General features: G+C 70.9%; 523 protein-coding genes, 1 tRNA gene, 8 pseudogenes and 1 riboswitch. Of the genes and pseudogenes, 247 read left to right on the top strand and 285 right to left on the bottom strand.

The window, feature by feature from the left end:
- The 5 genes from AQJ46_RS19900 to AQJ46_RS19920 all read right to left on the bottom strand — a co-directional run.
- Positions 1-1,265, bottom strand: a 1,265-nt coding sequence (locus tag AQJ46_RS19900; protein WP_225887363.1) for a condensation domain-containing protein, incomplete at its 3' end; no start/stop codon positions are given.
- Between the two features lie 116 nt (positions 1,266-1,381).
- The gene (locus AQJ46_RS19905; protein ID WP_059206886.1) at positions 1,382-1,654 is read right to left on the bottom strand and encodes an acyl carrier protein; all 273 of its coding nucleotides are present in this window, start codon (positions 1,652-1,654) and stop codon (positions 1,382-1,384) included.
- 55 nt (positions 1,655-1,709) lie between these two features.
- A complete protein-coding gene (locus AQJ46_RS19910) occupies positions 1,710-2,609 on the bottom strand; it encodes an acyl-CoA dehydrogenase family protein (RefSeq protein ID WP_059206887.1) in 900 nt (299 codons plus the stop codon).
- Positions 2,606-4,390, bottom strand: a complete 1,785-nt coding sequence (locus AQJ46_RS19915) for an acyl-CoA dehydrogenase family protein (protein ID WP_059206888.1) — start codon at positions 4,388-4,390, stop codon at positions 2,606-2,608. Before AQJ46_RS19915 ends, AQJ46_RS19910 begins: the two co-directional genes overlap by 4 nt.
- The gene (locus AQJ46_RS19920; RefSeq protein ID WP_079072360.1) at positions 4,387-6,168 is read right to left on the bottom strand and encodes a fatty acyl-AMP ligase; all 1,782 of its coding nucleotides are present in this window, start codon (positions 6,166-6,168) and stop codon (positions 4,387-4,389) included. The genes AQJ46_RS19915 and AQJ46_RS19920 overlap by 4 nt, the downstream gene beginning before the upstream one ends.
- Before the next feature lie 353 nt (positions 6,169-6,521).
- On the opposite strand from AQJ46_RS19920, the gene AQJ46_RS55480 reads away from it, so the two are divergent.
- Genes AQJ46_RS55480 through AQJ46_RS19940 form a run of 4 tightly spaced genes read left to right on the top strand, consistent with a single transcriptional unit; the run spans position 6,522 to position 10,026 of the window.
- Positions 6,522-6,950: a cobalamin B12-binding domain-containing protein gene (locus AQJ46_RS55480; protein ID WP_059206890.1), complete on the top strand. Its 429-nt coding sequence runs from the start codon at positions 6,522-6,524 to the stop codon at positions 6,948-6,950.
- On the top strand, positions 6,947-8,200 hold the full coding sequence (locus tag AQJ46_RS19930; RefSeq protein WP_059206891.1) for a methylaspartate mutase: 1,254 nt from the start codon (positions 6,947-6,949) through the stop codon (positions 8,198-8,200). Before AQJ46_RS55480 ends, AQJ46_RS19930 begins: the two co-directional genes overlap by 4 nt.
- Positions 8,197-9,036 (top strand): ABC transporter permease, encoded by an 840-nt coding sequence (locus AQJ46_RS19935; RefSeq protein WP_059206892.1) that lies wholly within the window; start codon positions 8,197-8,199, stop codon positions 9,034-9,036. The genes AQJ46_RS19930 and AQJ46_RS19935 overlap by 4 nt, the downstream gene beginning before the upstream one ends.
- Positions 9,037-9,081: 45 nt before the next feature.
- Complete coding sequence (locus AQJ46_RS19940; RefSeq protein WP_059206893.1) at positions 9,082-10,026, top strand: TauD/TfdA family dioxygenase; 945 nt, start codon at positions 9,082-9,084, stop codon at positions 10,024-10,026.
- A 67-nt stretch (positions 10,027-10,093) separates the two neighbouring features.
- Here the strand turns inward: AQJ46_RS19940 and AQJ46_RS19945 are convergent, their stop codons facing one another.
- The 8 genes from AQJ46_RS19945 to AQJ46_RS19980 all read right to left on the bottom strand — a co-directional run bounded on the left by AQJ46_RS19945 (position 10,094) and on the right by AQJ46_RS19980 (position 21,345).
- Complete coding sequence (locus AQJ46_RS19945; RefSeq protein ID WP_059207291.1) at positions 10,094-10,999, bottom strand: GHMP family kinase ATP-binding protein; 906 nt, start codon at positions 10,997-10,999, stop codon at positions 10,094-10,096.
- Between the two features lie 19 nt (positions 11,000-11,018).
- Entirely contained in the window at positions 11,019-14,273 is a 3,255-nt protein-coding gene (locus tag AQJ46_RS19950) for a non-ribosomal peptide synthetase (protein WP_059206894.1), read from the bottom strand.
- Entirely contained in the window at positions 14,270-15,544 is a 1,275-nt protein-coding gene (locus AQJ46_RS19955; protein ID WP_059206895.1) for an ATP-grasp domain-containing protein, read from the bottom strand. Before AQJ46_RS19955 ends, AQJ46_RS19950 begins: the two co-directional genes overlap by 4 nt.
- A complete protein-coding gene (argH, locus tag AQJ46_RS19960) occupies positions 15,541-17,013 on the bottom strand; it encodes an argininosuccinate lyase (protein WP_059206896.1) in 1,473 nt (490 codons plus the stop codon). Before argH ends, AQJ46_RS19955 begins: the two co-directional genes overlap by 4 nt.
- Positions 17,010-18,083 carry a cysteine synthase family protein gene (locus tag AQJ46_RS19965; RefSeq protein ID WP_079072362.1) on the bottom strand — a complete coding sequence of 358 codons (1,074 nt, stop codon included), beginning with the start codon at positions 18,081-18,083 and terminating at the stop codon, positions 17,010-17,012. Before AQJ46_RS19965 ends, argH begins: the two co-directional genes overlap by 4 nt.
- Positions 18,084-18,301: 218 nt before the next feature.
- Positions 18,302-19,255, bottom strand: a complete 954-nt coding sequence (locus tag AQJ46_RS19970) for an ATP-binding cassette domain-containing protein (RefSeq protein ID WP_059206897.1) — start codon at positions 19,253-19,255, stop codon at positions 18,302-18,304.
- A gap of 162 nt (positions 19,256-19,417) precedes the next feature.
- Complete coding sequence (locus AQJ46_RS19975) at positions 19,418-20,164, bottom strand: helix-turn-helix transcriptional regulator (protein WP_059206898.1); 747 nt, start codon at positions 20,162-20,164, stop codon at positions 19,418-19,420.
- A 542-nt stretch (positions 20,165-20,706) separates the two neighbouring features.
- Complete coding sequence (locus AQJ46_RS19980) at positions 20,707-21,345, bottom strand: HAD family acid phosphatase (protein WP_059206899.1); 639 nt, start codon at positions 21,343-21,345, stop codon at positions 20,707-20,709.
- A 595-nt stretch (positions 21,346-21,940) separates the two neighbouring features.
- Here AQJ46_RS19980 and AQJ46_RS19985 point away from each other — a divergent pair.
- Together AQJ46_RS19985 and AQJ46_RS52305 are read left to right on the top strand one after the other, a co-directional pair.
- Positions 21,941-22,375, top strand: coding sequence for a hypothetical protein (locus AQJ46_RS19985; protein ID WP_059206900.1), 435 nt, complete (start codon positions 21,941-21,943; stop codon positions 22,373-22,375).
- Positions 22,375-22,566 (top strand): annotated as a pseudogene (locus AQJ46_RS52305) (CorA family divalent cation transporter); the annotation flags it as partial. The gene AQJ46_RS19985 and the pseudogene AQJ46_RS52305, both read left to right, overlap by 1 nt.
- A gap of 791 nt (positions 22,567-23,357) precedes the next feature.
- On the opposite strand, the gene AQJ46_RS19995 reads toward AQJ46_RS52305, so the two are convergent.
- The 4 genes from AQJ46_RS19995 to AQJ46_RS20010 are packed head-to-tail and all read right to left on the bottom strand — an operon-like array spanning position 23,358 to position 34,555.
- A complete protein-coding gene (locus AQJ46_RS19995; RefSeq protein ID WP_159064041.1) occupies positions 23,358-23,885 on the bottom strand; it encodes a hypothetical protein in 528 nt (175 codons plus the stop codon).
- Positions 23,886-23,914: 29 nt separating this feature from the next.
- Positions 23,915-24,448 carry an SMI1/KNR4 family protein gene (locus AQJ46_RS20000; RefSeq protein WP_225887365.1) on the bottom strand — a complete coding sequence of 178 codons (534 nt, stop codon included), beginning with the start codon at positions 24,446-24,448 and terminating at the stop codon, positions 23,915-23,917.
- On the bottom strand, positions 24,435-24,983 hold the full coding sequence (locus AQJ46_RS55485) for a hypothetical protein (RefSeq protein ID WP_059206904.1): 549 nt from the start codon (positions 24,981-24,983) through the stop codon (positions 24,435-24,437). Before AQJ46_RS55485 ends, AQJ46_RS20000 begins: the two co-directional genes overlap by 14 nt.
- Positions 24,980-34,555 carry a LamG-like jellyroll fold domain-containing protein gene (locus AQJ46_RS20010; protein WP_159064042.1) on the bottom strand — a complete coding sequence of 3,192 codons (9,576 nt, stop codon included), beginning with the start codon at positions 34,553-34,555 and terminating at the stop codon, positions 24,980-24,982. The genes AQJ46_RS55485 and AQJ46_RS20010 overlap by 4 nt, the downstream gene beginning before the upstream one ends.
- Before the next feature lie 241 nt (positions 34,556-34,796).
- Between AQJ46_RS20010 and AQJ46_RS20015 the strand changes: the two genes are divergently transcribed.
- The 8 genes from AQJ46_RS20015 to meaB all read left to right on the top strand — a co-directional run bounded on the left by AQJ46_RS20015 (position 34,797) and on the right by meaB (position 48,252).
- Complete coding sequence (locus tag AQJ46_RS20015; RefSeq protein WP_349239204.1) at positions 34,797-35,363, top strand: ANTAR domain-containing protein; 567 nt, start codon at positions 34,797-34,799, stop codon at positions 35,361-35,363.
- Positions 35,364-35,559: 196 nt separating this feature from the next.
- A complete protein-coding gene (locus AQJ46_RS20020; protein ID WP_059206907.1) occupies positions 35,560-36,369 on the top strand; it encodes an alpha/beta hydrolase in 810 nt (269 codons plus the stop codon).
- Positions 36,366-37,187, top strand: a complete 822-nt coding sequence (locus AQJ46_RS20025; RefSeq protein ID WP_059206908.1) for an SDR family NAD(P)-dependent oxidoreductase — start codon at positions 36,366-36,368, stop codon at positions 37,185-37,187. The genes AQJ46_RS20020 and AQJ46_RS20025 overlap by 4 nt, the downstream gene beginning before the upstream one ends.
- Positions 37,188-37,623: 436 nt before the next feature.
- Positions 37,624-40,338, top strand: coding sequence for an AAA family ATPase (locus AQJ46_RS20030; protein WP_059206909.1), 2,715 nt, complete (start codon positions 37,624-37,626; stop codon positions 40,336-40,338).
- Positions 40,339-40,424: 86 nt separating this feature from the next.
- Positions 40,425-43,274 (top strand): ATP-binding protein, encoded by a 2,850-nt coding sequence (locus tag AQJ46_RS20035; RefSeq protein ID WP_063803828.1) that lies wholly within the window; start codon positions 40,425-40,427, stop codon positions 43,272-43,274.
- A gap of 9 nt (positions 43,275-43,283) precedes the next feature.
- Positions 43,284-45,092: a methylmalonyl-CoA mutase subunit beta gene (locus AQJ46_RS20040; protein WP_059206910.1), complete on the top strand. Its 1,809-nt coding sequence runs from the start codon at positions 43,284-43,286 to the stop codon at positions 45,090-45,092.
- Positions 45,092-47,266, top strand: coding sequence for a methylmalonyl-CoA mutase (gene scpA / locus AQJ46_RS20045; RefSeq protein WP_057617292.1), 2,175 nt, complete (start codon positions 45,092-45,094; stop codon positions 47,264-47,266). Before AQJ46_RS20040 ends, scpA begins: the two co-directional genes overlap by 1 nt.
- The gene (meaB, locus tag AQJ46_RS20050; RefSeq protein ID WP_059206911.1) at positions 47,263-48,252 is read left to right on the top strand and encodes a methylmalonyl Co-A mutase-associated GTPase MeaB; all 990 of its coding nucleotides are present in this window, start codon (positions 47,263-47,265) and stop codon (positions 48,250-48,252) included. Before scpA ends, meaB begins: the two co-directional genes overlap by 4 nt.
- Before the next feature lie 96 nt (positions 48,253-48,348).
- Here the strand turns inward: meaB and AQJ46_RS20055 are convergent, their stop codons facing one another.
- Positions 48,349-49,128 (bottom strand): ANTAR domain-containing protein, encoded by a 780-nt coding sequence (locus AQJ46_RS20055; RefSeq protein WP_059206912.1) that lies wholly within the window; start codon positions 49,126-49,128, stop codon positions 48,349-48,351.
- A 131-nt stretch (positions 49,129-49,259) separates the two neighbouring features.
- Between AQJ46_RS20055 and AQJ46_RS20060 the strand changes: the two genes are divergently transcribed.
- Positions 49,260-49,604 (top strand): helix-turn-helix transcriptional regulator, encoded by a 345-nt coding sequence (locus AQJ46_RS20060; protein ID WP_059206913.1) that lies wholly within the window; start codon positions 49,260-49,262, stop codon positions 49,602-49,604.
- 286 nt (positions 49,605-49,890) lie between these two features.
- Positions 49,891-51,537 carry a purine-cytosine permease family protein gene (locus AQJ46_RS20065; RefSeq protein ID WP_059206914.1) on the top strand — a complete coding sequence of 549 codons (1,647 nt, stop codon included), beginning with the start codon at positions 49,891-49,893 and terminating at the stop codon, positions 51,535-51,537.
- 58 nt (positions 51,538-51,595) lie between these two features.
- On the opposite strand, the gene rox is transcribed toward AQJ46_RS20065, so the two are convergent.
- The 3 genes from rox to AQJ46_RS20080 all read right to left on the bottom strand — a co-directional run bounded on the left by rox (position 51,596) and on the right by AQJ46_RS20080 (position 55,563).
- Positions 51,596-53,026 carry a rifampin monooxygenase gene (rox, locus tag AQJ46_RS20070; RefSeq protein WP_059206915.1) on the bottom strand — a complete coding sequence of 477 codons (1,431 nt, stop codon included), beginning with the start codon at positions 53,024-53,026 and terminating at the stop codon, positions 51,596-51,598.
- Positions 53,027-53,218: 192 nt separating this feature from the next.
- Positions 53,219-54,241: a hemolysin family protein gene (locus AQJ46_RS20075; protein WP_059206916.1), complete on the bottom strand. Its 1,023-nt coding sequence runs from the start codon at positions 54,239-54,241 to the stop codon at positions 53,219-53,221.
- Complete coding sequence (locus AQJ46_RS20080; protein ID WP_059206917.1) at positions 54,238-55,563, bottom strand: hemolysin family protein; 1,326 nt, start codon at positions 55,561-55,563, stop codon at positions 54,238-54,240. Before AQJ46_RS20080 ends, AQJ46_RS20075 begins: the two co-directional genes overlap by 4 nt.
- 257 nt (positions 55,564-55,820) lie before the next feature.
- Here AQJ46_RS20080 and AQJ46_RS20085 point away from each other — a divergent pair, with 257 nt between their 5' ends.
- From AQJ46_RS20085 to AQJ46_RS20100, 4 genes are all read left to right on the top strand, one after another.
- Positions 55,821-56,045: a twin-arginine translocase TatA/TatE family subunit gene (locus AQJ46_RS20085; protein ID WP_059206918.1), complete on the top strand. Its 225-nt coding sequence runs from the start codon at positions 55,821-55,823 to the stop codon at positions 56,043-56,045.
- Between the two features lie 68 nt (positions 56,046-56,113).
- Positions 56,114-56,740: a hypothetical protein gene (locus AQJ46_RS20090; protein WP_059206919.1), complete on the top strand. Its 627-nt coding sequence runs from the start codon at positions 56,114-56,116 to the stop codon at positions 56,738-56,740.
- 72 nt (positions 56,741-56,812) lie between these two features.
- A complete protein-coding gene (locus AQJ46_RS20095; protein WP_059206920.1) occupies positions 56,813-57,508 on the top strand; it encodes a DUF1775 domain-containing protein in 696 nt (231 codons plus the stop codon).
- Positions 57,509-57,601: 93 nt separating this feature from the next.
- Positions 57,602-58,252 (top strand): hypothetical protein, encoded by a 651-nt coding sequence (locus AQJ46_RS20100; RefSeq protein WP_059206921.1) that lies wholly within the window; start codon positions 57,602-57,604, stop codon positions 58,250-58,252.
- Here the strand turns inward: AQJ46_RS20100 and AQJ46_RS20105 are convergent.
- Positions 58,227-59,078, bottom strand: coding sequence for an isocitrate lyase/PEP mutase family protein (locus tag AQJ46_RS20105; RefSeq protein ID WP_059207293.1), 852 nt, complete (start codon positions 59,076-59,078; stop codon positions 58,227-58,229). The genes AQJ46_RS20100 and AQJ46_RS20105 overlap by 26 nt on opposite strands.
- 191 nt (positions 59,079-59,269) lie before the next feature.
- Here AQJ46_RS20105 and AQJ46_RS20110 point away from each other — a divergent pair, with 191 nt between their 5' ends.
- From AQJ46_RS20110 to AQJ46_RS20120, 3 genes are all read left to right on the top strand, one after another.
- A complete protein-coding gene (locus tag AQJ46_RS20110) occupies positions 59,270-59,659 on the top strand; it encodes a DUF6153 family protein (RefSeq protein ID WP_059206922.1) in 390 nt (129 codons plus the stop codon).
- Between the two features lie 53 nt (positions 59,660-59,712).
- Positions 59,713-60,336, top strand: a complete 624-nt coding sequence (locus tag AQJ46_RS20115) for a DUF305 domain-containing protein (protein WP_059206923.1) — start codon at positions 59,713-59,715, stop codon at positions 60,334-60,336.
- Positions 60,337-60,479: 143 nt separating this feature from the next.
- On the top strand, positions 60,480-60,788 hold the full coding sequence (locus tag AQJ46_RS20120) for a DUF3040 domain-containing protein (protein ID WP_059206924.1): 309 nt from the start codon (positions 60,480-60,482) through the stop codon (positions 60,786-60,788).
- 3 nt (positions 60,789-60,791) lie between these two features.
- On the opposite strand, the gene AQJ46_RS20125 is transcribed toward AQJ46_RS20120, so the two are convergent.
- Positions 60,792-61,376, bottom strand: a complete 585-nt coding sequence (locus tag AQJ46_RS20125; protein WP_059206925.1) for an HAD-IIIA family hydrolase — start codon at positions 61,374-61,376, stop codon at positions 60,792-60,794.
- An 82-nt stretch (positions 61,377-61,458) separates the two neighbouring features.
- On the bottom strand, positions 61,459-62,673 hold the full coding sequence (locus AQJ46_RS20130) for a cytochrome P450 (protein ID WP_059206926.1): 1,215 nt from the start codon (positions 62,671-62,673) through the stop codon (positions 61,459-61,461).
- Between the two features lie 214 nt (positions 62,674-62,887).
- On the opposite strand from AQJ46_RS20130, the gene AQJ46_RS20135 reads away from it, so the two are divergent.
- Together AQJ46_RS20135 and AQJ46_RS20140 are read left to right on the top strand one after the other, a co-directional pair.
- Positions 62,888-63,328 (top strand): SRPBCC family protein, encoded by a 441-nt coding sequence (locus tag AQJ46_RS20135; protein ID WP_059206927.1) that lies wholly within the window; start codon positions 62,888-62,890, stop codon positions 63,326-63,328.
- A gap of 22 nt (positions 63,329-63,350) precedes the next feature.
- A complete protein-coding gene (locus AQJ46_RS20140) occupies positions 63,351-64,664 on the top strand; it encodes a lanthionine synthetase LanC family protein (RefSeq protein WP_059206928.1) in 1,314 nt (437 codons plus the stop codon).
- Here the strand turns inward: AQJ46_RS20140 and AQJ46_RS20145 are convergent.
- The 5 genes from AQJ46_RS20145 to AQJ46_RS20165 all read right to left on the bottom strand — a co-directional run bounded on the left by AQJ46_RS20145 (position 64,616) and on the right by AQJ46_RS20165 (position 71,249).
- Positions 64,616-65,770 carry an XdhC family protein gene (locus AQJ46_RS20145; protein ID WP_059206929.1) on the bottom strand — a complete coding sequence of 385 codons (1,155 nt, stop codon included), beginning with the start codon at positions 65,768-65,770 and terminating at the stop codon, positions 64,616-64,618. The genes AQJ46_RS20140 and AQJ46_RS20145 overlap by 49 nt on opposite strands.
- A gap of 62 nt (positions 65,771-65,832) precedes the next feature.
- A complete protein-coding gene (locus AQJ46_RS20150) occupies positions 65,833-67,290 on the bottom strand; it encodes an NCS2 family permease (protein WP_059206930.1) in 1,458 nt (485 codons plus the stop codon).
- A 143-nt stretch (positions 67,291-67,433) separates the two neighbouring features.
- The gene (locus tag AQJ46_RS20155) at positions 67,434-69,821 is read right to left on the bottom strand and encodes a xanthine dehydrogenase family protein molybdopterin-binding subunit (protein ID WP_059206931.1); all 2,388 of its coding nucleotides are present in this window, start codon (positions 69,819-69,821) and stop codon (positions 67,434-67,436) included.
- Position 69,822: 1 nt separating this feature from the next.
- Positions 69,823-70,359, bottom strand: a complete 537-nt coding sequence (locus AQJ46_RS20160) for a (2Fe-2S)-binding protein (RefSeq protein ID WP_059206932.1) — start codon at positions 70,357-70,359, stop codon at positions 69,823-69,825.
- Positions 70,359-71,249 (bottom strand): FAD binding domain-containing protein, encoded by an 891-nt coding sequence (locus tag AQJ46_RS20165; RefSeq protein ID WP_059206933.1) that lies wholly within the window; start codon positions 71,247-71,249, stop codon positions 70,359-70,361. Before AQJ46_RS20165 ends, AQJ46_RS20160 begins: the two co-directional genes overlap by 1 nt.
- 342 nt (positions 71,250-71,591) lie before the next feature.
- Between AQJ46_RS20165 and AQJ46_RS20170 the strand changes: the two genes are divergently transcribed.
- Both AQJ46_RS20170 and AQJ46_RS20175 read left to right on the top strand, forming a co-directional pair.
- A complete protein-coding gene (locus tag AQJ46_RS20170; protein WP_059206934.1) occupies positions 71,592-73,265 on the top strand; it encodes a PucR family transcriptional regulator in 1,674 nt (557 codons plus the stop codon).
- 127 nt (positions 73,266-73,392) lie between these two features.
- Complete coding sequence (locus AQJ46_RS20175) at positions 73,393-74,166, top strand: hypothetical protein (protein WP_059206935.1); 774 nt, start codon at positions 73,393-73,395, stop codon at positions 74,164-74,166.
- 470 nt (positions 74,167-74,636) lie between these two features.
- On the opposite strand, the gene AQJ46_RS20180 is transcribed toward AQJ46_RS20175, so the two are convergent.
- A complete protein-coding gene (locus AQJ46_RS20180; protein ID WP_059206936.1) occupies positions 74,637-75,443 on the bottom strand; it encodes a GntR family transcriptional regulator in 807 nt (268 codons plus the stop codon).
- 169 nt (positions 75,444-75,612) lie between these two features.
- Here AQJ46_RS20180 and AQJ46_RS20185 point away from each other — a divergent pair, with 169 nt between their 5' ends.
- Both AQJ46_RS20185 and AQJ46_RS20190 read left to right on the top strand, forming a co-directional pair.
- Positions 75,613-76,482, top strand: a complete 870-nt coding sequence (locus AQJ46_RS20185; protein WP_059206937.1) for a (2Fe-2S)-binding protein — start codon at positions 75,613-75,615, stop codon at positions 76,480-76,482.
- 314 nt (positions 76,483-76,796) lie between these two features.
- Positions 76,797-77,837 (top strand): DUF2637 domain-containing protein, encoded by a 1,041-nt coding sequence (locus AQJ46_RS20190; protein ID WP_057617353.1) that lies wholly within the window; start codon positions 76,797-76,799, stop codon positions 77,835-77,837.
- Positions 77,838-77,947: 110 nt separating this feature from the next.
- Here the strand turns inward: AQJ46_RS20190 and AQJ46_RS20195 are convergent, their stop codons facing one another.
- The 3 genes from AQJ46_RS20195 to AQJ46_RS20205 form a co-directional block, all read right to left on the bottom strand.
- Positions 77,948-78,430: an ATP-binding protein gene (locus AQJ46_RS20195; protein ID WP_225887366.1), complete on the bottom strand. Its 483-nt coding sequence runs from the start codon at positions 78,428-78,430 to the stop codon at positions 77,948-77,950.
- Positions 78,431-79,174: 744 nt separating this feature from the next.
- Entirely contained in the window at positions 79,175-79,639 is a 465-nt protein-coding gene (locus AQJ46_RS20200) for a hypothetical protein (protein ID WP_059206938.1), read from the bottom strand.
- Between the two features lie 106 nt (positions 79,640-79,745).
- Entirely contained in the window at positions 79,746-80,357 is a 612-nt protein-coding gene (locus tag AQJ46_RS20205) for a hypothetical protein (RefSeq protein WP_059206939.1), read from the bottom strand.
- 211 nt (positions 80,358-80,568) lie between these two features.
- Here AQJ46_RS20205 and AQJ46_RS20210 point away from each other — a divergent pair, with 211 nt between their 5' ends.
- Positions 80,569-82,254 carry a helix-turn-helix domain-containing protein gene (locus tag AQJ46_RS20210; RefSeq protein WP_059206940.1) on the top strand — a complete coding sequence of 562 codons (1,686 nt, stop codon included), beginning with the start codon at positions 80,569-80,571 and terminating at the stop codon, positions 82,252-82,254.
- Here the strand turns inward: AQJ46_RS20210 and AQJ46_RS20215 are convergent.
- From AQJ46_RS20215 to AQJ46_RS20225, 3 genes are read right to left on the bottom strand one after another with little or no spacing between them, the layout of a single operon-like run.
- Positions 82,251-82,619 carry a bleomycin resistance protein gene (locus AQJ46_RS20215; RefSeq protein WP_059206941.1) on the bottom strand — a complete coding sequence of 123 codons (369 nt, stop codon included), beginning with the start codon at positions 82,617-82,619 and terminating at the stop codon, positions 82,251-82,253. The genes AQJ46_RS20210 and AQJ46_RS20215 overlap by 4 nt on opposite strands.
- 28 nt (positions 82,620-82,647) lie before the next feature.
- Entirely contained in the window at positions 82,648-84,390 is a 1,743-nt protein-coding gene (locus AQJ46_RS20220; protein WP_059206942.1) for a pyruvate dehydrogenase, read from the bottom strand.
- 54 nt (positions 84,391-84,444) lie between these two features.
- A complete protein-coding gene (locus AQJ46_RS20225) occupies positions 84,445-85,431 on the bottom strand; it encodes a protein phosphatase 2C domain-containing protein (protein ID WP_059206943.1) in 987 nt (328 codons plus the stop codon).
- Positions 85,432-85,599: 168 nt separating this feature from the next.
- Here AQJ46_RS20225 and AQJ46_RS56245 point away from each other — a divergent pair, with 168 nt between their 5' ends.
- The 3 genes from AQJ46_RS56245 to AQJ46_RS20245 all read left to right on the top strand — a co-directional run bounded on the left by AQJ46_RS56245 (position 85,600) and on the right by AQJ46_RS20245 (position 88,357).
- Positions 85,600-86,112, top strand: coding sequence for a hypothetical protein (locus tag AQJ46_RS56245; protein ID WP_059206944.1), 513 nt, complete (start codon positions 85,600-85,602; stop codon positions 86,110-86,112).
- 1,310 nt (positions 86,113-87,422) lie between these two features.
- Complete coding sequence (locus AQJ46_RS20240) at positions 87,423-87,908, top strand: DUF456 domain-containing protein (protein ID WP_059206946.1); 486 nt, start codon at positions 87,423-87,425, stop codon at positions 87,906-87,908.
- A 77-nt stretch (positions 87,909-87,985) separates the two neighbouring features.
- Complete coding sequence (locus AQJ46_RS20245; protein WP_057610970.1) at positions 87,986-88,357, top strand: PPOX class F420-dependent oxidoreductase; 372 nt, start codon at positions 87,986-87,988, stop codon at positions 88,355-88,357.
- Here AQJ46_RS20245 and AQJ46_RS20250 read toward each other — a convergent pair.
- The 3 genes from AQJ46_RS20250 to rsgA all read right to left on the bottom strand — a co-directional run bounded on the left by AQJ46_RS20250 (position 88,354) and on the right by rsgA (position 91,471).
- Positions 88,354-88,836 (bottom strand): methylated-DNA--[protein]-cysteine S-methyltransferase, encoded by a 483-nt coding sequence (locus tag AQJ46_RS20250; RefSeq protein ID WP_059206947.1) that lies wholly within the window; start codon positions 88,834-88,836, stop codon positions 88,354-88,356. The genes AQJ46_RS20245 and AQJ46_RS20250 overlap by 4 nt on opposite strands.
- A 2-nt stretch (positions 88,837-88,838) precedes the next feature.
- Positions 88,839-90,218, bottom strand: a complete 1,380-nt coding sequence (locus tag AQJ46_RS20255) for a bifunctional transcriptional activator/DNA repair enzyme AdaA (protein WP_059206948.1) — start codon at positions 90,216-90,218, stop codon at positions 88,839-88,841.
- Between the two features lie 152 nt (positions 90,219-90,370).
- Positions 90,371-91,471, bottom strand: a complete 1,101-nt coding sequence (rsgA, locus tag AQJ46_RS20260; protein ID WP_059206949.1) for a ribosome small subunit-dependent GTPase A — start codon at positions 91,469-91,471, stop codon at positions 90,371-90,373.
- A gap of 327 nt (positions 91,472-91,798) precedes the next feature.
- Between rsgA and AQJ46_RS20265 the strand changes: the two genes are divergently transcribed.
- The 7 genes from AQJ46_RS20265 to AQJ46_RS20295 all read left to right on the top strand — a co-directional run bounded on the left by AQJ46_RS20265 (position 91,799) and on the right by AQJ46_RS20295 (position 98,269).
- A complete protein-coding gene (locus tag AQJ46_RS20265) occupies positions 91,799-92,623 on the top strand; it encodes a hypothetical protein (RefSeq protein WP_059206950.1) in 825 nt (274 codons plus the stop codon).
- Between the two features lie 87 nt (positions 92,624-92,710).
- Complete coding sequence (locus tag AQJ46_RS20270) at positions 92,711-93,895, top strand: NAD(P)/FAD-dependent oxidoreductase (RefSeq protein ID WP_059206951.1); 1,185 nt, start codon at positions 92,711-92,713, stop codon at positions 93,893-93,895.
- Positions 93,892-94,191 carry a (2Fe-2S)-binding protein gene (locus tag AQJ46_RS20275; RefSeq protein ID WP_059206952.1) on the top strand — a complete coding sequence of 100 codons (300 nt, stop codon included), beginning with the start codon at positions 93,892-93,894 and terminating at the stop codon, positions 94,189-94,191. Before AQJ46_RS20270 ends, AQJ46_RS20275 begins: the two co-directional genes overlap by 4 nt.
- Positions 94,184-95,581, top strand: a complete 1,398-nt coding sequence (locus AQJ46_RS20280) for an FAD/NAD(P)-dependent oxidoreductase (protein ID WP_059206953.1) — start codon at positions 94,184-94,186, stop codon at positions 95,579-95,581. The genes AQJ46_RS20275 and AQJ46_RS20280 overlap by 8 nt, the downstream gene beginning before the upstream one ends.
- Positions 95,582-95,611: 30 nt before the next feature.
- A complete protein-coding gene (locus tag AQJ46_RS20285; protein ID WP_059206954.1) occupies positions 95,612-96,505 on the top strand; it encodes a dihydrodipicolinate synthase family protein in 894 nt (297 codons plus the stop codon).
- Positions 96,506-96,525: 20 nt separating this feature from the next.
- Positions 96,526-97,527 (top strand): proline racemase family protein, encoded by a 1,002-nt coding sequence (locus AQJ46_RS20290; protein WP_059206955.1) that lies wholly within the window; start codon positions 96,526-96,528, stop codon positions 97,525-97,527.
- A gap of 64 nt (positions 97,528-97,591) precedes the next feature.
- On the top strand, positions 97,592-98,269 hold the full coding sequence (locus AQJ46_RS20295; protein WP_057610980.1) for a GntR family transcriptional regulator: 678 nt from the start codon (positions 97,592-97,594) through the stop codon (positions 98,267-98,269).
- A 30-nt stretch (positions 98,270-98,299) separates the two neighbouring features.
- Here the strand turns inward: AQJ46_RS20295 and AQJ46_RS20300 are convergent, their stop codons facing one another.
- From AQJ46_RS20300 to AQJ46_RS20315, 4 genes are all read right to left on the bottom strand, one after another.
- Entirely contained in the window at positions 98,300-99,778 is a 1,479-nt protein-coding gene (locus AQJ46_RS20300; protein ID WP_059206956.1) for a cellulose-binding domain-containing protein, read from the bottom strand.
- A 355-nt stretch (positions 99,779-100,133) separates the two neighbouring features.
- Positions 100,134-101,453 (bottom strand): radical SAM protein, encoded by a 1,320-nt coding sequence (locus AQJ46_RS20305; RefSeq protein ID WP_059206957.1) that lies wholly within the window; start codon positions 101,451-101,453, stop codon positions 100,134-100,136.
- Between the two features lie 62 nt (positions 101,454-101,515).
- Positions 101,516-102,214, bottom strand: a complete 699-nt coding sequence (locus AQJ46_RS20310) for a pyridoxamine 5'-phosphate oxidase family protein (RefSeq protein ID WP_059206958.1) — start codon at positions 102,212-102,214, stop codon at positions 101,516-101,518.
- Between the two features lie 58 nt (positions 102,215-102,272).
- Positions 102,273-103,280 (bottom strand): hydroxyacid dehydrogenase, encoded by a 1,008-nt coding sequence (locus AQJ46_RS20315; RefSeq protein ID WP_059206959.1) that lies wholly within the window; start codon positions 103,278-103,280, stop codon positions 102,273-102,275.
- A gap of 108 nt (positions 103,281-103,388) precedes the next feature.
- Here AQJ46_RS20315 and AQJ46_RS20320 point away from each other — a divergent pair, with 108 nt between their 5' ends.
- The 10 genes from AQJ46_RS20320 to AQJ46_RS20365 all read left to right on the top strand — a co-directional run bounded on the left by AQJ46_RS20320 (position 103,389) and on the right by AQJ46_RS20365 (position 116,894).
- A complete protein-coding gene (locus tag AQJ46_RS20320) occupies positions 103,389-104,642 on the top strand; it encodes a D-arabinono-1,4-lactone oxidase (protein WP_059206960.1) in 1,254 nt (417 codons plus the stop codon).
- A gap of 115 nt (positions 104,643-104,757) precedes the next feature.
- Positions 104,758-106,002, top strand: a complete 1,245-nt coding sequence (locus tag AQJ46_RS20325; RefSeq protein WP_059206961.1) for an ROK family transcriptional regulator — start codon at positions 104,758-104,760, stop codon at positions 106,000-106,002.
- Positions 106,003-106,038: 36 nt separating this feature from the next.
- A complete protein-coding gene (locus tag AQJ46_RS20330) occupies positions 106,039-107,883 on the top strand; it encodes a glycoside hydrolase (RefSeq protein ID WP_079072365.1) in 1,845 nt (614 codons plus the stop codon).
- 230 nt (positions 107,884-108,113) lie between these two features.
- On the top strand, positions 108,114-109,376 hold the full coding sequence (locus AQJ46_RS20335; protein WP_059206963.1) for an ABC transporter substrate-binding protein: 1,263 nt from the start codon (positions 108,114-108,116) through the stop codon (positions 109,374-109,376).
- 20 nt (positions 109,377-109,396) lie between these two features.
- A complete protein-coding gene (locus tag AQJ46_RS20340) occupies positions 109,397-110,365 on the top strand; it encodes a carbohydrate ABC transporter permease (RefSeq protein WP_059206964.1) in 969 nt (322 codons plus the stop codon).
- Positions 110,362-111,228, top strand: a complete 867-nt coding sequence (locus tag AQJ46_RS20345; protein WP_059206965.1) for a carbohydrate ABC transporter permease — start codon at positions 110,362-110,364, stop codon at positions 111,226-111,228. Before AQJ46_RS20340 ends, AQJ46_RS20345 begins: the two co-directional genes overlap by 4 nt.
- Positions 111,229-111,251: 23 nt before the next feature.
- Positions 111,252-114,116, top strand: coding sequence for a glycoside hydrolase family 2 TIM barrel-domain containing protein (locus tag AQJ46_RS20350; protein ID WP_059206966.1), 2,865 nt, complete (start codon positions 111,252-111,254; stop codon positions 114,114-114,116).
- A gap of 150 nt (positions 114,117-114,266) precedes the next feature.
- A complete protein-coding gene (locus AQJ46_RS20355) occupies positions 114,267-115,283 on the top strand; it encodes an ABC transporter ATP-binding protein (RefSeq protein ID WP_059206967.1) in 1,017 nt (338 codons plus the stop codon).
- Position 115,284: 1 nt separating this feature from the next.
- On the top strand, positions 115,285-116,088 hold the full coding sequence (locus AQJ46_RS20360; protein WP_059206968.1) for an ABC transporter permease: 804 nt from the start codon (positions 115,285-115,287) through the stop codon (positions 116,086-116,088).
- A 5-nt stretch (positions 116,089-116,093) separates the two neighbouring features.
- Positions 116,094-116,894 carry an ABC transporter permease gene (locus AQJ46_RS20365; protein WP_057610994.1) on the top strand — a complete coding sequence of 267 codons (801 nt, stop codon included), beginning with the start codon at positions 116,094-116,096 and terminating at the stop codon, positions 116,892-116,894.
- A 28-nt stretch (positions 116,895-116,922) separates the two neighbouring features.
- Here the strand turns inward: AQJ46_RS20365 and AQJ46_RS20370 are convergent, their stop codons facing one another.
- The 3 genes from AQJ46_RS20370 to AQJ46_RS20380 form a co-directional block, all read right to left on the bottom strand.
- Positions 116,923-118,185, bottom strand: coding sequence for an MFS transporter (locus tag AQJ46_RS20370; protein ID WP_059206969.1), 1,263 nt, complete (start codon positions 118,183-118,185; stop codon positions 116,923-116,925).
- 124 nt (positions 118,186-118,309) lie between these two features.
- Entirely contained in the window at positions 118,310-119,644 is a 1,335-nt protein-coding gene (locus tag AQJ46_RS20375) for an MFS transporter (RefSeq protein ID WP_059206970.1), read from the bottom strand.
- Positions 119,641-120,249, bottom strand: coding sequence for an ArsR/SmtB family transcription factor (locus AQJ46_RS20380; RefSeq protein ID WP_059206971.1), 609 nt, complete (start codon positions 120,247-120,249; stop codon positions 119,641-119,643). Before AQJ46_RS20380 ends, AQJ46_RS20375 begins: the two co-directional genes overlap by 4 nt.
- 235 nt (positions 120,250-120,484) lie before the next feature.
- Here AQJ46_RS20380 and AQJ46_RS52315 point away from each other — a divergent pair.
- A pseudogene (locus tag AQJ46_RS52315) lies at positions 120,485-120,600 on the top strand (IS200/IS605 family transposase); the annotation flags it as partial.
- Positions 120,597-120,764 (top strand): hypothetical protein, encoded by a 168-nt coding sequence (locus tag AQJ46_RS55490; protein ID WP_159064043.1) that lies wholly within the window; start codon positions 120,597-120,599, stop codon positions 120,762-120,764. The pseudogene AQJ46_RS52315 and the gene AQJ46_RS55490, both read left to right, overlap by 4 nt.
- A gap of 339 nt (positions 120,765-121,103) precedes the next feature.
- Here AQJ46_RS55490 and AQJ46_RS20385 read toward each other — a convergent pair whose 3' ends face one another.
- Positions 121,104-121,559 carry a MarR family winged helix-turn-helix transcriptional regulator gene (locus AQJ46_RS20385; protein WP_208616957.1) on the bottom strand — a complete coding sequence of 152 codons (456 nt, stop codon included), beginning with the start codon at positions 121,557-121,559 and terminating at the stop codon, positions 121,104-121,106.
- A gap of 172 nt (positions 121,560-121,731) precedes the next feature.
- Here AQJ46_RS20385 and AQJ46_RS20390 point away from each other — a divergent pair, with 172 nt between their 5' ends.
- From AQJ46_RS20390 to AQJ46_RS20400, 3 genes are all read left to right on the top strand, one after another.
- Positions 121,732-122,697, top strand: a complete 966-nt coding sequence (locus AQJ46_RS20390) for an alpha/beta hydrolase (RefSeq protein ID WP_059206972.1) — start codon at positions 121,732-121,734, stop codon at positions 122,695-122,697.
- 122 nt (positions 122,698-122,819) lie between these two features.
- Positions 122,820-123,407, top strand: a complete 588-nt coding sequence (locus tag AQJ46_RS20395) for a TetR/AcrR family transcriptional regulator (protein WP_059206973.1) — start codon at positions 122,820-122,822, stop codon at positions 123,405-123,407.
- The gene (locus AQJ46_RS20400) at positions 123,400-124,191 is read left to right on the top strand and encodes an alpha/beta fold hydrolase (protein WP_059206974.1); all 792 of its coding nucleotides are present in this window, start codon (positions 123,400-123,402) and stop codon (positions 124,189-124,191) included. Before AQJ46_RS20395 ends, AQJ46_RS20400 begins: the two co-directional genes overlap by 8 nt.
- On the opposite strand, the gene AQJ46_RS20405 is transcribed toward AQJ46_RS20400, so the two are convergent.
- Both AQJ46_RS20405 and AQJ46_RS55495 read right to left on the bottom strand, forming a co-directional pair.
- Positions 124,186-124,644 carry a hypothetical protein gene (locus tag AQJ46_RS20405; protein WP_059206975.1) on the bottom strand — a complete coding sequence of 153 codons (459 nt, stop codon included), beginning with the start codon at positions 124,642-124,644 and terminating at the stop codon, positions 124,186-124,188. The genes AQJ46_RS20400 and AQJ46_RS20405 overlap by 6 nt on opposite strands.
- 74 nt (positions 124,645-124,718) lie before the next feature.
- Complete coding sequence (locus tag AQJ46_RS55495; RefSeq protein ID WP_057611326.1) at positions 124,719-125,087, bottom strand: VOC family protein; 369 nt, start codon at positions 125,085-125,087, stop codon at positions 124,719-124,721.
- 77 nt (positions 125,088-125,164) lie between these two features.
- On the opposite strand from AQJ46_RS55495, the gene AQJ46_RS20415 reads away from it, so the two are divergent.
- Positions 125,165-126,607 (top strand): hypothetical protein, encoded by a 1,443-nt coding sequence (locus AQJ46_RS20415; protein ID WP_225887368.1) that lies wholly within the window; start codon positions 125,165-125,167, stop codon positions 126,605-126,607.
- Here the strand turns inward: AQJ46_RS20415 and AQJ46_RS20420 are convergent.
- From AQJ46_RS20420 to AQJ46_RS20430, 3 genes are all read right to left on the bottom strand, one after another.
- Complete coding sequence (locus AQJ46_RS20420) at positions 126,597-128,573, bottom strand: hypothetical protein (RefSeq protein ID WP_059207297.1); 1,977 nt, start codon at positions 128,571-128,573, stop codon at positions 126,597-126,599. The two genes, AQJ46_RS20415 and AQJ46_RS20420, sit on opposite strands and share 11 nt — an antisense overlap.
- Before the next feature lie 24 nt (positions 128,574-128,597).
- Positions 128,598-130,289 carry a DUF2264 domain-containing protein gene (locus AQJ46_RS20425; RefSeq protein WP_059206976.1) on the bottom strand — a complete coding sequence of 564 codons (1,692 nt, stop codon included), beginning with the start codon at positions 130,287-130,289 and terminating at the stop codon, positions 128,598-128,600.
- Between the two features lie 69 nt (positions 130,290-130,358).
- Complete coding sequence (locus AQJ46_RS20430; protein WP_059206977.1) at positions 130,359-131,399, bottom strand: rhamnogalacturonan acetylesterase; 1,041 nt, start codon at positions 131,397-131,399, stop codon at positions 130,359-130,361.
- Between the two features lie 195 nt (positions 131,400-131,594).
- Between AQJ46_RS20430 and AQJ46_RS20435 the strand changes: the two genes are divergently transcribed.
- Positions 131,595-133,277: a rhamnogalacturonan lyase B N-terminal domain-containing protein gene (locus AQJ46_RS20435; RefSeq protein WP_059206978.1), complete on the top strand. Its 1,683-nt coding sequence runs from the start codon at positions 131,595-131,597 to the stop codon at positions 133,275-133,277.
- A gap of 2 nt (positions 133,278-133,279) precedes the next feature.
- Here the strand turns inward: AQJ46_RS20435 and AQJ46_RS20440 are convergent, their stop codons facing one another.
- A complete protein-coding gene (locus tag AQJ46_RS20440; RefSeq protein ID WP_059206979.1) occupies positions 133,280-134,689 on the bottom strand; it encodes an RICIN domain-containing protein in 1,410 nt (469 codons plus the stop codon).
- A complete protein-coding gene (locus AQJ46_RS20445) occupies positions 134,686-135,762 on the bottom strand; it encodes a glycoside hydrolase family 43 protein (RefSeq protein ID WP_059206980.1) in 1,077 nt (358 codons plus the stop codon). The genes AQJ46_RS20440 and AQJ46_RS20445 overlap by 4 nt, the downstream gene beginning before the upstream one ends.
- A gap of 189 nt (positions 135,763-135,951) precedes the next feature.
- On the opposite strand from AQJ46_RS20445, the gene AQJ46_RS20450 reads away from it, so the two are divergent.
- From AQJ46_RS20450 to AQJ46_RS20460, 3 genes are all read left to right on the top strand, one after another.
- A complete protein-coding gene (locus tag AQJ46_RS20450) occupies positions 135,952-138,045 on the top strand; it encodes a hypothetical protein (RefSeq protein ID WP_059206981.1) in 2,094 nt (697 codons plus the stop codon).
- A 108-nt stretch (positions 138,046-138,153) separates the two neighbouring features.
- Positions 138,154-139,095 carry a homocysteine S-methyltransferase gene (mmuM, locus tag AQJ46_RS20455; protein ID WP_059206982.1) on the top strand — a complete coding sequence of 314 codons (942 nt, stop codon included), beginning with the start codon at positions 138,154-138,156 and terminating at the stop codon, positions 139,093-139,095.
- A 219-nt stretch (positions 139,096-139,314) separates the two neighbouring features.
- Positions 139,315-140,370, top strand: a complete 1,056-nt coding sequence (locus AQJ46_RS20460) for a LacI family DNA-binding transcriptional regulator (RefSeq protein WP_059206983.1) — start codon at positions 139,315-139,317, stop codon at positions 140,368-140,370.
- A gap of 19 nt (positions 140,371-140,389) precedes the next feature.
- On the opposite strand, the gene AQJ46_RS20465 is transcribed toward AQJ46_RS20460, so the two are convergent.
- From AQJ46_RS20465 to AQJ46_RS20495, 7 genes are all read right to left on the bottom strand, one after another.
- Positions 140,390-141,970, bottom strand: coding sequence for a carboxylesterase/lipase family protein (locus AQJ46_RS20465; RefSeq protein WP_059206984.1), 1,581 nt, complete (start codon positions 141,968-141,970; stop codon positions 140,390-140,392).
- Between the two features lie 91 nt (positions 141,971-142,061).
- Positions 142,062-143,324, bottom strand: coding sequence for an alginate lyase family protein (locus tag AQJ46_RS20470; RefSeq protein WP_059207298.1), 1,263 nt, complete (start codon positions 143,322-143,324; stop codon positions 142,062-142,064).
- Positions 143,325-143,352: 28 nt separating this feature from the next.
- Complete coding sequence (locus AQJ46_RS20475; protein ID WP_059206985.1) at positions 143,353-146,703, bottom strand: alginate lyase family protein; 3,351 nt, start codon at positions 146,701-146,703, stop codon at positions 143,353-143,355.
- Positions 146,700-148,229, bottom strand: coding sequence for a glycosyl hydrolase family 28 protein (locus tag AQJ46_RS20480; protein WP_059206986.1), 1,530 nt, complete (start codon positions 148,227-148,229; stop codon positions 146,700-146,702). The genes AQJ46_RS20475 and AQJ46_RS20480 overlap by 4 nt, the downstream gene beginning before the upstream one ends.
- A 34-nt stretch (positions 148,230-148,263) precedes the next feature.
- Entirely contained in the window at positions 148,264-149,121 is an 858-nt protein-coding gene (locus AQJ46_RS20485; protein WP_059206987.1) for a carbohydrate ABC transporter permease, read from the bottom strand.
- Positions 149,118-150,110, bottom strand: coding sequence for a carbohydrate ABC transporter permease (locus AQJ46_RS20490; protein ID WP_059206988.1), 993 nt, complete (start codon positions 150,108-150,110; stop codon positions 149,118-149,120). Before AQJ46_RS20490 ends, AQJ46_RS20485 begins: the two co-directional genes overlap by 4 nt.
- On the bottom strand, positions 150,107-151,456 hold the full coding sequence (locus AQJ46_RS20495) for an extracellular solute-binding protein (protein ID WP_059206989.1): 1,350 nt from the start codon (positions 151,454-151,456) through the stop codon (positions 150,107-150,109). The genes AQJ46_RS20490 and AQJ46_RS20495 overlap by 4 nt, the downstream gene beginning before the upstream one ends.
- Before the next feature lie 281 nt (positions 151,457-151,737).
- Here AQJ46_RS20495 and AQJ46_RS20500 point away from each other — a divergent pair, with 281 nt between their 5' ends.
- From AQJ46_RS20500 to AQJ46_RS20540, 8 genes are all read left to right on the top strand, one after another.
- On the top strand, positions 151,738-152,751 hold the full coding sequence (locus AQJ46_RS20500; RefSeq protein ID WP_208616958.1) for a hydroxyacid dehydrogenase: 1,014 nt from the start codon (positions 151,738-151,740) through the stop codon (positions 152,749-152,751).
- A 361-nt stretch (positions 152,752-153,112) separates the two neighbouring features.
- On the top strand, positions 153,113-154,201 hold the full coding sequence (locus AQJ46_RS20505) for a LacI family DNA-binding transcriptional regulator (protein ID WP_059206991.1): 1,089 nt from the start codon (positions 153,113-153,115) through the stop codon (positions 154,199-154,201).
- 385 nt (positions 154,202-154,586) lie between these two features.
- Positions 154,587-155,921, top strand: a complete 1,335-nt coding sequence (locus AQJ46_RS20510; protein ID WP_059206992.1) for an ABC transporter substrate-binding protein — start codon at positions 154,587-154,589, stop codon at positions 155,919-155,921.
- Positions 155,922-155,940: 19 nt separating this feature from the next.
- Positions 155,941-156,825, top strand: coding sequence for a carbohydrate ABC transporter permease (locus AQJ46_RS20515; protein ID WP_057611021.1), 885 nt, complete (start codon positions 155,941-155,943; stop codon positions 156,823-156,825).
- Positions 156,825-157,730, top strand: a complete 906-nt coding sequence (locus AQJ46_RS20520; RefSeq protein WP_059206993.1) for a carbohydrate ABC transporter permease — start codon at positions 156,825-156,827, stop codon at positions 157,728-157,730. The genes AQJ46_RS20515 and AQJ46_RS20520 overlap by 1 nt, the downstream gene beginning before the upstream one ends.
- Positions 157,727-159,748, top strand: a complete 2,022-nt coding sequence (locus AQJ46_RS57265; protein WP_225887369.1) for a family 43 glycosylhydrolase — start codon at positions 157,727-157,729, stop codon at positions 159,746-159,748. Before AQJ46_RS20520 ends, AQJ46_RS57265 begins: the two co-directional genes overlap by 4 nt.
- A 155-nt stretch (positions 159,749-159,903) precedes the next feature.
- Entirely contained in the window at positions 159,904-160,947 is a 1,044-nt protein-coding gene (locus AQJ46_RS20535) for a LacI family DNA-binding transcriptional regulator (RefSeq protein ID WP_059206994.1), read from the top strand.
- A gap of 213 nt (positions 160,948-161,160) precedes the next feature.
- Entirely contained in the window at positions 161,161-161,583 is a 423-nt protein-coding gene (locus AQJ46_RS20540) for a helix-turn-helix domain-containing protein (RefSeq protein WP_059206995.1), read from the top strand.
- A gap of 33 nt (positions 161,584-161,616) precedes the next feature.
- Here the strand turns inward: AQJ46_RS20540 and AQJ46_RS20545 are convergent, their stop codons facing one another.
- Positions 161,617-162,156, bottom strand: coding sequence for a peptidoglycan-binding domain-containing protein (locus AQJ46_RS20545; RefSeq protein ID WP_059206996.1), 540 nt, complete (start codon positions 162,154-162,156; stop codon positions 161,617-161,619).
- Between the two features lie 571 nt (positions 162,157-162,727).
- Between AQJ46_RS20545 and AQJ46_RS20550 the strand changes: the two genes are divergently transcribed.
- Together AQJ46_RS20550 and AQJ46_RS20555 are read left to right on the top strand one after the other, a co-directional pair.
- Positions 162,728-163,360: a VOC family protein gene (locus tag AQJ46_RS20550; RefSeq protein WP_059207299.1), complete on the top strand. Its 633-nt coding sequence runs from the start codon at positions 162,728-162,730 to the stop codon at positions 163,358-163,360.
- A gap of 52 nt (positions 163,361-163,412) precedes the next feature.
- A complete protein-coding gene (locus tag AQJ46_RS20555; protein ID WP_057611028.1) occupies positions 163,413-163,814 on the top strand; it encodes a VOC family protein in 402 nt (133 codons plus the stop codon).
- Here the strand turns inward: AQJ46_RS20555 and AQJ46_RS20560 are convergent.
- Positions 163,797-164,462: a helix-turn-helix domain-containing protein gene (locus AQJ46_RS20560; protein ID WP_059206998.1), complete on the bottom strand. Its 666-nt coding sequence runs from the start codon at positions 164,460-164,462 to the stop codon at positions 163,797-163,799. The genes AQJ46_RS20555 and AQJ46_RS20560 overlap by 18 nt on opposite strands.
- A gap of 15 nt (positions 164,463-164,477) precedes the next feature.
- Positions 164,478-165,419, bottom strand: a complete 942-nt coding sequence (locus AQJ46_RS20565) for an AraC family transcriptional regulator (protein WP_057611030.1) — start codon at positions 165,417-165,419, stop codon at positions 164,478-164,480.
- A gap of 81 nt (positions 165,420-165,500) precedes the next feature.
- On the opposite strand from AQJ46_RS20565, the gene AQJ46_RS20570 reads away from it, so the two are divergent.
- Entirely contained in the window at positions 165,501-166,337 is an 837-nt protein-coding gene (locus AQJ46_RS20570; RefSeq protein ID WP_059206999.1) for an SDR family oxidoreductase, read from the top strand.
- 37 nt (positions 166,338-166,374) lie between these two features.
- Here AQJ46_RS20570 and AQJ46_RS20575 read toward each other — a convergent pair whose 3' ends face one another.
- The gene (locus tag AQJ46_RS20575) at positions 166,375-167,517 is read right to left on the bottom strand and encodes a YihY/virulence factor BrkB family protein (RefSeq protein WP_059207000.1); all 1,143 of its coding nucleotides are present in this window, start codon (positions 167,515-167,517) and stop codon (positions 166,375-166,377) included.
- A gap of 615 nt (positions 167,518-168,132) precedes the next feature.
- Here AQJ46_RS20575 and AQJ46_RS20580 point away from each other — a divergent pair.
- The 21 genes from AQJ46_RS20580 to AQJ46_RS20680 all read left to right on the top strand — a co-directional run bounded on the left by AQJ46_RS20580 (position 168,133) and on the right by AQJ46_RS20680 (position 192,367).
- On the top strand, positions 168,133-169,311 hold the full coding sequence (locus tag AQJ46_RS20580) for a heparan-alpha-glucosaminide N-acetyltransferase domain-containing protein (RefSeq protein ID WP_225887370.1): 1,179 nt from the start codon (positions 168,133-168,135) through the stop codon (positions 169,309-169,311).
- 35 nt (positions 169,312-169,346) lie between these two features.
- A complete protein-coding gene (locus AQJ46_RS20585) occupies positions 169,347-171,815 on the top strand; it encodes a Pls/PosA family non-ribosomal peptide synthetase (RefSeq protein WP_079072366.1) in 2,469 nt (822 codons plus the stop codon).
- A gap of 35 nt (positions 171,816-171,850) precedes the next feature.
- Complete coding sequence (locus tag AQJ46_RS20590) at positions 171,851-173,938, top strand: non-ribosomal peptide synthetase (protein WP_059207002.1); 2,088 nt, start codon at positions 171,851-171,853, stop codon at positions 173,936-173,938.
- A 13-nt stretch (positions 173,939-173,951) separates the two neighbouring features.
- A complete protein-coding gene (locus tag AQJ46_RS20595; protein WP_059207003.1) occupies positions 173,952-174,938 on the top strand; it encodes a TauD/TfdA family dioxygenase in 987 nt (328 codons plus the stop codon).
- Positions 174,935-175,966: a 2,3-diaminopropionate biosynthesis protein SbnB gene (gene sbnB / locus AQJ46_RS20600; RefSeq protein WP_059207004.1), complete on the top strand. Its 1,032-nt coding sequence runs from the start codon at positions 174,935-174,937 to the stop codon at positions 175,964-175,966. The genes AQJ46_RS20595 and sbnB overlap by 4 nt, the downstream gene beginning before the upstream one ends.
- A gap of 31 nt (positions 175,967-175,997) precedes the next feature.
- Positions 175,998-176,981, top strand: a complete 984-nt coding sequence (gene sbnA / locus AQJ46_RS20605; RefSeq protein ID WP_059207005.1) for a 2,3-diaminopropionate biosynthesis protein SbnA — start codon at positions 175,998-176,000, stop codon at positions 176,979-176,981.
- Positions 176,982-177,659: 678 nt separating this feature from the next.
- Positions 177,660-179,294 carry an acyl-CoA dehydrogenase family protein gene (locus AQJ46_RS20610; RefSeq protein ID WP_059207006.1) on the top strand — a complete coding sequence of 545 codons (1,635 nt, stop codon included), beginning with the start codon at positions 177,660-177,662 and terminating at the stop codon, positions 179,292-179,294.
- 219 nt (positions 179,295-179,513) lie between these two features.
- The gene (locus AQJ46_RS20615) at positions 179,514-180,827 is read left to right on the top strand and encodes a GAF domain-containing protein (RefSeq protein WP_059207007.1); all 1,314 of its coding nucleotides are present in this window, start codon (positions 179,514-179,516) and stop codon (positions 180,825-180,827) included.
- Positions 180,828-180,980: 153 nt separating this feature from the next.
- The gene (locus AQJ46_RS20620; RefSeq protein WP_059207008.1) at positions 180,981-182,276 is read left to right on the top strand and encodes a hypothetical protein; all 1,296 of its coding nucleotides are present in this window, start codon (positions 180,981-180,983) and stop codon (positions 182,274-182,276) included.
- Between the two features lie 17 nt (positions 182,277-182,293).
- On the top strand, positions 182,294-182,866 hold the full coding sequence (locus tag AQJ46_RS20625) for a GNAT family N-acetyltransferase (RefSeq protein WP_059207009.1): 573 nt from the start codon (positions 182,294-182,296) through the stop codon (positions 182,864-182,866).
- A 127-nt stretch (positions 182,867-182,993) separates the two neighbouring features.
- On the top strand, positions 182,994-183,077 hold the full coding sequence (locus AQJ46_RS59055; protein ID WP_349817346.1) for a putative leader peptide: 84 nt from the start codon (positions 182,994-182,996) through the stop codon (positions 183,075-183,077).
- A gap of 125 nt (positions 183,078-183,202) precedes the next feature.
- Complete coding sequence (locus AQJ46_RS20630) at positions 183,203-184,900, top strand: nitrite/sulfite reductase (RefSeq protein WP_059207010.1); 1,698 nt, start codon at positions 183,203-183,205, stop codon at positions 184,898-184,900.
- Positions 184,897-185,076, top strand: coding sequence for a hypothetical protein (locus tag AQJ46_RS20635; RefSeq protein ID WP_057611043.1), 180 nt, complete (start codon positions 184,897-184,899; stop codon positions 185,074-185,076). The genes AQJ46_RS20630 and AQJ46_RS20635 overlap by 4 nt, the downstream gene beginning before the upstream one ends.
- Positions 185,073-185,783, top strand: a complete 711-nt coding sequence (locus tag AQJ46_RS20640; protein WP_059207011.1) for a phosphoadenylyl-sulfate reductase — start codon at positions 185,073-185,075, stop codon at positions 185,781-185,783. The genes AQJ46_RS20635 and AQJ46_RS20640 overlap by 4 nt, the downstream gene beginning before the upstream one ends.
- Positions 185,780-186,343, top strand: coding sequence for an adenylyl-sulfate kinase (cysC, locus tag AQJ46_RS20645; RefSeq protein ID WP_263972876.1), 564 nt, complete (start codon positions 185,780-185,782; stop codon positions 186,341-186,343). Before AQJ46_RS20640 ends, cysC begins: the two co-directional genes overlap by 4 nt.
- Complete coding sequence (cysD, locus tag AQJ46_RS20650) at positions 186,340-187,278, top strand: sulfate adenylyltransferase subunit CysD (protein WP_057611046.1); 939 nt, start codon at positions 186,340-186,342, stop codon at positions 187,276-187,278. The genes cysC and cysD overlap by 4 nt, the downstream gene beginning before the upstream one ends.
- A 2-nt stretch (positions 187,279-187,280) precedes the next feature.
- Positions 187,281-188,609 (top strand): sulfate adenylyltransferase subunit 1, encoded by a 1,329-nt coding sequence (locus AQJ46_RS20655; protein ID WP_057611047.1) that lies wholly within the window; start codon positions 187,281-187,283, stop codon positions 188,607-188,609.
- Positions 188,610-188,831: 222 nt separating this feature from the next.
- Positions 188,832-189,935, top strand: a complete 1,104-nt coding sequence (locus AQJ46_RS20665; protein ID WP_059207012.1) for an aliphatic sulfonate ABC transporter substrate-binding protein — start codon at positions 188,832-188,834, stop codon at positions 189,933-189,935.
- Between the two features lie 36 nt (positions 189,936-189,971).
- Positions 189,972-190,757, top strand: a complete 786-nt coding sequence (locus tag AQJ46_RS20670) for an ABC transporter ATP-binding protein (protein WP_057611332.1) — start codon at positions 189,972-189,974, stop codon at positions 190,755-190,757.
- The gene (locus AQJ46_RS20675) at positions 190,744-191,622 is read left to right on the top strand and encodes an ABC transporter permease (RefSeq protein ID WP_059207013.1); all 879 of its coding nucleotides are present in this window, start codon (positions 190,744-190,746) and stop codon (positions 191,620-191,622) included. Before AQJ46_RS20670 ends, AQJ46_RS20675 begins: the two co-directional genes overlap by 14 nt.
- Before the next feature lie 4 nt (positions 191,623-191,626).
- Positions 191,627-192,367, top strand: a complete 741-nt coding sequence (locus AQJ46_RS20680; protein WP_057611050.1) for a sirohydrochlorin chelatase — start codon at positions 191,627-191,629, stop codon at positions 192,365-192,367.
- A 3-nt stretch (positions 192,368-192,370) separates the two neighbouring features.
- On the opposite strand, the gene AQJ46_RS20685 is transcribed toward AQJ46_RS20680, so the two are convergent.
- From AQJ46_RS20685 to AQJ46_RS20695, 3 genes are read right to left on the bottom strand one after another with little or no spacing between them, the layout of a single operon-like run.
- A complete protein-coding gene (locus AQJ46_RS20685; protein WP_059207014.1) occupies positions 192,371-193,390 on the bottom strand; it encodes a ketopantoate reductase family protein in 1,020 nt (339 codons plus the stop codon).
- A 46-nt stretch (positions 193,391-193,436) separates the two neighbouring features.
- The gene (locus tag AQJ46_RS20690) at positions 193,437-193,802 is read right to left on the bottom strand and encodes a nuclear transport factor 2 family protein (RefSeq protein WP_059207015.1); all 366 of its coding nucleotides are present in this window, start codon (positions 193,800-193,802) and stop codon (positions 193,437-193,439) included.
- On the bottom strand, positions 193,795-194,343 hold the full coding sequence (locus AQJ46_RS20695) for a DUF1697 domain-containing protein (protein ID WP_059207016.1): 549 nt from the start codon (positions 194,341-194,343) through the stop codon (positions 193,795-193,797). Before AQJ46_RS20695 ends, AQJ46_RS20690 begins: the two co-directional genes overlap by 8 nt.
- A 234-nt stretch (positions 194,344-194,577) precedes the next feature.
- Between AQJ46_RS20695 and AQJ46_RS20700 the strand changes: the two genes are divergently transcribed.
- Entirely contained in the window at positions 194,578-196,842 is a 2,265-nt protein-coding gene (locus tag AQJ46_RS20700; protein ID WP_059207017.1) for an MMPL family transporter, read from the top strand.
- 73 nt (positions 196,843-196,915) lie between these two features.
- Here the strand turns inward: AQJ46_RS20700 and mgt are convergent.
- The 5 genes and pseudogenes from mgt to AQJ46_RS20725 all read right to left on the bottom strand — a co-directional run bounded on the left by mgt (position 196,916) and on the right by AQJ46_RS20725 (position 202,233).
- Positions 196,916-198,146 (bottom strand): annotated as a pseudogene (gene mgt / locus AQJ46_RS20705) (macrolide-inactivating glycosyltransferase).
- Positions 198,147-198,158: 12 nt separating this feature from the next.
- Positions 198,159-198,932 (bottom strand): ErmE/ErmH/ErmO/ErmR family 23S rRNA (adenine(2058)-N(6))-methyltransferase, encoded by a 774-nt coding sequence (gene erm, locus AQJ46_RS20710; RefSeq protein WP_059207019.1) that lies wholly within the window; start codon positions 198,930-198,932, stop codon positions 198,159-198,161.
- Positions 198,933-199,184: 252 nt separating this feature from the next.
- Complete coding sequence (locus AQJ46_RS20715) at positions 199,185-200,459, bottom strand: ABC transporter substrate-binding protein (RefSeq protein ID WP_059207020.1); 1,275 nt, start codon at positions 200,457-200,459, stop codon at positions 199,185-199,187.
- Entirely contained in the window at positions 200,459-201,292 is an 834-nt protein-coding gene (locus AQJ46_RS20720; RefSeq protein WP_059207021.1) for a carbohydrate ABC transporter permease, read from the bottom strand. The genes AQJ46_RS20715 and AQJ46_RS20720 overlap by 1 nt, the downstream gene beginning before the upstream one ends.
- Positions 201,289-202,233, bottom strand: coding sequence for a carbohydrate ABC transporter permease (locus tag AQJ46_RS20725; RefSeq protein WP_059207022.1), 945 nt, complete (start codon positions 202,231-202,233; stop codon positions 201,289-201,291). Before AQJ46_RS20725 ends, AQJ46_RS20720 begins: the two co-directional genes overlap by 4 nt.
- Positions 202,234-202,448: 215 nt before the next feature.
- Between AQJ46_RS20725 and AQJ46_RS20730 the strand changes: the two genes are divergently transcribed.
- Complete coding sequence (locus AQJ46_RS20730; protein WP_059207023.1) at positions 202,449-203,300, top strand: phosphotransferase enzyme family protein; 852 nt, start codon at positions 202,449-202,451, stop codon at positions 203,298-203,300.
- Positions 203,301-203,357: 57 nt separating this feature from the next.
- Here the strand turns inward: AQJ46_RS20730 and AQJ46_RS20735 are convergent, their stop codons facing one another.
- Positions 203,358-204,263: a LysR family transcriptional regulator gene (locus AQJ46_RS20735; RefSeq protein ID WP_059207024.1), complete on the bottom strand. Its 906-nt coding sequence runs from the start codon at positions 204,261-204,263 to the stop codon at positions 203,358-203,360.
- 80 nt (positions 204,264-204,343) lie between these two features.
- On the opposite strand from AQJ46_RS20735, the gene AQJ46_RS20740 reads away from it, so the two are divergent.
- Positions 204,344-205,309 carry a DMT family transporter gene (locus AQJ46_RS20740; protein ID WP_059207301.1) on the top strand — a complete coding sequence of 322 codons (966 nt, stop codon included), beginning with the start codon at positions 204,344-204,346 and terminating at the stop codon, positions 205,307-205,309.
- The gene (locus AQJ46_RS20745) at positions 205,270-205,776 is read left to right on the top strand and encodes a YbaK/EbsC family protein (RefSeq protein ID WP_059207025.1); all 507 of its coding nucleotides are present in this window, start codon (positions 205,270-205,272) and stop codon (positions 205,774-205,776) included. The genes AQJ46_RS20740 and AQJ46_RS20745 overlap by 40 nt, the downstream gene beginning before the upstream one ends.
- A 7-nt stretch (positions 205,777-205,783) precedes the next feature.
- On the opposite strand, the gene AQJ46_RS20750 is transcribed toward AQJ46_RS20745, so the two are convergent.
- From AQJ46_RS20750 to AQJ46_RS20765, 4 genes are all read right to left on the bottom strand, one after another.
- Entirely contained in the window at positions 205,784-206,506 is a 723-nt protein-coding gene (locus AQJ46_RS20750) for a 3'-5' exonuclease (protein WP_059207026.1), read from the bottom strand.
- Between the two features lie 138 nt (positions 206,507-206,644).
- Positions 206,645-207,919, bottom strand: coding sequence for an SAV2148 family HEPN domain-containing protein (locus AQJ46_RS20755; protein WP_208612803.1), 1,275 nt, complete (start codon positions 207,917-207,919; stop codon positions 206,645-206,647).
- A 72-nt stretch (positions 207,920-207,991) separates the two neighbouring features.
- Positions 207,992-209,311, bottom strand: a complete 1,320-nt coding sequence (locus AQJ46_RS20760) for a copper amine oxidase (protein ID WP_059207027.1) — start codon at positions 209,309-209,311, stop codon at positions 207,992-207,994.
- Between the two features lie 58 nt (positions 209,312-209,369).
- Complete coding sequence (locus AQJ46_RS20765; RefSeq protein ID WP_057611068.1) at positions 209,370-210,188, bottom strand: hypothetical protein; 819 nt, start codon at positions 210,186-210,188, stop codon at positions 209,370-209,372.
- A gap of 196 nt (positions 210,189-210,384) precedes the next feature.
- On the opposite strand from AQJ46_RS20765, the gene glgX reads away from it, so the two are divergent.
- The 3 genes from glgX (at position 210,385) to AQJ46_RS20780 (ending at position 216,996) form a co-directional block, all read left to right on the top strand.
- A complete protein-coding gene (gene glgX, locus AQJ46_RS20770) occupies positions 210,385-212,511 on the top strand; it encodes a glycogen debranching protein GlgX (RefSeq protein ID WP_059207028.1) in 2,127 nt (708 codons plus the stop codon).
- Between the two features lie 337 nt (positions 212,512-212,848).
- Positions 212,849-215,203: a malto-oligosyltrehalose synthase gene (treY, locus tag AQJ46_RS20775; protein WP_059207029.1), complete on the top strand. Its 2,355-nt coding sequence runs from the start codon at positions 212,849-212,851 to the stop codon at positions 215,201-215,203.
- Positions 215,204-215,745: 542 nt separating this feature from the next.
- On the top strand, positions 215,746-216,996 hold the full coding sequence (locus AQJ46_RS20780) for a M14 family zinc carboxypeptidase (protein ID WP_059207030.1): 1,251 nt from the start codon (positions 215,746-215,748) through the stop codon (positions 216,994-216,996).
- Positions 216,997-217,045: 49 nt separating this feature from the next.
- Here AQJ46_RS20780 and AQJ46_RS20785 read toward each other — a convergent pair whose 3' ends face one another.
- From AQJ46_RS20785 to AQJ46_RS20795, 3 genes are all read right to left on the bottom strand, one after another.
- Positions 217,046-217,468, bottom strand: a complete 423-nt coding sequence (locus tag AQJ46_RS20785; RefSeq protein WP_059207031.1) for an SSI family serine proteinase inhibitor — start codon at positions 217,466-217,468, stop codon at positions 217,046-217,048.
- The gene (locus AQJ46_RS20790) at positions 217,465-218,829 is read right to left on the bottom strand and encodes a M14 family zinc carboxypeptidase (RefSeq protein WP_059207032.1); all 1,365 of its coding nucleotides are present in this window, start codon (positions 218,827-218,829) and stop codon (positions 217,465-217,467) included. The genes AQJ46_RS20785 and AQJ46_RS20790 overlap by 4 nt, the downstream gene beginning before the upstream one ends.
- A 138-nt stretch (positions 218,830-218,967) precedes the next feature.
- Positions 218,968-219,519, bottom strand: a complete 552-nt coding sequence (locus AQJ46_RS20795; RefSeq protein WP_059207033.1) for a DUF1707 and FHA domain-containing protein — start codon at positions 219,517-219,519, stop codon at positions 218,968-218,970.
- A 173-nt stretch (positions 219,520-219,692) separates the two neighbouring features.
- Here AQJ46_RS20795 and treZ point away from each other — a divergent pair, with 173 nt between their 5' ends.
- Positions 219,693-221,435 (top strand): malto-oligosyltrehalose trehalohydrolase, encoded by a 1,743-nt coding sequence (gene treZ, locus AQJ46_RS20800; protein WP_059207034.1) that lies wholly within the window; start codon positions 219,693-219,695, stop codon positions 221,433-221,435.
- Between the two features lie 2 nt (positions 221,436-221,437).
- On the opposite strand, the gene AQJ46_RS20805 is transcribed toward treZ, so the two are convergent.
- From AQJ46_RS20805 to AQJ46_RS20820, 4 genes are all read right to left on the bottom strand, one after another.
- Positions 221,438-221,992 carry a hypothetical protein gene (locus AQJ46_RS20805; protein ID WP_059207035.1) on the bottom strand — a complete coding sequence of 185 codons (555 nt, stop codon included), beginning with the start codon at positions 221,990-221,992 and terminating at the stop codon, positions 221,438-221,440.
- 95 nt (positions 221,993-222,087) lie between these two features.
- The gene (locus AQJ46_RS20810) at positions 222,088-223,044 is read right to left on the bottom strand and encodes an aminoglycoside phosphotransferase family protein (RefSeq protein ID WP_059207036.1); all 957 of its coding nucleotides are present in this window, start codon (positions 223,042-223,044) and stop codon (positions 222,088-222,090) included.
- 47 nt (positions 223,045-223,091) lie between these two features.
- The gene (locus tag AQJ46_RS20815; RefSeq protein WP_059207037.1) at positions 223,092-224,216 is read right to left on the bottom strand and encodes an aminopeptidase P family protein; all 1,125 of its coding nucleotides are present in this window, start codon (positions 224,214-224,216) and stop codon (positions 223,092-223,094) included.
- Positions 224,217-224,344: 128 nt separating this feature from the next.
- Complete coding sequence (locus AQJ46_RS20820) at positions 224,345-224,968, bottom strand: LysE family translocator (RefSeq protein WP_059207038.1); 624 nt, start codon at positions 224,966-224,968, stop codon at positions 224,345-224,347.
- Positions 224,969-225,095: 127 nt separating this feature from the next.
- Between AQJ46_RS20820 and AQJ46_RS20825 the strand changes: the two genes are divergently transcribed.
- A complete protein-coding gene (locus AQJ46_RS20825; RefSeq protein WP_107117303.1) occupies positions 225,096-225,851 on the top strand; it encodes a metallophosphoesterase in 756 nt (251 codons plus the stop codon).
- A 37-nt stretch (positions 225,852-225,888) separates the two neighbouring features.
- Here the strand turns inward: AQJ46_RS20825 and AQJ46_RS20830 are convergent, their stop codons facing one another.
- Positions 225,889-226,527 (bottom strand): PDZ domain-containing protein, encoded by a 639-nt coding sequence (locus tag AQJ46_RS20830; RefSeq protein WP_059207040.1) that lies wholly within the window; start codon positions 226,525-226,527, stop codon positions 225,889-225,891.
- Between the two features lie 164 nt (positions 226,528-226,691).
- On the opposite strand from AQJ46_RS20830, the gene AQJ46_RS20835 reads away from it, so the two are divergent.
- Positions 226,692-227,438, top strand: a complete 747-nt coding sequence (locus AQJ46_RS20835; protein ID WP_059207041.1) for a hypothetical protein — start codon at positions 226,692-226,694, stop codon at positions 227,436-227,438.
- Positions 227,439-227,680: 242 nt separating this feature from the next.
- On the opposite strand, the gene cyc2 is transcribed toward AQJ46_RS20835, so the two are convergent.
- From cyc2 to AQJ46_RS20865, 6 genes are all read right to left on the bottom strand, one after another.
- Positions 227,681-229,840, bottom strand: a complete 2,160-nt coding sequence (gene cyc2, locus AQJ46_RS20840) for a germacradienol/geosmin synthase Cyc2 (RefSeq protein ID WP_059207042.1) — start codon at positions 229,838-229,840, stop codon at positions 227,681-227,683.
- 139 nt (positions 229,841-229,979) lie between these two features.
- Complete coding sequence (locus tag AQJ46_RS20845; RefSeq protein ID WP_059207302.1) at positions 229,980-230,738, bottom strand: ABC transporter ATP-binding protein; 759 nt, start codon at positions 230,736-230,738, stop codon at positions 229,980-229,982.
- Positions 230,739-230,776: 38 nt separating this feature from the next.
- The gene (locus AQJ46_RS20850) at positions 230,777-231,625 is read right to left on the bottom strand and encodes an ABC transporter permease (RefSeq protein WP_079072368.1); all 849 of its coding nucleotides are present in this window, start codon (positions 231,623-231,625) and stop codon (positions 230,777-230,779) included.
- Positions 231,622-232,431 (bottom strand): ABC transporter permease, encoded by an 810-nt coding sequence (locus tag AQJ46_RS20855; protein WP_225887372.1) that lies wholly within the window; start codon positions 232,429-232,431, stop codon positions 231,622-231,624. Before AQJ46_RS20855 ends, AQJ46_RS20850 begins: the two co-directional genes overlap by 4 nt.
- A 59-nt stretch (positions 232,432-232,490) precedes the next feature.
- Positions 232,491-233,474: an ABC transporter substrate-binding protein gene (locus AQJ46_RS20860; RefSeq protein WP_059207043.1), complete on the bottom strand. Its 984-nt coding sequence runs from the start codon at positions 233,472-233,474 to the stop codon at positions 232,491-232,493.
- Between the two features lie 56 nt (positions 233,475-233,530).
- Positions 233,531-234,397, bottom strand: a complete 867-nt coding sequence (locus AQJ46_RS20865) for a TIGR03619 family F420-dependent LLM class oxidoreductase (RefSeq protein WP_059207044.1) — start codon at positions 234,395-234,397, stop codon at positions 233,531-233,533.
- Positions 234,398-234,507: 110 nt separating this feature from the next.
- Here AQJ46_RS20865 and AQJ46_RS20870 point away from each other — a divergent pair, with 110 nt between their 5' ends.
- Positions 234,508-235,764, top strand: a complete 1,257-nt coding sequence (locus tag AQJ46_RS20870; protein WP_059207045.1) for a cytochrome P450 — start codon at positions 234,508-234,510, stop codon at positions 235,762-235,764.
- A gap of 126 nt (positions 235,765-235,890) precedes the next feature.
- The gene (locus AQJ46_RS20875; protein WP_159064044.1) at positions 235,891-239,100 is read left to right on the top strand and encodes a tetratricopeptide repeat protein; all 3,210 of its coding nucleotides are present in this window, start codon (positions 235,891-235,893) and stop codon (positions 239,098-239,100) included.
- Here AQJ46_RS20875 and AQJ46_RS20880 read toward each other — a convergent pair.
- The 4 genes from AQJ46_RS20880 to AQJ46_RS20895 form a co-directional block, all read right to left on the bottom strand.
- Entirely contained in the window at positions 239,058-239,810 is a 753-nt protein-coding gene (locus AQJ46_RS20880; protein WP_059207047.1) for a class I SAM-dependent methyltransferase, read from the bottom strand. The genes AQJ46_RS20875 and AQJ46_RS20880 overlap by 43 nt on opposite strands.
- A gap of 71 nt (positions 239,811-239,881) precedes the next feature.
- Positions 239,882-241,033, bottom strand: coding sequence for a damage-control phosphatase ARMT1 family protein (locus AQJ46_RS20885; protein WP_059207048.1), 1,152 nt, complete (start codon positions 241,031-241,033; stop codon positions 239,882-239,884).
- Between the two features lie 66 nt (positions 241,034-241,099).
- Positions 241,100-241,747 (bottom strand): ScbR family autoregulator-binding transcription factor, encoded by a 648-nt coding sequence (locus AQJ46_RS20890; protein WP_059207049.1) that lies wholly within the window; start codon positions 241,745-241,747, stop codon positions 241,100-241,102.
- 70 nt (positions 241,748-241,817) lie between these two features.
- Positions 241,818-242,744, bottom strand: coding sequence for a ScbA/BarX family gamma-butyrolactone biosynthesis protein (locus AQJ46_RS20895; RefSeq protein ID WP_059207050.1), 927 nt, complete (start codon positions 242,742-242,744; stop codon positions 241,818-241,820).
- Positions 242,745-242,890: 146 nt separating this feature from the next.
- On the opposite strand from AQJ46_RS20895, the gene AQJ46_RS20900 reads away from it, so the two are divergent.
- Positions 242,891-243,553, top strand: coding sequence for a ScbR family autoregulator-binding transcription factor (locus tag AQJ46_RS20900; protein WP_059207051.1), 663 nt, complete (start codon positions 242,891-242,893; stop codon positions 243,551-243,553).
- Between the two features lie 101 nt (positions 243,554-243,654).
- On the opposite strand, the gene AQJ46_RS20905 is transcribed toward AQJ46_RS20900, so the two are convergent.
- The gene (locus AQJ46_RS20905; RefSeq protein WP_057611096.1) at positions 243,655-245,439 is read right to left on the bottom strand and encodes a S8 family peptidase; all 1,785 of its coding nucleotides are present in this window, start codon (positions 245,437-245,439) and stop codon (positions 243,655-243,657) included.
- A gap of 367 nt (positions 245,440-245,806) precedes the next feature.
- Here AQJ46_RS20905 and AQJ46_RS20910 point away from each other — a divergent pair, with 367 nt between their 5' ends.
- Positions 245,807-246,742, top strand: coding sequence for a lytic polysaccharide monooxygenase (locus AQJ46_RS20910; protein WP_059207052.1), 936 nt, complete (start codon positions 245,807-245,809; stop codon positions 246,740-246,742).
- Between the two features lie 18 nt (positions 246,743-246,760).
- On the opposite strand, the gene AQJ46_RS20915 is transcribed toward AQJ46_RS20910, so the two are convergent.
- Positions 246,761-247,423, bottom strand: a complete 663-nt coding sequence (locus AQJ46_RS20915) for a hypothetical protein (RefSeq protein WP_059207053.1) — start codon at positions 247,421-247,423, stop codon at positions 246,761-246,763.
- Positions 247,424-248,087: 664 nt separating this feature from the next.
- Between AQJ46_RS20915 and AQJ46_RS20920 the strand changes: the two genes are divergently transcribed.
- Complete coding sequence (locus AQJ46_RS20920) at positions 248,088-248,753, top strand: DUF6230 family protein (protein ID WP_059207054.1); 666 nt, start codon at positions 248,088-248,090, stop codon at positions 248,751-248,753.
- Positions 248,753-249,298: a DUF6114 domain-containing protein gene (locus tag AQJ46_RS20925; RefSeq protein ID WP_318656721.1), complete on the top strand. Its 546-nt coding sequence runs from the start codon at positions 248,753-248,755 to the stop codon at positions 249,296-249,298. Before AQJ46_RS20920 ends, AQJ46_RS20925 begins: the two co-directional genes overlap by 1 nt.
- A 95-nt stretch (positions 249,299-249,393) precedes the next feature.
- Here the strand turns inward: AQJ46_RS20925 and AQJ46_RS20930 are convergent, their stop codons facing one another.
- Positions 249,394-250,125 carry a Type 1 glutamine amidotransferase-like domain-containing protein gene (locus AQJ46_RS20930; RefSeq protein WP_059207056.1) on the bottom strand — a complete coding sequence of 244 codons (732 nt, stop codon included), beginning with the start codon at positions 250,123-250,125 and terminating at the stop codon, positions 249,394-249,396.
- Positions 250,126-250,540: 415 nt separating this feature from the next.
- Between AQJ46_RS20930 and AQJ46_RS20935 the strand changes: the two genes are divergently transcribed.
- From AQJ46_RS20935 to AQJ46_RS20960, 6 genes and pseudogenes are all read left to right on the top strand, one after another.
- A complete protein-coding gene (locus AQJ46_RS20935) occupies positions 250,541-251,338 on the top strand; it encodes an SAM-dependent methyltransferase (protein WP_059207057.1) in 798 nt (265 codons plus the stop codon).
- A 253-nt stretch (positions 251,339-251,591) separates the two neighbouring features.
- Positions 251,592-252,602 carry a substrate-binding domain-containing protein gene (locus AQJ46_RS20940; protein ID WP_059207058.1) on the top strand — a complete coding sequence of 337 codons (1,011 nt, stop codon included), beginning with the start codon at positions 251,592-251,594 and terminating at the stop codon, positions 252,600-252,602.
- Positions 252,603-252,671: 69 nt separating this feature from the next.
- A pseudogene (locus tag AQJ46_RS59060) lies at positions 252,672-254,657 on the top strand (nitrate- and nitrite sensing domain-containing protein); the annotation flags it as partial.
- 1,291 nt (positions 254,658-255,948) lie between these two features.
- A complete protein-coding gene (locus AQJ46_RS20950) occupies positions 255,949-256,371 on the top strand; it encodes a roadblock/LC7 domain-containing protein (protein WP_030313681.1) in 423 nt (140 codons plus the stop codon).
- A 1-nt stretch (position 256,372) separates the two neighbouring features.
- Entirely contained in the window at positions 256,373-256,732 is a 360-nt protein-coding gene (locus AQJ46_RS20955; RefSeq protein WP_057611102.1) for a DUF742 domain-containing protein, read from the top strand.
- The gene (locus AQJ46_RS20960; RefSeq protein WP_059207059.1) at positions 256,719-257,312 is read left to right on the top strand and encodes a GTP-binding protein; all 594 of its coding nucleotides are present in this window, start codon (positions 256,719-256,721) and stop codon (positions 257,310-257,312) included. The genes AQJ46_RS20955 and AQJ46_RS20960 overlap by 14 nt, the downstream gene beginning before the upstream one ends.
- A 7-nt stretch (positions 257,313-257,319) precedes the next feature.
- On the opposite strand, the gene AQJ46_RS20965 is transcribed toward AQJ46_RS20960, so the two are convergent.
- Positions 257,320-258,828, bottom strand: coding sequence for a M81 family metallopeptidase (locus tag AQJ46_RS20965; RefSeq protein WP_059207060.1), 1,509 nt, complete (start codon positions 258,826-258,828; stop codon positions 257,320-257,322).
- 89 nt (positions 258,829-258,917) lie between these two features.
- A complete protein-coding gene (locus AQJ46_RS20970; RefSeq protein WP_059207061.1) occupies positions 258,918-260,111 on the bottom strand; it encodes an ROK family transcriptional regulator in 1,194 nt (397 codons plus the stop codon).
- Positions 260,112-260,291: 180 nt separating this feature from the next.
- Here AQJ46_RS20970 and AQJ46_RS20975 point away from each other — a divergent pair, with 180 nt between their 5' ends.
- From AQJ46_RS20975 to AQJ46_RS20995, 5 genes are read left to right on the top strand one after another with little or no spacing between them, the layout of a single operon-like run.
- Positions 260,292-262,037: a peptide ABC transporter substrate-binding protein gene (locus AQJ46_RS20975; protein ID WP_059207062.1), complete on the top strand. Its 1,746-nt coding sequence runs from the start codon at positions 260,292-260,294 to the stop codon at positions 262,035-262,037.
- Positions 262,037-262,996, top strand: a complete 960-nt coding sequence (locus AQJ46_RS20980; RefSeq protein ID WP_059207063.1) for an ABC transporter permease — start codon at positions 262,037-262,039, stop codon at positions 262,994-262,996. The genes AQJ46_RS20975 and AQJ46_RS20980 overlap by 1 nt, the downstream gene beginning before the upstream one ends.
- Before the next feature lie 26 nt (positions 262,997-263,022).
- Positions 263,023-263,895, top strand: a complete 873-nt coding sequence (locus AQJ46_RS20985; protein WP_059207064.1) for an ABC transporter permease — start codon at positions 263,023-263,025, stop codon at positions 263,893-263,895.
- Positions 263,892-265,511, top strand: coding sequence for a dipeptide ABC transporter ATP-binding protein (locus tag AQJ46_RS20990; protein WP_059207065.1), 1,620 nt, complete (start codon positions 263,892-263,894; stop codon positions 265,509-265,511). The genes AQJ46_RS20985 and AQJ46_RS20990 overlap by 4 nt, the downstream gene beginning before the upstream one ends.
- Positions 265,508-266,407 carry an ROK family protein gene (locus AQJ46_RS20995; protein WP_059207066.1) on the top strand — a complete coding sequence of 300 codons (900 nt, stop codon included), beginning with the start codon at positions 265,508-265,510 and terminating at the stop codon, positions 266,405-266,407. The genes AQJ46_RS20990 and AQJ46_RS20995 overlap by 4 nt, the downstream gene beginning before the upstream one ends.
- Before the next feature lie 174 nt (positions 266,408-266,581).
- Here AQJ46_RS20995 and AQJ46_RS21000 read toward each other — a convergent pair whose 3' ends face one another.
- Positions 266,582-267,547, bottom strand: a complete 966-nt coding sequence (locus AQJ46_RS21000; RefSeq protein WP_057611111.1) for an ABC transporter substrate-binding protein — start codon at positions 267,545-267,547, stop codon at positions 266,582-266,584.
- Between the two features lie 369 nt (positions 267,548-267,916).
- Between AQJ46_RS21000 and AQJ46_RS21005 the strand changes: the two genes are divergently transcribed.
- From AQJ46_RS21005 to AQJ46_RS21020, 4 genes are read left to right on the top strand one after another with little or no spacing between them, the layout of a single operon-like run.
- Positions 267,917-270,577, top strand: a complete 2,661-nt coding sequence (locus AQJ46_RS21005; protein ID WP_059207067.1) for an ATP-binding protein — start codon at positions 267,917-267,919, stop codon at positions 270,575-270,577.
- Positions 270,574-271,050, top strand: coding sequence for a roadblock/LC7 domain-containing protein (locus AQJ46_RS21010; RefSeq protein ID WP_057611113.1), 477 nt, complete (start codon positions 270,574-270,576; stop codon positions 271,048-271,050). The genes AQJ46_RS21005 and AQJ46_RS21010 overlap by 4 nt, the downstream gene beginning before the upstream one ends.
- A gap of 19 nt (positions 271,051-271,069) precedes the next feature.
- Positions 271,070-271,486 carry a DUF742 domain-containing protein gene (locus AQJ46_RS21015; protein ID WP_059207068.1) on the top strand — a complete coding sequence of 139 codons (417 nt, stop codon included), beginning with the start codon at positions 271,070-271,072 and terminating at the stop codon, positions 271,484-271,486.
- The gene (locus tag AQJ46_RS21020) at positions 271,473-272,075 is read left to right on the top strand and encodes a GTP-binding protein (protein ID WP_059207069.1); all 603 of its coding nucleotides are present in this window, start codon (positions 271,473-271,475) and stop codon (positions 272,073-272,075) included. Before AQJ46_RS21015 ends, AQJ46_RS21020 begins: the two co-directional genes overlap by 14 nt.
- 37 nt (positions 272,076-272,112) lie before the next feature.
- Here the strand turns inward: AQJ46_RS21020 and AQJ46_RS21025 are convergent, their stop codons facing one another.
- The 5 genes from AQJ46_RS21025 to AQJ46_RS21045 form a co-directional block, all read right to left on the bottom strand.
- On the bottom strand, positions 272,113-272,781 hold the full coding sequence (locus tag AQJ46_RS21025; RefSeq protein ID WP_059207070.1) for an ABC transporter permease: 669 nt from the start codon (positions 272,779-272,781) through the stop codon (positions 272,113-272,115).
- Positions 272,778-273,467, bottom strand: a complete 690-nt coding sequence (locus AQJ46_RS21030; RefSeq protein WP_057611117.1) for an ABC transporter permease — start codon at positions 273,465-273,467, stop codon at positions 272,778-272,780. Before AQJ46_RS21030 ends, AQJ46_RS21025 begins: the two co-directional genes overlap by 4 nt.
- A complete protein-coding gene (locus AQJ46_RS21035; RefSeq protein ID WP_079072370.1) occupies positions 273,467-274,609 on the bottom strand; it encodes an ABC transporter ATP-binding protein in 1,143 nt (380 codons plus the stop codon). The genes AQJ46_RS21030 and AQJ46_RS21035 overlap by 1 nt, the downstream gene beginning before the upstream one ends.
- Positions 274,610-274,681: 72 nt before the next feature.
- Positions 274,682-275,872, bottom strand: coding sequence for an RES family NAD+ phosphorylase (locus tag AQJ46_RS21040; protein ID WP_059207072.1), 1,191 nt, complete (start codon positions 275,870-275,872; stop codon positions 274,682-274,684).
- 57 nt (positions 275,873-275,929) lie between these two features.
- Entirely contained in the window at positions 275,930-277,387 is a 1,458-nt protein-coding gene (locus AQJ46_RS21045; protein ID WP_059207073.1) for an alpha/beta fold hydrolase, read from the bottom strand.
- Positions 277,388-277,619: 232 nt separating this feature from the next.
- On the opposite strand from AQJ46_RS21045, the gene AQJ46_RS21050 reads away from it, so the two are divergent.
- Positions 277,620-279,668 (top strand): ArnT family glycosyltransferase, encoded by a 2,049-nt coding sequence (locus AQJ46_RS21050; RefSeq protein WP_059207074.1) that lies wholly within the window; start codon positions 277,620-277,622, stop codon positions 279,666-279,668.
- A 71-nt stretch (positions 279,669-279,739) separates the two neighbouring features.
- On the opposite strand, the gene AQJ46_RS21055 is transcribed toward AQJ46_RS21050, so the two are convergent.
- The 3 genes from AQJ46_RS21055 to AQJ46_RS21065 are packed head-to-tail and all read right to left on the bottom strand — an operon-like array spanning position 279,740 to position 282,534.
- Positions 279,740-280,465, bottom strand: a complete 726-nt coding sequence (locus tag AQJ46_RS21055; protein ID WP_059207075.1) for an FAD:protein FMN transferase — start codon at positions 280,463-280,465, stop codon at positions 279,740-279,742.
- A gap of 10 nt (positions 280,466-280,475) precedes the next feature.
- The gene (locus tag AQJ46_RS21060) at positions 280,476-281,183 is read right to left on the bottom strand and encodes an FMN-binding protein (protein WP_059207076.1); all 708 of its coding nucleotides are present in this window, start codon (positions 281,181-281,183) and stop codon (positions 280,476-280,478) included.
- Positions 281,184-281,193: 10 nt separating this feature from the next.
- On the bottom strand, positions 281,194-282,534 hold the full coding sequence (locus tag AQJ46_RS21065; RefSeq protein WP_079072371.1) for a ferredoxin reductase family protein: 1,341 nt from the start codon (positions 282,532-282,534) through the stop codon (positions 281,194-281,196).
- A 153-nt stretch (positions 282,535-282,687) separates the two neighbouring features.
- On the opposite strand from AQJ46_RS21065, the gene AQJ46_RS21070 reads away from it, so the two are divergent.
- From AQJ46_RS21070 to AQJ46_RS21080, 3 genes are all read left to right on the top strand, one after another.
- A complete protein-coding gene (locus AQJ46_RS21070; protein WP_167368218.1) occupies positions 282,688-283,377 on the top strand; it encodes a response regulator transcription factor in 690 nt (229 codons plus the stop codon).
- Entirely contained in the window at positions 283,374-284,831 is a 1,458-nt protein-coding gene (locus AQJ46_RS21075; RefSeq protein ID WP_059207078.1) for a sensor histidine kinase, read from the top strand. The genes AQJ46_RS21070 and AQJ46_RS21075 overlap by 4 nt, the downstream gene beginning before the upstream one ends.
- 70 nt (positions 284,832-284,901) lie before the next feature.
- A complete protein-coding gene (locus tag AQJ46_RS21080; RefSeq protein WP_059207079.1) occupies positions 284,902-285,903 on the top strand; it encodes an NAD-dependent epimerase/dehydratase family protein in 1,002 nt (333 codons plus the stop codon).
- A gap of 78 nt (positions 285,904-285,981) precedes the next feature.
- On the opposite strand, the gene AQJ46_RS21085 is transcribed toward AQJ46_RS21080, so the two are convergent.
- The gene (locus AQJ46_RS21085; RefSeq protein ID WP_059207080.1) at positions 285,982-287,094 is read right to left on the bottom strand and encodes a sensor histidine kinase; all 1,113 of its coding nucleotides are present in this window, start codon (positions 287,092-287,094) and stop codon (positions 285,982-285,984) included.
- Between the two features lie 3 nt (positions 287,095-287,097).
- Positions 287,098-287,811, bottom strand: coding sequence for a response regulator transcription factor (locus tag AQJ46_RS21090; RefSeq protein WP_059207081.1), 714 nt, complete (start codon positions 287,809-287,811; stop codon positions 287,098-287,100).
- A 103-nt stretch (positions 287,812-287,914) separates the two neighbouring features.
- On the opposite strand from AQJ46_RS21090, the gene AQJ46_RS21095 reads away from it, so the two are divergent.
- From AQJ46_RS21095 to AQJ46_RS59065, 3 genes and pseudogenes are all read left to right on the top strand, one after another.
- Positions 287,915-288,625 carry a glycosyltransferase family 2 protein gene (locus tag AQJ46_RS21095; protein WP_079072372.1) on the top strand — a complete coding sequence of 237 codons (711 nt, stop codon included), beginning with the start codon at positions 287,915-287,917 and terminating at the stop codon, positions 288,623-288,625.
- Positions 288,622-289,230, top strand: a complete 609-nt coding sequence (locus AQJ46_RS21100) for a TIGR04282 family arsenosugar biosynthesis glycosyltransferase (protein WP_059207082.1) — start codon at positions 288,622-288,624, stop codon at positions 289,228-289,230. Before AQJ46_RS21095 ends, AQJ46_RS21100 begins: the two co-directional genes overlap by 4 nt.
- Before the next feature lie 377 nt (positions 289,231-289,607).
- Positions 289,608-290,390, top strand: a pseudogene (locus AQJ46_RS59065) (class I SAM-dependent methyltransferase); the annotation flags it as partial.
- Here the strand turns inward: AQJ46_RS59065 and AQJ46_RS56550 are convergent.
- Positions 290,291-290,728: a hypothetical protein gene (locus tag AQJ46_RS56550; RefSeq protein ID WP_225887373.1), complete on the bottom strand. Its 438-nt coding sequence runs from the start codon at positions 290,726-290,728 to the stop codon at positions 290,291-290,293. The pseudogene AQJ46_RS59065 and the gene AQJ46_RS56550 overlap by 100 nt on opposite strands.
- Positions 290,728-291,951 (bottom strand): molybdopterin-dependent oxidoreductase, encoded by a 1,224-nt coding sequence (locus AQJ46_RS21110; RefSeq protein ID WP_059207306.1) that lies wholly within the window; start codon positions 291,949-291,951, stop codon positions 290,728-290,730. The genes AQJ46_RS56550 and AQJ46_RS21110 overlap by 1 nt, the downstream gene beginning before the upstream one ends.
- 114 nt (positions 291,952-292,065) lie before the next feature.
- Here AQJ46_RS21110 and AQJ46_RS21115 point away from each other — a divergent pair, with 114 nt between their 5' ends.
- The gene (locus tag AQJ46_RS21115; protein WP_107117304.1) at positions 292,066-293,388 is read left to right on the top strand and encodes a hypothetical protein; all 1,323 of its coding nucleotides are present in this window, start codon (positions 292,066-292,068) and stop codon (positions 293,386-293,388) included.
- Here AQJ46_RS21115 and AQJ46_RS21120 read toward each other — a convergent pair.
- From AQJ46_RS21120 to AQJ46_RS21140, 5 genes are all read right to left on the bottom strand, one after another.
- Positions 293,375-296,272 carry a SpoIIE family protein phosphatase gene (locus AQJ46_RS21120; RefSeq protein WP_455770091.1) on the bottom strand — a complete coding sequence of 966 codons (2,898 nt, stop codon included), beginning with the start codon at positions 296,270-296,272 and terminating at the stop codon, positions 293,375-293,377. The two genes, AQJ46_RS21115 and AQJ46_RS21120, sit on opposite strands and share 14 nt — an antisense overlap.
- 149 nt (positions 296,273-296,421) lie before the next feature.
- On the bottom strand, positions 296,422-297,558 hold the full coding sequence (locus tag AQJ46_RS21125) for a C40 family peptidase (RefSeq protein WP_059207084.1): 1,137 nt from the start codon (positions 297,556-297,558) through the stop codon (positions 296,422-296,424).
- Between the two features lie 108 nt (positions 297,559-297,666).
- Positions 297,667-298,218 carry an RNA polymerase sigma factor gene (locus AQJ46_RS21130; RefSeq protein WP_057611134.1) on the bottom strand — a complete coding sequence of 184 codons (552 nt, stop codon included), beginning with the start codon at positions 298,216-298,218 and terminating at the stop codon, positions 297,667-297,669.
- A gap of 48 nt (positions 298,219-298,266) precedes the next feature.
- Positions 298,267-298,932, bottom strand: coding sequence for a M15 family metallopeptidase (locus AQJ46_RS21135; RefSeq protein WP_059207085.1), 666 nt, complete (start codon positions 298,930-298,932; stop codon positions 298,267-298,269).
- Positions 298,933-299,026: 94 nt separating this feature from the next.
- Positions 299,027-302,224 (bottom strand): AfsR/SARP family transcriptional regulator, encoded by a 3,198-nt coding sequence (locus AQJ46_RS21140; RefSeq protein WP_059207086.1) that lies wholly within the window; start codon positions 302,222-302,224, stop codon positions 299,027-299,029.
- 493 nt (positions 302,225-302,717) lie between these two features.
- On the opposite strand from AQJ46_RS21140, the gene AQJ46_RS21145 reads away from it, so the two are divergent.
- The 4 genes from AQJ46_RS21145 to AQJ46_RS21160 all read left to right on the top strand — a co-directional run bounded on the left by AQJ46_RS21145 (position 302,718) and on the right by AQJ46_RS21160 (position 308,707).
- Positions 302,718-303,707: a hypothetical protein gene (locus tag AQJ46_RS21145; RefSeq protein WP_059207087.1), complete on the top strand. Its 990-nt coding sequence runs from the start codon at positions 302,718-302,720 to the stop codon at positions 303,705-303,707.
- A 130-nt stretch (positions 303,708-303,837) separates the two neighbouring features.
- A complete protein-coding gene (locus AQJ46_RS21150; RefSeq protein WP_059207088.1) occupies positions 303,838-304,305 on the top strand; it encodes a hypothetical protein in 468 nt (155 codons plus the stop codon).
- A 240-nt stretch (positions 304,306-304,545) separates the two neighbouring features.
- Complete coding sequence (locus tag AQJ46_RS21155) at positions 304,546-305,586, top strand: lysylphosphatidylglycerol synthase transmembrane domain-containing protein (RefSeq protein ID WP_059207089.1); 1,041 nt, start codon at positions 304,546-304,548, stop codon at positions 305,584-305,586.
- Between the two features lie 49 nt (positions 305,587-305,635).
- The gene (locus AQJ46_RS21160; RefSeq protein WP_059207090.1) at positions 305,636-308,707 is read left to right on the top strand and encodes a beta-N-acetylglucosaminidase domain-containing protein; all 3,072 of its coding nucleotides are present in this window, start codon (positions 305,636-305,638) and stop codon (positions 308,705-308,707) included.
- 81 nt (positions 308,708-308,788) lie between these two features.
- Here the strand turns inward: AQJ46_RS21160 and AQJ46_RS21165 are convergent, their stop codons facing one another.
- Positions 308,789-309,553 carry a sugar isomerase domain-containing protein gene (locus AQJ46_RS21165; RefSeq protein ID WP_059207091.1) on the bottom strand — a complete coding sequence of 255 codons (765 nt, stop codon included), beginning with the start codon at positions 309,551-309,553 and terminating at the stop codon, positions 308,789-308,791.
- A 119-nt stretch (positions 309,554-309,672) separates the two neighbouring features.
- Here AQJ46_RS21165 and AQJ46_RS21170 point away from each other — a divergent pair, with 119 nt between their 5' ends.
- From AQJ46_RS21170 to AQJ46_RS21195, 6 genes are all read left to right on the top strand, one after another.
- A complete protein-coding gene (locus AQJ46_RS21170) occupies positions 309,673-310,557 on the top strand; it encodes a MurR/RpiR family transcriptional regulator (protein ID WP_059207092.1) in 885 nt (294 codons plus the stop codon).
- Between the two features lie 110 nt (positions 310,558-310,667).
- A complete protein-coding gene (locus tag AQJ46_RS21175) occupies positions 310,668-314,882 on the top strand; it encodes a glycoside hydrolase family 38 N-terminal domain-containing protein (protein ID WP_059207093.1) in 4,215 nt (1,404 codons plus the stop codon).
- A complete protein-coding gene (locus tag AQJ46_RS21180) occupies positions 314,828-315,541 on the top strand; it encodes a hypothetical protein (protein WP_059207094.1) in 714 nt (237 codons plus the stop codon). The genes AQJ46_RS21175 and AQJ46_RS21180 overlap by 55 nt, the downstream gene beginning before the upstream one ends.
- Before the next feature lie 118 nt (positions 315,542-315,659).
- Positions 315,660-317,033, top strand: a complete 1,374-nt coding sequence (locus tag AQJ46_RS21185) for an extracellular solute-binding protein (RefSeq protein ID WP_059207095.1) — start codon at positions 315,660-315,662, stop codon at positions 317,031-317,033.
- Positions 317,033-318,055 (top strand): carbohydrate ABC transporter permease, encoded by a 1,023-nt coding sequence (locus AQJ46_RS21190; protein WP_059207096.1) that lies wholly within the window; start codon positions 317,033-317,035, stop codon positions 318,053-318,055. The genes AQJ46_RS21185 and AQJ46_RS21190 overlap by 1 nt, the downstream gene beginning before the upstream one ends.
- Entirely contained in the window at positions 318,052-318,933 is an 882-nt protein-coding gene (locus tag AQJ46_RS21195) for a carbohydrate ABC transporter permease (protein WP_059207097.1), read from the top strand. Before AQJ46_RS21190 ends, AQJ46_RS21195 begins: the two co-directional genes overlap by 4 nt.
- On the opposite strand, the gene AQJ46_RS21200 is transcribed toward AQJ46_RS21195, so the two are convergent.
- A complete protein-coding gene (locus AQJ46_RS21200) occupies positions 318,897-321,125 on the bottom strand; it encodes a glycoside hydrolase family 3 N-terminal domain-containing protein (protein ID WP_059207098.1) in 2,229 nt (742 codons plus the stop codon). The two genes, AQJ46_RS21195 and AQJ46_RS21200, sit on opposite strands and share 37 nt — an antisense overlap.
- A complete protein-coding gene (locus AQJ46_RS21205; RefSeq protein WP_059207099.1) occupies positions 321,122-322,180 on the bottom strand; it encodes an N-acetylglucosamine kinase in 1,059 nt (352 codons plus the stop codon). The genes AQJ46_RS21200 and AQJ46_RS21205 overlap by 4 nt, the downstream gene beginning before the upstream one ends.
- A gap of 15 nt (positions 322,181-322,195) precedes the next feature.
- On the opposite strand from AQJ46_RS21205, the gene AQJ46_RS21210 reads away from it, so the two are divergent.
- Entirely contained in the window at positions 322,196-323,458 is a 1,263-nt protein-coding gene (locus AQJ46_RS21210; RefSeq protein WP_107117305.1) for a glycoside hydrolase 5 family protein, read from the top strand.
- A gap of 82 nt (positions 323,459-323,540) precedes the next feature.
- Here the strand turns inward: AQJ46_RS21210 and AQJ46_RS21215 are convergent, their stop codons facing one another.
- The 7 genes from AQJ46_RS21215 to AQJ46_RS21245 form a co-directional block, all read right to left on the bottom strand.
- On the bottom strand, positions 323,541-325,019 hold the full coding sequence (locus AQJ46_RS21215) for a glycoside hydrolase family 3 protein (RefSeq protein WP_059207100.1): 1,479 nt from the start codon (positions 325,017-325,019) through the stop codon (positions 323,541-323,543).
- A gap of 52 nt (positions 325,020-325,071) precedes the next feature.
- Positions 325,072-326,574, bottom strand: a complete 1,503-nt coding sequence (locus AQJ46_RS21220) for a tryptophan 7-halogenase (RefSeq protein WP_059207101.1) — start codon at positions 326,572-326,574, stop codon at positions 325,072-325,074.
- A gap of 44 nt (positions 326,575-326,618) precedes the next feature.
- The gene (locus tag AQJ46_RS21225) at positions 326,619-334,448 is read right to left on the bottom strand and encodes a type I polyketide synthase (RefSeq protein ID WP_063803829.1); all 7,830 of its coding nucleotides are present in this window, start codon (positions 334,446-334,448) and stop codon (positions 326,619-326,621) included.
- 131 nt (positions 334,449-334,579) lie between these two features.
- Complete coding sequence (msrB, locus tag AQJ46_RS21230; protein ID WP_059207102.1) at positions 334,580-334,987, bottom strand: peptide-methionine (R)-S-oxide reductase MsrB; 408 nt, start codon at positions 334,985-334,987, stop codon at positions 334,580-334,582.
- A 13-nt stretch (positions 334,988-335,000) separates the two neighbouring features.
- Positions 335,001-336,392, bottom strand: a complete 1,392-nt coding sequence (gene murC, locus AQJ46_RS21235) for a UDP-N-acetylmuramate--L-alanine ligase (protein WP_059207103.1) — start codon at positions 336,390-336,392, stop codon at positions 335,001-335,003.
- Positions 336,393-336,463: 71 nt separating this feature from the next.
- Complete coding sequence (locus AQJ46_RS21240; RefSeq protein WP_176742660.1) at positions 336,464-336,937, bottom strand: indole-3-glycerol phosphate synthase; 474 nt, start codon at positions 336,935-336,937, stop codon at positions 336,464-336,466.
- A gap of 114 nt (positions 336,938-337,051) precedes the next feature.
- The gene (locus AQJ46_RS21245) at positions 337,052-337,846 is read right to left on the bottom strand and encodes a pyrimidine reductase family protein (protein WP_059207104.1); all 795 of its coding nucleotides are present in this window, start codon (positions 337,844-337,846) and stop codon (positions 337,052-337,054) included.
- Positions 337,847-337,883: 37 nt separating this feature from the next.
- On the opposite strand from AQJ46_RS21245, the gene zapE reads away from it, so the two are divergent.
- The 18 genes from zapE (at position 337,884) to AQJ46_RS21335 (ending at position 355,484) form a co-directional block, all read left to right on the top strand.
- The gene (gene zapE, locus AQJ46_RS21250; RefSeq protein ID WP_059207105.1) at positions 337,884-339,002 is read left to right on the top strand and encodes a cell division protein ZapE; all 1,119 of its coding nucleotides are present in this window, start codon (positions 337,884-337,886) and stop codon (positions 339,000-339,002) included.
- 193 nt (positions 339,003-339,195) lie between these two features.
- Entirely contained in the window at positions 339,196-339,588 is a 393-nt protein-coding gene (locus AQJ46_RS21255; RefSeq protein WP_059207106.1) for a hypothetical protein, read from the top strand.
- 114 nt (positions 339,589-339,702) lie between these two features.
- On the top strand, positions 339,703-340,281 hold the full coding sequence (locus tag AQJ46_RS21260) for a carbonic anhydrase (RefSeq protein ID WP_057611157.1): 579 nt from the start codon (positions 339,703-339,705) through the stop codon (positions 340,279-340,281).
- A gap of 5 nt (positions 340,282-340,286) precedes the next feature.
- On the top strand, positions 340,287-341,768 hold the full coding sequence (locus tag AQJ46_RS21265; protein ID WP_059207310.1) for a SulP family inorganic anion transporter: 1,482 nt from the start codon (positions 340,287-340,289) through the stop codon (positions 341,766-341,768).
- 100 nt (positions 341,769-341,868) lie between these two features.
- Positions 341,869-342,645, top strand: a complete 777-nt coding sequence (locus AQJ46_RS21270) for a slipin family protein (protein ID WP_057611158.1) — start codon at positions 341,869-341,871, stop codon at positions 342,643-342,645.
- Positions 342,646-342,745: 100 nt separating this feature from the next.
- The gene (locus AQJ46_RS21275; RefSeq protein ID WP_059207107.1) at positions 342,746-344,113 is read left to right on the top strand and encodes a PhoX family protein; all 1,368 of its coding nucleotides are present in this window, start codon (positions 342,746-342,748) and stop codon (positions 344,111-344,113) included.
- 80 nt (positions 344,114-344,193) lie between these two features.
- Entirely contained in the window at positions 344,194-345,093 is a 900-nt protein-coding gene (locus tag AQJ46_RS21280; RefSeq protein WP_059207108.1) for a PPK2 family polyphosphate kinase, read from the top strand.
- A 21-nt stretch (positions 345,094-345,114) separates the two neighbouring features.
- The gene (locus AQJ46_RS21285; RefSeq protein ID WP_059207109.1) at positions 345,115-346,632 is read left to right on the top strand and encodes an FAD-dependent oxidoreductase; all 1,518 of its coding nucleotides are present in this window, start codon (positions 345,115-345,117) and stop codon (positions 346,630-346,632) included.
- A 60-nt stretch (positions 346,633-346,692) separates the two neighbouring features.
- Entirely contained in the window at positions 346,693-347,514 is an 822-nt protein-coding gene (locus tag AQJ46_RS21290; RefSeq protein ID WP_059207110.1) for a polysaccharide deacetylase family protein, read from the top strand.
- A gap of 9 nt (positions 347,515-347,523) precedes the next feature.
- Positions 347,524-347,703 carry a hypothetical protein gene (locus AQJ46_RS21295; RefSeq protein WP_057611163.1) on the top strand — a complete coding sequence of 60 codons (180 nt, stop codon included), beginning with the start codon at positions 347,524-347,526 and terminating at the stop codon, positions 347,701-347,703.
- Between the two features lie 16 nt (positions 347,704-347,719).
- Positions 347,720-348,436: a peptidyl-tRNA hydrolase gene (locus tag AQJ46_RS21300; RefSeq protein WP_059207111.1), complete on the top strand. Its 717-nt coding sequence runs from the start codon at positions 347,720-347,722 to the stop codon at positions 348,434-348,436.
- Positions 348,433-349,035 carry a TetR/AcrR family transcriptional regulator gene (locus tag AQJ46_RS21305; protein WP_059207112.1) on the top strand — a complete coding sequence of 201 codons (603 nt, stop codon included), beginning with the start codon at positions 348,433-348,435 and terminating at the stop codon, positions 349,033-349,035. The genes AQJ46_RS21300 and AQJ46_RS21305 overlap by 4 nt, the downstream gene beginning before the upstream one ends.
- Positions 349,036-349,115: 80 nt before the next feature.
- Positions 349,116-349,523 (top strand): hypothetical protein, encoded by a 408-nt coding sequence (locus AQJ46_RS21310; protein ID WP_057611166.1) that lies wholly within the window; start codon positions 349,116-349,118, stop codon positions 349,521-349,523.
- Complete coding sequence (locus AQJ46_RS21315; protein WP_059207114.1) at positions 349,523-350,128, top strand: TIGR03086 family metal-binding protein; 606 nt, start codon at positions 349,523-349,525, stop codon at positions 350,126-350,128. The genes AQJ46_RS21310 and AQJ46_RS21315 overlap by 1 nt, the downstream gene beginning before the upstream one ends.
- Before the next feature lie 331 nt (positions 350,129-350,459).
- The gene (locus AQJ46_RS21320; RefSeq protein WP_059207115.1) at positions 350,460-351,764 is read left to right on the top strand and encodes a DUF692 domain-containing protein; all 1,305 of its coding nucleotides are present in this window, start codon (positions 350,460-350,462) and stop codon (positions 351,762-351,764) included.
- Positions 351,765-352,067: 303 nt separating this feature from the next.
- Complete coding sequence (locus AQJ46_RS21325) at positions 352,068-352,856, top strand: DUF4142 domain-containing protein (protein ID WP_059207116.1); 789 nt, start codon at positions 352,068-352,070, stop codon at positions 352,854-352,856.
- A 100-nt stretch (positions 352,857-352,956) separates the two neighbouring features.
- Positions 352,957-353,739, top strand: coding sequence for a TIGR04222 domain-containing membrane protein (locus tag AQJ46_RS21330; RefSeq protein WP_059207117.1), 783 nt, complete (start codon positions 352,957-352,959; stop codon positions 353,737-353,739).
- 116 nt (positions 353,740-353,855) lie between these two features.
- On the top strand, positions 353,856-355,484 hold the full coding sequence (locus AQJ46_RS21335) for an alpha/beta hydrolase (RefSeq protein WP_059207118.1): 1,629 nt from the start codon (positions 353,856-353,858) through the stop codon (positions 355,482-355,484).
- Here the strand turns inward: AQJ46_RS21335 and hemQ are convergent, their stop codons facing one another.
- Both hemQ and hemG read right to left on the bottom strand, forming a co-directional pair.
- Positions 355,485-356,216 carry a hydrogen peroxide-dependent heme synthase gene (gene hemQ / locus AQJ46_RS21340; RefSeq protein WP_057611171.1) on the bottom strand — a complete coding sequence of 244 codons (732 nt, stop codon included), beginning with the start codon at positions 356,214-356,216 and terminating at the stop codon, positions 355,485-355,487.
- Between the two features lie 5 nt (positions 356,217-356,221).
- Positions 356,222-357,661, bottom strand: a complete 1,440-nt coding sequence (gene hemG / locus AQJ46_RS21345; protein ID WP_059207119.1) for a protoporphyrinogen oxidase — start codon at positions 357,659-357,661, stop codon at positions 356,222-356,224.
- 159 nt (positions 357,662-357,820) lie between these two features.
- On the opposite strand from hemG, the gene AQJ46_RS21350 reads away from it, so the two are divergent.
- Entirely contained in the window at positions 357,821-358,807 is a 987-nt protein-coding gene (locus tag AQJ46_RS21350) for a DUF4349 domain-containing protein (RefSeq protein WP_059207120.1), read from the top strand.
- Positions 358,808-358,834: 27 nt separating this feature from the next.
- Positions 358,835-360,229, top strand: a complete 1,395-nt coding sequence (locus AQJ46_RS21355) for an FAD-dependent oxidoreductase (RefSeq protein WP_059207121.1) — start codon at positions 358,835-358,837, stop codon at positions 360,227-360,229.
- A 3-nt stretch (positions 360,230-360,232) separates the two neighbouring features.
- On the opposite strand, the gene AQJ46_RS21360 is transcribed toward AQJ46_RS21355, so the two are convergent.
- Positions 360,233-360,559: a hypothetical protein gene (locus tag AQJ46_RS21360; RefSeq protein ID WP_199873728.1), complete on the bottom strand. Its 327-nt coding sequence runs from the start codon at positions 360,557-360,559 to the stop codon at positions 360,233-360,235.
- Positions 360,560-360,695: 136 nt separating this feature from the next.
- Here AQJ46_RS21360 and AQJ46_RS21365 point away from each other — a divergent pair, with 136 nt between their 5' ends.
- Complete coding sequence (locus AQJ46_RS21365; RefSeq protein ID WP_059207311.1) at positions 360,696-361,523, top strand: rhomboid family intramembrane serine protease; 828 nt, start codon at positions 360,696-360,698, stop codon at positions 361,521-361,523.
- Position 361,524: 1 nt separating this feature from the next.
- Here AQJ46_RS21365 and hemE read toward each other — a convergent pair whose 3' ends face one another.
- On the bottom strand, positions 361,525-362,580 hold the full coding sequence (hemE, locus tag AQJ46_RS21370; protein WP_057611176.1) for a uroporphyrinogen decarboxylase: 1,056 nt from the start codon (positions 362,578-362,580) through the stop codon (positions 361,525-361,527).
- Positions 362,581-362,696: 116 nt separating this feature from the next.
- Between hemE and AQJ46_RS21375 the strand changes: the two genes are divergently transcribed.
- The 3 genes from AQJ46_RS21375 (at position 362,697) to AQJ46_RS21385 (ending at position 365,653) form a co-directional block, all read left to right on the top strand.
- Positions 362,697-363,365: a DUF3000 domain-containing protein gene (locus AQJ46_RS21375; protein ID WP_079072374.1), complete on the top strand. Its 669-nt coding sequence runs from the start codon at positions 362,697-362,699 to the stop codon at positions 363,363-363,365.
- A gap of 211 nt (positions 363,366-363,576) precedes the next feature.
- A complete protein-coding gene (locus AQJ46_RS21380; protein WP_057611178.1) occupies positions 363,577-364,239 on the top strand; it encodes a helix-turn-helix transcriptional regulator in 663 nt (220 codons plus the stop codon).
- A gap of 133 nt (positions 364,240-364,372) precedes the next feature.
- A complete protein-coding gene (locus AQJ46_RS21385) occupies positions 364,373-365,653 on the top strand; it encodes a ribonuclease D (protein ID WP_079072375.1) in 1,281 nt (426 codons plus the stop codon).
- A 19-nt stretch (positions 365,654-365,672) separates the two neighbouring features.
- On the opposite strand, the gene AQJ46_RS21390 is transcribed toward AQJ46_RS21385, so the two are convergent.
- The 3 genes from AQJ46_RS21390 to AQJ46_RS21400 are packed head-to-tail and all read right to left on the bottom strand — an operon-like array spanning position 365,673 to position 368,754.
- Positions 365,673-366,503, bottom strand: a complete 831-nt coding sequence (locus AQJ46_RS21390) for a carbohydrate ABC transporter permease (RefSeq protein ID WP_059207123.1) — start codon at positions 366,501-366,503, stop codon at positions 365,673-365,675.
- Positions 366,500-367,441 carry a carbohydrate ABC transporter permease gene (locus AQJ46_RS21395; RefSeq protein WP_059207124.1) on the bottom strand — a complete coding sequence of 314 codons (942 nt, stop codon included), beginning with the start codon at positions 367,439-367,441 and terminating at the stop codon, positions 366,500-366,502. The genes AQJ46_RS21390 and AQJ46_RS21395 overlap by 4 nt, the downstream gene beginning before the upstream one ends.
- Positions 367,441-368,754: an ABC transporter substrate-binding protein gene (locus tag AQJ46_RS21400; protein ID WP_063803836.1), complete on the bottom strand. Its 1,314-nt coding sequence runs from the start codon at positions 368,752-368,754 to the stop codon at positions 367,441-367,443. Before AQJ46_RS21400 ends, AQJ46_RS21395 begins: the two co-directional genes overlap by 1 nt.
- Before the next feature lie 150 nt (positions 368,755-368,904).
- Here AQJ46_RS21400 and AQJ46_RS21405 point away from each other — a divergent pair, with 150 nt between their 5' ends.
- The 4 genes from AQJ46_RS21405 to AQJ46_RS21420 all read left to right on the top strand — a co-directional run bounded on the left by AQJ46_RS21405 (position 368,905) and on the right by AQJ46_RS21420 (position 375,982).
- Entirely contained in the window at positions 368,905-371,481 is a 2,577-nt protein-coding gene (locus AQJ46_RS21405; RefSeq protein WP_059207126.1) for a glycoside hydrolase family 2 protein, read from the top strand.
- Positions 371,478-372,515 (top strand): LacI family DNA-binding transcriptional regulator, encoded by a 1,038-nt coding sequence (locus AQJ46_RS21410; RefSeq protein ID WP_059207127.1) that lies wholly within the window; start codon positions 371,478-371,480, stop codon positions 372,513-372,515. The genes AQJ46_RS21405 and AQJ46_RS21410 overlap by 4 nt, the downstream gene beginning before the upstream one ends.
- Positions 372,516-372,632: 117 nt before the next feature.
- Positions 372,633-373,859, top strand: coding sequence for a thiolase family protein (locus AQJ46_RS21415; protein ID WP_059207128.1), 1,227 nt, complete (start codon positions 372,633-372,635; stop codon positions 373,857-373,859).
- Positions 373,856-375,982: a 3-hydroxyacyl-CoA dehydrogenase NAD-binding domain-containing protein gene (locus tag AQJ46_RS21420; RefSeq protein ID WP_059207129.1), complete on the top strand. Its 2,127-nt coding sequence runs from the start codon at positions 373,856-373,858 to the stop codon at positions 375,980-375,982. The genes AQJ46_RS21415 and AQJ46_RS21420 overlap by 4 nt, the downstream gene beginning before the upstream one ends.
- Positions 375,983-376,089: 107 nt before the next feature.
- On the opposite strand, the gene AQJ46_RS21425 is transcribed toward AQJ46_RS21420, so the two are convergent.
- Positions 376,090-377,118: a hypothetical protein gene (locus tag AQJ46_RS21425; protein ID WP_079072376.1), complete on the bottom strand. Its 1,029-nt coding sequence runs from the start codon at positions 377,116-377,118 to the stop codon at positions 376,090-376,092.
- Between the two features lie 70 nt (positions 377,119-377,188).
- Between AQJ46_RS21425 and AQJ46_RS21430 the strand changes: the two genes are divergently transcribed.
- Positions 377,189-377,554 (top strand): PIN domain-containing protein, encoded by a 366-nt coding sequence (locus AQJ46_RS21430; RefSeq protein WP_059207131.1) that lies wholly within the window; start codon positions 377,189-377,191, stop codon positions 377,552-377,554.
- Positions 377,555-377,716: 162 nt separating this feature from the next.
- Here the strand turns inward: AQJ46_RS21430 and AQJ46_RS21435 are convergent, their stop codons facing one another.
- From AQJ46_RS21435 to ngcE, 10 genes are all read right to left on the bottom strand, one after another.
- Complete coding sequence (locus tag AQJ46_RS21435; RefSeq protein ID WP_059207132.1) at positions 377,717-379,147, bottom strand: ArnT family glycosyltransferase; 1,431 nt, start codon at positions 379,145-379,147, stop codon at positions 377,717-377,719.
- Between the two features lie 74 nt (positions 379,148-379,221).
- The gene (locus tag AQJ46_RS21440; protein WP_059207133.1) at positions 379,222-380,721 is read right to left on the bottom strand and encodes an amino acid permease; all 1,500 of its coding nucleotides are present in this window, start codon (positions 380,719-380,721) and stop codon (positions 379,222-379,224) included.
- Positions 380,722-380,857: 136 nt separating this feature from the next.
- On the bottom strand, positions 380,858-382,777 hold the full coding sequence (gene dxs / locus AQJ46_RS21445; RefSeq protein WP_059207134.1) for a 1-deoxy-D-xylulose-5-phosphate synthase: 1,920 nt from the start codon (positions 382,775-382,777) through the stop codon (positions 380,858-380,860).
- Between the two features lie 133 nt (positions 382,778-382,910).
- A complete protein-coding gene (locus AQJ46_RS21450) occupies positions 382,911-384,236 on the bottom strand; it encodes a sugar ABC transporter permease (RefSeq protein ID WP_059207135.1) in 1,326 nt (441 codons plus the stop codon).
- The gene (locus tag AQJ46_RS21455) at positions 384,233-385,024 is read right to left on the bottom strand and encodes an ATP-binding cassette domain-containing protein (protein ID WP_059207136.1); all 792 of its coding nucleotides are present in this window, start codon (positions 385,022-385,024) and stop codon (positions 384,233-384,235) included. The genes AQJ46_RS21450 and AQJ46_RS21455 overlap by 4 nt, the downstream gene beginning before the upstream one ends.
- Positions 385,025-385,299: 275 nt before the next feature.
- On the bottom strand, positions 385,300-386,391 hold the full coding sequence (locus AQJ46_RS21460) for a sugar ABC transporter substrate-binding protein (protein WP_059207313.1): 1,092 nt from the start codon (positions 386,389-386,391) through the stop codon (positions 385,300-385,302).
- Positions 386,392-386,524: 133 nt separating this feature from the next.
- Positions 386,525-387,724 carry an ROK family transcriptional regulator gene (locus AQJ46_RS21465; RefSeq protein WP_057611194.1) on the bottom strand — a complete coding sequence of 400 codons (1,200 nt, stop codon included), beginning with the start codon at positions 387,722-387,724 and terminating at the stop codon, positions 386,525-386,527.
- Between the two features lie 193 nt (positions 387,725-387,917).
- Complete coding sequence (locus AQJ46_RS21470; protein WP_059207137.1) at positions 387,918-388,841, bottom strand: carbohydrate ABC transporter permease; 924 nt, start codon at positions 388,839-388,841, stop codon at positions 387,918-387,920.
- A 4-nt stretch (positions 388,842-388,845) separates the two neighbouring features.
- Entirely contained in the window at positions 388,846-389,772 is a 927-nt protein-coding gene (locus AQJ46_RS21475) for a carbohydrate ABC transporter permease (RefSeq protein ID WP_059207138.1), read from the bottom strand.
- 16 nt (positions 389,773-389,788) lie between these two features.
- Complete coding sequence (gene ngcE / locus AQJ46_RS21480) at positions 389,789-391,249, bottom strand: N-acetylglucosamine/diacetylchitobiose ABC transporter substrate-binding protein (protein ID WP_059207139.1); 1,461 nt, start codon at positions 391,247-391,249, stop codon at positions 389,789-389,791.
- Between the two features lie 408 nt (positions 391,250-391,657).
- Between ngcE and AQJ46_RS21485 the strand changes: the two genes are divergently transcribed.
- Both AQJ46_RS21485 and AQJ46_RS21490 read left to right on the top strand, forming a co-directional pair.
- Positions 391,658-395,386: a GH92 family glycosyl hydrolase gene (locus tag AQJ46_RS21485; protein WP_059207314.1), complete on the top strand. Its 3,729-nt coding sequence runs from the start codon at positions 391,658-391,660 to the stop codon at positions 395,384-395,386.
- A gap of 20 nt (positions 395,387-395,406) precedes the next feature.
- Complete coding sequence (locus tag AQJ46_RS21490) at positions 395,407-397,356, top strand: alpha-glucuronidase (RefSeq protein WP_059207140.1); 1,950 nt, start codon at positions 395,407-395,409, stop codon at positions 397,354-397,356.
- Here the strand turns inward: AQJ46_RS21490 and AQJ46_RS21495 are convergent.
- The 6 genes from AQJ46_RS21495 to AQJ46_RS21520 all read right to left on the bottom strand — a co-directional run bounded on the left by AQJ46_RS21495 (position 397,350) and on the right by AQJ46_RS21520 (position 405,496).
- On the bottom strand, positions 397,350-399,359 hold the full coding sequence (locus AQJ46_RS21495; protein ID WP_059207141.1) for a beta-galactosidase: 2,010 nt from the start codon (positions 399,357-399,359) through the stop codon (positions 397,350-397,352). The two genes, AQJ46_RS21490 and AQJ46_RS21495, sit on opposite strands and share 7 nt — an antisense overlap.
- The gene (locus tag AQJ46_RS21500; RefSeq protein WP_059207315.1) at positions 399,356-400,066 is read right to left on the bottom strand and encodes a DUF624 domain-containing protein; all 711 of its coding nucleotides are present in this window, start codon (positions 400,064-400,066) and stop codon (positions 399,356-399,358) included. Before AQJ46_RS21500 ends, AQJ46_RS21495 begins: the two co-directional genes overlap by 4 nt.
- Positions 400,067-400,293: 227 nt before the next feature.
- Complete coding sequence (locus AQJ46_RS21505; protein ID WP_059207316.1) at positions 400,294-401,805, bottom strand: GH39 family glycosyl hydrolase; 1,512 nt, start codon at positions 401,803-401,805, stop codon at positions 400,294-400,296.
- A complete protein-coding gene (locus AQJ46_RS21510) occupies positions 401,805-403,460 on the bottom strand; it encodes an ABC transporter substrate-binding protein (protein WP_059207142.1) in 1,656 nt (551 codons plus the stop codon). Before AQJ46_RS21510 ends, AQJ46_RS21505 begins: the two co-directional genes overlap by 1 nt.
- A 189-nt stretch (positions 403,461-403,649) precedes the next feature.
- Complete coding sequence (locus AQJ46_RS21515) at positions 403,650-404,522, bottom strand: carbohydrate ABC transporter permease (RefSeq protein ID WP_057611201.1); 873 nt, start codon at positions 404,520-404,522, stop codon at positions 403,650-403,652.
- On the bottom strand, positions 404,516-405,496 hold the full coding sequence (locus AQJ46_RS21520; protein WP_059207143.1) for an ABC transporter permease: 981 nt from the start codon (positions 405,494-405,496) through the stop codon (positions 404,516-404,518). The genes AQJ46_RS21515 and AQJ46_RS21520 overlap by 7 nt, the downstream gene beginning before the upstream one ends.
- Before the next feature lie 203 nt (positions 405,497-405,699).
- Between AQJ46_RS21520 and AQJ46_RS21525 the strand changes: the two genes are divergently transcribed.
- On the top strand, positions 405,700-406,713 hold the full coding sequence (locus tag AQJ46_RS21525) for an acetylxylan esterase (RefSeq protein ID WP_059207144.1): 1,014 nt from the start codon (positions 405,700-405,702) through the stop codon (positions 406,711-406,713).
- Here the strand turns inward: AQJ46_RS21525 and AQJ46_RS21530 are convergent.
- Together AQJ46_RS21530 and AQJ46_RS21535 are read right to left on the bottom strand one after the other, a co-directional pair.
- Positions 406,694-409,954 carry a GH92 family glycosyl hydrolase gene (locus AQJ46_RS21530; protein ID WP_059207145.1) on the bottom strand — a complete coding sequence of 1,087 codons (3,261 nt, stop codon included), beginning with the start codon at positions 409,952-409,954 and terminating at the stop codon, positions 406,694-406,696. The two genes, AQJ46_RS21525 and AQJ46_RS21530, sit on opposite strands and share 20 nt — an antisense overlap.
- Positions 409,955-410,308: 354 nt before the next feature.
- Positions 410,309-411,373, bottom strand: coding sequence for a lytic polysaccharide monooxygenase auxiliary activity family 9 protein (locus AQJ46_RS21535; RefSeq protein ID WP_208616959.1), 1,065 nt, complete (start codon positions 411,371-411,373; stop codon positions 410,309-410,311).
- A gap of 233 nt (positions 411,374-411,606) precedes the next feature.
- Here AQJ46_RS21535 and AQJ46_RS21540 point away from each other — a divergent pair, with 233 nt between their 5' ends.
- On the top strand, positions 411,607-412,188 hold the full coding sequence (locus AQJ46_RS21540) for a Uma2 family endonuclease (protein ID WP_225887374.1): 582 nt from the start codon (positions 411,607-411,609) through the stop codon (positions 412,186-412,188).
- A 19-nt stretch (positions 412,189-412,207) separates the two neighbouring features.
- Here the strand turns inward: AQJ46_RS21540 and AQJ46_RS21545 are convergent, their stop codons facing one another.
- From AQJ46_RS21545 to acnA, 5 genes are all read right to left on the bottom strand, one after another.
- The gene (locus AQJ46_RS21545) at positions 412,208-412,789 is read right to left on the bottom strand and encodes an HD domain-containing protein (protein WP_059207147.1); all 582 of its coding nucleotides are present in this window, start codon (positions 412,787-412,789) and stop codon (positions 412,208-412,210) included.
- 447 nt (positions 412,790-413,236) lie between these two features.
- On the bottom strand, positions 413,237-415,426 hold the full coding sequence (locus tag AQJ46_RS21550) for a serine/threonine-protein kinase (RefSeq protein ID WP_059207148.1): 2,190 nt from the start codon (positions 415,424-415,426) through the stop codon (positions 413,237-413,239).
- Between the two features lie 130 nt (positions 415,427-415,556).
- Positions 415,557-417,062 carry a sensor histidine kinase gene (locus AQJ46_RS21555; protein ID WP_059207149.1) on the bottom strand — a complete coding sequence of 502 codons (1,506 nt, stop codon included), beginning with the start codon at positions 417,060-417,062 and terminating at the stop codon, positions 415,557-415,559.
- Positions 417,059-417,784 carry a response regulator transcription factor gene (locus AQJ46_RS21560; RefSeq protein ID WP_059207150.1) on the bottom strand — a complete coding sequence of 242 codons (726 nt, stop codon included), beginning with the start codon at positions 417,782-417,784 and terminating at the stop codon, positions 417,059-417,061. Before AQJ46_RS21560 ends, AQJ46_RS21555 begins: the two co-directional genes overlap by 4 nt.
- 135 nt (positions 417,785-417,919) lie before the next feature.
- Positions 417,920-420,637 (bottom strand): aconitate hydratase AcnA, encoded by a 2,718-nt coding sequence (gene acnA, locus AQJ46_RS21565; protein WP_059207318.1) that lies wholly within the window; start codon positions 420,635-420,637, stop codon positions 417,920-417,922.
- 313 nt (positions 420,638-420,950) lie between these two features.
- On the opposite strand from acnA, the gene AQJ46_RS21570 reads away from it, so the two are divergent.
- Both AQJ46_RS21570 and AQJ46_RS21575 read left to right on the top strand, forming a co-directional pair.
- Entirely contained in the window at positions 420,951-421,151 is a 201-nt protein-coding gene (locus AQJ46_RS21570) for a DUF4236 domain-containing protein (protein WP_057611210.1), read from the top strand.
- Between the two features lie 83 nt (positions 421,152-421,234).
- Positions 421,235-422,764, top strand: a complete 1,530-nt coding sequence (locus AQJ46_RS21575) for a helix-turn-helix domain-containing protein (protein ID WP_059207151.1) — start codon at positions 421,235-421,237, stop codon at positions 422,762-422,764.
- Between the two features lie 13 nt (positions 422,765-422,777).
- On the opposite strand, the gene AQJ46_RS21580 is transcribed toward AQJ46_RS21575, so the two are convergent.
- Complete coding sequence (locus AQJ46_RS21580) at positions 422,778-423,173, bottom strand: hypothetical protein (protein ID WP_059207152.1); 396 nt, start codon at positions 423,171-423,173, stop codon at positions 422,778-422,780.
- Positions 423,174-423,989: 816 nt separating this feature from the next.
- Entirely contained in the window at positions 423,990-424,574 is a 585-nt protein-coding gene (locus AQJ46_RS21585) for a DUF6114 domain-containing protein (protein ID WP_208616961.1), read from the bottom strand.
- A 193-nt stretch (positions 424,575-424,767) separates the two neighbouring features.
- On the opposite strand from AQJ46_RS21585, the gene AQJ46_RS21590 reads away from it, so the two are divergent.
- From AQJ46_RS21590 to AQJ46_RS21600, 3 genes are all read left to right on the top strand, one after another.
- Positions 424,768-426,267 (top strand): MFS transporter, encoded by a 1,500-nt coding sequence (locus AQJ46_RS21590; protein ID WP_059207153.1) that lies wholly within the window; start codon positions 424,768-424,770, stop codon positions 426,265-426,267.
- A 119-nt stretch (positions 426,268-426,386) separates the two neighbouring features.
- A complete protein-coding gene (locus AQJ46_RS21595; RefSeq protein ID WP_059207154.1) occupies positions 426,387-426,956 on the top strand; it encodes a TetR/AcrR family transcriptional regulator in 570 nt (189 codons plus the stop codon).
- Between the two features lie 450 nt (positions 426,957-427,406).
- Positions 427,407-430,067, top strand: a complete 2,661-nt coding sequence (locus tag AQJ46_RS21600) for a WD40/YVTN/BNR-like repeat-containing protein (protein WP_059207319.1) — start codon at positions 427,407-427,409, stop codon at positions 430,065-430,067.
- Between the two features lie 35 nt (positions 430,068-430,102).
- Here AQJ46_RS21600 and AQJ46_RS21605 read toward each other — a convergent pair whose 3' ends face one another.
- Positions 430,103-430,435: a hypothetical protein gene (locus tag AQJ46_RS21605; protein ID WP_059207155.1), complete on the bottom strand. Its 333-nt coding sequence runs from the start codon at positions 430,433-430,435 to the stop codon at positions 430,103-430,105.
- Positions 430,436-430,877: 442 nt separating this feature from the next.
- On the opposite strand from AQJ46_RS21605, the gene AQJ46_RS21610 reads away from it, so the two are divergent.
- Positions 430,878-431,270, top strand: a complete 393-nt coding sequence (locus AQJ46_RS21610) for a TOBE domain-containing protein (protein WP_057611218.1) — start codon at positions 430,878-430,880, stop codon at positions 431,268-431,270.
- Positions 431,271-431,287: 17 nt separating this feature from the next.
- Here AQJ46_RS21610 and AQJ46_RS21615 read toward each other — a convergent pair whose 3' ends face one another.
- A complete protein-coding gene (locus AQJ46_RS21615; RefSeq protein WP_059207320.1) occupies positions 431,288-431,977 on the bottom strand; it encodes a M24 family metallopeptidase in 690 nt (229 codons plus the stop codon).
- 212 nt (positions 431,978-432,189) lie between these two features.
- Here AQJ46_RS21615 and modA point away from each other — a divergent pair, with 212 nt between their 5' ends.
- From modA to AQJ46_RS57275, 4 genes are all read left to right on the top strand, one after another.
- Positions 432,190-433,014, top strand: coding sequence for a molybdate ABC transporter substrate-binding protein (gene modA / locus AQJ46_RS21620; protein ID WP_059207156.1), 825 nt, complete (start codon positions 432,190-432,192; stop codon positions 433,012-433,014).
- On the top strand, positions 433,011-433,874 hold the full coding sequence (locus tag AQJ46_RS21625) for an ABC transporter permease (protein WP_059207157.1): 864 nt from the start codon (positions 433,011-433,013) through the stop codon (positions 433,872-433,874). The genes modA and AQJ46_RS21625 overlap by 4 nt, the downstream gene beginning before the upstream one ends.
- Positions 433,875-434,049: 175 nt before the next feature.
- Complete coding sequence (locus AQJ46_RS21630) at positions 434,050-435,141, top strand: ABC transporter ATP-binding protein (protein ID WP_059207158.1); 1,092 nt, start codon at positions 434,050-434,052, stop codon at positions 435,139-435,141.
- Positions 435,142-435,224: 83 nt separating this feature from the next.
- Positions 435,225-435,524, top strand: a complete 300-nt coding sequence (locus tag AQJ46_RS57275) for a hypothetical protein (RefSeq protein ID WP_225887375.1) — start codon at positions 435,225-435,227, stop codon at positions 435,522-435,524.
- Between the two features lie 45 nt (positions 435,525-435,569).
- Here the strand turns inward: AQJ46_RS57275 and AQJ46_RS21635 are convergent, their stop codons facing one another.
- Positions 435,570-436,013 carry a DUF6299 family protein gene (locus tag AQJ46_RS21635; RefSeq protein WP_079072378.1) on the bottom strand — a complete coding sequence of 148 codons (444 nt, stop codon included), beginning with the start codon at positions 436,011-436,013 and terminating at the stop codon, positions 435,570-435,572.
- A gap of 241 nt (positions 436,014-436,254) precedes the next feature.
- Here AQJ46_RS21635 and AQJ46_RS21640 point away from each other — a divergent pair, with 241 nt between their 5' ends.
- Positions 436,255-436,449: a DUF5999 family protein gene (locus tag AQJ46_RS21640; protein ID WP_057611223.1), complete on the top strand. Its 195-nt coding sequence runs from the start codon at positions 436,255-436,257 to the stop codon at positions 436,447-436,449.
- 210 nt (positions 436,450-436,659) lie between these two features.
- On the opposite strand, the gene AQJ46_RS21645 is transcribed toward AQJ46_RS21640, so the two are convergent.
- Both AQJ46_RS21645 and AQJ46_RS21650 read right to left on the bottom strand, forming a co-directional pair.
- Entirely contained in the window at positions 436,660-437,058 is a 399-nt protein-coding gene (locus AQJ46_RS21645; RefSeq protein ID WP_059207159.1) for a RidA family protein, read from the bottom strand.
- Positions 437,059-437,074: 16 nt separating this feature from the next.
- Positions 437,075-438,226 (bottom strand): acyl-CoA dehydrogenase family protein, encoded by a 1,152-nt coding sequence (locus tag AQJ46_RS21650; RefSeq protein WP_059207160.1) that lies wholly within the window; start codon positions 438,224-438,226, stop codon positions 437,075-437,077.
- Positions 438,227-438,361: 135 nt separating this feature from the next.
- Between AQJ46_RS21650 and AQJ46_RS21655 the strand changes: the two genes are divergently transcribed.
- Positions 438,362-439,954 carry an AMP-binding protein gene (locus AQJ46_RS21655; RefSeq protein ID WP_059207161.1) on the top strand — a complete coding sequence of 531 codons (1,593 nt, stop codon included), beginning with the start codon at positions 438,362-438,364 and terminating at the stop codon, positions 439,952-439,954.
- 15 nt (positions 439,955-439,969) lie between these two features.
- Positions 439,970-440,782, top strand: coding sequence for a PaaX family transcriptional regulator (locus AQJ46_RS21660; RefSeq protein ID WP_059207162.1), 813 nt, complete (start codon positions 439,970-439,972; stop codon positions 440,780-440,782).
- A gap of 8 nt (positions 440,783-440,790) precedes the next feature.
- Here AQJ46_RS21660 and AQJ46_RS21665 read toward each other — a convergent pair whose 3' ends face one another.
- Both AQJ46_RS21665 and AQJ46_RS21670 read right to left on the bottom strand, forming a co-directional pair.
- Entirely contained in the window at positions 440,791-443,067 is a 2,277-nt protein-coding gene (locus AQJ46_RS21665; protein WP_059207322.1) for a bifunctional salicylyl-CoA 5-hydroxylase/oxidoreductase, read from the bottom strand.
- Positions 443,068-443,069: 2 nt separating this feature from the next.
- Positions 443,070-443,897 carry an enoyl-CoA hydratase family protein gene (locus AQJ46_RS21670; RefSeq protein WP_059207163.1) on the bottom strand — a complete coding sequence of 276 codons (828 nt, stop codon included), beginning with the start codon at positions 443,895-443,897 and terminating at the stop codon, positions 443,070-443,072.
- Positions 443,898-444,219: 322 nt separating this feature from the next.
- Between AQJ46_RS21670 and AQJ46_RS21675 the strand changes: the two genes are divergently transcribed.
- On the top strand, positions 444,220-444,672 hold the full coding sequence (locus tag AQJ46_RS21675) for an ATP-binding protein (RefSeq protein ID WP_059207164.1): 453 nt from the start codon (positions 444,220-444,222) through the stop codon (positions 444,670-444,672).
- Between the two features lie 3 nt (positions 444,673-444,675).
- Here the strand turns inward: AQJ46_RS21675 and argF are convergent, their stop codons facing one another.
- Positions 444,676-445,683 (bottom strand): ornithine carbamoyltransferase, encoded by a 1,008-nt coding sequence (argF, locus tag AQJ46_RS21680; RefSeq protein ID WP_059207165.1) that lies wholly within the window; start codon positions 445,681-445,683, stop codon positions 444,676-444,678.
- 116 nt (positions 445,684-445,799) lie between these two features.
- Positions 445,800-447,023, bottom strand: a complete 1,224-nt coding sequence (locus tag AQJ46_RS21685) for an arginine deiminase (RefSeq protein ID WP_059207166.1) — start codon at positions 447,021-447,023, stop codon at positions 445,800-445,802.
- A gap of 123 nt (positions 447,024-447,146) precedes the next feature.
- Between AQJ46_RS21685 and AQJ46_RS21690 the strand changes: the two genes are divergently transcribed.
- A complete protein-coding gene (locus tag AQJ46_RS21690) occupies positions 447,147-448,151 on the top strand; it encodes an SPFH domain-containing protein (RefSeq protein ID WP_057611233.1) in 1,005 nt (334 codons plus the stop codon).
- Positions 448,148-449,041: an NAD(+)/NADH kinase gene (locus AQJ46_RS21695; protein WP_059207167.1), complete on the top strand. Its 894-nt coding sequence runs from the start codon at positions 448,148-448,150 to the stop codon at positions 449,039-449,041. Before AQJ46_RS21690 ends, AQJ46_RS21695 begins: the two co-directional genes overlap by 4 nt.
- A gap of 39 nt (positions 449,042-449,080) precedes the next feature.
- Here the strand turns inward: AQJ46_RS21695 and AQJ46_RS21700 are convergent, their stop codons facing one another.
- The 7 genes from AQJ46_RS21700 to AQJ46_RS21730 all read right to left on the bottom strand — a co-directional run bounded on the left by AQJ46_RS21700 (position 449,081) and on the right by AQJ46_RS21730 (position 456,946).
- Positions 449,081-451,660, bottom strand: coding sequence for a polynucleotide kinase-phosphatase (locus tag AQJ46_RS21700; RefSeq protein ID WP_059207168.1), 2,580 nt, complete (start codon positions 451,658-451,660; stop codon positions 449,081-449,083).
- Entirely contained in the window at positions 451,657-453,135 is a 1,479-nt protein-coding gene (locus tag AQJ46_RS21705; RefSeq protein WP_059207169.1) for a 3' terminal RNA ribose 2'-O-methyltransferase Hen1, read from the bottom strand. Before AQJ46_RS21705 ends, AQJ46_RS21700 begins: the two co-directional genes overlap by 4 nt.
- Before the next feature lie 154 nt (positions 453,136-453,289).
- Positions 453,290-454,213, bottom strand: coding sequence for an LLM class F420-dependent oxidoreductase (locus AQJ46_RS21710; RefSeq protein ID WP_059207170.1), 924 nt, complete (start codon positions 454,211-454,213; stop codon positions 453,290-453,292).
- A gap of 99 nt (positions 454,214-454,312) precedes the next feature.
- Complete coding sequence (locus AQJ46_RS21715; RefSeq protein WP_059207171.1) at positions 454,313-454,777, bottom strand: DUF6099 family protein; 465 nt, start codon at positions 454,775-454,777, stop codon at positions 454,313-454,315.
- A 178-nt stretch (positions 454,778-454,955) separates the two neighbouring features.
- Positions 454,956-455,282 (bottom strand): nucleotide pyrophosphohydrolase, encoded by a 327-nt coding sequence (locus tag AQJ46_RS21720; protein ID WP_059207172.1) that lies wholly within the window; start codon positions 455,280-455,282, stop codon positions 454,956-454,958.
- The gene (locus AQJ46_RS21725) at positions 455,279-456,475 is read right to left on the bottom strand and encodes an AAA family ATPase (protein ID WP_059207323.1); all 1,197 of its coding nucleotides are present in this window, start codon (positions 456,473-456,475) and stop codon (positions 455,279-455,281) included. The genes AQJ46_RS21720 and AQJ46_RS21725 overlap by 4 nt, the downstream gene beginning before the upstream one ends.
- An 81-nt stretch (positions 456,476-456,556) precedes the next feature.
- Positions 456,557-456,946, bottom strand: coding sequence for a cell division protein SepF (locus tag AQJ46_RS21730; protein ID WP_208612785.1), 390 nt, complete (start codon positions 456,944-456,946; stop codon positions 456,557-456,559).
- A gap of 203 nt (positions 456,947-457,149) precedes the next feature.
- On the opposite strand from AQJ46_RS21730, the pseudogene AQJ46_RS52335 reads away from it, so the two are divergent.
- Both AQJ46_RS52335 and AQJ46_RS21735 read left to right on the top strand, forming a co-directional pair.
- Positions 457,150-457,848, top strand: a pseudogene (locus tag AQJ46_RS52335) (IS200/IS605 family accessory protein TnpB-related protein); the annotation flags it as partial.
- Complete coding sequence (locus tag AQJ46_RS21735) at positions 457,763-459,433, top strand: hypothetical protein (protein ID WP_107117308.1); 1,671 nt, start codon at positions 457,763-457,765, stop codon at positions 459,431-459,433. The pseudogene AQJ46_RS52335 and the gene AQJ46_RS21735, both read left to right, overlap by 86 nt.
- Here the strand turns inward: AQJ46_RS21735 and AQJ46_RS21740 are convergent.
- Positions 459,414-459,929 (bottom strand): YceI family protein, encoded by a 516-nt coding sequence (locus tag AQJ46_RS21740; RefSeq protein ID WP_059207173.1) that lies wholly within the window; start codon positions 459,927-459,929, stop codon positions 459,414-459,416. The two genes, AQJ46_RS21735 and AQJ46_RS21740, sit on opposite strands and share 20 nt — an antisense overlap.
- 83 nt (positions 459,930-460,012) lie before the next feature.
- On the opposite strand from AQJ46_RS21740, the gene AQJ46_RS21745 reads away from it, so the two are divergent.
- Both AQJ46_RS21745 and AQJ46_RS51310 read left to right on the top strand, forming a co-directional pair.
- Complete coding sequence (locus AQJ46_RS21745) at positions 460,013-460,492, top strand: MarR family winged helix-turn-helix transcriptional regulator (RefSeq protein ID WP_057611241.1); 480 nt, start codon at positions 460,013-460,015, stop codon at positions 460,490-460,492.
- A gap of 60 nt (positions 460,493-460,552) precedes the next feature.
- Positions 460,553-462,251: pseudogene (locus tag AQJ46_RS51310) on the top strand (FAD-binding and (Fe-S)-binding domain-containing protein).
- A gap of 56 nt (positions 462,252-462,307) precedes the next feature.
- Here AQJ46_RS51310 and AQJ46_RS21765 read toward each other — a convergent pair.
- From AQJ46_RS21765 to AQJ46_RS21785, 5 genes are all read right to left on the bottom strand, one after another.
- Positions 462,308-462,892, bottom strand: a complete 585-nt coding sequence (locus AQJ46_RS21765; protein ID WP_059207177.1) for a sigma-70 family RNA polymerase sigma factor — start codon at positions 462,890-462,892, stop codon at positions 462,308-462,310.
- A 200-nt stretch (positions 462,893-463,092) separates the two neighbouring features.
- The gene (locus tag AQJ46_RS21770) at positions 463,093-463,734 is read right to left on the bottom strand and encodes a hypothetical protein (protein ID WP_059207178.1); all 642 of its coding nucleotides are present in this window, start codon (positions 463,732-463,734) and stop codon (positions 463,093-463,095) included.
- Between the two features lie 66 nt (positions 463,735-463,800).
- A complete protein-coding gene (locus AQJ46_RS21775) occupies positions 463,801-464,514 on the bottom strand; it encodes a YcnI family protein (RefSeq protein ID WP_059207179.1) in 714 nt (237 codons plus the stop codon).
- A 40-nt stretch (positions 464,515-464,554) separates the two neighbouring features.
- On the bottom strand, positions 464,555-465,187 hold the full coding sequence (locus tag AQJ46_RS21780; RefSeq protein ID WP_059207180.1) for a hypothetical protein: 633 nt from the start codon (positions 465,185-465,187) through the stop codon (positions 464,555-464,557).
- 48 nt (positions 465,188-465,235) lie between these two features.
- On the bottom strand, positions 465,236-469,363 hold the full coding sequence (locus AQJ46_RS21785; protein ID WP_059207326.1) for a molybdopterin-dependent oxidoreductase: 4,128 nt from the start codon (positions 469,361-469,363) through the stop codon (positions 465,236-465,238).
- A gap of 226 nt (positions 469,364-469,589) precedes the next feature.
- Between AQJ46_RS21785 and AQJ46_RS21790 the strand changes: the two genes are divergently transcribed.
- Both AQJ46_RS21790 and katG read left to right on the top strand, forming a co-directional pair.
- A complete protein-coding gene (locus AQJ46_RS21790; RefSeq protein ID WP_059207181.1) occupies positions 469,590-470,036 on the top strand; it encodes a Fur family transcriptional regulator in 447 nt (148 codons plus the stop codon).
- Positions 470,037-470,060: 24 nt separating this feature from the next.
- Positions 470,061-472,277 (top strand): catalase/peroxidase HPI, encoded by a 2,217-nt coding sequence (gene katG / locus AQJ46_RS21795; protein WP_059207182.1) that lies wholly within the window; start codon positions 470,061-470,063, stop codon positions 472,275-472,277.
- A 67-nt stretch (positions 472,278-472,344) separates the two neighbouring features.
- Here the strand turns inward: katG and AQJ46_RS21800 are convergent, their stop codons facing one another.
- Together AQJ46_RS21800 and AQJ46_RS21805 are read right to left on the bottom strand one after the other, a co-directional pair.
- A complete protein-coding gene (locus AQJ46_RS21800) occupies positions 472,345-473,520 on the bottom strand; it encodes a pyridoxal phosphate-dependent aminotransferase (protein ID WP_107117309.1) in 1,176 nt (391 codons plus the stop codon).
- Positions 473,521-473,564: 44 nt separating this feature from the next.
- On the bottom strand, positions 473,565-474,992 hold the full coding sequence (locus tag AQJ46_RS21805) for an amino acid permease (RefSeq protein ID WP_059207183.1): 1,428 nt from the start codon (positions 474,990-474,992) through the stop codon (positions 473,565-473,567).
- Between the two features lie 138 nt (positions 474,993-475,130).
- Here AQJ46_RS21805 and AQJ46_RS21810 point away from each other — a divergent pair, with 138 nt between their 5' ends.
- Positions 475,131-475,853 carry a FadR/GntR family transcriptional regulator gene (locus AQJ46_RS21810; protein WP_059207184.1) on the top strand — a complete coding sequence of 241 codons (723 nt, stop codon included), beginning with the start codon at positions 475,131-475,133 and terminating at the stop codon, positions 475,851-475,853.
- A 53-nt stretch (positions 475,854-475,906) separates the two neighbouring features.
- Positions 475,907-477,379 (top strand): APC family permease, encoded by a 1,473-nt coding sequence (locus AQJ46_RS21815; protein ID WP_059207185.1) that lies wholly within the window; start codon positions 475,907-475,909, stop codon positions 477,377-477,379.
- Positions 477,380-477,386: 7 nt separating this feature from the next.
- Here the strand turns inward: AQJ46_RS21815 and AQJ46_RS21820 are convergent, their stop codons facing one another.
- From AQJ46_RS21820 to AQJ46_RS21865, 10 genes are all read right to left on the bottom strand, one after another.
- Positions 477,387-478,538, bottom strand: coding sequence for an XdhC family protein (locus AQJ46_RS21820; RefSeq protein WP_059207186.1), 1,152 nt, complete (start codon positions 478,536-478,538; stop codon positions 477,387-477,389).
- Positions 478,539-478,700: 162 nt separating this feature from the next.
- Positions 478,701-480,896: a xanthine dehydrogenase family protein molybdopterin-binding subunit gene (locus tag AQJ46_RS21825; protein WP_059207187.1), complete on the bottom strand. Its 2,196-nt coding sequence runs from the start codon at positions 480,894-480,896 to the stop codon at positions 478,701-478,703.
- Positions 480,893-481,873, bottom strand: coding sequence for an FAD binding domain-containing protein (locus AQJ46_RS21830; RefSeq protein WP_059207188.1), 981 nt, complete (start codon positions 481,871-481,873; stop codon positions 480,893-480,895). The genes AQJ46_RS21825 and AQJ46_RS21830 overlap by 4 nt, the downstream gene beginning before the upstream one ends.
- Positions 481,874-481,885: 12 nt before the next feature.
- Positions 481,886-482,536 carry a (2Fe-2S)-binding protein gene (locus AQJ46_RS21835; RefSeq protein WP_059207189.1) on the bottom strand — a complete coding sequence of 217 codons (651 nt, stop codon included), beginning with the start codon at positions 482,534-482,536 and terminating at the stop codon, positions 481,886-481,888.
- Between the two features lie 228 nt (positions 482,537-482,764).
- On the bottom strand, positions 482,765-483,178 hold the full coding sequence (locus AQJ46_RS21840; RefSeq protein WP_057611255.1) for a (R)-mandelonitrile lyase: 414 nt from the start codon (positions 483,176-483,178) through the stop codon (positions 482,765-482,767).
- A 32-nt stretch (positions 483,179-483,210) separates the two neighbouring features.
- Positions 483,211-483,978: a glucose 1-dehydrogenase gene (locus AQJ46_RS21845; protein ID WP_059207190.1), complete on the bottom strand. Its 768-nt coding sequence runs from the start codon at positions 483,976-483,978 to the stop codon at positions 483,211-483,213.
- A 91-nt stretch (positions 483,979-484,069) separates the two neighbouring features.
- Entirely contained in the window at positions 484,070-485,320 is a 1,251-nt protein-coding gene (locus AQJ46_RS21850) for an MFS transporter (protein ID WP_059207191.1), read from the bottom strand.
- A gap of 66 nt (positions 485,321-485,386) precedes the next feature.
- On the bottom strand, positions 485,387-485,899 hold the full coding sequence (locus AQJ46_RS21855) for a cyclophilin-like fold protein (protein ID WP_225887376.1): 513 nt from the start codon (positions 485,897-485,899) through the stop codon (positions 485,387-485,389).
- A gap of 20 nt (positions 485,900-485,919) precedes the next feature.
- Entirely contained in the window at positions 485,920-486,603 is a 684-nt protein-coding gene (locus AQJ46_RS21860; RefSeq protein WP_059207192.1) for an SDR family NAD(P)-dependent oxidoreductase, read from the bottom strand.
- 86 nt (positions 486,604-486,689) lie between these two features.
- Positions 486,690-487,706 (bottom strand): zinc-dependent alcohol dehydrogenase family protein, encoded by a 1,017-nt coding sequence (locus tag AQJ46_RS21865; protein WP_059207193.1) that lies wholly within the window; start codon positions 487,704-487,706, stop codon positions 486,690-486,692.
- A 186-nt stretch (positions 487,707-487,892) separates the two neighbouring features.
- On the opposite strand from AQJ46_RS21865, the gene AQJ46_RS21870 reads away from it, so the two are divergent.
- Positions 487,893-488,774, top strand: a complete 882-nt coding sequence (locus AQJ46_RS21870) for a helix-turn-helix domain-containing protein (RefSeq protein ID WP_079072379.1) — start codon at positions 487,893-487,895, stop codon at positions 488,772-488,774.
- A 142-nt stretch (positions 488,775-488,916) separates the two neighbouring features.
- Here AQJ46_RS21870 and AQJ46_RS21875 read toward each other — a convergent pair whose 3' ends face one another.
- Together AQJ46_RS21875 and AQJ46_RS21880 are read right to left on the bottom strand one after the other, a co-directional pair.
- A complete protein-coding gene (locus AQJ46_RS21875; protein ID WP_059207194.1) occupies positions 488,917-490,245 on the bottom strand; it encodes a class I SAM-dependent RNA methyltransferase in 1,329 nt (442 codons plus the stop codon).
- Between the two features lie 114 nt (positions 490,246-490,359).
- Entirely contained in the window at positions 490,360-492,408 is a 2,049-nt protein-coding gene (locus tag AQJ46_RS21880) for an APC family permease (RefSeq protein WP_059207195.1), read from the bottom strand.
- Between the two features lie 381 nt (positions 492,409-492,789).
- On the opposite strand from AQJ46_RS21880, the gene AQJ46_RS21885 reads away from it, so the two are divergent.
- Both AQJ46_RS21885 and AQJ46_RS21890 read left to right on the top strand, forming a co-directional pair.
- Positions 492,790-493,461, top strand: a complete 672-nt coding sequence (locus tag AQJ46_RS21885) for a potassium channel family protein (protein WP_057611263.1) — start codon at positions 492,790-492,792, stop codon at positions 493,459-493,461.
- Positions 493,461-494,138, top strand: a complete 678-nt coding sequence (locus AQJ46_RS21890) for a potassium channel family protein (RefSeq protein WP_057611264.1) — start codon at positions 493,461-493,463, stop codon at positions 494,136-494,138. Before AQJ46_RS21885 ends, AQJ46_RS21890 begins: the two co-directional genes overlap by 1 nt.
- Before the next feature lie 79 nt (positions 494,139-494,217).
- Here the strand turns inward: AQJ46_RS21890 and AQJ46_RS21895 are convergent, their stop codons facing one another.
- The 9 genes and pseudogenes from AQJ46_RS21895 to AQJ46_RS21935 form a co-directional block, all read right to left on the bottom strand.
- The gene (locus AQJ46_RS21895; protein WP_057611265.1) at positions 494,218-494,982 is read right to left on the bottom strand and encodes a DUF3159 domain-containing protein; all 765 of its coding nucleotides are present in this window, start codon (positions 494,980-494,982) and stop codon (positions 494,218-494,220) included.
- Between the two features lie 3 nt (positions 494,983-494,985).
- The gene (locus AQJ46_RS21900; RefSeq protein WP_059207196.1) at positions 494,986-495,384 is read right to left on the bottom strand and encodes an OB-fold nucleic acid binding domain-containing protein; all 399 of its coding nucleotides are present in this window, start codon (positions 495,382-495,384) and stop codon (positions 494,986-494,988) included.
- A gap of 46 nt (positions 495,385-495,430) precedes the next feature.
- Positions 495,431-496,114: a response regulator gene (locus AQJ46_RS21905; RefSeq protein WP_057611266.1), complete on the bottom strand. Its 684-nt coding sequence runs from the start codon at positions 496,112-496,114 to the stop codon at positions 495,431-495,433.
- Complete coding sequence (locus AQJ46_RS21910; RefSeq protein WP_059207197.1) at positions 496,111-498,672, bottom strand: sensor histidine kinase; 2,562 nt, start codon at positions 498,670-498,672, stop codon at positions 496,111-496,113. Before AQJ46_RS21910 ends, AQJ46_RS21905 begins: the two co-directional genes overlap by 4 nt.
- 730 nt (positions 498,673-499,402) lie before the next feature.
- Positions 499,403-500,095 carry an ABC transporter ATP-binding protein gene (locus tag AQJ46_RS21915; protein ID WP_059207198.1) on the bottom strand — a complete coding sequence of 231 codons (693 nt, stop codon included), beginning with the start codon at positions 500,093-500,095 and terminating at the stop codon, positions 499,403-499,405.
- 95 nt (positions 500,096-500,190) lie between these two features.
- Positions 500,191-500,976: pseudogene (locus AQJ46_RS21920) on the bottom strand (alginate lyase family protein); the annotation flags it as partial.
- A 526-nt stretch (positions 500,977-501,502) separates the two neighbouring features.
- Complete coding sequence (locus AQJ46_RS21925) at positions 501,503-502,261, bottom strand: DUF3710 domain-containing protein (protein ID WP_037710874.1); 759 nt, start codon at positions 502,259-502,261, stop codon at positions 501,503-501,505.
- Position 502,262: 1 nt separating this feature from the next.
- Entirely contained in the window at positions 502,263-502,814 is a 552-nt protein-coding gene (dut, locus tag AQJ46_RS21930; RefSeq protein ID WP_057611271.1) for a dUTP diphosphatase, read from the bottom strand.
- Positions 502,811-503,395, bottom strand: coding sequence for a PaaI family thioesterase (locus tag AQJ46_RS21935; RefSeq protein WP_057611272.1), 585 nt, complete (start codon positions 503,393-503,395; stop codon positions 502,811-502,813). Before AQJ46_RS21935 ends, dut begins: the two co-directional genes overlap by 4 nt.
- Before the next feature lie 58 nt (positions 503,396-503,453).
- Here AQJ46_RS21935 and AQJ46_RS21940 point away from each other — a divergent pair, with 58 nt between their 5' ends.
- Positions 503,454-503,918, top strand: coding sequence for a DUF3093 domain-containing protein (locus AQJ46_RS21940; protein ID WP_059207199.1), 465 nt, complete (start codon positions 503,454-503,456; stop codon positions 503,916-503,918).
- 68 nt (positions 503,919-503,986) lie between these two features.
- On the opposite strand, the gene AQJ46_RS21945 is transcribed toward AQJ46_RS21940, so the two are convergent.
- From AQJ46_RS21945 to AQJ46_RS21960, 4 genes are all read right to left on the bottom strand, one after another.
- Complete coding sequence (locus AQJ46_RS21945) at positions 503,987-504,883, bottom strand: hypothetical protein (RefSeq protein WP_079072380.1); 897 nt, start codon at positions 504,881-504,883, stop codon at positions 503,987-503,989.
- 13 nt (positions 504,884-504,896) lie between these two features.
- Positions 504,897-505,193 (bottom strand): DUF4193 domain-containing protein, encoded by a 297-nt coding sequence (locus AQJ46_RS21950; protein ID WP_005481602.1) that lies wholly within the window; start codon positions 505,191-505,193, stop codon positions 504,897-504,899.
- Positions 505,194-505,596: 403 nt separating this feature from the next.
- Complete coding sequence (locus AQJ46_RS21955; protein ID WP_059207201.1) at positions 505,597-506,835, bottom strand: sensor histidine kinase; 1,239 nt, start codon at positions 506,833-506,835, stop codon at positions 505,597-505,599.
- Between the two features lie 6 nt (positions 506,836-506,841).
- The gene (locus AQJ46_RS21960; protein ID WP_030605557.1) at positions 506,842-507,495 is read right to left on the bottom strand and encodes a response regulator transcription factor; all 654 of its coding nucleotides are present in this window, start codon (positions 507,493-507,495) and stop codon (positions 506,842-506,844) included.
- A gap of 413 nt (positions 507,496-507,908) precedes the next feature.
- Between AQJ46_RS21960 and AQJ46_RS56250 the strand changes: the two genes are divergently transcribed.
- Positions 507,909-508,073: a hypothetical protein gene (locus AQJ46_RS56250; RefSeq protein ID WP_167368219.1), complete on the top strand. Its 165-nt coding sequence runs from the start codon at positions 507,909-507,911 to the stop codon at positions 508,071-508,073.
- A gap of 111 nt (positions 508,074-508,184) precedes the next feature.
- Here AQJ46_RS56250 and AQJ46_RS21965 read toward each other — a convergent pair whose 3' ends face one another.
- Both AQJ46_RS21965 and AQJ46_RS21970 read right to left on the bottom strand, forming a co-directional pair.
- The gene (locus AQJ46_RS21965) at positions 508,185-509,000 is read right to left on the bottom strand and encodes an inositol monophosphatase family protein (RefSeq protein ID WP_059207202.1); all 816 of its coding nucleotides are present in this window, start codon (positions 508,998-509,000) and stop codon (positions 508,185-508,187) included.
- A gap of 8 nt (positions 509,001-509,008) precedes the next feature.
- Positions 509,009-510,136, bottom strand: a complete 1,128-nt coding sequence (locus tag AQJ46_RS21970; protein WP_059207203.1) for a ferrochelatase — start codon at positions 510,134-510,136, stop codon at positions 509,009-509,011.
- A 172-nt stretch (positions 510,137-510,308) separates the two neighbouring features.
- Here AQJ46_RS21970 and AQJ46_RS21975 point away from each other — a divergent pair, with 172 nt between their 5' ends.
- The 3 genes from AQJ46_RS21975 to sepH all read left to right on the top strand — a co-directional run bounded on the left by AQJ46_RS21975 (position 510,309) and on the right by sepH (position 514,250).
- Entirely contained in the window at positions 510,309-511,547 is a 1,239-nt protein-coding gene (locus AQJ46_RS21975) for an MFS transporter (protein WP_059207204.1), read from the top strand.
- On the top strand, positions 511,507-512,826 hold the full coding sequence (locus tag AQJ46_RS21980) for a D-arabinono-1,4-lactone oxidase (RefSeq protein ID WP_059207205.1): 1,320 nt from the start codon (positions 511,507-511,509) through the stop codon (positions 512,824-512,826). Before AQJ46_RS21975 ends, AQJ46_RS21980 begins: the two co-directional genes overlap by 41 nt.
- Before the next feature lie 395 nt (positions 512,827-513,221).
- Complete coding sequence (gene sepH / locus AQJ46_RS21985; RefSeq protein ID WP_057611280.1) at positions 513,222-514,250, top strand: septation protein SepH; 1,029 nt, start codon at positions 513,222-513,224, stop codon at positions 514,248-514,250.
- A gap of 73 nt (positions 514,251-514,323) precedes the next feature.
- Here the strand turns inward: sepH and AQJ46_RS21990 are convergent, their stop codons facing one another.
- Positions 514,324-515,181, bottom strand: coding sequence for a sulfurtransferase (locus AQJ46_RS21990; RefSeq protein ID WP_107117310.1), 858 nt, complete (start codon positions 515,179-515,181; stop codon positions 514,324-514,326).
- 297 nt (positions 515,182-515,478) lie between these two features.
- On the opposite strand from AQJ46_RS21990, the gene AQJ46_RS21995 reads away from it, so the two are divergent.
- Positions 515,479-516,270: a VOC family protein gene (locus AQJ46_RS21995; protein WP_059207206.1), complete on the top strand. Its 792-nt coding sequence runs from the start codon at positions 515,479-515,481 to the stop codon at positions 516,268-516,270.
- Positions 516,271-516,488: 218 nt separating this feature from the next.
- Here the strand turns inward: AQJ46_RS21995 and AQJ46_RS22005 are convergent, their stop codons facing one another.
- The 4 genes from AQJ46_RS22005 to AQJ46_RS22020 are packed head-to-tail and all read right to left on the bottom strand — an operon-like array spanning position 516,489 to position 521,876.
- Positions 516,489-517,148: a thymidine kinase gene (locus AQJ46_RS22005; protein ID WP_057611284.1), complete on the bottom strand. Its 660-nt coding sequence runs from the start codon at positions 517,146-517,148 to the stop codon at positions 516,489-516,491.
- A gap of 49 nt (positions 517,149-517,197) precedes the next feature.
- Positions 517,198-518,394, bottom strand: a complete 1,197-nt coding sequence (locus tag AQJ46_RS22010) for an alkaline phosphatase family protein (RefSeq protein WP_059207208.1) — start codon at positions 518,392-518,394, stop codon at positions 517,198-517,200.
- Entirely contained in the window at positions 518,394-518,990 is a 597-nt protein-coding gene (locus tag AQJ46_RS22015; RefSeq protein WP_057611286.1) for a DUF5998 family protein, read from the bottom strand. The genes AQJ46_RS22010 and AQJ46_RS22015 overlap by 1 nt, the downstream gene beginning before the upstream one ends.
- Before the next feature lie 42 nt (positions 518,991-519,032).
- A complete protein-coding gene (locus AQJ46_RS22020; protein WP_059207209.1) occupies positions 519,033-521,876 on the bottom strand; it encodes a bifunctional acetate--CoA ligase family protein/GNAT family N-acetyltransferase in 2,844 nt (947 codons plus the stop codon).
- Positions 521,877-522,072: 196 nt separating this feature from the next.
- On the opposite strand from AQJ46_RS22020, the gene AQJ46_RS22025 reads away from it, so the two are divergent.
- Positions 522,073-522,354 (top strand): HPr family phosphocarrier protein, encoded by a 282-nt coding sequence (locus tag AQJ46_RS22025; protein ID WP_059207210.1) that lies wholly within the window; start codon positions 522,073-522,075, stop codon positions 522,352-522,354.
- Between the two features lie 126 nt (positions 522,355-522,480).
- Here AQJ46_RS22025 and AQJ46_RS22030 read toward each other — a convergent pair whose 3' ends face one another.
- The 4 genes from AQJ46_RS22030 to AQJ46_RS22045 form a co-directional block, all read right to left on the bottom strand.
- Complete coding sequence (locus AQJ46_RS22030) at positions 522,481-523,176, bottom strand: GntR family transcriptional regulator (RefSeq protein WP_059207211.1); 696 nt, start codon at positions 523,174-523,176, stop codon at positions 522,481-522,483.
- A 189-nt stretch (positions 523,177-523,365) separates the two neighbouring features.
- Positions 523,366-524,118: a M23 family metallopeptidase gene (locus tag AQJ46_RS22035; protein WP_059207212.1), complete on the bottom strand. Its 753-nt coding sequence runs from the start codon at positions 524,116-524,118 to the stop codon at positions 523,366-523,368.
- Positions 524,119-524,131: 13 nt separating this feature from the next.
- Positions 524,132-524,298, bottom strand: a riboswitch (cyclic di-AMP (ydaO/yuaA leader).
- Positions 524,299-524,490: 192 nt separating this feature from the next.
- On the bottom strand, positions 524,491-525,879 hold the full coding sequence (locus tag AQJ46_RS22040) for a M16 family metallopeptidase (protein WP_059207213.1): 1,389 nt from the start codon (positions 525,877-525,879) through the stop codon (positions 524,491-524,493).
- A complete protein-coding gene (locus AQJ46_RS22045; protein WP_079072382.1) occupies positions 525,876-527,276 on the bottom strand; it encodes a M16 family metallopeptidase in 1,401 nt (466 codons plus the stop codon). Before AQJ46_RS22045 ends, AQJ46_RS22040 begins: the two co-directional genes overlap by 4 nt.
- A gap of 324 nt (positions 527,277-527,600) precedes the next feature.
- On the opposite strand from AQJ46_RS22045, the gene AQJ46_RS22050 reads away from it, so the two are divergent.
- On the top strand, positions 527,601-530,060 hold the full coding sequence (locus AQJ46_RS22050; protein WP_059207214.1) for a DNA gyrase/topoisomerase IV subunit A: 2,460 nt from the start codon (positions 527,601-527,603) through the stop codon (positions 530,058-530,060).
- Here the strand turns inward: AQJ46_RS22050 and AQJ46_RS22055 are convergent.
- Entirely contained in the window at positions 530,057-531,142 is a 1,086-nt protein-coding gene (locus AQJ46_RS22055; RefSeq protein WP_059207215.1) for a CobW family GTP-binding protein, read from the bottom strand. The two genes, AQJ46_RS22050 and AQJ46_RS22055, sit on opposite strands and share 4 nt — an antisense overlap.
- Positions 531,143-531,464: 322 nt before the next feature.
- Here AQJ46_RS22055 and AQJ46_RS22060 point away from each other — a divergent pair, with 322 nt between their 5' ends.
- Both AQJ46_RS22060 and AQJ46_RS22065 read left to right on the top strand, forming a co-directional pair.
- Positions 531,465-532,019, top strand: a complete 555-nt coding sequence (locus tag AQJ46_RS22060; protein ID WP_059207216.1) for a DUF6082 family protein — start codon at positions 531,465-531,467, stop codon at positions 532,017-532,019.
- 247 nt (positions 532,020-532,266) lie between these two features.
- Positions 532,267-532,506 carry a hypothetical protein gene (locus AQJ46_RS22065; RefSeq protein WP_059207217.1) on the top strand — a complete coding sequence of 80 codons (240 nt, stop codon included), beginning with the start codon at positions 532,267-532,269 and terminating at the stop codon, positions 532,504-532,506.
- 292 nt (positions 532,507-532,798) lie between these two features.
- Here the strand turns inward: AQJ46_RS22065 and AQJ46_RS22070 are convergent, their stop codons facing one another.
- Positions 532,799-533,962 (bottom strand): citrate synthase/methylcitrate synthase, encoded by a 1,164-nt coding sequence (locus tag AQJ46_RS22070; RefSeq protein WP_059207218.1) that lies wholly within the window; start codon positions 533,960-533,962, stop codon positions 532,799-532,801.
- A 113-nt stretch (positions 533,963-534,075) separates the two neighbouring features.
- On the opposite strand from AQJ46_RS22070, the gene AQJ46_RS22075 reads away from it, so the two are divergent.
- From AQJ46_RS22075 to AQJ46_RS22090, 4 genes are all read left to right on the top strand, one after another.
- Positions 534,076-535,338 (top strand): citrate synthase, encoded by a 1,263-nt coding sequence (locus AQJ46_RS22075; protein ID WP_059207219.1) that lies wholly within the window; start codon positions 534,076-534,078, stop codon positions 535,336-535,338.
- Between the two features lie 52 nt (positions 535,339-535,390).
- Positions 535,391-536,335, top strand: coding sequence for a sucrase ferredoxin (locus tag AQJ46_RS22080; RefSeq protein ID WP_057611298.1), 945 nt, complete (start codon positions 535,391-535,393; stop codon positions 536,333-536,335).
- Positions 536,336-536,425: 90 nt separating this feature from the next.
- Positions 536,426-538,093: an ATP-binding protein gene (locus AQJ46_RS22085; protein ID WP_059207220.1), complete on the top strand. Its 1,668-nt coding sequence runs from the start codon at positions 536,426-536,428 to the stop codon at positions 538,091-538,093.
- Complete coding sequence (locus AQJ46_RS22090; RefSeq protein WP_057611300.1) at positions 538,093-538,773, top strand: response regulator; 681 nt, start codon at positions 538,093-538,095, stop codon at positions 538,771-538,773. Before AQJ46_RS22085 ends, AQJ46_RS22090 begins: the two co-directional genes overlap by 1 nt.
- A 6-nt stretch (positions 538,774-538,779) precedes the next feature.
- Here the strand turns inward: AQJ46_RS22090 and AQJ46_RS22095 are convergent, their stop codons facing one another.
- The 3 genes from AQJ46_RS22095 to AQJ46_RS22105 form a co-directional block, all read right to left on the bottom strand.
- On the bottom strand, positions 538,780-539,850 hold the full coding sequence (locus AQJ46_RS22095) for an ABC transporter substrate-binding protein (protein WP_059207221.1): 1,071 nt from the start codon (positions 539,848-539,850) through the stop codon (positions 538,780-538,782).
- Positions 539,851-539,941: 91 nt separating this feature from the next.
- The gene (locus AQJ46_RS22100; RefSeq protein ID WP_059207222.1) at positions 539,942-540,820 is read right to left on the bottom strand and encodes an ABC transporter permease; all 879 of its coding nucleotides are present in this window, start codon (positions 540,818-540,820) and stop codon (positions 539,942-539,944) included.
- Positions 540,810-541,625, bottom strand: coding sequence for an ABC transporter ATP-binding protein (locus AQJ46_RS22105; RefSeq protein ID WP_057611303.1), 816 nt, complete (start codon positions 541,623-541,625; stop codon positions 540,810-540,812). The genes AQJ46_RS22100 and AQJ46_RS22105 overlap by 11 nt, the downstream gene beginning before the upstream one ends.
- A 161-nt stretch (positions 541,626-541,786) precedes the next feature.
- Between AQJ46_RS22105 and AQJ46_RS22110 the strand changes: the two genes are divergently transcribed.
- On the top strand, positions 541,787-542,479 hold the full coding sequence (locus AQJ46_RS22110; protein ID WP_059207223.1) for a response regulator: 693 nt from the start codon (positions 541,787-541,789) through the stop codon (positions 542,477-542,479).
- A gap of 113 nt (positions 542,480-542,592) precedes the next feature.
- Here the strand turns inward: AQJ46_RS22110 and AQJ46_RS22115 are convergent, their stop codons facing one another.
- The 6 genes from AQJ46_RS22115 to AQJ46_RS22140 all read right to left on the bottom strand — a co-directional run bounded on the left by AQJ46_RS22115 (position 542,593) and on the right by AQJ46_RS22140 (position 549,654).
- Positions 542,593-544,185, bottom strand: coding sequence for a solute symporter family protein (locus tag AQJ46_RS22115; RefSeq protein ID WP_059207224.1), 1,593 nt, complete (start codon positions 544,183-544,185; stop codon positions 542,593-542,595).
- The gene (locus tag AQJ46_RS22120; protein WP_063803830.1) at positions 544,182-544,745 is read right to left on the bottom strand and encodes a DUF485 domain-containing protein; all 564 of its coding nucleotides are present in this window, start codon (positions 544,743-544,745) and stop codon (positions 544,182-544,184) included. Before AQJ46_RS22120 ends, AQJ46_RS22115 begins: the two co-directional genes overlap by 4 nt.
- A 60-nt stretch (positions 544,746-544,805) precedes the next feature.
- Entirely contained in the window at positions 544,806-545,498 is a 693-nt protein-coding gene (locus AQJ46_RS22125; protein ID WP_059207225.1) for a response regulator transcription factor, read from the bottom strand.
- Positions 545,495-546,646: a sensor histidine kinase gene (locus AQJ46_RS22130; RefSeq protein ID WP_059207226.1), complete on the bottom strand. Its 1,152-nt coding sequence runs from the start codon at positions 546,644-546,646 to the stop codon at positions 545,495-545,497. Before AQJ46_RS22130 ends, AQJ46_RS22125 begins: the two co-directional genes overlap by 4 nt.
- Positions 546,643-547,167: a DUF1453 family protein gene (locus AQJ46_RS22135; protein ID WP_059207227.1), complete on the bottom strand. Its 525-nt coding sequence runs from the start codon at positions 547,165-547,167 to the stop codon at positions 546,643-546,645. Before AQJ46_RS22135 ends, AQJ46_RS22130 begins: the two co-directional genes overlap by 4 nt.
- A 363-nt stretch (positions 547,168-547,530) precedes the next feature.
- A complete protein-coding gene (locus AQJ46_RS22140) occupies positions 547,531-549,654 on the bottom strand; it encodes a DNA gyrase/topoisomerase IV subunit B (RefSeq protein ID WP_057611312.1) in 2,124 nt (707 codons plus the stop codon).
- A gap of 442 nt (positions 549,655-550,096) precedes the next feature.
- Between AQJ46_RS22140 and AQJ46_RS22145 the strand changes: the two genes are divergently transcribed.
- The gene (locus tag AQJ46_RS22145) at positions 550,097-550,327 is read left to right on the top strand and encodes a DUF7455 domain-containing protein (RefSeq protein WP_057611313.1); all 231 of its coding nucleotides are present in this window, start codon (positions 550,097-550,099) and stop codon (positions 550,325-550,327) included.
- A 123-nt stretch (positions 550,328-550,450) separates the two neighbouring features.
- On the opposite strand, the gene AQJ46_RS22150 is transcribed toward AQJ46_RS22145, so the two are convergent.
- The 8 genes from AQJ46_RS22150 to AQJ46_RS22180 form a co-directional block, all read right to left on the bottom strand.
- Entirely contained in the window at positions 550,451-551,314 is an 864-nt protein-coding gene (locus tag AQJ46_RS22150; protein WP_059207228.1) for a serine protease, read from the bottom strand.
- 121 nt (positions 551,315-551,435) lie between these two features.
- Complete coding sequence (locus tag AQJ46_RS22155; protein WP_059207331.1) at positions 551,436-552,971, bottom strand: RNA polymerase sigma factor; 1,536 nt, start codon at positions 552,969-552,971, stop codon at positions 551,436-551,438.
- A 428-nt stretch (positions 552,972-553,399) separates the two neighbouring features.
- Positions 553,400-554,287, bottom strand: coding sequence for a FadR/GntR family transcriptional regulator (locus AQJ46_RS22160; protein WP_079072383.1), 888 nt, complete (start codon positions 554,285-554,287; stop codon positions 553,400-553,402).
- Positions 554,288-554,449: 162 nt separating this feature from the next.
- A complete protein-coding gene (locus AQJ46_RS22165; protein ID WP_059207229.1) occupies positions 554,450-556,453 on the bottom strand; it encodes an ABC transporter ATP-binding protein in 2,004 nt (667 codons plus the stop codon).
- A 40-nt stretch (positions 556,454-556,493) separates the two neighbouring features.
- Positions 556,494-557,252 (bottom strand): NUDIX hydrolase, encoded by a 759-nt coding sequence (locus AQJ46_RS22170; protein WP_059207230.1) that lies wholly within the window; start codon positions 557,250-557,252, stop codon positions 556,494-556,496.
- A 130-nt stretch (positions 557,253-557,382) separates the two neighbouring features.
- Entirely contained in the window at positions 557,383-559,293 is a 1,911-nt protein-coding gene (locus tag AQJ46_RS22175; RefSeq protein ID WP_225887377.1) for a glycogen debranching N-terminal domain-containing protein, read from the bottom strand.
- A 31-nt stretch (positions 559,294-559,324) separates the two neighbouring features.
- Positions 559,325-559,456, bottom strand: coding sequence for a hypothetical protein (locus AQJ46_RS58470; RefSeq protein WP_263972877.1), 132 nt, complete (start codon positions 559,454-559,456; stop codon positions 559,325-559,327).
- Between the two features lie 499 nt (positions 559,457-559,955).
- Positions 559,956-561,659 (bottom strand): DUF4192 domain-containing protein, encoded by a 1,704-nt coding sequence (locus AQJ46_RS22180; protein WP_059207232.1) that lies wholly within the window; start codon positions 561,657-561,659, stop codon positions 559,956-559,958.
- A gap of 140 nt (positions 561,660-561,799) precedes the next feature.
- Here AQJ46_RS22180 and AQJ46_RS22185 point away from each other — a divergent pair, with 140 nt between their 5' ends.
- Positions 561,800-563,971 (top strand): RecQ family ATP-dependent DNA helicase, encoded by a 2,172-nt coding sequence (locus tag AQJ46_RS22185; RefSeq protein WP_059207233.1) that lies wholly within the window; start codon positions 561,800-561,802, stop codon positions 563,969-563,971.
- 291 nt (positions 563,972-564,262) lie between these two features.
- Positions 564,263-564,895, top strand: a complete 633-nt coding sequence (locus AQJ46_RS22190; protein WP_059207234.1) for a hypothetical protein — start codon at positions 564,263-564,265, stop codon at positions 564,893-564,895.
- Positions 564,896-565,121: 226 nt separating this feature from the next.
- Here AQJ46_RS22190 and AQJ46_RS22195 read toward each other — a convergent pair whose 3' ends face one another.
- From AQJ46_RS22195 to AQJ46_RS22205, 3 genes are all read right to left on the bottom strand, one after another.
- On the bottom strand, positions 565,122-565,781 hold the full coding sequence (locus AQJ46_RS22195; protein WP_079072384.1) for a hypothetical protein: 660 nt from the start codon (positions 565,779-565,781) through the stop codon (positions 565,122-565,124).
- Positions 565,782-565,849: 68 nt separating this feature from the next.
- Entirely contained in the window at positions 565,850-566,551 is a 702-nt protein-coding gene (locus AQJ46_RS22200) for a ribonuclease HII (RefSeq protein WP_059207236.1), read from the bottom strand.
- 81 nt (positions 566,552-566,632) lie between these two features.
- Positions 566,633-567,256 carry a TetR/AcrR family transcriptional regulator gene (locus AQJ46_RS22205; RefSeq protein ID WP_059207237.1) on the bottom strand — a complete coding sequence of 208 codons (624 nt, stop codon included), beginning with the start codon at positions 567,254-567,256 and terminating at the stop codon, positions 566,633-566,635.
- Positions 567,257-567,443: 187 nt separating this feature from the next.
- On the opposite strand from AQJ46_RS22205, the gene AQJ46_RS22210 reads away from it, so the two are divergent.
- Complete coding sequence (locus tag AQJ46_RS22210; protein ID WP_057613266.1) at positions 567,444-568,991, top strand: MFS transporter; 1,548 nt, start codon at positions 567,444-567,446, stop codon at positions 568,989-568,991.
- Positions 568,992-569,271: 280 nt separating this feature from the next.
- On the opposite strand, the gene AQJ46_RS22215 is transcribed toward AQJ46_RS22210, so the two are convergent.
- The 3 genes from AQJ46_RS22215 to AQJ46_RS22225 all read right to left on the bottom strand — a co-directional run bounded on the left by AQJ46_RS22215 (position 569,272) and on the right by AQJ46_RS22225 (position 571,574).
- A complete protein-coding gene (locus AQJ46_RS22215) occupies positions 569,272-570,177 on the bottom strand; it encodes an ADP-ribosylglycohydrolase family protein (protein ID WP_059207238.1) in 906 nt (301 codons plus the stop codon).
- 12 nt (positions 570,178-570,189) lie between these two features.
- Entirely contained in the window at positions 570,190-570,849 is a 660-nt protein-coding gene (locus AQJ46_RS22220; RefSeq protein WP_037710795.1) for a histidine phosphatase family protein, read from the bottom strand.
- Between the two features lie 119 nt (positions 570,850-570,968).
- Positions 570,969-571,574 carry a YdbC family protein gene (locus tag AQJ46_RS22225; protein ID WP_059207239.1) on the bottom strand — a complete coding sequence of 202 codons (606 nt, stop codon included), beginning with the start codon at positions 571,572-571,574 and terminating at the stop codon, positions 570,969-570,971.
- A gap of 148 nt (positions 571,575-571,722) precedes the next feature.
- On the opposite strand from AQJ46_RS22225, the gene AQJ46_RS22230 reads away from it, so the two are divergent.
- Positions 571,723-572,247: a TerD family protein gene (locus AQJ46_RS22230; protein ID WP_059207240.1), complete on the top strand. Its 525-nt coding sequence runs from the start codon at positions 571,723-571,725 to the stop codon at positions 572,245-572,247.
- Positions 572,248-572,251: 4 nt separating this feature from the next.
- On the opposite strand, the gene AQJ46_RS22235 is transcribed toward AQJ46_RS22230, so the two are convergent.
- The 3 genes from AQJ46_RS22235 to nrdR form a co-directional block, all read right to left on the bottom strand.
- On the bottom strand, positions 572,252-572,959 hold the full coding sequence (locus AQJ46_RS22235) for a DUF6215 domain-containing protein (protein WP_059207241.1): 708 nt from the start codon (positions 572,957-572,959) through the stop codon (positions 572,252-572,254).
- A 137-nt stretch (positions 572,960-573,096) separates the two neighbouring features.
- Positions 573,097-575,997, bottom strand: coding sequence for a vitamin B12-dependent ribonucleotide reductase (locus AQJ46_RS22240; protein ID WP_059207242.1), 2,901 nt, complete (start codon positions 575,995-575,997; stop codon positions 573,097-573,099).
- Positions 575,998-576,157: 160 nt separating this feature from the next.
- Entirely contained in the window at positions 576,158-576,733 is a 576-nt protein-coding gene (nrdR, locus tag AQJ46_RS22245) for a transcriptional regulator NrdR (protein WP_057613272.1), read from the bottom strand.
- Positions 576,734-577,295: 562 nt separating this feature from the next.
- On the opposite strand from nrdR, the gene lexA reads away from it, so the two are divergent.
- Positions 577,296-578,075 (top strand): transcriptional repressor LexA, encoded by a 780-nt coding sequence (lexA, locus tag AQJ46_RS22250; RefSeq protein ID WP_057613273.1) that lies wholly within the window; start codon positions 577,296-577,298, stop codon positions 578,073-578,075.
- Positions 578,076-578,217: 142 nt separating this feature from the next.
- Here lexA and AQJ46_RS22255 read toward each other — a convergent pair whose 3' ends face one another.
- From AQJ46_RS22255 to AQJ46_RS22270, 4 genes are all read right to left on the bottom strand, one after another.
- Complete coding sequence (locus AQJ46_RS22255) at positions 578,218-580,236, bottom strand: ATP-dependent DNA helicase (protein WP_059207243.1); 2,019 nt, start codon at positions 580,234-580,236, stop codon at positions 578,218-578,220.
- A 317-nt stretch (positions 580,237-580,553) separates the two neighbouring features.
- Positions 580,554-581,408 (bottom strand): GNAT family N-acetyltransferase, encoded by an 855-nt coding sequence (locus tag AQJ46_RS22260; protein ID WP_059207244.1) that lies wholly within the window; start codon positions 581,406-581,408, stop codon positions 580,554-580,556.
- Positions 581,409-581,445: 37 nt separating this feature from the next.
- Positions 581,446-583,389 (bottom strand): IucA/IucC family protein, encoded by a 1,944-nt coding sequence (locus AQJ46_RS22265; protein WP_063803831.1) that lies wholly within the window; start codon positions 583,387-583,389, stop codon positions 581,446-581,448.
- Positions 583,390-583,858: 469 nt separating this feature from the next.
- Complete coding sequence (locus AQJ46_RS22270) at positions 583,859-585,400, bottom strand: diaminobutyrate--2-oxoglutarate transaminase family protein (protein ID WP_107117316.1); 1,542 nt, start codon at positions 585,398-585,400, stop codon at positions 583,859-583,861.
- A gap of 427 nt (positions 585,401-585,827) precedes the next feature.
- Here AQJ46_RS22270 and AQJ46_RS22275 point away from each other — a divergent pair, with 427 nt between their 5' ends.
- A complete protein-coding gene (locus AQJ46_RS22275) occupies positions 585,828-587,060 on the top strand; it encodes a trypsin-like serine peptidase (protein ID WP_059207246.1) in 1,233 nt (410 codons plus the stop codon).
- Positions 587,061-587,132: 72 nt separating this feature from the next.
- Here AQJ46_RS22275 and hflX read toward each other — a convergent pair whose 3' ends face one another.
- The 6 genes from hflX to miaA form a co-directional block, all read right to left on the bottom strand.
- The gene (gene hflX, locus AQJ46_RS22280) at positions 587,133-588,629 is read right to left on the bottom strand and encodes a GTPase HflX (RefSeq protein WP_059207247.1); all 1,497 of its coding nucleotides are present in this window, start codon (positions 588,627-588,629) and stop codon (positions 587,133-587,135) included.
- A 126-nt stretch (positions 588,630-588,755) separates the two neighbouring features.
- Complete coding sequence (locus tag AQJ46_RS22285) at positions 588,756-590,288, bottom strand: M1 family metallopeptidase (protein WP_059207248.1); 1,533 nt, start codon at positions 590,286-590,288, stop codon at positions 588,756-588,758.
- Positions 590,289-590,689: 401 nt separating this feature from the next.
- Positions 590,690-592,942 (bottom strand): RelA/SpoT family protein, encoded by a 2,253-nt coding sequence (locus AQJ46_RS22290; RefSeq protein ID WP_059207249.1) that lies wholly within the window; start codon positions 592,940-592,942, stop codon positions 590,690-590,692.
- Between the two features lie 284 nt (positions 592,943-593,226).
- Positions 593,227-594,096: a diaminopimelate epimerase gene (gene dapF / locus AQJ46_RS22295; RefSeq protein ID WP_059207250.1), complete on the bottom strand. Its 870-nt coding sequence runs from the start codon at positions 594,094-594,096 to the stop codon at positions 593,227-593,229.
- 90 nt (positions 594,097-594,186) lie between these two features.
- Positions 594,187-594,690 carry a hypothetical protein gene (locus tag AQJ46_RS22300; RefSeq protein WP_057613282.1) on the bottom strand — a complete coding sequence of 168 codons (504 nt, stop codon included), beginning with the start codon at positions 594,688-594,690 and terminating at the stop codon, positions 594,187-594,189.
- Positions 594,691-594,798: 108 nt separating this feature from the next.
- Positions 594,799-595,737 (bottom strand): tRNA (adenosine(37)-N6)-dimethylallyltransferase MiaA, encoded by a 939-nt coding sequence (gene miaA / locus AQJ46_RS22305; protein WP_059207251.1) that lies wholly within the window; start codon positions 595,735-595,737, stop codon positions 594,799-594,801.
- A gap of 183 nt (positions 595,738-595,920) precedes the next feature.
- Between miaA and AQJ46_RS22310 the strand changes: the two genes are divergently transcribed.
- Entirely contained in the window at positions 595,921-596,268 is a 348-nt protein-coding gene (locus AQJ46_RS22310) for a hypothetical protein (RefSeq protein ID WP_059207252.1), read from the top strand.
- 24 nt (positions 596,269-596,292) lie between these two features.
- Positions 596,293-596,565 (top strand): antitoxin, encoded by a 273-nt coding sequence (locus tag AQJ46_RS22315; protein WP_059207253.1) that lies wholly within the window; start codon positions 596,293-596,295, stop codon positions 596,563-596,565.
- Positions 596,566-596,668: 103 nt separating this feature from the next.
- On the opposite strand, the gene AQJ46_RS22320 is transcribed toward AQJ46_RS22315, so the two are convergent.
- Genes AQJ46_RS22320 through miaB form a run of 3 tightly spaced genes read right to left on the bottom strand, consistent with a single transcriptional unit; the run spans position 596,669 to position 599,249 of the window.
- Complete coding sequence (locus AQJ46_RS22320; protein ID WP_059207254.1) at positions 596,669-597,376, bottom strand: class III extradiol dioxygenase subunit B-like domain-containing protein; 708 nt, start codon at positions 597,374-597,376, stop codon at positions 596,669-596,671.
- Between the two features lie 10 nt (positions 597,377-597,386).
- A complete protein-coding gene (locus tag AQJ46_RS22325; protein WP_057613286.1) occupies positions 597,387-597,683 on the bottom strand; it encodes a hypothetical protein in 297 nt (98 codons plus the stop codon).
- Positions 597,684-597,722: 39 nt separating this feature from the next.
- A complete protein-coding gene (gene miaB / locus AQJ46_RS22330; RefSeq protein ID WP_079072385.1) occupies positions 597,723-599,249 on the bottom strand; it encodes a tRNA (N6-isopentenyl adenosine(37)-C2)-methylthiotransferase MiaB in 1,527 nt (508 codons plus the stop codon).
- A gap of 608 nt (positions 599,250-599,857) precedes the next feature.
- Between miaB and argG the strand changes: the two genes are divergently transcribed.
- Positions 599,858-601,312 carry an argininosuccinate synthase gene (gene argG / locus AQJ46_RS22335; RefSeq protein ID WP_057613288.1) on the top strand — a complete coding sequence of 485 codons (1,455 nt, stop codon included), beginning with the start codon at positions 599,858-599,860 and terminating at the stop codon, positions 601,310-601,312.
- A 44-nt stretch (positions 601,313-601,356) separates the two neighbouring features.
- Here the strand turns inward: argG and rutA are convergent, their stop codons facing one another.
- The gene (rutA, locus tag AQJ46_RS22340; protein ID WP_059207256.1) at positions 601,357-602,430 is read right to left on the bottom strand and encodes a pyrimidine utilization protein A; all 1,074 of its coding nucleotides are present in this window, start codon (positions 602,428-602,430) and stop codon (positions 601,357-601,359) included.
- A 169-nt stretch (positions 602,431-602,599) separates the two neighbouring features.
- Between rutA and AQJ46_RS22345 the strand changes: the two genes are divergently transcribed.
- Positions 602,600-605,488, top strand: a complete 2,889-nt coding sequence (locus AQJ46_RS22345) for a SpoIIE family protein phosphatase (protein ID WP_059207257.1) — start codon at positions 602,600-602,602, stop codon at positions 605,486-605,488.
- 101 nt (positions 605,489-605,589) lie between these two features.
- On the top strand, positions 605,590-606,042 hold the full coding sequence (locus AQJ46_RS22350) for a hypothetical protein (protein WP_059207258.1): 453 nt from the start codon (positions 605,590-605,592) through the stop codon (positions 606,040-606,042).
- Here AQJ46_RS22350 and AQJ46_RS22355 read toward each other — a convergent pair.
- A complete protein-coding gene (locus AQJ46_RS22355; protein WP_059207259.1) occupies positions 606,029-606,682 on the bottom strand; it encodes a response regulator in 654 nt (217 codons plus the stop codon). The two genes, AQJ46_RS22350 and AQJ46_RS22355, sit on opposite strands and share 14 nt — an antisense overlap.
- Complete coding sequence (locus AQJ46_RS22360) at positions 606,682-607,629, bottom strand: HAMP domain-containing sensor histidine kinase (protein WP_208616963.1); 948 nt, start codon at positions 607,627-607,629, stop codon at positions 606,682-606,684. The genes AQJ46_RS22355 and AQJ46_RS22360 overlap by 1 nt, the downstream gene beginning before the upstream one ends.
- Positions 607,630-607,790: 161 nt before the next feature.
- Between AQJ46_RS22360 and AQJ46_RS22365 the strand changes: the two genes are divergently transcribed.
- From AQJ46_RS22365 to AQJ46_RS22375, 3 genes are all read left to right on the top strand, one after another.
- Complete coding sequence (locus AQJ46_RS22365; RefSeq protein ID WP_059207261.1) at positions 607,791-608,276, top strand: cation:proton antiporter regulatory subunit; 486 nt, start codon at positions 607,791-607,793, stop codon at positions 608,274-608,276.
- Between the two features lie 4 nt (positions 608,277-608,280).
- Positions 608,281-609,504 (top strand): cation:proton antiporter, encoded by a 1,224-nt coding sequence (locus AQJ46_RS22370; RefSeq protein WP_059207262.1) that lies wholly within the window; start codon positions 608,281-608,283, stop codon positions 609,502-609,504.
- 390 nt (positions 609,505-609,894) lie between these two features.
- Positions 609,895-610,890: a TAXI family TRAP transporter solute-binding subunit gene (locus tag AQJ46_RS22375; protein ID WP_059207263.1), complete on the top strand. Its 996-nt coding sequence runs from the start codon at positions 609,895-609,897 to the stop codon at positions 610,888-610,890.
- Here the strand turns inward: AQJ46_RS22375 and AQJ46_RS22380 are convergent.
- On the bottom strand, positions 610,880-612,262 hold the full coding sequence (locus AQJ46_RS22380; RefSeq protein WP_059207264.1) for a sensor histidine kinase: 1,383 nt from the start codon (positions 612,260-612,262) through the stop codon (positions 610,880-610,882). The genes AQJ46_RS22375 and AQJ46_RS22380 overlap by 11 nt on opposite strands.
- 1,169 nt (positions 612,263-613,431) lie before the next feature.
- Entirely contained in the window at positions 613,432-614,118 is a 687-nt protein-coding gene (locus AQJ46_RS22385; protein ID WP_057613298.1) for a response regulator transcription factor, read from the bottom strand.
- Between the two features lie 301 nt (positions 614,119-614,419).
- Between AQJ46_RS22385 and AQJ46_RS22390 the strand changes: the two genes are divergently transcribed.
- The 8 genes from AQJ46_RS22390 to AQJ46_RS22420 all read left to right on the top strand — a co-directional run bounded on the left by AQJ46_RS22390 (position 614,420) and on the right by AQJ46_RS22420 (position 620,859).
- Positions 614,420-615,196 (top strand): amino acid ABC transporter ATP-binding protein, encoded by a 777-nt coding sequence (locus AQJ46_RS22390; protein ID WP_057613299.1) that lies wholly within the window; start codon positions 614,420-614,422, stop codon positions 615,194-615,196.
- 61 nt (positions 615,197-615,257) lie between these two features.
- The gene (locus AQJ46_RS22395; RefSeq protein ID WP_059207333.1) at positions 615,258-616,103 is read left to right on the top strand and encodes a glutamate ABC transporter substrate-binding protein; all 846 of its coding nucleotides are present in this window, start codon (positions 615,258-615,260) and stop codon (positions 616,101-616,103) included.
- Positions 616,104-616,209: 106 nt separating this feature from the next.
- Positions 616,210-616,878 (top strand): amino acid ABC transporter permease, encoded by a 669-nt coding sequence (locus AQJ46_RS22400; protein WP_059207265.1) that lies wholly within the window; start codon positions 616,210-616,212, stop codon positions 616,876-616,878.
- The gene (locus AQJ46_RS22405) at positions 616,875-617,816 is read left to right on the top strand and encodes an amino acid ABC transporter permease (RefSeq protein WP_059207266.1); all 942 of its coding nucleotides are present in this window, start codon (positions 616,875-616,877) and stop codon (positions 617,814-617,816) included. The genes AQJ46_RS22400 and AQJ46_RS22405 overlap by 4 nt, the downstream gene beginning before the upstream one ends.
- A gap of 192 nt (positions 617,817-618,008) precedes the next feature.
- On the top strand, positions 618,009-619,613 hold the full coding sequence (locus tag AQJ46_RS22410; protein ID WP_059207267.1) for an FAD-dependent monooxygenase: 1,605 nt from the start codon (positions 618,009-618,011) through the stop codon (positions 619,611-619,613).
- A 116-nt stretch (positions 619,614-619,729) separates the two neighbouring features.
- Positions 619,730-619,777: a hypothetical protein gene (locus AQJ46_RS59070; protein WP_309506048.1), complete on the top strand. Its 48-nt coding sequence runs from the start codon at positions 619,730-619,732 to the stop codon at positions 619,775-619,777.
- 75 nt (positions 619,778-619,852) lie between these two features.
- On the top strand, positions 619,853-620,386 hold the full coding sequence (locus AQJ46_RS22415) for a cupin domain-containing protein (protein ID WP_059207268.1): 534 nt from the start codon (positions 619,853-619,855) through the stop codon (positions 620,384-620,386).
- Positions 620,383-620,859, top strand: a complete 477-nt coding sequence (locus tag AQJ46_RS22420; RefSeq protein WP_059207269.1) for a rhodanese-like domain-containing protein — start codon at positions 620,383-620,385, stop codon at positions 620,857-620,859. Before AQJ46_RS22415 ends, AQJ46_RS22420 begins: the two co-directional genes overlap by 4 nt.
- A gap of 101 nt (positions 620,860-620,960) precedes the next feature.
- Here the strand turns inward: AQJ46_RS22420 and recX are convergent, their stop codons facing one another.
- Both recX and recA read right to left on the bottom strand, forming a co-directional pair.
- Positions 620,961-621,848, bottom strand: coding sequence for a recombination regulator RecX (gene recX / locus AQJ46_RS51315; protein WP_063803832.1), 888 nt, complete (start codon positions 621,846-621,848; stop codon positions 620,961-620,963).
- 4 nt (positions 621,849-621,852) lie between these two features.
- Positions 621,853-622,977 carry a recombinase RecA gene (gene recA / locus AQJ46_RS22430; RefSeq protein ID WP_059207271.1) on the bottom strand — a complete coding sequence of 375 codons (1,125 nt, stop codon included), beginning with the start codon at positions 622,975-622,977 and terminating at the stop codon, positions 621,853-621,855.
- Positions 622,978-623,309: 332 nt separating this feature from the next.
- On the opposite strand from recA, the gene AQJ46_RS22435 reads away from it, so the two are divergent.
- Complete coding sequence (locus tag AQJ46_RS22435; protein ID WP_059207272.1) at positions 623,310-623,714, top strand: hypothetical protein; 405 nt, start codon at positions 623,310-623,312, stop codon at positions 623,712-623,714.
- Positions 623,714-624,514 (top strand): hypothetical protein, encoded by an 801-nt coding sequence (locus AQJ46_RS22440; RefSeq protein ID WP_059207273.1) that lies wholly within the window; start codon positions 623,714-623,716, stop codon positions 624,512-624,514. The genes AQJ46_RS22435 and AQJ46_RS22440 overlap by 1 nt, the downstream gene beginning before the upstream one ends.
- An 11-nt stretch (positions 624,515-624,525) precedes the next feature.
- On the opposite strand, the gene AQJ46_RS22445 is transcribed toward AQJ46_RS22440, so the two are convergent.
- Both AQJ46_RS22445 and AQJ46_RS22450 read right to left on the bottom strand, forming a co-directional pair.
- Positions 624,526-625,785 (bottom strand): AI-2E family transporter, encoded by a 1,260-nt coding sequence (locus tag AQJ46_RS22445; protein ID WP_079072386.1) that lies wholly within the window; start codon positions 625,783-625,785, stop codon positions 624,526-624,528.
- Positions 625,786-625,910: 125 nt separating this feature from the next.
- Positions 625,911-626,105 carry a DUF3046 domain-containing protein gene (locus AQJ46_RS22450; RefSeq protein WP_059207275.1) on the bottom strand — a complete coding sequence of 65 codons (195 nt, stop codon included), beginning with the start codon at positions 626,103-626,105 and terminating at the stop codon, positions 625,911-625,913.
- A 79-nt stretch (positions 626,106-626,184) separates the two neighbouring features.
- Between AQJ46_RS22450 and AQJ46_RS22455 the strand changes: the two genes are divergently transcribed.
- Positions 626,185-627,129, top strand: coding sequence for a hypothetical protein (locus AQJ46_RS22455; protein ID WP_079072387.1), 945 nt, complete (start codon positions 626,185-626,187; stop codon positions 627,127-627,129).
- Positions 627,130-627,731: 602 nt separating this feature from the next.
- On the opposite strand, the gene AQJ46_RS22460 is transcribed toward AQJ46_RS22455, so the two are convergent.
- From AQJ46_RS22460 to AQJ46_RS22470, 3 genes are read right to left on the bottom strand one after another with little or no spacing between them, the layout of a single operon-like run.
- Positions 627,732-628,040, bottom strand: coding sequence for an AzlD domain-containing protein (locus AQJ46_RS22460; RefSeq protein WP_059207277.1), 309 nt, complete (start codon positions 628,038-628,040; stop codon positions 627,732-627,734).
- Entirely contained in the window at positions 628,037-628,774 is a 738-nt protein-coding gene (locus AQJ46_RS22465) for an AzlC family ABC transporter permease (protein WP_059207278.1), read from the bottom strand. Before AQJ46_RS22465 ends, AQJ46_RS22460 begins: the two co-directional genes overlap by 4 nt.
- A 10-nt stretch (positions 628,775-628,784) precedes the next feature.
- Positions 628,785-629,636 carry an AraC family transcriptional regulator gene (locus AQJ46_RS22470; RefSeq protein WP_059207279.1) on the bottom strand — a complete coding sequence of 284 codons (852 nt, stop codon included), beginning with the start codon at positions 629,634-629,636 and terminating at the stop codon, positions 628,785-628,787.
- Between the two features lie 138 nt (positions 629,637-629,774).
- Between AQJ46_RS22470 and AQJ46_RS22475 the strand changes: the two genes are divergently transcribed.
- The 3 genes from AQJ46_RS22475 to AQJ46_RS22485 all read left to right on the top strand — a co-directional run bounded on the left by AQJ46_RS22475 (position 629,775) and on the right by AQJ46_RS22485 (position 636,701).
- Positions 629,775-634,715: an ATP-dependent helicase gene (locus AQJ46_RS22475; protein ID WP_059207280.1), complete on the top strand. Its 4,941-nt coding sequence runs from the start codon at positions 629,775-629,777 to the stop codon at positions 634,713-634,715.
- A 334-nt stretch (positions 634,716-635,049) separates the two neighbouring features.
- A complete protein-coding gene (locus AQJ46_RS22480) occupies positions 635,050-635,904 on the top strand; it encodes an Fpg/Nei family DNA glycosylase (RefSeq protein ID WP_059207281.1) in 855 nt (284 codons plus the stop codon).
- 32 nt (positions 635,905-635,936) lie between these two features.
- Positions 635,937-636,701 (top strand): SDR family NAD(P)-dependent oxidoreductase, encoded by a 765-nt coding sequence (locus tag AQJ46_RS22485; protein ID WP_059207282.1) that lies wholly within the window; start codon positions 635,937-635,939, stop codon positions 636,699-636,701.
- A gap of 444 nt (positions 636,702-637,145) precedes the next feature.
- Here AQJ46_RS22485 and AQJ46_RS22490 read toward each other — a convergent pair whose 3' ends face one another.
- The 8 genes from AQJ46_RS22490 to AQJ46_RS22525 form a co-directional block, all read right to left on the bottom strand.
- Entirely contained in the window at positions 637,146-637,526 is a 381-nt protein-coding gene (locus AQJ46_RS22490; protein WP_057613316.1) for a helix-turn-helix domain-containing protein, read from the bottom strand.
- A 109-nt stretch (positions 637,527-637,635) separates the two neighbouring features.
- Complete coding sequence (locus tag AQJ46_RS22495; protein ID WP_059207283.1) at positions 637,636-638,181, bottom strand: CinA family protein; 546 nt, start codon at positions 638,179-638,181, stop codon at positions 637,636-637,638.
- Entirely contained in the window at positions 638,178-639,017 is an 840-nt protein-coding gene (pgsA, locus tag AQJ46_RS22500; protein WP_059207284.1) for a CDP-diacylglycerol--glycerol-3-phosphate 3-phosphatidyltransferase, read from the bottom strand. Before pgsA ends, AQJ46_RS22495 begins: the two co-directional genes overlap by 4 nt.
- A complete protein-coding gene (gene rimO / locus AQJ46_RS22505; RefSeq protein ID WP_059207285.1) occupies positions 639,014-640,510 on the bottom strand; it encodes a 30S ribosomal protein S12 methylthiotransferase RimO in 1,497 nt (498 codons plus the stop codon). Before rimO ends, pgsA begins: the two co-directional genes overlap by 4 nt.
- Before the next feature lie 90 nt (positions 640,511-640,600).
- Positions 640,601-641,443 (bottom strand): helix-turn-helix domain-containing protein, encoded by an 843-nt coding sequence (locus AQJ46_RS22510; RefSeq protein ID WP_059207286.1) that lies wholly within the window; start codon positions 641,441-641,443, stop codon positions 640,601-640,603.
- Positions 641,444-641,689: 246 nt separating this feature from the next.
- The gene (locus AQJ46_RS22515) at positions 641,690-644,413 is read right to left on the bottom strand and encodes a DNA translocase FtsK (protein WP_225887378.1); all 2,724 of its coding nucleotides are present in this window, start codon (positions 644,411-644,413) and stop codon (positions 641,690-641,692) included.
- 118 nt (positions 644,414-644,531) lie between these two features.
- Positions 644,532-645,215 (bottom strand): response regulator, encoded by a 684-nt coding sequence (locus AQJ46_RS22520; RefSeq protein ID WP_057613322.1) that lies wholly within the window; start codon positions 645,213-645,215, stop codon positions 644,532-644,534.
- Between the two features lie 244 nt (positions 645,216-645,459).
- Positions 645,460-650,931 (bottom strand): HAMP domain-containing protein, encoded by a 5,472-nt coding sequence (locus AQJ46_RS22525; protein ID WP_107117312.1) that lies wholly within the window; start codon positions 650,929-650,931, stop codon positions 645,460-645,462.
- A 394-nt stretch (positions 650,932-651,325) separates the two neighbouring features.
- Between AQJ46_RS22525 and AQJ46_RS22530 the strand changes: the two genes are divergently transcribed.
- On the top strand, positions 651,326-654,079 hold the full coding sequence (locus tag AQJ46_RS22530) for a SpoIIE family protein phosphatase (RefSeq protein WP_059207289.1): 2,754 nt from the start codon (positions 651,326-651,328) through the stop codon (positions 654,077-654,079).
- A 46-nt stretch (positions 654,080-654,125) separates the two neighbouring features.
- Here AQJ46_RS22530 and AQJ46_RS22535 read toward each other — a convergent pair.
- Positions 654,126-654,201, bottom strand: a tRNA-Thr gene (locus AQJ46_RS22535).
- 73 nt (positions 654,202-654,274) lie between these two features.
- On the bottom strand, positions 654,275-654,937 hold the full coding sequence (locus AQJ46_RS22540) for a DegT/DnrJ/EryC1/StrS family aminotransferase (RefSeq protein WP_059207290.1): 663 nt from the start codon (positions 654,935-654,937) through the stop codon (positions 654,275-654,277).
- Positions 654,938-655,051 lie beyond the last annotated feature (114 nt).

Genomic DNA, 655,051 nt, shown 5'->3' on the forward strand with positions numbered 1-655,051 from the left:
CTCATGTGCGAGGCGAGTTCGGGCTCCGAGTACAGGTCGGGGTGGGCGTCGAACTCGATCCGGACGCCTGCGCGGGAGTCGGCCGTGCCGTAGAAGTTGATCTTCACGTCATTGACGGGGCCGGTGGACAGCGGGTGGGCGACGGACGGAGTGGGGCCGAAGTGAGGCTCGTTGGCGAAGGCCATGATGTTGACGGTCGGGCCGAGGCGGGTCTGTCCGGCGCCGGAGAGGCCCAGTTCGTGGATGAGCTCCTCGCCGCGGAAGCGCTGGTGGCGGATCACGTCCGCGAGGGACCGAGACACCTGGGAGGCGAGGTCCGCGAAGGGAGTGTCCGGCGTGGTCGTCACGCGCAGCGGCAGAACGTTGACCATGGCGCTCGGGGTGGTCAGGGACGTGCGTCCGGTGCGGCCCGCGAGCGGCAGCGAGAACGTGAAGTCGGTGCGGCCGGTCATCCGGTGGAAGAAGGCCGCGGTGGCGGCGAGCGCCAGGGCCGGCCACTGCACCCCGAGGCGGGCGGCCGTATCGGCGAGCCCTCGGGCAAGCGGGGCCGGCAGGGTGTGGACGTGACGGCGCACGCTGTGGGTGCCGGTGGCCGGGCGGCCGGCGAGGGACACCGGGTCGGGCAGGTCGGTGAAGACCCCCCGCCAGTACGCGCGGTCCTGGGCGTGGCGACGCGAGCCGGTGTAGGCCGCCTCGTCCGCGACGACCCGGTCCAGGGGTGCGAAGCCCGTGCGCGCGGGGTCCTCGCCGGCGAGCAGAGCCGTGTAGAGGGCGGCGACGCGGGCGGCGTAGACGGAGTGGCCGAAGCCGTCGAGGACGGCATGGTGGTAGCCGTGGAAGTACCAGTGCCGTTCGTCGGCCAGGGTGATCAGGGCCTGTTCGCTCAGGGGGCCGCGGTCCAGGTCGAAGGGCCTGGCCATGCGATCGTTCATCCATCGGTGTGCGGCGGCCTCCGGATCGGCGGTCGCCCGCAGGTCGAGGAGCCGCAGGGGGTCCGGTCCGGTGGGCTCGACCAGTTGGTGGAGGGACACCTCCCGGCCCGAGCTGGTGTCCTGTTCGTCCTGGACGAAGTGCGAACGCAGGGCCTCGGTCTCCTCGACGCCCCGCCGTACGGCCTCGGCGAGGACCGCGGTGTCGAGCGGTCCGGAGATCTCGTAGTAGCCGCCGCAGTTGTAGAGGGGGCTGTCCGCGTGCAGGTGCTGGGCGACCCAGATGCCGGACTGGGCGGCCGAGACGGGTCGACGGAGCAGATGGGCTTCGGACATGGAGGTGCGGTCCTCTCGGTTCTGCGGAGGTGGTGGACTGCGGGGGGCCTGCGAGCGCGGACGGACCGGTGGGGCGGAAGCAGCGGGCGGGAGGCGGGGCGGGGCGGCAGGAACCGTCAGCCGTTGAGGGCCAGTTCCTCGGCCAGGGCCTTGCTCAGGGCGTCGATCGTGGGGTTGTCCCACATGACCGCCGGGTCGAGGGAGACGTCGAGGTGGTCCTCGAGTTCGGCGATGACCGACAGGGCGTACACCGAGTCGAGCCCGTAGTCGGAGAGCGGTACGGCGGAGTCGATCGTGTCGGCGGGCCGCGACAGGTGCACGGCCACGCACTCGGTGAGCCAGCGGCCGAGGCTCTGTGCGGTGTGGATCTCGACGTCGGACTCGGGCATGGGACCGTCCTTTTCGATAGGTCGTTCGGGAGTGCGGTGCGCGTGGAGGGGCTGCTCAGGGACGGTCCGGAAGCGGGCGTTCGGTCAGGTCGAAGGAGAGCCGGGTGTCGTAGCGGCGTTCCAGGTCGGCGTACAGCCGCTCCTGGACGGCACCGGAGGGCTGCCGTACGCGTCGGGCGTGGGTCGCGAGGATGCGGCCGGGGGCGGCCGTCAGGAACTCGGGGGCGGCAAGCGCGGCGGCCGGTGCGGCGGTGACCAGTTCGGCGAACGGCAGGGGGTGCGGGGCGGGGCGCGGCCGTGGGGCGGGGGCGAACAGCTGCCGCTGGGTCTCGTGCAACAGCAGCTGGAAGACGGCGTGTTCGCCCTCCCTGATGTAGAAGCGCGACCCCATCACGACCGACAGCCGGTCCAGCGCGCCCTGGATCACCCGCGGAACCAGCTGCCGTACGGCCTGCTCGTGGGCGTCCGGACGGGTGGGCAGCAGGTCCTCGCCCCGGACCGCGAGGGTCGTCAGGACGTCGCACAGCAGCAGGTCGGCGTGGACCCCCGACAGCACCTCGCGCAGGTGGGGGATGTCGATGGCGGCGGCTCCGTAGAGGCGGCGGCCGCGCAGGTGGCGCAGAGTGAGGCGAAGTGCCGAGTCGAGGGCGCCGACGGCCGCTCCGATGCGCACGGCCGCGGCCTGCGGCCCGTCGTCGGGACGGTCCCGCTGGAGAGCGCGGGCGAGGTGGGGCGAGCGGCGGTACAGGGCGCGCAGGGCGTGCAGCCGGGCCTCGGGAGTGGGGTTGCCGCTGCTCGCGAGGGCAGCGGGGAGCGGTTCCGCGGCGGCGGGCCGGCCCGCTTCGCGCGCGGCGAGGATCGCCCGGAACCCGGTGGGGTTGGTGGTGTCGTACGGGTCGCCGAGTTGCTGTTCGACCGCTTGGGCCAAGGCGGTGGGGGCAGTGACCGTGGTCATGGGGTCGTGCCCTCCAGGGAGTCGATGAGTGAGGGGACCGCGCCGGGGCGTGCCGTCAGCAGGGCGTCCGCGAGGGTGTCGAGGTCCTCGCGTTCGGTGTCCCCGACCGGCTCGCCGAGTTCGGTGAGCACCAGGACGAGGCAAGCCCTCAGCCACGCCTCGTCGACGCGGTCGGGGCGGCGCAGCCACAGGTGGAGTGCGGCGGCCGCGGCGAAGCACAGTTCGTACCGTTCGGCGAGCTCGAAGGCGTGGCCGGGCACGGCACGCGGGGCGAAGCGCACGGCCGCCATCTCCTCGTGGAGCCGGTCGGCGGCCTGCCGCAGACGTCCGGCGAGGGAGGCCAGCCGGTCGGAGGCGGCCTCCGACGCAGCGAGGTCGTGCACGCGGTCCACGGCGGCCGGCAGTCCGGCGACGACGGAGGCGCCGATCCCGGAGAGCAGGCTGAGCGCCTGGGGGCGAAAGGGCCGGAGCGGGACCCCCGGGTCGGTCGCCTCGACGAGGCCCTGCTCGTCCCGGCGGCCCTTGCGGTAGCCGCGGGACAGCCGGGGGAACTGGTCGACGAGGGCGTTGCGGTTGACCAGGCTGCTGCCGTCGAAGATGCCGATGATGCGGTGGTCCCGCTCCAGCTTCGCGAAGCTCCCGTGTCCGTCGGCGTCCAGCAGGCCGTACGGGCCGAGAGTGTGGAGCAGCCGGGCCACGAGGTCGTCGACCTGGGCGGGCACGTAGGCCTTGGCGACGGCGGAGACGACGCTCATCTCTCCGGTCAGGGCGTGCACGGCGCGCACCGCGACCAGCCCGGTGGCCTCCGCGAGCAGCAGACCGGCCACCGCTGCCCCCAACTCGCGTCGGACGTGCGGGAGTTCGGCGAGCGGTGTGCCGCCGTCGGTGGTGGCGGTGGTGAACCGGGCGGCCAGGTCCAGGGCGTGGTCGCCGGCGCCGAGGGACATGGCCACACAGCCGGTGCGGGTGATGTGCAGGGCCTTGAGGATGATCTCGACGCCGTGGCCGGCCTCGCCGATGAGTGCGTCGGACGGCACGAGCGCGTCGTGGAACTCCATGCCGCTGATGTCCGCGCCGCGGATCCCGTAGGTGGGCACCTTGGGCAGCGGGGTCAGTGCGCCGGGGGCGAGCCGACTCTTGTCGACGAGGAAGAGACTGAAGCCGCGTGGGCCGCCGGCCGGGGAGGTGCGGGCCAGGACGGTGACCAGGTCGGCCCTGGTGATGTTGTTGATCAGCCACTTCTCGCCGGTGATGTGCCAGCCCGCACCCCCCTCGGCCTCTCGGGCCGTGACCTCTCCGGCCAGCAGGTCGCTGCCGTGGTGACGCTCCGTCAGCGCGCAGGACACCACGGCGCCTTCGCCGATACGACGGCCCAGTCGCGCCGCACGGTCCGGGTCGCCGGCGATCCATGTGGAGACGGCCCCGAGGTAGGTTTTGCCGTGAGCGGCCGCCACCGTCAGGTCCACTCGTGAGACCGCCCGCAGCAGCCGCATGACGGTGCTGAAGTCGTCGAGCGATCCTCCGTGTTCGACGGGCACGTAGTAGCGGGGCAGTCCGAACTCGTCGAGTGCCCGGCACGCCTGCGCGGGAAAGGCCTCTCGCGTGTCGAGCGCGGCGAGCGCCGCCCCGGAGAACGGCCCTTCGTCCCCTGTCAGTTCGTCCAGCAGCCGTACCAGTTCCGGGACGGCGTCGTAGCCGCCCGGGGGCGCGGCCGGCACCGCGGACGTCCCGGGGGCGGCCGCGTCGGTCGCGCCCGGGGAGCGCGGTGTCGTGGTGGTCATGCCCGGGCCCCGTCTTCGGCCGGCATGGCGGGGAGCAGGTGGGGCTGGTACTCGGCGTAGGTGGGCTGGAGGGCCCCGGCCCGGAAGAGCTCACGCATGGCCGACCGCTGGACCTTGCCGCTGGTGGTGCGGCGCACTCCGCCGGGCCGCAACAGCAGCACGGCTCCGACGGGGGCGCCGAACTCGCGGGCGACGGTGAGCCGCATGCCCGTGGCGAGTTCCCTGAGCCGCTCCTCGTCCTTGATGCCACGGACCTCGTGGGTGACGACCAGGACGTCGTCCGGGCCCTGGCCGTCCGTCCCGGGCACCGAGAAGCAGGCTCCGGCGAGGTTTCCCAACTCCGGTCGCTGGACGCGCAGTTCGTGCTCGATGTCCTGGGGGTAGAGGTTGCGGCCCCTCAGGTTGAGCACGTCCTTGATGCGGCCGGTGACGTAGACCTCGCCCTCGTGCAGGGCGCCGAGGTCGCCGGTGCGCAGATATCCGGTGTCGCCCTCGGCCGTGGTGGCCCGGAAGTCGGCCTCGTTGGTCGCCTCACGTCCCCAGTAGCCGTGTCCGACGACCGGGCCGCGCAGCCAGAGCTCCCCGACACCGCCCTCGGGCAGGGTGCGCAGGGTCTCGGGGTCGACGACCCGGACCTCCGCACCGCGCGGCGGCCCGCAGCTGACCACGTCACGGCCCGTCTCGGCGGCGTCGGCCGTGGGCCGGAACTCGTTGCGTTCGAGCCGGTCGGCGCTGACCTTGAGGCTGCTCGGCGGGCCGTCGATCGCTCCGGAGACGAAGAGGGTGGCCTCCGCCATCCCGTAGCAGGGGGCGAGCGCGTCGGCACGCAGTCCGTGGTGCGCGAACTGCTGGTGGAACCGGTCGAGCACAGCGGCCCGCACGGGTTCCGAGCCGTCGACGGCATGCCGCCAGCGGGAGAGGTCGAGCCCCTCCGCCTGGGCTTCGGTGATCCGCCGGCTGCACACCTCGTAGGCGAAGTCGGGTGCGGCGGAGTAGTGGATGTCGAACCGGTCGATCATGTGCAGCCACAGGTGAGGCCGTTTCAGAAAGGTGCTGGGGCTCATCAGCACGGTGGCGGAGCCGGTCATCAGCGGCGGCAGCATCAGGCCCATCAGGCCCATGTCGTGGAAGTGGGGGATCCAGCCGCCGCCGCGTGTGGTCCCGTCCAGCTTCAGGACGTCGGCGATGCGGGCGCTGTTGTGCAGCAGGTTGCCGTGGCTGATCATCACGCCCTTGGGGTCTCCGGTGGAGCCGGAGGTGTACTGGAGCACGGCGAGCGTCGCGTGCCGGGTTGGCGGCATCGTCCAGGCGTCGGGGGCGGGCCCTTCCTCGTCGGTGGCCATCAGGGGAAGCCCGCCGAGCCCCTCCTCGGTGAGCCATTCCTCGACCTCGCCCCGGGTCGGGGTGTCGGTGAGGATCGCCGCCGCGCCCGCGTCGTCCGCGATGCGCCGGACCCGGTGCCGCTCGTGGCGGTAACGGCCGGGAAGCGAGGAGGGGACGGCGACGACTCCGGCGTACAGGCAGCCGAGGAAGGCGGTCACGAAGTCGAGCCCGGCGGGGTGGAGCAGGACGGCGCGATCACCGGGCTGCAGGCCGCTGTGCCGCAGCCGCACGGCCAGGCTCCGGGCCCTGGCGTCCAGTTCGGCGTACGTCAGCCACTGTGCCCCGTCCTCACGAACGGGATCCGTCACAAATGCCGCCGCCTCTTTTTCCGGCTGGTTTTCCGCATACTGTCGGAGCACTGCGGTGACACTGGGGGCGGTGACGATTCCCGCCATATTCGTGGCCCTGCCCTTCGCGGTCGAGAACGGGGATTTCCGCGCGCCGGTTCGGCACTGCCGTGACTTTCTACCGGCTGCCTGTGGGCCGGGGAAGGCGACTGACAGCAAACTGCACGCGACGCCCGGTCACCCCCCAGCAACTGGGATAAATCTGCCGTAACGGCGGACAGTTGGAGGGGTGACGAGGCCAGTACTGGCCAGGCACACCCCGGTCACGGCCCCCTTGGCGACAGTAGAGTCAGGGCTCGACCGCATTTCGAAGAACCTTTCAGCCGCCGAGTGTGCAGCGTTTCCGGATGTCCTGCCGGAGACTCCCGGCACTCCCCGACTCCGGGATTCCGATGAATTCCATGCCTGGCATCCACCTTCCTTCCGTGCTGGTCACCGGCACATCTTCCGACGCCCACACCTGGAATCTCGTATTTCTCCAACTGCTGCTGGAGGAATGGGGCCACGACGTCATCAACCTGGGGCCCTGCGCACCCGACGAACTGGTCCTGCGCTCGGCCCTGGAGTACCGGCCCGAACTGCTCGTCGTCAGCAGCGTGAACGGCCACGGCCACCGGGACGGTCTGCGGCTCGTGCGGACCCTGCGCGCCCACCCGGAGCTCGCCGGCACCACGATGGTGATCGGCGGCAAGCTCGGCACCGAGGGACTGCGCGACCTGGGGCAGCTGCGCCGGCTCCTCGAAGCGGGCTACGACCGGGTCTTCGACGACGGGAACGTGGCCGCGTTCCACGACCTGGTGTCCCGGTTGCCGGTCCGAGCGGTGTCGTGACGCGGGTGCCCTTCGGCGACTTCGTGGCCGGGGCCCGGGCCCACGGCACGCTCGTCGTCCAGCCCCGGATGGGCTTCGGCGACCCCCGTCGGATGCGCGAGGGCCTGGCCCGTACCCGGGCCGCCGACGCGGTCACGGTGGGGACGCTGACCCTGGACAGCTACACCAGGGTGCGCGACCTCACGGCCGCCCGCCAGGCTCTGGACGAGGGTGTCCCGCTCAACGGCTACCCGATCTGCACCCACCCCCTGGAAACCTCACGGGCCGTCCTGGACGGCATCCACGACGCCTCCTTCCCCGTCCAGGTGAGACACGGTTCCGCGCGGCCCGAGCACATCGTCTCGGCGCTGCTCGCCCTCGGCCTGGACGCCACCGAGGGCGGGCCGGTCTCGTACTGCCTGCCCTACGGCCGCACCCCGCTGCGGGAGGCGGTGGCGAGCTGGCGCAGGTCCTGCGAGACGCTCGCCCGGCACACCGGGGACGGCCGGGTGCCGCATGTGGAGAGTTTCGGCGGCTGCATGCTCGGACAGCTGTGCCCGCCGGCCGTTCTGGTCGCGGTGAGTGTCCTCGAGGGCATGTTCTTCGCCCGGCACGGCCTGCGCAGCGTCTCGCTGAGCTATGCCCAGCAGACCAGTCCGCAGCAGGACCTGGAGGCGGTGGCCGCGCTGCGGCTGCTCGCCGGTGAACTCCTCGGGCACGTCGACTGGCATGTGGTGCTCTACGCCTACATGGGCGTGTATCCCCTCTCGCGCGACGGCGCGCTGACCCTCCTGGAGGCGGCGGCACGGCTCGCGGTCACCTCGGGGGCCTCCCGGCTGATCGTGAAGACCGCCGCGGAGGCGCACCGCATCCCGACCGTCGCGGACAACGTGGAGGCCCTGGAGACCGCCGCGCGCGCCGCGGCCGGCGCCCCCGCGGCGGACCCCGGTCCGCCCGACGCCAACTCCGAGGTGTACGCGGAGGCCCGCACCCTCGTGCACACCGTCCTGGGGCTGCACGACGACGTGGGCACCGCCCTGCTGACGGCCTTCCGGCGCGGCCTGCTCGACATCCCCTACTGCCTGCATCCCGACAACGCGGGCCGGGCCAGGAGTTTCATCGACCGTGACGGGCGGCTCCGCTGGGCGGACACCGGCGCGCTCCCCCTCCCCGGCGCCGCCGTGTCCACCGCCCGCAAGGTGACGAGCGCCGAGCTGCTTTCGGCGCTGTCGCACGTCCAACGGGCCTACGACTACGGAGGAACCCCATGACCAGCACTTCTGCGCTGCCCACCGCCCCCCGCACGGCCGGTCCGGAGCCGATGTGGCGGGGCAGCAGCCCCACGGCGCAGCTGCTCATCCTCACCGGCCGGTCGGTCAGGGCGAACTTCACGCACGTCAAGGTCGTGGTGCTCAGCATGTTGCAGCCGGTGTTCATGCTGCTTCTGCTCAGCCAGGTCTTCGGCGCCATCGTGGACCGCGGGCATCTGCCGGACGGCGTGGCCTATCTGGACTTCCTGCTCCCCGCCCTCCTGGTGACCACCGGCATCGGTCCCGCGGTGGCCTCGGGCATCGGTCTCGTCCGTGACATGGACAACGGCGCTGTGGCACGGCTGCGCACCCTGCCGATCCACGCCCCGCTGCTGCTGTTCGCCCGCAGCATCGCCGATCTGCTGCGCACCGCGGCCCAGTTGGTGATCCTCGTCGTGGTGGCAATGCTGTTCCTGGACGCCGACCCGGCCGGCGGACTGCCCGGCTTGCTGGCGGCGGTCCTGGTGACCTGCGCCGTCGTCTGGGCCATGACGTGGATCTTCCTCGCGCTGGGGGCCTGGCTGCGCAACGCGGAGGCCATGCAGAGCGCCGGCTATCTGGTCACGTTCCCCCTGATGTTCGCCTCCAGCGCCTTCGTCCCCAAGGACCGGCTGCCGGACTGGCTCCAGGTCGTGGCGACGGTCAACCCGCTGTCGTACGCGATGGACGCCAACCGGGCGCTCGCCCTCGACCAGCCGCTGGGCACCCATGTGTGGTCGGCGCTCGGCGCCAGTGTCCTGGTCGCCGTCGCCGGATCCGCCGCCGCCGTGCACGCCTTCCGGCGGCCGCCGGCCTGACCGCGTTCCCGTCGCCCCTCCGAGAGACGAAAGAGGCACCCCACCATGCCCGGAACCGAAACCGGACCGCTCGTCCGGCTCGACGCCACGCGGGGGCCGTCCGGCGCCGCCGTGGACTGGCTCACCGAACACCGCCCGCGGATCAGGGAGGCGGTCGCCCGCAACGGAGCCGTTCTGGTGCGCGGACTGCGCCTGGACGACCGGGCGACCGCCGTCGCGGCCCTGGGCCGGGTCATCGGGGACCCGCTGATCGAACGTGAGGGGTTCGCGCCGCGCGACGTCTACGGACAGGGCGTGTACTCCTCCTCGCACTGGCCGGCCGACCAGCCCATGTGCATGCACCACGAGCTCAGTTACGCGCCCTCGGCCCCGCGGCTGATGGCCTTCGCCTGTCTCACCCCGCCGGCCGAGGGCGGGATCACCGCGACGGCGGACAGCCGTGCGATGCTGCGCGATCTGCCGCCGGACCTCGTCGCCCGCTTCGAGCGCCACGGCTGGCGCCTCACCCGCCACTACAACCCGTTCGTCGGCATCACCTGGCAGGACGCCTTCGGCACCGACGACCCCGCGGTGGTGGACCGTTATTGCGCCGAGCACGACATCGAGGCGCGCTGGGACGCGGACGGCGCGCTGCGCACCGCGCAGACCCGACCGGCCGTCGTACGGCACCCGCAGACGGGTGAGCGCTGCTGGTTCAACCAGATCGCCTTCCTCAACGAGTGGACGATGGCGCCCGAGGTCCGCGAGTTCCTGACGGCCGAGTTCGGCCCGGAGGGCCTGCCCTTCAACACGTTCTGCGGTGACGGCACCCCTCTGGACCGCGCGACCGTCGACCTCGTCAACGAGGTGTACGAGCGGCACACCGTGCGCGAGCCGTGGCAGCGCGGCGACCTCCTGGTGATCGACAACGTGCGCACGGCGCACAGCCGTGAACCCCACCGGGGTGAGCGAGAGATCGTCGTGGGCCTCGGCGAACCCTTCCGGCCGTAGCCGCGGCACCACCCCGAAGGGGGCCGCACCCGGGATCCGGGTGCGGCCCCCTTCCGTGGCTCCGGGCTCAGTGGAAGCTGAGCGTGCGGTAGACCGTCACGTTTCCGACGAGTTCCTGGCAGGCCTGAGCGGCGGTGGTGAGCCGGCTGTGGAAATGCGGCGCCGAGGTGTCCAGCAGGATCCCCAGCGTGGTGCCGCTGTGTCCGACGACGACGCCCAGGCCGCCCACCTCGCGGCAGATACCGATCATCGCCTCCAGCGACCACTTGTGCCGCAGCACCTGGTTCATCCGGGCGCTCGCCGTCGCCACCGCGCCGACCTCGGCCAGGTCCTGGCGGGCCACGGCGCCGCCGATCCGGTCCAGCAGCCGCACGTACTCCCGCTCGTCCGCGGCCGTGAACGGCTTGGGGATGCTGTTGAAGTCGACCGTGTCCACGGCGCCGCCCTCGTCGACGCTGACCACCGCCATCGAGGGCAGGGAGCCGAGCCGGGCGCGCAGCCGCACGCTGCGGTGGTGGAAGGCGACCACCGACGGATACAGCACGCCGTCGGTCGGTTCGATCCTCGCGAGGTACGACTCGATGCGCCGTGGCGGCATCGGCTCCTCCAGGGCGTTGGCCACGGCACGCGCCGTCGCCACCAGGTCCGCCGAGGAACTGGCCAGCCCCTTGCCCTCGGGGAGCGTGCTGTCGATGCGCAGCACACCGCCCGCGGGCCGCCGGGCGTCGGCCATGATCATCGAAGTGAGCTTGAGCGCCTTCCTCTTGTGCGGGGGCCACACCTGAAGCTCGTCGGTGTGCGGGTCCACCTCGAATCGGGCCACGGCCCACCGGGCGACGGGCAGGGTGACCAGGAAGTCCCCGTCCGTCTCCGGCAGGACGCCCTGCAGGAGCTCCCCGAACGTGCCGAAGGCCGAGCTCACCCCGGTGGCGGCAACCCGGCGGTAGTCCGCGTGGAGCGTGGTCGTGTCGATCGTCGTCACCCTGGTCCTCCTAGTTCCGGTGCGCGGGCCTGGGGCAGCCGGCCCGCACCAGTGCGGCGGTGTCCGCCGGTCGTGTGCTGACGAAGTAGTGGCCGCCCTGGTCCAGTTCGTGGAGGGTCACCCGGTCGGAGACCGCCTTCCAGTCCCCGTGCCCCTCGGCGTACCGTGCCGTGGAGGCGTCGTCGCGGGCGACGACGACCTCGACCGGGGCGTCGATGCGGTGCCGCTCTGAGTCCTCACGGATCCGGATGAGATGGCTGTTCGCGCTGAGGACGTCGTGCCGGTAGGCCCGCCCCACCACGTCCGCCCGCTCCGGCTTGAGCTCGTCGAGTTCGACGTAGGCGTTGTCGGCGCGCAGCCGGGAGAGCAGAGTCCGGTTGTCCGCGTCGGAGACGTCCGCCATCTCCGCGCCCAGCGCCTCGGTGTCCTCCAGCAGCAGGGCGCCCACGAAGACGCGCTCGGCGGGGTGGCCCGCCTCCTGGAGCAGCCGGGCCGTCTCCAGAGCGGCGGCCGCTCCGGCGCAGTGGCCCCACAGCAGTACGGGCGTGGTGACCCGCTCGGCGATCTCGTCCCGGACTCGCCGGGCGATCTCCGTGACGTCCGCCATCGGCTCCTCGGCACCCGCGAAGTCGTGGCCGGGCAGTTCGACTCCGAGCACGGCGATGCCGTCGCGCTCCAACTCGGCGGCCAGAGAGCGGAAGTTGACGGCGTTGCCGCCGGCGTAGGGGAAGCACACCAGGGTCCGGTGGGGGTGCCGGGCGGCCGCCAGCGGCTGCAACAGGCCGTCCGCGGAAGCCCGTTCACCGCCTCGGTCGCGGTCCGTGAGCACCGTCCCGAGGTCGGCGAGCACGGGGTGGGCCACCAGGTCCTTCAGCGACAGAGCCCGGTCCAGCTGGACCAGCAGCCGTACCGCGGCCAGCGAGGTGCCGCCGAGTTCGAAGAAGTTGTCGTCCCGCCCGATGCGCTCCAGCGGGACGCCCAGCACCTGGGCCCACAGCATCGCCAGCCGCTGTTCGGCGGGGGTGCGGGGTGCCGCGTACGTCGCGCCGCCGTGGCCGAGGGTGCCGGCGAGCCGGACCAGGGCCTTCTTGTCGATCTTGCCGTTCTCGGTGAGCGGCAGCCGTTCCAGCTGGTGGAAGTAGGTGGGGACCATGTACGCGGGCAGCAGCCCGGCGAGGAAGTCCCGGGCTCGCTCGGTGGCGGGCTCGGCGCCGCCGTGCCCGCCGCTGAAGAACGCGACGAGATTGCGGGGTCCGTCCCCGGAGCCCTCGATGACGACCGCGGCCTCGCGGATGCCCGCCATGCCCAGCAACTTGTTCTCGATCTCGCCGATCTCGATCCGGAAGCCCCGGATCTTCACCTGCTCGTCGCGCCGCCCCAGGTACTCGATGCGGCCCTCGGGCAGCCAGCGCCCGAAGTCCCCGGTGCGGTACATCCGGGTGCCGGGGCGGAAGGGGTCGGCGACGAAGGCCTCCCGGGTGCGTTCCTCGTCGTTGATGTATCCCCGGCCCACGCACACCCCGGAGAACGCGATCTCACCGGGCGAACCGAGCGGGACCAGCGAGAGGTTCTCGTCGAGCACATAGGTGTTGACGTTGCGCAGGGACCGGCCGACGGTCACGAAGTCGCGGTCCGGCACCCGGTCCAGCACCTCGTGCATGGTGTCGTCGGACACCTCGGTGGCGCCGTAGGCGTTGACCAGTTTGATGTCCGGGTACAGGGCGAACCACCGCTGCACCAGTTCGTACTTGAGGGCTTCCCCGGTCACCGACACCGTGCGCAGGGCCCCGAGCGGACGGGGGTGCTGTTCGAGGTGGGTGAGGAGCACCTCCAGGTAGCTGGGGACGATCTGTGTGACGGTCACCCGGCCCGTGACGAGCTCGTCGACGAAGCCGGCGACGTCGAGCAGGACGTCCGTGTCGACAACGCGCACGCTGCCGCCGACCAGCAGGGGCGCGGCGAACTGCCACAGGGAGATGTCGAAGCACTGCGAGGCGGTCTGGGTGACGACCTCCGCGCTGCCGTTCGTCATCTCCATGTCGTCGATCTTCATGCGGAGGTGGTTGAGCATGCCGATGTGCTCGCACAGGGCGCCCTTGGGAGCGCCGGTGGACCCGGAGGTGAAGTAGATGTACGCGGCCTGCGCGGGGGCGATCGGGAGTCCGGGGGCGTCGGTGGTGATGCCGGAGGCCTGGATCTCCGGTACGGCCAGGACGTGCGGCGCCCGTTCGGCGAGTGCACCGGCGCGGGCCACCAGGTCCGCCCCGGCGGGCTCGGTGAGTACGAAGGCACAGTCGCTGCGCCGGAGTTGGGCGGCGATCCGGTCGGCGGGGAAGTCGGGGCGTACCGGGAGGTAGACGCCACCGGCCTTGAACACGCCGAGCGCCGCGGCGATCCAGTCGAGGGTGCGGTCCATGACCACCGCGACGACGTCCTCGGCGCGTGCCCCCGCCGCGAGCAGGGCATTGGCGACCCGGTTGGCCCTGATGTCGAGTTCCCGGTAGGTCAGGCGGCTGTCCGCGTGGACGGCGGCCACCGCGTCCGGCGTCCGGCGCACCTGCTGCTCGAAGTGGTCCACGAAGGTCCGGTCGGAGAGGTCGGCGCGGGGGCCCGCGAGGCCGTACACCTGGGTGTCGACCTCCTCGTCCGACAGCAGACTCTGCCGGTGGTGGAGTCCGCCCGGCTGCGCCGCGAGCAGCCGCAGCGCGCGCAGGTGGTATCCCGCCAGGCGGCGGGCGTACTCCTCGTCGAGGTGAGCACGGTCGTACACCAGGCGCAGCGACAGACCGGCGCTGTCCCGGGCGACGGCCGCTCTCAGGACCACTCCGTCGTCGAGGCCGCCGTCCGGGCGGTCCGCCGTGCCGTCGGTGTCGGACGTCCGGGGGTCCGAGGCCGTGAGGCCCGACAGGTCGAACACCACCTCGGGTCGGACCTCCGCGCGATGTGCGCCGGCCAGTGCGGTGCCGGCCCTGGCGGTCAGCTCCGTCCACGTGGAGTCCGCGACCGTCAGGCGCAGCGGCACCTCGGCACGGCCGGCGTCCGGGACCAGACCGATGAGCAGGTCGGGCTCGGAGGCCACGGTCGCCAGGACCCGGGCGTGCGCGGCGAGCAGCACGGCGGGCAGTGCGGCACCCGTGCCGACGGCGTGCTCCTCCAGCGCCCGGGTGAGCGCCGAGGGCAGCTCCTCGCGGTGCTCCGCCACGCCCCGCTCCTCGTCGAGCGGCATGGTCCATCTGGGGATTCTGGTGTACGTGCGCTCGTTCATCGGCCCCCGTTCCCTTCTTCCGGCGTCTCCGGCTCGTCCAGCTCGATCCTGATCAGTCGTGCGGCGGACTCCGCGCGGAAGCCCGCCTGCGCGGTGTCCGCGCCCGTGGCGACCACACAGCCCAGGCGGTCCTGGAACGAGTGCGTGATCCGCACCTGCCGGCCGGTGGCGGTGCCGGGCGCGGCCACCAGGACCCCGGGGGCCGCTGCCGCGTCCTCGACGCCGGTGACGGAACCGACCCGTCCCTCGGCCGCCGCCATCACGAAGCGCACGGCGGCGTGACCGGCGGCCCGCGGGCCTGGGGCCCCGGTCGGCACCGTGTCCTGACCCGCGGCACGGGCGACGACGGCGTCCACCAGGTCGGTTCCGGTCGCGGCCTGGACGGCGACGGGAATCATGCCGCCCGCGAGCCTCGGGTTGACCTCGATGACCACCGGCCCCTCGGCCGAGCGGCGGATCTCGGTGTGGGCGGCCCCCCAGCCGAGTCCGAGGGCCTTCAGGGCCCGCAGCGCGGTGTCCCCGAGTTCGGCGACGGTCCCGGGGTCCACGGGGGCGGGGATGTCGTGGCCCGTCTCCACGAAGTACGGCGCGGGGCCGGTGTGCTTGCCGACGACGGTGACCACGTCGCCGTCGAAGGTCTCCACCGAGAACTCCGGTCCGTCGACGGCGGCCTCCACCAGGATGCGGGAGGGCACGGTGTTGCCCCGCTCGTCCGTCGCCCGGTCGAGGAGCCGGCGGGCCCAGTCCTCGGTCTCCGCACGGTCGCGGCACAGACGTACGCCGTTCGAGCCGGAGCCGCTGACCGGTTTGAGCACCACCGGGTGGCCGATGTCCTGCGCCGCCCGAACCGCCGCTGCCACGTCGCCGACCACCGTCCAGCCCGGTACGGGCACTCCCTGGGCGGAGAGGGTCGCGCGCTGGAGGTCCTTGGCCCGGCAGCGGGCGATGGCGTCACCGTCGGCTGCGGGCAGTCCGAGCCTGGCCGCGGCCCGGGCGGCGTCCGCCACGAAGTACTCGGAGCTGGAGGCGATCCCGGCCAGACCGGCGCCCTCGGCCAGAGCGCCGCAGGCCTCCACCACGGCCGCCAGGTCCGCCGTGTCCAGCACCAGGGTGTCGACGGCGTCCTCGGCGGCGTACGGGTAGCGGTCCGGGTCCCGGGTCAGCAGCACCGGCCGCATCCCCCGGGCGCGGGCGGCCGCGCAGAACTGGCGTCCGGTACCGGTCGTGTTGCTCTCCAGGAAGGCGAACCACCTGGCCGTCGTGCTGTTCATCCCGTCTCTCCCGTGTCGCATCCGGCCACCAGGGCCGCCACCGCTTGGTCGAGGGCCGTGCTCGCCCGTGCCCGGCGCGCCCGGCGCTGCGCGAGCGCTTCGGCGTGCTCGGCGAGCCGCCCGCGCAACTCGTGCACGACGGCCTCGCAGGCGCCTGGGCCACCGCCCCGGTCGTGCGCGGCGACGAGTTCGGGCAGCGGCGGGATCTCCGCGCTCACCTCGGCGCGCAGGCCGTCCGGCAGCGTGATCTTCGTCAGCTCGGACTCGCCGGCCTCGACCGCCTCGCGTACGGCGGCGCCCACCACGTGGTGCGCGGTACGGAACGGAACGCCCTGCCGTACCAGTCGGTTGGCGATCACGGTGGCCGTCACGAAGCCCTCCCGGGCCCGCTGTTCCATCCGCCGGCGGTCCGGACGGGCGCCGCTCACCAGCACCTGGGACAGCAGCACGCTGTCGCGGACGGTGGCCAGCGCGGACCAGGCGCCGCCGACCGCCTCGGTGCCGACCTCGATGGAGTTGGTGAACGGCGTCGACTTCATGGCGGCGGCCGACGCGGTCCACGCGCCCACGGCGGCGGCCGACTTGGCCTTCACATGCTCCAGCAGGAACGCGTTGCGCTTCTGCGGCATGGCCGAACTGCCGCCCACGAGCCGCTCGGGGAACTCCACGAAGGCGAACTCCTGGGTGCTCCACAGCTGGAGGTCGGTCGCGAGCCGGCTCAGCGTGAGGCCCGCGCCGGCCGCCGTCGCGAGGGCGCGCAGCAACGTGTCCCGGGTGGCCACCGCGTCGACGGCGTGCCGCGGGGGTCCGTCGAAGCCGAGCAGTTCGGCCGTGCGGGAGGGGTCGATGGGCAGGTCCGTGCCGGAGACGGCGCCCGCGCCGAGGGGGCAGCGGCTCTGCTCGTCGGCGACGTGCCGGAGCGCGGCGATGTCACGGTCCAGCGCCGTCGCGATCCCGGCGAGGTAGTAGCCGTAGGTCACGGGCATGGCGGGCTGGAAGTGGGTGTAGACGGGCATGACCACGTCCAGGTGGGCCCGCGCCCGGGAGAGCAGCACGGCCTGCAGGCGCAGCAGTTCGCCGAGCAGGTCCGTCAGGACCTCCCGCAGCCGCATGGCGGTGATGGTCGCCTTGATGTCGTTGCGGGAGCGTCCGGTGTGCAGCTTGCCACCGACGTCCGCACCGAGCCGCTCGATCAGTTGGCTCTCGTACATGAGGTACAGGCCGCGCGGTGCCGGGTGGTCGTACAGCTCGCGGAAGCCGTCGGCGCGCAGCCCGGCGATGGTGCGCAGGAGCGTGGCGGCCGCGGTCCGGGGCAGCAGCCCGCACTCGGTGAGCATCACCACGTGCGCGAGGTCGATGGTCGAGGTGGGGCCCAGCTCCTGGCGGATGTCGTCGGGGCCCGGTTCGCCGTACACGACGCGGGAGGTGCGGGCGCCGAGGGTGCGGGTGAGCCGGCCCGTGCCGGTCATGACAGCACCGGGTCCGGGAGGGACCCGCCGGAGCGCGGCACGGTGCCGTGCACGTCCTCGTAGCTGCGCCTGCCCCAGCGCATCCGGGTCCAGGTGTCACCGGCGTCGGCGGGCGAGTCGACGAGGAGCGGTTCGGCGGGCGGTCGGGGCAGGGTGTGGCCGTTCTCGGCGAGCCAGGCGTCGTTGTAGACGGTGGCCATGTAGCGGTAGCCCTCGTCGGGGAGCATCACGACGCACAGTCCGTCGGGGTTGCGCGCGGCCCACCACTGGGCGACCTGGTAGGCGGCGCCGCTGGTGGGCCCCTGGAACAGGGCGTGGGTGGCGTGCAGTTGGCGGGTGTACGTGTAGGCCTCGGGCGCCGAGCACCAGTGCACCTCGTCGAAGGTGGAGTGGTCGAGGTTGGCCGGCCACAGGCTGTTGCCGAGTCCGCGCAGGGCCCTGGGGCCGTCGGGCTGCCCGAACAGCACACTGCGGTGGCTGTCGACGCCGATGGCCCGGGTGTGCGGGGTCAGTTCGCGCAGCCCGGCGGTGGTGCCGCACATGGAGCCGCCCGAGCCGACGGGCCCGACGAGGCAGTCCACCGTGCCGAGCGAGCGGGCGATCTGCTCCGCGACCACCCCGTAGGAGCGGGGGTTGTCGGGGTTGCTGTACTGCTCGGGGCAGAAGGTCGAGGGGAGTTCGGCGCGGATCTCGGCGAGCCGGCGCAGCCGGGTCTCCTGGTAGCCGCCGACGGGTGCCGGTTCCCGGCAGATCTCCACCTTGGCGCCGAGGTCGCTCAGTCTTCGGTACAGGTTGGCGTCGATGGCCGGGTCGCTGACCAGGATCAGCTCGCGTTCCATGAGGGCGGACTGCATCGCCAGCGCGAGGCCGAAGGTTCCCGACGTGGTCTCGACGATGACCGTCTCGGCGTCCAGCTCACCGCGGCTGTGGGCGTGTCGCAGGATGTAGCGGGCGGGCAGCAGCTTCATGAGGGAGAAGACCGCGCCGTACAGATTGGGGCCGAGGCGGACGAGACGCGGCATCATCGTCGCCTCGGTGATCGAGTGGTACGTCGGCGTGATCGCCGTCATGAAGGGCTCCCTGGAAGTTCAAGGCCGTCGGTGGTGGGGCGTGGTGGGGTCGCTGCGCGCCGTGCGGGGCCTTCGGATCCAGCGCCGGATCCAGGTGCGCCGGGGCGCTTGTGCTCGGGGTTCGCGTGCCGCGACGACGGGGGCCGGGCAGGCGTCGGTCAACCGGCGGATGGTCCACAGATTCATGGGGGCGGCTCGGGTGTTCGGGGGCGGCGGCCTCAGGACGGGACCGGAACGCCGGTCCGCTGTTCCGCGAGGGCCAGATAGACGTCGTCCAGCGTGGGTTCGGACAGCGAGATGCCCGTGATCTCCACTCCCGCGGAGTCGAAGGCCCGGACGGCCGCGGCCAGTCCGATGGATCCCTCGACCGCGGCGGTGACCGTCCCCATGGGTTCGCCCGGGCTGGGGTCGAGTCCCGCCGTGCGCAGGGCGGTCAGCGCGGCCGCGGTGGCTCCGGGGTCGGCGAGGGTGGCCCGGACCGTGCTGCCGCCCAGTTGTTCCTTGAGCTGGGCGACCGAGCCGTCCGCGACACAGCGGCCCCGGGAGAGCACCATGACCCGGTCGGCCAGCTGCTCGGCCTCCTCCAGGTACTGGGTGGTCAGCAGCACGGTGGTGCCCTCGCCCACCATGGTGCGGACGAGGTCCCACAGAGCGTTGCGGCTGACCGGGTCGAGTCCCGTCGTGGGCTCGTCCAGGAAGAGGACCTGGGGCCGGCCCACGAAGCTGCTGGCGAGGTCGAGCCGTCGGCGCATGCCTCCCGAGTACGTGCCCGCCACGCGGTCGGCCGCCTCGGTCAGCGCGAACATGTCCAGCAGCTGCTCGGCGCGCGCCGCCGCCTCCTTCTTGCCGGCGCCGAGCAGGCGCGCCACGAGCTGGAGGTTGGCACGGCCGGTGAGACTCTGGTCCACCGCGGCGAACTGGCCTGTCAGTCCGATGTGGCGGCGGACGTCCCGTGCTCTGCGGACCACGTCGAATCCGGCGATCAGCGCCGTCCCATTCGTGGGGGGCAGCACGGTGGCGAGAATACTCACCAGCGTACTTTTACCCGCTCCGTTATGACCGAGCAGACAGAGCACTCGCCCTTTTTCCATTCGGAAGCTGATGTCGTCGAGTGCCCGGGTGGCACCGAACGTTCTGCCCAGCTCCCTCGCTTCGATCATCACGTCACTCATCGATGCCGTTCCTCGCAGATAGCGGCTGGGACGCCTTTTGTGGAGGCAGGAAGATCCTGCAATCCCCGCTGTCAGCACCACAAGGAGAACTACAGCAAGCTGCCAGGGACCTGAGGCTTTCTTCCTTGTCAAAGGTCGGGCCGAGGTCAGGCTGACCAGTTCTTACCCCGCCAGCTGGCCGGTGCCGGAAGGCAGCACATCGGTCGACGGGGACAGCAGCCCGAGCTCGACGGCACGGGCTCCGGCCTGGAATCTGGAGTTCGCTCCCAGTTCACGCGTTATTTCGGCGACGTTGCGTCTGTAGGTGCGCACCGACACGCCGAGCTCGCGGGCCGCGGCCTCGTCCGTGCGGCCGGAACTGAGGGCCTGGAGGATGCGCCGGCCAAGCGCGCTGCGGGAGCGTTCGCTCAGGCGCCGGTGGTCGGAGAGCGCCGCGCTGCTCGACCAGGAGACGGTGAACAGGGTGCGCAGATTGCGCAGCACGGCCGGGGCCCGGACGACCACCGCCTCCCGCACGGCCACGCCGTTGCGGATCCACACCGCGCCGACAACGCTGTCAGCGAGGACCATTTCCTGCAAGGGCGCCCCGACCAGGCGGGTGTCCACGCCCGGGGCGTACTTGTCCAGGTGTTCCAGGAAGCGGCGGTCCCGCAGCAGACCGACCCGGCCGAGGAGCTTGACGTTCACTCCGCGCGTCACGGCCCGGCCCAGTTGGTCGACGAGCTGGTGGGTCTCGTCCTCGCCCTCTCCGGAGAGGACGACGGCCAGATGATGCCGGGCGGAGGCGATCATCTCCTCCGCGGCGACCCCCACGGAGGTCTCGTCGGGTTCCAGCGAGGCGACCAGCCGCTCCACGTTCCGGTGGCGGTCGACAGCGATTTCCACGAGTTTCCGGGCCTGCAGCAGCATGCCTTCGATTTCGTCACTGGAAGGCCTGGATTCAGAACGGCCTGCCCCTGTCGCGAAATCGGCGGCTATCTCGGAATTGACTGACGTACTGGGCACAGCTCCCCCTGAAGCTTGACCAATAGGAGTCCCCGTCAACCCGAGCGCCCTTGCACACCAAAGGCCCCCGGCACAGGGTGCTACTCATGCGAACAGCCTGAGAGAAACCTAGCGAGGAGCCGGACAGAGCCCATGGACAGGTATGCGAGCCGCACCTGTTACGTAGCGGACATTCCGCATTTCGACCTTCACCCCCGCTAAATAGACACAGGTGACAAACTGGACATCGTCTCGCGAGTCCGTCCGCAACTGCCTGTGCCATTCCCGTTGTTCCGACCGTACCCAGGACAGGTTCGTAACGTCAAATACCCCTGTCTGAAACAATTACGGGAAACCTCATTGCGATGACGAGGCCTTTCCTCATGACCCCATCAAGATCAATCAGTGCGAGCACCTCCGGCCCGTGCCGCACAACGGCCGGACCGGAGGTGGCAGCGGTTTCCGATTCAGTCCAGGGCGCCGTCGTAGTCGGGCAGTTTGAAGGTCCGCTCCGCGTGGCCTCCCACGAGATCCGTCGTGTTGTTCCCGATGTTGGCGATGATCGTGTATCCCCGGCCCTCGATCTCGGCGCGCTTCGCCGTCTTGAACTCGGCGGTGTCGCCGAAGAGATCACCGAGGCCCCGCTGGTACAGGCCCGCCACCGGATACCCGACCGACTGCAGGTTCGCCTTGGTGACGAACTCGATCAGGTCGGGACGCGCGGTGACGAAGAATATCGCCGCCCCCTTGCTGTGGGCGTACTGGGCCAGTTCCAGAGTCGGCTTGACCGCGGGGGTCGGGGGGAACAGCTGGAAGTGCGTCTCCAGCGAGGTGTTGTCGATGTCGAGGACGATCGCCGGCCTCTGCCCCGCGCTGTTGGCGAGCCGCTGCTGGACGTAGGGGCGGGCTTCGTCGATCACCTTGCGCACATCGCTCTGCCAGGTGTCGTAGTCCACCTCCGCCGCCGCGGCGCTCTGGGCCCGCACCGCGGCCGACCGGTCCTGGTCCGCCGGGGCCGCGTGTGCCTGCGTCGCCCCCGCCGCCCCCAGAACGAGCGTCGCCACAACGGTCGCCGCGGCTCTGCCCCTCGACGCGATCCTGGTCATTCGTCACTCCCTGGTGTCCGGTGCGCGACGGCCGGCCGGCCGTCGCGCAGCCGAACCTAAGAGGCCGGGAGGACCCTGGTGGCGGGTGTGACCGCAACCGGTGCCGAAAGCAACCCCCCACGCCGTCCGCACTCGCGAACTCATGCGTCTTTGCGCCACACAGGCCGAATCACTGGCAGGAAGCTGCCAGCCGGCGAACCCGAACAGTGTGTTCCCCGCCCCAGTCCCATCACCCTCGTCACCAACCGCATCACCCGGCGGACTGGGCGCGACAAGACATACAGGAAGAAGTGCATCCGCGAACGAGGTAAAGCCCGGGGGCCGGGGACTGGTCGGCACGGACAGCTTCCCTCTCGGGAGCCTGGACGAACGGCTCCGCGACGAGGCATGGCCCCCAGGCATCCACCCACCGGCCGACGACGCCAAGGGGACGCCCCTGGAACCCGGTGTTCACGTCACCCCTGAACGTCCCGGATGGTTCCAGCAAGTCCTCGCGCGCACCTCCGCCGCAGGGCTCACCGCCTTCGCCGGCGACGGAAACTCCACCGCTCCGTACCTCACCACGCGCCAGGGAAGCCGACGCTTCTCCGCCGGCATGGCCCATGCAGCCACCGACAGCGTCCAGGACGCCGCGTGCACACTGCTCGGCATCCCGTTCATTGGCACCGACCATGTCTTCCGACTCAACAGAACACGCGTGGAGGCATTCTCCGGAGCCCACGCCGACCTCTTCACCCACCTGAGCCGCGGCCGCCTGCAGCAGTACCGCAGCGATGTCCACGCTCTGCGCCCCAAGTCGCCTGCGGACACCTGGGATGAGGAATGGAACGGCCCCGTATCGAAACACCAGGACGGCTCGGTCCTAGCCATGCATCTGTTGGAGAATCCGGGGAGTGCGGGCGGCGTTGGGGAGAGCCTGGGGAGAATCGACTGCGTAGCCGCGCAGCAATCTGAAAGTTCCAGAAAGATGGATCAGACCAGGTCAGCCACGGTTTCAGCGACATCACTGCAGGTCAACGCCACCCGATAGACAACTTCAAGAAGATCTCGTCGTGAGCGGCGATTCTGTTCGCTCCGACGCTGGTCGGGACGGTCTACGGCATGAACTTCGAGCACATGCCGGAGTTGAGCCGGAGGTTCGGGTACCCCTTCACCATCGGGCTGATGGGGATTGTATGTACCAGTTTGTACGTCATCTTCAAGCGGCGGGATTGGCTCTGATCCCTCTCTTGTCGAGCTCAGTTCTTATGCGGCCTTTGCTCTCGCACCGGTCACGGATCGGGCCAGAACCGGCTCTGGGGAGTCCCTGGGGAGACGTGATGCGGGTGATCTCCTCTCCCTGCTCCTACTAGTTCTCTGGCCTGGGGTTTTGATACCCGTCGGGCGCTGGGGAGTATCTGGGGAGAATCGGCTGACTTGCACCGCGCCTACCGGCAGCGCACCGGGCCGCGGTAGGCGCCCGCCTTGCTACTTCCACATAGCGGGACAGCGTCGGGAGGTATCGCAGACAGTGACATCAGTGCGAGGTGGATCAGGCACTTCTCGGCGCCGCTGGTCCCCTCGCGGAACTGCCGGCGCTCGGCTGACAGACCGCCTCCCTGCGCATCCTCATCACAGACGGCGTACCGCGGCGCCGACTGAGCGAACTTCGGGACTGGTCGGAACCGCTGCCTGTCGCCAGGGACAACGACCAGGCACGGCTGGAATCCCGCGTGCTGCATGTTTTCGGCGAGGGACAAGGCCGCCCCCCTTTGGGCATCAGTGAAGTCCGCGGTCGCCAAGAGCGACAACACCTGTAGGCCATCTCCAAGACGCTCGGCGGCGGATTCGGCCGTGGCGGCCGGCTCGGGTCGTCCCAGCTGCCCATACGCGGAGAGCGCCAGTGAGTCCCTGCGGTAAAGGGGCACGAATTGGACCCACGTCTGCTCGCACTGCCTGGAGGCGGGAGCACCAGCCGCAGCCGGGTCACCGTGGGAGGGGACCGGGCCGGTTCCCCTCCGGGAAGCCGCACGTCATGGTCGCTCCCGCCGACCGATCAGCCCGGCCAGGGCCTGCGCACTCACCGAACCCGGGTCCACCCGCGTCGCCCCCGCCACCGGACGATCGGCAACGACCGCGAAGCGGACGCCCCGCGGATGTCCGGCGGCGAGCGTGGTCGCCACGGCTGCGCGCGCCCCGGCCCCGGTGGAGACGATCGTCGAACAGCGCAGTTGCACCAGGGTGTTGACGTAGGTCGCGCCGTCCGCTTCGTCCGGGAGATGGTAGCGCTGCACGACCACGCTCGACGTACCGCCCGCGGCCAACTGTCGCATCGCCGCCCACGTCCTCGCGACGCCCGGATCCGAGTCGGTGGACGTCAACAGACAAGCCCGGGTGGCGGTGTCGACATGGGAGACCGGCCGAGGTGGGCGGGCAGCCGCGGGGTCGGAGCCGAGCAGCCACACCAGAACCCCGATCACACCCGCCACAGCGGCGGCAGCAGCACCGAGCAAGGTCCACAGCCGAGTCCGGGAGAGATGAGGTGCGGTCGTCGCGGTCACGTGTTTCCTCTGCTCCACGAGTGCCGAGTTCAGTTCAGGGATTCGAAGAACGGGCGGTCGGGCGCGTGGTTGCGGGACCACACCGTCACGTCCTCGCCCCTGAGGTAGGCGAGCAACCACTCGCCGAACGTCATCTCGTGCAGAGTCCAGGCCGGGCTGTCGAGCTCCACCACCACGACCCGCCAAGGCGACGAGGGGGTGTCCGGAACGCGCAGGAAAACCCACTCCCCCGTCTTGGCCGAGGCCACCGGCATCAGCTCACCGGGGTTCGCGCCTGCCGGACTCGGCAGGTACTCCACCATGTCTTCCTCACGGAAGAGTTCGAGATCTCCCCTGATGGATTCTCCGAGGTTGTGCAGAAGGTGACCGGCGGGGTGCTCCAAGTAGAGCTGACCGTTGATTTCGACCGAACCGTAGGCATCCACGACCTCACGAAAGTCCGCCGGGAACTCGATGCCGAATTCCCGCTCCACTTCGATCCACGGCGCCGGGTCCGTCCAGTTGAATTCGTGCGGCCCCAACAAGGCCCGAATCTCTGCTGTCACCCGGTCAAAAACCCTCAAGGTCGCCGTCCTCGTCGAGCAGACGCGTTTCTTCTTCCCGCCATGACACGAACGTGGCCGGAAACTCCAGTTCGGCACCGAGCGGAGGACGGATCTCCCGCCGCACCAGGCGGAGCAGAAACTCCGCCATTCCCATGTCGTACTGGTGCTCCCCACGGCGGTTCCGGGGCCGGAAGACCACTCGCCACTCATCGGGCTCCCCCACGCACGTCCACAGGAAGTCGTCACCGGCTTCGTTCGACGCCCAGGTCAGCGTCCCGTCCTCCGGCGGCCACTCGGTTCCGTGGAGCAGATGGTCCTCGTAGGGGTAGCCGCCGAAGGCGGGGGTGAGAATGCCGATCGAGTCGCCGATGGCGCCCAGCCCGTACACCGCCACGAAGTCGCGGTAGTCGACCGGCAGTTCCCAGCCCGTCTCGGCGCGCAACGCCTCCCAGTCGACGGTGTCGCCGCCACCGGCGGGCGGCCGCATGACGCGGCCCAGTTCTTCGACAGCCCAGTGCATGGTGTCCTCGGGTCGATCGGGATCGTCGGTCATGAGGTGGGGACATCCCGGCCGGTGCGGGGGTCCACCACCGTGCCGAGGTTGCGCCAGCCCCGTGGCGTGTTCATCAGGTTGGGCACATCGCGCGTGGCGGTTCCAACCATGTTTCCTTCTTTGTCCCACGCCGTGGCCGTCATCACGTACGACTCCGGCGTGACTCGATTGCCCACGTATGTCGGGTGCACCGAGTACAGGACGGTCTCGCCTGCCTCCACCTGCTCCTGGACCTGGTTCTCGAATTGAACCATGTTGTCCATGGCTCCCAGGCCACCCCGCTTCGGGTAGGCGTTGGCGTCACGGCCACAGGTGGACAGGTTCCTCAGGTCTGTTCCGGAACCGGAGAGCTGGCTGCCCAGCAGGTGGCAGTTGTTCACCGACACCCTGGGCACGGCACCGAGGTGCCGGGCGTACCGCTGGGCCCATTTGTAGCCGGGCGGACGAACGTCCTTGGTCGTTTCCGATCCCGGATGGTCCTCCAGATACCGCTGGGTCAGGCACGCCGTGACGCCTTGGGCCCGGTTGCCGTGCGAGGCGTCGGTGTCCTCGGGGTCGACCCACCCCGCACCGTTCCTCGCGCACGTCGACGACTCGTCGTCGCGGGGAGCGCAGGCGCCCGTGACCATGCAGACGGCGGCGGTCGTGAGCCCTGCCGCGACTGCCGAGACCGCGTTGCGGACCGAATTGTCGATGTTGATACGGACCGTGGGTGGTTGTGCCGCGGACGAGATCGAGTGCACCTTCAGATGCGCCTTGCCGATCGACGCCGTGATCTTGATGGCGTGGGCGCGGATCGCCGCGCGGCGAGCGGCCTCCGCGGCGGCGGCCGCAGCTGCGGCTGCCCGGGCGGCGGCCGCGGCCTCGGCCGCGCTGACACCGGTACCGCCGCCTCCGCCGCAGTAACCGCAGTAGCCGCTGCCGCCGCCCCCACCTCCGCCACCGCCACCGCCCCCGGAGGACCGGCTGCCACTGCTGGTGCGGGTGCGGTTGTAGTGCTGCTGACAGGACATCGACCAGACCTCGGCGCACATGCCGTAGCTGCTCGTCGCGGCGCTGGAGTGGCTCGCGGTGGACGAGGAGGCGTGGCTGTGGGACGAGGAACTGGACGAACCCCAGGAGGACAGCGAACTCAAGCCGTCGGAGATGCTCTGGGACAGCGCCGAGCAGTACTTGATGCAGGTGCCGATCAGGGCCGAGCCCAGCAGATAGGCCCCGTAGCCCTCGCCGATGCAGAGGTCCTCCAGGCAGTGCCCGCTCGGATCCGTCCCGGTCAGGGGCTCGTCGTTCGCGTACGCGTAGTCGTTCGCGTTGACACTCTGCCCCACCGCCGAGTTGTCGACCGTGTCCGCGGAGTCGAAGCTCCCCGTCCCCGGCGCGTACCAGCGGGCGTGCATGTTCACGTCGCCGGTGCTCGCGTCCGTGAACTCGCTCTGGTAGCCGACGGTCCCGGTGAGCGTGGTGGAGAGAGTCGTGCCCCAGGGGTCGTAGCTCGCGGAACCGGTCAGCGCGGTGCCGGTGGCGGTGAACTGGCCGATGAGGTCGTCGTGCAGGTCGGTCAGGGCCAGGGTGGCCCCGCTCGCCGAGGACTCGCCGGTGAGGGCGCCGGAGGGGTCCCGGCTGTAGGCCGTGGTGTCGTCGGAGGCGAGGAGGTTGCCGGTGCCCGAGTAGGAGAGGTGCGCCGAGCCGACCGTGACGGCGCGGCCCAGCGCGTCGTAGGTGTAGGACGTGGATCCGGCGGTGACCTGCTGGCCGTAGGCGTCGAAGGTGTACGCCGTCGAGTCCCTCGACGCGAGCGTGCCCCGGGCCGTGTAGGCGTAGGTGTGCGTCCCGTCCGAGGTCAGCTGGTCGCGCGCGTTGTAGGTGTACGTCGTCGAACCCGCCGTCAGCCGGTTGCCGTCGGCGTCGTAGGTGTAGCCGGTGGTCGTGGAGCCGGTGGTCCAGGAGGTGAGGCGGTTCGCGTAGTCGTAGGCGTACGTATGGGTGGAGGCGCCCTGTACTCCGGTCGTGGTCTTGCCGGTGAGGTTGCTGTTGTCGTCCCAGTCGTAGGCGACCGAGGCGACGGTGGCGCCGGAGGCGGTGGCGAGTGTGTCGGTCTTCTCGCGGTGCAGGGCGTCGTAGCCGAAGGTGCGCACGTCGCCCGAGCCGCCGTAGGTGACCGTCCTGGGCTGGGACAGGCTGTTGTAGCCGTACGTCAGTGTCGTGCCGGTCGCCGCGTCCGTGTCGGTGCTGAGCCGGCCGTCGCTGTCGTAGGTGTAGGTGCTGGTGCCGGAGGCGTCGGTGCGGGTGAGCGGGGACTCGTCGGCGTTGTAGGTGAAGGACGAGCTGCCGGCCTGGCCGGAGGTGCTCAGGATGTCTCCGAGGGAGTTGGTGTCGTAGTACTCCCAGGTGTCGCCGACGGCCGACGCCACCAGGTCCCCCGTGAGGGAGTACTGGAAGGTGCGGGTGGCGGTGGGGGCGTCGGCTCCCGTGGCGCTCTGCGAGGTGAGGTCGTCGAGGGCGTCGTAGGTGTTGGTCGTCGTGACGCCGCCGGGGTCGGTCTGCGTCACGAGGCGTCCGCGCTCGTCGTAGGTGTAGCCGGTGGTCCGGTCGGCGTCGGCGGTGTAGCCGGAGACGGCCGGGACCTCCTTGCTCGCGGGCAGGCCGAGCGCGTTGTACGTGTAGTAGGTGGTGTCGCCGTTGCCGTCGGTGTAGGCGGTCCGGTGTCCGGCGGCGTCGTAGCCGTACCGGGTGGTGATGGAGGCGCTGTCGCCGACCGGCTCGGTCTGCCGGGTGAGGTCGCCGAGGGCGTCGTACGCGTAACTCGTCGTGTGGTGACGGGCGTCGGTGACGGTCTTCAGAAGACCGTTGTCCGTGTACGTCGCCGAGGTCGACGTCAGCGCGGTGCCGGCGGAGTCCAGGTTCGCGGTGGCGGTCCTGCGGCCGGCCGCGTCGTACCCGGCCGTCTGCGCGGTCTGGTCCGGCAGGAGCGTCTTGGTGAGGTCGCCGCGCAGGTCGTAGGTGTACGTGGTGGTGTCGCCGGTGGTGTCGGCGGCCGTGTGGGTGCGGCCCAGGGCGTCGTAGGTGTACTTCGCGGTGACCCCGCTGACGGAGGCGGTCTGCGCGACCAGCCCGGCGCTGTTGTACGTGCTGTCGGTCTCCTGCTTCGTCTGGGCGCCGGCCGAGGTGTACACGTACGCCCAGGTGCTGTTCGCACGGCCGAGGTCGTCGTAGGTGTGGTGGGTGACGGCGCCGTACGGGGAGGTCTCGGTGAGGCGGTTGCCCACGAGGTCGTAGGAGGAGGTGACGGTGCCGCGGGTGGCGGTGCCGGAGACCGTGATCGCCGGGTCGGTCTGCTTGACCAGGTCGCCCAGCTGGTCGTAGGCGTAGTCGGTCTCGCCCTTGGCGTCGGTCTCGCTGAGGACGTCGCCCTCGGCGTCGTAGGTCCAGGCGGTGGTGGGCGAAGTGCCGTTGTACGACGGCAGGGTGGTGCCCGTCCTGCGGCCGTCGCGGTCGTAGGCGGTGGCGGTGATACGGCCCTTGGGGTCCTCGGCCTCGGTGCGGTCGCCGAAGGTGTCGTAGCCGTCGTGGGTCATCGGGTAGACGGCGGCGGTGGTGCCCGTGCCGGGTGTGGTCTCGGTGATCGCGGGGCTGGTGGTCGTGGTGGGGCGGCCGGCCTCGTCGTTGGCGTAGGAGGTGACCTGGTTCTGCGCGTCGGTCGAGGTGACCCTCAGGCCGCGGTCGTCGTAGGTCGCCTTCGTGGTGAGGGTGAGGGAGCTGTCGACGTACTGGGCGGCGGACAGCGGGTCACCCGCCGCGTCATAGGTGTACGTCCACTTCTGGGCGGGGTTCCCGGCCGCGTCGGTCTGCGCGGACGTCAGGACGCGGGAGTCCGGGTCGAAGGTGTACGCGGTGCTCTGGGCCAGGCTGCCCGGGTCGGCCGTGGTGACGGTGGTGCGGTCGGCGGCGTCCACCGTGTACGTCGTGGTGAGGGTGCCGTTGGCCGTCGTCCTGGCGGTGAGGTTGCCCGCGTCGTCGTAGGTGTCCTGCTCGTCGACGTAGGCGGTGCCGGCGGAGCCGGTGCGGGTCGACTGCTCGACCAGGCCGTTGTCGTAGTAGGCGTAGGTGGTGGTCACCCCGATCGCGTCGGTGACCGTGTACAGCCGCCCGCCCTCGTCGTACGTCCGCGTCTCCAGCGGCTTGGCGGCCGGGGCGTCGGCGGTGTCGTCCGAGCCGGTGTAGTTGGTCAACGTGGTGGTCAGCGGGCTGCCGTTGGCGTCGTACGTGTACGCGTACACCTGGCCGTCGGGATCGGTCTCACCCGTCTTGTTGCCGTAACCGTCGTAGGTGTACGAGGTCCTGTACTGCTCGGGGTCGGTGACGGTCTTCAGCTGTCCGAAGTCGTCGTACGTACGCGATGTCGTCCGGGTGGCGTCCCCGCCGGTGGTGTCGGAGACGGCCGTGCTCAGCGTGTTGCCGTCCGCGTCATAGGAGTTGGTCGTCAGGGCGGTGTGGACGACCAACTGGTTCACGGCGTTCGTGGTGCCGGGATCCAGCTCGGTGAGCGTCCTGCCGAGGGCGTCGTAGGAGTAGCGGGTGACCAGGCCCCCGGGGTAGGTGTCGGAGACCTCGGTCTTCGTGAGCGCCCGACCGAGGGAGTCGTAGGTGAAACGGGTGATCAGGCCGAGCGGTGAAGTCTCCTGCGCCAGATCGCCGTTCGCGTAGTAGAGGTACGACGTCACCGCGCCGCCCGGCGTGGTCGTGGACGCGAGCAGACCCGTCGGCGCGACGGTCCCGGAGACATAACCGGCCGTACTGGAGTTCGTGTAGGTCTTCTTCGTCGCCAGCCCGGCGCTGTGGCCGGTGACTGCCGGAGTGGTCGAGGTCAGCAGATTGCCGTTGGTGTCATAGGTGTTGACGGTCCGGTAGGTGGAGTCCGTCGAGCTCGACGACCGTCCGCCGGACGAGGTGAGCATCTGGTCGTTGCGCGGGTCCGTGTCGGAGTCGGCGTTCAGGTAGTAACTGAAGTACGACGTCGAGCACTTGGAGGACGACTGGTCCTGGCAGGTGGTGCGGGAGACCACGTCACCACGGGAGTTGTGGCCGGTGGTGGTCACGTCCCCGTTGCCGTCGGTCGTCGTGTAGAGGAAGCCCGAGGTGTCGTAGCCGTAGGAGGTGGTGCCCCCCGTGCCGTCCGTGTCGGTCAGCATCCGGCCGCCGTTGGACAGGTCATAGGTGCTGGTCAGCGTCTTCTGCCCCGGGTCCGTCACCGCCACGGACTCCGTGGCGACAGTGCCCGTGGACTGCTTGTAGGCGTTCCACTGGCTCGCGACCTGAGCGGACGTCAGATTGTGGTCGTAGAAGGCAACTTCCGCGAGCGATCCCTTGAAGTGGCTGACCTCGCCCGGGGAGTCGAGCCAGCTCTTGGCGAAGCCCGCGCCGATGTAGGTGTACGCGTTGGACTGGTCGGCCGGCGTGCCGGAGAAGGTGTCCTGCTTGGTGCCGTCGAGGAACAGCGCCTGGCTGTCGTTGTCGCAGCTGAGCACCGCGTAGTGCCAGGCGTTGTCGGTGACCGTCCCCGTGGAGCCGAAGTCGGCGCTGCCGGAACCGCTCACGCTCCACCAGTGACCGTGGAGCTTGCCGTCCGAACCCACGTACAGCACCGGCGTCCAGGTGCCGGAGGCCGCTGTGGCGCCGTCGATCGCCACCGACTGGTCGCCGATCAGCACACCGGAGGTGGAGGTCTTGAACCAGATGCCCACCGAACGCTTGGTGCCGGAGTGCAACAGCTCGGGCGGGACGGCGACATAGGAGTCGGTGCCGTCGAAGGAGGCCGCGGTGCTCGCGGTGCTGTCCTTCGCGCTGAACGGACCGCTGACGCCGAGGGTGACGTTGTTGTACGTGCCGTCGCCGCCGTTGACCTCGTCGGCCGCGTAGGTCGCGGACCCGTCGTCGTCGGCGTCGCCGAGCTGCCAGTACCCGGCGGGGTCGGCGCCGAGCACGGTGCCGCGGAAGACGGCGCTGGAGCCGGCCACCGTCGGGGTACCGAGGTGCCAGGTGCCGCCGTGCTCGTCGGTGACGTCGGTCAGCCGGTCGGCCGCGGTGTCGTACGAGACCGTCGCGACGGTACGTCCCGCCGGGCTCGCGGCCTTGGTCAGCAGGGCCGCGCTCGCGGTGCCGCTCGCGTAGAGGTCGCCGGCCTGCGAGGCGGTGATCGGGTGGCTGTAGAAGGAGACGTCGGCGAGGGAACCGGTGAAGTAGCTGACGTCGCCCGGGGAGTCGATCCAGGAGGCGGCGAATCCGGCGCCGATGTAGGTGTAGACGTTGTCCTGGTCGTCGGGGGTGCCGGAGAAGGTGTCCTGCTTGACGCCGTCCAGGTAGAGGGTCTGCGTGGCGCCGTCGGAGCTGAGCACCGCGTGGTGCCAGGTGTTGTCGGTGACAGTGCCGGTGGAGCCGAAGTCGGAGCTGCCGGAACCGCTCACGCTCCACCAGTGGCCGCGCAGCTTGCCGTCCGAACCCACGTACAGCACCGGCGTCCAGGTGCCCGAGGCCGCCGTGCCGCCGACCGCCTTGGACTGGTCGCCGATCAGGACGCCCTTCTTGGACGTCTTGAACCACAGGGAGACCGCGCGGGTGGTGCTGGCGTGCAGCACCCCGGCCGGGACCTTGACGTAGCCGGTGCCGGCGAGGGTCGTGGCGGTGGCCGAGGACCCGGTGAGCGGGCCGGCCGTGGAGCCGAGCGTGGCGTTCTTGTAACTGCCCGCGTCCGTCTGCTCGTTGGCCAGTACGGAGGAGGCGGCTGTGGTGCTGCCGGAGTCCTCGCCCAGACGCCAGTAGCCGCTGGGGTCGGCGTCCAGGGCGGCGGAGGGGTAGTTGGAGCCGTTGACGTAGGTGTAGGCGTAGCAGGAGGCCGACGCGGTGGCCGGGCTCGTGGCCGCCGGCGGGCAGACCGAGGTGAGCCGGTCGCCGGTGTAGCCGTAGGTCCACCGGGCCGCCGTGGAGGTGTCGCCGCTGGTGGCCGCGTCCGTGGTGACGGTCTGCACGTGGTAGTGGGCGGCGCTCGACGGCTTGGCCCAGGTGAGGAACAGGGTGCGCCCGGAGACGTCGTTCTTGACGGTGCTCAGCCGGTGCGAGGAGTCGTAGGTGAACGTCTCGGTCAGGCCCGCGTGCGTCTTGATCTGCGACAACAGCCAGATGTTCGTGCCGCCCGAGGTGCCGAAGGTGTACGTCGTTCCGGTCGTCTCGGTCAGCGAGTACCCGGCGGACAGTGCCTTGAAGGTGCTGTACGTGCCGATCGGCGGGGTGTATCCGGAGGAGGACCAGCCCCAGCGCTGCTGCGTGCCGCCGTCGTCGGTGACGACCACGCTCTTGGAACCGTCGTCGTCCATGACCGCGCGCATGTCCGCGAGCGCCGACCACCCCGCGCCGAAGGCCCCGGAGGTGCTGGTGTCCAGGGAGTTGTAGGAGCGGGTCACATCCAGGGACGGGCCGACGGTGGAGACGGAGGCGTCGGTGGCGGCCGTGGTGAAGTTCCCGGCCTCCTCGTCGTAGCCGTGCCCGCCGTTCTGCGCGAGCCGGGAGGCGATCAGGGGCTGTGCCACCAGGGTGGACAGGGACTGGGTGGCGCTGGTCGTGGTGGACCAGCCGTCGTTCGCGGAGACCGTCCAGTAGTACGACTTCGACCAGTCCAAGTCACCCGACGGCACTGTCCACTTGGTGGAGGTCTGCCAGCCGGAGGTGTCGATCTGCGTACCGGAGGAGGAGTAGACCGCGAAGTCGTACTTGAGCGGGGTGGTGGGCCAGGAGTCCGGGTCGACCGCCTTCACCTGGAGCTGCGGACGCAGCGAGGGGGAGGTGAAGTTCACCTTGGGATAGGTGTGTTCGATGTCTGGGGCGGAGTTCTTGCTGTACGTCACCGTGATGTAGGGCGCGTGGCTGTCGACCTGGGAGGAGTCGAACTTCTTCCACTGGTTCGAGCTGGTCCCCGAGGAGAACACCGACAGGCCGTAGTTGCTGGTCTGGCCGAGGGCGATCTTCTGGAACCAGTCGGTGTCCAGGTCGGTGGTCTGCCACTGGCCGGTGCCCGTGGACACGGACGTGTTGCCGCACACCGTGCCGGAGACCGTGCCCGACCAGGTGCCTATCGAGGAGGACGTGGCGGGCCGGTCCGACCAGGACTTCTGGCCGGTCACCCACCACTGCTCGGTGATCGGCAAGACGTTGTACGAGGTGGACGAACTGCACGTGTACGCCCACACGTTGAACAGATGCAGGTCGGCGTCGGTGATGTGGTAGCCGTCGGTGTCCGGCAGTCCTAGGAACTTCATGAACGCCTGGCCGATGTACGAGCCGCCGTCCGGGGTGCCGACGCGCAGGATCGTGTCCGAGGAGTAGTCGGCGGTGTTCGGGTAGTAGACGTACGTCGTGAGGGTCTGCCCGGCGGTGGTCACCGACATCGTCGGGTCCACGGTGACCGGGAAGGCGATGTCGGAACCGGCGAGCCACGAGGGGTCCAGCGTCATCTTCACGGCGGGGGTGCCGTCGACCTCGGTGACGCTGTAGGTCATGGCCCAGTTGTCGTGGGACTCACCGGTCGTGGGGTCGACGTGGGAGTCGCGGGCGAAGGGCTGCGGGAGAGTGGCCATTACCGCGCCGTCGCCGTCGACGAGTTCCACCGTGCCGTCGGAGGCGGTGGTCAGCTTCAGCCCCTTCAGGGTCATCGGGAAGGCCCAACTGGTCGGCGCGTTCGCCGAGTTCAGGACGAGGGACTCCTTGACGCCGTCGGCGGTGGGGGTGAGCACGAGGTCGGTGTCGGGGAGTACGCCGTCGTACGTGACGGAGGAGCCCGAGGCGGTGCCGGTGACCGCGTCGGCGCCGGCCAGCGACCAGGACACCGACTCGCTGTCGGAGAGGGTCAGGGTGGCCAGGTCGCCCTGGGCGGAGGTGCCGGAGGTGACGGTCGGGCTGGGGCTCGGGGTGTCGTCCGCTGCCGTCTGCCAGGTGAAGGCAGCCGGTTCGACGGATCCGCCGGTCTCCACCGTGCCGGTGGCGGGCGCGAAGGACACTCCGAGGGAGTTGGACCTCTCGTGCCAGCGGCCGTCGGAGCGCTTGGCCACGTCGGTGTCGATGGACTGCCAAGTGCCGGACTTGTCCTGGTAGTTCATCCGGTTCTCGGACATCTTGCGGGTGAAGGACCCGTCGGCGTTCTGGAAGTAGTCGAACTTGGCCCCCGACTTGGCGGCGACCCGCTTGCTGGTCCTCGTGTCGAAGCCGACGGGCACCTTGCCGGACAGCGTCCGCTTCGCCGCGGTGCCGCTGGGCGCCCGGTCGGCGGCGAGTTGCCCCTTGCCCTTGCCCGGCGCCCGCCCGGCGGGGTGCCCCTCGGCGGCCTGCGCCGCGCGGACGTCGGAGGCCGAGCCGGTCTTCGAGCGCGGGCCCGAACCGTCCTTGCCCGCCAGCCACTCCCACAGGTGGCCGAGCCCCGAGCCCACCGACACGGACGGCTTCGTGGCCGCGTAGGCGGCGCCGCCCTCCTGCGCCCAGAAGCCCAGCAGCAACGACATCACGACGATCCACGCACGCCAGCGCGCCACCGGACGCATCGCCCCCCCGTTCTTCGATCACGCGTTCTTTCAGCTGCAAGTTGTAAGAGCCACGTGAAGACGGGATCAAGATCCTTTAATGAGTGCGGGGAGAACACACACCGGAACAAGGGGAAACGCACAGCTTGCGATCCGCCGTTCACCTCGGTTCGACCTACGGTCCACCTGAGACGTCGTCTCATTTGGCCCTAAGAAGGGCCGGAAGTCAGGTGTCTCGGGTGGTAGGCACCTGGTGCAGGGCTCGGCAGTTGGCAGACTTACGGGGTGTTTCCTCAGCGCCCGTTCGCCCTGTCTGGTCCACGCATTCGCCTGGAACCGCTGTCCATTGAGCACGCTGAGGGGTTATGGGCCGCGGCGGACGACGAGGTCTTCGCCAAGTTGCCGTACGACCGCCCGCGGCTACGACTGCCTGCAGGCGATCCCGATGCGGCTGCAGGAGCGACCGCTGGGAGCACTCACGCTGCTACGGCGACACCCCGGCCGCCTGAGCGACGACGACGTCCACCTGGCGCAGGCCCTCGCGGACTCCGCGGCGCTGGCCCTGATGCACTGGTCCACCGAGCCCGCCCGGGCCGACGACGTCATCACCCGCGTGCAGAGCGTCATCGCCTCCAAGGCCACCATGGAGATCGCCAAGGGCATGATCGCCCAGTACGCGGACACCACCATCACCGAAGCCTCGCACCTGCTCACCGCCTACGCGCGGCAGCGGCGAATCCGCCTCAGCGAGACCGTCCAAGCTCTGGTCAACCGCGACATGCATCCGGCCGCCGTCGCCGAGGCAAAGCCCCGGACGTGACGCGCACCCGTGTCGACCGCCGCGGTTGACCGTGCAGCGGCGTGCGCGGCGGTGTGGAACTGGACGAGGGCAAACCTGGGGCCGCTCGGCGTCCGGCCGTGGAGGACTGGGGTGTCACCCCGGTTCGAGCGCGCCGGAACTCGGGTTGTGTGAGTCACTGCCGGAACGGCACGTCGCCACCCAGGAGGACCGAGACATGACCATGCCGATCCCCGTCTGCTTCATCCACGGGCTGTGGCTGCACAGCGCCTCCTGGCAGCCGTGGATCGACCTGTTCCGCAAGGAGGGCTACGACCCGTCCGCCCCGGGCTGGCCGGGCGACCCCGACAGCGTCGCCGAGGCCCGGGCGAACCCGGAGAGCATCGCCGACCACGGCATCGACGATGTCGTGGAGCACTATGCGGCACTGATCGCCGAGTTGCCGGTGCCGCCCGTGCTGATCGGTCACTCCTTCGGCGGCATGATCGCGCAGAAGCTGCTCGGTCAGGACCGCGCCGCCGCGGCCGTAGCGATCGACGCCGCGCAGATCAAGGGCGTCCTGCCGCTGCCGCTGTCGGCGCTCAGGGCCACTCTCCCGGTGTTCAGGAACCCCGCGAACAAGCGCCGCGCGGTGTCCCTGACCGCTGAGCAGTTCCGCTTCGCCTTCGGCAACGCGGTCTCCGAGGAGGAGTCCGCGGCGCTGTACGAACGCTGGACCATCCCCGCCCCCGGCAAGCCGCTCTACGAAGCGGCCTCCGCCAACTTCAACCCGCACTCCGCGGCGAAGGTCGCCACCGGGAACGACGGACGGGGCCCGCTGCTGCTGATCTCGGGCGGCAAGGACCACACCGTTCCCGAGACCGTCACCCGCGCGACCCTCAAGCAGTACCGGCACTCCGACGCCGTCACCGACATCGTCGGCTTCCCCGACCGCGGGCACTCCCTGACCATCGACAGTGGCTGGCGCGAGGTCGCCGAGACGGTCCTGGCCTGGCTGGGCCGGCAGAACCTGGGGAACGCGCGATGACGTCGAGCACCTTCGGGCCCGCCGCCTTCGACCTCGGTCTGACCGGGCGGAGTGCCGTGGTCACCGGGGCCGGGCGCGGGATCGGTCTGGCGATCGTCGAGGCACTTCTCGGCGCCGGCGCCCGCGTCGTCGCGGGTTCGAGACGACGTACCGATGCCCTCGACGCCCTGGTCAAGGGCGGCGCCGAACTCACCGTCGTGGAACTGGACCTGACCGAGCCCGGCGCCCCGGCCGCGCTGGTGGCGGAGGCGGTCGCCGGGTACGGCGGCGTCGACGTGCTGGTGAACAACGTCGGCGCGGTGCGTCCGCGCGTGGACGGTTTCCAGGCCGTGTCCGACGCCGACTGGGACTGGTCCTTCACGATCAACTTCATGGCCGCCGTGCGGGCCACCCGTGCCGCGCTGCCTCACCTGATCGCGAGCGGCGACGGGCGGATCGTCACCGTCTCCTCGGTCAACGCCCGACTGCCCGATCCGCTGGTCATCGACTACAGCGCCGCCAAAGCAGCGCTGACGAACTTCTGCAAGGCCCTGTCCAAGCAGGTCGGGCCGGACGGCGTCCGCGTCAACACGGTGAGTCCCGGGCCGGTCGAGACCGCGCTGTGGAAGGGCGCGGGCGGTGTCGCCGACACCGTCGGGCAGTCGCTGGGCGTCGATCCGGGCGAGGTCGCCCGCAACGCCGCCGGGGCGGCGGCCACCGGGCGCTTCAGCACCCCGGCCGAGGTCGCCGACCTCGTGCTCTACCTGGCGAGCCGGCGCTCGGGGAACATCACCGGCGCGGACTTCCTGATCGACGGCGGCATGATCGACGCCCTCTGACGGACTCCTTCCCTGACACCGGGCCCGGCCTCCGCACGGACCGTGCGGAGGCCGGCGACCTGGGCGCGGTGATCGCCTCGACCGACGCGTTCAAGCGCGGACGACCGGGCCCGCCACCGACTTCGTGACGGAGAAGGGGGTGCGAGGACGCCGGATGCCTCAACTCTGCCGTGCGGGCGACCCGAATGCCGGCAGCCCTCCGGCGTCACCGGGTGGCCTCCTTGGCACAGCCGGCCGCCCCGGCCCGCCGGCGCGTCGGTCGGCGGACCGCCGCTGCAACAGGCCGACGCGGACGTGCCGTTGTGGGCAGCCGCCGGGCTTCTGGCCGACCGCGCCCAGGGGCGGTTCCGAAGCGCCGTACGGACACCGCCTTTTTCGGGGCAGTACTCTGACCTTCCAGACAGACCGAGTCCGGGGACCGGCTGATGGGGGGAACGTGGAGCTCATCGGCCGGGGCGACCAGCTGGATCTGTTGCGCCGATTGCTCGCCGATCCGCGGAGCCACGGGAGCTCGCTGCTGGTCCGTGGGGCGCCCGGAATCGGGAAGACGGCGTTGCTCGCCGAGACGGCCGCTCTCGCCGAGGGGCTCGGCTACCGGATTCTGCGCACCAGCGGCGTCGAGGCCGAGAGCGACATCCCCTACGCCGGTCTGCAACTCGTTCTCCGCCCGTTGGCCGCGGGAGCCGCCGAGCTCGCCGCGCCGCACCGGCAGGCCCTGGACACCGCCCTGGGGCACGCCGAGACCGCTGTCCCGGACGTCTTCCTGGTCGGTCTGGCGGTTCTCAACCTCCTCGCCGACGCTGCCGCGGCCGCTCCGGTGCTGGTCCTGGCCGACGACGTCCAGTGGCTCGACGACGCCACCGCCGGCGTCCTGGCCTTCGTGGCGCGCAGGATCGGCACGGAGCCGGTGGTCATGGTGGGAGCCGCCCGCGACGGCTACCGGTCCCGGCTGGGCCCCGACGAACTCACCTCCGTGACCCTGGCCCCGCTCACCGACGGCCAGGCCGCGGAACTCCTGGCGGACCACGCTCCGGACCTGCGTCCGACGGCGCACCGCCGACTGCTGGCCGAGGCGGCCGGGAACCCCTTGGCCCTGACGGAGCTGTCGCGCACCCTCGGCGCGTCGGCCGATCCGCACGTCTCCCAACTGCCCCTAACCGAGCGGCTCGAGCGGGCCTTCACCGACCGCCTGGAGACCCTGCCGGACATCACCCGGGCCCTGCTGCGAATCGCGGCTCTCGACGACAGTCCCTCGCTTCCCGAGATCTACACCGCGACCCGGCAGCTGACCGGCGCGACGGTCTCGGCCGCGGAGCTCGACCCGGCCGTGCGTGCCCGGCTCGTCCACGTCGTCGGCACCGAGCTGCGCTTCGGGCATCCGCTGATGCGGTCGGCGATCCAGCAGACCATGCCCGGCGGCGTCCGCCGCGCCGCGCACGCCGCCCTCTCCGCCGTACTCGATCAAGAGCCGGACCGACAGCTGCGTCACCGGGCCGCCGCGGCCGACAGTCCTGCGGAGGCGGTTGCCGCCGCGTTGGAGGACGCCGCTCACCGGGCGGCGCGCCGTGGCGGCATCGCGGCGGCCGTCACGGCCCTCGAACAGGCCGCCGCCCTCAGCGAGGACGTCGGCCACCGAGCGGAACGGCTGTTGCGGGCGGCCGACTTCGCCGTCGAGCTCGGCCGGCCCGAGACGGTGACCCGGCTGCTGGACCAGGCGCTCACCGGCCCGCTGTCGCGGCGGCAGCACGCCACGGTCGTCTGGCTTCGCGGTAGCTTCGACGAGGGACTGCACGGCCACTCGTCCGGCGCCGTCTCCCTGACGGCCCTCGCCGAGGAGATGGCCGCGGAGGACCGCCCGCTGGCGCTGCGGATCCTGTGGAGCGCCGCGCAACTGTGCTTCTGGTCCGAACCGGGGGCGGAGGGACGCCGTGGGGTCCTTCAGGCCGTGGAGCGGATGGAGCTGGACGAACTCGATCCGTGGCGGCTGGCCATCAGTGCCTACGCCGCGCCGGTCGATCGCGGCGCCTTCGTCCTGGACCGTGCCCGGCACGTCGCGCTGAAAGAGGGTGACGACGGCCGCGCCTACCGCATGCTCAGCACCGCCTCGCTGCTGGTCGGCGGCTACGACCTGGCCCGGGTGTTCTCGACGGCGGGCGGTGCGCCGCTGCGTGTCCAGGGACGGCTGGGACTCCTGGCCCGTACGGTCGGTGCGGACGCGTGGAGCGCCCTGGTGGTGGGCGACCTCGGTGCGGCGATCGCCGCGACCGAGGAATCACGACGGCTGGCGCGCGAGACCAGCCAGACCATGATGTACGCGTTGATGACCGCCACCGCGGCCAAGCTGGCCGCGCTGCGCGGTGAGGTGGACTCCGCCCTGCGGCTGGCCGAGGAGGCGGAGGGGATCGGGCTTCCGGCCGGGGCGCGTCCGGTGCTGGCCACCGCGACGACGGCGCGCGGGCTGGCCGCGTTGGGCACCGGGCGCTTCGAGGAGGCCTTCGGTCATTTCCGCCGGCTCCACGATCCGGCGGACCCCGCCTTCCAGGTCGCCCTGCGGCTGACGACCGTGGGCGACCTCGTGGACGCGGCGACGCACTGCGGGCGGCCGGCAGCCGTGCTCCCGTTCGTGACGGAGCTGGAAGAGGTCGCCGAGGTGACCCCCGCGCCGGTGCTGCACGCCGACCTGCGTCTGGCCCGGGCCCTGCTGGCCGCCGACGAGGACGCCGACCCGCTCTTCACGGCCGCGTTGGGCGCCGATCTCAGCGCGTGGCCCCTGATCAGGGCCCGGACCCACCTGGCCTATGGCGAGTGGCTGCGGCGCCGCCGGCGCAGTGTCGAGTCCCGCGACCACCTCCGGGCGGCCCGCGACATGTTCGACGCGCTCGGCGCGATCCCCTGGGGGGAGAAGGCCCGCCGGGAACTGCGGGCCGCGGGTGAGACCAGCCGCCGCCGGGCCCCGGACGCCCGGGACCAGCTGACCGCCCACGAGTTGCAGATCGTCCAGCTCGCCGCCGACGGGCTGACCAACCGCGAGATAGGCCAGCGGCTGTACCTGTCGCACCGCACCGTCAGCTCGCATCTGCACCGGATCTTCCCCAAGCTGGGCGTGGTCTCGCGTGCCGAGCTGCGGTCGGTCGTCAGCGCCCTGTCCTGACCACCGTCACATGACGCTCGCTGCCGACCGCACGGCGCTCCTAGCGTTCCCCTCACAGGGTGTCGACGAGTGGGGGGAGCGGTCCCATGGTGTGGAACGGCGTCCGGCAGGCATCCGGGCGGTCCCCGGCCCTGGTCGGCCGACACGCGGAACGGGAGGCCATAGGACGGCTCCTCGACGCCGTACGCGACGGTCTGAGCGGAGCCCTGGTCCTGACCGGCGAACCCGGAATCGGCAAGACCCGGCTGCTGGATCACGCCGCGGCCCGGGCCGAGGAACTGCGCGTGGTCCGGCTGACCGCGGTCGAGCAGGAGACCGGTCTCGGCTTCGGCGCGCTGCACCGGCTGCTGCGGCCGTTCCTGAACAGGGCGGCCCGGCTGCCCGAGCCGCAGGGGGCCGCACTGAACGCGGCTCTGGGCCTGGCGAAGGGGTCGTCCGCGGACCGCTACCTGGTCGGGCTTGCGACGCTGACCCTGTTGTCCGAGGTCGCCGCCGATCAGCCCCTGCTCCTCCTGGTGGACGACGCGCAGTGGCTGGACCGGGAGTCGGCCGAGGTGCTCGCGTTCGCCGCTCGCCGGCTGCATGCCGACTCCCTGGGCCTGATCATCGCCGTCCGCGATGCGCTCGGTGGCGCGGGCCTGTTCGACGCGCTGGACGCGCACGCCGTGACCGGTCTGCCCGAGTCCGAGGCCAGGGTCCTGCTCTCCTTCGGCACCCGTCGGGTGGACCCGGCCGTGGCCGACCGGATCGTCGCCGGCACCGGCGGCAATCCGCTCGCCCTGCTGGAACTGACCGACGCCCTCGCTGCCGAGCAGCTGTCCGGTATCGCCCCGCTGCCCGATCCACTGCCGGTGGGCCGCCTGCTGAAGGACCATTTCCAGCGCCTCGTCCGAGCCCTGCCGCCGGAGACCGAAGCCCTGTTGCTGCTGCTCGCGGCGGCTCCCGCGGGAGACACGGGGATGATGTGGCGGGCGGCCGGGAGGCTGGGCCTGTCGGCCCGCGCCGTCGAGCCGGCGGTCCTCGCGGGCATTGTCGGCCGGGGCATGCCGATGGCCTTCCGCCATCCTCTGATCCGTTCCACGGTGTACGCCGCAGCCGAACCCGCCGAGCGCCGCCGGACCCATGCGGCACTGGCCGCCGCCTGCGACGCCGTACGGGACACCGACCGCCGTGCCTGGCACCGGGCCGAAGCCACCCGCGGGGGCGTGGACGACGAGGTCGCCGACGATCTGGAGGCCGCCTCCGAGCGAGCCCGCTCCCGCGGCGGTCACTCCCAGCAGGCGCTGTTCCTGTCGCGTGCCGCCGACTTCACGGGTGACCCGGACAAACGGGCCGAGCGGCTGCTCGGCGCGGCGCAGGCCCATCTGGTCTCGGGCGACGCGTCGGCGGCACGGACCGCGCTGGACCGCGCCGACATCCGTGGCCCGGTGATGCGCACGCGCGAGCTGCGGATACGGGCGACCGCACAGATGTTCGGGATCGTCGTCGCCGATGTCCCCGCGATGCTGATGGACGCGGTGGCCGGGCTCGGTCCGCAGGACCCGCGGCTGACCTGGGAGCTGCTCTGCGAGGCGCTGCACGCCGCGCTGGTCGCCCATGGCTGTACCCAGGGCACGTCGTTGACCGAGGTCGCGGTGGCCGTTGCCGCCGCCCGGCATCGTTCGGACACCGTCGCGCACGGCCGCGACCTGCTGATGGAGGGTCTGGCCCGGCGCGTGGCCGGGGGCTACGGAGACGGCGCGCCCGTGCTGCGCACCGCCCTCGCCAGGCTGCGGAACGCCGGCGAGATCGGGGACGCGACCAGCCCGTTCGCGGTGATGCTCTCCATGGCCTGCGACGATCTGTGGGACGTCCAGGCCGAGCGCGACATCACCGGCCGCCTGGCGGCGGCGGACCGCGACGCCGGCGCGCTGTACGCGCTGGGCATGACGCTGCTCGTCGAGGCGCGCTGCGACCTGTGGGACGGACGGTTCGCGGAGGCGGAGGTCCGCTACGCCGAGTTCGAGGACATAGCGGCCGACACCGGCTTCCGCGGCGGCGGAGACATCAACCGGCTCCACCTCTTCGCGCTGACCGGCACGGAGGCGGAGTTGCGGGCGGCGGTGCGCCGGACGACGGAGATGAGGGGCATCGGCCACGGCCTGCTCCAGCTCCTGGCACAGCACGCTCTGACCCTGTTCGAGCTGGGCCGGGGCCGCTACCGGCAGGCGCTGGAGCACGCGCGGGCGGTCTTCGAGGACGACCCCTTGGCCTGCGGCAGTCTCGTTCTCCCGCTGCTCGTGGAGGCCGCTGTGCGCACCGGCGACCGAGCCGGTGCCGACGAGGCCATGGCCCGGCTGGAGGAACGCGCCCCGCTCGCCGGTACGCCGTGGGCACTGGGCACCCTGGCCCTCGGCCGGGCACTGACAGCCGACGGCGACGAAGCCGAGAAGTTCTACGAGGAGTCGGTGGAACTGCTGGGCCAGGCTCCGGTGGCGCTGGAGCGGGCCCGGGCCCGGCTGCTGTTCGGTGAGTGGCTGCGGCGGGGCAAGCGGCGTTCCGATGCCAGGACACAGCTGCGTGCCGCGTACGAGAGCTTCGACGCCTTCGGCGCGCTGCCGTACGCCGAACGGGCCCGGATCGAGTTGCTGGCCACCGGCGAGACGGCCCGCAGGCGGACGGAGGCGACCAGGTTCGATCTCACGCCCCGGGAACGGCAGGTGGCCTCCATGGCCGTTTCGGGGCTGACGAACGCGGAGATCGCGACCCGGTTGTTCGTGACCACGTCGACCGTGGAGTTCCATATGAACAAGGTGTTCCGCAAGCTCGGCGTCACCTCTCGCAAGCAGATACCCCCCGCGATCGGCGCACCGGAGCCCGCGAGACCGGGGTCACATTCTCGTTGCGGGCAAGGTCACAGCCGTTCCCCCTCCTGCTCCTTTGGGGGTCTGGCCTAGCATCCGAGCATGACGGTCCTGCCTGACGACGGGCTCTCGCTGGCCGCCGAGTTCCCTGACGCGAACCTTGAACAGTGGCACGGCCTGGTGGCGGGTGTCCTGCGCAAGTCGGGCAAGGAAGTCTCCGGCACGGCAGCTGAGGACGCCCTGTCCACCGCGCTCGAGGACGGGCTGCGCACCCGCCCCCTGTACACCGCGCACGATGCCGCACCCGACCCCGGCTTCCCCGGCTTCGCACCCTTCGTGCGCGGCGCCCGCGCCGAGGGGAACACCACCGGCGGCTGGGACGTACGGCAGCGGCACGCGGTCGCCGACAACACCGCGGTGCTCACGGATCTGGAGAACGGCGTCACCTCGCTGTGGCTGGTCGCGGGCGAGGGCGGCGTCCCGGTCGCCTCGCTCGGCAAGGTCCTCGACGGCGTCTACCTCGACCTCGCGCCGGTCGCCCTGGACGCGGGTGGCCAATTCGCCTCCGCCGCACAGGAGTTGCTGCGGCTCTACGACGAGCGCGGCATCGACGGCACGGCCGCGCGCGGCAGTCTCGGCGCCGACCCGCTGGGCCACCAGGCGCGTACGGGCGAGGCCCCGGACTTCGCGCCGGTCGTCCCGCTCGCCCGCCGGTGCGCCGAGGAGTATCCCGGGCTGCGGGCGCTGACCGTGGACGCGCTTGCCTACCACGAGGCCGGCGGCTCGGCCGCGCAGGAGCTGGGCGCCTCGATCGCCACCGGGGTCGCCTATCTGCGTGAGCTGACCGAGGCCGGACTGAGTGTGGAACAGGCCTGCGCCCAGCTGGAGTTCCGGTACGCGGCGACGGCCGACCAGTTCCTGACGATCGCCAAGCTGCGGGCCGCGCGCCGGCTGTGGGCGCGGGTCGCCGAGGTGTGCGGGGCGCCCGGTGCAGGTGCTCAGGCGCAGCACGCCGTGGTCTCGCCGGTGATGATGACCCGCCGCGACCCGTGGGTGAACATGCTGCGCGCGACGATCGCCACCCTGGCCGCCGGGGTCGGCGGGGCCGACGCCGTCACCGTGCTGCCCTTCGACCACGCGCTCGGTCTGCCGGACGCGTTCGCCCGGCGGATCGCCCGCAACACCTCGACGATCCTGGTCGAGGAGTCGCATCTGTCCCGGGTGACCGACCCGGCGGGCGGCTCCTGGTACGTGGAGCGGCTCACCGACGAACTCGCCGAGGCCGCCTGGCGGTTCTTCCGGACGATCGAGCGCGACGGCGGCCAGGCGGCCGTCCTGCGCTCCGGCCGCCTGCGCACGGACCTGGCGACGACATGGGCGCAGCGCTCCAAGAAGCTCGCGACGCGCCGCGAACCCGTCACGGGCGTCAGCGAGTTCCCGTTCCTGTCCGAGAAGCCGGTCGTGCGGGACCCCGCCCCCGAGCAGCCTGCGGGCGGGCTGCCGCGCGTCCGGCGCGACGAGGCGTACGAGGAACTGCGCGCCCGCTCCGACGCCCACCTCGCGGCGACCGGGTCCCGGCCGCGGGTCTACCTGGCCGCGATCGGCCCCGCCGCCGCCCACACCGCCCGTACGACCTTCGCCGCCAACCTCTTCCAGGCCGGCGGCATCGAGCCCGTCACCGAGGGCACCTTCGAGGCGAGCGGCGCCACCGAGGTCTGCCTGTGCTCCAGCGACGCGCTGTACGAGGAACGGGCCGAGGACGCCGCAGGGACCCTGAAGGCGGAAGGCGCGCGGCACGTGTTCCTCGCCGGGCGGCCCGGGCAGTACTCCGGCGTGGACTCCTACGTCTTCGCGGGCTGCGACGCCGTCGCCGTGCTCACCGCCACCCTCGACCGCATGGGAGTGTCCTGATGGGAATCCCCGACTTCACCGGCATCGAGCTGGGGACCCCGACCACCGCCGGCGGCGCCGACGAGTGGCGTACGGCCGTCAAGAACGCCACCGAGGGCGCCGAGCCGGTCTGGGAGACACCGGAGGGCATCGAGGTCAAGCCGCTCTACACCGGCGCCGACCTGGAGGGGCTGGACTTCCTGGAGACGTACCCGGGTGTGGCCCCGTATCTGCGCGGGCCGTATCCGACGATGTACGTCAACCAGCCCTGGACGATCCGCCAGTACGCGGGCTTCTCCACCGCCGAGGAGTCCAACGCCTTCTACCGGCGCAACCTCGCGGCCGGCCAGAAGGGCCTGTCGGTCGCCTTCGACCTGCCCACGCACCGCGGTTACGACAGCGACCACCCGCGCGTGACCGGTGACGTCGGCATGGCGGGTGTCGCCATCGACTCGATCCTCGACATGCGGCAGCTCTTCGACGGCATCCCGCTGGACAAGATGTCCGTGTCGATGACGATGAACGGCGCCGTGCTGCCGGTGCTGGCGCTGTACATCGTCGCCGCGGAGGAACAGGGCGTACCGCCCGAGAAGCTGGCCGGGACCATCCAGAACGACATCCTCAAGGAGTTCATGGTCCGCAACACCTACATCTATCCGCCGAAGCCGTCGATGCGGATCATCTCCGACATCTTCGCCTACACCTCGCAGCGGATGCCCCGCTACAACTCCATCTCCATCTCCGGGTATCACATCCAGGAGGCGGGTGCGACGGCCGACCTGGAGCTGGCGTACACCCTCGCGGACGGCGTGGAGTACCTCCGGGCGGGCCGTGAAGTCGGCCTGGACGTGGACGCGTTCGCGCCCCGGCTGTCCTTCTTCTGGGCGATCGGCATGAACTTCTTCATGGAGATCGCCAAGCTGCGCGCGGCCCGCCTGCTGTGGGCCAAGCTGGTCCGGCAGTTCGACCCGCAGAACCCCAAGTCCCTTTCCCTGCGCACCCATTCACAGACCTCCGGCTGGTCGCTGACCGCGCAGGACGTGTTCAACAACGTGACGCGCACGTGTGTCGAGGCGATGGCGGCGACGCAGGGCCACACCCAGTCGCTGCACACCAACGCCCTCGACGAGGCACTGGCGCTGCCCACCGACTTCTCCGCACGCATCGCCCGCAACACCCAGCTGCTGATCCAGCAGGAGTCCGGCACCACCCGGGTCATCGACCCGTGGGGCGGCAGCGCGTACGTGGAGAGGCTGACGTACGACCTCGCCCGCAAGGCCTGGCAGCACATCCAGGAGGTGGAGGCGGCGGGCGGCATGGCCAAGGCGATCGACGCCGGCATCCCCAAGCTGCGTATCGAGGAGGCCGCGGCCCGCACCCAGGCCCGTATCGACTCCGGGCGCCAGCCGGTGATCGGCGTCAACAAGTACCGGGTCGAGACGGACGAGGCGATCGACGTCCTCAAGGTCGACAACTCCTCGGTGCGGACCCAGCAGATCGAGAAGCTGCGGCGGCTGCGCGCCGAGCGGGACGAGACCGCGTGCCGGGACGCGCTGGACGCACTGACCCGGGCCGCCGACGGCGACGGCAACCTGCTGGAGCTGGCCGTGCACGCGGCCCGCGCGAAGGCCACCGTCGGCGAGATCTCCGACGCCCTGGAGAAGGTGTACGGCCGGCACGCGAGCCAGATCCGTACGATCTCCGGCGTGTACCGCAACGAAGCAGGGGAGTCCCCGTCCGTGGACAGGACCCGCGCGCTGGTGGACGCCTTCGACGAGGCCGAGGGCCGCCGTCCGCGCATCCTGGTCGCCAAGATGGGCCAGGACGGCCACGACCGCGGCCAGAAGGTGATCGCCACCGCCTTCGCCGACCTCGGCTTCGACGTCGACGTCGGCCCGCTGTTCCAGACCCCTGGCGAGGTGGCCCGGCAGGCCGTGGAGGCGGACGTGCACATCGTCGGCGTCTCGTCGCTGGCCGCGGGGCACCTCACCCTCGTACCGGCACTGCGCGAGGCGCTCGCCGAGGAGGGCCGGGAGGACATCATGATCGTGGTGGGCGGGGTCATTCCGCCGCAGGACGTGCCGACCCTCCTGGAGATGGGCGCGGCGGCCGTGTTCCCGCCGGGGACGGTGATCCCGGACGCGGCGTACGACCTGGTCGAGCGTCTGTCGGCCGACCTCGGGCACGGGCAGTGATCGATCTCGACGCCTATGTGAAGGGAGTGCTCGACGGGAAGCGGGCGATCGTGGCCCGCGCCATCACCCTCGTCGAGTCCACCCACCCCCGACACCGTTCGCAGGCACAGGAGTTGCTCACCGAGCTGCTCCCGCACAGCGGCCGGGCGCGGCGGATCGGGGTGAGCGGGGTGCCGGGCGTGGGCAAGTCGACGTTCATCGACGCGTTCGGCACGATGCTGACCTCGCTCGGGCATCGGGTGGCGGTGCTCGCGGTGGACCCCTCCTCCAGCCGTACCGGCGGCTCGATCCTCGGCGACAAGACCCGGATGGAGCGCCTGGCCGTCGACCCGGCGGCCTTCGTAAGGCCCTCCCCCAGCGCGGGCACGCTCGGCGGAGTGGCGAAGGCGACCCGCGAGTCGATGGTCGTGATGGAGGCCGCCGGCTACGACGTGATCCTGGTCGAGACCGTCGGCGTCGGGCAGTCGGAGACCGCGGTCGCCGACATGGTCGACTCCTTCCTGCTGCTGAGCCTGGCCCGCACCGGCGACCAGCTCCAGGGCATCAAGAAGGGCGTCCTGGAACTCGCCGACGTGATCGCGGTCAACAAGGCGGACGGCCCGCACGAGCGCGACGCCCGCTCGGCCGCACGTGAACTGGCGGGCGCACTGCGGCTCATGCACGGCAAGGACGCCTTCTGGACTCCCCCGGTGCTGAGTTGCAGTGCCCGCGAGTCGACCGGCCTGGACGTGGTGTGGGAGCGGCTCGAGCAGCACCGGACGCTCCTCGACTCCACCGGGCGGCTCACCGCCAAGCGGCGGGACCAGCAGGTCGGCTGGGCCTGGGCGATGGTGCGGGACGAACTCCTCGGCCGCCTGCACGCCGACCCGGCTGTACGGTCCCTCGCCCCGGACCTCGAACAGCAGGTCAGGGACGGGCAGTTGACGGCGACGCTGGCCGCCGAGCGGATCCTCGAGGCGTTCGGTCAGGACACCGAGCGCAGGTAGGTGGCCGGCCGGGCGATCGCCGACGGGTTGCGGGGGCTCCCGCTTGACGGGGCCAGGAGCGAGCGGTCAAGTCGGTCGGGCCGGGGCAGGCGGGACTCACGCGGCCGGTCGGGGCGGAGAGCCCTGGGACTCCGGCTCCGCCTCCCCCACCGCCACGTCGTCGGACGGGATCGCCGAGGCCTCCCGCACCTTGGCAACGGCCCCCGCCATCTGCTGCCGCAGCTCCTTCGGCACCTGGTCGCCGTGGACGGCGCCCATCAGGTCCTGTGCGAGGTGGTGCAGCTTGGTGTTGGTGTTCTGGGAGACGGCGACGAGCACCGTCCAGGCGTCCTCGGCGCTCAGCCCGAAGGTGGCCATGACGATCCCGCGGGCCACGTCGATGGTCGGCCGGGTCCGCATCGCCCGGCGCAGCTGGTCGACCTCCAGGCGCAGATCCTGGTCGACCTCCGTGGGCCGGGACCGCTCCTCGGGGACGGGCGCGTGCTCGGCCGCCGGGGCGTCGGAGTTTCCGGAGTCCTCGGTCACGAACAGCTCCCGGGCACCTGTCAGGTCGAGAAGGCGTCCGACGGACGGGCTGTACTGCTGGACGGTGACCGTCTTGCCCTGGGCGAGGGCCTCCCGGCGCAGGTCCAGCAGGAGGTTGAGGCCGCCGCAGTCGCAGAACACGACTCCGTCCAGATCCAGGTCCACCCCGGTGGCCGAACGGTCCAGGACGGCGTACAGCTCGGACTGGAGCGCCTGGGCTCCGATGTCGAACTCACCGCGGCAGGTGACGTCCGCCCGTTCCCCGGCCACCACGGCCTCGATCGTGGCCAGACACGGCGGACGCGCGTCCAGCGCGGTGAGGCGCTGCGCCGAGTGCGCAGGTTCCGGCATGGCCCTCTCCCTCATGTGCTCGGCTGCCTCCGCCTCTCAGATTCCCTCCCCCCACCCACGCACGTCAACCAATACATGAAATTAAGTTCAGGTTTTTGAATGCGTGAACATAGGGTCGCTAGACTGCTGCCATGGATGGAGTGCCCGAATCTCACACCGGATGGACGTTCGTCACCAACCACGCACGCGTGCTGGCCGTGATCGCCGACAATCACAGCGCCCGGATCCGCGACATCGCGGCGCACTGCCGCCTCACCGAACGCGCCGTCCAGAAGATCATTTCCGATCTGGAGCAGGACGGATACCTCTCGCACGTACGGGAGGGTCGCACCAACACCTATCGCATCGAGCCCGGCAAGGTGCTGCGCCATCCCGCCGAGGCCGGGCTGACGGTGGCGTCACTGCTCTCCCTGCTCGTCCAGGACGAGGTGGACCGCAGCCCGTTCCCCGAGAGCCGGCGGCACTCTCCGGCCTGACACGACACGCGGGCCCCACCCGCCCCGGCAGGTGACCCGTACAGCGGGAACACGTCCCGGCGCGACCGCGATCAGCACGGGTGAGATTCCGGAAACGCCGCGTTCATGACAACCAGGCCCTTCGGTAACAACCGCTTTCTAGCGTGACAGGCCGTGGGATCCGAGTCGTATACAGGGTCATGAACCGCTCACGACGGCCCGTCGACCTCCCGGCCTGCCGACGACGCCAAGGCGGGGCTCCCACGCATCCCCCACCGCCCGCACGAGCAGCACCGGGAGGCGTGACATGAGCACCACAGAGTCACGGCCGGCAACGGCAGACCCGTCGAAATCCGCCGATCAGGCAGTCAAGGAGACCCTGGAGGACTACACCCTCCGGTTCGCGCCCCGCAGCTACCGCCGCTGGACCCCCATGGTCGTGGCCACCACGGCACTCGGCGGCATCGCCTACATGGCCGACTTCTCCATCGGCGCCGGCATCGGCCTGGCCCACGGCACCGGCAACGCGCTCGTGGCCATCGCGGTCGCCGCCGTCGTCATCTTCGTCACCGGTTTCCCCCTCGCCTACTACGGCGCCCGCTACAACATCGACCTCGACCTGATCACCCGCGGCTCCGGCTTCGGCTACTACGGCTCGGTGCTCACCAGCGTCATCTTCGCCAGCTTCACCTTCATCTTCTTCGCCCTCGAAGGCTCGATCATGGCCCAGGGCCTCAAGCTCGGCCTCGGACTGCCCTTGTGGCTGGGCTACCTGGTCTCCACGCTGATGGTGATCCCGCTGGTCATCTACGGCATGAAGGCGCTCAGCAAACTCCAGGTCTGGACGACCCCGGTCTGGCTGCTGCTGATGGTCGGCCCGCTCGTCTACCTCGTCTCCACCGACCCGGGCACCGTCGACCGCTTCCTCGCCTACGCGGGCACCGACGGCGACGGCGGGGTCAACACCGCCTCCGTGCTGCTGGGCGCGGGTGTGTGCCTCTCGCTCATCGCGCAGATCGGTGAGCAGATCGACTATCTGCGCTTCATGCCGCCCAAGACCGAGGCGAACAAGCGCACTTGGTGGACCGCGGTGGTCATGGCCGGACCCGGCTGGGTGGTGCTCGGCGCGCTCAAGCAGGCCATCGGTGTCTTCCTCGCCGTCTACATCCTGGCCAAGGTCGGACCGGACGTCGCGCCCGAGCCGATCCAGCAGTTCAAGGGCGCCTTCGACGCGATGATGCCGTCCTGGCTGGTGCTCCCGCTGGCCGTGGCCCTCGTCGTGATCAGCCAGATCAAGATCAACGTGACGAACGCCTACTCCGGGTCGCTCGCCTGGACCAACTCCTTCACCCGGCTCACCCGGCACTACCCCGGCCGCATGGTCTTCGTCCTGGTCAACCTGGGCTTCGCGCTGGTCCTGATGGAGGCCGACATGTTCAGCTTCCTCAACGACATCCTGGGCTTCTACTCCAACTGCGCGATCGCCTGGGTCGTCACCGTCGCCACCGACATCGGCATCAACAAGTACCTGCTCAAACTCTCCCCGCACGCCCCCGAGTTCCGCCGCGGCATGCTCTACGCGGTCAACCCCGTGGGGGTGGTGGCCTTCGTGGCCGCGTCCGCCCTGTCCATCGCCATGTACTTCCACGGCCTGGGCGACACCCTCCAGCCGTACTCCCCCGTCGCCGCCGCCGTCATCGCCTTCGTCCTCACCCCGCTGATGGCGATCGTCACCAAGGGCAAGTACTACCTGCGCCGCGCCGACGACGGCATCGACGAGCCCCTGCTCGACGCGGAGGGCAACCCCAGCGCGGTCACCTACGACTGCCACGTCTGCCACCAGCCCTACGAGCGCCCGGACCTGGCCGCCTGCGCCACCCACGACGCGGTGGTCTGCTCCCTGTGCCTGAGCACGGACAAGACCGGCGACCACGTCCTGCCCGCCACCGTCTGACACCACCCGGTACGCCCTCCCGTCCGGGGGCGTACCGGGCCCGCCCCCTTGGTCTGCCTCACTCGCGGACAGCCGCGCCGAACCACCTGGGCAGCCGGTCGAGCAGTTCCCGCTGGTCCTCGCCGACCCACGCCACATGGCCGTCCGGCCGCAGCAGTACCGCGGGCACGTCCAGTTCCTCGCTGACATCGACGACGTGGTCGACCCGGTCCGACCAGCCCGCCACCGAGAGCCGGCCGGTCCGGTCGAGCAGCAGTCCGCGGCCGGCGTGCATCAGCCCGTAGAGGTGGCCGCGCCTCAGCGTGAGGTCCCGCAGACGCCGGCCGACGAGTTCATGACCCGCACCGAAGTCGTAGCGGACACCGATCGCGGTGATCTTCTCGATCAGGTACCGGTTCACCTCGTCGAAGTCCATCAGCTGCGCCAGCAGCCGACGCACCGCCTGCGGTCCCGGCTCGGTGGACAGCAGCTCCATCTGGGCACGGGTGTTGTTCAGCACGTCGGCGGCCACCGGGTGCCGTTCGGCGTGGTAGCTGTCCAGCAGGTCCTGCGGTGCCCAGCCGGTCACCTCGGCGGCCAGCTTCCAGCCCAGGTTGAACGCGTCCTGGATACCGAGGTTGAGGCCCTGCCCGCCCACCGGCGGGTGGACGTGCGCCGCGTCGCCGGCCAGCAGCACCCGGCCGACCCGGTAGCGCTCGGCCTGCCGGGTGGCGTCGCCGAAGCGGGAGAGCCAGCGTGGTGAGTGCACGCCGAAGTCCGTGCCGGCGACCGCCCTGAGCTGCCGCTTGAACTCCTCCAGGGTCGGCGCGACCGAGCGGTCGCCGGTCACCGCCTCGGCGGGCACGACGACGCGGTACAGCCCGTCCCCGACGGGTCCGAGGCCGAACAGCTTCTGGGTTTGCCGGACTTGGCTCACCACGGCGGCCACCGTCTCCGGCGGCACGCCCACCTCCATCGCGCCCAGCAGGATCTCGACCTCGGCGGGCGCGCCGGGGAAAGCGACACCGAGCAGCTTGCGCACCGTGCTGCGGCCGCCGTCGCAGCCGACGAGATACCGCGCGCGCAGCCGCGTGCCGTCGGCGAGTTCGGCGTTCACCCCGTCGGCGTCCTGGCTCAGCCCGACCAGCTCGCAGCCGCGCCGGAGCTCGGTGCCGAGCTCGACGGCGTGCTCGGCCAGCAGGCGATCGGTGACCGTCTGCGGGATGCCGAGGACATAGGCGTGCGCGCTGTCCAGCCGGGCAGGCCAGGGCTTGTCGATGGCGGCGAAGAAACCGCCGGTCTCGAACCGCTTTCCGTGCGCGAGGAACCGCTCCAGCAGCCCTCGCTGGTCCATCACCTCGATGCTGCGCACGTGCAGGCCGAGCGAGCGGACGATCTCGGTCGGCTCCGCCGCCTTCTCCAGCACGACCACCCGCACACCGTGCAACCGCAACTCGGCGGCCAGCATCAGACCGGTCGGTCCGCCACCGGCGATGATCACGTCGAACACTGGATCCCCCGTTTCCGCAGGTTCTGGCCTCGGACGGGGATTGTGCGGCACCACCGGGGCCTTGCCGCAAGGTCCCCCGTGGGTTATACGTTGAAGAGGGCAAGGAGGTGTGACCTCCTTGCCTTTGCTCATGTGCCCGTGCGGACCGCGGATCAGGGCGAGCCGGTCCGCCGAATCGGGGCCGCCCGGCGGTCAGGCGGTGGCCGGTGCCGGTCCGACCAGTTCGGACAGGACGTCCTCCATGGTCACGAATCCGAGGACGGCCCCCGTCTCCCCCGTCACCGCCGCCAGATGACTCCCGTCGGCGCGCAGCGCGGTGAGGGTGTCGTCCAGCGGTGTGTCGATGCGGACCCGGGTGACCGGGTGCAGGGTGGCGCGGGGGAAGGGCCGGTCGCGGTCGGTGACGCCGAGGGTGTCCTTGATGTGCAGATAGCCCAGCAGGGTGCCGTCCGGGCCGGTGACCGGGAAGCGGGAGTAGCCCGCCTCGGCGGCGACCCGCTCGAGCCGCGCCGGGGTGACCGAGACGTCCACGGTCCGCATCTTCTGGGTGGGGACGAGGATCTCGCCGACCGGCCGGGTGCCCAGCTCCAGCGCGTCCCGCAGCCGCTCGCCGTCCGCGGGCGAGAGCAGTCCCGCCTCACTGGCGTCGACGACCATGCGGGCGAGCTGGTCGTCGGTGAACACCGACTCGACCTCGTCCTTGGGCTCCACGCGCAGCAGCTTCAGCAGAGTGTTGGCGAAGGCGTTGATGCCGAACACGAAAGGCTTCAACGCGCGCGTGAGGGCCACGAGAGGCGGTCCCAGCAGCAGGGCGGTCGGCACGGGGGCCGCGAGCGCGATGTTCTTCGGGACCATCTCGCCGATCAGCATGTGCAGATACGTGGCCAGCGACAGCGCGATGACGAACGCGATCGGGTGCACGAGTCCCTGCGGGATGTGGGCTGCCTGGAAGGCGGGCTCCAGCAGGTGCGCGATGGCCGGTTCGGCGACCGCGCCGAGCACCAGCGAGGAGACGGTGATGCCGAGTTGGGCGGTGGCCATCATCGCGGAGAGGTGTTCGAGACCCCACAGGGTCATCCGGGCCCGCTTGTGGCCGGCACGCGCGCTTGGCTCGATCTGGCTGCGGCGCACGGAGATCAGGGCGAACTCGCCGCCCACGAAGAAGGCGTTGGTCAGCAGCGTCAGCGCGCCGACGAGCAGCTGGACGGTGGTCATCGGGTCTCCTCCCCGGCCTGGACCAGATCCCGGGCGGGCTCCGGCGCGGTGATGCGGACGCGGTCGGCGCGATGGTGGCCGACGTCCAGGACCTCCAGGCGCCAGCCGTCCAGGTCGACGTCGTCGCCCTTCGCGGGGATGCGTGCGAGGCGGGTGGCGACCAGTCCGGCCACCGTCTCGTACGGCCCCTCGGGAGCCGTGAGCCCTATCTCGCCGAGCCGGTCCACGCGGACCGAGCCCTCCGCCTCCCAGGCCCGCACACCGGCGGGCCGCAGGTCGGGTATCTCCACTGGGTCGTGCTCGTCGCGGACCTCTCCGACGACCTCCTCCACGATGTCCTCGACCGTCGCCACGCCCGCCGTGCCGCCGTACTCGTCGATGACGACGGCCATGGTGCGCATCGCCCGCATCCGCTCCAGCAATCGGTCCGCGGTGAGGCTGTCGGGAACCAGCAAGGGATCGGTGGCCAGTTCGGTGACCGGGGTGACGGACCGCTTCTCCGGCTCCAGGGCGAGCACGTCACGGATGTGCACGGTGCCGATGACCTCGTCCAGGCTGTCCCGGTAGACGGGGAAGCGGGACAGGCCGGTGGCGTGGGTGAGGTTCGCGGCGTCGGCGGCGGTGGCGTGGGCTTCGAGGGCCTTGACGTCGACGCGCGGTGTCATGACGTTCTCGGCGGTCAGCTCGCCCAGGTGCAGGGTGCGCACGAACAGTTCGGCGGAGTCGGCCTCCAGGGCGCCCTCGGCGGCGGAGTGCTCGGCGAGTGCGACCAGTTCCTCGGGGCTGCGGGCGGAGGCCAGCTCCTCGGCGGGCTCCAGGCCGAAGCGTCGTACGAATCGGTTCGCGGTGTTGTTGAGATGGCGGATGAAGGGGCCGAAGAGAGCGGTGAAGGCGCTCTGCGGTCCGGCCACCACCTTGGCGACGGCCAGCGGGCGGGAGATCGCCCAGTTCTTCGGCACCAGCTCGCCCACCACCATCAGCACGACGGTGGACAGGGCCACGCCCAGCGCGGTCGCCACCGGCGCGGCGGCTCCGCCGAGGCCGACGGCCTCCAGCGGGCCTCTGAGGAGCACCGCGAGGGAGGGTTCGGCGAGCATGCCGATCACCAGCGAGGTGACCGTGATGCCGAGCTGGGCGCCGGAGAGCTGGAGGGTCAGCCGGCGTACGGCCCTGAGCGCGCCCTCGGCGCCGCGCTCACCGGCCTCGGCGGCCCGCTCCAGGTCACCGCGCTCGACGGTGGTCAGGGAGAACTCGGCCGCGACGAACACGGCACAGGCCAGGGTGAGGAGCAGGGCCAGCACCAGCAACAGGATCTCGGTCACCGGTCCACCCCCGCCCGTCCGTGAGGGGGGAATGCGGCGCGGCCGGTACTGGGAGGCTCACCCATTGCGGAACTGTGGCTCCTTCTTGGAGGGGCAGGTTGCACCCAATGGTAAAGGATGGGCAAAGCAACCTGGGGCTACGCCCACGTCGGCTGCATCACTTGGCCTTCCCCTTCGCCCCCGGCCTGCGGGTACGCTGCCGGTCCGGCGGGCATCTCGTCCGACCCAGGTGCCAACCTCTGACGGAGGCTTCCCCCATGTTCGGACTGAGTGAGCTCGCGATCGTCCTGCTCGTCGTCATAGCGGTCATCGCCGTCAAGAAGGGTCCGGAACTGACCCGCACCGCGGGCAAGTCGGCACGCATCCTCAAGGCGGAGGCGCGTGCGGCGAAGGACGGCGGCCCGGAACCCCAGGTCATCCAGGGGGAGGTCGTCCGGCCCGGGACCGGCGCGGGAACCGAGCAGAGCCACGGCACACGCTGAGAAGCGCGACGCCGGGAGTACGGGTTTCCCCTGCCGGCCGGCCCCCGATGCCCCATGATGAGCGGGCCATGTACCTGCCGCCCACCACGACTCGCGCGCCTCTGCCCGTTCTGCGGGCCGCGGTGTTCGCCGTCGTCGGTACGGTGCTCGGGATCAGCGCCCACCATCTGCTCGCCGAGGGCCCGGTGCCCTGGAGACAGGGTGCCGCCGCGACAGCCGTGCTCTTCGCGGTGGGTCTCATCGGTGTGCAGCGGCCCCGAAGCCTGGCGACGGTAGCCGCCTGCAGTGTCGCGGGACAGTCCGGGCTTCATCTCTGGCTGACGCTCAACGCGGCCGGGCATCACCATGGCGGACACGTGCGTGACGCCCACTCGGCGTGGCACGAACAGCTCTACGGCTCCCTGGCCATGACGGCGGCCCACTCGCTGGTCGCCGCGCTCGTCGCCGTCCTGCTGCACCGCGCGGACGCGGCCTGCTGGACGGTGGCCCGCGGGGTGACGGCGGCGCTCGACGCGGTCCGGGACCGACTGGCCGCCGCCCGGCTGCTGTTCACCCGGCCCGCGTCACCCGCGCCCGCGGCCGCACTGGCCGTCGTACCGACGTACGACGAACGGCCGCTCACGGAACGGCCGTTGCTGGCGCACACGGTGGTACGGCGGGGTCCTCCGGCGGCGAGCGCAACTCTCGCCCACTGACCTCACCGGGAAGCGCCGGTCCGGCCCCCGCCGGACGGCCGTCCCGCCGTACCGCCCTGCCTGGAGACCTGCATGTCCCGTATCACCCTGCCCCGCCTGTGCGTCGCTGCCGCCGGAGCCGCGACCGCCGTACTGCTGACCGCCGTTCCGGCCGCCGCCCACACCGAGGTCGAGGCCGACAAGGCGCAGGCCCTCGCCGAGAACGTCACCGTCTCCTTCCACGCCGAGGCCGAGTCCGACACCTCCGGCATCAAGGAGGTGCGCGTGGTCCTGCCCGAGGGGATCACGCCGGCCGACGTGACGTTCGGCGAGGGGCCCAAGGGCTGGAGGTTCAGCGCGACCGACGACGGCTACACCGTCAAGGGCGCGGAACTGAAGACCGGCGAAGGTGCCGAGTACTCCGTCGTCGTGCGCCAGTTGCCCGACGCCGAGGAGGTGCCCTTCAAGACCCTCCAGACCTACGGCGACGGGCACGTCGACCGCTGGATCGAACTCGACGAGAACGGCGACAACCCGGCGCCGACGCTGAAGCTGAAGGCCGCGGCACCGGGAGCGAAGCCGATCAGCCCCTCCCCCAGCGCGTCGGCGTCACCGTCGCCGACCCCCGAGGAGACGACCCCCGCGGCCTCCCCGCAGGCCGCCGACACCGGGAAGGACGACGAGGGCGGGCTGTCCGCGGGTGCCTGGACCGGGATCGGCGCGGGGATCCTCGTCGCGGCGGCGGCCGTGGTCCTCGCCGTACGGCGGCGGGGCGGCGCCGGGGAGTAGGCGCACCGCGTGCGGGGTTTTCCCACCCTTCCTGGATGAATCAGCCGCCTCCGGGTAGGCCAGCCACACGGCGTACCCGGGAGATGGAGTGCCATGACCTGTGCGAACCTCCCTGCACGGCACGGGACCTGGGCGGTGGCCCTGGCGGTCACCGCCCTCGTCCTCACCGGAGCCTGTGACGACAACGACGGCGGTGGTGACGGCGGGGCCTCCCGGACGGCCCGGCCCTCCGCCGCCGGGTCGCCGGGCGCGACCACGGCCGGCGGCTCCCCGTCGCTCTCCGCCTCCCCGGCTCCGACCGCCACCGCGCCCTCGGATCCACGACAGGCCGAGCAGGAGATCCGGGAGGCGTGGACGGTCCTCTTCGACCCGAAGTCCTCCCTGGACCAGCGCAGTGACGTCGTCGAGGACGGCGACGAGAACGCCCTGATGATCGACAACCTGTTCCGCGACCCGAGCGGCAGCAAGCTGCGCGCCGAGGTGACGTCCGTGACGTACACCTCGGACGTGCACGCCGAGGTGGCCTACGACCTCACGCGCGAGGACCGCCGGCTGGACCCCGGCGGTCCGGGGTCGGCCGTACTGCAGGACGGCGGCTGGAAGGTGGCCCTGCGTACGGTCTGCGCGCTGACCCGGCACGCCGAGGACGCGCCCGAGGCCCCGAGCTGCGTGGTGCCGCCCTCCAGCCCCCTCCCCGGCTCCGCCACCGGCTCTGTTTCTAGCCCTGCCGGAACAGGTCGTTGAGCTCCGTCTGGGAGAGCTGGTCGGCGGCGTACGAGAACGTGCCGCTGTCGGCCAGCTCCCGTGCGGCGTCGAGCAGATGGCGGTACATCGCGCGGGCGATGCTGCCGCCGACCGTGACCCGGCGGACGCCGAGTTCGCGCAGGTCGTCGAGGGAGAGCGCGTTGCCGGTCAGGCCCATCACCACGTTGAGCGGGCCGCCGAGTTCGCGGACGAGCGTGCCGATGGTCCTGGCATCGGCGGCGCCGGGGACGAACGCGCAGTCGGCGCCGGCCTCCAGATAGGCGTTCGCGCGCCGTACGGCCTCGTCGAGCGGGCCGCCGACCAGCAGCACGTCGGTGCGGCCGACCAGGACGAAGGGCTCGCCGTCGGCCGCAAGGGTCTCGCGGGCGGCGCGGATGCGGTCGGCGGAGAGCTTCTCGTCGTAGAGCGGGCGGGCGCGGTCGCCGGTGAAGTCCTCGATGTTGCCGCCGGCGGCTCCGGCGGCGAGGGTCCTCGCGAGGGTGGTGGCGACGGTCTCGGGCGCCTCGCCGTATCCGTCCTCCAGGTCCGCGCTCAGCGGTACGGAGATGCCGGCCGCGATCTCGTGGACCCGGCGCAGCATGGTCTCGCGGTCGACGCGGTCCTCGGCCGGCTGTTCGGCGAAGAAGTCGTGGTCGGTCCGTCCGAGGGAGAAGGCGACGCCCGCGCTCGTGGTCGCCACGGCCGGGAACCCGGCGGCCTCCAGAATCCGGGCGCTGCCCACGTCCCACGCGTTGGGGAGCAGGAAGCACCCCTCCCGGTGCAGATCGGCGAAGCGCTGCGCCTTGGCTCGACTGTCGGTGTCCACACGGTCCTTCCCGGCCCGCCGCCCCTCGACGGGCTCCCGGAGAACGTACGCCCGCGGGCCGGGCGAGGCGGACTCGTTTTCGACGGCGACCCGCCCCGGAGGGAGGCTCTGAACACAGAGCGGTGCGGGGACGTACCGTACGCCGACGGCCTCGGTGCACAGCCTTGGCACAACTCTCCAGGATGAGCCCGATGACCAGGCCCGCGCACCTTCCGGCACGACCGCCCCTGTGGCGGGCGTTGCTCGTGCTCGGGATGCTGGTCGGGGTGCTGGCCATGCACGGGCTGGCTCCCGGGGGCGGGCTTCACGGCCACGAGGGCTCGCGCTCCACGCACATGACGACCGTCGCGGTCAGCGTCGACGCGACCTGTCACGACGGTTGCGGATCCGGGCACCTTCACCACGCCGACGCGACCTGCGTCTCGGGGGCCGTGAGCGGTGGGCCGGTGCTGCCCGCGCTCGCTCCCGATCCCGCCGCCACGGCCGTGTCCGATGACAGCCTGTGCCCCGCGGCGGTCCCGTCTCAGGACGGCGCCCGCGCACCGCCCTCCCTCGCGGAACTCCAGCTCCTGCGGATCTAGACACGGCGTGCTCCGTCACGTCCAGATCCCTTTCGCACAACAGGAGTTCCAGCATGCGTACCACCCGTTTCGCGGCGCTGACCGTGAGTGCCGTGTTCGCCCTCGCCGCCTGTGGGGGCGGCGACGACAGCGGCTCGGCCGCCTCGTCGCCCTCGGTGTCCGCCGAGACCTCGGCCGACGCCCACAACGCCCAGGACGTCTCCTTCGCCCAGGGCATGATCCCGCACCACCAGCAGGCCATCGAGATGGCGGAGCTCGCCGCCGGCCGGGCCGCCTCCACCCAGGTCAAGGACCTCGCCGCCCGCGTCGAGAAGGCGCAGGGGCCGGAGATCTCGACCATGACGGGCTGGTTGAAGTCCTGGGACGAGAAGGTCCCCGAGTCGATGCCCGGCATGGATCACTCCGGCATGGACGGCATGGACGGCATGGACGGGATGGACGGCATGGCCGGGATGATGGACAGCGCCGACATGGGCAAGCTGAAGAAGGCCTCCGGCAAGGACTTCGACTCCATGTTCCTGACCATGATGGTCGAACACCACGAGGGTGCCGTGGAGATGGCCACGACCGAGAAGGCCAAGGGCGAATACAAGGCCGCCACGGCCATGGCCGGTGACATCGTCACCGCGCAGAACGCCGAGATCAGCGAGATGAAGAAGCTCCTCGGCGAGAACTGACCCGTCCGCGGGTCGCCGCGGTGCCCGCGCCGAGCGGCGCGGGCACCGCGGCCTGTCGGCCTTCCTCCCTTGGTGACCGGACGGTTCACGGGTCCTTCTGCGGGCACCCGGAGAAGGACTCTCCGGATCCGCGAGGAGCGACAGTGACGACAGGGCGACTCCCCGATCACGAACAGCGCATTCTGGACGAGGTGGAACGTGCCCTGCGCCGCGACCGCCGTCTGGACCGCCGACTGCGCACCGGGCGGCTGCGCCGACGCCCAGACCTGTCCCGGGTGACGCACTACCGGCCGCACGTCCTGACCGTGGGCCTGCTGCTCGCGGTGTCGATCGCGCTGCTGGTCACCGGAATCGTCACCTCGCGAACCGCGGTGATCTGGACCTTCGCGGCCGTCTGGCCACTGACCCTGTTCGCGGTGTTCCGGCTGGTGTGCCGGTGGACGGAACGCTGACCGTCAGCCCTCCCCCGGTTCGAAGCCCGGTTCGAAGGCCGACTCGATCGGCCGCTCGTCGACCAGGACCCGCCCCTGCGGCGGCCCGGTGAGCAGCGCGCGTACGGCGGTCAGGACGTCCGGCGCCACATGATCGGCCCGCGCCGTCTCCTCCGGCCGGGTCCGCTCGTCCGGTACGAGGATCCCGTGGGCGCCCACCCGGGCCGCGGCCTCGGCGTCCGCGGCCGTGCCGACGACCGCGCAGTCCGCCGGTGCGGTGCACACCCGGCCCGCCGCCCAGAGGATCAGGCCCGGTTCGGGCGGACGGCAGTGACAGCCGTCGTCGGGCGCGTGCGGACACACGCCCCAGATGTCGAAGGGGCCGAGGAGTTCGTCGACACGGTGGTTGACGGCCCGTACGTCGGCGTCGCTGAGTCGCCCGTGCCCGCTACCCGGTCGCAGGGCGACGAACCCGGTACGGACGCCGTGCAAGCGCAGCATGCCGAGCGCCTCACGGGCACCGGGCGCCGGCCGCACCCCGTCGGGGCCGGACGGGTCTTCGGCGAGGATGCTGGCCCGGTCGAACAGCACCGTCCGCACGCGCGTCATGCGTCCACCTCCCGGCTCTCGCGTGCACTTCTTCCTCTGCGCGAGTAACCGCGCGGGGCCGGTCCATGCGGCGGGCCGCGATCTACCAGGTCAGGTGGAGGCGCTGGGGCGAGCGGTGGATCATCGTCGGCCGCATGGCGACCGGCTGCCCGTCCGCGAGCCGAAGCCCCGGAAGCCGGCTGGTGAGCTCCTGGAGTGTGAGGGTGAGCTGTTCACGGGCCAGTTGCGAGCCGGGGCAGCTGTGCACGCCGTGTCCGAAGGCGAGGTGGCGGACGGGCGGGCGGGTGATGTCGAACGTGTCGGGACGCGGGTGCCGGGCGCCGTCCCGGTTGGCGCCGCCGAATGCCACGAACACCGTTGACCCGGTGGGGAGTTCGGTGCCCGCCAGGGTGACGGGACGGGTGCTGACCCGGCGGAAGCCCTGCAGCGCGCTGTCGTAGCGGGCGGCCTCCTCGACGGCCGCCGGTATGCGCTCGGGTTCGGCGCACAGCAGCTCCCACTGGTCCCGGTGGCGCAGCAGGTGCAGGACGGTCGTGCCGATGAGCGCGGTGGTGGTCAGATGCCCGGCGATCAGCAGGTTCTGGAGGTGGGCGACGAGCTCGTGCCGGTGGTCGAGGGTCAACTCGCCCGGCCCGGTGAGGGACGCGACGAGTTCGCCGCACAGGTCCTCGCGCGGCTCGGCGTGCCGCTCGCGTACGAGCCGGTCGAGGATGTGCTGCATCGCCACCACGTCCTCGGCGGCGGCGACCTGCTCGCTCTGTGCCAGCGGCCGGAACAGCAGTTCCTCGGCGCGGTGGCCGCCGTGCACCACGGCCGGGACGTCTGCGGGGTCGAGGCCGACGATCCGCCCGATGACGTCGCCGGGCAGCTTCCGCGCGTACGCCGACATCAGCTCGACCCGGCCGTCCTTCACGAACCCGTCGACGAGGGCGGCGGCGCGCTCGGCGGCGTACGGAAGGACCGCGGCGACCCGCGACGGCGAGAGGCCGCGCACGATCGGCGCGCGCAGCCGCTGGTGCAGGTCGCCGTCCGCGGTGACGACGACCGGGCGCCCGCCGAATCCGCCGCCGAGGACGGCGAGCGCGGCCGGCGACGGCATGACGTCGGGCACGAGGGCGTTCGCCGACGAGAAGTCCTCGGGGCGGCGCAGCACTTCGCGTACGTCCGCGTCCCGGGCGACCAGCCAGGCGTCCAATTCATCGACGCGCGCCAGCCCTTCGGAGTCCCGGGCCCGCTCGTAGTGCGGGTACGGATCACTCTGCAACGCGTCGAGCCTGCCGTGCGGTTCGCTGTCCACGAGACGTCCCCCTGCGGCCGGTGGTGCGGTCGCGCTCATGGTGCCGCACGGATTCGGTGGTGTACATGCACACGTCGGCAGGGGTTGGGCCGGGGACCCTGTCCAGGGGCGTGTTCGCCCGCGGTACGTCAGCGGGCCCTCGCCCCGCTGAGGCAAGTATGTGAGACCCCCATGAAATCCCCGCTGAGCAGGACTGATTCCCTAAGATCAGCCCGTGGTCACCTTCCTCCTCGAACGCACGGCGCCGCTCTCCCCGGACGAGGCCTGGCGCCGCCTCACCGAGTGGCCCCGACACGGCGAGGTCGTTCCCCTGACGCGCGTCACCGTCGTGCCGCCGGGCCCGACGTCCGAGGGCACGCTCGTCGTCGCCCGTTCGGGGATCGGCCCGCTCGCCTTCGCCGACCCCATGGAGGTCACGGTCTGGCGCCCGCCCGCGGAGGGCGTCTCCGGCCTGTGCCGCCTGGAGAAGCGCGGCCGGGTGGTGCGGGGCTGGGCCGAACTGGAGGTGCACCCGGGTCCGGGCGGCCGGGCCCGCGTGATCTGGCGCGAGTCGCTCCGGGTCCGTTTCCTGCCCGGCCTGTTCGCCCCTGTGCTGCGGGTGTCGGCCCGGTCGGTCTTCGGGCGGGCCCTGAACCGGCTGCTGCGGGGGACCTGAAGGACGTGCAACAGTGGGCGCCATGACGGCAGTTGACGGTACGACCGTGCAGGTGGACGAGATCGAGGAGCTCGCGGTGGACGGGCTGCGGTGGCTGGTGGCCGCCGCGCGGGAGACTGCGGACGGCGGACTCGCCTGGCCGACCGCGCCCTCGCAGGAGAGGACCGACCCGACCCTTTACACCGGCACGGCGGGGATCGTTTCCGTGCTTCTGGAGGCGTGGCGGCACCTGGGCGACGACTCCTACGCCGACCTCGCACTCCGCGCGGGCCGGGGTCTGGCCACCGCCGTCGACGGCCACGAGGACGACTCCCTGTACTTCGGCCGGTCCGGCATGGCCCTGGTCCTGCACACCCTGCACGACGAGCTCGGCGACGCCGCCTGCGGCACGGCGGCCGATCACACGTTGGCTCTCGTGCGCTCGCACTTCGACGGGGAGCGCTGGGGCGAGCTGTTCGAGCTGATGGGCGGCAACGGCGGCAACGGCTTGGCCGCTCTGGCGGTCGGCGATCCCGAGTTCGCCGTCCTCGCGGTGGAGCCCTATCTGCGGGCCGCGGAGAGGACGCCGTGGGGTGTCACCTGGCCGCACCGTCCGGGCCCGGAAGCACGCATGCACCACATGTCGCACGGCACGCTGGGCATCGCCTACGCCCTCGTCCGGATCGGCCACACGACGGGCCGCGCCGACCTGGTCGACCTGGGGCTGGCGGGCGTCGCGGACGTCGTGGCCCGCGACGAGGGCGGCCCGGACGGCTTCCTGGTCCGGCACTCCACCCCGCAGTACCTGCCGGACCTGATCGAGCCGGTCAGCTACGGCTGGTGCCACGGCCCGGCGGGGGACGCCCAGTTGTTCCGGCTGCTGCGTGACACCCAGGGCGACCCGGCCTGGGCCGCGCTCGCCGACCGCTGCTGGCACACGGTCGTCCACTCCGGTCTCCCCCGGCGCCTGCGGCCGGGGTTCTGGGACAACAACGGCCGGTGCTGCGGCACGGCGGGCGTCCTCGCCCTGGCCGGCGACCGGATCGCCGAAGGAGCCGGAGGGCGACAGGCGTACGACTTCGCGCGGATCCTCGTCGCCGACCTCGCCGCCCGCGCGGTCCGGGACACCGACGGCGCCCGCTGGTCCAACGTCGAGCACCGAGCGACCCCGAGCGACCTCGAACCCGGCACCGGCTGGGCGCAGGGCGGTGCGGGCATCGTGCGTGAACTGCTGCGCTTCGTCCGGCTGAGCCGGGGTGGCGATCCGAGATACGCGTTCACGTGGCCGGACCAGCCCCAGGTGTCCGCTCAGGCCACCGACCCGATCCGGCGGACCGGTTCCGAGGTCACGTCGTGATGGATCGGCGTGTGCGCGCCGGTGAGGGAGACCCCGCTGCCGCCCCGCCGGCTCGCCACGATCTCCGCGGCGATCGACAGGGCCGTCTCCTCGGGCGTCCGCGCACCGAGGTCCAGGCCGATGGGTGACCGCAGCCGCGCCAACTCCAGCTCGGTCACGCCGACTTCGCGCAGGCGCTCGTTGCGGTCGAGGTGGGTGCGGCGGGAGCCCATGGCGCCCACGTAGGCGACCGGGAGGCGCAACGCCAGCTGGAGCAGGGGGACATCGAACTTCGCGTCGTGGGTCAGCACGCACAGGACCGTCCGGGCGTCGACCTCCGTGCGCTCCAGATACCGGTGCGGCCACTCGACCACGATCTCGTCGGCCTCCGGGAAGCGCGCCCCGGTCGCGAAGACGGGGCGTGCGTCGCACACGGTGACCCGGTAGCCGAGGAACGTGCCGATCCGCACCAGGGCCGACGCGAAGTCGATCGCGCCGAAGACGATCATGCGGGGCGGCGGCACGGACGACTCGACGAGCACGGTGAGCGGGGCGCCGCAGCGCGAGCCCTGTTCGCCGATCTCCAGGGTGCCGGTGCGGCCCGCCTCCAGGAAGGCGCCGGCCTCGGCGGCGATCGTGCGGTCCAGTTCGGGATGGGCGCCGAAACCGCCGTACCCGGAGAGGTCCTCGGGGCGTACGACGAGCGCGCGGCCGACGAGTTCCCGCGGTCCGGAGACGATCCGCGCCAGCGCCGCCGCCCGGCCCCGCGCCGCGGCTTCCACCGCGGCCGCGACCACGGTACGGACCGGGTCCCCCGCCCGGACCGGGGTGACGAGGATGTCGATGACGCCGCCGCAGGTCAGGCCGACGGCGAAGGCGTCCTCGTCGCTGTAGCCGAAGCGTTCGAGGACGGACTCCCCGTCCTCCAGCGCCTGTTGGCACAGTGCGTAGACCGCGCCCTCCACACAACCGCCGGAGACCGAGCCGATCGCCGTGCCGTCGGCGTCCACCGCGAGGGCGGCGCCGGGCCGGCGGGGCGCGCTGCCGCCCACGGCCACCACGGTGGCCACGGCGAAGTCACGTCCCTGCTCGACCCACCGGTGCAGCTCTTCGGCGATGTCCAGCATGTCTCGGTCTCCTTCACAGCGGTTGCGTACAACAGCGGTTGCGTACGGGTGCCTTCGAGCGGCTAGTGCACGCCCATCCAGCTCTCGATCGGGCTGAGGGCGTAGTACACCAGGAAGATCGCCGTCAGTCCCCACATGAAGGCGCCGATCTCCCGCGCCTTGCTCTGCGCGACCTTGATCGCGACGTACGAGATGACGCCGGCGGCGACGCCCGCGGTGATCGAGTAGGTGAACGGCATGATCACGACGGTCAGGAAGACCGGGATGGCGGTGGCGCGGTCGGCCCAGTCGACATGGCGGGCGTTCGTCATCATCATCGCGCCGATCACCACCAGGGCGGCGGCCGCGACCTCGCCCGGCACGATCGCCGTGAGCGGGGTGAAGAACAGACAGGCCGCGAAGAACAGGCCCGTGACGACGGAGGACAGTCCAGTGCGAGCACCCTCGCCCACTCCCGTCGCCGACTCGACGAACACAGTCTGGCCGGAGGCGCCGGCCACTCCGCCGATCGCACCGCCCGCGCCGTCGATGAACAATGCCTTGGACAGGCCCGGCATCCGGCCCTGCGCGTCGGCGAGTTTGGCCTCGGTGCCGACGCCGATGATGGTGGCCATCGCGTCGAAGAACCCGGCGAGCACCAGCGTGAACACGATCATGCCGACCGTCATCGCGCCGACCTCGCCCCAGCCGCCGAACTCGACCTTCCCGAAGATCGAGAAGTCGGGCATGGAGACCGCACTGCCGTGCAGTTCGGGGGCTCCGCTCGCCCACTGCCTGGGGTCGACCGCCCCGGCCGCGTTGAGGAACACGGCGAGTACGGTCCCGCCGACGATGCCGATCAGGATCGCGCCGGGGACGCCTCGCGCCTGGAGCATGAAGATCGCGAGGAGGGTGAGGGCGAACAACAGGACGGGCCAGCCCGCGAGTTCACCGGTGGGACCGAGGGTCACCGGGGTGGCCTTGCCCTGGTGGACGAAACCGGCCTTGTAGAAGCCGATCAGTGCCACCAACAGGCCGATGCCCATGGTGATCGCGTGCTTGAGGGCCAACGGGATCGCGTTCATGATCATCTCGCGCAGGCCGGTGACGACCAGCAGCATGATGACCACGCCGTACATCACGCACATGCCCATGGCCTGCGGCCAGGTCATCGCGGGGGCGACCTGCGAGGACAGGACGCCGGAGACGGACAGGCCGGCGGCCAGCGCCAGCGGCACCTTGCCGAAGAAGCCCATCAGCAGCGTGGTGAAGGCGGCCGCGAACGCGGTCGCGGTGATGAGTGCCTTCTGGCCGAGCGTGTCCCCCGCCGCGTCCTTGCCGGACAGGATCAGGGGGTTGAGCAGGAGGATGTACGCCATCGCCATGAAGGTGGTGACGCCGCCGCGCAGTTCACGCGCGACCGTGGATCCTCGCCGGGATATGTGGAAGTACCGGTCGAGCCAGGACCTGCCGGCCGGGACGCGGGTGCCTTCTCCCGCGTCGTCGGCCGTGGTCCTGGGTTCCAGGGACTGCTGGGTCATGGTGCCGTCTCCCAAGGTTCACAGGGACACCCGCGCAACCGCCTTTTCGGGCACGGGATTTGGGATGTGCACGACCCGGGGGACGGCCCAGGACGGACAGTTGGGACCCCGGGGGACCAGGCCCCCGGGGAATCACCGGTTCATCACGTGCCGGTCAGGTGCTCCGGCCGTACCGGTGTCCTGTTGAGCTCCAGCCCGGTCGCGTTGCGGATCGCCGCGAGCACGGCCGGGGTCGAGGACAGGGTGGGCGCCTCGCCGACGCCGCGCAGCCCGTACGGGGCGTGGTCGTCGGCGAGTTCGAGCATGTCGACGGGGATGGTCGGCGTGTCGAGGATCGTGGGGATCAGGTAGTCCGTGAAGGAGGGGTTCCTGACCTTCGCCGTCTTCGGGTCGACGATGATCTCCTCCATCACCGCGACGCCCAGGCCCTGGGTCGTACCGCCCTGGATCTGGCCGATGACGGACAGCGGGTTCAGCGCCTTGCCGACGTCCTGCGCACAGGCCAGCTCGATCACCTTGACCAGCCCGAGCTCGGTGTCGACCTCGACGACCGCGCGGTGGGCGGCGAAGGAGTACTGGACGTGTCCGAAGCCCTGCCCGGTCCGCAGGTCGAAGGGCTCGGTCGGCCGGTGCCGCCACTCCGCCTCGACCTCGACGCTCTCGCCCTCGAGCACGTCGACCAGGTCCGCGAGGACCTCACCTCCGTCGGTGACGACCTTGCCGCCCTCCAGGAGCAGCTCGGCGGTGGCCCAAGCCGGGTGGTACGAGCCGAACTTGCGGCGCCCGAGCTCCAGCACCTTCTCCCGGACGAGCTCGCAGGAGTTCTTGACGGCGCCGCCGGTGACGTACGTCTGACGGGAGGCCGAGGTCGAACCGGCCGAGCCCACCTGGGTGTCCGCGGGACGGATGGTCACCTGCGCGACCCCCAGCTCGGTGCGGGCGATCTGGGCGTGGACGGTGACCCCGCCCTGGCCGACCTCCGCCATGGCCGTGTGCACGGTGGCGACGGGCTCGCCGCCGACGACCTCCATGCGGACCTTCGCCGTGGAGTAGTCGTCGAAGCCCTCGGAGAAGCCGACGTTCTTGATGCCGACCGCGTAGCCGACCCCCCGCACGACGCCTTCGCCGTGGGTGGTGTTGGACAGGCCGCCCGGCAGCTGCCGTACGTCGGCCTCCTCGCCGGCCGCGAGCCACTGCTGCTCCGGGGGAAGCGGCATCGCCTTGACGCGGCGCAGGAGTTCGGCGACGGGCGCCGGGGAGTCGACGGGCTGGCCGGTGGGCATGATCGTGCCCTGTTCCATGGCGTTCAGCTGCCGGAACTCCACCCGGTCCATGCCCACCGCGTCGGCGAGCTTGTCCATCTGCGCCTCGTAGGCGAAGCACGCCTGGACCGCGCCGAAGCCGCGCATCGCGCCGCAGGGCGGGTTGTTGGTGTAGAGGGCGAGGGCCTCGATCTCGACGTCGTCGACGACGTACGGCCCGATGCCGAGCGAGGCGGCGTTGCCGACGACGGCAGGCGAGGCGGAGGCGTATGCGCCGCCGTCGAGGACGATCCGGCACTTGACGTGGGTCAGCTTGCCCTCGCGCGTGGCCCCGTGCTCGTAGTACAGCTTGGCCGGGTGGCGGTGGACGTGCCCGAAGAAGGACTCGAACCGGTTGTAGACGATCTTGACCGGCTTGCCGGTGCGCAGCGCGAGCAGGCAGGCGTGGATCTGCATCGACAGGTCCTCGCGGCCGCCGAAGGCCCCACCGACGCCGGACAGCGTCATGCGCACCTTGCGCTCGGGCAGGCCGAGGACGGGCGCGATCTGCCGCAGGTCGGAGTGCAGCCACTGGGTGGCGATGTAGAGGTGGACGCCACCGTCCTCGTCCGGCACGGCGAGACCCGACTCGGGGCCGAGGAAGGCCTGGTCCTGCATGCCGAACGTGTACTCGCCCTTGATGACGAAGTCGGCCTTCTTCGAGGCCTCCTGGACGTCACCGCGGATGATCGGCTGCCGGTGCACGATGTTCGGGTGCGGGACATGCCCGACGTGGTGGTCGTCGCGGCCCTCGTGGACGAGGATCGCGTCGGGGGCGGTCGCGGAGGCCTCGTCGGTGATCACGGGCAGCTCGCGGTACTCGACCTTGATCTTGGCGGCGGCGCGGCGGGCCGTCTCGGGGTGGTCGGCGGCGACGATCGCGACCGGCTCGCCGTGGTGCCGGACCTTGCCGTGGGCGAGGACCGGGGTGTCCTGGATCTCCAGACCGTAGTTCTTCACCGCGGTCGGCAGGTCGTCGTACGTCATGACGGCGTAGACGCCCGGCAGGGCGAGGGCCTCGCTCGTGTCGATGGACACGATCTCGGCGTGGGCAACCGGCGAGCGGAGGATCTGCCCCCAGAGCATGTCCTCGTGCCACATGTCGGACGAGTACGCGAACTCGCCGGTGACCTTGAGGGTGCCGTCGGGGCGGAGCGTGGACTCGCCGATGCCGCCCTTGGTCTTCGAACCCTGGGTGATCTTGGTGGGAGTGCCGTTGGGACTGGACACGTCAGACCGCCTCTCCCTGCCGGGCGGCCGCGAGGCGGACCGCGTCCATGATCTTCTCGTAGCCGGTGCAGCGGCACAGGTTGCCCGACAGCGCCTCGCGGATGTCCGCGTCGCTCGGGTTGGGGTTGCGCTCCAGCATCTCGTCGGCGGCGACCAGCAGCCCCGGCGTGCAGAAGCCGCACTGGACGGCGCCGGCGTCGATGAACGCCTGCTGGACGGGCGAGAGTTCGGTGCCCTCGCCGGTGTGGGAGTCGTGCCCCTCCGGCGCCTGGTGACCGCACGAACGCTGCTTGGCGTAGTCCGCGAGCCCCTCGACGGTCACGACCTCGCGCCCCTCGACCTGCCCGGCGGCGACGAGGCACGAACACACCGGAACGCCGTCCAGCCGGACCGTGCAGGACCCGCACTCACCCTGCTCGCAGGCGTTCTTCGAGCCGGGCAGCCCGAGCCGTTCGCGCAGCACGTACAGCAGGGACTCGCCCTCCCACACGTCGTCGGCTTCCTGCGGACGTCCGTTGACAGTGAAGTTGACGCGCATTACGCAGCTCCCTCCGTGGTGGCGGCGGTGCCGCGGTACGACTCCCAGGTCCAGGTCAGCGTGCGGCGGGCCATGATGCCGACCGCATGGCGGCGGTAGCTCGCCGTGCCCCGGACGTCGTCGATCGGGTTGCAGGCGGCGGCGCAGAGGTCCGCGAACTGCTTGGCGACCGAAGGGGTGATGATCTTGCCGTTGTCCCAGAACCCACCCTCTTCCAGAGCGGCGTTCAGAAACTCCTCGGCGGTCTTGGCCCGAACGGGTGTGGGAGCGGCCGAACCGATCCCCGTCCGCACGGTCCGCGTCTCGGGATGCAGGGCGAGCCCGAACGCGCACACGGCGATGACCATGGCGTTCCTCGTCCCCACCTTGCTGAACTGCTGGGGCCCGTCGGCCTTCTTGATGTGCACGGCGCGAATGAGCTCGTCGGCCGCCAGCGCGTTGCGCTTCACGCCGGTGTAGAACGCGTCGATCGGGATGAGCCGCGATCCGCGCACCGACTCGACCTCGACCTCGGCGCCGGCCGCGAGGAGGGCGGGGTGGGCGTCACCGGCCGGGGAGGCGGTCCCGAGGTTGCCGCCGACGCCGCCGCGGTTGCGGATCTGCGGAGAGGCCACGGTGTGCGAGGCGAGGGCCAGGCCCGGGAGCTCGCCGCGCAGGTCCTCCATGATCCGGGTGTACGGCACGGAGGCGCCGAGCCGCACGGTGTCCTCGCCGACCTCCCACTCGGTGAGGTCGCCGACGCGGTTCAGGTCGAGCAGGTACTCGGGCCGCCGATGGTCGAAGTTGATCTCGACCATCACGTCGGTGCCGCCCGCGATGGGCACAGCGGTGGGGTGCTCGGCCTTGGCGGCGAGCGCCTCCTCCCAGCTGGCGGGGCGAAGGAAGTCCATGACCGGCTCTCTTCTTCGTCTTGGGGGTCGTACGGATCGAGCCAGATCGTGTGCGGCGGGCCCGGCTCGTTCATGTGCTGTTCACGTGGAGTGGAGCCAGTACACAGCGGCTACTCCGACGGGGTCAGTCACGGAAACCATGAAGGAGTTGGCTGGTCGGGGCCGCCATCTTGTAGATTCATATGAACGGAGGCCCTCAGTAACCTCCATGTTTTCCTGCGGAAACGTGCGGCACAGCCCACGTGACCTGGGACACAGCCCCGGAGACGGCACAGGCCGCTCCGCACTCACCTGACCCTTCCCCCATCGTAGATTTCGAGACAAAGAACGGCGGCGACGAGAATGCGGCTGCGCGCACTGCTGGACACCGACGCGCTGGGCCTGCGGCTGCTCGGCGGCGAGGACGAACTGGATCGCACCGTGCGCGGGGTGATGACCACGGACCTGCGCGACCCGAGCCGCTACCTCTCGGGCGGGGAACTGGTCCTGACGGGCCTCGCCTGGCGCCGGGACGCCGCCGACTCGGAGCCTTTCGTACGACTGCTCGTACAGGCCGGAGTGGCCGGGCTGGCGGCCGGTGAGGCGGAACTGGGCAATGTCCCGGAGGATCTGGTCGTCGCCTGCGTCCGCCACCGCCTCCCGCTGTTCGCGGTGCACGAGTCGGTGGCCTTCGCGACGATCACCGAGCATGTCGTACGGCAGGTCTCGGGGGAGCGGGCCGGCGACCTGGCGGCAGTGGTGGACCGCCACCGCCGCATGATGACCTCGGGCCCGGCGGGCGGCGGCCCGGACGTGGTCCTCGACCTCCTCGGCTCCGACCTGGACCTGCGCGCCTGGGTCCTGTCCCCCACCGGCCGCCTGATCGCGGGCCCGAAGGTGGCGGGCCCCGGTCTCCCGGCGGACACCTGCGCCAAGCTCGCGGCGGAACACCTGACGGCGGCCCGCACCGGGCGCCGGGGGCCCCACCGTGTCACGCTCGGCTCGTCGACGTACTCCCTCTTCGCGGTCCGCAGCTCCGGCCGCTCCCCCCAGGCCTCCCGGGACGTACGCGAGACCGTCCTGTCGGACTGGCTGCTGGCGGTGGAGGCGGATGCCGGCGACTGGCCGGAGGAACGCCTGGACCTCCTGCGCGGCGTCACCCAGCTGATCGCGGTCGAGCGGGACCGCAGGGACGCGGCCCGAACGGTCCGCCGCCGCCTGGCTCAGGAGGTCCTGGAACTGGTCCAGACGGGAGCGGCACCGGCCGAGATCGCCGCCCGCCTCAGGGTGGCCGCCCCGGTCCTCCTCCCCGGCCTGGGAGCGGCCCCTCACTGGCAGGTGGTGGTGGCCAGGGTCGAATGGCAGGACGGCGACCTGGAGGGCGGTCCCGTGGCCCAGTCGCTCCTGGAGGAGATCCTGGTGGACCCGTCGGCCACGGGCCCCGAGCCCTCCGACCGCATCGCGGTGGCCCACACCGGTGACGAGGCGATCGCCCTGGTCCCCCTCCCGGCGGTCTCCACCGAGCACGACGGCTCCGAGGCCGGCATCCTGGCGGACGCCCTCCTGGAATCCGTACGGGACCCCCTCGCGGCCGGACTGGACGACGACGGCCGGGTCACCCTGGGCGTCAGCGCGTCGGTGCACTCGGCGGAGGGCCTCAGAGGCGCCCTGGAGGAGGCCCGCCACGCCCGCAGGGTGGCGGCGGCCCGCGCCGGCCGGGTCTGCGCGGCAGGCCACCAGGAGCTGGCCTCGCACGTCCTGCTGCTGCCCTTCGTGCCCGACGACGTCCGCCGGGCCTTCACGGCCCGCCTCCTCGACCCGCTCCGCGACTACGACCGCCGTCACCGGGCCGAGCTGATCCCCACCCTGGAGGCCTTCCTGGACTGCGACGGCTCCTGGACCCGCTGCGCGACCCGTCTCCACCTGCACGTCAACACGCTGCGCTACCGCGTCGGGCGGATCGAGCAGTTGACGAGCCGGGACCTCTCACGCCTCGAGGACAAGCTGGATTTCTTCCTGGCACTGCGGATGAGCTGAAACCTGTGAGGCCCCGGACTCCCACGACTTTGTGAATTCCTTCACCCACCCCCTTGGCCGGGCCCGTCGTTTCGTGCTGAGATGCCGCCACCACTCATAGCTCGACGGCGCGCTCGGGGAGGGCAACGTGGCGTATACCGCCATGTCTGGTAACGGAACGACCGCCGGTGACGATCCACTCCAGACCGCGGTATGGCGGCTGCGCTCGCGGGCCTGCTGGGCCGACGCGGCCGCCCTGCTCCAACCGGTCACCGCGCAGGCGGCGCTGCAGCGAGCGGCACTTCTGGTGGAACGCTGCCTGTACACGGAGCAGGGCTGGGCGGAGGCGGAGGACGCACTGCGCACCGCCGAGGCCCTGGCCCACAGCGACGGCGAACGGGGAGCGGCCGCTTGTGAACGAGGGCAACTTGCGTACGCCTCGACGCTCCACGGGGTCCGTGACCGCGCGGACGAGGCGAGGGCGGCGCTGGGCCGTGCGGCGGCGCTGATCCCTCCGGGGGTGGAGGCCAGGGCACTGCTGGACTTCCGCCGGGGGCTGCTGGCGGAGAACCTGGCCCACGCTCCCCAGGCGGCCCGAGCGGCCTACCGCCGCGCCCACGCGGGCGCCACAGCCCACTCCGACCCCCTGCTGCTGTCCTTCACCTGGCGCCACCTCGCCGGACTCGCCCTGCGGGACGGCGAGTTGGCCGAGGCGCGGCACGGCTTCGCCGAATCACTCCGGATCCGGGAGGAGTTGGGCTACCTGGTGGGAACGGCACCGGCCCTCGCTTCCCTCGCGGACGCGGAGGTGGAACCGGAGGCGTCCCGGCTCCGCGAGGAGGCGAGGCGGTTGTACCGGTTGCTGGGCGGCGTACCCACGTGGCTGTCCCGACAGTTGACTCCACCGGCGGCCACGGCGTGATGTGACCGGGGGCGCCTATGGAGGCGCCGGGTCAGGTTGTCGGGCGGGTGCGGGTGCGTTGCGGCTGGTCGCGCAGTTCCCCGCGGGCAGCTGCGCTGGGCTTGGCGGGGCGCCTACGGGGGTGCCGGGTCGGGTTGTCGGGCGGGTGCCGGTGAGTGGGGGCTGGTCGCGCAGTTCCCCGCGGGCAGCTGCGCTGGGCTTGGGCGGGGCGCCCTACGGGGGTGCCGGGTCGGGTAGTCGGGCGGGTGCGGGCCGGTGGGGGCTGGTCGCGCAGTTCCCCGCGCCCCCGGGGAGTTGCAGCCACCGGCGCCACGACGGACCGTTCACCGGACGTACCGCACACCCCGCGCCACGACGGGCCGGTGGCCGCGTACGGCGGGAAGGGACCGCCGCAGGCACTCAGGGGCGCGGGGAACTGCGCACAACGCCCGCCCCCACCGAACCCGCACAGGCCGCCGCAGGCAACCGCCTCACGACCTCCCGGCGAAATGCCCGCCCACAAGCCCCCGCACCACATCCAGATCCCGCGCGATCAACGCGTCCAACAGCGCCGTGTGCTCCGCCGCGTCCGCGATCAGATCCGCCCGGCCGCGCGCCGCGGACGCACCCACCAGCGGCCACTGGGACCGCCGGTGCAAGTCCGACGCGATCTGCACCAGTTGCTCGTTCCCCGACAGCGACAGCACCGCGCGGTGGAACGTCCGATCGGCCTCCGCGTACGTCGCCCGGCACCCCGACGACGCCGCCCGCACGCTCGCCTCCGCCACCGGCCGCAGCTCCGCCCACCGCTCCACCGGCACGCTCCGCGCCAGCCGCAACACCACCGGCACCTCGATCAGCGCCCGCACCTCGGCCAACTCGGCCAGCTCACGGGCCCCCCGCTCGACCACCCGGAAGCCACGGTTGGGAACAACCTCGACGGCCCCCTCCAGCGCGAGCTGCTGCATGGCCTCCCGCACCGGCGTGGCGGACACCCCGAAGCGCTCCCCCAGCGCGGGCGCCGAGTACACCTCGCCAGGAAGCAACTCTCCCGTGACCAACGCCGTACGCAGGGCGTCGAGGATCTGCCCCCGCACGGAGGCCCGCTGGACGACAGGCCGCGGGATCGGCACCTCACTGTGCGTGTGCTCACCCCGGACCCCGGAACCCGCTTCGGCCCGGACCCGCGCCGCATCGGAGGCCCGCATCTGCGGCGGCACCCGAACCGCGCCCACGGCCAGGTCCACGTCCCGCTCCACACCCCCCGTCCCGGCGGAGCCCTGCGCACCCTGCTTCACGGGTCCTCCTCCGGACGTGTCGGTACTTGGGGTCATTAACGAGGGCTTGTTACTCACCCGTCAAGCACCTTAGGCGCAGAACGCTCCAGTTCAAATCCGAAGATCCCGGGTAAGGTAAGCCTTACCTTTAGCTGACCGCTCAAGACGACTGCGAATCGGTGCTCCCCGCATGCCCATACCGCTGCCCCGCCACCAGCGCGCCCCCCGCTCCGCCGTCACAGCCGCCTACGCGCGCGTGACCGAGGCCCTCCCGGTGCTGACGGTCACGGAGCTGCCCGCGGACACCCCCCTCCCGGCCGGTGACGGCTGGGTCACCGCCGCGGCCCTCGCGGGGAACGGCACCGCCCTGGACACCTTCCTCGCCTGGGACGACGAACAGGTCCTCAGGGACAACGCCAGGAAGGGCCGCCCGGACGTGATCGCCGGCTTCGGCCTGCACCGCTACGCCTGGCCGGCCTGTCTCCTCTTCACGGCACCGTGGTTCCTGCACCGCAGGGTCCCCCGCTACCCGGTGACCGAGGTCTCCTACGACCGCACCCGGGGCCCGATGGCCCTCGCCGTCCACCCGGGCCCGTTCGCCTGCCTCCCGGACGACCCGGCCGCCGCGCTCCCCGGCGCGTACACGGTCCCCGACGAGGAGTCCCTGCGCGCGGAACTGAGGGACGCGATCGCCGAGCACATGGAGCCGCTCCTCGCCGCCTTCGGCCCGCGCATGCGCCGCCGCGGCAGGGCCCTGTGGGGCATGGTGACCGACGAGATCGTCGAGGGGATCTGGTACGTCGCCGAACTGCTCGGCGAGCACGAGAAGCGCCGGGCCGAACACGCCCTGGAACTCCTGCTGCCCGGGACGACGAAGCCGTACGCCGGCTCCCCGGCCTTCCGCATGCTCACCGGCCCCGACGGCGGGCCCCTGGCCACCCGGGACCGGATCAGCTGCTGCATGTACTACACACTGGATCCGGCCGACACCTGCGTGACCTGCCCGCGCACCTGCGACAAGGACCGGATCACCAAGCTCACGGCGGCCGCTGCCAGTTGAGGTCCCGTCAGAGGGGACCCCGCCGCAGACCACCCTCCCGCGTGCCGTAAGATCACGCCGACTGGGACGCCCGTTCGGTTACAGCCAATTCACAACTTCCTCACTTGTCGCAGGAACTTTCCGGGGAACCACCCGTACGGGTAGTCTTATTCGAACTCAACTCCCGCCCCTCAAGCGGCAGTTCGAGCAGAACGCCGCCCTGGGCAACCCCTTGCACTTCCTTGGCGGCCTCTTGCCCCGAAAACGCCTGAGGGCCGTTGGGATTGGGCCACTATGGCGGGCGATACGCCCTATCCCAATGCAAGGGACCCCAGATGAGACTGACCGACATATCGCTGAACTGGTTGCTTCCGGGCGCCGTACTGCTCCTGGGCATGCTGGCGGCGGTAGCGGTGCTCGCGCGGAGCAAGCGGTCCGGCGGGGAGCACGCGAAAGACGACTCGTGGGAGCGGAGCGAGGAGCGCCGCAGGCGCAAGGAGGCCATATATGGCACCGCCTCCTATGTCCTTCTGTTCTGCTGTGCGGCGGTCGCCGCCGCCCTCTCCTTCCACGGTCTGGTGGGCTTCGGCCAGCAGAACCTGAACCTGTCCGGCGGCTGGGAGTACCTCGTCCCGTTCGGCCTGGACGGCGCGGCGATGTTCTGTTCCGTGCTCGCGGTGCGCGAGGCCAGCCACGGTGACGCGGCCCTCGGCTCCCGGATACTCGTGTGGACGTTCGCCGGCGCGGCGGCCTGGTTCAACTGGGTGCACGCGCCCAGGGGGTTCGGCCACGACGGCGCACCTCAGTTCTTCTCCGGCATGTCCCTCTCGGCCGCCGTCCTCTTCGACCGCGCGCTGAAGCAGACCCGCAAGGCCGCTCTGCGCGAGCAGGGTCTGGTGCCGCGTCCGCTTCCCCAGATCCGCATCGTCCGCTGGGTGAGGGCGCCGCGTGAGACGTACAAGGCCTGGTCGCTGATGCTGCTGGAGAACGTGCGCAGCCTCGACGAGGCGGTCGACGAGGTCCGCGAGGACAAGCGCGAGAAGGAAGCGGCCCGACTGCGTCGGCGCGGCGAGCAGCGCGTGGAGCGCGCCCAGCTCAAGGCGATCAGCCGGGGACACCGCGGCTTCGCCGGCCGGGGCGGCGGGCGCGAGTTGGAGTCCCAGGCGGCGGCCCCGGCTCTGGAGCGAGCCTCCGCGGAGCCTGCCATACCCAACCCGGAGCCGCTGCCCGTACGCCAGCGTCCCTCTCTCCAGCCCGTCCGCGGCGCGTCCGAGTCGCACTCCGTCGACCTCACCGCGGAGGACGACACAATGGCCCTGCCGCGTCTCGACTCGCTGGAGCGCAAACTCAAGGATCTTGAGCAGCAGTTCGGCTGAGGCGAAAGCCGAGCCCAGGGCCAGAGCCAAGGCCTGAAGGGCGCGGCCGCGAGGCCGGAGCACCACGGGAAGGGGGCGTGACCGACGCGGTCACGCCCCCTTCCCGTGGTTCACGCCGTTCCGGCGTCGAGTTCGAACCAGACGGCCTTGCCCACGCCGTGTGCCCGTACACCCCAGGCATCCGCGAGGGACTGCACCAGGACCAGGCCCCTGCCATGTGTACCGTCATCGGCCTTCGGTACGCGCATCCGGGGTCTGCGGGCGACGAAGTCCCGCACCTCGACCCTCAGCGCCCGGGGTCCCACCGTGGCCGTGACGACCGCGTCGTGGTCGGTGTGCACGAGTGCGTTGGTGACGAGTTCACTGGTGAGCAGTTCGGCTATCTCGGATCGTCCGGGCCTCCCCCAATGTCGTAACAGCTCGCGCAAGGCCCTGCGTGTCTCAGGTACGGCCCCCAGGTCCGCCTGCTCCAGTCTGCGCCGGAGCTGAGGCGACTGCGCCTGCTCCAGGGCGCTGTCGGCCTTCTCCTCCACGGTCTTTGCCGAGAAGGCCCCTACTGCCGTGGGACCGCCTCCTCGTGCCTGCCTCTTCATGACCCCCGCCCGCGTGCCGATGTCGGTTTCCCTCCTGCTCGAACACGTTCACGGGGATCCATGCCCCATAGTTCATGCGGCAGTCATGTCGAATCGTCAACGACCAGGTGTTCGGCCACGTTTGCGGTGGCGACCACGGCCACGTCGGCAGAGCGGACGAATCCCGGACCAACCCCTGCGGACCACAGCGCACGCCGGCGCGGCTTCGACGGGCCGGCGCCCCGCGGCGGTCCGTACGGCCCGCCCGACCCGCGGCGCGTGTGCCGCCGGCCCCCTCCGTGCGGCATGTGCCCTGCGAACCGGTGCCGGGGTACCGGACACCATGGGCGCCGCGCGAGCCCTTCACCCCGGGAAAACGCGGGAAATCACCTGGTCGGCAAGGGGGTGCCGAGGGCCGCGAGGAGCGGGCGGACCTGGGCATCCGCGCGGGGTCCGGCCCCGGATGCCCACGTACCGGCGCGGCCCTCGAGGCGAGGAGCCTGCCGTACGACGACCCGCGCGCCCTTGAAACGGCGTGCACCCCCGCCGTCGGCACCCGACGACCGGGCACGGCGAGCGGAGGTGAGCCGGTGCATCCGTTCCCGGAGGCGGCAGCCGACCCCGCAGTGCCGCAGGGCTGCTGAGCCACATGGCTCCGGGACACCGGGACCACCGGGCATGGGCCGATCTGCCGACCCCGCGCTGCCGACCTCGCCGTACCCGACGAAGAGGTGTGGCAGGCGGGAAACTGGCCGGAATCCGCCGCTACTTGCCAGCGACGCCCTTGGTGCCGATGTGGAAGATCTTGTGGCTGCCGCGGGTCATGTCGACGACGAGGGTGCTGGTCTGGCCGGCACTCCAGGTGAGGGTGACGACTGCCTCCGTGTGGTCGGCGGTGCCGTTGTCGGTGACCTTCCAGGCGAGGGGCACGTTCTGGGCACGCAGGACGCCGTCGGCGTGCTCCTTGTCCTCCCAGGCGTTCAGTTCCTTCTGGAACGCCTGGGTGAGGTAGTGCGCGCGGAGCGCGTCCTGGAGATCGCCGCCGCCCTCGTCGGTGACCGCGTCGACGTAGGCGCCGTAGAAGTCGGCGATGCGGGTGATGTTGTCGGACGGCTTCCCGCTGACGCTGCGCGGTGCTCCGGCGGAGGCCTGGGCGGTGATGCCGAGGCCGAGGGCCAGGGCGAGGCCGACGGCCAGGGTGGTGCGGCGGGTCGCCTTGGTCGTGTTCATCTGTGTTCCCCGTTTTCCTTCTGAGTCTTTCTGAGACTTGCCGATGGTGATGCGGTCCAGGCGGGGCCGCCCGCCCGACCCCCGTGCGGGAGGGCGGCCCCTGCTCTCAGTGGAGCTTGTTCACCGCGGTGGCGGTCGTCTTCTTGAAGGCCTTCACCGGGGCACCGGAGAAGTCGCCCATCTGGGACCACTCCACGACGGTGACGGTCCGGTCGTCCCGGCCGACGGACAGCAGGCGGATGTCGGTGGCGCCGTACGAGTACTCCGTGTGCAGGCCGTGGACCCGGGCGCCCTCCTCGACCGCGACCTTGCCGTAGTCCTTGTACGTCGCCTCGAGCTCCGGGTCACCCTGCTCGAGGCGGTCCGCGCAGGTGCGGATCTCCTTGTTCATGCGGGTGGCGAGGGCCGCGGCCTTGGTCTTGGTGCCGACCTCGATCGTCAGCTGGCGGGCGCTGGTCTCCAGTTCGGTGCGGAAGTCGCGGTACCGGGAGTCGTAGCCCGGCAGGGCGTCCTCGAGGCAGAGCAGCAGTTCGTCCGGGACGCCGTCGGTCACCTTGCCCGCCGTCCAGGCGGACGAGGGGTGCGGCGGGAGGTCGGCGGCCGAGAGGAACCTGGGCGCGGCCGGCGCGGCACCGGCCTGCACGGCGAGTGTGACGCCGAGCACGAGGCCGGTGAGAGAGAGTACGGTGAGCGCGCCTGCTCGGGTGCGCTTGGGCATGGGTGTCCCCCGTGAGATACGTGCATGAGTGTGGGATGCCGCGCCGACGGCGGATGGTCGGTCCGGCCAGGTCGGTGCGACACCAAGAGCATCAGCGGTCACACGGGGCGGATGCAACACGGGACACGGGATCCGTCTGCATGGAACCATCCCAGGCCGTCTGACGTGCAGCTATAGGGAGTGCCTGGGATACGGGATCAGGGGGGAATCGTTGTCGGCACGGGAATTACAGGACGATGTCGAGGAGTTCGCGGCCCTGCTGCGGCGACTGAAGGAACGCACGGACCGCAGCTACGGTTCGCTGGCCCGGCGGCTGAACATGAACACCTCGACCCTGCACCGGTACTGCGCGGGCGACGCGGTACCGGTCGACTTCGCACCGGCGGAACGGTTCGCGGCGCTGTGCGGGGCGTCGGCCGAGGAGCGGTTGGATCTGCACCGGCTGTGGCTCTCGGCGGTGGCGGCACGACAGCGGCCACGGGCCGGGGAGGCGGCGGACGCAGCGGCGGGGACGGCCGCCGCTACGGCAACGGAAGCGGCAGTCGGCGGGGGAAGCGGAGCGGGGGCGACTGACGACGCGACGGCGACGGCGACGGCCGATCTGGCGCCGGCGGCGGATGGCGGTACGTCAGCGACAGCCGACGAGGTGAACGCGGCGACCGCGGCGGCGGGCAGCAGCGCGTTGGGCGACGACGCGACAGGCGAGCTGAGCACGGCGACAGACAGCCACGCGATGGCCGGCGGCGCGGCGAACAGCAGCATGGCCGGCGCGGCAGCGGGCGACGACGCGGCAGGCGAGCTCAGCGCGGCAGACGGCCACGCAGTGGGCGGCGGCGCGGCAGGCGACGTGCGCGCAGCGAGAGGCGTCGGTGTGGGCGGTGATGTGAGCGCGAGCGCCGAGGGTGAGGGGGACGCCTTGCTCGCGGGGCGCGGTGCTGCTCCGCCCCGGCCCTGGTACCGCCGTCGGCGCGTCGTCATGACCGCGGCCGCCGCGGTGGCGCTTCTCGCCACGCTGGGCAGCTTGTCGGCGCTGCCCTCGGGGCGTTCCGCGTCGGATGAGGTCGCCCAGGCCCCGGACCAGTCGTCCCGTACGACTACGACGGCATCGGGCTCGCCCCGCCACTCCCCGTCCAAGTCGCCGAGCCCCTCCGCCACCTCCGGCTCCCCGTCGCCCAAGGGCACCCGCAACAGCCCCTCCGCGTCGGCGACGGACGGCGGCGCCGCCACGAAGGGCACCGGCAGGTCCGGACAGCAGGGAGCCGCCACCGGCACCCCGCTCACCTGGACGGTCAACTCCCATGTCTGGAACGCGGGCTGCGGCCACGACTACGTCATCGACAAGCCGCCCGCCCAGGTCCCGCCGCCCCCGACGGCCCAGGACGCCGCGAACTGGGCGGGCACGCTGGGCGCGATCCACGGCCGGCAGACCATGGTGCAGATCTCGGTGCAGGGCCGGAACTCCACGGCTGTCGTCCTGGAGGACCTCCGGGTCCGGGTCGTCTCGCGCGGGACCCCGGCCAAGGGCAACTCGTACGCCATGGACCAGGGGTGCGGAGGCGCGCTCACCCCCCGCTACTTCTCCGTCGACCTGGACAAGGACCGGCCGATCGCCCACTCGCAGTCCGGCAACGACGGCGAGAACGTCATCCCGGCCGTGAGGATGCCCTACCGCGTCTCCTCCGAGGACCCTGAGGTGCTGCTGGTCACGGCGGAGACCGAGGGCTGTGACTGCAGTTGGTACCTGGAACTGGACTGGTCCTCCCAGGGCCGCACCGGCACGGCCCGCGTCGACGACGACGGCCGCCCGTTCCGCACGTCCGCCATCAAGGGCCTGCCCCGCTACTGGTACGGCACGAACACCGCAGGTGAGCGGGCCTGGGTGGACTACGACAGCTAGGAGCCGACCGCGGACCCCACACGGTGAGCCGTGCCGTCGGGGTCCACGTAGGCGAACTCCCGTAGTCCGTAAGGCGTGTCGGCCGGCTCGACGAAGCGACCCTCGACGCCGGAGGCCACCCACTCGGCATGGACGGCGTCGGCGTCGCTCACGTACAGGTAGACGACGGCTCCGGTGCGCAGAGGGTCGTGCTCGGACCACTCGCTGAGGTGCATCGAGACCGAACCCCGCTCGACGAAGCCGTACCGCTCGGGGCCGTCGTAGGCACGCGCGGCGAAGCCCAGCCGACGGTATCGCTCCAGGGCCGCGGCGAGGTTCCGGACCGGGACGACGGGCGCGACTTCGGTGAAGGCGATTTCTGGCATGCGGCCAGTCTTGCACCCACGGGGTTCCTCAGGGCCGGGGCACGTTCCGGAGGTTGGAGCGGGCCATCTGGAGCATGCGGCCCACTCCTCCGTCGAGGACGATCTTCGAGGCGGACAGGGCGAAGCCGGTGACCATCTCGGTGCTGATCTTCGGCGGGATGGAGAGGGCGTTGGGGTCCGTGACGATGTCGACGAGGGCGGGGCCCTTGTGCTTGAACGCGGACTTCAGGGCCCCTGCGAGGTCCTTGGGCTTCTCCACGCGCACGCCATGGGCACCGCAGGCGCGGGCCACGGCCGCGAAGTCGGGGTTCTTGTTGGTGGTGCCGTAGGAAGGGAGTCCGGCGACCAGCATCTCCAACTCGACCATGCCGAGCGAGGAGTTGTTGAAGAGGACGACCTTCACGGGCAGGTCGTACTGGACGAGGGTCAGGAAGTCGCCCATCAGCATGGAGAATCCGCCGTCGCCGGACATCGACACGACCTGCCGCCCGGGGTCGGTGAACTGCGCCCCGATCGCCATGGGCAGCGCGTTCGCCATCGAGCCGTGCGAGAAGGAACCGATCACCCGGCGGCGGCCGTTGGGCGAGATGTAGCGGGCGGCCCACACATTGCACATGCCGGTGTCGACGGTGAACACCGCGTCGTCGTCGGCGAGTTCGTCGAGTACGGAGGCCACGTACTCGGGGTGGATCGGGACGTGCTTGTCGACCTTGCGGGTGTACGCCTTCACGACCCCTTCGAGTGCGTCGGCGTGCTTCTTGAGCATCTTGTCGAGGAAACGCCGGTTCGTCTTGGTCTTCACCCGGGGCGTGAGACACCGCAGGGTCTCCTTCACGTCACCCCAGACGGCGAGGTCGAGCTTGGATCGGCGGCCCAGGTGCTCCGGACGCACGTCGACTTGGGCGATCTTGACGTCGTCGGGGAGGAAGGCGTTGTACGGGAAGTCGGTGCCGAGCAGGATCAGCAGGTCGCACTCGTGGGTGGCCTCGTAGGCGGCGCCGTAGCCGAGCAGACCACTCATGCCGACGTCGAAGGGGTTGTCGTACTGGATCCACTCCTTGCCCCTGAGGGCGTGCCCCACCGGTGACTTGACCTTCTCCGCGAACTCCATGACCTCGGCGTGCGCGCCCGCCGTGCCGCTGCCGCAGAACAGGGTGACCCTGTCGGCCTTGTCGATCATCTCGACGAGTTTGTCGATCTCGGCGTCGCCGGGGCGGACGCTGGGCCGGGAGGTGACGAGGGCGGTCTCGGCGGCCTTGTCGGGGGCGGGCTGGTCGGCGATGTCGCCGGGGAGGGTGACGACGCTGACGCCGGAGCGGCCGACGGCGTTCTGGATGGCGGTCTGCAGCAGCCTCGGCATCTGCTTCGGGTTGGAGATCATCTCGCTGTAGTGGCTGCACTCGCGGAACAGCTGGTCCGGGTGGGTCTCCTGGAAGTAGCCGAGGCCGATCTCGCTGGAGGGGATGTGCGAGGCGAGGGCGAGCACGGGGGCCATCGAGCGGTGGGCGTCGTAGAGCCCGTTGATGAGGTGCAGATTGCCGGGTCCGCAGGAACCGGCGCAGGCCGCGAGTGTGCCGGTGATCTGGGCCTCCGCGCCCGCGGCGAAGGCGGCGGTCTCCTCGTGCCGTACGTGCACCCAGTCGATGGCGGAGTTGCGGCGGACGGCGTCCACGACGGGGTTGAGGCTGTCGCCGACGACGCCGTAGAGGCGTTTCACCCCGGCCTTGACGAGGATGTCAACGAACTGTTCGGCGACGTTCTGCTTGGCCATGGATCCATGCACCCCTTCGGTCTCCTTGGGTCCATCAATCCACAATGGCCGCGATCACGCCTCCCAAACAGCGGCGGCTGTACGGTCGTCGGCGTATCCCTTGACCCGGACTTGGGAGTCGGCGAGGAACGTGGCGAGGCCGGGCGGGGGTCCTGACCACCTTCCCGTGAGGTACTCGCACAGGTCGGGCTCGCCGCGCAGGGGGTCGGCGAGGCCTCCGGTGCACATCAGGAGGGTGTCACCCGGGCGGGCGACGGAGGCGCGGAAGAGGAAGGGTTCGCGGGGCGGCTCCGGGGCGGGTTCGTAGGGGCTCGAGGGTGTGGGGATGCCGAGGTCCATGGTGAGGCGGTCGCCCTCGGGGGTCTCGGTCGGCAGCGAGCCGAAGCCGACGACCGGTTCGCCGGTGACGTCGGTGAGGCGGGGTTCGATGTCGTGCCACTCGCCGTCGCGGAGGCGGAAGAGGCCGCCCGTGCCGACGCCGAAGAAGACGCGGATCCGGCAGTCGGGGTCGGCGGGCAGGAGCAGACAGCGCAGGGTGGCGGCGTACTCCTCCGGGTCGATGCCCTGCTCGACGGCGCTGGCGCGCAGCTTTCCGAGGCTGCGGTCGGTGAGCCGGTGCAGCCCGGACTTGAGGTCACCGCGGCGGGCGGCGCTGATGTCCTGCGCGAGCCGGGCGTGACTGCGCCCTATGGCCCGCCCGATCAAGTGACAGGCCTCGGCGGCGGCACGGTGGGCGCCGGGGGTGGCGCGGGCGCCGGTGGCCATGGCGACGAGGATCAGCGCCTGCTCGCCGGTGCCGAACCGGGCGGTGAGCAGGGAGTCCCTTCGCGGCTCGCCGCGGAACCTGGCCGAGTCCCCTCGCACGGACACCGCTCGCAGCGTGCACGCCCCGTACCGGGCGCCGTCCAGCACGGTGTCCGCCACCAGGTCGTCGAGTTCGTCGGGGTCGGCGGGCGGGAGGGCGGTGGGTTCGGCGTCGTAGGTGGGAGGACCGGAGCCGACGAATCCGACGGGGGCGGGCGGGAGGGTGGGGATGTCCACGCGGGTGGCGGTGCGGGGTGCCTGCGGCGCGGGGGCGGGGTTCTGGTCGGCACGTTCGCGGTCTTGGCCACGTCCGGGTGGCTCGGAGGGGTGAGGGGTCGGGTTGGGCTGAGTGGAACCCGGACCGGAGCGGGATCCGGGTGCGGGGGGTTCCTGGGCGAGGTCGGCTTGGACGTCGGGTGCGGCGGCCCACCAGTCGCCTTCGACGCGACGCGCACCGGCTCCGCCTCGGTCCGAGGGTCCTGGCTGACCATCGGGGCCGTCGCGCGTGGGCAAGTCCTCGGCGCCGCCTCCGGGGTCCGCGATGCCGGAGGCGGGGTCGCCCCTGCGCGAGCCGCCCCCGGCCGGGGCGCCGCCACGCGGATCGACTCCGCCGACGCCCCGCCCTCCGAAATCACCGCGGCCTGGCGAAGCGGCCCGATCACCGTCCGGCGGCGGACCGTCAGCGACACCACCCGCTCCGCCGACGCCACGCCCTCCGGCATCGCCGCGGCCGGAGGAAACGACCGGTTCACCGCCCGACGGCTGACCATCAGCGACACCACCCGCTCCGCCGTCGTCGGGCGAAACGGCCCGGTCGGAGTCCTGGGGCACGTCATCAGCGACACCACTCCGCGAAACCGTTCCGCCGACGCCACCGCTACCCGAGCCGCCGTCATCTGGCGAAACGGCCCGGGCTGAGTCCTGCGGCGGCGGGGGTGGAGCCGCTGGGCGAGGTGGGGCTGAGGGGTGTGGGGGTGCGGCGGTCGGCGGCCTCGGGGGCTCGGTGGGCATGCGCGAGGGAGGAACGGTCGCGGCCGGAGGCCTCTCGGTGGACTTACGGCCGCCGGGTGGCGGGGGCGGGCGGTCCTCGGCGGGACGCTCGACGAAGCCGGGCGGCTTGGGGCCGGGCGGGAAGGACGCGGGGCCGTCGGATGCGTCGGTTGGCGCCTGCCAGGGGACGCGGTGCCGACCGGGTGGGCGAGCCGTCCCCTCGGAGAAGCCTGTCCGCGGCGCGGGGACCCCGGTACCGGGCCGACGGCTCTGTCCGTCCGCAGCACCCGGCTCGAAACCGGACTGTCCTTCACCGGGTCCGGTCTCAGCGCCGGGCCACCCACCACCGAGCCCCGCCCCCAAGCCCGGCTGCTCCCCAGCAGGCCCCGACCCCGAACTCGGCTGCCCCCCACCGGGCCCTACGCCCGACCCGGGCCACCCACCACCGAGCCCGGCCCCCAAGTCCCGCTGATCCACACCATGTCCCGCCTCCGACCCGGGCGGTCCATCATCGGGTCCTGTCTCAGAGCCGGGCCGTCCACCACCGCGCCCCAAACCCGGCTGCCCCACAGCAGGCCCCGCCTCCGACCCCGCCGGTCCATCACCCCGTCCAAGCTCAGGCCCGGGCCACCCACCACCGCCCCCCGCCCCCGAACCCGGCTGCCCTCGGCCTCCCGCCTCCGAGCGGAGCCGTCCCTCGCCGGCCGCTTCCTCGAAGGTCAGTCGCCCGCCCCCCGAGCCGTCCCGGACCGCCCCCGCCGCCGAGGCGAAGCGGTCGTCCAGGGTGTCCGGGGCCGGTGTGGGGCCCGTGTCGTCGGTGGAGTCGTACAGTTGCCCCCACCAGTCGTCCTCGTGACCGCGACCGGTGGGTGTTCCCCCCTGCTGGCTCATGCCCCCAATTGTCCACCGCACGGGCGGTATGAAAACGGGGCATCCCGAAAATCAAGCCCCGTCCCGCGCATCGAACTGTGTTGCGAAAGGGTCGCCGGACGGTTCCACCCCCCACGGGAGAACCGCCCGGCGACGCCGAGTGACCCGGACTCCGACCCCTATGGTGGACGCACGTCGTGGGGACCGGTCGGGTCGGCCCTGAGTGTGACCTGCTTCCCTGTCGCAGAGCTGTGGCGGACGACGGCCCGAGTGCCCACAGCCGTGAGGCCGATGCGCAGTCCTTCACCATCGGTCCGGGGCGATATCGCTGACCTGCGCTTTCTGCCTGCCTCCTGCACCCTGGACTCATGGGAGTGTGGGATCTCCTGCTGGTCGGCCTGGTCATGCTGTTCGGCCTGGTCGGGGTTCTGTTGCCCGGGGTGCCGGGGTCATGGCTCGTGTGGGCCGCGGTCCTGTGGTGGGCGCTGAAGGATCCGCAACCGGTCGCGTGGATCGTGCTCATGGGGGCCACGGTCGCCCTGTTCCTCTCCCAGGTGGTGCGCTGGGCCCTGCCACCACGCCGACTGCGGGAGAGCGGGGCCACCCTGCGCATGGCGGGCTACGCCGGAGCCGGCGCATTCCTCGGCTTCTTCCTGATCCCTGTGCTCGGCGCGATCCCCGGGTTCATCGGCGGCATCTACCTCTCGGAACGCCTCCGCCTCGGCCGCCACGGGGCGGCGAAGGCCTCCCTGCGCACGGCGATGCACTCGGGCGGCTCCAGCGTGCTGGCGGAACTGTTCACGTGTCTGCTGATCATGGGCGCGTGGCTGGGGACGGTGCTGTGGGGCGGCTGACCTAGGACCGCAGCCCCAGACAGGCCTAGGACGTGATTCCGATGTGCGGACGGCGCGGGCGTGTTTGGGTGGCGGGCATGACCGAATTCAGCGAGGCCGAGCGCGCGTACCTGAAGTCCCAGCGGCTGGGACGACTCGCCACCGTCGACCCGCAGGGACAGCCGCAGGCCAACCCGGTCGGCTTCTTCCCGCAGGACGACGGCACCATCCTGATCGGTGGCTACGCGATGGGCCGCACGAAGAAGTGGCGCAACCTCCAGAAGAACCCGAAGGTCGCGCTGGTCGTCGACGACATCGCCAGCCTGAAACCATGGACGGTACGCGGCATCGACATCCGCGGAGAGGCGGAACTCCTCACGGGCCCGCACGAGTTGGGCCCGCACTTCAGCGAGGAGCTGATCCGCATCCATCCGCGACGGATCCACAGCTGGGGGCTCGAGGAGTCCTAGAGGGCACCTTCGAGGCTGAGCAGGGCCGTCTTGCGCTCCAGACCGCCCGCGTACCCGGTGAGCAGGCCGTTCGCGCCGATCACCCGATGGCACGGGCGGAGGATCAGCAGCGGGTTCGCGCCGATCGCGCCGCCCACGGCCCGGACGGCGACGCGCGAGGCACCGACGCGGGCGGCGATCTCGCCGTACGTCGTGGTCGCCCCGTAGGGAACGTCGTCGAGGGCGTCCCAGACGCGGGTCCGGAACTCGGTGCCTTCAGGACGCAACTCGAGCTGGAACTCCTTGAGTTCACCGGCGAAGTAGGCGGCGAGCTGCTCTTCCGCGTCCCGGAAGGGGGTGGGGTCGTGGACCCAACCCTCCTGCACGGTACGGCCGTTCTTCTGCTCCGGAACGGACAGCGAGGTCAGCGCGCCGGTCTCGTCGGCGGTGAGGAGCAGGGCGCCGACGGGGCTGTCGAGACGGTTCCAGCGGATGGCCATGATTACTCCAACTCTCCTGCTGTGCACAGGTGTTGCCAGGCGTAGGAGCGCCAGGGGCGCCAGGTGTCGGGGACGTCGAGGCCCGGTGGGGCGACATCGGGGTCACCGAGGGCGCGGGTGCGGATGACGGCGACCGTACGGGCGTCAAGGCCGGGCAGGGCGAGGAGTGCGTGCCCCACCTCGTCGCGGTCGGCACCCGGATCGAGTCGTACGGCCCCGTCGGCCAGGGCGGTGGCCAGCGTGCCCACAGGGCCGGTCGCCTCCGAAAGGGCGGCGGGCTCGGGAAAGAGGTGGGTGAGGCCGCCGCAGGCTGCGTCCAGGGTCTTGCCGTATCGCCGGACGAGCCGTTCGGATGCGCTACGGCCCACCAGTGCCCGTACAGCGAACTCCTCGGGGTCGGCGGCGCCGGGCGACCGCAGTCCTGGCCGGGCGGCGACCAGGGGAGCGAGCCGGGTGTCCTCGCCGAGCCGCTCGTCGACGGCGTAGGGATCGGCGTCGAGGTCGAAGAGCCGGCGCAGTCGTCCGACGGCGGTGGTCAGGTCGCGGGGGTCGGTGAGGTGCAGGTGGGCGTCGAGCCAGCCGCCGGGGTTCGCGCCGGAGGTGGTTCCGGTCGTACCGGTGCGTTCGTGGACGGCGACGATGCCGGTGCCGTGCGGGAGGCGGAGAGTACGGCGGTAGGTGCGCCGCCCGGGTGCCCCGCTCACCTCCTCGACGCCGGGTACGGCCTCGCTCTCCAGCAGGTCGAAGACGGCGCCGGACCGGTAGGGACCGCGGTGGGCCAGCCGTAGCGGAATGCCCGCCGTGGGAGTGGCCGCGCGGCGTGCGGTCCGGGCGGCGGCCCGCAGGTCGCTGGGGGTGGCGGCGTAGATCTGCCGGACCGTGTCGTTGAACTGCCGCACGCTGGCGAAGCCCGAGGCGAACGCGATCTCCGTGACCGGCAGGCCGGTGGTCTGGAGCAGGACGCGCGCGGTGTGGGCCCGCTGGGCGCGGGCCAGGGCGACGGGGCCGGCGCCGAGCTCGGTGGTGAGCTGGCGCTGGACCTGGCGGGCGCTGTAGCCGAGGCGGCCGGCGAGCCCGGCGACGCCCTCCCGGTCGACGACACCGTCGCCGATCAGGCGCATCGCCCGGCCCACCACGTCCGCCCGTACGTTCCAGTCCGCGGAACCGGGGACCGCGTCCGGGCGGCACCGCCGGCAGGCCCGGAAACCGGAGCCCTGCGCGGCGGCGGCCGTCGCGTAGAAGCGGACGTTGCGACGCTTCGGGGTCACCGCGGGACAGCTGGGCCGACAGTAGATCCCGGTCGTCTCGACAGCGAAGAAGAACTCCCCGTCGAACCGGGCGTCCCGGCTGCGAACGGCTTCGTACCTGGTGTCTTCGTCCATCACGTGTCCCAGTGTCCGCCGCGGGCGAGGATGCCGCTGGCGGAAATCGGACACGGTGATGGGGGCACAGCGTCAGTTCCGTGCGCCTGCACCCCCTCAGGGGCGCGGGGAACTGCGCGACCAGCCCCCACCGAACCGCGGCCGAACGACCCTTACGCCCACCGCCCCCGCTTCGCCTCCATCGCCGCCTTCCCCTCCGCGCCCCTCTTCTTCCAGTCCTTCCGGATCTCGGCACGCAGCCGTGCGTCCGTCTTCGCCACGATCCGCTGGTTCTCCCGGATCAGCTTCCGGTAGCTCTCCAGCCGCCGCTCGGGCAGCTCACCGGAGTCGATCGCGGCAAGCACCGCGCACCCCGGCTCGCTCTCGTGCGCGCAGTCGTGGAAGCGGCACTGTGCGGCGAGTGCCTCGATCTCGGAGAAGACCTGTCCGACACCGGTCTCGGCGTCCCACAGCCCCACGCCCCTGAGGCCGGGCGTGTCGATCAGTACGCCCCCGCCCGGCAGGGCGAGGAGGTTGCGGGTCGTGGTCGTGTGGCGTCCCTTCCCGTCCGCGTCCCGTGCGGCCTGTACAGCCATCACGTCCTCGCCGATGAGCACGTTCGCCAGGGTCGACTTCCCCGCGCCGGACTGCCCGAGCAGCACGGTCGTACCGCCGGAGACGACCGCGACGAGTACGTCGAGCCCCTCCCCGTCCAGCGCGCTGACGGTCAGCACCGGGACGCCCGGCGCCGTCGTCTCGACGTCCTGCACGAGATGCGAGAGCGTCACCGCGTCCGGCACGAGGTCGGCCTTGGTGAGCACGACCACCGGCTGTGCGCCGGACTCCCAGGCCAGGGCCAGGAACCGTTCGATGCGGCCGAGGTCGAGCTCGACGGCCAGCGACACGGCGACGATCGCGTGGTCGACGTTGGCCGCGAGGATCTGCCCCTCGGACCGCTTGGAGGAGGTGGAGCGTACGAATGCGGTACGGCGTGGCAGATACGTCCGTACATAGCGAGGGTTGCCCGCGGGCTCGACGACGGCCCAGTCACCGGTGCACAGGACCCGCATCGGATCGGGCGGGGTGACGAAGGCCGTGTCGGCCCGCATCATCCCTTCGGCGGTGACGAGGTCGCACTGCCCGCGGTCGACCCGGACCACCCGTCCGGGCAGGAGCCCCTCGGGCTCGTAGGGGGCGAACTCGTCCGCCCATGCCTCGTCCCAGCCGTAGGGAGCGAGAGCGGAGAAAACCTGAGAAGTGGAGCTGGAAGTCAAGGGAGACCCTTCACAAGGGTGGCCCCGGCACCAGGAGTTGGTGTCAGCCGACGGCCACAGAGGTGGACTTGATGATCTGGATGCGAGCAGCGCTCATCGCAAAGACAGCCATCGGTCGACACCTCCCTCATTCCTCGCTCGTGGGGCACGGCAGCCATGAGCCGCCGGGCGAAGCGGTCTCACCTTAGAGGCGCCGGCGTCGGGGGCGCCACCGGTTTTTCCGGACCCGGGTGCGTCGCCCCCCTCACTCGAACAGCCCGGTGCGCTGGTCGTACGGAAGGAGCGGTTGTGGCATGGAAGCACCCCTCATCTCCAGGAGACCTCGTGATGACCCACCGTCCGCCCCGCACCTTCCGCGTCCTCGCCTCGGCCCTGGCGGCCGGAGCCCTGTTGACGACCGCCGCGTGTGCGGACGGTGACGACAGTGGTCCGGACCGCGCGGACACCACGGAGACCACGACGGAGATCTCCTCCACGCCGCTCGCGCAGCAGTCCCCGGCGGCGCTCACCCCGGCCGGGGCGCGTGCCGCGCTGGTGACGGAGGCGGATCTGGAGGACGACTGGACGCAGGTCAAGAACGCGGCCACCTGGCGGGACAGCCTGCTGGTCGGCCAGGTGGACGTCGCCGACTTCCTCACCGGCAAGGCCGACGCGGCCGCCTGCCAGAAGCTGCTCGACCGGCTGTACGACGACGACCTCCTGGGCAAGCCGTCCGGAGCGTCCGCGCTCACCGGCTTCAAGGAGGGCGATGCCCGGCTGCTGTACCAGGTCGCCGCCTATGACAAGGCCGCGCTGGACACGTCCTTCGCCTGGCTGAAGAGCCTGCCGGTCAAGTGCGACCAGTTCACGGTGAAGGACAGCTCGGGCGGGCAGCGCACGGTCGAGGTGGTCGGGACCTCGCTTCCCAAGGAGGGCGATGCCCGGCAGGGGCTGCAGGTCACGGTCCGGGGCACCTCGGGCGGCGAACCCACCACCCTCACCCTCGACGTCGCGGCCCTTCGGTTCGGCACGGACGCGATCGCCTTCACCAACGGCGGTCTCGACGGAGCCGACGACGACACCACCGAGCAGGCGGCGAAGCTGGGCGCGGCACGTCTCGAGGACGTCCAGGCGGGCCGGACCCCGTCCGCCGACCCGAGCGAGATCGACTGACGGCCCGGTGAGTCCCGTCCGTCCCACAGCCCCGCGGTTCGACGTCGGGGTGTTCCCGCCGAGTGCGACATGTGACATAGTACTGGCGTGAGCAAGCGACTGACCTGCGATGTCGTGGTCGTCGGAGCCGGGATGGTGGGCGCCGCCTGTGCCCTGTACGCCGCCCGGGCGGGCCTCGACGTGATCGTCGTCGACCGCGGTCCGGTGGCCGGCGGTACGACCGGCGCCGGTGAGGGCAATCTCCTGGTCTCCGACAAGGAGCCGGGGCCCGAGCTCGAACTCGCCCTGCTGTCCGGCCGCTTGTGGACCGAGTTGGCGGAGGAGATCGGCGATGCCGTCGAGTACGAACATAAGGGCGGCGTGGTCGTGGCCTCCACCTCCGACGGCCTCGAAGCCCTGGAGACGTTCGCGACCGGCCAACGGGCCGCGGGCGTCGAGGCGGTGCGGGTGGACGCAGGCCGACTCCGTGAACTCGAACCCCACTTGGCGCCCGGACTCGCGGGCGGTGTGCTGTACCCCCAGGACGCCCAGGTCATGCCGACGCTGGCCGCCGCTCATCTCCTACGGGCCTCGGGTGCCCGGCTGTTCACCGGCGCGGCGGTGACCGAGGTGCTGCGCGGCGCCGACGGTGCCGTGCGCGGGGTGCGGACCGGCCGGGGCGAGATCCACGCCCCGCATGTCGTCAACGCCGCCGGGACCTGGGGCGGTGAGCTGGCCGCGCTGGCGGGAGTCAGCCTCCCCGTGCTCCCCCGGCGCGGCTTCGTCCTCGTCACCGAGCCGCTCCCCCGCCGGGTCCACCACAAGGTGTACGCCGCCGACTACGTGGCCGACGTGGCCAGCGACTCGGCGGCCCTGCAGACCTCACCGGTCGTCGAGGGGACGGCGGCCGGGCCCGTCCTGATCGGCGCGACCCGGGAACGGGTGGGCTTCGACCGGTCGTTGTCGCTGCCCGCGTTGCGCGCGCTGGCGAAGGGCGCGACGCGGCTCTTCCCGTTCCTGGAGCGGGTGCGCGCGATGCGGACGTACTTCGGCTTCAGGCCGTACATGCCCGATCACCTGCCCGCGATCGGCCCCGATGCGCGGGTGCCCGGGCTGTTCCACGCCTGCGGGCACGAGGGCGCGGGCATCGGACTGTCCACCGGGACAGGGCAGTTGATCGCCCAGGTGCTGACCGGACACGCTCCCGAGCTCGGTCTCGCACCCTTTCGTCCCGACCGTTTCCCCGCCTCCGCCTCCACCGCCTCCACCTCCGACTCCGAGGAGGCCTCGTGAACCCGCTGGAGCTGGTGCGCGCCGAGCCCGGTCCCGCCTTCACCGTCACACTCGACGGGCGGGAGATCGAGGCCCTGCCCGGCCAGACCGTCGCCGCCGCGCTGTGGACGGCGGGCGTCACCTCCTGGCGCACCACCCGCGGCGAGGGCCGCCCGCGCGGGATGTTCTGCGGCATCGGCGTCTGCTTCGACTGCCTGGTGACCGTCAACGACCGCCCGAACCAACGGGCCTGCCTGATGCCCTTGCGGCCGGGCGACGCGATCCGCACCCAGGAGGGAACGGGCCACGATGACTGAGCCGAGCCTGGCGGTGATCGGCGCGGGTCCGGCCGGACTCGCGGCCACCCTCGCGGCGGCCACCAGGGGCATCCGGGTCACCCTGCTCGACTCGGCCGCAGAGGCGGGCGGGCAGTTCTACCGGCAGCCCGCACCCGGGCTCGGGGCCCGTCGACCGCAGGCACTGCATCACCAGTGGCGGACCTGGGAGAGACTGCGGGACGGACTACGAGCCCATGTACAGGCGGGCACCGTAAGGCACATGACGGACCATCACGTCTGGTTCGTCGAGCGCCGGGGCACCGACGGGTTCGCCGTGCACGCCCTCGTCGGCCCCGAGCAGGAGCAGCCGGCCGAGGTACGCGCAACTGCGGTCCTCCTCGCCACCGGCGGCTACGAGAAGGTGCTGCCCTTCCCCGGCTGGACCCTGCCCGGTGTCGTCACGGCGGGCGGGGCGCAGGCCATGCTCAAGGGCGGGCTCGTGCTGCCCGGCCGTACCGCCGTCGTCGCCGGGACCGGGCCGCTGCTGCTGCCCGTCGCCACCGGCCTCGCCGCGGCGGGTGCGACGGTCGCCGCGCTGGTGGAGTCGGCCGACCCGAAGTCGTTCGCACGGCGGTCCCGGGCGCTGGCGGGCCAACCGGGCAAGGTGGCCGAAGGCGCCCGGTACACGGGGCAGTTGCTCCGGCACCGGGTACGCACTCTCCTCCATCACACCGTCGTGGCGGCGCACGGAGCCGAGCGGCTGGAGGCGGTGACGATCGCGGCCCTCGACCGGGACGGACGGGTGCGCCAGGACACCCGCCGACGCCTCGTCTGCGACACCCTCGCCGTGAGTCACGGCATGCTGCCGCACACCGACCTCGCCGACGCGCTGGGCTGCCGGGTCGACGGGACGGACGTGTCCGTCGACGACGAGCAGCGCACCGACGTGCCGGGGGTGTGGGCGGCGGGCGAGACCACCGGCATCGGCGGCTCCGCCCTCTCACTGGCCGAGGGGCACATCGCCGGGCGGTCGATCGCGGCGCGGCTGGCCGGACGGGCACCGGATCCCGGTGAGTGGGCGGCCGCCGCGCGCACCCGGGACGGGCTGCGGGCCTTCTTCGCCGCCGTCGACTCCGTCTACGCGCCGCCCGCGCACTGGGCCGAGCAGGTCACCGACGGGACGGTGGTGTGCCGCTGCGAGGAGGTGTCGGCCGGTGCGGTGCGGGAGGCGGTGCACGAGCTGGGGGCCGGTGACCTGAGGACCGTGAAGCTGCTGACGCGGGCCGGGATGGGCTGGTGCCAGGGCCGGGTGTGCGGGTCCGGAGTGGCCGGTGTCGCCGGGTGCGCGGAGACGGCGGGCCGCAGGCCGTTCGCACGGCCGGTACCGCTGGGCGTGCTGGCCCGGGCCGGAGAGACCGAGGAACAGTGATATGTCACACTCCATTGAGAGGGGATCCACATGACCACCAGCCTTCGTCCGTGGCGCGGAGTTCTCGTCGCCACCGCCCTCCCGTTGAACGACGACCTGTCGGTGAACTACGACAAGTACGCCGAACACTGCGCCTGGCTGGTCGAGAACGGTTGCGACGGCGTCGTACCGAACGGCTCGCTCGGCGAGTACCAGGTGCTCACCCCCGAGGAGCGGGCCAAGGTCGTCGAGACGGCGGTGGCCGCCATCGGCGGCGAACGGGTGATGCCGGGCGTGGCCGCCTACGGCTCGGCGGAGTCCCGCCGCTGGGCCGAGCAGGCGCGGGACGCGGGCTGTGCGTCCGTGATGTTGCTGCCGCCCAACGCCTACCGCGCCGACGAGCGGTCGGTCCTCGCGCACTACGCCGAGGTCGCGAAGGCGGGTCTGCCGATCGTGGCGTACAACAACCCCATCGACACCAAGGTCGACCTGGTGCCGGAGCTGCTGGCCGCACTGCACGCCGAGGGGTTCATCCGCGCGGTCAAGGAGTTCTCCGGTGATGTCCGACGCGCCTACCAGCTGGCCGAACTCGCTCCGGAACTGGACCTGTTGATCGGCGCCGACGACGTCCTGCTGGAACTCGCCCTGGCCGGGGCCAAGGGCTGGGTGGCCGGCTATCCGAACGCGCTGCCCAGGTCCTCCGTCGAGTTGTACCGGGCAGCCGTCGCCGGCGACCTCGCGACCGCGAAGAAGCTGTACGAACAGCTGCACCCGCTGCTGCGCTGGGACTCCAAGGTCGAGTTCGTACAGGCCATCAAGATGTCGATGGACATCGTCGGCCGGCACGGCGGGCCCGTGCGCCCACCGCGCGTCCCTCTGCTGCCCGAGCAGGAGGCCGTCGTGCGGGCCGCCACGGAGAATGCCGTCGCCGCGGGACTCGCGTAACTCGTCAAGGAGAGCGGACCATGCGCAGCAAACTCGTCCTGCACGCCGTCGACTCGCACACCGAGGGCATGCCCACCCGCGTGATCACCGGCGGCATCGGCACGATCCCCGGCGCGACCATGAACGAGCGGCGGCTGTACTTCCGTGAGCACCGCGACGACATCAAGCAGCTCCTGATGAACGAGCCGCGCGGGCACTCCGCGATGAGCGGCGCGATCCTCCAGCCACCGACCCGCCCGGACTGCGACTGGGGTGTCGTGTACATCGAGGTCTCGGGCTATCTGCCGATGTGCGGACACGGCACGATCGGGGTGGCGACCGTGCTGGTGGAGACCGGCATGGTCGAGGTCGTCGAGCCGGTCACCACGATCCGGCTCGACACCCCGGCGGGCCTGGTCGTCGCCGAGGTCGCGGTGGAGGACGGCAGGGCGAAGCACGTCACGCTGCAGAACGTGCCGTCCTTCGCCGTCGCCCTCGACCGCAAGATCGCACTGGCCGACGGGCGGACGGTGACCTATGACCTGGCGTACGGCGGCAACTTCTACGCCATCCTTCCGCTGGACCAGTTCGGGCTGCCCTTCGACCGCGCCCGCAAGGACGACATCCTGAAGGCGGGGCTGTCCCTCATGGAGGCGATCAACGCCGACGAGGAGCCCGTCCACCCCGAGGATCCGTCCATCCGCGGCTGTCACCACGTCCACCTGATCGCGCCCGGCGCGACCGCCCGCCACTCCCGGCACGCGATGGCCATCCACCCCGGCTGGTTCGACCGCTCCCCCTGCGGCACCGGCACCAGCGCGCGCATGGCCCAGCTGCACGCGCGCGGCGAACTCCCGTTGCACACCGAGTTCGTGAACGAGTCCTTCATCGGGACGCGGTTCACAGGCCGGCTCCTCGGCACCACCGAGGTGGCGGGCCGCCCCGCCGTCCTGCCCAGCTTCACCGGGCGCGCGTGGATCACCGGCACGGCCCAGTACCTGCTCGACCCGACCGATCCGTTCCCGGCGGGGTTCGTCCTGTGAGCCCCGGGGGCGTCGAGGATAATGCGGGTGCCGCGTGACATTGCACCACTAGGAGATGCCCCTCATGGCCGCCCAGCGATCCAGCACCCCCGCTCTGCCCGTCCTCGGCGGCAAGAAGAGCAGCTACCGGGAGCGGGTCGCCGACGCCCTGCGGGCCGCGCTGATCGCGGGCGAACTGCTCCCGGGCCAGGTGTACTCGGCACCCGCGCTCGCCGCCCGCTTCGGTGTGTCGGCCACCCCCGTGCGCGAGGCCATGCTCGACCTCGCCAAGGAGGGCCTGGTCGACACCGTCCCCAACAAGGGCTTCCGGGTCACCGCGGTCTCCGAGAAGCAACTCGACGAGTACACCCACATCCGCTCGCTCATCGAGATCCCCACCGTCGTGGAGCTGGCCTCGACCGCCGACCCGGTCTCCCTGGAGGCGCTGCGTCCCGCCGCCCGGGAGATCGTCCAGGCGGCGGTGTCCGGTGACCTCATCGCGTACGTCGAGGCCGACACCCGCTTCCACCTCGGCCTGCTCGCTCTCGCGGGCAACGCCCATCTGGTCGAGGTGGTCGGCGACCTCCGCAAGCGGTCACGGCTCTACGGCCTCACCCCGCTGGTGAAGTCCGGCCGCCTGCTGGCCTCCGCCGAGGAGCACCTCGAACTCCTCGACGCACTGATCGCCCGCGACGAGCGGGCGGTCCACGCGGTGATGACCCGGCACATCGGACACGTCCGGGGGCTGTGGGCGGCGAAGTAGCCGCGACAGCCCCCGGCTGGACCGAAGGCGTCAGGACTTCACGCACTCCCGCCCGTTGAGGGAGAAGTCGTACGCCGGGGCGTTCCTGCCCTGCCAGGAGGCGAGGAAGCCGACGGAGAGCGAACCGTGCGCGGGGACCGACTTGTTGTAGTCGGCGGCGCTCGCGGTGACCTTCGCGCCGCTCTGGGTGTAGCTCCCGTCCCACATCTGCGTCACCTTCTGGCCGTCCTTGAAGGACCAGGTGACCCGCCAGTCGCTGAGGGCCTCGGTGGTGGTGACGGTGACTTCGCCCTGGAAGCCGTCGGGCCACTGGTTGACGAGGGTGTACTCGACCTGGCAGGACGGCGTGACGCTCTCGCCGGGCTCCGGTTCCTCGGCACCGGCGGAGGAGGTCCCCTGGGGTTCCGGGTCGGAGTTCTTCGCACCCGTGGACTCGGACGGGTTCCCGCTGGGCGTCTGCGACGGGCCCGCCGAGCCGGGCGCCCGGGACGTGGCGGCGGGGACCGACGAGCTGGGGTTGGCCACCGGCTGGCCGTCGGCGGAGGTACCGGTGCCGGGCTTGGCGGCACTGTTCCCCGTGTCGCCGCCCGGCGACATCGAGACGGCGAGCGCGAGCAGGGAGACGAGGACGGCCGCGACGAGCAGGCCGTTGCGCACGACCTTCGCCTTGTGCGCGCCGGGGTTCGGCGGCCCGCTCTCCAGTGCCTCCGGCCGCCCCGCCCCAAGGCGTACCTCGGCGGCCCGGCGGCGGCGCTCCAGATAGGCGAGCCCGCCCCAGCCGATCACCCCGCCCGCGAGGGCCGCGGGCAGCCCGCCTCCCTGCAGTCGAAGACAGGCGGCGGCCTCCGCGCACTGCCTGCACCTCGCGAGGTGGCGGGAGAGATCGTCCGGGGTCTCGCCGGAGGTGGACCGGGTGACGGCGTCCAGCAGCCGGGCGTAGCTGCGGCACTGGGCGTCCATCGGCATGTCGAGATGGTTGCGGTGGCTGCGGTCCCTGAACAGGCCGCGCACCTGGGCGAGTTCGTCGCCCACGGTGGCCGGGTCGAGGCCGAGCCGGCGGGCCACCGCGGACAGCGGCAGCGCCTCGACCTCGGCCAGCCACAGCAGTTCGGCGTCCGCCGCCTGCAGATCGCGCAGTCCGCGCAGCGCGATCGGTCGCTGGAGCGGCGGGCCGGTGTAGCGGGCGGCCTTGTCGGAGTTGAGCCACAGCCGCAGATCGGGGTCGAGCCGGTGGCCCAGGCCCCGGGTCTCCCACTCCGCCGCCGTCGTGCGAACGGCGGTCAGCAGCAGCGGTATTCGGGGCAGCCGGGCCGGACGGCGGCCGGCGCCGCGGGCAGCGGCCTCCGCCTCACGGGCCTCGCGCATGCCGAGGGAGAACGCCTCGGTGGCCAGTTCGGTGGCGGCGGTGGAGCCGGCCGTGCACAGATCGGCGTACGACAGCACGGCATCCCAGCACTCGGAGAACAGCGCGGCCTCGGCGGCGTCCTGGGGGGTCGGCAGGTCGGGCATGGGTCTCCTGCATCCAAAGCGAGGTCAACTCGCCATACTGGCAAAGGAGTTGGGGGGAACCTCGCGGCAGGACAGGACCCTTTCACGTCTCCCACACAACTGACAAGCAGGCTATTCAAATCGGTTACCGAGGGTTCGCGCCAGTGGCCGGAGCGCACGACCGGGAGCGCTGTTACGAGAGTTATACGGAAAGAACGCCGGGAAATCTCGATACCGGGTGCATCTCATCGCGAAATGTGCGGAGCAGCGCGGCCACTCCGGTCACCTTGTCGACAAATCCTTCGGCACATAAGCGCGGGCCGCGGAACCCGAAGGTCTCCGCGGCCCGCGCCGCATCCGTTTCGGCGGTGCCGGGTTACACCTCGACCGGCTCCTGCGCCGGAAGGCTGTCCATGAAGGAACTCACGGAGAAGACGGCACGGCCGGGTCCGGGCGGGCCGTAGCCGGGAGGCGAGGACAGGCCGAAGTCGTCCATCGTCTGCCGATAGGCCTGCAGCAGCCGGATGTGGTACTCCAGCGGCGCGCCCTGCGGGTTGGCCTTGCCGAGCGGGGTCGTGGGCTCCGGGCACCACGTGGTGAAGCGGGGTGTGATGCCGTGCGACATGAAGAAGCGCAGGCCCTCCGTCGTGGACGCGATGGCCTCGTCGACCGTCTTGAAGCCGAACGGCTCGGCCATCTCCACGCCCGCCACGAAATTGGGGATCACATTGCGCGCACCGAAGATCTCCGCCGAGTCCAGGATCCGCTTGTGCCACTCGTCCCGGCCGACGTACCGCTCCTTGCCCGGGCAGAACATCTTGAAGAGATACTCGTCCCACACCTCGTAGTTGGGGTGGTAGATCTGCACGCCGTAGTCCTTGAAGCGCTGCACGTCGTCCTTCGGCAGCGCCTGCGCGACGACCTTGCCGATCCAACGGCCCGGGAAATGCTCCTCGATGGCCTTCGCATACATGCCGTAGAAGTCGGCCTCGTCCCGGCCCTGGAGCTTCGAGGTGATCGCGCCGCCGGTGAGCGTGTAGGCCGTGGAGACCTTGGCGGTGTCGTACCGGTCGATGATCTCGAGTGCCTCCAGGACTTCGTCCACGTCCTTGACGCCCGTGTACGGCCGCCCCGCCGCCTTGTGCTGGCGCCAGTTGTGGTTGATGTCGCAGTACTGGCACTCCTCCTTGGCGCCGAAGTACTGGCACACCCGGAAGACGGTCAGATAGATCAGGTAGCCCCACTGGATGGTCGGCGCGACCTCCATCACGGACTTCCCGTTGGAGAGCTTGTGCCGGTAGTACTCCGGCATCGGCGGCACGCCCACGTCGGCGATCCGCTTGCCGTCGAGGTAGAGCCCGAGCATCCCGGAGTCGTCGGCCGCCACCCGGTAGGGCGAGGCGGGGTTCACCCGCACCGACACCACGGTCCGCCTGAGGTCGTACGGCCCGCCGGTGAGGATGATCTCCTCCGGCGGGCGCCGCAGCGCGGCCTCGCCGAGCTCCGGCAGGGTGCCGTGGTCGAAGGAGAAGATGAAGTACGACTTCGGCTTCATCTCCCCCGACTCGTTGTCGCTGAGGGCGGACGGGTCGAAGGCCACGCCACCTCGCAGCAGGTCCTCTTTGAAGACGGCTTCCCGCGGCACCTGCGGAAACCGCTCCATCAGATCCTCGACCAGCGCGGTACGGCTGCCCATCCCGTGTCTCCTCCCGGCTCAGACGTACGACCGACTCCTCACGGTATGCCCTCGCGCCGGCATCACCCGTGCCGGGTCCCCTCGCGGCGAGCTATATGGGTGGGTACAGGCGTTTCCTGCGGCAGCAGCGGGTCGGGAACAGGCGCGTCCCAGGTCGACGTGAGCGGAAGCACACCGGCCCACAGCCCCAGCACCGCGTCCGGTCCGTCACCGTCGTCGGGCGCACCGGTACGGATCTTGACGGACGCCTCCTCGAGGGAGACGGCGAGCAGGGTGGTGGCCGCGAGTTCCTTGCGGCTCGGCTGCCGGGCGTACGCCCACTGTCCCGGCGCCGCGTGGTCGGTCAGCAGACGCAGGCCCGCCAGCTTCTCCTGCGGATCGGTCACCTTGCGGGCCTCGCCGTGGATCATGGCGCTGCGGTAGTTGACGCCGTGCTCGAAGACGGACCGCGCGAGGACCAGCCCGTCGACGTGCGTGACCGTGACACAGACCGGAGCACCGCCCGCGAGGCTGCGGCCGGCCACCGAGCCGTGCACGTACAGCTGTCGCGCGTCCCACCCGTACACCGTGGGCACGACCAGGGGCCGCCCCTCGACCACCACACCTAGATGACAGACGAATCCCGCGTCGAGGATCGCCTCCAGATCGGCCCGGTCCAGGCTGCCCTGCTCGCGCAGGCGGCGATGCCGGGTGAGCTCGGTCTGCGGGAGGGACGCGGGGAGGCGTTGGGGGCGAGGTTCCAGGTGTGGTTCGGGGCTCATGACCAGGCAGGCTACTCACGCCGCAGGCAGGCCCCGGACCAGGCAGGCTGCCGACGCGTCAGGCCCCGCGCGCCAGAGCCTCGAACGTCACCGGGAACGCCACCCCTGCTCCGGACACCACCCGCTCGGCCTCTTCCGCGACCGCCAGGCCCAGCCGCGCCAGTTCGTTGCCCTGCGACCCCGCGAGGTGCGGCGTGACGAAGGCACCCGGGAGCTCGTGCAGCGGCGAGTCGACGGGCAGGGGCTCCGGGTCGGTGACGTCGAGGACCGCGGAGAGGCGGCCCGACCGCAGTTCCGCGACGAGCGCGTCCGTGTCGACGAGCGACCCGCGCGCGGTGTTGACCAGCACCGCTCCGTCCGGCATCAGGGCCAGCTCGCGGCGACCGATGAGATGCCGGGTCTCGGGGGTCTCCGGGGCGTGGACGGTCACGATCTCCGAGGTGCGCAGGAGCTCGTCCAACGGCAGCAGCGGGACGCCCAGCTCCGAGGCCGCGCTCTCGTCGACGTACGGGTCGGTCAGACTCACCGAGAGGTCGAACGGCCGCAGCAGCTCGATCACCTTCCGCCCGATCCGGGACGCCCCGATCACGCCGACCCGCCGTCCGTGGTTGCCGATGCCGGGCACGACCCCCCAGCCGGGAGACGCCCCCTCGGTGCGCAGCCGCTCCCGGCGCACGAAGACGTCCTTGCCGGCGAGCAGGATCACGGCGAGCGTGTACTCGGCGACGGGCACCGCGTTGGCCTCGGCCGCCGAGGACACGGCGATCCCGCGCCGCCAGATCTCGGGAGTGGCGAAACTCTTGACCGAGCCGGCCGAATGCAGGACGGCCCGGAGTTTCGGGGCCGCGTCGAGGACGGCCGCGTCCAGGCGGGGGCAGCCCCAGCCGGTCACGAGGATCTCGGTGCGGACCAGGACGTCCGCGAGCGCCGGGTCGGTGAGGTCCTCGGCCACCAGCCCGGGATCGATGTCCACGGACTCCCGCAGCCGTGCCAGCACCTCGGGCGGGAAGACGAGCGGCACGTTCTCGGCGGTCATGGCGAACAGCGCCTGGGGTCGCTCGGGCAAGGTGATGATCCTCCAGGCCGACGGAAAGCTTGTAGTAACCGCTCTCTACGGTAGGCCCCGACAAATGAGAGGGTCAACGCATACACACTTCCGGGAGGAACGACGGACATGTCGGAGACGATCACCAACTGGGCGGGGAACATCACCTACTCCGCCAAGGAACTGCACCGGCCGTACTCGCTCGACGGGGTCGCCGCCCTGGTGGCGGGCAGCACGAGCGTGCGGGTGCTGGGCAGCGGGCACTCCTTCAACGAGATCGCCGAGCCGGGCCCCGAGGGCGTGCTGCTGTCGATCGCCGACCTGCCGCCGGTGATCGACGTGGACACAGCGGCCCGTACGGTACGGGTCTCGGGCGGCGTCCGCTACGCCGAACTCGCCCGCGCGGTGTACACCCACGGCCTCGCGCTGCCCAACATGGCTTCGCTGCCGCACATTTCCGTGGCCGGCTCGGTGGCGACCGGCACCCACGGCTCGGGCGTGGGCAACGGTCCGCTCTCGTCGGCCGTGCGCGAGGTGGAGCTGATCACGGCGGACGGCTCCGTGCCGGCCATCGGCCGGGACGACCCGCGCTTCGGCGGGGCGGTCACCTCGCTGGGCGCCCTCGGTGTCGTCACCGCGCTCACCCTGGACCTCGTGCCCTCCTTCGACGTGGAGCAGTACGTCTTCACCGAACTCCCCCTCGCCGGGCTGGACTCGGCGACCTTCGAGACGGTCATGGCATCGGCGTACAGCGTCAGCCTGTTCACCGACTGGCGGGCGCCGGGCTTCCGGCAGGCATGGGTCAAGCGGCGGACGGACCAGCCGCTCGCCGACTTCCCCTGGGCCGCGCCCGCCACCGAGAAGATGCACCCGGTGCCGGGGATGCCCGCGGTCAACTGCACCGAGCAGTTCGGGGTGGCGGGTCCCTGGCAGGACCGACTGCCGCACTTCCGGGCCGAGTTCACACCGAGCAGCGGGACGGAGCTCCAGTCGGAGTACCTGCTGCCGCGGGAGCACGCCGTCGAGGCGCTGCACGCGGTGGACGGCATCCGGGACACGGTCGCCGGGGTGCTCCAGATCTGCGAGGTGCGGACCGTGGCCGCCGACGAGCAGTGGCTGAGCCCCTCCTACGGCCGGGACACCGTGGCCCTGCACTTCACCTGGATCGAGGACACCGCGGCGGTCCTGCCGGTGGTGCGCCGGCTGGAGGAGGCGCTGGACCCCTTCGACGCGCGACCGCACTGGGGGAAGGTCTTCACCACGCCCGCGGACCTGCTGCGCGAGCGCTACCCGAGGCTCGGCGACTTCCGGAAGCTGGCGCGTGAGCTGGACCCCGAGGCAAAATTCGCCAACGCCTTCGTCCGGACCGTACTCACCGACTGACTTTATAAAGCCCCTTTCCTAACCCCTTGTACAAAGTCCCCCGCAGCCCATAATCTTGCGCCGCGCCGGTGCCACTGTCGTCCCGGCATGAGCGAAGGGATGGGGGCCGGCCCCGATGAAGCGCACATCACGTGACATCCGCACCGCGAACCGCTACGAGGTGTTGCGCCAGATCATCGCCGAGTCACCCACCTCCCGGCAGGAACTGGCGGCGGCCACCGGGCTGAGCCTGGCCACGGTCGCCACGCTCGTGGGCGAGCTGCTCGACCTCCGCATGACCACGGAGGTCGGGTTCGAGGAGTCGGCAGGCGGGCGCCCCCGGGGGCTCGTGGCGGTCAACGCGTCGGGGGGCGCGTTGATCGGCGTGGACATCGCGGAGACGTACGTCCATGTCGAGCTGTTCGACCTCGCGCTGAACGTGCTGGCCCGCGCCGAGGAGGACGTCCGTCCCGGCGAGAGCCTCCCCGAGCAGGTGGTCGGCCATGTCGCCGCCGCCGTCGGCTCGGTGGTGACGCAGGCCGGGATCGAGGGTGCCCGGGTGCTCGGTGTCGGCGTGAGTGTGCCGGGGCAGGTGGACCGCGCCACCGGCATCTCGGAGTACGCGCCCAACTGGGACTGGCACGACGTGCCGCTGGTCGACCTGCTCTCCGAGTACATCGCCTACCCGCTCTACCTGGACAACCCGCTGCGTGCCGTCGCCGTGGCCGAGCTGTGGTTCGGGGCGGCGCGCGGGAGCGGGAACGCCGTGGTGGTCACCCTCGGGACCGGCGTGGGCGCCGGGCTCGTCCTGGGCGGCGCGCTGCATCGCGGTGTCTCCAACAGCGCCGGCGAGTGGGGCCACAACACGATCGTCCTGGACGGACGCCTGTGCCGCTGCGGCAACCACGGCTGTGTGGAGACGTACGTGGGCGCGCCCGGGATCATGCTGAACCTGCGGGAGCTGAGCCCCGACAGCGAGTTGCTGCACCCGGGAGACCAGACGGCGACGATCGCCGCTCTGGCCCGGGGGATGCTCACCCAGGACCCGGTGGCGGTCAAGGTCGTCCGGCACACCGCCCGCTATCTGGGCGCCTCCATCGCGCATCTGGTCAACCTGTTCAACCCCGAAGTGGTCGTGCTCAGCAGCTGGGTCGCGGCCGCCCTCGGCGAGCCCCTGGTCGCGGAGGTGCGCGAGGCCGTCGCCCGGCACGCGCTGCCCCGGCCGATGGCCGCCACCGAGATCGTCCTCTCCCCGATCCCGACGGACCCGGCGTGCCTGGGCGCGGCGACCTTCGCGCTCGAAGGGGCGCTGCAGTCGGTCGGGCAGAGGTCAGCGAAACGCACCACCCCGGCAAGGACCAAGACGCACAACCCCCGCTAGGAGCCGTACCGCACCACCTTCATGACGACGGAAGGGATGCACGTGTCTCACCCCCACCGCACGAGATCGGCCCTGCTGACAGCCGCAGCCGCGTTCGCTGTCGCGGGACCCCTGATATCCGCCCCGCCCGCCTCGGCCGCCACCCCCACGGTGGCCGAGGTGTCCCCGCACGCCGCCCAGACCATCGACAACATCGGTGCCTCGGGCGCCTGGTGGGTCAACGACCTGAAGAACTTCGACCCGAAGGTCCAGGCCCGGGTGTCCAAGCTGCTGTTCTCCAAGGACGGCCTGGCGCTGAGCAGTTACCGCTACAACATCGGCGGTGGCGGCACCGGCGTGACCTACGCGCCGCGTGCCCCCGAGACCTTCGTCAAGGACGACGGGTCGTACGACTGGAGCAAGGACAAGGCGGGCCGTACGTTCCTGTACGCGGCCGCCAAGTACGGCGTGAAGGACCTGATCGCCTTCGTCAACAGCGCGCCCGCGCAGTGGAAGACCAACGCCAAGAGCTGCGGCGGCTATCTGAAGGCGGAGGACACGCAGGACTACGCGAAGTACGTCGCGGACGTCACCGACCACTTCGCCGAGCAGGGCGTGCGGTTCGACTACATCAGTCCCTTCAACGAGCCGACCAACAGCTTCGACGACTGCGGCCAGGAGGGCATGCTGGTTCCCGTCGATCAACGCGACGACATCGTGCGGGCGTTGGGCGCCGAGCAGCAGGCCCGCGGCCAGCGGACCGGCATCATCGCGGACGAGTCCAGCAGCACGGTGAGCTTCAACACCGAGGTCCCGCAGTGGATCTCGCAGCCGGACACCGCCCAGTACGTCGACAAGCTCGCCCACCACACGTACAACAACCCGGGCGACGACCAGCGGGCGAAGATCTACGAGACGTCCAAGTCGGTCGGCAAGCAGTCCTGGTCCACGGAGATCTGCTGCTTCGGCAAGGGCGGCACGGGCTGGGCGCAGGAGTACGACCCCACGATCGACGGTGGTCTGAACCTCTCCCGGATCATCTACAAGGACTTCGCGACCGCGCACGACTCGGCGTTCCAGTGGTGGGTCGCCCTGTCGGAGCAGATCGGCTCCGACCCCCTCGCGAAGAACAGCGAGGGCTGGAACGACGGTCTGATCTACTACGACCCGAACTACGCCACCAACGGCAACCAGACCCTGTACTTCACCAAGCGCTACTACGCGCTCGGCCAGTACAGCAAGTTCGTCCGGCCGGGCTCGGTCGCCCACAACGTGACCGGCGTACCGGACGGCGTCGAGGTGTCGACGTACGACGACCACGGCAAGTGGGTGGCGGTGGTCAACAACCACAACACCACCGACACTGCCTTGCAGTTGCACTTCAACAGCAAGGCTCCGGTGCGCGTGAGCAAGGCCGTGCGGACCTCGGCGACCGAAAGCTGGGCGAACGTCACCAAGCCCTCGGTCAAGGGCGGCACGGCCTCGGCGACCCTGCCGGCCCGGTCCATCACGACGTACGTCCTCGACCAGAAGGGCCACGGCACTTCGGCGGTCACGGGCGCGCTCCAGGGCAAGCAGTCCGGCAAGTGCCTGACCGCGAACGCCTCGGGTGCGGCGATCAGCAGCTGCACGGGCGGGTCCGAGCAGGTGTGGTCGTACGACGCGAAGGGCCGCCTGAAGGGCGTGAACGGCTATCTGACTGCGGGGAGTTCGGGGCTCACGACGAACCCTGAGGCGACCCGTGACGGCAGCCAGCAATGGCTGCTGAACTCCAACGGCCAAGTCGTCAGCGAGGCGTCGGGCACCTGCCTGGACGTCGGCGGACAGGCGACGGCCGAGGGCAGCAAGGTCGGCCTGTGGACCTGCAACGGCGGGACCAACCAGGCCTGGTTCAAGCAGTAACACACCACCTTTGCAAGGGGGTTGCGGGCCGCTGGTGCGGCGGCCCGCAACCCAGGGGTGTCCGGTATACCGAACGCCACACAACGCTTCGTGCAGACTTCGTCCAACCCCTTGCCGAAGCCTTAGCCGAAGGTTAACGTCCCGCACCGCAGGTCCATTTGAGCCACCTGGCACTGAGCCGCAGAGCCATGGCACAGAGCCGCAGCCGTATTCGAGACAAGGACGTCAGCATGTCGGCAATGAGCAGCACCAACTGGAACCGTCGAAACGTTCTGCAGGCCGCGATGGGCCTTGCCGCCGCGGGCGGTCTGGCCGCGTGCGGCGGGAACACCGGGCGGAGCAGCGGAGGATCGGGCGACGCCCTCACCCAGTACTTCCACGCCTACGGCGAGGCGGGCACGGAGCAGGCCATCAAGAAGTACGCGGCCGCGTACAAGAAGGCCAACGTGAGCACCAACTGGATCACGGGCAACAACTTCGAGTCCGCGCTCTTCGCGGCCCTGCTCACCAAGAAGGCACCCGACGTCTTCGAGTTCCACCCGCAGCTGCAGCTCGTCAAGAGCGGCCAGGTGGCGGACCTGACCGACCTGATCGACCCGGTCAAGGACGACTTCAACCCGAACGACATCAAGTCCCACACGGTCGACGGGAAGATCTACGGGATACGGATGATCGACGACCCGCAGTTCTTCTACTACCGCAAGTCGATGTTCGAGAAGGCCAAGGTCCAGGTCCCCACCACCCTGGAGGAGCTGATCGAGGCCGCCGCCAAGCTCACCACCGGCAAGGTCAAGGGCGTCTTCCTCGGCAACGACTTCACCGCGATCCAGAACGTCATCATCTGGTCCGCCGGCGCCGACACCATCAACGAGAAGAACGAGATCGCCTACCACACGGACGGCGTCGTCGAGGGCCTCAAGCAGCTGCGCCAGCTGTTCACCAGCGGCAACGTGCTCCTGGACGCCCCCACCGACTTCTGGGACCCCTCCTCGCTCAACCAGGGCCTGTGTGCCATGCAGTGGGGCGGCATGTGGTCCATGCCGGCCATGCAGCAGGCGCTCGGCGACGACCTGGGCATCTTCCCGTTCCCGAAGATCGGGTCCGCGGGCAAGCAGTCCGTCTACAACGGCGGCTGGTCGATCTTCGTCAACGCCAAGGGCAAGAACGTCGAGGCGGCCAAGGAATACGTCAAGTGGCTGTGGATCGACCAGAAGCAGTACCAGGAGGACTGGGCTACCTCGTACGGCTTCCACATCCCGCCGCGCACCTCGATCGCCAACTCGGCGACCAAGCTCAAGACCGGCCTGCCCGCCGAGGGCGTGAAGCTCTTCACCGACTACGGCCACTTCGACAACATCGCCTACGACCAGACGATGCAGACCGCGTTCGCCGAGGTGATCGCGTCCTCCGTCCGTAAGAACGGCAACCCGGAGGCGGCGCTCGACACCGCCGACAAGAAGGTCAACGTCGAACTCAAGAAGCTGTTCGGATAGGCCGCAGGGAACCCCACGACATGTCGACCACCACCACGCGCGGGGTCGCCCAGCCCGCCCCGGCCAAGGCCCCTCCGGCCCGGCCGCGGCGGGGCCTGCGGGGCAACCCCACCTTCAACTTCTGGCTCTTCACCGGGCCCTTCCTCATCGGCCTGGTGATCTTCGTCTTCGTTCCGATCTTCTGGAGCGTCTGGCTCAGCTTCTTCGACGCGCGGTACACCGTCACGCCAAGCCGCTTCATCGGGTTCGACAACTACAAGCAGATCCTGACCAACAGCAACTTCCCCGACTCACTGCTGACGTTCAGCGTGTTCGCCGCGTTCATCGTGCCGACCACCTGGGCGCTGTCACTGGGTCTGGCGCTGCTGGTGCACCGGCTGCGGTTCATGCGGGCGTTCTTCCGCTCGGTGTTCTTCCTGCCGACCGCCGTCTCCTACGTGGCCGCCGCGCTGATCTGGAAGATGTCCATCTTCAGCGGTGTCCGCTTCGGTCTGATGAACACCGTCCTCGGCTGGTTCGGCGTCGAGAACATCGCCTATCTGGCCAACCCCAGTCCGCCCTGGTACTGGGTGGTCATCGTGAGCCTGCGGCTGTGGATCCAGTCCGGCTTCTACATGATCCTGTTCCTGGCGGCGCTGCAGAACATCCCGGGCGAGCTGTACGAGGCCGCGGCCATCGACGGCGCCAAGCCGGGCTGGCAGACCTTCCGGTACATCACGCTGCCGCAGCTGCGCGCCACCTCGACCGCCGTGATCCTGCTGCTGCTCATCGCCGCGTACCAGGCGTTCGACGAGTTCTTCAACATCATCGGGCAGAACGCGACCTGGGCCCAGACACCGCTCATGGAGCTCTACAAGACGGCGCTCGGCACCAGCCAGGACTACGGGGCCGGCAGCGCGGGCGCGGTCATCCTGTCACTCCTCATCTGCCTCGTCACCCTGATCCAGGGCAAGTGGATGGGCTTCGGAAGGGGGGAGGAGGGCAAGTGACCACCACCGCACCTCAGCTCGGCAAGCAGCGTAAGAAGGGCCGGGACGTCCTCGGCAACGCAGGACTGTACGTAGCCGTCGGCATCGCCGCCCTGCTGTTCCTGATCCCCTTCTACCTGATCGTCCGCAACGCCCTCTCCACGGATCTCGAGATCACGGGCGAGAACTGGAAGGTGCTGCCCTCCTTCCAGTGGGGCAACATCTCCGAGCTGTTCGACGACCCCACGGTCGAGTTCGGCCGCTCCATGGTGAACTCGCTGGTCGTCGCCGTCTCGACCACCCTGGGCACCCTCCTGGTGTGTTCCCTGGCCGGCTACGGCCTGGCCCGCATCCCCTACAAGCACGCCAACAAGGTCTTCTACGCCGTCCTGGCGACCCTGATGGTCCCGACGGCCGTGACCTTCGTGCCCAGCTTCGTGCTGGTCTCGTCCCTCGGCTGGGTGGACACGTATCGTGGTCTGATCATCCCGGGCCTGTTCAGCGGTTTCACCTGCTTCCTGTTCCGGCAGTACTTTCTGGGATTCCCGAAGGAGCTGGAGGAGGCGGCACGCGTGGACGGGCTCGGCTACTGGGGCGCGTACTGGCGGATCGTCGTACCCAACTCACTGAACTTCTTCGCGGCCATCGCCACGATCACGTTCATCAGCGCCTGGAACTCCTTCCTGTGGCCCCTGGTCATGGGTCAGGACCCGAGTTCCTGGACCGTCCAGATCGCACTCTCCTCCTTCATGACCAACCAGACCGTGAACTTCCACCTGATCTTCATGGCCGCCGCCATTTCCATCCTGCCCCTGGTGTTCGTGTTCCTCTTCCTCCAGCGCTGGCTGGTCCAGGGAATCGCGCAGACCGGCATCAAGGGCTGACACCTCTCAGGACCTGGAGACCGATGTCTTTCCGCACGACCAGCGCTTTCGACTACGTCGAGGACGTATCCCCGGGCAGCGGGGCCCTTCCGCCCCGCGCCTGGTACGCCTCCTCGGACGCGAAGGCCCTGTCCCTCGACGGCGCCTGGCGCTTCCGGCTGTCGGCGACCGCCGACGCCGAGGACGACTCCTTCGCCGAGGAGGGATACGACGCCGACGGCTGGGCCGAGGTCACGGTCCCCGGGCACTGGGTCCTCCAGGGAGACGGGGCCTTCGGGCTGCCCATCTACACCAACCACCTCTACCCCTTCCCGGTGGACCCGCCGCACGTCCCGACGGAAAACCCGACCGGCGACCACCTGCGCGTCTTCGACCTGCCGGAGGACTGGCCCGCCGACGGCGGCGCGGTCATCCGGTTCGACGGTGTCGAGTCCTGCGCCCGGGTCTGGCTCAACGGCGCGGACATCGGCGAGTTCAAGGGCTCCCGCCTCGCGCACGAGTTCGCCGTCGGCCATCTGCTGAAGCCGAAGGGCAACGTCCTCGCGGTCCGGGTGCACCAGTGGTCGGCCGGGTCCTACCTGGAGGACCAGGACCAGTGGTGGCTGCCGGGCATCTTCCGTGAGGTGACCCTGCTGCACCGCCCGGCGGGCGCCGTCCTGGACTTCTTCGTGCACGCCTCCTACGACCACCTCACGGGCGAGGGCACCCTGCGCGTCGACTCCGACGTCGACGGACGGGTACTCGTCCCCGCGCTCGACATCGATGTCGCCACCGGCGAGTCCGTGACGGCCCTCGTGGCCCCGTGGAGCGCCGAGAGCCCCCGGCTCTACGACGGTGAGCTGGTCACCGAGGGCGAGCGGATCCCGCTCAGGATCGGCTTCCGTACGGTCGTCCTCGAAGACGGTCTGATCAAGGTCAACGGCACGGCGGTCCTGTTCAAGGGCGTCAACCGGCACGAGTGGCACCCCGAGAAGGGCCGCACCCTCGACCTGGAGACCATGCGCGAGGACGTGCTGCTGATGAAGCGGCACAACATCAACGCCGTGCGCACCTCGCACTACCCGCCGCACCCGGCCTTCCTGGACCTGTGCGACGAGTACGGCCTGTGGGTCATCGACGAGTGCGACCTGGAGACCCACGGCTTCACCGAGCAGGACTGGCGGGACAACCCCGTCGACGACGACCGCTGGACCCCGGCCCTCCTGGACCGCGCGGCCCGCATGGTCGAACGCGACAAGAACCACCCCTCGATCGTCTTCTGGTCGCTGGGCAACGAGGCCGGCACCGGCCGCGGTCTGACCGCGATGGCCGAGTGGATCCACGGCCGGGACTCCTCGCGCCTGGTGCACTACGAGGGCGACTGGAACTGCCGGGACACCGACGTGTACTCGCGGATGTACGCGAACCACGCCGAGGTCGAGCAGATCGGCAAGGAGCTCGACGGCGGCACCCACAAGCGCCGCGGACTCCCCTTCATCCAGTGCGAGTACGGCCACGCCATGGGCAACGGCCCCGGTGGCATCGCCGACTACCAGGAGCTCTTCGAGAAGTACGACCGTCTCCAGGGCGGCTTCATCTGGGAGTGGATCGACCACGGCGTCAAGCACGCCGAGCTCGGTTACGCCTACGGCGGCGACTTCGGCGAGGAACTGCACGACGGCAACTTCGTCTGCGACGGCCTGATCTTCCCGGACCGCACGCCCTCCCCCGGCCTGATCGAGTACAAGAAGGTCATCGAGCCGGTCCGCATCGACGGCGCCGACGGGACCGTACGGATCACCAACACGTACGACTTCGCCGACCTGTCCGGGCTCGCCTTCGAGTGGTCGTACCAGGTGGACGGCGAGACGGTCGAGGCCGGCACGCTCTCGGTGCCGGCCCTGGCACCCGGGGAGTCGGCGGACCTGAAGCTCCCGGAGCCGCCCGCACACGAGGCCGCGGAGGCGCAGTGGACGGTGCGGGCGCTGCTGGCGTCCGACACGTCCTGGGCGCCGAAGGACCACGTCGTCGCATGGGGCCAGTTCCCCGCTTCCTCAGGGGTACGGCCCTCCGTCACGCCCACCGACCGGCCGGTGCGCGGCGAGAAGCTGATCACCCTGGGCCCGGCGTCCTTCGACGGCCGTACCGGCGCCCTCAAGGCGATCGGCGGGGTCGCCGTCGAGAGCCCGCGGCTGGACGTGTGGCGGGCGACGACCGACAACGACGAGGGCACTGAGTGGGCCACCGGCATCCGCTACAGCTCTCTGTGGCGGACCCTGGGCCTGCACAGGATGCGGCACCGGCTGTCCTCGGTGGAACTCGGCGAGGACGCGCTGACGGTCCGGACCCGGGTGGCGCCCGCCGCTCGCGAGGTGGGCCTGGGTGTGGTCTACCGCTGGACCTCGGACGGCTCGCGGCTCCGCCTGACGGTGTCCGTCGGCCCCGAGGGCGAGTGGACCCAGCCGCTGCCCCGGCTCGGCATCCGGCTCGGACTCCCCGAGGCCGACCAGGTGAAGTGGTTCGGCGGCGGGCCCGGCGAGGCCTACCCGGACACCAGGAAGGCGTCCATGGTCGGACGCTGGCAGGCGAGCGTGGACGGGCTGCAGACGCCGTATCTGCGCCCGCAGGAGAACGGCGCCCGCGCCGACGTCCGCTGGGTGGAGCTCGGCGGTCTGCGGATCGAGGGCGACCCGGAGTTCTCCTTCACCGCCCGGCGCTGGACGACCGAACAGCTGGACGCGGCCGCCCACCTCACCGACCTCACCCCCGGTGACACGGTCTGGGTCAACCTCGACCACGGCCACCACGGCATCGGCTCGCAGTCCTGCGGACCGGGGCCGCTGCCGCAGTACCACCTGCGGGCCGAGCCGGCGGAGTTCTCGTTCGTCTTCTCGGTGCTCTCCCGGTGACCTCCTGGTGATCGATTAGTCCAATTCACCAGTGGATTAATCCATTGCCAATGTGATCGGGATTCTGCGACGGTCATGGTGTACCCGCGGCCGGTCGGCCTTCCAAGCCGACCGGCCGCAACTCTTGTTCGCAACAAGGGAGTTCACAGCGTGCCCGGAAGCATCGAGGTTCGCGGCCTGTCCCGCACCTTCCATACCACCGTCCGTCGCCCCGGCCTCGCCGGCACCCTTCGCTCCCTGGTCAACCCGGAGCGGGTCGCCAAGCACGCGGTCTCGGACATCACTTTCGACGTGGCGCCCGGCGAACTCCTCGCGCTGCTCGGCCCGAACGGCGCCGGCAAGTCCACCACCATCAAGGTGCTCACCGGCATCCTCACGCCCACCTCCGGCGAGGCCCGGGTGGCGGGCGTGGTGCCGTACCAGGATCGCGAACGCAACGCCCGTAACATCGGCGCGGTGTTCGGGCAGCGCACCCAGCTGTGGTGGGACCTGCCGGTGCGCGAGTCGTTCTCGATCCTCAGGGACATCTACGAGGTGCCGAAGGCCGAACACGCCGCGCGCCTCAAGGAGTTCGACGACATCCTGGAACTGTCCACGTTCTGGGACACCCGGGTGCGCCATCTCTCGCTGGGCCAACGGGTGCGCTGCGACCTGGCCGCCGCGCTGCTGCACGACCCGCCGGTCGTCTTCCTCGACGAGCCGACCATCGGCATGGACGTGGTGGTCAAGGAGCAGGTGCGGGAGTTCCTGCGCCACCAGGTGGAGGAGCGCGGCCGTACGGTCCTGCTGACCACCCACGACATGACCGAGGTCGAGCGGCTCGCCGAGCGGGTCGTCCTGATCAACCACGGCAGGCTCGTCCTGGACGGCAGCCTCGACGAGATCCGCCGCAGGTTCGGCTCCACCTGGCAGGTCCGCGCGACCCTCGCCGACGCGCACACGGACGTCGTCCCGTTGCCGGGGATCGCGGTGCTGCGCAAGGAGGGCCCCCAGGTCGTGTTCGGCCCCGAGAGCCCCGACGGACCGGACTCCCCCACAGTGCACCAGGCCCTGAAGGCGGTCATCGAGCGGTACGAGGTGACGGGCGTCGCCATCGACGAGGCCGACCTCGAAGACGTGATGCGGGCGGCCTACGTCCACGCGGAACCCGCGACCGAGGCGGTCTGACATGGCCGTCCTGCACGCCTGGCGCGCCGCCCGCGTCACCCCGCTCGGTGAGCTGCACGCGCCGCCCCGGATGACGGCCGTCCTGGTCCGCCTGGCCGTCCAGGTGGTCCTGGTGGCCTCCCTGTGGCACGGCCTGTACGCACACACCGGCACCACCGCGGGCCTCACCGAGGGCCAAGCCGTCACGTACGCCGTGCTGGCCGTACTCGCCTCCCGCCTCAGGGAGTTGGACCAGTACGCGGGCCGGGACACCGTGCTCCAGCACATGCACTTCGGCACCATCGTCTACTGGTATCTGCGCCCGCTGCCGCCCCAGCGCTACCACGCTCTGCGCGCCCTCGGTGAGCAGGTGTACGGCTTCGCGTGGGCGCTCGGCGGCTATCTGGTCTGTCTGGCGGCCGGGGTGGTGGACCCGCCCAGGTCGGCAGCCGTGGCAGGGGTGTTCGCGCTGAGCCTGCTGCTGGGCCAGTGTGTCCTGTACTTCGTGCTGCTCACCCTGGACCAGCTGTGCTTCTGGACGGTCCGCAACAACGCGGCGATGCTGATCCTGATCTTCGCGCAGAACCTGCTGTCCGGTGTGTACGCGCCGCTGTGGTTCTTCCCGGACTGGTTCATCACGCTGAGCGGATTCCTGCCGTTCCAGGCCACGTTGAGCGTGCCGCTCTCCCTCTACATCGGGCGCATCCCGCTCTCCGACGCCTTCGAACAGCTGGCGATCCAGGCGTTCTGGGTCGTGGCGCTCTTCCTGTTCACCCGTTTCCTGTGGCGGCGGGCCGCCCGCCGCGTCATCTCCCAAGGAGGCTGAGGCCAGTGAACGGCATGCGGATCGCGTGGCGCGTCACGCGTCTCAACTTCCGTGCCCAGCTGGAGTACCGCACCGAGTTCCTGCTGATGATCGCGATCGGCGCGATCTGGCAGGTGTCGGTGATCGTGTTCGCCACGGTGCTGCTGACCCGGTTCACCGGGATGGGCGGCTGGGACAGCTCGGAGGTCCTGCTGATCCCGGCGACGAGGATGCTCGCGCACGGGCTGTTCGTCCTGTTGCTCGGCCGGGTGCACGGCGCGGGCCGGCAGATCCAGGAGGGCAGGATCGACATCTACCTGACCCGCCCGATGCCCGTGTACCGCCAACTCCAGCTGGCCTTCTTCCCCACCAACGCGATCGGCGACCTGACGGTCGCGGTGGGCCTGATGGTCGGCGCGCTGAGCCGCAGCCAGCTGGACTGGACACCGGGCCGCATCTCCTACCTGATCGCCGCCGTCATCGGCGGCATGTTCCTGGAGGCGGCCCTCTTCACGGCGATCACCTGCGCGGCGCTGCGCTTCCCGGCCGCCGACTACTGGAGCCGCTGGCTGGAGGAACTCCTCGGCACCTTCGGCAGCTACCCCCTCAACGTCCTCCCGAAGGCGGTGGGCGGCCTCCTCACCTACGGCCTCCCCCTCGCCTTCGTCGCCTACTTCCCGGCAGCGGTCCTGACCGGCCACGGCCACGACACCGGCGTCCCGTACTGGCTGGCGGCGGTGTCGCCACTGCTGGGCGTGGTGGCGTATCTGGGGTCGCGGGTGCTGTGGGGGTGGAGTCTTCGGCATTATGCGGGGGTGAACGGGTGAGGTCGGACCCTGCCCGGGGGACGCGGTCTCAGGCCCGCCGGACGGGGGTGAACAGGGCCGTGATCGCAATCAGTACACAGCACGCGCCGGCGGCCAAGCCGACCGGGGCCGTGCCCTGGTGTTCGGCCGCCCAGGTGAGGACGGCCGCGCCGATCGGGGCCGCTGAGTAGTGCAGGGTCCAGAACGCGGCGGTGACCCGGCCCAGGAGCGGTTCCGGGGTGACCTCCTGGCGTAGGGACATGGAGCAGGTGCCCGCCACGGCGACGCAGGCCAGGAAGGCGGCGCTCAGGGCCGCGACGACGGGCACGTCCCGCGCCCAGCCCATGCCGGCGAAAGCGAGCCCGCACACCGCGACCGCGGCCGTCCAGGTCACGCCGAAGCCGAGCCGGCGGCGGGCCCGGGCCACCAGCAGGGCGCCGGTGATCGTTCCGAGCGCGCCGACGGCCATGACGGTGCCGACCGTGTCGTCGCCGTGGCCCAGGTCGTGCTTGAGGTGGTAGATGATCAGGTCGTTCAGGCCGAAGGTGAGGAAGCTGAAGACGAACAGCAGCGCGGTGAGCGTACGCAGGACGGGGTGGCTGCGCAGGAAGGTCGCTCCGGTCCGCAAGTCCCGCCACAGGCCGGTGCGTTCGCCGTCGGCTCCGACGGCCCGCGCCCTGAACCGTACGAAGGCCGTGCACAGCGCCGACACCCCGAAACTCGCGGCGTTCACCCCGACGGCGGCGGCCGGTCCGGTCCAGGCGGCCACCATGCCCGCGCACAGCGGGCCCAGTACGCCGGCCGCCGCCGCGGTCGCGTTCAACCGCCCGTTGGCCTCGGTCAGTTGCCCGGTCCCGACGAGACTCCGTACGACGGTGACGTAGCCGACGGCGAACAGTGTGCCGACGGCCTCGCACAGCGGCAGGACCGCGTACAGCAGCCAGACCTGCGGCCCGAACAACCACACCACCGGGATCACGCCGTACAGCACCAGGCGCACCAGGTCGCAGCCGATCAGCAGCCGGCGCCGGTCGACCCGGTCCACCACGACCCCGGCGAACACCGCCGCCACGACCGCCGCCGCCCCACCCACCGCCGTCAGCAGCCCCATCCGCGCGAGGGAGCCCGTGGCCTCCAGCACCAGCAGGGGCAGGGCGATCAGGGCGAAGGAGTCGCCGAGGACGGAGAGGGTCTGGGCGGCCCAGAAGACGGCGAAGTCCCGTTGCCGCCAGAGCGGGCGCGGCTCGTCGTCGGACTTCGGGGAAGCCGTACGGCCATCGGACTCCCCGTCACGCCGCGCCTCGTACGCCATGCTCCTCCCCAGGTCCCGGACAACCTGGGCAACCTTAGAGCCGCCGCCACCGGCACGGAAACGACTTTCGGCGCCCGTGCCCTGCGCCCCGGGCATCGCGGGATGTGGTGCGCCGGGAGCCCGCCTAGTCCGTCCGCGCGGGGTGGCCGGGCGAGCCCGACCCCCGTGTGGGAGAGGGCGGTTCGCCCGTTCCGTGCCACGGACCGGTCTCCAGGGACCGGATCCCGGGAATCGGGGACGGCAGCAGCCACAGCACGGACAGCACCCCGCCGACGGCGACCGTCACCAGGGTCGCCCGGAGGCCGAAGGCCGTGGCCAGCACGCCTCCGGCGAGGGCGCCGAGGGGGCGGATGCCGTAGTTGACGGTGCTGTAGGCGCCCACCACACGGCTGCGCAGGGCGTCCGGAGTCACCACGGCCTGCAGCGAGTTGAGGTTGACGTCGAACCACATGACGCCCACACCGACCAGGAAGTACGCGGCACCCAGGAGCCCGGCGGCCGCCCAGGCCGGCCCGCCGGCGATCGCGGCCAGGGCGAAGGGCGCCGGGAACAGTACGGCCCCGACGGTGACGGACCGCCCCACCCCGATCCGCCTCGACACGCGCGGAGCGGTCAGCGCCCCGACGAGGGAGCCGGCCGCCCCGATGCCGAGGGTCAGCCCGATGGCGCCCGGGGACAGCCCGAGCTCGCGGTCGGCGAACAGCACGACCATGCCGGTGCCCGCGAGAAAGGTGAAGAAGTTGACGGTCGTGGAGCACCCGAGGCCCGCCCGCAGTACCGGCTGCCGTACGACGAAGGCCAGGCCCTCGCGGGCGTCACGCAGTAACGCGGGCATCGCGGCGCCGGTACGGGCGGCGGGTGCGGGCTCGTCGACCGCGACCCGGTTCAGCAGCAGGGCGGAGACCAGGAAGGACACGGCGTCCGCGACCACGGCGACCGGCGCGCCCAGTGCCTGGACGAGCCCGCCGCCCGCCGCGGGACCGGCGATGAAGGAGGCCGAACGGGCCGCGCTGAACTTGCTGTTGGCGTCGACGTACGACGAACTCTGCACCAGCCGTGCGAACAGCGGCATCCACGCGCACCCGGCCACCACGCCCGCGAACCCGGTCAGCAGCGCCACCGCGTACAGCTGACCGAGGGTGAGGGCGTCCCACAGATACGCGAGGGGCAGCGACAGCAGTACGACCGCCCGTACCAGGTCGGTGACGACGAGCAGCCGCCGCTTGTGGGCCCGGCCGTCGACCCACGCCCCCAGTACCAGGGCGAGCAGGTTCGGCGCCCAGGCAAGTGCGATGAGCCAGGCTACCTGCCCGGCCGAGGCGTCCAGCACCCCGACTGCGATCAGCGGCACCGCCACCTCGGAGACTCGGTCGCCGAACTGTGAGACGGCGCTGCTCGCCCAGCACCGGACGAAGCGCGGGTCACGCCACAAGGAGTCCTGCCCCGCTTCGCGTGTCATGCGGTCGTACCGGCGTCGCCGGTACCGTCGGCCGCCTCCGGCAAGGCGTACAGGAGCATCCGCACACCCCTGCTCCCCTGCGGCCGCCGCGCGGGATCGCGGGTGACGTACGGCGCGAGGAGTTCCTCCATCGCGTCCTTGAGAGCGGCGAGTTCATCGGCGGTGACCACGATCCGGGTGTTGTTCGCGACAACCTTGCCGACCCACTCCTGTTCCAGTCCGGGACCGGTCTCGGTGAGCCAGCGCATCGGAAGGTCGGCGGTACGGGCGAACATCTCCCCGGCCAGCAACTGGGCCGCGGCCCGCCCGTCCTCGTCCTCGGGCGTCTCGAACCGGAACCCGCGCGCCACGGCCTCCCAGCGCCGCTCCCGCCGGTCCGCCCCGCCTTCGACGGCGTCCCGGACCAGCCCGAAGCCCGCGAGATGCCGTAGATGCCAACTCGCGACCGATGGTGTCGCCCCGACGTGCGGGGACAACTGCGTGGCGGTGGCCGGACCATGCCGCTGGAGGCGTTCCAGGATGGCCAGCCGTACGGGGTGCGCGAGCGCCCGCATGGCCTTCGGATCGGTGATCTCCATATCGCCGAAGCGATTGTCGGACTGCATGTCATGAGAGTGTCCTCTCACATATTGTGAGAGTCAACTCTCAGATCAGACTGGGCTGTTCAGCGCCCGGTACGCGGCGGCTGCAGACGGGCCGCCAACCTGCGGCCCCAGGCCTGGCTGGGCACTTCGACGCAACGGTGGGTCAGTAGGCACAGGGGCAACAGCGCGGCGACGAAGGCCACTTCGAGTACGAGACTGCCCTGCCGCCGTCGGCCGATGGTGCCGTCGATCACCGCTGCGCCACTACTGGCGGGCCAACAAGCTGTCGGCTCCTACATCGCCGGAACCGTCGGCGGCGCCCCGCTCAGCGTGGTCAGGCAGTACATCGAGCAGCAGAACCGGCCGGTGTGAGCACGGACGGCTCCGTCGGCCTGTGGAGCGTCGACCTGCGCGACCCGGCAGGCGCGATCCACGACATCTGCGCGGCCGTCGACACCGACCTCACCCCTCTAGAACAGTCCCGCTACCTGCACGACCGGTCCACGGAAACCGGCTGTCGACGGGCCGCGCCATAGGAGGAGTCAGTCGGCGCACGACCCCACTCGCAGCTCCGCCCACACGGTCTTGTACGCCCCGACCGGCCGGAGTTCGCAGCATTCGTACGCGGAACCCGCGCCCGTGCGCGTACCCCCAGACGTCCATCCGGGCGGCGACGAGCCGCCGGGCGCCCGGTGGGGTGCAGGCGAAGAGCTGAGTGAACGTGCCGATGACGACGAGAGGTTGGAAATCGATCTCTGCGGACAGGCGAGTGCACGAAGGTCCTGCGCCCCCCTCCGGGCCACGGGTGCCGTCGGCAATCAGCTCCGCAGCTGCCGGTGCGCCAACGACGTCGCCTGTCCGCCGTACCGGAACCCTCAGCCCGCCGTCACATTGCTCGTGATCAACCGCAGCAGCTGCTTCACCGCGGCATCCTGCTCCGGCGTCAACCCCATGGCGTTCCCCATCGCGGGCGGCACCGCTCCAGCCCTCTCCCGCAGTGCCGCCCCCTCCTCGGTGAGCCGGATGGCCACCGAGCGTTCGTCTTCCGGCCGGCGTTCGCGGCGCAGCAGCTCGGCCGCCTCCAGTCGCTTCAGCAGCGGTGACAGCGTGCTGGACTCCAGCTGGAGGGCCGTACCGAGATCGCGCACGGAGATCGAGTCCTGCTCCCAGAGCACCAGCATCACCAGGTACTGGGGATAGGTCAGCCCGAGTTCGTCCAGGAGCGGGCGATAGCGCGCGGTGACCGCTCTCGACGCCGCGTAGAGCGCGAAGCACAGCTGGTCGTCCAGGAGCAGGGTCTGCTCGGCCCTGCTGCCTGCGGATGTACTCACGGAAACGGCTCCCTTCACCGGGCCCCACCGTACGGGTTCGAGTCCTCTCGATTCTATCGACCCCTAATCAGTTGTGCACGACTTAATAGCGCGCTACTGTTCTCGGCATGCCGCCACTCGGCCGAACCCGCAGACCGAGCGCGTCCCCGGCACCCGATCCGAGGAGATCGTCATGACCGACAGCACCCCCCGCCCCGTACTGGAACCGGCCGCCCAGGCCTTCGCCGAGGCCACCGCGAACCCGCCGTACCTCTTCGACCTGGGCCCCGTCGAGGGCCGCAAGACGGTCGACGAGGTGCAGTCGGGTGAGATCGCCAAGCCCGCCGTGGACGAGGAGTGGGTGACCGTCCAGGGCGGCCCGACCGGCAGCGTCCGGACGCGCATCGTGAAGCCCGCGGGCGCCACCGGCACCCTCCCCGTGGTGATCTACCTCCACGGCGCGGGCTGGGTCTTCGGCAACGCCCACACGCACGACCGGCTGGTCCGGGAACTCGCCGTCGGCACCGGCGCCGCGGTCGTCTTCCCGGAGTACGACCTCTCCCCCGAGGCGCGCTACCCGGTCGCCGTCGAGCAGAACTACGCGGTCGCCCGGTGGGTCGTGGAGCAGGGCGCGGCCAAGGGCCTGGACGCCACGCGCATCGCCGTGGCCGGGGACTCCGTCGGCGGCAACATGACCGCCGCGCTGACCCTGATGGCCAAGGAGCGCGGGGACGTCCCGCTCGTCCAGCAGGTCCTCTTCTACCCGGTCACCGACGCGAGCTTCGACACCGGCTCCTACCGCCAGTTCGCCGAGGGCTACTTCCTGCGCCGCGATGCCATGCAGTGGTTCTGGGACCAGTACACGACCGACGAGAAGCAGCGCGCCGAGATCACCGCGAGCCCCCTGCGCGCCTCCGTCGACCAGCTGCGCGACCTGCCCCCGGCCCTGGTCATCACCGCCGAGGCGGACGTCCTGCGTGACGAGGGCGAGGCATACGCGAACAGGCTGCGCGAGGCCGGAGTCCCGGTCACCGCGGTCCGTTACCAGGGCGTCATCCACGACTTCGTGATGCTCAACGCGCTGCGCGGGACCCACGCCGCCGAGGCCGCCATCGCCCAGGCGGTCAGCACCCTCCGCACAGCCTTCACGGCTTCCTGATCTCCCGACCGCCGCACGCCCAGGCCCCGGACCGCAAAAATCCGGGGCCTTTTCCTGTGAGGTCCAGTAGTGTGCCTAGGAGTCCTAGGTTTGCAGAACACGCACAGGTTTACGGAGCACGCATGGCCCCCCGCGCAGGCCTCACCGCCGAACGCCTCACCGAGGCCGCCGCCGACCTCGCCGACGAGATCGGCTTCGAGAACATCACCCTGGCCGCCCTCGCCAAACGCTTCGGCGTGAAGGACGCGAGCCTCTACTCGCACGTCAGGAGCCTCCAGGACCTGCGCACCCGGCTCGCCCTGTTCGCCGGCGGCGAGATGATCGACCGGATCGCCGTCGCGGTGGCGGGGCGGGCCGGGAAGGACGCCCTGGTCGCCTTCGCCGGTGCCTACCGGGCGTACGCGCTGGAGCGGCCGGGGCGGTACGCGGCCACGCAGATCCGGATCGACCAGTCGCTGATCGCCGGCACCCCCGCGCTCCACCGCACCGTCGAGATCACCTACGGCATGCTCCGGGCCTACGGCCTCGCCGAACCCGATCTCACCGACGCGGTACGCCTGTTGCGCGCCGCCTTCCACGGCTACTGCGCCCTGGAGTCGGCGGGCGGCTTCGGCGCCCCCCGCGACGTACAGAAGTCCTGGGACAGGGCGGTCGACGCCCTGCACGTGGCACTCGAGAACTGGCCCCAAGAGGAGAGCACCGATGACTGACCCGCACTACGACATCACCGGCCACGGCCCCTTACTGCTGCTGCTCCCCGGCGGCGCCGGACACCCGATGGGCCTCGGCCCGATGACGGAGTCGCTCGCCGGGCACTTCACCGTCGTCACGTACGACCCCCTCGGCCTCGCCCACGGCCGCCTCGGCGAACCCGTCGAGGACCAGCGGGTCCAGGACTGGAGCGACGGTGCGCGGCGGGTGCTCGACGCGACACTCCCGGAGGACGGGTCGGCGTACGTCCTCGGCACCAGCGCCGGGGCCATCGCCGCGCTCGATCTGCTCGCCCGGCACGCGGAACGGCTGCGGCACGTGGTCGCGCACGAGCCGCCGTGTGTGGGGGTACTGCCGGACGGGGCGCGACAGCAGGCCGCGTTCCGGGAGATCTGCGCCGTGTACCGGGCCAAGGGGCTCGCGGCGGCGGGTGCCCTGATGACCGCCGTACTGGAGGACCGGGCGGCGGGGGAGCTCCCTGAGGGCCAACCCCTGACTCGCGAGGAGGAGTTGGTGAGCCCGATGGCGCTCTCCCTCGCGCATGTCCTTGGGCCCTTCACAGCGTACGTCCCCGAAGCGGGCCCCACGCAGGCCCGCCTCACCGTCGCCGCGGGGACCGACTCCCGGGGTCAACTCCTTTACCGAACCGCCGAGTTCCTCGCGAAGACGCAACAGGCCGACTTCGTCGAGTTTCCCGGCGGTCATCTCGGCATCCTCCAGCACCCGGTGGACTTCGCGGACCGGCTCACGCGGACGCTGCTCGGGACCGGCGTGCGGTCATGACAGGTCGCCGAGCGCGTCGGCGTAGTACGTGGATCCCCTGAGGTGCAGGGCGAGTTCGCGGAAGGTCCAGCCCTCGCCGGGTGAGTGGTCGAGCTGGTGCTCGGTGAGGGCGCCGAGGCGGTTGGCCCAGGTGCGGGCGAGCCGGGTGAGACGGCTGCGGGCCTCGTCCAGGTCCTCCTGGGTGAAGGGCGCGAGGTCGGCCGCGGTGGTCGTCGTGGACGCGTGCCAGTGGTCGGGCTGCGGGGTCTCGCCCGCGAGCCGCGCCTCCAACTCGGCGAGGTGGTCGATCAGATGGTCGGCGACCCGGCGGATCGCCTTGTGCGGCGTGTAGACACGGTCGTCGACATGGACGGGCTTGCCGTCCCAGGCGGTCCAGGTCTCGGCCAGGACCAGCACATGGTGGACCATGCCGGTCACGGCATGGTCGGGCGTCTGCTGCGGGTGTTCGGTCATGCGGGCACGCTAGGCGGGTGTTGTTTCGGTGCCGGCCGAAGTGTGGTGACCACGAGCGGCCCGCGGGGCCGGCCTCAGTTCTCCCGTTCCGCCGCACTCCGCTCCACGCAGAACTCGTTGCCCTCCGGGTCGGCCAGGACCACCCAGCCCATGCCGTCGCCCGTGCGCTGGTCGTCGATGAGCGTGGCGCCCAGGGTGAGGAGGCGGGCGACCTCCTCGTCGCGGGTGCGGTCCTGGGGCTGGAGGTCGAAGTGGAGGCGGTTCTTGACGGTCTTGGTCTCCGGGACGGTCACGAAGAGCAGGCCCGCCTCCTCGATCAGTGCCTCCTCGTCGCCCGGCCGGTCCTCCTCGTGCAGCGGCTGTCCGAGGGCCTGGGACCAGAACGCGGCGACCGCGTAGGCGTCGGCGCAGTCGATGGTCACATGGCGGATGGTGGAGGTCATGCGGGGATTCTCGGGGGTCCGGTCGGCCACCGCAAGATCGGCGGCAACGTTCGCGTCCCCTGCGGCGACATGGAGGTATGACTTCCGCAAGACGCACACCGCGCGACGCCGACACTCCCCGAGGCACCGCTCGCGACACGGTTCGCGACATCCCTCGCACCGGCCACCGCCGGGTCCGCGCCGCCCGTAAGCCCGTCGTCGCCGGTCTCGCCGCGACGACCGCGCTCGTCGGCGCCTGGTACGCCACCGCCGGCGCGGCCACCGCTCCCCCGCTCACTCCAGCCACCACGGCCGTGACCCTGGCCGCCAAGTTCCCCTACCTGTCCGCCGGTTACAACAACACCCGCGAGTGGACGCGGACGGCGACGGCGGCGGCACCGAACGGCACCCTGCGCGTCGCCTGGCCCGCCTCGGACGGCATCCACGTCACCCCGCTGACGTCCGCCGGAAAGCGCTCGGGCACGGACACCGTCGTCAAGGGGGCGAAGGAGGTCGGCGGTCTGGTCGCGCACAACGACGGCTTCGCGCTGCTCACCCGGGTCGCCGACACCAACAAGTGGAAGGAGACGGCGGCCGCGATCGTCCGGTACACGAACGGCAAGCAGACCTTCCGGACGAAGCTCACCGGCACGGCCTCCCACGACACCTCCCCCACCCTCGACGGCCAACTCACCTGGAACGGCAAGAAGTACGGCGCCTACTACGTCGTGCACGGCGCGGGCGGCTTCGCGGACGGCCACTTCGGCGACAAGCTGTCGTACGTCAGTGCCAAGGGCGCGAAGCTCAGCGGGGGTTGGGGCTGGGGGTGCAGCCACAACGAGGGCATAGCACTGCACGCCGAGACCACCGGCGACTTCGCCTCCCTCTGCTTCGACGACTGGCGCTCGGGCCTGTTCGTGTCGACGGGCATCGGCGCCCCGGACGTGGCTCCGGTCGTACAGCGCGAGCAGTGCTGGGCCGGGTACTGCGGCGGTACGTTCCCCGGCCGCACCGGCGACCTGCTGAAGTCCTCGACGGGCCGCTACGCGACCGCCTTCGCCTCGCGCGGTGCCGCGTCCGCGAAGAAGAACCCGGACGACTCGAGCGGCCGCGGCTGGACGGTCAAGCCGAGGACCAGCACTCACCAGGTGGCGGTGGCCTTCCTGAAGAACCGCAACTCCGGCCCGGGCAAGGCCATTTACCTCACGAACGCGCCCGGCACCGAGCATGTGAACGTGCACGTGGCGCCTTACGGCAAGGACCGCCTCCTCGTGTCCTGGGAGTCCCTGAAGAACGCCAAGTGCGCGAGCGGCACCTGCACCGGCACCTTCACCGGCACGCACGTCCGGCTCATCGACTGGAACGGCAAGTTCCAGAGCGCGGACAAGGTGGTGTCGGTGCGGATCACGGGGGACATCGCGGTCCAGAAGGACGGCACACTGGCCTGGGCGTACGTCCCGGTCACACCGTCGTACGCTAAGCCGCTGACGGGCGCGTCACCGACCTCGACGAGCCTGCGGATCGCCCGCCTCAAGCCCTGAGCGGTACGAGCCGCTCGACCATGCGCCGCATGACCTCCACCGGCAGGGCCGGGTTCCGGGCGGCGGTCTCCGCGGAGCCGGTTCCCTGCCGCAGCAGCTGGACGAGGATGCGGGCCGGCAGGTGGGGGTGTCGAGCGGCCGCGCTGCGGATGTGTTCGTGCGGGTCCTCCAGGAGCCGTGCCGCAGCCGCCGGAGAGAGCCGCGGGTCGGTCACGGCCCGGCGGCGGACCTCTTCGCTCCTGTCCCGGCTGAGCCGTTCGACCAGCTCGGGCGTGGACTGCGGGTCGTCGAGGGCCAGTCTGCGCATGCGAGGGTTCGGGTCGTCGGCGTAGCGCAGGAGGTCGTGGCGGGGGAAGTTGGGGTGGCCTTGTGGCCGGTCTGGGCTGGTGAGGCTGCCGTCCCACCACTGCCACACCCGCATGAGCATGTCGGCGGGCGCGTCGTCACAGGACTCGGCGAGGAAGAGCTGGACGACGCGGTCCTCGTCGTCGGCGAGAAGAGCCACGGCGTCCGGCGGGAGGTGCCTGGCGCGGGCGACGCTCCTGCGGACCAGGGGGTGGGAGGAGGCTGCCAGGCGGCGCATGGCGGCTGGGGCGTCGTGCAGGGCGACGACCCAGTCGAGCGGGAAATAGTGAACGCCCGGATCGAAGTCGTAGAGGATTCCCGCGCGGTCCTCCTCGGTGAGGTCCGCTCGCGTCGAGATCTCGAACCGCACGCCGGCGTCGGGATCGTCGCCGAGCAGGCCGACCAGGTCCGGAGCGAGGCGTGGGTTGCCGGCCAGGGAGCGGCGCTCGGCCGGCTCCCCGTGTCGCGCCACCTGTGCCGCGAGGTCGTGCTCCAGGAGACACGTCCGCAGCGCCTCCCGCTTGTCGTCCAGCTCTTCGTACACCGACCGGGGCATCGGGTGCTCCCGGTGGTACAGCAGCAGCGCTCGCGCCCGCACCAAGTCGTGGGAATCGACCAGCAACGCGTCTCGCGCCGGGGCGTCGAGGTGCGGCCAGGCCGCCGTGCAGGCCACATAGCGCACACCGCCGTCGGGGTCGGCGGCCAGGGCGACCGAGAGGGAGGCGGGCAGGCCCTTGAGGCGGGCGGTCTCGGAGCGGACGCGGGGGGACGGGTCGGCGGCGAGTCCCCGGCAGGCGTCCTCGGGAAGTTCTGCCCAGCGGTCGGCGGCCAGCATGGTGAGGATCCACCGCTGTCGCTCATCCCGCTCCGCGAGAATCGCGCGGGCCCACTGCTCGGGCGTGATGTTCGGCTGCTGCTCGGCCGCCCTCATCCGCAGCTTCCAGTCCGGGTGGGCCAGGAGGACGTCCACGGCGTCCGCCGGGAGCGCACGGTACATCGCGTACGGCGACCGCTCCACCAGAAGCGGCCACAGATCCTGCGGAGTGCCGGGGTTGAGTGAGAGTCCGTCCGCCCACGCGTCCAGCAGCTTCCCGAGGGGCTTCGGCCCCTCGAACAAGGACGCCCACGCGGCCGCCCGCTCCTCCGGCGTCTCCGCTCCGGCCGCCCGTGCGGCCTCCTCGCGCCGCTCCCCGAGCCGGTCGACCGCGACGAGCCAGACCGCGTACTCCTCGGTCGTGGCGCCCACCATCGCGTCCCCGTCCAGGGACAGCGTGAGGAACTCCGGCTGCCCGGGTCGAGGACCCAGGACTCCGGCGAGATCCCAGCCGTCGGTGAGCCGGACCCGCACCCAACTCCGGCCCTGGTTACCGGAGAAGTCGATGAAGAACACCCCGTCGCCACCGAGGATCCCCGCGTCGGACGCCAACCGGTGCCACTGGGCGTTGAGTTCGGCGACCAGATCCGGCCGGTCGTCCGCGACCGCCACGGTCGGCTCGACCTCGGACCCGATGACATGCCGCCACACGGCCGGAGGCGGCGGCACCTCCTCGACCCGCCGCTCCCCCACGACCTCCAGCCCGGCCCGGCCCAGCAGTTCGACCAGTTCGTCTCCGCCACTCATGATCCTCATACTGCCCGGGGCGGCTCAGTCCCCGGCGGTGATTTCCACTCCGGAGCCGTTCAGCCGAACCCGCGCCTCGGGGCCCCCGCTCCACACCACCGTCAACTCACCGGCCCCTCCTGCCCGTACGGTGACCGTCTCCTCCAACGGCACGGCATCCGCGTCACCGGTGAGCCGGGCCAGCGCGACGAACAACGTGTCCCCCTCCCCGGTCACCCCGCTCAGCTCGTCGTCGAGGCCCACGGCGGCCAGCAGTTCGGCCCGCGCGCCCTCCCGCGGGGACCACCCGGTCACCCGTACCGACGTCCCGGGCTCGGCACCGGCGACGAGGAAGGCGCGTACCTCCACGGCTCCCTGCGCGAGCACGACACTGGAGACCTGCGTACCCCCGGCCGCCGTGTGCCGCGAGGCCACCCACCCCTCCCCCACCCCCAACGGCACGATCTCCGTACGGCTCGGATCGCCGTCCACGATCACGCTGTTGTCGTACGACGGCGAGGGCTCCGTCACCGTGGAGTAGGCGAGGCGGGTGTAGTAGGGGTCGTAGCGGACGTCCTCGCTGCCGTGGTTGTGGAGGCGGACGAGGCCGTCGGAACTCGTGGACTGCAGGAGCCAGTTGGGGGCGGTGATCGAGGTGACCGCGTCGGAGCGTTCGGCCGGGCCCGGCTCCTCCACCGCCGTCCACACCTCGTGGTCGGCCGGGAGGAGCAGGCCGAGGAAGCCCTTGCTCGCCCAGTACGGGGACGCCGGTCCCGAATAGCCCTGCAGGACGGCGGGGTCGGGGCCGTGCCAGCCGAGGGTGAGGAGGCCGTTGGCGTCCACCGCGCCCCGGTCCAGGAAGTACTTGAGGGCCCCGGACGCCAGCCGCCGGGTCTCGCCCGGGGCCAGCGGGGTGTGGCCCGTCAGTGCGCCCAGCCACAGCGGGGCCGTCGTCGCGAAGCGGTACGTCAGGGAGCGGCCCTGGTGCATCGGGGCACCGTCGGCGCCGAACAGGCGGGCGTAGTCCTCGAGATGGCGGGAGAGACGGCCGCCGTACAGGTCCGCCAACTGGTCGTCCTGGGCCAGCCAGGCGTGCAGCACCGGGTACAGGTGCATGGCCCAGCCGTTGTAGTAGTCGAACTTGCGGCCGTCGCCGTCGGTGTACCAGCCCTCGCCGACGTACCACTGCTCGATGCGCTCCAGCCCGCGGTCGATCGCCTTGCGGGAGGCGTCCGGCTCATATCCGGCCGACGCCAGGAAGCCGGCGACCGTGACCGGGAAGAGCTCCCAGTTGCAGGGCCAGGCCTCCGCGGTCAGGGCGTCGCCGAGCCAGGCCGCGGCGCGCTGCCGTACGGCGTCGTCCAGCCGGTCCCAGAGCAGCGGCTTCGTGATGCGCAGGGCGAACGCGATCGACGCCGCCTCCACCAACGGCTGGCTGCGGTCCTCGATACGGGGCCAGACTCCCGAGACTCCGGCGGCGAGCCCGTCCGCGTACCGCTCCAGTGCGGTCCCGTCCTGACGGAGGGCCGCCAGCAGGAGCGTACGGGCGTAGCCCTCCAGCCCGTCGGAGAGCCGGCCGGACCAGCTCTGCCGGTCGCCGGGGAGGTGGTAGAGGGCGCGGTCCTCGGTGGCGTACGGCTCCACCGCGGCGAGCAGGGCGTCGGCCGCGGCCTCCCAGTGGGCGCGCGTGTAGCCGGTGTACGGACTGAGGGTGCGGTCCTCAGGAGGCAGCTGCATCGGTTCTCTTTCTTCGGCTCACCACACAGACCTGGGGCGCCCCGGTTCCGGTCGGGACGCCCCAGGCGTCTATCCCACCCGCACCAGCCCTGCGGGCGCCAGCCCCTGTGCGACGAGTTCGTCGCGGACCAGGCCCGCGTACACGGTGGCGCCGTGTACGGAGGTGTGGGTGTTGTCCCTTTTCTCGTTGTAGAGGTAGATCGCCTTCGAGCCCTCCACTCCCAAGGACTCCACCAGCGTCTTCGTCTTCGCCGTCAGGTCGATCAGCGGGACGTCCTCTGCTGCGGCCACCGAGCGGATCACCGCGGGATGGTCCACCCCGAGGCCGTTGACCAGCAGGGCCGTCCCGTTGTTCAGCGTGCCGTCCGAGTTGAACCAGCGTCGCACGATGGGCGTCACGAGGACAGGGTTCCCGCCTTTCTCCCTCACACCCGCGACCAGTGTCTCCAGGTTCGCCCGGTACGTCACCTCGTCGGTCGTCTTGTCGTTGTGGGCGAGCTGGACGAGGACGAGGTCGCCGGGGCGGATCAGCGGCTGGACCGTGGCCCACAGGCGCGGCTCGGCCAGATACGTCACCGTGCTCTCGCCGGAGTCGGCGTAGTTGGCCACGGAGACGCCCTTGCGCAGGTACTGGGGCAGTTGCTGGCCCCAGCCGGAGTACGGGTCGCCGGGCTGGTCGCAGACCGTGGAGTCGCCGACCAGGAAGATCTGGCGGGTGTGCCGGGCGGGGGTGACCTTGATGCCGGCGAGCGCGGGGGCCGAGCCGCCCAGGGCGAGGTCCAGGCCGGGCGTGCCGTCGGGGCCGGTGGGCTCGCCCTCCGGGGTGCGGACGTTCACGGTGAAGCTCCGGGAGGCCCGTTCGCCGGCCGCGACCGCCGTCTCCGGCAGCAGGGAACGGCGGGTCTCGCCGCTGATCGCGGTGTGCGACTCCGCGTCACCACCGAGCAGCACCTTCACGTCGTACGTGCCCGGCGGGACGTCGAAGTGGCAGCCGGCCGCGGTGCAGTTCTCGAGGCCCGGGGGACGTCCGGTGTGCGCCTGCGCCGGTACGGCCGTCAGGCCCGAGGCCAGCGCCACCGCCGTCAGCAGGGCGAGGTTGAAACGTCTCATTCGTGGTTCCTCCGTCAGGGGGACAGCACCTGGCGCCGGACCGTACCGCCATCCGCAAGCGCTTTCTAGACCTTGGACCGTTTTCACAAGATTGCCAACTTCCAGCGAGCGAAAGCCCTTTCGCGAAATCGATTCAACTGTCACTCTCCAAAGCACCCGCACCACCCCCACACCTCCCGGAGGAGGCACCCCCACATGTCCGAATCCACCGTGAACAGACCGGTCGGACGCCGTACCTTCGTCCTCGGCACCGCGGCCGTCGCAGGGACGGCCGCGTTCGCCGGGCCGCTCGCCGAGACCGCGTCCGCCGCGGCCTTCGGCTGGAGCGACGACGGCTCCAACTACGTCGTCGACACCGGCGCGAGCCTCGTCTTCAAGGTCAGCAAGACCAACGGCGATCTGACCTCGCTGGTCTACAAGGGCACCCAGTACCAGGGCTACGGCGGCAAGAACTCGCACATCGAGTCCGGGCTCGGCACGTCCACCGTGAGCATCAAGCAGTCCGGCACGACGATCCTGATCTCGGTCGCGTACGGCACGCTGAAGCACTACTACGCGGCCCGCAGCGGCGAGAACAACGTCTACCTGTGGACCAACAAGGCCGACGACTCGGTCTCGGCGACCCGCTACATCCTGCGCGTCAACGCGGGCAAGTTCCTCAACGACGAGCCCGACTCGTACACCTACGCGCCCACCACCATCGAGGCCTCCGACGTCTTCGCGAAGTCCGACGGCCAGACCCGCTCCAAGCACTACGCGAAGGCGCGGGTCATCGACTACAACTACGTCGGCTGGACCACCGGCAGCGTCGGCCTGTACATCGTGCGCTCCAACCACGAGAAGGCCTCCGGCGGCCCGTTCTACCGCTCCCTCCTGCGCCACCAGAGCGCGGACGGCGGCGGCCTGTACGAGATCCTGTACTACGGCGAGAACCAGACGGAGGCCCAGCGCTTCGGCCTCCAGGGCCCCTACGTCATCGCCTTCACCGACGGCGGCGCCCCCTCCTCCGCGCTGTACCCGGGCACCCTCACCACCTCGTGGGCGGACGCGCTCGGCATCTCGGGCTACGTCCCCGCGAGCGGCCGGGGCAAGGTCGCGGGCGTCGGCATCACCGGGCGGAACACGGCGTACGCCTACACGGTCGGACTCGCCAACTCCGCCGCCCAGTACTGGGGTTCGGCGCGGTCGTCGGACGGCTGGTTCTCCATCGGGGGTGTGCTGCCGGGGACGTACACGCTGACCGTCTTCAAGGGTGAACTCGCCGTCTACACCGGCTCGGTGAGCGTCAGCGCGGGCGGCACGACCACCCTCAACTCCATCGCGATCCCGTCCTCGAACGATCCGGGCAACGCGAGCGCGATCTGGCGCATCAACAACTGGGACGGCACGCCCGGCGGCTTCAAGAACGCCGACCTGATGACGTACGCCCATCCGTCCGACGTCCGCGCCTCCTCCTGGACCGGCAACGTCGTCATCGGCAGCGGCACCGAGACCTCGGGCTTCCCCTGCTACCTGTGGAAGGACGTCAACAGCGGCATCATCGTCTACTTCAAGCTGACGGCCGCGCAGGCCGCCGCCGCGCACACCCTGCGCATCGGTGTGACGACGGCCTACGCCAACGGCCGCCCGCAGGTCGTCGTCAACGACACCTGGACCTCCGCCGTCCCCTCCCCGCCCACCCAGCCGAGCACCCGGTCGCTGACCGTGGGCTCGTACCGGGGCAACAACTACACGTTCACCTACAGCGTGCCGGCGTCCGCCTGGCTGACGGACACCAGCGCCTACAACACGCTGAAGATCTACGTGGCGAGCGGTTCGGGGTCGACGTCCTTCCTCAGTGCGGGCACATCGATCGACGCGATCGATCTGCTGGCCTGACGTCAGGTCCCGCGCGTCCACTGCTGGTTGGCCGCTCCGCTGCACGCGTACGTGATGATCGCGGCGGAGTTGGCGGTGGACGCGCCGTTCACGTCCAGGCACTCGCCGGAGGCCCGGGCCTTGATGTTCACGTACGAGCCCGACGTGACCACCGACCACTGCTGGGTGGTCGCGCTCCCGCAGTTCTCCTGGGTGACGTTGGTGGCGTTCTCCTGGAGGCACAGGGAGCTGCCGCGGCCGACCAGCTGGTAGTAGCCGGTGCCGAGGTCCTTGAACCACCACTTCTGGTTGGCACCGCCGTTGCAGGTGTACTGGCTGATCGCGACGCCCTGCCACAGCGACTGACTGGCCACGTCCGCGCACTTGCCGCTGTTGCGGGAGACCAGCGTGTTGTACGTGGCACTGGTGCCGCTGATCGTCCCGGCCGCCGCGTCGATCGTGATCTGGGGGTACCAGGACATGGACATCGTGGTGGAGGTGGGGAAGGTCAACGGCAGCCACACGTACCGGGAGTCGTTGACGGTCCCGCCGAAGGAGTTGCCCCAGCGGTCGCCCATGTAGAGGTACGAGGTGCCCGAAGTCCCCTGCACCGGAAGGACGTACGCGGTCTGCGAGTTGTACGTCGTGGAGTCGCCGACGTTCGCCATCGAGGTCCACGGTCCGGCGAGGGAGGTGGCGGTGGCGTACTGCTGCTGGTTGGCGCTCCAGCCGGTGGCGCCCGACGTCAGCATGAAGTAGACGCCGCCCCGCTTGAACAGGGCCGGGGCCTCGCGGTGGCCGCCGACCCACGGGTTGGCGACCAGGCTCGCGATGCCGGTGTAGTCGGCGGTGAGCCGGTAGATGTGCAGGTCGTAGTTCTCGTTGGCGGCCGAGACCATGTAGCCGGTGCCGTCGGTGTCGACGAACGTCGTGATGTCGCGGGACATGTTGTCGCCCAGCGGGCGGAAGCTGCCCTGGTAGGTGTAGCTCCCGTCGACCGTGGAGGAGACGGCGACGGCGGCGCGGGCCTCGCTGTAGTCGGTGCCGTTCTCCTTGTGCATCCACATCACGAACTTGCCGGTGGACGCGTTGTAGACGACCTTGGGCCGCTCGATGTAGGCGGTGGCGAGCTCCGAGGCGCTGGACTGGGTCAGGACGTGGTTCCTGAACTCCCAGTTCTTCAGGTCGGTGGAGCGGTAGGCGTCCACGTACCGGAAGGTGTTGTCGGCGTTGCGGTCCTCGCCGAACCAGTAGTAGTAGGAGCCGACCTTGATGACCCCGCCGCCGTGGGCGTGCAGGGCGTTGCCCGAGGTGTCCGTGAACTGGACGCCGTTGGGGATGGTCAGCGGAGCGGCCTGGGCCGGTCCGGCGGTCACCAGGGCGCCGGCCAGGGCCAGACACAGGGCGAGCAGTACCGCGTGAGCACGTCTCATGACGCGACCTCCGTGTCCGTGGCGGTGTCCGCCACCGGTATGCCGAAGTTCGGGGTGCCGTCCGCGTGCCAGCCGAGCTTCTGGACGCGGGTGTGGCGGTTGGGGTCGTTCAGCGGGTCGCCGACGATCTCCTTGTACTGGCGGGCGTGGTAGACGAGGACGTCACTGCGACCGTCCTCGGCGACGGTGAAGCAGTTGTGGCCGGGGCCGTACTGCCTGGTGGTGTCGTTGCTGGTGAAGACGGGTGTGGGTGACTTGGACCAGCTCGCCGGGTTCATGAGGTCGGCGTCCGCGTCGACCGTGAGCAGGCCCATGCAGTAGTGCCAGTCGGTCGCGCTCGCCGAGTAGGACATGAAGAGCCGGCCGTTGCGGGCGATGACCGAGGGGCCCTCGTTGACCTTGTAGCCGATGCACTCCCAGTCGTACTCCGGGGTGGACAGCCTGATCTGAGGACCTGTCAGGGTCCAGGGGTTCGCCATCCTCGACAGGAAGATGCCGGTGTTGTTGTCCAGGCCGGGCTCGTGCTGGGCCCAGGCGAGGTACCGGCTGCCGCGGTGGGTGAAGGTGGTGGCGTCCAGGGAGAAGGTCTCCCAGGCGGTCCTGATCTGGCCCCGCTCCGCCCAAGTCCCCTTGAAGGGGTTGGGGTTGGCGTTCTCCAGGACCCAGATACGGATGTCCCACACACTCTCGGCGGGCGCGGAGGCGAAGTAGACGTACCACTTGCCGCCGACGCGGTGGAGCTCCGGCGCCCAGATGTGGGCGCCCATGACACCGGTCGGGTGCTTGGTCCAGATGACGGACTCGTCGGCGGTCGCGAGGCCGTTCAGGGTGCGGGAGCGGCGCAGGATGATGCGGTCGTACTCGGGGACGGTGGCCGTGAAGTAGTAGTAGCCGTCGGAGTGACGGTGGATGTACGGGTCCGCGCGGTTGCGGACGAGCGGGTTCACGAGGGGGGCGGCCTTCTTCGGGCGCGGTGCGGCTTCGGCGGCCGTGGGGGTGGCTGCCAGGGCGCCCGCGGCCAGGGCACCTTTCAGCAGCAGTCGCCGGTGGGGGACGTCGGGGGCGCGGCTCATACGGACTGCCTCTCGGAGGGGGGTGTCCTGAGAGAGATGTTCGATATTGAGAACATCTGTTGTTATTGCGAACAGCCGAAAGGTAAGGCTGGGGAACCAGGAGGTCAACGGGTCGGACGGGATCAGAAGAAGGCGCTTTCTGTTTTCGGTTTTCTGTTATCGGCGCGCGCCTCGTCCGTCTCCGGTCATGTGCGCAGCCATTTCCACAAGACAGCAGCCGCGGCCGGAGCCCTGGCGGCGACGGCCGCCTTCCTGGTCACCGCTCCCCCGGCGTCCGCCGCCGGTTCCCGTGACGTCACGGCCGACGTCCTCGCGGACCGGGACGTCACCCTGACCGGCGACACCGTCGTCACGGTGCCCGCGGGGACGACGACGTACGACGGGGTATTCCGCGGCGAGGGCACGCTCACCGTGCGCGGCAGCGGGACACTGATCCTGACCAGGGACAGCGACTTCACGCTGCCCCGGTCCCGGCAGCGGCAGTCCGTGCGGACGCCGGGCGGCAACCACCCGTACGTCACCACGACCCGCCCGGACCCGCCGGCGGTCACGGTCGAGCGGGGAGCGACCCTCCAGTACGGCAACGGCGGGACGACGGGCCTGATCGGCCACTTCCCGTACGGCACCCCGGCGTTCCGGCTGAACCAGGACAACATCCGGGTCGACGGCACCCTGCGGCTGTCCCTGAAGAGCGCCTACAACCTGGGCACCGTCAGCGGCTCCGGCCTGATCACCCAGCCACGCTTCCTCTGGGGCACCTGGGACCTGACGTCAGGACCGTTCTCCGGGGTCATCGACAACGGCACGCAGGCCAACGCCGGGCGGCCCGAGTACGCGACCTCGCTGCCCGGCATGCGCAAGGTGCTCAACCAGGGCACCTGGACCGTGGACACCCCGCTGGGGCAGACCGTCACCCAGCGGATGGACTTCTACCAGCGCGAGTACGGCAGCGACATCAACGTCCAGTCCCGGCCGGGCGGCAAGGTGGTCCTCACCGGCCAGTACAGCTGGTCGAACCAGGGCGGCGACACCAATCCCTCGCTCAGCGATCCCGCCCTGAACTGGACGCCGGCCACCAAGAACGTCAACAAGCGCGGCACCAACATCAAGGGCGCGAACGTCCAGTGGGGCGACGGGACAACCAGCAGGATCTTCATGCCGGGCACGGCGAAGACCGTGTACATCAACCTGCTGGCGGCGCGCTCCCGTTCCCTGCTGACCTTCGACTACAACGGGCCGGTGACCCTGGGCGCCCCCATCGGCGGCGGCCGCTTCCACGACACCCTGTCCGCGCCCGGCGCGGGTGACATCGTCATCAAGGGGACGAAGGGCAACGACGTCACCTTCGCGGCCGTCCAGTACTACGACGGCTCCACGACCGTCGAGAAGGGCGCCGTGCTCCGCCTCGGCAGCGGCAAGGCGGGGGGCGACGGCGGGCTCTACACCGGGGGCGGGCTCCACAAGGTCGTGAACAACGGCTCGCTGATCCTCGACAACACGGCCAAGCCGCTGACCCTGCCCCGGATCAGCGGCAGCGGCTCCCTCACCCAGGCGGGCAGGGCGACGACGACACTGACCGGAACCGCGGTGACGTACACGGGGACGACGACGGTCCGCAAGGGCACGCTCGCCCTGCGGGGCGGAGCAACTCTCGCCCGCAGCAAGGGGATCCGGCTCACCTCGACGGCCGCACGGCTGGACGCCGGTACGGCCGGGCTTCGCGTGGTCTCCTCGCTGTCCGGCAAGGGCGCGGTGAAGGGGACGGTCACCAACGCGGGTGTGGTCGCGGGCGGACTCACCGTCTCCGGCGGCTACACGCAGACCGCGAAGGGTGAACTGGTTCTGGGAGAAGGGCCGTTGAAGGTGACGGGCGCGGTACGGCTGGCCGGTGAGCTCGACTTCTCGGCCGTCGGCACCCGCCCCGCCCACCGGATCACCGTGCTGGACAACAAAGGCACCTCCAAGACCACGGGCGCCTTCAAGGGCCTGAAGGAGGGCACGCGGCTCAAGCTCGCCGACACGACGTACCGGATCACCTATCGGGGCGGCGACGGCAACGACGTCGCACTGACCGCGGTCGCGTCGAGCGCCTCGCCGAGCGTCCGTACCGATACCGCGTCGAAGGCTCCGGCAGCGGCACCTCGCACGACGGGAGCGGAGACGGAGGGGATGGGCTGGTGGCCGTACATTCTGGCTCTGGGTCTGCTCGGCGGGTTGGTGGTCCCCCCGACCGTGCGCAGGCGCGGCAAGCGACGTGAGGGCGGACGGCACGCGGCGCACTGATCGGCGCCGGGGCTCCGCGGCGCCCTTCAGCAGGCCCACATGCCGGTCCCGGTGTTCGCGTACCGGACGGCGGCGGCCCTCTCCCGTCCCGTCGGCTAGCGTCGAGGCATGACCAGCGACACCCCGGAAGTCCCCGACGCCCTCTCCCGCCCCCTCGCCGACACCCTCGCGGCGGGCCCCGTCGTCCTCGACGGCGGGATGTCCAACCAGCTGGAGTCCGCCGGGCACGATCTGAGCGACGAGCTGTGGTCGGCGCGGCTGCTCGCGGAGCGGCCCGAGGCGATCACCGAGGCCCATCTCGCCTACTACGAGGCGGGCGCGGACGTGGCCATCACGTCCAGCTACCAGGCCACCTTCGAAGGATTCGCCAAGCGCGGGATCGAGCGCGAGCGGGCGGCGGAACTGCTGGCCCTGAGCGTCGGGCTGGCGCGCGAGGCGACGCGGCAGGCGTGGGCGAAGGGGGGCCGGCGGCCGCTGTACGTGGCGGCCTCGGTCGGGCCGTACGGCGCGATGCTCGCGGACGGTTCGGAGTACCGGGGCCGGTACGGACGGAGCGTGGCCGAGCTGGAGGCCTTCCACCGGCCCCGGCTCGAGGTGCTCGCGGCGGCCGGGCCCGACGTCCTGGCCCTGGAGACGATCCCCGACAGCGACGAGGCGCAGGCACTGCTGCGCGCGATCCGTGGTCTCGGCGTGCCGGCCTGGCTCTCCTACTCCGTCGCCGGCGACCGCACCCGGGCCGGCCAGCCCCTGGAGGAGGCGTTCGCCCTGGCCGCCGACGTGGACGAGGTCATCGCGGTCGGCGTCAACTGCTGTGTCCCGGAGGACGTGGACCACGCGGTCGAGACGGCCGCGCGGGTCACCGGCAAGCCGGTCGTGGTCTATCCCAACAGCGGCGAGTCCTGGAATGCGGAGGCGCGCCGCTGGGAGGGACGGTCGTCCTTCACGTCGGAGCAGGTCACGGGGTGGCGGGAGTCGGGGGCGCGGCTTGTCGGGGGGTGCTGCCGGGTGGGGCCGGGGGCGATCTCGGGCATCGCGGCGGCGCTGCGCTAGCGGGTGCGGGGCGCCTACTCGCCTTCGGGGTTCTGTCGTCTTGCGGCTGCCGCGTTCGCTGTGGTTGCTCGCGCAGTTCCCCGCGCCCCTGGGCTGCGCTTCGCGCGCCCCTGTTTCTCCGCTCCCGCCCCTTAGTGCTCCCCCTCTCCCCCTGCTAGCCTCCGCTCGGGAACCGGTTTCCGTCGGTGTTGCCGCTGTTCCCCAGGGGGCGAGGCAGGGATGACCAGGAAGAGTGAGGACGCGAGCCGGAGCACGATCCGGGATGTCGCCGCGCGGGCCGGGGTGTCCGCGTCGACCGTGTCACGGGTGCTCGGCGGGGTGTATCCGGTGAGCGCGGCGACACGCACACGCGTGATGCGGGCCGTGCGCGAGATGGACTACGTCGCCGACGCGCGCGCGAAGGCGATCGCGGGCGTCGGCACGCCCACGCTCGCGTTCGTGCTCGAGGACATCACCGGCCCGTCGTTCGCCCTGATGGCCCACGGCGTGGAACGCGAGGCGAACCGGCTGGGCCATCTGTGTCTGGTGTGCAGCACGGAGGGCGACGTCGAGCACGAACTGGAGTTCGTGGAGATGATGCGGGCCCAGCGCGCCGCCGCCGTGATCCTGGTGGGCGGCGCCGCCGACACCGTCGAGTACCGCGAACGCACCCGCCGTATGGCCGACTCGCTCTCCTCCGCCGGCTCCCGCCTGGTGTTGTGCGGACGGCCGCCGCTCGGTCCCGGGGCCCCGGTCACCGTCATCGAGTACGACAACGAGGGCGGCGCCTACGCGCTCGTCGCCCACGTCCTGTCCCAGGGCCACCGGCGGGTCCTGTTCCTCGGCGGCAAGGCGGACCACACCACCGCGCAGGGCCGTGAGCGCGGCTATCTCGCCGCCCACCGCGCGCGCGGCATGGATCCCGACCCCGCGCTGGTCCTGAACGGCGACTTCACCCGCGACTCCGGTCACCGTCTGATGCGCCGGGCCCTGAAGGAGGGCCTGGAGTTCACGGCCGTGGTCGCCGCGACGGACATGGTCGCGGCGGGCGCCCTGACCGCCCTGCACGAGGCCGGTCTCGACGTCCCCGGTGACGTCTCGCTGGCCGGCTACGACGACATCCCCTTCGCCCGGGACCTCCACCCGGCGCTCACCACGGTCCACGTCCCCTACGAGGAACTGGGCCGCCTCGCCGTGCGCACCGCGCTCGGCCGTACGGCGGAGGACCCGGCCGAGCACCTCCTGCTGGGCACCCACGTGGTCGTCCGGGACTCGGTCACGGCGACCGGCAGCTGAGAGACGGGGGCCCGCGCGCTCAGTGCCGCCGCGCCAGTCCGGTGCGTCGCAGCCGCCGTACGACCGACCGGAGCTCCGCGGTCCGGGCCGGCCAGCCCTCCGCCGGTTCCTTCACGGGGGCCGTCTCCGGCGTGGTCGTGTCCGCTGTCCACACCGCGAAATCGTGATCCCGAGGGCCGGACTCCACGTACGGATCACCCTTGCCGAAGATCTGGACGGGGTGGGTGTCGTCCCAGGGCTGCCAGCCGGGGTCGCCGTCGGTGGCGAAGCGCACCCACGCCCCGTGCATGGCGTCGGCGAGCTCGGTCGGGGCGCCCTCGCCGGCGAGCTTGGCGGACTCGGGAGCGGCGCCGGTGTCGAAGACGAAGCCCAGTTCGAGGGCGTGGCAGGCGCCGAGGTCCGGGCGGTGGGAGGGCCAGGCGAACTCGTAGACGTACGACGACCCCGGGCGGGCCTCGGCGAGGCGGTGCAGGGGGATGCGCAGCAGGTGGTCGGTGACCATCTGGCCGACGATGTCGGCGGTACCGGCGTCGGGATGCAGCGCGCGGTAGCCGCGGACCACCTCGGAGCCGCAGTGGCAGCGGGCCATGGCACCGGCGAGGGCGACCGGGCCGAGCCGGTCGACGCGCTCCAGGAGGCCGCCGGGGACGAGCCAGAGGCGGTACTCGTCGCTGGTCCAGCCCAGCATCAGCTCGACCCCGGGGGCCGCCGAGCCCTCGACCAGCGCCTCCAGCGGATCACGCGGCACGAGGTCGCCGTCGACGACGATCCCGAAGGCGGGGCCGCCCAGGACCGGGCTGCTCAGGCGGCCCACCTCCGCCTGGGTGCGCACCAGCAGCTCGCGGTCCACCTCGGCGAAGGCCGCGGCGGTGGCGGGGACCTTCAGCCGGGTGGCCATCCGGCGCACCATCCGCCGCACCTTGTCGCGGTCGCTCGCCTCGGGCGGCCCGCTCTGCAGCACCGCGCGCCGGAACAGGCCCTGGGCCTGCGGGGCGGCCAGCAGGGCGCCGATGCTGATCGCACCGGCCGACTGCCCCGCCAGGGTGATACGGCCGGGGTCGCCGCCGAAGGCCCCGATCGACTCGTGCACCCACTGCAGGGCGGCGAGCTGGTCGCGCAGGCCGGGGTTGGCGGGGGCGTCCGGGAAGAGGCCGTAGCCCTCGACGCCGAGCCGGTAGTTGACCGAGACGAACACGACGCCGTCCCGGGCGAAGGCGTGCCCGTCGTACACCGGCACCGCCGAGGATCCCCTGGTCAGGGCTCCGCCGTGCAGCCACACCAGGACCGGGAGCCGGCCCCCCTGGCCGGGCTCCGGCGTCCACACGTTGAGGTTGAGGCAGTCGTCGCCGGGCACGAACGGGTCGGACAGGTACTGCGCGAAGGCGTCGGAGTACGGCGGTTTGGGCGCCGTGGGCCCGAAGTCGGCCGCCTCGCGCACCCCGTCCCAGGGCTCGGGCGGCACGGGCGGCCGGAAGCGGCGGGGGCCGAAGGGCGGCGCCGCGTAGGGGACGCCCCGAAAGACCGCGACCCCGTGGTCGTACCGTCCCCGTACGGCTCCGTACGGCGTGCTGACCACGGGGTCTGTCTGGACTGCTGTCATATGTCCACCAGCCTCCTCACCGCTACTGCACCGTGAACAACAGAGCACCACATTTCGGCTCGGTATTCCGGTGCAGAGCGCGGTGAGGCCGCTACTTGGCGTACATCAGGGTGCCGAAGCCCAGCTGGTCGAAGCCGCCGCTGGTGGTGCCGTAGTCGCCGCCTCCGCCCTCGGGGGCGACGAGGTCGTAGTACATCTGCGAGATGTACTTGTCGTCGAGGCCCAGGCGCCGGTTGTAGTGGAAGTGGAGCATCGCCCAGACGGGGCGGATCTGGCCCCGGGAGGCGGAGGAGACCACGGTCTGGGACGAGGCGGCGCAGTTCTGCCCGGTGCCCCAGTTGTAGGTGGTGAAGGGGACGTCCTGGCCGAGGTTGTACTTCGCGACGTACTGGGCGCCCTTCATGAAGCGGCGGCTGTCGTACGAGTAGAGGTCGTCGCCCTGGTTCCAGGCCATCTCGCAGATGGCGCCCATCTGGCCCATGCCCATGACGCTGTGCCCCTGGTCGCGGCCGGACTCCTGCCACTGGCCCAGCGCGTAACCGGCGGAGTCGGTGTACAGGTACGGCACCGCGTGGGCGATCGAGCCGTTGCCGGCACCGGACTTGAAGTAGGTGACGGCCTGGTCGTACTTGGCGCTGTCCTCGTTGAGGATGCCGATGGCCAGGACGGAGGCCATGTTGCACAGGTCCCAGTTGGCCCAGTAGTTGGTGATGCAGGCGTCGTTGTGGTTGGTCAGGAAGCTGTTGTTGAGCGGGTAGAAGACCTTGGCGAGCATGCTCTGGGCGGCGGCGAGGTCGAAGCCGCTGTAGCCGCGCATGAGTTCGCAGGCGTTGGCGAACTGCCAGCCGTAGATGCCGGCCGCGAGGAACCGGTCCGCGTTGCCGGTGACCGAGGTGAGCGTCCTGGACCAGGCGTTGAGGATGTTCGCGGCACAGACGGCGTTGGCCTCGGTGCCGCCGACCTGCCAGCGCAGGGCGTTCTGGTAGGCGGCGGCGATGTCGTTGAAGAGCAGGGAGTAGTTCTCGCCGGTGCCGCCGCGGATGATGGTCGCCGTGGCCCGGTTGGTCCAGGTGGACTGGGAGTGGGAGTTGGCGACCAGTTTGTTCCAGCCGGACAGCCAGGGGTCGGTCCCCGCGGCGACCCTGACCTTGGCCCGGTTGATGTCCCCGGCGTTGTGCAGCATGCCGGGGTGGGTCCAGGTCGAGGGCGCCGCGTCGGCCGTGGTGGCCATGCTGGTGGCGAGGGCGCCGCCGCCCAGGGCGAGGGCGGCGCCGAGACCGCCGGCGGTCCTCAGGAGACCGCGGCGGCTCAACTCGGTGTGCGGGAGGTGCTGGTGGGGGGAAGTGCGGCTCATGCGGTGCATCTCCGTTCCGTGGGGGGAATCAGATGGGAGTGATGCTCACCTCGTCGAACTCGGAGGTGACGAGGGCCAGCGGACTGCGGGAGCAGGCCACCAGGCCGACGTGGAAGGGGGCGTCGCCGAAGCCGGGGATCTCGCCGGTGGCGAGGTCGGTCCAGGTGGCGCCGTCGTCGCCGGAGACGGATGCGGTGAAGACGGTCCCGGTGCGCTTCAGCCGCAGCAGTGCGGGGAGTCGGACGGCGCCGCTGCCGGAGAAGGCGGAGGCTCCGGCGACGGTTTTGCGCAGCATCAGCTGGGCGGTGGTGCCGCCGGTGACGATCACTCCGGCCGCCTGGTCGAACGGTGACAGCGACTTCGCCATCAGCAGCCCGACGCGGTCGGCGGTGACTCCGGTGCGCGAGACCAGCCGGGCGGTGACCTCGCAGTCGCCGGTGACGGGCCGCCGTACGAACTGCCCTGTTATCCCCTGGTTGTTGACGGTCAGATCCACACCGGCGCCCCGCACCACGAGGGTCCCGTCCTCGTGGGCGGTGCTGCCGGGGGTGAGGATCGCGGCCACGCCCAGCGTCCCGAAGTCGCGGTCGTCGAGGACCACGTCGCCGAGGTCGCCGTACGTCCAGGGGGCGGGCGGGGGTGTGCCGACGGTGAGGGTGAGGGTTCCGGTGCCGTCGCCCGCCGCGTTCCCGGCGGTGGTGGTGACGGTGAACTCGCCGGTCGCGCGCGGGGTTCCGTGGATCAGGCCGGTGCGCCTGTCGACGCGGAGGCCGTCGGGGAGACCGGTGGCGGTGAACCGTACGGGCTCGTGGGAGGCCCGCAGAACATGCCGGAACGGGACTCCCTTGTTCGTGAACGCCGTGGTCGAGGAGGTGAGTTCGGGCAGGGCCGGGGTCGGCATCACCGCGGAGGAGCGTTCCGAGAGCGGGCCCCGCCCGGCCGTGTTCGTCTTCGCGACGGCGTAGTGGTACGCCATCCCCGGCGTGCCGGCGGCGTCCGCGTACTGGATGCGGGTGCCGGAGCCGACCGGGCCGATGCCGGTTGCGAGGGTGAGGTACGGGCCGTCGGGGTCCGTGGCGCGCAGGACCTTGTAGCGGGCGGAGAGGTCCGGGTCCGTCCAGGCCAGCTCGACGGCGTCGGCGCCGGTCGTCGCCCTCAGGTCCCCTGCCGTGCGGGCCGGCTTGGGAACGGACCAGACCTCGCCGGCCGAGGCGGAGACCACGGTGACGTTGTCGAAGGCGCCGGTGCCGGTCTCGGCGTAGTCCGCGTCGACTCCGAGGCAGGAGGTGAGGAGGAGGCCCGCGTACGCGGTGCGGCCCAACTCGACCTCGGTGGAACCGACTTCGGTCCAGCGGATGCCGTCCGGGGAGATCGCCCCGGTGCAGCGGCGGCCCTTGCGGGTCACCCGCACCCAGTAGGGCATGCGCAGCCGGTAGCCGTCGCCCGCGCCCTCGACGTACGGGGCCTCCAGCGGGGTCGCCGACTCGGGCAGGGCACCGAGACCGGAGATCGGGAAGGAGGCGTTCGTGGTGATCGCCGTCTGCTGCGAGGGCGGGACCGGTGTGCTGCCGGTCGCGGAGACCTCCGCTCCCTGGGAGGGCCGTACGGTCCACACCCCGCTCCAGGTGTGCAGCGGCAGCCCCTGGATCACCATGGCCGCATGGGCCGCGTCCGCGTCGAGGGAGTCCCGGAGACTGACGCCGATCTTGGAGTACTGCGAGCTCAGCGGCCATACGATCCGCGCGGTGACCGAGCCGTCGCCGCGCAGCGGCAGATGGACGAGCCGGTGGGTGTCGGCGCTGCCGCTCGCCTCGAGCACGAACCGCTCACCGTCGAAGACGGCCGCACCGGGGATCCTGACGTCCCCGATGTCCTGGGTCGACCAGGGCTCGGGGAGACCGGCGGTGGCGGAGGCGGGGGCCGAATCACCGCTGTGTCCCTGGGAGTTGGTGGCGCTGACGGTGTAGTGATACGTCCGTCCCGCGCGCACCCGGTCGTCGGTGTACGTCGGCTTGTCGATGCCGGTGGCGAGCTCCTCGTACGGTCCTTCAGGGCGTGTGGCGCGAAGGACCGCGTATCCGGTCGCCCAGGTGGACGGCAGCCAGTTCACGGTGACGTGGGTGCGGTCGCCCGCCGCCGTGACCCCCGCGGGTGCGGCCGGTACGGTCGGCGAGGGTGCCGTGGTCCCCGCGTAGGCGAAGGTCCCCCAGCTCGGCAGGTCGTCGTTGCTGCCCTCGACGACCCGGGTGCCGCCGGTGCCGCGGAAGACGGCCGCCTTGGTGTACGGGGTGTCGAGGCCGCGGACCCCGGCGTAGTGGGCGTAGGCCATCTCGTAGACCGGAGGCAGGGTGCCGCGGCCGATCGCGGAGACGGTCGTCTTGATGTACTTGCCGGTGCGGTCGAGGTCGGGGGTGAAGGGGACGTCGCCCCCGAGGTTGTAGTGGGCCGCGTACTCGAAGTTGGCGAGGATCCGGCTGTCGTCGTGGCCCCACAGGTCGACGCCCTGGTTCCACGCGACCTGGGCGATGTCCCCGGTCAGGCCGACCGCGAGCTGTTCGTGGCCCTGGTCGCGGCCGGCCTCCTGGCCCTGGCCCGCGTCGGTGACGATGCGGTGGGCGATGGAGCCGTTGCCGGCGCCGGCCGCGGCGAAGCGCAGGGCGTCCTCGAAGAGCGTGGGCTCCTCGCAGAACACGCCGATGGCCAGGATGGTCTGAAGGGCCGTCAGGTCCCAGTTGCCGTTGGCGTAGAGCATGTAGCCGGAGACGGCCGGATACCAGACGTCCAGGAAGGACCGCTCGCAGCGGGCGATGTCCGTCTCCGCCCAGCCGTCGTAGCCGGTGTGGCGCAGCAGTTCGGCCGCGTTGACGAACTTGAAGGCCTGGAGCCCGGCACCGAGCGGGCCGTCGGCGCCCGTGATCATGGTGAGGGAGGCCGACCAGGCGTTGAGGAGGTCGCGGGCCTTGTCGGCGTTGGCGCGGTTGCCCGTGACCGCCCACATGAGGGCGTTCTGGTAGGCGGCGGCCGAGTCGGCGACGGCCTGGTTCTGGAAGTTGGTGGGGCCGCGGCCCCAGGAGGTGATCTGGCCGGTGTTCTGGACCGGGTACGTCGACTGGGAGCGTGCGTGGGCGGCGAACGCCAGGTAGCCGTCGTAGACGGGGGACTGCTTGCCGGCGACCGCGGCCTTCATACGGGCGAGGTCGTCGGCGCTGTGCAGCAGGCCCGGGTGCGTGAAGGCACGCCCGCCGGACGCCTGGCCGGCGGCCCGGGCGGTGCCGGGCGCGAGCAGTCCGCTCGCGCCCGCCACCAGCAGCAGGGCGGCCGTGCCGCCGAGGAAGCCCCGGCGGCTCGGAGCGAGGGCTCTCTGGGACGCGGTACTCATGACGCGGCGGCCGCCTCGGCCTCGGCGGTGGTGATGAACTTGAGGTTCGTCACGTGCTCGTTGGAGAACCACTGGACCGTGTCCGTGGTGTAGTACCAGCTCGGCTTCTTCATCGAGTCCGCGACGACGAGCCCGTTGATCACCAGGTTCTCGAAGGTGACGTCCTGGATGGCGTGGTCGGCGTCGTAGCCGAGGAAGAGCGACGGCTTGGCGTTCGTGCCCGTGTAGCTGAGGTTCTTGACGTAGACGTTCTCGATGCCGCGGCCGACCGAGGTGTTGTACTTCGTGTTGTACATGACCTTCATGTAGATGACCTGGCCCCAGCGGAAGTCCTCGATCCGCACGTCCTCGATGCGGACGTTCTTGATCAGGTTGGAGTCGCCGGGGTTGAGGGCGATGCAGCCCTGGTAGTTCATCTGCGGTTCGCGGTGGTCGAGGATGTCGAGGTTCTTGAAGCGCAGGTTCTTCAGCACCTCGGGGTTGTCGGTGTTGCCGTGCGTGCCGACGTTGATGGGGTGGGCCACGTCCGCCCAGAGGGTGGAGTTGCGGACAGTGACGTCGGTGGTGTCGCCGTAGTAGTCCCAGCGGTGTGTGTAGATGGCGATGCAGTCGTCGGAGTTGCGCATGAAGACGCCGTCGATGACGACGTTGCTGCTGCAGAAGACGTCGATGCCGTCGCCCCAGCCCTTGGAGCTGAAGGAGCCGAGACCCTTGATGGTGACACCGGTTGCCTCGCCCAACTGGACGGCATAGCCGTTCGGGTTGAGCACGGTGACGGCACCGATGGAGATGTTCCGCGAGCTCTCCACCAGGGCCCCGCCGCCCGCGGTCCCGGCGAGCACGCCACGGCCGGCGATCCCGGCGTGCTCCACGTTCCGGAAGATCACGGTCGCCTTCAGGACGGCGCCGCCGTCAAGGTAGACGGTCTTGCCGGACGGGACGAGCAGGGTGCCGTCGGCGGTGGTGTGGACGCCGGGGCCGTAGTAGAGGACGTTCGGGTCGTCCTGCGCGGGCTTGTTCTTCTCGATGGCGCGGGCGAACAGGTGGAGACAGTCGAAGATGTCGTCGTTGATCTGGACGACGACGTTGCGCGGCTGGTCGAGCGTGAAGCGCAGGGTGTCACCGAGCACCTCGGGCGTGATGCCGTAGGAGTCCGGCCGCACCCGGACCTTGGTGGTGCCGCCCTTGAGGTAGGTGATCTCGACCTCGACGGAGCCCTGGAAGTCGAAGTACGCCAGCGAGGAGTTGTAGATCTTGCTCGACCCGGTGGTGGGGTTGATCTCGCCCAGCTGGGGCCGCCAGATGTCGAGGGTCTGCCACTCGCCGTCGGGGGCGGTACGGACCCGCACCTTGAAGCTGGTGTTGGTCGGCATGGCGGACGGGCGCGGATAGGTGACCAGCTTCGGCGTGACGGCGGCGGTGTCGTCGGCCCGGGCCGCCGTGGCCGTGAGGTTGGTGAGGCCGGCGGCGAGCACAGTGGCACCGGCCGCCTGGAGAGCCGTACGGCGGGACAACGGCGTGTTCATTCGGAACTCCTTGCGAACAGGGTTACGGGAACGGCTACTTGAGGCCGGTCGTCGACATGCCGGCGACGAAACCGCGCTGGGCGACGAGGAAGATCAGCAGGATCGGCACGACGTACATCACCGAGGCCGCGGCCTGGAGGTTGGTGACGGGGGTGCCGGCCGAGGTGACGTAGGTGGACATGACGGCGACCGCGAGGGTGGTGCGGTCCGTGGACAGCAGGAGCTGCGGGGCGATGTAGTCGCCCCAGGTCCAGGTGAAGGCGATCACGAAGCTCGCGGAGAGGACCGGCCAGGACTGCGGGAGGAAGATCCGCCAGAAGATGGCCGCATAGCCGCAGCCGTCGACGATCGCGGCCTCCTCCAGCTCCCGGGGAAGCCCCGCGAAGAACTGCCGGAAGAGGAAGACCAGATAGGGGGCGGAGGACAGGCCCCACAGCACCCACGGCCAGTACGTGTCGACCATGCCGAGCTTGGCGAAGATCAGGTACGTCGGCAGCAGGGTGATCATCTGGGGCAGCATCATCGAGCCGAGCAGGATGCCGAACAGGGTCTTCTTACCGGGGGCTTCGAGGCGGGCGAAGCCGAAGCCGACCCAGGCGGAGCTGAGGGTCACGAGGGTGGCGTAGATGAGCGCGATGATCAGGGAGTTGCGGGCGTAGCCGAGGAAGTCGATGAGGTTGAAGGCGTCGGCGACGTTGTGCCACTGCACATGGTCGGGCAGCCAGTGCACCGGCGAGGCCGCCAGCTCGGCCGGGGTCTTGAGGCCGGAGATGACCAGCCAGCCGAAGGGGCCCAGGAACAGGCCGGTGATCGCGACGAGGACCGTGTACAGGACGAGGCGGTTGACGCGCAGGCGCGGGCCGCGCTTCGGGGTGAGGCTGGTGGCGGTCACTTCTTCGCCTCCGGGTCGACGTTGTAGAACACCACGCCGGACGTGGCCTTGAAGATCAGTCCGGTCGCGACGAGGATCAGGACGAAGAGCACCCACAGCAGCGCGGAGGCGTAGCCGTAGCGGCCGAACGCGAAGTACTCCGCGAACACGTGCATCATGTAGAGGTAGTTGGACTGCGGGAGCGCGGTGATACCGGCCGGGGTCGAATCGGGGGCCAGCAGCAGCGGCATGATGGTCTGCACCGAGGCGATGACCCCGGTCACAGTCTGGAAGAGCAGCACCGGCGACAGCAGCGGCACCGTGATGCTGCGGAAGCTCCGCCAGGCGCTCGCGCCGTCGATACGGGCCGCTTCGAGGAGCTCGCGCGGGATGTCCTGAAGTCCCGCCAGCGAGATGATCATGATGTTTCCGGCGGTCCAGAGCACCGTCATGATCAGTACGTAGCGGGCGTAGGGGTCGGCGAGCCAGCCGAGGGCGTCGATGCCGAAGAGGTTCAACACGCCGTTCGCGGCACCGGAGTTCTGGTCGAAGAGCTGCTTGAACGCGATGCCCGCGCCCACCGGAGGCACCACCGCCGGCAGATAGAGCAGGGTGCGGAACAGCCCGCGCGCCTTGAGCGGCCGGTTCACCAGTACGGCGAGCCCGAGTCCGGCGATGATCGACAGGGGCACCGAGGTGATCGCGAACAGACCCGTGCGGCCCAGCGACTTCCAGGTCTGCGCGTCGGAGAACAGCTCGCGGTAGTTGCCGAATCCGACGTAGTGCCAGCGGGGCGAGATGCCGTCGAAGGTGGTGAAGCTCAGCCACAGCGCGTACGCCATCGGGGCGATGGTCAGCAGCGCGAAGCCGATGATCCAGGGCGAGGCGAACATGTAGAACGCCCGGTGCCTACGGGTGGCGATGGAGGTGTGCGGCCGGGAGGTGACCGGCCCCGCCGCCGGAGCGGAACCGCGCCGGTCCGTGACCGACGCAATCTGATCGACCGTCATCCCACCTGCTCCTTACCGCGCTTGAGCTGATCGTTCATGGCCGAGTTCAGGCGCCCCGCGAGGGTGTCGACGGACATGTCGCCGTTCATGGCGGCCGGGGCGATCTGGTTGAAGAGGGCGAGGAGCGAGTCCGCGGTGGCGTACGGCGTGAAGGCGATCACCGAGTAGTGCCTCAGCTCGGCGTCCTGCACCGCCAACACCCGCTTCTGGTAGTCCTCCTGGGCTGGCATCAGCGGCCGGAGCGACTTCAGGGTCGGGATGCCCCAGCCGCCGGAGGCGCGCGCCTTGGCCGGTGCCTCGCCGAAGAACCACTCGAAGACCCGCCAGGCGGCGTCCTTGTGGTGCGACTTGCTCGGGATCCAGAAGCCGGTGCCGGCCTGGCACGGGCTGACTCGTCGGCCGCCGTCGAAGTACGGAGCGGGAGCGAGCCGGGAGAGCGGCGCGAGCTTCTTGTCCGCGTTGATCAGGCCGCCGAGCCAGTAGCCCGAGTTGGACATGGCGAGCCGGTTCGCCTGGAAGGTGGGCCCGTCCCAGGTGTTGGGGTCGGGCTGGATGATGCTGGGTCCGACCTTGGTCCGGCAGTAGTCGATGTACCAGCCGAGGGCCTTGCGGGCCTCGGGGGTGGTGAAGTCGACCCGGGAGTAGTCGTCGGTGAAGAGGTTCCCGCCGGCGGCCACGGTGAGGCTCGCCAGGAGGTTGGGGGTGAGCACGCCGTTGTAGCTGCCGCCGAACACGGTGGTCTGGCCGTTCTTGCGTCGGGTGAGACGTTTGGCCTTGTCCAGCCACTCCTCGTACGTGACCGGGTCCAGCTCGGGCGGGTAGTCGACGTCCGCCTGGTCGAACAGGGCGGTGTTGTACCAGAACATCGAATCCTGGGAGAAGTCCTTCGCCATGCCGTAGCGCGGGCCCTTGCCCTGGGTACGGCCGTCGTAGCGCCACAGGTCGTTGACCGGGTCCAGGTCGGCCGGCCTGAGGACGCTGCTCTTCGCGAAGTACGGGTCCAGGTCCTCCATCACGCCCCGCGCCGCGTAGTACGGGGCGTCCACGGCGCCGACACCGCGCACCAGGTCGGGCGGGTTGCCGTTGGTCATCATCGCGATCAGCTTGCTGGTGCTGTACAGCACCGTGTTGATCTTGACGCCGATGTCCTTCTGGGCCTGTTCGATCAGCTCCGGCGAGATGTCGTCGGCCTTGGCCATGACCGTGACGGTCTCGCCGGAACCGCCGACCGCGCTCGACACCCGCATCGCACAGCCGCTCAGCGCTGCCGCGCCCGCCACCGCACCGCCTGCGGAAAGGGAGAGAAAACGGCGGCGGCTCACCGCGGCACCGGCATGTGGGCGCACGGCGCACCACCTCCTGATCTGTCCGTTCATGGAACGCGGCAACCGGTAGACAACCGGTTGCTGCGCTGGGGCAGAGCTTCGGCCCTGTCCGGAAACGGCGTCAAGAGGCTTGACCGACTTTCGAAAAGACTGTGTAACCTCGCCGACACGGCCAGGAGTGAGAAACCGGTTGTCGACCGGGCCTCTTCAGTGATTGACCACCCCTGGAGGCCGGACCTACGGTAGATCTGCCGTAGAAGACGTTTTCAGAAACTGTTTCCACTCAGTGCGTCAGGAGTGACATGCCCAGCCCGCAGCCACCCAGGGCCGTGTTCGCGATGGATCCCGTGCACCTCCCCCTGCTCTTCCCGCCACCCCTGATGACCCGGCTGAGCGAGGCCGCCGGCCTCGACCCCGCGCTCGTCGTCCAGGACTTCACCGACCCCGTCGCGGCGGACGCCCTGGCCCGCGCCGACGTGCTGATCACCGGGTGGGGCTGCCCCCGCCTCGACACCGGCGTCCTCACCGCCGCGCCCCGCCTTCGGACCGTCCTGCACGCCGCGGGCTCCGTCCGCTCCCTCGTCGGCGACGCCGTGTGGGAACGCGGGATCACCGTCTCCAGCGCGGTCACCGGCAACGCGCTGCCGGTCGCGGAGTACACGCTCGCGATGATGCTGCTGTGCGGGAAGGAGGCCTTCGAACACCGGGAGCGGTTCCGGACCACGCATGCGTACCCGCCGCCCGCCGAGACCGCGGGCATGGGGAACGTGGCGCGGCGGGTGGGAGTCATCGGGGCGTCCCGGGTGGGGCGGCGGTTGCTGGAGCTGCTGCGGCCGTTCGACTTCACGGTCCTGCTGCACGACCCGTACGTGAGTCCCGCGGAGGCCGCCGCACTGGGGGCCGAACTCCTCTCGCTGGACGACCTGTTGAGGCACAGCGACATCGTTTCGCTGCATGCGCCCGACATTCCTGACACCTATCGGATGCTCGACAGATCCCGGCTCGGGTTGATCCGGGACGGAGGTGTGCTCATCAACACCTCCCGGGGAGCGCTGGTCGATCCCGACGCGCTGACCGACGAGTTGGTCTCCGGGCGGCTGCGTGCGGTGCTCGACGTCACGGAGCCCGAGCCGCTGCCCGCGGGGTCGCCGCTGTACCGGCTGCCCAACGTGTTCCTCACCCCGCACATCGCCGGGTCGCTCGGGAACGAGCTGGAGCGGCTCGGGCGGATCGTGGTGGAGGAGCTGGAACGGGTGGTGGCGGGGGTGGGGTTGGAGCATGAGGTGCGGTACGCGGATATGGCTCGGGTGGCTTGAGGTGGGCGGGGTTTGCTGTGGCCGGCCGGGGTCTGCTTCACGTGCCCGTACTACTTCGGTTCGGTCGCCTACGGGGGCGCCTCAGTCGGTGTCGAGAGGCCGATCGTGCCCGACCCTTCGGGCCTCCGCGCTCCCCCACTCTCGACTTCGCTCGAGCGGGAGGTGCCCCCAGGCCTCTCGACACCGACGCGCCCCCTCCGGCTCCCTCACGGCCGGTGTCCGGGGTGCAGGCCGCGTTGGTGGGCACTTGCCGTCCGTTTGTGGCTTGTGCCGTCGGAATCGTGCTGGAGTAACAATGGGATACGGTTTCCGGACCCTGGGTCCTGTGTGGCCGGGCCACTACCGTTAAGGAGCCACAAGGGTGAGTCAGCGCAAGGCGTCCGGGGACGTCGGACGGGCCACCATCCGGGACGTGGCCGAGCGGGCCGGGGTGTCCGTGGCCAGTGTGTCGCGCGTGCTGTCCGGGAACTATCCGGTCTCCGAGGACCTGCGCCGCAAGGTGATGAAGGTCGTGCGCGACCTGGACTACGTCACCAACGCGCACGCCCGGTCGCTCGCCGGGGGCGGCACACCCACCGTCGCGATCCTCATCAACAACATCACCGGTGCCGCGTTCGCCCACGTCGCCAAGGGAGTCGAGGGCGCCGCCACCCTGCGCGGCTGGCTCTCCCTGGTGGGTACCACCGGGGACGATCCCGAGCGCGAGCTCGCCCTTGTCAACCTCATGCGCCAGCAGGGGGTCGCGGCCGTGGTGCTGCTCGGCGGCGCCTACGACTACGACGAGTACCAGCTGCGCATGGCCCGGTTCGCCCGTTCCCTGGACGCCGCCGGGTCGCATCTCGTGCTCGTGGGACGGCCTCCGCTGGAAGGTGCCGTGCCGGCCACGACCGTCGACTACGACAACGAGGGCGGCGCCTACGCCATGGCCAGCCATCTGCTGTCGGCCGGACACCGCAAGGTGCTCGTACTGCCGGGGCACGCCGAACTCACCACCGCCCAGGGGCGGTTGAGCGGGGCCCGGCGCGCCTTCGAGGCGTACGGCGTGCCGTTCGAGGCCACCATGGTGCGGCACGGGCCCTACGACTACGAGCACGGATACGCGGCCGTCGGGGAATGCCTGCGCGACGGACTCGACTTCACCGCCGTCCTCGCCGGGACCGATGTCGTCGCCGCCGGTGCCATGCAGGCCTTGCGCGCGGCCGGGCTGCGGGTGCCCGAGGACGTGTCGATCGTCGGGTACGACGACATCCCGCTCGCCTCCCAGCTCACCCCGCAGCTCACCACCGTCCACGTGCCCTACGAGGAGATGGGACGGGTCGCCCTGCGGGCCGTCGCCGATCGGCGTGAGGGGGGCGGGGCACGACGCAAGGGGGCCGACGGGGACCATCTGGTGCTGGGTACGCATGTCGTCGTACGGCACTCCGTACGACCGCCCGCACCACCCCGCTAGCAACAGAAGAAAGAGATCGTTTCGTAAACGGTTTCCACAGATCAGCAGGGTCGGGCAGGGCCGCCTCGATGGGCCGTCGGGTCTTGCGTTCGTCGCGCCCATAGGGCTCTGAGCTGGCTCTATGTCAGGTGTCATGCGGTCGCGTGCTCCGCACCTGGGTCTAACCCCACGGACAAACCGGCGTAACAAATTGCCGTCTACCTCTTGCTAACCACGGGACCCTCGGCCTACCGTCCCAGCAACCGGTTACTACAGCTTCTGCTGGGCCGACCCCCCGCAACCGCGAGCCGATGAAACTTCCGGCCGCCGTTTCCGGCCGACACCGAGCCGCCGATCCCCCTCTCTCCTCTCCGAGACGCCCTACTTTCCGAAGGAACACGGTCAGATGAACTTCAGCAGCCCCCGGAGAAGGTTCGCCCGCGTCGCCGTTGCGGGACTCGCGTTGTCAGGTCTGCTCACCGCCTGCGGCGGGTCGGACGATTCCGGCGACTCGCAGTCGTCGGGGCCTGTCACCCTCCCCTTCTGGGGCTGGGCCAACGGCCAGGACGCCGTCGTCAAGGCGTTCAACGCCTCGCACAAGAACATCCAGCTGAAGTACACGAAGGTCACCGACCAGCTGACCATGCAGAAGCAGCTGACCAACGCGGTCAAGGCGGGCAACGCGCCCTGTCTGGTCCAGAACACCGCCGAATACGTCACCAGTTGGGTGGCGCAGGGCGCGCTCGCCGACATCACCCAGTACGTCGAGGGCGAGAAGGGCAAGTTCAACACCGGGTCGTGGGCGAGCGCGCAGGTACAGGGCAAGTCGTACGGTGTGCCGACCAGTTCGTCGCCGAACTTCACCATCTACCGCACCGACCTCTTCAAGAAGTACGGCATCAAGGCCCCGACGACCTGGGACGAGTTCATCGCCGCGGGCAAGGAGCTGAAGAAGCACGGCATCAAGATCACCAACTACGCAGGTGAGGACCCGAGCACGCTCGAGGTGCTGGCCATGCAGGCCGGGGCGCACTGGTACGCCATCGACGGCAACTCCTGGAAGGTGGACTTCCAGGACGCGGGCACGCTGAAGGCCGCCAAGGTGATCCAGGAGATCATCGACAACGACCTCAACTCCAAGCTGTCGTTCGCCGACTACGCCGCCGTACAGCGCAACTACGACAACGGCGGGACCGCCACCCGGCAGATCTCGACGTGGCAGATGGCCGGCATGGTGCAGAACTTCACCAAGTCCTTCGGGGACTGGGGGCTGTCGCCCTGGCCGACGTTCACCGGTGAGGCCGCCAAGACGCCGGCGGGCACCAACCTGACCGGCAGTGTGACGCTGGTGACCAAGGGGTGCAAGAACCAGGAGCAGGCCGCCGAGGCCGCGCTGTGGATGTCCACGAACACCGGTGCGGTCAAGACGATGGCGAACCCGGAGACGGGCAACGGCGTGATGCCGGCGCTGGCCGACAGTGACGCGTATGTGCCCGAGGCGGTGTCGGAGAAGCTGCTCGGCTCCAACTACCAGGCGGGTCAGCAGGTCGTGAAGGACAGCCTGAACACCGTCACCACCGACTGGACCTTCGGGCCGGACTGGACCGCGATGTTCACCGAGATGCAGGCCGGCTGGGCCAAGGTGGTCAGCAAGGAGCAGACGGTGACCCAGCTCCTCGCCCACATGCAGGAGTGGACGGTCAACGACCTGAAGTCCCGCGGCATCAGCGTCAAGGGCTAGAGGCTTAGGGCTGCTACTGATGATTCGCTCTCTGCGCTGGAAGGGTGCCGCCTTCACGGTGCCCTTCCAGCTCGGCTTCGTCTTCCTGTACCTGTTGCCGATCGGGTACGCCGTCTACCAGTCGCTGTACCGGTCGCAGTCCTCCGGGCTGGGGCTCGGTGGCACGACCGACGAGTTCTCCGGTCTGGACAACTACCAACAGGGGCTGACCGACTCGGCGTTCATGGGCTCCGTGCTGCGGGTGGTGCTGTTCGCCTGCGTACAGATCCCGATCATGCTCCTGGTCAGTCTCGTCCTCGCCCTGTTCCTGGACGCGCTCAGCTCCCGGATGGCCGGCCGGTTCCGGATTCTGCTGCTGGTGCCGTACATGATCCCGGGCGTGGTCGCCGCGATCGTGTGGCTGAACCTCTACAGCCCGGACGTGGGCCCGCTCACCCCGCTCGGCGAGATCTTCGGGTTCTCCTGGAACTTCTTCGCGCCCTCGATGGTGTGGCCGTCCATCGGCAACCTGCTGACCTGGCACGGCATCGGCTACAACATGGTCATCATCTACTCGGCGCTCCAGGGCGTGCCCCGCGACCTGTTCGAGGCGGCGCGGCTCGACGGGGCCTCGGAGCTGCGGATCGCCCGCAGCATCAAGATCCCGTTCGTGCGGGGGGCGTTGGTGCTGACGGGGATGCTCTCCATCATCCAGATGCTCCAGATCTTCAACGAGCCCGCGCTCTTCCGGAACGTCACCCCGCAGACGGTCAGCGACTCCTTCACCCCGATCATGATCATCTACAACCAGGCGTTCAACGCCGGCAACTACCACTACGCGGCGGCCCTTTCGGTGCTGCTCGCCCTGATCCTCGGCGTCGCCTCCTTCCTGTTCTACCGGTTCACCTCGAAGGAGACCGACTGATGACCCTCATCGAGGAACCCGCGAAGACCCGGCCCGTCCGTCGGCTCACCGAGCCCGATCCGGCGGCCCGTTCGCGGGGCGGCCAGCGGTTTCTGCTCGTCGGACTGTCCCTGGCGAGCGTCTACAGCCTCTTTCCGGTGTGGTGGCTGATCGTCGCCTCCACCAAGGACCGCACCGGGCTCTACCAGTCCAACGGACTGTGGTTCTCCGGCTGGCATCTGTGGGACAACCTGCATCAGCTGTTCACCTACGAGCACGGCATCTTCCTGCGCTGGACGGCGAATTCCTTCCTCTACGCCGGTGTCGGCTCGCTGGGTGGCACGTTGCTGGCGCTGGCAACCGGTTACGGCCTCGCGCGCTTCGACTTCCCGGGCCGCAACCTCGTCTTCGCGTGCGTGGTCGGTTCCTTCCTGATCCCGATCGCGCTGCTCACCCTGCCGCTGTACCTGCTGTTCTCGGAGATCGGCCTGGTGGACACGCCCTGGGCGATGCTGATCCCCTGTCTGATCAACCCGTTCAGCGTGTACCTCGCCAAGGTGTACACCGAGGCCACGATCCCCTTCGAGCTCCTGGAGGCGGCTCGTATCGACGGTGCCGGAGAGCTCAGGATCTTTTTCAGCATCGTGCTGCGGATGATGACGACGGGTGGCGCGACAGTGTTCCTGCTGGCCTTCGTGAACACCTGGAACGCCTTCTTCCTGCCGCTGACCGTGCTGCGCGGCGAGAACAACTGGACGCTCAACATCGGTCTCTACAACTGGTCCGGCAAACGCCTGGAATCCGGTGTCGACCTCACGAGTCTGGTCCTCACGGGTGCCCTGCTGTCCATCGTCCCGATGGCGATCATGATGGTCGCGATGCGCCGCTACTGGCGTTCCGGAGTCACCCTCGGAGCCCTCAAGTGACCCTGCTGCACAACCCGGTGATCCGGGGCTTCGCCCCCGACCCGTCGATGGTGCGCGTCGGTGACTGGTACTACGTGGCGACCAGCTCCTTCGAGTGGTTCCCGACGATCCCGCTGCACCGCTCGCCAGACCTCGCGCACTGGGAGTACGCGGGCCATGTCGAGGGCGCCGTCCCGGGCGACTCCCTCGCGGGCGTGCCCGATTCGGGCGGCATCTGGGCACCCTCCCTGAGCTGGGACGGCGAGCGGTTCTGGGTGGTCTACGCGATCGTCCGCTCGGTCGGAACTCCGTACTTCGACACGGACACCTATGTCTCCACGGCGACGGAGGCAGCCGGTGAGTGGACGGCACCGCGGCGGATCGCGAGCCACGGCTTCGACCCCGCGCTCTTCCACGACGAGGGCCGGCTGTGGCTGCTCAACCTCCAGAACGACCACCGACCCGGCGGCCGGCGCTTCGCGGGAATCGTGGCGACGGAGCTGGACCGGGAGACGCTGGCGCCCGTCGGTGACACGCACCTGCTGCTCCAGCACGAACGGCTCGTCGAGGGGCCGAAGTTGGTCCGCAAGGACGGCTGGTATCACCTCGTCCTCGCCGAGGGCGGCACCGGTTTCGAGCACGGGGTGCTAGTGGCCCGCAGCCGGGAGATCACCGGCCCGTACGAGCTGGACTCCCGGCCGCTGCTGACGTCCCGGGACGACCCTTCGCTGCCCCTGCAGAAGGCCGGCCACGGCGAACTGGTCCAACTCCCGGACGGCAGCTGGGTATTGAGCCACCTCACCGCCCGCCCCCTGAACACGCCGAACGGCCCGCGCTGCCCACTCGGCCGTGAGACGGCGATCCAGGCGGTGACGTGGGATGCAGAGGGCTGGCCGAGGTTGCGGCACGGGGGTCCGCATCCTTCGCTCGAGGTCGATGTATCGACCCGCCCACGACCGGAGGTCGGGTGCGCTGCCGCGGCGCTCCCAGGGCCGGAGGACGAGACCGCCGCCCCGGCGCATCCAGGGCCTCAGGTCCAGATCGGCACGCCGACACCCCCGAGGCCGCAGGCTCAGACCGGCACACCGGCGCATCCCGGACAGGAGGCTCAGCCCGGCACACCGGGGCAACCGCACGCGACAATCCAGACCGCCGTACCAGCACACCCGCGACCACAGACCCAGCCCGGCACCCCGAGCCACCCACGACCAGAGGACGAGACCGCCGCACCCGCACAACCACACGCGGCAATCGACGCCACCGCACCAACGCACCCGCGACCGCCGACCCAGCCGGGCACACCGATCCAGCCCGGACCACACACCCACCCCGGCACACCGCCACAACCGCACACGGCAGTCCAGCCCGCCACACCAACGCACCCGCAGTCGTCCGAGCAACCCGCGCTCCCGCGCGACCCGTTGGGCTGGCCCTGGAGTACTCTGCGGGCCGCGCCCGATCCCTCCTGGGCGGACACCACCGCGCGTCCTGGCTGGATTCGGCTGCGTGGGCGGCACGGGCCCGAGTCGTGGTGGGCGCACAGTCTGCTGGCGCAGCGGATCACCGAGCACCGGGCGGAGGCCCAGGTCACCGTGGAGGCCCGGCCGACCACGTTCACCCAGGCCGCCGGTCTGGTGCTCTGGTACAACACCGAGTCCTATCTGGCCCTCGACCTGACCTGGGCGGAGCCCGAGGGCGAGGAGCAGCGGGGCCAGCAGTGGCAAGGCGGCGGACGGACCGTGCTGAGCCTGGTCGAGCGGGACGAGGGCAGCACCCGGCAGGTGGCCGTCGTCGACATCCCTACGGAAAGCGCCTTCACTATTGGCGTGACGGTGGAGGACGGGGTGGCCCGTTTCTGGTCCCTGGGCGCACACGGCGTACGGACACCCGCCGGCCCGGAACTGGACGTCACCCGTCTCTCCGACGACCACGGATCCAAGCTCCGGTTCACGGGCGCGATGGCCGGAATCCACGCAGTGGACCTGGTCGGCGCGGCCTTCACGGCCGACTTCACCGGGTTCCGCCTGAGCTGCGGGTAGCGTTCGAGGTTTCGAAAGCCAGGGGGACATGAAGACCCGCGAAGCCCGACCTCTTCCCGACTCCACCGGGCGAACCTAGGGTAGGAAGCGCTTACTGTTTCCGCGCTGGTCGAAAACTTTCATGGCCCTCGGGCGGGCCGGAGAGGTGGTTCCCGATGGTCCGCACGGGGAGTGCGAGCGTGGCGGCCGGTCCCACGCTGGCGGTCGTGGCCCGGGAGGCGGGCGTGTCGGTGCCGACCGCCTCCAAGGTGGTCAACGGGCGGGAGGACGTGGCCCCCGAGACCCGCCGCCGGGTCACCGAGGCGCTGGACCGGCTCGGTTACGTGCGCAGACCGAGGTTCGACGCGGCGAAGGCGTCGGGACTGGTCGACCTGGTCGTGCACTCGCTGGAGACCTCCTGGTCGGGGGCGGTGCTGCACGGAGTGGAGGCGGCCGCCCACGACGCGGGTCTCGAGGTGGTCGTCTCGGCCGGGCCGAACCGCACCCGGGCCGGGCGCCCCGAGCGCGGCTGGCTGGACAAGATCACCGCGCGCGGCTCCTCCGGGGTGCTGTTCAACCTGGCCGAGCTGACGTCGTCGCAGTACGGCTGGCTGGACCAGCACCGCATCCCGTACGTCCTGATCGACCCGGTCCAGGAGCCGCCGCCGGGCGTCGTCTCGGTGGGCGCGGCGAACTGGCAGGGCGGGGTGACGGCCACCGAGCACCTGCTGGCGCTGGGGCACGAACGCATCGCGGTCGTCGCCGGCCACCAGCGCAGGATGTGCAGCGGCGCGCGCGTGGCGGGCTACCGTTCCGCGCTCGCCGCGGCGGGGATACGGCAGCGGCCCGAGTACGTCCGCCACGCCGGCTTCGACGAGAGCGCGGCCCACCGCCGCACGCTGGAACTCCTGGACCTGCCCGAGCCGCCCACCGCGGTCTTCGCCTGCTCCGACCGCATGGCCCTCGGCGTGTACGAGGCCCTGGCCGAACGGGGCCTGCGCGTCCCGGACGACGTCAGCGTCGTGGGCTTCGGCGACCTGCCCGAGGCCGGCTGGACCACCCCGGCCCTCACCACGGTCCGCCAGCCCCTGTCGGAGATGGCGGCGACGGCCCTGCGCCTGCTCGTCCGCATGATGGAGGGCGACCGCCCGGAGAGCACCCGGACCGAGCTGTCGACGCGGCTGGTGGAGCGGGCGAGCACGGCCCCGCCGGCCGACTGAATCGCGTCGGCCGCTCCGTGCCCCGGCGTACGCCTCCATCGGTCGGCCCGTACCCCCTCGTACCGGCTGCATGTGCCACTGACCACCGGTTTCGTTCACCTTCGGTCAACTCTGGGCGTCGGGAACTGGCCGGGGCGGGCCGGCGTCGAACGATGCGGCGGGGAGGGAGCCGCCGCTCCGACGAGGGCGGCGGCGAGCAGTGGGGGGACGACCATGACGCGCTGGCGGCCGCTGCCGGAGTCGCTTCCGAGGGAGGCACGGCATCTCGTCGAGCAGCTGCGCCACCTCAAGGACCGTACGGATCTGAGCCTCGCCGAGCTGGCCCGGCGCACCGCGTACAGCAAGTCATCGTGGCAGCGGTATCTCAGCGGGGCCAAGCAGCCGCCGCGCGGGGCGGTGGAGGCGCTGTGCCGGGTGGCGGGCGCGGATCAGGCGCGGCTGCTGGCGCTGTGGGACCTGGCCGCCCCGGTCTGGCCGTACGGCACGGTGGTGGCCGCCGTGGCGCCCGAGGGGGCGGTGCCGGCGGGGCCCGGCCTCGAGTACCGGCGATGGCGTACGGCGGCGCTGGCCGCGTTCGCGGTCATCGTGCTGCTGGTGGCGGGGGTGCTGTGGGCGTGGCCGTCGAGGGGCGGGTGACCGTACGGCCGCCCGCTCCCCCGTCGGCGGCGGTCAGCCCACCTGGTCGTAGTACGCGATCCGCCAGGGGCCGGTGCCCTTGAGCTTCACCCGGTACTTGCCGCTGACCCGCTTGAAGTCGACGTCCCGCTTGTCGCCGTCGTAGCGGACACCGCCGCCGGAGACGGGGCCGTGGAGCCACTGCTGGGCGAACTCCCAGGTCTGGTCGGTGACCACGCCGTCGTTGTCGGTGAGACCGTAGCGCTCCTGCCACCACTGCGTGGCCGACTCGGTCTCCGGGCCGAACGAGCCGTCGATCTGGCTCCTGGAGTAGTTGTGCCAGTCCCCGTCCTCGTCCTGCCACTTGGCGCCGTCCGCGTACAGGACGGACTGCCACAGGGCCGTGGCGTTGCTGTCGGCGTGGTCGTCGACGCCCAGGTTCTCCTCGTCCTGCAAGTCGTCGCTGACCACACCGTTGCCGTCGATGCCGTGGTACGAGGCCGCATTGGCCGTCGGTGTCACGGCGAGGCCGAGGGTGCCGGCGCCCAGCAACGCTGCCGTCACCATCGCGACGGCCCGCTTGCGCATGCTCATGGAAGTCTCCCTTTCCGAACCGCCGTGGTTCCCCCCGTGGTTCCCCCTGGGGCGGCTCGTTTCGCTTGGCACGGCACAGCCTCACAGCCTGAGGTGCGCACGGCGAGACCTGCCGGAGTCCCCGGACCGGCGGGGGACGGTCCGTCCCGCGTACGGCGATGTGGTCCGCGAGCGCGGGCCGTACGGGGACCTGCTGGGACGGAACGGGACGGGCCACGGGGCCTGTTCGGACTTCGCTCTGTTCCAGGTGTGCCGCCCAGGAGATCCCGCCCGGCAGATGGGCACGGAAGTCCGGGTCCGCGTAGGCCTCTGCGGCATGCCCGAGCGCCCGGGTTCGGACGGGCCGGGTCCGCGTGCAGCGGTTCGGTGCGGCCAGGTGCGGGGGCGGCCGGTCGACGGTGCGGGCCGTCGCCGGTGCCGCCCGTCGCCGTTCGGTCCGTCGACGGTGCGGCCGGGTCCGGGGCGGCCCGTCGCCGTTCGGCCCATCGGCGGTGCCGGCCTCCCAGGACTGAGCGGTGTGTCGCCGTACAGGTGTTCCGTCGGGTGGGTCGCTGTGCGTAGCCTCGGCGCGGTGAACGTGATTCCCGCACGGCTGGACCATCTCGTCCTCGCGACCCCGGACCTGGCGGGGACGGTCGCCGACTTCACCCGGCGCACCGGTGTGACCCCCGCGCCCGGCGGTGTGCACGTCGGTCTCGGCACCCGCAACCACCTGGTGTCGCTGGGCGGCACCGCCTATCTGGAGATCATCGGCCCGGACCCGGAGCAGCCGGAGCCGATGGGGCCGCGTCCCTTCGACGTCGACACGCTCGCCACCGCCCGCACGGTGACCTGGGCGATCAGTCCGCCCGACCTGGACGCGGCGGTCGCGACCGCCCGGGCCCGCGGTTACGACCCCGGCGAGATCCGCCCGATGAGCCGCCGCAGACCCGACGGGACCCTGCTGGAATGGCGCCTCACGGACGGCGACACCCAGCACCCCTCCGGTCTGGTCCCCTTCCTCATCGACTGGGGCACCTCCCCCCACCCGACCGCCTCGGGCCTTCCCGCCGCTCCCCTGCTCTCCCTGACCGCGACCGCCCCGGTCCCGGACGAGATCCGGCCCCTCCTCGCCGCCCTCGACGCCGATCTCCCCCTCACCGAGGGCCCGGTCGGTCTCACCTTCACGCTCGACACTCCGCAGGGGCCGGTGCTCTTCGGCTGACGTGTCCGATTCCTTCAAGACCGGGCGCCCGGGCGCTGCCTACGGTGGCGGCATGACTCCACGATTCGATGCCATCGGTCTGGTGGCCTCCGACATGGCCGCCTCCGTCGCCTTCTACCGGAGGCTCGGCTTTCCGTTCCCCGAAGGGTCGCAGTCCCAGCCGCACGCGGAGGCCGAACTGCCGGGCGGTGTACGGCTGATGCTCGACACCGAGGAGACGGTCCGCTCCTTCCACCCCGGATGGCGGGCACCGGCCGGCGGCAGTCGCACCGCGCTCGCGCTGCGGTGCGCCGGCCCGGCCGAGGTCGACGCGGTGTACGAGGAACTGGTGGGCGAGGGGTTCCACGGCGAGCTCAAGCCGTGGAACGCCGAGTGGGGGCAGCGGTACGCCTCGCTGCACGACCCCGACGGCAACGGCGTCGACCTGTACGCCCCGCTAGCCGACGGCGAGTAGCCGCCCGAGCGGCACGCCCGCCAACTCCTTGACGTCCCGCGCGAGATGGGCCTGGTCTGCGAACCCGCTCCGCACCGCCGTCTCCGCGAACGGCACCCCGGCCCCGGCCAGCACGAGAGCCCGCCGCAGCCGCAGAATCCGGGCCAGCGTCTTCGGCCCGTACCCGAAGGCCGCGAGCGACCTTCGGTGCAACTGCCGTGCCCCCAGCCCGAGTTCATCGGCGGTCATGGCGACGGGACGGCCCGCGTCGAGGGCGGTCACGAGGGCGTGCAGGACGGGGTCAGCAGGGGCGGCACGCTCCAGGGCGATCTCTTCCAGTGCGGTTGCGGGGTCGGGGGCCTTCTCGACACCGCTCCGCAGCCGCCGTACCTCTGGAGCCGGCCAGAGATCGGCCAACTCGACGCGCCGGTCCCGCAGTTCATGGGCGGGCACCCCCAGGAAGGCGGGCGCGGTGCCCGGGTAGAAGCGCACGCCCGCCCAGGTGCTCGGAGCGCCGCCGGCGACGTAGGCACGCGTGTCGGGCCCGGCGACGAGCAGCCGCCCTTCGTTCCAGAGCAGGTCCATGCACCCGTCGGGCAGCACACGTCCGGTCCCGTCACCGGTCCAGATGACGGCACCGGCAAGCCGGGACGCCCGTTCCGTGTACACACCCCCAGGCTACGATCAGCCCCCGGCGACGCGCACCCGGAACTCCTGCGGACTGACCCCGTACCCCCTCTTGAACGCACTGGACAGCGCGAACGCGCTGCCGTACCCCACCTGTCGGGCGATCGCCTCGAGGGTCGAAGGACTGCCCCGCAGCAGATCCGCCGCCAACGCCAGCCGCCATCCGGTCAGATACGTCATCACCGGCTCGCCCACCAGCTCGGTGAACCGCCGAGCGAGGGCCGCACGCGAGACGCCGGCCTTGGCCGCCAGGGACGCCACCGTCCACGGATGCGCGGGATCGTCCTGCACCAGCCGCAGCACCCGCCCCACGACAGGGTCCGCCAGCGCCGCGTACCAGGCCGGAGCCTCCGCCTCGGGCCGGGAGAACCACGCCCGGAGCGCCGCGATGACCAGCAGGTCCAGCATCCGGTCCAGGACGACCTCCTGCCCCGGCTCGTCGCGCACGATCTCCTCCATGAGGAGCGGGGTCAGCGGGCACTCCCACACGTCGGTGGTGAGCGACAGCAGGGGCGGCAGCGCGTCCAGGAGCCGGTTGCTGATCTCGCCCTCCATCAGATACGTCCCGATGAGGACCACCGTCTCGCCGTCGAGCCGGTCGCCCCAGGTGCGCACTCCGAGGTCCATGGAGCCGTTCAGGGCCCGCCCGTCGGGGTAGCTGCACTCCGCGCCGGGCAGGATCAGTGCCTGCGGGGCCGTACCGGGGTCGTCGGCGCAGGTGTAGGGGTCGGGGCCGCGGGCGATGGCGAGGTCGCCGGGGCGCAGCCGGATCCGCTCGCCCGAGTCGGGCACGATCCAGGCGTCGCCACGGACCATCAGCATGACCGTCAACGGAGCCCGGTCCTCCACCCGCACCGCCCACGGCGGGTCGAAACACGCACGGATCATGAAGGCGCCACGCGCCCGCGGTCCTTCCAGCAGGCCTGCCAGAGCGTCCATACGGCCAGCGTAGACGCGCGCGCATGGGAATGAGCCGTTCAGCGATGGTCCCTTGCGGCGGACGGCAGTTGACTCGACGGCATGACACAGAACTCGCGGAACATGACGGTGGTGGTGACCGGTGCCTCCGGTCGTACGGGCAGCCGGGTGGCGCAGTCCGCGGAGGCGGCGGGGCTGACGGTCCGGGCGGCCTCGCGGGCCCTGGGCTTCGACTGGCAGGACCGGTCGACGTGGGCGCAGGTGTTGCGGGGCGCGGACGCGGCGTACCTCGTGTACCCCTCGGACATCGGCGCTCCGGGGGCCGCCGAGGCGATCGGGGCGGTCGCGCGGGAGGCGGTGGGGGTCGGCGTACGGCGGCTGGTGCTGCTGTCGTCGCGGGGGCAGGACCGGGCGCGGGACGCGGAGGAGGCGCTGCAGGCGTCGGGGGCCGACTGGACTGTCGTACGGGCCGCGTGGTTCGCGCAGAACTTCAGCGAAGGACCGTTGGTGGAAGGGCTTCGGCTGAGCGGGGAGTTGGTGTTTCCGGCGGGTGAGGTGCGGGAGCCGTTCGTGGACGTGCGGGACATCGGGGACGTGGTGGCGGCCGTGCTGGTGTCGGGAGACCGGTATGTCGGAGAGACGGTCGCCGTCTCGGGACCTCGGCTGCTGACCTTCGGCGAGGCGGTCGCGGAGATCGCGAAGGCGACGGGGCGGGAACTGACGTACCGGGCGGTGTCGCCTCAGCAGTACGGGGACAACCTGGTCGGTTTCGGGGTGCCGGCGGCGGAGGCGGAGGCGCTGGTGGAGGCGTTCGCGCAGCTGCTGGACGGGCGCAACGCGTATCTGTCGGACGGGGTGCGGGAGGTTCTCGGCCGGGAGGCACGGGACGTCGCCGACTTCGCGAGGGAGGCGGCGGCCGCGGGTACGTGGAAGGTCTGACCCGGTCAGTGGGCCCCGGTCAGTGGACCCGCCCCCTTCAGGAGTCCTCCGGCTTCTGCGGGGGGTGCGTCGTCTTCGCGTGCGTCCGCAGCCGCGACGTCACATCCTCCGGCGGCAGGAAGCGCGACCACCTCTCCGGGAACTCCGAGGGCATGTCGGGGTCCTCGGGGTCGGTGTCGGTGTCATGGAGTGCGGCCGCCCGGGCGACGTACTCCGCGACCTGCGCCTCCCGCACCCGCTCGTTCGCCGCGCGCGCCGCGGCCGTCGCCGCCGCGGGCCACACGCGGTCGATCGCGGCGTTCACCGCGGCGCCCACCAGGACCGCGAAGGCCGACACCCCGATCCACAGGAGCACCGCCACGGCCGCGGCCAGCGAGCCGTAGATCGTCGCGCCCTCGATCGTGCTCTGCAGGTAGATCCTCAGCAGGAAGCTGCCCAGCACCCACATGGCCAGCGCCACCAGCGCGCCGGGGACGTCCTCGATCCACGGTGAGCGCACCGGTACCGACAGGTGGTACAGCGTGGTCAGGAAGGCGATGGACAGGATGATCACCACGGGCCAGTACAGGACCTGCACCACCGTCGCCGACCAGGGCACGATCCGCACCACCGCGTCCGGCCCCGCCACCATCAGCGGCAGCGCCACCGAGCCGATCAGCAGGGCCGCGATGAACAGCGCGAACGCCACGAGCCGGGTCTTGACGATGCCGCGGACCCCGTCGAGGCCGTACATGACGGTGATGGTGTCGATGAAGACGTTCACCGCGCGGGACCCGGACCACAGGGCGAACAGGAAGCCGACGGAGATGACGTCGGGCCTGCCGCCCTTCATCACGTCGTCGAGGATCGGCTGCGCGATCTGCCGTACACCCTTGTCGGACAGGACCGTGCGCGCGGCGTCCAGGATGTTGGCCTCCAGGCTGCTGATGCTGTCGGTGCCGGTCCAGTCGTCGACGTAGCCGAGCAGTCCGATGAGGCTGAGCAGCAGCGGCGGCACGGACAGCAGCGAGAAGAACGCGGCCTCGGCGGCGAGCCCAAGGATGCGGTACTCGATGCACGAGTTGACGGTGTCCTTGACCAGCAGCCAGGCGGTCCTGCGCTTCGAGACGTTCCGGTAGAGGGCACGGGCCCGGTGGAGCCGGCCGGAGGGCCGCTGAGGGGATTCGCTTGCTGCCTGCACGACCTAAAGGTATCCGCCATGGCAGCGTGCACTCATCCCCCGGTCCCGGTCCGGGGCACACCCGTGCGGGGAACGCCCGCTCGTGTTCGGTTCCGTCATACCTCGGAAAACGCCGGGCAATCCCGAGGAAATCGTCAAGGAAATCGAACCCCTTTTCTGTCATGAACCCGGTGGCCGGATTTCGCGTCTCTAAAAAGCGGAATGCCGGACGACATATGCACCACCCTCGGGTGAGTTCCCCGGTGGCGCCACCGAACGGCACGAAAAGGGCATACCGCCAAGGAACGACCGACCAGCAAGAAACCGCCATTGACCGAAACGCGCTTGACCGGTTCATGAGCCCGTCGAAACAATTCGGATTGCATTCTCAGGGCCCTGACCAAGGCTCGAGCCAGGCCACCCCGTCCCCACCGCGTGGTCACTTCAGGCACACAACGAACCGCTCCTTCCCTTATTTCATTCAGTGCCTCAGGGCACTTCTCTTTCTTCCGGCACACCGGAACCACGGGGGTTCTTCTTCATGATTTTCCGCTGTGTGGTGAACAGCGGGAGATATTCCGCCGTATCCCTCTCTGGAGAATTTCCATGCCTGTTCCGTATGCGCCGAATCATGCCGTGCCGCGAATCGTGGGGGTCGATGTGGCACGGGGTCTCGCCCTGCTCGGCATGTTCTCCGTTCACGTGTTCGGTGCGTTCGACGCGGCCGGCTCGGTCACACCCGCCTGGATGTTCGCGGGCGGCCGTTCCTCGGCGACGTTCGCCGTGACGGCCGGGATCGGCCTGGCCTTCACGACGGGCGGGCGACGGCCGGTGACCGGGCGGCCCGCGGCCGCCGCGGTGGCGGCACGGGCCGGCGTCGTCGCGCTGATCGGGCTGCTGCTCGGGTACGCCTCGCGCGCGGCGGACCTGGACGTGGACGTGATCCTGGCGTTCTACGCCCTGCTGTTCCTGATCGCGATCCCGCTGCTGGGCCTCGGTCCGCGCACCCTGGCGCGCCTGTCCCTGGTCCTGGCCCTGGGCGCGCCGTTCGCCGTGCACGCGCTGCGGGGCGTACTGCCGGAGCCCGCCTTCGACGGCGACCCGACCCTCCAGGACGTGGTCACCGACCCGCTCGGCCTGATGTCGGACCTGCTGGTCCACGGCGACTACCCGGTGCTCGCCTGGACCGCCTATCTGTGCGCCGGCCTCGCCCTCGGCCGGATGGACCTGACGTCACGGAAGGCCGCACCCCTGCTCTTCGGCGGCGGTCTCGCGCTGGTGGCCGGTGTCTGGCTGGTGTCGTCCCTGGTCCTGTTCCGGTACGACGGGCTCCAGCGCCTGTGGCGAGCGGAGTTCCCGGGCGCCTCCCGCGCCGAGGCCCTGTGGGACAGCCCCGACGGCGCGACCTGGTGGGCGCTGCTCTCCCGCGCGCCGCACGCGACCACGCCCTTCGACATGCTCCTCACCCTGGGCTCGGCGACGGCGATCCTCGGCGGCGCCCTGCTGCTGACCAGGAGCGCCCTCCTCGCGCGGGCGCTCACGCCGCTCGCGGCGGCGGGCAGCATGCCGCTGACCCTCTACGTCGCCCATGTGCTCCTTCTCGCCACCGGCGCACTCTCCGGCTCCCCCGGGCTCCTCTACGCCGTCATGACGACCGGAGCGCTCCTCTTCGCCCTCTCGTGGCGGCACGTCGGGCGTGGCCCGCTGGAAACGGTCGTCGCAGGCGCGGCCCGGCGGTGTCGCGAGGCCGTAACACCACCGCGGTCCCCGGAACCGGTGGAGAGCCCGGCCCGACTTAGCAAGCACGTCGATTAGCCCATAAGACCAAAAGTAATGATCTAGGAGCTCAAGTGGTGGTAAATCCCGGCAAGATCACGACAGTCGCCCCGGTGGAAGGCACCGCCCAGGTCTTCGCCGAGGTGCTGGCCGGGGTCGTGAAGACGGATCAAGTGGCCCTCGACAGCCATTTCTTCGACGACCTGGGCGCCAACTCCCTGGTCATGGCGCAGTTCTGTGCCCGGGTCAGGAAGCGGGACGATGTGCCGCCGGTGTCGATGAGGGACATCTACGGCCACCCGACGATCCGCAGTCTGGCCACGGCTCTCGCCGAGGTCCCGGACGCCGGACCGGTTCCCGCACGGCCTGCCGAACCGCCTCCGCCGCCGGGCAGCACCGCCCGCTATGTCCTGTGCGGGATCCTGCAGTTCCTCGTCTTCGCCCTGTACTGCCTCGCCGCGGGGACCGCCGCCGCCGAGGGGTACGCCTGGATATCCGGCGGCGACGGCATGCTCACCGTCTACCTGCGCTCACTGGTCTTCGGCGGCGCGCTGTTCCTGGCCGTCTGCACCCTGCCCGTGGTGGCGAAGTGGGTGCTGGTGGGCCGGTGGAAGGAGACGGAGTTCCCGGTGTGGGGCCTCGCCTACGTCCGCTTCTGGTTCGTCAAGGCACTGCTGCACGCCAACCCGATGATCCTGTTCACCGGCAACCCGCTGTACGTCCTGTACCTGCGAGCCCTCGGCGCCCGTATCGGGCCGGGCGTCACGATCCTGTCCCACTCGGTGCCGGTCTGCACCGACCTGCTGACCGTCGGCGCCGGCACGGTGATCCGCAAGGACGCCCTGTTCCTCGGCTACCGGGCGCACGCGGGCCGGATCCGCACCGGACCGGTCACGCTGGGCCGGGACGTCTTCGTCGGCGAGAAGACGGTCCTCGACATCGGCACGTCCATCGGCGACGGCGGTCAGCTGGGCCACTCCTCCGCGCTGTACGACGGCGCCGAAATCCCCGCCGGGCAGCGCTGGCACGGCTCCCCGGCCCGCCCCACCGACGTCGACCACATCCGTGTCCCCGCCACCCGCTGCGGCACCACGCGCCGGGCCGGCTACGCCCTCGTGGCCCTGCTCCAGACGCTGCTGGTGTACGTCCCGCTCGGCATCGGCGGCGCCTTCCTGGTGATGGACCTCGTGCCCGCCCTGGACCCGCTGCTGGAGCCGAACGCGAAGGAACTGGCGTCGGCGGCCTTCTACGCCGAGGCGCTCGCCCTGTCCGTCGCCCTCTACGCCGGTTCCGTGCTCCTCGGCCTCGTCACCGTGACGGTGCTGCCGCGGCTGCTGAACCTGACGCTGAAGGCGGACCGGATCTATCCGCTGTACGGCTTCCACTACTCGGTGCAGCGCGCGATCGCCCGCATGACCAACATCAAGTTCTTCAAGTGGCTGTGCGGCGACAGCTCGTACATCGTCCCCTACCTGCGGTCCATCGGCTACGACCTCTCGCACGTCGAGCAGACCGGCTCGAACTTCGGCACCGAGGTCTCGCACGAGACGCCGTACCTGGCCACCGTCGGCAGCGGCACGATGGTCGCCGACGGGCTCTCGATCCTCAACGCCGAGTACTCCAGCACGTCGTTCCGCCTCTCGCGGGTGGCGATCGGGCCGCGCAACTTCCTCGGCAACCACATCGCCTACCCGGTCGGCGGCCGTACCGGCGACAACTGCCTGCTCGCCACCAAGGTGCTGGTCCCGCTCGACGGTGAACTGCGCGAGGGGGTGGGCCTGCTCGGCTCCCCGCCGTTCGAGATCCCGCGCACGGTGGAGCGCGACACCCGCTTCGACCACTTCCGCGAGGGCGACGAACTGCGCCGCCGGCTGTCCGGCAAGAACCGCTTCAACGCCCGCTCGATGGCCCTGTTCCTGTTCCTGCGCTGGCTGCACTGGTTCCTGCTGACACTGCTCGGCTTCGCGGCCGTCGATCTCTACGGCGGTCAGAGCGCCCTCGGCGGCCTGCTCCTCGGCGGCTACCTGATGGCAAGCCTCGCACTGACCTGCGCCTACTACATCCTGGTGGAGCGCGTGATCACCCGGTTCCGGCCGCTGGAGCCGCAGTTGTGCTCCATCTACGAGCCGTACTTCTGGTGGCACGAGCGGCTGTGGAAGGTGCCGGACGGCCAGCTCAAGGTGTTCAACGGCACCCCGTTCAAGAACGTCATCTGGCGGCTGATGGGCGTACGGCTCGGTCGGCGGGTCTTCGACGACGGCGTCGCCATCACCGAGCGGACGCTCACGTCGATCGGCAGCGACTGCACGCTCGGCGCCCACTCCAAGGTGCAGGCCCACTCCCAGGAGGACGGCACCTTCAAGTCCGACCACATCACGATCGGCGACGGCTGCACCGTCGGTGCGGGCGCGTTGGTCCATTACGGCGTCTCGATGGGCGACGGTGCCGTGCTCGGTCCCGACTCCTTCCTGATGAAGGGCGAGGAGATGCCGGCGGGGGCGCACTGGGGCGGGAATCCGGCGGTGGCGCTGCGACGCGCCTGAACCGCCCGCACGAAGAAATCAGGGGGAAGAAAGTCATGCAAACAGTTCCGCACCGCACGCCCGGTCCGATACCGGACGTCACGGAGTACGCAGTCCGGTTGCCCGAGGGCACACCGACCGATCCGGCCGCGCTGCTGACGGCCCACGCCAGGGTGCTGGCCGCCCTCTCGGGCGAGACGGAGGGCACGCCCGGCGACGAGCTGCGGGTCACCGTCACCGACGGCATGCTGCGGCTGAGCCACCGCACCGGCGCCTTCGACACCGAGGCAGCCGCCCGCATCGCCGGCTACCACCTCACAGCGCTCACCGACCCGGACCGCAGGAGCCTGCTGTCCGAGGAGGAACTCCGCTTCCAGCTGGAGGAGTTGGCGGGCCCGGTCCGTGAACTCCCGGACCGGCGGGTGCACGAGCTCTTCGAGGAGCGGGTCGGCAAGCACCCGCACGCCGTGGCCGCCGTACAGGGCGAGCGGCAGTGGACGTACGCCGAGCTCAACTCCCGGGCCAATCAGGTCGGCCGGGCGCTGCTGGCTCGCGGCCTGGAGGCCGAGGGGGTCGTCGCCGTCGTCATGGAGCGCGACCTGGACTGGATGGCGGCCGTGCTCGGCGTGCTCAAGGCCGGCGGGGTGTATCTGCCCGTCGAGCCGCACTTCCCGGCCGAGCGGGTGTCCAGGACGCTGTCCCGGGCGGGCTGCGAACTCGTCGTCACCGAGCGGGGCAGTACCGGCTCGCTCTCCGGGACGACGGCCACGACCCTGTTCGTGGCGGACGCGTACGCCGAGGGCCACGCGGACGACGATCTCGGGATCCCGGTCGCGGCCGGACAACTGGCCTACATCTACTTCACGTCCGGCTCCACCGGCGAGCCCAAGGGCGCGATGTGCGAGCACGCCGGCTTCGTCAACCACGTGCTCGCCAAGGTCGAGGACCTGAGGATCGGCGAGGACGACGTGGTCGCGCAGACCGCGCCGCAGTGCTTCGACATCTCCCTGTGGCAGCTGCTCGCCGGGCCGGTCGTCGGCGGGCGGACGCTGGTCGTCGACCAGGAGACCGTCCTGGACGTGCCGCGGTTCGTGGACACGGTGGTCCGGGAGCGGGTCAACGTGCTCCAGGTCGTGCCGTCGTACCTGGAGGCCGTGCTCGCGGAGTTGGGGCAGCGGCCGCGCGAACTGGCCGACCTGCGCTGTGTGTCGGTGACCGGCGAGGCGGTGAAGCGGGAGCTGGTGCAGCGCTGGTTCGCCACCGCGCCCGGCATCCGCCTCGCCAACGCCTACGGGCTGACCGAGACCTCCGACGACACCAACCACGAGGTCATGGACCGGGTGCCGGACGGCGACCGGGTCCCGCTCGGGCGGCCGGTGCGCAATGTGCGCGTGTACGTCGTCGACGAGGACCTGGTGCCCGTGCCGCTCGGCGCGCCGGGCGAGATCGTCTTCTCCGGCGTGTGCGTGGGGCGCGGGTACGTCAACGACCCCGAGCGCACCGCGGCCGCCTTCATGGAGGACCCGTACCGGCCCGGCGAGCGGCTCTACCGCAGCGGTGACGTGGGGCGCTGGCGGTCCGACGGCCGACTGGAGTTCCTCGGCCGGCGGGACACCCAGATCAAGATCCGCGGTTTCCGCGTGGAGATCGGCGAGATCGAGAACGCGCTGCTGCGGGTGGCCGGGGTGCGTGACGGGGCCGTCGTGGTCGTACGGGGGACGCAGCTCGCCGCGTTCTGCGCCGGGCCCGAGCCGGTGGGCGCGGACGCGGTGCGGGAACGGCTGGCCGCGTCGCTGCCGGCGTACATGGTGCCCGCCGTCGTGCACTGGCGGGAGCACCTGCCGCTGACGGCCAACGGCAAGACCGACCGCCGGGCGCTCACCGCGCTCGCCGAGGACCTCGACACCGCTGTGGCGGGCGAGCCGGTCACGGCCTGCGAGCGGCGGCTCGCGGATGCCTGGGCCGAGGTCCTCGGGGTCCCCGCCGACCGGATCGGCCGCCTCGACCACTTCTTCGACCGCGGCGGCACCTCGCTGTCCGCCGTGCGTCTCGCGATCGTCCTGGACCGGGCGATCACCCTCAAGGACGTCGTCCGCCACCCGGTCCTCGCGGACCTGGCGGACCTGCTCGACCGGCAGCACTGAAAGGAACCCCGAGATGTCATCCACGAATCTCCTTCCGCACCTGGACCTGGCACCGGACAGTCCGCCGATCCTGCACGCCAAGTCCGGTGCTGATCCGGCGGGTTGGGCAGCCGAGCACCACGCCCCGCTGCGTGCCCTCGTCCTCGAACACGGCTGTGTCCTGGTGCGTGGTCTGGGCCTTTCGGACCCCGCGGCCACCGAGGCCGTCTTCCGGGGGCTGACCAGCGGTCTGATGTCCGACCGCGAGCCCTTCGCGCCGCGGCGCAGCTACGGGGACGGCGTGTACTCGACGACCAAGTGGCCGCCGAACCAGCAGATGTGCATGCACCACGAGGTCAGCTACGGCCTTGAGTTCCCGGGTCTGCTCCTGTTCGCCTGTCTGGAGGCGCCCGCGACCGGGGGCGCGACCGCGCTCGCCGACGCGTCGGCGGTGCTGCGGGACCTGCCCCGCGAGCTGGTCTCCCGCTTCGAGCGCGAGGGCTGGCTGCTGACGCGCTCGTACCACGAGGAGATCGGCGCGTCGGTCGAGGAGGCGTTCGGCACGGACGACCGCGCCGCCGTCGAGCGCTACTGCCGCCGGAACGCCATCGAGTTCGCCTGGCGGAGCGACGGCTCCCTGCACACCCGGCAGCGGCGCGGCGCGGTGCTCCGGCACCCGGACTCCGGCCTGCCCTGCTGGTTCAACCAGATCGCGTTCCTCAACGAGTGGACCATGGAGCCGGAAGTGCACGAATACCTGGTGGACATGTACGGCGCCGACGGGCTGCCCTTCAACACCCGCTTCGGCGACGGCGATCCGATCGACGAGGACGTCGTGCGGACGATCAACGAGGTGTACGGCGCCCACACCGTGCGCGAGCCGTGGCAGGACGGGGATCTGCTGCTCGTCGACAACGTCCGTACGGCACACAGCCGCGAGCCCTTCGAGGGACCGCGCGAGGTGCTGGCCGCGCTCGGCAACCCGGTGTCGCGCACCGACGGCGAGGTGACCGGCGTATGAGCACCGTCGGCGCACCGACCTTCGCCCTCGTCACCGGCGCACAGGTCCAACAGGCCCTGCACGGAAGGGAACCGGAGATCGCGGACCTCGTCGAGGCCGTGTACCGGCTGCACGGCGCGGGCGACTCGGTGAACCCTCCGTCGTACTTCCTGCGGTTCCCGGACCGCCCGTCGTCACGGATCATCGCGCTGCCCGCGTCGCTGGGCGGACCGCTGAGGGTGGACGGCCTGAAGTGGGTCTCCAGTTTCCCGGAGAACATCAAGTCCGGGCTGCCGCGCGCGTCGGCCGTGCTGATCCTCAACGACCCGGAGACCGGCTACCCGTTCGCCTGTCTGGAGAGCTCGGTCATCAGCGCCACGCGTACGGCGTCGTCGGCGGCGCTGGCGGCCGGGAAGCTGAGCGCGGGCCGGAGCCGCCCCACCCGGGTGGGCTTCATCGGCACCGGGCTGATCGCCCGCTACATCCACACCCATCTCACCGCCACCGGCTGGGAGTTCGAGGAGACGGGCGTGCACGACCTGTCCGCCGAGAGCGCCGCCGGGTTCCGCGGCTATCTGGAGCGGTCCGGCGCACCGGGGAAGGCCGTCGTGCACGACACGGCCGAATCCCTCATCCGCTCCAGCGACCTGGTCGTGTTCGCCACCGTCGCCGGCACACCGCACGTCCACGATCCGTCGTGGTTCGGCCATCACCCCCTGGTCCTGCATGTCTCCCTGCGCGATCTCGACCCGGAGATCCTGCTCGCGTCGGCCAACTTCGTCGACGACGTCGAGCACTGCCTCAAGGCCGAGACCTCCCCGCATCTGGCCGAACGGCTCACGGGGAGCAGGGACTTCATCGACGGCACGCTCGACGACGTGCTGACCGGACGGGTGACCGTCCCGACGGACCGGACGGTGGTGTTCTCCCCCTTCGGCCTGGGGGTGCTCGACCTCGCCGTCGGCCGGTTCGTCCACGACGAACTGGCCCGGCGCGGCGAACTGCACGTCGTCGACGGGTTCTTCAACGAGCTGCGCCGGTACGGCTGAACCACCGGTGGCGCATGAGGAGGGGGGCGTCATGCCCGTCATATCCGATCCTTCGGAGTACAACGAGTCCGACCTCTACGTCGACCTGCGGGCGGCGCTGGAGCTTCCGCTGTTCCTGAAGTGCGAGGGCTTCAACTTCGCCGGGTCCATCAAGCTGAAGGCGGCGCGCGAGATGGTGAACGCCGCCGAGCGCGACGGCACCCTGCGGCCCGGGTCGGTGCTGGTCGAGTCGTCGTCGGGGAACCTGGGGGTGGCCCTGAGCGTGATCGCGGCGAGCCGGGGTTACCGGTTCCTGTGCGTGACCGACTCACGGTGCAACCTGGTGACGATCCGGCTGATGGAGGCACTCGGCACCCGGGTGCACGTGGTCAGGGAGCCGGACCTGCACGACGGCTATCTGGGCGCCCGGCTCGCCTACGTGCGGGCGCTGTGCGCCTCGGACGAGCGGTACGTGTGGCTCAACCAGTACAGCAACGAGGGGAACTGGCGGGCGCACTACCGCACCACCGCGCCGGACATCGCGCGCCGCTTCCCCGACCTGGACGTCCTGTTCGTCGGGGCCGGCACCACAGGGACCCTGATGGGCTGCGCCCGCTGGTTCTGGCAATGGCGGCGCCCGGTGCGGATCGTCGCCGTCGACAGCGTCGGGTCGATCACCTTCGGCGGGCCGCCCGGCGTGCGGATGATCCCGGGGCTCGGTACCAGTGTGCCGCCGCAGCTGCTCGACAAGTCGTACATCGACGACGTGGTGCTCGTCGAGGAACCGGACACCCTCCAGGTCTGCCGCCGGCTGGCCGCCCGGGGTTTCCTGTTCGGCGGCTCCACCGGCACGGTCGTCAGCGGCGCCGACCAGTGGCTGTCCGCGCATGGCCGCCGCGGGCTCACCGCGGTCGCCATCGCGCCGGACCTCGGCGAACGCTACCTCGACACGGTGTACCGACCCGGCTGGCCGCACGGCCTGCCCGAAGCGGACCCGGTCCACCACACAGCGGAGGCGATGGCCCACCTCGCCTGACCCCCTCCGACCCCGGCACCCGGCCCGCACACCCGCGGCGACCGGGTGCCGCGCCGACCCCACGAGCGGCCGGGCACGTGCCGTATCGGCGAGGTTCCAGTACACCCGCCTGCGGCGACCAGAGGCGACCCCACAACACACCCGCAACACCCCGACTGCCTGACCAAGAGACGCAGGCACCCAGCGGCGACCACAGCCATACCGACGAGGAACCCCTACACCCGCCTCCAGCAACCAGAGGCGACCCCACAACACACCCGCAACACCCCGACTGCCTGACCGAGAGACGCAGGCACCCAGCGGCGACCACAGCCATACCGACGAGGAACCCCTACACCCGCCTGCGGAAGCCGGAGGCGACCCCACAAGGCACCCGCAGCGCCCCGAACACCCGGCCCCGCAACCGCAAGGCGCACGCCACCCCCGCGGCGACCGCTGCCCCACCGGCGAGGTACCGCTGCACACACTCCCGCGGCAGCCAGAGGCGGCCTCGCAACACGCCCAAGCACCCGAGCGCCCGGCCCGGCACCCGCGAGACGCCCAGCACCCCGCAGCGACCCGCTGTCGTACCGGCGAGGTCCCGCCACACACGCCCACGGCGACCAGAGGCACACCCGCAGCACCCCCGTGCCGTGTCCGTGAGGTGACCGGTGGGGTACCCCGGGGTACGTTCGCAGAATGGCAGGCAGTACGCACACCGTGACGAACCAGCCCCCACCGCTGATCGGCTACGACGTCTACAGCGCCGACCTCGCGCTGCGAGCGGCCGTGGAACGGCATCTCGACCCGGACCTGCTCGACGAGGTTCACAGTGAGCTGGCGGCGCTCGGCCGGGCCTGCGGTTCGGCGCAGGTGCAGGAGTGGGGCCTGCAGGCCAACGAGAACCCGCCCCGGCTGCGCACCCACGACCGGCACGGCCACCGCATCGACGAGGTGGAGTTCCATCCGGCCTGGCACCGCGTGCTCGGCAAGGGCGTCTCGGCGGGCCTGACCGCCGCCTGGGTCCGCCCCGGGGGCCACGTACGGCGAGCGGCGGCCTTCCTCCTGTGGACGCAGGTCGACGCGGGCAACTGCTGTCCGCTGTCCATGACCCACGCCGCGGTCCCCGCCCTGCGCACCGACCCCGACCTGGCCGCCGAGTGGGAGCCCCGCCTCACGTCCATGGTCTACGACCGCGAGCTGCGGCCCGCCCACCTCAAGGCGGGGGCGCTGTTCGGGATGGGCATGACGGAGAAGCAGGGCGGCAGCGACGTCCGGGCGAACACCACGTCCGCACGGCCCCTGCCCGACGGCGAGACCTACGAGCTGACCGGACACAAGTGGTTCTGCTCCGCGCCCATGTCGGACGGCTTCCTGGTCCTCGCCCAGGCCCCGGGTGGGCTCACCTGCTTCCTCGTGCCGCGCGTCCTGGAGGACGGCACCCGCAACACGTTTCTCCTCCAGCGCCTCAAGGACAAGCTCGGCAACCGCTCCAACGCCTCCGGCGAGGTCGAGTTCGACCGGACGTGGGCCCGCCGGGTGGGCGACGAGGGGCGCGGGGTCCGCACCATCATCGAGATGGTCGCCGCGACCCGGCTCGACTGTGTGCTGGGCTCGGCGGGCCTGATGCGCCAGGCCGTCGCCCAGGCGATCCACCACTGCACCCACCGCGAGGCCTTCGGCGGCAAGCTCGTCGACAAGCCGCTGATGCGCAACGTCCTGGCCGACCTGGCCCTGGAGTCCGAGGCGGCGACCACCCTCGCCCTGCGACTGGCGGCCGCCTACGACCAGGGCGACGAGCAGGAACGGGCCTTCCTCAGGATCGCGGTACCTGCGGCCAAGTACTGGATCACCAAGCGCTGCACCCCGCTGACGGTGGAGGCCGCCGAATGCCTGGGCGGCAACGGCTACGTGGAGGAGTCGGGCCTGCCCCGCCTGGTCCGCGAATCACCGCTGAACTCCATCTGGGAGGGTGCGGGCAACGTCCAGGCCCTGGACGTCCTGAGAGTTCTCCGGCGGGAACCCCAGGCCCTGAACGCCTACCTCCTGGAGATCGGCCGGACCCGGGGCGCCGATCACCGGCTGGACGCGGCGACGAAGAGCCTCTTCACCGAACTGGCCGATCTGGAGGGCGTCGAGGGCCGGGCCCGGCACCTGACGGAACGGCTCGCGCTCGTCCTGCAGGGCTCCCTGCTCGTCCGTCACGCCCCCGCGGAGGTGGCCGACGCGTTCTGCGCGTCCCGCCTGGGCGGCGACGCGGGATCGGCCTTCGGCACATTGCCCTCGACCCTGGACCTGGCGTCGGTGGTGGATCGGGCCCGTCCGGTGCACTGACCGTTCACCAGTTGAACGGGGGTGGTGCTGCGCCGACACGGCACCACCCCCGTTGCGGCCCTCGGAGGCCGGAGAACGCCGCTGCGAGACGGCGTTCGCCCAAGTTTCAAACAAGCCGGAGCCCACCACCAGGGTTGCAGGGGGTTGCAACTTCCTGGCGTCTGTGGGCGGACTGTGTGCCTGCCAGAGATACGACCGGCACTATGAGACGGACAGTCAATGGACCCGGGACCGGGAGGACCAGTGCCGCTCTCGCCGACGCATGTGACCCACCTGGCCGGCGTGGACACGGCACGTGCGGCGCGGGTACTGAACGACATCCGATCGGCCACCCTGTCCGGCCGGCCCGCGCCCATCGCTCCGCGCCCCGTGATCGAGGAGTCCTGGACCCGGATGCTGCGCGGCGGCGTCGACCCGGACCACGACTTCCGGTCAGGGCTGCTGGCACCCGAGGAGGTGCAGCGGCGCCGGGAGAGCACCCCGCTCCGGCACGTCCTGCCGGTCCTGCGGGAGGGGCTGCTGTCGGTCGCGGACGTCGCCCACCACATCATGGTGGTCGCCGACGAGGACGGCCGGGTGCTGTGGCGGGAGGGCAGCTCCCCCGTGCTGCGCAAGGCCGACGGCACCGGCTTCGAACTCGGCGCGGACTGGCGGGAGGACGTCGTCGGCACGAACGGCATCGGCACCCCGGTGGTGGTGCGCCGCCCCGTCCAGGTCTTCGCCTCCGAGCACTTCGTCCGCTCCCAGACCTCGTGGACCTGCACCGGCGCCCCGATCAAGGACCCGCGGGACGGCCGGCTGATCGGCGTCGTCGACGTGAGCGGGCCGCTGGACACCATGCACCCGGCGACGCTCGCCTGGGTCGACTCGGTGGCCAAGCTCGCCGAGTCACGGCTGCGCGAGCTGCATCTGACCACGCTGGAGCGACTGCGGGCCGTGGCGGCGCCGGTGCTCGCCCGGCTCAGCGGCCGGGCCCTGGTGGTGGACCGGGACGGCTGGACGGCGGCCGTGACCGGAATGCCGTACACGAACCGGATCGCGCTGCCCAAGTCCCTCTCGCCGGGCCGCCGGTGGCTGCCGGCCCTCGGTCTGTGCGCGCTGGAGCCGCTGGCCGGCGGCTGGTTGATCCGCGCTGCCGACGAACCGGAGCCGCAGGGCGTCACCCGGATCGTGCTCGACCTCGCGCAGCCGCGCCGCTGGACGGTCACGGTGTCGGGCGGCGCGGGTACCTGGAGTCACGAACTGAGCCCCCGGCACGCCGAATTGCTCTACCTGCTGGCCCTGCACCGCTCGGGCCGCAGTGCGGCGGGCCTGGCCGACGACATGTTCGGCGATCCGGGCCGTACGGTGACCGTGCGCGCGGAGATGTCCCGGGTACGGCGCTATCTCGGGGCGTTTCTGGAACATCGGCCGTATCGTTTCTGCGAGGACGCCGAGGTCGAGGTGCTGCTGCCGGGCCGTCCGAGCGACCTGCTGCCCCACTCGACCGCCCCCGCCGTGCTCGGGGCCCGGACTGACGCCGAGACCGAGTGAAAACCCTCGATCTGGGCGCATCTTCCGCATAATTGCACGGTCTTCGCCCCCGGCGGCGCTCTACTGCCGTAGCATCCCCTACGGGCCACCCCACCTGCTCCTCGGTCAACGTACGGATCATCAGGCGCAGTTGGCCCGCCTCGGGAGGACGGTATGAAGCAACGTGGCAGACACCGCAGGCGCAAGCGGGGCCAAGCGCTGCGCGCCTTCCTGGCCGGGACCGCCCTCGCACTGACCGCCGCCGCCACCATGATCAGTGCCTCCCAGGCCACGGTCGCCGCCAATCCCGGGCCACTGAAGCCGCTCACCTCGGCCGCCGAGACCGACCCGCTGCGCCTGACGGAATCCCGGATACCGCAGGGCGACCTCGACCGGCTCTCCTCCGCGATGGGGCATCCGGCCGGCGTCTCCGCCGTCCTCGGCTCCGCCGACCGGAGCCTGCGCGACGCGATCGACTGCACGGCCGGCGAGCGCAGTGCGCTGCCCGTGGCCCCGGAGGCCACCGCCGCGTACTGCTGGGACACCGCCGACACCCGCTCCTGGCGGGCCGGGGCGGTCACCACCTCCGGAGACGCCGACGACGACGGCCTGTGGGGCGCCCACCGCGTGATCCTCTCCGCGTGGAGCCGCACCGGCACCGCCGCGCACGACGGGGGCCTGGCCCGGGTCGCGTTCGTCGACGCGGACGACCTGAACCGGCCCACCTACTCCTGGGTCCTCCTCGCCGTCCCGGTCGACGGCGGGCGCGACTACCGCGGCCTCGTCTCCCAGGTGTCCGGCATGGTCTGGTACCAGAACAAGCTGCTGGTCACCGCGAGCGGCGACGACGGCGACGCGCTGTACGTCTACGACATGAACCGCGTCCAGCGGGCCACCGTCGACAGCGACGCGGTCGGCAAGGTACGCGGCGGCTGGTCGGCGCACGGCGCCCAGTGGGTCCTGCCCGCGGTCGCCTCCTACCGCCCGACCGCCGGCACGAACGCCGCCCGCCCCGACTACCTCTCCCTGGACCGCAGCACCGCCCCGGACAGCCTGGTCGCGAGCGAGTGGGTCTCCGGGGACGGCGACGCCGGTACCCGGGTCTGGCGCTACGACTTCAGCACCTCCCCCGCCCGCTCCGGCCTCCTGGCCACCGACACCGGCGGCTCCGCGCGCGTGGCCGAGGCGTACGTCACCAAGGCGTCCGGCTCCGGCCCCGTCCTGTCGTACGACTCCCAGTGGTACCTGGGCCGCGCGGCGCACACCGAGGGCGACCACGGCACCCTGTGGCGCCAGAACCCGAAGGACCCCGCGAAGGCCGCCCGCTGCGGCACGGACGAGACCCGCAACTGCTGGAGCGGGGAGTCGGAGTCCCTGTCGTACTGGGAACAGACGGGCGATGTGTGGTCCCAGTCGGGCCGGGTCCTGTTCGCACTGCCGCTGGCCTCGATCGACAGATCTCTGGGATAGATGATTCCCTGACCGGCATGCCGAACATCGCCGTGACCACGTGGTCCCTGGAACAGACCGCTCCGACCGATCTCCTCCCGGCCGAACCCCCACAGGGCGACGTCCGCATCCGCCGCGCGGAAGTCCCCTCCCCCGAGTTCAGCCGCTACCTCTACGCCTCCGTGGGCGGCGACATCCTCTGGACCGACCGGCTCTCGTGGACGTACGCACAGTGGCGGGAGCACCTGGAGCGCCCCGGCGTGGAGACCTGGGTGGCCTACGACCGCGGCACCCCGGCCGGCTACGCCGAACTCGGCCCGCAGGACGACGGCGTCGTGGAGATCTCGTACTTCGGCCTGATCCCGGCGTTCCGCGGCAGGCGGATCGGCGGCCACCTCCTCTCCTACGGCGCCGCCCGCGCCTGGGACCTCGCGGACCGCTGGCCGGGGCTGACCGACACCAAGCGGGTCTGGCTGCACACCTGCTCCAAGGACGGCGAGCACGCGATGGACAACTACCAGCGCCGTGGCTTCAAGCTCTTCGACACCAAGGTCGAGGAGGAGGCCGAGGCGCCCACACCTGGCCCCTGGCCCGGGGCCTACCCGGCCTGACCTGCGGGAACAAGACTCCCCGCGATCTTTGTGACCAACGACACCCTGGTCTCACCTGTCGAGACCAGGGTGTCCACATGGTGGATAAAGCTGGACTGTGTCCAGATCGCCGTGACACGCTTCCGTCATGTCTGGAACTGGAATTGCCTTGGTGAGTCGGCGGCACGTCGACCTCGGCCGCATGTCCAGCGCCATCTGTCCGGTGCGCTGACGAGCCGCAGCGTCACCCGACACATCCTCTCGTTCTCCTCCCCGCGCAATGACGCGCAGGTACACCCATGCGCCCGTACGCGCAGGTAAGAGCCGCTTTCCGCCTGTCCCGAAGGACGTAGAACCATGGCCGCCACCCCGCAGAACCCTGCCGCCGCAGCGCCCCGCCGCAAGGTGAGCCGTCACCGCGGTGAGGGTCAGTGGGCCGCGGGGCACCACACCCCGCTGAACGGCAACGAGCAGTTCAAGAAGGACGACGACGGTCTCAATGTGCGGACACGCATTGAGACGATCTACTCGAAGCGCGGCTTCGACTCGATCGACCCCAACGACCTGCGCGGCCGGATGCGCTGGTGGGGCCTCTACACCCAGCGCAAGCCCGGGATCGACGGCGGCAAGACCGCGATCCTGGAGCCGGAGGAGCTGGACGACAAGTACTTCATGCTGCGGGTGCGGATCGACGGCGGACGCCTCACCACCCAGCAGCTGCGGGTGATCGGCGAGATCTCCGAGGAGTTCGCGCGCGGCAGCGCGGACGTCACCGACCGGCAGAACATCCAGCTGCACTGGATCCGTATCGAGGACGTCCCGGAGATCTGGAACCGCCTGGAGGCGGTCGGCCTGTCCACCACCGAGGCCTGCGGTGACACCCCGCGCGTGATCATCGGCTCGCCGGTCGCCGGCATCGCCGAGGACGAGATCATCGACGGCACCCGGGCCATCGACGAGATCCACGAGCGGTACATCGGCAGCAAGGAGTTCTCCAACCTGCCCCGCAAGTTCAAGACGGCGATCTCCGGCTCGCCGCTCCTCGACGTGGTCCACGAGATCAACGACATCGCCTTCGTCGGCGTCGAGCACCCCGAGCACGGCCCCGGTTTCGACCTGTGGGTCGGCGGCGGCCTGTCCACCAACCCGAAGCTCGGCGTCCGGCTCGGCGCCTGGGTTCCGCTGGACGAGGTGCCCGAGGTGTGGGCCGGTGTGGTCGGCATCTTCCGCGACTGGGGCTACCGCCGCCTGCGCACCCGGGCCCGTCTGAAGTTCCTCGTCGCCGACTGGGGCCCGGAGAAGTTCCGCCAGGTCCTGGAGGACGACTACCTGAAGCGCAAGCTGGTCGACGGCCCCGCGCCCGCCGAGCCCTCGGGCCGCTGGCGCGACCACGTCGGCGTGCACCGCCAGAAGGACGGTCTGTTCTACGTCGGTTTCGCCCCGCGCGTCGGCCGTGTCGACGGCACCACGCTGACGAAGATCGCCGAGGCCGCGGAGGCGCACGGCTCGGGCCGGGTCCGGACCACCGTCGAACAGAAGATGATCATCCTCGATGTCGAGGAGGCGCAGGTCCAGCCGCTCGTCGAGGCCCTGGAGGCGCTCGACCTCACCGCCAAGCCCTCCCCGTTCCGGCGCGGCACCATGGCCTGCACCGGCATCGAGTACTGCAAGCTCGCCATCGTCGAGACCAAGGCGCGCGGCTCGCAGCTGATCGACGAACTGGAGCGCCGGATCCCGGACTTCGACGAGCCGCTCACCATCAACCTCAACGGCTGCCCCAACGCCTGCGCCCGTATCCAGGTGGCGGACATCGGTCTCAAGGGCCAGCTGGTCCTCAACGACCGGGGCGAGCAGGTCGAGGGCTACCAGGTGCACCTGGGCGGCGCGCTCGGCCTGGAGGCCGCCTTCGGCCGCAAGGTGCGGGGCCTGAAGGTCACCTCCGAGGAGCTGCCCGACTACGTCGAGCGCGTCCTGAAGCGGTTCCAGGCCGAGCGCGAGGAGGGCGAGCGCTTCGCCGCCTGGGCCTCGCGTGCCAGCGAGGAGGCCCTCTCATGAGCGAGCGGGCCGCCCCCTTCTACTGCCCCTACTGCGGCGACGAGGACCTCCGTCCGAGCGAGGAGTCTCACGGCGCGTGGGAATGCGCGGCGTGCAACCGCGCATTCCAGTTGAAGTTCCTCGGGCTGCTCGCCCGGGGCCTTCGGCACACCGACGCAGGGGGAGATCAGATATGACGGCGATTCAGGAAGAGCGCGCGACCGAGGATCTCAAGGCGCTCGCCGAGCAGGCGGGCCGCGACCTGGAGGACGCCTCGGCGCTGGAGATCCTCCAGTGGGCGGTCGACACCTTCGGCAAGCGCTTCTGCGTGACCTCCTCGATGGAGGACGCGGTGGTGGCACATCTGGCGTCCCGGGTCCTCAAGGGCGTGGACGTCGTCTTCCTCGACACCGGCTACCACTTCGAGGAGACCATCGGCACCCGGGACGCGGTCGAGGCCGTGATGGACGTGAACGTCATCACGCTGTCGCCGACGCGGACGGTCGCCGAGCAGGACGCGGAGTTCGGCCCGAAGCTGCACGACCGCGACCCCGACCTGTGCTGCAAGATGCGCAAGGTCGAGCCGCTGGAGCGGGGCCTGAAGGACTACCTGGCCTGGGCGACCGGTCTGCGCCGCGACGAGTCCCCGACCCGGGCCAACACCCCGGTGGTCGGCTGGGACGAGAAGCGGCAGAAGGTCAAGATCTCCCCGATCGCCCGCTGGACCCAGGACGACGTGGACGCGTATGTCGCGGAACACGGCGTCCTCACCAACCCGTTGCTCATGGACGGCTACGCCTCCGTCGGCTGCGCCCCCTGCACCCGCCGTGTCCTGGAGGGCGAGGACGCGCGCGCCGGCCGCTGGGCGGGCAGCGCCAAGACCGAGTGCGGGCTGCACGGATGACGACATCTACCAAGGAGTTGCACGTGACGACCGGAGCCACCGTCTGGCTCACGGGTCTGCCGAGTGCCGGCAAGACCACCATCGCGTACGAGCTGGCCGGCCGGCTGCGCGAGGAGGGCCACCTCGTCGAGGTGCTCGACGGCGACGAGATCCGCGAGTTCATCTCCGCGGGCCTCGGCTTCAGCCGCGAGGACCGGCACACCAACGTGCAGCGCATCGGCTTCCTCGCCGAACTGCTCGCCCGCAACGGCGTGAAGGCGCTGGTCCCGGTCATCGCGCCCTACACCGACAGTCGTGACGCGGTGCGCAAGCGCCACCAGGAGAGCGGCGCGGCCTACCTCGAGATCCACGTGGCGACTCCGGTCGAGGTGTGCTCCGTACGCGATGTGAAGGGCCTGTACGCCAAGCAGGCCGCGGGTGAGCTGTCCGGGCTGACCGGGGTCGACGACCCCTACGAGGAGCCCGAGTCGCCCGATCTGCGCATCGAGTCGCAGAACCAGACCGTCCACGAGTCCGCGGCGGCGGTCCACGCGCTGCTCACCGAGAGGGGACTGGCATGACGACGACCGTTGCGAAGGTGGAAGAGGGCACGGAGGCTCCGTACGCCCTGTCCCACCTGGACGCGCTGGAGTCCGAGGCGGTGCACATCTTCCGTGAGGTGGCGGGTGAGTTCGAGCGGCCGGTGATCCTGTTCTCCGGCGGCAAGGACTCCATCGTCATGCTGCATCTGGCGCTGAAGGCGTTCGCCCCCGCGGCGGTCCCCTTCTCGCTGCTGCACGTGGACACCGGGCACAACTTCCCCGAGGTCCTCGAGTACCGGGACCGTACGGTCGCCCAGCACGGTCTGCGGCTGCATGTGGCCTCCGTGCAGGACTACATCGACCGGGGTGTCCTCAAGGAGCGCCCGGACGGCACTCGCAACCCGCTGCAGACGCTGCCGCTGACCGAGAAGATCCAGGCGGAGAAGTTCGACGCCGTCTTCGGCGGCGGCCGCAGGGACGAGGAGAAGGCCCGGGCCAAGGAGCGGGTGTTCTCGCTGCGGGACGAGTTCTCCCAGTGGGACCCGCGCCGCCAGCGCCCCGAACTGTGGAACCTGTACAACGGCCGCCACGCCCCCGGCGAACACGTCCGCGTCTTCCCGCTGTCCAACTGGACCGAGCTGGACGTCTGGCAGTACATCGCCCGCGAGGGCATCGAGCTCCCGGAGATCTACTTCGCCCACGAGCGTGAGGTGTTCTCGCGCAGCGGCATGTGGCTGACGGCGGGCGAGTGGGGCGGGCCCAAGGACGGCGAGAGCGTCGAGAAGCGCCTGGTGCGCTACCGGACCGTCGGTGACATGTCCTGCACGGGTGCCGTCGACTCCGACGCCGTGACGCTGGAGCAGGTCATCACGGAGATCGCCGCCTCCCGGCTCACCGAGCGCGGCGCCACCCGCGCCGACGACAAGATGTCCGAGGCCGCGATGGAAGACCGTAAGCGCGAGGGGTACTTCTAAGCATGAGCACCACCACGGAACTCACCGAGACGACCCTTCTGCGGTTCGCGACCGCCGGTTCGGTCGACGACGGCAAGTCCACGCTCGTCGGCCGGCTGCTGCACGACTCCAAGTCGATCCTCACGGACCAGCTGGAGGCCGTGGAGCGCGCGTCGGCGAGCCGGGGCGCCGAGGGCCCGGACCTCGCGCTGCTGACGGACGGGCTGCGCGCCGAGCGCGAGCAGGGCATCACCATCGACGTCGCGTACCGCTACTTCGCGACGCCGAAGCGCCGGTTCATCCTCGCCGACACCCCCGGCCACGTGCAGTACACCCGCAACATGGTGACGGGTGCCTCCACCGCCGAGCTGACGGTGATCCTCATCGACGCCCGCAACGGCGTCGTCGAGCAGACCCGCCGGCACGCCGCCCTCGCGGCGCTGCTGCGGGTGCCGCACGTGGTGCTCGCCGTCAACAAGATGGACCTCGTCGACTACGCCGAGCCCGTCTTCGCCGCGATCGCCGAGGAGTTCACGGCGTACGCGCTCGAACTGGGCGTCCCGGAGGTCACCGCGATCCCGATCTCGGCGCTCGCCGGTGACAACGTGGTGGAGCCGTCCGCGAACATGGACTGGTACGGCGGCCCGACCGTCCTGGAGCACCTGGAGACGGTCCCGGTCACCCACGACCTGAGCCACTGCCACGCCCGCCTTCCCGTGCAGTACGTGATCCGGCCCCAGACCGCCGAGCACCCCGACTACCGGGGCTACGCCGGTCAGATCGCCGCAGGCTCCTTCCACGTCGGCGAGCAGATCACCGTGCTCCCGTCGGGCCGTTCCACGAAGATCGCCGGCATCGACCTGCTCGGTGAGCCGGTCGACGTCGCCTGGACGACCCAGTCGGTGACGATCCTCCTGGAGGACGACATCGACATCTCGCGCGGTGACCTGCTGGTGCCCAGCAAGGACGCCCCGCCGACCACCCAGGACATCGAGGCGACCGTGTGCCACGTCGCCGACGCCCCGCTGACCGTCGGCCACCGGGTCCTGCTCAAGCACGGCACCCGCACGGTCAAGGCGATCGTCAAGGACATCCCGTCCCGCCTCACGCTCGACGACCTGTCCCTGCACCCGCACCCGGGACAGCTCGTCGCCAACGACATCGGCCGGGTGAAGATCCGTACCGCCGAGCCGCTGCCCGTCGACTCCTACTCCGACTCGCGGCGCACCGGTTCGTTCATCCTCATCGACCCGAACGACGGCACCACGCTCACCGCGGGCATGGTCGGCGAGTCGTTCGCGTCCCCGGAGCCCGTCAAGGACGAGTCCGAGGACGACGGGTGGGACTTCTGACATGAACTCCACCGACTACTACTCCACGTTCGCGAAGGAGGGCGGCCGCGTAGGCAGCGGTGCGCTCGGCAGCGGGCAGGGCGGAGTGGCGCGATGTGTGCGCTGACGTACGCGCACCGCTTGCGCGCCCCGTCCCCCCACAGCCGTAGACGCAGACCTGCCGACCTCCCGGCCACGACCTGAAAGACCGTGACCGCCGGGCCTCCGAGAGGAACACCTCCCGTGCCTGCTACACCAGTTCTTCGCCGCACCCTCGCGGTCATCGCCGCGCTCCCGCTCCTCACCCTCGCCGCCTGCGGCTACGGCTCCGACGCGAAGGACGACGGCACCGCCAAGGTCGCCGCCGGGGCCAAGAAGATCGACGGGCTCGACTCCGTCAAGATCGGCTACTTCGGCAACCTGACCCACGGCACCGCGCTCGTCGGGGTGAACAAGGGCTTCTTCCAGAAGGAGCTCGGGGCCACCAAGGCCTCGTACGCGACCTTCAACGCCGGACCTTCCGAGATCGAGGCGCTCAACTCCAAGTCGATCGACATCGGCTGGATCGGCCCCTCCCCGTCGATCAACGGCTACGTCAAGTCGGGCGGCAAGAGCCTGAAGATCATCGGCGGTTCGGCGTCCGGCGGAGTGAAGCTGGTCGTCAACCCGGACAAGATCAAGTCCCTCAAGGACGTCAAGGGCAAGAAGATCGCCACCCCGCAGCTCGGCAACACGCAGGACGTGGCGTTCCTCAACTGGATCGCCGACCAGGGCTGGAAGGTCGACGCACAGAGCGGCAAGGGTGACGTCACCGTCGTCCGCACGGACAACAAGATCACGCCGGACGCCTACAAGGCCGGTTCCATCGACGGCGCCTGGGTGCCGGAGCCGACCGCGTCGAAGCTGGTCGCCGAGGGCGGCAAGGTGCTGCTCGACGAGGCGTCGCTGTGGCCGGACAAGAAGTTCGTGATCACGAACATCATCGTGCGGCAGGACTTCCTCAAGGACCACCCGAAGGCGGTCGAGGCCGTCCTGAAGGCGTCGGTGGAGGCCAACAAGTGGATCAATGCCAATCCGGACGCGGCGAAGGCGGCGGCGAACAAGCAGCTGGAGGCGGACTCCGGCAAGGCGCTCAAGCCCGAGGTCCTGGACCCGGCCTGGAAGTCGATCCAGTTCACCAACGACCCGCTGGCCGCCACGCTCAACACGGAGGCTGAGCACGCGGTCAAGGCCGGTCTGCTGAAGAAGCCCGACCTGAACGGGATCTACGACCTCACGATCCTCAACAAGGTCCTCAAGGCCGACGGCGAGTCCCCGGTCGACGCCGCCGGTCTCGGCACCAGCTGACCCCGGTCCCCGAAGAGTTCCCAGGAGGTGACGATCATGGCCACGACCACGACGCTCGCCAAGGCCGACGAGTCCGTCGAGTACGCCGCACGCCTTGAGCACGTCTCGAAGTCCTTCGCGGGACCGGGCGGACAGCAGCTCGTCCTGGACGACATCAGCATCGATGTCGCGCCGGGCGAGTTCGTCACCCTCCTGGGGGCCTCGGGCTGCGGCAAGTCCACGCTGCTGAACCTGGTGGCGGGGCTGGACCAGCCCAGCACGGGCGCCATCACGACCGATGGCCGCCCGGCCCTGATGTTCCAGGAGCACGCCCTCTTCCCGTGGCTGACCGCGGGCAAGAACATCGAACTCGCCCTGAAGCTCAGGGGAGTTCCCAAGCCCGAGCGGCGCGGCAAGGCCGAGGAGCTGCTCGAACTGGTCCGGCTGAAGGGCGCGTACGGCAAGCGCGTCCACGAACTGTCGGGTGGTATGCGTCAGCGCGTGGCCTTGGCCCGCGCGCTGGGGCAGGAGAGCAACCTGCTGCTGATGGACGAGCCGTTCGCGGCCCTCGACGCCATCACGCGGGACGTGCTGCACGACGAGATCACCCGGATCTGGACGGAGACCGGGATCTCCGTCCTGTTCGTCACGCACAACGTGCGCGAGGCGGTACGGCTCGCGCAGCGCGTGATCCTGCTGTCCTCCCGTCCCGGCCGGATCGCGCGCGAGTGGACGGTCGACATCCCGCAGCCGCGTCGCATCGAGGACGCGCCCGTGGCCGAACTGGCCCGTGAGATCACCGAAGAACTGCGTGGGGAGATCCGCCGTCATGGCCAGCACTGACACGACACCGGCCCAGGACGCCGGGAGCGTAGAGGCGGGCCTCGACGCGCTGGAGACCCAGGCCACCGGCCGCCCGACCCTCCGGCAGACCCTCGTCAACAAGATCCTGCCGCCGGTCATCGCGCTCGCGGTGGTCCTCGCGGTCTGGGCGCTCCTCTACCCGGTCGTCGACAACCCGTCCAAGCTGCCGTCGCCGGCGGCCGTGGGCTCCACGTTCAAGGAGGCCTGGCTCCAGGGCGATCTGCTCGGCTACATCTGGACCAGCGTCTCGCGCGGTCTGCTGGGCTTCTTCTTCGCCCTGCTCATCGGCACCCCGCTGGGCCTGATCGTGGCCCGGGTGAAGTTCATCCGCGCGGCCATCGGCCCGATCCTGTCCGGCCTCCAGTCGCTGCCGTCGGTGGCGTGGGTGCCGCCGGCCGTGATCTGGCTTGGCCTGAACAACTCCATGATGTACGCCGTGATCCTGCTCGGCGCGGTCCCCTCCATCGCCAACGGCCTGGTGTCCGGCGTCGACCAGGTGCCGCCGCTGTTCCTGCGGGCCGGCCGCACGATGGGTGCGACGGGCATCAAGGGCATCTGGCACATCACGCTGCCCGCCGCGCTGCCCGGCTATGTGGCGGGCCTCAAGCAGGGCTGGGCGTTCTCCTGGCGCTCGCTGATGGCCGCGGAGATCATCGCCCAGTTCCCCGACCTGGGCGTGGGCCTCGGCCAGTTGCTGGAGAACGGCCGCACCAACAGCGACATGGCCATGGTGTTCGAGGCGATCCTGCTCATCCTGTTCGTCGGCATCGCGATCGACCTGCTGATCTTCAGCCCGCTGGAGCGGTGGGTGCTGCGCAGCCGCGGTCTGCTGGTGAAGAGCTGAGTCCATGAAGCCCGTTCTCCTGGTCATCGCCCACGGCAGCCGCGACCCGCGGCATGCCGCGACGGTGCACGCTCTCGTACGCCGGGTGCGCTCGCTGCGCCCGGACGTACGGGTGGAGACGGGCTTCCTCGACTTCAACATCCCCTCCGTGCAGGGAGTGTTGGAGTCCCTGGCGGCGGAGGGCGTCCGTGACGTCGTGGCGCTGCCGCTGCTGTTGACGCGGGCGTTCCATGCGAAGGCGGACATCCCCGCGGTGCTGCGGGACGCGCCGCGGCAGCTGCGGATCCGGCAGGCGGAGGTGCTCGGCCCGTCGCCGCTGCTGCTGTCGGCGCTCGAACGACGGCTGTACGAGGCGGGGTTGACGCCCGCCGACAAGTCCTCGACCGGGGTCGTGCTGGCCTCGGCGGGGTCCACCGACCCGGAGGCGATCGCAGTGATCGCTGACATCGCGCGGGAGTGGCGGCACACCGGTTGGTGCGCCGTGCGGCCTGCGTTCGCCTCCGCGGCCCTGCCCCGCACCGAGGACGCGGTGCGGGAGTTGCGGGCCCTCGGCTGCGCGACGGTGGCCGTGGCGCCGTACGTGCTCGCCCCGGGGTTCCTGCCCGACCGCATCGCGCGGGGCGCGGCCGAGGCGGACGTCCTGGCCGAGGTGCTGGGGCCCGCGCCGGAGGTGGCGCGGGTGCTGCTGCGGCGGTACGACGCGGCGGCGGCGCGGGGGCTGCTGCGGCTGACGGTGAGCGCGTAGGCGTTACTCCCCGGCAGCCGCCACCGCCTCGTCGGCCAGCCGTGCCAACTCCCCCACCGGCAGCGACCCGGCTGCCCTGCGCTCGCGGGCGAAGGTGTTGGCCAGGCCCTGGAGAAGTTCGTTCAGCGGGGTCGGGATGCCGTGCAGGCGGCCGAGGAGGGCGATCTCGCCGTTGAGGTAGTCGGCCTCGATGGTGCCGGTGCCACGGGTGAGGGACTGCCAGGAGGAGCCGCCGCCGCGCGGGGCGTCGTCGAGGGGCAGCAGGGTGATCTTGTCGCCACGGACCTCGCGCTGTTCCTCGGGACTCGTGTACGCGATTCCGGCGGCCTCCAGCACGGCCATGCCCTCGGCCTGTACCCGCTCGACGAGCGCCCGGGCCTCCTCACCCTCGACGGGACCGGCGACCGCCTCGACGGCGTTGGCGAGGTTGGACAGCAGCTTGGCGTACTGCCAGCGGGCGAGGTCCGGCACGACCGGCGCCTCGAAGCTCGACTTCTCCAGGTCGGCGGCGATCCGCCGGGCGGTCTCGTCCGTGCCGTGCGGGTACACGCCCAGGTGCAGGATGCCGGTGAGCGGGCTGCCCGCGGCGGAGACGAGCCCGGGTTCCACGAACGTCGCCGGCAGCCAGACGCAGACGCCGTACACCTGCCGGAATCGCCGCAGGGCCACGCGCTGCCCCTCCACGCCGTTCTGCGCGCACAGCAGTGGCAGCCGCTCGGCGGCCGTGCCGCCGCCCTCGACCGGGGCCGGACCCCACGCGTCCAGGGCGCCTTCCGTGTCCTGGGTCTTCACGGCGAGGACGAGCACGTCGTCGGCGCGCAGCACGCCGAGTCCGGCCGGCCCCTCCACGACCGGGAGCCGGTACGTGAACTCGCCCTCTGGCACCCTCAGCCGCAGTCCCCCGTCTCTCAGCGCCGCGTACTGCGCTCCCCGCGCGACCAGAACGACCTCGTGCCCGGCCCCCGCGAGCCGCCCACCGACGACCCCGCCGACCGCCCCTGCCCCGATGATGATGTAGCGCATGGGACGAGCCTCGCACAGCGGTGCCGACCGCCGAGCGTCCGGTGGGTCATCCTGCGAACGGCGTCGCCTGGTGGAAGTACAGCAGCCACCCGCTCGGCGTGCGCCGCCACAGTGAACTGCGGTGTGCCCGGCCGCCGTTGTGCTCCGTTTCGAAGGTGAGGTGAACGACGTCGGGCGCGAGTCGGACCCCCTTCATCCCGGACGCCGCGATCGGCCCGGCCTCCTGATCCGAGGCCCCGGCCAGGGCGGCGATGATCGACGCGCGGTCCCAGTGCCGCCCGGACGCGCCGAACTCGTGGAACTCGGGGTGCAGCAGCGCGCCCACCAGCTCGGGCGAGGCGCGTACCTCGGGGTCGAGGAGCCGCAACTCGCCCTGGACGGCGGCCTCCACGGCGGGATCGCGGTCAGGCACCGGTCATCTCCACCAGCTTGACGACCGTGTTCCAGTTGCGGCTGGTGGCGATCACGCCCTTGTTCAGTCTCGGTTTGGACAGGTGCTCGGCGAGCTTGGAGCGGCCGAGGCCGTTCGGGGCGTACAGGTACAGGGCGCGGTCCCCGAGGCGGAACTCCTCCGGGAGGTAGGCGGCCTGGTCGACCTCAGCGAAGCGGTCCGCGTCGACGAGCCCGGAGAAGTAGGTGACGTGGAGCTGTTTGGCCTCCAGCTCGGCGGCCGGGAAGGGACAGGCCTCCGCGACGGCCTTCAGGTAGGCGTGGTCGCGGACGATCACGTCGACCGCGAAGCCGAACCGCTTCTCGATCCCGCCCGCGAGCTCGGCGGCCAGGGTCTCCTCGTCGCCGTGGTCGGCGGTGAACACTGCCTGCCCGCTCTGGAGGTAGCTGCGTACACCGCCATGTCCGAGGTCTTCCATCAGCGTGCGCAGGTCGGTCATGGGGACCTTCCTGCTGCCGCCGACGTTGATTCCGCGCAGCAGCGCCGCATACGTGGTCGTCATGCGCACACCCTAGGACGGCCTGCACGCGGACCCCGATCATCGCCCCGCACAAGGGCCGTTAGATGTAAGGGTCACGGTCCTCCCCAGTACGGAGGGCGCGCGGTCCCTTGGGAGGAGCCGGTGCCCGGCGCACCTCACCGGGCAGCACGACGAGATGGCTTTATCCAGCCCATACCTTCGAAAGGAAAGGTGGCGGCAGGGGGCTGCCATCGCACACAAGGGGGCAAGCCCGTCATGGGGACAGGAGACACAAGGGTGCGGGGCCTGGCCGCCCGGGCCGGCGGCTGGAGCGCACGGCACCGATGGGCTGCCGTAGGTATCTGGGTGCTGTTCGTCGTTCTGGCGATGGGGCTCGGCTCGGCGGCGGGCCGGGTCGACGTCAAGGACAGCGACCAGTTGAAGGGGGAGACCCACACCGCCGCGAAGATCATCGAGGACGCCGGGATCGACGAGCCGGCCAGTGAGACGGTGCTGATCCAGGCCAAGGGCGCCGGCGGCAAGGCGACCGACTCCGACTTCAGGGCCGCCGTCGCCGCCGTGATGAAGGCGGTCGAGGGCACCGGCAAGGTCACGGACGTGACGTCGCCGTACGACACGAACACGATCTCGAAGGACGGCCGCAGCGCGCTCGTGCAGTTCGACATGCGCGGCGAGGCGGACACCGCCGGTGACCGGGTCGAGCCGGTGCTGAAGGCGGTCGAGGGAGTGCAGAAGGAGCACGGGTCGCTGCGGATCGAGGAGATCGGCGGCGCCAGCATGATGAAGACGTTCTCCGACGCGTTCGGCGACGACTTCGAGAAGGCCGAGCTCTCCGCGGTGCCGGTGGCCCTCGGCATCCTGCTCATCGCGTTCGGCGCCCTGGTCGCGGCCCTGCTGCCGGTGCTTCTGGCCGTCAGCGCCATCATGGCGACCATGGGGCTGATGGGCGTCGTCAGCCATGTGATGCCGATGAGCGACACCGCCAACTCCGTGATGCTGCTGGTCGGTCTGGCCGTGGGCGTCGACTACTGCCTGTTCTACCTGCGCCGTGAGCGCGAGGAACGGCAGGCCGGACGGGACCCGCAGACCGCTCTGCGGATCGCCGCCGCCACCAGCGGTCGCGCGATCATCGTCTCGGGTGTCACGGTGTGCGTGGCGATGGCGGGCATGCTGTTCACCGGGCTCGCCGAGTTCGAGGCGATGGGCCTGGCCTCGCTGATGGTCGTGGCGGTCGCCATGGTCGGTTCCGTGACCGTGCTGCCCGCGCTGCTCTCGCTGCTGGGCGAGCGGGTCGAGAAGGGCAAGATCCCCTTCCTGCACCCGGACAGCCGGCTGCGCCGCAAGCGGAGCGGCAACCGGGAGAGCCGGTTCTGGACGGCCGTGCTGAAGGGTGTCCTCGCGAAGCCCGTCGTCTCGGTCGTGGTCGCGGCCGGCGCGCTGCTCGCCATCGCGGCACCCGCGCTCGGCATGAAGACCCAGAACCTCACCCTGGACCAGGAGTTCGGCGACTCGCTGCCGATCGTGCAGACGTACAACCGGGTCAACGACGCCTTCCCCGGCGGTTCCGATCCGGCCGAGGTGGTCGTCAAGGCGGCCGACATCAACGCACCCGAAGTCACCTCCGCGCTGGCCGACTTCAAGGAGCGGGCGATCTCCTCGGGCGCCTCGCGGGGCCCGGTCGAGATCAAGCTGCACGACGCGCAGAACCTCGCCTTCGTGTACGTCCCGCTGGTGGGCGGCTCCGACTTCGACAAGGCCGGTCAGAGCCTGGACACGCTGCGCGACGAGGTACGTCCCGCCACGCTCGGCAAGGTCGACGGTGTCGAGGCACCGATCACCGGACAGGTGGCGGGTTCCAAGGACTTCAACGACCAGCTGACCGGAGCGGTCGTCCCGGTCTTCGCGTTCGTGGTGGTCTTCGCCTTCGTCCTGATGCTTCTGTCGTTCCGCTCGCTGACGGTCGCGATCACCTCGATCGTGCTCAACCTGCTGTCGGTGGGCGCCGCCTACGGCATCCTCGTCGCCGTCTTCCAGCACGGCTGGGGTGCCTCGCTGGTGGGCGCGGAGGGCGTCGGCGCCATCATCACCTGGCTGCCGCTGTTCCTCTTCGTGATCCTGTTCGGCCTGTCGATGGACTACCACGTGTTCGTGGTCTCCCGGATCCGCGAGGCACGCCTGCGGGGCCGTACGACGAAGGACGCGATCCAGCACGGCGTGGTCACCACGGCCGGTGTCGTCACCAGCGCCGCCGTCATCATGGTCGCGGTGTTCGCGATCTTCGGGACGCTGTCCATGCAGTCCATGAAGCAGATGGGCGTGGGCCTCGCGGCCGCGGTGCTGATCGACGCGACGATCATCCGGGGCGTGCTGCTCCCGGCGGTGATGGCGCTGCTCGGCGAGCGCAACTGGTACCTGCCGAAGTGGCTGAACCGGCTGCCCGACCTCACCCACGACGAGGCCGCGGACGCCGTGGCGGCGCCCGCGGCGCGGGACGACGAGGGTGAGCCTGTGAGGGTCTGAGCCTTCCTCGCCGAAGGCTGAACACCCTTGTACTGAGGGCCCGTTGGTGACCGGGGTACCAACGGGCCCTCACTCATGCGGGCAGTGCCGCCTCGATGAGATCGGCCGCCCTGCGGGTGCCGCCCTCCTGCGCCATCTCCGCCTGGATCTCCTTCAGTTTCCGGGCGACTCCGGGGTCGTCGACCAGCGCGAGGGCGGCCGCTTTCAAGGCCTCTGCGGTCGCCTCCTCGGTGTCGATCCGGCGGGCGACACCGAGGCCCTGGAGCATGTCCGCGTTGCCGAACTGGTCCACGGCCTGCGGTACGGCGATCATCGGCGTGGCGGTCGCCAGTCCCTCCTGGCTTCCGCCCGCGCCGGCGTGCGTGACGAACAGGTCGGCCTGCTTGAGGATCGCCAACTGCGGTACCCAGGACCGTACTTCGACGTTGTCCGGTACGGTGCCGAGTTCGGCCGGGTCCACGTGCCTGCCGATCTGCAGCACGAGGTGCCAGCCGGGGAGGTCACCGAAGGCCCTGACGCATTCCTTGTAGAAATCGGGCCGCCGGGTGAACGAGGAGCCGAGCGAGACCAGCGCCACCTTCTCCGCCGCGGCCGGCCGCTGCCACTCCCCCTCGGCGCCGCGGTCGCCCTGGCAGGCGCCGACGAAGGTGTACACGCTCTCGTCGACCCGGTCGGCGTTCGGCTGCAGGGCCTTCGGGATCAGCACGAGAGAGCGGTCGGGACGGCCGACGAAGGTGTCCGGGTGCAGGGCGATGCCGTTCTCCTCCAGCCAGCTCTGGAACCGGGCGTAATAGGCCTGCCCGCGCTCGGACTTCTTCGGCTCGGCCCACATCGGCTCGGCGACCTCCTCCTCGTAGCCCCGCCAGGCGACGAGGTTCGGTGAGAGGGAGATCGCCGGCACGCTCCAGCGGTGGGCGAGGATCCGGGCCGGGTAGGCGGTGATGTCGTGCAGGACGAGATCCGGTCGGTCTCCGGCGTACGCCTCGACCTGCTGTGGCAGGGCCTGGATCGCGTCGGCGAGGAAGAGTTCCACGTGATCCAGCAGCTCGGTGCCCCAGGCCGCCGGGTCGTCGTCGGGGCCGGGAAGGGTCGAGGTCCAGGGCTTCACCTCGGCACCGGTCTCGGCGACCTTCTCGGCGAACAGGGGCGGGACGGCGTACGTGACCCGATGCCCGCGCGCCACGAGCTCCCGGATCACCTCGAGGCTGGGGTTCACGTGGCCGTGGGCGGCGATGGAGAACATGGCGATGTGCGAGCGAGTGGTCATGACAGGAAGGCTAGACGAGACGAGACGTCTCGTGCAACTCGAATCTCCCTCATGCCACCAGCACCGCGTGCAGTCGCAGCCACTGCTCGGGCGGCACCGCTCCTACGAGTACGGCCCGGTCGAGACGGGCGGCTCGGAATGCCGCGTCGACCCGGCGCCGGGGGTGGGCCCGGCACAGCGACGCACGCAACGAGCCGCCGACGCCCGAGAAACCGAGCTCCACCAGATGTCGCCAGCTGTCCTGGGCGCTGGGTTCGAGCAGCGGCGTCCGGCGGCGCTCGATCCGCAGGATCCCCGTGTCCACCCGTGGCGCGGGCCGGAAACTGTGCCGACCGACCCGGCCCACCAGCCGCCATTCATGACGGGGCCAGCTCAGGACCGTCAGCTGCGTCCACCTCCCGTAGTCCCCGGTGCGCTTACGGGCGTACTCGAGCTGGGTGAGGAGTGTCGCGTCGGTGAGTGCGGGAGCCCGCAGACACCAGTCGACGATGTCCGCGGTGCGCGAGAAGGGCACGTTGCCGGCGACGGCGAACGGCGTGAGGGGCGGTCGGGCGCCGAGGAAGTCCCCTTCGACCACGTGCACGTGCGGGGTGTCCGAGAAGCGCTCCCGGAGCGGGGGAACAAGCCGCGAGTCGATCTCGTACGCGAGCAGACGGCGGCAGCGCGGGGCGAGCAACTCGGTCAACGCGCCTTTTCCCGCGCCGACTTCGAGCAGCAGCGGGGTCGGTCGCGGTACGGCGAGTCCGGCGAGGCGTGCGGCGGCACGACGGTCGGCGAGGAAGTTCTGCGAGAGCGCGCGGGAAGCGCGGGTGGGGCGGCCCATGGCCAGTGGTCCTTGTCTTCCGTGACGGGAAACGGGCAGACGAAGGCCCCGACCGGAAGACTGGGGAAAGAGAAGCGCGGACGCGCAGGCGTCAGAGGGTGTCGCGCCCCGGGCCGGTCAGGGCTCCGGGGCCGCGCCGCATCCGGATGGAGTGCGTGCAGCCCCGGCCGAGACCGGAGATGTTCATCGCGTTGGAAGCTCCCACGGAGGGCACGCTAGGCGCGGGCCCTCGACGCCGACAACCGAATTACCTCAGCGCTGGTAGCGGGCCAGCACCAGGTTCCCGTCGTCCTCCAGACGTTTGCGCAGCTCACCGAGGCCGATGGCACCGCTGTAGTACTCCTGGAAGGCCGGTGTGGCGACCTTGTCCTTCCACTCCGGGTAGCCGCGGACGGACTGCGCGGGAGCCGTGGTGAGGTGGGAGGCCAGGGCCGTACCGGTGGCCCAGCCGTCCTTCGTGACGTGGAGGGCCGGATCGGCGAGCGCCTGCGTCCCCGTGGGCAGCATCCAGTCCCCCAGCGCCAGCCGGACCATGTTCTTGGGCCGGAGCAGGAAGTCGATGAACTCGGCGGCCTCCTTCTTGTGAGGGCTGTCCTCCGCCACGGACAGGGTCTGCGGGCTGACGCCCTGGGTGAGCCCGTCGGCGCCGGCCGGGGCCGGCAGCACCTGCCACCGGAAGCCCTTCGGCGCCTGCTGCGCGATCTGCTGACGGTAGGAGAACCCGAGAGGGACCATCGCGTACTTGCCGCCGAAGAAGCCGGGCAGGGTGTCGGAGCCACCGCTGCCGAGTGTGGTGGGAGAGGCGCTGTGATCGGTGTTCGCCTGGTCGTGGATCGTCCGGGGCACGGTCTCGTCGGCCTTCTCGAAGCGGATGGTGACCTTTCCGTCGGCGCCCCGGTGGAAGAGCTGTCCGCCGGCCGACAGCGACAGGTTGAGGGTCGCGCTGACGGGTTCCTTGAGCGGCCAGGCCACGCCGTACTTTCCGTCGCCGCTGAGCCCCTCGGTGATCCGCCGGAACTCCGCCCAGCTCCACGGGTTTTCGGGGGTGGGGATCCGGACGCCGGACTCCTTCAGCCACTCGGCGTTGGCGATGAGGACACGGGGCTCCTGGAGGAAGGGCACGCCGTAGACCCCGTCGCCGAAGGTGGCCGTCTCCCAACTCCGTTGCGGGATGTCCGACTTCAGACGCTGGGGCAGCAGGTCCGTGAGGTCCGCCAGGTAGCCGCCGTAGGCGAAGTCCGCGAGGTCGTCGGAGGCGTCATGGATGATGTCCGGTGCCTCGCCGCCCTCGAAGGAGGTGAGCAGCTGGTCGTGGACGCTGTCCCAACTCCCCTGCACATACTCGACCTTCACGCCGGGATGCGTCGCGTTCCACTCCTTCACAAGTGCCTTGTTGGCCTCGACGGAATCCTCCTGCCAGGCAAGGGACTGGAAGCGGAGGGTGACACGGCCGTCCTCGGGCGTGCTCGTGCCGGTACACCCGGCCAGGAGCAGAAGGAGGACTCCGACGAACCAGCGGGCGCGCATCAGCTCTTCACCGCCCCGGCCAACATGCCTCCCGTGATACGGCGTTGGATGATCGCGAAGATGATCAGCGAGGGAAGGGTGGCGAGGAAAGCGGCCGCCGCCAGGGGGCCGAGGTCGGCGACGCCCTCCGCGCCGATGAAGTGGGTGAGGACGACCGGCAGGGTCTGTTTGTCGGCGGTCTTCAGCAGCACCAGCGCGAAGAAGAACTCGTTCCACGCGGTGATGAACGCGAACAGTGCCGTCGCCACGATCCCCGGCGCGAGCAGCGGCGCCGTCACCGACACCAGGGTCCGCAGACGCCCGGCGCCGTCGACGGCCGCCGCCTCCTCCAGTTCGGTCGGCACGGCACGGACGTACCCGACGAGCATCCACAGAGCGAACGGCAGCGCCCACACGACGTACACCAGTACAAGACCCACAAGGGAGTTGATCAAATGGAGGTTCTTCAGCACCAGGAACAGCGGGATGATCACCAGCACCAGCGGGAAGGCCTGGCTGACCACCACCCAGCCCGTGGCGGCCTTCGCGAGCCGGGTGCGGTGGCGTGCCATGACATACGCCAGCGGGGTCGCGATCAGTACGGCGATCACGGCGGCGGCGGACGCGGCGAGCAGGGAGTTTCCGGCGGCGCGCAGCAGGGGCTGTTCGTCGAAGGCCTGGCGGAAGTTGTCGAGGGTGGGGTCCCGTGGGATCCAGGTGGGGTGCAGACTGCCCAGTTCTCGCGGGGACTTGAAGGCGGTGGAGACCAGCCAGAGGAAGGGGAAGGCGAGGAAGACGAGATAGGCGAAGAGGGCGGCGTACTGGCCGACGCGGCCGGTGGTGCTGGTCCTCATGCCCGGTCACCTCCCGTTCGCTCCTTGAGCCGGCCGACCAGGAAGAGGGCGAGGAGGAGGGAGATCACGGCGACCATCACGAGGCCCATCGCGGCCGCGTAGCCGAACTGGCCGTAGCGGAAGGCCTCTTCGTAGGCGAAGAGCATGGGGAGCCGGGTACGGCCGCCCGGTCCGCCGCTGGTCAGTACGTACACCAGGGCGAAGGAGTTGAAGTTCCAGATGAAGTTGAGGGCGGTGATCGCGAGGGCGACCGGCCGCAGGGCGGGCCAGGTGACGGTGCGGAATCGGCGCCAGGCGCCGGCGCCGTCCATGGCGGCCGCCTCGTGGAGTTCGCGTGGGGTGTTCTGGAGGCCGGCGAGCAGGGTGACCGTCGTCTGGGGCATCCCGGCCCAGACGCCGACGACGATCACGGCGGGCAGGGCGGTGGACAGGCCGCTGAGCCAGTCGCGGCCGTCGCCGAGGCCGAAGGTGCGGAGGGTCTCGTTGAGGACACCGGCGTCCGGGTTGTAGACCAGCCGCCACATGACACCGACGACCACCTCGGGCATGGCCCAGGGGATGATCGCGAGGGCACGGGCGAGCCAGCGCAGTTTGAGGTCCTGGTCGAGCAGAAGGGCGAGGCCGAGCGCCAGCAGGAACTGCGGCACGGTCACCCCGACCGCCCACACCAGACCGATCCGGAACGACTCCCAGAACAGGGTGTCGTGCAGCAGATCCTGGAAGTTGAGACCGCCTATCCACTGGGTGGCCCGGGTCCGGCCCGACTGGGCGTCGGTGAAGGCCAGCAGAATCCCGTACAGCAGGGGTCCCACGCTCAGCACCAGGATCGGGATCAGCGCGGGCAGCACCAGGAACCAGGCCCCGCGGTCGGGAGGCCTGCGGTCCCCCTCGGCGCGCGGTGCGCCCTGCGCCGACCGCTCCGTCGCGGTCACCAAGGTCACGTCATCGGCTCCTTCGCACGGTTCGTGACGTTCCGGCCCTCCTGGCGCCTGGGCCTCCGTCATGGTCGTGAAGGGGGTATGCGCCGTCAAGGCAGCGCGCACACGGGCCCACCTGTGGGAATGCGAGACTGGCCGGGGGATGGCGTGAACTCGACGCCGTTCGCGGTGGCAATACACAGGCATGCGGGACATGTCAGGACCGGGAGGGCCGGACGATGGACGAGGCACGGGCGCGGGACGTACTGGCCGCGGCGGGGGTGCTGACCGGGGCCCGGCTGCTCGCCCTGGGCGAGAACGCCGTGTTCGCCGCCGGTGACCTGGTCGTCAAGGTGGGCCGTGACGCCGAGCTCCTCGACCGGGCACGTCGTGAACTGGACATCGCCGTGTGGCTCGCGGAGGCGGAGGTGCCCGCGGTGCGGGCGGCCGAGCCGGAGGCGCGGTTGGTGGAGGGGCATCCGGTGACCCTGTGGCACCGGCTTCCCGACGCTGTACGACCCGCCGAGCCACGGGATTTGGCCGAACTGCTACGGGTCGTGCACGCCCTGCCGAAGCCGTCCTTCGACTTGCCGCCGCGTGAGCTGCTGGGTGGTGTGGAGCGGTGGCTGAGGCTCGCGGGGGACGCGATCGACCCGGCCGACGCGGCGTACCTCCGGGAGCGGCGGGACGGTTTCGCGGCGGCCGCGGCAGCGGTGACGCCTCATCTGGAGCCGGGGCCGATTCATGGGGACGCGTTGCCCCGCAATGTGCATGTCGGGCCTGACGGTCCGGTTCTCGTCGATCTGGAGACCTTCTCCTCGGATCTGCGTGAGCACGATCTGGTCGTCATGGCGCTGTCCCGGGACCGGTACGGGGTGCCTGCGGAGGCCTATGACGTGTTCACCGCCGCGTACGGGTGGGATGTCCGGGAGTGGGAGGGGTGTTCGGTGCTGCGCGGGGCCCGGGAGACGGCCAGCTGTGCGTGGGTGGCTCAGCATGCGCCGTCGAACCCCAAGGCCGTGGCCGAGTTCGAGCGCAGGGTGGCGTCTTTGCGGGACGGTGATGAGACGGTGCGGTGGTACTCGTTCTGACCGGTGAGCGAGTGCGGGTGGTCGGTGGCTGGTCGCGTAGTTCCCCGCTCCCCCGGGTCAGTCCCCTGGTCGTCGGATGGTGTGTGCCGCCCTCCTGAGCTCCGTCAAAACCGTGTGCACCGCCCTTCTTGCCGTCCTCTCCGGGCGGTACAGGGCGTCGATGTGGCGTCGGGCCCGGACGCCGCTCAGGGGTCTCAACGCCAGGGCCGGGTGACGGCGCGTCGTCCAGCGGGGCATCAGTGCCAGGCCGCCGCCCGCGGCCACCACCTCGGCGGCCACCGCGAACTCGTTGATGCGGTGGGCGAGGTGGACGCGTCGGCCCGCCGCCGCTGCGATCGCCTCGACCGTCGCCATGACCGGGAAGCCGTCGTGCACGGTGATCCATGGCTCGCCGGCCACGTCATGCGGGGTCACCCGGCGTTTGGCCGCCAGGGGGTGGTCGGCGGGCATCGCCACGTCCAGAGGTTCGTGCAGCAGCGTGGTCACCGCGACCGTGCGCGGCCAGGGCGGGGCATGGTCGAGGCGGTGGGCCAGCACGATGTCGTACTCCCGGGTGAGGCGGGGGAAGTCCTCCTGCGGGACGTCCTCGTCGGCCAGCCTCGGCACAGGGGCGCCGGGGTCGGCGAGGGCGCGCAGCAGCAGGGGGAAGAAGGCCGCGCCGGCGCTGTGGAAGGCCGCCACGGAGACCTCGCCCTCGGGCCGGTCCACGAACTCCTCGACGGTGTGCCGCGCGCGTGCCAGCGCCGTCTCCACCTCGACGGCCGCACCCGCCAGGGCCTGCCCGGCGTCCGTGAGCACCAGCCGCCGGCCGTCGCGCTCGGTCAGCGGGACCCTGACCGACCGCTGCAGCAGCCGCAGTTGCTGTGAGATCGCCGACGGGGTCACCAGCAACGCCTCGGCGACCGCGGTGACGCTGCCCAGTTCGCCGAGCTCCCGCAGGATCCGCAGCTGTCGTTCGTCCATCACGACAGTGTAGGAGTACTAAAAGATCGTTTAAGAAGGTGGATCTGGGCTTCAGCGAGCTTCTGGTGGACTGTGGGGAGGTGTCCGACGCCCGCCGTACCGACGCGGTACTCCTGCTGGTCGCGATCGTCTGGGGTTCGAGTTATCTCTCCGCCCAGACCGCGACGTCCGCTCTCCCTGTCCTGCTGGTGCTCTTCGCCCGCTACGCCCTGTCCGCGCTCGCCTGCCTGGGAGTCGTCGCCGCCCGCGGGCGAGGGCCGCGCCGCTGGACCCGTGAGGAGCTCCGGGCAGGGGTGCCCCTGGGCCTCACCCAGGCCGCTGTCCTCGTCGTCGAGACCTACGGCGTCGCCCACACCAGCGCCGCCAACGCCGGGCTCATCATCAGCCTGACCATCGTCCTCACCCCCCTCCTCGACCGCACCGGTCACCGGGGCGGCCTGCCGCCCGCCTTCTACGCCGCCGCCGGTGTGTCCGTCCTGGCCGTCGGGCTGCTGATGGCGGGCAACGGCTTCCACGCGCCCCGTCTCGGGGACCTGCTGATGCTCGCCGCCGCGGTGGTACGGGCCGGCCATGTGGCGCTGGTGGGCCGGCTCACCGCGGGCAGGGCGATACGGCCGCTGCACCTCACGACCGTGCAGACCCTCGTCGGCACGGCCCTGTTCCTCGCCCCGGCCGCACGCGAGCTTCCGACCCTGGCCCACGCCGGCCCGGCCACCTGGGCACAGCTGCTCTATCTCGCCCTGTTCTGCAGTGTGTTCGCCTTCCTCGCCCAGACCTGGGCGGTGCAGCGCACCTCGGCCAGCCGGGCCAGCCTGCTGCTCGGCACCGAACCGATCTGGGCCGCCGCGGTGGGTGTCGCCCTGGGCGGCGAGCACTTCACCGTGCTGACCGGGCTCGGGGCGGTCATGATGATCACCGGCACCTACTGGGGGCAGTCCGTGGAACGCGCCCACCGCACAACGGCTCCGCCCCGCACCGCGGTTCACCCCGTCGAAGAGGACCCCCGATGCCCGGCGACAACGCCTACGACACCTACGACCGTCTGATATCCCTGCTCGACGCCTCCTCCGTCGACTACCGGCTGATCGACCACGCGCCCGAGGGCACCACCGACGCCGTGTGCGCGCTGCGTGGACACCCCGCCGCCGAGGCGGCGAAGTGCATCGTCCTGCGGGTCAAGGTGGACCGCCGCACCACCCGGAACGTCCTGGCGGTCGTCCCTGGGGACCGGCGCGTGGACCTGGGCGCGATCCGGGCGCTCTACGCCGCGCGCTATGTCGGGTTCAGCGATGCGGAGACCGCCGAGCGGCTGGCCCGCGCGATCCCCGGCACGGTGCTGCCGTTCAGCTTCGATCCCGAACTGGAGGTCGTCGCCGATCCGGACGTCGTGGCCCGGCCCCGGCTGTACTTCAACGCCGCCCGGCTCGACCGGTCGCTGTGTCTGTCGGGCGGCGACTACGAGCGGTTGGCGAAGCCGCGGGTGGAGCCCATCGCGGGTCCCGCGCCGGAGTGACGCTCTCTCACACGGTCTCGTCGGCAGGCTCGCGCAGCGGCCAGGTGCTGTCGATCACCGCCGTCTCGTCGCCCTTGCGGCGCAGGAAGCTCTGGAAGTCCGCCGCCCATTCCGCGTACCACTCGATCTGGCGGCGGTGCAGCTCCGCCGGTCCGAGGGCGGCGACCTTGGGGTGACGCGCGGCTATCGCACAGGCGAGCCGGGCCGCGGCGAGGGCGTCGGCGGAGGCGTCGTGGGCGGCGTCGAGTGCGACGCCGTACTCCGTGCAGACCGCTTCGAGGTTGCGCTTGCCGCGCCGGTAGCGGTCCACCGAGCGGTCGATGGTGTACGGGTCGATGACCGGGGCGGGGTCGAGGCCGCCCAGGCGCTCGCGCAGGGACGGCAGGCCGTACCGGCGCAGTTCGGCGGCGAGCAGGCTCAGGTCGAAGGCGGCGTTGTACGCGACGACCGGGACGCCCGTCTTCCAGTAGGTCGCGAGGACGTCCGCGATGGCGTCGGCGACCTGGTCGGCGGGGCGGCCCTCGGTGGCCGCCCGTTCGTTGCTGATGCCGTGCACCGCCACGGCGTCCGCCGGGATCTGTACGCCCGGGTCCGCCAGCCACTCCCGGCGCCCTATGGGCTGCCCGTCCCTGACCTCGATCACGGCTCCCGTGACGATGCGCGCCTCGCGCGGATCGGTGCCGGTGGTTTCCAGGTCGAAGCCGATCAGCAGCTCTCGGTGCCAGCCCATGGGCCGTCCCCCTTCTTGGTGGTGCTTTCCCCCAGTGGTCTCCACCTTCCCATGCGCCACTGACAATCAGAGGACCGCATTCCGCTTACCGATCCGGACACTTCGGGAGGCCGGGACACTTCGCAACAGCGGAACACTTCAGGACACCGGCCGCGAATCCGCCCAGTTCGTCTCGAACTCCTCGCGGTAGGTGGGGAAGAGGCCGCTGTCGTCCACATCACCCGGCTTGACCACTCGTTGGCCGTTGCGCAGCACGAGGACCGGTGCCTCCATGCCTCGCGCCCGGCGCAGATAGGACTGCACGACCGCGATGCCGTCCGAGCCGTCGCCGTCCACGAGGTAGGCCGTGAAGCGCGGGGTGTCGTCGTAGACCTGGATCTCGAAGGCGCCCGGGTCGCGCAACCTCGACCGCACCCGGCGCATGTGCAGGATGTTCATCTCGACCGCGCGGCTCAACTCACCGCGTTTCATGCCGAGTTCCCGCTCGCGCCGCTTGACCGCGCTGGAGGCCGGGTTCAGGAACAGCAGCCGCACCCGGCAGCCGCCCTCGGCCAGACGGACCAGACGGCGGCCGGAGAAGTTCTGCACGAGGAGGTTGAGGCCGATCCCAACGGCATCCAGACGGCGGGCGCCGCCGAAGATGTCCTCGGCGGGGAACTGCCTCAGCAGCCGCACCCGGTCGGTGTGGACGGCGACCACGTCGGCGTACCGGTCGCCCACCAGGTCCTCGACCGCGTCGACGGGCAGCCGGCGGGCGGACGGCACGTCGCCGCCGGCGCCGAGTATCTCCAGCAGCTTGGCGGAGGCGCGCTCGGCCTGGCCGAGGACCGCCTCGGACAGGGCCCGGTTGCGGGAGACGACGTTGCGCGTCACCTCCAGCTCGTCCAGAGCCAGTTCGACATCGCGTCGGTCGTCGAAGTAGGGCTCGAAGCAGGGCCAGTGCTGCACCATCAGCTCGCGCAGCTGGGGCAGGGTGAGGAAGCTGAGGACGTTGTCGTCGGCGGGGTCGAGCAAGTAGCCCTTGCGGCGGCTGACTTCGCGGACGGCGACCGCGCGCTGGACCCACTCCTGTCCGGCGGGCCCGGCGGCGGCGACCACCCAGTCGTCGTGGCCGTGGACGGGTTCGTAGATGGGACGCAGAACAGCGGCCACGACGGCCCGCAGCCGCTGTTCGACGAGGTTCAGCCAGATGTAGGCCCGGCCCGCCCTCTGTGCGCGCGTACGTACCTCGCGCCAGGCGTCGGCGTCCCAGTCCAGCTCCGGCCCGATCGTCGCTCCCGCGTCCATCGGTCGTGCCAGGGACACCGTGCCGGGCGGGGCGTCTGCGGAGTTCCCCTCGTGACTCTCGTCACCAGGGGGCAACTCCAGCCCTCCCGAGCCCACCCGCGCACCGCCTTCCGCTCCCCCGAGCACTCCCCTTGCCAACGATCAAGGAAGGGTACTCCGGGAGCGGTCGGCGGTGCAGCCGGATGGACAGGGTCATTCTCAACTACCGAACTCCCAGTGGCCGTTCTGTCCGGCGAGCTCGGCCGGAGTGAGCGGATTCATAGCCGTGACGTCCCTGGGGGCGATGGAGAAGCCCTGCCAGTGGACCGGCATGGGCTGCTGGTCCTCGTCCCGGGCGATGTGGTGGAAGCCCACGTTCATCCAGACCACCGGGTGGGTGAGGGCCTGGCCGTTGACCCACTTGTCGACGGACTTGCCCGCTCCGGTGCCGCAGTTGCCAGTGTTGTTGCTGGCGAACTGCTCGCACTGGTTGTACTCGGTGAAGTACACGTCGTGCTTGGTGAAGCTGCGGCCCGGGTACTTCGTGCTCGGACCGGGGACGATCTCGTACGACCGCGGGTGCCAGTCCTTGTTCTTGCCGACCGCGCTGACCATGCGCCACCAGCGGTAGCTCTTGGCGTCGCCCGCGAGTTCCTTGGTGACCGGGGTGCGGGTGGTCTTGACGGTCGCGGCCTGCTGGCCCTGGGCGGCCGCGGTGACCGTCGAGTCGTACTGCTCGACCCGGTTCTTGGAGGAGCCGTCGAGGGCGAAGTCGAGGCGCCAGAAGGCGTTGTGGCTGTGGCTGGTGGCCTGGGCGCGGGGGCCCTTGCCGATGGGCCAGCCGCGGCCGTCCCCGGCGTCGTAGTCCTCGAAGGAGAGGCTGCCGGTCGCGCCGAGGTTCATGGTGATGGTGCCGTCGTCCTGGAAGCGCCACTCGGTCATGTACTCGTACCAGCCGACCTGGTTGACCGAGTAGACGAGCAGGTCCTTGCCCTGGGCCTGGTAGACCTTGTTCGCGCTGTCGCCCTGCATGCGGTAGGCGTGGCCGCGGGAGCGGGTGGTGGTGCACAGGCCGTTGACGTCCGGGTGGTCCGGGTCCCAGGAGTCCGGGACCTTGACGCTCTTGATGGTGCCGCCGGGACACTCGCCCGGGTCCAGGTTCATCAGGCCCTGCGCGAAGCCGAAGCCCGTCAGGTCGTCGTACTCGACGCTGCCGTCGTCGTAGGGGACGTGGATCTGACCGAGCCGGGCACTGTTGAGGACCTTGATCGGCGAGGCCTCGCCCTTGGGCTGGTAGGAGATGTTCTCCAGGACGAGCCCGGCCTTGCTGTCGTAGCGCCAGCACATCCGCCAGGTCGTGCCGCTGGAGAGCTTCTGCTCGATCTTGTAGGCGGCGCTGCACTCCGCGGCGGCCGCCGCGGCGGCCTTCGGCTGGGCGGCGGCCGGTCCCGCACCGGTCGTGACACCGGCGGCCAGCGCGGCCACGGACACACCGAGGGCCGCGTGCCGGCGGGCACGGCTGATTCTGTTGACACGCATGAAGAAATGACTCCCTTGCGGAAGGAGCAGGTGGGAAAAGTGGACTGAGGGAGGCGGATCAGCTCTCGAGCTTGGCGACCTTGCGGGCGCTCAGATCGATCACGAAGGCCCTGGCGTCGATCCAGGGGCCGTTCTTCACCTTCGGGAACAGCCGCACGCAGCGGTGCTCGCCGCACTTGTCGAGCGCCGCGGGCTGACCGCCGGGAACCGCCCGGTACACCGCGCCGGTGAGCAGCAGCTGGTTGGGGTCGGTGAGTTCCTTGTCGGTGGCGTCCTTGTAGTCGGCCTTCAGGTCCGCGCCCAGCGGGTCGGCGATCAGCAGGCTCGCGGCCTCGGCGTACTCGGCGCTGCTCAGCGGCGGCTGGACGCCGTGCTGGGTACCGGTCGCGACGACCTTGCCGCTGTCGAGGTCGACGGTCCTGGTGACGAGGGTGTCGTCCCGGTAGTCGTAGAACGTCACGTCCGCGCGGCGGGGCGCGTTCGGGTCGTCCAGTTCGCCGGCCTTCGGGTCGGCGAGGTCGACGGTGAGCCGTTCCGGTCCACGGTCGCCCTCGACGTCCTCACTGGCATTGCGCAGCTGCGGGTTCACGGCGATCTGCTCGACCCGCTGGATCTCGTCGTCGGTGAGCGGGTCGCGGCCCTTGCCCTTCTCACCCTCGGCGGCCGGCGCCTGTTCGACGACCCCGGGCGCGACGGCCCCGTCCGCGCCCTGTCCCGCCTGCGCCGCCGACTGTCCTGCGGCCGTCTTGCCGCCTCCCGTGTCGTCCGCCCCCGCCGTGCCGGGCAGGGTGATCCCGATCATCACGGCGGTCCCGGCAACCGCGATGGCCGCACCTGCCACCACCTTCCCGAGGTGGCGGTGCACTATCTTGCGCACATCTTCCCCCTACTCCCCGGGCAACTCCGGGAGTACGTTTCTGCCCCATTTGTTCGGCCCAGGCCGATTCTGTGATCGTCCTGTGGCACCGGTCGATCGGTAAGAGGGACGTAAGTCATAGGTGGTTCCATCACTTTCGTGGACACTCGAGCCCAAGGCGCCACACGGGGCGCGGGACACCTGAAAGAGTCGTTCCATGCAGGTCTGGCCTGGAGAGGCGTATCCACTCGGTGCCACGTACGACGGCGCCGGCACCAACTTCGCGGTCTTCACGGAGGCCGCGAACCGAGTAGAGCTGTGTCTGTTGCACGACGACGGCTCGGAAACGGCGGTGGAACTGCGCGAGAGCGACGCGTTCGTCCGGCACGCGTATCTGCCGGGCGTGATGCCCGGACAGCGCTACGGCTTCCGCGCGCACGGCCCGTACGCACCCGAGCGCGGCCTGCGCTGCAACTCGTCGAAGCTGCTGCTCGACCCGTACGCGCGCGCGATCAGCGGTTCCATCCGCTGGGGCGAGGAGGTGTACGGCTATCACTTCGACTCGCCCGACAAGCGCAACGATCTCGACTCGGCGCCGCACACCATGACGTCGGTCGTGGTCAACCCGTACTTCGACTGGGGCGACGACCGGCGGCCCCGGATCGGGTACCACGAGACGGTGATCTACGAGGCGCACGTCAAGGGCCTCACCATGCGGCACCCGGGGCTGCCCGAGGAGCTGCGCGGCACCTACGCGGCCCTCGCGCATCCCGCGATCATCGAGCACCTGGTGGAGCTCGGCGTCACCACCCTGGAGCTGATGCCCGTCCACCAGTTCGTGAACGACCACCGCCTGGTCGACATGGGCCTGAACAATTACTGGGGCTACAACACCATCGGTTTCTTCGCCCCGCACAACGCGTACGCCTCCTGGGGCGACCGCGGCCAGCAGGTCCTGGAGTTCAAGTCGGCGGTCAGGGCGCTGCACGAGGCCGGGATCGAGGTCATCCTGGATGTCGTCTACAACCACACCGCCGAGGGCAACCATCTGGGCCCGACGCTGTCCTTCAAGGGGCTCGACAACCCGCAGTACTACCGCCTGACCGACGACCAGCGGTACTACATGGACACCACGGGCACCGGGAACTCGCTGCTCATGCGGTCCCCGCACGTACTCCAGCTGATCATGGACTCGCTGCGGTACTGGGTCACCGAGATGCATGTCGACGGCTTCCGCTTCGACCTCGCGGCGACCCTGGCCCGGCAGTTCCACGAGGTGGACCGGCTGTCGTCCTTCTTCGACCTGGTGCAGCAGGACCCGGTGGTCTCCCAGGTGAAGCTGATCGCCGAACCGTGGGACGTCGGCGAGGGCGGCTACCAGGTGGGCAACTTCCCGCCGCTGTGGACCGAGTGGAACGGCAAGTACCGCGACACCGTACGGGACCTGTGGCGGGGCGAGCCGCGCGCGCTCGCGGAGTTCGCGTCCCGGCTGACCGGTTCCTCCGACCTCTACCAGGACGACGGAAGGCGTCCCCTGGCGTCCATCAACTTCGTGACCTGCCACGACGGGTTCACCCTCCACGACCTCGTCTCGTACAACGACAAGCACAACGAGGCCAACGGCGAGGACAACCGCGACGGCGAGAGCCACAACCGGTCCTGGAACTGCGGGGCGGAGGGCGAGACGAACGACCCCGCGGTGCGGGAACTGCGCGCCCGGCAGATGCGCAACTTCATCGCCACGCTGATGCTGTCCCAGGGCGTGCCGATGATCAGCCACGGCGACGAGGTCGCGCGCACGCAGCGCGGCAACAACAACGCCTACTGCCAGGACAGCGAGCTGGCCTGGGTGGGATGGCCCGAAGCCTCCGGTGAAACGGGGCTCGGCGCCGAACTGCTGGCCTTCACGCGCGCGATGGTGTGGCTGCGCAAGGACCACCCGGTCTTCCGCCGTCGCCGCTTCTTCCACGGACGGCCCGTGGAGGGCACCCACGACGAGCTGTCGGACATCGCCTGGTTCACGCCCGAGGGCAAGGAGATGACCCAGCGGGACTGGGACCGCGCGCAGGCCTCGGCGCTGACGGTCTTCCTCAACGGCAACGCGATCTCCGAGCCCGGCCCCCGCGGGGAGCGGATCACCGACGACTCGTTCCTGCTGATGTTCAACGCCTCCCCCAAGGCGCTGGACTTCGTGGTGCCGGTCAACCACGGCCGGCAGTGGCAGGTCGTGGTCGACACCGGCCGCCCGGACGGGGTGCCGCCGGGCACGGGCGTGAAGGTGCCGGCCGGGGATCGGCTGACGCTGGTGGACCGCAGCATGGTGGTGCTGCAACGGCCCGTCTAGCAGGGTGTTCGTGTGCCCGTCACGGGGGTACGCGCGCGTGGGGAGCGTTGTCGGCGCGTCCGGGGTACGAGGTCGGATGCGCCGTCGGCGTGCGGACGGGACCGTACCGTCGTGCCGCCGAACGTCGGACGTCGGACGTCGGACGTCGGAACGGGACGGTATCGTCGCTGCGTCGACGGTGGGACGGGACGGTACCGTCGCGCCGTCGTCAGCGGGACAGCACCGTCCCGTCGCGCCCCCGACGTCACGACGGGACCGTTCCGTTCCCACGTCCGCGTCCCACGCACATGGGCCACGCGATGACACGAAAGGCCGCAGGGCGGGTACGTAGGTCTGCATGACATCTGAGCGACCCGACCCGTCGGTGCCGACCGCCACGTACCGGCTGCAACTGCAGCCCGAGTTCCCCTTCGCCGCTGCGGCGGCGGCCGTGCCGTACCTGGCCTCGCTCGGCGTCTCGCACCTGCACCTGTCCCCCGTCCTGGAGTCCGTCCCCGGTTCGACGCACGGCTATGACGTCGTGGACCACGCGCGTGTGCGTGAGGAACTGGGCGGCGAGGACGGGCTGCGGGCACTGTCGCGCACCGCGCGGGACCACGGGCTCGGTCTGGTGATGGACATCGTGCCGAACCACATGGCGATGGCCCCGCGCCACAACCGCGCCCTGTGGGAGGTGCTGCGGGAGGGGCCGAAGTCGTCGTACGCGCGATGGTTCGACATCGACTGGGAGGCACAGGGCGGTCAGCTGCTGCTGCCGGTGCTGGGACACCCGGTCGGCGCGGAGCTCGGCAACCTCAGGGTGGACGGCGGGGTGCTGCGCTACTACGACCACGAGTTCCCGCTCCGCGAAGGCACCGAGGAGCTCCCGCTGCCCCAGCTCCTGGACGCGCAGTGGTACCGGCCGGTCTGGTGGCGGCTGGCCCGTACGGAACTCAACTACCGGCGTTTCTTCAGCATCTCGGAGCTGATCGGGGTGCGGGTCGAGGATCCGGAGGTCTTCGAGGCCACCCACGCGAAGATCCTCCAGCTGCTGCACGAGGGAGTGGTCGACGGACTTCGGGTCGACCACCCCGACGGCCTCGCCGACCCCGACGCCTACCTCCAGCGGCTGCACGAGGCGACCGGCGGGCGCTGGACGGTCGTGGAGAAGATCCTGGCGGACGGAGAGCAGCTGCCGGCCTCCTGGCCGATGGCGGGGACCACGGGCTACGACGCCCTGCGGCACATCGACGGGCTGTTCACGGACCCGGCGGGGTTCGGGGAACTCCTCGGCCAGTACCGGCGTTTCGCCGCCCCGCAGACCGACCGCGGCGGCGACTGGGCCGCGACGGCACGGCGGGCGGCGTACAAGGTGATCACACACGAGCTGGCCACCGAGACCGACCGGCTGACCCGGGTCGCGGCACGCGTGTGTGCCGCGTCCCCGGAACCCGCGCTGCGCGACCGGGCACCCTGGGCATTGCGCACCGCGCTCCAGGAACTCCTGGTGCGCATGGAGGTCTACCGGCCCTACGGTTCCTCGGACGCCGCCGCCGTCGTCACCGAGGAGGCCGCGGCCGAGGCCCGGCCGGCCTTCGTGATCCCCGAGGAGGCGGGCGCCGTCGACGTCGTACGTGATCTGGTGCTGGGGCGGGCCGGTGACGGGCCGGACCATGTGGAGTTCCGGACGCGGTTCGCGCAGACGGCGTCGGCGCTGCGGGCCAAGTCCGTGGAGGACACGGCGTTCTACCGGTACGTGCCGCTGCTGTCGGCGACCGAGGTGGGCGGGAATCCCGGGAGCCCGGCGGTCTCGCCCGAGGAGTTCCACGCCTACTGCACGCGCGTGCAGCGCGACTGGCCACTGACGGGAACCGTGGTGTCGACGCACGACACCAAGCGCAGCGCCGACGTGCGTGCGGCCCTGGCCGTGCTCACCGAGTGCCCCGAGTGGTGGGCGGACACGCTGGCCGAGGTGACCCGCGCCGGCGACGGTGTGCCGGACGCACAGCTGGCGTGGGCGGCCTGGCAGACGGTGTTCGGGCTCGGCCCCGCGGCCCCGGAGCGGATCCAGGAGGCGCTGTTGAAGCATGTGCGCGAGGCGGGGCTGTACACCAGCTGGACGGAGCAGGAGCCGGCGTACGAGGGGGCGGTGGCGGCGTTCGTGGCGGCCGGGCCGTGCGGGCCGCAGGGCGACCATGTGGCCGCGTTGCGCAGTCGCCTCGTGCCGCACATCCGGGCGAACGAGCTGGGTACGGCCCTGGTGCAGCTGACGATGCCCGGGGTGCCCGACGTGTACCAGGGCACGGAGGGCACGTACCTGGCGCTGGTGGACCCGGACAACCGGCGACCCGTGCGCTTCCCGCCGGAGGACTCCGGCGACAAGGGCGCGCTCACGGCAGCGGCGCTGCGGCTGCGCCGACGCCGGCCGGATGTCTTCGGTGACGCGGCGACGTACACGCCGCTGGTCGCGGAGGGGCCCTCGGCGGCGCACTGCGTGGCGTTCGTGCGCTCCGGGGAGGTGGTCACCGCGGTGACCCGGCTGTCGCTGCGGCTGGCGGAGGCGGGCGGCTGGCGGGAGACGGTGCTGCCGCTGCCGCCGGGCGTGTGGCGCGATGCGCTGGTGCCGGAGCGGGAGTTCTCCGGGCACGCGCGCGTGGCGGAGCTCCTGGGCGAGTCGCCGGTGGCGCTGTTGGAGCGGGTCGCCACGGACTGACCGGGCGCGAGTGGATGAGGCGGGGGTGGCCGTCTGCGGCCGGGTCTTGCGCAGGAGGTCCGCGAAGGCCTCGGCCGCGCCGGTGAGCGGCACGAGCGCCGCGGCGGCCCCGGCGGGTACAGCACTGCCCTACGTGCCGCAGCCCTCGGTCTCAGGTCTCGTGCGGAATTGGTTGCCCGTGTCCGGAGTGCCGTCGCCCTCGGCGGCCACGTAGAGGTGTTCCACGGGATAGCCCTTTCTCGTCAGCAGGTAATCAGGTCCAGTCCCAACCGCCGCGGTGACGCCTGCGGCCTTCATCGCGAAGGTGGTGACGGAGACCGGCGGCGGCCGGGTCCTCGGGCCGCATTCCACGCTGCACCAGCAGTGACGCCGAGTCGCTGGAGGGGGCGCAGGCGCGTGGGCAACCCCGTCGGCACCCACACTTCTACCAGGTGCCGGCAAATGCCTCCGGGCGCCCCCTGGAGGCTCCCCCACGGCGCGCTTGACAGCTCAACCAGACCGTGGGGTACTGCGAACTGCGAGGCCGGTCGGACGTGTCGGGGGTGAGTCTCCTGCCGGAGCTGCGCTACCCCACGGTGACCGAACTGGTTTTGTCCGCGAGGGCGTTGGCCGCACAGCGCCCCGACGTCTGCCGGCTGAGGCAGGTGGGTGTCTCGCGAGCGGGCAGGCCCCTGCATGTGCTGTCGATCGGTCATGCCCGCCGGGCCGTCCTGGTGGTCGCGGGCGCCCACTCCAACGAACCGACCGGCGGCCCCGCCGCCCTGTCGGTGGCCGCACGGGTCCTGGCCGAGCGGGAGTTGAGATCGGGCACGTCCTGGCACTTCCTGCTGTGCGCCGATCCGGACGGGGCGAGTCTCCATGTCACCCCGGCTCCGCGCAGCCTCTTCGACTACCACCTCGGCTTCTTCCGGCCCGCCGGAGAGGAGCAGCCGGAGTGGGCGCCCGCGATGCTGCCGCCCGATCGGCTGCCGCCCGAGACCCGCATCCTGACCGGGCTGATCGACGAACTGCGCCCTTACCTCCAGGTGTCTCTGCACGGCACCGATCTGGGCGGCAGCTGGGTGCAGTTGACGAAGGACGTGCCGGGCCTCGCCGAGCCGTTCTCGAAGTCCGCGGCGGAGTTGCACATCCCGGTGGAGACCGCTGCCTCGGACGCGGCGGGCTGGCCGGCGTCCGGGCCCGGGGTGCATGTGATGCCGGCGCCGGGCGCGGGGGCGGCCTACCCGAGCATGCCGGACGACGCGCGGCGCAGCACCTGGTATCACGCGCACCGCTACGGCGGTCTGACCGCGGTGGTGGAGGTGCCGATGTGGGCGAGCGACCTGGTGGACGATCCGGCGCCGCATCCGACGCCGGCGGCGGCGATGGGGCGGCTGGCGGGCCGGCTGCTGCGCCAGTCGCGGGCGGTGGACCGGGTGCTGGCGGATGCGCTGCCGCGTCTGGAGGGCGTCGACGGGCCGCTGCTGCGGGCCGCCACCTGGAGCCTGGGGCTGGTTCCGGGACTGGCCGCGGACTGGATCGGCACCCGGCCCGCCGACGAGACCAGGGCGTACATCGGCAGTGTGGACGCGTTCTCCCGTCGGCTGCCGCTGCGGGCGGCGGCCATGCTGCTGCGGGTCCTGCGGGAGGCCGACGACCGCGCGGCACCGCGTCTCGAAGGGCTCGTCAAGGCCTGGAGCGACGCCTTCGCGGACCGTTTCCAGGCCCGCTGGGTGCCGTTGGAGCACCAGGTGGAGCACCAGGCCCGCACGGTCGTGGCGGTGGCGCTGCACGCGCGCGTACGGGCGGACTGAGCCGACGTCGCTCCACGCGTGTGTGCGTCACCACGCCACACGTCACGCCTCAGCTCTCCAGGGCGAAGACCGCCCCGGTCCGCGCCCGCATCACACATCCGTTCGGGAAGGTCTGCCGGTACTCGACCGGTCGGCCGTTCCACTCTCCGTCGGCCTGGGCGGTGACCGGTGCGTAGAGCATCGTGCAGTAGCCGTCCGCAGGCGGAAGTGAGCCGATGTCGCCGTTGACGGCGGCGAGTTGGTCGCAGGCCTCGGCTGCCCGGCCGTGGCCCTGGGGCGGGTCGCACAGCAGGAGGGTGCCGCGGGTGTCGCCGGAGCGGCCGTCGCCCTTGGTCACCATGAGGAAGAGGTGGTCTCCGGTGGAAGGCCCGGTCGGCGCGGGAGCCGCGGCGGCGAGGAGCAGGACGGCCGCCACCGTCAGACCCGCGCGTGCCGCTCGCCGTACCGCCGTCGCTGTGATCGTGAACGTCATTCCCGATGCATCGGCACGGCAGCCTCGGAACCCCACCCCGGCTCACCCGAACGGGAGCATGCGGGCGCGTGCCGCGCGGCGAGTTCGAAGGCGGCGAGCACCACCCGCGACTGGTACTCGATCTGGCGCGGGACCGGGATCCAGCGCGCCCCGAAGCCGTCGTGGTAGTCGGCGCACCAGATGTCGATGAGCCGGTCCAGCTCCGGCAGGGCCCCGGCCGGGTCGGCGCCCGCGCGGGTCACGAGCTGGTGCAGGAGCCCGGCCGTGCGCAGGGCCAGGCGCCGTCCGGCGATGCGCAGCGCGGCCAGGTGGCCGGTGCTGAGCGGGGGCAGCGGGCGGCCGCCGTCGATGACGTCGGGGTCCCAGGCGTCGGCGAGTCCGGGGCCGACCAGTAAATAGTCCTCGACCGGGGCGAGCAGGCGGGCCGCGTCCGGGGCGTCCGACACCTGCGGGCGGATCCGCGCCAGGACGTCCTCCAAGAGGCGTGCGTCACGGCGCAGTGTGTGGCTGACGGTGCGCAGCACGGCGGCCGCGTCGGCGGGTGTGCCGCCGTCCTCGACGGCGGCCACGCCCCACATGGGTGCCTCGACGACGGCGGTCACGGTGCCGTGCCGGTGCGGGTGGTACCAGGTCGACTCGACGGCGGCCTCGGTGATGGCGGCGGCCAGGTCGCCGCGGCGGGGCGGCGGGATCCGATAGACGGCGGGGCCCAGGCACGGCCAGTACAGGGTGTCGTACGGGCCGAGCTCGCGGGGGACGCCCAGCCGGGCCGCCGTGTGGGCGACGCGCCGGGCGAGGCCGGGCAGGTCGCGGGTGAGTTCGACGAAGCCGCCGCCGACGTCGACGCCGTGCAGGGAGCACTGGAGGAAGGGCCGCAGTTCGTCCTGGAGGGCGAGGAGGGTGCGGGTCTCCGGAAGCGCGGCGGCCTCCGCGCCGTCGGGCAGCCATTCCGGCTGTTCGCCGAAGCCGGGCCGGAAGAAGTTCCGGAAGTAGCGGTCGAGGGAGTACGGGCCACGCAGCCAGCCCTCGTTGCGGCGCAGGCCGTCGGGGTCGAGGCAGAGCAGGAGGTTCCAGGTGGCGTCGGCCTCGACGGTGAGCCGGGGGTCGGCCAGCGCCCGCTCGGCCAGCCTGAGGACGGTCCCGCCGCCCACGGGCTCGTTGGCGTGCGGACCGGCGACGACGAGGGCCTGGCGGCTGCCGTGGCCGACGGAGAGCAGCCACAGGGGGTTGCCCGCGCGGGAGGTGCCGGCGCGGCGCAGTCGGGCGTCTGCGGGGTGGCGGGCGACGAGCGCTGCGGCCCGTGCGCCGAGTTCGTCGACGGTCGGGTAGCGGAGGAGGGGCGGCAGGGCACACCTCCACAATGTGGTGCCGTCGGTTCACCTGGTGTGCATGGTGTACGCACAGTCAGTCACGAGTTCAGGGGTACGTCAACACCGCGCGACGGACAGGGTTTTAGGTCGCGACGGCACGTAAATCCCAGGCCAGAGGTGAGGTTGTGCTCAGTTGACCGCGAGCCGGAAGGCCATCCGGCCGAACCCCACCTGGTCGCCCTCACGGACGACGGCGGCACCGATGACCCGTCGGCCGTTGACCGTGGTGCCGTTGGTGGAACCGAGATCCCGCAGGACCCACATGCCGCCCTGCCGGCTGAGTTCGGCATGGACCCGGGAGACCGTCTCGTGGGTCAGCCGCAGGCCGTTCGCCGGATCGCGGCCGATGCGCAGCGCGTGGCCGCTGCCGGGATGCGGCAGCAGCAGCTTGGGCAGGCGCTCGGCCTGCCACGCCCTGCGCAGCCGTACGGTGAAGCCGGAGACGGCCTCGACGGTGCCGAACACCAGGCGCGAGACGCGGCTCTCCTGGGGCAGGTCGACGGTGAGCGCGGCGAGTTCGTCGGACCGGCGAGCGATGAGGGCCAGCTCCATGCGGCGCACGAACGTGTCGTGCGACAGGCGGCCCATGGCGACGCCGTCACGGAGCACCTTCAGCACCTTGTCGCGCTCCGCGTCGGACAGCCGCGCGGGGTACGTGTTGAACTCGAAGGACGACGTCACGTTGGTGATTGTCGGGCAGTGAACCCCGGGTGTCCAGAAAACGAGACAACGCCCGTCACCGGCACGTACCTGACGACACCTGCCGCAAAGGGGAAGATTCACAGGCGGATTGATCGCGTTTGACGCCACCATGGACGGGCTACATCACGGTGAGCAGACGAAGGGGACCGTCCGTGCAGTTCGAGGTGTGGGCACCGCAGGCCGGCCGTGTGACGCTCCATTGCGAGGGCGCACGCGCGATGGAGCGCGATCCGGAGCGCCCGGGGTGGTGGCGTGGCGAGGCGGAGGCCGGGGACGGCACCCGCTACGGCTTCGCGCTGGACGACGGCCCCGTCCTTCCCGATCCGCGCTCGCGCCGTCAGCCGGACGGCCCGGACGGGCTCAGCGCGGTCGTCGAGCAGGAGCGGTACGCATGGCGTACGCGGTGGGCGGGCCGTCCGCTGCCTGGCGCGGTCCTCTACGAGCTGCATGTGGGCACCTACACACCCGAGGGCACCCTGGACGCGGCCGCCGCCCGTCTCGACCACCTCGCCGAACTCGGCGTCACCCACGTCGAGTTGATGCCGCTGTGCCCCTTCCCGGGGCGACACGGCTGGGGCTATGAGGGCGTGTCCCTGTGGGCCGTGCACGAGCCCTACGGCGGTCCCGAGGCCCTGAAGCGTTTCGTCGACCGGGCGCACGAGCTGGGCCTGGGGGTCGTCCTGGACGTGGTGCACAACCATCTGGGTCCGTCGGGCAACTATCTGCCCGTCTTCGGACCGTACTTCACGGACACGCACCACACGCCCTGGGGTTCCGCGGTCAATCTGGACGCGCCCGGATCCGACGAGGTGCGCGCGTTTCTGCTGGGCAGCGCGCTCTCCTGGCTGCGGGACTACCGGATCGACGGCCTGCGCCTGGACGCCGTGCACGCGCTCGCCGACACGCGCGCGTGCCACTTCCTGGAGGAGCTGTCGACGGCTGTCGACACCCTCGCCGCCGAGCTGGGGCGGCCGCTGTTCCTGATCGCCGAGTCGGACCTGAACGACCCGCGGCTCATCACGGCCCGAGCGGACGGCGGTCTCGGGCTGCACGCGCAGTGGAACGACGACTTCCACCACGCCCTGCACACCGCGCTGACCGGGGAGTCCCAGGGCTACTACGCCGACTTCGCCCGTGCGCCCCTGGCCGCGCTCGCCAAGACCCTCACCGGCGGCTACTTCCACGACGGCACCTACTCCAGCTTCCGTGGCCGCAGCCATGGGCGCCCACTGGACCGTACGCGCGCGGCGGCGCACCGGTTGCTCGGCTACTCCCAGACCCACGACCAGGTCGGCAACCGCGCCGTGGGCGACCGGCTGGCGGCGTCGCTCTCCCCCGGCCTGGTGGCCTGTGCGGCGGCGCTCACCCTGACCGCTCCCTTCACGCCCATGCTGTTCATGGGTGAGGAGTGGGCGGCGGGCACGCCCTGGCAGTTCTTCACCGACCACACCGATCCCGAGCTCGCCGAGGCCGTACGGCGGGGCAGGCGGCGGGAGTTCGCGGAGCACGGCTGGGCCGAGGAGGACGTGCCCGACCCGCAGGACCCGGCGACCCGGGACCGCTCCTGCCTCGACTGGTCCGAGCTCGAACGCGACCCTCACGCGCGCGTACTCGCCTGGTACCGCCGGCTCCTCGCGCTGCGGCACGAACAGCCGGACCTCACCGACCCCGACCTCGCCGACACCAAGGTCGCTTACGACGCGGACCAGCGCTGGCTCGCCTTCCGCCGCGGGGACGTCCGGGTGGCCGTGAACCTCGCGAAGTCTCCGGCGGCGATCCCCCTCGGCCCCCGGGAGGCCGCCGTCCTCGCGGCCTGGGAGCCCGTGGAGGCACCGGGCGCGGACGGGGTGCTGCATGTGCCCGGGGAGTCGTGCGTGGCGCTGCTTCAGGCCTGACCTCACGAAGCCCCCTTCGCTGCCCCGGTTCGCGCGAAGGCGGACAGGGGAACCGGTTCCTGGTGGTGGGCGCGTGTGCGCAGGCCGCGGACGACGATCACGCCGAGGCGGAAGACGACCTCCCCGAAGGCCATGAGGACCAGGGCAGCCACCCACGCCTGCCCACCGGTGATGTCGTGATCGGCGGAGAAGCGGGCGACGGACGCCCCACCGGAGGGGTGGGAGGACCAGACCGCGAAGCCGAGGCGGAACCCCATGCTGACCACCCACAGGGCCGCCGCGCCCAAGGTCGCCTTGACCCGTATGTGTCCGTCCGTGTACCGGACCCGGGTGATCGAGCCTCCGGCCAGTCCCAGGGCGACGCCGGTCCCGGCGAACGCGCCGATCAGCACGAGGTCGTTGCCCGCGGTGGGGATGTCGTGCAGGTAGGCGGTCCCCGCCCAGGTGATCAGTGCGAGCGGCAGCAGCACTGTGCGGAGTGTCAGCCTCTCCTCGCGCAGCTGCCGGAAGACCACGAGGAGAAGCGCCACGTCGATGAGCCAGTCGGAGATCGTCATGCCTCGACTATCCGGCTCCGGCACGGTCGCGCGCCTCGATCCAGGGGTGGAAGGAGGGTGGAAAAGACCAGGTGGAGACGTCTACAACTCCGCGCCTACAACTCCGCGTCGTCCGGCTCCTCGTCCCGCAGTTCCGTGACGCGTTCCAGCAGGATCGCCTCCCAGGCGCGCAGCAGCCGGGTGCGCAGGAGTGGCAGGGGGACGGCATCGCGGCCCTCCAACCCTGCGGCGAGGCGGATCACGGTGTCGCAGCGGGCGAGCCAGAGGCCGCGCAGGCAGGGCCGGGCACCGTAGCCGGCGAGGGTGGCGGCGCGTACGGCGGCGGGCGAGCCGACGGCGAGGGCGAGGCCCGCGATGTCCTCGGCGGGGTCGCCGACCACCGTGGCGGTCCAGTCCAGGACGCCGCGCACCCGGCCGTCGGCGCTGATCACCAGGTGGTCGCCGGTCAGGGCGTGGTGCACGAGGACCGCGCCGCCGGGCTGCGCGGCGAGCTGGACCGCGGCCGGCGAGGTGAGCTGCTGGAGCCGGGCCGGATCGAACTCGTCCGCCGCGCGCAGGCGGTCGGCGGCCCGGCCGGCCTCCCGACGCAGTGCCTCCAGGGAGCGCGGGGCGACGCGTGGGACGCCGAGCGCCTCGGCCTGCCGTACCGGCACCTCGCGCAGCCCGGTGAGCAGTCCGGCCAGGTCGGCCTCGCCGACGGCGGAGACATCGTGCTCCTCGGCCGAACCGCCGGGCACCTTGGTGTCGAGCGTGTAGGCCAGCCCGGGCGCCCACTCGCCCTGCGCCACGCTGGTCGGCACCGTGACCGGGACGTGCGGGCGGACCAGGTCGCGCAGCCGTAGTTCACGGCGTCTGCGGGTGGAGGCCGCGCGGTCGCCCGCGAGGCGGAGCACATGGCGGGTGCCGACCCACCAGGTGGAGTGCCCGCCGCCCTCGGCGACGGGCCGGACCTCGGGCCCGCCGGCCTCGCCCGCGCCGGGCGTGCTGTCCTTGAGCAGGGAACGGACCAGTCGGCGGACCGTGTCCGCGGTGGGTGTCGGTGCCTGGGTCATGGTCGCGCCGTAGTCGCTCGGGGGTGGAGGGGCTCCTGGGGGCTGGGTCAGTCCACTATGACCATCTCGCGGGTGGTGTCGTTGAGCCTGCGGCCGCCCTCCTCGGTGACCGTGACGATGTCCTCGATGCGTACCCCGAAGCGGCCCGGCAGATAGACGCCGGGCTCCACGGAGAAGCACATGCCCGGGACGAGGGGCTGTTCCTCGCCCTCGATCATGTACGGCGGTTCGTGGGTGGTGACGCCGATGCCGTGCCCGGTGCGGTGGATGAAGTATTCGCCGTACCCGGCGTCGGCGATGACCGCGCGGGCGGCCCGGTCGACCTCCTGGCAGGGCACGCCGGGCCGTACCGCGCGGAAGCCCGCCTCCTGCGCCGCACGCACGAGGTCGTGCACCCGGCGCTCCTCGTCGGTGGGTTCACCGACGTGGACCGTGCGGGAGGTGTCGGAGCCGTATCCGTCCTTGAGGCCGCCGAAGTCGAGGACGACCATGTCGCCGCGTTCGATGACCCTGTCGCCCACCTCGTGGTGCGGGTTGGCGCCGTTCGGCCCCGAGGCGACGATGGTGAAGTCGACCTGGGAGTGGCCGAACCGGCGCAGCAGTCCGGCGAGGTCGGCGGCCACCTCGGACTCCCTGCGGCCGCCGAAGGGAACGTTCCGGATCTCTTCGAAGGTTGCGTCGGCGGCCGCTCCCGCGGCCGCCAGCAGTTCCAGTTCCGCCGTGTCCTTGACGGCCCGCAGCATCGGCAGGGCCTCGGTGAGGGAGGCGTACGACGTGCCGGGCAGTGTCTTCTGCAGGCCCAGCAGGTGCATGGCCCAGGCGTTGTCGCTGATGCCGAACCGGCCGCCGGCATCCAGGAGGGCGGCGGTGGCGGCGTAGGGGTCCTTGCCGTCGGTCCAGTCCCGGAGCGTCAGGGCGCTCGCGCCGGCCGCCTTGCCGGCGTCCGGGGCCTCCAGGGTGGGCACGACGAGGACGGGGTCCTGTCCGGGGGCGAGGACCAGCAGGGTGAGCCGTTCGGTGACGGCGGTGGGCGCGTAGCCGGTGAGCCACACCAGGTCCGGGCCGGGGGCCACGAGGAGACCGGCGAGCCCGGCCTCGGCGGCCGACCGAGTCGCGCGCTCCATGCGCGCCCTGTAGTCGTCGGCGGCGAAGGGCGCTGCGGTGCCGGTCATCCGGGCCTCCCTGGGCGGGTGCGGGTCTTAGGGCAGCATCCTGCCCGGACGGCGAGGGGCGCGCGAGCCGGTCGACACGTCTTGTCGACACGTCTTTCGGACGGACCGTACGGAGTACCGGCCCCGCGTCAGCTCTCCAGGGCCATGCGGACACCGAGGAGCAGCAGTACGCCTCCGGAGACCTGTTCCAGACGCCGGCGCACGCCCGCGCGGGACAGCACGGCCCGCAACCGGCCCACGAACCACACGTAGAGGCCGTAGTAGCCGACCTCGTAGACCGCCCAGAGTGCGGCGAGCCCGACCATGGTGAGCAGGTGCGGAGCGCCCTCGGGGACGAACTGCGGCAGGAAGGACAGCGCGAAGACGGCCGCCTTGGGGTTGGCGAGGTTGAGCAGCAGTCCCGCGCGGTAGGCGGCCCAGCCGGTCCTGCCGGTGCTCTCCCAGCCGCCGTCGGCCGCGGCTCCCTTGGTGCGGCGTGCCTGCCGCAGCGCCTGGATGCCGAAGACGACGAGCACGACGGCGCCGCCGATGCGCATCACGTCGTACGCGATCTCGGAGGCGGTCAGCAGCGCGGTCAGGCCGAGCGCGGCGACGACGCCCCAGATGAACACCCCGGTCTCGTTGCCGAGCACGGTCAGGAAGCCGGAGCGTCTGCTGTGCAGCGACTGCTTGATGATCAGCACGGTGCTCGGCCCGGGTGACGCGGCGATGAGGGTGCAGGCACCGAGGAAGGCGATGAGCGTGGTCGGCATGGGCTCATCGTGACGCCGGCGACTGGATCCGGACCAGTGGTTTTCCGTCGATGGACGGGAGGGTCTTGATCAGGCACTAGCGCTAATGCTTGGATCCACTCAAGCCATTAGAAGAGGGGGTACGGTCGTGCTGGCACTCGCACACATCAGCGATCTGCATCTCGACGGGAGCGCACGGGCGACCGAGCGCGCCGAGCGCGTGCGTGACCGGCTGTGGCGGTTGCCGGGGCACGTGGACGCTCTGCTGGTGACCGGCGACATCGCGGATCACGGTGCCGAGGCGGAGTACGAGGAGGCCGCGCGCATTCTGGGACTGCACGAGGGCGACCCGCCGTTCCCGGTGCTCACCTGCCCGGGCAACCACGACAGCCGGTCCCCGTACCGCAAGGCCATGCTGCGGCGGCCCGCGGACGACGGGCCCGTGAACAGCGTGCAGGTCTTCGACGGCGGCGCGGTGCTGATGTGCGACTCCAGCATCCCAGGCAGCGACGAAGGGGCGCTGGACGAGGAGACGTACGCCTGGATCGAGGCGACCCTCGACGAACTGGACGGGACCCTTCCGGCGCTGTTGGCCTTCCACCATCCGCCGGTGGCGCTGCACCACCCGCTCCCCGACTCCTACCAACTGGACGGACCCGGGCGACTGGCCGCGCTGCTGGAGCGGAGGCCCGAGATCGCCGGACTGATCACCGGTCACGCGCACACGCCCGCGGCGACCGTGTTCGCCGGGCGGCCGCTGGTAGTCGGACCCGGCGTGACCTGGACGCTGCGGCTGCCCTGGGAGGGCGAGCAGCTCGCGGACCGGGACGCGCCGGTCGGTCTGGCCTTTCATGTGCTGGACGACGACGGACGGCTCACCACGCACTTCCGGGTGGTCACTTGAACAAGGAGCGCGTGAGAAGCGTTCACCTGACGGGGGTTCACGTGACGACGCCCGGCACGGTCGTCAACTGCTGGTAACCGCCGCCGCGGTGGCGCACCGTCAGCACGACCTCGCGGCCGGGGCGGGCGCCGGCGACGGCTCGCGCGAGGTCGGCGGCGGTGTCGATCCGGGTGCGGCCGAAGACGAGGAGTACGTCGCCGCGGACCAGGCCCGCCGTGAAGCCCGGGCCCGGGATGTGGACGCCGACCACCAGCGCGCCCGACTTCTCGGCGTCCACGGCCTCCAGCCCCAGGGTCGCGGTGACGGGGACCCGTCGGCGGGGCGGAGCCGATGCGGAGGGGTTCGCGGGCTCGGAGACGGGCGGGCCCGTCCGGGTGCGCTGCCCGTCCTGGCCCGGTGCGCCCCGACCGGAGGCAGCCTGCCCCGGCACTCCCGACCCGCCCGCCTGCCGTTGCAGTTCGGCCAGTCTGCTCATGCCGATCACGGTGACGCCCACCGTGCCGAGGCCCACCCCCGTCAGCACCAGGACGGCCGCGACGAACAGGCCGAACAGCAGGGTCGTGAGCCGGCGTCCGCGCCGGCGCGCGGCGTGCGGGCGCCGGGCGGACCCTGACTTCTTGCCTCCGCCCGGTTCCTGACCGGGCATCGGCTTGGGGCGCAACGCAGTCTGTTCCATGGATCGCCTCCGGCTGGATCACCACCGGATGGTGCCTACCCGGCGCACCGGCGCGCGACGAGCCACGAACGAGTGAGACTGACGGGGGGTCAGGAACGGGAAGCGGCCCGAACGGCCGTCCCCCGGAGGACGGCGAGGAGAAGATCCTCGCGTACGTCGCCGAGGTGGAGCGGGAGATCCGCGAGGAGTGCGAGATCTCCCTCGACGAGGAGCGCGCCGAACTCCGCGCCGCCCTGGGCTTTCCCGAGCGCTCCCCGGTCGAGCTGGTGGGCATGCTGCATGCCGCCCTGGCGCGCACGGAGCCCGACCACACGCTCCTCAACGCGGAGGAGGGCAGGGCCTACGACCTGATCGGTCCGCCCCCGCCGCCGCTGTGGGAGCCGGTCCTGGCGCAGGGTCGCGCGGATCTGACCGCGCTGCGGGCGGGAGAGAGCGCGGTGTGGCAGGCGGTGGCAGAGGATTCCGTACGGCGTCGACTCGCACTGCGGGCCGCGCAGTTCGACCGGGCCGAGGGTGACCTGGAGCTGTTGCGGCGGTTGCCGCGGTACGAGACGCGGTCGTCGATGACGGACGAACTGCGGCTGGCCGGCGTGCTGGTGGGTGGGTACGGCCGGGCGGAGGACCTGCCGCTGCTGCACGAGGTGCGGGAGACGGACTTCGACACGGCGTGCGGGCTGAGCGAGATCCCCGGACCCGGCGCGGACCCGGCCGAGCTGCGTCGCTGGGCCCAGGAGACCGACGACCTGTTCTTCGGCGGGGATCCCGCCGAAGAACCGCTGTACACCTGGACTGATACGCCGCTCCGACGCGATCGAGCTCGACCAGAGCCTGTTGCGCCGGGCCGACGACCCGACCCGGCTGGACACCGCCGAACTGAGCGCTCTCGCCGACGACTTCGAGCGGCTCGGTGAGCCGGTCCAGGCGCGGCGGGCGCGGGCGCCTGCACACGGCCCTCCAGGACCGCCCGCAGCACTGAACACGGGCGGTCGGGATCGGGGCGTCTGCGTCCTGCGGCGGGCTGAAGATTCGGCGGTCGGGCCACCCCTGTGGTCGTCGAGCCGGGCGGGCGAGCAGCCGCCGGGCCGACGGGCACGCGGGCGGTCGAAAGAGCCCGGGCGGTCATGACGTCCGAGCCGGTCGGCAGCCCCAGCTGTCAACCCGCCAGGGGCAGCGCCGACGGCCGGTCCGGGAGGAAGCCGTGGGTGCGACGGGCCAGGTGATCCGCCTTGTAGCGGTCGACCGTGCGGTGCCAGTGGAGGATGCCCGCCATCCAGTGCTGGAGGTCGGTGACATAGCCCCGCATGATCTCCCGCGCTTCCTCCGAGAGACCGAAGTCGTCGTAGACCACGGGCAGTTCGTGCGCGGCGACATGCTCGAACTGCTGCATGCGCTGGGTCATCAGGTCGTGGACGACGCGCAGCGCGGTCGGGTAGTCGATGCCGAAGAAGTTCTGCACGACAAGGATCGCGTTGTGGACCTCGCCCTCGTACTCGATCTCCTTCTGGTAGGAGAAGACGTCGTTGACCAGGCACGCGTAGTCGACGGCGGCGTTCTCCAGGGAGCGCACCGGTCCGCTGCGGTAGACCTCCGGCGGGACGGCGGGGCCGTGGCCCATCCGGCACAGGCTCATGGTGAGGTCCGAGCCGAAGGTGGCGCGCCGCATCTCCAGGTAGTCGACCGGGTCGGGGACGCGGTGCTGGATCTGGTTGGCCAGCTCCCAGACCCAGCTCTCGGTCATGACGTTCACGGCGTCCTTGAGGGTGCGCCGCTGGTCGGGGGTCATCTCGGTCGTGGTGCGGGACCACAGGTCGATCAGGCCGCGTTCCATGGCGTTGACGGGGACCAGGACCTGCTCGCCGTCGAGGGGCATGCAGTCCGACAGACGCTGTGTGGTCAGGCGGGCGGCGGCGAGGTCGCGGCGGCCGCCGTAGACGAGCGGGTAGTAGTCGTCGCCATAGGTTCCCCAGGCGAGCCAGTCCGAGCTGAGGTCGAGGGCCTCGGGGCTCGCGTCCGGGTCGATGCCCGCCGCGCACAGGGGGAGATCGGCCGCGGCAAGCTTGTCCTCGTCCCAGACGCCCTCCTGGAGCACGCCCATGCGGTGCGTCCACTCGATGAGGCGGGGGCGGGCGCCGGGCAGGTGCGGGCTGAGTTCGTTGTGGAAGGGCATGTAGAAGTCGGGCAGCAGGGACGGACCGACCTTCTGGAAGGGCACATGCGTGTGGACGCGCAGCCGCTCGGCGCCGGCCGCCGCGAGCAGGGCACCGACGTCGGCGGCCGAGGTGCCGGGGCCGGTCGGGGTCTGCCAGGGGGAGGTGGTCTCGGCGCGGGCGTTCATGTAGCGGCTGGAGCGCATGTGCCATTCGTGGCCGCCGGACTGCCAGTCCTGGAGGCCTTGCGTGTATGCGGCGACGGCGGTCAGCTCGTCCGGTGAGAGACCTTTTTCCAGGGCGATCGCGGGGACCTCGGTGAGGGCGGTGTGCTCGAACTGGTGGAGGCGGGAGGTGAGGACGTCGTTGACGGTGTCGGCGGCCTCCTGGGTGGTGCAGCCGAAGAAGGTCTCCAGGACGAGCACGCCGTTGCTGAGCTCGCCCTCGTCCTCGACCTCGCGCTGGTAGGAGAACAGGTCGTTGCGCAGGTGGACGCCGTCGGAGAAGGTCTCCATCAGGACGCGCAGGGGTCGTGTTCCGGCGACGGACGGCGGTACCTCGGCCGTCGCGTACTCCACGAGACCGGCCGACCAGGGGGCGCCACCGACCTTGCGGCGCATCTCGATGTACTCGACGGGGTTGGCGATCCGCCCCTCGTTGATGTTGGACAGCTCCCACAGCGACTCGTTGAGCAGGTGCTCGGTGGCGACGGCGAAGCGGCGGCGCCAGTCGGCGGACATCGACGGCACGGTCCGCGTCCACAGGTCGGCGAGGCCGGCCTCGACCGGGTTCTCCGGCTCCGGCATCGGGGTCGACAGGTCCATCGGCATGAACAGCGGCAGCCGGTCGAGGTAGGCCTTGCCGCCGGCGCGGTCCTGGGTGCGCTTGAAGGTCTCCAGGAAGTGGTCGTCGAAGAAGAACACCCACACGTACCAGTCGGTGATGAGGGAGAGGGCGGGGCCGTCGCAGTCGGGGTGTGTGTAGGCGCAGAGCAGGCCGTAGTCATGCGCGTCGAGGTCGGACTGCTCCCAGATCCCGGACCCCTCCAGCATGCCCATCTCGTGCGCCCATACGGTCGAGTGGGCACGGGCCTCGTCGACGTGCGGGTTCAGCCGCGCGGGGTACGGCATGTAGAAGTGCGGGAGTTCGAAGGGCTGCTGCGTCATGGGCCGGGCACTACCCAGGGCGCTCCGGCGGCATCCGCCGGGGCACACATGATCACACCATCGCGTGAATCCGGACTGAACTCGGGAGTTATCGGAAGGACTTGTGGCGTTGATCTCCACGTACGCAGAGTCCACCCGTTCACTCCGCTTCCCTACTGCGCACCGCCCGCCCCACCTCCGCCCGCAGTGCGACGAACTCGGGCAGTCCCCGGGTGGCGATCTGGTCCCGCTGCCCGCGGAGCCGGACCGGCAGGTCCCGGACGATCCTCGAGCCGGGGCCCGGGGAGAGGACGACGACGCGGTCGCCGACGTAGACGCTCTCGTCGATGTCGTGGGTGACGAACACAATGGTGGTGCCGTCGGTGCGGTGGACCTCCAGGAGCAGGTCCTCCAGGTCCTCCCGGGTCTGGGCGTCCAGGGAGCCGAAGGGTTCGTCCATGAGGAGGAGGGTGGGGCGGCAGACGAGGGCACGGGCGATGGCGACGCGCTGCTGCATACCCCCGGAGAGCTGCCAGGGGTGACGGCGGGCGGCGCCGGACAGGCCGACGCGGTCGAGGATGCGGTCCGCCTCGGCACGCCGTTCGGCCCGGCCGAGGCCGCGGCGGCGCAGCGGCAGGGCGACGTTGTCGCGGACCGTGAGCCAGGGGAAGAGGGAGCGGCCGTAGTCCTGGAAGACGACGGCCAGACTGTCGGGGACGCCGGTGACCGGCGCGCCGTCGATGGTGACCGTGCCCTCGCGGGCGGGGAGCAGGCCGGCGATGGTGCGCAGCAGGGTGGACTTGCCGCAGCCGGACGGGCCGACGACGCACAGGAGTTGGCCCGCGGGGACGGTGAGGGTGATGTCGTGCAGAACGCGGTGGTCGCCGTAGTGCTGGCCGACCGCGGTGAGCTGGAGCATGCGCTCGGTCCCCTGTTCCTGGGTGCGCGTCGCGTGGCTCATGTGGCCCTCCCCCTGCCGATCAGTCGTTTCTCGATGACCAGCAGTCCGGTGTTGAGCAGATAGCCGAGGGCACCGAGCAGGACCAGCGCCGCCCATACGGTGAGCAGGTCGGAGCGGGTCTGGGCTTCGGTGAGCGTGAAGCCGATGCCGTTCGCGGTGCCGGGCAGCAGTTCCGAGAACACCATGAGGATGAGGGAGAGCGAAAGGCTCAGGCGCAGTCCGGCGAAGATGCGGGGCAGGGCGGAGGGCAGGACGAGGAACCACAGGCGTTCGGCGGTGTTCAGGCGCAGGACCGCGGCGACGTCGAGGCGCAGCGGGTCGGTGTTGCGGACGCCGGCCGCGGTGTTGATCAGCACCGGCCAGACGGCGCTGAAGGCGATCGAGGCGATCTGCATCGGGGTGCCGAACGCGAAGACCACGACGAAGACGGGGACCAGGGCGGGAGGCGGGACGGCCCGGGCGAACTGAAGGACGGGGTCGGCCAGCGCGTACGCCCACCGCGAGCGGCCGACCGCGACACCCAGCACGATCCCGGCGACGGCCGCCAGCGCGAACCCGGCGGCCATCCGGCCGAGGCTGGGCAGGATGTCGTTCACCGCGGCCGAGCTGAGGAAGAGATGCCGGGCGGGTCCGTCGAACCACAGCTCGTGGACGTGGCGGGCGATGCGGGCCGGAGGCGGGAAGTAGACGCTGCCGTGGGCACGGGCGGCCCACTCCCATACGCCGGCCGCCAGGACGAGGGCCGGCCACCGGAGGAGGGCGGGGTGGGCGGCGGCTCGGGAGCGGGCCGGAAGCGACGCCGACGCCGGGCCCCCCTGTGGTGCGGTGTCCGCTTCCCCGCTCACACCCGAGCCCCTCCCCCGGCGGCCTCCCGATGTTCCGGCGTCCAGGGAAACAGCCGTCGCTCGCCCCACACCAGCAGCCCGTTGACGACGAGCCCCAGCGTCCCCGCCCACACCACACCCGCCAGGACGTCCCTCGTGCCGTCCGTGGCCAGGCCCGCCTGGGCGATGAAGATGCCGAGGCCTTCGCCGAAGCCGGAGAGGATCTCCGTGGCGACGGCGAGGATGAGCGCGACGGCGGCGGAGATGCGGATGCCGGCGGCGATGAAGGGGGCCGTGGCGGGGAGTTCGGCGCGCAGCAGGACCGCGAGGCGGCCGAAGCCGAAGGCGCGCAGGGTGTCCTTGGCGAGGGGGTCGGTCTCGCCCAGGCCGTAGACGGTGTTGAAGAGGATCGGCCACACCGAGGCGTAGGTGATCAGCGCGACCTCGGTCTCGGTTCCGGAGCCGAGGAGCAGGGAGACCAGGGGGATCAGGGCGACGGACGGCAGGGGCCGCAGCAACTCCACGATCGCCCGGGTGGCGGTGTCGACGAGCGGCACGCTGCCCAGCAGCAGGCCGAGTGGTACGGCGATCGCACAGGCGAGGCCGAGGCCCAGCGCCCAGGCCCGCAGGGTCGCTCCGATCCCGTCGAGGAAGACCGGGTCCCCCGCCAACTCCACGGCCCGGCCGAGGACTTCGGTGGCGGGCGGCAGATAGCTGCGGCGGACAAGGCCGGCCCGGCTCACCGCCTCGCACACGCCGAACGCGAGCAGCACACCGAGGAGCCCGAGCCACAGTTCCTGACGTCCCCTCAGCCGCCGCACGGACACCGCCCCCTCATGCCCCACGCCGACGACGCGCTCTCATGCCCCGCACCGGCGAACGCCGCTCACTTCACCAGCAACGTGGTGGGATCGATCGGTTTCTTCAGCATCTTCTGTTTCTCCATGAGCTCGGTGAGCCGGGCGAGCTGCGTTCCGTCCATGGTGGCCGGGTACACCGGCAGGTCGATCTTCTCCGCCTGCTCCTTGGTGACCTTGGTGTACGTCGGCAGCACCTCACGCACCAGGGACGGATCCGCTGCGGCGAGCTTGACGGCCGCTTTCAGGGCCCGTTGGAACCGGGCGAGCGCATCGGCGTTCTTCCCGGCGAACCTCTCCGTCGTGATGTAGCCGCTGAGCGGGATCGACTCGACGGGGGCGGACGACCCGTCCACCAGCACCCTGGCCCCCAGCTCGTCCTGGATGGAGCTGTCGAAGGGCTCGACCGCGTGCACGGCGTCGACCTGTCCCTTGTCCAGGGCGGCGCCCATCTGCGGGAAGGGGATCTGCCGGTAGACGGGGCGGCCGACGCCCTGTTTCGCCAGGATCTCGTTGAAGGTCAGCGACTGGACGTTGTTGAGGACGTTGACGGCGAGCTTCTTGCCCGCGAGATCGGCGAGGGTCTTGATGTCGGAGTCCTTCGGCACCAGGACGTCCATCATGCGCGGCGCGGCCCTGATCGCCTCGGCGACGATGCGGATGTCGAGGGTGCCCTGGTCCTGGGCCTGGAAGTAGGTGACGTAGTTCGCGCTCGCGACCATGTCGATCTGCCCCTTGGACAGGGCGGGCAGCGCCTGGAGGCTCTGCTGGATCTGCTGGACGCGGACGTCGAGGCCTTCCTTCTTGAACAGCCCCCGGTTCTGGGCGATGTAGAGCATGGCGCAGTCGCTCAGGGGCAGCGCGGCCACCCTGACCGTCGTACGCCCGCCGTCCGAGGACGTGGAATCCCCGTCACCGCCGCAGGCCGTGAGCACCAGTGCGAGGGCGGCCGCGGCGGCCGCCGCCTTCCCGCTTCCCGAACGCCAAGGTCGTAACGTCAGTCCCCACGTCATCCGGGCATGATGACCGATCGATTGACATGATCACTACACCAAGGTCAGCCGAATCGTCACTCCTCGGAGAAGGCCGAAAGGATCTCCTCCGCGACCCAGCCGAGCGCGTCGGGCAGCGCCTCGGTGGCCACCGGCAGCCACAGCGAGCAGGCGGTGAGCCCCGCTTCGGCCAGCTGCCCCAGTTCCTCGCGGACCCGCTCGGCCGTGGGATGCGCGCCGCCCAACGGACGCCGCCCCGGCGGTTGTACGGCGGCCTCGAAGCCCGGCGGTACGAGCATCAGGCCTTCCGTGAGCTCCAGGACGTTGGCCGGATCCCGCCCCGCCTTCTCCCCGAGCTCGACCAGCCGGCCCCGCACCTCGGCGACTCCGGCCGCGTCCAGCCCGGAGCCGTGCCAGGCGGCGCCGTACCGCAGCGCCCGCCTGAGGGCCGCGTCGCTGTGGCCGCCGACCCACACGGGCGGCCCCCCGGGTGTGCGCGGCCGCACCCCGAGCCGCACCTCGGCCTCGTCGCGCCACAACTTCCGTACGGCGTCCAGCTGTTCGTCGGCTCGCTTGCCCCGCCCGCTGAACGGCACCCCGGCGGCGGCGAACTCCGCGGTGTCCCAGCCGGTGCCCACGCCGAGCGTGAACCGGCCGCCGGACAGCCGGTCGAGCGTGGCCGTCTGGTGGGCGACGACGACAGGCTGGTACAGGGGCAGGATCAGGACGCTGGTCACCAGCCGGATCCGGGTGGTCGCCCCGGCCACGGCGGACAGCAGGACCAGCGGATCCGGAGTCACGCCCACCGCTCCCGCGAGCAGATGGCTGCTCGCGATGAGATGGTCGAAGCCCAATTCCTCGGCGGTACGGGCGGTTTCGAGTACACCGTCGAGTTCGTCCTCGTGCGCGGGCCACAGGCGGTGCGGTGCGACTCCCAGACGCATGGCGTGCGACTCCCTTGGGTGAGGGGCAGAGGCTGGTGCATCCGGGCCAACAAGGCGACGGCCTCCTCTCATCCCTTGCCGAGCCACCTCCTTCACGTCACGGTGGTCGCATGCGCCAGGTCCCGCCCGTCCCCGACGTCTTCGACCCGCGCCAGTACGGCGACGCGGTCCCCTACGCCGCCTACCGCGTCCTGCGCGACCATCACCCGGTGGCCTGGCAGGAGGAGTCCGAGGTGCTGGGCTGGCCGGCCGGGCCGGGGTTCTGGGCGGTGACCCGGCACGCGGACGTGGTCCGGGTGCTCAAGGACTCGACGACGTACTCCTCGTACCTGGGCGCGACCCAGATCCGGGACCCGGATCCGGCGGACCTGCCCTTCATCCGGCGCATGATGCTCAATCAGGACCCGCCGGACCACGGCAGGTTGCGGCGGCTGGTGGCCCGCGCCTTCACTCCGGGCCGCATCGAGCGCTTCGCCGCGGTGGCCGAGCAGAGGGCGCGGGCCCTGTTCACCGCCGCCCTGGAGACCGCCCGCGCCGCCGACGGCACGGTCGACCTCGTCTCCGCCGTCACGGACGACTACGCCCTGCTCAACCTCACCGACCTGCTGGGCGTCCCGGACAGCGACCGGAAGCTGCTGCTGCGCTGGACGCGGCGGGTCATCGGCTACCAGGACCCGGACGAGGCCGGTCCGCAGGTGCTTGACGGGGACGGGACGCCGGTCGATCCACGCTCGCCCGCGATGCTGGCCGACATGTTCGGGTACGCCCGGCAGCTGGCCGCGTACAAGAAGGAGCACCCGGCCGACGACGTGCTGACCACCCTCGCCCACGACACCGAACTCGCCGACGGCGCCCTGGAGATGTTCTTCTTCCTGCTGACCGTCGCCGGCAACGACACCGTGCGCAGCGCGGCGCCCGGTGGGCTGCTGGCACTGGCCGAACACCCGGCGGCGTATCGGGGGCTGCGGTCCGACCCCGGCCGGCTCCCCACCGCGGTCGACGAGTTGCTGCGCTGGCATCCGCCGGTCCTCACCTTCCGACGAACGGCCGTACACGACACCCGGCTGGCCGGACAGCGGATCCGCGCGGGCGACAAAGTGGTCGTCCTCCACGCCTCCGCCAACCGTGACGAGCGGGCGTTCGAGGCGCCCGACGCGCTGGACCTGTCCCGCACACCGAATCCGCACGTGTCCTTCGGCGACGGCCCGCACATCTGCCTCGGAGCCCACTTCGCACGGCTCCAGCTGCGGGCCTTCTACCGGGAGGCCCTGCGCGCGCTGCCCGCGCCGCAGGTCGTGGGCAGGCCCGAACGGCTCGTTTCGAACTTCATCAACGGGATCAAGTCCCTGCGCGTCCACGTGACATGAGAACCTGAACGGGAGAGGGGTTCGGACGTAGCCGTCGAGGTGTGTGCCGACAGGGGGTCCTCGGTGTTCGGGGCAGAGTTGTTCACCCAGACCGCTGCCGCCGCAGCGGGCACGATGGTCGGGCTGATGACCACGGATGCCTGGCAGGCGGCCAGGCATCGGATCGCGCGGATCCTGCGGCGGGAGGATGTGGAGCGGCTGGAGCGGGCGCGGGCGGAACTGGACGCCGCGCCGCCGGGGCGGCAGCAGGTCATCCTGCGGGAGCAGCGGGACGATCTGGACACGACCCTGCGTGCTCTGCTGTCCAGGGACCCCGCGCTGTCCGGTCTGCTGACCGAGTTCGTCCAGGAGTTCTCGGGCTTCGCGCGCCCGGTCTTCATCCAGGTCCAGCAGCCCCCGGCCCCGGTGGAGCCCGTCCGGGCCCCTGGTGCGCTGACCGTGGCGCCGCCCCTGGGCCGGCTCGACCGCCGGGTGCGTGGCCGTGAGCCGCTCCTGGACACGCTCAAACAGCTGGTGGGAAAGCCGACTTCGGGTGTGCGGGTGCTGCACGGCATGGGCGGGAGCGGGAAGACGACGGTCGCCCTGGAGATCGCCGCCCACGCCGCCGCGCTGAACGTCGACGTGTGGTGGGTGACCGCGAAGAACCCTGCCACGCTGAGTGCGGGGATGCGCGAGGTCGTGGCCGCGCTGGGCACACCCGCGGATCTCATCGACCGTGCCTGGTCGGGCCGTTCGAGCGCGACCGACCTGTTGTGGCGACGGCTGTGCGACACCGCGAGCCCCTGGCTGCTCGTGGTGGACAACGCCGACGAGCCCGAACACCTGGCGCCCTACGGCCGGTTGGCGGAGGGCACGGGCTGGATCCGGCCCGCCGCGGAGCTGCCCGGCCTGGTGCTGATCACCAGCCGGGACAGCAGCCCGACGACCTGGGGGCCGTGGGCGACGCTGCACTCGGTGGACGCCCTGGAGGAGGACGACGCCACCGAGGTGCTGTGGGACCTCGCCGGGGAGCGGGCCGGCTCACGTGAGGACGCCCGGCTGCTGACCCGGCGACTCGGCGGGCTGCCCCTGGCGCTGCGCATCGCGGGCTCGCATCTCGCGGCGGCCTCGGCGTTCCCCGCATGGCCGGGCACGACGACCGTGCGGACGTACGCCGACTACCGCGTGGCGCTCGACGAACGCTTCACCGAACTCCTCGACGAGCGCCCGCACGGGCGGCAGGGCAGCAACTACTCCGTCCCGGTGACCGGTACCTGGGAGCTGTCACTGGACCTCCTCGAGCGGCGGGGCATCGTCCAGGCCCGGCCGCTGATGCGGCTGCTGTGCTGTTTGGGCGAGGCGCCCGTGCCCCTCCTCGCCCTGTTACGCCCCGACCGGCTCGCGGACTCGTCGCTGCTGCCCGGTGTCACGCCCCAGGAGCTGTACACCGCGCTCACCTCGCTCGCCGACTTCGGTCTGGTCGAGCTGCACACCCCGCCCGGCGGGGACGACCACACCCGCACCCTGCTGATGCACCCGCTCGTCCGGGACGCCGGCCGGCTCCAGCGGGACCTCGCCGAGCACCTGAAGGAGTACGCGGCCGTCGTCGCCGACCTGGTCGTGTGCGCCACCGCCGAGCTGAGCGAGGACGACCCGCGCGACTGGCCGCGCTGGCGGCTGCTGCAGCCGCACTGCGACGCCCCGCTGGCCCTGATCGGCGACCCGTACGAGGCGGAGGACGAACTCGTCTCGAAGGCGCTGCGGGCGGCGGCGGCCGGGGCCCGGCATCTGATCAAGAGGGGCTGGCTGGACCGGGCGGAGGAGGTGCTCGGGGCCTGCGAGCCGGTGGTGCTCGCGTGCGGTCCGCGTGACCCCGACGCCCTCGAAGTACGGTCCGCCGCCGCCCACTTGCTCCATCTACGTGGCCGGCTGCCGGCGGCCGAGTCGCTGCTGCGCACGGTGCTGGAGGACACCCGGGCCCTGTTCGGCGACGCCGCCGGCGAGACCGCTGACGCCCGGTACGCCCTCGCGAACCTGCTCAACGGCCGGGGCCGCCCGGTCGAGGCGGCGACCGAGTACCGCGCGGTCCACGCCACGCGCCGGACCCTGCTGGGCGAGCGCGATCCCCGGACCCTCGCGGCCCGCAAGGGCGTGGCGTGGATGGCGCGCTACCGAGGGTTGCTCGCGGAGGCCGAGGAGGACTACCGCCTGCTTCTGGACGCCTATCGGGAGACACTCGGCGCGAACCACCCCGACACCCTGGTCACCCGGCACGAGATGGCCCAGGTGCTGCACGAGCGCGGGATGTTCCGGCAGGCGGAGCAGGAGCTGCGGGAGACGCTCCAGGTGTGCGCGGACGTCCTGGGCGAGCGCCACCCCAGCACCCTCGCCGTGCGCCACGACCTCGCGGACGTCCTGCGCGACCGCGGCCTGCTCGTGGAGGCCGAGCACGAGTTCCGTGCGGTGCTCGGACTGCGCGCCGACGCCTACGGCGAGGACCATCCGGAGACCGTGGCCGCCCGGCACGGCCTGGCCACCGTGCTGCGCGACCGGGGCTGGCCCACCGACGCGGAGACCGAGTTCCGGGAGGTCTTCGAGGTCCAGCGGCGACTGCTCGGTGACATGCACCCCCATACCCTGGAAGTCCGCCACAACCTGGCCGACCTGCTGATGGAACGCGGCCAACTGGAGGCTGCGGAGGCGGAGTTCAGGGAGGTGTACGCGGCGCGCCGCGAGGTGCTCGGCGAACAGCACCTGCTCACCCTCTCGGTACGGCACGGCGCCGCGCACGTCCTGCATCTGCGGGGCCGTACCGACCGGGCCGAGACCGAGTACCGCACGGTCCTTGCGGACTGCGTGGACACGCTCGGCCCCCGCCACCCCGGCACGCTCGCGGTCCGGCACAACCTGGCCGACCTGCTCAAGGACCAGGGCCGGTTCGCGGCGGCGGAACAGGAGTTCAGGGAGGTGTACGAGGCCCGGCGGACCGTACTCGGCGAACAGCACCTGCTGACCCTGTCCGTACGGCACGGCGCCGCGCACGTCCTGCATCTGCGCGGGCACGTCGAGCAGGCGGAGGCGGAGTACCGGACGGTGCTCGCGGACTGCGTGCAGACGCTGGGGCCACGGCATCCGGGAACCCTGGCGGTCCGGCACAACCTGGCCGACCTGCTCTGCCTCAAGGGGGAACACGCGGCGGCCGAGGCGGAGTTCACGGAGGTACGGGAGACCTGTGAGGAGGTGCTGGGACTACGACACCCGCGGACCCTGGCCGCCCGGGACGCCCTCGCCCGGCTGCGTTCCAGGGACGGGGATCAGGCGCCGAGCGATCCCGACTCGGCGACCGCCGGCTCGTAGCCCGGGAAACGGGCGGGGATCTGCCGCAGGTCCCACAGCGCGAGCGACTTGTCGTCGTAGAAGTCGTCGGACTCGTCGTCACCGATGACGCGCAGCGGTTCGGGCAGGCCGAAGGGCTCCTTGCACAGGTCGATGGGGCGCCACCAGCCGGTGAGGATGTCGGTGTTGGCGGGCGTCCGGGAGAAGGTCGTGGTGAGCAGATAGCGCGAACCGCTCTCGCGGAAACGGGTCAGTGCCTCCACCACATGCTGGTAGGAGAAGTGCACGAGGGCATCCCGGCACACGATGAGGTCGACGCGCGGCACGGGCTGGGCCGTGAAGTCGAGCAGCTGGAACTCGCGCCCCGGGCCGGCGTGGTCGGCGCGGTTGGCCGTGATGAGCTCCGTGACGACGTCCCCGCCGAGATAGGAGGCGCCGTGCAGGTCGACGTGCTGCATCCAGTTGAAGTCCCCGCACGGCGCGTCCAGCACCGAGCGGACACCCAAGTCCTTGATGAGGGCGCTGAGTTGTCCGATCACCCGCTTCATGCGCTGCAGCTCGGAGCCCGGTCCTGAGCGGGTCTCGTCGGACCCCCAGCGGTTGGTGCGGTAGATGTCCGTGAACACGTCGTGCAGGTCGGCCTCGGCACGGGCGTCCGTGACGTCGACATAGCGCCGTGCGTCCACGTCGTAGACGGGCTCCCCTGGATTGCTCAGGTACCGCGGGGTCAATGACGTCCTCTTTCGCTGCCCGTCGGCGGGACGTATGGCAGCCCACCTGTGCTAGGTCGGAAGCTTACGCCTCAGGGCCGGACCTGGATGAGCGCATGGGTCCCGCTGGTCCGCCAGCGCTGCCCCTCCGCCTCGTCCAGCGCGGCCTCCGTACGGTCGTCGAGGCCGGTGATCACATCGGACTTCAGGGTGCGCAGGGCAGCGACCGGTCCCGGGAAGTACGCGGTCACCTCGGCGAAGGACGTGGTCGGCGCCCACCATCGATCCCCCACCAGGCGCCGGTAGTTGAGGTCTCCCTTCAGGACCGTCAGCGCGGCCCCGCCGATCTCCGCACGAAGGTCGTCCGGCATGTCCGCGTACGGCAGCGGAGCGCAGGAGAAGGGGTGCGCACGGACACTCAGCCGTCCGTCGGCCATGGCGTCCCACAACCGGCGCCCGTACTCCGCGGCCCGCCCCGGCGCCCGCACGAGCCGGCGCAGCGCGTCGACCACGTCGGCGGTGGTCGCGTCGGAGACGTAGTAGGGGTACGGCTTCACGTGCAGAACGGCCCGCTCGATACGACCGTGTTCCAGGAGGTGGGCCAGCAGCAACAGATCGGGAATCAGCTCACGTCCGGCATTGTCGGCGATCAGGCAGAGGGTGCCGGAACCGTCGAGCAGCGACCAGAGCCGGTCGCTGTCGTCGGCGACCAGATCCGGTACGGCGTCCCGGCTCTCGGCGTCACCGTCGGAGAGCCGGAACCCGAGGTCGGCCCGGTTCCCCCACAACGATCCGTGCAGCAGGGCCGCCCCCTGCTCCTCGGCCGTCCGGGAGGCGAGTTCGTCCAGAGCTGCCAGCTCGTGGTCGGTCTCCTGGGAGTCGAGTTCGGCGAGCTTGGAGGGCCGGAAGGGGTCGATGCCACGCCAGGGCCCGTCCCCGAAGTAGCCGACGGCATCAAGGAGCCGGCGATAGAAGTAGCTCTCGGACCACAGCCACGGCACGTCGAACCAGGACTGCCCGACGTGGTCGTCGATTCCCCACTCGCGCCACGCCCCGTCGGGGAGGGGTTCGATCACTCCTTTGGTGCAGCTGTCGAGCAGCGCGTCAAGTGCCCCGTGTTGCTCGGGCCCGTAGGGAAAGGCCTCCCTCACCTGCCCGATGATGGCGGGGTGCCGCTCGGCGAGCACGCTGAACGGAAAGGACTCGGGTGCACTGCCGAGGATGACAGCCGCGCTGGGAGACATGCCCCGACTGTAGCCACCTGGAGGCGTGAGGCTGAGGCCACCCACCGGCACGGGCCGGAACAGGGCTCACCCGCTCCGGGACTCCTGCTCCAGCTGGCTGACCAGAGCCAGATACCGCGCCCGTCGAGGAACCGGCACCAGCCCCCGGATCATGACGTGCCACATCTCGGCGAGCCGCCGCGGCTGCCGCCCCACCGGCTCCAGATGCCGTCCCACCACCCGCGTCCCGACAAAGAAGCAGACAAGGGAGTGCGCGACCGCGTCCACATCGGTGTCGGGATGGAGGTCGGACTCCTTGACCGCACCCAGCAGCTTCCCGGTGGCCAGGTCGAGCCACTCCGTGAACGGATGCCGAAGCGGCGGCCGCACCTCGACCCCGCCGGTGGCGAGCCGGAGTCCGGCGCGGAGCACCGGCCCCTCGACCGACAACCGCGCTATCCCGAAGGTGATGCGCACCAGCGCCTCCATCGAGGTGTACCCCCGGGCGTCCACGTCCCCGGCCACCTGCCGCGACGTCCGTGACTGGATCTCCATGATCGCGTGCGCGAGATCGTCCTTCGCCGCGAAGTGGAAGTACAGCGCGCCCTTGGTGACCTGGGCGTGCTCGACGATGTCGCTGAGACTGGTCGATTCATAGCCACGGCGGTCGAACAGCTCGGCGGCGGCGGTGAGGATCGTCGCTCGGGTCTGTTCAGCGCGTAACTGCCTCGGCATCGACTGCACACTCCTGTGACGGAAAAGAACGGGTCATGCCGTTTGTTTCTTACTCCCTGTACAAGATAACTCACCCTGCGACGGCACCCACTCGGCACTCGAAGACCACCGACTCCCCTTGCAGCGCGACGACTTGTACGTCGCCGCCGTCCTCTGCGCTCACTTCCATCCAGACCGGCCGGTCGAGCTCCGCGTACTGGTGAAAGCCGGCGTGGAAGGACACCGGCACCCGGCTCTCGTCACCTCCGTGCGCCCGTACGGCCTGGCGGGCGGCCTCCAGGAGGAGCATGCCGGGGATGTGGTCCAGCGGGTGATCGAAGAAAACAGGATGTCCGGTATCGACGCGGAGCCGCCGGCGACCCGGGCGGACCGCGGGCGACAGGAGGACGTCGGCGCGCAGGGCCCGCCCCACCGTGTCGGCCGGGAGCAGCTCGGGGGGCGGCTGGGGCAACCGCAGGGTGCCGACGTCGGCGGTCCGTCCCCCGCGCAGTCGGCGGTAGACGGACTCGTTCGTCCAGGTCACGGCGACCCCGCCGGTCGCGATCCGTTCGCCGCCCAGGCGTACGACCGCGTCGTAGCGCAGGGCGGCCGGGCGGCCGGCGCGGCGGCGGACCTCTCCGACCGTGATGTCGATGACGGGCTCGGCCGGGGCGGCACCGACGGCCAGGTGCTCGGGGCGCGTGTCGACACGCAGTTCCCGCAGGACGAACTGATGACCCAGCGGCACCTCGTACACCGCGTGGGCGAGCAGCGCCCCGCACTGGCGGACCGTTTCTGCAACCAGGAGCGGTTCGTACGCCGAGCCGTCCGGGGACACGTGTAACCGATGGCTGCGCGGCCACTGGGCGGTGATGGTGAACCGGTCGGTGTCCGTCCTGGTCCAGCCGGTGAGGAGGACCTCCGCGACGGCCACGCGGTGCACGAGTTCACGGGGGACGGTCGCCGTCAGCACCCCTGTCCCGGCCGGGGTCCGCGTGAGCTGCCGCAACTCTGGCATGTCTCCCCCTCGTTCCTCCGAAGCGATGACGGACGGCGAGGTGCCCGTGCCGGTGAGCGCTAGAGTACGAGGGATTCCGGTCTGTTTTCAATGTGACCTGATCGAGACCGGACAGGATCCGAACTCGGCGCATGGGAGGGGTTCTTATGGCGAGACAGGAGCGCGCCATCAGGACACGCAGGACGATCGTGGAGGCCGCGGGCGCCGTCTTCGACGAGCACGGGTACGCCGCGAGCACCATCGCGATGGTGCTGGAGCGGGCCGAGGTCACCAAGGGTGCCCTGTATTTCCACTTTCCCTCCAAGGAATCCCTGGCCCAGGCGGTGCTCGACGAGCAGTTGTCGCTGGGGGCCGTACCGCCGCATCCGTGCAAGGTGCAGGAGATCGTCGACATGACGTTCGTCTTCGGGCAGCGGCTGCGGACCAACTCGCTGCTGAAGGGGAGCGTCCGGCTGACGGTGGACCAGTGCGCCCCGCCCGGTGTCGATCACACGGGACCGTTCCGGCAGTGGAGCGAGCATCTGGTGGCGATGCTGCAACAGGCCCGCGATCAAGGCGAGTTGCTGCCTACGGTTCAGCTGCGGGACACCGCGGACCTGCTGGTGGGGGCGTTCGCCGGGGTTCAGCTGATGTCGCGGGCACTTCACGGGCGGGAGGACCTCGGGCACCGGATCTCCGTCATGTGGTCTCACCTGCTGCCGAGCATCACGGTGCCGGGACTGCTGATCGGCCTCGACAGCCGGCCCGACCGCGGGGCCCGGGTGCTGGCGTCGGTGGAGAGCGGTGAACTGGTGGGCGCCGAGGCGTGATTCCGGGTGGATGGAGGCGCCTCCCCCGGCGCGCGCAGACGCAGGACGGGCCGGCCGGTGCCCCATCCGCACCGGCCGGCCCACTCGTTCGGGGAGTGCGCTCAGAAGGTCAGCTTCCAGCCGTTGAGCGTGCCCGTGTCCTGCGCCGCCGTGTCCTGGACGCGCAGCTTCCAGGTGCCGTTGGCGGTCTCGGAGGAGGCGTTCACGGTGTAGGTGGTGTTGACGTTGTCCGCGGAGTCCGAGGAGCTCGCCGGCTTCAGGCTGTACACCGAGCCGTCCGGGGCGACGAGGCTGATCGCCAGGTCACCGCGGTAGGTGTGGGTGATGTCCACGCCGACCTGGAGGGCCGAGGGGGCGTTGCCGCTGCGGCCGCTGACGGCGATGGAGGACTCGATCGCGGAGCCGTTGTCCGGGACGGCGACCGCGGTGGTGCTGGAGAAGGTCGTCCCCGTCGTCGTACCGCCGCCGCTCACGGCCGCGACCGTCTTCGCCGCGTCCGCCAGGCCCGCGCCGCAACCGCCCGAGCAGGCGCCCGGCAGCGGACGGGCGTTGTTCTTGATGGCGGTCTCGATCTGCGCCGGGGTCAGCGAGGAGTTCGCCGACTTCACCAGCGCGACCAGGCCCGCGATGTGCGGGGTGGCCATGCTGGTGCCCTGGTAGTAGGCGTACGACTCCGAAGAGGGCGTCGAGGCGCCGGAGTTGAGCGTGGACAGGATGCCGTTGGCGGTGCCGGTGCTGGTCTGGCCGCCGGGCGCCGAGATGTCCACGAGGGAACCGTAGTTGGAGTACGAGGCCTTGGCGCCGGCGCGGTTGGTGGCGGCGACCGAGATGATGTTGTTGCAGTTGCCCGGCGAGTGGCCGGAGACGTTCTCGTTGTCGTTGCCGGCGGCCACGACGACGGTCGTGCCGCGGCCGACGGCGTTGTTGATGGCGGTCTGGGTCGCCGAGGTGCAGGCGCCGTCGCCGCCGAGGCTCATGTTGATGACCTTGGCGACATTGGTGTTGGCGGGCACGCCGGAGACGGTGCCGCCGGACGCCCAGGTGATGGCGTCGATGATGTCGGAGTCGTAGCCGCCGCACTTGCCGAGGACGCGCACCGGGGAGATCTTCGCGCCGTACGCGATGCCCGCGACACCCTTGCCGTTGTTGGTGACCGCCGCGATCGTGCCGGCGACGTGCGTGCCGTGCCAGGAGGAGCTGGAGGCGGGGATGCCCGAACCGCACTCGTTGGCCCCGTAGTAGTCGCCGGGGTCGGCCGGGTTGCTGTCGCGGCCGTTGCCGTCGACGGAGACCGCGGTGTCGGAGATGAAGTCGTAGCCGCCGACGATGTTCGCGGCGAGGTCGGAGTGGGTGACGTAGCCCGTGTCGATGACGGCGACGGTGACGCCGCTGCCGGTCGACGTGGGCCAGGCGCCCGGCACGTTCATGCCGGCGGTGGACTCGAACAGGTCCCACTGCTTGGCGTACTCGGTGTCGTTCGGGTCGGCCTGCGGCTTGTTCAGGCGGTCCGGTACGACGTAGGCGACCTGCGGGTCCGCCTTGAACTCGGCGACGGCGTCGGCGACTTCGGCCTTGCTGGGGTTCGCGCCGAGATCGACGAGAGCGGCCCCGGTGCCGAGTCTGCGCTGGAAGTCGGCGTCCTTGGCGGCGGCGTCGGCCTCGGCGGCCTTGTTCGACGTGGCCTCGGTGGTGCCGGTCCGGTATCCGACGATGAGGCGCTCGGCCTGGATGCCGGGGGCGGCCTCGGTGAGCGCGGCCGGGACGGCGGCTTCCTGGGCGGGGGCGTCCTGGGCGACGGCGACGGAGGCCGTGCCGACCGAGAGCAGGGCCGCGGAGACGGCGGCGGCGGATATCAGCTTCCGCCGGAGGGAGGGGGAGGTACGCAAGGGCTTGCCTTTCGTGGCCGTGCTCCGGGCAGCGCGGAGCGGCAGTCGAATCGCTTCGTCGGTGAAGCGGCGGGGGGTGAAGCCAAGAGCGCGGCGGCCGGCCAGACGGAGGCGCGTGACCCGTTCGGGGTTACCTGTGGGTCAGCTGTGGTCGAACGATAGGCAAAGAGCTGGTCATGCGGATACAGGGGAAACCCTTGATCCGGCCGAGAACGCACCCTCTGCGGTGGCCGGTTGACCGATGGCGGCCGCTTTGCCCGTCTCTGCGCGGAGGTGGACGACCCGCTGAGCCGGTGAACGCGCGAGGCTCCTTTCCCGTACTGCACGGAAGCCCGTAGTTCCCGCGCCGCCCGAGGAGGCGTTCCGGATGGCCCGGATGCCCTGGACCACCGCCCGTCGCACGAGTGCGGCGGTCGCCGCCCTGTCCCCGTTCCTGCTGACCGTGTTCGCGGCGGCGCCCGCGCAGGCCCACGGCGCTCCCACGGATCCGGTCAGCCGGGTCTTCGCCTGCTCCCCCGACGGCGGCTCCTCGGGCACGGCGGCATGCCGCGCCGCCGTGGCGGCCAACGGCTCGCCCTTCACGGCGTGGGACAACCTGCGGGTCGCCAACGTGAACGGCCGGGACCGGCAGACGATCCCCGACGGCAAGCTGTGCAGCGGCGGCCTGCCCGCCTACCAGGGCCTCGACCTGGCCCGCTCCGACTGGCCGTCGACCCGCCTGAACCCCGGTGCGACGCTGACCATGAAGTACGTCTCGACGATCCCGCACACCGGCACGTTCCGGATGTACCTCACCGAGCCCGGCTACGATCCGTCGAAGCCGCTGAAGTGGTCCGATCTGCCGGAGCAGCCGTTCGCCCAGGTGAAGGACCCGGCGCTGACGGACGGCGCGTACCGGATCAGGATGACGCTGCCGAAGGACCGGACGGGCCGGCAGGTGCTGTACACGATCTGGCAGAACAGCAGTACGGCGGACACGTACTACTCGTGCTCGGACGTGGTGTTCCCGGCAGCGGCCGACAAGGGCGGGGACGAGGGCGGGGCGAGCGCCACCGCGTCGCCGACCCGGTCGAAGGCGGCGGAGAAGCAGCCCGCCAGGAGTCCGGCGCCGGCCACCGCCTCACCCACGCCGACACCTTCCGTGGCCCGTTCGGCGGGCGGCGTCGTTCCCGACTCCACTCCGGTGGCCGCCGACGCCGACCCCGCCTCGGGGCCTTCCGCGCCCATGCTGGCGGGCGGCGCCGCCGGGGTGCTGGTGCTCACCGGGGGCGCCGCCCTGGCGCTTCGTCTGCGCCGGCGCTGAACTACACGGTCACGGAGTTCAGTTGACGTAGACCGCCTCACCGCTCGCGGTCACCGGGCTGTACTTCGCGGTCCAGAAACCGCTGGCGGGGCACAGCGAGGAGCCGGACGTCCGGGTGAACTGCTGGTTGGCGAAGGTGATGCTGTTGTCGGTGTTGTCCGCCGTTCCGGACAGGCCGGACGCCGCCTGGTAGACACAGCTGACGCTGCCCAGCAGGGTGCGCAGCACGACGGTGGTCTGGATGGCGGTACCGCTCGCCGGGGTCACGGCGACGGAACCGTCGGAGGACACGGCGGTGGTGTACGGCAGGTTGTTCACCGTGATGCTGGTGACGCCGAGGACGCCGACCACGTTCGAGGTGCAGTTGCTGAAGGTCTGCCCGGTCAGGGACTCGGTGGCGGTGCCCGGGGCGGTCGGGTTGCCGTCGACCGTGGCGGTGAACGTGGAGGCCGAGCAGCTGATCCCGCTGGTGCCCGTCGAGCTGGAGTAGAGGGTCGCGGTGGTGCCGGCGGCCAGGGACGCGCTGATGACCGAGCCCTCGGCGACGTTGGTGCCGCCGACCCCTCCGGTGGTGAGAACCGCGACATCGGCCGCGGCGGCGGGGGCGGACGCGGCCACGGCCACGGGAAGCGCGAAGGCGGCGGCAGCGGCGGTGAGGGAGAGCAGAGAACGCATACGCATGCGGGGTTGCCTCTTTCCTGAGGTGAGGGTGGGTGTGGGGGGCGCGGACGCATGTCGGCGTCCGCCGTCGCCGGTCCGTCACGCCTTCTCCGTACGTGACGGACCGGCAACGGCAGCCGGCCGGTGACCGTCCGGACACCCCATGGGGGAGGGCTCCGGCCGGGCCGGGCGAGAGGTGGCGAGCCCGCTACGGCCCAGGGGGGAAGTGACCGTTTCGGGTGCCGTGGAGGGTCGGACTCGGGCGGTGAAGAGCCCGTGAGGACAGATGGTCCGGGAAAGCGGGCAGGTGCCGCCCGACGGCTTGGATCCGGCGCCACGGATCCTGGGGAAGCCAGGGAGAGTTGTAGACCTGATCATCCGTCAACGTCAAGGTGCAACAAGGGAGTTGATCATCGTCGGATGATATTTCCCTGCCGGTGGGAACGTTGTGGATCACGACTGCCACATAATCAACACCCTTTACTCACAAGTTGCTTGACCCATGACCGTAACCGCCGGTAACTTCCGTGTCGCTACTGCGGAGTACGTGAAAGCCCTTGCAGCCGCCGGGGGTTGGGAGGAGACGTGCGCCGCAGCCGCCGTCCGCGCCAGGACAACACGCCACTGAAGCCGCACATCCGCACGTGAGCCCCACTTGCGTTGACTATGCCCCTGGGAGCAGCACATGGCCTCGTCCGTCGGCACCACCTCCGAGACCCCCGAAAGCGGTTCCACCCCCGAAGCCTCCGACAGCCCCGCCAGACGCGGACGGGTCCGGGGACGCCGGGCCGCGATCATGGCCGTGCCGGCCGTCGCGATCACCGCGGGTCTCGCGATCATGACCGCCGAGGGTGCTCTGGGCGCCCAGTTCGCCATCTCCGGGATGGCCTTCACGGTCACCGCGGAAAGCCTCGACGGCACCGGGTTCGAGCAGTTCGGCGGCCTTGACAACATGGCGGACAACAGCCCGAACGCCGGCGACACCGGTGGTCAGGTGCTGGTCGTGACCTCCGCCATCAAGAGCGCGACCCTTTCCAAGCTGTGCCAGAGCGTCGACCTGGGCGGCACCAACCTGAAGATCGAGGCAGGCTCCGGGGAGAAGAAAGTCGAGGCCACCGACCTGACCACGGACTCGACCGAGATGTCCGGTAACGCCGCCTTCCGCAACATCGAGATCGGCAACGACGCCAGCACCCTCACCAAGGCGGGGGTGAAGGGCCCCCTCGGCGTCTTCAGCCAGCAGTCCGACACCGTGCACATCGACAACCTGCGGCAGACCAACTACGCCACCACGGCAGGCGTGTTCAAGCTGCCCGGCCTCAAGCTCAGCTTCAGCAGCAAGGCCTGCTGATGGAGGGTCAGGAGCCGGTGGGCGGGCCCGAGCCCTCGGGCGGACAGCAGCCCGTGGCCGAGCAGGACGCGTTCACCCGCTGGGTGTACGGACGCCCCTTCTTCGGCGGCCTCTGGCTCACCCTGGGCGGGGCCTGGATCCTGCTCACCATGAAGGCCTCGGTGAAGGTCGTCCTGCACATCGGGATGCAGGGCCTGGCGGGCTACCTCCTGCCGACCCTGATGGTGCTGCTGGGGCTGCTGATCCTCTTCAGCCCCGAACAGCGCCTGTTCTACTCGATCACCGGCGTCCTGATCTCCATGGGCACCTGGGTCACCTCGAACCTGGGCGGCTTCATGGTCGGCCTCCTGCTGGGGGTCGCGGGGAGCGTGCTGACCTTCGGCTGGCTGCCCGACCAGGACCGCCGGGTGAGCCGCCGCGAGCGGCGCGAGCAGGGCCGGGAGGCGGAGTGGCCCGGTACGGAGAGCCACCCGGGGCAGCCCGGTCCCGCGACCGACACGGCGCATGCCGGGATGGTCGCCGGTACACCGCAGGCCAGCCAGTAGCCGGGCCGCACCGACCCACCCGCCCGTGGGATCACGCACCTCCACAGGACCGCGCACCCGCCCTCCCGGGGCCCGGACCGCGCAGGCACCGTCCGTCAGACGCCGGGCAGCCTGCGCGGTTCGACGCGTTCCTCGACCGCCGTCCCGCCGTCGCGCCTGACGACGTAGGCGCCCTTTCCGGGCACCTCGGTGACGGCCTCGACGAGTTCGGTGCCGCGGTAGACCAGACCCACGCCGTCGTCCGTGCAGTGGGTGGCCGGCAGGGTGCCGTCCGCGACGAGCCGGTGGATCAGGGGACGACGGCCCGGGTCACTGTCGTAGTGCACGCCGTTTCCGTACGGCAGGAAGCCCAACGCGTCGGTGAGCGGGCGCAGTTCCGGGCCGTACGAATCCGTGGTGCCGCCCTCGAACCAGCACAGGGAGCCCGCGCTGACCCCGCTGAGCACCACACCGGCCTCCCAGGCCCGGCGCATCACGCGGTCGAGGCCGTGCACTCGCCAGACGGCGAGCAGGTTCGCCACCGAGCCGCCCATGACCCACACCACGTCCTGCTCCAGGACGGTGCCCTCGACGTCGTCCAGGTTGGGCATGGGGAAGAGCTGGAGCGGGGTGAGGTCGAAGCCGGCCACCCGGGCCGCCTCGTGCATCCGTGCCGTGAAGTGTTCGGCGTCCCCGATGGCCGTGCCGACGTACATCACGCGCGGCCTGCGACCGTGCGCGCCCGACAGATCCACGGCGTGGTGCACCAGCGCGTGGAACGACACCATGGTGCGACCACCGGTGCGGTGTCCTCCGGAGGTGGCGAGGATGGTCGGTTCTGAGCCCATTCACATGATCATAGCCAGCGGCCGTGCGAGGACGGGGGCGAGGTTGGGGGCATGCTCGATGGCCGGTCCTCGACGTCGAGGTCGACGCGGTGCTGTTCGGGGTGACGACTCGGGCGCTGCCGTGTCCGGCACGATGAACTGGCGTTCGTCGCGGCCACGAGGGGGCCCACGAATCTCGTCTCCGGCACTGAGGGCACGCGCGTCTGCCGGCGACCGTACCCACCCAGGGGCGCGGGGAACTGCGCGACCGGCCCCCACCGAGCCGCAGCCGACGATCCTTCCGCTCCCCCCTCACCCCACGGTGGCCGGCAGGCGCGGCGACCTGGACGACGGTCGCGTCCGGTGGCGGGTGGACACCCCGCCCTCCCTCAACCACCCTGGGTTGGACGACGGTTGACGGTGGGACGGTAGGGGCATGGAGCGAGACGTCGACACCGGAAGCGCGCACTCCGCGCGGATCTACGACTACATCATCGGCGGTGCGGACCACTACCCGGCGGACCGCGAGGCGGGCGACGCCATGGTCCGGGAGTGGCCCGCGCTGCCGGTCCACATGCGGGCCAACCGCGACTTCATGAACCGCGCGGTGCGCCACCTCGCCGAGCAGGCGGGGATACGGCAGTTCCTCGACATCGGCACCGGCATCCCCACCTCCCCCAACATCCACGAGATCGCCCAGTCGGTGTCCCCCGACGCCCGGGTGGTGTACGTCGACAACGACCCGCTCGTGCTGCGCCTGTCCCGGGGCCTGCTCAACGGCACGCCCGAGGGCCGGACCTCGTACATCGAGGCCGACATGCGGGATCCGGCGAGCATTCTCGAGGCGCCGGGGCTGCGGGGGACGCTCGATCTCACGCGACCGGTGGCGCTTCTGGTGATCGCGATCGTGCACTTCATGACGGACGAGGACGACGCCGTCGGCATCGTGCGCCGGCTCCTCGACCCGCTGCCGTCCGGGAGCCACCTCGCGATGTCCATCGGTACCGCGGAGTTCGCCCCGGACGAGGTCGGCCGGGTGGCCCGGGAGTACGCCGCGCGGGGCATGCCGATGCGACTGCGCACCCTCGCCGAGGCCGCGGAGTTCTTCACGGGACTGGAGGTCGTGGAGCCGGGCATCGTCCAGGTGCACAAGTGGCACCCGGACGGCTCGGGCACCGAGGTGATCCGGGACGCGGACATCGCGATGTACGGGGTGGTGGGGCGCAAACCGTGACGCGGGTGATGAGGCGGGGGACGACGAGGGGCCATGAACGCCATCCCGCTACCGCCACCTCCTTCTGCCCGCAGACGTGAAGATCATTACGATGCGGAACCGAGAAGTCATTACCAGGGGCTGATCACTTGACTACCGGCGGTCACACGCGGTTGGCTCACTGGCCAGTGAAGGTAAAACCGGCCGACGCACCCGCGTTCCGGCCCCCCTTTCGCGTTCCGCCTGCTCGGCCGCACAGCGAGGTGCCGCACCCATGAACACTCCTCCCCCACCTCGGACTCCCGCGAGATCCCTGCGCGTGGCCGCCCTCACCTCCGTAGCCCTCCTGCTGCTCGCCGGCTGCTCCGGCGGCGACTCCTCCCTCGGATCGAGCCAGGGCGCGGCGAAGGGGGCGGACACCGCAGGGCTGAAGGTCGCCCTGATCACCCACGGCGGCGAGGGTGACGCCTTCTGGGAGCTCGTGCAGAAGGGCGCCGAGGCCGCTGCCGCGAAGGACGGTGTCGATCTGACGTACGCGAACGACTCCGACCCGGCCGGCCAGGCCCAGCTGGTGCGCGACGCGATCAGCGAGCGGGTCGACGGCATCGCGGTCACCCTGGCCAAGCCGGCCGCGATGAAGGCACCGGTGGCCGCGGCGCGGGCGGCTGGCATCCCGGTGGTGGGCCTCAACTCCGGTATCGGCGCCTGGAAGTCGCAGGGGCTGCTGGAGTACTTCGGCCAGGACGAGAGCGTGGCCGGCGCCGCCGTCGGGGACAAGCTGAACGGCCTGAAGGTCAAGCACGCGCTGTGCGTCATCCACGAGCGGGGCAATGTCGCTCTGGAGGCGCGTTGCGCCGGTGTGAAGAAGTCGTTCCGCGGCGAGACCGAGAACCTGTACGTGGAGGGCACCGACCCCGAGGCCGTGGACACCGTGCTCACGGCCCGGCTGCGGCAGGACCCCGGCATCGACGAAGTCGTCACCCTCGGCGCGCAGTTCGCTCTGGACGCCGTGGAATCGGTGAAGGCGGCCGGCAGCAAGGCCCAGGTCGCCACCTTCGACCTCAACAACGACCTGGTCACATCGATCCGCACCGGGAACGTACAGTTCGCGGTGGACCAGCAGCCGTATCTGCAGGGCTACCTCGCGGTGGACTCCCTGTGGCTGTACCGGACCAACGGCAACGTCAGCGGGGGCGGGGTGGCTCCCGTCCTCACCGGGCCCGCGTTCGTCACCCGGACGAACGTCGCCGCGGTCGCGAGGTTCGCCGCGGCCGGCACAAGGTGACCTCCCCTCGGAGCGCGGCCTCGCCTCCGAACACCCCACTCCGCTCTCCCTGACCGCCCAAGGACGACCATGCCCGACCGGACAGGTGCCCGGCGCCGCCTCGGCTCCATACGTCTCTCCCTCATCATGCTGGCGCTGGTGCCCAGCGTCACCCTCGCCGCCATGTGGGGTGTGACGACCACGCAGTTGTTCTCGGAGGGTCTACGGCTGCGCTCGCAGACCGAGCTCAGCCGGTCGACCGGCGCGATGGGCACCGAGGCCACACTCGCGCTGCAGGGGGAACGCGCGGTGTCCGCCGCCTGGCTTGCCAAGGTGCCCGGCTCCCGGGCCGCCCTGGACGAGAAGCGCGCGGCCACGGACGCGGCGGTCGCCAAGCTGGTCCGGCAGTCCGACGAGATCCAGCAGGCGCCCGCGCGTATCGCCGACCAGCTGTACTCGGTGCTCGGCTCGGTGGGCAGCCTGGAGTACTACCGCGACCAGGTGGACCACCCCACCGACATCACCGCCCAGCAGGCCCTCGACCAGTACACGTCGATCATCGACGACCAGATACACGCCTTCCAGCAGCTCTCGCAGGTCGACGACGGCGACCTCACCTCGCAGGCCGGGCCGCTCGTCGCCATCGAACACGCGGCGGAACTGACCTCGCAGGAGGATGTGGCGCTCACCCTGGCCTGGTCGTCCGGGCATCTCGACGAGAAGGCCTGGGAGCAGTTCGTCCAGCTGGTGAACACGCGCCGGTGGCTCGTCGAGGACCAGATCGTGCCCGCGCTGAGCGGCACCGCGAAGACGCAGACCGAGCGGATCCTGGCGAGCCCGGACTGGCGGGCCCTGACGGCCGTCGAGGACCGGGTGCTCGCCGCGCGTCCGACCGCCGGGACGGGACAGGTGGCCCTGCCTGACCTGCACAAGCGGTGGACGCCTGCGATGGACAAGGTGTCCGTCCGCTACACCGCGCTGATCCGGCAGCAGACGTCGGGGCTGCTCTCCCGCAGCGCGGACAAGGCGCACGAGCAGCTGCTGACGGCGGCCTGGCTCAGTGCCGGCGGGCTCATCGCGCTGCTGCTGTGCCTCTTCATGTCCTGGCGGATCACCCGTTCGCTGTCCCGGCGACTGCGCGGCCTGCGGGAGGCCACGCTGAGTCTGGCCCAGGAGCGGCTGCCGGACGTGGTCGCACGGCTGGACCGGGGCGAGAAGGTCGATGTGGACCGGGCGGCACCGGAGTTGGACTACGGCTCGGACGAACTGGGGCAGGTGGCACAGGCCTTCAACGCGGCGCAGCGCACGGCTGTGGTGACCGCCGTCGAACTCGCCGACACCCGGCGGGGTTTCCAGAAGGTGATCCTCGGGATCGCGCGACAGAGCCAGAACCTGGTCAACCTCCAGCTCAGCCGGCTGGACACGCTGGAGCGCGAGCACCAGGACCCGGACGTGCTGTCGGGGCTGTACGAACTGGACTCGACGGCCAGCCAGTTGCGGCGGTACGAGGAGAACCTGGTCATCATCAGCGGCGGGCAGCCGCGGCGCAGCTGGACCGAGCCGGTCGCGCTGATCGACATCCTGCGCAGTGCGGTGGGTGAGGTCGCCCAGTACCAGCGGGTGGAGGTGCACACGGAGGAGGAGGTCTGCCTGGCCCCGCCCGCGGTCGCGGACGTGATCCACCTCCTGGCCGAGCTCATCGAGAACGCCACGCTGTACTCCCCCGCGCCGAGTCCCGTCTCGGTACGCGCGGGGCTGGTCGCCAAGGGGCTTGCCGTCGAGGTCGAGGACCGGGGCCTTGGCATGTCGGAGGACGAATACGCCTCCTTCAACGCCCACTTGGCCGAAGCCCCCAAGTTCGACGTCGTCGCCCTCGCCGACGACCTCCGCCTGGGCATGTTCGTCATCGCCCGCCTCGCCAACCGCCACGGCGTCCAGGTGACGCTGCGGTCCTCGCCGTACGGCGGAACGACGGCGATCGTGCTGATCCCGCACGAGATCGTCGTACGGGAGGAGAAGGAGCCGGAGGACCTGGTCGGGGCGGTCGCCCCAGCGGCTTCGGGGGGCTCGGCTGGGCCGGGCCGCGTGGAGAGTACGTCCGACGGAGACGGCTCCGCAGACTCCACGCGCGCAAGGCCCTTGTCACGTACGGGGCTTGGGGCGGCTGCAAGGATGCCGACGAGCACGGCACGCGCGACGGGGTCCGCGGAGGCGGGAGACCGGGCTGATGCGTCGGGGTCGGCGGACGCGGGAGGACCGACCGGCGCCGCGGGCACGGGAAGCGCGGCCCGCACGACCGGGTCGGCGGACGCGCGAGACCCGGCCCGAACACCGGGATCCACGGACACGGAAGACCCGACCGGCACACCAGCCACCGCCGGCCCGGCAAACCCAACCGCCATGCCGGACGCCGCGGACACGGGAAGCGCGGCCCGCACGACCGGGTCGGCGGACGCGCGAGACCCGGCCCGAACACCGGGATCCACGGACACGGAAGACCCGACCGGCACACCAGCCACCGCCGGCCCGGCAAACCCAACCGCCATGCCGGACGCCGCGGACGCAGGAGGATCGGCGGCCTCGGCTGCCCAAGACGCGGCAGCCCCCGCGAACACACCAGGTCCCAGGAACGCGTCGCGCCCGGTGGGCGCCGCCCGGACGGACGGGCTCGCGCCTCTCCCCCGGCGGGTGCCGCAGACCAGTCTGGCTGTCGAGCTGAGGGAGGACGCCCCGGCCGTCGCCGAGCAGGAGGACGCCGACGAGTTCACCGCGGACCACGCGGCCTCCTCGCTCGCCGGATTCCAGCTGGGCACGCTCCGCGCCCGGGACGAGGACGACCTCCTCGACGTCCCGGAGAACGCGACCACGGCAACCAGCACCCGGACCGACCCGCTCGACACCCTCGAGGACGGATTGCCCGACACCCCCGAAGAATCGGCTCCCGCCGACCGGAACGCTCTCCCCAGCGCTCCGGGCAACCCGGACCCCGCGAAGGACACTCCCGCCGTCGAACCCCTGCGTGGGAGCCCCGAAGAAACGGCCCCCGCCGACCACCACCCGCCCGGCACCCCCAAGACCCGGCACGCCGCCCAGCACTCCCCCGACGACGAGCCCCCGCACGACAGCCCCGAAGAAACGGCCTCCACCCAGCACCCGCCCGGCACCCCCAAGCCCCCGAACACCACGCAGCACACCCCCGAAGACGACCCGCCCGGCACCCCCGAAGAAACGGCCCCCGCCGACCAGGAACAGCCGCCCGGTGCCGCCGGCCGGCCGGCCCCCGCCGAGGCCGCACCCCCCGGTACCCCGCACGACGCGGCCGTCGCCGCTCGTGGTCTCCGTATCGATCGCTCATGAAGGACACGCCATGACACGCCCCACCCCCGCCACGCACACCCAGCTGGACCAGTTGCTCACCGGACTCGTGGAGCGGGTCGCCGACGTGACGCAGGCTGTCGTGCTCTCGGAGGACGGGCTGGTCGTCAGCAAGTCCACCGGGTTCCTGCGCGACGACGCCGAGCGGCTGGCGGCGACCGCGTCCGGTCTGATGAGCCTGAGCAAGGGCGTCAGCATGGACTTCCGGGGCGGCCCGGTGCGCCAGGCACTCATCGAGATGGCCAACAGCTTCCTGATCCTCACCTCCGCGGGACCCGGCGCCCATCTCGTCGTGCTCACCGGGCCGAACGCCGACGTCGGCGTCGTGGCGTACCAGATGAACATGCTGGTGAAGAAGATCGGCGAGCACCTCAGCGCGGCACCACGGGCCGGCATCGGCCCCACCGGCGGGTGAGGTGACCGACAGCGACGCGTCGGGCAGGCTGGTGCGACCGTTCGCCCTGACCGGCGGAAGGACGCGGCCCAGCCGTGCCGATTTCACCCTCATCACGACGGTGACCGCGGTGGACCCGCCACCGGAACTCGCCCCGCGCCCGCAGGCCGAGCAGTCCCGCATCCTGCGCCGGTGCGCCCGCCCCGTCGCCGTGGCGGAGCTGGCCGCGCTGCTGGACCTCCCGGTCAGCGTGGTCGTGATCATGCTCTGCGATCTGCTGGAGGCGGGTCTCATCACCGCGCACCCGCCGCGCCCCGTCTCGCCCCGCACCCCGGACCTGGACCTGTTGCAGAAAGTGAGGGAAGGCCTTGGCCGGCTCTGACCCGCTCGCCACCGAGACAGCCGGTACTCCCGCCGCACCCGACACCGTCAAGATCCTCATCGCCGGGGGCTTCGGGGTCGGCAAGACCACCATGGTCGGATCGGTCAGCGAGATCGCCCCGCTGCGCACGGAAGAACCCCTCACCGTCGCGGGCCTGGGCGTCGACGACCTCGCCGGGATCGAGCAGAAGCGGGCCACCACCGTGGCCATGGACTTCGGCCGGATCACCATCAGCGACGAACTCGTGCTCTACCTCTTCGGCACCCCGGGCCAGCAGCGATTCTGGTTCATGTGGAACGACCTCGCCGTCGGCGCCCTGGGCGCGGTCGTGCTCATCGACGTACGGCGCCCGGAGTCGAGTTTCGCCGCCGTGGACTTCTTCGAACGCCGGCGCATCCCCTTCGTCGTCGCCGTGAACGGCTTCGAGGGCCACCACCCGTACCCGGCCGAGGACATCAGGGAGTCCCTCGCCCTCCCGGAGGGCATCCCGGTGGTGTTGTGCGACGCACGGCGGCGGGAGTCGTCCCGGGACGTGCTGATCGCCCTCCTGGACCTGCTGATCGCCGCGGCGGTCGAGTAGCGGCAGCTCACTCGTCCGGTCCGGTCAACTCCGCGTCCGAGGGCGGGATCAGCCGAGCCGTGAGGTCCGGGTCGGGCATCTCGCGGTCGAAGGGGAACATCGGCCGGCGGATGCGCCGGTGGCCGAGGCGCGGCAGGTCCTGGTCGACGCCGCCGGGGGTGAGGGCCATCTTCCAGTCGGCGGCCATCGCGAACAGTTCGGGCTCCAGATACCCGATCTTGACGAGGACGAGGTCCGCCGCGCGCGGCGCCAACTCCAGGTCGGTGAAGTCGTGTTCGCAGTGGTACGGCTTTCTCAGGCGCGTCAGGATCACGTACACGCTTCCCACCCGCAGCACCGCCTCGGTCACCGCGTGCTGGTCACCCTGCCGGATCGCGTGGACCACACCGGTCAGCGTGAGCGGGCCCGCGTGACGGTCGTCGACCTCGGCACCCGCGGTCACGGTGACCGTGGCACCGACGCTGGCCTCAACGGCCGTGTCGACCGCGGCCGGACCCGGGAGCGAGGCGTAGATGACCACCGGGCCCGAGGGGTCCTCGAACTCCGGGCGGGCCAGGACCTGTTGAAGCCCCCAGGTGACATCACCGGCTCCGCCCGCTGTCGGGTTGTCGCCGGTGTCGCTGATGAAGTACGGCCGCTTCCGCGAGGCCAGCGCCGCGTCCAGGCAGTCCTCGAGCGTGCCGGTCGGGGCGACGAAGTCGAAGTCGTGGCGGGCCTTCCAGAAGCCGCGGGCCAGCCGCTCGGCACCGGTCGTCACCGCGTCCGCGGAAGGACCCGTGACGACGACCGCGGCCCGGTTGCGGGGCTCGTCCGCCCACGCGTAGCCGACCCAGATCGCCGCGTCCGTCACTCCGTCGGTCGCCTCCACCTCCGCCACGGCGGCGTAGACGCTCTTCGCCGGCTCGATCCGGGTGGAGGTCTGCTCTCCGGCCAGGAGCACGGGGACCGGGATCCAGGCCTTGACCGGGCGGGGAGCACCGCTTGTGAGGTGGTGCACGAGGTTGCGGGCGGCCCGCTCCTTCGTCTCCATCGCGTCCTCGTGCGGGGCCATGCGGTAACAGGTGATCAGGTCGGTGCGGTGGGCGAGTTCGCGGGAGACGTTGCCGTGCAGGTCCATGGAGGCGGAGATGATCGTGTCGGGACCGGTGATCTCCCTTATGCGGCACAGGAGTTCGGCTTCGGCGTCGTCCACCCCCTCGACGGTCATCGCGCCGTGGATGTCGTACCAGAGGCCGTCGACGGGGCCCAGTCCTCGGAGACGGTCGAGTAGTTCACGGGTCAGCTCGGCGTAGGCGGCCGCCGTCACCGTACCGCCGGGCAGTGCCTTGCCGACGAGGGTGCCTCGCCAGTCTGCGGCCTCGCGCAACGGCTGCCCCGGGGCCAGGAAGGGGTACTGGGTGAGGATGTCGTCGCCGCGTCGGGGGTGGAAGGCGGGGGCGTCGGTGCGGGCCGGGGAGAACGTCGAGGACTCGATGCCGAGGCCTGCGACGGCGATTACGGGGCGGGACGAAGGCACGGTTGCTCCAGGTGCGTTGCTGTCTGCGGGTGAGTCGTGGCTGGTCGCGCCCACGCGGCCGAGCCGCACATGGACACGGCCCCGCTCCCCTAACCGCCTCCGGTGACCGTCTGCATCGCCTGCGCCAGCGCCCGCTGCAGCGCGAACTGGCCCGCCCCCGCCAACCCGGCATCGGCGCCCAACGACGTCCGCTCGATCACCAGGTGCTGGGTCACCAGCGGATGGCAGCCCTCGTACAGCTGGCTTCGCACCGCCGCGACGAACGGCTCCAGAGTGGAGAGGATGCCGCCCAGGTACACGGCGTCGGGGTTGAAGAAGTTGACGTTGGCGGCGAGGACCTGGCCGAGGTAGCGGCCGGCCTGGCGGACCGCGCGGGTCGCTTCGGGGTCGGCGTCGAGGGCGAGGCGTACGACGTCCTCGGTGCCCGCCACCGGCAGGCCCCGCTCCCGCAGGATCCTGACCAGTGCCGCGCCCGAGGCGACCGTCTCCAGGCAGCCCGTGTTGCCGCAGGAGCACGGGGTGTCCTGGGCGGCCTCGACGCGGACGTGGGTGATCTCCCCCGCCCCTCCGGTCGCGCCCCGGTACAGCCGCCCGTCCACGATGACACCCGCCCCGATCCCGGAGCCCACCTTCACCATGATCGACTGCCGGTGCTCGACGGGCCGGACACTGTGCTCGCCCACGGCCATGCAGTTGGCGTCGTTCTCGACGGCCACCGGGACGGCGAAGCGCTCCTCGAACCAGTCCCGTACGGGGAAGCGGTTCCAGCCGGGCATGCGCGCCGGAAGGGTGACGAGCCCCGGCTCGACGTCGACCGGGCCCGGCAGGCACAGGCCGACGCCCCGCAGCTGCTCCCGGCCGTGCCGGTCGATCAGCGTCTGGAGCGTGTCCGCCAGGCCGGGCAGCGCGGCCTCGGGCCCGTCCGCCGTGGCGAACGGCACGGTCGACACGTCGGTGAGACCGCCCCCGGGGTGCACGACCCCGACATGCGCGTGCTTTCCGCCGAGGTCGGCCGCGACCGCGTATCCGTCGCTGCCGCCGAGCCGCAGCACCTTGCGCGGCCGCCCGCCGGTGGAGGACCGGGTGCCCTCCTCGGCGACCAGGCCGTGTGCCAGCAGCTGGCCGACGGCGAAGGACACGGTCGAGGGCGCGGCGCCGAGCAGTGCGGCGAGTTCCGTACGGGTCGACGCCTGCCCGGAGGCGAGAAGTTCCAGGACGCCCTCCGCGAGCGAGGAGAAGCCGGAGCCGTGCCGTCGATGCGGTGGCGCACTTTTTTCAAGCATGGTCGAAGTTACTCCCGAATTCGACGGCCCAGGCGTCGAGCGTAGGCCCGAAAGGCCTCTCTGTGCTTTTTTCAGAACAGCAGAAACAGGCTTTTTACAGCGGCACGCCTATTTCTTCCAACGGTGGGGGCGTTCACTTGCTCCACCCCGCTTCCACTTCCCTGGTCCCAGGAGCACGCCATGCCCCCTGCCCGCACGAGACTCCTCGCCGGTGCCGCCGCCCTCAGCGCGGGCACCCTGCTGCTCACCGCCTGTTCGGGGTCGAGCGGCACGTCGTCGTCCTCGCACGACACGATCAACTACGCGCTGCCCGCGAACTTCACCCCGAACTGGATCCTGCCGATCGGCACCGCGGCACACCTCAACACCAACAACATCTCCATCGCGAACACGCTGTGGGAGCCGCTCATCGCCTACGACGGCTCGACCGGCAAGATCGGCTGGAACAAGGCCGGTTCGGTCGCCACGGACGCCAAGTTCGCCGCGGACAACAAGAGCGTGACGATCACCCTGGGCGACCGGCACTGGAGCGACGGGAAGCCGATCACCTCGGCGGACGTCAAGTTCTGGTTCGACCTCATCAAGGCGAACAAGAGCGAGTGGGCGGGCTACAACCCCGGCAAGGCGCCGGACAACTGGACGTCCTTCAAGACGGTCGACGCCCGCCACTTCACGATCACCTTCGACAAGGCCTACAACCCGCAGTGGATGCTGGCCAACGAGCTGAACTCCATCAACCCGCTCCCGCAGCACGCCTGGGCCGGCGGCCGGGATGCCAAGCAGGCCTGGACGTACCTCAACGACGCGGCGAAGAACATCTCCGGATACGCCTCGAACCCGCTGTGGAAGACCACCAGCGGCCCGTACTCCGTCAAGTCCTTCTCCACCGCCGGCAAGGTGGTCCTCACCGCCAACAAGAAGTACGACGGCGGCGAGAAGGCGAACATCCCCACGGTGAACCTGCTCCCCTTCACCACCGCCGACGCCGAGAAGAACGCCCTGCGCTCGGGCAGCGTCGACTACGGCTACATCGAGGCGACCGACCTCGACCAGAAGGACAGCTTCACCGCGCAGGGCTTCAAGGTGGAGCCGTGGTCGGGCTGGGCGATCACCTACATGCCGTACAACTTCAACAACCCGGCGATGGGTGCCGTGTTCAAGCAGCTCTACGCCCGTCAGGCCATCCAGCACTCCATCGACCAGGCAAGCCTCGCGAAGGTCGTCCTCAACGGGACGGCGGTACCCGGCTACGGTCCCATCCCGCAGGGACAGGCCTCGGACTTCCTGTCGCCGGTGCAGAAGGACAACCCGTACCCCTTCTCGAACGACACCGCCAAGTCCCTGCTGACCAGCCACGGTTGGACCGAGCAGGGCGGGGTCATGACCTGCTCCGAGCCGGCGAAGTGCGGTGAGGGCGTCGCCAAGGGCACGAAGTTCGAGATGCAGGTGCTCTCGCAGTCCGGCTCCGCGGTCACCGACAACATGATGAGCGCGATCCAGTCCTCGCTCGCGAAGACCGGCATCAAGTTCTCCATCAAGACCGCTCCGGTCAACTCGGTGCTCTCGCAGACCCCGCAGTGCACGTCGGGGCAGTCGATCTGCAAGTGGCAGTTGAGTTTCTTCGGCACGGCGGGCAGCTGGTACTTCAACGCCTTCCCGACCGGTGACTCGCTGTTCCAGACCGGCGGCGGCTCCAACTTCGGCAACTACTCGAACCCGGCCGTCGACAAGCTCGTCTCCGCCACCACGACATCGAGTTCGAACCAGGCCATCCAGGACTACAGCGCGGCCCTCGCGAAGGACCTGCCCGTCATCTGGCTGCCCGAGCCGGACTACCAGATCTCCGTCCTGAAGAACGGGCTCGGCGGCTTCTCCCAGGACTCGCTGGCCAACTTCCACCCGGCGCAGTGGAAGTGGATCGGCTAGTGGACACGGTCCTCTATCTCGTCCGTCGGCTTCTTCAGGCCCTCGCCGTGATCCTGATCGTCACGATCGTGGTCTTCTGCCTGCTGCACGCGCTGCCCGGGGGTCCGGCACGCGGGATCCTCGGACCGCAGGCGACGGCCGGGCAGATCGCCGCGTTCAACCACGAGCAGGGGCTCGACCGGTCCTTGCCGGTGCAGTACGTCCTGTATCTGCGCGAGTTGGTGCAGGGGGATCTCGGGACGTCGTACACGCTGAACGAAGCGGTCTCCCGGCTGATCGAGCAACGGTTGCCGAAGACCCTGGTGTTGACCGTGCTGTCCGCGATGGTCGGGCTGGTGCTGGCTGTGCCGTTGGGTATGTGGCAGGCCGTGCGGCGGAACAAGCCGACCGACTATGTCATCACGACGCTGAGCTTCGTCGCGTATTCCACACCGGTGTATTTCCTGGGGCTGCTGCTGATTCTGCTGTTCACGCAGACACTTCGGTGGTTTCCCTCTCAGGCCCCCCAAGGGGACACGTTGGGGCAGGTGTTGGCCGATCCTGCGGGGCTGGTGCTGCCTGTGGTGACCGGGGCGGCGTCCATGGTTGCCGTGTTCAGCCGCTATATGCGGGGCGCAACGCTGGAAAACCTTTCCGAGGATTACGTGCGGACCGCTCGGGCGGGAGGTGCGGGGCAGTACGCCGTGCTCTTCCGGCACGTTTTCCGTAACTCGCTGACGCCGGTGGTGGCGATGCTCGGGTACTACGTGCCGGTGTTGTTCGGGGGCGCGCTGGTGGTGGAGCAGCTGTTCAACTACCCGGGAATGGGGCTGTTGTTCTGGTCCGCGGCTCAGTCGTCGGACTATCCGGTGCTGCTCGGGTGCGTGCTCGTCATTTCGGTCGCGACCGTCGTGGGGACCCTGCTCGCGGACGTCGTGCAGCGGGTTGTGGATCCTCGGGTGAGGGAGGGGCGGGCGTGAGTGTTCAAAGCGCGGGCCGGTGGGGGTTGATCGCGCCCCGCGGCGGAGCCGCAGATGGACGCAGCCCCGCGCCCCTGAGAGCGCGCTTCGCGCGCAATCGGCTCGCTGTGGCCGGGGTCGCTGTTGTCGTTCTCTTCCTGCTGTTCTGTTTCGTCGGGCCGCTGGTGTACTCCACCGACCAGACGCATACCGATCTCACGCAGGTCAACCTGGCGCCCAATTCGGCCCATTGGCTCGGTACCGACGCCGTCGGGCATGACCAGCTCGGGCGGCTCATGTACGGCGGGCAGGTGTCACTGCTCGTGGGGCTCGCCGCCGGCGTCCTCGCCACCGTGATCGGGACGCTGTGGGGTGCGGTCGCGGGGTATGCGGGCGGCTGGGTGGACGCCGTGATGATGCGGGTCGTCGACGCCGGCATCGCCATCCCCGCGCTGTTCATCCTGCTGGTCGTGTCCGCCATCACCAATCCGGGACCGCTCGGGCTGATCGTCGTGCTCGGGCTGGTGTCCTGGCTGGTGCCGTCCCGGCTCGTGCGGGCCGAGACGCTCACTCTCAAGAACCGGGACTATGTGCTGACTCTGCGGGCGACCGGCGGCACGCACGGGCGGGCCATCCGCCGGCACATCCTGCCGAACGCGGTGTCCACGATCGTCGTCGCGGCCACCTTCCAGATCGCCGACGCGATCCTGCTCATCGCCTATGTGTCGTATCTCGGGCTCGGAGTGCAGCCACCGAAGACCGACTGGGGCGGCATGCTGTCGGCCGGGCTGACGGCCGCGTACTCGGGGCGCTGGTGGCTGATCGTTCCACCGGGCCTCGCGATCATCCTCGTCGTGTGCGCGTTCAACGCGATCGGCGACGGGCTGCGGGACGCCTTCGACGTGAGGGGACGCGCGTGAACATCCTGACCATCGAGGACCTCGGGGTGACCTTCTCCACGGAGACGGGTGACGTGCCCGCCGTCCGGGGCGTGTCGCTGCACGTCCGGCCGGGCGAGACACTGGCCCTCGTCGGCGAGTCCGGGTCCGGGAAGTCGACGGTGGCGCTCGCCGCGATGGGGCTGCTGCCGGGCACCGCGCGCGCCTCGGGGCGGGTCGCGGTCGACGGTACGGAGATCGTCGGGGCCTCGGAGGCCTCGCTGGCCCGGCTGCGGGGGCGGACCGCCTCCATGGTCTTCCAGGAACCGGCCACCGCCCTCGATCCGCTGACCCGGGTCGGCGCCCAGATCGCGGAAGTCGTACGGAACCACCGGGACGTCTCCCGGTCGGAGGCCGCCCGTGAGGCGGTCGAGCTCCTGCGCCGCGTCGGCATTCCGGAGCCGGAGCGGCGGGCCTCGGCGTTCCCGTTCCAGCTGTCGGGCGGACAGCGGCAACGGGTCGTCATCGCCATGGCGATCGCCAACTCGCCCGGTCTGCTGATCGCGGACGAGCCGACCACCGCGCTCGACGTCACCGTGCAGGCCGAGATCCTGGATCTGCTACGGCGGTTGGCGGCCGACTCCGGTACCGGCGTACTGCTGGTCACGCACAACATGGGCGTGGTCGCGGACTTCGCGGACCGGGTCGCCGTGATGCTGCGGGGCGAGGTCGTGGAGACGGGACCCGTGGAGGACGTGCTGTTGCGGCCCGAGCACGCGTACACGCGGGGGCTGCTGGCGGCGGTGCCACGGCTGAGGTTCAGCGGCGAGGACGCACCCCCGGCGGAAGAGCCCCCGGTGGTGCGACTCCGTGACGTGTCCGTGCGGTTCGGGCGGGTCCAGGCCCTGGACGGTGTCTTTCTCGACGTCCGTCCCGGAGAAACCGTCGGGCTCGTGGGTGAGTCCGGGTCGGGCAAGTCGACCGCGGCCAGGGTCGCTCTCGGGCTCGTCGCACCCGCCTCCGGCTCGGTGTCCCTGTTCGGGGCCGACCTGGGCCGGGTCCGGGGCCGGAAGCGGCGCGCGCTCCTGTCCGGTGTGGGGGTGGTGCTCCAGGATCCGGTGGCCTCGCTGGACGCGCGGATGAGCGTGGCGGAGTGCGTGGCGGAGCCCCTGAGGGTGCACCGCAGGGGGATGTCGGGAGCCGAGCGGCGGGACCGGGTCGCGAAGGTGCTCGAACTCGTCCGGCTGCCCCGGGAGTTGGCGGGGCGGGGGCCGCGTGAGCTGTCCGGTGGTCAGCGGCAGCGGGTGAGTCTCGCCCGGGCGCTGGTCCTCGAACCCCGGCTGCTGGTCGCTGACGAGCCGACGAGCGCGCTGGATGTGAGCGTGCAGCGGACCGTACTGGAGGTGATCGCCGAGTTGCAGCGGGAGTTGGGGTTCGCCTGTCTCTTCGTCTCCCACGACCTGGCAGTCGTGCAGGAGTTCGCGCAGCGGGTCGTCGTCATGCGGGACGGGCGGGTCGAGGAGCAGGGGCCGACCATGGCCACGCTGCTGCGCCCGGAGACCGAGTACACGCGGCGGCTCATCGCGGCCGTACCCGTGCCGGACCCGGTGGTGCAGCGGCGGCGGCGCGCCGAGCAGCAGGCCGAGGTCACCGCGTGAAGGCGGTCGCCGGTGTCGACATCGGCGGTACGAGCACACAAGTGGCCTTGTTCGCCGATGACTTGACGGTCGTCGACCGGCTGGAGGTGCCCACGCCCGCGGCCGCCGGCGGGGACTCGATGGTCGGCGCCGCGCTGGACGCCGTACGCCTGCTGCTCGACCGTACGGCCGTACGGCTGCTCGGGGTCGGGGTCGGGGCGGCGGGTGTGGTGGACACGCTGGGCGGGCGGATTCTGGTCGCCAGCGATTCCTTCCGGGACTGGGCCGGGTTCGCGGTGACGGCGGCGTTCGAGGAGGCGCTCGGTGTGCCGGCGTTCCTCGACAACGACGTCAACGCGTTCCTGCGCGGCGAGGCGACAGCCGGGGCGGTGGCGGGCGAGCCCGATGTGCTCGGGATGACTCTCGGTACCGGGGTCGGCGGGGCGCTGTGGCTGGACGGCGCGCTCTACGGCGGCCCGCACGGCGCGGCGGGCGAGATCGGGCACATCCCGGGCTTCGGCGACCTGCCGTGCACGTGCGGCGGGCGCGGCCATCTGGAGACGCTGGCGTCGGGGCGGGCGATCGCGGCGCGGTACGGGGAGCGGACCGGGCGGGAGCTGAGCGCGCGCGAGGTGGCGGAGGCCTCCGACCCGGACGCGCTCGCCGTGTACGAGGACGCGGGCGCCGCCGTCGCGCGCGCGCTCCTCGTCACGGTGGGCCTGCTGGATGTCACCACCGTCGTGATCGGCGGGGGCGTCAGCCGCGCCTGGACGCTCCTCGAACCGTCGATCCTGCGGGCCCTGGCCACCGAACCACCGGTCAGCGGGCATCCGGTACGGGTGGTGCCCTCACTGCTCGGCGAGGACGCGGTGGCCGTGGGCGCCGCGGCCCGGGTCCGGGCGGAACTCGGAGTCTGATCTGCGAGCCGCCTGGAGGTTCCTGCGGTCACGACCGCGGGGCCGCCGGACAGCGGCTGGTTGCTGCGGGCGGTGCGCATCGCTCGGACGCCACCGTCGGGACCGGCGCGGGTCCTCCTGTGGAGGGTGCCTTCCCCGCCAGGGGAGGCCACCCGCGCCGGTTCTCGACCGAGGTCAGCCCAGGCCGTTCGTCTTCAGCCACGCCTTCGCCACGTCCAGCGGGTCCTTGTTGTCCAGCTGGACCTGGGAGTCCATGTCGAGGAGCGCCTTGGTGTCCAGCTTGGCGGAGACCGCGTTGAGCGCGGCGACACCCTCCTGGGTGAGACCGGACTTGTAGACCAGCGGAGTCACGTTCGCGAAGCCGAAGAGGTTCTTCGGGTCCTGGAGGACGACGAACTTCTCCTTGACGATGGTCGGGTCGGTCGTGAAGATGTCCGCGGCCTGCACGGTGTTCTTCTTCAGCGCCGCCTGGGTCAGCGGACCGCCCGCGTCGAGCGCCTTGAAGGACTCGAACTTCAGGCCGTACACGGACTCCAGGCCCAGCAGACCCTGCTGCCGGGTCTGGAACTCAGGCGAACCGCCGATGACCAGCTTGGGAGCGATGTCCTTGAGGTCGGCGAGTGTGGATTCGGTGGTCAGGTTGTACTTCTTCGCGGTCTCCGCGTTGACCGTGACCGAGTCCTTGTCCTCCGCCGGCGCTGAGTCCAGCAGCGTCAGCTTGGAGTCGAGCTTGGCCTTGGCCGCGGCGTCCACGGCCTGCGCCGACTCCTGCTTGGCGTCCTTGTCCAGGTAGGCGAGCAGCGAGCCGTTGTACTCGGGCAGGACGGTGATGGAGCCGTTCTTCAGCAGGCCGTAAGTGGTCTCGCGGCTGCCGATGTTGGGCTTGTAGGTGACCTTGATGCCCTTGGCCTTCAGGGCTTCACCGTAGATGTCGGCGAGCAGGATGCTCTCGGCGAAGTTGTTGGAGCCGACGACGACGGTGTCGCCGTTGCCGGCTCCCCCCGTGTCCTCGCTCAGCGGGTCGGAGGTGTCGTCGGAGGACCCGCATCCCGCCAGCAGGACCGTGGCGGCGGCGAGCGCGACAGCGGCCACGCCGGGGTTCTTCCTGAGGGACCTGCGGTGTGCGGCGGTAAAAGTCACGATTCCCGTTCCGGAACTCAGGGGATGCAAGGGGGTTCAAGGACGTTCAAGAGGGGAAGCCCTCGCACTGATCCAATCCAGCCTGTTCTCGGTCAGTCAAGACCGGCCTGGTCACAATTGGCACCAACCCGTGATCGGTTGTGAAGGAAGCGCGAAACCGGCACGCGGGGTGCAGCGCGGGTTGTAACGGATTCTTGACTCAGGGCGGCGGCAAGCGCTGTCCGAAGAGGCTGTAGTCTCGCCGAAGTTGGCGCCGGTCACACAGGCGTGCAGGAGCCATTCAGGTGTCCCTACGCACCGTCCCGTAGCGATCAGTATCGGTCATGTGCGTTCTCGCGCGTCGGCCGAGACACCCACGAAGGAGGGCTGGTGTCCACGAACGAGGTGGGCGCGTCCACCCGGTCGGCACCGTCGCCGTCCCGGGGCGGCACCCGTGGCAGCGGTAACCGGGGCATGAGGGACTTCGCCGAGCGCTGGCCGTTCCGACGCAAGCTGAACATCCTGGTGGGTGTGCCGCTCGCGGTGGTGGCCGTGCTGCTGACCTATCTCTTCGCCGACCAGGTCGGCCAGTCCCAGGACGCGTCGGACGCGGCCCAACTGGTGCGGGACAGCGCCGAGGTGGCCAAGCTCGTCGGGCAGTTGGAGGCCGAGCACCAGCAGGCCGTCCTGCTGTCCGTGCGCCACCAGGCCACCTGGGACGGCGCCACCCCCTCGCAGGCCGCCTACCGCGAGGCCCAGATCCGCGTGGACAACCAGGCCGAGAAGGTCCACGCGACCTTCGGCGGCCGGCTGCCGGACGAGGAGGCCCAGGCCCTGCGCGAGGTCAACGGCCTGGAGGACCTGCGCAACACCATCGAGAAGTCCTATCTGCCGGCCGACAACATCGACCCGGCCTACAGCGACGCCGCCAAGGGCCTGATCGACGGTCTCGGGCTCGACCGCAACCCGGCCCTCGCCGCCACCTTCACCGGCAACCTGCTCGACTCGCTGCTGCGCGCCGACGCCGCGCACGGTTCCTTCGAGACCGGTGTCTTCTCCGCGACGACCGGTGACTCCAACGCGCTCATCGAGCTGATCGGCGCGATCGGCTCCTACGACGAGTACACCCACCAGGTCGAGCGCTTCGGCCGGTTCGCCACGGCCCAGCAGGCCGAGGAACTCGGCGACATCGAGCACAACACGGCCCAGGCGGCGATCGCCCGGCAGTACGCCGAGCTGCAGATCGACCCGGGCTCGCTCCAGGCGGACACCCCGTCCGAGATCAGGAACGCCTTCCAGACGGCGCTCGACTCCTACCCGGACTACCGCGCCCAGGCCCGGACCCGGCTGACGACCACCACCTCGCTCATCGACCAGATCGCCGACCGCGCCGACGCCGCCTCCCGGGACGCGCGCTCCAACGCCGCCTGGCTGCTCGGGTCGGCTCTCCTCGGCTTCGTGCTCTGGCTCGCCTTCTCGGTCGCCGTACGACGCTCGGTGGTGCGCCCGGTGCAGGCGCTCACCGGTGCCGCCAGGCAGGTCGCCGAGGTGGCGGGCCGTGAGCTCGCCCGCGTGGCCGACGACGACACCGAGGACACCGGGACGCCGCGGCTCCAGGAGATGCCGGTCACCGCGAAGGACGAGATCGGTGATCTCGCCGATGTGTTCAACCAGGTGCAGACCACCTCGGTCGCGCTCCTGGAACGTCAGGTGCTCAGCCGCCGCAACGTCGCCGAGATGTTCGGCAACGTGGGCCGCCGGGTCAGCAACCTGACCACCCGGCAACTGGCCCTGATCGACGCGGTCGAGCGCGGCGAGACCGACCCGGCGCTCCTGGAACGCCTCTACAGCATCGACCACATCGCGGTCCGCCTGCGCCGCAACGCCGACAGCCTGATGCTGCTCGCCGGCATCCGCGAGACCGTCCTCGACTCCGGGCCGCTCGCCCTCACCAACGTCGTCCGCGCCGCGCTCGGCCAGATCGAGGGCTTCCAGCGGGTCTCCCTCCAGGTCGGCACGGAGGTCATGGTCGAGCCCGACATCATCGGCGACCTCACGCTGATGGTGGCCGAACTCGTCGAGAACGCCGTGTCCTTCTCGCCCGCCGGCAGCCCCGTCGAGGTGATCGTCAAAGACAGTCACGAGGGTGCGCTGGTCGTGATCTCCGACCACGGTCTCGGCATGAGCGCCGAGCGCCTGGAGGAGGAGAACGCCCGCCTCATCCGCCGCGAACGCCTCGACCTCGTCCCGACGAAGGTGCTCGGCCTGTTCGTGGTCGGCACGCTGGCGCGCCGCTGGGAGGTGGGCGTCACCCTCACCCGCACCCCCGGCGGCGGCGTCACGGCCGAGGTGACGATCCCGTCGTCCCTGCTGCTGACGATGAGCCCGCTGGCGGTTGCCTCTGCCTCCGGCGGTTCGGCGGGTACGGCGGCGGAGTCCCGTACGGCACCGGCGGCGGGCGCGCGACCTGCCACCACCACCGGAACACTCCCGGGCTCGGGTGCGGTACCGGCAGCGCGGGCGGAGTCCACCGTGGGCGGGGCGGCGGACGCCGGGTCCGGCCAGGGTGCCGTGAGGCCCGCCGAAACCCACGCCCGGAGAGCAGGTACCGGCGCAGCGAACGGGTCCCCCGCTTCCGCCACCGGCGAGCCCGCCCCCCTCCCCCGTCGTATCCCCCACCGCGACAGCCCCTCCGACGCAGCCCCGTTCATCCCGCAGGCCCGCGCCGGCGCGACGGCAACCGCCGAGGTGACCGGGAACGGCGACGGAGGCGACGGCGCCCGCCCCCTGCGTCGCCGCGTCCGTGGCGCCACGCTGCGCACCACCCTCGGTGCCGACGCCGTGTCCCCGGCGGCCCCGCCCCGGCCCGCGGACGCCGAGGCCGTGCGGGACGCGCTCGACGAGTTCGAGGCGGCCGTGGAGCGCGCCCACCGGGACAGCGAGACCGGCAGCCACGCCAGACCGGTGTTCGAGGACGCCGTGGAAACCCACCAGACCGCATCCAACCCCCCGCACGACCAGAACCACTCCCCGGAAGGAGCGGAGCAGTGAGCACGTCCACAGGTGACACGCCTACGGAAGGCACCACGCCCGCCGACCTGCAGGCCGCCGCAGCCGACTTCACCTGGCTGCTGAACCGTTTCGCGACGGAGACGGCGGGCGTCGTCGACGCCATCGCCGTGTCCTCGGACGGGCTGCTCATCGCGGTGTCGGAACTGCGCGAGCACGCGGACTCCGAACGCCTCGCCGCGATCGTCTCCGGCATCACGAGCCTGGCCGCCGGTGCCTCCGGCAACTACGGCCTCGGCGGCCTCAACAAGGTCATCATCGACCTGGAGGGCGGCCACGTCCTCGTCTCCGCGATCGGCAGCGGCGCCGTGCTCGGCGTCGTCACCGACAAGGAGGCCAAGCTCGGCAACATCGCGTACGAGATGACGCTGTTCGCGAACCGTGCCGGCAGCGCGCTCAGCCCCCAGCTGGTGCTCGAACTGAAGAACAGCGTCGGCGCGGCGTCGAAGCGCTGACCGAGGAGGAAGCGCAGTCATGGCGGACGGCAGCACGCCTCCGAGCCCGGAGCCGGGCGGCCCCGTGCCCGCCGTACGGCCGTTCCTCGTCACCGCCGGCCGGGTGGCACCCGATCCGTCCGGCCGGACGATGCCCGTCGAGACCCAGGTGGTGGCCACCGCCGAGGGACTCGCCGTGCTCGACCGGCTCGCCTTCGAAGAGCACGACATCGTCGCCGCGTGCCGGATACCGCAGTCCATCGCGGAGATCGCGGCCCGGCTGCGGCTGCACCTGAACGTGGTGCGGATCCTCGCCGAGGACCTGCGCACGGCGGGGCAGCTGACGGTGCACGTGCCCGACACCGACGTCACCCACGACGCCTCCGTCCTGCGCAGGCTCATCGATGGCCTGCGCGCCATCCCCGACTCCCGAGGGGTACTCCGTGACACCGACTGAACCGGCCCCCCGGCCCTCGGCCGCGCCCTCCGCCGCCGTACGACCGCCGCTGCCGGTCAAGATGGTGATCGCGGGTGGGTTCGGGGTGGGCAAGACGACCGCGGTCGGCTCGATCTCCGAGATCGAGCCGCTGACCACCGAGGCCGCCATCACCGAGGTCGCCGCGGGCGTGGACGACCTCAGCCACACCCCGCGCAAGACCACGACCACGGTCGCGATGGACTTCGGCTGCATCACGGTCGACCCGACCCTGAAGCTGTATCTGTTCGGCACGCCGGGGCAGGAGCGCTTCGGCTTCATGTGGGACGACATCGTCGAGGGCGCGCTCGGCGGCCTGGTCATCGTCGACACCCGCCGCCTCGACGACTGCTACGCCGCGGTCGACTACTTCGAGCACCGGCAGATCCCGTTCGCGGTCGCCGTCAACGCCTTCGACGGCAGGGTCGAACACACCCTGGACGAGGTCCGCTGGGCCCTGGACGTCAACGACCGCGTCCCGGTGGTCGTCTTCGATGCGAGGGAGCGCGGTTCGGTCCGCGACGCGCTGCTGGTCGTACTGGAACAGGCGTTGGCGCGCACGGAGGCTTGACGGGGCCGGGGGAATCGCAACTCCCCCGGCCTTTCGCCTAGTTGCTCCTGAGCACTCCGCGCGAGACCGTGAGCCGGGTGATCCCCCAGAACAGCGCCAGCGTCCCCAGCGCCATCAGGGCGACCAGTGCGGCGCCGCCCACGACCTTCTCGTAGTTGCGCTGGTAGAGACCGTCCACGATGTACCGCCCGAGCCCCCCGAGGGACACGTACGCGGCGATGGTGGCCGTCGACACGATCTGGATGGCCGCCGACCGCAGTCCGCCGAGAATCAGCGGCAGGGCGACCGGAAGCTCGACCCGGAAGAGCACCTCCACCTCGTGCATGCCCATCCCCCGGGCCGCGTCCACCGGGGCGGGGTCCACCGACCGCATCGCCTCGTAGGTGGTGACCAGGATCGGCGGCACGGCGAGCACGACCAGCGGGATCATCACGTTGACCAGCCCGAACCCGAGCGACAGGGTCATCAGCACCAGCAGACCGAAGGTGGGCAGGGCCCGCCCGGCGACGGCTATGAAGGCCAGCGCGTTGCCGCCCCGCCCGTAGTGCCCGGTGACGAGCCCCACCGGCAGCCCGATCGCCGCGGCGATGGCGAGGGCCTCCAGGGTGTACTGGACGTGCTCCCCCAGCCTCGTGGGAATCCCGTCGTAGCCCTGCCAGTGTGCGCTGTCGCTGAAGAACGCGTTGATGAAGTTGAGGATGTTCACCGGGCGGCGACCTCCGGTTCGGGCCGCTCCGCGCGCCGCGCACGCGCGCCGCTCGGCATCCACGGCGTCAGAAGCAGTCGTACGACGACCAGCAGCCCGTCGGCGAGGATCGCGAGGACCGCCATGGTCACCACGGCGTTCACGGCGAGTTCGGGCCGGTTGTAGATGTTCGCGTCGTTGATGAGGTTGCCGAGCGCTCCCTGGTTGCCGATGAGCGCGCCGACACTGACGAGGGAGATGCTCGACACGGTCGCCACCCGCAGCCCCGCGATGATGGCGGGCACGGCGATCGGCAACTGGACCTGGATGTACCGGCGTACGGGTCCGAAGCCCATCGCCGTCGCGGCGGCGATGGTCTCCTGCGGCACCGAACGCACGCCGTCGACGATCGCCGGGACCAGGATGACGAGCGTGTAGACGGTGAGCGGGATCATCACCGTGAGCTCGGTCTGACCGGTGTAGTCGATGAGGACCACGAAGAAGGCCAGCGACGGGATGGCGTACAGCACGGTCGTCACCCACAGCACCGGCGGGTACAGCCACCGGAAGCGCACGCACAGCTGGGCGAGCGGCAGGGAGATCAGCAGCCCGGCGAGGACCGGCAGCCCGGCCTCCCGGACATGCAGGCCGATGAGACCGAGCCAGCTGTGCTGGAGGTCGCTGGGGATGTCGAAGAAGCCGTCCATCAGCCGACCTTGGAGTCCGGGACGGGGGCGTCCGTAAGGCCCTGCGCGTGCGCCCCGCGGATCGCCTCGCCGATGGCCTGCTGGGAAACCACGCCGGCCACCCGCCCCTCGGTGTCGACACCGACGGCCCACCCGGTGGGCGAGAGCACGGCGCAGTCCAGCGCGGCCCGCAGCGAGTCCGTGCCGGCGACGAACGGCCGCCCGTAGGGCAGCAGTTGCCCGATGTCGACGCTCCCGGCGGTCAGCTGTCGCGGCTCGCTCCAGCCGAGGGGCTTGCCGTCCACGTCGGTGACGAGGAGATAGGGGGCCTCGGCCGTCTCCCGCGCGGCGATCTGCTCGGCGGTGGCGTCGACCGCGACGACCGGCCCGGTGAGCAGTCGCAGGCCGGCGGAAGGGAAGAAGGAGAGCCGCCGGATGCCGCGGTCGGTGCCGAGGAAGTCCTCGACGAACGCGTCGGCGGGGCTGGAGAGCAGTTCGGCGGGCGGCGCGTACTGGGCGAGCTTGCCGCCGGTGCGCATCACGGCGACCATCGTGCCGATCTTGACGGCCTCGTCGATGTCATGGGTGACGAAGACGATGGTCTTGCCCAACTCGTCCTGGATGCGCAGGAGTTCGTCCTGGAGCCCCTTGCGGACGACGGGGTCGACGGCCGAGAACGGCTCGTCCATCAGGAGTACCGGCGGATCGGCGGCGAGCGCCCGCGCCACACCGACGCGCTGCTGCTGTCCGCCGGACAGCTGGTAGGGGTACCGCTTGGCGAGCGAGCCGTCGAGTCCGACCCGCTCCATCAGCTCCCGGGCCCGGGCCCGCGCCTTCTCCTTGCCCCAGCCCAGCATCCGGGGCACGGTGGCGATGTTGTCGACGATGGTGCGGTGCTGGAAGAGACCGGCGTTCTGGATGACGTACCCCATGGACCGGCGCAGCGTGTTCACCGGCTGCTGCCGGCTGTCCTTGCCGTCGATCAGGATGGTCCCCTCACTGGGCTCGACCATCCGGTTGATCATGCGCAGGGTCGTCGTCTTGCCGCAGCCCGAGGGACCGACGAGGACGGTGATCGAACGGTCGGGGATCTCCAACGAGAGCCGGTCGACCGCCACCGTGCCGTCCGGGTACCGCTTGGTGACTGAATCTATCCGTATCAAAGCGCCGAATACCCTTCGGGTCTGGCAGAAGTTGTCCGCATTCGGCCGGTCGGGCAGGCCGTCCGGCAGAGTCTAGACGGGTTGTGTTACGTGACGGCGGTCGAGGTCTTCCACCCTTTCGGACCCCTCGATGAGCCGCAGAGTGCCCTGTCCGTCGACGGCGCCAGGTTCCAGGCACTGGGTGGCGTCGACGAAGAGGGCGTAGTTCACACCGCCGGTGTGTGCCGAGCGGAAGCGGATGCCGTCGACACTCAGCTCGGCGGACTGGCGGAAGTAGTCGGTCAGGTACTGCGTGGGGCGGTAGTCGCGGTGCTTGCGGCCGTCGTAGAAGACCGGTCGGCTGAGGTCCCTGGCGAAGTCCCGGAGGAAGACGAGGGAGTCGCGGCGGGCGGCGTGCCTGCGGTCGAACAGGCTCGGCGGTTCGGGGATGTCGACGAGGTCGAGGAGCCGCAGCGGGCGGGTCGTCTCGAAGGCCGCGACGGCGGCGAAGGGACGGCCGTCCCGCGCGGAGATCTCCACGACGGCCGTTCCGGCGGCGGCGGAACCGTAGAACAACGGAATGCCCGCACGGCTCATACGGTTCTCCGCCGCGCGCTCGGGGGGTACCGAGCCGATGTCGGCGGCCCGGTAGCCGGGGAGGGTCTTGTCCGAGCGCATCCGGCCGCGCCAGATCTTCACGCCCGGTTCGATGCGCATGACCAGATTCTCGTCACGGACGATGCCGGCGATCCGGCCCATGAGGGATTCGAGCCGGTCCCGGTCGGAACCGGGTGACGGGTCGCTGTCCGGTAAGTCCAGGTCGCGCGCGGCCACCGTCCGGCACAGCCCCTCCCAACTGTCCCGCACCGCGCTGGAGCGGGGCACGTACGCGACCGGGTCGCCGTCCCACTCCCGCCGGTCGATGTACTCCTGGACGGCCTTGAGCACGTCGGCGTCGAGCACCGGCTCACAGGCCTCCGCGACCGCCTGTGCCGGATCGGGCGGCACCTTGTGGGAGTCGCCGTGCGGCCACTCCACAGGCGCGTCGGCCGGGCAGCCGTATCCGGACAGCGCGAAGAGGACGGTGTCGGCGAGCCGGCCGACCAGGACGACCTGCGCGGGGCCGCGCGCGCCCTCGGGACAGAAGGCGCACCTGCCCTCGAACGCCGCACCCCGGAGCTCTTCGTCCAGATACCGGTCATGGATGTGGGCGAAGCACAACGCCCTGTCGTCCACGGCCGGTTTACGGTACGCGGCCCCGTCGTCGCCGTCGGCGCTCTCCATGTGTCAACGGTACAGGCGGCGAATCGGCACAGCAGCGCGAACCACCGGAGGGCGCACCTAGGCGGCCTCGTTCTCCGCCTTCTTGGCCAGCAGCAGGTCCTTGATCAGGTCGAAGCTGCGCCTTCTGCGGGCGGCGAAGTGGATGCTCCAGGAACTGTCGTCGGACAGTTCGGTCATCAGCGCGTCCCAGACGAGCTCGAAGCTCTTGGCGAGCGTGATGTCGCCGCGGCCGGACCCGAGCAGGGGCAGGCAGATGGAGCTGAGGGGCAGGTTCAGCTCGGCGCGCTCTCTGCGGGCCACCTTAAAGATGTTGTGCGTGGCCTTGGTGATGGCGTGCCGGTTGACGGTGTACTCGCCGGTGCCGTCCACGGGGGTGACGACGGCCGCGTGGTAGATGCGGCGGACGTCGCATTCGGCGAGCGCGCCGGAGGGGGTCGGCGCGACCGTGCCTTCGAGGACCGGAAGGCCGTAGCGGGCGTGGGCGCGCAGCCAGGCGATGAGGCTGTCGCCTGCCACGTCCTCGAGGATCTCGCCGCCTGCTCCTTTGATGGCGGCGGCCCGGCGCAGACTGCCCGAGGTCGAGGACTTGAAGAACTGCGACATCTGCAAGTAGATGTTCTCCGAGGACACGATGATGTCGATACCGGACAGCTGTTCCAGTGGACCTCCGTGTATGAAGAATGGAGTGGCGGAATCACCGGTCCGTACGACCACCGGTCCGAACATCTGGTGTTCCGCCAGGAACTCCTCACCTTTCGCTGCCGATTGCGAGTGAGTGGGCTCACCCGAAACGGACTCCTCGGGAAATGGCTCCCGCAGGGCCTTGTCCAGATCGCCCAGCAGGGCGCGTACGAGCCGCCCGTCAGAGCTGGGCTTGATGACGGAGAAATGGTCGCCGGGCAGTACCCCGGTGTCGGGGAAGACGCTCACGGCCGAGGAGGGCGAGACCACGTTGTCGCTCTCGCCGGCGTAGGACACGAGGGGGATCGGGCAGCGGTCGCTGGATACGTACCGGGCATGCACGATGCCCGTCATCACCCTGCGCTGCGCTTCCTGCACCGGACCGTGGAGCGGCCTCAACTCACGTTCCTGGGCGTTGCCGATGGCACCCATGAGACCGCGGCGCGCCAACAGGAGGAGATCCGAACCGTTGTTGGGGCAGGCGAACATGACCACGCGCCGGATCCGGGCGAGTTCCCACCCCCGCCCTTCCTCGAGCATCCTCGACAGGTATCTCTGGACCACGAGTCCGCCCTGGCTGTGGGTGACGAACACCAGGCGCTCGTGGGAGATCGGCTGGCCGTCGAGATAACTCCTGAGGCTCCCGGCGACGGTGTCGAGGGTCGGCGATTTGCGCAGCGGATTCATCGACGTGCGGGTCGTCGCGTAGTCGAAGAAAAGTAAATCGAAATCCTGTGCAATGCGGGGTATCCCGGATAACTGCGCCCTGAGGTCGCGCCAGGTGTCCGACGAGGAGAACAGCCCATGGACGAAGACGATCGCGGCCCTGACCATACTTCCCCCCGTTGATGCGTTCCGCGCCCCCGGGCGGCCCGTTTCAGCTCCCAGGAATATAACCGTCCCGGGCCCGCGCCAACCGTCGTTTCCAGGTGCCGCGGCAGGGCCGGCTGTGGGCACCCTGTGAGTCCCCTGATTCTCATCCTTCGTTCAGCGAAGCCACAGGGATCACCCAGCACCGGGCCCGATGGTCATGACAACCACCGCTCGGAGACCTGGAGTACGTGCCATGACGACCCTCGCCCCACCGCCCGCGCCGACCACCCAGGACGGCCGGCACCGGGCCGCGCCGCCCGCCGCGCGCAGCCGGCTGCGCGCACTGTTCACCGGTCCCCCGCAGGATCCGCGCTGGGCCCGCCCCGCGCTGTGGGCGATCCTGGTGCTGGCCACGGCACTGTACGCCTGGAACATGTCGTCGATCAGCGGCAACACCTTCTACGACGCGGCCGTCTACTCCGGCACCAAGAGCTGGAAGGCGTTCTTCTTCGGCGCCCTCGACTCGGGCGGCTTCATCACGGTCGACAAACCGCCCTTCGCGCTGTGGGTGATGGGGCTCTCGGCGCGTGTCCTCGGGTACGGCACCTGGCAGTTGATGCTGCCGATGGTCGCGCTCGGCACCGGCTCGGTGGCCCTGCTGTACCGCATGGTCAAGCGGGACTTCGGCGCCACCGCGGCCACGATCGCGGCGCTCGCGCTCACCCTCACGCCGATCACTGTCGCCATCACCCGGGACACCAACCCGGACCCGGTCCTGGTCTTCCTGATGCTGCTGGGCGCGGCCGCCCTGATGAAGGCCGTGCGCACCGGGAAGCTGTTGCCGCTGGTGTGGTCCGGGGTGGCGATCGGCTTCGCGTTCAACACCAAGATGATGCAGGCGTACGTCGTCCTGCCGGCCTTCTTCCTCGTCTACCTGTGGGCCACCCCGCTCAATCTGGGCAGGCGCGTCCGCAACCTCGCCGTCGGCACCGTCGCGCTGGTCGTCTCCAGCGCCTGGTGGATGGTGGTCGTCGACCTCGTTCCGGCGTCCTCCCGGCCGTACATCGGCGGCTCCACCGACAACACGGTGTGGGACCTGGTCATCGGTTACAACGGCTTCGGCCGGATCTTCGGGGCGAGTTCCTCGGTGGGCTCGCAGGGCAACGGCGCCAGTTTCGGCGGCGAGGCGGGTCTGTACCGGCTGTTCAACAGCATCATGGGCGGCCAGATCTCCTGGCTGATCCCCTTCGCGCTCGTCGCCCTGATCGGCGGTCTGGTGCTGCGCGGCCGGGCCCCTCGCACGGACGCCGAGCGGGCGGCACTGCTGCTGTGGGGCGGCTGGTTCGTCCTGCACTACCTGACCTTCGCGCTCGCCGAGGGCACCTTCCACCCGTACTACGTCACCGCCATGGCGCCCGGCATCGCGGCTCTGGCCGGTATCGGCGGCGTGATGCTCTACCGGGCCTTCCGTGAGGGTTCGGCGGCGGTGGGGGTCCCCCCGCGCAAGCGCGTTCGAGCGTGGGGGAGGGCGTGGGTGCTGCCGACGGCGATCGCGGGCAGCACGGTGTGGGCGGTCGTCCTGCTCCAGCGGGTCTCCGGCTCCGGGACGCCGTACACGGTCGCCGAGGTCGTGGCCGGGGTCGCGGGTGCGGTCGCCGTGATCGGGCTGCTGCTGGGCCGGTTCACCGGGCGGCAGCGGCTGACCGGCATCGCGGCCCTCGCGGCGGTCGTCGCGCTGCTCGCCGGTCCCGCCGCGTACGCGGCGTCGGCGGCCGGCTCCAGCACCAACGGCACCAACCCGACGGCCGGTCCGAGCACCGGCGGCATGGGCGGGGGCGGCGGCATGGGCGGGGGGCAGCGGCCCAGTGGGAGCGGCGGCCCGGGCGGCGGCACGGGCACGAGCAACAGCGCGCCGAGCAGCTCCAGCAGCCAGTCCACGGGCCAGTCCGCGTCCGGCCGTACCGCCGGAGGCATGGGCGACACCCAGGTCTCCTCCGCGATGATCTCGTATCTGAAGAAGAACCAGGACGGCGCCACCTGGCTGGTCGCGGTCGCCACCGACCAGACCGCCTCCTCGATCATCCTGGAGTCCGGTGAGCCGGTGATCTCCATGGGCGGCTGGTCCGGCTCCGACAACGCCATGACCCTCGCCAAGCTGAAGGGCCTCGTGAAGTCCGGCAAGCTGCACTACATCGTCGTCAGCGACAGCGGCCAGGGTTCCTCGAACTCCGAGATCTCCACCTGGGTCAAGAAGAACGGCACGGCGGTCTCGGCCTACAGCGGCTTGTACCGCCTCGGCTGACCGGCACGTGGACACGCGGAGGGCGGGCCGCCGGTGAACAAACCGGCGGCCCGCCCTCGTGACGTGTCCGGTCAGGGGACGGCCGGGAAGTCCGGCGTCCGCAGTACCCGGCGCTCCGCGTCCACCGCGAAGACCTCGCAGCCCGGCAGGGAGGCGGCCCAGTCGACGCCCTCGGCGCCCATGGCGAAGGCCGCCGTGGCGACCGAGTCGGCCTCCGTGAGGGTCGGGGCCACGACCGTGAGGCTGAGGAGGCCCGTCGCCGCACGTCCGGTCCGGCCGTCGACGATGTGGTCGCCCCGCTCGTAGCGCGCGGACGTCGCGACCGCCCCGCCGTCGAGCGAGAGGACCGTGCACAGTTTGTCGGCGTGTTCGGGGTGCCGTACGCCCACCCGCCAGGGACCGCCGGCGGCGACCACGTCACCGCCGGCGTTGAGGACGAACCGCGTCGCGCCGGCCGCTGTCAGCACCTGAGCCGCCCGCTGCACCGACCAGCCCTTGACCACCGCGCAGGGGTCGAGCCGGCGACCGGGCAGCCGTACGTCGAAGGCGCCGCCGGTGGCCTTTCGGTAGTGCTCGCACAGGTCGAGGATCTCGCGCAGGTCCGCGCTCAGCCCGTCCGCGGACAGCTCGCCCCGGTCGTACCGCGACACCTCGCTGTCCTCCTTGAACGGGCTGAACCGGGCATCGGCCTCGCACAGCCAGGCGAAGACCGCGTCCGCCGCCGACTCGGGGACGTCCTCGTCGTCGACCCGCAGCGAGACCGGGAACCCCATGACGTGTTCGACGCGGTGCAGCATGATCGGTACCTCAGCCCCTCGCGTCGATCGCGGCCTGGAGGGACTCCTTGTAGGCGTCACTGGTGATGGTCGCGCCGGACACCGTGTCGATGTCCGCACTCTGCGCCTCCAGCGTCTCCGCCACCAGCTTCGGCACGGCGGCCGTCGTCTGCGGGTGGTTCGGCTGCTGGAGCATCTTCACCGCGGTGATCTTCGTACCGGAGAAGGTCACCTGGACCTGTACGGGGCCCTTCTCCGTGCTGAGGGCCGAACCGTCGACGGTCTGGGAAGACGCCTCGGAAGCGGCCGAGGGCGAGGCCGACGCCGCCTTCGCGTTGTCGTCGATCGCGGCCTGGAGGGACTCCTTGTAGGCCTCGCTGGTGATGGTCGCGCCGGACACCGTGTCGATGTCCGCACTCTGCGCCTCCAGCGTCTCCGCCACCAGCTTCGGCACGGCGGCCGTCGTCTGCGGGTGGTTCGGCTGCTGGAGCATCTTCACCGCGGTGATCTTCGTACCGGAGAAGGTCACCTGGAGCTGCACAGGGCCCTTCTCCGTGTCGACCGTCGTGGTCGTGACCACGTTCGTACCGGACGATCCGGAGGACGAGGACGACGAGGACGACGTCGAGGGCGCCGGAGTGGTCGCCTGGACGGTGGAGGACTGGGCCGACGGCTGGTAGAGCCACACGGGGACCAGGCCCGCGATGCTCAGGACGACGACAGGTATGGCTCGTTTCACGGTCTGTTCCTCATCCCGCCAGGCTGAAGCGCTCGAAGTGGATCTGCGGCTTGGGCACGTCCAGCTCGCGCAGGCTGCCCAGGACCGCGTTCATCATCGGGGGCGGTCCGCACAGGAAGACGTCCCGCTCGGCGATGTCGGGCACGAGACGGGCCAGTTCGCCCGCCGCCAGCTTGTCGGGCACCGGCGGGCCGGTGACCAGGTGGAGTTCGGCGCCCTTGGCGGTCGCGAGGTCGCGCAGCTCGTCGTAGAGGACGGCGTCCCGGTCGGAGCCGACCCGGTAGATGACGACGGCGTGGCCCTGCACCTCCTCCAGGAGCGCCCGGATCGGGGTGACGCCGACGCCGCCGGCGATGAGCACGGACTCGGGCCGCGTGCGGTGCAGGGCGGTGAAGGCGCCGTAGGGGCCCTCGGCGAAGACGCGGGTGCCGACCTTGACGTGCCTGAGGGCGGCGCTGCCCTCGCCGGCCGCCTTGGCGGTCAGGCGCAGCGTCCTGCCGTCGGGGGCGGCGGAGAGGGAGAAGGGGTTGGCCTGCCACCAGCGGTCGGCGGTCAGGAAGCGCCACAGGAAGAACTGTCCGGCGCGGGCGGGGAGTTGGTCGAGGTCCTTGCCGCTGATGTAGATCGAGACGACGCTGTCGTTCTCGGGCACGACGGCCGTGACCCGGAACTGGTGACGCCAGTTCCGCCACAGCGGGAGCACCGCGCGGCCCAGGACGACCGAGCCGAGGGCCACGCCCCAGACGCCGTACCAGTACCCGGTGGCGACGGAGGAGGACGTGAAGGTGGTGCCGACGGCGACCTGGTGGGTGAAGGCCAGCACCACGGCGACGTACGTGTACAGGTGGATGAAGTGCCAGGTCTCGTAGGCGAGACGGCGCCGGGCGTACCGGGCGGAGACCGCGCCGACCGCGATGATCAGGCAGAACGCCACGACCGCGCGCAGAACGCCCTCGGTGGTCTCGGCGAGGTCGACGATCTCGCCGATCGGGCCCACGTCGGTGCCCTCGGCGTAGCCGAAGCTGATGAAGACGACGTGTGCGAGCAGCGTCCACAGGATGCCGAAGCCGGTCCAGCGGTGCCAGGAGGTCAGCCGGTCCATGCCGATGCGGCGGTCGAGCCAGGGCAGCCGGGCCACCAGGACCAGCTGGAAGGCCATGATGAGCGCGGCGTACAGGCCGGTGAGGCGGCCGAGCACGATGAGCGCGTTGGAGGCGAAGCCGGCCTGGGCGAAGAACCAGGCGACCACGGCCGCGTTGGCGGCCAGCACGGCGTAGAGCCCGGTGCGGGCCACCACCCTGGGGCGTTGTATCGCCGTGGGGGGCGCAGGGGGCGATTGGACGGTCGTCACGGGTCGTAGCTCCTTGATCGGGGCCTCTGGATTACCGAGCTTGTCCGGCGGGAGCTGTCGATTCGCTGTCGTACAACTTTCAAGAGGTTATCGATGTGGCCGGGGCGCCCACCCGGCCGTGGCTTTCCGGCCGCTGTGCAGCACTATGAGCAGGTGGAAAAAGTACGACTCCTCGTCGTGGACGACGACCCGCCGATCGCCGATCTCGTGGCGACGGTCGCCCGCTACGAGGGCTGGGAGGCCGTCACCGCGAACTCCGGTGAGGAGGCGCTGAGCCGGGCCGCGGAGTTCCGTCCCGACATCGTGGTGCTCGACCTCATGCTGCCCGACATCGACGGCTTCGGCGTGCTGGAGCGGCTGCGGCGCTCGGGCACGATGGTGCCCGTGGTGTTCCTCACGGCGCGCGACGCGGTCGCCGACCGGGTGGCCGGGCTGACCCGGGGCGGGGACGACTATCTGGTCAAGCCGTTCGCGGTGGAGGAGCTGATGGCCCGGCTGCGGACCGTGCTGCGGCGCAGCTCCGGACCCGGCTTCCAGCGCTCGGTGCTCTCGGTCGCGGATCTCACGATGGACGAGGACACCCGCGAGGTGCGCCGTGGCGACAAGCTGCTCACCCTCACTCCGACCGAGTACGAGGTCCTCAGGTACCTGATGCGCAAGTCGCCGACCGTGCTGACCAAGGCGCAGATCCTCGACCATGTGTGGGAGTACGGCTTCGGCGGCCGCTCCAACGTCGTGGAGCTGGTCGTCAGCCGGCTGCGCCGCAAGCTGGACGACACGGGCGAGCCCCTGATCCACACCGTGCGGGGCTTCGGGTACGTCATCCGGCAGGCGGCCGAATGAGATCCTTTTTCGGCCGCCTGCGTTCGGCGTACCGGAGGATGCGGCTCGGTACCCGCCTCGCGCTGGGGCTCGGGGCGGTGGCCCTGGTGGTGTTCGCGGTGGTGGGCACCGCGCTGACCACGTACATGCGGGACTATCTGTCGGCCCAGCTCAACGAGCAGCTGTCGCTCGCCCAGGTCGCCCAGTCGAAGAGCATCGCCGAGTCCGGCACGCTCACGGGCAAGAAGTACTGGGCCTGGTACTACGCGGTGTACGACATCAAGAACGGCACCCCGCGGCTGCGCACGCCCGAGGACCCCTCCGACCTGCCGGAGGACGTCGACGAGTTCACCGCCGTCGCGAAGACGCAGACCGTCGCGCACACCGAGGTCCTGGCCACCGAACACCTGAAGGGGCAGGGCGAGTACCGGCTGCGCGCCTGCGAGGTCGAGCCCGGTGTGGTCCTGGTCAGCGCGGCTCCCATGGACGACATCGACGCCACGGTACGGCGGCTGATCACGGTCCAGGTCGTCGCCTTCGGGTCGGCGCTGCTGGCTCTCGTGGTGGTCGGCCGCAAACTGCTGCGCCGGGGCCTGAAACCGCTGAGCGACATGGCGCACACCGCGCACGGTATCGCCCTGCACGACCTGACCGAGTCGGCGGCCCGGCTGCCGTTGCGTGCCGACAAGCGGGGCGGCGGCCCGGAGGTCGAGGAGCTGCGGACGGCGTTCAACACCATGCTGGAGCACATCGACGACTCACTCGCGGTCCGTGCGGAGGCCGAGCAGCGGCTGCGCCGGTTCGTCGCGGACGCCTCGCACGAGCTGCGCACCCCTTTGATGTCCGTACGGGGCTACGCGGACCTCTTCCAGTACGCCGCCGCGAACGCCCCCGAGGAGCGCGACAAGCACCTGGCCCGGCTGCGCGCCGAGGCCGCCCGCATGGGTTTCCTCCTGGACGACCTGCTGCTGCTCGCCCGCCTGGACGCGGCGGAGGTGGAGACGCCGCTCAGGCCCGTCGAGACGGACCTGGTGGAGCTGGTGGAGCACGCGGCCGACGCCTTCCGCGCGAGCCACCCGGACCATCCGCTGACGCTGACGCCGGGTCCCCTGGCTTTGAAGCTGCGGCTCGATCCGCAGCGCGTCCGCCAGGTCCTCGACAACCTCCTCGCCAACGCGGCCATGCACACTCCGCCGGGCACGTCGGTCTCCGTCGGGGTCCGCGTCCGGGACGGCCGGGCGCAGGTGCGGATCGCGGACGCGGGTCCCGGCATTCCGGCCGCCGACCAGGAGCGGGTCTTCGACCGCTTCTACCGCGTCGACAAGGCCCGCAGCCGGGACCGGGGCGGCAGCGGCCTGGGCCTCGCGGTGGCGAGGTCCCTGGTCCGGGCGCACGGCGGCGCGATCGAGCTGGCCGCCGAGCCGGGCTCGACGGTGTTCACGGTGTCGCTCCCGCTGAGCCGCACGCGGCCGTGAGTCTTACGAAGCCGTGACGTGACGGGCGCGGTCCGGCCGTCCGGGCAGCTCACGGCCCTAGCGTGAGGGCATGCGCGTACTGGTCACCGGCGGTGCCGGTTTCATCGGGTCCCAGATCGTCGAAGCGCTCCTGGCACACGGTCACGAGCCCGTCCTGTACGACGTGCGGGCCGACCCGGCGTCCGACGTACGGGACCCCGACGCCGTCCGCCGCTCCCTGACCGGGGTGGACGCGGTGTGCCATCAGGCGGCGATGGTCGGCCTGGGCGTGGACTTCGCCGACGCCCCGGAGTACGTCTCCCACAACGACCTCGGCACGGCGGTGCTGCTCGCCGCGATGGCCGGGGCGGGGGTACGGCGGCTCGTGCTGGCCGGGTCGATGGTCGTGTACGGCGAGGGCCGCTACACCTGCGCCCGGCACGGGACCGTACGGCCGGGCCCGCGAGCCGTCGCCGACCTGGACGCGGGGCGCTTCGAGCCGCCGTGCCCGGTGTGCGGCGCGGACCTCTCCCCCGGCCTGGTCGGCGAGGACGCCCCGGTCGATCCCCGGAACGTGTACGCGACGACCAAGCTCACCCAGGAGCACCTGGCGGCGTCCTGGGCACGGGCCACGGGCGGGTCGGCGGTGGCACTGCGCTACCACAACGTCTACGGACCGGGCATGCCCCGCGACACCCCGTACGCCGGTGTCGCCTCCTTCTTCCGCTCCGCGCTCGCCCGCGGCGAGGCCCCGCGCGTCTTCGAGGACGGCGGCCAGCGCCGGGACTTCGTGCACGTACGGGACGTGGCCGCGGCCAACGTGGCGGCGCTGGAGGCGAGTTCGAGGGACGGCGCGCTCACCTCGTACAACTCCGGAAGCGGCGAGCCGCACACGGTGGGCGAGATGGCCCGCGCGCTGGCCGCGGCCCACGGCGGGCCCGAGCCGGTGGTCACCGGGGAGTACCGCCTCGGGGACGTACGGCACATCACGGCGGACTCGGCGCGGCTGCGGGCGGAGCTGGGGTGGAAGGCGGAGGTCGGATTCGCCGAGGGAATACTGGAGTTCGCGGGCGCGGGCATGCGGGGCGCCTAGCCCGCGGTGGACCGGTGGTGCCGCCCGCGAAGGAAAGCGGCCGCGGGCGGCACCACCTCTTTTCAAGAGGCGGCCTTTTCAAGAGGCGGCCGACGGCAGCACCACCTCAAAGCGACAGCCGCCCGGCACATTGCGTACCGTGGCCCAGCCCGCGTGGGCCTCCACGATGCCCCGGACGATCGCAAGGCCAAGTCCCGCCCCGGCGGGCGGTGTCCGGGCGTGCGTGCCGCGCCAGCCGGTGTCGAAGACGCGGGGCAGGTCCTCCTCGGGGATGCCGCCGCAGCCGTCCGTGACGGACAGGACGACCCCTTCGGCGCGGTGTTCGGCGGCCACCGCGACCGTCCCGTCGGCGGGCGTGCGGCGGATGGCGTTGACGAGGAGGTTGCCCAGCACGCGGCTCATCTCCTTGCCGTCCACCTCGACCGGCACGGCCGCCACCCGGTCGCCGACCAGCCGTACTCCGTGTTCGCGGGCCAGGGGGTCGGCACCCGCGAGGGCGTCCGAGACGAGGTCGTACAGGGAGATCCGGCTCGGGGTCAGGGCCAGCGTGCCCGCGTGGATGCGGGAGAGTTCGAAGAGGTCGCCGACCATGCCGTTGAGGCGTTCGACCTCGGTGCGGATCTGCCTCAGGTAGCGGGCGGGGTCGGCGGCGACACCGTCCTCCAGGGCCTCGGACATCGCGCGCAGGCCGGCCAGTGGGGTGCGCAGGTCGTGGGAGATCCAGGCGACGAGTTCACGCCGGGAGGACTCCAGGGCACGTTCCCGTTCCCGGGACTCGGCGAGCTTGGCGCTGGTGGCCTCCAACTCCCGGCCGAGTTCGGTGAGTTCGGCGGTCGTGGGTCCGCCGGGTGAGGTGAAGTCACCGCCGTCGCCGAAGGAGCGGGCGGCGAGCGCAAGGGCCCGGCTGCGGGCGGCGACCCAGCGGCCGAGCAGCAGGGCGGTGGCCAGGGAGACCACGGCGGCCATCAGGACGACGGTCGTGACCACGCTCAGGTCGTGCCCGGACAGGAACATGGCCTGGGCGACCGCGAGGGTACCGGCCAGCATCGCGGTGATGCCGACGGCGGCTACCACGGTGAGGTGCAGGGAGAGCGAGCGCCGCCGGATCAGCAGCAGCACGCACGCGCCGAGGACTCCGGCCGTGACGGCGCCGAGGAAGGCGTAGAGAGCGATGAGGAGCATGTCGCGCACGGGTCACACCTCCGCCGGTGAGCCGTCGAAGCGGTAGCCGACGCCCCAGACGGTCTGGATCAGGCGGGGCCTGGCCGGGTCGTCCTCGACCTTGCCCCTGAGCCGGCGCACATGGACGGTGACGGTCGACAGGTCGCCGAAGTCCCAGCCCCACACCTCGCGCATCAGGTCCTCGCGGCTGAAGACCCGGCCGGGGTGCCGCAGGAAGAAGGCGAGGAGGTCGAACTCCCGGATGGTGAGGGCGAGTTCAGTGCCGTCCTTGAGGGCGCGGCGGGCCGCCGGGTCCATCGAGAGTCCGGCGGCGCCCAGGTGGCCGGACGGCTGGGAGGGCCGGGAGCGGCGCAGCACGGACTCGACGCGCAGGACCAGTTCGCGGGGGCTGAACGGCTTGGTGACGTAGTCGTCGGCACCGACCTCCAGGCCCAGGATCCGGTCGTCCTCGTCGCCGCGCGCGGTGAGCATGATGACCGGGACGGGTCCGCGGCCCCGCATCCGGCGGCACACCTCCAGGCCGTCCATGCCGGGCAGCATCAGGTCGAGGACCACGAGGTCCGGACGGTTGGCGGCGGCGCGGGCGAGTGCGTCGGGGCCGTCGGCGGCCCGGTCCACGAGGTATCCGGCCCGGTCCAGGTAGCCGGCGACCACTTCGGCGACGGTGGGGTCGTCGTCGACGACGAGGACCCGGGGCCGGGTCGGTGCGTACTGCTGCTGCTCCATGCCGCAAGCCTCGCACCGCCCGTGCGCAAGTGGCGCCGACGGCGGCCGACGTCCTTGTTCCGTAAGGGGCCGAAGCCGGGTTCGTCCGTTTTGCGCTCGTAGGGTGAACGTCGTGACGACCCCTTCCGCAAACGAACCGGCGGCGTCCGTGGACGTCGTGCTGCCCTGTCTCGACGAGGCCCGGGCCCTGCCGTGGGTGCTGGAACGCATCCCGCCCGGCTGGCGCGCGCTCGTCGTCGACAACGGCTCCACGGACGGCTCGGCCCGCATCGCCCAGGACCTCGGTGCGACCGTCGTCCGCGAGGAGCGGCGCGGTTTCGGCGCCGCCTGCCATGCGGGGCTGACCGCGGCCACGGCCGACATCGTGTGCTTCTGCGACTGCGACGCCTCCCTCGACCCTTCGGATCTGGTGCCGTTCGTGGACGAGGTGCTGGCCGCAGACGCGGACCTCGTGCTCGGCCGACGCCGTCCGCAGACCCGTGGTGCCTGGCCGCCGCACGCCCGGGCGGGCAACCTCGCGCTCGCCCGGCTGCTGCGCCGCCGCACCGGTCTGCGCCTGCACGACCTGGGCCCGCTGCGCGCCGCCCGGCGTGAGCCACTGCTCGCCCTCGGCCTGACGGACCGGCGCAGCGGCTACCCCCTGCAGATGGTGGTGCGGGCGGCCGACGCGGGCTGGCGGATCGCCGAGCACGACGTCCCGTACCGGCCGCGCACCGGCGCCTCCAAGGTGACGGGCACCTGGCGGGGCACGTGGCAAGCGGTGCGGGACATGAGCCAGGTCCTCTCCGAGCCGGAGCCGGGGGTGCGGGCGTGACCACGCTGCTCGTCATCGCCAAGGAGCCGCGGCCGGGGCGGGTCAAGACCCGGCTCACCCCGCCGTTCACCCCCGCGGAGGCGGCCGCGCTGGCCGAGGCGTCCCTCGCGGACACCCTCGACGTCGTGGCCCGCACCCCGGCCCGCCGCCGGGTCCTGGTCCTGGAGGGCGCGCCGGGCCCCTGGCTGCCGCCGGGTTTCGATGTCGTACGGCAGTGCGCGGGCGGCCTCGACGAACGGCTGGCCGCGGCCTTCGCGGGCTGCGACGGCCCGGCCCTCCTCATCGGCATGGACACGCCCCAGGTGACCCCGGAACTGCTCACCGTGGACTTCGCCGACTGCGAGGCCTACTTCGGGCCGGCCGAGGACGGCGGCTTCTGGGCTCTGGGTCTGGCGCAACCGGATCCGTCCCGGCTGCGCGGGGTGCCGATGTCGACACCCCGGACCGGAGCCGCCCAGCGGGCCCGGCTGAGCGGCCTGCGGGTACGGCAGCTGCCGCCGCTGCGGGACGTGGACACGGCGTACGACGCGGCGCTGGTGGCGAAGGCGGCACCAGGCGGACGGTTCGCGGCGGAGCTGGAACGACTTGCGGGGGCGGAGCGATGAGGGGGCCGGGGGTCGACGTCGCGGCGCGGATCACGGAGGCGGGGCCCCAGCGGGCGGACGGCGAGAGCGGAGCCGCCCCCGAGTCGCGCGGCGAGGCCGACAGCCCACGGCGGGTCGGCATCGGCCGGCAGCGAGACGCCGACCGAGCACCACAAGAACCGAACCCGACCGCCACACCCGACACTCGGGCCCACGGCACGGGCACGCAAGCCCAAGCGGACGGCACCGAGCAGCGGCGAAAGCCGGTCACGGCCGCCGCGACCCACACACGGCCCGAAGCCCGACCGCCCGGCCCCGGCACCGGCACCGGCACCGGCACCGGCACCCAAGCCGACAGTCCACGGCCGGCGACGAACGGCGCCGGGCAGGGGCGAAAGCCGGTTACGGCCGCCGCGGCCGGCACCCGGCTCGGAGCCCGGCCACCCGGCACCGGCGACCCGCGACCGCAGGCCACGCACGCCCCCTCCCGCGACGGCACCTGGTCCGCCGACCCCTATGCGCAGGCCCTCCGCACCGGTCAGGGCCCCCTGTTCCTGCGCCGCTCCGACGGATGGCTGCTCCTGCTCGAGCTGGAGCGGTGGTGCGCGGCCGCGGATGCCGCGGACCTGGAGGTGTTGCGGCGCTGCGAGGGCGCGGTGCTGGACGTCGGCTGTGGTCCGGGGCGGCTCGTCGCCGCGCTCGGTGCCCGGGGCCGGCGGGTGCTCGGCATCGACGTGAGCGAGGCGGCCGTCGCACGGACCGTCGCACTCGGCGGGCAGGCCCTGAGGCGGTCCGTCTTCGAGTCCGTGCCGGGCGAGAGCCGCTGGGGCACCGCGCTGCTGATCGACGGCAACGTCGGCATCAGTGGCGATCCCCAGGCCCTGCTCGACCGGATGGCCCAACTCCTCGCTCCTGGAGGCCTGTTGATCGCGGAGACGGTCACCGACCCGGACGTCGACGAGCGGGTCCAGGTGCGGGTCGCCGATGCCCGGGGAGCCACCGGCGACCCGTTCCCGTGGGCCCGGCTCGGCAGCCCGGCCCTGCTGCGGCACGCGGCCCGCACCGACTGGGCGCCCGTGGATCAGTGGACGGCGGGCGGTCGTTCCTTCGTGTCCCTGCGCCGCCGTACGACGAAGACCACCGCCGAACCACCGAACAGCACGGCCGTCACCAGCAGCCAGCGGGCCGGGAAGCCGTCCGGGGACAGGCCGGTCGCGGAGGCGTAGCGGTCCGCGACCTGCCCGCTGATCAGCGGGAACCACACGAGCAGGAGCAGGAGGGAGAGGGCGGCGGGGACCCGGACGTACATCACGTGCCGCCCCGCCGTCTTCACGAGAGCCCGGTCGGCCGCCGCGTACAGCGGCAGCAGCACCACGTCGTGCACCACGGCCGCCCCCACGAACCACAGCGCGACCCCGAACCAGTCCCCCGCGAGCAGCCGCACCCCCGCGTACCCCGCGAGGGCGAACGAGCAGACGAGCAGGAGGAGTTGGAGAGGGTTGCCGAGAGGGATCCGCATCACAGGTCTCCGAACGTCAGCCTGGCCACCCACTTGGTGTTGAGCACACCGGGCGCTGCGGGCACGATGATCCGGGCCGGGTGGCCGTGGTCGGGGGTCAGGTCCTCGCCGTTGACGGACAGGGCCAGCAGGGACCGCGGATCGGCGACCTGGTTGGCGCGCAGGGCGGCCCGCCGGAAGGCACCGTGCCGTTGCAGCGACTCCACGAAGACGTCCGGCGGATCGTCGTACCCGACGAGCGCCGCGAGGTCCCGCAACCGCACCCCGCGCCACCACTGGTCGGAGGTGGACCAGCCCTCCACACAGGCGATGGGCAACGCCGAGCTGTGCAAGGGAAGTTGGAGGAGTTCCGCGCGGCCGAGACGGACGGTGCGCCCCGCACGCCCCACGACGACGAGCCGCCAGGCCTCCTCGCTCGTCTCACCCGGATCGATCCCCGCGTACGCGGCGGTCTTGTTGATCTGGAACCCTCCCGGCCCGGAGCCGGGTTCGGCGCCTCCGTGCGGGGCGAGCAGGGCGGTTCTGCGGAGCACGCCGTCGAAGTTCTGCCCGGCCGTGGTGACGAACAGCAGCAGCGAGCCGCTCCCGACGAACCAGAGGGCACCGCGCCGGGACACGGTCGGCGGGGCGGGGTTCGGCGACACCAACTCGGTCTTCTCCTCACGGAGTCCGCGCAGATTCCGCCGGGCGAGCGGCATCTTCAGGACGGCATGGGCGACGAACGCGCTGAAGAACACCCATGCCCCGTAGAAGTGCAGGGGATAGAAGGAGCCCGGGAAGACGTAGTCCAACTGGACGTTGAGGACGCCGGTCACGAACTCGAACAGGGCACCGCCGACCAGCAGCAGGAGCGACATCCGTTCCAGGGCGTGCGCGAGCGACCGCGCGGGCGGCAGCGTGAACAGCTTCGGAACGACCGACCACAGCTTGGCCAGCAGGACGGGGATCAGGGTGATGCCGAGGGTGACGTGGACGCCCTGGTTCAGCCGGTACAGCCAGTGCGGGTCGGTCGGCCAGGAGAAGAGGTAGAAGCCGAGGACGCCCTTGTCCGGGGTCTTGTCGTTCACCGGCGAGAGGTCCGGGTTGTAGGCGGCGTACGACAGCAGCCCCGTCACGAACAGCACAGTGATACCGCCGAGGAGCACGACCCCGAGGACCGAGGTGAGCCAGGGGCCGCGCAGCGGACTGCGCCAGAAGGAGGGTGCGAAGGGAGACCGTGGCATGCCCCGACGGTAGGCCCGCGCCACCGTGGAAACGGGTCCGCGAACCATGACGAAACTCTGACGTCCTCGCATGTCAGCCGTCCGGGGGAGGTCCTGCGGCCTAGCGTCGTCCGCGTGAACCGGGACCTCCTTCGTGACCTGTGCGCGGCCGTGTGCGCCGCGCTCCTCGTGCTGACCGCCGTACTGGTCGGCACGGCGATCCAGCACCGGGACGGCTCGCTCCGCGTCGGCTGGCCGCCCCTGCTGGCGAGTTGGGACCCGCACGTCGGCCCCGGCACGCCGGCCGCGGTCGTCGTCGCGGCCGCCGTGGTGGCGTACGGCCCCTCGCTGGCGGCCCGCCTCCCGTGGCGCCCGCTGCTGTTCGCCGTCTGGGGCACGGGGATGGCCTGGACGTGGTCGCTGGCCCTCGTGGACGGCTGGCACCGGGGCGTCGCCGAGCAGCTGACCACCAGGAACGAGTACCTCCCGGCCGTCGGTCGCTTCCACGACATCCCGGCGGCCCTGCGGGACTTCACCGGGCACATCCTGATCGACTCGCCGGACAACTGGGGCGCCCATGTCGCGGGGCATCCGCCGGGCGCCACCCTCACCTTCGTCCTGCTCGACCGGATCGGGCTGGGCGGCGGGGGCTGGGCGGGAACCTGGTGCATCACGGTCGGCACGACCGCGGCGGTCGCGGTCCTGGTCGCCGTACGGACCCTCGGCGACGAGTCGCTCGCCCGCCGCGCCGCGCCCTTCCTGGTCCTGGCCCCGGCCGCGGTCTGGGTGGGCACGTCGGCCGACGGGTACTTCGCGGCGGTGGCCGCGTGGGCGATGGCGCTACTGGCCCTTGCGGTGCGGGGAGTCCGACCGGGGCTGAACGGCTTCTGCTCGGGGTTGCTGTTCGGGCTGACCGTCTATCTGTCGTACGGCCTGACGCTGATGGTCGTCGTCGAGGGGGCGGTGGCGTGGGCGGGGTCCTCCCGCCGGCCCCTGTGGTTCGCCCTGGCCGGCTTCGTGGTCGTGCCGGTCGTCTTCACCGCGCTGGGGTTCGAGTGGTGGGAGGGGTATCGGATTCTCATGACCCGCTACCACCAGGGGGCGGGCGGGGTGCGGCCGTACGGGTACTGGGTGTGGGCGAATCTGGCGTGCACGGTGCTGATCGTGGGGCCGGCGACGGTGGCGGGGGTGCGGCGGGTCGTCGTTCGGCTGCGGCCGGGTGGGGGCTGGTCGCGCAGTTCCCCGCGCCCCTTGGCGGTGTTGGTGCTCGCCGCCGTGCTGGCCCTGCTCATCGCCGATCTCTCCGGGATGAGCAAGGCGGAGACGGAACGTATCTGGTTGCCGTTCGCCGCATGGCTGTTGCCCGCGTGTGCGTTTCTGACGGGGGTGCGGGGCTGGCTGGTCGGGCAGGCCGTACTCGCACTGCTCCTGAACCATCTGCTGCTCACGGGGTGGTGAGCCCTCGCGGCAGCGGCACTTCGGTCCAGATGACCTTTCCGTCGGGGGTGTAGCGGGTCCCCCAGCGCTCGGTGAGCTGGGCGACGAGGAAGAGGCCGCGGCCGCCCTCGTCCTCGGTGCGGGCGCGCCGCAGCCGGGGCGAGGTGCCGCTGCCGTCGGACACCTCGCAGATCAGGGCGCGGTCGCGGAGCAGCCGTAGCTGGACCGGGCCCGTGGCATGGCGGATGGCGTTGGTGACCAGTTCGCTGGCGACGAGTTCGACGGTGAACGACAGCTCGTCCAGACCCCAGGCGGCGAGCTGTTCGGTGACCGCGGCGCGGGAGCGGGAGACGACCGCCGGGTCGCTCGGCAGCTCCCACTGGGCGACCCGCTCGGGGCCGAGTGCGCGGGTGCGGGCGACGAGGAGGGCCACGTCGTCGCTGGGGCGGGCCGGGAGCAGCGCGTCCAGCACGGCCTCGCAGGTCTCCTCCGGTGACCGGTCGGCACGGGCCAGGACGGTACGCAGCCGCTCCAGGCCGGCGTCGATGTCCTGGTGCCGGTCCTCGATCAACCCGTCGGTGTAGAGCACCAGTTGGCTGCCCTCGGCGAGTTCCAGCTCCACCGTCTCGAAGGGCATGCCGCCGAGCCCGAGGGGCTGTCCCGAGGGCAGGTCGACGAACTCGACGGTGCCGTCGGGGCCGACGACCGCGGGCAGGGGGTGTCCGGCGCGGGTGAGGGCGCAGCGCCGGGACACCGGGTCGTAGACGGCGTACAGGCAGGTGGCCCCGACGATGCCGGAGTCCGCCTGGCTGCTGTCCACCGCCCAGCCCTCGCCGCGGTCCAGGCGTCCCACCAGGTCGTCGAGGTGGGTGAGGAGTTCGTCGGGCGGCAGGTCCAGGGAGCAGAAGTTGTGCACGGCGGTGCGCAGCCGGCCCATGGTGGCGGCCGCGTGCAGTCCGTGGCCGACGACGTCACCGACGACCAGCGCCACCCGCGCCCCGGACAGCGGGATGACGTCGAACCAGTCACCGCCGACACCGGCCTGCGCGGGCAGGTAGCGGTAGGCGACCTCGACGGCGCTCTGCTCGGGGCGGCCCTTCGGCAGCAGGCTCCGCTGGAGGGCGAGTGCGGTGTTGTGCTCGCGGGTGTAGCGGCGTGCGTTGTCGATGCAGATCGCCGCGCGTCCGGCCAGCTCCTGGGCGAGGGACAGGTCGTCCTCCTCGAAGGGGGCGGGGTGCTCCGAGCGGTAGAAGCTGACCACGCCGAGGGTCGTGCCGCGCGCCCGCAAGGGCACGGTGATCAGGGAGTGGATGCCGGCGGTGAGCACCCGGGCGAGCCGCGCCGGGTCCTGGGCGAGCCAGCCGCCCGCCTCCGCGAGCACCGGTTCGAGCACCGCCCGCCCGGTCTCCAGGCTGCGGGACTGCGGGGTGGAGGGCACGTAGCCGACCTGGTCGCCGACGCCGTACAGGTCGGGTTCCTCGCGCACGCTGCCCACGGCGACCCGCCGCAGCCGGGTGGCCGCGCCGAGCGGTCCCGGCTCCTCGCCGTGCAGCACCGGGTCCGGGAGGTCCACGGACGCGAAGTCGGCGAACCGCGGTACGGCCACCTCCGCGAGCTCCTCAGCGGTCCGTGCGACGTCCAGCGTGGTGCCGACCCTGATCCCGGCCTCGTGCAGCAACTCCAGGCGCCTGCGCGCGAGTACGGCGAGCCGGCCCACACCGGGGTCGCCGAGGAGGAGCAGACGGTCGTCGGTCACGGGCTCGGGGGCGGAGGGCTGCGGGGACGGGAGGAGAAGCGCGGGGAAGGGCGGTGACGTGGGCGAACCGGGCAGGCCGGTGGCCGTCGCCCGCTTCTTCGGCCTGGTGATCTTGGAGATCGGCACCGCGACGGCGGCCTCCGTCGCGAATTGCGGAACCGGCACCACCCCGGCCACGGTGGCCGGCCCGTCGACGGTCCCCGGCCCCGCGAGCCCGACCGGCCCCACACCCGCCCCGCCGAGGATCCGCGCCTCGACCACGGCTCCCGTCTCCCCCGCCGCTCCCCGCACCTGGCGGCGCAGCAACAGGGCGCTGCGGCCGCCCGACAGCATCACCTCGTCGAGGGTCCGGTGCGGCGCGGCGATGAGCTCCTCGGCCTTCTCCCGCAGGACGGCCAGATCGATCCGGCCGAGGCGAGCACCCGCCCCCTCGCCGTACCGCCCCGGCCGCGTGCCCGCGGGCTGCGGCGGCCACCCGTCGGCGTCCCGCCCGGCGCGCCGGTATGCGGCGAGCAGCGCCCGCTCCCGCTGGGTGGCCTGTTCCAGCAGCCGCGCCTCGATGTCACGGGCGGCCTCGCGGACCAGCCGCAGCATCAGAGGGTCGCTGTCGTCCCGCAGACAGGTGAGATCGAGTACGGCCTCGATGTGCCCGCTGAGCGGGTTGCGCACCGGCGTGCCCGCACAGGCGAAGGGCTGCAGGCAGTCGGCGAAGTGCTCACGTCCCACGACGTAGACGGGTCCACGCTCGGCCAGCGCGGTGCCCACACCGTTGGTGCCGACGACCTGCTCGGAGGCGTCGAAGCCCGGGGCGAACCGCACCTCGTCCAGTCGCCCCCGCAACAGCCGGTCGCCGCCGAGCCGCTGCACCATCCGGCCCTGGCCGTCGCAGAGCGCGACGGTCATGCCGACGTCGGACAGCGAGCTGCTGAGCCGTTGCAGCACCGGCTCGGCGGCCCGCAGCAAGGCGTCGTCCAGGGCCAGACCGGGGGCGTACGGCACCAGCAGCCGATCCGGCTCGAGACCGACGGACCTGCACCGCTTCCAGGAGTCGAGCACCGCGCCCCGGACGTCAGCGTCCACCCGGGCACCGGTCAGGAACCGTTCGTGGGCGTCGACGAGCCCACCGATGTCGTCCCAGGTGACGGACAACGGAATCACTTCCCTGACCCGGAGGCGGCCCGGTCGCTCGCCGCCACTCGGCTCGCCCCCCGGCGCCCTCCGAGCCCCTACACCGTAGACCCCTTGTGACGTGCATCACAACACCTGTCGTACGCGGACACGTGCCCCTCGATACCGGGTCAGCAGGTGGCCACGCCGTCCAGCCAGGCCGGGCCCTTGATGTAGATGTTGGTCATCCACGAGCCGTCGGTCAGCTTCGACCAGGCGTCGTTGGTGTAGCCCTCGGCCGTCACCTCCTGGGCGTGCTTCTGACAGACCACGTTGACCGTGGTCGGCTGCGCGAAGTAGTCGACCACGCCGGCGTTGACGTTCGGTTCGCTGTGCGTGCGCACCCCGGTGCCCCAGGTCTGGAAGGCCTTGCTGCCACCGGACGGGGGCGGGGTGCTGCTGCCGCCGCAGTCCGGGATGCCGGGCAGCCACGCCGGGCCCTTGATGTAGATGTTGGTCACCCACGAGCCGTCGGCGAGCTTGGCCCAGGCGTCGTTGGTGTAGCCCTCGGCGGTCACGGTCTCCGCGTGCTGCTGGCACTGGACCGACACCTGGGTCGGTCCGGGGAAGGTGTCGACGACGGCGGAGCCCACGCTCGGCGTCCGGTGCGTGCGCACGCCGGTGCCCCAGGTCTCGAAGACCGTGCCGCCGTTCGCGGGCGGCGGGGTGGGGGTGCCGGAGCCGTTGATCCGGATCGCGCCCGCGTAGTCGCCGCCGGTGCGCACGGACGTGACCCTGATGTGGGTGCCCGACTCGTACGCCTCGACCATCTGGCCGCCGCCCAGGTACATGGCGACGTGGTGGATGTGGCCGCTGCCCCAGAACATCAGGTCGCCCGGCAGCAGCGGGGCGGTGCCCTGCCCGGCGGAGAACCGGGCGGAGGCCTGCGAGCTGTGGAACTGGTCGTCGGCCGTGCCGTTGAGCAGGTCCTTGCCGGTCGCCCGGTAGTACGCGTACCGCATCAGGCCCGAGCAGTCGAAGCCCTTGCGCTCGCCGTCGTGGAGGCTGTCCGGGTCGGAGCCGTCGTAGTAGCCGTAGCTGGCGCCGGGTGTGGCGGCGTGGCCGCCGCCCCAGCTGTACCAGACGCCGATCTGCGAACAGGCCGCGTCGACGGCGGCCTGCGCGGTGGCCGAAGCGCCGGGCGCGAGGACACCGCAGGTGGCGTCCTGGGCGGCGTAGGCCGGGGCGGAGAAGAACGCGGTGAGCGCCAGCGCCGAGGCGCCCAGGAGCGCGCCGCTGGTCCGACGGCGCGTACTGATGGTCTTCAAGGGACTCTTCCTTCGTCGAGGTGGCGTCAGCGGAAGGCCGGTGACGCCGGTGGGAGACGCGGAGACGCGGGTGGCACACCCCACCCCCGTGGGGGAGTGCCACCCGGGCTAGTGGTGAAGGGCGGCACGCATCTTGGCGAGGCCGCGCAGGCGGTTGCGCTGGACCGTGCCGCGGTGGGCGCCGAGGCGCTCCCCGGCCGTGTCGTGGGTGAGTCCCTCCAGGTCCACGAGGATCACCGCGGCGGCCTCCTTCTCGGAGAGCATGCCGAGCAGCGCGAGCGCCGTCGCGGAGGCCTCGTAGGAGGCGAGTCCGCCGTCCCAGCCGGCTTCCGGCAGCTGGTCCGTGGTGCGCTCACGGCGGGAGGGGTGCTGCCAGGAGTCGCGCAGCAGGTTGAGGGCGACGGCGCAGGTGTAGGCGTACGGATGCTGCTGCCGCGTCAGGCTCTGGGAGCGGGCCCTGCGGGAGAGCCGCAGATAGGTCTCCTGGAGCAGGTCGTCGGCGTCGTGCGGATTGCCCGTCAGGGCCAGCAGCCGTCTTCGCAGACGTGGCATGTCGGCCGTGAAGGACGCGTCGAAGTCTCCCGGGGTCATCCGGTTGTCCGCGCTCATCCGGTTGTCGGCTTCGCGCGGCGGTGGCGGACAGGTCACCTGGCTGTGCATTTCTTTCCCCCTTCGTGGTGTTCTTCGTGCGCTGTCCCGCTCCGGTGGTCAGGCCGGAGGGCGGGGCGGGTCGGCGGGGCCGTAGCGGGCGGCCGGTACGCGGCGCAGCAGGGCCCAGTAGCGGTCGCCGTACGACCAGTGCCACCACTCGGTCGGGTAGTTGACGAATCCGGTCGCGGTGAGCACCCGGCGCAGCAGGGCCCGGTTCTCGCGTGCCTCGGCGGCGATGCCGGGCGCGTCGGTGCGGCAGGCGCCGGCGCTCTCCTCCGGGGTGGCGTTGACCTCCGTGCCGAGCGGCAGTTCCCGGCCCGTGTGGTCGCACAGGGTCAGGTCGACCGCGCCGCCGCTGACGTGCGGGGCGACCTCCGGCGGCGAGATGTACGCGCTCGCCAGCTCCCGGATCCGCTCGGGAGCCGCGCCCGGGTGAGCCTGCCGCATGGTCGCCGCGTACTGCTCGAAGTACCGGCGCTGGAGGTCCGGCGGCCGGTACCCCTCCACCACCAGGAACCGGATCCCCGCGGGCAGCAGCCGCTGCGCCCGCACGAGCCGCCGCAGCGCGCCGACCCGCAGATGGGCGTAGCTCCCCTCGTCGTCGGCCTGCCGGGCATCGAGCCGCAACTGGCCGTCCTCCCGCAGATCGACGAGCGGTTCCCCGCATTCGTCGTGCGTCACCGCGGCAACCCTGGGATCCGCGAGCGTGATGATGTCTGTCACGAGAAGAGCGTCGCGGGGTCCTCTGCAAATGCTCTGCAGATCGCCTGCAAGCGCCGGCCCAGGGGTTCTGCAGCGCTTCGCGCCCACTTCGCTCCTACGCCCGCTCCCGCGCCTCCCGAGCCCCCAACTCCCGGAAAATCCCCATCGCTGCGGAACGGGCCTCCGAAGCCGGCCCCGCCTCCCCGCCGGCCTCCCACGCCTCGGCCAGGTCCCAGAGGGTGCGCGCCCGCCACAGCGGCAGCCGCAACGTCTCCCAGAGCGACAGCGCCCGCTCCAGCGGCCCCCGCGCGCTCCCGGCGTCACCGGAAGCCAGACACCACTCCCCCAGCGTCCGCAGCACCAGTGCCTCGCCGAACCGGTCCTGCCGCTCCCGCGCCAGCTCCAGACACCGCCCGAGCCGTTCGCGCGACTCGTCCAGAAGACCCAGCCGCAGCTCCACCTTGGCCAGCGACTGCTCCGTGTACATCACGCCGAACGTGTCGTGGAGTCCGACGAAAACCCGCAGCACGCCCCGCAGCAACCGCTCGGCGTGCGCGTACTCCCCCTCGGCCCGGTGGCAGAGGGCCAGCGCGCGCAGGATCAGCGCCTCCCCGTGCCGGTCGTTCTCCGCGCGGTACAGCTCCAGGGCCTCGGCGAAGGCCTCACGGGCCGCGGGGCCGTCGCCCTGTTCCCGGTACACGTAACCGAGGCCGTACAGCACCCGGGCCCGGGCACCGCGGTCGTCGAGCCGCCCGTACCGCTCCAGCGCCGCGCCGAGCAGCTCCGACGCCTCGGCGTAGCGGGCCTGTTCACGCCGGGCCGTGGCCATGCCGAGCAGGGCCTGGGCCGTCCCCTGCGGTCCGTCCCCCTGCGCCTCGAACAGCCGCAGGGCGTCGCGGTAGTAGGCGTACGACTCCTCGAACTCGTCCTGTTCGTAGCGCAGTTGCCCGAGCCCTGTGAGCAGCCACGCCTCACCCTCGCCGTCGCCGCTGCGCCGCACCGCCGCCATCGCCGCGGTGTGCGAGCGGGACCAGGCGTCGAACTGGTTGTACAGCGCGACCGAGCTCGCGATCAGGGCGCCGGCGAGGTCCCGGGCGGAGCGGTCCATCCCGTGGTCGGCGCAGTACTCCACCGCCGCCAGCAGACCGGCCTGTTCGGCGGCGAACCAGGCCGCGGGGCGGCTGAGCAGATCCTCCTCGGCCTGCGGATCGAGCGGGTCGAGGGGCCGTACGGCGGCCGGCTCGGGGAAGTAGCGTGCCGTGCCGCCGGGGCCCCGCGCGGCGGCCTTCTCGGCCAGCCCGAGCCAGCACTCCACCAGGCGCCGCACGGCCGCCGCCCGCTCCTCGGCGCTCTCCTCCGACAGGCAGCGCTCGCGGGCGTGCTCCCGGGCCAGGTCGTGGATGCGGTAACGGCTGCGGCCGGTGCCGTCCACGCCGATCACGTCGATGAAGTGGCAGTCCACCAGCCGCTCGACGGCCTCCTCTGCCTCCTCCGTGCCGATGTCCAGCAGGGGGGCGGCGATCCAGGCCGCGAAGTCGGGCAGGTCGAGCAGTGCCAGCCGGCGCAGGGCGCGCCGCTCCTGCGGATCGAGGTCGGCGTAACCCAGTTCGAGGCTGGTGCGCAACTCCAGGTCACCGGCACGGAGTTCGTTGAGCCGAAGGCGTTCGTCCCGCAGGCGGGCGGCGAGCCGGCCGGGCACCCAGTGCGGCCGGGCCGCGAGCCGCGCTCCGGCGATGCGCACGGCGAGCGGCAGGCGCCCGCACAGGGCGACGATCTCGGCGGTCTGGTCCGGCTCCGCACGGACACGGTCCGCTCCGGCGACCCGTCCCAGGAGTTCGAGTGCCTCCTCCTCGTCCGGGACGGTCAGATCGAGATGGGCCGCACCCTCCAGCGCCACCAGTCGGCGCCGGCTCGTGACGAGCACCGCGGAGCCGGGGCCGGGCGGCAGCAGTGGCCGTACGTGCGCCTCGCCGGCGGCGTTGTCGAGGATCAGCAGGATGCGGCGGTGGCCGGTGTACGTGCGGTACAGCCCCGTCAGTTCCTCGACGGAGCTCGGCAGCGTCGCCGGCTCGGCGCCCATGGCCCGCAGCAGCCGGGCGAGGGCGTCGGCCGGTTGCAGGGGCGCGGTGTCGGCGGCCCGCAGGTCCACGAACAGGCGGCCGTCCGGGAAGAGTTCCGCGGTGCGATGGCCGACGTGGACGGCGAGGGCGGTCTTGCCCGTCCCGGAGCGTCCGGAGATCACCCCGATCGGCGGGGCGGTACGGACGGGGTCGTCGACCCGGCCCAGCAGCGAGACGGCCCAGTCGATCTGGTCCGGTCGGCCGACGAAGTCGGCTATGTCCGGGGGGAGATGGGACGGGGCGGGTCTCGGGGACGGCGCGTCCGGTCCGGTGTGGACCGCCGTCGCAGGGTTCGTGGTCCGCTGCCGGGTCCTCGAAGCGGTGGCCTCCTGTGCCGACGGGCCGGAGCTGGAGCCGAGCGGCGAGGGGTCGTGGGGGCGTGCGCCGGAGCCCGGCGGACCGGAGTCGTCGGGTCTGGAGCCGGTGCGAGAGCCGGTGCCGAGCAGTGAGGGGTCGTTGGTCAGCACGGCCTTGTGCAGCGCCCGCAGTTCCGGCCCGGCGTCGATGCCCAGCTCCTCGCGCAGGACCTCGCGGCCCTCCTGGTAGGTGCGCAGGGCGTCGGAGACCCGTCCGGTGCGGAACAGCGCGGTCATCAGCTGGCCGCGCGGCCGTTCCCGGAGGGGGTGGGCGGCGACGTGCGCGAGCAGGGGTGCGATCGTGCGGTCCGCGCGGCCGAGCTCCAGTTGGAGGCCGAAGGACTCCTCCTGGGCGACCAGCCGCAGTTCGCCCAGCCGGGCCGCCTCGATCCGGGCGAACGACTGGCCCAGCCCTTCCATGGCCTCCTGCCCCCGCCAGAGCCCCAGTGCCTCGGACAGCAGCTCGGCGGCCTCGTCGGCGCGGCCCCGGGCGGCCTCGGCCCGGCCCGAGGTGAGCAGTTCCTCGAAGCGGCGGGCGTCGACCTGGGAGGGGTCGAGGTCGGCGACGTATCCCGGCGGCCGGGTGCGGATCACCTCCGCCTCACCGACGCGGGCGAGCGCGCGGCGCACCGCGGAGACATGGGTGGCGACGAGGGCGCTGGCGGTGGCGGGCGCCTGCTCGTCCCAGACACAGTCCACGAGCCGTTCCGTGGAGAGCACCTCGCCCAGATGGACGACGAGTGCGGACAGCACCGCCAGGGGTCTGACCCCGCCGAGCGGGGCCCGTCGGTTCCCCTCCCACACCTCCACCGGACCGAGAAGACGTACCTGGAGCATCGTTCCCCGATCGCCGTACCGCCCGCCCCACGGATGCGTGTTCGACGATATCGACGGGCACTGACAGTTCATGGCGTGGTCACAGCCGCCCTGGCCGGATCCGACCGGCCCGCCACCCCGGGCGGGCCTCGGACGGGGCCTGGATCCCGGAACGGGCGGTGCGCCTGCCGACTTCCACGCCGAACGGTGGTTGGCCGGATTTCGGCGGTGGGCGCAGGTCCTGCTCGTCCGAGGGACGGCTGGGCGGGGCCGCTCGTATGAGGGCCCGCCGGTATTTCCCGCGTGGCGCCGAGCGAGCGAAAGGCGGGACGGCAGCGCGTCGGTCAGTTCCGGACGGGCGGCAGACAGACAGAGAAGACCCCTCGCGCGCCGTCCTCGTATGACCGCCGACACAAGAAAAGAATCCGCGGTCCGAGGGTCATACGGACATGCCTTCCGGGGCGTCAACGGCTCGTAAGAACAACCCAGTTCGACTTCACCCCCGGAGCAGCCGATGAAGCGCGCCGACGTCCCACGCCGGACGGTGGTACCGAGTGGACACAGCCCACGACGCGCGGCCACCACGGTGGGCGTGATCGCCGCGCTGGCCTCGCTCGTGCTGGCCGGTTGCACGGCGGCCACCGACGCGGCCCACCGCGCCTCACCGGCCGCGCAGACCGAGGCCACCACGGCCGGCGAGAAGCTCACCTACGCCCAGGACCTGCGGATCTCCGACGCCGAGCAGCACCTGATCACGGTCTGCATGAGGAAGCGGGGTTTCCGCTACGGGGAGGCAAAGCCGCTGAGCCTGGAGGAGAGCCGGCCGGTCGGCTACGTCCAGGACGACGTCGACTGGGCACGCAGCCACGGCTACGGCAGCCGGATCATGGCGAAGGAGGACCGCGCCCGCCTGCGCAACCCCAACATCGCCTACCGCGAGTCCCTTACCCGCTCGCGCCAGAAGGCTTTTGACATCGCGATGGACGGCGGCCGGGACGCCGTACTGCTGAAGTCACCGACACCGTCCGGCGGCACGATCACCAAGCAGTCCGGCGGCTGTGCCCGCCAGGCCGAGAAGATGCTGTACGGCGATCCGGCGGCATGGTTCCGCTCCGACGTGGCCGTCAGAAACCTGCGCCCCCTGTACGTGGGCAAGCTGCTGGGCGACAAGGAGTTCAAGAGCGCGGTGGCCGCCTGGTCGCGCTGCATGAACAAGGCGGGCCACTCCTTCCCCGACCCCGACGCGGCACGCCGGTCCACACGCGAGCCCAGCGCGCAACAGACCCGGGCCGAGGAGGCCAGGACCTTCGCGAACGAGACCCGGATCGCGGTCGCCGACGCCACCTGCGCCCGATCCGTCTCCCTCCGCTCGATCGGCGAACGGCGCGAGGCCCACTACGTCGGCGAACTGACCAAGAAGTACGGCCACGCCCTCTACGCCCACCTGCGGATGCAGCGGCACGCCCTGACCGTCGCCGAGCGCACTGTCCCGGCCCGCACCTGATCCAGGACGCGCCGGCCCCAGACATCCGTGACACCTGCGTCACGGACAGACCCCGCGACGATGCTCGCGGACGTCACCTCACCATCCCACCCACGCCTCCCAAGAGGCGCAAGCAGAACAGGAATCCGTCATGCGCAAGCTGACCGTCTCCCTCGCCACCCTGGGCCTCGCGGCCCTCGGCATCGCCATCCCGGCCACCGCCCACGCGGGCCCCGGCTGCAACTCCAACTGGAACTCGCACGGCCGCGACGGCAACGTCCGCGCCTGGGACGGCACCGACTGCGGTGGCGAACTCCTCGGCGTCACCCCCGGAAACGACCCCGAGTGGGGCGACGGCGCGGGCCCCTTCCAGGGCTCCGACGTGAACCGCGCCTCGTCCGTCATGAACAGCGGGTTCGTCGGCGGCAAGGACGTCGTGGCCTTCTACTGGCTCTCGAACTACAACGACACCTCGTACGGCTGCCTCCTGCCGGGCGAGAAGTACGTGGACGACCTCAGCCGGAACCACTACACCAACAACGTGAACATGAACAACTCCATCGAGTCGCACGCCTGGGTGACCTCGGGCGCCTGCGCCCCGGGCTCCTTCATCAGCTGAAGCCCCCTGTCGCGGCCGAAGTTCCCTTGACCGCCCCGGCATCCCGAAAGGGAGCCGGGGCGGACCCGTTTCCGCACCGGTGCCCCACCCCGTTTCGCCCACCCGCCCGCGCCCCTTCGACTGCCGGACATTTGAACGTCACACCGAGCGGGAACGTTTCCCTCGTCCCCTCTGCATCGCCTTGCCTCCGTCATGCCCCGTGTCCCGCACGGGGCATGACGCGAAAGGACGACGTGCGCCGTGTCCCTGCTTCCGCTCGAAGGTCCCCCGGGGCCGCTCCCCGCCCCGGCCCCGGCCCCGGCCCCGATCAGTGTTCCGGCTCCCGCTCCCGCCGGTTCCCGCCGCTCCCCGACCCGTCTCACCCGCCGTCTGCTCACCCTGCTCCCCGTCCTCCTCATCGGCATCTGGGCGGCGCTGGACTGGCGTGCCCTGTACGACGGCACCGCGCGGCTGGCCACCGCCGACCCCTGGTGGCTGCTCATCGGGCTCTTCTACACCTGCCTGGGCTGGGTGTCCGCCTCCGTCGTCCGGCAGGGCGCCCTGCCCGAGCGGCTGCCGTCGGGGCTGCTCGTGGCCTCGCAGTTCGCCGCCGGTGCGGCCAACCACGTGCTGCCGGCGAGCCTCGGCGCGCACGCCGTCACCCTGCGCTTCCTCCAGGGGCAGGGCATCCCGTTGGGCCGCGCCACCGCCTCACTCGCCCTGTACGCGCTGGTCAGGCCGATCGCCAAGACGCTCGTCCTGATCGGCTTCCTGGTCGCCCTGCCCGGTCTGCTGCGGCTCGGTGAGCTCGTCCCGGACCGGCGCATGCTGTTCCTGCCCCTGGTGGCCGCGGGACTCGGGCTCGTCGGCACGCTCCTGGTGCTGACCCTCGTCCGCCCGCTGCGCCGCCCGGCGGTCACGTTCGTGCGCACCGCCCTGACCGACGCCCGCCGGCTGCACACCATGCCCAGCCGGGTCCTCGCCCTGTGGGGCGGCGCGGCCGCCGCGCCCCTGCTCCAGGCGAGCGTGATCCACGCGGTCGGCGCCTCGCTCGGAGTGACGCTGTCCTGGGCACAGGTCGCGTTCGCGTACCTCGCCGCGAGCAGCGCGGTCGGTTCCGTGCCCGCGCCCGGCGGCATCGGCCCGGTGGACGCGGCCATGGTCTTCACCCTCGCCGTCTACGGCGTCCCCGTGAGCCTCGGCACGGCGACCCTCATCGGCTACCGCGTCCTGACGGTGTGGCTGCCGCTGCTGCCGGGTGTGCTGTGCATGTCGGCCCTCGTGCACCGGAAGGCACTCTGAACACCCGGGCACCATTGAATGATGCATTCAACACTTCTAGCATCATCAGGTGGATTCATTCATCAATCTCAGATGTGTGGCCGCCGCCCTGCTGCTGGCCCTGGGCCTCGCGGCGCCGGCGGCCCCCGCCTCGGCCGACCCCCGGCAGACGGTGCCGGAGGTATGGCCGACCCCTCAGAAGATCACCGTCGGACCCGGCCGACTCCCCGTTCCCGACCGGGTCGTCGAGGTCGTCGGCCCCGGGACCGATCCCTCGGCCCGAAAGGTCGTCGAGGCGGCCCTCAAAGCCGCCGGAGCCGACCGCATCACGAAGGTCGACGCCGGCGACCGGCCGCCCCCGTCCGACCTGACCGTCTACCTCGGCGGCCCCGGCGAGAACAGCGCCACCGCCCGGACGCTGAAACAGCTCGGCGCCGCCTCCCCGTCCGGTCTCGCCCCCGGCGGTTACGTCCTGACCTCCGGCCGCAGCCACGGCCAGGCCCTTCTCGCCCTCTCCGGCGTCGACACCACCGGCACCTTCTACGCCGCCCAGACCCTGCGCCAACTCCTGGCCGGCATGCGCCAGTTGCCGGTGGTCAAGATCCGCGACTGGCCCACCGCCGCCCTCCGCGGAGTCATCGAGGGCTTCTACGGCACCCCCTGGACGCACGCCGAGCGCCTCGCCCAACTCGACTTCTACGGCCGTACGAAGCAGAACGTCTACGTCTACTCCCCCAAGGACGACGACTACCTGCGGGCCCGCTGGCGGGACGAGTACCCGGCCGCGGCGCTGGACCGGTTGAAGGAACTGGTCGACCGGGCCGACGCCGACCACGTCCGCTTCACCTACGCTCTCTCTCCCGGCCTGTCGGTCTGCTACTCGTCGGACGCCGACATCACGGCGCTCACCGCCAAGTTCGACTCGCTGTACGCCATCGGCGTCCGCTCCTTCGCGATACCGCTGGACGACATCAGCTACACCAAGTGGAACTGCCCCGAGGACGAGCAGGAGTTCGGCACGGGCGGCGGTGCGGCGGGCGCCGCGCAGGCCCATCTGCTGAACACCGCGTGGCAGCGGTTCTCCGCCGACCACACCGGACTCCAGCCCCTGGAGATGGTCCCCACCGAGTACTCCGACCTCGCCGACTCCCCGTACAAGAAGGCCCTCAGGGAGCAGCTCGATCCGTCCGTGGTCGTCGAATGGACCGGCGTCGGCGTCATCGCGCCCACCATCACCACCGAGCAGCTGAAGCAGGCCCGTGAGGTCTACGGCCACCCGATCCTGGTCTGGGACAACTACCCGGTCAACGACTACGTCACCAGCCGTCTCCTCCTCGGCCCCTACACGGGCCGGGAACCCGGCGTGGCGAGCGCCGCCGTCGGCGTGACCGCCAACCCGATGGTCCAGGGCGAGGCGAGCCGGATCGCTCTGTTCACCTCGGCCGCCTATCTCTGGAACCCGACCGCCTACGACCCGGGCAAGGCGTTCGCCGCCTCGGTCCAGGACCTGGCGGGACCTGACGCCGCGAAGTGGCTGCGGATCTTCGCCGAGAACAACTACTCCTCCCAGCTGGACCCGACCGAGTCCCCCACCCTCACCCGGCTGATCGCCGCCTTCCGCAAGGCCTACGAGCAGGACAGCGGACTCGACCGAGCGGCAACCCGGTTGAAGGCCTACTTCGCCGACATGGCCGACACGCCCGCCCAGTTGCGCGCCCGGCTCGACAACCCCGGGTTCCTCGACGAGACCTCCGCCTGGCTCGACAAGCTCGGCCGCTACGGCGACGCGGGCGGGACGGCCGTGGATCTGCTGCTGGCCCACCACCGCGGTGACGCGGACGCGGTCTCCACGTACTGGAAGCAACTCCAGGAAGACCGCAGGGAGTTGGACGCCATCCCGCAGCAGGTCTCGCCAGGCGTGATGGACCAGTTCCTCTACACCACGATGCTGGAGAACGCCCCCGATCCCGGCGTGGACGCCTCCTTCTCGCCCAGCTCCCTGTCGGTCCGGCCCGGAGCCTCCGCCACGGTCACCCTCGACTTCTCCGACGCCCAGGCCAGGACCGTGAGCTGGCAGCTCGCCGTGCCCGACGGCGTCACCGCCTCGCCCTCCGAGGGCACGGCCACGACCCCGGACGCCAAGGTCACCGTCACCCTCACCGGGAAGACCGAGGGCGTCCACTCCGTCGTCGTGTCGGGCACCGGCATCCTGGACCGCGCGCTCCCGGTCCAGGTCACCGACGGCACCGGCACACCGCGCGCGCTGACCGCCGACTTCAGTGGCGCGTCGGTGAGTTCCATCGACCTGTCCTCCGGCACGACCAGGAACATCGCCGTCGGCAACAACCCCGGCGAGGTCGTCGTGAGCGCGGACGGGCACACCGCGTACGCCGCGAACCAGGGCTCCGACACGGTCAGCGTGATCGACGTGGCGAGCGGCACGGTCACCGCCACCGTCGCCGTCGGCAAGGTCCCCGCCGGACTCGCGCTCACCCCGGACGGCGGCACACTCTGGGTCGCCAACTACACCGACGGAACAGTGCAGTCCATCGACACGGGCACCTTGACGACCGGCACGCCGGTCCCGGTCGGCGACGGCCCCGAGAACATGGCGATCACGCCCGACGGCAGAACCCTGTACGTGGCCGACATCCACGACAACACGGTGAGCCCCGTCGACCTCGCCACCGGCAAGGCGGGCGCGGCGATCCCGGTCGGCCCCAGCCCCTTCAACGTGGTGGCGGCCCCCGACGGCAGGACGGTGTACGTCTCCAACTCCGGCGGCTCGACGGTGACCCCGATCGACACGACGACGAACGAGACCGAACCGACCTTCCTGGTCTCCGGCCAGGCGTACGGCCTGGGCCTGTCACCGGACGGCCGGACCCTGTGGGTCAGTCCCAGCAACGGGGACACGATCACCCCGATCGACACGGTGACCGGCGCCCCGGGCAAGCGGGTGACCGTCGGAAAGTCCGCGTTCGACGTGGCCCTGAACTGGAACGGCAGCACGGCTTACGTCACGACGGCGGACGACAACTCCCTGGTACCGGTGGACACCGCCACGAACACCGCCGGGTCACCGCTGACGACCGGCGCGTATCCGCTGGCCGTCGCCTTGACTCCGGTACCTGTCGAGTAAGGGCGAGCTGAAAAGGGGCGCGGGGAACTGCGCGACCAGCCCGCACGGGCCGCAAGTTCCCCGCGACACCCCAGGCACCCCCTAGCTCGCGGTACGCCGAACCCGCCCCGAATACCGCTTCTCCAGCTCGAGGTTGCCCTCAAAGCCTCCAGGCACGTTGGCCGACACGTAAACCGGCGGACGCTGACCCGCGGCAAGCAACAGCCCCGAAGCCTCCGCGACAGCCATCTGCACCAGCATCACACCGGTCAGAGTGGACAGCGCCCCCACCGCCCCACCCCCCGGCAGCGACAGCAACGCGTCCCCGACCGGCGCCGCGTTGTCCAGCACCACATCCGCCAGGTCCACGAGCTTCTTCCCGCTCGCGTGCCCGGCCGGCACGGCCGCCGTGTGGGTGAGGGAGGTGATCGCGAGGATCTTGTGCCCCTGTTGCCGGGCATGCAGCGCCATCTCCACGATGACGCTGTTGACGCCGGAGTTGGAGATGATGACGAACAGGTCCCGGGGGTGCGGCGCGGCCAGGTCGTAGAGGCGGACGGCCACCCCCGGCTGCCGCTCCAGCAGCGGGTCGTCGAGGACGCTCGGGTCGTCTCCGCCGTAGAGGACGAGGTCGGAGATCTGCAGCCGGTTCGTGGGCACGAGACCGCCCGCGCGGCCCGCGACCTCCAGGACCATCGCCTGGGAGTGACCGGTGCCGAAGGCGTGGATCACACCGTCGGCGCGGATGCAGTCGGCGATCAGCTCGGCGGCGCGGTGCACGTCCTCGCGGGCGGACTCGGTGACGTGACGGAGGACGTCCAGGCTCTGTTCGGCGAAGCCCTGGGCGCTGACTGACTCGACGGACACGCGACACTCCCCACTGATGGATTGAACCACCATACAATCATCCATCGGTGAATCAATAAACCACAACGCGGTCCTGGTATTCAATCAGTGGTTCTAAGGGTGGCTGATACCTTCTTTCCATGCCTCCGACCGACGTCACCACCCTGATCCGCACCGAGCTGCCCCGGCTGGCCGGTTCCCTGCGGAAGGTCGGCGAGCTGATCCTGGAGGATCCGGCCGCCGTCACCCACTGCTCGGCCGCCGAGCTGGGCCGCCGCACCGGGACCTCGCAGGCCACGGTGACCCGGTTCTGCCGCGCCATCGGACTCGACTCCTACCAGCATCTGCTGATCGAACTGGCCCAGGAGCGCGGCCGCGGCGAGGTCTCCGACTGGGGTTCGGCCGAGATCGGCCCCGACATCTCTCCGGACGACAGCCTGGAGCGGGTCGTCCAGGTGGTGGGCAGCGCTGATCTGCGCGCGATCCAGCAGACCATCGAGCGCATCGACCTCGACGCCCTGGAGCGCGCTGCCCAGGCGCTGGCCAAGGCCCGCCGCATCGACGTGTACGGCGTCGGCGGCAGCGGCGCGGTCGCCCAGGAGACCGAGACCCGGCTGTTCCGCATCGGCTGCCAGGTCCGCGGCTGGACCGAGGTGCACGGCGCGGCCACCTCGGCGGCCCTGCTCACCCCCGCCGACGTGGCCATCGGCATCTCCCACTCCGGTGCCACCCGCGAGACCCTCGAGCCCTTCGAGATGGCCAAGGAGCGGGGCGCGACCACCATCGCCATCACCACCGACCCGCGCTCCCCCCTGGCCAAGGCCGCCGACGTCCGGCTCATCTCCTCGACCTCGGAGACCAGCTTCCGCACCGGCAGCATCGGCGGCCGGCACTCCGTCCTGATGATCGTCGACTGCCTCTACGTCCGCGTCGGCCAGGTGGCCTACCAGCGGGCCAGCGCCTCCCTCGCGCTCACCGACCACATCACCCCGCAGCACGCCGTGAAGGCTCGCCGTACGCGTTGACCGTGGCCGATCTTGCATGGATGAACCACCGAGATAACTCAAAGATGGTTGTTTGAATCATCCTCTCAGTGCCAGGATGGGGCTCCCCCGAGTCATCTCGTAGGAGCCCCATGCGTGTCACCGCTGTTGAGTCGACCGAGTTGTTCGTCGGTACACCCGAGCAGCCGCTCCAGGTGGTGGCCGCCGGCATCGAGCACCTCCCGGGCCGCTCGGTCCACGTCACCGTCGAGGGACGCGGCGTCGGAGAGACGGTCGTCACCGTCGGCGAAAACGGCACCGTGCGGGCCGAGATACCCGTGACCGGCGGCGGCGGGCCGATCACGGTCACCGCAACCGACGGCGACGAGAGTGCGCACGGCACCGGGGAGTTCACGGTCGCCGAGCCCGGCTGGACCATGTTCATGGTCAGCCACTTCCACTACGACCCCGTCTGGTGGAACACCCAGGGCGCCTACACCGAGACCTGGGACGTCGCCGACGATCCGGCCACCACCGGCCTCCCGGCCCGCACCTTCGACTCACGCGGCCAGTCCGGGATGAGCCTGGTCCGCGCCCACAGCGACCTGGCCCGGCGCGACCCGGCGTACACCTTCGTGCTGGCCGAGGTCGACTACCTCAAGCCGTACTGGGACTCCTTCCCGGAGGAGCGCGGCTTCCTGCGCGAGCTGATCCGCACCGGCCGCGTCGAGATCATGGGCGGCACCTACAACGAGCCGAACACCAATCTCACCGGCGCCGAGGCGACCGTACGCAACGCGCTGTACGGCGACGGATACCAGCGCGCGATCCTCGGGGCGTCCCCGGAGACGGCCTGGCAGCTGGACGCGTTCGGGCACGACCCGCAGTTCCCGGGGCTGATGGCCGACGCCGGGGTGACGTCCAGCTCCTGGGCGCGCGGCCCCTTCCACCAGTGGGGTCCCACCCTGTCCGTCTTCGGCGAGGAGCCGCGGGACCCGACGCGGATGCAGTTCCCGGCGGAGTTCGACTGGATCGCACCCTCGGGGCGCGGGATCCTCACCGCGTACATGGTCAACCACTACGGCGCAGGCTGGCGGATCGACAACGCGCCGACACTGCCCGAGGCGGAGGCGGAGGCCTTCAAGCTGTTCCAGGGGCTCAAGAAGGTCGCGCTCACGCGCAATGTGCTGCTCCCGGTGGGCGGGGACTACGCGCCGCCGTGCCGCTGGGTGATGGACATCCACCGGGACTGGAACGCCCGTTACGTCTGGCCCCGGTTCGTCAGTGCCGTCCCCCGGGACTTCTTCGCCGCCGTGCGCGCGGAGCTGGACGCCGAGGGCCGCCGTGCCTCGCCGCAGACCCGGGACATGAACCCGGTCTACACCGGCAAGGACGTCTCCTACATCGACACCAAGCAGGCCCAGCGCTACGGCGAGACGCTCCTGGCCGACGCGGAGGCCTGGGCGACCCTCGCCTCCCTCGTCACCGGGCACGCCTATCCGGACGCGGCCCTCGACAAGGCCTGGCGGCAGCTGGTCTACGGCGCCCACCACGACGCCATCACCGGCTCGGAGTCGGACCAGGTGTACATCGATCTCCTCACCGGCTGGCGGGAGTTGGCCGACCTCGCCGAGACCGTGCACGCCGATGCCACCAAGGCGCTGGCCGACCGGGTCGAGCCGGGCACCGGCCCGGACCTCGTGGTCTTCAACCCGGCGACCTGGGAACGCCAGGACGTGCTGACCGTCGACGACCCGGGTCTGGTGCCCGTCGGCGACGACTTCCAGCCGCTGCCGGCCGTGCGAGAGCAGGACGGCACCCTGCGGGTCGTCGTGCCGCAGGTGCCCGGCATGGGCCTCAAGACCCTGCCGCTGGCGGCCGGTTCCCTCCCCGGGTGGACCTCCGGCGAGGGGACGACCATCCGCAACGAGTTCTACGAGGTGACGGTCGACGCGGCGCGCGGCGGTGCCGTGAGCAGTCTGCGGGCGGTGGCCGAGGGTGGCAGGGAGCTCCTGCCCGCCGGGGAGATCGGCAACGAGCTCGTCGTCCAGGAGGAGTTCCCGAGGCACCCGCGCTTCGGCGAGGGCCCCTGGCACCTCACCCCGACCGGCACGACCGCCGCGCGCGGCCGTGACGTGACCGCCGACATCGAGGTGGATCACTCCCCGGCCGGATCCCGGATCACCGTCCGCGCCGACCTCGGCCTCTTCACGTACACCCAGCGGCTGACCCTCTGGGCGGGCGTCGACCGTCTCGACGTCTCCACGACGATCGACGGCTACGACGGCGCCGACCGGCTGATCCGGGTCCGCTGGCCCTCCGACGTGCGGGGCGGGCTGCCCGTGCACGAGGTCGCCGACGCGGTGATCGGGCGCGGCTTCGGCTTCGTGGAGGTGGACAGCGAGCAGTTCCCGTGGACGCTGGACAACCCGGCCAACACCTGGTTCGCCCTGGGGTCCACGGCCCGGGTCCTCCTGCACGACGACTCCGGTGCGCCGCTCGGCAGACGGGCCATCGGTGTCGCGGAGCTGGTGTACGCCGACTGGGACGAGGCCGGTGAGCTGGGCACCCCGCTCGCGGCGGCCCTCGTCCGCGCGGGCGTCACCGCCACCTCGACCATCGCGGGCGGTCCCCGCTACGGAGACCTGGAGGTGGACTCCAACCTCCCCGACATCCGGATCGCCGTCGGCGGCCCGGAGCGCAACTCCCTGGTCGACGAGGCGCTCGCCATGGACCCGGCCGCCCACCGCGAGCTGCGCCGCCAGGTCGCCGAGCGGGGCGTGGCGGCCGTGTGGGTCGCCCCCCGCGCCTCGCTGCGCGAGGAGTGGGTGCCGGGCGCCGACCTGCGCGACCTGGAACGCCTGCCGCTGCTCGTGATCGCGGGCGCGGACCCTTCGGGTGACGCCAAGGCGGTCGACGCGCTGATCGCCGACCTGGAGGACTTCACCGTCACGGCCACGGCGCCGGGCGGTGGCGAGGCCCTGCCGCCGGGCGACGCCTGGGACGGGCGCGGCTTCGCCGTCCTGAACCGCGGCACGCCGGGCTGTGTGGTCACCCCTTCCGGAGACCTCTACATGTCGCTGATGCGCTCCTGCACCGGCTGGCCGTCCGGCATCTGGGTCGACCCGCCCCGCCGCACGACCCCCGACGGGTCGGGCTTCCAGCTCCAGCGCTGGTCGCACACCTTCGAGTACGCGGTCGTGGCGGGCGAGGGCGACTGGCGGGACCTTCAACTCCCGGCCCGCGGCCATGAGTTCAACCATCCGCTCACCGCCCGGGTGCGCGGTGAGGGCACGTCCCCGCTCCTGCCCAGGAAGACCTCCCTGCTGGCGGTCGAGCCCGCCCGCGAGGTGCTCCTCGACGCCCTCAAGCCGCTGGGCTCCCCGCTGGCCCGGGGCGGCACGACGCCGGCGGACCCGGGGCGCGGGGTCGTCGTCCGTGTGCACGAGGTGAACGGACGGCCGGTGCGGGCCCGGGTGCGCGGGCCGGTCGCCTGGACGGAGGGCGCCCGGGCGGACGTACTGGAAAGGCCCGGGGATTCGCTGATCCCGGACGGCGAGGGGGCTCTGGAGGCGGAGCTGACCGGCTTCGAGGTGGCCACCGTCCTCGCCACACCCCCTCAGGCTCCCGAGCCGAAGGCCGACCCCGGTGTCGCCGCCCACGAGCCCGCCCAGCCCGTCCACACCCGCTACTGGCTGCACAACTCCGGGCCCGCCCCACGCGGCAACATGCCCGTCTCCGTCTACCTCTCCCCCACCGCCCTGACCGCCTCCGGCCCCGTCACGGCGACGGTCCGGATCGGTTCGGAGCTCACCGACACCTCGACGAAGGGCACGGTGGTCTTCGAGGTGCCGCCCGGCTGGTCCGCGGAGCCCGCCGAACTGCCGTACGTGCTCGGCCCCGGCGGCTTCTCGCTGGCCGAGGTGACGGTGACACCGCCACCGGACGCCGGGCCCGGCCGCCACTGGCTCACGGCCCGGCTGTCGTACGGCGGTCAGCACTATGAGGACGTCGTCGGCCTCGACGTGCCCGGCGGTCCGCCCGCCGGCCAGGGGCTGGCGTGCGGGCTGAACGCCGACCGGGTCACCGTGCGCAGGGGTGAGCGGGCTCAGGTTCCGGTGAGCCTGCACAACACCACACGGGGCCCGGTCGGCGGCCAGCTGTGGGCGGTGTCGTCGTGGGGCACATGGCGAGGCGTGGGCCCCGGACTGCGGGGCTTCACGGTGCCGGGCGGGGAACAGGTGGAGTACGCGATCGAGGTGGACGGCTCGTCGATCCCACCGGGCTCGTACTGGCTGATGGCGAAGGCGGCATGGAACGGCCACGTGGCCTACACCAAGGCGATCGCCCTGGAGGTGACCCCGTGACACCGGAACACGCCGCACTGATAGATGGTGAGCCGCTACCGACAGAACGGGTGAACGCCTTCCTTGCAGCGCCCCACAGGGGCGCCGGGAACGGCGCGACCAGCCACAACGGCCCCGCACCCGCCCGACGACAGACAGAGGCACCCTCTGCCGCGAGACAACGCCGCCGCTGGGCCACCCAAGTAGTCGTCACCGACGAACTCGCCCGAAGGGCCTGCGCCGACCGGGGCCTGAAAGTGCCGGAAGAGGTGTCACCCGCCTCCGTCCTGGCCGTCGCCGAGACAGACGTCGCAGACCTCGGCAGCATCGTCGCCGCAGCCCTCGCCCACTCCCCCGCCGCCCGCACCCTCCTCGCCGCCCTGGAGTCCGAACAGACGGTCCCGGAAACCGCCGTACGGGACTACTACGCCCGCAACCACGACCGCTTCCTCACCCCTGAGGCGTTGAGGCGAGGCGTCACCCCCTTCGACGGCGTGGCCCCGGAGGACCTCCTGCCGTACGACGAGGTCCGCGAAGGCATCTCACGTGAGCTCCGCAAGGCAGCAGGCCGCAAGGCCTTCTTCGGCTGGCTGGACCAGGCTCGTGCAGGTGTGACCTATACCCACGGGCACGAACACCCCGGCGATCCCTCGCACCCGGACCACGAGCACCGGCACTGATCTCGCACGGAACCTAAACGCAACACGGGAAACCATTGACCTCCGATGAATTCTGGTCCACCTTTTCATCAATCGGAGTCGGAGTTGGTTCATTGAACCAGCCGTGGAGGGGCATCACATGCGCGCAAAGAGACTGACCCGCACCCTGACCTGTTTCGCCGTTCTGTCGCTGACAGCGGCCGGCTGCGGCCTGTCCGGCGGCGGATCCGACAGCGGTGACGCCACCGCCGGCGGCTGCAAGGTCGACAAGGGCAACGTCGGGTCGGGGAAGCTCACCGGCGAGGTCAAGGGTGACATCACCTTCCAGACCACCAACCTGAAGAAGGACTTCGGGGACTTCTTCAACGGAGTGATCAAGGACTTCGAGACGGCCCACCCCGGCACCAAGGTCAAGTGGATCGACGACCCGGGCGACGCGACGTTCGGCCAGCGCACGGTCGCCGACGCCCAGGCCTGCACCCTGCCGGACGTCCTCAACGTCGACTCCCCCACCGCGACCTCCCTCACCAAGGCCGGCTATCTGCTGAACGTGGGCGTCAAGGACCCCGACGCCGCGAAGCCCTTCGTCCCGGCCTTCTGGAAGTCCAGCCTCATGAAGGACCCCTCCGGCGCGTCGGTCCACACGGTCCTGCCCTGGTACACCGGCGGCATCCTCCTGACGTACAACACCGATCTGCTGAAGCAGGCCGGTATCGACCCGGCCAAGCCGCCGACGACCGTGTTCGGGCTGTTCGCCGACTACGAGAAGGTCGCCAAGGCGGCCAAGGGCAAGTTCTACGCGACGATGGCCAACCCGGTGTGGCGGATCCCGGCCGACTGGGACCAGATGAACATCAAGACGCTGTCCGCGGACGGCAAGTCCGCCGTCTTCGCCGACGACCCGCGCACGGTCCAGTGGGTCGAGTGGATGACCAGGCTGTACAAGGAGGGCGCGATGCCGAAGGACTCGCTGTCCTCCAGCAACGACCCGTCCACGCTCTACAGCCAGGGCAAGGTCGCCTACGGCTCGACCAACCCGAGCTTCGTGCGCTTCGTGCAGCAGAACAGCCCCTCGGTCTACGACAAGACCGCGGTCGGCCAGCAGCCCTTCGACGCGCTCGGCCACACCACCGGCGCCCCGCAGTACATCGCGACCGCGGCGACCAGCAAGAACGCCCCCACGGCGCTGGCGTTCTCCGAGTTCCTCACCAACGCCGAGAACCAGACGGCCTGGTGCAAGGACCCGAAGGTGGTGATCTTCCCGACGACCTCGGCCTCGCTGGACGACCCGTTCTTCCAGAAGGTCACCGGTGACGACCCGTTCGCGCAGGCCCGCAAGCTGGTCGCCGAGCAGCTGAAGACGGCCACCGCCTACCAGACCAACATCTCCTCGGCCATGCAGAACGCCATCGTCGCCCAGGTGCAGCTGGCCATGCAGGGCAAGAAGAGCGCGGCGGACGCGGTGAAGGACGCCCAGGCGAAGGCCAACGAGATGCTGAAGCAGAGCAGCTGATGGCGGCGACGCACACCACGAACCCGGTGTCCGTGCCCGGTGCGGAGGCGAAGGTCTCCGCGCCGGGCCCGGCCCCGTCCCGCGCCCGCCGACTCGCCAGGGCCGTCCTGCCCGGACCCGCCCCCGGCGCCAACGGCGCAGCGATGTACCGCCGTTGGTGGCTGCCCTGGCTGTGGACCGCGCCCGCGATCGCCTGCGCCGTGATCTTCGGGGTGTTCCCGTTCCTCAACACCATGCTGCTGTCGTTCACCAACGCCAAGCCGCTGGGCGGCGCGTACAGGTTCGTCGGGCTCGACAACTACACGCGGATGCTGGACGACTCGGACTTCTGGCTGGCGACCCGCAACAGCATCCTGTACGCGCTGATCGTCGTACCGCTGATGGTGCTGCTGCCGCTGCTGCTCGCCGTGCTGGTGGAGAAGAACCTGCCGGGCATCGGCTTCTTCCGGTCCGCCTTCTACACACCGGTGCTGGCCTCCAGCGTGGTCGTCGGTCTGAGCTGGCAGTGGCTGCTGGCAGACGACGGACTGGTCAACACCTGGCTGCAGAAGGCCCACTTGATCAGGTCGGCGATCCCCTTCCTGTCGGACTCCTGGCTGATCCTGCTGTCCGCGATGGGCCTGACCCTGTGGAAGGGGCTCGGCTGGTACATGGTGTTCTACCTGGCCGCCCTCGGGAACGTCCCCAAGGAGCTCCACGAGGCCGCCGCCATGGACGGCGCCGGAGCGGCCCGCCGCTTCTGGCACATCACCGTGCCCGGCGTACGGCAGGCCATGATGCTCGTCGGCACCCTCACCGGCATCGGATCGCTCAGGGTCTTCACCGAGATCTACATGCTCGGCAGCGCCACCGGCGGCCCCGGCGGCGCCGACCGCACCCTGCCCTTCTACATCCGGGACGTCGGCCTGGACCCGATCACCGGCAACGCGGGGTACGGCTCGGCCGTCAGCGTGGCCCTGTTCCTGCTGACGCTGGGACTGACCCTGCTGGCGCAGCGCCTGACGAAGGAGGACGAGGCATGACGACCGCTGTCGCACCCAAGCGCCGCCGCCTGATGCCGCGTTGGCGGGACTACGGCCGCCCCCGCGAGCTCGTCGTCCGCTATCTGCTGCTCCTCCTGGTCCTCGGCCTCACCGTCGGCCCGCTGCTCTGGCAGCTCCTCGCCTCGCTGAAGAGCACCGGCGAGGACGTCTTCGGCGCCAACGCCGGCCTGCTGCCCCACCACCCGACCCTGCGGGCCTACCGGACCGTCTTCGACCAGGTGCCGGTGGGCACGTACATCAGGAACAGCCTGATCGTGGTCGCCCTGTCGGTCACCAGCCAGCTGGTCTTCTCCACCACCGCCGGCTACATGCTCTCCAAGCCCGGCTGGAAGGGCCGCAAGGCGGTCTGGGTGGTCCTGATCGCCTCGATGATGTTCCCCTTCGAGTCGATCATGGTGTCGCTGTTCCTGAGCATCCGGGACATGGGCCTGGTCGACAACCTGGCCGGCGTGTGGCTGCCCGGCTTCGTCGGCGCCATCAACGTCCTCCTCATGCGCGGCGCGTTCCTCGCGGTCCCGCGCGAGATCGAGGACTCGGCCATGCTCGACGGCGCGAACGAGTGGCAGCGCTTCCGGCACCTGTATCTGCCGTCCGCGTGGGGCGCGATCCTGGTGGTCGTCATCAACACCTTCATCAGCGCCTGGGACGACTTCCTGTGGCCGCTGATCGTGCTGCGCTCCGAGAGCAACATGACGCTGACGCTGGGACTTTCACGCCTGCAGAGCTCGTCGTTCGGCTACGACCAGCGGATGGTCATGGCCGGCTCGGTGATCTCCGTGATCCCGGTGCTGGTGCTGTTCGTGATCACCCAGCGGTGGTTCTACAAGGGTGTCTCGTCAGGGGCCGTCAAGCTGTGACCCTGAGCGCCGAGCGCCTCCCCGGCTGACGCGGCGACCCTGATCTCGACCGTCCTGGACGGGGCGAGCTGCTCGGGGTCCAGCGTCAGCGAGACCGTGCGGCGCTCACCCGGAGCCAGGCCGACACCCTCGAACGCGCACAGTTCGAGGGTGCGCGGCCAGGTGGGGGTGAGCAGGCGGCGCAGATAGACCTGGACGACCGAACGCCCGTACCGCTGACCGGTGTTGGTGACATCGACCTCGACCGTGAGGCCCGTGAGCCGTGGGGTGCCGTACGCGAAACTCGTGTACGACAGCCCGTGCCCGAAGGAGTACCGCGGCTCCGCGCTCTCGTCCACGTATCCGCCGTACTCGGTGTCCTTGTGGTTGTAACAGACGGGGAGTTGGGCCGCCGAGCGCGGGACGGAGACCGGCAGTCGGCCCGCCGGCTCCGTGAGCCCGAGCAGTACCCCGGCGATCGCCTCGCCGCCCCACGGGCCCGGATACCAGGCGGTGAGCAGCGCGGCGGGGGTGTCGGGAACGAGGTGCGGGCGGCCCTGTATCAGGACGACCGCCGTAGGTGTGCCGGTCGCGACGACGGCATCCAGGAGCGCGTACTGGGCCGTGCCGAGCCGCAGTCCGGCCAGGTCGACGCCCTCGCCGCAGGTCATCTCGGACACGGCCTTGCGCGCGGCCCCGTTGGCGTCGAACACGGTCTCGGGGGTACGGGCGCTGCTGCCGCCCAGCACCAGGACGGCCAGGTCGGATGCGGCCGCCTGGGCGATGGCCTCGGGGATCCCGGAGAGTCCGTCGCCGGTGAGGGCGCAGCCGGGGGCGTGGCGGATCTCCAGGCCGGGCGGGGCGAGGCGGCGCAGGGCGTCGAGAACGCTGCTGCCGGTGCCGGGGCGCTGCGGGGCGGTGTAGTCGCCCAACTGGTGTGCGGCGGTGGCCGCTTGAGGTCCGAGAACGGCGATCCGTGAGACGTTCGGGCCGATGGGCAGCACGCCGTCGTTGTGCAGGAGCGTGACGGCCGCCCGGGCGGTCTCCCTGCTGATCGCCGCACCGTCGGCCGGCGGGCGGGCCGTCGCGTCCTGCCGTTCGAAGAGGCCCAGCCGGAACTTGAGCCGGAGCACGCGGGCGACGGCGGTGTCGAGGGTCTCCTCGCTCACCAGACCACGCTCGACCGCCTCCTCCAGATGCGTGAAGCCCTCGTCCCAAAGGCTCAGATCCACACCGGAGTCGAGGGCGAGAGCACCCGCGGAGACCTTGTCCCCCGTGATCCGCGCCAGCCGGTCGACGGCCAGACCGTCCGCCATGACGAGCCCGTCGAAGCCCCAGTCCTCACGCAACAGCCCGGTGAGCAGGGCGCGGTTGCCGGAGCAGGGCATCCCGTCGACCTCGTTGTACGCGGCCATGACGGCGGCGGCGCCCGCGCGGACACCGGCCCGGGCGGCGGGAAGGTGGATCTCGTGGAGTTCGCGCAGGCCGAGTTCCGACTCGGCGGAGTTGCGGCCGCCGACGGTGGCACCCTGGCCGGCGAAGTGCTTGAGGACGACAGGAGCCTTGTCTGCGGCGAAGACGTCGTCGTCCGGGACACCCTGCATGCCCCGGACCAGCGCCTCCGTCAGCCGGGCGGCCAGGTACGGGTCCTCGCCGAAGCACTCCTCCGTACGGCCCCACCGCGGGTCGCGGACGATGTCCAGCGCCGAGACGAGGGCCACGTGGCCGCCGCGGGCGCGGAGTTCGGCGGCGGCGTGCGCGGCGGCGCGCTCGTGGAGGCCGGGGTCCCAGGTGGCGCCGATCGCCAGGTTGACCGGGAGGACCGTGCCGTCGAGGGCCATGAGGCCGTGCGGGACCTCCTCGACGAAGAGTGCGGGGATGCCGAGCCGGCTCCGGCCCACGACATGCCGCTGGACCAGTTCGGCGAGGGCGGCGCCGTCCTGCGCGCCGGGTCCGCTCCCGTGATCCACGCCGGACCAGGCGTCGGCGCGCTGGAGGCCGTACAGGGCACCGAGTCCCTCGAAACGGTCGGTCTCGGCGTACAGGGCCTCGGTGAGTTCGAAGCCGCCGTCGGAGGTGCGGCGGTAGGCGTCCCAGCCGTACATGCGCTGGTTGACCTGGCCGACCTTCTCGCGCAGGGTCATCCGGGACAGCAGATCGCGAACGCGGGCGTCGATGGGTGCGGTGGGGTCGCGGTAGAGGACATCGCTCATGACGGGTGCGCCAGCCGTGCGAGGGCGACCGCGCCGGGACAGCCGTCGGCCACCCAGTCGAGGCTCAGGCCGTGGGTGCGGAGCCGTTCGGCCAGCGGGGCCGTGAGCGGCCCCTGGGGACCGAGCAGGCCGCCCGTGGCGACGATCCGTTCGCCGGGGCGCGGTTCCAGCGCCCGTACGGTCTCCAGCAGGTGGTCCGCCGCCTCGCTCAGGATCGCCCCGGCCACGGCGTCCTGCTCGGCGGCCGCGTCGGCGACCAGCGGGGCGAAACGGGCCAGCCGGATCGGCGGATCGGCCATGACGGCGGGCAGCAGATGGCGGCGGAAGTCCTCACGCCGGGCGCGTGACCAGCCGGGGACGCCGGTGGGGTGGGCTGCGGTACCGCTCGGCAGGGCGGTGCCGCCCTGGTCGTACGAAGGGATTGAGCCCTTCGGGAGGACGTCGACCGGCAGACCGAGGGTGCGGCCGACCCAGCCGGCGAGGACGGTCGGACGGCCGCGGCCGTCGGCCATGCGCAGGGCCGCGCGGACCGCGCTGCGGCCGATCCAGAAGCCGCTGCCCTCGTCGCCCAGGAGCCAGCCGTCGCCGTCCACCGTGGTCGTGGCGTGACGGCCGGTGATGCGCATGGCGACCGCGCCCGTGCCCGCGACCAGGGCGAGCCCGTCGGAGGGGGTGCCGGGGGCGGCGGCGAAGGCGGCCTCGATGTCGCTGCAGACGCCGACCCGGCGGGCCGGGATGCCGAGGCGGCCCAGTGCCTCGGTGAGGGCCGTGCGGGCCCTGGAGGTGCCGGGGTCCTCCGCGGAGGCCGCCGTGGCGCCCGCGAAACCGCCGGTCACGGCCACGACCCGGGCGCGCGCACCCTCGGGCACCACTCGGGCCAGCGTCTCGGCGAGGTGGTCGGTGAGCTGCGGGACCGGCACGGTCATGGCGTTGCCCGGGCCGCCGGTGCTCTCGCCCAGCACGCGACCGTCGTCGGCGTCGGCGAGGACCGCGCGGGTGCGGGTGCCCCCGGCGTCGAGGCCGACGACCAAATCTTGGTTCAAATCATTACCCATCGACGACTATGGTGATTGATACATTCGCGCAGGACAAGGGCCCGGCCCGAGGAGGATCCCATTCCCACGCTCCGCTTCGGCGTCAACTACACGCCCCGCCACGGCTGGTTCCACGCCTGGCACGACTTCGATCCGGGCCGCGCCCGCGAGGACCTGGACCGGATAGCCGGGCTCGGGCTCGACCACGTCCGGGTCTTCCACCTCTGGCCGCTCCTGCAGCCCAACCGCACCCTGATCCGCACCGCAGCCGTGGACCAGCTGGCACGGCTGGTCGACCTGGCGGCCGAGGCGGGCCTCGACGTCCTGGTGGACGGCGTGCAGGGCCATCTGTCGAGCTTCGACTTCTACCCGGAGTGGACCCGCAGCTGGCACCACCGCAACGTCTTCACCGACCCGGAGGCGATCGACGCCCAGGCGGACCTGCTCCGCACCCTCGGCCGCGCCCTCACCGGCCACCCGAACCTCATCGGCCTCCAGCTGGGCAACGAGCTCAACAACCTCATCGAGCACAACCCGGCGACGGTGGCCGAGGTCGACCACTACCTGGACACCCTGCTGGCCGCCGCCCGGGACGGCCTGGGCTCCCGGGGCCTGGTCACCCACTCCGCGTACGACGCGGCCTGGTACGGCGACGACCACCCCTTCACCCCGGAGGCCTCGGCCCGCAAGGGCGACCTGACCACGGTCCACCCCTGGGTCTTCTCCGGCGGCTGCGCGAGCCGCTACGGCCCCCGCTCCCCCCAGGTCCTCCATCTCGCCGAATACGGCACGGAACTGGCCAAGGCCTACGCCGAGGACCCGGCCCGCCCGGTCTGGGTCCAGGAAACCGGCGCCCCCGAACCTCACATCCCGGCCGCCGACGCCCCGCACTTCGCCCGCGAGACCATCCTGAACGCATCGGGTTGCGAGAACCTGTGGGGCGTGACGTGGTGGTGCTCCCACGACGTGGACCGCTCACTGGCGGACTTCCCGGAGCTGGAGTACACGCTGGGGTTGTTCGACGCGGAGGGGCGCCCCAAGCCGATCGCGGAGGCCGTGGCGGCCACGGTGGCGGAACTTCGGGCCAAGCCGTTGATCGCGGAACCCCGGGCCACGGCTCTGGTCCTGGACTGCACTCCGTCCACGCGCTCGATTTCCGGCCCGGGCGGGGTCTACTTCGACGAGTGGATGCGACTGCGCCAGCAGGGCGTCCGCCCAACGGTGGTCCTGGCGGCGCAGGCAGAGGACGAAAGCCACCTGGCGGCGAGGGGCATCAAGGAGCTCATACGAATCCCGTGACGGTGAGGGTCTTCAGGGGCGCGGGGCTGTATCGATATGCGGCTCCGCCGCGTGGGCGCGACAAGCCCCCACCGGCCCGCTGCTACCGCGCAGCGCTCAGCACCTCTGCCACGGCCCGCAAATTGACCTTCCCCCGCCCGTAAGAGCACAACGCATTCCCCTCCGCCAGCCCCGTGGCGACCCGCACCACCCCCGGCCGCCGGGCCTCGATCACCTCCCGCATGCGGGCCTGCCAGGGATGCAGGCCCGCATCGCAGGTGGCCACGACCAGGGGCGCACCCCCGGCCCTGGCCAGGATGTCCTCGACCGCACCTTCCAGATCGGCGGGCTCCCCGTTGACCGCCGTCCCCGTGGCCATGGGATCAACGGCCAGCACCGCCGTCAGCAGATCCTCCCCACCCCAGTTCAACGCCGGATGCGGCGCCGGAAACAGGTCCACGACATGCGCCCCGGACACGCGCCCCGGCGCAACCTGCCCCCGCAGGGCCCGCCGGGCCGCCTCCAGCCCCGCTCCCGCGTCCCATACGGCCACCTCGCTCGCCGGTGTCGCATACCGTTCCGCCAGCCGCTCCACCCGTGCCGAGGCCTCCCGGATCCGTTCCTCGGCGAGCACCCGGTCCCGCAGCGCCTCGAGCAGGGCGTCCCGGCACTCCAGCGTCACTCCCAGATCCGCCACGGCGACGATGACCTGGTCCGCTCCGGCGGCGAGGGCGATCCGCGCCCCCGCGGCCTCCCCGTAGAGGTCCGCGATCGCCTTCATCTCCAGCGCGTCGCTGACCAGCACCCCGTCGAATTCGAGCTCGTGCCGCAGCAGATCCCCGAGGATGCGCCGGCTGAGCGTGGCCGGCCGGTTGGGATCCAGTGCCGGGAAGACGACATGCGCGCTCATCAGCATCGGCACGCCCGCGGCTATCGCGGCCCGGAAGGGGCCGAGGTCGAGTTCCTCGTACGGCCGCGGGTCGACGGCGACTTCGTGGTGGCTGTCGGTGAGCGTGCCGCCGTGCCCGGGGAAGTGCTTGGCACAGGAGGCGATGCCCCGCGCCTCGGTGGCCGCGATCCAGGCGCTCAGGTGCCGGGAGACCAGTTCGGGCTCGGTCCCGAAGGCGCGCGTGCGCACGATCGGGTTGTCGGCCTGTCGCTGGATGTCGGCGACGGGGGCGTAGGAGGCGGTGATGCCCAGCGCGGCCAGATGTCCGGCGAGGGCGTCGGCGCAGCGGGCGGTGAGGTCCGGGTCGTCGACGACACCGAGGGCGTAGGAGCCGGGGACCTCCGGGGCGCCCGCGGCGACGAGGTGCCCGATGCCGCCGCCCTCGTTGTCGATGCCGACCAGCAGGTCCGGCCTCAGCGCCCGCAGCGTGTCGGTGAGCCGGCGCACCTGTTCCGCGTCGCGCACGTTGCGGGTGAACAGGATGACTCCGCCGAGACCGCGGTCGACGAGCCGCTTCAGGGTGTCGGGGACGGTCGTGGTGCCTTCGAACCCGGCGACGAGACAGCGGTGTGCGGCCTCGTCGAGGTCGACGGGCAGGGCGGTGCGGGCAGGCTGGCGCTCGGTGTGGGTCACCCCCGGAATCCTCTGGCTCGTCCAGCCGAAAGTCAACATGCCAATGGTTCGGTCATTCATCGCCGGGCTGGGCGGCCGTTCCTCGAACCGTGTCCCAGCCCAGCCCGTCCGCGGAGGCGACGAGGTGACCGGGGCCCGCCGGACCGGTGCCGTCCAGGGGGCCGCCGTAGAGCGCCTGCTCCTGGAGTTCGTTGCCGGTCCGGAAGGTCTCGCCGACGACCCGCGTGGACAGCAGCGGGTTCACCCGGTCGTCCGCGGTCGCCAACCGGCCCACCGCGCCGTCCAGTTCGGCCGCCGCGGCACTCCAGTGGTCCCCGAGCCGGTCCGGCCCCAGCACCGCCGAGTCACCCGAGACCAGTCCACCCGCCAGCTCGGCGAAGGCCGCCACCTCGGTGCTGTCGACCTTCGTGACCTTCTTCGCGGACCAGAAGTAGGACTCGTCGTTGCGTTCCATGTCGTAGAAGGCGATGAGGAACTCGTAGAACACCCCGTACTCACGCCGGTACCGCGCCTCGAACTCGGCGAAGCCGCGCTCCTCGGGCACACTGCCATCGAGTGCCGAGTTGACCGCGCGGGCCGCCAACAGGGCACCGTAGGTGGCCAGATGGACGCCGGACGACAGCACCGGATCCACGAAGCAGGCGGCGTCACCGACGAGCGCCATTCCGGGCGTCCAGAAGAACGTCTTCCAGTACGACCAGTCCTTGCGCACCCGCACCTGGTCGTACGGCGGCTCGGTCGCGGCCGGCACTCCGTCGAGCAGCTCGGCGACCTCCGGGCAGGCCCGGATCATGTCCTGCCAGGCGGCCCTCGGATCCCGCTGGACGGCGGCGGTGTGCTCGGGCGAGATCACGGCGCCGACGCTGGTCAGATCGTCGCGCAACGGGATGTACCAGAGCCAGCCGGCGTCGAACGCGGCACAGAAGATGTTGCCCCTGTTCGGCTCGGGGAGCCGGCGTCCGCCCGCGAAGTACCCGAACACGGCGAGGTTGCGGAAGAAGTCCGAGTACACCCGCCTCCCGCCCACCCCGGAGTGCACCCGGCTGGTGTTGCCGGACGCGTCGATGACGTAACGCCCGTACTCGGTACGGGCGTTGCCGTCACCGTCGGTGTACTCGACCCCGCGCACCCGCTCGTCGTCGGCGACGACCCGGCGCACCGTGCTGCCCTCCCGCACCTCGGCACCGACGCGGGCGGCGTTGCGCAGCAGGATCTCGTCGAACCGGGAACGCTCCACCTGGAAGGCGGTCGCCGTGGGTTCGGGGAGCCGGGGCGTCATGGAGAAGGAGAACTGCCACGGCTTCGGGTCGCGCCCCCAGCGCAGGGTGCCTCCGCGCTTGAGGGTGAACCCGGCCTCGGCGACCTCCTCGGCGACACCGAGGATGCCGCACAGACCGTGCACGGTCGCCGGCAGCAGCGACTCGCCGATCTGGTACCTCGGGAAGGTCTCCCGCTCCAGCAGCAGCACCCGGTGCCCGCGCATCGCCACGGCGGCCGCGGCGGTCGAGCCGGCCGGCCCGCCACCGACGACGATCAGGTCGTACTCGGGGTCCATCGGGAACTCCAGTTCTCGGTCGGGGGTTTACGCGGGTCGTGGGCCTACTCGGGCAGCCAGGCGCGGATCGCCGCTGCCGTGGAGTCGGCGTCCTGGTGCACGACGGAATAGTGGTCGCCGGAGACGTCCGCGGTGTCGTGGGGCAGCGGCCAGTGCGGCAGCCAGTCCCCCTCGGGGTCGATCCTCCGCATCTCGGCGGTCGGCCGGCCGCGCAGCAGCAGCGTCGGCACGGGGGACGACTCCGGGACCGGCTCGGGGTGCCATCCCTCGAGAACGCGCGCATAGCCACCGCCCGCGATCAGCAACGAGTCGTCGAACTCCGCGACCACGTCCGCCGGCAGGGCGGCACCGGCCGCCATCAGGGCGAGTGCGCGCGCGTCACCGCGCTGGAGCACGCCCGCGTGGGAGTCGATCAGGACGACACCGGCCGGCGGCTCTCCGGCGGAGGCCAGCCGGCGTGCCACCTCGTGCGCGATCACCCCGCCGGCGCAATAGCCGACCAGGACCACAGGGCCGCCCCGGGCGATCTCCCGCACCGCGTCGGCGTGCGCTCGCGCCAGCGTCTCCATCGAGTCCGGCACCGCCCGGCCGGCCCCGAACCCCGGATGCTCCAGCAGGTACAGGTCCCGCTCGCCGGCGAACTGCCGGGCCAGTCCGGCGGGAACGCGCTGGAAGGGTGCGAGGTAGTCGGGGATGTAGGCGAGCGCGGCGGCACTTCCTCCGGTGCCGCTCCGGGCGAGCCGGACGGGCCCGACGGCATGCCGGGCCCGGTCGGTCGCGGTGAAGGACGGCAGGGCGTACGAGGCGACGTACCGCAGGGTCATCGCCTCCAGCGGGCCCTGCTCGCCCAGGACGCGGTGGTAGAGGGTGGTGAACCGGTAGGCGGACGACGGTACGTGAGCCGCCGTCTCCGTCACCGGGGTGCCCGCAGGCTCCTCCGGCCCCTCCAGCCCCTCCGGCCCCTCCAGCCCCTCCGGCCCCTTTGGTTCCGGCAACGCGCCCGCCTCCCCCAAGGCGTCGAGGATGTGCGCCGACAGCCCCTCCAGCGTCGGATGTTCGAGGACGACCGTCGGGGCCAGCCGCACCCGCGTGAACGCGCTGAGCCGATTGCGGAACTGAAGGGCCGTCAGCGAGTCGAAGCCGAGCTGTCCGAACTCCCGGTCGGCGGGGAAAGCGTCCGCGTCCGGGAAGCCGAGCACCGCGGCCAGTTCGGCGCGGAGCAGACCCGCCAGCACACCGGCGCGGTCCGCCTCGGGAGTCGCCGCGAGCCTCTTGCGCCAGGCACCGGGAGCGTGGCCGGCCGCGGGTGCCACGGCGACCGGTGCCGGGCGCGCCGGAAGCAGGTCGGCGAGTACCGGCGGCAGGGTCGAGCCGCTCGCCGTGGCGCGGGCGAACGGGACGGGCACCAGCACCGGTTCCGCCGTGCGCAGCGCGGAGTCCAGCAGTTCGACGCCCGTCTGCTCGGTGACCGCGGGGACCCCGCCGTCGGCCGTCAGGTGCGGCGCGACGCGGCCCGCCATGCCCTCACCGTGCGCGATGGTCCAAGGGCCCCACGCGAGGGACTGCGCGGGCAGCCCGCGGGCGGCCCGGTACTCGGCCAGCGCGTCGAGGAAGCCGTTGGCGGCCGCGTAGTTGGACTGTCCCGGCCGGCCCAGCACACCGGCGGCCGAGGAGTACAGCACGAACGCGGACAGTCCCAGGTGCTCGGTCGCCTCGTGCAGATGCCAGGCGGCGTCCGCCTTGGGCGCCAGCACCTCGGCCACCCGCTCCGGAGTCATGCCGTCCACCACACCGTCGGCCACGACACCCGCCAGATGGAACACGCCGGTCAGGGGTGGCCTGACGGCCTCGACCAGGGCGTCGACGGCCGCCCGGTCGCTCACGTCACAGGCCACCACCCTTACATCCGCGGGCAGTTCGGCCGCCCAGCCGGGGGTACGGCCACTGCGGCTCGCCAACAGCAGGTGCCGTGCCCCGCGTTCGGCCACGAGGTACTGGGCGAGGCTCGCGGCGAGCGCACCCGTTCCGCCGGTGATCAGCACGGTGCCGTCGGGGAAGAGTGCGGGTGGCGGGGCGCTCGCAGGGCCGGCGGTGACCAGCCTGGGCACCAGGACCGTGCCGTCGTGCAGGGCGAGTTGGGGCTCGCCGGTGCGCAGGGCCGCGTCCAGTGCCGCGGGCGCGGCGGTGCCGCCGCGGAGGTCGACCTGCACGATCCGGCCGGGGTGTTCGGACTGAGCGCTGCGCAGGAACCCGGCCACCGCGGCCTGTGCGGGATCCGGGTCGTCCCCGGTGGCGTGACGGGTGAGTACCAGCAGACGGCCCGGACGGGGGTCGGCCACCCAGTCGCGTACGCGGGCGAGGACGGCCGTGACGAGTTCCCTGGCCCGGCCCGGCATGTCCTCGCAGGACCCGGTCGACAGGTCTGCCGTATCGAGCAGTTCGTACTCGGTGTCGGCGTGTCCGGCTTCCGTGGCGGGCCGCCAGGCCGGCTTGTACAGCTCGGTGGGCCGGACCTTCACCGCCCGGGTGACGAGGGACTCGACGGTGGCCAGGGGCCGCCCGTCCACGCCGGTCAGCGTCACCCGTACCTCGTCGGGTCCGAGCCGCTCCAGGCGCGCCCTCGCGGCGGTGGCGCCGGTCGCGTGCACGGTCACTCCGGTACAGGCGAGCGGGACGCGCGCCTCGCCCGGCCCCTCGGCCAGCAGCGCGGCGTGCAAGGCCGCGTCGAACAGCGCGGGATGCAGGGTGTACGCGCCGGCCTCCGCCGCCTCCTGCGGCTGCAGTGCCAGCTCCGCGAACGTCTCGGCGCCGCGCCGCCAGAGCCGGGTGACCGCGCGGAAGGCCCGGCCGTAGTGGTGGCCGTACGCGGCGGGCCGCGCATAGTCGACGGCGAGCTCCTCGGCGTCGGGGGGCGGCCAGGGCGTGTCCTGAGCGGCGGCGGGTGGCGTACCGGCCCCGGCAACGGACGCTTCGGCATGGCGGGTCCACGTCTCGCCCGTGCGTGCCCATACGGTGACCGTGCGGTTCCCCTCGTGATCGGGGGTGTCCGCGACCACCTGGATCGGCACCTGCTCCGACGCGGGCAGCACCAGCGGCTCGTGGAGGACCAGCTCGGACAGCCGCGGCGAGTCCTCCGCCGCGCCTGCCCCGGCCGCCCGGAACGCCAGCTCGGCGAAGACCGTCGCGGGCACCAGCACGCGGTCGCCGATCACATGGTCCGCGAGCCAGGGCTGCCGCGCGGTGGACAGCACTCCGCTGTACCGGGTCCGGGGACCGTCGGCGTCCGGCTGCGCCGGTCCGACGAGCTTCCGGTCGCCAACGGTGTCCTCGCCCCGCACGTCGAGCCAGTAGCGCTGCCGCTGGAAGGGGTACGTCGGCAACGGTCGCCGCCGGGCGCCGGTCCCGGCGTACACGGACCGCCAGTCCACCGGCACGCCGTGGACATGCAGCTCCGCCAGGGCCACGGCCGTCTCGGCGGCGGACGTGAACAGGGCCCCGGAGCCCGGCTCGACGCACTCCTCGGCCGCCGCGCTCAGCGCAGCCGACGGTCCGGCCTCCACGTACGCCGTCACCCCCGCCCGCGCCAGCCACCGCACCGCGTCGGCGAACCGCACGGTCTCGCGTGCCTGCCGTACCCAGTACTCGGCGGTCCGCATCGCGTCCGGCTCCGGGCGGCCGGTCAGCGTCGACACCACCGGCAGGGACGGGCGGTGGTAGGTGACCGACTCGGCGGCCTTACGGAAATCCTCCAGCATCGGGTCGAGCAGTGGCGAGTGGAAGGCGTGGCTGACCTTCAACCTGGTCGCCCTACGGCCGAGTCGAGCCGCCAGCGCGGACACCGCCTCCTCTTCGCCGGACAGCACCACGGACTCGGGGCCGTTGACCGCCGCGACGGCGACCCGGCCGTCGGACGCTTCGTCGAGCCGCTTCAGCACGTCCGTCAGGGGCGCCCGCACGGCGAACATCGCGCCGCCTGTGGGGAGTCCGGCCATCAGCCGGCCCCGCGCGGCCACCAGCCGTACCGCGTCGGACCGCGAGAGGACGCCGGCGATGTGGGCGGCGGCCAGTTCGCCGATCGAGTGACCGACCAGGAAGTCCGGCCGTACCCCGCAGTCGGCGAGGAGGGCGTGCAGGGCGACCTCGTAGGCGAACAGGGCGGGCTGGGCGTAGTCGGTGCGGTGCAGGAGGTCGCCGTCGGGGTCGTCGATCACCTCGCGCAGGGGTTGGTCCAGGAACGGGGTGAAGGCGTCGCACAGTTCGCTGAACGCCTTGGCGAACGCGGGGAAGGCGGCGGTCAGTTCCCGGCCCATGCCGGTTCGCTGGGCGCCCTGGCCCGCACAGAGCAGCGCCACCTTGGAGGTGCCGTGCGCGGTGCCCTTGCGCAGTGCGGGGCTGTCGGCGCCGTCGGCCAACTCCCGGAGCCCGGCGAGGAGTCCGTCGGCGTCGGCGGCCAGTACGGCGGCGCGGCGCTGGAGCGGAGTCCGGGTGGTGGCGAGCGAGTACGCGACATCCAGGGCGGCCGTGTCACCTGCCACGTCGGCCAGCGCCGCCGCCAACTCCCTCGCGTGGGCCCGGAGTCCGGCCTCGTCGCTGCCGCTGACGAGCCAGGGGGCGGCGGTCCGCGGGCTTCCGGAGCGGACGTTCCGGGGTTCCTCCTCGGCTTTCTCCGGCTCCTCGATGATCACGTGCGCGTTGGTGCCGCCGATTCCGAACGAGGAGACCGCCGCCCGGCGCGGCCGCTCCCGCTGCGGCCAGGGCCGGGCCCGGTCCAGCAGCCGTACCGCCCCGTCGGACCAGTCGACGTGCGGCGACGGCTGCTCCGCGTACAGCGACCTGGGCAGTTCGCCGTGGCGCATCGCCTCGATCATCTTGATGACGCCGGCCACCCCGGCCGCGGCCTGGGTGTGCCCGAAGTTCGACTTGACCGAGCCCAGCCAGACGGGGTCGTCCGGGTCGCGGTCGCGGCCGTAGGTGGCCAGCAGGGCGCCCGCCTCGATGGGGTCGCCGAGCGCGGTCCCGGTGCCGTGGCCCTCGACGGCGTCGACGTCGGCCGTACGGAGTCCGGCGTCGGCCAACGCCAGCCGGATCAGCTCCCGCTGGGCCTCGCCGTTCGGGGCGGTGAGGCCGTTGGACGCGCCGTCCTGGTTGACGGCGGAGCCCCGCAGCACCGCCAGGACCGGGTGGCCGTTGCGCCGGGCGTCGGACAGCTTCTCCAGCAGCACCAGGCCGACCCCCTCGGCCCACGCGGTGCCCTCCGCGCCGTCCGCGAAGGACCGGCAGCGGCCGTCCGCCGACAGCCCGCGCTGCCGGCTGAACACCACGAACGGCTTGGGACTGGCCAGGACGGTCACCCCGCCGGCCAGCGCGAGGGTGCACTCGCCCGCGCGCAGCGCCGCGGCGGCCAGGTCCATGGCGACGAGGGATGACGAGCAGGCCGTGTCGACGGTCAGGGCGGGGCCTCGCAGGCCCAGCACGTAGGAGATCCGTCCGGAGGCCACGCTGCCCGCCGAACCGGCACCGAGGTGCGCCTCCAGCGGGTGCTGCGACGCCCCGCCGCCGTATCCGCCGTGCATCAGACCGACGTAGACGCCGGTGGCGCTGCCGCGCAGCGAGCGCGCGGGGATGCCCGCACGCTCCAGCGTCTCCCAGGCGACCTCCAGCAGCAGCCGGTGCTGCGGATCGGTGGCCGTGGCCTCGCGCGGCGAGATACCGAAGAACAGGGGGTCGAAGTCGGCCGCGTCGGTGAGGAAACCGCCGCGTCGGGTGTACGTCGTCCCGAGCCGGTCCGGGTCGGGGTGGTACAGGGCGTCGACGTCCCAGCCCCGGTCGGCCGGGAACTCGCCGGTGGCGTCCACACCGTCGGACACCAGCCGCCAGAGGTCCTCGGGCGAGCGCACCCCGCCCGGGTAACGGCAGCCGACGGCCACGATCGCGATCGGCTCCGCGGCGGGACCGCGGCGCGGCTGTGCCGTCTCGCGGGAGCCGCCGTGGAGGCGCTCGTCCAGGTGGGCGGCGAGCGCGGCGGGGGTGGGGTGGTCCCAGACCAGGGTGGCGGGCAGCCGCAGTCCGGTGCGGACGCTGAGCCGGTGCCACAGGTTCATCGCGCCCATGGAGGTGAGACCGAGGTCGGCGAAGGCGGTGTGGGGGTCGATCGCCGCCGCGTCGGTGACGGGCGCCTCACGGTCACCGGCCGCCGGGGCGGAAGCGGGCGTGCCGGCGATCACCGACCCGTCGGAAGCGATCGGCTCACCGACGGCGTCCGACCCGCCGATCGCCGCGGTCTCCGCGCACACCAGCTCGGTCAGTGCCGCCCGCCGCTCCGCCGGGGTGCGGTCGGCGAGGCCCGCGAGGGTCTCCTCGGCCGGGCGCGCGGCGAGGCCCTCCCTGAGGACGGCCCGGCGGGGCTTGCCGGCCGCGGTGCGCGGGATGGCCGGGGTGAACAGGACGTCGTCGGGCACCTTGTGCGCGGAGAGCACCTCGGCGCACGCCCGCAGCAGGGCGCCCGTGTCGAGGCCCCGCTCCCCCGGCACGACGAACGCGACCGGGACCTCTCCGAGCAGCGGGTGCGGCCGCGCCACCACGGCCGCGTCCAGCACCCCGGGCAGCCCGCGCAGCACCTGCTCGACCTCTACGGGGTCGACGTTCTCGCCGCCGCGGACGATCCGGTCGTTCACGCGTCCTGTGACGGTCAGAGCCCCGTGCTCACCGAACCGCCCGAGGTCACCGGTGCGGTACCAGCCCTCCCCGGCCACCGCGCCCCCGTCGTGGTAGCCGAGCATGACGCCGGGCCCGCGCACCCAGATCTCGCCCTCGGCGCCGACGGCCTCCTCCCCGGTCCCGGGGTCGGCGAGCCGCACCTCCATGCCGGGCAGCACCGCCCCGCTGCTCCCCCGCGCCCGCGGCCCCGCCAGCGACTCCATCGCGATCTTTCCGCAGGTCTCGGTGCTGCCGTATCCGTCGAGCAGGGGTGCCCCGAGCCGCTTCTCGACCCGCTCCCGCAGCTCCGGCTCGCTCGGCGCCCCGGCGGTGACGCACACCCGCAGCGAGGGCACTTCGCCGAGTCCGGCGTCGAGCAACTGCTGGTAGGTGAGGGGCACTCCGCCCAGAACGGTCGGAGCGAACTCATCGATGAGCCGTAACAGCGCGGCCGGTTCCCGCAGCGCGGTGATCCGTGCGCTGCCGCCGGCCACGGTCGTACCGAGCACACAGAGCGAGTGGGCGTAGGTGTGCGCGAGCGGCAGCGGCCACAGCAGCCGGTCGTCCGCCGCCAGCCCCAGCCGGGGCACATAGCAGGCGACCGGCGACCAGAGCGCGGACCGCTGACTGGCGACGGCGGCCCGGGGGGTGCCCGAGGTGCCGGAGGTGTAGAGCAGCCAGGCGGGCTCGTCCAGACCGAGATCGTCGCGCGGTTCGCGTGAACGGCCGTCCGCCACCAGGTCGTCGAAGTGCACGACCCCCTCCGGCACAGGCCCCTCCCCGGCCACCACCAGGCGTGGCGCCCGCTCCCCGACCACACTGGCGATCCGGGCCAACTGCCGCCGGTCGACGACCAGGACCTCCGGATCACAGTCCGCGAGCAGCGCCGCCAACTCGGCGTGGGTTCCGCGCGGGCTCAACGGCACGCCCACGGCGGCGGCCCGGACCGTGGCGAGCAATCCCTCGACCAGTTCCACGCTGTTGTCGAGACAGAACGCCACCCTGGCCCCGCGCCCGACGTCCAGCGCAGCCGCCAACCGCCTTGTGCGGAGCTCCAGTTCGGCCCAGCTCACCGACCGCCGGTCGTCGGCGAAGGCGAGTTTCCCGCCGTATCGCGAGGAGTTCTCGACCAGCAACTCCGCCACGGGCCGGACCTCGGCCACTCCCCCGACACGCATGGGGCCTCCCTCTGGATCACCGAGTCCGCACCGTATCCCGCCCGCGCGCCCGGCACCGCATCACAAAGAGGGCCCACATGGCCGGAGTTGATCGGTCGGCGTCCGGAGGAAACGTGACCGGAACCGCTCCCTCAGCCCTCGTCCGCCGTCAACCGCAACGAGATGCTGTTGATGCAGTACCGCTGGTCGGTGGGTGTCGGATACCCCTCACCCTCGAACACGTGGCCGAGATGCGAACCGCAGCGGGCGCAGCGGACCTCGGTGCGGACCATGCCGTGGGAGCGGTCCGCGATCAGTTCGACCGCGCCGGTGTCCTTCGGGTCGTAGAAGGACGGCCAGCCGCAGTGGGACTCGAACTTCGTGGTGGAGGTGAAGAGCTCGGCCCCGCAGGCGCGACAGGAGTACACGCCGGTGGTCTTGCTGTTGGTGTACTCGCCGGTGAAGGCGGGCTCCGTCCCGGCCTGACGGAGTACGGCGTACTCGGCCGGGGTCAGCTCCGCACGCCACTGCTCGTCCGGCTTTTCGACGTCGTACGACATGAAGCTCAGCCCCTTACTTCGCGAGACGGTCCAGGATCAGCGGGCCGAGGTCCGTCACGTCACCCGCGCCCATGGTGAGAACGAGATCACCGGCCTTCGCCATTCCCGCGACCACCGAGGCCACGTCCGCCTTGTCGTGGACCGGCGTCACGTCCGCGCCCGCGGCCCGCGCCGCGTCGATGATCAGCTCGCTGGTCACCCCGGGGATCGGGTCCTCGCGGGCCGGGTAGATGTCCAGGACCAGCGAGCCGTCCGCCGCCGCGAGCGCCTCGCCCATCTCCGTGCCGAGCTCCTGCGTCCGCGAGAACAGATGGGGCTGGAAGACGACCAGGATGCGGGCGTCACCGGCCGCCGCCCGCATGGCCTCCAGGTCCGCCGTCATCTCGGTGGGGTGGTGGGCGTAGGAGTCGATGACCTGAACGCCGGCCGCCTCGCCCTTCAGCTGCAGGCGCCGCTTGACGCCCGTGTACGCGGCCAGGGCGGGAGCCAGCTCGGCGGCCGGGACACCCAGCGCGACGCCCGCCGCCAGCGCGGCCACCGCGTTGTGCGCGTAGTGGCGGCCGGGCACCGACACGGTGAAGGTGAGCGGCGAGCCGTCCAGCTCCACGGTGACCTCGCTCTTCAGCCCCTGCGGGACGACCGACAGCACGCGCACGTCGGCGTCCTCGGCGTCGCCGTAGGTCACCACCCTCACGTCACGCGTGGTGACGCGCCGGGTCAGCTCCCGCGCGCCCTCGTGATCGGCCGAGATCACCAGCGTGCCGCCCTCGGTGACGCGGTCCACGAACGTCTCGAAGGAGGCGTAGATCTCGTCCATCGACGCGTAGTTGGCGTGGTGGTCGAGTTCGACGTTGAGGACGATCGCGACCTCGGGGGCGTACTTGTGGAAGCTGCGGTCGGATTCGTCCGCCTCGGCGACGAAGATCTCGCCCTCGCCGTGCAGGGCGTTCGAGCCGGGGGCGTCCAGGTCGCCGCCGATCGCGTACGACGGCTTCAGGCCCAGTGCGCTCAGCGAGACGGCCAGCATCGACGTGGTCGTGGTCTTGCCGTGGGTACCGGCGACCGCGATCGGCCGCAGGCCGTCCATCAGCGAGGCGAGGGCGTCGGACCGGTGCACCACGGGGATGCCGAGCTCGGCCGCCCGCGCCAGCTCCGGGTTGTCGGCCCGGATCGCCGACGACACGACCACACAGGTGGCGTCGGAGGCCAGGTGCTCCGCCGCGTGCCCGATGTGCACGGTCGCCCCCAGCGCCCGCAGCGCCTCGGCGGTCGGGGACTCCTTGGCGTCGCTGCCGGCCACCTTCGCCCCGCGCTGCGCGAGGATCTTCGCGATTCCCGACATCCCGGCCCCACCGATCCCGATGAAGTGCGGTCGGTCCATGGCGGTAGGAAGGCCGGGGGCCATGTGGTGTCTCCCTGTGCATACGGCTACGGCGAAGGCCCCAGCTTATTGCCTGCGGCGACCGCGCCCGGCCCCTACTCCTTGCTGTGCGAGAACAGCTTCAGCACCGGCACGCCCACCTTGTGCCGCGCTCTCGACGCCCAGTCCCGGTGGAAGAACTCCTCCACGTAGTGGGGATCGGTCAGCACGATCACCTCGTCCGCTCCGATCTCGTCGACCAGGGACTTCAGCGCGTCCAGGGGGTGGTCCTCGATGAGCCGCCCCTCCGCCTCGCTCCCGGATGCCCTGAGCGCCTGCAGGGAGACCTCCAGGGCCCGCTCCCCCACGCCCTTCGCGGCCTCACCCTCGGGCGTCTCCCGCTCCCGTACGGCCTCGTCCAGCTCGCCCAGCGCCACGTCGTCGATGGCCCGCAGCAGGCGGTCGGCCTGATCCCCCCGAGGCTGGAGCAGCACGTGGAACGCGACCGACTCGTCACCGTGCAAGGTGGTGACGAACTCCACGTCGGCGGACGTCAGGGCCTTCTCGATCATCAAAACGCTGGTGAACACCAGTCGCCCCCTTCTCTACGCTCTGCGGAAACCATCCTGCCCGTGGTCGCACGGTACTGCCGGATTGAGTGTGCCCGCCGGAAGCCAAGCGGAACGATAGATTCCATCCGGCGGTCAAGCCCTGCGGTACCTGCTGTAGAGGAACCCGTCCTCCTCCAGCAGGGAGTCCAGTGCGAACCGTGCCGGCACCGCCACCGACGGCCCCCCGGCGATGCGCTGCGCGTCCCCCGCGGTGAGCATCGGGGACAGTGTCAGACAGAGCTCGTCGAGCACTCCGGCGGCCACCAGCTGGCCGAGCAGCCGGGGGCCGCCCTCGGTCAGCAGCCGGGTGTGTCCCAGCTCGGCGAGCGCCCGTACAACCCGCGCGGGGTCCACGCCGACGCCGTCCCCGGCGATCACCACGCGCGCGCCCGCCTTCTCGGCCGCGGCGATCCGGTCCGGGGCGGCCGCGGCGCCCGTGAGGATCAGCGTGGGCACCAGGGGCGAGGTGTACAGCGGGAGGGAGAAGTCCAGGTCCAGGCTCGCGGTGATCACCGCGATCGCCGGGACCGGGCCCTGTCCGGCCGCCTCGCGCAGCTGCGCGAACTCGTCCCGGACGCGTGCGGGCCGGTACCCCTCCTGGCGGACCGTCTCCGCACCGGCGATCACCACGTCCGCCAGAGCCCGCAGCGTCCCGAAGATCCGCATGTCGGTCGCGGTGGAGATGGGCTGCGAACGGCCCTCGTGCTGGGCGGCCCCGTCGATCGTGGACACCATGTTGGCCCGCAGCCACACCTCGGGGGTCCCGGGGCCGGGTCCGAGCTCGGGATACGCGTAGGCGGCGGCCAGCTCGGCGAGGCCCCACTCGTGGTCGGCCCCCTCCGGGCGCCGGGTCGCTGTCTCGTCGGTCACAGGGAACAGGCGTCGCATGTCGTGCAGTGTGGCACGGCCCTTAGCATGGTGAACCGTGTCTACTTCCCCCGCCGCGTCCGGGTTCGGCTCCATCGCCGACACCGCCCCGCTCTCCCTGTGCGACCGTGAGCCGCACGTCCCCGCGGACCGGCTGGTCGCCGAGATGGTGCCGCCGCCGCGGTTCGACTCGGTGCGTTTCGACACCTACATCCCGGACCCGAACCAGCCCAGCCAGACCGAGGCCGTCCGGGTCCTCGCGGGCTTCGCGGCGGGCCTCTCCGGCGCCCACGCGGTCGGCGGCGGCAAGCGCGGCTTCCTCGGTCTCGGCAAGGCGTTCGGGAAGGCCAAGGAGACCAAGACCCCGGCAGGCCCGCGCGGCGTCTACCTCGACGGGGGCTACGGCGTCGGCAAGACCCACCTGCTGGCCTCGCTCTGGCACGCCACCCCCGCCGAACCCTCCCTCAAGGCCTTCGGCACCTTCGTCGAGCTGACCAACCTGGTCGGCGCCCTCGGCTTCCAGAAGACGGTCCAGACGCTCTCCGGCCACCGCCTGCTGTGCATCGACGAGTTCGAGCTGGACGACCCGGGCGACACCGTGCTGGTCTCCACCCTGCTCGGCAAGCTGGTCGACGCGGGCGTGGCGCTCGCCGCCACCTCCAACACCCTGCCGGGCAAGCTCGGCGAGGGCCGGTTCGCGGCCGCCGACTTCCTGCGCGAGATCCAGGGCCTCGCCGCACGCTTCCGGCCCCTGCGCATCGACGGCGAGGACTACCGCCACCGCGGGCTGCCCGAGGCGCCGGCGCCGTTCGCCGACGAGGAGGTCACCAAGGCGGCGTACGCCACCGAGGGAGCCTCCCTCGACGACTTCCCGAGCCTGCTGGCGCATCTCGCCAAGGTCCACCCGAGCCGGTACGGCGCCCTGACCGATGGCCTGAAGGCGGTGTGCCTCACGGATGTCCAGCCGGTGCCGGACCAGTCGACGGCGCTTCGGCTCGTGGTGCTCGCGGACCGTCTCTACGACCGCGAGGTGCCGGTGCTGGCCTCCGGGCTGCCCTTCGACCGGCTGTTCAGCGAGGAGATGCTGAACGGCGGCTACCGCAAGAAGTACTTCCGCGCGATATCCCGGCTCACCGCGCTGGCGCGCGATGCGAAGGGCCTGGTCGAGGGCGCCTGAGGCGCTTCTAACGCATCGAATACGCAAGATCAAGAGCCGGTTCGCGCCACGACCCGGCACGCTTCAGCCTCTCTTCAGCTGGAAACGTTAAGTTAACCCTGCAAACAACTTTGCCGGGCTAAGGTGTTTCTTGACCGATCATTGACCAATGCTTGGTCTGGACTGGAAGCGTGAACTGCCGAGAGGGGGGCGCATGTTCCGAGGTGCGACGGTACGGACCGCACTGGCGGTCCTCACCGCCGTCCTTCTCGCGCTCCCCTTCTTCGCATCCACCGAAGGATTCGCAACCGCGCACACAGTCCGTCAGGCCAAGGCCAAGGCTCAGACCGGAACCAAGCTCTCCGGCAAGGCGGCCCGCGCCGAAGCCTCGGGCAAACGCCACTGCAACCACGTCGGGGACCCGACCGGTCCCCTGCGCACCCGCGACCGGCACCGCGCCGTCGACTTCGCCCCCCAGGGGCCCGAGCGCACGCTCTCGGCTCAGGAGCCGGCGGCCGCGCCTCAGCCGGTCGCAACCGGCGATTTCCCCCTGTCGAGACCCTCGACAGCCCACGCTCCAGCGGCACTTCAAGTGTTCCGCTGCTGACGGCAGAGCAGTTCCCCCCAGCTGTTCCCCCACCTGTCATGTAAGCCGACGCGCCCCCATTGCGCGCCAGGTAAACCCGACGCGCCCCCATTGCGCGCCAGGAGGAGTCACCACATGCAGCCCCTCATCGACAACGCCCGTACGTTCGGACAGCGCCCTGAGGAGTTCGCCAAGCTGGCCGAAGGCCAGTCCCCCCAGGTTCTGTTCATCACCTGCTCGGATTCCAGGGTCGTCCCGGCCCTGATCACGGGCGCCCGCCCGGGCGAGCTCTTCGAGCTGCGCACCGCGGGCAACATCGTTCCCCCCTACGCCTCCGAGCACCCCACCAGCGAGGCGGCCACCATCGAGTACGCCGTGGAGGTGCTGGGCGTCCGCGACATCGTGGTCTGCGGACACTCGCACTGCGGGGCCGTCGGCGCCCTGGTGCGCGGTGACGACCTGGACGCCGTACCGGCCGTGCGCGACTGGCTCCATCACGCCACCCCGCGTCCCGCGGGCGCGGCCGAGGACCCGGCCGTCGCCGAGGGCGTGCAGAGCCACGTCCTGGCCCAGGTACTGCGCCTGCGGTCGTACCCCTTCATCGACAAGAAGCTGGCGGAAGAACAACTGACCCTGCACGCCTGGTACTACGAGGTGCACACGGGCGCGGTGCGCGTCCACCGCACCGAGTCCGACGCGTTCGAGGGCCTGTGATCGCCATGATGACCAAATACCCTCACCTGCGGCAGGACTTCGCCGCCTCCCTGGTCGTCTTCCTGGTCGCGCTCCCGCTCTGCGTGGGCGTGGCCGTCGCCTCCGGTGTGCCGGCCGAACTCGGCCTGGTCACCGGCATCGTCGGCGGTCTGGTCACCGGATTCATGCGGGGCAGCAGCCTCCAGGTCTCCGGCCCGGCCGCCGGTCTGACCGTCCTCGTCTTCGAGGCGGTCAACGAGTTCGGGCTGCCCGCCCTCGGTGTGATCGTGCTGTCCGCCGGAGTGCTCCAGCTCGCCATGGGCGCCCTCAAGCTGGGGCGCTGGTTCCGGGCGATATCCGTCTCGGTCGTCGAGGGCATGCTGGCCGGAATCGGCCTCGTGCTCATCGCCGGCCAGCTGTACTCGGCGGCCGGCCTGAAGGCGCCCACCTCCGGCATCGACAAGATCCTGGGGCTGCCCGGTGCCGCCCTCGACGCACTCGGCAGCACCACGGCCCTCGCCTCGCTCGCCGTCGGCGCGGGCACCGTGGCGGTCATGGTGCTGTGGAAGAAGCTGCCCAAGAAGGCGCAGACCGTGCCGGGCGCGCTCGCCGCGGTCCTGCTGGCCACCCTGGTCACCCAGGTCTTCGGCCTGTCGATCGCCACCGTCGAGGTGAACGGCCTGCTGGCGTCCATCCAGCCGCCCGGCACCGAGGCGTTCGGGGAGCTGGCCAACCCGGCGATCTTCGGCACCATCCTCGCCTTCACCCTGATCGCCTCCGCCGAGAGCCTGTTCAGCGCCGCCGCGGTGGACCGGCTGCACGACGGTCCGCGCACCGAGTACGACAAGGAGCTCATGGCCCAGGGCGCGGGCAACGCGGTCTGCGGCGCGCTCGGCGCCCTGCCCATGACCGCGGTCATCGTGCGCAGCTCGGCCAACGTCCAGGCGGGCGCGAAGACCAAGGCCTCCCGGGTCATGCACGGCGTGTGGCTGCTGCTGTTCGCGGCCCTGTTGCCCTCGACGCTGGCGCTGATCCCGCTGCCCGCGCTCGCCGGCATCCTGGTCCACGCGGGCTTCAAGCTGATCCCCTTCCGGGAGATCGTGTCGCTGTGGCGGGGGCACCGCGGTGAGGCGCTGATCCTGGTGGTCACGGCCGTCTCGATCGTCGCGGTGAACATGTTCGAGGGCGTGCTGATCGGTCTGGCCCTGTCGGTCGTCAAGACCGCCTGGGAGGCCTCGCACCTCAAGATGGAGATCGTCGACAAGGGCGCGGGCCCCATCCAGGCCCATCTGTCGGGCAACGCGACCTTCCTGCGGCTGCCGAAGATCCTCGACAGCCTGGAGTCGCTGCCCCAGGACCGGCCCGTGGAGCTGGACCTCTCCGGTCTGCACCACCTGGACCACGCCTGCCGTACGGCGCTGGAGAACTGGGCCGAGCGGCACAGCGCGGTCGGCACCGAACCGGTCCGGGTCACCGAGCCCGAGCCGGTGAAGGCCACCGCTCCGTAGCACTTCCCCGCCTGGTCCGGGGCCCGTCGTGGCCCCGGGCCAGGCACCGGGCATATCGTTGCAGGAGCAGACATACGGACCTCTGGACGAGGAGGTCGGAATGCTCCAGGAACTGTTGACGGCGGCCGTGGCGGCCGGTGCCGCGGGGTTCGTCTACCTCACGGCGGCGGCCCGGGTCGTCAAGCAGTACGAGCGCGGGGTGGTCTTCCGCCTCGGGCAGCTCGCGGGTGAGGTGCGCGAGCCCGGGTTCACGGTGATCGTGCCGTTCGTGGACCGGCTGCACAAGGTGAACATGCAGATCGTCACGATGCCGGTGCCGGCCCAGGAGGGCATCACCCGGGACAACGTGACGGTGCGCGTGGACGCGGTCGTCTACTTCCGGGTCGTCGACGCCGCGAACGCCCTGGTCAAGGTCGAGGACTACAAGTTCGCCGTCTCCCAGATGGCCCAGACCTCGCTCCGTTCGATCATCGGCAAGAGCGAGCTGGACGACCTGCTGTCCAACCGCGAGAAACTCAACGAGGGTCTGGAGCTGATGATCGACAGCCCGGCCGTCGGCTGGGGCGTGCAGGTGGACCGGGTCGAGATCAAGGATGTGTCGCTGCCGGACGCGATGAAGCGGTCGATGGCCCGGCAGGCCGAGGCCGACCGTGAGCGCCGGGCCCGGATCATCAACGCCGACGCCGAACTCCAGGCCTCGAAGAAGCTCGCGGAGGCCGCCGAGCAGATGTCCGAGCAGCCGGCCGCGCTCCAACTCAGGCTGCTGCAGACGGTCGTGGCGGTGGCCGCGGAGAAGAACTCGACGCTCGTCCTGCCCTTCCCGGTGGAGCTGCTGCGCTTCCTGGAGAGGGCCCAGGAGCACCCGACCGGGAAGTGACGGGCGGGGACACGCTACGCGTGTGGTTCCCGCGGGCCGACCCAGGTGATAGACACAGCGAGGTCACAGTCCTGTCCGCCAGCAGGAAGGTTGCTTCGCCATGTCCGCAACACGACGTCAGGTCCTGGCCCGCTCCGGCGCATTGGGCGTGGGCATCGCCTTCACCGGCGCCCTCTCCGAACTCTTCGCCGGCACCGCCGCCGCCCAGTCCCTCGGCCACACCGGCTACGGTCCCCTCGTCCCCGACCCGAAGGGCCTGCTGGACCTGCCGAAGGGCTTCCGCTACGAGGTCCTGTCCCGTGAGGGCGACCCGCTCCGCTCCGGCGAGGGCAAGGTCCCCTCCAACCACGACGGCATGACCGCGCTGCCGGGCAGACACGGTCGCGTCCACCTGGTCCGCAACCATGAGAACCGCCCCACCGCGGCCATCGCCGTCCCCACCGTCAAGGGCCTCACCTACGACCCGGCAGGCAAGGGCGGCTGTACGGCCCTCACCCTGGACTCCCGCAACAACGTGCTGTCGGAGCGGGTCGCCATCGCCGGCACCGCCGTCAACTGCGCGGGCGGGCCCACCCCTTGGGGCACCTGGCTGACCTGCGAGGAGACCGAGGACAAGGCCGGCACCAACGGCTACACCAAGGACCACGGCTTCATCTTCGAGGTCGACCCGGTCGACCCGCACCGCTCCGGGGCCGTACCCCTGACCGCGATGGGCCGCTTCCAGCACGAGGCCATCGCGATCGACCCGAAACGCGGCATCGTCTACGAGACCGAGGACGCTTTCCTCAAGCCCTTCGGCCTCTTCTACCGCTTCCTGCCCAACAAGCCCGAGGGCGGCCTCGGTTCACTGCGCGCGGGTGGCAGGCTCCAGGCGATGCGGGTGCCCGGAGTGCCGGACCTGTCCGTGGTGCAGGAGACGGGCGCCTGCTTCGAGGGCGTCGAGTGGGTCGACGTACCGGACCCGCTGGCCACCGAAACCCCCGTACGGCTCCAGGACTTCGGCCCGAAGGGCATCACCCATGCCCAGAAGCTGGAGGGCTGCTACTGGGGCGGGAAGAGCGTCTACTTCGTCTCGTCGTTCGCGCACAGCGCCGAGGGTTCGGCCGCCGACCACTTCGGGCAGATCTGGCGCTACGACCCTTCGGAGCGCCGGCTGACCCTGGTGATCGTCTTCGGTCCGGACACCGACGTCCAGCTGCCCGGCGAGTCCCCGGACAACATCTGCCTCGCGCCCAGCGGCGGTCTGATGGTGTGCGAGGACGGCAACGGCGCCCAGCACGTCTTCGGCGTGACGCGGCACGGCGAGGTGTACGCCATGGCCCGCGGCCGGCAGAACATCGGCACGCCCGAGGCGCCGGAGTGGGGCGAGTTCGCGGGCGTCACCTTCTCCCCCGACGGGCAGACGATGTACGTCAACTGCTACACGCCCGGGACGACCTTCGCGGTGACGGGCCCCTGGCGCCGGTAGCCGTCCCGCACGACGGCCGGCGCGCCCCGGTCCCTCGGCGCAGGATCGAGGGGCCGGACCCGGAGCGGAAGGGGTGCCCCATGTCGGAGAAGGACGCGAAGGGCCGCACGGCGACGAAGGGCTCCACGGCCGGCGACGGCCTCGCCCTGCGTGAGCGGCTGCGGGTACCCGGCGGCGAGCCGATGGACCTCGCCTCCTACGACACCCGGGAGACTCCGTCCGGCCCCCGTGCCAGCCTGGCCGCGATGACCGATCTGGCCACCCCGCTCGCCGACCTGCAGGAACGCCTGTGGGCGTCGAGCACGGCGGGCGACCGGCGCCGGGTCCTGCTGGTGCTGCAGGGCATGGACACCAGCGGCAAGGGCGGCACGGTCAAGCACGTCATCGGCTTGTTCAACCCGTCAGGCTGCCGCATCCACGCCTTCAAGGCACCCACCCCCAAGGAACGCGCGCACCCCTTCCTCCGGCGCATCAAGAAGGCCCTCCCGCAAGCCGGTGAGCTGGGCATCTTCGACCGCTCGCGCGGGGGGACCCCCATCGAGGACGTCCTCGTCGCCCGCGTCCGCGCCCTCGCCCCGGCCGCGGAGATCGCGCGCCGCTACGACGAGATCAACCGCTTCGAGAAGTCCCTCGCCGGCAAGGGCGTCACCGTGATCAAGTGCTTCCTGCACCTCTCGTACGACGAACAGCGCGACCGCCTGCTCAAGCGCCTCGACCGTCCGGACAAGCACTGGAAGTTCCACGTCTCGGACATCGACGACCGCGCCCTGTGGCCCGCCTACCGGCAGGCGTACGAGCTGGTACTGGAACGCTGCTCGACCCCGCACGCCCCGTGGTACCTGGTCCCCGCCGACCGCAAGTGGTACCGCAACTGGGCGATCAGCCGACTCCTCCTCGAACACCTGTCGGAACTGGACCCGCGCTATCCGAAGGCGGACTTCGACGTGGAGGAAGCACGCAGGCGGCTGCTCGAACAGTGAATCGCGGGGTACTCGGGGCGCATGACCGAGAACCGGCACGTCAAGGGCTCGTACTGGCTGGAGACGGCACCCGGTGGACCCCGGCAGCCGCTCACCGAGGACCTCGACGTCGACGTGGCCGTGATCGGCGCCGGCATCGCCGGGCTGAGCACGGCGTGGGAACTGACGCGGGCCGGGCGCCGGGTGGCGGTCCTGGAGGCAGGACAGGTGGCCGCGGGGGTCACCGGGCACACCACCGCCAAGCTGACCGCCCTGCACACCCTGATCTACGACAAACTGCGCCGCACCCGCGGCCCCGAGGGCGCTCGGCTGTACGCCCGCTCGCAGAGCGAGGCGATCGAGCGGGCCGCCGGGATCGCGGAGGAGCTGGGCGTCGACTGCGACTGGGAAGAGCGCAGTGCCTACACCTACGTCTGTGACCCGAGCCGCGCCGACGAGCTGCGGGCCGAGGCGGCGGCCGCGAGGGAGGCGGGGCTGCCCGCTTCGTTCGTGACTCAGACCGGGCTGCCGTTCCCCGTGGCGGGCGCGGTGCGGGTGACCGGGCAGGCACAGTTCCATCCGCGCAAGTACCTGCTGGCCCTGGCCGAGGATCTCGTCGCCTCCGGCGCGGCCGTCCACGAGCACACCGTCGTCCTGGGCCTCGAAGAGGGCGAGCCGTGCCGCCTGACGACCGACACGCGGGCGACGGTGACGGCCCGGGACGTCGTGGTCGCCACCCACTACCCGATCTTCGACCGGGCCCTCCTGTTCACCCGCCTCTCCCCGCGCCGTGAGCTGGTCGTCGCCGGGACGATCGACCGGGAACGGGATCCGGACGGTATGTACATCACGCCGGAGGAGGGCACCCGCTCGGTCCGTACGGCTCCCTGGGACGCCGACCGGCGCCTGCTCATCGTCACCGGGGAGCACTTCACGCCCGGCACGGGCGACACCCGGAGCCGTTTCGACCACCTGGGCGCCTGGGCTTCCCGGCACTTCCCCGATGTGGACCTCACCCACGCCTGGGCCACCCAGGACAACGACCCGACGGACACCGTGCCGCTCGTCGGCCCCCTGCACCCGGGCGCCAAGCACACCTACGTCGCCACCGGCTTCGGCGGCTGGGGCCTGAGCGGCGGAATCATGGCGAGCCGTCTACTCACGGCCCAGATCACCGGCGAGAAGTGCGCGTGGAGCGACCTGTACGACCCGCGCCGCCTGCGCTCGGCGGTCCGCGAGGCCCCGTCCTTCCTCAAGAACCAGGCACAGGTGGCCCGTCACTTCGTCGGCGACCGGCTGCGCCCCTCACCCCCGCTGGAGTCCCTCCCGCCCGGTGAGGGCGCGGTTGTCCGGGTGAACGGCGACCGTCTCGCGGTGTACCGGGACGACGAGGGCGCGCTGCACGCCGTCTCCCCGCGCTGCACCCACCTCGGCTGCCTGATCTCCTTCAACGGTGCCGAGGACGCCTGGGAATGCCCCTGCCACGGCTCCCGATTCGACACGAACGGCAAGGTGATCCAGGGGCCGGCGACCAAGCCGCTGGAGCGGCGGGACATCTGAGCGGGTGACGTTGCGGCCGGGGTGAGAGGCAATGAGAAGGGTTCGCCCTATTTTCATACGGTGATCATTCTTGTACGACGCATCACCGCCGCGTGTGCCCTCAGCGCCGCCCTCACCGCCTGCGCCGCCACGCCGCAGCCCGTCCGTCCGGCGCCCTCCCCGACCACCACCGCTCCTTCCGCGCCCCCGACTCTCGCCCCCGGTCCCGGAGGTCTGACCCCCGTCTTCAAGAACGGGTCCCGTACCCACGGCAGAACCGTCGCGCTCACCTTCGACGCCGACATGACGGCGGACCAGGGGGCACGGGCGGCAGCGGGCGAGCACTTCGACAACCCCGGGCTGATCGCGGCCCTGCGGGCACTGAAGGTCCCGGCCACCGTGTTCATGACCGGGCGATGGGCCGAGCAGTATCCGGAGCAGGCCCGCTCCCTCGGGCGGGACCCGCTCTTCGAGGTCGCCAACCACTCCTACAGCCACTACGCCTTCACCGGCGACTGCTACGGGCTGCCGACGGTCCCCGGTGACCGGATGCGGGCGGATGTGGAGCGGGCGTACGCGGCGTTCCGGAGGGCGGGGGTGCCGGATGCGAGGCCGTACTTCCGTTTCCCCGGGGGTTGCTACGACCGGCGGGCACTGAAGGCGCTGACCCCGGTCGGTGTGACCGCCGTCCAGTGGGACGTGGTGAGCGGGGACGCGTTCGCGACGGACGCGGAGGCGGTGACCCGGCAGGTGCTGGAGGGGGTGCGGCCGGGGTCGGTCGTGGTCATGCACTGCACGCGCAGTGCCGCGCCGACGACGGAGCGGGTGGTGCGGGCTGTGGTGCCGGAGCTGCGTGAGCGGGGGTTCCGGTTCGTGAAGGTGTCCGAGCTGATCGGGTCCTAGGCTGGAGGTATGAGCGAGGACTACTGCACGATCGGCAACGTGCCGAAGCCTCCGGTCGCCGACGGGCCGCCGTATGCGGAGTGCGTGCTGTGCCGGAAGCCGACGGAGTATCCGGAGTCGTACAAGGGGATCACCCTGTGCCCGGTCTGCGAGTGGCAGGAGGCCCAGCGGACGGCCTGCTCCGGGTGACCTTAGGGTTGTCCGGGTGAGCCACGACGTGACGCCCCCGACCGACAGCCCCTTCCGCTCCGAGCCGACCGCACGCGACCAGGCACCCCAGTTCGTGCTGCCCCTGGTCGTCCGTATCGAGAAGACGGCTCCGCCTGCTCGCACCGACGCTCTCGAGACCGCCGCCCGCGCCGTTCTCGTCATGCTCGGCGACGAGCGTTCCATCGGTGACGGGGAGTGGGCCGAGGTGATGCGGGACTGGCAGGACGCCCGGATCCGGAAGGTCGTACGGCGGGCGCGGGGCGCCGAGTGGCGGCGGGCCGAGGGGTTGCCCGGGATCACCGTGACGGGGAAGTCGGCGGAGGTTCGGGTGTTCCCGCCGGTGCCGCTCGACGGCTGGCCGAAGGATCTGGCCAGGCTCCAGGTCTCCGGCACCGACCTCGACGACCCCGAACCGCCGGTGGCCGCGGACGTGACGGCTCCCGTCCTGTGGCTCAATCCGGACCTCGGCATGTCGGCGGGCAAGGCGATGGCTCAGGCCGGTCACGGCGCCCAACTGGCCTGGTGGGAACTGTCGGACGAGGAGCGGGCCGCCTGGCGGGACGCCGGGTTCCCGCTCGCCGTACGGGCCGCGGATCCCGCGCGGTGGGGTGAACTCACCACCAGTGGGCTGCCGTTGGTCCGTGACGCCGGTTTCACCGAGATCGCGCCGGGCTCCTGCACGGTCGTCGCGGACCATCCGGCGCTGCGATGACCCGGGTCGACGGACGCGTCGAGCGGGGCAACCGCACCCGGCGCACAGTGCTGCGGCGGGCCGTCGACATCGCCTCGGTCGAGGGGCTGGAGGCCTTGTCCGTGGGGCGGCTGGCCGGGGAGCTGGAGCTGAGCAAGAGCGGGGTGTTCGCCCTGTTCGGATCCAAGCAGGAGCTGCAGCTGGCGACCGTGCGAGCGGCCTCGCGGATCTTCGTCGCCGAGGTGCTGGAGCCGGTCTCCGAGGCGGCCGAGGGGGTCGAACGACTGCGGGGGCTGTGCGAGGGGTGGCTCCGTTATTCGGAGCAGCGGGTCTTCCCCGGGGGTTGTTTCTTCTACGGCGTGATGGCCGAGTTCGACGCCCGCGAGGGGCCGGTCCACGACGCGCTCGTCGAGTCCCAGCGGGTCTGGCTCGCCGAGTTGGAGAGGTGCGCCGAGCGGGCGCGGGCCGCGGGTGAGCTGAGCGCGGACACCGATCCGGCGCAACTCGCCTTCGAAGTCGTCGCGTTGATGGAGACGGCGAACGCGATGTCGCTGCTGCACGGCGAGGCCACGCCCTACGCCAGGGCTCGGCGGGGCATCGCGTCACGACTGGGGACCTGACGCCTGAAGCTCTCCGGGTTCTCCGGGACTCGAGCCGGAAACTAGTAGCACGATCGTTCGTTTAGTTTTATGGTCGGGGCATGGGTACTCCTCGACGACGCATCCTTCGCTCCCGATGGAAGTCCGGTCCCGCCATTCCGCTCGACGACTTCGTGCTCGTCGGCGTCACCGACTTCACCGCCCACGGCTACGGGCAGTCCGTCGCCGTCGCGCTGGCCGGGATGCGGTTACGCCGCACCTGGCCGTCGACACCCGGCGCGGTCGGGATGTGGCTGTTCGCGGATCCTCTCCGACGGCGCTCCGGGTCCGTGTCGGTGTGGGCCGACGAGCGGGGACTGAAGGAGTTCACCGGGCGCCCCGACCACGTACGGATCGTGCGTGCGCATCGCGGACGCGGTGAACTGCGGTCGGTCCGGCAGGAGTTCGAGGAGTTCGACCCCGATGCCGTGTGGGCTTACGCCCTGGACCTGATCACCGAGGAGCGCTGATGGATGTCGTCGAGCTGGACCGGATCGCCGTACAGGAGGCTTCACGGGTCGTGGAGTCGGCCCGGGACGGCGACGACGGGGACTGGGAGCGGGAGACGCCCTGCGCGGGGTGGAACCTGCGGCGGCTGGTGGCGCACATGACCGCCCAGCACCACGGGTTCGCGGCCGCCGCCCGAGGCGTGGGCGGCGATCCGGGGTACTGGTGGGAGCAGGAGGGGACGGCCGCGCCTGCCCGCGCGCATCGGGCGGCTGTGGACGCGGTGCTCGGGGCGTTCGCCGCACCAGGTGTCCTCGAGCGGGAGTTCGTGCTGCCGGAGCTGGGCGGAGGGTTTCCCGGCCGTACGGCGATCGCCTTTCACTTCGTCGACTACGTGGTGCACGCGTGGGACGTCGCGGCCACGCTCGGCGTACGACTCCACCTGACGGACGAGGTGCTCACCGCAGCCCTGGCCGTGACCCGACACGTCCCGACGGACCCGACCGGCCGCGGGCCGGGCTTCGCGTTCGCGCCCGCACTGAAGGTCGCGGAGGGGACCGGCCCGCTGGAGGAGACCCTGCGACTCCTGGGCCGGGAACCGCAGGCGTGGCCCGGGGCGGGCTGGTGATGTCGTCGGCCGTGGGCCGGGCTCAGCGCCCGCACTGGACGTTGCGGACGGGGCTGGGAACCGCAGGCGCGGCCCCGCACCAGACGGCTCCCGGCGGCCGTGGGCCGCGCTGAAGGTCGCGGAGGAGACCCTGCGACTGCCGGGCCGGAAGCCGCAGGCGTGGCCCGGAAGCGGCAGGTGATGTCGTCTGCGGTGTCGGGGCCGAACCTCAAATGTTGCTCTGAAGGTCCACCGGGCACGGTTCGGGGCCGGGGCTCGGGGCCATACCTCCGTCACGCCGAGCGGACGGCGACCGGAGCGGATGCGGGAGAGGCCGAGGAGGGGACGGACCATGGAGCGACTGGGGACGGGTATCGGATGGCGGCCGGAGATCTCGGACGCGGTGGAGCGCATGCCGGGCATCGACTGGGTCGAGGTCGTGGCCGAGAACCTGTGCCCCGGGCACCTCCCCGAGTCGCTGCGCCGGCTGCGCGAGCGCGGGGTGACCGTGGTGCCGCACGGCGTCTCGCTCGGCCTCGGTGGCGCCGACCGCCCCGACGCGGCGCGGCTCCTCGCTCTCGCCGAGCGGGCCGAGGCGCTGGGCGCGCCGCTGGTCACCGAGCACATCGCGTTCGTCCGCGCGGGCGGCCCGCTGACCGCCTCCCCACGCCTGGAGGCCGGACACCTGCTGCCCGTCCCGCGCACCCGGGACGCCCTGGACGTCCTCTGCGAGAACATCCGCATCGCGCAGGCCGCGCTGCCGGTGCCGCTCGCCGTGGAGAACATCGCCGCGCTGATCTCCTGGCCGGGCGAGGAGATGACCGAGGGGCAGTTCCTGTACGACCTCGCGGACCGGACAGGGGTACGGCTGCTGATCGACGTGGCCAACCTGCACACCAACCACGTCAACCGCGGCGAGGACCCGGCCGAGGCACTCGCCGGGCTTCCGCTGGAGGCCATCGCGTACGTCCATGTCGCGGGCGGGTTCGAGCGGGACGGGGTGTGGCACGACAGCCACGCCCACCCGGTGCCGCGGCCCGTTCTCGACATCCTCACCGACCTCGCGTCCCGCATCTCGCCGCCGGGGGTGCTGCTGGAGCGGGACGAGAACTTCCCCGAACCGGGCGAACTGGAGCGGGAGTTGGGGGCCATCCGGGAAGCGGTGGAGAAGGGCGGCGGGGCACGGACCGACGGCACGTGGCGCGCTGCCGCCCCCGTGGAGCCGTCGAGCGTCCCGACCGACCCCGCCCGCCAGCGACTCGCCCTCGCCCAGACCGCGCTGCTGTCCGCGCTCGTGGCGGGGACTCCGGTGCCGGAGGGGTTCGACCGGGTGCGCCTTGGGGTGCAGGCGCGGGCGCTCGCGGGGAAGCGGGCGGATGTGGTGGCGAAGGTCGCGCCCGAACTGCCGGTGATCCTCGGGGCGGGCTATCGGCCGGCGTTCCTGGCGTATGCGCAGGGGGCGCCGATGACGGAGGGGTACCGTCGGGACGCGCTGAGCTTCGCCGAACAGCTGCTGCTGAGCGGGAAGTTGGCGGACGCGAGGGTGCGACGGGAGCTGCGGGAGTGGTGGCTCGAGCGGTCGGGGCCCACGCCGAGGTCCCGGAGGCCGGCGGTGCGGCTGGCTCGGGCCACGCGGAGGGCGTTGCTGCGGCACTGAGGGTGCGGGAGCCCGGGGGTGCGTGTCGCTCGCCCTCGCCGGCGGGATGCCGCGGCGCGGCTGGGCGGCCAGGGCCGCGTCCCCGGAGCCGTACGCCGGATCGAGACCCTGCGCGGGGCCGACCGGCCCCGCGCAGGCAGGATGCCGTTGGGGGTTGGGGGTTGGGGATTGGGGATTGGGGGTTGCGCAAGCATGGCGGCCGACAACGCCCGCAGCCCACACACAACCTCCACGGACCCGGCAGTAATATGTCAGTCCCGCACCTGAATCCCACTAGCGTGCGGTGCCGCTACAGGAGGCACCATGCGACCGCGACCGCCCGTCAAGGGGCGAGGCATCTTCTCCGGCACCGGGGTCATCATCGCCGGACTCACGGCGACCCTCGTGGCCCTGCTCATCCCGATCTGGTCCTATGCCGACCGCTCCGGCACGGGCCTGAGCGTGCTCAACGCCGGGACGGTGACGACGCCGTACGGGCCGCTCTCCGCACTGGACCGCGAGTTCGTGACGAAGGTGCGGCTGGCGGGGCTGTGGGAGCTGCCCGCGGGTCAGCAGGCGGAGCAGAAGGGCACGACGCAGGCCGTACGGACGGCAGGGCAGCACCTGGTCGAGGGACACACGTTCCTCGACGCACGCGTGCGTGACGTGGCGTCGAAGCTCGGACTCGCCCTGCCCAACGAGCCCAGCGATCAGCAGAAGCAGTGGCTCGACACCCTGAACCAGGCCCAGGGGATCGACTACGACCGCCAGTTCGCCAACATCCTGCGTCTGGCGCACGGCAGGGTGTTCTCGGTCGTCGCCGAGGTTCGCGCGAGCACCCAGAACTCCCTGGTCCGCGCCCTGGCCGACGACGCCAACACCACCGTGCTGGACCACATCAAGATCCTGGAGGCCACCGGGTACGTCGACTTCGGCGCCCTGGCCCGGGACCTGGCCACCGGCAGCACGCCGCCCATCACCAACTCCCCGGCCCCGCCCGGCCCGACGACCGACCCGGGCGCGGTCGTTCCGGTCACCCCGTCGCCGTACGCGACGACCTTCACTCTGCCCCCGGCCGCCTCCAGCCCGCCCCCGGTCCCCGTCCCGTCGTAGTCCGCTTCCGGACAAACGGAACGTCACACACCGACAACACTCCGTCCGGATTGTGAACAGCCCATGGCGCCGCCGGGAGCCTTTGGCATAGAAACGCGGCATGTTCTGGGTTCTTCTTCTGCTGCTGGCCTGGGCCGCCGCCGGCACCGCGTGCACGCGGCTGTGCCTGGCCGCCGTACACGCGGCGGCCGCCGACGCGGATGCCCGGAGACACGATCTGACGCTGTACGAGGCCGCGTTCCTGTCGGGCGGCCCGCGGCGGGTCGCCGATCTGACGCTCGTCTCCATGGCCCGGCAGCGACGGCTGCTGCTGGCCCACACCGGCTGGGCGACCGTCGTCGATCCGCGGGGCCGCGACGAGATGGAGCGCACGGTCATCGGGGTCATCGGCCCTGAGGGGCAGTCCCGGATCGCGCCGGTGCGCGCGGACGCGGCCTCGGCGGACGCGGTGCGCAGCATCGCCGACCGGCTCGTGGACGCGGGCCTCGCGGTGCCCGACGGCGCCCGGTCCGGCATCGCGGCGGCGGTCCGCCAGGTGCGGCTGGCCTCCGTGGCCGTCGTCGCGCTGGGCGCGATCGCGCTCCTCGCGCCCGCCCCGTCGGAGATGCCGCGGCACCTGGTCGCCCTCTGGTTCGCACTGCCGCTCGCGCTGTCCCTGAGCTGTCTGGCCATCGCGCGGATGGAGGTCCACCCGTACTCACGCTGGGCGTCCCCGGCCGGCCAGCGGCTGCTCGGCGCCCTGACCCGGCGCACCGGCGGCACGGACGAGCGGACGTATCTCACCTCCGTCGCCGTACGCGGCATCAGCGCGGTCGGCGAACCGGATCTGCGTGCGGCCTTCGCCCACCGCGAGCAGCACCGCCGGCCGCACGGGCGCGACTGAGCTCACCCGGGGGCGCACGGAGGCATTGGGGCCGACACCGGCGGGGCGGTGCTTGCCTTCCCCGGCAGTCGAACCAAACATCCCTTTTGTCGCTGCCGCGCACCGAAGGGATACCGATGAGAGCCCCCGCCCTCTACACGGCCGCCGGGTCATTGCTTCTGACCACGCTCGCCGCCGCACCGGCCGGGGGCGCTCCGGCCGCCCCGGGCGCGGCGGAACTCCACGGCACCGCGATCGCCGCCGCGCGCGCCGGGACGGCCGGAGTCCGCTTCGGCGCCTGCCCCGCGGTGGAGGACCTGCCCGACGGTGTCCAGTGCGGCACGGTGTCCGTCCCGCTCGACTACGCGCGCCCCGACGGCCGTCAGATCAAACTGACCGTCAGCCGGGTGCGGGCCACCCACAAGGACCCGCACAACAGCAAGCGCAGGGTGCCCCGGCAGGGCGCCCTGGTCTACAATCCCGGCGGTCCCGGCGGCTCCGGCATGTACTTCCCGCTGGTCGGCGCGCTCCCCGAGTGGAAGGGGCTCGCGGCGGCGTACGACCTCGTCGGCTACGCACCGCGCGGGGTGGGCCGTTCGGCGCCGCTGTCCTGCACGGACCCGAAGCAGTACCTCAAGGCGCCCACGCAGACACCGACGTATCCCTCGCTGTCGTACAAGAAGCAACGCATCGCGCAGGCGAAGGCGTACGCGCGCGGGTGTGCGAAACGGGCGGGCGCGGGTCTCCGTTACTACACCTCCCTGAACAACGCCCGGGACCTGGACGTGCTGCGGGCCGCGCTGGGCGAGCGGAAGCTGACGTTCGTGGGGGCCTCGTACGGGACCTACTTCGGCACGCTGTACGCGGCGCTGTTCCCCTCGCATGTACGGCGGATGGTCTTCGACGCGGCGGTGAACCCGGACCCGGAGCAGATCTGGTACCGCAACAACCTGGAACAGTCGGCCGCGTTCGAGGAACGCTGGGCGGACTTCCGGGACTGGGTCGCCCGGCACGACGACGTGTACGGGCTCGGGGGCACGGCCGAGGAGGTGCTGCGCAGCTACGAGAAGGCGGCGGCGCGGCTGGCCGCCGAGCCGGCCGGGGGGAAGGTCGGGCCCGGGGAGCTGCAGGGGGCGTTCCTTACGGCCGGGTACTACGACGACTTCTGGCCGCATCGGGCGCAGGCCCTGTCGGCGTACCTCAAGGGGGATCCCAAGCCGCTGATCCAGCAGGCCGGGCCGCATCAGGAGGCGGCGAAGGAGGCGGAGAACTCCAACGCCGTCTACACGGCCGTGGAGTGCAACGACGCGCCCTGGCCGACGGACTGGAAGGTGTGGGACCGGGACAACACCCGGCTGGCGCGGGTGGCGCCGTTCGAGACGTGGGACAACGTGTGGATGAACCTGCCCTGCGCGTACTGGCTCGCGCCGCGGCAGCGGGCCCTCGATGTGCGGACCGGGCCCGGTGAGCTGCCGCCGACGCTGATCCTGGCGGCCGAGAGGGACGCGGCGGCTCCGTACGCCGGGGCCCTGGAGCTGCACCGGCGGCTGTCCGGCTCGGTACTGGTGACCGAGCGGGACGCGGGCACGCACGGCATCGCGGGCGGCCCGAACCCCTGCGTCAACGGATACCTGGACGCCTACCTGCTGGAGGGCCGCCTCCCGGCGCGGCGCGCCGCATGCGCCCCGCACCCCGAACCCACGCCGAAGCCGAGGACGAAGGCGAAGGACAGCTCTCGGAAGGCGGCCGTCGGACCCGCTCGCTGATCAGGCGAGGCCCGCCACGAGCTCCGCGATCTCCTTGCGGCGGCCCGTGTAGAACGGAACCTCCTCGCGGACGTGCATCCTCGCCTCGGAGGCGCGCAGGTGGCGCATGAGGTCGACGATGCGGTAGAGCTCGTCGGCCTCGAACGCCAGGATCCACTCGTAGTCGCCGAGGGAGAAGGAGGCGACCGTGTTGGCGCGGACGTCCGGGTAGCCGCGGGCCATCTTGCCGTGGTCGGCGAGCATGCGGCGGCGGTCCTCGTCGGGGAGGAGGTACCAGTCGTACGACCGCACGAACGGGTAGACGCTCACGTAGTCGCGGGCGTTCTCGTCCGCCAGGAACGCCGGGATGTGCGAGCGGTTGAACTCGGCGGGGCGGTGCAGCGCCATGTTCGACCAGACCGGCTCCAGCGCGCGGCCCAGCCTGGTGCGGCGGAAGAGGTTGTACGCCTCCTGGAGCTGGTCGCTGGTCTCCGCGTGCCACCAGATCATGACGTCGGCGTCGGCGCGCAGCCCGGACACGTCGTAGGTGCCGCGGATCGTGACGTCCTTCGCGGCGAGCTGGTCGAACAGCTCCTGGACCTCGTCGGCGTACCCCGTGCGGTCCTCGGGGAGCACGTCCTTCAGCTTGAAGACGGACCAGAGCGTGTAACGGATGACCTCGTTGAGGTCCTTGGCCAGCTTGCCCTTGTTCGGGACCCTGCCGGACTCGGGGGTGGGGGCGTCGTTGCTCATGGGCCCTATTCTCCCGCTCCGCCGTGCAGACTCTGCACCGGGTTGGCGGTGAGCTCCCGTACGGCGGTCAGGTCGCCCTGGATCTGGTCCACCGCCGCGTAGGCGCTCGCGATGCAGGCCGGGATGCCGACGCCGTCGTACTGCGCGCCGCAGACCGCGAGGCCCGGGAGCTTGGCGACGTGCTCGCGGATGCGGGCCACGCGCGCGTGGTGGCCGACGGGGTACTGGGGCAGGCCGTCGGTCCAGCGGGTGACGCGGGTGTCGAGGGGGGTGGCGTCCAGCCCGGTGGCCTCACGCAGGTCGTGGCGGGAGACGTCCACCAGGGCGGTGTCGTCGCGCTCCAGGATCTTCGTCTCGCCGTAGCGGCCGACGGAGGTGCGCAGGACGACGACGTCCGGGTTCTCGTCGGCGATCCAGCCCCACTTCTGCGAGGCGAAGGTGGACGCCTTGATGGTGCGGCCGTCGACCGGCGGGACCAGGAACCCGCTGCCCGCGGGCAGGGCCGTGTCGGAGCGGCGGTAGGCGAGGGTGACCAGGGCCATGGAGGCGTACTCCACGGTGTCGAGCTCGGTGGCGGCCTCGGGGGCCTCGGCGCGCAGGAGGCCCGCGGCGGCCGGGGCGGGGGCGGCGACGACCACGGCGTCGGCGTGCAGGACGCGGTCCGCGGCAACGACCCTCCAGCCACCGGACGGCTCGCGGCGCAGCTCGGTCACCGGGGCGCCGGTGACGATCTCGCCGCCGTGCGCGCGGACCGAGTCGGCGACGGCGAGCGGGAGGGTGCCCACGCCGCCCTCGATGCCCATGAACACGGGCCCGGTCTGCTGGTTGGCCGCCATCCTCGCCTGGATCTCGCGGACGCCCTCGGTGAGCGAGGTGTGGGTCCGGGCGACCTGGAAGAGCTGCGGGACCGCCGAGCGCATCGAGATGCGGTACGCGTCGCCGGCGTAGACCCCGCCGAGGAGGGGTTCGATGAGGCGGTCGACGACCTCGCGGCCCAGGCGCGCCGCCACATACGCACCGACCGCCACGTCGTCGCCGACCTCCGTGCGGGGCAGCTCCGCGTCCTGCTCGATGCGGGCGAGACCCTCCTCGGACAGCACGCCGGCCAGGGCCTCGGCGGTGCCGGGAACGCCCATGACGTGGCCCTTGGGCATGGGGCGCAGGGCGCCGCGGCTCCAGATCGAGGCGGTCGCGGTGGCGGGCGGCTGGAGGCGGTCGTCGAGGCCCACCTCGCGGGCCAGGGCCACCGCCTCCGGCCTGCGGGCCAGCATCGACTCGGCGCCGAGGTCGACGCGGGCGCCCGCGATCTCGCCGGGCAGCAGCTTGCCGCCGACCCGGTCGGACGCCTCCAGCACGGTGACGCGCGCACCGCGCTGCGCCAGCCGGTGCGCCGCGGCCAGTCCCGCGATGCCGGCTCCGATGACGACGACCCGTGATCCGCTCATGGCCCCAGCCTCTCAGACCCCACTGACAGTCCGACGGCGGCCCGGTGTCCTTCACGAGTCCCGACCGTGACCGCATCGGAACCACCGCGGTCCAACGTTCGCACCCGCTCCGGCGTCGAAGGAGCGTCAGTTGTTCACGACCCTCGGGGGGACGCCCGCATGCACACATCACGATCACGACGTTCCGTACGGCCCGCGCGGGCCCTGGCCGGCCTCCTGCTCGCCGCGGGCCTCGCCCTGACCGGGTGCAGCGCAGGCGCCGACAGCAGCGACGGCGGCAGCGCCCTGTCCGACGACAAGGCGGCGCAGAGCCAGGCGGAGGGCGCGGCCGGCGACGCCGACGGCGCGGGCGGCAAACAGGCCTCCCAGGCGCCCGCTCCCACCGCGAACCACATCATCCGCACCGCCACGCTGACCGTGCAGGTCAAGAACGTGCCGAAGGCGCTCGCCGCGGCCCGCACCACCACCGAGAACGCGGGCGGATTCGTCGGCAAGGAGTCCACCTCCCGCGACGAGGAGGGCCGGGAGCAGACGGAGGTGGTGCTGCGGATACCCGTCGAGAAGTACGACGAGGTCCTCGCCGGCCTGGAAGGCGCGGGCAAGCTCCTGGAGCGCACCGCGAACGCGCAGGACGTCACCGACCAGGTCGTCGACGTGGAGAGCCGGATCGCGACGCAGCGCGCAAGTGTGGCGCGGATCCGGGAGCTGATGGACAAGGCGACCAAGCTGAGCGACGTGGTGACCCTGGAGGGCGAACTGAGCACCCGTCAGGCCGACCTGGAGTCACTGCTCGCCCGCCAGGCCTCCCTGAAGGACCGCACCAGCCTGGCCACCATCACCCTGTCCCTGTCCGAGTCGCCCGTCGCCAAGGCCGAGAAGGACGACGACCCCGGCGTGGTCGACGCGCTCTCGGGCGGCTGGGACGCGTTCGTGACCATGCTGCGCTGGGTCGTGGTGGCGCTGGCCGCGGTACTGCCGTTCCTGGCGGGGATCGCGCTGATCGTGCTGGTGTGGCTACGGCTGATCCGGCCCCGGCTGCCTCGCCGGCCCGCGCCGGCGGCCGCCTCGACCGCTCTGGGCCCGCTGCCCATGGCACGTCCGGTCCCGGAACCGGGACGGGAGCAGGAGCGGGGCGAGCAGGACTGAAATGCCGCGCCCTCGTAGCGTGTTCGCATGAACATGAGCCGCACGCGGGACACGTCGGAACGTCTGGTCGTCATCGGCGGTGACGCCGCGGGCATGTCCGCGGCGTCACAGGCACGCCGGTTGAAGGGCCCCGACGAACTGGAGATCGTGGCGTTCGAGCGGGGCCACTTCACCTCCTACTCGGCCTGCGGCATCCCCTACTGGGTGGGCGGGGACGTCACCGAGCCGGACCAGTTGATCGCCCGTACGCCCGAGGAGCACCGGGCCCGTGACATCGATCTGCGCATGCGTACCGAGGTCATGGAGATCGACGTCGGACGACAGCGGGTACGCGCGCGTGACCTCGAGTCGGGGGCCGAGTCCTGGACGTCGTACGACAAACTCGTGATCGCGACCGGCGCCCGCCCGATCCGGCCGGACATGCCGGGAGTCGACGCCCCCGGTGTGCACGGGGTGCAGACGCTCGACGACGGCCAGGCGCTCATCGACACGCTGGCACACACGCGTGGCCGCACGGCGGTGGTGGTGGGTGCCGGGTACATCGGTGTGGAGATGGCCGAGGCACTGATCAACCGCGGCTACGAGGTGACGGTGGTCAACCGGGGCAGCGAGCCCATGTCCACGCTCGACCCGGACATGGGCCGCCTGGTGCACGAGGCCATGGAGGGTCTGGGCATCACCATGGTCGACGACGCCGCGGTGACCAAGGTGCTCACGGGCGAGGACGGCCGGGTGCGGGCGGTGGCCACGGAGAACGCCGAGTACCCGGCGGACGTGGTGGTGCTCGGCATCGGCGTACGCCCGGAGACGACGCTCGCGAGGGCGGCCGGTCTGCCGCTGGGCAGCCACGGCGGTCTCCTGACGGACCTCGCGATGCGGGTGCGCGGCCACGAGAACATCTGGGCGGGCGGCGACTGCGTGGAGGTCCTCGACCTGGTCTCGGGGCAGGAGCGGCACATCGCGCTGGGCACCCACGCCAACAAGCACGGCCAGGTCATCGGCACGGGAGCCGGCGGCGGCTACGCCACCTTCCCCGGGGTCGTCGGCACGGCCGTCAGCAAGGTCTGCGACCTGGAGATCGCCCGCACCGGCCTGCGCGAGAAGGACGCGCGTCGGGTGGGCCTGCAATTCGTGTCGGTCACGATCGAGTCCACCAGCCGGGCCGGCTACTACCCGGGCGCCTCCCCCATGACGGTGAAGATGCTCGCCGAGCGCCGCACGGGGCGGCTGCTCGGCGTGCAGATCGTCGGGAGAGAGGGCGCGGGCAAGAGGGTCGACATCGCCGCGGTGGCCCTGACGGCGGGGATGACGGTGGAGCAGATGACGGCCCTGGACCTGGGGTACGCGCCGCCGTTCAGCCCGGTGTGGGATCCGGTGCTGGTGGCGGCCAGGAAGGCCGCCGCGAAGGTGCGGGCCTCCTGACGGCTACGCCGTTCCGTTGATCCGCTCGATGGCCTGGCGGGCCTGGTCGGCCGGCGGCCGGGGCGGCAGCGCCGAGACGGAGGCGCTGGTGTTGGAGGGCATCGCGGCCGGCTGCTCACCCGCCGGTTTGGCGTGCGAGGCCGGCCGCGTGGTCCTGAGCCGGTTGCTCACCGCCTCGTCGAGCGTCACCGGCCGCTGCATCTGCGAGGCCAGCCGCCCGGCCTCCTGACCGAGCCTGGCCACGTCCTCCCACGGCAGCCGCAGCACCAGGGAGATCTCGGCCTCCCCGTCGGGAAGAGCGTGCATCGGAGGAGCAATTCGGTCGTTCATCGGTGGTTCCTCACGTAGTCCCCGCGGCCCGCCTTCCCCGTGCCGCGGGCGGTTGAGGAGTCATACGCACGCGTGCGTGCGGGTGTTCACCGATGCGCCGCCGATTCGCGGGGCCCATCGCGGGCACTACTTCCTTGTGGTCATCCCCGTCCATGACGTGAACCCCGTGCGCCGCACCCCCGTGGTGACGTACGCGCTCATCGCCGCGAACGTCCTCGTGTTCCTGTTCACGCCCGGCCTGTCCGGCTCCGTGGCGGGCGACAGCAGCCTGTCCCAGCTGTGCCATCTCCAGGCGTTTTTGGACCACTACGCGGCGGTCCCACAGGAGTTGATCCACCATCAGATGCCGCGCCTGGTCCCCACGGGCGACGTCGGCACGAGCGCGCAGGGCTCGGCGGGCTGCGTGGTGGCCCCGCCGGACTACGACAAGTCCCCGCCGCTGTCGGTCCTCACGGCGATGTTCCTGCACGGCGGCTGGCTGCACCTGCTGGGCAACATGCTGTTCCTGCTGATCTTCGGCAACAACGTCGAGGACCGGATGGGGCATGTGCGCTTCGCGCTGTTCTACGTCGTCTGCGGCTACGCGGCGTCGTACGGCTTCGCGCTCCTCAACGACGACTCGGGCGACCCGCTGATCGGTGCGTCGGGGGCCATCGCCGGGGTCCTGGGCGCCTATCTGGTGCTGTACCCGAAGGCCAGGGTGTGGGTCCTGGTGCCGTTCCTGGTCTTCCTGCCGCTCAGACTGCCGGCCTGGCTGGTGCTGGGCTTCTGGTTCGTGCTGCAGGCCGTGTACTCCTCCGGCGAGGGCGTCTCCGCCGCCGGCACGGTGGCGTACGCGGCGCACGTCGTGGGCTTCCTCGCCGGGATGCTGCTGGCCTGGCCGCTCAAGCCGGGCACTCCCCCGCCGCCGGAACCGCGCGGCCTGCTGTTCGGCAGGAAGGCGCGGCCCCGGCACACCTGGTGAGTCAGCGGGTGGTCTGCGTGTGGACGTACTCCACGAGGCGGGTCAGGGCGTCCGGGTCGGTGGACGGCATGACGCCGTGGCCGAGGTTGAAGACGTGGCCCTCCAGGCCCTCGGCCGAGTCCAGGACCTCGCGGGTCTTGGCCTCGACGGCCTCCGTGGAGGCGAACAGGACCGTCGGGTCGAGGTTGCCCTGGAGCGCCTTGCCGGGGCCGACGCGGCGGGCGGCCTCGTCGAGCGGGACGCGCCAGTCGACGCCGACGACGTCCGCGCCGGCCTCGCCCATGAGCTTCAGCAGTTCGCCGCAGCCGACGCCGAAGTGGATACGGGGGACGCCGTACCCCTCGACCGCCTTGAAGACCTTCGCGGAGGCGGGCAGGACCGAGCGGCGGTAGTCGACGGGGGCGAGGGCACCGGCCCACGAGTCGAAGAGCTGGACCGCGGAGGCGCCGGCCTCGATCTGGACCTTCAGGAAGACGGCGGTGATCTCGGCGAGGCGGTCGAGCAGGTCGGCCCACAGCTGGGGGTCGCCGTACATCATCGCCTTGGCGTTCTCGTACGTGCGGGACGGGCCGCCCTCGACGAGGTAACTCGCGAGGGTGAAAGGTGCGCCCGCGAAACCGATGAGGGGGGTCGGGCCGAGCTCGCGGGTCAGCAGGCCGATGGCCTCGGTGACGTAGGAGACGTCCTCGGGGGTGAGGTCACGCAGTTGAGCCAGGTCGGCGCGGGTGCGGATCGGGTTCTCGACGACCGGGCCGACGCCGGGCCTGATGTCGAGGTCGATGCCGATGGCCTTCAGCGGGACGACGATGTCGCTGTAGTAGATCGCCGCGTCCACGTTGTGGCGGCGGACCGGCTGGAGGGTGATCTCGGTGACCAGCTCGGGCCGCATGCAGGACTCGAGCATCGGGATGCCCTCGCGGACCTTGCGGTACTCCGGCAGCGAGCGCCCGGCCTGCCGCATGAACCACACGGGGGTATGCGGGACTGGTTCACGGCGACACGCCTTGAGGAAGGCGGAGTCGTGGGCGGCTGACTGCGGCGTCTCAGGTGCACTCACGTCGGAAAGTCTCGCACGGTGCGATGAGTGCCGAGTGCGCGGTGTCTGTGTGGGCATGGAGCCAAGTCCGGGTGTCTAGGGCGGCACCACGCCGCCCTTCCCTTTAACCTTCCCGCATGGCTGCGGCTCAAGGACGACTGTCGGACGGCGCTGGTGGGATGGACGACGCGAAGGAAGGGGACCGGGATGGCGGCGGTGCGGCTCCGCCGGCTTTCCAGGCCGCGGTTCAGGCCTTGCGCGGCAGTCGGCTGCGGCCGCAGATCGAGATCGAGCCGACACGGGCCCCCCAGCGGCTCGCCCCGCACGCGTACGCGCTGGAGGCCACCGTCGTCGACGGCGACCAGGACCTCGCCGACGGGCGGCTCGTGCTGCTGCACGACCCCGCCGGACACGACGCCTGGCGGGGCACCTTCCGGCTGGTGACGCTCGTGCGCGCGGAGCTGGAGGCGGAGATGGCCGCCGACCCGCTGCTGCCCGAGGTGTGCTGGTCGTGGCTGACGGGCGCGCTCTCGGGGCGCGGGCTGTCGTACGGCGAACCGAGCGGCACCGTCACGCGCGCGAGCTCGCACTACTTCGGCGGCCTGTCCGAGCGCCCCGCGACCTCGCAGATCGAGATCCGGGCCTCCTGGACGCCCCGCGAGGGCCTGGGCGGGGTGCCGGACACGGCGGGGCACCTCGCCTCCTGGTGCGACCTGCTGGCACAGGTCGCGGGTCTGCCGCCGGCCGGTCCGGGTGACGCGTCGATCGTGACGTTGCCACAGCGGCGGGACCCTCAGGCGCGCTGACCACCCACACGGAGCATCAATTTGTCGATACGGCCACTTTCAGTCAGGAGTGAGCCGTCGAACGAACCGATATGTTCACCGAACGATCGACCGTACGTCCGAATTGCACTAATTGTTACTCACTAGATCGTGATCATTCTCTAAAGGACGCCGGGTTCGGTGCCGAAGACGTCTGTGACCTTCCAAGCCGTCCCGCACCCCAGGAGGCCCGGTGTCCGTTCTCCTCGAGCAGCCCGCAAGCCTGGTCGCCTACCGCCCGAACAAGCCCACCGCCATGGTGGTCGTGGCCGACCCGCGCGTACGATCCACCGTCACCCGTCACCTCTGGGCGCTCGGTGTGCGCGATGTCATCGAAGCCTCGTCCGTGGCGGAGGCCCGTCCCCGAATCGGCAGCCCCAGAGACATCTGCGTCGCCGAAGTCCACCTTCCCGACGGCTCCGGCCTGACCCTGCTGTCCGAGACCCGCGCCGCGGGCTGGCCCAACGGCCTCGCCCTCTCCGCGGCCGACGACATCGGCGCCGTGCGCAACGCCCTCGCGGGCGGCGTCAAGGGCTATGTCGTCACCGGCACCCGCACCAACGTCGGGCTCCCCACCCGGCCTGGCGCCGCCCCCATCGGCTCCGCCGCCGCCCGTATGCACCGCCGCCCCCCGGGTGCCCCGAGTCACCCGGGTGGCTACCGCGAGCTCTCCGGCCGTGAGGTCGAAGTGCTGCGGCTGGTGGCCGAAGGGCAGTCCAACAAGGCGATCGGAGTCTCGATGGGCCTGTCCGCACTGACCGTCAAGAGCCACCTCGCCCGCATCGCCCGCAAGCTCGGCACGGGAGACCGGGCCGGCATGGTGGCGGTGGCTCTCCGTACCGGCATCATCCACTGAGGCCCTTTCGAGCCTCGCTGTTCACGGACGTGAACCAGAGCTTTCACCGGGCTGACTGGTTTACGACCCTCAGGCGCCTGCCGACGGAACGTTCCGTCGGCAGGCGCTGTCCATACACAGATACCCTTGACATGTGACCGACGCCCAAGAGACCGCAGCAGACATTTCACTGCGAACCACCGGAGGCGGCCCTCCGGACGATGGCGGATCTTCTGCAGTGGAGGCGCCGATCCCTCTGCTGGAGCCGCGCGAGGGCATTCCGCCCGTGATCGCCGACGAGGATTCGCTCGCCGAGGTGATCGCCGCGTTCGCCGCGGGCTCCGGCCCCGTCGCCGTCGACGCCGAGCGGGCGTCCGGCTACCGCTACGGACAGCGCGCGTATCTCGTGCAGCTGCGCCGCGCGGGTGCGGGGACCGCGCTGATCGACCCCGTGGCCTGTCCCGACCTCTCGGGTCTCGGCGAGGCACTCTCCGGTGTGGAGTGGGTGCTGCACGCCGCCACGCAGGATCTTCCGTGTCTCCGCGAGATAGGCATGGTGCCCTCACGCCTGTTCGACACCGAGCTGGCCGGGCGGATCGCCGGGTTCCCCCGGGTCGGGCTCGGCGCGATGGTCGAAGGGGTGCTGGGCTTCGTGCTGGAGAAGGGGCACTCGGCCGTCGACTGGTCGACCCGTCCGCTGCCCGAGCCGTGGCTGCGCTACGCCGCCCTCGACGTGGAGCTTCTCGTCGACCTGCGCGACGCGCTGGAGAAGGAGCTCGACCGGCAGGGAAAGCTGGAGTGGGCGCTTCAGGAGTTCGACGCGATCGCGTCGGCTCCGCCGCCCGAGCCGCGCAAGGATCCCTGGCGTCGCACCTCGGGGATGCACAAGGTACGGCGGCGCCGGCAGCTGGCCGTCGTGCGGGAACTGTGGGAGGCGCGGGACCGGATCGCGCAGCGGCGGGACGTGTCACCGGGCAAGGTGCTGTCCGATGCGGCGATCGTCGAGGCGGCGCTCTCCCTGCCGGTCAATGTGCATGCGCTGGCCGCGTTGAACGGGTTCGGGCATCGGATGGGACGGCGACAGCTGGAGCAGTGGCAGGCCGCGGTGGATCGCGCCAGGGCCCTTGCCGAGGTGCAGCTGCCGCAGCCCGGGCAGCCGCTCACCGGGCCTCCGCCACCTCGGGCCTGGGCCGACAAGGATCCTGCGGCGGCCGCGCGGCTGTCCGCCGCGCGGGCCGCGGTGTCCGCGTTGGCCGAGTCGCTGAACATGCCTCAGGAGAACCTGATCACTCCGGACACGGTGCGGCGGGTCTGCTGGGAGCCGCCGGCCGTGGTCAGCGCGGAGTCGGTGGGGGCGGCGTTGGCCGGTCACGGTGCTCGGGCCTGGCAGGTCGAGCAGGTGACTCCTGTGCTGGTGGCCGCGCTGTCCGCCTAGCCGCTGCGGAACCAGCAGGTCATCTGGTCGCTCCTCGCGTGAAGCCGTTGTAGATGAAGCGCTGCAGCGACAGGAAAACGATCAGGGTCGGCAGGATCACCAGGACCGCTCCTGCCGAAATGACCTCCCAGTGGGCCGCGTAGGGGCCTCGGAAGCGGAACAGCGACGTCGAGATCACGCCAAGATCTTCCGAGGGCATGTAGAGGAAGGGAATGTAGAAGTCGTTGTAGACGGTGATGCCCTTCACGATCACCACAGTCGCGGTCGCCGGCTTCAGCAGCGGGAAGATGATCTTTCGGTAGATCGTGAAGGCGTTGGCGCCGTCCAGGCGGGCCGATTCGTCCAGGGACACCGGGATCGAGCGGACGAACTGCAGAAAGATGTAGATCGAGACGATGTCCGTGCCCATGTAGAGGGCGATCGGGGCCCAGAGGCTGTCGAACATGCCGAAGCTGTTGACTATCTGGAACGTGGCCACCTGGGTGGTGACACCGGGGACCAGGGCGGCCGTCAGGAAGAGCGCCACCACCAGCTTCTTGAAGCGGAAGGTGAACCGGTCGATGGCGTACGCCGTCATCGAGCCGATGAGGACCGTGCCGCCGATCGAGATCAGCAGGATGATCGCCGTGTTGGTGAAGGCGGAGAGCATCTCGCCGTCCTGGAACGCCGTCACGTAGTTGTGGAAGTTCAGCAGGTCGTGCGGGAGCTCCAGGGCCCCGCTCGTGTTGGCCATCTCCTTCTCCGACTTGAGGGAGGTCAGGAGGACGACCACGAGCGGCAGCAGGACGACCAGGGTCGCGGCGATCAGCGAGAAGTAGACAAGGGCGCGGGCGATCGTACGGCGTGTCATACGAGGTCCACCTTGTCGTCGGGGACCAGGCGCCGCTGCACCCAGGTCACCAGCAGGATGATCAGCAGGAGGACGACGGCGGCCGCCGAGGCCAGGCCCGTCTTGTTGAAGCGGAAGGCCAGGTTGACCGTCTGGATCACGAAGGTCTCGGTGCCGGTCGCGCCGCCGGTCATGATGTACGGGATCTCGAAGACCGACAGCGAGCCGGAGATCGAGAGGATCACCGTGAGGGTCAGGACCGGCTTGATGCCCGGCGCGATGATGTGGCGGAACTGGTGCCAGCGGTTCGCGCCGTCCAGCTCCGCGGCCTCGTACAACTCCCCCGGGATGGACTGGATCGCGCCCAGGAAGAGCACGAAGTTCAGGCCGAGATAGCGCCAGACCGAGACGCCGGCCAGCGAGGTGTTCGCGGAGACCGGGGTGCCGAGCCAGGCATGGTCGCTCTTCACTCCGAACAGGCTCAGCACCGAGTCGAGGGTGCCGCCGTCCTGGAAGAAGTAGAGGAACACGAAGCCGATCGCGACGCCGTTGATCAGGTACGGGAAGAAGAGCACGCCCTTGAAGAAGTTCCGGAAGCGCACGTTGAAGCTCAGGATCGTCGCGAAGTAGAGCGCGAGGACGATCTGGACCACGGAGGCGGCGAGGTAGTAACCGCTGACCCAGAAGACCTCGAAGAGATCCGGGCGGGTGAACACCTCCCGGTAGTTCTCGACGCCCGTGGAGTGCAGTTCGGGGCTGACACCGTCCCAGTCGGTGAAGCTGTACGCGATCATGTTGGCGATCGGCGCGTAGGTGAAGGTGATCAGCAGGGCGAGCGGGGCGATCAGGAACAGCCAGGGGGTCACGCCCCGCCGAACGCGGGTCCGGCGCGTGGGCGGTGCCGGGACGGGGGCGGCCGGGATCACCTCCACGGCCGCCTTCTGTGTCGTGTCCGTCATCAGGACCCCAGGTTCTTCTGGGTGTCCGTCCAGCGCTTGCTGAGGTCGGCGAGGAAGTCGTCGAGGCTGCCCTTGCGGGCGCCGCGGGCGAGGTCGACCAGCTTCTGGCGGTACTCGGGGGCGTACAGGCCGACCTCGGACTCGTTGTCGATCTGCTTGACCTTCGCGCCCTGGGCGTCGTCCAGTTCGATGAACTTCACGCCCTGGTCCTCGTACGGCTGCAGGACCGACGGCAGCGGCGCGTCCTTGAGCGGGGAGAGGGCGAGATTGTCCTCGACATAGCCGGACTTGTCGGTGAACCAGTCGATCCAGGCCCGGGCCGCCTCCTTGTGCGCGGAGTGGACGTTGACCGCCTGGTTGTAGTCGGGGCCGATGGTCGCGCAGAACTTCCCGTCCGTCTGGGCCGGGAAGGGCATGAAGCCGATGTCGTCGGGGTTCACGCCGGCCTTCTTCGCCGCGTCCTGGAACTGCACGATCGCCCAGGTGCCGAGCCACTGCGTGGCGATCTCACCCTTGGCGGTCCGGGGCTTGGACTCCTCCCAGTTGCTGGTGGTCGGGTCCTTCTCGATCAGCCCCTCGTGGACGATGTCGTACAGGAGCTGATCACCGACGCGCAGGTCCGCGCCCTTCGCCCAGGGGTCGCCCTCGGCGAGCTTGTCCGTCGCCTTCGGGTCACAGGTCACCGCGCCGTCGACGGACGTCCACGAGGACAGCGGCCAGCCGGCCGAGAAGTTGGTGTAGTACGGGACCGCGTCGGTCTTCGCCTTGATGGCCTTGAGGTCGGCGACGAACTCGGCCGGGGTGGTGGGCCATTCGGTGACGCCGGCCTCCTTCCAGATCCGCTTGTTGTAGACGAACCCGGGGCTCACGGCGACGGGGCTCTGCCCGTACACCTTGCCGTCGACGGCGGTGAAGTCGGTGAAGCGGTACTTCTTGGCGCGCTCCTGCTGGGTGCCCAGCGAGGCGAAGAACCTCGGGTAGTCGCTCTTCTTGATGACGGCCGGAATCAACAGGACATCACCGTAGTTCTCGGTGTTCATCCGGATCTTGACCTCGGCCTCGTAGTCCGTGATGCCCTCGAACTCGACCTTCACCTTCGGATAGGTCCTGCTGAACTCTGCGGCGTACTTCTTCAGCGTCCCGTCCTGCACGAGGTCGGTGCGGACGGTGAGGACCTTGATGGTGCCGGAGACCTTCGACGGGTCAGTGGGCGCCGCTGCGTCGGCGCCCTTCGTGGATCCTCCGGTGCCGGTGCACCCCGGGACCAGCAGGGCGGCTCCCACGACCACGGCCAGGACTGTACGGCGGTTCATGTGCATCAGCTCCGTTCTCGGGACGGACGAGCACTTGCGGGTTGGCTGGTTCCGAACTCTGACAACGTTTTCTTAACCGGTAAAGTCCCTATCTCGCCAACGATGAAGAAATGTTTCCCGGCGCTGGACTCGACCGGTTTAGGAGCTCGCATGCTTCAGGCCACACCGCTCACCGAGGGATGGATCCTGCGGCACGAGGGGGGTGAACTCCCGGCCGTCGTACCGGGATGCGTACACACGGACCTGCTGGCGGCGGGAGCGGTCCCGGATCCCTTTCTCGGGCGGAACGAGACCGACCTGGCCTGGGTGGGGCGGCGGGACTGGACGTACGAGACCGAACTGCCGCCCGTGGACGGGCACGAGCAGACCGACCTCGTCTTCGACGGTTTGGACACCGTGGCCGAGATTCTCCTGGACGGCCAACTCCTGGGCCGGACCAGGAACATGCACCGCTCGTACCGCTTCGACGTGACCGGCATGGCGGGACGGCTCGCCGTGCGGTTCGTCTCCGCCTACGCCGAGGCCGAGGCCGTGCGGGGCAAGCTGGGCGAACGACCCGCCGCGTATGCCGAGCCCTACCAGTACCTCCGCAAGATGGCCTGCTCCTTCGGCTGGGACTGGGGGCCGACGCTGGTGACGGCCGGAATCTGGCGGCCGGTGCGGATCGAGCGGTGGTCGACGGCCAGGATCGCCCGGGTGCGGCCGCTGGTGACCGTCGGCGAACAGGGCCTGGGCGTCGTGGAGTTGGCTGTCGAGGTCGAGCGGGCCCGGGTCGAGGCGCCGCTGAGGGTCGAGGCTTCCGTGGGTGGGGTGCGGGCGATCGCCTCCCTTGACGGCACCGAGGGGGTCGTACGCCTCGAAGTGCCCGACGTGGGGCTGTGGTGGCCGCGTGGATACGGTGAACAGCCTCTGTATGACGTCGAGTTGACGCTCCTGCACGAGGGCCGCCCGCTGGACGTGTGGCGGCGCCGGGTCGGCTTCCGTACCGTCGAGCTGGACCGCTCGGCCGACGCACACGGCACCGGGTTCACCCTCGTCGTCAACGGCGAGCGGCTCTTCGCGCGCGGCGTGAACTGGATCCCGGACGACGTCTTCCCCTCCCGGATCACTCGTGAGCGGTACCGGGAGCGGCTGGGACAGGCGGCCGGTGCCGGGGTGGACCTGGTGCGGATCTGGGGCGGCGGGATCTACGAGAGCGAGGACTTCTACGACGCCTGCGACGAGCTCGGGCTGCTGGTCTGGCAGGACTTCCCGTTCGCGTGCGCCGCCTACCCGGAGGAGCAGCCGCTGCGGGGCGAGGTGGAGGCGGAGGCCCGGGAGAACGTCGTACGGCTGATGCCGCATCCCTCGCTCGTGCTGTGGAACGGCAACAACGAGAACCTGTGGGGGTTCCGGGACTGGGGATGGGAGGCGCGGCTCGCCGGGGACTCCTGGGGAGAGGGGTACTACCTGGGCGTACTGCCGCGGGTGGTGGCCGAGTTGGACCCCACGCGGCCGTACACGGCGGGGAGCCCCTGGTCCGGGTCGTGGGAGCATCACCCGAACGATCCGGCGCACGGGACGCACCACTCCTGGGAGGTGTGGAACCGGGAGGACTACGCCGAGTACCGCGGCGAAGTGCCGCGTTTCGTGGCCGAGTTCGGCTGGCAGGCGCCGCCCGCGTACGCCACGCTGGCGCGTGCGCTGCCCGGGGAGGTACTGGCGGCGGACTCCCCCGGTGTGCTGCATCACCAGAAGGCCGACGACGGGAACGGCAAGCTTCGGCGTGGGCTGGAGCGGCATTTCGCCTTTCCCGAGGGGGACTTCGACCGCTGGCACTACCTCATGCAGGTCAACCAGGCGCGGGCCGTGGCCGCGGGGATCGAGCACTGGAGGTCGCACTGGCCGGTGTGCGCGGGGACGGTGGTGTGGCAGCTCAACGACTGCTGGCCGGTGACGAGTTGGGCCGCCATCGACGGGGACGGGCGGGAGAAACCGCTGTATCACGAGCTGCGGCGCCTGTACGCGGACCGGTTGCTGACGGTCCGGATGCGCGGCCGGAAGCTGGTGTTGGCGGCCGTCAACCAGGCGGGCGAGCCGTGGGCGGGGGTGCTGCGGCTGCGGCGGATGTCGGTGGACGGCAAGGTGATCGACGAGACCGAGCTGAACTTCCGCGCGGCCCGACGTACGGTCACCGATGTGACGGTTCCGCCGGAACTGGTGCCGGTGGGGCCGAAGGAGTTCCTGGTGGCGGACGCGGGCGGGGACGGCGGTGTGGACCGGGGAGCGGCTGTGGGCGCCGACACGGGCTGGGGCTCGGCTGCCGGCACGGACCGGGAAGGGAATGCGGGCACAGGCCGGGGCTCGACTGCGGGCGCGGGGGTGGCTGAGGATGCGGGCGCGGGCCGCGGCTCGGACAAGAAGGCCGGCGCAGGCGCGGGCCAGGACGCCGGGACGCGGCCAGGCGGTCTGCGGGCGCTGTACTTTCCCTCACCGGACCGGGAAATCCCCTACCCGCGGCCGGAGTTCGACGTGGCCGTGGTGCCGGGGGCCGTGACCGTGACGGCACGCACCCTCGTACGGGATCTGCTGCTCCAGGCGGACCGGCTGGATCCGGCGGCCCGGGCCGACCGGGGGCTGGTCACGTTGTTGCCCGGGGAGCGGGTGACCATCGGGGTCAGCGGCTGGAAGACTCCTGATCCGGACGCCGCTCGGTCCGCCCTGTACTGCCTGGAGCCCAGCCGATGACAGCCCAGCCGACGTCGCGCGTCACGATCAAGGACGTCGCCGCGCGTGCCGGTGTGTCCAAGGGGGCCGTCTCGCTCGCCTTCAACCACAAGCCGGGGCTGTCGGAGGCGACCCGGGACCGGATCTTCCTGGCCGCGCGGGAGCTGGGCTGGGCGCCGAACCTCACGGCACGGACGCTGGCCGGGTCGCGGGTGGACGTGGTGGGTCTCGCGATCTGCCGGCCGGCCCGGCTGCTGGGGCTCGAACCCTTCTACATGGAGTTCGTGTCGGGCGTGGAGAGCGTGCTGATCGAGCGGAACTGCTCGCTGCTGCTGCGGCTCGTGCGGAACGTGGAGGAGGAGGTCGGGCTGCAGGAGTCGTGGTGGCGGGGACGGCAGGTCGGGGGGTCGATCCTGGTCGACTTCCGGGCCGACGATCCGCGCGTCGCGGCGACCGGGCGGCTGGGCCTGCCGGTGGTGGCGGTGGGGCACCCCGCGTTCACCGGCGGCCTCACGTCCGTGTGGACCGACGACGCCACCGCCGTGACGGAGGCCGTGCGGTATCTGGCGGTGCTGGGGCACCGACGGATCGCCCGGGTGGGTGGTGCGGCGGCGCTCGGGCACACGGCGATGAGGACGGCCGCGTTCGACGAGGCGGCGCGGAGCCTTGAGCTGGCGGGGGCCTGGCAGGTGACCACCGACTACTCGGGAGAGGCCGGGGGGCGGGCCACCCGGTCCCTGCTGACCGCCCCCTCGGCGGACCGGCCCACGGCGATCGTCTACGACAACGACATCATGGCGGTGGCCGGACTGTCGGTCGCGGCGGAGATGGGCCTGAACGTTCCGCGTGACGTCTCCCTGCTCGCCTGGGACGACTCCCAGCTCTGCCGGCTCACCCATCCCACGCTCTCCGCGATGAGCCACGACGTGCACGGATTCGGTGCGGAGGCGGCTCGGACCTTGTTCGCAGTGATCACCGGGGAGGGGCCGGGATCGCACCCCGTGCCCACTCCGGTACTGACCCCGAGGGGCTCCACCGCGCCTCCCGCGGTGTGACCTTCACCGCTCCGGCCTCCAGGGGTGGGCAGTCACGTTACTCATAAGTAGCATGGGTCTGAGCGCGCGCTCAGCGCATCGCAGCAGTGCAGATCCCGCATCTGGAGGAGAGCCATCGTGCCTCGTACCGTCAGGGACGTCGTCTTCGTCGACGGCGTCCGCACCCCGTTCGGCAAGGCGGGCCCGAAGGGCATCTACCACGAGACCCGCGCCGACGACCTCGTCGTGAAGGCGATCCGGGAGCTGCTGCGCCGCAACCCGGGTCTCGACCCGAAGAAGATCGACGAGGTCGCCATCGCCGCGACCACGCAGATCGGTGACCAGGGTCTCACCATCGGCCGTACCGCCGGCATCCTCGCCGGTCTGCCGCAGTCGGTGCCCGGCTACTCGATCGACCGCATGTGCGCCGGCGCGCTGACCGCCGTCACCACGGTCGCCGGGTCGGTCGCCTTCGGTGCCTACGACATCGCCATCGCCGGTGGCGTCGAGCACATGGGCCGTCACCCCATGGGCGAGGGCGTGGACCCGAACCCGCGGTTCGTCAGCGAGAAGCTGGTCGACGAGTCGGCTCTGTTCATGGGCATGACCGCCGAGAACCTGCACGACCGCTACCCGCAGATCACCAAGCAGCGCGCCGACGAGTACGCCGTGCGCTCCCAGGAGAAGGCCGCCAAGGCTTACGCCAACGGCAAGATCCAGGCCGACCTGGTGCCGATCTCGGTGCGCCGCACCAACCCGGAGGCCGGTGAGACCGGCTGGGGTCTGGTCACCGCCGACGAGCCGATGCGCCCGGGGACCACCCTGGAGAACCTGTCGGGCCTCAAGACGCCGTTCCGTGTGCACGGCCGGGTCACCGCCGGTAACGCGGCCGGTCTGAACGACGGCGCCACCGCCTCCCTCATCGCGTCCGAGGACTTCGCCCGCGAGAACGACCTGCCGGTGAAGATGCGCCTCGTCTCGTACTCCTTCGTGGGTGTCGAGCCGGAGGTCATGGGCTACGGCCCGATCCCGGCCACCGAGAAGGCGCTCGCCCAGGCGGGCCTGTCCATCTCCGACATCGGCCTGTTCGAGATCAACGAGGCCTTCGCCGTCCAGGTGCTGGCCTTCCTCGACCACTACGGCATCGCGGACGACGACGAACGCGTCAACCAGTACGGCGGCGCGATCGCCTTCGGTCACCCGCTGGCCTCCTCGGGTGTGCGTCTGATGACGCAGCTGGCCCGCCAGTTCGAGGAGCAGCCCGAGGTCCGCTACGGCCTGACCACCATGTGCGTCGGCTTCGGCATGGGCGCGACCGTCATCTGGGAGAACCCGAACCACAAGGACGCCGGAGGCAGCAAGTGAGCACCACTGAGCTCTTGAAGGGTGCGGCCGAGCTGTTCCCGGACGAGGTAGTCACCCAGGCGCACGTGCGTCACCTGGACCTGCCGTTCAACGCGGGCCGCTTCGCGCTCATCACGCTGGACAACGGCTTCGACCACACCAAGCCGACCACCTTCGGCCCGGCTTCGCTGGCGAACCTCGACACCGCCATCGACCAGGTCGAGAAGGAGGCCTCGGCCGGCGAGATCGTCGGTGTCGGCATCACCGGCAAGCCGTTCATCTTCGCCGTCGGCGCCGACCTCAAGGGCGTCGAGCTGCTGAAGGAGCACAAGGACGCGCTGGCCATCGGCAAGGGCGGCCACGAGGTCTTCAAGCGTCTCGCGGGCATCGCCGTGCCGACCTTCGCGTACTACAACGGTGCCGCGATGGGCGGTGGCGTCGAGGTCGGTCTGCACTGCCAGTACCGGACGGTGTCCGCGGCCCTGCCCGCCTTCTCGCTCCCCGAGGTCTTCCTCGGTCTGGTCCCCGGCTGGGGCGGCTGCACCCTGCTGCCGAACCTGATCGGCGCGGACAAGGCCGTCTCGGTGATCATCGAGAACTCCCTCAACCAGAACAAGCAGCTCAAGGGCGCTCAGGTCTACGAACTGGGCATCGCCGACGCGCTGTTCGAGGGCGCGGACTTCCTGGAGCAGTCCCTGCTGTGGACGGCGTCCGTCCTCAAGGGCGAGATCGTCATCGACCGTCCGGTGATCGACCGCGGTGAGGCCTGGGACCAGGCCGTCGCGCGCGGCCGGTTCATCGCCGACTCCAAGGTGCACGGCGCGGCCCCGGCCGCCTACCGCGCCCTGGACATCATCGCCGCCGCCAAGAACGGCGACCTCCAGCAGGGCTACGACGCCGAGGACGTTGCCCTCGCCGACCTGATCATGGGTGGCGAACTGCGGTCCGGGATCTACGCGTTCAACCTGGTGCAGAAGCGCGGCAAGCGTCCCGCGGGCGCCCCGGACAAGAACCTGGCCCGCCCGGTCACCAAGGTCGGTGTCGTCGGCGCCGGTCTGATGGCCTCCCAGCTCGCGCTGCTCTTCCTGCGCCGCCTCGAGGTGCCGGTCGTGCTGACCGACATCGACCAGGAGCGCGTCGACAAGGGTGTGGGCTACGTCCACGCCGAGATCGAGAAGCTGCTCGGCAAGGGCCGTATCAACCAGGACAAGGCCAACCGCCTCAAGGCCCTGGTCACCGGTGTGCTGGACAAGGCGGAGGGCTTCTCCGACGCGGACTTCATCATCGAGGCCGTGTTCGAGGAGATCGGCGTCAAGCAGACGGTGTTCGCGGAGGTCGAGGCGGTCGCCCCGGCGCACGCGATCCTCGCCACCAACACCTCCTCGCTGTCGGTCACCGAGATGGCGTCGAAGCTGAAGAACCCCGAGCGGGTGGTCGGCTTCCACTTCTTCAACCCGGTCGCGATCCTCCCCCTCCTGGAGATCGTCCGCGGCGAGCAGACCGACGACGCGTCGCTGGCCACCGCCTTCGCCGTCGCCAAGAAGCTGAAGAAGACCGCGGTGCTGGTCAAGGACGCCCCGGCGTTCGTCGTCAACCGCATCCTCACCCGCTTCATGGGCGAGATCCAGAACGTCATCGACGAGGGCACCCCGGTCGAGGTCGCGGAGAAGGCGGTGGAGCCCCTGGGCCTGCCGATGTCTCCTCTCGTCCTCCTTGAGCTGGTCGGCCCCGCGATCGGTCTGCACGTCTCGGAGACCCTCAACCGGGCCTTCCCGGACCGCTTCACGGTCTCCCCGAACCTCGCGGCCGTCGTCAAGGCGGGCAAGCGCGGCTTCTACGTCTACGACTCCGGCAAGCCGGAGCTGGACCCGGAGGTCGCCGCGCTGCTGCAGCAGGGCAACTCCGTGCTGACCGAGGAGCAGGTCCGCGAGCGCGTCCTGGACGCCGTCGCCCAGGAGATCGGGCTCATGCTCGACGAGGGTGTCGTCGCCGAGGCCCAGGACATCGACCTCTGCCTGATCACGGGCGCCGGCTGGCCCTTCCACCTGGGCGGCATCACACCGTACCTGGACCGCGAGGGTGTCTCCGAGCGCGTGAACGGCAAGAAGTTCCTGGCTCCGGGCCTGGCATCGGTTCCGGCGTAGCGACCGGCCGTACGACGGTGAAGAGGGCCTCCGCGGCGGCGGAGGCCCTCTTCACACTCACCGGACGCGTCCAGTGTGCGAGGCTCGGCTGTGCGAGTCAGGGGCGCTCAGACCTCCTGCCAGGCCGCCAGTGCCAGTCCCGGCTCGTCCTTCTGCCGGGCGATCCGGAGCTCCCCGTCGGGGGTCACCGTCGCGGCGACGATACGGCCGTCCGCGTCCTCGGCGAGGGCCACGGCCGTACCCGCCGGCAACTGCGGCCCGGACTCCGTCCACCACAGGCCCGCCGACTCCTGCTCGGTCGGACAGGCGGCGAAAGCGACCCGGCCGGAGGCCGAACGCTGGGCGAGCAGGGTGCAGTCGTGGCCGTCCAGGGTGCAGCGGAGAAGAGCCGCCGGGCCGGGGCCGGCCGCCGCGAGCAGGGGGGTCGGCTCGGTGTCCGGGCGCCAGGCGTAGAGCATGCCCTCGGGGTCCGCGAAGAACAGCGTGGTGTGTTCCTTGGAGGTGGGCAGCGCGCTGAGGGTGCCCGGCTCGACGCGGACGGGCAGCGGGTCGGCCGGTACGGGGGGCGCGCCCGCTTCTTCCTGGAGCCAACGCAGGATGCCGTCCGGGTTGGTGCCGTAGAGCTCGACCCGGCCCGACTCCCCTGTCACGGCGGCCAGTTCCTCGTGCACGTCGGAGCCCTTGAGGTCGGACCAGGCGTTCCAGCCGCCGCGTTCCTTCTGGATGCGGGCGTGCACGCCGTTGCCGCGGTTGCTGACGAAGACATGCGCCCGGCCCTCCGCGTCGACGGCCACGGCGGGGACGCCGGTACGGGCACCCGCCCTGTCGGGGTGGCCGACCGCACTCCAGTCGAGGGCGGCGAGGTGGACGCGGAAGTGGGTGGAGTGCACGAGGCCCGCTTCCCCGGCCTTGGTGGGGCGCCAGGAGGCGAGGTGTGCGTAGCCGTCGGCGCCGTGTCCCACGGCGAGTTGGGGGTGCAGGCGCTGATCGCCGCCGACCTTGCGCCAGGGCAGCCAGGTGCCGCCGCCCGGGCGGCGCTCCGCCCTGCACCAGACGGCTTCGTCGCGGGTGGCGTAGACGCCGAGTCGGCCGTCGCGGGCGCGGATGAGCCAGTCGCCGTTCACTGTACGGACCATTGACACAGGCCCACTCTAATCGGGCGGTCGGTGCCGCCTTCGGGTGGGCCGGTCGTGGGACGCTGGGCGCATGAGTGACGTGCTGCTGGTCGTCGTGGATGCCGCGAATGTCGTCGGGTCGGTGCCGGACGGGTGGTGGCGGGACCGGCGGGGGGCGGCGGAGCGGTTGCGGGACCGGCTGGCGGTGGACGGGGTGCCGGGGCGGGATGGTCCGATGGAGATCGTGCTGGTGGTGGAGGGGGCGGCCCGGGGGGTGGAGTCCGTGCCGGGGGTTCGGGTGGAGTCGGCGGTGGGGAGCGGCGACGACCGGATGGTGGAGCTGGTGGCGGAGGCGGGCGAGCGGCCGGTGCTCGTGGTCACCGCGGATCGTGAACTTCGGCGCAGGGTTGGGGAGTTGGGGGCGGAGGTGGCGGGGCCGCGGACGGTCCGCCCCTGAGCGCCTTCCGATGTGCCGCGCTGTGTGATCCGGCGGCTGCGGGTTCGTCGTGGCTGGTCGCGCAGTTCCCCGCGCCCCTGACGTACGTGCACTGGACCCACCTTTAGGGGCGCGGGGAACTGCGCGACCAACCCCCACCGGCCCGCGGCCGACAACGCACCCCTACCGCCGTTTCACATACAGCACCGCCCCATCCACCGTCCCCGCCTCCTCGTACCCCGCCGCCAACAACCGCCGGAGGCCCCGCACCCGTTCCGGCGCATACGGCTTGCCGCGGGAGTCGTCCACCACCAGGGCCGCCGAGACCGCCTCCCGCCGGAACACCGTCCACGCACCCCGCACGGCATACCTCTCCCCCACCCGCCCGCCGTCCCGGCCCCCGCTGTAGTTCGTGAGGAGACCCGCCGTCAGATAGCGGGTGGCCGGGGCACGGTCCGCCAGCCAGTACGTCTCCGGGTGCATCCCCCAGACCAGGACCGGATCGCCCGGCGATGCACGGGACGACACCGCCTGCGCGACACGGCGCGCGTGGTCGAGGTCGGTGCAAGGAGCCAGCACACCCCAGGTCAGGAACAGCGCGCACACGCAGGCCGAGGTGAGCACCGCCGTGATCGTGCGGTCGTACGGCACCGCGCGCAGCGCCCCCGTGGCCAGGAACGCGACCGGCGGGAGGAGTTGGAGGTAGTAGTGGCCGAAGAAGTGGAGGCCGAGCAGCACCGCTCCCGCCGACGCGAGCAGCCACAGCCACAGATCGACGGTCGGTGCGCGCCGGGCCCGTACGACAGGCGCGATCAGTCCCGAGCAGGCCACCGCCACGATCCCGGTATTGACCAAACCCCGTGCCAGTACGTGGAGTTCGGAGCCGGTCAACGTCGCGTACGCCCCCGAACCCGTCACCGTCCAGAACAGGAAACCCGCCGGATCCGTCACCAGCGCCGCGCACAGCACCGGCGTCAACACCCCCGCCACGAGCCGCCGCACGTCCCGACGCCCCGCGCCCGAGGCGACGTACAGCCAGAGCACGGGCAGCAGCACCGCCCCGCCCGTCTGCTTGGTGAGGAACGCGCAGGCGACCGCCGTTCCCGCCGCACCCCAGCGCCACCGGTCCGCGCACCACATCGCGGCGGCCGTGCAGGGCAGGAGGAACACCTCGAAGGTCGCGGCCTGGGCGTCCTCGGGGTTCAGGCCGACGGAGATCAGCAGATACAGCACCCCGGCGGTACGGCCGGACGTGTCGCCCCAGCGGCGGCGGGCCAGGGAGGCCAGCAGGGCGGCGGTGAGGAGTTGGGCCAGGACCGCCAGGACGCGTACCCCGGCCAGCGTGCCGGAGCCCGTCACCGCGAACGCGGCCTCGTAGAGCCACGGCACGAGGGGCGGCTTGCGGTCGACGACCGTCTCGTAGAGCTGTCCGCCCTGCGCCAACAGCCGTGCCTGCACGGCGAGATAGCCCTCGTCCGGGTTCCAGAGGGGGCGCGTGAAGGACGGGACTCGCGTCACGCAGGCCAGGGCCGCGAGCGGGGGCAGCAGTCGGCTCCAGTACGCCGTACGGGAATCGGACACGGAACGTGACGGGAGCAGCAGCTCTGCGGGCATGAGCGGCACGCTATCCGGCCCCGCACATCCTGACCGAACAGGACATACGGGGCCGGCGGGGCGGAACGCATGTGTTACTCCGTGTTGTCGGCCGTCGTCGCCTTGCGCTGTCCGAGACGGCTGTGGCCACGGCCGTAGAGGAAGTAGACGAGGAAGCCGATGACCATCCAGAGCGCGAACCGCAGCCAGGTCTCGGTCGGCAGGTTGAGCATCAGCCAGAGGGAGGCCAGGACCGACAGGATCGGGACGACCGGCACCCACGGGGTGCGGAAGGACCGGGGCAGGTCGGGGCGGGACTTGCGGAGGATGATCACGCCGATGGCGACCACCACGAACGCGAACAGGGTGCCGATGTTGACCAGTTCGGCGAGTTCGCTCAGGGGGGTGAAGCCGGCGACGATCGCGATGATCACGCCGAGCAGGATGGTCGGACGGTGCGGTGTCTTGAACCTCGGGTGGACGTGGGAGAAGAAGGTCGGCAGCAGTCCGTCCCGGCTCATCGCGAAGAAGACCCGGGTCTGGCCCAGGAGCAGGATCATGCAGACCGTCGTCAGGCCGACGGCGGCGCCGAAGCTGATGAAGCCCGCGAACCAGGGGTGGCCGGTGGCCTTGAAGGCGTCGGCGAGCGGGGCCGTGACGGACAGGTCGGTGTACTTCTGCATGCCCGTCACGACGATCGAGACGGCGACGTAGAGAGTCGTGCAGATGATGAGGGAGCCGAGGATGCCGCGCGGCATGTCGCGCTGCGGGTTCCTGGTCTCCTCGGCGGCCGTGGCCACGACATCGAAGCCGATGAAGGCGAAGAAGACGACCGAGGCGGCGGTGAAGATGCCCATGACGCCGAAGTTGGAGGGCGCCCAGCCGAACATCAGCTGGATCAGGGGTGACTGGAGACTGTCACCGGCCGGCACCTCCTGCGCCTTCGGGATGAACGGGTCGTAGTGGTCACCCTTGATGAAGAAGGCGCCCGCGATGATCACGGTCAGCACGACCGTCACCTTGATGGCGACGACGATCGAGGTCACGCGCGCGGAGAGCTTGGTACCGAGCACGAGGATGCAGGTCAGCAGCAGGACGAGCGCGGCGGCGAGGATGTCGAAGCCGAAGCCGTCGGCCCCGTCGCGGCTGCCGAGCGCCTCCGGCAGATGCCAGCCCGCGTTGTCCAGCAGCGAGGCGATGTAGCCGGACCAGCCGACGGACACCACCGCCGTGCCCAGCGCGAACTCCAGGACCAGGTCCCAGCCGATGATCCAGGCGGGCAGTTCGCCGAGGGAGGCGTAGGAGAAGGTGTAGGCCGATCCCGCCACCGGGACGGTGGAGGCGAACTCGGCGTAGCAGAGCGCGGCGAGCGCGCAGACGACACCGGCCACGACGAAGGCCAGGGCCACCGCCGGACCGGCGTTGTTCTTGGCGACGGTGCCGGTCAGGACGAAGATGCCGGTGCCGATGATGACGCCGACACCGAAGACGGTCAGATCCAGCGCGGACAAGGACTTCTTGAGCGCGTGCTCTGGCTCCTCGGTATCGAGGATGGACTGCTCGACCTTCTTCGTCCGGAAGAGGGTGCTGCTCACGGGTACCTCCCACGCTGTGTCGTCCTCGACATGATCGAGAGGGGGCGTAGGTCGTATGCCCCGGCGCGGGGGGATTCACGCGAATGGGCCGGCCGTACCACTGTCACGAGTGGTACGGCCGGCCCAGTCGGCCGTGTCAGTCGCGGGCGGGCTCCGCCTCGGCGGCGCTGTCGCTGTACCGCCCGTCCAGCTTGGAGACCAGGCCGGTGACCTGGCGGGCGATGTCGGGGGCGGTGAGACCGATCTCCGCCATGACCTCGGCACGGGAGGCGTGGTCGAGGAAGCGCGGCGGGATACCGAAGTCGCGCAGCGGGACGTCGACGCCCGCGTCACGCAGGGCCTGCGCGATCGCCGAGCCGACGCCGCCGACCCGGCTGTTGTCCTCGACGGTGACGACCACGCGGTGCCGCTCGGCGAGCGGGGCCATGGCCTCGTCGACGGGCTTGACCCAGCGCGGGTCGATGACGGTGGTGGAGATGCCCTGCTTGTCGAGGAGCGTGGCGATCTCCAGGCACATGGGTGCGAGGGCGCCGACGGAGACGAGGAGCACGTCGGGTGTGCCGGTCCCCGGCTCGCGCAGGACGTCCATGCCTCCGACGGTGCCCACGGCGGGTACGGCGGGCCCCACGACGCCCTTGGAGTAGCGCAGCACGGTCGGCGCGTCGTCGACCTGGACGGCCTCGCGCAATTGGGCGCGCAGCTGTTCGGCGTCGCGCGGGGCGGCGAGCCGGAGCGTCGGGACGACCTGGAGCATCGACATGTCCCACATGCCGTTGTGCGAGGCGCCGTCGTCGCCGGTGACGCCGGCCCGGTCGAGCACGAAGGTCACACCGCACTTGTGCAGGGCGACGTCCATGAGGACCTGGTCGAAGGCACGGTTGAGGAAGGTGGCGTAGACGGCGAAGACGGGGTGCAGGCCGCCGGTCGCGAGGCCCGCCGCCGACACGGCCGCGTGCTGCTCGGCGATACCGACGTCGTAGATGCGCTCCGGGAAGGTGTCCGCGAACTTCTTCAGGCCGACCGGCTGGAGCATGGCCGCGGTGATGGCGACGATGTCCTCGCGCTCCCGGCCCAGCTTGACCATCTCGTCGCCGAAGACGGAGGTCCAGCTGGCGGCGGAGGCCTTGATCGGCAGGCCGGTGTCCGGGTGGATGGGGCCGATGCCGTGGAAGCGGTCGGCCTCGTCCTGCTCGGCGGGCTCGTAGCCGCGGCCCTTCTCGGTGAGGCAGTGCACGATGACCGGGCCGCCGAACCGCTTGGCGCGGGCCAGCGCCGACTCCAGCGCCTCGAGGTCGTGGCCGTCGATGGGGCCGACGTACTTCAGGCCGAGGTCCTCGAACATGCCCTGGGGCGCGATGAAGTCCTTGAGGCCCTTCTTGGCCCCGTGCAGGGTCTCGTAGAGCGGCCTGCCGACGACGGGGGTGCGCTCCAGCAGGTCCTTGCCGCGGGCGAGGAAGCGCTCGTAGCCGTCGGTGGTGCGCAGGGTGGCCAGGTGGTTGGCGAGGCCGCCGATGGTCGGCGCGTAGGACCGCTCGTTGTCGTTGACGACGATGACCAGCGGCCGGTCCCTGGCGTCGGCGATGTTGTTCAGCGCCTCCCAGGCCATACCGCCGGTCAGGGCACCGTCACCGATCACGGCGACGACGTGGTCGTCCCGTTTGAGCACCTGGTTGGCCTTCGCGAGGCCGTCGGCCCAGCCGAGGACGGTCGAGGCATGGCTGTTCTCGATGACGTCGTGCTCGGACTCGGCGCGTGAGGGGTAGCCGGACAGGCCGCCCTTGGAGCGCAGCTTGGAGAAGTCCTGCCGGCCGGTGAGCAGCTTGTGCACATACGCCTGGTGGCCGGTGTCGAAGAGCACCCGGTCCCTGGGCGAGTCGAACACCCGGTGCAGGGCGATGGTCAGCTCGACCACACCGAGGTTGGGGCCGAGGTGGCCGCCGGTCTTGGAGACCGCGCCGACGAGGAAGCTCCTGATCTCCCCCGCCAGCTGGTCCAGCTCCTCGAGGCTGAGCCGGTCCAGATCACGCGGTCCCCTGATGCGGGTCAGCAGCGGCACCCGTGCCTCCTTGCAGTAGAGCTGATCGAGCTTTGCCGGGAGTGTCGAGTCTAATGTTCTACGCGAACAAATCTTGCCCGGCACCTTGTGGGTGCCGGGCAAGAGGATCGACCCGAAGGGGCGCGATCAGGCGCTATCCGCGACCGGCCGCCTTCTGAGACTTTCGAGACACCGAGTCGATGACGACCGCTCCCAGCAGAACACCACCGGTGATCATGTACTGGATCGAGGCGTTCATGTTCAGCAGGTCCAGACCGGTCGTGATGGACTGGATAACCAGCATGCCCAGGAGGGCGGACCACACCGAACCGCGGCCGCCGAAGAGGCTCGTACCGCCGATGACGGCCGCCGCGATGGCAAGCATCAGGGTGTTGCCGGCGCCGGCGCTGAGCGTTGCGCTCGCGGTCTGACCGGCGAAGAACATACCGCCGATCGCCGCGAACCCGCCGGAGATGGCGAAGACGGTGATCCGGACCATCGGCACGTTGATACCGGCACGACGGGCCGCCTCGATGCCGCCGCCGACCGCGAAGACCTTGCGGCCGTACGTGGTACGCCGCAGCACGAAGTCCACGATCACCAGCGCCGCCAGGAAGATCACCAGCGAGTTGGAGACACCGTTCGCGTTGTTGAGCACGGCGGCGGCCACGAAGGAGGCGACGGCGAGCGCGCCGACGCGCACCAGGATCTCGCCGGTCGGCCGGAAGGGCACACCCGCGGCCTTGCGGCGCCGCTGCTCGCCGAAGTTGCCGACGACGGTCAGCACGACGGCGAGGCCGGCCAGCAGGTACCCGCCGATGATGGCCTGGTCCATGAAGAAGGAGTTCTGCCCGAGCAGGTGGACCGGACCCGAGTCGGACGGGATGTTGATGGTGCCGCTGGAGCCCAGCAACCACAGCATCAGACCGTTCCAGCCGAGGAGGCCGGCCAGGGTGACGACGAATGCCGGCACCCCGATCTTGGCGAAGAACCAGCCCTGCAGCGCACCGATGGCGATGCCGACGAGAATCGCCAGGAGCAGCGCGAGCCAGGCGTTCATGCCGTGCTGCACCACCCACACGGCGAACAGGGTGGAAGCCAGACCGCTGACCGAGCCGACGGACAGGTCGATCTCGCCGAGCAGCAGCACGAACACCAGGCCGATGGCGATCATGCCGGTGGCCGACATGTAGTAGCTGATGTTGGAGAGGTTGTCGGCGCTCAGGAAGCGGTCGTTCTTGAACTGGAAGATCGCCCAGATGACGATCAGGCCGATCACGACCGGCAGGGAGCCCAGCTCACCGCCCTTGACCTTGCGGGTGAACTCGGTCCAGTAGCCCTTGAGGCCCTCTTCGCGGACCAGCAGCCGGGGGTCGACCACCGAGACCGGCGCGGCGGTGGGATCGTCTGCGGGGGCAACCGTCGTCTGCTGCCCCTTCGTCCCGGCGTCCGCCTTGGAAACCTTGGATGTGTCGCTCACTTCGCGGCCTCCGTGCTGCGACGCCCCGCACGACGGGTCACGGCGTTGTCCGTGGCACCCGTGATGGCGGAGATGATCTCTTCCTGACTGGTGTCCTTCACCGAGAAGGAACCGTTGTTCCTGCCCAGTCGCAGCACGGCGACGGTGTCGGCGACTGCCTTCACGTCGGCCATGTTGTGGCTGATGAGGATGACGGCGAGGTTGCGCTCGCGCAGCCGCTCGACGAGGTCGAGGACCTGTGCGGTCTGCTCGACACCGAGGGCGGCGGTGGGCTCGTCCAGGATCACGACCTTGGGGTCGCCGATCAGGGCGCGCGCGATGGCGACGACCTGGCGCTGACCGCCGGAGAGGCTCGCGATCGGGATGCGCACACTCGGGATGCGGATGGAGAGCGTGTTCAGCAGCTCGCGGGCCTTCTGCTCCATCGAGACCTCGTCGATGATGCCGCGGCGCAGCAGCTCGCGTCCGAGGTAGAGGTTGCCCACCACGTCGAGGTTGTCGCACAGGGCGAGGTCCTGGTAGACCGTCGCGACGCCGAGTCCCTGGGCGTCGTGCGGCTTGTTGATGCTGACCGGGCTGCCGTCCCACTCGATGATGCCCTCATCGATGGGATGCACACCGGCGATCGTCTTGACCAGCGTGGACTTTCCAGCGCCGTTGTCGCCGACGAGGGCGACCACTTCACCGGCGTGGACCTCCAGTTCGACATCGGTGAGGGCCTGCACCGCACCGAATCGCTTGGAGACTCCGCGCAACGCCAGCACGGGCGTAGCGGACACGTTAACCATCTCCTTCGCCGCCTGACCGGCGGGGATGCCGCGCTTGGGGTAGGCGCGGAGGGGTTGTGCTTTTAGCACTTACTTACGAGTTGTGCTGTCAGCACGGATTTACAAGTCGAACATGCGCGCGGCCGATGCCTCTTGGCAACGGCTGCGTCCGCCATGCTTCCGTCCGGCGCCCGCCCCGCAGCGGGGTATGAAGGCGGTGCGGGCGCCGGACAGGCTCTGTGCCTGCCTGTCGGGGCGGGTCCCGTCGAAGGACTCGCCCCGGGGCTCAGCGGCTCTTACTGAAGGCCGGCCTTCTTGCACGCGGCGGCGTAGTCCGGGGTGCAGATGTCGGCGACGGTGTACAGACCGTCCTTGACGACCGTGTCCTTGATGTTCTTGACGGTCACCGAGACCGGGGTCAGCAGCTTGGCCTGGACCTTGTCACCGGAGCCGCTGGTGACCTCGGTGTCGGCCAGGGACTTGATGTCCTTGCCCTGGAGCAGGTTGACCGCGAGCTCGGCGGCGGTGTCGGCCTCCGGCTTGTACGCCTTGTAGACCGTGGCGGACTGGGTGCCGGCGACGATCCGCTGGATGGCCGCGAGCTCGGCGTCCTGACCGGTCAGCGGGATGGTGCTGATGCCCGCGCCCTTGAGGGTGTTGGCGATACCACCGGCCATGCCGTCGTTGGCGGCGTAGACGCCCGCGATGTTCTTGGCGCCCAGCTGGGTGATGGCCGCGGACACCTTCTGCGCGGCGACGGTGTCCTTCCACAGGCCCGACTGCTCGTAGGCGATCTTGACCTTGCCGTCGAGGACCTTGTGCGCGCCTTCCTTGAACTGCGCGGCGTTCGGGTCGGCGTCGTCACCGTTGATCATGACGACGTTCGCCTTGGGGGTCGCCTTGGAGCCGAGGGCGTCGAGCAGGGCCTGGCCCTGGAGCTCGCCGACCTTGACGTTGTCGAAGGAGACGTACGCGGAGACCGGGCCCTGGGCCAGACGGTCGTACGCGACGACCTTGACGCCCTTGCTCACCGCGGAGGCGATGGAGGACTTGATGGCGGCGGAGTCCTGCGCCGAGACCACGATCACCTTGACGCCCTTGGTGACCATGCTGCTCATCTGCTGGGCCTGCTTGGCCGGGTCGGCCGCGGCGTTGGCGTAGGAGACGGTGCAGTCGCTGCACAGTTCCTTGACCTTGTCCTCGAAGTACGGCTTGTCGAACTTCTCGTACCGCGCCGTGACGTTGTCGGGCAGGAGCAGGCCGATCGACTTGCCGCCCGAGCCCGAGCTGCTGCTGTCGCTGCCGTTGTCGTCGTCGCCGGCCTTGCCACAGGCGGCGGCCGAGACGGCGAGCGCCGAGATCGCGACGGATACGGCCACACGACGCATGAGCGTGTTCACTTTTGAAACCTCCCTGACGAGGCCGCGTCGTTGCGGCCGAGGTGGCTGGAAGTCAACTCGGCCACACGTGCGACGTCAAGAAGTAAATACTTAACGAGATGGCAACGGCGTCCTGCGTTCTCTAAGTGAAGGCAGGTGTCGCCGCGTGCAGCGTGCTGTCCAAAAGGGTCGAATCACCCATCTCGCTGAGCGCGAGGGCGAGTGCTCCGAGCACCTCCGCACGACCTCCAAGTGCCCCGGGAAGCACGCTCAGTTGGCGTGCCGCACTGGGGATCGCATAGCGGCCGACGGACTCCCTGATCGGCCCGAGCACCAGCTCACCGGCCTCGGCGAGATCACCGCCCAGGACGACTCGGCTCGGGTTCAGCAAGTTGCAGAGATTGGCGACTCCACTGCCGATATGGCGGCCGACGTCGGCGATCACCCGACGGCAGCCAGGATCTCCGTCCCGTGCGAGTCGAACAACGCCCTCCATGGTGAGATCGGTGCCGTGACTGGACTGGAGGAGCGGGAGCACATAGCGCGCCGCCGCGAAGGTCTCCAGACAGCCGCGGTTGCCGCAACGGCAGACGGGGCCGGACTCATCAAGAGTAATATGCCCGATTTCTCCCGCTGTGCCACCCGGGCCCCGGTAGATCTTGCCGCTGATCACCAGTCCGGCACCCACACCGCTCGCGACCTTGATGTACGCCAGGTCCCGCACTCCCCGGCCGCTGCCCCAGACCAGCTCGCCGAGGGCGCCCAGGTTGGCGTCGTTGTCCACGTGCACGGGCACGCCCAGGCGCCCCTGGAGCTCCTCGGCGGGCTTGGTGCCGATCCAGCCCGGCAGGATGGCGGAGGAGCCCAGGGAGCCGGACTCCAGGTCGATGGGGCCGGGCACGCCGAGGCCCACCCCAGCGATCTTCGAACGGTCCACGCCGGTCGCCTCGATCAGCCGGTTGACCAGCTGTTCCGCCCGGTCGAAGCCCTGGGTCGAGGAGGCGTCCACGTCCAGCGGCTCGGACTCCTCGGCCAGCACCTGATGGGCGAGGTTCCCGATCGCGACACGCAGATGGGTGTGCCCGAAGTCCACCCCTATGACGATGCCGGCGTCCCCGCTCAGGGAGACCGCGCGGGCCCGCCTGCCACCCGCCGAGGTGGGCGTGACCTCGACGGTTCCGCCTTCCTTGAGCTCGCGGACGATGTTGGAGACGGTCGCGGCGGACAGTCCCGTGGTGCGTGCGATCTCCGCCTGCGTGAGCGACCCGGCCAGCCGGACGGCACGTACGACCCGCTCCAGGTTGGCTCGGTGCAGTGACGACTGCGACCCCGGAGTCTCCACGACGACCTCCTGCGCGCGGGACCGCAGCGATGAGGCCCCGTCTATGTCCAACTAGTGAACTCTAAGCTGAGCCGTTAGGGTCGCCTCCCGTCAAGAGGTTGAACAGTATCCGCGTTCTTGCCCATGCCGAGGGGGCGCCGCCCTTTCAAGATCCGGATCTTGAAGGGGTGACGCCCGTGCGGGCGGCCGAGGTCTACTTCAGGGCGCCCGCCGTCAGCCCGGCCACCACCTGTCGCTGGAAGATGATGTAGGCCACGAGGACCGGGATCATCGCCATCACCAGACCGGCGAACAGACCCGACCAGTCGCCCTTGTAGCCCTGGCTGGCCGCGAGTTGCACCAGCCCCTGGGTCAGCACCCGTTTGTCCGGGTCGGTGTTGAGGACCGTCGGCAGCATGTACTGGTTCCACTGACCCAGGAAGTTGAAGATCCCCACGCTGATCAGGCCGGGCTTGGCCATCGGCAGCATGATCTGGAAGAACGTCCTGGAGTGCGAGGCCCCGTCCACGAAGGCCGCTTCCGCCACCGAGGTCGGCAGCGTGCGGAAGAACGCGGTCAGGAAGAAGACCGTGAACGGCAGTGAGTAGGCGATGTAGACCAGGATCAGCCCGTGAATCGTGTTCAGCAGGCCCATGTTGTTCACGACGTAGAACAGCGGGACCAGCGCCAGCATGATCGGGAAGCTCATGCCGCCGATGAACAGGAAGTAGATGAAACGGTTTCCCGGAAAATCGAACCGGGCCAGCACATACGCCGCCATGGAGCCGAGCACCAGAGTCCCGATGAGCGAACCCGCCACCACCAGAATGGTGTTGAGGAAGTAATCGCTCATGTTGGCATCGGTCCAGGCCCGCGACCAGTTGTCGAAGTGCAGCTTGTCCGGCAGTGCCCAGGGCGAGTTGAAGATGGCGCTGTCGTCCTTGAAAGACGTCATCACCGCCCACAGCAGCGGCATCACGACCATGAACGCCCACAGGATGAGCATGCCGTGCGAGAAGACGTTGAGGACGCCGCCCTCCTTCTTCTCCTTCCGGGGCGGGCCGCCTCGAGTGTCCGTCCTGGCGACGGGAGCACCGGACTCGGCCGGTACGGGGGCAGGGGTTTCGGTCGTCTTCATCGGATCAGTACTCCAGCCGCTCGCGCCGGCCCAGCCGCATCACCAGGGCGGCGAACGCCAGCGTGACGACGAGCAGGGCGACGCCGATGGTGGTGGCATAGGCGGCCTGTCCGTCACGGAACGCCTTCTGGTACACGTACAGGACCATGACGGTGGTCGAGTAGTCGGGGCCGCCGGGCCCGGTCGTCATGATCTGTACGACCGCGAACGACTCGGCTCCGAGGGCCAGGATGCCCATGTAGACCCAGCCTGACTGCACGGTGTCCCACAGCAGCGGCAGGGTGATCCGGAAGAACGTGCTGGCCCGCCCCGCCCCGTCGAGCAGCGCGGCCTCGTACAGGTCCGCCGGGATGGAGGCCATACCGGCGCTGAACAGGACCACGAAGAAGCCGACCGTGGACCACACGAGGACCGCCATCACGGCCCACAGGGCGAGGCTCGGGTCGCCCAGCCACAGGGGCTGGACGCTGCCGAGCCCGATTCCGCGCAGGATCGAGTTGATGGCACCGCTGTCCGGGTTGTACGCGAAGGCGAACAGCAGGGCGACGATCGCGATCGAGAGGACCTGCGGGAAGAAATACACGATCTTGTAGAAGGAGGAGCCCCGGACACCGGTGACGACCGGGCCTCCCCTTCTCTTCCGCCCGCCGACATTGATCATGAAGGAGAAGAACAGCGCCAGGCTGATCGTCACCACCGGCAGCACGAGCGCGAAGATCAAGCTGTGCTGCAAGGACTTCCAGAAGATCGGGTCGTCCAGCATCCTCCGGTAGTTGTCCAGGCCGACCATCTTGAATTCGGGGCTCAGGCCGGTCCAGTCCGTGAACGAGTAGTAGATGGACTGGATGAACGGCCAGACCACGAATAGCGCGTACAGTCCCAGGGGCAGCGCCAGAAACCCCACGATGAACCGGTACTTGCCGTGCTGCATCGCCGCTCCGTTGCCGTTACTGGTGCTTGTAGTGCTTGATCGACGAGTCCTTCGCGGCCGCGTCGGCGTAGCCCTGGATCTTCTTGATGGCCTCCGCCGGGGTGAGCCGTCCGGCCATCATCTCGCCGAGTCCCGCCACACCGATCTGCTCCTTCTGCAGCTGGACGTACCAGTCCTGCAGACGCGGGTTCACCACGTTGTCGCCGGCCTTCTCCAGCGCGGCCACACCGGACTTGAGGCCCGGGGTGAGGGTGATGCCGTCGGTGCCGCCGTTGTAGGCGGTCAGGGACTTGACCTTGGACGTGAAGTTCTTCGAGGACGCCTCGCTGAGCATGATGCGCAGCTGCTCCATGCCGCCCGCGGTGTTCTTCGCCTTGGCCGGGACGATGAAGGGCTCACCGCCGGAGGCCCAGATGGTGCCGAAGGGCATCTTGTCGGAGGAGTCGATGCCGGTGGGCGCGGAGACCGCGAGGTCGAAGTCCTTGGGAATGACGTTGGCCGACTCGTTCTCCACCCAGGAGCCGTTCGGGATGAACAGCGCCTTGCCCTGGGCCCAGGCGGTCTGCGACTGGATGTGGTCGAGGCCGGGGGTGCCCTTGAGGACGTAGCCCTTCTTGTAGAGCTCGTAGTAGGCGTCGAAACACGCCTTGACCGCCGGGTTCTTCCAGGCGTTCGGCTCCAGGTTGTCGATGGCGTCGAGGACCTCGACACCGCCGACCTTGCCGATCATCGGGTAGAGCGAGAAGGGGAGGTAGTACGGGTACTTGCCCGCGTACGTCCAGCCCGCCATGCCCTTCTTCTTGGCCTTCTCGCACACCGCGAGCATCTGGTCCCAGGTCTCCGGGTACTGCTCGTCGAGCGAGTCGAGGGCCTTCTGGGAGTACCAGACGCCGTAGACCGTGTAGGCGTAGTACATGATCCACACCGGGTCGCCGTCGAACTGGCCCATCTCGACGATGCCGGGGCGCAGGGTGTCGCGGACCTTCTTGTTCGGGTCGTCGTAGGACGGGGCGTCCAGGAGCGGGGTGAGGTCGGCGAGCTGGCTCTTGCCGACCAGGACGCCCATGTCCATCTGCTCGGCGCCGGAGTTGTCGATGAGGTCCGGCGGGGTGCCCTGGTTGAAGCGGGGCTGGAGCGTGGACTGAATTTTCTGGGTGGCGGAGAATTTCACCTTGGCCTTGGGAAAGTTCGTCTCGTAGATCTTCACGGCGTCCTCGGCGTACTCCTTGCCGAAGCCGCCGTCGAACAGGACGAACTCCATCTGGGCGGTGTCGTTGACGCCCAGGGGGTTCTTCGCGGTCTTCTTGCCCGCCTTGGCCTTGTCGCCGCTGTCATCGCCGCCGCTGCTGGCGCAGGCGGACAGAAAACTCATCGTCGGGACGGAGATCAGACCGAGTGCGGCCGATCGCTTGATCAGATCGCGGCGGCCTACACCCGCGCTGCCGTTGTTGCTGTTCTCGGCGGAAGTGGATCCCATGCTCAAGTCCTCGCCTTCTCCAGGACTCAGGCGGTGAACCGGATCCTCCCCGGCACCGCGGTCAGGTCAAGCAGGTTCGTACAAGAGGGGTGAATCGCCGACAGGTATAGTCCACTTCCGGTCGGCCAAGCAAGATCGAACGCAATGTTGGCCATGGGTGTTCTCTAGTTGAGACCTCGCGGAAATATGAGCGCCCTGTGCGAAGCTTGCCGGAAAAATCCGCGACATACGCCCCGAATGCCACACCCAACCCCCTTGACATCACTGTCCACTTGGGCCACTACTGATCCTTGCACGGATTGTGTGACAACGTTGTCCATCCTTGTGCAGGGAGGGTACTCGCCGATGACTCGGTACAGAACTCGGCTCAGACGTAGTACGGCGGTCGTGATCACGGCCGCCTTTTGCGTGACCGTGGGCTCGCAGGGCGCGGCGGTCGCCCTGCCCGAGGCCCCGGCCCCGGCGGACCGGGGGTTCACCTCCTCCTTCGAGGCCGGAGAACCGGCACCCGACTGGACCAGCAGCGTCGACGGCGACCGCGCTTCCGGCGTCGACGGCGGTTACAGCACCGGCATCCCGGGCAATGTCACCGACCAGGTCACGGACGTCCGGGCGAGCGCCGAGAACACCGGTGGCGGCGAGGTGAAGGAGAACCTGGTCGACGGCGAGCCCGGCACCAAGTGGCTGGCCTTCGAGTCCACCGGCTGGGCCGAGTTAGACCTGGCCAAGCCGCTCAAGGTGGTCACGTACGCGCTGACCTCGGCCAACGACTTCGCCGAGCGTGATCCCCGGGACTGGACGCTGAAGGGCTCGACGGACGGCAAGGACTGGAAGATCCTCGACACCCGCTCCGGAGAATCGTTCGACGAACGGTTCCGGACAAAGTCGTACGACATCGCGGATCCGGCCGAATACCAGCACTTCCGGCTCGAGATCACGAAGAACAACGGCGCCTCCGGCATCCTCCAGCTGGCCGATGTGCAGCTGTCCACCGGCGGCGGCGAGGGGCCGGTGCCGCCGGACATGCTCTCGCTGGTCGACCGCGGTCCGAGCGGATCGCCCACCGCGAAGGCGGGCGCCGGATTCACCGGAAAGAGAGCCCTGCGTTACGCCGGACGGCACATCGCGGACGGGCGGGCCTACTCGTCCAACAAGGTCTTCGACGTGGACGTGGCGGTCGATCCGCTGACCCGGCTGTCGTACCGGATCTTCCCGTCGATGGCGGACGGCGACCGGGACTACGACGCGACGAACGTCTCGGTGGACCTGGCCTTCACCGACGGCACCTTCCTGAGCGACCTCGGGGCGCGTGACCAGCACGGATTCGCGCTGTCACCCCAGGGGCAGGGCGCCGCCAAGGTGCTCTACGTCAACCAGTGGAACAACGTGGTCTCGCGGATCGGGACGGTCGCGGCCGGGAAGACCGTCGACCGGATCCTCGTCGCGTACGACTCCCCGAGCGGGCCGGCGAAGTTCCGGGGCTGGCTGGACGACGTGACGCTGGAGCGGGCCGCGCCGGAGAAGCCGAAGGCGCATCTGTCGGACTACGCGCTCACCACCCGTGGCACCAACTCCAGCGGCGGCTTCTCGCGCGGCAACGACTTCCCGGCGACGGCGGTGCCGCACGGCTTCAACTTCTGGACGCCGGTGACCAACGCGTCCTCGCTGAGCTGGCTCTATGACTACGCCCGCGCGAACAATGCGGACAATCTGCCGACGGTCCAGGCGTTCAGCGCGAGCCATGAGCCGAGTCCGTGGATGGGCGACCGGCAGACCTTCCAGGTGATGCCGTCGGCCGCCTCGGGCACTCCGGACACCGGCCGTGAGGCGCGGGAACTGGCGTTCCGGCACGAGAACGAGACCGCGCGGCCGTACTACTACGGGGTGCGGTTCGAGAACGGGCTGAAGGCGGAGATGACGCCGACCGACCATGCGGCGGCCCTGCGCTTCACCTACCCGGGCGACGACGCGAGCGTGCTCTTCGACAACGTGACGGACCAGGCGGGGCTGACGCTCGACAAGGACGCCGGGGTGATCACGGGGTACTCGGACGTGAAGTCCGGCCTGTCCACCGGGGCGACCCGGCTCTTCGTGTACGGCGTCTTCGACAAGCCGGTGAAGGACGGTTCCGCCGCCGGGGTGAAGGGCTATCTGCGCTTCGACGCCGGCGCGGACCGGACGGTCACGCTGCGGCTCGCGACCTCGCTCATCAGCCTCGACCAGGCGAAGGACAACCTGCGCCAGGAGATCCCGGACGGCACGTCCTTCGAGACGGTCCGGGACCGGGCCCAGCGGCAGTGGGACCGGCTGCTCGGCAAGGTCGAGGTGGAGGGTGCCACGCAGGACCAGCTGACCACGCTGTACTCCAGCCTGTACCGGCTGTACCTGTACCCCAACTCGGGCTTCGAGAAGGTCGGTTCGACATACCAGTACGCCTCGCCCTTCTCCCCGATGCCGGGCCCCGACACCCCGACGCACACCGGGGCGAAGATCGTGGACGGCAAGGTGTACGTCAACAACGGCTTCTGGGACACCTATCGGACGACGTGGCCGGCGTACTCGCTCCTGACGCCGTCTCAGGCCGGTGAGATGGTCGACGGGTTCGTCCAGCAGTACAAGGACGGCGGCTGGACCTCACGCTGGTCCTCCCCCGGGTACGCGGACCTGATGACCGGCACCTCGTCGGACGTGGCCTTCGCGGACGCGTACGTCAAGGGCGTCGGCTTCGACGCGAAGTCGGCGTACGACGCGGCCCTGAAGAACGCGACCGTCGTGCCGCCGTCGTCCGGCGTGGGCCGCAAGGGCATGGAGACCTCGCCCTTCCTCGGCTACACCAGCACCGACACCCACGAGGGCCTGTCCTGGGCGCTGGAGGGCTACCTCAACGACTACGGCATCGCGCGGATGGGACAGGCGCTCTACGCCAAGACCGGCGAGAAGCGCTACAAGGAGGAGTCGGAGTACTTCCTCAACCGGGCCCGCGACTATGTGAACCTCTTCGACTCGAAGGCGGGCTTCTTCCAGGGCCGGGACGCCGACGGCAAATGGCGTGTGGAGTCGTCGAGTTACGACCCGCGTGTGTGGGGCTACGACTACACCGAGACCAACGGCTGGGGTTACGCCTTCACCGCCCCGCAGGACAGCCGGGGTCTCGCCAACCTGTACGGCGGCCGCTCCGGGCTCGCGGAGAAGCTGGACGAGTACTTCGCGACGCACGAGACGGCCTCGCCTGACTTCGTCGGCTCCTACAGCGGGGTCATCCACGAGATGACGGAGGCGCGGGACGTCCGGATGGGCATGTACGGGCACTCCAACCAGGTCGCCCACCACGTCAACTACATGTACGACGCGGCCGGTCAGCCGTGGAAGACGCAGCACAACGTCCGTGAGGTGCTGTCCCGCTTGTACGTCGGCAGCGAGATCGGTCAGGGCTACCACGGTGACGAGGACAACGGCGAGCAGTCGGCCTGGTATCTGTTCTCGGCGCTGGGCTTCTACCCCCTCGTGATGGGCAGCGGCGAATACGCGGTCGGCTCACCGCTGTTCACCAAGGCGACGGTCCATCTGGAGAACGGTCGGGACCTGGTGGTCAGGGCGCCCGAGAACAGCGCACGGAACGTATACGTGCAGGGGCTGAAGGTCAACGGCCACACGTGGAAGTCGACTTCACTGCCCCACTCCCTGCTGGCCCGCGGTGGTGTCCTGGACTTCGACATGGGGCCCCGTCCGTCGAAGTGGGGCACGGGGAAGAACGCGGCTCCGGTGTCGATCACCCAGGACGACGAGGTGCCCACGCCGCGTGCGGACGTGCTCGTCGGTGACGGGGCGCTGTTCGACAACACCTCGGCGACGGACGCGGCCGTGACCTCGGTGGATCTGCCGGTGTCCCAGCAGGTCAAGGGCGTCCAGTACACGGTGACGTCGGCCTCGGACCACACGAAGGCGCCGAGCGGCTGGACCCTGCAGGGCTCGGACGACGGGACCAGGTGGAAGACCCTGGACCGGCGGTCCGCGGAGTCCTTCGCATGGGACCGGCAGACACGGGCGTTCACCGTGAGGTCTCCGGGTACGTACGGGAAGTACCGTCTGGTGCTCGACGGCGAGGCGGTGGTGGCGGAAGTCGAACTGCTCGCCTGAGCAGCAGCGTTGGGGGTCTCATGCAGGGTGTCGATCCGGCCTGGCTGCCGGACGTGGCGTTCCGGCCGATCGGCATCCGGCGGACCCTGATCCGTGGCTCGGGTCCGCTGGTGGACACGGTGCACGGGGAGGTGGCGGGGGCCTGCGAGCGGTTCGGAGGGAGCGTCTCGCGCGAATCCGGGTCGTACGACCTGGTGTTGGAGCTGGACGGTGACGACGGCTCCGAGGGGTTCGTGTACGGGCGGGGTGACGGGTGTACGACCGTCACCGCGTCCGGCGCGCGCGGGCTGCTGTACGGGTTCTTCCATGTCGTACGGCTCGGTGAGACGGCGTTCCTCGACGACGCCCGCCGCGCTTCGTATCAGCCCGAGTCGGCGCTGCGGATGCTCGATCACTGGGACAACGTGGCCGTGCATCCGGTCATGGGACAGGTGGAGCGCGGGTACGCGGGCGGGTCACTGTTCTGGGAGGACGGGCGGGCGCGCGGGGATCTGGAGCGGGTGCGGGCCTACGGCAGGCTGCTGGCGGCCTGCGGGATCAACGCCGTGGCCGTCAACAACGTCAACGTGCACGCGACCGAGGCACGCCTGCTGACCGACCGGATCGGTGAAGTGGCGGACATCGCGGGCGCGTTGCGGCCGTACGGCATCCGGACGCATCTGTCGGTCACCTTCGCCGCGCCGGTCGTACTCGGCGGGCTGGCGAGCGCGGATCCGCTGGACGAGTCGGTACGGGCGTGGTGGGCCGAGGCGACCGCCCGGGTGTACACGGCGATCCCCGACTTCGGCGGGTTCGTGGTGAAGGCCGACTCCGAGGGACAGCCGGGTCCGTTCGCGTACGGGCGCAGTCACGCGGACGGCGCGAACATGCTCGCCGCCGCGCTCGCGCCGCACGGCGGTTCGGTCCACTGGCGGGCCTTCGTCTACAACCACCACCAGGACTGGCGGAACCGCTCGACGGACCGGGCACGGGCCGCGTACGACCATTTCGTGCCGCTGGACGGGGAGTTCGCCGACAACGCCGTCCTCCAGGTCAAGCACGGGCCGATGGACTTCCAGGTGCGGGAGCCGGTCTCCCCGCTGATCGGGGCGATGCCCGGCACCCGGCTGGCCGTGGAGCTGCAGGCGACGCAGGAGTACACCGGGCAGCAGCGGCATGTGTGCTGGCTGGGGCCGATGTGGAGCGAGGTGCTGCGGTTCGGGACCGACGGGGAGTCCTCGGTGGGCGCGTCGGCGCGCGGCGGGCTCGTCGCCGTGGCGAACGTCGGGGACGACCCGTTCTGGACGGGTCATCCGCTGGCTCAGGCGAACCTGTACACCTTCGGCCGGCTCGCGTGGGATCCGAACGCCGACCCGCATCACGTCCTCGACGAGTGGATCCGGCTCACCTTCGGTCCCGGTCCCGGGCCCGGGCTCGCGGCGGGGCTGCGCTCGATTCTGGACGGCTCGTGGCGGACGTACGAGAAGTACACCGCTCCCCTCGGTGTGGGGTTCATGGTCCAGCCGGGGCACCACTACGGGCCGAGTGTCGACGGCTACGAGTACAGCCCCTGGGGCACCTATCACTTCGCCGACCGCGACGGCGTCGGTGTCGACCGGAGCGTGGCGACCGGGACCGGCTACGCGGGGCAGTACGCGAAGCCCTGGGCCGACGTGTACGAATCGCCTCTCTCGTGCCCCGACGAGCTGTTGCTGTTCTTCCACCACGTGTCGTATGGGCACATGCTGCACAGCGGCAAGACGGTGATCCAGCACATCTACGACACGCACTTCGAAGGCGTGGCGGAGGTCGAGGCGGCCCGGGAGCGGTGGGCCTCGCTGGTGGACCTCGTGGAGCCGGCGCGCCACGCACGGGTGGCGGAGCGGTTCGAGGAGCAGCTCCGCAGCGCCCGCGAGTGGCGCGATCAGGTCAACAGCTACTTCTTCCGGAAGTCGGGAGTGGCGGACGAGCGGGGGCGGACGATCTACTGAGCACGGAGTACGGCGACGCCCAGCGGGTCGAGGGTGAGAGGGTCGCCCGCCTCCACCTTCTTGCCGCTGAGCAGGTCGGTCGCGGTGGTGTGGGCCGTCAGCCCGGCCGGCTGTGCCGAGTGGTTGAGGAGGAAGAGCAGACGGGTTCCGTCGGGGGCGACCCGGGCGGCGGTCTCCAGGCCCTCGTGGTCGGCGTACGGGCCGATGAGGTCGTGGCGGGACAGGACGCGGCGGACCACCTGGTCGACGCCCGGCTGGTCGAGGGCGGTGGCGACGTACCAGCCCTCGCCCCGCCGGTAGGCGTTGCGGGTGACGGCGGGGGTCCCCGCGTAGAAGTCGGAGCCGTAGGTGGCGACCGTCTCCGCACCACGAAGCTGCACGATCTCGAAGACGAGCCGTCCTGCTGAGGCGAGCTCGGGGATGGGCTGGGTGAACTCCGCCCGGCGGGAGTCCCATTCGTCGATCCTGATGCCCATGAGCGGGGCGAGGGGGCCGGGGACGTCGGTGAGGAAGGCACGGTCGTGTGCGTCGACGCGGCCGGAGAGGAAGGTGGCCAGGACCGTGCCGCCGCGTTCCGCCACCGCTTCGAGGCGGGCGGCGAGGTCACCCTTGACCATGTGCAGGGCGGGGGCGAGGACCACGTCGTACGGGGTGAGGTCGGCGGTGTGCGGGACGACGTCCACGTCGGCACCGGCCTCGCGGGCGGCCCGGTAGTAGGCGTGGACCACCTCCTGGTACTTCACCAGCCGGGAGGGGCCGTCGGAGATCTCCAGGGCCCACCAGCTGTCCCAGTCGAAGAGCAGGGCGGTACGGGCGGGCGTGCGTGCGCCGAGGGTCGCGTCGCCGAGCGTGTCCAACTCCGCTCCCAGTGCGGCCACTTCACGGAACACCCGGGTGTCGTCGCGGCCCGCGTGGCCGATGACCGCCCCGTGGTACTTCTCGCAGGCTCCGCGGGAGGCGCGCATCTGGAAGTAGAGGGCCGCGTCGGCGCCGTGGGCGATGGCCTGGAAGGTGGCCAGGCGCAACTCACCCGGTCTGCGCAGGGGGTTGACGTCGCGGCAGGCCGTCGTGGACGGGGTCTGCTCCATGAGCCAGAAGGGGGCTCCGTCCTTGAGGCCGCGCATCAGGTCGTGGGCCAGGGCGGGCCAGGTCGGCGGGGCGTCCAGGGGCGGGTAGCTGTCCCAGGACGCGAAGTCGAGGTGGGGTGCCCAGCGGTGGTAGTCGAGGGGACGAAACATGCCCATGAAGTTGGTCGTGACGGGGGTGACCGGATCATGGGTGCGGATCACCTCCTTCTCGGCGAGGAAGCAGCCGAGCAGCGCGTCGGTGGTGAAGCGGAAGTAGTCGAGCGTGATGCCCTGGAAGGCGGTGTGGTCCGGGCCCCGCCAGTGCTCGGTGAGGGCGCTGGGCGGCTCGATCTCCTCGAAGGAGGTGTAGCGGTGCGACCAGAACGTCGTCCACCAGGCGTCGTTGAGGGCGCCGAGGGTGACGTACTTGTTCCGCAGCCAGTCGCGGAACGCGCCGGCACACAGGTCGCAGTAACAGACGCCGCCGTACTCGTTGTTGATGTGCCAGGCGAGCAACGCCGGATGCTCCGCGTACCGTTCGGCGAGCCGTGCCGCCATCGCGGTCGCGAGTCGGCGGTACGCCGGTGAGCTGGGGCAGAAGTTGTGGCGCTGGCCGTAGCGGTGGCGGCGGCCCTCGAAGTCGGTGCGGTTCACCTCGGGGTACGCCTTGGCCAGCCAGGGCGGCAGGGCTGCCGTACCCGTGGCCAGACAGACCTGTCGGCCCTCGGCCGCCGCACGGTCGAGGACGCGGTCCAGGACCGTGAAGTCGTAGGTGTCCTCGGCGGGTTGGGTGAGCGACCAGGAGAAGACGCCCACGGTGAGGGTGTCGATGCCGGCCCGGGTGAACAGCCGGTGGTCCGCGTCCCAGAACTCCTGCGGCCACTGCTCGGGGTTGTAGTCGCCGCCGTACGGGATCTTGGAGCTCGACGGGCTCATGCGGTGAAGTCCTCCTGGGTCTCGGCGATCACCGGACGGCTGCTGTGCAGCAGGGACAGCAGCAGCGGGGCGGCCAGCAGCGCGGGCAGAGCCTCGGTCAGTACGGCGGTCCCGGCGGCGGTCAGGACGAGCAGCGAGGCGGCGCCGAGCGTGGCGCTGCCGTGCCGGAACAGGAAGTGACCGGCCAGGCGTGCGGTGTCCCTCGCCCGGAAGGCGAACAGGGCGGTGAGGACCAGCGCGTGCGCGCCCCAGAGCAGGGAGCCGGCGCCGATCACCGCGAGCAGCACCGCCCACCAGCCGGGCAGACCGGTGGCGGTGAAGTGGGTCAGGGTGAAGGCGATGACCGTGAGCCAGGCCAGCAGGGGCGCCCACAGCTTCAGGGAGGGGACGGCGTTGAGGCGCCAGCCGCGCCAGTAGGCACGGGCCGGGTGGAGCTCGGTGAGGTCGCGGTCGCGGTGCTGGAGGGCGTACAGGGCGGCGGCCGTCGCCGGGCCGAGGGGCAGCAGGCATACGGCGGCGAGGGGGAGGTTGGCGGGGGCGGAGCCCAGCAGGAGCAGACCCACAAGGCCCGGGGAGGCGGCGACGAGGAGCAGGGCCTCGACGGTGACGAGGGTGTGGATGAGGGCGGCGGCGCGGGAGAGGGAGCCGGTGCCGAAGGAGGGGGCGGCGGAGTGGGCGGGGCAGGAGGCGGGGGGTTCACGGTTCACCGGCGGCCGCTGCCCGGCGGGTGAGCGGCGTGGGGCGGTGCCGGGTCGGTCGTCGTCCACCGTGGAGGTGACGCCGGGCCCGGGTGTGGCGGCAGAAACACCGGGCGGCCGCACTTCTGACCCTCCCGCGCGGCTCGCCGGCGCGGGACCGGGTCGGTCGGCGGCCGGGGCGGCTCGGGACCCCGCCCTGGCGGGACCGGCCGCCGCCCGCGCTCGGCTCATTCCGCTCACCGCGGTTCCGTCCCGAGCAGTCGGCGTTCGTCCCACCACTCCGGTGCCTCCTCCACGACCGGGGTCACCTCCACGAGCGTGATCTCGTGGCGGGCCAGCGTCAGGTCCAGTACGGTCCGGTCGTCCTCCACCGGCAGCCGCAGGTGCTGCCGGCCGGGCTCGGCGGCCTCGTGGAGTACGTCGAGCTGGTGCGGGCCGGGTGAGCGCGGGCTGCCCATCCGCTGCCAGGCGGTGCGGGCGTTGCCGTGCTCCTCGTCGACCACGGACCGCCGTACGAACGCCTCCCGCGCGCCCCGCACCGGCACGGACAGGCGGAGTCGGTGCCGGGACGGCCCGGGTGTCATCCCGCTCGCGTCGACCGGCGCCCAGGCGAGGACGGTCACCCGGCCGTCGGGGTGCCGGGTGACCAGGTGGTCGGCGCCCCGGGTCAGGAGGTCGCGGCCCATGCGGGCCATGAAGGCGTACAGGTGGTACGTGGGCTTCTTCACCTGACGGTGGGTGAGCAGACCGAAGCCGCCGTGGAAGAGCGCCGTGGGAGGCCCCGCCTCCTCGAACATGTCGCTGAAGGTCCAGTACGAGAAGGAGTCGACGTGGTCGCCGCCGCGAGCGAGGACCGGTGCCAGGTACGCCGCGTGGAAGGCGGTGTCGTGGACCGGGTTGTCGGGGCGGTAGGAGGAGTTGAACTCGGTGATGTGGACCGGGAGTTCGGCCAGCCGGGTACCTTTCAGGCGCTCGCGGGGCGTGGCGAACTGGTCCAGGAGGTCCTGGGCCGGTGCCAGGGTCTGGTGGGTGCCGAAGGGGACGTGCTGGGCGGGGCCCGAGGTGTAGGCGTGCTTCGACACGAAGTCGACCGGGACATCACGCTGTGCGGCGAACTCGGCGAAGCGGTCCAGCCACTCGTCCGCGGCCGGTGAGATCGCGGGGCCGCCGACCTGGAGATCCGCGTCCACGTCCTTCACCACGCCCGCCGTCACCTCGTAGAGGCGGTGGTACGCCTTCTCGTCCGCGCCCTGCCAGAAGTCGGGCAGGTTGGGCTCGTTCCACACCTCGACGGGCCAGGTGCGCACCTGGTCGAGGCCGTAGCGGTCGATGAGATGGGTGAGGGTCGCCCGGACCAGGTCGGCCCACTCCCCGATGTCCCGGGGCGGGGTGACGTTCCCGTGCCACCAGAAGACGGTCTGCTCCCCCGACGCCAACTCCGTCGGCATGAAGCCGAGTTCGAGGAAGGGACGGATGCCGAGTTCCAGGTAGGCGTCGACGACCTGGTCGACATACGTGAAGGAGTGCCGGACACGGCGGGTGCCCTGCCACTCGTAGGGCCGGTACACGCCCATGCCGTCGCTCAGCAGTCCGTGTCCCCGGATGTACCGGAAGCCGATCTCGCGCTGGAGCAGCTTCAGGGAGTCCTGGTAGTCGCGGCGCAGGGCGAGTTCGACACGGCCGGTACCGACGCAGTGCCGCCAGGCCCCGGACAGGGGGCCGGACGGCTCGGCGGGGACGCGGAAGATCACCCGTTCTCCTTCTTGAACCGGTCGTGCGCCTTGTTGTGCAGGTCGACGAGCTGCTGCATGTTCTTCGCCTTCAACTCGGCGACGAACGCGTCCCATTCGGACATCGGGCGCTTGCCGAGCACGAACTGGAGGGTGTTCTGGATGGCGTGGTCCTTGAGCGGGGTGTCCCAGAGGGTCGCCTGCTCCTGCTCGAAGGACTGCAGCGGGTGGGCCGGGTCGACGGGCAGTTCCTTGCGCTGGGACATGACGTCCTGGAACTTCTTCTCGTCCGGGCCGAAGTTGGAGGACACCAGCTCCCAGCTGCCGCCGTAGGTGAACACGCCGTTGAAGAAGCCGAAGTCCTTCTGGAGGTCCTTCGGGGCGTCCGGGTCGGAGCCCATCAGGGAGATCCCGGGCTTCAGCGTGTACGTACCGCCGGACTCGGTGTAGGTGACGCCCTCCACGCCCCACTTGCAGAACTTCTGGCCCTCGTCGGAGTACCAGAGCCAGTCCACGAACTGCATCATCGCGACGAAGTCGGCACTCTTGAGGGCCTTGCTGGAGATCATGACGCCGTTCTCCAGCCGGATGCCGCTCAGCAGGATCGGGCCGGCCGGGCCCAGCGGCACCGGGACCATCTCGATCTTCGAGCCCTTGACCTGCTTGCCCAGGTTGTAGCGGTAGTTCTGCACCAGCTCCTGCGGATTGGCGCTGATCACATAGGACTTCTCGGCCAGCAGCTTCTGCACGGCCTGGTCGTCCTGCTGGGTGAAGCTCTCGGGGTCCAGCAGCTTCTCGGCGACGATCTTTCGCAGGTACTCGATCATCTGCCGGTAGGCGTCCTGGGCCGCGGTGAAGACGAACTTCTGCGCCTGGGTGTCGAAGCTGATGTTGTCGTACGTCCACCCCGCCTTGACGCCGTACGCCTGGCCGAGGTAACTGAACAACGCGCCGCACGGGAAGGGGGTGTTGGTGCTCCAGCGGTCGGTCCAGGGGTACTTGTCGGGGTACTCCGCCTTGAGCGCCTTGAGGACGTGGTACACCTCGTCCCACGTCGTGGGCAGGGTCAGTCCGTGCTTGCCGAGGATGTCCGTGCGGAAGGACAACGAGTAGCCGGCCTTGGGCCTCTCGTGCAGGCCGGGCAGCAGGTAGTACTTGCCGTCGGACTGGCGGATGGAGTCGAGCTCGGGCTCAAGACTCCACTTCTTCACCTTGTCGCGGAAGTTGGGCATCAGGTCGACGTACTCGCTGACCGGGAGGATCGCACCCGAGGACACAAACGCCACCTCCGCGGGGTGGTACGTCTTCGGGATCAGGAAGGGCGCGTCACCCGCGCCGATGAGGACACTGCGCTTCTTCTCGTAGTCGGCCAGCGGGACGTCGAGGGGCTTGACGGTGATGCCGGTGCGCTTGGTGACCTCCTTCCAGAACAGCCAGTTGTTCTTGAGGGGGTAGACCGGGTTGTCGTTGTGCAGCAGGGAGAAGGACAGCGCCTTGGTGGCCTTGAACTGCTGGCCGGCCCGGTACTCCTTCATCGCGCCGTTCTGCTTCTTGGAAAGGTCCTTGGAGTCGCCTCCGTCCTCACCGCCGCCGCAGCCGGTGAGGGTGGCGAGGCCGACGAAGCCTGCGGCGGCGAGGACTTGGCGCCGTGACAGTTGTCCAGCGTTCATCACTCAGATCCTCCTGGTCTTGGGGACACGGTTGTGGTGGTGCCGACCGGACTGCCTGTGCCGTCGCACCGGCATCGGGTGGGCCGGCCGTGCGGTCCCGCCGCCTGCGGCCGACGGGTCACCGCCGGGAGGGTGCTCACGGCCGAGACGGAGCAGGACACTCCGGCGCCGAGCCGGCGGGCCGACATGCCGTCAGCCCTTGACCGCGCCGAGCATCACGCCCGAGACGAAGAAGCGCTGGACGAACGGGTACACGCAGATGATCGGCAGTGCGGTGAGCACGATCGTGACGGCCTGGATGCTCGCGCCGACCTGGCTGAGCTCCGCGGTGCCGGCGCCCGCGTTTCCGCCGCCGGTGGCACCGGCGATGAGATTGCGCAGATAGACGGTGACCGGCATCAGGTCGGAGTGGTCCATGTAGAGGAACGCGCTGAACCAGGAGTTCCAGAAGGACACCGTGTAGAAGAGCACCATGGTCGCCACCACCGCCTTGGACAGCGGCAGCACGATCCTGAGCAGGATGCCGTAGGTGCTCAGGCCGTCGATCTGCGCGGCCTCCTCCAACTCGGTCGGCAGGCTCTCGAAGAAGGCCTTCATCACCAGCAGGTTGAAGACGCTGATCGCGTTGGGCAGCGCGATCGCCCAGACGCTGTTCTTCAGTCCGAGCTCGGTGACCAGGATGTAGTTGGGGATGAGGCCGCCGGTGAAGAACATCGTGAACACGGCGACGCCGACGAGCAGCGTGCGCCCCCTGAGGTGCTTCTTCGACAGGACGTAGGCGTAACAGGTCGTCAGGACCATGGCCACGACGGTCGACACGACGGTGTAGAACACCGTGTTGCCGTAGTTCCGCCAGAACATCGAGTCCTGGAACACGATCCGGTACGTGGTGAGGTTGAACCCCTTGGGCCACAGGGTCACTTCACCCGCCCGGATCTGCCGCTCGCCGCTGAAGGACCGGGCGACGATGTTGACGAAGGGATAGAGGGTCACCACCACGACGAGGGTGAGGATCACCCCGTTGACGCCCTGGAAGACCCGGTAGGACCGGCTCGGCTTCACCACAGACTGGTCCCCACTGTGCGGCGCGAGAGCGTGTTGGCGCTGGTGATCAGGACCAGGCCGATGACCGCCTCGAACAGCCCGATGGCGGCGGCGTAGCTGAAGCTGTTGGATTCGACGCCCGCCCGGTACACATACGTCGAGATCACGTCGGCGGTCGGGTAGGTCAGCGGGTTGTACAGGAGCAGGACCTTCTCGAAGCCGACCGCCATGAACGTGCCGACGTTGAGGATCAGCAGCGTGATCATGGTGGGGCGGATGCCGGGCAGGGTGACGTGCCAGATCTGCCGCCAGCGATTGGCTCCGTCGATGCGCGCGGCCTCGTAGAGGTCCTCGTCGATGGTGGTGAGTGCGGCGAGGTAGAGGATCGTGCCCCAGCCCGCGGTCTGCCAGATCTCCGAGCCGACGTAGATCGTGCGGAACCAGCCGGGCTCCTGGATGAAGCGGATCTCGTCATGGCCGAGCCAGCCGAGGGCGTGGTTGACCGGACCGTCCGTGGCGAGCATCTGCAGGGTGAGGCCCGCGACGATCACGATCGACAGGAAGTGCGGGAGGTAGGACACCGACTGCACGAACCGCTTCAGGGAGCGCCGGCGCACCTCGTTCAGCAACAGGGCGAGGACGATCGGGATCGGGAAGCAGAACACGAGCGTGAGCCCGCCGAGCCACAGGGTGTTGCGGAACACCTGCCAGAAGGTCGGGTCGCTGAGGAACATGCGCACATAGCGCAGCCCCACCCAGTCCTCACCGAACATCGAGCCGCCGGGCTCGAAACGCCGGAACGCGATCACGTTGCCGATCATCGGCAGATAGCGGAAGACCAGGAAGAACAGCAGCGGCAGCACCGCCAGCGAGTACAGCTGCCAGTCGCGGCGCAGGGCCCGGCGCCATCCGCTGCGCGGCGCCGGGCGGGCGACTGCTGCGGGCGGGTCTTCGATGCCGGGTGGTGGAGAGGCCGACCTGACGGATGTGCTCATGCTCGGTCCTCTCAGACGGAGGCACGGAACCGAAACTTTCGAGCTCTTACCGGTAACTGCGCGGCAACTTAGAGGCACGAAGAAAGCGCTGTCAATGGGTCGGGCATGAGATACCTGGGGCACGTGTGGGGTAGGACTGAGAGGCCAAGACCCGGTACCGTCCGCAAGTTTCACTGGTTGGACCGACTCATGCGAGGTGTCCTGTGCCTGCCTTCGACCTGCCGACGAGGGAGCTGGAACGGTACCGTCCCGAGGTCCAGGAGCCCCCGGATTTCGACGGGTTCTGGCGTGACACCCTCAAGGAGGCAGCGCAGACGGACGTGTTGGTGTCGGTGCGCCCGGCGGAGAACGGGCTGCGGCTGACGCGGACCTGGGACGTGACCTTCCGCGGCTTCGCCGGCGATCCGGTGCGCGCCTGGTACAGCAGACCGGCCGGGGTGGGCGAGCCCCTGCCGGCAGTCGTCGAGTACGCCGGTTACGGCCGTGGGCGCGGCCTGCCGCACGAGCGGCTGACCTGGGTGAACGCCGGGTACGCGCATCTGCTGATGGACAACCGCGGGCAGGGTGACCAGTACGGCAACGGCGGGGCCACCCCCGACCCGCACGCCTTCGCACCGGGCGGCCCGGGACCGGCGGCCCGCGGCCTGCTCGACCCGCGCGACTACCACTACCGGCGGCTGATCACGGACGCGGTCCGCGCGGTGGCCGCGGTGCGCGCCCTTCCGGGCGTGGACGCGTCCCGCGTCGCGGCCGTCGGCAACAGCCAGGGCGGCGGGCTGGCGCTGGCCGTCGCGGGACTGGTGCCGGACCTGACGGCGGCCCTGGTCACCGCGCCTTTCCTGTGCGGCATCCGACGGGCCCTGGATCTGACCGACGCGAGTCCGTACGGCGAGATCAGCGCGTATCTCTCCGTGCACCGGGGCGCGCAGGAGGCCGCGTACCGCACCCTCGCGTACATGGAGGGCGTCTCCTTCGCCCGGCGAGCCGCCGCCCCGGCCCACTTCGGGGTCGGCCTGCGTGACACGGTGTGCCCGCCGAGCGGGGCGTACGCGGCCTTCAACCGCTACGGCGAGCTGACCGGCGTGGACCCCCGCAAGGAGATCCACGCCTATCCGTACAACGGCCACGAGGGCGGCGACGCGGTGCAGGTGCGGCGCCAACTCGACTGGCTGGGTGAGATGTTGGAGCCCGGCCCGGTCAGCTCACCGCCAGGGTGAACAGGTGCAGGTCCGAGTTGTCCGGCAGCTTCACGCCGGTGATGCTCTTCCCTTCCGGTGCCTTGAACGGCTTCGTGGCGAAGACATACGTCGCGACCGGGTCACGGTCCGCGCCCGCGACGTTGCGATAGGGGGCGCGGGCGACAACCTCGTTGCCGTACTGGACGGCGCCGCCCCCGCCGCCGACCGTCCAGTCGGTGAAGGCGAGTGCGATCGTGTCGGTGCTGCCGTCGGTGTAGGTGACCGTGGCCTGGCTCTGCTGGTTGCCGTTGACGGCACTGCCGACGAAGGACAACTGGTTCGCCGGTGAGCTCAGTTGGATGGTCCGGCCGGATGCCGTGGCGTTGTCGGGCCGGCCGCTCGGCGAGTTCGGCCAGGTGAAGGTCAGGCCGTTCACCGTGCCCTGTCTGCCCGGGGTGAGCCCGGCCGCCGCGAGCGCCTGGCGGGAGTAGCTCCAGCCGCCTCCGTCGTAGTCGGCCTCGTCGTGGTCACCGGAGTCGTCCGAGATCCCGGTGTTGTCGTAGGCGGCGAGGAGGGTGCCGGGCGCGGCCACCGTGAGGGGCACCGGTTGCTCGTACGCGGTGTCGTCCGAGGTGACGGCGATCGTGACGTCGTAGAAGCCCTGCTCGGTGCCCTCGGTGGAGCTCAGGGTGATCTCCTGGGAGCCGTCGACGACCGTGCCCTCGCTCGGAGTTGCCGTGATGCCCTCGGGTGCCTCGACGCGGAAGCGGACCTCCGGGCCCGTGCCGTCGCCGCTCAGCGACAGCGCGCGGACGCCGGCCTTCGTGCTGCCGCCCGGCGCGATCGTCGCCGTGGTCGGGCCGACACCGATCTGGTACGGCTGCTCGCCCTCGCGGAAGGACGGCGGGGCGGCGTCCGCTCCCCAGGCCGGGGCGGGCTCGGTGGACAGGGTGTAGTCCAGCCGGCCGCCGTCCCGCACGAAGGAGGCGGGCAGCCAGGCGGCTTGGCTCGTCCGGCCGTTGACCTTCAGGCCGTGGATGTACGGCGCGTCGGCGGCCGCACCCTCCGCGCGCACGGAGATGTCGTTCCCTGAGGGCCGGGTGATCTCTATGCGCGGGAACAGCGGTGAGGCGAGGACCAGTTCGGACCGGGACGGCACCTGGGGATACATACCGAGCGCGGAGAAGACGTACCAGGCGGACATCGCGCCGAGGTCGTCGTTGCCGGGGATGCCGCCCGGCCGCGTCGACCAGAGCTGCCGCATGGCGGCGCGGACGGTCTGCTGGGTCTTGTACGGGGCGCCCGCGTAGGCGTACAGGTAGGGGACGTTGATCGACGGCTCGTTGTCCAGCTCGGACTTGTCGCCGCCGTTGCCCGTGAACGCCCAGTCACCCTTGTCGTCGTGGAAGAAGGTGTCCAGGCGGGCGAGAGCCTTGTCGCGGCCACCCATCGCGGCGAACAGGCCCGCCGGGTCGTGCTGGACCATCCAGGTGTACTGGGCCGCGGTCCCCTCGACGAAGCCGTTGCCGGTGGCCGGGGTGAAGCCGGTGACCCAACTGCCGTCCGCCTTGCGGTTGGCGATGTAGCCGCCGCTCGGGTCGGCGGCGATGTTGAAGTTGTTCTGCCACCACTGGGATCTCTTGGAGAAAGTCGCCGCGGCGTCCTTCTTCCCTGCCGCGCGGGCCAGTTGGGAGAGGGCGAAGTCGGCGCCGGACATCTCCAGGGTCTCGGCGGCGCCGCCCCAGGCGTGGGAGACGGACGGCATGTAGTGCAGCTTCAGGTACTTGTCGAGGGAGGGGCGCTGACCGGCCGACAGCACCGGCTTCCCCGCCGGCGACAGGTCCTGTTCCGTGGGGACCGTGGCCGCCCTGGCGAGCGAGTCGAGTGCGCCGCGCAGGTCGAAGTCGGTGCCGCCGAAGGCGTGGATGCCGGCCAGGGCGATGGGTGAGGGGTCGCCGTTCATGACGTGGGTGCCGCTCGCTCCGTGCAGCCAGCGGTCCCACACGCCGCCGTTCTGCCGGGCCAGTTCGTACAGGGACTGCGCCACGTCCGAGCCGGTGCGCGGGTCGAGCAGGGTCAGCAGCTGCACCTGGCCGCGGTAGACGTCCCAGCCGGAGAAGGTGCCGTACTGGGCGCGGTGCCCGCGGGCGACTCGGTGCACCTCGTCGTCGCTCCCCCGGTATCTGCCGTCGGCGTCGCTGATGACATTGGGGTGGAGGAGGGCGTGGTAGAGCGCGGTGTAGAAGGTGGTGCGCTCGTCGTCGGTGCCGCCGCCGACGCGGATCGCCCGCAGTCGGTCGCGCCATGCGCCGCGGGCCGCTTCGCGCACCGAGTCGAAGGAGCGCCGGGGCGGGTTCTCGGCGGCGAGGTTGGTCTCGGCGCCCGCCCGGCTGACGTACGAGATACCGATCTTGACGCCGACCTGATCGGTGCCGGGCGCGAACCGGACGTACCCGCCCGCCCCCTTGCCCGCCACGGGCCGCCCGCCTTGCGAGAAGCCGCCCGTGCCACCGGACGCCTCCAGCGAGCCGGGGCTGAGCCTGTCGTCCTGCCAGGTGCCCGCGGCCGTGAAGGGACGGTCGAAGTGGGCGGTGAAGTGGACGGTGTAGTAGGCGCGTTGGCCTTCGGGGTCGAGGTAGCCGCAGAAGTTGCCGGAGGTGACCGAGCCGGAGACCGTCCGGGTCGCCGGGTCGATCTCGACCGTCGAATCGGTCGAGCCCACCTCGGAGTTGGCGGTCCTGAACAGCAGCGAGGCGGGCTTGTCGGCAGGGTAGGTGAAGCGGGCCGAGCCGGTGCGGGCGGTGGCGGTCAGGTCCGCGGTGACACCGGAGGCGAGGCCCACCCGGTAGTGGCCGGGCTCGGCGGTCTCGTCGGCGTGGCTGAAGTCGGCCGCGTACACCGCGTCCTTGGTGTCGCTCGCCGGGGACGAGGTGACCTCGCCGGCGAACGGGAAGAGAGGGATGTCGCCGCTGCCGCCCGCGCAGCCCGTGCCGGACATGTGGGTGAGGCTGAAGCCGCGGACACGGGTGGCGCCGTACAGGTAGCCGCCGGGAGCCGTGGTCCGGGTGGCGTCGCCGCGGGTGTTCTCGGGGCTGAACGAGAACATGCCGGAGGGGGTGACGGCGCCGGGGAAGACGTTGCCGCCGTTCTCCGTGCCGATGAGCGGGTTCACATATGCGGTCGGGTCGCCGACGAGACCGGGTGGCGCCGCGAGGGCTGGGGTGGCGCCGGTGACGGCGAGTACGGCCGCCAGCAGCAGGGACGTGGGACGGAAACGCATGACGCGGCCCCTCCTCCTTCGGACGGGTCGCGCACCACAGGTCGCACAAGCCGCAGGGACAGTAACGTGCGCCACGCGTATCACGGAAGACCGCGTACGGCCGAAGGAACGCGCGTGGGGTCACCCGGCCGGGTCCAGCCGATTGCCCCAACTGGATTGACATCGTTGTCCGTTGACGCGGTAGAGTCATGTCCAGACCACTCGACAACGTTGTCGCGCGTCGCGTCGTCACAAGCCATGCACCATCCGCGCCGGCCACCACCCCCCTGCGCCGGCACGGCTCGCGGACCCGGTGGCGCACAGCCCCACCGGGTCCGCCCTGAGCGGAAGGTCCGAGCGCGTTCCGACGGTGACTCAGCCGACTCGGCAGGGAAGGGTCGTGGCCGTGTCGCCTCCGGAGCCGGTGACGACGTAACCGAACGTCGTGCTCTGCCCCGGACTGAGCGAGCCGTTCCAGTGGGCGTTGTGGACCATCACGTCCTGGCCGGTGTAGGTGGCGTTGCCGTTCCAGAGACTGTCGACCTTCTGGCCGGTCGGCAGGGTCCAGTCGACCATCCAGCCCAGCATCGGGACGTCACCGGAGTTGGTGACGGTCACCTCGGACTGGTAGCCGCCGCTCCAACTGCCCGTGGTCTTACGGGTGGCCGTGCAGGTGCCGGGCACCGGTTCGGTCGGGTTGCCCGGCTCGTGGATGCCGGTGACCTCGCCGTTGCCGCCGTCGAAGACGACGTCGGAGCAGGAGTAGAAGGTCTCCGCGCTGTCCGAACGCTGCCAGACCATGTAGATGATGTGGCGGCCGGACTTGTTCGCCGGAAGCTGGCCCGTCCAGGAGTAGTTGGCCTCGACCGTGCCCGGACTGCCGTTGAGCGGCGGGTGGTCGACGCTGAGGAACGGCTGGGCCTCCATGTCGTCCCAGGTGAGTGTCTTCTTCGGGTCGAAGCCGTCCTTGGTGACGTACACGTAGAACCAACCCGGGTGCGCGGCCCAGGCGTTGTAGGAGAAGTCGACCGTCTTGCCCGAGGTGAGGTGGGTGAGCGGCCAATCGTCGCGGGCGGCGTTGAAGCCGGTGAAGTTGGTGTTGCCGCCGCTGCACAGCTCGCCGTCCGGCACGAAGCCGCGGGTGCGGCCGGCGCCGTCCGAGCGCAGCACGGAGAACCAGTTGTAGAACGGTGTGGTGCCGCTGACCGCCTGCGCGTTCTTGCAGGCCGGGTTGATCGGCTTGATCTCACCGGTGTCGGTCAGCCCGTCCTGCCAGCACAGGAAGGTGCGGCTGGCGGGCTTCATCGGGGTGCCGTGGGCCTCGGCCTTGCCGCCGGTTGTGAGGACGAGGCTGAGGGCGGGGATGGTGGCGAGCAGGGAGACGAGGACCAGGAAGAGGGCTCTGGGGCGGGTCACCCTCGATAACTTTGTCAGGATCATGACATTCCCGTCCGTTCCTTGAGGTACGGGCCGTTGCGGGGCGTGTGCGGTGCCGTGGGGTGGGGGCGGCACACGGGCGGGTTCCGGTCCGTCCGCATGGGAGCGCTCCCACCCCACTTCTGCGGAAGGTAGCGGTATGTGGCGCAGTTGTAAACGGGGGGCGTCGGGGTCGATGGCGTGGCGTGGTGTCGTCGGTTCGGGTGGCGATACCTTCGTACGTACGATCACGCCACGTGACGGCGTCCACACTGGCGTTCATGGGAGCGGTGATGACCACACCCCAGCAGGCCACTGAGGACACCTGGATGTTTCCGCCGGCTCACGGCTGGACCTTTGACCAGGTCAAGCACTTGGAGCTGCCTTTCAACCGGGAACTCGTGGATGGACGGATCGTGGTTCGAGGTCAGACCGAGTTCTGGCACAACCGTGTCCGGGACAGGTTGGCTGCAGCTCTGGAGGCTGCGCGAGCGGAGCCGTACGAGGTTGTGGCCGAGCAATGCGTGACAGTCGACAACCAGAACACACCGAACTGCGTCCCGGTACGAAACGTCACTCTTGTCGTGGAGGTCGTCTCCCCCGGTTCCCACCAGGACGACCGGGTGCGCGAGCCGGCGCTCTTCGCCGCGCACACGGTGCCGTACTACTGGCGCGTGGAGCTGGACCGGGACCAGAAACTCGCGGTGCACGAGTACCGGCTCAACGTGGACACGCTCGCCTATTTCCCCGCGCCCTCCCACCCGGACCACCACGACAAGCTGGTCTCCGAGCTGGCGTTCCCCGTCGAGGTCGATCTCGACGCGCTCGTCGGGTTCTGAGCCCGGGGCCCGGTGGCGGTCACACCGGGTAGGCCGCCTGGAAGGCCAGCCGCTCCTCCGCGTCTTCTCCTACGGTCGTCAGCGCGTCGTCGAACTCCATGAACTCCTCCCACACCGTCCGCCCGCTCGTCCCGGCGAGCCTGCTGACCACGAGGTCCTCCAGGTCGGGGACCCGCTTGTTCTTCCAGATCTTGTCGGCGACGCTGACCAGCAGGTCTTCGAGGCCGATGTCCGGGAGGGTCCAGGTCGCGTGGGTGGCGGCGAAACGGGCCAGGTGCGGGGGGACGCCGTGGGCCAGGAGCAGGCCCTGGCCGGCCTTCTCGTGTGCGGAGCCCGGGCCGGAGAGTTCGCCGGCGTGCGCGGTCTTGCCGATGTCGTGCGTGGCGGCGCCGAACAGGACGGCGTCGCGGTCGAGTTGGAGCGTGGGGTGCCGTCGTGCCAGCCACTCCGTGAGCTGGTACGCCACGTCGTGCACCAGCCTCAGGTGGGCCGCGAGGCGGGGCGGTGCGTCGAGGGTCCGGAGGAGGCGGGCCGCCTCGTCGGGGAGGGGGCGGGGGCCGGGGTCGTGGAGGGCGCGGTGGAGGAGGTCGGGGGCGGTCACGCGGTAAGGGTAGGGGTGGGGGTGGAAGTTGGGGGCGGCGCAGGGTGGGGGCGCGAGCCGGGGAGCAGCACCGAGTGGGGCTGGGGCGACCTCTCAGGAGTGGTCGGTCGGATGGACAGGTGTCGCGGTGGTGGGGCTTCGCCGGGTCCCAGCGGGGGCTCACGTCTGGAGCCGGATGGCCCCAACGGCCGTCTCGGTCCTACGGCCCGCTCAGCCTCTCCGCGGGATCGACGCCGTGGGCATCGCGGCGGAGCGGCACGCTGGGCTACCGCTGACTGGAGCCAGTCGCGCGGCCGGCGAGTGCCCTCACCGGAGGGGGCGGCTCCACGACCGGCTCAGTCCTCATGCCCGGCCCCGCCGGGCCGCCGGACCCGCCGCCGACAGGCCCGACCCAGCGTTCGCTGCCCGCAGTCTGCGACGATCCGTTCCCGTGACCGCCCCCTCCCCTCACTCCCCCACCACATCCCGATCCGGGCTGACCGAGAACGCCGTGTCTCCCGCCACCGCCACGATCGCGTCCTTCACCAGCACCGTGCTCGGGTTCGTGTTCTCCGCCGACGTGCCCGCGTCGTCGAGTTTGGGGGTGGTCCAGCGGATCTCGCCCGTCGTGTGGTCGAGGGCGAGGAGGCGGCCGTAGCGGTTGGTGAAGTAGAGGGCCTTGTAGGGCGAGGAGTGGACCGGTGATGAGAGGTTCTCGATCTGGGTGTCGCGGTGCCACAGGCGGGTCCCGTTCGACGCCTTGATCGCGGTGACCGTTCCGTCGGGGCGGACGAAGTACACCGTGCCGTCGAGCACCGAGGGCGTGCCGCGTGGGACGTCCCTCATGGTGACCCGGGTGGCCTTGCCCGTCGTCGGGTTCACCCGCAGCAGCGCGGTGTACGCCTCGTCCCGGCCGTCGCCCGCCACGTACCCCGTGGTGTTCTTCGGCAGGACGAACAGCGGCTGCCCGTCGACCGCGCCGACCAGGCTCGCACTCGCGGGCAGCGAGCCCAGTTCGCGGGCCGTGCCGTCGGCCGGGTCGAGGCGCAGCAGGCCCACCGGGCCGCTGGTGGGGTCGTTCGCGTCGGCGCACAGGCCGTAGGGAACGGCGCCGCCCGGGCTCAGCGGGCCGCACAGGGTGCCGGCCGACGACTTGGCCGGGGTTCGCCACCGTTCCTTGCCGGTGGCGAGGTCGAGGGCGATGAACGACTTCGCGGTGTCCGACGCCGTCAGGACACCGCCGTCGAACAGGGTCACTGGGTGACTCGCGTCGACGTCACGGGCCCAGATCTGCTTTCCGGTGGCCGCGTCCAGCGCTGTCACCCGCTGGTCGGCGTAGACCTCGTCGGGCTGCTCGTAGGTGTAGACGATGCCGTTCCGCACGCCGAGGGGCCGTTCGGCGGCCTGGGAGTTGTCGCCGTACCGCCAGCCGATCCGACCGGTCGCCGGGTCGAGCCGGGCGACGGTGAAGCCGGTGCCGGCGCAGTACAGGGCGGAGCCGTCGGACACACAGCCTGCGTCCACGGTGTCCACGTTGATGCTCAGCGGATCGCCCCGCACGGCGCTCGTGAGGCTCGTCTGCCAGGGGTGCCAGCCGGTGGGGAGCCGCGCGACGGGCGACGCGGACGAGTCGGGCACGGGCGTGCCGCTGGTCGTCCTCGCTCCCGTCGACAGGTGGAACATCGTCGCGGCCACGGCGCCGACGGCCAGGACGACACCCAGGACGGCCAGGCGGGCGACGCGGTGCGGGTGGCCGGGGCGGCGACGGTGGTTCGGCCCTGACGGGGATGTGGTGTCGGCGAGGTCGCGGGACGACGGCTTGCGGACCCCGGGCAGGGTCGGTGCGGACGTGTCGGGGAGCGATCTGAACAGGCTTTGCAGTTCCGGCAGTTGAGGGCGGTCCGCCGGGTTCTTCTGGAGGCAGCGCTCGATGACGCCCAGCAGGGGCTGGGGTACGCCGTCCAGGGAGGGCTGTTCGTGCACCACCTGATAGCCCGTCATGTACGGGCTGTCGCCGTCGAAGGGGCGGTTTCCGGTGGCGGCGAACACCAGGAGCGAGCCCAGCGAGAAGACGTCCGAGGCGGCGGTGACGTCCCTCGGCGAGGCGAACTGCTCCGGGGACATGAAGGGCGGGGTGCCGATCAGCCGACCGGTCACGGTGAGCGCCTGGTTGTCGGCGGCGCGGGAGATACCGAAGTCGATGACGCGCGGGCCGTCCTCCGCCATCAGGACGTTGCTCGGTTTCAGGTCCCGGTGGACGACGCCCGCCTGGTGGATGTCCCTGAGCGCCTCGACCAACCCGAGCGCCAGCGAGCGGAGTTGGTGGCCGCGGAGGGGGCCGTGCTCGGCAACGATGTCGTCGAGGGTGCGACCGGGGACGTACAGCGTCGCCATCCACGGGAGTTCGGCATCCGGGTCGGCGTCGACGACCGGGGCGGTGAAGGCTCCGCTCACCCGCCGGGCCGCGGCCACCTCTTGGCGGAAGCGGGTGCGGAACTCCTCGTCCTGGGCGTACTGGGTGTGGACGACCTTCACGGCCACGTGGCGGCCGGAGTCGGAGCGGGCGAGGTAGACGACGCCCATGCCTCCGGCACCCAGCCGGTTGATCAGGGTGTAGCCGCCGACTGCGCCGATGGACTCCTCGGGGCTCAGCGGCATTGCTGGTCGACCTTTCCATGTCCCAGGCGTCACGGGGGTGTTCAGGGGGAACAGACTAGCGAGTCCTTCGCCTGGGAATCCGGGTGACTTGGGCAGTCGGGCGGGTGCGGGTCGTCGCCCACTGGAACCGTCACACCGAGGCCGTACTTCCTGTGACCGCCCGCTCCCCCAAGCCGGCCTCCGTGGCCCTCGGAAGTTCGATCGTGAACTCCGTACGGCCCGGGGTGCTGTCCACCTGGATGCGGCCCCCGTGGGCGCCCGTGATCGCCGCCGCGATGGCCAGACCGAGCCCGGATCCGCCGGACTTGGCGTCGGCGCGGGATCGGGACGTGTCCGCTCGGGTGAAGCGTTCGAAGACGGTGGGGAGGAGGGCGAGCGGAATGCCCGGGCCGTTGTCACGGACTCGGACCACGCAGCGCTCGTCCGTCGACTCCACCGACGCCACCACCTTCGTGCCCGCCGGCGTGTGCATCCTCGCGTTGGACAGCAGGTTGGCCACCACCTGGTGCAGGCGGGCCTCGTCGCCGGTGACCGACGCCGAGGCGTCCAGGCTCAGTTCGAGCTGCCAGTCATGGCCGCCGGCTGCCGCCCGCGCGTCCCACACCGCCTCCGCGACCAGCGCCGCCAGGTCGACCTCGCGGGACTGAAGGGGGCGGCCCTCGTCGAGGCGGGCGAGCAGGAGCAGGTCCTCCACCAGACCCGTCATCCGTGCCGACTCCGCCGAGACCCGGCGCCAGGCCAGCACCGGCTCGATCCGGTCGGTGCCGCGGTTCATCAGCTCGGCGTATCCGGCGATCGAGGCGAGGGGCGTGCGGAGTTCGTGGCTGGCGTCGGCCAGGAACCGCCGCATGCGCTCCTCGCTGCGCTGTCGTTCGGCGAGGGAGGACTCCACGTGGTCGAGGAGATGGTTGAGCGCGGCGCCGACCTGCCCGGCCTCGCTGTCGGGGTCGGTGTCCCCTTCCGGCACCCGGGTCAGGCCGGTGACCTCGCCGTGTCCGAGCGGGGCGCGGGAGACCTCGGCGGCGGTGGCGGCGACCCGGCCGAGGGGGCGCAGCTGCCGTCGTATGACCACGGTGCAGACGCAGCCGGCGGCGGCGAGCCCGGCCACGGCGACGCCCGTCTCGATCATCACGAGTCCGCTGATCATGTCCTGGACGTCGTCCATGGGCAGGCCGGCGAGGACCCGGACGCCTCCGTCCTCGAGGACGGAGACCCGATAGGTGCCGAGGCCGGGCACGGTCCGGGTGTGCATCGCGCCGTCGGCGCGGATCCCGGCCAGGGCGGCGCGCTGGTCGGTGCCGAGATCGTGGGTCGGGGCGTCCTGGACGACGACGGCCGCGGAGACGATGGCGCCGTCCTCGTCGAGCCGGGCGGCCAGCATTCCGGCGGGCTGCCCGGTCTCCCTCAGGAACGTCAGGTCCTCCGGGAGGTCCTGGTGCAACGAGGCTCCTCCCAGGGCCCGTTCGGCGGTGTCGAGGACGCGGTCGTCCAGGTTGCCCATCAGATAGGCGTGCTGGAAGAGCGTGGTGATCAGGCCCATCGCGACACAGACGACGACCAGGGTGGCGGTGACGAAGACGAGGAGGCGGGTACGGAGGGACCGGGTGCGCATCCTCGCGTTCGGTCGCCGGCTCATCTCCCGTCCTCCGCGGCCCTGATGGCGTACCCGAGGCCGCGCACGGTGTGGATCATCGGTGCCCGTCCCTTGTCGATCTTCCTGCGCAGACTGGAGATGTAGACCTCGACGAGATTGCCGCCGCCGTCGAAGGAGCTGCTCCAGACGTGGTCGAGGATCTGCGCCTTGCTGAGCACCTGGCGTGGATGGCCGAGCAGCAGGGCGAGCAGGTCGAACTCCTTCACGGTGAGCTGGACGGGCACACCCGCCCGACGCACTTCACGGGTGTCCCCGTTCATGACGAGGTCGCCGAGCACGTGGACGGAGTCGTCGGAGCGGCCGTCCCGGGACGCGGCCCGGCGCAGCAGCCCGCGCAGCCGCAGCACGACCTCCTCCAGGGAGAAGGGCTTGGTGACGTAGTCGTCGGCGCCTGCCTCCAGGCCGTCGAGGCGGTGTTCGAGGGCATCGCGGGCGGTGAGCATGAGGACGGGCAGCTTCGGGTTCTCCTGGCGCAGGCGGCGCAGCACCTGGAGACCGTCCAGGTCGGGCAGCATCCCGTCGAGCACGACGGCGTGCGGTGCGCAGCCGCGCGCCGTACTGAGTGCGCTGCGCCCGTCGAGCGCCGGGTAGGGGCGCCAGCCCGCCTCGGTGACGGCGACGGACAGCACTTCGTTGAGTGCGGGCTCGTCGTCGACGATGAGCACTCTTACGCGGCCGGTTCGGGACCCGGCGGTGCCAGTCATGTACCGATCGTGTCCCCGTGGGCTGAGGGAATCCTGTGTTCCACCTGAGGGTGGGTGATGACCTGCGACGGCGGGGTACGGCGAAGGGCCGCACCCCCGTCACCGGGGGTGCGGCCCTCAGGCGCCCGAAAGGACTTACTTGCGGATCAGGCTGCGCAGCACGTACTGCATGATGCCGCCGTTGCGGTAGTAGTCGGCCTCACCGGGGGTGTCGATGCGGACGACCGCGTCGAACTCCACGCCCGTGTCGGTGGTGACCTTGACCGTGCGCGGCGTGGTGCCGTTGTTGAGCTCCTCGACACCGGTGAAGGAGAAGGTCTCCTCGCCGGTCAGGCCGAGGGACTCGGCGCTCGCGCCCTCCGGGTACTGCAGCGGGAGCACGCCCATGCCGATGAGGTTGGAGCGGTGGATGCGCTCGTACGACTCGGCGATGACGGCCTTGACGCCGAGGAGCGCGGTGCCCTTGGCGGCCCAGTCGCGGGACGAGCCGGAGCCGTATTCCTTGCCGGCCAGGACGACCAGCGGGGTGCCCTGCTCGATGTAGTTGCGCGAGGCGTCGTAGATGAAGGAGACGGGGGCGTCGTCCTTCGTGAAGTCGCGGGTGTAGCCGCCCTCGGTGCCCGGCGCGATCTGGTTGCGCAGGCGGATGTTGGCGAACGTGCCGCGGATCATGACCTCGTGGTTGCCTCGGCGGGAGCCGTAGGAGTTGAAGTCACGACGCTCCACACCGTGCTCGGTGAGGTACTTGCCGGCCGGGGTGTCGGCCTTGATGGCACCGGCGGGCGAGATGTGGTCCGTCGTCACCGAGTCGCCCAGCTTGGCGAGCACGCGGGCGCCGGTGATGTCGGAGACCGGGGTGGTCTCCATCGTCATGCCCTCGAAGTACGGGGGCTTGCGGACGTACGTCGACTCCGCGTCCCACTCGAAGGTGTTGCCGGTCGGGATCGGCAGGGCCTGCCACTGGGCGTCGCCCGCGAAGACGTCGGCGTAGGACTTGTTGAACATGTCCTCGCCGATGGCGTTCGCCACGACGTCGTTGACCTCGGCCTCGGAGGGCCAGATGTCCTTGAGGTAGACCGGGTTGCCGTCCTGGTCGATGCCCAGGGCGTCCTTGGTGATGTCCACCTTCATGGAGCCGGCCAGGGCGTACGCGACGACCAGCGGCGGGGACGCCAGGTAGTTCATCTTGACGTCGGGGTTGATACGGCCCTCGAAGTTCCGGTTGCCGGAGAGGACCGACGTGACCGCGAGGTCGTGGTCGTTGACGGCCTTGGAGACCTCCTCCGGCAGCGGGCCGGAGTTGCCGATGCAGGTGGTGCAGCCGTAGCCGACGAGGTTGAAGCCGACCTTGTCGAGGTAGGGGGTGAGCCCCGCCTTGTCGAAGTAGTCGGTGACGACCTTGGAGCCCGGGGCGAGGGTGGTCTTGACCCACGGCTTGCGGGTCAAGCCCTTCTCCACGGCCTTCTTCGCGACGAGCGCGGCGGCGACCATGACGTACGGGTTCGAGGTGTTGGTGCAGGAGGTGATGGCCGCGACCGTCACCGCGCCGTGGTCGATCTCGTACGTCGAACCGTCGGGGGCGGTCACGGTGACCGGGTTGGACGGGGCGCCGTTCGGGGCGACGGCCGGGGCGTCGGAGGCCGGGAAGGACTCCTGGCCCGCCTCGTCCACGGAGTCGACGTAGTTGCGGACGTCGACCTTGAACTGCTCGGCGGCGTTGGCGAGGACGATGCGGTCCTGCGGGCGCTTCGGGCCGGCGATGGAGGGGACGACCGTGGAGAGGTCGAGCTCCAGCTTCTCGGAGAAGTCGGGCTCGGCCTTCGGGTCCAGCCAGAGACCCTGCTCCTTGGCGTACGCCTCGACGAGCGCGAGCTGCTGCTCGGAGCGGCCGGTGAGCTTGAGGTACTTGATGGTCTCGTCGTCGATCGGGAAGATCGCGGCGGTCGAGCCGAACTCCGGCGACATGTTGCCGATGGTGGCGCGGTTCGCGAGGGAGGTGGCGGCCACGCCCTCGCCGTAGAACTCGACGAACTTGCCGACGACACCGTGCTTGCGCAGCATCTCGGTGATCGTGAGCACGAGGTCCGTGGCGGTGGTGCCGGCAGGCAGCTCGCCGGTCAGCTTGAAGCCGACGACGCGCGGGATGAGCATGGAGACCGGCTGGCCGAGCATCGCGGCCTCGGCCTCGATGCCGCCGACGCCCCAGCCCAGCACACCGAGGCCGTTGACCATGGTGGTGTGCGAGTCGGTGCCGACCAGGGTGTCGGGGTAGGCCTGGCCGTTACGGACCATGACCGTGCGCGCCAGGTGCTCGATGTTCACCTGGTGGACGATGCCGGTGCCGGGCGGGACGACCTTGAAGTCGTCGAACGCGGTCTGGCCCCAGCGCAGGAACTGGTAGCGCTCGCGGTTGCGGCCGTACTCCAGCTCGACGTTCTGCGCGAAGGCCTCGTGGGTGCCGAACTTGTCGGCGATGACGGAGTGGTCGATGACCAGCTCGGCCGGGGAGAGCGGGTTGACCTTCGCCGGGTCGCCGCCGAGCTCCTTGACGGCCTCACGCATGGTGGCGAGGTCGACGACACAGGGCACACCGGTGAAGTCCTGCATGATCACGCGGGCCGGCGTGAACTGGATCTCCTGCGACGGCTGGGCCTGGGAGTCCCAGCCGCCGAGGGCGCGGATGTGGTCGGCGGTGATGTTCGCGCCGTCCTCGGTACGGAGCAGGTTCTCCAGGAGAACCTTGAGGCTGTACGGCAGGCGGGCCGAGCCCTCCACCTTGTCCAGCCGGAAGATCTCGTACGACTCGTCGCCCACGCTCAGCGTGGCGCGGGCGTCGAAGCTGTTCGCCGACACGACAGTCTCCTTCATTTTTGTGCGCTTACCACCGCATCCTGCCGCCACGCCGTCTTGGCCGATCCGCTAAGGTAAGGCTAAGTTAGGTATGCCTTACTGCCAGACCCAGCGAAAGCGTGCGACTGCGGTACGCCTCGGCAGATATCTCGATGTCGAGATAACTCTAGTACATGAGGCCCGGATGGTCATGCCCGGCTTCCTTGTGATGTCCGCCGCCACGATCCCGGGTCGACGCGCTCGCGGCCATCAGTTCGCCAAGTCGGGGTATGCGGAGGGAGTTGGCAGCACCAGACCGACCCGAGGGGAGACCCACATGGGCCTCACGTTCCGCAAGAGCTTCCGGATCCTGCCCGGCGTGCGGCTGAACATCAACCGGCACTCCTGGTCCATCACCACCGGCGGCGGCAAGCACGGCCCGCGGCACACGCACAGCAGCACGGGGCGCCGTACGACATCGATGGATCTGCCCGGACCTTTCGGCTGGCGTCGCACCCGTACCGCCAAGCGCCACTGAGGCTCCCTCAGGTCCGCGGAGGCCCTTCACCCGAATGGACCACCCGGAATGCGCCATCTCATATCTGAGATAGCCTCGAGCCCATGGCAGACGACTACCTCGTACGCATCGGCAAGCTCATCCGTGACGCCCGGCAGCACCGGGGCTGGACACAGTCGCAGCTTGCCGAGGCGCTCGGCACCAGTCAGAGCGCCGTCAATCGCATCGAGCGCGGCAACCAGAACATCAGCCTTGAGATGATCGCCCGTATCGGTGAAGCGCTGGACAGCGAAATCGTCTCTCTGGGCTACGCGGGTCCCATGCATCTGCGCGTGGTCGGCGGTCGTCGGCTGTCCGGCGCGATCGACGTCAAGACGAGCAAGAACGCGTGTGTGGCCCTGCTCTGTGCCTCGCTCCTCAACCAGGGGCGCACGGTGCTGCGCAGGGTCGCCCGCATCGAGGAGGTCTACCGCCTTCTGGAGGTGCTGAGCTCCATCGGGGTCCGCACCCGCTGGATCAACGACGGCGTCGACCTCGAACTCGTGCCGCCGGCCGAGCTGAACATGGACGCCATCGACGCCGAGGCCGCCGTCCGCACCCGCTCCATCATCATGTTCCTCGGTCCGCTGCTGCACCGGATGGACGGCTTCAGGCTGCCCTACGCCGGCGGCTGCGACCTCGGCACCCGGACCATCGAGCCGCACATGATCGCGCTGCGCCGGTTCGGCCTGGACGTCGCCGCGACCGAGGGCCAGTACCACGCCCGCGTGGACCGGTCGGTCCGCCCCGGCCGTCCGATCGTGCTGACCGAGCGCGGCGACACCGTGACGGAGAACGCGCTGCTCGCGGCCGCACGCCACGACGGCGTCACCGTCATCCGCAACGCCTCCTCCAACTACATGGTCCAGGACCTGTGCTTCTTCCTGGAGGCCCTGGGAGTGCGGGTCGAGGGCATCGGCACCACCACCCTCACCGTGCACGGCGTGCCGCACATCGACGTGGACGTCGACTACTCCCCCTCCGAGGACCCGGTCGAGGCGATGAGCCTGCTGGCCGCGGCCGTGGTGACGGAGTCGGAGCTGACCGTGCGCCGGGTGCCCATCGAGTTCCTGGAGATCGAGCTGGCGGTCCTGGAGGAGATGGGTCTCGACCACGACCGTACGCCGGAGTACTTCGCGGACAACGGCCGTACCCGGCTGGTCGACCTCACGGTCAGGCCCTCCAAGCTGGAGGCGCCGATCGACAAGATCCACCCGATGCCGTTCCCGGGTCTGAACATCGACAACGTCCCGTTCTTCGCGGCCATCGCGGCGGTCGCGCAGGGGCAGACCCTCATCCACGACTGGGTCTACGACAACCGGGCGATCTACCTCACGGATCTGAACCGGCTGGGCGGGCGCCTCCAACTCCTCGACCCGCACCGGGTGCTGGTGGAGGGCCCGACCCGCTGGCGTGCCGCGGAGATGATGTGCCCGCCCGCCCTGCGCCCCGCCGTGGTCGTCCTGCTGGCGATGATGGCGGCCGACGGCACGTCCGTGCTGCGCAACGTCTATGTCATCAACCGCGGTTACGAGGACCTGGCCGAGCGGCTCAACTCGGTGGGGGCGCAGATCGAGATCTTCCGGGACATCTGAGCAGCGACCGGCTTCACCGTGGTGTGCCGTACCCGTGGATCCCCGGGATGAGGAGCTGTCCGCCGGTCTGTCCGGCCTGGTCGATGTCCGCATCGTTCAGGCCGAGTCGGAGCTTGAGGCCGAGGTTCCCGATCGTGTCGTAGAGCCACTCCGGCACGGTGTCAGGGGTGAGGTGCACGCGGAGGACGGGCGGCGCGGGGAGGCCTTGGACGCCGGCGAGGGTGCCGGTCAGGCTTTCGACGTACATGGTGATGTCGCCCCCTCGCAGCGTGGACGTGGAGCCCGGCGCTCCGTCGATGTGCTGGATCTGCGGGCCGACAGGCACCGCCATCTTCAGATCACGGATCTCGACAGCCGCTGCGGAGAACTTGAGCACCCGCCTGGGGCCGGTGGCCGTGTCGACGGTCACCACTCCGTGGAAGACGAGGTCGTGCAGTTCGAGGCGGCTTCCCTTGAGCTTCCACGGCTCGGCGGGGAAGCGGCCGGCACTCGTCTCCTCGGGGGCCTCGAGGTCGCTGATGTCGCAGGCGCGGCGGTCCCCCGGGCGGTCCCAGGCGTGGACTTTGGTGCGAGCGACTGGTCGGCAGCCCGTTGCCGGGCACGTGGCGCCGAAGTCGTGGGCAGCAGCGGGTCGGACGGTGCGGTGGCCTCGGGTGTCGGGGTGACCGAGCTCGGCGAGGGGCTCGCGTGGGGCGACGGACTTTGTCCCTCGGCCTCGTCGTCGAGGAGGCCCAGAGGGGCGAGGATGCCCGCGAGTCCCGTGGGGGCGGAGGTCACGCCGGCTGAAGGGGTGGGGGTGGCGGTGGGCGCCGGAGACAGGCTCGGTGACGGGTCGGCCGCGTGCTGCGACGGGACCCGCCGCCGGAGTCGGCACCCAACTCGGTGCCGGGCGTGCTGGGATCAGCCGACGGCGTGGGGCTGCCTGCGGGAAACTACGTCGCCGACGCCGGAGACTCTTCGGGGCGATCGCAGTCGACGCCTGCGGCCTCGTCCGCTTCAGGAGCGGAATGGGCCGCGATCGCGCTCGTGTCTGCGGCGGGCAGGCGCTGGCTTCCGAGAATGAGGGCCGTCGGCAGGGCGGTCAGCGCGAGAGCCCTCCCGACCGGTAGGCGAAGACGCGTCAGCGCGGACGTACGGGGACCGGCGTGCCGGCCTCTCGGCGCCCTGGCGGAGCGGCGTTCGGCGGCCTCGTCGCGGGAGTCGCGGGGGTCGCATGGCTGGTCGGTCATTCCCCGGTCCTCTCCTCGGGGCCGGCAGCGGCAGATGCCCCCTCGGTGGCGCCGGGCGGCTCCACCGGGTGTACGTCCACCGGGCCCCAGGCCAGGGCCAGGAGTCCGCCCGTGGCCGCGAGCAGCGTGCCGACGAAGAAGCCGCCGAAGTTGGAGATGGGAAGCGACAGCACGCCGAGGAATACGGCGACACAGCCGGCGAAGAACCTGATGATCGGCTGGAACCACAGGAGTCCGGCCAGAACGATCAGGGTCAGGCCGATGACCAGGGAACCGGCTCCCGCCATGGTGGACATCGCCACGGACAGGCCGCCCAAGGACAGGTTGAAGTACGGGAAGTAGATGATGGGCGCGGCGGCGAGAAGGACCAGCAGGCCGGCCCAGAAGGGGCGGGTGCGCCGCCAGGTCCTGAAGTCCCGGCGAGCGCGGGTGATGCCGCTGTCACCGCGGACCTGGATTTCATGCGACTCGAAGGAATCGACGACCGCATCGCCCTCGCCGAGCGGGCGGTGTTCCTCACCGTGCTCTTCGAGCCGGTCGTCAGACTCCTGCGGCGACTGGCCCAGGAGGACGCGAACCATCGCCGTCATCATCGCCGCGCGTCGGGCGGGAGTGAGCCTTTGACGGAGTGAGCGGGACGCGGCCCGGGGGCACCGGAAGGCTCTCCCCCACGTGCCGGCCCCACTTGCACTGCGGAAACCGATCTGTTTTCCTATGTGGAAACAGATCGGTTTCCTACCGATGCTCGGGCATGACCAGTGACAAAGGGAAAAAATGACCACCACTTACGACCGTGGGGCGCCCGCCTCCGGGAAAACAGACCCGGGCCGCCGCGGCTCACACGCCGTCCGCTGGTGGGTGCTCGTCGTGCTGGGCGTGGCACAGCTCATGGTCACGCTCGACGCGACCGTCGTGAACATCGCACTGCCCGCCGCGCAACATGACCTCGGTTTCAGTGACGGCAGCCGGCAGTGGGTCATCACGGGGTACGCCCTGGCGTTCGGCAGCCTGCTGCTGCTCGGGGGCCGACTCGGTGACCTGTTCGGCCGACGTACGACCTTCGTGACCGGCCTGATCGGTTTCGCGGCCGCATCCGTTGTCGGCGGCGCGGCCAACAGCTTCGAAATCCTCGTCGGGGCACGCGTGGCCCAGGGCCTCTTCGCCGCGCTGCTCGCGCCCGCGGCGCTCTCGCTGCTCAGCGTGACCTTCACCGACCCGGCCGAGCGGCCGAAGGCCTTCGGTGTCTTCAGTGCGCTGTCCGGTGCGGGCGCCGCGGTCGGACTCCTGCTCGGCGGCATGCTCACCGAATGGGCCTCGTGGCGCTGGGTGATGTACGTGAACGTCATCTTCGCGGGCGTCGCGCTGGTCGGCGCGCTGCTGTTGCTGGCCAAGCCCGCGCTCACCGAGCGACCCAAGATCGACATTCCTGGCACCGTCGTGGTGAGCGCCGCGCTGTTCGGCATCGTCTACGGCTTCGCGCACGTCGAATCCACCAGCTGGACCGACCCGGTCGCCCTCGGCTCCATGATCAGCGGCGTCGTACTGCTCGCGGTGTTCGCCTGGCTGGAGTCCAGGGTCGCGCATCCGCTGCTGCCGCTGCGCGTCGTACTGCACCGGACCCGAGGCGGCTCGTTCCTGGCCGTGTTCGTCCTGGGCATGGGGATGTTCTCGATCTTCCTGTTCCTGACCTACTACCTGGAGGCCAGCATCGGCTACTCGCCGATCGAGGCCGGTCTGTCCTTCCTGCCGATGGTCGGCGGCATTGTCGCCTCGTCCACCACGGTGCCCTCCCTGCTGCTGCCCAGGGTCGGCCCGAAGATCGTGGTCACCGCCGGCTTCCTGGTCTCCGCCTCCGGTATGGCCCTGCTGACCCGGCTCACGCTGGACAGCGCCTACGTCGCCGACATCATGCCGGGCATGATCCTGCTGGGTCTCGGCATCGGCGCCGTGATGACCACCGCGTTCCAGGGTGCGACCGCGGGCGTGCACCACGAGGACGCGGGCGTCGCCTCGGCGCTGATCAACACCAGCCAGCAGGTGGGCGGTTCGATCAGCACGGCCCTGCTGACCACCGTCGCCTCGTCGGCCGCGACCGACTACCTGTCCTCGCACAAGCCGGGCGCACTGACCATGGCCCAGGCCGGGGTCGAGGGCTACACGGCCACCCTGGCGTGGGGCGCCGGGATCTTCGTGGTCGGCGCGGCGCTCACGGCGTTCCTGATGCCGAACACGCCTCTGGCACCGTCGGAGGGCGAGCCCGTCATCGCCCATTGAGCTGCACGTTGCGGGTACGCTCCGTCAACTCGACGCCAGAGCAAAGAGGTTGACGGGCGCCCTCAAGCAGCGTAAACCGATCAGTTTTCATTTGGCCGGAATCGAGTTACCCTCGCCGTATGACCACCGAGGCGAAGTCAAGTTCCAGGGAGCGGCTGCTGGAGGCGGCGGCCAGGCTCACCTACCGGGATGGTGTCGGCATCGGTGTCGATGCGCTGTGCAAGGCGGCGAGGGTGTCCAAGCGCTCCATGTACCAGCTGTTCGAGAGCAAGGACGAACTGCTGGCCGCGAGCCTGGAGGAGCGTGCCGCCGCCTTCGTGGCCGGGCTCCTGCCCGCGGCGGACGACGGCCGCCCACCGCGCGAGCGGATCCTGCACGTCTTCGAGCAGTTGGAGGCGCAGGCCGGTGCCCCCGAGTTTCTGGGCTGCCGGTATCTGACTGTTCAGGTCGAGCTCAAGGACCAGAGCCACCCTGCGAGCCAGGTGGCCCACCGGATCAAGGCGAACCTGACCGGCTTTTTCCGTTCCGAGGCCGGACAGGGCGGCGCAAGCGACCCCGACCTGCTGGCCCGCCAGCTCATCATGGTCTTCGACGGAGCCAGCGCCCGCGCGGGAATCCAGGCCGACAACCTGACCGGGCTCATCGCACCCACGGTGACGACCCTGCTCGACACGGCGGGCGTGCGCTGACGCGATCCGTACGGGCACGCTGTGTGCCGCGGTCAACCGTCTGCATGCGTTCACCGTGGCACGGAAGCCTGCCATGAGACGGGGCACCGGGTCGTTGCGCGTCACGAAGCGCTCCGCCCCACCGTCGCCGGGACTCCGGGCACCGTGAAGCCCCGCGCGGAACAGCACGGCGGCACCCCCTCCATCGTCGCCAAGGTGACCGTCGCGGCGGCGACCGACGCGAGGGCGGAGTCGCGACCGTCTTTTGCGTGCGGGTGAGGGCAGGCGTCAACCGGCCGGCTGAGCTTGCGGATCTGCTGCCCCGCTCCGGCCGCCAACCTCTCTCCCGATCAACGCCCCGTACACGAAGTGACAGACCCCGGTCAAAGGCTTCCCAAGTGCCGGACGCTCCCTTCCACTCATGGTCGGGTCCCAACGAAGGCCGTACGTATGCCTGTTTGGGAGGACCTCGTGTCAGTACCGACCTGTAAGAGACGATGGCTCACGACCTGGGCCATCACCGCATCCGCCGCACTCGTCGCGATACCCGCAAGCGCCGCGTCCGGCCAGACCAACAGCCCCTTCGGCGCCCGCACGCTCGCGCAACTCGCCGCCGAACGGTCGGACTCGGTGGGCGCCCTGAGCCCCAGGGTGAAGGCCGAGGACGGCGACGGTGACGACGGCAACGAGGCCGACGAGATAGCGGAGGGCGCGGACCAGTACGCCGAGGCGCGCACCTCGCCCGGCATCGTCGCGCCGGGCGCCTACGGCGCCGCTTGGTCCGACCTGACCAAACTGCCGAGCAGCGGCGGCAGTTGGCGCAACGTCACCGACCTGCCGTACAACTCCGACGATTCGCGCTACCGCGACATCGACTCCAACTCCAGCGGCGGCTCGGGCAACGTCACCGGCCGGATGGCGGCGATCGCCGCCGACGACGACGGGTACGTGTACGCGGGCAGTGCGGGCGGCGGCGTGTGGCGGTCCCGGTCCGGCGGCGGGCACTGGCAGCCGATCAGCGACGGACTGCCGGCGCAGTCCACCGGCGCCCTCGCGCTCGACGGGACCGGACGGCTGTGGCTGGGCACCGGCGAGGCGACGACCAACGCGGACGCCTACCTCGGCAGCGGCGTCTACGTCCTGTCCCACCCGCACCAAGGCACCTTCTCCACCCGCAGCCGGGTCGGCGGCGACGAACTGGAGTCCACCAGCATCCACGAGCTGCGCTTCGGCGGCGGCAAGGTGTGGGCGGCGACCAGCGAGGGCGTGTGGAGCCACTCGACGAAGACGCTGAAGGGCGCCTGGAAGCTGGAGTTCGCGCCCAACCCCGACTATCTGCCGGGCCGTTCGGAGGCCGACGACCCCGACGCCCCGTACAAGAACATCGCCAACGACATCGCGATCGACCCGAAGGACCCGAGCAAGGTCGTTCTCGCGGTGGGCTGGCGCAGCGGTGACGACTACAACGGCTTCTACACCAAGGGCGCGGGCGGCGCCTGGACGCGGATCACCAGCGGCCTGGGTGACCTGCCCGCCGACGCGGACGACGTCGGCAACGTCACCTTCGCCCGCTCCGCCGACGGCTCCCGCTACTACGCCATCGACCAGTCACCGGAGCAGCTGAACACCAACCCGGACAGCGGCCTCGAGGGCATATACGTCTCCAAGTCCGGCTCCCCCAGCGGCCCTTGGACGAAGATCGCCGACTACCAGGGCCTGGCCGCCGACGGCTCCGCGCTCACCACCAGCGGCTACATGCCGGGGGTGCAGGCCTGGTACAACCAGTTCCTGACGGTCGACCCGGCGAACGCGGAGCACGTGTACGCGGGTCTGGAGGAGGTCTACGAGACCAAGGACGGCGGCAGCACCTGGTCGACCGTGGGCCCGTACTGGAACTTCTCCTTCCCCTGCTGGAACATCGACCCGGCCAAGCAGACCGGTGACTGCAACCCGACCACCCACTCCGACCAGCACGGCGTGGCGATCGGCAGCTACCACGGCAAGAGCTTCGTGTACGTCGGCAACGACGGCGGTGTCTACAAGCGGCCGGTCAACGGCTCCCAGGACACCTCCGGGCACGCCACCGACTGGACCTCGCTGAACGACGGCACCATCGACACCCTGCAGTACTACTCGGTGGGCATCGGCAAGGACCTCGACCACGGCGGTGTCTCCGTCACCGGAGGCCTGCAGGACAACGGCCAGTCCCTCTTGCGCAGCAACGACAAGGTGATGGGCTCCAACTTCGGCGGGGACGGCGGCGACACGCTCACCGACCCGGCCAACGGGTGCAACATGGCCGAGGAGTACGTCTACCTCTCCATCCAGGTGACCCAGAACTGTGCCGTCAACGACGGCAGTTGGATCGACGACGCCGCCAAGGCCACGTCGTACAACGTCGCCCCGGCCGACAACGCGACCGGCGAGGCCCGCTTCATCGCCCCGCTCGCGGCCGACGCGAAGAAGCCCTCGACCTGGATCGCGGGCGGTCGTCACGTGTGGGTGCAGACCCACGGCTACGCCATTCGCAGCGGCAGCGAGTGGACCAGCCTGTACGACCTCGGCGAAGGCCGCACCGCGACCGCGGTCGCCACCTCCGGCGGCAAGGTCTACGCGGCCTGGTGCGGGCCCTGCAACAACCAGGGCTTCGCCCGCGGGATCTCCGTCGGCAACACGGACGGCACCGGATGGCACGACATCGCCCTGCCGGCCACCGGCGCCGACGGGACCGTACCCAACCGCTACCTCAGCGGCTTCGCCGTCGACCCGAAGAACGCCGACCACGTCTACGTCACGGTCAGCGGCTTCTCCCGGCAGTGGACCGAGGGGCCGGGCGCGGGCGTGGGTCACGTCTTCGAGTCCAAGGACGGCGGTACCACCTGGAAGGACATCTCGAAGAACCTCCCCGACGTGCCGGCCGACTCCGCGGTCGTCACGCCGAACGGCGGTCTCGCCGTGGGCACCGACCTCGGTGTCGTCTACCGGGCGCCGGGACGTACGACCTGGCAGCGCGTCGGCAACCTCCCAGCGGTCGCCGTGCTCCAGGTGAAGCTGAGCCCGGACGGCAGCACGCTGTACGCGGCCACCCACGGCCGCGGCATCTACACGATCAAGGTGCGCGACTGCGGCTGACAACGGCGTGACAGGGGTGGCCCCGGCTTCCGGGGTCACCCCTGCGTCGGATAGGGCAGCACGTCCACGTGCAGGGTGAAGGCGACCCGGGCCGCGCCCGCCACGTCCGGCGCCTTCGCCCGCGCGGTGACCTGGGCCGTACCGCCCCGGGTGCCCGCGCACCGCAGCGAGGCGCGGGCCGTGCCGTCCGCGTCCACCCGCCACCCGGACGCCAGGACGAAGGCCGGCGCGGAACTGAGCACGGCCGTCCACCGCCTGTCGTCCGTCCGGGGCTCCAGGACGAGGGACACGACGGCCCCCGGCCGCAGGCACAGCCGCTGGACGACCGCGTCACCGGGGCTGAAGTGGACCTCCGCGTGCCCGGACACACAACTCGCCGCCGAGCCGGACGGGGTTCCGGACGGGCTCCCTCCAGTCGGGCTCACGGACGAGGACGGGGACGCGCGAGTCGACGTACCCCCCGACGGCTCTGTCGCCCCGCCGCTCCCTCCCGAAGGCCCCGAAGGCCCTCCCGCCGATGTACCGCACGCCACCAGGACGGCCGCCCCGGCCACCGCCCACACTCCGGTCCACCACCGCATTCCGGCACCTCCAGGCCCGCGTACGGACACCAGCATGCCCCTTCGACGCGGATCCGGGCCCGCTCCGCCGTGGTCAGAAACGCTCGTGGAACCGGTCGTCCTGTCCAGGACCTCGGTGGCCTCGCGGACCCGGACGCGGGCCTGCTCGATGGCCCCCGGGCTGGAAAGCGCGGCTTCGCGCGATGGTCCGGAGCCGTCCCGCAGGTGTTGATCGCCTATCTTGGCGCGTATGCAGTCCTACACGATCGGCCAGGCGGCGCGTCTGCTCGGAGTGAGCCCGGACACCGCTCGGCGGTGGGCGGACGCCGGCCGGGTGGCCACCCATCGGGACGAGACCGGGCGACGCCTCATCGACGGGAAGGACCTGGCCGCGTTCTCGGTGGAGTTGGCCAAGAGCGGGGGCGACGAGGAGACCTCGTACACCTCGGTCCGCAATGCCTTTCCCGGCATCGTCACGGCCGTGAAGCTGGGCGATGTCGCGGCCCAGGTGGAGATCCAGGCAGGCCCGCACCGGCTGGTGTCACTGCTGACGCGGGAGGCCGTGGAGGAACTCGGCCTGGAGGTCGGGGTGGAGGCCACGGCCCGTGTGAAGTCGACGAACGTGCACATCGACCGCGCCTGAGCGGTGGTGGTGCGGCGTCAGAGGGTGAGCAGTTCCTCGTGGAAGCCGCCGAACCGCCGTTCCGTGTCGACGAGATGGATCTCCAGGATCCAGTGGCAGCGGCGTCCGGCTTTGTCGGTACGGCGCAGTGGAGTGCCGTTGGCGGTCGCGATGTACGACTCCACGTCGGCGCCGTCGATCCACTCGTGCGGGAACTCGCCGACCAGGTGGCCCGCGTGCCAGCCTCCCAGCTCCCAGCCGGACTCGGCGGCCAGTCGCTCGATCTCGGCGTACAACCGTGCGCCGGTGATGTCCGGGTCGGCCTCGAAGCGGCTCCGGCCCGCGGCGAAGATCTTCGGCAGGTCGTCGCGGAGGCGGTGCTTGACCGGGTCGTCGCCGAGGACGAAGGTCCGGCCGAAGTCGGCCTCGTACTCCTCGAAGATCGGGCCGAAGTCGGCGAAGACGATGTCGTCCGTGCCGATCACCCGGTCCGGCGGGTTCTCCCGGTACGGCTCGAGCGTGTTCGGTCCGGAACGCACGATCCGCTTGTGCCAGTGCCGAGTGGTGCCGAACAACTCGTTCGCCAGGTCCCGGATCCGGTCGCTGACCGCCCGTTCCCCCTCCCCCGGCGCCACGAGCCCGCGCTCCTCGATCTCCGCGAAGAGCCGCACGGCCTTCGCCTGAGCGTCCAGCAGCCTGGCCGCGCGCGTGGGTTCGTCGTCCGCCATGGAGGCGAACGTAATCACCGGCATCGCCACCGGCAACGGGATTGCCGCATCCCGTACATACGCACATGCCACCCTGATGAATCAGGTTTCAAGCTCATGCGATGCGACAGAAGACTTTCACCTCGCATCTGCGCCAGTATCGTGGATCGTGGAAGGTCCGCCAGGACCGCAGGTGAAGGTGTCCGTCAGGACCCAGAGGGAGTGGACCCGTGATGACCCGTACCGCACGTCGGAACCGCCGGACCCTGCAGGTGACCGGGGCAGGCGCCGCCGCGCTGCTGGCCCTCAGCGCCTGCTCGTCGTCCGGCTCGGGCTCCTCGTCCACGACGTCGGACTCCTCCGCGTCCGCCTCGGACAAGCTCTCCGGCACGGTGACCGTCTTCGCCGCGGCCTCACTCAAGGAGAGCTTCACGACGCTGGGCAAGCAGTTCGAGCAGGCCCACCCCGGCACGAAGGTGACCTTCAGCTTCGGCGGCAGCGACTCGCTGGCCGCGAGCATCACCGGCGGCGCCCCGGCGGACGTGTTCGCCTCGGCCAGCCCCAAGACGATGAAGATCGTCACTGACGCCGGGGACGCCTCCGGCACGCCCGCGACCTTCGTGCGCAACCAGCTGGAGATCGCCACCCTGCCCGGCAATCCGGACAAGGTCGCCTCGCTGAAGGACCTCACGAACCCGGACCTGAAGGTCGTGCTGTGCGACAAGGAGGTGCCCTGCGGCGCCGCCGCCCAGAAGGCCCTCGACGCGAGCAGGCTGAAGCTCACGCCGGTCTCCTACGAGCAGGACGTCAAGGCCGCGCTGACGAAGGTCGAGCTGAAGGAGGCCGACGCGGCCGTCGTCTACAAGACCGATGTGCACGCCGCGGGTGACAAGGTGGGGGGCGTGGAGTTCCCCGAGTCCGCCGACGCCGTCAACGACTACCCGATCACCCTGCTCAAGGACGCGCGGCACACCGACACCGCCAAGGCGTTCATCGCGCTGGTGCGGTCCGCCGAGGGCCAGAAGGTGCTGACCGAGGCCGGGTTCCTGAAGCCGTGACCCGCGCAGACCGGTCCGATGCCGCGACCGAGACCCTCCGGGGCGGGCCGCGGCGCCGGCGTGTCCGGACGGGTGCGGTCGGCCGCGGTGTGCCGCTGCCATTGCTGGTGCCGGCGCTGATCGGTCTGGCGTTCCTGATCGTGCCGCTGGTCGCGCTTCTCGTACGGGCGCCCTGGCGCAGCATGCCCGAGCAGCTGACCAGCGCCGATGTGTGGCAGGCGCTGCAGTTGTCCCTGGTCTGCGCCACGGCCGCCACCGCGGTGTGCCTGGTCCTCGGGGTTCCGCTGGCCTGGCTGCTGGCCCGCGTCGAGTTCCCCGGCCGCGGCCTGGTCCGGGCCCTGGTGACCCTGCCGCTCGTCCTGCCGCCGGTCGTCGGCGGTGTCGCGCTGCTCATGGCGCTGGGCCGCAACGGGGTCGTGGGCCGGTGGCTCGACGCCTGGTTCGGGATCACCCTTCCCTTCACCACGGCCGGGGTCGTGGTCGCCGAGGCGTTCGTCGCGATGCCGTTCCTCGTCATCAGCGTGGAGGGCACCCTGCGGGCCGCCGACCCGCGGTACGAGGAGGCGGCGACGACCCTGGGCGCCTCCCGCTTCACCGCGTTCCGCCGGGTCACGCTGCCGCTGATCGCACCGGGCATCGCTGCGGGCGCGGTACTGGCCTGGGCGCGGGCGCTGGGCGAGTTCGGTGCGACGATCACTTTCGCGGGCAACTTCCCGGGCCGTACCCAGACCATGCCGCTCGCCGTTTACCTCGCCCTCCAGAGCGACCCGGAGGCGGCCGTCGCCCTCAGCCTGGTCCTCCTGGCCGTGTCCGTGGCGGTGCTGGCGGGGCTGCGCGATCGTTGGATGTCGGCGGGATGAGCGACATGGGTGGCGGCGGGGCGGGCGGGGTCGGTGGTGGGGGCACTGCCGGCGCCGGTGAAGGCAGGGCCTGCGGCAGAGAGGTCCGGCGGCCCGGACCGGTGACAGCCGGGACCAGTGACAGCCGACCGGCAGGAGCACGATGCGACGGCCGACGGGGAGCGGAGGGCGCCCGATGATCGAGAAGACCCAAGCCACCGCCCCCGGCATCCGCCCCGGCACCGCCCCCGACGGCCTCGACGCACGTCTCGTGGTGGACCGCGGGGTCTTCCGCCTCGACGTCTCGCTCACCGTCGCTCCCGGCGAAGTGGTCGCCCTCCTCGGCCCGAACGGTGCCGGAAAGACCACCGCCCTGCGCGCACTCGCCGGTCTGACCCCGCTCACCGACGGTCATCTACGGCTGGACGGCACCGCGTTGGAGCGCACGCCGCCGGAATCCCGTCCCGTCGGCGTCGTCTTCCAGGACTATCTGCTCTTCCCGCACCTCACCGCCCTCGACAACGTCGCGTTCGGCCCGCGCTGTCAGGGCGCGAGCAAGGCGGTGGCGCGGGCCCGGGCCGCCGCATGGCTGGAGCGCATGGGTCTCGCCGCCCACGCGGGCGCCAAGCCCCGCAAGTTGTCCGGCGGCCAGGCCCAACGTGTGGCCCTGGCCCGCGCGTTGGCGACCCACCCCCGGCTGCTGCTCCTCGACGAGCCCCTGGCCGCCCTCGACGCCCGCACCCGGCTCGAGGTCCGTGCCCAACTGCGGCGCCACCTGGCCGAGTTCGAGGCCGTCGCCGTACTCGTCACGCACGACCCGCTGGACGCCATGGTCCTTGCCGACCGTCTGGTGGTCGTCGAGCACGGCGAGGTCGTCCAGGAGGGCGCCCCGTCCCACATCGCCCGCCATCCGCGCACCGACTACATCGCCCAGTTGGTCGGCCTGAACCTCTACCGGGGCGAGGCCGACGGTCACACGGTCCGCCTCGAAGCCGGACCCGCGCTCACCACCACGGACGACCTCTCCGGACCCGTGTTCGTCGCCTTCCCGCCGAGCGCCGTGACCCTCTACCGTGAACCGCCCGCCGGCTCCAGCGCCCGCAACCACTGGCGCTGCGAGGTGGCCGGCCTGGAGACCCACGGCGACCAGATCCGCGCCGACCTCAGCGGCGAGCTCCCCCTCGCAGCGGACCTCACCACGGTGGCCGCGGCGGAACTCGACCTGCACCCGGGCGCGGAGGTCTGGGCGGCGGTGAAGGCGGCGCAGACGCACGCGTATCCCGTCTGAGACGGCTCCGGGTGACCGGTCCCTGTTCACCCGAACGGCCGCCCGGAGAAGCTGCCCGGTCTGCCTCTTCCTAGCGTGAGGGCATGCAGCGTGCGCCCGGCCGCAGCACCGCAGGAGGAGCAGACCATGACCCCGGCCCCCCTCGACCACCCCTGCGCCGCGGCGTCGGCCGTCCGATGACGGCCGCGGACCCCACCCCCGCGCTGCGCTGCGCGAGCCGGTACTCCGGCCCTCGGGACGGCGAGGAGTGCGGGGCCCGCGCCCGGTTCGAGATCTCCTGTCACGCGCGGCCACCGCTGCTCGTGTGTCCTCAACACCTGGGCCCCGCACTGCTGTTGGCCGAAGGTGTGCTGTGGCCCCCGGAGATCAGACTGGTGCGGTGAGCTGCCGACGGGTGAGCGGGTCCCGCCGGCACACGTGGGCCGCGCTCAGCCCTTCGTCAACGTGACGTCCTGCTGCGCGGCCGCGTGGAAGAGGGGCAGCGGGAGGCCGCCCTCGGGGCTGAGTTCCATGAGGGTGGCCTCGACGTGGGCCTGGCCCGGTTCCAGGGCGTCGGAGCCGGGCTTGCCGGTGTTCTCCCAGCTGTGCTCCACGCCGTCGCACACCGCGCGGGTGCCGCCGATGCCGTGTCGGAGCAACGGGGAGCTCTGGCTCACGGAGGAGCTCACGAACACGGGACCCGTACTGTCGGCGCAGCGGTAGGTACCGGACAGGGTCACGGTGCCGTCCTCGGCGATACGGCCGACGGAGCCGACGGTGACGGTGTCGGACGGGTCGGCGCTCGCGGGCGGCGCCGGGGCTGCCAGCAGGAACAGCGCCGCACCGGCAGCGGTGGCGAGGGCGGAGCGCAGGAGCAGGGGGCGGACGGACATGGTGAGTCTCCCGGTCGAGTGGAATGGGGGCCTCCACTGCTACCGGGAACACGCGCCGACGGCCGTGATCGTCACTCCTTTGGTGGCGAGTCCGCACCGAGCGTCGTGGAACCGTCAGCGAGTTGTCCGCGTGTTGTCACGCTTCACGCTGGACCGTTCCGATGAGTTCGCGACGGGCGCATGGTCTACCCATACGGATACGGACCCCATGGGGACGGTCCCACCAATGTGGAGGTGCGCCATGTGTTCTCACCGGTCTTCGTGCGCTTCGTCCGACAGCACCACCCCGCACATCGTCGCGGCCCATCCCGAGCAGGGCTGGAACCTGCTGTGCAACGGCGCGATCGTCTTCGACGACAGCGGCGAGCTGCTGCCCGACGGCCGGATCGTCGCGCCGCACCGGGTACCGGCCGGACAGCTGGCCGTCGCCGCCTGATCAGTTCCCCGCGATGAGTTCCCGCAACGGGGAGGCGCGGCGCTCCGGCTGTTCCTCGGCGAGAGGCGTCCGCGAGCCCTCGGCCTCCAGGGGTCACCCCTGCGGGAGAAGTCCGGCCGGGCGACGCCGCCGCAGCCACCCGCAGCGCCCGCAGCCGACCGATCCCGACCGGCAGTCCGAGCAACTTTCCGACCCCCGGCGCGGGTCACGCTAGGGCAGCACCGCGAAGCCGTCGAGCTCCACCGCCGCCTGGTCGTCCCACAGCCGTACGACCTCCACGACCGCCATCGCGGGGTAGTCCCGGCCCGCCGACTCCCGCCAGATGCGGCCCAGTTCAGGGGCGTGGGCGCGGTAGGCGACGATATCCGTGGCATAGACGGTGACGCGGGCGAGGTCGGCCGGCGTGCCACCGGCGGCCGCCAGGGCGGTGAGGAGGTTGTCGAGCGCCTTCTCGAACTGCTCCGGCAGGGATTCCCCGACCACCTTGCCGTCGGCGTCGAGAGCGGTCTGCCCCGCGAGGAAGACCACCCGGGACCCGGTCGCGACGACCGCGTGCGAGAAGCCGGTGGGCGGGGACAGTTCGGGTGGATTGATGCGCTCGGCGGTCATGAAGCCTCCATCGGCTCTACGGTTCTACGGCTTCCCCGGCCTTCACGGTCGCCCGTTCCGCGTACAACTCCTTCGCGATGATGCCCCGTTGCACCTCGCTCGCCCCTTCGTAGACGCGCGGAGCGCGCACCTCCCGGTACAGGTGCTCCAGCAGATGACCGCGCCGCAGTGCGCGGGCGCCGTGCAGTTGGACCGCGCTGTCGACGACGTACTGCGCGGTCTCGGTCGCGAGCAGCTTCGCCATCGCCGCGCGCTTGGGCACATCAGGGGCGCCTTCGTCGTACGCCGTCGCCGCCGCGTACACCATGAGGCGGGCCGCATCCGTGCGCAGGGCCATTTCGGCGACCGTGTGCGCGACGCTCTGCAGGTCCCTCAACTTGCCGCCGAAGGCGTCCCGTCGGGAGGTGTGCGCAAGGGTCGCGTCCAGCGCCGCCTGTGCCATGCCGACCGCGAAGGCGCCGACGCTGGGCCGGAAGAGGTTGAGGGTGCCCATGGCGACCCGGAAGCCGCGGTCGGCCTCGCCGAGGACGTCGTCGGCGCTCACCGGCACGGCGTCGAACGCGAGGGCGCCGATGGGATGCGGGGAGAGCATGTCCAGGCCGGTACCGCTGAGCCCGGGGCGGTCCGCGGGCACGAGGAAGGCGGTCACCCCGCGGGCGCCGGCGTCGGGGGTGGTCCGCGCGAAGACGGTGTAGAAGTCGGCCTCGGGGGCGTTGGAGATCCAGCACTTCTCCCCGGTGAGCCGCCAGCGGGAGGGGCCGTCGGGGACGGCGGACAAGGACAGCGCCGCCGCGTCCGACCCCGCCCCCGGCTCGCTCAGCGCGAACGCGGCCACCGCGCTGCCCTCGCTCACCGCCGGCAGCCAGCGCTCCCGCTGGGCCGGAGTGCCGTACGCGTGGACGGGGTGGGCGCCGAGGCCCTGGAGGGCGAGGGCCGTCTCGGCCTCCGTGCAGGCGTACGCGAGGGATTCCCGCATCAGGCACAGATCCAGCGCGCCGGAGGTGAACAGAAGCTCCAAGAGGCCCAGTTGGCCCAGCTCAGCGACCAGTGGACGGTTCACACGGCCCGGCTCGCCCTTCTCCGCGAGCGGGCGCAGCCGTTCCGCGGCGAGGGTGCGCAGCTGCGCACACCGGGCGGTCTGGGACGGTTCGAGCGAGAATGCGGGCATTGCCGGTCCCCTCTCTCGACAGGGCCCTACGACAGTATCGCGTGCCGTTGACTGTCGTCACCAACACGATACGCTCCTTGTGCGAGCCCACCATCGACGCCCACAAGGCGGCCCACGGCAAGGGGGCGACCCGCCATGAACGTCTCGGCCCACGTCGACACTTTCGCGCGCGACCACCTCCCGCCCCCCGACCGGTGGCCGGAGCTCCGTTTCGACCTTCCGGAGCTGCGTTACCCCGATCGGCTGAACTGTGCCGCCGAGCTGCTGACGGGCCCGCCCGACGACCGCCCGGTGTTCCACACCCCGGCCGGGGACACATGGACGTACGGCACACTGCGTGCCCGCGTCGACCGGCTCGCGCATCTGCTCACCGGCGACCTCGGAGTCGTCCCCGGCAACCGTGTCCTGCTGCGCGGCCCGACCACCCCCTGGCTCGCGGCCTGCTGGCTGGCGGTGCTGAAGGCGGGCGCGGTCGCCGTCACGGTGCTGGCCCAGCAGCGGCCGCACGAGCTGGCCACGATGTGCGAGATCGCGCGCATAGAGCACGCCCTGTGCGACATCCGCGCCGTCGACGATCTCGCCAAGGCCGAGATACCGGACCTGAGGATCACGACGTACGGCGGCGACGCCCCCGACGACCTCCTCAACCGCGAGGCCCCCGGGATGCCGTACCCCACCGTGCAGACCGCGGCCGACGACGTGGCGCTGATCGCTTTCACCTCCGGGACCACCGGGCGGCCCAAGGGCTGTATGCACTTCCACCGGGATGTGCTCGCGATAGCCGACACCTTCTCCAAACATGTGCTCAAGCCACATGTGGACGATGTCTTCGCGGGCAGTCCCCCGCTCGGTTTCACCTTCGGACTCGGCGGCCTGGTGATCTTCCCGATGCGCGCGGGCGCCAGCTCGCTCCTGCTCGAACAGGCCGGTCCCCAGCAGCTGTTGCCGGCCGTCGCCGAGCACCGGGTCTCGGTCCTGTTCACCGCCCCCACCGCCTACCGCGCGATGCTCGACGAACTCGACGCGTACGACATCTCGTCGCTGCGCCGCTGTGTCTCCGCGGGTGAGAACCTGCCCGCGGCCACCTGGCGGGCCTGGCAGGAGCGGACCGGGCTGGGGATCGTCAACGGCATCGGCGCCACCGAGCTGCTGCACATCTTCATCTCCGCCGCCGACGAGCACATCCGGCCCGGGACGACCGGGGTGCCCGTACCCGGATGGCACGCGCGCGTGGTCGACGAGACAGGTCGGGACAGGCCCGACGGCGAGCCCGGCCTGCTCGCCGTGCGCGGTCCCGTCGGCTGCCGCTATCTCGCCGATCCCCGGCAGCTGGAGTACGTGCGGGACGGCTGGAACATCACCGGCGACACATACATCCGCGAGAGCGACGGGTACTTCCGCTATGTGGCCCGCGCGGACGACATGATCATCTCCGCCGGGTACAACATCGCCGGGCCGGAGGTCGAGGACGCCCTGCTGCGGCACCCGGACGTGGTCGAGGCGGCCGTCGTGGGGCGGGCCGACGAGGCACGCGGCCAGGTGGTCGTGGCCTTCGCCGTCCTCAAGGAGGGCGCCGAGCGGGACGCCGAGGCGCTGCGCGCCTACGTCAAGACCGAACTGGCGCCCTACAAGTGCCCGCGCGAGATCGTCTTCCTGGACGCGCTGCCGCGCACGGCGACCGGCAAACTCCAGCGGTTCAGGCTGCGCACCGATGGTGACCAGCAGTGATCCACACGAACTAAGATGATCAACGTGTCCGACCAGCATGCACCACGGTCTCTCATCGTCACGCTCTACGGAGCCTACGGCCGCTTCATGCCGGGCCCCGTGCCCGTCGCCGAGCTGATCCGGCTGCTGGCCGCGGTCGGCGTGGACGCCCCCTCCGTACGCTCGTCGGTGTCCCGCCTCAAGCGGCGCGGCCTGTTGCTGCCGGCCCGCACGGCACAGGGCTCGGCCGGGTACGAACTGTCGCCGGAGGCCCGTCAGCTGCTCGACGACGGCGACCGGCGCATCTACGCGGTGACCCCGCCCGAGGACGAGGGCTGGGTGCTCGCGGTGTTCTCGGTGCCGGAGTCGGAGCGGCAGAAGCGGCACGTGCTGCGTTCCCGGCTGGCCGGACTGGGTTTCGGCACGGCGGCCCCCGGGGTGTGGATCGCCCCGGCGCGACTGTACGAGGAAGCCCGGCACACCCTGCAGCGGCTGCGGCTCGACCCGTACGTCGACTTCTTCCGCGGCGAGCATCTCGGCTTCGCCGCGACCGTCGAGGCGGTGTCCCGCTGGTGGGACCTGGCCGCGATCGCCAAGGAGCACGAAGCCTTCCTCGACCGCCACGCGCGCGTGCTGCACGACTGGGAGGACCGGGCCGACACCCCGCCCGCGGAGGCCTACCGCGACTACCTGCTCGCCCTCGACTCCTGGCGCCATCTCCCCTACTCCGACCCCGGCCTGCCCGCCCCGCTGCTCCCGGAGGACTGGCCGGGCCGGCGGGCGGCGGCCGTGTTCCGAGGCCTGCACGAGCGACTGCGGGACGCGGGCGCCGCCTTCGTCGGTCTGTGATCCCAGGCTCAAGTCCCCAGCGTGAGGCGGGGCTTGGGGGCATCGGTGCGTCCGGTCTGCGGTCGGCGGCGGCCCGCGCGGTACGGGTCCGGCCAGACGACGCCGGGACCGTCGTACCCCTGCTCGGCGGCCGCGTGCAGGGTCCAGTGGGGGTCGTAGAGATGCGGGCGGGCCAGCGCGCACAGGTCCGTACGCCCGGCCAGGATCAGCGAGTTGACGTCGTCCCAGGAGGAGATGGCGCCGACCGCGATCACCGGGACACCGGTCTCGTGACGGATCCGGTCGGCGTACGGCGTCTGGTACGACCGCCCGTACTCCGGGTGCTCCTCGGCCACCACCTGCCCGGTCGACACGTCGATCGCGTCGGCGCCGTGCGCGGCGAAGGCACGGGCGATCTCGACGGCGTCCTCGGCCGTGTTGCCGCCCTCGGCCCAGTCGGTGGCGGAGATACGGACGGTCATGGGCCGCTCCTGCGGCCACACTCCCCTGATGGCGTCGAAGACTTCGAGCGGGAAGCGGAGGCGCTTCGCGAGCGAGCCGCCGTAGGCGTCCGTGCGCCGGTTGGTCAGCGGGGAGAGGAAGCCGGAGAGCAGATAGCCGTGCGCACAGTGCAGTTCGAGGAGGTCGAAGCCGGCCCGGGCGGCACGCCAGGCCGCCGCCGTGAACTGCTCGCGGATGTCGGTCAGTTGGGCACGGCCGAGCTCGCGCGGGGTCTGGTTGGAGGGCTTGTACGGGAGCGGGGACGGCGCTACGACCGGCCAGTTGCCGTCCGGCAGCGGCTCGTCGATGCCCTCCCACATCAGCTTGGTCGAGCCCTTGCGGCCGCTGTGGCCGAGCTGCACACCGATCGCGGTGCCCGGTGACTGCGCGTGCACGAAGTCGGTGATCCGTTTCCAGGCCACCGCCTGCCTGCCGTTGTAGAGGCCGGTGCAGCCGGGCGTGATGCGTCCCTCGGGCGAGACGCACACCATCTCGGTCATCACCAGCCCGGCACCGCCGAGGGCCCGGGCGCCCAGGTGGACCAGGTGGAAGTCACCGGGGATGCCGTCGGTGGCGGAGTACATGTCCATCGGTGACACCACGACCCGGTTGCGCAGGGTCAGACCGCGCAGCCGGAACGGGGTGAACATCGGGGGCGTGCCCGGCGCACAGCCGAACTCGCGCTCCACGGCTCCGGTGAAGCGTGCGTCACGCAGGCGGAGGTTGTCGTGGGTGACGCGGCGGCTGCGGGTGAGCAGGTTGAAGGCGAACTGGCGGGGCGGCTGGTCGAGGTACAGCCCGAGGTTCTCGAACCACTCCAGGCTGGCGCGGGCGGCACGCTGCGTGGAGGCGACGACGGGTTTGCGCTCCGCCTCGTAGGCCGCCAACGCCCCTTCCAGCGAAGGCTGTTCCTCCAGGCAGGCGGCCAGGGCGAGGGCGTCCTCGACGGCGAGCTTGGTGCCGGAGCCGATGGAGAAGTGGGCGGTGTGGGCCGCGTCGCCGAGCAGCACGGTGTTGCCGTGCGACCAGCGGTCGTTGACCACCGTGCGGAAGGTGGTCCACGTGGAGTTGTTGGAGCGCAGAGAGCGGCCGCGGAGTGCTTCGGCGAAGATCTTGGCGCAGCTCTCCGTCGACTCCTGCGGGGTGACCTCGTCGAAGCCGGCCGCCCTCCAGACCTCCTCGCGCATCTCGATGATCACGGTGGAGGCGTCGGGGGCATAGGGGTAGCCGTGCAGTTGCATCACGCCGTGTTCGGTCTCGGCGATCTCGAACCGGAAGGCGTCGAAGGGGAAGTCGGCGGCCAGCCAGATATAGCGGCAGTGGTGCGGGGTCACATGGGGGCGGAACACATGGCTGTGGCGTTCGCGTGTTGTGCTGTTGACGCCATCGGCGGCGATGACGAGGTCGTGCGTCTCCTCGAGGCCGGCCGGGGCCACCGTACGGAAGCGGAGGTCCACGCCGAGAGCGCGGCAGCGGTCGTGCAGTATCCCGAGGAGTCGTCTGCGGCCGAGTGCGGCGAAGCCGTGGCCTCCGGAGGTGTGCCGTACACCACGGCGCACGATGTCGATGTCGTCCCAGCGGACGAAGTCGGACCGCATCGCCTCGTAGACCACCGGGTCCGCGTGCTCGATGCCGCCGAGGGTCTCGTCGGAGAGGACCACGCCGAAGCCGAAGGTGTCGTCGGGCGCGTTGCGCTCCCACACGGTGACCTCACGCCCGGGATCGAGCCGCTTCAGCAGAGCTGCCGCGTACAGCCCACCGGGGCCGCCGCCGATGATCGCGATGCGGGGGACGGAGACAGACATGATCACCGTCCCTGCCATTTCGGCGGCCGCTTCTCCGTGAACGCCGCGTGGAACTCCCGGTAGTCCTCGCCGTTCATCAGGAGGGCCTGCGTCGAGGCGTCCAGTTCCACCGAAGCGGCCAACGGCATGTCCAGCTCCGCCGTCAGCAGGGCCTTCGTCTGGGCGTACGCCAGTGCCGGGCCCTCGGCCAGACGGCGGGCCAGGCGCGCGGCGGCCTCGTCCGCGCCGCCCTCCTCGGTCAGTTCGCTGATCAGGCCGATGCGCTCGGCCTCGGGAGCGCGGACCGGTTCGCCGAGCATGAGGAGCCGGGTGGCATGGCCGAGGCCGACCACGCGAGGCAGCAGATAGGCCGCGCCCATGTCTCCGCCGGACAGGCCGACCCGGGTGAAGAGGAAGGCGAAGCGGGCCGAGAGGTCCGCGACCCGGAAGTCGGCCGCCAGGGCGAGGACCGCGCCGGCGCCCGCCGCCACCCCGTGCACGGCCGCGATCACCGGGAACGGACACTCCCGTACGGCTCTCACCACCTGGCCGGTCATCCGGTTGAAGTCGAGGAGCTGGGCGGTGTCCATGGCGAGGGTCGCGCCGATGATCTCGTCGACGTCACCGCCGGAGCAGAAACCGCGGCCCTCGCCGGCCAGGACCAGGGCACGGACGGACCGCTCGCGGGACAGTTCGGCGAGCAGGTCGCGCAGGTCGGCATAGGCGCCGAAGGTGAGCGCGTTGAGTTTCTCGGGGCGGGCGAGGGTGACGGTGGCGACCCCGTCGGTGAGGTCGACGCGCAGGTGCCGCCAGTCGGAGGTGCGGGCGGCGGAGCCGGTGAAGGGACTCATGGCGTGCGGTCTCCTCGTGCTCGGACGAAGTGCGAGTGGCGAGGTTCCAGGCGCATCCAGGTGCGCTCTCTCCTCGAAGCTATCACTTCTCTTTGACTGTCGTCACGAGTACGCGATAGAGGCATCCGGGTGTGACCTGGCACGGTCACATCCGTCACGGCTCGTCGACAGACCGGCAACGGCGGGATCAGCGGTGAGAGGCAAGCCGTTGCTACGGGTAAGCCGCCTGCCAACGGGGCCGAAGGTCCCGTACGGCGCCCGCCGGACGACTCTGCCGACGGCGCCGTACCATTCATACGGTTGAAAGCAGGACAGCCTGCTCATGAACGGAACCGCCTTGCAAGATCGCCCCCCGGCCTCCGCCTCCTGGCGCATCGCGCTGCCGCACTCCGCCGCGGCCGTGCCCGTGGCGCGCGCGCTGGTCCGCACCGCGCTGGCCGAGCTGGAGCACGGGGCGGACTGCGACACCGCGGAACTGCTGACGGCCGAGCTGGTGGCGAACGCCGTGGAACACACCTCCGGCGACACCCCGATAGAGCTGGTCGTGGAATTGCTGCCGACCGGCTGCCAGGTGGAGGTGCACGACCCGGACCCGGCACCCCCGGGCCATCTGACCCAGCCGGACACCAGGGACCCGGACCCCTGGCAGGAGCACGGCCGGGGCCTGCTCCTGATCAGGGCGCTCAGTTCGTCGTGCGGGCACCGCCCGACCGAGACCGGCAAGGCGGTGTGGTTCCGGCTGCCGGTGGTGCCGCCTCAGCGGCACCCGGCGTGACGCTCAGGCCAGCGTCGCCACCAGGATCGCCTTGATCGTGTGCAGCCGGTTCTCCGCCTCGTCGAAGACCACCGAGTGCACCGACTCGAACACCTCGTCCGTGACCTCCAGGGACTGCAGGCCATGGGTCTCGAAGATCTCCTGCCCCACCTTCGTACCGAGGTCGTGGAAGGCGGGCAGGCAGTGCAGGAACTTGACGTCCGCGTTCCCGGTGGCCCGCAGCACGTCCGTGGTCACCGCGTACGGCGACAGCGCGGCGATCCGCTCGTCCCACACGTCCTTCGGCTCCCCCATGGAGACCCAGACGTCGGTCGCGACGAAGTCCGCGCCCCGCACCCCCTCCTCCAGCGACTCGGTGAGGGTGATCCGCGCCCCGCTGTCCACGGCGAGCGTACGAGCCCGCTCGACGACGTCCTGCGCGGGCCAGTAGGCCTTCGGCGCGACGATCCGTACGTCCATGCCCAGCAGCGCGCCGGTGATCAGATACGAGTTGCCCATGTTGAACCGCGCGTCACCGAGGTAGGCGAAGACGATCTCCCGGACCGGCTTCGCGGTGTGCTCGGTCATGGTCAGCACGTCGGCCAGCATCTGCGTGGGGTGCCAGTCGTCGGTGAGCCCGTTGTACACCGGCACGCCGGCGTACGCGGCCAGCTCCTCCACCTTCTGCTGGCTGTCCCCGCGGTACTCGATCCCGTCGTACATACGCCCGAGCACGCGCGCGGTGTCCCGTACGGACTCCTTGTGGCCGATCTGCGAGCCGGACGGGTCCAGGTACGTCGTCGAGGCGCCCTGGTCCGCCGCCGCGACCTCGAACGCGCAGCGCGTGCGGGTCGAGGTCTTCTCGAAGATCAGCGCGATGTTCTTCCCGTTCAGGTACCGCGTCTCGGTCCCCGCCTTCTTGGCGGCCTTCAGCTCGGCTGCCAGTTCGACCAGCCCGAGGAACTCCTGCTCGGTGAAGTCGAGCTCCTTGAGGAAGTGGCGGCCGGCGAGGGCGGTCGGGACTGTCGCCATGGGGGGCGCTCCAGAGGTGCGTGAACAGACGGACCTTGGAAGTCTATACGACGTTCAGCATTTATATACAGACTACTGTACGACTATGCGATCGCACGTTCCACAAGGGATCCCTCCTATACGGCCTCCCGCTCCACCGGACAGCTCATACAGCGCGGCCCGCCCCTGCCCCGCCCCAGCTCGCTGCCCGGGATCTCTATCACCTCGATGCCCTGCTTGCGCAGATGCGTGTTGGTGGTGGCGTTGCGCTCGTAGGCGACGACGACACCCGGCTCGACGGCGAGGACGTTGCAGCCGTCGTCCCACTGCTCGCGCTCGGCGGCGTGCACGTCCTGGGTGGCGGTCAGCACGCGGATCTCGCTCAGTCCGAGCGCGGCGGCGATCGCGCGGTGCATGTGCTCCGACGGGTGGTCGGTGACCTTGAGCTCCTTGTCACCGACGCCCGGTTCGATGGTGTACGACCTGAGCATGCCGAGCCCGGCGTACTGGGTGAAGGTGTCGCCGTCGACCATCGTCATCACGGTGTCGAGATGCATGAAGGCCCGCCGTTTCGGCATGTCGAGGGCCACGATCGACTGCGCGGAGCCCTCGGCGAACAGCTTGTGCGCGAGCATCTCGACGGCCTGGGGCGTGGTGCGCTCGCTCATGCCGATGAGGACGGCGCCGTTGCCGATGACGAGGACGTCCCCGCCCTCGATGGTGCACGGGTAGTCGGCCTGCCCCTCCGACCAGGTGTGGAACGTTTCGTCACGGAAGAGCGGATGGTGGCGGTAGATCGCCTCGAAGTGGACCGTCTCGCGCTGACGGGCCGGCCAGCGCATGGCGTTGACGGAGACACCGTCGTAGATCCAGGCCGAGGTGTCGCGGGTGAAGAGGTGGTTGGGCAGCGGGGCGAGGAGGAAGTCGTCGAGGTCCATGACATGGAAGCGCACGGAGGTCGGCTCCGGGTGTGCCTCCAGGAACTCCCGCTTGGTCATGCCGCCGACGAGGGCCTCGGCCAGCTCCGCGGCGGGCAGTGCCTCGAAGGCGGCCCGGAGGTGGTCGGTGGCCAGCGGGCCGTACTCCTTCTCGTCGAAGACGCGGTCCAGGACGAGGGACCGGGCCGCCGGGATCTCCAGGGCCTCGGTGAGCAGGTCGCCGAAGAGATGGACGGCGACCCCGCGGTCGCGCAGCACGTCGGCGAATCCGTCGTGCTCGGCGCGCGCCCGGCGCACCCACAGCACGTCGTCGAAGAGCAGTGCGTCCTTGTTGCTGGGGGTGAGCCTTTTGAGCTCGAGATCCGGCCGGTGAAGGATGACGCGGCGCAGCCGCCCGGTCTCGGAGTCGACATGGAATCCCATGCCTCCATCCTGACCAACGAGGGGCGTCTTGACCCCTCCGTCCGCCCTGCTTTCTTGTTCTCGTCCCCTTGACGACAAGCAACCCCCTCCGTTATCGTCTAATAGACGAAAAGAGGGGGTTCGATGGCCGACATCACCCGGCGCCTCGGCTGGCGCCATCTGCGCGGCGCGCCCACGGCGCACATCCGGCACCACCGCGGCGGCACCCTGCTGCACGACGGTCCGGGGCTCAGCTTCTGGTTCCGCGCGCTGACGGCCGCGCTCTCCGAAGTTCCGGTGGACGACCGCGAGTTGGCCATGACGTTCCATGCCCGTACGTCGGACTTCCAGGACGTGGCGGTTCAGGCGACCGTGACCTACCGGATCGGCGACCCGGCGCTCGCCGCCGCCCGCCTGGACTTCTCGATCGACCCGGACACCGGGGTGTGGCGGGGCGCGCCCCTGGAGCAACTGGGCACGCTGCTCACGGAGACGGCCCAGCAGCACGCGCTCGACGTACTGACCCGTACCTCCCTGGCCTCCGCCCTCGTCGACGGCGTCTCGGCGGTGCGCGAGAGGATCGCGGCGGGCCTGGACGCCGAGCCACGGCTGCCGGCCACCGGCATCGAGGTGGTGGCCGTACGCGTGATGGCGCTGCGCCCCGAGCCGGAGGTGGAGCGGGCGCTGCGCACCCCGGCCCGCGAACAGATCCAGCAGGAGGCCGACCGGGCGACCTACGAACGACGGGCCGTCGCCGTGGAGCGGGAGCGGGCCATCGCCGAGAACGAACTGGCCAGCCAGATCGAACTCGCCCGCCGCGAGGAGCAGTTGGTGGAGCAGAGGGGCACGAACGCACGCCGGGAGGCGGAGGAGCACGCGGCTGCGGACGCGGTACGGGCCGAGGCGGAGGCGACACGGTCGGTGCGGCTCGCTCGCGCGGAGGCCGAAGGGGCGCGCACGGTGGGCGACGCCAAGGCGCAGGCGCAGGCCGCCTGGCTGCGGGTCCATGCGGACGTCGAGGTCGCCACGCTGCACGCCCTCGCCGGGACCCGGCTCGCGGAGAACCTGCCGAACATCGACAGCCTGACGATCTCACCGGACGTGCTGACGGGGCTGCTGGCGAAGCTGGGCGCACGGGAGCCGGAGTGAGTCTCGCACCGCGAGCCGTCCTGGTTCACCGCACCACGGAGTACGAGGAGTTGGTGGCCCACCACGGCACCCACGGCCAGGCCGCCTTCTTCCTCTCCTCCCGGGGCCGGGACATCGCGGAGGTCGCCGAACGTCACGAGCGCACCCGGCGGGCGCTCGCCGAGGTGACCTCCGCCATTCCGCTGACCTGGCGTCAGGCGCGGGTGGAGCGGACCGACCTGGACCGCTTCCTGTTCGCGCCCGAGGACGTGGTGGTCGTGGTCGGGCAGGACGGTCTGGTGGCCAACGTGGCCAAATACCTCGCCGGACAACGGGTGGTGGGCATCGACACCGACCCCGGCCGCAACCCCGGTGTCCTGGTACGCCACCGTCCCGCACAGGCCGCGGCCCTGCTCCCGGCGGCCTTCGACACCACCGTGGACGAACTCACCATGGTCGAGGCCGTCGCCGACGACACACAACGGCTCCTCGCCCTGAACGAGATCTACCTGGGCGCCGCCGGACACCAGACAGCCAGATACCGCCTGGGCCTGGAGGACGACGGGGGTGTCGTCGAGGCCCAGGCTTCGTCCGGGGTGCTGGTGGGGACGGGGACCGGGGCCACCGGCTGGCTCCGCTCGCTCTGGCAGGAGCGGGGCGGCCGGCTGCGGCTGCCGGGCCCGACGGAGGACCGCCTCCTGTGGTTCGTACGGGAGGCATGGCCCTCCCCCGCCACCGGAACGTCCCTGGTCGCCGGCGAGCTCCCCGCCCGCGCCCGCCTCCGCCTCACCGTCGAGTCCGAACGGCTGATCGCCTTCGGGGACGGGATGGAGGGGGACGCGGTGGAGCTGACCTGGGGACAGACGGTGGAGGTGGGGGTGTGCGGGGAGCGGTTGCGGTTGGTGGGGTGAGGGGTGACCGGCAGGTCACCCCTCACCCCGACCCGCGGCTCACAGCCGTGGGTCGACCGGCTCCGACTCCAGCGCCAGCACCCCGAACACCGCCTCGTGGACCCGCCACAGCGGCTCGCCCTCCGCCAGCCGGTCCAGGGCCTCCAGGCCGAGGGCGTACTCGCGGATCGCGAGGGAGCGCTTGTGGTTCAGGAACCTCCTGCGCAGCCGGTCGAGGTTCTCCGGGCGGGTGTACTCGGGGCCGTAGATGATCCGCAGGTACTCCCGGCCGCGGCACTTGATGCCGGGCTGGACCAGGCGGCCCTCGGTACTGCGGACCACCGCGCCGAGCGGCTTGACGACCATGCCCTCGCCGCCGCGGCCGGTCATCTCCAGCCACCAGTCGACGCCCGCCCGCACCGACTCCGGGTCGCCGGTGTCGACGTAGAGGCGCCGGGTGGTCTGGAGCAGGCCGCTGCCGTCGTGCTCCACCAAGCGGTCCAGCAGGGCCAGCTGCTCGTCGTGCGGGAGCGCGGCGAGGCTGCGGCCCTGGACCGCGAGGATCTGGAACGGCGCCAGGCGGACGCCGTCCAGGCCGTCGGTGGTCCAGCAATAGCGCCGGTACGCGTCGGTGAACGCGCCCGCGGCTTCGGCCCGTTCGCGCTGGCGGGCCAGCAGGTCCGTCACATCCACGCCCCGGTCGGCAGCACCCCGGAGCGCGGCCAGCGCACCCGGGAACACCGCGCCGGACGCGGCGCCGACGGCCGCGTACTGCGACCGCAGCAACCCCGAGGCCTTCAGCGACCACGGCATCAGCTCGGCGTCCAACACGAGCCAGTCCGTGTCGAGTTCGGACCACAGGCCCGCCTCGCCGATCGCAGAACGCAGCCGGTCCAGGATCGCCTCCGTCACCGACTCGTCGTCGAAGAACGGGCGGCCGGTCCGCGTGTACAGCGAGCCGGTCGGGCCTCCCCCACTCTCGGCTGCGCTCGAGCGGGAGGTGCCCCCAACGCCGAAGCGCTTGCGGGCCGTCTCCGCGTCCCGGCAGACCAGGGCCACCGCCCGCGAGCCCATGTGCTTCTCCTCGCACACGACTCGCTCGACACCGTCCTGCGCGTACTGCGCGAAGGCCTCGGCGGGGTGCTCCAAGTACCCCTCGAGGTGACTGGTGGCCGTCGGTGCCATGGTCGGCGGGAGGTACGGCAGCAGCCGCGGGTCCACCGCGAAGCGGCTCATCACCTCCAGGGCCGCGGCCGCGTTCTCCTCCCGGACGGCGACCCGGCCCGCGTGCCGGGTCTCGACCGCCCTGCGGCCGTGCACGTCGGCCAGGTCCAGCGGCCGGCCGTCCTGCCCGCCGGGCGCCTCCGACTTCAGCGGCTTCGTCGGCTCGTACCAGACCCGCTCCGCCGGTACGTCGACCAGCTCGCGCTCCGGCCAGCGCAGCGCCGTGAGCTTGCCGCCGAAGACCGCTCCGGTGTCCAGGCAGATCGTGTTGTTGAGCCACGTCGCCTCCGGGACCGGGGTGTGGCCGTAGACCACGGCCGCGCGGCCGCGGTAGTCCTCCGCCCACGGGTAGCGCACCGGCAGGCCGAACTCGTCGGTCTCTCCGGTGGTGTCGCCGTACAGGGCATGCGAGCGGACCCGTCCGGAGGTGCGGCCGTGGTACTTCTCGGGCAGACCGGCGTGACAGACGACCAGGCGGCCGCCGTCGAGGACGTAGTGGCTGACCAGGCCGTCGATGAACTCCCTCACCTCGGACCGGAACTCGTCCGAGACGCTCTCCATCTGCTCGATGGTCTCCGCGAGGCCGTGGGTGTGCTGGACCTTGCGGCCCTTCAGGTACCGGCCGTACTTGTTCTCGTGGTTGCCCGGCACGCACAGCGCGTTGCCCGACTTGACCATCGACATCACGCGCCGCAGCACTCCGGGGCTGTCCGGGCCGCGGTCGACGAGGTCGCCGACGAAGACCGCGGTACGGCCCTCGGGGTGGACGCCGTCGGTGTAACCCAACTTGCCGAGCAGCGACTCCAGTTCCAAGGCGCAGCCGTGGATGTCGCCGACGATGTCGAAGGGGCCGGTCAGGTGGGTCAGGTCGTTGAAGCGCTTCTCGGTGACGACGGTGGCGTTCTCGACGTCCGCCACGCCGCGCAGGACGTGCACCTTGCGGAAGCCCTCGCGCTCCAGGCGGCGGATCGATCGCCGCAGTTCACGGATGTGGCGCTTGATGACCCGGATCGGCATGTCGGCCCGGTCGGTGCGGGCCGCGTTGCGCTCGGCGCACACCTCCTCGGGCACGTCGAGGACGATGGCGATGGGCAGCACGTCGTACTTCTTCGCCAGGTCGATCAGCTGCCGTCGGCTGTCCTCCTGCACACTCGTCGCGTCGACGACCGTGCGGCGGCCGGCGGCCAGGCGCTTGCCCGCGATGTAGTGCAGGACGTCGAAGGCGTCCTTCGTCGCGCCCTGGTCGTTCTCGTCGTCGGAGACCAGGCCCCGGCAGAAGTCCGAGGAGATCACCTCGGTCGGCTTGAAGTTCCGGCGGGCGAAGGTGGACTTGCCGGAACCCGAGGCGCCGACGAGGACGACGAGGGAGAGGTCGGTGACGGGAAGAGTCCGTCCCGTGCGCGGGATCTCGGTCATACCGCCTTCGCCTCCTTCTCGGTCCTGATCACAGCTGTGCTCACTTCAAAAATGGCCATCTGGGTGGGCGGTCCCACCTCCGGGTCGTCCGGTCCCACCGGCCTGAACTCCACGTCGTATCCGTGCCGTTCGGCCACCGAGGAAGCCCAGGCCCGGAACTCCTGCCGCGTCCACTCGAAGCGGTGGTCGCCGTGCCGGACGTGCCCGGCCGGGAGCGACTCCCAGCGGACGTTGTACTCGACGTTCGGGGTGGTCACGAGGACGGTCCGCGGGCGGGCCGCGCCGAACACCGCGTACTCCAGGGCGGGCAGCCTGGGCAGGTCGAGGTGCTCGATCACCTCGCTGAGCACGGCGGCGTCGTACCCCTTGAGCCGCTTGTCGGTGTACGCCAGCGAGCCCTGGACGAGCTGGACGCGGGAGGCCATCCGCTCCCCCATGCGGTCCAGCTTCAGCCGCCGGGAGGCGATGGTGAGGGCCCGCACCGACACGTCGACGCCGACGATCTCGGTGAACTTCGGGTCCTTGAGCAGTGCCTGCACCAACTGGCCCTGTCCGCACCCGAGGTCGAGGACGCGGGCGGCGCCGGCCGCGCGCAGCGCCTCCAGGATGGCCTCACGGCGCTGGACGGCGAGCGGGGTCGGCTTCTGCTCGGTCTCGGTCTCCGCCTCGACGGCGTTGTCGATGTCCTCGACCTCGCTGTCGTCGGCCTCGGCGAGCCGCACCAGCTCCAGGCGTTCCATCGCCTCACGCGTCAGCGACCAGCGGCGGGACAGATAACGGCTGGTGATCAGCTTCTGCTCCGGGTGCGCGGGCAGCCAGCCCTCACCGGCCCTGAGCAGCTTGTCGACCTCGTCGGGGGCCACCCAGTAGTGCTTGGCGTCGTCGAGGACGGGCAGCAGGACGTACAGGTGGCGGAGGGCCTCGGCGACGGTCAGCTGCGTGGACTCCAGTTCGAGGCGGACATAGCGCGAGTCGCCCCACTCGGGGAACTCGGTGTCCAGCGCGACCGGTTCGGCCGTCACGGTCCAGCCGAGCGGCTCGAACAGGCGGCGTACGAGTTCCGGGCCGCCGCGGGCCGCCACAGCGGGCACCTCGATGCGCAACGGCCGTGTCCGCGAAGGAAGTTCGGGCTTGGCGCTGCACACCCCGCGCATCGCGCTGGAGAAGACCGCGCTCAGCGCCACCGCGAGCAGCGAAGACGCCGCGTAGGGGCGGTCGTTGACGTACTGCGCGAGCGTCGCGTCCGGGGCGCCGCCGCGCCCTTTGCCCTTGCCGCGCCTGACCAGGGCCACCGCGTCGACCTCCAGCAACAGCGCCGCAGTGCACCGCTGATCGTCCGCCTCGGGGTACAGGACGTGCGCCCTGCCGTACGAGGTGGAGAACGCCTGAGCCTTCTCGGGATGCTTGTGCAGCAGGTAGCCGAGGTCGGTGGCGGGGCGCTCGGGAGTGCCGGTGGTACTGATCGTCAGAAACATGCGAGTGGCCTCTCCGGCCGGTGGACAGGACATTGACGCCGTACGTGCGAAGGCCCCCGAGGACGGTGATCCCGGGGGCCGGCAGGACGACGTCCTCAGCTTCGCACGATCCGTCCGACCTGCGCCTTCGATTAATCGAAAGGCGCCGAGCCGATTACGGCAGCTGCGACTGGACCTGCGCGGAGATCAGCTCCAGGTGGTCCAGGTCGTCGAGGTCGAGGACCTGGAGGTAGATCCGGCGCGAGCCCACGGCGGCATAGCGGCCGATCTTGTCGACGACCTCGGCGGGGGTGCCGGCCAGGCCGTTGGCCTTGAGCTCCTCGACCTCGCGGCCGATGGCCGCAGCACGACGGGCGACCTCCTGGTCGTCCTTGCCGACGCAGACGACGAGCGCGTTGGAGAAGGTGATCGCGTCGGCCGCGCGGCCCGCCTCCTGGGCGGCGGCACGGACCCGGCCGAACTGCGCCTCACTGTCCTCGGGCGAGGCGAACGGCATGTTGAACTCGTCGGCGTAGCGCGCGGCGAGGCGCGGGGTACGGGTCTTGCCGTGGCCGCCGATCAGCACGGGGATCTTGTTCTGGGCGGGCTTGGGGAGCGCGGGCGACTTCGTGAGCTGGTAGTGCTCGCCGTGGAAGTCGAAGGTCTTGCCGGGCTCGGTGGCCCACAGGCCGGTGACGATCTCCAGCTGTTCCTCCAGGCGGAGGAACTTCTCCTTCGGGAACGGGATGCCGTACGCCGCGTGCTCCTCCGCGAACCAGCCGGCGCCCAGGCCCAGTTCGACGCGGCCGCCGGACATCTGGTCGACCTGGGCGACCTGGATGGCGAGGACGCCGGGGAGCCGGAAGGTGGCCGCGGTCATCAGGGTGCCGAGGCGAATGCGCTGGGTCTCACGGGCGAGGCCGGCGAGGGTGATCCATGCGTCGGTGGGGCCGGGGAGACCGTCGGCGTCGCCCATCTTCAGGTAGTGGTCGGAACGGAAGAACGCGTCGAAGCCGAGGTCCTCGGTGGCCTTGGCGACGGTGAGGAGGGTGTCGTAGCTCGCGCCCTGCTGGGGCTCGGTGAAGATGCGGAGATCCATGACTCCATCCTGCACGCCGGGGTTCGCCTTGGCCCCATCGGTCCCCGGTGGGTGCAGGCCGGTGGGGGCTGGTCGCGCAGCCGCCGGACAACAGGACCCTCATCCCGCCTCCGGCAACTCGTCTCCCCTGTCCGCCAGTCTTCGCAGCATCTGCAGCACCCGGTCCCGCGACTCGTCCGCCGCGTCGATCGCCTCCATGCACTGCCAGTACGTCGTCTCGTCGTCCGCCGCGGACGCGAGGCCGACCAGGGCTATGCCCACCTCACCGAGGAGGCCGCCGAGGCACAGGAGGGCCTGGCGGGCGTCGCCGAGTTCGGTGAGCTGGGCGGCCCGCAACTCCGCCAGGGCGATGTCGGGGCGGTCGAGGACACCGCAGCCGCGACCCGCCAGTTCGGTCAGCCCCAGGGCCTCGCCCCGGAGTTCGGGGGGTCCGGCGACCGCGAGGCGGCTCCCTATCGCCTGGGCCAGGGCCTGTGCCTGCCACACCTCCGCCATGACCTGAGGCGCCTCGCCGCCCCCGGCCAGGGCACGCCTGCTCGTCACGATGAGCCGCATCGCGTCCATCGGCTGCCCCCGTCTGTCCCGGCGTACCCCCGGGCACGTCCGCCCGAACCTGCCTGTCCACTACCCAGAGTGAGCTCGCTCGGAACGAAAAACCAGAGGTAGACGGAAATCTGTGGACAACAAATCGGTTTCGGGCCAACTTTTCATCACGGAGAGTGAAAGAGGACTGAACCCTTCCTTACGGCGCCGGAAACCTCCGCTCGTTCCGGTCGATCTTCGCGTCCAGCGCGGCCAGTGGATCGACGCCGAGCACCTCGCACAACTGGAGCAGATACGCGAGCACATCGGCGATCTCGTCCGTGACGCGGTGCGCGGTGCCGGGGTCGTCCATGACCCGCGCCGACTCCTCGGGAGTCAACCACTGGAAGATCTCGACCAGTTCGGAGGCCTCCACACTGAGCGCGGCGACGAGGTTCTTGGGGGTGTGGTACGGCTGCCAGTCGCGGGCGGCCGCGAACTCGGCCAGCCGGCGCTGCAGTTTCGCCACGTCGAGAGGTTCTGTCACGGCTCCAGGTGTACCACCGTGACCCCGTCCACCCCGGCGGCCCAGGAGGCGTCGCTCACCGCGCCGACGAGCCGGATGTGTCCGCGCTCGCACATCCGCACGGCCAGCCGCAGCAGTTCGGTCCGCTGCCGCGGGTCCAGGTTCCGGTCGAGGTTGTCGGCGAGCACGGTGAGCGTCTGCATCGCCGCGGGCACCTCACCGACCGGGTCGACCTCCAGTACCCCGGGCCCGGTGAGCAGGACCAACGCGAGGGCGAGGTACCTCAACTCGCCGTCGCCCAGCCGTCCGAGCGCCGTCCGGCCGCCGTCCCCGCGGTCGAGCAGGGCCCGGACGGTCCCGGCGGGAAGGGGCTCGGCGAGGACGTCGGCGACGGGGCCCGCGCAGCCGGCGCGCACCGCGGCGACGAGCTGCGCGTGGCGCCTGCCGCACTCCGTGCGCGTGCGCCACAGGACGTCGGCGAGGTTGTCGCAGCCGCCGAGGAGCCGTCCGGTACCGGTCGGGACGGGCAGGCGCATGCGGCCGGGCCGTGGGTCGCAGCCGAAGACGGAGCGCAGGGCGACCACCATCTGCTCGGCGGCGGCGAGGACGCGCCGCTGTCCGTCCGTCTTGCCGGCCACGCGCAGCGGCAACAGGGCGGTGCCGAGCCGGTCGTCCGGGAGCGGGGCGCGGGTGACCGGCGCGGTCCCTGCCGTGTGCCAGGCGGCCTGCACGGCCCGGCGGGAGGGGTCGCGCAGGGCGGTCTCCAGCAGGACGAGCCCGCCGGAGGTCAACCGCTCCCCCACGATGCGCAGTTCGGGCTCGGCCTGGACCGCGAGGTCGAGCCGGACCGGGCCTTCGGGTCCGTCGGCCGTGCAGCCGATCCGGAAGCCGCGGCGGCGCTGTGCGTCGGGGTGGGCCCGGTCGGGGACGCACGAGAGGGGATGGGGGAAGACCTCACCGAGGCTCGCTCCGGCACCGAGCCGGGCGAGTGCCCCGTACGCTCTGAGCGCGCTCGTCTTGCCGCTCCCGCTGGGCCCGGTGATCAGGGTCAGCGGCGCGAGGGGTAACCCGGCTTGCCGGTGGACGGCGTACGCGGACAGCCGCAGTTCGGTGAGACACGGCCGGTCGGGGCGGCGCTCACCGCCCTGCGGCAACTCCGCGCGGGGAGGCGCCGACTGAGCGGGCACGACAGAGGATGTGGGGGACACACGCATATCCGGACCGTAGGACTCCGCCACCGGGCGAACCGTTCCTCCGCAGCGCCCTTCCTACGAACGAGCGAACCACGCCGTGGCTCACGACCCCGGCATGCCCGCGCCCTCCATCAGGCCCGTGACCTCGGTCCCGGCCGGTGTCAGCAGGAACACGTTGCGGTCCACGCGGTGCATTCCGCTCGCCAGGCCGAAGACGACGCCGGTGCTGAAGTCGAGGACCCGCTTGGCGACTTCCGTTTCCGCGCTGGTGAGGTCGAGCAGGACGGGTATGCCCGCCATCAGGGTCTCGGCGACCTCGCGGGCGTCCGCGAAGACGTTGATCCGCAGGACGACGAAGCGGCGCCGGGCCTCTGTCCGGGCCTCCGGCATGGCCCGGTGGTCGATCGCGGACGGCCATGCGTCCCGCCCACGCAACGGAACGACCTGGGCAAGCCCCTCCCACTGTTCATCGGTGACGTCGTACCTGTTCACCGGCTGCCCCCGCTCCGACTCGCCTTCAATGCCTGCACCAGCCAATTCTTACGCCAAGTCACCCGTTCGGCCCAACAGCGACACGGTGCGCGACCGCGCCGTCTCACCCATCCCGCCGCCGCCCGCCGTGAGGAAAAGGGTTTGGAGCTGCTGCTGGAGTGCGTTCAAGGGCGTCTTGGTGAGCAGGAGTGAGTGTTACTGCCGGCACCGCGCCCCATCGGGACGCCCAGGTCCGCCGCGCCCTCACCCGCCTCCTACGCTGGGCCCGCACCTGCGGGGTGAAGGCGATCGCGGTCGAGGACCTGAACTTCACCGCCGAGAAGACCCGCGAGAAACACGGCCGCCGCAAACGCTTCCGAGGGCTGATCTCCGGCACGCCCACCGGCAGGCTCCACGCCCGGCTGACGTCGATGGCCCACCGGAGCGGCATCGCGGTCATCGCCGTCGACCCTGCCTACACCTCGAAGTGGGGCGCCCAGCACTGGCAGAAGCCCCTCACCACCAAGAACCGCAAGACCACTCGCCACGATGCTGCTGCCGTGGCGATCGGCAGGCGCGCCCAGGGACACCCGCTCCGGCGACGGACGGCACCGCCCCCTGCTCACCGGAGTGATGAGCAGGGGCATCGGACCGTCCAGGCCCGACCGGGCGTCCCCGGGCGTGAGGGAACCCGCCCCCGCAGGAACGGTCTTACCCGCCTCACACCGGACTCTTGGCCCTCGGCGACGCCTCGCTCACCGGGTCCGATTAGCGTCCGATGTCGTGCTCCTGGCAGATACTCAGCTGACGACACCCGGCCGGCCGACCGGGCCGGCGGTGTCCACGGCCCCGGAACCCCCCACGCAGTGGCATCGCGTCCTGACGCTGCTCGCGGACGTCAGCCTCTTCATCGGCACCCGTGACGTGTGGACGCAGGCGGCGGTCCACCGTCCGGCCGTGGCCACGGTCATCTCCGTCTGCTACGCCTCGATCCTCGTCTGTGGCGTTCTCGCGCTGGTGGTGCGCGGCCGGCGGGCCCTGGCGCGGGTGGACCTGTGCGTGCTGGTGACCGGGCTGACGCTCGCCCTGTGTGCGTTCGTCCTGCTCCACCGCGGCACCGACGAGTCCGTCCTCACCGCCCAGGCGGCACGCGAACTGGTCGCCGGGCACGCGGTCTACGGCCACCCCTGGCCCTGGCTCTTCGGCGGCAACGGCATCGCGCTCACCCCGACCGTCACGGGCGGCTACGACACGACGTACGGCTATCCCCCGCTCGCCCCGCTGCTGACCGCCCCCCTGCTCTGGCTCGGCCACGGCGGTCTGCCCGCCATGGCGATGAGCACGGGCGCGCTGCTCGTCGGGACGGTCGTGCTGTGGTGGCTGCTGCCCGCGCCGTGGCGGTCGGCGGCGACCATGGCGTGCCTGGGGTTCTCGATGATTTCCATGTACGGCCGTCTCGGCTACCCGGCGATCCTGGCGCTGGCCCTGCTGATGCCGGTGGTGGTGCGCTGGCCCCGGATCGGGCGGGGCGGGCGGCTGGGTCCGGCCGGGCTGGCGCAGGCCGCGTGTCTGGGCGCGGCGTGCGCGGCGCAGCAGTTGCCGTGGTTCCTGACGCCGTTCCTGCTCGCCGGGATCTACGCCGTACGGCGTGGGGAGCTCGGCGCGCGGGCGGCGGGCCTGGTGCTGCTGCGGTTCGCCGGGGCCGCCGCCACCACATGGCTGCTGATCAACACGTACTTCATCGTGAGCGAGCCGGTCGCCTGGCTGAAGGGGATCGCGCTGCCGCTGATCCAGGGCGCGGTGCTGCACGGCCAGGGCCTGGTGGATGTGTCGCTGTATCTCACGAACGGCAGTGACCGGCTCGACTGGTACGGGTACGCGAGTCTGCTGCTGCTCGCTGGTCTGCTGGCGTTGTTCGTGCTGTTCGTGCGCCGCCTGGGCCCGGCGGCGACCGTGCTGCCGTGGCTGGCCTTCTGGCTGGCGACGCGTTCGCAGGACGGCTACTACCTGATGATGACTCCGCTGTGGCTGGCGGCTGCGGTCACCGCGCCCGCGGCGGAGTTCGCGGGGGCCTGGCAGCCCTTCACGCGCCGACTGGTCGGCCCGTACCGGCGTCCGGCACGGATCGTTGCGGCCGTCCTGCTGCTGAGCCCGGCGCTGGCGAGCGCGGCGCTGGCGGCCACCGGCTCACCGCCCCTGCGCATGGAGGTCACCTCCGTGCGTCACGGCGTCCGCACGCTCTCCCGGCTGACCCTGCGGGTCACCAACACGGACGACGACGCACTCACGCCGCACTTCACGCTGACCCGGGGCCAGGGCATGTACCCGTATTTCTCGGTCCTGCGGGGGCCGGCCACGCTGCCCGCCCATGCGACGGCGACGTATGAGCTCCGGCCGCCCGCGGGGGCGTACACGCTGCCGGAGCCGGGTCAGCGGATCCGGCTCCGGGTGTTCACGTCCTCGCCGCAGACGCTGTCGAGCGCTGACGTCACGCTGCCGACCGCGTGAAGCGGAGCGTGGCGGTGACCGTGGTCAGACCGCGGATCATGCCCATCTGATTCCAGCCCAGGCCGAAGTGTTCGCGGTCCACCGAGAACTCGGCGGTCAGCGTGACCGCGTCGGCGCTCGCGTCGTCGAGGTGTGCGGTGAAGGACTGGGGGCGGCTGATGCCGCGGGCGGTCAGCTGGCCGATCACATGCACCTGGTCGCCGTCGCGCAGTTCGGCGCTGCGCACCGCGAAGGTGATCTCGGGGTGGTTCTCGACGTCGAAGAAGTCGGCCCCGCGCAGGTGCTCGTCGCGCTTGGCGTTCTTGGTGTCGAGGGAGGCGGCGTCGAGGGTCACGGTGCCGACGGCGGACCCGTCGGCCCGCACCTCGCCCTGGCCGTCCACGGTGGCGAAGGCGCCCTTCACGGTGACCAGGCCCCACATCGTCTTGTGCTTCAGGGCCACGGTGGTGGCGGTCCGGTCGAGCTGCCAGGTTCCGGTTTCGACGGCGACGGTCATGATTCCTCACTCAGGTGGTCCAAATTTGGATGACCTCACGCTAGCTGATACTTCAAATTTGGACAACAGTTACACTTGAATCCATGGCCGACCCGTCCGAATGTCCCTCCGTGTCCGAAGGGCTCCTTCCGCCCGAGCTGCATGCCTGGATGCTGCTGCTGGCCGCGACGGGAGCCGTGGAACAGGAGCTGCGCTCAGCCGTCAAGGACGGTCTGGACGTCTCGCACGACGAGTTCCTGGTGCTGTGCCTGCTGGGCGCGCGCCCCGCCGAAGGGGTGCGGATGACGAAGATCGCGGAGCTCCTCGGCCGCCCCAAGACCCGGCTCACCTACCAGATCGCCTGTCTCCAGCACGCCGGTCTGGTCACCCGCAAGTCGGTGTGCGGCGACAAGCGGGGCGTCGAGGTGACCCTCACCGAGAAGGGCAGGCGCCTGCTGGCGGAGTCCTCCGGCACCCTCGCCGCGACGGTCAAGGAGGCGCTGACCCGGTTCATGGGCGCCGACCAGCGTGAGGCGCTGCGCGCGCTGCTCCCCGATCTCGCCATGGAGACGACGCCGGAGTAGTCGCCGGTGCGGTTGCGGGTGCCCGGGCCGGTGCCCGCGCAGACACCGAAGGAGGAGTTCATGGCGACCTCCGACCTGCCCGTTCCTGTCGTACGACGGCCCGACGCACCCCCGCCGGACCCGGCGGCCCTGGAGCGCGCACTGCGCGAGCGGGTCGACGGCGAGGTCCGCTTCGACGCGGGGAGCCGGGCCGCCTACTCGACGGACGCCTCGAACTTCCGGCAGACCCCGATCGGCGTGGTCGTGCCCCGGACGCCCGAGGCAGCCGCGGAGGCGGTGGCCGTGGCCCGCGAGCACGACGCGCCGGTGCTGTCGCGGGGCGGCGGGACCAGCCTCGCCGGGCAGTGCACCAACACCGCCGTGGTGATCGGCTGGTCGAAGTACTGCGACCGTCTGGAGTCCGTGGACCCGGACGCCCGCACCTGTGTCGTTCAGCCCGGCATCGTCCTCGACGAGCTCAACCGCCGACTCGCCCCGACCGGGCTGCGGTTCGGCCCCTAGCCGGCCACCCACGCCAACTGCACGATCGGCGGAATGATCGGCAACAACTCCTGCGGGGCCACCGCACAGACCTATGGCAAGGTCGTCGACAACATCGCCCGCCTGGAAGAGCAGTTGTACGACGGCACCCGGTTCTGGTGCGGGGAGACCAGCGACGAGGAGTACGCCGAGATCGAGCGGCACGGAGATCGCCACGGCGGGCAGCCAGCGCAGATGGCCGGACGCACCCGACTCGGGCCCGTCGTCAACGCGGTGACCCACACCCCGCCCCTGTCCACGGCCGCCGTGTCGATCGCAGGCGTGGAGAACCGCGAAGTCCCGCTGTTCGCCGGCGAGACGCTGCAGCAGTGGTTCGCCCGGCACGAGCCGTACGGCGACGGGGCGCGCGGCAGCGTCCTGCTCTGGCCGGACACCTTCACCAACCACTTCCACCCGCACATCGGCGAGGCGGCCGTGACGCTCATGGAGCACGCGGGCTGGCGGGTCGTGCTGCCCGAGGAGCCGCTGTGCTGCGGGCTGACCTGGATCTCGACGGGGCAACTCGGCACCGCCGAGCGGGTTTTGGGCCGGACCGTGCGCAGGCTCGCCGAGCACGTCCGGGCCGGCGGCCTGGTGGTCGGACTGGAGCCCAGCTGCACGGCCGTCTTCCGCTCGGACGCGCCCGAGCTGTTCCCCGGCGACCGTGACGTACGGCGGCTGCGCGACCAGACGGTCACGCTCGCCGAACTGCTCACCGAGCACTCCCCCGGCTACGAGCCCCCGCACGTCCCGGAACGCTCCGCGAAGGCCCTCGCCCAGGTGCACTGCCACCCAGCACGCGGTCCTGGACTGGCAGGCCGACCGCAAACTCCTGCACCGCGCCGGCGTCGACGCCGAACAACTGGACTCCGGCTGCTGCGGCCTCTCCGGCAACTTCGGCTTCGAACCGGGCCACTTGGAGGTCAGCGAGGCATGCGCGGAACGCGTACTGCTGCCGCGCCTGCGCGACGAGCCCCCCGAGACGGTGGTCCTGGCCAACGGTTTCAGCTGCCACACCCAGATCCACGAACTCGACAGCGGAGGCCACGAGGCGGTGCACCTGGCGGAACTGCTGGCGTCCGCCCTGCCGGAGTCGCCCGGCAGCGCGTACGGCGTGGCGCCGGGCGCGAGGCCGACCGCCCCGAGCCGAAGGGCCAGGGCACTCGCCTTGGCCGGGTCCGGCTTGGCGGGCCTGGCGGCTGCGGCCACGGCAGTCAGGTTCGTTTGGAAGAAGCGGTGACTGAAATCTGTTAGGGGCGCGGGGAACTGCGCGACCAGCCACGAGGGACCCGGCCCTCAGCCCACCAGCTCCACCAGCACTGCCCTGGCCCGCGCCACGCGAGACCGCACGGTCCCCACCGGACACCCGCTCACCAGAGCCGCCTCCTCGTACGACAGCCCCAGCATCTGCGTGAGAACGAACGCCTCACGCCGCTCGTCGGGCAACGTGGCCAACAGGTCCAGCAGCACTATCCCGTCGTCGAAGCCGGGCACGCCCCGCGGCTGAGCGCGCTCGGCGGCCGCCTGCCAGTCCGAACCGTCATAGCGGCGGGGCCGCGCCGCGGCATGCCGGAAACCGTCGATCACCGCACGGCGGGCGATGGACAGCAGCCAGGCCCGCGCCGAGGACCGCCCCTCGAACCGGTGCAGACTGCCGAGCGCCCGCAGAAACGTGTCCTGGGCGAGGTCGTCCACGGCCTGGGGGTCGGCGCACAGGTAGGAGACATAGCGCAGCACGTCATGGTGCAGCGCGCGGACGAAGTGGTCGACGGCGTCGGCGTCACCGGCACGGGCGGCGAGCGCCCAGGCGGTGGCGGAGGCATCGGCGGACTCCCGTTGGGTGCGGAGGTCGGCCGGGGCGGGCGGGGTGGAAGTGATCACCAGGTGTCCTTCTCGGGTCAGCCGGGATCCGGGCCACCGCTGTCATGGCGGTGCCACCGATGTGATGGCGGTGCACAGGTGTGCGCAGCGGTCCGGTGAGGGGATGCGGCCGTGCGGCGACCACGTGTGCGGAGAGCACATACGTGGGTGCACGACCGGGCCCGAGGCGCACAGGGGCTGCCTCGGGGTGCCGTCTGTCGTCAGGCGACAGCGGTCCCCAGGGGCGGTCCCCGGTGGGTGATCGCGTGCACGAGAAGGAGAAGCCGGGGCTCCCGCTCCGAGCGGGGCCGGCGCACCCGCAGACGCGGGCGGTGCGGAGTGGCGGGCAGGGCGAGCAACAGCCGCAGCGGGGCCGCGAGCCGTCCCGCGACGGCCCGCAGGATACGGAACGCGGCCCTCTCGCCGTACGCCAGCCAGAGGCCGGTCAGGAGCGCGGCGATCAGGTGGGCGGCGTACATCCCGAACGGCATCCAGAACGAGAGAGCACCGACGCCCGCCGACGTCCCCATGGGGGACACATCAATGGAGTCCATGCCGCCCGTGTGCATGGACTCCATGTGCATGGCGCCGACGTCCTGTGGCGCCGCTGTGGGCTGCGCGAGGGAGAACGCCGCGTGCAGGGCCGTCTGGGCACCGACCACGACGGCCACGATCAGCGGCAGCCCGCGTTCACGGCCGGTCAGACACCAGCCCGCGCACCCGGTCACCGCCAGGCCCGCGGCCAGTGTCCACCCGGGCATGTGGGTGCCGGACATGAGGACATGGCCCAGGGCGGCGAGCAGCACACAGACGGCCGCGAACACCGCGGCCCGTACCGTGCGAGAACACCACCCTGCTGTCATCGCGCCTCATCCTTCCATCCGGGCACCGATCACCACCTGTGGGTACGGCAATCCACAGGTTCCCGCTCACTGCGTACGGCGGCTCCGTACGACGGCGAAGGCCCCGGCCGCCAGGCCGAGCACGCCCACGATCAGCCCGGCGACGCCGAGACCGCGGGCGGTGGAGTCGCTCGCGGAGGCCTTCGGCGCCTTGGACGCGACCGCGGAGGTCTGGGACGCGGTGGCCGACGTGGTCCCGGCCGCCGTCAGCTTGAGGACCGGCGCCGGGTTCTCCGGCTCCTCGTCGCCCTGGGCGGCCTCCTCGATCCAGCGGACGACCTTTCCGTCGGAGTAGGTCTGGAGGGTCTTGAAGGTCAGCTGCGCGGTGTCGTCGGGGAGTTGACCGAAGGCGACGTCGAAGTCCTCGTACTGGCCGGGGCCGATCTTCCCGCCGGTCCAGGTGATCTCGGAGACCGCGTCGGTGATCGTGCCGTCGTCCGTCTTGACCGGTGTCCTGAGCTTGGTGTCGGTGACCTTCGCGGTCCACCCGTCGTGCGGGGAGACGAGCACGCCGAGCAACGGGTGGTCGGTAGGCAGGAACAGCTGGACCTTGGTGGTGCTCGCGGTGTCGCTCTCGTCGGGGACCCGGAAGGTCAGGGCTCCGTCGGTGGCGCCCTTGGCGTAGCTGTCGGGGTGGACGGTGACGTGCGCGAAGGCGGCGCCCGCGGCGGCCAGTACCGCGGCGGCGGCGAGGGCGCCGCCGAGGCCGAGGCGGCGCAGGGAGGTGCGTGCTGAGGACATGGGTGAGGGATCTCCGTACTGACAGAAAGGGGTGAAAGGGTCAGATCGCGTACGGGATCGTGGTGGGCGGTCCACGCCGGTGGACGGTGTGGCGGAGGAGGAGGGGACGAGGTGCGCACGGGCCGTCGGCGGGCTGGCGTACGGGGTCCGGGGCGACCGGTTCGCCGTACCCCCGCCACCAGGCCGCGAGGCCCGGTACGAGCGTGACCGCCCGGCGCAACAGGGACCACAGGGCCGCCTCGCCGCGGCGGAGCCACCAGGTCAGCAGGAGAACGGCCGAGACATGGGCGGCGGTGGCATGCGGGGTCAGGGCGTGAGAGTGCGGTGCCGCCATATGCGCCATGCGCACGCCGTGCATGGTCATCGTGTGCGTCGCCGACATGTGGTGCATCGCCATGCCGTACGGCGTTCCCATGGAGCGCGGGCGTACCGCGCCGAAGGCCAGATGCAGCCCGGCCTGGGACGTGAGTGTCGCCCCGCCGATGGCCCCGAGCGACCGCTCCCGGCCGCCGAGCAGCCAGCCGGTCACGAACATCGGCACGAACCCGGCCGCCTGCGCCCACACCGGCGGCGCCATCCCGGTCGCCAGTGAGTGACCCCCGGTGGCCAGCAGCACGCACAGCGCGGCGAACACCACCGCGCGCAAGCTCCGGACCGCTGGGGACGCTCTCATGGCGACCGATACTCCCACCCGTGGCCCGGGGCTCGCTCACGGGCCCGGTCAGTAGATGTCACGCACATAGCGCTTGTCCGTGGCGAGTTGCTTCACGTAGGCCGCCGCGCCCGCCTGGTCCAAGCCGCCGTGGAGGACCGCGATGTCCCTGAGCGCCCGGTCGACGTCCTTCGCCATGCGGGAGGCGTCGCCGCACACGTAGAAGTGGGCGCCGTCCTGGAGCCAGGACCACAGCAGCGGGCCGTGTTCGCGCATCCGGTCCTGGACGTAGACCTTCGCGCGCTGGTCGCGGGAGAAGGCGGTGTCCAGGCGGGAGAGGGTGCCGTCCGCGAGGAAACCGGTCAGCTCGTCCTCGTAGTAGAAGTCGGTCGCCTTGTGCTGTTCGCCGAAGAACAGCCAGTTCGAGCCCCGGTGGCCGAGAGCGCGGCGCTGCTCCAGGAAGCCGACGAAGGGGGCGACGCCGGTGCCGGGGCCGACCATGACCATGGGGGTGCCGGAGTCGGCCGGCGGGCGGAAGTGCGGGGAGCGCTGGACGTGCACGGGCACCGGGGTGTCCGCGGCGGCGTCGGCGAGGAAGGGCGAGCAGACTCCCTGGCGGGCCCTGCCGTGCAGGTTCTCGTAGCGCACGACGGAGACGGTCAGCGAGACGAGGTGCGGGTCGGTCAGCGGGCTGGACGATATGGAGTACAGACGCGGCTGGAGGCGTCCGAGGATCTGCGTCCACTCCTGCGGGCCGGCCGTCACGCCGTACTCCGTGATCACGTCCACGGCCTGGCGGCCCCAGCCCCACTTGGCGAGCTCGTCCTTGTTGTCCGGACGCAGGAGCTTCTTCAACTCCCGTGGGTCCCGGGTGCGTTCGGCGACGAACCGCAGCAGGCCGGGGGTGATCCTGGTGATGTCGAGGTGCCGCAGGAACGCCTCGCCGAGCGGGACCTCTCCCACGCCGTTCAGGTCCACCGCGGCCCCGGCGTCCAGGCCGGTCACCGCCAGCCACTCCTCGACCAGGTCCGCCGAGTTGAGCGGCCGGATGCCGAGGGCGTCCCCGGCGTCGTAGAGGAGCGGGCTCTCGCTGTCCCGGGTGTCGAAGGTGAACCTGCGGACCTCCTTGCCGGCGCCGGGCAGGCTCAGGAGGCGGTTGCCGGTGAGGCGGGCGAGGACGGGGACGGGCTTCCTCGCGCGGGGCGGGGCGGCGGGGGCCGTCCGGGGCGCGGCCGGGGCTGCCTGGATCACCGTCGGGGCGATGGGCCCGGTGTCGGCCGGCGGAGTGCCGGAGACGGCGGTGTCGGCCGGCGGGGTGTCGGACAGAGCCGTCAGAACCTGGTCCAGCCAGCCGTGCGCCGCGTCCTCGAAGTCCGGTTCGCAGTCCGTGCGGGGGGCCAGCCGTAGCGCGCCCAGTTCGTCGAGGCGCTGGTCGAGACGGCGGCCGTGCCCGCAGAAGTCGTCGTACGACGAGTCGCCGAAGGCCAGCACCGCGTACCGGCGGCCCTCCAGGCGAGGGGTGCCGGGGTCGGCGAGGGTCTCCCAGAAGCCGCTGCCGTTGTCGGGGGCGTCGCCGTCGCCGAAGGTGCTGGTGATGAGCAACAGGTCGGCGCCGGGCGGCAGTTCGCCGAGGTCCGCCTGGTCCATGCCGACCATGGAGGTGCTGTGGCCGGAGGTGGTGAGCCGCTCGGCGGTGGCGGCCGCGAACTCCTCGGCGGTGCCGGTCTGCGAGGCCCAGAGGATGACGACCTCACGGCGCAGCAGTGTGGCCGAGGGCTGTGTGGCCGCCGCCCGTGAGTACATTCCGGCGAGTGTGCCGTTCACCCACAGGGCGTGCTCGGGGCTGAAGGGCGCGTCGGGCGGCAGGACCGGCACGCCGGGCACCCCGGCGGGGACCCCGGCAAGGAAGCCGACCAGGTACTGACGTTCCTGCGCGGTGAGGACGGGTGGCGGTGCGGGGTCGAGGCCGAAGACGGACGCGGCCATGGACGCGGGGGCAACAGCCTCGGCGACCTCCAGCGCAGCTTCCGGAACCGGAGCCACCGCGGCCGCCGGAGCCCGCAAGGTCACCGGCACGGCCACCTTCGTCAGCGACACCGCGCACACCTTGAACTCCGGCTGGAACGACAGCGGGTCCACCGCGTCGCTCGTCACCGCGTTGACGCTCAGGTACTCCCCGAACAGGTCGTTCCAGTGGAAGGGCGCGAAGCAGCACCCCGGCCGCACCCGGTCCGTCACGACGGCCGGCAGCACGGCCCGGCCGCGCCGGGAGGCCACCTCGACGGAGTCACCGTCGGCCACACCCAGGGCCGACGCGTCCTGAGGATGCACTTCCACGAAGGGCCCGGGGTTCAGCTTGTTCAGCTTCGCCACCTTCGCCGTCTTGGTCAGCGTGTGCCACTGGTGCTGGAGCCGGCCCGTGTTGAGGACGAACGGGTAGTCGTCGTCCGGCATCTCGGCCGGCGGGATGTGCGGCCGGGCGTAGAAGACGCCCCGCCCGCTCGCGGTGGGGAACCTCAGCGCACCGTCCTCCCCCACGTACCGGATCGGGTTCCGGTCCGGGCCGTCCGGACTCGCCGCGGGCCACTGCACCGGTGTCTCCCGCAGCCGCGCGTACGAGACCCCGCGCAGATCCCAGCCCGTCTTCGGGTTCCAGGCCTGCTTGATCTCCTCGAAGACGTCCTCCGCGCTGTCGTAGGAGAACCCCTTCTCGTACCCCATCTCGCACGCGACGGCCGCGATGATCCGCCAGTCCGCCATCGCCTCGCCGGGCGGGTCGGCCACCGCCGGGGTCAGCGTGAGGTTGCGCTCGCTGTTGACGAAGACGCCCTCGCCCTCCGTCCACAGCGCGCCGGGCAGCACGACGTCGGCGTAGGCGTTGGTCTCGGTGTCGGCGAAGACGTCCTGCGTGACGACGAACTCGGCGGCCTCCAGTCCCTCGATGACCGTGCGGCGGTTGGCGACCGAGGCGACCGGGTTGGTGCAGATGATCCAGCAGGCCTTGATCTCGCCGTCGGCCATCTTCTGGAACATCTCGACCGTGCCCTTGCCGACACCGTCGGCGCGCAGGGTGTCCGGGGGCAGCTCCCAGAGGTCCTCCATGAAGGCCCGCTCCTCGTCGACGAGGACGGACCGCTGGCCGGGCAGGCCCGGGCCCATGTAGCCCATCTCGCGGCCGCCCATGGCGTTGGGCTGGCCGGTGAGGGAGAAGGGGCCGCTGCCTGGCCGGCAGATGGCACCCGTGGCGAGATGGAGGTTGACCAGGGCGTTGGTGTTCCAGGTGCCGTGGGTGGACTGGTTGAGCCCCATGGTCCACAGGCTCATCCACTCACCGGCCGATCCGATGAGCCGTGCCGCCTCCCGGATGTCCTCCTCGGCGAGGCCCGTCATCTCGGCCACCGCGGCGGGCGAGTAGTCCGCGAGGAACTCCGGCATCGCCTCCCAGCCCTCGGTGTGGGCGGCGACGAACTCGGGGTCGACGTGGCCCTCGGCGTGCAGCAGGTGCAGCAGGCCGTTCAGCAGCGCGAGGTCGGCACCCGGCTTGATCTGCAGGAACAGGTCCGCCTTCGCGGCCGTGGCGGTGCGCCGCGGATCGACGACGATCACCTTGGCGCCCGCCGACTTCACCCGCTCCATCATCCTGAGGAACAGGATGGGATGGCAGTCGGCCATGTTGGAGCCGATGACGAAGAACAGGTCGGCCTTCTCGAAGTCCTGGTACGAGCCGGGCGGGCCGTCCGCCCCGAGCGACAGCTTGTAGCCGGTACCGGCGCTGGCCATGCAGAGCCGGGAGTTCGACTCGATCTGGTTGGTCCGCACGAACCCCTTGGCCAGCTTGTTCGCCAGGTACTGCGCCTCCAGGCTCATCTGACCGGAGACGTACAGCGAGACCGCGTCGGGGCCGTGCTCGTCGATGATCTCGCGCAGCCGCCGGGCCGTCTCGGTGATCGCCGCGCCGACGGCTTGTGGCACCGGCTCCTCACCCCGCTCGGGCCGTACCAGGGCCGTGGTCAGCCGCCCGGGCGCGGCGAGCAGGTCGGCGGTGGTGGCGCCCTTGGTGCAGAGCTTGCCGAAGTTGGCAGGGTGCTCCTTGTCCCCGGACGCCTTCAGGACCGTACGCCGCCCGTCGGGGCCGGTGCCGATGTCGAGGACCAGGCCGCAGCCCACACCGCAGTACGAGCAGACCGTCCGCACCACGGGCACGCCTCCCTGAGCTCAATCGATTCGACTCCTCCGACCGTACGAAATGCCCATTACACAGATGTCTCCCGTGCCGTTCATCAGGGGTTACACCGCCCGCACACCTCACCGGCCAGTGTTGTGAGCGCCTTCGTGTGCCGGAGGAGCCCCGAACCGAGGCGCCACAGATTTGGAACGGTTCCATTTCTTGAACCATTCGTGTTTGTGGGGGTAGGTTGGTCGCATGACCGCCCCCCGGATTCCGAACACCGCCGACGAGCTGCGCGGTGCCGGCCTGCGGGTGACGGCCGCGCGCGTCGCCCTGCTCGAGACCGTCCGGGCCGGTGACCACCTCGCGGCCGACGCGATCGCCACGGGAGTGCGCGACCGTCTCGGCCACATATCCCTCCAGGCCGTGTACGAGGCCCTGCACTCGCTCACCGCGGCGGGTCTCGTGCGCCGCCTCGAGCCGCCCGGCAGCCCGGCGCGGTTCGAGGGACGGGTCGGGGACAACCACCACCACCTGGTCTGCCGGTCGTGCGGGGCCGTCGTCGATGTCGACTGCGCCGTCGGTCACGCGCCCTGCCTGACAGCTTCCGACGACCGCGGCTTCTCGATCGACGAGGCCGAGGTCATCTACTGGGGCCTGTGCCCCGACTGTTCCCCCCAAAGGCTTACTTCAGCACCGTGATCCACCCAGTTCGGAAGGACTGAAATGTCTGAGAACCCCGATGCAATCGTCACCGACCCCAAGGCTGAGGGCACAGGTGGCTGCCCGGTCGCGCACGGGCGCGCCCCGCACCCCACCCAGGGCGGCGGCAACCGCCAGTGGTGGCCGGAGCGGCTGAACCTGAAGATCCTCGCCAAGGACCCGGTCGTGGCGAACCCGCTCGGCGCGGACTTCGACTACGCCGAGGCGTTCCAGGCCCTCGACCTGGACGCCGTGAAGCGGGACATCGCCGACGTGCTCACCACCTCGCAGGACTGGTGGCCCGCCGACTTCGGCAACTACGGCCCGCTGATGATCCGCATGGCCTGGCACAGCGCCGGCACCTACCGCATCAGCGACGGCCGCGGCGGTGGCGGCCGTGGCCAGCAGCGCTTCGCTCCGCTGAACAGCTGGCCGGACAACGGCAACCTGGACAAGGCCCGCCGTCTGCTGTGGCCGGTGAAGAAGAAGTACGGCCAGTCCATCTCCTGGGCCGACCTCATGATCCTCACCGGCAACGTCGCCCTGGAGACGATGGGCTTCGAGACCTTCGGCTTCGCCGGCGGCCGCGCCGACGTCTGGGAGGCCGACGAGGACGTCTACTGGGGTCCCGAGACCACCTGGCTCGACGACCAGCGCTACACCGGCGACCGTGAGCTGGAGAACCCGCTCGGCGCCGTCCAGATGGGCCTCATCTACGTCAACCCCGAGGGCCCCAACGGCAACCCGGACCCGCTGGCCGCGGCCCGCGACATCCGCGAGACCTTCCGCCGCATGGCGATGAACGACGAGGAGACCGTCGCCCTCATCGCCGGTGGTCACACCTTCGGCAAGACCCACGGCGCGGGCCCGGCGGAGAGCGTCGGCAACGACCCCGAGGCCGCCTCCATGGAGGAGCAGGGCCTGGGCTGGAAGTCCACCTACGGCACCGGCAAGGGCGGCGACGCCATCACCTCCGGTCTCGAGGTCACCTGGACCACCAAGCCCACCCAGTGGAGCAACGACTTCTTCGACATCCTCTTCGGCTACGAGTGGGAGCTCACCCAGTCCCCCGCCGGTGCCAACCAGTGGGTGGCCAAGGACTCGCAGGAGATCATCCCGGACGCCCACGACACGTCGAAGAAGCGTCGGCCCACGATGCTCACCACCGACCTCTCGCTGCGCTTCGACCCGATCTACGGCGAGATCTCGAAGCGCTTCCACGAGAACCCGGACCAGTTCGCGGACGCCTTCGCCCGCGCCTGGTACAAGCTGACCCACCGTGACCTGGGCCCGAAGTCCCTGTACCTCGGCCCGGAGGTCCCCGAGGAGACGCTGCTGTGGCAGGACCCGCTGCCGCAGGCCGAGGGCGAGACCATCGACGCCGGTGACGTGGCGTCCCTGAAGGCCAAGGTCCTGGAGACGGGCCTGACCGTCTCGCAGCTGGTGTCGACGGCGTGGGCCTCGGCGTCCACCTTCCGCGGCAGCGACAAGCGCGGCGGCGCCAACGGTGCCCGCATCCGCCTGGAGCCGCAGCGCGGCTGGGAGGTCAACGACCCCGAGCAGCTCGGCCAGGTCCTGCGTGTCCTGGAGGGCGTCCAGGCCGAGTTCAACACCGGTGCCAAGAAGGTCTCGCTGGCCGACCTGATCGTCCTCGCGGGTGCCGCGGCGGTCGAGCAGGCCGCCAAGGACGCGGGCTACTACGTGGAGGTCCCCTTCACGCCGGGTCGCGTGGACGCCACCGAGGAGCACACCGACGTGGAGTCCTTCGCGGCGCTGGAGCCGGTCGCGGACGGCTTCCGCAACTACCTCGGCAAGGGCAACCGCCTGCCGGCCGAGTACCTGCTGCTCGACAGGGCGAACCTGCTCACCCTGAGCGCCCCCGAGATGACCGCCCTCGTCGGTGGTCTGCGTGTTCTCGGCGCCAACCAGGGCGGCACGGCGCACGGCGTCTTCACCGACCGGCCGGGCGTCCTGACCAACGACTTCTTCGTCAACCTGCTCGACCTTGGCACGACGTGGAAGTCCACCTCCGAGGACCAGACCGCCTTCGAGGGCCGCGACGCGGAGACGGGCAAGCTGAAGTGGACCGGCACCCGTGCCGACCTGGTCTTCGGCTCCAACTCCGAGCTGCGCGCCCTCGCGGAGGTCTACGCGAGCGACGACGCGAAGGAGAAGTTCGTGAGGGACTTCGTCGACGCGTGGGTCAAGGTCTCGAACCTGGACCGCTTCGACCTGGTCTGATCGACTGAACGACACAGGGGCCGGTCCATGTGGACCGGCCCCTGTGCCATGCCTGGGCAAGCCATGTCTAGGCGAGCGTGGCCACGAACTTCCCGAGCCGCGCGATCCCCTCGCGCAGTTCGTCGGCCGAGGCCGCGTAGGACAGACGTACATGGGTCTCGGCGGTCCCGACCCCGAAGTCCCGCCCCGGTGTGAGGGCCACGTGCGCCTCCTGGAGCGCCCGTCCGCAGAACTCCCAGGAGCTGAGCCCGGTGCCGCTGACGTCGAAGTACACGTAGAACGCCCCGTCGGGCGGCACGGGCACCGGCAGCCCGATCTGCTCCAGGCCCTCGAGGACGAGCGCCCGCCGCCGCCCGAACTCGGCCCGCCGCTCCTCGCACACGGCGAGCGACCCGGGCGTGAAACACGCGAGCGCGGCGTACTGGGCGGGGGTGGAGGCACAGATCATGTAGTTCTGGGCCAGCCGCTCCAGCGCGGGCACCAGCGCCTCGGGCACGACACACCAGCCCAGCCGCCAGCCGGTCATCCCGAAGTACTTGGAGAAGCTGTTGATGACGACGGCTTCCTGGTCGTACGACAGCACACTGCGCGGCGGCCGGCCCTGCGCGTCGTGATCGCCGAGGTCGAGGTAGATCTCGTCGACGATCCGCCAGGCGTCCCGCTCCCGGGCGAGCTCGCAGATGGCCGCCAGCTCGTCGGCCGGGACGGAGGTGCCGGTCGGGTTGGAGGGGCTGGCGACCATGATCCCGCGGGTGCGGTCCGTCCAGTACGACCCCACGGAGGCCGTGTCCAGCTGGTACCGCGACTCGGCGCTTGTGGGCACGAGGGTGACCCGCGCCCCGAAGCTCTCGGCGATCTGCCGGTTGCAGGGGTAGGACGGGTCGGCGATGAGCACCTCGTCCCCCGGGTCGACGAGGGCGGCGGCGCCCAGCACCAGCGCCGCCGACGCCCCCGCGGTCACGACGACCCGGCCCGGAGCGACGTCGACGCCGTGCTGATCGCCGTAGAACCGCGCTATGGCCTGCCGCAGTTCGGGCAGCCCGAGCGCCCCCGTGTACGTCATGGGCCTGCTGCCCACGGCCCCCCGCAGCGCGTCCAGCACGGCCGGCGGCGCCCCGAAGTCCGGTTCCCCGAGACTGAGCTTGACGACGCGGTGCCCCTCGGCCTCCAGCGCCGCGGCGTGCTTGCCGAACTCCATGGCGTAGAACGGCGCGACGGACTGGGCGCGCTGCGAGATCCTCATGCGGGAATCATGCCAAAGTCGACGAAGGCCAGAGAAACCGCAGGTCAGACCTGCTTGGAGAGCTGCGGCTCGGTCCGGGCGGCCCGGCGTTGGCGTATCACCGCGTAGACCACCACGGCCAGGGCGACCAGGGTGGACAGGACGACCTGGTCGCGGCCTCCGCCGTCCGCGGTGTCGGTGAGCATGTAGCCCAGGACGAAGGTGATCAGGGCGATGGTGGCCCAGGTGAGGTAGGGGTAGAGCCACATCCGGACGACCAGCTTCTCCGGCGACTCCCGCTGGATGATCTTGCGCATCCGCAGCTGGGAGAAGCAGATCACCAGCCAGACGAACAGGGCGATCGCACCGGAGGAGTTGAGCAGGAACTGGAAGACCGTGTCGGGCCACAGGTAGTTGAAGGCGACCGCGACGAAACCGAAGACCACCGAGGCCAGGATGGCCGCCTGCGGCACACCGCGGCCCGTGGTCCGCCCGAACGCGGCCGGGGCGTCGCTGCGGCGGCCGAGCGAGAAGGCCATGCGCGAGGCCGTGTACAGGCCGGAGTTGAGGCAGGAGAGCACGGAGGTCAGCACGATGGCGTTCATGATCTGGGCGGCGTGCGGGATGCCGATGGAGCTGAGGGCGGCGACGTACGAGCCGTCCTTGAGGATGGCCGGGTCGTCCCAGCGCAGCAGCGACACCACGATCAGGATCGAGCCCAGGTAGAACACCGCGATCCGCCAGATCACGCTGTTGGTGGCCTTGGTGACGGCAGCCCGCGGGTCGGCGGTCTCACCCGCGGCGAGGGTGACGATCTCGCTGCCCATGAAGGAGAAGACCACCATCAGGACGCCGGTGAGGATCGCTCCGGGGCCGTTGGGCAGGAAGCCGCCGTGCACGGTGAGGTTGGAGAAACCGGAGGCCGGGTGGTCGGAGCCGGGCAGCAGCCCGAAGATCGCGAGCCCTCCGACCACGATGAACGCGGCGATCGCGACGACCTTGATGCCGGCGAACCAGAACTCGAACTCGCCGTAGGAGCTGACCGAGACCAGGTTGGTGGCGGTCAGGACGACCATGACGATCAGGGCCCAGCCCCACTGCGGGACCGCCGGCATCCAGCCGGCCAGGATCTTGGCCCCGGCGGTCGCCTCGACGGCGAGCACCACGACCCAGAAGAACCAGTACAGCCAGCCGATGGTGAAGCCGGCCCAGCGGCCCAGCGCGCGGTCGGCGTAGGCGGAGAACGAGCCCGAGGTGGGGTTGGCCGCGGCCATCTCGCCGAGCATGCGCATCACGAGGACGACGAGGACGCCGACGAGGGCGTACGAGACGAGGATGCCGGGGCCGGCGGCGGCGATGCCGGAGCCGGAGCCGACGAACAGGCCGGCGCCGATGACGCCGCCGATCGCGATCATCGACAGGTGGCGGTTCTTGAGTCCGGCCTGCAGGCCACCGGACTGAGCGGGAGGGGTTTCGGGGAGGGTTGCAGTCATGGACCGGGAAATTAGTTCAGCACGATCAGAAAAAACAGTCTTGTTTAACTGTTCATGTTGCTCTATTTTCCGTACATGCAGAGCACGCCGTGCCGGCGTCCCCCGTAACTTCGCTCAGCAGGCCGTTAGGGTGGCGTGGTGGTGAACGCAGCGGGCAAGTTCGGGCCCTACAACCAGGCGGTGCCCGCGCAGGTCGGCGGGGTGTGGGACACCCGCGTCCTGGCCGGCCGGGGCACCACGGGAGCCGAACTCGTCCGTTCCAGGATCGCCCTGCGGATACGGCTGAGGTCCGTGGCGCCGGGCGACCGGCTGCCGGACGCGGGCGTCCTCGCCGAGGAACTGGGGATCAGTGAGATCACCGTGCGTCGCGCGCTGGAGGCCATGTGCCAGGACGGCCTGCTCGACCGCCGTCGGGGCCGGTCGGGCGGCACCTTCGTCGCGGCCGACTGGGACACGGTCGTCGCCGTGCTGCACGACGCCGACGAGACGGCCTCGCTGGAGTCCTTCCATCTGCTGCTCGAATGCGGTCTCGTGTCGCACGGCGCGGGTGAGGTCCCGGACGGACGGCTCGACGGACTGCACACCCTGGTCGAGGAACTGGACCTGGCCGAGGACCCGGCCCGGCTGCTCGAACTGGAGACTCGCTTCCACCTCGACCTGGCCGAGGCGCTCGGCGGCGCCGGGATCCGTGAGTTCGCCGCCGACCTGCTCGGCCGCCAGTGCCTGCTGGGGCCCGCGCCCGCCCCTTCGGTCGTACGGGCCCGCAACCGCTGCCACGCCGACCTGCTCGACGAACTCACCCGCGGCGCGATGGACCCGGCGGTACACGCGGTGAAGGCGCACCGGCACGCCGGCCTGTAGTGATCACTTCTCCCCCTTTCCTGTGCCGCCGACCCCGCTGAAGGAGCTGTCCCATGCCGGTACCCGGACCTGTCGGCCCCTCGTCGACGTCGGGCCCCGCCCGGGGCGCGCCGCAGCGGCTGCGCGGCGGTGTCCTCGGCATGGCGGACATCGCCGCCGCCACGATGGCCAACGTCGGTCCGGCGATGAGCTTCTTCTTCGGCTTCGCCTTCCTCGCCACCACCGCGGGGATCGCGTCCCCGCTGACCATCGTGGCGGCGGGGGTGGCCGTCGCGCTGCTCGGCAACACGCTGGCCGAGTTCTCCCGGGCCCACCCCTCGGCGGGCAGCTTCACCACCTTCGTCGGCAAGACCTTCGGTCCGGTCAGCGCGGTGACCACGGCCCTGCTGGCCGGCCTCGGCTACATCATCGCGATGGCCTCGGTGATCGCGATCTCGGGTGGCTTCGTCCAGATCACCCTGCACCACTACATGGGTGTGGACGTGCCGTGGATCATCTGGACGCTGCTGCTCACCGGTTGCTCGGTGGTGCTGATGCTGCGCGGGATCGTCGTCTCCACCAAGTGGGCCGGCTACTTCTTCGGCGTGGAGATGCTGGTGCTCGTCGTGGTCTCGGTCGCGGCGATCGTCGAGCATCGCGGCGCCCTCTCCGCCGCCCCGTTCCTGCCCGGCCACCTCACCCACGGCCTCAAGGGGCTCGCGGCCGGATTCCCGCTGGCGGTGTACCTGTTCATCGGCTGGGAGAACTCGGCGGCCCTCGCCGAGGAGACGGAGAACCCACGGCGCAACGTCGGCCGCGCGGTGTTCTCCTCGGTCGCGATCATGACGGTGAGCTACATCCTCTTCTCCTACGCCACGGTGACCGGCTTCGGCTACGACCTGGACCGGCTCGGCGCCTCCCCCATCCCGTTCATCGACGTCGCCCAGCACACCCTCGGCGCGCTGGCGTTCCTCGCCTACGTGGGCGGCCTGACCTCCACCCTCGGCGTACTGATCGCGGGCATCAACTCCCAGGCCCGCCTGGTCTTCAACGCCGGGCGCGAGGGACTGCTGCCGTCCTTCTTCGGCTACGTCCATCCCACGCGCCGTACGCCGAACAACGCGATCGTCACCTTCGCCGTCACCGCGCTGCTGATCATCGGCGGCTGGGGCCTGGGCCATCTGCTCGGCTCCGGCGGCGGTCCGATGAACCCCGTGGTCTTCTTCACGGAGTCCTCCAGTCTGGGCGCCATCCTGATCCTGCTGGTCTACCTGGCGTCCAACATCGCCCTCCCCCTGTACTACCGCCGATACCGCCCCCAGGAGTTCCGGCCCGTCCGCCACCTCGTCCTGCCCGCGATCGGCGCCCTCGCCATCCTGGTCCCCCTGTACTACCTGGCCAAGCCCGGCCAGCCGGCCCCGTACAGCTGGTTCCCGTACGCCGCCCTGGCCACGCTGCTGGCGGCCATCGGCTACGCGACCCTCCTGGTCCGCCGGGACCCGAGCCTCGCGGAGCGAGTGGGATCGGTGGTGGCGGACGCGGAGTGAGCCGGGGTCAGCGACCGAGCCGGCCGTCGAGTTCTCCGCTCGTCACCGTCGGGGCCCGGTGGATCGGGCCGGTGGTCCGGGTCAGGGGGCGGCCCGTGCCCTGGTGGGCCTGGGCGATGATCTCCGCGGTGATGGAGACGGCCGTCTCCTCGGGCGTGCGGGCTCCGAGGTCGAGGCCGAGCGGGGAACGCAGCCGGGCCAGGCGGTCTTCCGTGACGCCCTGCTCGCGCAGGAGGCGCAGGCGTTCGTCGTGGGTGCGCCGGGAGCCCATGGCCCCCACGTAGGAGACGGGCAGGTCGAGTGCCAGGCGCAGCAGGGGGATGTCGAACTTGGCGTCGTGGGTGAGGACGCAGACGGCCGTGCGACCGTCCACCTCGGTGCGTTCCAGGTAGCGGTGGGGCCAGTCGACCGCGACCTCGTCCGCGTGCGGGAAGCGTGCCGCGGTGGCGAAGACGGGGCGGGCGTCGCAGACGGTGACCCGGTAGCCCAGGAAACGGCCGGCCCGGCTGAGGGCGGCGGCGAAGTCGACCGCGCCGAAGATCAGCATGCGGGGCCGGGCGGCCGCCACGTGGATCAGGACGGACAGGCGCTCGGGGCACCCGTCCCCCGTCCCCCCGATGTCGACGCGGGCGGTGCGGCCGGCCCGCAGCAGAGCCCTGGCCCGGTCGGCCACCGCCCGGTCCGCCGGACCGCCGTCCACACGCCCGTGGGCGGAATCGTCGTCGCCGAAGACGCCGAGGGACGGCCCGAGGAGGTCGTCAGGGCCGTCGACGACCTGCGCCACGGCAGCCGGTCGGCTGTGGACGACCTCGGCGAGGGCGTCGCCGAGGTGCGGCCGGGTCGCGGGGTCGATGCGCTGGACGAGGACGTCGAGTTCGCCGCCGCAGGTCAGTCCGACGGCGAGGGCGTCGTCATCGGAGTAGCCGAACGAGGCGCGCTGGGGGGCACCTCGGTCATGCAGGACCTGTCGGCACAGCTCGTAGACCGCGCCCTCCACGCAGCCGCCGGAGATGCTGCCGACGGCGTCGCCGTCCTCGTCCACCGCGACCGACGTACCGACGGGCAGGGGTGCGCTTCCGGTGACGTCGACGACGGTGGCCAGGGCGAAGGGGCGTGCCTCGCGGCACCAGCGGTGCAGTGTGTCCGCGATGTTCAGCATGGTTCTCCACGGCGGGACCAGGACGGGAAGGTGAGCGGGCCGCCGCCACGACGCGGGGAAACGTCACGCGGCGGCGGCCCTGGGAGGTCCGGCAGCCTCCGGGCAGGACGGGGCAGGCTGCCGGACGGGCGGTGTGCACTGCGCCGGAACGGAGTCCGTGGATCAGAGCAACGCCTCCGCGGTGATGGGCAGTTCACGGATGCGGCGGCCGGTGGCGTGGAAGACCGCGTTGGCGATGGCGGGCGCCACCCCGATCATCACGAGCTCTCCGAGGCCCTTGACGCCGAGCGGGTCGGCCTCGCGGTCCTCCCCGTCCAGGTAGATCGCCTTCAGGTCGGGGATGTCGGCGTTGACGGGCACGAGGTAGTCGGCGAGGTTGGCGTTGACGATCCGCCCGTCGCGGTGGTCGGTGACCGTGTGCTCCAGCAGGGCCGTGCCGATGCCGCCGACCATGCCGCCGAGGGCCTGGCTGTCGGCGAGCTTGGGGCTGATGATGCGGCCCGCGTCGTACACGCCGAGTACGCGCCGCACCCGCACCAGGCCGAGCGTCGCGTCGACGGCCACTTCGGCGAAGGTGGCGTTGTAGCCGTAGAAGGAGTGCCGCTCGGGGCCCGACGGAGGCGCGAAGGAGCCGTCCGCTTCGAGGTGGGTGCGGTCGTTGCGGGCCAGCAGTCGGCGGTACGTCTCCCCGCGCGTGGGATCGTCCTTCATGTGCAGTCGGCCGCCCCGCACCACGACATCGGCTGCCGCCACCCCGTACAGCGGCGACTCGCGGTCCTCGACGGCCAGTCGGATCGCCTGACGGCGGACCTTGTTGCAGGCGTCGAGGGTGGCGGAGCCGACGCTGGCCATGGTCATCGAGCCGCCGTGGGGTGGGGTCGGCGGGTACAAGGAGTCCCCCAGCCGGAAGGTGACCGTGCGCACGGTGAGTCCGAGGGCATCGGCCGCGACCTGGGTCTGCGAGGTGTACGTACCCGGGCCCATGTCGGTGGCGGCGGCATCCACCAGCGCGGTGCCGTCAGCGTCGAGCCGGGCACGGGCCTGGGCGGGCATGCGCGCGGTGTCGTAGACGCCGGCGGCCATGCCCCTGCCGATCAGCCAGTCCCCCTCGCGCGTGGCGCGGGGCTCGGGATCGCGGCGGTGCCAGCCGAACTCGCGGGCGCCGACGGCGTAGCACTCACGCAGCCGGCGCGTCGAGAACGGCAGCCCTGACGACTCGTCATCCGACGGCTCGTTGCGCCGGCGCAGCTCGATCGGGTCGACGCCGAGCCTGTGGGCGAGTTCGTCCATGGCCGACTCGATGACGAAGGAGGCCGTCTGGAAGCCAGGGCCGCGCATGTACAGCGGCGTGGGCAGATCCAGCGGCACCGTCCGGTACCTCTGGGTCACGTTGGGCATGCTGTAGAGCATCTGCCCGGCTGCCAGGACGGACTCGGTGAACGTTTCGTACGACGACGTCTCGGCGTCCAGCTCGTGCACCGCGGCGGTCAGACGGCCGCGCCGGTCGCTGCCGAGGCGCAGGTGGTACTCGTAGGAGGGCCGGAAACCGGTACCGAGGTACATCTGCTTGCGGCTCAGGACCAGCTTGACCGGGCGCTTCGTCTCGCGGGCGGCCAGCGCGGCGACGACCACGTGCGGCCAGCAGCGCAGCGCTGTGCCGAAACCACCGCCGACGAACGGTGAGATGACGCGCACCGCGGCCGTGTCCAGGCCGAACACCGCGGCGAGTTCGGTCTGCGTGCCCACCACCCACTGGGTCTTGTCCCAGACGGTGAGCTTGTCGCCGTTCCAGCGGGCGATGGTGGCGTGCGGCTCCATCGGGTTGTGGTGGTTGCGCGCGGTGCGGTACGTCAGGTCCAGCCGTACGGCCGCTGAGCGCAGGGCCGCTTCGGCGTCGCCGCGCGCGTAGGTGGTCGGCTCGTCCGGCTCGGCCTCGGCGAGGTCGGTCGAGGGCTGTTCGGCGTCGTAGCCGACCTTGACCAGGCTCGCGCCGTGCTGTGCGGCCTCCAGGGTGGTGGCCACCACGACGGCGACCGGCTGGCCGTGGAAGCGGACGCGGTCGTCCTGGAAGACGCGGAGTCGCCGGCCGGGCGGGTTGTTCGACCCGGAGTTGTCGCGGTACGGCAGCTTCGGCGCGTTGCGGTGGTGCAGCACCTTCAGTACGCCCGGAAGGGCTTCGGCGGCGACGGTGTCGATCGATGTGATGCGGCCGCGGCCGATGCCGCTGTCGACGATGACGGCGTGCACCGCCCCGTCGACCACGTGCTCGGCGGCGTACAGCGCCTGTCCGGTGACCTTGAGCCGGCCGTCCACCCGGGACAGCGGCGCGCCCACGGCTGCCTGCGGCTGGGGGCTCACGTGGTACCTCCTACGACGCGCAGCTGGCGTTCGACGGTGCGCTTGAGCAGCTCGACCTTGAAGCGGTTGTGCTGCAGGGGACGGGCGCCGTCCGCCGCCTTCGCGGCAGCGGCCGACCAGAGGGCCCCCGAGGGGCGCTCACCGAGGAGGTGCCGCTCGACGCCGGGCAGCTTCCAGGGCACGGTGCCCACTCCCCCGGCGGCGACCTTGGCCTCGCGGATCACCCCGCCGCTGACGTGCAGCGCGACGGCCGCCGACGTCAGGGCGAACTCGTACGACTGCCGGTCACGCACCTTCAGATAGCCGGACCTGAACGGGCGCGGAAGTGCGGGGATCTCCACCGCGGTGATCAACTCACCTTTGCGCAGGGCCTGTTCGCGTTGTGGGGTGCGGCCGGGCGGCAACAGGAAGTCAGCGAAGGGAACTTGGCGTGCCCCGTCCGGGCCCAGCAGGTGCACCCGCGCCTCCAGGGCGGCGAAGGCCACGGCGGCATCGGACGGGTGGGTGGCCACGCAGGCGTCGGAGGTCCCGAGGATGGCGTGGGTGCGGTTGACGCCGTGCAGCGCGGCGCAACCGGAGCCGGGCTCACGCTTGTTGCAGTCGGCTGTCACGTCCCGGAAGTACGTGCAGCGGGTGCGCTGCATGATGTTGCCGCCGATGGTCGCCATGTTCCGCAGCTGGGCCGACGCGCTCAGCTCCAGCGCCTCGGAGACGACGGGATACAGGGTGCGCACCTTGGCGTGGGCGGCGGCCTCGGACAGGGTCACCAGGGCGCCGATGCGCAAGCCCCCGCGCTCGGTGACGGTGATCTCGCTCAGCGGCAGGCCGGTGATGTCGACGAGGGTCTCGGGGCGTTCGACGGTCTCCCGCATGAGGTCGACCAGGGTGGTGCCCCCGGCGAGGTAACGCCCGCCGCGGCGACCGGCGTCGAGGGCCTCGCGGGTGTCGGCGGCGCGGGTGTAGGAGAAGGGATGCATGGCGGCCGATCCTCACTTCCGGCCCGCGGTCTGCTCCACCGCGCGCACGATCTTGACGTAGCAGCCGCAGCGGCAGATGTTGCCGCTCATCCACTCCCGGATCTCCTCCGGCGAGCCGGTGTGACCCTCCTGGATGCAGCCGACACCGGAGACGATCTGCCCGGGGGTGCAGTAGCCGCACTGAAAGGCGTCCTGGTCGATGAACGCCTGCTGCAGCGGGTGGAGTTGATCGCCCTCGGCCAGGCCCTCGACCGTGGTGACCTCCGCTGCCTCCAGTCGGACCGCGAGCGTCAGGCAGGCGTTGTGCCGCTGCCCGTCGACCAGGACGGTGCACGCACCGCAGGCCCCGGCGTTGCAGCCCTTCTTGGAGCCCGTGAGGCCGAGGTGCTCGCGGAGCAGGTCCAGCAGCGAGGTGCGGTTGTCGACCGTCACGGTGTGGCGGGTGCCGTTGACCGTCAGGGAGACACGGCTGGACGGCGGGCTCTCGGCGGCCGTCGCTGCCTCCGGGTCGGCGAGGAGCGCGCCTCCGATGACGCCGCCCGCGACGACGGCACCACCGACCGCGGTGCTGGTGGCGATGAACGTGCGCCGCGTGGGCGCTTGGGAGGACTCACCGTCTCCGGTGGGGGGTGGAGCGGCAGGTTCGGGGAGTTCAGTTGACATACGTACGCCTTCGTATCGCTGACGGATCGGCCGTACACAACAGCGGGACGGGAGACTGGGATCGTCGTCACCGCGGGGAATCGGGCAACCGCGCGCTTGGGCGGCGATCGCTCACCCCGGGAGTCTCGCACCACCGGCACCGCTCGTGGCAGGGAGACTTTCCTCCCCCTTTACGCTCCGTCAGGAGCGGGTAGCCGACGTCCTGGAGGCGTTTTCGCGCGGCCGGGGCTACTCGTTGCGGGTACGCGGGCCGTTGTACTGCTGGTCCGTGACCGGCTCGGACCAGGCGGTCTCGGAGGTCCCGTCGTCCGTGCCCTCCCACAGGGCGATGTGCTCCATGAACCGGTCGGGGGCGGCGCCGTGCCAGTGCTCCTCGTTCGGCGGGCACGCGACGGTCTCGCCGGGGTGGGCCTCGAAGACGGTGCCGTCCCGGGTGCCGATCAGGGCGATGCCGGAAACGACGTGCAGGGTCTGGCCCAGGGCGTGGGAGTGCCAGTTGGTGCGGGCGCCCGGCGAGAAGCGGACCAGGTTGGCGCGCATCCTGGACGGGGCCCGGCCGGCCACGATGACGTCCCACCACACGTCGCCGGTGAACCAGTCCGCCGGGGCCTTGCTGCTGGGCTGCTGCTCGATGAATTCCATGGTGTCTCTCCGGTGTTGTCGATGAGTGGTCCCTAGCGGGCCACGTAGCCGCCGTCCACGGGAAGGGCGACGCCGATGACGAAGCCCGCTCCCGGGCTGCACAGCCACAGGACGGCCTGTGCGATTTCCTCGGCGGTGCCGAGCCGGTTGATCGGCTGGTTGGCCTCGGCCTCGGCGCGGTCGAGTTCTCCCTTGGCGATCATGTCGCTGACCATGGGGGTGTCGATGGTGCCCGGGCAGACGGCGTTGACGCGGACGCCCCGCGGGGCGTATTCGAGGGCGGCGCTGGAGGTCAGGCCGATCACTCCGTGCTTGGAGGCGTGGTACGAGGCGCGGCCGGGGAGGCCGACCAGTCCGCCCAGGGAGGAGCAGTTGACGATGGCGCCGCTGCCCTGGGCGCGCATGTGGCGCAGTTCGTGTTTCATGCAGGCCCAGACACCGCGGAGGTTGACGGCGTTGACGCGGTCGAACCGCTCGGCGGGTTCCTCGGCGGCGTCGCTGGGCGGGATCTGGATGCCGGCGTTGTTGTAAGCCATGTCGAGGCGGCCGAAGGTCTCCACGGTCCGGTCGACCGCGGCGGCGACCTGGTCCTCGTCGCTGACGTCACACATGAGGGCGAGGGCCTGGTGGCCGGCGTCGGTGAGTTCCGTCGCGGCCGCGTTCAGAGCCGCTTCGTCGGTGTCGGTGAGGGCGACGGCGGCTCCGGACGCGGCGAACGCGCGGGCGGTGGCCAGGCCCATACCTGCGCCGGCGCCGGTGACGAAGGCGACCTGGCCGCTGAAGTCGTAGGTGGGATTCACGTCGTGGTCTCCGTTCGAGTGCTGTGAAGTGCTTTCCGGTGTCCTGCCGATCCGCCGTCTGACCGTCTGGCAGCCGTCGACGACCAGCGAGTCAGAACTGCGACGGCACCTGCGCGGGCTCCTCGCGTCGGGCAAAGGCGGTGCGCCGGGCGACGATCCGCGTCACGGACGATGTGCCGCTGACGGCGAGAGCGATCAGCGGGACGAGCGTCAGGGCGGCGATGACGGCGCCGACCAGGGGCGGACCAGTCAGGCCGAGGGAGGAGTCCAGGGCCGTACCGGCGATCAGTGAACCGGCGGCGATACCCGTGTTGAAGGCGGAGGTGGTCAACGCCGAGGTGAGGGTGGGCGCGTCGCCGGCGAAGCGCATGGCGAGGGCGGTGACCACCGGGTTGACCGTGAAACCGGTCAGGCCCATGAGGAAGACAAGGAAGGTGGCCGTCACCGGGTTGCCGGACAGCGGGATCATCAGGAGCAGGACCAGGGCGGTGGCCGCGGCGGCTGTGACGGTGGTGACCATCGGACGTCGGTCACCCAGGCGGCCTCCCGTGGTGGTACCGCACAGCGCGCCGAAACCGAAGGCGATCAGGACGAGCGGCACGGCACCTGCGGGGATCCCTGCGCGTTCGGTCAGCAGCGGCGTGACATAGGTGTACGTCGCCAGGACCCCACCCATGATCAGCATCGCGGCGCCGAGCGCCAGCCACAACCGGCCCTGCCGCAACGCCCGGACCTCGGCCCGGAGGGACACCTCGACGCGCTGTTCCCGGTCCGGGATGAAGCGGCCGATGAACACGGCGGCAAGCCCTGAGAGGACGGCCAGCGCCCAGAAGGGGCCGCGCCAGCCGGTGAACTGGCCGGCGAAGGAGCCGATCGGCACGCCGACGACGTTGGCCAGGGTCAGGCCCCCGATCATGACGCCCGTGGCGCGCGTGGCGTTGCGCGGGCCGGCAGCGGTGGTGGCGACGACGAAGCCGACGGACCAGAACGCTCCGGTGGCCAGAGCCGTGACGACGCGGGCCAGGAGAACGACGGTGAAGGACGTACTCAGGGCTGCCACCAGATGTCCGAGGCAGAACACGGACAGGGCCAGGACGAGCGTCTGACGTTGAGGAAGGCGCAGCGTCGCCATGGCCATGGTCGGCGCCCCGATGATCATGCCGACGGCGAAGGCGGTGATCAGCAGCCCGGCGTGGGAAACGCCGACTCCGAGGTCACCGGCCAACTCCGGCAGCAGACCGGCGACGACGAACTCGGTGGTCCCCATCAGGAACGTGCCTGCGGCGAGCACCCAGACGACGAAGGGAAGCCTGCCGGGGGTGGTCCCGGACTCGGAAGGCATACGTGTGGTCTCTCCTTGCGTGGAAATCGGGGGATCGTGGTGGCCCGCGCGGCGAGCCCGGCCGGCTCAGCGCCCTGAGCGGTGGCCCGCGCCGGGCGCGACGTCGATGGTGATCTCGTCGGCGGTGGCGAGCTGTTCCACGCCGCTCCGGTCCATGCGCCCGAGGGGGACCAGTCCGGCCGCGTAGGGGGCGTCGCGGTAGTAGGTGGCCAGCTGGTTCCAGGGCGCGTAGTACGCCAGGTCGCCGATCTCGGGGTCGGCGCCTTCCGGGGCTCCGGAGGTGGACAGCTCTCGCGGCAGGTCGGCGATCTTCTCGGCCTGGTGGAAGTCGCGCAGCGACAAGGTGAGCGGGAGCTGGGCGGCGAAGTCGCGGGCGGTGGCGCTGTCGTTCAGCGTGGCGGCGATGCGGTGGCCGTTGAGCGTGAGCCGGATGTCCATGGCGGCTGTCCTGGCGGGTGATGTGGTGGCGGCCGGAGCTGTCGAAGCCCGTGGCGACGTGGAGGCGGAGGCGGCCGGGGAATCGCTGGTGCAGGCGGTGGCGACGAGCAGCAGGACGGCGGCCGGGACTCCGCGGGTCAAAGCGCGAAGGGATGCGGGATTCACGCGTCTTCCAATGGCTGACCAGGCAGGGGCTCGGAGTAGTGGCGGAAGCCGTCCCGCTGCTGGTGGATGTCGTACAGCCGCTGCGCCAGCACATCGGGGCTGTTGTGCTCGGCGTCGGGCCGGATGGCGCCGGGGATGATCAGCTGGGCGGCGTGGATGTTCTCCGGGGCGAGCGTGTCGTGGAGCATGCGGGCGTAGGCGCTTTCGGCGGCGAAGGCGATCGAGGTGCCGGCGACGTTCGGGTTGGGGCGTACGGCGCTGCCGCCGTTGACGAACAGCAGCGTGCCGCGGCCGAGTTCGCGCATGCCGGGCAGGACGGCGTTCACCGCGGTGACCGGGCCCTTGACGGAAAAGGCGAGCGGCGCGTCGAGGTCGTCGGCACCGGTGTCGAGAACCTGCTTCATGAAGTCGGCGCGGGGCACCGGGCTGTACTGCAGGATCTCGATGGACCCCAGCGCGGTCGCGGCCGCGTACAGGGCCGCTGTCAGCGACTCGACGTCGAGCACGTCGGCGGTGAAGCCGCGGGCCCGGATGCCGTCGCGGGCCAGCTCGGTGGTCATCTCCTCCAGGCGCCCCGCGTTGCGGGCGATGAGGGCGACGGCGTGGCCGGCGATGCCGAAGCGGCGGGCGGTGGCCAGGCCGAGACCGGGGCCGGCGCCGATGAGCGCGAAGGTCGTCATGGTCAGTCCTTGTGCGAGCTGGGGTGGTTGCCGGTCCCGTGGCCGCACCGCCGCGGTGTGGCCCCCGGGTGTGGACGCGTCTGCGCTCAGGGCTTGAGGAGGGTCTTGATGGCGCGGCGTTCGTCCATGGCCTTGTAGCCCTCGGCGACCTGGTCGAGGGGCAGGGTGAGGTCGAAGACCTTGCCCGGGTTGATCCGGCCGGTGAGGACACGGTCGACGAGGTCGGGCAGGTAGCGGCGCACGGGTGCGGGGCCGCCGCGCAGCCCGACGTGGGAGAAGAAGAGTTCCTGGCCGTCGACCGCCACCTCGTGCGGGACGCCGACGAAGCCGACGTTGCCGCCGGGTCGTGTGGAGCTCAGGGCCTGCCGCATCGACTCCGCGGTGCCGACGCACTCCAGCACGGAGTCGGCGCCGATCCCTCCGGTGAGGTCCTTGACGCGGGCGATGCCTTCGTCGCCGCGCTCGGCGACGATGTCGGTGGCGCCGAACTCCAGGGCGAGCTTCTGCCGGGAGTCGTGGCGGCTCATGGCGATGATCCGCTCGGCCCCCAGCTCCTTGGCGGCGATGACCCCGCACAGACCGACCGCCCCGTCACCGACGACCACGGCGGTGGAGCCGGGCTTCACCTCGGCCGCGAGAGCGGCGTACCAGCCGGTGCCCATCACGTCGGAGACGGCGAGCAGGCTCGGTACCAGCTCGGCGTCCGGGTGCTCGTCGGTGGCGACGAGGGTGCCGTGGGCGTTGGGGATGCGCACGTAGTCGGCCTGACAGGTGCTCATGAACTCGCGGTGCAGACAGGAGGACTGCCAGCCGTTACGGCAGTTGGCGCAGGTGTTGTCCGAGGTGGCGAACGACCCGACGACGAACTGGCCCGGCCTGACGTGGGCGACCTCGCTCCCGACCTCCTCGACGATGCCGACGTACTCGTGCCCCATCGGGTGCGGGTCGCCGATGGGTTCTGCTCCGCGGTAGGGCCACAGATCAGAGCCGCACACACAGGTGGCGACCGTGCGGATCACCGCGTCGGTCGGGTTGATGATCTTCGGGGCGTCCAGCTCCTCGAGGCGTACGTCGCCAGGGGCGTAGATGACTGCTCCGCGCATGGGGATGCTTCCTTCGGTGCGAGGGTCGGTGAGCCGCAGCCGGTGATCGCGATGGGCTGCTCGCAATCGGCTGCTCGATATCGAGCCTCACATGCGAGGGCAGGCGCGAAAAGCGGAGGAATTCATCCTGGGAGGAGAACATCCTGGGAGTAAACTCTCCCCCCTTTCCCGAGTGGAATCGGTGTCATGCTGGGAAGCATGACCGCCAACGTTCCCCTCAATGAGCTGGGAGAATTCCTCAAGAAGCGCCGCTCCGAGCTGAGCCCGCGCACGGTCGGACTGCCCGAGACCGGCAAGCCCCGCCGGGTGGCCGGGCTGCGCCGTGAGGAGGTCGCCCAGCTCGCCAGCATCAGCACCGACTACTACACCCGTCTCGAACAGGGCCGTATGCAGGCGTCGGCGCCCGTGCTGGATGTCCTCGCCCAGGTACTCCATCTGGATGACGACGAGCGCGGCTACCTCTTCCAACTCGCGGGCAAGACCACCGGCCGCAGCCGGCGGCGCGGCCGGCAGAAGGTCCAGCCGCAGTTGCAGCGCGTCCTGGACGACCTCACCGCCACCCCGGCCATCGTGCAGGGCCGGCGCGGGGACATCCTCGCCTGGAACGCGCTGGCCGCCGCACTGGTCACCGACTTCTCCCGGATCCCGGAAAAGCACCGCAATTACCCGCGGATCATCTTCACGGATCCTGTGATGCGCAGCCTGTACGCGGACTGGAAGACCTCGGCGCACATCGCCGTGGCACAGTTGCGGATGGAAGCCGCGAAGTATCCCGAGGACCCTCGCCTGATCGAGCTGGTCGGCGAACTGTCCATGCGGGACAAGCAGTTCGCCCAATGGTGGGGCGATCACCGCGTCGCCGCACGCACGGTGGGCACGAAGACCCTGAACCATCCGGGCGTCGGCGAACTCGTCCTGGACTGGGACACCCTCACCGCCAACACCGATCCCGACCAGCACCTGACCGTCTGGACGGCCGCGCCCGGCTCCCCCACCCACGAGCGGCTGCGGATCCTGGCCTCCTGGGCCGCCGACCAGAACCTGCCGGCCTCCTCCCCCCTCGGCTGACCACGACGGACCGCCGCAGGAACGACCGGCGGTCGTGCCTGACCCACAGAGAGGCCGGCGCGGGCGTGGAACCGGCGAAGCGCATGACCAGCGTGCTCGCGGCGGCGGCCCGACGACCCGTCAGAACATGAGGGCGCGCGGGTCAGGCACCCTTCACCACAGGCTCCAGCACCGCCACGCACTCCACGTGATGCGTCATCGGAAACAGGTCGAACACCCGGAGCGTCCGCACCCGGTACCCCCCGTCCCGGAAGTACCCCAGGTCCCGCGCCAGCGCGGCCGGATCGCAGGCGACGTACGCGATGCGCCGCGCGCCCAGGGACGACAGGTGCTCGACGGTCTTGCGGCCGGCCCCCGCGCGCGGCGGGTCCAGCACGATCAGGTCGACCTCCGTGATCCCGGTGCGCGGCAGCACGGCCTCCACCTTGCCCTGCTCGATCCGCACCCGGTCGAAGTCGGCGAGGTTGTGCCGGGCGTCCTCGACCGCGCGCTTGCCGGACTCGATGCCGAGGACCGCGCCCTTGTCGCCGAGGCGGTCGGCCAGCGCTCCCGCGAACAGCCCCACACCGCAGTACAGGTCGAGCGCCATCTCGCCCTTGCGCGGCAGCAGGCCCTGCATGACCGCCTTCACCAGGGTGTCGGCCGCCTGCGGGTGGACCTGCCAGAAGCCGCCGCTGCCCACCCGGTGGGTGCGGCCGTCGGCCCGCTCGCGCACGAAGGCGCGGCCGTGGACGCGGTGGATGCCGCCGTCCTTCTCCTCGACGCGCATGACGGAGACGGGCTTGTCGAGTTCCACGAGGGGCAGGCGGGCTCCCGGCCGGGGCTCCAGGATGACCATGCGGTCCTGGGATCCCGTCGCCGCGATCGCCTCCACGGACGCCATCCCGGACCAGTCGCGGTCCTCGATGCCCAGCTCGCTCACGCCTGGCGCGGCGATCATGCAGTGCTCGATCGGCTCCACCTCGTGCGAACGGTGGCGGCGCAGACCGGCGTTGCCGTCGGCGTCCACCGCGTACTGCACACGGGTGCGCCAGGCAGGCACCTCGCCCGCCGGCAGTTTGTCGCCCTCGGCCGGCATCACCGTGCCGTCCCAGCCGGCTTCCTCGGGGGTGAGGCCCGCGAGCCGCTTCAGCTGCTCGGCGACCACCTCGCCCTTGAGACGCCGCTGGGCACCGGGCTTGGCGTGCTGCCAGTCGCAGCCGCCGCAGCGGCCGGGACCGGCGTAAGGGCAGGGCGCCTCGATGCGGTCCTTGGACGGCTCCAGAACCGACACCGCGTCCGCGCGCAGGAAACGCGCCCCCTCCTCGCCCTCCGTCACCCTGGCCACGACCCGCTCACCGGGCAGCGTGTGCCGGACGAACAGCACCTGGCCGTCGTCCGTGCGGGCGATGCAGTGCCCGCCGTGCGCGACGGGGCCGATCTCGACTTCGAACTCCAGCCCCACCAGCGATTTCTTCGGTTCTGCCTGCATGGCGGGGTGACTCCACAACGTCAAGGGGAAAGGGGAACGCGGCCGGCCGTGAAACGACCGGACACGAATCGGCCGGACACAAAAGCTGAGCGGCCGAGACGACAGCCATCCAGTCTACTTCGGCGCCGGCGTCTCCTTCGCCCGCTGCTCGGCCGGACCGCGCCGCACCGAGCCGGGCGCGTTCCACTCCTGCCGCCTGCGGGCCCGGTTCTTCGCCGCCTCCGAGGACTGGAGCTGGTAGGGCACCGAGGTCACCATGACCCCCGGCGTGAACAGCAGCCGGCCCTTGAGCCGTAGCGCGCTCTGGTTGTGCAGCAGATGCTCGTACCAGTGGCCGACCACGTACTCGGGGATGATCACGGACACCGCGTCCCGCGGCGACTCCTTTCGCAGCCCCTTCACGTAGTCGATGATCGGCCGCGTGATCTCGCGGTACGGCGAGTCCAGGACCTTCAGGGGTACGTCGATCCCGCGCCGTTCCCACTCGGCGCGCAGTGCCTTGGTCTCGGCCGGGTCGACGTTGACGCTCAGCGCCTCCAGCGAGTCCGAGCGCATCAGCTTGGCGTACGCCAGCGCCCGCAGCGCCGGGCGGTGGATCTTGGAGATCAGGACGACGGAGTGGACGCGGGACGGCCGCAGGCTGTCGTCGCTCGGGCCCTCGGGCGCCGCGAGTTCCTCGGAGACCCGGTCGTAGTGCTTCCGGATCGCCGTCATCGTCGCGTAGAAGATGCACATCCCGAGCAGCGCCACCCAGGCGCCGTGGGTGAACTTGGTGACCAGGACGACGACCAGGACGAGCCCGGTGAAGAAGGCGCCGAAGGCGTTGATCGCGCGGGAGCGGACCATGTGGCTGCGCTTCGCGGCGTCCTTCTCGGTGGCCAGGTGGCGGTTCCAGTGCCGGACCATGCCGGTCTGGCTGAGCGTGAAGGACACGAACACGCCGACGATGTAGAGCTGGATCAGCCGGGTCGAGTCGGCGCCGTAGATCCACACCAGGAGTCCGGCCGCACCGGCCAGCAGCACGATGCCGTTGGAGAAGGCGAGGCGGTCGCCGCGGGTGTGCAGCTGGCGCGGGAGGTAGCGGTCCTGGGCGAGGATCGAGCCGAGCAGCGGGAAGCCGTTGTAGGCGGTGTTCGCGGCGAGGAACAGCACCAGTGCGGTGGCCGCGGCCAGCACGATGAACAGGAAGCTGCCCTTGCCGAAGACGGCCTCGGCGACCTGGGAGATCACCGGGTTCTGCACGTAGCCGGAGCCGAGCGCGACGCCGTTGTGGAGCAGGTCGACGGCCGGGTTCTCGGCCATGCGGACCTTGGTGACCATGGCCAACGCGATGATCCCGCAGAACATGGTGACGGCGAGCAGGCCCATCGCCGCGAGCGTGCTCGCCGCGTTCTTCGACTTGGGCTTGCGGAAGGCCGGCACACCGTTGGAGATCGCCTCGACGCCGGTGAGTGCGGCACAGCCGGAGGAGAAGGCGCGCAGCAGGAGGAAGACGAGGGCGAAGCCCGCCAGGCCCTGGTGCTCGGCCTTGATCTCGTACCCCGCCGTCGGTGCCCGCATGGTGTCGTCAAGGACCAGCCCGCGGAACGCACCCCACGCGATCATGATGAAGACGCCCGCGACGAAGACGTAGGTCGGGATCGCGAAGAGCGAGCCGGACTCCTTGACCCCGCGCAGGTTCATCAGCGTGAGCAGCACGATCACGGCGATCGCGCAGGGGACCTTGTGCTCGACCACGAAGGGGATCGCGGAGCCGAGGTTCTCGATGCCGGAGGCGATGGAGACGGCGACGGTGAGGACGTAGTCGACGAGCAGCGCGCTGGCGACCGTGAGCCCCGCCCTGGGGCCGAGGTTGGTGTTGGCCACCTCGTAGTCGCCGCCACCGCTCGGGTAGGCGTGCACGTTCTGCCGGTAGGAAGCGACCACCGTGAACATCAGCACGACGACCGCGAGCGCGATCCAGGGGCTGAAGTGATAGGCCGACACGCCCGCGATGGACAGGACCAGCAGCACCTCGCCCGGCGCGTACGCCACGGAGGACAGCGGGTCGGAGGCGAAGACAGGGAGGGCGATGCGCTTCGGCAGGAGCGTTTCGCCGAGCCGATCACTGCGCAGTGCGCGCCCGATCAGGATCCGCTTGGGCACGTCGGTCAGTTTGGACACAACAGTGAAGCGTAAGCGTTCGAACGGGCGAGCAACCACCCGGCACCCCGCATCTGCTCTCCGGGTGAAATCCGGACACGCTCCGGCTACGGATTCCGCAGGTGAGCGAAGTGGCATGCCTATATGACAAGACCCCGCCCCTCACTGTCCCCGGAGGTCCCATGCACACGACCGCAGAGCTGATCGGCGCCGCGGCCGCCCTCGTCGGCCTCGGCATCCTGACGCTCGCGAGCGTCCGCAGCATCAGCCGCCGCTGACGGACACGAAGTCAGGGCAACCGTGCACGGGGGTGCCGTCGTCCTACCGCCCGTGTGTAGCTTGGGCGTCGGTCTGAGACCCTGATGTGGCTGAGCAGTACTTATTGACACCGGAAGGACGGTCGTGCACATCGTCATCATGGGCTGCGGGAGAGTGGGTTCCGCTCTCGCCCAGACCCTGGAGCAACAGGGGCACACGGTCGCCGTGATCGACCAGGACCCCACCGCCTTCCGACGACTGGGCTCCGGTTTCGGCGGTCGCCGTGTCACCGGGGTCGGCTTCGATCAGGACACCCTGCGCGAGGCGGGCATCGAGGAGGCGGGCGCCTTCGCCGCGGTCTCCAGCGGCGACAACTCCAACATCATCGCCGCCCGTGTGGCCCGCGAGATGTTCGGCATCGAGAACGTCGCGGCCCGGATCTACGACCCCCGGCGCGCCGAGGTCTACCAGCGCCTCGGCATCCCGACGGTGGCCACGGTCCGCTGGACCGCGGACCAGATGCTGCGCCGGCTGCTGCCGTCCGGCGCGGAGCCGTTGTGGCGCGATCCCACCGGCGGTGTCCAGTTGGCCGAGGTGCACGCCTCGACCGCCTGGGTCGGCCACAAGATCAGCAAGATGCAGGAGGAGACGGGCGTCCGCGTGGCGTTCCTGACCCGCCTCGGCGAGGCGATCCTGCCCACCTCGCAGACCGTCCTCCAGGAGGGCGACCTGGTCCACGTGATGATGCGGACGGACGACATCGAGAAGGTCGAGGCGTCCTTCGCCGAGGGCCCCGAAGAGGAGAGCGGTCACTGATGAGGGTCGCCATTGCCGGTGCCGGTGCGGTCGGCCGCTCGATCGCGGGCGAACTGCTGGAGAACGGCCACGAGGTCCTTCTCATCGACAAGGCGCCGACCGCCATCTCGGTCGAGCGCGTCCCGCAGGCGGAGTGGCTGCTCGCCGACGCCTGCGAGATCACCTCCCTGGACGAGGCCGCGCTCCAGCGCTGCAACGTGGTGATCGCCGCGACGGGCGACGACAAGGTCAACCTGGTCGTCTCCCTGCTGGCGAAGACGGAGTACGGCGTCCCGCGGGTCGTCGCCCGGGTGAACAACCCGAAGAACGAGTGGCTGTTCAACGAGTCCTGGGGCGTGGACGTCGCCGTCTCCACCCCGCGCCTGATGTCCGCCCTGGTCGAGGAGGCGGTGAGCGTCGGCGACCTGGTCCGCCTGCTCCGCTTCAGCCACGGCGACGCGAACCTGGTCGAGCTGACCCTGCCGGAGGAGTCGGCCCTGGCCGGCACGACGGTCGGCGACGTGGAGTGGCCCGAGGACACCTCCCTGGTCACCATCATCCGCGGCACCCGCGTCCTCACCCCGTCGCGGGAGGACTCCCTGGAGGCGGGCGACGAACTCCTCTTCGTGGCCGCCCAGGCCCGCGAGGAACAACTGGAGGACCTGCTGTCGGTGCGCCGCGAGGACGCGACGGGCTGAGGTCTTCGAGGGCTACGACGACGGAGGGCGCCCCGCACACGCTGGGCGCCCTCCGTCGTCGTAACCGAAGTACCGGGAACTACGCCTCGCGCCGGTGCCGCCCGGCCGTGGCCTCCGTGTCCCCACGCTCCGCGGCCTGCGCCGCCTTGCGCTCCTCCTCGGCCTTCTCCTCCGCCTCCATCTCCGCGAACACGTCGATCGGAGCCGGTGCCTTCGCGAGGAAGACCCAGGTCAGCCAGACGGCCAGCAGGAAGGGCGGGATCTTGAGGGCGACCAGCACCCAGCCGAGCTGAGCGGTGTCGGCCCACCAGTACAGGGGGAAGAGGATCGCGCACTTGGCGAGCAGGATCCCGCCCCAGGCGTAACTGGCCTTGGAGTACGCCTTCTTGCGGCCCGGGTTGCGGGTCCGCCAGGAGAGGTTCTCCTTGAAGACCGGGCCGAGGATGAGCCCCATCAGCGGCACACCCGCGAGCGTCGTGATGACGTACGCCAGGCCGAGGCCCAGCGTGTACAGCATGCCCGGCAGATAGAAGTTCTTGGCGTTGCCCGTCATCATCGCGAAGACGACACCGAAGGCGACGCCGAAGACACCGCTGAAGGCGTGCTTCACGGTGTCCCGCATCACCAGGCGGACCACGACCAGCAGCAGCGACACCGCGAGCGCGGCGATCGCCGACAGGTGCAGATCCTTGTTGATCGTGAAGATCGTGACGAAGAGCAGGCCCGGCAGAACCGTCTCGACCATGCCCCGGACGCCGCCGAACGCCTCGAACAGGGCCGCCTCGGTCACCGCCCGCGCGTCATCGGTCTGAGTGTCTTCGGTCGGCTTGTCGAGAGACGTCACCGGCTACTCCCGTCCCACGGGTCGGAGTTCGTATTTCGGATTGAACAGCACCCGGCGGCCCCGGCTCATCGAGATCCGCCCGGAGGCGATCAGCTTGCGCCCCGGCTCTATCCCGACGATGGAGCGCCTGCCGAGCCACACCACGTCCAGGGCGGCGGACCCGTCGAACAGCTCGGCCTCCAGGGCCGGGACGCCCGCGCGCGGCCGCAGGGTGACCGTGCGCAAGGTACCAGTAACGGTCACGATCTGGCGGTCGTGACAGTCGCCAATACGGGTGCAGCCGGTGGTCTCGGTGTCCTCCCGCAGCTCCTCGGACTCCAGGTCCTCCTGCGACGAGGAGAGCCGGTCGAGCATGCGCCGGAACCGGCCCACCGGCTTCTCGGAACGCGGAACAGCACTCATATCCGAAAGCCTACCGGGGTGCGCCGACAGCGTTGTACCCGCAGCACTAGCGTTCGAACCGGTATCCCATGCCGGGCTCGGTGACGAAGTGCTTGGGATGCGAGGGGTCCGCCTCCAGCTTCCGCCTCAGCTGGGCCATGTAGACCCGCAGGTAGTTCGTCTCCGTCCCGTAGGACGGCCCCCAGACCTCCTGGAGGAGCTGTTTCTGGCCGACGAGTCGGCCGGTGTTGCGGACAAGTACCTCGAGCAGGTGCCACTCCGTGGGGGTCAGGCGAACGTCTCTGCCATGCTTTTGGACCTTCTTCGCGGCCAGGTCGACGGTGAACTCGTCGGTCTCCACCAGGACCTCCTCCTCGTCACCCCCGGTGGGCTCCGCACGGCGCACGGCGGCCCGGAGGCGGGCCAGCAGCTCGTCCATGCCGAAGGGCTTGGTGACGTAGTCGTCGGCGCCCGCGTCCAGCGCCTCGACCTTCTCGTCGGAGGAGTGCCGGGCGGACAGCACGAGAATCGGCACCCGGGTCCAGCCGCGCAGCCCCTTGATCACCTCGACGCCGTCCATGTCGGGCAGACCCAGGTCGAGGACGACCACGTCGGGGTGGCGGGCGGCGGCGAGCCTGAGCGCGCTGGCGCCGTCGTGCGCCGCATCGACCTCGTACTTGCGCGCCTTGAGGTTGATCACGAGGGCGCGCACGATCTGCGGCTCGTCGTCGATGACCAGCACTCTGGTCATGTGGCCTGCCTTTCGGGTTCTGCTTCTGCCTCTGCGAAGGGTGCGTCGAGGAGCTCCGCGTGCGCGTCCGCCGCGCACAGCGTCAGCACCATAGTGAGGCCTCCGCCGGGCGTGTCCTCCGCGTTGAGGGTGCCGCTCATGGCCTCCGCGAAGCCCCGGGCCACCGCGAGCCCGAGTCCCACCCCGGCACCGCGCGGGGCGTCGCCGTAGCGCTGGAAGGGCGCGAAGATGCGCTCCTTGGCCTCGTCCGGGACGCCGGGGCCTCGGTCGACGACCCGTACCTCGACGCGGTCGGCGATGGCGCTGGCGGACACCCGGACGGGAGTGCCGGGCGGGCTGTACTTGACGGCGTTCTCGACCAGGTTGGCCACCGCCCGCTCCAGGAGCCCCGGATCGACGGCGACCATCGGCAGGGTCTCCGGGACGTCCAGCTCCACGCTGTCGTCGGGCACCCCGCCGAGGGCCATCGGCACCACCTCGTCGACGTCGATCTCCCGGATGATCGCGGTGACCGTGCCGGTCTGGAGGCGGGACATGTCGAGCAGGTTGCCCACGAGGTGGTCGAGCCGGTCGGCACCCTCCTCGATGCCCTCCAGCAGCTCGGCCCGGTCCTCCTCGGACCACGCCACGTCGTCGGACCTGAGCGACGAGACGGCCGCCTTGATGCCGGCCAGAGGCGTGCGCAGGTCATGCGATACGGCGGCCAGGAGCGCCGTACGGATGCGATTGCCCTCGGCGAGCGTGCGGGCCCGGTCGGCCTCCTCCTGGAGTCTGCGACGGTCCAGGGCGACGGCGGCTTGGGCGGCGAAGGCGGCCAGCACCCGGCGGTCCTCGGCGGGCAGCACCCGGCCGGTGAGCGCGAGCGCCATGTGGTCGCCCACCGGCATGTCGACGTCGGCATCCTCGGGCCGCTCCACGGACGGTCCGAGCCCCGCCCGGCCCGCGCAGGTCCACGGCTCGACGTCGCTCGCCCGTTCCAGCAGGGCCGCCGACTCCATGCCGAAGGTCTCCCGGACGCGCTCCAGGAGCTCCTCCAGACGGGTCTCGCCGCGCAGCACGTTCCCGGCGAGGAAGGACAGGATCTCCGACTCGGCGCGCAGCCGGGCGGCCTGGTGGGTGCGGCGGGCGGCGAGGTCGACCACGGAGGCCACCGAGATACCGACGCCCACGAAGATCACGATGGCGACGATGTTCTTCGGGTCGGCGATGGTCCAGCGGTGCAGGGGCGGTGTGTAGAAGTAGTTCAGCAGCAGCGAGCCGACCGCGGCCGAGGCGAGTGCCGGGAAGAGTCCGCCCAGCAGGGCCGCGGCCACCACGACCGCCAGGAACAGCAGCATGTCGTTGGCGAGGCCGAGGTCGACGGTGGTGAGGAGGATCGTCAGGAACGCCGGGCCCGCCAGACCGACCAGCCAGCCCCACAGGATCCGGGCCCGTCCGAGCCGCGCGCCCCGGGCGACGGGCAGTCCACGCCCCTTGGCGACCTCGTCGTGGGTGACGATGTGCACGTCCAGGTCGGGCCCGGACTCCCGGGCCACGGTCGCGCCGACACCGGGTCCGAAGACGTACTGCCAGGTCTTGCGGCGGGAGGAGCCGAGGACGATCTGGGTGGCGTTGACGCCCCGCGCGAAGTCGAGCAGGGCGGCCGGTATGTCGTCGCCGACGACATGGTGAAAGGTTCCTCCGAGGTCTTCGACGAGGGTCCTCTGGACGGCGAGTTCCTTGGGCGAGGCGGAGGTCAGACCGTCGCTGCGGGCTATGTAGACGGCGAGTACCTCGCCGCCGGCGCCCTTCTCCGCCAGGCGCGCGGCTCGCCGGATCAGCGTCCGGCCCTCCGGTCCGCCGGTCAGCCCGACCACGATCCGTTCCCTGGAACCCCAGATCTTCGAGACCCGGTGCTCGCTGCGGTACTGCTTGAGGTACTCGTCGACCCGGTCGGCCACCCACAGCAGCGCGAGCTCCCGCAGGGCGGTGAGGTTGCCGGGCCGGAAGTAGTTCGACAGGGCCGCGTCGACCTTGTCCGGCTGGTAGATGTTGCCGTGCGCCATCCGCCGCCGCAGCGCCTGCGGCGACATGTCGACAAGCTCGATCTGTTCGGCCCGCCGTACGAACTCGTCGGGCACCGTCTCCTGCTGCCGTACGCCGGTGATCGACTCGACGACGTCGCCGAGCGACTCCAGGTGCTGGATGTTCACGGTCGAGACCACGTCGATCCCGGCCACCAGCAGTTCCTCGACGTCCTGCCAGCGCTTGGCGTTGCGTGAGCCCACAATGTTGGTGTGGGCGAGTTCGTCCACCAGGGCGACGGCGGGGGCGCGACGCAGGACGGCGTCGACGTCCATCTCGGTGAAGACGGCGTCCCGGTACTCCAGCTCCCTGCGCGGGATCTCTTCCAGGCCGTGCAGCATCACCTCGGTGCGCGGCCGCCCGTGATGCTCCACGAATCCCACGGCACAGTCGGTCCCCCGCTCGACCCTGCGGTGGGCCTCGGACAGCATCGCGTACGTCTTGCCGACGCCCGGTGCCGCACCGAGGTATATCCGAAGCCTGCCGCGTCCCATGGGCCCATTGTCTTCCGCTCACTACTGCCTACGCAGCGCCGACCTTACGGCCAACAATCCCGACAACGGGGCCCGGGCCCGACGCGCCCCCCACCTTTGACACAACCCTGACGCACCCCTCGGACGGAGGTCCCGGCCGGAGTCCCTGCACCGTCCGGGACCAGCGCCACGGCCGACTCAGGCGATACCGAGCCACACGGCCAACGCCGGGGCCCCCGTAGACGCAACCCCGACGCGACCCTCAGACGAAGCCCGACCGGTACCGGAGCCCGCGTCACTGCCCCCTGCGCCGTCCGGGAACAGCACCCCGAGAGCGGGATCCTGCGATACCGAGCCACGCGGCCGACACCGGGCCCCCGTCGACGCAACCCCGACGCGACCCTCAGACGGAAGCCCGACCGAAGCACCCGCCCGGCACCGGAGCCTGCAGCACCGACCCTGCACGCCCGGGAACAGCGCCCCAAGACCGGGTCCTGCGGCGACGAGCCACGCGAGTGCCTGCCGCAGCTGCGGCTCACCGCTGCGCGGAGGGTGCGGGAAGGCCAGGACGTGCCGCCGGACCGTCAACGCGGCAACGACCGGCGGTGCCTCACAGCTGTCTCCAGCACCCACGGCACCACGGTCTGGCCCCGCCAGCCCAGGAACAGCCGCCGCGGGGAGAGCGACAAACTTGCCCTCGGCGCGGGACGTCCCACCGAGTGCCGAACTCCCCCCGGCACGACGCGCGCGCTCACTGACCCACGATCTCCCCGTCCCCCAGCTCCAGCACCCGATCCGCCAGATCCAGCAGGGTCGCGTCATGCGTGGCCACCAGCGCGGTGACGTTCTCGCTGCGTACGACGGCCCGCAGCAGCTCCATGACGGCGTGCCCGGTCTCCGCGTCCAGTTGACCCGTCGGCTCGTCGGCGACGAGGAGCGAGGGGTTGTTCGCGAGGGCCCGGGCGATGGCGACGCGCTGCTGCTGACCGCCGGAGAGCTCACCGGGGCGCTGCTTCGCGTGCTCCGCGAGGCCGACCAGGGCCAGCAAAAGCTCGACCCGCTCCTCACGCGCGCGTGCGTCCACCCGGCGCAGTCGCATCGGGACGCCGATGTTCTCCGCGGCGGTGAGGATCGGGATCAGCCCGAAGGACTGGAAGACGAAGCCGATACGGTCCCGCCGCAGCGCCAGCAGCCCGTCCTCGTCCAGCCCGGCGATGTCGACCCCGTCGAGCTCGACCCGCCCCCGGTCGGGCCGGTCGAGCCCCCCGACGATGTTGAGGAGCGAGGTCTTCCCGGATCCCGAACGCCCCTTGAGGGCGACGAGTTCACCGCGCGGCACCTCGAACGAGACCCCGCGCAGCGCGTGCACCGCGGCGGCCCCCTCGCCGAACGACCTGTGGATGTCCTCGACCCGCACCATGGTCTCCGTGACCACCTGAGTCATTGCGCTCTCCCCCGTGAAACCGTAAAACCCGCGAACCCCGTGAACTCATGGAACCGGGCGCCAGTATCACCGTCCGGCGCCCGGCCTTCAACGGTTCAGCTCGGGTTGTCCCCGTGGGTGAGGGTCTCCCAGGCCACGAAGAGGTTGTTGCTGCCGGCCGGGCGGTTCCGCTCGGTCAGCGCCTGCGCATTAGTCATGCCCATGCCAAGTTTTTTGTGCAGCGCGTTGTACCCGACCTCGGTGACCGGCCCGAGCCCGGGTTTCAGCGCCCCGCCGCACAGCCAGCCCGGCACAGCGGTCCCCAGCTCGTACCTGGCCTGGAACCCCAGCGCCTGCCGCAGCCGCTCGCCCACATCCGTGCCGTAGAGATCCAGGCCCTGGATACGGCTCGTCTCGGCGACATGCGAGAGCGCGGAGATGCCGTACCCGGTGTGCGTGAGGTCCCGGCAGGTCTCCTGGGTGAGCCCGGTGACGAAGGTGGACTGCCCCTGCCAGTAGTTGACGATCTTGTCCCGGGTGTCGAGGTTCTGGCTCGGCACGGTCTTCGGCAGCTCACCGTCGGAGTCCAGGTAGACGTAGGCCGCGGTGCGGGTGCGGAACTTCGCCACGGCCTTGTCGTACGACGACTTGTCCTCGAGGAAGACGGAGATGCCGACGGCCGCCTCCATCATCGACAGCTCCCAGTTCCCGTTGGACTTCGAGCCGTTGATGATCTCCGCCAGATAGACGTTGCGGAGCATGGTCGCGAAGCGTCCGGAGTTCGCCCAACTCCCGGTGTACGTGTACTTGATGATCTCGGCCGCCCTGGGCCACGAGGAGCCGGCCCAGCCCGTCTGCAGGGGGCGTTGCTGTTGGTGTGGCGTGATGACCGCCGACCAGGCGCGGGGCCACCCGACAGGGTGAATTCGCGGTTGCAGAACGCGTCTTGCTCGTAGTCGACGCTACGGTCTTGGCGTACGAGGTTCTCTTGTCGGGGCGTCGAGCGTCACCGCCCCTGTACCACCGCAGTGATGGTGCGGGGCATCGGAGTGCTCTGGCCCGGGCGAAAGACCTCGCGCATCAGGAACTCCGCCCGCCCCGGGCCGGACCACATGCACGACGCGTGTCGCCGCCGGGGTGCGAAAGCGGGGAACCAGGTCACCCAAGACCGTTCGGGGTGAACCCGCTGAGCCAGGCGCCATCTGGTGAGGCGTCCAGGAACGGTTCGAGTACGAGCCGCACATCGGCCGTACGAGGGCGCAGCGGCGCCCAGCAGCTCGCGGTCGGGGACGTCCGAGCCGGACGAGAGTCGACGCGCCCGTCCTCGACGGCGAGCCGTACTCATCGCCTGTCCTGCGCTGCGGGTCGCCCGCCTGAACGCACCAGGGCCGCACCCCCTCACGGGGTACGGCCCTCGACGTCGTACGACTAGCGGACCTCGGTGATCTCCGGTCCGCGCTGCAGCTGGCCCATCCCGCCGGAGAAGCGGGAGCCCTCGTCCTGCTGCTGAACGCCCTCGGGGACCATCTGGGCGTCGTTCGGCAGCTTCAGGACGATCGGGTCGCGGGGCGCCATCGGGCCCTCGCCGCGGACCACGACCGTGTCCCGGAAGATCTGCTCGAGCAGCCCGGCCGCCTGCGGCTGCACCGCACCCTGGCCCGAGATCACCCCGCGCAGGAACCAGCGCGGACCGTCCACACCCACGAACCGCACGACCTGGAAACCACCCGTGCCGTCCGGCAGCTGCACCGGCACCTGGGCGCGCAGCTCCCAGCCCAGCGGACCCTCGACCTCGTCGACGATGCCGCCCTGCTGGGTGATGCCGGAGCCGATCTCCTCGCGCACCTCGCCCCAGATGCCCTCGCGCTTGGGAGCGGCGAAGGCCTGCAGCTGGATGGCGCTGTCGCGCAGCACGACGGTGGCCGCGACGATGGCGTCGCCCGCGACCTCGACCCGCAGCTCCATGCCTTCGACGCCCGGCACGAACAGACCGCCCAGGTCCACGCGACCCTCGGCGGGGTCACGGACCTCGGTGTCGTCCCAGGGCCCGTCGGGGCGCGGCTCCGGCTCCAGCCGTACGCGCTCACGCTCTACGTCGTCCGCCTCAGTGTCGACGCTGTCGACGACCTGCTCGGCCTCGCCGGCCGCGTCCTCGGCGGCACCCTTCTTCTTGCGACGTCCGAACACGTCACTGTCCTTCCCGGTCGGATACGACCGAAGCGTATCGATTCCCACCCGTTGTGCCGCCCACGGCGGCCTCAGCGCTTGTATCGCCTCCGTCGCCCACGGCGGCGTGACCGCCGGTGGACCCGAAGCCCCCCTCGGCCCGCGCCGAGTCGGGAAGCTCCGCGACCTCCTGGAAGCGGACCCTCTCGACCTGCTGGACGACGAGTTGGGCAATCCGGTCGAAGCGCTCGAACCGCACCGACTCGTGCGGGTCGAGATTCACCACGATCACCTTGATCTCCCCACGGTACCCGCCATCAACCGTCCCCGGGGCATTCACGAGAGCGACACCGCAGCGGGCGGCGAGACCGGATCGAGGGTGCACGAAGGCCGCGTACCCCTCCGGCAGCGCCACAGACACCCCGGTGGGCAGAACGGCCCGCTCCCCGGGCTTCAGTTCACGGCTCTCGGTGGTCCGCAGATCGGCCCCCGCGTCACCGGGGTGCGCGTACGCCGGAAGCGGTACGTCCGGGTCGACGCGCCGGATCAGCACGTTCAGCGGGTCACGGCTCACGGGTTCACCTCGAAGGCACGGGCACGCCGGACCTGGTCCGGGTCGTCCATGGCGGCCCGGATCTCCTCCGGGCGGCCGTTGTCGATGAAGTGGTCGACCTTGACCTCGACGAACAGGGCGTCGGCACGGACCGCCACGGGCCCCTCGGGTCCGCCGATCCGGCCGGTCGCGGTCGAGTAGATCTTCCGCCCGGCCACCGCCGTCACCTCGGCCTCCAGATACAGCACCGTGCCCACGGGCACCGGCCGTACGAAGTCGGTCTCCAGGCGCCCGGTCACGGCGATGGTGCGCAGCAGCCAGTTGAGCGAGCCCAGGGTCTCGTCGAGGGCGGTCGCGAGCACCCCGCCGTGCGCGAGCCCGGGAGCGCCCTGATGGGCGGTTCGCACCGTGAACTCGGCGGTGACCGAGACCCCCTCGCCGGCCCGTGCCTCCAGGTGCAGCCCGTGGGACTGCTCGCCGCCACAGCCGAAACACTGGCCATAGTGCGCACCGAGCAGCTCACCGGGCGCGGGAGCGTCCTGGTGTCGCACAGGTTGCGCCGCGTCGGCGGGAGGCTTGAGAGCCGGGGAAGTACCACTCACAGGCGCAGACCTTACCCGCGCGTCGGACCTGTCAGGACACCGTGCCAAGCTTGGTTCCATGCAGCCCTCCGCCGCCCCGTACGACGAACGTCTCACCGCCCCCCGCTCCTGGTGGCTGATCTCCTTCCTGGTCGGGGTCGCCTTCGCGCTGATCCTGCTTCCGTTCGGGACGCTTCCGCTGCTCGGCGGCCTGGTCGGCGGCACCGCCGTGGCGGCGATCCTCGCGAGCTCCTACGGCTCGCTGCGCATCCGCGTCGTCGGTGACTCCCTCATCGCGGGCGAGGCGAAGATCCCGGTGGCGGCGCTGGGCGAGGCGGAGATCCTGGACCCGGAGGAGGCCCGGGCCTGGCGGACCCACAAGGCCGACACCCGCGCCTTCCTGCTGCTGCGCTCCTACATTCCCAGGGCGCTGAAGGTGGAGGTCACCGACCCGGACGACCCGACGCCGTATCTGTATCTGTCGACGCGGAAGCCGGAGCGGCTGGCCGAGGCGCTCAAGGCCGCCCGGACGGCCGCCGCCTAGAACATCCGTGCAGGACTTCACCCCGTCCGTCCGGACGGTGGAGCCGAGCCCGAAGTCTCACGGAAGTCTTACTTCTCCAGCTGAAGCGGGTTCACCGGCGTCTCGAGGGCCGGGAGCTGGGGCAGTTCGTCCCACGGCACCTGCATCCTGCGCAGATCCTTGCGGATCCGCTCGGCGAGCTTTCTGGTGTCCCGGCGGTTCATGACCGCCCCGACGGCCGCGCCGACCAGGAACGGCATCAGGTTCGGCAGGTCGCGGATCGTCCGCTTCATGATCTGCTGCCGCAGCTGCTGTTTCATCTGGCTGTTGAGCGCGCCGCTCACGGTCGACGGCTTCCTCGCGTCGATCCCGCGCTCCCCCGACCAGGAGTTCAGATACGCGGTGCTGCGGTCCTTGAGGTTCCCGGGCGGCCGTACGCCGTAGACCTCGTGGAGTTCGGCGATCAGCTTCAGCTCGATCGCGGCCACGCCGGTGATCTCGGCGGCCAGTTCGGTCGGCATCGCCGGCGGCACGGGCAGCATCGCCGCCGCTCCGACCCCCGCCCCGACCGTCGCCGTGGCGCTCGCGGCACCCGCGACAAGCTTGTCCGCGAGCTCCTCCGGGCCGAGGCCGGGGAACTGGCGGCGGAGGGCCGCGAGGTCCCGTACGGGGACACGCGGGGCGATCTCGATGATCCGGTCGGCCAGGTACGCCAGGCCCGCCCTGGCCCTGCTGCCGCCCTTGCGGACCCCTTCCCGGGCCCTGTCCCGGACCGCCGCCGCCCGTCGTCTGGCGACGGGCGCGGGCGTCCTGGTCGTATCGGTCGGCGCCGGGAGGTCAGCCCGGTCGGCCACCGGTTCGAGCGAGGCTCCCGTTTCGGAAGAGCCCCGCTCGTCGTCACGCGCGCGGTGAGGGCCGTCGGACGGCCCCTGGTCCGCTCCCCGCCTGAGAGAGCGGCGCTTCCAAGGAGGGGTCGAGCCAGTCATGCCCGACCCGCCCTCAGTCGCAGTCGCGGCAGATCGGCTGGCCGTTCTTCTCCCGGGCCAGCTGGCTGCGGTGGTGCACCAGGAAGCAGCTCATGCAGGTGAACTCGTCCTGCTGCTTGGGCAGTACCCGGACGGCCAGCTCTTCGTTCGAAAGGTCCGCGCCGGGCAGTTCCAGGCCTTCGGCGGCCTCGAACTCGTCGACGTCCACTGCGGAGGTCGACTTGTCGTTCCTACGCGCCTTGAGCTCTTCAAGGCTGTCCGAGTCGACGTCGTCGTCGGTCTTGCGTGGGGTGTCGTAATCCGTAGCCATGTCGCTCTCCCCCTCTGGGTGTCTGCGGTGTCTCCAGCGCACGTAACGCGTGAGAGGCCGGACTTGTGCCCGACCCGAGGCGGAGATTTTGCCTCACATCAAGGTCTGTTACTCAATCGACACCCAACCGGACTCCTCTTGAGTGATCGGGTTGGATGGCGATCGGGACCGTACACGGTCCGAATCCCGCACTTCAAAGGCGTCTCACCGTGTACTTCCCGTGATCAGGACCCCTGAAAACCGGATTATCCCGGCTTTCCGACAGGGTGCATGATCACGGAGAGTAGATGGCCGGAAAATCTCCCTTGTGATCGATCACACATGGGGCGGTCCCTCAGGTGCCCAGAAAATTCCGCGCAAAGCGAACATCCCTGTGTATCGATCTCAGTGCGGGGCCATGGTCTCAGACCGGAAGGGTGACTCGCATCACGAGCCCACCCCCTTCGCGCGGCTGAGCGGTGATGTGCCCGCCGTGCGCCCGCGCCACGGACCGCACGATGGACAGACCGAGCCCGACGCCCTTGTCGCTGCCGGTGCGGTCGGCGCCCCGCAGCCGCTTGAACGGCTCGAAGAGATTGTCGACCTCGTACGCCGGCACGACGGGGCCCGTGTTGGACACCGTGAGCACCGCGTGGCCGTGCTGGATCTCCGTGGTCACCTCGACCCAGCCGTCCTCGGGCACGTTGTAGCGCACGGCGTTCTGCACCAGGTTCAGGGCGATCCGCTCAAGGAGGACGCCGTTGCCCTGGACGACCGCCGTGTTCCGGTCGCCGCGGATCGTCACGCCCTTGGCCTCCGCCTCGCCGTTCACCTGGTCGACCGCCTGCTCGGCGACCTCGGCGAGGTCCACGGGCTTGCGCTCGACGATCTGGTTGTCGCTGCGGGCGAGCAGCAGCAGACCCTCCACGAGCTGTTCACTGCGCTCGTTGGTGGCCAGCAGTGTCTTGCCCAGCTGCTGCAGCTCCACGGGTGCCCCCGGATCCGACAGATGCACTTCCAGGAGCGTGCGGTTGATCGCCAGCGGGGTTCTCAGCTCGTGCGAGGCGTTGCCGACGAAGCGCTGCTGGGCCGTGAAGGCCCGCTCCAGGCGCTCCAGCATGTCGTCGAAGGTGTCGGCCAGTTCCTTGATCTCGTCGTCCGGGCCGTCCAGCTCGATACGGCGGGAGAGGTCCGAGCCCGCCACCGAGCGCGCGGTGCGCAGGATCCGGCCGAGCGGCGACAGGACGCGTCCCGCCATCGCGTAGCCGAAGGCGAAGGCGATGATCGCGAGGCCGAGCAGGGCCAGCAGTGAGCGGCTGAGGAGGTTGTCCAGGGCGTGCTGGCGCTGGTCGTTGACGCACTGGTTCAGCGCGTGGTTGAGCTCGTCCGCGGGCAGCTCACTGCCCGACAGCTTGCAGATGTCACTGGTCACCCCGCCGGAGACGATCTTGAAGGGCAGGTTGCTCCCCACGTTCAACGCGTTCGCGGCGAGCAGATAGATGATCGACAGCAGCAGAATGCCGGCAATCAGGAACATGCCGCCGTACAGCAGCGTGAGCCTTATGCGGATGGTCGGGCGCAGCCACGGCAGCGGCGGCGCCGGCCGCCTGGGGTCCCAGGTGGGCTTCGGAGGGGCCTGGGGAGGAGCGGGAGTCGAGGCCACGAGCTATCAGATCCGGTAGCCGGAGCCGGGGACGGTGACGATCACTGCGGGTTCGCCCAGCTTGCGGCGCAGGGTCATCACGGTCACCCGCACGACGTTGGTGAAGGGGTCGGTGTTCTCGTCCCAGGCCTTCTCCAGGAGCTGCTCCGCGGAGACGACGGCGCCCTCGGAGCGCATCAGCACCTCCAGGACGGCGAACTCCTTGGGGGCGAGCTGGACCTCCTTGCCGTCGCGGAAGACCTCGCGGCGGTTGGGGTCGAGCTTGATCCCGGCGCGCTCCAGGACCGGCGGCAGCGGCACGCTGGTGCGCCGGCCGAGGGCACGCACGCGTGCCGTCAGCTCGCTGAACGCGAAGGGCTTGGGCAGATAGTCGTCGGCGCCGATCTCCAGGCCCTCGACGCGGTCGCTGACGTCGCCGGACGCCGTGAGCATCAGCACGCGTGTGGGCATGCCGAGTTCGACGATCTTGCGGCAGACGTCGTCGCCGTGGACGAGGGGGAGGTCGCGGTCGAGGACCACCACGTCGTAGTCGTTGACTCCGATGCGCTCCAGGGCGGCCGCACCGTCGTACACGACGTCGACGGCCATGGCCTCCCGGCGCAGTCCGGTGGCCACCGCATCGGCGAGCAGTTGCTCGTCCTCGACGACGAGTACGCGCACGTCGCTTGTCCTTCCTGTGTCCACCCGCGTAGCGCGCTTCGGGCACGCGCGGGCGGGGGGCCGGGTGAGTGTTGGCCTCCATCCTGCCCTTTTCGGCCATAAGTCGGCTGTAAGACGGGTGAGCGGCAACTGAAAGACGGGTGTGAGAGCGGGAATGCGGGATTTTCTCGCGCGGTTGAGGTTTCCGTCGGAAGGAGCGGGGGGAGGACGGCTTTACACCCCGCGATCACGCTCTGCATGTGCCGTACCACCATGCGGCACGACGCGATCCGCTTCCGCAGAGCGGGCGTGGGTGTCCGGCACCGTCGCCGCCCGGCAGGGCAGCGCTGGGCACCTACAGGAGACGTGATCGCCCCTTCCGAACGGCACACCCCCGTGCCACCGACCCACGACCCAGGACGAGGGGGCGCAGCATGGACGCATTCACCGCAGGACTTCTGCAGCGCATAAGGGCGACCGAGACCGATCTGACACGGGCTCGCAACGAGGGCGACGACTTCCTCGTCGAGGTGGAGCAGGGCGAGCTCGACGACCTGCGCCGCCTCGCCGCCGAACACGGTGTGGAGGTCGGCGTCTAGCGTCTGATCGGCTTCGCGGCACGACAGCGGACCCCCGGCGAATCCAGCGCCGGGGGTCCGCTGCGTCCGGGGCCGGAGGCGTTCACCTCGTGTTCGTCCGGAGTCGGTCCGTCAGTCGTGCCAGGCACCGAAGCCCTCCAGGAGCTCCTGGAGGGGCTCGAAGACCCCGGGGGTGCCGGCGACGGTGAGGCCGGGGTTCGGGCGTTCTCCGGGGCGGCCACCGGTCAGGGCGCCCGCTTCCCGGGCGACGAGGTCGCCCGCCCCGTAGTCCCAGGCGTTCAGGCCTCGCTCGTAGTAGCCGTCCAGGCGGCCTGCGGCCAGGTCGCACAGGTCGACCGCCGCCGAGCCGCCGCGGCGGATGTCGCGGAGCAGGGGGATCAGCTTCTGGGCCACCTCTGCCTGGTGGGTGCGGACCTTGGTGACGTAGTTGAAGCCCGTCGACACCAGGGCCTGGTCCAGGGGCGGTGCCGTGCGGCACGTCAGCCTGCGCTCCCCCTCCCATGCGCCCGTGGCCCAGGCGCCCTCGCCCCGTACCGCGTGATACGTCTCGCCGCGCATCGGCGCCGCGACGACTCCCACGACGGTCTCGCCGTCCTGCTCGGCCGCGATGGAGACGGACCAAGTCGGCAGTCCGTAAAGGTAGTTGACCGTACCGTCGAGAGGGTCGATCACCCAGCGGATCCCGCTCGTGCCCTCGGTGGAGGCGCCCTCCTCGCCGAGGAAGCCGTCGTCCGGGCGGTGCTCGGAGACCAGGTCCGTGATCAGCTTCTCCGCCGCGATGTCCATTTCGGTCACCACGTCGATGGGACTGGACTTGGTCCTGGCGACCGCGAGGTCGGCCGGGCGGCCGTCCCGCAGCAGGGCGCCGGCGCGACGGGCCGCCTCCTGGGCGAGCCGAAGCAGTTCCGCGTGCAGGGGGTCGGTCACGGGGCTCCTCACGCGTACGGGCTGTCGATGCCCGCGGCTGCGGGCCTGGCGGCACGGGCCGGGCAGCAGCCGACCGGACAGACGTTGTGGTCGGCCCCGAGCGCGCCGAGGGCGCAGGGGGTGACCTCCTGCCCGCGCTCCACCCCGGCCCGCTCCAGGACCAGGTCGCGGATCGCGGCGGCGAACCGCGGGTCGGCGCCGACGGTCGCCGAGCGGCGCATCGGCAGGCCCAGCTCCTCGGCCTTGGCCTTCGCCTCCGTGTCGAGGTCGTAGAGGACCTCCATGTGGTCGGAGACGAAGCCGATGGGGGCGATCACCACGGCCGGGACGCCGGATCCGTGGCGCTCCTCCAGGTGGTCGCAGATGTCGGGCTCCAGCCACGGGATGTGCGGGGCGCCGGAGCGCGACTGGTAGACGAGCTGCCAGGGGTGGTCGACGCCGGTGCGCTCACGGACGGCGTCCGCGATCAGCCGGGCGACCTCCCGGTGCTGTGCGACGTAGGCGCCGCCCTCACCGTGGCCCTCGACCGGGCCGGAGGTGTCCGCGGACGCGGTCGGGATCGAATGGGTCGAGAAGGCGATGTGGGCGCCGTCGCGAACGTCCTCGGGGAGCTCGGCGAGGGACTCGATCACCCCGTCGACCATGGGCTCCAGGAAACCCGGGTGGTTGAAGTAGTGCCGCAGCTTGTCGATCTTCGGCAGCTCCAGGCCCTCGGCCTCAAGAGCCGCCAGCGACTCGGCGAGGTTCTCGCGGTACTGGCGGCAGCCCGAGTAGGAGGCGTAGGCGCTGGTGGCCAGGACCAGGATGCGGCGGTGGCCGTCGGCGATCATCTCGCGCAGGGTGTCGGTGAGGTAGGGCGCCCAGTTGCGGTTGCCCCAGTAGATCGGCAGGCCCAGGCCGTGGTCCGCGAAGTCCTTGCGCAAGGCGTCCAGCAGGGCGCGGTTCTGGTCGTTGATGGGGCTGACCCCGCCGAACAGGAAGTAGTGGCGGCCGACTTCCTTCAGGCGTTCCTTGGGGATGCCACGCCCGCGCGTCACGTTCTCCAGGAACGGGACCACGTCGTCGGGGCCCTCGGGGCCTCCGAACGAGAGCAGGAGCAGGGCGTCGTAGGGGGTGGCATCGAGCGCGTCTCGCATGGGTCGATCCTGTCATCCGGTGCTGACAGCCGGGAAACGGCGGGGTGACCACCCGGGTTCCCGGACCGTCCGGCCGGGTGCGTTAGGGTCACCTCACTCGTAAGCTGTATGAGGCTTATTCGCGCCTTACCGCTGCCCGAGCCGCTGCTCGCCGGCCGACCGGAGAACCCCTGTGCCCAGCCCCTACCGCGCCCTGTTCGCCGCCCCCGGCTCCAAGGGTTTCGCCGCCGCGGGCTTCGTCGGCCGGATGCCGCTGTCGATGATGGGCATCGGCGTGGTCACGATGATCTCCCAGCTCACCGGCAGGTACGGCCTCGCGGGCATGCTGTCGGCCACCATCGCGCTGGCCGCCGCGGCGATCGGCCCGCAGGTCTCGAGGCTGGTGGATCTGCACGGCCAGCGGCGGGTGCTGCGCCCGGCGACGCTCGTCGCGCTGGTGGCGTCCGCCGGGATGCTGCTCGCCGCTCATTTCCGCTGGCCGGACTGGGTGCTGTTCGTGTGCGCCGTCGGCATCGGCTCGGTGCCGAGTCTCGGCGCGATGATCCGCGCGCGGTGGGCGGCCCTGTACCGCGGCACCCCGCAGCTGCACACCGCGTACTCCTTCGAGTCCGTCGTCGACGAGGTCTGCTTCATCTTCGGGCCGATCATCTCCATCGGGCTGTCCACGGCCTGGTTCCCGGAGGCGGGTCCGCTGCTCGCCGCCTGCTTCCTGGTGGTCGGCGTCTTCTGGCTGACCGCGCAGCGGGCCACCGAGCCGGCCCCGCACCCGCGCGAGCACGACGGCGGCCGTACGGCACTGCGCGCGCCGGGCCTGCAGGTCCTGGTGGCCACCTTCGTGGCGACCGGGGCGATCTTCGGGGCGGTGGACGTGGTCACCGTGGCCTTCGCCGACGAGCAGGGCCACAAGGGTGCCGCGAGCCTCGTGCTCGCCCTCTACGCGGCGGGGTCCTGCGTCGCGGGGCTCGTGTTCGGGCTGCTGCACTTCGGGGGGCGGCCCGAACCTCGTTGGCTGCTGGGCATATGCGCCATGGCCGTGAGTATGATCCCCCTCCTACTGGTCGGAAACTTGCCGTTTCTGGCCGTGGCGTTGTTCGTTTCGGGCCTGTCCATCGCTCCCACGATGATCACGACGATGTCCCTGATCGAGCAGCACGTACCACGCGCGCAACTGACCGAGGGGATGACCTGGATCAGTACCGGGCTCGCGGTCGGGGTCGCGCTCGGCTCCGCCGTGGCCGGCTGGGTGATCGACGCGGCCGGTGCGCGCGCCGGGTACGGGGTTCCGGCGGTGTCCGGGGCCGTCGCGGTCGCGGTCGGTTTCCTGGGGTACCGCCGGCTCAGCAGGCCGGCTCCACGTCGGGGAGGCAGCGTTGAGCACGGCAGCGAGCGCGAAGAACGGCACGTGGCGTAACTGGGGCGGCAATGTGGCCGCGCGTCCCGCTCGCGAGGTCACGCCCGCCTCGGTCGACGAGCTGGCGGCTGCCGTACGGAAGGCCGCCGAGGACGGTCTCCAGGTGAAGGCCGTCGGCACCGGGCACTCCTTCACGTCGATAGCCGCGACCGACGGCGTGTTGATCCGCCCTCAACTGTTGACCGGCATCCGCAACATTGACCGGGACGCCATGACCGTCACGGTGGAGGCCGGTACGCCGCTCAAGAGGCTCAACATGGCTCTCGCACGCGAGGGCCTGTCGCTCACCAACATGGGCGACATCATGGAGCAGACGGTCTCCGGGGCCACCAGTACCGGCACGCACGGCACGGGCCGCGAGTCGGGTTCGATCGCCGCCCAGATCAGGGGACTGGAGCTGGTCACGGCCGACGGCTCGGTCCTCAGCTGCTCCGAGAAGGAGAATCCCGAGGTCTTCGCGGCAGCCCGGATCGGCCTGGGCGCGCTCGGCGTCGTCACCGCGATCACGTTCGCCGTCGAGCCGGTGTTCCTGCTCACGGCCCGCGAGGAGCCCATGAGCTTCGACAAGGTCACCAGCGCCTTCGACGAACTCTGGGCCGAGAACGAGCACTTCGAGTTCTACTGGTTCCCGCACACCGGCAGCACCAACACCAAGCGCAACAACCGCAGCGCGGGCCCCGAGAAACCGGTGCCGCAGCTCCAGGGCTGGATCGAGGACGAGTTCCTCTCCAACGGCGTGTTCCAGGTGGCCCAGTGGGTCGGCCGCGCGGTGCCGGGCACGATCCCCTCGATCGCACGGATCTCCAGCAAGGCGCTGTCCGCGCGGACTTACACCGACATCCCGTACAAGGTCTTCACGTCACCCCGTCGGGTGCGGTTCGTGGAGATGGAGTACGCCGTCCCGCGCGAGGCGGTCGTCGAGACGCTGCGGGAGCTGAGGACGATGATCGAGCGCTCCGGGCTGAAGGTCAGTTTCCCCGTGGAGGTGCGCACCGCGCCCGCCGACGACATCACCTTGTCCACGGCCTCGGGCCGCGACAGCGCGTACATCGCGGTCCACATGGTCAAGGGGACGCCGTACCAGGCGTACTTCACGGCCGCCGAGCGGATCTTCACGGCGCACGAGGGGCGCCCGCACTGGGGCAAGGTGCACACGCGCGACGCGGAGTACTTCGCCGGGGTCTACCCGCGCTTCGGCGAGTTCACCGCGCTCCGGGACCGGCTCGACCCCGACCGGCGCTTCCAGAACGACTACTTGCGCCGGGTGTTGGGGGCGTAGTTCCGTTTCTGGCGATTCCGTGAAGTACGCCACGTCCAAGATCCCGGCAACCGCTCAACGGTCGACCGGACACCGTTTCTTGAACGAAGTTGAGTGGCGCGCCAATCCACGCACGTGGCCCAAATGGAGTACTGTTGCGAGCCCTGGGTACGGTCTCCCGCCAGGGCGTCCGTGACCTTCAAGGGGCGCCGGGAGGGGGCTAGTTGCACAGGGTGACGGAGTTGGTCACTCAGCGTTGCGAATAAGTAACCGTGCCATAACGGCGATCCAGGGCCAGTGCCCGACACGCCGGGCAACTCGGCAAGGTTGTGGCAGGCTGCACCCGGGCAGGTCACACTCGACTAGCGGAAGCAGCGACGCACGTGACGTCGGCAGGCACCACCCGGGAGGTCCCCATGCCCGAACTGCGTGTCGTGGCCGTCTCGAATGACGGCACACGGCTGGTGCTGAAGGCTGCCGACTCAACGGAGTACACGCTTCCGATCGACGAGCGGCTGCGCGCAGCGGTGCGCGGCGACCGTCCGCGTCTCGGCCAGATCGAGATCGAGGTCGAAAGCCATCTCCGTCCCCGCGACATCCAGGCGCGTATACGCGCTGGTGCCACCGCGGAAGAGGTAGCCCAGCTCGCAGGTATCCCCGTAGACCGTGTACGGCGCTTCGAGGGCCCTGTGCTCGCCGAGCGCGCCTTCATGGCCGAACGAGCCCGCAAGACCCCGGTCCGCCGGCCCGGCGAGAACGCCGGACCGCAGCTCGGCGAGGCCGTCCAGGAGCGGCTGTTGCTGCGCGGCGCCGAGAAGGACACCGTCCAGTGGGACTCGTGGCGCCGTGACGACGGCACCTGGGAGGTTCTGCTGGTCTACTGCGTCGCGGGCGAACCCCACTCGGCGAGTTGGACCTACGACCCGCCCCGGCGGCTCGTCCAGGCCGTCGACGAGGAAGCTCGCTCGCTGATCGGCGAGTCCGAGGACCTCGGCGCGCCGGAGCCCAGCTTTCCGTTCGTGCCGCGTATCGCACGGCTGCCGCGCGACCGTCCGCTGGACCGCGCCCTCGACCGGCCGAGCCTGCCCCCGGCCGAGCACGTCGAGGAGTCCGTCGCTGAACGGGACTCGCTGACCAGCCTGTTGGAGGCCGTACCGAGTTTCCGGGGCGACATGGTCGTACCGGAGCGGCCGTCCGAGCCGGCGACCGCCGAGGACACGCCCGATCCGGAGCCCGAGGTGGAGGAGCCGCCCGCTCCCGCGGCCTCGGCCGGTTCCGCCTACGCGGACGTCCTCATGCCGCGTTCGGTGGCCAGCCACCGCGACCGCCTCATCGGCGCGACCGACCGCCAGGCCGAGGCGGACGGCGTCCGCCCGGGTCGCAGGGCGGCGGTCCCGAGCTGGGACGAGATCGTGTTCGGGACGCGGAGGAAGAAGCAGGAATAGTCGGTCGTACGAGGAAGAGGGCCGCGCTCATCGAGTGCGGCCCTCTTCGCGGTCCCGACAGGGGTGTCGCGGGCTACTGGGGATCCGGTCCCACGGCGACCGGGCGCTCCGGGTCCGAGGACCACTCCGACCAGGAACCGACGTACAGCGCCGCCGGGATGCCCGCGACCGCCAGGGCCAGGACCTCGTGGGCGCCGGACACGCCCGAGCCGCAGTAGACGCCGACCTCGGTGTCGTCGCCGGCGCCGAGGGCCTTGAAGCGGGCGTTCAGCTCCTCCGCGGGCAGGAAGCGGCCGTCCGGGCCGACGTTGTCCGTGGTGGGCGCGGACCGGGCGCCCGGGATGTGGCCGCCGACGCGGTCGATCGGCTCCACCTCGCCGCGGTACCGCTCCCCCGCGCGCGCGTCCAGCAGCACCCCCGCGCGGGCCAAGGCCGCGGCCGCGTCGGCGTCGAGGAGACCGGCCGCCGCGGGCACCGGCTCGAAGTCGCCCTCGGCAAGCGCCGGACCCGGCACGGAGGACTGCAGCGGACCCTGCCAGGACGGCAACCCGCCGTCGAGGACTCGCACGTCCGGGTGACCCGTCCAGCGCAGCAGCCACCACGCGCGGGCGGCCGCCCAGCCCTGTCCGCCGTCGTACACGACCACCGGCGTGCCCGCGGAGACACCCGCCCGGCGCATCGCGGCGCCGAACTCGGCGAGCTCGGGCAGCGGGTGCCGCCCGCCGGTGCCGGCCGGGCCGGCCAACTCCCGGTCCAGGTCAACGTAGACCGCGCCCGGGATGTGCCCGGCCGCGTACTCGGCCCGGCCGTCGAAGGGCGGTTCACCGGCCGCCTTGGCCACGCTCAGCTGCCAGCGGACGTCGAGCAGGACGGGCGGGTTCGGGCCGGCGAGGTCGCTCGCGAGTTCGGATGCGGAGATGATGGCGTTCATGGCCACCATCCTTGCGCACGGGGTGGCCGCGTCGTCCATGTCCGGCTACTGTGCTCCGCCGGACAGGCCCGATCACGAGGCGTACGGGACCGGGCACATGCTGTACAGCCGATCGACACCCGTCGGCCGTCGCGCGGCAACGGTCAGGCAGCCGCGCGGCAGGCACCCTCCTGGCACAGGAGCCCCCGCGGCGGCGTGCCCGGAGCGTGCGGCACCGCGGGTGGTGCGAGCATCGGCACGGAGGTCCGGACCGCGGACACGACACGGCCACCGCGAGGGGCCGAGGAGAGAGTGACGATGACCGAGGCAAGGGGGTCGGCCGCCCCGCCCGCTCGGCACACGCCCGGTACGCCCTGCTGGGTGAGTCTGATGGTGCACGGGATGGCCGCGACCCAGGAGTTCTACGGATCGCTGTTCGGCTGGGAGTTCGTGCCGGGCCCGCAGCAGCTCGGGCCGTATGTCCGGGCCCTCCTGAGCGGCCAGGAGGTCGCCGGGATCGGCCAGCTGCCGCCCGACCGCCATCTTCCGGTGGCCTGGACGCCCTACCTCGCCTCGGACGACATCGAGCTGACAGCCGAAACGGTACGGCTGTGCGGCGGCACGGTGGGAGTCGGGCCGCTGGACGCCGGGGACGCCGGGCGGCTGGTGATCGGGTCCGACCCTGCCGGCGCCGTCTTCGGGGTGTGGCAGGCGGCAGCGCACCTCGGCACGTCCGTCGCGGGCGTACCGGGCACGCCCGCCTGGCACGAGCTGATCACCTTCGAGACGGTGAGCGTCGCCAAGTTCTACGAGACGGTCTTCGGCTATGAGGAGGAGCCGGTGGTCTCCGCCGACTTCGACCACGTCACCCTCCACATCGGCGGCCGTCCGGTCGCCGGCCTCCACGGCGTCGGCCACACCCTTCCCCGGGACCGTGGGCCGCACTGGATGACCTACTTCGAGGTGGCCGACGCGACCGCTTCCACCCGTCTCCTCACCGACCTGGGCGGCCATGTCCTGCGCCCACCGCACGACAGCCCGCACGGCCGTGTGGCCACGGTGGCGGATCCGGAGGGGGCGCAGTTCGCGCTGATCGAGAACCCGCGCTGAGATCTCTCGGGGCGGGCCGTGTGGCGGGCGCGCCGCACCCTGTGACGACGGCGGAGCACGCCGAGCGGATCGTGAAGCTCGAGGGCGGACGGGTCGTCCCGCACGAGGAGTTGTCGGCGGCGGGCGGTACGTGCGCACTGCTGGGGAAGCACGGCGCCGCTGGCCCGGTGCTGTCGGGAGTGACCCGGACGTGCGCAGACCGGCCCTGAGGGCGTCGCTCAGAAGCGTGCCCCGGCCGACGGGACCGGCAGCACGTCCGGGGACAGCGCGGCCGCGCGGGCCGTCCCCGCGGTCATACGGCGGCGGTGGTGCCGGCGGCACAGGACCTCGTAGCCGATGTCGTCGGCCTGGTTGACGTCCCCGACGACGACCTGGGCACCCTCGACGACCATCTCACCGTTGACCGTACGGGCGTTGTGCGTGGCCCGGGCGCCGCACCAGCACAGGGCCTCCACCTGGAGGACCTCGACCCGGTCGGCCAGCTCCACCAGGCGCTGGGAGCCCGGGAACAGCTTGGAGCGGAAGTCGGTCGTGATGCCGAAGGCGTAGACGTCGAGGTCCAGGTCGTCGACCACGCGGGCCAGTTGGTCGATCTGCTCCGGCGTGAGGAACTGCGCCTCGTCCGCGATCACGTAGTCCGCCCGGCCGCCCTGGGAGAGGTGGTCGACGAGGTAGGCGTAGAGGTCCTGGCCGTCCTCGACCTCGACCGCGTCCGTGACCAGACCGAGCCGCGAGGACAGCTTGCCCTCGCCCGCCCGGTCGTCCCGCGTGAAGATGATGCCCGTCAGGCCACGCGCCGAACGGTTGTGCTCGATCTGGAGAGCCAGTGTGGACTTCCCGCAGTCCATCGTTCCGGAGAAGAACACCAGCTCGGGCATGGGAGGTCGAGCACCTTTCGGTTCTGCGGTGGATACGGCCGGGTCGGTTTCAGGAGCGTACTTCGAGCAGCGGGACAAGCTGCTCGGCGGGGGTCATCGAGCCGTGGTTCCCGACCATCGACGACTCCTTGGGCTCCCGCTCGGAGGCGATGAGGAGCACGTCGTCGCGGGCGGCGGCGACCACGTCGCCGATCCGGTCGTACACCCGCTCGTCGCACTGGCCCGGCGGCCCGAACCAGCCCGCGGCGATCGCCTCGTCGCGTGAGGCGACCCAGAACTGCTCACCGAGGACCTCGCGCCAGCAGGTCAGGACGTCACCCGCGGCGCCCGGCACCGCGTAGACATGGCGGGCGCGGCCCTCGCCGCCCAACAGGGCGACCCCTGCGCGCAGTTCCCAGTCCTCGTCGAAGTCGAAGCGGTGCTGCTCATCGAAAGGGATGTCGATCATGCCGTGGTCGGCGGTGACGTACAGCGCGCTGTTCGGGGGCAGTTGCTCCGCGAGACGCTGGACCAGACGGTCGACGTACATCAACTGGCCGCGCCAGGTGTCGGAGTCGACGCCGAAGCGGTGGCCCGCGCCGTCGACCTCGGAGTAGTACGTGTAGACCAACGAGCGTTCGCCGACGGCGAGTTGATCGGCCGCGAGGTCCATGCGGTCCTCGCCGGACAGCCGCCCGTGGAACGTGCCGCCGCTGAGCGCGACCTTGGTCAGCGGAGTGTTCTGGAAGGTGGGCGAGGAGACCTGGGCCGCGTGCACCCCGGCCTGCTCGGCGAGTTGGAAGACGGTGGGGTACGGCTGCCAGACCTGCGGCTTGGTCCACGGCTGCCAGCGCAGCTGGTTCATCAGCTCGCCGGTGGCCGGGTTGCGCACGGTGTAGCCGGGCAGGCCGTGGGCGCCCGGGGGCCGGCCGGTGCCGACGGAGGCGAGGGAGGTCGCGGTGGTCGCCGGGTAGCCGGTGGTCAGGGGGCGGCCGGTGCCGCCGCGCGAGCTGGCCAGCAGGGAGGTCATGAAGGGCGCCTCGTCCGGGTGCGCCTTCAGCTGCTCCCAGCCAAGGCCGTCGATCAGGAACACGCAGTTCCGGTCGGCGGGGGTGAGCTCGGAAATCGTGGCGGTCGTGCCCGGTACGGCCATGCCGGCGGCGAGGGTGGGCAGCAGGTCGGCGAGGGAGCCGGTGCCGTACTCGGGGACAGGCGCGGTGTCGAGGGCGAGGGGCTCCGGGTGGTCCCAGGCGGCGGGCTGCGCCATCAGCGAGCTACGTCCGCGGTCGCCTCGGAGATGGCCTGGGCGAAGGCGAGTGCCTGGCGCACGGTGTCCGGGCCGTCCCCCGCCTCGCTGACGCGCAGGCTGAGGTCGTCCGCAGTGGAGCTGCCGGTGTAGCCGTGGTCCGCCTCGCAGTTGGGGTCGCCGCAGGCGGCGGGCTCCAGGTCGATGCGGGAGACGGCGCCCCAGCCGATGGTCAGCACGACCTCGCGGGGCAGGGTGCCCGGCTGGTACTGCTCCGGGTTGGCGACGACCCGGCTGACCACGACCGACGAGATCCGGCCGAGCTTCACGGACTCCGTGGAGGTGGTGGCGTACGGCGTGGGGGACGTGCTGTCCGCGGCCTGCTCGTCGGTGTGGCTGACGATGAAGCGGTTGCCGGTGAGGACGAGCACGGTCACGTGCCGCCGCACCTCGTTCTGGTCGAACGTCGTCTCCTGGTGGACCAGGTACGACCGGATGGGCTCGCCGCCCAGCGCGGACTCCACCGCCTCGGCCACGAGGGCCGGGTAGTAGCCGCTGCGCTCGATCGCCGTTCGCAGCCCCTGGGTCGTCGTACTGGTCTTGGCCATGACGTCCATCCTACGGGGGCGCACTGACTGCGAGGCACCGCTCGCCGCTGCTCAGTACGAGGGGAGTGTCCGCGGGCCGAGGTCGTCGCGGGCGGGCGGCGGCGCGAGCCGCGCGGAGGCGCCGAGGACGCTCAGACCGCGCGGGGCGACGACCACCGGCTCCAGGGTGACCGCGACGACCTCGGGATGGTCGTCGACCAGCCGGGACACCCGCAGCAGGAGTTCCTCCAGTGCTGGTGTGTCGACCGGCGTGGAACCCCGCCAGCCGAAGAGGAGCGGTGCGGTCCGGATCGAGCGGACGAGGGTCGCCGCCTCCCGGTCGGTGACCGGAATCAGCCGGTGCGCGGTGTCGCCTAGCAGCTGCGAGGCGGCCCCGGCGAGTCCGAAGGACAGCACGGCGCCGGCGGCGGGGTCGATGACGGCCCGGATCACCGTGTCCACCCCGCGCGGGGCCATCCCCTGCACCACGGGCCGCAGTTCGTCGGGGGCGCCGAACAGCTCGGTCAGCTCGGCGTACGCCCGCCGCAGCTGCTCCTCGTCCGCGAGATCCAGGCGTACGCCGCCGAGGTCGGCGCGGTGGCGCAGGTGCGGGGCGGTGGCCTTGAGGGCGACCGGGTAGCCGAGGGTCGCGGCGGCCTGGACGGCCGCGTCGGCGCTGGTGGCGGGCAGGGCGCGGTGGACCTGGATGCCGTACGTGCCGAGCAGCTCGCAGGTCTCCTCGCTGCCGAGGGTGAGGCCCTGCCCGCGGGTGAGCAGGCCGTCGATCAGGTCGGCGGCGCCCTTCTCGTCGATGGCCGCGTCGAGGGACTCGGGCACCTTGCCGGGTTCGGCGGCCTCCCGGCGCCACTGGGCGTACTGCACGGCGTCGGCGAGGGCCCGCACCGCGCGCTCGGCGGCGGGATAGGCGGGGATGAGGCGGTCGCGGGTCTCGGCGGCGGGCGGTTCCGCGGGGGCCGGCGTGGCGCGCAGCCGGTCCAGGGCGCGGAAGGGGTGGTCGGCGCGGATCGTCGGCGGGCCCGCGGCGGCCTGGGGCGCGGTGCTGGTCGCCGCGGAGAGCGCCTCCGCGAGGCCGCCGAGCTCGACATGGACCACGAGGACCGGCTTGCCGGGGACCTGCTCCGCCGCGGACCTGAGCGCCTCGGCGAGCGCGGCGTCGCCGGCGGATCCCTCGCCGACCGCCGGGATGGCCGTCACGATCACCGCGTCGCACGAGTCGTCCGCCAACGCGCGCGCGAGGGCCGCGTGGAAGTCCTCCGGTGCGGCCGCCGTGGTGAGGTCCAGCGGGGTCGACGGCCGGAGCCCTTCGGCCACGCACGCGTCGTAGGTGAGCAGGCCGAGCGACTCGGAGTTGCCGAGGATTGCGACCTTGGGGCCGGTGGGCAGCGGCTGGCGGGCGAGCAGCAGACCGGTGTCCACCAGTTCGGTGATGGTGTCGACCCGGATCACGCCGGCCTGCCGCAGCAGCGCGGAGACCGTGGTGTGCGGCAGGCGCGTCGCGCGGACGGCGTGGCCTTGCGGGGCGGTGCCCGCGCCCTGCACCACGACCAGGGGCTTCGCGGCCGCCGTACGTCTGGCGAGGCGGGTGAACTTGCGGGGGTTGCCGATGGACTCCAGGTACATGAGGACGACGTCGGTGTGCGGGTCGTCGTACCAGTACTGAAGGACGTCGTTGCCGGACACGTCCGCGCGGTTGCCGGAAGAGACGAAGGTGGAGACGCCGGTCTCGCCGGTGACGCCGGCGCCGCGCCGGTGCAGCCGGGAGAGCAGGGCGATGCCGATGGCGCCGGACTGGGCGAACAGGCCGATCCGGCCGGGGCGGGGTGCCTCGGGGGCCAGCGAGGCGTTCAGCCGGACCTCCGGGGAGGTGTTGATGATCCCGAACGCGTTCGGGCCGATGATCCGCATGCCGTACGCGCGTGCGTGCCGCACGAGTTCACGCTGGCGCTCGCGCCCCTCGGGGCCGCTTTCGGCGTACCCGGCGGAGAGCACGACGAGTCCCTGCACGCCGTGTGCCCCGCACTCGGCGACGACCTCGGGGACCTGCTCGGCCGGCACGGCGACGACCGCGAGGTCGACAGGGCCGTCGATGTCGCGCACCGAGCGGTGCGCGGGGATGCCGTCGAGCTCCTTCTGCTCGTCGGGAAACGCCTTGTTCACGGCGTACAGGCGGCCTTTGAACCCGTAGTCCCGGATGTTGCCGAGGACGCTGCGGCCCACGCCGCCGGGGGTGCGGCCGACACCGACGACGGCGACCGAGCCGGGGGTGAGCAGCCGCTGCACGGACCGCGACTCGGCGCGCTGCTCGCGCGCGTACTGCACGGCGAGCGAGCGGTCGGTGGGCTCCAGGTCGAACTCCAGGCGTACGACGCCGTCCTCGAAGCTGCGCTTCTGGGTGTACCCGGCGTCGGTGAACACCTTGATCATCTTGACGTTGGCGGGTAGCACCTCGGCGGCGAAGCGCCGGATGCCGCGCTCGCGCGCGACGGCCCCGATGTGTTCGAGGAGGGCGGAGGCCACGCCGCGCCCCTGGTGGGCGTCCTGGACCAGGAACGCGACCTCGGCCTCGTCGGCGGGGGCGGAGGCGGCCATGCCGTCGGCGCCGATGCGGTCGTAGCGTACGGTGGCGATGAACTCGCCGCCGACCGTGGCGGCGAGCCCCACCCGGTCCACAAAGTCGTGGTGCGTGAAGCGGTGGACGTCCTTGGCGGACAGGCGAGGGTAGGGCGCGAAGAAGCGGTAGTACTTCGACTCGTCCGAGACCTGCTCGTAGAAGCTGACCAGGCGATCGGCGTCGTCGACGGTGATGGGCCTGATGCGCGCGGTGCCGCCGTCGCGCAGCACCACGTCGGCCTCCCAGTGGGCGGGGTACTCGTGCCGGTCCGACGCGCTCTGCATGGGCCCCAGAGTACGGCTCGCGTACGACAACGGCGCGAGGCAGTCTGTGGAGAACGCGCGAGAACGCACAAGGACGGAAGTCGGGCCGAGGCCGCGGTCCGACCACGGCCCCCGCGGGACTTCGGGTCCTGTCCGGGGGAGCTTCACGTGTGGGAAACTGGTCTAGACAACCCTGAACACCGAAGGGCAGCATCACATGGCTGAGCGCCGCGTCAACGTCGGCTGGGCCGAGGGCCTTCACGCCCGCCCCGCTTCCATCTTCGTCCGGGCCGCCACGGCCGCAGGTATCCCGGTGACGATCGCCAAGGCCGACGGCAACCCCGTCAACGCGGCCTCCATGCTGGCCGTTCTCGGCCTGGGTGCGCAGGGCGGCGAGGAGATCGTCCTCGCCTCCGACGCCGAGGGCGCGGACGCGGCCCTCGACCGCCTCGCGAGGCTGGTCGCCGAGGGGCTCGAGGAGCTTCCCGAGACCGTCTGAGGGAAGGTGCCTTAAAAGCATCGAGGGGCTCGTCCGAATTACCGGGCGGGCCCTTCGCATTTCCCTTTTGCGGGCAGCATAAATACTCCCCCTCCAATTACCCTCTCTTTGTATACGGCGCCCGTGTTAATGCCGCAGACCTGTCACGTTTACAGGATGTTGCGAGGTCCTCACACGGTCCGCGCGGTCCTGCCCGGAGGCGAACCGCAGCCGGTGCACCGCGCCCGAGCGCTCGGTGTGCAGCGCCGTGATCGCCCGCGCGCGCTCGCCGTCCCCGCGCGCCACCGCGTCCACGATCGCGCCGTGCTCGGCCCAGGACTCCGCGGGGTTGGCCGGCGCGTCCACGACGTACATCCAGGCGATCTTGTGCCGCAGCTGGGTCAGCATCGAGGTCAGCGCGGGGCTGCCGGAGGCCTGGGCGAGCGTCTCGTGGAACCAGCCCCCCAGGGAGCGCAGATCCTCGCTGTTGCCCCTCCTGGCCCGTTCCTGGCCCAGCCGGACCAGGCCGCGCAGCACCTTCAGATGAGCCTCGGTGCGGCGCTGGGCGGCCCGGGCGGCGCCGAGCGGCTCGAGGAGCATCCGCATCTCCAGGACGTCGGCGCCCTCCTGTTCGGTCGGTTCGGCCACGCACGCGCCCGCGTGCCGCCGCGTCACCACGAAGCCCTCGGCCTCCAGCGTGCGCAGGGCCTCCCGGACCGGGACACGGGAGACGCCGTAGCGGCGGGCGAGCAGTTCCTCGGTGAGCCGGCTGCCGCGCTCGTAGACACCGGCGACGATGTCGTCCCGGATCGCCGTGCATACCGAGTGCGCCGGAATACGCATGTCCGACCTCCGTCTTAATCCCCGTGAAACGTCGCCGATTGACGTGTGTTCAGTGACTCTATTGCAATGAACGGGAATTTCCGACGGCGGACCGGAATCCGAGGATATTTTTTGGACAACGGGGCGGCGGAAACGACGAAACCCCGGCTCGGGGGAGCCGGGGCCTCGCGGAGATCGCGCGGTGGGTCGTCAGACGTTCACGCCGTGCGAGCGCAGGTAGGCGACGGGGTCGATGTCCGAGCCGTACTCGGCGGTGGTGCGCGCCTCGAAGTGCAGGTGCGGCCCGGTGACGTTGCCGGTCGCGCCGGACAGTCCGATCTGCTGGCCCGGGGTGACCGACTGGCCGACCGAGACGCCGATGGACGACAGGTGGCCGTACTGGGTGTACGTGCCGTCGGCCATCCTGATCACGATCTCGTTGCCGTACGACCCGCCCCAGCCGGCCTCCACGACGGTGCCGCGGCCGACCGCGTGCACGGAGGTGCCGCTCGCGGCGTGGAAGTCGACACCGGTGTGGCTGCCGGACGACCACAGGGAGCCACCGGTCTTGTAGCCCGTGGATACGTAGGAGCCGGAGATCGGGGCGACGAAGCGGTTGAGGCGCTCACGCTCGGCCTCGCGGGCGGCGCGCTCCTTGGCCTCGCGTATCTCCTTGGCGCGCGCCTCGGCCTTGCGCTTGGCCTCCGCCGCCGCCTTCTTCTGCGCGGCGGCCTGCGCCTGGGCGGCGGCCTGGGCGTCGAGCTGGTCGACGAGGGACTCTCCGGCGCTGACGACGGGCATGAGGCCGGTCTGCTCGACGGAGTTGTCGGCGGCGAGTGCGGGGGCGGCGATGGTGCCGATGACGCCGGTGGTGGCGAGGGCCGCGACGCCCGCCGCGCGGGCGGTGGTGCGCTTCATGCGGCTGGGACGACGGTGCTTCCCGGTGGCGCAGGTGAACGCCATGTGGTGGCTGGTCCTTTCCTTCCTTCTCGCCTACCGGGTTAGCTGACGGGTTCGGAGCAGGAAGGTCTCCTACGGACTCCCTCGCGGCTCGCGCGGGCGTCCGATTCACCCCAGGGACGCATGGTGTGGGTCCCCGGCTCCCCTGGCTCGCGCCATGCGGGGACTCGGCGATGACTGTCCGGTGCCGCGGGCGCGGCGCAGTGCCTGACGGACAGCCCAGAGGACGCTAAGCGGGGCCACTTTCAATCCCCAAACGGATCACGGCTTTTGTAGCGCATCCCACAGGGCAGACAGGCAACCTCCTGCCTAATTCGGACATCTGAGGGCCCTGGTGGCGCTTGCGTCACCAGGGCCCTCAGATGTCGGGTTCCTCTACTCGGCCGTCACGACCTTGACTTCACCGATGCCGAGGGCCTCGACGGGCTCCTTGATGGCGGCCGCGTCGCCGACCAGGATCGTCACCAGCCGGTCCACCGGGAAGGCGTTCACGACGGCCGCGGTGGCCTCGACGGTGCCGGTCGCGGCGAGCTGCTGGTACAGGGTCGCCTGGTAGTCGTCCGGCAGGTGCTGCTCGACCTGGTCGGCCAGCGTGCTCGCCACGGCCGCCGCGGTCTCATACTTGAGCGGCGCCACACCGACGAGGTTCTGCACGGCGACATCGCGCTCGGCGTCGGTGAGGCCACCTCCGGCGAGCGTGCGCAGCACCTTCCACAGGTCGTCCAGGGCGGGACCGGTGTTCGGGGTGTCGACGGAGCCGCTGATGGCGAGCATCGCGGCGCCCGAACCGTCCGGGGCGGACCTGAGGACCTGACCGAACGAGCGCACACCGTAGGTGTAGCCCTTCTCCTCGCGCAGGACGCGGTCCAGGCGGGAGGTGAGGGTGCCGCCGAGGCAGTACGTGCCGAGCACCTGCGCGGGCCACACGCGTGCGTGCCGGTCGGCGCCGATGCGGCCGATCAGCAGCTGCGTCTGGACGGCACCGGGGCGGTCCACGATGACGACCCGGCCGGTGTCGTCGGCGGTCACCGGCGGCACCGGCCGCGGCCGGCCCGTGGAGCCGGTCCAGGAACCGAGGGTGTCGCCGAGCAGGGCGTCCAGGTCGATGCCGGTGAGGTCGCCGACCACCACGGCGGTCGCGGTGGCGGGGCGCACGTGCTTCTCGTAGAAGCCGCGCACGGCCGCGGAGTCGATGTTCTCGACCGTCTCCTCGGTGCCCTGGCGCGGGCGCGACATGCGGGAGTCGACCGGGAACAGCTCCCTGGAGAGCTCCTTGGCCGCGCGGCGGGACGGGTTGGCCAGCTCGTGCGGGATCTCGTCCAGGCGGTTGCGGACCAGCCGCTCGACCTCGCTGTCCGCGAACGCGGGCGCCCTGAGGGCGTCGGCCAGCAGACCGAGCGCCTTGGCGAGGCGGGAGGCCGGCACTTCGAGGCTGAGGCGGACGCCCGGGTGGTCGGCGTGCGCGTCGAGGGTGGCGCCGCAGCGCTCCAGCTCGGCGGCGAACTCCTCGGCGGAGTGCTTGTCGGTGCCCTCGGAGAAGGCGCGCGCCATGATCGTGGCGACGCCGTCCAGGCCGGCCGGCTCCGCGTCCAGGGGCGCGTCCAGGAGCACCTCGACGGCGACGACCTGCTGGCCGGGGCGGTGGCAGCGCAGGAGGGTGAGGCCGTTGTCGAGCGTCCCGCGCTCGGGGGCGGGGAAGGCCCAGACCTTGGGCTCGCCCGCCTGCGGCTGCGGGTGGAATTCCATCGCGGCGAGCTCGGTCACTTGGCCGCCTCCTCGTTCTCGTCGGTGGCTTCCACGGTCGCGGCGGACTCCGGGTCTTCGGCGCCCTCGGCGTCCTCGGCACTCTGGGCGATCTCGGCCGGGGCGGTGGGCTCGTAGACGAGCACCGCGCGGTTGTCGGGGCGCAGCTTGGCCTTGGCGACCGCCTGGACCTCCTCGGCGCTCACCTCCAGGACGCGCTGTACGGCGGTCAGAGCGAGCTGTGGGTCGCCGAACAGGACGGCGAAGCGGCACAGTTCGTCGGCGCGGCCCGCGACGGTGCCGAGCCGGTCCAGCCACTCGCGCTCCAACTGGGCCTGGGCACGCTCCATTTCCTCAGCCGTGGGGCCCTCCTCGGCGAACCGGGCGAGCTCCTCGTCGATGGCGGCCTCGATGACGGGTACCTCGACGTCACCGGAGGTCTTCACGTCGAGCCAGCCCAGGGAGGGCGCCCCGGCCAGGCGCAGCAGGCCGAAGCCTGCCGCGACGGCCGTACGGTCGCGCCGTACGAGCCGGTTGTAGAGGCGGGACGACTCGCCGCCGCCGAGAACGGTGAGGGCGATGTCGGCCGCGTCGCACGCGCGTGTGCCGTCGTGCGGAAGCCGGTAGGCCGCCATCAGGGCGCGTGCCGGGACCTCTTCCTCGACGACCTCGCGCAGCTGCTCGCCGATCGTCTCGGGCAGGGAACCGTCGCGGGGCGCGGGCTTGCCGTCGTGCGACTTGATGGAGCCGAAGTACTTCTCGATCCAGGCGAGCGTCTGCTCCGGGTCGATGTCGCCGACGACCGACAGAACCGCGTTGCCCGGCGCGTAGTAAGTGCGGAAGAACGCGCGCGCGTCCTCCAGCGTGGCCGCGTCCAGGTCGGCCATCGAGCCGATCGGGGTGTGGTGGTAGGGGTGGCCCTCCGGGTAGGCGAGGGCGGTGAGCTTCTCGAAGGCCGTGCCGTACGGCACGTTGTCGTAGCGCTGTCGTCGCTCGTTCTTGACGACGTCCCGCTGGTTCTCCATGGACTCGTCGTCGAGGGCGGCGAGCAGGGAGCCCATGCGGTCGGCCTCCAGCCAGAGGGCGAGCTCCAGCTGGTGGGTGGGCATGGTCTCGAAGTAGTTGGTCCGCTCGAAGCTGGTGGTGCCGTTGAGCGAGCCGCCGGCGCCCTGGACGAGCTCGAAGTGCCCGTTGCCCTGCACCTGCTTCGAGCCCTGGAACATCAAGTGCTCGAAAAGGTGAGCCAGGCCGGTACGTCCCTTGACCTCGTGGCGTGAGCCGACGTCGTACCAGAGGCACACCGCCGCGACCGGGGTCAGGTGGTCCTCGGAGAGCACCACGCGCAGGCCGTTGGCCAGGCGGTGCTCGGTCGCTGTCAGGCCCCCGGTGCCTGCCTGGTCTGTGGCCGTGTGACCCATGGGCATGTACGTCCCTTCGATCGCCGTCGCGGTCGTGGAAACCGCGGTTGTCCTGCCGGTCCTGCCACTGTATGCAAGCGTGCGGACCCTCGGCGAAGTTCCCGGAGCACGTACGCCCACAGCGGATCGCGTAGCCTGCGGGCAATCGTGAGGGAGGCGCTGTGCCGGCGCCGGGCCGGGCGCCTCAGCCAGGTCCTGGCCCGGACTGTCAGTGCCGCGGTCCACAATGGTCCGCGTCAGATCCCGTTCACGCTTCAGCAAGAGTGAGCCAAAGGGCCGTGAGCGACCCGTAGGCGAGCGACCAGAAAAGAGGAGCCGGCAGCGATGGCCCGCCGCAGCACGAAGACCCCGCCGCCCGACGACTCGTACGAGGAGCGGATCCTCGACATCGACGTCGTGGACGAGATGAAGGGCTCGTACCTCGAGTACGCGTACTCGGTCATCTACTCCCGCGCGCTCCCGGACGCCCGCGACGGACTCAAGCCGGTGCACCGGCGCATCGTCTACCAGATGAACGAGATGGGCCTGCGCCCCGACCGCGGCTATGTGAAGTGTGCCCGCGTGGTCGGCGAGGTCATGGGTAAGTTGCACCCGCACGGCGACGCGTCGATCTACGACGCCCTCGTGCGCATGGCGCAGCCCTTCTCGATGAGCGTCCCGCTGGTCGACGGGCACGGCAACTTCGGTTCGCTGGGCAACGACGACCCGCCGGCCGCCATGCGGTACACCGAGTGCCGCGCCGCCGAGGCCGCGAGCCTGATGACGGAGTCGATCGACGAGGACACAGTCGACTTCGCGCCCAACTACGACGGCCAGGAGCAGGAGCCGGGCGCGCTGCCCGCCGCCTTCCCGAACCTGCTGGTGAACGGCTCCTCGGGCATCGCGGTCGGCATGGCCACCAACATGGCGCCGCACAACCTCGCCGAGGTCATCGCCGCGGCCCGCCACCTGATCCGCTACCCGAACGCGGACCTGGACGCCCTGATGCGGCACGTCCCGGGCCCCGACCTGCCCACCGGCGGCCGGATCGTGGGGCTCTCCGGCATCCGGGACGCCTACGAGACGGGCCGCGGCACCTTCAAGATCCGCGCGACGGTGTCGGTGGAGACGGTCACGGCCCGCCGCAAGGGCCTCGTCGTCACCGAGCTGCCTTTCACGGTCGGTCCGGAAAAGGTGATCGCCAAGATCAAGGACCTGGTCGGCTCGAAGAAGCTCCAGGGCATCGCCGACGTCAAGGACCTCACCGACCGCGCGCACGGCCTGCGTCTGGTCATCGAGATCAAGAACGGCTTCGTGCCGGAAGCGGTCCTTGAGCAGCTCTACAAGCTGACGCCGATGGAGGAGTCCTTCGGCGTCAACAACGTCGCGCTGGTGGACGGTCAGCCCCTGACGCTCGGCCTCAAGGAGCTCCTCGAGGTCTATCTCGACCACCGCTTCGAAGTGGTGCGCCGACGCAGCGAGTTCCGGCGCACCAAGCGCCGCGACCGGCTGCACCTGGTCGAGGGTCTGCTCACCGCCCTGGTCGACATCGACGAGGTCATCCGCATCATCCGCTCCAGCGACAACTCCGCGCAGGCGAAGGAGCGCCTGATCGAGCGCTTCTCGCTGAGCGAGATCCAGACGCAGTACATCCTGGACACGCCCCTGCGGCGCCTGACCAGGTTCGACCGCATCGAGCTGGAGTCGGAGAAGGACCGGCTCAACGCCGAGATCGCGGAGCTGACCCGGATCCTGGAGTCGGACGCCGAGCTGCGCAAGCTGGTCTCCGCCGAGCTGGCCGCGGTCGCCAAGAAGTACGGCACCGAGCGGCGTACGGTCCTGCTGGAGGCCGGAGCGACGGCCCCCGTGAACGCCGTACCGCTCCAGGTGGCGGACGACCCGTGCCGGGTACTGCTGTCCTCGACGGGCCTGCTGGCCCGTACGTCGAACGGCGAGCCGTTCCCCGAGGACGCCGACGCCAGGCGCAGCAAGCACGACGTGATCGTCTCGGCGGTACCGGCCACCGCGCGCGGCGAGATCGGCGCGGTGACGTCGTCCGGCCGCCTGCTGCGGCTGAACGTCATCGACCTTCCGCAGCTCCCGGACACCGCCGCGGCCCCCAACCTCGCGGGCGGGGCCCCGCTGGCGGAGTTCCTCTCCCTGGAGGACGACGAGACGCTGGTCTGCCTGACCACGCTCGACGAGTCCTCCCCCGGTCTGGCGCTCGGCACCGAACAGGGCGTCGTCAAGCGCGTGGTCCCCGACTACCCGTCCAACAAGGGCGAGTTGGAGGTCATCACCCTCAAGGAGGGCGACCGGATCGTCGGCGCGATCGAACTGCGCACCGGCGAGGAGGACCTCGTGTTCATCACCGACGACGCCCAGCTCCTGCGCTATCAGGCCTCGCAGGTCCGCCCGCAGGGCCGCGCGGCGGGCGGTATGGCGGGCATCAAGCTCACCGAGGGCGCGAAGGTCATCTCCTTCACCGCGGTGGATCCGGCGGTGGACGCGGTCGTCTTCACGGTCGCGGGCTCGCGCGGCACGCTCGACGACTCGGTCCAGACGACGGCCAAGCTGACCCCGTTCGACCAGTACCCGCGCAAGGGCCGCGCCACGGGCGGTGTGCGCTGCCAGCGGTTCCTCAAGGGCGAGGACTGCCTGTCCCTGGCCTGGGCGGGAGCCGTCCCGGCCCGCGCCGCGCAGAAGAACGGCACACCGGCCGACCTTCCGGAGATCGACCCGCGCCGCGACGGCTCGGGCGTGTCGCTGGCGAAGACGGTGTCGGTGGTGGCAGGACCGGTCTAGTAGTCGGGGTCCTGATCGTCGGGATCCTGTACGTAGCGAAGGACGCCCCACATGCCGGCCTCGTCGGCGTGCGGGGCGTCCGCGTCTGCCCGGCACGCCTCCAGCTCCTTGCGCAGGGCGGGAGTGTCGATGCCGGAGCCGATGAGGACGAGCTGGGTGAGGCGGGCGTCTCCGGGCGCCCAGGCCTCCGGGTAGAAGCGCAGGAAGCGCCCCACGGCATGCACGGCGTAACGGTTGCGGACGTCGTAGGGCCCGAAGTCGACGTAGCCCTTGATCCTGTAGAGGCCCTCGGGCCTGCTGTCGAGGAACGTCATCAGTCGGCGAGGGTCGAGGGGTTCGTCGGAGGCGAAGGAGAGGCTGTCGTAGCCGGAGTGCGGATGTCCGGCGTGATCGTCACCGTGGTCGTGGTCGTGGTCGTGGTCGTGGTCGTCAGGCAGGTCGTCGAAGGAGAGCTGTCCGATGCGCTCCTCGGCGGGCCGGCAGTCGAAAAGGAACTCGGGGTCGATGCGACCGTAGGTGGCGGGAACGACGGCCGCACGGTCGACAAGTCGATGCACCAGAGCGAGGACGTGTTCGGTGTCGGCCGCCCGGTCGAGCTTGTTGACCACGACGAGGTCTGCAAGGGCGAGATGCCGGTCGAGTTCGGGATGCCGGGCGCGGGTGTCGTCGAACTCGGCGGCGTCGACGACCTCGACGAGCCCGCCGTAGACGATTCCGGGTTGTTCGCTGGCGAGCACCATGCGGACGAGTTCCTGCGGTTCGGCGAGTCCGCTGGCCTCCACGACGATCACATCGATGCCGGTGTCGGGATGGGCGAGCCGGGACAGGTACTGGTCGAGTTCGCCGACGTCGACGGCGCAGCACAGGCAGCCGTTCCCGAGGGAGACGGTGGAGTCGCCGAGGGCGCCGGCGACGGCCATGGCGTCGATCTCGATGGCACCGAAGTCGTTGACGATGGCTCCGATACGGCTGCCGCCGCTGCGGTGGAGGAGATGATTGAGGAGGGTGGTCTTGCCGGAACCCAGAAATCCGGCAAGGACGACGACCGGGATCTGCCGGTGGCTCCCGCTCGGCTGACTCAACGTGCGACCTCTTTCGCGCTGCCGCGTGCACCGGATCGCGGACCCGGCGCACGTACGAGGTTTGAATGCCGGACCAGGATACGAGCCGGAATAATCACCGCGAAGTGAACGATTGTTAGCAGCACTTGCGGGGCAGACGTTGGGGAAGGCGCCGGTTCGTGCGACCCTCACTTCCCTCCGTGCGCCTCCTCTCCGCCTCCCCCGCCGATCAGAGCCGCTCGGCACCCTGGGAGACGGCAAGCGCCGCCCACCGCTCGCCGGTCCCCATCAGTCGACCCGCACCCCGACGACCGGCGGACGGCCGCCTGAATCGGGGGTTGACATGGCCACACAGAGCTTTTGGACGCGAGGCCTGCGCACGGCCGCCGCGGTCGGCGTCGGCGCGGTGGCGGGTGCCGTCGCCTCCCTCGCCGCGCAGCAGCACACGATGCGGTCGCTCCACGCGCGTCTGGACCAACTGGAAGCGGTTGCCCGTTCCCATCAGCACGCCGACCTGGCGAGTCAACAGCACCAGCACTGGGAACTGCTCAGCAAGGCCATAGACGATCCCGAGTTGGCCGAGGTCCTGGATCTCTACGAGGCGCCGGTGTCTGCCAAGCAGCGCCGCCAGTACCTGTTCGCCAACGCCTTGTACACGAACCTGCTCTTCTACTACCGCATCGGCAACCTGTCCAAGGAGGAGTTCTTCAAGCACGTCCGCGGCATCTTCCAGAACCCGATCGTCAGGGAGTACTGGTACGCCACCCAGCAGCAGCGAGCGAGCCTTGCGGACACCGACGAGGCGGAACTGGGCAAGCTGGTGGACGATCTCCTCCAGCAGCTGGAGGATTCGGACACGGAGGAGTGGTGGGTGGTCGGCGAGCCGCCTGGCGCATAGCAAAACTCTCGAGCCACCGTCTGTGGAAATCACACCCCTGGCCCATAACGAACAGGTCAAGTATCCCGTTGTCCCAGGCGCCGCTGAGGTTGACTCAGCCGCCGGGGTTGACTCACACGTGATCGCGTACGGCAGCCCCACACCACCGTCGCCCACGTCGCCAGATGACGCGTGCACCCCACAGGGCCGCCTCGCCTCGTACCGCCGTGCGCGTGCTCGTCATTCGTGAGACCAGAGGGAAACAACAGTGAGTCAGATCATTCGCCGCCTCGGCGCATCGCCACGCGAACGAGGCAGCACCTCCGGCGCGACGTGCCCGGACATCTTCGAGTTGGCCGACGGGAACTTCGCCGTCATCGGCACGGACGCGACCGGCTCTCTGGACTCCCAGCTTCCCGCGGACGCGGCACGGGCCGACTACGAACGCATCGTGGTCATCACGCGCGAGACACTCGTGCGGGCCAAGGCCGACATTCCCGACGCCTAGGCGATGTCATGGCTCAAATCGAGCAGATAACCGCACTTGTCGGTTCGGTTGCCGCCCTTGTCACCGCTGCCACAGGCCTGGTGGCCGTGATCAGGTCCCACCCCCGTCAGGGAAGCTCCGGCACCAACGCTGCGCCGCCACCGCAGAGGTCGACTCCGGAAGGGCGGCCTGCGCCTCACCGTCCTGGGCCGCTGTCCCGGATCCTGCGACGGCATCGGTAGAACCGGCAGCCCACGCCGACCGGTAGCCCGCCAGGTCCGGCACCACTCCCGGTGCCGGACCTTCGCGCTGCTCAGGCCGCTTGTGGCACCGCCACCGGCGCTCCCGGCCCCACGTACCGCGCCACCGGCCTGATGATCTTCGAGTCCGCCGACTGCTCCAGGATGTTGGCGCTCCACCCCACCACCCGCGCGGCCGCGAACGTCGGCGTGAACATCTCGCGCGGCAGGCCGCACAGCTCCATGACCACGCCCGCGTAGAACTCGACGTTGGTATGCAGCTCCCGCCCCGGCTTGAGCTCGGCCAGGATCGCCTCGACCTGGCGTTCCACTTCGACAGCGAAGTCCACACGCGGACCGCCGAACCGCTGGGCGACCTCCCGGAGCATCCGGGAACGCGGATCCTCCGTGCGGTAGATCGCGTGACCGAAGCCCATGATCCGCTCCCCGGAGAGCACACGCTCACGGATCCAGGAGTCGATGCGGTCAGGTGTGCCGATCGCGTCGAGGGTGTCCAGCGCCCGACTGGGCGCACCCCCGTGCAGCGGCCCGGACAGCGCCCCTACGGCCCCCACGAGGCACGCGACCACATCCGCTCCCGTCGACGCGATGACCCGCGCCGTGAAGGTTGATGCATTGAAGCCGTGATCAATGGTTGAGATCAAGTACTGCTCGACCGCCCGCGCCCGTTGAGGCTCCGGCTCCGAACCCGTCAACATGTAGAGGTAGTTCGCCGCGTACGAGAGCTCCTCGCGCGGCTCCACCGGCTCCAGCCCCTTGCTCAGCCGGTGCAACGCGGTGAGCAGCGTCGGCACGGCCGCAGCGGCCACGAGGGTGTCCTGTCGCCGCTTGTCCGGGTCGATGTCGTACACCGGCCGGATTCCGTTCGCTGCTCCGAGCAGCGACAACGCGGTGCGCATCCCGGCCAGCGGCCCGGACCGCCCACTCGCCGCCGCGATCGCCGGCAGCGCCGCCCGCACCTCGTCGGGCAGCCGCCGCAGTGCCGCGGTCTCGGCACGGAAAGCCACGGCCCGTCCGGCATCCGGCAGTTCGCCGTGGACCAGGAGATGCCAGACGTCCTCGAAGCCGCGCGCCTGCGCGAGTTCGACAGCCGAGTACTGGCGGTAGTGATAGAAGCCCTCGCGGCCCCGGACGTCTCCGACCTCGGTGTCGGTGACGACGACTCCGGCGAGTCCTCGCGGTACGTCGACGAGCGTGGTTGACCTGTTGACCGACATGATTCCTCCCTGGACTTGATTCGACTGTCCATGGTTGACTCAGTACGTGTCAATATTGATTGAATCAATACACACCAATCAACCCACCCGGTTTGCGGATACGGTGACCTCTTATGCGCGATCAAGCCCCCCTCCCCGGCCCCGCCGAACGCCGGCTCAGCACCAAGGAAGCCGCCGAACTGCTGGGCGTGAAGCCCGAGACCGTCTACGCCTACGTGAGCCGAGGCCAGCTCAGCAGCCGACGCGTTCCCGGCGGCCGGGGCAGCACCTTCGACGCCAAGGAGGTGGAGACCCTCTCCCGGCGCAACCGCCGGGAGACCGGCGGGAGTCCGGGCTCCGGCGGCGAACTGTCCGTGCGCACCCGCATCACGTTCATCGACCGGGACCGCTACTACTTCCGGGGCGTCGACGCCACCGAACTGGCCGCGCACCACTCCTACGAAGAGATCGCGGAATGGCTGTGGACCGGCCGTCTGCGCCCCGGAGTCACCTTCACCGCGCCCGAAGCCGCCGTCGAAGTAGCCCGCCGCGCGGTCGACGCACTGCCCGAACACACCGGCCCCACCGACCGGTTGCGGGTGGCGGCGATCGCCGCCGCGGTCTCGGATCCACTGCGTTTCGACCTGTCCGAAGAGGCCGTGCTCGGCACCGCACGGACCCTCATCCCGACCCTCGTCGCCGCCCTCCCGCCCGTGCTGCGCGACCGCCGCCGCGACGACGGCCCGCTGGCCCACCGGCTGTGGACGCGCCTCAGCGGACGCAAGCCCGACGAGGCGTCCCTGCGCGCCCTGGACACCGCGCTGGGTCTGCTCGTCGACCACGACCTCGCCGCCTCGACCCTCGCGGTACGCGTCGCCGCATCGGCCCACGCGCACGCGTACGCGGCCGTCTCCGCCGGACTCGGTGTCCTGGAGGGCCCCTTGCACGGCGCTGCCAGCGGCCTCGCCCACAAGCTGCTGCTCGATGTGCTCGACCGGGGCGACGCGGCCCCCGTCATCGCGGAGGAACTGCGGGCCGGTCGCCGGATCCCGGGCCTCGGTCACCGGCTCTACCCCGGAGAAGACCCACGCGCGCGAGCCCTGTTCGCCCTCCTGGAGGGGATCCCGCGCGCAGAACCCGCACTCCTCGCGGCCCGCGACATCGTGGCCACCACCGCCCGCCACACTCCCCTGCACGCCAACGTGGACCTGGCCCTCGCCGCGCTCACCGCCTCCTCCGGGATGCCCTCCTCGGCCGGCGAGACCATCTTCGCCGTCGCCCGCACGGCGGGCTGGATCGCCCACGCACTGGAGGAGTACGGGGAGCGCCCCCTGCGCATGCGCCCGAGCGGCACTTATGTGGGCCCGAAGCCGCCCCAACCACTGCCGGAGCCCTGACAGCACCACAGCCGGAAGTCGCCGCGCCCCAAGTCAGGTTAGGCTCACCTCTGTGAGTACCTGCTCAACGGTCTCGCACGACCTCGACGAGCCCGTTTCCGGAACCGCGGCCACCGCGCGGACCTGGCTGTTGCTGGAACAGTCCGGTCCCTGGGGTGCCAAAGCGCTCACGTCGAGCCACCTGGACCCCGCCCTGGGGCGTGCCCTGGAGGCCGCAGCGAAGGACACGGGCGTGCGCATCGCGCTCATCCGCCGCCCCGGACGGCACGCCGACAGCGGAAAGCCCACCACCCGGCAGGTGTACGCCGCCCACACCGTGCCCGGCAGCGTGTGGCTGCGCAGCGCGACGACCCGCGATCCGCAGGACCTGCTCGGCCTGGACTTCGCCGCACTCGGCAGGGGCGAGCACGCCACCTTCGACTCCGTGCTCGGTGGGCGCCCCCACACCGGCGATCCCCTCGCGCTCGTCTGCACCAACGGCAAGCGGGACCGCTGCTGCGCGCTCCTCGGCCGCCCGCTCGCCGCGGAACTGGCCGCCTCGGGTGTCGAGGGCGCCTGGGAGGTCACCCATCTGGGTGGTCACCGGTTCTCCCCGACGCTGCTCGTTCTGCCGCACGGCTATGCCTACGGCCGCGCCGAGGCCCATGCCGTCAAGGAAGTCCTCCACAGCGTCCAGGAGGGCCGCATCGTGGTCGAGGGGTGCCGCGGCCGCTCCGCCTGGGAGCGTCCCGGCCAGGCGGCCGAGCTGGCCGTGCGCACGGCGGTGCGCGAGTACGCGGCGGAGGCGCTGACGGTCGTACGAACGGATGGCGCTGCCCCGCACTGGGAGGTGACCGTCGCACACGCCGACGGCCGCCAGTGGCTCGTCCTCGTGGCGCAGACCGCGTCCCTGCCGCCTCGTCCGGAGAGCTGCGGTGCGTCGGCGCTCGGCTCACCCGCGCGGATGGACGTCGTGGCGGTGCACGAGCTGAGGACATCGGCAGCGCTGGCGAGCTGACCGGACGCGCGGGCCCGTCCACGCATTGATCAAGAAATCCATGTCACACCCCCTGCGGTGGATCGGGCACCTCCACGTACCGTCTTGGGTATGAGCCGCACTCCCCCCGCCCGCCGCCTGCGCCTCGGGCTGCCCCGCCGGGTGTTCTCGCAGGTGCTCCTGATGCAGCTGGCGATCGCCGCGGGAGTCGCGGTGCTCGCGACCGGTCTGTTCCTCGCGCCTCTGAGCAACCAGCTCGACGACCAGGCGATGCGCCGGGCGCTCGCCATCGCCCAGACCACCGCCGCCGAGTCGCAGATAGCCGAGCAGGTCACGGACACGCCTCCGCTGCCCACCGGACCCGTCCAACGGGAGGCCGAGAGGATCCGCAGGGCGACCGGGGCCGAGTACGTCGTGGTGATGGACTGGCGGGGCGTCCGCTGGTCGCACCCCACTCGCAGCGAGGTCGGCAGGATCGTCTCGACCGATCCCGGCCAGGCCCTGGCCGGCAAGGAGATCATGCAGATCGACAGTGGCACCCTGGGCCGCACCGCCCGCGGCAAGGTGCCCCTGTACGACAGCGAACACAAGATCGTCGGGGCGGTCTCCGTCGGCATCGCCTACGACAGCGTGCGTGCGCGCCTGATCCACGCGATCCCGGGACTGTTCGCCTACGCCGGCGGTGCCCTCGCCGTCGGCGCGCTGGCAGCCTGGCTGATCTCCCGGAGAGTCCAGCGACAGACCCGTGACCTGGCCTTCTCCGATATCTCCGCCCTCCTGTCGGAGCGCGAGGCCATGCTGCACGGCATCCGGGAAGGCGTCGTCGCCCTGGATCGGACCGGGCGTATCCGCCTGCTCAACGACGAGGCCCGCCGACTGCTGAGCATCGGGGACGAGGCCGTCGGCCGGCCCCCGGACGAGGCCCTGGGAGGCGGCCGTACCGCCGACGTCCTGGCCGGACGGGTGACGGGCACCGATCTGATCACCGTCCGCGGCCAGCGGGTGCTGGTCGCCAACCGCATGCCCACCGACGACGGCGGTGCCGTCGCCACCCTGCGCGACCGCACCGAACTGGAGCAGCTCGGCCGGGAGCTCGACTCGACCCACGGCCTGATCGACGCCCTGCGCGCCCAGGACCACGAGCACGCCAACCGGATGCACACGCTCCTCGGGCTGCTGGAGCTGGAGATGTACGACGACGCCGTGGAGTTCGTCGGAGAGGTCGTCGGCGACCATCGGGCCACCGCGGAGCAGGTCACCGAGAAGATCGAGGATCCGCTGCTCGCCGCGCTGCTGGTGGGCAAGGCGACCGTTGCGGCGGAGCGCGGTGTCGCCCTGTGGGTCTCCGACCGGACCCGGCTGCCGGACCGGCTGGTCGATCCGAGCGGGCTGGTCACGATCGTCGGCAACCTCGTGGACAACGCTCTGGACGCCGTCGCCGGCGCTCCGCACGCGCGCGTGGAGGTCGAACTGCGCACGGAGGGCCGTACCGCCGTCCTCAGGGTGCGGGACACCGGGCCCGGGATCCCGGTGGAACAACGGGAACTGGTCTTCACCGAGGGCTGGTCGACCAAGGAGCCCCCTGCGCACCGGGGGCGCGGCCTCGGGCTCTCCCTCGTACGCAAGCTGGCCGAACGTCAGGGCGGCAGCGCGGCCGTCGCAGAGGCCGACGGCGGAGGCGCGGAGTTCACCGTCGTACTGCCCGAGGCACTGGCCGAGCCGCAACCGGCGCTCACCGCGGCGTCCGCCCAGCAGACCGCCATCGAGGAGGAGTCGTGATGATCGAGGTGCTGGTCGTGGACGACGACACCCGCGTGGCACGCGTCAACGCCGCCTACGTCGAGAAGGTGCACGGCTTCCACGTGGCCGGCGAGGCACACAGCGCGGCGGACGCGCTGCGGCAGCTGGAGGCGCTGCCCCACGTCGACCTGGTCCTCATGGACCACTACCTGCCCGACGAGACGGGTCTGGCGGTCGTCCAGGAGATGCGCCGACGCGGCCACCAGACCGACGTGATCATGGTGACGGCGGCGCGGGACGTGACGACCGTACAGGCGGCGATGCGGCACGGCGCGCTGCAGTACCTGGTCAAGCCGTTCGCCTTCGCGGGTCTCAGGGCCAGGCTGGAGGCGTACGCCGAGCTGCGTCGCACCCTGGACGGCGGAGGCGAGGCGGAACAGGCGGAGGTCGACCGCATCTTCGGAGCGCTGTCCACGCCCGGGGAACCCGAGCTGCCCAAGGGGCACTCACCCACCACGGTGGAACTCGTCCGCAGATCCCTGATGAACGCCGAAGGGCCGCTGTCGGCCCAGGAGATCGCCGACCGGACAGGGGTGAGCCGGCAGACCGCCCAGCGCTATCTGAAGCTCCTGGAGCGCACGGGGCGGGCCAGGCTCACCCTCAAGTACGGTGACGCGGGCCGCCCGGAACACCGTTACGTGTGGGCGACCCGCGCGTGAGGAGGCTCAGCCGGCGTTCTGCGCGGCCTTGTCGACGAACTCCGTCGTGTACGTCTTGTCGAGGTCGACATCGGCGTTCTGGATGTTGGGGTTGAACGCCTTGAGGACCTTCTCGACGGTCTCGGGACCGTTCTCGGGCATCACGCCGTCCTTGGTGAACATCGGCAGCGTGTTCTTGATGGCCACTGCGTACAGCAGCTTGTTGCCCTGCGAGTAGTCGGCGGGCATCTTGTCGGCGATCTGGGTCGCGCTGTGCGTGGACATCCACTTGAGCGTCTTGACGAATGCATTGGCCAGCTTCTGGACGGTCTCCTTGTGACCGTTGACCCAGTCCGTCTGCATGTACAGGCTTGATGACGGATACGGTCCGCCGAGTGCCTCGTCCGAGCCCTGGGGCGTGCGCATGTCCAGAAGGATCTTTCCGGCCTTCTTGTCCAGGATCGTCGCGACGGTCGGGTCGGTCGTCATGCCTCCATCGATCGAGCCCTGCTGGAGCGCCGAGATGAAGGTCGGCCCCGCGCCGACGGCGACCGGCGTGAACTCGCTGACCTTCACGCCGTTCTTGACGGCGAGGTACTTGGTGAGGAAGTCGGTCGAGGAGCCGAGGCCGGTGACGCCGAGCTTCTTGCCCTTGAAGTCCTTGGCCGAGGTGATGTCACCCGCCGCCTTGTTGGAGACGATCTCCACCTCACCGGGGGCGTGCGAGAACTGCACGACCGACTCCACGTCCTTGCCCTTGACCTGCAGGTCGAGCGTGTGGTCGTAGAAGCCGACGGCCCCCTGGACCTGGCCGGAGACGAGCGCGGTCTCGGCCTGGACGCCGGCGGGCTCGCTCAGCAGTTCCACGTCCAGCCCCTCGGAGTCGAAGTAGCCGAGCCGCTGGGTGAGCATCGCGGGCAGATAGATGACCTTGTCGAGGCCACCGACCATGATCTTGACCTTGGTCCCCTTGCCATCACCCTTGCTGCCCGCGTCGGCCGAGGCTGTGCTGGCCGCGTCGTTGGCACAGGCGGTGAGCGAGGAGAGGGCGAGCAGGCCGGCGGCGGCCAGGGAGGCGTATCTGGCGGTTTTGCGCATGGGGGTTCACGTCCTTGTGAGGGGCGGTGCGGGGAGGGCTGAGCCGGGAATGGGCTGAGCTGAGGGGATGGGGAGACTGCCGTGGAAGGCCTCAGCTGTCGGAACTCGCCGGCTTCCAGCGGAAGATGCGGCGCTCGGCGAAGGTGAGCAGCCCTTCGGCGAGAAGCGCGACGACGGCGAGGATGACCATCGCGGCGTACACACCAGCCGCGTTGAAGGTGCCCTGGGACTGCGCGACGAGCAGGCCGATGCCCTTGGTCGCGCCGATGTATTCACCGACGATCGCGCCGATGAGGGCGAAGCCGAAGCTGACATGCAGGCTGGTGAAGATCCACGAGGTCGCGGACGGGATGACGACCTGAAGCGTCACTCTGCGGTCGCTCGCGCCGAGGATGCGGGCGTTGGCGACCAGGTTGCGGTCGACCTCGCGGGCGCCCTGGAAAGCGTTGAAGAAGACCGGGAAGAAGACCAGGACGACAGCCGAGGCCACCTTGGAGGCCGGTCCGAGTCCGAACCAGATCACGAAGATGGGTGCAAGGACAATTCTCGGTATCGAGTTGAGCACCTTGATGTATGGACCAAGCACGTCGGCAAGCAAGGTGATCCGCCCCAACGCAATACCGAAGACAACACCGGCCACCACGCCGACGACCCAGCCCAGCAGCGCCTCGTACAGCGTGTACCAGATCTGCTCGCCCAACGAACCGAGCGCGGTCCCGTGCGTCACCCAGGTCCAGATCTGGTCCCAGATCTTCGAGGGCATGGAGAAGTTGAAGGGATCGATGACCTCGGCCCGCGAGAGCAGCTCCCACAGACCGAGAACGGCCACCAGGAGCAGCACGCGGGAGACGGCGACAACGATCCGGCGCCTGCGGACGGCACGCGCGCGTGAGTGTGCGCGGTCCGTCTTGTTGCCGGGCTCGGTCATGGCCGGCGCGGCCTGGGCCTCGGGCATGACATCAGGCGACATGGGCGGCGCCCCTCTCCCGGGTGATGCGGACCTCTTCGCCGAGGGACTCCCAGATCTCGCGGTAGATCTCGATGAACCGCGGCTCCAGGCGCACCGACTCGACCTTGCGCGGCCGTGGCAGGTCGATGTCGAAGATCTGCTTGACGGTGGCGGGCCCGGCCGTCATCACGACGACCTTGTCGGCCAGGGCGATGGACTCCTCCAGGTCGTGGGTGACGAAGACGACGGAGGCGCCCGTGCCCTCCCACAGCTCGAGGAGCTCGTCGGACATCAGAGCCCGCGTCTGCACGTCGAGCGCGGAGAACGGCTCGTCCATGAGCAGGATCTCGGGGTCGTTGACGAAGGTCGCGGCGAGCGCCACGCGCTTGCGCTGGCCGCCGGAGAGCTGATGGGGGTAGCGGTCCTCGAAGGCCGCGAGTCCGACCCGGGCCAGCCACTCCCGGGCATTGCGCTTGGCCTCCGTCTTGGGCACACCTCGGAAGCGGGGGCCCGCCATGACATTGGCCAGGACCGTGCGCCAGGGGAAGGTGGCGTCCTGCTGGAAGACGAAACCGACCTTGTCGCCGACTCCGCGGACCGGCTCCCCGACGACCAGCACCTCGCCCTCGGAGGGCTCCTCCAACCCGCTGACCAGCGTCAACGTGGTCGATTTGCCACAACCCGTAGGCCCGACGACCGCCACGAACTCCCCACGTCCCACGGTGAGATCAAGTCCCCTGACGGCCGTGTGCAGACCCCCCGACGGGGTCCTGAATGTCTTGCTCGCGCCCCGCAGCTCGATGGCGGGGCTGGTGTCTGCGCTCATGGCCGGGGACGGTAGATGTGGCCTGCGCCACGGCATCAGTCTTCTGGGCACATGCCGTTCTTTTGCTTGCAACGACCTGTTGTGCTCGTTTTGCGCGCGCTACAACAGCGAAGCCGAAACACGGGCGTGACGCCCGCCAGGCCTTGAGGGAAAGAGGCCCGATGATTGACGTCCTGGTCGTGGACGACGACTTCCGTGTCGCCGAGATCAACGCCAAGTACGTGGGAAAGGTGCCCGGCTTCCGGGTGGCCGCTCGCGCCCACAGCGCTGCCCAGGCGCTGGCCAGCGTGCAGCGCGGGACGATCGATCTGATCCTGCTCGACCACTACCTGCCCGACCAGACGGGCCTCGAACTCGTCCACCGCATGCGGGAACAGGGCCACGGCACCGACGTCATCATGATCACAGCAGCCGGGGACGTGACGACCGTCCAGGCCGCGATGCGCCTGGGCGCCCTCCACTACCTGGTCAAACCCTTCACCTTCGCGGCCCTGCGCACTCGGCTGGACTCCTACGCTGCCCTGCGCCGTACCGTCGACCGGGTCGGCGGCCGCGGCATCGCCGGTCAGGAACAGGTCGACAGGATCTTCAGCGCCCTGCGCACCACACCGGCTCCAGCGTCCCCCGGCCTGCCCAGCGGCCACTCGGAGCCGACGACGGACCTCATCTGCCGCGTCCTGCACCACGCCGACCACCCGCTCTCGGCCCACGAGGTCGCCACCGAGACGGGCCTGAGCCGCTCCACCGCCCAGCGCTACCTTCGCCATCTCGAACAGGCCGGCCGCCTCCGCCTGACCCTGAGATACGGCGACACGGGGCGGCCGGAGCACCGGTACGCGTGGGTGGCGCCATAGCCGTACGGCGCGAAGGGCTTCGACGGCAGAGGTCGTACGGCATCGGGCTTCGTCGTACGACCTCTGCCGTTGCCCTACGACGCGAGGGCGCCGCCCGATCACGGGCGCCGCTGCTACACGGCACCCGCTCCCGTGAGCGACCGCACCTCGGTCTCCGCGTGCTTGGCCTCGTCGGCGACCTCCGCCGAGGTGACCGTGCCGAGCCAGCCCGCGACGAAGCCCAGCGGGATGGAGACCAGACCGGGGTTCTGCAGCGGGAAGTACTGGAAGTCGACGCCGGGGAAGAGCGATTCGGGGCTGCCGGACACCACAGGCGACAGCAGCACCAGGGCGATGACGGGCAGGAGTCCGCCGTAGACGGACCAGACGGCACCCCGGGTGGTGAACCCGCGCCAGAACAGCGAGTAGAGCAGCACCGGCAGATTCGCGGACGCCGCGACGGCGAAGGCGAGGCCCACCAGGAAGGCGACGTTGAGGTCGCGGGCCAGCAGGCCGAGAGCGATAGCGATCACGCCGATCCCGACGGCGGCGGTCCTGGCCACGGCCACCTCGCTGTGCGGCTTGGCCCGCCGGCGCCGCAGTGAGGCGTACAGGTCATGGGCGACGGAGGCCGAGGAGGCGAGCGTGATACCCGCGACGACGGCGAGGATCGTGGCGAAGGCGACGGCGGCGACGACCGCGAACAGAACCGTTCCTCCCGTGGAGCCGGCGCCGCCACCCAGGTCCAGGGCCAGGAGGGGAACCGCGGTGTTCCCCGCGGCGTTCGATCCCCGTACCGCCTCGGGCCCCACGATCGCCGCGGCCCCGAACCCGAGGACGATCGTCATCAGGTAGAAGCCGCCGATGAGACCGATCGACCAGACCACCGAGCGCCGTGCGGCGCGTGCCGTGGGCACGGTGTAGAAGCGGGACAGGATGTGCGGCAGACCTGCCGTACCGAGCACGAGGGCGAGTCCCAGGCTGATGAAGTCGAGGCGGGCGGTCCAGTCCCCGCCGTACTTCAGACCGGGTGCCAGGAACGACTGACCGTGGCCGCTGCGCTCCGCCGCCGTGAGCAGGAGTTGGTCGAAGTCGCCGTGGAACCGCACCAGTACGAGCACGGTCAGCGCGATGGTCCCGCAGAGCAGCAGGACCGCCTTGACGATCTGGATCCAGGTGGTCGCCCGCATCCCTCCCAGGGACACGTAGATCACCATGAGCGCCCCGACAGCGATGACGGTCCAGGACTGGGCCGCCTCGCTGGTGCCCCCGAGCAGCAGTGCGACCAGGCTGCCCGCGCCCACCATCTGGGCCACCAGATACAGAACGGACACGGTGACCGAGGAAGTTCCCGCAGCGATCCGCACCGGCCGCTCGCTCATCCGCGCGGCGACCACGTCGGCGAGCGTGAATCGGCCGCAGTTGCGCACCAATTCGGCGACGAGGAACAGCACCACCAGCCAGGCCACGAGGAAGCCCACCGAGTAGAGCATCCCGTCGTACCCGAAGAGTGCGATGAGCCCGGAGATACCGAGGAAGGACGCGGCCGACATGTAGTCACCTGCGATGGCAAAACCATTCTCCATCGGCGAGAACAACCGCCCACCCGCGTAGAACTCCTCCGCCGAGCCGTGTCGGTGGCGGCTCACCCACGTCGTGATCCCCAGCGTGACCGCGACGAACGCGCTGAACAGCAGCAGCGCCAAGGTCTGGTGGTCCCCCGTCACGACGACGCACCGCCCCGTGCCGTGCGCGTCAGTTCCTGGGTGTCCCACCGCAGTTCGAGCGCGGCCCGGTCCCGGCGCAGCCTCGCATGCCGGGCGTAGGCCCAGGTGAGCAGGAAGGTGGTGAGGAACTGCCCGAGTCCCGCGAGCATCGCCACGTTCACCGCGCCGGCGACCGGCCGCGCCATGAGTCCCGGCGCGCTCGTCGCTGTCACGACATAGGCCACGTACCACGCGAAGAATCCGATCCCCGCCGGCACCACGAACCTCCGGTACCGGCTGCGCACTTCCTGGAACGCCGCGCTGCGCTGCACTTCGAGGTAGACGTCGGCCGCTGCGGCATCCCGGTCCTCGCGCTCCGCCCGTGCCGTCGCGACCGGGCCCGCGGCTGTACCGTCACCGCCCGTCTCGCCCCAGCCGGAGGCAAGCGCGTCATACCAGGGGTCGTCGTACCGCACACCGGCGGACGCCTCCGCGCGGGCCACATCGTGGCTGTCGTGGTTCTCGGCCGAACTCTCGGCATCCCCCCCGCTTCCGCGGGGACGAGCGTTGCTTGACTGCATGCCCAAGGATGGACAGAACGGGAAGATCCCTGACTCTTCTTCCCCGCGCTCTTCACCCCATCAGGTGACTCCTCCCGTCGGTGGCCGTACAAGCCCCTTCGCATAGGCGTAGCGCACCGCCTGCGCACGGTCCTTGATTCCCGTCTTGGCGAAGAGATTGTTGATGTGGGTCTTCACCGTGGCGGTGGAGACATGCAGTTTCCGGGCGATCTCCTGGTTGCTCAGCCCCTCCGCGATCAGCGCCAGCACTTCTGCCTCCCGGGCGGTGAGCCCGTCGGGCGCCTCCGCGGCCACCGGCTGGGGCGGCTCGGGGTCCGACAGCCGTTCCAGCAGCCGACGCTGGATGCTCGGCGACAGTCCGGCGTCCCCGGAGAGCACGCTCCGCACGGCCCGCACGATCTCGTCACCTCCTGCGTCCTTGGTGAGATAACCGCGCGCCCCCGCCTTGAGCGCGGGAAACAGCGACTCGTCGTCCGCGAAGGTCGTCAGCACCACGACCTGCGTCCCGGGGTGCTCGGCGCGGATCCTCCGGGTCGCCTCCACCCCGTCGCAGCGAGGCATGCGCAGGTCCATCAGCACCACGTCAGGGGCGAGTTCCGCGACAAGCTCCACCGCCTCCTCCCCGTCCCCGGCCGCGCCCACCACTTCGATCCCGGGCAGCAGGCCGAGCAGCATCACGATGCCTTCGCGCACCACGGTCTGGTCGTCAGCGACCACCACCCGCGCGGGCTTGGGCTCCGCCCCCTCCGTCATACCGGCACCTTCAACGTCACCACGAACCCTTCGTCGTCCGGCCCGGCGTCCAGCGAGCCGCCCAGCAGCTCGGCGCGCTCCCGCATCCCCAGCAGACCGTACCCGCCTCCGGTGGCGGTGAGTTCACCCGGCGAACCGCCCGAGTCCCGCACGACCAGCGTCACCCGGTCCTCGCCGTACTCCAGCCACACCTGGATCTTGGCCCCCGGTGCGTGCTTGCGGACATTGGTCAGGGCCTCCTGCGCGACCCTGCGCACGGCTTGCGACGCCTCGGCCGGCAACGGTCTGCGCTCACCCGAAATGGTGCTCTCGGCTCCGTCGACCGTCCCGACGAGCTGCTTCAGGAACTCCTCCAGGGGAGTCATGTCCCCCCGCAGAGCCGACAGCGCCTGCCGCGTCTCCGCGAGACCGCCGCGGGCCATGCCCCGGGCCGCCACCACCCTTTCGAGGATCTGGTCCCGGTCCGCTCCGCCCTCGATCAGCAGCCTGGCCGCCTCCAGGTGCACGAGCTGGGCCGAGAGACTGTGGGCCAGCACGTCGTGGATCTCCCGGGCGATACGGGCCCGCTCCGCGAGTGCCGCCGATTCCGCCTCGGCCGCCCGCGCGGCCCGCTCCTGGTTGAGCAGCCGCTGCGCGTTGCCGCGGGCCTCGGCGTCCAGCCGCAGGACGTAGCCGGCGAGGGCGAGCCCCGCCGTCGTGGCCAGGGTGGTCAGCCACACGTCGTCGTTGACGGCGGCGTAGAGGGCGAGGGCAATCACGGTCACGGGCAGGGCGGCGGCGATGGGCAGCCGTTCCAGAGCGGTGACGGCGCAGCCGCACCACAGGACGAGGGCGACGACCCTGAAGTCGGCGGCCTGGGCGACGACCGCGATCGCCAGGAGAATGCCGTAGAGCGCCAGGGAGGGCCAGAGCCGGTGCTCCAGGGTGGTGCGGAAGAGCGCCCAGGCGACGACTGCGGACAGGAGGATTCCCGCCACTGCGCCGAGCACGCCCCAGCCTCGTACATGACTGCTGTTGAAAGCGCCCCAGAGGAGCATGGCGCCCACCAGCGACCGCGTGACCCAGCCGAGCAGGCGCCGAGGACGCGTGGCCGCCTCACGCCCGAGCGCCTCCCGGGAGGGCCAGCGGGTCCAGGCGTTGTCCGTCACACGCGTTCCTTCCCCGTGGACCGGAACATGGGCTCACCGTACGCCGGGGCGGGTGCTCCGGTTGGGCGCAGGGAATGTGCTCGGCTGACGAGGGTCCCGGAGCGCACGAGCAAGGTGGCCGCCAGGGCGAGCAGCAGTGCGGAAGAGTCCTGGTGGACACCGAGCGCCGCGCCGAGCGCGAACAGTCCGGCGCGCAGCCCGATGCCGACGGCCCAGACGGCACCGCTCGCCTTGGTGCTCCTGCTCCACACCGCGCCGTCCGGCTCCGTCCATATCCGGCTCGTCCAGCCCCAGCCGGCCCCGATGGCGAGGCCGGTGAGCAGCTCGGCGGTGAGCAGGGCGACCGATGTCGTGCGGTGATGGGCATCCACCAGTTCAGGCTCGCGAAGTGCCACCACGGCGAGGACGGCGGGCAACAGCCACCAGCGCCGACCGGTGTCGATCCGGCTCGCCCGGAACTGCCGGGCGATCACCACGACCACCACGACCACGATCAGCAACGCGTCGACGAGCCCGGACATCACAGCCTCCGTGAGCGAGGAAGGGTCTGCCGACTGCGGACGCCGCCGACACCTTCGAAGCTACGGAAATCCGCAGGTCGGGAGATCGGAGCAGGGGTGGATCACGGGTGGATTCCCAGCCACCGGGACCGTCCACCCACGGGTGGAGAGGCCAGCCCACAGCCCCGAGCGCAACCCCGGAGCCCACCACCCGACCCGAGGATGCCGTGCCGGCAGCGTCAGCCGCCAACCTGAAGCGGCCAAGCTGCAGTCTCCGACGGCGGAACCCTTCCGCGAGGGTCGCCGATACCAACCGCGAAAGCCGCTGGGTGCAGCCGAGACCGGTTGCAAACCCGGCCCCGGCCTCGGCCCCCAGCCCAGCCACTACGCGTCGATACGCGACCGATCAAGCGTCGCCGCCGACCCGGAGATGAACTCCTTCCGCGGCGCCACGTCATTGCCCATCAGCAGATCGAAGACCTGCTCCGCGGCCTCCAGGTCGGCGAGGTTGATCCGGCGCAGAGTCCGGTGCCGCGGATCCATCGTCGTCTCGGCCAGTTGGTCGGCGTCCATCTCGCCCAGACCCTTGTACCGCTGGATGGAGTCCTTGTACCGGACCCCCTTGCTCTGGAACTCCAGCAGCTTCTCGCGCAGCTCACGGTCCGAGTACGTGTAGACGTACTTGTCCTGCCCCTTCTTCGGCTGGACGAGCTCGATGCGGTGCAGCGGCGGCACCGCGGCGAACACCCGGCCCGCCTCGACCATGGGCCGCATGTAGCGCTGGAACAGCGTCAGCAGCAGGCACCGGATGTGAGAGCCGTCGACGTCGGCGTCGGTCATCATGATGATCTTGCCGTAGCGGGCGGCGTCGATGTCGAAGGTGCGCCCGGAGCCCGCTCCTATGACCTGGATGATCGCACCGCACTCGACGTTCTTGAGCATGTCGGTGACGGACGACTTCTGGACGTTGAGGATCTTGCCGCGGATGGGAAGCAGGGCCTGGAACTCGGAGTTCCGGGCCAGCTTCGCGGTGCCGAGGGCGGAATCACCCTCGACGATGAAGAGTTCGCTGCGGTCGACGTCGTCGCTTCGGCAGTCGGCGAGCTTGGCGGGCAGCGAGGAGGACTCCAGGGCCGTCTTCCGGCGCTGCGCGTCCTTGTGCTGACGGGCCGCGATACGGGTGCGCGCGGCGGCGACCGCCTTCTCCATGACGACCCGGGCCTGGGCCGCGGCGTCCCGCTTCGTGGACGTCAGGAACGCCTTGAGCTCCTTGGAGATCACGGTGCTCACGATGCGGCGGGCAGCCGACGTGCCGAGGACCTCCTTGGTCTGGCCCTCGAACTGCGGCTCGGCGAGGCGGACGGTGACGACCGCCGTCAGGCCCTCGAGGGCGTCGTCCTTGACGATGTCGTCCTCGGCTACGCGCAGCAGCTTCTTGGCGCGCAGCACCTCGTTCATCGTCTTGGCGACGGCCTGTTCGAAGCCGGCGACATGGGTGCCGCCCTTGGGCGTGGCGATGATGTTGACGAACGACTTCAGGGTCGTGTCGTAGCCGGTCCCCCAACGCATCGCGACATCCACACCGAGCTCTCGGGTGACCTCGGTGGGCGTCATCTGACCGTGGTCGTCGAGGACCGGGACGGTCTCCTTGAACGTGCCCTGGCCGGAGAAGCGGAGGACGTCGTTGACCGGCTTGTCGGTGGCCAGGTACTCGCAGAACTCGCTGATGCCGCCGTCGAAGCGGAAGGACTCCTCGCCCTTGCTGCCGCCCTCGCCCAGGCCGTACTCGTCGCGGACGACGATGGTCAGGCCCGGCACCAGGAACGCGGTCTGACGAGCGCGCTGGTGGAGGTTCTCCAGGGAGAGCTTGGCGTCCTTGAGGAAGATCTGCCGGTCGGCCCAGTACCGCACGCGCGTGCCGGTCCGGGTCTTGGGGACCCTCTTGGTCTTGCGCAGGCCGCTCGCAGCCTCGAACTTGGCATCGGCGCCGTTCGCCGCGAAGGCACCCGGCACACCGCGCCGGAAGCTGATCGCGTGGGTCTGGCCACCACGGTCCACCTCGATGTCCAGCCGCGCGGACAGGGCGTTGACCACGGAGGCGCCCACGCCGTGCAGACCGCCGGAGGCGGCGTACGAGCCGCCGCCGAACTTGCCGCCGGCGTGCAGCTTGGTCATGACGACCTCTACACCGGACAGGCCGGTCTTGGGCTCGACGTCGACCGGGATGCCCCGGCCGTTGTCCCGGACCTCCACAGAGGCGTCGTCGTGGAGGATCACCTCGATGTGGTCGCAGTACCCGCCCAGGGCTTCGTCGACGGAGTTGTCGATGATCTCCCACAGACAGTGCATCAGGCCACGACTGTCGGTCGAGCCGATGTACATACCCGGGCGCTTGCGTACGGCCTCGAGCCCCTCGAGGACGAGCAGGTGCCGCGCGGTGTAGTTGGAACCGTCCCGGTCTGCTCCTGCCAGCAGAGCTGTGGACGGCACGGACGTTTCGGCGGTCACGCGGTTCGCTCCTCGCTGAATTTCAGTTGGGGCCCTTCTGGGTAAGGGCGCGGCATCGGTCGCCGCCATGAGGGTACCGAGGCCTGGTAGAGCCGTTGTAACGCCACCCTCGTGTGGAAACACAGAGTAGTCCAGGGTCGCATACCTGTTCGATCCCTCGATGGGGTGAAGTACATATCACGTTCCCTTACAGGCATGAACCATTTAGGCTCCGGGCACGTCCTCATGAACAACCGGCAACCCAGCCGGGGGGACCGACCTTGACCGACAGTGCGAAACCGTAAGACACACAGACACGCAATACGGCACATTCGCCGCCAAACCGGCAGCAGCCGGCCGCCCGGAAAATTTCTCTCTGGGTGAAGCCCCGAGCGGGAACGTTTTGGGGCTGGTTGGATGTTGACCCTGGTACGACAGCTCGTCGAGCTAGAGAAGAGGCGACGTGACTACTGTTCTGACCCCCGCGAGCCCGCTGACGGCCGCTGACCGCTGCGACCGCTGCGGCGCCCAGGCGTACGTGCGCGTCGTCCTGCTCAGCGGCGGAGAACTGCTCTTCTGCGCCCACCACGGTCGCAAGTTCGAGCCGGAACTCAAGAAGATCGCCGCTGAGATACAGGACGAGACGGAGCGACTCACGTCTGTTCCGGCATCCGTATCAGAAGAAGAGCGCTGACACTTCGCGTCCACGACGAGCCAGCTCCGGCACAGGCCGGCATGAGGGCGGCTGCCCCTGTTCCCAGGGGCAGCCGCCCTTGCTCATGGTTCTGCGGGGGCGCTCAACGCCCGCGAGGCATTGTCACGCGGTGCCGTGGCGTGCGTCGGCCGCGTTGTGACCGTCCCAGTCCAGCGTCCGCATGACTTCGGACACACGGGTATAGACACCGGGCTGACCCGCTCGCCCACAGCCGCTGCCCCAGGAGACCAGCCCGACCAGCTTGCCCCGGGCGACCAGCGGTCCCCCGCTGTCCCCCTGGCAGGCGTCACGACCACCCTGCTCCTCCCCGGCGCACAGCATGCTGTCGGCGAGGTAGGTACCGTCGCCACCACCCGGATAGGCCTCTCCACAGCGCGCGTCGGGCATCAGGTGCACGCGTGCCGCCCGCAGACGGCGGGCATAGTCACCCCCGCCCGTGACGTCGCCCCAGCCGTAGACCGTGGCACTGGTTCCCGGCTCGTACGCCGGGTCGCCGGCCGCCGACATGGCGATGGCCGCGTGCTGCGGCAGCGGCTCGGCGAGTGTGAGGACGGCGAAGTCGCCCGCGTTGCTCTGCGGGTCGTAGCCCGGGTTCACCCAGACCTCACGTATGGCGATCTCCACCCCCTGATCCGAGAGCAGATCCGTACGGCCCGCGATGACACGGAAGTCACTCACCTGCTCCGGCGGCGCGCCCAGGACGTCCTCGCCCATGCAGTGGGCCGCCGTGAGCACCGTGGTCGGGCCGACGGCGACACCACCGCAGAACTGCCCCGCGCGCGTACCTCCGAACCGGTCACGGCTGGACAGGGCGACCGTCCAGGGCGCCTTGGACACGTCGACCGGGAATCCCCCGACGACGATGCTGTCGGCGGCCACGGGGGCGGCCGACGCCAGTGGTATGGCCGCCGCCACGGCCGCCAGAATCAGCGGCCGGGCCAACGCCCGGGCAATGGGGTGACGCATGCATGCTCCTCACTCCGGGGTGGTGATCGGAAACCCAGAGTCATGCAGGGAGCCTGCGCGCGCAGCACGAAGACCCGGCCCCTGACGAGGGACCGGGCCTTGTGTGTCCTACGACTGCGACCTAGTCGAGGTAGTCGCGCAGTACCTGCGAACGCGACGGGTGACGCAACTTCGACATGGTCTTCGACTCGATCTGGCGGATGCGCTCGCGCGTGACGCCGTACACCTTGCCGATCTCGTCGAGGGTCTTCGGCTGACCGTCGGTGAGACCGAAGCGCATCGAGACGACGCCCGCCTCACGCTCGGACAGGGTGTCGAGGACCGAGTGCAGCTGCTCCTGGAGGAGCGTGAAGCTGACCGCGTCGGCCGGGACGACGGCTTCGGAGTCCTCGATGAGGTCACCGAACTCGCTGTCTCCGTCCTCGCCCAGCGGGGTGTGCAGCGAGATGGGCTCACGGCCGTACTTCTGGACCTCGATGACCTTCTCGGGGGTCATGTCGAGTTCCTTGGCCAGCTCCTCCGGGGTGGGCTCGCGGCCCAGGTCCTGGAGCATCTGGCGCTGCACGCGCGCGAGCTTGTTGATGACCTCGACCATGTGCACCGGGATACGGATGGTGCGGGCCTGGTCGGCCATCGCGCGGGTGATCGCCTGACGGATCCACCAGGTGGCGTACGTGGAGAACTTGTAGCCCTTGGTGTAGTCGAACTTCTCGACCGCGCGGATCAGACCGAGGTTGCCCTCCTGGATGAGGTCCAGGAACAGCATGCCGCGGCCGGTGTAGCGCTTGGCCAGGGAGACCACCAGTCGAAGGTTGGCCTCCAGGAGGTGGTTCTTGGCGCGGCGGCCGTCCTCGGCGATGATCTCCAGCTCGCGCTTGAGCTTCGGGGCGAGCTTGTCGGCGTTGGCCAGCTTGTCCTCGGCGAACAGACCGGCCTCGATGCGCTTGGCGAGCTCGACCTCCTGCTCGGCGTTGAGCAGCGGGACCTTGCCGATCTGCTTGAGGTAGTCCTTGACCGGGTCGGCGGTGGCACCGGCCACGGCGACCTGCTGGGCCGGAGCGTCGTCCTCGTCGTCGTCGGAGAGGACGAAGCCCTTGTTCTCGGCCCCCTCCTCTTCCTCTTCACCGGGCTTGATCTCTTCGAGGACCTCGTCCTCGGCGACCTCGGCGTCGTCCTTGCCGCCGGTCGTCTTCTTGGCCGCCGTCTTCTTGGCGACCGTCTTCTTCGCGACCGCCTTCTTCGCGGTCGTCGTCTTCTTGGCTGCGGCCTTCTTCACGGGCGCCTCGTCCTCGACGGAGGCTTCGGCGGCAGGCGCCGCCGGGGTGGCGGTGGCAGTGGCCTTCTTCGTGGCCACCGTCTTCGCCGCGACCGTCTTGGTGGCGGTGCGCTTGGCCGGACTCTTCGCTGCGACGCTCTTTCGGGTGCGCTTGGGCTCCGCGGCACTGACCATCAGCGTCACACCCTCTTCCTCGAGGATCTGGTTGAGGCTGCGCAGTACGTTCTTCCACTGAGTGGCCGGAATCTGGTCAGCTTCGAAGGCCCGACGCACGTCGTCGCCGGCGATCTGCCCCTCAGCCTTTCCCCGCTCAATGAGAGCCATGACAGAGACGGACTCGGCGATCTCCGGCGGGAGCGTACGGGATGTGCTGGCCGACACGAACAACCTCTCGGAACGTTGGAAAACGGCTTCCGGCCCCGTCCACGGCGGACAGGAGCCGACCACCGGCCTGGGAGTGGCCGACGGCGCGGGCGTGGGGCCGGGAAGATGCACAGCGCCTGAAACGGCGTCCGTATTCCCTCCGCGGCTGTCACCTCTTAGGTCATCGCGCTGTTCCCGAGAGCGTTACGCCCAATCCGCGTGGCCCGAGTCACACCCCGTAAGCAACCAAAAACGGTCAGACATGGACAGACAAGGTCACAGGTGAGTCCCGCCCAGCAGCGCCCGGGGTGCCGTCACCGCGCCGCGCCGGTCGGACCCCGCAGGATCCTGGGGAGACCTGCGGGGTCCGACGGAGACGGTTCGGCGGCCCAACGACGCCACTGGAGGGCGAGGACATCCTCGACCGCACTGCCCGCGGTGTGCGGTCAGTGCTCGCGCGGCGCGGGTACCACGCGCTCCACCTCGGGATGGACGGCGAGCAATTGACGCATCGCCGCTTCGGCTGCCGCACCGTCGCCCGCGGCGAGTGCGTCGGCGATTCGGCCGTGATGGGCGAGCGACGACTCGTTCGGCCGGTCACAGCCGGTGACCGGGCCGCCGGAGACCTGAAGGGCAGCGGAGACGATCCCGGAAAGATGCTCCAGCATGCGGTTGCCCGCGAGCTGGATGAGCAGGGAGTGGAACTCGGCGTCGGCACGGGAGAAGGTGAGCGCGTCACCCTGACTCATGGCGTGTCCCATGATCTCGACCATGTCGCCGAGGCGCTGCTGGACATCCGCACGGCCGTGGCCCGCGGCCAGGCGCGCTGCGAGCGGCTCGATCGTCCAGCGCAGTTCACTCAGCTCACGGCGCTGGTCGTCGCGCTGTGGCCCGAAGGCCCGCCACTCGATGATGTCAGGGTCCAGGAGGTTCCAGTCGCTGACGGGACGCACGCGCGTGCCGACGTTCGGGCGGGCGCTGACCAGGCCCTTGGCCTCCAGGACGCGGAGCGACTCACGGACGACGGTACGGGAGACCTCGAAACGCTGACCGATCTCCTCGGGGACCAGCGGCCGGTCGGCCCCCAGGTCACCGGAGACGATCATCTGGCCCAGCTGCTGGACGAGTTGGCCGTGCAGTCCGCGCCCGCGGCTGCCAGCGGCGCGTCGGCCCACGCGGCCCAGTTCCGGGTCCGAGCCGTCCCAGATGGAGGCTCCGACGCGGCCTGCGGCCGGGGCCTCGGCATAGGGGTAGCGGTCGAGTTCGCCCGGGCCGGCCAGACCGGAATCGGCGGAGCGGGCGGCGGTCATCATGGTGTGCGCAAGGGTACTCACGGATCCTTTGTCGGCGTCGCCTCCAACTCCCTTGAGGTCTTTGGTGAAAAGCACACGAAAGGGTGATCGCTCACGCCGTCGCAATTGACGCCTTATCGGAAAGAAATGCGCTTTCGCCGGGAAATTGTGCGCAGGTCGGGACCGCAAGCGCACGGAAGGTCGTCATCGGACCCTGCTCCGCAGGGCCGTGAGCAGATATGCGCACAACAGGGCGGTCAGCGACAACGTGAGCGCACCGCCCACGGGTTGGGCGACCACACGCACCGCTCCGGCCAGATAGCGCTCTCCGCCGAAGGGCCACTGCAGCAGAAGAACCTCGCGCAACCGCGCGGGGAGTCCGGCCGCCGCCCGCACGGACCCCCCGTCCAGCGCTTTGTGCACGAGAGGTACGACGAGAACGGGCACGGAAACCACCGCAGCGAGCCCGGCCGTGGTGGACCGGAAGATGCCGGCGGCCAGAACACCTGCCCAGGCGCACCCGACCACGAGACCGAACCAACTCGCGCTCAGCGACAACCAGTCGGCGGGAACTTCCGTGAGCTCCCGTCCGTAGACGAGATAGAGCACTTCGGCGTCGCAGCCCACCACGAGAAGGGCAAGTGCCAGCGCGGTGACTGCGGCGACGAAGAGTTTCGCGGTGAGCAGCCCCAGCCGGCGGGGGACGGTGCCGCGGTCCGCGGCCAGGGCGGGGTGGCGGAACTCATCGCCGAACGCGAGCGCGCCGAGCAGCCCGGCCCCGAGCGCCGCCGGGGGCAGCGGCAGCTCCCTCGGCCATGCGGCCAGCAGGCGCGCCTGTGGAGTGTGACCGACCCGTGCCAGGAGTACGGCGGTGAGGGCGGACGTGACGAGTACGGCGGCGCCGGTGAGGAAGCCGGTGCCGATCCCGGCCGCGCGGCGCAGTTCGTAGCGCAAGGGGCGCAGGGGACTGGGGGCGGACCTGACGGAGATGGGGGGAGCGAGGGGGGACAGGGGGGCCGGGGCCCTGGTGGCTGTGGCCGGGCTCAGTGCGGCGTGACCGGTTCCCTCAGCCGGGCCGCTGCGGGTGTCCTGATCGCTGCGGGGCACCTGGTCGCCGTGCGCTGTCGGGTCTGCGGGCATCACCTCGGCACCGCGCATGTGTGAGCCGCTCGGTGATGCGAAGTCGTCGTGCGCAACTGGACCGTCTCGCGTTTCCGGCCCGGCCGCCCCGAGAGCCCCGTCACCGAGGAGTTCGCCGGTCTCCGGCCCCGCGGCTCCCGCCCGTGGGTCCTGGGCGGCTTCTGCGGCCTCGCCGGGAAGCGGACCCGCACCCGGTCCCATGTCGCCGATCTCGTCGGCGAGTTGGTGGACCAGAACGCCGTGGCGGAAAGCCGTCTCGCCGACGTCGGCACAGGTACTGCCGTACACGGACAGACGGTTGCCGCCTTCCCGGACGACTTCGACGGAGCGGTGCGCCGTGCGGGCCTCCTTGGCGAGCAGGGCGGCAAGGCGGACGGCGTGGGGCGTACGGACGACGACGCGGGGGCGGAGTCTTGTGCGGGCGAACTCCGTGGCCACCTGATCCGCGACGAGTCGGCCTTGCTCGAGCGTGATGACGTGATCTGCGGCGCGCGCGGCCTCTTTGGGCTCGGACGTGGTGAACAGGACGGAGCCCCCCTGGGCGGCGTGCGCTCGCAGCATGCCGTACAGCCAGTGGCTCTCTCGCGTGGAGAGCCCCTCGGCGGGGTCGTCCAGGACGAGTGTGTGAGGGTCCGGCAACAGGGCGCATGCCAGGCCGAGGCGGCGGTCCATGCCGCGCGACAGGGTGCCGAGCCGCTCGTCGCGCAGGCTGACGAGGCCCACCGCTTCGAGCATTTCGTCGGCGCGCCGGACCGGAACGCCGGCCGCGGCGCACAGCATGCGCAGATGACCGCGGACCGTGCGCGCGGGATGGCCGGGCACATCGCCCATGAGTACGCCGACCTCGCGCGAGGGGTGCGCGATGCGATGCAGCGGGCGGCCCCTGAAGTAGGTGAGGCCACGGCCCTGTTCGAGTTCGAGCATCAGTCTGAGGGCCGTCGTCTTGCCCCCACCCGTCGCTCCGAGAAGCGCGGTGACACGGCCCGCGCGGGCTTCGAAGGACACATCGTCGACCGCGGGCGGAAGGTCCTTGCGGGAGTTGCTGGTCAGTCCGAAGGCCTGGATCACCCAAAGCAAGATAGCGCGTTATGTCCGGTTTTGGGCGCCATCACACTTCGGGGCGCAACATCGGAGGGTTGAGAAGAGTGGCGCCGCCGGCCCGGAAGAGCTGGGCAGGGCGGCCACCCTGCCGCGTGGTGGTGCCACCGGTGGGGACCAGGAAGCCCGGTGTGCCAGTCACCTTGCGGTGGAAGTTGCGCGGGTCCAGAGCAACGCCCCACACCGCCTCGTAGACGCGGCGCAGCTCGCCCACGGTGAATTCGGGCGGGCAGAACGCGGTGGCCAGCGACGAGTACTCGATTTTCGAGCGGGCGCGCTCCACTCCGTCCGACAGGATCTGCGCGTGGTCGAAGGCGAGCGGCGCGACCGCTTCCCCGTCTCGGCCGTAACCGCCCTGCTGCAACAGCTCCTCGACCGACGCCCACCGCGCGTTGCTGGCGTCACCGCCGGCCCGTGGGGCGGGCAGGTCGGGGGCGAGGGCGAGGTGGGCGACACTCACCACGCGCATCCGGGGATCGCGCTTGGGGTCGCCGTAGGTCGCGAGCTGTTCCAGGTGCGCTCCGTTGTCCTGGACGGGGACGGCCGGGTCATGGACGCGCAGCCCTGTCTCCTCGGCCAGCTCACGGGCCGCGGCCTGTGCCAGATCCTCGTCGGCCCGTACGAAACCGCCGGGAAGCGCCCAACGACCCTGGAACGGCGGCTCACCCCTGCGCACCGCGAGCGCACACAGGGCGTGGCGGCGCACGGTCAGTACGACCAGGTCCACGGTGACGGCGAAGGGCGGAAACGCTGACGGGTCGTAGGACATGCGGCGATCATAGTCGTCTGCCTGACGATAAACACTCCCTTCGTCGGCCGCATCGGTAGCTGATCCACCTGGCGCGGAAGAGGTCCGGTCCCGTGCACTCCGCCCTTGCCGGAGGGAGTGTCGTCCGAGGTCACGACCTCAGTTGCAGCCTCCCGGCGGCCTCCTCGACCATGGCGAGCCCGAGTCTGCTGACCCGTACCGAGAACGGGGCCCCCGCGACCCTCAGTCCGGTCAGACCGATCTCACCGAGTGGCGCGCTGCGCACGGGACGCAGTGTGACGGTCCCCGCCGGGACATCGGGACGGATTCCCGCGAGGGCGCTCAGCAGCAGGACTCCCGCGGCCGCTGCCGTGGCCGCCGGACGGCAGGCCGCCGGGTGAGGAAGGGGAGCGCTCCCGTCGGCGCGCCGCTCACCGGCGTACATCTCGGGGAGCCGGTGGCCGAAGGTCTCAGCCGCCGCCAGCAGACCCCGCAGGAGCGAGCCGGCCTCCTTCTCGTACCCGGCGGCGGCCAGGCCCGCGACGGCGATCGCCGTCTCGTGGACGCGTACGGCACCGGTGCGATGGCCGAACGGGTTGTATCCCGTCTCTTTGGTGCCCAGTCCGCGCAGCCCCCAGCCCGAGTCCATGGCCGGGCTTCCGAGCAGCCGGGCGAGCTGCTCGGTCTGCGCCCCGTCGAGGAGGCCAGGTGCCTGTTCACCTCCGCCCAGCAGGCCGGTGTCCAGGAGATGGACGGCCGCGGCACCGAGCTGCGGCATCAGACGTCCGTCGGGGGCACGTGCGGCCGCTGGTCGGCCACCGCCGCGGTCCTCGACCCAGAACTCCTCACGGAAGGCCGAGCGCAGCTCGCCGGCCCACTGCCGCAGCGCCGCCCCGCCAGGTCTGTCGAACGCGTCGAGCAGATCGGCACCGAGGACGGCCGCGCGATGCGCATGCGCTTGGGTCTCGCAACGGACGGGGCCGCCGGGCTGTGGGTCGCACAGATACGTCCCCTCCCCCACGGCCACCCGCAGCCAGTCCAGACATCGCTCGGCTGCCGGGAGCAGTTCTTCTGTCTCCTGTGGGGAGAGCCCCCACCGGGAGGCCTCCGCGAGGAGGGTGGGGAAGAGCAGGGTGGCCTCGGTGCCCGTACAACCGGCCGGAAGATGTGCGCCCGCGTCCCGGCGCGGCCCGGGGATCATGCCGGACTGCGCCGTCTGCCCCCGGAGTTGGGTGCGTGCGAGGGTGCGCAGGGTCCCGGCGGCGAGCCGCGTGCCGAGCGGCAGTGCCATACGGGCTGCGACGAGCGCATCGGCCGGGGCCAGGCCGCAGCGCCAGGGGGCGCCGGCCGCGAGGTGGGTGTCGGTGGGGTGTTCCGGGTCGCGCACCAGCAAGGACTGCAGATCGTCAATGCTCGTGTCCAGGAGCGGCCGGATCGTGGGGTGGTCTCCCGTCGCGCGGGCGGAAGCCAGGGGGCTGGTAGCCGCGCGCCCCACGGCCCGGACGGGGCCCGCCCCGTCCAGGCGTACCCGCAACTCGAGGCCGGCCGTGCCTCCGGGGGGCAGGTCGAACTCCCAGCGCAAGAGGCCTGCCGACGCCAGCGCGTCAGAGGGCGGTGGGTCGGCCGTGACCGACGCCCCGCCGGCGGCGCAGGACCAGCGCAAGCCGGAGTCGTGGACGCTCGCGGGCAGTTCGGGTCCCGCTCGGCCGGACGCGATCGCGCCCAGGTCCGCCAGATCCGTACCGAGTGCCACCTCCACCGGCAGGCGCAGAGGGCGGACGGCGGCGCTGTGCAGCGTGATGCGCTCCGTCCCGTCCGCGTGGCGTGTGCGTTCGACGACGACGTCCGGGTCCGGGCCTCCGCCCGGGGAGACACGAGCGGTGGCCACGAAGCGTGCGCGATCCGCCGCGGTCGTCCGCGCCTGGACCGGGAGAGGCTCATGGCCGGCGATACGGATCTGGCACCGGGAGAGCGCGCGTCGGCCCGCGCGGTAGAAGCCTTCCAGCCCGTGACCGTTCAACTGCCCTTGATCCGTCGAGATGGCGAGGCCCGGAAGCGCCACGCAGATGATGACCGAGTGCGCCGGGGGAAGTTCAGCTGGGCCGCGGCGGCCCGAAGGGTGGTGCTGCGGCGGCCAGGACGGCGCGGGTGAGGACGGGCGAGAGGGACGACTCGGGGTCGGAGGCGGTGCCCAGTCCTGCCCCGCCGGTGTTGACGGGTGCCACGCAGGCGCCACAGACGGCGACCGGTCCGGGTCCCGTGACAGCGAGGAACCGGTGTCCTCGTGGTCCTCGTCCGGACTCGGGTTCCAGCGCTGCTCGACCGCCTCCGAGGTGCGCTGAGTGCCGCTGCGGAACCTCGGCTCGGACATGTCGGTGGCCGCGGCTCGCGGCGGCGGACCGGTGTTTGCATTCCCTGACGTCGTCGGCGCGCCGAGGGCCGAACGGCCGTCGTCGGTGGAGGGCGGAGTCGGCTGATGCAAGGGGCGCTTCCTCTGCACTCTGCGCGGCTCGGGCGTGTTCGGCGCCCGGTGCGTGGCTCCTGCAGGACATGGGTGCTGCGGCGATACGGCCCGATCGGACGTTCCGCCACTCAGGTGAACGGGACAGGGCTGTTCGGGGTCACGCCCACGGGCACGGAAGCCGACCGAATGGTGGCGGCCCGGAGCCGCCACCCGGCGGCACAGACGGGACCACCCGCGCGCGACACACTTCCAGCGGTCGCTCATCCCTCCTCCTCGGCGGCACCCCCGGGGCGTGTGCCCTCGGGTCGGCGCATGTCGGCCTTGCCCGTGGTGCGGCGGACGGCACCGGGACGCGTCCCGCGGGCCGGTCGAGAGCGCGGGCGGGATTCCTCCGCGCCGGGCTCTCGTCCCTCAGCTTCCGGGGCGTGCGGACGGGCATCGAGGCGAGTGCCGGGACGCACACGCTTACGTCGGCGGGAGGCCGTGGCGGGTGGTGGCGCCGGCAGAAAGCGGTCGGAACCGGACGGGCACGGAGGCGGCGATTCTTCGGCACGGGACGGGCCCGCCGATGGCATGGCGTTGCGCTTGCCGGGCACAGGCTTGGCGCCCATGAACTCGTCGGAACCAGGCAGGGTTGCCGCCTGTCCAGGCACCGGCGTGTTAGGCCGCACCAGGTCATGGGTCGTCCTCACATCGTCCACATCGGCGGACGGAGCGATCTCCGCCCGCGCGCGTGCCTCGCGCCCCTCGCGTTCCGCGCGCAGGCAGCGGCGAATGGACTCCGGGTCCAGTCCCTCGTTGCAGGCTTGGTGCAGGAGCCGGGCGAAGACGTAGCCGGGGTCCGCACCCAGGGCCATGGCCAGCGCTTCCCTGGCCTCGATCTCGTCGCCTGCGGCCCACGCGACCCATCCGGCGAGGGTGAGCGGCGCCGCAGCATGCTCGCCGTAGGGGCCGACGCACCGGCGCGCCAATGCGCGCCACAGGCGCAGTGCCGGTCCGGCCTCCTCGGTCTCCATCCACTCGGCCGCGCGGTCCCGGGTCGTGCGGTCCTGCAGGCCGAGGATGAGTTCCGCCGCTTCTTCGTGCCCCAGCAGTTCGTCGTCTCGCAGGTCGGCCTGGAGCGCTCCCGCCACGGGCGCTGCCTCGGTGAAGCGTGCCATGGTGCGCCTGGCCAGGCGCACCGTCTCCTCGGCCACCTCCGCGCGGCCCGTCAGGTCGAGCATCCTGGGGACCAGGGCCATGCCTGCGGTGTCCAGAGCGACTTCCTGTTCCAGCGCGGCCGCGGTCTCCCAGGGCTGCAGCCGAGCCCGCAACTCGCGCAGTGTGCCGCGCACCTGTAGTCCCGCGTACGTGGCCGCCGCGGCAAGCACCGAGGTGCCGGGCAGACCCATCGGAAGCCCCTCCACGGGGCAGCATTGCTCGCTCGGGCAGCAGTACGACCAGTAGCGGCCGCCAGAGATGCACAACGCCTCGATCACAGGAACGTCGAGCCGGCCGCACTCCGTGCGCAGCAGGGCGGCGAGCGGGGCGAGCCGCTCCGTGATCTGCCTGCCGGTCTCACCGGCCGAAGGTTCCTGGCAGAGGTAGGCGACCATCTGCTCGGGGCGGGCGCCCCGGCGCTGGCTGCCGGTGATCAGTCCGTGGGCCAACTGCCGGGCCACGGCCGCCCAGTCCTCCTTGTTTGCGGGAATGCCGAGCCGGGCTCGCCCGCCGAACCGGCCGCGGCCGCCCCGGTCGTGCAGGGCGACCAGAACGATGCTGTCCTCGGGCCGGTACCCGAGCAGGTAGGGCAGGGCGTCGGCCAGCTCGCCCGGGGTCCGCAGGGTGACCTGGTGTTCGGCGCCATGTGCGTCGAATCCGACGCTGTCGCCGATGCCCGAGTCGTCGTTGTTGCGTCCGTCGCTGTCCCGTCCGCCGTCATTGCCGTTTGCAGCAGCTCCGGTGGTTTCGCTGTGATTCGTCATGCGCAGACGATCTCGCGGATCGCTACGTTCCGTTTGACCCTGTGGATAAGTCCGATCAGGGCCACGACAAAGCCATTCCGTCGTCCACAGCCCGGCCGCCGCGAGGCTCCCCTGTCGGAGGCGTCCTGTTGTATGGAGGCATGACGCACACGAGCAAGACGGAGTTGCGCGAGGCTGCCGACGGGATCCTCGTCCGGCTCGTCGGGGACGGCACCGGATCGGCGCGCCTGCGCGAGGACCAGTGGCGGGCGATCGAGGCGCTGGTCGCCGACAAGCGCCGGGCCCTGGTCGTGCAGCGCACGGGGTGGGGCAAGTCCGCGGTGTATTTCGTGGCGACGGCCCTGCTGCGCGAGCGCGGTGCCGGGCCGACCGTGATCGTCTCTCCGCTTCTCGCGCTCATGCGCAACCAGGTCGAGGCCGCCGCCCGAGCCGGCATCCACGCCCGGACCATCAACTCCTCCAACCCCGAGGAGTGGGAGACCATCCGCGCCGAGGTCGCCGCGGGCACCGTGGACGTGCTGCTCGTGAGCCCCGAGCGGCTCAACAACCCGGACTTCCGCGACAACGTCCTGCCGGAACTGTCTGCCGCCACCGGCCTTCTCGTCGTCGACGAGGCGCACTGCATCTCCGACTGGGGCCATGACTTCCGCCCCGACTACCGCCGTCTGCGCACCATGCTCGCCGATCTGCCTCCCGGGGTGCCGGTGCTGGCCACCACCGCCACGGCCAATGCCAGGGTCACCGCCGACGTGGCGGAGCAGTTGGGCACCGGCACCGGCTCGGACGCACTGGTCCTGCGTGGCCCGCTCGACCGCGAGAGCCTCAGCCTGGGCGTGCTCCAGCTCCCCGACGCCGCCCACCGGCTGGCCTGGCTCGCCGATCACCTCAACGACCTGCCGGGTTCCGGGATCATCTACACGCTGACGGTCGCCGCCGCTGAGGAGATCACCGCCTTCCTGCGGCAATGTGGGCACACCGTCGCCTCGTACACGGGAAAGACGGAGAACGCCGAACGCCAGCAGGCCGAGGAAGCCCTCCTCGCGAACAAGGTCAAGGCTCTGGTGGCCACCTCCGCGCTCGGCATGGGGTTCGACAAACCCGACCTCGGCTTCGTCGTCCACGTCGGTTCGCCGTCCTCCCCCATCGCCTACTACCAGCAGGTCGGTCGCGCAGGACGCGGCGTCGAGCACGCCGAGGTGCTGCTCCTGCCCGGCCGCGAGGACGAGGCGATCTGGTCCTACTTCGCCTCCGTCGCCTTCCCGCCCGAAGAATCCGTACGGCGCACCCTCGACGCCCTCGCCCGAGCGGACCGGCCGCTGTCACTGCCCGCGCTCGAACCGCTGGTGGAGCTCAACCGCACCCGCTTGGAGATCATGCTCAAGGTGCTGGACGTGGACGGTGCGGTCCACCGGGTCAAGGGCGGCTGGATCGCCACCGGAGCGCCCTGGTCGTACGACACCGAGCGCTACGCCTGGGTCGCCAAGCAGCGCGCCACCGAGCAGCAGGCGATGCGCGACTACGCCACCACCACGGGCTGTCGTATGGAGTTCCTGAGGCGGCAACTGGACGACGAGCAGGCGGCCTCCTGCGGCCGCTGCGACAACTGCGCCGGACCCCGCTTCACCGCCGACATCTCCTCGGCCGCCCTGGACACCGCGGGCGGCTCGCTTGCGCGCGCCGGTGTCGTGGTGGAGCCCCGCAAAATGTGGCCCACAGGCCTCCCGGCCATCGGCGTCGACCTCAAGGGCCGTATTCCGCCGGGCGAACAGGCCTTGCCGGGCCGGGCGCTCGGGCGGATGTCGGACATCGGCTGGGGCAACCGTCTCCGCCCGCTGCTCGCGCCCCGGACTCCGGACGCTCCCGCCCCCGACGACGTGGCGAACGCCGTCGTGACCGTGCTGGCCGACTGGGCCAAGTCGCCCGACGGTTGGGCGTCCGGCGCCCCGGACGCACCGGCCCGCCCTGTCGGGGTGGTCACCGTTCCCTCGCGCAGCCGGCCCCAGTTGGTCACATCCCTCGGGAGCCGTATCTCCGCCGTCGGCCGCATTCCGTTCCTGGGATCCCTCGCATACACGGATCACTCCGACGACCTCGTGCTGCCGCGCTCGAACAGCGCCCAGCGCCTGCGGGCCCTGTACGGAGCGCTCACCGTGCCTCCGCCCCTGCGAGAGGCGCTGCAGGCAGCCGGGGGCCCCGTCCTGCTCGTCGACGACATGACCGAGACCGGCTGGACCCTCGCGGTCGCCGCCAGGCTGCTGGTGCGGTCGGGCGCCCAGGGAGTGTTGCCTCTGGTATTGGCCGTCCGCGGCTGAGCAGACACCGGAGGCGACAGCGCCACGCGCGCGTACCGATGCGGGCCTCGAGCGGCTGGGCTCGGAGGTCCCTGGCATCGCCGGTAAAACACTGGGTAGGGATATAAGCCACCAACCGTCAGATTCGGGTCGGCGGACCCAATTGCTCGTTGCCGCAACCAAGTTCGACAGGAAGAATTGAGGTCCGCTCCCCGCACGGCTCCTCCGTTGACCGGTAGGGCACTGCTGCGGTGCGCGCTCCCCCGAATCCGACCCCGCCCGCCGTATGGGCGCGTAGCCGAAGGGAGGACCGTGACCTTCGGATTCGCTCCGTCCTCCGCGGCGTCCACGTCGTCAGCCGACTTGTCCGCCGCATCCGCCAACCCTATGGCCCGTCTGCTCGAACCCGCCGAGTGGGCCGAGGCCGGCATCCCGCTGCTGCGCAATCCACGCGAGGTTGTCAGCGGGCTGCACTCCCGGCACCGTCCCAAACCGGCGACCGCGATCGTGGCGGTCCTCGACCCGGACGAACGCCTGCGGGCGAGCGCCTCGTTCACGCGCCGTCCGGCACCGGCCGATGGCTGGATGTTCCGGAACACGCTGCTTGCCCAGCTGCGCCGGGTGATCCCGCACGACCTGCGGCGCCGCACCCCCGTGCGCACCGCTGTCCTGCTCTACTGCCGTGAGGGCGACGCGCGTTGGACGGAGGAGGACGGCGCGTGGATGTGGGGCCTGCGTGACGCCTGCACTCTGCACGGGCTGCGCTGCGGGGCGTACATCACGCTGACGCGCGACGGCTGGCAGGTGCTCGGCGAAGGACGCGGCGGACGCCGACCGAACGCGGACTCCACGCCGGAGCCGTTCGCCACGTCCGAGTCGCCGCCGCTGCTGCCACGCACCGGCGGCGCCGCCTCGGAGGTCCTGCGCCGCGTGGCGGCTCGCTGAGGGCTGAGCGCAGGGACTGGCCCGCTCGCCGTTCTGGCCGTACGTCCCGGAGGTACGGCCCACGACGTTCATGGCGCACCGGTCAGGCGTTCCGGCACCGGCATGGCCCGGTTCGCGACAAGGTCTACCGCTCGGACGGGTGCATGCCTAAGGGCTCACTGTGCAGGTGCCGCGCAAGCGGCACCTTTTCTCACCCCGGCGTCCCTCCGGACGTACCGGGACCGGCTCAGACGCCGGCGCCCAGTACCGAGTTGATCTGCTGCGGGTCGCCGCAGACGATCAGCAGGGCGCCGGCCCGGGCGTGGGCCAGAGGCAGGGCCTCGGCGACAGCGGCGGTGGAACCGCCGTTGACGGCGACCACGACCACCGGACGGGACCCGGCACGCGAGACCGCTGTGGCGTCCGCGTAGAACACGTCGTCACCGGCGTCGTGCTGCGCCCAGTAGGCGGCTTCACCGAAAGACAGCTCGTGGGCGGCCCACGGATGGTGTTCGCCAGTGGTGATCACCAGCACTTCACCGGGGGCGCGGCCCGACTCCAGCAGGAGGTCCACGGCTTCCTCGGCAGCGTCGAGCGCACCGGCGGCCGAGGCCGGGATGAGCTGGATCTGCGGGGCGGCCGAAGCTGAAGCCGGGGCTGGAGTCGCGGCGGCAGTGGCAGGGACAGCGGGGCCCGGCACTCCGGGCTTGGCCACGGCGACGTCGTGCGGTGTCCGCTGCACCGGCGGCGCGGGCCGCAGCGGGCCGGGGCGACCGGGGCGCGGCGGAGCCGCGGGGCGTGGACCGGGTACGGGACGAGGGGTCGGCGCGGTGCGGCCGCTGGCCGGAGTGGCGCGGGGACCCTGGGCACTCTCGTGAATCTGAGGCTCCTCGGGAATGAGAGGCATGGGCTGATGTTTATCAAACGTTGGTGCGGCTCGCGTCAGCGGGTGGCACATCAGTGCGAGCGGAATCGTCAGAAGTCGAAGCCGAGCTGGCCCTCGATCTCCGGAACGCTTCCATCCGCCCAGGTGCGGGCCTTCTTGAGGTGCCGCCACTGAGGCAGCGCATCAAGATACGCCCACGACAACCGGTGGTACGGGGTGGGGCCCCGAACCTCCAGCGCGGCCTTGTGTACGGGCGACGGATACCCGGCGTTGGCCGCGAAACCGAAGTCTGCATGGTCGATACCCAGTTCGGCCATCATTTTGTCGCGCTGAACCTTGGCGATCACCGAGGCCGCCGCGACCGCCACACAGGATTGGTCGCCCTTGATCACGGTCCGGACATTCCAGGGCGCTCCGAGATAGTTGTGCTTCCCGTCGAGGATCACCGCGTCCGGCCGGACCGGGAGTGCCTCCAGGGCGCGCACGGCGGCGATCCGCAGGGCGGCCGTCATCCCAAGGTCGTCGATCTCTTCGTGACTCGCGTGTCCCAGGGCGTACGACGTCACCCATGTCCGCAGTACCTCTGCGAGTTCGGTACGGCGTTTGACGCTGAGCAGCTTGGAGTCGGTGAGGCCTTGGGGCGGTCGACGCAGTCCGGTGACGGCCGCGCAGACGGTGACGGGGCCGGCCCAGGCACCTCGCCCCACTTCGTCGACACCGGCAATGATCTTCGCTCCGGTCGTGGCGCGAAGGGAGCGCTCGACGGTGTGAGTAGGTGGTTCGTACGGCATGGCGCCCTTAGCCTACGCCGCCCGGATCACCCTGCGACACCCGGTTTCCCCTGACGGCGTCCGGACGTCCACGATCAGCGTTCACCGTCTGGTCGACCGCAGCAGCGGCAGCAGGAATTGGTCGATCATCTCTTCGACATCCCGGTCGCCCCATTCACTTCCGCGCATCTTGGAGCGATACATCATCATGGCGGGGATGGCATCGAAGACATAGTCGTTCGCCGCGTCAGGACGGACCTCACCCCGCTCTATTCCGCGGGTGATGATCTCGCGAAGCAGCCTGACACTCGGCTCCACGACCCCGTTGAAGATCACGGCATGGAAGCGTTCAGCCTGAGCCTGGTCGCATTCGTGAATGACTGCGCGCAGCGCGAAGCCGGGCCGCGAGAACATCGCTTCGCGCGCCTGGCGGCACAGTTCGAGCAAGTCCTCGCGCACACCACCGAGGTCGGGCGCCTCTTCGAAACGTGGCAGTCCGGCCCGAAGGGCGTCTGCGACCAGGTCCTCCTTGGAGGGCCAGCGGCGATAGACCGCAGCCTTGCCGGTCTGGGCTCCGGCGGCGACACCTTCCATCGTGAGGCCGTTCCAGCCGACCGTACTGAGCTGCTCCAGCGCGGCGTCGAGGATCGCACGCTCCAGCACGGCGCCGCGCCGACGGAGGGAGGCCGCCTGAGCAGGGGCGGTCGTCCAGCGCGAGGTAACCATCTGAGTGACTCCAGCGAACAGGGAAGCGGGGATTCCGGGGAGGGACGGGGCACCGCGCGGCGACACAGGGGGACACGCCACGCGCCAACAAACCTAAGTGAACGCTTGCGTTCACTACCAGGGACTCACTACCGTTGACGCAACAGTGAACGCCACCGTTCACTAACGCGTTTGTGGGGGACCCATAGTGACAACCTCTCAGTTGATCAAGGATCAGAAACCAGGTGCGGCCCGCCGGGAAGGGCGACCCGGCATCGCGCTCGCCGTCATCGCAGCCTGTCAACTCATGGTGGTACTCGACGCGACGATTGTGAACATCGCGCTGCCGCACATTCAAGATGCTCTCAAGTTCAGCACCACCGACCTCACATGGGTCGTCAGCGCCTACACGCTCACCTTCGGCGGCCTGCTCCTTCTGGGCGGCCGCGCGGGCGACATCCTCGGGCGCCGGCGGGTCTTCATGACCGGCATCCTGCTGTTCACCTTCGCCTCGTTGCTCGGCGGACTCGCCCAGGAGCCCTGGCAGCTGCTGGCCGCCCGCGTCCTGCAGGGCGTGGGTGGCGCGATCGCGTCGCCCACCTCGCTGGCGCTGATCACCACCACGTTCCCCGAAGGGCCCGAGCGCAACCGGGCCTTCGGCGTCTTCGCCGCCGTCTCCGCAGGCGGCGGCGCGATAGGGCTGCTGGCGGGAGGCATGCTCACCGAGTGGCTCGACTGGCGATGGGTGCTCTTCGTCAACGTGCCGATCGGCGTGCTGATCGCGGTACTCACCCCGCTGTACATCAGCGAGTCCGAGCGCCACAGCGGCCGCTTCGACATCGCGGGCGCCCTGACCTCCACAGGGGGCATGGCCCTGCTCGTCTACGGTTTCATCCGCGCCGCCGACGGAGGCTGGCGGGACAGCCTGACCATCGGATCCTTCGGCATCGCCGTGGTGCTCCTGCTCGCCTTCGCGTTCATCGAGTCGCGCGCCAAGGAGCCGATCACCCCACTGCGGATGTTCGCCGACCGCAACCGCTCGGGCACGTACGTGATCATGCTGAGTCTCGCTGCCGCGATGTTCGGCATGTTCTTCTACATCGTGCTCTTCGTCCAGAACGTGCTGGACTACACCCCGATCCAGGCAGGTCTCGCCTTCCTGCCCGTGACGGTCGTGATCGCGCTGGGGGCGGGCCTGTCGCAGCGGTTCCTGCCGGTGCTCGGCCCCAAGCCGTTCATGCTCACGGGTTCGGCGCTCGCGGTGACCGGTCTCGCCTGGCAGGCCCTCATCAGCTCCGACAGCTCCTACGTCGGTGGAGTTCTCGGGCCCATGCTGATCTTCGGCTTCGGCATGGGCCTGAACTTCGTGACGCTGACGATCACCGCGGTCTCCGGCGTCGCCCAGCATGAGGCCGGCGCGGCCTCCGGGCTGCTCAACGCCACGCAGCAGGTGGGCGGTTCGCTCGGCCTGTCCATCCTGACGACCGTGTTCGGTTCGGCCAGCAAGGACGAGGCCGAGAAGCAGCTGCCGCATTTCATGGCCGACGGTTCGGCGGAGCAGAAGGCGGAGTTCGCCAAGACGCACCAGCTGCCCGCCCCGTGGGGGCACGAAGTGCTCGCCCAGGGCATCTCGTCGGGCTTCGTGGCGGCCGCCTCGATGGCCGTACTCGCCCTGGCCAGCGCCTGGTTGGTGATCAAGGTCCGCAAGAGCGACCTGGAGGCGCTCGCCGGGACGGCGGGTCCGGGCCTCGGTTGAGGGAACCGGGCTCACGCCGAACAGCGGATGGCCGGGCCGGGTCCGGGGGATCGACGGCGAGGACGAAAGTCCGGCCATCCGCGCGACGAGCACCGCCCGCAGCAGGGCGAACACCGCCAACCACCCCATGACACACCCCCGCACCTCTCACGTGTCTCCTGCGTGCACCGGCCCATCCGTCGCACGGCAACTGTCTCGACAACGAGCGGGCGGTTACGCAGAGTTCCCGGCATGTACGGAGAGTCTCCGCCACTGCGGCCGAGGGCAGGGTATGGGGCTTCTAGCCCGGCAGCCGCAGCCACTCCGGCAACGCCTCGGTCCGTTCCACCCACTCGGCAGGCGGCGTCCCGGCCTTCCCCCCGGCGATCACACCGCCCACGATGGCGCAGGTCGTGTCCACGTCACCGCCGACCTGGGCGGTCGTCCAGAACGCCTCCTCGTAGTCGCCCAGGGACCGGGCGGCGGACCAGAGCGCGAACGGCACGGTGTCGTGGGCCGTCGTCCGGCGTCCGCAGCCCAGCACGGCCGCGACGGTGGAGGCGTCGCCGTAGTCGAGCATGTCGCGTGCCCGCCGCAACCCCGCGCCGACGGCGCTCTTCGGGACGAGCGCGATGACGCCGTCGAGAAACGCCCCGGGGCTGGGCGGACCACCGGGGGCGGCGGCCAGCGCGGCGGCTGCGGCGACGGCCATGGCGCCGACGACGGCCTCCCGGTGCTGATGCGTGGGATACGCCGAGATCTCGGCCTGATGGGTCGCCTGCTCCGGGTCGCCCGCGTAGAAGGCTCCGAGGGGCGGGATGCGCATCGCGGCGCCGTTGCCCCAGGAGCCCTGTCCGTTGAAGAGGGCCGCGGCGAGCTCACGCCAGTCGCCGCCCTCGCGGACCAGCCGCAGCAGACGGTTGACGGCGGGGCCGTAGCCCCGGTCGAAATCGTGGTGTTCGGCGAAGGAATGGGCCAGGGCGTCCTGGTCGATGCGGTGGTGGGCGGCCAGGACGGCCACCACCGAGCAGGCCATCTCGGTGTCGTCCGTCCACTGCCAGTGGCCGGGCGGCAGCTCGCGGTTCTTCAGCAAGGGGTAGTTCACCGGCACGAAGAACTGCGAGCCCAGCGCGTCCCCCACGGCCAGGCCCCGCAGACTGGCCAGGGCGCGGCTCAGACGCCCCTCGGGTGTGGAGTCAGCGGTCATCGGTATGCCACTCTAATCGGTGATCCCGTACGGTTCCGGCTCTCGCCAGCGCCCGAAGGGCCGGTCAAGGGCATATTTGCCGTCGTCCCCGAGAACGAGCATCCGCATCTCCGCGTTCCCCGGGTTCGACAGTGACTCGAATTCCGCGACCGTCCAGTGGAACCAGCGCATGCAGAACAGCCGCATGGCGAGGCCATGGGTCACGATCAGGACGTTCGGCGGATGGTCGGGCGCCTCGAAGCTTCGGAACAGGCTCTCCAGGAAGCCACCCACCCGGTCGTACACGTCGGCCCCGGACTCCCCCTGTGCGAACCGGTAGAAGAAGTGCCCATAGGCGTCCCGGTACGCCTTCTGGAGACGTACGTCGTCGCGGTCCTGCCAGTTTCCCCAGTCCTGCTCCCGCAGCCGGGGTTCCTCGCGCACCCGTATGAGCTCAGGGTCCAGGTGGAAGGCGCGGAGCGTCTCGTGCGTACGGCGGTAGGGAGAGACGTACACGCTGACGCGTTCGCGGCCCAGCACCTCTCGCAGCCGTTTACCGGTCTCCTCCGCCTGCTGCCAGCCCCGTTCCGTCAGGGCCAGGGCGTGGTCGGGCTCGCGTTCATACACGGTGTCATCAACATTGCCCGTTGACTCCCCGTGCCGGACAAGGACGATTCGCCGTGGTCGTGCCATGCCAAGACCCTAGATCGGGTGAGGGCGTATCGAGCACTCGTACGGGCTCCATACGGCGTAGGTCACACATTTCCCGCACCATTGGCCGCGCAGTGGCGTACGTCTGGTGAGTCCGGATCTCAAACCGTCCAGGCCGGTTCAAGGTCCAGGATGTCGCCCGTGAGGGCGGCGACGTCGGCGTCGGTCTGGGCGCGCAGCGCGAGCCGTTCCACACGTTCGGTGCGGTACTTGCCGTGTTCGGCGGCCGAACGCCACATCGAGAGCACCAGGAACTCGTGCCCTGGGGCCTCCCCGAACAGGCCACGGATCATGCCCGGCGAGCCGGCCATCGCCGGGTTCCAGACCTTTTCCTGCATGAGCGTGAAGTGCTCCGCGCGCTCCTCGTGGACCCGGCAATGGGCGAAGCGCAGCAGGTCGGCGTCGGTGAAGCGCGGTTCGAAGCCCGTCTTCACGTCGAAGCGGTAGTCGAACAGCTTGACCTGGACGTCCTTGAACGTGCCTGACTGGGCCGCCGCGAGCCGGTCATGGGAACGGGCCATGAAGGAGTCGTAGAAGGAACGGCTCTCCCAGAAGGAGAAGATGTGCGCCACACCCTGCCGCCCCCGGCTCCAGCCTCCGCCCTGTCCCCGAAACCCCGGCTCTCCGAGAAGCCCCGCCCACTTTCGCTGCCCCCGCTCGAAGCCGCGGCGGTCCACCACGGTGCAGCGAATCCACTTGACCAGCACCGCGCCATGGTAAGGCCACAGAGCGTGGCGCCGGTCACTCTCGGCGGCAGAGGCCACGCACCAGTGACACACGGGCGTGGCAGGATGGACAACCGGTCTTGCCTGACTGGCAGTTCGGGCCGTGGACACAGGGGGAAGGGGAAATCCGGTGAGCGGCATCAACAAGGGGATCCGCAAGGTCGAGGTCGCGCTCAAGTGGGATCCGAGTCCGGCGGGACAGCCGGCCACCGACCTGGACATCGTCGCCGCGACCTACGTGGCGGGCGATCCGTACGGCGATCCCGCCTATGTGGTGCACTTCGACAGCCGTTCCCCCGACGGCACCATCTATCTCAACCGGGACAGCAAGGACGGCAAGGGCTTCGGCTGGGACGAGGTCATGACCCTCGAACTCGACCGCCTGGACGCCCGGTACACGCGCGTGGTCGTCGGCGCCGTCATACAGCAGCGTTCCGCAACCCGCACCTTCGTCGGCGTGATCAACCCGGGTCTGCGGATCCGTGAGGGCTACACGGTCCTGGCCGAGGACGACTTCGGCGGCGTCCTCGGCGCTACGGCCGCGAAGGTCGCGGAGTTCGTACGTCAGGAATCCGGCACCTGGGACTTCCACCCCGGGATCAGCGGCTTCGAGGACGACCCCGCGACGTTCACCCGGAGCATGGGCCGGGCGTGACGTGTCAGCCGGCGGTCCAGTCCGGGACCGTCGGCAGCACCGTCTCGGCGACGCGGAGCAACGCGAGGTCATCGGGTACGACGTCGTCCTGACGCCATATGGAGATCTCGTAGAAGCCGCCGCCGTCCTTGGTGTCCTTGGCGACCAGCAGACTGCGGGCGATGCCGCCGGGACCGGTGTCGACCTTGCCGCCACCGAGGTTGAAGTTGAGGGCGATGGTCCGGTCCGAGTAGAGCACCGCCGGGTGCCCGCCTATCGTCCTGTTCTGCGCCGAACTCCCCAGGAAACCGGCCATCTCGGCCACTGGGATGTCGTCGTCGGACGTCGAGAGCTTCACGGAGTAGGTGGACAGCTGGACCTCCGCCTCCGGTGTGACGGTCTTGGTGCCGTCCGCCCAGGTGCCGATGCTCTCGTTGCCGCTGGCGTTCATCGCGTACTCGGTCGGCGTGCCGAGCAGTGTGGGCAGGTCCGCACGGTTGAGCGCCGTGCACAACTGCACACCGGAGACCGGTTTCGACGGCCGGGCGTCGTCCGACGTGTGGCACGCGGCCGGTTCGGGATCGCCGGACTTCTGTTGAAAGGTCCCTGACAACAGGAGAGCCGCGAGACCCCCGACCACCACCAGCGCCGCGACCACCTGACCCCACGCGCTCGGGCCCTTCTCGGGCTGCCTCACGCCCTCTGCGGCATCGGCAATCTGCTGCTCAGCCATGTCCCCGTGTCCCCCACCCTGCCGTTCGCGCCGGTCGTGCGCTGGGGGAGCCTAACGTGTGATCTTCTCGTGGAGAAACGGAAAAGCCGAAGGCGGTGCAGCCGATGTCCGACTGCACCGCCCTGGGTTGACTCACATCAGCTGCAGCCGCTGGTCGAGCCGCAGCCCTCGCAGATGTAGCAGGAACCGGCCCGCTGCATCTTCGTACCGCAGGAGAAGCACAGCGGGGCGTCGGCCTGGATGCCCAGCTGCATCTCCACCAGCTCGGCGCTGGTGTGGGCCTGCTGCGGGGCGGGCTTGGCCGCCTCGACCTCGGCCTTCGGTGTGACGACCGCCTTCAGCTCCTGGGCGCGCGGCGCCGACTGGGCCAGACCCTCGACGTCGACCTCCTCCTCGGTCGGCTCGTAGGAGCCGGTCTCGAGGTGGCGCTGACGCTCCTCGGCGGAGTGGATGCCGAGCGCGGAACGCGTCTCGAAGGGCAGGAAGTCCAACGCCAGGCGGCGGAAGATGTAGTCGACGATCGACTGCGCCATCCGCACGTCCGGGTCGTCCGTCATGCCGGCCGGCTCGAAGCGCATGTTGGTGAACTTCGAGACGTACGTCTCGAGCGGCACGCCGTACTGCAGGCCCACGGAGACCGCGATGGAGAAGGCGTCCATCATGCCCGCGAGGGTCGAGCCCTGCTTCGACATCTTCAGGAAGACCTCGCCGAGACCGTCGTCCGGGTAGGAGTTGGCGGTCATGTAGCCCTCGGCGCCGCCGACCGTGAAGGAGGTCGTGATGCCGGGACGGCCCTTGGGCAGACGCTTGCGGACCGGACGGTACTCGACGACCTTCTCGACCGCCGCGCGGATGGTCTCCTCGGCCTTCTCCGTGACCTCGGCCTTCTCCTTCTCCTTGGTCTTGGCGGAGAGGGGCTGGCCCACCTTGCAGTTGTCGCGGTAGATGGCGAGCGCCTTGACGCCCATCTTCCAGGCCTCGAAGTAGACCTCTTCGACGTCCTCGACGGTCGCCGTCTCCGGCAGGTTGACCGTCTTGGAGAGCGCACCGGAGATCCAGGGCTGGATCGCAGCCATCATGCGGACGTGGCCCATCGCGGAGATGGAGCGCTCGCCCATGGCGCAGTCGAAGACCTCGTAGTGCTGGTGCTTGAGGCCGGGGGCGTCGATCACATTGCCGTTCTCGGCGATGTGGGCGACGATCGCCTCGATCTGCTCCTCCTGGTAGCCGAGGCGACGCAGGGCCTGCGGGACGGTGCCGTTGACGATCTGCATCGAGCCGCCGCCGACCAGCTTCTTGAACTTGACCAGCGCGAGGTCGGGCTCAAGGCCGGTGGTGTCGCAGGACATCGCGAGACCGATGGTGCCGGTCGGAGCGATGACGGACGCCTGGGCGTTACGGAAACCGTTCTTCTCACCGAGACGCAGCACGTCCTGCCAGGCCTCCGTGGCGGCGGCCCAGATCGGCGTGTCCAGGTCGTCCATACGGACGGCCTTGGTGTTCTCGTCGGAGTGCTGCTTCATGACACGCAGGTGCGGCTGCGCGTTACGTGCGTAGCCGTCGTACGGGCCGACGACCGCGGCGAGTTCGGCGGAACGCTTGTACGACGTGCCGGTCATCAGGGAGGTGATGGACCCGGCGAGAGCGCGGCCGCCGTCGGAGTCGTACGCGTGGCCGGTAGCCATCAGCAGGGCGCCGAGGTTGGCGTAGCCGATGCCGAGCTGGCGGAACGCGCGCGTGTTCTCACCGATCTTCTGCGTCGGGAAGTCCGCGAAGCAGATGGAGATGTCCATCGCGGTGATGACGAGTTCGACGACCTTGGCGAAGCGCTCCACCTCGAAGGACTGGTTGCCCTTGCTGTCGTCCTTGAGGAACTTCATGAGGTTCAGCGAGGCGAGGTTGCAGGACGTGTTGTCCAGGTGCATGTACTCGCTGCAGGGGTTCGAGCCGTTGATACGGCCGGACTCCGGGCAGGTGTGCCAGTGGTTGATGGTGTCGTCGTACTGGATGCCCGGGTCGGCGCAGGCCCAGGCGGCCTCGGCCATCTTGCGGAACAGCGCCTTGGCCTCGACCTCTTCGATGACCTCGCCGGTCATACGGGACGTCAGGCCGAACTTGCCGCCCGTCTCGACGGCCTTCATGAACGTGTCGTTCACACGGACCGAGTTGTTGGCGTTCTGGTACTGCACCGACGTGATGTCGTCGCCGCCCAGATCCATGTCGAAGCCCGCGTCGCGCAGGGCGCGGATCTTCTCCTCCTCCTTCACCTTGGTCTCGATGAAGTCCTCGATGTCGGGGTGGTCGACGTCGAGGATGACCATCTTGGCGGCGCGACGCGTGGCGCCACCCGACTTGATCGTTCCTGCGGAGGCGTCGGCGCCACGCATGAAGGAGACCGGACCGGAGGCGTTGCCGCCCGAGGACAGCAGCTCCTTGGAGGAGCGGATACGGGAGAGGTTCAGGCCGGCACCGGAGCCGCCCTTGAAGATCATGCCCTCTTCCTTGTACCAGTCGAGGATCGACTCCATGGAGTCGTCGACGGCCAGGATGAAGCAGGCCGAGACCTGCTGCGGCTGGGGCGTACCGACGTTGAACCACACCGGGCTGTTGAAGCTGAAGATCTGGTGCAGGAGGGCGTACGCCAGCTCGTGCTCGAAGATCTCCGCGTCGGCGGGCGAGGCGAAGTACTTGTAGTCCTCGCCGGCCTTCCGGTACGTCGTCACGATGCGGTCGATGAGCTGCTTGAGGCTCACCTCGCGCTGGGGGGTGCCGACGGCACCGCGGAAGTACTTGCTGGTGACGATGTTGACCGCGTTCACCGACCAGAAGTCGGGGAACTCGACGCCACGCTGCTCGAAGTTGACCGAGCCGTCGCGCCAGTTGGTCATGACGACGTCACGGCGCTCCCAGGCCACCTCGTCGTACGGGTGCACGCCGGGGGTGGTGTGGATGCGCTCGATACGCAGGCCCTTGTTCGCTGCCGCCTTGGTGCCCTTGGCGCGGGAACTCCGTGCCGGACCGCTCGCCGTCTCTGTCATGCCGCCTCCCTGTACGGGCGAAAACGCCCTGAAGTGCCCCGATGTTCCCGTGGCACGGTGTTCTGTCTGGTATTGCGGGCACCCACTCGCTACCGCCCGCAACAGGTCTTCGTCGCCGCCGTCCGGCCGACCGGGGTCCTGGCCCGGTCCGGCCCGCCGATCAGTCGGCGGCGCGGGCGGGCTCGGGGAGTTGAGCAGTCCCTCCGGGCCCGCGATCGTCTTCCTGGCTCCCCGCGACGGCCTCTTCGCCGTCCACAGCCTCTCCGCGGTCCTCGTCGTCCGCGGCGGGGGGTCCCGTCTCCCTGAGTTCCGCGATGGCCGCATCGAAGTCCTCGAGCGAGTCGAACGCCCGGTAGACGGAGGCGAATCGCAGATACGCGACGAGATCGAGCTCTTGCAACGGGCCGAGTATGGCCAGCCCCACGTCGTGGGTGGTCAGCTCGGCGCTCCCGGTGGCCCGCACCGCCTCCTCGACCCGTTGGCCGAGTTGGGCGAGCGCGTCCTCGGTGACAGGCCGTCCCTGGCATGCCTTGCGCACACCATTGATGACCTTGGTACGGCTGAAAGGCTCGGTGACTCCGGACCGCTTGACCACCATCAGCGAGCACGTCTCCACGGTCGTGAAACGACGGGAGCAGTCCGGACACTGGCGGCGCCTGCGGATCGACGTGCCGTCGTCGGTCGTACGACTGTCGACGACGCGGCTGTCGGGGTGCCTGCAGAAGGGGCAGTGCATGATCTCCCAACCCTCCTCACAGCAGACTCAATAGCCTCGCTGAGCCCCATGGGCCCCTCGAAGCAGCCCCCAGCATAGGCGATCGCGGCGAGCGTGGAGACCCGGGGGACCACAACTTCTGGGCTGCTGTAGCAATCCAAGCACTACATGTAGGGATTGGCACGGCATACACGCCGTACACGCAAGTCGCGCCTGTATGGGCATGTGCCATACGACCGCCCCGGCCCCCGGCGAACACGACGCACAGCCGTATCGCTGCGGCGCATGCGGAGATACCGTGGGCGCCACAAGGAGGGGACGTGGGATTCCCGCAGAGATGGGAGCCGCTACCCGGCCGACTGGGCCCTGGATGGCAGACTGGGGCAACAACCCGCGAGGTCGCCATCCGGCGGTGAAGAGTACAGCAATGGGCCCTTTTGTTCGGCAGGCGGCGCGTTAGCCATACACCCAGACACATGATCGCGTCAGGTGATACGCGATTTTTCACTCGAACGTGTGTTTGGCGCAACCTTTCGAAAGCAACTACCGTTGTCCAGCAGGGAGACCATCGAGAGGGGCCGACGTGACCACGACCGCAGACAGTGCCACCATCACTGCCCAGGACCGTTCCCAGGGCCGACTCGAGCCGGTGCATGCGATGAACGAAGCCGTGAATCCCGAGGGACACAAGCGGTCCCTCCCGGGCCGACCTCCAGGCATCCGGGCGGACAGCTCGGGGCTCACCGACCGGCAGCGCCGGGTGATCGAGGTCATCAGGGACTCCGTCCAGCGGCGCGGCTACCCGCCGTCCATGCGGGAGATCGGCCAGGCGGTCGGTCTGTCCAGCACCTCATCCGTCGCACATCAGTTGATGGCACTGGAGCGCAAGGGCTTCCTGCGCCGCGACCCGCACCGTCCGCGCGCGTACGAGGTGCGCGGTTCCGACCAGGGCGCCTCGGTGCAGCCCACGGACACCGCGGGCAAGCCCGCCGCGTCGTACGTTCCGCTCGTCGGCCGGATCGCCGCCGGTGGCCCGATCCTCGCCGAGGAATCGGTCGAGGACGTGTTCCCCCTGCCCCGTCAACTCGTCGGCGACGGTGAGCTGTTCGTGCTGAAGGTCGTCGGTGACTCGATGATCGAGGCCGCGATCTGCGACGGCGACTGGGTCACCGTCCGGCGCCAGCCCGTCGCCGAGAACGGCGACATCGTGGCCGCGATGCTGGAAGGCGAGGCCACCGTCAAGCGCTTCAAGCGAGAGGACGGCCATGTCTGGCTCCTCCCCCACAACTCCGCGTATGAGCCGATCCCCGGCGACGACGCGACCATCCTCGGCAAGGTAGTGGCAGTACTGCGGCGCGTCTGAGCACCGCGGCAGGCCTCGCCGATCCGACCGGGCCCCGGAACCCCTGCGCCGGTTCCGGGGCCCTGCGCTGTCCGGCCCCGGTAATGGGTCGCTCCGCATCGCGGGTGGGCCTCACCCGGTGACGGGCCAGGCCCACCCGCGATCATCCGACTTCCGCCTGCGCCTTCTCGGCCTCTGACGCGAGCTCCGCCGCTTCCGTCGCCCTCGCCGCGGCATCGATCGCCGTCAGCGACTTCCGTACCTGGTTACGGTCCGTGGTGTACCAGAAGTCGGGCAGTGACGCCTTCAGGTAGCTGCCGTACCGCGCCGTTGCCAGCCTCTGGTCCAGTACCGCGACCACGCCACGGTCCCCCGAGGCCCGGACGAGACGGCCGGCGCCCTGGGCCATGAGCAGCGCGGCATGCGTGGCGGCGACCGCCATGAAGCCGTTGCCCCCCGCGTCCTCCACCGCCTTCTGGCGGGCGCTCATCAGAGGGTCGTCGGGGCGCGGGAACGGGATCTTGTCCATGACGACCAACTGACAGCTGGGGCCGGGGACGTCGACGCCCTGCCAGAGCGACAGCGTGCCGAAGAGGCAGGTCCGCGGGTCTGCCGCGAAGTTCTTGATCAGTTCGCCGAGAGTCTCCTCGCCCTGGAGGAGGATCGGGAACTCCGGGATGCGGGAGCGCAGCTCCTCGGCGGCCAGCTGGGCAGCCCGCATGGAGGAGAAGAGCCCCAGGGTGCGGCCGCCTGCCGCTTGGATGAGCTCGGTCAGCTCGTCGAGCATGTCCGCTCGGTCGCCGTCACGCGCGGGGCGCGAGAGGTGCTTGGCGACGTAGAGGATGCCCTGCCTGGGGTAGTCGAAGGGCGAACCGACGTCGAGGCCCTTCCACTGCGGCAGGTCCTCGCCCTCGGCTCCTTCCGGGGCGAGCCCCAGGGACGCCCCTACGCCGTTGAAGTCGCCACCCAGCTTCAGGGTCGCCGAGGTCAGGACCACGGATCGGTCCGCGAACAGCTTCTCCCGCAGCAGGCCGGACACCGACATGGGGGCCACGCGCAAGGAGGCGCCGAAGCGGTCGTGACGCTCGTACCAGACGACGTCCCACTCCGAGCCGTTCGTGATCCGCTCCGCCACGTCGTGCACCGCCTCCACGGAGGCGAGCGCCTGTTTGCGGACGGCGTCCTCGTCCTGGACCGACTTGTCGCGGGTCGCTCCGATCGCCGAGATGACCGTACGCGCGGCGTCGCGCAGGGCCATGAGCGCGTACCCGAGGTCCTCCGGGATCTCCTCCAGCCTGCCGGGCAGGGCGAGCTCCATCAGCCGCTCGAAGCCCTCCGCCGCGGTCTGGAGCTGATCGGCCGCCTTTTCGTTGACAAGCTTCGCGGCGCGGCGCACCGCGCGGTTGACCTGGCCGGGGGTGAGCTCGCCGGTGGCCACACCGGTGACCCGGGAGACCAGCTCGTGCGCCTCGTCGACGATCAGTACTTCGTGCTGCGGCAGCACGGGGGCGCCTTCGATGGCGTCGATCGCAAGCAGCGCGTGGTTGGTGACCACGACCTCGGCGAGCTTGGCACGTTCGCGGGCCATCTCGGCGAAGCACTCTGCGCCGTAGGCGCACTTCGTCGCTCCCAGACACTCACGGGAGGACACGGAGATCTGCGCCCAGGCGCGGTCGGAGACACCCGGCGTGAGGTCGTCGCGGTCACCCGTCTCGGTGTCCTGCGACCAGTCCCGCAGCCGCAGCAGATCCTGGCCCAGCCTGCTGGTGGGCGCGGCGGCCTCGAACTGGTCGAAGAGCCCCTCCTCCTCGTCCTGCGGGACGCCCTCGTGGAGACGGTGCAGGCAGAGATAGTTCGACCGGCCCTTGAGCATCGCGAACTCCGGGCGGCGGCGCAGCAGCGGGTGCAGCGCCTCGACCGTACGCGGCAGGTCGCGCTCGACGAGCTGTCTCTGCAGGGCCAGGGTGGCCGTCGCGACGACGACCCGCTCCCCGTGCGCGAGCGCGGGCACGAGATAGCCGAGCGACTTTCCGGTACCGGTGCCGGCCTGCACCAGCAGGTGGGAGCCGTCGTCGATCGCGTCCGCGACGGATTCGGCCATGGTCACCTGGCCGGGGCGCTCCGTACCGCCGACGGCAGTGACGGCAGCATGCAGGAGTTCGGGGAGTGAGGGCTTCGTCATAGCGCGACCACCCTACGGGCCGGCACTGACAAAGGGGTGATCAAGGCGGCGACGAGGGGCGGGATCAAGACCGGGAACTCCTCGGAGAGCTAGTGGGCAGGGTCGGCTCTGCTCGACTCGGTTCGACTTCGGCCGGTTCTGATTTCGACTTCGGACGGGTCATCCGGTCGGAGGGGCCTTCCTCAGGCGGCAGCCGGAATTGACCGAGGCGTCGTGTGTCCCAAGTCGTGTCCGGGGTCGTCGAAAAAGTCTCGCGGCGGGTGGGAACCAGTCCGGCGCGAGCGGTGTACCAAAAGTGATTGCGCGATGACGCGTTGCTACAGCAGATCGCGCAGGGACCGTTCTCGGATCATGAGGGCCGCCCGCTTGGCGGGCAGGTCTACCTCGGCCGAGAAGCGGAAGCCTGCGCTCAGAAAGGCGGTGACGGACGGGATGTTGCGAAGGTCGGGTTCCGCGATGACACGAGCACAGGCGGGTCGCCTGTCGAGTACAAGATCGGCGACGGCTCTGAGAAGAGTGCTGCCGAGACCGCGCCCTCGATCGGCGACGGCGCCGATGAGGAGATGGATACCGGTGTCGTGCGGTCTGACCGGATAGTGGCGAGCCAGGCGATCCAGGTCTGCCCGGTAGATCTCCCAGTAGCTCATCGGAGAGCCGTCCAGCACTCCGAGGCAGGGAAAGCTGCGCCCGTCACCGACCAACTGGGGGCGCAGGTGGTCCTCCGTCACGTTCTGATGCCCGGCCAGCTCCCAGAACGCGGCGACGGCGGGGTCGTTCATCCAGCGGCAGATGAGGGCAAGGTCCCGCTCGACGCGTACGGGCACAAGTTGGAACACGCCTGCCGGGGTCAGGATCGGCCCCCAGTCGGCGACCCCGTCGAGCAGGTCGTCGCCACCCGGGGTGCGTGAGGCGCGCGGGGTGGTGCCGTCGCTCCAGCTCCGTTGCCCGTGCCGGGCTGCTGCATCGGCCGTCATTGCATCTGCGCCTGACCGTTCCTCCTCGAAAAGCACGACGAGTTCGTCGGGCAGGCGCAGGTTCAGCGTGTCCTCGTTGTCGGTGCCCCGGCCGATGCCCTGGGCTGCACTGTCCTCGCCCACGTCGGGACAGGCGCCGGTGCCGACGTCGGTCGAGGCGGCGGAAACGGCATCGGTACTCGCGTCGGTGGGAGACACAGGGCGCTCCTCTCGGGAGGCGGGTGGGTCATGTTCCTCAGGAGTGAAGGGGGTTGGCGATGGTGACGTAGACGGACTGGGTGTCGACCGGGCCGACGAGTTCGTCCAGACCGTGCACGCGGGTCAGCAGATTGGCCTTGCAGCGCAGGACGGGTGAGTCGAGCAGGCGGCCGGGGAGTGTGGTGCGCAGTCGGGTGGGTCCGCAGGCCACGTCGTCGAGAAAGCGGCGGAAGGCGGCGAGCAGCAGCCGTTCGTCGGCCAGTCGCTGGGAGCCGAACGCACCGATGAGGCCGAGGACGTTGTTGATCGCGAGGTAGTAGGCGAAACGCTCGTCGGTGACCTCGTCCGAGACGAAGGTGTCGCTGTGTGCACCGATGCCGGGCAGGCGGGCGTCGAGCTCCGACCGTCGGGACTCGCGGAAGTAGTAGCCCTGGTTGTCGCGGTACCGGCCGCCGGCGGGCCAGCCGTCGGCGTCCAACAGGACCAGGGTGTTCTGCTGATGCGCCTCCAGAGCGATGCCCGTCTCACCGTCGAGCCACAGCACCGGGCGGACGACGTGTTCCAAGTAGCGCAGGAACCACTCGGCGGCGACGGCTCCTCGATGGCGGCCGGTGCGGGCAGCGAGACGGGTGACGACCTCGGCCAGGCGCGACCGCCAGACCTGCCGTTCCGTCTCCGGACGGTCTCGGTCCTGCCTGTCCCTGGCACATCGGTCCTCGGAGGCAGCGGACGGGGCGCCGGGACCGGGACGCGGCGAGACGAGTCCCGCGATGCAGGAGACGTCGTGAGAGGGGCTGAACGGGTTGTGCCGGATCATCACGTCGATTCCGGGGACGGGACCGCCGTCGGGCCCGTCGACGGCGAGCCATGCGGGGTCACGGACGATGTCGAAAGCCGGGTGGACCGCCTGCCACTGCTTGGACAGGCCACTCCGCAGGAGCCGGTGCACCTCGACACCACGGTGGAGTTCCTTGCGGAGGTTTTCGCGGCGGGAGTTGGTGATGCGCAGGCCCAGCGAGAGCTTGAGCATGGCGGGGGCGCCAGAGCGATGGACGGTGCGTACGGAGGAGGTGGGATGCCAGGGAGAGCCGTGGGCGCCCAGGTCCTGGAGCAGTCCGGCATCGAACAGCCGGGCGGTCTCGGAGCGGTGCCGGACCTCGCGCAGTTGCCAGGGGTGCAGCGGCAGGGCCGTGCGACCATCGGGCAGCGGAAAGTCGGGGCCGGCCAGGCGTCGAGTGAGCTGGGCGGCGGTGACGGGACGGCCGCGTTCGGTCCAGGCCGAGTCGGTGGCGAGGAGAGAGGGGTCGACGGCGAGCCAGTGCAGGAGAAAGGAGCCGCGCAGTTCGGGTGAGTACGAGGCCGCTTCGGCTTCGGAGAGACCTTCGCGGCTCTTCGGGGCCGGATGCAAAGGGTGGCCGAAGACGAGTGCCTGTTCGGCGGTGAGGAAGAGGTCGGGGCCGTCGTCGGCGTGTTTGCGGCGCTCGCGGACGAAGGTGGCGGTACGGCGGACGGAGTCGGCTACACGGGCCACGACCTCGGCACCGGCTGCAGAGGCGGGGGATTCTCCCGTCAGCGACTCCCGGGTGAGCAGCGCCGCGACGGTGACCGCATCAGCGGGCGGGGCTTGCCCAGGGGCGTCGGCGAGATGGGGGAGGCCAAAGCGGTGCCATCCCGTCGGCGACCAGTAGTGGACGGGGACGAGGAGAGAGGTGCCGCTGGCGGGGAGGGGAATGCGGAGGGTGCCGCCGGTGGGGGCGGGCAGATCGGTCTCGCGGACCCAGCAGCGCAGCAGATTCTCCACGGTGGCGGCTTCGGCAGCGGCGTGCGGATCTGGGTGATTCAGCGGGTCGTTGGTGACACCGCCCAGGCGTTCCCACTCGGGCGGGCCGGCCTGGGACGGGGTGTGGTCGGAGCGGGAGCGGCTCTGCGGAGAGGGGGATGTCCCGGAATGGTTGAGCGGGTGCGCGGGGGTGGTGTTCAAGTTCGTTGTTCCTCGGGCGTGGTTCAGCTTGGTGGGGCGGCTGTCTCGTTGCGCCGGTACCAAGGGCGACCGGTTGATCGGGGTTCTGGGGCAGATGAGCGGTCGAATCGTGTGGAGGTGAGTGATGTTCGGGAGGGACTCGGTGAGCAATCGGCATGGTGGCGGCGACTGTTCGGAGGCGTCGGTAGGCGGCGCGCGGCTCGGTGTGTGGCGCGAGGGGTGGCGGCAACTATGGGCCCGATCCGGACTCCGACTCCCGGCCGAGCCCCGACTCCGACTTCGGTCCCAGCTCCAGCCCCGGCTCGGTGTGTGGCTGTCCCGCCGGTTTCGAGAGGAGTTGCCGCTCCGGTTGAGGGTGTGGCTGCGGCCCCAGTTCCCGGTCTGGTTCCAGCCGACACGCCAGTTCCTGCCGCCCCTTCGGCTCCCGCCGCTACCCCGTCCCCTCGCTCCGGCGCCGACTCTGCTGTTGTCACCCGGCACCGCGGCCGTGACCGCGGGACACAGCTGCCACGGCGTCGGCGAGTCGGTCAAGGACGGCGGTCGCCTGCTCGTCGGTGATCGTCAGAGGGGGGAGCAGGCGCACGACGCTCGCGTGGCGACCACCGAGTTCGACGATCAGGCCACGCCGGAGGCACTCCCGCTGGACGGCGACGGCAAGTTCCGGAGAGGCAGGGCGAGGGGACGCGATGGAACCCGGCATCACCAAGGGCCGCGCATCATCAGCGCTACTCAGCCCGACCGAACCCAGCAAACCAGCGGCCCTACAATCCTCATCGGACCCACGGGACCCACGGGACCCACCGGACCTACCAGTCTCATCTGGCCCGTTGGCGCCCCGGGGTCCAGCCACACCCGACCGTGCCCCTCCGCCCTCCCCCTCCTCCACGATCTCCACCCCGATCATCAACCCCCGCCCCCGCACATCACCGATCACAGAAAACTCCCGGCTCAGCCCTCGGAGTTGCTCCAGCATCCGCGCCCCGAGCGTTGCCGCGCGTTCTGTGAGGCCGTTCTCGCGGACGTAGGCCATCGTGGCCGTGCCCGCAGCCATGGCGAGTTGGTTGCCTCGGAAGGTGCCGGCGTGCGCGCCGGGTTCCCAGACGTCGAGTTCCTCGCGGTAGACCACCACGGCGAGGGGCAGGCTTCCGCCGATGGCCTTGGACAGGACCATGACGTCGGGGGTGATGCCGCTGTGCTCCACGGCCCAGAAGGCCCCGGTACGGCCGACTCCCGTCTGGACCTCGTCGGCGATGAGCGGGATCGAGCGGTCGGCCGTGATCCGTCGCATGCGTCGCATCCACGCGTCGGGGGCCGGAAGAACGCCGCCCTCGCCCTGGACGGGTTCGAGGATCATCCCTGCGGGCAGCGGCACCCCGGACTTGGGGTCGTCGAGGACGGATTCCGTCCAGCGAGCGGCGAGTTCGGCGCCGTGCGGGCCGCCGACCCCGAAGGGACAGCGGTAGTCCTGCGGGTAGGGCAGCCGGGCGACCCGTACGTCGAAGGCGTCACCGGAGGCTTCGAGAGCGCCGGAGGTCATGCCGTGGTAGGCGCCGGCGAAGGCGAGCATGCCGTTGCGGCCGGTCGCGGCGCGCACGAGCTTGAAGGCGGCCTCCACCGCATCGGTGCCGGCCGGGCCGCAGAACTGCACGCGTGCGTGGTCGGCGAGGCCGGGCGGCAGGGTGCGGAACAGTTCGGTGATGAAGGCGTCCTTGACGGGCGTCGCGAGGTCGAGGACGTGGAGGGGTGCGCCGGAGTCGAGGACCTTGCGGATCGCCTCCAGGACGACGGGGTGGTTGTGCCCGAGGGCAAGGGTGCCGGCGCCCGAGAGGCAGTCGAGGTAACGGCGGCCGTCAGCGCCCTCAATGGTCAGACCGCGTGCACGTACCGGCACGATCGGAAGGGCGCGGGCATAGGTGCGAGCCGCCGACTCGCGGGCCGATTGGCGCCGCAGGATTCCCTCGTGCGCGGAGCGGGTCGCCGACGGTTCCTCGACGTCGGTGTGCTCCGCCATGGCCTCCCCGGGTGCGGTCTCGATCACGGCCATGGTTCTCCCGTCGTCGCGCTGTGCAGGGGCAAGCGGTTCCCCCGCGGACTCACCCGCCCCGACATACGGAACCCCGGGACCCTTTGCTCGACATCTCGGCACATCGATGCCCCGACTGCCAGGAAATCGCCGGGGACTGGGTCGCCGGGGACCGAACCGCCCACCGGCCGCAAGCCCCCACCGCTACCAACCCCGGACCGTTCACCGGGTTACGGGTTACCGGAAGATCTTTGGCATGACGGAACTGTTGCGGTTCCGTCGGAAGTCCCCCATAACGGGCGCATAGTGTGTGATGCCGTTTCCAAGGCGCGGTGCCGGAGGGTGAACTCGCGGGACGTCTGCGGGAAGTCCCCGGTTGCGCACCCGGGTTCGTCCACACAGGGGGAGGCACAGCATGCGATCCGAACCGCTGTCATTGACGGCTCACGGCGAAGGCGAGAAGGGGGCGCGCCGCAGAATCTCACCTGTGCTCGCCGCCATGGCCCTCGCCTCCGTGCTGGCGCTGACCGCCTCCGGCTGTGGTTCGGGCGACTCGGACGCGAATGCGCAGGCCTCCGCCTCGGCCGCGTCCGAGAGCGACGGCAAGATCACGATCCCGGACGACATCAGGGACAGGCTCAAGGAGCACGGGATCGATGTCGACCAGTGGAAGGACGGCGCCTGGAAGAACTGGGACAGGGACGACTGGCTGCGCGAGGCCCAGGACTACATCAACCCGATCATCGAGGGCCTGTGGGACCCGGACCGGATGCGGGAGGCCGAGGATCCCGACCATGGTGTCCAGGTGAGCGACCTCTCGCGTGACCAGGGTGTGACCGACCCGGAGCCGGCACCCGTGGACGCGATGCCCGTTTCGTCTACGTACCACGACAACGTGCCCGAGGCGGGCAAGGTGTTCTTCGACTCCCCCGAGGGCACGATGGTCTGTTCGGCGACGGTCGTGGAGGACCCGGCCCACCCGGGCAAGTCCGACTTGGTGTGGACGGCGGGGCATTGTGTGCACGCGGGCAGAAGCGGTGGCTGGTACCGCAACACCGCGTTCGTGCCGTCGTACAACGACCAGGCCTTGTCGGCCGCTGAGTTGGAGAGCGCGACCGAGAAGGATGTCGCTCCGTACGGCGTCTGGTGGGCCGACTGGGCGCAGACCTCGGACCAGTGGATCGCCCAGGGTGGTCCGACCGGCGGGGACGGCGCCCCGTACGACTTCGCCGTCATCCATGTGACACCGGAGGAGGGTGGCACCGGCAAGTCGCTGGAGGAGACGGTCGGTTCGGCCCTGCCGGTGAACTTCGCCGCGCCGGCGGTGCCGCAGGTGGAGAGCATCACGGCCGGCGGGTATCCGGCGGCGGCGCCGTTCGACGGGGAGACGTTGTACCAGTGCCAGGACAGGCCGGGACGGCTGTCGATCAACGCCTCGGACCCGACGATGTACCGCATCGGCTGCACCATGACCGGTGGTTCGTCCGGCGGCGGCTGGGTCGCCACCGGTGCGGACGGCCGGCCGGCCCTGGTGTCCAACACCTCGATCGGGCCGGTGAACGCGGGCTGGCTGGCCGGGCCCCGGCTGGGTGAGGTGGCCAAGGGCGTGTACGACTCGGTCAGCGAGAAGTTCGCGGGCCAGAGCTGAGCACGCTGGAGGCCCGCCCTTCGGGAGAAGGACGGGCCTCTCAGACAGCTACGACTCAGAGAGCTACGGCACTCAGGCCACAACCGGTGCCGGGACGTACGGCGCCAGATCCGCGGCCAGCTCCTCGTGCACGCGCACCTTGAGCAGGGTGCCCTCCGCCGTGTGCTCCTCGGAGATCACCTCGCCCTCGTCATGCGCGCGGGCGACCAGCTTGCCGTGGGTGTACGGCACGAGCGCCTCGATCTCGACGGACGGCCTGGGCAGTTCGTTGTCGATCAGGGCGAGCAGTTCGGTGATGCCCTGGCCGGTACGGGCCGAGACCGCGAGGGAGCGCTTCTCGTTCCGCATCAGCCGCTGGAGCGTCAGCGGGTCGGCCGCGTCGGCCTTGTTGATCACGACGATCTCGGGCACGCCGGTGGCGCCGACGTCCCTGATCACCTCGCGTACGGCGGCCAGCTGCTCCTCCGGGTTCGGGTGCGAGCCGTCCACCACGTGGAGGATCAGGTCGGACTCGCCGACCTCCTCCATGGTGGAGCGGAACGCCTCGACCAGGTGGTGCGGCAGGTGCCGTACAAAACCGACGGTGTCGGCCAGCGTGTACAGGCGACCGCTCGGTGTCTCCGCGCGGCGCACGGTCGGGTCGAGGGTCGCGAAGAGGGCGTTCTCGACCAGGACGCCCGCGCCCGTGAGGCGGTTGAGCAGGGACGACTTGCCGGCGTTGGTGTAGCCCGCGATGGCGACCGACGGCACCTTGTGGCGCTTGCGCTCCTGCCGCTTGATCTCGCGGCCGGTCTTCATGTCCGCGATCTCCCGGCGCATCTTCGCCATCTTCTCGCGGATCCGACGCCGGTCCGTCTCGATCTTGGTCTCACCGGGACCACGGGTGGCGAGGCCGCCGCCCTTGCCGCCGCCCATCTGACGGGACAGCGACTGACCCCAGCCTCGCAGCCTGGGCAGCATGTACTGCATCTGCGCGAGCGCGACCTGCGCCTTGCCCTCACGGGACTTGGCGTGCTGGGCGAAGATGTCGAGGATCAGGGCCGTACGGTCGATGACCTTGACCTTGACGACGTCTTCGAGGGCGATGAGCTGGCCGGGGCTGAGCTCGCCGTCGCAGATGACGGTGTCCGCGCCGGACTCGACGACGATGTCACGCAGCTCCAGGGCCTTGCCGGAACCGATGAAGGTGGCCGCGTCGGGCTTGTCGCGACGCTGGATCACGCCGTCGAGCACGAGTGCGCCGGCGGTCTCCGCGAGGGCGGCGAGCTCCGCGAGGGAGTTGTCCGCGTCCTGTGCGGTCCCCGTGGTCCAGACGCCGACGAGGACGACCCGCTCCAGTCGGAGCTGGCGGTACTCGACCTCGGTGACGTCCTCGAGCTCGGTGGAGAGGCCCGCGACACGGCGCAGGGCCGCGCGCTCGGAGCGGTCGAACTGCTCGCCGTCCCGCTCTCCGTCGATCTCGTGGCTCCAGGCGACGTCCTCTTCCATCAGGGCATCGGCCCGAAGACCTTCGGCGTATGTGTGCGCGAGGCGCTGCGTGTCCTGGGAAGGGGATGAAGAGGAGGTCATTTGATCCTTACGTCGATGGGGATTCCGATTCGGCGGTCATGTCTCACAACGCACGAGCACCCCGGGAGATTCCCGCGCCCCGTGCCGCGCCGACCTGAAGATGGTCGCACGGTACGGGGCGTCTCGTCACCGCCTTTTCGCCGGTGCCATGGCCTTCCAGCCCGGGTGGCCGGGCATCGGTGGGGTCTTCTTGCCGTAGAGCCAGTCCTGGAGGAAGCCGCCGAGGTCGCGCCCGGAGATCTCGGAGGCGAGGTGCACGAAGTCGGCGGTCGATGCCGTGCCGTCCCGGTGATCCCGCACCCAGGCCCGTTCCAGGTTCTCGAAGGACCTGCGGCCGATCTCCTGGCGCAGGGCGTACAGGACCAGGGCGGCTCCGTCGTAGACGTTCGGCCGGAAGATGCTGATCTTCTGGCCGGGCTTGGGCGGCTTGGGTGCGGCCGGCGGTCCGCCCTCGGCCCGCCAGCGGTCGGAGGCGCCGTACGCGGCCTTCATGCGGGCCTCAAGGGTGCGGCCCGCCTTCTCCTCCGCGTACAGGGCCTCGTACCAGGTGGCATGTCCTTCGTTGAGCCACAGGTCCGACCAGGTGCGGGGGCTGACGCTGTCGCCGAACCACTGGTGGGCGAGCTCGTGGACCATGATCGACTCGACGTACCACTTGGGGTAGGCGGGCTCGGTGAAGAGGTCCTTCTCGAAGAGGGACAGGGTTTGAGTTTCCAACTCGAAGCCGGTGTCGGCGGCGGCCATGAGGATGCCGTACGTCTCGAAGGGGTACGGCCCGACCTTGCCCTCCATCCACGCGACCTGGCCCGGGGTCTTCTTGAGCCAGGGTTCGAGCTTGGCGCGGTCTTTGGTGCGCACGACGTCCCGGACGGGCAGTCCGTGCGGTCCGCTGCGGCGCAGCACGGTGGAGCGGCCGATGGACACCTGAGCGAGTTCGGTGGCCATGGGGTGCCGGGTGCGGTACGTCCAGGTGGTCGCCCGGCCGGCGCGGTCCACGTCCGTCGGCAGGCCGTTGGCGACGGCCGTGTAGCCGTCGGGTGCGGTGACCCGGATGGTGAACATCGCCTTGTCGGACGGGTGGTCGTTGCAGGGGAACACCAGGTGGGCGGCGTCGGCCTGGTTGGCCATGGCGAGCCCGTCCGCGGTGCGTACCCAGCCGCCGTCCCGGTCGTCGGCGGAGACGGGGTCACTGGTGTGCCGCACGGTGATCCGCATCCAGCTGCCGGCGGGCAGCGGTCCGTCGGGCGTGACGACGAGGTCCTCGCCGACGCTGGTGAAGGCCGCGGACAGACCGTCGACCTCCACCGACTGGACCTTGCCGTGGGCGAAGTCGAGGTTGATGCGGTCGAGTTCGGTCGTCGTCCAGGCGTCGATCGTGGTGACGGCCGTGAGTGGCTTGCTGTTGTCGCCGTGATAGGCGAAGGAGAGGTCGTACGACGCCACGTCGTAGCCGGGGTTGCCGAGGTGCGGGAAGAGGCGGTCACCGACCCCGAGCGGTGTGGCCGGGGCGCTCGCGGCCAGCAGGCAGACGGAGACGGCGGAGGCGAGCAGCGCGGCCGCCTTGCGCCGTCGGGCGTTTCCGGTACGGCGACGGGGGGCGTCGGGGCCGGGCCGGTCGGCGTGGGTGGGACCGGCTTGTGTGTGGGAGCTGAGCGGCATGCACCACGGCTACCAGCGCACGCGTGCGCCACGGCGACGACGCGCGACTGTCCCACTCGAACGGGGTGCTCCGACTCCGTTGAGGAGACGCGTGAGGTCCTGAGGCGGGCCACACGCGCTATGTACCTGTGGCCCGCCACGCGCGCGTTGTAGGTCCTGAGGCCTGCCACCCGCGCGCTGAGGGCCTGTGGGCGCCACGCACGCGTGAGGGCCTGTCGACCGACCCTGCACCCGCTCACCAAGACCTGCGGACCCGTCCCTCACGCGCGTGCAGACTGCAGACCCGTCGCTCACGCACATGCAGACCTGCGGACCGGCCGCTCACGCACGTGCAGACCAGCAGACCAGCCGCCCCCGCGCATGGCCCCACCCCGGTCGGGCGCGCCCCCTGAGGCGTCCTTTCAGGCCCCCGGCGTCTGCGCCCTGCTCACGTCGTACACCCCGGCCACGTTGCGCATCGCCCGCATCAGCGACGGCAGCCGGGCCGCGTCCGGCAACTGGACGGTGTAGGTGTGGCGTACTCGCTGCTGGCTGGGGGGTTCGACGGTCGCTGAGACGATCTCGGCGCCCTCGCCGGCCATGGCCTCGGTGAGGTCGGCGAGGAGGTGCGGTCGGCCGAACGATTCCGCGAACAGCGTGACCCGGCACCCGGCAGTGTCGCCCCAGCTCACGCCGACCTCCGCGCGCCCCACGCTCTTCATCTGCGCCACCGCGGCGCACTCGACGCGGTGCACGGTCACCACTCCCCCGCGCACGGCGAAGCCGGTGATCTCGTCGGGCGGTACGGGCGTGCAGCAGCCGGCGAGCCGTACGGTCGCGCCGGGCTGGTCGACGAGGGCGACGGCGGCGCCGGTGCGGTCTGCGGCCGGGGTGTCGGAGGCCTGCGACTCGGCGGTGCTCCGGCCCACGCTGTCGGGAGTGTCGGCAACTGGCGGCTCCGCGGCGGAGACCCGGAAGGGGTTCGCATCCCCCCGCCCGGCCTGCACGTCCTCTGTCGTCGCGCCGGCCGTCCCGCCCCGCTCCGCGATCTCCTCCGGCGTCTCGGGCGTCGGATGGGTCGCGATCCACCGCTGGATGGCGATCCGCGCCGCGGGCGTGTGCGCGTGCTCCAGCCACTCCTTGGAGGGCTCGGCGGCGGGGTCCTGCCCCATGAGGAGCTGGACGGTGTCGCCGTCCCTCAGAACGGTGCTCAGGGTCGCCAGACGGCCGTTGACGCGGGCGCCGAGGCACGCGTGCGCGTCCTCGCCGTACTGCGCGTACGCGGCGTCCACGCAGGTCGCGCCCTCGGGCAGACCCAGAGTGCCGCCGTCGGGCCGGAAGACGGTGATCTCGCGGTCCTGGGCAAGGTCCTCACGGAGGGTCGACCAGAAGGTGTCGGCGTCGGGCGCGGCCGCCTGCCAGTCGAGGAGACGGGAGAGCCAGCCGGGCCGGGTGGGGTCCACCCGCTCCTCGTCGGCGCCTGCGCCGGTGGCCACGCTCGGCGCCTCCGAGGTGTCCGCGGGTGAGGCGTACGGATTGCCGAGCGCGACCACGCCGGCCTCGGCGACCTTGTGCATCTGGTGGGTGCGGATGAGGACTTCGACGACCTGGCCGTCACCGCTTGCCACAGCGGTGTGCAGCGACTGGTACAGGTTGAACTTCGGTACGGCGATGAAGTCCTTGAACTCCGAGACGACCGGCGTCATACAGGTGTGCAGTTCGCCCAGGACGCCGTAGCAGTCCGCGTCCTCGCCGACCAGGACCAGCAGGCGGCCGAAGTCCGCGCCGCGCAGCCTGCCGCGCTTGCGGGCCACCCGGTGCACGGAGACGAAGTGCCGTGGCCTGATGACGACTTCGGCCGGGATGCCGGCCTCGCGCAGCACGGAGCGCACCTCGGCGGCGATCTCGGCGAGCGGGTCGTCCGCGCGGGAGGCATTGTCGACGATCAACTCGCGCGTGTGCTCGTACTCCTCGGGGTGGAGGATCGCGAAGACCAGGTCTTCGAGCTCGGTCTTGAGTGCCTGGACACCGAGGCGTTCGGCGAGCGGGATGAGAACGTCCCGGGTGACCTTGGCGATGCGGGCCTGCTTCTCGGGGCGCATCACGCCGAGGGTGCGCATGTTGTGCAGCCGGTCGGCGAGTTTGATCGACATCACACGGACGTCGTTGCCGGTGGCGACGAGCATCTTGCGGAAGGTCTCGGGCTCGGCGGCGGCGCCGTAGTCGACCTTCTCCAGCTTGGTGACGCCGTCGACGAGGAAGCGGACCTCCGCGCCGAACTCCTTGCCGACCTGATCGAGCGTCACCTCGGTGTCCTCGACGGTGTCGTGGAGCAGAGAGGCCGTCAAGGTCGTGGTCTCGGCGCCGAGTTCGGCGAGGATCAGGGTCACGGCGAGCGGATGGGTGATGTACGGCTCACCGCTCTTGCGCATCTGGCCGCGGTGCGAGGACTCGGCCAGGACCCACGCGCGGCGAAGCGGTTCGAGGTCGGCATCGGGATGGTGGGCACGGTGGGCCTCGGCGACATGGCCGATGGCGTCGGGCAGCCGGTCTCGGGCGGCGGGGCCGAGCAGCGCGGCGCGGCCCAGGCGGCGCAGGTCGATCCGCGCCCGCCAACGGGCGGCCGCACCTGCTACCGGACCTGGGGTCGCGGGGTTCGTGGCCTCCGCACTCATGGGCACCTCCGGCTGTGGACCGGCGGACGGGGTGCCCCATGGCGGACACGGCTCAGGGGATGGCATCTGTCCCCGTCCGGGCCGGTGCTTGATGCTACCGAGCCCATCACGCCCGGCTGACCGCCTCTCGGCGAGCGTGAAACGGATCACCCAATCGAGCGAAGGCTTCCAGGTTTACGATTTTGCGCCGCCTGACCAGCGGCCGACCGTGGATTTGAATCGCACAGAGGGCCGAAGGCTGTGGTTCCACGCCTTGGGCCGTCCGAGTGCTGTGATTCATATGGTCAACCAACCGCGTTTTCCAGCCAGTCGGCGTCGATCTCGCCCTCGGCGACGATCACCGCGGGGCCGGTCATCTCGATCTCGCCGTCGCTCCGCTCGGTGATCACCAGGGTTCCTCCGGGCACGTCGACGGTGTAAGTCGCCGGGGTGCCGGTGGCCACCGGGTCGGCGCCGTCCCTGCGGGCCGTGGCGACGGCGACGGCGCACGCGCCCGTGCCGCAGGACCGGGTCTCGCCCGCCCCGCGCTCGTGCACGCGCATGGCGACATGGCGGGGGCCGCGGTCCACCACGAACTCGACGTTGACCCCGCTCGGATAGGCGGCGGCCGGGCTGAACGGCGGCGGGGAGTACAGGTCACCGGCGTGCGCGAGGTCGTCCACGAAGGCGACGGCGTGCGGATTGCCCATGTTCACGTTGCGTGCGGGCCAGCTGCGGTCGCCGACACTCACCGTGACGTCCCCCTCGGCGAGCAGCGCCTTGCCCATGCCGACGGTGACGTCACCGCCCTTCGCGATGTGCACGGCCTTCACGCCCCCGCGCGTGGCCACCGCGAGGTCGCCTTCGGTGACGTGACCGGCGCGCTGGAGGTAGCGGGCGAAGACGCGTACTCCGTTGCCGCACATCTCGGCGATGGAACCGTCGCCGTTGCGGTAGTCCATGAACCACTCGGCCTCCTCGGCCATGTGCGCGGCCTCGGGGTGCTCGGCGGACCGTACGACGTGGAGCAGGCCGTCACCGCCGATGCCTGCCCGGCGGTCGCACAGGGCGGCGACGGCGGCGGGGGACAGGTCCAGGGTGTTCTCGGGGTCCGGGACGATCACGAAGTCGTTCTCGGTGCCGTGGCCCTTGAGAAAGGGGATCCGGGTGCTCATGTCTCGATCGTACGTGCAGGCCGGTGGGGGCCGGTCGCGCCCGAGCGGCGGTAGCCGCAGTTCGACACAGCCCCGCGCCCCTGAAGGCCTCTAGCGGAGCCTCGCTACGCGCCAGACCGCGAGAACGACCACAATCGCTACCAGCAACACGTACCCGAGCACGACCCGCCAGTCCGCGCGGCGGCCGGACCCCCGCTGCGGCAGTCCCGGCCACGTGTAACCAACCCGGCGTGCGGCCATCATGCCCCAGCCCGCCGCACAGGAGCAGATCAGCAGGCCCAGCATCGCGATCACCGCTCCGCTGTCGCCGAAGTCGAAGGCCAGGGGGAAGGCGAACATCAGGGAGCCGACGGCGGCCAGCGAGACGATGGGGGCGAGCTGCCAGATCCGCAGACGGCGCTGCGGGCGCAGCTCGACCTCGACCTCTTCCCCGCCCGGGAACATCTCCTCGGGCTCGGGACCGTCGGCGGTCACACCGCCCTGGGTGTCGTCGGGCCCGTCGGGGCTCAGACGCTCTGCGTCCTGCTCCGGTTCACCGCTCTCGGCGGTGAGGGGCTCGGTGCCTTGTGCGGTGTCGCGAGGGCCGGCCTCCATCGCCACGCGCCCTCCCAACTCGGACTCCACTTGGTCGATCGAAGCTCGATGATGGCACGGCGCCGGAGGCCGGGATGACGGCCGGAGCGTCCCGATGCCAGGACGTGATCAGGCTGTGACCGGTCGTTCGACCAACGCCAATGCGAGCTGCGGAAGTTCTGTGAGATGCGCCGCAGCCCCACTCAACCAGTGCACCCGCGGATCGCGCCTGAACCATGAATCCTGACGGCGCGCGAAGCGTTTCGTGGCACGGATGGTCTCGGCCCGCGCGTCCTCCATCGTGCACTCCCCCGAGAGCGCCGCGAGCACCTGCTGGTACCCGAGCGCACGCGAGGCCGTGCGCCCCTCGCGCAACCCGAGCGCCTCCAGCTCCCGCACCTCGTCCACGAGCCCCGCCTCCCACATCCGGTCGACGCGGCGCGCGATGCGCTCGTCGAGTTCGGGCCGCGCGACGTCGACGCCGATCTGGACGGTGTCGTAGACCGAGTCGTGGCCGGGGAGGTTGGCGGTGAAGGGCTTGCCGGTGATCTCGATCACTTCGAGGGCCCGGACGATACGTCGGCCGTTGCTGGGCAGGATCGCCTGCCCGGCCCCGGGGTCGGCGGCGGAGAGACGGGCGTGCAGCGCACCGGAGCCGCGCAGCACGAGTTCCTCCTCCAGACGGGCCCTGACCTCGGGGTCGGTGCCGGGGAACTCCAGGTTGTCGACGGCCCCGCGGACATAGAGCCCGGAACCGCCGACGAGGATCGGCCAGCGGCCCTCGGCGAGCAGGGCGTCGATCCGGGCGCGGGCCAGCCGCTGGTACTCGGCGACGGACGCCGTGACGGTCACGTCCCAGATGTCCAGGAGGTGGTGCGGGACGCCGTCGCGTTCCTCGGGCGTCAGCTTGGCGGTGCCGATGTCCATCCCTCGGTAGAGCTGCATGGAGTCGGCGTTGACGACCTCGCCTCCCAGTCGCCGGGCGAGAAAAACGCCCAGATCGGACTTTCCGGCCGCAGTGGGTCCGACGACGGCGATGACGCGGGGGGAGGGGGGTGTGCTGCTCACCGCCCCAGTCTCGCAAACCCAGGAGCACCACCTCGAACGAGTTACGTGACGACGCGGGTCCGGTGTCGTTGCCAGTTGCGTGGTTTCCGCCGCCCTGTCCGCGGAGGCGGCGATCCGGGTGGCGCAATCGGGCGCTCCGGACGACGCGGGATTTCCCCCGCATGAGTAACGTATGGAGTGGATATGGGCGTTTTCGCACGACTTCTCCGGAGGTCGAAGGCCACGGAGGAGGCGTCAACCGCCGAGACGCAGGCCGACATCCGGACGGCCGAGTCCACGGCGGAGGAGGCGGGAGAGGCGAAGGGGGCGACCGACGTCAGGGCCACGGCCAAGACCGAGGTCGAGACCGGGCCTCAGGCCGAGGGCAAGACCGAGGCCGAGGTCGCCGAGACGGCCGGAGCCGAGGCCGCGGACGGAGCGACGGCGACGGAGGCCGCAGAGGACGACGCCGCCGAGAACGTCGAGATCCCCAAGCAGCAGTCCGCCGACGAGGCGGCCGACCGTGAGGCCGGTGAGGGCGCCCGCACGTAACTGCCCCGCGTGGGAAGGTGAACGATGGGTCTCCTGGACAATGTGAAGGCCAAGCTCGGCCCGGCCAAGGACAAGGTCTCCGGCCTCGCGCAACGGCACGGGGACAAGGTCCGACACGGCCTCGACACGGCCGCGAAGGTCGTGGACGAGAAGACCGAGGGAAAGTACAGCGGCAAGATCCAGACGGGCACGGGCAAGGCCAAGAGCGCCATGGACCGACTCGCGCACAAGGACGGCACGGAGGGACCGGGTGGCGGCAGCACGCCGCCGCCGGCCTCACCGCCGCCGGCTTCCTGACGGCAGCACGGCACACCGACGGCCGGCCGCGGGGCAGGACGCCCCCGGTCGGCCGCGGTTCCCGCCCAGGACTCCTCTACGGCTCCTGCGGCTCGTCCGGCCGTCAAGACCAGGTCGCGACCACGTACCCCACGCCGTACGGCGCGTCCTCGTACAGCAGCGAGCCGCCGAGGTCCGCGCCCTCGGCCGCCCCCGCGAGGACCTGCCAGCAGGCCCGGCCGGAGGCCTGCAGTTCGTACGCCAGCTCGGCGTCCAGCGCTTTCAGGGCCGCCACGTCGGCCGCGCCCAGCGCACGCGCGACCTCCGCGTCGAACGGCGCCGCGCGCTCGTCGAGGTAGCCGGGTGCCTTGAGCGTGCGGCAGGCGCTGGCGTCCCCCATCACCAGCAGTGCCACCCGCTCGGCCCGGGCGGCGATTTCCCTCCCGGTCTGAATACACCGCTCGGGCTCCAGAGGTTCCCCCACGCCGAGTCCCTCGATCGGGGCGTCGGAGCAGCCGACGCGGTCCAGCAGCCAGGCGGCGACCGCGAGGGAGGTCGGCAGCGTGCCCTGCGGGGCCGGCCCCTGCCCGAGCCTCACGTCCACCTCCACGCCGAAGCCGCGGAACGAGCCGCGAGCGCCCGGCGGGTGCGGGCCACGCCCACTCTGCTCGGCGGGCCCCACGACGACGAGACGGTCGGGCCGGGCCGCCGCGAGCACGCCCAGCGCGTCCGTGCAGGCGGCGCGGGCCCCGTCGAGCTCGGGCGCCGCCCCGGCAGCGACCGGCGGCACGAGAAGGGGCGGACACGGACAGACAGCGGCTGCTACAAGCATGATCAGCAGCCTACTTCCAGGCCCAGGGCCAGGACTCGGGATGGGTGCTCCACGCCAGTTCGCCGAGCCGGTACACCACGCGAAACGTGGCCATCACGCCCTCGATGTTCGCGTAGTAGGCGTCCCCGTCACCGATCCGGTAGACCTGCCGACGCTTCTGGCGCAGACCGACGCCCGGACGATGAGTGCAGGCGATCTCGTACAGGCGGGCGCGGGCCTCCTCCCGAGTGCCCTCGAAGTGCGCCACTTCGTCGACGTCGTGATGGTCCCTGTGACTGCGGTCGACCAGGACCACCCAGCGCGCCATACCCCGCCCCGCCTCTCCTGCGTGACCGGCGGCGGGCGCTCAGTGCGCCGCGCAGCCGCCCGTGACCGCCGGCAGCGGCTCGGGGATCCCGATCTTCGGGAGGCCCAGCATGACACCCGCGGGTTCGGCGGCCTCGGCCGCGTTCCGCTTCTGCCACGCGTCCCCCGCGCGCGTGCGGCGCACATCGAGGACGGCGCCCTCGGCGAGGAGGTGGTGAGGGGCGGCGTAGGTGATCTCGACCGTGACCACGTCGCCGGGGCGGACCTCCTGGTCGGGCTTGGTGAAGTGGACCAGACGGTTGTCGGGGGCGCGGCCGGAGAGGCGGTGGGTGGCGCCGTCCTTGCGGCCCTCGCCCTCGGCGACCATCAGCTCCAGGGTGCGGCCGACCTGCTTCTTGTTCTCCTCCCAGGAGATCTCCTCCTGGAGCGCGACAAGACGCTCGTAGCGCGCCTGGACGACCTCCTTGGGGATCTGGTTCTCCATGGTCGCGGCAGGGGTCCCGGGACGCTTGGAGTACTGGAAGGTGAAGGCCTGCGTGAAGCGGGCCTCGCGGACCACGTGCATGGTCTGCTCGAAGTCCTCCTCGGTCTCGCCGGGGAAGCCCACGATGATGTCGGTGGTGATCGCCGCGTGCGGGATGGCGGCGCGGACCTTGTCGATGATCCCGAGGTAGCGCTCCTGGCGGTACGACCGGCGCATCGACTTCAGGACCGTGTCCGAACCGGACTGCAGGGGCATGTGCAGCTGCGGCATGACGTTCGGCGTCTCGGCCATCGCCGCGATCACGTCGTCGGTGAAGTCGCGCGGGTGCGGGGAGGTGAAGCGGACGCGCTCCAGGCCCTCGATCGCGCCACACGCGCGCAGCAGTTTGCTGAACGCCTCGCGGTCGCCGATGTCGGAGCCGTACGCGTTGACGTTCTGGCCGAGCAGCGTGATCTCGGAGACGCCCTCGCCGACCAGTGTCTCGATCTCGGCGAGGATGTCGCCGGTGCGGCGGTCCTTCTCCTTGCCGCGCAGGGCCGGGACGATGCAGAAGGTGCACGTGTTGTTGCAGCCGACGGAGATCGACACCCAGGCCGCGTAGGCGCTCTCGCGCCGGGTCGGCAGCGTGGACGGGAACGCCTCGAGGGACTCGGCGATCTCGACCTGCGCCTCTTCCTGCACGCGCGCGCGTTCCAGCAGGACCGGCAGCTTGCCGATGTTGTGCGTGCCGAAGACGACGTCCACCCAGGGCGCCTTCTTGACGATGGTGTCGCGGTCCTTCTGGGCGAGGCAGCCGCCGACCGCGATCTGCATGCCGGGCCGCGAGGCCTTGCGCGGCGCGAGCCGGCCGAGGTTGCCGTAGAGCCGGTTGTCGGCGTTCTCCCGCACCGCGCAGGTGTTGAAGACGACGACGTCCGCGTCCCCGTCGGAGCCCTCGGGGGCGGGTACGTATCCCGCCTCCTCCAGCAGTCCGGACAATCGCTCGGAGTCGTGGACGTTCATCTGGCACCCATAAGTGCGCACTTCATACGTCTTCGAAGAGGGAACGTCCACTGCCGGGCTCCGGTCGCTGCTGCTGGTCATGGCTCAAGGGTAGGCGCTCCGCGGAGACCGTCGCCCCGGTGCTCAGCCGTGGCCGTTCATCGGCGCACCAGTTGCTGCAAGGCGCTCGCGCTGACCGTGGCAGGGCTCGGACGGGCGGTCGGCCACGATCAAGAAGCGGACTCCAGTGACCTTGCCTTTGGCCGTGAGGGAGGGTGTCGACGTAGGCGACGGTTCCGCGGCGGGCACCAGTAGCCCTGGACCACCAGGTGCGCGTCGGCGGTCTGCCGCGGCGCCGTCAGGTCGGGGCGCGGCAGGAGCTCGGCGAATCCGGTCAGGATTCAAGGTGCCGGAGGCTGCCGCACCGCCGTGGCCTGGTCGCCGACGGCACCTTCACATAGCCGGCACCTGCGAGGGTCGTGGACTTCGCCCGTGGAACCGGTGAGCAGGCCGGAGGCGCTGACCCGCGTGGTGCCCTCGTAACTGCCCGCGCCGGTCTGCTCGTTGGCCGACACGGCAGAGGCGGCTGTAGGCGCAGCCGTACGCCACAGGGCGGCTGCACCCGTGTCGCCGCACGAATGACCTGAATCACGTGCGGGGTGACACCAGGGGGCTTTGCATGATCATGCGTCGTCATGCATAATCTTCCTATGTCCAAGGTCCTCACGTCCCTCCCCGCCGGCGAGCGCGTCGGCATCGCCTTCTCCGGCGGTCTCGACACCTCCGTCGCGGTCGCGTGGATGCGCGACAAGGGCGCCATCCCCTGCACCTACACCGCGAACATCGGCCAGTACGACGAGCCCGACATCGACTCGGTGCCCGGCCGCGCGCACGCCTACGGTGCCGAGATCGCGCGCCTGGTCGACTGCCGTGCCGCGCTGGTCGAGGAGGGACTGGCCGCGCTCACCTGCGGGGCGTTCCACATCCGCTCGGGCGGGCGGGCGTACTTCAACACCACGCCGCTGGGCCGCGCCGTCACCGGCACGCTCCTGGTCCGGGCGATGCTGGAGGACAACGTCCAGATCTGGGGCGACGGTTCGACCTTCAAGGGCAACGACATCGAGCGGTTCTACCGCTACGGCCTGCTCGCCAACCCGAACCTGCGGATCTACAAGCCCTGGCTGGACGCGGACTTCGTGACCGAGCTCGGCGGCCGCAAGGAGATGTCCGAGTGGCTGGTCGCGCACCAGCTGCCGTACCGGGACTCGACCGAGAAGGCGTACTCCACCGACGCCAACATCTGGGGCGCCACGCACGAGGCCAAGACCCTGGAGCACCTCAACACCGGCATCGAGACCGTCGAGCCGATCATGGGCGTCAAGTTCTGGGACCCGTCGGTCGAGATCGCGCCCGAGGACGTCACGGTCGGCTTCGACCAGGGCCGCCCGGTGACCATCAACGGCAAGGAGTTCGGCTCCGCCGTCGACCTGGTCATGGAGGCCAACGCGATCGGCGGCCGGCACGGCCTCGGCATGTCCGACCAGATCGAGAACCGGATCATCGAGGCCAAGAGCCGCGGCATCTACGAGGCGCCCGGCATGGCCCTGCTCCACGCCGCGTACGAGCGTCTCGTCAACGCGATCCACAACGAGGACACCGTCGCCCAGTACCACAACGAGGGCCGGCGCCTGGGCCGTCTGATGTACGAGGGCCGCTGGCTGGACCCGCAGGCCCTGATGATCCGCGAGTCGCTCCAGCGCTGGGTCGGCGCGGCGATCACCGGCGAGGTCACCCTGCGTCTGCGGCGCGGCGAGGACTACTCGATCCTCGACACCACGGGCCCGGCGTTCTCGTACCACCCGGACAAGCTGTCGATGGAGCGGACCGAGGACTCGGCCTTCGGCCCGGTGGACCGGATCGGCCAGCTCACCATGCGCAACCTCGACATCGCCGACTCCCGCGCCAAGCTGGAGCAGTACGCCGGCCTCGGCCTGATCGGCACCGGCAGCCCCACGATCGGCGCCTCCCAGGCGGCGGCCACGGGCCTGATCGGCACCATGCCGGAACTCCCCGAAGGCGGCGCCGAGGCGATCGCGTCCCGCGGCGAGGTCTCGGAGGACGAGGCCCTGCTGGACCGGGCCGCCATGGAGTTCGGCACGGACTAGTCACCTCGTGAAGGAGGCCGGTGCGATGGCGCACCGGCCTCTTCTCATGTCCGCCCGTCCCGCGACCGCATCAACGGCTGGATCCGCGTCCCGAACCTCTCGATGCCCTCGAGGAAGTCGTCGAAGACCAGCATGATCCCCTTGGTCCCGTCGACCCCGGCGATCTCGTCGAGCATGCGCGCGACACTCCCGTACGACCCGACGAGCGTCCCCATGTTGAAGTTCACGGCGCCCTCCGGCAGCACGATGGTGCGGGCCGTGGAGGAGTCGTCGGCGCTGGTGTCGGTGGCCGACTCCCCCGCCATGTAGGCGAGCGCCGCGTGGTCGGCGCCCTCGTGGTAGTCCTGCCACTTCGCGCGGGCGGCCTCGTCGGTCTCGTCGGCGATGACCATGAACAGGGACAGGGCGCCGACGTCACGGCCGGTCTCCCGCGCCGCCTGAACCAGCGTGGCCGCGCTGTCCGAGAAGGCCAGCGGTGTGTTCACCCCGCTGCCCAGGATGAAGTTGTAGTCGGCGTGCCCGGCGGCGAACCGCATGCCCGTGCCGCTCTGCCCGGCGGCCACGATGTCGATGTGCCCGTCCGTGGGCCGCGGCGAGAGCACGCAGTCGTCCATCTCGTAGAACTCGCCCTTGAAGTTGCTGACGCCCTCGCTCCACAGCTCCTTCATCACCGTCACGTACTCCACGGCCCGCGCGTACCGGTTGCCGAAGTGCTCGTCGCCGGGCCACACGCCCATCTGCGCGTACTCGCCGGGCGCCCAGCCGGTGACGATGTTGACGCCGAACCGCCCGGGGGCGATGGAGTCGACCGTGACCGCCATGCGGGCGACGATCGCCGGCGGCAGGGCGAGGATCGGCGTGGAGGCGTACAGCTTGATCCGCTCGGTGACCGCCGCCAGGCCCGCCATCAGTGTGAACGACTCCAGGCAGTGGTCCCAGAACTCGGTCTCGCCACCGAAGCCCTTGAGTTTGATCATGGACAGGGCGAAGTCGAATCCGTGCTCCTCGGCCTTCTGCACGACCGCCTTGTTGAGCTCGAAGGTCGGCATGTACTGCGGGGAACTCTTGGAGATGAGCCAGCCGTTGTTGCCGATGGGGATGAAGACACCGATGTCCATGCCGTTCCTCATGATCGGAGACTGCCCGGTCCGACGGCACGGTACACGGCCGGTGTTTCGGCAACTTCCTGTGAAGCATGGGCAGTTGAGGTGAAGGAAGGACGGGAAACAGCTCGTCGGAAACGGTGAAGCAGGTTTCGAACGGAAACGGGAACGATAAGTTCCCTCCATGAACGCGCGGCTCGCTCTTCTCGGCACGGTCACCCCTGGTGCGACGGAGAGCGAGGTCTTCCGGCTGGCGCTAGGGCATGCGGTCGGCGAGCTGAGCGCGCTCGGCGGGGCCATGCACCTGCGCGGCCCGATGTCGGCTCTGCGCCTGGTGTCGTCCGTCGGTCTGCCGCCCGCCCTCACCCGCTCCTGGGAGATCGTCGACCAGGAGGGCCCCCTGGCCCCGGCCCGCGCGCTCCAGCAGGGCGAGGGCGTCTGGGTGCCGCTGTCCCAGGACGCCCCGCAGGAGGTTCCCTGGCCCGGCACCGGCCTCGCCGCCCTCCCGGTGTTCAGCGGCCGGCGCAGCATCGGCGCGCTGACCGTCCTGGCAGGCGAGCGGGGCGAACCCACCCCGCGGCACTGGGACTTCCTGCGGGACGTCGTCGCCTGGACCGAGGACCGCATGGCCCAGGCACCACCGCCGTCCGGCCCCTCCCAGGCGGAACTGGGCGGCGAACGGCTCCGGCAGGCCCTGAAGGAGGTCCAGGTCGGCTCGTGGGACTGGGACATCCGCAACGGTGACCTGATCTGGGACGAGGCAGCCCTGGCGTTGTACGGCACCCGACCGACCGACTTCACCGGCCGGATCGACAACTGGATGCGGATCGTCCACCCCGACGATCTGGCACCCACGCTGGCGGCGGCGCAGCAGGCCATTCTCGACCACAGCGTCTACGAGGCCGAGTACCGCGTACGGCGCCTGGACGGCACCTGGGGGTGGACGCAGGCCCGCGGGCGGGCCACCTACGACGAGCAGGGCGAGCCCCTCCGGATGATCGGCGTGGGCTGGGAGAGCAACGAGTCGCGCACCGCGCGCGACGCCCTCAGCAGGGCCCTGAGACACATGAGCGACGGCTTCCTCGCGGTGGACGACGAGTGGCGGATCACCTTCGCCAACCTGGAGGCGGAACGCTTCCTCGGCTTCTCCGAGGAGGAGCTGTTCGGGCGCCTGCTGTGGGACCTGCCGGCCACACGGCAGGTCCCGGGCCTGAAGGAAGGCTGTCTGGAGGCCGGGGCCCAGGAGAAGCCCGCCGGGTTCGACGTGTATCTCGCGGAGTGCCGGCGGCGGGTGCATGTGCGGCTGGTGCCGGGGCCCGACGGCCGCACCCTCTACTTCCAGGACGTCACGGAGAAGCGCCGGCTGGCGGAGGAGCGGCGGGCGACGGAACGGGCCGCGGCCGAGCGGGCGGTGCGGATCGCCGAGTTGACCACGGAGCTCGCCAAGGCGACGACGTCACGGGACGTGGTGGACGCGGTCGCCCGGCGGGTGCTGCCGCCGTTCGCCGCCTCCGGGCTGATGGTCCAGGTCAGCGAGGGCGACCGGCTCCACCATGTCGGTGCGGTCGGCTATCCCCAGGACTTCGTGGCCCTCCTCGACAGCCGCTCCCGGGCGGCGACCGGCGACCCCGCCTGGGACACGATCGCGTCCGGCCTCCCGCTGTTCATGTCCTCGGCCCACGAGTACGCCGCCCGCTACCCGGAGCTGGCCGGCTTCCCCGCCCGTGGCGAGAAGAAGTCCTGGGCCTTCCTGCCACTGACGGCGTCCGGGCACACCTTCGGGGTGTGCGTGGTCTCCTTCGACCGGCCGCGGCTGCTCGACGACGAGGAACGCGCCCTGCTCACCACGATCACCGCCCTCGTCGCCCAGTCCCTGGAGCGGGCCCGGCTCTACGACGCCGAGCACACCCGGTCCCGGGAACTCCAGCGCAGTCTGCTCCCGCAGGCGCTGCCCGACCTGCCCGCGTGCACGGCGGCCGCGCGCTACCTGCCGGCCGGACCGGGCGCGGACGTGGGCGGCGACTGGTACGACCTCATCCCGCTGTCCGGCGGACAGGTGGCGCTGGTCGTCGGCGACGTGATGGGCCACGGTCTGCCGGAGGCGGCCACCATGGGCCGGCTGCGCACCGCGGTGCACACCCTGGCCGACCTGGAGCTGCCGCCCGGCGAGATCCTCGGCCATCTCAACGACATCGTCGGCGGCATGGGCGAGGCGTCGTACGCCACCTGTCTGTACGCGCTCTACGACCCGACGACCCGGATCTGCTCCATCGCCCGGGCCGGCCATCCACCGCCGGCTCTCGTACGGCCCGACGGAACCGTGCACTTCCCCGAGCCGGACGCCGATCCCCCGCTGGGAGCCGCCAAGCCCCCGTTCGAGACGGCCGAGTTGGAGGTGCCCGAGGGCAGTCTGCTCGTGCTGTACACCGACGGGCTGGTGGAATCGGCGAAGCGGGAGATCGACGAGGGCATGGCGGAGCTGGCGCGGCTGCTCGGCGCCGCCCACGCCGACGGGACCGCCGTAGACCTTGAACGCCTGTGCGACACGTTGACGGCCGGTCTCCTGCCGACGGACCAGCAGGCGGCGGACGACGCGGCGTTCCTGGTGGCCCGCCTGCACGCGCTGCCGGCCGACCGGATGGCCGGCTGGTCCCTGCCCGAGGACCCGAAGGCGGCGAGCCAGGCCCGCCGCCACATCCGCGAACAGCTCGCGGCCTGGGACCTGGACGACCTGTCCCCCACCACGGAGCTCCTGGTCAGTGAACTGGTCGGCAACGTCGTCCGGCACGCCCGCGGTCCCGTCCGTCTGCGCCTTCTGCACACCACCGAGCTGATCTGCGAGGTCTACGACGGCAGCCAGACCATGCCCCGTATCCGCCGGGCCACGGAGACCGACGAGGGCGGCCGGGGTCTGCAGCTCATCTCGGCCCTCTCCACCCGCTGGGGCGCCCGCTACACCCAGACGGGCAAGTGCATCTGGACGGAACAGTCCCTGCGGGGCCCGGACCTGCCGTCGGACGTGCTCTTCCTCAACCCCGCGGATTTCGACGAGGACTGGGACGAGCTCCTGTGACGACGCGTGCCCGTTCGGCCCAGCACAACGGGCCGGACGCCGGGGCGCGTCCCTAGGGTCGCGGTGACGGCTGTTCAGGCCCCACCCGAAAGGCACGACCCATGGGAATACGCATCGCACTCACCGGCGCCGCGGTGGCGGTCCTGGCGACCGCAGGACCGCTGACCGGCGTCGCACATGCTGAAGGCGACCGCGACTGCGCCGACTTCGTCTACCAGGAGGACGCGCAGGCGGCGTTCGACCTCGACCCGACCGACCCCGACCGGCTCGACGAGGACCGGGGACGGGACGACGGCATCGCCTGTGAGGTGCTGCCCCGAAGGGACACCGAGGCCGTGAGCGTGGCCACTCCTCTTCCGACGGCGACCGTGACCGTGGCCACGCCTCTCCCGACGCTCGGTGTCCAGGGCGGGTCCGGTGGCAGCGTGGGCCCGGCCGGCTTCGAGCGGGCGATCGGGGTGGCACTGGCACTCGGCGGGGTCGGGCTCGCGGGTGCGTACGTGGTGCGGCGGCGCCGGGCCGCACAGCCGCAGTCCCGTCTCAAGGGTCGATGAGCCCCGCCCGTATCGCATACCGGGTCAGCTCCAGCCGGTCCCGCATCCCCAGCTTGTGCAGCAGATTCGCCCGATGCCGCTCGACCGTCTTCGCGCTGATGAACAGCAGCTCGCCGATCTCCTTCGTGGTGTGCCCCTCGGCGACGAGCTTGAGGATCTCCTCCTCGCGCTCGGTGACGGCCCGCGCGGGCAGGTCGTCACCGCGGTGCAGCCGGTCGAGGTAGGAGCGGACGAGGGCCCGCTCGGCGCCGGGGTAGACGAAGGACTCGTCGCGTACGGCGGCCCGGCACGCCTCGACGAGATCGCGGTCGGCGACGGACTTGAGGACGTATCCGCTGGCACCGGCCTTGAGGGCCTCGAAGAAGTACTGCTCGTTGTCGTACATCGTCAGGATCAGGATCCGCAGGTCAGGCAGCCGCCGGGACAGCTCGCGAGCCGCCTGGAGCCCGGTCATCCGTGGCATGGCGATGTCCAGTACGGCGAGATCGACCTCACGCGCGCGTGCCAGCTCCACCGCCTCCGCGCCATCGCCCGCCTCGGCCACGACCGTGAGGTCAGGCTCCCCCTCCAGGATCAGCCGGACTCCTCGTCGTACGAGGGTGTGGTCGTCGGCGAGCAGGACACGGGTCGGCTCCGGCATCAGCGCACCCCCGCCGGGGCCGGTATCCGCAGCCGCACGTCCGTCCCCCGACCGGGCCCGGGCTCCACCGAGAACACCGCCCCCACCAGCAGCGCCCGCTCCCGCATGCCCTGTATCCCGGCCCCCTCGACCGCCCCGCCCAGACCACTGCCGTTGTCGCGCACGAGGAGCTCGACACCCCCGGCGACGGGCTGGAGCCGCACCTCGGCCCGGTCGGCGGCGGAGTGCCGCGCGGTGTTGGTCAGACCCTCCTGGGCCACCCGGTAGACGACCAGCTCCGACTCCTCGGTCAGCCGGGGCAGATCGCCCCCGACGTGATGGCGCACGGTCAGCCCGTGCGTGGTGAACTCGGCCGCCAGGGACCGCAGCGCACTCGGCAGCCCGAGCTCCTCCAGCACCCCGGGCCGCAGTCGGCGCGCGATCCGGCGGATCTCGTCCAGACCGGCCCGAGTGGCCTCCTGTGCCTGTCCCACTTCCTCCCGCAGTTCCTCCGGCGCCCGGTCGGCGACTCGCTTCAGCTGGAGCAGCACGGCGGTCAGCGTCTGCCCGACCTCGTCGTGAAGCTCACGTGCGATGCGATGCCGCTCCCTCTCCTGCGCGGAGAGCGCGTGGGCCGCGCCGGTCGCCCGCTCGGCCTCCAGCCGGTCGAGCATGGTGTTGTACGTCGTGATCAGCGCGGCCGTCTCGGAGGGACCGGAGACGGGAGCACGCACCCCGGGACGCAGCAGATCGGCGGCTGCCATGGCCCGCCCCAGCCGCTGGAGCGGGATGAGCCCGACCCGCAGCACGACAGCGTTGGCGGCCAGCAGCAGAGCCAGTCCCCCGAGGACGACCACGGCCTCCCCCTGCCGGACGGGCGTCGACACGGTGACCGGCCCCAGCAGCAGCGCGGCGGCGACGACGAGGCCCGCGGCGTTGAGCGAGAAGATCCGCCAGAACAGCGACACGGTCCTGTCCTCACTCCTCTCGTACGACGCCCGAGGACCCACTCTCGCCGGGCCCCGCCGCTCGCGTATATCCGTCACGTCACCCATATCGCCACCGTACGGGGAGCTGGCAGCATGCGAACCCGGCACCCGTGACCACACGAACCACAAGGGGAAGAAACGTGTCTGCACCACGCCTGAGGGCGACGCCGCTGCCGGGGATCGGGGTCCAGTACGACCTCATGACCCGCGAGGACCGCCATCTCTCCGTGGTGGCGCACCGCGACGGTGCCCGTACCGTGAGCGTGTACCGGGCCGACGACCCCGACTCCTGCGCCCAGTCGCTGCGCCTGACCGGTTCCGAGGCGGGCGCCCTGATCGACGCGCTGAAGCCCTCCCACCACAGCGCGAGCCTCCTCTACACCTCGGACCTGGGCCTGGTGGCGGAGCGCATCGAGGTGGCGGCCGGGTCCCGCTGGAACGGCCGGGTCCTGGGCGACACGAAGATGCGCACGGACACCGGCGCGTCCGTCGTGGCGGCCCTGCGCCGGGCCGAGGCGATCCCGTCCCCCGCGCCGGACTTCCGCCTGGCGGGCGGCGACATCCTCATCGTCGTGGGCACCCGCGAGGGCGTGGACGCCGCCGCGGCGATCCTCGGGCGGGAGTGAACGCGTGCACTCCGCGGTCCTGCTGATCGAGTTCGGCTCGATCATCCTCGGCCTGGGTCTCCTCGGCCGTTTCGCCGCCCGTTTCCGCCTCTCCCCCATCCCCCTCTACCTCCTGGCCGGCCTGGCCTTCGGCGAGGGCGGCCTGCTTCCGCTGGGCGCGAGCGAGGAATTCGTGTCGATAGGCGCCGAGATAGGCGTCATCCTCCTGCTCCTGATGCTCGGCCTGGAGTACACGGCCGGCGACCTGGTCACCAACCTCAAGGCCCACTACCCCTCCGGCCTGGTCGACGGCGCCCTCAACGCCGTCCCGGGAGCGGCGGCCGCTCTCCTGCTGGGCTGGGGCCCGGTGGCGGCGGTGGTCCTGGCGGGCGTCACCTGGATCTCCTCCTCCGGTGTCATAGCGAAGGTCCTGGGCGACCTTGGCAGGGTCGGCAACAGGGAGACCCCGGTCATCCTGAGCGTCCTGGTCCTGGAGGACCTGGCGATGGCGGTGTACCTGCCCATCGTCACCGCCCTCGTCGCCGGAGCGGGCCTGCTGGCCGGCAGCCTGACCCTGGCCATCGCGCTCGGGGCCGCGGGCCTGGTCCTGTTCGTGGCGGTCCGCTACGGCCGCCTCATCTCCCGCTTCGTCTCGAGCGACGACCCGGAAAAGCTCCTGCTGGTGGTCCTGGGCCTGACGATCCTGGTGGCGGGCGTGGCGCAGCAGCTCCAGGTCTCGGCAGCGGTGGGCGCGTTCCTCGTGGGCATCGCCCTCTCGGGCGAGGTGGCCGAGGGCGCCCACACCCTCCTGAGCCCTCTGAGGGACCTCTTCGCCGCGGTCTTCTTCGTCTTCTTCGGCCTCCACACGGACCCGGCGAGCATCCCCCCGGTCCTGCTCCCCGCCCTGGCCCTGGCCCTGGTCACCGCGGCAACCAAGATCGCCACCGGCTACTGGGCGGCCCGCCGAGCCGGAATCTCCCCCAGGGGCCGCTGGCGCACGGGCGGCGCCCTGGTCGCCCGCGGCGAGTTCTCGATCGTCATCGCGGGCCTGGCGGTCTCGGCCGGCATAGAACCCTCCCTGGGCCCCCTGGCCACGGCCTACGTCCTCATCCTGGTCATCCTCGGCCCCCTCACGGCCCGCTACACGGAGCCCCTGGCGACACGACTGACGGCTCACCGGGAGTCCCCGACGACGACGGAGAGCGGTTCGCGGGTGGCGGAGGCGTCGGTGGGGCGGGACGGCGCGTAAGGGGGTGCCGGGTCGGGTTGTCGGGCGGGTGCCGGTGAGTGGGGGCTGGTCGCGCAGTTCCCCGCGCCCCTGGGGAGTTGCAGCCACCCGCGCCACGCAGGACCGTTCGCCACCTCGCCCACCACGACGGGCCGTTCGCCGTACCGCGCGCCACGACGGGCCGTTGGCCGCGTACGGCCCCGACCCACCCACCAGACCGCACGCGCTACAAGCACCCCCACCGAAGCCGAAACGGGCCGCCGCAGGCATCAGGGGCGCGGGGAACTGCGCACAACGCCCGCCCCCACCGAACCGAAACAGGCCGCCGCAGGCACTGCACGTCACACCGCCGGAGGCCACCGCAGGCACCCGCACTGGCCAGCCCCCACACCCCCTGGCAGGATCACCGGCATGCCCACGCCGTTCCTCCGCCTCAGCCGCCGCCGGGCGCTCCAGACCACGGCCGCCACGGTCGTGGCCCTCGGCCTGCTCCTGTGGTGGCTGCTCCCGCTGGGCGAAACCCCCCCGACCGGCACGATCACCTTCAGCACCGGCACAAGGGCGGGCGTCTACCAGAAGTACGGCGCTCTCCTCCGCAACGCGATCCACAAGGACATGCCGGACCTGAAGGTGAAACTGGAGACCAGCGCGGGCTCCCAGGAGAACGTCAGACTCGTGGCGACCGGACAGTCCGACTTCGCCATCGCCGCGGCCGACGCGGTGGAGACCTACCAGCAGAACGGCGACCCCGGCGCCGACCAGCTCCGCGGCGTGGCCCGCCTCTACGACGACTACGTACAGCTCGTCGTCCCGGCCGACTCGGACATCCGCACCGTGGCCGACCTGAAGGGCAAGCGCGTCTCCATCGGCGTCCCCAACTCCGGCGTACGACTGATAGCGGACCGCGTGCTCAACGCCGCCGGCATCGACCCGGACAAGGACATCCAGCCGAGGGCCGAGGGCATCGACACCGGCCCCAAGCTCCTCGGCCACGACCTGGACGCGTTCTTCTGGTCCGGCGGCCTGCCCACCGACGGCCTGAAGCAGCTGGCCGAACGCTCCGCGTTCCGTTTCGTCCCGATCGAACCGTCCCTCGTGGCGAAGCTGCACGCCGAGGGCGAGCCCACCCGCTACTACCGCGCCACCAACATGCCGGCGTCGGCGTACCCGTCCGTCCAGAACAACAGGACCGTCCCGACGATGGCCGTATCCAACCTGCTGATCACCCGCGAGGACATGGACCCCGAGCTCACGGAGTGGCTCACCCGGACCGTGATCAAGAGCAGGGACGGCATCGGCCACGACGTCCACTCCGCCCAGCTGGTCGACGTCCGCACAGCGATCTACACCGACCCGGTCCCCCTCCACGATGGCGCCCGCCGCTACTACCGCTCGGTCAAACCGTAGGGCGACTACGGGGCACGGAGACGGTCACCACCAGCCCGTGCGGCTCATGGTGGCCGTACGAGATCGCCCCGCCCCCGGCAGCCAGCAGCGCCCGCGAGATGGACAGCCCGAGACCGGACCCCTTGATGTTCTGATGCCGCCCGCTGCGCCAGAACCGGTCGCCGACACGCGCGAGTTCCTCATCGGTGAGCCCGGGTCCGCGGTCGGCGACGACGACCGTCGAGGTGTCCCCGTCCGCGGCGACCGTGACCTCGACGGTCTCGTCCTTGGGCGTGAACTTGATCGCGTTGTCGATGACCGCGTCGAGGGCGCTGGAGAGGGTGACGGGGTCGGCCCAGGCGGTGGTGGGCGGACAACTCCCCACCAGCCGCACTCCCTTGGCCTCGGCGGTGGGCGTCCAGGCGGCGACGCGTTCGGCGGTGAGCTCCCCGATGTCGGTGATCCTGAGGTCGGCCTCGGTGTGCTCGGCGAGCGCGAGGTCGAGGAGGTCGTCGAGGACCTGGGCCAGCCTCTTGCCCTCCGTCTGCACGGAGGCGATCTCGGTGTTCCCCTCGGGAAGTTCGAAGGCGAGCAGCTCGATACGCAGCAGCAGGGCGGCGAGCGGATTCCTCAACTGGTGGGAGGCGTCGGCGACGAAGGCCCGCTGCTGCTCCAACACGTCCTCGACGTTGTCCGCCATCTCGTTGAACGAGCGGGCCAGTCGCCGCAGTTCGGGCGGCCCCCCGGCCACCGCGACCCGAGACTTGAGCCGCCCGGTGGCGATGTCGTGGGTCGTTGCGTCGAGGACTCGTACGGGCCTGAGCACCCAGCCGGTCAGCCGCAGCGCGGCACCGACGGCCAGCAGCATGGCGGCGAGTTCGCCCGCGAAGATGACGAGCCAGCCGTGCAGGATCCGCGAACGCATCGGCCCGGTGGGCGAGTCGGTGACGACGACCGCGACGACGTCGCCGTCCCGGATCACCGGCGAGGCGACGACCAGCCGGCCCCGCTGCCAGGGCCAGACCTGCTTGGGGTCCTGGCTTCGGCGGCTGAGCAGCGCCTCACCGAACGCGTCGCGCACCTCGCCCTCCCGGGGGAGGAACCATCCGCGCGGCGCGGTGGCCATGGGCACATCGCCGTCGTAGAAGACACCGACACGAATGCCGTAGACCTTGTAGTAGCTGGCGAGTTCACTCTCCAGCGTCTCCAGGCGCTCGTCGGAGGCGTCGGTGACGAACTGGGCGAGCGCGGCGAAGTGCGCGGTGTCGTCGATGCGGTCGACGACGACCTTCTGCTGCTGGGCGGAGGCGACACCGATGGCGAGCGGCACGCCCAGGGCCATCAGCACGGCGGCCATGAGGACGATGAGCAGCGGAAGAAGACGTGTACGCACGGCCCCGCCTACACCCCGCACCGAAGCCGCGAGCCCCCACACACGCGGGCCCCACTACGCGCACTTCGACACCGCCGAGCCGTGGCCACACGGGCAGCACCGTGGTCCCGGAAGCCATGGGCCGCACGGCACACGCAGTCGGGCGCGGCGCCTTGGTCATGGGTCCCACCCACACCCAGCCCCCGTCGGCACGCGCAGACGGGGGAAGCGCTCCGATTGCAGATACCAGCCACACCCAGCCCCGGACGGCACGCGCAGACTTGGACAGCACTCCGGTTCCGGGTACCAGCCACGCCCGCCCCTTGCCCCCACGCCACCACACGGAACGCGCGCACGGGCGCGGCGCCCTGGTCATGGGTCCCACCCACACCCAGCCCCTGCTGCACCGTCTCCACGCGGCGCACGCAGACGGGGACGGGGACGGGGACGGCGCCCTGGTTCCGGATCCCACTCACGCTCGGCCCCTGACGGCACGCGCAGATTTGGACAGCACACCCGTTCCGGATACCACCCGCTCCCAGCCCCTGCCGCACCGCGCCCCGGCACCGACCGACGCCATCGCCGGAACCGCCCCAGGCACCCGCACGGAGCCGCCCAAGGCGGCCACCGCGCACGCGGGCACCCTCGCCGTCGCACTCACCCGCGCCCACAGACACCGTCCCTCTCCTGCCCCGAATCACTCACCCCGAGCCTCGCACAGCTCCGTGCCCCGCACCCCCATCCACAGCCTTCACCGCGGCCACTCAGCCACACCTCCACGCGGAGCCTTCACCGCCGCCCCCTCACGCCAGCCATACACCCCTCGACGCACGCCAGGCCGTACCCCTCACTCTCGACCCGCCCCTCACCCCAGGTCATGCCCCCTACCTCGCCCCGCCCCTCATCCCAGACCGTGCCCGACCCTCGACCCAGCCTTCACCCCGGACCTCAGCCGAAGCCGTCGCCCCGGCCTTCACCCCGGACCTCAGCCGAAGCCGTCGCCCCGGCCCGCCCACTCCAGCCCCAGCCCGGCCTCGCACCTTCACCCCAACACCCCAACAACCCACCCCAGGCCTTCCCATCGCACCCTCGGCCCAGCCACCCGAACCGACTCATCGCACCCCAGGCCCAACCCTTCGCGCCCCGAGCCACCGCCCCCAACTCCGCCGCGAGCCCCGGTGCCCCGCCCCTCACACCCCCGGCGCCACCAACCGGTACCCCACGCCCCGCACCGTCTCGATCAGCGCCGGCATCCGCAGCTTCGCGCGCAGGGACGCCACATGTACCTCCAGCGTGCGACCGGTCCCCTCCCAGCTGGTGCGCCAGACCTCGCTGATGATCTGCTCGCGCCGGAAGACCACACCGGGCCGTTGGGCGAGCAGCGCCAGGAGGTCGAACTCCTTGCGGGTGAGCTGGACGACCGTGCCGTCGACGGTGACCTGACGGGTCGGCAGTTCGATGCGCACGGCGCCGAGGACCAGCGCGGTGTCCCCGCCGCCCGACGCGTCCTCGTGGACGGTGCGCCGGCTGACGGCGTGGATGCGGGCGAGCAACTCCCCGGTGTCGTACGGCTTGACCACGTAGTCGTCGGCACCGAGGTTGAGACCGTGGATGCGGGAGCGCACGTCGGAGCGAGCGGTGACCATGATCACCGGAGTGCTGGTGCGCTTGCGGATCTTGCCGCACACCTCGTAGCCGTCCTGGTCGGGCAGCCCGAGGTCCAGGAGCACGACGCCGAAGCCGTCCACCTCCGGGACGAGCGCCTGGAGGGCCTCCTCGCCGCTGCGGGCGTGCGTGACGTCGAAACCGTGCCGGGCGAGCACCGCGGACAGCGCGGCGGCCACGTGGTTGTCGTCCTCGACGAGGAGAAGTCTCACCCCGGCCCCCTTTGGTCCGTCGGACGTACTATCTGAATGTGCAGTGAACAGGTACAAATGTGCGTGCGCACACGCGCGTGCGCACCGTGCAGTCATGCTGATGGATGAGGACGGCGTCAAGAGGGTTCCGGTTGCACCGCGGTTCCGTTACCCGGCCGGTATGCGCACTGGTCGCAAGTGCTACGACACGTGTCCGATTGCTATCGGATCGTGATGCTCAGATTCCCCTCAAGACTAATGACGCTGGTCGCATGGGGTTACTACTGTCCTCCGAAACCGAGGAGGACGGAGCCAGAGAGCGATGACCGAAGTATCGGCGGCCAAGGAAGATGCGGTCGCGACCGGCGAGCTGGTCGTCCTGAGGAGCGTCAACAAGCACTTCGGTGCGTTGCACGTACTGCAGGACATCGACCTGACGATCGCCCGCGGCGAGGTCGTCGTGGTCATCGGACCCTCGGGGTCCGGGAAGTCCACCCTGTGCCGCACCATCAACCGCCTGGAGACGATCGACACGGGTTCGATCGCCATCGACGGCAAGCCGCTGCCCCAGGAGGGCAAGGAACTGGCCCGGCTGCGCGCCGACGTCGGAATGGTCTTCCAGTCCTTCAACCTCTTCGCGCACAAGACCGTGCTCGAGAACGTGATGCTGGGCCAGATCAAGGTCCGCAAGGCCGACAAGAAGAAGGCCGAGGAGAAGGCGCGCGCCCTGCTCGACCGGGTCGGCGTCACCACACAGGCGGACAAGTACCCCGCCCAGCTGTCCGGCGGTCAGCAGCAGCGTGTCGCCATCGCCCGCGCCCTGGCGATGGACCCCAAGGTCATGCTCTTCGACGAGCCCACGTCGGCCCTCGACCCTGAGATGATCAACGAGGTGCTGGAGGTCATGCAGCAGCTCGCCCGCGACGGCATGACAATGATCGTCGTCACGCACGAAATGGGTTTCGCACGATCGGCTGCAAATCGCGTGGTGTTCATGGCGGACGGACGGATCGTCGAGGAGGCTGCGCCCGACCAGTTCTTCAGCAATCCGCGCAGCGACCGTGCCAAGGACTTCCTGTCGAAGATCCTGCACCACTGACGTGCCACCCGGATCGACCACCGACGGCTCTCATCTCTTCACCACCCAAAGGATGTTCACCATGAAGCTCCGCAAGGTCACCGCCGCCTCGGCAGCCGTTCTCGCTCTCGCCCTGTCCGCGACCGCCTGCGGCGGCGACAGCAAGGACGACAGCTCGGGCTCGGGTTCCAGCGGCGGCGGCAAGATCAAGATCGGTATCAAGTACGACCAGCCCGGCCTCGGCCTGAAGGAGCCCGACGGTTCCTTCTCCGGCTTCGACGTGGACGTGGCGACGTACGTGGCCAAGCAGCTCGGCTACGAGCCCAACCAGATCGAGTTCGTCGAGACCAAGAGCGCCGACCGTGAGAACGCGCTCGCCCGTGGCGACGTGAAGCTCATCGCGGCCACCTACTCGATCAACGACGAGCGCAAGAAGAAGGTCGACTTCGCCGGCCCGTACCTGCTGGCCCACCAGGACCTGCTGGTCAAGAAGGACTCCAAGATCAGCGAGGCCACGGACCTCAACGGCGAGAAGCTGTGTTCCGTGACCGGCTCGACCTCGGCGCAGAACGTCAAGGACGACTTCGCCCCGAAGGCCCAGCTGAAGCAGAACTCCGGCTACTCGGAGTGCATCGCCGCCCTCCAGAGCGGCGCCGTGGACGCGGTGACCACGGACGACTCGATCCTCGCGGGCTTCGCGGCCCAGGACAAGTACAAGGGCCAGTTCAAGCTCGCCGGCCTCAAGCTGAGCAACGAGAACTACGGCATCGGCGTGAAGAAGGGCGACACCGCGACCCTGAACAAGGTCAACGCCGCCCTGGAGAAGATGGTCAGCGACGGCTCCTGGCAGAAGGCGGTCGACGACAACTTCGGCCCGGCCGGCTACAAGAACGAGCCCGCCCCGAAGGTCGGCGTCATCGTCAAGTAACGCGGGACCACCGGCGCGCCGCCGCCCGCCACGATCAGGGCGGCGGCGCGCCGCGCCCGTCCACTTACGCCACACACACGCCACACACCCGGAAGCGCGGGAGATCGTGTTCGACTTTCTAGAAGGTTATGACGTCCTCGGGGCGTTCTGGATGACGGTGAAACTCACCGCCCTGTCCGCCGTCGGCTCCCTGATCTGGGGCACCCTGCTGGCCGCGATGCGGGTCAGCCCGGTCCCGTTGATGCGTGGCTTCGGCACCACCTACGTCAACATCGTCCGGAACATCCCCCTGACGGTCATCATCGTCTTCACCTCGCTCGGCCTCGCCGACATCTTCGGTGTGACGATGGGCGCGGCGGACAACTTCGACGTCCAGGGCTTCCGGCTGGCGGTGCTCGGTTTCATCGCCTACACCGCGGCGTTCGTCTGCGAGGCGATCCGCTCCGGCATCAACACGGTGCCGCTCGGCCAGGCCGAGGCGGCCCGCGCGATCGGGCTGAACTTCGCCCAGACCCTGCGTCTCATCGTGCTCCCGCAGGCCTTCCGCTCGGTCATCGGGCCGCTGGCCAACGTGCTGATCGCGCTGACCAAGAACACCACCGTGGCGGCCGCGATCGGCGTGGCCGAGGCCGCCACCCTGATGAAGACGATGATCGAGAACGAAGCCCAGACGCTCGCCATCGGCGCGGTCTTCGCGTTCGGCTTCCTCGTACTGACCCTGCCGACCGGCCTCCTCCTCGGCTGGCTCGCCAAGCGACTGGCGGTGAAGCGATGAGCTCGGTCCTCTACGACACTCCGGGACCCCGCGCCAAACGGCGCAACATCATCCTGTCCATCGTCTTCACCGTCCTCCTCGCCCTCCTCCTGTGGTGGGTGTGGCAGAAGATGGACGACAAGAACCAGCTGGAGTGGAGCCTCTGGGAGCCCTTCACCACCAGCGAGGCCTGGACGACGTACCTGCTGCCCGGCCTCGGTGACACCCTCAAGGCCGCGGCGATCTCCATGCTGATCGCCCTTCCACTGGGCGCTGTCTTCGGCATCGCCCGCATGTCCGACCACGCCTGGGTGCGGGGTGTGGCCGGCACGGTCGTCGAGTTCTTCCGGGCGATCCCGGTGCTGCTCCTGATGCTGTTCGCCAACGAGTTCTACGTCCGCTACTCCGACGTCAGCAGCGAGCAGCGACCCCTGTACGCCGTCGTCACCGGCCTGGTGCTCTACAACGCCTCGGTGCTCGCCGAGATCGTCCGCGCCGGCATCCTCTCCCTGCCCAGGGGGCAGACGGAGGCGGCCTACGCGGTCGGCCTGCGCAAGGGCCAGACGATGACCAGCGTCCTGCTCCCACAGGCGGTCACCGCGATGCTGCCGGCCATCGTCAGCCAGCTGGTCGTCATCGTGAAGGACACCGCGCTGGGCGGCGTGATGCTGGGCTTCACCGAGCTGCTCAACTCGCGCAGCACGCTGGCGGCCAACTACGCCAACGTCATCCCGAGCTTCATCGTCGTCGGCATCATCTACATCATCTTGAACTTCCTCCTCACCAGCTTCGCGAGCTGGCTGGAGCAGAGGCTGCGGCGCAGCAAGAAGAGCACGGGTGCGGTTCTCGGCGAGGACACGGTGGAGGTCAACCCGGCAGCGGTGGGCGGTACCTTCGGCACCGGCGGCGAGGGCGGCGGCCCGAGCGGATTCACCTTCAACGACAAGCCGCCCCGATGATCTGATGCGCAGTCAAGTGGCGTGACCCGTCCGCCCGACGACACGGAGGCAGTGGCATGATCGCCACTGCCTCCGTCACTTGACGCAAGCACCGGCAATGGGTTGCATACGTTCTGTGATCGTGCACCCTGCCCCAACCTCCTGTTCACCTACATCTCCCGGCATTCCGCTGCGGGCAGGGGGCGCCGCGCCGTGGACCCGGTGATCATCGTCGGAGCGGGGCCCGTCGGGCTCACGCTCGCCCTGGCGCTGGCGCGTCAGGAGGTCCCCTCCGTGGTCCTCGACGAGGGTCCGGGCAAGGACGAACCCCGGCTGGCCCGGACCGCCGTACTGCACGAGGACACCGCCGCTCTCATGTCGCGGCTGACCGGAGTGCCGGTCGCCGAGCTCGGTGTGCACTGGGCCGGATGGCGGTCGATGCGCCGCAAGCAGGTGATGCGCGAGGTCGACTTCGAGGGGGCCGGAGACGCCCCCCTGCACCTCGCGCAGCACGTCCTGACCGGCGCCCTGCGCGCCGCCCTGGCCGAGCAGCGACTGGTCAAGCTCACCACCGAGAGCCGTCTCGACACGATCGAGCAGGAACCCTCGGGCGTCACCGCCCACACCCGCGGCCCCAAGGGGACCTGGTGGCGCGGCAGTTACCTGGTCGGCTGCGACGGCCCGCGTTCCACCGTGCGCAAGCTCGAGGACATCCGCTTCCCGGGCCGTACGGCGGTCGAGCGCCACGCGGTCGCCGCCCTGCGCGCTGAACTCCCCTGGGAGGACCGGGCGTTGCTGCACCGGATGCCGCCGTGGCGGACGTCCGGCCCGTCCGCCGGGGAGATCACCGCCCGCCCGCTCCCCGAGGGCGTGTGGCGCCTGGACTGGCTGCTGCCGCCGGGCAAGGACCTGGTCACCCCCGAACTCCTTGTGGCCCGCGTCCGGGAGACCCTGGCCGGCTGGACGGGCGGCTCGACACCGCCGTACGAACTCCTCGACACCGGAGTCCACACCGTGCACCACCGGCTGGCCCGCCGCTGGCGCGCCGGCCGGGTCTTTCTCGCCGGGGACGCGGCGCACTGCCTCGGGGCGCTTGGCACGCAGGGCCTCGACGAGGGCCTCAAGGACGCCGACAACCTCGCCTGGAAGCTCGCCCTGGCCTGGCACCACGGGTCGCACGAGGCGCTCCTCGACAGCTACCAGACCGAGCGGCGCGCGGTCGTCTCCGGACGGCTGCGCGCCGCCGATCAGGCGCTGCCGCTGCTGCGGGGCGGCGGGGGGCTGCGCGCGGTCGTCCCCGGCTCGGCCCGCAGCCACGACGCCCTGCTCACGGACGGTCACCTGGGGCGCGGCCCGCTCGGCGCGCCGGGGGCGTACGCCGACTCGCCCCTCGCACCCCGGCACCTCGAAGGGGAGGTGCCCGTCGACACCCTGCCGGGGTCCGCGGTCGCGGATGTGCGGGTCACCGCTGAGGACGGCTCGTTCGTACGGCTGCGCGAGCGCCTCGGCCGCGGCGCGCTGCTGGTCGTACTGGTCGCGCCGGGCACCGGAGTGTGGGAGCGCAAGCACTGGGTGACCGCCGGAATCATGCCCCGCCTGGCCGCGTCGGTGACCGCGCTGCCGCACCACGCCGAGCTCCTGGTCGCCGAGGAGTACCCGGGTGCGGCCCCGCACACGGTCCTTCTCGTACGGCCCGACGGTCACCTCGTCACCGCGCTGAGCGGAGTCCGCCCGGCCGACCTGTACTCGGCGGCGGAGACGGTGCTCGGCGGGCCGCCGGCGAAGGCCGAGGCGAGCGCGGGGGCCGGCTCGCGTTGATGTGCTCACCGTCACTGTGCGTCCACATAGTGACGGTGAGTTGAAACGCTCCGGGCCCTCATGGTGTACTCCGGATCGTGACCGACACCTGTGTGCGCCTGTGGCGGAGGGTCCATATGGACCTCGTCCGCTATGCGGGCTGCGTGTGTCGCCCGTCCTGCTGAATTCGCCTCTTCCACTTTCCCGCGTGCCGTCTGTGCGACGGCACGCTCTCGCGAACTCTTCTCAGGACGGTGTCCGTGTCTGCCTCCCCCGCATTCCCCTCGGTGTCCTCCGTCGCGCCGCCCACCCAGGCCGACCTCCTCAACTTCGTACGGCGCACCGCCGCCGACACCGAGCTCGTCGACTCGCTCCCCCTCGACCCGGAGGGCCGCACCTGGGTGCGCCTGGAGGGGCCCGGCGGCAGCGAGGCCTGGCTGATCGGCTGGCCGCCCGGCACCGGCACCGGCTGGCACGACCACGCCGAGTCGGTCGGCGCCTTCACCATCGCCGCCGGAGAGCTCAAGGAGCACTCGCTCGCCGCCCGGCTGCCCGCCGACGGCTGGAAGACCCTCGAGCTCTCCGAGGACGTGGACCGCGAGCGACGACTGCCGGCCGGCAAGGGCCGCTCGTTCGGACAGCACCACGTCCACGAGGTCCTCAACGAGTCCACCGAGGTCCACGCGATCTCCGTGCACGCCTACTACCCGCCCCTCCCTCAGATCCGCCGCTACAGCCGCACGGGCCAGATCCTCCGGCTGGAGCACGTGGAGCGGCCGGAGGACTGGCAGTGAGTGCCCCGCCTGTCGGTCGTACGGCCGAACAGGCGCCCGGCATCGACGAGTTGCTGGAGCGGGTGCGCGCGGGCTACGAGCGGGCCAGAGCCCGGGAGGCGTACGACGCCGTCCAGGCCGGTGAGGCCCTGCTGGTGGACATCCGTTACGCGGCCCTGCGCGAGCGCGACGGGCTGATCCCGGGTGCCCTGGTCGTCGAGCGCAATGAGCTGGAGTGGCGCCTCGACCCGCGGGGCAGCCACCGCCTCCCCGAGGCCACGGGCCACGATCTGCGGGTCGTGGTGGTGTGCGACGAGGGGTACGCCTCCAGCCTTGCGGCGGAGTCCCTGCACCGGCTGGGGCTGCACCGGGCCACGGATCTCGTCGGCGGTTTCCAGGCCTGGCGGGCGGCGGGGCTACCGGTCACCGCCCGGGTCGACGGGACGGCGGCTCCTGGAGTGGCGGGGCGTCAGCCGATGCCGGGCGGGCAGTAGGGCGGGGCCGTGTCCGTCGCGCAGCGGGGCGAAGGTGCCGGTGACGGCCGGCTCTCCCCGGCGTCTGTCCGCTCAGGCCCGGCTCCGGAAAACCGCCCGTTTCAGAACCCCTCGTCCCCGAGGAACTCCGTCTCCTCGCCCTCCTCCTCCAGCGCCTGGCGGACCACCCGCAGGGCCATGCCCTCGGCGTAGCCCTTGCGGGCGAGCATGCCGGCGAGGCGGCGCAGGCGCTTGTCGCGGTCGAGGCCGCGCGTCGCGCGCAGCTTGCGGTCGACGAGTTCGCGGGCCGTCGCCTCCTCCTGGTCGGAGTCGAGCTGCGAGACGGCCGCGTCGATCAGCGTGGAGTCGACGCCCTTGGTCCGCAGTTCCTGGGCGAGCGCCCGCCGGGCGAGTCCCCGGCCGTGGTGCCGGGACTCCACCCAGGCGTCCGCGAACGCGCCGTCGTTGATCAGCCCGACCTCCTCGAACCGCGACAGCACCTCCTCGGCGGCGTCGTCCGGGATCTCCCGCTTGCGCAGGGCGTCGGCGAGCTGCTTCCGTGTGCGCGGGGTCCCGGTGAGCAAGCGCAGACAGATCGCCCGCGCCCGCTCCACCGGGTCCGCCGGAGGCTCCCCCTTCTCGGCCCTCGACAAGGAGGGGCCGCCTCCGTCCTCGCCGGGCGACTCCCCGAAGCCGCGCCGACGCTGCCGACGCCCGCGGGAACCGCCCGGGGCTTGGCCGCCTCGACGCGAGCTCCGGCCGAACGCCCCGTCACCGGACTCGTCGCCGCTCGGCCCACCAGCGCCGTACGTCCCGCCGCGGTGGGCCCGACCGACGCCGTACGCCAGGTCATCGGCGCCCGCCCCCTCGACGCCGTACGACGTCGCGCGGCCGAATCCCCCGTCCGCACCGTCCCTGCCGCCGCCCGGCCCGGCAGAACCCCCGTCGCCCTTTCCGCTCCACCCTCGCGGAGCGTCCTCGTACTCGGCCCAGTCGGTTCGCCGTGTCACAGGATCAGCTCTTGGCGGCCGGAGCCTTGGCCTTCGTCGCCTTCGCAGCCGCCGAAGCCGGCACCTTCCCGGCATCGTCCGCGGCAGCGGACACCGCGGCGTCCGCACCCGGCTCGGCGGTCGGCTCCTGGGGCCGCACGCCGACGCCCAGCTTCTCCTTGATCTTCTTCTCGATCTCGTTGGCCAGGTCGGGGTTGTCCTTCAGGAAGTTGCGCGCGTTCTCCTTGCCCTGGCCGAGCTGGTCGCCCTCGTACGTGTACCAGGCGCCGGCCTTGCGGACGAAGCCGTTCTCCACGCCCATGTCGATCAGACCGCCCTCACGGCTGATGCCCTGCCCGTAGAGGATGTCGAACTCGGCCTGCTTGAAGGGCGGCGCGACCTTGTTCTTGACGACCTTGACGCGGGTGCGGTTGCCGACCGCGTCCGTGCCGTCCTTCAGGGTCTCGATGCGACGGATGTCGAGCCGCACCGAGGCGTAGAACTTCAGCGCCCGGCCACCGGTCGTGGTCTCCGGGGAGCCGAACATCACGCCGATCTTCTCGCGGAGCTGGTTGATGAAGATCGCGGTGGTCTTGGACTGGTTGAGCGCGCTGGTGATCTTCCGCAGGGCCTGGCTCATCAGACGGGCCTGCAGACCGACGTGGCTGTCGCCCATCTCGCCCTCGATCTCCGCGCGCGGGACGAGCGCGGCGACGGAGTCGATGACGATGAGGTCGAGGGCGCCGGAGCGGACCAGCATGTCCACGATCTCCAGAGCCTGCTCGCCGTTGTCCGGCTGGGAGAGGATCAGGTTGTCGATGTCGACGCCGAGCTTCTTCGCGTACTCGGGGTCGAGGGCGTGCTCCGCGTCCACGAAGGCGACCTGGCCGCCGGCCTTCTGGGCGTTGGCCACCGCATGCAGTGTCAGGGTCGTCTTACCGGAGGACTCCGGTCCGTACACCTCCACCACCCGGCCACGCGGCAGGCCGCCGACGCCGAGGGCGACGTCGAGTGCGGTCGACCCGGTGGGGATGACCTCGATGGGCTCGTTCGGCCGCTCGCCCAGGCGCATCACGGCACCCTTGCCGAACTGCCGTTCAATCTGTGCGAGCGCGGCGTCGAGCGCCTTCTCGCGGTCGGTTCCTGCCATGGGTTCCACCCGATTTGCTTGAGTCGATCGCTTCACGTCAAAGACGCTAACGCCTGCCACTGACAATGCGTCCCGACGCCCGTCCAGCCTGTGGATAACTAGGGCACTTCTCCATGCAAACCATGCCGAAACGTCCGCCGTTGACTTCGCCGGAACTTCCATAAGAATGGATGTTCGATTTTCGTGTCAAGCGCAGCACACGCCACCCGGGACACTTCCTGCGGCACGCTCCGACGGCTTCCTCCGCCACGCTCCGGCTACTTCCCACGGCGTACTTCAGGTGTCTTCGACGGTACGACGACCGGGCGGGCCGTTCTCGCGAGTCTGGTGCCATGGAGACCACGAGGCACACCCCGGAGACCACCCGGAACGACACCGGCACGGCACGTTCCCCCGCCGTCGTCGCGACCCTGTCCGCACTGCTCCTGCTGGCCGCGTCCATCGCCGGTCAGATCGCCGCCGGAGCGGACTATCCCAGCGTCCCACCCGGACTCGTCATCCCGCTCGTGGTGGCAGGGCTGGTGGCCTGGCGCACGAACCGATGGACGACCGGGCTCGCCCTCGGTGTGGGCCTGTTCATCGGCACGGGAGCGATCCTGACCCCGAACACCGGCGACCACCTCTCCTCGGGGGACAACGCGCTCATCGCCTCGACCGCAGCCGAACTCGTCGCCCTCGCCACCCTGGTGATCGCCGGCGCCGCGGCCACCCTGCCCCGGAAGGGAACACGGCACTGATGGGCCCGGTCCCGACCGAAGCGCCCGCGGTGCCGACACGGACGTCGGCGCCGCGGGCCCGCGGCGCACGCAGCGTGGAGCGTCTCTGCCACGCCACCGGTGTCCTGCTGGTCCTCTCCGGGCTCGCGCACCTGGTCGTGTTCGCCGTGGACGGCGGCCCCTGGGAGGGGCCGGTCTCCTGGCGCAAGCCGGTGACGTTCGGGGTGTCCTTCGGGGTGACCCTGATCGCGGTCACCTGGGTCACGTCGTATCTGCGCGTCGATACTCGGCTGCGCACCCTGCTGCTCGCGGTGTTCGCGGCCGACTGTGTGGTGGAGGTCGGCGGCATCACCCTCCAGGCGTGGCGCGGGGTGCCCTCGCACCTCGACATGGCGACACCCTTCGACACTGCGGTGTCCATGACGCTCGCGGTGGGCGGCGGCGTCCTGGTGGTGCTGCTGACGGTGTTCGCGGTCGTCTCCTTCCGCCACCGGCCCTCGGGCCCGGCGGGGATGGACCTCGCGGTGCGGTCCGGGTTCGCGATCCTGCTCGTCGCGCTCGCCTCGGGTGCCGCGATGATCGCGCGCGGTGTCATCCTCATCCGCACCGGCCACCAGGAGGCGGCCTACCACTCGACCGCCCCGCTCAAGCCACTGCACGGCGTGAGCCTGCACGCGGTCCTGGTTCTGCCCGCCCTGGCCTGGCTGCTGTCCCGCACGCCCTGGAGCGAAACGCTACGGCGACGGATCCTGTGCGCGGCAATCGGCTCCTACGTCACGGCCGTCGTCGGGGCGGGGGTGTGGGCCGCTCTCGCGCACTGAACCCGGCGCCCTCAGGACGAGCCGTCACCGTCGCCGGATGCCTGCGTTCCCGGCCGCCGCCGCTCCCACAGCGCACGCACGCGCGTGACCGGCGAGGGCCCCTCGCCCCGCTTCCGGTGCCCGTGGACGCGGGGGTCGTCGGTGACGGCGTACCGCTTCACGTAGGCCCCCAGGAACGCCTGCAGCGTGGCGACCGCCGGGATGGCGATCAGGGCGCCGACCGCGCCGAGGAGGGCGGTGCCCGCGATGACCGAGCCGAAGGCGACCGCGGGGTGGATGTCGACGGTCTTCGAGGTCAGCTTGGGCTGCAGCACGTAGTTCTCGAACTGCTGGTAGATCACTACGAAGACCAGCACCCACAGCGCGTACCAGGGATCGACCGTGAAGGCGATCAGCATGGGCAGGGCGCCCGCGAGATAGGTGCCGATGGTCGGGATGAACTGCGAGACCAGGCCGACCCAGACGGCGAGCACGGGCGCGTACGGCACGTCCAGGGCCTGGAGCAGGACGAAGTGCGCGACTCCGGAGACGAGGGCCATCAGACCGCGCGAGTAGATGTAACCGCCGGTCTTGTCCACGGCGATCTCCCACGCGCGCAGCACCTCGGTCTGGCGGGCGGGCGGCAGGACGGAGCAGATCGCGCGGCGCAGCCGCGGGCCGTCCGCGGCGAAGTAGAACGAGAACAGCGCGATCGTCAGCAACTGGAAGAGCCCGCCGAGGACCTGGGCGGAGACGTCCAGGACGCCGGTGGCGCTGTTCTGCACGTAGTTGCGCAGCCAGTCGGAGCGCAGCAGGCCCTCCTGGACGTCCACCCGCTTCAGATCGGTGTGGAAGTGTCCGTTGATCCAGGCGATGACGGAGTCGAGGTAGTCCGGGAAGTCCTCGACGATCTTGATGATCTGGCCCGCGAGCATGGAACCGAGCAGCGTGACGAAGCCGGCGGTCACGATCAGCACCCCGAAGAAGACGAGGAAGGTCGCGAGCCCCCTGCGCATGCCGCGCGCCGCCATCTTGCTCACCGCGGGTTCGATGGCCAGGGCCAGGAAGAACGCGATGAGAATGTTGGTCAGCAGGCCTATCAGCTGGTGGAAGGCCCAACTGCCGAGCTGGAACACGGCGATGAGGGCGAGCGCGAGCACCATGGCGCGCGGCAGCCAGCGCGGCATGCGGGCGTTCGGCCCGGCGCCCTCGGCCGGGGGCCGGGTGGGCGGCGTCGTGCCGAGCGGAGATGCGTGCTGGGCTGCCTGCCCGGACTCGTCAGTGGGTGCCACGGAGCAAGTCTCGCCCACGCGACTGACAATCGGCTGCCGTCCTGCGATCTTCGTGACCGGTCAGTGCCTCTTTCGTGAGATGTTCACGCCCGGTCGGCACTTCTCCTCGGAACGTCCACGCCGTCTCAGTGCCTCTCGGCCGGAACGTTCATGACGGTGCAGACCACGCGCCACACCTCCTTGGCGTCCCAGCCGGCGTCCAGCGCCTCGTGCACCGTGCGCCCGCCGAGCTCCGTCATCACGTGATCGCGCGCGAAGGTGTCGGCGTACCCCGGACCGAAGTGTTCCGCCATTCGCTGCCAGAAGACCGTCAACCGCATGACTCCAGTATCCCGCCCCTAGGGTGGGCCTCGGCCGGGACCGCCTGCCGAGACCGCTTTCCGCCCTACGGTCTGACGCATGCCCGAAACAGGAGCTTCCCCACTCCCCCAGACGCCACCGGCGCACTCCCCGCTCTTTCGCGCCGAGCACCACGTCTGGCTCACCGCGCGTGTGCTGGAACAGCGTCTGTTCGCGTACCACTTCCTGAACGCGGGCCCCGACCCGGTGGAGACGGCGCTGGAGGCGTACCGCAACGCGGACGGCGGATACGGTCACGCGCTGGAGCCCGATCTGCGTGGCCCGGTCAGCCAGCCCCTGCACACCGGTCGCGCCCTGCGGGTCCTGGACGCCGTCGGACGCTGCGGCGGACAGCGCGTGGAGCGCGTGTGCCGCTATCTCACCTCCGTGTCCACCCCGGACGGCGCCCTCCCGGCGGTCACTCCCGCCCAGCGCGGCTATCCGACGGCTCCCTTCCTGCCGGTCGTGGACGGCCCTCCGAGCGATCTGCTCACCACCGGTCCAGTGGTCGGTCTGCTGCACCGCAACGACGTCTGGCACGCCTGGCTGTTCCGGGCCACGGACTTCTGCTGGCAGGCGGTGGAGTCCCTCCAGGTGTCCCACCCGTACGAGATCCAGGCCGCCATGACCTTCCTGGACTCCGTCCCCGACCGCCCGCGCGCGGAGGCGACCGCCGACCGCCTCGGCCGACTGGTGCGCGAGCAACGTCTGGCCGCGCTGGACCCCTCGAACCTCGACGCGTTCCCCGTCTCCCCCGGCTACGGCCCGGGCGAGCGACACTTCCCGCACGACTACGCGAAGACGTCGGGCTCCCTCGCGCGCGCGTGGTTCACCGACGCCGAGATGTCCCGTTCGCTGGACCACCTCGCGGCCGAGCAGCAGGAGGACGGCGGCTGGCCGATCCGCCGGCGCCAGTGGGCCCCGTCCACGGCCCTCGAAGCGCGCCCCATGGTGACGATCGAGGCCCTGCGCACCCTGCGGGCGTACGGCCGCGAAGTCGGCTGATCCGCTACGACGGCCACACCCGCACACGCGTGACGGCGGCTCTCGCGTCCCTACGCCCCGAACCCCGCCGTCACACCCCCACGGCCCGCACCCCGCCGTCACCCCCCATGGCCCGACCTCGGCCGACCCGACCAGCCCGGCCCGCACCCCGCCGCCACGCTCCCACGCCCACACACCCGCCATCGGACACACAGCCCACCCCTGCCGTCACGACCACCGCCGCCCGCACCCCGCCGCCATCACACTCCGATGGCCCATACACCCGCCATTACGCTCCGACGGCCCGTACCCCCGGTCGTCGGACCCATGGCCCACCTCCCCCGTCACGACCACCGTGGCGCGCACCCCCACCATCACGCTCCAATGGCCCACACACCCGCCATTACGCCCCGCGGCCCGACCGCCGCCCTCACGCCCGCATGGCCCGTAGCCCCGCCTTCACACCCTGATGGCCCGCACCCCACCGTCACACCCCGATCGTCCGACCTCCGCCGTCACGGCCCCGTGGCCTGCGCACCCGCAGTCACGCCGCCAGGTCGGCCGGCCATGCGCAGCGGCCGGCGTCCGATCTCGCGGCGCTGCGGGAACGGCCCACCCCCGCCTCAGGCCCCGACGGCCCGCACCCCCGCCGTCACGACCACCGCGGACGCGACCACGAGCAGGAACGGCGCCCGCAGGAGCAGCGCCACGGCGGCCGCCGCAAGCCCCGCGGCCCGCGCGTCGAGCACCGGCACCCGCCCGTCGGCGAAGGTCTGCTGCGCGGTGAGCGCGGCCAGAAGTGCCACCGGCAGCAACGCGGCAAGCCGCTTCACCAAGGGCCGGTCGAGAACTCCGGCAGGCACGAGCAACCCGAGGAGCTTGACGGCGTAACAACCGAGAGCGGTGACACCGATGGCGATCCAGACGTTCACCGCCCCTCCTCCCCTCGCACCCGCTCACGACGGCCCCGCACCCACAGGACAAGAGGCGCGGCGAGAGAGGCCGCCAGCACCGGCACCCCGGCAGGCAGCACGGGAAGCAGCCCGAGCCCCAACAGCACGGCGAGCCCGGCCACAACCCGCTCGGTGCCGCTCTTCACCATGGGCGCCAGAAGCGCCAGAAAGACGGCGGGCCCGGCCGCGTCCAGCCCCCACGCGCGCGTGTCGCCGATCGCGTCGGCTCCCAGGGCTCCCAGCAGGGTCGTCAGATTCCACAACACATACAGACTCAGCCCCGTGACGGCGAACCCGATGCGCGCACTGCGCCGCGTGGGCTGAGCCAGCGAGACAGCCGCCGTCTCATCGATGACCCACTGGGCGGCCAAGGGACGCAGCACGCGCGGGAGGTCGAGCAACTGCGACAGCCGCAGCCCGTAGAAGGCGTTGCGCGCCCCCAGGAAGAAGGCCCCGGCAGCCGCTGCAAGAGCGCTTCCGCCGGCCGCGAGCGCTCCTACGAGCGCGAACTGGGACGCACCGGTGAACACCAGGAGGCTCAGCGCACAGGTCTGCGTCAGTGTGAGCCCGCTGCCGGCCGAGGTCACGCCGAAGGCGAACCCGGACAGTCCGACGGCCACCCCGACCCCCAGGGCGTCTCGTACGACGGCGGCGTCCGGCCTGCCTCCAACGTCGGCGTGCGTTTCCGCTTGCGCTGTCTGTTCTTCTGCCACGCGACCGACACTAGGAGCAGCCGCCCGGCGAGTCTTGTACGTTCTTGCGCTCCCGCTGATAGGCCCCCGGAGGCACACCGACGATCCGCGTGAAATGCCGGTTCAGATGAGGCTGGTCGGTGAACCCCACTTCGACGGCGGCCGAAGCCGGGCCTGTCCCCTCATCCAGCAACCGCCGAGCACGCCGCACCCGGGCATCGGTCAGCCACGTGTGTGGCGGCATCCCGTAGACGTCCCGAAAAGCACGCAGCAACGCAAAGGGACCAACCCCGAGATCAGCGGCCAACTCCTCCAGAGTCGGCGGTGCGGCCATCCGCTCCTCCAGCACGGCACGCGCACGTACGGCGATCCGAGCGCCCGCGCTCCGCACATCCCGTTGCGGCAACGTCCCGCCGTTCACCCGCAGCAACCGCGTCACGGCGACCCGCAACAACGTGTCGGCGGCCAGCGCGTTTCCCTCGTCCGCGGCCCGCAGAACCTTGTGCACCAATCCCACCGCATACGGATCGTCGAGCACCGGCCGCACGAAGCCGGGCGTACCCCGCAGCGACGTGGTCTCAGCCGCGATCCCGGCCACCACCTCGGGTGACGGATACACGGCCCCGTACCGCCATCCTTCGGGCACCCCGGCCCGCCCCGTATGAGCCGTATCGGGATTGACCAGCGCCAGCGCACCGGCCCCCGCGTACTGATCGGCCCCCCGGTGGTGAAAGACCTCCACCCCGTCCGCGATGGCGGCAATCACAAAGTGCTCATGCGTATGCCGCACAAACGTCTTCCGCACATACCGGGCCCGCAGCAGATCAACCCCGGGCAACTCGGCATACCGCCAGTGCCGCGCCCGCTCCCCGAAACCCGCCATGCGCCCATTGTCACGCGGTTCCCGGCACCACCCGCGGCGCCAGTGGGGGATTCCACAGCGCCTACTCGTCCCCGCTCAACCGCCGGAGGCAACCCGCAGGTCAGGGGCATTGTCAGTCCCCGGGTGCAGGATGGACGCATGGTCAGCCCTGCACACCGAGCCCTGAACGGCTTCTCGCCCGCCACCCGCGACTGGTTCACGGGTGCGTTCGACGCGCCCACCACCGCCCAGGCCGGGGCGTGGCAGGCCATCGCAGAGGGCTCGGACGTTCTCGTCGTCGCCCCCACCGGCTCCGGCAAGACCCTGGCTGCCTTCCTCGCCGCCCTGGACCAGTTGGCCTCCACACCCCCACCCGCAGACCCCAAGAAGCGCTGCCGAGTCCTGTACGTCTCCCCCCTCAAGGCGCTCGCCGTCGACGTGGAGCGCAACCTCCGCAGCCCCCTCACCGGCATCCGCCAGGAATCCGTCCGCCTCGGCCTCCCCGAGCCCGAGGTCAAGGTGGGCATCCGCTCCGGCGACACCCCCGCAGCCGAGCGCCGAGCCCTCTCCACCCGTCCCCCGGACATCCTGATCACCACCCCGGAATCCCTGTTCCTGATGCTGACGTCGGCGACCCGCGACGCGCTCACCGGCATCGAGACAGTGATCCTCGACGAGGTCCACGCCGTGGCCGGCACCAAGCGCGGGGCACACCTGGCCCTCTCCCTGGAGCGCCTGGACGAACTCCTCCCGAGGCCGGCCCGCCGCATCGGCCTCTCCGCCACGGTCCGCCCGGTGGACGAGATCGCCCGCTACCTCTCGCCCCAGCGCAAGGTGGAGATCGTTCAGCCGAAGTCCGGCAAGGAGTTCGACCTCTCGGTCGTGGTCCCGGTGGAGGACCTCGGTGAACTGGGCGGCTCCCCGGTCGCCGAGGGCAACGAAGGCGCGGAACGCCCCTCCATCTGGCCCCACGTGGAGGAGCGCATCACCGACCTCGTCCAGTCCCACCGCTCCACGATCGTCTTCGCGAACTCCCGCCGCCTCGCGGAACGCCTCTGCAACCGCCTCAACGAGATCGCCTACGAGCGTGCCACCGGCGAGCCCCTGGAAGAACACCACGCCCCGGCCGAACTCATGGGTGGGTCAGGCGCGGCCCAGGGCGCACCCCAGGTCATCGCCCGCGCCCATCACGGCTCGGTCTCCAAGGAACAGCGCGCCCTGGTCGAGGAGGACCTCAAAGCGGGCCGGCTCCCCGCCGTGGTGGCCACCTCCAGCCTCGAGCTCGGCATCGACATGGGCGCGGTGGACCTCGTCATCCAGGTCGAGTCGCCCCCGTCCGTGGCCTCCGGCCTGCAACGCGTCGGCCGCGCCGGCCACCAGGTCGGCGCGGTCTCCACCGGCGTGGTCTTCCCGAAGTACCGAGGCGACCTGGTCCAGGCGGCGGTCGTCACGGAACGCATGCGCACCGGCTCCATCGAGTCCCTCAAGGTCCCGGCCAACCCCTTGGACGTCCTCGCCCAGCAACTCGTCGCGATGACCGCGATGGACACCTGGCAGCTCGACGACCTCCTCGCCACGGTCCGAAGGGCGGCCCCGTTCGCCTCCCTCCCCGAGTCCGCCTTCACCGCGGTTCTCGACATGCTCGCCGGCCGCTACCCCTCCGACGCCTTCGCCGAACTGCGCCCGCGCGTGGTCTGGGACCGCATCGCCGGCACCATCACCGGCCGTCCCGGCGCCCAGCGCCTCGCCGTCACCTCCGGCGGCACCATTCCCGACCGCGGTCTCTTCGGTGTCTTCCTGGCCGGCTCCGACCCCAAGAAGGGTGGCGGAAGGGTCGGTGAACTCGACGAGGAGATGGTCTACGAGTCCCGCGTCGGTGACGTCTTCACGCTCGGCACCAGCTCCTGGCGCATCGAGGACATCACCCGCGACCGCGTCCTGGTCTCCCCGGCTCCCGGCGTTCCCGGCAGGCTCCCGTTCTGGAAGGGCGACCAGCTGGGCCGCCCTCTCGAACTGGGCCGCGCGGTGGGCGCGTTCCTCCGCGAGGTCGGCTCCCTGTCCAAGGAGGACGCCCGCCTGCGCCTCCTCGCCGCGGGCCTGGACGCATGGGCGGCGGACAACGTCCTGTCCTACCTGGACGAGCAGCGCGAGGCCTGCGGCCACGTCCCGGACGACCGCACCATCGTCGTGGAGCGCTTCCGCGACGAACTCGGTGACTGGCGGGTCGTCGTCCACTCCCCCTTCGGCGCTCAGGTCCACGCCCCCTGGGCCCTCGCCCTCGGCGCCAAGCTCTCTGAGCGCTACGGCATGGACGCCCAGGTCATGCACGCCGACGACGGTATCGTCCTACGGCTGCCCGACGCCGACCTGATGAGCCTGGACCTTCTCGACCGGGAGCCGGACAGGAGCGGCACGGAGTACGACGCCGAACAGGCTCCGGTGGGCGCCGCGGACGTCGTCTTCGACAAGGGCGAGGTCGACCAGGTCGTCACCGACCAGGTCGGCGGCTCGGCCCTGTTCGCCTCCCGCTTCCGCGAGTGTGCCGCCCGCGCGCTCCTGCTGCCGCGCCGCAACCCCGGCAAGCGCACCCCCTTGTGGCAACAACGCCAGCGGGCCTCCCAACTGCTCCAGGTGGCGAGCGAGTTCGGTTCGTTCCCGATCGTCCTGGAGGCGGTCCGCGAATGCCTCCAGGACGTCTTCGACGTCCCCGGACTCGTCGAGCTGATGGGCGACCTGGAGTCCCGCAGGGTTCGCCTGGTCGAGGTCACCACTGCCGAGCCCTCCCCCTTCGCCCGTTCCCTCCTTTTCGGCTACGTCGCCCAGTTCCTCTACGAGGGAGACTCGCCGCTCGCCGAGCGCCGCGCGGCGGCCCTGTCACTGGACTCCCGTCTGCTGGCAGAGCTGCTGGGCCAGGCGGAGCTGCGTGAGCTGCTCGACGCCGAGGTGCTGACCGAGCTGGAGCGGGAGCTCCAGTGGCTCGCCGAGGACCGCCGGGTGAAGGACGCCGAGGGCGTCGCGGACATCCTCCGCGTCCTCGGCCCGCTCACGGACGCCGAGTTGGCCGAGCGGGGCGCCGAGCCGCAGTGGGCGCAGGACCTCGCCGGAGCCCGCCGCGCGATCAAGGTCCGTGTCGCCGGCGCGGACCACTGGGCGGCGATCGAGGACGCGGGCCGCCTGCGCGACGCCCTCGGCACAGCGCTGCCGGTCGGCGTCCCGGAGGCCTTCACCGAGCCGGTCAAGGACCCCCTCGGTGACCTCCTCGCGCGTTACGCCCGCACCCACGGCCCCTTCACCTCGGCGACGGTCGCCGCCCGCTTCGGGCTGGGCACGGCGGTCACCGAGGGAGCGTTGCAGCGCCTGGCCGCGACCGGACGGGTCGTACAGGGCGAGTTCCACCCGGCGGGCATCGGCCAGGAGTGGTGCGACGCCACGGTGCTCCGCCGCCTTCGCCGCCGTTCCCTGGCGGCCCTGCGCCACGAACTCGAACCGGTGCCGCCACCGGCCCTCGCCCAGTTCCTGCCGCAGTGGCAGCACATCGGCAAGGGCCACTCCCTGCGGGGCATCGACGGACTGGTGCGTGCCGTCGAGCAGTTGCAGGGCGCGTCCGTGCCGGCGTCCGCCCTGGAGAAGCTCGTCCTGCCGTCACGCGTCACGAACTACACCCCGGCCATGCTCGACGAGCTCACCGCAGCCGGCGAGATCGTGTGGGCCGGAGCGGGCGCCCTGCCCGGAAAGGACGGCTGGGTCTCCCTGTACCTGGCGGACGCGGCCCCCCTCCTGTTGCCACCGGCCCACCCCCTGGAGCTGACGGCCCTGCACCAGTCCGTCCTGGACGCCCTCACCGGCGGCTACGGACTGTTCTTCCGCCAGATCGCCGACCAGGTGCGCGCCACCACCCACCCCGACGCCACCGACCCCCAACTGGCCGACGCCGTATGGGACCTGGCCTGGTCCGGGCGGCTCACCAACGACACCCTCACCCCCATGCGCTCCCTCCTGGGCTCCGGCCGCACCGCCGGCTCCACCGCCCACCGCGCCAAACGCACGATCCCCCGCGGCCGCTACGGCTCCCTCACCGCCGCGGCCCGCCCCGCCTCCCGCACCGGCCCGCCGACCGTCGCCGGCCGCTGGTCCCTGCTCCCGCCACGTGAGGCCGATCCGACCGTGCGCGCCCACGCCCTGGCCCGCACTCTCCTCGACCGCCATGGAGTGGTCACCCGGGGAGCCGTCTCGGCGGAGGGCGTGGAGGGCGGCTTCTCGGCGACGTACCGCATCCTCTCCGCCTTCGAGGACAGCGGCCAGGCCCGCCGCGGCTACGTCGTGGAGGGCCTCGGCGCCGCCCAGTTCGCCATGGACGGCGCGGTCGACCGTCTCCGGGCGGTGTCCAACGCCCGCGACCGCGGAGAGCCTGTGCCGGACAGCGGCACTCTCGACCTCTGGGGCTCCGGCTCGGTACCCGAGGCACCCCACGCCTCCGCACCGGGCGACCCCGCGCCCGAGGACTGGGACTGGACCCGCGCCTTCGACAACCCCGACGGCCCCGGGCCCGAGGCAGGCCCCGACTTCACTTCCGGTTCGCCGTCCCCCGCCTCCCGCGACGAGTACATCTCACCGCGCGACTACCCACCCCAGCCCACCCCCCAGCACTGGCAAGCCACCCCCGGATACGGCTCGAGCTTCGGCAGTCGCAGGAACAACGCATCCGACGCCTCCCGAGCCGTGGTCCTCGCCGCAGCCGACCCCGCCAACGCCTACGGCGCCGCCCTGCCCTGGCCCGACCCACCGACCGAGGCCGGCCACAAGCCGGGCCGCAAGGCCGGCTCCCTCGTGGTCCTCGTGGACGGCGAACTCACGCTCTACATGGAGCGCGGCGGCAAGACCCTCCTGGCCTGGCCCTCAGCCCCCGACACCACCCCCACCGACGACCCCCGCCTGCACACAGCCGCGGAGTCCCTCGCCGCGGCCGCCAAGGCCGGCTCCCTCGGCACGGTCACGGTGGAACGCATCAACGGCGACTCGGCCCTGACCTCCCCGCTGGGCACCCTCCTGGAAACAGCGGGCTTCATCGCCACCCCTCGCGGCCTACGCCTACGCGCCTGACGGCCCTCTCCGCCCCCGCCCGCCAAGCCCGGACCACCCGCCCCGCCCTCCGCGGCCACCGACAGCGAGCACGCCGTGCGCGTGCAACCGGCAGAAGACGAAGGCACCACCCACACCTCCCCACGCCCGCTCGCCCCCCAAGCCCCCCCCACGCCACGCGCGGCCCACACCTACGCGCCTGACGGCCCTCTCCGCCCCCGGCCGCCAAGCCCAGGCCACCCACCCCAACCCCCGCGGCCACCGACAGCGAGCACGCCCCCCCCCACAGGAGCCGCGCACCCTCCCCATGCCCGCTCCCCCCTCTCCGGCCCCTCCCCCATGCCACCCTTGACCCATGCCCGAAGGAGACACGGTCTGGCAGTCCGCGAGACGCCTGCACAGCGCCCTCGCGGACAAGGTGCTGACCCGCAGCGACCTGAGGGTGCCGAAATACGCCACAGCCGACCTCACAGGCCGCCGTGTCCTCGACGTCACCCCACGCGGCAAGCACCTCCTCACCCGCATCGAGGGCGGCCTGACCCTCCACTCCCACCTCCGCATGGACGGCTCCTGGAAGGTGTACGCAGAAAACCAGCTCTGGACCGGCGGCCCCACCCACCAGATCCGCGCGATCCTGGCCAACGCCGACCGCACAGCCGTCGGCTACCGCCTCCCCGTCCTGGAACTCCTGCGCACCACCGACGAGCACAAAGCCGTCGGCCACCTCGGCCCCGACCTCCTGGGCCCGGACTGGAACCCCGAGACGGCCCTGGCGAACCTTCTCCAGGACCCTGCCCGCCCCCTCGGCGAGGCCCTCCTCGACCAGCGCAATCTCGCCGGCATCGGCAACGTCTACAAGAGCGAACTCTGCTTCCTGCTCGGCGCCACCCCCTGGCTCCCCGTCGGCGCCCTCCCCGCGGACCGCGCCGCTCAGCTACCCGCGCTCGCCAAGAAGCTCCTGGAGGTCAACCGCGACCGCCCGGTCCGCAGCACGACCGGCCGCCGCGGCCAGGACCTGTTCGTCTACGGCCGCGCGCCCCGCCCCTGCCTCCGCTGCCACGCCTCCATCCGCGTCGCCGACCAGGGCGACGGCTCCCGCGAACGTCCCACATACTGGTGCCCGACCTGCCAAACCGGCCCCGCCCCGAGCCCCCACCGCAGGGCACCGAGCGCAACACATCCCAGAACCTCACGCCGTACGACCAATTGACGCTCCGTCAGAAACGCTCGTACCGTCGCTCCATGGCCGTCAGCGCGTACGACCTCACCGGACGCACCGCATTCGTCACCGGCGCCGCGAGTGGCATCGGCCGTGCGACCGCCGTCCTGCTCGCCGAGGCAGGTGCCACCGTGCACTGCGCCGACCTCGACGCATCGGGGCTGCACGAGACGGCGACCCTGATCAAGGACGCGGGTGGCACCACCCACACCCATCCCCTCGACGTCACCGACCGCGAACAGCTCCACCAGGCCATCACCTCCTGCGAGCGCCTCGACGTGCTGGCCGCCGTCGCCGGAATCATGCACAGCAGCCCGGTCCTGGAGACGAAGGACGAAGACCTCGACCGCGTCCTGAACATCAACTTCAAGGGCGTGCTCCACGCCTGCCAGGAGGCGGCCCGCCTGATGCTCGACCGGGAGACGGGAGGCAGCATCGTCACGATGGCCTCCGGTGCCGTGGACACGGGCGGGCCCGGGCTGCTCTGCTACGGCGCGGCCAAAGCAGCCGTGGTACAGCTCACGAAGACCCTGGCCACCGAGGTCGGCCGGTACGGCATCCGGGTCAACGCGGTCGCGCCCGGCTGGATCCGCACGCCCATGACCGACCGCCACGACGAGGAGGCACAGGCGCACACGGAGGCACTCATGTCCCGCATGTCACCGCTCAGACGCGTCGGTGAACCGGAGGACATCGCCCACGCCGTGCTCTACCTGGCCTCCGACGCCTCGTCCTTCATGACGGGCCAGATCATCCGCCCGAACGGCGGGGTGGCGATGCCGTGGTAGCCGCACCCGCAGGCCTCCCCGCCCGCCACGCCTGACGCCATCGCCCGGCACCCACGGCTCCCGCTGCCCGCCCCTTCGGCACACAGTGCACCGGCAGCAGGCTCAGCCCCCACCCGCCCGCCGCGATCGCCCCTTCGAGCCCCCCGGCGTCCGGCGTCAGCACCAGCCGCGCCACGGCCCACCACCACAGCGCCCCGAGCCCGAGAGTCACCCCCCGGCATACCGTCGGCCCCGCCATGCAGCCACCTCCAGCCCGGACGCTAGACCGCCGCCGCACCCACGGAAAGGGCGCACCAAGGGCACACGGACGCACCGAAGCGGCCGTCGCTCCAAGATGCACGAAAACCCCGACCGGCGCCTCTCCAGTCCCGCTGGAGAGGCCCGTCCGGGGCCTCGCAGACTTGCTCTCGGCGTGCCGTCAGCTCACGGCACACCAAGTGAGGGTCACGCCGCTACGACGTCCACCGCTTCGCTGGGCGCCTTGATGGTCACCCGTTCCGGTGGCACACCCTTGACCGAGACGGAACCCAGCATCGGGCGCACCCCTGCCGGTACCGGCGCGCTCGGCGTGGCCGCAGCGGACTGGGCCAGCTCGGCGAGGGCGAGCTCGTCGCTCACTTCCCGCATGAGTTCGGACATCCGTACGTCCAGCGCGTCGCAGATCGCGGACAGCAGCTCGGAGGAAGCCTCCTTCTGCCCCCGCTCCACCTCGGAGAGATAGCCGAGTGAGACTCGGGCGGACGAGGAGACTTCGCGCAGAGTACGGCCCTGGCGTTGGCGCTGCCGACGCAGCACGTCACCCAATAGGCGACGGAGCAGAATCATCGGTGGCTCCCTCCTCGGACCGCGTAGCCGCATCCTTCACGCCCCACCGTACCGCCTTGCGCCGCGGCCGTGCGGGGAGCGATGTCGTGTTCACTCAGGGCTGCAAACATCAAAACCCCCCGTTCCGTTCCGTATCCTGTGCCCGCTCATTCCCGGTCTGTTCGCCCGCAAGCTCCTCCAGGAGCAGTGCGAGTACGCTCCGTACACTCTCCATACGAATTTCCGCGCGGTCGCCGTTCAACCGCAGCGCGGTCACTTTCCCGCCACCCGCTGCGTCGGAAGCGTCTGCGGAGGGCCCGTCGACAGCCACGAAAACCGTTCCGACGGGCTTGCCGTCCTGCGGTTCCGGGCCCGCGACTCCGGTGGTCGCGATGCCCCAGTCGGCGCCGAGTGCCTTGCGCACTCCGGCCGCCATCTGGGCCGCCACCTGCGGATCCACCGCACCTCGCTGGGACAGCAGGGTGGCGTCGACACCCAACAGCTCATGCTTCAGTTCGGTGGCGTAGGCGGTCACCGACCCCTTGAACGCCTGGGACGCCCCGGGAGCCGCTGTGATTTCCGCCGCAACCAGTCCGCCCGTGAGCGACTCGGCGACCGCGAGCGTCTGGCCCTTCACGGTGAGTAGTCGCACCACTTGGGCGGCTGGGGAATTCACGCTTCCGTCTCCTCCAACGCCGCCTTGCGCTCGGCGATTCCCTGCCTGCGCAGCACAATGGCCTGTCTCACATAGTCGAGCCCGGTCACCACGGTCAGCACGACCGCCACGGCCATCACCCAGAACCGCGCGGTGGCCAGCCACCCCGTCAGCGCCAGGATGTACATCCCTACGGCGATGCCCTGGCTGAGGGTCTTGAGTTTGCCGCCACGGCTCGCCGGGATCACGCCGTACCGGATGACGAGGAAACGCAGCAGGGTGATCCCGAGTTCCCTGCCGAGGATGACGATCGTGACCCACCACGGCAGGTCGCCGAGCCCGGAGAGACAGATCAGCGCCGCCCCCATGATCGCCTTGTCGGCGATGGGGTCGGCGATCTTCCCGAAGTCCGTGACGAGGTTGTAGGCGCGCGCCAGATGTCCGTCGAACAGGTCGGTGATCATGGCGACCGCGAAAGCCGCCCAGGCGAACGAGCGCCACGCCGGGTCGTACCCGCCGTCGGCCAGCATCAGGGCGACGAAGCCCGGCACGAGGACCAGCCGGAGCATGGTCAGCAGATTGGCGACGTTCCACACGCTGGCCTGGTTGACCGCCGCGGCCGCGATCTTCCCGCCGCGCGCGGTCTTGGAACCGGAGTCGACGCCGGCCCCGGAAGCCGCGCCGGCAACGACACCCGCCGCAGGGACAGCACTAGCACGTACCTCGGCAGCCGTACCGGAGACCGCGTCCGACGGAGCGCTGGGGGCCACACCGGAGGCGGCACCCGAGACGCCACCCGCCGGTCCGCCCTTCGCGGCGGAGGGGCCACCCGCAGCGGACGCCGGAACTCCGGTCATCTGCCCGCCTCCTCACTACACGCGAGCGAGCCGTCGAGCGGCTCGGCCACCAGGTCGACACCTTCCGTACCGACCACCTTCGCCTCGACCATACGACCGACGCTCAGACCTTCGCCGCTCGTGAGCAGCACTTGGCCGTCGGTCTCCGGCGCCTGGTGGGCGCCTCGGCCGTACACACCCTCGTCGTCGACGGACTCGACCAGTACGTGCACGGTCTCGCCGACGCGCTCCTCGGCGCGCTGCGAGACGAGTTCCTCGGCGAGCCGGGAGACACGTGCCAGCCGCTCGGCGACGACGTCCTCGTCCAGCTTGTTCTCGTACGTCGCCGCTTCGGTGCCCTCCTCGTCGGAGTACCCGAAGACGCCGATGGCGTCCAGTCGCGCGCCGTTCAGGAACCGCTCCAGCTCGGCCAGGTCGGCCTCGGTCTCACCGGGGAAGCCCACGATGAAGTTGGAGCGCACTCCGGCCTCGGGGGCCTTGCCGCGGATGGTGTCGAGCAGCTCCAGGAAGCGGTCGGTGTCGCCGAAGCGGCGCATCGCGCGCAGCACGTCGGGGGCGGAGTGCTGGAAGGACAGGTCGAAGTACGGCACCACCTTGGGCGTGGACGTCAGCACGTCGATCAGGCCCGGCCGCATCTCGGCGGGCTGCAGGTAGCTGACCCGCACGCGTTCCAGGCCGTCGACCTCGGCGAGCTCGGGCAGGAGGGACTCGAGGAGTCGGATGTCGCCGAGGTCCTTGCCGTACGACGTGTTGTTCTCGGAGACCAGCATGATCTCCTTGACTCCCTGCTCGGCCAGCCAGCGCGTCTCGTTGAGGACGTCCGAGGGGCGACGCGAGATGAAGGAGCCGCGGAAGGACGGGATGGCGCAGAAGGAGCAGCGCCGGTCACAGCCGGAGGCGAGCTTCACCGAGGCGACCGGGGCGCCGTCCAGACGGCGGCGCAGGGGCGCACGGGGGCCGGAAGCCGGCGCGAGCCCTTCCGGGAGGTCGGCGGGAGCCGCCTCGGGGGCTTCGGCGGCCGGCCCGTGCCCGGGCAGCGCGACGGAGGCCGCCGACTCCTGCCGCTGGGCCGGGCTGATCGGCAGCAGCTTGCGCCGGTCGCGCGGGGTATGCGCGGCGTGGATGCCGCCGCTGAGGATGGTCTGCAGCCGGTCGGAGATGTCGGCGTAGTCGTCGAAGCCCAGCACCCCGTCCGCCTCCGGCAGCGCCTCGGCGAGGTCCTTGCCGTACCGCTCGGCCATGCAGCCCACCGCCACGACGGCCTGGGTTCTGCCGTGCCCCTTGAGATCGTTGGCCTCGAGGAGGGCGTCGACGGAGTCCTTCTTGGCGGCTTCGACGAAGCCACAGGTGTTGACGACGGCGACGTCCGCGTCGGCGGCGTCCTTCACGAGATCCCAGCCGTCCGCCTCCAAACGGCCTGCGAGCTCCTCCGAGTCCACCTCGTTGCGGGCGCAGCCAAGAGTGACGAGTGCGACGGTACGGCGTTCAGGCATGGGCTCAAGACTACTTCGTCCCACTGACACCCCACGTCGACGGGGTTGGCCGATCTTGGCCAACCCCGTGACGGCAGTGCGAACGGATCCCTATCCGACCTGCGGGTCGCCCTTCGTGTACGTCAGGCGCTCCACAGCCCCGGGCTGCCAGTCGTCGTCGATCTTCTTGCCGTTCACGTACAGCTGGATCGCCCCGGCGTCACCGAGGACGAGGTTGATCTTGTCGCTGTCCTGGAAGGTCTTGCTGTCGCCCTGCGTGAGCAGTCCGTCGAAAAGGGTCCGGCCGTTGTGGTCCTTGGCGAGGATCCAGCTCTTCCCGTCGGCGGCACTGACCTGAACGGTCACCTTGTCCTGGGGTGCCGCCGCGATGGCGCTGTCGGTCGGCGTGGGCGTCGGCTTCGGGTCCTTGGTGGTCTTGTCGGACTTGGGCGTCGGAGACTTGCTGGTGGCGGGCGTGGTGCCGTCGGCGACCTGGGTCGTCCCGCCGTCGTCGCCGCCCTTGAAGGCGGTGAACCCGACGAAGCCGACCACGGCGACGATCGCGGCGACCATGGCCGCGGTCCAGTTGGGCCCGCGGCGCTCGGGACGGATGCGTTCCGCCTCGAACAGCGGGGCGGCCGGGGTCGGGGCCGGACGCCCGCCGCCATGATCGGCGGCGAACTGGTCCAGCAGGGGGGCCGGATCCAGGTGGACGGCCTTGGCCAGGGTCCGGATGTGGCCCCGGGCGTACACATCGCCCCCGCAGGGGGCGAAATCGTCCGCCTCGATGGCATGCACGATGGCGATGCGGACCCTGGTGGCGTTGCTGACGTCGTCGACGGTCAACCCAGCCGCGATCCGCGCCTGTTTCAGGGCGTGGCCGACGGAGAGGCGGTCTTCCTGTCGGTCGTCTTCGAACGGACGCTCGTCTTCAGGGGAGTTGCCGATGGACACGGGGGCGCCTTTCGAGCGTTTAAGCCACCTGTGCTGGAGGTTCAGTCTAGGGGGGGTGCGAAAGGGTGGGGCAACCGGGCGGTGGGACTTTGTACGCCATCGGAATGGCCGGGCACGCCGATGGTGGAGCAGCAGCTTTTCGCTTCCCTCAACTTGACGTATGCCGCAGGGAAACGGTTGCTCAATGATCCCTTACGGGTGAGTCACGATCGAACATCGGTGGCCGCACCCGCTCCGGGACTTCCTTTAAGCCTCCCCGCGGATCACCGCGAGCACTCCGTCCAGCTCGTCAGCCTTCACAAGAACGTCACGAGCCTTGGATCCCTCGCTCGGCCCGACGATGCCCCGGGACTCCATGAGGTCCATCAGACGTCCCGCTTTCGCGAACCCGACCCGCAGCTTGCGCTGGAGCATGGAGGTCGACCCGAACTGGGTGGAGACGACCAGTTCGGCCGCCTGGCACAGCAGGTCGAGGTCGTCGCCGATCTCCTCGTCGATCTCCTTCTTCTGCTTGGTGCCCACGACGACGTCGTCCCGGAAGACCGGCGCCATCTGGTCCTTGCAGTGCTGGACGATCGCCGCGACCTCGTCCTCGGTCACGAAGGCGCCCTGCATACGGGTGGGCTTGTTGGCCCCCATCGGCAGGAAGAGCCCGTCGCCCTTGCCGATCAGCTTCTCGGCGCCTGGCTGGTCGAGGATGACCCGCGAGTCGGCGAGCGAGGAGGTGGCGAAGGCGAGCCGTGAGGGCACGTTCGCCTTGATCAGACCGGTGACGACGTCCACGGACGGCCGCTGCGTGGCGAGCACCAGGTGGATGCCGGCCGCGCGCGCGAGCTGCGTGATCCGCACGATCGCGTCCTCGACGTCCCGCGGGGCGACCATCATCAGGTCGGCGAGCTCGTCGACGATCACCAGCAGATACGGGTAGGGCTGGAGCTCGCGCTCGCTGCCCTCGGGCAGCTTGACCTTGCCGTTCCTGATGGCTTCGTTGAAGTCGTCGATGTGCCGGAAGCCGTACGCCGCCAGGTCGTCGTAGCGAAGGTCCATCTCCCGTACGACCCACTGGAGCGCCTCGGCGGCCCGCTTCGGGTTGGTGATGATCGGCGTGATCAGGTGCGGGATGCCCTCATAGGCCGTCAGTTCCACGCGCTTGGGGTCGACGAGGACCATGCGCACGTCCTCGGGGGTCGCGCGGACCATGATGGAAGTGATCAAGCAGTTAATGCACGACGACTTACCGGAACCGGTGGCTCCGGCGACCAGCACGTGCGGCATCTTCGCCAGGTTGGCCATCACGTAGCCGCCCTCGACGTCCTTGCCGAGCGCGACCAGCATCGGGTGCTCGTCCTCGGCGGCCGCCGCGAGCCGCAGCACGTCGCCGAGGTTGACCATCTCGCGGTCGGTGTTCGGGATCTCGATGCCGACCGCCGACTTGCCTGGAATCGGGCTGATGATCCGCACATCCGGGCTGGCGACGGCGTACGCGATGTTCTTGGCCAACGCGGTGATCCGCTCGACCTTCACGGCGGGACCGAGCTCGACCTCGTAGCGCGTGACCGTCGGCCCGCGCGTGAAGCCGGTGACGGCGGCGTCGACCTTGAACTCCGTGAACACAGTCGTCAGCGAGGCGACTATGGCGTCGTTGGCCGCGCTGCGCGCCTTGCCGGGGCCGCCGCGCTCCAGGAGGTCGAGCGAGGGCAGCGCGTAGGTGATGTCGCCGGACAGCTGGAGCTGCTCCGCGCGCGGGGGCAGTTCGCCGGGGGCCTCGGGAGCCGGCTTGGTGAGGTCGGCGACCTCGACCTTGAGCTTCTCCTGCTTCGGGCGCGCGTCCGACTTGGGCCGCGCGGCCGGGACGGGGGTGGGTACCGGGGTCGTCTCCACGCGGTCGCCCACGCTGACGCCCTGGGTGAGGTCGGCGACCAGCGCCGAGGGCGGCAGGCCGTGCATGACGACGCCGTCCAGATCCGCGGCGGCGGCCGCGGCGATGTCCACGGCGTCCATCCGCCGGTCCATCGCGGGCTGCGGCACCGCGGAGCGCCTGGGGCGCCCACGACGCTGCGAGAGGGCCTCCTGCTCGGCTCCGTCGGGGTCGTACGACTCGGGCGCGGGACCACGCCTGCGACCACGCGCGGGCAGTGCCTCGCGCCATTGCTCGTCGTAGCGCTCGTCATCCTCGCCGAGCTCGTCCTCCTCCGGATCGGGGAGGATCCCGAGCCGCACACCGAGCTCCCGCAGCCGCCGCGGGATGGCGTTGACCGGGGTGGCCGTGACGACGAGCAGCCCGAAGACCGTCAGCAGGACGAGCAGCGGTACGGCGAGGACCTCGCCCATGGTGTACGTCAGCGGGGTCGCCGCTCCCCAGCCGATGAGGCCGCCGGCGTCCCTTATCGCCTGCATGCCGTCGCTGCGGGCGGGTGCGCCGCAGGCGATGTGGACCTGCCCGAGCACGCCGATGAGGAGCGCCGACAGGCCGATCACGATGCGACCGTTGGCCTCGGGCTTCTCGGGGTGCCGGATGAACCGCACGGCGATGACCGCGAGCAGTATCGGCACGAGCAGGTCAAGCCGGCCGAAGGCGCCGGTCACGATGATCTCGACGAGGTCGCCCACCGGGCCACGCAGGTTCGACCAGGTTCCGGCGGCGACGATCAGGCCGAGGCCGAGCAGCAGGAGCGCCACGCCGTCCTTCCGGTGCGCGGGGTCGAGGTTCTTCGCGCCCTGCCCTATGCCGCGGAACACCGCGCCCACGGCATGGGCCAGGCCGAGCCAGACGGCCCGGACGAGACGGTAGACGCCCCCGGTCGGGCTGGGCGCCGGCTTCGGCGGCGCGGCCTTCTTCGCCACGGCCTTCTTGGCGGGCGCCTTTTTTGCCGGTGCTTTCTTCGCCGCAGCCTTCCTCGCCGGACCCTTCGCGGGAGCGGCAGCCTTCTTGGAGGGCTGCTTCTTGGCTGCGGAGGGACGTGAGGCCATAGGTGCGAGGTTACCGGTGGAGACGACCGCGGACACGTGTGCCCACTGCTTCACCCGTTCGTGTCGCTCCTGGAGAGGTGTCGAACTGACGCGGGCTCAAGGGGTCCGTCGGCGCGCGTCAGTTCTGCGAAGGCACCGACGGCGAACTCCCGGTGCCCGGCTCCAGCGCGTCCAGCGCCCGCCGCAAGCCCGTGAGTTTGCGTTCGAGATGGGCCGCTGTGGCCACCGCGGCCGCGTCCGCGGACTCGTCGTCCAGTTGCTTCGAGAGCGCCTCGGCCTGCTCCTCGACCGCGGCCAGACGCGCGGACAGCTCGGCGAGCAGACCCGCCGGCTCCTTCGCGTCCCCTGCCGCCGCCTTGCCTCCGCCGCCCTCCAACTGGAGCCGCAGCAGCGCCGCCTGCTCCCGCAGCTGACAGTTCTTCATATAGAGCTCGACGAAGACCGATACCTTCGCCCGCAGCACCCACGGGTCGAACGGCTTGGAGATGTAGTCCACCGCCCCAGCCGCATACCCCCGGAAGGTGTGGTGCGGACCATGGTTGATCGCGGTGAGGAAGATGATCGGGATGTCCCGGGTCCGCTCCCGCCGTTTGATGTGCGCCGCGGTCTCGAAACCGTCCATGCCCGGCATCTGGACGTCCAGCAGAATCACCGCGAAGTCGTCCGTGAGCAGTGCCTTGAGTGCTTCCTCCCCGGACGATGCCCGCACCAGTGTCTGATCGAGCGCGGAGAGGATGGCCTCCAGCGCGAGCAGATTCTCCGGCCGGTCATCGACCAGGAGGATCTTGGCCTTCTGCACCATGGCCCGCCCTCCTCGCCCCGGATGTGCACCGGGCGCCGCCGCTGGGGACGACTCCCTTTCGCCGCCCGTCCTTGTGCCGGTCATCGTAGCCGCACCCTGTCTGTCGCCACACCCTGTCACCGTGATGTCACTGTGCACGTAGCAGAAACGTAGCGGGAGACCAGAAGGTTCCCCGAATCCCGTACTTCTACACGGCGTCGGGCACACTGAGTCAGCAACTCCGCGTGAACTTCGCTGATTCCCATCACTCCCCCCGCATCCACTGATCCATCACCGACAGCAGATGATCGGGATCGACCGGCTTGGTCACGTAATCGGAGGCGCCCGACTCGATCGCCTTCTCACGGTCGCCCTTCATCGCCTTGGCGGTCAGGGCGATGATCGGGAGCCCGGCGAACTGCGGCATCCTGCGGATCGCATTGGTCGTCGCGTATCCGTCCATCTCGGGCATCATGATGTCCATCAGGACCACCGCCACGTCCTCGTGTTGCTCCAGCACCTCGATACCCTCACGGCCGTTCTCCGCGTAGAGCACGGACAGCCCGTGCTGCTCGAGGACGCTGGTGAGCGCGAAGACGTTGCGGATGTCGTCGTCGACGATCAGCACCTTCTCCCCGCCGAACCGGATGCCCCGGCGTGGCTGCGGCGCGGCCTGGTGCTCCACCGCCGACCACTGGTCCGGCTGTCCGATCCGCTGTTCGAGGGCGGGTGCGGTCCTGCGACGGCGCCGGAAGAGCGCCGCGGCGCCGTTCTGTGTCTCCTGGTACGACTTCACCTCGGCCGGCGTCTCGACCTCGACCCCGGTCCGCCCGTGCTCCGACGTGGACGCCACCAGATCGCCGGCCTCCAGGGCGGGCATGGACTGCTGGTAGCCCTGCGGCGGCAGTTCGCTGGGGTGCAGCGGCAAATACAGCGTGAACGTCGATCCGCGACCGGGCTCGCTCTGCGCGTAAATCTCTCCGCCGAGCAATTGCGCGATCTCCCGCGAGATCGACAGCCCGAGGCCGGTGCCGCCGTACTTACGGCTGGTCGTACCGTCGGCCTGCTTGAAGGCCTCGAAAATCACCCGCATCTTGCTGGCCGCGATGCCGATCCCGGTGTCGGTCACCGAGAACGCGATCAGGTCGGCGCCCGGATCGCGCAGCGAACCGGCCTCGAGCAGCTGCTCCCGGATCGCCACCGGTACGTCCCGCCCGGCGGGCCGGATGACCAGCTCGACGGCTCCGGAGTCGGTGAACTTCACCGCGTTGGACAGCAGGTTGCGCAACACCTGGAGCAGCCGCTGCTCATCGGTGTGCAGGGTGGCGGGCAGCTCGGGCGAGACCCGTACGGACAGGTCCAGGCCCTTCTCCGCGGTCAGCGGCCGGAAGGTGGCTTCCACGTAGTCCACGAGCTGTACGAGCGCGATGCGCGTCGGGGAGACGTCCATCTTGCCCGCCTCGACCTTCGACAGGTCGAGGATGTCGTTGATGAGCTGGAGCAGGTCGGAACCGGCGCCGTGAATGGTCTCGGCGAACTCGACCTGCTTCGGGGTGAGGTTGGAGTCCGCGTTGTCGGCGAGCAGCTTGGCGAGGATCAGCAGCGAGTTGAGCGGTGTCCGCAGCTCGTGCGACATGTTGGCCAGGAACTCGCTCTTGTACCGCATGGACACGGCGAGCTGCTCGGCGCGCTCCTCCAGGACCTGCCGTGCCTCCTCGATCTCGGTGTTCTTCACCTCGATGTCGCGGTTCTGCTGGGCCAGCAGCTCGGCCTTCTCCTCCAGTTCGGCGTTGGACGCCTGAAGGGCCTTCTGCCGGTTCTCCAACTCGGCCGACCGCTCCCTGAGTTGCTCGGTCAGCTCCTGCGACTGCTTCAGCAGTACCTCCGTCTTGGTGTTGACGGAGATCGTGTTGACGCTGGTCGCGATCATCTCGGCGATCTGGTTGAGGAAGTCCTTCTGGATCTGCGTAAAGGGTGTGAACGAGGCCAGCTCGATGACACCGAGCACCTTGCCCTCGAACAGCACCGGGAGGACGATCACTTGCGCGGGCGGCGCCTCTCCGAGACCGGAGGAGATCTTCAGGTAGCCGCTGGGCGCGTTCTCCACGAGGATCGTGCGCTTCTCCTCGGCAGCGGTCCCGATGAGCGCCTCACCCGGCCGGAACGACGTCGGCATCGAGCCCATCGAGTATCCGTACGAACCGAGCATCCGCAGCTCGTACTGGTCCTCGGCCTCGGCGCTCATGTCCTTGCCGTCCAGGAGCGGCATCGCGACGAAGAACGCGCCGTGCTGCGCGGTCACCACCGGCGTCAGCTCGCTCATGATCAGCGAGGCCACGTCCTCCAGGTCCCGGCGGCCCTGCATGAGAGCCGAGATACGGGCCAGGTTGCCCTTGAGCCAGTCCTGCTCCTTGTTGGCGATCGTGGTGTCGCGCAGGTTGGCGATCATCTTGTTGATGTAGTCCTGAAGCTCCTGGATCTCGCCGGACGCGTCCACGTCGATCTTCAGGTTCAGGTCGCCTCGGGTCACCGCGGTCGCCACGCGCGCGATGGCTCGCACCTGCCGAGTAAGGTTTCCTGCCATTTCGTTCACGGACTCGGTCAGGTCGCGCCAGGTGCCGTCGACGTCACGCACGCGTGCCTGGCCGCCGAGCTGCCCCTCGGTACCCACCTCGCGGGCGACTCGGGTGACCTCCTCGGCGAAGGACGACAGCTGGTCGACCATGGTGTTGATGGTGGTCTTGAGTTCGAGGATCTCACCGCGGGCGTCGATGTCGATCTTCTTCGTCAGGTCGCCCTTGGCGATGGCCGTGGTCACCATGGCGATGTTCCGCACCTGACCGGTCAGGTTGGACGCCATCTGGTTCACGGACTCGGTGAGGTCCTTCCAGGTACCGGCCACACCCGGCACCCGCGCCTGACCGCCCAGGATGCCGTCCGTGCCCACCTCACGGGCCACCTTGGTGACCTGGTCGGCGAACGAACTCAGCGTCTTCACCATGGTGTTGAAGGTGTCGGCGAGCTGCGCGACCTCGCCGCGCGCCTCGATCGTCACCGTCCGCGTGAGGTCACCGTTGGCGACCGCGTTCGCGACCTGGGAGATGTTGCGCACCTGCATGGTCAGGTTGTTGGCCATCAGGTTGACGTTGTCGGTGAGGTCCTTCCAGATACCCGTGACGCCCGACGCGTGCGCCTGGCCGCCGAGGATGCCCTCGGTACCCACTTCACGAGCCACCCTCGTCACCTGCTCGGCGAAGGACGACAGCTGGTCGACCATCGTGTTGACGGTGGTGACGAGCTCGAGGATCTCGCCCTTCGCGTCGACGGTGATCTTCTTCGAGAGGTCGCCCTTGGCGACCGCGGTGGTGACCTCGGCGATGTTGCGCACCTGGATCGTCAGGTTGTTCGCCATGAAGTTCACGGACTGCGTGAGGTCCTTCCAGGTGCCGGAGACACCCTGCACCTCGGCCTGCCCGCCGAGGATGCCCTCGGTGCCCACCTCGCGAGCCACCCGCGTCACCTGGTCGGCGAAGCTGGAGAGCTGGTCCACCATCGTGTTGAGGGTGTTCTTCAGCTCCAGGATCTCGCCGCGCGCGTCCACGTCGATCTTCTGCGACAGGTCACCCCGGGCCACCGCGGTGGCCACCTGGGCGATGTTGCGCACCTGGGCAGTAAGGTTTCCTGCCATTCCGTTCACGGAGTCGGTGAGGTCACGCCACACACCGGCGACGCCGGGCACCTGCGCCTGGCCGCCCAGGCGTCCTTCGGTGCCCACCTCACGGGCTACGCGGGTCACCTGGTCGGCGAAGGCGGAGAGCTGGTCGACCATCGTGTTGATGGTGTTCTTCAGCTCCAGGATCTCGCCGCGCGCGTCCACGTCGATCTTCTGCGACAGGTCACCCCGGGCCACCGCGGTCGTCACCTGGGCGATCTGCCGCACCTGAGAGGTGAGGTTGCCGCCCATGAAGTTGACGGAGTCGGTGAGCTCCTTCCAGGTACCGGACACCCCCGGCACCACCGCCTGACCGCCCAGCCGTCCCTCGGTGCCCACGTCCCGGGCCATGCGCGTCACCTGGTCGGCGAAGGCCGACAGCTGGTCCACCATCGTGTTCACGGTGTTCTTCAGCTGGAGCATCTCGCCGGAGACGTCCACGGTGACCTTCTGCGACAGGTCACCGTTGGCCACCGCCGTCGTCACCTGCGCGATGTTCCTCACCTGTCCGGTGAGATTCCTGAACGCCGTGTTGACGGAATCGGTGAGGTCCTTCCAGGTACCGGCGGCCCCGGGCACCTGCGCCTGGCCGCCCAGCTCACCCTCGACACCGATCTCGCGCGCCACACGCGTGACCTCGGCACCGAACGCCGACAGCTGGTCCACCATCCCGTTGACGGTGTTCTTCAGCTCCAGCATCTCGCCGGCCACGTCGACGGTGACCTTCTGCGACAGGTCACCGTTGGCCACGGCCGTCGTCACCGCGGCGATGTCCCGCACCTGCGTGGTGAGGTTCCGGAAGACCGTGTTCACCGAATCGGTGAGGTCCTTCCACGTTCCCGCCGCACCCGGCACGTTCGCCTGCCCGCCGAGCTGTCCCTCGGCACCGACCTCGTTGGCCACGCGGGTGACCTCGTCCGCGAAGATCCGCAGCGTCTCGGTCATCTGGTTGATCGTGTCGGCCAGCTGCGCGACCTCACCGCGTGCGGAGACCGTCACCTTCTGCGACAGGTCACCGCTGGCGACCGCCGTGGTCACCTGGGCGATCCCGCGCACCTGGGCCGTCAGATTGCCGGCCATGAGGTTCACCGAATCGGTGAGGTCCTTCCACACCCCGGCCACACCGGGTACCTGTGCCTGACCGCCGAGCTCGCCCTCGACGCCCACCTCGCGTGCGACGCGGGTCACCTCGGAGGAGAAGGAGGAGAGCTGGTCCACCATCGTGTTGACGGTGTTCTTCAGCTCCAGCATCTCGCCGGCCACGTGAACCGTGACCTTCCGGGACAGGTCGCCCTTGGCGACCGCCGTGGTCACCAGCGCGATGTCCCGCACCTGGGCCGTCAGCCGGTACGCCATCGTGTTGACGGACTCGGTCAGGTCCTTCCACGAACCCGACATGCCACGCACGCGTGCCTGTCCGCCGAGCTTGCCCTCGGTGCCGACCTCGCTGGCCACTCGGGTGACCTCGTCGGTGAACGTCGACAACTGATCGACAAGGTTGTTCACCGTCCGCCCGACCTTCAGGAACTCCCCGCGCAGCGGATGCCCCGTCCCGTCCGGCGCCTGTGTCCTGAGCTCCATACGGGGTGACAGATCGCCCTCCGCCACCGCGGACAGCACCCGGCCGACCTCGGAGACGGGCCGTACGAGATCGTCCACGAGCGCGTTGGAGGCATCGATGGCGGACGCCCAGGAGCCCTCACAGGCGCCTGTTTCCAGCCTTTCCGTGAGCTTGCCCTCTCGGCCCACCATGCGCCGCACCCGCGACAGCTCACCTGTCAGATGGAGATTGCGGTCGGCCACCTCGTTGAAGACCGCCGCGATCTCCGACATCATGCCGTCGCCTGAGACCGTGAGCCGCTTGCGGAAGTTCCCGTCCCGCATCGACACCAGTGCCGCCATCAGCCGGTTCAGGGCGGCCGTGTCCACCGCGGTGGTCCCATTGGGCGGTTTGCGCTGGTTGCTCGGGGACTGTCCGCCTTTCGCGCGCGTTTTTGTGCCCCGCGTCGCTGCGCCAGACTCCACTGTGTCCCTCCCGCAGGGGTCGACCGTTACTGCTGTGCTCAGGTGCTGCTGCGGCGCACCGGTGGCTGCCGCGTCCTTCTGCTTACTACAGCGTTATTTCAATCGGGCATACAAAGCCGCACCACGGGCTGCTGCCCGCCGTACACGCACGCCACTCGGCCTGCCCGAACCTTCTTCAGGAGCCTGCCCAGTGTTTCACCCTGGTTGAACCCGGCCATAACAGTTCGGCAGCTTCGCACATCGTCCGCACACCCTCCGGACGGAAACACTGCAGACCGGCATCCGCATGGCCGTCGAAGGTAAGTAACCTTGCATGCGGCTGTCCAGCCGAGCCGGTCCGTCCGGCCTGGACGGTGGCACGAGCACGAGCGGGCATCGGAGGGCGGCCGCACACATGACCACCGGACTGGTCCCCGGGGGACAGACCCCGGACCCCCGGCCGACGGGCGGCCTGCCGCAGCAGCGGCACGAGCCGGTCGGCCAGGCAGCCCTGCACGTCGACAACCGGCCGAGGAGTTCTGTGATCACCGCGCGCGCGGCCGCCAGCTTCGAGCCTGTCGGTCGATCGGTAGCGACCGCCCGCTCCTTCGTTCGCGACACCCTCCAGGGATGGGGCTTCGCCGACATCGTCGACGACGCGGTGGTCCTCACCAGCGAACTCGTCACCAATGCGGTGGTGCACGCGGGCACCGCCGCGGATGTTCTGTGCCTGCGCAGTGACGACGGTGTACGGATCGAGGTGGGCGACCGCTACCCCGAGCGCGAGATCCCCCTCCAGGGTCAGGCCGTCAACATGGGCAACCTCGACCGCGAAGGCGGCCGCGGCCTCCAGCTCTGCGCCGCCCTCGCCGGCCGGTGGGGCGTCGAGTACACGCCCGCCCACAAGCAGGTCTGGTTCCAGCTCGATCTGCCCGAACGCACGGTGGGCACCCGCACGGCAGGCCCGTCCCTGCCCGCGGACCTCCTCCCGCTGGCGGACGGCCGCGTCCGGGTCGCCGTCGTCCAGATCGACCGCGCCTGCGCCATCAGCTCGTGGAACGAGGACGCCGAGGAACTCTTCGGTTATGCCGCCGAACAGGTCATCGGCAAGCCCCTGACCGACCTCGCGGCCTGGCCGCACACCCCCGGCACCGGCACCGGAATCGCCGAGGCCCTCCAGCTCTCGCGCTGGGAGGGCAGTTACGGCATCAGGGCGGCCAACGGTCGCGTCACCTCTGTCTACGCCTCCCACCTGCGCGTCCGCGACACCGGCGGCGAACCCTCCACGGTCTGCCTCCTGGTGCGCGACCACGAACGCGCCGTCCTGCAGACCCCGTTGCGCGTGCCCGCCTCGGACACGAACACCTCCTCCGACGGCCAGAGCACCGACCCGTTCGAGGTGTTCATCGGCTCTCCGGCCCCGGACGACCTCGACGGCCTCCTCCAGCGCACTGTCGAACGAGCGCGCGACATGCTCGACGGCGACTCCGCCTTCCTGCTCCTGGCGACAGACGACGAGACCGAGCTGGAGGTCCGCGCCTCCACCGGTCTGCCCTCCGCCCGCCAGCGCTTCGCGCGCGTGCCCGTCGAGGCAGGGCCCGGCCGCTACGGCTCCGCCCGCATGCCGGCCGTCCACGACGACCTCGCGGCCGTACCCGGCGCCGTACCGCTCCTGAACGGCACCGGCATGCGCTCGGTGGTCACGGTCCCGCTGAAGGTCGAGGGCCGCCTCACCGGCTCCCTCGGTGTGGCCGCCGAAGGTCCCGGCAGATACTCGAACGAAGAAGCCCTTCGCCTCCAATTCGCCGCCGACCGGATCGCGTTGGCGGTCGAGTCGGCCCGCCTGGGCGAACTCGAACGCCTGCGCCGCGGCTCCCTGAGCTTCCTCGTCGAGGCGTCCGACCTCCTCGCCGGAACCCTGGACCGCGACCAGACCCTGGCCCTCATGGCCCAGATGACCGTCCCCACCCTGGCCACCTGGTGCGCCGTCTACACGATCGCCGACCAGGCCTCGGATCCCTATCTGTCGTACGTCCTCCACGAGGATGAGGAACTCATCGACGGCATCAAGTCGTTGCTGTCGAAGATCCAGCCCCCGGACCCGGTCCCCACCCCCGGTGCCCGCGTCTGGTCGGCCCCCGGCGAGGCAGCGCACCAAGCCGCTCTGCGCAGCTCCATGCGCAGCCTCGGACTCAGCGGCGGCCCCACCCACCAGATCGCCTCCGGGATCGGTCCCACGCTCGCCACAGCCTCCGCGGTGGGCGGCGAGACCGTCGTCCTCCCGCTGGTCGCCCGCAATCGCGTCATCGGCATGCTGACCCTCGGCAAGCCCGCGGACGAACACTTCCGCCAGGAAATCCTGGAACTGGCCGAGGACTTGTCCCGCCGGGCCGCCCTCGCCCTGGACAACGCCCGCCTCTACTCCGAGCGCACAGCCATCAGCCAGTCCCTCCAGCGCAGCCTCCTGCCGCCCGAGCTCCCCGAGATCGACGGTGTGGAGGTAGAGGTCATCTACCGCGCGGCCGGCGAGGGCAACGAGGTCGGTGGCGACTTCTACGACGTCTTCCCCATCAGCGACGGCGCCTACGGCTTCGCCATCGGCGACGTCTGCGGTACGGGCCCGAACGCGGCGGCGGTCACGGGCCTCGCCCGGCACGCCCTCAGGCTGCTCGCTCGCGAGGGACTCAGCGGCCCGGCGGTCCTGGAGCGCCTGAACTCCGCGATCCTCGACGAGGGCGCCCGCAGTCGCTTCCTGACCCTCCTCTACGGCGAGCTGTGGCCGCAGGAGGACGGCAGCGCCCGCCTGAAGGTCGTCTGCGCCGGCCACCCCCTCCCGCTCCGTCTGCGCCAGGACGGCACCGTCGAACCGGCCGCCGAGCCCCAGCCGCTCCTTGGCGTCATGGAGGACCTGGAGCTCTACGAGCAGACGGTCACCCTCGACCCGGGCGATGTTCTCCTCTGCGTCACGGACGGCGTCACCGAGCGCCGCGAAGGCACTCGCATGCTGGGGGACGACGGCCTCGCCGACGTCCTCACCACCTGCACGGGCCTGACGGCCGGCGCGGTCGCGGCCCGCATCATGCGCGCGGTCGAGCGCTTCGCCTCCGACGCCCCGTCGGACGACATGGCGATCCTGGCGATGCGCGTCCCGGGCCTGCACACGGACTGAGAAAGGCACGAAAAAGGCCCCGCCCGAATGGGCGGGGCCTTTTGGTTGGAGCCCCCTAACGGAATCGAACCGTTGACCTTCTCCTTACCATGGAGACGCTCTGCCGACTGAGCTAAGGGGGCCTGTCGCTTTCGAGGTTTCCCTCGCGGCAACGGAATAGATCATACCCCGAACAGGTCCGTGCTCCCAACTCGCTCAGAAAGCAGGCTGAAGCAGTCCCCCGAGTGCATTGCACGCGGCCACGACCCGCTGCATGTCCCGCTTGGTCAGCGCAGCGTCCACCGGCAGAGCAAGCGTCTCGTCGGCAGCCCGCTCGGTCTCCGGCAGCGACACACAACGCCGGAACTCGGGCAACCGGTGCACGGGTGTCTTCACCGGCACCCGGCAGTCAACCCCCTTGCCCCGCAGGGCCCGAGCGAACGCGTCCCGGTCCGGCCGCCCGTTACCGGGCACCCTCACCACATACTGCTGATAGGTGTGCCCGTCCCCGCCATCGGGCGTGCGCACCCCGCGCAACTTCCCATCGAGGTAGCAGGCCCGCTCCCGCCGCTGAGCGATCTCGTCGTACGGCGCCTCGGACTCGCCCTCCTGCAGCACCAGAAGCCCGTGCCGCTGCCCGAGCGCGAGCAGTCGCGCCATGTCGGCCGGTCGCCCGAATCGGTGTACGACAACGACGGCCGCCGTCCGCGGAGTTACCGCCGCTTCGACAGCGGAGGCGTCAAGGCAGTAGCTGACCGGATGTATGTCCGCGAACACCGGAAGCGCACCCGCGAGTGTCACCGCCTCGGCGACCTCGACGTTCCCGAAGGCCGGCACGACGACCTCGTCACCGACTCCGACGCCGGCGGCCCTGAGCATTGCAGCAGTACCCATGCCTCGGATGGTGGTTGCGCAACGTGAACTTCAAGTGACGCACAACAAAAAAGGGTTGGACCCCGAACCGAAGTTCAGGATCCAACCCTTTGAGTAATT

The organism is Streptomyces canus (assembly GCF_001514145.1).
In the GTDB taxonomy this organism is placed as follows: Bacteria; Actinomycetota; Actinomycetes; order Streptomycetales; family Streptomycetaceae; genus Streptomyces; species Streptomyces canus.

What these genes read in the sequence shown, in the direction of transcription:
- AQJ46_RS20565 (WP_057611030.1), bottom strand. Translation starts at nt 165,419, where the DNA reads ATGGACGCTCTGGCAGGCCTGCTGGAAGGACCGCGGGCGCGTGGCGCC.
- AQJ46_RS21180 (WP_059207094.1), top strand. Translation starts at nt 314,828, where the DNA reads ATGGAACGGCCACGTGGCCTACACCAAGGCGATCGCCCTGGAGGTGAC.
- AQJ46_RS22540 (WP_059207290.1), bottom strand. Translation starts at nt 654,937, where the DNA reads ATGCTCAGGGCCGCCGGCGTCGGAGTCGGTGACGAGGTCGTCGTGCCG.
- AQJ46_RS19980 (WP_059206899.1), bottom strand. Translation starts at nt 21,345, where the DNA reads ATGACCAGGATCGCGTCGAGGGGCAGAGCCGCGGCGACCGTTGTGGCG.
- AQJ46_RS20250 (WP_059206947.1), bottom strand. Translation starts at nt 88,836, where the DNA reads ATGGCCATCCGCTGGAACCGTCTCGACAGCCCCGTCGGCGCCCTGCTC.
- AQJ46_RS20615 (WP_059207007.1), top strand. Translation starts at nt 179,514, where the DNA reads ATGGACCCGGGACCGGGAGGACCAGTGCCGCTCTCGCCGACGCATGTG.
- AQJ46_RS21665 (WP_059207322.1), bottom strand. Translation starts at nt 443,067, where the DNA reads ATGTCTGTCTCCGTCCCCCGCATCGCGATCATCGGCGGCGGCCCCGGT.
- AQJ46_RS22100 (WP_059207222.1), bottom strand. Translation starts at nt 540,820, where the DNA reads ATGTCGCCTGATGTCATGCCCGAGGCCCAGGCCGCGCCGGCCATGACC.
- AQJ46_RS22255 (WP_059207243.1), bottom strand. Translation starts at nt 580,236, where the DNA reads ATGACGAAGCCCTCACTCCCCGAACTCCTGCATGCTGCCGTCACTGCC.
- AQJ46_RS21270 (WP_057611158.1), top strand. Translation starts at nt 341,869, where the DNA reads ATGCTCCAGGAACTGTTGACGGCGGCCGTGGCGGCCGGTGCCGCGGGG.
- AQJ46_RS21460 (WP_059207313.1), bottom strand. Translation starts at nt 386,391, where the DNA reads ATGCGTCGTGTGGCCGTATCCGTCGCGATCTCGGCGCTCGCCGTCTCG.
- AQJ46_RS22215 (WP_059207238.1), bottom strand. Translation starts at nt 570,177, where the DNA reads ATGACCGCTGACTCCACACCCGAGGGGCGTCTGAGCCGCGCCCTGGCC.
- AQJ46_RS20920 (WP_059207054.1), top strand. Translation starts at nt 248,088, where the DNA reads ATGGCCTCGTCCGTCGGCACCACCTCCGAGACCCCCGAAAGCGGTTCC.
- AQJ46_RS21050 (WP_059207074.1), top strand. Translation starts at nt 277,620, where the DNA reads ATGACGACCCTCGCCCCACCGCCCGCGCCGACCACCCAGGACGGCCGG.
- AQJ46_RS22320 (WP_059207254.1), bottom strand. Translation starts at nt 597,376, where the DNA reads ATGCTTGTAGCAGCCGCTGTCTGTCCGTGTCCGCCCCTTCTCGTGCCG.
- AQJ46_RS21200 (WP_059207098.1), bottom strand. Translation starts at nt 321,125, where the DNA reads ATGAGCGATGTCCTCTACCGCGACCCCACCGCACCCATCGACGCCCGC.
- AQJ46_RS21710 (WP_059207170.1), bottom strand. Translation starts at nt 454,213, where the DNA reads ATGGATCTCCGCATCTTCACCGAGCCCCAGCAGGGCGCGAGCTACGAC.
- AQJ46_RS21550 (WP_059207148.1), bottom strand. Translation starts at nt 415,426, where the DNA reads ATGCCGCTGAGCCCCGAGGAGTCCATCGGCGCAGTCGGCGGCTACACC.
- msrB (WP_059207102.1), bottom strand. Translation starts at nt 334,987, where the DNA reads ATGTCGTACGACGTCGAAAAGCCGGACGAGCAGTGGCGTGCGGAGCTG.
- AQJ46_RS21455 (WP_059207136.1), bottom strand. Translation starts at nt 385,024, where the DNA reads ATGGTTAACGTGTCCGCTACGCCCGTGCTGGCGTTGCGCGGAGTCTCC.
- cyc2 (WP_059207042.1), bottom strand. Translation starts at nt 229,840, where the DNA reads ATGACGCAGCAGCCCTTCGAACTCCCGCACTTCTACATGCCGTACCCC.
- AQJ46_RS20205 (WP_059206939.1), bottom strand. Translation starts at nt 80,357, where the DNA reads ATGCCCAAGCGCACCCGAGCAGGCGCGCTCACCGTACTCTCTCTCACC.
- AQJ46_RS20895 (WP_059207050.1), bottom strand. Translation starts at nt 242,744, where the DNA reads ATGCCAGAGTTGCGGCAGCTCACGCGGACCCCGGCCGGGACAGGGGTG.
- AQJ46_RS22105 (WP_057611303.1), bottom strand. Translation starts at nt 541,625, where the DNA reads ATGAGCGCAGACACCAGCCCCGCCATCGAGCTGCGGGGCGCGAGCAAG.
- AQJ46_RS21140 (WP_059207086.1), bottom strand. Translation starts at nt 302,224, where the DNA reads ATGCTCCAGGTACGTCTTCTCGGTCCGGTGGAGGTGTGGGAGGGGAAC.
- AQJ46_RS20715 (WP_059207020.1), bottom strand. Translation starts at nt 200,459, where the DNA reads ATGCGCGCCCGCTGGTTCGTCGGAGTCCTCCTTCTGCTCCTGGCCGGG.
- AQJ46_RS21490 (WP_059207140.1), top strand. Translation starts at nt 395,407, where the DNA reads ATGCAGGGTGTCGATCCGGCCTGGCTGCCGGACGTGGCGTTCCGGCCG.
- sbnB (WP_059207004.1), top strand. Translation starts at nt 174,935, where the DNA reads ATGAGCACCGTCGGCGCACCGACCTTCGCCCTCGTCACCGGCGCACAG.
- erm (WP_059207019.1), bottom strand. Translation starts at nt 198,932, where the DNA reads ATGGGCCGCCCCACCCGCGCTTCCCGCGCGCTCTCGCAGAACTTCCTC.
- AQJ46_RS20820 (WP_059207038.1), bottom strand. Translation starts at nt 224,968, where the DNA reads ATGCCGACCACGCTCATCGCCTTCCTCGGTGCCTGCACCCTCATCGCC.
- AQJ46_RS22195 (WP_079072384.1), bottom strand. Translation starts at nt 565,781, where the DNA reads ATGCCTCTCATTCCCGAGGAGCCTCAGATTCACGAGAGTGCCCAGGGT.
- AQJ46_RS20280 (WP_059206953.1), top strand. Translation starts at nt 94,184, where the DNA reads ATGACTGAGCCGAGCCTGGCGGTGATCGGCGCGGGTCCGGCCGGACTC.
- AQJ46_RS21320 (WP_059207115.1), top strand. Translation starts at nt 350,460, where the DNA reads ATGGAGCGACTGGGGACGGGTATCGGATGGCGGCCGGAGATCTCGGAC.
- AQJ46_RS19950 (WP_059206894.1), bottom strand. Translation starts at nt 14,273, where the DNA reads ATGAACGAGCGCACGTACACCAGAATCCCCAGATGGACCATGCCGCTC.
- AQJ46_RS21145 (WP_059207087.1), top strand. Translation starts at nt 302,718, where the DNA reads ATGAAGCGCGCCGACGTCCCACGCCGGACGGTGGTACCGAGTGGACAC.
- AQJ46_RS20430 (WP_059206977.1), bottom strand. Translation starts at nt 131,399, where the DNA reads ATGAGACGTTTCAACCTCGCCCTGCTGACGGCGGTGGCGCTGGCCTCG.
- AQJ46_RS57275 (WP_225887375.1), top strand. Translation starts at nt 435,225, where the DNA reads ATGCAGCGTGCGCCCGGCCGCAGCACCGCAGGAGGAGCAGACCATGAC.
- AQJ46_RS22475 (WP_059207280.1), top strand. Translation starts at nt 629,775, where the DNA reads ATGGTCAGCCCTGCACACCGAGCCCTGAACGGCTTCTCGCCCGCCACC.
- AQJ46_RS21945 (WP_079072380.1), bottom strand. Translation starts at nt 504,883, where the DNA reads ATGACTGGCTCGACCCCTCCTTGGAAGCGCCGCTCTCTCAGGCGGGGA.
- AQJ46_RS20910 (WP_059207052.1), top strand. Translation starts at nt 245,807, where the DNA reads ATGGCCCGGATGCCCTGGACCACCGCCCGTCGCACGAGTGCGGCGGTC.
- AQJ46_RS20590 (WP_059207002.1), top strand. Translation starts at nt 171,851, where the DNA reads ATGCAAACAGTTCCGCACCGCACGCCCGGTCCGATACCGGACGTCACG.
- AQJ46_RS21670 (WP_059207163.1), bottom strand. Translation starts at nt 443,897, where the DNA reads ATGAGTCCCTTCACCGGCTCCGCCGCCCGCACCTCCGACTGGCGGCAC.
- AQJ46_RS21090 (WP_059207081.1), bottom strand. Translation starts at nt 287,811, where the DNA reads ATGGAGCAGCAGCAGTACGCACCGACCCGGCCCCGGGTCCTCGTCGTC.
- AQJ46_RS21815 (WP_059207185.1), top strand. Translation starts at nt 475,907, where the DNA reads ATGCCGGTACCCGGACCTGTCGGCCCCTCGTCGACGTCGGGCCCCGCC.
- AQJ46_RS21425 (WP_079072376.1), bottom strand. Translation starts at nt 377,118, where the DNA reads ATGGTCCGTACAGTGAACGGCGACTGGCTCATCCGCGCCCGCGACGGC.
- AQJ46_RS20325 (WP_059206961.1), top strand. Translation starts at nt 104,758, where the DNA reads ATGAAGCGCACATCACGTGACATCCGCACCGCGAACCGCTACGAGGTG.
- AQJ46_RS20510 (WP_059206992.1), top strand. Translation starts at nt 154,587, where the DNA reads ATGAACTTCAGCAGCCCCCGGAGAAGGTTCGCCCGCGTCGCCGTTGCG.
- AQJ46_RS21990 (WP_107117310.1), bottom strand. Translation starts at nt 515,181, where the DNA reads ATGAACGCCATCATCTCCGCATCCGAACTCGCGAGCGACCTCGCCGGC.
- glgX (WP_059207028.1), top strand. Translation starts at nt 210,385, where the DNA reads ATGCAGGTCTGGCCTGGAGAGGCGTATCCACTCGGTGCCACGTACGAC.
- AQJ46_RS22440 (WP_059207273.1), top strand. Translation starts at nt 623,714, where the DNA reads ATGGGCCCGGTCCCGACCGAAGCGCCCGCGGTGCCGACACGGACGTCG.
- AQJ46_RS21865 (WP_059207193.1), bottom strand. Translation starts at nt 487,706, where the DNA reads ATGCGCGGAGCAGTCATCTACGCCCCTGGCGACGTACGCCTCGAGGAG.
- AQJ46_RS20195 (WP_225887366.1), bottom strand. Translation starts at nt 78,430, where the DNA reads ATGAAGAGGCAGGCACGAGGAGGCGGTCCCACGGCAGTAGGGGCCTTC.
- AQJ46_RS20085 (WP_059206918.1), top strand. Translation starts at nt 55,821, where the DNA reads ATGTTCGGACTGAGTGAGCTCGCGATCGTCCTGCTCGTCGTCATAGCG.
- pgsA (WP_059207284.1), bottom strand. Translation starts at nt 639,017, where the DNA reads ATGACCGGAGTTCCGGCGTCCGCTGCGGGTGGCCCCTCCGCCGCGAAG.
- AQJ46_RS21595 (WP_059207154.1), top strand. Translation starts at nt 426,387, where the DNA reads ATGACCACCGAGGCGAAGTCAAGTTCCAGGGAGCGGCTGCTGGAGGCG.
- AQJ46_RS22485 (WP_059207282.1), top strand. Translation starts at nt 635,937, where the DNA reads ATGGCCGTCAGCGCGTACGACCTCACCGGACGCACCGCATTCGTCACC.
- AQJ46_RS21335 (WP_059207118.1), top strand. Translation starts at nt 353,856, where the DNA reads ATGAGAGCCCCCGCCCTCTACACGGCCGCCGGGTCATTGCTTCTGACC.
- AQJ46_RS21055 (WP_059207075.1), bottom strand. Translation starts at nt 280,465, where the DNA reads ATGCTGCACCGCGTCGAACACGTCATGGGGTTCCCGGTCTCGCTGCGG.
- AQJ46_RS21390 (WP_059207123.1), bottom strand. Translation starts at nt 366,503, where the DNA reads ATGACACGCCGTACGATCGCCCGCGCCCTTGTCTACTTCTCGCTGATC.
- AQJ46_RS22390 (WP_057613299.1), top strand. Translation starts at nt 614,420, where the DNA reads ATGACCGAAGTATCGGCGGCCAAGGAAGATGCGGTCGCGACCGGCGAG.
- AQJ46_RS21700 (WP_059207168.1), bottom strand. Translation starts at nt 451,660, where the DNA reads ATGACCGAGATCCCGCGCACGGGACGGACTCTTCCCGTCACCGACCTC.
- AQJ46_RS20395 (WP_059206973.1), top strand. Translation starts at nt 122,820, where the DNA reads ATGGCCCCCCGCGCAGGCCTCACCGCCGAACGCCTCACCGAGGCCGCC.
- AQJ46_RS21745 (WP_057611241.1), top strand. Translation starts at nt 460,013, where the DNA reads ATGGCCGACCCGTCCGAATGTCCCTCCGTGTCCGAAGGGCTCCTTCCG.
- AQJ46_RS21830 (WP_059207188.1), bottom strand. Translation starts at nt 481,873, where the DNA reads ATGCATCCCTTCTCCTACACCCGCGCCGCCGACACCCGCGAGGCCCTC.
- AQJ46_RS21635 (WP_079072378.1), bottom strand. Translation starts at nt 436,013, where the DNA reads ATGTCCGTCCGCCCCCTGCTCCTGCGCTCCGCCCTCGCCACCGCTGCC.
- AQJ46_RS22470 (WP_059207279.1), bottom strand. Translation starts at nt 629,636, where the DNA reads ATGGCGGGTTTCGGGGAGCGGGCGCGGCACTGGCGGTATGCCGAGTTG.
- AQJ46_RS21970 (WP_059207203.1), bottom strand. Translation starts at nt 510,136, where the DNA reads ATGCGAGACGCGCTCGATGCCACCCCCTACGACGCCCTGCTCCTGCTC.
- AQJ46_RS21705 (WP_059207169.1), bottom strand. Translation starts at nt 453,135, where the DNA reads ATGTTTCTGACGATCAGTACCACCGGCACTCCCGAGCGCCCCGCCACC.
- AQJ46_RS21555 (WP_059207149.1), bottom strand. Translation starts at nt 417,062, where the DNA reads ATGAGCCGGCGACCGAACGCGAGGATGCGCACCCGGTCCCTCCGTACC.
- AQJ46_RS22530 (WP_059207289.1), top strand. Translation starts at nt 651,326, where the DNA reads ATGACCACCGGACTGGTCCCCGGGGGACAGACCCCGGACCCCCGGCCG.
- AQJ46_RS20625 (WP_059207009.1), top strand. Translation starts at nt 182,294, where the DNA reads ATGCCGAACATCGCCGTGACCACGTGGTCCCTGGAACAGACCGCTCCG.
- AQJ46_RS21905 (WP_057611266.1), bottom strand. Translation starts at nt 496,114, where the DNA reads ATGACCAGAGTGCTGGTCATCGACGACGAGCCGCAGATCGTGCGCGCC.
- AQJ46_RS20320 (WP_059206960.1), top strand. Translation starts at nt 103,389, where the DNA reads ATGTCGGAGACGATCACCAACTGGGCGGGGAACATCACCTACTCCGCC.
- AQJ46_RS21915 (WP_059207198.1), bottom strand. Translation starts at nt 500,095, where the DNA reads ATGACTCAGGTGGTCACGGAGACCATGGTGCGGGTCGAGGACATCCAC.
- AQJ46_RS22205 (WP_059207237.1), bottom strand. Translation starts at nt 567,256, where the DNA reads ATGGTTACCTCGCGCTGGACGACCGCCCCTGCTCAGGCGGCCTCCCTC.
- AQJ46_RS21715 (WP_059207171.1), bottom strand. Translation starts at nt 454,777, where the DNA reads ATGGACGCGATGCGGCTCATCGTGACGAGCAGGCGTGCCCTGGCCGGG.
- AQJ46_RS20685 (WP_059207014.1), bottom strand. Translation starts at nt 193,390, where the DNA reads ATGCGCTACATCATCATCGGGGCAGGGGCGGTCGGCGGGGTCGTCGGT.
- AQJ46_RS21040 (WP_059207072.1), bottom strand. Translation starts at nt 275,872, where the DNA reads ATGGAGAGCGCCGACGGCGACGACGGGGCCGCGTACCGTAAACCGGCC.
- AQJ46_RS22095 (WP_059207221.1), bottom strand. Translation starts at nt 539,850, where the DNA reads ATGCGCAAAACCGCCAGATACGCCTCCCTGGCCGCCGCCGGCCTGCTC.
- AQJ46_RS20640 (WP_059207011.1), top strand. Translation starts at nt 185,073, where the DNA reads ATGACGGCGATTCAGGAAGAGCGCGCGACCGAGGATCTCAAGGCGCTC.
- AQJ46_RS21190 (WP_059207096.1), top strand. Translation starts at nt 317,033, where the DNA reads ATGGCGGCGACGCACACCACGAACCCGGTGTCCGTGCCCGGTGCGGAG.
- AQJ46_RS21110 (WP_059207306.1), bottom strand. Translation starts at nt 291,951, where the DNA reads ATGCCACGGTCTCCCTTCGCACCCTCCTTCTGGCGCAGTCCGCTGCGC.
- AQJ46_RS20890 (WP_059207049.1), bottom strand. Translation starts at nt 241,747, where the DNA reads ATGCCGAGGCAGTTACGCGCTGAACAGACCCGAGCGACGATCCTCACC.
- AQJ46_RS21410 (WP_059207127.1), top strand. Translation starts at nt 371,478, where the DNA reads ATGACAGCCCAGCCGACGTCGCGCGTCACGATCAAGGACGTCGCCGCG.
- ngcE (WP_059207139.1), bottom strand. Translation starts at nt 391,249, where the DNA reads ATGGGATCCACTTCCGCCGAGAACAGCAACAACGGCAGCGCGGGTGTA.
- AQJ46_RS21405 (WP_059207126.1), top strand. Translation starts at nt 368,905, where the DNA reads ATGCTTCAGGCCACACCGCTCACCGAGGGATGGATCCTGCGGCACGAG.
- AQJ46_RS20670 (WP_057611332.1), top strand. Translation starts at nt 189,972, where the DNA reads ATGGCCACGACCACGACGCTCGCCAAGGCCGACGAGTCCGTCGAGTAC.
- AQJ46_RS21185 (WP_059207095.1), top strand. Translation starts at nt 315,660, where the DNA reads ATGCGCGCAAAGAGACTGACCCGCACCCTGACCTGTTTCGCCGTTCTG.
- AQJ46_RS22110 (WP_059207223.1), top strand. Translation starts at nt 541,787, where the DNA reads ATGATTGACGTCCTGGTCGTGGACGACGACTTCCGTGTCGCCGAGATC.
- AQJ46_RS22135 (WP_059207227.1), bottom strand. Translation starts at nt 547,167, where the DNA reads ATGTCCGGGCTCGTCGACGCGTTGCTGATCGTGGTCGTGGTGGTCGTG.
- AQJ46_RS21330 (WP_059207117.1), top strand. Translation starts at nt 352,957, where the DNA reads ATGTTCTGGGTTCTTCTTCTGCTGCTGGCCTGGGCCGCCGCCGGCACC.
- AQJ46_RS20535 (WP_059206994.1), top strand. Translation starts at nt 159,904, where the DNA reads ATGGTCCGCACGGGGAGTGCGAGCGTGGCGGCCGGTCCCACGCTGGCG.
- AQJ46_RS20875 (WP_159064044.1), top strand. Translation starts at nt 235,891, where the DNA reads ATGACCACGGATGCCTGGCAGGCGGCCAGGCATCGGATCGCGCGGATC.
- AQJ46_RS20925 (WP_318656721.1), top strand. Translation starts at nt 248,753, where the DNA reads ATGGAGGGTCAGGAGCCGGTGGGCGGGCCCGAGCCCTCGGGCGGACAG.
- AQJ46_RS20900 (WP_059207051.1), top strand. Translation starts at nt 242,891, where the DNA reads ATGGCGAGACAGGAGCGCGCCATCAGGACACGCAGGACGATCGTGGAG.
- dapF (WP_059207250.1), bottom strand. Translation starts at nt 594,096, where the DNA reads ATGAGCACCCGGATCCCCTTTCTCAAGGGCCACGGCACCGAGAACGAC.
- AQJ46_RS20110 (WP_059206922.1), top strand. Translation starts at nt 59,270, where the DNA reads ATGACCAGGCCCGCGCACCTTCCGGCACGACCGCCCCTGTGGCGGGCG.
- AQJ46_RS21015 (WP_059207068.1), top strand. Translation starts at nt 271,070, where the DNA reads ATGGCGGACGGCAGCACGCCTCCGAGCCCGGAGCCGGGCGGCCCCGTG.
- katG (WP_059207182.1), top strand. Translation starts at nt 470,061, where the DNA reads ATGTCTGAGAACCCCGATGCAATCGTCACCGACCCCAAGGCTGAGGGC.
- AQJ46_RS20240 (WP_059206946.1), top strand. Translation starts at nt 87,423, where the DNA reads ATGGGAGTGTGGGATCTCCTGCTGGTCGGCCTGGTCATGCTGTTCGGC.
- AQJ46_RS21195 (WP_059207097.1), top strand. Translation starts at nt 318,052, where the DNA reads ATGACGACCGCTGTCGCACCCAAGCGCCGCCGCCTGATGCCGCGTTGG.
- AQJ46_RS21285 (WP_059207109.1), top strand. Translation starts at nt 345,115, where the DNA reads ATGACCGAGAACCGGCACGTCAAGGGCTCGTACTGGCTGGAGACGGCA.
- AQJ46_RS20865 (WP_059207044.1), bottom strand. Translation starts at nt 234,397, where the DNA reads ATGCGTCTGGGAGTCGCACCGCACCGCCTGTGGCCCGCGCACGAGGAC.
- AQJ46_RS22325 (WP_057613286.1), bottom strand. Translation starts at nt 597,683, where the DNA reads ATGGCGCGCTGGGTGGTCCTGGTCGACCGCAGTCACAGGGACCATCAC.
- AQJ46_RS20860 (WP_059207043.1), bottom strand. Translation starts at nt 233,474, where the DNA reads ATGACGTGGGGACTGACGTTACGACCTTGGCGTTCGGGAAGCGGGAAG.
- AQJ46_RS22125 (WP_059207225.1), bottom strand. Translation starts at nt 545,498, where the DNA reads ATGACGGAGGGGGCGGAGCCCAAGCCCGCGCGGGTGGTGGTCGCTGAC.
- AQJ46_RS21640 (WP_057611223.1), top strand. Translation starts at nt 436,255, where the DNA reads ATGTGTTCTCACCGGTCTTCGTGCGCTTCGTCCGACAGCACCACCCCG.
- AQJ46_RS20545 (WP_059206996.1), bottom strand. Translation starts at nt 162,156, where the DNA reads ATGAGCATGCGCAAGCGGGCCGTCGCGATGGTGACGGCAGCGTTGCTG.
- AQJ46_RS21610 (WP_057611218.1), top strand. Translation starts at nt 430,878, where the DNA reads ATGCAGTCCTACACGATCGGCCAGGCGGCGCGTCTGCTCGGAGTGAGC.
- AQJ46_RS21950 (WP_005481602.1), bottom strand. Translation starts at nt 505,193, where the DNA reads ATGGCTACGGATTACGACACCCCACGCAAGACCGACGACGACGTCGAC.
- AQJ46_RS21940 (WP_059207199.1), top strand. Translation starts at nt 503,454, where the DNA reads ATGCAGCCCTCCGCCGCCCCGTACGACGAACGTCTCACCGCCCCCCGC.
- AQJ46_RS20480 (WP_059206986.1), bottom strand. Translation starts at nt 148,229, where the DNA reads ATGAACACGCCGTTGTCCCGCCGTACGGCTCTCCAGGCGGCCGGTGCC.
- AQJ46_RS21800 (WP_107117309.1), bottom strand. Translation starts at nt 473,520, where the DNA reads ATGAGGATCTCGCAGCGCGCCCAGTCCGTCGCGCCGTTCTACGCCATG.
- AQJ46_RS20335 (WP_059206963.1), top strand. Translation starts at nt 108,114, where the DNA reads ATGTCGGCAATGAGCAGCACCAACTGGAACCGTCGAAACGTTCTGCAG.
- AQJ46_RS22060 (WP_059207216.1), top strand. Translation starts at nt 531,465, where the DNA reads ATGGCCACACAGAGCTTTTGGACGCGAGGCCTGCGCACGGCCGCCGCG.
- AQJ46_RS20520 (WP_059206993.1), top strand. Translation starts at nt 156,825, where the DNA reads ATGACCCTCATCGAGGAACCCGCGAAGACCCGGCCCGTCCGTCGGCTC.
- AQJ46_RS20595 (WP_059207003.1), top strand. Translation starts at nt 173,952, where the DNA reads ATGTCATCCACGAATCTCCTTCCGCACCTGGACCTGGCACCGGACAGT.
- AQJ46_RS21835 (WP_059207189.1), bottom strand. Translation starts at nt 482,536, where the DNA reads ATGTCAACTGAACTCCCCGAACCTGCCGCTCCACCCCCCACCGGAGAC.
- recA (WP_059207271.1), bottom strand. Translation starts at nt 622,977, where the DNA reads ATGGCAGGAACCGACCGCGAGAAGGCGCTCGACGCCGCGCTCGCACAG.
- AQJ46_RS20950 (WP_030313681.1), top strand. Translation starts at nt 255,949, where the DNA reads ATGACACGCCCCACCCCCGCCACGCACACCCAGCTGGACCAGTTGCTC.
- AQJ46_RS20490 (WP_059206988.1), bottom strand. Translation starts at nt 150,110, where the DNA reads ATGACGGTCGATCAGATTGCGTCGGTCACGGACCGGCGCGGTTCCGCT.
- AQJ46_RS20830 (WP_059207040.1), bottom strand. Translation starts at nt 226,527, where the DNA reads ATGGAACAGACTGCGTTGCGCCCCAAGCCGATGCCCGGTCAGGAACCG.
- AQJ46_RS22180 (WP_059207232.1), bottom strand. Translation starts at nt 561,659, where the DNA reads ATGACGAATCACAGCGAAACCACCGGAGCTGCTGCAAACGGCAATGAC.
- scpA (WP_057617292.1), top strand. Translation starts at nt 45,092, where the DNA reads ATGGGAATCCCCGACTTCACCGGCATCGAGCTGGGGACCCCGACCACC.
- AQJ46_RS21790 (WP_059207181.1), top strand. Translation starts at nt 469,590, where the DNA reads ATGACCGCCCCCCGGATTCCGAACACCGCCGACGAGCTGCGCGGTGCC.
- AQJ46_RS20940 (WP_059207058.1), top strand. Translation starts at nt 251,592, where the DNA reads ATGAACACTCCTCCCCCACCTCGGACTCCCGCGAGATCCCTGCGCGTG.
- AQJ46_RS20300 (WP_059206956.1), bottom strand. Translation starts at nt 99,778, where the DNA reads ATGCCCGACCTGCCGACCCCCCAGGACGCCGCCGAGGCCGCGCTGTTC.
- AQJ46_RS20290 (WP_059206955.1), top strand. Translation starts at nt 96,526, where the DNA reads ATGCGCAGCAAACTCGTCCTGCACGCCGTCGACTCGCACACCGAGGGC.
- AQJ46_RS21685 (WP_059207166.1), bottom strand. Translation starts at nt 447,023, where the DNA reads ATGGGATTCCATGTCGACTCCGAGACCGGGCGGCTGCGCCGCGTCATC.
- AQJ46_RS20815 (WP_059207037.1), bottom strand. Translation starts at nt 224,216, where the DNA reads ATGACCGGCACCGCAGCGCCCTTCGCCGCCGACGACTACAGGGCGCGC.
- AQJ46_RS20610 (WP_059207006.1), top strand. Translation starts at nt 177,660, where the DNA reads ATGGCAGGCAGTACGCACACCGTGACGAACCAGCCCCCACCGCTGATC.
- AQJ46_RS21030 (WP_057611117.1), bottom strand. Translation starts at nt 273,467, where the DNA reads ATGGACGGCTTCTTCGACATCCCCAGCGACCTCCAGCACAGCTGGCTC.
- AQJ46_RS20100 (WP_059206921.1), top strand. Translation starts at nt 57,602, where the DNA reads ATGACCTGTGCGAACCTCCCTGCACGGCACGGGACCTGGGCGGTGGCC.
- AQJ46_RS21350 (WP_059207120.1), top strand. Translation starts at nt 357,821, where the DNA reads ATGCACACATCACGATCACGACGTTCCGTACGGCCCGCGCGGGCCCTG.
- AQJ46_RS22285 (WP_059207248.1), bottom strand. Translation starts at nt 590,288, where the DNA reads ATGCCGCTCAGCTCCCACACACAAGCCGGTCCCACCCACGCCGACCGG.
- AQJ46_RS21995 (WP_059207206.1), top strand. Translation starts at nt 515,479, where the DNA reads ATGACCGAGGCAAGGGGGTCGGCCGCCCCGCCCGCTCGGCACACGCCC.
- AQJ46_RS20150 (WP_059206930.1), bottom strand. Translation starts at nt 67,290, where the DNA reads ATGACCCAGCAGTCCCTGGAACCCAGGACCACGGCCGACGACGCGGGA.
- AQJ46_RS20140 (WP_059206928.1), top strand. Translation starts at nt 63,351, where the DNA reads ATGACGGCAGTTGACGGTACGACCGTGCAGGTGGACGAGATCGAGGAG.
- AQJ46_RS21260 (WP_057611157.1), top strand. Translation starts at nt 339,703, where the DNA reads ATGCAGCCCCTCATCGACAACGCCCGTACGTTCGGACAGCGCCCTGAG.
- AQJ46_RS20935 (WP_059207057.1), top strand. Translation starts at nt 250,541, where the DNA reads ATGGAGCGAGACGTCGACACCGGAAGCGCGCACTCCGCGCGGATCTAC.
- AQJ46_RS21255 (WP_059207106.1), top strand. Translation starts at nt 339,196, where the DNA reads ATGTTCCGAGGTGCGACGGTACGGACCGCACTGGCGGTCCTCACCGCC.
- AQJ46_RS20095 (WP_059206920.1), top strand. Translation starts at nt 56,813, where the DNA reads ATGTCCCGTATCACCCTGCCCCGCCTGTGCGTCGCTGCCGCCGGAGCC.
- hflX (WP_059207247.1), bottom strand. Translation starts at nt 588,629, where the DNA reads ATGACCTCCTCTTCATCCCCTTCCCAGGACACGCAGCGCCTCGCGCAC.
- AQJ46_RS21560 (WP_059207150.1), bottom strand. Translation starts at nt 417,784, where the DNA reads ATGACTGGCACCGCCGGGTCCCGAACCGGCCGCGTAAGAGTGCTCATC.
- AQJ46_RS21570 (WP_057611210.1), top strand. Translation starts at nt 420,951, where the DNA reads ATGGGCCTCACGTTCCGCAAGAGCTTCCGGATCCTGCCCGGCGTGCGG.
- miaB (WP_079072385.1), bottom strand. Translation starts at nt 599,249, where the DNA reads ATGACCAGCAGCAGCGACCGGAGCCCGGCAGTGGACGTTCCCTCTTCG.
- AQJ46_RS22025 (WP_059207210.1), top strand. Translation starts at nt 522,073, where the DNA reads ATGGCTGAGCGCCGCGTCAACGTCGGCTGGGCCGAGGGCCTTCACGCC.
- AQJ46_RS21265 (WP_059207310.1), top strand. Translation starts at nt 340,287, where the DNA reads ATGATGACCAAATACCCTCACCTGCGGCAGGACTTCGCCGCCTCCCTG.
- AQJ46_RS20760 (WP_059207027.1), bottom strand. Translation starts at nt 209,311, where the DNA reads ATGCGTGTCAACAGAATCAGCCGTGCCCGCCGGCACGCGGCCCTCGGT.
- AQJ46_RS20055 (WP_059206912.1), bottom strand. Translation starts at nt 49,128, where the DNA reads ATGCCGGAACCTGCGCACTCGGCGCAGCGCCTCACCGCGCTGGACGCG.
- AQJ46_RS20870 (WP_059207045.1), top strand. Translation starts at nt 234,508, where the DNA reads ATGCGCCAGGTCCCGCCCGTCCCCGACGTCTTCGACCCGCGCCAGTAC.
- AQJ46_RS20415 (WP_225887368.1), top strand. Translation starts at nt 125,165, where the DNA reads ATGACTTCCGCAAGACGCACACCGCGCGACGCCGACACTCCCCGAGGC.
- AQJ46_RS20170 (WP_059206934.1), top strand. Translation starts at nt 71,592, where the DNA reads ATGCGGCTGCGCGCACTGCTGGACACCGACGCGCTGGGCCTGCGGCTG.
- AQJ46_RS56550 (WP_225887373.1), bottom strand. Translation starts at nt 290,728, where the DNA reads ATGCGGATCCCTCTCGGCAACCCTCTCCAACTCCTCCTGCTCGTCTGC.
- AQJ46_RS20390 (WP_059206972.1), top strand. Translation starts at nt 121,732, where the DNA reads ATGACCGACAGCACCCCCCGCCCCGTACTGGAACCGGCCGCCCAGGCC.
- AQJ46_RS20375 (WP_059206970.1), bottom strand. Translation starts at nt 119,644, where the DNA reads ATGACACGCGAAGCGGGGCAGGACTCCTTGTGGCGTGACCCGCGCTTC.
- AQJ46_RS21295 (WP_057611163.1), top strand. Translation starts at nt 347,524, where the DNA reads ATGAGCGAGGACTACTGCACGATCGGCAACGTGCCGAAGCCTCCGGTC.
- AQJ46_RS20750 (WP_059207026.1), bottom strand. Translation starts at nt 206,506, where the DNA reads ATGGGCTGGCACCGAGAGCTGCTGATCGGCTTCGACCTGGAAACCACC.
- AQJ46_RS20515 (WP_057611021.1), top strand. Translation starts at nt 155,941, where the DNA reads ATGATTCGCTCTCTGCGCTGGAAGGGTGCCGCCTTCACGGTGCCCTTC.
- AQJ46_RS20165 (WP_059206933.1), bottom strand. Translation starts at nt 71,249, where the DNA reads ATGGACTTCCTTCGCCCCGCCAGCTGGGAGGAGGCGCTCGCCGCCAAG.
- AQJ46_RS20810 (WP_059207036.1), bottom strand. Translation starts at nt 223,044, where the DNA reads ATGACCCAGGCACCGACACCCACCGCGGACACGGTCCGCCGACTGGTC.
- AQJ46_RS20970 (WP_059207061.1), bottom strand. Translation starts at nt 260,111, where the DNA reads ATGCTTGAAAAAAGTGCGCCACCGCATCGACGGCACGGCTCCGGCTTC.
- AQJ46_RS20440 (WP_059206979.1), bottom strand. Translation starts at nt 134,689, where the DNA reads ATGAGACGTGCTCACGCGGTACTGCTCGCCCTGTGTCTGGCCCTGGCC.
- AQJ46_RS22355 (WP_059207259.1), bottom strand. Translation starts at nt 606,682, where the DNA reads ATGCCGGAGCCGACCCGTGTCCTGCTCGCCGACGACCACACCCTCGTA.
- AQJ46_RS21740 (WP_059207173.1), bottom strand. Translation starts at nt 459,929, where the DNA reads ATGACCGTCGCCGTCGAAACCGGAACCTGGCAGCTCGACCGGACCGCC.
- AQJ46_RS20035 (WP_063803828.1), top strand. Translation starts at nt 40,425, where the DNA reads ATGGTGTGGAACGGCGTCCGGCAGGCATCCGGGCGGTCCCCGGCCCTG.
- AQJ46_RS20730 (WP_059207023.1), top strand. Translation starts at nt 202,449, where the DNA reads ATGGACGAGGCACGGGCGCGGGACGTACTGGCCGCGGCGGGGGTGCTG.
- AQJ46_RS21900 (WP_059207196.1), bottom strand. Translation starts at nt 495,384, where the DNA reads ATGAGTGCTGTTCCGCGTTCCGAGAAGCCGGTGGGCCGGTTCCGGCGC.
- AQJ46_RS22310 (WP_059207252.1), top strand. Translation starts at nt 595,921, where the DNA reads ATGGGCGTTTTCGCACGACTTCTCCGGAGGTCGAAGGCCACGGAGGAG.
- AQJ46_RS22150 (WP_059207228.1), bottom strand. Translation starts at nt 551,314, where the DNA reads ATGCGTCACCCCATTGCCCGGGCGTTGGCCCGGCCGCTGATTCTGGCG.
- AQJ46_RS20245 (WP_057610970.1), top strand. Translation starts at nt 87,986, where the DNA reads ATGACCGAATTCAGCGAGGCCGAGCGCGCGTACCTGAAGTCCCAGCGG.
- AQJ46_RS22455 (WP_079072387.1), top strand. Translation starts at nt 626,185, where the DNA reads ATGCCCGAAACAGGAGCTTCCCCACTCCCCCAGACGCCACCGGCGCAC.
- AQJ46_RS21655 (WP_059207161.1), top strand. Translation starts at nt 438,362, where the DNA reads ATGAACGTCTCGGCCCACGTCGACACTTTCGCGCGCGACCACCTCCCG.
- AQJ46_RS22290 (WP_059207249.1), bottom strand. Translation starts at nt 592,942, where the DNA reads ATGAGTGCGGAGGCCACGAACCCCGCGACCCCAGGTCCGGTAGCAGGT.
- AQJ46_RS21530 (WP_059207145.1), bottom strand. Translation starts at nt 409,954, where the DNA reads ATGCGTTTCCGTCCCACGTCCCTGCTGCTGGCGGCCGTACTCGCCGTC.
- mmuM (WP_059206982.1), top strand. Translation starts at nt 138,154, where the DNA reads ATGACCAGCGACACCCCGGAAGTCCCCGACGCCCTCTCCCGCCCCCTC.
- AQJ46_RS22275 (WP_059207246.1), top strand. Translation starts at nt 585,828, where the DNA reads ATGCGATCCGAACCGCTGTCATTGACGGCTCACGGCGAAGGCGAGAAG.
- AQJ46_RS20310 (WP_059206958.1), bottom strand. Translation starts at nt 102,214, where the DNA reads ATGAGCCCCGAACCACACCTGGAACCTCGCCCCCAACGCCTCCCCGCG.
- AQJ46_RS21475 (WP_059207138.1), bottom strand. Translation starts at nt 389,772, where the DNA reads ATGCAGCACGGCAAGTACCGGTTCATCGTGGGGTTTCTGGCGCTGCCC.
- AQJ46_RS20380 (WP_059206971.1), bottom strand. Translation starts at nt 120,249, where the DNA reads ATGCAGTCCGACAATCGCTTCGGCGATATGGAGATCACCGATCCGAAG.
- AQJ46_RS21325 (WP_059207116.1), top strand. Translation starts at nt 352,068, where the DNA reads ATGCGACCGCGACCGCCCGTCAAGGGGCGAGGCATCTTCTCCGGCACC.
- AQJ46_RS20020 (WP_059206907.1), top strand. Translation starts at nt 35,560, where the DNA reads ATGACCATGCCGATCCCCGTCTGCTTCATCCACGGGCTGTGGCTGCAC.
- AQJ46_RS20255 (WP_059206948.1), bottom strand. Translation starts at nt 90,218, where the DNA reads ATGGACGAAGACACCAGGTACGAAGCCGTTCGCAGCCGGGACGCCCGG.
- AQJ46_RS20285 (WP_059206954.1), top strand. Translation starts at nt 95,612, where the DNA reads ATGACCACCAGCCTTCGTCCGTGGCGCGGAGTTCTCGTCGCCACCGCC.
- AQJ46_RS59055 (WP_349817346.1), top strand. Translation starts at nt 182,994, where the DNA reads ATGTCTGGAACTGGAATTGCCTTGGTGAGTCGGCGGCACGTCGACCTC.
- AQJ46_RS21675 (WP_059207164.1), top strand. Translation starts at nt 444,220, where the DNA reads ATGAACGGAACCGCCTTGCAAGATCGCCCCCCGGCCTCCGCCTCCTGG.
- AQJ46_RS21045 (WP_059207073.1), bottom strand. Translation starts at nt 277,387, where the DNA reads ATGGTCAGGGCCGCGATCGTCTTCGTCCATGGGCTGTTCTCCTCGTCG.
- AQJ46_RS21150 (WP_059207088.1), top strand. Translation starts at nt 303,838, where the DNA reads ATGCGCAAGCTGACCGTCTCCCTCGCCACCCTGGGCCTCGCGGCCCTC.
- AQJ46_RS21315 (WP_059207114.1), top strand. Translation starts at nt 349,523, where the DNA reads ATGGATGTCGTCGAGCTGGACCGGATCGCCGTACAGGAGGCTTCACGG.
- AQJ46_RS20785 (WP_059207031.1), bottom strand. Translation starts at nt 217,468, where the DNA reads ATGACGTTCACGATCACAGCGACGGCGGTACGGCGAGCGGCACGCGCG.
- AQJ46_RS20160 (WP_059206932.1), bottom strand. Translation starts at nt 70,359, where the DNA reads ATGCGCGTCAACTTCACTGTCAACGGACGTCCGCAGGAAGCCGACGAC.
- AQJ46_RS55495 (WP_057611326.1), bottom strand. Translation starts at nt 125,087, where the DNA reads ATGACCTCCACCATCCGCCATGTGACCATCGACTGCGCCGACGCCTAC.
- AQJ46_RS21910 (WP_059207197.1), bottom strand. Translation starts at nt 498,672, where the DNA reads ATGGGACGCGGCAGGCTTCGGATATACCTCGGTGCGGCACCGGGCGTC.
- AQJ46_RS20620 (WP_059207008.1), top strand. Translation starts at nt 180,981, where the DNA reads ATGAAGCAACGTGGCAGACACCGCAGGCGCAAGCGGGGCCAAGCGCTG.
- AQJ46_RS20060 (WP_059206913.1), top strand. Translation starts at nt 49,260, where the DNA reads ATGGATGGAGTGCCCGAATCTCACACCGGATGGACGTTCGTCACCAAC.
- AQJ46_RS22185 (WP_059207233.1), top strand. Translation starts at nt 561,800, where the DNA reads ATGACGCACACGAGCAAGACGGAGTTGCGCGAGGCTGCCGACGGGATC.
- AQJ46_RS22020 (WP_059207209.1), bottom strand. Translation starts at nt 521,876, where the DNA reads ATGCAGAGCGCGTCGGACCGGCACGAGTACCCCGCCCACTGGGAGGCC.
- AQJ46_RS22515 (WP_225887378.1), bottom strand. Translation starts at nt 644,413, where the DNA reads ATGGCCTCACGTCCCTCCGCAGCCAAGAAGCAGCCCTCCAAGAAGGCT.
- argF (WP_059207165.1), bottom strand. Translation starts at nt 445,683, where the DNA reads ATGGCGACAGTCCCGACCGCCCTCGCCGGCCGCCACTTCCTCAAGGAG.
- AQJ46_RS20190 (WP_057617353.1), top strand. Translation starts at nt 76,797, where the DNA reads ATGAGACTGACCGACATATCGCTGAACTGGTTGCTTCCGGGCGCCGTA.
- AQJ46_RS21360 (WP_199873728.1), bottom strand. Translation starts at nt 360,559, where the DNA reads ATGAACGACCGAATTGCTCCTCCGATGCACGCTCTTCCCGACGGGGAG.
- AQJ46_RS19965 (WP_079072362.1), bottom strand. Translation starts at nt 18,083, where the DNA reads ATGACGGCGATCACGCCGACGTACCACTCGATCACCGAGGCGACGATG.
- AQJ46_RS20200 (WP_059206938.1), bottom strand. Translation starts at nt 79,639, where the DNA reads ATGAACACGACCAAGGCGACCCGCCGCACCACCCTGGCCGTCGGCCTC.
- AQJ46_RS20500 (WP_208616958.1), top strand. Translation starts at nt 151,738, where the DNA reads ATGCCCAGCCCGCAGCCACCCAGGGCCGTGTTCGCGATGGATCCCGTG.
- AQJ46_RS20025 (WP_059206908.1), top strand. Translation starts at nt 36,366, where the DNA reads ATGACGTCGAGCACCTTCGGGCCCGCCGCCTTCGACCTCGGTCTGACC.
- AQJ46_RS22075 (WP_059207219.1), top strand. Translation starts at nt 534,076, where the DNA reads ATGCGCGATCAAGCCCCCCTCCCCGGCCCCGCCGAACGCCGGCTCAGC.
- AQJ46_RS21220 (WP_059207101.1), bottom strand. Translation starts at nt 326,574, where the DNA reads ATGGACCCCGAGTACGACCTGATCGTCGTCGGTGGCGGGCCGGCCGGC.
- AQJ46_RS20885 (WP_059207048.1), bottom strand. Translation starts at nt 241,033, where the DNA reads ATGTCTCCCAGCGCGGCTGTCATCCTCGGCAGTGCACCCGAGTCCTTT.
- AQJ46_RS21225 (WP_063803829.1), bottom strand. Translation starts at nt 334,448, where the DNA reads ATGCGTGTCGGGGGAGTGGCCGAGGTCCGGCCCGTGGCGGAGTTGCTG.
- AQJ46_RS21435 (WP_059207132.1), bottom strand. Translation starts at nt 379,147, where the DNA reads ATGCCCGCAGAGCTGCTGCTCCCGTCACGTTCCGTGTCCGATTCCCGT.
- AQJ46_RS19905 (WP_059206886.1), bottom strand. Translation starts at nt 1,654, where the DNA reads ATGCCCGAGTCCGACGTCGAGATCCACACCGCACAGAGCCTCGGCCGC.
- AQJ46_RS20630 (WP_059207010.1), top strand. Translation starts at nt 183,203, where the DNA reads ATGGCCGCCACCCCGCAGAACCCTGCCGCCGCAGCGCCCCGCCGCAAG.
- AQJ46_RS22435 (WP_059207272.1), top strand. Translation starts at nt 623,310, where the DNA reads ATGGAGACCACGAGGCACACCCCGGAGACCACCCGGAACGACACCGGC.
- AQJ46_RS20720 (WP_059207021.1), bottom strand. Translation starts at nt 201,292, where the DNA reads ATGAGGACCAGCACCACCGGCCGCGTCGGCCAGTACGCCGCCCTCTTC.
- AQJ46_RS19935 (WP_059206892.1), top strand. Translation starts at nt 8,197, where the DNA reads ATGACCAGCACTTCTGCGCTGCCCACCGCCCCCCGCACGGCCGGTCCG.
- AQJ46_RS22010 (WP_059207208.1), bottom strand. Translation starts at nt 518,394, where the DNA reads ATGGCGCAGCCCGCCGCCTGGGACCACCCGGAGCCCCTCGCCCTCGAC.
- AQJ46_RS21495 (WP_059207141.1), bottom strand. Translation starts at nt 399,359, where the DNA reads ATGAGCCCGTCGAGCTCCAAGATCCCGTACGGCGGCGACTACAACCCC.
- hemQ (WP_057611171.1), bottom strand. Translation starts at nt 356,216, where the DNA reads ATGAGCAACGACGCCCCCACCCCCGAGTCCGGCAGGGTCCCGAACAAG.
- AQJ46_RS22395 (WP_059207333.1), top strand. Translation starts at nt 615,258, where the DNA reads ATGAAGCTCCGCAAGGTCACCGCCGCCTCGGCAGCCGTTCTCGCTCTC.
- AQJ46_RS21780 (WP_059207180.1), bottom strand. Translation starts at nt 465,187, where the DNA reads ATGAGAGCGTCCCCAGCGGTCCGGAGCTTGCGCGCGGTGGTGTTCGCC.
- sbnA (WP_059207005.1), top strand. Translation starts at nt 175,998, where the DNA reads ATGCCCGTCATATCCGATCCTTCGGAGTACAACGAGTCCGACCTCTAC.
- AQJ46_RS19920 (WP_079072360.1), bottom strand. Translation starts at nt 6,168, where the DNA reads ATGGCGGGAATCGTCACCGCCCCCAGTGTCACCGCAGTGCTCCGACAG.
- AQJ46_RS20445 (WP_059206980.1), bottom strand. Translation starts at nt 135,762, where the DNA reads ATGAGCCGCGCCCCCGACGTCCCCCACCGGCGACTGCTGCTGAAAGGT.
- AQJ46_RS22070 (WP_059207218.1), bottom strand. Translation starts at nt 533,962, where the DNA reads ATGTCGGTCAACAGGTCAACCACGCTCGTCGACGTACCGCGAGGACTC.
- AQJ46_RS21275 (WP_059207107.1), top strand. Translation starts at nt 342,746, where the DNA reads ATGTCCGCAACACGACGTCAGGTCCTGGCCCGCTCCGGCGCATTGGGC.
- AQJ46_RS20745 (WP_059207025.1), top strand. Translation starts at nt 205,270, where the DNA reads ATGCCCGGCGACAACGCCTACGACACCTACGACCGTCTGATATCCCTG.
- AQJ46_RS22015 (WP_057611286.1), bottom strand. Translation starts at nt 518,990, where the DNA reads ATGGACGTCATGGCCAAGACCAGTACGACGACCCAGGGGCTGCGAACG.
- AQJ46_RS19915 (WP_059206888.1), bottom strand. Translation starts at nt 4,390, where the DNA reads ATGACCACCACGACACCGCGCTCCCCGGGCGCGACCGACGCGGCCGCC.
- AQJ46_RS21430 (WP_059207131.1), top strand. Translation starts at nt 377,189, where the DNA reads ATGAGTGACGTGCTGCTGGTCGTCGTGGATGCCGCGAATGTCGTCGGG.
- AQJ46_RS20115 (WP_059206923.1), top strand. Translation starts at nt 59,713, where the DNA reads ATGCGTACCACCCGTTTCGCGGCGCTGACCGTGAGTGCCGTGTTCGCC.
- nrdR (WP_057613272.1), bottom strand. Translation starts at nt 576,733, where the DNA reads ATGCACTGCCCCTTCTGCAGGCACCCCGACAGCCGCGTCGTCGACAGT.
- AQJ46_RS21575 (WP_059207151.1), top strand. Translation starts at nt 421,235, where the DNA reads ATGGCAGACGACTACCTCGTACGCATCGGCAAGCTCATCCGTGACGCC.
- rimO (WP_059207285.1), bottom strand. Translation starts at nt 640,510, where the DNA reads ATGCCTGAACGCCGTACCGTCGCACTCGTCACTCTTGGCTGCGCCCGC.
- AQJ46_RS21840 (WP_057611255.1), bottom strand. Translation starts at nt 483,178, where the DNA reads ATGGAATTCATCGAGCAGCAGCCCAGCAGCAAGGCCCCGGCGGACTGG.
- treY (WP_059207029.1), top strand. Translation starts at nt 212,849, where the DNA reads ATGACATCTGAGCGACCCGACCCGTCGGTGCCGACCGCCACGTACCGG.
- AQJ46_RS20805 (WP_059207035.1), bottom strand. Translation starts at nt 221,992, where the DNA reads ATGACGATCTCCGACTGGCTCATCGACGTGGCGCTTCTCCTCGTGGTC.
- AQJ46_RS21725 (WP_059207323.1), bottom strand. Translation starts at nt 456,475, where the DNA reads ATGCGTGTGTCCCCCACATCCTCTGTCGTGCCCGCTCAGTCGGCGCCT.
- AQJ46_RS20090 (WP_059206919.1), top strand. Translation starts at nt 56,114, where the DNA reads ATGTACCTGCCGCCCACCACGACTCGCGCGCCTCTGCCCGTTCTGCGG.
- AQJ46_RS19955 (WP_059206895.1), bottom strand. Translation starts at nt 15,544, where the DNA reads ATGAACAGCACGACGGCCAGGTGGTTCGCCTTCCTGGAGAGCAACACG.
- AQJ46_RS22120 (WP_063803830.1), bottom strand. Translation starts at nt 544,745, where the DNA reads ATGCAGTCAAGCAACGCTCGTCCCCGCGGAAGCGGGGGGGATGCCGAG.
- AQJ46_RS21650 (WP_059207160.1), bottom strand. Translation starts at nt 438,226, where the DNA reads ATGCCCGCATTCTCGCTCGAACCGTCCCAGACCGCCCGGTGTGCGCAG.
- AQJ46_RS21470 (WP_059207137.1), bottom strand. Translation starts at nt 388,841, where the DNA reads ATGAAGACGACCGAAACCCCTGCCCCCGTACCGGCCGAGTCCGGTGCT.
- AQJ46_RS21355 (WP_059207121.1), top strand. Translation starts at nt 358,835, where the DNA reads ATGAACATGAGCCGCACGCGGGACACGTCGGAACGTCTGGTCGTCATC.
- AQJ46_RS21690 (WP_057611233.1), top strand. Translation starts at nt 447,147, where the DNA reads ATGGCCGACATCACCCGGCGCCTCGGCTGGCGCCATCTGCGCGGCGCG.
- AQJ46_RS20675 (WP_059207013.1), top strand. Translation starts at nt 190,744, where the DNA reads ATGGCCAGCACTGACACGACACCGGCCCAGGACGCCGGGAGCGTAGAG.
- AQJ46_RS20370 (WP_059206969.1), bottom strand. Translation starts at nt 118,185, where the DNA reads ATGGCGTACGAGGCGCGGCGTGACGGGGAGTCCGATGGCCGTACGGCT.
- AQJ46_RS20975 (WP_059207062.1), top strand. Translation starts at nt 260,292, where the DNA reads ATGCCCCCTGCCCGCACGAGACTCCTCGCCGGTGCCGCCGCCCTCAGC.
- AQJ46_RS19940 (WP_059206893.1), top strand. Translation starts at nt 9,082, where the DNA reads ATGCCCGGAACCGAAACCGGACCGCTCGTCCGGCTCGACGCCACGCGG.
- AQJ46_RS22300 (WP_057613282.1), bottom strand. Translation starts at nt 594,690, where the DNA reads ATGGAGGCCGGCCCTCGCGACACCGCACAAGGCACCGAGCCCCTCACC.
- AQJ46_RS20700 (WP_059207017.1), top strand. Translation starts at nt 194,578, where the DNA reads ATGGGGACAGGAGACACAAGGGTGCGGGGCCTGGCCGCCCGGGCCGGC.
- AQJ46_RS22200 (WP_059207236.1), bottom strand. Translation starts at nt 566,551, where the DNA reads ATGCCGTACGAACCACCTACTCACACCGTCGAGCGCTCCCTTCGCGCC.
- AQJ46_RS20470 (WP_059207298.1), bottom strand. Translation starts at nt 143,324, where the DNA reads ATGAGCCGCACTTCCCCCCACCAGCACCTCCCGCACACCGAGTTGAGC.
- AQJ46_RS19910 (WP_059206887.1), bottom strand. Translation starts at nt 2,609, where the DNA reads ATGACCACGGTCACTGCCCCCACCGCCTTGGCCCAAGCGGTCGAACAG.
- AQJ46_RS22490 (WP_057613316.1), bottom strand. Translation starts at nt 637,526, where the DNA reads ATGATTCTGCTCCGTCGCCTATTGGGTGACGTGCTGCGTCGGCAGCGC.
- AQJ46_RS21585 (WP_208616961.1), bottom strand. Translation starts at nt 424,574, where the DNA reads ATGGTTCGCGTCCTCCTGGGCCAGTCGCCGCAGGAGTCTGACGACCGG.
- AQJ46_RS22085 (WP_059207220.1), top strand. Translation starts at nt 536,426, where the DNA reads ATGAGCCGCACTCCCCCCGCCCGCCGCCTGCGCCTCGGGCTGCCCCGC.
- AQJ46_RS20075 (WP_059206916.1), bottom strand. Translation starts at nt 54,241, where the DNA reads ATGACCACCGTCCAGCTGCTCGTCGGCGCGCTGACGCTGCTGACCAAC.
- AQJ46_RS21280 (WP_059207108.1), top strand. Translation starts at nt 344,194, where the DNA reads ATGTCGGAGAAGGACGCGAAGGGCCGCACGGCGACGAAGGGCTCCACG.
- cysC (WP_263972876.1), top strand. Translation starts at nt 185,780, where the DNA reads ATGACGACATCTACCAAGGAGTTGCACGTGACGACCGGAGCCACCGTC.
- AQJ46_RS21590 (WP_059207153.1), top strand. Translation starts at nt 424,768, where the DNA reads ATGACCACCACTTACGACCGTGGGGCGCCCGCCTCCGGGAAAACAGAC.
- AQJ46_RS20350 (WP_059206966.1), top strand. Translation starts at nt 111,252, where the DNA reads ATGTCTTTCCGCACGACCAGCGCTTTCGACTACGTCGAGGACGTATCC.
- AQJ46_RS20435 (WP_059206978.1), top strand. Translation starts at nt 131,595, where the DNA reads ATGTCCGAATCCACCGTGAACAGACCGGTCGGACGCCGTACCTTCGTC.
- AQJ46_RS20425 (WP_059206976.1), bottom strand. Translation starts at nt 130,289, where the DNA reads ATGCAGCTGCCTCCTGAGGACCGCACCCTCAGTCCGTACACCGGCTAC.
- AQJ46_RS21615 (WP_059207320.1), bottom strand. Translation starts at nt 431,977, where the DNA reads ATGGCGGACGACGAACCCACGCGCGCGGCCAGGCTGCTGGACGCTCAG.
- AQJ46_RS20125 (WP_059206925.1), bottom strand. Translation starts at nt 61,376, where the DNA reads ATGACGCGCGTGCGGACGGTGCTGTTCGACCGGGCCAGCATCCTCGCC.
- AQJ46_RS56250 (WP_167368219.1), top strand. Translation starts at nt 507,909, where the DNA reads ATGGACGCATTCACCGCAGGACTTCTGCAGCGCATAAGGGCGACCGAG.
- AQJ46_RS20465 (WP_059206984.1), bottom strand. Translation starts at nt 141,970, where the DNA reads ATGACAGCAGTCCAGACAGACCCCGTGGTCAGCACGCCGTACGGAGCC.
- sepH (WP_057611280.1), top strand. Translation starts at nt 513,222, where the DNA reads ATGCCCGAACTGCGTGTCGTGGCCGTCTCGAATGACGGCACACGGCTG.
- AQJ46_RS20340 (WP_059206964.1), top strand. Translation starts at nt 109,397, where the DNA reads ATGTCGACCACCACCACGCGCGGGGTCGCCCAGCCCGCCCCGGCCAAG.
- AQJ46_RS21075 (WP_059207078.1), top strand. Translation starts at nt 283,374, where the DNA reads ATGAGATCCTTTTTCGGCCGCCTGCGTTCGGCGTACCGGAGGATGCGG.
- AQJ46_RS21850 (WP_059207191.1), bottom strand. Translation starts at nt 485,320, where the DNA reads ATGCCTTCCGAGTCCGGGACCACCCCCGGCAGGCTTCCCTTCGTCGTC.
- AQJ46_RS22050 (WP_059207214.1), top strand. Translation starts at nt 527,601, where the DNA reads ATGGCCCGCCGCAGCACGAAGACCCCGCCGCCCGACGACTCGTACGAG.
- AQJ46_RS22220 (WP_037710795.1), bottom strand. Translation starts at nt 570,849, where the DNA reads ATGGCACGACCACGGCGAATCGTCCTTGTCCGGCACGGGGAGTCAACG.
- AQJ46_RS21805 (WP_059207183.1), bottom strand. Translation starts at nt 474,992, where the DNA reads ATGACTGCAACCCTCCCCGAAACCCCTCCCGCTCAGTCCGGTGGCCTG.
- AQJ46_RS19985 (WP_059206900.1), top strand. Translation starts at nt 21,941, where the DNA reads ATGGCCCATGCAGCCACCGACAGCGTCCAGGACGCCGCGTGCACACTG.
- murC (WP_059207103.1), bottom strand. Translation starts at nt 336,392, where the DNA reads ATGGCCCCCGGCCTTCCTACCGCCATGGACCGACCGCACTTCATCGGG.
- AQJ46_RS21660 (WP_059207162.1), top strand. Translation starts at nt 439,970, where the DNA reads ATGATCAACGTGTCCGACCAGCATGCACCACGGTCTCTCATCGTCACG.
- AQJ46_RS20185 (WP_059206937.1), top strand. Translation starts at nt 75,613, where the DNA reads ATGCCCATACCGCTGCCCCGCCACCAGCGCGCCCCCCGCTCCGCCGTC.
- AQJ46_RS20915 (WP_059207053.1), bottom strand. Translation starts at nt 247,423, where the DNA reads ATGCGTATGCGTTCTCTGCTCTCCCTCACCGCCGCTGCCGCCGCCTTC.
- AQJ46_RS21395 (WP_059207124.1), bottom strand. Translation starts at nt 367,441, where the DNA reads ATGACGGACACGACACAGAAGGCGGCCGTGGAGGTGATCCCGGCCGCC.
- AQJ46_RS22030 (WP_059207211.1), bottom strand. Translation starts at nt 523,176, where the DNA reads ATGCGTATTCCGGCGCACTCGGTATGCACGGCGATCCGGGACGACATC.
- AQJ46_RS20655 (WP_057611047.1), top strand. Translation starts at nt 187,281, where the DNA reads ATGAGCACCACCACGGAACTCACCGAGACGACCCTTCTGCGGTTCGCG.
- AQJ46_RS55480 (WP_059206890.1), top strand. Translation starts at nt 6,522, where the DNA reads ATGCCTGGCATCCACCTTCCTTCCGTGCTGGTCACCGGCACATCTTCC.
- rutA (WP_059207256.1), bottom strand. Translation starts at nt 602,430, where the DNA reads ATGGACATCGGTGTCTTCATCCCCATCGGCAACAACGGCTGGCTCATC.
- AQJ46_RS21080 (WP_059207079.1), top strand. Translation starts at nt 284,902, where the DNA reads ATGCGCGTACTGGTCACCGGCGGTGCCGGTTTCATCGGGTCCCAGATC.
- AQJ46_RS22345 (WP_059207257.1), top strand. Translation starts at nt 602,600, where the DNA reads ATGAACGCGCGGCTCGCTCTTCTCGGCACGGTCACCCCTGGTGCGACG.
- AQJ46_RS21890 (WP_057611264.1), top strand. Translation starts at nt 493,461, where the DNA reads ATGAGGGTCGCCATTGCCGGTGCCGGTGCGGTCGGCCGCTCGATCGCG.
- AQJ46_RS21375 (WP_079072374.1), top strand. Translation starts at nt 362,697, where the DNA reads ATGGCTGCGGCTCAAGGACGACTGTCGGACGGCGCTGGTGGGATGGAC.
- AQJ46_RS20845 (WP_059207302.1), bottom strand. Translation starts at nt 230,738, where the DNA reads ATGCTCCAGCTCACCGCGGTCGGCCAGCACTACGGCGACCACCGCGTT.
- argH (WP_059206896.1), bottom strand. Translation starts at nt 17,013, where the DNA reads ATGACCGGCACGGGCCGGCTCACCCGCACCCTCGGCGCCCGCACCTCC.
- AQJ46_RS21205 (WP_059207099.1), bottom strand. Translation starts at nt 322,180, where the DNA reads ATGGGTAATGATTTGAACCAAGATTTGGTCGTCGGCCTCGACGCCGGG.
- AQJ46_RS21870 (WP_079072379.1), top strand. Translation starts at nt 487,893, where the DNA reads ATGCTGGGAAGCATGACCGCCAACGTTCCCCTCAATGAGCTGGGAGAA.
- AQJ46_RS20475 (WP_059206985.1), bottom strand. Translation starts at nt 146,703, where the DNA reads ATGAGTACCGCGTCCCAGAGAGCCCTCGCTCCGAGCCGCCGGGGCTTC.
- AQJ46_RS22405 (WP_059207266.1), top strand. Translation starts at nt 616,875, where the DNA reads ATGAGCTCGGTCCTCTACGACACTCCGGGACCCCGCGCCAAACGGCGC.
- AQJ46_RS20555 (WP_057611028.1), top strand. Translation starts at nt 163,413, where the DNA reads ATGACTCCACGATTCGATGCCATCGGTCTGGTGGCCTCCGACATGGCC.
- AQJ46_RS21645 (WP_059207159.1), bottom strand. Translation starts at nt 437,058, where the DNA reads ATGACCGCCGAGCGCATCAATCCACCCGAACTGTCCCCGCCCACCGGC.
- AQJ46_RS21170 (WP_059207092.1), top strand. Translation starts at nt 309,673, where the DNA reads ATGCCTCCGACCGACGTCACCACCCTGATCCGCACCGAGCTGCCCCGG.
- AQJ46_RS22480 (WP_059207281.1), top strand. Translation starts at nt 635,050, where the DNA reads ATGCCCGAAGGAGACACGGTCTGGCAGTCCGCGAGACGCCTGCACAGC.
- AQJ46_RS22170 (WP_059207230.1), bottom strand. Translation starts at nt 557,252, where the DNA reads ATGTCCTACGACCCGTCAGCGTTTCCGCCCTTCGCCGTCACCGTGGAC.
- AQJ46_RS21770 (WP_059207178.1), bottom strand. Translation starts at nt 463,734, where the DNA reads ATGACAGCAGGGTGGTGTTCTCGCACGGTACGGGCCGCGGTGTTCGCG.
- AQJ46_RS20305 (WP_059206957.1), bottom strand. Translation starts at nt 101,453, where the DNA reads ATGGGCAGCCGTACCGCGCTGGTCGAGGATCTGATGGAGCGGTTTCCG.
- AQJ46_RS20400 (WP_059206974.1), top strand. Translation starts at nt 123,400, where the DNA reads ATGACTGACCCGCACTACGACATCACCGGCCACGGCCCCTTACTGCTG.
- AQJ46_RS20265 (WP_059206950.1), top strand. Translation starts at nt 91,799, where the DNA reads ATGACCCACCGTCCGCCCCGCACCTTCCGCGTCCTCGCCTCGGCCCTG.
- AQJ46_RS20405 (WP_059206975.1), bottom strand. Translation starts at nt 124,644, where the DNA reads ATGACCGAACACCCGCAGCAGACGCCCGACCATGCCGTGACCGGCATG.
- AQJ46_RS20220 (WP_059206942.1), bottom strand. Translation starts at nt 84,390, where the DNA reads ATGGCCAAGCAGAACGTCGCCGAACAGTTCGTTGACATCCTCGTCAAG.
- AQJ46_RS20330 (WP_079072365.1), top strand. Translation starts at nt 106,039, where the DNA reads ATGCACGTGTCTCACCCCCACCGCACGAGATCGGCCCTGCTGACAGCC.
- AQJ46_RS22235 (WP_059207241.1), bottom strand. Translation starts at nt 572,959, where the DNA reads ATGGCTGAGCAGCAGATTGCCGATGCCGCAGAGGGCGTGAGGCAGCCC.
- AQJ46_RS21245 (WP_059207104.1), bottom strand. Translation starts at nt 337,846, where the DNA reads ATGCGACGCCTGTTCCCTGTGACCGACGAGACAGCGACCCGGCGCCCG.
- AQJ46_RS20695 (WP_059207016.1), bottom strand. Translation starts at nt 194,343, where the DNA reads ATGACGACCACGTATGCGGCGCTGCTGCGCGGAATCAACGTCGGCGGC.
- AQJ46_RS21860 (WP_059207192.1), bottom strand. Translation starts at nt 486,603, where the DNA reads ATGACGACCTTCGCGCTCATCGGCGCCGGCCCCGGTCTCGGCCTGGCC.
- AQJ46_RS21875 (WP_059207194.1), bottom strand. Translation starts at nt 490,245, where the DNA reads ATGCAGGCAGAACCGAAGAAATCGCTGGTGGGGCTGGAGTTCGAAGTC.
- AQJ46_RS20680 (WP_057611050.1), top strand. Translation starts at nt 191,627, where the DNA reads ATGAAGCCCGTTCTCCTGGTCATCGCCCACGGCAGCCGCGACCCGCGG.
- AQJ46_RS20460 (WP_059206983.1), top strand. Translation starts at nt 139,315, where the DNA reads ATGACCAGGAAGAGTGAGGACGCGAGCCGGAGCACGATCCGGGATGTC.
- AQJ46_RS20570 (WP_059206999.1), top strand. Translation starts at nt 165,501, where the DNA reads ATGACACAGAACTCGCGGAACATGACGGTGGTGGTGACCGGTGCCTCC.
- AQJ46_RS22240 (WP_059207242.1), bottom strand. Translation starts at nt 575,997, where the DNA reads ATGACAGAGACGGCGAGCGGTCCGGCACGGAGTTCCCGCGCCAAGGGC.
- AQJ46_RS19975 (WP_059206898.1), bottom strand. Translation starts at nt 20,164, where the DNA reads ATGCTGCTGCAGGCCCGGAAACTCGTGGAAATCGCTGTCGACCGCCAC.
- AQJ46_RS22045 (WP_079072382.1), bottom strand. Translation starts at nt 527,276, where the DNA reads ATGGGTCACACGGCCACAGACCAGGCAGGCACCGGGGGCCTGACAGCG.
- modA (WP_059207156.1), top strand. Translation starts at nt 432,190, where the DNA reads ATGACCCGTACCGCACGTCGGAACCGCCGGACCCTGCAGGTGACCGGG.
- argG (WP_057613288.1), top strand. Translation starts at nt 599,858, where the DNA reads ATGTCCAAGGTCCTCACGTCCCTCCCCGCCGGCGAGCGCGTCGGCATC.
- AQJ46_RS55485 (WP_059206904.1), bottom strand. Translation starts at nt 24,983, where the DNA reads ATGACCGACGATCCCGATCGACCCGAGGACACCATGCACTGGGCTGTC.
- AQJ46_RS22090 (WP_057611300.1), top strand. Translation starts at nt 538,093, where the DNA reads ATGATCGAGGTGCTGGTCGTGGACGACGACACCCGCGTGGCACGCGTC.
- AQJ46_RS22450 (WP_059207275.1), bottom strand. Translation starts at nt 626,105, where the DNA reads ATGCGGTTGACGGTCTTCTGGCAGCGAATGGCGGAACACTTCGGTCCG.
- AQJ46_RS20360 (WP_059206968.1), top strand. Translation starts at nt 115,285, where the DNA reads ATGGCCGTCCTGCACGCCTGGCGCGCCGCCCGCGTCACCCCGCTCGGT.
- AQJ46_RS21305 (WP_059207112.1), top strand. Translation starts at nt 348,433, where the DNA reads ATGACCCGGGTCGACGGACGCGTCGAGCGGGGCAACCGCACCCGGCGC.
- AQJ46_RS20295 (WP_057610980.1), top strand. Translation starts at nt 97,592, where the DNA reads ATGGCCGCCCAGCGATCCAGCACCCCCGCTCTGCCCGTCCTCGGCGGC.
- AQJ46_RS20215 (WP_059206941.1), bottom strand. Translation starts at nt 82,619, where the DNA reads ATGCCAGAAATCGCCTTCACCGAAGTCGCGCCCGTCGTCCCGGTCCGG.
- AQJ46_RS21175 (WP_059207093.1), top strand. Translation starts at nt 310,668, where the DNA reads ATGCGTGTCACCGCTGTTGAGTCGACCGAGTTGTTCGTCGGTACACCC.
- AQJ46_RS20735 (WP_059207024.1), bottom strand. Translation starts at nt 204,263, where the DNA reads ATGGACGAACGACAGCTGCGGATCCTGCGGGAGCTCGGCGAACTGGGC.
- AQJ46_RS22005 (WP_057611284.1), bottom strand. Translation starts at nt 517,148, where the DNA reads ATGCCCGAGCTGGTGTTCTTCTCCGGAACGATGGACTGCGGGAAGTCC.
- AQJ46_RS22520 (WP_057613322.1), bottom strand. Translation starts at nt 645,215, where the DNA reads ATGGTGCAGAAGGCCAAGATCCTCCTGGTCGATGACCGGCCGGAGAAT.
- AQJ46_RS21310 (WP_057611166.1), top strand. Translation starts at nt 349,116, where the DNA reads ATGGGTACTCCTCGACGACGCATCCTTCGCTCCCGATGGAAGTCCGGT.
- AQJ46_RS21130 (WP_057611134.1), bottom strand. Translation starts at nt 298,218, where the DNA reads ATGCACAGCCAGGTGACCTGTCCGCCACCGCCGCGCGAAGCCGACAAC.
- AQJ46_RS20635 (WP_057611043.1), top strand. Translation starts at nt 184,897, where the DNA reads ATGAGCGAGCGGGCCGCCCCCTTCTACTGCCCCTACTGCGGCGACGAG.
- hemG (WP_059207119.1), bottom strand. Translation starts at nt 357,661, where the DNA reads ATGAGCGGATCACGGGTCGTCGTCATCGGAGCCGGCATCGCGGGACTG.
- AQJ46_RS20420 (WP_059207297.1), bottom strand. Translation starts at nt 128,573, where the DNA reads ATGAGTGGCGGAGACGAACTGGTCGAACTGCTGGGCCGGGCCGGGCTG.
- AQJ46_RS20930 (WP_059207056.1), bottom strand. Translation starts at nt 250,125, where the DNA reads ATGGGCTCAGAACCGACCATCCTCGCCACCTCCGGAGGACACCGCACC.
- AQJ46_RS22375 (WP_059207263.1), top strand. Translation starts at nt 609,895, where the DNA reads ATGCCCACGCCGTTCCTCCGCCTCAGCCGCCGCCGGGCGCTCCAGACC.
- AQJ46_RS21520 (WP_059207143.1), bottom strand. Translation starts at nt 405,496, where the DNA reads ATGAGCACATCCGTCAGGTCGGCCTCTCCACCACCCGGCATCGAAGAC.
- AQJ46_RS22035 (WP_059207212.1), bottom strand. Translation starts at nt 524,118, where the DNA reads ATGGCGTTCACCTGCGCCACCGGGAAGCACCGTCGTCCCAGCCGCATG.
- AQJ46_RS20540 (WP_059206995.1), top strand. Translation starts at nt 161,161, where the DNA reads ATGACGCGCTGGCGGCCGCTGCCGGAGTCGCTTCCGAGGGAGGCACGG.
- AQJ46_RS21820 (WP_059207186.1), bottom strand. Translation starts at nt 478,538, where the DNA reads ATGCTGAACATCGCGGACACACTGCACCGCTGGTGCCGCGAGGCACGC.
- AQJ46_RS20040 (WP_059206910.1), top strand. Translation starts at nt 43,284, where the DNA reads ATGACGGTCCTGCCTGACGACGGGCTCTCGCTGGCCGCCGAGTTCCCT.
- cysD (WP_057611046.1), top strand. Translation starts at nt 186,340, where the DNA reads ATGACGACGACCGTTGCGAAGGTGGAAGAGGGCACGGAGGCTCCGTAC.
- AQJ46_RS21630 (WP_059207158.1), top strand. Translation starts at nt 434,050, where the DNA reads ATGATCGAGAAGACCCAAGCCACCGCCCCCGGCATCCGCCCCGGCACC.
- AQJ46_RS21535 (WP_208616959.1), bottom strand. Translation starts at nt 411,373, where the DNA reads ATGATCCTGACAAAGTTATCGAGGGTGACCCGCCCCAGAGCCCTCTTC.
- AQJ46_RS21400 (WP_063803836.1), bottom strand. Translation starts at nt 368,754, where the DNA reads ATGAACCGCCGTACAGTCCTGGCCGTGGTCGTGGGAGCCGCCCTGCTG.
- AQJ46_RS22270 (WP_107117316.1), bottom strand. Translation starts at nt 585,400, where the DNA reads ATGGCGGAGCACACCGACGTCGAGGAACCGTCGGCGACCCGCTCCGCG.
- AQJ46_RS22315 (WP_059207253.1), top strand. Translation starts at nt 596,293, where the DNA reads ATGGGTCTCCTGGACAATGTGAAGGCCAAGCTCGGCCCGGCCAAGGAC.
- AQJ46_RS21775 (WP_059207179.1), bottom strand. Translation starts at nt 464,514, where the DNA reads ATGTCCTCAGCACGCACCTCCCTGCGCCGCCTCGGCCTCGGCGGCGCC.
- AQJ46_RS22350 (WP_059207258.1), top strand. Translation starts at nt 605,590, where the DNA reads ATGGGAATACGCATCGCACTCACCGGCGCCGCGGTGGCGGTCCTGGCG.
- AQJ46_RS20145 (WP_059206929.1), bottom strand. Translation starts at nt 65,770, where the DNA reads ATGCTGGACATCGCCGAAGAGCTGCACCGGTGGGTCGAGCAGGGACGT.
- AQJ46_RS20065 (WP_059206914.1), top strand. Translation starts at nt 49,891, where the DNA reads ATGAGCACCACAGAGTCACGGCCGGCAACGGCAGACCCGTCGAAATCC.
- AQJ46_RS19970 (WP_059206897.1), bottom strand. Translation starts at nt 19,255, where the DNA reads ATGAGTGACGTGATGATCGAAGCGAGGGAGCTGGGCAGAACGTTCGGT.